Annotated in this window: 861 protein-coding genes, 12 tRNA genes, 1 other RNA gene, 5 pseudogenes and 2 riboswitches (2 of these 881 cut by a window edge); of the genes and pseudogenes, 457 read left to right on the top strand and 422 right to left on the bottom strand. The window is 64.4% G+C overall.

The window, feature by feature from the left end:
• The 4 genes in view from BXY53_RS09775 to BXY53_RS09760 are tightly spaced (at most 38 nt apart) and all read left to right on the top strand, a layout consistent with a single transcriptional unit that may run on beyond the window.
• Window positions 1-325, top strand: partial view of an ABC transporter permease gene (locus BXY53_RS09775; protein ID WP_119061625.1) — the 3' portion only. 323 nt of this gene lie to the left of the window's left edge; the window shows 325 of its 648 coding nt (coding positions 324-648); the start codon falls outside the window, past its left edge; its stop codon occupies window positions 323-325.
• 13 nt (window positions 326-338) lie between these two features.
• On the top strand, window positions 339-1,523 hold the full coding sequence (locus BXY53_RS09770; protein ID WP_119061624.1) for an ABC transporter ATP-binding protein: 1,185 nt from the start codon (window positions 339-341) through the stop codon (window positions 1,521-1,523).
• On the top strand, window positions 1,523-2,269 hold the full coding sequence (locus BXY53_RS09765; protein WP_119061623.1) for an ABC transporter permease: 747 nt from the start codon (window positions 1,523-1,525) through the stop codon (window positions 2,267-2,269). The genes BXY53_RS09770 and BXY53_RS09765 overlap by 1 nt, the downstream gene beginning before the upstream one ends.
• Window positions 2,270-2,307: 38 nt before the next feature.
• On the top strand, window positions 2,308-3,195 hold the full coding sequence (locus BXY53_RS09760) for a glycine betaine ABC transporter substrate-binding protein (protein ID WP_245410403.1): 888 nt from the start codon (window positions 2,308-2,310) through the stop codon (window positions 3,193-3,195).
• 125 nt (window positions 3,196-3,320) lie between these two features.
• On the opposite strand, the gene BXY53_RS09755 is transcribed toward BXY53_RS09760, so the two are convergent.
• From BXY53_RS09755 to BXY53_RS09745, 4 genes are all read right to left on the bottom strand, one after another.
• On the bottom strand, window positions 3,321-4,268 hold the full coding sequence (locus BXY53_RS09755; RefSeq protein ID WP_119061622.1) for a sulfurtransferase: 948 nt from the start codon (window positions 4,266-4,268) through the stop codon (window positions 3,321-3,323).
• Window positions 4,269-4,481: 213 nt separating this feature from the next.
• Window positions 4,482-5,159: a DUF6969 family protein gene (locus BXY53_RS09750; RefSeq protein WP_147361543.1), complete on the bottom strand. Its 678-nt coding sequence runs from the start codon at window positions 5,157-5,159 to the stop codon at window positions 4,482-4,484.
• A 45-nt stretch (window positions 5,160-5,204) separates the two neighbouring features.
• The gene (locus BXY53_RS14020; protein WP_147361542.1) at window positions 5,205-5,699 is read right to left on the bottom strand and encodes a hypothetical protein; all 495 of its coding nucleotides are present in this window, start codon (window positions 5,697-5,699) and stop codon (window positions 5,205-5,207) included.
• Entirely contained in the window at window positions 5,692-6,960 is a 1,269-nt protein-coding gene (locus BXY53_RS09745; RefSeq protein ID WP_170144396.1) for a YeeE/YedE family protein, read from the bottom strand. The genes BXY53_RS14020 and BXY53_RS09745 overlap by 8 nt, the downstream gene beginning before the upstream one ends.
• A 361-nt stretch (window positions 6,961-7,321) precedes the next feature.
• On the opposite strand from BXY53_RS09745, the gene BXY53_RS09740 reads away from it, so the two are divergent.
• The 6 genes from BXY53_RS09740 to BXY53_RS09715 are packed head-to-tail and all read left to right on the top strand — an operon-like array spanning window position 7,322 to window position 13,657.
• Window positions 7,322-8,224 carry a dihydrodipicolinate synthase family protein gene (locus BXY53_RS09740; RefSeq protein WP_119061619.1) on the top strand — a complete coding sequence of 301 codons (903 nt, stop codon included), beginning with the start codon at window positions 7,322-7,324 and terminating at the stop codon, window positions 8,222-8,224.
• 11 nt (window positions 8,225-8,235) lie between these two features.
• Complete coding sequence (locus BXY53_RS09735) at window positions 8,236-9,486, top strand: NAD(P)/FAD-dependent oxidoreductase (protein ID WP_119061618.1); 1,251 nt, start codon at window positions 8,236-8,238, stop codon at window positions 9,484-9,486.
• Between the two features lies 1 nt (window position 9,487).
• Window positions 9,488-10,489, top strand: coding sequence for a 4-hydroxyproline epimerase (locus tag BXY53_RS09730; RefSeq protein ID WP_119061617.1), 1,002 nt, complete (start codon window positions 9,488-9,490; stop codon window positions 10,487-10,489).
• An 8-nt stretch (window positions 10,490-10,497) separates the two neighbouring features.
• Window positions 10,498-11,601 carry a cis-3-hydroxy-L-proline dehydratase gene (locus tag BXY53_RS09725; RefSeq protein WP_119061616.1) on the top strand — a complete coding sequence of 368 codons (1,104 nt, stop codon included), beginning with the start codon at window positions 10,498-10,500 and terminating at the stop codon, window positions 11,599-11,601.
• Window positions 11,601-12,647 carry a trans-3-hydroxy-L-proline dehydratase gene (locus BXY53_RS09720; protein ID WP_119061615.1) on the top strand — a complete coding sequence of 349 codons (1,047 nt, stop codon included), beginning with the start codon at window positions 11,601-11,603 and terminating at the stop codon, window positions 12,645-12,647. The genes BXY53_RS09725 and BXY53_RS09720 overlap by 1 nt, the downstream gene beginning before the upstream one ends.
• Window positions 12,644-13,657 (top strand): Ldh family oxidoreductase, encoded by a 1,014-nt coding sequence (locus BXY53_RS09715; protein ID WP_119061614.1) that lies wholly within the window; start codon window positions 12,644-12,646, stop codon window positions 13,655-13,657. The genes BXY53_RS09720 and BXY53_RS09715 overlap by 4 nt, the downstream gene beginning before the upstream one ends.
• Window positions 13,658-13,660: 3 nt before the next feature.
• On the opposite strand, the gene BXY53_RS09710 is transcribed toward BXY53_RS09715, so the two are convergent.
• A complete protein-coding gene (locus tag BXY53_RS09710) occupies window positions 13,661-14,422 on the bottom strand; it encodes an ADP-ribosylglycohydrolase family protein (protein WP_119061613.1) in 762 nt (253 codons plus the stop codon).
• Between the two features lie 2 nt (window positions 14,423-14,424).
• Entirely contained in the window at window positions 14,425-14,715 is a 291-nt protein-coding gene (locus BXY53_RS09705) for a hypothetical protein (protein WP_119061612.1), read from the bottom strand.
• Between the two features lie 131 nt (window positions 14,716-14,846).
• Between BXY53_RS09705 and BXY53_RS09700 the strand changes: the two genes are divergently transcribed.
• Window positions 14,847-16,895 carry a trypsin-like peptidase domain-containing protein gene (locus BXY53_RS09700; protein ID WP_119061611.1) on the top strand — a complete coding sequence of 683 codons (2,049 nt, stop codon included), beginning with the start codon at window positions 14,847-14,849 and terminating at the stop codon, window positions 16,893-16,895.
• Between the two features lie 4 nt (window positions 16,896-16,899).
• Here BXY53_RS09700 and BXY53_RS09695 read toward each other — a convergent pair whose 3' ends face one another.
• Together BXY53_RS09695 and BXY53_RS14130 are read right to left on the bottom strand one after the other, a co-directional pair.
• Window positions 16,900-18,168, bottom strand: coding sequence for a S8 family peptidase (locus tag BXY53_RS09695; RefSeq protein WP_170144395.1), 1,269 nt, complete (start codon window positions 18,166-18,168; stop codon window positions 16,900-16,902).
• A gap of 64 nt (window positions 18,169-18,232) precedes the next feature.
• A complete protein-coding gene (locus BXY53_RS14130) occupies window positions 18,233-18,658 on the bottom strand; it encodes a DUF488 family protein, N3 subclade (protein WP_170144394.1) in 426 nt (141 codons plus the stop codon).
• 180 nt (window positions 18,659-18,838) lie between these two features.
• On the opposite strand from BXY53_RS14130, the gene BXY53_RS09690 reads away from it, so the two are divergent.
• From BXY53_RS09690 to BXY53_RS09670, 5 genes are all read left to right on the top strand, one after another.
• Entirely contained in the window at window positions 18,839-19,018 is a 180-nt protein-coding gene (locus BXY53_RS09690) for a DUF1328 domain-containing protein (protein WP_119061609.1), read from the top strand.
• A gap of 129 nt (window positions 19,019-19,147) precedes the next feature.
• The gene (locus BXY53_RS09685) at window positions 19,148-19,294 is read left to right on the top strand and encodes a DUF3096 domain-containing protein (RefSeq protein ID WP_119061608.1); all 147 of its coding nucleotides are present in this window, start codon (window positions 19,148-19,150) and stop codon (window positions 19,292-19,294) included.
• A gap of 167 nt (window positions 19,295-19,461) precedes the next feature.
• A complete protein-coding gene (locus BXY53_RS09680) occupies window positions 19,462-20,001 on the top strand; it encodes a PRC-barrel domain-containing protein (RefSeq protein ID WP_170144393.1) in 540 nt (179 codons plus the stop codon).
• Window positions 20,002-20,039: 38 nt separating this feature from the next.
• Window positions 20,040-20,240 carry a CsbD family protein gene (locus BXY53_RS09675; protein ID WP_119061606.1) on the top strand — a complete coding sequence of 67 codons (201 nt, stop codon included), beginning with the start codon at window positions 20,040-20,042 and terminating at the stop codon, window positions 20,238-20,240.
• A gap of 119 nt (window positions 20,241-20,359) precedes the next feature.
• Window positions 20,360-21,226: a DUF305 domain-containing protein gene (locus BXY53_RS09670; protein ID WP_119061605.1), complete on the top strand. Its 867-nt coding sequence runs from the start codon at window positions 20,360-20,362 to the stop codon at window positions 21,224-21,226.
• A 13-nt stretch (window positions 21,227-21,239) separates the two neighbouring features.
• Here the strand turns inward: BXY53_RS09670 and BXY53_RS09665 are convergent, their stop codons facing one another.
• Both BXY53_RS09665 and BXY53_RS09660 read right to left on the bottom strand, forming a co-directional pair.
• On the bottom strand, window positions 21,240-21,854 hold the full coding sequence (locus BXY53_RS09665) for a glutathione S-transferase family protein (RefSeq protein ID WP_119061604.1): 615 nt from the start codon (window positions 21,852-21,854) through the stop codon (window positions 21,240-21,242).
• Between the two features lie 5 nt (window positions 21,855-21,859).
• Window positions 21,860-24,886 carry an FAD-binding and (Fe-S)-binding domain-containing protein gene (locus BXY53_RS09660; RefSeq protein WP_119061603.1) on the bottom strand — a complete coding sequence of 1,009 codons (3,027 nt, stop codon included), beginning with the start codon at window positions 24,884-24,886 and terminating at the stop codon, window positions 21,860-21,862.
• Between the two features lie 126 nt (window positions 24,887-25,012).
• Here BXY53_RS09660 and BXY53_RS09655 point away from each other — a divergent pair, with 126 nt between their 5' ends.
• From BXY53_RS09655 to BXY53_RS09625, 7 genes are all read left to right on the top strand, one after another.
• Window positions 25,013-26,566: a bifunctional aminoglycoside phosphotransferase/ATP-binding protein gene (locus tag BXY53_RS09655; protein WP_119061602.1), complete on the top strand. Its 1,554-nt coding sequence runs from the start codon at window positions 25,013-25,015 to the stop codon at window positions 26,564-26,566.
• A gap of 118 nt (window positions 26,567-26,684) precedes the next feature.
• On the top strand, window positions 26,685-27,827 hold the full coding sequence (gene recA, locus BXY53_RS09650) for a recombinase RecA (protein WP_119061601.1): 1,143 nt from the start codon (window positions 26,685-26,687) through the stop codon (window positions 27,825-27,827).
• Window positions 27,828-28,062: 235 nt separating this feature from the next.
• Entirely contained in the window at window positions 28,063-30,744 is a 2,682-nt protein-coding gene (gene alaS / locus BXY53_RS09645) for an alanine--tRNA ligase (RefSeq protein WP_119061600.1), read from the top strand.
• Window positions 30,745-30,757: 13 nt separating this feature from the next.
• Window positions 30,758-31,129, top strand: coding sequence for a DUF952 domain-containing protein (locus BXY53_RS09640; protein ID WP_119061599.1), 372 nt, complete (start codon window positions 30,758-30,760; stop codon window positions 31,127-31,129).
• On the top strand, window positions 31,126-32,214 hold the full coding sequence (locus BXY53_RS09635; RefSeq protein ID WP_119061598.1) for a quinone-dependent dihydroorotate dehydrogenase: 1,089 nt from the start codon (window positions 31,126-31,128) through the stop codon (window positions 32,212-32,214). Before BXY53_RS09640 ends, BXY53_RS09635 begins: the two co-directional genes overlap by 4 nt.
• 177 nt (window positions 32,215-32,391) lie before the next feature.
• Window positions 32,392-33,474 carry an acetyl-CoA carboxylase, carboxyltransferase subunit beta gene (gene accD / locus BXY53_RS09630; protein ID WP_119061597.1) on the top strand — a complete coding sequence of 361 codons (1,083 nt, stop codon included), beginning with the start codon at window positions 32,392-32,394 and terminating at the stop codon, window positions 33,472-33,474.
• A gap of 96 nt (window positions 33,475-33,570) precedes the next feature.
• Window positions 33,571-34,902, top strand: coding sequence for a bifunctional folylpolyglutamate synthase/dihydrofolate synthase (locus BXY53_RS09625; protein ID WP_119061596.1), 1,332 nt, complete (start codon window positions 33,571-33,573; stop codon window positions 34,900-34,902).
• Here BXY53_RS09625 and purN read toward each other — a convergent pair.
• Window positions 34,899-35,564, bottom strand: a complete 666-nt coding sequence (gene purN, locus BXY53_RS09620) for a phosphoribosylglycinamide formyltransferase (protein WP_119061863.1) — start codon at window positions 35,562-35,564, stop codon at window positions 34,899-34,901. The genes BXY53_RS09625 and purN overlap by 4 nt on opposite strands.
• Complete coding sequence (gene purM / locus BXY53_RS09615; RefSeq protein WP_119061595.1) at window positions 35,561-36,628, bottom strand: phosphoribosylformylglycinamidine cyclo-ligase; 1,068 nt, start codon at window positions 36,626-36,628, stop codon at window positions 35,561-35,563. Before purM ends, purN begins: the two co-directional genes overlap by 4 nt.
• A 174-nt stretch (window positions 36,629-36,802) precedes the next feature.
• Here purM and BXY53_RS09610 point away from each other — a divergent pair, with 174 nt between their 5' ends.
• From BXY53_RS09610 to BXY53_RS09580, 7 genes are all read left to right on the top strand, one after another.
• Window positions 36,803-37,858 (top strand): hypothetical protein, encoded by a 1,056-nt coding sequence (locus BXY53_RS09610; RefSeq protein WP_119061594.1) that lies wholly within the window; start codon window positions 36,803-36,805, stop codon window positions 37,856-37,858.
• Window positions 37,859-37,906: 48 nt separating this feature from the next.
• Window positions 37,907-38,455 (top strand): CDP-alcohol phosphatidyltransferase family protein, encoded by a 549-nt coding sequence (locus BXY53_RS09605; protein WP_119061593.1) that lies wholly within the window; start codon window positions 37,907-37,909, stop codon window positions 38,453-38,455.
• A gap of 30 nt (window positions 38,456-38,485) precedes the next feature.
• On the top strand, window positions 38,486-39,175 hold the full coding sequence (locus BXY53_RS09600) for an HdaA/DnaA family protein (RefSeq protein ID WP_119061592.1): 690 nt from the start codon (window positions 38,486-38,488) through the stop codon (window positions 39,173-39,175).
• 35 nt (window positions 39,176-39,210) lie between these two features.
• Window positions 39,211-41,478, top strand: coding sequence for an RNA degradosome polyphosphate kinase (locus tag BXY53_RS09595; RefSeq protein ID WP_210209215.1), 2,268 nt, complete (start codon window positions 39,211-39,213; stop codon window positions 41,476-41,478).
• 15 nt (window positions 41,479-41,493) lie between these two features.
• Window positions 41,494-43,083 carry a Ppx/GppA phosphatase family protein gene (locus BXY53_RS09590; RefSeq protein ID WP_119061590.1) on the top strand — a complete coding sequence of 530 codons (1,590 nt, stop codon included), beginning with the start codon at window positions 41,494-41,496 and terminating at the stop codon, window positions 43,081-43,083.
• A 155-nt stretch (window positions 43,084-43,238) separates the two neighbouring features.
• Window positions 43,239-44,168, top strand: a complete 930-nt coding sequence (locus BXY53_RS09585; RefSeq protein ID WP_119061589.1) for a DnaJ C-terminal domain-containing protein — start codon at window positions 43,239-43,241, stop codon at window positions 44,166-44,168.
• Complete coding sequence (locus tag BXY53_RS09580; RefSeq protein WP_119061588.1) at window positions 44,168-44,509, top strand: chaperone modulator CbpM; 342 nt, start codon at window positions 44,168-44,170, stop codon at window positions 44,507-44,509. The genes BXY53_RS09585 and BXY53_RS09580 overlap by 1 nt, the downstream gene beginning before the upstream one ends.
• 90 nt (window positions 44,510-44,599) lie before the next feature.
• Here the strand turns inward: BXY53_RS09580 and rnd are convergent, their stop codons facing one another.
• Window positions 44,600-45,823 carry a ribonuclease D gene (rnd, locus tag BXY53_RS09575; RefSeq protein WP_119061862.1) on the bottom strand — a complete coding sequence of 408 codons (1,224 nt, stop codon included), beginning with the start codon at window positions 45,821-45,823 and terminating at the stop codon, window positions 44,600-44,602.
• A 245-nt stretch (window positions 45,824-46,068) separates the two neighbouring features.
• Between rnd and aspS the strand changes: the two genes are divergently transcribed.
• Both aspS and BXY53_RS09565 read left to right on the top strand, forming a co-directional pair.
• Complete coding sequence (gene aspS, locus BXY53_RS09570; protein WP_119061587.1) at window positions 46,069-48,006, top strand: aspartate--tRNA ligase; 1,938 nt, start codon at window positions 46,069-46,071, stop codon at window positions 48,004-48,006.
• A 69-nt stretch (window positions 48,007-48,075) separates the two neighbouring features.
• A complete protein-coding gene (locus BXY53_RS09565; protein WP_119061586.1) occupies window positions 48,076-48,333 on the top strand; it encodes a hypothetical protein in 258 nt (85 codons plus the stop codon).
• Window positions 48,334-48,385: 52 nt separating this feature from the next.
• On the opposite strand, the gene BXY53_RS09560 is transcribed toward BXY53_RS09565, so the two are convergent.
• The gene (locus BXY53_RS09560; RefSeq protein ID WP_119061585.1) at window positions 48,386-48,787 is read right to left on the bottom strand and encodes a BLUF domain-containing protein; all 402 of its coding nucleotides are present in this window, start codon (window positions 48,785-48,787) and stop codon (window positions 48,386-48,388) included.
• 166 nt (window positions 48,788-48,953) lie between these two features.
• Here BXY53_RS09560 and BXY53_RS09555 point away from each other — a divergent pair, with 166 nt between their 5' ends.
• Window positions 48,954-49,598: a hypothetical protein gene (locus tag BXY53_RS09555; protein ID WP_119061584.1), complete on the top strand. Its 645-nt coding sequence runs from the start codon at window positions 48,954-48,956 to the stop codon at window positions 49,596-49,598.
• A 5-nt stretch (window positions 49,599-49,603) separates the two neighbouring features.
• Here the strand turns inward: BXY53_RS09555 and BXY53_RS09550 are convergent.
• Window positions 49,604-49,677 (bottom strand) — tRNA-Cys (locus BXY53_RS09550).
• 229 nt (window positions 49,678-49,906) lie between these two features.
• Here BXY53_RS09550 and BXY53_RS09545 point away from each other — a divergent pair.
• From BXY53_RS09545 to BXY53_RS09525, 5 genes are all read left to right on the top strand, one after another.
• On the top strand, window positions 49,907-50,599 hold the full coding sequence (locus BXY53_RS09545; protein WP_119061861.1) for a protein-L-isoaspartate O-methyltransferase family protein: 693 nt from the start codon (window positions 49,907-49,909) through the stop codon (window positions 50,597-50,599).
• 67 nt (window positions 50,600-50,666) lie between these two features.
• A complete protein-coding gene (locus tag BXY53_RS09540; RefSeq protein ID WP_119061583.1) occupies window positions 50,667-51,131 on the top strand; it encodes a DUF4864 domain-containing protein in 465 nt (154 codons plus the stop codon).
• A gap of 85 nt (window positions 51,132-51,216) precedes the next feature.
• Window positions 51,217-52,938, top strand: a complete 1,722-nt coding sequence (locus tag BXY53_RS09535) for a chloride channel protein (RefSeq protein ID WP_119061582.1) — start codon at window positions 51,217-51,219, stop codon at window positions 52,936-52,938.
• Entirely contained in the window at window positions 52,925-54,070 is a 1,146-nt protein-coding gene (locus BXY53_RS09530; protein WP_119061581.1) for an ABC transporter substrate-binding protein, read from the top strand. Before BXY53_RS09535 ends, BXY53_RS09530 begins: the two co-directional genes overlap by 14 nt.
• Entirely contained in the window at window positions 54,063-54,806 is a 744-nt protein-coding gene (locus BXY53_RS09525; protein WP_119061580.1) for an NAD-dependent deacylase, read from the top strand. The genes BXY53_RS09530 and BXY53_RS09525 overlap by 8 nt, the downstream gene beginning before the upstream one ends.
• 103 nt (window positions 54,807-54,909) lie before the next feature.
• Here the strand turns inward: BXY53_RS09525 and BXY53_RS09520 are convergent, their stop codons facing one another.
• The 8 genes from BXY53_RS09520 to gyrA form a co-directional block, all read right to left on the bottom strand.
• The gene (locus BXY53_RS09520; RefSeq protein ID WP_280985263.1) at window positions 54,910-55,911 is read right to left on the bottom strand and encodes an ADP-ribosylglycohydrolase family protein; all 1,002 of its coding nucleotides are present in this window, start codon (window positions 55,909-55,911) and stop codon (window positions 54,910-54,912) included.
• 165 nt (window positions 55,912-56,076) lie between these two features.
• Entirely contained in the window at window positions 56,077-57,894 is a 1,818-nt protein-coding gene (locus tag BXY53_RS09515; protein WP_147361541.1) for a hypothetical protein, read from the bottom strand.
• 132 nt (window positions 57,895-58,026) lie between these two features.
• Window positions 58,027-59,139 carry a tRNA guanosine(34) transglycosylase Tgt gene (gene tgt, locus BXY53_RS09510; protein WP_119061578.1) on the bottom strand — a complete coding sequence of 371 codons (1,113 nt, stop codon included), beginning with the start codon at window positions 59,137-59,139 and terminating at the stop codon, window positions 58,027-58,029.
• A complete protein-coding gene (gene queA, locus BXY53_RS09505) occupies window positions 59,136-60,215 on the bottom strand; it encodes a tRNA preQ1(34) S-adenosylmethionine ribosyltransferase-isomerase QueA (protein ID WP_119061859.1) in 1,080 nt (359 codons plus the stop codon). Before queA ends, tgt begins: the two co-directional genes overlap by 4 nt.
• Before the next feature lie 51 nt (window positions 60,216-60,266).
• A complete protein-coding gene (locus tag BXY53_RS09500; RefSeq protein WP_119061858.1) occupies window positions 60,267-60,827 on the bottom strand; it encodes a peptidylprolyl isomerase in 561 nt (186 codons plus the stop codon).
• Window positions 60,828-60,855: 28 nt separating this feature from the next.
• A complete protein-coding gene (gene coaD, locus BXY53_RS09495) occupies window positions 60,856-61,362 on the bottom strand; it encodes a pantetheine-phosphate adenylyltransferase (protein ID WP_119061577.1) in 507 nt (168 codons plus the stop codon).
• Window positions 61,363-61,401: 39 nt separating this feature from the next.
• The gene (locus BXY53_RS09490) at window positions 61,402-62,013 is read right to left on the bottom strand and encodes a LysE family translocator (protein WP_119061576.1); all 612 of its coding nucleotides are present in this window, start codon (window positions 62,011-62,013) and stop codon (window positions 61,402-61,404) included.
• Between the two features lie 28 nt (window positions 62,014-62,041).
• A complete protein-coding gene (gyrA, locus tag BXY53_RS09485; protein ID WP_245410402.1) occupies window positions 62,042-64,810 on the bottom strand; it encodes a DNA gyrase subunit A in 2,769 nt (922 codons plus the stop codon).
• A gap of 262 nt (window positions 64,811-65,072) precedes the next feature.
• On the opposite strand from gyrA, the gene BXY53_RS09480 reads away from it, so the two are divergent.
• From BXY53_RS09480 to ada, 11 genes are all read left to right on the top strand, one after another.
• Window positions 65,073-65,146 (top strand) — tRNA-Gly (locus tag BXY53_RS09480).
• Between the two features lie 215 nt (window positions 65,147-65,361).
• A tRNA-Trp gene (locus BXY53_RS09475) sits at window positions 65,362-65,438 on the top strand.
• Between the two features lie 84 nt (window positions 65,439-65,522).
• Window positions 65,523-65,720, top strand: a complete 198-nt coding sequence (gene secE, locus BXY53_RS09470) for a preprotein translocase subunit SecE (RefSeq protein ID WP_119061574.1) — start codon at window positions 65,523-65,525, stop codon at window positions 65,718-65,720.
• A 62-nt stretch (window positions 65,721-65,782) separates the two neighbouring features.
• Window positions 65,783-66,313, top strand: coding sequence for a transcription termination/antitermination protein NusG (nusG, locus tag BXY53_RS09465; RefSeq protein WP_119061573.1), 531 nt, complete (start codon window positions 65,783-65,785; stop codon window positions 66,311-66,313).
• A 206-nt stretch (window positions 66,314-66,519) separates the two neighbouring features.
• Window positions 66,520-66,948: a 50S ribosomal protein L11 gene (gene rplK / locus BXY53_RS09460; protein ID WP_119061572.1), complete on the top strand. Its 429-nt coding sequence runs from the start codon at window positions 66,520-66,522 to the stop codon at window positions 66,946-66,948.
• Window positions 66,949-66,953: 5 nt separating this feature from the next.
• Window positions 66,954-67,652: a 50S ribosomal protein L1 gene (gene rplA / locus BXY53_RS09455; RefSeq protein WP_119061571.1), complete on the top strand. Its 699-nt coding sequence runs from the start codon at window positions 66,954-66,956 to the stop codon at window positions 67,650-67,652.
• A 347-nt stretch (window positions 67,653-67,999) separates the two neighbouring features.
• Complete coding sequence (gene rplJ / locus BXY53_RS09450; RefSeq protein WP_119061857.1) at window positions 68,000-68,554, top strand: 50S ribosomal protein L10; 555 nt, start codon at window positions 68,000-68,002, stop codon at window positions 68,552-68,554.
• Window positions 68,555-68,607: 53 nt separating this feature from the next.
• Complete coding sequence (rplL, locus tag BXY53_RS09445) at window positions 68,608-69,006, top strand: 50S ribosomal protein L7/L12 (RefSeq protein WP_119061570.1); 399 nt, start codon at window positions 68,608-68,610, stop codon at window positions 69,004-69,006.
• Window positions 69,007-69,182: 176 nt separating this feature from the next.
• Window positions 69,183-73,319 (top strand): DNA-directed RNA polymerase subunit beta, encoded by a 4,137-nt coding sequence (rpoB, locus tag BXY53_RS09440; protein ID WP_119061569.1) that lies wholly within the window; start codon window positions 69,183-69,185, stop codon window positions 73,317-73,319.
• A gap of 177 nt (window positions 73,320-73,496) precedes the next feature.
• Window positions 73,497-77,711, top strand: coding sequence for a DNA-directed RNA polymerase subunit beta' (rpoC, locus tag BXY53_RS09435; protein ID WP_119061568.1), 4,215 nt, complete (start codon window positions 73,497-73,499; stop codon window positions 77,709-77,711).
• A 109-nt stretch (window positions 77,712-77,820) separates the two neighbouring features.
• The gene (ada, locus tag BXY53_RS09430; protein ID WP_119061567.1) at window positions 77,821-78,870 is read left to right on the top strand and encodes a bifunctional DNA-binding transcriptional regulator/O6-methylguanine-DNA methyltransferase Ada; all 1,050 of its coding nucleotides are present in this window, start codon (window positions 77,821-77,823) and stop codon (window positions 78,868-78,870) included.
• Here the strand turns inward: ada and BXY53_RS09425 are convergent.
• The 4 genes from BXY53_RS09425 to sdhC are packed head-to-tail and all read right to left on the bottom strand — an operon-like array spanning window position 78,867 to window position 82,334.
• Window positions 78,867-79,652, bottom strand: coding sequence for a succinate dehydrogenase iron-sulfur subunit (locus tag BXY53_RS09425; protein ID WP_119061566.1), 786 nt, complete (start codon window positions 79,650-79,652; stop codon window positions 78,867-78,869). The two genes, ada and BXY53_RS09425, sit on opposite strands and share 4 nt — an antisense overlap.
• A gap of 46 nt (window positions 79,653-79,698) precedes the next feature.
• Window positions 79,699-81,546, bottom strand: a complete 1,848-nt coding sequence (sdhA, locus tag BXY53_RS09420; RefSeq protein ID WP_119061565.1) for a succinate dehydrogenase flavoprotein subunit — start codon at window positions 81,544-81,546, stop codon at window positions 79,699-79,701.
• A gap of 4 nt (window positions 81,547-81,550) precedes the next feature.
• A complete protein-coding gene (sdhD, locus tag BXY53_RS09415) occupies window positions 81,551-81,931 on the bottom strand; it encodes a succinate dehydrogenase, hydrophobic membrane anchor protein (protein WP_119061564.1) in 381 nt (126 codons plus the stop codon).
• A gap of 1 nt (window position 81,932) precedes the next feature.
• On the bottom strand, window positions 81,933-82,334 hold the full coding sequence (gene sdhC, locus BXY53_RS09410) for a succinate dehydrogenase, cytochrome b556 subunit (protein ID WP_119061563.1): 402 nt from the start codon (window positions 82,332-82,334) through the stop codon (window positions 81,933-81,935).
• A gap of 196 nt (window positions 82,335-82,530) precedes the next feature.
• On the opposite strand from sdhC, the gene BXY53_RS09405 reads away from it, so the two are divergent.
• A complete protein-coding gene (locus tag BXY53_RS09405) occupies window positions 82,531-83,466 on the top strand; it encodes a CE1 family esterase (protein WP_170144392.1) in 936 nt (311 codons plus the stop codon).
• Between the two features lie 8 nt (window positions 83,467-83,474).
• Here BXY53_RS09405 and BXY53_RS09400 read toward each other — a convergent pair whose 3' ends face one another.
• Window positions 83,475-84,530: a MaoC family dehydratase gene (locus tag BXY53_RS09400; RefSeq protein WP_119061561.1), complete on the bottom strand. Its 1,056-nt coding sequence runs from the start codon at window positions 84,528-84,530 to the stop codon at window positions 83,475-83,477.
• A gap of 193 nt (window positions 84,531-84,723) precedes the next feature.
• Between BXY53_RS09400 and BXY53_RS09395 the strand changes: the two genes are divergently transcribed.
• Together BXY53_RS09395 and BXY53_RS09390 are read left to right on the top strand one after the other, a co-directional pair.
• Window positions 84,724-85,878: a 6-phosphofructokinase gene (locus BXY53_RS09395; protein ID WP_119061560.1), complete on the top strand. Its 1,155-nt coding sequence runs from the start codon at window positions 84,724-84,726 to the stop codon at window positions 85,876-85,878.
• A 12-nt stretch (window positions 85,879-85,890) separates the two neighbouring features.
• Window positions 85,891-86,562, top strand: a complete 672-nt coding sequence (locus BXY53_RS09390) for an MIP/aquaporin family protein (protein WP_119061559.1) — start codon at window positions 85,891-85,893, stop codon at window positions 86,560-86,562.
• On the opposite strand, the gene BXY53_RS09385 is transcribed toward BXY53_RS09390, so the two are convergent.
• Window positions 86,559-87,737, bottom strand: a complete 1,179-nt coding sequence (locus BXY53_RS09385; RefSeq protein ID WP_119061558.1) for a DNA recombination protein RmuC — start codon at window positions 87,735-87,737, stop codon at window positions 86,559-86,561. The two genes, BXY53_RS09390 and BXY53_RS09385, sit on opposite strands and share 4 nt — an antisense overlap.
• A gap of 93 nt (window positions 87,738-87,830) precedes the next feature.
• On the opposite strand from BXY53_RS09385, the gene def reads away from it, so the two are divergent.
• A complete protein-coding gene (gene def / locus BXY53_RS09380; protein ID WP_119061557.1) occupies window positions 87,831-88,349 on the top strand; it encodes a peptide deformylase in 519 nt (172 codons plus the stop codon).
• A gap of 157 nt (window positions 88,350-88,506) precedes the next feature.
• Window positions 88,507-89,442, top strand: coding sequence for a methionyl-tRNA formyltransferase (fmt, locus tag BXY53_RS09375; RefSeq protein ID WP_119061556.1), 936 nt, complete (start codon window positions 88,507-88,509; stop codon window positions 89,440-89,442).
• 32 nt (window positions 89,443-89,474) lie between these two features.
• On the opposite strand, the gene BXY53_RS09370 is transcribed toward fmt, so the two are convergent.
• Both BXY53_RS09370 and BXY53_RS09365 read right to left on the bottom strand, forming a co-directional pair.
• Window positions 89,475-90,821, bottom strand: a complete 1,347-nt coding sequence (locus BXY53_RS09370) for a vWA domain-containing protein (RefSeq protein WP_170144391.1) — start codon at window positions 90,819-90,821, stop codon at window positions 89,475-89,477.
• 93 nt (window positions 90,822-90,914) lie between these two features.
• Window positions 90,915-91,769, bottom strand: a complete 855-nt coding sequence (locus BXY53_RS09365) for a hypothetical protein (RefSeq protein WP_147361540.1) — start codon at window positions 91,767-91,769, stop codon at window positions 90,915-90,917.
• 442 nt (window positions 91,770-92,211) lie between these two features.
• On the opposite strand from BXY53_RS09365, the gene BXY53_RS09360 reads away from it, so the two are divergent.
• The 3 genes from BXY53_RS09360 (at window position 92,212) to BXY53_RS09350 (ending at window position 95,465) form a co-directional block, all read left to right on the top strand.
• Complete coding sequence (locus BXY53_RS09360; protein WP_170144390.1) at window positions 92,212-92,790, top strand: RNA polymerase sigma factor; 579 nt, start codon at window positions 92,212-92,214, stop codon at window positions 92,788-92,790.
• Window positions 92,787-93,656 carry an anti-sigma factor family protein gene (locus tag BXY53_RS09355; RefSeq protein ID WP_119061552.1) on the top strand — a complete coding sequence of 290 codons (870 nt, stop codon included), beginning with the start codon at window positions 92,787-92,789 and terminating at the stop codon, window positions 93,654-93,656. Before BXY53_RS09360 ends, BXY53_RS09355 begins: the two co-directional genes overlap by 4 nt.
• A gap of 120 nt (window positions 93,657-93,776) precedes the next feature.
• Window positions 93,777-95,465, top strand: coding sequence for a DUF262 domain-containing protein (locus tag BXY53_RS09350; RefSeq protein ID WP_119061551.1), 1,689 nt, complete (start codon window positions 93,777-93,779; stop codon window positions 95,463-95,465).
• On the opposite strand, the gene glcF is transcribed toward BXY53_RS09350, so the two are convergent.
• From glcF to BXY53_RS09335, 3 genes are read right to left on the bottom strand one after another with little or no spacing between them, the layout of a single operon-like run.
• Window positions 95,462-96,826: a glycolate oxidase subunit GlcF gene (glcF, locus tag BXY53_RS09345; protein WP_119061550.1), complete on the bottom strand. Its 1,365-nt coding sequence runs from the start codon at window positions 96,824-96,826 to the stop codon at window positions 95,462-95,464. The two genes, BXY53_RS09350 and glcF, sit on opposite strands and share 4 nt — an antisense overlap.
• 7 nt (window positions 96,827-96,833) lie before the next feature.
• A complete protein-coding gene (locus BXY53_RS09340; RefSeq protein WP_245410400.1) occupies window positions 96,834-98,072 on the bottom strand; it encodes an FAD-binding protein in 1,239 nt (412 codons plus the stop codon).
• Window positions 98,053-99,498, bottom strand: coding sequence for an FAD-linked oxidase C-terminal domain-containing protein (locus BXY53_RS09335; protein WP_119061549.1), 1,446 nt, complete (start codon window positions 99,496-99,498; stop codon window positions 98,053-98,055). The genes BXY53_RS09340 and BXY53_RS09335 overlap by 20 nt, the downstream gene beginning before the upstream one ends.
• Before the next feature lie 193 nt (window positions 99,499-99,691).
• On the opposite strand from BXY53_RS09335, the gene BXY53_RS09330 reads away from it, so the two are divergent.
• The 8 genes from BXY53_RS09330 to BXY53_RS14365 all read left to right on the top strand — a co-directional run bounded on the left by BXY53_RS09330 (window position 99,692) and on the right by BXY53_RS14365 (window position 106,985).
• A complete protein-coding gene (locus tag BXY53_RS09330; protein ID WP_119061548.1) occupies window positions 99,692-100,642 on the top strand; it encodes a LysR family transcriptional regulator in 951 nt (316 codons plus the stop codon).
• A 137-nt stretch (window positions 100,643-100,779) separates the two neighbouring features.
• Window positions 100,780-101,214: a c-type cytochrome gene (locus BXY53_RS09325; RefSeq protein ID WP_119061547.1), complete on the top strand. Its 435-nt coding sequence runs from the start codon at window positions 100,780-100,782 to the stop codon at window positions 101,212-101,214.
• 141 nt (window positions 101,215-101,355) lie between these two features.
• On the top strand, window positions 101,356-102,156 hold the full coding sequence (locus tag BXY53_RS09320) for a (Fe-S)-binding protein (protein WP_119061546.1): 801 nt from the start codon (window positions 101,356-101,358) through the stop codon (window positions 102,154-102,156).
• The gene (locus BXY53_RS09315; RefSeq protein WP_119061545.1) at window positions 102,153-103,601 is read left to right on the top strand and encodes a LutB/LldF family L-lactate oxidation iron-sulfur protein; all 1,449 of its coding nucleotides are present in this window, start codon (window positions 102,153-102,155) and stop codon (window positions 103,599-103,601) included. The genes BXY53_RS09320 and BXY53_RS09315 overlap by 4 nt, the downstream gene beginning before the upstream one ends.
• Window positions 103,601-104,278: a LutC/YkgG family protein gene (locus BXY53_RS09310; protein ID WP_170144388.1), complete on the top strand. Its 678-nt coding sequence runs from the start codon at window positions 103,601-103,603 to the stop codon at window positions 104,276-104,278. Before BXY53_RS09315 ends, BXY53_RS09310 begins: the two co-directional genes overlap by 1 nt.
• A gap of 172 nt (window positions 104,279-104,450) precedes the next feature.
• Complete coding sequence (hemB, locus tag BXY53_RS09305; protein WP_170144387.1) at window positions 104,451-105,458, top strand: porphobilinogen synthase; 1,008 nt, start codon at window positions 104,451-104,453, stop codon at window positions 105,456-105,458.
• 32 nt (window positions 105,459-105,490) lie between these two features.
• A complete protein-coding gene (locus tag BXY53_RS09300; protein ID WP_119061542.1) occupies window positions 105,491-106,753 on the top strand; it encodes a threonine ammonia-lyase in 1,263 nt (420 codons plus the stop codon).
• Between the two features lie 85 nt (window positions 106,754-106,838).
• The gene (locus tag BXY53_RS14365) at window positions 106,839-106,985 is read left to right on the top strand and encodes a GDCCVxC domain-containing (seleno)protein (RefSeq protein ID WP_280985258.1); all 147 of its coding nucleotides are present in this window, start codon (window positions 106,839-106,841) and stop codon (window positions 106,983-106,985) included.
• On the opposite strand, the gene BXY53_RS09290 is transcribed toward BXY53_RS14365, so the two are convergent.
• From BXY53_RS09290 to BXY53_RS09275, 4 genes are all read right to left on the bottom strand, one after another.
• Window positions 106,958-107,485, bottom strand: a complete 528-nt coding sequence (locus BXY53_RS09290) for a hypothetical protein (protein ID WP_147361539.1) — start codon at window positions 107,483-107,485, stop codon at window positions 106,958-106,960. The genes BXY53_RS14365 and BXY53_RS09290 overlap by 28 nt on opposite strands.
• A gap of 64 nt (window positions 107,486-107,549) precedes the next feature.
• Complete coding sequence (locus BXY53_RS09285) at window positions 107,550-108,203, bottom strand: DUF1254 domain-containing protein (RefSeq protein WP_119061540.1); 654 nt, start codon at window positions 108,201-108,203, stop codon at window positions 107,550-107,552.
• On the bottom strand, window positions 108,200-108,760 hold the full coding sequence (locus BXY53_RS09280; RefSeq protein WP_147361538.1) for a DUF1214 domain-containing protein: 561 nt from the start codon (window positions 108,758-108,760) through the stop codon (window positions 108,200-108,202). The genes BXY53_RS09285 and BXY53_RS09280 overlap by 4 nt, the downstream gene beginning before the upstream one ends.
• Window positions 108,761-108,831: 71 nt before the next feature.
• Window positions 108,832-111,003: a transglycosylase domain-containing protein gene (locus BXY53_RS09275; RefSeq protein WP_119061538.1), complete on the bottom strand. Its 2,172-nt coding sequence runs from the start codon at window positions 111,001-111,003 to the stop codon at window positions 108,832-108,834.
• A gap of 124 nt (window positions 111,004-111,127) precedes the next feature.
• Here BXY53_RS09275 and BXY53_RS09270 point away from each other — a divergent pair, with 124 nt between their 5' ends.
• The 27 genes from BXY53_RS09270 (at window position 111,128) to BXY53_RS09140 (ending at window position 132,808) form a co-directional block, all read left to right on the top strand.
• Entirely contained in the window at window positions 111,128-111,643 is a 516-nt protein-coding gene (locus tag BXY53_RS09270) for a YcgN family cysteine cluster protein (RefSeq protein ID WP_425359185.1), read from the top strand.
• A gap of 196 nt (window positions 111,644-111,839) precedes the next feature.
• On the top strand, window positions 111,840-112,322 hold the full coding sequence (locus tag BXY53_RS09265) for a hypothetical protein (RefSeq protein ID WP_119061536.1): 483 nt from the start codon (window positions 111,840-111,842) through the stop codon (window positions 112,320-112,322).
• The gene (locus tag BXY53_RS09260) at window positions 112,255-113,604 is read left to right on the top strand and encodes a DNA-packaging protein (RefSeq protein WP_119061535.1); all 1,350 of its coding nucleotides are present in this window, start codon (window positions 112,255-112,257) and stop codon (window positions 113,602-113,604) included. Before BXY53_RS09265 ends, BXY53_RS09260 begins: the two co-directional genes overlap by 68 nt.
• 204 nt (window positions 113,605-113,808) lie before the next feature.
• Entirely contained in the window at window positions 113,809-115,008 is a 1,200-nt protein-coding gene (locus tag BXY53_RS09255) for a phage portal protein (protein WP_210209181.1), read from the top strand.
• Between the two features lie 4 nt (window positions 115,009-115,012).
• Complete coding sequence (locus tag BXY53_RS09250) at window positions 115,013-115,612, top strand: HK97 family phage prohead protease (RefSeq protein ID WP_119061534.1); 600 nt, start codon at window positions 115,013-115,015, stop codon at window positions 115,610-115,612.
• A complete protein-coding gene (locus tag BXY53_RS09245) occupies window positions 115,609-116,871 on the top strand; it encodes a phage major capsid protein (RefSeq protein ID WP_119061533.1) in 1,263 nt (420 codons plus the stop codon). Before BXY53_RS09250 ends, BXY53_RS09245 begins: the two co-directional genes overlap by 4 nt.
• A gap of 76 nt (window positions 116,872-116,947) precedes the next feature.
• A complete protein-coding gene (locus BXY53_RS09240; RefSeq protein WP_119061532.1) occupies window positions 116,948-117,523 on the top strand; it encodes a head-tail connector protein in 576 nt (191 codons plus the stop codon).
• Window positions 117,520-117,846: a phage head closure protein gene (locus BXY53_RS09235; RefSeq protein ID WP_119061531.1), complete on the top strand. Its 327-nt coding sequence runs from the start codon at window positions 117,520-117,522 to the stop codon at window positions 117,844-117,846. Before BXY53_RS09240 ends, BXY53_RS09235 begins: the two co-directional genes overlap by 4 nt.
• Window positions 117,819-118,217, top strand: a complete 399-nt coding sequence (locus BXY53_RS14410; RefSeq protein ID WP_119061530.1) for an HK97 gp10 family phage protein — start codon at window positions 117,819-117,821, stop codon at window positions 118,215-118,217. The genes BXY53_RS09235 and BXY53_RS14410 overlap by 28 nt, the downstream gene beginning before the upstream one ends.
• Window positions 118,214-118,615 (top strand): DUF3168 domain-containing protein, encoded by a 402-nt coding sequence (locus BXY53_RS09225; protein ID WP_119061529.1) that lies wholly within the window; start codon window positions 118,214-118,216, stop codon window positions 118,613-118,615. Before BXY53_RS14410 ends, BXY53_RS09225 begins: the two co-directional genes overlap by 4 nt.
• Window positions 118,616-118,637: 22 nt before the next feature.
• Window positions 118,638-119,051 carry a phage major tail protein, TP901-1 family gene (locus tag BXY53_RS09220; protein WP_119061528.1) on the top strand — a complete coding sequence of 138 codons (414 nt, stop codon included), beginning with the start codon at window positions 118,638-118,640 and terminating at the stop codon, window positions 119,049-119,051.
• A gap of 3 nt (window positions 119,052-119,054) precedes the next feature.
• Window positions 119,055-119,375 (top strand): gene transfer agent family protein, encoded by a 321-nt coding sequence (locus BXY53_RS09215; protein ID WP_119061527.1) that lies wholly within the window; start codon window positions 119,055-119,057, stop codon window positions 119,373-119,375.
• A complete protein-coding gene (locus tag BXY53_RS09210) occupies window positions 119,365-119,580 on the top strand; it encodes a rcc01693 family protein (RefSeq protein ID WP_119061526.1) in 216 nt (71 codons plus the stop codon). The genes BXY53_RS09215 and BXY53_RS09210 overlap by 11 nt, the downstream gene beginning before the upstream one ends.
• Window positions 119,573-120,157, top strand: a complete 585-nt coding sequence (locus tag BXY53_RS09205) for a phage tail tape measure protein (RefSeq protein ID WP_119061525.1) — start codon at window positions 119,573-119,575, stop codon at window positions 120,155-120,157. Before BXY53_RS09210 ends, BXY53_RS09205 begins: the two co-directional genes overlap by 8 nt.
• Window positions 120,158-120,295: 138 nt before the next feature.
• Window positions 120,296-120,928 (top strand): DUF2460 domain-containing protein, encoded by a 633-nt coding sequence (locus BXY53_RS09200; RefSeq protein ID WP_119061524.1) that lies wholly within the window; start codon window positions 120,296-120,298, stop codon window positions 120,926-120,928.
• Window positions 120,925-121,368, top strand: coding sequence for an NlpC/P60 family protein (locus tag BXY53_RS09195; protein ID WP_119061523.1), 444 nt, complete (start codon window positions 120,925-120,927; stop codon window positions 121,366-121,368). The genes BXY53_RS09200 and BXY53_RS09195 overlap by 4 nt, the downstream gene beginning before the upstream one ends.
• Window positions 121,369-121,579: 211 nt before the next feature.
• Entirely contained in the window at window positions 121,580-121,984 is a 405-nt protein-coding gene (locus BXY53_RS09190) for a phage tail fiber protein (protein WP_119061522.1), read from the top strand.
• 2 nt (window positions 121,985-121,986) lie between these two features.
• Window positions 121,987-122,337 (top strand): hypothetical protein, encoded by a 351-nt coding sequence (locus BXY53_RS09185; protein WP_147361537.1) that lies wholly within the window; start codon window positions 121,987-121,989, stop codon window positions 122,335-122,337.
• On the top strand, window positions 122,325-123,668 hold the full coding sequence (locus BXY53_RS09180) for a DUF7483 domain-containing protein (protein ID WP_119061520.1): 1,344 nt from the start codon (window positions 122,325-122,327) through the stop codon (window positions 123,666-123,668). Before BXY53_RS09185 ends, BXY53_RS09180 begins: the two co-directional genes overlap by 13 nt.
• 1 nt (window position 123,669) lies before the next feature.
• Window positions 123,670-124,560 (top strand): DUF2163 domain-containing protein, encoded by an 891-nt coding sequence (locus BXY53_RS09175; protein ID WP_119061519.1) that lies wholly within the window; start codon window positions 123,670-123,672, stop codon window positions 124,558-124,560.
• A 230-nt stretch (window positions 124,561-124,790) separates the two neighbouring features.
• Window positions 124,791-128,840, top strand: coding sequence for a baseplate multidomain protein megatron (locus BXY53_RS09170; RefSeq protein WP_119061518.1), 4,050 nt, complete (start codon window positions 124,791-124,793; stop codon window positions 128,838-128,840).
• A gap of 23 nt (window positions 128,841-128,863) precedes the next feature.
• Window positions 128,864-128,938: transfer RNA gene (locus BXY53_RS09165), tRNA-Gly, on the top strand.
• A gap of 21 nt (window positions 128,939-128,959) precedes the next feature.
• On the top strand, window positions 128,960-129,826 hold the full coding sequence (locus tag BXY53_RS09160) for a hypothetical protein (protein ID WP_147361536.1): 867 nt from the start codon (window positions 128,960-128,962) through the stop codon (window positions 129,824-129,826).
• Window positions 129,827-129,851: 25 nt separating this feature from the next.
• On the top strand, window positions 129,852-130,652 hold the full coding sequence (locus tag BXY53_RS09155; RefSeq protein WP_119061516.1) for a DUF2793 domain-containing protein: 801 nt from the start codon (window positions 129,852-129,854) through the stop codon (window positions 130,650-130,652).
• 31 nt (window positions 130,653-130,683) lie between these two features.
• Window positions 130,684-130,890, top strand: a complete 207-nt coding sequence (locus BXY53_RS09150; protein WP_119061515.1) for a hypothetical protein — start codon at window positions 130,684-130,686, stop codon at window positions 130,888-130,890.
• Between the two features lie 62 nt (window positions 130,891-130,952).
• Window positions 130,953-131,777: a glycoside hydrolase family 108 protein gene (locus tag BXY53_RS09145; RefSeq protein ID WP_147361535.1), complete on the top strand. Its 825-nt coding sequence runs from the start codon at window positions 130,953-130,955 to the stop codon at window positions 131,775-131,777.
• Between the two features lie 572 nt (window positions 131,778-132,349).
• Complete coding sequence (locus BXY53_RS09140; protein WP_147361534.1) at window positions 132,350-132,808, top strand: hypothetical protein; 459 nt, start codon at window positions 132,350-132,352, stop codon at window positions 132,806-132,808.
• Window positions 132,809-133,128: 320 nt separating this feature from the next.
• On the opposite strand, the gene pufC is transcribed toward BXY53_RS09140, so the two are convergent.
• The 11 genes from pufC to BXY53_RS09085 all read right to left on the bottom strand — a co-directional run bounded on the left by pufC (window position 133,129) and on the right by BXY53_RS09085 (window position 143,382).
• Window positions 133,129-134,160, bottom strand: coding sequence for a photosynthetic reaction center cytochrome PufC (pufC, locus tag BXY53_RS09135; protein ID WP_119061512.1), 1,032 nt, complete (start codon window positions 134,158-134,160; stop codon window positions 133,129-133,131).
• 12 nt (window positions 134,161-134,172) lie between these two features.
• A complete protein-coding gene (pufM, locus tag BXY53_RS09130; RefSeq protein WP_119061511.1) occupies window positions 134,173-135,138 on the bottom strand; it encodes a photosynthetic reaction center subunit M in 966 nt (321 codons plus the stop codon).
• A gap of 17 nt (window positions 135,139-135,155) precedes the next feature.
• A complete protein-coding gene (pufL, locus tag BXY53_RS09125) occupies window positions 135,156-135,980 on the bottom strand; it encodes a photosynthetic reaction center subunit L (RefSeq protein WP_119061510.1) in 825 nt (274 codons plus the stop codon).
• 142 nt (window positions 135,981-136,122) lie between these two features.
• Window positions 136,123-136,308: a light-harvesting antenna LH1, alpha subunit gene (pufA, locus tag BXY53_RS09120; RefSeq protein WP_119061509.1), complete on the bottom strand. Its 186-nt coding sequence runs from the start codon at window positions 136,306-136,308 to the stop codon at window positions 136,123-136,125.
• An 11-nt stretch (window positions 136,309-136,319) separates the two neighbouring features.
• Complete coding sequence (gene pufB, locus BXY53_RS09115; protein ID WP_119061508.1) at window positions 136,320-136,544, bottom strand: light-harvesting antenna LH1, beta subunit; 225 nt, start codon at window positions 136,542-136,544, stop codon at window positions 136,320-136,322.
• A gap of 73 nt (window positions 136,545-136,617) precedes the next feature.
• Window positions 136,618-136,857, bottom strand: coding sequence for a hypothetical protein (locus BXY53_RS09110; protein WP_119061507.1), 240 nt, complete (start codon window positions 136,855-136,857; stop codon window positions 136,618-136,620).
• A gap of 204 nt (window positions 136,858-137,061) precedes the next feature.
• On the bottom strand, window positions 137,062-138,519 hold the full coding sequence (gene bchZ, locus BXY53_RS09105) for a chlorophyllide a reductase subunit Z (protein ID WP_119061506.1): 1,458 nt from the start codon (window positions 138,517-138,519) through the stop codon (window positions 137,062-137,064).
• The gene (bchY, locus tag BXY53_RS09100; protein WP_119061505.1) at window positions 138,513-140,129 is read right to left on the bottom strand and encodes a chlorophyllide a reductase subunit Y; all 1,617 of its coding nucleotides are present in this window, start codon (window positions 140,127-140,129) and stop codon (window positions 138,513-138,515) included. The genes bchZ and bchY overlap by 7 nt, the downstream gene beginning before the upstream one ends.
• A gap of 12 nt (window positions 140,130-140,141) precedes the next feature.
• Window positions 140,142-141,161: a chlorophyllide a reductase iron protein subunit X gene (locus tag BXY53_RS09095; protein ID WP_119061504.1), complete on the bottom strand. Its 1,020-nt coding sequence runs from the start codon at window positions 141,159-141,161 to the stop codon at window positions 140,142-140,144.
• A 2-nt stretch (window positions 141,162-141,163) separates the two neighbouring features.
• Window positions 141,164-142,111 (bottom strand): chlorophyll synthesis pathway protein BchC, encoded by a 948-nt coding sequence (bchC, locus tag BXY53_RS09090; RefSeq protein ID WP_119061503.1) that lies wholly within the window; start codon window positions 142,109-142,111, stop codon window positions 141,164-141,166.
• Window positions 142,112-142,206: 95 nt separating this feature from the next.
• Window positions 142,207-143,382, bottom strand: coding sequence for a methyltransferase (locus BXY53_RS09085; RefSeq protein ID WP_119061502.1), 1,176 nt, complete (start codon window positions 143,380-143,382; stop codon window positions 142,207-142,209).
• Window positions 143,383-143,510: 128 nt separating this feature from the next.
• On the opposite strand from BXY53_RS09085, the gene crtD reads away from it, so the two are divergent.
• The gene (gene crtD, locus BXY53_RS09080; RefSeq protein WP_119061501.1) at window positions 143,511-145,052 is read left to right on the top strand and encodes a 1-hydroxycarotenoid 3,4-desaturase CrtD; all 1,542 of its coding nucleotides are present in this window, start codon (window positions 143,511-143,513) and stop codon (window positions 145,050-145,052) included.
• A 47-nt stretch (window positions 145,053-145,099) separates the two neighbouring features.
• Entirely contained in the window at window positions 145,100-145,906 is an 807-nt protein-coding gene (locus BXY53_RS09075) for a carotenoid 1,2-hydratase (protein ID WP_245410399.1), read from the top strand.
• A 1-nt stretch (window position 145,907) separates the two neighbouring features.
• Here BXY53_RS09075 and BXY53_RS14360 read toward each other — a convergent pair whose 3' ends face one another.
• The 20 genes from BXY53_RS14360 to bchF form a co-directional block, all read right to left on the bottom strand.
• On the bottom strand, window positions 145,908-146,036 hold the full coding sequence (locus tag BXY53_RS14360; RefSeq protein WP_280985257.1) for a hypothetical protein: 129 nt from the start codon (window positions 146,034-146,036) through the stop codon (window positions 145,908-145,910).
• A 12-nt stretch (window positions 146,037-146,048) separates the two neighbouring features.
• Window positions 146,049-147,377: a DUF3422 family protein gene (locus BXY53_RS09070; RefSeq protein ID WP_119061500.1), complete on the bottom strand. Its 1,329-nt coding sequence runs from the start codon at window positions 147,375-147,377 to the stop codon at window positions 146,049-146,051.
• Window positions 147,378-147,476: 99 nt separating this feature from the next.
• Window positions 147,477-148,358 carry an alpha/beta fold hydrolase BchO gene (bchO, locus tag BXY53_RS09065; protein ID WP_119061499.1) on the bottom strand — a complete coding sequence of 294 codons (882 nt, stop codon included), beginning with the start codon at window positions 148,356-148,358 and terminating at the stop codon, window positions 147,477-147,479.
• A gap of 30 nt (window positions 148,359-148,388) precedes the next feature.
• Window positions 148,389-148,838: a TspO/MBR family protein gene (locus BXY53_RS09060; RefSeq protein ID WP_119061498.1), complete on the bottom strand. Its 450-nt coding sequence runs from the start codon at window positions 148,836-148,838 to the stop codon at window positions 148,389-148,391.
• 34 nt (window positions 148,839-148,872) lie between these two features.
• Window positions 148,873-150,708: a magnesium chelatase subunit D gene (locus BXY53_RS09055; protein ID WP_342634969.1), complete on the bottom strand. Its 1,836-nt coding sequence runs from the start codon at window positions 150,706-150,708 to the stop codon at window positions 148,873-148,875.
• Window positions 150,705-151,769 (bottom strand): magnesium chelatase ATPase subunit I, encoded by a 1,065-nt coding sequence (gene bchI / locus BXY53_RS09050; RefSeq protein WP_119061497.1) that lies wholly within the window; start codon window positions 151,767-151,769, stop codon window positions 150,705-150,707. The genes BXY53_RS09055 and bchI overlap by 4 nt, the downstream gene beginning before the upstream one ends.
• 76 nt (window positions 151,770-151,845) lie before the next feature.
• Window positions 151,846-153,060 (bottom strand): 5-aminolevulinate synthase, encoded by a 1,215-nt coding sequence (gene hemA / locus BXY53_RS09045; protein WP_119061496.1) that lies wholly within the window; start codon window positions 153,058-153,060, stop codon window positions 151,846-151,848.
• 14 nt (window positions 153,061-153,074) lie between these two features.
• Window positions 153,075-154,067, bottom strand: coding sequence for a putative photosynthetic complex assembly protein PuhE (puhE, locus tag BXY53_RS09040; protein WP_119061495.1), 993 nt, complete (start codon window positions 154,065-154,067; stop codon window positions 153,075-153,077).
• A 12-nt stretch (window positions 154,068-154,079) separates the two neighbouring features.
• Window positions 154,080-155,150: a magnesium-protoporphyrin IX monomethyl ester (oxidative) cyclase gene (gene acsF, locus BXY53_RS09035; RefSeq protein WP_119061494.1), complete on the bottom strand. Its 1,071-nt coding sequence runs from the start codon at window positions 155,148-155,150 to the stop codon at window positions 154,080-154,082.
• A gap of 2 nt (window positions 155,151-155,152) precedes the next feature.
• A complete protein-coding gene (locus tag BXY53_RS09030; RefSeq protein WP_119061851.1) occupies window positions 155,153-155,485 on the bottom strand; it encodes a hypothetical protein in 333 nt (110 codons plus the stop codon).
• An 11-nt stretch (window positions 155,486-155,496) separates the two neighbouring features.
• Window positions 155,497-155,955, bottom strand: coding sequence for a photosynthetic complex assembly protein PuhC (puhC, locus tag BXY53_RS09025; RefSeq protein ID WP_119061493.1), 459 nt, complete (start codon window positions 155,953-155,955; stop codon window positions 155,497-155,499).
• Window positions 155,956-155,987: 32 nt separating this feature from the next.
• Window positions 155,988-156,683 carry a photosynthetic complex putative assembly protein PuhB gene (gene puhB / locus BXY53_RS09020; protein WP_119061492.1) on the bottom strand — a complete coding sequence of 232 codons (696 nt, stop codon included), beginning with the start codon at window positions 156,681-156,683 and terminating at the stop codon, window positions 155,988-155,990.
• Window positions 156,680-157,516: a photosynthetic reaction center subunit H gene (puhA, locus tag BXY53_RS09015; protein WP_119061491.1), complete on the bottom strand. Its 837-nt coding sequence runs from the start codon at window positions 157,514-157,516 to the stop codon at window positions 156,680-156,682. The genes puhB and puhA overlap by 4 nt, the downstream gene beginning before the upstream one ends.
• 24 nt (window positions 157,517-157,540) lie before the next feature.
• Window positions 157,541-158,974, bottom strand: coding sequence for a BCD family MFS transporter (locus BXY53_RS09010; RefSeq protein WP_119061490.1), 1,434 nt, complete (start codon window positions 158,972-158,974; stop codon window positions 157,541-157,543).
• Window positions 158,971-159,675, bottom strand: a complete 705-nt coding sequence (gene bchM, locus BXY53_RS09005) for a magnesium protoporphyrin IX methyltransferase (RefSeq protein ID WP_119061489.1) — start codon at window positions 159,673-159,675, stop codon at window positions 158,971-158,973. The genes BXY53_RS09010 and bchM overlap by 4 nt, the downstream gene beginning before the upstream one ends.
• Window positions 159,675-160,574, bottom strand: a complete 900-nt coding sequence (gene bchL, locus BXY53_RS09000; RefSeq protein ID WP_119061488.1) for a ferredoxin:protochlorophyllide reductase (ATP-dependent) iron-sulfur ATP-binding protein — start codon at window positions 160,572-160,574, stop codon at window positions 159,675-159,677. The genes bchM and bchL overlap by 1 nt, the downstream gene beginning before the upstream one ends.
• A 19-nt stretch (window positions 160,575-160,593) precedes the next feature.
• Window positions 160,594-164,346, bottom strand: coding sequence for a magnesium chelatase subunit H (locus tag BXY53_RS08995; RefSeq protein ID WP_119061487.1), 3,753 nt, complete (start codon window positions 164,344-164,346; stop codon window positions 160,594-160,596).
• Window positions 164,321-165,883 carry a ferredoxin:protochlorophyllide reductase (ATP-dependent) subunit B gene (gene bchB / locus BXY53_RS08990; RefSeq protein WP_119061486.1) on the bottom strand — a complete coding sequence of 521 codons (1,563 nt, stop codon included), beginning with the start codon at window positions 165,881-165,883 and terminating at the stop codon, window positions 164,321-164,323. The genes BXY53_RS08995 and bchB overlap by 26 nt, the downstream gene beginning before the upstream one ends.
• Before the next feature lie 6 nt (window positions 165,884-165,889).
• Entirely contained in the window at window positions 165,890-167,182 is a 1,293-nt protein-coding gene (locus BXY53_RS08985) for a ferredoxin:protochlorophyllide reductase (ATP-dependent) subunit N (RefSeq protein ID WP_119061485.1), read from the bottom strand.
• A complete protein-coding gene (bchF, locus tag BXY53_RS08980; protein ID WP_119061484.1) occupies window positions 167,179-167,709 on the bottom strand; it encodes a 2-vinyl bacteriochlorophyllide hydratase in 531 nt (176 codons plus the stop codon). Before bchF ends, BXY53_RS08985 begins: the two co-directional genes overlap by 4 nt.
• Window positions 167,710-168,068: 359 nt before the next feature.
• Here bchF and BXY53_RS08975 point away from each other — a divergent pair, with 359 nt between their 5' ends.
• The 7 genes from BXY53_RS08975 to BXY53_RS08945 all read left to right on the top strand — a co-directional run bounded on the left by BXY53_RS08975 (window position 168,069) and on the right by BXY53_RS08945 (window position 174,820).
• A complete protein-coding gene (locus tag BXY53_RS08975; RefSeq protein WP_170144385.1) occupies window positions 168,069-168,989 on the top strand; it encodes a cobalamin B12-binding domain-containing protein in 921 nt (306 codons plus the stop codon).
• Between the two features lie 65 nt (window positions 168,990-169,054).
• Complete coding sequence (ppsR, locus tag BXY53_RS08970) at window positions 169,055-170,473, top strand: transcriptional regulator PpsR (RefSeq protein ID WP_210209179.1); 1,419 nt, start codon at window positions 169,055-169,057, stop codon at window positions 170,471-170,473.
• 81 nt (window positions 170,474-170,554) lie between these two features.
• Complete coding sequence (chlG, locus tag BXY53_RS08965) at window positions 170,555-171,478, top strand: chlorophyll synthase ChlG (protein WP_119061482.1); 924 nt, start codon at window positions 170,555-170,557, stop codon at window positions 171,476-171,478.
• Window positions 171,475-172,851: a BCD family MFS transporter gene (locus tag BXY53_RS08960; RefSeq protein WP_119061481.1), complete on the top strand. Its 1,377-nt coding sequence runs from the start codon at window positions 171,475-171,477 to the stop codon at window positions 172,849-172,851. Before chlG ends, BXY53_RS08960 begins: the two co-directional genes overlap by 4 nt.
• Window positions 172,852-172,856: 5 nt before the next feature.
• Window positions 172,857-174,047 (top strand): geranylgeranyl diphosphate reductase, encoded by a 1,191-nt coding sequence (locus BXY53_RS08955; protein WP_119061480.1) that lies wholly within the window; start codon window positions 172,857-172,859, stop codon window positions 174,045-174,047.
• Window positions 174,044-174,538 (top strand): TspO/MBR family protein, encoded by a 495-nt coding sequence (locus BXY53_RS08950; RefSeq protein ID WP_119061479.1) that lies wholly within the window; start codon window positions 174,044-174,046, stop codon window positions 174,536-174,538. The genes BXY53_RS08955 and BXY53_RS08950 overlap by 4 nt, the downstream gene beginning before the upstream one ends.
• 3 nt (window positions 174,539-174,541) lie before the next feature.
• Window positions 174,542-174,820, top strand: a complete 279-nt coding sequence (locus BXY53_RS08945) for a hypothetical protein (protein WP_119061478.1) — start codon at window positions 174,542-174,544, stop codon at window positions 174,818-174,820.
• Between the two features lie 9 nt (window positions 174,821-174,829).
• On the opposite strand, the gene prfB is transcribed toward BXY53_RS08945, so the two are convergent.
• From prfB to BXY53_RS08930, 3 genes are all read right to left on the bottom strand, one after another.
• A protein-coding gene (gene prfB, locus BXY53_RS08940) for a peptide chain release factor 2 (protein WP_119061477.1) occupies window positions 174,830-175,961 on the bottom strand; the annotation gives its coding sequence in 2 pieces (ribosomal slippage) (window positions 174,830-175,891 and window positions 175,893-175,961; 1,131 coding nt in all).
• A gap of 82 nt (window positions 175,962-176,043) precedes the next feature.
• Window positions 176,044-178,629: a penicillin-binding protein 1A gene (locus tag BXY53_RS08935; RefSeq protein ID WP_119061476.1), complete on the bottom strand. Its 2,586-nt coding sequence runs from the start codon at window positions 178,627-178,629 to the stop codon at window positions 176,044-176,046.
• A 163-nt stretch (window positions 178,630-178,792) separates the two neighbouring features.
• Complete coding sequence (locus BXY53_RS08930; RefSeq protein WP_119061475.1) at window positions 178,793-180,067, bottom strand: N-acetylmuramoyl-L-alanine amidase; 1,275 nt, start codon at window positions 180,065-180,067, stop codon at window positions 178,793-178,795.
• 925 nt (window positions 180,068-180,992) lie between these two features.
• Here BXY53_RS08930 and BXY53_RS08925 point away from each other — a divergent pair.
• Window positions 180,993-183,710, top strand: coding sequence for an Rne/Rng family ribonuclease (locus BXY53_RS08925; protein ID WP_119061474.1), 2,718 nt, complete (start codon window positions 180,993-180,995; stop codon window positions 183,708-183,710).
• Window positions 183,711-183,765: 55 nt separating this feature from the next.
• On the opposite strand, the gene BXY53_RS08920 is transcribed toward BXY53_RS08925, so the two are convergent.
• The 3 genes from BXY53_RS08920 to BXY53_RS08910 all read right to left on the bottom strand — a co-directional run bounded on the left by BXY53_RS08920 (window position 183,766) and on the right by BXY53_RS08910 (window position 187,278).
• On the bottom strand, window positions 183,766-184,047 hold the full coding sequence (locus tag BXY53_RS08920; protein ID WP_119061473.1) for a DUF1289 domain-containing protein: 282 nt from the start codon (window positions 184,045-184,047) through the stop codon (window positions 183,766-183,768).
• An 82-nt stretch (window positions 184,048-184,129) separates the two neighbouring features.
• Window positions 184,130-185,107 (bottom strand): protein-methionine-sulfoxide reductase catalytic subunit MsrP, encoded by a 978-nt coding sequence (msrP, locus tag BXY53_RS08915; RefSeq protein WP_119061472.1) that lies wholly within the window; start codon window positions 185,105-185,107, stop codon window positions 184,130-184,132.
• Between the two features lie 125 nt (window positions 185,108-185,232).
• On the bottom strand, window positions 185,233-187,278 hold the full coding sequence (locus BXY53_RS08910) for an elongation factor G (protein WP_119061471.1): 2,046 nt from the start codon (window positions 187,276-187,278) through the stop codon (window positions 185,233-185,235).
• A gap of 467 nt (window positions 187,279-187,745) precedes the next feature.
• Here BXY53_RS08910 and BXY53_RS08900 point away from each other — a divergent pair, with 467 nt between their 5' ends.
• Window positions 187,746-188,390, top strand: a complete 645-nt coding sequence (locus tag BXY53_RS08900; RefSeq protein ID WP_119061469.1) for a PAN domain-containing protein — start codon at window positions 187,746-187,748, stop codon at window positions 188,388-188,390.
• Between the two features lie 120 nt (window positions 188,391-188,510).
• Here BXY53_RS08900 and pyk read toward each other — a convergent pair whose 3' ends face one another.
• Genes pyk through BXY53_RS08885 form a run of 3 tightly spaced genes read right to left on the bottom strand, consistent with a single transcriptional unit; the run spans window position 188,511 to window position 191,742 of the window.
• Complete coding sequence (gene pyk / locus BXY53_RS08895) at window positions 188,511-189,944, bottom strand: pyruvate kinase (protein WP_119061468.1); 1,434 nt, start codon at window positions 189,942-189,944, stop codon at window positions 188,511-188,513.
• Window positions 189,945-189,956: 12 nt separating this feature from the next.
• Complete coding sequence (locus BXY53_RS08890) at window positions 189,957-190,397, bottom strand: DUF1036 domain-containing protein (protein WP_119061467.1); 441 nt, start codon at window positions 190,395-190,397, stop codon at window positions 189,957-189,959.
• Window positions 190,398-190,449: 52 nt separating this feature from the next.
• Entirely contained in the window at window positions 190,450-191,742 is a 1,293-nt protein-coding gene (locus BXY53_RS08885; RefSeq protein WP_119061849.1) for a glycerate kinase type-2 family protein, read from the bottom strand.
• A 133-nt stretch (window positions 191,743-191,875) separates the two neighbouring features.
• Here BXY53_RS08885 and BXY53_RS14385 point away from each other — a divergent pair, with 133 nt between their 5' ends.
• The gene (locus tag BXY53_RS14385; protein WP_119061466.1) at window positions 191,876-193,054 is read left to right on the top strand and encodes a DUF1244 domain-containing protein; all 1,179 of its coding nucleotides are present in this window, start codon (window positions 191,876-191,878) and stop codon (window positions 193,052-193,054) included.
• 150 nt (window positions 193,055-193,204) lie between these two features.
• Window positions 193,205-193,513: a DUF2312 domain-containing protein gene (locus BXY53_RS08875; protein WP_119061465.1), complete on the top strand. Its 309-nt coding sequence runs from the start codon at window positions 193,205-193,207 to the stop codon at window positions 193,511-193,513.
• A 41-nt stretch (window positions 193,514-193,554) separates the two neighbouring features.
• Here the strand turns inward: BXY53_RS08875 and BXY53_RS08870 are convergent, their stop codons facing one another.
• A complete protein-coding gene (locus tag BXY53_RS08870; protein WP_119061464.1) occupies window positions 193,555-193,971 on the bottom strand; it encodes a DUF2147 domain-containing protein in 417 nt (138 codons plus the stop codon).
• A gap of 198 nt (window positions 193,972-194,169) precedes the next feature.
• Here BXY53_RS08870 and BXY53_RS08865 point away from each other — a divergent pair, with 198 nt between their 5' ends.
• Together BXY53_RS08865 and BXY53_RS08860 are read left to right on the top strand one after the other, a co-directional pair.
• Complete coding sequence (locus BXY53_RS08865; protein ID WP_119061463.1) at window positions 194,170-194,892, top strand: TerB family tellurite resistance protein; 723 nt, start codon at window positions 194,170-194,172, stop codon at window positions 194,890-194,892.
• Window positions 194,893-195,034: 142 nt separating this feature from the next.
• Entirely contained in the window at window positions 195,035-195,769 is a 735-nt protein-coding gene (locus tag BXY53_RS08860) for an N-acetylmuramoyl-L-alanine amidase (protein WP_119061848.1), read from the top strand.
• On the opposite strand, the gene gluQRS is transcribed toward BXY53_RS08860, so the two are convergent.
• Window positions 195,762-196,643 carry a tRNA glutamyl-Q(34) synthetase GluQRS gene (gene gluQRS / locus BXY53_RS08855; protein ID WP_119061462.1) on the bottom strand — a complete coding sequence of 294 codons (882 nt, stop codon included), beginning with the start codon at window positions 196,641-196,643 and terminating at the stop codon, window positions 195,762-195,764. The genes BXY53_RS08860 and gluQRS overlap by 8 nt on opposite strands.
• A gap of 7 nt (window positions 196,644-196,650) precedes the next feature.
• Window positions 196,651-197,307 (bottom strand): alpha/beta hydrolase, encoded by a 657-nt coding sequence (locus BXY53_RS08850; protein WP_119061461.1) that lies wholly within the window; start codon window positions 197,305-197,307, stop codon window positions 196,651-196,653.
• A gap of 328 nt (window positions 197,308-197,635) precedes the next feature.
• On the opposite strand from BXY53_RS08850, the gene BXY53_RS08845 reads away from it, so the two are divergent.
• The 8 genes from BXY53_RS08845 (at window position 197,636) to BXY53_RS08810 (ending at window position 205,326) form a co-directional block, all read left to right on the top strand.
• Window positions 197,636-198,118 (top strand): Rrf2 family transcriptional regulator, encoded by a 483-nt coding sequence (locus BXY53_RS08845; RefSeq protein ID WP_119061460.1) that lies wholly within the window; start codon window positions 197,636-197,638, stop codon window positions 198,116-198,118.
• The gene (locus tag BXY53_RS08840; protein ID WP_119061459.1) at window positions 198,115-199,296 is read left to right on the top strand and encodes a cysteine desulfurase family protein; all 1,182 of its coding nucleotides are present in this window, start codon (window positions 198,115-198,117) and stop codon (window positions 199,294-199,296) included. The genes BXY53_RS08845 and BXY53_RS08840 overlap by 4 nt, the downstream gene beginning before the upstream one ends.
• 75 nt (window positions 199,297-199,371) lie before the next feature.
• A complete protein-coding gene (gene sufB, locus BXY53_RS08835; protein ID WP_119061458.1) occupies window positions 199,372-200,883 on the top strand; it encodes a Fe-S cluster assembly protein SufB in 1,512 nt (503 codons plus the stop codon).
• Window positions 200,884-200,991: 108 nt separating this feature from the next.
• Window positions 200,992-201,747 (top strand): Fe-S cluster assembly ATPase SufC, encoded by a 756-nt coding sequence (sufC, locus tag BXY53_RS08830; protein WP_119061457.1) that lies wholly within the window; start codon window positions 200,992-200,994, stop codon window positions 201,745-201,747.
• Between the two features lie 12 nt (window positions 201,748-201,759).
• Window positions 201,760-203,112, top strand: coding sequence for a Fe-S cluster assembly protein SufD (gene sufD / locus BXY53_RS08825; protein ID WP_170144384.1), 1,353 nt, complete (start codon window positions 201,760-201,762; stop codon window positions 203,110-203,112).
• A 17-nt stretch (window positions 203,113-203,129) separates the two neighbouring features.
• Window positions 203,130-204,401, top strand: a complete 1,272-nt coding sequence (locus tag BXY53_RS08820) for a cysteine desulfurase (protein WP_119061455.1) — start codon at window positions 203,130-203,132, stop codon at window positions 204,399-204,401.
• Window positions 204,402-204,443: 42 nt separating this feature from the next.
• Entirely contained in the window at window positions 204,444-204,833 is a 390-nt protein-coding gene (locus tag BXY53_RS08815) for an SUF system Fe-S cluster assembly protein (protein WP_119061847.1), read from the top strand.
• A gap of 100 nt (window positions 204,834-204,933) precedes the next feature.
• The gene (locus BXY53_RS08810) at window positions 204,934-205,326 is read left to right on the top strand and encodes a HesB/IscA family protein (RefSeq protein WP_119061454.1); all 393 of its coding nucleotides are present in this window, start codon (window positions 204,934-204,936) and stop codon (window positions 205,324-205,326) included.
• A 144-nt stretch (window positions 205,327-205,470) separates the two neighbouring features.
• On the opposite strand, the gene BXY53_RS08805 is transcribed toward BXY53_RS08810, so the two are convergent.
• Window positions 205,471-205,950, bottom strand: a complete 480-nt coding sequence (locus BXY53_RS08805) for an Hsp20 family protein (RefSeq protein ID WP_119061453.1) — start codon at window positions 205,948-205,950, stop codon at window positions 205,471-205,473.
• 728 nt (window positions 205,951-206,678) lie between these two features.
• Between BXY53_RS08805 and BXY53_RS08795 the strand changes: the two genes are divergently transcribed.
• Window positions 206,679-207,701: an alpha/beta hydrolase gene (locus BXY53_RS08795; RefSeq protein WP_245410398.1), complete on the top strand. Its 1,023-nt coding sequence runs from the start codon at window positions 206,679-206,681 to the stop codon at window positions 207,699-207,701.
• A 133-nt stretch (window positions 207,702-207,834) separates the two neighbouring features.
• Here the strand turns inward: BXY53_RS08795 and BXY53_RS08790 are convergent, their stop codons facing one another.
• The 5 genes from BXY53_RS08790 to BXY53_RS08765 all read right to left on the bottom strand — a co-directional run bounded on the left by BXY53_RS08790 (window position 207,835) and on the right by BXY53_RS08765 (window position 212,633).
• Window positions 207,835-208,044, bottom strand: coding sequence for a DUF3126 family protein (locus BXY53_RS08790; RefSeq protein ID WP_119061451.1), 210 nt, complete (start codon window positions 208,042-208,044; stop codon window positions 207,835-207,837).
• Window positions 208,045-208,149: 105 nt separating this feature from the next.
• Window positions 208,150-209,001: a serine O-acetyltransferase gene (gene cysE, locus BXY53_RS08785; RefSeq protein WP_119061450.1), complete on the bottom strand. Its 852-nt coding sequence runs from the start codon at window positions 208,999-209,001 to the stop codon at window positions 208,150-208,152.
• 619 nt (window positions 209,002-209,620) lie between these two features.
• Window positions 209,621-210,538 carry a diacylglycerol/lipid kinase family protein gene (locus tag BXY53_RS08775; RefSeq protein WP_170144383.1) on the bottom strand — a complete coding sequence of 306 codons (918 nt, stop codon included), beginning with the start codon at window positions 210,536-210,538 and terminating at the stop codon, window positions 209,621-209,623.
• An 11-nt stretch (window positions 210,539-210,549) separates the two neighbouring features.
• Complete coding sequence (gene rpoH, locus BXY53_RS08770) at window positions 210,550-211,431, bottom strand: RNA polymerase sigma factor RpoH (protein ID WP_119061447.1); 882 nt, start codon at window positions 211,429-211,431, stop codon at window positions 210,550-210,552.
• Window positions 211,432-211,628: 197 nt separating this feature from the next.
• Entirely contained in the window at window positions 211,629-212,633 is a 1,005-nt protein-coding gene (locus tag BXY53_RS08765; protein WP_119061446.1) for an RluA family pseudouridine synthase, read from the bottom strand.
• Between the two features lie 104 nt (window positions 212,634-212,737).
• On the opposite strand from BXY53_RS08765, the gene BXY53_RS08760 reads away from it, so the two are divergent.
• From BXY53_RS08760 to BXY53_RS08750, 3 genes are all read left to right on the top strand, one after another.
• Window positions 212,738-213,112, top strand: a complete 375-nt coding sequence (locus BXY53_RS08760; RefSeq protein WP_119061445.1) for a hypothetical protein — start codon at window positions 212,738-212,740, stop codon at window positions 213,110-213,112.
• An 82-nt stretch (window positions 213,113-213,194) separates the two neighbouring features.
• Window positions 213,195-213,270 (top strand) — tRNA-Glu (locus tag BXY53_RS08755).
• Window positions 213,271-213,386: 116 nt separating this feature from the next.
• Window positions 213,387-213,608, top strand: a complete 222-nt coding sequence (locus tag BXY53_RS08750; protein WP_119061444.1) for a hypothetical protein — start codon at window positions 213,387-213,389, stop codon at window positions 213,606-213,608.
• 72 nt (window positions 213,609-213,680) lie between these two features.
• On the opposite strand, the gene BXY53_RS08745 is transcribed toward BXY53_RS08750, so the two are convergent.
• The 3 genes from BXY53_RS08745 to BXY53_RS08735 form a co-directional block, all read right to left on the bottom strand.
• The gene (locus BXY53_RS08745; protein ID WP_170144382.1) at window positions 213,681-214,955 is read right to left on the bottom strand and encodes a L,D-transpeptidase family protein; all 1,275 of its coding nucleotides are present in this window, start codon (window positions 214,953-214,955) and stop codon (window positions 213,681-213,683) included.
• 314 nt (window positions 214,956-215,269) lie between these two features.
• Window positions 215,270-215,779, bottom strand: coding sequence for a MarR family winged helix-turn-helix transcriptional regulator (locus tag BXY53_RS08740; protein ID WP_119061442.1), 510 nt, complete (start codon window positions 215,777-215,779; stop codon window positions 215,270-215,272).
• Window positions 215,780-215,912: 133 nt separating this feature from the next.
• On the bottom strand, window positions 215,913-217,007 hold the full coding sequence (locus tag BXY53_RS08735; RefSeq protein ID WP_119061441.1) for an enoyl-CoA hydratase/isomerase family protein: 1,095 nt from the start codon (window positions 217,005-217,007) through the stop codon (window positions 215,913-215,915).
• 122 nt (window positions 217,008-217,129) lie between these two features.
• Between BXY53_RS08735 and BXY53_RS08730 the strand changes: the two genes are divergently transcribed.
• From BXY53_RS08730 to BXY53_RS08720, 3 genes are read left to right on the top strand one after another with little or no spacing between them, the layout of a single operon-like run.
• On the top strand, window positions 217,130-217,831 hold the full coding sequence (locus BXY53_RS08730; RefSeq protein ID WP_147361533.1) for an extensin-like domain-containing protein: 702 nt from the start codon (window positions 217,130-217,132) through the stop codon (window positions 217,829-217,831).
• Between the two features lie 60 nt (window positions 217,832-217,891).
• Complete coding sequence (locus BXY53_RS08725) at window positions 217,892-219,034, top strand: glycosyltransferase (RefSeq protein WP_119061439.1); 1,143 nt, start codon at window positions 217,892-217,894, stop codon at window positions 219,032-219,034.
• Between the two features lie 9 nt (window positions 219,035-219,043).
• Complete coding sequence (locus BXY53_RS08720; RefSeq protein WP_119061438.1) at window positions 219,044-219,601, top strand: DUF924 family protein; 558 nt, start codon at window positions 219,044-219,046, stop codon at window positions 219,599-219,601.
• 3 nt (window positions 219,602-219,604) lie between these two features.
• Here BXY53_RS08720 and BXY53_RS08715 read toward each other — a convergent pair whose 3' ends face one another.
• Entirely contained in the window at window positions 219,605-220,102 is a 498-nt protein-coding gene (locus BXY53_RS08715) for a single-stranded DNA-binding protein (protein ID WP_119061437.1), read from the bottom strand.
• Between the two features lie 287 nt (window positions 220,103-220,389).
• Between BXY53_RS08715 and BXY53_RS08710 the strand changes: the two genes are divergently transcribed.
• Window positions 220,390-221,514, top strand: a complete 1,125-nt coding sequence (locus BXY53_RS08710; RefSeq protein WP_119061436.1) for a type III polyketide synthase — start codon at window positions 220,390-220,392, stop codon at window positions 221,512-221,514.
• Window positions 221,511-222,014, top strand: coding sequence for an isoprenylcysteine carboxyl methyltransferase family protein (locus BXY53_RS08705; RefSeq protein ID WP_119061435.1), 504 nt, complete (start codon window positions 221,511-221,513; stop codon window positions 222,012-222,014). The genes BXY53_RS08710 and BXY53_RS08705 overlap by 4 nt, the downstream gene beginning before the upstream one ends.
• A gap of 1 nt (window position 222,015) precedes the next feature.
• On the opposite strand, the gene BXY53_RS08700 is transcribed toward BXY53_RS08705, so the two are convergent.
• From BXY53_RS08700 to BXY53_RS08690, 3 genes are all read right to left on the bottom strand, one after another.
• Window positions 222,016-223,011, bottom strand: coding sequence for a bifunctional riboflavin kinase/FAD synthetase (locus BXY53_RS08700; RefSeq protein WP_119061434.1), 996 nt, complete (start codon window positions 223,009-223,011; stop codon window positions 222,016-222,018).
• 16 nt (window positions 223,012-223,027) lie between these two features.
• Entirely contained in the window at window positions 223,028-223,564 is a 537-nt protein-coding gene (locus tag BXY53_RS08695; protein ID WP_280985256.1) for a MaoC family dehydratase, read from the bottom strand.
• A gap of 63 nt (window positions 223,565-223,627) precedes the next feature.
• On the bottom strand, window positions 223,628-224,497 hold the full coding sequence (locus tag BXY53_RS08690; protein ID WP_119061845.1) for a TIGR01459 family HAD-type hydrolase: 870 nt from the start codon (window positions 224,495-224,497) through the stop codon (window positions 223,628-223,630).
• Between the two features lie 135 nt (window positions 224,498-224,632).
• On the opposite strand from BXY53_RS08690, the gene truA reads away from it, so the two are divergent.
• Window positions 224,633-225,379 (top strand): tRNA pseudouridine(38-40) synthase TruA, encoded by a 747-nt coding sequence (gene truA, locus BXY53_RS08685; protein WP_119061432.1) that lies wholly within the window; start codon window positions 224,633-224,635, stop codon window positions 225,377-225,379.
• Window positions 225,380-225,478: 99 nt separating this feature from the next.
• Here the strand turns inward: truA and BXY53_RS08680 are convergent, their stop codons facing one another.
• Complete coding sequence (locus tag BXY53_RS08680) at window positions 225,479-227,974, bottom strand: hypothetical protein (protein ID WP_147361532.1); 2,496 nt, start codon at window positions 227,972-227,974, stop codon at window positions 225,479-225,481.
• Window positions 227,975-228,098: 124 nt separating this feature from the next.
• On the opposite strand from BXY53_RS08680, the gene dusA reads away from it, so the two are divergent.
• The 3 genes from dusA to BXY53_RS08665 all read left to right on the top strand — a co-directional run bounded on the left by dusA (window position 228,099) and on the right by BXY53_RS08665 (window position 231,480).
• Window positions 228,099-229,133, top strand: coding sequence for a tRNA dihydrouridine(20/20a) synthase DusA (gene dusA / locus BXY53_RS08675; protein WP_119061430.1), 1,035 nt, complete (start codon window positions 228,099-228,101; stop codon window positions 229,131-229,133).
• Window positions 229,134-229,230: 97 nt separating this feature from the next.
• Window positions 229,231-230,445 (top strand): TsoY family (seleno)protein, encoded by a 1,215-nt coding sequence (locus BXY53_RS08670; protein ID WP_119061429.1) that lies wholly within the window; start codon window positions 229,231-229,233, stop codon window positions 230,443-230,445.
• 195 nt (window positions 230,446-230,640) lie between these two features.
• Window positions 230,641-231,480 carry a sulfite exporter TauE/SafE family protein gene (locus BXY53_RS08665; RefSeq protein ID WP_119061428.1) on the top strand — a complete coding sequence of 280 codons (840 nt, stop codon included), beginning with the start codon at window positions 230,641-230,643 and terminating at the stop codon, window positions 231,478-231,480.
• 123 nt (window positions 231,481-231,603) lie between these two features.
• Here BXY53_RS08665 and BXY53_RS08660 read toward each other — a convergent pair whose 3' ends face one another.
• On the bottom strand, window positions 231,604-232,227 hold the full coding sequence (locus BXY53_RS08660; protein ID WP_119061427.1) for a cation efflux transmembrane domain-containing protein: 624 nt from the start codon (window positions 232,225-232,227) through the stop codon (window positions 231,604-231,606).
• Window positions 232,228-232,299: 72 nt separating this feature from the next.
• Here BXY53_RS08660 and BXY53_RS08655 point away from each other — a divergent pair, with 72 nt between their 5' ends.
• Window positions 232,300-232,713: a MerR family transcriptional regulator gene (locus tag BXY53_RS08655; protein ID WP_119061426.1), complete on the top strand. Its 414-nt coding sequence runs from the start codon at window positions 232,300-232,302 to the stop codon at window positions 232,711-232,713.
• A gap of 5 nt (window positions 232,714-232,718) precedes the next feature.
• Here the strand turns inward: BXY53_RS08655 and BXY53_RS08650 are convergent, their stop codons facing one another.
• The 4 genes from BXY53_RS08650 to BXY53_RS08635 all read right to left on the bottom strand — a co-directional run bounded on the left by BXY53_RS08650 (window position 232,719) and on the right by BXY53_RS08635 (window position 241,381).
• Window positions 232,719-234,005 carry an osmoprotectant NAGGN system M42 family peptidase gene (locus BXY53_RS08650; protein WP_245410397.1) on the bottom strand — a complete coding sequence of 429 codons (1,287 nt, stop codon included), beginning with the start codon at window positions 234,003-234,005 and terminating at the stop codon, window positions 232,719-232,721.
• Complete coding sequence (gene ngg / locus BXY53_RS08645) at window positions 234,002-235,759, bottom strand: N-acetylglutaminylglutamine synthetase (protein WP_119061425.1); 1,758 nt, start codon at window positions 235,757-235,759, stop codon at window positions 234,002-234,004. The genes BXY53_RS08650 and ngg overlap by 4 nt, the downstream gene beginning before the upstream one ends.
• Window positions 235,760-235,807: 48 nt before the next feature.
• Complete coding sequence (locus BXY53_RS08640; RefSeq protein WP_119061424.1) at window positions 235,808-237,586, bottom strand: N-acetylglutaminylglutamine amidotransferase; 1,779 nt, start codon at window positions 237,584-237,586, stop codon at window positions 235,808-235,810.
• Between the two features lie 132 nt (window positions 237,587-237,718).
• Window positions 237,719-241,381, bottom strand: coding sequence for a YhdP family protein (locus BXY53_RS08635; protein WP_119061423.1), 3,663 nt, complete (start codon window positions 241,379-241,381; stop codon window positions 237,719-237,721).
• A 176-nt stretch (window positions 241,382-241,557) separates the two neighbouring features.
• On the opposite strand from BXY53_RS08635, the gene bcp reads away from it, so the two are divergent.
• From bcp to ptsN, 9 genes are all read left to right on the top strand, one after another.
• A complete protein-coding gene (bcp, locus tag BXY53_RS08630) occupies window positions 241,558-242,025 on the top strand; it encodes a thioredoxin-dependent thiol peroxidase (protein WP_119061422.1) in 468 nt (155 codons plus the stop codon).
• A 354-nt stretch (window positions 242,026-242,379) separates the two neighbouring features.
• The gene (locus BXY53_RS08625; protein ID WP_119061421.1) at window positions 242,380-242,883 is read left to right on the top strand and encodes a bactofilin family protein; all 504 of its coding nucleotides are present in this window, start codon (window positions 242,380-242,382) and stop codon (window positions 242,881-242,883) included.
• Between the two features lie 131 nt (window positions 242,884-243,014).
• Complete coding sequence (locus BXY53_RS08620; RefSeq protein ID WP_119061420.1) at window positions 243,015-243,593, top strand: tetratricopeptide repeat protein; 579 nt, start codon at window positions 243,015-243,017, stop codon at window positions 243,591-243,593.
• A gap of 158 nt (window positions 243,594-243,751) precedes the next feature.
• Window positions 243,752-244,366 (top strand): ribonuclease D, encoded by a 615-nt coding sequence (locus BXY53_RS08615; protein WP_119061419.1) that lies wholly within the window; start codon window positions 243,752-243,754, stop codon window positions 244,364-244,366.
• Between the two features lie 101 nt (window positions 244,367-244,467).
• Window positions 244,468-245,151 carry an LPS export ABC transporter periplasmic protein LptC gene (gene lptC, locus BXY53_RS08610; RefSeq protein WP_119061418.1) on the top strand — a complete coding sequence of 228 codons (684 nt, stop codon included), beginning with the start codon at window positions 244,468-244,470 and terminating at the stop codon, window positions 245,149-245,151.
• A complete protein-coding gene (lptA, locus tag BXY53_RS08605) occupies window positions 245,148-245,750 on the top strand; it encodes a lipopolysaccharide transport periplasmic protein LptA (protein ID WP_119061417.1) in 603 nt (200 codons plus the stop codon). The genes lptC and lptA overlap by 4 nt, the downstream gene beginning before the upstream one ends.
• 106 nt (window positions 245,751-245,856) lie before the next feature.
• Window positions 245,857-246,690: an LPS export ABC transporter ATP-binding protein gene (gene lptB, locus BXY53_RS08600; protein ID WP_119061416.1), complete on the top strand. Its 834-nt coding sequence runs from the start codon at window positions 245,857-245,859 to the stop codon at window positions 246,688-246,690.
• 38 nt (window positions 246,691-246,728) lie between these two features.
• Entirely contained in the window at window positions 246,729-248,120 is a 1,392-nt protein-coding gene (rpoN, locus tag BXY53_RS08595; protein ID WP_119061415.1) for an RNA polymerase factor sigma-54, read from the top strand.
• 417 nt (window positions 248,121-248,537) lie between these two features.
• Window positions 248,538-249,002 carry a PTS IIA-like nitrogen regulatory protein PtsN gene (gene ptsN, locus BXY53_RS08590; RefSeq protein WP_119061843.1) on the top strand — a complete coding sequence of 155 codons (465 nt, stop codon included), beginning with the start codon at window positions 248,538-248,540 and terminating at the stop codon, window positions 249,000-249,002.
• A 105-nt stretch (window positions 249,003-249,107) separates the two neighbouring features.
• Here ptsN and BXY53_RS08585 read toward each other — a convergent pair whose 3' ends face one another.
• The 4 genes from BXY53_RS08585 to BXY53_RS08570 all read right to left on the bottom strand — a co-directional run bounded on the left by BXY53_RS08585 (window position 249,108) and on the right by BXY53_RS08570 (window position 253,324).
• Window positions 249,108-250,754 (bottom strand): BCCT family transporter, encoded by a 1,647-nt coding sequence (locus BXY53_RS08585; protein WP_119061414.1) that lies wholly within the window; start codon window positions 250,752-250,754, stop codon window positions 249,108-249,110.
• Between the two features lie 61 nt (window positions 250,755-250,815).
• Entirely contained in the window at window positions 250,816-251,214 is a 399-nt protein-coding gene (locus BXY53_RS08580) for a universal stress protein (protein ID WP_280985262.1), read from the bottom strand.
• A gap of 214 nt (window positions 251,215-251,428) precedes the next feature.
• Window positions 251,429-252,172, bottom strand: coding sequence for a sulfite exporter TauE/SafE family protein (locus tag BXY53_RS08575; RefSeq protein WP_119061412.1), 744 nt, complete (start codon window positions 252,170-252,172; stop codon window positions 251,429-251,431).
• Between the two features lie 24 nt (window positions 252,173-252,196).
• A complete protein-coding gene (locus BXY53_RS08570; RefSeq protein WP_210209177.1) occupies window positions 252,197-253,324 on the bottom strand; it encodes a M15 family metallopeptidase in 1,128 nt (375 codons plus the stop codon).
• Window positions 253,325-253,532: 208 nt separating this feature from the next.
• Between BXY53_RS08570 and BXY53_RS14235 the strand changes: the two genes are divergently transcribed.
• From BXY53_RS14235 to guaA, 8 genes are all read left to right on the top strand, one after another.
• Window positions 253,533-254,009, top strand: coding sequence for a YARHG domain-containing protein (locus BXY53_RS14235; RefSeq protein ID WP_210209176.1), 477 nt, complete (start codon window positions 253,533-253,535; stop codon window positions 254,007-254,009).
• 433 nt (window positions 254,010-254,442) lie between these two features.
• The gene (locus BXY53_RS08560) at window positions 254,443-255,429 is read left to right on the top strand and encodes a Ppx/GppA phosphatase family protein (RefSeq protein ID WP_245410395.1); all 987 of its coding nucleotides are present in this window, start codon (window positions 254,443-254,445) and stop codon (window positions 255,427-255,429) included.
• Window positions 255,430-255,471: 42 nt separating this feature from the next.
• Window positions 255,472-256,191, top strand: a complete 720-nt coding sequence (locus tag BXY53_RS08555) for an RlmE family RNA methyltransferase (RefSeq protein ID WP_119061410.1) — start codon at window positions 255,472-255,474, stop codon at window positions 256,189-256,191.
• A 136-nt stretch (window positions 256,192-256,327) separates the two neighbouring features.
• Window positions 256,328-256,813 (top strand): bactofilin family protein, encoded by a 486-nt coding sequence (locus BXY53_RS08550; protein WP_119061409.1) that lies wholly within the window; start codon window positions 256,328-256,330, stop codon window positions 256,811-256,813.
• A gap of 145 nt (window positions 256,814-256,958) precedes the next feature.
• A complete protein-coding gene (gene guaB, locus BXY53_RS08545; protein ID WP_119061408.1) occupies window positions 256,959-258,434 on the top strand; it encodes an IMP dehydrogenase in 1,476 nt (491 codons plus the stop codon).
• Window positions 258,435-258,473: 39 nt separating this feature from the next.
• Entirely contained in the window at window positions 258,474-259,769 is a 1,296-nt protein-coding gene (locus tag BXY53_RS08540) for an RsmB/NOP family class I SAM-dependent RNA methyltransferase (protein WP_119061407.1), read from the top strand.
• A 99-nt stretch (window positions 259,770-259,868) separates the two neighbouring features.
• Window positions 259,869-260,195 (top strand): hypothetical protein, encoded by a 327-nt coding sequence (locus tag BXY53_RS08535; RefSeq protein WP_119061406.1) that lies wholly within the window; start codon window positions 259,869-259,871, stop codon window positions 260,193-260,195.
• A gap of 101 nt (window positions 260,196-260,296) precedes the next feature.
• Window positions 260,297-261,844: a glutamine-hydrolyzing GMP synthase gene (gene guaA / locus BXY53_RS08530; protein WP_119061405.1), complete on the top strand. Its 1,548-nt coding sequence runs from the start codon at window positions 260,297-260,299 to the stop codon at window positions 261,842-261,844.
• A gap of 57 nt (window positions 261,845-261,901) precedes the next feature.
• On the opposite strand, the gene BXY53_RS08525 is transcribed toward guaA, so the two are convergent.
• The 3 genes from BXY53_RS08525 to BXY53_RS08515 all read right to left on the bottom strand — a co-directional run bounded on the left by BXY53_RS08525 (window position 261,902) and on the right by BXY53_RS08515 (window position 263,759).
• A complete protein-coding gene (locus BXY53_RS08525; RefSeq protein WP_119061404.1) occupies window positions 261,902-262,306 on the bottom strand; it encodes a hypothetical protein in 405 nt (134 codons plus the stop codon).
• Window positions 262,307-262,358: 52 nt separating this feature from the next.
• Complete coding sequence (locus tag BXY53_RS08520; RefSeq protein WP_119061403.1) at window positions 262,359-262,760, bottom strand: hypothetical protein; 402 nt, start codon at window positions 262,758-262,760, stop codon at window positions 262,359-262,361.
• 303 nt (window positions 262,761-263,063) lie between these two features.
• The gene (locus BXY53_RS08515; protein ID WP_119061402.1) at window positions 263,064-263,759 is read right to left on the bottom strand and encodes a hypothetical protein; all 696 of its coding nucleotides are present in this window, start codon (window positions 263,757-263,759) and stop codon (window positions 263,064-263,066) included.
• Between the two features lie 190 nt (window positions 263,760-263,949).
• Between BXY53_RS08515 and panB the strand changes: the two genes are divergently transcribed.
• The 11 genes from panB to BXY53_RS08460 all read left to right on the top strand — a co-directional run bounded on the left by panB (window position 263,950) and on the right by BXY53_RS08460 (window position 273,722).
• Complete coding sequence (gene panB / locus BXY53_RS08510) at window positions 263,950-264,816, top strand: 3-methyl-2-oxobutanoate hydroxymethyltransferase (RefSeq protein ID WP_119061401.1); 867 nt, start codon at window positions 263,950-263,952, stop codon at window positions 264,814-264,816.
• A 140-nt stretch (window positions 264,817-264,956) separates the two neighbouring features.
• Window positions 264,957-265,649 (top strand): tetratricopeptide repeat protein, encoded by a 693-nt coding sequence (locus tag BXY53_RS08505; RefSeq protein ID WP_119061400.1) that lies wholly within the window; start codon window positions 264,957-264,959, stop codon window positions 265,647-265,649.
• 82 nt (window positions 265,650-265,731) lie between these two features.
• Window positions 265,732-267,117 (top strand): outer membrane protein assembly factor BamB family protein, encoded by a 1,386-nt coding sequence (locus BXY53_RS08500; protein ID WP_119061399.1) that lies wholly within the window; start codon window positions 265,732-265,734, stop codon window positions 267,115-267,117.
• Window positions 267,118-267,158: 41 nt separating this feature from the next.
• Window positions 267,159-268,511 (top strand): ribosome biogenesis GTPase Der, encoded by a 1,353-nt coding sequence (gene der / locus BXY53_RS08495; RefSeq protein ID WP_119061398.1) that lies wholly within the window; start codon window positions 267,159-267,161, stop codon window positions 268,509-268,511.
• A gap of 1 nt (window position 268,512) precedes the next feature.
• Complete coding sequence (locus BXY53_RS08490) at window positions 268,513-268,962, top strand: DNA polymerase III subunit chi (protein ID WP_119061397.1); 450 nt, start codon at window positions 268,513-268,515, stop codon at window positions 268,960-268,962.
• The gene (locus BXY53_RS08485) at window positions 268,959-269,660 is read left to right on the top strand and encodes a class I SAM-dependent methyltransferase (RefSeq protein WP_119061396.1); all 702 of its coding nucleotides are present in this window, start codon (window positions 268,959-268,961) and stop codon (window positions 269,658-269,660) included. Before BXY53_RS08490 ends, BXY53_RS08485 begins: the two co-directional genes overlap by 4 nt.
• Window positions 269,661-269,745: 85 nt before the next feature.
• Window positions 269,746-270,102, top strand: coding sequence for a c-type cytochrome (locus BXY53_RS08480; RefSeq protein ID WP_119061395.1), 357 nt, complete (start codon window positions 269,746-269,748; stop codon window positions 270,100-270,102).
• Between the two features lie 92 nt (window positions 270,103-270,194).
• Window positions 270,195-272,213, top strand: a complete 2,019-nt coding sequence (locus BXY53_RS08475) for an acetyl-CoA carboxylase biotin carboxylase subunit (protein WP_119061394.1) — start codon at window positions 270,195-270,197, stop codon at window positions 272,211-272,213.
• 59 nt (window positions 272,214-272,272) lie between these two features.
• Window positions 272,273-272,908, top strand: coding sequence for a DUF805 domain-containing protein (locus BXY53_RS08470; RefSeq protein ID WP_119061393.1), 636 nt, complete (start codon window positions 272,273-272,275; stop codon window positions 272,906-272,908).
• An 18-nt stretch (window positions 272,909-272,926) separates the two neighbouring features.
• Window positions 272,927-273,421, top strand: a complete 495-nt coding sequence (locus BXY53_RS08465; protein ID WP_119061392.1) for a gamma-glutamylcyclotransferase family protein — start codon at window positions 272,927-272,929, stop codon at window positions 273,419-273,421.
• A gap of 16 nt (window positions 273,422-273,437) precedes the next feature.
• The gene (locus tag BXY53_RS08460; protein ID WP_119061391.1) at window positions 273,438-273,722 is read left to right on the top strand and encodes an acylphosphatase; all 285 of its coding nucleotides are present in this window, start codon (window positions 273,438-273,440) and stop codon (window positions 273,720-273,722) included.
• Here BXY53_RS08460 and BXY53_RS08455 read toward each other — a convergent pair.
• On the bottom strand, window positions 273,706-275,616 hold the full coding sequence (locus BXY53_RS08455; RefSeq protein WP_119061840.1) for an ABC-F family ATP-binding cassette domain-containing protein: 1,911 nt from the start codon (window positions 275,614-275,616) through the stop codon (window positions 273,706-273,708). The two genes, BXY53_RS08460 and BXY53_RS08455, sit on opposite strands and share 17 nt — an antisense overlap.
• A 139-nt stretch (window positions 275,617-275,755) precedes the next feature.
• On the opposite strand from BXY53_RS08455, the gene ndk reads away from it, so the two are divergent.
• On the top strand, window positions 275,756-276,178 hold the full coding sequence (ndk, locus tag BXY53_RS08450) for a nucleoside-diphosphate kinase (RefSeq protein ID WP_119061390.1): 423 nt from the start codon (window positions 275,756-275,758) through the stop codon (window positions 276,176-276,178).
• A gap of 57 nt (window positions 276,179-276,235) precedes the next feature.
• Here the strand turns inward: ndk and BXY53_RS08445 are convergent, their stop codons facing one another.
• The 4 genes from BXY53_RS08445 to BXY53_RS08440 all read right to left on the bottom strand — a co-directional run bounded on the left by BXY53_RS08445 (window position 276,236) and on the right by BXY53_RS08440 (window position 278,629).
• Window positions 276,236-276,655, bottom strand: coding sequence for a hypothetical protein (locus BXY53_RS08445; RefSeq protein WP_119061389.1), 420 nt, complete (start codon window positions 276,653-276,655; stop codon window positions 276,236-276,238).
• 265 nt (window positions 276,656-276,920) lie between these two features.
• A complete protein-coding gene (locus BXY53_RS14115; protein ID WP_170144381.1) occupies window positions 276,921-277,091 on the bottom strand; it encodes a hypothetical protein in 171 nt (56 codons plus the stop codon).
• Window positions 277,092-277,131: 40 nt separating this feature from the next.
• On the bottom strand, window positions 277,132-277,308 hold the full coding sequence (locus BXY53_RS14110; RefSeq protein ID WP_170144380.1) for a hypothetical protein: 177 nt from the start codon (window positions 277,306-277,308) through the stop codon (window positions 277,132-277,134).
• 118 nt (window positions 277,309-277,426) lie between these two features.
• Complete coding sequence (locus tag BXY53_RS08440) at window positions 277,427-278,629, bottom strand: pyridoxal phosphate-dependent aminotransferase (protein WP_119061388.1); 1,203 nt, start codon at window positions 278,627-278,629, stop codon at window positions 277,427-277,429.
• Window positions 278,630-278,926: 297 nt separating this feature from the next.
• Between BXY53_RS08440 and BXY53_RS08435 the strand changes: the two genes are divergently transcribed.
• From BXY53_RS08435 to BXY53_RS08405, 7 genes are all read left to right on the top strand, one after another.
• Entirely contained in the window at window positions 278,927-279,217 is a 291-nt protein-coding gene (locus BXY53_RS08435) for a co-chaperone GroES (protein ID WP_119061387.1), read from the top strand.
• Between the two features lie 53 nt (window positions 279,218-279,270).
• Window positions 279,271-280,914 carry a chaperonin GroEL gene (gene groL / locus BXY53_RS08430; protein WP_119061386.1) on the top strand — a complete coding sequence of 548 codons (1,644 nt, stop codon included), beginning with the start codon at window positions 279,271-279,273 and terminating at the stop codon, window positions 280,912-280,914.
• A 253-nt stretch (window positions 280,915-281,167) separates the two neighbouring features.
• Window positions 281,168-281,278 carry an aa3-type cytochrome c oxidase subunit IV gene (locus tag BXY53_RS08425; protein WP_245410394.1) on the top strand — a complete coding sequence of 37 codons (111 nt, stop codon included), beginning with the start codon at window positions 281,168-281,170 and terminating at the stop codon, window positions 281,276-281,278.
• Window positions 281,279-281,382: 104 nt separating this feature from the next.
• Complete coding sequence (locus tag BXY53_RS08420) at window positions 281,383-282,522, top strand: Re/Si-specific NAD(P)(+) transhydrogenase subunit alpha (protein WP_119061384.1); 1,140 nt, start codon at window positions 281,383-281,385, stop codon at window positions 282,520-282,522.
• Window positions 282,523-282,530: 8 nt separating this feature from the next.
• Entirely contained in the window at window positions 282,531-282,920 is a 390-nt protein-coding gene (locus tag BXY53_RS08415; RefSeq protein ID WP_425359184.1) for a proton-translocating transhydrogenase family protein, read from the top strand.
• A gap of 21 nt (window positions 282,921-282,941) precedes the next feature.
• Window positions 282,942-284,333: an NAD(P)(+) transhydrogenase (Re/Si-specific) subunit beta gene (locus tag BXY53_RS08410; protein WP_119061382.1), complete on the top strand. Its 1,392-nt coding sequence runs from the start codon at window positions 282,942-282,944 to the stop codon at window positions 284,331-284,333.
• A 49-nt stretch (window positions 284,334-284,382) separates the two neighbouring features.
• Window positions 284,383-285,396: a mechanosensitive ion channel family protein gene (locus BXY53_RS08405; RefSeq protein WP_119061381.1), complete on the top strand. Its 1,014-nt coding sequence runs from the start codon at window positions 284,383-284,385 to the stop codon at window positions 285,394-285,396.
• Window positions 285,397-285,422: 26 nt separating this feature from the next.
• On the opposite strand, the gene BXY53_RS08400 is transcribed toward BXY53_RS08405, so the two are convergent.
• The 5 genes from BXY53_RS08400 to BXY53_RS08380 all read right to left on the bottom strand — a co-directional run bounded on the left by BXY53_RS08400 (window position 285,423) and on the right by BXY53_RS08380 (window position 288,754).
• Entirely contained in the window at window positions 285,423-286,247 is an 825-nt protein-coding gene (locus BXY53_RS08400; RefSeq protein ID WP_170144379.1) for a tetratricopeptide repeat protein, read from the bottom strand.
• Between the two features lie 207 nt (window positions 286,248-286,454).
• Window positions 286,455-286,802, bottom strand: a complete 348-nt coding sequence (gene rpsU, locus BXY53_RS08395; protein ID WP_342634968.1) for a 30S ribosomal protein S21 — start codon at window positions 286,800-286,802, stop codon at window positions 286,455-286,457.
• A gap of 25 nt (window positions 286,803-286,827) precedes the next feature.
• Complete coding sequence (locus BXY53_RS08390) at window positions 286,828-287,934, bottom strand: 5-(carboxyamino)imidazole ribonucleotide synthase (RefSeq protein ID WP_119061378.1); 1,107 nt, start codon at window positions 287,932-287,934, stop codon at window positions 286,828-286,830.
• Entirely contained in the window at window positions 287,927-288,391 is a 465-nt protein-coding gene (gene purE, locus BXY53_RS08385; RefSeq protein WP_119061839.1) for a 5-(carboxyamino)imidazole ribonucleotide mutase, read from the bottom strand. Before purE ends, BXY53_RS08390 begins: the two co-directional genes overlap by 8 nt.
• A gap of 153 nt (window positions 288,392-288,544) precedes the next feature.
• Complete coding sequence (locus BXY53_RS08380; RefSeq protein WP_119061377.1) at window positions 288,545-288,754, bottom strand: YdcH family protein; 210 nt, start codon at window positions 288,752-288,754, stop codon at window positions 288,545-288,547.
• Window positions 288,755-289,109: 355 nt separating this feature from the next.
• Here BXY53_RS08380 and BXY53_RS08375 point away from each other — a divergent pair, with 355 nt between their 5' ends.
• The 4 genes from BXY53_RS08375 (at window position 289,110) to hisG (ending at window position 292,901) form a co-directional block, all read left to right on the top strand.
• A complete protein-coding gene (locus tag BXY53_RS08375; protein ID WP_119061838.1) occupies window positions 289,110-289,292 on the top strand; it encodes a YdcH family protein in 183 nt (60 codons plus the stop codon).
• Window positions 289,293-289,465: 173 nt separating this feature from the next.
• A complete protein-coding gene (gene hisS, locus BXY53_RS08370; RefSeq protein ID WP_119061376.1) occupies window positions 289,466-290,980 on the top strand; it encodes a histidine--tRNA ligase in 1,515 nt (504 codons plus the stop codon).
• Window positions 290,980-292,152 (top strand): ATP phosphoribosyltransferase regulatory subunit, encoded by a 1,173-nt coding sequence (locus BXY53_RS08365; RefSeq protein ID WP_119061375.1) that lies wholly within the window; start codon window positions 290,980-290,982, stop codon window positions 292,150-292,152. Before hisS ends, BXY53_RS08365 begins: the two co-directional genes overlap by 1 nt.
• Window positions 292,149-292,901 (top strand): ATP phosphoribosyltransferase, encoded by a 753-nt coding sequence (gene hisG / locus BXY53_RS08360; protein ID WP_210209174.1) that lies wholly within the window; start codon window positions 292,149-292,151, stop codon window positions 292,899-292,901. The genes BXY53_RS08365 and hisG overlap by 4 nt, the downstream gene beginning before the upstream one ends.
• Here the strand turns inward: hisG and BXY53_RS08355 are convergent.
• Genes BXY53_RS08355 through BXY53_RS08345 form a run of 3 tightly spaced genes read right to left on the bottom strand, consistent with a single transcriptional unit; the run spans window position 292,876 to window position 295,267 of the window.
• On the bottom strand, window positions 292,876-293,679 hold the full coding sequence (locus tag BXY53_RS08355; RefSeq protein ID WP_119061374.1) for an SDR family NAD(P)-dependent oxidoreductase: 804 nt from the start codon (window positions 293,677-293,679) through the stop codon (window positions 292,876-292,878). The two genes, hisG and BXY53_RS08355, sit on opposite strands and share 26 nt — an antisense overlap.
• Before the next feature lie 30 nt (window positions 293,680-293,709).
• Window positions 293,710-294,843 (bottom strand): cytochrome b/b6 domain-containing protein, encoded by a 1,134-nt coding sequence (locus BXY53_RS08350; protein WP_119061373.1) that lies wholly within the window; start codon window positions 294,841-294,843, stop codon window positions 293,710-293,712.
• A 4-nt stretch (window positions 294,844-294,847) separates the two neighbouring features.
• Window positions 294,848-295,267, bottom strand: coding sequence for a VOC family protein (locus tag BXY53_RS08345; protein WP_119061372.1), 420 nt, complete (start codon window positions 295,265-295,267; stop codon window positions 294,848-294,850).
• A gap of 556 nt (window positions 295,268-295,823) precedes the next feature.
• Between BXY53_RS08345 and BXY53_RS08340 the strand changes: the two genes are divergently transcribed.
• Window positions 295,824-296,342, top strand: a complete 519-nt coding sequence (locus BXY53_RS08340) for a cold-shock protein (RefSeq protein ID WP_245410393.1) — start codon at window positions 295,824-295,826, stop codon at window positions 296,340-296,342.
• Between the two features lie 64 nt (window positions 296,343-296,406).
• Window positions 296,407-296,823: a DUF192 domain-containing protein gene (locus BXY53_RS08335; protein WP_245410392.1), complete on the top strand. Its 417-nt coding sequence runs from the start codon at window positions 296,407-296,409 to the stop codon at window positions 296,821-296,823.
• A gap of 1 nt (window position 296,824) precedes the next feature.
• Here BXY53_RS08335 and BXY53_RS08330 read toward each other — a convergent pair whose 3' ends face one another.
• From BXY53_RS08330 to BXY53_RS08320, 3 genes are read right to left on the bottom strand one after another with little or no spacing between them, the layout of a single operon-like run.
• Window positions 296,825-297,769, bottom strand: a complete 945-nt coding sequence (locus BXY53_RS08330) for a dimethyl sulfoxide reductase anchor subunit family protein (protein WP_119061369.1) — start codon at window positions 297,767-297,769, stop codon at window positions 296,825-296,827.
• Window positions 297,770-297,781: 12 nt separating this feature from the next.
• On the bottom strand, window positions 297,782-298,540 hold the full coding sequence (locus BXY53_RS08325; RefSeq protein ID WP_119061368.1) for a 4Fe-4S dicluster domain-containing protein: 759 nt from the start codon (window positions 298,538-298,540) through the stop codon (window positions 297,782-297,784).
• 9 nt (window positions 298,541-298,549) lie between these two features.
• Window positions 298,550-301,399, bottom strand: a complete 2,850-nt coding sequence (locus BXY53_RS08320; RefSeq protein WP_119061367.1) for a molybdopterin oxidoreductase family protein — start codon at window positions 301,397-301,399, stop codon at window positions 298,550-298,552.
• Between the two features lie 260 nt (window positions 301,400-301,659).
• On the opposite strand from BXY53_RS08320, the gene BXY53_RS08315 reads away from it, so the two are divergent.
• A complete protein-coding gene (locus BXY53_RS08315) occupies window positions 301,660-301,887 on the top strand; it encodes a sulfurtransferase TusA family protein (RefSeq protein WP_119061366.1) in 228 nt (75 codons plus the stop codon).
• A 17-nt stretch (window positions 301,888-301,904) separates the two neighbouring features.
• On the opposite strand, the gene BXY53_RS08310 is transcribed toward BXY53_RS08315, so the two are convergent.
• Both BXY53_RS08310 and BXY53_RS08305 read right to left on the bottom strand, forming a co-directional pair.
• Complete coding sequence (locus BXY53_RS08310) at window positions 301,905-302,696, bottom strand: TIGR02186 family protein (RefSeq protein ID WP_119061365.1); 792 nt, start codon at window positions 302,694-302,696, stop codon at window positions 301,905-301,907.
• Window positions 302,696-303,628, bottom strand: a complete 933-nt coding sequence (locus tag BXY53_RS08305; protein ID WP_119061364.1) for a sulfite exporter TauE/SafE family protein — start codon at window positions 303,626-303,628, stop codon at window positions 302,696-302,698. The genes BXY53_RS08310 and BXY53_RS08305 overlap by 1 nt, the downstream gene beginning before the upstream one ends.
• A gap of 280 nt (window positions 303,629-303,908) precedes the next feature.
• On the opposite strand from BXY53_RS08305, the gene BXY53_RS08300 reads away from it, so the two are divergent.
• Window positions 303,909-304,415 (top strand): DUF992 domain-containing protein, encoded by a 507-nt coding sequence (locus BXY53_RS08300; RefSeq protein WP_245410391.1) that lies wholly within the window; start codon window positions 303,909-303,911, stop codon window positions 304,413-304,415.
• Window positions 304,416-304,467: 52 nt separating this feature from the next.
• Window positions 304,468-305,508: an N-acetyl-gamma-glutamyl-phosphate reductase gene (gene argC / locus BXY53_RS08295; RefSeq protein WP_119061363.1), complete on the top strand. Its 1,041-nt coding sequence runs from the start codon at window positions 304,468-304,470 to the stop codon at window positions 305,506-305,508.
• A 54-nt stretch (window positions 305,509-305,562) separates the two neighbouring features.
• Here the strand turns inward: argC and BXY53_RS08290 are convergent, their stop codons facing one another.
• On the bottom strand, window positions 305,563-306,063 hold the full coding sequence (locus tag BXY53_RS08290; protein ID WP_119061362.1) for a fasciclin domain-containing protein: 501 nt from the start codon (window positions 306,061-306,063) through the stop codon (window positions 305,563-305,565).
• A 240-nt stretch (window positions 306,064-306,303) separates the two neighbouring features.
• Window positions 306,304-306,807, bottom strand: a complete 504-nt coding sequence (locus BXY53_RS08285; protein WP_119061361.1) for a fasciclin domain-containing protein — start codon at window positions 306,805-306,807, stop codon at window positions 306,304-306,306.
• Window positions 306,808-307,144: 337 nt separating this feature from the next.
• Between BXY53_RS08285 and BXY53_RS08280 the strand changes: the two genes are divergently transcribed.
• From BXY53_RS08280 to BXY53_RS08270, 3 genes are read left to right on the top strand one after another with little or no spacing between them, the layout of a single operon-like run.
• Window positions 307,145-308,476, top strand: a complete 1,332-nt coding sequence (locus BXY53_RS08280; protein WP_119061360.1) for an NAD(P)/FAD-dependent oxidoreductase — start codon at window positions 307,145-307,147, stop codon at window positions 308,474-308,476.
• Window positions 308,473-309,300 carry a DUF1365 domain-containing protein gene (locus BXY53_RS08275; RefSeq protein ID WP_210209173.1) on the top strand — a complete coding sequence of 276 codons (828 nt, stop codon included), beginning with the start codon at window positions 308,473-308,475 and terminating at the stop codon, window positions 309,298-309,300. The genes BXY53_RS08280 and BXY53_RS08275 overlap by 4 nt, the downstream gene beginning before the upstream one ends.
• A complete protein-coding gene (locus BXY53_RS08270) occupies window positions 309,281-310,501 on the top strand; it encodes an SAM-dependent methyltransferase (protein ID WP_119061358.1) in 1,221 nt (406 codons plus the stop codon). Before BXY53_RS08275 ends, BXY53_RS08270 begins: the two co-directional genes overlap by 20 nt.
• Here BXY53_RS08270 and BXY53_RS08265 read toward each other — a convergent pair.
• The 4 genes from BXY53_RS08265 to BXY53_RS08250 all read right to left on the bottom strand — a co-directional run bounded on the left by BXY53_RS08265 (window position 310,498) and on the right by BXY53_RS08250 (window position 314,555).
• Window positions 310,498-311,286 carry an SDR family NAD(P)-dependent oxidoreductase gene (locus tag BXY53_RS08265; protein ID WP_210209172.1) on the bottom strand — a complete coding sequence of 263 codons (789 nt, stop codon included), beginning with the start codon at window positions 311,284-311,286 and terminating at the stop codon, window positions 310,498-310,500. The genes BXY53_RS08270 and BXY53_RS08265 overlap by 4 nt on opposite strands.
• A gap of 29 nt (window positions 311,287-311,315) precedes the next feature.
• On the bottom strand, window positions 311,316-311,990 hold the full coding sequence (locus BXY53_RS08260; protein ID WP_119061356.1) for a ChrR family anti-sigma-E factor: 675 nt from the start codon (window positions 311,988-311,990) through the stop codon (window positions 311,316-311,318).
• Window positions 311,987-312,520: a sigma-70 family RNA polymerase sigma factor gene (locus tag BXY53_RS08255; protein WP_119061835.1), complete on the bottom strand. Its 534-nt coding sequence runs from the start codon at window positions 312,518-312,520 to the stop codon at window positions 311,987-311,989. Before BXY53_RS08255 ends, BXY53_RS08260 begins: the two co-directional genes overlap by 4 nt.
• 226 nt (window positions 312,521-312,746) lie before the next feature.
• Window positions 312,747-314,555, bottom strand: coding sequence for a glycoside hydrolase family 3 protein (locus tag BXY53_RS08250; RefSeq protein WP_147361531.1), 1,809 nt, complete (start codon window positions 314,553-314,555; stop codon window positions 312,747-312,749).
• 226 nt (window positions 314,556-314,781) lie between these two features.
• On the opposite strand from BXY53_RS08250, the gene BXY53_RS08245 reads away from it, so the two are divergent.
• From BXY53_RS08245 to BXY53_RS08225, 5 genes are all read left to right on the top strand, one after another.
• On the top strand, window positions 314,782-316,467 hold the full coding sequence (locus BXY53_RS08245) for a tetratricopeptide repeat protein (protein ID WP_170144378.1): 1,686 nt from the start codon (window positions 314,782-314,784) through the stop codon (window positions 316,465-316,467).
• 272 nt (window positions 316,468-316,739) lie between these two features.
• On the top strand, window positions 316,740-317,975 hold the full coding sequence (locus BXY53_RS08240; RefSeq protein ID WP_170144377.1) for a PQQ-binding-like beta-propeller repeat protein: 1,236 nt from the start codon (window positions 316,740-316,742) through the stop codon (window positions 317,973-317,975).
• Window positions 317,976-318,086: 111 nt separating this feature from the next.
• The gene (locus BXY53_RS08235) at window positions 318,087-319,184 is read left to right on the top strand and encodes an extracellular catalytic domain type 2 short-chain-length polyhydroxyalkanoate depolymerase (protein ID WP_119061352.1); all 1,098 of its coding nucleotides are present in this window, start codon (window positions 318,087-318,089) and stop codon (window positions 319,182-319,184) included.
• A 117-nt stretch (window positions 319,185-319,301) separates the two neighbouring features.
• Window positions 319,302-320,204 (top strand): UTP--glucose-1-phosphate uridylyltransferase GalU, encoded by a 903-nt coding sequence (galU, locus tag BXY53_RS08230; RefSeq protein WP_119061351.1) that lies wholly within the window; start codon window positions 319,302-319,304, stop codon window positions 320,202-320,204.
• Window positions 320,205-320,244: 40 nt separating this feature from the next.
• The gene (locus BXY53_RS08225; RefSeq protein WP_119061350.1) at window positions 320,245-321,249 is read left to right on the top strand and encodes a KpsF/GutQ family sugar-phosphate isomerase; all 1,005 of its coding nucleotides are present in this window, start codon (window positions 320,245-320,247) and stop codon (window positions 321,247-321,249) included.
• A 99-nt stretch (window positions 321,250-321,348) separates the two neighbouring features.
• Here the strand turns inward: BXY53_RS08225 and BXY53_RS08220 are convergent, their stop codons facing one another.
• The 3 genes and pseudogenes from BXY53_RS08220 to hemH all read right to left on the bottom strand — a co-directional run bounded on the left by BXY53_RS08220 (window position 321,349) and on the right by hemH (window position 324,364).
• Entirely contained in the window at window positions 321,349-321,846 is a 498-nt protein-coding gene (locus tag BXY53_RS08220) for an NfeD family protein (protein WP_119061349.1), read from the bottom strand.
• A 384-nt stretch (window positions 321,847-322,230) separates the two neighbouring features.
• Window positions 322,231-323,172: pseudogene (locus BXY53_RS08215) on the bottom strand (SPFH domain-containing protein); the annotation flags it as partial.
• Window positions 323,173-323,257: 85 nt separating this feature from the next.
• Window positions 323,258-324,364 (bottom strand): ferrochelatase, encoded by a 1,107-nt coding sequence (gene hemH, locus BXY53_RS08210; RefSeq protein ID WP_119061347.1) that lies wholly within the window; start codon window positions 324,362-324,364, stop codon window positions 323,258-323,260.
• Window positions 324,365-324,737: 373 nt separating this feature from the next.
• Here hemH and BXY53_RS08205 point away from each other — a divergent pair, with 373 nt between their 5' ends.
• Both BXY53_RS08205 and BXY53_RS08200 read left to right on the top strand, forming a co-directional pair.
• A complete protein-coding gene (locus BXY53_RS08205) occupies window positions 324,738-325,007 on the top strand; it encodes an usg protein (RefSeq protein WP_119061346.1) in 270 nt (89 codons plus the stop codon).
• A gap of 91 nt (window positions 325,008-325,098) precedes the next feature.
• Window positions 325,099-325,833 (top strand): fused DSP-PTPase phosphatase/NAD kinase-like protein, encoded by a 735-nt coding sequence (locus BXY53_RS08200; protein WP_245410390.1) that lies wholly within the window; start codon window positions 325,099-325,101, stop codon window positions 325,831-325,833.
• 2 nt (window positions 325,834-325,835) lie between these two features.
• Here BXY53_RS08200 and BXY53_RS08195 read toward each other — a convergent pair whose 3' ends face one another.
• From BXY53_RS08195 to BXY53_RS08180, 4 genes are all read right to left on the bottom strand, one after another.
• Window positions 325,836-327,176, bottom strand: a complete 1,341-nt coding sequence (locus BXY53_RS08195; protein ID WP_119061344.1) for a P-loop NTPase family protein — start codon at window positions 327,174-327,176, stop codon at window positions 325,836-325,838.
• 15 nt (window positions 327,177-327,191) lie between these two features.
• Window positions 327,192-329,339 (bottom strand): dynamin family protein, encoded by a 2,148-nt coding sequence (locus tag BXY53_RS08190; RefSeq protein ID WP_119061343.1) that lies wholly within the window; start codon window positions 329,337-329,339, stop codon window positions 327,192-327,194.
• A gap of 260 nt (window positions 329,340-329,599) precedes the next feature.
• Window positions 329,600-330,424 carry a hypothetical protein gene (locus BXY53_RS08185; RefSeq protein WP_119061342.1) on the bottom strand — a complete coding sequence of 275 codons (825 nt, stop codon included), beginning with the start codon at window positions 330,422-330,424 and terminating at the stop codon, window positions 329,600-329,602.
• A gap of 27 nt (window positions 330,425-330,451) precedes the next feature.
• Window positions 330,452-330,859, bottom strand: a complete 408-nt coding sequence (locus BXY53_RS08180; RefSeq protein ID WP_119061341.1) for a hypothetical protein — start codon at window positions 330,857-330,859, stop codon at window positions 330,452-330,454.
• Between the two features lie 501 nt (window positions 330,860-331,360).
• Here BXY53_RS08180 and rpsL point away from each other — a divergent pair.
• The 43 genes from rpsL to kdsA all read left to right on the top strand — a co-directional run bounded on the left by rpsL (window position 331,361) and on the right by kdsA (window position 360,721).
• A complete protein-coding gene (gene rpsL / locus BXY53_RS08175; protein WP_119061340.1) occupies window positions 331,361-331,732 on the top strand; it encodes a 30S ribosomal protein S12 in 372 nt (123 codons plus the stop codon).
• A 166-nt stretch (window positions 331,733-331,898) separates the two neighbouring features.
• Window positions 331,899-332,369: a 30S ribosomal protein S7 gene (gene rpsG, locus BXY53_RS08170; protein WP_119061339.1), complete on the top strand. Its 471-nt coding sequence runs from the start codon at window positions 331,899-331,901 to the stop codon at window positions 332,367-332,369.
• A gap of 32 nt (window positions 332,370-332,401) precedes the next feature.
• Entirely contained in the window at window positions 332,402-334,510 is a 2,109-nt protein-coding gene (fusA, locus tag BXY53_RS08165; protein WP_119061338.1) for an elongation factor G, read from the top strand.
• A 40-nt stretch (window positions 334,511-334,550) separates the two neighbouring features.
• Complete coding sequence (gene tuf / locus BXY53_RS08160; protein WP_119061337.1) at window positions 334,551-335,726, top strand: elongation factor Tu; 1,176 nt, start codon at window positions 334,551-334,553, stop codon at window positions 335,724-335,726.
• Window positions 335,727-335,794: 68 nt separating this feature from the next.
• Window positions 335,795-336,103 (top strand): 30S ribosomal protein S10, encoded by a 309-nt coding sequence (gene rpsJ, locus BXY53_RS08155; RefSeq protein WP_119061336.1) that lies wholly within the window; start codon window positions 335,795-335,797, stop codon window positions 336,101-336,103.
• A 69-nt stretch (window positions 336,104-336,172) separates the two neighbouring features.
• Complete coding sequence (gene rplC, locus BXY53_RS08150; RefSeq protein ID WP_119061335.1) at window positions 336,173-336,898, top strand: 50S ribosomal protein L3; 726 nt, start codon at window positions 336,173-336,175, stop codon at window positions 336,896-336,898.
• 3 nt (window positions 336,899-336,901) lie between these two features.
• Complete coding sequence (gene rplD, locus BXY53_RS08145) at window positions 336,902-337,522, top strand: 50S ribosomal protein L4 (protein WP_119061334.1); 621 nt, start codon at window positions 336,902-336,904, stop codon at window positions 337,520-337,522.
• Window positions 337,519-337,812: a 50S ribosomal protein L23 gene (locus BXY53_RS08140; RefSeq protein WP_119061333.1), complete on the top strand. Its 294-nt coding sequence runs from the start codon at window positions 337,519-337,521 to the stop codon at window positions 337,810-337,812. Before rplD ends, BXY53_RS08140 begins: the two co-directional genes overlap by 4 nt.
• 23 nt (window positions 337,813-337,835) lie before the next feature.
• Window positions 337,836-338,672 (top strand): 50S ribosomal protein L2, encoded by an 837-nt coding sequence (gene rplB, locus BXY53_RS08135; protein ID WP_119061332.1) that lies wholly within the window; start codon window positions 337,836-337,838, stop codon window positions 338,670-338,672.
• Between the two features lie 9 nt (window positions 338,673-338,681).
• The gene (gene rpsS / locus BXY53_RS08130; protein WP_119061331.1) at window positions 338,682-338,960 is read left to right on the top strand and encodes a 30S ribosomal protein S19; all 279 of its coding nucleotides are present in this window, start codon (window positions 338,682-338,684) and stop codon (window positions 338,958-338,960) included.
• Window positions 338,961-338,964: 4 nt separating this feature from the next.
• A complete protein-coding gene (rplV, locus tag BXY53_RS08125; RefSeq protein ID WP_119061330.1) occupies window positions 338,965-339,345 on the top strand; it encodes a 50S ribosomal protein L22 in 381 nt (126 codons plus the stop codon).
• Window positions 339,345-340,046, top strand: coding sequence for a 30S ribosomal protein S3 (gene rpsC, locus BXY53_RS08120; RefSeq protein WP_119061329.1), 702 nt, complete (start codon window positions 339,345-339,347; stop codon window positions 340,044-340,046). The genes rplV and rpsC overlap by 1 nt, the downstream gene beginning before the upstream one ends.
• Before the next feature lie 50 nt (window positions 340,047-340,096).
• The gene (rplP, locus tag BXY53_RS08115) at window positions 340,097-340,516 is read left to right on the top strand and encodes a 50S ribosomal protein L16 (RefSeq protein WP_119061328.1); all 420 of its coding nucleotides are present in this window, start codon (window positions 340,097-340,099) and stop codon (window positions 340,514-340,516) included.
• 48 nt (window positions 340,517-340,564) lie between these two features.
• Complete coding sequence (rpmC, locus tag BXY53_RS08110; RefSeq protein ID WP_119061327.1) at window positions 340,565-340,786, top strand: 50S ribosomal protein L29; 222 nt, start codon at window positions 340,565-340,567, stop codon at window positions 340,784-340,786.
• 16 nt (window positions 340,787-340,802) lie between these two features.
• Window positions 340,803-341,048, top strand: coding sequence for a 30S ribosomal protein S17 (gene rpsQ, locus BXY53_RS08105; RefSeq protein ID WP_119061326.1), 246 nt, complete (start codon window positions 340,803-340,805; stop codon window positions 341,046-341,048).
• Between the two features lie 55 nt (window positions 341,049-341,103).
• The gene (gene rplN, locus BXY53_RS08100; protein WP_119061325.1) at window positions 341,104-341,472 is read left to right on the top strand and encodes a 50S ribosomal protein L14; all 369 of its coding nucleotides are present in this window, start codon (window positions 341,104-341,106) and stop codon (window positions 341,470-341,472) included.
• The gene (rplX, locus tag BXY53_RS08095) at window positions 341,472-341,786 is read left to right on the top strand and encodes a 50S ribosomal protein L24 (RefSeq protein WP_119061324.1); all 315 of its coding nucleotides are present in this window, start codon (window positions 341,472-341,474) and stop codon (window positions 341,784-341,786) included. The genes rplN and rplX overlap by 1 nt, the downstream gene beginning before the upstream one ends.
• Complete coding sequence (gene rplE, locus BXY53_RS08090; RefSeq protein WP_119061323.1) at window positions 341,779-342,345, top strand: 50S ribosomal protein L5; 567 nt, start codon at window positions 341,779-341,781, stop codon at window positions 342,343-342,345. The genes rplX and rplE overlap by 8 nt, the downstream gene beginning before the upstream one ends.
• A 38-nt stretch (window positions 342,346-342,383) precedes the next feature.
• Window positions 342,384-342,689: a 30S ribosomal protein S14 gene (gene rpsN, locus BXY53_RS08085; RefSeq protein ID WP_119061322.1), complete on the top strand. Its 306-nt coding sequence runs from the start codon at window positions 342,384-342,386 to the stop codon at window positions 342,687-342,689.
• 15 nt (window positions 342,690-342,704) lie between these two features.
• Complete coding sequence (gene rpsH, locus BXY53_RS08080; protein WP_119061321.1) at window positions 342,705-343,103, top strand: 30S ribosomal protein S8; 399 nt, start codon at window positions 342,705-342,707, stop codon at window positions 343,101-343,103.
• A 39-nt stretch (window positions 343,104-343,142) separates the two neighbouring features.
• On the top strand, window positions 343,143-343,676 hold the full coding sequence (gene rplF, locus BXY53_RS08075) for a 50S ribosomal protein L6 (RefSeq protein WP_119061320.1): 534 nt from the start codon (window positions 343,143-343,145) through the stop codon (window positions 343,674-343,676).
• A 15-nt stretch (window positions 343,677-343,691) separates the two neighbouring features.
• Window positions 343,692-344,054: a 50S ribosomal protein L18 gene (gene rplR, locus BXY53_RS08070; protein WP_119061319.1), complete on the top strand. Its 363-nt coding sequence runs from the start codon at window positions 343,692-343,694 to the stop codon at window positions 344,052-344,054.
• A 51-nt stretch (window positions 344,055-344,105) separates the two neighbouring features.
• On the top strand, window positions 344,106-344,669 hold the full coding sequence (rpsE, locus tag BXY53_RS08065; protein WP_119061318.1) for a 30S ribosomal protein S5: 564 nt from the start codon (window positions 344,106-344,108) through the stop codon (window positions 344,667-344,669).
• A 31-nt stretch (window positions 344,670-344,700) separates the two neighbouring features.
• Window positions 344,701-344,919: a 50S ribosomal protein L30 gene (rpmD, locus tag BXY53_RS08060; RefSeq protein ID WP_119061317.1), complete on the top strand. Its 219-nt coding sequence runs from the start codon at window positions 344,701-344,703 to the stop codon at window positions 344,917-344,919.
• Window positions 344,920-344,950: 31 nt separating this feature from the next.
• Complete coding sequence (gene rplO / locus BXY53_RS08055; RefSeq protein ID WP_119061316.1) at window positions 344,951-345,436, top strand: 50S ribosomal protein L15; 486 nt, start codon at window positions 344,951-344,953, stop codon at window positions 345,434-345,436.
• An 81-nt stretch (window positions 345,437-345,517) separates the two neighbouring features.
• Window positions 345,518-346,855: a preprotein translocase subunit SecY gene (secY, locus tag BXY53_RS08050; RefSeq protein WP_119061315.1), complete on the top strand. Its 1,338-nt coding sequence runs from the start codon at window positions 345,518-345,520 to the stop codon at window positions 346,853-346,855.
• Window positions 346,852-347,493 carry an adenylate kinase gene (locus BXY53_RS08045; RefSeq protein WP_119061314.1) on the top strand — a complete coding sequence of 214 codons (642 nt, stop codon included), beginning with the start codon at window positions 346,852-346,854 and terminating at the stop codon, window positions 347,491-347,493. Before secY ends, BXY53_RS08045 begins: the two co-directional genes overlap by 4 nt.
• A gap of 236 nt (window positions 347,494-347,729) precedes the next feature.
• Complete coding sequence (gene rpsM / locus BXY53_RS08040) at window positions 347,730-348,098, top strand: 30S ribosomal protein S13 (protein ID WP_119061313.1); 369 nt, start codon at window positions 347,730-347,732, stop codon at window positions 348,096-348,098.
• 72 nt (window positions 348,099-348,170) lie between these two features.
• On the top strand, window positions 348,171-348,560 hold the full coding sequence (rpsK, locus tag BXY53_RS08035; RefSeq protein ID WP_119061312.1) for a 30S ribosomal protein S11: 390 nt from the start codon (window positions 348,171-348,173) through the stop codon (window positions 348,558-348,560).
• Window positions 348,561-348,647: 87 nt separating this feature from the next.
• Window positions 348,648-349,670 carry a DNA-directed RNA polymerase subunit alpha gene (locus BXY53_RS08030; protein WP_119061311.1) on the top strand — a complete coding sequence of 341 codons (1,023 nt, stop codon included), beginning with the start codon at window positions 348,648-348,650 and terminating at the stop codon, window positions 349,668-349,670.
• Window positions 349,671-349,715: 45 nt separating this feature from the next.
• The gene (gene rplQ / locus BXY53_RS08025; RefSeq protein ID WP_119061310.1) at window positions 349,716-350,150 is read left to right on the top strand and encodes a 50S ribosomal protein L17; all 435 of its coding nucleotides are present in this window, start codon (window positions 349,716-349,718) and stop codon (window positions 350,148-350,150) included.
• A 44-nt stretch (window positions 350,151-350,194) separates the two neighbouring features.
• The gene (locus BXY53_RS08020) at window positions 350,195-351,676 is read left to right on the top strand and encodes a DegQ family serine endoprotease (RefSeq protein ID WP_119061309.1); all 1,482 of its coding nucleotides are present in this window, start codon (window positions 350,195-350,197) and stop codon (window positions 351,674-351,676) included.
• Window positions 351,677-351,709: 33 nt separating this feature from the next.
• Window positions 351,710-353,020, top strand: a complete 1,311-nt coding sequence (locus BXY53_RS08015) for a replication-associated recombination protein A (protein ID WP_119061308.1) — start codon at window positions 351,710-351,712, stop codon at window positions 353,018-353,020.
• 79 nt (window positions 353,021-353,099) lie between these two features.
• On the top strand, window positions 353,100-353,606 hold the full coding sequence (locus BXY53_RS08010; protein WP_119061307.1) for a type VI secretion system amidase effector protein Tae4: 507 nt from the start codon (window positions 353,100-353,102) through the stop codon (window positions 353,604-353,606).
• Window positions 353,603-353,842: a hypothetical protein gene (locus BXY53_RS08005; RefSeq protein WP_119061306.1), complete on the top strand. Its 240-nt coding sequence runs from the start codon at window positions 353,603-353,605 to the stop codon at window positions 353,840-353,842. The genes BXY53_RS08010 and BXY53_RS08005 overlap by 4 nt, the downstream gene beginning before the upstream one ends.
• A gap of 39 nt (window positions 353,843-353,881) precedes the next feature.
• Window positions 353,882-354,262, top strand: coding sequence for a fluoride efflux transporter CrcB (gene crcB / locus BXY53_RS08000; protein ID WP_119061834.1), 381 nt, complete (start codon window positions 353,882-353,884; stop codon window positions 354,260-354,262).
• A gap of 8 nt (window positions 354,263-354,270) precedes the next feature.
• Window positions 354,271-355,260, top strand: coding sequence for an RluA family pseudouridine synthase (locus BXY53_RS07995; RefSeq protein ID WP_119061833.1), 990 nt, complete (start codon window positions 354,271-354,273; stop codon window positions 355,258-355,260).
• 18 nt (window positions 355,261-355,278) lie between these two features.
• The gene (locus tag BXY53_RS07990; protein WP_119061305.1) at window positions 355,279-356,007 is read left to right on the top strand and encodes an ATP12 family chaperone protein; all 729 of its coding nucleotides are present in this window, start codon (window positions 355,279-355,281) and stop codon (window positions 356,005-356,007) included.
• Window positions 356,008-356,125: 118 nt separating this feature from the next.
• A complete protein-coding gene (locus BXY53_RS07985) occupies window positions 356,126-356,710 on the top strand; it encodes a hypothetical protein (protein ID WP_119061304.1) in 585 nt (194 codons plus the stop codon).
• Between the two features lie 13 nt (window positions 356,711-356,723).
• The gene (locus BXY53_RS07980; protein WP_119061303.1) at window positions 356,724-357,356 is read left to right on the top strand and encodes a LysE family translocator; all 633 of its coding nucleotides are present in this window, start codon (window positions 356,724-356,726) and stop codon (window positions 357,354-357,356) included.
• Between the two features lie 6 nt (window positions 357,357-357,362).
• Complete coding sequence (locus BXY53_RS07975; protein ID WP_119061302.1) at window positions 357,363-358,253, top strand: DMT family transporter; 891 nt, start codon at window positions 357,363-357,365, stop codon at window positions 358,251-358,253.
• A gap of 76 nt (window positions 358,254-358,329) precedes the next feature.
• Window positions 358,330-359,862, top strand: a complete 1,533-nt coding sequence (locus BXY53_RS07970; protein WP_119061301.1) for an acyl-CoA carboxylase subunit beta — start codon at window positions 358,330-358,332, stop codon at window positions 359,860-359,862.
• Window positions 359,863-359,869: 7 nt separating this feature from the next.
• Window positions 359,870-360,721, top strand: a complete 852-nt coding sequence (kdsA, locus tag BXY53_RS07965) for a 3-deoxy-8-phosphooctulonate synthase (protein ID WP_119061300.1) — start codon at window positions 359,870-359,872, stop codon at window positions 360,719-360,721.
• Window positions 360,722-360,926: 205 nt separating this feature from the next.
• Here the strand turns inward: kdsA and queF are convergent, their stop codons facing one another.
• Genes queF through queC form a run of 4 tightly spaced genes read right to left on the bottom strand, consistent with a single transcriptional unit; the run spans window position 360,927 to window position 363,171 of the window.
• Window positions 360,927-361,379, bottom strand: coding sequence for a preQ(1) synthase (gene queF, locus BXY53_RS07960; protein WP_119061299.1), 453 nt, complete (start codon window positions 361,377-361,379; stop codon window positions 360,927-360,929).
• Window positions 361,376-361,747, bottom strand: coding sequence for a 6-pyruvoyl trahydropterin synthase family protein (locus BXY53_RS07955; RefSeq protein WP_170144376.1), 372 nt, complete (start codon window positions 361,745-361,747; stop codon window positions 361,376-361,378). Before BXY53_RS07955 ends, queF begins: the two co-directional genes overlap by 4 nt.
• A 59-nt stretch (window positions 361,748-361,806) precedes the next feature.
• Complete coding sequence (gene queE, locus BXY53_RS07950; RefSeq protein ID WP_119061297.1) at window positions 361,807-362,433, bottom strand: 7-carboxy-7-deazaguanine synthase; 627 nt, start codon at window positions 362,431-362,433, stop codon at window positions 361,807-361,809.
• Window positions 362,434-362,436: 3 nt separating this feature from the next.
• Window positions 362,437-363,171 carry a 7-cyano-7-deazaguanine synthase QueC gene (queC, locus tag BXY53_RS07945; protein ID WP_119061296.1) on the bottom strand — a complete coding sequence of 245 codons (735 nt, stop codon included), beginning with the start codon at window positions 363,169-363,171 and terminating at the stop codon, window positions 362,437-362,439.
• A gap of 131 nt (window positions 363,172-363,302) precedes the next feature.
• On the opposite strand from queC, the gene eno reads away from it, so the two are divergent.
• The 10 genes from eno (at window position 363,303) to BXY53_RS07895 (ending at window position 373,796) form a co-directional block, all read left to right on the top strand.
• Window positions 363,303-364,586 (top strand): phosphopyruvate hydratase, encoded by a 1,284-nt coding sequence (eno, locus tag BXY53_RS07940; RefSeq protein WP_119061295.1) that lies wholly within the window; start codon window positions 363,303-363,305, stop codon window positions 364,584-364,586.
• 63 nt (window positions 364,587-364,649) lie between these two features.
• Window positions 364,650-364,991 carry an FtsB family cell division protein gene (locus BXY53_RS07935; protein WP_119061294.1) on the top strand — a complete coding sequence of 114 codons (342 nt, stop codon included), beginning with the start codon at window positions 364,650-364,652 and terminating at the stop codon, window positions 364,989-364,991.
• Window positions 364,992-365,164: 173 nt separating this feature from the next.
• Window positions 365,165-366,214: a pyruvate dehydrogenase (acetyl-transferring) E1 component subunit alpha gene (pdhA, locus tag BXY53_RS07930; protein ID WP_119061293.1), complete on the top strand. Its 1,050-nt coding sequence runs from the start codon at window positions 365,165-365,167 to the stop codon at window positions 366,212-366,214.
• 53 nt (window positions 366,215-366,267) lie between these two features.
• The gene (locus tag BXY53_RS07925; RefSeq protein ID WP_119061292.1) at window positions 366,268-367,653 is read left to right on the top strand and encodes a pyruvate dehydrogenase complex E1 component subunit beta; all 1,386 of its coding nucleotides are present in this window, start codon (window positions 366,268-366,270) and stop codon (window positions 367,651-367,653) included.
• A gap of 60 nt (window positions 367,654-367,713) precedes the next feature.
• Window positions 367,714-368,163, top strand: a complete 450-nt coding sequence (locus tag BXY53_RS07920) for a hypothetical protein (RefSeq protein ID WP_119061291.1) — start codon at window positions 367,714-367,716, stop codon at window positions 368,161-368,163.
• A 4-nt stretch (window positions 368,164-368,167) separates the two neighbouring features.
• Window positions 368,168-369,544 carry a pyruvate dehydrogenase complex dihydrolipoamide acetyltransferase gene (locus tag BXY53_RS07915; RefSeq protein WP_119061290.1) on the top strand — a complete coding sequence of 459 codons (1,377 nt, stop codon included), beginning with the start codon at window positions 368,168-368,170 and terminating at the stop codon, window positions 369,542-369,544.
• Window positions 369,545-369,583: 39 nt separating this feature from the next.
• Complete coding sequence (gene lpdA / locus BXY53_RS07910; protein WP_119061289.1) at window positions 369,584-370,987, top strand: dihydrolipoyl dehydrogenase; 1,404 nt, start codon at window positions 369,584-369,586, stop codon at window positions 370,985-370,987.
• Between the two features lie 89 nt (window positions 370,988-371,076).
• Window positions 371,077-372,228, top strand: coding sequence for a DUF8173 domain-containing protein (locus tag BXY53_RS07905; RefSeq protein ID WP_119061288.1), 1,152 nt, complete (start codon window positions 371,077-371,079; stop codon window positions 372,226-372,228).
• Window positions 372,229-372,330: 102 nt separating this feature from the next.
• Entirely contained in the window at window positions 372,331-373,320 is a 990-nt protein-coding gene (gene lipA / locus BXY53_RS07900) for a lipoyl synthase (protein WP_119061287.1), read from the top strand.
• A complete protein-coding gene (locus BXY53_RS07895; RefSeq protein ID WP_119061286.1) occupies window positions 373,317-373,796 on the top strand; it encodes a type II toxin-antitoxin system RatA family toxin in 480 nt (159 codons plus the stop codon). Before lipA ends, BXY53_RS07895 begins: the two co-directional genes overlap by 4 nt.
• Window positions 373,797-373,920: 124 nt before the next feature.
• Here BXY53_RS07895 and BXY53_RS07890 read toward each other — a convergent pair whose 3' ends face one another.
• Together BXY53_RS07890 and BXY53_RS07885 are read right to left on the bottom strand one after the other, a co-directional pair.
• A complete protein-coding gene (locus BXY53_RS07890) occupies window positions 373,921-374,433 on the bottom strand; it encodes a CinA family protein (protein ID WP_119061285.1) in 513 nt (170 codons plus the stop codon).
• A complete protein-coding gene (locus BXY53_RS07885; RefSeq protein ID WP_119061284.1) occupies window positions 374,427-375,617 on the bottom strand; it encodes a bifunctional 2-C-methyl-D-erythritol 4-phosphate cytidylyltransferase/2-C-methyl-D-erythritol 2,4-cyclodiphosphate synthase in 1,191 nt (396 codons plus the stop codon). Before BXY53_RS07885 ends, BXY53_RS07890 begins: the two co-directional genes overlap by 7 nt.
• A gap of 180 nt (window positions 375,618-375,797) precedes the next feature.
• On the opposite strand from BXY53_RS07885, the gene dusB reads away from it, so the two are divergent.
• The 9 genes from dusB to hflX all read left to right on the top strand — a co-directional run bounded on the left by dusB (window position 375,798) and on the right by hflX (window position 388,284).
• Window positions 375,798-376,796 carry a tRNA dihydrouridine synthase DusB gene (gene dusB / locus BXY53_RS07880; protein ID WP_245410389.1) on the top strand — a complete coding sequence of 333 codons (999 nt, stop codon included), beginning with the start codon at window positions 375,798-375,800 and terminating at the stop codon, window positions 376,794-376,796.
• Window positions 376,793-377,962, top strand: coding sequence for a two-component system sensor histidine kinase NtrB (locus BXY53_RS07875; protein ID WP_425359182.1), 1,170 nt, complete (start codon window positions 376,793-376,795; stop codon window positions 377,960-377,962). The genes dusB and BXY53_RS07875 overlap by 4 nt, the downstream gene beginning before the upstream one ends.
• Before the next feature lie 8 nt (window positions 377,963-377,970).
• Window positions 377,971-379,410 (top strand): nitrogen regulation protein NR(I), encoded by a 1,440-nt coding sequence (gene ntrC, locus BXY53_RS07870; protein WP_119061283.1) that lies wholly within the window; start codon window positions 377,971-377,973, stop codon window positions 379,408-379,410.
• Window positions 379,411-379,789: 379 nt separating this feature from the next.
• Window positions 379,790-382,129, top strand: coding sequence for a sensor histidine kinase NtrY-like (locus BXY53_RS07865; protein WP_119061282.1), 2,340 nt, complete (start codon window positions 379,790-379,792; stop codon window positions 382,127-382,129).
• A complete protein-coding gene (ntrX, locus tag BXY53_RS07860) occupies window positions 382,119-383,516 on the top strand; it encodes a nitrogen assimilation response regulator NtrX (RefSeq protein ID WP_119061281.1) in 1,398 nt (465 codons plus the stop codon). The genes BXY53_RS07865 and ntrX overlap by 11 nt, the downstream gene beginning before the upstream one ends.
• Before the next feature lie 130 nt (window positions 383,517-383,646).
• Complete coding sequence (gene trkA / locus BXY53_RS07855; RefSeq protein ID WP_119061280.1) at window positions 383,647-385,023, top strand: Trk system potassium transporter TrkA; 1,377 nt, start codon at window positions 383,647-383,649, stop codon at window positions 385,021-385,023.
• A gap of 45 nt (window positions 385,024-385,068) precedes the next feature.
• A complete protein-coding gene (locus BXY53_RS07850; RefSeq protein ID WP_119061279.1) occupies window positions 385,069-386,538 on the top strand; it encodes a TrkH family potassium uptake protein in 1,470 nt (489 codons plus the stop codon).
• 265 nt (window positions 386,539-386,803) lie between these two features.
• Window positions 386,804-387,046: an RNA chaperone Hfq gene (gene hfq, locus BXY53_RS07845; protein WP_119061278.1), complete on the top strand. Its 243-nt coding sequence runs from the start codon at window positions 386,804-386,806 to the stop codon at window positions 387,044-387,046.
• A 71-nt stretch (window positions 387,047-387,117) separates the two neighbouring features.
• Complete coding sequence (gene hflX / locus BXY53_RS07840) at window positions 387,118-388,284, top strand: GTPase HflX (protein ID WP_119061277.1); 1,167 nt, start codon at window positions 387,118-387,120, stop codon at window positions 388,282-388,284.
• Between the two features lie 12 nt (window positions 388,285-388,296).
• Here hflX and mazG read toward each other — a convergent pair whose 3' ends face one another.
• Window positions 388,297-389,160, bottom strand: a complete 864-nt coding sequence (gene mazG / locus BXY53_RS07835; protein ID WP_119061276.1) for a nucleoside triphosphate pyrophosphohydrolase — start codon at window positions 389,158-389,160, stop codon at window positions 388,297-388,299.
• Window positions 389,161-389,260: 100 nt separating this feature from the next.
• The gene (locus BXY53_RS07830; protein ID WP_119061275.1) at window positions 389,261-390,829 is read right to left on the bottom strand and encodes a leucyl aminopeptidase; all 1,569 of its coding nucleotides are present in this window, start codon (window positions 390,827-390,829) and stop codon (window positions 389,261-389,263) included.
• 193 nt (window positions 390,830-391,022) lie between these two features.
• Between BXY53_RS07830 and lptF the strand changes: the two genes are divergently transcribed.
• From lptF to rsmA, 6 genes are all read left to right on the top strand, one after another.
• Entirely contained in the window at window positions 391,023-392,204 is a 1,182-nt protein-coding gene (lptF, locus tag BXY53_RS07825) for an LPS export ABC transporter permease LptF (protein WP_119061274.1), read from the top strand.
• 19 nt (window positions 392,205-392,223) lie between these two features.
• On the top strand, window positions 392,224-393,309 hold the full coding sequence (gene lptG, locus BXY53_RS07820; RefSeq protein WP_119061273.1) for an LPS export ABC transporter permease LptG: 1,086 nt from the start codon (window positions 392,224-392,226) through the stop codon (window positions 393,307-393,309).
• Between the two features lie 27 nt (window positions 393,310-393,336).
• A complete protein-coding gene (locus tag BXY53_RS07815) occupies window positions 393,337-395,613 on the top strand; it encodes an LPS-assembly protein LptD (protein ID WP_170144375.1) in 2,277 nt (758 codons plus the stop codon).
• Between the two features lie 89 nt (window positions 395,614-395,702).
• Window positions 395,703-396,857, top strand: coding sequence for a SurA N-terminal domain-containing protein (locus BXY53_RS07810; protein WP_170144374.1), 1,155 nt, complete (start codon window positions 395,703-395,705; stop codon window positions 396,855-396,857).
• 55 nt (window positions 396,858-396,912) lie between these two features.
• Window positions 396,913-397,965 (top strand): 4-hydroxythreonine-4-phosphate dehydrogenase PdxA, encoded by a 1,053-nt coding sequence (pdxA, locus tag BXY53_RS07805; RefSeq protein ID WP_119061270.1) that lies wholly within the window; start codon window positions 396,913-396,915, stop codon window positions 397,963-397,965.
• Window positions 397,962-398,828, top strand: coding sequence for a 16S rRNA (adenine(1518)-N(6)/adenine(1519)-N(6))-dimethyltransferase RsmA (rsmA, locus tag BXY53_RS07800; RefSeq protein ID WP_119061269.1), 867 nt, complete (start codon window positions 397,962-397,964; stop codon window positions 398,826-398,828). The genes pdxA and rsmA overlap by 4 nt, the downstream gene beginning before the upstream one ends.
• Here the strand turns inward: rsmA and gmk are convergent.
• The 6 genes from gmk to fabD all read right to left on the bottom strand — a co-directional run bounded on the left by gmk (window position 398,825) and on the right by fabD (window position 404,652).
• Window positions 398,825-399,490 carry a guanylate kinase gene (gene gmk / locus BXY53_RS07795; protein WP_119061830.1) on the bottom strand — a complete coding sequence of 222 codons (666 nt, stop codon included), beginning with the start codon at window positions 399,488-399,490 and terminating at the stop codon, window positions 398,825-398,827. The genes rsmA and gmk overlap by 4 nt on opposite strands.
• Window positions 399,491-399,568: 78 nt before the next feature.
• Window positions 399,569-400,891 (bottom strand): endolytic transglycosylase MltG, encoded by a 1,323-nt coding sequence (gene mltG / locus BXY53_RS07790; RefSeq protein ID WP_119061268.1) that lies wholly within the window; start codon window positions 400,889-400,891, stop codon window positions 399,569-399,571.
• 111 nt (window positions 400,892-401,002) lie between these two features.
• Window positions 401,003-402,289, bottom strand: a complete 1,287-nt coding sequence (fabF, locus tag BXY53_RS07785; RefSeq protein WP_119061267.1) for a beta-ketoacyl-ACP synthase II — start codon at window positions 402,287-402,289, stop codon at window positions 401,003-401,005.
• Window positions 402,290-402,404: 115 nt separating this feature from the next.
• A complete protein-coding gene (locus tag BXY53_RS07780) occupies window positions 402,405-402,644 on the bottom strand; it encodes an acyl carrier protein (protein ID WP_119061266.1) in 240 nt (79 codons plus the stop codon).
• Between the two features lie 266 nt (window positions 402,645-402,910).
• A complete protein-coding gene (fabG, locus tag BXY53_RS07775) occupies window positions 402,911-403,648 on the bottom strand; it encodes a 3-oxoacyl-[acyl-carrier-protein] reductase (protein ID WP_119061265.1) in 738 nt (245 codons plus the stop codon).
• Window positions 403,649-403,695: 47 nt separating this feature from the next.
• Window positions 403,696-404,652, bottom strand: a complete 957-nt coding sequence (fabD, locus tag BXY53_RS07770) for an ACP S-malonyltransferase (RefSeq protein ID WP_119061264.1) — start codon at window positions 404,650-404,652, stop codon at window positions 403,696-403,698.
• 434 nt (window positions 404,653-405,086) lie between these two features.
• On the opposite strand from fabD, the gene rpsF reads away from it, so the two are divergent.
• The 11 genes from rpsF (at window position 405,087) to BXY53_RS07715 (ending at window position 416,085) form a co-directional block, all read left to right on the top strand.
• Entirely contained in the window at window positions 405,087-405,458 is a 372-nt protein-coding gene (gene rpsF, locus BXY53_RS07765; protein WP_119061829.1) for a 30S ribosomal protein S6, read from the top strand.
• Window positions 405,455-405,703 carry a 30S ribosomal protein S18 gene (gene rpsR, locus BXY53_RS07760; protein WP_119061263.1) on the top strand — a complete coding sequence of 83 codons (249 nt, stop codon included), beginning with the start codon at window positions 405,455-405,457 and terminating at the stop codon, window positions 405,701-405,703. Before rpsF ends, rpsR begins: the two co-directional genes overlap by 4 nt.
• A gap of 81 nt (window positions 405,704-405,784) precedes the next feature.
• Window positions 405,785-406,762: a DUF2232 domain-containing protein gene (locus BXY53_RS07755; RefSeq protein ID WP_119061262.1), complete on the top strand. Its 978-nt coding sequence runs from the start codon at window positions 405,785-405,787 to the stop codon at window positions 406,760-406,762.
• A gap of 62 nt (window positions 406,763-406,824) precedes the next feature.
• Complete coding sequence (gene rplI / locus BXY53_RS07750; protein ID WP_119061261.1) at window positions 406,825-407,451, top strand: 50S ribosomal protein L9; 627 nt, start codon at window positions 406,825-406,827, stop codon at window positions 407,449-407,451.
• Between the two features lie 145 nt (window positions 407,452-407,596).
• Entirely contained in the window at window positions 407,597-408,850 is a 1,254-nt protein-coding gene (locus tag BXY53_RS07745; RefSeq protein WP_119061260.1) for a cyclopropane fatty acid synthase, read from the top strand.
• A gap of 209 nt (window positions 408,851-409,059) precedes the next feature.
• On the top strand, window positions 409,060-410,562 hold the full coding sequence (locus BXY53_RS07740) for a replicative DNA helicase (RefSeq protein ID WP_119061259.1): 1,503 nt from the start codon (window positions 409,060-409,062) through the stop codon (window positions 410,560-410,562).
• Window positions 410,549-411,718 (top strand): alanine racemase, encoded by a 1,170-nt coding sequence (gene alr, locus BXY53_RS07735; RefSeq protein WP_119061258.1) that lies wholly within the window; start codon window positions 410,549-410,551, stop codon window positions 411,716-411,718. The genes BXY53_RS07740 and alr overlap by 14 nt, the downstream gene beginning before the upstream one ends.
• A 5-nt stretch (window positions 411,719-411,723) precedes the next feature.
• On the top strand, window positions 411,724-413,115 hold the full coding sequence (radA, locus tag BXY53_RS07730) for a DNA repair protein RadA (RefSeq protein WP_119061257.1): 1,392 nt from the start codon (window positions 411,724-411,726) through the stop codon (window positions 413,113-413,115).
• Between the two features lie 54 nt (window positions 413,116-413,169).
• Entirely contained in the window at window positions 413,170-413,685 is a 516-nt protein-coding gene (locus BXY53_RS07725; protein WP_170144373.1) for a CvpA family protein, read from the top strand.
• 171 nt (window positions 413,686-413,856) lie between these two features.
• Window positions 413,857-415,311 (top strand): amidophosphoribosyltransferase, encoded by a 1,455-nt coding sequence (purF, locus tag BXY53_RS07720; protein ID WP_119061255.1) that lies wholly within the window; start codon window positions 413,857-413,859, stop codon window positions 415,309-415,311.
• Window positions 415,312-415,323: 12 nt separating this feature from the next.
• A complete protein-coding gene (locus BXY53_RS07715) occupies window positions 415,324-416,085 on the top strand; it encodes an SDR family NAD(P)-dependent oxidoreductase (RefSeq protein ID WP_119061254.1) in 762 nt (253 codons plus the stop codon).
• 145 nt (window positions 416,086-416,230) lie between these two features.
• Here BXY53_RS07715 and BXY53_RS07710 read toward each other — a convergent pair whose 3' ends face one another.
• The 7 genes from BXY53_RS07710 to BXY53_RS07680 form a co-directional block, all read right to left on the bottom strand.
• Window positions 416,231-417,031: an MBL fold metallo-hydrolase gene (locus tag BXY53_RS07710; protein WP_119061253.1), complete on the bottom strand. Its 801-nt coding sequence runs from the start codon at window positions 417,029-417,031 to the stop codon at window positions 416,231-416,233.
• Window positions 417,031-417,858 (bottom strand): TatD family hydrolase, encoded by an 828-nt coding sequence (locus tag BXY53_RS07705; RefSeq protein ID WP_119061252.1) that lies wholly within the window; start codon window positions 417,856-417,858, stop codon window positions 417,031-417,033. The genes BXY53_RS07710 and BXY53_RS07705 overlap by 1 nt, the downstream gene beginning before the upstream one ends.
• Complete coding sequence (gene metG / locus BXY53_RS07700; RefSeq protein ID WP_119061251.1) at window positions 417,858-419,423, bottom strand: methionine--tRNA ligase; 1,566 nt, start codon at window positions 419,421-419,423, stop codon at window positions 417,858-417,860. Before metG ends, BXY53_RS07705 begins: the two co-directional genes overlap by 1 nt.
• Before the next feature lie 44 nt (window positions 419,424-419,467).
• Complete coding sequence (locus BXY53_RS07695) at window positions 419,468-420,559, bottom strand: DNA polymerase III subunit delta' (protein ID WP_119061250.1); 1,092 nt, start codon at window positions 420,557-420,559, stop codon at window positions 419,468-419,470.
• A 3-nt stretch (window positions 420,560-420,562) separates the two neighbouring features.
• Window positions 420,563-421,186 carry a dTMP kinase gene (tmk, locus tag BXY53_RS07690; RefSeq protein ID WP_342634966.1) on the bottom strand — a complete coding sequence of 208 codons (624 nt, stop codon included), beginning with the start codon at window positions 421,184-421,186 and terminating at the stop codon, window positions 420,563-420,565.
• A 55-nt stretch (window positions 421,187-421,241) separates the two neighbouring features.
• The gene (locus tag BXY53_RS07685) at window positions 421,242-422,357 is read right to left on the bottom strand and encodes a D-alanyl-D-alanine carboxypeptidase family protein (RefSeq protein ID WP_245410388.1); all 1,116 of its coding nucleotides are present in this window, start codon (window positions 422,355-422,357) and stop codon (window positions 421,242-421,244) included.
• A gap of 129 nt (window positions 422,358-422,486) precedes the next feature.
• On the bottom strand, window positions 422,487-423,131 hold the full coding sequence (locus tag BXY53_RS07680; protein ID WP_210209171.1) for a septal ring lytic transglycosylase RlpA family protein: 645 nt from the start codon (window positions 423,129-423,131) through the stop codon (window positions 422,487-422,489).
• Between the two features lie 316 nt (window positions 423,132-423,447).
• On the opposite strand from BXY53_RS07680, the gene BXY53_RS07675 reads away from it, so the two are divergent.
• Window positions 423,448-424,692: an APC family permease gene (locus BXY53_RS07675; RefSeq protein ID WP_119061248.1), complete on the top strand. Its 1,245-nt coding sequence runs from the start codon at window positions 423,448-423,450 to the stop codon at window positions 424,690-424,692.
• Between the two features lie 77 nt (window positions 424,693-424,769).
• On the opposite strand, the gene BXY53_RS07670 is transcribed toward BXY53_RS07675, so the two are convergent.
• From BXY53_RS07670 to tpiA, 5 genes are all read right to left on the bottom strand, one after another.
• Window positions 424,770-426,128 (bottom strand): TAXI family TRAP transporter solute-binding subunit, encoded by a 1,359-nt coding sequence (locus BXY53_RS07670; RefSeq protein ID WP_119061247.1) that lies wholly within the window; start codon window positions 426,126-426,128, stop codon window positions 424,770-424,772.
• Between the two features lie 20 nt (window positions 426,129-426,148).
• A complete protein-coding gene (locus BXY53_RS07665; RefSeq protein WP_119061246.1) occupies window positions 426,149-427,777 on the bottom strand; it encodes a CTP synthase in 1,629 nt (542 codons plus the stop codon).
• Window positions 427,778-427,868: 91 nt separating this feature from the next.
• Window positions 427,869-428,210, bottom strand: a complete 342-nt coding sequence (gene secG, locus BXY53_RS07660) for a preprotein translocase subunit SecG (protein WP_119061245.1) — start codon at window positions 428,208-428,210, stop codon at window positions 427,869-427,871.
• A 38-nt stretch (window positions 428,211-428,248) separates the two neighbouring features.
• Window positions 428,249-428,674 (bottom strand): hypothetical protein, encoded by a 426-nt coding sequence (locus tag BXY53_RS07655; RefSeq protein ID WP_119061244.1) that lies wholly within the window; start codon window positions 428,672-428,674, stop codon window positions 428,249-428,251.
• Window positions 428,671-429,474 carry a triose-phosphate isomerase gene (tpiA, locus tag BXY53_RS07650; RefSeq protein WP_119061243.1) on the bottom strand — a complete coding sequence of 268 codons (804 nt, stop codon included), beginning with the start codon at window positions 429,472-429,474 and terminating at the stop codon, window positions 428,671-428,673. The genes BXY53_RS07655 and tpiA overlap by 4 nt, the downstream gene beginning before the upstream one ends.
• Window positions 429,475-429,788: 314 nt before the next feature.
• Between tpiA and BXY53_RS07645 the strand changes: the two genes are divergently transcribed.
• The 9 genes from BXY53_RS07645 (at window position 429,789) to lexA (ending at window position 439,055) form a co-directional block, all read left to right on the top strand.
• Window positions 429,789-431,669, top strand: coding sequence for a SurA N-terminal domain-containing protein (locus BXY53_RS07645; protein ID WP_119061242.1), 1,881 nt, complete (start codon window positions 429,789-429,791; stop codon window positions 431,667-431,669).
• A 55-nt stretch (window positions 431,670-431,724) separates the two neighbouring features.
• Window positions 431,725-433,242: an anthranilate synthase component I gene (gene trpE / locus BXY53_RS07640; RefSeq protein WP_119061241.1), complete on the top strand. Its 1,518-nt coding sequence runs from the start codon at window positions 431,725-431,727 to the stop codon at window positions 433,240-433,242.
• 197 nt (window positions 433,243-433,439) lie between these two features.
• Entirely contained in the window at window positions 433,440-433,973 is a 534-nt protein-coding gene (locus BXY53_RS07635; RefSeq protein ID WP_119061240.1) for a SixA phosphatase family protein, read from the top strand.
• 49 nt (window positions 433,974-434,022) lie between these two features.
• A complete protein-coding gene (locus tag BXY53_RS07630; RefSeq protein WP_119061239.1) occupies window positions 434,023-434,664 on the top strand; it encodes an anthranilate synthase component II in 642 nt (213 codons plus the stop codon).
• Between the two features lie 38 nt (window positions 434,665-434,702).
• On the top strand, window positions 434,703-435,740 hold the full coding sequence (gene trpD, locus BXY53_RS07625) for an anthranilate phosphoribosyltransferase (protein WP_119061238.1): 1,038 nt from the start codon (window positions 434,703-434,705) through the stop codon (window positions 435,738-435,740).
• On the top strand, window positions 435,733-436,539 hold the full coding sequence (gene trpC / locus BXY53_RS07620; protein WP_119061237.1) for an indole-3-glycerol phosphate synthase TrpC: 807 nt from the start codon (window positions 435,733-435,735) through the stop codon (window positions 436,537-436,539). The genes trpD and trpC overlap by 8 nt, the downstream gene beginning before the upstream one ends.
• A gap of 9 nt (window positions 436,540-436,548) precedes the next feature.
• Entirely contained in the window at window positions 436,549-437,037 is a 489-nt protein-coding gene (gene moaC, locus BXY53_RS07615; RefSeq protein WP_119061236.1) for a cyclic pyranopterin monophosphate synthase MoaC, read from the top strand.
• A 9-nt stretch (window positions 437,038-437,046) separates the two neighbouring features.
• Entirely contained in the window at window positions 437,047-438,255 is a 1,209-nt protein-coding gene (locus tag BXY53_RS07610; protein WP_119061235.1) for a molybdopterin molybdotransferase MoeA, read from the top strand.
• Window positions 438,256-438,338: 83 nt separating this feature from the next.
• Entirely contained in the window at window positions 438,339-439,055 is a 717-nt protein-coding gene (gene lexA, locus BXY53_RS07605) for a transcriptional repressor LexA (RefSeq protein ID WP_119061234.1), read from the top strand.
• A 7-nt stretch (window positions 439,056-439,062) separates the two neighbouring features.
• On the opposite strand, the gene BXY53_RS07600 is transcribed toward lexA, so the two are convergent.
• Window positions 439,063-441,237 (bottom strand): ComEC/Rec2 family competence protein, encoded by a 2,175-nt coding sequence (locus tag BXY53_RS07600; RefSeq protein WP_147361529.1) that lies wholly within the window; start codon window positions 441,235-441,237, stop codon window positions 439,063-439,065.
• A gap of 115 nt (window positions 441,238-441,352) precedes the next feature.
• Here BXY53_RS07600 and gltX point away from each other — a divergent pair, with 115 nt between their 5' ends.
• Both gltX and gltA read left to right on the top strand, forming a co-directional pair.
• On the top strand, window positions 441,353-442,777 hold the full coding sequence (gene gltX, locus BXY53_RS07595; protein ID WP_119061232.1) for a glutamate--tRNA ligase: 1,425 nt from the start codon (window positions 441,353-441,355) through the stop codon (window positions 442,775-442,777).
• A 207-nt stretch (window positions 442,778-442,984) separates the two neighbouring features.
• Window positions 442,985-444,319 carry a citrate synthase gene (gene gltA, locus BXY53_RS07590; RefSeq protein ID WP_119061231.1) on the top strand — a complete coding sequence of 445 codons (1,335 nt, stop codon included), beginning with the start codon at window positions 442,985-442,987 and terminating at the stop codon, window positions 444,317-444,319.
• A gap of 3 nt (window positions 444,320-444,322) precedes the next feature.
• On the opposite strand, the gene lpxB is transcribed toward gltA, so the two are convergent.
• The 14 genes from lpxB to BXY53_RS07520 all read right to left on the bottom strand — a co-directional run bounded on the left by lpxB (window position 444,323) and on the right by BXY53_RS07520 (window position 459,670).
• Complete coding sequence (lpxB, locus tag BXY53_RS07585) at window positions 444,323-445,531, bottom strand: lipid-A-disaccharide synthase (RefSeq protein ID WP_119061230.1); 1,209 nt, start codon at window positions 445,529-445,531, stop codon at window positions 444,323-444,325.
• A 30-nt stretch (window positions 445,532-445,561) separates the two neighbouring features.
• Window positions 445,562-446,464 carry an LpxI family protein gene (locus BXY53_RS07580; RefSeq protein ID WP_119061229.1) on the bottom strand — a complete coding sequence of 301 codons (903 nt, stop codon included), beginning with the start codon at window positions 446,462-446,464 and terminating at the stop codon, window positions 445,562-445,564.
• A gap of 12 nt (window positions 446,465-446,476) precedes the next feature.
• The gene (gene lpxA, locus BXY53_RS07575) at window positions 446,477-447,325 is read right to left on the bottom strand and encodes an acyl-ACP--UDP-N-acetylglucosamine O-acyltransferase (RefSeq protein WP_119061228.1); all 849 of its coding nucleotides are present in this window, start codon (window positions 447,323-447,325) and stop codon (window positions 446,477-446,479) included.
• Between the two features lie 138 nt (window positions 447,326-447,463).
• Entirely contained in the window at window positions 447,464-447,946 is a 483-nt protein-coding gene (gene fabZ, locus BXY53_RS07570; protein ID WP_119061227.1) for a 3-hydroxyacyl-ACP dehydratase FabZ, read from the bottom strand.
• A gap of 35 nt (window positions 447,947-447,981) precedes the next feature.
• Window positions 447,982-449,040: a UDP-3-O-(3-hydroxymyristoyl)glucosamine N-acyltransferase gene (gene lpxD, locus BXY53_RS07565; protein ID WP_119061226.1), complete on the bottom strand. Its 1,059-nt coding sequence runs from the start codon at window positions 449,038-449,040 to the stop codon at window positions 447,982-447,984.
• A gap of 55 nt (window positions 449,041-449,095) precedes the next feature.
• Window positions 449,096-451,417 (bottom strand): outer membrane protein assembly factor BamA, encoded by a 2,322-nt coding sequence (bamA, locus tag BXY53_RS07560; RefSeq protein WP_119061225.1) that lies wholly within the window; start codon window positions 451,415-451,417, stop codon window positions 449,096-449,098.
• A gap of 273 nt (window positions 451,418-451,690) precedes the next feature.
• A complete protein-coding gene (rseP, locus tag BXY53_RS07555; RefSeq protein WP_119061224.1) occupies window positions 451,691-452,830 on the bottom strand; it encodes an RIP metalloprotease RseP in 1,140 nt (379 codons plus the stop codon).
• 44 nt (window positions 452,831-452,874) lie between these two features.
• Window positions 452,875-454,074, bottom strand: a complete 1,200-nt coding sequence (locus BXY53_RS07550; protein WP_170144404.1) for a 1-deoxy-D-xylulose-5-phosphate reductoisomerase — start codon at window positions 454,072-454,074, stop codon at window positions 452,875-452,877.
• 75 nt (window positions 454,075-454,149) lie between these two features.
• The gene (locus BXY53_RS07545) at window positions 454,150-455,037 is read right to left on the bottom strand and encodes a phosphatidate cytidylyltransferase (protein WP_119061222.1); all 888 of its coding nucleotides are present in this window, start codon (window positions 455,035-455,037) and stop codon (window positions 454,150-454,152) included.
• 254 nt (window positions 455,038-455,291) lie between these two features.
• Window positions 455,292-456,044: an isoprenyl transferase gene (locus BXY53_RS07540; protein ID WP_119061221.1), complete on the bottom strand. Its 753-nt coding sequence runs from the start codon at window positions 456,042-456,044 to the stop codon at window positions 455,292-455,294.
• A gap of 45 nt (window positions 456,045-456,089) precedes the next feature.
• Window positions 456,090-456,659 (bottom strand): ribosome recycling factor, encoded by a 570-nt coding sequence (gene frr / locus BXY53_RS07535; protein WP_119061220.1) that lies wholly within the window; start codon window positions 456,657-456,659, stop codon window positions 456,090-456,092.
• Between the two features lie 88 nt (window positions 456,660-456,747).
• On the bottom strand, window positions 456,748-457,470 hold the full coding sequence (gene pyrH, locus BXY53_RS07530) for a UMP kinase (RefSeq protein WP_119061219.1): 723 nt from the start codon (window positions 457,468-457,470) through the stop codon (window positions 456,748-456,750).
• Window positions 457,471-457,539: 69 nt separating this feature from the next.
• Window positions 457,540-458,532, bottom strand: a complete 993-nt coding sequence (gene tsf / locus BXY53_RS07525; RefSeq protein ID WP_483459023.1) for a translation elongation factor Ts — start codon at window positions 458,530-458,532, stop codon at window positions 457,540-457,542.
• Window positions 458,525-459,670, bottom strand: coding sequence for a 30S ribosomal protein S2 (locus BXY53_RS07520; RefSeq protein ID WP_119061217.1), 1,146 nt, complete (start codon window positions 459,668-459,670; stop codon window positions 458,525-458,527). The genes tsf and BXY53_RS07520 overlap by 8 nt, the downstream gene beginning before the upstream one ends.
• 594 nt (window positions 459,671-460,264) lie before the next feature.
• Between BXY53_RS07520 and BXY53_RS07515 the strand changes: the two genes are divergently transcribed.
• Both BXY53_RS07515 and BXY53_RS07510 read left to right on the top strand, forming a co-directional pair.
• Window positions 460,265-461,146: an outer membrane protein gene (locus tag BXY53_RS07515; protein WP_119061216.1), complete on the top strand. Its 882-nt coding sequence runs from the start codon at window positions 460,265-460,267 to the stop codon at window positions 461,144-461,146.
• A gap of 426 nt (window positions 461,147-461,572) precedes the next feature.
• Entirely contained in the window at window positions 461,573-462,361 is a 789-nt protein-coding gene (locus BXY53_RS07510; protein WP_119061215.1) for an outer membrane protein, read from the top strand.
• An 86-nt stretch (window positions 462,362-462,447) separates the two neighbouring features.
• Here BXY53_RS07510 and fabI (BXY53_RS07505) read toward each other — a convergent pair whose 3' ends face one another.
• Window positions 462,448-463,212, bottom strand: a complete 765-nt coding sequence (gene fabI / locus BXY53_RS07505; protein ID WP_119061214.1) for an enoyl-ACP reductase FabI — start codon at window positions 463,210-463,212, stop codon at window positions 462,448-462,450.
• A gap of 164 nt (window positions 463,213-463,376) precedes the next feature.
• Here fabI (BXY53_RS07505) and BXY53_RS07500 point away from each other — a divergent pair, with 164 nt between their 5' ends.
• Together BXY53_RS07500 and BXY53_RS07495 are read left to right on the top strand one after the other, a co-directional pair.
• Window positions 463,377-464,339, top strand: coding sequence for a D-2-hydroxyacid dehydrogenase (locus BXY53_RS07500; RefSeq protein ID WP_119061213.1), 963 nt, complete (start codon window positions 463,377-463,379; stop codon window positions 464,337-464,339).
• A gap of 141 nt (window positions 464,340-464,480) precedes the next feature.
• The gene (locus BXY53_RS07495; RefSeq protein WP_119061826.1) at window positions 464,481-466,646 is read left to right on the top strand and encodes a malate synthase G; all 2,166 of its coding nucleotides are present in this window, start codon (window positions 464,481-464,483) and stop codon (window positions 466,644-466,646) included.
• Between the two features lie 42 nt (window positions 466,647-466,688).
• Here BXY53_RS07495 and BXY53_RS07490 read toward each other — a convergent pair whose 3' ends face one another.
• Window positions 466,689-467,648 carry a glycosyltransferase family 2 protein gene (locus BXY53_RS07490; protein ID WP_119061212.1) on the bottom strand — a complete coding sequence of 320 codons (960 nt, stop codon included), beginning with the start codon at window positions 467,646-467,648 and terminating at the stop codon, window positions 466,689-466,691.
• A 159-nt stretch (window positions 467,649-467,807) separates the two neighbouring features.
• The gene (locus BXY53_RS07485) at window positions 467,808-468,689 is read right to left on the bottom strand and encodes an NAD(P)-dependent oxidoreductase (protein ID WP_119061211.1); all 882 of its coding nucleotides are present in this window, start codon (window positions 468,687-468,689) and stop codon (window positions 467,808-467,810) included.
• 447 nt (window positions 468,690-469,136) lie between these two features.
• Here BXY53_RS07485 and BXY53_RS07480 point away from each other — a divergent pair, with 447 nt between their 5' ends.
• Window positions 469,137-470,210 (top strand): cell wall hydrolase, encoded by a 1,074-nt coding sequence (locus BXY53_RS07480; RefSeq protein ID WP_170144372.1) that lies wholly within the window; start codon window positions 469,137-469,139, stop codon window positions 470,208-470,210.
• An 11-nt stretch (window positions 470,211-470,221) separates the two neighbouring features.
• Here the strand turns inward: BXY53_RS07480 and BXY53_RS07475 are convergent, their stop codons facing one another.
• Window positions 470,222-471,793, bottom strand: coding sequence for a hypothetical protein (locus BXY53_RS07475; RefSeq protein WP_119061209.1), 1,572 nt, complete (start codon window positions 471,791-471,793; stop codon window positions 470,222-470,224).
• A gap of 221 nt (window positions 471,794-472,014) precedes the next feature.
• Window positions 472,015-472,422, bottom strand: coding sequence for a DUF4332 domain-containing protein (locus BXY53_RS07470; RefSeq protein WP_119061208.1), 408 nt, complete (start codon window positions 472,420-472,422; stop codon window positions 472,015-472,017).
• Window positions 472,423-472,691: 269 nt separating this feature from the next.
• Here BXY53_RS07470 and BXY53_RS07465 point away from each other — a divergent pair, with 269 nt between their 5' ends.
• Complete coding sequence (locus BXY53_RS07465; protein ID WP_119061207.1) at window positions 472,692-474,185, top strand: helicase HerA-like domain-containing protein; 1,494 nt, start codon at window positions 472,692-472,694, stop codon at window positions 474,183-474,185.
• Window positions 474,182-474,844, top strand: coding sequence for a ribonuclease T2 family protein (locus tag BXY53_RS07460; RefSeq protein ID WP_119061206.1), 663 nt, complete (start codon window positions 474,182-474,184; stop codon window positions 474,842-474,844). Before BXY53_RS07465 ends, BXY53_RS07460 begins: the two co-directional genes overlap by 4 nt.
• Here the strand turns inward: BXY53_RS07460 and cobT are convergent.
• From cobT to BXY53_RS07445, 3 genes are all read right to left on the bottom strand, one after another.
• A complete protein-coding gene (cobT, locus tag BXY53_RS07455; RefSeq protein WP_119061205.1) occupies window positions 474,841-476,709 on the bottom strand; it encodes a cobaltochelatase subunit CobT in 1,869 nt (622 codons plus the stop codon). The genes BXY53_RS07460 and cobT overlap by 4 nt on opposite strands.
• 12 nt (window positions 476,710-476,721) lie before the next feature.
• Window positions 476,722-477,708 (bottom strand): cobaltochelatase subunit CobS, encoded by a 987-nt coding sequence (gene cobS / locus BXY53_RS07450; RefSeq protein ID WP_119061204.1) that lies wholly within the window; start codon window positions 477,706-477,708, stop codon window positions 476,722-476,724.
• A gap of 110 nt (window positions 477,709-477,818) precedes the next feature.
• Complete coding sequence (locus BXY53_RS07445) at window positions 477,819-478,436, bottom strand: J domain-containing protein (protein WP_119061203.1); 618 nt, start codon at window positions 478,434-478,436, stop codon at window positions 477,819-477,821.
• Window positions 478,437-478,589: 153 nt separating this feature from the next.
• Between BXY53_RS07445 and BXY53_RS07440 the strand changes: the two genes are divergently transcribed.
• A complete protein-coding gene (locus tag BXY53_RS07440) occupies window positions 478,590-478,874 on the top strand; it encodes a BolA family protein (RefSeq protein ID WP_119061202.1) in 285 nt (94 codons plus the stop codon).
• Here BXY53_RS07440 and mutY read toward each other — a convergent pair.
• Window positions 478,871-479,953 (bottom strand): A/G-specific adenine glycosylase, encoded by a 1,083-nt coding sequence (gene mutY / locus BXY53_RS07435; RefSeq protein WP_342634965.1) that lies wholly within the window; start codon window positions 479,951-479,953, stop codon window positions 478,871-478,873. The two genes, BXY53_RS07440 and mutY, sit on opposite strands and share 4 nt — an antisense overlap.
• A 56-nt stretch (window positions 479,954-480,009) precedes the next feature.
• Between mutY and BXY53_RS07430 the strand changes: the two genes are divergently transcribed.
• The 9 genes from BXY53_RS07430 to atpF all read left to right on the top strand — a co-directional run bounded on the left by BXY53_RS07430 (window position 480,010) and on the right by atpF (window position 488,643).
• A complete protein-coding gene (locus tag BXY53_RS07430) occupies window positions 480,010-480,567 on the top strand; it encodes a DUF721 domain-containing protein (RefSeq protein ID WP_170144371.1) in 558 nt (185 codons plus the stop codon).
• A 197-nt stretch (window positions 480,568-480,764) separates the two neighbouring features.
• The gene (locus BXY53_RS07425; RefSeq protein ID WP_119061200.1) at window positions 480,765-481,649 is read left to right on the top strand and encodes a DsbA family protein; all 885 of its coding nucleotides are present in this window, start codon (window positions 480,765-480,767) and stop codon (window positions 481,647-481,649) included.
• A gap of 25 nt (window positions 481,650-481,674) precedes the next feature.
• Window positions 481,675-482,382: a DsbA family protein gene (locus tag BXY53_RS07420; protein ID WP_119061199.1), complete on the top strand. Its 708-nt coding sequence runs from the start codon at window positions 481,675-481,677 to the stop codon at window positions 482,380-482,382.
• A 49-nt stretch (window positions 482,383-482,431) separates the two neighbouring features.
• The gene (locus tag BXY53_RS07415; RefSeq protein ID WP_119061824.1) at window positions 482,432-485,887 is read left to right on the top strand and encodes an AAA family ATPase; all 3,456 of its coding nucleotides are present in this window, start codon (window positions 482,432-482,434) and stop codon (window positions 485,885-485,887) included.
• A 158-nt stretch (window positions 485,888-486,045) separates the two neighbouring features.
• Window positions 486,046-486,405, top strand: a complete 360-nt coding sequence (locus BXY53_RS07410; protein WP_119061198.1) for an AtpZ/AtpI family protein — start codon at window positions 486,046-486,048, stop codon at window positions 486,403-486,405.
• 142 nt (window positions 486,406-486,547) lie between these two features.
• Entirely contained in the window at window positions 486,548-487,264 is a 717-nt protein-coding gene (locus tag BXY53_RS07405) for a F0F1 ATP synthase subunit A (protein ID WP_119061823.1), read from the top strand.
• Window positions 487,265-487,326: 62 nt separating this feature from the next.
• Window positions 487,327-487,554, top strand: a complete 228-nt coding sequence (locus BXY53_RS07400) for a F0F1 ATP synthase subunit C (RefSeq protein ID WP_119061197.1) — start codon at window positions 487,327-487,329, stop codon at window positions 487,552-487,554.
• A gap of 13 nt (window positions 487,555-487,567) precedes the next feature.
• Window positions 487,568-488,158 carry a F0F1 ATP synthase subunit B gene (locus BXY53_RS07395; protein ID WP_119061196.1) on the top strand — a complete coding sequence of 197 codons (591 nt, stop codon included), beginning with the start codon at window positions 487,568-487,570 and terminating at the stop codon, window positions 488,156-488,158.
• On the top strand, window positions 488,158-488,643 hold the full coding sequence (gene atpF, locus BXY53_RS07390) for a F0F1 ATP synthase subunit B (RefSeq protein ID WP_119061195.1): 486 nt from the start codon (window positions 488,158-488,160) through the stop codon (window positions 488,641-488,643). The genes BXY53_RS07395 and atpF overlap by 1 nt, the downstream gene beginning before the upstream one ends.
• Window positions 488,644-488,679: 36 nt before the next feature.
• Here atpF and BXY53_RS07385 read toward each other — a convergent pair whose 3' ends face one another.
• The 7 genes from BXY53_RS07385 to BXY53_RS07355 form a co-directional block, all read right to left on the bottom strand.
• A complete protein-coding gene (locus tag BXY53_RS07385) occupies window positions 488,680-489,000 on the bottom strand; it encodes a hypothetical protein (RefSeq protein WP_119061194.1) in 321 nt (106 codons plus the stop codon).
• A 125-nt stretch (window positions 489,001-489,125) separates the two neighbouring features.
• Window positions 489,126-490,664, bottom strand: coding sequence for an aminomethyl-transferring glycine dehydrogenase subunit GcvPB (gene gcvPB / locus BXY53_RS07380; RefSeq protein ID WP_119061193.1), 1,539 nt, complete (start codon window positions 490,662-490,664; stop codon window positions 489,126-489,128).
• Window positions 490,661-491,992, bottom strand: coding sequence for an aminomethyl-transferring glycine dehydrogenase subunit GcvPA (gene gcvPA / locus BXY53_RS07375; RefSeq protein WP_119061192.1), 1,332 nt, complete (start codon window positions 491,990-491,992; stop codon window positions 490,661-490,663). The genes gcvPB and gcvPA overlap by 4 nt, the downstream gene beginning before the upstream one ends.
• Entirely contained in the window at window positions 491,992-492,369 is a 378-nt protein-coding gene (gene gcvH, locus BXY53_RS07370; RefSeq protein WP_119061191.1) for a glycine cleavage system protein GcvH, read from the bottom strand. Before gcvH ends, gcvPA begins: the two co-directional genes overlap by 1 nt.
• 55 nt (window positions 492,370-492,424) lie before the next feature.
• A complete protein-coding gene (gene gcvT, locus BXY53_RS07365) occupies window positions 492,425-493,585 on the bottom strand; it encodes a glycine cleavage system aminomethyltransferase GcvT (protein ID WP_119061190.1) in 1,161 nt (386 codons plus the stop codon).
• Between the two features lie 156 nt (window positions 493,586-493,741).
• Window positions 493,742-493,832: riboswitch (glycine riboswitch) on the bottom strand.
• A 77-nt stretch (window positions 493,833-493,909) separates the two neighbouring features.
• Entirely contained in the window at window positions 493,910-494,365 is a 456-nt protein-coding gene (locus BXY53_RS07360; protein WP_119061189.1) for a DUF2267 domain-containing protein, read from the bottom strand.
• 84 nt (window positions 494,366-494,449) lie between these two features.
• Window positions 494,450-495,157 carry a hypothetical protein gene (locus BXY53_RS07355; protein WP_119061188.1) on the bottom strand — a complete coding sequence of 236 codons (708 nt, stop codon included), beginning with the start codon at window positions 495,155-495,157 and terminating at the stop codon, window positions 494,450-494,452.
• A 259-nt stretch (window positions 495,158-495,416) separates the two neighbouring features.
• Between BXY53_RS07355 and ispH the strand changes: the two genes are divergently transcribed.
• Genes ispH through rnhA form a run of 3 tightly spaced genes read left to right on the top strand, consistent with a single transcriptional unit; the run spans window position 495,417 to window position 497,852 of the window.
• Window positions 495,417-496,373 (top strand): 4-hydroxy-3-methylbut-2-enyl diphosphate reductase, encoded by a 957-nt coding sequence (ispH, locus tag BXY53_RS07350; protein WP_119061187.1) that lies wholly within the window; start codon window positions 495,417-495,419, stop codon window positions 496,371-496,373.
• A gap of 19 nt (window positions 496,374-496,392) precedes the next feature.
• Complete coding sequence (gene thrB, locus BXY53_RS07345) at window positions 496,393-497,358, top strand: homoserine kinase (protein WP_119061186.1); 966 nt, start codon at window positions 496,393-496,395, stop codon at window positions 497,356-497,358.
• A 20-nt stretch (window positions 497,359-497,378) separates the two neighbouring features.
• Window positions 497,379-497,852: a ribonuclease HI gene (rnhA, locus tag BXY53_RS07340; protein WP_119061185.1), complete on the top strand. Its 474-nt coding sequence runs from the start codon at window positions 497,379-497,381 to the stop codon at window positions 497,850-497,852.
• Here rnhA and BXY53_RS07335 read toward each other — a convergent pair.
• Both BXY53_RS07335 and BXY53_RS07330 read right to left on the bottom strand, forming a co-directional pair.
• Entirely contained in the window at window positions 497,849-498,331 is a 483-nt protein-coding gene (locus BXY53_RS07335; protein WP_119061184.1) for a peroxiredoxin, read from the bottom strand. The two genes, rnhA and BXY53_RS07335, sit on opposite strands and share 4 nt — an antisense overlap.
• 52 nt (window positions 498,332-498,383) lie before the next feature.
• Window positions 498,384-499,235 (bottom strand): protein-disulfide reductase DsbD domain-containing protein, encoded by an 852-nt coding sequence (locus tag BXY53_RS07330; protein ID WP_119061183.1) that lies wholly within the window; start codon window positions 499,233-499,235, stop codon window positions 498,384-498,386.
• A gap of 207 nt (window positions 499,236-499,442) precedes the next feature.
• Here BXY53_RS07330 and BXY53_RS07325 point away from each other — a divergent pair, with 207 nt between their 5' ends.
• Entirely contained in the window at window positions 499,443-500,039 is a 597-nt protein-coding gene (locus BXY53_RS07325) for a YqgE/AlgH family protein (protein WP_119061822.1), read from the top strand.
• A gap of 31 nt (window positions 500,040-500,070) precedes the next feature.
• Here BXY53_RS07325 and BXY53_RS07320 read toward each other — a convergent pair whose 3' ends face one another.
• From BXY53_RS07320 to BXY53_RS07240, 18 genes are all read right to left on the bottom strand, one after another.
• Window positions 500,071-503,409: a sensor domain-containing phosphodiesterase gene (locus BXY53_RS07320; protein WP_170144370.1), complete on the bottom strand. Its 3,339-nt coding sequence runs from the start codon at window positions 503,407-503,409 to the stop codon at window positions 500,071-500,073.
• Window positions 503,410-503,491: 82 nt separating this feature from the next.
• A complete protein-coding gene (locus BXY53_RS07315) occupies window positions 503,492-504,079 on the bottom strand; it encodes a GNAT family N-acetyltransferase (protein WP_119061181.1) in 588 nt (195 codons plus the stop codon).
• A 43-nt stretch (window positions 504,080-504,122) separates the two neighbouring features.
• Window positions 504,123-505,403 (bottom strand): M16 family metallopeptidase, encoded by a 1,281-nt coding sequence (locus BXY53_RS07310; RefSeq protein ID WP_210209168.1) that lies wholly within the window; start codon window positions 505,401-505,403, stop codon window positions 504,123-504,125.
• The gene (gene thrC, locus BXY53_RS07305; protein WP_119061821.1) at window positions 505,400-506,812 is read right to left on the bottom strand and encodes a threonine synthase; all 1,413 of its coding nucleotides are present in this window, start codon (window positions 506,810-506,812) and stop codon (window positions 505,400-505,402) included. The genes BXY53_RS07310 and thrC overlap by 4 nt, the downstream gene beginning before the upstream one ends.
• Before the next feature lie 121 nt (window positions 506,813-506,933).
• Entirely contained in the window at window positions 506,934-507,674 is a 741-nt protein-coding gene (locus BXY53_RS07300; RefSeq protein WP_147361528.1) for an SURF1 family protein, read from the bottom strand.
• Between the two features lie 4 nt (window positions 507,675-507,678).
• The gene (lpdA, locus tag BXY53_RS07295; RefSeq protein ID WP_119061820.1) at window positions 507,679-509,082 is read right to left on the bottom strand and encodes a dihydrolipoyl dehydrogenase; all 1,404 of its coding nucleotides are present in this window, start codon (window positions 509,080-509,082) and stop codon (window positions 507,679-507,681) included.
• Window positions 509,083-509,127: 45 nt separating this feature from the next.
• Complete coding sequence (locus tag BXY53_RS07290) at window positions 509,128-509,532, bottom strand: MAPEG family protein (protein WP_210209167.1); 405 nt, start codon at window positions 509,530-509,532, stop codon at window positions 509,128-509,130.
• A 32-nt stretch (window positions 509,533-509,564) separates the two neighbouring features.
• Window positions 509,565-509,864, bottom strand: coding sequence for a lysozyme inhibitor LprI family protein (locus tag BXY53_RS07285; RefSeq protein ID WP_119061178.1), 300 nt, complete (start codon window positions 509,862-509,864; stop codon window positions 509,565-509,567).
• A gap of 20 nt (window positions 509,865-509,884) precedes the next feature.
• Complete coding sequence (odhB, locus tag BXY53_RS07280; RefSeq protein WP_119061177.1) at window positions 509,885-511,168, bottom strand: 2-oxoglutarate dehydrogenase complex dihydrolipoyllysine-residue succinyltransferase; 1,284 nt, start codon at window positions 511,166-511,168, stop codon at window positions 509,885-509,887.
• A gap of 51 nt (window positions 511,169-511,219) precedes the next feature.
• Complete coding sequence (locus tag BXY53_RS07275; RefSeq protein ID WP_119061176.1) at window positions 511,220-514,168, bottom strand: 2-oxoglutarate dehydrogenase E1 component; 2,949 nt, start codon at window positions 514,166-514,168, stop codon at window positions 511,220-511,222.
• A gap of 148 nt (window positions 514,169-514,316) precedes the next feature.
• Window positions 514,317-515,195, bottom strand: a complete 879-nt coding sequence (sucD, locus tag BXY53_RS07270; RefSeq protein WP_119061175.1) for a succinate--CoA ligase subunit alpha — start codon at window positions 515,193-515,195, stop codon at window positions 514,317-514,319.
• Window positions 515,196-515,235: 40 nt separating this feature from the next.
• Window positions 515,236-515,703, bottom strand: coding sequence for a PIN domain-containing protein (locus tag BXY53_RS07265; protein ID WP_119061174.1), 468 nt, complete (start codon window positions 515,701-515,703; stop codon window positions 515,236-515,238).
• Entirely contained in the window at window positions 515,612-515,923 is a 312-nt protein-coding gene (locus BXY53_RS14015; RefSeq protein WP_147361527.1) for a MerR family transcriptional regulator, read from the bottom strand. The genes BXY53_RS07265 and BXY53_RS14015 overlap by 92 nt, the downstream gene beginning before the upstream one ends.
• 99 nt (window positions 515,924-516,022) lie before the next feature.
• Window positions 516,023-517,222 carry an ADP-forming succinate--CoA ligase subunit beta gene (gene sucC / locus BXY53_RS07260; RefSeq protein WP_119061173.1) on the bottom strand — a complete coding sequence of 400 codons (1,200 nt, stop codon included), beginning with the start codon at window positions 517,220-517,222 and terminating at the stop codon, window positions 516,023-516,025.
• 27 nt (window positions 517,223-517,249) lie between these two features.
• Window positions 517,250-518,224, bottom strand: coding sequence for a malate dehydrogenase (mdh, locus tag BXY53_RS07255; RefSeq protein WP_119061172.1), 975 nt, complete (start codon window positions 518,222-518,224; stop codon window positions 517,250-517,252).
• A 148-nt stretch (window positions 518,225-518,372) separates the two neighbouring features.
• A complete protein-coding gene (locus BXY53_RS07250; RefSeq protein ID WP_119061171.1) occupies window positions 518,373-521,069 on the bottom strand; it encodes a bifunctional acetate--CoA ligase family protein/GNAT family N-acetyltransferase in 2,697 nt (898 codons plus the stop codon).
• Window positions 521,070-521,131: 62 nt separating this feature from the next.
• Window positions 521,132-522,589 (bottom strand): patatin-like phospholipase family protein, encoded by a 1,458-nt coding sequence (locus tag BXY53_RS07245; RefSeq protein ID WP_245410386.1) that lies wholly within the window; start codon window positions 522,587-522,589, stop codon window positions 521,132-521,134.
• 1 nt (window position 522,590) lies between these two features.
• A complete protein-coding gene (locus tag BXY53_RS07240) occupies window positions 522,591-523,172 on the bottom strand; it encodes a hypothetical protein (protein ID WP_119061169.1) in 582 nt (193 codons plus the stop codon).
• A 212-nt stretch (window positions 523,173-523,384) separates the two neighbouring features.
• On the opposite strand from BXY53_RS07240, the gene BXY53_RS07235 reads away from it, so the two are divergent.
• The 3 genes from BXY53_RS07235 to BXY53_RS07225 are packed head-to-tail and all read left to right on the top strand — an operon-like array spanning window position 523,385 to window position 526,340.
• The gene (locus tag BXY53_RS07235; protein ID WP_245410385.1) at window positions 523,385-524,200 is read left to right on the top strand and encodes a UDP-2,3-diacylglucosamine diphosphatase; all 816 of its coding nucleotides are present in this window, start codon (window positions 523,385-523,387) and stop codon (window positions 524,198-524,200) included.
• Between the two features lie 52 nt (window positions 524,201-524,252).
• Window positions 524,253-525,275, top strand: a complete 1,023-nt coding sequence (locus BXY53_RS07230; RefSeq protein ID WP_119061168.1) for a glycosyltransferase family 4 protein — start codon at window positions 524,253-524,255, stop codon at window positions 525,273-525,275.
• A gap of 33 nt (window positions 525,276-525,308) precedes the next feature.
• Window positions 525,309-526,340 carry a threonine ammonia-lyase gene (locus tag BXY53_RS07225; protein WP_119061817.1) on the top strand — a complete coding sequence of 344 codons (1,032 nt, stop codon included), beginning with the start codon at window positions 525,309-525,311 and terminating at the stop codon, window positions 526,338-526,340.
• Here BXY53_RS07225 and BXY53_RS07220 read toward each other — a convergent pair.
• The 7 genes from BXY53_RS07220 to ccmA form a co-directional block, all read right to left on the bottom strand.
• On the bottom strand, window positions 526,337-526,957 hold the full coding sequence (locus tag BXY53_RS07220) for a hypothetical protein (RefSeq protein WP_119061167.1): 621 nt from the start codon (window positions 526,955-526,957) through the stop codon (window positions 526,337-526,339). The genes BXY53_RS07225 and BXY53_RS07220 overlap by 4 nt on opposite strands.
• Before the next feature lie 108 nt (window positions 526,958-527,065).
• The gene (locus BXY53_RS07215) at window positions 527,066-527,737 is read right to left on the bottom strand and encodes a DsbE family thiol:disulfide interchange protein (RefSeq protein ID WP_119061166.1); all 672 of its coding nucleotides are present in this window, start codon (window positions 527,735-527,737) and stop codon (window positions 527,066-527,068) included.
• Between the two features lie 12 nt (window positions 527,738-527,749).
• The gene (gene ccmD / locus BXY53_RS07210) at window positions 527,750-527,953 is read right to left on the bottom strand and encodes a heme exporter protein CcmD (RefSeq protein ID WP_119061165.1); all 204 of its coding nucleotides are present in this window, start codon (window positions 527,951-527,953) and stop codon (window positions 527,750-527,752) included.
• Entirely contained in the window at window positions 527,950-528,726 is a 777-nt protein-coding gene (locus tag BXY53_RS07205) for a heme ABC transporter permease (protein WP_119061164.1), read from the bottom strand. The genes ccmD and BXY53_RS07205 overlap by 4 nt, the downstream gene beginning before the upstream one ends.
• A gap of 44 nt (window positions 528,727-528,770) precedes the next feature.
• Complete coding sequence (locus BXY53_RS07200; protein ID WP_119061163.1) at window positions 528,771-529,370, bottom strand: class I SAM-dependent methyltransferase; 600 nt, start codon at window positions 529,368-529,370, stop codon at window positions 528,771-528,773.
• A 6-nt stretch (window positions 529,371-529,376) separates the two neighbouring features.
• Entirely contained in the window at window positions 529,377-530,045 is a 669-nt protein-coding gene (ccmB, locus tag BXY53_RS07195; RefSeq protein WP_119061162.1) for a heme exporter protein CcmB, read from the bottom strand.
• Window positions 530,042-530,671, bottom strand: a complete 630-nt coding sequence (ccmA, locus tag BXY53_RS07190; protein ID WP_119061161.1) for a heme ABC exporter ATP-binding protein CcmA — start codon at window positions 530,669-530,671, stop codon at window positions 530,042-530,044. Before ccmA ends, ccmB begins: the two co-directional genes overlap by 4 nt.
• Window positions 530,672-530,978: 307 nt before the next feature.
• On the opposite strand from ccmA, the gene acnA reads away from it, so the two are divergent.
• From acnA to BXY53_RS07170, 4 genes are all read left to right on the top strand, one after another.
• A complete protein-coding gene (gene acnA / locus BXY53_RS07185; protein ID WP_119061160.1) occupies window positions 530,979-533,738 on the top strand; it encodes an aconitate hydratase AcnA in 2,760 nt (919 codons plus the stop codon).
• Between the two features lie 131 nt (window positions 533,739-533,869).
• Window positions 533,870-534,607: a DUF1223 domain-containing protein gene (locus BXY53_RS07180; RefSeq protein WP_170144369.1), complete on the top strand. Its 738-nt coding sequence runs from the start codon at window positions 533,870-533,872 to the stop codon at window positions 534,605-534,607.
• 49 nt (window positions 534,608-534,656) lie between these two features.
• A complete protein-coding gene (locus tag BXY53_RS07175) occupies window positions 534,657-535,100 on the top strand; it encodes an EVE domain-containing protein (protein ID WP_119061816.1) in 444 nt (147 codons plus the stop codon).
• On the top strand, window positions 535,100-535,951 hold the full coding sequence (locus tag BXY53_RS07170; RefSeq protein WP_119061158.1) for an alpha/beta fold hydrolase: 852 nt from the start codon (window positions 535,100-535,102) through the stop codon (window positions 535,949-535,951). Before BXY53_RS07175 ends, BXY53_RS07170 begins: the two co-directional genes overlap by 1 nt.
• Here BXY53_RS07170 and pbpC read toward each other — a convergent pair.
• Together pbpC and BXY53_RS07160 are read right to left on the bottom strand one after the other, a co-directional pair.
• Window positions 535,948-538,035, bottom strand: coding sequence for a penicillin-binding protein 1C (gene pbpC, locus BXY53_RS07165; protein WP_119061157.1), 2,088 nt, complete (start codon window positions 538,033-538,035; stop codon window positions 535,948-535,950). The genes BXY53_RS07170 and pbpC overlap by 4 nt on opposite strands.
• Window positions 538,036-538,047: 12 nt before the next feature.
• Entirely contained in the window at window positions 538,048-543,300 is a 5,253-nt protein-coding gene (locus tag BXY53_RS07160) for an alpha-2-macroglobulin (protein WP_119061156.1), read from the bottom strand.
• Between the two features lie 279 nt (window positions 543,301-543,579).
• On the opposite strand from BXY53_RS07160, the gene BXY53_RS07155 reads away from it, so the two are divergent.
• On the top strand, window positions 543,580-544,626 hold the full coding sequence (locus tag BXY53_RS07155) for a hypothetical protein (protein ID WP_147361526.1): 1,047 nt from the start codon (window positions 543,580-543,582) through the stop codon (window positions 544,624-544,626).
• 30 nt (window positions 544,627-544,656) lie between these two features.
• Here BXY53_RS07155 and BXY53_RS07150 read toward each other — a convergent pair whose 3' ends face one another.
• The 3 genes from BXY53_RS07150 to BXY53_RS07140 are packed head-to-tail and all read right to left on the bottom strand — an operon-like array spanning window position 544,657 to window position 546,047.
• The gene (locus BXY53_RS07150) at window positions 544,657-545,394 is read right to left on the bottom strand and encodes an SDR family NAD(P)-dependent oxidoreductase (protein WP_119061154.1); all 738 of its coding nucleotides are present in this window, start codon (window positions 545,392-545,394) and stop codon (window positions 544,657-544,659) included.
• Window positions 545,395-545,403: 9 nt separating this feature from the next.
• Window positions 545,404-545,604, bottom strand: a complete 201-nt coding sequence (locus BXY53_RS07145) for a hypothetical protein (protein WP_119061153.1) — start codon at window positions 545,602-545,604, stop codon at window positions 545,404-545,406.
• Window positions 545,605-545,615: 11 nt separating this feature from the next.
• Window positions 545,616-546,047: an outer membrane protein assembly factor BamE gene (locus BXY53_RS07140; RefSeq protein WP_245410384.1), complete on the bottom strand. Its 432-nt coding sequence runs from the start codon at window positions 546,045-546,047 to the stop codon at window positions 545,616-545,618.
• A 217-nt stretch (window positions 546,048-546,264) separates the two neighbouring features.
• Between BXY53_RS07140 and BXY53_RS07135 the strand changes: the two genes are divergently transcribed.
• From BXY53_RS07135 to BXY53_RS07085, 11 genes are all read left to right on the top strand, one after another.
• Complete coding sequence (locus BXY53_RS07135; protein WP_119061152.1) at window positions 546,265-546,816, top strand: ubiquinol-cytochrome C chaperone family protein; 552 nt, start codon at window positions 546,265-546,267, stop codon at window positions 546,814-546,816.
• Between the two features lie 70 nt (window positions 546,817-546,886).
• The gene (locus BXY53_RS07130; protein ID WP_170144368.1) at window positions 546,887-547,435 is read left to right on the top strand and encodes a YceD family protein; all 549 of its coding nucleotides are present in this window, start codon (window positions 546,887-546,889) and stop codon (window positions 547,433-547,435) included.
• A gap of 147 nt (window positions 547,436-547,582) precedes the next feature.
• Entirely contained in the window at window positions 547,583-548,680 is a 1,098-nt protein-coding gene (gene plsX, locus BXY53_RS07125; RefSeq protein ID WP_119061150.1) for a phosphate acyltransferase PlsX, read from the top strand.
• Between the two features lies 1 nt (window position 548,681).
• Window positions 548,682-549,659 (top strand): beta-ketoacyl-ACP synthase III, encoded by a 978-nt coding sequence (locus tag BXY53_RS07120; RefSeq protein ID WP_119061149.1) that lies wholly within the window; start codon window positions 548,682-548,684, stop codon window positions 549,657-549,659.
• A 129-nt stretch (window positions 549,660-549,788) separates the two neighbouring features.
• Window positions 549,789-550,112 carry an integration host factor subunit alpha gene (locus tag BXY53_RS07115; RefSeq protein ID WP_119061148.1) on the top strand — a complete coding sequence of 108 codons (324 nt, stop codon included), beginning with the start codon at window positions 549,789-549,791 and terminating at the stop codon, window positions 550,110-550,112.
• 42 nt (window positions 550,113-550,154) lie between these two features.
• Window positions 550,155-550,697, top strand: coding sequence for a MerR family transcriptional regulator (locus BXY53_RS07110; protein ID WP_119061147.1), 543 nt, complete (start codon window positions 550,155-550,157; stop codon window positions 550,695-550,697).
• A gap of 77 nt (window positions 550,698-550,774) precedes the next feature.
• Window positions 550,775-550,851, top strand: a tRNA-Pro gene (locus BXY53_RS07105).
• A gap of 279 nt (window positions 550,852-551,130) precedes the next feature.
• On the top strand, window positions 551,131-551,724 hold the full coding sequence (locus BXY53_RS07100) for a hypothetical protein (RefSeq protein ID WP_119061146.1): 594 nt from the start codon (window positions 551,131-551,133) through the stop codon (window positions 551,722-551,724).
• A gap of 223 nt (window positions 551,725-551,947) precedes the next feature.
• Window positions 551,948-552,721 (top strand): fimbrial biogenesis chaperone, encoded by a 774-nt coding sequence (locus tag BXY53_RS07095; protein WP_119061145.1) that lies wholly within the window; start codon window positions 551,948-551,950, stop codon window positions 552,719-552,721.
• Between the two features lie 42 nt (window positions 552,722-552,763).
• Entirely contained in the window at window positions 552,764-555,349 is a 2,586-nt protein-coding gene (locus BXY53_RS07090; protein WP_147361525.1) for a hypothetical protein, read from the top strand.
• Window positions 555,349-556,302 (top strand): Csu type fimbrial protein, encoded by a 954-nt coding sequence (locus tag BXY53_RS07085; RefSeq protein ID WP_119061143.1) that lies wholly within the window; start codon window positions 555,349-555,351, stop codon window positions 556,300-556,302. Before BXY53_RS07090 ends, BXY53_RS07085 begins: the two co-directional genes overlap by 1 nt.
• Before the next feature lies 1 nt (window position 556,303).
• Here BXY53_RS07085 and BXY53_RS07080 read toward each other — a convergent pair whose 3' ends face one another.
• The 5 genes from BXY53_RS07080 to BXY53_RS07060 all read right to left on the bottom strand — a co-directional run bounded on the left by BXY53_RS07080 (window position 556,304) and on the right by BXY53_RS07060 (window position 563,290).
• Complete coding sequence (locus BXY53_RS07080) at window positions 556,304-557,080, bottom strand: Brp/Blh family beta-carotene 15,15'-dioxygenase (protein ID WP_170144367.1); 777 nt, start codon at window positions 557,078-557,080, stop codon at window positions 556,304-556,306.
• A gap of 217 nt (window positions 557,081-557,297) precedes the next feature.
• A complete protein-coding gene (locus BXY53_RS07075) occupies window positions 557,298-558,080 on the bottom strand; it encodes a bacteriorhodopsin-like (RefSeq protein ID WP_119061141.1) in 783 nt (260 codons plus the stop codon).
• 193 nt (window positions 558,081-558,273) lie between these two features.
• Window positions 558,274-559,020, bottom strand: a complete 747-nt coding sequence (locus BXY53_RS07070; RefSeq protein ID WP_119061140.1) for a DUF3298 and DUF4163 domain-containing protein — start codon at window positions 559,018-559,020, stop codon at window positions 558,274-558,276.
• Between the two features lie 14 nt (window positions 559,021-559,034).
• On the bottom strand, window positions 559,035-561,200 hold the full coding sequence (scpA, locus tag BXY53_RS07065; protein WP_119061139.1) for a methylmalonyl-CoA mutase: 2,166 nt from the start codon (window positions 561,198-561,200) through the stop codon (window positions 559,035-559,037).
• A gap of 26 nt (window positions 561,201-561,226) precedes the next feature.
• Window positions 561,227-563,290 carry a methylmalonyl-CoA mutase family protein gene (locus tag BXY53_RS07060; RefSeq protein ID WP_147361524.1) on the bottom strand — a complete coding sequence of 688 codons (2,064 nt, stop codon included), beginning with the start codon at window positions 563,288-563,290 and terminating at the stop codon, window positions 561,227-561,229.
• Window positions 563,291-563,493: 203 nt separating this feature from the next.
• On the opposite strand from BXY53_RS07060, the gene BXY53_RS07055 reads away from it, so the two are divergent.
• Window positions 563,494-563,823 carry a hypothetical protein gene (locus BXY53_RS07055; RefSeq protein ID WP_119061137.1) on the top strand — a complete coding sequence of 110 codons (330 nt, stop codon included), beginning with the start codon at window positions 563,494-563,496 and terminating at the stop codon, window positions 563,821-563,823.
• A gap of 3 nt (window positions 563,824-563,826) precedes the next feature.
• Here BXY53_RS07055 and BXY53_RS07050 read toward each other — a convergent pair whose 3' ends face one another.
• Genes BXY53_RS07050 through BXY53_RS07040 form a run of 3 tightly spaced genes read right to left on the bottom strand, consistent with a single transcriptional unit; the run spans window position 563,827 to window position 566,556 of the window.
• A complete protein-coding gene (locus BXY53_RS07050) occupies window positions 563,827-564,699 on the bottom strand; it encodes an SDR family oxidoreductase (protein WP_119061136.1) in 873 nt (290 codons plus the stop codon).
• A gap of 1 nt (window position 564,700) precedes the next feature.
• Complete coding sequence (gene queG, locus BXY53_RS07045; protein ID WP_119061135.1) at window positions 564,701-565,861, bottom strand: tRNA epoxyqueuosine(34) reductase QueG; 1,161 nt, start codon at window positions 565,859-565,861, stop codon at window positions 564,701-564,703.
• Window positions 565,861-566,556, bottom strand: a complete 696-nt coding sequence (locus BXY53_RS07040) for a glutathione S-transferase family protein (RefSeq protein ID WP_119061134.1) — start codon at window positions 566,554-566,556, stop codon at window positions 565,861-565,863. The genes queG and BXY53_RS07040 overlap by 1 nt, the downstream gene beginning before the upstream one ends.
• Before the next feature lie 167 nt (window positions 566,557-566,723).
• On the opposite strand from BXY53_RS07040, the gene BXY53_RS07035 reads away from it, so the two are divergent.
• Together BXY53_RS07035 and BXY53_RS07030 are read left to right on the top strand one after the other, a co-directional pair.
• A complete protein-coding gene (locus BXY53_RS07035) occupies window positions 566,724-567,527 on the top strand; it encodes an undecaprenyl-diphosphate phosphatase (protein WP_119061133.1) in 804 nt (267 codons plus the stop codon).
• A gap of 78 nt (window positions 567,528-567,605) precedes the next feature.
• Complete coding sequence (locus BXY53_RS07030; RefSeq protein WP_119061132.1) at window positions 567,606-568,316, top strand: ZIP family metal transporter; 711 nt, start codon at window positions 567,606-567,608, stop codon at window positions 568,314-568,316.
• A gap of 7 nt (window positions 568,317-568,323) precedes the next feature.
• On the opposite strand, the gene BXY53_RS07025 is transcribed toward BXY53_RS07030, so the two are convergent.
• Window positions 568,324-569,307 (bottom strand): complex I NDUFA9 subunit family protein, encoded by a 984-nt coding sequence (locus BXY53_RS07025; protein WP_119061131.1) that lies wholly within the window; start codon window positions 569,305-569,307, stop codon window positions 568,324-568,326.
• Between the two features lie 127 nt (window positions 569,308-569,434).
• Between BXY53_RS07025 and BXY53_RS07020 the strand changes: the two genes are divergently transcribed.
• Window positions 569,435-569,521, top strand: a tRNA-Leu gene (locus tag BXY53_RS07020).
• 177 nt (window positions 569,522-569,698) lie between these two features.
• Here the strand turns inward: BXY53_RS07020 and BXY53_RS07015 are convergent.
• The 5 genes from BXY53_RS07015 to argH all read right to left on the bottom strand — a co-directional run bounded on the left by BXY53_RS07015 (window position 569,699) and on the right by argH (window position 576,729).
• Entirely contained in the window at window positions 569,699-570,682 is a 984-nt protein-coding gene (locus tag BXY53_RS07015) for a polysaccharide pyruvyl transferase family protein (protein WP_119061130.1), read from the bottom strand.
• Window positions 570,683-571,036: 354 nt separating this feature from the next.
• The gene (locus tag BXY53_RS07005) at window positions 571,037-573,607 is read right to left on the bottom strand and encodes a TIGR02302 family protein (RefSeq protein ID WP_147361523.1); all 2,571 of its coding nucleotides are present in this window, start codon (window positions 573,605-573,607) and stop codon (window positions 571,037-571,039) included.
• A gap of 111 nt (window positions 573,608-573,718) precedes the next feature.
• Window positions 573,719-575,011, bottom strand: a complete 1,293-nt coding sequence (lysA, locus tag BXY53_RS07000; RefSeq protein WP_119061127.1) for a diaminopimelate decarboxylase — start codon at window positions 575,009-575,011, stop codon at window positions 573,719-573,721.
• 58 nt (window positions 575,012-575,069) lie between these two features.
• A complete protein-coding gene (gene lptM / locus BXY53_RS06995) occupies window positions 575,070-575,285 on the bottom strand; it encodes an LPS translocon maturation chaperone LptM (protein WP_147361522.1) in 216 nt (71 codons plus the stop codon).
• 55 nt (window positions 575,286-575,340) lie between these two features.
• Complete coding sequence (argH, locus tag BXY53_RS06990; protein WP_119061125.1) at window positions 575,341-576,729, bottom strand: argininosuccinate lyase; 1,389 nt, start codon at window positions 576,727-576,729, stop codon at window positions 575,341-575,343.
• 35 nt (window positions 576,730-576,764) lie between these two features.
• On the opposite strand from argH, the gene BXY53_RS06985 reads away from it, so the two are divergent.
• On the top strand, window positions 576,765-577,430 hold the full coding sequence (locus tag BXY53_RS06985) for a TlpA family protein disulfide reductase (RefSeq protein WP_119061124.1): 666 nt from the start codon (window positions 576,765-576,767) through the stop codon (window positions 577,428-577,430).
• Window positions 577,431-577,597: 167 nt separating this feature from the next.
• On the opposite strand, the gene BXY53_RS06980 is transcribed toward BXY53_RS06985, so the two are convergent.
• From BXY53_RS06980 to BXY53_RS06970, 3 genes are all read right to left on the bottom strand, one after another.
• On the bottom strand, window positions 577,598-577,981 hold the full coding sequence (locus BXY53_RS06980; RefSeq protein ID WP_119061123.1) for a hypothetical protein: 384 nt from the start codon (window positions 577,979-577,981) through the stop codon (window positions 577,598-577,600).
• Between the two features lie 27 nt (window positions 577,982-578,008).
• Complete coding sequence (locus BXY53_RS06975) at window positions 578,009-578,854, bottom strand: universal stress protein (RefSeq protein ID WP_119061122.1); 846 nt, start codon at window positions 578,852-578,854, stop codon at window positions 578,009-578,011.
• A 142-nt stretch (window positions 578,855-578,996) separates the two neighbouring features.
• Window positions 578,997-579,476: an Hsp20/alpha crystallin family protein gene (locus tag BXY53_RS06970; RefSeq protein ID WP_245410383.1), complete on the bottom strand. Its 480-nt coding sequence runs from the start codon at window positions 579,474-579,476 to the stop codon at window positions 578,997-578,999.
• 197 nt (window positions 579,477-579,673) lie between these two features.
• Between BXY53_RS06970 and BXY53_RS06965 the strand changes: the two genes are divergently transcribed.
• The 4 genes from BXY53_RS06965 (at window position 579,674) to modC (ending at window position 582,713) form a co-directional block, all read left to right on the top strand.
• The gene (locus tag BXY53_RS06965; RefSeq protein WP_119061813.1) at window positions 579,674-580,045 is read left to right on the top strand and encodes a winged helix-turn-helix domain-containing protein; all 372 of its coding nucleotides are present in this window, start codon (window positions 579,674-579,676) and stop codon (window positions 580,043-580,045) included.
• Window positions 580,046-580,118: 73 nt separating this feature from the next.
• A complete protein-coding gene (gene modA / locus BXY53_RS06960; RefSeq protein WP_119061121.1) occupies window positions 580,119-580,904 on the top strand; it encodes a molybdate ABC transporter substrate-binding protein in 786 nt (261 codons plus the stop codon).
• A gap of 4 nt (window positions 580,905-580,908) precedes the next feature.
• Window positions 580,909-581,595, top strand: coding sequence for a molybdate ABC transporter permease subunit (gene modB / locus BXY53_RS06955; protein WP_119061120.1), 687 nt, complete (start codon window positions 580,909-580,911; stop codon window positions 581,593-581,595).
• Complete coding sequence (gene modC / locus BXY53_RS06950) at window positions 581,592-582,713, top strand: molybdenum ABC transporter ATP-binding protein (RefSeq protein ID WP_210209165.1); 1,122 nt, start codon at window positions 581,592-581,594, stop codon at window positions 582,711-582,713. Before modB ends, modC begins: the two co-directional genes overlap by 4 nt.
• Here the strand turns inward: modC and trhA are convergent.
• From trhA to BXY53_RS06920, 6 genes are all read right to left on the bottom strand, one after another.
• Window positions 582,691-583,329 (bottom strand): PAQR family membrane homeostasis protein TrhA, encoded by a 639-nt coding sequence (trhA, locus tag BXY53_RS06945; protein ID WP_119061119.1) that lies wholly within the window; start codon window positions 583,327-583,329, stop codon window positions 582,691-582,693. The two genes, modC and trhA, sit on opposite strands and share 23 nt — an antisense overlap.
• A gap of 85 nt (window positions 583,330-583,414) precedes the next feature.
• Entirely contained in the window at window positions 583,415-583,687 is a 273-nt protein-coding gene (gene infA / locus BXY53_RS06940; RefSeq protein ID WP_119061118.1) for a translation initiation factor IF-1, read from the bottom strand.
• Window positions 583,688-583,789: 102 nt separating this feature from the next.
• Window positions 583,790-583,996, bottom strand: coding sequence for a cold-shock protein (locus BXY53_RS06935; RefSeq protein ID WP_119061117.1), 207 nt, complete (start codon window positions 583,994-583,996; stop codon window positions 583,790-583,792).
• Between the two features lie 85 nt (window positions 583,997-584,081).
• Window positions 584,082-585,320, bottom strand: coding sequence for a DEAD/DEAH box helicase (locus tag BXY53_RS06930; protein WP_210209164.1), 1,239 nt, complete (start codon window positions 585,318-585,320; stop codon window positions 584,082-584,084).
• A 228-nt stretch (window positions 585,321-585,548) separates the two neighbouring features.
• A complete protein-coding gene (locus BXY53_RS06925) occupies window positions 585,549-587,141 on the bottom strand; it encodes a cisplatin damage response ATP-dependent DNA ligase (RefSeq protein WP_119061115.1) in 1,593 nt (530 codons plus the stop codon).
• A gap of 83 nt (window positions 587,142-587,224) precedes the next feature.
• Window positions 587,225-588,214, bottom strand: coding sequence for a ligase-associated DNA damage response exonuclease (locus BXY53_RS06920; RefSeq protein ID WP_119061114.1), 990 nt, complete (start codon window positions 588,212-588,214; stop codon window positions 587,225-587,227).
• Between the two features lie 53 nt (window positions 588,215-588,267).
• Here BXY53_RS06920 and BXY53_RS06915 point away from each other — a divergent pair, with 53 nt between their 5' ends.
• On the top strand, window positions 588,268-590,718 hold the full coding sequence (locus BXY53_RS06915) for a ligase-associated DNA damage response DEXH box helicase (protein ID WP_119061113.1): 2,451 nt from the start codon (window positions 588,268-588,270) through the stop codon (window positions 590,716-590,718).
• A complete protein-coding gene (pdeM, locus tag BXY53_RS06910) occupies window positions 590,702-591,397 on the top strand; it encodes a ligase-associated DNA damage response endonuclease PdeM (protein WP_170144366.1) in 696 nt (231 codons plus the stop codon). Before BXY53_RS06915 ends, pdeM begins: the two co-directional genes overlap by 17 nt.
• Here pdeM and BXY53_RS06905 read toward each other — a convergent pair.
• The gene (locus tag BXY53_RS06905) at window positions 591,373-591,882 is read right to left on the bottom strand and encodes an MOSC domain-containing protein (protein ID WP_119061111.1); all 510 of its coding nucleotides are present in this window, start codon (window positions 591,880-591,882) and stop codon (window positions 591,373-591,375) included. The genes pdeM and BXY53_RS06905 overlap by 25 nt on opposite strands.
• 113 nt (window positions 591,883-591,995) lie before the next feature.
• Between BXY53_RS06905 and BXY53_RS06900 the strand changes: the two genes are divergently transcribed.
• Complete coding sequence (locus BXY53_RS06900; RefSeq protein WP_119061110.1) at window positions 591,996-592,490, top strand: A24 family peptidase; 495 nt, start codon at window positions 591,996-591,998, stop codon at window positions 592,488-592,490.
• Window positions 592,491-592,499: 9 nt separating this feature from the next.
• On the opposite strand, the gene BXY53_RS06895 is transcribed toward BXY53_RS06900, so the two are convergent.
• From BXY53_RS06895 to BXY53_RS06865, 7 genes and pseudogenes are all read right to left on the bottom strand, one after another.
• The gene (locus tag BXY53_RS06895) at window positions 592,500-592,700 is read right to left on the bottom strand and encodes an SHOCT domain-containing protein (protein WP_210209163.1); all 201 of its coding nucleotides are present in this window, start codon (window positions 592,698-592,700) and stop codon (window positions 592,500-592,502) included.
• 237 nt (window positions 592,701-592,937) lie between these two features.
• Window positions 592,938-593,285 (bottom strand): annotated as a pseudogene (gene trxA, locus BXY53_RS06890) (thioredoxin); the annotation flags it as partial.
• A 52-nt stretch (window positions 593,286-593,337) separates the two neighbouring features.
• Window positions 593,338-596,781: a double-strand break repair helicase AddA gene (addA, locus tag BXY53_RS06885; protein ID WP_170144365.1), complete on the bottom strand. Its 3,444-nt coding sequence runs from the start codon at window positions 596,779-596,781 to the stop codon at window positions 593,338-593,340.
• Window positions 596,778-599,771, bottom strand: coding sequence for a double-strand break repair protein AddB (gene addB, locus BXY53_RS06880; protein WP_170144364.1), 2,994 nt, complete (start codon window positions 599,769-599,771; stop codon window positions 596,778-596,780). Before addB ends, addA begins: the two co-directional genes overlap by 4 nt.
• Before the next feature lie 5 nt (window positions 599,772-599,776).
• On the bottom strand, window positions 599,777-600,493 hold the full coding sequence (locus tag BXY53_RS06875; RefSeq protein WP_245410382.1) for a nucleotidyltransferase family protein: 717 nt from the start codon (window positions 600,491-600,493) through the stop codon (window positions 599,777-599,779).
• Between the two features lie 11 nt (window positions 600,494-600,504).
• Window positions 600,505-602,097, bottom strand: a complete 1,593-nt coding sequence (tsaE, locus tag BXY53_RS06870) for a tRNA (adenosine(37)-N6)-threonylcarbamoyltransferase complex ATPase subunit type 1 TsaE (protein WP_245410381.1) — start codon at window positions 602,095-602,097, stop codon at window positions 600,505-600,507.
• Window positions 602,098-602,166: 69 nt separating this feature from the next.
• A complete protein-coding gene (locus tag BXY53_RS06865) occupies window positions 602,167-604,644 on the bottom strand; it encodes a sensor histidine kinase (RefSeq protein WP_170144363.1) in 2,478 nt (825 codons plus the stop codon).
• A 362-nt stretch (window positions 604,645-605,006) separates the two neighbouring features.
• On the opposite strand from BXY53_RS06865, the gene BXY53_RS06860 reads away from it, so the two are divergent.
• Entirely contained in the window at window positions 605,007-605,654 is a 648-nt protein-coding gene (locus BXY53_RS06860) for a polymer-forming cytoskeletal protein (protein ID WP_119061103.1), read from the top strand.
• A gap of 33 nt (window positions 605,655-605,687) precedes the next feature.
• Here BXY53_RS06860 and BXY53_RS06855 read toward each other — a convergent pair whose 3' ends face one another.
• The 4 genes from BXY53_RS06855 to BXY53_RS06840 form a co-directional block, all read right to left on the bottom strand.
• Window positions 605,688-606,473: a class I SAM-dependent methyltransferase gene (locus tag BXY53_RS06855; RefSeq protein WP_119061102.1), complete on the bottom strand. Its 786-nt coding sequence runs from the start codon at window positions 606,471-606,473 to the stop codon at window positions 605,688-605,690.
• A 111-nt stretch (window positions 606,474-606,584) separates the two neighbouring features.
• On the bottom strand, window positions 606,585-607,973 hold the full coding sequence (gene ahcY, locus BXY53_RS06850) for an adenosylhomocysteinase (protein WP_119061810.1): 1,389 nt from the start codon (window positions 607,971-607,973) through the stop codon (window positions 606,585-606,587).
• Window positions 607,974-608,140: 167 nt separating this feature from the next.
• Window positions 608,141-608,482: an HPr family phosphocarrier protein gene (locus BXY53_RS06845; protein WP_119061101.1), complete on the bottom strand. Its 342-nt coding sequence runs from the start codon at window positions 608,480-608,482 to the stop codon at window positions 608,141-608,143.
• Window positions 608,483-608,566: 84 nt separating this feature from the next.
• A complete protein-coding gene (locus BXY53_RS06840; protein ID WP_119061100.1) occupies window positions 608,567-608,968 on the bottom strand; it encodes a PTS sugar transporter subunit IIA in 402 nt (133 codons plus the stop codon).
• A 242-nt stretch (window positions 608,969-609,210) separates the two neighbouring features.
• Between BXY53_RS06840 and dapF the strand changes: the two genes are divergently transcribed.
• The 4 genes from dapF to BXY53_RS06820 are packed head-to-tail and all read left to right on the top strand — an operon-like array spanning window position 609,211 to window position 613,188.
• Window positions 609,211-610,128: a diaminopimelate epimerase gene (gene dapF / locus BXY53_RS06835; protein WP_119061099.1), complete on the top strand. Its 918-nt coding sequence runs from the start codon at window positions 609,211-609,213 to the stop codon at window positions 610,126-610,128.
• A gap of 1 nt (window position 610,129) precedes the next feature.
• Entirely contained in the window at window positions 610,130-611,383 is a 1,254-nt protein-coding gene (mtaB, locus tag BXY53_RS06830) for a tRNA (N(6)-L-threonylcarbamoyladenosine(37)-C(2))-methylthiotransferase MtaB (RefSeq protein ID WP_119061098.1), read from the top strand.
• Window positions 611,380-612,555, top strand: coding sequence for a signal recognition particle-docking protein FtsY (gene ftsY / locus BXY53_RS06825; RefSeq protein ID WP_119061097.1), 1,176 nt, complete (start codon window positions 611,380-611,382; stop codon window positions 612,553-612,555). The genes mtaB and ftsY overlap by 4 nt, the downstream gene beginning before the upstream one ends.
• Before the next feature lie 24 nt (window positions 612,556-612,579).
• On the top strand, window positions 612,580-613,188 hold the full coding sequence (locus tag BXY53_RS06820; protein WP_210209162.1) for a septation protein A: 609 nt from the start codon (window positions 612,580-612,582) through the stop codon (window positions 613,186-613,188).
• On the opposite strand, the gene BXY53_RS14105 is transcribed toward BXY53_RS06820, so the two are convergent.
• The gene (locus tag BXY53_RS14105; protein WP_170144362.1) at window positions 613,146-613,607 is read right to left on the bottom strand and encodes a hypothetical protein; all 462 of its coding nucleotides are present in this window, start codon (window positions 613,605-613,607) and stop codon (window positions 613,146-613,148) included. The genes BXY53_RS06820 and BXY53_RS14105 overlap by 43 nt on opposite strands.
• On the opposite strand from BXY53_RS14105, the gene BXY53_RS06815 reads away from it, so the two are divergent.
• From BXY53_RS06815 to BXY53_RS06795, 5 genes are all read left to right on the top strand, one after another.
• Window positions 613,551-614,555, top strand: a complete 1,005-nt coding sequence (locus tag BXY53_RS06815; protein WP_170144361.1) for a murein hydrolase activator EnvC family protein — start codon at window positions 613,551-613,553, stop codon at window positions 614,553-614,555. The two genes, BXY53_RS14105 and BXY53_RS06815, sit on opposite strands and share 57 nt — an antisense overlap.
• 5 nt (window positions 614,556-614,560) lie before the next feature.
• The gene (locus BXY53_RS06810) at window positions 614,561-615,898 is read left to right on the top strand and encodes a S41 family peptidase (protein WP_119061095.1); all 1,338 of its coding nucleotides are present in this window, start codon (window positions 614,561-614,563) and stop codon (window positions 615,896-615,898) included.
• Between the two features lie 270 nt (window positions 615,899-616,168).
• Complete coding sequence (locus tag BXY53_RS06805) at window positions 616,169-617,845, top strand: divergent polysaccharide deacetylase family protein (protein ID WP_119061094.1); 1,677 nt, start codon at window positions 616,169-616,171, stop codon at window positions 617,843-617,845.
• 4 nt (window positions 617,846-617,849) lie between these two features.
• Window positions 617,850-618,386, top strand: coding sequence for an RNA pyrophosphohydrolase (locus tag BXY53_RS06800; protein ID WP_119061093.1), 537 nt, complete (start codon window positions 617,850-617,852; stop codon window positions 618,384-618,386).
• Window positions 618,387-618,631: 245 nt separating this feature from the next.
• Window positions 618,632-618,817, top strand: coding sequence for a Flp family type IVb pilin (locus BXY53_RS06795; protein WP_119061092.1), 186 nt, complete (start codon window positions 618,632-618,634; stop codon window positions 618,815-618,817).
• A gap of 27 nt (window positions 618,818-618,844) precedes the next feature.
• On the opposite strand, the gene BXY53_RS06790 is transcribed toward BXY53_RS06795, so the two are convergent.
• Genes BXY53_RS06790 through BXY53_RS06775 form a run of 4 tightly spaced genes read right to left on the bottom strand, consistent with a single transcriptional unit; the run spans window position 618,845 to window position 621,305 of the window.
• Window positions 618,845-619,837: an MDR family oxidoreductase gene (locus BXY53_RS06790; RefSeq protein ID WP_210209204.1), complete on the bottom strand. Its 993-nt coding sequence runs from the start codon at window positions 619,835-619,837 to the stop codon at window positions 618,845-618,847.
• A 60-nt stretch (window positions 619,838-619,897) separates the two neighbouring features.
• A complete protein-coding gene (locus BXY53_RS06785; protein WP_119061090.1) occupies window positions 619,898-620,443 on the bottom strand; it encodes a helix-turn-helix transcriptional regulator in 546 nt (181 codons plus the stop codon).
• Window positions 620,440-621,069 (bottom strand): cytochrome b/b6 domain-containing protein, encoded by a 630-nt coding sequence (locus BXY53_RS06780; protein WP_119061089.1) that lies wholly within the window; start codon window positions 621,067-621,069, stop codon window positions 620,440-620,442. Before BXY53_RS06780 ends, BXY53_RS06785 begins: the two co-directional genes overlap by 4 nt.
• Entirely contained in the window at window positions 621,069-621,305 is a 237-nt protein-coding gene (locus BXY53_RS06775) for a hypothetical protein (protein WP_119061088.1), read from the bottom strand. The genes BXY53_RS06780 and BXY53_RS06775 overlap by 1 nt, the downstream gene beginning before the upstream one ends.
• 409 nt (window positions 621,306-621,714) lie before the next feature.
• On the opposite strand from BXY53_RS06775, the gene BXY53_RS06770 reads away from it, so the two are divergent.
• Complete coding sequence (locus tag BXY53_RS06770) at window positions 621,715-623,142, top strand: leucyl aminopeptidase family protein (protein ID WP_119061087.1); 1,428 nt, start codon at window positions 621,715-621,717, stop codon at window positions 623,140-623,142.
• A complete protein-coding gene (locus tag BXY53_RS06765; RefSeq protein ID WP_245410380.1) occupies window positions 623,139-624,056 on the top strand; it encodes a C40 family peptidase in 918 nt (305 codons plus the stop codon). The genes BXY53_RS06770 and BXY53_RS06765 overlap by 4 nt, the downstream gene beginning before the upstream one ends.
• On the opposite strand, the gene BXY53_RS06760 is transcribed toward BXY53_RS06765, so the two are convergent.
• The 4 genes from BXY53_RS06760 to BXY53_RS06745 form a co-directional block, all read right to left on the bottom strand.
• On the bottom strand, window positions 624,050-624,964 hold the full coding sequence (locus BXY53_RS06760) for a 2-hydroxyacid dehydrogenase (RefSeq protein WP_170144401.1): 915 nt from the start codon (window positions 624,962-624,964) through the stop codon (window positions 624,050-624,052). The genes BXY53_RS06765 and BXY53_RS06760 overlap by 7 nt on opposite strands.
• Before the next feature lie 60 nt (window positions 624,965-625,024).
• A complete protein-coding gene (locus BXY53_RS06755; protein WP_119061085.1) occupies window positions 625,025-625,294 on the bottom strand; it encodes an SEL1-like repeat protein in 270 nt (89 codons plus the stop codon).
• A gap of 138 nt (window positions 625,295-625,432) precedes the next feature.
• Entirely contained in the window at window positions 625,433-626,986 is a 1,554-nt protein-coding gene (locus BXY53_RS06750; protein WP_170144360.1) for a glycosyltransferase family 39 protein, read from the bottom strand.
• Between the two features lie 21 nt (window positions 626,987-627,007).
• Window positions 627,008-627,985, bottom strand: a complete 978-nt coding sequence (locus tag BXY53_RS06745) for a quinone oxidoreductase family protein (protein WP_119061083.1) — start codon at window positions 627,983-627,985, stop codon at window positions 627,008-627,010.
• A gap of 370 nt (window positions 627,986-628,355) precedes the next feature.
• Here BXY53_RS06745 and BXY53_RS06740 point away from each other — a divergent pair, with 370 nt between their 5' ends.
• The 3 genes from BXY53_RS06740 (at window position 628,356) to fdxA (ending at window position 631,621) form a co-directional block, all read left to right on the top strand.
• Window positions 628,356-629,486, top strand: coding sequence for a hypothetical protein (locus tag BXY53_RS06740; protein ID WP_119061082.1), 1,131 nt, complete (start codon window positions 628,356-628,358; stop codon window positions 629,484-629,486).
• A 448-nt stretch (window positions 629,487-629,934) separates the two neighbouring features.
• A complete protein-coding gene (gene apbC, locus BXY53_RS06735) occupies window positions 629,935-631,101 on the top strand; it encodes an iron-sulfur cluster carrier protein ApbC (RefSeq protein WP_119061081.1) in 1,167 nt (388 codons plus the stop codon).
• Window positions 631,102-631,285: 184 nt separating this feature from the next.
• Window positions 631,286-631,621, top strand: a complete 336-nt coding sequence (fdxA, locus tag BXY53_RS06730; RefSeq protein ID WP_119061080.1) for a ferredoxin FdxA — start codon at window positions 631,286-631,288, stop codon at window positions 631,619-631,621.
• Window positions 631,622-631,693: 72 nt separating this feature from the next.
• Here the strand turns inward: fdxA and tyrS are convergent, their stop codons facing one another.
• On the bottom strand, window positions 631,694-632,983 hold the full coding sequence (gene tyrS / locus BXY53_RS06725; RefSeq protein ID WP_119061079.1) for a tyrosine--tRNA ligase: 1,290 nt from the start codon (window positions 632,981-632,983) through the stop codon (window positions 631,694-631,696).
• A 137-nt stretch (window positions 632,984-633,120) separates the two neighbouring features.
• Between tyrS and BXY53_RS06720 the strand changes: the two genes are divergently transcribed.
• Together BXY53_RS06720 and BXY53_RS06715 are read left to right on the top strand one after the other, a co-directional pair.
• Window positions 633,121-634,257 carry an anhydro-N-acetylmuramic acid kinase gene (locus BXY53_RS06720; RefSeq protein ID WP_119061078.1) on the top strand — a complete coding sequence of 379 codons (1,137 nt, stop codon included), beginning with the start codon at window positions 633,121-633,123 and terminating at the stop codon, window positions 634,255-634,257.
• Between the two features lie 11 nt (window positions 634,258-634,268).
• Entirely contained in the window at window positions 634,269-635,180 is a 912-nt protein-coding gene (locus BXY53_RS06715; protein WP_119061077.1) for an MBL fold metallo-hydrolase, read from the top strand.
• Window positions 635,181-635,207: 27 nt separating this feature from the next.
• On the opposite strand, the gene BXY53_RS06710 is transcribed toward BXY53_RS06715, so the two are convergent.
• The 4 genes from BXY53_RS06710 to BXY53_RS06695 are packed head-to-tail and all read right to left on the bottom strand — an operon-like array spanning window position 635,208 to window position 642,333.
• On the bottom strand, window positions 635,208-638,927 hold the full coding sequence (locus tag BXY53_RS06710) for a sarcosine oxidase subunit alpha family protein (RefSeq protein WP_170144359.1): 3,720 nt from the start codon (window positions 638,925-638,927) through the stop codon (window positions 635,208-635,210).
• Window positions 638,924-639,301: a sarcosine oxidase subunit delta gene (locus BXY53_RS06705; protein WP_119061076.1), complete on the bottom strand. Its 378-nt coding sequence runs from the start codon at window positions 639,299-639,301 to the stop codon at window positions 638,924-638,926. Before BXY53_RS06705 ends, BXY53_RS06710 begins: the two co-directional genes overlap by 4 nt.
• 18 nt (window positions 639,302-639,319) lie before the next feature.
• On the bottom strand, window positions 639,320-640,573 hold the full coding sequence (locus BXY53_RS06700; RefSeq protein ID WP_119061075.1) for a sarcosine oxidase subunit beta family protein: 1,254 nt from the start codon (window positions 640,571-640,573) through the stop codon (window positions 639,320-639,322).
• 26 nt (window positions 640,574-640,599) lie between these two features.
• Window positions 640,600-642,333, bottom strand: a complete 1,734-nt coding sequence (locus BXY53_RS06695; RefSeq protein ID WP_119061074.1) for a formate--tetrahydrofolate ligase — start codon at window positions 642,331-642,333, stop codon at window positions 640,600-640,602.
• Between the two features lie 436 nt (window positions 642,334-642,769).
• Here BXY53_RS06695 and BXY53_RS06690 point away from each other — a divergent pair, with 436 nt between their 5' ends.
• The 3 genes from BXY53_RS06690 to BXY53_RS06680 all read left to right on the top strand — a co-directional run bounded on the left by BXY53_RS06690 (window position 642,770) and on the right by BXY53_RS06680 (window position 646,096).
• Window positions 642,770-643,801, top strand: coding sequence for a GlxA family transcriptional regulator (locus tag BXY53_RS06690; RefSeq protein ID WP_119061073.1), 1,032 nt, complete (start codon window positions 642,770-642,772; stop codon window positions 643,799-643,801).
• Window positions 643,802-643,921: 120 nt separating this feature from the next.
• Window positions 643,922-645,085, top strand: coding sequence for a lycopene beta-cyclase CrtY (crtY, locus tag BXY53_RS06685; RefSeq protein WP_245410377.1), 1,164 nt, complete (start codon window positions 643,922-643,924; stop codon window positions 645,083-645,085).
• Window positions 645,086-645,127: 42 nt separating this feature from the next.
• Window positions 645,128-646,096: a phytoene/squalene synthase family protein gene (locus tag BXY53_RS06680; RefSeq protein WP_210209161.1), complete on the top strand. Its 969-nt coding sequence runs from the start codon at window positions 645,128-645,130 to the stop codon at window positions 646,094-646,096.
• A gap of 112 nt (window positions 646,097-646,208) precedes the next feature.
• Here BXY53_RS06680 and BXY53_RS06675 read toward each other — a convergent pair whose 3' ends face one another.
• The 4 genes from BXY53_RS06675 to BXY53_RS06660 are packed head-to-tail and all read right to left on the bottom strand — an operon-like array spanning window position 646,209 to window position 650,248.
• Complete coding sequence (locus BXY53_RS06675) at window positions 646,209-646,988, bottom strand: fatty acid desaturase (protein ID WP_119061072.1); 780 nt, start codon at window positions 646,986-646,988, stop codon at window positions 646,209-646,211.
• A gap of 16 nt (window positions 646,989-647,004) precedes the next feature.
• Window positions 647,005-648,234, bottom strand: a complete 1,230-nt coding sequence (locus BXY53_RS06670) for an ABC transporter permease (protein ID WP_119061071.1) — start codon at window positions 648,232-648,234, stop codon at window positions 647,005-647,007.
• The gene (locus BXY53_RS06665) at window positions 648,231-649,316 is read right to left on the bottom strand and encodes an ABC transporter ATP-binding protein (RefSeq protein ID WP_170144358.1); all 1,086 of its coding nucleotides are present in this window, start codon (window positions 649,314-649,316) and stop codon (window positions 648,231-648,233) included. The genes BXY53_RS06670 and BXY53_RS06665 overlap by 4 nt, the downstream gene beginning before the upstream one ends.
• 2 nt (window positions 649,317-649,318) lie before the next feature.
• Window positions 649,319-650,248 (bottom strand): polyprenyl synthetase family protein, encoded by a 930-nt coding sequence (locus BXY53_RS06660; RefSeq protein ID WP_170144357.1) that lies wholly within the window; start codon window positions 650,246-650,248, stop codon window positions 649,319-649,321.
• A 200-nt stretch (window positions 650,249-650,448) separates the two neighbouring features.
• Here BXY53_RS06660 and fni point away from each other — a divergent pair, with 200 nt between their 5' ends.
• Together fni and crtI are read left to right on the top strand one after the other, a co-directional pair.
• The gene (gene fni / locus BXY53_RS06655) at window positions 650,449-651,507 is read left to right on the top strand and encodes a type 2 isopentenyl-diphosphate Delta-isomerase (RefSeq protein ID WP_119061068.1); all 1,059 of its coding nucleotides are present in this window, start codon (window positions 650,449-650,451) and stop codon (window positions 651,505-651,507) included.
• Between the two features lies 1 nt (window position 651,508).
• Window positions 651,509-653,068: a phytoene desaturase family protein gene (gene crtI, locus BXY53_RS06650; RefSeq protein ID WP_119061067.1), complete on the top strand. Its 1,560-nt coding sequence runs from the start codon at window positions 651,509-651,511 to the stop codon at window positions 653,066-653,068.
• A 55-nt stretch (window positions 653,069-653,123) separates the two neighbouring features.
• On the opposite strand, the gene BXY53_RS06645 is transcribed toward crtI, so the two are convergent.
• On the bottom strand, window positions 653,124-653,657 hold the full coding sequence (locus BXY53_RS06645; RefSeq protein ID WP_280985261.1) for a L,D-transpeptidase: 534 nt from the start codon (window positions 653,655-653,657) through the stop codon (window positions 653,124-653,126).
• A 768-nt stretch (window positions 653,658-654,425) separates the two neighbouring features.
• Complete coding sequence (locus BXY53_RS06635) at window positions 654,426-656,090, bottom strand: long-chain-fatty-acid--CoA ligase (RefSeq protein WP_119061064.1); 1,665 nt, start codon at window positions 656,088-656,090, stop codon at window positions 654,426-654,428.
• Between the two features lie 174 nt (window positions 656,091-656,264).
• On the opposite strand from BXY53_RS06635, the gene BXY53_RS06630 reads away from it, so the two are divergent.
• The 3 genes from BXY53_RS06630 (at window position 656,265) to BXY53_RS06620 (ending at window position 659,176) form a co-directional block, all read left to right on the top strand.
• Window positions 656,265-656,936 carry an O-methyltransferase gene (locus BXY53_RS06630; protein WP_119061063.1) on the top strand — a complete coding sequence of 224 codons (672 nt, stop codon included), beginning with the start codon at window positions 656,265-656,267 and terminating at the stop codon, window positions 656,934-656,936.
• A gap of 70 nt (window positions 656,937-657,006) precedes the next feature.
• Entirely contained in the window at window positions 657,007-657,585 is a 579-nt protein-coding gene (locus BXY53_RS06625; protein WP_119061062.1) for a glutathione peroxidase, read from the top strand.
• Window positions 657,586-657,592: 7 nt separating this feature from the next.
• Entirely contained in the window at window positions 657,593-659,176 is a 1,584-nt protein-coding gene (locus BXY53_RS06620) for a cryptochrome/photolyase family protein (RefSeq protein WP_119061061.1), read from the top strand.
• On the opposite strand, the gene BXY53_RS06615 is transcribed toward BXY53_RS06620, so the two are convergent.
• Window positions 659,124-659,285, bottom strand: coding sequence for a DUF2256 domain-containing protein (locus BXY53_RS06615; RefSeq protein ID WP_425359181.1), 162 nt, complete (start codon window positions 659,283-659,285; stop codon window positions 659,124-659,126). The genes BXY53_RS06620 and BXY53_RS06615 overlap by 53 nt on opposite strands.
• 20 nt (window positions 659,286-659,305) lie before the next feature.
• Here BXY53_RS06615 and BXY53_RS06610 point away from each other — a divergent pair, with 20 nt between their 5' ends.
• The 3 genes from BXY53_RS06610 to BXY53_RS06600 all read left to right on the top strand — a co-directional run bounded on the left by BXY53_RS06610 (window position 659,306) and on the right by BXY53_RS06600 (window position 663,039).
• A complete protein-coding gene (locus BXY53_RS06610; RefSeq protein WP_119061060.1) occupies window positions 659,306-660,043 on the top strand; it encodes an SDR family NAD(P)-dependent oxidoreductase in 738 nt (245 codons plus the stop codon).
• A gap of 143 nt (window positions 660,044-660,186) precedes the next feature.
• Entirely contained in the window at window positions 660,187-662,337 is a 2,151-nt protein-coding gene (locus BXY53_RS06605; RefSeq protein WP_147361521.1) for a hypothetical protein, read from the top strand.
• Between the two features lie 24 nt (window positions 662,338-662,361).
• The gene (locus tag BXY53_RS06600; protein WP_119061058.1) at window positions 662,362-663,039 is read left to right on the top strand and encodes a class II aldolase/adducin family protein; all 678 of its coding nucleotides are present in this window, start codon (window positions 662,362-662,364) and stop codon (window positions 663,037-663,039) included.
• On the opposite strand, the gene hisN is transcribed toward BXY53_RS06600, so the two are convergent.
• On the bottom strand, window positions 663,036-663,842 hold the full coding sequence (hisN, locus tag BXY53_RS06595; RefSeq protein ID WP_119061057.1) for a histidinol-phosphatase: 807 nt from the start codon (window positions 663,840-663,842) through the stop codon (window positions 663,036-663,038). The genes BXY53_RS06600 and hisN overlap by 4 nt on opposite strands.
• A gap of 291 nt (window positions 663,843-664,133) precedes the next feature.
• Entirely contained in the window at window positions 664,134-665,549 is a 1,416-nt protein-coding gene (locus BXY53_RS06590; RefSeq protein ID WP_119061056.1) for an SLC13 family permease, read from the bottom strand.
• A 228-nt stretch (window positions 665,550-665,777) separates the two neighbouring features.
• On the opposite strand from BXY53_RS06590, the gene BXY53_RS06585 reads away from it, so the two are divergent.
• The gene (locus tag BXY53_RS06585) at window positions 665,778-666,122 is read left to right on the top strand and encodes a hypothetical protein (RefSeq protein WP_147361520.1); all 345 of its coding nucleotides are present in this window, start codon (window positions 665,778-665,780) and stop codon (window positions 666,120-666,122) included.
• On the opposite strand, the gene BXY53_RS06580 is transcribed toward BXY53_RS06585, so the two are convergent.
• The 4 genes from BXY53_RS06580 to clpS all read right to left on the bottom strand — a co-directional run bounded on the left by BXY53_RS06580 (window position 666,112) and on the right by clpS (window position 670,003).
• A complete protein-coding gene (locus BXY53_RS06580; protein WP_119061054.1) occupies window positions 666,112-666,657 on the bottom strand; it encodes a hypothetical protein in 546 nt (181 codons plus the stop codon). The two genes, BXY53_RS06585 and BXY53_RS06580, sit on opposite strands and share 11 nt — an antisense overlap.
• A 137-nt stretch (window positions 666,658-666,794) precedes the next feature.
• Window positions 666,795-667,124, bottom strand: coding sequence for a TraR/DksA family transcriptional regulator (locus tag BXY53_RS06575; protein WP_119061053.1), 330 nt, complete (start codon window positions 667,122-667,124; stop codon window positions 666,795-666,797).
• A gap of 53 nt (window positions 667,125-667,177) precedes the next feature.
• Window positions 667,178-669,637 (bottom strand): ATP-dependent Clp protease ATP-binding subunit ClpA, encoded by a 2,460-nt coding sequence (clpA, locus tag BXY53_RS06570; protein WP_119061052.1) that lies wholly within the window; start codon window positions 669,635-669,637, stop codon window positions 667,178-667,180.
• Window positions 669,638-669,646: 9 nt separating this feature from the next.
• Window positions 669,647-670,003: an ATP-dependent Clp protease adapter ClpS gene (clpS, locus tag BXY53_RS06565; protein WP_210209203.1), complete on the bottom strand. Its 357-nt coding sequence runs from the start codon at window positions 670,001-670,003 to the stop codon at window positions 669,647-669,649.
• A 507-nt stretch (window positions 670,004-670,510) separates the two neighbouring features.
• On the opposite strand from clpS, the gene BXY53_RS06560 reads away from it, so the two are divergent.
• A complete protein-coding gene (locus BXY53_RS06560) occupies window positions 670,511-671,947 on the top strand; it encodes a serine hydrolase (protein ID WP_119061051.1) in 1,437 nt (478 codons plus the stop codon).
• A gap of 22 nt (window positions 671,948-671,969) precedes the next feature.
• On the opposite strand, the gene leuC is transcribed toward BXY53_RS06560, so the two are convergent.
• From leuC to BXY53_RS06535, 5 genes and pseudogenes are all read right to left on the bottom strand, one after another.
• On the bottom strand, window positions 671,970-673,409 hold the full coding sequence (gene leuC / locus BXY53_RS06555) for a 3-isopropylmalate dehydratase large subunit (protein WP_119061050.1): 1,440 nt from the start codon (window positions 673,407-673,409) through the stop codon (window positions 671,970-671,972).
• A gap of 393 nt (window positions 673,410-673,802) precedes the next feature.
• A pseudogene (gene rplS / locus BXY53_RS14290) lies at window positions 673,803-674,189 on the bottom strand (50S ribosomal protein L19); the annotation flags it as partial.
• A 655-nt stretch (window positions 674,190-674,844) separates the two neighbouring features.
• Window positions 674,845-675,147 carry a hypothetical protein gene (locus BXY53_RS14010; RefSeq protein ID WP_147361519.1) on the bottom strand — a complete coding sequence of 101 codons (303 nt, stop codon included), beginning with the start codon at window positions 675,145-675,147 and terminating at the stop codon, window positions 674,845-674,847.
• The gene (locus BXY53_RS06540) at window positions 675,116-676,480 is read right to left on the bottom strand and encodes an MFS transporter (RefSeq protein ID WP_119061047.1); all 1,365 of its coding nucleotides are present in this window, start codon (window positions 676,478-676,480) and stop codon (window positions 675,116-675,118) included. The genes BXY53_RS14010 and BXY53_RS06540 overlap by 32 nt, the downstream gene beginning before the upstream one ends.
• A gap of 51 nt (window positions 676,481-676,531) precedes the next feature.
• Window positions 676,532-677,275 carry a dienelactone hydrolase family protein gene (locus BXY53_RS06535; protein ID WP_119061046.1) on the bottom strand — a complete coding sequence of 248 codons (744 nt, stop codon included), beginning with the start codon at window positions 677,273-677,275 and terminating at the stop codon, window positions 676,532-676,534.
• Window positions 677,276-677,494: 219 nt separating this feature from the next.
• On the opposite strand from BXY53_RS06535, the gene BXY53_RS06530 reads away from it, so the two are divergent.
• Both BXY53_RS06530 and BXY53_RS06525 read left to right on the top strand, forming a co-directional pair.
• Window positions 677,495-677,866, top strand: a complete 372-nt coding sequence (locus BXY53_RS06530; protein ID WP_119061045.1) for a cupin domain-containing protein — start codon at window positions 677,495-677,497, stop codon at window positions 677,864-677,866.
• Window positions 677,866-678,543, top strand: a complete 678-nt coding sequence (locus tag BXY53_RS06525) for an RraA family protein (protein WP_119061044.1) — start codon at window positions 677,866-677,868, stop codon at window positions 678,541-678,543. The genes BXY53_RS06530 and BXY53_RS06525 overlap by 1 nt, the downstream gene beginning before the upstream one ends.
• Before the next feature lie 6 nt (window positions 678,544-678,549).
• Here the strand turns inward: BXY53_RS06525 and BXY53_RS06520 are convergent, their stop codons facing one another.
• The 3 genes from BXY53_RS06520 to trmD all read right to left on the bottom strand — a co-directional run bounded on the left by BXY53_RS06520 (window position 678,550) and on the right by trmD (window position 681,131).
• Complete coding sequence (locus tag BXY53_RS06520) at window positions 678,550-679,056, bottom strand: hypothetical protein (RefSeq protein WP_147361518.1); 507 nt, start codon at window positions 679,054-679,056, stop codon at window positions 678,550-678,552.
• A 116-nt stretch (window positions 679,057-679,172) separates the two neighbouring features.
• Window positions 679,173-680,390, bottom strand: coding sequence for a D-amino acid dehydrogenase (locus tag BXY53_RS06515; protein WP_119061042.1), 1,218 nt, complete (start codon window positions 680,388-680,390; stop codon window positions 679,173-679,175).
• Between the two features lie 9 nt (window positions 680,391-680,399).
• A complete protein-coding gene (gene trmD, locus BXY53_RS06510) occupies window positions 680,400-681,131 on the bottom strand; it encodes a tRNA (guanosine(37)-N1)-methyltransferase TrmD (protein WP_119061041.1) in 732 nt (243 codons plus the stop codon).
• 109 nt (window positions 681,132-681,240) lie between these two features.
• Between trmD and glmU the strand changes: the two genes are divergently transcribed.
• The 4 genes from glmU to BXY53_RS06490 all read left to right on the top strand — a co-directional run bounded on the left by glmU (window position 681,241) and on the right by BXY53_RS06490 (window position 686,650).
• The gene (gene glmU / locus BXY53_RS06505; protein WP_119061040.1) at window positions 681,241-682,590 is read left to right on the top strand and encodes a bifunctional UDP-N-acetylglucosamine diphosphorylase/glucosamine-1-phosphate N-acetyltransferase GlmU; all 1,350 of its coding nucleotides are present in this window, start codon (window positions 681,241-681,243) and stop codon (window positions 682,588-682,590) included.
• Between the two features lie 172 nt (window positions 682,591-682,762).
• On the top strand, window positions 682,763-684,583 hold the full coding sequence (glmS, locus tag BXY53_RS06500) for a glutamine--fructose-6-phosphate transaminase (isomerizing) (RefSeq protein ID WP_119061039.1): 1,821 nt from the start codon (window positions 682,763-682,765) through the stop codon (window positions 684,581-684,583).
• A gap of 105 nt (window positions 684,584-684,688) precedes the next feature.
• Window positions 684,689-685,663 (top strand): SPOR domain-containing protein, encoded by a 975-nt coding sequence (locus BXY53_RS06495; protein WP_147361517.1) that lies wholly within the window; start codon window positions 684,689-684,691, stop codon window positions 685,661-685,663.
• Between the two features lie 126 nt (window positions 685,664-685,789).
• A complete protein-coding gene (locus tag BXY53_RS06490; protein WP_119061037.1) occupies window positions 685,790-686,650 on the top strand; it encodes a DUF502 domain-containing protein in 861 nt (286 codons plus the stop codon).
• 22 nt (window positions 686,651-686,672) lie between these two features.
• Here the strand turns inward: BXY53_RS06490 and BXY53_RS06485 are convergent, their stop codons facing one another.
• Window positions 686,673-687,167: a fasciclin domain-containing protein gene (locus BXY53_RS06485; RefSeq protein WP_119061803.1), complete on the bottom strand. Its 495-nt coding sequence runs from the start codon at window positions 687,165-687,167 to the stop codon at window positions 686,673-686,675.
• A 210-nt stretch (window positions 687,168-687,377) separates the two neighbouring features.
• On the opposite strand from BXY53_RS06485, the gene hemN reads away from it, so the two are divergent.
• From hemN to BXY53_RS06460, 5 genes are all read left to right on the top strand, one after another.
• On the top strand, window positions 687,378-688,730 hold the full coding sequence (gene hemN, locus BXY53_RS06480; protein ID WP_119061036.1) for an oxygen-independent coproporphyrinogen III oxidase: 1,353 nt from the start codon (window positions 687,378-687,380) through the stop codon (window positions 688,728-688,730).
• Between the two features lie 83 nt (window positions 688,731-688,813).
• Window positions 688,814-689,197: a hypothetical protein gene (locus BXY53_RS06475; protein WP_119061035.1), complete on the top strand. Its 384-nt coding sequence runs from the start codon at window positions 688,814-688,816 to the stop codon at window positions 689,195-689,197.
• A gap of 83 nt (window positions 689,198-689,280) precedes the next feature.
• Window positions 689,281-692,961, top strand: coding sequence for a bifunctional proline dehydrogenase/L-glutamate gamma-semialdehyde dehydrogenase PutA (gene putA, locus BXY53_RS06470; protein ID WP_119061034.1), 3,681 nt, complete (start codon window positions 689,281-689,283; stop codon window positions 692,959-692,961).
• Window positions 692,962-693,076: 115 nt separating this feature from the next.
• On the top strand, window positions 693,077-694,186 hold the full coding sequence (gene leuB / locus BXY53_RS06465) for a 3-isopropylmalate dehydrogenase (RefSeq protein WP_119061033.1): 1,110 nt from the start codon (window positions 693,077-693,079) through the stop codon (window positions 694,184-694,186).
• Between the two features lie 194 nt (window positions 694,187-694,380).
• Complete coding sequence (locus BXY53_RS06460) at window positions 694,381-695,226, top strand: hypothetical protein (RefSeq protein WP_147361516.1); 846 nt, start codon at window positions 694,381-694,383, stop codon at window positions 695,224-695,226.
• On the opposite strand, the gene chrA is transcribed toward BXY53_RS06460, so the two are convergent.
• Complete coding sequence (gene chrA, locus BXY53_RS06455) at window positions 695,223-696,422, bottom strand: chromate efflux transporter (protein WP_119061802.1); 1,200 nt, start codon at window positions 696,420-696,422, stop codon at window positions 695,223-695,225. The genes BXY53_RS06460 and chrA overlap by 4 nt on opposite strands.
• A gap of 135 nt (window positions 696,423-696,557) precedes the next feature.
• Between chrA and BXY53_RS06450 the strand changes: the two genes are divergently transcribed.
• Together BXY53_RS06450 and BXY53_RS06445 are read left to right on the top strand one after the other, a co-directional pair.
• Window positions 696,558-697,589, top strand: coding sequence for an aspartate-semialdehyde dehydrogenase (locus BXY53_RS06450; RefSeq protein ID WP_119061031.1), 1,032 nt, complete (start codon window positions 696,558-696,560; stop codon window positions 697,587-697,589).
• 189 nt (window positions 697,590-697,778) lie between these two features.
• Window positions 697,779-698,009 carry a hypothetical protein gene (locus BXY53_RS06445; protein ID WP_119061030.1) on the top strand — a complete coding sequence of 77 codons (231 nt, stop codon included), beginning with the start codon at window positions 697,779-697,781 and terminating at the stop codon, window positions 698,007-698,009.
• 130 nt (window positions 698,010-698,139) lie between these two features.
• Here BXY53_RS06445 and ligA read toward each other — a convergent pair whose 3' ends face one another.
• From ligA to BXY53_RS06430, 3 genes are read right to left on the bottom strand one after another with little or no spacing between them, the layout of a single operon-like run.
• A complete protein-coding gene (gene ligA / locus BXY53_RS06440) occupies window positions 698,140-700,254 on the bottom strand; it encodes an NAD-dependent DNA ligase LigA (RefSeq protein WP_119061029.1) in 2,115 nt (704 codons plus the stop codon).
• Complete coding sequence (gene recN / locus BXY53_RS06435; RefSeq protein ID WP_119061028.1) at window positions 700,251-701,939, bottom strand: DNA repair protein RecN; 1,689 nt, start codon at window positions 701,937-701,939, stop codon at window positions 700,251-700,253. The genes ligA and recN overlap by 4 nt, the downstream gene beginning before the upstream one ends.
• Before the next feature lie 33 nt (window positions 701,940-701,972).
• Window positions 701,973-702,857, bottom strand: coding sequence for an outer membrane protein assembly factor BamD (locus tag BXY53_RS06430; protein ID WP_170144356.1), 885 nt, complete (start codon window positions 702,855-702,857; stop codon window positions 701,973-701,975).
• Between the two features lie 354 nt (window positions 702,858-703,211).
• Between BXY53_RS06430 and serA the strand changes: the two genes are divergently transcribed.
• From serA to BXY53_RS06415, 3 genes are all read left to right on the top strand, one after another.
• The gene (gene serA / locus BXY53_RS06425) at window positions 703,212-704,498 is read left to right on the top strand and encodes a phosphoglycerate dehydrogenase (RefSeq protein WP_119061027.1); all 1,287 of its coding nucleotides are present in this window, start codon (window positions 703,212-703,214) and stop codon (window positions 704,496-704,498) included.
• 50 nt (window positions 704,499-704,548) lie between these two features.
• Window positions 704,549-705,787 carry a hypothetical protein gene (locus BXY53_RS06420; RefSeq protein ID WP_119061026.1) on the top strand — a complete coding sequence of 413 codons (1,239 nt, stop codon included), beginning with the start codon at window positions 704,549-704,551 and terminating at the stop codon, window positions 705,785-705,787.
• 82 nt (window positions 705,788-705,869) lie between these two features.
• Window positions 705,870-707,351 carry a hypothetical protein gene (locus tag BXY53_RS06415; protein ID WP_119061025.1) on the top strand — a complete coding sequence of 494 codons (1,482 nt, stop codon included), beginning with the start codon at window positions 705,870-705,872 and terminating at the stop codon, window positions 707,349-707,351.
• Between the two features lie 152 nt (window positions 707,352-707,503).
• Here the strand turns inward: BXY53_RS06415 and BXY53_RS06410 are convergent, their stop codons facing one another.
• The 9 genes from BXY53_RS06410 to BXY53_RS06370 form a co-directional block, all read right to left on the bottom strand.
• Entirely contained in the window at window positions 707,504-708,352 is an 849-nt protein-coding gene (locus tag BXY53_RS06410) for a D-amino-acid transaminase (RefSeq protein ID WP_119061024.1), read from the bottom strand.
• Between the two features lie 104 nt (window positions 708,353-708,456).
• Window positions 708,457-709,146, bottom strand: coding sequence for a glutathione S-transferase family protein (locus BXY53_RS06405; RefSeq protein WP_119061023.1), 690 nt, complete (start codon window positions 709,144-709,146; stop codon window positions 708,457-708,459).
• A gap of 8 nt (window positions 709,147-709,154) precedes the next feature.
• Complete coding sequence (locus BXY53_RS06400) at window positions 709,155-709,712, bottom strand: peroxiredoxin-like family protein (RefSeq protein WP_119061022.1); 558 nt, start codon at window positions 709,710-709,712, stop codon at window positions 709,155-709,157.
• A 109-nt stretch (window positions 709,713-709,821) separates the two neighbouring features.
• Window positions 709,822-710,373 (bottom strand): molybdenum cofactor biosynthesis protein B, encoded by a 552-nt coding sequence (gene moaB, locus BXY53_RS06395; RefSeq protein WP_119061021.1) that lies wholly within the window; start codon window positions 710,371-710,373, stop codon window positions 709,822-709,824.
• A 51-nt stretch (window positions 710,374-710,424) separates the two neighbouring features.
• Window positions 710,425-711,291 carry a rhomboid family intramembrane serine protease gene (locus BXY53_RS06390; RefSeq protein ID WP_119061020.1) on the bottom strand — a complete coding sequence of 289 codons (867 nt, stop codon included), beginning with the start codon at window positions 711,289-711,291 and terminating at the stop codon, window positions 710,425-710,427.
• Window positions 711,292-711,366: 75 nt separating this feature from the next.
• Window positions 711,367-712,287, bottom strand: a complete 921-nt coding sequence (locus tag BXY53_RS06385) for an alpha/beta fold hydrolase (protein WP_119061019.1) — start codon at window positions 712,285-712,287, stop codon at window positions 711,367-711,369.
• A 9-nt stretch (window positions 712,288-712,296) separates the two neighbouring features.
• On the bottom strand, window positions 712,297-713,868 hold the full coding sequence (locus tag BXY53_RS06380) for an ATP-binding protein (protein WP_245410375.1): 1,572 nt from the start codon (window positions 713,866-713,868) through the stop codon (window positions 712,297-712,299).
• The gene (locus tag BXY53_RS06375; protein ID WP_119061018.1) at window positions 713,849-714,568 is read right to left on the bottom strand and encodes a response regulator; all 720 of its coding nucleotides are present in this window, start codon (window positions 714,566-714,568) and stop codon (window positions 713,849-713,851) included. The genes BXY53_RS06380 and BXY53_RS06375 overlap by 20 nt, the downstream gene beginning before the upstream one ends.
• Window positions 714,565-715,143 (bottom strand): MarR family winged helix-turn-helix transcriptional regulator, encoded by a 579-nt coding sequence (locus tag BXY53_RS06370; RefSeq protein WP_119061017.1) that lies wholly within the window; start codon window positions 715,141-715,143, stop codon window positions 714,565-714,567. Before BXY53_RS06370 ends, BXY53_RS06375 begins: the two co-directional genes overlap by 4 nt.
• 261 nt (window positions 715,144-715,404) lie before the next feature.
• Between BXY53_RS06370 and BXY53_RS06365 the strand changes: the two genes are divergently transcribed.
• Window positions 715,405-716,301: a branched-chain amino acid aminotransferase gene (locus tag BXY53_RS06365; protein WP_119061016.1), complete on the top strand. Its 897-nt coding sequence runs from the start codon at window positions 715,405-715,407 to the stop codon at window positions 716,299-716,301.
• A gap of 9 nt (window positions 716,302-716,310) precedes the next feature.
• Here the strand turns inward: BXY53_RS06365 and moaE are convergent, their stop codons facing one another.
• The 4 genes from moaE to BXY53_RS06345 all read right to left on the bottom strand — a co-directional run bounded on the left by moaE (window position 716,311) and on the right by BXY53_RS06345 (window position 718,188).
• On the bottom strand, window positions 716,311-716,760 hold the full coding sequence (gene moaE / locus BXY53_RS06360; protein ID WP_119061015.1) for a molybdopterin synthase catalytic subunit MoaE: 450 nt from the start codon (window positions 716,758-716,760) through the stop codon (window positions 716,311-716,313).
• A gap of 11 nt (window positions 716,761-716,771) precedes the next feature.
• Window positions 716,772-717,029, bottom strand: a complete 258-nt coding sequence (moaD, locus tag BXY53_RS06355) for a molybdopterin converting factor subunit 1 (protein ID WP_119061014.1) — start codon at window positions 717,027-717,029, stop codon at window positions 716,772-716,774.
• On the bottom strand, window positions 717,026-717,634 hold the full coding sequence (pgsA, locus tag BXY53_RS06350; RefSeq protein WP_119061013.1) for a CDP-diacylglycerol--glycerol-3-phosphate 3-phosphatidyltransferase: 609 nt from the start codon (window positions 717,632-717,634) through the stop codon (window positions 717,026-717,028). The genes moaD and pgsA overlap by 4 nt, the downstream gene beginning before the upstream one ends.
• Before the next feature lie 65 nt (window positions 717,635-717,699).
• Complete coding sequence (locus tag BXY53_RS06345; RefSeq protein ID WP_119061012.1) at window positions 717,700-718,188, bottom strand: Lrp/AsnC family transcriptional regulator; 489 nt, start codon at window positions 718,186-718,188, stop codon at window positions 717,700-717,702.
• A gap of 117 nt (window positions 718,189-718,305) precedes the next feature.
• On the opposite strand from BXY53_RS06345, the gene BXY53_RS06340 reads away from it, so the two are divergent.
• From BXY53_RS06340 to BXY53_RS06330, 3 genes are all read left to right on the top strand, one after another.
• Window positions 718,306-719,283 carry a mitochondrial fission ELM1 family protein gene (locus BXY53_RS06340; protein ID WP_245410374.1) on the top strand — a complete coding sequence of 326 codons (978 nt, stop codon included), beginning with the start codon at window positions 718,306-718,308 and terminating at the stop codon, window positions 719,281-719,283.
• A gap of 131 nt (window positions 719,284-719,414) precedes the next feature.
• Entirely contained in the window at window positions 719,415-720,377 is a 963-nt protein-coding gene (trxB, locus tag BXY53_RS06335) for a thioredoxin-disulfide reductase (protein WP_119061011.1), read from the top strand.
• A gap of 56 nt (window positions 720,378-720,433) precedes the next feature.
• The gene (locus BXY53_RS06330) at window positions 720,434-721,321 is read left to right on the top strand and encodes a LysR family transcriptional regulator (RefSeq protein ID WP_119061010.1); all 888 of its coding nucleotides are present in this window, start codon (window positions 720,434-720,436) and stop codon (window positions 721,319-721,321) included.
• 76 nt (window positions 721,322-721,397) lie between these two features.
• Here the strand turns inward: BXY53_RS06330 and BXY53_RS06325 are convergent, their stop codons facing one another.
• Window positions 721,398-721,895, bottom strand: coding sequence for a copper chaperone PCu(A)C (locus tag BXY53_RS06325; protein WP_119061009.1), 498 nt, complete (start codon window positions 721,893-721,895; stop codon window positions 721,398-721,400).
• A gap of 38 nt (window positions 721,896-721,933) precedes the next feature.
• Window positions 721,934-722,119, bottom strand: a riboswitch (cobalamin riboswitch).
• Window positions 722,120-722,710: 591 nt separating this feature from the next.
• Between BXY53_RS06325 and BXY53_RS06320 the strand changes: the two genes are divergently transcribed.
• Both BXY53_RS06320 and BXY53_RS06315 read left to right on the top strand, forming a co-directional pair.
• Window positions 722,711-723,289, top strand: a complete 579-nt coding sequence (locus BXY53_RS06320; RefSeq protein ID WP_119061008.1) for a CarD family transcriptional regulator — start codon at window positions 722,711-722,713, stop codon at window positions 723,287-723,289.
• Window positions 723,290-723,515: 226 nt separating this feature from the next.
• Window positions 723,516-724,079 (top strand): DUF2244 domain-containing protein, encoded by a 564-nt coding sequence (locus BXY53_RS06315; protein ID WP_119061007.1) that lies wholly within the window; start codon window positions 723,516-723,518, stop codon window positions 724,077-724,079.
• A 3-nt stretch (window positions 724,080-724,082) separates the two neighbouring features.
• Here the strand turns inward: BXY53_RS06315 and BXY53_RS06310 are convergent, their stop codons facing one another.
• The 9 genes from BXY53_RS06310 to BXY53_RS06270 form a co-directional block, all read right to left on the bottom strand.
• Complete coding sequence (locus BXY53_RS06310; protein ID WP_119061006.1) at window positions 724,083-726,851, bottom strand: [protein-PII] uridylyltransferase; 2,769 nt, start codon at window positions 726,849-726,851, stop codon at window positions 724,083-724,085.
• A 159-nt stretch (window positions 726,852-727,010) separates the two neighbouring features.
• Window positions 727,011-727,421, bottom strand: a complete 411-nt coding sequence (locus BXY53_RS06305; protein WP_119061005.1) for a Ros/MucR family transcriptional regulator — start codon at window positions 727,419-727,421, stop codon at window positions 727,011-727,013.
• A gap of 378 nt (window positions 727,422-727,799) precedes the next feature.
• Window positions 727,800-728,165: a monovalent cation/H(+) antiporter subunit G gene (gene mnhG / locus BXY53_RS06300; RefSeq protein WP_119061004.1), complete on the bottom strand. Its 366-nt coding sequence runs from the start codon at window positions 728,163-728,165 to the stop codon at window positions 727,800-727,802.
• A complete protein-coding gene (locus tag BXY53_RS06295) occupies window positions 728,162-728,515 on the bottom strand; it encodes a cation:proton antiporter (RefSeq protein WP_119061003.1) in 354 nt (117 codons plus the stop codon). Before BXY53_RS06295 ends, mnhG begins: the two co-directional genes overlap by 4 nt.
• Complete coding sequence (locus BXY53_RS06290; RefSeq protein WP_119061002.1) at window positions 728,512-728,988, bottom strand: Na+/H+ antiporter subunit E; 477 nt, start codon at window positions 728,986-728,988, stop codon at window positions 728,512-728,514. The genes BXY53_RS06295 and BXY53_RS06290 overlap by 4 nt, the downstream gene beginning before the upstream one ends.
• Complete coding sequence (locus tag BXY53_RS06285) at window positions 728,985-730,676, bottom strand: Na+/H+ antiporter subunit D (RefSeq protein ID WP_119061001.1); 1,692 nt, start codon at window positions 730,674-730,676, stop codon at window positions 728,985-728,987. Before BXY53_RS06285 ends, BXY53_RS06290 begins: the two co-directional genes overlap by 4 nt.
• The gene (locus BXY53_RS06280; RefSeq protein ID WP_210209160.1) at window positions 730,676-731,056 is read right to left on the bottom strand and encodes a Na+/H+ antiporter subunit C; all 381 of its coding nucleotides are present in this window, start codon (window positions 731,054-731,056) and stop codon (window positions 730,676-730,678) included. The genes BXY53_RS06285 and BXY53_RS06280 overlap by 1 nt, the downstream gene beginning before the upstream one ends.
• Window positions 731,053-731,472 carry a Na+/H+ antiporter subunit B gene (locus BXY53_RS06275; protein ID WP_119060999.1) on the bottom strand — a complete coding sequence of 140 codons (420 nt, stop codon included), beginning with the start codon at window positions 731,470-731,472 and terminating at the stop codon, window positions 731,053-731,055. Before BXY53_RS06275 ends, BXY53_RS06280 begins: the two co-directional genes overlap by 4 nt.
• 12 nt (window positions 731,473-731,484) lie before the next feature.
• Entirely contained in the window at window positions 731,485-733,854 is a 2,370-nt protein-coding gene (locus BXY53_RS06270; protein ID WP_119060998.1) for a putative monovalent cation/H+ antiporter subunit A, read from the bottom strand.
• 175 nt (window positions 733,855-734,029) lie between these two features.
• On the opposite strand from BXY53_RS06270, the gene msrB reads away from it, so the two are divergent.
• From msrB to BXY53_RS06240, 6 genes are all read left to right on the top strand, one after another.
• A complete protein-coding gene (gene msrB / locus BXY53_RS06265; protein ID WP_119060997.1) occupies window positions 734,030-734,452 on the top strand; it encodes a peptide-methionine (R)-S-oxide reductase MsrB in 423 nt (140 codons plus the stop codon).
• Between the two features lie 33 nt (window positions 734,453-734,485).
• The gene (locus BXY53_RS06260; protein ID WP_119060996.1) at window positions 734,486-736,615 is read left to right on the top strand and encodes a S9 family peptidase; all 2,130 of its coding nucleotides are present in this window, start codon (window positions 734,486-734,488) and stop codon (window positions 736,613-736,615) included.
• On the top strand, window positions 736,612-736,977 hold the full coding sequence (locus BXY53_RS06255; RefSeq protein ID WP_119060995.1) for a protease inhibitor I42 family protein: 366 nt from the start codon (window positions 736,612-736,614) through the stop codon (window positions 736,975-736,977). The genes BXY53_RS06260 and BXY53_RS06255 overlap by 4 nt, the downstream gene beginning before the upstream one ends.
• Window positions 736,978-736,988: 11 nt before the next feature.
• A complete protein-coding gene (locus BXY53_RS06250) occupies window positions 736,989-737,651 on the top strand; it encodes an alpha/beta hydrolase (protein ID WP_119060994.1) in 663 nt (220 codons plus the stop codon).
• Window positions 737,652-737,851: 200 nt separating this feature from the next.
• The gene (locus BXY53_RS06245) at window positions 737,852-738,553 is read left to right on the top strand and encodes a CPBP family intramembrane glutamic endopeptidase (protein ID WP_119060993.1); all 702 of its coding nucleotides are present in this window, start codon (window positions 737,852-737,854) and stop codon (window positions 738,551-738,553) included.
• Between the two features lie 123 nt (window positions 738,554-738,676).
• On the top strand, window positions 738,677-739,255 hold the full coding sequence (locus tag BXY53_RS06240) for an HNH endonuclease (protein WP_210209159.1): 579 nt from the start codon (window positions 738,677-738,679) through the stop codon (window positions 739,253-739,255).
• Between the two features lie 177 nt (window positions 739,256-739,432).
• Here the strand turns inward: BXY53_RS06240 and BXY53_RS06235 are convergent, their stop codons facing one another.
• Window positions 739,433-740,287: a nitroreductase family protein gene (locus BXY53_RS06235; protein WP_119060992.1), complete on the bottom strand. Its 855-nt coding sequence runs from the start codon at window positions 740,285-740,287 to the stop codon at window positions 739,433-739,435.
• 117 nt (window positions 740,288-740,404) lie between these two features.
• On the opposite strand from BXY53_RS06235, the gene BXY53_RS06230 reads away from it, so the two are divergent.
• From BXY53_RS06230 to arsN2, 4 genes are all read left to right on the top strand, one after another.
• On the top strand, window positions 740,405-740,818 hold the full coding sequence (locus BXY53_RS06230; RefSeq protein ID WP_119060991.1) for a DUF3775 domain-containing protein: 414 nt from the start codon (window positions 740,405-740,407) through the stop codon (window positions 740,816-740,818).
• Between the two features lie 136 nt (window positions 740,819-740,954).
• Window positions 740,955-741,030 (top strand) — tRNA-Phe (locus BXY53_RS06225).
• Between the two features lie 171 nt (window positions 741,031-741,201).
• Entirely contained in the window at window positions 741,202-742,125 is a 924-nt protein-coding gene (locus BXY53_RS06220; RefSeq protein WP_119060990.1) for a DMT family transporter, read from the top strand.
• A gap of 14 nt (window positions 742,126-742,139) precedes the next feature.
• Window positions 742,140-742,574 (top strand): arsenic resistance N-acetyltransferase ArsN2, encoded by a 435-nt coding sequence (gene arsN2 / locus BXY53_RS06215; RefSeq protein ID WP_119060989.1) that lies wholly within the window; start codon window positions 742,140-742,142, stop codon window positions 742,572-742,574.
• On the opposite strand, the gene BXY53_RS06210 is transcribed toward arsN2, so the two are convergent.
• From BXY53_RS06210 to BXY53_RS06180, 7 genes are all read right to left on the bottom strand, one after another.
• A complete protein-coding gene (locus BXY53_RS06210; protein WP_119060988.1) occupies window positions 742,555-743,940 on the bottom strand; it encodes an MmgE/PrpD family protein in 1,386 nt (461 codons plus the stop codon). The two genes, arsN2 and BXY53_RS06210, sit on opposite strands and share 20 nt — an antisense overlap.
• Window positions 743,941-744,005: 65 nt before the next feature.
• Window positions 744,006-745,007, bottom strand: coding sequence for a hydrogenase expression/formation protein HypE (hypE, locus tag BXY53_RS06205; RefSeq protein ID WP_119060987.1), 1,002 nt, complete (start codon window positions 745,005-745,007; stop codon window positions 744,006-744,008).
• Entirely contained in the window at window positions 745,000-747,291 is a 2,292-nt protein-coding gene (gene hypF / locus BXY53_RS06200; RefSeq protein ID WP_119060986.1) for a carbamoyltransferase HypF, read from the bottom strand. Before hypF ends, hypE begins: the two co-directional genes overlap by 8 nt.
• Complete coding sequence (gene hypD / locus BXY53_RS06195; protein ID WP_119060985.1) at window positions 747,288-748,394, bottom strand: hydrogenase formation protein HypD; 1,107 nt, start codon at window positions 748,392-748,394, stop codon at window positions 747,288-747,290. Before hypD ends, hypF begins: the two co-directional genes overlap by 4 nt.
• An 11-nt stretch (window positions 748,395-748,405) precedes the next feature.
• Window positions 748,406-749,191: a hydrogenase nickel incorporation protein HypB gene (gene hypB, locus BXY53_RS06190; protein WP_119060984.1), complete on the bottom strand. Its 786-nt coding sequence runs from the start codon at window positions 749,189-749,191 to the stop codon at window positions 748,406-748,408.
• Window positions 749,192-749,201: 10 nt separating this feature from the next.
• Window positions 749,202-749,564 (bottom strand): hydrogenase maturation nickel metallochaperone HypA/HybF, encoded by a 363-nt coding sequence (locus BXY53_RS06185; RefSeq protein ID WP_119060983.1) that lies wholly within the window; start codon window positions 749,562-749,564, stop codon window positions 749,202-749,204.
• The gene (locus tag BXY53_RS06180; RefSeq protein ID WP_119060982.1) at window positions 749,557-749,796 is read right to left on the bottom strand and encodes a HypC/HybG/HupF family hydrogenase formation chaperone; all 240 of its coding nucleotides are present in this window, start codon (window positions 749,794-749,796) and stop codon (window positions 749,557-749,559) included. The genes BXY53_RS06185 and BXY53_RS06180 overlap by 8 nt, the downstream gene beginning before the upstream one ends.
• 146 nt (window positions 749,797-749,942) lie before the next feature.
• On the opposite strand from BXY53_RS06180, the gene BXY53_RS06175 reads away from it, so the two are divergent.
• From BXY53_RS06175 to BXY53_RS06145, 7 genes are read left to right on the top strand one after another with little or no spacing between them, the layout of a single operon-like run.
• Window positions 749,943-750,428, top strand: coding sequence for a hydrogenase maturation protease (locus BXY53_RS06175; RefSeq protein WP_119060981.1), 486 nt, complete (start codon window positions 749,943-749,945; stop codon window positions 750,426-750,428).
• A complete protein-coding gene (locus BXY53_RS06170) occupies window positions 750,425-750,853 on the top strand; it encodes a hydrogenase expression/formation C-terminal domain-containing protein (RefSeq protein ID WP_119060980.1) in 429 nt (142 codons plus the stop codon). The genes BXY53_RS06175 and BXY53_RS06170 overlap by 4 nt, the downstream gene beginning before the upstream one ends.
• Window positions 750,850-751,926, top strand: a complete 1,077-nt coding sequence (locus BXY53_RS06165) for a hydrogenase small subunit (RefSeq protein ID WP_119060979.1) — start codon at window positions 750,850-750,852, stop codon at window positions 751,924-751,926. Before BXY53_RS06170 ends, BXY53_RS06165 begins: the two co-directional genes overlap by 4 nt.
• Before the next feature lie 2 nt (window positions 751,927-751,928).
• Window positions 751,929-752,591 carry a nitrate reductase gene (locus tag BXY53_RS06160; protein ID WP_119060978.1) on the top strand — a complete coding sequence of 221 codons (663 nt, stop codon included), beginning with the start codon at window positions 751,929-751,931 and terminating at the stop codon, window positions 752,589-752,591.
• Window positions 752,591-753,913 (top strand): (Fe-S)-binding protein, encoded by a 1,323-nt coding sequence (locus BXY53_RS06155; RefSeq protein WP_119060977.1) that lies wholly within the window; start codon window positions 752,591-752,593, stop codon window positions 753,911-753,913. The genes BXY53_RS06160 and BXY53_RS06155 overlap by 1 nt, the downstream gene beginning before the upstream one ends.
• Window positions 753,914-753,926: 13 nt before the next feature.
• Window positions 753,927-755,669, top strand: a complete 1,743-nt coding sequence (locus BXY53_RS06150) for a nickel-dependent hydrogenase large subunit (protein WP_119060976.1) — start codon at window positions 753,927-753,929, stop codon at window positions 755,667-755,669.
• A 33-nt stretch (window positions 755,670-755,702) separates the two neighbouring features.
• The gene (locus BXY53_RS06145; RefSeq protein WP_119060975.1) at window positions 755,703-756,080 is read left to right on the top strand and encodes a rhodanese-like domain-containing protein; all 378 of its coding nucleotides are present in this window, start codon (window positions 755,703-755,705) and stop codon (window positions 756,078-756,080) included.
• 21 nt (window positions 756,081-756,101) lie between these two features.
• On the opposite strand, the gene BXY53_RS14005 is transcribed toward BXY53_RS06145, so the two are convergent.
• On the bottom strand, window positions 756,102-756,815 hold the full coding sequence (locus BXY53_RS14005) for a Crp/Fnr family transcriptional regulator (protein ID WP_170144355.1): 714 nt from the start codon (window positions 756,813-756,815) through the stop codon (window positions 756,102-756,104).
• A gap of 177 nt (window positions 756,816-756,992) precedes the next feature.
• On the opposite strand from BXY53_RS14005, the gene BXY53_RS06135 reads away from it, so the two are divergent.
• The 13 genes from BXY53_RS06135 (at window position 756,993) to BXY53_RS06075 (ending at window position 767,113) form a co-directional block, all read left to right on the top strand.
• Entirely contained in the window at window positions 756,993-757,586 is a 594-nt protein-coding gene (locus BXY53_RS06135; protein ID WP_119060974.1) for a HupE/UreJ family protein, read from the top strand.
• A gap of 27 nt (window positions 757,587-757,613) precedes the next feature.
• Entirely contained in the window at window positions 757,614-758,048 is a 435-nt protein-coding gene (locus BXY53_RS06130; protein WP_119060973.1) for a DsrE family protein, read from the top strand.
• A gap of 72 nt (window positions 758,049-758,120) precedes the next feature.
• On the top strand, window positions 758,121-758,474 hold the full coding sequence (locus BXY53_RS06125; RefSeq protein WP_119060972.1) for a hypothetical protein: 354 nt from the start codon (window positions 758,121-758,123) through the stop codon (window positions 758,472-758,474).
• Window positions 758,458-759,183: a hypothetical protein gene (locus tag BXY53_RS06120; RefSeq protein ID WP_119060971.1), complete on the top strand. Its 726-nt coding sequence runs from the start codon at window positions 758,458-758,460 to the stop codon at window positions 759,181-759,183. The genes BXY53_RS06125 and BXY53_RS06120 overlap by 17 nt, the downstream gene beginning before the upstream one ends.
• Complete coding sequence (locus BXY53_RS06115; RefSeq protein WP_119060970.1) at window positions 759,180-761,018, top strand: V-type ATP synthase subunit I; 1,839 nt, start codon at window positions 759,180-759,182, stop codon at window positions 761,016-761,018. Before BXY53_RS06120 ends, BXY53_RS06115 begins: the two co-directional genes overlap by 4 nt.
• An 11-nt stretch (window positions 761,019-761,029) precedes the next feature.
• Complete coding sequence (locus BXY53_RS06110) at window positions 761,030-761,371, top strand: ATP synthase subunit C (RefSeq protein ID WP_210209157.1); 342 nt, start codon at window positions 761,030-761,032, stop codon at window positions 761,369-761,371.
• A 1-nt stretch (window position 761,372) separates the two neighbouring features.
• Window positions 761,373-761,666, top strand: coding sequence for a V-type ATP synthase subunit F (locus BXY53_RS06105; protein WP_119060968.1), 294 nt, complete (start codon window positions 761,373-761,375; stop codon window positions 761,664-761,666).
• Window positions 761,666-762,337 carry a hypothetical protein gene (locus BXY53_RS06100; protein ID WP_119060967.1) on the top strand — a complete coding sequence of 224 codons (672 nt, stop codon included), beginning with the start codon at window positions 761,666-761,668 and terminating at the stop codon, window positions 762,335-762,337. The genes BXY53_RS06105 and BXY53_RS06100 overlap by 1 nt, the downstream gene beginning before the upstream one ends.
• Entirely contained in the window at window positions 762,330-764,057 is a 1,728-nt protein-coding gene (locus BXY53_RS06095) for a V-type ATP synthase subunit A (RefSeq protein ID WP_119060966.1), read from the top strand. The genes BXY53_RS06100 and BXY53_RS06095 overlap by 8 nt, the downstream gene beginning before the upstream one ends.
• A complete protein-coding gene (locus BXY53_RS06090; protein ID WP_119060965.1) occupies window positions 764,054-765,571 on the top strand; it encodes a V-type ATP synthase subunit B in 1,518 nt (505 codons plus the stop codon). The genes BXY53_RS06095 and BXY53_RS06090 overlap by 4 nt, the downstream gene beginning before the upstream one ends.
• Window positions 765,561-766,163, top strand: coding sequence for a V-type ATP synthase subunit D (locus BXY53_RS06085; RefSeq protein WP_119060964.1), 603 nt, complete (start codon window positions 765,561-765,563; stop codon window positions 766,161-766,163). Before BXY53_RS06090 ends, BXY53_RS06085 begins: the two co-directional genes overlap by 11 nt.
• Before the next feature lie 389 nt (window positions 766,164-766,552).
• Window positions 766,553-766,828, top strand: coding sequence for a hypothetical protein (locus BXY53_RS06080; RefSeq protein ID WP_119060963.1), 276 nt, complete (start codon window positions 766,553-766,555; stop codon window positions 766,826-766,828).
• A 63-nt stretch (window positions 766,829-766,891) separates the two neighbouring features.
• Entirely contained in the window at window positions 766,892-767,113 is a 222-nt protein-coding gene (locus BXY53_RS06075) for a V-type ATP synthase subunit D (protein WP_119060962.1), read from the top strand.
• A 26-nt stretch (window positions 767,114-767,139) separates the two neighbouring features.
• Here BXY53_RS06075 and BXY53_RS06070 read toward each other — a convergent pair whose 3' ends face one another.
• Window positions 767,140-768,159 (bottom strand): aldo/keto reductase, encoded by a 1,020-nt coding sequence (locus tag BXY53_RS06070; RefSeq protein WP_119060961.1) that lies wholly within the window; start codon window positions 768,157-768,159, stop codon window positions 767,140-767,142.
• 122 nt (window positions 768,160-768,281) lie between these two features.
• Between BXY53_RS06070 and BXY53_RS06065 the strand changes: the two genes are divergently transcribed.
• Entirely contained in the window at window positions 768,282-769,352 is a 1,071-nt protein-coding gene (locus BXY53_RS06065) for a tartrate dehydrogenase (RefSeq protein WP_119061797.1), read from the top strand.
• A gap of 134 nt (window positions 769,353-769,486) precedes the next feature.
• Complete coding sequence (locus tag BXY53_RS14000) at window positions 769,487-769,849, top strand: hypothetical protein (protein ID WP_147361514.1); 363 nt, start codon at window positions 769,487-769,489, stop codon at window positions 769,847-769,849.
• Between the two features lie 51 nt (window positions 769,850-769,900).
• Here BXY53_RS14000 and BXY53_RS06060 read toward each other — a convergent pair whose 3' ends face one another.
• A complete protein-coding gene (locus BXY53_RS06060) occupies window positions 769,901-770,518 on the bottom strand; it encodes a DUF938 domain-containing protein (RefSeq protein ID WP_119060960.1) in 618 nt (205 codons plus the stop codon).
• A gap of 110 nt (window positions 770,519-770,628) precedes the next feature.
• Here BXY53_RS06060 and BXY53_RS06055 point away from each other — a divergent pair, with 110 nt between their 5' ends.
• Window positions 770,629-771,888 carry a Coenzyme F420 hydrogenase/dehydrogenase, beta subunit C-terminal domain gene (locus BXY53_RS06055; protein WP_119060959.1) on the top strand — a complete coding sequence of 420 codons (1,260 nt, stop codon included), beginning with the start codon at window positions 770,629-770,631 and terminating at the stop codon, window positions 771,886-771,888.
• A gap of 3 nt (window positions 771,889-771,891) precedes the next feature.
• Here the strand turns inward: BXY53_RS06055 and BXY53_RS06050 are convergent, their stop codons facing one another.
• Genes BXY53_RS06050 through BXY53_RS06040 form a run of 3 tightly spaced genes read right to left on the bottom strand, consistent with a single transcriptional unit; the run spans window position 771,892 to window position 776,853 of the window.
• Window positions 771,892-772,776, bottom strand: a complete 885-nt coding sequence (locus BXY53_RS06050; protein WP_119060958.1) for a DUF6671 family protein — start codon at window positions 772,774-772,776, stop codon at window positions 771,892-771,894.
• Entirely contained in the window at window positions 772,766-775,276 is a 2,511-nt protein-coding gene (locus BXY53_RS06045; protein WP_342634964.1) for a YbcC family protein, read from the bottom strand. The genes BXY53_RS06050 and BXY53_RS06045 overlap by 11 nt, the downstream gene beginning before the upstream one ends.
• The gene (locus BXY53_RS06040) at window positions 775,273-776,853 is read right to left on the bottom strand and encodes an NADH-quinone oxidoreductase subunit L (RefSeq protein WP_119060956.1); all 1,581 of its coding nucleotides are present in this window, start codon (window positions 776,851-776,853) and stop codon (window positions 775,273-775,275) included. Before BXY53_RS06040 ends, BXY53_RS06045 begins: the two co-directional genes overlap by 4 nt.
• Before the next feature lie 103 nt (window positions 776,854-776,956).
• On the opposite strand from BXY53_RS06040, the gene BXY53_RS06035 reads away from it, so the two are divergent.
• Entirely contained in the window at window positions 776,957-777,853 is an 897-nt protein-coding gene (locus tag BXY53_RS06035) for a LysR family transcriptional regulator (RefSeq protein ID WP_119060955.1), read from the top strand.
• Here the strand turns inward: BXY53_RS06035 and BXY53_RS06030 are convergent.
• The 43 genes from BXY53_RS06030 to fabI (BXY53_RS05820) form a co-directional block, all read right to left on the bottom strand.
• Complete coding sequence (locus tag BXY53_RS06030) at window positions 777,850-778,212, bottom strand: hypothetical protein (protein WP_119060954.1); 363 nt, start codon at window positions 778,210-778,212, stop codon at window positions 777,850-777,852. The genes BXY53_RS06035 and BXY53_RS06030 overlap by 4 nt on opposite strands.
• 10 nt (window positions 778,213-778,222) lie before the next feature.
• Window positions 778,223-781,681, bottom strand: coding sequence for a DNA polymerase III subunit alpha (gene dnaE / locus BXY53_RS06025; protein ID WP_119060953.1), 3,459 nt, complete (start codon window positions 781,679-781,681; stop codon window positions 778,223-778,225).
• An 86-nt stretch (window positions 781,682-781,767) separates the two neighbouring features.
• Window positions 781,768-782,439 carry a dioxygenase family protein gene (locus tag BXY53_RS06020; RefSeq protein WP_119060952.1) on the bottom strand — a complete coding sequence of 224 codons (672 nt, stop codon included), beginning with the start codon at window positions 782,437-782,439 and terminating at the stop codon, window positions 781,768-781,770.
• A 24-nt stretch (window positions 782,440-782,463) separates the two neighbouring features.
• The gene (locus tag BXY53_RS06015) at window positions 782,464-783,192 is read right to left on the bottom strand and encodes an ABC transporter ATP-binding protein (RefSeq protein ID WP_210209156.1); all 729 of its coding nucleotides are present in this window, start codon (window positions 783,190-783,192) and stop codon (window positions 782,464-782,466) included.
• A gap of 6 nt (window positions 783,193-783,198) precedes the next feature.
• Window positions 783,199-784,467 carry a lipoprotein-releasing ABC transporter permease subunit gene (locus BXY53_RS06010; RefSeq protein ID WP_119060951.1) on the bottom strand — a complete coding sequence of 423 codons (1,269 nt, stop codon included), beginning with the start codon at window positions 784,465-784,467 and terminating at the stop codon, window positions 783,199-783,201.
• Window positions 784,468-784,476: 9 nt separating this feature from the next.
• Entirely contained in the window at window positions 784,477-785,832 is a 1,356-nt protein-coding gene (proS, locus tag BXY53_RS06005) for a proline--tRNA ligase (RefSeq protein WP_119060950.1), read from the bottom strand.
• 452 nt (window positions 785,833-786,284) lie between these two features.
• A complete protein-coding gene (locus BXY53_RS06000; RefSeq protein ID WP_119060949.1) occupies window positions 786,285-786,560 on the bottom strand; it encodes a DUF1467 family protein in 276 nt (91 codons plus the stop codon).
• Between the two features lie 40 nt (window positions 786,561-786,600).
• Window positions 786,601-787,005, bottom strand: coding sequence for a methylmalonyl-CoA epimerase (gene mce, locus BXY53_RS05995; protein ID WP_119061795.1), 405 nt, complete (start codon window positions 787,003-787,005; stop codon window positions 786,601-786,603).
• A 52-nt stretch (window positions 787,006-787,057) separates the two neighbouring features.
• Window positions 787,058-788,731, bottom strand: a complete 1,674-nt coding sequence (locus tag BXY53_RS05990) for a ribonuclease J (protein WP_119060948.1) — start codon at window positions 788,729-788,731, stop codon at window positions 787,058-787,060.
• Complete coding sequence (locus BXY53_RS05985; RefSeq protein WP_119060947.1) at window positions 788,724-789,527, bottom strand: biotin--[acetyl-CoA-carboxylase] ligase; 804 nt, start codon at window positions 789,525-789,527, stop codon at window positions 788,724-788,726. The genes BXY53_RS05990 and BXY53_RS05985 overlap by 8 nt, the downstream gene beginning before the upstream one ends.
• Window positions 789,527-790,972 (bottom strand): NADH-quinone oxidoreductase subunit NuoN, encoded by a 1,446-nt coding sequence (gene nuoN, locus BXY53_RS05980; protein WP_245410373.1) that lies wholly within the window; start codon window positions 790,970-790,972, stop codon window positions 789,527-789,529. The genes BXY53_RS05985 and nuoN overlap by 1 nt, the downstream gene beginning before the upstream one ends.
• A 15-nt stretch (window positions 790,973-790,987) precedes the next feature.
• The gene (locus BXY53_RS05975) at window positions 790,988-792,502 is read right to left on the bottom strand and encodes an NADH-quinone oxidoreductase subunit M (RefSeq protein WP_119060946.1); all 1,515 of its coding nucleotides are present in this window, start codon (window positions 792,500-792,502) and stop codon (window positions 790,988-790,990) included.
• A 4-nt stretch (window positions 792,503-792,506) separates the two neighbouring features.
• Window positions 792,507-794,450, bottom strand: a complete 1,944-nt coding sequence (nuoL, locus tag BXY53_RS05970; RefSeq protein ID WP_119060945.1) for an NADH-quinone oxidoreductase subunit L — start codon at window positions 794,448-794,450, stop codon at window positions 792,507-792,509.
• Window positions 794,451-794,474: 24 nt separating this feature from the next.
• Window positions 794,475-794,783 (bottom strand): NADH-quinone oxidoreductase subunit NuoK, encoded by a 309-nt coding sequence (gene nuoK / locus BXY53_RS05965; protein ID WP_119061793.1) that lies wholly within the window; start codon window positions 794,781-794,783, stop codon window positions 794,475-794,477.
• Window positions 794,784-794,864: 81 nt separating this feature from the next.
• Window positions 794,865-795,473 carry an NADH-quinone oxidoreductase subunit J gene (locus tag BXY53_RS05960; RefSeq protein ID WP_119060944.1) on the bottom strand — a complete coding sequence of 203 codons (609 nt, stop codon included), beginning with the start codon at window positions 795,471-795,473 and terminating at the stop codon, window positions 794,865-794,867.
• A gap of 39 nt (window positions 795,474-795,512) precedes the next feature.
• On the bottom strand, window positions 795,513-796,004 hold the full coding sequence (gene nuoI, locus BXY53_RS05955) for an NADH-quinone oxidoreductase subunit NuoI (protein WP_119060943.1): 492 nt from the start codon (window positions 796,002-796,004) through the stop codon (window positions 795,513-795,515).
• Between the two features lie 10 nt (window positions 796,005-796,014).
• The gene (gene nuoH, locus BXY53_RS05950) at window positions 796,015-797,040 is read right to left on the bottom strand and encodes an NADH-quinone oxidoreductase subunit NuoH (protein WP_119060942.1); all 1,026 of its coding nucleotides are present in this window, start codon (window positions 797,038-797,040) and stop codon (window positions 796,015-796,017) included.
• Window positions 797,033-799,141: an NADH-quinone oxidoreductase subunit NuoG gene (nuoG, locus tag BXY53_RS05945; protein ID WP_119060941.1), complete on the bottom strand. Its 2,109-nt coding sequence runs from the start codon at window positions 799,139-799,141 to the stop codon at window positions 797,033-797,035. Before nuoG ends, nuoH begins: the two co-directional genes overlap by 8 nt.
• Window positions 799,142-799,177: 36 nt before the next feature.
• Window positions 799,178-800,473 carry an NADH-quinone oxidoreductase subunit NuoF gene (nuoF, locus tag BXY53_RS05940; RefSeq protein WP_119060940.1) on the bottom strand — a complete coding sequence of 432 codons (1,296 nt, stop codon included), beginning with the start codon at window positions 800,471-800,473 and terminating at the stop codon, window positions 799,178-799,180.
• Window positions 800,474-800,493: 20 nt separating this feature from the next.
• Window positions 800,494-801,120, bottom strand: a complete 627-nt coding sequence (nuoE, locus tag BXY53_RS05935; protein WP_119060939.1) for an NADH-quinone oxidoreductase subunit NuoE — start codon at window positions 801,118-801,120, stop codon at window positions 800,494-800,496.
• A 19-nt stretch (window positions 801,121-801,139) separates the two neighbouring features.
• The gene (locus BXY53_RS05930) at window positions 801,140-802,336 is read right to left on the bottom strand and encodes an NADH-quinone oxidoreductase subunit D (RefSeq protein ID WP_119060938.1); all 1,197 of its coding nucleotides are present in this window, start codon (window positions 802,334-802,336) and stop codon (window positions 801,140-801,142) included.
• Window positions 802,337-802,374: 38 nt separating this feature from the next.
• The gene (locus BXY53_RS05925) at window positions 802,375-803,022 is read right to left on the bottom strand and encodes an NADH-quinone oxidoreductase subunit C (protein ID WP_245410372.1); all 648 of its coding nucleotides are present in this window, start codon (window positions 803,020-803,022) and stop codon (window positions 802,375-802,377) included.
• A gap of 10 nt (window positions 803,023-803,032) precedes the next feature.
• Window positions 803,033-803,611 carry a NuoB/complex I 20 kDa subunit family protein gene (locus BXY53_RS05920; protein WP_119060936.1) on the bottom strand — a complete coding sequence of 193 codons (579 nt, stop codon included), beginning with the start codon at window positions 803,609-803,611 and terminating at the stop codon, window positions 803,033-803,035.
• Window positions 803,602-803,967, bottom strand: coding sequence for an NADH-quinone oxidoreductase subunit A (locus BXY53_RS05915; protein ID WP_119060935.1), 366 nt, complete (start codon window positions 803,965-803,967; stop codon window positions 803,602-803,604). The genes BXY53_RS05920 and BXY53_RS05915 overlap by 10 nt, the downstream gene beginning before the upstream one ends.
• A 172-nt stretch (window positions 803,968-804,139) precedes the next feature.
• Window positions 804,140-804,216: transfer RNA gene (locus tag BXY53_RS05910), tRNA-Asp, on the bottom strand.
• A gap of 97 nt (window positions 804,217-804,313) precedes the next feature.
• Window positions 804,314-804,389 (bottom strand) — tRNA-Val (locus BXY53_RS05905).
• Window positions 804,390-804,562: 173 nt separating this feature from the next.
• Window positions 804,563-805,408, bottom strand: coding sequence for an outer membrane protein (locus BXY53_RS05900; protein WP_119060934.1), 846 nt, complete (start codon window positions 805,406-805,408; stop codon window positions 804,563-804,565).
• Window positions 805,409-805,751: 343 nt separating this feature from the next.
• Window positions 805,752-806,507 carry an outer membrane protein gene (locus BXY53_RS05895; RefSeq protein WP_119060933.1) on the bottom strand — a complete coding sequence of 252 codons (756 nt, stop codon included), beginning with the start codon at window positions 806,505-806,507 and terminating at the stop codon, window positions 805,752-805,754.
• Window positions 806,508-806,770: 263 nt separating this feature from the next.
• Complete coding sequence (locus BXY53_RS05890) at window positions 806,771-807,145, bottom strand: dihydroneopterin aldolase (RefSeq protein ID WP_119060932.1); 375 nt, start codon at window positions 807,143-807,145, stop codon at window positions 806,771-806,773.
• Between the two features lie 77 nt (window positions 807,146-807,222).
• Window positions 807,223-807,597, bottom strand: a complete 375-nt coding sequence (locus BXY53_RS05885; protein ID WP_119060931.1) for a 4a-hydroxytetrahydrobiopterin dehydratase — start codon at window positions 807,595-807,597, stop codon at window positions 807,223-807,225.
• Window positions 807,598-807,608: 11 nt separating this feature from the next.
• Complete coding sequence (locus BXY53_RS05880) at window positions 807,609-808,382, bottom strand: DUF502 domain-containing protein (RefSeq protein ID WP_119060930.1); 774 nt, start codon at window positions 808,380-808,382, stop codon at window positions 807,609-807,611.
• A gap of 164 nt (window positions 808,383-808,546) precedes the next feature.
• Window positions 808,547-808,822 carry an HU family DNA-binding protein gene (locus BXY53_RS05875; RefSeq protein WP_119060929.1) on the bottom strand — a complete coding sequence of 92 codons (276 nt, stop codon included), beginning with the start codon at window positions 808,820-808,822 and terminating at the stop codon, window positions 808,547-808,549.
• A 244-nt stretch (window positions 808,823-809,066) separates the two neighbouring features.
• Entirely contained in the window at window positions 809,067-811,520 is a 2,454-nt protein-coding gene (lon, locus tag BXY53_RS05870) for an endopeptidase La (RefSeq protein WP_119060928.1), read from the bottom strand.
• A 230-nt stretch (window positions 811,521-811,750) separates the two neighbouring features.
• Window positions 811,751-813,016 carry an ATP-dependent Clp protease ATP-binding subunit ClpX gene (gene clpX / locus BXY53_RS05865; RefSeq protein ID WP_119060927.1) on the bottom strand — a complete coding sequence of 422 codons (1,266 nt, stop codon included), beginning with the start codon at window positions 813,014-813,016 and terminating at the stop codon, window positions 811,751-811,753.
• A 389-nt stretch (window positions 813,017-813,405) separates the two neighbouring features.
• Entirely contained in the window at window positions 813,406-814,038 is a 633-nt protein-coding gene (locus tag BXY53_RS05860; protein WP_119060926.1) for an ATP-dependent Clp protease proteolytic subunit, read from the bottom strand.
• A gap of 108 nt (window positions 814,039-814,146) precedes the next feature.
• A complete protein-coding gene (tig, locus tag BXY53_RS05855) occupies window positions 814,147-815,496 on the bottom strand; it encodes a trigger factor (RefSeq protein WP_119060925.1) in 1,350 nt (449 codons plus the stop codon).
• 75 nt (window positions 815,497-815,571) lie between these two features.
• Window positions 815,572-815,656 (bottom strand) — tRNA-Leu (locus tag BXY53_RS05850).
• Between the two features lie 99 nt (window positions 815,657-815,755).
• Window positions 815,756-816,754: an MBL fold metallo-hydrolase gene (locus tag BXY53_RS05845; protein ID WP_147361513.1), complete on the bottom strand. Its 999-nt coding sequence runs from the start codon at window positions 816,752-816,754 to the stop codon at window positions 815,756-815,758.
• Window positions 816,755-816,854: 100 nt separating this feature from the next.
• A complete protein-coding gene (locus BXY53_RS05840; protein WP_119060923.1) occupies window positions 816,855-817,355 on the bottom strand; it encodes a hypothetical protein in 501 nt (166 codons plus the stop codon).
• Between the two features lie 97 nt (window positions 817,356-817,452).
• Window positions 817,453-818,544: a chorismate synthase gene (gene aroC, locus BXY53_RS05835; protein WP_119060922.1), complete on the bottom strand. Its 1,092-nt coding sequence runs from the start codon at window positions 818,542-818,544 to the stop codon at window positions 817,453-817,455.
• Between the two features lie 42 nt (window positions 818,545-818,586).
• Entirely contained in the window at window positions 818,587-819,177 is a 591-nt protein-coding gene (locus BXY53_RS05830; RefSeq protein ID WP_119060921.1) for a histidine phosphatase family protein, read from the bottom strand.
• Window positions 819,178-819,190: 13 nt separating this feature from the next.
• Entirely contained in the window at window positions 819,191-819,895 is a 705-nt protein-coding gene (locus BXY53_RS05825) for a hypothetical protein (RefSeq protein WP_147361512.1), read from the bottom strand.
• A gap of 30 nt (window positions 819,896-819,925) precedes the next feature.
• Window positions 819,926-820,738 (bottom strand): enoyl-ACP reductase FabI, encoded by an 813-nt coding sequence (gene fabI / locus BXY53_RS05820; RefSeq protein ID WP_280985252.1) that lies wholly within the window; start codon window positions 820,736-820,738, stop codon window positions 819,926-819,928.
• A gap of 216 nt (window positions 820,739-820,954) precedes the next feature.
• On the opposite strand from fabI (BXY53_RS05820), the gene pdxH reads away from it, so the two are divergent.
• Together pdxH and BXY53_RS05810 are read left to right on the top strand one after the other, a co-directional pair.
• Window positions 820,955-821,596 carry a pyridoxamine 5'-phosphate oxidase gene (pdxH, locus tag BXY53_RS05815; protein WP_119060918.1) on the top strand — a complete coding sequence of 214 codons (642 nt, stop codon included), beginning with the start codon at window positions 820,955-820,957 and terminating at the stop codon, window positions 821,594-821,596.
• A gap of 24 nt (window positions 821,597-821,620) precedes the next feature.
• Window positions 821,621-822,013: a hypothetical protein gene (locus BXY53_RS05810; protein ID WP_119060917.1), complete on the top strand. Its 393-nt coding sequence runs from the start codon at window positions 821,621-821,623 to the stop codon at window positions 822,011-822,013.
• A gap of 1 nt (window position 822,014) precedes the next feature.
• Here BXY53_RS05810 and BXY53_RS05805 read toward each other — a convergent pair whose 3' ends face one another.
• The 5 genes from BXY53_RS05805 to BXY53_RS05785 all read right to left on the bottom strand — a co-directional run bounded on the left by BXY53_RS05805 (window position 822,015) and on the right by BXY53_RS05785 (window position 824,963).
• Window positions 822,015-822,776 (bottom strand): metallophosphoesterase, encoded by a 762-nt coding sequence (locus BXY53_RS05805; RefSeq protein WP_119060916.1) that lies wholly within the window; start codon window positions 822,774-822,776, stop codon window positions 822,015-822,017.
• A gap of 292 nt (window positions 822,777-823,068) precedes the next feature.
• Window positions 823,069-823,371 carry a hypothetical protein gene (locus BXY53_RS05800; protein ID WP_147361511.1) on the bottom strand — a complete coding sequence of 101 codons (303 nt, stop codon included), beginning with the start codon at window positions 823,369-823,371 and terminating at the stop codon, window positions 823,069-823,071.
• Between the two features lie 15 nt (window positions 823,372-823,386).
• Window positions 823,387-824,286, bottom strand: coding sequence for a bifunctional methylenetetrahydrofolate dehydrogenase/methenyltetrahydrofolate cyclohydrolase FolD (gene folD / locus BXY53_RS05795; protein ID WP_119060914.1), 900 nt, complete (start codon window positions 824,284-824,286; stop codon window positions 823,387-823,389).
• A gap of 46 nt (window positions 824,287-824,332) precedes the next feature.
• Window positions 824,333-824,659 carry a DUF167 domain-containing protein gene (locus tag BXY53_RS05790; protein ID WP_119060913.1) on the bottom strand — a complete coding sequence of 109 codons (327 nt, stop codon included), beginning with the start codon at window positions 824,657-824,659 and terminating at the stop codon, window positions 824,333-824,335.
• Window positions 824,660-824,663: 4 nt separating this feature from the next.
• Window positions 824,664-824,963 carry a YggT family protein gene (locus tag BXY53_RS05785; RefSeq protein WP_119060912.1) on the bottom strand — a complete coding sequence of 100 codons (300 nt, stop codon included), beginning with the start codon at window positions 824,961-824,963 and terminating at the stop codon, window positions 824,664-824,666.
• Between the two features lie 144 nt (window positions 824,964-825,107).
• Here BXY53_RS05785 and ssrA point away from each other — a divergent pair.
• The 6 genes from ssrA to BXY53_RS05755 all read left to right on the top strand — a co-directional run bounded on the left by ssrA (window position 825,108) and on the right by BXY53_RS05755 (window position 828,829).
• Window positions 825,108-825,183: a transfer-messenger RNA gene (ssrA, locus tag BXY53_RS05780) on the top strand.
• A gap of 321 nt (window positions 825,184-825,504) precedes the next feature.
• Window positions 825,505-826,371, top strand: a complete 867-nt coding sequence (locus tag BXY53_RS05775; RefSeq protein WP_119060911.1) for an SH3 domain-containing protein — start codon at window positions 825,505-825,507, stop codon at window positions 826,369-826,371.
• A 102-nt stretch (window positions 826,372-826,473) separates the two neighbouring features.
• On the top strand, window positions 826,474-826,794 hold the full coding sequence (locus tag BXY53_RS05770) for a hypothetical protein (RefSeq protein ID WP_119060910.1): 321 nt from the start codon (window positions 826,474-826,476) through the stop codon (window positions 826,792-826,794).
• A gap of 239 nt (window positions 826,795-827,033) precedes the next feature.
• Window positions 827,034-827,231, top strand: a complete 198-nt coding sequence (locus BXY53_RS05765) for a type II toxin-antitoxin system HicA family toxin (protein WP_119061792.1) — start codon at window positions 827,034-827,036, stop codon at window positions 827,229-827,231.
• A complete protein-coding gene (locus BXY53_RS05760; RefSeq protein ID WP_119060909.1) occupies window positions 827,231-827,437 on the top strand; it encodes a type II toxin-antitoxin system HicB family antitoxin in 207 nt (68 codons plus the stop codon). Before BXY53_RS05765 ends, BXY53_RS05760 begins: the two co-directional genes overlap by 1 nt.
• A gap of 351 nt (window positions 827,438-827,788) precedes the next feature.
• Window positions 827,789-828,829, top strand: coding sequence for an AbrB family transcriptional regulator (locus tag BXY53_RS05755; RefSeq protein ID WP_170144354.1), 1,041 nt, complete (start codon window positions 827,789-827,791; stop codon window positions 828,827-828,829).
• A gap of 4 nt (window positions 828,830-828,833) precedes the next feature.
• Here the strand turns inward: BXY53_RS05755 and BXY53_RS05750 are convergent, their stop codons facing one another.
• The 4 genes from BXY53_RS05750 to BXY53_RS05735 all read right to left on the bottom strand — a co-directional run bounded on the left by BXY53_RS05750 (window position 828,834) and on the right by BXY53_RS05735 (window position 833,964).
• Entirely contained in the window at window positions 828,834-829,289 is a 456-nt protein-coding gene (locus BXY53_RS05750; protein ID WP_119060907.1) for a (2Fe-2S)-binding protein, read from the bottom strand.
• Window positions 829,290-829,301: 12 nt separating this feature from the next.
• Window positions 829,302-831,644, bottom strand: coding sequence for a xanthine dehydrogenase family protein molybdopterin-binding subunit (locus BXY53_RS05745; protein ID WP_245410371.1), 2,343 nt, complete (start codon window positions 831,642-831,644; stop codon window positions 829,302-829,304).
• 243 nt (window positions 831,645-831,887) lie between these two features.
• Window positions 831,888-832,874: an MBL fold metallo-hydrolase gene (locus BXY53_RS05740; protein WP_119060906.1), complete on the bottom strand. Its 987-nt coding sequence runs from the start codon at window positions 832,872-832,874 to the stop codon at window positions 831,888-831,890.
• A gap of 127 nt (window positions 832,875-833,001) precedes the next feature.
• Window positions 833,002-833,964 (bottom strand): LuxR C-terminal-related transcriptional regulator, encoded by a 963-nt coding sequence (locus tag BXY53_RS05735; RefSeq protein ID WP_119060905.1) that lies wholly within the window; start codon window positions 833,962-833,964, stop codon window positions 833,002-833,004.
• Window positions 833,965-834,317: 353 nt separating this feature from the next.
• Here BXY53_RS05735 and BXY53_RS05730 point away from each other — a divergent pair, with 353 nt between their 5' ends.
• The 4 genes from BXY53_RS05730 (at window position 834,318) to BXY53_RS05715 (ending at window position 836,864) form a co-directional block, all read left to right on the top strand.
• On the top strand, window positions 834,318-834,785 hold the full coding sequence (locus BXY53_RS05730) for a hypothetical protein (RefSeq protein ID WP_119060904.1): 468 nt from the start codon (window positions 834,318-834,320) through the stop codon (window positions 834,783-834,785).
• A 149-nt stretch (window positions 834,786-834,934) separates the two neighbouring features.
• The gene (locus tag BXY53_RS05725; protein ID WP_119060903.1) at window positions 834,935-836,098 is read left to right on the top strand and encodes a heavy metal-binding domain-containing protein; all 1,164 of its coding nucleotides are present in this window, start codon (window positions 834,935-834,937) and stop codon (window positions 836,096-836,098) included.
• The gene (locus BXY53_RS05720) at window positions 836,029-836,454 is read left to right on the top strand and encodes an efflux RND transporter permease subunit (protein WP_119060902.1); all 426 of its coding nucleotides are present in this window, start codon (window positions 836,029-836,031) and stop codon (window positions 836,452-836,454) included. Before BXY53_RS05725 ends, BXY53_RS05720 begins: the two co-directional genes overlap by 70 nt.
• Before the next feature lie 71 nt (window positions 836,455-836,525).
• On the top strand, window positions 836,526-836,864 hold the full coding sequence (locus tag BXY53_RS05715) for a copper-binding protein (RefSeq protein WP_119060901.1): 339 nt from the start codon (window positions 836,526-836,528) through the stop codon (window positions 836,862-836,864).
• A 241-nt stretch (window positions 836,865-837,105) separates the two neighbouring features.
• Here the strand turns inward: BXY53_RS05715 and BXY53_RS05710 are convergent, their stop codons facing one another.
• The 13 genes from BXY53_RS05710 to BXY53_RS05650 all read right to left on the bottom strand — a co-directional run bounded on the left by BXY53_RS05710 (window position 837,106) and on the right by BXY53_RS05650 (window position 849,303).
• Entirely contained in the window at window positions 837,106-837,558 is a 453-nt protein-coding gene (locus tag BXY53_RS05710; protein WP_119060900.1) for a DUF302 domain-containing protein, read from the bottom strand.
• 72 nt (window positions 837,559-837,630) lie between these two features.
• Window positions 837,631-838,893 carry an NAD(P)/FAD-dependent oxidoreductase gene (locus tag BXY53_RS05705; RefSeq protein WP_119060899.1) on the bottom strand — a complete coding sequence of 421 codons (1,263 nt, stop codon included), beginning with the start codon at window positions 838,891-838,893 and terminating at the stop codon, window positions 837,631-837,633.
• Window positions 838,894-838,928: 35 nt separating this feature from the next.
• Window positions 838,929-839,594, bottom strand: coding sequence for a c-type cytochrome (locus tag BXY53_RS14285; protein WP_245410370.1), 666 nt, complete (start codon window positions 839,592-839,594; stop codon window positions 838,929-838,931).
• Window positions 839,595-839,640: 46 nt separating this feature from the next.
• Window positions 839,641-840,750 (bottom strand): c-type cytochrome, encoded by a 1,110-nt coding sequence (locus BXY53_RS05695; RefSeq protein ID WP_119060897.1) that lies wholly within the window; start codon window positions 840,748-840,750, stop codon window positions 839,641-839,643.
• Window positions 840,734-842,005, bottom strand: a complete 1,272-nt coding sequence (gene soxC / locus BXY53_RS05690; protein ID WP_119060896.1) for a sulfite dehydrogenase — start codon at window positions 842,003-842,005, stop codon at window positions 840,734-840,736. The genes BXY53_RS05695 and soxC overlap by 17 nt, the downstream gene beginning before the upstream one ends.
• Before the next feature lie 60 nt (window positions 842,006-842,065).
• Window positions 842,066-843,757, bottom strand: a complete 1,692-nt coding sequence (gene soxB, locus BXY53_RS05685; RefSeq protein ID WP_119060895.1) for a thiosulfohydrolase SoxB — start codon at window positions 843,755-843,757, stop codon at window positions 842,066-842,068.
• Window positions 843,758-843,898: 141 nt separating this feature from the next.
• The gene (soxZ, locus tag BXY53_RS05680) at window positions 843,899-844,225 is read right to left on the bottom strand and encodes a thiosulfate oxidation carrier complex protein SoxZ (protein ID WP_119060894.1); all 327 of its coding nucleotides are present in this window, start codon (window positions 844,223-844,225) and stop codon (window positions 843,899-843,901) included.
• 24 nt (window positions 844,226-844,249) lie between these two features.
• On the bottom strand, window positions 844,250-844,666 hold the full coding sequence (gene soxY, locus BXY53_RS05675; protein ID WP_119060893.1) for a thiosulfate oxidation carrier protein SoxY: 417 nt from the start codon (window positions 844,664-844,666) through the stop codon (window positions 844,250-844,252).
• Between the two features lie 526 nt (window positions 844,667-845,192).
• Window positions 845,193-845,750, bottom strand: a complete 558-nt coding sequence (locus BXY53_RS05670; protein ID WP_210209155.1) for a DsrE family protein — start codon at window positions 845,748-845,750, stop codon at window positions 845,193-845,195.
• Window positions 845,751-846,164: 414 nt separating this feature from the next.
• Window positions 846,165-846,878: a sulfur oxidation c-type cytochrome SoxX gene (soxX, locus tag BXY53_RS05665; protein WP_119060892.1), complete on the bottom strand. Its 714-nt coding sequence runs from the start codon at window positions 846,876-846,878 to the stop codon at window positions 846,165-846,167.
• A gap of 32 nt (window positions 846,879-846,910) precedes the next feature.
• On the bottom strand, window positions 846,911-847,786 hold the full coding sequence (gene soxA / locus BXY53_RS05660) for a sulfur oxidation c-type cytochrome SoxA (RefSeq protein WP_119060891.1): 876 nt from the start codon (window positions 847,784-847,786) through the stop codon (window positions 846,911-846,913).
• A 196-nt stretch (window positions 847,787-847,982) separates the two neighbouring features.
• Entirely contained in the window at window positions 847,983-848,552 is a 570-nt protein-coding gene (locus BXY53_RS05655; protein ID WP_119060890.1) for a thioredoxin family protein, read from the bottom strand.
• Between the two features lie 16 nt (window positions 848,553-848,568).
• Window positions 848,569-849,303: a cytochrome c biogenesis CcdA family protein gene (locus BXY53_RS05650; RefSeq protein WP_119060889.1), complete on the bottom strand. Its 735-nt coding sequence runs from the start codon at window positions 849,301-849,303 to the stop codon at window positions 848,569-848,571.
• A 71-nt stretch (window positions 849,304-849,374) separates the two neighbouring features.
• On the opposite strand from BXY53_RS05650, the gene BXY53_RS05645 reads away from it, so the two are divergent.
• The 5 genes from BXY53_RS05645 (at window position 849,375) to BXY53_RS05620 (ending at window position 853,135) form a co-directional block, all read left to right on the top strand.
• Window positions 849,375-849,752: a thioredoxin domain-containing protein gene (locus tag BXY53_RS05645; protein ID WP_119060888.1), complete on the top strand. Its 378-nt coding sequence runs from the start codon at window positions 849,375-849,377 to the stop codon at window positions 849,750-849,752.
• Complete coding sequence (locus BXY53_RS05640) at window positions 849,749-850,255, top strand: GlcG/HbpS family heme-binding protein (RefSeq protein WP_119060887.1); 507 nt, start codon at window positions 849,749-849,751, stop codon at window positions 850,253-850,255. The genes BXY53_RS05645 and BXY53_RS05640 overlap by 4 nt, the downstream gene beginning before the upstream one ends.
• Before the next feature lie 12 nt (window positions 850,256-850,267).
• Window positions 850,268-850,627, top strand: coding sequence for an ArsR/SmtB family transcription factor (locus BXY53_RS05635; RefSeq protein ID WP_119060886.1), 360 nt, complete (start codon window positions 850,268-850,270; stop codon window positions 850,625-850,627).
• 39 nt (window positions 850,628-850,666) lie between these two features.
• A complete protein-coding gene (locus BXY53_RS05630) occupies window positions 850,667-851,719 on the top strand; it encodes a YeeE/YedE family protein (protein ID WP_119060885.1) in 1,053 nt (350 codons plus the stop codon).
• 192 nt (window positions 851,720-851,911) lie between these two features.
• Window positions 851,912-853,135, top strand: a complete 1,224-nt coding sequence (locus BXY53_RS05620; RefSeq protein WP_210209154.1) for a tyrosine-type recombinase/integrase — start codon at window positions 851,912-851,914, stop codon at window positions 853,133-853,135.
• A 109-nt stretch (window positions 853,136-853,244) separates the two neighbouring features.
• Here the strand turns inward: BXY53_RS05620 and BXY53_RS14405 are convergent, their stop codons facing one another.
• Window positions 853,245-853,730 (bottom strand): hypothetical protein, encoded by a 486-nt coding sequence (locus tag BXY53_RS14405; RefSeq protein ID WP_425359180.1) that lies wholly within the window; start codon window positions 853,728-853,730, stop codon window positions 853,245-853,247.
• Between the two features lie 152 nt (window positions 853,731-853,882).
• Window positions 853,883-854,806 (bottom strand): annotated as a pseudogene (locus BXY53_RS05610) (IS5 family transposase); the annotation flags it as partial.
• A 464-nt stretch (window positions 854,807-855,270) separates the two neighbouring features.
• Between BXY53_RS05610 and BXY53_RS05605 the strand changes: the two are divergent.
• The 4 genes from BXY53_RS05605 to BXY53_RS05595 all read left to right on the top strand — a co-directional run bounded on the left by BXY53_RS05605 (window position 855,271) and on the right by BXY53_RS05595 (window position 859,646).
• Complete coding sequence (locus BXY53_RS05605; protein WP_245410368.1) at window positions 855,271-857,040, top strand: AAA family ATPase; 1,770 nt, start codon at window positions 855,271-855,273, stop codon at window positions 857,038-857,040.
• Window positions 857,041-857,243: 203 nt separating this feature from the next.
• Complete coding sequence (locus BXY53_RS14100) at window positions 857,244-857,405, top strand: hypothetical protein (RefSeq protein ID WP_170144353.1); 162 nt, start codon at window positions 857,244-857,246, stop codon at window positions 857,403-857,405.
• Window positions 857,406-857,884: 479 nt separating this feature from the next.
• Window positions 857,885-858,319 (top strand): hypothetical protein, encoded by a 435-nt coding sequence (locus BXY53_RS05600; RefSeq protein WP_119060882.1) that lies wholly within the window; start codon window positions 857,885-857,887, stop codon window positions 858,317-858,319.
• A 172-nt stretch (window positions 858,320-858,491) separates the two neighbouring features.
• Complete coding sequence (locus BXY53_RS05595) at window positions 858,492-859,646, top strand: tyrosine-type recombinase/integrase (protein ID WP_119060881.1); 1,155 nt, start codon at window positions 858,492-858,494, stop codon at window positions 859,644-859,646.
• Between the two features lie 227 nt (window positions 859,647-859,873).
• Here BXY53_RS05595 and BXY53_RS05590 read toward each other — a convergent pair whose 3' ends face one another.
• On the bottom strand, window positions 859,874-860,971 hold the full coding sequence (locus BXY53_RS05590; protein WP_119060880.1) for a terminase large subunit domain-containing protein: 1,098 nt from the start codon (window positions 860,969-860,971) through the stop codon (window positions 859,874-859,876).
• A 483-nt stretch (window positions 860,972-861,454) separates the two neighbouring features.
• Between BXY53_RS05590 and BXY53_RS05580 the strand changes: the two genes are divergently transcribed.
• The 3 genes from BXY53_RS05580 (at window position 861,455) to BXY53_RS05570 (ending at window position 865,888) form a co-directional block, all read left to right on the top strand.
• Window positions 861,455-862,936 carry a hypothetical protein gene (locus tag BXY53_RS05580; RefSeq protein WP_147361509.1) on the top strand — a complete coding sequence of 494 codons (1,482 nt, stop codon included), beginning with the start codon at window positions 861,455-861,457 and terminating at the stop codon, window positions 862,934-862,936.
• Window positions 862,937-863,299: 363 nt separating this feature from the next.
• A complete protein-coding gene (locus tag BXY53_RS05575; RefSeq protein WP_119060877.1) occupies window positions 863,300-863,608 on the top strand; it encodes an invasion associated locus B family protein in 309 nt (102 codons plus the stop codon).
• Window positions 863,609-864,961: 1,353 nt separating this feature from the next.
• The gene (locus tag BXY53_RS05570; protein WP_147361508.1) at window positions 864,962-865,888 is read left to right on the top strand and encodes a glycosyltransferase family 2 protein; all 927 of its coding nucleotides are present in this window, start codon (window positions 864,962-864,964) and stop codon (window positions 865,886-865,888) included.
• 201 nt (window positions 865,889-866,089) lie between these two features.
• On the opposite strand, the gene BXY53_RS05565 is transcribed toward BXY53_RS05570, so the two are convergent.
• Window positions 866,090-867,907: an ABC transporter ATP-binding protein gene (locus BXY53_RS05565; RefSeq protein WP_170144352.1), complete on the bottom strand. Its 1,818-nt coding sequence runs from the start codon at window positions 867,905-867,907 to the stop codon at window positions 866,090-866,092.
• Between the two features lie 582 nt (window positions 867,908-868,489).
• On the opposite strand from BXY53_RS05565, the gene BXY53_RS05560 reads away from it, so the two are divergent.
• The 7 genes from BXY53_RS05560 to BXY53_RS05530 all read left to right on the top strand — a co-directional run bounded on the left by BXY53_RS05560 (window position 868,490) and on the right by BXY53_RS05530 (window position 879,709).
• Entirely contained in the window at window positions 868,490-869,554 is a 1,065-nt protein-coding gene (locus BXY53_RS05560) for a glycosyltransferase family 2 protein (protein ID WP_147361506.1), read from the top strand.
• A 136-nt stretch (window positions 869,555-869,690) separates the two neighbouring features.
• Entirely contained in the window at window positions 869,691-870,875 is a 1,185-nt protein-coding gene (gene wecB, locus BXY53_RS05555) for a non-hydrolyzing UDP-N-acetylglucosamine 2-epimerase (RefSeq protein WP_119060873.1), read from the top strand.
• On the top strand, window positions 870,872-872,128 hold the full coding sequence (gene wecC / locus BXY53_RS05550) for a UDP-N-acetyl-D-mannosamine dehydrogenase (protein ID WP_119060872.1): 1,257 nt from the start codon (window positions 870,872-870,874) through the stop codon (window positions 872,126-872,128). The genes wecB and wecC overlap by 4 nt, the downstream gene beginning before the upstream one ends.
• Before the next feature lie 65 nt (window positions 872,129-872,193).
• Window positions 872,194-876,696: a glycosyltransferase family protein gene (locus BXY53_RS05545; RefSeq protein ID WP_119060871.1), complete on the top strand. Its 4,503-nt coding sequence runs from the start codon at window positions 872,194-872,196 to the stop codon at window positions 876,694-876,696.
• A 353-nt stretch (window positions 876,697-877,049) separates the two neighbouring features.
• On the top strand, window positions 877,050-878,480 hold the full coding sequence (locus tag BXY53_RS05540) for a heparinase II/III domain-containing protein (RefSeq protein WP_170144351.1): 1,431 nt from the start codon (window positions 877,050-877,052) through the stop codon (window positions 878,478-878,480).
• A 189-nt stretch (window positions 878,481-878,669) separates the two neighbouring features.
• Window positions 878,670-878,876, top strand: a complete 207-nt coding sequence (locus tag BXY53_RS05535) for a hypothetical protein (RefSeq protein WP_147361505.1) — start codon at window positions 878,670-878,672, stop codon at window positions 878,874-878,876.
• A gap of 41 nt (window positions 878,877-878,917) precedes the next feature.
• Window positions 878,918-879,709 (top strand): sulfotransferase family protein, encoded by a 792-nt coding sequence (locus tag BXY53_RS05530; RefSeq protein WP_147361504.1) that lies wholly within the window; start codon window positions 878,918-878,920, stop codon window positions 879,707-879,709.
• 178 nt (window positions 879,710-879,887) lie between these two features.
• On the opposite strand, the gene BXY53_RS05525 is transcribed toward BXY53_RS05530, so the two are convergent.
• Window positions 879,888-880,154, bottom strand: coding sequence for an adenylyl-sulfate kinase (locus BXY53_RS05525; RefSeq protein WP_119060867.1), 267 nt, complete (start codon window positions 880,152-880,154; stop codon window positions 879,888-879,890).
• A 116-nt stretch (window positions 880,155-880,270) separates the two neighbouring features.
• Here BXY53_RS05525 and tnpA point away from each other — a divergent pair, with 116 nt between their 5' ends.
• The 3 genes from tnpA (at window position 880,271) to tnpC (ending at window position 882,570) form a co-directional block, all read left to right on the top strand.
• A complete protein-coding gene (gene tnpA / locus BXY53_RS05520; protein ID WP_170144350.1) occupies window positions 880,271-880,636 on the top strand; it encodes an IS66-like element accessory protein TnpA in 366 nt (121 codons plus the stop codon).
• Window positions 880,633-880,980: an IS66 family insertion sequence element accessory protein TnpB gene (gene tnpB, locus BXY53_RS05515; protein WP_119060865.1), complete on the top strand. Its 348-nt coding sequence runs from the start codon at window positions 880,633-880,635 to the stop codon at window positions 880,978-880,980. Before tnpA ends, tnpB begins: the two co-directional genes overlap by 4 nt.
• Window positions 880,981-881,043: 63 nt before the next feature.
• A complete protein-coding gene (tnpC, locus tag BXY53_RS05510) occupies window positions 881,044-882,570 on the top strand; it encodes an IS66 family transposase (RefSeq protein WP_119060864.1) in 1,527 nt (508 codons plus the stop codon).
• Window positions 882,571-882,587: 17 nt separating this feature from the next.
• Here tnpC and BXY53_RS05505 read toward each other — a convergent pair whose 3' ends face one another.
• From BXY53_RS05505 to BXY53_RS05495, 3 genes and pseudogenes are all read right to left on the bottom strand, one after another.
• Window positions 882,588-883,169 (bottom strand): bifunctional sulfate adenylyltransferase/adenylylsulfate kinase, encoded by a 582-nt coding sequence (locus BXY53_RS05505; RefSeq protein ID WP_119060863.1) that lies wholly within the window; start codon window positions 883,167-883,169, stop codon window positions 882,588-882,590.
• A gap of 709 nt (window positions 883,170-883,878) precedes the next feature.
• Window positions 883,879-884,643: pseudogene (locus BXY53_RS05500) on the bottom strand (IS5 family transposase).
• A 203-nt stretch (window positions 884,644-884,846) separates the two neighbouring features.
• A tRNA-Lys gene (locus BXY53_RS05495) sits at window positions 884,847-884,922 on the bottom strand.
• Between the two features lie 231 nt (window positions 884,923-885,153).
• On the opposite strand from BXY53_RS05495, the gene BXY53_RS05490 reads away from it, so the two are divergent.
• The 3 genes from BXY53_RS05490 (at window position 885,154) to glmM (ending at window position 889,653) form a co-directional block, all read left to right on the top strand.
• Window positions 885,154-886,998 carry a monovalent cation:proton antiporter-2 (CPA2) family protein gene (locus BXY53_RS05490; RefSeq protein WP_210209153.1) on the top strand — a complete coding sequence of 615 codons (1,845 nt, stop codon included), beginning with the start codon at window positions 885,154-885,156 and terminating at the stop codon, window positions 886,996-886,998.
• Between the two features lie 109 nt (window positions 886,999-887,107).
• Complete coding sequence (gene folP, locus BXY53_RS05485) at window positions 887,108-888,187, top strand: dihydropteroate synthase (protein WP_210209152.1); 1,080 nt, start codon at window positions 887,108-887,110, stop codon at window positions 888,185-888,187.
• A gap of 122 nt (window positions 888,188-888,309) precedes the next feature.
• Entirely contained in the window at window positions 888,310-889,653 is a 1,344-nt protein-coding gene (gene glmM, locus BXY53_RS05480) for a phosphoglucosamine mutase (protein WP_119060862.1), read from the top strand.
• A 9-nt stretch (window positions 889,654-889,662) separates the two neighbouring features.
• Here glmM and BXY53_RS05475 read toward each other — a convergent pair whose 3' ends face one another.
• From BXY53_RS05475 to miaA, 5 genes are all read right to left on the bottom strand, one after another.
• Window positions 889,663-890,433: a helix-turn-helix transcriptional regulator gene (locus BXY53_RS05475; RefSeq protein WP_147361503.1), complete on the bottom strand. Its 771-nt coding sequence runs from the start codon at window positions 890,431-890,433 to the stop codon at window positions 889,663-889,665.
• Window positions 890,434-891,297: 864 nt separating this feature from the next.
• Window positions 891,298-891,729, bottom strand: coding sequence for a hypothetical protein (locus BXY53_RS05470; protein ID WP_119060860.1), 432 nt, complete (start codon window positions 891,727-891,729; stop codon window positions 891,298-891,300).
• Window positions 891,730-892,002: 273 nt separating this feature from the next.
• Entirely contained in the window at window positions 892,003-892,518 is a 516-nt protein-coding gene (ilvN, locus tag BXY53_RS05465) for an acetolactate synthase small subunit (RefSeq protein WP_425359179.1), read from the bottom strand.
• A gap of 108 nt (window positions 892,519-892,626) precedes the next feature.
• The gene (locus tag BXY53_RS05460; protein ID WP_119060858.1) at window positions 892,627-894,393 is read right to left on the bottom strand and encodes an acetolactate synthase 3 large subunit; all 1,767 of its coding nucleotides are present in this window, start codon (window positions 894,391-894,393) and stop codon (window positions 892,627-892,629) included.
• A gap of 194 nt (window positions 894,394-894,587) precedes the next feature.
• Complete coding sequence (gene miaA, locus BXY53_RS05455) at window positions 894,588-895,469, bottom strand: tRNA (adenosine(37)-N6)-dimethylallyltransferase MiaA (RefSeq protein WP_119060857.1); 882 nt, start codon at window positions 895,467-895,469, stop codon at window positions 894,588-894,590.
• Between the two features lie 59 nt (window positions 895,470-895,528).
• Here miaA and serB point away from each other — a divergent pair, with 59 nt between their 5' ends.
• Entirely contained in the window at window positions 895,529-896,422 is an 894-nt protein-coding gene (serB, locus tag BXY53_RS05450) for a phosphoserine phosphatase SerB (protein ID WP_119060856.1), read from the top strand.
• Window positions 896,423-896,564: 142 nt separating this feature from the next.
• Entirely contained in the window at window positions 896,565-897,968 is a 1,404-nt protein-coding gene (locus BXY53_RS05445) for a UDP-glucose dehydrogenase family protein (RefSeq protein WP_119060855.1), read from the top strand.
• Between the two features lie 22 nt (window positions 897,969-897,990).
• On the opposite strand, the gene BXY53_RS05440 is transcribed toward BXY53_RS05445, so the two are convergent.
• Window positions 897,991-898,920 (bottom strand): peptidoglycan-binding domain-containing protein, encoded by a 930-nt coding sequence (locus tag BXY53_RS05440; protein WP_119060854.1) that lies wholly within the window; start codon window positions 898,918-898,920, stop codon window positions 897,991-897,993.
• 431 nt (window positions 898,921-899,351) lie between these two features.
• On the opposite strand from BXY53_RS05440, the gene BXY53_RS05435 reads away from it, so the two are divergent.
• Window positions 899,352-899,561, top strand: coding sequence for a TOBE domain-containing protein (locus BXY53_RS05435; RefSeq protein WP_119060853.1), 210 nt, complete (start codon window positions 899,352-899,354; stop codon window positions 899,559-899,561).
• Here BXY53_RS05435 and BXY53_RS05430 read toward each other — a convergent pair.
• From BXY53_RS05430 to BXY53_RS05415, 4 genes are read right to left on the bottom strand one after another with little or no spacing between them, the layout of a single operon-like run.
• Window positions 899,516-900,340 carry an ABC transporter ATP-binding protein gene (locus tag BXY53_RS05430; RefSeq protein WP_119061786.1) on the bottom strand — a complete coding sequence of 275 codons (825 nt, stop codon included), beginning with the start codon at window positions 900,338-900,340 and terminating at the stop codon, window positions 899,516-899,518. The genes BXY53_RS05435 and BXY53_RS05430 overlap by 46 nt on opposite strands.
• On the bottom strand, window positions 900,337-901,362 hold the full coding sequence (locus BXY53_RS05425) for a FecCD family ABC transporter permease (protein WP_119060852.1): 1,026 nt from the start codon (window positions 901,360-901,362) through the stop codon (window positions 900,337-900,339). The genes BXY53_RS05430 and BXY53_RS05425 overlap by 4 nt, the downstream gene beginning before the upstream one ends.
• Window positions 901,335-902,366 (bottom strand): iron ABC transporter substrate-binding protein, encoded by a 1,032-nt coding sequence (locus BXY53_RS05420; RefSeq protein ID WP_210209151.1) that lies wholly within the window; start codon window positions 902,364-902,366, stop codon window positions 901,335-901,337. Before BXY53_RS05420 ends, BXY53_RS05425 begins: the two co-directional genes overlap by 28 nt.
• Window positions 902,367-903,131 carry a molybdate ABC transporter substrate-binding protein gene (locus tag BXY53_RS05415; RefSeq protein ID WP_119060851.1) on the bottom strand — a complete coding sequence of 255 codons (765 nt, stop codon included), beginning with the start codon at window positions 903,129-903,131 and terminating at the stop codon, window positions 902,367-902,369.
• 215 nt (window positions 903,132-903,346) lie between these two features.
• On the opposite strand from BXY53_RS05415, the gene BXY53_RS05410 reads away from it, so the two are divergent.
• From BXY53_RS05410 to ppsA, 4 genes are all read left to right on the top strand, one after another.
• On the top strand, window positions 903,347-904,501 hold the full coding sequence (locus tag BXY53_RS05410; RefSeq protein ID WP_119060850.1) for a putative sulfate/molybdate transporter: 1,155 nt from the start codon (window positions 903,347-903,349) through the stop codon (window positions 904,499-904,501).
• Between the two features lie 81 nt (window positions 904,502-904,582).
• Window positions 904,583-907,753, top strand: coding sequence for a beta-phosphoglucomutase family hydrolase (locus tag BXY53_RS05405; RefSeq protein WP_119060849.1), 3,171 nt, complete (start codon window positions 904,583-904,585; stop codon window positions 907,751-907,753).
• Between the two features lie 89 nt (window positions 907,754-907,842).
• Complete coding sequence (fbp, locus tag BXY53_RS05400; RefSeq protein WP_119060848.1) at window positions 907,843-908,949, top strand: fructose-1,6-bisphosphate aldolase/phosphatase; 1,107 nt, start codon at window positions 907,843-907,845, stop codon at window positions 908,947-908,949.
• 9 nt (window positions 908,950-908,958) lie between these two features.
• Window positions 908,959-910,300: the 5' portion of a phosphoenolpyruvate synthase gene (gene ppsA / locus BXY53_RS05395; protein WP_119060847.1), read on the top strand. Its footprint extends 1,082 nt past the window's final position; only the first 1,342 of its 2,424 coding nucleotides appear in the window; its start codon is at window positions 908,959-908,961; its stop codon lies off the right edge, out of view.

Raw genomic sequence — 910,300 nt, 5'->3', positions numbered from 1 at the left:
CAACAATGTCGATCCGGCCCTGCGCGAGGCGGCGCGCGGCATGGGCATGCGCCCGGTGCAGCGGCTCATGCGCGTGGAAATCCCGTTGGCGGTGCCGGTCATCATGGCTGGAGTGCGCACTGCGGTGGTGATGAACATCGGGATCACGGCGATCGCGGCCTATATCGGCGCGGGCGGCCTCGGCACGCTCATCAGCCGGGGCATTTCGCAGACCGATCCGCGCCAACTTGTGACCGGGGCGCTGGCAGTGAGCGTGCTCGCAATCGCGGCCGACTACGTCTTGTACTGGGTGCAACGCCGCCTGACGCCCGCGGGAGCACGGTGAGGGGACACGACAAATGATCACGCTGGAAAGCCTGACCAAGGTCTTTGAAACCGCTGGGGAGCCCGTGACTGCCGTCGATCACGTGACGATGGAAGTCCCACAGGGCGAGACGGCGATCCTGCTGGGGCCGTCGGGGTGCGGCAAGACGACGACGCTGAAGATGATCAACCGGATCATCCCCAAGACCAGCGGCAAGATTTTCATCAATGGTGAAGACACCGACAAGATCGACAAGATCGAGCTGCGCCGCAACATTGGCTACGTGATCCAGCAGATCGGCCTGTTTCCGAACATGACGGTCGAAGAGAACGTCTCGGTCGTGCCCGACCTGCTCGGTTGGGACCGCAAAAGGACCCGCGCCCGCGCCGCCGAGCTTCTGGAAATGGTCGCGCTCGATCCTGCGATCTTCCTGAAGCGCTACCCCAAGGAACTCTCCGGCGGGCAGCAGCAGCGCGTCGGTGTGGCCCGGGCGCTGGCGGCCGACCCGCCCGTGATGCTTATGGACGAGCCGTTCGGCGCGGTCGACCCGATCAACCGGGAGATCATCCAGGACGAGTTTCTGCGCCTGCAGAAGCAGATGCGCAAGACCATCCTGTTCGTCAGCCACGATATCGACGAGGCGGTCAAGATGGGCGACCGCGTGGCGATCTTCCGCGAAGGCAAGCTCATTCAGTACGACACGCCCGACAACGTTCTCGCCCATCCAGCCAATGATTTCATCGCGGATTTCGTCGGCACCGATCGCACGCTCAAGCGCCTGCGCCTGGTCCGGGTCTACGAGGCGATGGACCACGACCCGCCAAAGATCCGCCCCGAGGACGACATCCGCGAGGCCGTGCGCGTGATGGAAAAGCGCGAGCACCAGAACGCCGTGGTCGTCGGGCCGCGCGGCCGCCCACGCGGTTATGTGCACTTCAACGACGTAAAGGACGCCAGCGGCCGGGTGAATGAGCACTGGGCCGGCTATCCGCGCACGGTGCACATCAACGCCGATCTGCGCACCGCTGTTTCGGAAATGTTCGCGCATAATGTCACCTGGCTCGCCTGTGTCGACGATGACGGGCGCTTCCGCGGCTACATCACCTTGCGGCAGATCACGCATCACCTCGGCGCGACCTATAGCGACGCCAGCGAGATCCCCGACCCGAACGTGCCGCCGCCCGGCACCGAATTGATCGTGGAACGGGAGGCGGGCTGATGGCGGTGATTGGCGCTGCCCGCCGGACGACGACCGGTCGGATCATGTCCTGGCTTGTCGTGCTGGGCGCTTTCGGCCTGGGCATCGTCGTGTCCTCCAGCGGCCTGCTGGAGGACTTCATCCTTTACTGGCCGGATATCGAGTTCCTGTTCCAGCAGCATGTGCGCCTCGTCGCCATCTCGGGCGGGCTGGCGATCGTGGCGGGCGTGACACTGGGCATCCTGTTGTCACGGCCGTTCATGGCGCGGTTTGCCGAATATTTCATGCAGATCTTCAACGTCGGCACCACGATCCCGACGCTAGCGATCCTCGCGCTGTCCATGAGCTTTCTCGGGATCGGCACGCTGCCTGCGATCTTCGGGCTGTTCATCGCGTCCCTATTGCCCATCGTCCGCAACACTTATGCCGGGCTGAAGGCCGTACCCGACCACCTCAAGGAAGCGGCAAGCGGCATGGGGATGGCCCCTGGCACCATGCTGCTGAAGGTCGAGCTTCCCAATGCGCTCTACGTCATCTTCGCGGGCATTCGCACGGCTCTGACCATCAATGTCGGCACTGTTCCACTCGCCTTCCTGATCGGTGGTGGCGGCCTTGGCGAGTTGATCTTCACCGGCATTGCACTCAACGAGTTCGGCATGATGCTGGCGGGTGCGATCCCGACGGCGCTTCTGGCCATCGTGGTGGATTTCGTCATGGCCCAGATCCAGTACTGGGTGATTCCGCGCGGGGTGAACCCGCAGCGTTAACAAGGGGGAAGGTCCCCTGCTAAACGGGAGAGAGCAACATGATGAGAATATTCAAGACATTTGCAGTCGCGATCCTGGCGCTCGTATTCGCCGCAGGCACTGCAGCCGCACAGACTATTACCGTTGGCGGGAAGGGCTTCACCGAACAGCTTCTAATGGCCGAGATGACAGCGCAGTTGCTGGAGGCCAACGGCTATGACGTCGACAAGCGCGACGGCCTCGGCTCGACCGTACTGCGCCAGGCCCAGGAGAACGGGCAGGTCGATGTCTACTGGGAATACACCGGCACGTCGCTGGTCGTTTACAACAAGGTCGAAGAGCGCATGTCGCCGGAAGAGACCTACAACACGGTGAAGGAGCTTGACGCAGAGAAGGGGCTGGTCTGGCTTGAGCCCTCTGACGCCAACAACACCTATGCGCTCGCCATGAACCGCGACGAAGCCGAGGAGATGGGCATCGACACCATCGAGGACCTCAAGGCGAAGCTGGAAGAGGGCGCGGAACTGTCATTCGCGGTGAACGCCGAATTTCCCCGCCGCGAGGATGGGTTGATCGGCCTGCAGAAAGAGTACGATTTCACTTATCCGCGCGGTCTGCTCAACTCGATGGAAAGCGGGCTGACATATCAGGCACTCAACGAGGACCGGGTGGATGTCGCGCTGGTCTTCGCGACGGACGGCCGGATCGCGGCGTTCGATTTCGTCACGCTTGAGGACAACCGCAATTTCTTTCCGCACTACGCGCTGACGCCGGTGATCCGCAAGGAGACGCTCGACGCCAATCCGGAACTGGCCGACATCCTCAACGGTCTGTCGGCGCAGCTCTCCGATGAGGTCATGCGCCAGCTCAACGCGGCCGTGGACATGGAGAAGAAGACCATCGAGGACGTGGCGGCCAACTTCCTGAAAGAAGAGGGGTTGATCTAGCGCCGCCATCGGGCGGGGAGATGGGCCGATCTCCGGCTTGCGCGGGCAAGCTGCAACGGACAAAAAAGTGGCGCCCAGTGGGGCGCCACTTGCCTTGCGGAGGCTCTGCGTCGCTGAGCGTGAGTTTACTGCAGTGAGACCTTCTGCTCCATCGGCAGGTCTGTCTTGCTCCACTCGATCATCGAACCGTCATAGAGCTTGGCGTTTTGGTTGCCGAGGATTTCGGAACTCACGAACCACCCGAGCGAAGCCCAGTGGCCCGAATTGCAGAAATTGATGACGTCGCCAGAGGTTGGCGCGCCGGCCGCTTCGTAAAGCTTGGTCATTTGGGCCTTCGGACGCATCACGCCGCCGTCGTTAATCGTCAGCCAGGTTTCGGGCACGCTTAACGCGCCGGGGATCGTTCCGGGCCGCGCAACGGGACCGGGCTTGGTGACGCCGAGATGCTGGTGCGTCGGCCGGTGATCGATCAGGGGTGTCCCAGCTTCAAGCGCCGCCTGAACGTCTTCCTTCGTCGCGAGCAGTTCGGGACGCATAGTGACCTCGAAAGTCGTGGGCTCACGCTGCACCACGCCGCTTTCCAGCGGATTGACCGGCCGCTTGGTCTTCTCGTCGCGCTCGGCCACCCAGGCCGCCAGCCCGCCATTGAGGATCGAGACCTTGTCATGTCCGGCGATCTTGAAGGTCCAGTAGACGCGGGTCGCTGCGCCCATCTCGAGACTGTTGGCCCCGCGCGACACGACGACAACATGCGAATCGTTGTCGATGCCGAGCCCGCCGATGAGTTTGGCGAGATGGTCCGCACCCGGTAGCATGCCGCGGATGCCGTTCTTGTCCTTTACCCGCCAGCCGTCTTTGACATAGTCAGAGTGAATGGCGCCTGGAATGTGCGCGCGGGCATAGCTTTCCTTCGACGATCCGCTGACCGCGCTGCGGATGTCGAGGACGACGACTTCAGGGTTGTCGAGGTTGGCCTTCAGCCAATCGACACTGACGAGCGGCTGGCTCGCCAGCGCGGCGCTCGACATGGCCGCGACAAACGTGCCGACAACGATACCCAAAAGCGACTTCATGGCTGTTTCCTCCCTTGCATGTCGCTTCGCTTGAAGCGTTGGCGGACGAAACGCGCGGGCTCGCGTGGCTCCGAAGGCAACCAGAAAAAGCCTGTAAGCGAGTGCTCCGTTTCGTCGCTTCCGTATGGCCGGGCCGGCGCAGTTCACGCCAGATCCTGTCTCCCGACCGCCTCGTGTCCACCCGATCGCTCGGTGCGGATCTCTGGAACGCTGTCAATCTCCTTCGAGTGCGAGGGCCGCGCGAAGCTCCTCCATAAGGTCGATTTCGCGCTGGGACAGCAAATAGAGCGTCCTATCGGCGCGCGCCTCTTCTTCGCTCTGCTCGGTGCGCGCGCGGTGAGCCGCCAGGGTGGCGTCGCGTTCAGCCAGCAGCTCTGGAAAGGCCGGCGCGCCGAAACGCAGCATCGCCGAGAGCCAGCGTGCCGCCGGCGGCGCGTCTTCCGGTTCGACCGGCGGCACACAGGCCGCGAGTTCTTCGCCGGGGCGCCAGGCTTCGCCCGTAACCCAGTGATTGGTCGTGAACCATTTGAGCGGCTGGCCGTTGCCATCCACCGCAAGGCCGATGACATGCGCATAGCCGAAATTTGCGTCCGGCCGGGCAAAGACGTGGAAGTGGCCATGCATCCGGCTGTCAGGGGCGCCTGGCATGTCGTGGGCGTGGTAATAAGCGCGCCAAAGGCCGCCGCCAAAGACCAGGTCGCCCTCCGGATAATGCTTGTTCGCAACGAAAGGCGTATCGCCAAGGATGGCCAGAACGGCGTTGGTATTCTGCACGGCGAAGCTCTGGAGGCAGGCCACAAGGTCCATTGCCGCCCGGTGCTGCCCCTGGGACGGTGTCGGGGATGGGTTGTCCGTCGCCGTATCGGAGGCTGCTGCTTGATTGTGCCGCATCGGCCGTCCTTCTTTCAGCGTCTGCGCGCGGCCTGTCCCGGCCCGCTACAAGCCGCATGGCGAGCCGCCCAGTCCGCAGGGCGAGGCATTGTCGGAAAAGGCATCGTCACCGCCGAGGCCGCAAGGTGTACCGCCGAGGCCGCAAGGCGACTCGCTCAGACCGCAGGGGCTGCCCCCGAGGCCGCAGGGTGTTCCGCCAGCTGTCAGGCCGCACGGGCTGGCGCCAAGCCCGCAAGGTGTCCCGCCCAGGCCGCAGGGTGTGCCGCCGGCCGTCAACCCGCAGGGCGTTCCGCCAAGTCCGCAGGGTGTGCCGCCAGCGCCCAGGCCGCATGGCGTCCCGCCAGCCGCCGTCAATCCGCAGGGACTCGCCCCTCCTCCGAGCCCGCAGGGCGTGGCGTCCGTGGCCGCGACACTGCCGCTTTGCGCGCCTGCTTCCTGCGCCGGCTCCGGGAGCTTGTGGCTGGTGTGATCGATGATAACCCCGAGCGTTGCCGCGGTGAGCACCGAGCCCATCACCAGGCTGTTGGAGAGCTTATCCATTCTTCTTCTCCATCGGGCCGTCCAGTCCGAACCAGATGCGGGCATAGACGCCGATCCAGCTTCCGGTGAACCCGGCGAGCAGCCAGAGCCAACCATGCATGCTGCCCGTCGCCGTGCCGGCCAGCAGTCCGCCGATGTTGCAGCCGAAGGCCAGACGGGCGCCATAACCGAGCAATAGCCCGCCGATCACCGCGAGCACCAGCGCGTTCAGCTTGATGGGTTGGCTCGCCGCGAAGCGACCAGAAATTGCCGCGGCCAGCAGCGCGCCGAGGATCACGCCAAAATCCATCACCGAGGTGGTGTCTTCCAGCACGCTGCGCTGCAGTGCCAACGCGGGATAGCCGCTAGACCAGTAGGTCCAGTTTGCGACGTCGAAGCCGAGGGCCGCGGCGATCTTGGTGCCCCAAAGCCCCAGCGCGAACGTAATCGACCACGGATGACCCGCGATGAGCAGCGTCAGCAGGCTGAAGATCGCAATGCCGATGACCCCCCACAAAAGTGGCCAGGGGCCAAAGATTAGGCGGTCGATGAACGGCATCTGGGGGCCGTCCTCAGCGCGAATGTCCAGCACGTCGCCACAACGTCGCGCCTCTATGCGCCGGACCCACAGATAGAGCGCTGCGATCACAGCGAGCTGCACCCCCAGCGCAGTGGGCCAGCCAACGGCGTTGACTGTCGAGACCGGTCCCATGTTCGGCAGTTCCAGCCAGGCGGGCAGGTGTAAAGAGCCGATCGTCGCGCCGACGATGAAGAAGATCAGGGTGATGACCATCTTCACGTTGCCGCTCCCGGCGGTGAACAGCGTTCCGGACCCGCAGCCGCCACCGAGCTGCATGCCAAAACCGAAGATCAACGCCCCGACCAATACCGAAAGGCTGACCGGGCCCAAGGCCGCGCTCGCCTGAATGTCGGGAAACGCTGCACCGACGATGGGAAAAAACGCGATCGACAGCCCGGCGAGCAGCAGGAGGTGCGAGCGGACCGCGTCGCTGCGGCCCAGGCGGATGAAGCGCCGCCAGCCGCCTGTGCAGCCAATCAGCGAGCGGAACAGCGACACGCCCAAACCCGCGCCGACGAGAAACAGGATCGCTTTCTGTGTGGAGACTTCGTGTTGAAGGATCAGGCTGATGACCAGAAGACCCAGAACCGCCAGAAGACCGAAGGCCTTGTCGGTGCCGCTGATGCGGAGGGTGGTCTCCGCTGAGGATCCGATGCTGGCACTTCCAGTTTCTTGCTGCTTTGCGATATCTTGCGCGACCACGCCGTCATATCCCCATTTTGACAGCGCTACGGCGATGGCGTGTCAGTGCCGCAATCGCCGCAACGGACATCCGTCCCGTTTCCAACCCGCCGGTTAAGGCCGGACCAGAAGCCCTACCTTTCCGCCTTCGCCCGGCTGCCGCCCGCGGCTTGGTAGCGAAAAGAGCATCCAGTATATCGCGAGATGTAGTCCAGCGCGACCCTTTCATCCCGCATCTCGCGAAAAAGTGTCAGGTCCACATGACAGCATGGGGCGGGCGGTTGCACGCCTCTCCCTCGGCAGGAGAGGCTTTCCGGGGCATGGACGTCTGGGCTAAGTCTCCAGAATTCGCTAGAACCGCGCCGAGAAGGGGAGAACCGAGATGGATGTGAACTGGCAAGGCGTCATGCCTGCGCTGATGACCGAGATGAAGCCCGACGGGGCGCTCGATCTAGACGCGACGGCGCGGCACATCGCGCAGTGTATCGAGGCGGGCTGCGAAGGCTTCGTGATGCTTGGCACGCTGGGCGAGAACAACTCGCTGACGCTGGACGAGAAGGCCGCCGTCGTCAAAGCCGCCGTCAAAGCCGCGCAGGGGCGCGTGCCGGTCCTCGCGGGCGTTGCGGAATACACGACCGCCTTCGCCATTGACGCCGCCAGGCGCATGAAGGACGCCGGCGCCGACGGGCTGATGGTGCTCCCCTGCATGGTTTACGAGCAGGACGCGCGCGAGGCGATCACGCATTTCCGCGCCGTGGCGCGCGCGACCGACCTGCCCATCATGATCTACAACAACCGGGTGTCCTACAAGGTCGATCTTAGCCCGGAAGACTTCGCCGACCTCGCCAGCGAGGCCAACATCGTCGCGGTCAAGGAATCCAGCCATGACAGCCGGCGCATGACCGACATGATCAACCGCCTCGGCGACCGCTACAAACTGTTCTGCGGCGTGGATGATCTGGCGCTGGAGAACATCCTGTTCGGCGCGGTCGGCTGGGTGGCCGGAATGGCCAACTGCTTCCCGCATGAATCGGTGCGGCTGTTCAAGCTGGCCGAGGCCGGCAAGCTCGACGAAGCGCTGGCGCTTTACCGCTGGTTCATGCCGCTGCTGCACCTCGACACGGATGTGAAGCTCGTGCAGTACATAAAGCTTGCGAACCAGATGACAGGCTACGGCAGCGAGTATGTCCGCCCGCCGCGCCTGACGCTGATTGGCGAGGAGCGCGCCAGGGTCGAGGCGATCGTGCGCCGCGCGATCGAAACGCGTCCGCAGCTCGCCGCGTGAGCCGGGAGACGATGGCGGCGCAGACCGAGCACGATGTCATCATCGTGGGCGCGGGCATCATTGGCCTTGCCACCGCGCAGAAGCTGCAGGAGGGCGGCCGGCGCGTCACGCTGATCGACCGCAAGGGCATCGCGCGCGAGACCAGCGAGCGCAACGCCGGCGGGCTCGCGTTCTCCGACATCATGCCGCTGGCAACCGCCGGGATGCTGAGCAAGGTGCCGCGCTGGCTGCTCGACCCGCTCGGGCCGCTGACGATCCCCGCAGGTTATTTCCCGCGAATCTTCCCGTGGCTGCTGCGATTCTGGCGCGCGGGCTGGCCGGACAGAGTCGAGGCGAGCATCAGAGCGCAGGCCGCGCTGATGCATCTGGCGCGGGACGAGATGGCCACGACGGTGTCGGCCTGTGGCCTCGAGCATATGGTCAATTCGGACGGCTCGCTTGAGCTTTACGAGAGCGAAGCCGCGTTCAAGGCCGCGCTTCCCGGCTGGCGCCGGCGGGAGGCGGCGGGCATCCCCTTCGAGCATGTGCGCGGGTCGCGGCTGGCCGAGTTGCAGCCCGGCTTGTCCTCGCGTTTCGTGGCGGGGACGTTCGTCCCGTCCTGGCAATCGGTGGCCGATCCCTATGAATTCGCGAAGGCAATCGCGGACGACGTGCTGGAGCGCGGTGGCGGTTTCATCGAAGCAAACGTCACACAGGTAAGGCCCGCCGAGGGAGGGGTGACAGTCGATCTGACGGACGGCCGCCAGCTTACCGGAAACCGCGCGGTTATCGCCGCCGGAGCGTGGTCTAAGCCGCTCGCCGCGCGCCTGGGCGACCACATCCCGCTGGAGACCGAGCGCGGCTATAACACGACGCTGCCGCCCGATGCGTTCGACTTGAGGACGTTTCTCGTGTTCGGCGAGCATGGCTTCGTGATCTCGCGGCTGTCCTCAGGTATCCGGGTTGGCGGCGCTGTCGAACTCGGCGGGCTGACGCGCAAACCAAACTATGCCCGCGCGGACGCGATGCTGAAGAAGGCCGCCGACTTCCTGCCCGGCCTCAAGACCGAAGGCGGCACGCAATGGATGGGCTTCCGCCCGTCATTGCCCGACACATTGCCCGCCATTGGATTTTCCCGCGCATCCCGGGATATCATCTACGCATTCGGGCACGGGCATCTGGGCCTGACGCAGTCGGCGGCGACAGGCCGGCTCATCCGCGACCTGATAACCGGCGCACAGCCGCCGATCGACCTTGCGCCCTTCAGCCCGCAGAGGTTTTGACATGGCACGGCACACCTTCTCCTGCATCGACGGCCACACCTGCGGCAATCCGGTCCGGCTCGTCGCGGGCGGTGGGCCGCTGCTTGATGGCGACACGATGCTGGAGCGCCGCGCGCATTTCCTCAGCCAGTACGACTGGATCAGGACCGGGCTGATGTTTGAGCCGCGCGGGCATGACATGATGTCCGGCGCGATCCTCTACCCGCCGACGCGCGAGGACTGCGATATCGGCATCCTGTTCATCGAGACGTCGGGGTGTCTCTACATGTGCGGGCACGGCACGATCGGCACCGTGACCATGGCGCTGGAGAATGGGCTGATCCAGCCGAAGACGCCGGGAGAAGTGCGGCTCGACACGCCCGCCGGGCTGGTCGTGGCAACTTACACGCAGGACGGGCCGTGGGTGGAGGAGGTGCGCATCACCAACGTACCGTCGTTCCTTTACACGGAAGGGCTGGAGGCCGAGGTGCCCGAACTGGGCGCGTTGACCGTTGATGTGGCCTTTGGGGGAAATTTCTATGCGATCGTCGAGCCGCAGGCGGCGTTCTCCGACATCGCCGAGGTCAGTGCCGCCGACCTGATCCGCTGGAGCCCGGTGTTGCGCGAACGGCTCAACGCGGCGCACGAGTTCATCCACCCCGAGAACCCCGACATCCGCGGCCTGACTCACGTGCTATGGACCGGCGCGCCAACGGTGGAAGGCGCGACCGCGCGCAACGCCGTCTTCTATGGCGACCGCGCCATCGACCGCTCGCCCTGCGGCACCGGCACCTCGGCGCGCATGGCGCAATGGGCCGCGCATGGCAAGCTCCAGCCCGGCGACGACTTCGTGCATGAGAGCATCATCGGCTCGCTGTTCCACGGGCGGGTGGAGGCGGCGACGACCGTCGGCGGGCGCGACGCCATCATCCCGTCCATCGGCGGCTGGGCGCGCCAGACCGGCTTCAACACCATTTTCATCGATGACCGCGACCCGTTCGCCCACGGCTTTCAGGTGATTTAGAGGGATCAATGAAAATCACCGGCATCAAGGCATGGCAGGTCGACCTGCCGCTGAAGGAAGGGCGCTACGCCTGGTCGGACGGACATTCCGTCGAGATCTTCGACTCCACGGTCGTCGCTGTCGAAACGGATGCCGGCATCACCGGATATGCCGAATGCTGCCCGCTCGGCGCGACCTATCTACCGGCCTATGCGCGTGGCGTGCGCGCCGGGCTGGCGGAAATCGCGCCGCGCCTGATCGGGCTGGACCCCACCAACCTGGGTGCGATCAACCGGGCGATGGACCGCGCGCTCGGCGGCCACCCTTACGTGAAGGCGCCGATCGACGTGGCCTGCTGGGACATCCTCGGCAAGCAGGCCGCGATGCCGGTCTATCAACTCCTGGGTGGTGCAGCGCAGGGTAAGGTCGCGCTTTACCGCGCGATCTCGCAGGACGCGCCGGAAGCGATGGCCCGCAGCGTCACGGACTATCGCGCCGAAGGCTATCGCAAGTTCCAGCTCAAGGTCGGCGGCGACGCCGACGCGGATATCGACCGCATCCGCGCCTGCCGCGCAATCCTTGAGCCGGGCGATGTGCTGGTGGCGGACGCCAACACCGGTTGGACTCGCGCGGAGGCCGCGCGCGTGGTCGCGGCGGTCGCTGATCTCGACGTTTATATCGAGCAGCCCTGCCGGTCCTACGAAGAGTGCCTGTCGATCCGGCGGCGCACCGCGCGCCCCTTCGTGCTGGACGAGGTGATCACCGGCCCTGACATGCTCGTGCGCGGGCTTGCGGACGATGCGATGGACATCATCAACCTGAAGATTTCCAAGGTCGGCGGGCTGACCCGCGCGAAGCTGATGCGCGACCTGTGCGTGGAAAGCGGCATCGCCATGACGATCGAGGACACCTGGGGCGGGGATATCGTGACCGCCGCGATCGCCCATCTGGCGCGCTCGACGCCGGCCGCGTTCTGCTTCTCGGCAACGGATTTCAACAGCTACGGCACGCGCGACATCGCCGAAGGCGCGCCGAAGCGGGTCGAGGGGTGCATGACCGCGCCGGATGCACCGGGCCTGGGTATCGAACCGCTCGTCGAGAGTTTCGGTCCGCCGGTTTTGGACGTCTCGTGATGCGCAGCACGAAAGCCATTCAGATCGTCGGCTGCCATGCCGAAGGCGAGGTCGGGGACGTGATCGTCGGCGGGGTCGCGCCGCCGCCGGGCAAAACGCTGTGGGAACAGTCCCGTCACATCGCCTCGGACCAGCGCCTGCGCCGCCTCGTGCTCAATGAGCCGCGCGGCGGAGTCTTCCGGCATATCAACCTGCTGGTCCCGCCGAAGGATAAGCGCGCGCAAATGGGCTTCATCATCATGGAGCCGGAGGACACCCCGCCGATGTCCGGTTCCAATACCATCTGCGTGGCGACGGTGCTGCTCGATACCGGGATCATTCCCATGACCGAGCCGGAAACGCGGCTGGTGCTGGAGGCGCCGGCCGGGCTGGTCGAGGTCACCGCGCAGTGCCGCGCCGGCAAGGCCGAGCGGATCACGCTGCGTAACGTGCCGAGCTTTGCGGACAAGCTGGGCGCGGTCATCGAGGTGGAAGGTATCGGCACGCTCACCGTCGACACCGCCTATGGCGGCGACAGCTTCGTCATCGCGGACGCCGCCGCGCTTGGCTTCGCACTGACACCGGATGAGGCGCGCGATCTTGCGGAAGCGGGCGTGAAGATCACGCGCGCGGCGAATGAACAGCTCGACTTCGTGCATCCGGCCAATCCGGGCTGGGATCACATCTCCTTCTGCCAGATCGCCGGGCCGCTGACGCGCACGGACGACGCGCTGACCGGCGCGAACGCCGTCGTCATCCAGCCGGGCAAGATCGACCGCTCGCCGACCGGCACGGGCTGTTCCGCGCGCATGGCCGTGCTGCACGCGCGGGGCGAGATGGCCGTTGGCGCGAGATACGTCGCGCGCTCGATCATCGGCTCGGAATTCCAGTGCCGCATCGCTGCCGAGACCGCCGTTGCTGACATGCCGGCTATTACCCCGGAAATCTCCGGCCGCGGCTGGATCACCAGAACGAGCACCGAGATGCTTGATCCTGATGACCCTTTCCCCGAAGGCTACAAGCTCTCCGACACCTGGCCCGCCAATAATTCGCCGAGGACACCATGAGCGAACAGATCCATGTCAGCTTCGATGAATTGCGGGATGCGCTGCGCCGCGTCTTCGCCGCGCATGGCTGCAGCGATCATGTTGCCGGGCTGATCGCTGAAAACATGGCGATCGCCGAGCGGGACGGCGCGGCGAGTCACGGCATCTTCCGCGTCGACGGCTACATCTCGACGCTGAAATCGGGCTGGGTTGACGGCAAGGCGGAGCCGGTGATCGACGATGTCGCGCCCGGCTTCATCCGCGCCGACGCCAGAAACGGCTTCACCCTCGCCGCGACCGACGCCGCGCGCCATCAGCTGATCGCCAAGGCGCGCGAGAACGGCGTCGCCATCCTCGCCATCCACAACTCTCAGCACTTCGGCGCGCTGTGGCCCGACATTGAACCCTTCGCGCGGGAAGGCTTTGTGGCGATGTCGATGGTCAACAGCATGGCCTGCGTCGTACCCTACGGCGGCTGCAAGCCGGTTTACGGCACCAACCCGCTCGCCTTCGCCGCACCGCGCGCGGGTGGCGATCCGGTGGTCTTTGATCAGGCATCCAGCGCGATGGCCAATGGCGATGTGCAGATCGCCGCGCGCGAGGGCGAAGCATTGCCGCCCGGCGCGGGTGTGGATGCCGGGGGCAACCCGACGACCGACCCCAAAGCGGTGCTGGACGGCGGCGCGCTCTTGCCCTTCGGCGGCCACAAGGGTTCGTCCATCGCCATGATGGTCGAGATCATGGGCGCGGCGCTGACGGGCGGGAAGTTCTCCTTCGAGGTGGATTGGAGCGAGCATCCCGGCGCAGTCATCCCGCATACCGGCCAGTTCATCCTGCTGATCGACCCCGGCCAGGGGGCGGCCCGGCCGTTCGCAGCGCGGGTGGAAGAGCTGATCGGGCGGCTGCGGGACGCTGGCGTGGAGCGCCTACCGGGGGAGCGGCGCTACGCGGCGCGGCGGCGGGCGGCGCAGCACGGTATACCGCTGGACGCCGAAGACTGGGCGCGGCTGCGTGAACGCGCCGGCATCTGAGCCTCACGCGCGGCCGATGCGCTGCTCAAAGCGGTCGAGAACCTGTCGCAGGTCGTCCGTCAGATGGTCCCGCGCCCGCGTCGCGATGCTCGGCGGAACGCCGTGAATCGCCTCGGCCACAGCACCGCAGATGCAGGCCACGGTGTCAGTATCCCCGCCGAGCATGATGACCGTGCGAACGGCGTCCTCCCAGCTCTCCCCCTCGAAAGCTGCGGCGAACGCGGGCGGCACCGTGCCGGCCGCGCTGGGCTCGAATCCGCCGGACAGCGCGTTGCGCGGTTCAAGGTCATAGCCATAGCTTTCGGTAAGCCAGTTTCGGACCGCCGCGATCGGCTCGCCCTTCCGCAAGGCGAAGATTGCGCGTGCGACCGCCTTTGAAGCGGCGATGGCGTCCGGGTGATCATGGCTGACGGCGGCTTGGGCTTCGGCCAGGCGATCGACCTCTTCGGCACTCCCGCTCAGCCAGCCGATCGAAGACACCCGCATCGGCGCACCGTTGCCAAAGCTGCCATAGGCCGGCGCGTCGTCCCTGTGTGCCCATTTGCGGAACATCCCGCCATAGCCACGGTTGGGATGCCGACGCACATACACGCGCAGCGTCTCCGCGAAGTCGGCATTCGTCATCACGGCGTCGGCCACGGCGACCGTGCAGACGGTGTCGTCGGTGAACCGGCAGGCCGGGTGGAACAGTTCGAAATCGTTTGGCGGCGACGGCTCGCCCTCGAAGCGCGACCCGATGATGTCGCCGGCGATCGCGCCGATCATTTTCAGCCTCCGGACTTGTCTCCGAGATAGCGTGAAAGCTCGCGCTCGAACTCGGGAAAGTACCGCGAGATCACGGAGACGTCGAAGCGCGCAAGGATCGACTCTTTCGGCTCGCGGTCGAGCAGAAACTGGAAGGCGGCCTCAATGATCTGATCGGGCGTGGTATCGCCTCGTGAGAGCCGCGCGAAGTCCTCACGCGCCATCGTCACGTGGTGCCGCGTTTCGCTCGCATCCTCCGCGACGGTCACGTCGAATGTGAGCGGGTCGTCGCTGAGCTGCTTTACGCTGATCATGCCTGTTCTCCTTCCTCGCCGCGTGACATGGCTATCAGGCGGCTTTTCGACAACGCCGGCTCGGCAGGCGGCGAAAAGTCTGGTTTATTGATCGACGATCCAATCCGAAACAAGCGAGCGCATTTAAGGCCATGCAAATTGTCAGATATTGCCTTGTCGTCTTTGTCGCCGCGGCTCTTCAGATCGCGCCGGTGCACGCCCTGCCGCCCGAGACGGTTCAGTCCGTCGTGTCGGTCCTTCCCGTCTGGCCGGATAAACCGCAGGGCGGGCCAGACGTTCCGCCCGGGACCGCGCCGGAAGGCAGTGGCATCGTGGTGGACGGCGACGCGAGCAGCGCGCTGATCGCCACCGCCTGGCACGTGATCAAGCCGGCCGAGCGCATTGATGTGCAACTGCGCGATGGGCGCATTGTCCCCGCCGAGGTCGTGGGCCATGACGCAGCCACGGACATTGCGTTGCTTCGCGTCGATGCCGACCTGGCCGCTTTTGAACCGGCACCGCGCCCGCAGCTCGGCCAGCGGGTCTGCGCCGTCGCCAACGCGTACGGGCTGGGGCTGTCGGTCAGTTGCGGCGTGGTCTCGGCGCTTGATGTCAGCGATGCGGGGTTCAACCCTGTCGAGGACTTCGTGCAGACAGATGCGGCGGCCAATCCGGGCAGTTCGGGCGGCGCGCTGGTTGACGAGGAGGGGCGGCTGGTCGGCATGATGGCCGCGATCTTCGCCGCGAAGTCCGACACGAACATCGGCATAAACTTTGCCATCTCCGCGCCCCTGCTGGAGCGCGTCGTCGAGGACCTGAGGGATGACGGCACGGTCGAGCGGGTGTCGCCGGGCTGGCGGCTGTCAAACCTGTCCCGCGAAGCGCAAGCAGAGGTCGCCGGCGTCCGCGTCGTCCAAGTTGCAGAGGACGGCGTGGCGTCAGGTGCAGGCGTTGAGCCCGGCGACATCATTCAGCGGATCGGTCCGCGCCGGATCCAGAGCGTGAAAGACGCGATCGCGGCGCTAGCGCTGGTCCGGCCCGGCGAGAAGACTCATGTGACGCTGCTGCGCGAGGGTGAGCGGCGGCAGGTCACGCTCTCATTCGGGGCGAGGGAAGCGCGGGCCGCAACAGAAGCGTCCGAATGCCCGCATCCCGAGCCGGTCTGCGCGGTGCGCGCGGCCGTGTTCCGCATCAAGAGCTTCGACCCGGAGGCGAGCGCGGTCCGTATCGCGCCCGATCTGCTGGTCACGAACCGCCACGTAGTTGGCGACCGCGCGGACGTGACGGTCTTCACGTCGGGCGGAGAGCTTAAAGGCCGTGTGGTTCCGTCCGCCTATCGCGGCGACCTGGCGCTCGTCCAGGTGAAGGGGCTACCGCGGGACGCCGCCGTGCTCGATATCGACGGAGAAAGGGCCACGGCGGATGCCTCGCGCTATTACGCGGTCGGCGCGGATGCGAACCGCGAGAAGGTTCGTGTCTTTGCGCCGGGCAAGCTCAATCTCGGCCCATCGGATGGTGCGCCTTTTGGACGGGTCCATGTCTCGGCGGCGATGCGCCCCGGCGTGAGCGGTGGCGCGCTGGTCGATGAAACCGGGAGGCTGGTCGGCATCGTCGTTGGCGGCGGCGAGGGCCGCAACGAGGCTATGCCGGTTCGCGAAGTTGTGGAGTTATTGGCATTGCGCGATGCTGCGGAGGCCGGAACGGTGCAGGCAGAACTCGGCGGCGCGCTGGTCCGCTGCGCGGCGGCGCTGGATGAGGCCGAGGAGGCCCCGCCGAATGCGTGGCTGAGCAAGGATACGCTCGCATCGATCCGTGAGGACTGCCGCGCTTCGGAGAATCCGGGCCAGTTCCTGCGGGCCGGGCGGTTGCTGGCCACGGCGGGCGAGAGGGACGCTGCGATTGCGTTCATGCAGGCGGCGGTCGATCGGGTGCCGCATTCGCTCAATGCCAGGATTTCGCTACTGGTGGCCCTGCAGTTGGCCGGGCGCTTCGAGCAGATGGTGGACCATGCGCGCTGGGTGATGGAGGTGCTGCCGGCCGATCCGCAGGCGCTGCGTTTTGCCATCCAGGCCGGCGTGTGGGGCGGGGACAACAGGCTGGCTGAAACGGCCTACGGCAAGCTGAAGCAAGTAGATCCGAGGCAGGCGGAGGCCGCGCGCCGGTTCATCGACAACGCGCCACCCGCGCCGCGGCCGCGGTGAGCGTTCATTCTGCGGGATCAGCAATCCAGCCGACGGCGACCACCTCGTCCTCGTACGGGGAGGGTTTCGCGCGGGCGAATATCCGGGCCTTCAGTTGATCCGTTGTCAGGTTGGGCGCCTCGGCGAGCAGCCGCGCGGCGAGTGCTGCCAGGCGCGGGACGGCATAGCTCGACCCGGACGCCGTGCCGCTGGCTCCGCGGAAATCCACGACCGGGACGTTTTCCGCGGGAAGCATGATATCGACGCTTTGCGGCCCCCAGTTGGAACCGCGCGCCAGCCGCCCGAACCCGTCGGATGAGGTGACGACGATCATGTTGTCGAGCGTGAGAACGCCGGGCCAGAGCGGATCGTCGTCGATATTCCGGCCGTTATTGCCTGCCGAGACGATGGCCAGCAGGCCGGGATGACCGCGCATCGCCTTGGCAAACGCGGTCCAGTCTTCCGGCTTGCGGCTGCCCAGCGGCATGGCGATGACGCGCGCGCCCGCCTGTGCGGCCCGTTCGAGCAGGGTGCGCATCCGGCTCATGTCCGGGCGCGGGTAGCGGAACGGGATCAGCGCTGCCGAGGGCGCCTCGCGCACGAGCACGGATGCAACGGCCGTGCCATGCCGGATCGGAAAGAAGACCCCGCGCGAGGTGTCCCCATCATAGGGCCAGGGATCCTGATCCCAGAAATCGTAGCCGAGCGGCTTGCCGTCGTCGCCCCGGGCAAGCCGGTCGCGGAAGAGCGGCAGATCGTAAGCGAGGCCGGAATCGACCAACGCGACGCGCGGCCCGCCGGGGTCGGTCCCGTCCGGCCAGGGCGCCTCCAGCGTCTCGGTCCATTTCACGGTCTCAAGGTCACTCGCGAGCTGTTCGAGCACAGTGTTCGCCGGCGCCTTTCGGACGATCCGCCGGCCGGCATGGAGTCGGCACCGGCCATCCGCCATCCCGAGAAGATGCGGGTGAAGCTCGCTGCCATTCTCCTTGTAGACGGCAGCCGTAAAGCGCCGGACCTGGCCGCGAAACCGGACCTGTCGCACCCTCAGTTCGCCGCCGCCGGGCAGGGCAAACCGTTGGGTCAGGCGCAGCATCTGCCGGCCCCGCTCCTCGCGCTGCTCGTCCAGAAACCAAGCGCCCCGCAGTGCCTGCTGCGCGGCGAGACCGGAGACCGGTTGCGGTCCGCACAGATGGTCCACGGCAAGGTGCACCCAGTCTCGCGGGCTGGCCGGTTCCTTTGACAGCGCCGGCGTACAGGCGGCAACCGTCAGAGCAATCATGAGGCCACGTATCATCTCCGGGTCTCTGCTTGATGCTTTCGTCTCTTGGCGAATGGGCGAGCGATGCCCTTCCGCAGAATTAACGGGTTGAACTGCTGACGCGCACCTCGGGCGGCAGTTTTGGATGCCTCCAACCGAAGCCCTCATCCTCAAGCCCGTATTCGTAGACCGCAAGACCGCACCGCTCGTAAAGCCAGACCGACACCAGCGCCCGGTGGCACCATGCTGGACCAGGCTGCGCTGGTTCGAAGCACAACAGCGCCGCGTCTCGGCCATCGGTCAGCCGCTCAAGGTCGCTCACGACATCCGCCGCGTCGCGCTGTGCGAGCATTCCAAAATAGCGCTTTTGGTAGGTGTCGTAGTCGACGGATCGAAACCATGGCCCCGGCGCCAGGGCGCGGTACATTTTGTATCCCTGCTGCCCGCGCGGCGTGCCCCGCGAAATCCCTATGCGGATGATGTCGTCGGGTAACGCGACGAACCAGGAGGACGTGACGATTCTCATATGGCGGCTGCCTTCCAGCTCTTTCCCGACACCAAGTTTCTACAGCACCCGGCGAGCAAGGTCCCCACCGCCGGTCTCAGAAGTCGCCTCATCGCTGCGAATACGGAACCAAGCTGTTGCTTCGCTTGTTTGACATCGGTCAGGGTCTTCCGACATGCGGCGCCGAAAAGGAGAGACCTGATGCTGAGCTGGATCATCCTTTTTCTCGTGCTTGCCATCGTCGCAGGCGTTCTCGGGTTTACCGGCATCGCCACGGCCTTCGCCACGATCGCGCAGATCCTGTTCTATATCTTTCTGATCTTCCTCGTGGTGGCGCTAGTCATGTACTTCGTTCGTGGCCGCGGCTCCCAACGCATGTAGCAGCCCCTCGTTCGGGCGCCGGAAAAGCGCGCGCGCATTGGTCAGTCACAGCCTATGCGATTCTTTAACTACATTCGTGCTTCTCTGCTGTCGGAAGCAGGAACGCGCGCGACCCCATAGGAGCCGGTGATGGGGCCTTACAACTCAAACCTGATCGAGCCGTTAGTCGCCTTGATCGCGGGGGTTCTGATCTTCGTGAGGCCGGCGCTGCTCAGCTATATCGTCGCCATCTACCTGATCGTGGTCGGCCTCGTTGGCCTCGGTGCGCGGTTCTAGCGACGGCAAGACCTAAAGAAACGTTTAAGATTAGCGCCTCAAAGCCGCCGGCCTTTCAACGATCGAGGGAACATTTGCCGGGGCCTATGCGCTTCTCCTTGGAAAAGCGTTCCGCCCGCCCGTGCGGCCGCGCTTGCGAGATTTTCGCGCCACCAAGGAGACCAGCAATGTTGAAAACCGTCCTTCTGAGCGCCGCGACCGCCTTCGCGATCGCCGCGCCGCAGGCGCAGGCACAGGACCAGCCGCCGCCAGACCAGGACAAGTTTATGACCACCCATACGCCCGATCAATGGTTGAGCACGGAGATCCTCGGTCGACAGGTGCAGAACCTCGCCGGCGAGGAGATGGGCGACATCGATTATCTGCTGATCGATGAATCCAACAGGGTCGTCGCAGCGGTGATTGGCGTCGGCGGCTTTCTCGGCATCGGGCGAAAGGTCGTGGCCATCCGGTTCGACGAAATCAAGCGGAGAAGAACTGACGATGGGGAAGTCGAACTGCTCGCCAACGTGACGGAGGAGGCGCTGGATGCCGCGTCCGAGTTCAGGAAGTCGCCCGCAACGCGCCGACGCGAAGAAGCCGAAGAGCCCGCAGGCCAGATGACGTCCTCTGAAACCCGAAAGAGGGCGGGCAAGGCCGAAGCCCGGAAGGAGGCGGAGCAAATGGGCGCGCAATCCGGCGAGACGGGTTCTGCCCAGGAACAGTGATCCGCCCCGCACCCGCCAACAAATTCAGGAGGTTCCCAATGAACTGGGATCAGGTGAAGGGAAACTGGCAGCAGATGAAAGGCCAAATCAAGGAGCAGTGGGGCGAACTCACCGACAGTGAACTGGACCAGATCGAAGGCAAGCGAGAGCAGCTCGTCGGCAAGATCCAGGAGCGCTACGGCGTCGCCCGCGAGAAAGCTGAGGAACAGATCGACAACTGGCTCTCAGAGATGCGTTGACCGCGGATCGCAAGTTTCCAGGCTGACCCCCAGGGACAACGGGCGGAGGATGACCCTCCGTCCGTTGCTCTTTCTGGTGACTCCCGTTCTTTTCAAGTTTCGATACCCGAGAATATTTGATGTCTTACACCCGCTTCGGACTGATGATCCTCACCTCCACGGTGGTGATGTTCATCCTCATGTACCTCAACACCTATGCCTGGGAGCACCTCTTCTTCTCCGAGACGCGCGTATACATGGCGATCCTGATGGGCGCCTCCATGGCGGTCATCATGCTCTCCTACATGCTCGGCATGTATCCCAACAGGGCGGTAAACGTGGCCATCTACATCGCCGCCCTGATCGTCTTTGCTGTGTCGCTATGGCTCGTGCGCAGCCAGGTCACCGTCTCCGGCGAGAGCTACATGCGCGCGATGATCCCGCACCATTCGATTGCCGTCATGACTTCCGAACGGGCGCAGATTCGCGACCCCCGTGTGCGGAAGCTGGCTGACGAAATCATTGAAGCTCAACGGCGGGAGATTGCTGAAATGCGCTATCTGATCGGCGAGGTGGACAAGGGCGATTTCGTGCAGACCATCCATGAGGACCCGCCGGCCAGGGTCGGCACGGTTCGGGACGCGCTTAACAATACCCTGATTTCCGCGCTCGACCCGGCTCCGCTCTCTGAGGCGCAAGCGGAAGAGGCACTGGAGGCCGCGCCCCGCTGCCGGTTCAATCGCAGCCCGGAGTCAGATCCTATCCTGTGGGCGGCGGGCGAGCGCGGGCCCGGCGTGATGCAACTCAACGGCGTGATCATCCCGCTGGAAGCCGCGGCAGGCGGGGATGCGGATACAAGTTGGCGGGCCGAAGGACTGACGACGGAGCTCCGCCCGCTCGGCGAAGAAGCCGACTGGCGCTCGGATTCGGAACTGATATTCGCGCTCGATCAGGGCCTGACCGTCGGCTACCGCGGGTTCTGGTCCTGTGCGGCTCCGGCAGGCTGACGCTGCCTCGCGTTTAAACACCCGCGTTCAGGATCGGCCCCTGGAACGCCGGACGGGTCTTGAGCCGCTCATAATATGCCTCCAGAGCAGGGAGGTTGGGCCGCTGGATATCGAAGTAGTACCAGCGATGAACCATCATGCCGATGGCGCAATCCGCGATGGTCGGCTGCGCGCCCGCGACATAGGCGCCTGTCTTCTGCAACTGCGCGTCGAGGATGCTGCACGCCTTTGCGCTTTCCGCCTCGTGCTGGGGCATGCCTTCCGGGTCCGATCCGGGCTTCACATGCAGCGCGAAGAATATGCGCCGAACCGGCTCCTGAAGCTCGATGATCAGCCAGTCCATCCACTGGTCGACGATCGCGCGCGCGCGCAGATCGGCCGGATACCATTCGGGGCCATACTTCGCCGCGAGATAGCGCAGGATCGCATGACTCTCCCAGAGAATGAAACCGTCCTCGTCCATCACCGGGACCTTGGCATTGGGGTTCAGCGCCTTGAACTCCGGCGTGTCAGTCGGCGCATAGCCGCGGCCATAGTCGCGGCGATCAACTTCAAGCCCCAGCTCTTCAGCGAGCCAGAGGACCTTGCGCACGTTCGAGGAGTTGGCGCGCCCATAAATCGTGATCATTCTTCTTATTCCCCCTTCTGGCCGTTGGCGTCCGGCGCCGGGTTATTGGGGCTGTCTGCACGGAAATAGTCAAGCATGCGGTTGCGGCGGAGCGGGCCGCGACGGGCCGGAGTTTGCGGTTTGGCTTCCGGGCCACCGGCCGAGCGCGCGAGATTCAGGATGATGGCGAGATGATGCACGCTACGGCCGAGGCCATCGGCGATCTGGTGGCGGCAGGAAAAGCCGTTGGCGATCAGGAGGGCGTCGCGTTCGCTTTGCCGGATCGCCGGGAACAGGGCGAGTTCGGCCATGTCGATGGACGCATCGAGGTTCTCGGAAAGATAGCCGAAGGCGCCGGCCATGCCGCAGCAGCCGGAATCGATCGCCGCCGACTCCAGGCCGGGCACCTGCGACAGCGCCGTGTGCATGGCGTCCATGCCGCCGAGCGCCTTCTGATGGCAGTGCCCATGGATCAGCGCCTTCGCCTCGATCGGGCTGGCGGACAGCGCCCAGCGCCCGGCCGCCATCTCGCGAGCGATATATTCTTCGAGAAGCCAGGAACTCCCGCTCAGCCGCTTGCCCGGATCGCCGAGTCCCAAGTCGCGGTATTCGTCGCGGAAGGTGAGCAGGCAGGCCGGCTCCAGCCCGATCACCGGCACGCCGCGCTCCACGAAGCGCGCGGCCGTCTGGACGGTGCGCCGCGCCTCGGCCCGCGCCTCGTCGACCAGCCCGCTCGCCAGGAAGGTGCGCCCGCAGCACAGTGGCCGTTTGTCGCCGGCACGGAGGATGTGCACGCGCCGCCCGGCCGCCGTCAGTACCTCTACGGCTGCGCGCAGATTGCCCGGCTCGAACCAGGTGTTGAAGGTGTCGGCGAACAGCGCGACCTCCTGGCCGTCTTCCGGGCCCGCCGGCTCGTTCGTCAGGAAGGGCCGCGCGCTCCACTGCGGCAGGCGGCGATGCGCGGAAAACCCCAGCGCCATGTCCGAAAGCATGGCGAGCGAGGGCACGAAATCCCGCGCGTTCAGCGCCCACCAAAAGCGGCGCGCGTATGGTGCATAGCGTGGCAGATAGGCGGTCAGCTGCTCGCGCAGGGGCAGGCCGTGGCGCTTGTGCGCAGCGTTCAGCACTTCGGTTTTCATCTTGGCGATGTCGACGCTGGCCGGGCATTCGCTCTTGCACGCCTTGCAGGAGACGCAGAGCTTCATCGTCTCCAGCATCTCGGGCGCCGTGAACCCATCCGGGCCAAGTTGGCCCGAGATCGCCAAGCGCAGCGTGTTGGCGCGTCCGCGCGGGCTGTCGCGTTCATTGCGCGTGACGCGGTAGGAGGGGCACATCGCGCCCTCGCTGAGCTTGCGGCAGGCGCCGTTGCCATCGCAGGCTTCGACGGCGGGTTGAAAGCCGCCCGGCCATTCAAGGGCGGTCTCAATCGGCGGCACGCGGTAGTCCGGGCTATAGCGGAACAGCATCCGGTCATCCATGCGCGGTGCGCCGGTGATCTTGCCGGGATTGAGCCGGCCATCGGGGTCGAACAGTGCCTTGACCTCGCGGAAGACTCGGCTCGCCTTGCGCCCGAACATCGTCGCGTGAAACTCGGAGCGCGCCAGCCCGTCGCCATAGCTGGCCGCGTGCGTGCCGCCATAGCGGCGCACCAGTGCGAAGGTCTCCTCGGCCAAGCGGCGCATGGTCTTGACGTCGCCTGCGCGTTTGAGGTTGAGGCCGGGGCGCATATGCAGGCAGCCGGCCCCTGCATGGCCGTACAGGCTGGTCTCGATGCCGTAACGTGCCAGCATCGTGGTCACGTCCTCGGCATAGTCCGCCAGATGGTCGAGCGGCACCGCGCAGTCGTCGATAAAGGATACCGGCTGGCCCGCGCCGCTGCCTGCCATCAAGAGGTTCAGTGCCTGGTCGCGCACATGCCAGATCGCGCTTTGCACCTCCGCCCCGACGGCCTCGACGACCGCATGGCGATGGCCAAGCTCGGCCATGAGCTCGTCCAACTCTTTGAGCTTGCGGATATTCTCCATGCGGACATCGCCCATGAACTCGACCAGCAGGATTGCGCCCGGCTCGCCGCGGATGAATCGGCGCAGGATCGGCGAAAGCCGCGTGTTGCCGTTGGCAAGCTCGAGAAGGCTCTGGTCCATCAGTTCGATGGCCGTTGGTTGCAGCTTGACGAGGTAGGGAACGGCCTCCAGCCCCGCGCGTAGGTCGGGGAAGTGGCAGACGCCCAGCGCGCGATTCTTGGGCAGCGGCGCGAGCTTCAGCTCGATCCGTTTCGACAGCGCCAGCGTGCCTTCCGAGCCGACGAGCAGTTCCGCCATGTTGTGCGGCTGGCGGTCGGGCAGGAGCGCATCGAGGTTGTAGCCCGCGGCGCGCTGCGGCAGGTCGGGAAAGACCCGCCTGATCATCTCCTCGTGCTGCTCACCCATTTCCAGAAGCGTGAGCACCCCGTCATCGAAGGCGCCAGGCGCCTCTGGGTCGGGGAAGTCCTCGGGCAACTCGCCAAAGACGGCTTCGGCGCCGTCCGCGAGGATCGCGTCGATCGCGGACACGTTCTCGCGCATCCCGCCATAGCGCAGGGCGCGCGGCCCCCTGGCGCCGGTGGCCGTCATGCCGCCAAGGGTGGCGCGGCCACCGCTGGCAATATCGACCGGGAACCAGACGCCCTCGGGCGCAAGCTGGCGGTTGAGTGCCTCCAGCGTGATGCCGGGCTGCACGGCACAGGTCATCGCGCCGAGATCGTGAAACAGCAGCTTGTTCAGGTATTTGGAGCAGTCGATGAGCAGCCCTTCGCCGACCGTCTGCCCGGCCGTTGCGGTGCCACCCCCGCGGGCGGTGAGGGCGACGCCTTCTTCCGCCGCTATGCCCGCGATCGCAAGCAGGTCATGCTCGGTGCGCGGCGCGACCACGCCGAGCGGGAACACCTGATAGATGGATGCATCGGTGGCGTACCGCCCGCGGTCGAAGCGGTCGAAAAGAACCTCGCCCTCGATCTCGCTGCGCAGCCGGTCGGCCAGACGGCCCCGCGCGGCATCATTCAATAATGGCGGCATCTGCTGTAGGGTCGGTCCTGCGCAGGCACGAGGCGCGCGTTTGCGGGACGGGCCGATTCGCAGGCCCGGCGGTCACGCGCGCAGAAAATCGCGCAATTCTCAAACACGTGAAAGGCCCCGTCGCGAATGAATTTGCATAGCCACGAGGACGACCTTCCGTCCTGGGAGGAGATCACGGCATTCATGGGCAAGCCGGAGAACCACGCCGAGCAGCCCGAAACGGTGGAGTGCATCGAGACCCATATCTCGCTGATTTTTCTGGCCGGTGATGTGGCGTACAAGATCAAGAAGCCAGTCGTCTTTCCTTTTCTCGACTATTCCACGCCGGAAGCACGCCGCCGCGCCTGCATCAACGAGGTTCAGCTCAACCGGCGCACCGCACCCGACCTGTATCTCGGGGTGGTCCCCATCACTTACGACAAGACGCGCGGCCTGGAGATCGGCGGCAGCGGAGAAGTGCTGGAATGGGCGGTGAAAATGCGCCGTTTTCCTGAGGGTGCCCTCTATTCCGAGTTGGCGGCCGCTGGCCGACTCGGAGCGGAAGACTATGCCGAACTCGCGCGCGCGGTCCACACCTTTCACGACGAGGCGGCCAGGCGCATCGAGTCGGGGATGGCTGTACAGGCGCTGTCGCGGCTGATCGCAGAGAACGATGAAGCCTTCGCCACCTATCCGGATACGTTTCCGCCTGACGACGTGCGGCGGCTGCGCATGGAACTGGAGGCACGTCTGGCGGAGTTGACGCCGCTGTTGGAGAAACGCGCCCGCGGCGGCTTCGTCCGCCATTGCCACGGCGACCTGCATCTGCGTAATGTTGTAAGGATAGATGGTCATCCCGTGCTGTTCGACGCCGTGGAGTTTGATGACGCGATCGCCACGGTGGATGTGCTGGATGATCTGGCGTTCCTGCTCATGGACCTGATCGCGCGCGACGCCCTGCAGGGCGCGAATGTCGTGCTGAACGCTTATCTCTCGGCCGACAATGATATGCGCAACCTTGAGGGGCTGGCCGCGCTGCCAATATACTTGTCGACGCGCGCGGGCATCCGGGCCAAGGCTGCGGCCTATCAGGCGCAGAGCGAGGAGGCGCGGCGCTATTTCGATCTGGCCCGCAGTTTCATGGATCGGTCCGCCCCGGCGCTCATCGCTATCGGCGGGCTGTCCGGAACGGGCAAATCGACGCTGGCGCGCAGTATGGCGCCCGGGATCGGTGCGGCGCCCGGGGCGGTGATCCTGCGCAGCGATATTGAACGCAAGCGCCTGTTCGCCGCCGCAACCACGGAGCGGCTGCCCGAGAGCGCTTATACCGCGCAGGTGACGGAAACGGTTTACCGCACGCTGGCGAAGAAGGCCCGCGCTGCGCTCCGCGCCGGGCACAGCGTCATTCTTGATGCGGTCCATGGCCAGCAATTCGAGCGCGAAGCTGCCCGCGCCATAGCCGAGGAGGCAAGCGTGGAATTTGTGGGCATGTGGCTGACCGCCCCGGAGGAGACGTTGGTGGAGCGGGTCGAATCGCGCGAGTCTGACGCTTCGGACGCGGGCGCGGCAGTAGTGCGCAAGCAGCTTGGCTTTGATCCCGGTGAAATCGCCTGGGCGCGGATTGACGCTTCGGGCACGCCGGAAGAGGTGTGGGACAGTGCCAGAGCTCTGCTGCGCAAGCATGGTTTACGCGATTCGTGATCTTTGAACTATTCTTGCCACGCCTTGCGTGATGTGGAATAAATCGGCGAGACGATAAATCGGGCTGGGCCGGGATTGTCGTAGCCGCGCGCAACTGGGCTATTGGGAGAGCCGGTTAATGGTCAAAGAACGGGACATGGACAAGCAGAAGGCGCTGGATGCCGCGCTGAGCCAGATCGAGCGCAGTTTCGGCAAGGGCTCCATCATGCGCCTTGGCAAGGCCGATCAGGTGGTCGAGGTCGAGGCGATCCCCACGGGCTCGCTGGGGCTTGATATCGCGCTGGGTGTCGGTGGGCTGCCGCGTGGGCGCGTGATCGAGATTTTCGGCCCGGAATCCTCTGGCAAGACGACGCTGGCGCTGCATGTCGTCGCCGAGGCGCAGAAGAAGGGCGGCGTGTGCGGCTTCGTCGATGCGGAACATGCGCTCGACCCTGTTTATGCGCGCAAGCTCGGCATCAATCTGGATGATCTCCTGATCTCCCAGCCGGATACGGGCGAGCAGGCGCTGGAAATCGCCGATACGCTGGTGCGCTCCGGCGCGCTTGACGTTCTGGTGGTCGACTCGGTCGCCGCGCTGACCCCGAAGGCCGAGCTGGAAGGCGAGATGGGCGATTCCCTGCCGGGCCTGCAGGCGCGGCTGATGAGCCAGGCGCTGCGCAAGCTCACCGCCTCGATCTCGCGCTCGCACACCATGGTTATCTTCATCAACCAGATCCGCATGAAGATCGGCGTGATGTTCGGCAACCCCGAGACGACGACCGGCGGTAACGCGCTGAAATTCTATTCTTCGGTGCGTCTGGACATCCGCCGGATCGGCCAGATCAAGGAGCGCGACGAGGTCGTCGGCAACCAGACCCGCGTGAAGGTCGTCAAGAACAAGGTTGCCCCGCCGTTCAAGCAGGTCGAGTTCGACATCATGTATGGTGAAGGCGTCTCCAAGGTCGGCGAGCTGATCGACCTGGGCGTGAAGGCCGGCGTGGTCGAGAAATCCGGCTCCTGGTACTCACACGACAGCCAGCGCATCGGCCAGGGGCGGGAAAACGCCAAGAATTTCCTGAAGGACAACCCGGATGTCGCCGACGCCATCGAGAGGGCCATACGGCAGAATGCGGGCCTGATTGCCGAGCACATCCTTGATGAAGGCGGCGAGGACGAGGCTCCGGACAACGCAGGCGCATCCAACGGTGCGGCGGCGTCTGATGGCGGCAAAGGTTCCGGACGCAATGGCGCGTCGGCTTCCGGCGGCCGCACTGGAAGCTGATCCCGGCGCGCCTCGGCACATTTCTGGCGCTTAATTGACGAAAACGAGGCCGGCGCGGCATCGGCTGCTTGTCGCGCCGGCCCGGACCGTTTACATCATCACTGAAAATAAACAGCTTCTATCTTGCGGTGCAGTGGTGTGCGGGCAGGCGCTCAAGCGCTTGATCTTCATAACCTATGGGGCCGGCAGGCTCCCGGTCCGACACGGCGCATCCTGAACGAAACAAACGGAAGTCATGGCTCGCGTTAACGATATACGTTCGACATTTCTGGATTTCTTCGCCAAGCGCGATCACGAGATCGTGCCGTCCAGCCCGCTCGTGCCGCGCAATGACCCTACGTTGATGTTCACGAACGCGGGCATGGTCCAGTTCAAGAACGTGTTCACCGGTGCGGAAACCCGGCCCTATAACCGTGCGGTCACGTCGCAGAAATGCGTCCGCGCCGGCGGCAAGCATAACGACCTCGACAATGTCGGCTACACCGCGCGGCACCACACCTTCTTCGAGATGCTGGGGAACTTTTCCTTCGGCGATTATTTCAAGGATGTGGCGATCGAGCTGGCCTGGGAGCTGGTCACCAAGGAATTCGGCCTCGCCCCGAAGCGCCTGCTGGTGACGGTATACGCGGAAGACGACTACGCGGCCGACTGCTGGAAGAAGATCGCCGGCCTCCCCGATTCCAAGATCCTGCGTATCGCGTCGTCGGACAACTTCTGGGCGATGGGCGAGACCGGTCCCTGCGGCCCATGCTCGGAAATCTTCTTCGATCACGGCGAACACATTCCCGGCGGCCCGCCTGGCAGCCCGGACGAGGATGGCGACCGCTTTATCGAGATCTGGAACCTGGTCTTCATGCAGTATGACCAGGTGACGCCGGACAAGCGCGTGGAGCTGCCGCATCCCAGCATCGACACCGGCATGGGGCTGGAGCGGATCGCGGCGGTGCTGCAGGGCACGCACGACAACTACCATACGGACCTGTTCCAGACGCTGATCAAGGCGTCCGAGGAGGTCACGGGCGTCCCGGCGCGCGGCGAGAAGGAGGTCAGCCACCGCGTCATCGCGGACCACCTGCGCGCGACGAGTTTCCTGATCGCCGACGGTGTCCTGCCATCGAACGAGGGCCGGGGCTATGTCCTGCGCCGCATCATGCGCCGCGCGATGCGCCATGCCCACATGCTGGGCGCGCGCGAGCCGGTCATTTACAAGCTCGTCTCCGTACTCGCGCGCGAGATGGGTCAGGCTTACCCCGAACTGCACCGCGCAGAGGCGCTGATCACCGAGACGCTGAAGCTGGAAGAAGGCCGCTTCATGCGCACGCTCGACCGGGGCATGCAGCTTCTGCGGGAGGAGACGAGCAGCCTGACCTCGGGCGACACGCTGTCGGGCGAGACGGCGTTCAAGCTCTACGACACGTACGGTTTTCCGCTCGACCTGACGCAGGATGCGCTCAAGACGCGTGGCATCGCGGTTGATACTGACGGTTTCCAGGCGGCGATGGAGCGCCAGAAGGCCGAGGCGCGCAAGGCCTGGGCCGGTTCGGGCGAGGCGGCGACAGACAAGGTCTGGTTCGACCTGCACGAAGAACTCGGCGCCACCGAATTCCTCGGCTACGGCACCGAGCGCGCGGAGGGCGAGATCACCGCGCTCATCAAGAACGGCAAGCGGGTCAAGCAGCTTCGCAAGGGCGACAGCGGCGTCGTTATCACCAACCAGACGCCATTCTATGGCGAGGCCGGCGGCCAGGTCGGCGACAAGGGCCAGGTCATCAACACCAAGGGCGCGACACTGCGCGTGGATGACACTCAGAAGAAGCTGGGCGATCTGATCTGTCATTACGGCGTGGTCGAGCGTGGCCCGCTGCGCGTGGGCGACCAGGTGCATCTGTATGTCGATCAGCAGCGGCGCGCGGCCACGCGGCGCAGCCACTCCGCGACGCATCTGATCCACCAGGCGCTGCGGCTGGTGCTGGGCGATCACGTCGCGCAGAAGGGCTCGCTCGTGGAGCCGGGCCGGCTCCGCTTCGACTTCTCGCACCCCAAGCCGATTACCGACGAGGAACTCCGGCAGATCGAGGACATCGCCAACGCGATCGTGCTTCAGAACGACGCGGTCACGACGCGGCTGATGAGCGTTGATGAGGCGATCGAGCAAGGCGCGCTGGCTCTGTTCGGCGAGAAGTACGGCGAGGAGGTGCGCGTTGTCGCCATGGGCCGTGCTGAGGGCGACCGCGAAGAAAAGCCGTTCTCCATCGAGTTGTGCGGCGGCACGCATGTGGCGCGCACCGGCGATATCGGCCTGATCGCGATCGTCAGCGAGAGCGCGGTCTCCGCAGGCGTCCGGCGTATCGAGGCGCTGACGGGTGACGCGGCGCGGGCCTATCTGCGCGAGCGGGACCGCGAGGTGCGCGAGGCCGCGGAGGTCCTGAAGACCCAACCCGATGAAATCCTTGAGCGCATCCAGAACCTGGTCGAGGAGCGCCGGAAGCTCAGCCGCGAACTGGCCGAGGCGCGCAAGAAGCTGGCGCTCGGTGGCGCGGCCGCCGGCGCGAATGGCAGCGGTGCCGTGCGCGAGGTCGGCCGCGTGAAGATGCTGGGCCGCACCGTGGAGGGCATCCCCCCCAAGGAACTGCGCGGGCTGGTCGATGACGGCAAGCGCCAGATCGGCTCCGGGGTCGTCGCGATCGTTGGCAAGGGCGAGGACGGCAAGGCCGGGCTGGTCGTTGGCGTCACCGACGATCTGACGGACGAATATGATGCCGTGGAGCTGGTCCGCGCGGGCGCCGAGGCGCTCGGCGGCAAGGGCGGCGGCGGCCGGCGCGACATGGCCCAGGCGGGCGGCCCGGACGGGTCGCGCGCGGATGAAGCGCTCGATGCGATCGAAAAGCGGCTGAAGCAGGAGACCGTCGGGGCGTAAGCCGGAAAGGCCGATGAGCGAGATCATCTATAAGCTCATGAAGACCTACGCCTGGCGCGAGGCAGAAGCTGCAGGCGTATATCACGGCTCGGCCGACGATGAACGCGACGGTTTCATCCATTTCTCCACGGCGGATCAGCTTCCGGGGACGCTGGCGAAACATTTCGCGGGGCAGGAGGGATTGACGCTGGTTGCCGTCGATGCCGCCACGCTGGGCGACAAGCTGGTGTGGGAGCCGTCGCGGCGTGGCGATCTCTTCCCGCACCTTTATGACCCTCTGCCGACCGACGCAGTGCTCTGGACGAGAAGCCTGCCCCTCAATGCCGACGGCACGCACGAGCTGCCGTCCGATCTCCCGCGGAGGCGGGGCGGAGCCACACCGTGAAGTCGAGCGTCCTGCGTCTCGCTCAGGCCGGCCTTCTCACGCTTGATCCCGAGCGCGCCCATGACCTGACGCTGCGCGCGCTGGAGCGCGGGCTGTACCCGAAACCCGAACTGCCGCAAGATCGGCGCCTCGCGCAGGATCTGTTCGGCTGCCATTTCGCCAATCCCGTTGGCATGGCGGCGGGCTTCGACAAGGACGCGCGCGTCCTGCGTCCGTTGTTCGAACTGGGCTTCGGCTTCGTGGAGGTCGGGACAGTCACGCCCGAACCGCAGCCGGGCAACCCCCGCCCGCGCATTTTCCGGCTTATCCGTCAGCGGGGCGTCATCAACCGGCTGGGCTTCAACAGCCAAGGGCACGAAGCAGTCCGTGCGCGGCTGGCCCGCCAGCGGTTTCAGGGCGTGGTCGGCGTCAATATCGGGGCCAACAAGGAATCGGACAACTTCATCGCCGATTATGAAGCCGGGCTGCGCGCCTTTGCGGATTGCGCCGATTATTTCACGGTCAATGTCTCCTCACCCAACACGCCGGGCCTGCGTGCGCTGCAGACGCCTGACCGGCTGAATACGCTGCTTGAGCGGTTGACAGCCGTTCGTGTCGATCTGGCAGGGACCACACCCGCGCCGCCGTTGCTGGTCAAGCTCTCGCCTGACATCCCGGAGGACGAACTGCCAGAGGTCGTGCAAGCGGTCCTGGCACACGATGTCGCTGGCCTTATCCTGACCAACACGACGCTTTCGCGTCCGGACCTGGAGAGCGTCCCGCAAGCGAGCGAAACAGGCGGGCTTTCGGGCCGGCCGCTGTTCCCGCTGGCAACGCGTGTGCTGGCGCAGGTTTATGTGTTGAGCGAGGGCCGGCTGCCGCTCATCGGCGTCGGCGGCGTCGACTCCGCGGAGACCGCAGTGGCGAAGGTACAGGCGGGGGCGTCGCTGGTGCAGCTCTACTCTGGACTGATCTATGAAGGCGTCGGGCTGGTTGCAGAAATCCTGAACGGCCTGGCGGCGGCACTGGACAGGGCGGGCGCGGCCACGCTGGCTGATCTGCGGGGCACGCGGGCGCGGGAATGGGCGGCGGAGCCTCCGGCTTGACGACAGGCTGGGGCAGGCAGGGCCGAATCGCGGTGGACAGGGGCGCGCCCATCTGGCAAATCGACAGGCGTCGGCCTGTCGCGGCGACGTCACATTTCCCGCGCACCCGTCTGGATCGCGCGGCGCTCGTCGCTTAAATCATTAACAATTCGATCTGCGACGAAAGGCGAGAGTGCAGTGAACTGGATCAATAACGTTGTCCGGCCGAAGATCCGCGATTTCTGGCGAAAGCGCGAGATGCCGGACAATCTGTGGGTCAAGTGCCCTGACAGTGGGCAGATGATCTTCTATCGCGACCTGGAAGCCAACCAGTTCGTGGTGCCTGGCTCTGGCTATCACATGCGTATGGCTGCCCCGGCGCGCCTCGCCTCTCTTTTCGATGACGGCGAATACGAGAAGATCGAGCTGCCGGACGTCCCGGTCGACCCTCTGAAATTCCGCGACGAGCGTCGCTATACCGACCGACTTAAGGACGCGAGGACCAAGACCGGACAGCAGGACGCGGTGCTGGTGGGCGCCGGCACCCTGGATGGGCGGCCAGTCACGGCTGCGGTGCAGGATTTCAACTTCATGGGCGGCTCGCTTGGCATGGCCGCGGGCGAGGCGGTCCTGAAGGGCATGTTCACAGCGGTGGAGCGGGGTACGCCGTTCATCCTGTTCGCGGCTTCGGGCGGGGCGCGGATGCAGGAGGGCGTGCTCTCGCTCATGCAGATGCCGCGTACGACCGTGGGCGTCCAGCGGCTGAACGAGGCGCGGCTGCCCTACATCGTTGTGCTGACGCACCCGACGACCGGCGGCGTCACGGCGTCCTACGCCATGCTGGGCGACGTGCATCTGGCCGAGCCGGGGGCGCTGATCGGTTTTGCAGGGCCGCGCGTGATCGAGCAGACCATCCGCGAGAAGCTGCCGGAGGGGTTCCAGCGCGCGGAATATCTGCTGGAGCACGGCATGGTCGACAAGGTCGTGCATCGGCATCAGCTTCGCGCCACGATCAGTCGGATCTGCGCGCTTCTCATGGCGCAGCGCCAACACAAGCACGCGCAGCCGCAGCCGAGCGATGCGCCGCGCATCGGCCCACCGCTCAATGGTGCTGGCGCGGAAGAAGATGCAAGCGTGCCGCACGGCGCGAAGCCCAACGGCCGCACCGACGGCGATCACACCGACACCACCGACGCGGACGAAGCCGCGACGCCGCCGGCCAACGGCGAGGGCGCCGACAACGCGGTCAAGACGACGCGCGGGGACACGCATTTGTCGTGACCGGCGCTTTACGCCCGCGCCCCGATCTGCGAAGTTGCGCCCCGTTCCGGCGCGGACCGCTTGGCGCGCCCAACCCCCTAACCAACGGACTGAAGAATCGTGGCGAGTTCCGAATCCGCGACCATTCTGCAGCGGCTTGAACAGCTGCACCCCAAACTGATCGACCTGTCGCTGGGGCGGATCGAACGCCTCGCCGCGGCTCTGGGCAGCCCGCACGAGCAGTTGCCCCCGGTGATTCACGTCGCCGGGACGAACGGCAAGGGCTCGGTGATCGCCTATCTCAAGGCGATGCTGGAGGCCGCGGGCTTGCGCGTGCATGTTTACACGTCCCCACATCTGCGCGACTTTAGCGAGCGCATTTGCCTTGCCGGGCCAGAAGGTGCGCAACCGATTGCTGAAGACGCCCTGAGCGAGCTGCTCGAGCGGGTGGAGCGCGCCAATGCCGGCGAGCCGATCACGTTTTTCGAGATCACGACCGCCGCGGCCTTCCTCGCCTTCGCGGAAAACCCGGCCGACGTGGTGATCCTCGAGACCGGCCTGGGCGGGCGGCTCGATGCGACCAACATTGTGCGCAGCCCGGCCCTGACCCTGATCACGCCGGTGTCGATTGACCATGCCGACTTCCTCGGCGATACCATCCCGCAAATCGCCGCGGAAAAGGCGGGCATCATCAAGCCGGGCGTGCCCTGCGTGGTCGCGCGCCAGCCGGATGAGGCGCTTGATGCGATCGTCTGCAACGCCTCCGACCTGCGTGCGCCCATCCTTGCGGGCGGCAGCGCCTGGGACGCCTATGAGCAGCATGGCCGGCTGGTCTTCCAGGACGAGAACGAGCTGATCGACCTGCCGCTGCCGCGCCTGATCGGCCGACATCAGATCGAGAACGCGGGCATAGCCGTTGCGGCGGTGCGTAATCTGCCGGGCTTCGAGATCACGGAAAGCGACATCGCCAAGGGCCTCAACGATGTAAGCTGGCCGGCGCGGCTGCAGCGGCTCGGCCCGGGGGCGCTTCATGCGCTGACCTTTCCGAACTCGGAGTTGTGGCTCGATGGCGGTCACAACCCCTCCGCGGCGCAGGCGCTCGCGGGCGCGATGGCCGAGCTGGAAGAGCGGGTGCCATGCCCGCTTCACCTGATCATCGGGATGATGTCGAACAAGAACGCCGCGGCGTTTCTCGCGCCGTTCGCGGGGCTGACCGAATTCGTGGCGACGGTGGCGATCCCCGGCCAGCCGAACGCCTATACGGCCGGCGAGCTTTCGACGATGGCGCGGCACCAGGGCCTGTTCGCCGAGCCGGCGCGGGATCTGGAAGACGCTTTCAACCTGAGCCGGAGCGTGGCTCAGGGGCCGGTTCGTATCCTGATGACGGGTTCGCTCTATTTTGCCGGCAAGGTCCTGGAGGCGCACCAGCATGGGCTGGCGCGGATTTAATGGCCGGGTAGGGGCGCGAAGAGCGTGACGCCTTCCGGCTGTGGAACGTCAGGGGCATAAACTACGCGATCATCCTCGACCCACGCCGCGCCACTGGCCACCAGCCGCACCGCCCACGGGTATAGCTGGTGCTCGGCACGTAGCACGCGCGCGGCCAGCGCCTCGGCGTCGTCGCCGGGCAGGACGGGCACGGCGGCCTGCGCCACGATTGGCCCCTCATCCATCTCGGCGCGCACGAAATGCACCGTGCAACCGCTGATCCGCACGCCTGAGGCAATCGCCCGTTCATGTGTGTCGAGCCCGCGGAAGGCCGGCAGGAGCGAGGGGTGAATGTTGAGCTGGCGATCGCGCCAGAGTTGGACAAACTCTGGCGTGAGCAGCCGCATGAAGCCGGCGTTGCAGACCAGCTCGGCGCCGGCGGCGCGCAGCGCATCGTCAAGCGCGCGGTCAAAATCGGTGCGGCTGGCAAAATGCTTATGATCGATCACCTGAGTCGGGATGCCAGCGCTTTCCGCGAATTGAAGGCCCGGCGCCCCTGGGCGGTTCGAGATGACAACGGCAATTTCGGCCGGGTAGTCGGGCGTCTGGCAGGCCTCGATCAACGCGGCGAGATTGCTGCCGCGTCCGGAGATGAGCACGCCGATTTTCCTATACCCGCTCATGTTGGCCACGCGATCTGACCGGTGAAGTGGACGGGCGTGTCCGTGCGTGCCACAAGCCGCCCGACGAGGTAAGGTGTTTCACCTTCGGCCCGCAGTGTGTCCATGATCGGCCCGGCATCTGCCTCTGCCACGATCACGGCCATGCCCACGCCGCAGTTGAAGGTGCGCAGCATGTCCGCGTCGCGCACGCCGCCTTGGCGCGCCAGCCAGCCGAACATGGCTTGTGGCCTCAGCTCGGCGAGGTCGACCGCTGCGGCAAGTCCATTCGGCAGGACGCGCGGCAAGTTTTCGGTCAGTCCGCCGCCCGTGATATGCGCCAGGGCCTTGATGCGCGGCAGTCCGGCGAGTACCGGGCGCACATAGATGCGCGTCGGGGTCAGCAGGGCTTCCCCCAGCGTGATCTCCGGCGCGAAGGGCGCAGGCGACATCCAGTCCAGCCCGGCATCCGCCGCGATGCGCCGCACGAGCGAGAAACCGTTAGCGTGCACGCCGGAAGAGGGCAGAGCGATAATGACGTCGCCCGCCGCCAGGTCGGCCCGCGGCAGGACGGCGCTGCGCTCCACCGCGCCGACCGCAAAGCCGGCGAGGTCATAGTCCTGCCGGGCGTAGAGCCCTGGCATCTCGGCCGTCTCGCCGCCGATCAGCGCCGCGCCGGCCTCCTTGCAGCCCGCCGCGATGCCGGCGACGACTTTCTCCGCCACTGCCGGATCAAGCGCGCCGCAGGCGAAATAATCGAGGAAGAACAGCGGCGTCGCGCCCTGCACGATCAGGTCGTTGACGCACATTGCCACCAGGTCGACGCCAATACCGCCGTGCTGGCCGGTTTCGATCGCGATTTTCAGCTTGGTGCCGACGCCGTCGGTGGCTGCGACGAGGATCGGGTCGGTAAAACCCGCCGCGCCAATATCGAATAGCGCGCCGAAGCCGCCGAGATCGGCATCCGCGCCAGGCCGCGCTGTTGACGCGGCGAGCGGTTTGATCGCGCGCACCAGGCGCTCGGCGGTGTCGATGTTGACGCCGGCCTGTTCATAGGTCAGGCCCTTCTCAGCAGGCTTGTCAGACATGCGCTCATTCCGTCATTGCCTGCCACTTGACTTGCGCGGCTGAGGGCGCAGGGTCAAGCGGTCTGTAACTTCGCGGCGCGTTTTGCGCTCATTTCCGCCGGACTCGTTGCCGATAACATGGCAAATTGGTAAGTGAGCCATCTCACAACCCCTACGCGCTTGAGTCGACGAACAATGATCAGATTTGCGTTGCGCCTGTCCTGTGGTGTGTTTGCGCTGCTCGCGGCGTTTGAGCCCGCTGCGGCGCAGTCGCCGGTCTATACCGTGGCGAAGGTCGCGGTGAATACGAAGGCCAGCGACGCCGTGACGGCCAAGGAGCAGGCGATCCGCGAAGGCAGCCAGCGCGCCTTCCGCAAACTTCTGTCCCGCCTGGTGGCCTTCAAGGCACATGACCGCCTGCCGGAGTTGAGCGCATCGGCCATCGACGGGATGCTCGACGGCTTTGTCGTGCGCGAGGAGCGGTTCTCCAGCACGCGCTATATTGCCACGCTCGATTTCACCTTCGAGGCCGGGAAGATCCGAGATCTGCTCAACCGCATCGGGTTGCCACATACCGATCAGCAGTCGCCGCCGGTGAAGCTGTTGCCTGTCGCCCAAGGCGAGAGCGTTGGCGAGACATGGCGCGCGGCCTGGGGAGCGCTTGACCTGAAGCACGGTCTCGCTCCGCTGGACATGCCGCCGGCGCAGGCCGCGAGTCTGCCCGCGGGGATGAGTATGACAGCGCGGGCGGTGCAGGTGCTGCAGGGCCGGCTTGGCGCGCCGCGGCTCGTATTGGCGTTTGCGGCGGTTGACGCCTCGGGCGGGCGGCTGCGCGTCGCACTGCGCGGGGAAGATGCTGTCGGCCGCTTCGCGTTCGCGCAGGATTTTCGGGTTTACGACGGCGACATCGCGGAGGCCGCGGGGCGGGCGGCGCGCATAGCGCGCATGGCGTTGGAGGCGCGCTGGCGGCTGACCTCCTTGAAAACCCAGGGTGCCCTCGACGGCCCCGCGCCGTTGGAGAGCTTCGCGCTGACGGCCGCATTCGACAGCCTGCCGGCGTGGCAGGACATGCGCTCGAAGATCTCGAGCATATCCGGTGTGCAGGATGTGGAGGTCAAGTCGCTGTTCGCGGGCGGCGCGGAACTCGTGCTATCCTTCCCTGGCGGGGCCGAGCGCTTCGCAAAGGCGGCTGCGGCGCGGGGGCTAACGCTCGACAGGAGCGGCGGTGAATGGATCTTGCGCCAGCGGTGAGCCGGCGCACGCGCCGTGGTCAGCCCAGCGTCTGTTGGCGAGGAAGCCGTGTATCTGCCGAACCTGATTACGGTCATTCGGGTCCTGCTCGTTCCCGTGGTCGTCTGGCTGATCATTCACGGGGCGCATACCGCCGCCTTCGCACTGTTCCTTCTTGCGGGGGTCAGCGACGCCATCGACGGCTTCCTTGCGCGCCACTTCGACTGGGGCACAGAGCTGGGCGCCTATCTCGACCCGCTGGCTGACAAGATGCTGCTCGTTGCGATCTACGTGACGCTCGGGCTGCTCGGTCACATGCCGGCCTGGCTGGTAATCGCGGTGGTCAGCCGGGACGTGTTGATCGTCGGCGCGGTCATCCTGTCCTGGATGCTGGATCGGCCGGTAGAGATGCGGCCCTCGAAGGTCAGCAAGGCGAATACCGTCGGGCAGATCATCCTTGCGGGCGCTGTCCTGGCGCAGCTTGGTTTCGCGCCGGTGCTCGAGGCTCTTGTCACCCCGCTGACATGGGTTGTCGGCATTCTCACTTTGGCGTCCGCCGCCGTTTATCTCGCCCGTTGGCTGCGCCATATGGCGTATTATGATGCGCTGGGGGATTAGCGCGCTGGTTGCGAAGAGAGCGTTCGTGTGATGGCAAGCCAACCGTCTGGAAAAGGCAACGCGCAACTGGCGCTCGACCTGCCGCATGTCCCCGCGCTGGACGCTGACGATTTTCTCGTCAGCCACTGCAACGCCGAAGCGATGCGCCTGATCGCGAGCTGGCCGGACTGGAGCGCGCGCTGCGCCTTGATCGCCGGCCCGGCAGGGGCGGGAAAGAGCCATCTCGTCAATGTCTGGCGCGAGCGCAGCGGCGCGCGGGTGGTTTCTGCCGGGGGTATCGAAGAAGACATTGTCGACGGTCTGGAAGCCGGCCCGCTGGCGGTGGAAGATGTCGACCGTTTGCTGAGCGACGAGCGGGCGCTGTTTCACCTGTTGAACCTGTCGCGTGAGCGCGGTTTCGATATCCTGCTCACCGCGCGAAGCCTGCCGGGCGCCTGGCCCATCGCGCTTGAGGATTTGCGCTCGCGGCTGCGCTCGCTGCCTTTTGCGGAGATCGGCCCGCCGGACGACGCGCTGTTGCGCGCCGTGCTGGTGAAACTTTTCGACGACAGGCAGCTTTCCGCGCCACCGACCGTGATCGACTACCTACTGCGACGCATGGAGCGCTCGGTCGCCGCGGCGGCCGATCTGGTGGCGCGGATGGACAAGGCGGCGCTGGCCGAACGGCGGCGGATCACACCGCGTTTTGCTGCGCGTTTTGTGGATGCCGAACAGGGCTGAGGGCGGCCTGAACGCGAACCTGTGGAGCCGACATGATGAGCATTGCCGAGAAACTGCCGAGCGATGATGCGGCAATCCCGCAGGACTATCGCGGCTACGGGCGTTTCTATAACCGCGAATTGTCTTGGCTCCAGTTCAACCGCCGCGTGATGGAAGAGGCGGAGAACCCGAACCATCCCCTGCTGGAGCGGCTGCGGTTTCTGGCGATCTCGGCCTCGAACCTGGACGAGTTTTATATCGTGCGCGTCGCTGGCCTTCGCGAGCACATCGCCGAGGGCATTGCCACGGTCAGCCAGGACGGCTTGACCGCCAAGGAGCAGCTTGCGCGCATCAATGACATGGTTGCCGACATCTCCAGGGCGCAGCACGAGCAGTGGCAGACGCTGAAAGACGCTCTGGACGAAGCAGGTGTGCACGTCCTCGGCCCTGACGAGATCACCAAGGCCGACCGGGACTGGCTGGAGGACTTTTTCCAGAAGCAGCTTTTCCCGACGCTCACGCCGATCGCGGTCGACCCGGCGCACCCGTTTCCGTTCATCCCGAATTTCGGACTGACGCTCGGGCTGGAATTGACCGAGAAAACACCACGCTCCGACGTGCCCAAGCCGGAAAAGATGTACGCGCTGATCCCGATGCCCTCGGGGCTGCAGCGATTCATCCGTTTGCCTGTGTCTAAAGACGACACGATGCCGAACGGCCGGCCCCGCGTGCGCTTCATCCGCTCGGAGACGCTCGTCTCGCTGTTCGTCGACCAGCTCTTTCCGGATCATGTCGTGGAAAGCCAGGGCGCGTTCCGGGTGCTGCGCGACAGCGACATCGAGGTTCAGGAAAAGGCCGAGGACCTTGTGAGACTGTTCGAGACGGCTTTGAAGAAACGCCGGCTCGGCTCAGTGATCAGGCTGGGGATCGAGGCGGCCATGCCCGAAGACTTTCGCAACATGGTCATCAACGCGCTGGAGGTGGATGAGACACAGGTCTTCACGCACAAGGGGCTGCTTGGCCTGGCGGACGCCAAGGAGATGATCGTCGATGACCGGCCCGACCTGCTGTTCGCGCCGTTCACGATCCGCTTTCCCGAGCGCATCCGCGACTATGGCGGCGACTGCCTCGCAGCGATCAAGGCGAAGGATATCATTGTCCACCACCCCTACGAGTCCTTCGACGTTGTCTCGCAGTTCCTGAAGCAGGCGGCGGCTGATCCGGACGTCATCGCGATCAAATGGACGCTTTACCGCACCTCGAAGCAATCTCCGATCGTCGAGGCGCTGATCGCCGCGGCGGAAGCGGAGAAGGAGGTGACCGCCGTCATCGAGATCAAGGCACGCTTCGACGAAAAGGCGAATATCGGGTGGGCGAAAGACCTGGAGAGCGCCGGAGTGCGCGTGGTGTTCGGCTTCCTGGAGTTGAAGACCCACGCCAAGCTGGGCCAGGTCGTGAGGCGTGAGCCGGGTGGGGTGCGCACCTATTGCCACATCGGCACGGGTAACTATCACCCCGTCACGGCGAAGATTTACACCGACCTGTCATTCTTCACCGCCGACCCGGCCATCGGTCGGGATGTGTCGCGCATCTTCAACTACGTCACCGGATACGCCAAACCGCGCGACCTGGAACTGATGTCGGCCTCGCCCGGCGGCATCAAGGACTGCATACTCGATCATATCGCCAGGGAGGCCGAGCACGCCCGCGCCGGACGCCCTGCGGCCATCTGGATGAAGATGAACGCGCTGGTGGACAGCGACATCATCGACGCGCTTTACGCCGCCAGCCGGGATGGCGTCCCGATCGAGCTGATCGTGCGCGGCATCTGCTGCCTGCGCCCGCAGGTGCCCGGCCTGTCAGAAAACATCCGGGTGAAGAGCATCGTGGGGCGCTTTCTTGAACATGCGCGCATCTACTGCTTCGGCGACGGTCACGGCTTGCCCTCGACAAAAGCCCGCGTCTATATCAGTTCGGCAGATATGATGCCGCGCAATCTGGAGCGACGCGTGGAGGCGATGGCACCGATTCTGAACCCGACGGTGCATGAGCAGGTGCTCGGGCAGATCATGCTGGCGAATCTGAAAGACAACCAGCAGAGCTGGGAAATCCTGCCCGACGGCACCTCCCGCCGTATCGAACTGGCTGACGGCGAGGAACCATTCAACGCGCATCAGTATTTCATCAACAACCCGAGCCTGTCCGGCCGCGGCGAGTCCCTGCGCAAGAACTTCCCGCCGCGGGTGTCGATCACATGGGGCAACGGCCCCGACGAGGATGACGCCGGAGAGCCGCCGAAAAAGGCGCGGCAGAGGCAGAAGTAATGCGGAAACCTCGCCATGCAGCAGGATGACCGCCCTCGCTTCGACCGGCGCAAGCCCGTTGCGGTCATCGACATCGGGTCCAATTCCGTCCGGCTGGTGATCTTCGAGGGCCTGACCCGCAGCCCGACTCAGCTTCACAACGAAAGCGTCACCTGTCGTCTCGGCAGCGGCGTCGCGCGTACCGGGCGCATGAAGGACGAGAATGTCGCGCGGGCGTTGGACACGCTTCGCCGTTTCCGCGCGCTTATCACCCATATGGGCGTGAAGATGTTCCATCCGTTCGCCACGGCGGCCGTGCGCATCGCCGCGAACGGGGACGAATTCATTGCCGCGGCGGAGCGGATTTGCGGCACCCGGATCGAGATTCTCAGCGATGTGCGCGAGGCCGAGCTCACCGCCAATGGCATCCTGTCCGGCTTCATGAACGCCGATGGCCTGGCCGGCGACATCGGCGGACGCTCGCTGGAACTGGTGGAGATCCGCGAGCGAAACATCCGGCTGGACAACCCGCGGCCCCGCAGCCTGGCACTTGGTCACCTCTACATGCATGAGGCCTATGGCGACGACTTCAACGCCGGCAAGACCGAAGCCGACCGGGCGCTGTCAGAAGTGGACTGGCTCGACCTCGGCAAGGATCGGCCTTTCTATGCCATCGGCGGCGAGTGGCGGGCGATCGCACGTCTGCACATGGTCAAGACCGGCTACCCGCTGCGCATCTACCACGGCTACCAGATCGACGCGGACGAAGCGCAACGGTTCACGCGCGACGTGGTCAAGAGCGCCAACGGCGCGATCCCCGGCATCGACCAAATCTCCCGCAACAGGCGGGATACCATCCGCCATGCCTGTCTGGTGATGTGGCGGCTCTTGAAGCGGGTGAAGCCCTCGCGCGTCGTGATCTCGGCCTTCGGCGTGCGCGAAGGACTGCACTACACGCTGCTGGAGGAAAAGGAGCGCGCCCGCGATCCGCTGGTCGCCGCCTGCGAGGATGCCGCGGTCATCGGCGGTCGCTCGCTCGATTACGTGCGCGAGTTGTGCGACTGGACGGACAACTTGTTCGCTCTCGTTGGTCACGAGGAAACGGCGGAGGAGCGGCGGCTACGCCGTGCCGCCTGCCTGCTGTCTGATGTGGGCTGGCGCGCGCATCCGGATTATCGCGGCGAGCAGAGCCTCAACCTGTCGGCCCACTGGGCGGTGGCCGGCACCGACCACCCCGGCCGGCTGTTCATCGCATTGGCCAACTATTACCGGCACGAGGGCTCGCTGAAAGGCGAGTTGAGCCCGCTGTTTCGCAATCTTCTGGCGCAAAGCCCCGACGGCGAAAGGGCACACGAACGTGCGCGCATCCTCGGGAGCGCCATGCGCGTGGCCTACATCATTTCGGCCGGCACGCCGGGAATCATCAGCCGGACGCCGCTTGAGGTCGTAGACGGACGACTCACGCTCAACCTGCCGCCCAAATTCCGCGAGTTCGACGGCGAGCGCGTCCGTCAGCGGTTGGATCAGCTTGCCAGCGTGCTAAATCTTGATTCGAGCATCAACGCAGACGCAGCGGACATGCGCGCGCCCCGGCTGGTTTCGGCGCTGACCGACAAGCTGCGCTGAGCGGAAACCGGTGCGCGCGGCCGCGCCTTTCACAAGGCGATATGGCTAGGGCTTTCCGTATGCGTCGAATGGATCAATTTATGGTATGAGGCAAGACTCCGGCACGGTCGCAGACAGCTTTCGCCGGAACTGGCCGAAAGGATTTGAGACAACGAATGGCAACGGATCTTTACAGCGAACTCGGGGTGAGCCGTAACGCGTCGGACGAGGAAATCCGGAAGGCGTACCGGAGTCTGGCGAAGGAGCATCACCCGGACCTGCACCCCGGCGACAAGCAGGCTGAGGACAAGTTCAAGCGCATCTCCGCAGCGTTCGCCATTCTCGGCGATCCGGAGAAGCGCCGGCGTTATGACGCGGGCGAGATCGACGAGACCGGCCAGGAGCGCGCGGCGCACCAGTATTATCGCGAATACGCCGATGGCACCGAAGGTTTCCGCTATCACTCGCGCGGGGGCTTTGAGGACTTCGGTGATATCTTCGGGGACATTTTCGGCCGGGCGGGGCGCGGACGCGCCGGCGAGTTCCACATGGCCGGGATGGATTACCGCTATCACCTGGAGATCGACTTCCTGGAAGCCGCGCTCGGCACCAAGAAGCGGGTCACGCTGCCAGAAGGCGGTACGCTCGACATCAACGTGCCCGCCGGCGTGACCGACGGCCAGGTGTTGCGTCTGCGCGGCAAGGGGGAGCCGGGCGTCGGCCGCGGCCAGCCTGGCGATGCGCTGATCGAGTTGAGTATTCGCTCGCACCCGATCTTCCAGCGCGACGGCGACGACATCATCGTCGAGGTCCCGCTCAGCATCGACGAGGCTGTGCTGGGGGCCAAGGTGCAGGTGCCGACCATTCATGGCACGGTTGCGCTCAACATCCCGAAAGGAACCAGCGGCGGCCAGACCTTCCGCCTGCGCGGTAAGGGCATCGAGAACGCCCGCACCAAGCACAAGGGCGACCAGCATGTGCGGACCCGACTCGTCCTGCCGTCTCAGCCAGACCCTGAGCTCGAAAAGGCCATGCAGCAATGGCGAGACGCCAAGGGCGGGACCAGCGGCTTTGATCCGAGAGCGAAACTGCGAGCTTATCTGTGATGCGCGGCATTCGTGAGGTCATTCTCGAAGTCGAAGGCGTCAGCGAGACCGATCTGCGCGTCTGGATCGAGTACGGCTGGATCCGTCCAGCTCGCTCGGAGGAGGATTATACCTTCACCGAGGTCGACATTGCGCGTGTCTCCCTGATCGCGGATTTGCGCCAGCGCATGGGCATCAATGACGAGGCAGTGCCCGTCGTGCTTGATCTGATGGACCAGATTTACGGGTTGCGGCGGGAGTTGCGCCGGGTGCTCGACGTGGTCGATCGGCAACCAGAGCCGGAACGCTCGCGCATCCTCCAAGCGCTGCAGGAGCACGCGTCGGACGACGAGCTCGGTTAGCTGGAGTTCGGGGGCGTCGCTGGCTGCGTCAGTGCGAGCAAAGCGACGACGCAATCCCGGTGAGGTGTCCACGCGCTGGATTTTTTCGGCTTAGCCACGGGCGCGCTGGGGGCGTTCCGTGTTGTCCTCCGCGGCGCTAGGAAACGTCGTGACTTGGCCGTCCTCGATGCCCAGCGTGAGCCGGCCGGCCTTGAGCGCCAGCGCCTTTTCACCGAACAGCTCCCGCCGCCAGCCATGCAGCGCGTGAACGTCGGCCTCGCTGTCCACGGCGATCTTGTCGAGATCATCGCTTGTAGCGATCAGGCGCGGGGCGACATCGTTGCGCGCGGCCACGGCCTTCAGCAGCACGCGCAATAGATCGGCGACCGCCTGGGCCTGTGGCGGCATCGGCTCGCCGCGCTTCAGTTCCGGCACGTGATCGAGTTCGCACTCCAGCCCCCGCGCAACCGCCGCGAGGATTTCCTGTCCGCGCGCCGAGCGCGCAAAGCCCTCGCTTATCGTGCGCAGCCGCGAGAGCTCCTCGACCGATTGGGGCGCCTGGATCGCCACGTCGTTGATCGCATCGTCCTTGAGGATGCGTGGGCGCGGCTGATTGACCTCCTGTGCGAGACGCTCCCGCCAAGCGGCAATCTCCATGAGCACGGCAAGCTGGCGGCGCGTGCGAACCTTCAGCTTCATGCGCTTCCAGGCGTCCTCGGGGGTCATTGCGTAGTTCGCCGGATCGGTCAGGTCGGCCATTTCCTCCGCAAGCCACGGCTCGCGCCGGTTGGCGCGCAGCTTTCGCCGCAGCTTTTCATAGACATCGCGCAGGTGCGTCACATCCGCCAGCGCATAGTCGAGCTGGTTTCGGCTCAGAGGCCGGCGGCTCCAGTCCGTGAAGCGTGAGGTCTTGTCGAGCTTGGTCCTGCAAAGCTTGTTGACCAGCGACACGTAACCGACGGACTCGCCGAAGCCGCATACCATCGCCGCGATCTGCGTGTCGAACACCGGCTTGGGGATCAGCCCGGCGAGGTGATAGATGATCTCGATGTCCTGCCGGCCGGAATGAAAGACCTTCACCACGTTCTCGTTCGCCATCAGGTCGAAGAAGGGCCGGAGAAACGCGATCTGCGCCGCCAGATCGCCCACTACGAGCGGGTCGATCAGCGCCTCGACCTCACGGCTGGCCACCTGGATCAGGCAAAGCTTCGGCCAGTAGGTCGATTCGCGCATGAACTCGGTATCGACCGTGATGTAGTCGGCCTTGGCGAGGGCACCGCATAGCTCGGCCAGATCGCGGGATTGGGTGATGATGCGCGGTGGTTGATCGTTCATGAGCATGTTGTAGCGCACAGCGAAGGCGATGTCGTCAGACGGCTTGCAAAATTCCCGCGCGGAACCAGTTTTCCAATAATCCCATCCAGGTCGCAAGCTCATGTGCCGGCAGAGCGATCCGCCCGGAGCCGGCCTCGCGCAACGCGCATCGCCGGACCCGACAGCGCGCCAGCACCCGCTTGACAAAGGCGCCCTCGCATGTGCTTTTCGCGGCTTGAAACGGCAAGCGAAGGATCACGGAACCGATGGCTCAGGCGAAAGCGAAATCAACGGCCGCCAAGTCCGGCAAGCAGGGCCAGACCAGACAGAAGCCGGCAACGCAGTCGCACCGCACGCACATCCCCGAGTTGCGCGACGGCGTCGCGCCGCACACCTACCGCACGCACAACTGCGGCGAGTTGCGCAAGGATGATGTGGGAACGCAGGTGCGCCTGTCCGGCTGGGTGCATCGCGTGCGCGACCATGGCGGCCTGCTGTTCATCGACCTGCGCGACCATTACGGCCTGACCCAGTGCGTGATCGAGCCGGAGAACGCACATTTCACGCTGGCCGAAGACCTGCGCGCGGAGTGGGTGGTGCGCGTCGACGGCAAGGTCGTGGCGCGGACCGATGACACCGTGAATCCCGACCTGCCGACCGGCGAGGTCGAAATCCGGATCGACTCGCTCGACGTGCTCTCGGAGGCGAAGGAGCTGCCGCTGCCCGTGTTCGGCGAGCCGGACTATCCGGAGGACACCCGCCTGCGCTATCGCTTCCTGGACCTGCGCCGCGAGACGCTCCACCGGAACATCATGAAGCGCGTGCAGATCGTCGCGTGGCTCCGTCACCGGATGACGGCGGATGGCTTTTTCGAGTTCCAGACGCCGATCCTGACCGCCTCCTCGCCCGAGGGCGCACGCGACTTCCTCGTGCCTTCGCGCCTGCATCCGGGCAAGTTCTACGCGTTGCCGCAAGCGCCGCAGCAGTTCAAGCAGCTCGTGATGATCGCGGGCTTCGATCGCTACTTCCAGATCGCACCGTGCTTCCGCGACGAGGACGCTCGCGCTGACCGCTCGCCCGGCGAGTTCTATCAGCTCGATATCGAGATGAGCTTCGTCGAGCAGGACGATGTCTTCAACGCCGTGGAGCCGGTGCTGCGCGACCTCTTCATCGAGTTCGGCGAAGGTCGGCCGGTCACGGAAAAATTCCCGCGCCTCAGGTACTGGGATGCCATGCGCCGTTTCGGCACCGACAAGCCGGACCTGCGCAACCCGATCGAGATGCGCGATGTCAGTGAACACTTCCGCGGCTCGGGCTTCAAGGTGTTCGCCAGCTTGCTGGAGAAGCACAAGGGCAAGCGCGACTGGTATGACAACGCCGAGGTCTGGGCGATCCCGGCCAAAGGCGGCGGCTCCCGCGCCTTCTGCGACCGCATGAACAACTGGGCGCAGGAGGAAGGGCAGCCGGGCCTTGGCTACATCTTCTTCCGCGAGGGCGAGGGCGCTGGTCCGGTGGCCAAGAACATCGGCGCGGAGCGTACAGAGGCGATCCGCAACGAGCTGGGTCTGAGCGACGGCGACGCGGTGTTCTTCACCGCCGGGGTGCCCAATCACTTCGTCGATTTCGCCGGCCGCGCGCGCACGAAGGTCGCCGAGGAGCTGGAGCTGATCGATACCGAGCGCTACGAATTCTGCTGGGTGGTCGACTTCCCGATGTACGAATGGGACGAGGACGCCAAGAAGGTCGAGTTCTCGCACAACCCGTTCTCAATGCCCCAGGGCGGGATCGACGTCCTGGAGAGCATCGAGCGCGGGGAGACCGACCCGCTGGACGTGCTCGCCTGGCAGTATGACGTGGTGTGCAACGGGGTCGAGCTGTCCTCCGGCGCGATCCGGAACCACATCCCGGAGATCATGTACAAGGCCTTTGGCATCGCCGGCTACGGCCCGGAGGTGGTCGAGGAGAAGTTCGGCGGGATGCTGCGCGCGCTGCAATATGGCGCGCCGCCCCACGGGGGCATCGCGCCGGGCCTGGACCGCATGGTGATGCTGCTCTGCGACGAGCCGAACATCCGCGAGGTGACGATGTTCCCGCTCAACCAGCAGGCCGAGGATCTGATGATGGGTGCGCCGAGCGAGGTTTCGCCGGAGCAGCTCAAGGAGCTGAATATCCGTCCGGCGCTGACGCAGCAGCAGAAGAAATAGCGCGGCGGCGCGCGACTCATCCTGTAGCCGCCACGATACGTAGTTTCCGGGTCAACCCTGGAGGCTACCATGGCTCGCCGGCATGCACCCGCCACACTGTCCGAATGGACCCGCTTTCTGTTGCTCCACGCAAGCGCAGGCGCCGCGCTCGGCGTGCTGGTCGGGGCGGGGCTCCTGGTAAGCGACGTGGCGGGGATCGGCACGCTGTTCTGGGAGAGCCGGGCGCGGGTTGCGGTGGGCGCGTTATATTTTCTCAGCTTCGCGTCGACATTCGCGGCCGGAAGCATCGCCACCGCCATCATGGGGCTGGCGGGCAAGGATCGCTGAGGGTGCGGCGTGCCTCGCGGCGCCGGGACGCGGGCCGGACGGTCACGCGCCGTTACTCGGCCGGCTCATGGCGCAGTCGCTCGAAGACCTGCATGATCTCGGCTTCGGTTGCCTGCTGGACGGCACCGTCGGCCACTTCGTCCATGCTCCACATCCACGAACGCGCGGGATCATGGCGCATGGCCCATTCCGCGAAAAGCCGCTCACTCACATCGCGCCGGGTCAGCCGTTGCACGTTGATGTGCCGATCATCGCGCGCAATCCGGTTGTAGGCGGCGTCGACAACCTCGGGCGGGCCCTCCAGCAGTTGCAGGAACAGGTCCTGACGAACGATGAGCGTGCCCGTTATGCCGTCGCGTGTATTGCACCGGCGTGCGTCGAGCAGGATGGTGCCGAGCACGGCTTCGTCGAATCCAAAAGGGCGAGATGCGTAGGTGAGCTGGACAAGCGGCATATTCGGCTCCTTGCCCTTGGAAGGCTAGGCGGATGGGCGAAAACTGTCAAGCAAACTTGACGCTTTGGTGGGGCTGCCCTCGCGGCTGTTGCTCTGATCCTCAGGTCAGTCTTTACTGATCAGTGCGGCGGGAGCGCCATGGCACACCGGACCATCGGGGGACACCATGACAAGCAGGCTGGAGGCGCGTCTTGAGGATTTGGCGCTGCGCGACCGGATCGCGCGCGAAGCGCTGGGGGCAAACGGCGAGAAGCTCAAGGACGCGATTGCCGAGAAGGAGCGTGGGGAGCGCGAGCGGACAGGCGTGCCCGAAGCGGAAATCAAGGGTATTTTCGACTGGTATGTCTGGGACGAATACGCGACCGGAGCCTTCGAGAACGTCGAGAGCATCAACCTGCGCTGGGTCTCGGGCGATTCGGCCAAGGCGCGCCTGCTGGAATACGTGCCCGATCCCGTCGCGCCCTTCGCCTTCACCACCTCGGACGGCCGTCGCATCAAGCCGGGGCGGTTCCTGACCGACGGCGGCACCGTCCCGGATGCGGCCACGCTGGTCTCCGGCATCGACCGCTTCGGCTACCTGCCGGCTTACCTGATCCACGACTGGGACTACGTCCTGCATCACTGCGGGCAGCTGCCACCCGAAGTCACGCAAGCGGCGGCGGATCGGGCGCTTCTGGAGGCGCTCAAGACGATGATGACCGGTGGGCTGATCTCGGAATCGCGAAAGGATTTCTGGGCGATCAAGACGGCGCTGGAGCGGTTCGCCGCAAGCTATTGGGATGCTGACACGCCCTGTTCGCTGGAGGTCTAGCGTGGTGGAGGCGCCGCCCGGAATCGAACCGGGGTACACGGCTTTGCAGGCCGCTGCGTAACCACTCCGCCACGGCGCCCCTTGTGATCGTCATATAGCACGGAAAAGCGAAACGCAAAACGGGTTCACACCTCTTCTGAAACCGCGTTGAAGTGCTGGATGATATTGTGCCCGCTGCCTACCTGATATATGGCGATGCGGAACGGTTTCATCTATGGTCAGGCCGCGCCGCAGGGCGTCACGCGCTGCCCACTATCCAGACGCAGAGCTCTTTTGCCGGTCACGGGTTGCACGAGCGGGGACAGGACATGACGGACTACAAACGCGCGCGGGAGAACATGGTCGAATCGCAGATCCGCCCCAACGGTGTGCGCGATCCGGGCCTGTTGCGCGCGCTTTACCGCGTGCCGCGTGAGGTGTTCGTGCCGGCCTCGCTACGCCCGCTCGCTTATGCCGAAGAACACCTGGCGATCAAGAAACTCAACGGCGGCGCGCGCCATGCCCGCTACATGATGGCGCCGCTGATGCTCACGCGGCTGATCGACTTGTTGCGACCGCAACCCAGCGACGTTGCACTGGATGTCGGTTGTGGAACCGGCTATTCCACCGCACTGCTTGCGGCGCTGACGGAGTCCGTCGTCGCGCTGGAGAGCGACCCGGAACTCGCCGAGGCGGCGGCGGAAAACCTGACCAGCCTTGGGATCGACAATGCGGCTGTGGTTCAGGGGCCGCTGGCGGAGGGGTATCCGAGCGAGGCACCCTTCGACGTCATCCTGGTCAACGGCTCGGTCGACGAGGTGCCGCAGAGGCTGCTCGACCAGCTCGGCGAGGGCGGCCGGCTGGCGGCCTTTGTCCGTGAGCCGACCGCAGCGATCGAGGACACCTTCGGCTATGCTTACAGCTATGAGAAGTCCGAAGGCTGGGTCAGTGGCCAGCTCGAATTCTCCGGTGGCGCGCCGCTTCTCCCCGGTTTCGAGCGGCAGCAGGGCTTCTCGTTCTAGCAGGCGAGTTGAACCGCGGCAGCTTCTGCGCGTACCCTCAAGGTTACGGCAAGCCTTGGGAGTGTTCATGATGCGTATTCTCACCGCCCTCGTCCTTCTCGCAGTGCTTTTCGCCGCGCCGGCCCAGGCGCTCGACGTCCAGCGACCCGATCCTGCGCTGAGCGCGAAGGAAGTGGTGTCGATCCAGCTTGAGGCGCTTAGAAACAACGACGATCCGCGCAAGGATGCCGGTATCAAGCAGACCTATGCCCTTGCGCATCCGCAGAACAAGGCGCTGACCGGACCGCTGCCGAAGTTCACGCAGATGCTTGAAGGGCCGCTGTACCGCATGATGCTGAATCATCGGGCCCATACGATCGAGGAAGTTGCACAAGGCGAAGGCCGTGCTGTCTTCGGCGTGACCATCGTCGACGCCGCCGGCGAGGTCTACAAGTTTCGCTGGACTGTCCGGAAGATCGACACGGGCGATTATGCGGGCGCATGGGCAACCGTCGCCGTCTCCCCGCCCCAGACGGCCGACGACAGCATCTAGGCATTTTCAGCCTGGCTTCGGTGGTCTAGGGTCTTTGTGATGCGGGTCCGCCGCGCGGGCCTGCCCAGCCAGAAGCCGGGCCAACGTGCTGCGATTAGAGAGCGCCTATCGCATCGTCATCATGTCGCTCGTCGGCCTCACGGTCGGCGCAGCCGCATCGCTTGCTTCGCTGGCGTTCATTGATGCGCTGTTCTGGCTGAACAACGCGCTGCTGGTCTCGGCCTATTCCCGCATCCAGTACGAGGCGCAACCCGCCCTGCTGGCCGCCGCGACAATTCTCGTCCCCACGGTGGGCGGGCTGATTGTCGGGCAGATCGTTTCGCGCTGGGTCGCGGAGCGCCGGGGGCTTGGCCCGCCCGACGCCATTCTGGCGGTGCAGACGCGCGAGTCCCCGCCGAGTTTCAAGAGTGGGGTTGCCTCCACGCTGGCCGCCCTCGTGTCGCTCGGATGCGGCGCGTCGGTGGGGCAGTACGGCCCGCTTGTCTATCTCGGCACACTGATCGGCGGGCTGGCGCAGCGGCTCAATCTGATGGTGCGCGATCTGCAAAGCGTGGCGATCGCCTGCGGCGTGGCGGCGGCGATCTCGACGGCGTTCAACGCGCCGATCGCCGGGCTGGTCTTCGCGCATGAAGTGATCCTGCGGCATTATTCGCTGCGTGCCTTTGCGCCCGTCACGGTGGCCGCGGCGACGGGCTACGTCATCGCCAACGTCATCCTCCAGCGCCCGCCGCTGTTCCTCGTCGAGTTCGCCGGCGTCGAGCACGGGCATGAATTCGTGCTGTTCGCGGTTCAGGGCGTGCTCGCTGCCTATCTTGCCGCGGGGTTCATGGGGCTGATCGCCTTCGCCGGTCGCATGGCGCAGCGCTTGCGGCTGCCGGCGCCCGTGCGGCCTGGTCTGGCGGGCCTGGTGCTTGGGCTGGTGGCCTTGCAGCTTCCCGAGGTGCTGGGCGTTGGCAAGGAGACGTTGCGATTCGCCACGATCGAGGGCGCCTTTACCGTCGATGAGCTGGCGGTCCTGGTCGCGGCGAAGCTGGCAGTGACGGCAATGTGCGTCGGTTTCGGCTTCGTCGGCGGGGTGTTCAGCCCGGCGCTACTGATCGGCGTCATGGCGGGGGCGCTCTTCGGGATGGTCTGGCCGCTGATCTTGCCGCTCGCCCACTCGGGCATCGTGCCGTACGCGATCTGCGGGATGATGGCCGTGACCAGCCCGGTGATCGGCGCGCCGCTGACGACGATCCTCATCGTGTTCGAGCTGACCCGGAACTACGACTTGACCATAGCGGCGATGGTGGCGGTGGTATTCTCCAATCTCGTCGCTTATCGGATTTTCGGGCGCTCGCTGTTCGACGTGCAGCTTGCCGCGCGCGGCTTCGACCTGTCGCTTGGCCGGGACAAGGCGATTCTCGGCGTGCGCTCGGTCGCGGAGAATGTCAGCCAGGACTACATCGCCATGCGCGCGGATGAGAGCCTTGGCGCGCTGACGGCGCGGCTGAACGCAGTGGGCCGGTCGGAGGCGGTCGTGATCGGCGCGGACGGCGTTTTTCAGGGGCATATCCGCCTGCAGGACGTGGTGGATGAACCGCCGGAAACGCCGCTCGGGGCGGTCGCGCGCAAGGACGAGTTAGTGTTCCGCGAGACGACGACGCTGTGGGAGGCGATGGACCGCATCCGTGATTTCGTCGGCGAGGCGGTGCCGCTTGTCGATGCGCGGGGGCGCGTGATGGGCGTGGTGCCGGAAGGCGCGGTGATCCAGGGCTATATGGAGGCGGTGCATGACCTGCGCCGGGAAGAGAATGCGGCGGCTTAGCGTGCTGGCGCTGCTCATGGTGTTGTTCGGCGGGGGACCGTCCGCCGCCGATGAGCCGCGCACGCTCACGGTGCTGACATGGGGCGGCGCCTACGAGCAGAGTCAGCGCGCGGCGATGTTCGCGCCTTTCACGCAGGCGACCGGCATCGAGATCGAGACCGTGCGCTATAATGGCGGCATCGAGGCGTTGCGCGATCATCTGGCCCAGCCGGGCGCGCCGGAATGGGATGTCGTCGACATGATCCGCGCCGACGCCCGCGCCGCGTGTGCGCAGGGGCTGCTGGAGCCGTTCGACCCGGATATTCTCGCAGACTCACCGGACGGGGTCGCGCCGGAGGAGGATTTCATCGACGGCGCGCTCGGCGACTGCGCCATCGTCCAGCTCGTCTTCGCCACCGTGATCGCCTATAACGACGACGCTTTCCCCGGCGAGAAGCCGCGCACGGTCGCCGACTTCTTCGACACGGAGCGCTTCCCCGGCAAGCGCGCGCTGCGCAAGGCGCCTGTCGGAATGCTGGAATGGGCGCTGCGATCCTACGGGGTGCCGCGCAGCCAGCTCTATGATCTGCTCAGCACCGAGCGCGGTATGCGGCTGGCTTTCCGGCGGCTGGACAGCATCCGCGACGACATTATCTGGTGGCGTGGCGGGGCCGAGCCGGTTGAGCAGCTCACGAGCGGGCATGCGGCGATGGCGACAGGCTTCAACGGGCGCTTCTTCCACGCGCAGGTGATCGAAGGCGAGCCCATCTCCATCATCTGGGACGGCGCGCTGCTGGAATACAACAGCTGGGCGATCCTGAAGGGCACGGCGGACAAGGACATCGCGGAAAAATTCATTCGCTTCGCCACCGGGGCCGAACGGCTGGGCGACATGGCCAACCGCATCTCCTATGGTCCGGCGCGGAAATCGGCGCAGCGGCGCGTGGGGCTGCATGTGACGACGGGTGTGCCCATGCGCGCGCATATGCCAACCACGGACCGGCACATGGCCACCGCGATCCGCAAGGATGACCGTTGGTACAGCCAGACCGAGGCACTGCGTCAGCGCCGGTTCGAGGCATGGCTGGCCCTTGGCGAGAAACAGAGTGCGAAGGCCGACCAAGCGAAATCTGAAGGACCACGAAATGACTGACATTCCTCTCCCAAGTGAACTGCAGCACGCCGGCAGCCGCATCACCATCCTGACGGGCGCGGGGCTGTCGGCGGAGTCGGGCTTGCACACCTTCCGCGATCGCGGCGGCATCTGGGAGAAATATGACCTGACCGAAGTGGCGACGCCGGAAGCCTTCGCGCGCAACCCTGCCTTTGTGCTTGACTTCTACAATCAGCGCCGCCGCGCGAATGAAGACGTTAAACCCAACGCCGCGCATGAGGCGCTCGCCCAGCTGGAGCGGGAGCATGACGGCGTAGTCTGGGTGGTCACGCAGAACATCGACCCGCTGCACGAGATTGCGGGGACCAAGAACCTCGTCCATATGCACGGCGAGATCACGAAGGCACTCTGTGCGGAGTGCGGCCATCGCGAAGACTGGGGCATGGCGGACATCACGCCGCAATCGTCGTGTCCGGCCTGTGGCACGATCGGGCGGATGCGGCCGGACGTGGTGTGGTTCGGCGAGATGCCCTACCGGATGGAAGAGATTTTCGATCTGCTGGCACAGAGTGATCTGTTCATATCGATCGGGACGAGCGGCACGGTCTATCCGGCCGCCGGTTTCGTCGAGATCGCGCGGGAGGCGGGCGCCTGGACGCTGGAGCTGAACCTGGAGCCGTCCGAAGGCGTGTCGCAGTTTCACCATGCGGTACAGGGCAGGGCGACGCAGACCGTCCCCGCCCTCGTCGAACAGATTTTGCGCGGAGAGGCTTGAGCGCCGTTGGCCTCAAGACAGTCGGCTCGGACGGTCACGGGAATGTAGCCGTCGATGGCTACTGATCCTCAACTATCTGTTCAAATCCTCAAGTTCGTGCGAATCAAACTCCCGGATATACGGCGAATTGTTCTTCTGTAAATTCGTTTGACCAGTCTTGAACCTCTACAAGATCGCGGGCGAGCCTCAGGATAAGGTCGCGGCATTCGATCTGGTTTGACCAGGGATGTTCAAAGACCTGATCAGGATAAAGTAATCCAAGCAGATTGCCAGCAACGGCTCCCGTGCTGTCGCTATCGCCACTGTGCGTCACGGCACAGCGCAAACCGTCTTCCAGATTCGAAGTTGCCAACGCGCTGTAGAGCGCGATCGAAAGCGCTTCCTCAGCCACCCAGCCGCCTCCCAGAAGCTCGACCGTTTCCGGAGACCCGTCTCTGGTCGCGTATAGCGCGGCCTCAATGGCGTCTGCCGTCTCGGAGCCGTTGTCGAGATCACGATAGTCAGACAGGAGGCGAACCGCTGTCTGTTCCAGCTCTTCACCAAGGAACACGCTGTGAAGCAGTTCTGCCCATGCGGCCGCGGCCAGCTGGCCGGTTGCATGACCATGCGTCAAGGCGCTCGTCGCGATCGCCACCTGCCGGATGTCCCCAGTCGGCACGCCAAAGGCCACGGGCGCGACCCTCATGATTGTTCCGCATCCCTTACTGTCATTCCGGGCTGGCTCGCCAAAATGCCGAGCGCTCCCTAAACTCGACAGACATGTGTTGCCCGGCGCCCGACGGTGATGAAGCCGGGCGTCTTCCACGAGACCAACATGGTCCGCGTCGGTGACGGTTGCCTCAACGCCCTGCGTGCACAACCATCGCAGCAATGCGTGGTGGACGACACCCGCAACGGAGACGATACCCTTCAGACGGCCCCGAACCCATGACCTGATCAGTCCTTCAGCGGTAAACAGCGTCATTTGGGTGTCGTCGGTGATGGCCCCGACGATCCCTTGATGCTGCGGCAGTTCCCTCAAACCGTTCGGAAATTGGTGCGCGATCCGGTCGAGCGGCCAGAACTCGATCTCCGCACCGAGACTGTCGCCCATTGCGCCCGCCAACAGGCTCGCCTGTGCCAGAAACGATGGGTGTTGTGTCAATTTCGCTGCCTCGCAGTTTCCTCAATCAAATCCGTGCACGCACCGCAGGACGGCGCGAAACGACGAAAGCGCGAGAATACAAGCGCTTCAAGCCTGTTGAGCGACACGGTTTTCGCCGAACTGGCGCTAGCCGCGCCCTTTGCCATTATCTTCCGCGTCCTGCCCCTTGCGGGCCGCTTCCGCAGCGGCTTCGCCGGCGCCCATGTCGGTTACGCGGCGCTGTGGCGGTGTGGGCGATGCCGTAATGCCGGAGGGCGGGCCGTCGCCGGGATGCGCGGGCCGGCGGCGCAGCCAGAGCGTGATCAGCGCGGTGAAAAAGCCGATGATCGCGGCGGCAATGGCGTAAATCGGCTCGAAGGTGCGCGCCTGCTCGATCAGCCAGTCGAGCGTGCGCACATCCACGTCGATCGTGGCATCCAGCGTCTTGATCAGCACAGGCGGCTGGGTCTCGCCCTGCGGATTGACGATATGGGCGTAAAGTTCAAGTTCAAGCCGCTTGTTCTCGCCGCCCGCCTTCGGCGTGACGTACCATGACCATTCGACCGGGCGGCGCCAGGTAATCGTGCGCTCCTGCATCCCCTTGGGATCGACCTCGAAGTCGCGCCCGCGCAGCCGCGCCGACATGATGTTGGAGATCTTGGCGCGTTGCTGCTTCACCTCGCCCTGGAGCCGCTCGAACGCTTCTGAGGTTTCCTCCGGCAGCCCTTCCTCGGTGAAGTCGGTGCGCAGCACCAGCGTGATCTCGGTCGCCTGCCCCTTGATCATCTCCTGTGGGTGGTTGTATTCCACCGGCCGGTCGCGCAGGCGCTCCAGCGCGGCATCCACGTCGAAGCAGTCCGCGCCGAGCACCCCGCGTTCGGGGCAGGCGCCTTCTTCCCGCGTTGCGTGTGCCGTTTCGGGTTCGGTGGCGGCGGTTGCCGGTGCGGTCGTGCTGGCCGGCGCACGCTCCTGCCCTGGGACATCCGCTTCACTCTCGACAGCGGCGGCAGGCGCTCGACTCGCCGCCGGCGCGGCCGGCTCCTCGGTTGGCTGAGCAGCCTCCGTTGCGGCTACGCGTGGTTGTTCCGGTGTTGCGGGGCGTTCGGCGGCCTCGCCTAGGTTGTCCGCCGACTCGGGCTCTTCAGCCGCTTCGGGTTGAGTGGCGGGTACTTCCATAGCCTTCGGGGCGTCCAGAGCTAGTTCGGCCGCCGCCCTGGGCGCCTCTTCAGTGGTCGTCGGTACGTCCGGGCTCGCCGTCTCGGCTTGGGGCGCGGCGCGCGGCTGCGTGACAGAACGGGGCGTGGTCGTACGGCCGGCAGCCGGGGCGTTTCGCTTGATCGTCGGGGGCTGGTTCTGAGCGATCCCCAACTGGTTGATGCCCAGGTTGTTCTGCAAGCGTTTGGGCGCGGCGCGATACTGGAAGCGGCGGACGGTCCGCTGCGGCGCTGCCTGCTGCTCTTTTGCCAGCGACTCCAGCGACTTGGTCACAGCCGGCGCGCCATCGGTCTCCGCCGCCGCGGGGGCTTCCGTCTGTGCGGATGCGGCCGTCTCAGGTTCGTCCGAGACGCGCGCGCCGCCGCCCCTGACGACAGGCTCGTTGGTTTTATTGGCAGCTGCTTTTTTCGTCGGACCGGGCGCATCAAGCGCTTCCTGCGCGCGCGAGAGCACCTGGCTCAACTGCTCGCCCTCGGTGCCCCGGGAATAAAGCGCCTCGCAGATGTGGAAGACGTAGCGCGCGACCACGTCCCCGCGCGATAGCCCGTATCTGTTGGCGATCGCATCCACGCTTTCACGGGCGCTTGCAAGGAACGGGGGGTCAACCGGCTTGCTGCCGAGATCTGCCTGAAAGGCGGCGCTTACCGCCCGAGCGGCCTCGGTGTTATCCAGCTTCGGTGGGGAACCGCATGGCGAGCCGTTCGCAAGCGCCGGAAAAGGCAGGGCGACCAGAATCAGAAGAACTGCCAACAGCCTCATAGCATCCCCCCAAAAGCCACGCGCTTGCGTCCGACGCGCGCCAAAATGCCCCTTTGGCCATTAAGCCTGAAATTTAGCCATGCGCAACATTCGCCGCCGTGTCGGTGGATCAATCCTTGGGGGCTATCCGTAGGCGACCCGAATGCGTGTGCGCAGCTCGTCCAGCCGGCCCTCCTGGATCGCCGCGCGAACGGCGCGCATAAGATCCTGATAGAAAGCGACATTCGCCCAGGTCAGGAGCATCGGCGCGAGATACTCGCCGGCCTTGACCAGATGATGCAGGTAGGCGCGGGAATAGTCGCGTGCGGCGGGGCAGGGGCTTTCCGGATCAAGCGGGCCCGGGTCGTCAGCGTGAGCGGCGTTGCGCAGGTTGACCTTGCCCGCCCATGTAAACGCCTGGCCGTGCCGGCCGGACCGGGTGGGCATCACGCAGTCGAACATGTCCACGCCGCGCGCGACCGCTTCGACGATGTCGAGCGGCGTGCCGACGCCCATCAGGTAGCGCGGTTTGTCCGCCGGCAGGTGGGGCGTAGTCTGCGCAAGCGTCTCCAGCATCAGGTCCGGCCCTTCGCCGACGGCCAGCCCGCCGATCGCGTAGCCGGGAAAATCCATCTCCATGAGCGCCCGTGCCGAACGTTCGCGCAAATCCGGGTGGATGCTGCCCTGCACGATGCCGAACAGCGCATGGCCCGCTGCGGCCCGCTTTGCGAACGCGTCCTGCGAACGCTCCGCCCACCGCAGTGACAGTTCAACAGCCGATGCCGCCTCTTCCCGCGTGCAAGGGTAGGGCGGGCACTCGTCGAGCTGCATCTGGATGTCGCTGCCGAGCAGGCACTGGATTTCCACCGCGCGCTCGGGCGTGAGCAGATGCGTGCTGCCGTCGATATGCGACTGGAAGGTGACGCCGTCTTCGCTCAGCTTGCGCAGCTTGGAAAGCGACATGACCTGGAATCCGCCACTGTCGGTCAGGATCGGGCCGGGCCAGTTCATGAAGTCGTGCAGGCCGCCCAGCCGCGCGATCCGTTCCGCCCCGGGGCGCAGCATCAGGTGGTAGGTATTGCCGAGGATGATGTCCGCGCCGGTCTCGCGCACGGTGTCGGGGAACATCGCCTTGACGCTTGCGGCGGTGCCGACGGGCATGAAAGCGGGCGTGCGGATCGTCCCCCGGGGAGTGGTCAGAGCGCCGGTGCGCGCTTCGCCATCGCGCCCGTGGATGTCGAAGGCGAGGGCGCTCATGGCAGCGCTGCCGGGTCGGGCCAGAGCAGGCAGGCATCGCCGTAGGAGTAGAAGCGGTAGCCGCTTTCGACGGCATGCTCATACGCCCGCATGATCCGCTCCAACCCGGAAAACGCCGCGACCAGCATCACGAGCGTCGAGCGCGGCAGATGAAAATTCGTCATCAGGACGTCGATGGCGCGGAAGGTGTGGCCCGGCGTGATGAAGATGTCGGTCTCCCCGGAGAACGGCCTGATCTTTCTGTCTCGCGTTACCGCGGTCTCGAGGATGCGCAGACATGTCGTCCCGACGCAGACGATGCGCCCGCGCCGCGCCCGCGTTTCGTTCAGCTTGTCTGCTGTTTCGGCGCTGATCTCGCCCCATTCCGCGTGCATTCGGTGATTGGCGATGTCTTCGACCTTCACTGGCAGGAAGGTACCGGCGCCGACATGCAGTGTCACCGTCTCCCAGCCGATGCCGCGCGCGTGCAGCCGGTCCATCAGTTCCGGCGTGAAATGCAACCCCGCGGTCGGCGCGGCGACGGCGCCTTCCCTGGCCGCGAACATGGTCTGGTAGTCCTCGCGGTCCCGTTCGTCGGGTGGGCGGCGGCTTGCGATATAAGGGGGCAGGGGCATGACGCCGGCGGCGTCGATCAGGGCGTCCAGCGCTTGGCTCTCGGCCTCGAAGGCGAGCAGCACCTCGCCCCCGGATTTCTCTTCGACACGCGCGTAAAGGGCTTTGCGCTCCAGACCGCTAATCGCGAGCCGGTCGCCCTCGGCCAGCTTGCGCCCCGGCTTGGCGAAGGCGCGCCAACGGTTGCCACTTTCGCGCTTGTGCAGGGTGATGCCGATCTCCGGCTCGGTTTCGCCGCGGCCGACGCGCTTGGCGTTGAGCTGGGCGGGGATTACGCGCGTGTCGTTGAAGACGAGCGTGTCTCCGGGGGCGAGGATGTCGGGCAGGTCGCGGACGATGCGGTCCTCAAGCTCCAGTGCCGCGCCGGGGCGTACCACAAGCAGCCGCGCGCTGTCACGCGGGCTGGCCGGGCGCAGCGCGATGCGGTCCTCCGGCAGGTTGTAGTCGAAGTCATCAAGCCGCAGGCCGCCGGATGTCTTGTCCGGTCCGCTCACCGCGCGCCCGCTCCCGTCGCCTCAGGACGCATCCTCGGCCAGCTGCATCTTGATGATCTTGTCGGGGTTCTCGACCGCGCCCGAGCGCGGATCGCCCTTCTTGATGTTATGGACATGCTCCATGCCCTCGACCACGCGGCCCCAGACCGTGTAGGAGCCGTTCAGGTGTGGCGCCTCTTCGAAAACTATGAAGAATTGGCTGTTGGCGCTGTTCGGATCGGCGGTGCGCGCCATGCCGAGCGTGCCTTCCTCAAACGGGACGTCGGAGAACTCGGCCGGCAGGTCCGGATAGTCCGAGCCGCCCGTGCCCGTGCCGGTCGGATCGCCGGTCTGGGCCATGAAGCCGTCGATCACGCGGTGGAAGGTCAGCCCGTCATAAAAGCCCTCGCGGGTCAGCGTCTTGATGCGCTCGACATGCTTCGGCGCGACGTCGGGCAAGAGTTCGATGACCACGCGGCCATCCTTCAAATCCAGGTAAAGCATGTTGTCCTTGTCCTGAGCGGTGGTTGGCACGGCGGCCATCCCGAGAAGGGCGATGGCGAACAGCGCCGACAAAGCGGTTATGACGGTCGTACGCAGCATGAGCTTGTCCATGGCTTGGATACGCGCCTCAAGAGATGGAGCCGGCCAGCTTGGCGCGCAGTCGTTTCGCCGCGAGCGGCGGGACGAACTGGTCGATGTCGCCGCCCATCGCCGCGATCTGACGGATGAATTTGGACGCGATATGGCGGTGCTGCGGGGCGGCGGCGAAAAAGATCGTCTCCACGTCGGGCGCAAGGGTCGCGTTGGTGCCCGCCATCTGCATTTCGTAGTCGAAGTCCGTGGCGTCGCGCAGGCCGCGCACGAGGACCGTGGCCCCGTGGATGCGCGCGGCATCGACGCTCAGCCCGTCGAAGGTAACGACCTCGATCTGAGTGGAATCCCGCGCGGCGATGACGCGCGTTTCGGCCTCAAGCATCTCGACGCGCTCTTGCCAACTGAACAGCGGCGTCTTCCCGTGATGGACGCCGACGCCGACAACGAGCCGCCCGAGCAGGCGCGCGGAACGCTCGATCACGTCGAGATGGCCATAGCTGACCGGATCGAAACTGCCGGAATAAAAGCCGGATCGGGTCATACGAAAGTCCTAACCAACACCGCGCTGCTTCGCAAGCTGTCACGCGCGCCGCGCCAGCGCAAGCCAAATGCCGCCGACAACCAGAACGCTTCCGCTGAAGCCTTCCAGAATATTACGGCGGTTGAGGAACCATCCCCGCGCGGTGCCAAGCGCGAGCACCATCAACGCGTCCGTTGCGACGATGACGATAACGAAAGTCACCGCAAGCAGGGCAAGCTGGGGCGCGATGGCCGCCGCCGGATCAAGGAACTGCGGAAAGAAGGCGCCGAGAAACAGAAGCACCTTCGGGTTGGATAGCGCCACGATGAAGCCGCGCCAGAGCACGTTGCCGGGCGCGGCGGGTTGCGGCATGTCGTGGGCAGACTGAAGCGCGGCGCGGAAGCGCCAGATTCCCAGCCAGACCAGATAGGCCGCTCCGAGCCAGCGGATGACGTCGAACCACTCGGCGACGAACACCATCACCGAGGTCATCCCCAGCGTGGCGGCTGCGACGAGGATCGACAGGCCCAGCCCGTTGCCGAGCACCGTCAGCAGGCCCGCGCGCGTGCCGTGGCTGGCGCTGTTGGCGATGAACAGGGCCATGGACGGCCCGGGCGTGGCGGCGAGCACGACGCAGGCCAGCACGAACGCCCCGTAAAGATACGCCGACACGGGGATGGCTCCTTAATGCACGGGGCGCTTATTCGCTTTCGCTATCGCCGCCGTTGTCCTCTTCGGGGATGTGCACCACGGAGACCACGCGCTCGCCCGCCGCGGTCGAGAAGATCTTCACGCCTTGGGTCGCGCGGCCGACGATCGAGATGTCCTCCACCGGGCAGCGGATCAGCTTGCCGCGATCGGTCACGAGCATGATGTGGTCGGTGTCCTCGACCGGGAAGGCGCCCACCAACGGGCCGTTGCGCTCGTTGACGGTCATGGCGATGATGCCTTTGCCGCCACGCCCGGAAATCCGGTACTCGTAGGCGCTGGTGCGCTTGCCATAGCCGTTTTCCGACACGGTGAGGATGAACTGCTCGCGCGCGCTGAGCTCGGCGTAGCGTTCCGGCGACAACTCGCCCGGCTCGACCAGCTCCTCGTCACCGCCCTCGGCCTCGCTGGACGCTTCTTCGGCGGCCGCGTCCTCGGCGGACTGACCGCCTGCGGCGCGGCGCATCGCGCTTGCCTGGCGCAGATAGGCGGCGCGTTCATCGGGCCGGGCATCCACGTGCCGGAGCATCGCCATCGAGATGACCTCGTCACCGTCCTCCAGGCGTATACCGAGGACGCCGCGTGCCTCGCGACCCTTGAATTCGCGCACCGCGGTGACGGGGAAGCGGATCGCGCGGCCCTTCGCGGTGGTCAGCAGAACGTCGTCATCCGCTGAGCAGGTCTCCACGCCGATGATGCGCTGACCCTCATCCAGCTTCATGGCGATCTTGCCGCTCTGGCGCACCTCGATAAACTCCGACAGCTTGTTGCGCCGGACATTGCCGTCGGCCGTGGCGAACATGACGTGGAGCTGGTCCCAGCTGTCCTCATCCTCCGGCAGTGGCAGGATCGAGGTGATCCATTCATCCTGGTCAAGCGGCAGCAGGTTGATGAGCGCCTTGCCCTGGGACTGCGGCTGCGCGGCGGGCAGCTTCCACACCTTCATCTTGTAGACCATGCCGCGCGAGGAGAAGAACAGCACGGGTGTGTGCGTGTTCGCAACGAACAGCCGCGTGACGAAATCTTCCTGGCGCGTGGACATGCCCGCGCGCCCCTTGCCGCCGCGACGCTGCGCCCGGTAAGTCGCCAGCGGTACCCGCTTGACGTAGCCGCGGTGGCTGACCGTGACGACCACGTCCTCGCGCTGGATCAGGTCCTCATCCTCGACCTCGCCGGCGTATTCGATGATCTCGGTGCGGCGCGGCGTGCCGAAGGAATTGGCGATCTCGTTCAGTTCGTCCTTGATGATCTCGATGACGCGGGCGCGCGAGCGCAGAATGTCGAGGTAATCCTTGATCTTCTCGCCCAGGCCGTTCAACTCGTCGCCGATCTCGTCCCGGCCGAGCGCGGTGAGGCGTTGCAGGCGCAAGTCGAGGATGGCCTTCGCCTGTTCGGCGGAGAGCATGTAGGTGCCGTCGTCGGCCACCACGTGGCGCGCGTCCTGAATAAGCGCCACCAACGGGGCGACGTCCTGCGCCGGCCAGCGCCGCTCCATCAATTGCTCGCGGGCGGTCGCCGGGTCGGGCGCGCGACGGATGAGGTTGATGACCTCGTCAATATTCGCCACCGCGATGGCGAGGCCGACCAGCACATGCGCGCGCTCTCGCGCTTTCGCCAGCAGGTATTTTGTTCGCCGGCTGACCACTTCCTCGCGGAAGGCGGTAAACGAGCGGATCAGGTCCTTGAGATTCAGTTGCTCCGGCCGCCCGCCGTTGAGCGCGACGAGATTCGCGCCGAATGAGGTCTGAAGCGGCGTGTAGCGGTAGAGCTGATTGCGCACCACATCGGCGTTGGCGTCGCGGCGCAGTTCGATGACGACGCGGTAGCCCTGCCGGTCGGACTCGTCGCGCACATCCGAGATGCCTTCGATACGCTTCTCGCGGACGAGTTCGGCGATCTTCTCGATCATGCCGGCTTTGTTCACCTGATAGGGCACCTCGGTGACGATCAGCGCCTCGCGGTCCTTGCCGACAGTTTCGGTGTGGACCTTGCCGCGCATCACGATCGAGCCGCGGCCCTTGTGGTAAGCCGAACGCGCGCCTGTGCGCCCGAGAATGATGCCGCCGGTGGGGAAGTCCGGGCCGGGGACGATCTCGATCAGCTCGTCGATGGTGATCGCCGGGTTGTCGAGATAGGCGATGCAGGCGTTCGTGATCTCGGTCAGGTTGTGCGGTGGAATGTTCGTTGCCAGGCCGACCGCGATGCCGCCCGCGCCATTGACCAGCAGGTTCGGGAATTTCGCCGGCAGAACACTCGGTTCGCGCTCGGAGTTATCATAGTTGTCCTGGTAATCGACGGTGTCCTTGTCGATGTCGTCGAGCATCGAATGCGCGACCTTCTCCAGGCGGCACTCGGTGTACCGCATCGCCGCCGGCGGGTCGCCGTCGATCGAGCCGAAGTTGCCCTGGCCGTCGACAAGCGGCAGGCGCATGGAGAAATCCTGCGCCATGCGCACCAGCGCGTCATAGATGGCCTGGTCGCCGTGCGGGTGATAGCGACCCATGACATCACCGACAACGCGCGCGGCCTTCTTGTAAGGCTTGTTCCAGTCCAGCCCGTTCTCGTGCATCGTGTAGAGGATGCGACGATGCACAGGCTTTAGCCCGTCGCGTACGTCGGGCAGAGCGCGGCTCACGATCACGCTCATCGCGTAATCGAGGTAGGAGCTGCGCATCTCGCTGGTGATGGACCGGGTGCGGATGTCGAAGCCGTCGCCTTCCGGCGCGGCGCCGTTTCCGGGGATGTCGGAATTGTCGGACACGATACGGTGGTCTTTGTCAGTTGTCGGAGAAGCTGTCGGTTGAGCGCGTTCGGGAACGCCTACTCCACCTACAAGAGATATAGCGATTGAAAGCGCATACGCAATCGCGGGAACTGGTCGCGCTGGAGCTGTGCACGGCTATCTCGCGTCGCGGCCGGAAAGCAGCCATCTCTGACCGGTGTGCGGCCCTGGGCTTGTGTTCTTGACATCCGCTCTAAATTGAGGTGATGAGACTCGGGCGATTTCGGCATCTGGACGTCAGGCGGGTGTAGCTCAATGGTAGAGCAGGAGCCTTCCAAGCTCAAGACGGGGGTTCGATTCCCCTCACCCGCTCCAGACCGGGCCGGCCGACGGCGTGGATCAACTTTCAACAGGAAATCAACAATTTTCTGCTGGCGTTCCCCGTCGTTCGGTGTTATTTGTCAAGGCTCAGGTTTACAAAGGCATCAGAAGCTGTTGCGGCTCCTCCCCAAGGTTTGATGAATGGTCAGGCTGACAGGGGCTGGGTCGCGTTGTCGCGTTTTTTTGGCGCTCGGTGTCCGGGCGTGTGGAGGAGTGTAGCTCAATCGGCTAGAGCACCGGTCTCCAAAACCGGGGGTTGGGGGTTCGAGTCCCTCCACTCCTGCCATTCGGAGGGCCGGCCTCGCCGGAGCTATGGACGACGCGGCCGCGACGCTTCGCGACGGTTCGGTGCGGCGGAATTTGGTGCAGCATGGCGAAGACCAACCCATTCGAGTTCATCCAGCAGGTGCGGCAGGAAACGGCCAAGGTCACATGGCCGACGCGCCGCGAGACGATCATCACCACGATCATGGTGCTGATCATGGTGACGCTGGCCTCGCTCTTCTTCTTCATCGCGGATCAGATTCTGGGCGGAGTCGTCAGCCTCCTGCTTGACGCCGGCCGCTAAAGCCCGCGCACCGCGCCCGAGCACACGACATTCAAGAACACGAAGGGGCCATCAAGCAGGCCATGTCGAAGCGCTGGTACATCGTTCACACATACGCGAATTTCGAAAAGAAGGTGGCGGAGAGCATCAAGAAGGAGGCTGAGACGCAGGGTCTGGCCGACGCGTTTGAAGAGGTGCTCGTGCCGATGGAGGAAGTCGTGGAAATGCGCCGCGGCCGCAAGGTCAGCGCGGAGCGCAAGTTCTTCCCCGGCTACGTGCTCGTCAAGATGGAGATGACGGACGCCACCTATCATCTCGTGAAGAACACGCCGAAGGTGACGGGCTTTCTCGGGGCCGAGAACAAGCCTATCCCGATCTCCGAAGCCGAAGCTGAGCGAATCCTGCACCAGGTGCAGGAGGGTGTCGAGCGGCCGAAGCCGACGGTGACCTTCGAGGTCGGGGAACAGGTGCGGGTAGCCGACGGGCCATTCGCCTCGTTCAACGGTCTTGTCGAGGAGGTCGACGAGGAACGCTCGCGCCTGAAGGTCGCGGTGTCGATCTTCGGCCGCGCCACGCCGGTCGAACTGGAATACGGACAGGTCGAGAAGATGTAACCGCCATCGCGGCGGTGCGATAAGGAACCGGGGGGGGGGCGAAATCAGGTCAGTTATCGGCAACAGCCGACTTTGATCACGGCGTATCACCGCCGTGACAATCCGAAGCCTCCGCGCGCGGAGGCAGTTTGCGGGAGGGCTCGCCGCCCGTTGAACCGCTAACCCGAGGCAACAACAGCTTGCCACGAATGTCTTAGGGGAAACTGATGGCGAAAAAGGTAACAGGATATCTCAAATTGCAGGTTCCGGCCGGCCAGGCCAATCCGTCGCCGCCGATCGGCCCGGCGCTTGGTCAGCGCGGTCTGAACATCATGGAGTTCTGCAAGGCGTTCAACGCCGCGTCCGGCGAGATCGAGCCCGGCGCGCCGGTGCCCGTGCTCATCACGATCTATCAGGACAAATCCTTCACCTTCACGATGAAGACGCCGCCGGCGACGTACTTCTTGAAGAAGGCGGCGGGGCTGAAGTCCGGCAGCAAGGAGCCGGGCCGCCAGAAGGCCGGAACGGTGACGCGCGATCAGATTCGCGAGATCGCCGAGACGAAGATGAAGGATTTCAACACCGACGACATCGAGGATGCCATGCGCATTGTCGAGGGGTCGGCGAAGTCCATGGGTCTGGCGGTGCAGGAGTAAGGACAATGGCAAAGGTTGGAAAACGCTTGCGGAACCTGCGCGAGAACATTGAGACCGGGAAGACCTATGACGTCGCCGAAGCGGTGAAGCTGGTCAAGGAGAACGCCGTGGCGAAATTCGATGAGACGGTCGAAGTCGCTGTCAACCTGGGCGTCGATCCGCGCCACGCCGACCAGATGGTGCGCGGGGTTTGCCAGCTTCCGAACGGCACCGGCCGAGAGGTGCGCGTGGCAGTGTTCGCCAAGCCGGAGCGCCAGGACGAGGCGCGCGAGGCCGGCGCGGAAGTGGTGGGCGCCGAGGACCTGGTCGAAGAGGTTCAGAAAGGAAATATCAACTTTGATAAATGTATTGCTACCCCGGACATGATGCCGTTGGTCGGCCGGCTCGGTAAGGTGCTGGGCCCGCGGGGCATGATGCCCAACCCGAAGGTCGGCACCGTGACCAACGATATCGCCGAGGCCGTGCGCTCTGCCAAGGGCGGCGCGGTCGAGTTTCGGGTCGAGAAGGCCGGCATCGTCCATGCTGGTGTGGGCAAGGCAAGCTTCCCCGAGGATGCGCTGGTGGAGAACATCCGCGCCTTCGCCGATGCGGTGATGAAGGCGAAGCCCGCCGGCGCGAAGGGCACTTATCTGAAGAAGCTGTCGCTCACCTCGACGATGGGACCGGGCGTTCAGGTGGACACGCAGAGCGTGTTGAGCGCCTAGAAAATTTCAGGCGGCCCCGTGCCGCCAACCTGTTTCCGGCGTTCGCGCCGGAAAGTGCCGGGCTGCAAGGCTCGGCAAAATCCTGTCCGAGACTGGGGGTGCCGGAAACGGCTTAATCCCGCAAGGGGCCCACAATAGACAGGGGTGAGGCGCTGGATCGAAACGAAAATTCGTTTCGCGAAAGCGTCCACGTGACTGAACGCCAAGCTTTCCGTTTGGGCGTCAGCCACGGCCCTTGGGACAGGTTATCTCAGCTGTCGCTCGGGCCTTCCTGAAAGGCTGGCGACATGGTGGAAGCGGTGGAGGTCGGCCTTGCCGGCCCCGCCAGTGAACCTTGGAGAGACGCGGTGGAACGAGCCGAAAAAGTCGAGATGGTCGAACACCTCGGCCATGTCTTCGAAGAGTCCGGCTCTGTCGTCGTCGCACGCTACACCGGACTCACGGTGGCCGAGATGACCGATCTCCGCGAACGCATGAAAGCGGCCGGAGCTCGGTTCAAGGTCGTCAAAAACCGCCTCGCCAAGATCGCGCTGCAGAACACCGACCGCGCCGACGCCGCGGAGTTGTTCGTCGAACCGACCGGTATCGCCTACGCGGAAGATCCGGTCGCCCCGGCCAAGGTTGCCGCACAGTTCGCCAAGGAGAAAGACAAGTTCATCATCGTTGGCGGCATCGTGGGCAAGGGAGCCGTGGACGCCGAGGGTATCAAGGCGCTCGCCGACATGCCTTCGATCGACGAAATGCGGGCCCGGCTCGTCGGTGTGCTGAACGCGCCCGCAGGCAAGCTCGTTCGGACGCTCAACGCGCCCGGCGAGAAGCTTGCACGCACGCTCAACGCGCCGGCCTCCGATCTTGTCGGAGTGCTCCAGGCTCGCAAGCAGCAGCAGGAAGAAGCAGCCTAGGATCTTGGCAACACCCGAAAACGGAAACCCAAACGGAAGCAAGGTAAAGGAAAATGTCTGAAGCGACCGATCGTATTTACGAAGAACTGTCCAAGCTGACGGTGCTGGAAGTCGCCGAGCTGGTGAAGAAGCTTGAGGACGAGTGGGGCGTTTCCGCCCAGGCCGCGCCGATGGCGATGCCGATGGCCGGCATGCCCGCTGCGGGCGGAGCTGCCGCAGAAGCCGCGCCGGAAGAGGAGAAGACGGAATTCGACGTCATCCTCGCCTCCTTCGGCGACAACAAGATTGGCGTCATCAAGGAAGTGCGCGGCGTCACCGGTCTTGGCCTGAAGGAAGCCAAGGAACTGGTGGAAGGCGTGCCGAAGCCGCTCAAGGAAGGCGTGCCGAAAGAAGAGGCCGAAGAGATCAAGAAAAAGCTGGAAGACGCCGGCGCGAAAGTCGAGGTCAAGTAAGCATTCGGCGGGCAAACGCCCGCAACACGCGATCGGTCGGCGGGTTGCGCGCCCGCCGGCCACCTTAAGGCAGCTTCCCCTGCGCGCTGGGATGAGCGTGCGCGGCAAGCGGCTTTTCCAGCGCCTCACCCGCTCAGAGGCGCAACACGGACCGAGCGGTGCGACAAGGAGTTACGATGGCGCAGACATTCACGGGGCGCAAGCGCGTCCGCAAGACCTTTGGCCAGATTCGCGAAGTGGCCGAAATGCCGAACCTCATTGAGGTTCAGAAGCGCTCGTACGACGATTTCCTGATGGTGAAGGAGCCGAAGGGCGGCCGCCCCAACGAGGGTCTTCAGGCCGTTTTCAGTTCGGTGTTCCCCATCAAAGACTTTTCCGAGCGCTCGCAGCTCGAATTCGTCCGTTACGAGTTCGACGATCCGAAATACGACGTCGAGGAGTGCCAGCAGCGCGACCTGACTTATGCGGCCCCGCTTCGTGCGACGTTACGGTTGATCACCTTCGATGTCAACGAGGAGACCGGCGCGCGCTCGGTCAAGGACATCAAGGAGCAGGACGTGTTCATGGGCGAGATTCCGTTCATGACGAACAATGGCACGTTCATCATCAACGGGACCGAGCGCGTGATCGTCAGCCAGATGCATCGCTCGCCGGGCGTGTTCTTCGACCATGACCGCGGCAAGACGCATGCCAGTGGTAAGCTGCTGTTCGCGGCAAGAATCATTCCGTACCGCGGTTCCTGGCTGGACTTCGAGTTCGACCCGAAGGACATCGTGCATGCCCGCATTGACCGCCGGCGCAAGCTGCCCGTCACGACACTGCTCTATGCCCTGGGTATGGGTGACGAGGAGATTCTCGACCACTTCTACGACCAGATTACGCTGCGCGCGGACGAGCAGGGCTGGCGGATGCCGTTCGATCCGCAGCGGATGCGCGGCCTGAAGCTGGCCTATGACATCATCAACGCGGACACCGGCGAGGTGGCGATCGAGGCTGGCCGCAAGATCACGCCGCGCCAGGCGAAGAAGCTGGCCGAGGGCGGCCTTCAGGACATGCTGGTCCACGACGATGCGCTGTCCGGCCGCTATGCCGCCGAAGACATCGTCAACATGAGCACCGGCGAGATCTATGCCGAAGCGGGCGCCGAGCTGACGCCGGATGTCATTGCCAAGATCCGCGCCGGTGCTGTGACGGAAATCCCGATCCTCGACATCGACCATGTCAACACCGGGCCGTTCATCCGCAACACGATGGTCGCGGACAAGAACAGCACGCGCGAAGAGGCGCTGCTGGACATCTACCGCGTGATGCGCCCGGGCGAGCCGCCGACGGTGGAAGCCGCGGAGAAGTTGTTCGAGGGCCTGTTCTTCGACGAGGAACGCTATGACCTGTCGGCGGTCGGCCGCGTCAAGATGAACATGCGTCTGGACCTCGACGCGGACGACTCGGTGCGCATCCTGCGCAAGGAGGACATCCTGGCGGTCATCAAGACGCTGGTGGCCCTGCGCGACGGCAAGGGCGAGATCGACGATATCGACCATCTGGGTAACCGCCGCGTGCGCTCAGTGGGCGAATTGATGGAGAACCAGTACCGGGTCGGCCTGGTGCGCATGGAGCGCGCCATCAAGGAGCGCATGAGCTCGGTCGATCTCGACACGGTCATGCCGCAGGACCTGATCAACGCCAAGCCGGTGGCCGCGGCCGTGCGCGAGTTCTTCTCGTCGAGCCAGCTTAGCCAGTTCATGGACCAGACCAATCCGCTGTCGGAGATCACGCACAAGCGGCGTCTGTCCGCGCTTGGTCCGGGCGGCCTCACGCGCGAGCGCGCAGGCTTCGAGGTGCGCGACGTGCACCCGACGCATTACGGTCGTATCTGTCCGATCGAGACGCCGGAAGGCCCGAACATCGGCCTGATCAACTCGCTGGCGACCTTCGCGCGGGTCAACAAGTATGGCTTCATCGAGAGCCCGTATCGCCGCGTGAAGGATGGCAAGGTGACCGAGGAGGTGGTCTACCTCTCCGCGATGGAGGAGGGGCGCTATTACATCGCGCAGGCCAACGCCGAGCTGACAGATGAGGGCACCTTCGCCGAAGACCTGATCATCTGCCGGCATGCGGGTGATGTGCAGCTCGTGCCGCCGCACATGGTCAACTTCATCGACGTCTCGCCCAAGCAGGTAGTCTCGGTGGCCGCGGCGCTGATCCCCTTCCTGGAGAACGACGACGCAAACCGCGCGCTGATGGGCTCGAATATGCAGCGTCAGGCGGTTCCGCTCCTGCGGGCCGAGGCGCCCCTGGTGGGCACTGGCATGGAATCGGTCGTGGCGCGCGACTCGGGAGCGGCCATCGCCGCGCGGCGTCCGGGGATTGTCGATCAGGTCGACGCCACCCGTATCGTCATCCGCGCGACGGAGGAAATGGACCCGTCCAAGCCCGGCGTGGACATCTACAACCTGCGCAAGTTCAAGCGCTCGAACCAGAATTCGGCGATCAATCAGCGTCCGCTGGTGCGTGCCGGTGACCGGGTCGAGGCAGGCGACATCATTGCGGACGGTCAGTCGACCGATCTGGGTGAGCTTGCGATCGGCAAGAACGTGCTGGTCGCGTTCATGCCCTGGATGGGTTACAATTTCGAGGACTCGATCTTGATCTCGGAACGCATCGTCAAGGACGATGTTTTCACCTCGGTGCACATCGAGGAATTCGAGATCATGGCGCGCGACACCAAGCTGGGCCCGGAGGAAATCACCCGGGATATCCCCAACGTGTCCGAAGAGGCGCTGCGGAACCTGGACGAGGCCGGAATCGTCTATATCGGTGCCGAGGTAAAGCCGGGCGACATCCTTGTCGGCAAGATCACGCCGAAGGGTGAAAGCCCGATGACGCCCGAAGAAAAGCTGCTGCGCGCCATCTTCGGCGAAAAGGCGGCCGATGTGCGCGACACGTCGCTGAAACTTCCGCCGGGGGTCTCCGGCACGGTCGTCGAGGTCCGCGTCTTCAACCGCCACGGTGTCGAGAAGGACGAGCGCGCCATGGCCATCGAGCGCGAGGAGCTTGAGCGTCTGGCCAAGGACCGCGACGACGAGATGGCGATCCTCGATCGCAACATCTACGGCCGTCTGAAGGACCTGCTCGACGGCAAGGAGGTCGCGAAAGGTCCGAAGGGCCTGCGCAAGGGCTCGACCGTCACGCCCGAGGCGCTGGACGAGTTGCCGCGCAACCAGTGGTGGGAGATCGCGCTCGTCGATGAAGAGGCGATGCGCGACGTCGAAGCCCTTCGCAAGCAGTACGAGGACGCGCGCAAGCAGCTCGAGCAGCGGTTTGTCGACAAAATCGACAAGCTCAAGCGCGGCGACGAGTTGATGCCGGGCGTCATGAAGATGGTCAAGGTGTTCGTCGCGGTAAAGCGCAAGCTGCAGCCGGGCGACAAGATGGCCGGCCGCCACGGCAACAAGGGCGTCATCAGCCAGATCGTCCCGGAAGAGGACATGCCGTTCCTTGAGGACGGGACGCCCGTGGACGTCGTGCTGAACCCGCTTGGCGTGCCAAGCCGTATGAATGTCGGCCAGATTCTGGAAACCCATCTGGGCTGGGCGGCCCGCGGTCTGGGCCGCATGATCGACAGGGCGGTGGAGAGTTTCCACGCCGAGAACGACCTGTCGGAGCTGAAGGCTCAGTTGCGCGAGATCTACGGCGAGAACGAGACGATCGAGTCGCTCAGCGACGAGGAGCTTGTCGAGTTGGGCCAGAACCTGCGCAAGGGTGTGCCCGTGGCGACGCCGGTCTTCGACGGCACCAACGAGGACCAGCTCGTGGAGATGCTGCGTCAGGCCGGGCTCGACTCATCGGGTCAGGTCACGCTGCTCGACGGGCGTACGGGCGAAGCCTTCGACCGGAAGGTAACCGTCGGCTACAAGTATCTGCTCAAGCTGCATCATCTGGTGGACGACAAGATCCACGCGCGCTCGATCGGCCCCTACAGCCTTGTCACCCAGCAGCCGCTTGGCGGCAAGGCGCAGTTTGGCGGACAGCGCTTCGGCGAGATGGAGGTCTGGGCGCTTGAAGCCTACGGCGCGGCTTACACGCTGCAGGAGATGCTCACCGTGAAGTCTGACGACGTGGCCGGCCGCACCAAGGTCTATGAGGCCATTGTGCGCGGCGACGACAGCTTCGAGGCCGGCATTCCGGAGAGCTTCAACGTGCTGGTGAAGGAAATCCGCGCGCTGGGCCTGAATGTCGAGCTGCAGCAGAGCGACGTAACTGACGAAGGCGTTCCGGAATACTCGCTGCCGCCGGCCTCGGCTGCGGAGTAAGGCACGCCGGAGGGAGACGACGATTGCGTATGGCGTGGGGTGTGAAAGAGATCGATAGATGCCCGCCCCGCGCCTGCGCGACTGAACAACGGACACTGACGCCGCATGGCGGGGAATGCGGCGCCTGACGGCCTAACGTAGCGCGCGCCCCAGCGCTACCGGATTAGGAGACGACTTATGAATCAAGAGATAACGGATCTCTTTTCTTCACAATCCCAATTCCCGAAATTCGATCAGATTCGGATCTCGATCGCAAGCCCGGAGAAAATTCTCTCCTGGTCGATGGGTGAGGTGAAGAAACCGGAAACTATCAACTACCGCACGTTCAAACCCGAGCGTGACGGGCTCTTCTGCGCGCGCATTTTCGGCCCGATCAAGGACTATGAATGCCTGTGCGGAAAATACAAGCGGATGAAGTATAAAGGCATCATCTGCGAAAAGTGCGGCGTCGAGGTCACCTTGTCAAAGGTGCGCCGCGAGCGCATGGGCCACATCGAGCTGGCCGCGCCGGTGGCGCATATCTGGTTCCTCAAGTCGCTGCCGAGCCGCATCGGCACGCTTCTGGACCTGACTTTGCGTGATCTTGAGCGGGTGCTCTACTTCGAGAATTACATTGTCATCGAGCCGGGCCTGACGCCGCTCAAGGAGCGTCAACTTCTCACGGAAGAGGAGTTCTTGCAGGCGCAAGAGGAGTACGGTGAGGACAGCTTCACCGCCGGCATCGGCGCCGAGGCCATCCGCGACATCCTTATCAAGCTCGATCTGGAAGAGCTGCGCGATCAGCTCCGCACGGAAATCGCCGAATCGACCTCTGAGCTCAAGCCGAAGAAACTCGCCAAGCGGCTCAAGGTCGTCGAGGCGTTCATCCAGTCCGGCAACCGTCCGGAGTGGATGATCATGACGGTGATTCCGGTCATCCCGCCGGAACTGCGGCCGCTGGTGCCGCTTGATGGCGGCCGGTTCGCCACGTCGGACCTCAATGACCTGTATCGCCGCGTCATCAACCGCAACAACCGCCTGAAGCGGCTGATCGAGCTGCGCGCGCCCGACATAATCATCCGCAACGAAAAGCGGATGCTGCAGGAAGCGGTCGATGCGCTGTTCGACAATGGCCGGCGCGGTCGCGTCATCACCGGCGCGAACAAGCGCCCGCTGAAGTCGCTCGCCGACATGCTCAAGGGCAAGCAGGGCCGGTTCCGCCAGAACCTGCTCGGCAAGCGCGTCGACTATTCCGGCCGGTCGGTCATCGTGGTTGGTCCTGAGCTCAAGCTGCATCAGTGCGGCCTGCCGAAGAAGATGGCGCTGGAACTGTTCAAGCCGTTCATCTATTCGCGGCTGGACGCCAAGGGCCTGGCGGCGACCGTCAAGCAGGCCAAGAAGCTGGTCGAAAAGGAGAAGCCCGAGGTCTGGGACGTCCTCGACGAGGTGATCCGCGAACACCCTGTGTTGCTCAACCGTGCGCCGACGCTGCACCGCCTTGGTATTCAGGCGTTTGAGCCGGTGCTGGTCGAGGGCAAGGCGATCCAGCTTCACCCGCTGGTCTGCGCGGCGTTCAACGCCGACTTCGACGGCGACCAGATGGCCGTGCATGTACCGCTGTCGCTGGAAGCGCAGCTTGAGGCCCGCGTGCTGATGATGTCGACGAACAACATTCTGCACCCGGCCAATGGCGGCCCCATCATCGTGCCGTCGCAGGACATCGTTCTCGGCCTCTACTACCTCTCGCTGGACAAGCCGAACGAGCCGGGCGAGGGCATGGTGTTCGGCAGCGTCTCGGAAATCCGGCACGCGCTTGAAGCCGGACTGGTGACGCTGCACTCGAGGATCAAGGCTCGCTTCGAAAGCATCGAGCCAGACGGCACGCCAACATCCCAGATCTATGAGACGACGCCTGGGCGAATGCTCCTTGGTGAACTGCTGCCGAAAAAGCCGGGCGTGAAGTTCGAGTTGGTCAACCAGCTCCTCACCAAGAAGATGATCTCCAAGATGATCGACGCGGTGTACCGCAACTGCGGTCAGAAGGAGACGGTCATCTTCTGCGACCAGATCATGGCGACGGGCTTCCGCCACGCCTGCGAGGCCGGCATCTCGATCGGCAAGGACGACATGGTCATCCCCGAGACGAAGGATGAAATCGTTCAGGAGGCCCATGATCTCGTCCGCGACTATGAGCAGCAGTTCATGGAAGGCTTCATTACCCAGGGCGAAAAGTACAACAAGGTTGTTGACGCCTGGGCGAAGTGCACCGACCGTGTCGCAAAGGAGATGATGGACCGGATCTCGGCACCGCAAACGGATGACGAAACCGGCCGTCAACTGCCCCTCAACTCGATCTACATGATGTCGCACTCCGGTGCCCGCGGCTCGCCCGCGCAGATGAAGCAGCTTGCGGGTATGCGCGGCCTGATGGCCAAGCCGTCCGGCGAGATTATCGAGACGCCGATTATCTCGAACTTCAAGGAAGGCCTGTCGGTGATGGAGTACTTCAACTCCACGCACGGCGCCCGCAAGGGCCTGGCCGATACCGCCCTGAAGACGGCGAACTCGGGCTATCTCACCCGTCGGCTGGTCGACGTGGCGCAGGACAGCATCATTACCGAACTGGATTGCGGCACCGACAAGGGCATCAACATGATCGCCGTGATCGACGCGGGCGAGGTGATCGTCTCGCTGGGCGATCGCGTCCTGGGCCGCACGGCCGCGGACGATGTCGTTGCGCCAGCCTCGGGCGAGGTGATCGTCCAGGCCGGCGAGTTGATCGAGGAGCGCCATGCCCGCGAGATCGAAGAAGCCGGCGTCCAGCAGGTGCGCATTCGCTCGGCGCTGACCTGCGAGACGCGCAACGGCGTCTGCAGCAAGTGCTACGGCCGCGATCTGGCCCGTGGCACGCCGGTGAACCTCGGCGAGGCGGTCGGCGTCATGGCCGCCCAGTCGATCGGTGAGCCGGGCACGCAGCTGACGATGCGGACCTTCCACATCGGCGGCACGGCGCAGGTCGTCGACTCCTCGTTCCTGGAATCGAACTTCGCCGGCACGGTGCAGATCAAGAACCGCAATGTTGCCAAGGACAGCCAGGGCCGTCTGGTCGCCATGGGCCGCAACATGTCGGTGCTGGTGCTGGACGACGAGGGCAACGAGCAGGCGTCCTACAAGATCGTCCAGGGCGCGCACATGAAGGTCGATGACGGCGACAAGATCAAGCGCGGCGAGCGCCTCGCCGAGTGGGATCCGTACACGCGCCCGATCCTGACCGAGGCCACCGGCACGGTGGACTACGAGGACCTTGTCGAAGGTGTCTCGATGAGTGAGCAGACCGAGGAGACCACCGGCATCACGCAGCGCGTGATCGTCGACTGGCGCTCCAACCCGCGCGGCGCGAGCCTGCGGCCGGCGCTCGTCATCAAGAACGCCAAGGGCAATGTGGTGAAGCTCAAGCGCGGCGGTGAGGCTCGCTACCAGATCCCGGTTGGCTCGGTGCTTTCCGTCGAGCCCGGTCAGGAGGTCAAGGCGGGCGATGTGCTGGCGCGTATCCCGCTGGAAAGTGCCAAGACCCGCGACATCACGGGTGGTCTGCCGCGGGTGGCCGAGCTGTTCGAGGCCCGGCGTCCCAAGGATCATGCGATCATTGCAGAAGCGTCCGGAACCATCGAGTTCGGGCGTGACTACAAGAACAAGCGCACGATCATCATCCGCCCGGATGAGGAGGATGCCGAGCCGGTCGAATACCTGATCCCGAAAGGCAAGCACCTGTCCGTTCAGGAAGGCGACCGGATCGAGAAGGGCGAGTTCATCATGGAAGGCTTGCCCGCGCCGCACGACATCCTGGCGATCAAGGGCGTCGAGGAGCTGGCCACCTATCTCGTGAACGAGATCCAGGACGTATATCGTCTGCAGGGCGTGAGCATCAACGACAAGCACATTGAGGTGATCGTCCGCCAGATGCTGCAGAAGGTCGAAGTCACCGATGCGGGCGAGACCGGCCTGCTCAAGGGCGAGCAGATCGACCGGATCGAGTTCGAGCAGCTGAACGCCCAGGCGGAGGCTGCGGGCAAGCGTCCGGCCGAGGCCGAGCCGGTCCTGCTGGGCATCACCAAGGCGAGCCTGCAGACGCGCAGCTTCATTTCGGCGGCCTCCTTCCAGGAGACCACGCGCGTGCTGACGGACGCCGCGGTGAACGGCAAGACCGACAACCTCGAAGGTCTGAAGGAGAACGTCATCGTCGGCCGGCTGATTCCGGCGGGCACGGGCGGCTCCCTCAACCGCCTGCGCGCAATTGCAGCCAAGCGCGACGACATGATCCTCAAGGAGCGGGCCAAGGCGGCCGAGCGGCTGGCGCAGGAAAGTGGCTCGGAGGAAGCAGCCTCGGGCGAGAAGATAAAGGCGGCAGAGTAACGCCGCCGTCCCGCCTGCGGGCTGCGGCGCGTTTGGGCGCAACAAACGGGCTGCCTGCATGGCCCAAGCACATTACGCTGCCTGCCGAAGCGAGTCGGGAGGAGGGGTCATGCAGGCAAGCCAGGACGACGCGCGCTGGACAGCGGTGCTGGAACGCGACAGCACCTGCGATGGCGCGTTCGTGTTTGCGGTACGCACCACGCGCATCTATTGCCGGCCCGGTTGCCCGGCCAGGCGGCCAAAGCCTGAGCATGTTGTCTTTTTCGAGACCGCGGCTGAAGCGCGGGCGGCCGGCTTTCGCCCCTGCCTCCGCTGCCGGCCCGACGCGGCGGCCGATGCGACAGGGGAAGCGGTCTTGGGCGCTTGCCAGCTGATCGGCGAGAGCGAGACGCCGCCGCCTCTGAGCGCGCTCGCCGAGGCCGCGGGCATGAGCCGATTTCACTTTCAGCGTGTGTTCAAGCGCGAAGTGGGCATGTCGCCAAAGCAATATGCCGACACGCGGCGCCAGGCGCGCCTTCGCGAGACCTTGCCAGGTGCCACGAGTGTTACCGAGGCGCTCTACGAGGCGGGCTATGACAGCGCGGCGCGCTTTTACGTCCAGGCGCATCGTGCGCTCGGGATGCCTGCCAGCGATTACAAGGCGGGCGGGCGCGGCCAGGCGATCTGGTATGCCCTGACCAACAGCATCGTGGGGCGCGTGCTGATCGCAGGAACGGCGCGGGGATTATGCGCGATTTTTTTCGGTGACGGGGACGAGTCGTTGGAGACAGAATTGCGTGCGCGGTTCCCGAACGCGCATCTCGTCGCCGCTGGGGAGGACTTACGCGAATGCGTGGCGGAAACTGTCGCCTTTATCGACCTTCCGAAAGGCGCCTTTCGTTTGCCGCTGGACGTTCAGGGCACAGCGTTTCAGCACAAGGTTTGGAAGGCCCTGCGTGACATTCCGTTTGGGGAAACGGCGACCTACGCGGAGATCGCCGAGCGTATCGGTTCGCCGGCTGCCACGCGCGCTGTCGCCAACGCGTGCGGCGCGAACCCGGCGGCTGTCGCAGTCCCTTGCCACCGCGTGCTCCGCTCGGACGGCAGCCTGGGCGGCTACCGCTGGGGTGTCGACCGCAAGCGGGAACTGCTGAGGCGGGAGCGTGGTGAAAGCAATTAGCCCCGCCGCTCCACCATCATCTTCTTGGTTTCGGCGATCGCTTTCGCAGGGTTCAGCCCCTTTGGACAGGCTTGCGCGCAGTTCATGATCGTGTGGCAGCGATAGAGCCGGAACGGGTCTTCGAGCTGATCCAGGCGGTCACCCGTCGCCTCGTCGCGGCTGTCCACGATCCAGCGATAGGCCTGCAGCAGAATGGCCGGACCGAGGTAGCGGTCGCTGTTCCACCAATAGCTCGGGCAGGACGCCGAACAGCACGCGCACATGATGCACTCGTAAAGACCGTCCAGTTTCTCACGATCCTCACGGCTCTGCCGCCACTCCTTTTCCGGGGTCGTGGAGGTTGTCTCCAGCCAGGGCTGGATCATCCGGTGCTGCGCGTAGAAGTGCGTCAGGTCCGGTACGAGGTCCTTGACCACGCTCATGTGCGGGAGCGGATAGATCTTGACACTGCCCCGGCTGTCGGCGCTGGCGCGAGTGCAGGCCAAGGTGTTCATCCCGTCAATGTTCATCGAGCACGACCCGCACACGCCCTCGCGGCAGGATCGGCGGAAGGTCAGCGTCGGGTCGATCTCATTCTTGATCTTGATGAGCGCGTCGAGGACCATCGGCCCGCACTTGTCCATGTCCACGTAGTACGTGTCCGTGCGCGGGTTCTCACCATCCTCGGGGTTCCAGCGATAGACCTCGAAAGCCTTGAAGTTGCCCTTCGCGCCTTTCTCGGGCTTGTTCCACACCTTGCCTTTGCGGATCGTCGAGTTTTTCGGCAGCGTCAGTTGAACCATCTCGTGTCCTTCTCAGCCGTGTTGCGGGGCGGCGCCGATTGCCGGCTCAGTACACCCGCGCTTTCGGCTCGATGTAAGTGATGTCGTTGGTCAGCGTGTAGCTGTGCACCGGGCGATAGTCGAGCCGAACCTTCAGAGCCTCGGTGTCCGCCCAGGACAGCGTGTGCTTCATCCAGTTCTCGTCGTCGCGGTCGGGATAGTCCTCGCGCGCATGCGCGCCGCGGCTTTCGGTCCGGTTGGCGGCGCTATGGATCGTCACGGCCGACTGTGCGATCAGGTTGTCGAACTCGAGCGTCTCGACCAGGTCGGTGTTCCAGATGAGCGAGCGGTCCGTGACCTTGATGTCCTCAACACCGGACCAGATGTTTGCCATCCGCTCGATGCCTTCGTCGAGGATCTCCTGCGTGCGGAACACCGCGCAGTTTTCCTGCATCGCCTTCTGCATGTCGGCGCGCAGTTGGGCCGTCGGGGTGCCGCCATCGGCGTAGCGGAAGTAGTCGAGACGGGCGATGGCCTTGTCGCCTGCATCCTTGGGCAATTCGCGATGCGGCGTGTTCGGTTCGATGGTGTCGGCGCAGTGATTGGCCGCCGCCCGGCCGAACACGACCAGGTCGATGAGCGAGTTGGAACCGAGCCGGTTCGCGCCGTGCACCGAAGCGCAGGCCGCCTCGCCGATGGCCATCAGGCCGGGAACGGGCGAGTCGGGGTTGCCGCCGCGCGGGCTGACCACTTCGCCGTGCACGTTCGTGGGGATGCCGCCCATGTTGTAGTGCACCGTCGGCAGCACGGGGATCGGTTCCCGCGTCAGGTCGACATTGGCGAAGACCTTGGCCGCCTCCGTGATACCTGGCAGCCGCTCGGCGAGCACCTCCGGGTCCAGATGCTCGAGATGAAGATGGATGTGGTCCTTGTTCGGCCCGACGCCGCGCCCTTCACGGATTTCGATGGTCATGGCCCGCGAGACCACGTCGCGCGAGGCCAGATCCTTGGCGCTTGGCGCATAGCGCTCCATGAAGCGCTCGCCCTCCGAGTTGGTGAGGTAGCCGCCTTCGCCGCGCGCGCCCTCGGTGATCAGCACGCCTGCGTCGAAGATCCCGGTTGGGTGGAACTGCACGAACTCCATGTCCTGCAGCGGCAGGCCGGCCCGCAGCACCATCGCATTGCCGTCGCCCGTGCAGGTGTGCGCGCTCGTGCAGGAGTAATAGGCACGGCCGTAGCCGCCCGTGGCGAGGATCGTCTTGTGTGCGCGGATGCGGTGGACCGATCCGTCGTCAAGGCAAAGCGCGACGACACCGCGGCATACGCCGTCCTCATCCATGATCAGGTCGAGCGCAAAGTACTCGATGAAGAACTCGGCCGAGTGACGCAGGCTCTGGCCGTAGAGGGTATGAAGCATCGCATGGCCGGTGCGGTCGGCCGCTGCGCAGGTGCGCTGGGCCGGAGGGCCTTCCCCGAACTGCGTTGTCATGCCGCCGAAGGGGCGTTGATAGATCTTGCCGTCATCGGTCCGCGAGAACGGCATGCCGTAATGTTCCAGCTCATAGACCGCTGCCGGCGCGTGGCGGCAAAGATATTCGATCGCGTCCTGATCGCCCAGCCAGTCGGACCCCTTCACGGTATCGTACATGTGCCAACGCCAGTCATCTGCGCCCATGTTGCCGAGCGACGCGGCAATGCCGCCCTGAGCGGCCACGGTGTGGGAGCGGGTCGGGAACACCTTGGTCACACAGGCCGTTTTCAGCCCTGCTTCCGCGCAGCCCAACGTGGCGCGCAGCCCGGCACCACCCGCGCCGACCACCACGACATCGTAGCTGTGATCGTTGAAGGGATAGGCGCGGCCGTTCACGCCCGGAGCGGATGTGGCCGCGCCGTTACCGTTCATCTGACTGTTCATCTGTTCACGCTCCCAGACTCAGCTTCAGCACGGCGAGCACCGAAGCCAGTGCGATAAATACGGAGAAAAGTGCATTAAGCGCCAGCGCCACAACGCGGCTGCCTGAGGAATGGACATAATCCTCGATAATCGTCTGCATCCCCAGATACATGTGGTAACTGACGGACACGATGAGGAGGAGCATCAGCGCGCCAGCCAGAGGTGCGTCAAAATATGCCTGCACCTCGGCATGGCTTGCTCCGGCGAGCGAAAAGACGGTGTAGACGAAGAAGATCAGCGCAATCAGATTCGCGGCCCCCGTCAGGCGCTGCCACCAGAAATGGCTGGTTCCGTCATGCGCCGAGCCGAGGCCGCGCGCCCGTGCCAGAGGTGTGCGTAGCGACATGTCAAATCACTCCCATCGTCATCAGCAGGGCGGCCCAGAACAGGACCGTCAGTGTCAGTGATCCAAACAGCGTCGCCCAGGACAGGCGCAATACCGTTGGAATCTCGAACCCGCGTCCTGTATCCCAGAGGAAGTGCCGCAGCCCCCCGAGCGCGTGATGGAAGACCGACCAGGACAGGCCCAGCAGAATGATGTAGCCCAGAACTGAGCCGATCCAGTCCATTGCCACGGCGTAGTAGTCCGGGCCGCTGGCCGCCGCGATAAGCCACCAGGCCAGGACGATCATGCCGAGATAGAGCGTCGTGCCGGTGATGCGGTGGAAAATCGACATCACCATCGAAATGACGGGGCGATAGATCTGAAGATGCGGCGACAGCGGCCGCTCGTGGGCGTGCTCTGACATGAGACCTCTCGCGATCTTGGTCGTTACACACTTTTACCGCAATGCAATAATCAGATGCAATGTGGCGCGTATCAAAGGTTCGCGCACGCGCTTCGCGTGGATCACCGGAGCTACAGTTCAGAAGGCGATTGCGGGGCGCTTGCGACGTTGTGACCGATTCGCGCGCGATCTTGGCGCGGCACGTGGAGAGGCAGACATGAGTCAGGCACGGCTTGGGGCGGTCCTTGTGGCGGCGTTGGTGGTCGCGATGCTCGGGCCGCGCGCGGAGGCACGCGAATTTTATGGCGAGACCGTCGTGGACGGCGTGCCGCGGACCTACACGGTTTTCGTCCCCGACAGCGCGCGTGACCGCGGCGATTCTGTGCCTGTCGTTATAGTGCTGCATGGTGGCCGTGGCGACGGTGCCCGCGTGCGCCGGATCATGGGGCTTGACCGGGTTGCCGAGCGAGAAGGGTTCGCTACCGTTTATCCTGACAGTCTTGGGCGCGGCTGGAACGATGGGCGGCGCTTCCGTCGGGAGCGTTCCGATGATGTCGCGTTCCTGCTGCGCCTGAAGAAGAGTCTCGTCCGGCGTGGCCTGGCCGACCCAGACCGCGTGTTCGTCGCCGGCGTCTCAAACGGCGGCATGATGGTCCAGCGCCTTGCCTGCGAGGTGCCGGGCGCGTTCGCCGGTTACGCTTCGATCATCGCGAACATGCCGGTGCCCGTCATTGACCGATGCCTGCCGGACCGTCCCGTCCCGATGATGGTCATCAACGGCACGGACGACCGGCTGATGCCCTATGACGGCGGCGATGTCGGCTTGCGCGGGCGCCGGGGTGCCGTGGTCTCGGCGTTCGAGACCGTCGAGTTCTGGCGTGCGCATAACGGCTGCGACGGCCGGCCCGGGCGGCGGATGCTGCCTAATCGCGACCCCCGTGACGGCTCGCGCGTCGTGATGTTCTACAGCACCGACTGCCGCGGCGCGCCAGTTATCCATCTGCGCGTTGAAGGGGGCGGCCACCGCGTTCCGGGCTCGCCGGTGCAAGACCTGCGCTTCATGGCGGAGCGGGTACTGGGCGCACAGAACAACGACATCTCCACCGCCGAGGTCATCACGCGCTTCTTCGCCGGGCTGGACCGCACGAGCTAAGCTGGCCGCTAGCGCGGCATGACCACCCAGTAATCCAGATCAAGCACCACGCTGGGGTCGAACGTCGCGTCACCCGCCTTGTACGGAAAATCAAGGCAGGAGCGGTTCTTGGTCGCCACAGTGCGCAGCCGTAGCGCGCCGATGTCGCTGCGGCCTTCCATTTCCTCGCGGGCCAGCACCTCCGACCACGCAAAGATCGTGTCGCCCGCGAACACCGGGCCGACATGTCGCCCGCCGTTGATAGCGGTAATATGGAACGCGTTGGCAAGGCCGTTGAAGCTGAGCGCCCGCGCCATCGAGATCACGTGCCCGCCATAGACCAGCCGGCGGCCAAAGCGGCCATCTTTCTCGCTGTGCTGGTTGAAATGGACCCGCGCGGTGTTCTGATAGAGCCGTGTCGCCATCTGGTGCTCGGCCTCCTCGATCGTGATGCCGTCGAAGTGGTCGATGCGCTCGCCTGGCGTGTAATCGCCCCACCGGTGTGGCGCGCCGGCCAGTGTGGTGTCATAGCCCTCGATCTGAAGCGGTGGCACGGCGCTGCCGAGGAGTTCCGCGGGCACCGTCTCGGGCAACTCGGGTACCACGGTCTCGGGAGCCGGGCTTTCGGGGTCACGTTTGTTGACCATCACCCAGCGGACATACTCCAGCACCACGCCGCCATGCTGGTTGCGTCCCGTCGAACGGACATAGACCACGCCGGTGCGGCCGCTGGAATTTTCCTTCAGGCCGATGACTTCAGACGTCGTGCTGAGGGTGTCGCCGGGATAAACCGGATTGACAAACCGGCAGTCGGCATATCCGAGATTGGCCGCCGCGTTGAGCGAGATGTCCGGCACGGTCTTGCCGAATACGGTGTGGAAAACGAGCAGATCGTCCAGCGGCGCGCACGCATAGCCGATCTTCTGCGCAAAGCTGTCGGCGCATTGCACAGCGAACCGGGAGCCGTAAAGCGCGGTGTAGAGCGCGGCATCTCCGGAGGTCAGCGTGCGCGGGGTGGCGTGCGTGATTGTCTGGCCGAGCGTAAAGTCCTCGAAGAAGTTGCCTGTGCTGGTTTTCTCGGCCATGCGCAGTTCTCCAGTCTGTACATTTCCGCGGGCCGCTCCCCGCTGTATTCGGCAGGATAGTAACGGGTTGGACATGCTGCCGACAACCGGCATGGCGTCGCCCCTGAAAAAGAGCGCGGCGGGATTGGCACACGCCCAAAAGGTCTTTATCACTGGCGCGCAAGGCTTTGCGGACAAAGGATGAGGACGAGAGATGCATCTTGGCATTCTGACCGGCGGTGGTGACGTTCCGGGGCTCAACGCGGCGATCAAGGCAGTGACGGAGCAGGCCGCGGCGCGGGGCTGGTCCGTGACGGGGCTGCGCCGAGGCTGGGCCGGTCCGCTGAACATCGACCCCGATAACCCCGAGACCGTGAACGACTGGACACTTGCGCTGACGCCCGATGTCGTGCGCGACGTCGACCGGGCGGGTGGCACCTTCCTGCACACCTCGCGCACCAAGCCCTCGGCCACGGCAGTCAAGGACCTGCCGCAGCATCTGCGCGGAAAGTTCGCCGGCGAGGCCGAAGACAAGAAGGTCGACTGCACCGACCACGTCCTCCGCGTTCTGGAGCACCTCAAGCTCGATGTTCTCGTGGCAATCGGCGGCGATGACACGCTCTCTTATGCCTCGCGGCTCCACGCCGAGGGCGCACCGACGATGTGCATCCCCAAGACGATGGACAACGACGTCTTCGGCACAGATTACTGCATCGGTTTTTCCACCTGCGTGAACCGCGGCGTCGAACTCATCACCCGGCTGCGCAGCCCTGCCGACAGCCACGAGCGCGTCATGGTGGTGGAAATGTTCGGGCGCTATTCCGGCGAGTCGGCGCTCATCACGGGCTATCTCGCCGGCGTGGACCGCATCCTGATCGCGGAAGTGCCCTTCGATAGCGATAAGGTTGCCCGCCTGCTTGCCGAGGACCGCGCGCGCAATCCGCAGCACTACGCCGTGATCGTTGTCTCGGAAGGCGCGCATTTCGAGGGCGGCAGCATCGTCGAGAGCGGCCCGGCAGACGCCTACGGCCATCGCAAACTCGGCGGTATCGGTCAGGATGTCGGCGAGGTCATCAAGCGCCACGGCATCAACGTGATGAACCAGAACCTCGCCTATCTGCTGCGCGCCGGGATGCCTGACGCGATGGACCTGATGGTGGGCCGCAACTTCGGCACGATGGCGGTGCAGCTTCTCGACGAAGGCAAGCGCGGCCTGATGATGGCGATCGAGGATGGCCGCTATACCACCCAACCCGCTGACATTAGTACAAAGGGCCGACGGCTTGTCGATGTCGATATGTTCTACGATCCCGACCAATACCGCGCGCGGATCAAGCGGGTCGAGGGCCTGCCCATGTTCCTGAAATAGCGAGTCCATGCCATGACTGCCCGGGAGGTGCGCCAGCTCGCGACCGAGATGCTTGGTACGGCGATCCTGAGCGCGTTCTTGATCGGCGCAGGCTTGCTGGCCGGGCGGTTTCCGGAGCGGGTGCCGCTGGACGCGGACTGGCTCATAGCGGCCACTGGTGGCGTCTGTCTCGCCCTGCTGATGGCCGCGTCGAGTGCGCGCCTCAACCCCGCGCTGACGCTGGCCGATGTCATCACGAACCGCGACGAGGTGGAGGCGGCGACATGGCGCGCAGGCGCGCAGATTGTCGGCGCGATCGTCGGGGTGGTCGCCGCGCACGCGGTCTTTGATATGGGCGTGATTCAGCATGGCGGACGGCCGCTCTCCGGCACGGGCGTCTGGGCCGGGGAGGCTGCCGGCACCTTCGTGTTTGTGCTGGCGGTCACGCTGGCAATGGCGCGCGGTCGGCTTATCGGCAGCGCCTTCGCCGGCCTTACGCTGGCCGTCGTCTATCTCGCGACGCCGGCGATGTCGCTGGCCAACCCGGCGCTGCTGATCGCGCGCACGCTGACCGATAGCTATCTTGGCGTGCGCGCCGGCGATGCGGCGATCCTGCTGGCCTGGCAGATTGCCGCTGCTGCCCTCGCGGCCCTTGCCGCGAACGCACTTCTGCGGGCGCGCCTGCGCCGGGCGGCAGCGCGCTAGCCCGTCGCGCGCCCGTTCGCTGCGGGCGGCTGCGCTTCGTCAAAGTCGAGCGCGTCAATCCGCTGGCCGCGCGTGCTGATGGTCTCGCTCAAACCCGCCAGCTTGTCCAGTTCCTCTCCCATCAGCCGGTGATGCCGCTGGAGCCCGGCCGCGCGCTGCGCCAGCTTCGCCACGTCCTGCGTCAGCGCGCTGACCTCCTTGCGCAGCACATCAGTCTGCTCGCGCATACGCGCATCCTTGACGATGCTCAGCATGGTCTGGACGGCCAGCATCAGCATATTTGGCGAGACGATGATGACCCGGCGCTTGTGCGCTTTCTGGATCAGGTCGGGGAAATGCTCGTAAATTTCGGCGTAGACCGACTCCGACGGAACGAACATCAGCGCGCTGTCCTGCGTCTCACCGGCCAGGATGTATTTATCGGCGATCGCGTCGACGTGACGGCCGACGGCCTGGCGGATTTGCGCGGCCGCGGTCTTGCGCGCTTCCGCTTCGTGGGCGGTCCGGAGGCGCTCAAAATTCTCCAGCGGGAACTTCGCGTCGATGACCAGCGGCTCGGTGGTGCCCGGCAGGCGGACGATGCAGTCGGGCCGCGTACCGTTCGACAGGCTCGGCTGGAAGCTGTAAGCGCTGGAGGGCAGGGCGTCGCGGATGATCGCCTCCATGCGCATCTGGCCGAACGCGCCGCGCGCCTGCTTGTCGGCCAGGATATCCTGAAGGCTCACCACGCGTCCGGTCAGGTCGGCGATCTTGGCTTGTGCGCTGTCGATCACCGAAAGCCGTTGATAGAGCTGGGAGAGCTGCTCGGCGGTATCGCGCTGCTGCGCCTGGAGATGCTCGCCCAGATGCTGTGAAACGCGGTCAAGGCGCTCCTGCAGCGCGCCTGAAAGCTGGGTCTGGCCATGCAGCGAAAGTTCCGACAGGGACTGAAGCCGCTCCTTGAGCCCGGTCAGTTCGTCATGCAGGGCCTGCGTCTGCGCGGTCGTCTGCTCGGCAATGCGGTCGGCATCGGCCCGGGCGCGGCGCAGGCTGGCGCGCCAAAGCAGCGCAACCGCAACCATGCAGACCGCAAGAACGCCTGTGAAGATAGCGGCCACGAGCCAGACCGGGTCGGTGGCCGCCAAAACCTCCGGGAGACGCACGAACCAGGCTTCGAGTGCCGCAGTGTCCAGCATAGCGCTGGAGCCTAACGGGATTCGGCGCACAGGAAGACCAAAACGCGAACGCGCGGTTTGACGGGGCCGTTCAATGGGACTATCTCACCATGCATGAGCGTTCGCGATATCATCAAAATGCCTGACCCTGTCCTTCGGAAGAAGGCGCAGCCGCTTGAGCGCGTCGATGACGAGGTGCGCCAGCTCGCGGCTGATATGCTTGAAACCATGTATGACGCGCCGGGAATCGGGCTGGCCGCGCCGCAGGTGGCGGTTGCGCGCCGATTGATCGTGATCGATATCGCGCGCGACGAGGAAGAGAAAAACCCGGTCGTGATGATCAACCCGGAGATCGTCAGCCTGGGCGACGAGCCGCGTGTGCATGAGGAAGGCTGCCTGTCGATCCCGGACATCTACGCCGAGATCGAGCGACCGGCGCAGTGTCGCGTGCGCTATATTGACGAAGACGGCGCCACGCAGGAAATGGACTGCAAGGGCTTGATGTCCACGGTCGTACAGCACGAGATCGACCATCTCGACGGGGTGCTGTTCATCGACCACCTGTCGCGCCTGCGCCGCGATCGCCTAGTCAAGAAGTTCATCAAAGCCCAGCGCAGCAGCGAAACGGTCTGAGCCGGAATCGGTTGTTGGCCGCGCGAAACGGCGCTGGACGGCGGGCCGCGCTGGCGCTAGAGGATGCCGCAGCGCATCATTTTCCGCGGCGCGCCGGGTGAATCGCTCCGCCCTGGCCCCCAATGCGCCGCCCCCTGTGTCTCCTGTGAGGCCTTAGATGCCGAAGCTTCGGGTCGTTTTCATGGGCACGCCGGATTTCTCGGTGCCCACTCTCAGCGAAATTGTTTGCGCCGGGCATGACGTCGCCGCGGTCTACACGCAGCCGCCGCGCCCTGCCGGCCGGGGGATGGGGCTGCGTCCCTCACCGGTGCAGAAATTCGCCGACGAAGCCGGCATCCCTGTCTACACGCCTCGGAACTTCCGCAACCCCGAGAGTGTCGCCGAGCTGGCCGCGCTGCAGGCTGATGTCGCAGTCGTTGTTGCCTATGGCTTGATCCTGCCGCGGCGCGTGCTCGATACGCCGGCTTATGGCTGCCTCAACCTCCATGCCTCGCTGTTGCCGCGCTGGCGCGGCGCCGCCCCGATCCAGCGGGCGATCATGGCAGGCGACACCGAAACGGGCGTGACCGTGATGCAGATGGACGAAGGCATGGACACCGGGCCGATCTGCATGATGGAGCGCATTCCGATAGGCCCGGACATGACGGCCGGCGAACTGCATGACGAGCTGGCATTCGTCGGCGCGAGTCTGATGGGCAAGGCCCTGGACCGCCTGGCGCGTGGCGAACTGGAATGCCGCCCTCAGCCCGACGAGGGGGTGACTTATGCGCCGAAGATCACGAAGGAAGAAGCGCGCATTCACTGGGAGAACCCGGCGCAGGAGGTGCATGACCGCATCCGCGCCATGTCTCCGTTTCCCGGTGCATGGTTCGAGGCGCTTCTGGGCGGCCGGCCCGAGCGGGTGAAGGTGCTCCGCTCGGTTTGCGTGAAAGGGCGGGGCGAGCCGGGCCAGCTCCTCGACAATCAGCTTACGGTCGCCTGCGGTAATCAGGCGGTGCGGCTGACGAAAGTCCAGCGCGCAGGCAAGCGCCCCATGTCCGGCGTGGATTTCCTGCGCGGCTTCCCGCTCGGCAAGGGCACGCATTTTGGCTAGAAAGCCGGGCGGGAGCGCCGCCCGGCGGGCTCTCAGTAGCTCTGCTGTGTCTTGCCCTTGTACTGGCGAGAGCGCATGTCCTTGCGCTGGCGGACCCAGTTCCCGGAGGTGATCGCCTCGGCGTCGCGTGCCTGTTCCTCAGCAAGGCTCTGAAGCGCGGGCGCAGAGAGCGCCTGGGCCTGCTCCTTCAGATAGGCTGCGTTATCCTCGAGCATTTTCTTCGCTTCGTCGATGCGGCCGCTGTCGCGCAGCTTGACGGCCTTTTCGCTGCGCTCCGTGGCAATCTGCATGGTGGCCGCCGAGAGCACGTCCTTGTCGCGGCTGGCCGCGATCCTGTCGGGGTCGTTGCTGAAGCTCAGCGTAACGACATCTTTCAGGGCGGCCTCTTGCTTGGTCCTCATATCGGTATAGCGGGCGGAGACCTGCGCGGCCTGCAACTTGTTCCGCGCGGCGTCGCCCGCGACCTCCACCTCCACAAGCAGATACTTTTCCTGGCCGCCATAGATCTGGCGCAGGTCGAAATTTACGCGCTGACCTTCGATTTCGGCTGGGCGCCCGAGAGTGCGCAGTGGGCGAATGCCGGCGGGGAAGTCGATCTCGATCTCTGCGCCTTGACCGACGACCGAGAACACATCGCCGAATTCCTTGTTGAAAATGCCGACGAGATCATCCGGGTGCTCGACAAAAGCGTGATTGCCGTCGCTGTTGAGCGCCAGCCGGGTCATCAGGTCTTCGTTATAGCCCAGTCCCAGCCCGATGGTGGTTATCGAGATGCCTTCGCCGGCGGCCTTGCGGCCCAACGCAGCAATCTGGCTGGGCGAGGTGGGACCGACATTCGCCAGCCCGTCGGAGAGCAGGATCACCCGGTTGACGGCATAGGGATCGAGGAACGTGAGCACCTCGTCGATTCCCGTTTCCACGCCGGCATACAGAGCCGTCCGGCCGCCGGCGCGGATGTCACGGACGGCCCGGCGCATGTTCGGCAGGTCTCCGGCCGATGTGGCCGGCAGAACGACGTCCACGCCGTGATTGAAGGCGACGACCGCGAGCGTGTCATCCGCTGTCAGCCGGCCCAGAGCCATCAGCGCGGCCTCGCGCGCGTCGGCGATCTTGGCTCCCTGCATGGAGCCGGACTTGTCGATGACCAGCGCGATATTGGCCGGGGTTCGGGCCGTCTCTTCGGGCGGGCGAACGCCGCGCAGGCCGACGCGCAGGAACGCACGGGTCGTCTCGCCGGTTTTCATCACCGACTGGCTGAAGCGCGCATCCAGCTTGACGGGTGCCTCGCCGGCGCGCGCAATGCCGAGGGAAAGAATAATCGCTAGCGCCAGGACCGCCGCGCTGAGCGCTGCGCGTGGCCGGAAGTGAAGTTGCAACATGCCTACCTCCTTGGCTTCCCTCGGCATGCGACCAAGGGTCGCGCCGAAAAGAGGCAAGGCAGGGGCGCGTCACATGACGATTTCGTAAGCCGGTCAGACGAGCGAGCGATAGACGCGGATATCCACCGGGCTGAAGAGCTTGAGCTTCAACCGCGTCGCGACCGGCAACTTGATCTCCTCGAAGATGTCCTCGCAGCCCTCGGCACCGGTCTCGCCGGCATTTTCCATCAGGACGTAGATACGCCGCGGATTCGCCCGGTAAGACGCGGAGACATGATCAAGCATGAGCGAGAGAAAGCGCTCCTTGGCGGCATTCGGGAAGAACAGCACCAGCGGCTGATCGGGGATCACGATGTCGCCGCGGTCGCCCCGCCGCACCTCGACGTCCCGGCATTTCATGTACGTGCGCGGGAACTGGCTGACATTCAGTTGCGCGTCATCATAGGCGGCCTCGGTGTATTCATAACCGATGACGCGCTCGAAATCGTGCATCGCTGCGTAAAGCAGCGTGCGCGCATTGCCCGCGCGGAAATCCAAGAAGGCGCATTCGCGCAGAGTCACGTCGAGATCCTGGATGACCCAGTCGAAGACCTGGCCCGGTGTCGGACCGTCATAAACCGTCTCGGCATCCGCGTGGCGGAGTGTCTTGAACGGGTTTTCCGCGGTCGGTTTGAACAGCAACTTTTCGACGTGGCGGTCCCGATAGAGCATATGCGCCGGCGCCAGCATGCGCAGATAGGCGCGGCGCAAGGTGCCTGGAGTGGCAAGCGCGCCGCGGATGGCAGACTTGGCAGCGCCGCTCGGGCGGGCCCGCACTTTTGCCGCTCCGATGGCCGATTTCAGTTTGCCGGCCGCTGCTTGCCTGCGCTGTGCGAGACGCGGGCGCTGCCTTGGTGCCGAATGCGCGTCATCGCGCGCGGATTGGCGCTCCAGCGAGTGTGTGTTCAAGCTCAAAGGTCCTGCCTCTCTAGTACCATTACGAGAAATGACTGGAGTGTCCGTCTCACGCCGGGAATCAGATACAAACTCCGTTCGTCGCAGCCTGGGTCAGGCCTTGAGCGATTCGGTGTTGCTTCAACGGGCACCCATACAGTAAAAACCGCCGCTCCACCCCGTTTCTACTGAGGTTGACGTGGATGAAAACGCTTCGGCGGTGTCCCCCATTCATCGTAACTTTCTCAGTGTCGTCTTGTTATGCTTCTCCATGGTTTAAAAAACACCGGCAATGCGGCGAATAGATGGCAAGTGGTTCTTGTGGCTGTCCCCAGCCGATATCGCCACGCTAACTTGCCGCCCACAGCACGTTCACAAGTTGTAAACCTTATCTTCCTACACTCGCCTTAATTATCAGTGATCCTTTTTCCTCAAATGCGGGCGAACAGGTGGAATGATGAGCGGAGCAGGTGATGCCGTGACGGCTGCCAGCAGCGAACGCTGGCTTTATCCGCGCTTGCGCGCCTTTGCCATCGCCTTGACGGGGTCGATGCGTGCGGGAGCCGGGCTGGCGCAGGCTGCGATTGCCAATCTGAAGGGCGGCGAGGATACGGAACGCGCGCCCGCAGAGTTGATGCTCGAAGCCTACCGCGAGGCGCATGCGCTCTGGATGAAGCGCACCGCAAACGCAGCGCCGGAGACAGCGGGTCGCGCCGATCCACGCTGCTTCGCGCTGCCGGCGAATACGCCCGACGCCGCTGCGCGCCACAAGGGTCTGGCGCAGGTCATCGCCGACCTGCCGCCGCAGCAGCGTGCAACGCTGCTGCTGGTCTATGGCGAAGGGCTTTCCTATGACGAGGCGGCGGAGGTGTTCGACACCACAGTCCAGGTCGTCATGACGCGGGTTGCGCGCGGGCATGTCGCGGTCGGTCACTGGCTGGATCGTCGCGATGGCCGCGCTCCGGCGCAGGGTGAGGCACAAACCGCCGATGCCGAAACCGGCGCGGCGCAGGAGGCAGCGGGGCAGGTGGCATGAGCCAGCTTTCCGATGAGTTGCTGTTGGCCTATCTGGACGGCCAGCTCGGGAGGCCGCAGGCGCAGTCGGTCGAGCGCATGGTCGGCGCCAGTGACGAGTTGCGCGCGCGCGTCGAACGCCTCAAGACGAGCCAGAGCTACCTTATCCAGACCTTCGAGACGCTGGCGCGGCGCACGCGCAGTACGTCGCGCCCCCAGCGCCCGGCCCAGGCGCGCAGTCCGCAGGGCCAGTCCGCCCAGGCGCCGGCGCAGGGTATTGAACTCCACACCGAAAGTAGCGAGCCGCCTGTCAAAGCGCCGCGCCGCTCTTTGGCGAAACTGCTGCTCTGGGCCGGGGTTCTTTCGGTTCTCGCCGCGGTCATCGGTTATGGCGCCGGCAAGTGGATGCGGTTGAACAGCGATCCGGCCGTCGAGAAGATCGACGCGCGAGTGCCCGCACCGGCGAACCAGTGGGCCGCGGATGTCGCGCGACTGCATTCCCATTTTACCACGGGCTCGATCGCCGCCGATCCCGAAAGCCAGACCAACCGCGACCTGGTCGAGCTGCAGCTTTCGCGTATCCTCAACAAGCCGCTGAAGGTGCCCAGCTTCCCGGATCATGCGCTGACGTTTCGCCGCGGCCAGGTGCTCAGCTATAGGGGCAGCCGCATGATGCAGCTCAGCTATGCCGGCGCGGACAGCGGATTGGTGTCGCTGTACGTGATGTCGGGCGGGCCGGAAGCGGGGCTCTCCGCCGTCAGCCAGCGTGGGGTCACCTCCGTGCACTGGAGTCAGGATGGCGTCCGTTACGTCATCTCCGGCAAGCTTCCAGAGACCGGCTTGCGGGCGCTTGCCGCAGTCGCCATGAAACAGATGAAGGCGGAATAGCCGCTCGGACCACGCGCTCAGCTTGTGCACAGAGCGGCTTTTTGGTCGCCACTGCCTGTCTCAATATGGTAACCGATAAGACTTTCGAGGTTTGCGTATTGAGAAAAAGGCTATGGCGTCATGGCGCCTGTTTCGAGTGAAGTTACCTCCCTCGGGCGGTTTCTCCGAGGCGAGAGGGCGTTTGTCGTGCCCCGCTTCCAGCGTCACTATTCATGGGATGAAGACCACGTCGAAATATTCTGGCGTGATATCTTCAACATTTTTGCGGAAGATGACGGCGATTATTTTCTCGGCGCGATCGTCGTCCGGCATTGCGACCCTGAGGGGCCGATCGTTATTGACGGCCAGCAGCGGCTGATCACGGTTTCCATCCTGCTCGCGGCGCTGCGCAGCATCCTTGCCGAAGGGGATCAGTCCGAGGGCGTGGAGAAGCTCGTGCGCGCCTTTCTCCTTGCCGACGATGCCGCCGCCGATGCCGTTGCGCCGCGTATCATGCTCAACCGCGCCGACCGCAGCTTTTACGACCGCTACATCGTAGGCGAGAGCCGCGTTGATGAGCTGATGCGGATGCGCCGGGACGACTCCCTGCCGCTGTCCAACCGCCTGCTTGCCGATTGCTTCTGCTTCATGCATCGCCAGTTGCAGAGCTTCACCGCGCGTGACTGGACCCCCCAAGACCTCGCCCGCGCGGTTCTGAAGGCGATTGACGAGAAAATCTATATCATCCGGCTGGATGTGCGCAGCGACTACGACGCCTTTGTTCTGTTTGAGACGCTGAACGATCGCGGCCTGTCGCTGTCGGAATCCGACCTACTCAAGAACCACCTGCTGGCGGCTGCCGGCCCGCATCTGAAAGACACGCAGGCGGACTGGGAGACGATCGAGGGGAATCTCGGCGGCGAGCGGCTGTTGAAGTTCGTGCGCCATCACTGGCTGTCAAGCCGTGGCATGACAAGCCGCGCGGGGCTTTATCCCGACATCAAGCGGGCGGTGAGCACACCTCAGACCGTGGCCGCCTATACGGAGGAGCTGTGTTCGGCGTCAGAGTATTACGACTCGCTGCGCGACCCGAACAGCCGCATCTGGGCCGCCTACGGTCCGGAACGCCAGCCCTGGCTGCGAGAGCGGATTGACTGCCTGCGGCTGCTGAGATCGGACCAGATCTTTGTCGTGTTGCTTGCGGCGCTTGAGACGGACCGCGAGGGCTTTCCCGATCTGCTCGACATGCTGATCAGTTTCACCTTTCGCTACACGACGATCTGCAACCTTAGCCCGTCGGCGTTGCTGCCCGTGTTGATCGCGGCGGCGCAGCATATCCGCGAGAGCGGACGCGTTGACGCTGAGGAAATCTTCCGCCAGTTCCTGAGCCCGCTTTATCCCGATGACAGCCAGTTTCATTCGGCGTTTTCGCGCAGGGCGATCCGCTACAATGGGCTGGCGCGCTATGTCCTCAACAAGCTGAACGACCAGATCTCGGGCGTGGATGGAGCGGCCCAAGGCCACCCGATCACCGATCTGGAGCACATCCTGCCCAAGCGGTTTCAGCGCAATTGGACGGTCGAGCGGAAGGATTTCCCTGGCGGTCCGGAGAAATATGTGCACCGGCTGGGCAACATGACGCTGCTGACGACCAACCTGAACCGTGAGCTTGGCAACCAGCCATATGAGGTGAAGCGCGACGCTTTCGCACAGGAGGCGCTGGAGATCACGCGGATGATCGCCGACGAGCCGCGTTGGACGGCGGATGCGATAGGCCGCCGGCAAAACTGGATGGCCGGGCTCGCGATCAAGATCTGGCGGTGCCCCTAGCTGACCCGTTCAAGCGGCACATCGGGCGTGAACAGCGACTGCACCGTCCGACGTCGATGGCTCAGATGTCTGATCTCCTCCGGGCACGGCCCGCCATGCGCCCAGTCGAGCAGTTCAACGGTGTGCAGGATCGGCGGCTGATCCGGGCCTTCGAGCTGGGTCATGCAGCCGATATTCCCGGTTGCCACGCAGTCAGGCTTCGTCTTGGCGATGTTGTCCTGCTTGCGCTTTTTCAGCAGGCCGGAAATCTCCGGCTGCAGCATGTTGTAGGTTCCGGCCGAGCCACAGCACAGATGCCCCTCCGGGATATCCAGTACCGAATAGCCCGCATCGCTCAGGAGCTTGCGCGGCTGCTTGGTGATGCGCTGACCGTGCTGCATGGAGCAGGCGGAATGATAAGCGACCTTGATGTCCGTCCAGGCCGTCGGCGGATCAAGGGTGATCTCGGTCAGATATTCGCTGATGTCGCGGGCCAGCCCGGCGACCTTCTCCGCACGCTCGGCATATTCGGGATCGTGCGCGAGCATGTGGCCATAATCCTTGACAGTCGTGCCGCAGCCGGAAGCCGAGATCACGATGGCATCGACCGGCCCGTCGGCCATGACGCTCTCCCAGGCGTCGATGTTCTGCCGCGCTTGCGCCATGCCGTCGGCTTCCCGGCCCATGTGATGCACCAGCGCGCCGCAGCAGCCTTCGGCCTTCGGCATCACCACCTCGATCCCGTTACGCGTGAGCAGGCGGATCGCGGCGTCATTGATCTGCGGACGCAGAACGGTCTGGGCGCAGCCGCGCAGCAGGATCACCCGGCCGCGGCGCGGGCCTTCGGGGGCGATCGTGCCGTAGGCGGGGCCGCGCCGTGACGGCAGCCTGCCGGGCGCGAGGTCGAGCATCGCGCGCAGCTCCTTCAGCCCGAGCGCGCTGATCAGCCCCTTGAACGGCTTGGCCAGTTTCGCCCCGCGCACCGACCAGCGGAACCGCGACGGGTAGGGCACGACAGCGGCGAGCAGCTTGCGCATCAGCCGGTCCTTGAGCGGCCGGCGCGAGGTCTTTTCAATATGCACGCGCGCCTTGTCGACCAGATGCATGTAGTCGACGCCGCTGGGGCAGGTGGTCATGCAGGACAGGCAGGACAGGCAGCGGTCGATGTGCGTGCGCACTTCGGGCGTTGCGTCGTGCCCGCCCTCGAACATCTTCTTCATCAGGTAGATGCGCCCGCGCGGGCTGTCGCGTTCGTCGCCGAGCAGCACGTAGGTCGGGCAGGTCGCGGTACACAGCCCGCAATGCACGCAGCTACGCAGGATCTGGTTGGCCTCGCGGATGTTGGGGTCGACAAGCTGTTCGGGCTTGAATTCGGTTTCCATGTCGTCGTCAGACCTCTGGATACATGCGGCCGGGATTAAGGATGCCGGCGGGGTCGAAGGCGGCCTTGAGCTTCTGCGACAGCGTCATGTTCGCGGCCGGCAGCGGGTGAAACACCTCGACGGCGGAACGCATTGCCAGCGGCGCGCGGATCAGGGTGGCGTGCGCTTCGAAATCCGCGATGATCCGTCGCAGATCGGTTGCGTCCGCATCGCGCGACGGTGCCAGCTCCAGCCAGACCAGCCCGCCCGACCAGTCATAGGCCGCCTGACAGTCGAGTTGCGCGCGGATCGCATTGACCATGCCTACGGCCCGGCTCGGCGCGGTCGTGATGCGCCATAGCGGGAACTGGCTGCCGGTGAGGAAACGCAACTCGCGCACATCGCGCCAGAATTCCAGCGATGGCTCGTTGCCGATGGTGTAGACCTCGCCGAAGGTTCCGATCTGCTGTTCCAGCTTTTCGGCGCGCGCCTGCGTCGACTCGGGAAAGTTTTCCAGCCGCAGCGCGGTGATCGCGCGGCCCAGTCCACCGAGTTCCTGGTTGCTTAGCCGCGCCGCCATCGAAGCCGGGATGTGGATGGCGGCGGAGACCTCGTAGGGTGTGCCCATCGCTGCGCAACAAAGTGCAATCGCCGCCTCGTCCGGCAGGCCGAACAGCATCAGCGTGCGCGTGTCTTCCGGCTTGGGCAGCACCTTCATGGTGACTTCGGTCATTACCGCCAGCGTGCCCCAGGACCCGGACAAGCCGCGCGCGAGGTCGACGCCTGTGACGTTCTTCATCACGCGGCCGCCCCACTTGATTGTTTCGCCGCGACCGTTGACCGCGCGAACGCCAAGCAGATGATCGCGCGCGGCGCCGCGCAGGACCCGGCGTGAGCCGGACGTGTTCGTCGCAAAGACGCTGCCGATGGTCGGCGGCTCGGCCACGTCGCTCTTGCCGGTCAGCGGCGTCATGTCAGCCGGCTCGAAGGCGAGCATCTGGTTGTGTTCGTCAAGCAAGGCCTCGACCTCGGAAAGCGGCGTGCCGGCGCGCGCGGCGATCACCAGCTCTGACGGCTCATAGAGCGTCACGCCGGTGAGGTTGCCGGTGCCGATCTTTCCGGCGGTCTGGACCGGCCTTCCAATGGCGCGCTTGGTGCCGTTGCCGCAAACCTCCACGGGCGTCTGCGCCTCCGCGGAGTGTGCAATGAAGGCGGCAAGCTCGTCTTCCGAGCCGGGCATGAACCCGTCAAGCATGGGGGCTGCCATTCCCGGGCTGCATGTCGAGCGGGAACACCTTGCCGCGATTCAAGCGCCAGTCCGGGTCGAACACTGTCTTGACCCGGATCTGCTGTTCGAGATCGGTGCGATTGTACTGGGTCGTCATCAGGTCACGCTTTTCGATTCCAACGCCGTGTTCCCCAGTCAGGCAACCGCCGAGCTCGACGCAGGCCTCAAGGATATCGCCGCCGCAGCGCTCAGCGCGGTCCTTTTCGTCCGGGTCGTTGGCGTTGAACATGATGAGCGGGTGCAGGTTGCCGTCGCCGGCGTGAAAGATGTTGGCCACCCCCAGCCCGTAATGCTGGCAAATGCGACTGACCTCGGACAGCGCCTTGGGCAGGGTGCTCAACGGGATCACGCCGTCCATGCACATGTAATCCGAAATGCGGCCCATCGCGCCGAAAGCCGATTTGCGCCCGCGCCAGATGGCTGCCGCTTCCTCGGCACTCTGCGCTTCGCGCATCTCGGTCGGGTTGAAGTCCTTGGCGATCTCGCGGATGCGCCCGAACAGGTCCGCGATTTCCTCTTCCGAGCCTTCAACCTCGACGATCAAAAGGGCCTCGACATCAAGCGGATAACCCGCGCCCGCGAAGTCCTCGCAGATCTTGATGGCAGGGCGGTCCATGTATTCCAGCGCTACCGGCACGATGCCTGCGCCGATGATCGCCGCGACGCAACCGCCGGCGTCCTCCGCAGAATTAAAGCCCATGAGCATGGGCCGCTCACCCTCGGCCTTGGGCAGGATGCGAACGGTCGCCTCGGTCACGATGCCGAATTGCCCTTCCGATCCGGTCATCAGGCCCAGGAAGTCATAGCCGTGCGGATCGAGGAAATCGCCGCCGAACTCGACGATCTCACCGTCCATCATGACGACGGTCATGCCGAGGATGTTGTTGGTCGTGACGCCATATTTCAGGCAGTGCGCGCCGCCGGAATTCATGGCGATGTTGCCGGCCAGCGTGCAGGCCAGCTGGCTTGAGGGGTCGGGCGCGTAGAAAAAGCCGAGTTCCGAGACGGCGTTGGAGATGCCCAGGTTGGTGATACCGGTCTGCACCCGCGCGACGCGGTCATCCAGGTTGATGTCCAGCACCTGGTTCATCTTGCTGATGCCGACGACAACGGTGTCCTTCATCGGCAGCGCGCCGCCGCTGAGCGAGGTGCCCGCGCCGCGCGGCAGCACGTTCAGATCGTTCTCGTGGCAGAAGCGCAGAACGCGCGAGACCTCCTCGGTCGATGTCGGCAGCACGACGGCCAGTGGCACGTTGCGGTACGCGGTCAGCGCATCCGCTTCAAACACCTCAAGTCCGATCGGGTCGGTGACGACGTTCGGCGAAACCCTTTGCAGCCCGGCGACGAGTGCGTCGCGCCGGTCGAGCACGCCCGTGTCCGGCTCGGGCAGTTGGATGCCGCTCATGGCCCATGCCTCCCTGAAATATCCCTTCATTATACTAAACTTTCAGCCGCCACGAATCCAGAGCGGCGCTTGGGCACGGCGGCCAAGGCGTTGTCTCATACTTGACAAGCTGTCCGGCTGCGCGCAAGGAGTTGTATACAACCGCTCGCCGGTTTATGCTGCCTAAGAATGTAACAGTTTTCACGGGGCTGAGTTGATACCGATCAGTGACCTCGAGATTTTCGCGCGTGTCGTCACGGCTGGCAACATGTCGGCGGCTGGGCGCGAACTGGGCCTGTCGCCGGCCGTTATTAGCAAGCGCATCGGCCATCTGGAGCGTCGTCTTGGCGTCCGTTTGTTCCAGCGTACAACCCGCCAGATCCGGCTGACTGAAACCGGCGAGGGTTTCTATCAGCGCATTACGGATGTCTTGCGCGGCATTCAGGAAGCCGAAGCCTTCGCGTCTCAGGGCAATGACCACCCCACCGGCATTCTGCGCGTGGGCGCGCCAAGCAGTTTTGCGCGCGGGCATGTGGCACCCTACCTGGGCCAGTTTCTGGCGGCGTATCCTGACCTTCAGGTCGATTTGACAGTATCGGATGCCGGTATGGACGTTGTGGGCGACGGGCTGGATGTGTGCATCCATGTCGGAGAGCTGGAAGATTCCAGCCTCGTCGCCAAGAAGCTTGCCCCGTGTCGCAAGGTGCTGTGCGCCGCACCGGACTACCTTTCCCGGGCCGGGGTCCCGGAAACCCTGTCGGATCTGGACAAGTTCGACTGCATCTCGACGTTTGACGGGCGCACCTGGCGCCTCCATGGGCCCGAAGGTCCAAAAACGGTGCGCGCATCCGGTCGGCTGCGGACGAATTCAAGCGATGTCGTGCGTGAAGCCATTGTCGGCGGGGCGGGAATCGGGTTCCGGGCGGTGTGGGACATCGCCGAGCATTTGCGGCGCGGCGACCTGGTCGCGCTCATGCCCGAATACCGGGAGACACCCGGCGTGGCCATCTATGCGGTTTATCCCTGCCGCGAATTCGTCCCAGCAAAGCAACGGGTGTTCCTCGATTTTCTCGAAACCGCGTACGAAAACGTGGGATTTGACGCACCGGATATCGAAAAATACACCTATCGGACCCCGACGCCGCGGGCCGTTGCGGCGACATGATGCCACGGTGGCGGGTAAACGTTCATTTGCGATAGTCGTGTATCGCTGACATCGCTGTGGAGATTTTTCCGGTCCGAGGAAGGGGATCGCATTCCATCCACGTCGAACGACCAGAAAACACCGATTGGGAGAACCTCATGCGTTTTAAGACATTTATCGGCGCGACGACGCTGGCGATCGTCACGGGTGTCACGCCAGCGCTGGCGCAGGACGGCGACCCGGAGGCTGGTGAAAAGGTATTCCGTCGCTGTCAGGCCTGTCACATGGTTGGTGAGAACGCCCAGCCGCGCGTTGGCCCGCCGCTCAATGATCTGTTTGGTCGCCAGGCTGGCACCCATGAGGCGTTTAATCGCTACTCCAACGCGATGAAGGGCGCTGGAGAAGACGGCCTTGTCTGGAACGACGAGACTGTTTCGGCCTACCTGGAGCAGCCGCGCCAGTACATTCCGGGGAATCAGATGGGTTTCGCCGGTCTGCGTGACGCGGAGGATCGTGCGGACGTCATCGCTTACCTGAAGCAGTATGATGACGAGCCGGAAAACGACGACGCCGAGAGCACCTATTCGCCGTAAGCAAACGGCGCGCAAATACGTCCAGCGGAGAAGGCCCGGCGCGTCCGGGCCTTTTTCGTGCGCATCGCAGGGACGTCGTGCCGCTTGCGTCGGACGGGAAGTTTCGCCACGCTCTAGGCCACTGGCTGAAAGGGCCTTTCGATGACCACGCTGGATATCGGAAAAACGTCCAGAACCGTGCCTGAGTCTCCGCATGTCGCACTCTTCGCGACGTGCCTTGTCGATCTGTTCCGTCCGGTCGTCGGCTTCGCCGCAGTCAAGCTGCTGGAGGAGGCGGGGTGCCGCGTCGAAGTTCCTGACGCGCAGACTTGTTGCGGCCAGCCGGCCTACAACTCGGGCGACCGCGCGGACGCCAGCGCCATCGCGCGGAAGGTGATCGAGGCGTTCGAGCCTTATGACTTCATCGTCGTGCCTTCCGGCTCCTGCGGCGGGATGCTGAAGAAGCACTATCCGGTGCTGTTCCACGACGATCCTGACATGCGGCTGCGCGCGGCGCGATTCGGCGCGAAGACCTATGAGCTGATCGCCTTCCTGCGCGACGTGATGCAGATCGACGTCGTCAATGCGCGCCACGAAGGCGCGGTGACCTATCACGACAGCTGCTCGAGTCTGCGCGAGAACGGCATCAAGCAGCAACCACGCGAGTTGCTCGAATCGGTGGATGGGCTGGAGCTGCGCGAAGCGAAGGACTCCGAGGTCTGCTGCGGCTTTGGCGGGCTGTTCTCCGTCAAGTACCCGAATATCTCCAACTCGATGGTCAGCGACAAGGTTGACCGCCTTACCGAGACCGGCGCCCCGCTGGTGCTGAGTGGCGATCTCGGGTGCCTTCTCAACATTGCTGGCAAGGCGGCGCGCGAGGGCCGCCCGCTCGAAGCGCGCCATATCGCTGAAGTGCTGGCCGACATGACCGACGAACCGCCCATTGCCGGAGCGCGCGAATGAAGCCAACCTCGCACCACTTCAAGGAAAATGCCGCTCGCGCCCTTACCGACGTGCAGCTTCAGCGCGCGCTGGGGAACATCGGCGAAGGCTTCGTGAACAAACGCGCCAGCGCCCGCGATGCGTTGCCCGAGTTCGACGCGCTGCGTGATCGCGCGAAGGCGATCAAGGATCACACGATCGAGCACCTCGACCTCTATCTGGAGGAGTACGAGCGCAAGGTCACCGAGGCCGGCGGGCAGGTCCACTGGGCCGCGACCGCGAAGGACGCCAACGAGATCATCACCTGGATTTGCCGCGACGCCGCTGCGCTGAGCGTCACCAAGGGCAAATCGATGGTCGCCGAGGAGATCGGCCTGAACGAGGCGCTCGAAGGCGCAGGGCTGGAGGTCGTCGAGACCGATCTGGGCGAATACATTATCCAGAACCGGCATGAGCCGCCGAGTCATATCATCGCGCCGGCAGTCCACCTCAACAAGGACCAGGTGATCGCGGATTTTCGCGCGAAGCACACGCATCTGCCGGCTGATCGCCAGCTTGACGAGCCGTCCGCGCTTGTCGGCGAGGCGCGCTCGGTCCTGCGCGAGAAGTTCCTGCGCGCGGAAGTCGGGATAACTGGCGCGAATTTCCTAGTGGCTGAGACTGGCTCGTCGGTGATCGTCACGAATGAGGGCAACGGCGACCTGACCCAGCTTCTGCCGCGCGTGCATATCGTCGTGACGAGCATCGAGAAGCTGGTGCCGACGCTGGAGGACATGAACACGCTTTTGCGCGTGCTGGCGCGCTCGGCGACGGGGCAGGACATTACTGCTTACACGACGCTTTCGACGGGCGCGCGCCGCCGAGGCGACCCGGACGGCCCCGAGCAGTTCCATGTTGTGCTGGTCGATAACGGCCGCACCGACATGCTCGGCACGGTCTTTCAGGACATGCTGCGCTGCATCCGCTGCGGGGCCTGTCTCAACCACTGCCCCATCTATAATGCCGTCGGCGGGCACGCCTATGGCTGGGTTTATCCCGGACCGATGGGGGCGGTGCTGACCCCCTCGCTCATCGGCGTCCAGGAGGCCGGGCATCTGCCAAACGCTTCGACCTTCTGCGGGCGCTGCGAGGAGGTGTGTCCGGTTCGTATTCCGCTGCCCAAGATGATGCGCCATTGGCGTGAACGTGAGTATGATGCCGGCGGCACTGGCCTGTTGCCGCGCATTGCGCTCAAGTCATGGGCGTTCTTCGCGCGACATCCGAGGCTTTACCGTCTCTTCGCCGGTCCAGCGATCGCGGCACTGGCGCGGCTGGGCGGCAAGCGCGGTCGTCTCTCATGGCTGCCGTTGGCCGGCGGCTGGACCGCACATCGCGACCTGCCTGCGCCGTCGGGGCAGACCTTTCAGGCGCGCTGGCGGGCGCATCAACGCGCGCAGCGCAAGCGCCGGGTGCGAGGGAAACGCTGATGGCCGAGGAGGCGCGCGAACAGATTCTGGGCGCGATCCGCAAGGCACTCAACGTGCGCGGTGACGAGGCCGGACGGCGCGGGCGTGTTCGGGGGCGGCTGGAGCAACCGGAGGCTGGCCCGATCCCCGAGCGGGCGCGCGGCGACGCCAACGCGTTGATCGAGCGGTTCATCGCCATGCTGGAAAAGCAGAACGCCCAGGTGAAGGAACTCGCCAGGCCGGACGAGTTGCCTGATGCGGTGGCGTTGGAGTTGCTACGGCGAAACCTGCCTCAGCGCGTGCGCACAGGTGCGGACGAGATGTTCGAGCAAATGACATGGAACGGCACCAGCGGGCTGGAACGGCTTACCGGCCCGGCCCGGCCGGACGACTGCGCCAGCCTGAGCCGCGCGCTCGCCGGGGCGGCGGAAACGGGTACGCTGTTTTTGGCTTCGGGCGCGGACAACCCTTCGACGCTCAACTTCCTGCCCGAACTGCACATGATCGCGATCCGGCGCGAGGACATTGTCGGCTCCTATGAGAAAGCCTGGAGCCGCTTGCGCGCGCAATATGGCCGCCGCCGGCTGCCGCGCACCGTGAACATGATCTCCGCGCCCTCCCGCACCGCCGACATAGAACAGACGCTCATCAAGGGGGCGCACGGGCCGAAGGAACTCGTGGTGTTCATTATCGGCTGATCCCGCAGCGACCGTTTTTGGCGCATCTTCGTTTGCGCACTCACGTCGGCAGTGCTACCAATCACGCCTAAACTTCCGCTTCGGCTCAATAATCGGCAGTGTTCGTCCCATGCATGACAAGGTCTCACCGGCTTTGAAATCTGCGCCGCCCGCCACGCAGGGCGCGCCTGAGATGCCGGCTTCCGGCTTTCCCGCCACGCGGATGCGCCGCAACCGTCAGGCCGACTGGTCACGTCGGCTGGTCCGCGAGAATGTGCTGACGGCGGCGGATCTGATCTGGCCGCTCTTCGTCATCGACGGGGAGAACCAGGTTGATCCCGTGCCATCCATGCCCGGCGTCGCGCGGCGCAGCATCGACGAGACCGTGCGCATGGTTGAAAGCGCCGCCGAACTCGGCATTCCGGCCGTGGCGCTATTCCCGAACACGGACCCCGCTTTGCGCGACGACGCCGCGAGTGAGGCAGTGAACCCCGAGAACCTGGTCTGCCGCACGGTTCGCGCGGTAAAGCAGGCGGTCCCGGAGATGGGCGTGATCTGCGATGTCGCGCTCGACCCCTACACCAGCCACGGTCATGACGGCATCATGCGCGGCGCGGAGATCGTCAACGACCTCACGATCGAAACGCTCATCCAACAGGCGCTTGTTCAGGCGGAAGCCGGCTGCGATGTCATCGCGCCATCGGACATGATGGACGGGCGCATCGGCGCGATCCGCCATGCGCTGGAGGACTCGGGTCTGACCAAGACGATGATCATGTCCTATGCCGCCAAATACGCCTCGGCCTTCTACGGGCCGTTCCGCGACGCTGTGGGTTCCTCAGGCACGCTGAAGGGCGACAAGCGCACCTATCAGATGGACCCCGCCAATACCGACGAGGCGCTGCGCGAGGTTGAACTCGACATCGCCGAGGGGGCGGACATGATCATGGTCAAGCCGGGGATGCCGTATCTCGACATCGTGCGCCGCGTGCATGAAAGCTTCGGGGTGCCCACCTTCGCCTACCAAGTCTCTGGCGAGTACGCGATGATGATGGCGGCCGCCGAGAACGGCTGGCTCGACAAGGACCGGGTGATGCTGGAAAGCCTGCTCGCCTTCAAGCGCGCCGGTGCCAGTGGAATCCTGACCTATTTCGCCCACGATGTCGCCACCACGCTGCGCGACACGGGCGGGGTCGCGTGACGAACGCCCACAAACCGCCGGGAGAAGCGGCCATGGCAGAAGCGGCAACAGCTGAGGATAGCGCCATCACGGTCGCGGATATTCGCGCGGCTCAGGACATCTTGCGGGACAACGTGCTGCGCACACCGATGATCGCCGCGCCCAGGCTGTCGGATCGTTGCGGCGCTGAAATCTTCATCAAGTACGAGAACCTGCAGGCGACCGGCTCCTTCAAGGACCGCGGCGCGCTGGTCAAGATGATGTCACTGTCCGACGAGCAGCGGACACGGGGCGTGATCACGATGTCTGCGGGTAACCATGCACAGGCGGTCGCCTTCCACGCGCGTCGGCTTGGTATCCCCGCGACGATCATCATGCCGGAAGGCACGCCCTTCGTGAAGGTCGGCAACACAGAGGCCCTGGGGGCACGCGTGATCCTCGCCGGCGAGACGCTGAACGACGCGCGCGAGGAAACCGAGCGCATCGCCTCGGACGAGGGGCTGACGCTGGTTCATCCCTACGATGATCCGCTCATCATCTCCGGGCAGGGGACGGTTGGGCTGGAAATTCTGGAAGATCAGCCGGACCTGGATTGCGTGGTCATCCCGATCGGCGGCGGCGGATTGATCTCCGGTACCGCGATCGCGCTCAAGGATGCGCGTCCGGACATCAAGATCATTGGCGCGGAAGTCGAGTCGTTCCCGTCGATGTATTGCGCGCTCCGCGGCGAGGAGCCGAAGTTCGGGGGCCCGACGCTGGCCGAAGGCATTGCCGTCAAGGTGCCCGGCGCGCACACCAAGCCGATCGTCGAGAAGTTGGTGTCGGATATCATGCTGGTCTCTGAGGAGGCCATCGAGCAGGCGATATGCGCCTATGCCTCGGACCAGAAGACGATGGCGGAGGGCGCTGGGGCGGCCGGCCTGGCCGCGGTCATGAGCCAGCCGAAGCGATTCGAGGGGCGCAAAGTCGGGCTGGTCCTTTGCGGTGGCAATATCGACCCGCGCACGCTCGCCTCGATCATGGTTCGCGGGCTTGAGCGCGACGGCAAGATCCTCTCGGTGCGCATCACGATTCCCGACCAGCCCGGCGTTCTGGCTGAGATCACGGCCTGCTTCGGGCGGAACAAGGCGAATATCCTGGAGGTCACGCACCGGCGCATGTTCCTGAACGTGCCGGTGAAGGGGGCGATCCTCGATATCTGCGCGGAGACCAAGGATCGCGCCCACGCCGAGAAGCTGATGGCGCAAATCCAGGAGCTTGGTTACAAGGTCGAGCGGCTTGGCGACCAGACTGGCTGGGAGTTTGGCAACTATTGATGATCCTTGCGGAATAAAAAACGAAGATCTCCGCACCGCGGCCGTCCTGACGTGCCCGCATTGCGGGCACCGCGAGCGGCTCGAAATGCCGCTTAATGCCTGCGTTTACTTCCACGAGTGCACACGCTGCCGCGCGATTTTTCGGCCCAAAGCCGGCGACTGCTGCGTGTTCTGCTCATATGGTGATATCGACTGCCCGCCCGTTCAGCGGGGCGACGCCTGCTGCGGGTGAGTCACTTGTCTCCTGCGTCCGCGCAACAGGGCAGATGCCGGAAGGACGATGGCGAGAGCTATCGCGAGTGAAATCGCGACCCATTTCGCCTGCGTCAGCGTTGAGGCCATCGCCACCAGTGTTGGGCCCGGCGCGGCCGTAAGGAGCATGTGCGCGACCAGCGCGTTCTCCCCCAGATCGAAGAGAAGCATCAGGGTCGGCGCCGCCAGCATGGCCAGTCGGCCGGCGGGCGGGACTGGCAGAGCAAAGCGCGCGCCGGGCCGGGTAACCCGTAGGATAATCAGGGTGATCGCGACGGCCTCGACGAGCGCGAGCGCGGTATCAGGCGGCACGTGTCGGGTAAGATAGAACCAATTCCCGTCTGTCCCTAGCGCCGCAATGTACGCCACCGCCTCGGCGTGGCCATAGCCGCTGATCCGCATGTCGAAAATGGGCGCGTCGGCAAAAGCCGTCAGGGCGGGAATCGTCACGGCCAGTTCGTAGACGTCGAGCACCGCCACAAGCGCGAGCGCCCCCGCGATATGCCACCAGCGAATAAGCGGACGCGACCTGCTCAAGGGGCACCTAATTGATAATGCCGCCGCTCAGCGTCATGATCGCCGGCACACGCGGCGCAGGCAGGGGCGGGAAGCCAGGCGGGGTCTGTTTGCGCTCGGGCGCGATGTCGATCGCCTCCTCCGGGCCGCATTGCGCGGCCTGCAGCGCAGCGATTGTCTGCTGCGTAAAGGGCTTGCCGGGGTTGGGGACGCGCACGGTGATAGTTCCCTGCATCTCCGGGCTGATGACGATGATCTGCTCCTCGCCCCGCGCCGTGATCTCGGCGCTGGCTTCGGTGGCGAGACGCTCGCGTGGGACGAGCAGCATCCGGATGCGATCCCGCTGAATGTCGGCGCCGCTGATGACGTAGAAGTTATCGCCGTGGCGCGTATGTATCGCCGCGCTCCAGATCGGGCTGGGCACCTTGGACTCGAACACCACGTTGCCCTCGCTGAGGTCGAAGCGGCAAAAGCCATAGCCGACATCTGGCGCGGCGAGCGGCAACGGTACGACCTCCGGCGCCCCCGGCGGCATGACGTAAATCTGGTTCAGCTCTGATATTTGCGCGAGCCGGTTCCAGGCGTCCTGCCGGGCGAGGTAAGGCGCGCCGAGTACGGCCGCAATGTGGATGACGGCGCCCGCAACCAGCCCGGCCGCGATGGTGAACCACGAAACCTTCATGCGCAGTCCACCCGTTCGATGCTCGGCAGGATCGCGACGGGCATCTCGCCGCTGGCCAGATCGGCGGTGTCATACGGCCGGAACACCCGGAATACCAGCATGAGGTTGCGATCTTCGCCCGTGGGCAGCCAGTAGCCGGCGCGCGGCGTCGGCGCCAGAGCGATCTGCGCGGCCCCGTCACTGCCGGGCAGAACGTTCTTGCTTGAGAAGGCGTGCCGGTCCGCCGGGTTGTCGATTAGCTGGCCCTCGGCGTCGTAAAGCGCGAGACTCCACCACAGTGCGGGCACCTTCGGCACGCGGATGCGGTAATGGCACCCCGATTCGAGCGGCTCCCCCTCGGCGTCACTGCGCGCGACGAACTCCATCGTGGTGGTCGATACGATTGGTAGCCGGCCGGATCGTGCTACCCGGGCCTTGGTGTAGGGGTCCGCTTCGGGGTCGCCTGCCGCGTACCAGGCGGTCCAGGGGCCGTGCCGAAGGGTGGTCAGAGCCGATCCCTGATCCACCATGTGCCAAGCCGAGCCGAGGCCGACGGCCAACGCAATGGCGGTAAACACGACGAAGTTCAGGATCAGGTTCACGGTGTTTCGGTTCTTCTTCGTGCTTGCCTGGAGGCGTGCCCGCGCATTTACAGTCGCGCCTCGCGCTTGGGCGTTTCGGCGCCCTCCTGGGCGTCGGCCTCTCGGTCCGGCGTCGTGCCGACGGCCTCGTCAAACATCTCGATCAGGTTTTCGAGCATCACCCGCGTTTCCTCGGGCATGCTGCGCGTGGCGCGTTCGCTGCGCCCGAGAGTCGGGTCCTCGGCCTGCAGCTCGGCCATGCGCTGGCGTGTTTCGATCTGCACGGGGTGCGGATCCAGGCCCGGGATGGTCGGGATGTCATAATTAGCGTGGGCCTTCTGCATGTACTCCTTCCAGGTCATCGCCGGGAGGTTGCCCCCCGTGACCCGCCCCATCGGGCGATAGCTGTCATTGCCGAACCACACACCCGTGACGTACTTGCCCGTAAAGCCCATGAACCACGCGTCACGATAGCTGGAGCTGGTGCCGGTCTTGCCGGAAACATGCGTGAACTCAAGCCGGGCTCGGCCCCCGGTGCCTGCCGTCACGACGGTGTTCAGCATCCGGTTGAGCTGCTCGACCTTCTCGCGCTCGAAAATCTGCCGCGGCTCCGGCTCGTCGCGATCGCGATCATAAATGACCTCGCCGGTTTCGGTGCGGATTTCAGTGATTGCGTAGGGGCGCACGCGCTTGCCACCATTGGCGAAATGCGCATAGCCGGCGGTATGGCTCAGCGGCGTGATGCCGGTGTCGCCGAGCGCCATCGAGCAGCTCTTCCGCGGCCCCTCAATGCCCATTTTCTTGATGTTTTCCAGCACCTTCTCGCGCCCGACATCGAGCGACAGCTTCACGGCGATGGTGTTGATAGACTTGGCGAGCGCGCGCTCCATGCTCATGGCGCCGCGGTAGCCGCCGGAATAGTTCTTGGGCGACCAGCGGCCGCAATAGACCGGGCTGTCCACGACGCGGGAGCGCGGCGTGTAGCCGTTTTCGAGCGCTGTCAGGTAGACGTAAGGCTTAAAGGATGAGCCCGGCTGACGCAGAGCGGCGGTGGCGCGATTGAACTGGCTCTCGCCATAGTCGCGCCCTCCGACCAGCGCGCGCACCGCGCCGTCCGTTTCCATGGAGACGAGCGCCGCCTGCCGCGCCCGGCGCGAGCGTCCGTACCGATCCAACGTGCTGGTGACAGCCTCTTCGGCATATTTCTGCAGCTCGGGATCCACCGTGGTGCGGGCGACCAGGACATATTCATCCTTGCCCTTCATCAGCCGCTGGACCTCTTCGAAAGCGTAGTCGAGGAAGTAGTCGGGGCTGGAATGATCCGTCCGGTCAACGACTTGCGCCGGGTTAAGTCGTGCGCCGTGCACCTGCCCCTCTGTCATGAAGCCGGCATCGACCATGTTCGACAGCACGGTATTTGCGCGCGAAAGCGAAGCAGCACGGTTGGTGTGCGGCGCGTATTTGGATGGCGCCTTAAACAGCCCTGCGAGCATCGCCGCTTCGGCCAGATTGATCTCGCGCACGGACTTGTCGAAATAGAATTGCGAGGCCGCCTCGACGCCGAACGCCCCGCCGCCCAGGTAGGCGCGATCAAGATAAAGCTTCAGGATTTCGCGCTTGGTCAGCCGTGCTTCCAGCCACAGCGCGAGAAAGGCCTCGTTGATCTTGCGCTCCAGCGTGCGCTCGGAAGAGAGAAACAGGTTCTTTGCGAGCTGCTGGCTCAGCGAACTGCCGCCCTGGACCACGTCATTGGCCTGGATATTCGCCCGCAAGGCGCGGAAGGTGCCGATGAAGTCCAGCCCGAAATGCTCGAAGAAGCGTCGGTCCTCGGTTGCCAGCACGGCCTTGATGAGGTGGTCCGGGATTTCCTCAAGCGGCACAGCGTCGGAGAACAGGATGCCGCGCTTGCCGATCTCGTTGCCGTAGCGGTCCAGGAAGGTGACGCTGTATTGCGAAGCCGTGCGCCAACCGGCCTTGTTCGTCGCGTCGATCGCGGGAATGGCGAAAGACAGCAGCACGGCGAGACCGAGCACGAACAGCGTCGCGCCTTCAGATGCGAACTCGGCCGCGACCTTGCGCATCCCGGAGACGTGAAAACGGCCGAAGAAATTGGAGTAGGCCGCCCAGACCTCCTTCAAGCGGACCCACAGCGCGTAGATGCTGGAATCCACCCAGGCATCGAGCGCCCACCAGTCGACCAGGCGGTGGCGGCGGTTCGGCTTGAAAATCCAGTCGCGCACGGGCTTGCGGTCCGGTTGCTGTTTGCGAGTGACCTATACGCTTTATACTGTGAAGGAAGTGGTAAACAAAAGGCCGATCTGCCGACATCCCCGGTCAATGGCCCGCCCAGAAGGATAAGCAATGGTGGATGCGCCACCCTCATCTTCCGGCTCTGCCCCGTTCTGGGAGACGAAGGCGCTGGAAGAGTTGACCGAAGAAGAGTGGGAGTCGCTGTGCGACGGCTGCGGTCGCTGCTGCCTCGTGAAGGTGGAGGACGAAGAAACGGGCGCGCGCATCGATACGCGGCTTGCCTGCAGGTTGCTCGATATCGGAGCCTGCCGCTGCTCCGACTATGCAAATCGTCATGAACAGGTGCCGGATTGTGTGCGGTTGACGCCGCAGACCGCGCGGGACCTGGACTGGCTGCCTGACACATGCGCCTATCGCCTGCGCGCTGAAGGAAAGCGGCTTTACTGGTGGCATCCGCTGCGCTCGGGCGATCCCGAGACCGTGCATCAGGCCGGCATCTCTGTGCGCCACATCGCGATGAGCGAGACGAAGGCGGCCGGCCGCAACTACGAGGACTATGCGATGAGGCCGCGGGAGGGACGAGCGGCGGCGCGCCGCGTGGTGAAGCGGCGGGCACGGAAGCGCCGCTGAATCGCGGCTGGCGCAAAAAAATTACGGGAGACGTGTTTTTGCAATTGACAGCGTGCCGCTGTTTTGATAGCTTCATGATACATCGCGAGAGTTGCGCCTGACGGGCGCGGTTCAGGGGCGAGGCGGCAGGCCTGTAACTGGTCGTGCCGCTAACTTACCGCTCCCGCCCTTTGTTTCCACTTCAGAACGGTCGTGAATGAACGAGGACGCTTCCTCGAAGTGGGCCGCTATCGCCGCGGATTACGCCGCAGGCGAGCTCACGGTGGCCGAGATTTGCGCGAAATACGGAATCACCCGAAAGGCACTTTATGTACGGGCGCGGGAACAAAGCTGGCCGCTGCGAAGTGGTCGCGCGGGCGGCTCTGGCGGCGGGCGCTATCGCCGGCGCGGCCCGCGCGCCGCGCGCCAGGCGCTGGTCGCCCGCCTCTATCAGGCGCTGGAGCAGAAGATGAGCGAGTTCGAATCGCGATTGAACGAGGGCGCGCAAACAGCAGCGGATCATGAACGGGACACACGTACGCTCAATACGATGGTGCGGCTTTTTGAGCGGCTCAGCGCGCTCGACGAAAAAGCCGGCGGGGCGTCAACCGGTGGCAGCGATCTGAACGGCGATGCGCGAGCCTTGCGCGAAGACCTTGCGCGACGCCTTGACCGGCTGCGCCACGAGCACGCTGACTGACACCTTTATCGGGTCGCTCAGCGCCCGCGAAATTCGCTTCCTCCTGCATGATTGGCAGATCTGGGCACGGGACGATCAGCTTCCGCCTCCAGCGGCGCGAGGTGGCGGGCCGTGGACGACCTGGCTTCTGCTGGGCGGGCGCGGCAGCGGCAAGACCCGCGCCGGGGCCGAGTGGGTGCGGGGCGTTGCGCTGGGGCGTGCGCCGTTTGCCCAGCGACCGGCAGGACGCATCGCACTTGTGGCCGACACGCTGGATGATGCGCGCGCGGTGATGGTCGAAGGCGTATCGGGCCTGATGCGCATTCATGCGCCGGATGAGCGCCCTCGGTTTCACAAGGCCAGGCATGAAGTTGAGTGGCCCAACGGCGCGCGCGCCCGGCTATTCTCGGCCAGCGACCCGGACAGCCTGCGCGGTCCACAGTTCGACGCCGCCTGGTGCGACGAGCTGGCCAAGTGGCCCCGCGCGGAGAACGCCTGGGACATGCTGCAATTCGGCCTGCGCCTGGGCGAGCGCCCGCGCCAGGTGGTGACCACGACGCCGCGCCCGATCCCGCTGCTCAAGCGGCTGCTGGCCGACCCGAAAACGGCGGTCACACGCGCGGCCACATCGGCAAATGCCGCAAATCTCGCGCCGGCTTTCCTTGAGGCGATCATCGACCGCTATCGGGGCACGCGGCTTGGCCGCCAGGAACTTGATGGCGAGGTCATCGAGGATCGCTCGGACAGCCTCTGGCAGCGGGACGCGATTGAGGGGGCGCGGGTAACATCGCCGCCCCCTCTTTCGCGGGTCGTAGTGGCGGTCGATCCGCCGGTGACGAGCGGGCAGGGCGCGGATGCCTGCGGGATCATCGCGGCGGGGCGTGGCGCGGATGGCCGGGCGTATGTGCTGGCAGACGCAACGATTCAGGGCGCGCGGCCCACGGTCTGGGCGGGCGCAGCGGCGCGGCTCTACGACAGTCTTGAGGCGGATTGCATCGTCGCGGAAGTCAACCAGGGCGGCGAGCTGGTGGCCGACGTTCTCGCGCAGGTCGCGCCGCACGCGGCGATCCGCAAGGTGCGCGCCGGACGGGGCAAATACGCCCGGGCCGAGCCGGTCGCGGCGCTTTACGAGCGCGGGCTGGTGTCCCACGCCGGCGTCTTTCCGGCGCTGGAGGACGAGATGTGCGTTTTCGGCCCCGACGGGTTGGAGCACGGCAGCCCGGACCGTGTCGACGCGCTGGTCTGGGCCTTGAGCGATCTGATGCTCGACACATCCAAGCCGCCGCGCCTGCGCAGCTTCTAATTTTGTTTGCGCAAGATCGCATTGGCTCAGGTTTCGTCGTTGCCGGGCTTGACCCGGCAACCCAGGCAGCGGCGCGAAACGCTCAAAGCACTGGATGCCCGTGTTCCCCGGATCGCTGTCCGGGGACGGGCAAGCACGGGCATGACGGAGAGCCAAGCCCCTGTGCATGCGCCCAATCCTGGAACCAAGACATCGAGAGGTGTGATGAGTCTAATAAAGGATGCGCTTCAGCGATGGCTGGACGGCGCAGCGCCGCCAGAGCGCCGGGGCAGCCTGACGGGACCGTTTCTCGCGCTACAGGGGCACGCCCAGCCGGTCTGGTCCCCGCGCAATATCGGCGCGATGGCCCGCGAGGGGTTCATGAAGAACCCCGTGGTTTATCGCTCGGTGCGGATGATTGCCGAGGCCGCCGCGTCGGTGCCGATACGCCTGTTCGACGGCGCGGATGAGTTGGAAAGCCACCCGCTGCTCGACCTGCTGGCACGACCGAACGCCGCGGAGTGCGCGCCCGACCTGTTCGAGGCGTGGTATGGCTCGCTTCTGATCTCTGGAAACGCCTATATGGAAGGCGTGACGCTCGACGGGCAGCCGCGGGAGCTGCATGTACTGCGCGCTGACCGGATGCGCATCGTACCGGGCGAAGATGGCTGGCCTCGTGCTTATGAGTATCACGCCGACGGGCAGACGCTGCGCTTCGAGCAGGAGGTCGACGGCATCCGCCCGATCCTGCACATGCGACAGTATCACCCAATCAACGACCATTACGGCATGAGCCCGCTGGAGGCCGCCGCAATGGCGATCGACATCCATAACGCCGCCTCAGGCTGGAACAAGGCGCTTCTGGATAATGCCGCGCAGCCTTCAGGGGCGCTGGTCTATTCGGGCGGGGACGGCCACCTGAGCGAAGAACAGTATGAGCGGCTCAAGACCGAGCTCGAGGCGACCTATGCGGGGGCGCGCAATGCGGGCCGGCCAATGCTGCTGGAAGGCGGGCTGGACTGGAAGACAATGTCGATGAGCCCGCGCGACATGGACTTCATCAGCGCGAAGAACCTGGCTGCGCGCGAGATCGCGCTGGCTTTAGGCGTGCCGCCCATGCTGCTCGGCATCCCCGGCGACAACACCTATTCGAACTTCCAGGAGGCCAACCGAAGCTTCTGGCGTCAGACCGTGCTGCCGATGGTGAACCGCACGCTGCAGGCGCTTGGCGGCTGGCTTGCCCCGGCCTATGGCGAGGCGCTGGTGCTGCGACCTGCGCTCGATCGTGTCGAGGCGCTGTCCACCGAGCGCGCGGCGCTGTGGGAGCGCGTCGAGAACGCCTCCTTCCTCACCGTGAACGAGAAGCGCGCCGCGATCGGCTACGGCCCGGTCGAAGACGGCGATACGCTGGCGGACGCGGGCTGAACCCATGAAAAACCTGGCTATCAAGCGGGCGGAGCCGCGGCACCGGCGCGAGCGTGCGTCTGTGCGCGTGAGCGAAACCGACGGGCGCGTGGAGGGTTACGCCAGCCTGTTCGGCGTGCCCGATTATGGCGGTGACGTCGTCATGCCCGGCGCGTTCGCCGCAAGCCTGCGCCGGCGTGGCCCCTGCGAGGTCCGGTTCCTGTTCCAGCACGACCCGGCCCAGCCGATCGGGGTCTGGGACGAGATCCGCGAAGACAAGCGCGGACTTTATGTGCGCGGGCGGCTGATCGGCGGGGTCATGCGCGCACGCGAAGTCGCGGCGATGCTACGGGCGGGCGCGCTGGACGGGCTGTCGATCGGCTTTCGCACCGTGCGCGCCGACCGCGATCCACGCCTGCGCACCCGCCGGCTTCACGAGATCGACCTCTGGGAAATCTCGGTTGTGACGTTCCCGATGCTGCCGGGCGCCAAGGTCAGCCGCATCGAGCAGGCCGGCGCAACGGCGTTAGCCGGCGTCGCCAGGCGACTGCAGACGATGTCGTCGGGCCTGCGGCAGGCGTCCCGGCACTCATCCTGTCAGCCCACGCAAATGAGGAGAGCATGAGCGAGACATACAGTCCCGACTACGAAACCAAGGCGGAGCCGCAGGTGTCCGCCGTCGAGATGGCGCAGGCCTTTGACGAATTCATGCGCGCCTTCGAGGCGTTCAAGGAGAGCAATGACCAGCGCCTGCAGGAGATCGAGCAGCGCATGGCCGCCGATGTCGTGACGACCGACAAGCTTGAGCGTATCAACCGCGCGCTCGACGAGCACAAGCGCACGGTCGACCAGCTTGCTCTGAAGGCGGCCCGCCCGCCCAGGGAAGGGAGCGCCGCTGCGGACCACCTGGTGAGCGAGCACAAGGCCGCCTTCGCAAGCTATGTTCGCGCCGGCGAGACGGCCAGCCTGCGCGCGCTGGAGCAGAAGGCGCTATCCGCCGGCTCCGGCGCTGACGGCGGCTATACCGTGCCGACCGAGGTCGAGAGCACGATCATGCGCGCGCTGACCGAGGTGTCCCCGATCCGCGCGATCGCCGGTAACCGCCAGGTGTCGAGCGCGACCTACAAGAAGCCCTTCGCCCGCACCGGCGCGGCAGCGGGCTGGGTCGCAGAGACCGGGGCGCGCAGCGAGACGAACACGCCGGTGCTGGAAGAGCTCGATTTCCCGACGATGGAACTCTATGCCATGCCCGCGGCGACCCAGACGCTGCTCGACGACTCCGCCGTCGACATCGAGGCATGGATCGCCGACGAGGTCCGCATCGCCTTTGCCGCGCAGGAGAACACGGCCTTCGTCAGCGGCAACGGGACCGACAAGCCGAAGGGCTTTCTCGACTACACGCAGGTCGCCGACGGTTCCTGGAGCTGGGGCAGTATCGGCTACATTGCTACGGGCGTCGACGGCGATTTCGCCAGCACCGACCCGGAACATGCGCTGTTCGACCTGATCTATACCCTCAAGGCCGGCTATCGCGGCAACGCCTCCTGGGTGATGAACCGCTCCACGCAGGCGGAAGTGCGCAAGATCAAGGACGGCGACGGCAACTATATCTGGCAGCCGGCGACAGAGGCCGGCGCGCGGCCGATGCTGCTCGGCTTCCCGATCGTCGAGACCGAGGATATGCCCAGCATCGGCTCGAATGCCACGGCTATCGCCTTCGGCGACTTCCAGCGCGGCTATCTGGTGGTGGACCGCATCGGCATCCGCGTGCTGCGCGATCCGTTCTCCTCTAAGCCCTACGTGCTGTTCTACACCACCAAACGCGTCGGCGGCGGGGTGCAGGATTTCGGCGCGATCAAGCTGCTGAAGTTCGGCACGTCTTAAGGCGAGCCGGGGGCGGGCCGCGGCGCTTCCTCCCCGCCGCGGCCCATTCTTCGCATCAAGCAAAACGGGGTGAACCATGCCGCTTGTGCTGACCTCCGCGCCGGCGCGCGAGCCGGTGAGCGTGTCCGAAGCGAAGCAATACCTGCGCATCGACAGCGCGGTCGAAGACCCGGTCGTCGCCAGCCTTATCCTCGCGGCGCGGCTGCATATCGAGGGCGCGCTGGACATTGCGATGGTGACGCAGAGCTGGAAGCTGCTCCTCGACCGCTGGCCGGAGGATGGGCGCGTCGAGATCCCGCTTGGGCCGCTGCAAAGCGTTGATTCCGTGACTGTGTACGGCGCTGATGACGTCGCGCAGGCCGTCCCCGAAAGCAGCTATCTCGTCGACCTGTCGTCGCTGCGTCCGCGGCTGGTGCGCCATGCCGGCGCGGTCTGGCCGATGCCCGGCCGGCCGGTTAACGGCATCGAGATCGCGGTGACGGCCGGTTATGGCGATACGCCGGAAACGGTGCCGCAGCCGATCCGTCAGGCGCTCCTGATGCTTGTTGCGCACTGGTATGAGCAGCGCGAGCCGGTCGTGCTGGAGGAGCCGGATGCGCTGCCCCATGGCGTCGCCGACTTGCTTGCGCCGTACAGGGCGGTACGGCTGTGACTACACCGATCGGGGCGTTGCGCCACCGGGTCGCGCTTGAGCGGCCAGTGCGCGCGGCTGATGACAGTGGCGGCGCGGCCGAGACATGGGAGCCGGTCGCCGAGCTGTGGGCGGCGGTCATGTCGCGCTCGGGCAAGGAGGCAGTGCTTGCGGACCGTGTCGCGGGCGAACGTCGGGTCGAGGTCACCATCCGCTATCGCGACGACGTTACGCCGGCGATGCGCTTCCGTCTCGGCGAACGGTGCTTCCATGTCCGGGCGGTGCTGGATGAGGACGGTCGCCGCCGCTTCCTGAAATGCCAATGCGAGGAGCGCGATCTGTGAGGTTGACGGCCCGATCGCAGGGAAACGGGTTGTGCGGGCTTTCAAGGCGGCTGGACCAGACCGAGGGGCTGGACCGCGCGCTACGCGCCGGCGCTGAGCAGGTGCGCGATGAGGCGCGCGAGGCCCTCCAGGGCGATGACGAGGGGGGCGCGCTGACGCGTTCGCTTCAGGTCGAACGCGGGCGGCCGCTGTCATATCGCGTTGTGTCCAAGGCGCCGATTGCGTGGTTCCGCGAGTTTGGCGCGCTTCGCCGCGCGCAGCGGCCCTGGCTTCAACCTGCGTTGGAGCGTGCCCGCCCGCCCATCCTTGCAAGGGTTCGGCAAGCCTTGGGCCGAATGGTCCGCAGCCGCAGCTCAGGGAGCCAGTCATGAGCGCATGGGCCTTGCAGCGCGCGGTTTACGCGGCGCTGAGCAACGACGCGAGCGTGATCGGACTTCTCGGCGGGTCGCGCATCCATGACGACGTGCCCCAAAGCGCCGACTTCCCGTTTATCACGCTCGGCACCGCCGCGGTCAGCGACTGGAGCACGGGCACCGAGACAGGGCTTGAGCACCGCCTCGATGTGCATGTCTGGTCGCGCTACGCGGGCAAGCGCGAAGCCTTCGAGGTTATCGACGCGGTGCGCGCGGTTCTGCACGACGCCGCACTCAGTCTCAAGGGCGCGCAGCTCGTCAACCTGCGCTGCCAATCCTTCGAGGTGCGCCGCGACGAGGACGGCGAAACCTATCACGGCGTAGCGCGCTTCCGCGCCGTGACCGAACCGACTTGATCCAGCAAAGGAGGAGCGACCGATGAGTGCCCAGAAGGGCAAGGATCTTCTCTTGAAGGTGGACAGCGACGGTGCCGGCAATTTCCAGACCGTCGCGGGCTTGCGCGCCCGCACGCTGGCCTTTAACGCCGCAACCGTCGACATCACCAACACCGAATCCGCCGGACAGTGGCGCGAGCTGCTGGCCGGGGCGGGTGTGAAGAGCGCACGGATTTCCGGCAATGGCGTCTTCAAGGACGCGCAGTCGGACGAGATCGTGCGCGGCTATTTCTTCGGCGGCACGCAGGCCAACTGGCAGGTGATCGTGCCCGACTTCGGCACGGTTGAAGGGCCGTTTCAGGTGACGACGCTTGAATATGCCGGCCAGCACGACGGCGAGATGACCTTCGAGCTGTCGCTGGAATCGGCGGGGCAACTCAACTTCACGGCGGTGTAAGCCATGGTCAATCCCCATCGCGGCGAGATCGAAGCCGTGCTCGGCGGCCGGCCCTACACGCTTTGCCTGACGCTGGGCGCGCTGGCCGAGCTGGAGCATGCCTTCGGCGAGACGGACATGCTGGCGCTGGCCGAGCGCTTCCAGACGGGGCGGATCAGCGCGGGCGACGCGCTCCGGATCATCGGGGCGGGCCTGCGCGGGGCCGGCAACGAGATCAGCGATGACGAGGTCGCGGCGCTGCCCGTTCCTGGCGGGGCGAGCGGCTATGTGGATATCGTCGCCCGGCTCCTCAACGCGACCTTCGGCACGGCCGATGAGCGATAAGCCGCGCCCGTTCCCATGGGCGGAGGCGATGGCGATCGGGCTGGGCGTCTTGCGGCTGTCGCCGGGCGAATTCTGGTCGATGACGCCGATTGAGCTGGCGCGCGCAATTTCCGGCCTGACCGGCGGCGCGCCCACGACACCGATGAGCCGCGACAGCCTTGCCGCGCTGATGGCGCGCTTCCCGGACAGAGGATCAGATGACTGAAACGGTTGCCAATCTGGCTGTCGAGGTTTCGGCGCGCACGGAGGATGCGCGCGCGAAATTGAAGGAACTGGAGACGCTGGGCGAGCGCTTCGCGGGCCGGCTGGGCCGGTCGTTCGAGCGCGTTGCGCTGGACGGCGCGGGGCTGCGCGACGTGCTGCAGAACCTCGCCCTGGACCTCTCGCGCATGGCGTTCCGTTCTGCCTTCGCACCGATTGAAGGCGCCTTTGCCAGCGCGTTCTCGGGGCTGGCGAGCAATATCGTGCCGTTCGGTCGGGGCAGTATCCTGCAACAGGCGATGCCGGTGCCGTTCGCGGATGGCGGCGTCATCAGCGCGCCGGTTGCCTTTCCACTACGCGGCGGTCGGACGGGCGTCGCCGGCGAGGCCGGGCCGGAGGCGATCCTGCCGCTGGCGCGCGGGCGCGACGGCCGGCTTGGTATTCGCGCGGAAGGGGCGTCCCCATCGCCCAACATCACCATCAACATCTCCACCCCCGACATTGATGGCTTCCGGCAAAACCAGGGAGAACTTAGCGCGCAGATCGCGCGGGCGGTGAGCCGCGGACAGAGAAATTTCTGATGGCGGTTCAACTGGACGCCCTTCAGCGCGAAGGGCAGCAAGCACGCAAACACGGCGCACGGATATGTGCCGTCACCCGAAGATTTGGTACCGCGCTTAGCACGAATTTCGCCGCGCGGATGCGCTGGGGAGGTAAAAATGGCCTTTCACGACGTTCGCTTTCCCCCTGATATCTCGCGCGGCGCCTCGGGCGGGCCTGAGCGGCGCACGGAAATCGTGACGCTTGGCTCTGGACACGAGGAGCGCAATCAGCGCTGGGCCGATAGCCGCCGGCGTTACGACGCCGGGTATGGCATCCGCAGTGTCGATGATCTGTATGCGGTCATCGCGTTTTTCGAGGAGCGGCGCGGGCGTCTGCACGCCTTCCGCTGGAAGGATTGGGCGGATTACAAGTCCTGCCCGCCGCTACAAACGCCTTCTGCGACGGACCAGGAGATTGGCAACGGCGACGGCCACACCGATACTTTCCAGCTGCGCAAGACGTACGGCTCGTCCTTCGCGCCTTGGAGCCGCACCGTCACGAAGCCAGTGGCCGGGACCGTCTTGGCCGCTGTGGACGGAATCGACCAGGTGGAAGGCGCGGACTTCTCGGTCGACCATGCAGCGGGCGTCGTCACCTTCGCCAGCCCGCCCGTGAATGGCGCACGAATCACTGCGGGGTTCGTGTTTGATGTTCCGGTCCGCTTCGACACGGACAGGCTGGCGGTGAGCCTCGAACATTTCTCGCACGGCCACATCCCGAACATTCCGATCGTGGAGGTGCGGCTGTGACCCGCACTGTCGGCCAACGAGTCGTCGCGGCCGCGCGCGGCTGGCTCGGCACCCCTTACCATCATCAGGCCGCGGTGAAGGGGGCGGGCTGCGACTGCCTCGGCCTGATCCGCGGCGTCTACGCCGAAGTCATGGGCCGCGAACCCGAAACGCCACCGGCCTATTCGCGCGATTGGGGCGAAATGCGTAGCGAAGAGACGCTGCTGGCGGCGGCGCGGCGGCACCTGCGCGAGCTGCACGATGGCGATGCGATCCTGCCAGGCGACGTGCTGATTTTTCGCATAAAGCCCGGCGCGATCGCGAAACACGCCGGGATTGTGAGCGAGACGACGGCGGGCGAGCCGACGCGCATGATCCACGCGCAAGAAGGCGTCGGCGTCGCCGAGATCAACCTGTCGCATTGGTGGCGCCGCAAGATTGTTGCGGTGTTTCGTTTTTAGCGTCCGGGCCGCATCCGCGGCCCGGTTACGCGGCTAAGCCGCGGCGGCCAGTCGGCCGCTCAGCCCCGCCTTCGGCGGGTCTGGGGGTGCTCATCGCTTGCGTGGGAACCTCCCCTACAGCGCGCGCGCTGAGCGCGCGACCGCGCGCCGGCCCGGGGGCCGTAACCGCCGGACGGATGTCCGGCGGACAGCAACAAAACAGGAGACACACATGCCTGATATCGCAGATGGAATCTTGAACCAGCTTGTTGATTGGGTGATCGGCAAGTCTGATCCGCTTCCGGCGGCGGGCAGCCGCTATGTGGCGCTGTTCGACGGCGACCCGCAGGCCGCGGGAACCGAAGTCACGACGACGATCCGCTCGGCGGGGCGCGTGGCGATCACCTCGAGCATGGAAGCCGCGGGCACGACGACCACCGGCGAGAGCGCGTCCACGGCGGATATCGACTTCGGTAACGCCGAGAATGGCGCGACCGTTTCGCATATCGCGATCTATGACAGCGCCTCCGGGGGCACTCTGCTCGCGTCTGACGTGCTGACCGGCGGGACGCAAACCATCACGGCCGGCAATCCGGTCAAAATCCCTGCTGGTGACCTGAAAATCGCTATCGCGTAAAGGTGGGCATGACGACCCTGAACCTGGAAGCGGCGACGAACGCCGACTGGCGCCAGCCTTTCAAGGCGATCGACGCCAGCGGGGGCAATCTGAGTCTGACCGGCGCGAAGATCCGCATGGATGTCCGCGACCGCGGCGGCAATGACGCGCTGTCGCTTGCGATCGGCGACGGCCTGACCGTTACCGACGCGGCGGCCGGCGAATTTGAGCTTGAGGTCGATCGCGAGGCAATGGCCGCGGTGGCGCCCGGGCTGTATCGCTTCGACCTGCTGATCGAGATCGACGGGCTCGCGCTCACGGCCGCGCGCGGGACGGTGAACATTCGCGACGGGGTGACGGCATGGGGCGGCTGACGGTCACATACGGCGAGCCGCGCCGCGTGATCACCTATCCGGCCGCGCCGGAAAACCTGTCAAAGCTGCTCGGCATTGACCTAGCGGTCGCTGCCGCTCTCACGCCGGACGCGCTGCAGGAGCATCAGCTCGCCGCGCTGATGAGCGGCGCGGGCGATTTCGCCGGCGGCCCGCTCGTCACGGCGATATCCAATTTGAGCGCCGATATCGCGGCTGCGGCGGACCTTGCCCCCGATCTGCTGCAATCGCATTCCCTCGTCGCGGCGCTCGATGCCGGCGCAGGGGCGGGCGTCGATCTGCAGCAGGATCATGCGCTCGCATCCACGCTTTCGGCATCCGGCACGCTGGCCGGCGACATCGACCAGGTGGCCGCGTTCGACCTGTCCGCCACCATGAACGCGACGGCGGACCTGGCCGGCGACATCACCGCGCAGGCCGCCGGCAACCCGATGCAGTTTGCCGTCGTCAACTATTCCGGCTCGGGCGCGGCCCAGTCGATCACGGGTGTCGGCTTCCAGCCCGATTTCATCCTGTTCTACAAGCGCGACGCCGTCAGCGAGATAACCTACATCGCGGATCGCGTGGCGCTTGGCACGGGCCGGCTCTGGACGCCGAGCGAGAACGACAGCCTTTGGCTGGAGTTCACGATTGACGATGCCGATGCCGTGACCTCCTTCGATGCGGACGGCTTCACGCTCGGCTCGTCGGACCGTGTGAACACCAGCGGCTATTTCATGGCCGCGGTCTGCTTCAAGATGGGCGACCAGTTCGAGGTCATCGACAAGGCCAATGACGGCACCAGCGGTCAGGTCGTGCCGCATAATCTGAGCACATCGCCGATCTGGGCGGTCATCAAACAAGATGGCGAGCGCACAGGGGAATGGCTTTATCCCTGGACGGAAGGCGGCGAAGCGGCCAGCAGCTTCGGTTCGGCCAAGGGCGCGGAAACGGAAGCTCTACAGGCGCGATCGGCCAGCGACGTGACGCTCGGCAATGATGCGCTCTGGAACCCGTCCTCGGGCAGCGCGCCGCTTTACCTGTTCGGCAGCGAGAACGTCTCGGGCAGCTTCCACACGGGCACCTATACAGGCTCGGGCGGATCAGGCAACGCGATCACGGGGCTTGGCTTCACGCCGTCGCTTGTGCTCATCCGCGCGGTGGATGGGGATGGTGTGTTCATCATCCACGAGAACATGTTCCCGGACGAGGCGATCCGACTGGACGACCCAGGGCGCGATGCCAGCTTCACGATGGATGCGGACGGGTTCACCGTGGACACCGGGCAGGCGAACAGGTCGGGTGACGTTTATCGGTATTTCGCATGGGCGTGAGATGAGAGATATTCCCGACGGCCTGCAAAGCCATCTGGACACCGGCGCGACGACCCTTTGCTGGTGCTGGCGCCTGACCCGGACGGATGGTGTCCAGCTGGGCTTCACCGACCATGACCGGGACCTCAGCTTCGACGGCACCACCTTTGAAGCCGATAGCGGGTTCACGGCAAGCGAAATCGCCTCCTCGGTGGGGCTGTCCGTGGACAACCTCGAGGCCGAGGGCGCGCTGCAATCGGGGCACCTGAACGAGGCCGATCTCGCCAAGGGGCTTTATGACAACGCGGTGGTGGAGGTCTGGCGCGTCAACTGGGCCGATGTGTCCGAGCGCGTGCTGGTGCGCAAGGGCAATCTGGGCGAGGTCTCGATCCAGGACGGGGCCTTCGTGGCGGAAATCCGTGGGCTGGCGCATCTGCTGAACCAGACGCAGGGGCGGGTCTACCAGCGCCAATGTGACGCCGATCTGGGCGATGCGCGCTGCGGGGTTGATCTCGACAGCGCGACCTATAAAGGCGCGGGCACGGTGGCGAGCACACTGACCGGCGCGCGCTTCACCGCCTCGGGGCTGGACAGCTTCGATGGGGGCTGGTTCACGCGCGGCTTCCTGACATGGGATAGCGGCAACAATGCCGGCCAGAAGATGGAGGTGAAGCTCCACACCAACACCGGCGGGACGGTCACGATCGGGCTGTGGCAGACACCGGCGGGCGGCATTGCCATCGGGGACAGCTTCACGATCCGCGCGGGCTGCGATAAGCAGTTCACAACCTGCCGGGACAAGTTCTCGAACGTGGCAAACTTTCGCGGCTTCCCGCACATTCCGGGGAACAACTTTGTCGTTCGCACGCCCGATCCGGGCGACCCGGAGAATGACGGCGGGAGTATGAATTAGTTTTTAGCTGTCCGAGCCACATCCGTGGCTCGGTTGCGGGCCAACGGCCCGGCCCGCGGCTGCGGGCTCAGCGCGGCAAGCCGCGCTGTAGCGGAGGTTCCCACGACCGCGTTTTGCACCCCAGACGCGCCAAAGGCGCGGCTGAGGGCGCGACTGCGCCCCGCGGCTTAGCCGCGTAACCGGCGGACGGATGTCTGCCGAATCAGCAAAGAATCAGGACACGAACCGTAATGGCCACATTAGTCTTGGGCGCAGCCGGCGCGGCGGTGGGGGCTGCGGCGCTGCCGGCTGGGGTTTCCGTTCTCGGCGCAACCATCGGCGGCGCGGCCATCGGGCGCGCCGTGGGTACGGTCGCCGGCGCATTTATCGACAACGCCTTGTTCGGCGCGAGCGGGCAGGCCCAGGCGGTTGAAGCCTCGCGGCTGGACGATCTACAGGTCACCGCCTCCACCGAGGGCGCGGCGATCCCGCGCGTGTATGGCCGCGCCCGCATCGGCACGCAAGTGATCTGGGCCACGAACCTGGAAGAGGTGGTCGAAGAAAGCGGCGGGGCTAGCGGCCCTTCCGTGCTTGGCAAGGGCCTCGGCTCCTCGGACAGCGGCGGCGGCGGCAAGGTCTACAAGTATTTCGCCAACTTCGCCGTCGGGCTGTGCGAGGGCGAGATCAGCCATATCGGGCGGGTCTGGGCCGATGGCGACGAGATTGACCTCTCCCAATTCACCTATCGTGTCTACAAGGGGACCGAGACCCAGACCCCGGACAGCTTGATCGAGGCCAAGGAAGGCGCGGGCAACGCGCCGGCCTATCGCGGGCTTGCCTACATCGTGTTCGAGCGGATGCCGCTTGCTGATTTCGGCAACCGCATCCCGCAACTGAATGTCGAGGTGTTCCGGCCCGTCGATGACCTGGAGAAAGACATCCACGCGGTGTGCATGATCCCGGCAGCCAGCGAGTTCGTCTATGAGCCGAACGTGACCGTTCTGCGCGATCTCGGCGCCGGCTTCTGGGGCAACACCAACAATAACACCCGCCAGCCCGGCACCGACTGGGCCGTCTCGCTCGACAACCTCCAGGACACGATCTCGAACGTGGATGCGGTGAGCCTGTTCGTGTCGTGGTTCGGGGACGATCTGCGCGCGGATCGCTGCGACATCCGCCCGAAGGTGGACAACGACGACAAGGACACCAAACCGTTCTCGTGGCGCGTGCAAGGGCTGGACCGGAACGACGTTCCGGTCGTGAGCAGCAAGCCTGACGGATCGGTCGCCTATGGCGGGACGCCTGCGGATCGCACCGTGCGGGACGCGCTGGTGGATTTGCAGGACCGGGGCCTGAAACCCGTCATCACCCCGTTCCTGCTCATGGACGTGCCCGCGAACAACGGGCTGACAGACCCTTACACCGGCGCGAGCGACCAGCCGGTCTATCCCTGGCGCGGGCGGATCACTTGCGACCCGGCGCCAGGCGCGACCGGCAGTGTTGACCAGACCGCGACCGCGCGCACGCAGATCGAGAGCTTCGTTGGCACCTGTCAGGTCTCGGACTTCTCGATCTCGAACGGTGAAGTGCTCTACTCCGGGCCGGCGGAGTGGTCGTATCGCCGGTTCATCCTGCATTATGCCCATCTTGCCAAGGCGGCGGAGACTATCTCCGGCACGCCGGTGGAGGCGTTCGTGATCGGGACCGAGCAGCCTTATCTCACATGGGTTCGGGACCAGAACAACGCCTTCCCGTTCGTGGACGCGCTGGTGCAGCTTGCCGCGGATGTGAAACAGGTCCTCCCCAACACCAAGGTCACCTATGCCGCCGACTGGACCGAGGTTGCGGCCTACCAGACCTCGCGTTTCGGCGGGCCGTCAGGCGAGGTGTTCTTCCACCTGGACCCCTTGTGGTCCTCGCCGAATATCGACGCGATCGGGGTGGACAATTACTGGCCGCTGTCCGACTGGCGCGACGGCGAGAGCCATCTGGACTATCTGGCCGGCACGCCCTCGATCTATGACCTCGATTATCTCCGGGGCAATATCGCCGGTGGCGAGGGCTATGACTGGTTTTATGCCTCGAAGGCGGACCGGGACGCCCAGAACCGCACCGACATTACCGATAGCACCTACAACAAGCCGTGGGTCTATCGGTACAAGGACATCAAGTCGTGGTGGCAAAACCAGCACTATGACCGGCCAGGCGCGGTGGAAAACAGCACCCCGACCGCCTGGGTCCCGGAGAGCAAGCCATTCTGGATGATGGAGCTGGGCTGTCCCGCCGTGGACAAGGGGTCGAACCAGCCGAACGTCTTCTACGACCCGAAGTCGAGCGAGAGCCAGCTTCCCTATTACTCGAACGGCACACGGGACGACCTGATACAGCGCCGGCACCTCACGGCGTTCCTGTCCTGGTGGGACCCGAACGACCCGGATTTCGACGAGGCGAACAACCCGCAATCGAGCCAGTATTCCGGGCGCATGGTCGATCTCAACAAGGTGTTCATCTACACCTGGGATGCGCGCCCCTATCCGGCGTTCCCGTATGGGGGCAGTTTTGACATGGAAGGGCCGTTCGATCTCGGCCTCGGGGCCTACCTTGTCGAGTGGTCGGATAGTGAAAACTGGAAGTTCGGGCACTGGATCACGGGCCGGGCCTCCGATGCGCCGGTGTCTCAGGCCATCCGCAAGGTGCTCGAGGACTACGGCTTCACCGGGGCCACCATTCCCACGGTGTCCGGCGACCTCTCGGGCTATGTGATCGAGCGCAACATGTCGCCGCGCGATGCCTTGCAACCGCTCGAGACCACGTTCTTTCTCGATACAGTCGAAAGCGGCGGCACAATCCAGTTGCGCGCCCGTGGTCAGGCGAAAAGCCTTGGCGCGGTGGATCAGGACGGCGTGGTGGAAACCTCCCGTACAGCCCCGCGTGTGAGCGTTACACGGGCGCAGGAGACCGAGCTTCCCGGAAGGGCGCGGATCAGCTACTTCGACGCGGAAGGGGATTACGAGAGCGCCAGCGTCGAGACCCTGAAACTGACCGGGGCCTCGGACCGGGTGTCCTCGGTCTCGCTGCCGGCTGCCGCGCGCCAGTCGGTGATGTACGCCGCAGCGGAGAAGCTGCTCCGGGAACAGTGGGCCGCGCGCGAGCGGCTGTCCTTTTCGCTGCCGCCGTCCATGATGGCCGCCGAGCCGGGGGATGTCATCACGGTGGGCACCGGCGCGCGCAACCTGCCCGCGCGGATCACGCGGGTGACGCAGGCGGAAAGCCTGCAAGTCGAGGCGCTGACCTATGAGGCGGGCATTTACGAGGAACTGGACGCGCCGGATGCCTCCAGCGCGCCGCAAGTCGGCATCGTGTATGGCCCGCCGCAGGTGGCGTTTATGGACCTGCCGCTCATCACCGGGAACGAGGTGCCGCACGCGGGCTATGTGGCGGCGTTCTCCAGCCCGTTCGGCGGGGTGGACTTCTACCGCTCGCCGGCGACGACGGGCTTCACCCTGAATAGCCGGGTTGCCACGCCTTCAACCGTTGGCGAGACCCAGACCGATCTTTACTCCGGCCCGACCTCGCGGTTTGACCGGGGCAACATCCTGCGGGTGAAGCTGTTCTCGCCGGATGTGACGCTCGAGAGCGTGACGGAGCTTGCGCTGTTCGACGGGGCCAACACCCTTGCGGTGGAAGGGGCAAGCGGCAACTGGGAAGTGTTGCAGTTCCGCGATGTCCAGCTTGTCTCGCAAGGGGTGTATGACCTCACCTATCTGCTCCGGGGCCAGTATGGCACCGAGGACGCGATGGCCGATCCGGTCCCGGCGGGCGCGCGCGTGGTGCTGCTCGACGGCGGGCAGGTCCAAGTGGAGATGAGCCAGGACGAGATCGGCCTGCCGTATTACTGGCGCTATGGGCCAAGCCCGGTGGCGCTCGACAACTTCGCCTATACCACGGTCCAGCACGCCTTCACCGGGCGCGGTCTCAAGCCGTTCTCGCCGGTGCATGTCAAGGGCGAGCGCGACGGGGCCGGCAACCTGACCATCTCCTGGATACGCCGGGCGCGCGTGAATGGGGATGCGTGGGAACCGTCTGTTGTGCCGCTGAATGAACCGTCGGAAAGTTACGAGATCGACGTTCTCGACGGGGGCAACGTGGTGCGCACGCTGACCGCCACCACCAGCAGCGTGGTTTACAGCGCGGCGGATCAGGCGGCGGATTTCGGGGCCGCCCAGTCGAGCGTGGACGTGGTGGTCTATCAGATCAGCGAGATCGTCGGGCGCGGCGTCGGGCGCGCGGCGACGGTCTAGATTACGGAGAATTTCCGTAATAAGCGGACATAGCTCAGTGGGAGAGCGACGGCCTTCCAAGCCGTAGGTCGCGGGTTCAATCCCCGCTGTCCGCTCCACACGAAAGCAGGAGGCACAACATGGGGGATGGTTATTCACGCGGGCCGTTGCCTTGGATGGGCAAGGGGCATCAACCCGAAGGCGGGCCGGACAGCCCGCCCAGCAATCCGCCAAATCAGGGCAGCAGCGGGCAGCGCAAAGGCGGGCCGGCACAGGACGACATTCCCGAGGGGATGGCGAAGGTGTTGCGCGACATGGATATGGTCAAGGCGGCGAATGAGACCCTTCGCCAGCAACTCCGGGACGCTCAGGCGGAGAACCGGCGTCTGCGCGCGGCGCTGGGGGGTTCCGATGGCAAGGCCGAAGGCCCCGATGTCGGCGCAAGGATCGAGCTTGGCGAGGTCCAGCGGCTCCTCTGGCCGTTCCTGTCGTTCTGGCTGCGGATGCACGAGCATTTCCGCGACAGCCTCGAGCTTGATGGTGCCGATTTCCAGGAGATCGCGGTGGCCTGCGGTCTGCTCGAGCAGGTCCCCTATGACCCGGAGAAGCACGGCGACGGCGACGGGGCCGATCCGGGGGACCCGTGGTATGTCCCGAGCGATATTGCCGAGGACGCGGCGTGCTATCGGGAGATGTCCGGGGGGCAGGACAACGCCTCGAGAACCGGCCTTCTCACGACCGTGCGGCAGTATGAGCGCCAGCACGGCGAGCAGCGCAAGCGCGAGGTGAAGGCCCTGCTCTGGGCCGCGCTCTTGCGCCACCATCTGGCGCGGACCCTTGCGGTCCTGCAATGCGCCGCGCGGATAGACCCGTCTCTTGCTCGAGCCGAGGCGGCGTTGTCGGACGGCGGGCGCATCACGGTTCAAAAGGTTATGGATGACGCCGCCGATGTGCTCAACGGCACGGTTCCGGCCTCGACAACGAAAAGCGAACAGGTGAGAACTTAACGGCAACACGGTTTAGGGGGCCGTTATGCCGAACTCACCAAATCTTGTGCTTCCCTATATCGAGGCGGCGCAGGCGCAGAAGCACGTCACGCACAACGATGGACTGCGCGTGCTCGACGCCGCGGTCCAACTCTCGGTCCTGGACCGGGATCTGACCAGCCCGCCAGCCAGCCCGAGCGACGGCGACCGTTACATTCCCGCGTCCGGGGCAACCGGGGACTGGTCGGGCAAGGACCTCAACATTGCCGCCTGGCAGGACGGCGCGTGGGCCTTCCTCGCACCCCGTGAAGGCTGGCTTTGCTGGGTTGCGGACGAGGACGTGCTCGTCGTCTGGGATGGCTCGCAGTGGATCGACGCGGGCAATGTGGCGAGTCTCAACCCGGCCTCTGGCGGGCTGGTCGGTGTGAACGCGACCGCCGATACCACGAACCGTCTCTCGGTCACGGCGCCAGCGGCGCTGTTCAATGCCGAGGTGGACAACTTCAACTTCAAGGGCAACAAGTCCGCCGTCGGTGACACGGTCTCGTTCCAGCTTCAGCAGGGCTTCACGACCTATGGCGAGTTCGGGCTGATCGGGGACAACGATCTCAGCTTCAAGGTCTCGGACGGGACCAGCTTTTTCACCTCGTTCAAGATCGGCAACGCCGATGGCGAGATGGCGATGGAACAGCCGCTTGGTCTCAAGGCCTATTCCAAGTCGAGCCTGCCGCCGGTCTCGCCGGCGGGTCGCTTGATCTGGGTCTGGGATGACGCGGACGGCGCGCAAGTCGCCTATTCCGATGGCGGTGGATGGAAGCGCATCAAGGACGGCACAGCCGTCGCCTGATTTGTTGTAATGAACGATACAACGGAGATGCATGTCTCAGAAAGTCGACCTCACGCACCAGGCGCAGGATACGCTGATTGCCGGCGGTCTGATATCGGCGCCAGCTTGGGCACCATGGCTGGCCAAGTTGAACGAGCTGCTGACCACGCTCTCGCTGGTGCTCGGCCTGGCGCTGGCCTCGGCCCGGTTGTGGGCCTTCCTGCGTGATCGTCAGCGCGACCGCGACCCTGACGCGTAATCGACGCCAAATTCGTGCCTGTGCCGCCTGATGGGCGGCTTTTTCATTTCGAGAGCCACGCTTTGAAAGAGAACTTCGAAACGGCGCTGCGTCATGTCCTCGACTTCGAGGGCGGCTATGTGGATCACCCCGACGACCCCGGCGGCGCAACCAATCTCGGCATCACACGGGCGACGCTGGCGCGTTTCAAGGGGCGTCCGGTGTCCAAGGCGGAGGTGCGCGCGCTGGAGGTGGAAACCGCGCGCGAGATCTATCGCCGATTTTATTGGGACCCCCTGCGTTGCGACGAGATGCCGGCGGGCATCGACCTTGCCCTGTTCGATGGCGGTGTCAATCAGGGCACCGGCCGGGCGGCACGGCTTCTGCAGAGTGCCCTGAAGGTCAGCGTGGATGGGATCATCGGGCCGGTGACGCTGCGTGCCGCGCAGGCGGCCGACTCAATGGCGCTGCTTAATGCGTTCATGGCGCGGCGGATGCATGCGTATGGCCGGCTGAGCCGGCTTTTCCGAACCTTTGGGCTCGGCTGGTCGCGCCGGCTCATGGCGGCGCACAGCGCATCCCAGGCACTCATTTTCGAAGCGGACAAGCGCAGGCCGACGTCAACGCAATTCCCCCCAGACAAGCGGATTGACGACATGGAGAAGCCCTTGATGATTTTCCTGATCGACCGACTGCGGGAGCCGTCCACATACGCCGGTGTGGCCGCGTTCCTGGCGGGCATCGGCCTTTTCGGCCTCAGCGAGAACGAGTGGGACCAGATTTTCGGCGCCGTGGCGTCGGTCGCGGGCGTCGTCGCCATGCTCATGCGTGATGGTACCGGTGGCGAAGAAGGCGAGCAGGCTCAGCGGAAGCCAACGGTCAGGCGCGAAACCGACAACTCGGGTTGAGCGTGCGGCCAACCTCCTTGGGCCAGCGGTCATTCCCCTGCTGGCCCTTCGCGGATGGTTCCGGGCTAGGTTTGAGCGCGACGTCTGCCCGTAGACGTGCCCAACGAGCCTTTTACGGGTGGGGTGAAAACTGCAAATCGCGCAGCGTTTCGGAGAACCGTCGCCCCGCGCTTGACAAGACATAGCGGGCGACCCCCAATGTATCAACGAGAGATAAGGTCTTTATTGATAAATATCAAAAAATTTCGCCGTATAGCCGGCCTGAACAGCGACGAGTAACGTATGGTGCGGAGCCGCGCCGGCGGCCTATCACAAATTTTGAAACTGCTACCCCATCCCACCCTAAGCTTGCCGGGATCCGGCACCGGGCGCCAAGTCGCCCGCGGCTACAGATTGTATACCATCGCCGGTACATAAAAATTGAACGAAATTCGTGATTCGATCATTGTCGCAGTGGCATGTGGATTTTATAACGAGAGGTAACCAATAGTATCGAGAAGGCTAGAGAAGGGCCACGAACGCGGCACCGGGGGGCCAACATGCTTGCAAGCCTAGAGTCGGTTATTCGCGAGATGTTCGCGGAAGCCATCCTGAAATGTAGTCACACCCACGGCCAGTCAGAACTGATTGCTCTTGCCTGGACGCTTCGCAACAACGTTGAACGCGCCAAGCATGCTGCTGACGACGAGATCATCCTGGACCCCGCGGAGGCCCGCGAACTCAGCCGATCGCTCCTTGCAGATGTCGGGGCGGATGACGCGCCTCGGCCTGCTGAGGTACAAGGCAACGGCCAGGCCGATCCGCAGCACGACGAGATGGCATTCCAGCAAGCGCTTGCCTGCGTTTCGCTCGTTTTCGACGGACTGCTCCCCGATCCCACCAACGGGGCCAGCCGTGTGCACCCGCACGATCAGGCGCCCGCATGGGCAAACGAGTTCGAGGCTACGGCGCTTATCGGGCCGTTGCTGTTTCTGCGGGAATGTTCCGGATCGGAGGAAGGAAACCGGCGCGATCGCTCAGCACGTTCTTAGCGTGCGCCCCGATCCTACCGGACCAACCCGCCGTGCACATTGCGAGTCCTGACGAGCCAAGTTCTCAAACGACCGGCTCACGCCATCAACTGCGTGGTCATCTGCATTGCATCGCGCTGCCCGCCAGGAAAAGCGTCCAGCCGTTCATGCGCCCGTCCAGGTGTTGGATCTGACGGCGGATGGGGAGGCGTTAGAACCCGCCTGATAGGGCCCCGTCTTGCATTCGCCGACTGCCCCGGAAGAAAAAAGCGCCCGCCTTGGCGGACGCCAGAAGTTTCGTTGACGTCAGGTGCGAGGCATCAGCCTCGCACCTTCTGTCCTTATTGGCTCGCCGGCGTCAGCGATGGATAATCCTTTGCCATCTGTGCGCCGTAAAGCGGCTTGTTCACACCATAGTGGCAGGTCGCGCAGTTGGCCTTCGGTGCGTCGCCAAGCGGGCCAAGCCGGTTCTCAGGATAGGTGTCGCGAAGCGGAACCAGATACTCTATATTGAGGTTCTGCACCATTTGCAATCCATGCCAGGCATTCACGCGCACCGGCGTGCTCTGGCTCCACTCGCCCACCGCGCGAGAGTTGTGACAGTAGGTGCAGTTCACCCCGAGCGACTCGGACATGTGGATCATCAGACCGTAGGTGGACTCGGTCTGCTGGATCGACGCGCCGCCAGCAGCAGTTGGGAGCGGACGGTTCGCGATGACCCGGATTTGAGGATCTTCCGTCGCAAGCTGCTCCTGGAACTCGTAGGGCAGGGACGAAAGGCCAACGGTTTCTTGCGGCCGGTTCTGTCCGGTCCGCGCCTGCACGAAGGCCTGCATCCCTTTCTCTTGTGGATCCTTGAACCAGATGTTCTGCGGAACCGGCTGGCCGCGGTGGCACGTCCAGCAGGTCACCCCGGTATCAGCCACATGCTGCGTCCAGTTGGCATTGATGTGCTGGGTCATCTGCAGCATGCGCCGCGAAACGACCTTAGTATAGAGTGAGTCGGACGACAGCGGCTCGCCTTCCGCATGGCAGTAGTTACAGCCTTCGTCCGCAGGGGCGACCCACTCGGTGATTGCTGCCATCAGCCGGTTGAACTGGTCCACGCTCGTGTCACCGAGGACCTGGACGTTCTCGTAGAAGTCGCCGGCGCGGTCGCCTTCCGTCGACTCCAGCGGATAGGGCTCTGGGGGCACCCGATTGATGTCCTGCCTGGCCTCCGCGCGACGGGGGTTCGTCAGGTGCTCCATGGCGGTCCCGCGGTAGCCTACCTGTTCGACGTCGATCGGTGGCCTGTCCCAGTCGGGTGAGAAGATCATCGCGATCGTCAACATCACGACAATGACCAGACCTACGGAGATTCCGAGTTTCATGAGCGACGCCTCCTATTGCGCGGCCGGGTCGGTGACCGGCGGCATGACTTGCGGATACTCCGGCGCGAAGTCGTGCTTAACCGCCCACAAGTACCAGTTGTCGACCACCGTGCCGGTCAACAGGATGCCAATTCCGCCAGTGATCGGGGTCAGGACCGCGAACCACCACGCCCAGCGGTGAATGGATTCCATCGTGGCATTGAATCCCATCGTCCAGCGCCAGAACAATGCGGCACGCTCGCCTGCCGTCCCGCGATCTGTGATCTGCTCGATCTCGCGCTCGCCCCCATAACGACTGACCGCGAGGATTGTCGCGCCGTGCATGGCGAACAGGAGCGTCGAGCCATACAGGAAGACGATCGAAAGCGCGTGGAACGGGTTGTAGAAGAGGTTGCCGTACCGGATCGAGAAGGCCGCCGTCCAGTCGAGGTGCGGGAAGATCCCGAAGGGGACTGCCTCGCTCCAGCTTCCCATCATGATGGGGCGGATGAAGCCCAGCACCAGATAGAGCCAGATTGCCGCGGCAAAGGCCCAGGCCACATGGGTGCCCAGACCGAGTTGACGCGCCCGGCGATAGGTGCGCACCCACCACAGCAGGATCGAGGCCGTGAGGAAAAAGCCGGCAATCAGCCACCAACCGCCCTCGTTGAGTGGCGGCAAGACCTGTAGTCCGTATTCGGGGCCCGGAGGTTCAAGTGCCAGCCAGGGAAGCTGCCGGACGAACTCGACCGGGTCCCAGTTCACCGAGGCCCACATGTTCAGGCCGATGATCTCGATCGCGATGAAACCGCAGATCAGCGACGAAACCCCGAGCCAGCCCAGGTAGATCGGGCCGATCTGGGCATTGCCGATCTTGCCGATCAGGTACTGGAAGAAGGGTTGGCCTGTGCGCGGCTCATCCTCTTCAGGCAGAGGGACGCCGTATTCGGCCGGCCCCCTGACCTGAACCTGGGTAAATATATTCTGATATTCCGCCATAACTGTCTCCTACCCCCTCAGGCCCAGATCGGCAGGTTGAGCCACCAGTTCCACCACTCGGGCCAGCCGCGCGTCCAAAGCGGACCGCTGATGATGATGCAGACAGCGCTCCAGAAGCCGGCGTTCAGCGCCAGGAACAGGCCCAGCCGGTGGATGCCGAGAGTGCCGATCGAATAGCCGATGAAATCCCTGAAGAACGTGTCCTCGTGAGTCGGGGTCTTGACCGTTTCGCCCTTGCCGGGATTCGTCGCCGAGAGCACCAGACCGCCATGCAGAGACAGCGCCAGCACGGTGGTGAAGAAGAACGTCACCGCCAGCATGTGCGCCGGGTTGTAATGGAAGTGGAGGTACTGGTAGCCGACGTTCGATACCCAGTCGAGGTGGCTGAAGATTCCGTAGGGAAAGCCGTGCCCCCATGCGCCGAGCAGCAGCGGGCGGAAGACCACCAGCGTTACATAGGCGAAAATCGCCACGCCGAACGCAAAGGGGACGTGGTAGCCCATGCCCAGCTTGCGGGCGATCTCGGCCTGACGCAGGGCCCACGACACGAATGCGCCGATCGCGCAGATCGTGATGAGCTGCCAAAGCCCGCCTTCGGCCAGCGGTGCGAAGCCAAGGCCGTAGCTGATGTCGGGCGGAGCGATATTGATTTTCCAGATATTCCAGGTTGGGCCGAGTGATGCGCCATACAGGATGAGCAGTGTTCCCAACGCCGAGAAGAATATCGTCAGGACGCCGAAGAAGCCGACATAGAAGGGACCGACCCAAAAGTCGAACAAGTCTCCCCCCAGGAGCGTCCCTCCGCGTACGCGATATTTGCGCTCAAAATTCAGTAATGCCATTTTCCGATCCTCAGGTCAGGAACGTTCGGGAAGACGCCTGACGCCAGATGGTTAGCGCCATCAAAGCCGTCTGCCCGGCCTTGAGCGACCGGACCGAAGGGGTGTTCGGCGGGCCGTGTTTCGGGCCGGGCAGACCTGACCGCTACGCCAGATGCTCAGGAAGCGTGATTTCCACCGCGCTCGTCTGAGCCGCCGGCTTGGGTTGCAGCCAGTTGTAACGTTCCGTGCTGAGCAGAATGAAATGAATCAGTAGCGCCAGCACGAATAGGAACGTAAACAGGGCCACAAGGGTCCGGCGCGGATCGAAGATAAGCCAAATGCGCCACATGATAGTCCTCCTTAGACCAGGAATTGCGCAGCTTGCGCGACGGCAAGCGTGGCATCATTCATATGAGCGCCAGCTTGTTCGATATGCGCCCAACCCCAAGGACGCCAATTCCACACCAATAAGTGCGCAATCAGCGCGATGACGGTAAAGGCAATGAAGCTGATCACGAAGATACTGTGAAACTCCTTCGCCTCGTCTTCGCTTAGTCCTGACAAGGACTTGTCTCTATCAGCCATGTGCGTCTCTCTCTTCTTGTTGGACGACGATGAAAGGACCGCCGCGCCGCCGAGGGGTGGTCACGGGACCGGCCTACTTCATGAATGCGAACGGGATCAGCGTCCCTGCTGAGGCGCGCGCCTCGGCAAACACGGAGCGGCGGACGCCCGCCAGCCCGTTCCCGCTCTCGCGGTGCCTGCCAGGTAGCAGCCGGGCAAACACAACGATGACAAGGAAGACGGCGAAGCACAGCCAGTACAACAGCCGGGACTCTCGAGCCTCTTGCCGCCTGAGAGTCAGTTTTGAACTGTCGTGTTTGATCGCGTTGGCCATTTTCTCAAGTCTCCCTTTGCCGGTTATTCGAGCGATAACCTGAAACGCTCGCAGTCGAGCAGGCCGGGACCGATTCCACCGGCGTGGCGGATGCAACGGTCCGTTTCTTTTCGCCTAGCCGCGCCGCGTGGCCGGACCACGCCGGATGCGCGAACGCAGGGGCGAAAAGCTGGTGAAGAGGGCATGGTGACTGGGCGTTGGATGTCATGCCGCCTGCCCCCCTTTGACTTTTTCGAGCGCCTTGGCGACGCGTTCGGCCGTGACCCGCTGTTCGCCTGAGAGCTGGGCGTCCCTGTCGGCCTGGTCGCGGAGCCGCTTGGCTGCTGAAATGCGGATGAGGACGGGTTCGCGCGCGAGGTATTCGTCCAGAAGCTGTTGGGCGTCCTCGTCCCACGGCCGGGTTTCGTTCCGCGACAACCGCGATGGTGTCGCCTCCGCCTTGTCGAGGTCGGTACCCAGCGGCAGGATGTGGAACAGTGCGTCGAACAGGGCGTTGCAGACTTCCTGCACGAGATAGGTCGCGCCGGCGTAGCCCATGAACGGCGTGCCGGTATGCCTGCGAATGATCGCGCCGGGGAACGAGGCAGGAATATACATCGCCTTCGCCCCGATTTCGGCGAGATACATGCGCTCGTTGTAGCTGCCGAAGACGATCAGCGGCGTGTCGTTCTGGACCGAGCGGCGAACGGCCTCGTTGTCAGGCTTGCGGCCCGCGCTGCGCGCATAGGAGAAGTGACAGGGCAGGCCCATGTCGTTCTCGAGGAAGTTGCGCACCCCGCGCGCATAGGTTTCGTTCGCGATGATGCCGAAGCTTGCGGTCCCGAAGAAGTCCTGCGTCACCGAACGCCACAGATCCCACAGCGGCTTGATCGTGGTGTGCTTTTCGCGCTCGATGAACGGCTCCGGGTCGATCTCCAGAAGCTCGCCCAGCTTGCGCAGGAACAGCGTGGTCGACTCCAGCCCGATCGGCGCCTGCAGGAAGGGTCGCTCCAGCGTCTCGCAAAGCTGGCGGCCGAACTCGCGGTACATGCAGATGTTCACGTCCGCCTGCGCCAGGTTGGCGATATCCGCCAGATGGCTGCCGAGCGGGAACACCATATTCACTTCCGCTCCGATGCCCTCCACCAGCCGGCGGATTTCAGCCAGATCGGAGGGCATGTTGAAGGTGCCGTAGATCGGGCCGATGATGTTGACCCTCGGCTTCTCGCCCTCCTTGCGCGGCTTGCGCTTGGGCATCTTCTTCGGGCCGAACTCGGTCCACAGCCACTTCATGGCGCGGTCGGCGCTCTCCCACTGATCCTCGTCAATGGTGCGCGGCAGGAAGCGCTTGATGCTGGTGCCTTCCGGGGTCACGCCGCCGCCGATCATCTCCGCGATCGAGCCGGTCACGACGACTGACGGCAGGTCCTTGTCGAGCGTGTCCCAGGCCCGCTTCATCGCGCCTTCGGTGCCTTCGCGGCCCAGCTCTTCCTCGGCCAGGCCGGTGACGACGATCGGAAGCTCGTGCGGGGGCAGGGCGTCGGTGTAGTGCAGCACCGAGGTCACCGGCAGGTTCTCGCAGCCCACGGGCCCGTCGATGACGACCTGTAGCCCCTTGATCGCCGTGAAGACGTAGACTGAGCCCCAGTAGCCCCCGGCTCGGTCGTGATCGAGGATCAGCATCCCACCGCCTCCTGATCCTTGAGTTCCTTGGCGAGCTTGCGGGCGTATTTCTTCTTGAAGTCAGGGCGGTCTTGCGGCGTGTCTTCCCACACGCCGGAGCTGTAGCCCTCGCCGACGCCTTCAAAGAACGCCTTCATTCCGTCGAACCGCTGCTTCTGGCCCATCGCCGTGTTGACGAGGGTCGCCAGTGACCCGCACCCGGCCTGGCCCATCAGCGGGCGCGCCGAGATCAGGTTGGTGAAGTAGAGGCCCGGGGTGGCGCGTTCTTTCGCTTTCTGGACGACTGGCGTCGTGCCGATGGCGAGGTCGGGTTCGAACTCTTCCATCGCCGCCACGTCCTGCTCCAGCGAGGCGCGGAACTGCACGCGCACGCCGCGCGCTTCGAGCCATTCGCGGTCCGGGTCCGACCACTGCGTCCGCGGGCAGGCGGAGCCGACATAGCGGACATCCGCGCCGCTTTCGATCAGCAGCCGGGCGACCAGCAATTCCGAGCCTTCGTAGCCCGACATCGTGATGCGGCCCTTGATCGGGGTGTTGTCGAGGGCTTCGCGGATGCCGGGCAGGGCGGCGTTCTGCGCCGCGGCGATCTGCTCGGCGGAAGCGCCGGCCGCTTCGCCAATGGCTCTCAGCCAATCCGCCGTGCCGTCATAACCAACCGGCGCGGAGCCGACGATGGGACGGCCCGCCTTGTCGAACTCACGCACGCTGGCGGTGTAGAACGGGTGGATCGCCGCCGCGACGGCGCAGTCCAGCGCCGCATAAAGCTCGCGCCATTCGCGCGTGGGCACGACCGGGCCGGCCGCCAGCCCGAGCGGTTGCAGAAGCTGGTCGATGCCGATCGGGTCGGCCGGGAACATCTCGCCGATCAGCGTGACGGTCGGCCGTTCCGTCTCCAGGTTGCTCGGCGCCTGCACCGGGCCTTGCTCGGCCTCGTTGCGGGCGTAATTGAGCATTGCGCCGGCGAGCACGTCCTTCGCCTCGGCATGGGTCGGCACGCCGAAGCCCGGCACGTCGATGCCGACGATCCGCACGCCGTTGATTTCCTTGGGCAGAAGCTGGAGCGGCACACCGGAGGCGGTCGGCACGCACAGGTTCGTGACGATCACGGCGTCGTACTGCTCGGGATCCGCCAGCTCGTGGACGGCGTCGCGGATGTCTTCAAACAGTTTGCCGGTGACGAGGGTTTCCGAGTTGAACGGCACGTAGCCGACCGTGCGCCGCGCGCCGTAGAAGTGCGAAGTGAAGGTCAGGCCGTAGACGCAGCAGGCCGAGCCGCTCAGCACGGTGGCAGTGCGCCGCATCCGCAGGCCCACGCGCAGGGAGCCGAAGGCGGGGCACATGCTCTGCGGCTTGTCGTGCGGACCGGTTGGATAGTCCTCGGCGTATCGTTCGAGCGTTTCGCTCTTGCCAGCCATCTCGGCGGCCTTGCGCATCTCCTCCGCGCCAGCGTGGCAGCCGATGCCGTCGCCCGAATCCTTGACCTCGGTCGCTTCCGGCCCCGCGTCGCGGCCTTCGATCGCTGATCCGGTTTCGACCTGCACATCGGCGGTAGCGTCATAGATGACTTCGCCGTGGCGGGTGCTGTCGTCGTGTGCCGATTTCTCTGTCATTGCGGCGCTCCCTTACACAGCGTCGTAGACCACTTCGAGCGAGGCTTTCTCGACGTAGTTCTTGCCGCACATCTCCTCGAAGGTGGCCGGCTGAAGCTGGAAGTCGCCGCCGACATCCTTGCTCTTGAACAAGCCAAGGAGCTGGTCGTGCGTCAGCGGTACAGGGTGGACCGGCGGGGCGTCGGCCACGTTCGTCGCCAGCGTCTCGAACAGCGACGCCCAAGGGCTTCCCGGTTCGCCGATGATCTCGTAGTTCGCGCTTTTGCGGCGGATCTCGTCATGGGCGGGGATGGCGGAGAGCAGCGGAATGCCCACCGCTTCGGCGAAGGCCTGGGCCTCGCCCGTGCCGTCGTCCTTGTTGACCACCATGCCGGCGACGCCGACATTGCCGCCCAGCTTGCGGAAATATTCCACCGCCGAGCAAACGTTGTTGGCGACATAGAGCGACTGCAGGTCGTTCGCGCCGACGACGATCACCTTCTGGCACATGTCGCGCGCGATCGGCAGGCCGAACCCGCCGCAGACCACGTCGCCCAGGAAGTCGAGCAGAACGTAGTCGAAATCCCAGTCGTGGAAGCCCAGCTTCTCCAGGGTCTCGAAGCCGTGGATGATGCCGCGTCCGCCGCAGCCGCGTCCGACTTCCGGGCCACCCAGTTCCATGGCGAAGACGCCATCGCGCTTGAAGCAGACATCGCTGACCGAGACGTCCTCGCCGGAGGCTTTCTTGTTGGTCGAAGTCTCGATGATTGTTGGGCAGCTTCGGCCGCCGAACAGGAGCGATGTCGTATCGGATTTCGGGTCGCAGCCGATCAGCAGGACTCGCTTGCCCTGCTGCGCCATCATGTAGGACAGGTTGGAGAGCGTGAAGCTCTTGCCGATCCCGCCCTTTCCGTAGATGGCGATGATCTGCGTTTCCTTCGTCGGCTCGCCCGCGGGCACCGGATCGGGCTCGACCGACGCCTCGTCGCGGAGCTGGTCGCGAATGTTGTCAATGACGGTGGAAGATTGCTTCGCGCCGTTGGCAGCACTCATGGTCACGCTCTCCAATCCAGGATCATTTTCAAACAGGCGGGGTCGTTGAAGGCGGTCTGGTAGGCCTCGTCGGCCCGCGCCGCGGTTTCGCGGTGGGAGATCAGGCCGTCGAGGTTCAGGCGTCCGGCCTCTATGAGCCCGCAAACCGCCGTAAGATCATCCGGCTTCCACTCGGCCGCGATCTTGATCGTGGCTTCGCGCATGAAGGCCGGCGGGAAGGCGAAGGACAGCCGCTCGCTGTAGAAACCGGCCAGGATGACTTCGCCGCGGGGTGTCAGGCGGGCGATCAGGGTATCGAGCAGGTTCGGATCGCCACTGACGTCGAAGATGGTCGCATAGTCCTTGCGGTCGTCGCTGTCGGGGTGAACGACCTCGTAGCCGGTCGCGCCGGTGGCGCGGTCGGCATTGGTTTCCCAGACGACGGGAGGGCCTGTGTCAAGCTCTGTTGACAGCCGCACCAGCAGGCGGCCGAGCACGCCGTGGCCGACGATGAGCGTACGCTCCTCCCCGGCACGCATCACCAGCGCGTGGTACGCCGTTGCAGCCAGCGCCAGAAGGATGCCTTGTTCGCCAAGCGTCTCGGGAATGGGCGCGACGCGATTGCCCGGCACAACGACCCGCGAGGCGGCGCCGCCGAAAAGCCCGCGCACTTCGCCGTAGCAGCGCGCGCCCGGCACAAACACCATTTCACCCGGCTGGCGGCCGGAATTCGGCCCGGCTTCCCGCACGTGGCCGACAGATTCGTAGCCCGGCACAAGGGGATAGCCCATGCCGGGGAAGTGCGGCATGCGCCCGCTCCATAGCAGCTTCTCCGTGCCCGTGCTGATGCCGCTCCAGGCAATGTCGACGACGATCTCGTCCTCGCCCACCGGTGGCAGCGTCAGGCGGTCAAGCTTGACCTTTTCAGGCCGCTCCAGAACGACGGCTGTGGTGTCAAGTTGGGCGGTCATCCCCGGGCTCTTCCGGCTAGCATCCAATCTGCTCTGAGTGTCAGTTTAAATTGACCATGCAGGTTGTCAAGTTTGTTTTACAGCTTTCGGCAGGTTCAGCGGTGCGCGGTGATGAGCTGTGTCAACAGCGGGCGACGGGTGCGCTTCAGGCGGATGTCGCGGAAACCGGCCTGCGTGAGGAGCTTTTGCATCTCGCCGACACTGCGCGGTCGGCCCTTGCCCATCGCCATCAGGTAGAAGCCGAAATAAGCGTCGCTGATCGTCTCTGCGCCACGCACGCCGGAGAGCGTTTCGGCTACCAGCAGCGTGCCACCGGGCGGCAGGGCGGCGTGCGCCTGGCGCAGAATTCTCAGCGCGCTGGCGTCATCGTGATCGAGCAGGACGCGCACCAGCGAGATGATGTCTGCGTCCGTCGGCAGCGCGTCGGCGAAAAAGTCGCCGCTGGCGATGCTCACGCGCTTGGATAGCCCGGCGCGGGCCATGCGCTGCGACGCGTGATCCGCGACGGCGGGCAGGTCGAAGAGCGTGAGCGTCAAATCTGGATGACGGCCGGCGACCGCCATTATGAATGCGCCGTCGCCCCCGCCGACATCCATCAGATGCCGGTGCCGCGACAGGTCGTAGCCATCGAGAATGTCCTCGGCGATCAGGGACTGGGACGCGGACATGAGTGACGTGTATTCAGCGGTTTCCGCCGCGCTGAGATCGGCGGGCGCTTCGCCGCGCGCGTAACCCCAGAAGCGCGAGAGCGCCGTGTCTTCTGTCTCGCCCCGCAACAGAGCAACGGGATCGCGCAGGTCGTCATAGAAGTGCGTGTGATGGCCGATCATGGCAATGGCGCCCGGATTACCCAGCAGCGCAGCGCCGTCCATCGACAGCGCGTAGCGGCCGTCATGCCGGGTGTCGGCCAGGCCAAGCGCTGCCATACCCGCCAGCAGCCGCCGCGCGCCGTCCTCCGGCAGGGCACATGCCTGCGCAACCTCCGCCACCGATCGGGGCGCCTCATCCAGAAGCTCCAGCAGCTTGAGCCGCACGCAGGCGGCGAGAATCTGCGAATAGACAAAGCCCGCGCACAGGTCGAACAGGCGGGCGGCGCGTTTGCGTGCGACGGGGCTGGTCAACGGGAAGGCGGCCGCCCAGCGCTGAAATGCGGCGCTGCGCACGAGCCGATTCCGCCAGCGCCGCAGCCGCTCGCCGAGCGAGCGCGTTCGCAGGGTTTCGCCCGGGCCCGCCGCAGGACCTTGGTCAGCTTGATGGGTCGTGTCTGCCATGCGCTTGTCCGGTCGGGCGCGTCGGCGCGCGCCGTAAGATCAGCATACGACTGTCATTTCAGATTGTCACCTGATTATGTCATGTTAAATTGACAAAAGCCTGACTCAAAGCAGGGAGGCGTGTCAGCGTGAGCGCGGACGAGATCGTCATCGTGGGGGCCGGGATCGGCGGCCTGTCGGCCGCATTGCTCCTGGCCGCGAAGGGCCGGCCTGTGACGGTCGTGGAACGGGCGCAGGAGCCCGGCGGGAAGTTGGCGGAGGCGGCGGTCGGCAACGCCCGTATCGACTCCGGCCCGACGGTTTTCACGCTGCGCCGGGTCTTCGAAGAGATTTTCGCCGCCGCTGGCGAGGATCTGGACGCTTACGTGACGACCACGCCGGCCAACATCCTCGCCCGTCACGCCTGGAGCGAGCGGGAGCAACTTGACCTGTTCGCCGATCACCGGCGCTCGGTGGAGGCGATCGGCCAGTTCGCCGGCAAAGCCGAAGCGCGGCGCTATCAGGCCTTCTGCGCCGAGGCGACGCGCATCTATCGCACATTGGAGCATTCCTTCATCCAGCAGCCACAGCCCAGCTTTCCCGGCATGATCGGGCGGATCGGCTGGCGCAACACGAGCGATCTGCTGCGACTCAACCCGTATGTTTCGCTGTGGAAGGCGCTTGGGAAATACTTCCACGACGAGCGGCTACGTCAGCTTTTCGGGCGCTATGCCACGTATTGCGGCTCGTCGCCGTTTCAGGCGCCGGCGACGCTGATGCTCATCGCGCATGTGGAACTGGACGGGGTGTGGATGATCGAGGGCGGCATGAAGCGGCTGGCCGAGGCGCTGCAAACGGCGGCCGAGCGGCACGGCGCGGTGTTCCGCTTCGGCGAGGAGGTCCGCGAGATCGTCGTCGAAAAGGGCCGCGCATCCGGTGTCGCGCTGAAGTCCGGTGAGCGGCTGCGCGCGGGCAGTGTGCTGGTCAATGCCGACAGCGGCGCGCTCGGCCACGGCATCCTCGGGCGCGAGGCCTCGGCCGCCGCGCCGCGCGTGCCGATCCGGCAACGCTCGCTCTCCGCGGTGACCTTGTCGATGCTCGCCCGGACCGACGGCTTCCCGCTGGTCCGGCACAACGTCTTCTTCTGCCGCAACTATGAGGCCGAGTTCCGCGACATCTTTCAGCGCGCGCGCGTTCCCACCGAGCCGACAACGTATGTTTGCGCGCAGGATCGCGACGATAGCGCCAGCATCAATGGCGATGGCAGCGAGCGCATGCTCTGCATCATCAACGCGCCGCCCACCGGCGACCGACACACCATGAGCGAAGAGGAAATAGACCAGTGCAAGGAGCGGACATTTTCCCTGCTGGCGCGCTGCGGGCTGAGCGTTCGCAGCGAGCCCGAGGCGATCGCCGTCTCGACACCGGCGCATTTCGAGAAGCGGTTTCCCGGGACGGGCGGCGCGATCTATGGCGCCGCCTCGCACGGATGGCGGGCATCCTTCAATCGGCCCGGCTGCCGGACGAAGATACCCGGCCTGTATCTGGCGGGGGGCAGCGTGCACCCTGGGCCTGGCGTGCCGATGGTGGCGATGTCCGGCCAGATGGCCGCGGACTGTATTCTGTCGGACTCCGCTTCGACCGGCCGGTCTTACCGGGCGGTTACGCCTGGTGGTACCTCGACGCGCTGAGCGATGATGGTCAGCACGGTATCACCATCATCGCCTTTGTCGGCAGCGTGTTCTCCCCCTATTACGCCTGGGCCGGCCGGCGCGATCCGCTGAACCACTGCGCGCTGAACGTCGCGCTTTACGGCAAGAGCGGCCACCGCTGGGCAATGACCGAGCGGCGAAGGGACCACATCAGCCGGAGCGAGAACGAATTCGTCCTGCGCCGCAGTGCGCTGGCGTGGGATGGCACGCGCCTGCGCGTTCATATCGATGAGCCAACAGTGCCGTTCCCCGGCAGGATCAGGGGCACCGTCACGCTTCATCCCAGCCCCCTGAGCGGCAAGAGCTTCCTGCTGGATGACAACGAGCGGCATGCCTGGTCACCGCTTTCGCCGGTTTCGCGAATCGAGGTGGCGCTTGAAAAGCCGGACCTGGGTTGGTCGGGCGCGGCTTATCTCGACATGAATACCGGCACCGAACCGTTGGAGGCTGGCTTTCGTTATTGGGACTGGTCGCGCGCGAGCATGGGTGCGGAGACGGCGGTGCTCTACGACGTCACGATGCGCGACGGAGGCCGCCGCTCGCTGGCGCTGGTGTTCGATGATAAGGGCGAGGTCCGGGAGATCGACGTGCCCCCGTCCGTGCGTCTGCCGCGCACGGGCTGGACGATGCCGCGCAGTACCCAGTCGGAGGATGGCACGGCGCGGGTTATCAAGACACTGGAGGATTCGCCATTTTACGCGCGCTCACTGGTGTCATCGAAACTGCTCGGACGGCCGGTCACGGCCATGCACGAGTCATTGCATCTCGATCGCTTCCGCTCACCGATCGTCCAGTCGATGCTGCCGTACCGGATGCCCCGCCAATTCTGGTGAGTCACGCCTCGCTGTCGGAATCGCCGCGACGGCGCTTGTCCCGGCGGAGCGCGTAAAGCTCCCAGAAGCCGTAGGCGATCACGCCCAGAAGCACGATCGCCCATTCGTATTCCATGACAAGATCGACCACGCCGCCCCCGCTCTACATGTGCTCGATGCGGTGCGACTTGCCGATCGCCTTGCGGGCGCGACGCACCACTTGCCAGACGCCGAAGACGACGATTGGAATGCTGATCGCCATGATGACATCGGGGTTGGCCGGCACGCCTGTGCCCTTCACGATGCCTTCCGCCGCGTAGCCGACCAGGCTGACGAGGTAATAGCTGATGGCGGCCACCGACAGCCCTTCGACCGTCTGCTGGAGCATGAGCTGCATCTTGGCGCGCTTGTCCATCGACTCCAGCAGTGACTGGTTCTGGGTCTGCCGCTCGATATCCACGCGCGTCGATAGCAGCTGCGTGGCTTGGGCGACCTTGTCGGACAAGGATGCCTGCCGCTCAGCGACTGTCTGACAGGTGTTGATCGCGGGTGCCAGCCGGCGTCCGACGAATTCCTCGAAGGTCTGAAGGCCGGGGATGCGCTGTTCGCGCAGTTCGCGGATGCGGCTTTGCACGAGCGTGTAATAGGCCGAGGCCGCGGTAAAGCGATAGTCGTTGTCGGCGCGGCGGCTGGTGATCTCGGCTTGCAGTTTGGTCAGCCGGTCGAGCAGTTCCGGCTCGTTTGTCCGCGTGGCCGACACCAGTGCGGTCGTTATCTCGGCCAACCGCTGCTCAGCCTCCCCAAGCTCGGGGGCCAGTTGCTTGGCCAGCGGGAAGGTCAGCAGGGCCAGCATCCGGTAGGTGTCGATTTCCAAGATGCGTTGCACTGTGCGCCCGGCCTGCCGGCGCGTCAGCCCGTGATCCTCCAAAAACAGCCGGCTGAAGCCATCGGGACGGATGCGAAAATCCGTGTAGGCTCGGCCCACGCCCCCGCCCACGGCGGATCCCACCAGCGGGTTGCCATCGAACATTTCCTCCGAGATTCGCTCATAATCGCGCGGTGCATCGCCGCCGGGCAGGAAGATGACATGGGTCGCCACCAGAACGTCGCCCGCAAGCCGGGAGAGCCACTCCTGGGGCACCTCGCGGATCGCCGGCTCGGCAAAGGGCCCGCTTTCCTCGCCGGGCACGGTGAACATGAACCGCATGAACTCGGTGTGCTGCTCCGACTTCAGGCGGAAGCCGCCCAGATCCGCGCTGTAATGGTTCGCACCGGCCTCGGGTGGCGGCACGCCGGCGGACTGTGCAAGCTCGCACATCAGATCGAAGTTCTGCTTGCGCTGCTCGGCGTCAACCGCCAGGGCGAGAAAGGACAACCGCGTCGGCGCCACCAGCTCTTCGGGCGGACGGGCATGGACCTCATCGTTCAGCGCCTGACGATGCGGATGATCCGACGGGAACTGTTTGCCGTGCAATATCGGTCGCTGCTGCATGATTCGTTTTGTAAAATAAAGAGCGATTCCCTACTAGATTATTTATGTCGCGGCCCAAGGATTCGTTTACGAAACGCTGATCCGGACGGCGCTGTTCGCCTAGAGCACGCCATTCTCGCGTGCCGCCTCGTCAATGATTTCCCCGATTTGCTCTGGCGCCTCCTCATGCGCCAGATGGCCCAGACCGCGCAGATAAACGACCCTGGCGTTCGGCAGTTTATCGCGCGCGCGCATCGAGTTGGAGGGCGGAATCGCCCGGTCGTCTTCGGTGGCGACCAGCACAACCGGCGTGGTTATCTTGTCCATCGCGTCCTGCAACGGCTTCAGGTCCCAGTTCGCCATCATGCCGAGCGCGCCCAGCACGTGTCCCGGCTCGCGGAACAGCCGCTTGTAAAGCGAAAGCCCCCGGTCGTCGATCCTGGAGCCGGTATTCTCGATGAGCCGCTCGACGCGCTGTGGGCTTTTCGCCTGCGCGGTGAAGATACGGGGGGTGAACGGATTGAGCAGCATTAGCCGCGCGACCGGCGGAAACACATGCCGCGCCACACCGGAAAACGGAAACAGCGCGCCGTTGAGGCTGACGATCGCCGCCGGGGTGATGCAGTTGTCGAGCACCATGCGCAGCGCAATGGCCGCGCCCGCCGAATGCCCGACGACAAGGGCAGGCTCCACGTCCAGCGCCTCGACCAGCTTGCACACAAGGTGCCCCATGTTGGTCAGCGAGAGTTCCCGGGACGCCGGCCGGTCAGTGAAGGCATGGCCTGGCAGGTCGGGCGCGATGACGGTGAAACGTTGGGCTAGGCGGGGCGCCAGGTCGCGCCAGGAATGCGTGGATGCGCCCGTGCCGTGGATCAGCAGGATGACCGGACCTTGGCCCATGCGCTGCACGTGCCAGGTCAGTCCGCCGGCCTCGACGAAACCGCTGCAGTTTCGGTTCGGCCAGTCTGCGCCATCTTTCTTCCAGTCCAGCCCGTCGCTCATCGCGCCCGCCGCATCCTGGTGCCCGTCGGCTCACGCGTTAAGCCGCCAGACGGTGAAGTTGAGCAGGCTCGCGAGGCTCACCCAGACCAGATACGGCACGAACAGCAGCGAGGCAATCGGCGAGAGCGGCCAGGCGGTGATGATGAAGCCGAGAATGGCAAGCCACATCCCGCTGACGTCGGCAAGGGCTGTCACCATGTCGCGACGGCCGAAGAACAGCCACGACCAGGCCGCGTTGAGAACGAGCTGAATTGCCCAGAAGGCCATTGCCGGCGAGGTCGGATCGGCCATCCAGACCAGATAGCCGGCCACCGCGATCATGAAATACAGCACCGACCAGACCACCGGGAACGCCCAGTCCGGCGGCGTCCAGCTCGGCTTGCGCAACCGGCGATACCACTCGCCCGGCTTGAAAATCGCGCCGGAGGAGGCTGCGACCAGCACGATCACGAAGAATACGGCAAACGTCAGATACGACACACGCGCTCCAATTCGGTTGGGCCGCGCGATCCCGTCAAGCCGAGACGGCGCGAACAGCTTGCGACACGGACGCCGCATTGGCGAATGGCAGCGGTACATAACGCGCGCCCAGGGCATCCGCCAATTGCTGTGCCGGCTTCTGCGCGCGCGGCGATGTGTCTATGACGATACCCAACAAGCCCTCGGCGCGGATCATCCGTGCGAGCGACTGTGCATCGTCCTGTGCGCGCTGGCGCCCGCCGCTCCCGTCCAGTGCGACATTTGCACGGCCATCGGTCAACAGGACCAGGATCGGCGTCTGCCCCTTGCGCTTGGCGCTCCCAGCCAGTTTTAGCCCCTCGCTCAAGCCGGATGCAAGCGGTGTGCCGCCCCCGCCCGGCAAACCGGCGAGGCTGCGCTTCGCGCGCGTCAGGGAACGCGTGGGCGGCAGCAGAAGTTCCGCTGCGCGGCCGCGAAAGCCGATGAGCGCCACCTGGTCCCGCCGGACATAGCAATCGGCGAGTAGCAGCTCGACCGCTCCCTTGGCCTCGGCGAGGCGGGTGAGGGCCGTGGAGCCGGAAGCGTCGACAACGAAGATCGTCATGGTCTCGCTGCGCTGCTTGAAGCGCGTGACCCGGAAATCCTCGGGGCGGATAATGACGCGGCGCTCCGGCGCAGACGAGGTGGACTGGCGCAGGCGTTGCCAGGGCGCGGCGGCGCGCAGCGTTTCGATAACGTTAAGCCGTGCGCCTGCGCGGGGCGCCTGAGCGCGGACGCCTATGGGCCGCCCGCGTTCCTTCGCATTGGCGAGGGCCCCCGCGTGGCCGGCCGCGCCACCGGCACGGATGTTTGGCGCGCGCAGGCTGTCGAGCAGGCCGTCGGGGATCGCGGCTTTCGCCGCGGCGAGCAGGATGTCCTCGGGTGAAGGCGCTTCGGCTTCTTTCTGTTCGGTCTCGCCCTGTCCCTCTGGCGGCTCCGGCGGCTCGGGCGGTGGTTCCTGGCTCTCCTCGTTTTGCGGCGGGGCAGGAATCTGCTGTGCGCGGTGCGCGAGCACCAGTCGCGACGCCAGAACCGCGTCCGCCTCCTTCACTTCGTCGCGGCCGTCCAACGCGGCCGCGGCGCAGGCGGCGCGGACCGCGAAGAAGGGCGCGCGCGCCGAGGGAATCCCGAGTTCCAGCGAGACGGCGCTGAGCCGCCTGATGATCTCGTCTGCCACAGAAACGCCGGCCAACCGCGCGCGGGCCGCGGCGATCTTGTCGGCATCGGGCGCGCCGGCGTCCTGCGATGCCTCGCCCCAGGACACGCCGTGCAGGTCCACCGCGAAGGCGAGCCGGTCGGTCAGCCCGCTGGGTGGGCTTTCGTCCTCGCCGATGCTTTCATCGAGCGCGACCACGCCGAAGCGCGTCGGCATGGTGATCGCCAGACCGTCGCGCTGCAGCACCACAGCGCCGCGGTCCATCGCGGCCGTGATCCGCGCGGCCGTGGAGAGTGGCACCCGCTCGGCCATTGCCAGAAGAACGAACCCGCCGTCCGCCTCCGCCAGCAGACCCCTATCGGCCACAGGGTGGCCCGCGCGCAGCGTCGCGGCGATATCGAGACCGCCGATAAGACGGTCATCGGCGATATTCGGGGGGGCAAGGCGGCGCGGTGTATCGGCGGGCCAGAGCGAGTCGAGATAGGCTTGCCATTGATCGCGGACCGGGCCGGCATGGGCATGGATCGTGATGCCGCCGAGGCCGACAGGATCGACCGCGAACAGCGCGGCGGCCAACAGGGCGTTCTGCCAAGCGGTCGGGCCGGTATCGGCCTCGAAGGGAAGCGAATCCGCCACGAGCATGTCGCCGCGCCAGTGCGCGCCATGCTCGAGGCCGGGGCCGTCCTGGCCGCTCACTGTGCCGCTGTACGGGCCGCGTCCCGGCCCGTTTCCCCGCCGAAAATTTCACCGATGGCACGGTCGACGCGCACGCCCGAGCCGGCTTCATCGAGCGGATCGCGCCGCAGACGGTGGCGCAGTGCGGCCGGGGCAACGCGGCGCAAGTGGTCCTGCGTCGCCGCCGGGGCGCCCTCCAGCGCGGCAAGCGCGCGCGCTGCGCGGATGAGCGTCAACTCCCCGCGCAACCCATCGGTGCCAAGGCTTACGCACAGCTCCGCGGCTCGCGCAACGACCTCATCCGGCACGTCGACCTCGTTCAGGCTCTCCTTTGCCCCGGCGATCGATGCGCGCAGGCCATCCTCCTCAGCCTGCCACGCCTCGTGGAAGGCGGATGGGTCGCGTTCGAACGCGTCGCGTCGGCGGATCACCTGCACGCGCTCGTCCAGATCCCGCGGCGCGGCCACTTCCACAAACAGCCCGAAGCGGTCGAGAAGCTGCGGGCGCAACTCGCCTTCCTCCGGGTTGCCGCTGCCCACCAGAACGAAGCGCGCCGGGTGACGGATGCTCAGGCCTTCGCGCTCGACGATGTTCTGTCCGGTGGCGGCCACGTCGAGCAGCAAGTCGACCAGGTGGTCCTCCAGCAGGTTCGCCTCGTCGATATACAGAAAGCCGCGGTTGGCATACGCGAGAAGGCCCGGCTCGAAGGCTTTCTCTCCGCGGGTGAGGGCGCGTTCTAGGTCGAGCGCACCGACGATCCTGTCTTCAGTGGCGCCCAAGGGCAGATCGACCACCGGAACAGAGATGGTGTGGACGGACGGCGTCGCGCCTCTCTCCGCAGCCGCGGCGCAGGCTTCGCTAAGGCCGCAGGGTTTTGCCGGATCGCAGTGATAGGGGCAGCCCTCGATCGCCTCGATCGGGGGCAGCAGCGCGGCCAGCGCCCGAACGGCCGTAGACTTGCCCGTGCCCCGCTCGCCGAAGGCCAGAACGCCGCCAATGGACGGGTCGATCGCCGCGATCATCAGCGCCAGCTTCATCTCGTCCTGGCCGACGATCGCTGAGAACGGATAAGGCGCAGCCATTAAGCAGCCACTCTCCCTCGCACGTTGACTGATTGCTGGCACGTCACGCGGCCGCGCCAGCAGTCTTTGGTGACAGCTAGGCCACGGCCCGCGCCAGCGCGCATTCCGACCACAATTCGTTGAGCGCGGATACCAGCTTGTCGATGTCGGCATCCGTATGGATCGGCGAGGGCGTGATGCGCAGCCGTTCGGTCCCCTTCGGTACGGTCGGGTAGTTGATCGGCTGGACATAGATGCCGTGATGATCCATCAGCCAGTCGCTGATCCAGCGGCACTTGACCGGGTCTTTCACCATCACCGGCACGATGTGGCTCGGGTTCGGCAGGTACGGGATGCCGATGGCGTCCAGCTTGCGGCGGACCTTGGCGACCACGCGTTGGTGTCGTTCGCGCTCGATGGAGCTTTGCTTGAGATGCCGGATGCTGGCAATCGCGCCGGCGGCCACGGCCGGGGGCAGGGCGGTGGTGAAGATGAAGCCGGAGGCGAAGCTGCGCACGAAGTCGCAAAGCTCCCTTGTGCCGGTAATGTAACCGCCGACCACGCCGAACGCCTTGCCCAGTGTGCCCTCGATGACCGTCAGCCTGTCCATCAGTCCTTCGCGCTCGGCGATCCCGCCACCGCGCGGTCCGTAGAGGCCGACCGCGTGCACTTCGTCGAGATAGGTCATGGCGCCGTGCTTGTCGGCGACATCACAGATCTCGGCGATCGGAGCGATGTCGCCGTCCATCGAATAGACCGACTCAAAAGCGACGAGCTTCGGCGTCTCTTTCGGGTACTCGCTAAGCTGACGGTCGAGGTCTTCCGGGTCGTTGTGCTTCCAGATGCGCTTTTCCGCGCGCGAATGGCGGATGCCTTCGATCATGGAGGCGTGGTTGCCTTCGTCGGAGAAGACGACGCAGCCAGGGATGCGCGCGGCAAGCGTGCTCAGGGAGGCCCAGTTCGATACATAACCGGAGGTGAACAGAAGGGCGGCTTCCTTGCCGTGGAGGTCGGCGAGTTCGCGCTCCAGCAACACGTGGTAGTGGTTTGTGCCCGAGATGTTGCGCGTGCCGCCCGCGCCTGCGCCGCAGTGGTCCAGCGCCTCGTGCATCGCCTGAAGCACGACCGGGTGCTGGCCCATGCCCAGATAATCGTTGGAGCACCAAACGGTGACCTCGGCCTCGCCGTCCTCGCGATACTGTTTGGCGCGCGGGAAGTTCCCCGCCCGGCGTTCCAGCTCTGCAAAGATACGGTAATTCCCCTCCTTGCGGAGATCCTCCAGCCGGTCGCGGAAAAACCCGTTATAATCCATTGCTCTCCTCCACTTCAGTCCAGCGAGCCCGGCGCAGACCCACGCCCAGGAAACACTTGTGGTTTGTTGTTGGGCACATCCCACGACTGCATCCGCGTCAGCGGGCTGTGCGTGCCCCAGGAAATGCCGGCCGCTTCCTCAATGCCTTTGGCCGGCTTTGTTGTGCCGGCCGAGACCGGCAAGACTTGAAACAGATCATCCCCTTCGACCTCGCCAGGCGCCACGGAGGCATTCTTGCGCCGGCGGGTGCGCTGCGCGTCGAGCGCCCACTGCCAAAGCGCCGTCGCCTGGATAGGCAGAACGAGGAACCAGTGCTCCAGCACCGCCAACGCGAGCAGCGTTCCCAGGAACACGGCGCCTACTGCTTCCCAGGCCGGCACGCCCTCGGCCAGCCCCCGCTCAAGGATCAGGACAGTCACGATCGTGGACACTGTCACCGAGACCGGAAACAGCAGGTTGAGCGGTCGGCGACGAAAATAGGTCTCCAGATAGCGCAGATGCGGCGGCAAAAATTCCTCAGCCAAGTTCGCGACACCCAGGAAGATGTTGAGTTTTGCGCTGAGCCGCATGAGCCACAATATGACAAATGTCCACAGGCCGATCTGGTTGCTCGCGCCCCAGGTGAGCATCGCCATAAGCCCCGCTGTCGCAGCGATTGCGATCTCGTGATGGATCACCGTCTCGCTGGCATAGCGGAAGCGGGCCCAGAAGCTGTCCACCTTGGGGCAGGGTGTACGGCGCGGCCCAGTCAAGTACCCGGTCAGGAAGCTCAGCTCGTGCCACGCCCAGACTAATAGTCCGCAGGTGAACGAGAGGTAGGCTCCTCCCATCGAATTGTCCGTCCCACTTACCCATAGACCGTAAAGGGCAGCCAGCGCAATTACGGTCATGACGACCATGCTCCAGCTGAAGGTTCGGCGCGGCAGCCCGTCCAGATACAGGATGAGGCCGGTGCTGAACCACCAGATGAACAGAGCGTAGAGGATCGCCAGACCGTATTCCAACATCGCGCGCAGGCCTTACCAGCTTGGCACCAGGCGGCTTTGCGCCGGCAGTTCATTGCTTTTGGCCGGAATCAGGTAGAGCCGGGCAAAGGCAAGCGCCGCAGCACCACTATAGGTAAGCCATTTCAATCGACCGAGGATGCCGCCGCGCTCTTTTGCCGCCGACATGCCGTCGGAAATCTTGCGCAGACGTTCCATCGATGCCCGGAAGGCGGGACTGTCGATGTCGACCGTCATCGGGAAGACCTGCTTGGAGATTTCCGAGGTGATGCGGAAAACCTGATAGTCGTACTCGGTCGGGTCGACATCGAGCGCGCGGTGGAACGCTGGACGGGCGTGGTCCCGGACATACATCGTCGCGTAGACGGCCAGGATAAAGAACTTCACCCAGAACTTGTTGAGTCCCTGCAGCACGTGGGGGTTGGCCCGCATCAGCAGCGCGAATGCCTCGCCGTGGCGGAACTCGTCGTTGCACCATTTCTCGAACCACTTGAAGATCGGGTGGAAGCGCTTGTCAGGATTGCGTTCCAGGTGGCGGTAGATGGTGATGTAGCGCGCATACCCGATCTTCTCGGACAGGTAAGTCGCGTAGAAGATGAACTTCGGCTGGAAGAACGTGTATTTCTTCGACTTTGTCAGGAAGCCGAGATCAACGCCGATATTGAAGTCCTTGAGCGCGTCGTTGATGAAGCCGGCGTGCCGGGCCTCGTCGCGGCTCATGTACTTGAACAGCTCGCACACATCCTTGTTGGTCCCGCGTTTCTTCATCTCGGCATAAAGCACGCAGCCAGAGAATTCGGCCGTCAGCGAGCTCACGAGAAAGTCGACAAACTCCTTGCGCAGGTCTTCGGGCAGAGCGTCGAGGTCAATCTTGTCCCATTCCTCGCCGCGCACGAAGTGGTTCTTGTTCGGGTCGGAGCGCATCTCTGCGATCAGTTCGTCCCACTCCCCGCGAACATTGCTGACATCCGTCGCGTCGAGCTTGTCGAAGTCCGTGGTGTAGAAGCGCGGGCTGAGCACCGTGCTCTGCTGCGCCGTCTGCGTCGTCTCGTTCGGGACGTAGGGCGTTTCCTCGGCAACAGACATCTTTATAGTCTCCTCTCTTCCGAGAAGCTGAATTCGCAGAGTTCCATGAACTCGAAATCACCTGTCAGGCGGGTCCAGAGCCGCTCCGGCCATGTGGCGCGCACCACTGTGGCGCGGCGCTCTTCTTCATGCGTTTCGCCGTAGGGCACGAAGATCGGCGCACCGTGAACAATCACCTCGTCGCCCGGGTGGATATCGACGACCTGGCCGAAATCCACCTCCGCGTGAAGGCTTTCGAACTTGTGGTCGACCCGTACGGTACAGGGCAATTCGAACCTCTTGCGTCTCAGCCAGCCTGTCTGGGGCAGGGGCGCTTGCGGCGCATGTGTGGTCATCTTGACACCCATCACTGCATGGACTGTGAAGACACCATTAATTTTGCAAACGCCCCCGCGTTTGTCACGCCAAATGCCCCTAAATCAATGACTCTTCCGGTCTGAGGATCTTCCAGCGTCAACCGCCCGTCGGCCCAGCGCCGCAACATGAACGGCGTGCGCGTCACTTCGCCGCTCAGCTTCCGCTCGCGCACAAGTCCGCGCAGCACGCCCCGGATAAAGCCGCCCGTTCCCGGCTCGACAACCGCGATCCTCTCGTCCGTTGCCGCCTTGTAGACCTCGACTGCGCCGTCCCGGCGGTCGACGAAGCGCAGGCTCACCCGGTCGACTTCCGCGCTGGGCGGCATGCTGACACGGCCGACATCGGCCACCTGCCCGGTGAACACAGCTCCCACGGCAAAGCCGATCAAGAGCAAGATACCGATCAGAGCTGCCAGCGGGACGCCTGTATGGTTCGAATTCTCGCTCATCGGACTTACAGACCTCGGTTCGCGGTTGATGCCTATTCAGCAGCCGGAAGCGGTTGGGCCGCTGCGGGCTGCGGTTTGCGTGTCTTGCGCGCCTTGGCGCCGGTGCGCACCTGCTTGAGCGCCGGCGCGGTTTCCTTTGCCTCCTCGGCCTGCTGCGCCGCGACCAGGGCGCGGGCAATGATCTGCGCGCCGTCTTCCACGTCCGGGATCGCGCGCATCATTGGCTCGGCCTTGGCGTAGCGCCATGGCCGCGCATTCGGCCAAAGATGCAGATAAGCGAACCGGTCGGGTCCCTTCAGCGCGAAGGGAATGTCGCCCGTGCCGCGCGGATAGACCCGTAGTCCCGCTGAATCCACACAGCGAAGCGGAATGTTGATCGTCATGGGCAGGGCCACACCGTAGTGCATGGCGATCCGCTTGTTCGTCAGCGTGTAGATCGTCGTGCGGGCGAACAGCCAGGCAAGGCCATAGAGAACGGCGAGCGCCAGCGCGCCGCCGACAAGCGACCACACGCCCGAGGAGAGTCCCGAGGCGAGAGTCCCGCCCTCCCAGAAGGAGGCGAAGACGGTCCACGCGAAGAGGAGGCCGAAGTACCCGGCGACGAAGCGCGTGTGGAAGACCCGCACGGCAAACTCGCGCCAATCCGGTGATCCCTGCCAGAGAACCCGCTCGCCCTCCGGCAGTTCGCCGGGCAGGCCACGGACACGGTTGTTCTGGTACTTGCTCATAGCATCGGCTCCAAACGCCGCGGCATGGCATAAAGGGTGCCGCCGCCGTAATATCCAACGATCTTGTCCTCTTCGAGCAGCGTCACCTGGTCCGGATGTTGGGTCTTCGGGACATCCGCGAACTGCTCGGCGGTCAAGGCGTTGATCTTCACGAAATGCGGCTTGAAGCTGCCGCCCTTGATCTCGGACATCGTCATCGGTGCAAGCACCGTGATGGTTGATGGGGCCCCCGACTGTTCGTCCTCGCCGGCGGCAGGCTGCGCGGCTTGCCGGGCCGGCACCTCGATCTCCAGATAGCGGATAATCTGCTCGGCACGGTCGACCCAGACATCCTTCACGGTGCCCGCGACCTTGCGATCCGCACCGACGACTTCCATGCCGCGCGGATCGGGGTCTTCCTCGGCGATGGTGAAGTCCGTGGCGACGCGCAGGGGCACGATCGTCGCGGAGCCGTCCTCCATGCGCTCAGGCACATCCGCGCGGTGCGCGTAGGAGGCCGGGCCGACGCCGTCGAGCATCGGGTTGCCGGTTGGCTGGAACGGCGCGCCGGACCAGGGCTCCACCGGCTCCATGTTCTTGGGTTCCGGATCGCGGCGGTCGCTCGGGGCCATCGCGGTGCCGCCATGAGGCAGCAGAAACACCTTTGGCTCAGGCACCCAGATGCCGCCCACGCGAGTGTCGGTTTCCCCCGTGACCTCTGATTCAAGGGGGTAACCTTCCCTGCGGTCCTCGCGGCGCAGGTAGAAGATCAACCCCGCGAAGAAGATCCAGAATGCATAGAGCACAACCTGGGCCACATCGATGTGACTTGTTATATCTCCAATGACGTCCATGGCACTGCCTCCGTAGTAAGCTCGCTAGCCGGGAAACTCAGCGAGACCGAATTGCGACTTGCGACTCCTTGCGCGCACGCCGGTCCGCCGCACGAGCGGCCCGATCACGGCCAGCGTCGCGAAAAGGAATAGAATTTCGAGGTGATAGACGAAGCTGTAGCCGATATAACTGCTTGCCAGACCCGGCCCGAGGGCCTGGCTCGTGGCCAACGCCGAGACGCCGTCTCGCAGCAGCCCGCCGAGCGCGATCGCGCCGCCGCCAGCTGTCGCCTGCACCGCGCCCCAGATGCCTAGCGCCAGCCCGCCATTGTCGCCTTCGGCCATGTCCATTACGGCGATCAGCGTGCTGACCGCGAACAGCCCGCCGCCGAAGCCGATCAGCGCAGAGCCGACGCGGAACAAGGTGGCGGATTCGAGTGGCCCGGCGAAAATCACGGCCGAGAAGGCGGCGATTCCCACAACCGCGCTCATCCCGGCCAGCCGGAAGGGATCGGAACCACGGCCGAGCGCGCGCGCCGCATAGGCGAGACCGGCCAGCATCCCACCAGCGAGGATAGCGGTCAGCGCCGTCGTTGCCGCCACCGACAGGCCCAGCACCTCGCCGCCATAGGGCTCCAGCAGCACGTCCTGCATCGCGAAAGCCGCCGTGCCCAGCCCCACCCCGAGGAATACCCGTCCGGAACGTCCGCCTTGGGTGAAGCTGCGCCAGGTCTCGCTGAAGGTCGGGCGCGGCCGGTCATGCGCGGTCTTCGCCGGGTCGCGGCTTTCCTGCTTCCATAGCGCAATGAGGTTCAGCACCATCGTGACCACGGCCGCGCCTTGCACCGCCTGTATCAGCTTGAGCTGGGTGAAGTCGGACAAGAGCAGGCCGAAGACCACGGCGCTGGCGAACATGCCGACCAGCAGCATGACATAGAGCAGGGCAACCACGCGCGGACGCGTCTCCTCTGTCGCCAGATCGGTTGCCAGCGCCAGCCCGGCGGTCTGCGTGGTGTGCAGGCCCGCGCCGACCAGCAGGAAGGCCAGCGCGGCGGAAGCGTGCCCGATCCACAGCGGCCCGGTCGTGTCGCCCGACAGGATCAGCAGCGCGAAGGGCATGATTGCCAGCCCGCCGAACTGCATCAGGCTGCCGAACCAGATGTATGGCACCCGGCGCCAGCCGAGGAACGAGCGATGCGTGTCCGACTTGTAGCCGATGAAGGCGCGCAGCGGCGCGAATACGAGCGGGATCGCGACCATCAGCGCCACCAGCCAGGCCGGCACGCCCAACTCGACGATCATGACGCGGTTCAGCGTGCCGGTCAGCAGCACGATGGCCATGCCGACGGAAACCTGAAACAGAGACAGCCGCAGCAGCCGCCCCAGGGGCAGGTCGGGCGTGGCCGCGTCCGCAAACGGGAGGAACTGCGGACTGAGCTCGCGCCACTGCTGGACGAATGTCTGGTTCAGCCGCTTCATTGCCGGGTCAACTCCAGCGCCTGAGAGGTGTAGAAACCGCTGGCGATGCGGGAGGTGCGCCCCAACTGCCAGTCCGCCAGATCGGGCTCGGTGGCGAGCAAGCGGGTGAGCTTGCCGTGGCTAATCGGCTCGATGGCAGGCGCCCGGTCCGAACGCGGGAACACCTTGCCTACTGCGTGCATCGTCGCGAGGGCCGGTGTCCGCGGGGCGAAGGTCATGAGGATTCCGCGCTCGGTGCGCCCGGCGAGCTGGGCGAGGGCGCGGGAGATGTCCTTGCCGTGATAGTGGATAAGCGAATCCATCGCGACCGCGTAGTCGAACAGGCCGAGCGCCGGATCAATGAAGTCGCCAACCTGAAAATCGATCCGCCCGCCGCGCGGGAAACTCTCAGGCGAGCGCTCGCGGGCAAGTTCGATAAGTGAAGCGGACAGATCGACCGCAACCACCTCCGCGCCGCGCTCCGCCGCCGCGACCGACAGCGCCCCGGTGCCGCAACCGGCATCCAGCACCCGCAGACCGTGAAGATCGGGGGGCAGCCAGTCCAAAAGCGTTTGGCGCATTCGGTCACGCCCGGCGCGGACGGTGGCGCGGATCCGGCTCACGGGCGCATCGGTCGTCAGCCGCGCCCACGCCTCGACGGCTGTCTTGTCGAAATATTCACTGAGGCGGCCGCGCCGCGCGAAGTAGGTCGAGGTCGGCATTATTCGAATCCCAGGAAGTCGAAGATGGCCCGGTCCTTCATCGGCTTGGCGTCGCAAGGTTCAACGCCGTTCCACAGCGTTGCCGCCAGCCGCATGTACTCCTCCTTCACCGCTTCCAGTTCCGGCGTGGAATCCATCTCGAACAGCACGGATTTCTTCAGCCGGCTCTTGCGGATGTCGTCGAGATCGGGGAAGTGGGCGAGGCGGCGCAGGCCGGTGGCATCGTTGAAGCGGTCGATCTCGTCGGTGTCCTTGCTCCGGTTCGCGACGACGCCGGCGACGCGCACGTTGTAGTTCTTCGACTTCGCGCCGATCGCCGCCACGATCCGGTTCATGGCGAAGATCGAGTCGAAATCGTTGGCGCTGACGATCAGCGCGCGGTCAGCGTGCTGCAAGGGAGAGGCAAAGCCGCCGCAGACCACGTCGCCGAGCACGTCGAAGATGACGACGTCCGTGTCCTCAAGCAGGTGATGCTCCTTCAGGAGCTTGACCGTCTGGCCGACGACGTAACCGCCGCAGCCCGTGCCCGCCGGCGGACCGCCGGCTTCCACGCACATCACGCCGTTATAGCCCTCATAGACGTAGTCTTCCGGTCGCAACTCCTCGGAGTGGAAGTCGACCGACTCCAGGATGTCGATCACCGTTGGCACAAGGCGCTTGGTGAGCGTAAAGGTCGAGTCGTGCTTCGGATCGCAGCCGATCTGCAGAACGCGCTTGCCCAGCGCCGCGAAGGCCGCCGACAGGTTGGAGGAGGTCGTGCTCTTGCCGATGCCGCCTTTTCCGTAAACCGAGAAAACCTTGGCGGTGTCGATCTGCACGGACGGGTCCATCTTGACCTGAACGCTCCCCTCGCCATCCTGGCGGCGATCGGCGGGGCGGGTGTCGAGAAGTACTGTCATGCCGGTCTCCTTGGGGTGTTTATGCGGCCACGTCTTCGGTGATGCCTTCCACCTGATCCTCAAGCTCGGCGCTTGCCTGGCTCAGGGCTTCCAGCGTTGCCTCGTCGGGTGACCAGTATTGGCGTTCGTGGGCTTCGATGAGCCGGTTGGCCATCTTGGCCGAGGCTTTCGGGTTCAGCTCCGCCAGCCGCCGGCGCATGTTTTCATCGAGGACGTAGGTCTCGGTGAGCTGCTGATAGACCCACTCAGGCACCTGTCCGGTGGTCGCGGACCAGCCGACCGTGTTTGTGATGTGCGCCTCGATCTGGCGCACGCCCTCGTAGCCGTGGCGCAGCATGCCCTCATACCATTTCGGGTTGAGTGCGCGGGTGCGGGTCTCCAGTGAGACCTGCTCGTTGAGCGTGCGCACGGTGCCTTCGCCGCGTGTCTGGTCGCCGATATAGACCTGCGCCGCCTCGCCGCGGGCGCGCTCGACTGCCTTGCCGATGCCGCCGAGCGTGTCGAAGTAGTGGTCGATCGTGGTCACGCCCAGCTCGACCGATTCCAGGTTCTGATAGGCCAGCTCGACATTCGACAGGACGCTCTGCAGAAGCTCTTTCTGGCGGACCGGCTTGCCCGAGCAGCCATAGGCGAAGCATTTCCGGCTCTGATAGGTTTCGGCCAGCTCGGTTTCTTCCTCCCACGCCCCGCTGTCGAGAAGCTGATTGACGTTGGAACCGTACGCGCCATCGGCATTCGAGAACACGCGCAACGCCGCCGTCTCCAGGTCGCAGTCATGAGCCTCGGCATAGGCGAGGGCGTGCTTGCGGATGAAGTTCTGCTCGACCGGCTCGTCCGCCTGCGCGGCGAGGAGCGCGGCTTCGGCCAGCAGGCGCGTTTGCAGCGGCAGCAGATCGCGGAATATGCCGGACAGCGTCACCACCACGTCGATCCGCGGGCGGCCAAGCTCTTCCAGCGGGATCAGCTCCGCGCCAGCCAGCCGGCCATAGCTATCGAAGCGCGGCCGCGCGCCGATCAGCGCGAGCGCCTGCGAGATCTGGCTCCCCTCGGATTTGAGGTTGTCGGTGCCCCACAACACCATCGCCACGGTCCGCGGCAGGGCGTAGCCGTCCTGCCTGTAGCGTTCGAGCAGCCGCTGCGCCTGGGCCGCGCCATCTTGAACGGCGAAGGCGCTTGGCAGGCGGAACGGGTCGAAGCCGTGCAGGTTGCGCCCAGTTGGCAGAATGTCCGGCGAGCGCAGAAGGTCACCGCCCGGCACGGGCGGGACGAAGCCGCCATCAAGCGCGTGGATGAGGGCCGGGATTTCGCTGTCCTGCATCAGCAGCTTGTTGGTGGTGGCCAGTTCGCGGGCCAACGACAAGTGTTCCTCGCTCGCTTCGAGGCCGGCGGTCGCGAGCGCGTGCTCTGGTGTATCGCCAGCGGCCAGCGCGTGGGCGAGTTCATTGCTCAGGCTCGCACCGTGTGAGGCCTCGGCGATCGAACGCAGCAGGTCGGCCCGATCCTCCCCGCTCATGGCCTCGCCGACGACGTGCAGGCCGTTCGGGATCAGCGTCTCCTCAAGCTCCGCGACGTCTTGCGACAGCTTGCGGATGTGGTCTGACGCATCCCCTTCCCAAACCGGCTGAGCCTCGGCCATCTCCAGTTCGGCGGCCTGCGACTGGATGAGGATAGCAAGCTGCTCGCGCTCCTCCGCCTCTTCTGGAGGCAGCGCACGCCACCGCTCGATTGAGCTTTTCAGGTCCAGCAGCCCGCGATACAGGCCCGCATGCGTAACGGGCGGCGTCAGGTAGCTGACCAGCGTGGCCGCGGACCGCCGCTTGGCGATCGTGCCTTCGGACGGGTTGTTGGCGGCATAAAGATAGATATTCGGCAGATCACCAATCAGCCGGTCCGGCCAGCACATGTTGCTCAGGCCCGACTGTTTGCCCGGCATGAACTCCAGCGCGCCGTGTGTGCCGAAATGCAGCACCGCGTTGGCGTCGAAGTCCTCGCGCAGATAGCGGTAGAAGGCCGAGAAGGCGTGGGTCGGCGCGAAGCCCTTCTCGAACAGAAGGCGCATCGGGTCGCCCTCGTAGCCGAAAGCGGGCTGCACGCCGATCAGAATGTTGCCGAACTGCTTGCCGAGGACGTGGAGCGTGCGCCCGTCCGTCTGCTGGCGGCCCGGCGCGGGGCCCCACTGTTCCTCGATGTCGGCCAGCCAGCGTTCGCGCTGAACATGATCGTCGACAGGGATGCGGGCATGGACGTTGGCATCCGCGCCATATTCGGCTGCGTTGCCGTGGATGATTTCTTCACGCAGGGCATCGACCGTCTCCGGGATCTCGACGTCATAGCCGGCGGCCTTCAGCGCCCGCAGCGTGTTGTGCAGCGACTCGAAGACCGAAAGATAGGCTGCCGTGCCGGTCGCGCCGCCATTCGGTGGGAAGTTGAACAGCACGATCGCCAGCTTGCGCTCGTGCCGCGGTGTCTTGCGCAGCCGCACCATCCGCTCCACGCGCGAGGCGAGCTGCTCGGCCCGGGCGATGCAGACCTGCATGGCGTTGACGCCGTCCCGGCTCTCGAAGCGGCAGTGGCGCTCGCAGCCCTCACAAGCCATGCCGGATGTATCGGCGCGCCCGCCATAGACAAGCGGCGAGGTCGCGCCGTCCAGTTCCGGGATGGCGACCATCATCGTGGTCTCGACGGGCATCAGCCCGCGGTCCGAGCCGCCCCACTGCTGCAGTGTCTGGAACTCCATCGCGTGCGCGGCGGTGTAGGGCACGTCGAGTTTTTCGAGCATGTCCTGCGCGGCGTCGGCATCGTTGTAAGCCGGGCCGCCGACGAGCGAAAAGCCGGTCAGGGATACGACGGCATCGACGACCGGCTTGCCGTTTTTCATGAAGAAGCGCTCGATCGCCGGGCGCGAGTCCAGGCCGCTGGCGAAGGCCGGAATGACGCGGAAGCCGCGCGCCTCAAGCGAATGGATGACGCCGTCATAATGTCCAGTGTCGCGCGACAGGATGTAGGAGCGCATCAGGAGCACGCCGATCGTGCCGCGCTCGCCCTTGCTTTCCGGCAGTTCTTCGGCGCGCTCGGCCACGCGGCCGACCATCCTGGGGTGATAGACGCCCGTCTCCGGATAGACGACCGGCGGTTGGACATTGATCGTCCCGCGCAGCGCCAGCCGCGCGCCGTCGGCATAGCGGTCGATGAGCTGGCGGACCATGTTGGCGAGGTTGTCGTCCGAGCAGGCCAGCCAGTACTGCATCGTCAGGAAATAGGCCCGCACGTCCTGTGCCGTGCCGGGGATAAATTTCAGGATGCGCGGCAGGCGGCGGAGCATGGCCATCTGGCCCGCGCCGGAACTCTTCTTCTTGTCGCTGGAGCCGCGCAGGCGCTTCAGAAGCTTGACCGCGCCGGACGGCTCGCCACCCATGGTGAATTTGCCCATGCGCGTCAGGCGCATGACTTCGCCAGCGGACATGCAGGCGACCATCGCATCGCAGCTGTCGCGGCGCGCTTCGAGGGCCGGCAGGATCGGCTGGATGTGCTCATCGAGGAACATCATCGTCACGATGATGATGTGACCCTTGGCGATGTCGGCGCGGCAGGCTTCCAGTGCCTCTTCGTTTTCGGCCCAGTCCGAGGCAGCGTGCAGGCTCAGATTGATGCCAGGGATGTCACGGCGCAGGTCTTCGCGGGCGCGCTCGGCCGCGGGCGCCAGATGCTTGTCCAGCGTCACGATCACCACATTGACGGGTGCGATCTCAGCGGCCGAAATGTGCTTTTGCATCGTAAAGTGTCTCGACGGTTATCTGTGACAGACCTTTTTCCGCAGCGAAGGCTTCGGCATTTCGCTTGGCCTTGCCGCGAACGAAGAACGGAATCTTTCGAAGCTCTTTCTCGGCATCCGGCTCCCAGATGATGGGGGCCTTGTCGTCAGCCGCCGCAGCGTCTGGCTTTTCGGGCTGCGCCTGAACGCGCGGGCCGGTTTCGCCATGCATGGCCAGGTGCGAGGGAACAGCGTCGTCGTTGAACTCGAAGTCCTCGCGGAACATCCCGAGCAGGTGCTCTTCCAGGCCCATCATCAGCGGATGGACCCAGTCGTCGAAGATGACGTTCGCGCCTTCAAAGCCCATCTGCGGGGAGGTGCGCGCGGGATAGTCCTGTACGTGAACCGGGGCGGAGATCACGGCGCAGGCGATGCCGAGGCGCTTGGCGATGTGCCGCTCCATTTGCGTGCCCAGCACAAGCTCGGGCTGCAGGTCTTGCACCTGCTGCTCGACTTCGAGGTAGTCGTCGGTGATGAGCGCCTCGATGCCGAGGTCCTTCGCCTTGGCGCGGACATCGCGCGCGAATTCCCGGCTGTAGGTGCCAAGCCCCACGACTTCGTAACCGAGTTCTTCCGAGGCGATGCGCGCGGCGGCGAGGGCGTGGGTGGCGTCGGCGAAGATGAAGACGCGCTTGCCCGTCAGGTAGTTCGAGTCGATCGAGCGCGAGTACCATGGCAGGCGGCACTCTAGTTCTTTAAGCGCGGCGGCCGGATCAATGCCTGCCAGTTCCGCCACTTCGTGGATGAAGTCGCGCGTGGCGCCCACGCCGATCGGCACGATCGTCGTGCGCGGCTGCTTGAAGTTGCGCTCCAGCCAGCGGGCGGTCGTGTCCGCGATCTCGGGATACATGACCACGTTGAAGTCCGCCTCGCCAAGCCGGGCGATGTCTTCCGCCGTCGCGTTCAGCGGCGCGCAGACATTCACGTCGATGCCGAGCTTGTCGAGCAGGTAGGTAATCTCGCGCACATCGTCGCGGTGCCGGAAGCCAAGTGCTGTCGGCCCCAGCAGGTTGCAACGCGGCCGTACGCCTTCCTCGCGCGGCGCGGCCTCCTCGGCCGGGCGGACCAGCTTACGGACCAACTGATAGAAGGTCTCCGCCGCGCCCCAGTTCTCTTTCTTCTGGTAGGACGGCAGCTCGAGCGGCACGATCGGCACCGGGATGCCGGAGGCAGCGGCGAGCCCGGCCGGGTCGTCCTGGATAAGCTCCGCCGTGCAGGACGCGCCGACCAACATCGCGTTCGGCTTGAACCGTTCATATGAGGCGAGCATGGCGTCGCGGAAAATCTCGGCGGTGTCCTTGCCGAGGTCGCGCGCCTGAAAAGTCGTATAGGTCACCGGCGGGCGATGGTCGCGCCGCTCGATCATCGTGAACAACAAGTCAGCGTAGGTATCGCCCTGCGGGGCATGGAGGACGTAATGCACGTCCTTCAGCGCGGTGGCGATCCGCATGGCGCCGACATGCGGCGGGCCTTCGTATGTCCACACGGTCAGTTGCATTCCGGTCTACACCTTCAGCTTTGCGCGGCGCACGAGCGGGCGGGCGAACAACTCGGCGAGGTCGCCGGCCTGGTCGAAGCCCTGCGTCGGCGTGAACAGCAGTTCGATGGACCACTTCGTTGCTAGCCCCTCCGCCTCCAGCGGGTTGGCCAGGCCGAGGCCGCAGACAGTCAGGTCAGGCGTGGCCGCATGGCAGCGGTCGAGCTGCTTTTCCACATCCTGTCCCTCGCTGAGCTGCACGTCTTCCGGCAGCATCGAGAGTTCGTCGGCAAGGTGCTGCTGATGCAGGTAGGGCGTGCCGACCTCGATCAGCTCCATGCCCATTTCCCTTGACAGGAACCGCGCGAGCGGCACTTCGAGCTGGGAATCGGGGAAGAAGAAGATGCGTTTTCCGGCAAGTTGCTCGCGGTAGCACTCCAGGGCGCGTTCAGCGCGGGCCCGTCCCGAAGCCGTGACTTCATCAAACGTCTGCTGGTCGATGCCCCACTGATTGGCCGCGGCCTTCAGCCAGCCGGTCGTGCCCTCCACGCCGAGCGGGAAGGGTGCGGGGATGCGCTTCGCGCCGCGATCTTCCAGCGCGCGGGCCGTGTCCATCAGATAGGGCTGCGCGAGCAGATAACGGGTGTCCGGACCGACCGGGGGCATTTCGTTCGAATCCCGCATCGGCAGATAAACCGGCGTCGGCAGGCCCATCCGCTCGAAAATGCGGGTGAACTGATCCTCCACCACATCGGCCAGACAGCCGACGATCATCAGTGACTGGTCCGAGCCTTCGGGCAGAGTCGGCAGTTCCGGCACCATCGAGGCGAGGCAGCCGTCCTCGCCCTGGGTGAAGGTCGTCTCGATGCCGCTGCCCGAGTAATTCAGGATGCGCACATCCGGTGCGTAGTTCTTCGAGAGGCGCTCCGCCGCCTTGGACAGGTCGAGCTTGATGACTTCCGAGGGGCAGGAGCCGACCAGGAAGAGCAGGTTGATGTCCGGGCGGCGCTCCAGCAAGCGGGCGACATTGCGGTCCAGCTCGTCGTTCACATCGGCCATGCCGGCGAGATCGCGCTCGTCGATGATCGCCGTGGCAAAGCGCGGTTCGGCGAAGATCATCACGCCGGCGGCCGACTGCATGAGATGGGCGCAGGTGCGCGAGCCGACGATCAGGAAGAAGGCGTCCTGTATCTTGCGATGGAGCCAGATGATACCGGTCAGACCGCAGAAGACTTCGCGCTGGCCGCGTTCGCGGATGACCGGGCGCTCGCTGCACCCCTCTTTCGGCGCGGGGACATCGGCGATGACGGCATGGCTCATTGCGCACCTCCGACCGGGCTGAGCGGGGGTTCGGCGGCCAGACGCTTGGCGGCTTCCTCATCGCGGCGGGCGGCACGCAGCTTCAAAACGAACTGCGCGGCGTTGACGACGTAGGCCGCATAGGCCGCAAGGGCGAGAATCATCTGCTCGAGCGGCGTGCCCCAGCCAAGAAAGACCGCGGCCAGGTAGGCCGTGTGCAGCGCCAGTACGAGCATGGAAAAAACGTCTTCCCAGAAGAAGGCGGGGGCGAAGAGGTAGCGCCCAAAGACCTCCTTCTCCCAGATCGCGCCGGTCACCATGATCGTGTAAAGCACGAGCGTCTTGATCACGATCGACCAGGTCGCCAGCGCAAAGCCTTCGCCCGTGATGATGTAGCGGATGACGAAGGCGAGGCTCACCAGGAAGACAAGGAATTGAAAGGGGGCGAGGACCCCCTGGACCAGCGTCCAGGGAGAGGAGTCGCGGCGCTCACGCTCTTGCGGCGTGTAAAGCGGCTTTCTCGGCGACTGACGCTGATGCTCCCGCATCGCTTGACCTTATGTGAAGTTCGGTTGACACTCTCACTGTAAGGCGGGTCGAGCGCATGAGTCAACCATTCTTGACGTAAAGCGTGCTTTACATTCGAGCCGAGTTGTGTCTTAATCGATCTGCACCGTGAGAAGCACTGACGAGGGCTGGCGTTCGTCGGAGAGCTTTAAATAGAGATGCAAATATTCTTATGTGATACAGGATTGGGGAGGCGCTATTTAAGACGAAAATTTGAGACAACTCTTCCCAATGGCAGGGGCGTCGATGTACCTTGACAATGCGGTCTTTCGTAACCACGAGCGGCCGCGATGTCTCCGGTGTGAAGCGCCGGAAGCATCGAAAAGGGAGGAAGCGTCACATGCCAGTCACGAGGATACCGCAAGCCGACGCCGCCCCGGACCAACAAGACCTAGGGGGAGACGCCGACTACGAGATCGATGCGGGAGATGACAACGACAGCCGCACGCCGATTACCGCGCGGCGACCAGCGAGCGAAAACGAAGTGTCTGAACAGTTAAGCCGCACAATCGAGTCCGAGGTCATTCCCCGGTTGATGTTGGCCCACCGGATATCGCCGGAATGGGGGCTGGCCCCCCTGAAGGGCGAGCCGCAACTCAAGTCGGGCAATGTCGAGGACTTCACGCAACTCGTTCTCCAGAACGATTTTGCATTGGCGGCCGCCTACATAGAGGCGCGTCGCGCGGAAGGCGCCGCGCTCGACCAGATTTTTCTCGAGTTGATGGCTCCGACGGCCCGGATGCTCGGGGAATACTGGGACAAGGATTATTGCGACTTTACGCAGGTGACGATCGGGCTGAGTATGCTGCAGCAGCTTTTGCGCAAGTATAGCCCGGCAGCCACGGTCGACGGCGAGGTGAACGCGCCGCTGCGCCAGGCGCTTGTCATGCCCGCCCCCGGTGAGCAGCACACCTTCGGCATCAGCATGGTCGAGGAATTCATGCGCAGTGGAGGGTGGCGCGTTGAACACCATCCCGCGCAATCGGCCGAAGACCTTGTAAAGATGGTGCAGGACAACTGGTATGCGCTTGTGGGCTTGTCCTTGAGCCACGAGGCGTTATACCAAAACCTATCGAATTGCATCGGCGATATCCGCCGCCAGTCGCGCAACGGGTCGATCGGCGTTATGGTTGGCGGACCGTTCTTTCTTGAACACCCGGACCTGATCCAGAGCGTGGGCGCCGACGCAACAGCCGTGAACGGGCCTGACGCGGTCGTGCAGGCGCGCGCTCTGGTCCACCGCAAGCAGAGCGGTGGTTGAGAATGAGCATTGGAGCTGTTGGGCAGGGCATTATGACGAAAAGCACTGCTGTCCACGATGGTGTGATGCGCTTCAGAGCGCCTGAGGAGACCATCGGGGACCTGAACGCGGCTGCCGCCGCGAACGTAATCGCTGCCGCTGCCGACATAGCTATTATAATCGACAGCGACGGCATCGTGCGCGATCTTGCCCTCAGCGATGAAGACCTCTCCGTGGCGCCGCCGGACAACTGGGTTGGCAAGCCCTGGCAGGAAACCGTCACGACGGAGAGCAAGCCGAAAATCCGAGAAATGCTGGCCGCAGCGGCTGAGGATGAGCAGCCCCGCTGGCGTCAGGTGAATCATCCCACGCCGGAAGGCAGCAGTTTCCCGATACGCTACGCAGCGATTCCTCTCGGGGATCAGGGGCATATCGTTGCGATCGGCCGCGACATGCGGATGATGTCAAATTTGCAACAGCGGCTGATCCACGCACAGCAGACGATGGAGCAGGAATACGCGCGCTTGCGCCACACGGAGACGCGCTATCGCCTGCTGTTCCAGATGAGTTCCGAGCCCGTGCTCATCATCAACGCCGCCAACGCTAAGGTCACAGAGGCCAATCCAGCCTCCGCGCGACTGCTGGAACGTGACATCGACCGCATTGTGGGAGCAGGCTTCCCGCAGCTGTTCGACAGCCGCAGCCGCAAGGAGATTCAGTCGCTGTTCGCTGCGCTGGGAAGCTCCGGACACGCGGACAGCATCAAGGTCCGCAGCGCCGAAAGCGGTGCAGAGTTCACACTCAGCGCCTCGGTCTTCCGGCAGGATAGGGCGACCCTGTTCCTGGCGCGTCTCAGTCCGGCGGAAGGCGCGGAAGGCCCCGCCACGTTGGGCAAGGAGGCGACCAACCTGCTCAGCGTCGTAGAGAACGCGCCGGAAGGCTTTGTCGTAACCACGACGGACGGCAAGATTCTTACGGCCAACACGGCGTTCCTTGAATTGGCGCAACTGGCTGTCCCGGAACAGATCCGCGGCGAGTCGCTGGATCGCTGGCTCGGACGCCCGGGCGTTGAGTTCAATGCGCTGGTTCACAACCTGATCGAGAACGGCACCATCCGGCTGTTCGAGACGATTGTGCGCGGGCAGTACGGCTCCACGACGGAGGTAGAAGTTTCTGCTGTTGCGGTGCTGAGCGGCGAGACGCCATGTCTCGGTTTTGTCATCCGCAACGTCAGCGGCCGGCCGGCGGGAATGGAAGCGCCGGAACATCCGATGGCCCGCTCCGTGGAGAAGCTGACCAAGCTGGTGGGACGCGTGCCGCTGCGCGATCTGGTACGCGAGTCCACGGACATGATCGAGAAGCTGTGTATCGAGGCGGCGCTTGAACTGACCAATGACAATCGCGCCTCGGCCGCCGAACTTCTCGGCCTGAGCCGTCAGAGCCTCTACGCCAAGCTCCATCGCTACGGCCTGCTCGACAGCGACTCCGTGCCGGATAACGGCTGAGAGTCAAGCTGGCGCGACACGCCGCTGACGGATGTGTAAAGTCTTATTGACGCCCATCAGCGTCAAGTGTACTTTACTGATATGTCCGGTTCCGTGAACAGCAAGGTGGCTCCAAGGCCGGCTCAGCGCCCCGCGCCTGCGGCGGTTCTGGAGCTGTTGAAGCCCATCACATGGTTCGCGCCGATGTGGGCGTTCGGCTGTGGCGTCGTTTCGTCCGGCGCTGCGGATTGGGCGAGCCTGCCGGTGATTGCGGCTGGCGTCGTACTTGCGGGGCCGCTTGTCTGTGGCACCAGCCAGGCGGTCAATGACTGGTTCGACCGGCATGTCGACGCCATCAACGAGCCGGACCGACCGATCCCGTCGGGCCGCATCCCCGGCATGTGGGGGCTGTACATCGCTATTGCCGGCACGTTGATTTCGCTTGCTGTCGCCGCTGCGCTCGGCCCTTGGGTATTCGCGGCCGCCGTTGCCGGCTTGAGCCTCGCCTGGGCCTACAGCATGCCGCCGCTTCGTCTGAAGCAGAACGGCTGGTGGGGCAACGCTGCCGTGGCGCTTTCTTATGAAGGCCTTGCCTGGTTCACCGGCGCGGCGGTGCTGACAGCGGTGCTGCCGGACTGGAAGATCGTCATGCTTGCCGGGCTCTACAGCTTCGGGGCGCACGGGATCATGACCCTGAACGATTTCAAGGCTATAGAAGGCGACCGCGAGATGGGCGTGCGCTCGCTCCCCGTCCAGCTTGGCGCAGACCGCGCGGCAAAGCTCGCCTGCGTGGTCATGGCTCTGCCGCAGGTCGTCGTCATTGGCCTGCTGTTCGCCTGGGGCACGCCTTATCACGCCGCAGGCGTCACCGCGCTACTCATTGTCCAGTTCTTCCTGATGCGCCGCCTGCTGCGCGACCCGCGCAAGAATGCCCCGTGGTACAACGCGACGGGAACGACGCTTTACGTACTCGGCATGTTGATCAGCGCCTTCGCCGTGGGCGCCGTCCTGATGGAGCAAGCATGACCGCGAAACCGCTGAGTTGGTTCGAGATCGTTCGGCTGGGTCTCGTGCAGACCGCGCTCGGAGCGATCGTGGTGCTGACGACATCAACGCTCAACCGCGTCATGGTGGTGGAGCTTCAGTTCGCGGCCATGCTGCCCGGCGCCCTCGTCGCGTTGCATTACGCCATTCAGCTGCTGCGCCCGCGCTGGGGCTACGGTTCGGATGCTGGCGGGCGGCGTACGCCCTGGATCATTGGCGGGATGGCCATTCTCGCCCTCGGAGGATTGGGGGCCGCTGCATCGACCGCGCTGATGGCTGTCTCGCCGACGCTCGGGATTGTCTGTTCCGTCATCGCTTTCACCGCGATCGGCGTGGGCGTCGGCGCGGCCGGTACTTCGCTGCTCGTCCTGCTGGCGACGCGAACCGCGTCGGGTCGTCGGCCGGCGGCCGCCTCGCTGGTCTGGATCATGATGATCGCCGGTTTTGTCGTAACGGCGGGGATCGCCGGCAGCTTCCTCGATCCCTATTCGCATGAGCGCCTGGTCGCCGTGGCGGCGGGCGTGTGCGCGACGGCTTTCTTCCTCACCATCCTCGCTGTCTGGGGCGTGGAGCGGGCACCGTCCGCGTCAGAGCCAACCGAAACCGGACAATCCGAATCGAAACCGCCCTTCATGCAGGCCCTCAAGGAGGTCTGGGGCGAACCGACCGCGCGGCGCTTCACCGTCTTCGTCTTCGTATCCATGCTGGCTTACAGCGCGCAGGACCTGATCCTGGAACCGTTCGCGGGCCTCGTCTTCGACTTCACGCCGGGGCAATCGACCCAGCTTTCGGGCGTCCAGCACGCGGGCGTGCTCGTAGGGATGCTGCTCATCGGCGTGGGCGCGACGCTCATTGGCCACCGCGATGCTGCCAGCATGCGCCAGTGGACGGTTGCCGGCTGCATCGCGTCGGCCGCGGCGCTCATCGGCCTGTCGGTCGGCGCGTTCGTCGGCGCGTCTTGGCCGCTGTGGAGCAACGTCTTCGCGCTTGGCCTGGCCAACGGCATCTTCGCCGTTGCGGCGATCAGCGCGATGATGGCGCATGCCAGTTCCGGGCGCGAAAAGCGCGAGGGCGTGCGCATGGGCCTGTGGGGCGCGGCGCAGGCGATCGCCTTCGGCCTGGGCGGCTTCCTTGGCACGGCCGCTGTCGATCTGGCGCGCAGCATCTTCGACACCTCCATCACGGCGTACGCCACGGTCTTCACGGTTGAAGGCGTCCTCTTCCTGATCGCCGCGGTACTCTCCCTGCGGGTCGCCTGGGCGGCCCGGAGCAACCGCGACAGCGAACCCTCCGGCCCGCCCCTGCATGCCTTCGCCGCAGGGGAAGGCTACCTCGCAGACGCAAGCGGAAGGTGAAACCCATGTCAGAGTGTCAGACTTTCGACGTTGTTGTGGTTGGTGGCGGTCCGGCGGGCGCGACGGCGGCCAATGATCTGGCCCGTGATGGGTACAGCGTGGCTCTGATCGACCGGGGCGGGCGCATCAAACCGTGTGGCGGGGCGATCCCGCCCAAGCTGCTGCGCGATTTCGCCATTCCCGAGCATCTGATGGTCGCGCGTGCGACGACCGCGCGCATGGTGGCGCCGTCAAAGAAGGCGGTGGACATGGACATCGGCGGCTTCGTCGGCATGGTTGACCGCGAGGAGTTCGACGAGTGGCTGCGCGACCGCGCCGCGCGCAACGGTGCCACGCGCTTTACTGGCAGCTTCAAGCAGATCACGCGGGAGGGCGACGGCTACGCCACGGTGCATTTCGCGCCAAAGGGGGCGCTGAACGACGCGCGGGAGACGGTGCGCGCCCGGCTGGTCATCGGCGCGGACGGTGCGCGCTCGGCGGTCGCCAAGCAGGAAGTTACGGGCGGCGAAAACAATAAGTGTGTCTTTGCCTATCACGAGATCGTCCGCTCGCCCGCGAACGGCGAGAACTTCGATGGCAGCCGCTGCGACGTCTATTACCAGGGTGAGGTTTCGCCGGACTTCTACGGCTGGATTTTCCCCCATGGCAAATGCACAAGCGTCGGCGTGGGCAGCGCGCAGAAGGGCTTTTCCTTGCGCGGGGCCACGGCTTCGCTGCGCCAGAAGTCGGGGCTGGAAGGCGTCGAAACGATCCGCTGCGAAGGCGCGCCAATCCCGCTCCAGCCCCTGAAACGGTGGGATAATGGCCAGGACGTGTTGCTGGTCGGCGATGCGGCGGGCGTGGTCGCACCCGCGTCAGGGGAGGGCATTTTCTACGCCATGACCTGCGGCCGCCGCGCGGCGGAGACGGCCGGCGTATTCGTGCGCACGGGCGATGCCAGGGTCCTGCGCCAGGCGCGCAAACGCTTCATGAAGGAGCACGGCATGGTGTTTCGGATTCTCGGCATCATGCAGCACTTCTGGTACCGCGATGACGGACGGCGGGAGCGCTTCGTCAACATCTGCGCGGATCGCGACGTGCAGCGCCTGACCTGGCAGGCCTACATGAACAAGAAGCTGGTGCGGGCGAACCCGATTGCGCATGTGCGCATCTTCTTCAAGGACATGGCGCACCTGTTGCGGATCGTGAATCCATGACGGATCGTGCGACGCGGATGTCCGCGCTGTGGACGCAGGTGCTGGCGGCGGGGGCGGCGGCCGTGGTCGTGGCTGTGCTCGGCAGTACAATGACCGACATCGGGCCGTGGTATCAGAGCCTTGAGAAGCCTTCCTTCCAGCCGCCTGACTGGGCCTTCGGCCCCGCGTGGACGATCATCTTCGCGCTTGCCGCGCTGGCGGGCGTGACGGCGTGGCGCGCGGCTGATGGCGTGAGTCGGGAATGGATCATCGGCCTGTTCGCGCTGAACGGCACGCTGAACGTGCTCTGGACGGTGCTGTTTTTCCGGCTGCAGCGGCCGGACTGGGCGCTGATCGAGGTGGTCTTCCTATGGTTGTCGGTGCTCGCGTTGCTTGTCTACCTCGGCCGGTTTTCGAAGCTCGCGGGCGCGCTGATCGTACCGTATCTGCTCTGGGTCGCGTTCGCCGGTGTGGTGAACTACCAGATCGTCCAGCTGAACGGGCCATTCTGAGCGATGGGCGCGGTCGAAGCGCTGTTCGCCTCCGGGCGGGTCGTGGATATCGCGCTGGCGCTCATGGCGCTTGAAGCGCTGGGGCTGTGGGCGTATCGGCGCGCGCAGGGCCGTTCGTTTCCCCTCGCGGACATCGCCTGGAATCTGGGCGCTGGCGCTTGCCTGCTGCTCGCGCTGCGCGCCGCTCTGACGGGGGCAGGGTGGCCGTGGATCGCGCTTTTCCTCACGGTAGCTCTCGTCGCGCATATCGGCGATTTTCGCCGTCGCCTTGCCGCACGCTAGGGCAGCGCGTTATTCCGCCTCCGCGGTCTCGGCTTCCGCGCCGCCCTTCACGCGCTGTGCGAGCGCCGCCTCGATGAAAGGTGTGATCTCGCCATCCAGCACCGCTGACGGATTGGTATTCTCCAGCCCCGTGCGCAAATCCTTCACGAGCTGATAGGGTTGCAGCACGTAGGAGCGGATCTGGTGCCCCCAGCCGATATCGGTTTTCGACGCGGATTCGGCATGGGCGGCTTCCTCCCGCTTTTGCAACTCCATCTCGTAGAGCCGCGAGCGCAACATCGCCCAGGCGGCAGCGCGGTTCTTGTGCTGCGAGCGTTCGTTCTGGCACTGGACGACAATGCCGGTCGGCTGGTGGGTGATGCGCACCGCGCTGTCCGTCGTGTTGACGTGCTGGCCTCCGGCGCCGCTGGCGCGATAGGTGTCGATACGGCAGTCGCTCTCGTTGACCTCGATCTCGATGTTGTCATCGATCACGGGGTAGGTCCATACCGATGCAAAGCTGGTGTGCCGGCGCGCATTCGAATCGAACGGTGAAATGCGGACCAGCCGGTGGACGCCGGACTCGGTTTTCAACCAGCCATAGGCGTTGTGACCCTGGACCTGCAGCGTCGCGGACTTGATGCCGGCTTCCTCGCCGTCTTGATATTCGACCACTTCCACCTTGTAGCCGCGGCTTTCGGCCCAGCGCATGTACATGCGCATCAGCATCTGCGCCCAGTCCTGGCTTTCCGTGCCGCCGGCCCCGGAATGGATTTCGACGTAGCAGTCATTGGCGTCGGCCTCGCCGGAGAGCAGGGCCTCGACCTCCTGCTTCTGCACGTCCTGGCGCAGGGTTTCCAGCGCGGCTTGCGCATCGGAGATGACCTCGTCCTCGCCTTCGGCCTCGGCCATCTCTATCAGTTCGATATTGTCCCTGAGGCGCTGTTCGAGTGAGGCGTAAGTGTTGAGCGCGGACTCAAGGGTCTGGCGCTCGCGCATGATCTTCTGCGCGCGCTCGGCGTCGTTCCACAACTCGGGGTTCTCGACCTCCGCGTTCAGCTCGTTCAGGCGTTCCTGGGCAGCATCCCAGTCAAAGATGCCTCCGTATCAGGGCGAGCGACTCGCGGATATCGTCGACAACGGCTTGCGCTTCCGCACGCATGCAAACCTCCCGCAATCAGTGAATGTTCCAGCGGCGGGCGTGCCGCCTTTGCCATTGAATGTAGGGCGCGCTGCCGGGTTTGTCAGTACAGCCCGCCAGCCTCAGGACGTGCACCTTCGCCCTCGGCACCCGGCGCGAAGGCACTCGGATAGCCGACATAGGAGAAGGGGTCCGGCGGCTCGTTGCCCGGCTTGAACGCCTCCATGATGACATTCTCGTCGTCCGGCTGCGCACGCAGACCCGTCTTGGCGTTCACGCGGATCAGCTTGATGCCCTCCGGCGCGCGGAACGGCACTGCCGGCTTGTCCTTCAGAGCCATCTGCATGAAGTCGGTGAAGATGGGCGAGGCGACGCCACCGCCTGTCTCGCCGCGCCCCATCGGGCGGGGCGTATCGAAGCCGACGAAGACGCCAGCCGCGAGGTCGGGCGTGAAGCCGATGAACCAGGCGTCCTTTTCGTCGTTGGTCGTGCCCGTCTTACCGGCCACCGGCTTGCCGATCTTCTTGGCGCGGTACCCCGTCCCGCGCTTCACAACGCCTTCAAGGATCGAGACCATCTGATAAGCAGTCATGGCGTCGATCACGCGCTCGCGGTTGTCAATCAGTTCGGGCTCCTGCTGTCCCAGCCAGGCTTCCGCCTGACAGCCGATGCAGTCGCGCTGGTCATGACGCCAGATCGTCTCGCCATAGCGGTTCTGGATGCGGTCGATCATGGTCGGCGTGATCTTGTTGCCGCCATTCACAAGCATGCTGTATCCGGCAACCATGCGCATGAGGCTGGTCTCGCCCGCGCCCAGCGCCATCGACAGCACCGGCATCAGGTCGTCATAGATGCCAAAACGCCGCGCGTATTCGCGAATGATCGGCATGCCGACATCCTGCGCCAGCCGCACGGTCATGAGATTGCGCGACTTCTCGACGCCGAGCCGTAGCGTCGACGGACCATAAAACTTGTCGCCATAGTTCTTCGGTCGCCACAGCCCCTGTTCACCCGGCTGCTCGATCGCAATGGGAGCATCCAGCACGATGCTGGAGGGCGTGTAACCATTGTCGAGCGCGGCGGCATAGACGAACGGCTTGAAGGCCGAGCCGGGCTGACGCAGCGCCTGGATGCCGCGGTCGAACTGGCTCTTGTCAAAGCTGAAGCCGCCCACATGGGCGAGCACGCGCCCGGTGTGCGGGTCCATGACCGTGAGCGCGCCGCCGACCTCCGGCACCTGCATCAGCCGCCAGCCATCCTCGGCCCCGGGGCGGACGCGAAAGCCGGCGATTTCCTTGACCTCGGCGAGGTTCTCCTCTGCGTCTGCACTTTCCCCAGTAACTCTTGGGGGCGCCAGGTAAACAACATCGCCAACGCTCAGGACGTCCTTGGCCGAGCTGACCTTTGGCCCGCGCGTGGGGACCTGGTTCCTCATGACCTGCTCACGCGCCCATTCGATCTCCGAGAACGGGACGGTCACCGTGCGGCGCTTTTCTTCCAGTTCGCCCGTCTTGGTACGGCGTGGGCGCAGGCCTGCCACGGCCTGGTCGTCCGTGACCTCAAGCACGACGGCCATCCGCCAGGGCTCGATATCGCCGAGCACATCCTTCTCGGCCAGCTTCCTGCCCCAGTCGCCGGATGGGTCCATGGTGTCGACAGGTCCGCGATAACCGTGCCGGCGATCATAGGCGACGAGCCCCTCGCGCAGGGCCTTGCGCGCCAGGACCTGCAGTTCCGGGTCGAGGGTGGTGCGCACCGACAGGCCGCCGCCGTACAGGCCTTCCTCGCCGTAGCGCGCCACCAGCGTGCGCCGCACCTCTTCGGCGAAATACTCGCCGGCGAAGACGTTTCCGCGGAATGGCCTTGGGTTCACCTCCAACCCGCGTGCCTTCGCCGCCTCGGCCTGCTCGGCGCTGATGTAGCCGTTCTCGCGCATCTGGTCGATCACCCAGTTACGCCGCGCGATCGCGCGCTCCGTGTCACGAAACGGGTGATAGTTGTTCGGCGCTTTCGGCAAGGCGGCGAGATAGGCCGCCTCGTGAACCTGAAGCTCGTGCAACTCCTTGCCGAAATAGTTGAGAGAGGCGGCAGCGATGCCGTAGGAGCCCATGCCGAAATAGATCTCGTTGAGGTAGAGTTCGAGGATCTTGCCCTTGTCGAAGGCGCGCTCCATACGGATGGCGAGCATCGCCTCCTTGATCTTCCGCTCCAGGCTGCGCTCGTTGCTGAGCAGGAAGTTCTTGGCGACCTGCTGCGTGATCGTCGAAGCGCCGACGAGGCGGCGGTTGTTCATGTAGTTCCGGATGTTCGTGACGACCGCACGCATGATCGCCGGGATGTCGATGCCGCCATGCTCGAAGAAATTCTTGTCCTCGGCCGAGAGAAAGGCGTGGATGGCCACATCCGGGACGGTCTCGACTGGCACATAGAGCCGCTCCTCGCGCGCGTACTCGGCGATCAGCCGGCCGTCATTGGCGTGCAGCCGGGTCATCACTTTCGGCTCATAATTGGCGAGCGCCTCGTAGTCGGGCAGATCCTGGGAGAACTGCCAGAGGATGTATGCCGCGATGGCGGAGGCGGCCAGGAAGACGATGACCCCGGCGGTGAACATGAAGCCGAACAGACGCAGCATGATGCTCTTGCGTCGCTTGGGCCGCCGCGGCGGCTGAACGCTCAGGTTAAAAGGCATCGTTGCGCGACATCCTCTCGACTGCTGATCTCTTCCATGGCGGCGATCCGGGCGCGCAGGGGCGCCAGAGGAGGTCGAATCGCTGCCGTGCCCGACTCACCCTTCTAATCGTTTCGGCCTCCATTCGCCATGTGCGGCGCAGATTTTTGCCCATCCGCGCTGGCTAATAGGGTAGGCGTACCTCACGCTGGCTGAAGAACGCTTCGACCGCGCGCGCCATCCGCTCGGCAACTTGTCCGCGCCATTCGGCTGATTTCAGCAGTTTTTCATCCTTCGGATTGGTCAAGTAGCCCAATTCAAGCAGCACCGAGGGGATGTCGGGCGCGCGCAAGACGCGGAAATCCGCGGATCGCATCGGCTTCTTGTTGAGAACCATATGGCCCTTCAATTTTGTCAACATTGTGCGGCCGAAGGCGATTGAATAGTTCTTGGTCTCCCGCCGCATCAGGTCGAGCAGGATCATGCTGACCTCGTCCTGGGCCTCGTCAAGCTGCATGCCGGCGATGAGGTCGGCGCTGTTTTCCTTCGCCGCCAGGAGCCGCGCCTGTTCGTCGGAGGCTTCTTCGGACAACGTGTAGATTGTCGCGCCGCGCACGAGTTTGGCGTAGCGGTCGGCCAGCGCGTCTGCATGGATCGAGATGAACAGGTCGGCATTATGGTGATGCGCGATGTCCACGCGCTCGGCCAGCGGAATGAAGATGTCATCTTCGCGGGTCAGGAACACGTCGAACTTGCCGATGGCATCGAGTTTCTTTTTGAAAGTGCGGGCAAAGGCGAGCACCACCTCTTTTTCCATCGTTCCGCCCTTGCCGATCGCCCCGGGGTCGACGCCGCCATGACCGGGGTCGAGGACGACGACGGGTTTTGCTTTGCGCTGGTCGCGTTCGGTCTTGTCAAACGGATCGGGTTGACTGCGCTGCTGGCGTTGCTGGGGCGGCTCGCCGACGATGGTCATTTCGCCGGTCCGCTTGGCGAATTCCTTTGAGGTGATGGCGGCGAGGTCGATGACCAGCCGCGCCGGGTTCCCGTTGGCGGCCTCTTGAACAAAAGCCTTCTCAACCGCGACGGGCTTCACCACATCTATGACAATTCGGGATTTGCCTGGACTGAACAGGCCGTAGCGAAACGCGCTGATGAGGCCGCGGCCCTCGGTGCCGAGCTTTGGCGGCATCTGGAAGTTGACTTCCGGCAGATCGACGACCACGCGGTACGGATTGGCCAGCGTGAAAACGCGGAAATCCACCGGCTTGGACAGGTCGGCCACGAAGCGCGTCTTGCGCAGGTCGCCGCCCACGCGGGCATCCTTGGCGACCGGGTCGGCAAGCGCCCCGGCGGCAAGGCAACTGAACAGCACCAGTGCCGCAAGACAGGTGCCGGAAAGCTGCTGCAAAGCCCGGATTGGTGCGATGTTTGCTGCTCTCAGGCCGAACCGCCTCATGAGTCGCCCTCGCATGATCTGTAGACCTGACGCTGCCGGATCGTTCCGGTCAACGCCACAAGGGAAACGCCGCCGGCACAAGAGGCCACGGACGCAAATGAATCTCAAGCGTTTCGGCGCCCCCATTGTTGGTTAACGCTATCTTTCGTTTTTAACGCGATTAAGGCGGTGCCGTTACGAGTCGCTTGCTGGAAGCAGCTTACACGTTTAAGAAGAAAAGGGCTGAACAACGCCCGGGAATGCCCGCGGTCAAGATTTCGGCACGGCTGGCGCCATGTTACCATTTCCTTGCTGAGTCGCAGGATGTGAGTGGCGCTTCTCGTCGGGATCGATCGGACATCGCCATTCGCGGCGGGCACTCGCAAAGCGGCGCGTCGTTCACAGGCGCCCAAGGCAGTGCGGCACGCGGCTGATGCCACCAAGCGGCACGAAGCTGCGGCCTGAAACATCGCAAGGGTTTCGCCGAGGGACCGGCGGAGGATGTCCGGTGCCCTCGACAGGTGAATGAGAATTCCCGCCACTGATCCATCGCGGTTGGCGGCGGAAAACGGGTCGGACGATTTCCGCCCGAACATGTTTCGCGCCGAAGTTTTTGGCGCAGGAAACGCAAGGGTTGGTCTTTGACGCCGCTGCGAGGATGGGCTCATCGAACGGGCGCCCGCTGCGCAGCATGAGCAAAGGCTGGAGAGGCAACACACGAATCGCGTCGCAATGCTTTACCCGATCATGACCGGAACGAGAGCTGCTGACAGGTCCGCCCGAGACGCGGGCGCTGGGCCTGTTGTGTTCAGCTGCAGAGTGAGTCCGGTCGCCGAGCGGGTTCCGACGCTTGGATCAAGTGCGCGCTCCCCGTGTCAGCGCGAACCGGCTCTGATCGAGACGGCTCGGCGCGGTGAGGCATTGCGCGCGCCGGAGACAGATTACAATGGGAAACAAGATGCTCATCGACGCCGCGCACCCGGAAGAGACCCGGGTTGTCGTTCTGCGCGGCGACCGTGTCGAGGAATTCGACTTTGAATCAGCTTCGCGCAAGCAACTGCGTGGCAACATCTACTTGGCGAAGATAACGCGGGTTGAGTCATCTCTTCAGGCCGCCTTCGTGGACTATGGCGGGAACCGCCACGGCTTCCTTGCCTTTAACGAAATTCACCCGGACTATTATCAGATCCCGGTCGCTGATCGCCGGGCGCTGCTTGAGGAAGAGGCCCAGCTTTCGCGCGCGTCCGCCAACAGCGGCGGCGACGACGCCGTCGCCGAAAACGGCGACAGCGAGCAGGCAGAGGCGGACAGCGAGCCCGGCGCGCGGGAAGAGGCCGGGGAGATGGCGCTCGACGGTGTTTTGCCGCCGGAAATCTCCGAGGAACTGGCCGCCGCGGTCTCCCGGGCGGAGGAAGCTGCCGATGAAATCCCGCCGGAGGTTCACGCCGCGAAGAAGCAGCGTCTGACCGAGCGGCTGGAGGCGCTGACCCAGGACGCGCTCGAAGAAGAAGATAGCGGCCCGGATGAGACGCTGGACGCCGAGGCATTGCGCGAGGCGGAGACCGCGCCCGATGAGGACGCCAACGGTGACCGGCGTCCGGTGAAGGAAGGCGAGGATGTCGAGGCCGTCGGCTCCGGCGACGCGCTAGAGGAGGTGCCGCAGCGTCGCCCCCGCAAACGCCGGCGCAATTACAAGATTCAGGAGGTGATCCGCCGGCGCCAGATCCTGCTCGTACAGGTCGTGAAGGAAGAGCGTGGCAACAAGGGCGCGGCCCTGACGACCTATCTGTCACTCGCCGGACGCTATACCGTCCTGATGCCGAACACCGCTTCGGGCGGCGGCATATCGCGCAAGATTGCATCGCCCGCCGACCGCAAGCGCCTGCGCCAGATCGTGGACGAACTGGACGTGCCCGAGGGCATGGGCCTGATCATCCGCACGGCCGGCGCCAGCCGCACCAAGGCGGAGATCAAACGCGACTTCGAATATCTGCTCCGGCTCTGGGAGAATGTGCGCGACCTCACGCTGCAGTCCACCGCCCCGGCGCTGGTCTACGAGGAAGGCAACCTCATCAAGCGGTCGATTCGCGATCTCTACAGCAAGGAGATCGACGAAGTTCAGGTGGCGGGCGAGACGGCCTACCGCGAGGCCAAGGACTTCATGCGCATGATCATGCCGAGCCATGCGAAGAACGTGAAGCCCTATCGCGAGCCGGAGCCGATCTTCATCAAGAACAATGTCGAGCGCCAGCTCGACGCCATGTACAGCCCCTATGTCACGCTCAAGTCGGGCGGCTACATCGTGATCAACCAGACCGAGGCGCTGGTGGCCATCGACGTGAATTCGGGCAAGGCCACGAAGCAACACTCGATCGAGGACACCGCTCTACGCACCAACATGGAAGCGGCCGAGGAAATCTCGCGGCAGTTGCGCCTGCGCGACCTGGCGGGGCTGATCGTTATCGACTTCATCGACATGGAAGAGCGGCGCAACAACCGTGCCGTCGAGCGCAAACTGAAGGAGTCGCTGCGTCACGACCGGGCGCGCATCCAGATCGGTCGGATCAGCGCCTTTGGTCTGCTGGAGATGTCGCGCCAGCGCATCCGCACGGGCGTGCTGGAAGGCTCGACCAGCCTCTGCCCGCACTGTCAGGGCACGGGCATCATCCGCTCGGTCGAATCGGTGGCGCTCTCGGTGCTGCGCGCGCTGGAGGACTACCTGCGCTCCAACAAGGTGATGGACCTCACCGCCGTCACGTCCGGTGAAGTTGCGCTTTATATCCTCAACAACAAGCGCGAATACCTGAACGACATCGAGCGGCGCTTTGGCGTGCGTCTCGGGGTTGTGACCGACGAGCGGATGCAGGGCAGCAGCTTCACCATCGAGCGGATGGCGCAGGAGCCCGGCACCGAGACCGAGAGCAACGTCGTCGTCCAGATGGATTGGGGCTTCGAAGCGCCTGCGGAGGCGAAAGGCGAGAGCGAAGAGGAGTCACGCAAACGCTCGCGGCGCAAGCGCCGGCGCAGCCGCAATGGACGCAAGGAGGCCGAAGAGGCCGTGGCCAGCGCGGAAGCACAAACTGCCGAGGAAGCGGGCGGCGCTGAAGAGGAGGCCCGTGCAGAAGGGGAAACTAGCGACGACGCCCAGCGTGCGCGCAAGTCCCGCCGGCGCGGTCGGCGCGGTGGCCGTCGTCAGCGCGCTCGGCGCGAGAGCGGCACGGAAACAGGCGTGAGCGAGGCGGTCGGCGAGAGCGCGCCGGGGGAAGAGAGCGCCGCGGCGGAAGCCGTTGCCGAGAAGCCCGAGCCCGCGGAGGAAAGCGCAGCCGCTGAGGCGACCGGGCGTGTAGAGGAAAGCGCTGCGCCTGAGCGGGCCGAAGTGGTCGTCCATCCCCGGGCTGAAGGCGCTGTCGACGTGGCGGAGATCGAAAAAGCGCCGGCGGAGCACGCCGAGGCCGAAGCCCAGCCGGCGGAGCGGCAGCCCGCCGACGTTGTCGACATGACGGCCCAGCAGGAACGGCCCACGGCCGAAGAAAGAGCCGAGACAGACGCAGCAGAGGGCGGAACGACGACCGCTGAGGCCGAGACAGAAACCGTCACGGCCGAGGCCGAACCGGAACGCAAGCCACAGCGCCCGCGCCGGCGCGGCTGGTGGCAGCGGCGCTGATCGCGCCGCTCACGGTTCTGCAGGGATAAAAGATGCGGCGCAGCGGCTTTGCGCTTCAGCCCTGCGCCCCGGTCTCCATCTCAAGCTGGTCGAGCGGGCACTCGCGCCCCTTCTTGCGGCATTTGCGGCGGTACTCGCCGGCCCAGAACTCGTAAATGCCCAGAGACTTCGCCGCTTCGGCGCATTCCAGGATCAGGGCTTCTCGATCGGCGTGCGTGTCTGCGTCCTTCCAGGCCTTCTTCTGCTTTTTCGTCCGGCCACAGCCGACGCACACGCCGCGCTTGTCCTTGCATATGTCGATGCAGGGAGAGGGGAGTTTGTCGCCCTTTTTACCCAACCTTGCCTCCTGATCTTTGCGCTGATGCACGTTCGTCAGAATAGGAGAACCTGACTAATTCGATCAAGAATTATCGGCAGGCCTACATGAAGAGGCGCTCGCCCTCCATCCCCTTATAGAGGTCGGCAACGTAGTCCCCGTAACCATTGTAGATCTGCGTCGGGATGCGCTTGTCCGTGCCGATCACCTCTTCGGTCTCCTGGCTCCAGCGAGGATGCGGCACATCGGGGTTCACGTTCGCCCAGAAGCCGTATTCGGACGGTGCGATCTCCTCCCAGAACGTTGTGGGGCGCTGATCGGTGAACTCGAACAGCACGATCGATTTGACCGACTTGAAACCGTACTTCCACGGCACGGCCAGACGCAGCGGCGCGCCGTTTTGCCGCGGCACCGGCTTGCCGTACATGCCCGTCACCATGAAGGTCAGATCGTGTGCGGCCTCCTTGATCGTCAGCCCTTCTGTATAGGGCCAGGGATACCAGTGCTGGCGCTGACCACGGGCGACATCTGCGTTCATGAAGGTCTGCATTTTCACGTACTTCGCCTTGCCGAGCGGCTTGGCGAGGTCGAGCAGCGCCTTCATGGGGAATCCGCTCCAAGGAATCACCATCGACCAGGCCTCGACGCAGCGCAGGCGATAGACCCGCTCTTCCAGCGGCATCTTCTTCAGCAGTTCATCGATACCGATTTTAAAGGGCTTTTCGACCTCGCCCTGAATTGCGATTTCCCATGGCCTGATGGGAAGCGCCTGTGCTGCTGACGAGATCCGTTTGTGCGAGCCGAACTCGTAGAAATTGTTATAAGTGGTCGCGGTCTCTTCAGGCGTAATGGGCCGGCTGACCTTGTATTCAGGGTTGCGCGGGACCGGATAAAGCCCCGCGCTTGGGTCTTGCGCCGCCATCGCCATGTCCGACAGGCCCGCCCCGAGGCCGCCGCCGACCAGCCCGGCGCCGGCCACTGCGCCCGCGCCCTGCATGAAGCGGCGGCGGTTCAGGAACACCGTTTCATCCGTAACGAGCCGTTCCGGCAGTTCCCAACCCTTCTTGCGAATGATCCGCATCAAAACTCTCCCGCGTCGTTGCTGCCCTCATTATAGGGAATGAGGCGGGCGAAAGGATCACACGGCTCTTCACGCTTTTGCGATGTTGCGGCGCTTCGCGCCGGTCTGCGGCTCTGTTGCCCGCATCAGGCGGCTGCTGATTCGCCTGCGATGATCTTTTCGGCCAGCTTGCCGTTCAGCTCCTGCATGTGATCGAAGCGCGCCGTGAAGGTGCCGACGCCCGCGGTCGCCGAGCGCAGCTCCAGGATCAGGTCGCGCGTTTCCGCCTCGGGCATCTCGCCCCAGACCACGTCCCAGCCAGGCCAGCCCTGCCGCGTGTCGAAGCCCTGAATATGGCCACGCCGCGCCGAGATGATCTGGTTGATCTTCGGTGTCGCTTCGCTGGGGGCGGCGATTTCGACATGGCTGAAGGGCTCCAACAGGACCGGCTCGCACTTCGGCATTCCTTCGGCCATCGCCATGCGGCCCGCCGCGCGGAACGCCTGTTCCGATGAATCCACGCTGTGATAGGAGCCGTCCTTGAGCGTCACGGCGATGTCCACGACCGGAAAGCCGAGCGGGCCTTCGCCGAGGAAGTCCCGGATACCGGCTTCAACGGCGGGGATGTATTGCTTTGGCACCGCCCCTCCGGTGATCTTTTCGGAAAATTCGAAGCCACTGCCGCGCGGAAGCGGCTTGATCTCCAGCACGACGTCACCGTATTGGCCGTGGCCGCCGCTTTGCTTCTTGTGGCGGCCACGCACCTCGGTGCTCTTCTTGATGCTCTCCTTGTAGGGGATCTTGCGCGGCCGGGTTTCGGCGCGGATGCCGTATTTGCTCTCCAGCCGCTCCAGCGCCAGGCGCAGATGCATCTCGCCGAAGCCCCAAAGCTCCATGCCGCCTGTTTCGGTGTTATTGATGAAGACGAGTGAGGGGTCTTCGTCGCAGATCTTGGCGAGCGCGGTGGTGAGCCGGACCTCGTCCTTGCGCTCAGAGGCGTTGATGGCGACGCCGTAGACCGGCGCGGTGCCCAGTGCGACGAAATGCTTGCGCGGCTCGTCCTTCGCGGTGGAGGCCATATCGCCGGTCTTGGCGTTATCGAGGCGTGCGAGCGCGACCGTCTCGCCAAGACCGGCGGCTCCACGCTTCGAGGCCTGAGAGCCTTTCATGGTCAAGACGCCGGCGCACCGGTCCTCGCCTTCGGGCGCATAGACGGTCGAGCCCTCGGCCACCTCGCCGCGCAGCACGCGCGTCACGGAGAGCTTGCCGCCGTGGGGGGTATGCACCGTTTTCACGATCCCGAGCGCGCTCGGCCAGGCCGCCACGCCAAGCCGCTCGGCGGCCTGATCCACCTGCGGGACCTCGTGCCGTAGCGCCTTCAGCAGCCGGAAGATGCCGTTGCCGCGCTCCGCCGAGCCGATGAGCACCGGGCAGATCGCCCCTTCGCGCAGCTCCTTCGCGAGATCGTCGAAGACCTGGTCGCGCGGCGGCTCTATATCCTCCAGCAGCTGTTCCATGAGCTGATCGTCGTAATCGGCGAGCTGTTCGAGCATCGAAAAGCGCGCTTCGGCCTCGCGGTCGCCGGCCTCCGAGGGCATCTCGATCACCTCGCTCGGGGCGTGCTCGCGGTAAACGAAGGCGCGCTCCAGCGCCAGGTCGATAAAGCCTGTGACGATGCCTTTCTCCCAGATCGGAATGTGGCGCAGCACCAGCGGGCGCTGACTGGCCGGCTGCAGCATCGGCAGGATGTCCCGGATGCGCATGTCCGCCTTGTCGATCTTGTTGAGGAACAGGAAGTGCGGGATGCCCTGTTCCTCCAGATCACGCAAAGTCAGTTGCAGCGCCGGCACCTTGCGCGGATCGGCCTCGCAGACGACGACAGCGGCATCGCAGGCGGCGATGGCCGGCACGCTCTCATAATGGAACTCGACCGAGCCGGGACAGTCCAGGAATGTGAACTGGTCGCCGATAAACTCGGTCTGCCCGACATTCATTTCCACGCTCATCTGATGCGCGCGAGCGGAGGGATCGTGATCGCCGAGTGTGTTGCCTTCGCCGATGCTGCCCTGTCGGCTGATCGCGCCGGTGCGCGCCATCAGGGCTTCCAGCAGCGTCGTCTTGCCGCTGGCGTACGGACCGACCAGAGCCACGCAACGGGGGCCGTGGGTGTCATGCGCGCCGGTATCCGCCATTTCTTCCTCCGCTGTTTATTTATCGGGTACTCGCTGGATCAAATATGGTCGCAAGCACATGCGGAGATGGCAAGGGCGGAAGCGGGATTATTTCCGCGCGAAACCGGCGATCGAGTCGGGCGGCTGAGCCGATTTCCGAACGTCGCGCCAAGTCAGGCTCTTCGCGGGCGCATGGCGCAAGACATCAAGTGTTGAATTGCTGAAAAATGCCACGGGGCGGCAGGGCGCGCGCGGCGACAGCAGCCCTGCCGCCGCTCGCGTCAAGAGTTCCACACGATTTAATCGGCCAGCCGTAACTTTCCCGCGCGTGCGCGCGTTCCAGAGTTGGTCTAATGCTGCAAGAGTATTGTGCTGTTGTGGCGCATTTCTGTGTTTGTTAGGCGGCTTCAACCGGGGCGTCTTGGGCGGGTTTTTGTCCGCCGGGCCAGGCGAGAGCCGGGCGTTCTGCTTGGGCGGCGCGTTTACTCATGACCGTGGCCGCGAAGAGCGCGGTCACGCGGATGCCGCAGACCAAATGGGAAAAGCGGAAAGGAGGGGAGGATATGCGCAAAGGGAGAAACCTCACTGTCTCAGCGATCAGCGGAGTGGCCCTCGCGCTCGCCTCGATGCTGCCGGCCTCGGCGGCCGAGCCGACCTGTCCGCCGAAAATCGTGAGCCCGTCGGGTGGATCGACCATTTCGTTGACGCCGACGATCAAGTTTGAGCCGACCGGGCGCAACTGCAATCCGAATTGGAAGGTTATCGAGATTTACTTCATCGATACCGATACGAAGCAGGTCATATACAGCCGGGAAAACGATCGCGGCGCAAGCCGTGGCTATTCCTCGAACATGCTTCCCTTCACGCACAGGGTCCCGAAGGGCCACCTCCGGCGGGGTGAGCGCTACGAGATTGGCATCGCCGTCACGATACCTAAGATTTTCCGTCCCAACTGGGAGACCGAGCGTGAATTTGTAACGGTGAGCACAAAGGGCCGGACCGGCGGCGGGCAGGACAACAGCGTCAGCTGGGAACCGGGCATTGACCGCCCGGGCTCGGACTACCGCAACTTCACGTTGGCAAGTGATCAGCCGGGCTTGTGCGCACGGCAATGCGAACAGGAGCGCCGCTGAGCGGCCTATACGTATGTCAAACCGGGCATTCAGGGGCCTGACGCGCGGTGCTGGCTGAAGCATTCGGTGCCGCAGCCGGTTTCCGATGATTGCTGCGTCTCCGGCGTGAAGTGACCGCGCTCAGGGCCGGCTGCGCGAGGCTGGCTCGATAAACGCGACCCGCAGCATGTTGGTCGCGCCAGGTGTCCCCAGCGGAACGCCCGCGGCGATAATTACCCGCTGGCCCGGTTCCGCGAAGCCCCACTCACGGGCAATGCCGCAGGCACGTTCGACCATGTCGTCGAGATCGCTCGGATCATCCGTGAGCACGCATCGCAGCCCCCAGGCGAGCGCAAGCCGCCGCGCGGTTTCGGGTACGGGTGTAAGCGCGAGCACCGGGGTGGACGGTCGGTGCCGGACGGCGCGCAGTGCGGTCGCGCCGGTGGCAGTGTAGCAAATGATGAGCGCGAGGTTCAGCGACTTGGCGATGGAGCAGGCGGCCGCGCTGATCGCACCCGGAGCGTTCTCGTCGGGGCCAAGCTCAGGGGCATGGATGATGCTGTCGTAAAGCGGGTCGCGCTCCACCTCTGCGGCGATATCGGCCATGGCCTCCACCGCCTCGACCGGGTACTTGCCGACAGCCGACTCTGCCGAGAGCATCACCGCATCGGCACCCTCGAAGACGGCGGTCGCGACGTCGGAAACCTCGGCGCGGGTGGGCGCGGGCGCATCGATCATGGACTCCAGCATCTGGGTGGCGATGACGATCGGCTTGCCGGCCCGGCGCGCCGCGCGGGTGAGGGATTTCTGAAGACCCGGCACCTGCTGCAGCGGCATCTCCACGCCCAGATCGCCGCGCGCGACCATGAGCGCGTCGGCGCGCTCCAGGATTCGGTCGATACGGTGCACGGCAGCCGGCTTCTCGATCTTGGCCATGATGGCAGCGCGGCCCCGGGCGAGCTTGGCGGCCTCGGCGATGTCGTCCTCGCGCTGAACGAAGGAGAGCGCCAGCCAGTCCACGTCCTGCTCCAGCATGAAATCGAGATCGGCGCGGTCCTTTGCTGTGAGGGCCCCGACGGGAAGTTCCGTGTCGGGCAGGCTGATGCCCTTGCGCCCGGACAGCGAACCACCGATGACCACCTGCGCCGTGATCGCGTCGGCGCTGATCTGGGTGACGTCGAGGCGTAGCTTGCCGTCATCCAGCAGGAGCCGGTCGCCCGGCGCGACGCTGGTAAAGATCTCGGGATGGGGTAGGTGGACGCGCTCCGCGGTCCCCGGCGCCCGGGATTTATCGAAGCGGAACGTGGCGCCGTGCTCAACATCCACAGCCCCGTCGGCGAAGTCGCCAATGCGCAGCTTCGGCCCCTGCAGGTCGACCAGGATGCCGATGGGCCTCTCGGCGCGCGCCTCTGCTGCCCGGATGGCTTGCACGGCCGCGGTCGCCGCGTCATGCGACGTGTGGCTCATATTGATGCGGAAGGTGTCGGTGCCGGCGGCGATCAGCCGGCCGATGGTTTCCGGGCTGAAGGATGCGGGCCCGAGCGTTGCCACGATCTTGACCCGCCGCGCTGCCATCGCCCGTGCCCCTTATTCCGCGTCGGTCATGCGGATGGTCCAGTCCGCCTCTTCCTTGGTGTCCACCTCGAAGAAGCCGGTGCGCGCGTAACCGCGCTCTTCGCAATCCTGGACGCCGCGGATGGTGAACGCCTTGTCGTCCGTACACATGAAGGCTTCGCCGCTCCATTCCCCGCCGCGGTCGTAATCGACAGCGTGGACATAATAGAAACGGGCGATCAGGTCCCCCTTGAGCAGGATCTCACAGTCTTGCGCCGCGACATTCCACCAGCCTTCGCTCACCCAGCCGTCGGTGTCCTTGTAGCCGATGGCCACGCCGATACGGCTGCTGGTCATGTTGCAAAGCTTGAGATCGGCTTGAGCCGATGGCGCGAAGGCCGATAGCCCCAGCGCCAAAGCGGCGGCGAAAACGGTCTTGCAACAGTTTGTGCGATCGGATGCGCGCTCCGTCATGGACTCCTCTCGGTTCGCATGGGCACGGCCGAACGGCCGGGACAGACTTGCATTATTCCCCCGGCGGCTCGACCAGAATCGTGCGGAAATCGTTAACGTTGGTCTGCGTCGGGCCCGTGATGAGAAGGTCGCCCAACGCGCGAAAAAACCCTTGTGAGTCGTTATTTTGAAGGAATGTGGCTGGATCGAGATTGGCCTCGGCGGCACGCGCGAGCGTTGTGGAGTCGGTAATGGCGCCGGCCGGGTCGTCTGCTGCGCCCGTGCCGCCATCCGAGCCATCGGTGTCCGCAGCGAGTGCGTGGATGCCCGGCGCGCCGTCCAAGGCAATCGCCAGGGCCAGTGCGTATTCCTGATTGGGGCCACCTTGACCGTCGCCGCGAATGGTGACCGTCGCCTCGCCGCCGGAAAGCAGCGCAATGCGCTCACCTCCGCGTTGCAGCTCAAGCGCCTGCGCCGCATGGGCTTTCGCCAGATCGCGCGCCTCGCCCTCAAGCGCGTCGCCGAGGATGACGGGGCGATAGCCGCGCGCCCGCGCCTCCTCGGCCGCCGCGTCCAGCGATTGCGCCGCGGTGGCAGCAAGCCTGTATTCGGCGTTTGCAAAGGCGTCATCGCCTGGCTTGGGTGTTTCGTTTGCCGGGTCGTTGAGCGCCGCTGCGACGGCCGAGCCGGGCGTAATGTCGAATTCGCCGAGCACTTTGCGGGCATCAGCAAGCGTGGTCGGGTCGGGCACGGTGGGGCCGGATCCGATCGCATCTGGCGCATCCCCCGGCACATCGGAGATGGCCAGCGTCATGACGCGCGAAGGTGCCGCTGCAGCGGCGAGGCGTCCGCCCTTGAAGCCCGAGAGATGTTTGCGCACGCAGTTGATCTGGCTGATCGTCGCGCCGGAACGCAGCAGCGCCTGTGTCAGCGCGCGCTTGTCGTCCAGCGTCAGCCCGGCAACCGGTGCAGCGCACAGCGCAGATGCCCCGCCTGAAAGGAGTACCAGCACAAGGTCATCCGCGCCGGCTGCGCCGGCCGCTTCCAGAGCTGCCTCGGCGCCGCGCAGGCTGCCGTCATCCGGCACCGGATGTCCCGCCTCGATCAGCCGCGTGTGCTCAAGCGGCACGCCGTAACCGTGCCGTGTCACCGCCAGCGCCTGATAGCGGCCCTCCGCGACCGCGTCCGCATAGTGCTCTTCCGCCACGCGTGCCATCGCCGCGCCGGCTTTTCCGCAGGCAATGACAATGATCCGCCCGCCCGGCCAGTCTGGAAACAGACCCGGCAAACACCGCCCAGGTTGCGCGCGCGCGACGGCGGTTTCGAAAAGAGCGATCAAATCGGTGCGATGTGGATGTTCAGCCATTGCGCCTGTGATTATCAGCAAACATCTAAAGCACAAGGGTTTGCTTGTGAAAAAAGTTCTGTACGGTAGGGACCCTACCCAAAAACGATAATCCAGCGCCGCGCGCGGCGCTGCAATCAAACCAAGTCCAACAATGCTGAAGAAGATGGAGATCCAGATAGCGGACGAGTCGTCCCCCGCCAACGCCTTCGAATTCATAGCCGGCGCGCCAGACGCGGGGCTGGTCCTCACCTGCGATCACGCAACCAATGCTTTTCCGCCCGGCTATGGCACGCTGGGCCTGCCGCCGGAACAACTGGAACGTCACATCGCCTATGACATTGGCGCGGCCGGGGTAACGCGGCGGCTGGCGAACCTGCTGGGCGTACCGGCGGTGCTCTCGAAGTTTTCGCGCCTTTTCATCGACCCGAACCGTGCGGTCGATGATCCGACGCTGATCATGCGCATTTCCGACGGCGCAGTGGTGCCGGGGAATGCGCGAATCGACCAGCGCGAGATCGACTACCGGATCAACAATTTTCACCGCCCCTATCACGCCGCCATCGACGCTGCCTTGGACGCCGGCATCTCGGCGGGGAAGCCGCCCGCGATCTTTTCGATCCACAGCTTCACCGAAGCCTGGCGCGGCCACCCGCGGCCCTGGCACGCCACGGTGCTCTGGGACAAGGATCCGCGCTTCGCCAAGCCGCTGGTCGACGCGCTGCACGCCGAACCAGGCATCGTCGCCGGTGAGAACGAGCCTTACACCGGCCGGCTCAAGGGCGACAGCATGTATGAGCATGGCACGCGCCGCGGGCTGCCTCACGCGCTCATCGAAATCCGCCAGGACCTGATCCGCGATGCAGCCGGCCAGCAGGCCTGGGCCGAGCGTTTGGCGCGAATCATCCGTGGTATCCTGGAGACGCGACGAGGCTCCGGCTTGCACCGCATACACTATTATGGCTCCTTTGCGGATGAGGGGGCATTATTGCCTCATGTCAGGTCCCCACGCGAGGAGGAGTTGATGCGGGAAATCGACCCGAAGACAGCTACCGAAATCGAGGCCGCGGTGTTCCGCCGGCTGGTGAGCCATCTGCGCGAGCGCACCGACGTGCAGAACATCGACATGATGAACCTGGCGGGTTTCTGCCGGAACTGCCTGTCGAACTGGTATCGCGAGGCCGCGGAGGAGCGCGGCTTCGACCTCTCCAAAGAAGAATCGCGCGAACTCGTCTACGGGATGCCTTATGACGAGTGGAAGGCGAAGTACCAGACCGAGGCGACGGCGGAGCAGCAGGCCCGTTTTCAGGAGGCCCACGGCGACAGCCACTGAGGCCCATCCACAGGCTGCGCGCAATTCTGGATAACGCGCGGCGGGCGCTTGAGACGGCAGGGGCGGCGGCCTAGCCTGATGTAAAGGTAGAGCGGGCGAATCGCTCGCCAGCCGCCCTTACCCATCTCCAACCAGACAACAGGCCGTCGCATGAGCGAACTTCACGAAAGCACCCGCCAGCAGTTGCGCGCCATCATCGAGCGTATCGAGCGGCTGGAGGAGGAAAAGGCCGCGCTGGCCGCCGACATCCGCGAGGTTTATGCCGAGGCCAAGGGCCACGGTTTCGACACCAAGGCGCTGCGCAAGATCGTGCAGATGCGCAAGAAGGAAGCGCATGAGCGTCAGGAGGAAGAGGCGGTGCTGACCACTTATCTCCACGCCCTCGGGATGCTGGAGGACACGCCGTCCTGGCAGGCGCCGGAAGGTGAGGCCGATGCGCCTCGGGAGGACGCAGCGTAGCCGCGTCACACCCAGCCATGGCAGGTTTGGCGAGAACGCTCTTATCGCACACGCGTCCAGGTCACGCCCTTGCAGAACAGCCCGCCAAGAACGCAGCCTTCAAGCTCCAGCTTCTGCGGGCTCTTCAGCGTGATCACGCCGGAATAGGTCTTGCCGTCGCGCGTGTTATAGAGCTGCCCTTCCCAGGTGTTCGCATCGGTTTTGCGCGCGCCGTTCATGATGACGATGCCCTCGATCGAGCGCGAGCGCAGATCAGGGTTCGGATTGTGCACGTCTTTGCGCGAAGGGTCCCGCACCTTGATCACCTTGGCGCACAGGCCGCCACCGCATTCATAGGTGCGCACAAGTGAGCCATTATCCGGGTGGCGCCAGACGCCGAAGGCATCGGCGGCGCGGGCGGGCGCGGCTGCGAAGGACACCGCGAACAGGCCGAGGCTGAGCGGAAGCAAGGCGCGCATGACATTTTCCTCCCTGCGTTTTTATTGCGCTTGCATGACATTGACGCCGCGCGGCGTTGCGTTGCGCTCCGGCTTGGTGTCTAGTCCGGAGTGAGTGTTTGCGGGCGCCGCACGCTGATCCGAAGCTAGCAGCGCCTGACGTTAACGTAAAGGTAAGGGTGCGGCGCTGCTTGTGCCGTGCGCACTGGAGCTTGACCGGTGTCGATCTGGGGCAAAATTGCGGGCGCGGCCACCGGGCTTGCCATCGGCGGGCCGCTGGGCGCGCTGTTGGGCGGGCTGGCCGGCCACTACGCGATCGACCGCGAGAATGACGAAGCTGCCGACCTGCAAGAGCGCGAGGTAGCGTTCTCAATGGGCGTCATCGCGCTGGGTGCAAAGATGGCCAAGGCCGACGGCGTGGTGACCAAGGACGAGGTCTCCGCCTTCAAGGATGTCTTCAAGGTCCCGGACAGCGAGTTGAAGAATGTCGCGCGGCTGTTCAACCTCGCCAAGAAGGATGTGGCGGGCTACGAGTCTTACGCGAAACAACTTGCCCGGCTGTTCCAGGACGACCGCGAGACGCTCAAGGCCGTGCTGGACGGGCTGTTTCACATCGCCAAGGCTGACGAGGTGATCCACCCGAGCGAGGAGGACTATCTCGCCTCGGTGGCGCGCATCTTCGGGTTTTCGGACACCGAGTTCGCCTATATCCGCGCGCGTCACGTTCACGCCAAGGAGCGCAGCCCGTATGACGTGCTGGAGGTTGATCCGTCGATCAGTGATGAGGAACTGAAAAAGCACTACCGCAAGCTGGTGCGCGAAAACCACCCGGACCGGCTGATGGCCCGCGGCGTCCCGGAGGAGTTCGTTGAGATCGCCAACAACAAGATCGCGGCAATCAACCAGGCCTATGACGAAATCGCGAAGGAACGCGGACTCTAGGGCGGTGGAGCGCAGAGGGGTGTTGCGGAAGATTGCCCTTTTGGCCGGGAGCGCGGCGCTGGCGGGCGGCGTCTATCGCTGGCTGTGGCCGGGCCTTGGCGGGCCGCTGCGCGAACCTGAGACCCCGCTGGCAAGCCGGGTGATGCCGTCGCCGAATTATGGCGCGCGGCGCGGCGGGAAGCGGCCGGACATGATCCTCCTCCACTATACCGGCATGGGGACCGCGGAAGCAGCCGCGCGCTGGCTGGCGAACCCCGAGGCCAAGGTCTCGACGCACTACCTGGTCGAAGAGGACGGCACGATCGTTCAGATGGTGTCGGAGTGGCACCGGGCCTGGCACGCCGGTGCGTCCTATTGGGCGGGCGAGCGCGACATCAACAGCGTCTCGATCGGCATCGAAATCCATAATCACGGACATGAAGCACCGGACGGGTTGCCGCCTTATCCGCGCGCGCAAATGGAGGCGGTCGTGGCACTGTGCCGCGACATCGCCGCGCGCTGGTCGGTGCCGCCGGAGCGGGTGCTGGGGCATTCCGACGTGGCGCCGGGACGGAAGGTCGATCCGGGCGAGCACTTTGACTGGCAGTCGTTGGCGCGGGAGGGGGTCTGCGTGTGGGTGCCGCCCGTGCCCCTCGGCGATGACACCGGTATCGGGGCGGGCGCGGAGTCGGCGGATGTCGAGGTGTTAAAGGCCAAGCTGGCCCGGGTGGGTTATGGCGTGACACCCGGCGCACGCTTCGATGAGCACACGGCGTCCGTCGTCGCTGCCTTTCAGCGGCGGTTTCGGCCGGAGGGGGTGCATGGCCGGGCCGATACCTCCACGCTGGAGACGCTCGACCGGCTCATCGCCGCGCTCGACGGGCGGCAGATCAGCTAGCCAGCCCCACCATACAGCGAATTTGCTCCGGCGTAGCGCCGTGCTCGCGCAACGCTGCAAGGCTCAGGTCGCCCGCGCTTTTCGACAGCTTCCGCCCGCTCTCGTCCAGGATCAGCCGGTGATGGTGATAGGCGGGCGTCGGCAGGCCGAGCAGGCGCTGGAGCAGGACGTGCAGGTCCGTCGCCGCTTCCAGGTCGGTCCCGCGGATGACGTGTGTGATGCCTTGCAGCGCGTCGTCGATCACGTTCGCGAGGTGATAGCTCGTCGGCGTATCCTTGCGCACGATGACCGCGTCGCCCCACCGCTCCGGCCTTGCAAGGCATTCGCGCGCGCCGCCGTGAAGATCAAAGACGCGATAGGTAAGCGCCGCAGGGCCCACCGCATCGCGCGCCCGCGCCATGTCCAGCCGCAGCGCATAGGGGCGGCCCTCGGCCATGAGCTGCGCGACCTTTTCTGGATTGGCATTGCGGTAGAGGCCGGGGTAGAGCGGCGCGCCGTCCGGGTCGAAAGCGGGTTTGGCGACCCGGGCGACCGTCTCGGCGATCTCCTTGCGGGTGGCGAAGCACGGATAGAGCAAGCCGCGCGCGCCCAACTCTTCTGCGGCCTGCCGATACGTCGAGAAATGCTCGGACTGCCGCCGCACGGGCGTTTCCCACGACAGTCCCAGCCAGGCCAGGTCGTCATAGATCGCCTGTTCGAATTCCGGCGTGCAGCGCGCGGTGTCGATGTCGTCGATGCGCAGCAGAAAGCGCGCGCCAATCGCTCGCGCCGTGTCATGTGCGAGCAGCGCCGAATAGGCGTGGCCCAGATGCAGCCGGCCGTTCGGGCTGGGGGCGAAGCGGATCGCCGGACGGGCTTCCTCGGTTGTCGCCATGGTCGACTTAGGCGCTGGCGGCCTGTCCGGTCGCCTCGTCCAGATACGGCCCGATCACCTCATCCATCAGCTCGTCGAGCTTGTCCTCAAAGAAGTGGTTGGCACCGTGGACGACCTCGTGCGTGATCGAGATGCCCTTTTGGCTTTTCAGCTTGTTCACGAGGCTGCGCACCGCTTCCGGAGGCGCCACGCGGTCCATGTCGCCATTCACGATCAGCCCGGAGGACGGGCAGGGCGCCAGGAAGCTGAAGTCGTAAAGATTGGCCGGCGGTGCGACAGAGATGAAGCCGGCGATCTCTGGCCGGCGCATCAGGAGTTGCATGGAGATCCACGCGCCGAACGACACGCCTGCGATCCAACAGGACCGTGCATCCGGATTGTAGACCTGGAGCCAGTCAAGCGCCGTCGCGGCGTCTGACAGCTCGCCGGGGCCGTTGTCGAACAAACCCTGACTGCGCCCCACGCCGCGGAAGTTGATGCGCAGCACTGAAAAGCCACGCCGGGCGAAGGCGTAATACAGGTGATACACGATGGGGTTATTCATCGTCCCGCCGAACTGCGGGTGCGGGTGCAGGATCAGCGCGATCGGCGAATCGGCAGCCGGCTCATGGTGGTAGCGGCCTTCGAGACGCCCGGCGGGACCGTTGATGATGACTTCAGGCATGAGAGACCGTTCTTGTCCAAGCGGTTTCTTGTCGGGAGCAGAGTGCATCCGGCGGCGCAAGTACGCGGCACTGCGACATTTTCTCCGCTAACGGCCGCGCATCTTGCTGGGGCGTGCCCGCGCGCCAAGATACTTGACTACACCACTCAGATAATTTATCTGTCGGTTTAGAACGTTTCAAAACACTCCGATTTCCTGTACCGTGTCTGAGCGCGCGCTGCGTGTGTAGCATGAGGACGTTAGGAATTTGAATTGTTATGTCGCAGCGAACCGGCTGTCCTTTCTATGAAATTACGGGGCGCTGCGTTTCAACGGGAGTTTTTAGGCCATGCAGCTCAGCACGAAAGGGCGTTACGCCGTAATGGCGATGGTCGATCTGGCATCGCGATCGTCGGATAGTCCGATCCGCCTGGCCTCGATTGCCGAAAAGCAGCAGATTTCATTGGCTTATCTGGAGCAGTTGTTCACCAAGCTGCGCCGCGCCGGGCTTGTGACATCGGCGCGCGGGCCGGGTGGCGGATATCGGCTCTCGCGTCGGCCGGAAGAGATTTTTGTCTCGGAGATCATGAATGCGGTCGATGAGCCGATCAAGATGACGCGTTGCATCAGCGGCAGCGAGATCGCCTGCATCGGCAACAAGGGCAGATGTCTGACGCATGATCTCTGGCGGGCGCTCGGCGATCACATCTTGCTGTTTCTCCAGACCGTGACGCTGCGCGACGTGCTCGACGGCGATCTTGTCCTCAAGGACAGCGTGTTCTCGCCGTCGGTGGATGCCTGCGCAAAGCTCGAAGGGGTGACGGCTGAATGATCCGGGCTCGGTGCTACTTCGATCACAACGCCTCTTCTCCGCTGCGCCCTGAAGCGCGCGAAGCGATGATGCGTGCGTTCGACCTCGTCGGTAACGCTTCGTCGGTTCATGCCGAAGGACGCGCGGCGCGGGCGGCGATCGAGGATGCGCGCGAGCAGGTGGCGCGGCTATGCGGTGCGGATACCGCGCAGGTCGTTTTCACCAGCGGTGGCACCGAGTCGAATGTCCTGGCGCTCGCCCCGGAGTGGCTCAGCAAGCTGCCGGGCTATGCGCCGGAGAAGGCGCGGCTGTTCACCTCCGCAATCGAGCATCCATCGGCATATCAAGGCGGTGGATTCGATGCGCAGCAGATCACGCGCCTGCCCGTGACGGCCGATGGCGTGGTCGATCTGGACGCTGCGAAAGAGCTGATCAGCCGAGGGGACGGTGCGCCGTTCATGGTTTCGGTCATGAGCGCGAACAACGAGACCGGCGCTATCCAGCCAACTGCCGAACTGGGTGAAATCGTGCGCGCGGCGGGCGGGATTTTACATTGTGACGCCGTTCAGTCAGTGGGCCGCGTGCCGATGGATGTGAGCGCGCTCGGCGCGGATCTGGTCAGCGTCTCGGCGCACAAGTTCGGTGGACCAAAGGGGGCGGGCGCGTTGATCATTGTCCGCGACGAGCTGCACAACCCCGTGCCTGTGATGCATGGCGGCGGGCAGGAGCGCGGACGCCGCGCAGGCACAGAGAATTTCCCGGCGATCGCCGGGTTCGGCGCGGCGGCTGAAGCAGTGCAACGCGACCTTCAGACCGGTGACGGCATCGGTGCGGTACAGCCGCTGCGCGACCGGCTGGAGAGGGAACTGAAGCGCATCGCGGCCGACGCCTGGATTGCGGCGGAGAACGCGTCGCGCCTGCCGAACACCACCTGCGTGGCGGTGCCCGGCCTGCACGGCGAGACGCTGGTCATCGCCATGGATCTCGAAGGCATCGCAGTGAGCGCCGGCTCGGCCTGCTCCTCCGGCAAGGTGGAGCGCAGCCATGTGCTCGATGCGATGGGGCTGGACAACGAAACCGCTTCCGGCGCCATCCGTATCAGCCTGGGGTGGTCCTCGACGGATGCGGAGGTCGAGCGGTTTCTGAGCGCCTGGCAGGCGATCTACGAACGGCGAAAACATGAATCGGCGGCCGCCTGAAGCCGCCCAAAATGACTTGGGAACCGAGCAACAGCAGGTTCATAACGGACAACGGCAACTGACAGGAGTAGTGACGTGGCGGACCTCGACACTATCGAACGCGTTAAGGACATCGACGTCGACAAGTACAAGTATGGCTTCACGACCGACATCGAGTCCGTGAAGGCGCCGAAGGGCCTGAACGAAGACATCATCCGGTTCATCTCCGAAAAGAAGAACGAGCCGGAATGGATGCTCGAGTGGCGGCTGGATGCCTATCAGCGCTGGCTGACGATGAAGGAGCCGACCTGGGCGAAGGTGGAATATCCGCCGATCGACTTCCAGGACATCTACTACTATGCCGCGCCGAAGTCGATGGAGGGGCCGAAGAGCCTCGACGAAGTCGACCCGGAACTGTTGCGCACCTATGAAAAGCTGGGCATCCCGCTCAAGGAGCAGGAAATTCTCGCCGGCGTGCGCAAGCAGGATGAGCCGAGTCATCTGGAGGAAGACACCGGTTATCAGTCCAGCAATGTTGCGATTGACGCGGTGTTCGACAGCGTCTCGGTCGTCACGACCTTCAAGGAAGAGCTGGCGAAGGCCGGCGTGATCTTCTGCTCGATCTCCGAAGCGCTGCGCGACTATCCGGACCTCGTCCAGAAGTATCTCGGTTCGGTCGTGCCGAAGTCGGACAACTACTTCGCCGCGCTCAACTCGGCGGTCTTCTCGGATGGGTCCTTCGTCTATGTGCCGGAAGGCGTGCGCTGCCCGATGGAGCTGTCCACCTACTTCCGCATCAACGAGAAGGACACCGGCCAGTTCGAGCGCACGCTCATCATCGCCGACAAGGGTGCGTATGTGAGCTACCTGGAGGGCTGCACCGCGCCCATGCGTGACGAGAACCAGCTTCATGCGGCTGTGGTCGAGCTGATCGCGCTGGATGACGCGGAGATCAAGTACTCGACCGTGCAGAACTGGTATCCGGGCGATGCCGAAGGCAAGGGCGGCGTCTACAACTTCGTGACCAAGCGCGGCGACTGCCGTGGCAAGAACTCGAAGATTTCGTGGACGCAGGTCGAGACCGGCTCGGCGATCACCTGGAAGTATCCGAGCTGCATCCTCCGTGGCGACAACTCCCGCGGCGAGTTTTACTCGATAGCGATCTCGAACGGTCGCCAGCAGATCGACTCGGGCACGAAGATGATCCATCTGGGCAAGAACACCTCCAGCCGGATCGTCTCCAAGGGCATCGCCGCGGGCCGCTCGGACAACACCTATCGCGGTCTGGTCTCGGCGCACCGGAAGGCGAAGCAAGCGCGCAACTTCACTCAGTGTGACAGCCTTCTGATCGGCGATACCTGCGGCGCGCACACGGTGCCCTACATCGAGGCCAAGAACCCGACGGCGCAGTTCGAGCACGAGGCGACGACCTCGAAGATCTCTGATGACCAGCTGTTCTACGCCATGCAGCGCGGTCTGTCAGAGGAAGAGGCGGTGGCGCTGATCGTCAACGGCTTCGTGCGCGACGTGATCCAGCAACTTCCGATGGAGTTCATGGCCGAGACGCAGCGCCTGATCGGCATCAGCCTGGAAGGCTCGGTCGGTTAATCAGCCTGTGCGGGATGCCCGGATGCGTTCCGGGCATCCATCTGCCCGAGGCCGCGCCCGGGATTGGCAGAGCATCGACGAGACGGGAAACAAGGAAGAACGACGATAATGCTTGAGATCAAGAACGTGCACGTGAAGATCGCCGAGGAAGACGCGGAGATCATCCGCGGCCTCGACCTCACCGTGCCGAAGGGGCAGGTGCACGCGATCATGGGCCCGAATGGCTCGGGCAAGTCCACGCTGGCGTATGTGCTGGCCGGCAAGGAGGACTACGAGGTTACCGAAGGCCAGATCCTCTGGAACGGTGAGGACCTGCTGGAAATGGAGCCGGATGAGCGCGCCCGCGCTGGCGTGTTCCTTGCGTTCCAGTATCCGCTTGAAATCCCCGGCGTCGGCTCGATGACCTTCCTGCGAACGGCGGTCAACGCTCACCGCAAGGCGAACGACGAAGCCGAGATGAGCACACCGGATTTCATGAAGCTGGTGCGCGAGAAGGCGAGCGATCTCGGCATCTCGATGGACATGCTCAAGCGCCCGGTGAACTCGGGCTTCTCCGGCGGCGAGAAGAAGCGGTTTGAGATTCTTCAGATGTCGTTGCTGGAGCCGGGCCTGTGCGTGCTGGACGAGACCGACTCCGGCCTGGACATCGACGCGGTGCGTATCGTGGCCGACGGTGTGAACAAGCTGCGCGACCCGGACCGGGCGATCCTGCTCATCACCCACTATCAGCGCCTGCTCGACTACATCGTGCCGGATCATGTCCATGTGCTCATCAACGGCAAGATCGCGCGCTCGGGCGACAAGGAACTGGCGCTGGAGCTGGAGAAGTCCGGCTATGCCGCTTACGGGGAACAGGCCGCGTAAATGGAGCCAGCGATGAATATCGAAACGCCAGTGCGCGTGACAGAAGATCATTCGCCGGCCGAGGCCGACCTCCTGCGTTCCTTCGAGCAGCGTATCGCGCAGGAGAGCGACGCGCGGGTTCGTCAACTGCGCGAGCAGGCCATCGGGGCGTTCGCCCGCAGCGGCCTGCCGCACCGGCGCGTGGAAGAGTGGAAATACACCGACCTGCGCGCGCGGATGCGCGAGGCTTTTGCGCCGGCCCCGAGGACCGACGGCATCAGCGAGGCCGAACTTGTGCGCGCCCGCGGGCACTTCGACGCACTCGATGCGCATGTGGTCGTGTTCGTGAATGGCTATCACCAGCCCATGCAGGCGATCGACGCGCCGAACGTGCAGGTGATGACCCTGTCAGAGGCGCTGGAAAGCCGTCCGGACTGGTTCGACGAGATGTTCGGCCAGGTGAACCCTAAGGACCCTGAAACGGTTGCAAACCTCGCCACGGCCTTCATGACCGACGGCGCGGTGATCCGCATCACGGCCCCGGCGAACGGCGCGGCGGCCAAGCCGATCCATCTGGTGAATGTCACCACGGGCGATCAGCCGGGCCGTATCGCGACGCGCAACCTTATCCGCGTGGAAAAGGGCGCCGAGGCCACGATCGTCGAGCATTATGCGAGCTTGAACGACACGGCGTTCCACACCTTCACGATGACCGAACTGCTGGCTAATGAAGGCGCGCAGATCGAGCATCTGAAGGTGCAGGACGAAAACAAGGCCTCGACCCACTTGGCGAGCTGGAATCTGCGGCTGGAAGCCGGTGCGAATTACCGCGCCACGCATGTCAACGTGGGGGGCGAGCTGACGCGCAACCAGGTGTTCCTGCGTTATGCCGGGGAGGGCGCTTCGGCCGCCGTCAATGGCGTGTGCCTTGGTCGTGATGCGCAGCACTTCGATACCACGATGGTGATCGAGCACGCCGTACCGGAATGCATGAGCCGCGAACTTGTGAAATCCGTATTGGACGACAAGGCGCGCTCGGTGTTTCAGGCGAAGGTGCATGTGCATCCCGGGGCGCAGAAGACCGACGGCAAGCAGATGGCCAACGCGCTGCTCCTCTCGGATGAGGCGGAGTTTGACTCCAAGCCCGAGCTGGAGATTTACGCGGACGACGTGGTCTGCGGGCACGGCTCGACGTCGGGCCACCTCGATGAGGAAGCGATGTTCTATCTGCTGGCGCGCGGCATTCCGCAAGCCGAAGCCCGGGCGCTGCTGATCGCCGCCTTCGTCGACGAAGTGTTCGACGGCATCGAGAACGAGGCGCTGAAGGAGGCGCTCACTGCCCGGACCGCGGACTGGCTGCGCGGCTCCGTGGATGCGAGCGCCTAGAAGTTAGGAAAGCCGTGATGGACCAGGCGAATACCCTGCCGAAAGACGAGGCGACACCGGAGGCGGCCGGGCCGATCGATCCGGCGAAGATCAGGGAGGATTTCCCGATCCTCGCGCGGGAGGTCTATGGCAAGCCGCTGGTTTACCTGGACAACGCCGCCTCGGCGCAAAAGCCGAAAGCGGTGCTGGACAAGTTGCAGCACGTCTACTCGCAGGAATACGCCAACGTCCATCGCGGCTTGCACTATCTGAGCAATGCCGCGACTGACGCTTATGAGAACGCCCGGGGCATCGCGGCGAAGTTCCTGAATGCGCCGTCGAGCAACGAGATTATTTTCACCAGCAACGCCACCGCGGCGCTTAATCTCGTTGCGCAGTCCTTCGGCGGGATGCGCATCGGGCAGGGTGACGAGATCGTGCTCACCATCATGGAGCACCACTCGAACATCGTGCCGTGGCATTATCACCGCGAGCGCAGGGGCGCAAAGCTCACCTGGGTGCCGGTCGGAGATGATGGCTCGTTCAGCCTGGAAGAGTTCGAGAAGGCACTGAGCCCGCGCACCAAGATGGTCGCGATTACGCATATGTCGAATGTGCTCGGCACCGTCGTCCCGGTGAAGGAGGTCACGCGCATCGCGCATGAACGCGGCATCCCGGTGCTGGTGGATGGCAGCCAGGGGGCAGTACATATGCCCGTGGATGTGCAGGATATCGGCTGTGATTTCTACGTGTTCACCGGACACAAAGTGTATGGACCATCCGGCGTCGGCGTGCTTTACGGCAAGCGCGAGCATCTGGAGACGATGCCCCCCTTCATGGGCGGCGGCGAGATGATCGAGTCGGTGTCGACGGATCAGGTCACTTATGGCGCGCCGCCCTACAAGTTCGAGGCGGGCACGCCGCCGATCGCACAGGTGATCGGGCTGGGCGCTGCGCTGGAATACATGATGGCGCTGGGCCGCGAGCGGATCGCCGAGCATGAGAACCGGCTCTGCGCCTACGCTCACGAACGCCTCAGGGGCATCAATTCGCTGCGCATCATCGGCGAAGCGCCGGGCAAGGGTGCCATTCTGTCATTCGAAATGAAGGATGCGCACGCCCACGACATGGCGACCATCATGGACCGTTCGGGCGTGGCGGTGCGCGCCGGGCACCATTGCGCCGAGCCGCTGATGGCGCGCTTCGGCGTCAACGCGACCTGCCGCGCGTCCTTCGCGGTCTACAACACGATGGAAGAGGTCGACGCGCTGGCCGAGGCGATCACGCGCGCGCAGAAGTTTTTCGCGTAAGGGAGCGATGACATGAACGATTGGACAACCGAAGCCGCGGAGATGGAAGCCAAGCAGGCGAGCGAGGGTGATGCGCCGGCAGCCGAAGGCGCGGGCGAGCCGGAATCCGCGATCCCAAAGGACGAACTGGAGCGGATGAGTGCGGACATCATCGCGGCGCTCAAGACCGTCTATGACCCGGAAATCCCGGTGGATATTTACGAGCTGGGCCTGATCTACCGGGTCGAGATCGAGGATGACCGGATGGTCAAGGTGCTGATGACGCTGACCGCGCCCGGCTGCCCCGTGGCGGGCGAGATGCCGGTCTGGGTGGAGAATGCGGTGAGCGCGGTGCCCGGCGTCAGCGGCGCCAAGGTCGAACTGACCTTCGACCCGCCCTGGGACATGACGCGCATGTCTGAAGAGGCGCAGATGATGCTGGGCATGGTTTAACCGGGTCCGGCTCCACTCGTGATCGGGCACGGGTTGGCAATGCCGTCATGTTATCCCATACTTGACGGTGAAACATGACCAAGCGAATGGACAGTAACCGATGGCAAGCGCGACACCTCTCAAAGTGATGACCCTCACGGACGCGGCAGCCAAGCGCCTGTCGGAGATCATCGAAGCCAGCGACAAGCCTGTGGCCGGCGTGCGCGTCGGGCTGAAGAAGGGTGGCTGCGCCGGAATGGAATACACGATGGACTACGCCACCGAGATCGGCCCGATGGACGAGGTGATCGAGGAGAAGGGAGTGAAGCTCCTGATCGAACCGCAGGCGGTTCTGTTTCTGCTGGGCACAGAAATGGACTATGAGGAGGGCAAATTGTCATCCGGTTTCGTGTTCAACAATCCGAACCAGACGAGTGCCTGTGGCTGCGGCGAATCCGTAGAAATCCAGCCGGCTGCGGAGGCGGGTGTGGCTGAAGGTGCGGACACCCGCTAAGCGACGGCGAAGTTGCGATCTGAAGTCGCGCCGGTCGAGCAGGACCGGCGCTTTTTTGTCCGCCCGGCTTCGGGCCGGGCAATATAAAAGGCGGAGACCGCGAAGGCCCCCGCCCCATGCGCGTGCCGGGCACTGCGGCGCGCGTCAGTTGACCTGATCCGGCTGCGCCTCGATCGTCTTGTGCGACTGACCGTTGCCGGTCGCAATCTCGATCTTGCGCGGTTTCATCGCATCAGGCAGTTCGCGCCGCAGGTCGATGTGGAGCAGGCCGTTCTCCAGCTTCGCAGAGCTGACCTCGACATACTCGGCCAGCCGGAACCGGCGCTCGAAATTGCGCGAGGCGATACCGCGATGCAGGAATACCGTGTCGGAGTCCTCCTGCTCCTTCTCCGGCTTGGTCCCGGCCACGCGGAGCATGCCTTCGCGGACCTCGATGTCGAGGTCGTCTTCCGAGAACCCGGCCACCGCCATCGTGATGCGGTAGTTATTCTCGTCCACGCGCTCTATGTTATAGGGCGGATAGCCGTTATCCGTGTCTGCGGAGGCCAGCTGCTCCAGTATGGACGCAACATGGTCGAAACCGACGGTCGACTTGTACAGGGGGGTCAGATCAAAACGCCTCATGACATATCCTCCTTGTGAGCGACATGCGTTTTCACTGCCTTTCGGCCAGTCCAACAGGCATACCCGTTCAAGGCGTATGCACCTGAGAGGTAAGTCACGGGCGCCGGGCGTCAAGACCTCGTGTTTTCATGAACGGCGGCTGACAGGGTGGTTGCTCGGGCGTTCACTTTACATCTGGCAGACTCGATGCATGACGAGGGAGTTTTCATGGGGCAAAGGGCGGCTGCGCGCGCTGTGCGGTCCGGCGCTTTTGACCCTCGCGCTGTTCGTCGCGCCTGCGAGCCCGGGAAAGGCGCAGGCGCTATCAACCGGTTACGGAGCTGCGCCGGCCGTCGGCGCGGCCTATAAAGTCGGACAACAGGGGCCAAGGCTGCACGTTCCGGCTCCCCAGCATGTCCGCCCCGTCAACGAGCGCCGCCGGCGACAGCGGCGTCCTCTTGACGCATTTCGGGGCTTGATGACGCCGGGCTCAGGCGCTGGCGGCGAATGCCGCAGGCCGCGCCAGGTCCGCCGCCGTTTGCAGCGCCAGGGCTGGTGGGATTTTCACGGCCTGCGCCGGGTGGGCGACAATTTCGCTGTTCGCGCGCGCCGTCCGAATGGCACTGTTTACCAACTGCGGATAGAAAGGTGTTCGGGCCGCGTGCTGAGAGCCCGGCCTCTGGATGGGGACGGCGGCCATCGCCTCTGGGCGCGCTGACGCGCCGGGGCCTTCGACGCGGGGAGCCAAAATGCTGACAGTTGCCGAGCCAATGCCAAGCACCGACCGGGTGTCGCAGGAGATCCTTGTCTCCACGCCGCGCAATCCGGTGCCGGGCGGGGGCACGGCGGGGCATTTTCTGGCGAGCGACGGTGCGCGCATTCGCTTCGCCTGGTGGGGACCGACCGGTCTGAACAAGCTCGGTACCGTCTGCATTCTGATGGGCCGGGCCGAGTTCATCGAAAAGTATTTCGAGGTCATTTCGGACCTGCGCCGGCGTGGCTTCGCCGTCGCGATCATGGACCACCGCGGGCAGGGCGGGTCGAGCCGCCCGCTAGCCAATCCACGGAAGGGCCATGTCGACGATTTTGCGCAGTATGATGCCGACCTCGAACAGTTCATGGCCGAGATTGTGCTGCCCGACTGTCCGGCACCTTATTACGCGCTGGCGCATTCGATGGGCGCGAACATCCTGCTGCGTGCGACCCGCTCACGCATGTGCTGGTTCGACCGGATCATCCTGACCGCACCGCTCATTGCGCTCGAGCCGAACCACACACGCGTTCCCAGGCCGCCACGGGTCGCGGAAGTGCTGACGCTGTGCGGGATGGGCACAATGCATGTGCCGGGCGGCAACGGCATTGCGCTGGACGAACGGCCTTTTGAGGGCAACCCGCTGACAAGTGATGCGCAGCGCTATGCGCGCACGCAGGAAGTCCTCCGCACCGCGCCGGAACTGGCGCTCGGCTCGCCCACGATTGGCTGGTATCACGCCGCCTGGCAATCCATGTCGCTTCTGAACAGCGACCCGTTCCCGCGCTCTGTCAAGGTACCGGCGTTGATCGTTGCTTCCGGCAACGACCCGATCGTCTCGCTACGCGCCATCGAAGGCTTTACCAGCCGGCTGCGCATGGGCGCGCATGTACTGATCCCTGGCGCGCGCCACGAAGTCCTTCAGGAGCGGAACGGTCTGCGCGATCAGTTCTGGGCAGCATTCGACGCCTACATCCCCGGGGCGCGGCCCAGCCGGGCTGAACAGCTTCTGGGGCTTTGAGCCGTGCTCTGTTTTGGTGTTTGCCTCGCGCTCCGTTGCCGAAGTTCCTTCGGCAAGTCTGAGCCAGGGTGAACTCCCGTCGCAATCGCGGGCATGACATTCGCAAAAGGCATCGAGGCCCACGCCCGCGGGCCTAGTCGAGGTCCATTTCGAGAATGGCCATCTGGAACTGGTAGGACAGGTCCTCATCGTCATCGTCGCGGTAGACCACGCCGATGAACTCTCCGCTAATATAGACCTCCGCGGAGTCTTCCTGCTTCTGCCGCTGACGCACCTCCAGTTCGGGCAACTCGAATTTCCGCTGCAAATAGCTTTGCAGGCGCGTGATTTCTTCGCCCTTCATATCAGTGTCCCTGTCAGTTTTGGGTTGTCGCCCGCACGAGGCGCGCCGTCCGAAGCCCCTTCATCGCTACAGAGGCCACTGGACAAGGTCAAGCGGCGCGCCAGCTTATTCCTCTGCCGCGGTCTCGGTTTCGGAACCGATCGAGCCGAACAGCTGGTTCATCGCGCGGGCCGGTTCGGGGCAGCCAGCGAGACCGACCACCTTGGCCGGGACGCCGGCGACAGTGACGCGCGGCTCAACATCGCGCAGAACGACGCTGCCGGCCGCGATCCGCACGCAATCGCCCACCGAGATGTTGCCCAGAATCTTCGCACCTGCGCCGATCATGACGCCGCAGCCGATTTTCGGATGGCGGTCACCGGACTCCTTGCCGCTGCCACCGAGTGTGACCGAATGCAGGATCGAAGTCTGATCCCCGACTACTGCCGTCTCGCCGACGACCAGCCCCGTGGCATGGTCGAGCATGATACCGCGGCCGATCTGCGCGTTCGGGTGAATGTCCGTCCCGAAAACGCGCGAGGACTGGCTTTGCAGATACAGGGCAAAATCACGCCGGCCGGCCTTCCATAACGCATGAGCGAAGCGATAGGTCTGCAGCGCGTGGAAGCCCTTGAAATAAAGGATCGGCTCGATCGCCCGCTGGCAGGCCGGGTCGCGGTCGACCACCGCCGCCAAGTCTGCACGGAACATCTCGCCCAGCTCGGGATGGCTTTCCAGGACCCGGCTGAAGGTCTGCCTGATCAGCCCGCCTGGCAGGTCCGCTTGGTCAAGTCGCTGCGAGAGCCGGAAGAGAACGGCCTCTTCGAGGCTCGGCTGGTTCAGGATCGTCGTGGAAATGAACCCAGCCAGCGCCGGCTCTTCGGCGACGATAGCGTCCGCCTGGGCGCGAACATCGCTCCAGACCGGGTCGCAGGGCTTGACGGCGGCGGATCGCTGATCGGGATGAGACTGGCTCATGGGTAACCCCTTGATTGCGCACATTGCCGCTAAGATAGCCATTCCGCTGCCGATGTGAAAGGCATGCAATTGTGAGGGGGCATGAAGAAACCGGCCCAAGAGGGCCGGTTCCGCTGATACCGCAATCGCTTGGATTGGGAAAACGCTTTACCATCAATTGCCTCAACTCGGGGGGTGAAGATATTTCGCCTTCCGGATGAGGTCGATATCGTGGAGAGAGTCCAGCCGACGCCGAATGACATGATCCTCGAGATGCTCTGAAACACGCCCGTCCAGTGTTTTCAGCAGATTGTTTCGCATCGGTCTCTCCATCTGTGCGTGGCCGCACGAGAACAGGTTCTCTCCCGCACCGTTACGGCACATCTGCGGAACGCTAAAAGCATTCCGCCCCCTCTAAGGTCGGTGCCCGCTTGCCGGGCCGGATGCCTGGGAGCATCGCCCCCCGGACAAGGCGCCGCCGACCTGTTTTCCCGACGCCGGTTGCCTGCGCCGGAAACCCGATGGAGTTGAAAGCGCATCCATAACACGCCACCGGGCGCACTACGCCACGCTTTCGTCATGATTGGGAGACTAACGCGATTCGCGGGCTGTGGATACCGTGGGGAAAAATGCCCGCGGCTCACGCGGCCGCGCGCGCACGCTGGTGCGCGAACGCCGCCGCGGTTTCGGCCGGGGCAAGCAGATGAACTGTTGTGTGGTCCTCGCTGATCGACACCGGCAGTTCGCCGTGACTCTCCCCGTCAATCTGAACGGCGACGCGCCGGTCTGCGCCGAGATGCGCCCGACGACAACGCACGAAATGCAGATGCGGTGCGTGCTTTGCCTGTCCGGCGCCGATCATCAGAATGTTGAGGGTCAGGCTGAAAGGATCGCGCGCGGTGCACAAAACAGCCGTGAGACCTGGCATGAACAGATGGCTGTCCGGCGAGAGCCGGAAACCGCCAGCATAGCTGCCCGCCTTGCACAGCACCACCCAGCGCGCGTGGTGCGGCTTGCCGTCGAGCACGGCCTGGATGGTTGGAGCCGGTCGGAGAATTCCGCGCACCACCGGCCAGACATAGGCGAGCTTGCCGATCCAGCGCTTCAGACGATTGTTGAGCCCGGCCACCGCCTCGGCATCGAGCCCGGCACCGGCCATCAGGAAGAAGGGGGTGTCGTCGGCGACAGCTCCTGCCACCGGCACGGCAACACCGTCGAGGAGGTAACGGGCGATGGCGTCGGGTTGGCGCGGCAACCCGATCTCATTGGCCATGACGTTGCCCGTGCCAAGCGGCAGGATACCAACGGGAATCTCGGAGCCGCGCAAGCCGGCGGCGACACTGCGGATCGTGCCGTCCCCGCCGGCGGCAACTATTGCATCATAATGGCCTGTGCGGGCCGCCTCGCTCGCAATGGCGCGTCCGCTGTCTTCAGAAAGCGCCTTTTGGACCGCCACCTCGGCGCCAGCGTGCTCAAGCGCGCCCAAAACGCCACGCATGAGCCTGCGCCGGCCCGAACCCGCGTTGGGGTTGTGGACGATCAGAAACCGCTTGCGCACAAGGGCTATCCTTATTCGGCCGGAGCCTCCGCCATCTGAGCGGATTTCTGGACGGCCTTCTGGACCTTCTCGAACGCACGCACCTCGATCTGGCGGATGCGTTCTCGGCTGACGCCAAACTCGTGCGACAGCTCTTCGAGGGTCAGCGGACTGTCCGAGAGACGCCGGGCTGTGAAAATCCGGCGCTCGCGCTCGTTAAGCGTCTCCAGTGCCTCCTGGAGATAGCTGCGGCGCTGCTCCAGCTCTTCGCGGTCGGCGAGTTCGGCCTCCTGACCGACCTCTTCCTCGTCAACGAGCCAGTCCTGCCATTCGCCGCTTTCGGCGTCCGCACGCAACGGCGCGTTCAGCGAGCTGTCACCGGCCAGTCGGCGGTTCATCGAGATCACGTCCTCTTCCGAGACCGACAACTGGTCCGAAATCTGGCGGACATGCTCGGGCCGCAGATCGCCCTCGTCATAGGCTTCCAGCTGTCCCTTCATCTTGCGCAGATTGAAGAACAGCTTTTTCTGGCTCGCCGTGGTGCCCATCTTCACCAGCGACCAGGAGCGCAGGATGTATTCCTGGATCGAGGCGCGGATCCACCACATCGCATAGGTCGCCAGCCGGAAGCCGCGATCCGGGTCGAAGCGCTTGACGGCCTGCATCAGGCCGACATTGCCCTCCGACACGACCTCGCCGATCGGCAGGCCGTAGCCGCGATAGCCCATGGCAATACGCGCGACAAGTCGCAAATGCGATGTCACGAGTTTATGCGCGGCTTCTGTGTCCTCATGCTCCTTCCAACGCTTGGCGAGCATGTATTCTTCTTCCGGTTCCAGCATCGGAAACTTGCGGATCTCATCGAGATAACGACTGAGACCGCCGCTGCCGGAAACCGTTGGGAGGTTGTTCATACTGTGTTCCTGTTTCATTACTGCAGCTTGTACGCAACAGCATCAGGTTTGGATCAGCGATTCTGCCGCCGGAGTGCAAGAAAGCGCGCTGGTTTCACCCCGCCGGCGCGCCCCTGGTCTCACGCGATATCAGACGAAACAAAAGCGGCCTGGCTAAGGCCGCCCGTCTGATTTCGCCGCCTGCCTCCCGGCCGATTTCAACTCTCTGCGCTCAGCGCCGCAATAACATCGCGCATATCCTGTGGCAAATCGGAGGTGAAGGATAAGTACGCGCCTGTTGCTGGCTGTTCGATGCCAAGCTTGGCAGCGTGAAGCGCTTGTCCATGAAGAGAAAGTATTGCAGATCGGGCGTTTTCGGGCAAGGCGGCAACGCGGTTGCTGAAACCGGTTGCGTAAAGCGGGTCCCCAATGACCGGGTGGCCGATATGCGCCATGTGGACACGGATCTGGTGGGTGCGCCCGGTCTCCAGCCGGCAGGCCACGAGCGCCGCGACCGTCTTGTCTTCACCCTCCACGTCCGGCGCCGAATACTTGGTCAGCGTCCGGTAATGGGTGATCGCATCGCGGCCGCGCGCCGGGGCCACCGCATACTTGAACCTGTTGGTCGCGTGGCGCGCGATCGGCGCGTCTATCGTGCCAAGCGCCGGCAGAGGCGCGCCCCAGACAAGCGCCTGATATTCCCGCAGCAGCTTGCCAGCGCGGCCACGGTCAGTGAACTGTGCCTTCAGCCGGCGATGGGCGCGGTCGTTCTTGGCGACGACCATCAGGCCGCTGGTATCCTTGTCGAGCCGGTGGACGATGCCGGGCCGGCGCACTCCGCCAATACCGGAAAGGCTGTCGCCGCAATGAGCAAGCAGGGCGTTGACCAGCGTGCCCGTCCAGTTTCCGGCGGCCGGGTGCACGACCATGCCCGCGGGCTTGTCGATGACGATGATGTCGTCGTCTTCATAAACGATGTCGAGCGGGATGTCCTCGGGCTCCGGCTGCGCAGGCTCCGGCTCCGGCATCTTCAGATCGACCGCGTCGCCGGGTTGTATACGGTGTTTCGGCGAGGTTATGGCTGCGCCGTTGACCGTGACTTGCCCGTCCTTGATGAGCGCCTGGATGCGTGCGCGGCTCAGCTCCGCCGCCGCATCGGCCAGAAATCGGTCCAGGCGGTTGCCGCGGTCTTGATCTTGCGCGGTAAATGTCAAATGGTGCATGCGGGTCGTGCGCCGGTCCGGTGGCGTGGAATTTCGATCGTGTCTCCGCTCATCTTTTGGCGCAAACCGCGTCGCAAACAACACCTTTTCGCGCAAGGCCAGCAATGTCCGATCAGGAACCGCTTCCCGGCAGCGTTTTCAATCCGCGCCAGGTCCGCACGCTGAAGATTGTCGTGATCGTGATGACGGTCCTTCTGGTCCTCGGGTTTGCGTTGCTGATCGCCGGCCTATACTACCAGGCGACAAAGATCGGTGAGCAGCGTGAGGCGCGTGAGGCCGTGCGCGAGCGCACCGTTCAGAGGGATTCGGACGGTGGCGAGGTGACCGTACAGATTCCAGTCGGCGCCGAAGTCGCGCGCATCATGGCTGACGGCGGGCGCGTGATCCTGCATCTCAAGGGGCCGGGGACCGAGGAAATCGTTATCGTCGACACCGCCCGCGGGAATGCGGTCACCCGCCTGCGCCTGTCGCCGCAATAGCGCATGCGTTCCTCTTGACTGGGGCGCGGCGAATGCCATTTGCAAGAGCGTGCGGTTAATGGCATTTTGCCAAGCAATGCATGCTCCCTTCGTCTAGTGGCCCAGGACGCCGGCCTCTCACGCCGGAAACAGGGGTTCGATTCCCCTAGGGAGCGCCATTCGGGTCGCTTTTGAGCTCCATTCTCCAAACACTTTCGGGAATTCAGGGTCTCGCGGTATAACCACTTTGCGCGTCGCGGCGCGCTAATAGTCGAACGGCGCTGGGGAGGCCGTGATGGCGTTTCTCGATGACCTGCGCAACACCATCGCGCTTTACTACCAGACGAACACCGAGCTGGCGCTGTGGGTGACGATCGCCATCGTTGCCGGCGTCTTTTTGCTCGTCATGCTGATCTTGCCGGCCTTTCGCCGCTTCATGGCCCTCGTGATCGTAATCTCGGTGGTGCTTGTTGCGTTGCTGATCAATTTCGGGCACGACGTCGCGCGCGGGCTCTAGCGCAAAAGAAAAGCGCCCGCCCCGTCGGGACCAGGCGCTGTGACGCTCGCGATCTGCGCGCTGTTCGGCCAGTCAGTAGGCCGAGGCCGTCGCGCCCACGCCGTCCCGGCCGTAGATGTCACGGCGGAAATGGACCACGCCGTCTGGCGTTGCCCAGGCCGTGACGTAGTTCATGTAAAGCGGCACCGGGTTCTTCACCTTGACGTCCAGCGTCTCACCCGTGCGCTTCATCTGTCGCACGCGTGAAATCCCCCAGCCAGGCGTATCCCGCAGCACCCAGGCGACGAGTTGCTCCACGCCCTGCACGCGCACGCAACCCGAGCTTTCCGCGCGCTTGTTCCGCCCGAACAGCGACTGCGACGGTGTGTCGTGCAGGTAGACGGCGTGGCGGTTATGGAAATTGAGCTTCACGAAACCGAGCGGGTTATCGTTCCCGGCCTCCTGGGCGTAGAACAAGTTGAGCGGCTGCGACGACGACCAGTTGATCTGGCGCGGATCGAGCTTGTCGCCGCGGCGATAGGCGTCGTAGCTCGCGTAGGCGTCGATGCCGTAGCGTTCCAGCACGTTCTGCCCGTTCCGGCTCATGGACCGGCCCTTGGGCACCAGGTCCTCGCGGATCACCGTCGGCGGCAGGATCCATTCCTTGTTGAAGTTCAACTCATGGATGCGCGACTTGAGGATAGGGGTCTGTCGGCTCGGCTTGCCGACGACGGCGGAATGCCGCGAGACCACCTCGCCATTTTCTACCGCTTCGATCTGTGCCGCCGGGATGTTCACGAAAACATAGCGCCCCTCACGGCTGGTCTGGCGGGACAAGCGGTTCAGGCGCGTGAGGTTCAGCCTCAGCTGGCGCAGCCGCGCGCGCGCCGAGACGTTCAGGGCGGCCCGCGTGGCGCTGTCCAAGACGCCCGTGGGCGACAGCCCGTGCCGTTTCTGGGCGCGCTTCAATGCCTTCTCGACGTAGTAATCGAACGTGTTGCGGAAGCCGCCGCGCTGTTCCAGATCGCCGCTGATCCGCAGCCGCTGGCGCAGCACCGCCACCGCAGGATCGCTCATGCCCGCGCGCAGCTTGACATCCGGAATCCGCTTCCAGCCGCCGTTGGCGACAATCTCCTCATATTGGTCGATCGCTGCGCGCGTCGGGGCGATATTCTTCTTTGAGAGCGTGGTATAGCCGCGGCGGGGCTGAGACTCCCAGCGCCGCACGAACGAGCGGTCAAAGGGCTGAGACCATGACGAGCTGGAGTTATTGTCGAACTCCATCCAGTTTTCCAACGCAACGGCGCGGTGCCCGGAGCCCATAACAACGCTCGACGCCACCAGCATTGCGGATGCCGTGACGACCATTCGGAACGGTCGCTTAAAAACTCGCTGATCCATTGCCCTCACCTGAACCCTGAATCCCCCTCCAAGACAATTCCCCGAACGGCCTGCGCCGAGGCGGCCTGCCGGGTTGGCCAATTGTCCAAGAACCTGGGCGATCTCCGCGCTTACGTACCCGCTTGCGGATATTGATGCGCGGAAGAGTACTTCGGCCCTCGATGCGACACAAATGACAAATCCTTGAGACCGAAATTTGTCACGCGCGCGTTGGCATATTGCAACGCGCAACCTTGGCGCGATAGCCGTCCCCGGAAAAACTTGCCGGGGCAGAACCGACGCTACAGCCGATAACGGATCTGGTCGGTCCAGAACCGCTCCAGCCGATGGAGGGTGCGGTTCATGCTCTCGAGATCGCTGAGCGAGATACCACCGACCTTCTCAATGAGGCTGAGCTGCCGGTCGACCAGTTCGTTCACCATGCGGCTGATTTGCTTGCCGCGCTCGGTCAGACGGATGCGGACGGCGCGCCGGTCGCTTTCCGAGCGCTGATGCTCGATACAACCGAGTTCCTGCAGCTTTTTCAGGTTGTAGGACACGTTCGACCCCATGTAGAAGCCCCGGCTTCGGATTTCCCCGGCGGTCAGCTCCATGTCTCCAATGTTGAACAACAGGAGAGCCTGAACGCTGTTGACCTCCTTACAGCCGATCCGGTCCAGCTCATCCTTGAGCACGTCCAGCAACAGGCGCTGAAGTCGTTCGATCAGCTTGAGCGTGACCAGATACGTCGGCTTGAGGGCGTTTTCGCTCTCTGGACGCTCGTGACGGGAGACGTTCAACGTGTTGTTCATCGCTTTTGCCTCGTTCGGTGTACTGCGCATACAACGAGGCCATGTTTAACGCAGACTAGCTAAAATGCACTTAATACGGGTGCTTATGGGTTTTTCATGAATATCGGTTGCATTTTAATGATGGCGGCGGCGGTCATTCGACCAGCGTCCAGTGGTCTTCCAGCTCCAGTTCGGGGACGTCGTCCAGCGGCGCGAGATAGGCGTCGATTGTGGCGTCGCTGACATCTTCCAAACGTGCGGGGTCCCACTGCGGGTTGTTGTCCTTGTCGACCATTTTCGCGCGCACGCCCTCGTAATGGTCGTGCCCGCGCAGGCAGCGCACCGCGCAGCGGAACTCCAGCTTGAGGGACTCCTTCAGGCTGTTCAGGCGGGCGCCTTCCTCGTAGAGCCGCAGCGTCAGCTTCAACGAAGTGGGCGAGTGCGCGCGCAGCGTCGCCGCGGTCTCGCGCCCCCAGTCCGCGGTCTCGCCGGTTTCCTTTTCCAGCCGGGCGATGATGTCCTCGACGCTTCCGGGCGCGAAGCAGCGGTCGATGGCGGGGCGCAAGCGCGTAAGTTCGCCTTCGCCCGGGTCCTCGTGCAGGCCGTCGAGCACAGGGTCGATCGGTTCGGCTTCGCGCACGGCCGCCTGGATGAGGTCGAATTTGTCCGCGCTGATGCAGTGCGTGGCCAGTCCCAGACGGTAGCCGTCCGCCGCACCGATCACTGCCCCGGTCAGCCCCATGTAAAGACCGATCCGCCCGGGAAGCTGCGGCAGGACGTGGCTCGCGCCGATATCGGGGAACAGGCCGATCGCTGTCTCCGGCATCGCCAGCTTGTAGCCCTCCGCCGCGACGCGGTGCGTGCCATGCACGCTGATGCCCACGCCGCCACCCATGCACACGCCGTTGATAAGCGAGACGGTCGGCTTGATGAAGCGCTGCAGCGTCCAGTTGTGCTGGTACTCGTCCCGGTAAAAGCGGATGCCAGCATCCTTGTCAGTGTCGCGCATCTTGTAGATCGCCTTCACATCACCGCCGGCGCAGAAGGGGCCGTCATCGTGGGCGCGCTGAATCACGCCGTAGATGTGCGGATTCTTCGCCCATTTGTGGAAATGGGTCTCCATTGCCCGGACCATCTCGAGCGACAGCGCGTTGAGTGCCTTCGGCCGGTTGAGGAGCACAAGACCGACGCGGTTATCCTCTCTGCAAATGACGTCCGGGGTCGGGGTGTCTTCGGCGGATGACGGCATGCAGCGTTTATCCCTGATGATCGCTGTTGGAAACAAAGTCGGTGGGCCGCGCGACGGTTCCCGCCGCGCCGCGGTTTGCTTATCACATCGGATGGGCAGACCAAATCGGGGAGGGCGATTTCGTGAGCCGGCTGTTGTTGATCTTGTTTCTCGGGCTGTGCGCAGCCGGGACGACCAAGGCCGAGAGGATGCCAGACCTGCCGGCGAAGCGGCAGCCGCCCGCGGCGTGGGCCAAGCCCGCGATCACCGATGGACCAACGCAATGGTCGCCAGAGGAAATTGTCGGGGCGCAACGCGCCTGCATCGCGGTGGTCGCGCGCGGGGCCTACGACCTGGAGCCGCTGGAGCCGATTCGCAAGGGCCGTTGCGGTGCGCCCGCGCCTGTGCGCCTGCGTGCCCTGCCGGGCGAGGCTGGGTTGCAGCTTGTTCCGGCGGCAACGCTCACCTGCGGTATGGCCGCGCGCTTTCGCGAGTGGGTGGACCGCGTGTTGCAGCCGACGGCGCGCGCCCGGCTCGGCTCGCCGGTCGCAAAGATCCGGCTGATGGGCACGTATAGCTGCCGTCGCCGCTACAATTCGCCCGACACCCGCATCAGCCAGCACGCGCGCGCCAAGGCGCTCGACATCGCCGCCTTCCAGACCGCGGATGGCCAGGTCATCACGGTGCTGGCGCATTGGCCGGGCGATGACGAGCGGTCGGCCTTCCTGCGTGAAATCCATACCGGCGCTTGCCAGATCTTTGACACGGTACTCGGCCCCCGCGCAAACGAAGCCCATGCCAACCATTTCCATTTCGACATCGGCAGCGGCGGCGTCTGCGAGTAGCCGCGAGGTCGCAGCGAAATCTGTTAGACTCGCGCGTGATTCGCAGATGGGGCAGGCTGGATGACACGTATAGCAGCCACCGAACCGTCGGATGCGATTGCACCGGTCAGGACGATTCCGGCGCGCCAGCGTGCGGTGCTGGTCGCCAACAATGCTTGCGAGGTAATCGCCGGGCAGGCAAGGCTGATCCGCGAAGCGCGAGCGCGCGGCCATGAACTGTTCTGTTTCGCACCACAGGATGCCGAAGCCTTCCGGGCGCTGTCGGCGCTGGGTGTCGAGCCCATAAGCCTGCCGGGAAGCGGTCGCGACAAGCATGACATCCGCGAGCTGGCGCTCGCGCTTACGAGCCTTGCGCCGGACGTGCTGATGGCGCTGGCCTGGCCGGCCGGTCGATTGGGCATCGCAGCGGCCGCACGGGCAGAGGTCGAGCGCGTCGTGGCGGCGTTTCCGGAAGTCGCTCAGGCACTGGCGCCGAATTGCGGCGACCGGCGGCTGCAGCGGGAATGCACGGCCCTGCTGTCGCGCTGCGACGCGGCGATCGTACCGGGGCTCGGGCGCGATCCGGTCGTTGACGGCCGCAGCCTGATGCCGCCCGGGCTGCAGCCGGTGTTCGTCGCCGGGCCGGGCGTCGACCTGTCGCGGTTCACGCATGTGCCGCTCTCACCGTTGACAAAAGGTATGGTTTTCCTTGCCATCGCCTATCCGGGCAGCGAGACCGGTGTCGGACTTTATTGCGAAACCGCATGGGCGCTGCAGGCGCGCCGCGGCTGCGCGATCTATCTCGTCGCCTCGCCGCCGGGCGAGGAGCCGTCCGCGGAGTTGCTGCGGCTGATGAAGGCGCATCGCGGGATCGTGCGCTATCTCGGGCCGCGCCGAGACATGGAGCGTTTGCTGGCTCGGGCGCACGCGGTCGTGTTCCCAGATGAGGTGCCCTGCCTGCCGGCGGAGGTCAGTCATGCGCTTGCCATCGGCCGGCCGCTGATCAGCGCAGATGTGCCTGCCAGATGGCAGGCAGTGCAGTCAGACGTGAATGGCCAGCGCTTCGCACCGGGCGATGCTGGGGCGCTGGCCGGCGTGCTTCAGAGCCTGTTGCGCCGGCCTGACCTGATCCCGCGCTATGCCAAGGAGAGCCGGCGGATCGCCGCGACGCGTTTTGACATCGACGGGGTCGTCGCCGCGCAACTTCAGGCGCTTGGCCTGTGAGAGGATTACATGACCGCGATTTCCTTGCCGCCGCAAGCATTGGATGTGCTGAATTTCTGGTTCGAGGAGCTGACGCCCGAGCAGTGGTGGCGCGACCAGACGCTGGATAAGCAGATCACTGCGCGTTTTCTCGATCTCTATCACAGATTGCGCCGCAAGGTTCCCGAAGAGTGGCGGGAGACGCCGCGCGGCGTTCTCGCGGCGGTGCTGGTTCTCGACCAGTTTCCGCGTAACATGTTTCGGGGAACGGCGGCGGCCTTCGCCACCGACGCCAAGGCGCGGCTGCTGGCTCACGAGGCGATACAGCACGAATTCGATGCGGAGTTAAACGTGGACGAACGGCTGTTTCTCTACCTGCCGTTCGAGCACAGCGAGAGCCCGGCGGATCAGGCGCGGGCGCTCGGCCTCATCAGCGCGCTTGGCAATGCGCAGTACACGGAGTTTGCGCGTCAGCATAAGAAGGTGATCGACCGCTTCGGCCGCTTTCCGCAGCGCAACGCTGCCCTCGTACGGATGTCGACGCTGGAAGAAGACGCCTTCCTGGAAGCGCGCGAGACGCAGTGGTAGCGATCAGAACGGGATTTCGTCGTCGAGGTCCTGATCGAAGTTTTCGGCCGGCTGTCCGCCGCCGCGCGATCCGCCAGACGGACCCCGGTCATAACCTGACTGGCCGCCTTCATTCATGCCCATGCCCTGACCGGCCCCCATGCCGCCGTTGCGACCGTCAAGCATGGTCAGCGTCGCATTGAACCCCTGGAGAACGACTTCGGTCGTGTAGCGGTCGTTGCCCTCGCGGTCCTGCCATTTCCGGGTCTGGAGCTGGCCTTCGAGATAGATCTTCGAGCCCTTGCGCAAGTACTGCTCCGCGATCTTGCAAAGGCCCTCGCTGAAGATCACGACATTGTGCCACTCGGTCTTTTCGCGGCGCTCGCCGGTGTTCCGGTCGCGCCAACTCTCCGAGGTCGCAACGCGCAGATTTGCAACCGGACGGCCGTCCTGCGTGTGGCGGATTTCCGGGTCGGCGCCGAGATTGCCGACCAGAATGACTTTATTGACGGAACCGGCCATCGCTTGTCCTTTCTCATGCCTTTCGCGCCGCGCCTTCGCGGCCACACTCGCTCATGAGACTAACCGCCCGTCGCCGCTGCCAGCTACCGGCGGCCATCATTTTCCACACCGGCGCGATGCTGAGCGTGTCCGTTCGCGTAAATGTTCCGGTTACGTTCTCACTTTCATCACGTAGTGTCAATGTCCCTGCGCCGGATCGGAACAAGTTTACGGATTTCACAAAATGTTGAACACGTCCGGCGGCGCCTGCGCACCGTATTCCTGCAGAGCTGCCAGAGGCGAAGTTCATGTACGACTATCTTGCCGATCATCAGCGCGAGCCTATCGCTTCGCGCCAGCCACATGCGCCTTCGGCGCAGCTTCTCGGGTTGGCGACGGCGGTGCCAGCGCAGTGTCTCGACCAGCGGACGGTAATCGAGAATGCGCGGCGCATCTTCGGCGGACGCACCAACCTGTTCGGGACGCTGGAGAGCGTCTACACAAACGCGCAGATCGACACCCGCTATGCCTGCCAGCCGCTTGACTGGTTCAACGCGCCGGCGGGCATTGCCGACAAGACGCGGTCTTACGAGACGCATGCCACCGGGCTGGCGCAGCATGCAGCGGACCGTGCGCTGGCCGATGCTTCACTGGCGGCCGGTGATATTGATGCGATTGTCTTCGTCAGCTCGACGGGGATCGCTACGCCCTCGATCGAGGCGCGGCTGATGAACATCATGCCGTTTCGTCCGGATGTACAACGGCTGCCGGTGTTCGGGCTGGGGTGTGCCGGCGGTGTCTCGGGCATGACGCGTGCGGCGCAGATGGCGGTGGCTCAGCCGGGGGCGCGCGTGCTGCTGATTGTCGTCGAGCTTTGCACGCTTGCCTTTCGCTATGACAGGCTCACGAAAAGCAACCTCGTGGCGACCGCGCTGTTCGGTGACGGCGCGGCGGCTGCTGTGCTTTCGAGCGAGGGCGGGGGTGAGGCGCCGCTCGGGGCGCTGGGCGCAGGAGGCGAGCATCTGTGGCAGAACACCCTGAATGTCATGGGCTGGGACGTGGATGATCAGGGTTTCGATGTCATCTTCCACCGCGACATTCCGCAGATCGTCGCTGGCGCGTTCAATGACGCCATGCACAGCTTCCTGGAGCGTGTCGGCTTGGACCCTGCGGCGATAGACCGGCCCTGCTGCCATCCTGGCGGGGTCAAGGTGCTGGACGCGCTTGAGGATGTCTTCGGGATCGAGCGCGGCGGGCTGGAGGCGGAGCGCGACGTGCTGCGCGGCTATGGCAACATGTCGGCGCCTACGGTGCTGTTCGTGCTCGACGAGTTGCGCCGACGCGGCGCGCGCGGCCAGCTCTTGATGACGGCGCTCGGGCCGGGCTTCACCGGCGCGTTTCAGCTCCTTACGCTGAACGGCGAGGCGGCATGACCTTTGGCTGGGCCTATATGCTGGTTGCCTGGCTGGTCGTGCAGCGGCTGGCCGAACTGGCCTACGCCCGCAAGAACACGCAGGCGCTGCTGGCCCGCGGCGGGCAGGAGATCGGCGCGGAGCACTATCCGCTCTTCGTGCTGCTTCATGCGACCTGGCTCATTACGCTGGCCGTGCTCACGGCTCCCTCCCCGCCGGTGCCTTGGGTGCTGCTCGCGGCGTTTGTGCTGCTGCAGGCCGCGCGCATCTGGGTGATTGCCACGCTCGGCCCGTACTGGACGACCCGCATCGTTACCGTGCCGGATGCGCCGCTGATAACGGGCGGGCCGTTCCGCTTCGTGCGGCATCCAAATTACGTCGTTGTGGCACTGGAAATTCCGCTGGTGCCGCTGATCCTCGGGCTGGAGTGGGTGGCACTTGTCTTCGGGGCGGCGAACCTGGCGCTGTTGGCCTATCGCATCCGCGTGGAAGACCGTGCGCTTCAGCCCCGGCGCGCCTGATTCAGGCGACGCCGAAGCCGTGCTCCGCGATGGCCCGGCCCAGCGGATAGGCCAGCATCGGGTCGTTTGCATCGACTTCCCGAAGGATTTGCGCCGATTTCTCGCAGTCGATGCGCATCTGCTCGACGAGCGAGTCCGCATCGGGGAAGCGTGCATCGTCGCGGATGTACGCGATGAACTCGACCTCCAGCTTCTTGCCGTAGAGGTCGCCGTCGTAGTCCAGCAGGAAGGTCTCCAGCACCGCCGGCCCGTCGTCGAAAGTCGGGCGGGTACCGAGATAGGCGGCCCCGTGCCGGATCGCACCGTCGACATGCACGCGCACGGCATAGATGCCATGGCGTAGCACCTGGCTTTCGGCGAGCGTGATATTGGCCGTCGGAAAACCGAGGTGCCGGCCCCGCCCCGCGCCGCCGGTGACCTCGCCGACGACGCGCCACCAGTAGCCGAGGACCTCCGCGGCGCCGCGCGGGTCGCCCTCGGCCAGCGATTCCCGCGCCCGCGTGGAGGAGAAGACTTCGCCCGCGCCCCCGACAGCGTCGACGATGTCAACGCCAATGCCGGCCTGCGTCCCCAGCTCCTGAAGCACGGTTGGGTTGCCGCCGCGCCCCTTGCCGAAGAAAAAGTTGTAGCCGGCCACCGCGTGCGAGATTTGCAGCCCGTTGACCAGTACCTGCTGCACGAACTCTTCTGCCGTCAGGCTGGCCAGCGCCGCGTCGAAGCGCACGACCGCCGCGATATCCAGCCCGAACAGCTCTATCAGCCGGAGCTTGCGCGGCATCGGCGTCAGCTCGAAGAAAGGGCGGTCCGGCTGGAAGAAGGTGCGTGGATGCGGCTCGAACACCATTGCCCCGGCCTTAGCGCCGCGGTCCTCGGCAATCTGCTGGGCACGCTTGAGCAGGGCCTGATGCCCACGATGCACGCCGTCGAAATTCCCGATTGCCAGGACGGCGCCACGCGTCTCCGCCGGCCGGTCCCGCCATTCGCGCACGATTTCCACGCGGTTCAGGCTCCCGTCACTGGTTGCTCTCTCGCCGCGGGACCATTAGCACGGCTTCGCCTTCGAGCACTACCCGATCCTCGACAGAACACGTGCACCGCAGCACCGCGCGGCTTTTCTCCGCGATGAGATCCGTGATCTCGGCGCGGGCAACGACCGTGTCCCCATGATAGACGGGCGCCAGGAACTTGAGTGTCTGCGACAGGTAAATTGCGCCGGCGCCCGGCAGCTTGGTGCCCAGCACGGTCGAAATATAGCTGGCCGTGAGCATCCCGTGGACGATTGGCGCCTTGAAGCGGGTGCGTGCAGCGTATTCCTGGTTGTGATGAACAGGGTTGGTGTCCCCGGTCAGCGCGGCGAACGCCGCGACATCGTCATCCGTGATCGTGTGGAAATATTCCTCGGCCATCCCGACGGCGAGATCTTCGAAGTGATAATAGTGTTCGGGCGGCGGAGCCCAGGCATCAATGTGTGCCTCGACGCTTCCAGCCGGGTGTGCCTCCCTTGTCTTGGCGCCGAGCGCCTGCCGCATCCGCTCAGGTAGCCATTTCATACGCTTGCTGCTCCTTCTCCCGAAATTGTGCGGATCGAGACCTATGGTCATTGCCTTTCTGTATCACCAGCGAAGCCGCTTCATGGCGGCCAGAGGTTTCTGCTGCGTGTCGGCGAACAGCGCGGCGATGGCGGCGCTGTCCAGCGCGTCACTCTCGTCCATGTCGACATGCAGGCCGCTGGCGACGAAGACGCTGTCGAGGCCTTCGGCGATCGCGCCCGCGATATCGGTGCGCACGCCGTCGCCGATAGCGAGGATGGCGCTGTCGGGCGTCGCTCCGGCAACCTCGCTCAGGCGCTCGCGCGCCAGGTCGTAGATGGGCGGGTGCGGCTTTCCGGTATAGACCACCTCTCCGCCCATTTCGCCATAGGCCTTGGCCAGCGCGCCGGCGCAGTAGATCAGCCTGTCGCCGCGCTCAACCATCAGGTCCGGATTCGCGCAGATCATCGGCAGGCCGCGCGAACGGAGCCGGGCGAAAAGCTCGCTGTAATCGTCTGGCGTTTCGGTCTCGTCGTCGAACAGGCCGGAGCAGAGCACGACCTCGGCCTCGTCCGGACCGGTCAGTTCGATATCCAGCCCGTTCAGCATTGGCCGGTCGCGCTCCGGGCCGAGCAGGAAGACCTTGTCGCCGCCGCGCCGCTCCATCTGCGCACGCGCGACATCGCCGGAGGTGACGAGAATGTCATAGCTGGCGCGGGACACGCCGATCTGATCGAGCTGCTTTGCAACACCGCCGCTGTGGCGCGGCGAGTTGGACAGGAGCACGACCGTTCCGCCTTGTTGGCGATAGCTCTCGCAGGCTTGAACCGCGCTGTCATGCGGGGTTATGCCGTTATGGATGACGCCCCAGACATCGCAGAACCAAGCGGCATAGCCCGCGGCCAACGGCGCGATATGGTCGATGACGGGTATGTCCGGCGGCGTTTCGTTCATGTCGCGTGCCTTGTCGCAGCCTGCGCCGTTGCCCCGATTGGTGCCCCGCCGCATATTTCTTGTGCAATGCAAAACTAGCCTCGCCGGGGCAGGACGTGCAAGCCGCCGCTTTCCCGGCCGGACGGAAGATCCGCCATGACGCGCTACAAGGTCACAGTCGAGTATGACGGCGGCCCCTTCGTCGGCTGGCAGATGCAGGCCAATGGCGCCTCGGTACAGGCAGCGCTGGTCGAGGCGATCAGGCGGTTCAGCGGCGAGGATGTCGAAGTGCGCGGGGCCGGACGCACCGATGCGGGCGTTCATGCGCGTGCTCAGGTCGCGCATTTCGATCTCGCCAAGGAGATGCGCCCGGATCAGATCCGCGATGCGATCAATCATCACCTGAAGCCGGCGCCGGTCGCGGTGTTGACTTGCGAGGCGGTCGCGGCGGACTTCGATGCGCGGTTTTCCGCCACGCGGCGGGAATACGCGTACGTCATCATCAACCGCCGCGCGCCGCTGACGCTGGATGCTGGGCGGGCCTGGCGCGTGCCGGTGCCGCTCGATGCCGAGGCGATGCACGACGCGGCGCAGGTGCTGACGGGCAAGCATGATTTCACCACCTTCCGCTCGGTTCAGTGTCAGGCGCGTTCGCCGGTCAAGACGCTCGACCGGCTGGACGTTATCCGCGCGGGCGAGCGAATCACGGTCCACGCCAGCGCGCGGTCTTTTCTGCACCACCAGGTGCGCTCGATGGTTGGCAGCCTGAAGCTGGTGGGGGAGGGCAAGTGGTCGGCCGACGACCTTCGGGCGGCGCTGGAGGCGCAAAAGCGCAGCGCGTGCGGGCCGGTCGCGCCGGCCTGCGGGCTCTATCTGGTCGGGGTTGGCTATGACTTAGTCTGAGGGACTGCGGTCGTGTCTCCGGTCTTCAGGCATGACACGTCGCCTGTCGGAAAATGCTGCCACGCTTTCCGGAGGCGTCACGAGTTGGCCCTGCGCCGCCTACCTTTTATCGGTCGCATATTCGATCCACAACCCAGAATTGTCGACGTAATGATCCTGCGGCGCGACAAGTCTTATGGCGGCGACGCCGTCGAGGCTTCCGGCCCAATGCACAAGCTCTTTTGGCCCCGCAGCCACCGGCGCTGTAAAGCGGAGCAACGGCTGCCAGCAGCGCAAACCGCTCAACATATCACAGCCGCCACCCGTTTTTAGCGTGTTGCGCGCCTTCTCGCCGAGACACTCTGCTGGAAGGGCTTGCAGCGTGAAGCCCGCAACCTTGACGTTTCGTTCGGACGGGCCCCCACTCACAAAGCCGGCGATTTCAGTCACCTTGCGCTGCGCGCCTGTGCTGGCCAGCAGATTGTAGATGTGGCTGCGGTACCAGCCCCAGCACTTGTCGCTCGGCGGAGGCACGGCCTGTCCCGGCCGTTCAGACAGGCAGGCATGTGCACGGCAATCGAGATGCGCCACATGAGGGAAACCGGTCCCGCCGTTCGTTTCGTCCACTTCCTCAACCAGGATCATCGCCCTGTGCGGATCGCCGCCCGCATGGACGGTGACCTGCACGGTGACGCCCCCCTCAACAATCTTGCTGGCAAGGTCATCGGCGATTTCCCCGTTTCGCATCAGGCGGCGCATGCGCTTTCGGTTTGCTGCGCTGTCGAAGAAGCCGTTCGCTTCATCCTCCGGATCGACGAATCCGGCCACATGATTGTTGAAGCGATCCTGCCGCAAGATTGCCCAGGAGGTATCGAGGCGCGCACCGTCAGCCGCATGCAGGTCGTGAGGGCCGATGAAGGCGGTATAACGGGCGACAACTGGCGGCACTGGAGGGATCCCATCATATCTGGTCTCTTCGCGCTCACGATCCTCAGCGGGCTGTTCATTTGGCGCGACAAGATAGCGCATTGTGACCCGGGTTTCGGTGCGCTCCGGCTGCCAGCTTGTCATCCGCGCTTGAGCAGGCTGCGTTCCCTGATCAATGGTGCGGGGCACCGCGGCGGTTTCACGGCGCTTGGCGTCAGTGGTTTCCAGGGATAGCGGTAAATTCGGAGGGAACGGTCCGATCGTGCCGTCCCGTGCCATTTTGATCAGCAGCCCCGCGCTGCTGTGATCATCTGCGCCAAATGCGGTCGTAAAGCCTGCGGCTAGGTATCCTTGCTGCGCTTGCGCGAGGTTTCCAATGAACTGGTTAATAATGCCGCGATCTTCGGGGCTAAGCCGTTTTTGCCACTGGATCGCGCCGTCTCTTCCCAAGTTCAGGAGCCATGCGTGCCAAGCATCCGGAGACTCCGGCCTGAAGGAATTGCTGTAACCTGAAAGCAGGAAGCTGTCTCCAGCTACAAGCAGGGTTGGCGACGTCTCAAGTCCGTCGCCGCCGTAGGAATACTGCCAGCGAATGTCACCGCCTGGCCCCAGCCGCATGACCCAGATGTCGCCGCGCGCGCTGCCGCCACGCCCAAAGGACCGTGTCGTACCCGCGAGCACATATCCGTCGGAGCCTCGGGTTTCGAGCTGCCAGCCCACATCGACGCCGCGTGCCGCTGGCCCGATCGGCCCGCCATAGGATTTCTGCCAGCGGATACGGCCCTCCTGATCAACCCGTACAAGCCAGAGTTCGCCGCCAGTCGCGAATGCTCCGCGCCCCGAAGTCATGCCGGCGGCGATGAAGCCGCCCGACGGGACCGGCCTTATCACCATGCCGGCATCGATCTCGTCGCCGCCATAACGCCTTTGCCAGAGCAGATCGCCGTCGGGGGCGAGACGGACAATCCACATGTCCATGTCCGGGACCTGGCCGGGCGCTATGTCCGTCACGCGTGGGTGTGTCTCACCAATCGCGATATAGCCGCCATCGGGCGCCTCGGTGATCGACTGCAGACTGTAGTGACGGCCCGTGCGCGTGCCATCGGGACGGATGTCATCGAATCGCCGGCCCCATTCTACATTGCCCGCCGCGTCCAGCTTGACGATCCAGGATACAGCTACCTCTTCGGAGCCGACGAAAGGCGGGCCGCGCCGCGGCTCCCGAGAGGCTGGCTTGAAAAAGTCGCCCACGAGGATGTGGCCTTTGTCCGCTGTCGGCTGTACCGCGCGGATGGCGCCGGAGCGCGGGGCCAGAAACCCTTTCTGTCCCTGGATTTGGCCCTGCCCATCAAGCTCCCAGCGCGCAAAGGCGAGGTTGCGGGGTTCCTCAATGGCATCTGCCGGCGTCTTGCTGCGCGCAGATCCAGCGAACGCAACGAATCCGTCAGTCTCGCGCGGCAGAACCGCGATGATACCAACGCCGCGTGAAGCCTCTGAGGTTCCCTCTACGCCTTCATATAAGGCGACCCAGCCGGCCTGCGCGGGCAAGGTCCAGACGCCGAGCATCATGGTCAGCACCACCACATATCTGCGAAGGCGGGCTTGTCGCATTTGAGGGTCTCTCCCTATTTTTTCGTAGGGCCGGTGTAAGATCCAAGCATAGTTTGTATGCCGCCGCTCCCGCATCATTCACAATGATCAATAGTCCGCCGGCGCTTGGAGGGAACCGTGCTTGCGGTGAGCGGCAACAATAGATGACGTAGCCTTGCGTCGAGCTGTCGCTCACGCGCGAGCAAGAAAGCCGATCTGCTTTATGATCCAAAATTGCGACCATACATTCGCCGTCGCGCCGATGATGGACTGGACGGACCGGCACTTCCGCTATCTGATGCGGCTGATCAGCCGGCGCGCGGTCCTTTACACCGAAATGGTGACGACAGGGGCGATCATTCATGGACCGCGCGCGCGGCTGCTGGAATTCGACCCGGTGGAGCATCCTGTCGTGCTACAGCTCGGCGGCAGCGACCCGGACGAACTCGCCGAATGCGCGCGCATCGGCGCGGATTGGGGCTACGACGAGATCAACCTGAACATCGGCTGCCCCTCCGACCGGGTGAAGCGCGGGCGCTTCGGCGCGTGCCTGATGGCCGAGCCGGAGCTGGTGCGGGACTGCGTTGCGGCCATGCGCGCGGCGGTGGACATCCCTGTCACAGTGAAGTGCCGCATCGGTATCGACGATCAGGACAGCGAGGCGGGGCTTGCCCACTTCGTCGAAACGGTCGCGGCGGGCGGCTGCGAGACCTTCATCATCCATGCGCGCAAGGCCTGGCTGCATGGCCTCAGCCCGAAGCAGAACCGCGATGTGCCGCCGCTCGACTATGACCGGGTCTATCGGCTCAAGCAGGCCCGGCCAGACCTGAACATCATCATCAACGGCGGCATCAAGGATGTGGCGGAGGCCGAGCCGCATCTTGCCCATGTCGATGGCGTCATGCTGGGACGCGCGATCTGCGCGGACCCATTCGTCCTCGCCGAGGTCGACAGCCGGCTCTACGGCATGACGGCCTTGCCGCTCGATCGGTTGGCGATCGTGCGCCGAATGTTACCGTACATTGAGCGCGAACTGGCGCGGGGCACCCGACTCTCGGCGATCACCAAGCATCTGCTCAACCTGGTACAGGGTCTGCCCGGCGCGCGATCTTTCCGCCGGCACCTGAGCGAGAATGCCGTGCGCGACGGCGCCGGCCCGGAAGTCGTGGAAGACGCGCTCGCCTGCGTCGAAGCGGCCCGCGAGGCCCAAAGTCTTCGCGGTCCGAGCGCGCCCCTCTCCCACGCCATCAGCCAGTGAGCAATTGCGGTCACGGTGACAGGGTCACAGATTGCCGAATTCTGTTGCGGTAGCCTTATCACAAACGCGATTCTCTTTGCGGGAGGAGTGGGAGACAATGTTTCCGAACACAAAAGTTCGCATGGGCGAATCCTATTCGCCGCTGTATTTCCTGGCCGCGCTCGGTGCTGGCGGTCTGACCGTGACCTTCTTCATGTGGCTGCTGCACTGGGTGCCGCACCCGGGACGCCCGGTGCCGATTTTCGGGGACATCGTGGCTGCTTTCACGTTGGGCAGCCTTCCCATGCAGGTGGCGATCGCGGTCGCATGGCTGGGGATCGCCTTCTTCGCCATCATGCATGTGCGGCTACTGCTCTGGAACATCAGCGAATTGCTGCGGTTCCGCACCACCGCGGCCTACGCGGCGCTGCGCAACAGCAATGATGAGACCCAGCTTCTCGCCGCGCCGCTCACCGTGGCAATGAGCGTGAACGTCGCCTTCATCCTTGGGCTGGTGTTTGTGCCGGGGCTGTGGAGCGTCGTCGAATATCTGTTTCCGCTTGCGCTTGTCGCCTTCCTCGCTGTCGGCGTGTGGGCGCTGGCCATCATGCGCGATTTCTGGGGCCGCATCCTCGCGACCGGCGGCTTCGACTGCTCGCGCAACAACAGCTTCGGACAGCTGATTCCTGCCTTCGCGCTGTCGATGGTTGGCGTCGGGCTGGCGGCTCCGGCCGCGATGAGCACGCAGGCCTGGATTGCCGGAGTGTCCTATATCGCATCGAGCTTCTTCATCGTCGCGGCGCTTATCGTGGCCGCTGTGAAGCTGGTGCTCGGCCTGCGCGCGATGATGGAAAACGGAGCCAACCCGCAGAGTGCACCGTCGCTGTGGATCATCGTGCCGATCATGACGGTCATCGGCATCGCGCTGATGCGTCAGGATCATGCCCTTCATGCGCATTTCGCCGCGGAAGGCGGAGCGGCCGAGTTGTTCTCGCAGCAGACCTGGTGGCTGGCGCTGCAAGTCGCCTTCGCGCTCTGGGGGCTGGTGGTCCTGCGTCGCTTCAACTACTTCGGCCGCTTCGTCACCGGCGGCGAGCGGTCGCCTGGCGCTTATGCGCTGGTCTGCCCCGGCGTGGCGCTGGCGGTGATGGTGCAGTTCTTCGTCAACAAGGGGTTGGTCGGCGTCGGGCTTGTCGACAAGTTCGGCATCGCTTTCTGGGTTGTCACGTTCGTCGCGCTGGCCCTGCAGGCGGTAACGATCTGGCTGGTCGTCACGCTCAATCGCAAGCATTTCGCGCGCGCGACCGAGGGGCGGGTTGCAGCGGCGGAATGACGGTCACCGCGGCCGGGCGGCGCGTGTGCCTCGCCCAATCCTCGCGCTGACCCGATCAAAATCAGCCTTGTACGCGTCCCCCGGAGTCTGAATTATAGCGCCGGGGGGCGTCTTCATGCCGGCGTCCGCCATCCCCGCCGTTCTGTCCCGTTCCGTCCGGCAGGAAACCCGCCGGCGCCCCTTTGGAGTTCCGCGATGGAGATCAGCTTGCCCTGGGGCGAACTCGCCTGGCTTATTGCCGCGCTGCTGGCGGGCGGGCTGCTCATGGGGTTTCTGGCGGGACTGTTCGGTATCGGCGGGGGTGGGATCCTCGTGCCGATCCTCTATGAGGTGTTCAATATCCTCGACGTGCCGCTGGAGGTGCGGATGCATCTGGCTGTCGGGACCTCTCTGGCCGTCATCATCCCGACCTCGATCCGCTCGGTGCAGTCGCATTACAAGCGCGGCGCGGTGGATATGGACGTCTTGCGCCGCGTCGGCCCGCCGGTGCTCGCCGGGGTGCTGACCGGGATCGTCGTGGCGAGCTTCGTGCAGGCGGCGGTGCTCAAGGTCGTCTATATCCTCACGACCTCGCTCATGGCGCTGAACCTCTATTTCGGACGTGGGCGCTGGAACCTGGGTACCGAAATGCCGGGCAAGGCAGTGGACCGCGCGGTCGGTTGGCTGATCGGCACGGTCTCCGCACTGATGGGGATTGGCGGTGGGGTGCAACTCACCACCTACATGACGCTCTACGGCCGCAAGATTCATCAGGCTGTGGCGACGGGCGCGGGGCTCGGGCCGATCATCGCGATCCCCGGTGCGCTCGGCTACGTCTGGGCCGGCTGGGATCAGGCAAGCCTGCTGCCGCCCGGTTCGCTGGGGTATGTCAGCCTGCTGGGCTTTGCGATCATCGGGCCGGTGAGCGTATATGCCGCCCCGATCGGCGTACGTGTGGCGCATGGGCTGTCGCGGCGCAAGCTGGAGGTCGCCTTCGCCATCTTCCTTACGCTGATGTCGATCCGCTTCCTGATCAGCCTGTTCTTCCAGGTGTAGTCAGGTCTTATCGTCATTGCCGGGTCAGGCCCGGCAATCCAATAAAGCCGTCAGGCATAGATGCCCGGATCAAGTCCGGGCAGGACCTGGAGCCGATTTAGAGGCGCTGGCCATCGCGTCGGATCAGGCGGCCATCGTGCTGCGCCACTCGCTCAAGCCCTGCGTGAGGATCTGCACGGCGGACCAGGTGAACAGCCCGGCCATCAGCGCGGCGACGATCACGTCCGGCCAGCCGGTCTGCGTGCCCCAGACGCCCAGCGCAGCAAGCATCACCGCCACATTGCCGATCGCGTCGTTGCGCGAGCACAGCCAGACGGAGCGGACATTCGCATCGCCGTCCTTGTATTTCACCAGCAGCAGGACGCTTGCCATGTTCGCGGCCAGCGCGAGAAAGGCAATCGCCCCCATGACTTGCGCCTGTGGGACGCCAAGCACGAACACGGTGTAGATCGTCGAGCCGAACACCCAGAGACCCATCGCCAGAAGACTCAGTCCCTTGATGAGCGCAGCCGAAGCGCGCACGCGCAAGGGCGCGCCGATAACGGCCATTGACATGCCATAGGTGAGGCTGTCGCCCAGGAAGTCGAGCGCGTCGGCCTGCAGGGCGCGGGAGCCAGCCAGATGGCCCGCCACCATCTCCACGAAGAACATGCTCGCGTTCAGGCCGATTACGGCCCACAGCCGGCGCTTGTAGTCCGGGGACAGCCCTTCGAAATTCGCTCCGCCGCCGCAGCACGACGCGCCCATTACGTCGCTCCTTGTGCAATGGCTACTGCGAACCTAATCTCTCTAGTAACTAGAGGTTCAAGAGGGTTGGCCATGTTTTCGATCGGCGCGCTGGCGCAGGAGACGGGCGTGAAGGTGCCCACCATCCGCTATTACGAGCAGATTGGCCTGATCGACGCACCGGCGCGCACGGCGGGCAATCAGCGGCGCTATTCCAAAGGCCATGCCGAGCGCCTGCGTTTTATCCGCCATGCCCGCGAACTCGGGCTGCCATTGGAGTCGATCCGCGACCTGATCGCGCTGAGCGCCTCGCCTGACCGCTCATGCGCGGAGGCCGACCGCGTGGTCAGGCAGCAGCTTTCCGCATTGCGCGAGCGGATTGCCAAGTTGCAGGGGCTAGAGCGCGAGTTGGCGCGGATCGCCGAGGGCTGCACGGCCAAGCGGGTGCGGGACTGTTATGTGCTCCAGGCGCTCTCGGATCATGCGCTTTGCGCGGACGAGCACTGACGCGCCTAGTCGAGCCGGCCACCGTCTTTGCCCGTCGCCGGCGCCGCGTCCGTGGTGGCATAGGTCTTGGCGTGCGCCTCGGCCATTTCGGCGGGTTCGCGGGCCGGGATCTTACCGTGCGCTGCGCCGGACGTGTCAACGCCGCGCGCCTCCGGTCCCTCGTCGATGCGCTCGTATTCGCTGGCAGGTAGGTCGCCCATGGGGCCGAGCGCCTCTTCGTCGCGCTCGAACAGGCGCGGGCTCTGCATATAAACGCTGACGAGGCGGGCCAACGCGATCAGCGAGTCGACATGCGTGCGCTCGTAGCCGTGCGAGGCATCGAGCGCGAAGCAGATGAGCGCGGCGCGCATGTCGTTGCCGGCCTCCATGGCAGCTGCCGCGTCGCTTCGGTAGTGATTGAACACGTCGCGCGTGTGCTCGATGTTGAAGCGCTGGCACAGATGCAGGAGGCTGCGCGTGAGGTGCCAGTCGAAGGGCCCGCTCGAATCCTGCATGGCGACCGTCACGCCATATTCGGAGGTGTTCTGCTCCGGCGCGATCGTGCCGTTGTCGACCGAGACCATCTCCGCGACATCGCCGTGCAGGATGTGCGAGGCACCCACACCCACTTCTTCCGAGATCGTGAAAAGCAGATGGCAGTCGAGGGGAACGGTCAGCCCGGCTTCCTGAATGGCCTTGGCCGCCGTCAGGACGGCCGCCACGCCTGCCTTATCGTCCAGATGACGGGCATTGATAAAGCCGTTGCCTTCGAATTGCGGGTTCGAGTCGACCGCGATGATGTCGCCGACATTGACGCCGAGCGCCATGGTGTCCTGCGCGTTTTCGATGCGCTCGTCCAGGCGCACTTCGACATTCGACCATGAGATGGGCAGTTCATCGACCTCGTCACCGTAGGTGTGCCCCGATGCCTTGAGCGGCAGAATGGTCCCGCGCAGCTTGCGCGCCTCATCCATGAAGACCGTGACGCGCGCGCCCTCGGCAAATCGCGCGGACCAGTGGCCGACCGGGGAAATCTCCAGCCGGCCGGAGGGCTTGATGCGCTTCACGATCGCGCCGAGCGTGTCGAGATGCGTCGAGACCGAGCGGTCCGGCGACGTGCGGGCGCCCGGCAAGTTCGCACGGATCGCGCCGCGCCGCGTCAGCTCGTAGGGGATGTCGAGCTTGGTCAGCTCGCTGCAAACGAAGCCCACCGCAAGATCCGTCATGCCTGTCGGACTCGGAATGTTGAGCAGGGTCTTCAGCGTGCTCAGCAGATAGCCGGTGTCCATTTTCAGGTCGCGGATGCGGCTCATGAGCGGACGGCCCTGTCTCTCGTCACGGTCTGCGGGAAGAGGAAGTCGATGAAGCTCTCGGCGGTTGGCTGCGGCTCGTGGTTGGCGAGGCCGGGACGCTCGTTCGCCTCGATCACGAAATAGGTCGGCTCGGATGGCGACGGCACGATAAAGTCCAGCCCGACGACGGGCATATCGAGAATGTCCGATGCGGTCAATGCGGCGTCGGCGAGGTCCGGATGCAACTCGGGTGTGACATCGTGAATCGTGCCGCCGGTATGCAGGTTTGCGGTCTTGCGCACGATCAGTTCCTCGCCTTCAGGAAGCACGGCATCCATGTCATAGCCTGCGCCCGAAACGCTACGCCGGGTTTCGTCGTCTACCGGGATCCGGCTTTCCCCGCCCGTGGCGGCTTCGCGCCGGCGCGACTGCTTCTCGATGAGCTGGGCGATCGTGTGTACACCGTTGCCCATGATAGCGGCCGGTCTACGGATTGCCGCGGCGATCACCTGTCGGTCGATGACGATGATGCGCAGGTCCTGACCGGTGATGAACTGCTCCATCAGCACGGTCTCGCACAGCGAGCGCGCGGCGGCCACGGCGGCAAGTACGTCGTCGGGGGTTGTGAGGTCGACATAGACGCCGCGGCCCTGTTCGCCCTCGGCGGGCTTCACCACCACGCGGCCGTGCCGGCGCAGGAAGTTCATCGCCTCCTCGTCGCTTTCCACGCGGATCTGCTCAGGCACTTTCAGCCCGCCTCGGCGCAGAAGCCGCTGGGTGAGCGACTTGTCCATGCAGCGGCTCATGGCGACGGCGCTGGTCATGTCACTCAAGGATTCGCGGCAGGCGATCGAGCGTCCTCCGAAGGAGAGATGAAAGAGCCCGGCTGCGGCATCCTCGATGTCAACGGCAATGCCGCGCCGGCGGGCCTCATCGACAATGATCCGCGCATAGATGTTGAGCTGCTCTTCCGGCGCCGGGCCCATGAACAGGCGCTCGTTGATCGGGTTCTTGCGCTTGATGCAGTAGACGGGGATCTGCTCGAAGCCGAGCTTGCGGTAAAGCTGGATGGCCTCCTCGTTGTCGTACATGACCGAGAGGTCCATGAAGCTGCGTCCGGCCTCGCGGAAGTGATGCGCGAGGGCCTGTACAAGCATCCGCCCAACGCCGGGGTGGGGGGCCTGCATGTCGACGCCCAGCGCCCAAAGGCTTGACCCGTTGTCCGGGTCGCCGAAGGCCGCGACGTGATCGACGCCCATCACCACGCCGAGCACCTCGCCCGTGGTGGGGTCGTCAGCCACCAGCACCGTGACGGGGTTGTCCGCGTCCAGCTCGTCGAGAAAACCGTCGTGCAGCGTGACCATGCCGTGAGACTGGTAGACCGTATTGATCGCATCGGCATCGTCAGGGCGGGCCTCCCGGATGCGAAAGCCGGGCGGCGCTGGCGCTTCGTCCTTCACGTTGCCCAGGTAGAGCCGGAAGGTGTGCGAGGGGTCGAGAAACAGCTCCTGCGGCGCGCTCGACAGGACGACATGCGGGTCGCGCACGTAGAATGCCACGTCCCGCTGGCCTTCGGTTTCCTCGCGCAGCGAATTCGCGAGCTGGTCCAGATCGGCAAACGTCTGTCCGAATATGAGCCGGCCCCACCCGCAGTCGACGATCGCGTTCGGCGTCGTCAGTTGGGCCTGTGCCTCTTCCGGCCGCGCGCCCCAGTGCTTCAGCGAGGCCATTTCGGCGAGGTCCTCGGGGCTGACGCGCTTGTCACGGTCCCCCATGTGCCTGCCTTTCGGTTGTCGGATACGGGTTAATCAAACGCGGTGATCTCAAATGCCGTGTTCCTGCAGCCACCACTCCAGCAGAGCAACCTGCCAGGTCTTCGAACCTCCCAGAGAGGTAATGTGGTCGGCCGGATTTTCGAGCAGCCTGTCGACGTAATCCTGCTGGAAAAGGCCCCTTTCCCGGGCCTTTTGCGAATGCATCAGGTCCTGGACCATATCATAAACCGGGCCCTGAATGTATTTGAGCGCCGGGACCGGGAAATAGCCCTTCGGTCGATCAATGACCTCGCTGGGGAGGACCGTACGCGCGACGTCCTTGAGGACGCCCTTGCCGCCGTCCTTGAGCTTTTCATCCGGGGGAATTCGCGCAGCCAGTTCCACCACCTTATGGTCGAGGAAGGGCACGCGCGCCTCCAGCCCCCAGGCCATGGTCATGTTGTCGACGCGCTTGACCGGGTCGTCGGCGAGCATCACCATCGTGTCGATGCGCAGCGCCCGGTCGACGGGCGTGTCTGCGCCTGGCAGGTCGAAATGCGCGGACACGAAATCCCGGCTATAGTCGCCATCGACCAAGTCCGGGGTGATGAGCTGCTCGTAATCCTCATGGTCACGGTCGAAGAAGGCCGCGGCATAGTCTGACACCGGGTCGTTGCTGTTGGTCAGCGCCTGATACCAGTGATAGCCGCCGAAGATCTCGTCCGCGCCCTGGCCGGACTGCACGACTTTCACGTGTTGCGACACTTCCTCGGATAGCAGGAAGAAGCCGACGTTGTCGTGGCTGACCATCGGCTCGGACATTGCCGAAATGACCTTGGGCAGTGCGCGGATTAGCCGGTCGCTGGTCGCCTGGATCTTGTAGTGTTCGGTGCCGTAACGTTCGGCCACGAGGTCGGAATAGCGGAACTCATTGCCTTCCTCGCCGCCAACCGTCTCAAAGCCGATGGAGAACGTCTTGAGATCGGTCTGGCCGGCCTCGGCCAGCAGCGCGACGATCAGGCTGGAATCCACGCCGCCCGACAGCAGCACACCCACCGGGACATCGGCGACCATCCGGCGCTTGACGGCGGCACGCAGCGTCTCATGCACCAGATCGCGCCAGGCCGAGGACGGCATGTCGGCATCGCGCGCCTCGCGCTGGAAGGTCGGCGCCCAGTAGACATGGTCGTTGCGCGTGCCGTCCGGCTCGATGATTGCGATTGTGGCAGGGGGCAGCTTGCGGATGCCGCGTACCATCGTGAAGGGCGGTGGTACCACGGCGTGGAAAGTCATGTAGTGATGCAGCGCGACCGGATCGATGCTGGTGTCGACGTCGCCAGGCGCGAGCAAGGCCGGCAGCGTCGAGGCAAAGCGCAGCGTACGCCCGCCGCGGACCTCGGAGAAATAAAGCGGCTTGATGCCCAGCCGGTCGCGCCCGAGGAACAGTCGACCGGTGTCACGCTCGTGAATCGCGAAGGCGAACATGCCGTTGAACCGCTTCACGCAGTCCGGCCCCCAAGCAGCGAAGGCCTTGAGGATCACCTCGGTGTCGCTGTGGGAGAAGAACGCATAGCCCAGCGCGATAAGCTCGTCGCGAAGCTCCTCGTAATTGTAGATGCAGCCGTTGAAGGCGATGCTCAGGCCGAGATGGGAATCGACCATAGGCTGGCGCGCGTGCTCGCTCAGGTCGATGATCTTCAGGCGGCGATGCGCGAGCCCGGCATGGCTGTGGGCCACCGCGCCGCTGGCATCCGGGCCGCGGGGGGCCATGCAGGTTGCCATCTTGTCGAGGGTGGACAGATCGGCGGGGGTGCCGTCGAAAGTGACTTCTCCGCAAATGCCGCACATGTAAGGGGGTAACGCTCGCTGCTTCTCGGGTGGGCGATGGCGTGCGGCCAATGAATGCGCACAGGCCAGCACGATCTTTCATGGTCTCGCCCGAGCATACCAGATCGCCCCCAGCTGGCAACCGAGGCCGCGTCAGCGGGTCAGTGAGGGCGAGCCGCCGGTGCGTGCGGCGGTGTTCGAGGACTGCTGCTCCTCATCAGAGAGAATGCGCGGCGGAGTCTGGTCGAACTCGAAGATTTGGCGCAGGAACCCGGGCGCAACGGCCGAAACCGGGTTGACCAGCACCTCGGGGTCATCCATGGCGCCGCGCACGGCATAGGTCATGCCGAAGATGCCCTCGCCGGTCCGCCCGGTGAGAAGATCGCCAATGATGGGGACCGAGCTGATCGCCGCGTTCAGCCCGTAGATCGGGACATAGGTGCCCGAAAGCTTGATCTGATCGCGCTTGAGATCGAGCCGCCCGCGCATGGTCGCGCCCAGGAGCGGACCGTTGATGATGGCATCGCGCAGGATGAACTGGCCGTTTCCGACCGAGAACGGGATCCGCATGGTGTTGAAATCGATCTGGGTGCGGCGCTTGACGGTGCGCCCCTGCCGGTTGGTCGGCACGCCGATGCCGTTGTCGCTGCCGAACAGGACCTGATCGACAACTTCGTCGCCGAGCACCTTGAAATTCCAGGCGTAGAGCGTGCCGATACGGTCGGCTTCGCCCAGACCGTCGAGGTTCACGCGCAGCGACATCTCGCCCCCGGCCATCCGCGAGTAAAGACCCACAAGTCGGAACGCGGCGCCGGCATCCGTTGCCTCTGCGAGCAGGTACCGCGGCTCGCCCGTCTCCTGACGCAGGCGCACGGCAAGCGGCGCTTCGCCAGCCAGGCGGCCATTCACGCTGAGCTTGGTCAGCCGGCCGGCATCCTTGCGGACATGCGCCGTCAGGTTGGTGATCGACGTGTCGTGATAGCCGATCACCGTGCTGATCTTGGCGGTGATGTCCACACCCCACTCGCGCGAGGGACGCTCTGGCTGGTCCTCGGCGAGCTTGCCCTTCGAAAAGAGCGAGCGGAAGAACTCGCGCCCGTCATAGCTGTCACCGGTGGCCTCGACACGCCAAACGTTCTGCTCATCGCGCACGCCGGAAACCTGCATGCGGGTCAGCAGGTTCGGCGAGAAGGTCGGGAAGTCGAAGCTGCGCGGCAGACCGTCCTCGCCGATCATGACCGTGCCCGAGATGGCGATCTCGTCGCCGACCATGCGGACATTTTCGAGGACGGTTCGGCCGGTTTCATCCTCGGCGACGTCGAAGGTGAGCAGGGCGCTTTCGCCCGGCGGCTTGCGGGAGGCGACGTTGATGAAGAAAAGTTCCGCATTCGTCAGGTCGGCTTCGACACGCAGACGTTGTTTGCCGTTCTCCTGCTTGACCGTGAGGGCCAGCGGCACGGTGCCGCGCACCACGTGATTGACGTCGAGGCCCAGTTCCGTCCGATCCTGCTCGTCGAGCGCCGCCCGCAGGCGCAGACCCGGCTGCAGCCGCTCTGGGGCACTGAAGATGCGGTGCCAGTCGACATCCACGGGAACGCCGTTGACCAGGACGTCGCCCTTGGCGTTCAGCGCTTTGTCGTTGACGTCGAATACGACCTTGCCACCGTTGACCGCGAGATCGGCCGCGAAGCCGGAGGCCCTCGGCTCTTCGAGCGTCGCGCGGCCGCGGATGCCCATGTCTTCGAAGTCCAGGTCTTTCAGCAGCGGAATGTCAAGGCTGAAAGCCCCGGCCAGCCGGCCGCTCAGGCCCTTGGGTTCCAGGCCGACCGCGCCGGCATAATTCAGCGGCTCATGGTTCAGAAGCCGATAGGCTGCGCCGGCCTCGGCCGACACCCGGAAATTCAACTCCGCCTCCGGAACTCGGGGTCGCAGGTCACCGATGACGAATTGCGCGTTCTCCAGGACCACGGGCGACCGATCGGGCAGGGCGATCGCGCTGTCCGGCACGTTGAACACGAAGCGCCGGCCACGCAGCATGGCGGTGCCCGGTCCGGTGCGGATTTCCGGCATTCCGTCAATGTAGGAGATGACCAGGTCATCGGTGCCAAAGCGCACATCGACGCTTTCGGCGGGCAGGTCGCCGTCGCCTTCCAAAGTGTGCAGGACACCGCCGGGGATATCCACATCGACCTGGCCACCGGTGATGCGGCCGCCGCTGATCGATTCTCCGATCCATTCACGCGCCCCTGGCGCGACGAACTTCGGCCAGATCAGCTTGAGGAACGCCACCGGCATCGCGCTGATTTCACCGGCAAGCCGCACCGCTGGCGAGCCGGGTGCATCCGTGATCTGACCGCTCAGGTCTATGAAGGCGTCGGCGGCCTGGACGCGGAAGCGTTCAAGGGTGATCCGGTCCCCGCCGTCGATGATCTGGCCGTTTGCGAGGATACCATCCACGGGAATGGCCGGGAGGCCGAACTGCTCGGCGGCAAGCGCGATCTGACTGGTCCTGAAACGATAGGTCCAGTCGCGCGCGGAGTCGTTCTCGGAACGTGGTGTGGCGGCAATATCTCCCACCAGCGTCATGCGGCTCTGGCCCCAGCGCAATGTCGACGGCTGGAGCTGAAAGCGCCCGGCCTCCTCGGAGTAGGTGAAGCGAAGCGTGCCGCTGTCGATAGCCGCTGGCTCCTTCTCGTTCCATGGTGCATAGATCAGCCCCTCGCCGAGCACGAACTCGCCGTCGGCAGCCGTGACCCGCCCGTCGCCGGCCATTTCCGCGCTGACGCTGGCGGTTACGGGCACATCGAGGCTGCGCAGCGGGGAGAGCATGGCGAATTCGGTTCCAAGCTCGCGGGGAACAAGGTTTTCCACGTTGAGGCCGAACGACAGCTTGTCGTAGCCGTCGAGCCGGGCGACTTCGAAGGTCATGTCCCAGGCCCGAGCGCTGGTTCCGACGCTGGCGCGGCCTGTCAGCACGCTCTGGCGGTCGCGCCGTTCCAGATCAACCTCGAAAGCGCGCACCTGCCAGCGCGTGACGCGCTCGGCCCGCGCAACAAAAAATTCCGCATCACGGATGCCAAAGCTGCTGAGATACGACGAGCTGTCCTCGCCCGCGCCGAGATCATTGAAGAGCTGGTTGACGGCTGGGACCAGCGCGATCGTGCGCTTGTTCTCTGCCGCAGCGTCGCCGGAGGAGGTTGTCACGGTTGCCGGTGCTTTCAGGGCCGGCGGGGCAACGCCGGACTGCGCATCGACCGTCAATGCAATGCCGTTGTTTTCGTCCACATGCAGGAGGACGCGCGGGCCGATCAGGTCGACGCTGCCGGCCGCCAGCCGACCCGTCAGCAGCGCCCGTGCGCTCAGTCCAACCGAAGCGAAGGGCGCTTCGGCCACGACCACGCCGCTCTGGTCATAGAGGCGCACGGTCTTGAGCCGAAACTCAATCCCGCCGCCTTCCGACAGCCGCATGACCGCGTCGCCGATGTCGATGCTCGGTCCCCGGAGCTGGCCGTTGACGGATTTTTCCACCGGCTCGACGAGAAAGGCCATCGACACCGGCCCCTGGCTGAGCCGGCCGTAGACCAGCGCCAGCGCGACCGCGCCCACCACGATGAGGCCGGTGACGACTTCCAGCGACAGGCGACCGCAACGTTTGCATGCCTTCCCGATGCGCATCCGCGCGGGCTCCGGCACGCGCAGCACAAGTGCGCGGGTTTTCGCGTCGATGCGGGCAAGATGACGTCCGGCCGGGGCGGCCAAGTCCTTGCACACGCTCATCGCCTGCCGGAACCGCCCTTGCCTGTGCTCGTCGTTCATCGTGCTTCCAAGGTGGTGACGGACTTGACCCCGCTACGCCCGCGCGCGGGAACAAACTGTCGCTGCCGGCCGCTCGACGCTTGCGCCGGCGCGCCGAATAGGCTTTGACAATCCGGCAGCTTTCATCACGAAAGTTGTCAATTTGTTTCAAGGGCAAAAAACGTCAAAAGGAAGGCATGGCGATGGTCTCTGAAGGTGATGTTGCCCCCGGTTTCGAACTGCCTCGGGATGGCGGCGGAACGGTCAGTCTCGAGGAACTCAAGGGCAAGCCGGTGGTCCTCTACTTCTATCCCAAGGACGACACGTCGGGCTGCACGAAAGAGGCAGTGAATTTCAGCGCTCTGGCCGACGAGTTTGCTGCGGCGGGAGCGGAGATCGTCGGCGTTTCGCCGGATCCGGTGAAATCCCACGACAAGTTCAAGGCCAAGCACGATCTGACCGTGACGCTCGCCTCGGATGAGGAGAAGCAGGCAATTCAGGCGTATGGGGTCTGGGTCGAGAAGAAGATGTACGGCAAGACGTACATGGGCGTGGAGCGCTCGACCTTCCTGATCGACAAGGACGGCAAGATTGCCAAGACCTGGCGCAAGGTGAAGGTGCCCGGCCATGCCGAGGCCGTGCTGGAAGCGGTCAAGTCTTTATAAGAAAACGGGAAAAACCGGCGCGCCCTCAACGTCAGATTGTTTCGCAACACCTGCGAAAAATCGTAAAAAAATTGCATCGGTTGATCCAAGTTAACCCATGACAGGCGCGGCGGTTCTCGCTAAGGTGCGCCCGTTATCGACGAGGCGGACAAAGGGCCGACCGTGGCGGGGGCACGGGTCATTGGGGGCACGTAACCGCGCATGACGATTGTCTCGCCGTTCCCTGGCGCATGAAGCGAGAAGGGTGGCGGGCTCTGGCGGGGTGTCGGGACGCCGGTCTGTCTCGCGGGCGTCTGCCCGATAACGCTATGTGCGAGTGACGAGGTCTCAAGAGTAACGAAAGCAGAGAGCGCCATGAGTAACTCTGAACAGAAGCCGATCCTGAAGACCACGAGCAAAGCTGCATCGAGCCCGTCGCCGGCGCCCTCGGCTCCGCCGAACGCGCCGATGGCCGGACCGCAGGGCGCGCCGGCACCGACCCGTGCCCAGGGACAGAAGGGCGACCGTGTGGCCCCGTCGATCATCGGCGAGGATCTCGCGATTACCGGCAACGTTATCTCGAAGGGCGAGGTGCAGGTCGATGGCCAGATCGAAGGTGACGTGCATTGCGGCTCGCTGATAGTCGGCGAAAAGGCGGAGATCACCGGCGGGATCGTTGCCGAGGATGTCGTTGTCCGCGGCCGAGTCATGGGCTCGATTCGCGGCGTGCGCGTGACCATGCAGGCCAGTTCGCATGTCGAGGGCGACGTCTTCCACAAGGCTCTGGCGATCGAGCAGGGCGCCTTCTTCGAGGGCAAGTCGCGCCGCGCTGAAGACCCGATTGCGACCGCGCCGAAGCTGGAAACGCCACAGACCTGATACCACTGACCAATTGCGTGGCGGGGCCGGAACATGAGCCCCGGCCGCGCGCTACGCTTTTCTTTCAGCCAGCAAAAGCCACTGCGGCCTGACGGTCGCGGCAGCCGGCCCGTTGTGTTATCCTTGCGGGCATGAACAAGTGTCTGTTCGCGATTGGTGTAGCCCTCTGCCTGGCGGTGCCCGGCGGAGGTGTCTCGTGGCAGGTGTTGGCTGAGCCGGCCGCCGAAACCCAGTCGGTTTATGACCGTGAGAAGCTGGAGCGGCTGTACCGTCAGCTCAAACACGCGCAGACGCCGGCCGAAGCCCAGCGGCTCAATGATCGCATCTGGGCTTTGTGGACCGAAGGCCCTGACGAGCGCGCCGGCGAGCAGATCCGGCAGATTTTCCGCTACCGCCGCTGGCGGGAACTGGATCGCGCGCTCGAAATCGCCGACGACCTGACGAAGCGTTTGCCCAACTATGCGGAAGGCTGGAACCAGAAGGCCATTGTCCTTTTCGAGATGGGCCGACTCGACCGGTCGCTGGCGATGATCGACAAGGTGCTGGAGCTGGAGCCGAAGCATTTCGGCGCGCTCTCCGGCAAGGCGATCATCCTGTTGCGGCAGGGGCGGGTGAAGCTGGGCCAGAAGGTACTCCGTCGGGCCGTCGAGATCCATCCTTACCTGGCCGAGCGCCGCTTCCTGGTGGAGGAGCCGGGCGATCCCATCTGAGGTGGGGCGTGGTTTTTCCGGTGGAGGGCGCGAGGTCGAACAGCGTGCCTGCTTGATTTCGCGCGCCGGATCGCCCATGCTCGCGCGGACTTAGGGGTCGATACCATGTTGGCCCCACTACTGATCCTGCGCACGGGCCACGCCGCTCAACCTCGCTTATGACGATCTATTTTCACGAGCGCGACCTTCCCGATGGACTTGACCTCGGCAGAAGCGTCGCCGTCGACACCGAGACCATGGGCCTTGAGCCGCGCCGTGACCGGCTCTGCCTCGCGCAGCTTTCCGCCGGCGACGGTACCGCGCATTTGGTCCGTTTTGCGCCGGGCGTCTACGCGGCCCCCAATCTTTGCCGCCTGCTGGCCGACCCGGGGGTGCTCAAGCTCTTCCATTATGGGCGCTTCGACATCGCGGTGATGGGGCATTACCTCGGCGTTTTCGCCGCGCCGGTCTATTGCACAAAGATCGCCTCGCGCCTGACCCGCACCTACACCGACCGCCACGGGCTGAAGGACCTCTGCCGCGAACTCATCGGCGTGGAAATCTCCAAGCAGCAGCAGATTTCTGACTGGGGCGCGGACTCCTTGAGCGATGAGCAGAAAGCCTACGCGGCTTCCGATGTGCTCTATCTCCACCAGCTCAAGGACAAGCTCGACGCGCTTCTCGAACGGGAGGGGCGCGCCGAGATCGCTCGGGCGTGCTTCGACTTCTTGCCAACCCGGGCGCGGCTGGACCTGATGGGGTGGGCAGACCGCGACATTTTCAGCCATTCATGAGGCCGCGCGCAGGCGTTTAGTCGTCCAACTGTCAACATATTCCTCGCGTTGTCTGCGATCCGAGCGATGGCGGTTTGCCACCGGGCTCAATCGAGGGGCGCATGTCAGTTGATGCCGATCACGCCGGCCAGTCGCGCGGCTTTGTCGTCCAACTCTCGACCGAAGAGCGGGCTCGGGCCTTTCGTGCGGCACGGCGGCATTCCATCGCGGTCAAGACGCTCAAGGTGCTGTTGCCGCTGGCCGCGCTCGGGATGGTCAGCCTGTATTTCATCCCTACGCGCCTGGCCATCGAGATCGACGGTGCGACAGCATCACTGGAGGGCGTGTCGGTTGAGTCGGGCAACCTGAAAATGGTCAATCCGAAGCTCTCGGGCATGCATCCCGACTATGGCCGCTACGAAATCCGTGCGGACACGGCGATGCAGAATGTGGATACGCCGCAAAAAGTCCTCCTGGATGCGATTACGGGCTCGCTGGTGTCACCGGATGGCGATACCACTCGCCTGCAGGCGCTGAGCGGTCTGTTCGACACCGAAGCCCAGCGTCTTACCTTTCAGGACGGCGTTTCGATCGAAGGGCGCGCCGGGTTATCGGTCAAGCTGCGTTCGGCGACCGTTCATTTTGCTGATCAGTTGATTGTCTCGGACGAGCCGGTTTCGATGCAGTTCCGCGGCAGCCGGATTACGGCAGATGGCGTCCGATTGAACACGGGCAAGGCGCGCGTCGTGTTTTCGGGAGATGTGAAGGTCCGGCTGGAGCCACGGAGGGAAACGGACACACAATGAAACGGAAGACAGCATCGCTTCGCCAGCCGCGCCTGCGGCAGGTTTGGATGGCGGCGGCCTTCGTCGTACTCGGCCTGTTCGCAAGCGTCGCCGTGGCGCCCGCGCTGGCGCAGAGCATCGGCAGCAGCTTCCAAGCCTATCAAACCAGCACCGACGAGCCGATCGACATTGAGGCCGATCTGCTTGAAGTCGATGACAAGCAGAAGCAGGCCGTGTTCAAGGGCAACGTGGTAGCACGTCAGGGTGGTTTCTCGCTGAAGGCGAAGGAACTGGCCGTTCACTACACGGGCCAGCCAAGCGGTGACGTCGCGACGGCGAGCACGGGCGGCAGGAACGCCAGCATCCGGCGGATCGAGGCCAAGGGCAAGGTTCTTGTCACCACCAAGGACGACCAGACCGCGACGAGCGAATGGGCCAATTTCGATGTGGAAGAACAGGTGGTCACCATCGGGGGTAACGTCGTGCTCTCTCAGGGCGAGAACGTGCTGCGCGGCGATCGGCTGGTGATCGACCTGAAAAGCGGCAAGAGCCGTTTCGAGGTCAAGAACGAGTCGGGCAAGCAGCGTATCCGCGGGCTGTTCCAGCCGCGACAGGACTGACTGGCGCTGGGGCAAGCAAATTTCGGACCACTGCAACGACGGATTGTGTTAGGCTCCTTTACGCTTTTCTAACCGTTTTGATCCGGGACGCGAACGACGACCGCCCATGGCCATTACCGAACGGCGCCGACAGCCCGCGCCCCAGCCGCAACGCTCCCGCCGCGCGCCGCAGCAGGCCGTGCAGCCGGTTCCGCACCCCCGCGCGTTGGACGAGGCGACAGGGACGCTTGAGGCCGAGAACCTCACCAAAAGCTTCAAGAGCCGACAGGTCGTCGGCGGCGCGAGCCTGCACATCCAGCGCGGTGAGGCGGTTGGCCTGCTCGGGCCGAACGGGGCGGGCAAGACAACGATCTTCTACATGATCACCGGGCTGATCCCGGCCGATACCGGGCGCATCGTCATCGACGCACACGACGTCACACGCCTGCCGATGTATCGCCGGGCGCGGCTGGGCATCGGCTATCTGCCGCAGGAGGCGTCCATCTTTCGCGGCCTGACGGTCGAGGAGAACATCCGCGCGGTGCTGGAGATCGTCGAGCCGAACCGCAAGGAGCGCAAGCATCAACTGGACGCGCTGCTTGAGGAGTTCCGGATCACGCGGCTGCGCAAGTCCCCGGCCATTGCGCTTTCCGGTGGCGAGCGCCGCCGGGTCGAGATCGCCCGGGCGTTGGCGAGCCGGCCATCCTACATGCTGCTCGACGAGCCTTTTGCGGGGATCGACCCGATCGCCATCGGTGACATTCGCAATCTCGTTCACCACCTGAAGGATCGTGGCATCGGCGTACTGATCACCGACCACAACGTTCGTGAGACTTTGGAGCTGATTGACCGGGCTTATATCATTTACGAAGGTCGGGTCTTGATCGAGGGCACGCCCGACGAGATCATAGCGAACGATGAAGTCCGCCGCGTGTATCTCGGCGACCAGTTCTCGCTTTAGCCCACCGTTCCGTATCGCGTGCAAGGAGTAAGCCTGCGATGGCGCTCAGATTGGAGCTGAAGCCCAGCCAATCGCTCGTCATGACGCCGCAGTTGCAGCAGTCGATCAAGCTGCTGCAACTCTCCAACCTCGAACTGGCCTCTGTCATCGATCGGGAACTGGCGGAGAACCCGCTTCTGCAGCGCGCGGAGGAGGCCGAAGCGGGCGAGAGCACGGTGAGCGAGGCGGACTTCAGCCTGGAGCAGGCGCCGTTTCCTGAAGGGGGGGCGAGCCTCTCGACACCCCAGGCGGGCGCATCCGGCGAGCCGCCGCCCGGCGATTTCGCGCCGCCCGAGGGGCCGAGCCTGCGCGCACATCTGGAAGAACAGCTAAGCCTTGCCGCGCCGAGCCCCAAGGAGCGGATGATCGGGCTCAACCTGATCGACATGATCGACGAGGCCGGCTATCTCCGTGGCGATACCGGCCAATTGGCCGAGCGGCTGAATGTCGCGCCGGAGGACGTGGAGCGCGTGCTGACCCTGCTGCAATCCTTCGACCCGGCGGGGGTGGGCGCGCGGGGTTTGCCCGAATGCCTGGAAATCCAGTTGCGCGAACAGGGCCGGCTCGATCCGATGATCGCCACGCTGCTGCGCCATCTCGACCTGATCGCTGCGCAGGATCTCCCCAAGCTGGCGCGGCTGTGCGAAGCTGATATCGAGGATGTGCGGGACATGATCGCCGAGATTCGGCGACTGAACCCAAAGCCGGGCCTGTGCTTCGGCGGGGCGCCGGTGGCGCAGATCACGCCGGATGTGGTCGTGCGCGCCCGGCCCGACGGGAACTGGCATGTCGAACTGAACGGGCAAACCCTGCCACGCCTGTTGGTAGACCGCGCCTATTTCGCCACCGTGCGGGCCCAGGCGAGCCATGATGACCGAGCCTTCCTCGGAGATTGCCTGAACGCGGCGAACTGGCTGGTCAGGAGTCTGGATCAGCGCGCCCGAACGATCCTGAAGGTGGCCGAGGAGATCGTGCGCCGGCAGGACGGCTTTCTGCGCCACGGCGCCGAGCATCTCCAGCCAATGACGCTACGGGACGTGGCCGCCGAGATCGACATGCACGAATCGACCGTCAGCCGTGCCAGCGCGCATAAGTACATGGCGACGCCGCGCGGTCTCTTTGAGTTCCGCTATTTCTTCACCTCCGCCGTCGCGGCGGCCGACGGTGCCTCCGCCCATTCCTCGGAGGCCGTGCGCCATCGTATCAAACAACTTGTGGATGCTGAGACACCTGATTCGGTTCTCTCGGATGACCAGATCGTCGAGGCGCTGAAGGCCTCAGGGATCGACATCGCACGGCGCACGGTGGCCAAATACCGCGATCTCATGCGGATCCCGTCCTCGCGCGAGCGCCGGCGCGCCAAGAAGCTCGAATTGATGCAGTCGGGCTAGGACGAAAAATTATCCCCTGCGACATATTGCACGCCAACTCATCAGCAACAAAGTGTGAGATCAGCAGAATTGACTTCCGCGGGGGCCTTGTCTACCGTCCGCGCATTCATCGACTGGGGCGCCTCTGGACCGGCGCTCCGTTCAGCCCGATGCGCGCCAAAGGGACCTCGGCCAAGGCCGACCGCGCCGGGTCAAGACTGCCCCGAGACGTGACGCAGTGTGGGAGCGGCGCTAGAATAGAACGAGCTGTGCCGTAGCCGGAACACGCATGCCGGCGGTGACGGCGTGGCGCGACGAAAGATGCGCACGGGGCGCCATCGCGGCCCGTCGGGCCGGCCGCAGAATGCATCAGGCCCGCCTTGTACACGTCATGTTCGGCGCCAGGTCCAAGTCGAGGGACAACCGAAGGGAATGACCATGGATCTCAGCGATCTGATCTCGTCCGAAGGCATCATTCCGGCTCTCAAGGCCAACAGCAAGAAGCAGGTGCTGCAGGAGCTGTCGAAGAAAGCTGCGGCAATGACGGGCCTGGCGCAGAGAGACATCTTCGACACCCTGCTTCAGCGTGAGCGCCTTGGCTCGACCGCTACGGGCAACGGGATTGCGATTCCGCATGGCATGGTGCCCGGGCTTGAGCGCGTGACGGTCCTGTTCGCGCGGCTGCAGAAGCCGGTCGAATTCGAGGCGATTGACGAGAAGCCGGTGGATTTGGTGTTTCTGCTGCTGGCGCCGGAGCGCGCGGGCGCGGATCATCTGAACGCGCTGTCGCGGATTTCGCGGCTGCTGAGCAAGGCGAACGTGGCGCAGAAGCTGCGCGCCTCCAACGATCGAGACACGCTTTATGCGTTACTGACGGAGCCGATTGCTTCGCACGCGGCCTGAGCCCGGCACCGCATCAAGTCTGAACACGCAAAAGGCGGCCCGAAAGGCCGCCTTTTCTATTGGCCAACTGAGGCCCGCCGCGGATTGGCGGCGGGCCTTCGCTTCTTATGCCGCCGCGGCAGCCTTGCCTCGCGGCTCGGAATACAGCCCCTTGAACAGGGCGTAGCACGCCAGCAGCAGGATCACCGCGAAGGGGAAGCCGGTCGAAACCGCGGCCGCCTGCAGTGCGCCGAGGCCGCCGCCCAGCAGAAGGGCGATCGCCACCAGTCCCTCGAAGGTGCACCAGAACACACGCTGGGAGACCGGGGCGTTGACCTTGCCGCCGGCCGTGATGGTGTCGATGACCAGCGAACCGGAGTCCGAGGAGGTCACGAAGAATACGATGACCAGGACCACGCCGATAAACGAGGTGATCGCCGCCAGCGGCAGGCCGCTGAGCATCTCGAACAGCTTGAGCTCGAGCGCCGCGTCGGCGATCTGGGTCATGCCGGCTTCTTCGATCAGGGAGATGGCGGTTCCCCCGAACGCAGTCATCCACAGGACCGACACGATCGTCGGGACAAGCAGCACGGCGATCATGAACTCGCGCACCGTGCGGCCGCGGCTCACGCGGGCGATGAACATGCCAACAAACGGTGACCAGGAAATCCACCAGGCCCAGTAGAACGAGGTCCAGCCCTGACGGAAGTTATCGTCATCGCGGCCAACCGGACTGGACAGCGGGATCAACTCCTCGCCGTAAGCGACAAGGTTGCTCACGAATCCGCTCAACACGGACATGATGCCGCCGGCGAACATCACGAAGAGGAGCAGCGCGGCCGCCACAACCATGTTGATCTCGGACAGCACCTTCACGCCGCCGTCAAGACCCCGCAGCACCGAGATCAGAGCCACAGCCGTGATGGCGATGATCAGGATGACCTGGACATCGACCGTGTTTGGCACCCCGAAGACGAAATCCAGACCGGCGTTCGCCTGCTGCGCACCCAGACCCAGCGATGTGGCAAGGCCGAAGAGCGTGGCGAAAACGGCCAGGATGTCGATGACGTGGCCGGGCCAGCCCCAGACTCGCTCGCCGAAGATCGGGTAGAATAGCGAGCGGATGGTAAGCGGCAGCCCCTTGTTGAAGGAGAACAGCGCCAAGCCGAGCGCCACGATCGCATAGACCGCCCACGGGTGCAGACCCCAGTGGAAGATCGTCGCGGCCATGCCGAGCCGTCTCGCCTCGTCGGGATCGCCAGCAGCACCGGCAAGCGGCGCCCAGCTATCCGGGCTTCCCGCGCCTTCGGCGACGGACGAGCTGTAATGCGATATTGGCTCGCTGACGCCGAAGAACATCAGACCGATGCCCATCCCCGCTGCGAACAGCATGGAGAACCAGCCGAGATAACTGTAGTCTGGCGTGGCATCGCGGCCGCCGAGGCGGACGCTGCCGATCGGCAGGACAATGCATGCGATGCAGACGAGCACGAAAATGTTGCCCGCGGACAGGAAGAACCAGTCGAGGTTCGAAGTCAGGAACTTCCGCATTCCGTCAAATGCGGGGCCAGCGCTGTCCTGGAAGATGATGGTGAGCAGCACAAAGGCAATCACCACCAGGCCCGAAACCAGGAACACCGGATTGTGGATATCCAGGCCGAAAGGGCCGATTTTCGGTGTGATGTTATCCTGACCGATCTGATAATCGGTCTCGATGATATCGGCCGGCCCTTCGGGACTTGGGACGGCTTCGACGTCAGTGTCAGTAGTCAATGCTCTTCCCCTGTTCTGCTTTTTCTTTCAGGCTTTCTTAGCTTTGCCAGAGAAATATTTCCTAGCGGACCAGGAAAACCGAGACATCAGAGTGTGATGCCACCGAGCCGCCATGCGACGGCCAGATGTAGTCGGTCACGTTGGGAATATGCGATTGCATGACGACAAGATCTGCCCGCGTCTCGTGGACCGCCTTGAGCAGCGTATCGTTGATGTCGATGGCCGGGTCGGTGCTTGTGTAAGCTTTCGAGGAGGCCTCGTGGCCATGCTTGCTGGCCTGGTCCTGCGCGAAAGCTTCAAGTTTTTGCGCATATTCGGATGGATTATGCGCGACCGGGCTGGGTGTTTCCGGCGTCACGCCGACGTAAGTGACCGGACTGCCGTAATGCTTCGCGAGATCAGCCGCGGTCTGCAAAGCTTTTTGCAAATGTTCAACATGTGTCAGATCTACGGGAACCATTATTTGTTTATACAAAGGAGCCTCCTTGTTTCGTCGCCCTGAGTTTCCCGGAGAGGCCGCTGAAGCGGGCTCGTATCCTGACGCGAGACTTGTGCTTAATCATCGCACGAAGGCAGGCTAGCATGACATATTCGCGCAAGCCAGACCCATTATCCTTCTGAGATTTTAAGCAATATCCCGTTTGAAGAATCGGGTATCCATCGTGGAGCGCGAATCACAGCACGGCGCGCAGGATGATGTAAAGCCCCAGCAGCATCAGCGCGTAGAACAGCACGCGGCGAAACAGTGACTCGGACAGGCGCTTGGCGAGGCGTTGGCCGATTTCCATCCCGATAAGGGCGGGGATGAGCGCGGCGGTGGATATTACCAGCGTCTCCCGCGTGACGATGCCGATCTGGCCGAGCGTGAGCGCGAGCATGATCGCGCAGGCGCCAAACAGCATGCCCATGGCCGGCACGAGTTCAGCGCGTGGCAGGCCGAGCGACTGCAGGAAGATAACGCCGGGCACGATGCTCGACCCGGTCATGCCGGTAATCGCGCCGGTCGCGGCGCCTGACAGTGCGCCGGCCCAGGTCTCGTGCCTCGGCGGTATCTCCAGCCGGAAATGCGCCAGGCTCGCTATGGCGTAGAGGATCAGCACCACCCCCAGCACCCCGGACAGCAGCTCGACATCGACGAAGGTCAGCGCCGTCGCGCCAGGGATCACCATCACGACTGCCGTGCTCAGGAACAGCCAGTGCCGGCGCAGTGCAGCGCGCAGGTTGGGGCTGTAGGCCGTCTGCCAGACATTCGTTATACACGTCGGGATGACCATGAGTGCGAGGCCGTTGGTCAGCCCTAGCGTCGCGGTCAGAAGGGCAACGCTGACCGAGGGCATCCCCATGCCGACGACACCCTTCACGGTTCCGGCGATCAAAAAGGCCGCGGCGATCAGGGCGAGTTCGGCGGGGTCATACATCTTGTCGCCGTCGCTTGCCGGAGATCAGCGCGCGGCGCGCTGTTCCGGCACCGGGCGTTTCGCCGGGAGGGGCGCTGGCGCTGGCGCGGACACAGGCTCTGGCGCTGGGCCGTTCAGCAATTCCGGCCGGTACTCGAAATGCAGCGTGTCGTAATGATACCACTTCCCGCCCCAGATGAAGCCGTGCTGCTCGAAGATCTCGACGATTTCCCAGGGGATGCGATTACGGTAGACCAGAGTCTCGCCTGGCTCGGCGCCGCTCCAGCGCCAGTAGTCGCCGTATTTCGCGTTGATATCCACGGCAGCGCCGAAGGCGTGGACGCTGAAACGCTCGGTCCCGGCGATGGTGCGGCAATGATAGGTGCCGGCACTGGGGCGCAGGTATTTCATGAAACGCTGTGGCAGCTTGTCCAGCTTGTTGGAAACCTTCTGCAGCGCGTCGGCAACGCCGTTCACCTTGGTCACGCGCAGCGTCTTGCCGTAGTTCTCCGGCAGCCAGACAACCTCCTTCAGCCGCGCGCTGACCGCCCGCCGGTCATCCTTGCAGTTGCCGTACATCTTCTCGAAGAACGGCTCGTAGCGCACGCGGCCCGGATCGACATTTTCGAGCGGCGGCACACCGCGCAGGCCGCGCGGATATTCGGCGTAGAACTGGTCTTCGAGGTCCGGATCGGTCAGGCGCTGCTTGAAGGTCTTTTCCCGCCCGTCGTCGAACGGCATCCGTGTGCCGTCGTGCCAGATGATGGCGTTGTCCTCGTAGCCGGCGAGGAAGGCGGGATAAGCGGACACCAGCCGGCGCATAAGACGTTCGTTGCGGCTAAGCGGTTTGGCCGCGGGCTCTGTCTGCTCCCGCTTCGCTCTCGGCGCGGGTTCCTCCGGCGCGACGGTTTGCGCTGCTTCGTCGTCCGCCGGGGCCTCGGCTGCCCGTTCGACTTCGGCGTCCGCGGACGCCGGCAAGGTCCTGCTCTGGCCGGCATCGACCATGTTTCCCGTCTGCTCGGCCAGTCTGGCTTCCGCCGCGCGCACCGGCTGGTGTGCTCCGGGCTCTGCCTCGGGGCGTCCCGAGTCCTGCGCGGATTTCGCCGCCGCCAGCGCGATCAGCGCTATGAACAGCAGATGGGTAAGCCCCGATGCCAACGTCCTGATTTTCACAAGCTTGCCTTGATTGTGCTGCAGTCCGCGATGGCGACGAAAGGTTAATGGCCGGACGGAATTGAAACTGCGTTGCGCATGGTGATTGACTCACCAGATCCGCCGGCTTGCGCTTAACACAGAAGAACAGATGGTGGGAATAATGACAATTTTGCGTTTTGGATATGTTGGCGCCTTGGTCATGGCTCTTGCGTTTGGGGGATCGGCTATGGCGCAGGACACAGATGAGCAGGGCGTGCCCGATCCCGGCGGCAGCGACCAGATGGAGATGATGGACGAGCAGGGCACCGGCGACGCTGTGATGGATGAACAGGACATGGAAGAGCCGGTCGACCCGGCTTCGCCCGAGGCTGACGGCATGGACGGCACCATGATGGATGAACAGGACATGGGCGAGCCGGATGCCGATGCCATGCAGGAGGAGACGGGCCCGGCCGACATGATATCCGACAGCTCGGAGCGTGCGCTGGTCGAGGAAGAGCTCGTCGAGATGACCTGCGACGAACTGTGGATCGCCCGGAACGAGATCTTCGACCGCAATGGCTACTGCTTCCGCAGCGAGCGCGGCAAGGCGTATTTCGACAATTCCGACTGCACCTCCGATTCGCAGGACATCCTGTCCGAGCTCGAATGGCAGAACGTCGAGCTGATCAAGCAGGTCGAAGCCGAAAAGCAGTGTAACTAGGCCCGCCGCTGCGTGGAGAAAAGCGGCAGCCGGCGGCCTTCCGCCGGCTGCTTGATTATGTGCGGGCCTGTCCCAACTTTAGGCGAAGACACAAATGCTTTACCTTTACATCGAAAGGGGTAAAGTGATTGACGGACGTGTCGGTCGTCGCACGATTGCGCGAGGCTGAACGCGCTTTTGAAGCCGGCCCGCCCGAGCGCAGCGCGCCACGGCGTCCGACATGCGGACATCTGATAAAAACAAGAGGCGTGTTTTTGTGAGTGAAGGGCCACAGGAGCGCAAGCCCGCTTATCACCCCGATAGCGTGCCAACGGCTTCATTGTCGGGCGCCCGCACTCAACATTCCAATCGTCGCCGCGGAAACCGGGCATTTTCGCCCGACGAACATGTCTACGCGGCGCTCGACCTCGGCACCAACAATTGCAGGCTGCTCGTGGCGAGGCCGTCGCGCCGCGGCTTCATCGTCGTTGACGCCTTTTCCCGCGTCATCAAGCTGGGCGAGGGGATCACCCAGAGCGGCGCGCTGTCGGAACAGGCGATGAGGCGCACCATTGACGCCCTCAAGGTCTGTGCGGAGAAGATGATCCGCCGCGGGGTGCAGCGCTCGCGCCTGATCGCCACCGAAGCCTGCCGCGTCGCCAGCAATGCGGAAGAGTTCGTCGGGCGGGTGCGTGAGGAGACCGGCCTGGAGCTGGAAATCATCGACCGGGAAACAGAAGCGCGCCTCGCCGTCAGCGGCTGCGCCTCGCTGATCGACCGGCAGAGCGATGGCGCGCTGGTGTTTGACATCGGCGGGGGCTCCTCCGAGCTGATCTTCCTGGACCTGCGCTGCATGAAGGACCAGCAGAAGCGCCGTCCGCATGACCGGTTGTGGGCGCAGGACTGCGTCGCAGCCTGGACTTCCCTGCCGGTTGGCGTGGTCACGCTGGCCGAGCAGTTCGCCGGCGAGCCGATGGATCAGCGCACCTTCGAGGCAATGGTCCGCGAGGTGCATCGTGCATTGCAGGATTTCGACTTGGAGCACGGCGTCTCGGGCCGCATTGCCAGCGGCAACACGCATCTGCTCGGCACTTCTGGCACGGCGACCACCATTGCAGGTATCCATCTCGGCCTGGAATACTATGACCGCCGGCGCGTCGATGGTTGCTGGTTGAGCGCCGATCAGGTCCGGGCGGTTTCGGAGCGCCTGACCGCGATGAAACATGAAGAACGTGTGCGGCAGGGTTGCATCGGGCGCGAGCGGGCCGATCTCATCGTTGCGGGCGCGGCCATCCTTGAGGCGTTGCTGCGGGCCTGGACCTGCGACCGCCTGCGGGTCGCGGACCGTGGCCTGCGGGAAGGCATCCTTGCCACGCTGATGGCGGAGGATGGGGTGCACGATCTCTGGCGCCGGCGCACGCGCCGCTTCCGCCGCAAGTAACTCCGGGCGCGCAAGCGCCTTCAGCAAATCGGACAGTTCATCATGGCACGCAAGCAATCCGGCAAGCGCGGAGCCTCCGGCCGCGGCCGGCGCGACATGACCGTGCGCGTCAGGACCGCCCGGGGCCGCAAAGCATCCTCGACCCGCTGGCTCCAGCGACAGCTCAACGACCCTTACGTCGCCGCTGCCAGGCGCGAGGGGTACCGCTCCCGCGCGGCCTACAAGCTCATCGAGATCGACGATAAGCATCAGCTTCTGAAGGCGGGCGCCGTCGTGGTGGACCTCGGCGCGGCGCCCGGCGGCTGGTCGCAGGTCGCGGCCCAGCGGGTGATGCCGGGCGGCAAGGTGATCGCCATCGACCTTCTGGAGATGAATCCCCTGCCGGATGTCACGGTGCTGCAGGGCGATTTCCTGGAGGACACCGGGCTTGAGGCAGTCAATGCGGCGCTCGCAGGCCAGAAGGCCGACGTCGTGCTCTCCGACATGGCACCGTCCTCGACCGGGCACCGCCAGACCGATCACCTGCGAACCGTCGCGCTTGCCGAGGCCGCGCTCGACTTCGCCCTGCGCGTGCTTGCGCCTGACGGCACGTTTCTCGCAAAGGTCTTTCAGGGCGGAGCGGAGCGGGACATGCTCGATCTGCTGAAGCGGTCCTTTGCCAGTGTACGGCACGTCAAGCCGAAGGCCAGCCGCGCCGAGTCGCCCGAAACCTACGTACTGGCGACGGGCTTTCGGGGCACAGAGGCTGATAAATCGCCGTGAGGGGAAAACGGGCTTAGGGAACGCCTTTGCACTTTTCGATGAAAGTGCTAAGAGAAGCCTAAAAGCGTATGGGGGCTGACGGCCGGGTATGGTGAGCCGAGGCTAGGCAAAAAGTAAGCGTGGAGTAGGGTGGACAATGAGCGAGTCTGTTATCGGCGAAGACCTGACGATTATCGGGAACGTGAAGTCCAAGGGGAACCTGAAGCTGGACGGCAAGCTTCAGGGCGACATGTATTGCGCCTCGCTCATCGTCAGCGAAAAGGGCCGCATCGACGGCGGGATCGTCGCCAACAACGAGGTGATCGTGTTCGGCAACGTCTCCGGCTCGATCCGCAGCAAGCGGGTGATGCTGCACTCGACCGCCCATGTCGAAGGTGACATCTATCATCAGGGTATCGGCATAGAGATGGGAACCCGCTATGATGGAACCCTGAGGTGGACCGAGGACCCGGAGGCGTTCACCTTTGCAGGTGACGGCAAGTCTGACCAGCAGCAGCCGACCACGGCCGAAACGTCGGAGACTCAGCAGGCCGCGCAATCGCAGCAGCAAGCGCAACAGACGCAGCAGGCGCAGTCGGCCCAGCAGCAGGAAAGCGGCGGCCGCCGGCTCTTGCGGCGGTAAATGCACGCGGCGGCTTGAGATCATTGACGCCGTCTCCAATTTGTGCCTCACAAGGACGCCCCGGTCACGCTCGAATCCGAGCGCCGGGGCGTGGTGCATGCAGACACCGCGAGGCCGCGCCGGTCCGTGAAAGGAGTTGGCAGCGATGAAGCTGGCACTGACGTTTGATGATGTTCTTCTCAAGCCGCGCCATTCGAATGTCCTGCCCGCGCAGGTGGACGTCTCGACGCGCGTGACCCCGGAAATCCCGCTGAACATCCCCGTAATCTCTTCGGCGATGGACACGGTGACCGAGGCGCCGCTGGCGATCGCCATCGCTGCGGCGGGCGGCATCGGCGTGCTTCACCGGAACATGTCGCCGGAGGCGCAGGCCGATCAGGTGCGCCAGGTGAAGAAATACGAATCCGGGATGGTCGTGAACCCTGTGACCATCCACCCCGATGCGCCGCTCTCGGAGGCGCTCGATCTCATGCGCCGGCACGCGATCTCGGGCATCCCGGTCGTGACGCCATCGGTCAACGGCTCTCGCGAGGGCCGGCTCGTCGGCATCCTCACCAACCGGGACGTACGTTTCGCCGAGGACACGGACCAGCCGGTCGCGAACCTGATGACGAAGGACGGCCTCGTCACGGTCAAGGACGGGGTTTCCACCGAAGAGGCGAAGCGGCTTCTGCACCAGCATCGCATCGAGAAGCTCCTTGTCGTTGATGATGACTTCCACTGCGTCGGGCTTATTACCGTCAAGGACATCGAGAAGGCGGTTCAGCACCCCAACGCCGCCAAGGATGAGCAGGGCCGTCTGCGTGTCGCGGCGGCGACGACGGTCGGGGACAACGGTTACGAGCGTAGTGGGCGGCTGGTCGACGCTGGCGTGGACATGATTGTTGTTGATACCGCGCACGGGCATTCCGAGCGGGTGCTGGAAGCGGTTCAGCGCGCTAAGGCCCTGTCCAACCGGGTGCAGGTGGTCGCTGGCAACATCGCCACCGCAGAAGGCGCGAAGGCGCTGATTGACGCAGGTGCCGACGCGATCAAGGTCGGCATCGGGCCGGGTTCCATCTGCACGACCCGTGTCGTGGCGGGCGTCGGCGTGCCGCAGCTCACGGCGATCATGGAGGCCGTCGAGGTGGCCGCAGAGCAGGGTGTGCCGGTCATCGCGGACGGCGGCATTCGTTTTTCGGGCGACTTGGCCAAGGCGATCGCGGCAGGCGCGAGCTGCGTGATGGTGGGCTCGCTGCTGGCGGGCACGGATGAAAGCCCCGGTGAGGTCTACCTGTATCAGGGCCGATCCTACAAGGCGTACCAGGGCATGGGCTCGGTCGGCGCGATGGCGCGCGGCTCGGCGGACCGCTACTTCCAGCAGGAGGTGGGGGACACCCTCAAGCTGGTGCCCGAAGGCATCGAGGGGCAGGTGCCCTACAAGGGCCCGATTGCCAGCGTGCTGCATCAGCTTGTCGGCGGCCTGCGCGCGGCGATGGGCTACACCGGCTGCGCGACGATCGAGGAATTCCAGCGCAACACCGAGTTTCTGCGTGTGAGCGGCTCGGGCGTGCGCGAGAGCCACACGCATGACGTGGCGATCACCCGGGAAAGCCCGAACTATCCCGGTCGGCTCGACTAGGCGCCCGCGGCGCGCCAAGTTGCTCGGAAAGGTTCGCCCATGCAGCCTGGTGCCCGCTTGCAGGCGGCAATCGAGGTGCTCGCCGAGATTCTGAATCGCCACAGGCCTGCGGCACAAGCGCTGAGCGACTGGGGACGGGCGCATCGTTTCGCTGGATCTGGCGACCGCGCGGCCATCGGCAACATCGTCTTTGATGCGCTGCGCAAGCGCAATTCTCTGAGCTTCCTGATGGGCGCAGAGACGCCGAGGGCGCTCGCGCTGGGCGTGCTGGCGCATGCCTGGGGCGAGGCGGCTGAGGTGATCGACGCGATGTGCGCAGGCGGACGTGCGCCGGAGCCGCTGAGCGAGGCGGAGCGGGCCGGACTGATAGCGGCTCTTGACCCGGATGCCCCGGACTGGGTGCGCGGCAACTATCCCGAGTGGATGGCGGATGAATTCCGCGCGGCGTTCGGTGCGGAGGCCGTCGCGCAAGGCGCGGCGCTGGCCGAACGCGCCCCGGTTGATGTCCGCGTGAACACGCTGAAAGCGGACCGCGCGAAGGTGATGAAGGCGCTGCGCGAATACGCGCCGGAAGAAACGCCGTTCTCGCCGGTCGGCGTGCGCGTGCCGGTGCGTGCGCGCCATCACAAGGCCCCGAAGATCGAAGCGGATGCGGCGCATGGCAAGGGCTGGTTCGAGGTGCAGGACGAAGGCTCTCAGATCGCCGCGCTCCTGGCCGGCGCCGGCCCGCGCCATCAGGTTGCCGATGTCTGCGCAGGGGCCGGCGGCAAGACGCTGGCGCTGGCCGCACAGATGGAGAATACGGGGCAGATCTATGCCTACGACGCCGACAAGACGCGGCTGCGCCCGATCTTCGAACGGCTGAAGCGCGCGGGCGCGCGGAATGTTCAGGTTCTTCCCGCGGGCAACGAATCGGCGCTCGAAGAGCTTCGCGAGCGGATGGATATCGTGTTCGTCGATGCCCCGTGCAGCGGCTCTGGCGCGTGGCGCCGGCGGCCGGATGCGAAATGGCGGCTGTCGCCGCAGGCACTGGAAAAGCGCCATGCCGAGCAGCGGGCTGTACTGGCGCAGTCCGCGCCGCTGGTGAAGCCTGGCGGGTGGCTGGTCTATGTGACCTGTTCGGTGCTGCCCAGCGAGAACGACGCGCAAGCCGCATGGTTCCTGGCTGAGTATTCGGACTTTGCGCCGGTGCCGCTCGCGCAGGTCTGGCGTGAAACACTGAGCGCCTCGTTCCCCGGCAGCGCCGCCACAGGGAACGGGGATTCGCTGCTGCTGACACCGGCCAGCCATGGCACGGACGGGTTTTTCATTGCCATCCTCCAACGCAGCGCCTAAAGCCCGCAGGACGCATTGCAAACTGGCCGGTCGTCCTCATCTCAGAATTACCGGGTGCGGACACGTGAGCGGGTCAGGGCCCCGGCGAAGGAATGCCGCATGAGTGTTATCAAGACGCTGTTCGGCCTGGTTCTGATTGTTGTTTTCGTCGGGTTTGGCTACTGGCTGTATGCGACCTACACCACCGAAAGAGGCGACGACCCAATCTGGGCCGGGCTCAACGGGCTGATGCCGACCGAACTGCAGCAATGGGCCTGTAGCGAGATCAGGCAACGGGCCGGCGGGGAACCTGCGCCGCAAAGCTGTGCCCAGTACTGGAACGTGCCCGGCCCGGAGGAAGCCGCCGCGCCCGGAACCGAGATCGCTGAACCGGTGGATGAGGCGACTCCTGAACCAGCGCCAGCCAACGCTTCCGCTGCGGATTAGATGCTCGGGCGGAGCCCGCCAGCTTGACCGGCGAGTAAGGGAGTGCTCTATCAGCGGCAAGCCAGCCCGTTAACTGACCGCGCTTTATCAGCTTCAAACGTATGACCGAAACTGTCCTTATCATCGACTTCGGAAGCCAGGTAACGCAGCTCATTGCGCGGCGCGTGCGCGAATCCGGCGTCTATTCCGAGATCGTGCCGTTCACCGACGCCGAAGATGCTGTGACCCGGATGAAGCCGAGCGCGATCATTCTCTCCGGTGGGCCAGCCAGCACGCATGAGGCGGGCACGCCGCGCGCCCCCGAAGCGGTTTTCTCTGCCGGCGTGCCGGTGCTCGGCATCTGCTATGGCCAGCAGACCATGGTGGCGCAGATGGGCGGCGCGGTATCCGGCTCCGATCACCGGGAGTTCGGCCGCGCGGAGATCATGCTCCGTAAGCCCTCCCCGCTCTTCGAGGGGCTGGGCGATCCGGGCAGCAGCTTGCAAGTCTGGATGAGCCACGGCGACCGGGTCGACAGCCTGCCGCCTGGCTTTGAGGTCATCGCCAGCACACCCGGCGCGCCGTTTGCTGCCATCGCGGATGAAAGCCGTCAGCTTTACGGCGTGCAGTTCCATCCCGAGGTGGTCCACACGCCGCAGGGCGCGGCGATGCTGCGCAACTTCACCCACGAGATCGCCGGCTGCAAGGGCGGCTGGACAATGGCGCGGTTCCGCGATACGGCGATCGAACGCATCCGGGAGCAGGTCGGCGACGGGCGCGTCGTCTGCGGGCTGTCCGGTGGGGTCGATTCGGCAGTGACGGCGGTGCTGATCCATGAGGCGATCGGCGAGCAGCTCACCTGCATCTTCGTCGATCACGGCCTGTTGCGCGCGGGCGAGGCCGAGCAGGTGGTCACCCTGTTTCGCGACAGCTACAATATCCCGCTCGTCCATGCCGAGGCCGCCCCCCAATTCCTGGCCGCGCTGGAAGGCGTCAGTGACCCCGAGCAGAAGCGCAAGATCATCGGCGGGCTGTTCATCGACGTGTTCGAGGCCGAGGCGAAGCGTATCGGCGGCGCGGATTTCCTGGCGCAGGGCACGCTATACCCGGATGTCATCGAAAGCGTATCATTTACTGGCGGCCCCTCGGTGACGATCAAGTCGCACCACAATGTCGGCGGGCTGCCCGAGCGCATGAACATGAAGCTGCTGGAGCCGCTGCGCGAACTGTTCAAGGATGAGGTGCGCGAACTCGGCCGCGAGCTTGGGCTGCCTGACGGGTTTCTGCGCCGTCATCCTTTCCCCGGTCCGGGGCTCGCGATACGTATTCCCGGTGCCGTCACGCCGGACAAGCTGGAAATTCTGCGCAAGGCCGATCGGATCTATCTCGAAGAGATCGAGAAGGCCGGTCTCTACGACGACATCTGGCAGGCTTTCGCCGTGCTGCTGCCGGTCCGCACGGTCGGCGTCATGGGCGATGCCCGGTCATACGACTATGTCTGCGCGCTGCGCGCGGTGACCTCGACTGACGGGATGACGGCAGACTATTTCCCGTTCAGCCACGACTTCCTGGGCCGGGCGGCGACGCGGATCATCAACGAAGTGCGCGGCATCAACCGCGTTGTCTATGACGTGACCTCGAAGCCGCCTGGCACGATCGAGTGGGAATAGACAAACTAGAAGGCCGCCCCGAGAGGCGGCCTTTGTCTTGCTCGGCTTTCGCTTGCTTCAGTAGTAGTAATGGTGAAGGCAGCCGTGATAGCGCAGGCAGCCGCGGATATCTTCCGGATAGTACCAGTTCTCCCGGCAGCGGCGCAGCCAGTAGCGGCAGCTGCGGTAGCGGTGACCATAGCCGTAATGACGCCGGTAGCCACAGCCCGCTCGCGCCATGCAGCGGCGATAGCGGTGGCCGAATCCCGAGCGGTAGCGGCACTCCAGGTGACGGACATAGCAGCGGTCCGCGCGTTCGCCGGCGATATATTGCGCCAGGTGAAGCGATGATGAGACATGCGCGGACGCTTGCAGTCCGGCGCGTTCCAGATGAGCCGATGCGGCTTTTGCCTGAGTGGGGATGCCGCTCCAGGCGGCCAAACCGATCAAGAACACAAGAGCCAAGTTGAAGTGTACGCGCATGTCTCCTCTCTCCTTCAGGTCGCTGTCACCCGACCCGACGGGTCAGGCTCTCCTAACGGCAGCCGCGGCGGGCCATGCAGCGGCGATAGTCGCGGCCGAAACCGAAGCGATAACGGCAAACGCGGTGAGCGCGGCGGCAGCGACCACGGCGGTAACCGCGATGGAACCTGCGACGCACATACCAGCCGCAACCGCCACGGCGCATGCAGCGCCGATAATCCCGACCGACGCCCCAGCGCTGACGGCACACAAAGTTACGCCGGCGGCAGCGCCAGGCCTGCGCTTGCTCAACGAGCGAGCTGGTCGTCTCGCCCGAAAGAAGCTGCTTCATCGTCAGGGTAGACGACGTCCCCGCGCTGGCAGCCGCAGCCTGCGGCGAGATGAAGACAAACGCGGCCAGACCGGCAGCCAGCAACATGAAGGCTTGGAATGTATTGCGCATGAGACGCTCCATTTTTCCTTATCCTTGCTGAATTCGCCGACAGTGCGAATTCCAGTGCCGGTCAAGGCTATTCACCGGAATGTGAACACATGCTGAATGTTCATACCGGCAGCAGGTCATGGCGTCCCTACTCGAATTTGCACCGCCAGTTCCGGCAAGGCCGGTACAGCGCGAAACAGCCGGAGGGGCAGTGCCAGCAGCCGCTGCGGTCCCGCCAGGAATTGCGTTTACAGAAGCGCCGCATGGCATCGCGTTCGGCTCCAATGTCGCGGCGGGGCTCCAGATAGGCGTCCGCAGGCGGATAGTCGTCCTCGGCTAAACGGTTGATCCAGCAGCGGAGGCCGCATTCCGGCTCCGGCGCGGGGTAATAATCGTATGGCTCGCGGTAACCGTCATAGGCCCCGTATCTTTTTTTTTATAAAGAGGCTCCCGGTAGCTCGAGCGCTGGTAGAAGGCATCGAACGCGCGGCCTTCCCGGAAAGGTCGGGAGGTCTCGCCACGCCGCCAGCGCTCCCGTGCGTCGTCCAAGTCGCGATCGTCGTAATAGCGATCGCGCGGCCCTGGCCGCTCATAGGCACCGCGGCGATAAGGGGGCACGTCCTCGTCGAAACCCGGCTCGGCATCCGGATAGGGCCGCCCGTAACGATCCCTCAGCGTGTCGCGCGGACCGTTCCAGTCACCGCGATACGGGGCATCCTCGTAATAGGGGTCGTCGCGGTCGGAGTAGCGGCCGGGCCGTTCATCGTAATAGCGCTCGTCGTCATAACGGCCATAGCGATCGCGGTAGCCATCGCGGTAAGGATCGGCGCGCCGGCGATAGCAACGCTTGTCATACCCCCGCCGCCGGTCGTAATAACGCGGGCAGCCGAGATCGGCCGCCAATTGCAGGCGCGGCGCACCCTGTTCGCCGTCCGTGTAATGCATCACGGCAGGTTGCGGTTCAGGCGTTTGGGCCAACGCGGCCGGCCCGCCGGCGGCCATCAGGCTGGCGAAGACGATTTCGGCAAACATTCGTGTGGCCTCTCGCGTTTGATAACTTTGCCCTCAGTCGCGAGGAAACGACGTTTTTAATCGAATGAGAAGCGAATTTGATTAACAGCGTTAACCACGGGCTAAGATTACGGCGCGACAAGCAGTTGCGGTCGCGGGTTAACGCAGAGGCGGCCCGGCGCTGCGCGCGCCTGACAAGCAGGACGGATAGATGAGCGATACCGCAACACGGATCACGGCACCGGAAATCCGCACGCGCAAGGGCGGGGCTCCCATTGTTTCGTTGACCGCATATCATGCGCATACCGCGCGGCTGATCGACCCCCACGTCGATTTCATGCTGGTTGGCGATTCGCTAGGCATGGTCATGCACGGCTACGAGAGCACGGTGCCGGTGCCGCTGGATCTCATGATCATGCATGGCGCGGCCGTGGTCCGCGGCTCACAGCGCGCACTGGTCGTGGTGGACATGCCCTTCGGCAGTTACGAGGAAAGCCCGGCAATCGCCTTCCGTAACGCAGCGCGGGTGATGAAGGAAACCGGCTGCGGCGCCATCAAGCTGGAGGGCGGCCAGCGTATGGCCGAGACGATTCGCTACCTGAGCGAGCGCGGCATCCCGGTCATGGCGCATATCGGTCTGACGCCGCAGTCGGTGAATACGCTGGGCGGCTATCGCGCCCAGGGGCGCCATGAAAGCGAATGGGCCGAGATCGAGTCGGATGCGCAGGCGGTGGCAGAGGCGGGTGCGTTCGCGGTGGTGATCGAAGGCGTCGCCGAGCTTCTCGCCGCGCGCATCACGCGCCAGATCGATATCCCAACAATTGGCATTGGTGCCTCGGCAGACTGCGATGGGCAGATACTGGTGCTGGAAGACATGCTCGGGCTGTCGCCGCGCGTGCCGAAATTCGTCAAGCGTTACGCGGAGTTGGCCGACGGCATCGCGGATGCGGTGAAGACCTATGCCGAGGAGGTGCGCAGCCGCCGGTTCCCGGGGCGGGAGCACGTTTATGGAATGCGCAACGAGCGTGTGGAAGCACCGGGGACAGTCACGAAAAAGCCGAAAATGACCGGCAACTAACGCTTGAGTGATCGGCGGCGAACCTACATTTAAGCGTAAGCGGGGAAAGCGTTGATTTTCGCCGCTTGTAAGGCTGCCGGATCGGTTCGGTGGCTGGATTAATCACGCTGCGAAACAAGGCGCGCGAAGCGGGCGAATGAATGAGTGAAGGTGATATCTTCCGCGAGGTCGAGCAGGACATGCGCCGGGAGCAACTGGCGCAGCTATGGCGGAAATACGGTGTTTATGTCATCGCGACGGCGCTGGTGATCGTGCTCGCCGTGGGCGGCTATCAGGGCTGGACCTGGTGGCAAAGCTCGCGGGCGGCCTCAGACGGCACGGCCTTCGTCGAGGCGAGCACCCTCCAGCAGAACGGTCAGCCGGATGCGGCGGCGGAGACCTTCTCCGCGCTGGCGGAGGACGGCATGGGCAGCTATTCGGCCCTTTCTGAGCTGCGCCTTGCCGCGATCGCTGCGGCGAAGGGAGAGACCGATGCGGCGGTTCAGGCTTACGACAGCGTGGCCGAAAGCACGGATGACTCCATGCTGCGCGGCTTCGCGCGCATCCAGGCCGCGACTCTCCTGATCGACACCGCGGCCCCATCCGAGATCGAGGCGCGTGTCGGCGACATGCGTGACGACGCGAGCCCCTGGCGACATTCCGCGCGGGAGTTGCTTGCGCTATCCGCTTTCAAGGCGGATGAGAATGAGAAGGCCCGGACGCTCTATCAGGAGCTTCTGAGCGACAGTGACACGCCCGGCCCCATGCGCCAGCGCGCGCAGATGATGCTTTCGCTCATCAATGCGCCGGCCAGCGCCGGTAGCACGGACGCAGCATCAGCATCCGCCGAGTAGCTGTCAGACCTGTTTTGCGTGCCGCGTCGGTTGGCGTATGGACCACCTATAAGCGAACGAGACAAACGGCGAAGGACAGGCCATGGCCGAGGTGACGGGAAGAAGCGGCGCGAACGAAAAAGAGGCGAACGGCAGGCGATGGCCTGCGGCGGGCCGGGCACTTCGCATCGCGACGGTTGCTTTCGTCTTGCCGGTTGCTGGCTGCACCTCTGTCTCCGGCGTGGCGGATTCGGTCACCTCGATCTTCGAGGAGGAAGAGGAACGCTTGCCGGGTGAGCGTATCTCGGTCGTATCGCCAGGCTCTACCTCTTCGATCGCCAATGTCGAGACGGCCAGGCCCGTATCCGTCTCCGATCCGCAGACGAACGCAGCCTGGAGCCAGCCGGGAGGCATCGCGAGCAATGCGCCGGGGCATCTGGCCTTCGGCGGCGGGCTCAGCCCGCGCTGGCAGGTCGATATCGGAGCTGGCTCCAGCTCTGACGGCCAGCTTATCGCCAAACCGGTGGTCGTGGGCAACCGCGTTTTCACGATTGATACGGAGGGCACGGTCCGCGCCTTTTCCAGGAGCAGCGGAAGCGAGCTATGGGAACGTCCGCTCGTCCCGGAAAACGAGGACGAAGAGGCCGGCTTCGGCGGTGGCTTGGCGCTTGCCGACGGCAAGCTGTTCGCCGCCACGGGGTTCGGCACGGTCGTCGCGCTCGATCCCTCCTCCGGCAAGCCGTTGTGGAGCAAGCGCTTCGAGTTGCCCTTCCGCATGTCACCGACGGCCGTCGATGGGCGCATCTTCGTGGTCAACGCCGAGAGTCAGCTCTTCTGCCTCTCCACCAAGGACGGCAGCGAACTCTGGACCGCCCGTGGCCTGCCCGAAGCGGCGACGATCCTGAGCAACGCCAGCCCTGCGGTCTCTGGCGACACGGTCGTGGTGCCGTACCCCTCGGGCGAGCTGCTGGCTTTCGATATCGAGAAGGGCCAGCCGAAATGGGCCGAATCGCTCACGCGCACGCGTCCGGGCCTTGCCGCGCAGGAGGTTGGCGACACCGCGCGTCCGGCCATCGCTGGCGGCACGGTCTATGCGGTCAGCGGCGCCGGTCGTCTCATCGCCACCGACATCGAGTCCGGCTCGCGTCGGTGGTCGCTGGATGTCAGCGGTTCCCAGACGCCATGGGTGGCGGGGGACGCCGTTTTCGTCGTGGATCGCTCGGGCAAGCTGGTCGCCGTGGAGCGCGATAGTGGCGAGATTGCCTGGGTGTCTGACCTACCGCCCGCGCGGCACTGGAATGGCCCCGTTCTCGCCGGCGGCAAACTCTGGCTGATTTCCTCGAAAGGGCTTATGCTCGGGGTGAACGCCCGCACGGGCGAAGTTGCCACCAAGCGCGATCTGGACACGGGCGTGTATATCGCGCCAGTGGTCGCCGACGGTCAGATGTACGTACTGACTGACGGCGCCGACCTGATCGCGCTGAATTAGCGAGGTCGCGTGCCTGGCGCACGTGCCCGCCGTCGCCGCGTATGACCCTGAAAGTCGCCATCGTCGGCCGGCCCAATGTCGGCAAATCGACCCTTTTCAATCGTCTGACCGGGCGCAAGCTCGCGCTCGTGGCGCCCATGCCGGGGCTGACCCGCGACCGCCGCGAGGGTGCTTTTGAGGTCGCCGGACAGCCCGCCACGCTAATCGACACCGCCGGGCTGGAGGATGCCGAAGCGGGGAGCATCGCAGAGCGCATGCGCGTCCAGAGCGAGCGCGCCATCGCCGAAGCCGATATCGTTCTGTTCGTCATCGACGCGCGCGTTGGCGTGACACCCGTCGATGAGATGTTCGCTGATATTGCGCGACAGTCGGGGCACCCGGTGATCCTGGTTGCCAACAAAGCGGAGGGCAGCGCGGGCGAGTCCGGTGTGTACGAAGCCTACAGCCTTGGTCTCGGCGACCCGGTCGCCATCTCGGCGGAGCACGGGGAGGGCATTGGCGATCTCCATGACCGCCTGGAGACGGAGGCGGAGGCCCTGCTGAGAGCAGGCATAGCCGAGGCCGAGGCAGCAGAGGCGGAAGAGCGGCCCATACGCGTGGCGATCATCGGGCGGCCCAATGCCGGCAAGTCGACACTCTTCAACCGCCTCGCTGGCGAAGAACGTGCCATCACCGGACCCGAGCCGGGCCTCACCCGTGACGCTATCGCCATCGACCTGACCTGGGGCGACCAGGCCTTTAAACTTTACGACACCGCCGGGCTGCGCCGCCGCGCGCGCGTTCACGAGGAGGCCGAGAAGCTCTCGGTCAGCGATGCGTTGCGGGCGATCCGTTTTGCCGAAGTCGTGATCGTGTTGCTGGAGGCGGACCGCGCTCTGGAAAAGCAGGACTTGCACATCGCCGCGTTAGCCGCCGATGAAGGCCGGGCGATGGTTATCGCCATCAACAAATGGGATCTCGTTCGCGACAAGGACGCGAAGCGGCAGGAATTCCGGGCCGAGATCGACCGCTTGCTGCCGCAGATCAAGGGTGTGCCGATGGTGGCGATAAGCGCGCTGACAGGGCGCGGGCTGAACCAGTTGATGGCTCAGGTCGGCAAGGCGTATGAGCTCTGGAACGCACGCTTCGGCACTGGAAAGCTCAACCGCTGGCTCTCCGAGGTGGTCGATGCACACCCGCCCCCCGCGCCGGGCGGGCGGCGCCTGAAGTTGCGGTATATCACCCAGCCGGGCGCGCGTCCGCCGCGCTTCGTGGTTTTCTGCTCCCGGCCGGAGGCCGTGCCGGCGTCCTACGAGCGCTACCTGATCAACAGCTTGCGCGATGCGTTCGATTTGTGGGGCGTGCCGGTGCGCCTGTTCCTTCGCAAGGGCAAGAACCCCTATCAGGAAGACTGAAATGGCGGAGGTGTTGTTCTATCATCTGGAGCGTCAACCGCTGGAACGCGTGCTCCCTGTGCTGCTTGAAAAGACCTTGGAGCGGGGCTGGCGCGCGGTCGTGCAGACGGCTTCGCAAGAGTATGCCGAGGCGCTCGACGGCCATCTATGGACGTATCGCGAGGACTCTTTCCTCCCGCACGGGCTGGCGAGCGAACGGGAGGCGCCGCGGAATCCCATCGTGTTGACGCCGGACACGACGAACCCGAACAGCGCGCAGGTGCGCTTCGTCGTCGAGGGGGCCGCGCTGCCCGATGCCAGCCAGTATACACGCGTGGTTTTGCTGTTTGACGGCGGCGACGAGAGCGCGGTGGCCGCGGCCCGGCAAAGCTGGAAATCAGCGAAGGCGGCGGGCCATGATGTGACCTACTGGCAGCAGACCGAAACCGGAAAGTGGGAGAAGAAGGCGTGAGCGAAGCCGAACAGCCGGAGAATTTCGAGACGCGGCGCGCGCATGGAAAGGCAGTGGCCGACCAGCTCCGCGCGGAGTGCGAGAGCGCCGGGAGACCGCTCGGCTGGTTCGACGCTGTCTATCGCGGCGCTGATGGTGACCCCGCGATGGTCCCCTGGGGCCACCAGAAGGTGCGCCCTGAGCTGGCCGAATGGCTGGCCGCACTGCCTCGGGATGCGCCGCGTGGGTGCGTGCTCGATGTCGGCGCGGGGCTGGGGGACAACGCGAACGCATTGGCTGAAGCCGGTTTCCGCGTTACGGCCTTCGACATCTCGGGTGAGGCGGTGGAATGGGCCGCAAAACGCTTTCCGCACCCGAATATCGAATGGGCCGTACACAACCTTATGGATCCCCCGCCGGCGGCCTGGCGCGATGCGTTCGATCTTGTTTGCGAGGTGTACACGCTGCAGGCGCTGCGCCAGTCGATGCGTGCGCCAGCAATCGCGCGGTTGCCGGACTTCTTGAAACCCGGCGGCCACCTCCTTGTCATTACCAAGGCGACGGACGGTCCGCCGGAGGGCGAGACACCGCCATGGCCTCTGCAGCGCCACGAACTGGACGTGCTGGCCGGCACGCTGGAAATGGTGAGCTTCGAGTATCTGGATGCCGAAGGCGGCGGCTCGCCCCATTTCCGCGCGCTCTATCGCAAGCCTGATTAGCGCCCGAGGTGAATTGCGGGCTGGCGCACACCGCTTCACCCCGTTATCGTCTGGCCAATAAAGACCGGCCAGATGGGAGTGATAAATGCCAGCCTTGAGCGTGTGCCTGTCAGTTGCCCTGATGCTGTTCGCCGCCGCATCCGCTTCGGCGCAACCGCTGGAAAAGCTCGACGTCGCCAATGGCGAGCGGCTTGCCCAGAAACTGTGCGTCAACTGCCATCAGGTCGCCCCGGATGACACTGGCACGGTGCTGGCCGACGTGCCCGGCTTCCCCGCGGTTGCGAATCGCTCCGGCATGACCCGCGAGAAGATCGAGGCCTATGTGCTGTCGCCGCATCCCGCGATGCCGACGATCCAGTTCACGCGTGACGAGCTGGCCGATATATCCGCCTACATCATGAGTCTGCGCGAGGAGGAGGCGAAAGAGGAAGCCGCTGACTGACGTTTCTCGCACACATGGTTTACCGCGCGCGGGGCGCGGGCTAAAAACACCACGCCGATAAGAAGCCGATCCTGTTTCAGGAGACCGCCTGCATGTTCGACAAAATCCTCATCGCCAACCGCGGCGAGATCGCTTGCCGCGTCATCAAGACTGCGCGCCGTATGGGGATCAAGACGGTCGCGGTATATTCCGATGCGGATAACGATGCCGTGCACGTGGATATGGCAGATGAGGCAGTGCATCTCGGCCCGGCGCCGGCCGCCGAATCCTATCTTGACATCGAAAAGATCATTAAGGCGGCGAAGGACACCGGGGCGCAGGCAATCCATCCCGGTTTCGGCTTCCTGTCGGAGAACCCCGCCTTTGCCCGCGCGTTGCAGGACGCAGGCATCACCTTCATCGGCCCGAACATCAAGGCCATCGAGGTGATGGGCGACAAGATCGAGTCGAAGAAGTTTGCCGCCGAGGCGGGCGTGAATACGGTGCCGGGCGTTATGGCAGTGATCGACGACCCGGACGAGGCCGGGCGCATCGCAGCCGATATCGGCTTTCCGGTGATCATCAAGGCCTCCGCCGGTGGCGGCGGCAAGGGGATGCGCGTATGCCGCAGCGCCGAAGAGGTAGCGGAAGGATTCGTCTCGTCCATGTCGGAGGCGAAATCGAGCTTCGGCGACGACCGCGTATTCATCGAGAAGTTCGTCGAGCGCCCCCGCCATATCGAGATTCAGGTGCTGGCCGACGGCCACGGCAACGTCATTCATCTTGGCGAGCGCGAATGTTCCATCCAGCGGCGTAATCAAAAAGTCGTCGAGGAGGCGCCCAGCCCCTTCCTGGACCCGGGCACGCGCGAGAAGATGGGCGCACAGGCCGTGGCGCTGGCCCGCGCGGTGGATTATGTCAGCGCCGGCACGGTCGAGTTCATCGTCGACCCGGACCGGAACTTCTACTTCCTGGAGATGAATACGCGCCTGCAGGTCGAGCATCCGGTGACGGAGCTGGTCACCGGCATCGACATCGTGGAGCAGATGATCCGCGTGGCCGCGGGCGAGCCACTCCCTCTGACACAGGGTGAGATCCGGCTGAACGGCTGGGCTGTCGAGAGTCGCATCTATGCGGAAGACCCGAACCGCAATTTCCTGCCCTCTATCGGGCGGCTGGTCCATTACCGGGAACCGGAGGTGGGCGAGCGGCAGGGCCGCACCATCCGCGTTGACACGGGCGTCGAGGAAGGCGGCGAAATCTCGATGTTCTACGATCCGATGATCGCCAAGCTGTGCACGCACGGGCCCGACCGTCTTGCCGCGATCGACCATATGGCCTGGGCGCTGGACAACTTCTTCATCGACGGAATCGAGCATAACGTGCCGTTCCTCAGCGCCATCATGCAGAACGAGAAATGGCGCGCAGGCGATCTTTCGACCGGCTTCATCGCCGAAGAGTACCCGGACGGCTTCGCGCCGCGTGAACCGGATGCCGATGAGCGCGAGACGCTGGCCATCGCCGCGGTGTTCATCGACGACCTGAGCAACCGCCGCCGCCGCCAGATATCCGGGCAGATGAGCGGGCGCGACGTGCAGTTCGCGCCGGTGCGCGTCGCCGATATTGGTGGGGTGAGCGAGAAGCTGGCGGTGCGCAAGCACGAGGATGGGCATGCCGTGATCGACGTGCTGGATGCTGCCGGCGTGGTCCGGCGCACGGTCGAAGTCACGTCAGACTGGTGGCCCGGCAATCCGGTCTGGCAGGGCGAGATCGACGGCAGCGCCGTCGCGGTGCAACTTCGCCCCTTGCTCAATGGTTATGAATTGACATATCGCGGCATCCGGCTGCCGTCCTACGTTTTCACAGAGCGGGAGGCGGAACTGGCCGCGCTGATGCCGGTGCGGGAGGCGCCCGACACCTCCAAGATGCTGTTGTGCCCGATGCCCGGACTGGTCGTGTCAATCGATGTGACCGAAGGCCAGGAGGTCAAGGCCGGCGAGCGGCTCTGCGCGGTCGAGGCGATGAAGATGGAGAACATCCTGCGGGCAGAGCGCGACACGGTAGTTGCGAAAGTCAATGTCCAGCCCGGTGACAGCCTCGCGGTCGACGACGTGATCATGGAGTTTGAATAGCAGGCCGATTGCCGTCAGACTGGCGGCTTGGTTGCCGGCTTCAGGAAAGCGAGGGTGAGGTGACGTCCGCCAACTGGCTCTTTACGTTTCATGGGCGCATCGGCCGTGGCCGCTGGTGGATGGCCTTTCTCGTTCAGCTTATCGTCGTGGTGGTGGGCGGCTTTTTCGCTGGTTTGGTGACACCCACGGGGCCAGGCGGGGGGCCGCCAGCGGACGGTGCGAATATTCCGGCGGTCATGATCATGGTGGCCGCGTTTGCCGTGGCGACCTGGATCTCGCTGGCGACCTCTGTCAAACGGCTGCATGATCTGGGCGTGTCGGGCTGGTGGATCGTGCCGCTGTACCTCGTGTCGACCGCGGGCAGCGCGATCTCGAATGCCGCGCCGCAAAGTGGTGGGCTGGAGGGGATGGTGCTAACCCTGTTGGGGCTGGTGCTCACTTTCGGGCCAATCATCTATCTTGGCGCCGTACCTGGTCAGGCGGGCGATAACAGGTTCGGTCCTGACCCGCGCGTCGAAGGTAGGTCAGCCGATATGAGCGTGAGCCAAGACGACGCCGCGCCGTCGGCCGGCGGGCAGGGCGGGCGCGTCGAGAGCTTCAGCGACGCGTTTCGCGAGTTGCATCGGCAGCGCGACGAAGGCGAGATCTCGCAAGACGAGTTCGACCGCAAGAAGAAGCAGATGCTGGGAATCTAGGCTCCAGCCCATTCGGACATGATTCTGTATTTCGCCTATGGCTCCAACATGCATCCGCGCGTGATGGCTGCGCGCTGCCCGGGCGCGCGCGCGATCGGACCGGCGCGGCTCGACGGCTGGCGCTTTCTCATCAACAAGCGCGGCGCGGCGTCGATCTGGCCGGACGCGGATCAGGCTGTCTACGGTGTGCTGTGGTGGTGCAACCCCGGCCACATTCAGGCGTTGGATGTCTATGAAGGTGTCCGCTGGCGCAACTATTTCCGTCGCCGGCTCATCATTGCGCAGGAGGAGGGTGAAGCCGGCGCGTTCGTCTATACGGGCAGTCGGCACATGCCGGGTGTCGCGCGGCCGAATTACCTTTTGAGCGCCGTCATCCCCGGCGCGCGGCAATTCGGGCTGCCCAGCGGCTATATCGCGTATTTGGAGAGCTGGTTGCCGCGCCGCCCGCTTGGCGCGCAAGGGCCGGGCCGGCAATACATCGGGCGGCGGCGGCCGGTGCGCTTTCCCCGCTAACGAAAAAGAGGCGCTGATGGCTGAACAACGGACCGTGCATGTGCGGATCACCGGCGACGTGCAGGGCGTCGGCTTTCGCGCCTGGACGCGCCGGCAGGCGGCTGAGCTCGGGCTCTCGGGCTGGGTGCGTAATATGCGGGACGGCGCGGTCGAAGCGCTGTTCGCCGGTGCGCAGCGGGATGTCGACGCGATGATCCAGCGATGCCGCTCCGGGCCGCGCGCAGCGATCGTCGATGATGTGCACATCCTGGCGGAAGGCGGCGAGGTGCCAGAGGGTTTCAGCGTCAAGCCGACGATGTAGCCGCATCCATCGTGGCCGCAGTCTCATATTCTTCCGAGGCGGCGAGCCAGTCCTCCTCCGCCTGTTCCAGTTCCTTGGCCAGCTCCCCGCGCAAGCGTGCAAAGTCGCGCGCCTTGTCCGGCGTTTCGTCGTAGAGCGCGGGATCAGCCAGCTTTTCATCCAGTTTGGCGAGCTTGGCCTGGAGCGTCTCCATCCGCTCTTCGTGCTGTTTGATCGCTTTCTTCAGCGGGGCGAGTTCGGCGCGGCGCGCGGCGGCGGCGCGGCGATCCTCCTCCCGGCTCCGGCGGCTGTTGGTTGCTGATGCGCGGTCGGACGCGGGGGCGGTGGGGCGTGGCCCGGTGACCTGCGCGCGATAGCTGGCGATGTCGCCATCATAAGGTTGTGCCGTGCCATCCGCCACCAGCCAGAGCCGGTCGGCGCAGGCCTCGATCAGGTGCCGGTCGTGGCTGATGAGGATGACCGCGCCTTCGTAGTCGTTCAGCCCCTGGATCAGCGCCTCGCGGCTGTCAACGTCCAGATGGTTGGTTGGCTCGTCGAGGATCAGCAGGTGGGGCGCGCCGAACGCAGCGAGTGCCATCAATAGCCGGGCCTTCTCCCCGCCGGAAAGGTTCGCGCATTTCGTGTCCGCCTTGTCCGCGCCGAAGCCGAGCTGGCCGAGCTTGGCGCGCTTTTGCGCCTCGGTGGCGTCGTCCATCAGCGTGGCAATGTAGTCGTAGGGCGATTTCGCCGGGTCGAGGTCATCCATCTGATGCTGGGCGAAGAAGCCGGTCTCCAGCTTCTTCGATGCGCGTCGGTGCCCCACCGTCGGCTCCAACCGCCCCGCCAGCAGCTTGGCGAGCGTGCTCTTGCCGTTGCCATTGGCGCCCAAAAGCGCGATGCGGTCGTCGACATCGAGCCGCAGGTTCAACTCGCGCAGCACCGGCTTGTCAGGGTCGTAGCCGACAGCGGCGTTCTCAATGCGGATCAGCGGGTTGCCGAGCGGGCGCGCGGGGGAGGGGAAGCGGAACGGCGTGACCTGTTCCTCTACCGCCGCGGCGATCGGCTGCATTTTTGCGAGCGCCTTGAGCCGGCTCTGGGCCTGCCGGGCCTTGGTGGCCTTTGCGCGAAAGCGCTCGACAAAGGCTTCCATGTGCCGGCGCATCTCGTCCTGCTTCTTCTTCAGCTTGAGCTGAAGCCGCTGCTGTTCGCGCCGGGTCTCCTCGAACTTGTCGTAGCCGCCGGAATAGAGCGTCAGCTTGCGGTTTTCGAGGTGCAGGATCGCATCCATCGAACTGTTCAGGATGTCGCGGTCGTGGCTGACGACGATGACCGTGTGGGGGTAGCTGCGCAGGAAATTTTCCAGCCACATCACCCCTTCGAGGTCGAGATAGTTGGTGGGCTCGTCGAGCAGCAGCAGGTCCGGCGCGGCGAACAGCACCGAGGCGAGCGCCACGCGCATCCGCCAGCCGCCCGAAAAGGCAGAGCAGGGCTGCGCTTGCGCCGTCTCGTCGAACCCGAGGCCGGCGAGGATGGTCGCGGCGCGCGCCGGGGCGGCGTGGGCGTCGATGTCGTTGAGCCGCAGATGGATCTCGCTGATCCGCTCCGGGTTGGTCGCCGTCTCGGCCTCGGCGAGCAGGCGCGTGCGCTCGGTGTCTGCCGCGAGCACGGTATCCAGCAGGTTCTCCGGGCCGCCGGGCGCTTCCTGGGCGACCTGGCCGATGCGCGCATTCTTCGGGATCGAGATGCTGCCTTCATCCGGCGCGATCTCGCCGGTGATCAGACGCAGGAGCGTGGATTTGCCAGCTCCGTTGCGGCCGACGAGGCCGACCTTGTGCCCACTAGGGATCGCCGCGGTCGCCCCCTCGAACAGCGGTCGGCCCTCAATGCGGTAGGTGAGATCATTGATGTGCAACATGGCTGTGAAGGTTTGAGACGCGCCCGGCGAATGCAAGGCTTTTGTTTGCTCGATGCGACGCCGGCGGCCTTGTCCAACGCGGGCGCGGCGGATATAAGCAGCCCCGAGATCACATTCGGAAATATGAGGGATTCAAAGTATGGCCACCGAGCGGACGCTTTCGATTATCAAGCCCGACGCAACCGAACGCAACATCACCGGCAAGATCATCGCGATGCTGGAAGAGGGCGGCCTGCGCGTCGTTGCGCAGAAGCGCGTGCGCTGGTCGCGGGAGCAGGCAGAGAAGTTTTACGAAGTGCACAAGGACCGGCCGTTCTACAACGACCTCGTCACCTTCATGACCTCGGGGCCTATCGTATTGCAAGTGCTCGAAGGCGAGGATGCCGTGGCCAGAAACCGGGAGATCATGGGCGCCACCAATCCCGCCGAAGCGGGGCCGGGCACGATCCGTGCGGAATTCGGCGAGAACATCGAGCGCAATTCCGTGCATGGTTCCGACAGCCCGGAGAACGCGCAGAAGGAAATTGCCCTGTGCTTCGACGAGAGTGAGATCGTCGGTTAGGTGGGAGTTGCGCGCGCGCCGCGTGCGTGCATCTTTCCCCGTTAATGTGCTGACGCCTTAGAAGCGGTGCTTGAGCGTGCCGCGGATGATCACGTCGTCTTCCTTTGCCTCGCCTGTGGCATCGGGTGTCGTAGGGACGTCCTTCATGTCGAATTTGGGCTCTTCCGGCGCGCCGTAGAGCAATTCGAGGCCAAAGTCGAACTTCGGCAGCGTTCCGATATAGCCGATGCCGGGGATATTGACCGGTGTGCCCTCCGCATTCGACGGGCTGGCCGAGGTCGGGTCAATCATGCGCAGCGCGGGAAGCTCATCCTGCACCGGCGTGCCGGGCGCGGCCTTGAGTTCGGCCGGTGCTTCGGTCACTGCCGTTCCGGGCACCGATGGCGTGCTGTCGACTTCGCTGAAGGCAGAGGCAGCGCCAGACCAGAGAACGAGGCCGGCTGCGCCTGCAAGGATTGTCAATGGAATTTTGCGCATAGGTCTTACTCCCGCTGCTACGCTCAAACATGGCTCCAGGCCGCGGCGGATGCAAGTTTCTCCCGTGAACTCTTAAGCGCCTGTTAAAGAACGAAGAATCCGGGCGAGATTGTGTTTCTGTGTTGCACACGCAACAGGAGATGGGGTGCAAATTCAGGTTGTCGGGGCGTATTCCAGCCCGAAAATCAGGGGGTTCACACGGGCCGGTCGGCATTCCCACAGCTTATGCACAGGCCGAGGCCCCGTGCGGCGAATCGGCCGCGACTCAAATCCCGTCGGCAAGCACACCCATCATCAGGACGATATAGCCGGCCAACAGCAGCCAGAAGGACACGTCGGTGACGAACGGGATGTAGTGCACCACGCCCGCCACGCCGAGACCGGCCAGAGTGACGGACATCAGAAACACGCTGAGCCGCGGCCGGTAAAGTCGCATCCCGCTCTCCCTCAAGGCGTGGGTTCAGCTTGCCGGGGGATCAAATGCCTCTGAGGACATTGCCAAGCGCTAGCAGCAGGAAGGCGGCCAGCGCGATGTAGAAGCCCGGCACCGGGACGTAGGTGGCCACCTGCGGCACGAACTGCACGACCAGCGCCAGAATGGCAATCAGCAGCGACAGGCGGAAGGTCAGCTTGGTCGGCGGCGACAGCATCATCTGTGTTACTCCCCCGTTAACACCCGACGTCGATGCAGATAGACGAAAACAGCGGCGGCTGGCAAGCAGGATCGCCTCCAACCGCTGCGCCGGATTGCAATCGTGGCCGCCGTGCTGCTCAGGAGAGGCTGGCGCAGAAGCGCTGGATGCGCTGGCAGGCTTCCTTTAACGCCTCGGTCGAGGTCGCATATGAGATGCGGAAGAAGGGCGACAGACCGAACGCCTCGCCGTGAACGACGGCCACGCCTTCGTCCTCCAGGAGCGCCGTGACGAAATCCTCATCGGAGTGCAGCGTCTTGCCCTTGGGCGTCGTCTTGTTCATGCAGCCGGCGCAGGAGGGATAGACGTAGAACGCGCCTTCTGGTGTCGGGCAGTCGAGGTCGGGCGCCTGATTGAGCATCGAGACGACGAGGTCGCGGCGCTCCTTGAAGACCTGCGCGCGTTCGGCGATGAAGTCCTGCGGACCGTTCAGCGCCTCCACCGCGGCCCACTGGCTGATCGAGGCCGGGTTCGAGGTGGACTGCGACTGGAGTTTGCGCATCGCGCCGATCAGCTCTTCCGGCCCCCCGCAATAGCCGATGCGCCAGCCGGTCATCGCATAGGCCTTGGACACGCCGTTCATCGTCAGCGTGCGCTCGTGAAGCTGCGGTTCGACCTGGGCCGGGGTGACGAACCTGAAGTCGTCATAGGCGAGGTGCTCGTACATGTCGTCGGTCAGCACCCATACATGACTGTGGCGCAGCAGGACGTCGGTAAGCGCCTTCAGTTCGTCATAGGTGTAGCCGGCGCCTGTCGGGTTTGATGGCGAGTTGAAGATGAGCCACTTGGTACTGGGCGTGATCGCGGCTTCCAATGCCTGCGGCGTGAGCTTGAACCGGTCCTCCAGGGTGGTGGGCACGATCTTCGGCGTTCCGCCCGCGAGCAGGGCCATGTCGGGATAAGAGACCCAGTAGGGCGCAGGAATGATGACCTCGTCGCCCGGATTGAGCGTGGCCATCAGCGCGTTATAGATGACCGCCTTGCCACCCGGCGCAACCAGCACCTGCGATGGCTGGTAGGTCAGATCATTCTCGCGCTTGAACTTGTCGCAGATGGCCTGTTTCAGCTCGGGAATGCCGTCAACGGCGGTGTATTTCGTCTCGCCGCGCTCGATGGCCTTGATGGCGGCCTGCTTGATGTTGTCGGGCGTGTCGAAGTCCGGCTCGCCCGCGCCGAGCCCGATTACGTCATGGCCCGCGGCTGCCAGATCCCGCGCCTTCTGCGTCACGGCGATCGTGGGCGAGGGTTTCACGCGCGCCAGCGAGTCGGACAGAAAGCCCATCTTTCAACCTCCCTTGACTGAGAAATGTGGCTGGCATCGCGCCGTGGCCGGCGCTTTGCGGCGAGGCTAGGCAGGCAGGCCGCGCAAGGCAAGTGAATTTCCACCGGGACAGCCCCGATACGAGGGGGAAAGTCGGCGGATATCTATTGACAAGCGGGGAGCACGGACATATTCCGATGGGCGTATTAGCACTCACCATCAGAGAGTGCTAACAAAGTCTCACCGAAAGACTCATGGCCGGACGCACGCGATCGCACCGTGCCCGGCACTCAGGAGCACAAACCACGGAGAACAAAGATGAAATTTCGTCCACTCCATGATCGCGTGGCCGTCAAGCGCGTCGAGGAGGAGCAAAAGACCGCTGGCGGCATCATCATCCCCGATACCGCAGCCGAAAAGCCCCAGCAGGGCGAAGTGATCGCTGTCGGCCCTGGCGCGCGCGGCGATGACAATGAACTCATCCCGATGGGCGTTCAGGTGGGTGACAAGGTGCTGTTTGGCAAGTGGTCCGGCACCGAGGTCAAGATCGACGGTGAAGAAGTCCTCATCATGAAGGAGTCCGATCTGCTGGGCGTGCTCGAAGGCTGAAGCCGTTAGCCACCTGATCGTGAGCCAACACGTGACAAGTAAGGAATACAACCATGACCGCTAAAGATATCCGTTTTTCGACCGACGCCCGCGAGCGCATGATGCACGGCGTCGACAAGCTGGCCAACGCGGTGAAGGTCACCCTTGGTCCGAAAGGCCGCAACGTCATCATCGAAAAATCCTTCGGCGCCCCGCGCTCCACGAAGGACGGCGTGACGGTCGCCAAGGAGATCGAGCTTGAGGACAAGTTCGAGAACATGGGCGCGCAGATGGTGCGCGAGGTCGCCTCGAAGACCAACGATGCCGCCGGTGACGGCACCACGACCGCGACCGTGCTCGCCCAGGCAATTATGCGCGAAGGCCTGAAGGCCGTGGCTGCAGGCATGAACCCGATGGACCTCAAGCGCGGTATCGACAAGGCCGTGACGCAGGTCATTGACTCGATCCGCAATGACGCCCGCGACGTCTCCTCCAGCTCCGAGGTCGCTCAGATCGGTACGATCTCCGCGAACGGGGAGAAGGAGATCGGTGACATGATCGCCGAGGCCATGGAGAAGGTCGGCAACGACGGCGTCATCACCGTGGAAGAGGCCAAGAGCCTGGAGACCGAACTGGAAGTCGTCGAGGGCATGGAGTTCGACCGCGGCTATCTCTCGCCGTACTTCATCACGAACTCCGACAAGATGGTCTGCGAACTCGATGATCCGTACATCCTGATCCACGAGAAGAAGCTGACCAACCTGCAGGCGATGCTGCCCGTGCTGGAGTCGGTCGTACAGTCGGGCAAGCCGCTTCTGATCATCGCCGAGGATGTCGAGGGTGAGGCGCTGGCCACGCTGGTGGTCAACAAGCTGCGCGGCGGCCTGAAGGTCGCGGCGGTGAAGGCGCCCGGCTTCGGTGATCGCCGGAAGGCCATGCTTCAGGACATCGCGGTTCTGACCGGCGGCCAGGTCGTCTCCGAGGAGCTCGGCATCAAGCTCGAGAACGTCAACATCGACATGCTCGGGCGGGCCAAGCGCGTCTCCATCACCAAGGACGACACCACGATCGTCGACGGTGCCGGCGCCAAGGCCGACATTGACGCCCGCGTCCAGCAGATCCGCGCGCAGATCGAGGAGACGACTTCGGACTATGACCGCGAGAAGCTGCAGGAGCGTCTGGCCAAGCTGGCTGGCGGTGTTGCGGTCATCCGCGTCGGCGGCGCCTCCGAGATGGAAGTGAAGGAGCGCAAGGACCGCGTGGACGACGCGCTGAACGCAACCCGCGCTGCGGTCGAAGAAGGCATCGTCGCCGGTGGCGGTGTGGCGCTGCTGCGCGCGGTCAATGCGATCACGGTCGAGGGCGATAACGCCGACCAAGAGGCCGGCATCAAGATTGTACGGCGCGCCCTGCAGGAGCCGATCCGGCAGATCGCCGAGAACGCCGGCGTGGAAGGCTCGATCGTCGTCGGCAAGGTGCTGGAGAAGAACGATCCGGCCTGGGGCTACAACGCCCAGCTCGATGAGTACGTGGACCTCGTCGAAGCCGGCGTGATCGACCCGGCCAAGGTCGTGCGCACCGCGCTTCAGGACGCGGCCTCGGTTGCCGGCCTGATGATCACGACGGAAGCTGGCGTTGCCGAAGCGCCGAAGGAAGAAAAGGGCGGCGCTGGTGCCGGAGACATGGCCGGCATGGGCGGCATGGGCGGCATGATGTAAGCCGCTTGCGCCCCGAGAGGCGCAGCCGTCGCCGTCAAGGCGAATGGGAAGAGCCGCTCCCCGGGGCGGCTCTTCTTCTGTGCAAAGACGGGTGCGACAGGATGCCACTGATTTGCTGCAAATGTTTTCAAAAAGCGGCGCGTTAAGGTTGCTCCGGTGGGCGGCTTTGGTATAGTCGCAACGATTTTTTGGGTTTCGCCAGCGGCGAGGGGCTGATATGGACAACCCGGATCGTGAAAAACATGGCAATAACATGGACTATCAAGAACACGAGCGGACCTACAAACTCTTCATAACCCTGGCCCAGTGGGGCACGGTGATCGTCGCCGTCATTCTCATCCTGATGGCGATTTTCCTGGTTTGACACGCCGGACGCCCAAGGCATCCCGGGCATTCTGGCCTCGCGCGCGCCTGGCCGGGCGGTGGCTGTTTCGCCCATGTTTGGCACCAGCATGATCGGAGCTAAGAATGGTAAGGATCGCCGTTCCGGCTGAAGAAGAGATGGAGCCCCGGGTCGCGTTGAGCCCCGAGACGGCGAAAAAGTACGTCAAGCTTGGCTGCCAGGTCGTCATTGAGAAGGGCGCAGGCGCCCGCTCATATTTCCCCGACCACGAGTACGAGAATGCCGGTGCGGAGCTCGCCGACTCAGCCGAGGCTGCGCTTGAGGGCGCTGATCTGGTGCTCAAGGTGGGGCCGCCGACTGATGCGCAGATCAAGGCCATGAAAAACGGTGCGGTAGTGGCCGCGATGCTGGAACCTTATGGCCCGCGCGGTACCATCGACGCGCTTGCCCAGCAGGGCGTGCTCGCCTTCGCCATGGAACTGATGCCCCGCGTGACCCGTGCGCAGTCGATGGACGTGCTGTCCTCGCAGTCGAACCTCGCCGGGTACAAGGCCGTCGTCGATGCTGCGGCTGCGTTCGGTCGTGCCATGCCGATGATGATGACGGCGGCCGGCACCGTGCCGCCGGCCAAGGTCTTCGTCATGGGCGCGGGCGTCGCGGGTCTGCAGGCGATCGCCACGGCGCGCCGTCTTGGCGGCGTTGTCAGCGCCACGGACGTGCGCCCGGCGGTGAAAGAGCAGGTGAAGTCGCTCGGTGCGAAGTTTATTGCCGTGGAGGACGAGGAATTCCGCGAGGCGGAGACGGCCGGCGGCTACGCCAAGGAAATGTCCGACGAATACAAGCGCAAGCAGAACGAACTGATCGCCGAGCATATCAAGTCGCAGGACATCGTCATCACCACGGCGCTGATCCCGGGCCGCCCGGCCCCTCGGCTGATTTCCGCGGACATGGTCAAGACCATGAAGCCTGGCGCCATCATCCTCGATATGGCGGCCGAGCGCGGCGGCAACTGCGAACTGACGCGGGCCGGCGAGGATATCGTGCATGAGGGCATCCGCATCATGGGCCCCGTGAACATTCCGGGCAAGGTGCCGGGCGATGCCTCCAGCCTGTACGCGCGCAACCTCTACGCTTTCACCGAACTGATGATCGACAGCGAATCCGGCGCCATCAAGGTCGACTGGGACGACGAAATCATCCAGGGGACGGCCCTGACGCGGGACGGTGCAGTGATCCACCCGGTCCTTACGGGAGAGAAGGAATGAAGCAGATCATGCCGAGGCTTTCTGCCGCGCTGGTCCTGGCCGCGGCCTTCGCGCTTTTGGCGACGCCGGCGCAGGCGGCCGCCGGGGCGGGTGCTGGGATCGACCCGTTCATCTATCTGTTTGCTATCTTTGTTCTGGCGATCTTCGTTGGCTACTACGTGGTCTGGAGCGTCACGCCGGCGCTGCATACGCCGCTCATGTCGGTGACGAATGCGGTCTCGTCGGTGATCGTGGTCGGTGCCTTGCTGTCCGTCGGCGTCGAGGCGGCGGTCGAAGGCGCAGGCTGGGCAACCGTGTTTGGTTTCCTGGCGCTGGTCATGGCGTCGGTCAACATTTTCGGCGGCTTTCTCGTCACCCAGCGGATGCTGGGCATGTACAAGAAGAAAGAGAAGCAATAACGCGGCGCGGGGGGAACACTCATGCCTGCTGATCTGGTCGCGCTGCTCTATCTGGGCGCCGGCGTTCTGTTCATTCTGACGCTGCGGGGGCTGTCGCACCCGGAGACGTCGCGGCGCGGCAATTACATGGGCATGGCCGGCATGACGATCGCCGTGCTCACGACGCTGGCCGTGGCGGTTCCGGATGCCGCGAAATTCCTGCTGATCATTCTGGGGATTGGCGTCGGGGGCGCCATCGGCGCCTATATCGCCAGTCGTATCCCGATGACGGCGATGCCGCAGCTCGTGGCGGCGTTTCACAGCCTCGTTGGTCTGGCGGCCGTGTTCGTGGCGGCGGCCGCGCTGAACGCGCCGGAAGCCTTCGGCATTGGCACGCCGGGGAACATCTTCACCGTCTCGCTGATCGAAATGTCGATCGGCGCGGCGATCGGCGCCATCACCTTCACGGGCTCGGTCATTGCCTTTCTCAAGCTTGATGGGCGCATGTCCGGAGCGCCGATCCTTCTGCCGGCCCGGCACCTGGTCAATATCGCGATCGGCGCAATCATCGTTCTGCTGATCATCGCGTTTTCCGTGTCAGAGTCGCATCTGGCGTTCTGGGCCCTGACGCTGCTCGCCTTCGCGATTGGCGTGCTGCTCATCATTCCGATCGGCGGCGCGGACATGCCCGTGGTGGTGTCGATGCTGAACTCGTATTCCGGCTGGGCGGCCGCGGGGATTGGCTTCACGCTCAGCAATGTCGCGCTGATCATCACGGGCGCGCTTGTCGGTTCTTCCGGCGCGATCCTGTCCTACATCATGTGCAAGGGCATGAACCGCTCCTTCATCTCGGTTATCCTGGGCGGCTTCGGGGGCGAGGCGGCGGCCGCGGCGGAGGAGGGCGTGGAACGGACCATCAAGCGCGGCTCGGCCGAGGATGCGGCCTTCTTGATGAAGAACGCGGCGAAAGTCATTATCGTGCCCGGCTACGGCATGGCCGTGGCTCAGGCGCAGCACGCGTTACGCGAACTGGCCGACTCGCTCAAGGCAGAAGGGGTCGACGTCGCCTACGCCATTCACCCGGTCGCCGGCCGGATGCCTGGGCACATGAACGTGCTGCTGGCCGAGGCGAATGTACCGTATGACGAGGTTTTCGAGCTTGAGGACATTAATAACGAGTTCTCGCAAGCTGACGTTGTCTATGTCATCGGCGCAAACGACGTGACCAACCCGGCTGCCGAAGACGATCCTTCATCGCCAATTTACGGCATGCCGGTATTGCAAGTGTGGAAGGCGAATACGGTCATTTTCAACAAGCGTTCGCTCGCCTCTGGCTATGCAGGTATCGACAACCCGCTGTTCTATCGCGACAATACGTTGATGGTGCTGGGCGACGCCAAGAAGATGACCGAAGAGATCGCCAAGGCGCTCTAGCGCTCACCCGGCGCCGCCGACCGACATCGACAGCACGAAAGGGCGCGCCGTGGAAACGCTGACCGATGCGAACCAGCTCTCCGCGCTGGCCAGCGAGTTGATCCAGCAGGGTACGGCCTTCGGGATCAGCTTGATCTCCGCGATCATCATCCTGATCGCCGGGTACATCGTGGCCGGCTGGGCGTCGCGCGCGCTGGAAAGCCGGCTGCGCGAGGCCAAGAAGTTCGATGCCACGCTGATCCCCGTGCTGGGGCAGGCCCTGCGCTATACTATCCTGGCCTTTACGGCGGTGCTGGTGCTTGCGCAATTCGGCGTGCAGACGGCCAGCCTCATCGCTGTGATTGGTGCGGCGGGCCTGGCGATCGGACTTGCGCTGCAGGGCACGCTCCAAAATGTCGCTGCGGGGTTGATGCTGCTGATCCTGCGCCCGTTTCAGGTCGGTGACTGGATCGATGCGGCGGGCAAGAGCGGCGCGTGTGAGGAGATCGGCCTCTTCATGACCAAGCTCAAGGACTTCGAGGGGATGTTCATCGCCGTTCCCAACTCGAAGATCTGGGCCGATACCATCGTCAACTACAGCCGCAACCCGCATCGGCGGCTCGTCCTGGATGCCGGGATTTCCTATGACGATGACATCGACCGGGCCAGCGAAGTCCTCAGGGAGATGGTCAATGCGGACGAGCGGATCCTGCAGGAGCCGGACCCGCCGCAGGTTCTGGTCTCAAGCTACGGCGACAGCTCGGTCAACTTGCAGATCCGCGCCTGGACGCGGAACGATGAGTTCTGGCCGGTGCACTTCGACATGACGCGGGCGATCAAGTATGCGCTTGATGAGGCGCGGATCACCATTCCTTACCCGCATCGGCATGTCATTATCAGCGCCGATGGCGAGGACCGCATTCAGCTTGCCGAGAGCGCATCGGCCGCGCCCAAGCGTACCACGCGCAAGGCGCCTGCGAAGTCGACGGAAAGCGCACCGCCGACCAAGACGGCGAGCGCAGACAGCGCGTCGGCGGCCAAGGGAAGCGCGAGCCGTCGGAAGCCCACAGGCAAATCAGGTTAAAAGCAGGGGCGTTAAAGCGCTGTGATTCAGGCTTCTTCGGAGCGCACCCGCTGCAGGCCGTCGTAAGCCGGTTTGTAATCCGACTTCAGTCGCAGCGCGCGTCGGTAGGCGGACGCGGCGCGCTTCTTGTCCCCCGCGCCTTCGGCGGCCCTGCCAGCCAGCGTCCAGGCCTTCACCGAGTCTTTTCGGGCAACAGCGGCCTTGTACAGATCCTTGTAGGCATCGGCGTAATTCGACAGCGCCAATTGGCTCACGCCGCGCGCGTAATAGGGCTCGATTTCGTCCGGCTTGAAGCTGATGGCCTCGTCAAAGTCCGCGATCGCGTTCTGGTGTTGCGCCAGCTTCTGATAGACCAGCCCGCGGTTGAAATGCATTGCCGGGTCGCTGCCAGCGAGTTCAAGCGCACGGCTATAATCGGCAAGCGCCGCTTCATACTTCTCCGCCTTGCGGAATACCTGGGCACGCCCGCTGTAGGCGATGGCGTATTCCGGTTCTATGGAGATCGCCTGGTCGTAGTCGGACAGGGCCTCCCGCAGCTTGCCCATCTTGGCATAGACGAGAGCCCGGTTCGCATAGGCCTGATGGAAACGCGGCTCAAGACGGATCGCAGCGGTGAAGTCGGCGATCGCCTTTTCGTATTCGCCGACCTGGCCGTAGGCTGTGCCCCGGATGTTCAGTGCTTCCGGGTCGCGCGGGTTTTCCTCCACGACTCTGGTCAGCGAGGCGATATTCCGCTGCTGATCTTGGTAGGCCTGCCGGTCGCGGGGCGAGAGTTGAGAGGCGACATTGCTGGTCTGACACCCCGCGAGCACCAAGCTCGCCGCAAGCGTGCCGGCGATGCCCAGTCTCATTCTGCCCTCGGCTGCGTGCATGTAGCCAGAAGCCCCGCCTTGCCAACAGTCCTGCGAGGCCTCAGGCCCCGCTCACCATCCTGGTCCTGATTAGAACGCGATTTGGGCTGAATTACGTTCGCGCAGGGCAAACCGTACTGGGGCGCGGATCGCGGTTTGCCGAGATTTTTGCTGCTCAAAACAAAGCCAGGGTGCGGGCGCGTGTGTTTAGCGGCCCTTGCGCTTGGAAGGCAGCAGACCCTCACGCTGGGCACGCTTGCGCGCCAGTTTGCGGGCCCGGCGGATGGCTTCGGCTTTCTCGCGGGCGCGGCGCACCGAGGGCTTTTCATAAGCGTTGCGAAGCTTCATTTCACGGAAGATGCCTTCGCGCTGCATCTTCTTCTTGAGAGCACGGAGTGCCTGATCGACATTGTTGTCACGGACTTGTACTTGCACGTGTCCTCCTTTCCCTTCGCTCGACAGAAAACACAAATTCGTCGCGCCGACGAAAGTCGGCACGCTATTTCTTATATAGCAAGCAGATGGTCCCGCGTCTATCTGCAACAGCGGTTGCATCTGAAATTCTGCCGACGCGCAGGTATCAGGTTTCCTGCGAGCGCGGCAGCAGATCGACGTAATGGCCCATCTTGCGGCCGGGTGCGGCGTGGGCCTTGCCATAAATATGCAGCGAGCGGTCCGGGTTGTAACCGACAAGCGCCGCCCACTCGTGAATGTCAGGCCCGATGATGTTGACCATCTCTGCATCGCTATGGCGCGCGGTCGCCCCGAGCGGCCAGCCGGCGATGGCGCGGATATGGTTCTCGAACTGGCTGATGGCGCAGGCTTCGATCGTCCAGTGGCCGGTGTTATGGACACGCGGGGCCATCTCGTTGACGAGCACGCGGCCTTCGCTGCGGTCCGCGAAGAACTCGACGGCAAGCACGCCGTAATAGCCCAGCTCGCTCAAAAGCGATTCGACGATGCCGCGCGCGGTTTTGATCTCCGCGTCGCTCAGCCCTGCGGGAACGCGGCTCACTGCCAGCCGCCCTTCGGCGTGCTGGTTGCGCGGCGGATCATAGAAGACGCATGGGCCGTCGAAGCCACGCACCGCGATGACCGAAAACTCGAAATCGAAGGCGATGCCCTGTTCGAGGATCGCGGGGCGTCCCCCAAGCCAGCGCCGCGCTTCGTTCAGGTCGTCGCGGCTGTATATGCGGAACTGGCCTTTGCCGTCGTAGCCCTGCCGGCGAGTTTTCAGGAACAGCCCCTGCGGCCCTGCCGGCCCGCCAAGCGCATCAAACGCTGCCTCGATCTGCGCTTCGCCGTCGACACGCGCCCAATCCGGCACGGGCGCGTAAACCGCGGCCAGCAATTCCCGCTCATGAAGGCGGTCCTGCGTGGCGGCGAGCGCCCGGCGATTGGGGCGCAGTGGCACGATGTCCTCGACCACCGCGAGGCTGTCGGCCGGGATGCTCTCGAATTCGTAGGTAAGCACGTCCACCCCGCGCGCGAACGCGGTCAGCGCCTCGGCATCTTCGTAAGCCGCCTTGACGTAATGCGCGGCGACATGCGCGGCTGGCGCGTCGTCGTCCGGCGCGAACACATGCGCGCGGAAGCCCAGCTTCGCCGCGGCTTGCGCCAGCATCTTGCCAAGCTGGCCCCCGCCAAGAATGCCGATCACACTGCCGGGTTGGAGCGCTTCAGTCATCGTCCGTCGGTGTTTGCGCGACATCGGCGCTGCGCTGGGCGCGCCATTCGTCCAGCTTTGCGGCTAGTTCCCCATCCTCCACTGCCAGGATCTGCACGGCGAGCAGGCCGGCATTGGTCGCGCCGGCCTCACCGATCGCCAGCGTTCCCACCGCAACGCCTGCGGGCATCTGCACGATCGAAAGCAGGCTGTCCTGCCCGGACAGCGCCGCGCTTTTCACGGGCACGCCGAGCACAGGGAGAGGCGTCATGGCCGCCGTCATACCCGGCAGATGGGCTGCGCCGCCGGCACCCGCGATGATAACCTTCAGCCCACGATCACGAGCGGACTGGGCATAATCATAAAGCCGGTTCGGCGTGCGATGGGCCGACACGATGCGGGTCTCATAGGGAACAGCGAACTGGTCCAGCAGATTGGCGGCCGCGCGCATGGTGGCCCAATCCGACTGGCTGCCCATGATTATGCCGACGATAGCTTGGCTCACGTCCTCGTCCAGTTCGCGGTGCGGCGGTTGACTGGCCCAAACCGGATTGAAAAGGCGGAAGTATAGGACCGGTAGCCCGGCGTGCAAGACGCGGCCGAAGTTTCCACAGGTTCCGCAAACACGTCTTCAGGCAATGATGTCGGGAAAAATCTGGTCCTCGATCCGTGCGATCTCATCCTTGAGCCAGAGCTTGCGCTTCTTCATCCGCGTTATTTCGATCTGATTGACGGCTGCGGCGTTTTCCATCTCGGCAATCCGGGCATCGAGCTGGCGATGTTCACGCTGCAGCTCACTCAGGCGCTGCCGCAGATCAGGCTCCTCCTTGCTGCCGTGCATCGTTACTCTCGCTCACGCCGCCGCCGGAACGCCGCAAGTATCGCCATTCAAGCGCGTGAAGGCAAGCCGGCGCGGCGGCGATGCCCTTGTGAGTTGCTTGACGGAAACGCGCGAAGCGCATTTTTCATTGGTGGCTATCGAGCATCCCTCTCGATAGGACCGGGGAGGCAGCGGTTCCCCCCGCTGTCTCCCTTCACTGCGTTGATCGGGCACGCTCAAACAAGGCGCAACGCTCTATCAACCTGAAGTTGCATTCAATGCCATCCGGACGCGCATGCGTTGGACACCGTGTCATTTATCTGTCATACTCAGCACGTTTCGCGAAATATTTCGCAATGCAACCATGGAGGCTGGTATGGCTCTGGAAGCGCATCTGGAAGGTCTGGCGAGCAAGCATCGCGAGCTCGAGAAACAGATCGCAGCCGAACTGGCGCACGCCGCTCATGACGATTTGAAGGTCGCGGCGCTCAAGCGCGAAAAGCTGCGTATCAAGGACCAGATGGAGCGCCTGCGAATGAGCCAGAACTCGGCGGCTTAATGCGGATGTCACGCAGACCGTAAAATCGCGCTGAGAGGCAAAGCGCAGACCGAGCGCCGGGAGGGCCGCTGCCTTCCACGGCGCTTTTTGTTTCTGCTGCCTGCGCGTGTTGCCGCCTGGGCACTGATGGGCTAGAAGGAGCGCAACAGAGGCCATATTTTCGTTCTTCAGGGATGAGCAAAAAGACCAAGAAGGCGCTGCGCCCGAAGGCCCGCCTGCCGAAGGGTATGCGGGATGTCGAGGCTGCGGAGCTGCGCGCCGTCGCAGAAATGACGGAGAAAATCCGCGCCGTTTACGAGCGCTATGGCTTCGAGCCGCTGGACACGCCGGCCTTTGAATACACAGACGCGCTGGGCAAGTTCCTGCCGGATCAGGACCGGCCGAACGAGGGCGTGTTCTCGTTTCAGGATGAAGACGAGCAGTGGCTCAGCCTGCGCTATGACCTGACGGCGCCGCTGGCGCGCTATGTCGCGCAGAATTACGACGCGCTGCCCAAGCCGTTCCGGCGGTATCAGCTCGGGCCGGTCTGGCGCAACGAGAAGCCGGGGCCGGGGCGCTTCCGCCAGTTCATGCAGTTCGACGCCGATACGGTCGGGACGGACAACGTCGCGGCGGATGCGGAGATGTGCATGCTCGCGGCCGACGCCATGGAGGCGCTTGGCATCAAGCGCGGCGATTACGTGATCCGCGTGAACAGCCGCAAGGTACTCGACGGCGTCATGGACGCGGCGGACATCCCGCCTGAGAAGCGGCTGACCGTATTGCGCGCCATCGACAAGTACGACCGACTTGGGATTGAGGGCGTGCGCCAGCTTCTCGGATCGGGCCGCAAGGATGAAAGCGGCGATTTCACGCCCGGGGCCGAGTTGCCGGAGCGTTCCGCAAACTTGTTGCTGGATTTCATGACCACCGACATTCCCGCCGAGACGGAAGCGGCGGAGGGGGACGTGCTCGTCAAGCACCAGGTCTCGCTGATGGAGCGCGAATGGCCGGGACTGGACACGCCGGAGTTTCTGGAAGGCATCGAAAAGATCGACCGGATCCGTCAACTCGTCGCGGGCTGTGGTTTCGGTACCGACCGCATTCGCTTCGATCCGTCGGTGGTGCGCGGATTGGAATACTATACAGGGCTCGTCTTCGAGGCGGAGCTGACATTCCAGGTTGAGGATGAGGACGGCCGGCCCGTGCGCTTCGGCTCGGTGGGCGGCGGCGGGCGCTATGACGGCCTTGTCTCGCGCTTCAAAGGCGCGGAAGTCCCTGCGACCGGCTTTTCCATCGGCGTTTCGCGCCTCTACGCCGCGCTCAAGGCGCTGGGCAAGATCGAGACGGGTGCGAAACACGGCCCGGTTGTCGTGCTGGTCATGGACCACGACCGCACCGCCGACTACGCCCGTATGACCCAATCGCTCCGCGCTGCCGGCATCCGCACGGAGATGTATGTCGGCACTGCCGGCATGAAGGCGCAGATGAAATATGCCGACAAGCGCGCCGCGCCCTGCGTCGTCATTCAGGGCGAGGATGAGCGCGCGCGCGGCGAAGTTCAGATCAAGGACCTGATCGAGGGCGCGAAACTTTCGGAGCAGATCGAGGACAATGTGAGCTGGCGCGAAGGCCGCCCGGCGCAGTTCAGCGTGCCGGAAGACGAGATGATCGAGGCGGTCCAGAGCGTGCTGGCGAGGTATCGCTGATGGTCGCCGAAACCGCCCGCGCCTTCGACGCGCTCGAGCGCCAGGCCAATCAGCTTGTGGAGCTGTTTCAGGCGTCCGGCTATGAGCGTGTCGCCCCAGCCATCATTCAGCCGGCTTCGATCTTTCTCGACCGCGTGGGTGAGGCGATCCGGAGCCGCACCTATCTCTTCACCGACGCCGACGGGACCGAGCTTTGCCTGCGCCCGGACCTGACCATCCCGGTCGCGCGGCTTTACATGGAGCGGCACCCCGGCGCCGACATCCCCGCGCGCTACTGCTACAACGGCCCGGCCTTCCGCCATCAGCCTGCGGATAACGCGCTTTTGCCACGCGAATTCCGCCAGGCCGGCATCGAGTATTTCGGCGCTGGGGACCGCGAGAAGGCCGAGGTCGAGGTGCTCGCGCTGGTGCATGACGGCGTGACACGTGCTGGCCTGGAAGACTTCCGGCTGCATATCGGTGATCTGGGCCTGTTCAGCGCGCTGCTGGACACGCTGGGCCTGCCCGAACGCTGGCGCCTGAGGCTCATCCACAGCTTCTGGCGGCCAAAGGCTTTTCCCGCCACCCTCCAGCAGCTCTGCGAGGGTGGGGCGGCGTCGCGGCGGCCGGAGGATGAGCTGGCGCGACGGCTTGACCCGAGGGACCGCGAGGCGGCGGAGAACATGGTCGGCGACTACCTGGCCGAGCATGACATCGCGCTGATCGGGACGCGGACGCTTGGCGAGATCACGGAGCGGCTTCTGGAGCGCGCGGCGGATCTCCGCGAGGCGCCGCTGCCGCGCGACCATGCCCGGCTCATCGAAGCGTACCTGGCCGTGTCGGGGCCGGCGCGGGCGGCGCTGGCGCGGATTGAGGATTTGCTGACCCAGGCTGGACTGCGGATGAAGGGCGCGCTCGATGCCTACCGCCGACGCTGCGAGCTGATGCAGCGGGCGGGCATCGATGTGGGGCAGGCGGTATTCTCCGCAGATTTCGGCCGCCACTTCGAATATTATAGCGGCTTCGTCTTCCAGATCGAGATTCCGGGCGTGGGCCGTGGCGGCCATATCGCGGGCGGCGGGCGCTATGACGGTCTGCTGGCCGAGATAGGCGCAGCCCAGAACGTGCCGGCCGTCGGCTCGGCGATTCATACCGAGCGCCTGCTTGCCGCCGTGCAGGGGACATTGGAATGACTGCGATTGCCGAAGAGGCCGCGGCGGCCGACAAGCTGATCCTCGCCGTACCGTCGAAAGGCCGGCTGATGGAGCGCAGCCTGGAGATTTTCGCGGAGGCAGGGCTGCCGCTGCACCGGGTCGGGCATGAGCGCGGCTATCGCGGTGCGGTGGGAGGCCGCGACGACATCGCCGTGCTGTTTCTGTCAGCCTCGGAGATCGCGCATTATCTCGGCTCGGGCCGCGCGCATCTCGGCATAACGGGCGAGGATCTGGTCCGCGAGGAGATTCCGCGCTGGGACGAGCGGGTCGAACTGGTACGTGGGCTCGGCTTCGGCCGCGCGGATGTTGTGGTCGCGGCGCCGGCCTGCTGGATCGACGTGCAGGGCATGGGCGATCTGGAGGACATGGCCGCGCTGTTCTACCGTGTGCATGGTCGGCGGCTCCGTGTGGCGACCAAGTTTCCGGTGCTGACGCGCCGCTTCTTCGCAAGCTGGGGTGTAAGCGGTTACCGCATCGTGGAGAGCCTCGGCGCGACCGAGGGCGCGCCCGCTGCCGGCACCGCCGAGATGATCGTCGACATCACCTCCACCGGGGCGACGCTGAAGGCCAATCACCTGAAAATCCTGGAAGACGGCGTGATCCTGAAATCCGAGGCCAATCTCGTTGCCTCGAAGGTTGCCCCCTGGGGCGAACACGCCCTTGCTGCCCGCGCCCTGATCGAGGACCGGATCGCCCCGCCGCTCAGCGCTGACGTGGTGGGTTCTTGACCTCGACCGTGAAGTTCAGCGGCCGGCGCCCGCCATCGGCATAAATGGTCTCGCCAGTGATGTAGCTGGACGCATCGCTGGCGAGAAACTGCACGATCTGCGCGATCTCTTCCGGGTGGCCGAAGCGGCCCAAAGGCGTGCGCGACAGCACCCTGCGCGCGGATTCCGGATCGCCGGCGGTGGGCTTGAGCATCTCGGTCATGATGCTGCCCGGCGCGACGGCGTTCACGCGGATGCCATGCGGGGCGAGCGCCAGCGACATCGCCTTGGTGAGCTGCGACAGCGCGCCCTTGGACATCGTGTAGGCGACATGGTCGGGCAAGGCGAAATGATCGTTCACCGAGCTCATGTTTATGATGCTGCCCGGACGCTCGCCCGCCTGCACCTGGGTGACCATCTGGCGGGCAACGGCCTGGCCGAGCAGGAACGCCCCCTTGACGTTGGTGGCGAAAACGCGGTCCAACTCCTCCTCGCGCAACTCGAGAAACGGAGCGCTGTCCATGACGGCGGCATTGTTCACGAGGATGTCGATGCGGCCATAGGCGTTCAGCGTCTCCGCGATAAGGTTGCGCACGTCGAGCCGCTCGGCGACGTTGCAGAGGATGAACCGCGCATCGTGCCCGCCGCCCCCGAGGCCGTCGGCGACCTCCTCGCCCAGCTTTTCATTGACGTCGGCGATCACAACTTTTGCGCCGACGTGCCCGAGGCGATTGGCGCAAGCCCGGCCGATGCCGCGCGCCGCACCGCTGATGATCGCAACCTTGCCCTCAAAGCTCATGGCAGGGTCCTTGGGTCGGGGCGTAGGCGGTCATTGAGCTTTCTCCGCCTGCAGGTCCAAACTGACCGTTACCTCTTCTGTCACGGTGATCCCCGAAATCGGGCCCTCAGGCCCGACCCCATATTCCAGCCGGTTGATCGTCACCTCACCCTGGGCCGATGCCGTATCCTGCGAGATGCTGACGGTAAATGGCACGGCAACATCGCCGCTGTTGCCCTTCAGCTCCAGCGTTCCGTTGAGGAGATAGGCGTTTTCTCCCGGAGCCTTCTCCGCGCCGTCGGCCGTGAATGTCGCCTGCGGATATTCGCTCGTGTTGAACCAGTCGGAGCCGGGCAGGGTTCCGTCGACGTCGCTGTTGCCCGTCTTCACGCTGTCGAGCTGGATGATGATCGTCGCTTCGGTCTGTTCGGGCGCGGCCGGATCAAACGTCACGGAGCCCGTGAAGTCCTCGAACACGCCCTTGATGGTCGTCCCCGCGGCGGTGCCCGAAAAGCCGATCTCACTTTTTTCGGGCAGAATCGTCCACTCCGCCGCGTGCCCTTCATTCGCACCCAGGGGCACGAGCAGACCAGCAAGCAGGATACCTGTCGCGACCCGGCGAGCGCGGCGCGGCAACATTCTCTGCATGACATCATCCTTCAAAATGAATGCGTGGCGCAGGGCCGCCGCCGCATGGAGCAATACGAGCCCGACCAGCGTCCAGGCGAGCGTCTCGTGCGTGCCCTGAAAGACCGGCTCCCAGGCCTCTTTTGTCTCTGTCGGCAGGCTGGCCAGCCACGGGATATGCGGCAACGTGAACAGCCCGAATATCTCGGTCGGAACCGATAGCGGCGAAGCGGAGACGCGTGCCCAGCCGCTCAAGGGAATCGCCAGCATCAGAACATACAGTGCCGCATGGGCAGCCTTCGCGGACTGCCGCTCCCAGGCCGGCATATCGGCGGGCATTGCCGGGGGCGGGGAGATCTGGCGCCAGACGAGTCGGATGAGCACCAGGGCGAACAGCGTGACGCCGAATGATTTGTGAAGCTGATAGAGCCACAGCTTGTACTGGAAATCGCCCTGAACGTCCGTCATGTAGACACCCAGCCCCACCATTCCGGCGATGACGAGGGCAATCAGCCAGTGCAGGAGCTTGGCGAAGCCGGAATAGTCATTGCGGGCCATGGGGTTACCAGGTGCCAGTGTTTTCCATGGAGGCCCACGGTTCCTGCGGTGGCAGCGCCTCGCCCTTCTGCAGCAGTTCGATGGAGATATTGTCAGGCGAGCGGATGAATGCCATGCGGCCGTCACGCGGCGGCCGGTTGATGGTCACGCCCTTGTCCATCAGCTCCTGGCACGTCTGGTAGATGTTATCGACCTGGTAAGCGAGGTGGCCGAAATTGCGGCCTTCGCCGTATTCTTCCGGGTCCCAGTTATAGGTCAGTTCGAGCTGGGCGTTCTCGTCGCCGGGCGCCGCGAGGAAGATCAGCGTGAAGCGGCCCTTTTCGCTGTCCCGTCGGCGCAACTCGCGCAGCCCCAGCTTGTTGCAGTAAAAATCAAGCGATTCGTCGATGTCGCTGATACGAACCATGGTGTGAAGATACTTCATCAGCCTCCTCCTGCATTGTTCCCGCAGGCGGCGAATCGGTCACCCGCCGCGTGGGCGAATCCAGACTTCCTCCGAGTTAATCCTGTGGCCGGTGCGGTGCAAGCGGTCGTTTCGACGCTGGCGAAAGCGTGAATGGCGTATTGGCATGGCCTTCAGGTGGCTGATTCGTGGAAATTCCCGTATTTGTTGCATTTTTGCGCTGGACGCCCGTTAACATTTATGCAACCTAAGCGTGTGTCGCGGTGCCGGTGGGCGTTTTCCACCTGTTGCCCGTCCGAAAACTTGGTGGAAAGTCAATCACTTGGGGTTGCCCGGCAAATTGCCGGAGATAACGGTGGTGAAAATGGCGTTACAAACCCGGCGCTCGGCGCTAAATTCCGATAGCTAGCAAGACACGCGGCTGATACGTAGTTAAAACAGTGTTTCCGGCGATCGCGGGCGAAGAGGGCAACTCGCTGGCGGCCGTCGGACCATAAAGTAAGCGGGGGACTGACTAATGGGGGACAAACAACCTCCTCATTCCACGACTCTAACTGCGCTTTCCAAGTCCGGGGGCATGGACGTTGCGGTCATCGCCGGACAGATCAAATGGTTCGACGCGTCCAAGGGGTTCGGCTTCATTGTGCCGGACAACGGCTTGCCGGATGTGCTCCTGCACGTGACGGTGTTGCGGCGTGACGGGTTCCAGACGGCGCATGAGGGGGCGCGCGTTGTCTGCGAGGTCACCAACAGCGAAAAAGGACTTCAGGCCATCCGTGTCATCGACATGGACGAGAGTACTGCGGTCCATCCATCGCAATTGCCGCAGCGCACGCGGGTGAAGGTCGAGCCGGAAAGCGACTGGGAACGGGCCATGGTCAAATGGTTCAACCGGCAGCGGGGCTTCGGTTTCTTGACACGCGGCGAGGGAACCGAGGATATCTTTGTCCACATGGAAACCCTGCGTCGTTTCGGCTTTGCGGAGCTGCGGCCTTTACAGATCGTCCAGGTGCGTTATGGCAGAGGCGAGAAAGGTCTCATGGCGGCGGAACTTCGCCCCGACGGCAAGCCGTCGATCCTCTCCTCCTCGCACTGAGCGGCGGCGCGTGAGCGACGGCAGACCTAAGTTTGCCGCGCTCGCCGTCTTGCTAGGCGTGTTGATGATCGCCGTTTCAGGCGTAAACGCAGCAAAGCTGCGGGTGGAGCCGGTTGTTCTCGTCACCGAGACAGGGCGGCACACCATCAACGCGGAAATCGCCGATACCCCAGGCACGCGGGCAACGGGGTTGATGTTCCGGCGCAGTCTCGATGATGACGCGGGAATGTTGTTCATCTACGACGAGCCCCAGAACATCACGATGTGGATGAAGAACACCTACATCTCGCTCGACATGATCTTCGCCGACGCGAGCGGGACCATCATCCGCATTGCCCGCGACACGGAACCTTTCTCAACGGACATTATCGAGGCCGGCGGTCCGGCAAAGGTTGTACTGGAAGTGGCCGCCGGCACCGCGCAACGCCTGAGGCTGAAGCGCGGCGACCGGCTGGAGCATCCGTCCGTGAGCGCCAACTAGCTCAAATGGCGGCCGCCCCGTAATAGAGAGTCACGATGTGCTCGGCTTCGGCGAAGAACAGCCAGCGTTCGACCGCCACCCCAATCGTCGCGGCGGCGGCTGCGAGCAGGCTTAGCAGGATACCGATCGCGGTGGGCGCTACCGCAGCCAGCGCGAGCAGAAGCGCGGGGGCGGCGAAAGCGACCAGCACGATCCGCCGTAGCCGGTCGGCATGCTTGCGCGCGACCTGATAGCCCATTTCGCGCTGGACGAAATTTGCCTGGGTGTGCGGCGCTTCAAGCTGGCGCACCTTGCCGATGCCACCGAGCCCCGTTGCCTGCTCGGCCGTATATTGACGGGGCGCATTGTCGGCGCTGCCCCAATAGGCGAGCTTCAGCACGATGCCCAGCGCGAAGGCGGCAACGGTCAGCCAGGCCATCCACGGCGCGAACAGCCCGAAAACCTGCGCGATGAGCGCAAGCAGAACGGCGCCGGTCGCCAGCCCGAGCGCCAGGTAAACCGGCGGCACCCAGCGATTATGCCAGCGGGGGATGGTGCGCAGCGACGCGTAGATCATCGCCGTGCAGTAGACCGTGATGGCCGCGCAGATCGCCGTGAGCCAGCCTGCAACGGCCCACAACCCGGAGTTCTGTTCGAGGAAGACCCAGCCGATCGCGTAGAGGCCGGCGGGCACATAAGTCACGACCGCTGCGACTCCCTCGCGCGACAACCAGGAACTCCGCCACTGCGTAAAGGCGCGCCAGGCGCGTTCCGGGTGCCCGAGATGGAAGGTCGAGGCGAGGAGGCCCGCCGTGACAAGACCAAGCGCCACGGCGAAGGCCACCAGACCGAACCAGCGCTCGGCCGGCAGGAGCCCGGCCGCGCCGGAAATGCCCAACAGCGCGAGCAGGCCGTAACCGGCGCCGGACATCGTCGTAAAGGCGATGACGGAATAAGCGGGATGCATTGTTCGGCACACCTATCGTGAGAGGATGCGGTCGGCCCAGGCGAAGAGCTTGTCCGCCGTCGAACCGGGCTTTGGTGCCTTGGCCATCTCGGCCAATGACGTCAGTTCGGGTTCCAGTGGCGTGTCCTTGCGCTCGCGCGGCGGCAGATACTTGTTGACCGGTTTGTAGCCGAACTCGGGCAGCAGATCGAAACCGCCGCGCTCGGCCACGTTGCGGGAAACTTCGCTGTTCGGGTCGCCGAGATCGCCGAAGGCGCGCGCCCCGGTCGGGCAGGCGCGGACGCAGGCCGGGACGCGATCCTCTTCCTCAAGGTTCTCGTTGTAGATGCGGTCGACACACAGCGTGCATTTCTTCATCACGCCGTCGTCATAGTCATATTCGCGCGCGCCATACGGGCAGGCCCAGGAGCACAGCTTGCAGCCAATGCAGGTGTCCGGGTTGACCAGCACGATGCCGTCTTCCGCGCGCTTGTAGGACGCGCCGGTCGGGCAGACGGTCACGCAGTCCGGCTCCTCGCAGTGCAGGCAGGAGCGCGGAAAATGCACCGTCATGCTGTTGGCGCCGAGGCCCGCCTCGTAGGTGTGGATGCGGTTGAGCCAGGCGCCGTGCGGATCGCTGCCATAGGGGTCCTGATCGGTCAGCGGCGCCGAATAGCCGGTGGTGTTCCACTCCTTGCAACTGGTTGCGCAGGCATGGCAGCCGACGCAGATATCGAGGTCTATCACCAGGCCAAGCTTTTTGCCGGTGGTTTCCTTCGGTAGCGATGTCATGCCGTCTCCCTAGACTCCGTTCCTTGGGCGGAATTCCTCGCCGAAGTGAAGCGACTCCGGTGCTTTTGGCAGCTCCCCATCATAGAGGGGCTCGAAAAACGGCTCGGTTTCGCTGGCCTCAGCGGGCGCTTTTTCGATGCGCACGCGCAGGTCGTACCATGCGGCCTGACCGGTGACCGGGTCCGCATTCGAGTAGCGATAGCCGCCCGCCCCCTCGGGCAGCAGTTCGCCGATCAGGTGGTTCAGCAGGAAACCGCGCGTGTTCTCCGGCGCGTCGTTATCGAGGTTCCAGGCGCCGCGGCGTTTGCCGATGGCGTTCCAGGTCCAGACCGTGTCCGGGTTGACGCCATCCATCAGCTTCACCTGCGCCTTCACCCGACCGAGATGCCCAATGATCCAGACCCAGTCGTCGTCCTGAACCCCGATTTTCCGGGCTTTCTCGTGATGGATGAACAAGCGGTTATGCGTCTGGATCTGCCGCAGCCAGGCGTTCTGCCCACCCCAGGAGTGATACATGATCATGGGGCGCTGGGTGATCGCGTGCAGCGGGTACTCGTCTTCGGCAATGAGCTCGCCCTCGAATGGCGGATACCAGAAGGGAAGGGGATCGAAATACCGGGCGATCCGCGCGCGATGATGCTCCGGCGGCACAATCTCGCCGTGGCCTTGCCCTGCGAGCCGAAACTTCTGCATCGGCTCGGAATAAAGCTGGAACACGATGGGCTTGGCTGCGCCCATGAAGCCGACTTCGACGGCCCAGTCCAGATAGTCCCTGTTGGCGTGCTTGAAATATTTCTGGCTTTCCGCGAGGTGGTAAACGTGGAAGCAGCCGTTCTCGATATACTTTTCAAGCTGCTTCGGGTTCGGCTCGCCGCGTCCGAACTTGTCGCCGTTTTCGCCCCGCCAACCGGCCAGCGGACCGATGCCGGGCATGCGCTCGTGATTGACGATGTAGTCGGAATAGCCACCCGGGTATTTTGCAGCGCCGTTCTCGTCGGTGAAGCCCGGCAAGCCGAGCCGCGCGCCCAGATCGAGCAGCACATCCTGAAAGGGGCGGACATCGCGGTCCGGCTGGACGACGGGTTGACGGATGGCATCAGCAGGGCCGTCGGCTTCGGAAATCGGCCGGTCCAGCAGTGAGATACAATCCCATCGCTCCAGATAGGTCGTGTCGGGCAGGATCAGGTCCGCATACGGCACCATCTCCGAATAGTAGGCGTCCGAATAGATGATGCGCGGGATCGCATAGGCACCGTCGGGCTTCTTCTCGCTGAGATACTGCAGCACCGCCGGCACGTTCATCGACGAGTTCCAGGCCATGTTGGCCATGTAGAGGAACAGCGTGTCGAGCGGGTACGGGTCGCCGGTGGCCGAGTTGGTGATGACCATGTGCATCAGGCCGTGCGCGGCGAGCGGCGCGTCCCAGGAATAGGCCTTGTCGATGCGCTGCGGTGTACCGTCCTCATCGACGAGCAGGTCTTCCGGTCCGGTGGGGAAGCCGAGCGGCGGGCCGCCAAGAGGCGTCTCCGGCCCTTCGACTCCGGCCGGCTTGATGGGCGGGGGCACGGGCTTCGGGTAGGGCGCCTTGTAGCGGAAGCCGCCTGGACAATCGATGGAGCCCAACAGGATTTGCAGCATGTGGATGATGCGGCAGGTGTGGAAGCCGTTGGAGTGCGCCGAAATCCCGCGCATCGCGTGCATGGAGATTGGCCGGCCGATCATTTTCTCATGGCGGCGGCCGGCCCAGTCGGTCCACGGGATATCGAGGACGACCTCCTGCTCGAAGGCGACCTCGGCGAGCTCCGCCGCGATCCTGCGTATGGTGTCGGCGGGCACCTGCGTTTTCTCGGCGACGGCTTCGGGCGAATACGCATCATCCAGAAAGCGCGCGGCGAGAAGCTGGAAGGACGGCACGGCCTTGCGCCCGTCGGGCAATTCGCGCTCACCGGCGAGCGCGGGCGCGATATCCGGCAGGTTGGCGTTGACCAGCGCGCCCGAATGGTGGTCCCACGCCAGCGGGTTGCCGTCCTCATCGCGCGCAAACAGGCCATCATCTGGCGCGCCGGGGTCCTGAATGACCAGCCACGGCGCGTTTGTGTAGCGCACGAGATAATCCGCATCGAACTTGTCGGCCTGTAGCAGCTCATGGATCAGCGCGGCGACGAAAAGCCCGTCCGTCCCCGGCTTGATGCCGACCCACTCGTCCGCGATGGCCGAATAGCCCGTCCGCACCGGGTTGATGGAGACGAACTTGCCGCCGCGCTTCTTCATGTTGCCGAGCGCGATCTTGAGCGGGTTGGAGGCATGGTCCTCCGCGACGCCGAACATCATGAAGTACTTTGTATGTTCCCAGTCCGGCTCGCCGAACTCCCAGAAAGAGCCCCCAAAGGTGTACAATCCGGCCGCGGCCATGTTGACCGAGCAGAAGCCGCCATGCGCGGCGAAATTCGGCGTGCCGTATTGCTGGGCGAACCAGCCGGTGAGCGCCTGGCTCTGGTCGCGTCCCGTGAACAGCGCGAAACGTTCCGGATTGCTCGCGCGGGTCTCGGCCATCCACTTCGCGGCCAGCTCCAGCGCCTCGTCCCAGGAGATTTCCTTGAATTCGCCGGAGCCGCGCTCGCCGACGCGCAGCAGGGGCGCCCGAAGCCGCGCGGGCGAATAGTGCTGCATGATGCCGGCCGAGCCCTTGCCGCACAGCACGCCCTTGTTGACGGGATGGTCGCGATTACCCTCGATGTACCGGACAGTGCCGTCCTGCAAATACACTTTGATCCCGCAGCGGCAGGCGCACATGTAACAAGTCGAGGTCTTGATCTCGTCGGCGACTTTGAACGAGGTCGGAACGATAGGTTCACCCATGGGCGATGGACTTTCCGTGATGTCGGCGTGGCAGGTCTGACGGTCGGAACGACTGCGCCGGTTTGGTGTGTCTGCGTGAGAATGAAACAGGTTTCATTAATACTGCCATATTCTGACCGCAGATGGCAAACCTGCGCGAGGTGAAGGCGGACTCTGTATGCGACCGCCTCGATGGCTGGATTTGCCGCGCCTTTTGCGTAGGATGGAGGCCGCTGGCGTCACGCGAAAACAGCAAGAGGTAACCACTGGGGCGCAGCCACATGGCTGATGTGCATCTCGACACGACGGGGCTGACCTGTCCCCTGCCGATCCTCAAGGCGAAGAAGGCGATCAAGCGCGTGCCTGCTGGCGGCACGCTCGAGGTAATTGCCACGGACCCCGGCGCGGTGGAGGATTTCGAGACCTTCTGTCGCGTGAGCGGCCATGCGCTTGTCGAGTCGAGCGAGGAGGACGGCGTGTTCCGTTTCCTCATCCGCCACAGTGGCTGACGGCGCGGGTGCATCGCCTAGCTCTTGCGGAACGCCGCCGAGGCGGCCAGGCCAGCGATGATGGCAATGATCACGCCTGCGATGCCGTAGATCAGCGAATTCTGGTAGGCCAGGTTGAAGATGAACCGCTCAAGCCCCTGCTTCTCGATGCGCAGTTCGGTCTCATGCGTGTCGAGCAATTCGCCGTTGCGGAACAGGAAAATCTCTACATCATACACGCCCACGGGTACATTAGCCGGCAGCGAGACGGTCGCGCGGAAAAGGCTGCGGCTGATGAAGGCCACGGCGAAATCCCGCTCCTGGTAGAGGTTCTGATCCTCCTTGATACGGATTAGCGCCTTGCGGAACGCTTCCTCTTCTGCAGCTGTCGGCGCCTCGGCGCCTTCAACCAGGGTGAAGCGTAGATTCTCGAAGCCGATCCGGTGCTTATCCAGCAAGTCGGCTGGCGCGATCTCGTTGAGCGGGCGGGTGGACAGCACGGCGTAATACTGCGGCACCTCTCCAAAGATCTTTGCGGCCTGATTGACCCACAGGCCCACAACGCGGTCCTTCTGGCGCACCACGGTGGGCTCGTCCGGCCCGCGGATGACCACTGCGACGTCGTAGAGATTCTCCTCGGCGGAGCGCTGCTGACTGTGATCGACCGCGCCGAAGACAACGACCTGAATGCCGGCGAAATCCGACTCGATGCCGATCTGGCGTGACGAGACGTCCGCCTCGATGCGTTCGCGGAAACCGCCGGGCTGCGCCGTCGCCGCGGTGACGAGCGCCATCAGGGCAGCGAGGGTGATCAGGACGATACGTGCCATCAGTGTCCCTCTCCGATGACCGGTCCGATCGAGTAAAGCTCTGCCGGTTCCAGCACGAGAGAAAAGAACAGCCGCGCTGCGACGCCAAGCACCAGCAAGGCCAGAAGCGCCCGGAGCTGATCGCCGCGCAGCTTCTGCCCGGCGACCACACCGAATTGCGCGCCGATGACGCCGCCGATCATCAACAGCATGGCCAGCACCACATCGACCGTCTGGTTGGTCGTGGCGTGGAGGATAGTCGCAAAGGCGGTGACGAAAATGATCTGAAACAGTGAGGTGCCAATCACGACGTTGGTCGGCATCCGCAGCAGATAAATCATCGCCGGGACCATGATGAAGCCGCCGCCAACGCCCATGATCGAGGCGAGCAGGCCCACCAGCGTGCCGAGCATGAGCGGCGGAATCGCGCTGATGTAAAGCTTTGACCGCTGGAAGCGCATCTTGAAGGGGAGGCCGTGGATCCAGCCGTGCTGGCCCGGACGCCGGCGTGGGCCGCTTTTTCCGGTGCGCGCCTTGCGCAGCGCGTTCAGGCTTTCGATGAGCATCAGGATGCCCACAGCGCCGAGAAACACGACGTAGAGAAGCGCGATGATCAGTTCGATCTGGCCAGTCTCGCGCAGAATCTTGACGACCTGCACGCCGAAAGCGGTACCGATGCCACCGCCGATCAGCAGCACTGTGCCCATCTTCAGGTCGACATTATTGCGGCGCCACTGTGCGAGCGCGCCCGAGACGGATGAAGCGACGATCTGATTGGCTTCCGTGGCCACGGCGACCGCGGCGGGCACGCCGGAGAAGATCAGCAGCGGGGTCATGAGGAAGCCGCCGCCGACGCCGAACATGCCCGAGAGAAAGCCCACAGCCGCGCCCATCCCGATGATGGTCAGCATGTTCACTGACAGTTCGGCGATCGGCAGGTAGATTTGAAACATATCGTGCTGTGGTGCGGTGTAAGCGTTCTCGGATTGATGTGGACAGCGCCAGCAGGAAGTTACGGGCTGCCTCCTGCCCCCGTGGCGCCTCGTGTGCCTAGGTATTAGGCGTGTGATCTCGCAACGCAACTTGAAAAAATGAAAAAATGTTCATCGCGCCCTGACCGGGCTCCGCAGCGGCCATCGTGAGCGGTCTGGGTGGGGCGGCCGATTTTTGCCACGCTCGGGGCATAGCGACGGGGCCGGGAACTGAGACAAGACCGGCCGCGTTGACTGCCGAATGACCAAATATCAGGAGGGATGGACGATGGTGATGCGACAGATGCTTGCGGCGATGCTCGCCGCTCTGATACTCGCACCGGCGGCTGCCGAAGCGGGTGACAAGCGGGTGGAAGTCGGCTCGCTCACCTGCCGGATCGATGGTGGAGCGAGCTTCGTGTTCGGCTCGACGCGCAGTCTGAGCTGCAAATTCGAGTCGGTGCGCGGCGGCCCGCCGGAGTATTATGAAGGCGAGATTGAGCGTTTCGGGCTGGACCTTGGCGTGACAGGGGAAACCGTGATGGGCTGGGCGGTGTTCGCGCCGAGCCGCGGGATGCCGGATTACGCGCTCGCCGGCACCTACAGCGGCGTAGCGGCCGATGCCTCGTTCGGTCTTGGCGGCGGGGCCAAGGTGCTCGTCGGTGGCTCCAACGACACGATTTCGCTGCAGCCGGTGAGCCTTCAGGGACAATCGGGCGTGAATCTCGCCCTCACGGTAGCCCGCTTGCGGCTGCGTTCGGCGCCCTAAGCTGCGTCATTAAATCGCACCCGGGCGGCGACCAAATGGAACGGATGGGGTCATGACCAAATTGCGGATCGGTGTCATCGGCGCGTCGGGCTACACGGGCGCCGACCTCATTCGCCTGGCCGCGGCGCATCCGAATATCGAGATCGGCCCGCTTGCGGCCGGGGCGCATGCCGGGCAGACGCTGGCGGAGGTGTTCCCGCATCTCGGCCGCGTCGAGGCGCCGACACTCACCCGCGCGGAGGAGACGGACTGGCGCGGTTGCGATGCGGTATTCAGCGGCCTGCCGCACGGCGCGGCGCAGGACATCATCAAGTCGCTGCCGGAGGATCTGCGGGTCATCGACATGTCGGCGGACTTCCGGCTGCGTGATGCCTCCGTGTACGAACAATGGTACGGACGGGCCCATGAGGCTCAGGATCTGCTGGCCGAAGCGGTTTACGGCCTGACGGAATTTTATGGTCCCGAGATCGCCGAGGCGCGCCTGGTGGCTTGTCCGGGCTGCTATCCGACCGCCGTGCTGTTGGCGTTGCTGCCTCTGCTGAGCGCGGGGCTGATCGTGGCGGACGATATCATCATTGATGCCAAGTCCGGTATCTCCGGGGCGGGCCGGGCTCTCAAGCAGAACACGCTGTTCGCTGAGGCGGGGGAGGGGCTGTCGCCCTACGCGATTGGCGCGCATCGCCACGGCCCTGAGATCGACCAGGAGATCAGCCGCGCGGCAGGCCGCGATATCGTGGCGAGCTTTACGCCGCACCTGGTGCCGATGAGTCGCGGCGAGCTGGTGACGTGTCATGTGCGCTTGGCGGAAGGCGTAACCGTCGGGGATCTGCGCGCCAGCCTCGACTCGCGCTATCACGACGCGGCCTTCGCGCACCTGCTGCCCGAGGGGCGCGTCCCCGCCACGCAGCATGTGCGCGGATCGAACCACTTCATCGTCAATGTCTTTCCCGACCGGCTGCCGGGCCGTGCCGTCGTTATAGGCGCGTTGGACAACCTCGTGAAAGGCTCCGCCGGCCAGGCGCTGCAGAACTTCAACCTGATGTTCGGTCTGCCCGAGACGACCGGGCTGGAGCAGCAGCCGCTCTTCCCATGAGAAAGGCGGCGCGCCTGGCGCCGCCTTTCCGTTGGCTGCAGGGACAGAGATGGCTCAGGTGGTGCCTTCGGGCATCAGAACCGTATCGATGACGTGAATCACGCCGTTCGAGGCTTCGATATCCGCCTTCGTCACCTTGGCGTCGCCCACCATCACATCGTCGGTGGCGTCGATGCTCAACTGGGTGCCTTCAACACTTTCCGCCTGCATTTCCTTACCCTTGATGTCCCCGGACATCACTTTGCCCGGCACCACATGATAGGTGAGGATAGCAGTCAGCTTGTCCTTGTTCTCGGGCTTCAGCAGGTCCTCGACAGCGCCCTCTGGGAGCTTGCCGAAGGCGTCGTCGGTCGGCGCGAACACGGTGAACGGGCCTTCGCCCTTCAGCGTCTCGACAAGTCCAGCCGCATCAAGCGCCTTGACCAGCGTTGTGAAGCTGCCCGCCTCCTTGGCGGTGTCGACAATGTCTTTCTTCGCCATGCTGCCGGCATGTGCGGCTGGCGCCATGACGAAAGCGATGATCGTTGCGAATGCGATACTGCGTAGAACCGACATGAATTGTTCCTCCTTAGATCGAAAAAATTCGTCACTATGTGATATTACCAATACAACGAAGTACTGTCGCCAAGGTTCATGTCGGCGCAGGGTGTTGATGGTCGTATTGTAAAGGAAGTGTATTTGCAGATTAAGGATGTGTGCCGGAGTGTCTGAAAACGCGACGACTGCTTGCCGGGGTGTCAAGAAAAAAGGCGGCGCGCAAGGGCGCCGCCTTCTCCGTTCGGGTCGGTCTGCCGCTTAGCTCGTGGAGCCCGGCATCACGACCTCGTCGATGACATGGATCACGCCGTTGGACGCGGCCACGTCCGGCATGGTCACGGTCGCGCCGTCGACGGTCACGCCGTCAGTGCCATCAACGGTCAGCTTACTGCCTTCGACCGTCTCGACCTCAAGCTGCTTGCCCTGCACATCGCCGGCCATCACCTTGCCGGGAACGACGTGATAAGTGAGGATCGAGACGAGCTGATCCTTGTTTTCCGGCTTCAGCAGGTTCTCGACCGTGCCATCCGGAAGCTTGGCGAAGGCATCATCGGTCGGGGCGAACACGGTGAACGGGCCTTCGCCCTTCAAGGTCTCGACCAGGCCGGCGGCATCCAGGGCTGTCACGAGTGTCTTGAACTCTCCGACGGCCTTGGCGGTGTCGACGATGTCCTTTTTGGCCATCGAACCGCCAGCGAAAGCGGCCGGGGAGGCTACGAAAACCAGTGCCATGGCAAGCGCGAGGCTGCGTAGAATCAACATTTACTCCTCCTTTTCCAGAGATGAGTCAACAAATTCGCCATCGCCACAGTTCCGCCTCCAGCGGGATCGACTTGCGCCCCGCATGAACAAAGTTTAATGAAGGCGCGATCGTGTTAAACAGTTCTGTGCGATGATGGCAGGTCTACGCCGTTTCTCTTGCGCGGGATCACCGAGGTGTGAGCGAGAGACAGGTTTTCCAGATCACAGTTTCGTGAGCGGTGCGTGATCACACGCCCCATCCTTTTGGCGGATGCGGCGCAGTGCGCGATAGACAAATGATCCGCTGCCGGCTATCGCGCGTAGACGTCGAAAGTCCAAATATTCCCCGCGAGTGTGAATGAGTTACCCCCCGTTGCGGATCGGTGTGATCGGGACCGGCGTGTCCGGCCTGAGCGCCGCCTGGCTGCTGGCCAAACGTCACCGCGTCACGTTGTTCGAGCGTGAAGGCCGCCCCGGCGGTCACTGCAACACGATCACCGTCGATGCGCCGGAAGGTCCACGTAATGTCGATACCGGCTTCATCGTCTACAACACGCAGAGCTATCCGAACCTGATGGCGTGGTTCGATCATCTCGGGGTGGACTGCGCGCGCACGAGCATGTCGTTCGCCGTGTCGCTGAGCGATGCGCGTGTAGAATATTCGAGCAATGCGCCCTTCGGCCTGCTCGGCGCGAAGCGCAACCTGTTTCGGGCGTCTCATTGGCGTATGCTGCGCGACGTGAGCCGGTTTTTCCGCACGGCGCGTCAGGACCTGGCCGACCAGTCACTCGGCAACATTTCCCTGGGCGATTACCTCACTCAGCGCGGCTTCGGACGCGGCTTTGTCGATCATCACATACTGCCCATGGCCTGCGCGATCTGGTCGACCCCGGAAGAGCATGTGCTGGACTTCCCCGCGGCGGCTTTCATCCGCTTCTTCGCCAATCACGGGCTACTACAGGCCTTTAACCGGCCGGAATGGCGCACGGTGGACGGCGGCAGCCGCATTTATGTCGACAAGGTGCTTTCCGATTTCCGCGGCGAGTTACGGCTCGGCACGCCGATCAGTCGCGTCACACGCACCGAAGAGGGCGTCCAGGTCGACGATGGGCAGGGCGGCCGCCACCAGTTCGATCATGTCGTCATCGCCGCGCACGCCGATGATGCGCTGGCCATGCTCGCGGACGCAGATGCGGAAGAACGCCGCTTGCTCGGCGCATTCCAGTACGCTGATAATACCGCCGTTCTGCATACCGACCGCGCCATGATGCCGCGCCGCCGCCGACTCTGGGCGAGCTGGAACTATATTTCGGCGAAAGGGCAGGGCGCCCAACGCTTGTGCGTGAGCTACTGGATGAACAGCTTGCAACCGCTGCAGACGAAGCGGGATTATTTCGTGACGCTGAACCCGATCGACGAGATCGCCGAAACCAACCGGATCGCGACGATCGCGTACAAACACCCGATGTTCAACAGCGCCGCGATGGCGGCGCAGCCGGAACTTTGGTCGCTGCAAGGGCGGCGGCGCACCTGGTTCTGCGGCAGTTATTTTGGCTACGGGTTCCACGAGGACGGGTTGCAGAGCGGCTTGGCCGTGGCCGAGCAGCTTGGCGACGTACGGCGGCCTTGGCGTCTCGATAACCCGTCGGATCGGCTCAGTCTGCCCCGCGAGGACGAACAAGTCGCATGAATATGGACTCGGCGGCGATCTATCGCGGCGAAGTGGTGCATGAGCGGCTCCGGCCCAGGCATCACAAGCTGCGCTATCGCGTTTTCTCGCTCCTGGTCGATCTCGACCATATCGCTGAGCTTGGCCAGCGCTTCCGGCTGTTCTCGCACAACCGCTTCAACCTGTTCAGCTTCCACGACCGTGACCACGGCCCGGGCGACGGCCAGGACCTCGCCGCGCATATCCGCGCGCTGCTGACCCAGGCGGGCCTGTCAGAGTGCCGCGCGCGCATCCTGCTGTTGAGCTATCCGCGGATGCTGGGCTATGTCTTCAATCCGCTCAGCGTCTATTTTTGCCTTGATGGCGCAGGCCGACTTGGTGCGATCGCTTATGAGGTCAGCAACACGTTTCATGAGCGAAAGACATATCTGCTCGCGGCCGACCGGACAGATGGCCGCAGCCTTTACCAGAAATGCGCCAAGAGCTTTTACGTCTCCCCGTTCAACACCGCGCGGGGCACCTACAGCTTTCACATTCAGCCGCCCGATGAGCGCGTCGGCATTGGCGTCGCACTGCGTGACGAGCAGGGCCCGCTGATGCGTGCGCATTTTGCCGGAATGCATGAGCCGCTGAATGATGCGACGCTCGCAAGGCTGGCACTGCGCTACCCGTTGATGACGTTGAAAGTCATTGGCGGTATTCATCTTGAAGCCTTCCGGCTGTGGTGGAAGGGCGTGCCGCTGGTGCGCCGTCCGGCCGCGCCGGGCTATTCGGTGGATTTCGTCCCCGCCACCGCCTCGCGCGCCGAACCGTTGGTGTTGGACAATGCCGCACGACCGTCATAACGCGCCACCGCCACCCGACACGCTGCGCGCACGCCTGATCTTTGCAGGCTGCGAGCGCGCGCTTAAAAATCTGCGCCGGGGCAGCGCCGAGCTGATCCTGCCATGTGGCAGCCGCCGCGTCTTTCGCGGACAAGCCGACGGCGTTCACGCCACGCTGCATCTGCGCAATTTCGGCGTGTTCTGGAAATCTCTGCGCCGCGGCACGGTGGGCTTTGGCGAGAGCTATATCGACGGCGATTTCGAAACGCCCAACCTTGCCGACGTGTTCCGCTTCTTCCTGGACAATAAGCCGGATCTGAAACAGGCCGGTCGCGGCTGGTTCAAGGTGCGCCGCCAGGACAAACGCTTCCATCAGCGCCGTCGGAACAGCGTGCAGGGCGCCAAGCGCAATATCGTCGACCACTACGACCTGGGCAACGATTTCTACGCCCAGTGGCTGGACGAAACGATGACCTATTCGAGCGCCTATTTCACCGCGCCGGGTCAGTCGCTGGCCGATGCGCAGCGGGCGAAATACGACAAGGTGCTTGAAGCGCTGGGCGAAGGCGCCGAAGGGCGGATCCTGGAGATCGGCTGCGGCTGGGGTGGATTCGCCGAGCGGGCCGGCCGGCAGGGCGCGCAGGTAGACGGCATCACCATTTCGGATGCGCAACTCGCCTATGCCCAGAAGCGGATCGACGCGGCGGGCCTGTCGAACATCTGCCGAGTCGAACACCAGGACTACCGCCACACCACAGGAAAGTACGATGGCATCGTCTCAATCGAGATGATTGAGGCTGTCGGGGAAGAGCACTGGCCGCGCTATTTCCAGACGATCTATGACCGGCTGCGCCGGGGTGGGCATGCGGTGCTTCAGTGCATCACGATCGCGGAGGACTTCTTCGAAACGTACCGCCGGCAAGTGGATTTTATCCAGCGCTACATCTTTCCCGGGGGGATGCTGCCGAGCCATTCGGCCATCCGCCGCGAGGCCGAACGCGCCGGGCTGGCGCTGGAGGGCGTCGAGACCTTCGGAGACAGCTACGCCCGCACGCTGTGGACCTGGCGCGAGAACTTCCATGCCCGCTGGCCGGCGATCCGGTCGCTCGGATTCGATGAGCGCTTTCGGCGGCTGTGGGACTACTACCTGACCTACTGCGCGGTGGGCTTCGAGCGCGGCACCATTAATGTCGGCCTGTACAAGCTGACCAGGCCGGCCTAGCCCTGCGATGCTTCTTGGCTGGCGCGTTTCTGTTCTTCACGCTTTTCGATCATCCGCCGCGTGACGCCGAAGAAGGCGCTGTAGGGCAGGTTGCGCAGCGCTTTCAGGCTCGAGACAAGCTGCCAGGGAAAGGCGATCTCGAACTTGCCTCTGTCCAGCCCGCGGGCGATGCGCCGCGCGGCGTCATCCGGCTGGAGGATGAAAGGCATCTCGAAATCATTCGCGGCCGTCATCGGCGTTTCGACGAAGCCGGGATTCACGACTGTTACAGCGACATTGTAGCGGTCCAGATCAGGCTTGAGGGACTCCGCGAAACTGATGAGCGCGGCCTTGGTCGGCCCATACGCCAGTGATTGCGGCAAGCCGATATAGCCGGCGACAGAGGCGATGATGGCGATCCGACCTGCGCGGCGCTGCATCATGGGGCCGATCAGTGCGCCGACGACATTGATCGTGCCGCCGTAGTTGACTTCCATGCTCCTGCGGATCTTGGCTGTGTCGAACTCATCGACGCCCATTTGCGACCACATCGCCGCACTCTGAACGGCGAGGTCGATGGGCCCCAGCTCGGCTTCGATCCGCCGGACAGTGTCCGGTACGGCGTCCGCGTCGGTGATGTCGAGGGGATAGGCGTAGATGTTCGCTTTCGCACCAGCAAGGGCTTGCAACGCATCGGCCGAACGCGCGGAGACCGCGACGGTGGCACCGCGCGCGGCATAAAGTTCCGCGAGCGCCTTGCCTATGCCACTGCTCGCGCCGGTTATCCAGATAATACGGTAGGCCAAGCCCAAACTCCCGGACGGACGCCGCGCGCCTAGATGCCGGTCAACGGCTGCAGCACGCGCGAGAGCAGTCCCTTGAACCGCGCCGCTTCCTCAGTGGCCACGAGGCAGATGCACTCGCCGTCCTTGTCGACGCGGGGTTCATGTTCGGCATCCTCGTCAAGGTCCGCGACGTCGCCGGGGCCGAACCGTCCGAAGCGATCGTGATAAGCGCCGCGGAGGATCAGCGTCAGCTCCGAGCCGCCATGTCCATGCTCGGGAATGCGCATACCCGCCTTGATGCGCAACAGTCGCAGACTGCCACGGCTTTCATCGGGCAGCTTGATCGCGTACTGGCGAATGCCCGGCGCCAGCCACTGCCACTGCAGGTCATCCAGCGAGGTGCCGATGAACCTCTGTAGCGGTTTGGGAACCTCGCCGCGTGTCTTGCCGTTGTTATGCCGGCCGCGGGTGCGATGCAGCGGAAAGCTGCGAACGTTGTCGTCGCGGAAATACGACGCCATGCGCTCGCTCAAGCCGTCACTGAGCGGCTGCGGGTCGATATGCTCCAGCAATGCGCCGCCCAGCATGTCCAGTTCGCCAAGCTGCTTGCGGCAGGATGGGCAGACATCGAGGTGGCAGGCCGCCACGCTGGCGAGCGCCTCGGGCAGGGCGCCGGCCGAAAGGCCCATGAGCGTCGCTTCGTCGAGGTGATGTGTTATTGTCATTTCAGGTCTCCCAGACGCTCGCGGATTTTACCGTAGGCCAGGCGCATTCTTGACTTTACGGTTCCGAGCGGGACTCCAAGCCGCTCCGCGATCTCTGTATGGGTCAATCCCTCAATATAAGCCAGCCGAACCACTTCGTGCTGATCCGGTGTCAGCGTCTCAAGCGCCTCCAGAACCCGCTCGCGCTGCTGCTGGCGCTGCACCTCGTCGTAGGGGCTGTCGTCCTCGCTGGGGCGCTCCTCGGCCTCGCCACCGAGGTCCTGCCAGACGGCGTTGCGGCGCAGCTTGTCGATGCGCAGATTGCGCGCGATCGTGAATACCCAGGTGGAAAAGCTGCCCTTGCTCTCCGCGAAAAGGTGAGCCTTGCGCCAGACGGAGAGCATCGTTTCCTGGACGATCTCTTCAGCCGTTTCAGGATCGGCGCCCTGACGCATCAGCATGGCCTTGATGCGCGGTGCGAAAGTGACGAAGAGTTCGTGAAAAGCCTCGGAGTCGCGGTTTCGCGCCACCTTCTGGATGAGATCGGTCATGTGCATCCGGTCTGCTCGGCGCGCGTGATCCGGCGTTAACGCCCCGTTTGATGAATTGGCCAGCATATCCACCTTCCCAATGTTTGCCTAGCCTACGTAGGCCGAGGGTCGGTTGGATCATGCGAGATGGGGCAAAGCGACGCGGCTGCGCCAAATCGCGCGGTTTGGCTCGGGGGCTCAGCCGCCGTCGTGGTGTGATTACAACGCTTGATCGGGCCTCGGGTTCCTAGCCGCCGGAGATATGCTCAGCCAGCCCTCGGTCCTCGCCGGCGTTGGTGGCGGTGCGCTGAAGCCGGGCGAGTTCGTCTTTCAGCGTCATGATGCGCTCATAAGACGTGCGGATGCGCTGTTCGCTCAGCCTGCCGTCCGCAATCGCGGCGCGGATGACCTCGGCGACCCGTTCGGGCAGATCCGGCTGATAGCCGTTCTGATTGGTGATCAGCAGGATGTCGTTGCCCGCTGCCACGGCACCGACGATACGCTCTTCGAAATTCGTGTTTTGCCGAACGCCGCGCATATCGAGATCGTCGGTGATGACGACGCCGTCGAAATTCAGGCTGTCGCGAAGCACGCGCTCAATGGCTTTCGGCGAGAGCGACGCGGGAACATCGGGGCTGTCGGAAAAGGCGGGGTGGTACAGATGCCCCACCATGATCATGTCGATCGCTTCCGCCTCGATCAGGTTTCGGTAGGGGCGCAGTTCGCGCTCCTGCCAGCTTTGCGAAATGTCCACGAGCACGTCGTGACTGTCGGTATCGCTGCTGCCATGGCCGGGGAAGTGCTTCGCCGCGGTCAGCAGACCGGTTTCGTTATGGGCATAGACGAACGCCTTGGCGTACGCGGTAACGTGATCGGGGTCCTTGCCGTAGCTGCGCTTGAGTCGACCGATGACCGGATTGGCCGGATTGAGATTGAGATCCACGACGGGGCCAAGATTGAGGTTGAAGCCGTAGTCGCGCAGTTCAAGCGCCAGATTGCGATAGGCGGAATAGGCGGCTTGCGGGTTGTTGCGTGCGCCAAGGCGCTCGGCCGAGGGATGCGTCTTGAAACCCTTGACCCGCGAGAGCCGTTGAACGTAGCCGCCCTCCTGGTCGACCGCGATGAAGGGAGTCGGCTGACTTTCGCCTGCCCGGGTGAGGGCGCGCGTGAGCTGTTTCACCTGGCGCGGCGTGTCAATGTTGCGGCTCATCAGGATGACGCCGCCGGCCTTCCCGGTTTCCATTTGCTGGAGCACGCGCCTAACGCCGGGATCGGACGGCGTCTTCCCGGGAAAACCGACCATGATCATCTGCCCGATCATGCGCTCCAGTTGCGGGTTTGATCTGGGGCGCTCCGGGGCGCGGGTCGGGGGTGCCGGCACAGGATTGCCGGTGGGCCGTGTCACGGCGGCAACTTGATCCGGTCCCGTATTGCCGGCCTCGGCTGGTGCCTCTTCCTCGCGATAAGAACCCGGCGCCTGCTCGCGATAAGGCTCTTCCACCGCAGCACGGGTTTCCTCGGGACCGGAAGATGCGTCAGAAGGCTCAGTGACCTCCGCCCTGGGCGAGTCGGTCGCTTCGGGCACGTCCGTGATCCTGGGCTCGCTCGGGTCGGAGTCGAGGATGATGATGTCGAGTGGCCCATCTCCCCGCTGGGCAGGTGGCGGTGGCGGTTCGCGGCGAGCTTCCCGGGTCGAGGGGCGCTCCGGCGCGCGATCGTCCCAGTCGTCCACATTGCGGTTCCACTCTTCGGCCGACGTCCGAGGCTCATCCCGGCCTTCACGCGCAGTCTCGGGCGGCGCATCGTCCCAGCGTTCCCGTGCGCGTTCGCGCCGCGGTTCGTCATCCCAGAGACGCGAATCGTCGCGGCGGCCGCGCGGGTCCAGGAAATCAGGACCGGGTGCCTGCAGGATGCTGTCCACCAGTGGATCACCCGTCAGCCCGCTTTCGCCGGGGGACTGGGCGGCCAGCCCCGGTGCGAAGAGAACGATTGCCGCACTGACGGCAGCGGCGAACGTGGTCGCACGCGCCGCGCTCGAATAGGTCGCAGATTTCACGGGCGGCTCCTTCACAGACCGCTGCGCCGTCCCTTTCCGGCGGCGCCACGATGACACAGTTTTCCGCTATTCCCCGGCAAAAAAAGGGGAATGCGAGCGAACTATGACCCTTTGTTGACCACGGGCGTGGTATAAGGGCAAGGTTTCGACGAAACGCGGGCACGGTCCGCCAAAACCTTGGATGGCGATGATCCTCGCAGCGCGCATTATCTTGTTGGCGGCCCTGATGGGGGCCGCGCCGGCGCAGGCCTCGGTGGAAAAGGCGCTTCTCTACGCACAGGAGGGCGTCAATGCGCTCATGCGCGGCAATAACGGCAAGGCGATTGAAGCTTACGGCAAGGCGCTTGAGGATGAAAACCTGCCTGAAGCGCGGCGCGCCAGCATCTATAATGACCGCGGCGTGGCCCACTGGCGCGAGCGACGCTACGAGAAGGCGCTGGCAGATTTCGAGAAATCCATCGAACTCAACCCGGACTACGCTCCAGTCTACAACAACCGCGGCAATGTGCTGATGGCGATGGGCCGCGTCGATGCTGCGATCGAGGATTTTTCCCGGGCGATTTCGCTGGCGCCGGCCTACGGCGCGGCCTTCAACAACCGGGGCAATGCCTATCTGGCGCTCGGCCAGCTCGAAAAGGCGGAGGCCGACCTACGCAAGGCTGTTAAGCTGCTCCCCTCAAGCGCCGCCCCGCTCAACGGGCGAGGCAAAATTGCGGCGGTCGATGCGCGACCCTTTGCGAGCCTGCGCTATCTGAACCGGGCGATCCTGCTGAACCGCAATTATCCCGCCGCCTATCGCAATCGCGCCGCCGCGCTGATCAAGGTGCGCCACTATGATGATGCGCTCAACGATCTGGAGCAGGCCGCCGCGACCGCCGATGGCGATGCACAGCTGCTGATACTGCGCGGACAGGTGCGCCGTTTTGACGGCAAGCCGCAAGCGGCCGTGCAGGATTTTTCCGCCGCGCTCGAGATCGCACCGGAAAATGGTGAGGCCTATGCCGGGCGCGGCCTGGCGCAGCTCGAGCGCGGTCGTGTGCAGGAGGCATTGAACGACTGCGACATGGCCGTGACCTTCGCGCCGGACCACGCCCCCGCCTATCTGTGTCGGGCACGCGCCTATCTCCGGCTTGGCCAACCGGTGCAGGTCAGCACCAATATAAGCCAGGCGCTCGACCTCGAGCCCGACATGGCCGAAGCTTATCTGGTTCGGGCGCAACTGGCTGAGGAAGCGGGTGATATCGAGGCGGCCACGGCTGATTACCGGGCCGCGCTCAAACGTGACCCGCTCCTGGGCGATGCGCGCACGGCGCTGAGGCGTCTGGGCCAAGAGGACCAGGAGGGCGAAGAGAAGGCCGAAGCCGCCATGCCCGACCTGACGGTGGGTGAGCCGCTCAACGGCTGGAGCATCGTGAAAGGGAAGAGTGCAGGCTATTACGCGGTCAATGACGATTATCCCGATGTTGCCGTCCCGCTGGAAATGTACGGCGAGGCACAGCCACGACTGGTCGAATGGACGGAACTGACCAAAACCCTGCGCGGCTTCGGCCTGCTCCGCTATCACGCGGGCAGTGAGCCGGGGCGCGCCGGGGAGGGAGACCTGGGGCACGAAAACGTCGCCATCATCAATCTGCGCAAGGAGCGTGTTGTGGCAATCGAGCCGTATCGGGTCGCCGGCGAAAAGGCGCAGTGGGAATGGGGCCGTTACGGCGTCACCGTCACGGACCCGGATGGCGTCCCCAGTGCGCATCAGCTTCGCGAGGAGCCAAAGGTCGTGCGGCGCGAGCCGGAGCGCCGGCTTGAAGACGACAGCTGGACATATGAGGAGTGGCGCGGTGATCGGCGCTATGACCGCCGTCGCTACCGCCGCCAGCGGGAGCCGCGCACGCTTTTTGACTGGCTATTCCGGTAAGCCGCTCCCTGTACGCCAGTCGCTGGAACACGCGCGCAACTTTTCCGGTGATCCTTGCGATTGCGGAAAATCGCCCCATTCCGGCGACTTGGAAACCTCCGGTCAATCACCTTCACATCTGATCATAGCCATTATCAAACAGGTGATTTGACGCCTGATTGTTTCAATATGACAATTTGACGACCGTTTATTCATTCGTGGAGGCTGCCGATCCGATGTTTGTCTTGTTTTCGCGTCCATGGCGTCCCTCTTCGCTTCATCGAGCCGCGAGGGTGATCGGCGCGCTGGCGCTCGCCATAGTCGTGGTCCCGGGCCCAGCGACCGCCGCTGCGCCGCAGACGTTGCCGGATCTTCAAGGCGATTTTCTTCCCGAACTCACCGGCGACTGTGAGGCAACCGGGGCCATCTGCACCTGGGAGGAAGTGATCGGCGGCCGCCTCGACGACGAGGCCCACGCCGTGGTTGAAATGCCGGATGGCGGCTATGCATTGGCCGGCCACACGCGCTCGCACGGCATGCTCGACCGCGACGCCTGGGTCCTACGGCTGGACCCGCGCGGAAAGGTCGTCTGGCAGCAGGTGCTGGGCGGCCCGATGACTGAAAAGGTGTTCGGCATCACCTCGACCGACGATGGCCATGTGGTCATTGCTGGAAAAACCTATTCGATCGGGCGCGGCGGGTCCGACGCACTTGTTGCCCGCTTCGACACCAACGGGGAACTCCTCTGGCAGAAGACCTATGGTGGTGCCCAAAACGACGGTGCTCGCGCAATCGCGCCGCTTGCCGAAGGCGGCTTCGTCGTCGCGGGCAGCAAGGGCGGCGAGGAAGACGACGATGTCTGGGTGATCGCGCTCGACGGAAATGGCGACAAGCTCTGGGATCGCTCGCACGGCACTTCGGGCGAGGACGGCGCGGTAAGCATTACCCAGTCTGCCGACGGCGGTTTCGCCGTGGCGGGGTATTCGCAGCGACCCGGCCTCAGCAACTTCGACAACTGGGTCATCCGCCTCGACCCGCGCGGCGAGATCATATGGCAGCGTCATTTCGCGCGCGGTATCTTTTCTGCCGGCACAGCCATCAGTGCGGCACCCGAGGGCGGTTTTTTCGTCGCGGGTATCTCGCAGGTGCGCACCCCGCGCGACAGCAAGTCCTGGGTGATCCGGCTGGCGGAGGATGGCAAGACGCTGTGGAAGCAGCTCAGCCAGAATGCCGGCAGCAACGAAGCCTGGGGCGCCGCGGTGACGCCGGATGGCGGGCTCGTCGTCGTCTCGGCCGCGCAATATGGCGGGCTGGGCGAGAGCGACGCACGGCTTGTGCGCTTCACGCCGGACGGCGAGATCGTCTGGTCACGTATCATTGGCGGGCGAGCCTGGGAGCGGCCCACCGCAGTAATCACCACGCGCGACGGCGGCATCCTCGTGACGGGCTACACGACCGGGCGTGGCGCGGGCTATCAGGACGTCTGGGTCATCAGGCTGGACGGTGAAGGGCGGCTGAACGGGCGCTGATCCACACCCGTCGCATTTGCGCCGCAAAGGCTTGGTGCTTCGAACCGTGACTGCTATCACCGCGGAATCACCGCGGCCGCGGTGAGGGGGATACGGATCGGAGCACACCCTATGGCGGCCAAGAAGCGCACCGTCTTCTGGACGGCAGTAGTTGGCCTGCTCGCCGTCATTGCCGCTGTTGTCCTGTGGTTTGTCTGGGGCTCCGGGCAAGAAGGCACCGCTCAGCCGCTACCCGCGCTTGGCGCGGATATTGAGCGTACGACCGTATCCGGTCTGTCTTCCGGCGCCTACATGGCCGGACAGTTTCAGGTGGCACATTCCGATATCGTCGTCGGAGCCGGGCTGGTAGCCGGCGGGCCGTACGGCTGCGCCGAGAGCGAGTTTTCGCGGCTCTGGCCGATCTGGACAACGGCGATCCCACACAACCTGAATCTGGCCCTCAACGCCTGCATGGACGACAGCCTGGCCATGATGGGCAAGCCCGACATCGAGACGCTGGTCGAGCGCACCCGTGAGCTGGCCGGCGATGACAAGATCGCGCCGGTGGACGGGCTCTCCTCGGACCGCGTCTATCTGTTTCATGCCCGGGATGACCAGACGGTCGCGCGCTCCGTGGTGGCCAAAGCAGCCGAATATTACCGCGAGATGGGCGTGTCCGGCGCCAACCTCCGCTTCGTCCGCTTTGACCGCGGCGCGCACGCCTTCATCACGCTGGATGACGGCTCCGAGTGCGGTGTTTCCGGTCCGCCGTTCCTGAATGACTGCGATTATGACCAGGCCGGCGCGATCATCCGGCATCTTTACGCTGACGCGATGGAGCCTGGCGGCCCGCCGGCGGGCGTTTTCCGTGTCTTCGACCAGACGCGCTACATCGAAGGCGGTGACCAGCACAGCATGGCCCGCGAGGGCGTCGTCTATGTCCCGCCGAGCTGCCGCGACGGTGCGGGCTGCGCCGTGCATGTCGCTTTTCACGGTTGCGAGCAGAACCGCGCGCGCATCGGCGATGCTTTCATCCGCGGCTCCGGCTTCGCGCGCTGGGCAGATGCGAACCAGCTGATCGTTCTGTTTCCCCAGACCAGGCGCAGCACCGTCAACCCGAAGGCGTGCTGGGACTGGTGGGGCTATACGGGTTTGAATTACCGGGAGCGGTCGGCCCCACAGATCGCAGCTGTACGGTCCATGGTGGGACGGCTGGCGCAGCAGCCGTGATCCGTGGTACCCAAAAACAACTTGTGCGCTCATGTGGGCTGTCACCGGCTTGCCACGTTTGCCGCGAAAGTTGACCAGCTGGATGATCCGGCTGCGCGATAAACCCAGAGAGATTGCATGACCTCTTCAATTCGAAAGGCCGTGTTTCCCGTCGCCGGTCTCGGCACCCGCTTTTTGCCCGCCACGAAAGCTGTGCCAAAGGAGATGCTACCCGTCGTCGACCGGCCGCTGATCCAGCACGTCGTCGACGAGGCGCGGGCCGCCGGCATCGACCACAGCGTATTCGTGACAGGACGCAACAAGCACGTGATCGAGGATCACTTCGACATCCAGTACGAGCTGGAAAGCGTTCTGAAGCACCGCAACAAGAAGGAGGAGCTGGCGCTGCTCGACAGCCTGCGCCCGCCACCTGGCCAGGCGAGCTTCACGCGCCAGCAGGAGCCGCTGGGCCTGGGCCATGCGGTCTGGTGCGCGCGCGATCTCATTGGCAATCAACCGTTTGCGCTCCTTTTGCCCGATGTGCTGGTGAAATCGCCGGGCGAAGGGTGCCTGCCGGCAATGATGCGCGAATACAATCGGCTAACCGCTGAAACCGGCGAAAAGGTCAATCTCATCGCCGTGGAGCGCGTCGACCCGTCCGAGGTCTACAAATACGGCGTTGTCAGCCTCGAAGACGGCGAGGGACCGATCTGGCCAGTCACCGGCATGGTCGAAAAGCCGAAGGTCGAGGAGGCGCCGTCGAACCTGACGATCCTCGGGAGGTACATTCTCCAGCCGGAGATCTTCGATATTCTCGGCAAGCTCGACCCCGGCGCGGGCGGGGAAATCCAGATCACCGACGCCATGCTCAAGCTGCTGGAGACGCAGAAGGTCTACGCCTACGAGCATAAAGGCCAAAGTTTTGATTGCGGCTCGAAGCTCGGCTTTCTCGAGGCGAACATTGCCTATGCGCTGGACCACCCGGACCTGGCGGAGCGGATGCGCGCGGAGATCAAGCGGATAGCGAAAACGCTGGACTAGGGGCGCGCGGAACCGGCGACATTCTCAGGAGGGATCAACCATGGCACAGGCGACGGTCGCTGACGGCGCCGACTTTCAGACAGATGCGGCGGTGAGTTCGGCGCTGCGGACGCTGGATTTTGAACTCGGTGGCGTTACGGCGCTGAAACAGGCGATGGGCGGGGCGCTGGGTGCGAGCTTCGCTGCGGCGGTTGCGCTGCTGCAGTCGCTTTCCGGCCGGGCCATTGTCAGCGGCATGGGCAAGAGCGGCCATGTCGGCCAGAAGATCGCGGCGACGCTGTCTTCGACGGGCACGCCCGCGTTTTTCGTGCACCCGGGCGAGGCGAGCCACGGTGATCTCGGCATGATCACCCCGGAGGACGCCGTGATCGCGCTGTCCTGGTCGGGCGAGACGGTCGAGCTGACCAATCTCATCACCTATGCCCGCCGCTTCGCGGTGCCGATCATTGCCATCACCTCGCGCGGGGAAAGCTCGCTGGCCAAGGCCGCCCATCACGCCCTGATCCTGCCGCAGGCGACAGAGGCCTGTCCGCATGGCCTGGCCCCCACGACCTCCTCGCTTATGCAACTCGCCATCGGCGATGCGCTGGCGATCGCGCTTCTTGAAGGCAAGGGCTTCACCGCGCACGACTTCAAGGTGTTTCACCCGGGCGGCCAGCTTGGCGCGAACCTCAAGCATGTCGGCGACTTCATGCATACCGGCGCGCGGCTGCCGCTGACCACGCCGGACACGCCGATGAGCGAGGCGCTGGTGCTGATGACCGAGAAGTCCTTCGGCTGTCTAGGGGTCGTTGAGACTGACGGCAAGCTGATCGGCATCCTCACCGACGGCGACCTGCGCCGGAAGATGGGTGACGGCCTGCTGGAGGCAACGGTCAGCGACGTCATGACCCGCGGGCCGAAGACCATCGGCCCGGACGAGCTGGCGAGCGCAGCGCTCAATATGCTCAACACCTCGAAGATCACCGCGCTTTTTGTCGTGGAGGATGGTCGCCCGGTCGGGATTGTTCACATCCACGACCTGCTGAGGTTGGGCGTGGCCTAGAGCCTGTTCAATAAAAACCGGATCGCTGAACAGGCTCTAAATTATTGTTTTATCGCACTTTCTGACGCAAAACCGGTGCCCACTTTTGCTGAAAGTGCTCTAGACGTCGCCGAAAGAACTCGCCTTCGGCAGGCCCTCGTTGGAAGAGTCGGTTACCGGCTCGACGAGCAAATAGGTGCCCTGCGCGCCTACGACGCGCACGGTCACGCCGCGCGGACAATCCGGCCCGCGCACCGACCATTGCGAATCCCCGACCAGCAGCACGCCGCGGCCGTTCTCGATCGGGTGGTGCAGGCGGTATTGCTGGCCGATGAGCTGGCTGGCGCGGTCGGTAAAGCGGCTGGCATCACTACTGTCGCGTCCCCAGAAGCGCCCGGCACCGAGCAGTACCAGCACAGACAGGCCGCCGAACAAGAGCAGTTGCCACGCCCAAGCAATGTCGAAGGCCAGTACCGTCACGCCGACGATCGCCGCAGCGACGCCGAACCAGATCAGGAAGAAACCCGGCAGCAGCAGCTCAAGCCCCAGCAGGAGCACGCCGAAGATCAGCCAGGCCCATCCGCCGAGTTCGCGCACCTCGCCGAAAAAGCCTTCCATTGGATATCCCTCCGGTGGTTGATGGCGCTCGATACCGCCTGCGCATGCCGGCTTGCCGCCGGTACGCGCCGCAGTTTAGCCGGTTCGGCGGTTCACGCGAAGCCCCGATCAGCTCGTGCCGGAGCCTGAGCCGTCATCGGCGCGACCGTTGCTTTGGGCGCGGTTAGACATCTCGGACGCTGTCGCGGTCTCGCGCTGCTGCGCTTCGTGCTGCTCGATAGGCGCGGCATGGCTCTCAGATGCCGGTGCCGGCCCGTTCGCCTGATCTGCTTGGCCGTCCCACTGGGCGAGCTCGCTCTGTGCCGGTGAGGGCTGTCCGTTCCCCTTGCCGTTTTGGCCGTCGGTCGTCAGGGCCGAGTGCTGCGTGCCACGATCCGCGCCGTCCGGCGCCGCGGGCGGGGGTTGTCCGCCGGGAGAGCCGAAGGCCTCGCGCGTGAGTTCGGTAATGCCGCCGATTGCCCCGATCACGCTGGCCGCCTCCACGGGCATCATGAGCACCTTGGAATTCTCGGCGCTGGCGAGGTTCTTGAGTGCCTCGACATAGCGGTTCGCGACGAAGTAGTTGATCGACTGGACATTGCCCTCGGCAATCGCGCGCGAGACCATCTCGGTTGCCCGCGCATCGGCTTCGGCCTCGCGCTCGCGCGCTTCCGCATCCCGGAAAGCGGCTTCCTTGCGGCCCTCCGCTTCAAGGATCAGCGATTGCTTCAAGCCTTCCGCCTGCAAGACGCGCGCGGACTTGTCGCCTTCCGCCTCAAGGATTTCCGCGCGCTTGTCGCGTTCGGCCTTCATCTGGCGGGCCATCGCCTCGGTGATGTCGGCTGGCGGATTGATGTCCTTGATCTCGATACGCGAGATCTTCACGCCCCAGGGGTGCGTGGCTTCGTCCATGATGCGCAGCAGGCGCGAATTGATGGCGTCGCGGTTGGACAGAAGCTCGTCCAGCTCCATGGAGCCCATGACCGTGCGCGTATTGGTCAGGACCAGCGTAATCATCGCCTGGCGCAAGTCTGCGACCGCGTAAGCCGACTGCGCGGCGTCAAGCACCTGCATGAAGGCGACTGCGTCGACCTGGACTTCGACGTTGTCGCGGGTGATGACGTCCTGCGTGGGAATGTCCAGCACTTGCTCCATCATCACCACGCGGTGGCCGATCTTCTCGACGAAGGGGACCACCACGCGCAGCCCCGGCTTCAGGGTGCGCACGTAGCGCCCCAGCCGCTCGACGGTGAAGTTGCTGCCCTGCGGGACGATGACGACAGACGCGGCGACCGTGATGACCAGCACGATCGCCACGGCAATCGCGAAGATTTCAAAGGGGCCCATGCCGTGTCTCCAGTCCGAATGGACTGTTACACTTTTAGGCGAAAATTCCCGATCTGGAAACGTGAAAACGCCTGTCGGTCGGGCCTCAACCGTGCGTGCCGGAAGCAGCCAGCGTCCGCTCGGCCGGTTGTTCTGCAGTCTGCGAAACGTCGAGGTCGACCCAGCCTGCCAGCTCGCGCCGGATGACGGCCTCCAGCATGTCGATGCTGTCCGGCGTGTCGTTCAGGCACGGGAGCAGGGCATATTTCTCGCCACCGGCTTCCTCGAAGGTCTCGCGGCCCTGCATGGCGATCTCCTCCAGCGTCTCGACGCAGTCGGCGGAGAAGCCGGGTGTCACCACGGCGAGGCGCTTGACGCCTTCCTGGGCCAGTTCCTCGATGGTGTTGTCAGTGTAGGGCTGCAGCCACTCGGCATTGCCGAAGCGCGACTGGAACGTCAGCCGCAGCTTGTGCTCGTCCCAGCCCAGCGCCTCACGCAGAAGGCGGGTCGTCTTGGCGCAGTGACAGTGATACGGGTCCCCCTTCTGGAAATACTCCAGCGGCAGGCCGTGGAACGAAGCGATAACGACTTCCGGCTCCCAGTCAAGCTTGGCGAGGCTGTCCTTCATGGAGCGGGCCAGCGCTTCGATATAGCGCGGCTCATCGTAATAGGGCGGCACAACGCGCACGCTCGGCTGCCAGCGCATCTGCTTGAGCGCGTCGAAGGCCTTGTCGCAAGCAGTCCCGGTCGTCGCGGCGGAATACTGCGGATAAAGCGGAAACAGCAGGATACGATCGCAACCCTGTTGCTGCAGGTTCATCAGCCGCGACTTGATCGATGGGTTGCCGTAGCGCATCCCCCAATCGACGACAATCTGCGGGGCGTCCGACAGCTTCTCCGCGATCTTCTCGGCCTGCGAGCGGGTGATCGTACGCAGCGGCGACTCGTCCAACTCTTCGTTCCAGATGGAGCGATACGCTTCACCAGACGCGAACGGCCGCTTGGTCAGGACGAACGCGTTGAGAATGACCCACCAGATAACCGGGTTCACCTCAATCACGCGTCGGTCGGAGAGAAACTCTTTCAAGTAACGGCGCATCGACCAATAGTCGGTTCCGTCCGGTGTCCCGAGATTCATGAGCAGCACGCCGATGCGGCCGAACTCAACTTTCGGGTGGTCCTTCGGGAGATGCGAAATATTGGCTTTCAGCATGATGTCTCTCGTCCTTTCCGGAGACCTTCAAAAGGGGGAGGTCTGGCATGAGCCGGCGTCGAAGTCCAGCGCTGTCGGTGTTCAGGGCTAAGGGGTTCCGCTGATACGCCATTTCGCTGGATTTGGATGTGGATGTGATGTCTCAAGGTGAACAATGCACCCACAATGGACAAATCGTCGCGCTTGGCGCCGACGGGTTAGCAGCACATGCGTGAGGCGGCTGCTAACATATTGATATGAAACATTTTTCCTTCCATTGCGCGATGGCTCCGGTATAATTTGTGCATGGTTATCGGGTCAAGTGCCGCCGTCCCGATCGGGTGCCGGGTACTTCTCCGAGCCCTAAAGACATGCTGCGGATGTTGAGGGAACAATGGCCACGAGCGACCTCTTGCAACAGCTTCATGGATACAGCCTGACCACCGCCGAAATCCTTTACCGGCTTCCCGACTTCCCGAAACTCATCCAATCGTTCGTCTGGCAGGATTATGACTACGCGCCGGAATTTCCGAAACTCCAAGAGTTTCTGGACTATTGGCGCACGCATCTCGACGGTCCGCTCCATCGCATCACGGTGACCCACAAGAGCCTGGTGTCACCGACGGAGTTGCGCTATCTCGACGGCCGGCTCGTCCTCCACTAAGTTGAGCGTGGCAGAATCAAAAGGAGAGGGCTGTGGCGCCTCGGACCGCAGGCGAGGAACGCGTGCGCGAGGCGCAGAACGCAACATGGCAATGAATTTCGCTAAGCGGCAGAGGCGTTTGCTCGCCAGCAGCTATCGGCGCTACCGCAATCGCTTCACCGGCACGGATACGGCCAGTGACCGGCCGCGGCTAGCGCGTTTCCTTGAGCATTTCGACCTTGTGGCCGTCGACCACGGCATTTTCCGCTTCGCCTATCTCAACCTGCACGAGGTCGCGCCCGGTGTTTGGCGTTCGGCGCAGCCGAGCCCGCGCGACATCCGCAAGCTTGCCAAGCGGGGGCTGCGCACGGTTGTCAATCTGCGCGGTCCGCGGGATTGCGGGAGCTATCGGCTGGAGCAGCAAGCCTGCGCGAAATACGGCGTCGAGTTGATCGATTTCAAGATGCGCTCTCGCGGCGTGCCGTCCCCCACGACGATCCACGAGGCGCGCGCCCTGTTCGAGCGCATCCAGTATCCTGTGCTGTTTCACTGCAAGTCGGGCGCGGACCGGGCGGGCATGATGTCCGCGCTGTATCTCTTGCTGCGCGAGGGCCGGCCGGTCGAGGAAGCCGCGCGCCAGCTCAGCCTGCGCTACGGCCATTTCAGACAGGCGGATACCGGCGTGCTGGATCATTTCCTGGACACCTACCGCGAACAGACCGCGGATGCGCCGATGGACTTTCTCCAGTGGGTGGATGAGCGTTACCGGCCGAAAGAGGTTGCCAGGAGCTTCAAGCCGCAAGGTTTCACGAATTTCCTGGTCAACCGGCTGTTGAAACGCGAGTAGGCTCAGCCGGCCTGCTCGTTGCCCCAAGCGGAGACGGCGCTGGCAGCCTCCGCAACTTGCCGAGGTAGTTCGGCGGGGCGGTCGCCCTTGGCCGGTGTGATCTCCATGAGCGCCTCGCGCAGTTCCGCCGCAACCTGATCAACGATCAACGCCAGGGCGCGATGCGCCTGCGCCGGTTCCATCCCGGCGACAACGCCGCGGACCTGTGCCGGCTCCCGCGGCAACAGTGCGAGGATGTCGCGCATTGTGCCCGTCCTGACGCGCTTCTGCAGCCAGGGCTCCAGCCCGTAAGCCGCGAACCCGCGTGCCGCACTCACCAGTGTTTCGATATGCTGTTCGACGGTGAGCTGGCCGATATCGCGGCCGCCGGCGGCATCCCGGACCCGCCGGCGCACCCGGTTGCTCCAGGCGGCTTGCAGGTGAGACACTGCGATTTCGTGCGGGGTGCGCAGCGGGGCTGACAGGAGACGCTGGGCAATGGCCCGGGCGGCCGCGACTGCACGGCGGCGCTTGTCGACCCGGGCCATCGCCACGATCTCGGAAAACCAGTGCTCCAGCTCGGCCGCGCCGCTGTTGTACCACGCCGTTTCGTCGACGATCTCGCCTTCGGGTGACAGGGCGCGCAGAGCCTGGGTCAGCGAGATCATCACGAAACCGTGGAACAGGTTGGCCGCCTCGGAGCGGATGCGTTCGGCGATCTTCTCACGGTCCTGCGGGTTGGGCACGGCATCCAGATGGGTGACGACCAGAAGGCTGCGCTTGCGCACGCTCTCGGGGATGGTGCGCCACTGGCTGACTTCGCTGCGTTTCCATGCCTGGCTGGCGACCGTGCACCACACCGCGCCATGCACGTAGGAATTGGCCGCCCGTTTCGGCGGCAGTCCGCCCAGCGATGGGTCCGACACGCCGACGGTGTCGATGATCTCGTAGTTCCGGAGCCTGGGGAAGGGCACGCCGATCTCAGTCAGGGCCGGGCGCGCGATGAGCTTTTGAAAGGCCGCGGTGGTGAGCCGGTGTCTGCCCCCTTCCGCGCCGATGGCATACAGCTCCGGCTGGTCCGCGTAGCGCAGCAGCGTGGAGCCGCGGTCGCTGGTGACCACGCTCGTGGGCAGCGCCTTGCGGCCGATCAGGATGTTGGTCAGCGAGGTTTTCCCGGAGTTGAATTCGCCAAAGATGCCGACACGGGGCGGGCGGCCCAGGCTGGTCTCGATACGCTGCAGACCTCGGATCGCGGAGGCGACGCGCGGTATCTGAGATGCCTGCTCGAAGACAGCGCGCGTCTCGCGCAGCCGCTGGGCCAGGTCGTCCATCATGGCCTCTTGGTCCTGGGCCATATCCTGCATTGCGGGCGTCCCTGCCTATGAGCTCCTCAGCGCCTCTCGGCAGCGCTCATCAAGCGCCGCCGCGCGCTCCGCCAGCGCAGCCATGCGCTCGGCGCGCGCCTGCGCTTCTTCGAGCGCGGCATTGGCCTCATCCGCGCTGGCCCCGCCTTGAACCAGCTTCGCCACGATCTCCAGGGTCTCGTGCACGATGGTGCGATAGCGCCGGGTGACGCTGGCGGCATGGCTGCTTAGGGCCTTCTTGGCCAGTTCGCTCAACTCCCGGGCGACGGTGAGGAAATCACGCTCCAGTCCGGTGCGGAGCGCTTTGACGGCCTGGCGCGGATCGTCACTCTGGCTCTGCCAGACGAAACGCCGCGGCTCATCCAGGTCGACCGCAATCGCCTGAGCAAGCGGTGAGAGCGACGGCCGTGCCGCAGGTGCGGGCAGCGGGCCGGCGGTCATCGCGCCGTCAAGACCGGGCGCCGAGCCGGAAAACATCTCGTCGATCTCTTTGAGGTTGTCGCGCTCGAAGGCCTGCATGGCTGAGGCCACCTCGTCGAAAGCGGCGATGAACTCGCGCGCCAGCTTGTGGCGGATGCCGATGGTATCAAGCCTCGGCGCGTCGAGCTTCTCGCCGGCGCGCAGCTTGTCCTCCAACGCGGACTGCTCCGCGTCGGCGAGCCGGGTCACGGCCGCGTTCAGGCGGTCCGAGATCTTGCGTGTGCCTTCTGCGGCCAGCGCGGCATAGTCTCGCTCGAAGGTCCTGAAGCGCTCGGCGAGTTCCTTTGCGGCGGTCTCGAAGGCGGCCTTCCGCTGCTTTCGGTCCTCGCGGCGCTGTGCCTCGTCCTGTTTGGCGCGCGCCTCGATACGCTCGGCTTCATGGCGGCTGAGCAGCGCGTAGTTGTGGGTGAGCGCCGAAACGATCCCGGCGACGCTAGCGATCCTCTGCGCGGCGCGCGATCGGGCCATGAGGCGGGCGAGTTCAGCGTTGATTTCGCTGAGGCCGGAGACGTCGGTGAGGAGTTTTGCTAGCTCGCTCTCCGCAGCCTGTTCTGTCTCGGCGACCTGGCGCAGCGTCTCGCGCTCGGCAAAGCCGCGCGATGCCGCGTAGTCCATAAACGCGTCGTCCAGCGTGCCGTCGCGATGGGCGCCCGTAGGCGTGACCGAACGCAGCCCCCAGGCCGCGCTGCCGGGGATGACAGGAATGTCGTCGGTCGAGAATTCCTTGCGCAGAATTGTGCGCACTCGCTCAAGAACGGTCTGGTAGTTCTCGGCCGCGTTCTCCAGCATGTCGAGGCGGTTGAGGAAGATCAACGCGCGGCCCGCGTCCACCCCCTGGAGCAGCCGCAACAGGTTCAGGTCGGTATTGGACAGCGGCTGCTGCGCCGTCACCACGACGATGTAGACATCCGCCGTTTCCAGGTTCTGCAGCGTGATCTCGTCGCGCACCAGGAACGGATCGTTCGTGCCGGGCGTATCGATGACGACCGTTGGAAAGCCAAACGGGTTGTCCTGAAAATAGAGGTCGGCGCTCTTGGTGATATCCGCGAAATGCGCGTTGCTTTCGTCGATCGCGCTGTCGGTCACCGGGCGATCCTCACCAGCGGTGACGTAACGTTCCAGCACACCCGGCGTGACCGAGGAAAACAGGTGATGCTTGCCAAGCATCTGCGGGAAGCTGTCGCCGAGCCGGCGCTTGGCGCGCTGCTCGAACTGCGAGAGTTGTTTATGAATCTCCTCGCTGTCGAGGTTCGGGGCGAGGCTGGTCGCCATCTCGCGCATCCGGCCGCCGCCGATCATGTGGCGCCATTCTTCCTCGGTGAAGAATTCGAAATAGGCGCCTTCCTGCGCGCCGGGCTCGCCGAAATGGATTTTGGTCACGACCGCCGTCCACGGGTTGACGTCGGTCGGAAGCATGGTTGGTCGCCCGGCGAGCGCGTTGATGAAGCTGCTCTTGCCTGCCTTGACCTGGCCAATGACAGCGACGCGGCAGACCTGTTCGCGCAGTTCGCCCACGAGTGACTGCGCCATCGCCGCCAGCGGCCCTTCGAGATCGGCGCCCAGCGCGCTGGCACAGTCCTGCAGCTCGTCAACCATGCGCTGGAGCACGCTGCCAGGGCCGATTTCGCTATGGTGTGTGCCGGATTCGCTTGTCGGGTCTGTTGGTGTCGTGTCCGCTGTCATTGCTTGCTTTGCCGGAAAGCCTTGAGGGCCCGGAGCGCATTTCTGCGCGTCAACTCACGCGGCGTAGTTACAACGTCAAGGCGCGAAGTTGAATGGGCTTCGTTCTTGTTCGGGTTGCAAAGTGCCTTGTCGGCAAAGATTGCGCAAGGGCGGGCTTGGGCGCATTGGGTGAACGCGGCCGAGCGCCACAACATATCGATCTTCGCGCGCCGATCGCGGCTTCACCGCCATCAGAAACGGCAATCACATCGTCAGACGGATCAGCTTTCGACGTCGGACGCGCCCGCATAGTCGCTCCACGCGCTGAGCGTCGCCGCCCATTTCAAGGGCGAACAGCGCAGTAGAGCGATGTGATTCGCGTCGCTGGCAATGCTCCAGATCCAGTCGTGCGGGGGCCTCGTCGCGTAGGCGAGTTGGGGCGTGCCGGCATCGGATGCCGCATCGCGCCAGGCGGCAAGCAGGCGCGCTGTCTTGGTCACCTCGGCGTATTGCGCCAGACCACGCGCATCTGCGGGCGCCTCGACGATCCAGCCGTCCTGGGAGAGCAGCCAAGCCTCGTCCATCTTCGCCCGGACGGTGTCGAAGAAGGCACGAACCGGCCCGCGCCCTGCCTGCATGGCCTGCTCGCGAGCGGCTTCATAGAGATCCATCACGGAGAAAGAGGCCGCAGCCCAGGCCTCCTCCAGCGGGGCGGCATTGATGCGATAGCGCGGCTCGCCCTCGGCGCAGAACCGCAGGAGCGCGCGGGCCGCACAGGCGCAAAGGGCAGCCTGATGATCCCGCAAGGTCTCGTCATGGCGGATCACCCCTCGGGCGCGGCGGCGAAGCAGTTTGTGAGCGGCCGGTGCGGCAGTCGCCAGCGTGTCGTCGATAAAGAAATGGTTGCCGGCGCGGACACCGAGTTGGAGACGTTGGCTGGCCAGATCGAGACCGACGGCGGTGTCGTCGGTCTTCAGCTCGACATGGCGCGGCAGGACCGTGCGCTGCACCAGCATCAGCAGCGACAGAAGGCGCTCGGACGGGCGCGCATCGGGCAGGGTCTTTTCCGTATCAGCCTGCGCTGCAATTCCGCCGGTCGCGCTCATGCCTGCCATTCTCCCGTGAAAGCCGCGTCAGAGCCGGCGCAACGCCTCTTCGAAGCTGGCCTTGACTGCGCGTGCCCGCGCGATGGTCAAACCGACATCCCCGGCGCGACCTGTCAGAAACACAACCGCGTAGTGCGGTCGCGTTATAGGGCGCAGGAACACGTAGCACCGATGCGGTTCCAGCAGGACGACCTCATCACCGCCCTCCGCACTGGTCGCTGCATCCCGCCACAGACGGTTGAGCGCATCCTGTCGCGCGTCTGCGAACACGCGTGCCGCCGCGCCTGCGAGATCCGCCGCATCTCCGGCGGATTCTTCGCTGGTTTGGCTTGCGAGAATGTCGCCTGAACGCAGGTCCGCGCAAACTGCGGCCTTGGTGTCGGGGATCTGCCGGCAGCTTTCGGCTAGCGTCTCGGCGAGGACAGGATGGGTCATAAAGCGCGGTCCGTTCTCTGCTTCCGTTTGGGGATTGCAACATTGTTCGCAACGCCCGCCTGCGCCCTCTTGCAAGCTGCGGCCCTTGCGGTACATAAACAATTACCGCTTTCTACTGGCTCAGCCGGAACATCACAATCCCCGCAGTCGGCGCCTTGCCGCCGCGCTGCGTGCCTCGCGAGCGCATCGCTGGCGGCGCAGACGGGACACCAGCGATTTGCCGCTCATCATTGATTTTTTGGCTTGACGCTACGGATTCCGGTGACTAGCTTACCAGCGATTTGATGGCCAGGCGGTAGCCGACGTGCTTATGTGCGTCCTCGCCGAAGTGTTCGGCTAAACGCTGGCGAAAATAAGCTGAGTAGAATTCGGTCATGATCGCACGTCCAGGATGGGCGGCGATCCTCTGTGTTTTTGGCGCTCAGCATGCCGCGGCATCGCTGCAGGTGTGTTTTGCGCCTTTCGCGGACTCTGCTCCATAAACAGTGGACGATTGGTGGAATGCCTACGGTTCAACAGCTTATTCGCAAGCCGCGTCAGGCGCCGGTGAAGCGCAACAAGGTGCCCGCGCTGGAGGCCTGCCCCCAGAAGCGCGGGGTTTGCACGCGCGTCTACACGACGACGCCAAAGAAGCCGAACTCGGCGCTGCGCAAGGTGGCGCGCGTCCGGTTGACCAACGGCTACGAGGTGACGAGCTACATCCCGGGCGAGGGGCATAACCTGCAGGAGCACTCGGTGGTGATGATCCGTGGCGGCCGCGTGAAGGACCTGCCGGGCGTGCGCTACCATACGATCCGGGGTGCATTGGATACGCAGGGTGTCTCGAAGCGCCGGCAGCGCCGGTCGAAGTATGGCGCCAAGCGGCCGAAGTAAACGGGAAGGTTCAGGGTTCATCCATCTTTTCGTCGGCGGATAGGCGACCGCGCTTTGCGCAGAACGGTTTCAGCGAATGCCGGGTGGACTGCCAAAGGGGCAGGTGACGCGCCGCCGATCGGGATTAACGGAACAGACGCAACGGAAGAGTTGGAGCTGTCGATAGATGTCTCGCCGTCACAGAGCGGAAAAACGCGAGGTCACGCCGGACGCCCGGTATGGTGATGTAGTGCTCGCGAAGCTGATGAACATTCTGATGTATGACGGCAAGAAGTCGGTGGCCGAGCGCATCGTCTACGGGGCGCTGGATCGCTGCGCGGACCGCGCGAAGCGTGACCCTGTCCAGCTCTTTCACGAGGCGCTGGACAACGTGAAGCCGGCCATCGAAGTCCGTTCGCGCCGCGTGGGTGGCGCAACCTATCAGGTGCCGGTGGAGGTGCGCCCCGAGCGCCGGCAGGCGCTGGCGATCCGCTGGCTGATCACGGCCGCGCGGGGACGCAACGAGAACACCATGGAGGAGCGCCTGTCGGGCGAACTGCTGGACGCCGCGAACAACCGCGGCGCGGCAGTCAAGAAACGCGAAGACACGCATCGCATGGCCGAGGCCAACCGGGCGTTCTCGCATTACCGTTGGTAATAGATTTTTGGGATATACGGGGCCGCTGAACGATGGCACGCGAAACACCGCTACAGAATTACCGCAATATCGGCATCATGGCCCATATTGACGCCGGTAAGACGACGACAACAGAGCGCATCCTCTACTACACCGGCAAGAGCCACAAGATCGGCGAGGTGCATGACGGCGCCGCCGTAATGGACTGGATGGAGCAGGAGCAGGAGCGCGGTATCACGATCACGTCCGCTGCGACGACCACCTTCTGGGTGCTGCGCGACATGGACGGCAACGAGATCGGTCCGCGTCACCGCGTGAACATCATCGACACGCCGGGTCACGTCGACTTCACCATCGAGGTCGAGCGTTCTCTGCGCGTGCTTGACGGCTCGATTGCGCTGCTGGACGCCAATGCCGGCGTCGAGCCGCAGACCGAGACGGTCTGGCGCCAGGCCGACAAGTACGAAGTGCCGCGCATGATCTTCGTCAACAAGATGGACAAGCTTGGCGCGGACTTTTATCGCTGCATCGATATGATCAAGGACCGCCTGGGCGCGAAGCCGCTGGTGCTTCAGCTGCCGATCGGCGCGGAAAGCGACTTCGAGGGTGTCGTCGACCTGATCCGGATGAAGGCGATCATCTGGGAGGCCGAAACGCTTGGCGCGAAGTTCCACGAGGCCGAGATCCCGGCCGATCTAGTTGATCGTGCAAAGGCGTATCGCGACGAGCTGATCGAGACGGCTGTGGAGGCCGACGAAGCGGCCATGGAGGCCTATCTCGAAGGCGAGGAGCCGGACGAGGATCAGCTTCACGAGTTGATCCGCAAGGGCACCTGCAACGTCGACTTCTTCCCGATCATGTGCGGCTCGGCCTTCAAGAACAAGGGCGTGCAGCCGCTGCTCGATGCGGTCATCCGCTATCTGCCGTCGCCGCTCGACGTGAAGCCGATCAAGGGCATTGATGTGAAGTCCGGCAACGAGATCGTCCGCAAGGCGGACGACAGCGAACCGCTGTCGATGCTGGCGTTCAAGGTCATGAACGATCCCTATGTCGGCTCGCTGACCTTCTGCCGTATCTACTCGGGCACGCTCGACCAGGGCACGCAGGTCCTCAATACGGTGAAAGAGAAGCGCGAGCGCGTCGGCCGCATGTTGCTGATGCACTCCAACAGCCGCGAGGACATCAAACAGGCCTGCGCGGGCGACATCGTTGCGATCGCGAGCCTGAAGGACGTCACCACGGGTGACACGCTGTGCGATCCGTCCTCTCCGGTGATCCTGGAGCGAATGGAGTTCCCGGAGCCGGTGATCGAAGTTGCTGTTGAGCCGAAGAGTAAAGCCGACCAGGAGAAACTCGGCGTGGCGCTCAACCGCCTGGCCCAGGAAGATCCGTCCTTCCGCGTTATGACGGACACCGAATCCGGACAGACGATCATCAAGGGCATGGGCGAGTTGCACCTGGACATCATCGTTGACCGTCTGAAGCGCGAGTTCAAGGTCGACGCCAATGTGGGCGCGCCGCAAGTCGCCTACCGCGAAAGCATCACGCAGCGTGCCGAGGTGGACTACACCCACAAGAAGCAGACCGGTGGTTCGGGCCAGTTCGCGCGCGTGAAGATGACAGTGGAACCGGGCGAGCCGGGCTCCGGCTTCGAGTTCGAGAGCACGGTCGTCGGTGGCAACGTGCCGAAGGAATACATCCCGGGGGTGGAGAAGGGCGTCGAGAGTGTCCTGAGCACCGGCATCATCGCCGGTTTCCCGATGCTGGACGTGAAAGTCACGCTCACCGACGGTGCGTACCACGAGGTCGACTCCAGCGTCATGGCCTTCGAGATCGCCGGGCGTGCGGCGTTCCGCGAGGCGGCACAGAAAGCAAAGCCGAAGCTGCTTGAGCCGGTGATGAAGGTCGAGGTTGTGACGCCGGAGGAATATGTCGGCAGCATCATCGGCGATCTGACCAGCCGCCGTGGTCAGGTGCTTGGCCAGGAAATGCGCGGGAACGCAACTGTGGTGAACGCCACGGTACCGCTGGCCAACATGTTCGGCTATGTCAACACGCTCCGCTCCATGAGCCAGGGGCGGGCGCAGTACACGATGCAATTTGACCACTACGCCCAAGTTCCGCAGGCCGTGGCGGACGAGGTGCAGGCGAAGTTCGGTTAATTGCCAACACTGTGAAGCAGAGGAAGAGACGGAGAGCCAGATGGCCAAAGCAAAGTTCGAGCGCTCCAAGCCCCATGTGAACATTGGGACCATTGGACACGTCGACCATGGTAAGACGACGCTGACCGCGGCGATTACGAAGTATTTCGGCGACTTCCAGGCCTATGACAAGATCGACGGCGCGCCGGAAGAAAAGGCCCGCGGCATCACGATCTCCACGGCGCATGTCGAATACGAGACCGATAACCGCCACTATGCCCACGTCGACTGCCCCGGCCACGCGGACTACGTGAAGAACATGATCACGGGCGCCGCACAGATGGACGGCGCGATCCTTGTGGTGAGCGCGGCCGATGGCCCGATGCCCCAGACGCGTGAGCACATCCTGCTGGCGCGCCAGGTCGGTGTCCCGGCGCTGGTGGTGTTCCTGAACAAGGTGGACCAGGTCGACGACCCTGAGCTTCTGGATCTGGTCGAGATGGAAGTGCGTGAGCTTCTGTCCGAGTACGAGTTCGACGGTGACAATATTCCGATCGTTGCCGGCAGCGCGCTCGCTGCGATGGAAGGGAATAACCCCGAGATCGGCGAGAACAAGATCCGTGAACTGCTGGAGGCGATCGACGACTACATCCCGACACCGGAGCGCCCGAAAGACCAGCCGTTCCTGATGCCGATCGAGGACGTCTTCTCCATTTCCGGCCGCGGTACAGTTGTGACGGGCCGTGTCGAGCGCGGGGTGATCAAGGTTGGCGACGAGGTCGAGATCGTCGGCATCAAGGACACCCGCAAGACCACGGTCACGGGCGTGGAGATGTTCCGCAAGCTGCTCGACCAGGGCGAGGCAGGCGACAACATCGGCGCGCTCATCCGCGGCGTGGCGCGCGACGAAGTGGAGCGCGGCCAGGTGCTGTGCAAGCCGGGCTCGGTGACGCCGCACACAAAGTTCAAGGCTGAGGCTTACATCCTCACCAAGGAGGAGGGCGGCCGCCACACGCCGTTCTTCACCAACTATCGCCCTCAGTTTTACTTCCGCACGACGGACGTGACCGGCGTGGTCACGCTGCCGCCGGACAAGGAAATGGTGATGCCGGGCGACAACGTGGAGATGGAAGTCCAGCTCATCGTGCCGATCGCGATGGAAGAAAAGCTGCGCTTCGCCATCCGTGAGGGTGGCCGCACCGTGGGTGCCGGCGTCGTCGCCGACATCATCGAGTAGCGCAGCCAGTGTGAACGACAAGAGCGCCCCGAGTTGCGGGGGCGCTCTTATTTTTGGGGTAAGCCGCCATGCAGGGCCAGAATATCCGCATCCGCTTGAAGGCGTTCGATCACAGAATTCTCGATACGTCGACGCGCGAGATCGTCAACACAGCACGCCGCACTGGCGCGGATGTTCGCGGGCCGATCCCGCTTCCGACGCGGATCGAGAAATTCACCGTGAACCGCTCGCCGCACGTCAACAAGAAAAGCCGCGAGCAGTTCGAGATGCGGACGCACAAGCGGCTGATCGATATCGTCGACCCGACGCCGCAGACGGTGGACGCGCTGATGAAGCTCGATCTGGCCGCTGGTGTGGATGTGGAGATCAAGCTCTAACAGGCGGCTTCCCGACAACGCGCTACGTCGCGGCTAGCCCCTCGCCGGGCGGAAGAGAGGATTGGACCCATGCGCTCAGGTGTGATCGCGCAGAAAGTGGGAATGACACGGATCTTCGATGACAGCGGCGCGCATGTGCCGGTGACGGTGCTTCGTCTGGACAAGTGCCAGGTGGTCGCCCAGCGCGTGAGCGACAAGAACGGTTATTGCGCTCTGCAGCTTGGCGCTGGCAAGGCGAAGGTGAAGAACGTCACCCGCGCCGAACGCGGGCATTTCGCTGTCGCCAGTGTGGAACCCAAGCGCAAGGTTGCCGAGTTCCGCGTCAGCCCAGAGAACCTGATCGACGTCGGGGCGGAAATCACGGCCGATCATTTCGTAGAGGGCCAGTATGTCGATGCGACCGGGATCAGCATCGGCAAGGGCTTCGCCGGCGCCATGAAGCGGCACAATTTCCGCGGCCTGGAGGCGACCCACGGCGTTTCCGTCTCGCACCGCGCGCATGGCTCTACCGGCCAGATGCAGGACCCGGGCAAGGTCTTCAAGGGCAAGAAGATGGCCGGCCACCTGGGCAACGAGCGCGTCACGACGCAGAACCTGCGGGTCGTCAAGGTCGATGCGGGGCGCGGTCTGATCATGGTCTGCGGTGCGGTCCCCGGCGCGAAAGGCGGCTGGGTGATGCTCCGCGACGCGGTGAAGAAGGAACTGCCAAAGGATGCACCGACGCCGGGCGCCTTCCGCATGCCGGGCGGGGAAACCGGCGGCGAGACCCCGCAGCCCGAGGCGAGTGAGGGATAAGCCATGAAGGTGGACGTCAAAACGCTTGATGCGAAGAAAGCTGGCTCGGTCGAGCTGGACGACAGCATCTTCGGGCTGGAGCCGCGCGCAGACATCCTTCATCGGATGGTGCGCTACCAGCTTGCCAAGCGGCAGGCCGGCACGCACAGCGCCAAGGGCCGCAGCGAGGTTGCCGGCACGGGTGCAAAGATGTACCGGCAGAAGGGCACGGGCCGTGCCCGCCATGGCGACAAGAAGGCGCCGCAATTCCGCGGCGGCGGGAAGGCGTTCGGGCCGAAGCCGCGCAGCCATGCGATCGACCTGCCGAAGAAGATCCGTGCACTCGCGATGCGCCATGCGCTGTCGTCGAAGGCGCGCGCGGAGGCGCTGATGGTGCTCGACCGCGCGGAAGTGGAAGCGCCGAAGACGAAGGAGCTTCATACCAAGCTGGAGAAGCTCGGCCTTGCGAACGCCCTGATCGTCGCCGGCCAGGACGTGCAGGACGAGTTCGCCAAGGCAGCCCGAAACATTCCGAACATCGACGTGCTGCCGGTTCAGGGGTTGAACGTCTATGACATCTTGCGCCGGGATAACCTGGTGCTGACCAAGGACGCGATCGCGGCGCTGGAGGCGCGGTTCAAATGAGGGAAGAAGAGCTTTACGACATCATCGTTGCCCCGGTGATTACCGAGAAATCGACCCTGGCGTCAGAAAACAACCAGGTCGTGTTCAAGGTGGCTCCGTACGCCACGAAACCGCAGATCAAGGAGGCGGTCGAGCGCCTGTTCAATGTCAAGGTCGAGTCCGTGAACACCCTGAACCGCAAGGGCAAGCTCAAGCGGTTTCGGGGAATCCAGGGGCGGCAGAACAGTATCAAGAAGGCGATCGTCACGCTGCAGGAAGGCAGCAGCATCGACGTCACCACCGGGCTGTAACGCCCTAGCAGGGACGAAGAGTCATGGCTTTGAAGAAATACAACCCGACCTCGCCCGGGCGCCGTGAGTTGATCCTGGTGGACCGCAGCCAGCTCTGGCGCGGCAAGCCGGTGAAGCAGCTCACGGAAGGCCTGACCAAGAAGGCCGGACGCAACAACAACGGGCGGATCACCGCGCGCCGGCGCGGCGGCGGGCACAAGCGCGCTTATCGCGTCGTCGATTTCAAGCGGCGCAAGGTGGATGTCCCCGCCACCGTCGAGCGGCTTGAATATGATCCGAACCGCACGGCGTTCATCGCGCTGATCCGCTATGAGGATGGCGAGCAGTCCTACATCATTGCGCCGCAGCGCCTGGGCGTTGGCGACACGGTGGTCTCCGCCGATAAGGCCGATATCAAGCCGGGCAACGCGATGCCGTTGGCGAACATGCCGATCGGCACGATCGTGCACAATGTCGAGATGAAGCCGGAGAAGGGCGCCCAGCTCGCGCGTGCCGCGGGCACTTATGCGCAGCTTGTCGGGCGCGACGCGGGGTACGCGATCCTCAAGTTGAAATCCGGCGAAACCCGCATGGTGCACGGCGCCTGCCGGGCGACCGTAGGCGCGGTGTCGAACCCGGACAATGTCAACGAGCAGCTCGGCAAGGCGGGCCGCAAACGCTGGCTCGGCAAGCGCCCGGCTGTCCGCGGCGTGGCCATGAACCCGGTGGACCACCCGCTCGGCGGCGGCGAGGGGCGCAGTTCCGGTGGCCGTCACCCGGTGACCCCGTGGGGCAAGCCGACCAAGGGCAAGCGCACGCGCTCCAACAAGGAGACCGACCGTTACATTCTGCGCAGCCGGCACATGAAGAAGAAGCGCTAGGAATAGGGCATGGCACGTTCAGTCTGGAAAGGTCCGTTTGTCGACAGCTACCTGCTGAAGAAGGCGGAAGCGGCGCGCGAGAAGGGATCGAGCGCGGTTATCAAGATCTGGAGCCGGCGTTCGACGATCCTGCCGCAGTTCGTTGGGCTGACCTTCGGCGTCTACAACGGCCAGAAGCATATACCGGTCCTCGTCACCGAGGACATGGTCGGCCACAAGTTCGGCGAATTCGCCCCCACGCGCACGTATTACGGGCACAACGTGGATAAGAAGGCGAGAAGGAGATAAGGCCATGGGCAAGCCCAAGAGCGAGCGGCGGCTGGCCGAGAACGAGGCGATGGCGGTGACGCGCAATCTGCGCATCAGCCCGCAGAAGCTGAACCTCGTGGCAGAGTCCATCCGGGGCAAGCCGGTGGAGACGGCGCTGGCCGACCTGACCTTTTCGCGGAAACGCATCGCGGCGGACGTGAAAAAGACGCTGGAGTCTGCGGTCGCGAATGCGGAGAACAATCATGACCTCGACGTCGACCAGCTCGTGGTCAAGGAAGCCTATGTGGGCAAGGGCCTGGTGATGAAACGCTGGCGTCCGCGGGCCCGGGGTCGCATCGGCCGGATCATGAAGCCGTTCTCGCGCCTGACCGTCGTCGTGAAGGAAGCCGAGGAGCAAGCATAATGGGACAGAAGATCAATCCGATCGGCTTCCGGGTGGGCATTAACCGCACCTGGGATTCGCGCTGGTATGCCGATGACGCCGAATACGGCCAGTTGCTTCTGGAAGACATGGAGCTGCGCAAGCACATTCTGAAGAATCAGCGCCAGGCCGGCATCTCCAAGGTCGTGATCGAGCGGCCGCACAAGAAGTGCCGCGTGACCGTGCATGCCGCGCGGCCCGGCATTCTTATCGGCAAGAAGGGCGCAGACATCGAAAAGCTCCGTAACGAGCTCTCCCGGCTTACGGACTCGGAGGTGTTCCTGAACATCGTGGAGATCCGCAAGCCGGAGATTGACGCGACGCTGGTCGCCGAGGGCATTGCGCAGCAGCTGGAGCGCCGCGTGGCCTTCCGCCGGGCAATGAAGCGCGCCGTACAGTCGGCAATGCGCCTGGGCGCTGAGGGCATCCGCATCAATTGCGCCGGGCGCCTCGGCGGCGCGGAGATCGCGCGCACGGAATGGTATCGCGAGGGGCGGGTGCCGCTGCACACGCTGCGTGCGAACATCGACTACGGCCAGGCGGAGGCGCGCACAGCTTACGGCGTGATCGGCATCAAGGTCTGGATCTTCAAGGGCGAGATCATGGAGCACGACCCGATGGCGCAGGAGCGTCTGGCGACGGCCTCCCAAGAAGCTGGCGGCGGACGCGAGCGTCGCCGATAACAGGAATATGAGGGCGCGCCGGCGCCTGACGGAGATCGATTGAGGCAACAATGCTGCAACCGAAGAAGACAAAATTCCGCAAGGCGCAGAAGGGCCGGCTCAAGGGGCAGGCCAAAGGTGGCTACACGCTGAACTTCGGTTCCTACGGGCTGAAGGCAATGGAGCCGGAGCGCGTCACGGCGCGCCAGATCGAGGCGGCCCGCCGCGCCATGACGCGCAAGATGAAGCGTGTTGGACGCGTCTGGATCCGCGTGTTCCCGGACCTGCCGGTTTCGCAGAAGCCGACCGAGGTGCGCATGGGCAAGGGCAAGGGCGCGCCGGAGTATTGGGCTGCACGCGTGCTGCCTGGGCGGATCATGTTCGAGATCGACGGCGTGCCGGACGACCTTGCGCGCGAGGCGCTGCGCCTCGCCGCGGCAAAGCTGCCGATCAAGACGCGGATCGTGGCGCGGTTCGGCGGCGAGTCCTGATTTGCGGATCCACTGCCAAAGGAACGCGCAGGCGAAGGGAAAGAAACGATGAAGGCGCACGAAATTCGCGATCTGACTCTGGATCAGCTGGACGACGAGTTGATCAAGCTGAAGAAGGAGCAGTTCAATCTGCGGTTTCAGGCGGCGACGGGGCAACTGGAAAACACCGCGCGCGCGCGTCAGGTCCGGCGCGACATTGCGCGGATCAAGACGATCCAGCGCGAGAAGCGCGCCGCCGCCAGTGCGGCCGAGACCGCTCAGACAAGCTGAATGAGGTGAACGGGTCATGCCCAAACGGATCCTGCAAGGCACGGTGGTTTCCGCCAAGAACGACAAGACGGTGGTGGTCCGCGTCGAGCGCCGCTTCACCCACCCGCTTCTGAAGAAGGTGGTCCGGCGGTCCAAGAAGTTTCACGCCCACGACGAGAGCAACGCGCTGCGCGAGGGCGATAAGGTGCGCATCCAGGAATGCGCGCCGGTTTCGAAGAAGAAGAAATGGATGGTGTTGAGCGGCGATCAGCCTGCGTCCTGATCCGGACGCGGCGCGCGATCCCTGTTCGCGGTCACCGCGGGTATGGAGTCGAACAATGATACAAATGCAAAGCAAGCTCGATGTGGCTGACAACTCCGGCGCGCGGCAGGTGCAGTGCATCAAGGTGCTGGGCGGCTCGAAGCGCAAATATGCCAAGCTGGGTGATGTGATCGCCGTCAGCGTGAAGGACGCGCTGCCTCGCGGCCGCGTGAAGAAGGGGCAGGTTGCGAAGGCCGTGATCGTGCGGACATCCTTCCCGGTGAAGCGCCCGGACGGCAGCATCATCCGGTTTGATCGCAACGCGGCCGTGCTGGTGAACAACAACCGCGAGCCGATCGGCACGCGCATTTTCGGCCCGGTGCCGCGCGAACTGCGTGCGCGCCGGCACATGAAGATCATCTCGCTCGCACCGGAGGTGCTCTAATGCGCAAGTTTCGCAAGGGCGACCGCGTGATTGTCCTGACCGGACGCGACAAGGGCAAGCGCGGTGAAATCCTGAAGATGATCCCGAAGGAGAACCGGGCGATCGTTCAGGGCGTCAACCAGGTGAAGCGCCACCAGCGGCAGACCGCGCAGCAGGAAGGCGGCATCGTGGTGAAGGAAGCGTCGATCGACGTGTCGAACTTGGCGATCGAGGACCCCAAGGACGGCTCACCGAGCCGTGTGGGTTTCCGCATTCTGGATGACGGCCGCAAGGTGCGCTTCGCCAAGCGTTCGGGAGAGATTATCGATGACTGAGGTCGCAGAAGCTACGTATGTGCCGCGGCTGAAGCGTCAGTATGATGACGCTATCCGCCAGGCGCTGATCGACGAGTTCCAGTACCGCAACGTCATGCAGGTCCCGCGGCTAGACAAGATTGTCATCAACATGGGCATCGGAGAAGCGGTCAACGACCGCAAGAAGGTTGAAATGGCCGCGCGCGACCTCGCGCTGATCTCGGGGCAGAAGCCCGTCTATACGCGCGCCCGCAAGTCGATTGCTGGCTTCAAGGTGCGCGAGGGTATGCCGATTGGCGTCAAGGTCACACTGCGCCGCCAGCGCATGTACGAGTTCCTCGACAGGCTCATCACCATCGCGCTACCGCGCCAGAAGGACTTTCGCGGGCTCAGCCCGAAGAGCTTTGACGGTCGCGGCAACTACTCGATGGGTCTGAAGGAGCATATCGTGTTCCCGGAGATCGACTACGACAAGGTCGAGCAGATCCTGGGAATGGACATCATCATCTGCACGACTGCCGAGAACGATGACGAGGCGCGGTCGCTGCTGAAAAAGTTCAACTTTCCGTTTCGGGGCTGAGCTAAGCAAGGCGGCAGCCCGGGCAAGAGGAGGAGTCGATGGCCAAGAAGGCAATGGTCGAGCGCAACAAGAAGCGCCGCCGGATGGCCGAAAAGTACGCGGCGAAGCGCGCGGAGCTGAAGGCGATGGCCGAGGACACGAACCGTCCGCCGGAGGAGCGCTTCCAGGCGCGCCTGAAGTTGGCCAAGCTGCCGCGCAATTCTTCGAAGGTACGCATCCGCAATCGCTGCGAGTTGACGGGCCGGCCGCGCGGCTACTATCGCAAGCTGCGGCTCTCGCGCGTGATGCTGCGTGAACTGGCGTCCCAGGGCCAGGTCCCGGGCATGACCAAGTCGAGCTGGTAAAGGACAAGAACGGCGATGGCAATGAACGACCCGCTTGGTGACATGCTGACACGCATCCGCAACGCGCAGATGCGCAAGCGGAACAAGGTTTCGACCCCGGCATCAAAACTGCGCGAGCGCGTGCTGGAAGTGCTGGCCGAAGAAGGTTATATCCGCGGTTTCGCGCGGGTGGATTTCGGCGGCGGCAAATCGGAAATCGAGATCGAGCTCAAATATTTCGACGGCCAGCCCGTGATCCGCGAAATCAAGCGCGTGTCCAAGCCGGGCCGGCGGGTCTACTCCTCGGTGAAGGATTTGCCGACGGTGCGCAACGGGCTGGGCGTGTCGATCCTGTCGACGCCGAAGGGCGTCATGTCCGACAGCCGCGCGCGCCAGGAGAATGTCGGCGGCGAGGTGCTGTGCAACATCTTCTAGGGCGCGACCGGGCAGCGCGCAGATAAGGGAGCGGGACAAATGTCACGCATTGGCAAGAGACCAATTCCGGTGCCGGACAATGTGACGGCGACGATTGACGGTCAGCACGTTTCGGTGAAGGGACCGAAAGGCGAACTGGCGGCAACCCTGGTCGAGGACGTGCTGGTCAAGCTTGAAGACGGCCAGATCGAAGTGCAGCCGCGCAACGAGAGCAAGCGTGCGCGCTCGATGTGGGGCATGTCCCGGACGATCGTGAACAACCTGGTCACCGGCGTGACCGAGGGCTTCACACGAAAGCTCGAGATCAACGGCGTCGGCTATCGCGCGCAGATGACTGGCAAGAGCATCCAGCTGCAGCTCGGCCTCAGCCATGACGTGATCCGCGAGGTGCCGGAAGGGCTGGAAGTAAAGTGTCCGAAGCCGACAGAAATCGAAATCTCGGGCATCGAGAAGCAGCGCGTCGGCCAGTTCGCTGCGGAGTTGCGCGGTCTGCGTCCGCCAGAGCCTTACAAGGGCAAGGGCATCAAGTACGCCGAAGAGCGCATCATCCGCAAAGAAGGCAAGAAGAAGTAAGGAAGGGTCGCGGTCATGGCGGGTCCGATTTCCAGGTTCAACCGGCGCAAAATGCGCGTACGCCGCGCGCTCCGGAAGCGCGCTTCGGGACGCCCGCGCCTGTCGGTGTTCCGTTCGTCGAAGCACATCTACGCGCAGGTCATCGACGACACGAAGGGCCACACGCTGGTGGCCGCGTCGAGTCTCGATCCGGCTGTGCGTGGACAAATCGACAAGGGCGGCAATGTCGAAGCAGCCGCAGCGGTTGGCAAGCTGCTGGCCGAGCGTGCGAAGGACGCCGGTGTGGTCGATGTCTTCTTCGATCGCGGCGGTTATCTGTTTCATGGGCGCGTCAAGGCGCTGGCCGACGCGGCGCGCGAAGGCGGCCTGAATTTCTAGGGATTGAATGGGCTCCACGGAGCCGAAGAGACGAGAAAAGGGGTTTGACCGTTGGCACGAGGACCGCGCGAACGCGAAGAACGCGACAGTGAATTTGTCGACAAGCTCGTCGCCATTAACCGAGTGGCGAAGGTGGTAAAAGGCGGCCGGCGCTTTGGCTTCGCCGCACTTGTCGTGGTGGGCGACCAGAAGGGCCGAGTCGGCTTCGGTCATGGCAAGGCCAAGGAGGTGCCCGAGGCCATCCGCAAGGCGACGGAGTCGGCCAAGCGCGGCCTGATCAAGGTGCCGCTGCGCGAAGGCCGGACGCTGCATCACGATGTTTCCGGGCGCCATGGCGCGGGCCGCGTGCTGCTCCGCGCTGCACCGGCGGGTACAGGCATCATCGCCGGCGGCCCGATGCGCGCAGTGTTCGAGACGCTGGGCATCCAGGATGTAGTCGCCAAGTCCCTGGGAACCTCGAACCCCTACAACATGATCCTGGCGACCTTCGACGCGCTGCAGCAGGAGAACAGCCCCCGCATGGTTGCGGCGCGGCGCGGGAAGAAGGTCAGCGAGATCGTGGCGCGCCGGCGCGATGCCTCTGGCGAGAAGGCAGCGGCCGCCGGCGAGGCGTGATCCGGGCGCAAAGTGAGATCGGAGAGAACCGATGGCGGAAAAGAAGAGCAAGAAGCAAGACGGCGCGACCGGTACGGTCACGGTTGAGCAAGTCCGCAGCGCCAACCGCAAGCCGAAGGTGCAGCGCGAGACGCTCATCGGCCTCGGGCTCAACAAGATGCATCGTCGCCGCACGCTCAAGGACACGCCGCAGGTGCGCGGTATGATCGCCAAGATCCCGCATCTCGTTCGTGTCGTCGATGAAAGCTGAGGCCGGCGCTTTTCGAAAGGGTGTTTAAGCTATGCGGCTCAATGAACTGAGAGACAAGCCGGGCGCGCTGAAGAAACGGGTGCGCGTTGGCCGCGGCATCGGCTCGGGCAAGGGCAAGACCGCCGGGCGCGGCGTGAAGGGCCAGAAGTCCCGTACCGGCGTCGCCATCAACGGTTTCGAGGGCGGCCAGAACCCAATTCACATGCGCCTGCCCAAGCGCGGCTTCAACAAGCCCTTCCGGCTGCGCTATGCTGAGGTTAATCTTGGCCGTGTCCAGGAGGCGATCGACGCAGGCAAGCTCGATGCGAGCGCGACCGTGGATTCCGCGGCGCTGCAAAAGGCGGGTATCGTTACCCGCGTGCGAGACGGTGTGCGCCTGCTGGGTGACGGCGAACTGAAGGCGAAGGTGAATTTCGAGGTCGCGGGCGCCTCCGCGCCGGCCGTCAAGGCGGTCGAGGCTGCGGGCGGCTCGGTCACCGTGACCGGCAAGCAGAAACAGGCGGACGAGTCCTCGTAAGCCGGTCTGCGCGGCACGGCGCGAGGAACACATCCGGGGCGGGCCGCACGCGCGGCGCGCCGTCCATTGGAGCGAGTCGAAATGGTATCAGCGGCCGAGCAACTGGCCTCCAACATCAACTTCGCCGCCTTCGCCAAGGCGACCGAGCTGAAAAAGCGTATCTGGTTCACGCTGGGCGCGCTGCTGATCTACCGGCTCGGGACCTACATTCCGCTGCCGGGCATCAACCCCGACGCGCTGGCTCAGTTCATTGACCAGAACGCTTCCGGTATCCTGGGCATGTTCAACATGTTCGCCGGCGGAGCCGTCGGGCGCATGGCGATCTTCGCGCTGAACGTCATGCCCTATATCTCGGCGGCGATCATCATGCAGTTGCTGACGGCCGTCTCGCCCCATCTTGAGCAGCTCAAGAAGGAAGGCGAGCAGGGCCGCAAACAGATCAACCAATACACCCGCTACGGTACGGCCGTGCTGGCCGCACTGCAGGGCTACGGCATCGCGGTGGGCCTCGAAGGTGCGGGCAACGTGGTGATGGACCCCGGCCTGTTCTTCCGCGCGACGACTGTCATCACGCTTGTCGGCGGGACGATGTTCCTGATGTGGCTGGGCGAGCAGATTACCGCGCGCGGTGTCGGTAACGGTATTTCGCTGATCATCTTCGCGGGCATCGTGGCCGAGTTACCAGGTGCGTTGGCGGGAACGCTTGAACTCGGACGCCAGGGCGCGCTCTCCACCTTCGTGATCGTGGGCCTGTTCGTCATGGCCATCGCCGTGATCGCGTTCATCGTCTTCATGGAGCGCGCCCAGCGCCGGCTGCTGATCCAGTATCCGAAGCGCCAGGTCGGCAACCGGATGTTCCAGGGCGAAAGCTCGCATCTGCCGTTGAAGTTGAACACCGCTGGCGTCATTCCGCCGATCTTCGCGTCCTCGCTGCTGCTGCTCCCGATTACCGTGGCGAACTTCTCGGCGGGGCAGGGACCGGACTGGCTGAACCAGATCACCGCGCTTCTGGGGCGAGGGCAGCCGCTCTACCTGACGCTGTATATCGCTGGTATCGTGTTCTTTGCGTTCTTCTACACCGCGTTGGTGTTCAATCCGCAGGAAACGGCAGACAACCTGAAGAAATATGGCGGCTTCATCCCCGGCATTCGGCCGGGCGAGCGGACGGCGGAATACATCGACTATGTGCTCACGCGGATCACCGTGGTGGGTGCGGGCTATCTGGCGCTGGTCTGTCTGCTGCCCGAAATTCTGGTCTCCCAGGCCGCCGTGCCCTTCTACTTTGGCGGCACATCGCTGCTGATCGTCGTCAGCGTGACGATGGACACTGTCGCCCAGGTGCAGAGCCACTTGCTGGCGCACCAATACGAAGGGCTCATCAAGAAGTCCAAGCTGAGGGGAGCAAGGCGAACGAGATGAATATCATCCTGATTGGACCGCCGGGTTCGGGCAAGGGCACGCAGGCCAAGATCCTCGAAGAGCGGCACAACATGAAGCAGCTCTCCTCTGGCGACATGCTGCGCGCCGCCGTCAGTGAGGGCACCGAAATCGGCAAGAAGGCGAAATCCTACATGGAAGCCGGTGAGTTGGTGCCGGATGACCTCGTCGTCGAGATCGTTACGGACCAGATCGAGAAGCTGGGTGACAAGGGCTTCATCCTCGACGGCTTTCCGCGCAACGTGCACCAGGCCGAGGTGCTCGACCAGATGCTGGACCAGCGCGACCGCAACATAGACCGCGTGCTGGTTGTCGAGGTCAATGACGACGTTCTGGTCGAGCGCATTGCCGGGCGCTACACCTGCGCCCAGTGCGGCGAAGGCTACCACGACAAGTTCAAGCAGCCCGAGAAAGAAGGCGTTTGCGACAAGTGCGGGAGCACGGAATTCATCCGCCGGCCCGACGACAACCCTGATACGGTCCGCAACCGGCTGGCGGTGTATCACGAGCAGACCAAGCCGCTGGTCGACTACTACAAGGAGCAGGGCAAGGTTCGCGTCATTGACGGTGAACAGCCCATCGAGGAGGTGACGAAGGCGCTGGAACAGGCGATGTCTTGAGGCCGGCACACATCTTGCGTATATGTGCAAGCGTGAGGGCGCGGCGCGACTTGACGGCGCTATCGTCTTTCCGGTAGATACCCCGCGCAAGGAATTGACCGTTGCCGTTGTGCACAGGCCCGCGAGGGTCGCGCGTCTTGTCGAGCCCTCAACTGGCGGCATTTCGTACCTGCTCAAAACAAACAGGAACACAGAAGGCCCGCAAGGGCCTGAATTGCGATTAAGGAGAGCGCAACGTGGCTCGTATTGCCGGCGTTAATATTCCGACCAACAAGCGCGTCGATGTGGCGCTGCGTTACATTCACGGCATTGGTCCGCATTTTGCGAAGGAGATTTGCGAGAAGGCCAACGTGCCGCCCGAACGGCGCGTGAACGAACTGGCGGACTCGGACATCATCACGATCCGCGAGATCATTGACCGGGACTATACGGTCGAGGGCGATCTGCGCCGGGATGTGGCAATGAACGTCAAGCGGTTGATGGATCTGGGCTGCTATCGCGGTCTGCGACACCGCCGCGGCCTGCCGGTGCGGGGGCAGCGCACGCATACCAATGCGCGCACCCGCAAGGGCCCGGCCAAGCCGATTGCGGGCAAGAAAAAATAATTCGACATGGCCGGCGCGCCTTCGCGGGGGCTCCGGCGTTGGGATTGGCGTCACGAAAGGTGAAACGAGACGATGGCTAAGGAACGGGCGCGGGTTCGCCGCCGGGAAAAGAAGAACATCACTTCGGGCGTCGCGCATGTAAATGCGACGTTCAACAACACGATGATCACGATCACGGATGCACAAGGCAACGCGGTGTCCTGGGCCTCGGCTGGCGGCATGGGTTTCAAGGGCTCTCGCAAGTCGACGCCCTTCGCGGCGCAGATGGCCGCGGAGGACGCGGGCAAGAAAGCACTTGAGCACGGGATGAAGACCATCGACGTCGAGGTGCGCGGTCCGGGTTCCGGCCGTGAGTCGGCCCTGCGGGCGTTGCAGGCCTGCGGCTTCCAGATCACCTCGATCCGCGACGTGACGCCGATCCCGCACAACGGCTGCCGGCCGCCGAAGCGCCGCCGCGTCTAAGGCGCGCGCTGACAATCGACGCGGCGCGCGATGACCGCAGCGCTGCAACGCTTATCCTTGCGCCCGAATGAACAGGAGCGTGTACGAATGCAAGTTATTCAGAAGAATTGGCAGGACCTGATCAAGCCAAAAAAGCTCGACGTCAAACTTGGGCGCGACTCGCGGCGGATCGGAACGATCGTGGCCGAGCCGCTGGAGCGTGGTTTCGGTCTGACGCTGGGCAACGCGTTGCGCCGGGTGCTGTTGTCGTCGCTGCAGGGCGCGGCCATCACCAGCGTCCATATCGACGGCGTGCTGCACGAGTTCTCGTCGATCCCGGGGGTGCGCGAGGATGTGACGGACGTCGTCCTGAACATCAAGGAGATCGCGCTGCGGATCCATTCTGAGGGCACCAAACGCATGGTCCTTCGAAAGGAAGGGCCCGGCGTGGCCACCGCTGGCGATATTGAGACCGGTGCGGATGTCGAGATCCTCAACCCGGACCAGGTGCTTTGTACTCTGGACGAGGGCGCCTCGATCCGCATGGAGTTCACCGCCGGGCTTGGCAAGGGTTATGAGCCAGCCGAGCGCAACCGTCCTGAAGATGCGCCCATTGGCCTGATCCCGGTCGACAGCCTCTACAGCCCGGTCAAGAAGGTCTCCTACAAGGTGGAGAACACCCGTGAAGGTCAGATCCTGAACTATGACAAGCTGACCATGGAGATCGAGACAGACGGCTCGGTCGCGCCGGACGATGCGGTCGCTTACGCAGCACGCATCCTGCAAGACCAGCTGAACGTGTTCGTCAACTTTGCGGAGCCCGAGCGCCCGGCGGCCGAGGAAGCCGTGCCGGAACTGGAGTTCAACCCGGCACTTCTGAAGAAGGTCGACGAGCTGGAGCTCTCCGTGCGCTCGGCCAACTGCCTGAAGAACGACAACATCGTCTATATTGGCGACTTGATCCAGAAGAGCGAGGCGGAGATGCTTCGCACGCCGAACTTCGGCCGGAAGTCGCTCAACGAGATCAAGGAAGTGCTCGCCTCGATGGGACTGCACCTGGGCATGGACGTGCCGAACTGGCCGCCGGAAAACATCGAGGAACTGGCCAAGCGCTACGAGGATCAGTATTGACGACGGCGTGCCCCGTGCACGCCTGCCCAGTGAGGGAGACGCGAGATGCGCCATCGTAATTCCGGCCGCAAGCTGAACCGGACCGCGAGCCATCGCCGCGCCATGTTCCGCAACATGGCCGATGCGCTCATCAAGCATGAGCAGATCATCACGACGCTGCCGAAGGCGAAGGAACTGCGCCCGGTGGTCGACAAGCTCATCACGCTGGGCAAGCGCGGCGATTTGCATGCCCGCCGTCTCGCCGCAGCGCGGATGAACGACGAGGCGATGGTCAAGAAGCTGTTTGACGTGCTGGGGCCGCGCTATGCCGAGCGCAACGGGGGCTACACCCGTGTGCTCAAGGCGGGCTTCCGCCACGGCGATGGCGCGCCTATGGCCGTCATCGAACTTGTCGACCGCGATCCGGAGGCCCGCGGCCAGGACTCCGGTCCGACGCAGGAACAGGCGGCAGAAGAACCGGCCGAACAGGCGCTGGCCTAACGTTTGCCGGGGGCGGTGCCGCGCGCACCAGGGAGATCAGGTGGATGTCTCGAGCGGTTCGCCTTGCGGCGGTCGCTGTGATCGTCGCCTTTACCTCCGCCGCGGGCGTTTATTTCGCCGCGCCGGACAGCGCCCAAAGTCAGCGTACCGATCCGCGCAAGGCGCTGCTCGAGCGTCAGGTTCCACAGGATCGCGAGCAGATTCGCCTCTCCTTCGCGCCGGCCGTAAAGAAAGCTCAGCCGGCCGTCGTCAACATCTATGTGCGCCAGCGCCGGCGCGTGCAGCGCTCCCCGCTGTTTGACGACCCTTTCTTCCGCCGGTTCTTCGGGCGCGACTTCGGCATTCCGCGGCGGCGGGCGCAGCGTTCGCTCGGCTCCGGGGTGCTTGTCAGCGCGGATGGGCTTGTCGTCACCAACTATCACGTGATCCGCGGGCGCGACGGCCGCGGCACCGACAATATCGATATCAAGGTGTCGCTCGCTGACGGCCGCGAATATCAGGCCGAAGTGATCCTTGAGGACAAGCAGACAGACCTGGCGGTGCTACGTCTGCAAAATGACGATGCGGAGGAGTTCCCGCATATCCGCTTTGCCGATTCCGACCAACTTGAGGTGGGTGATCTGGTGCTCGCGATCGGCAATCCGTTCGGCGTCGGTCAGACGGTAACCAGCGGCATCGTCTCCGCGACGGCGCGCACGCGGGTCGGTATCACGGACTATCAGTTCTTTATCCAGACCGATGCGGCCATCAACCCGGGCAACTCGGGTGGCGCGCTTGTCGACACGGACGGGCGGCTGGTCGGCATCAACACGGCGATCTTCACGCGCAGCGGCGGTTCGCAGGGTATCGGCTTTGCCATCCCCTCGAACATGGTGCGCGTCGTCGTCGAATCCGCGCTTCAGGGCGGGCGGGTGCGCCGGCCCTGGCTCGGCGTGTCGCTGCAAACCGTTACCTCGGAGCTGGCGGAGGGCTTCGGCCTCCCGCGGCCGCGCGGCGCGCTCATCGCCGATATCATGCCCGATAGCCCGGCGGCGGAGGCCGGCCTCGAAGAAGGTGACGTGGTGCTGCGCATCGACGGACAACAGGTCCGGGACGCCGAAGCGCTTCGCTACCGGATCGCCACAAAGGGGCTGGGAGAGACCGCAGAGTTCGAAATCTGGCGCAACGGGGCGCGGCGGACGGTGCGGGTGGACCTGCAGCCGCCGCCCGAGAATCCCCCGCGCAAGACCACGAAGCTTACCGGCGATCATCCTTTCGCGGGCGCGACGGTGGAGAACCTGTCGCCCGCCGTCGCCCAGGAGTTGCGGATGCGTGAGACATCCGGCGTCGTCGTCCGCGAAACCGAGAGCTATTCGCCGGCGCGGCGGGTTGGCTTACGCCCGGGCGATGTTATTGTCGAGATCAATGGGGCGCGCATCGAACGCGTGCGGGATCTTGAACGCGCCGTGCAGACGCGCGCACGGATATGGCGCCTTGCAATCCAGCGCAACGGCGAAGTTCTGCGCACGGCCATTCGTTGGTCGTAGCGCGCCCCGACTGATTATCGCAAAGGAGAGCCTATGGCGTCGTTGTTCGAGGCCGCCGGGCTGGAAGACAGCGCGCCGCGCCCGCTAGCCGATCGGCTGCGCCCAAAGACGCTGGCCGAGGTCGCCGGGCAGGACCACTTGCTTGCCCACGGCGCGCCGCTTACGCGCATGGTCGAGAGTGGCAGCTTGCGCTCTGTGATTTTCTGGGGGCCGCCCGGCACCGGCAAGACCACGGTCGCGCGTTTGCTGGCCTCCGTGTCGGGCTACGAGTTCGAGCAGCTCTCCGCCATCACTTCGGGCGTGCAGGGCCTGCGCGAGACCTTCGAGCGCGCCCGCAAGCGCCGGCAGGACGGGATCGCCACCGTTCTGTTCGTGGACGAAATCCACCGGTTCAACCGCGCGCAGCAGGACGCCTTTCTGCCCGTGATGGAGGACGGGACGATCACGCTTGTCGGCGCGACCACCGAAAACCCGTCCTTCGAGCTGAACGGCGCGCTCCTTTCGCGTGCGACAGTCCTGCGATTCCACCGGCTGGACGAGTCCGCGCTGGAGACGCTGCTGCAGCGCGCAGAGACAGCGCAGGGCGCCCGCGCGCCGCTCACGCCCGATGCACGCGCCCAGCTCATCAACATGGCCGATGGCGACGGCCGCGCGCTCATCAACCTTTTCGAGGAACTGATGGCCGCGCACGATCCGGCGGCCGGCGATCTCGACATCGAGGGACTGGCCGATTTGGTCCAACGCCGCGCGCCGCTCTACGACAAGAGTCGGGACGCGCATTACGACCTCATCAGCGCGCTGCACAAGTCCGTGCGCGGCTCGGACCCGGACGCCGCGCTCTATTGGCTCGCACGGATGCTGACAGGCGGCGAGGACCCGCTCTACATAGCCCGCCGCCTCGTGCGCATGGCGGTGGAAGATATCGCGCTCGCCGAGCCGCATGCGCTCTCGCTGGCGATCGCCGCGAAGGATGCCTATGACTTCCTGGGCAGCCCAGAGGGCGAATTGGCGCTGGCGCAAGTGACGGTGCATCTGGCCCTCGCGCCGAAGTCGAACGCGGTCTACACGGCTTACAAGGCCGCCATGGCCAGCGCGCGGGACTCCGGCTCCCTGCCGCCGCCGCGCCATATCCTCAACGCGCCAACCAGGCTGATGAAGGAGGAAGGCTACGGCGAGGGCTACGCTTACGACCACAATGCGCCCGAGGGCTTCTCCGGGCAGAACTACTTTCCCGAAGGCATGGCGCGCGAGACCTATTACCGGCCGACTGAGCGCGGCTACGAATCGGAGCTAGCCAAGCGACTGGCGCGGTTCCAGCGTCTGCGTGAAGGCCGCGCCGAATAACGCGCATCACTGTTTGGCACGCGCGGGTCTTGTGCTATAGGCATTTCGAGAAGCGCGGAAGCACGGCGGGCGAGGGCAGATGGTCAACTTCTCGGATTTGTGGGACAAGCACCCGACCAATCTGGGCAACCAGATGCCTTGCCGCACCGACGGCGTATCGAATTTCGCGAATCAATGTGCGATCCGCCTGGGCGTTTGTTTGCGTGATGCCGGCGTGACCCCGGACAAGATCAACGGCGCGATCACCTGCCGTTACGCGCGCAACACAGGGCATGACGACGGCGACATGCACTATATCCGCGCCAAGGAACTGGCCAACGCCTTGCGTGGCGCACGGATCGAGGGAATGTCCTCGACGATCGAGCTGACCAACCCGGCGGACTTCGCCAACGAGCTGGACGGGCGCACGGGCATCATCTTCTTCAATGGCTACTGGTGGCGCACCAGCGACACGAGCCGACCGACGGGCGACCACATCGACTTGTGGAATGGCTGGCGCACGACCGCCAAGATGCTGCTGCCCTGGTTCGGATGGCTGGGCGGCTATGACAAGTCCGGCCAAATCTGGTTCTGGGAGGTCTCGTGAGAACGATCTTCGCCATACTGTTCTTCGTCCTCTTTCTCGTGCCGGGTGCTTATCTGGCCGGGTTCGCCGCCACCCCGCTGGCCGATACTCAGCGTTTTGAAAGCCCGGATCAACACGCCCAGTTCATGCAGATGATCGAGGTTGGCGTGACACTGGCGGTCGGGGTTGTCGGCGCGATCCTCGGGGTGGTCGTGGGCGGTTGGCTGCGGCCGCTGTTCTTCCGCAAATCCTCTTAGGTTCGCGGGCCTGCGCGAAGCGGATGATGCGCGATGTCCATGACTCTCGTCTTCCTCGCCGCCGCAGGCGGGGCGATCGGCGCGGCGCTGCGCCACCTGACGAACATCCTGTGCGGCCAACTGTTTGGGTCCAGCTTCCCCTGGGGCACATTCGCGGTGAATGTGATAGGCTCGCTGGCGATCGGTCTGGTGTTCGCGGGGCTGGCCGTGCGCTGGAGCGCGCCGCTTGAGGCCCGCACGTTTCTGGTGACCGGCGTGTTGGGCGGCTTCACGACCTTCTCGGCGTTTTCGATGGATTTCGCTGCGCTGGTGGAACGCAAGGCCTATTTGAGCGCGGCAGGCTACGCGGGCGGCACCGTTGCGCTGTGCTTCCTGGCGGTGTTCGCCGGGCTGGCGGTGGGCCGCGCGATCTTTCAATGAGCGAGACGATGAGCGGGGTCGAGAAAAAGCGCGTCGCGCCGGACGAGGACGGCATGCGGCTGGACCGCTGGTTCGCCGCGCATTACCCCGGCCTCACTTACGGGCGGCTGCAAAAACTGCTCCGCACGGGACAAGTGCGCGTGGACGGAGGCCGCGCGAAGGCGAACACGCGCATCGAACGCGGACAGGAAATCCGCGTGCCCCCGCTATCGCAGCCGGCTGCCGAAGCTGGCGCCGCGCCCGCGAAGGCTCTTAGTGAGCGAGATATCCACTTCGTTCGCAGCCTCGTGATCCACAAGGACGACGACATCCTGGCGCTGAACAAGCCGCCGGGCCTCGCGGTGCAGGGCGGCAGCGGCACGACCGAACACCTTGATCGCCTCCTCGAAGGCCTCACATTCGAGAAAACCGAGCGGCCGCGGCTCGTCCACCGGCTGGACAAGGACACCAGCGGGGTGATGCTGCTGGCCCGCTCCCGTGACGCAGCGGCCAAGCTGGGGCGCGCGCTCAAACATCGCAGCGCGCGAAAGCTTTACTGGGCGCTCGTGATCGGTGTGCCAAAGCCGGCGCAGGGGGAGATCAACCTCCCGCTCATCAAGCGCGGCGGACGCGGTGATGAGCGGGTCCACCCGGCCGAGCCGGACGCCCCGGAGGCGAAACACGCCGTCAGCCGTTACGCCATCCTCGAGCGCGCCGGGCGGCGGCTCTCCTGGCTGGCGATGACGCCCATTACAGGGCGCACGCATCAGCTTCGCGCGCATGCTGCCGCCATCGGTCATCCGATCGTCGGCGACGGGAAATATGGCGGGGCGGAAGCGCATCCGGGCGGCGAAATTCCGCGCAAGCTGCATCTGCACGCACGGCGGCTCACCATCCCGCATCCGCGCGGCGGGATGTTCGACATCGCGGCCCCGCTGCCCCAGCATATGCTGAAGACGTGGGAGGTGCTCGGTTTCGATCCGGAAGATGACCGCGACCCCTTCGCGGATGAGGACTGAGAGTTAGACGAGGCGACCTTGAATCAGCAGAAACCTTCACCGAAAGAGGCAGGGCGGTTCTACGACACGGCCTGGGCGGAAGCGGGCGAAGCCGGCTGGCACGTGATGCTCGACGGCCGGCCGGTGCACACGCCGCAGCGTGCGCGCCTGACACTGCCCACCGCGCCGCTGGCCGAAGCCGTCGCCGCGGAATGGGAGGCGCAGGAGGCCGAGATCAAGCCGACGGCCATGCCGCTGACCCGGCTCGCGAACAGCGCCATCGACCGGGCCGCGCCACGCCGCGATGAGGTCATCGAGGGGCTGGTCGCCTACGGCGAAACCGACCTGCTGTGCTATCGCGCCGAGTGGCCAGAAAAACTGACAATTCTGCAGGCGGAGGCATGGGACCCGATCCTTGACTGGGCTCGCGAGTTGCTGGGCGCGGATCTGCGCGTGGTGGCGGGCGTTATGCACACCGCACAACCATCTCACTCCATCGCGGCGATGGATGAGGCCCTGCGCACCCACGACGATTTCGCGCTGACAGCCATGAACCAGATGACCACGCTCACGGCCTCTCTCGTGCTCACTTTCGCGATCGTATATGAGCGTCTGAGCGTCGAGGAGGCCTGGCGCGTGGCCCACGTCGACGAGGACTGGCAGATCGCCCAGTGGGGCGAGGACGCAGCCGCCAGACAGCGCCGCGAGGCCCAGTGGGCGGATATGGCTGCCGCGGCGCGCTTCCTGAGGCTTTCCCGGCAGTCCTGACCCCCGTGATCACTGCTTGTGACGGCTCGCCTGCGGCCCTATAACCGGCGCGTCGGATCCCGCGCGTCGGGCGCGGGCGAGAGGGTTTCAAACGCGTTCAGTCAAAGGGTTTTGGGTGATGGCCGATTCGAGCATGGCCGGTCAGACGGTGGCGCTGGCCGCCATTCTGGCCGCGGGAACATTCCTTCTGTATTTCCTCAAACACGCACTGGATGCCCTGCGCACTTGGCACGACGCCCAGCGGCGGGCCGAGCGGCTGGTCTGTGCGCTCTACGCCGAGATCGAGGCGAATGTCCACGACATGCAGGCGTTTCTGGACGACAGCCTGGGTTGGGAGCGCGCCATTCGCGAAAACAATACGAATACCTCAAGCCATTTCGGCCGGATCGGGCATGATCTGGTCTATTCCACGCATCTGTCCGAACTCGCAAGCCTGCCGCGGGCGGTCATCTACAAGGTCGTCGCCTTCTACAGCCATCGCGAGCGCCTGGCTGCCATGCTGGACCGGCTCGAGGCCATCAACCATGCGGGCGCTGACCAGGAACAGCAGATCGCGTCGCTGAAACAGGCCCGAGAAATCGCGCAGGAGGCGGTGACCTTCGGCAAGGAGGTGCTCTACGGGCTGGAGGTGCATGCGCCGATGGAGCTGGTGAACGCGGCGCTGCGCAAGCCGGCCACTGGTTTGCGCGCAAAAGCCGCGTAACAAGGACGCCGTCATGCCCGCACCGGAAGTGCTGTTGGCCTTCGCTGCCGTGTGCTTTGCCGCGGCGATCGCACCCGGCCCGGACATTCTGCTGATCTCCTCGCGGGCAGTCGCGCGCGGACCGCTTGGGGGCGCACTCGCCGCCTTCGGTGTGGTCACGGGCCTGAGCGTGCATATCCTGCTCGCCGCGACCGGCTTGACGGCGCTTTTCGCCTCCTCGATGGCGGCCTTCGAGGTGATCCGCTGGGCGGGCGTCGGCTACCTGCTTTATCTGGCCTGGGGGCTGCTGCGCGACAGCGGCGACGGGCCGGCATCAGACCAGCCATCCGCGATGCGGCAATATTCCAGCCTGTTTGTTCAGGGGCTGCTCACCAACCTGCTGAATCCGAAAGCGGTTCTGTTCTTCCTCGCGCTGCTGCCGCAATTCGTCGATCCGGCGCGGGGGCTGGTGCCAATCCAGATCGCCATTCTTGGCCTTGAGTTGATGGTGATCGCGCTGGCTGTATTCCTGAGCGTGGCTTATCTGGTCGGAATACTGGGCCGCGGGCTGGCACGCTCGCCGTGGCTGATGCGCTTGCAAAACCGCGTCTTCGGCGGGGCGCTGGCGGGCACGGCGATCTGGCTGGCGCTCGCTGAGCGGCGCTAGCGCGCCATGAGCCAGGCAAGCCTCGCCGAAGTCGCAGCGCAGCAAAGGCTGGCGATCCTGGCGCTGGTCGCGGGCGCGCTTGCCATCGCGTTCGCCCCGATTTTCGTGCGGCTCAGCGAAACCGGCCCGGCGGCGACGGCGTTCTGGCGCGTGGCGCTGGCGGTGCCGGTGCTTATGGTGCTGGCGCATCGCGCGCGGCCGGGCATGAAAACCAATGTCCCGGTACGCTGGCCGGTCATCCTGTGCGGGCTGTTCTTCGCGGTTGATATCGGTGTCTGGCACTACTCGATCGAGTACACCACGGTCGTCAACGCCGCGCTGTTGGCCAATCTCGCGCCGGTTTTCGTGGCGCTGGCGGCCTGGGCGCTGTTCGGCGAGCGGATCACGCGGCTGTTCATCCTCGGCATGGCGCTGGCGATCCTCGGCGCGGCGCTGCTGACCGGGGCGAGCTTCAGCCTCGATCCGCAGCAGGTCTATGGCGACATGTTCGGCGTGCTGACAGCGGTTTTCTACGGCGCTTATCAGCTCAGCGTCGCGCGGCTGCGGCGGCTACACAGCGCGTTCAGCATCATGGCGTGGAGCTCGCTGTTCAGCGCCTTGGGGCTGCTGACCGGCGCGGTTCTGCTTGGCGAAAATCTGCTGCCGCAGACCGCGGCGGGGTGGTCGGTCCTCTTAGGCATCGCGCTCATCAGCCAGGTCGGCGGGCAGACGCTGATCACCTACGCCTTCGCGCATCTGCCGGTGTCGTTCTCATCCGTCAGCCTGCTGATCCACCCGATCATGTCCGCGCTGCTGGCCTGGGTCCTGCTGGGCGAGGTGCTGACCTGGTCGCATCTCATCGGCGCCGTGGTCATTCTGGCCGGCATCTATCTCGCCCGGCGGGCGAGCCGGGCATGAGCTGCGGCGGTCTTTTGGCCGCGCGCGCGGCGTGCTACAGACATGCAGGAACGCGAACGGCAACGGCGAGGAAGCGATGAAGGAAGTCCTGGCGGAGATGGAGCGACGGCGCGAAGAATCGCGCCTGGGCGGCGGCCAGAAGCGGATCGACGCGCAGCACGCGCGCGGCAAGCTGACGGCGCGCGAACGCATCGCCCTGTTGCTGGACGAGGGGTCGTTTGAGGAATACGACCGCTATGTCGAGCACCGCTGCACCGATTTCGGCATGGATGAGCAAAAGTTTCCCGGCGATGGCGTCGTCACCGGCTGGGGAACGATCAATGGCCGGCTGATCTATGTGTTCGCCAAGGACTTCACGGTGTTCGGCGGCTCGCTGTCAGAAGCCCACGCGGAAAAGATCACGAAGGTGCAGGACATGGCCCTGCGCGCCCGCGCGCCCATCATCGGGCTGTTCGACGCCGGCGGCGCGCGTATTCAGGAGGGCGTGGCCGCGCTCGGCGGCTATGGCGAGGTGTTTATGCGCAACGTCACGGCCTCCGGCGTAATCCCGCAGATTTCGGTGATCATGGGGCCATGCGCGGGCGGCGACGTCTACTCGCCGGCGATGACCGACTTCATCTTCATGGTGCGCGACACATCCTACATGTTCGTGACCGGCCCGGATGTCGTGCGGACCGTCACCAACGAGGACGTGACCTCGGAAGAGTTGGGCGGCGCGACGGTCCACACCACGAAATCCTCGATCGCCGACCGCGCCTATGACAACGACGTCGAGGCGCTTCTGCAGATGCGCCGGCTGATGGACTTCCTGCCGTCGAACAACGAATCCGGCGCCCCGAAGCTGCCGACGCGCGACCCGGCCGAGCGGGTGGAACATTCGCTCGACACGCTGATCCCGGACGACCCGCACAAGCCCTACGACATGAAGGAGCTGATCCTGAAAGTTGCGGACGAGGGCGATTTCTTCGAGGTCCAGGAAGCCTTCGCGCGTAACATCATCACCGGCTTCGCGCGCATCGAGGGCCATACGGTCGGCTTCATCGCCAATCAGCCACTGGTGCTCGCCGGCGTGCTCGACAGCGACGCGAGCCGCAAGGCCGCGCGCTTCGTGCGTTTCTGCGACTGTTTCGGCATTCCCATCGTCACCTTCGTCGACGTTCCCGGCTTTCTCCCCGGAACGGCGCAGGAATACGGCGGACTGATCAAGCACGGGGCCAAGCTGCTGTTCGCGTTCGCGCAGGCGACGGTGCCCAAGGTGACGGTGATCACGCGCAAGGCTTACGGCGGGGCTTACGTTGTCATGTCGGCCAAGCATATCGGCGCGGACGTGAACTATGCCTGGCCGAGCGCGGAAATCGCCGTGATGGGGCCGAAGGGGGCGGCGGAAATCCTCTACCGCAGCGAGTTGGACGATCCTGACAAGATCGCCGCGCGCATCAAGGAATACGATGAGCGTTTCGCCAATCCGTTCGTGGCAGCCGAGCGCGGCTTCATTGACGAGGTCATCATGCCGCACAACACCCGCGTGCGCATCGCGCGGGCGCTCAACATGCTGCGCAACAAGCATCTGGAGCGGCCGCCGAAGAAGCACGACAACCTGCCGCTGTGAGGGCACGATGAGCGAACCGGTCAAGCCGAACACACGGGTCGAGGTCGGAGGCGTCGGCTTCAACAATGACGCGCCGTTGAGCCTGATCGCTGGCCCTTGTGCGCTGGAAAGCCGGACGCACGCGCTGGAGATGGCCGGTGCGCTGAAGGAGATCGCCGCGCGGCTGGGCGTCGGGCTGGTTTTCAAGACGTCCTATGACAAGGCGAATCGCACAAGCCTGTCGAGCGCGCGGGGTATCGGGCTTGAGGAGGCGCTGCCGATCTTCGCCGAAATCCGCGAAAGTCTCGGGCTGCCCGTGCTCACCGACGTGCACGCGCCGGAGCAATGCGATCGCGCGGCGGAAGCCGTGGACATCTTGCAGATCCCGGCGTTTCTGTGCCGCCAGACCGACCTGCTCGTGGCGGCGGCGCGGACCGGACGCGTGGTCAACGTCAAGAAAGGCCAGTTCCTCGCGCCGTGGGACATGCAGCATGTCGCGGGGAAGGTGCTGGGCGCGGGCAACGCCAACATTCTGCTGACCGAGCGCGGGGTCAGCTTCGGCTACAACACGCTGATCAGCGACATGCGCGCTCTGCCGATAATGGCGCAGACGGGCTGCCCGGTGATCTTCGACGCGACGCACTCGGTGCAGCAGCCGGGCGGGCAGGGCGGTTCGAGCGGAGGTCAGCGGGAATTCGTCGCGGTTCTGGCCCGCGCGGCGGTGGCGGTTGGCGTGGCGGGGCTGTTCATCGAGACGCATGACGATCCGGATAACGCGCCGTCGGACGGGCCGAACATGGTGCCGCTCGATCAGTTCGAGGGGCTTATCGCGGAGCTGATGGAGATCGACGAGGTGGTCAAGGCGCGCCGCGCGGGCTGACGGCCATTGCAACCGTGATCGCGAGGTCCAGGGGGGCTGAGCGATCCAGTGTTGGCGTGTGATCTGGATTGCGTCACTTCGCTCTCAATGACTGTGCTGTATAGAGGTCGTCGTTGCCGGGCTTGACCCGGCAACCCAATCAGCGGATGCCGCTGCCAACAGAACGGATGCCCGTGTCAAGCACGGGCATGACATGAGTGCGTTGTTAGCCGCGGCCGCGATAGGGCGCGACGCCCTGATCGGGTATCCATACGCCGGCGGGCGGTTCGCCGGTCTGCCAGAACACGTCGATGGGGATGCCGCCGCGCGGATACCAGTAGCCACCGATACGAAGCCATTTGGGGCTGAGCAGGTCCACCAGCCGCTTGGCAATCGCGATCGTACAATCCTCATGGAAAGCGCCGTGATTGCGGAACGCGCTGAGATAGAGCTTCAGCGACTTGGACTCCACGATCCACGCATCCGGCACATAGTCGATGACCAGATGCGCGAAATCCGGCTGGCCGGTGACCGGGCAGATCGAGGTGAACTCCGGCGCGGTGAAGCGCGCGACATAATCGACATCCGGGTGCGGGTTCGCGACGCGTTCGAGTCGCGCTTCCTCGGGCGAGGCCGGAATCGCCGCCGCCTTGCCGAGCTGGGTCAGATCGTCGCTCATTGACTGCTCCCGCCCGTGTAGATGCAGCCCTCCTGGCAGCTCGGGCGCGACAGCGCCACCTCCGCCAGGCCGGGCACGCGCGGTGCAAGCTGCTCCCAGATCCAGCGCGAAATCATCTCCAGCGTGGGCGCCTGCAGCCCCGGCACGTCGTTAAGCATCTGGTGATCCAGCATCTCGCGGACATCAGCGATCGCCGCGCTGAGGTCATCGAAATGGTAGATCAAGCCCGTCTCCGGGTCCGGCTCGCCGTCGATGCTCACACGGACATGGAACGAGTGCCCGTGCACCCGCGCGTTGCGGTGGCCCGGCGGTGCGGACGGCAGGTAGTGCGCTGCCTCGAATGTAAACTCCTTGTAGATGCGTGTCATGGCTGTGTTCATGCTCGCCAACGGGCTTGTTGCCGCCTGTTTAGCCGATTGATGCGGCGTCAGGCCAGCCCGATGAACTTGTGCGTCTGGAGCGACAGGCGCCAGCGCGGGTGGTCGAGACAATAGCGCGCGGCGGCCTGCGTGTTCGCTTCGCGGTGCGGTCCGTCCATCGGCTGCAGGAAGAAATGCTTAAAATCCAGCGCCTCGAAAGCCTCCGGCGGCGCGGCCGTCTGCGGATAGACGAGTTTCAGCTCCTGGCCGCTGCGCTGGACGAGCGGCGCGCCCGCCTTTGGGCTGACGCAAATCCAGTCGATGCCCGGCGGCGCTGGCAGCGTGCCGTTGGTCTCAATGGCGATCTCGAAGCCGGCCGTGTGCAGCGCGTTGATCAGCGCAGAGTCGAACTGCAGAAGCGGCTCGCCCCCGGTGCAAACCACAAGCGGCTTGCCTCCGCCGGGCCATTGCGCCGCCACGGCCTCGGCCAGCGCGGGCGCCTCCGCGAATTTGCCGCCGCCCGGCCCGTCGGTCCCGACGAAATCGGTATCGCAGAACTGGCAGATCGCCTTGGCGCGGTCTTCCTCGCGCCCGGTCCACAGGTTGCAGCCGGCAAAGCGCAGGAACACGGCCGCGCGGCCGGTCTGCGCGCCTTCGCCCTGAAGCGTGAAATAGATTTCCTTGACCGAATACATGGCTCAGCCGGTAGCGGCTGTTTCTGTGCCCGCGCGCCATTGGCGCCAGCCATTGGCCCGAAGCTCGCAGGCCGGGCACTGCCCGCAGCCATAGCCCCAGTCGTGCCGCTGCGTGCGATCGCCGATGTAGCAGGTATGGGTATGCTCGGCGATCAGGTCAACCAGCTTGTCGCCGCCCAACTCATGCGCCAGCGCCCATGTCCCCGCCTTGTCGATCCACATGAGCGGCGTGAGGATGGCCACGTCATGGTCCATGCCGAGCGAAAGCGTGCGGGCAAGGCTCTGTAGCGTCTCGTTGCGGCAGTCGGGATAGCCGGAATAGTCCGTCTCGCACATCCCGCCCACCAGATCGGCGATGCCCCGGCGATAGCCGAGCGCGGCGGCGTAGGTGAAGAACAGGATGTTGCGCCCCGGCACGAAGGTGCTCGGCAGGCCCGCTTCAGTCATGAAGATTTCGCTCTCGCGCGTCAGCGCCGTATCGCTGATCTGCGCCAGCGTCGGCAGCGCCAGCATGTGATCCTCGCCCAGCCGCGCGGCCCAGTCCGGGAAGTGTCGGGCGATTTCCCCGCGCACATCGTGACGCGCCTCCAATTCGGCGCTGTGGCGCTGGCTGTAGTCAAAGCCGATCGTCTCAACCCGCGCGAACCGCTCCAGCGCCCAGGCGAGGCAGACGGTCGAATCCTGTCCGCCGGAAAACAGGACCAGCGCGGTTGTCCCGATTTGCGATGACTTGTTCATGTTGCTGCGCCACGCCGCGCGCGGCCTCTTTCGTTTGCGCCCCGAATTGGCTAAGAACCTCTCGAATTCAGTATATGGACCGGGCGCGCGTCGGTGCAAACGCCACGCCCCGCCGGAGAAAGGGCAGCCTGATGACCGCAATCGTCGATATTGTTGGCCGGGAAATCCTCGACAGCCGGGGAAACCCGACCGTGGAGGTTGATGTCATCCTGGAAGATGGCGCGCTCGGCCGCGCAGGCGTCCCCTCGGGCGCGTCGACGGGCGTGCATGAGGCGCACGAGCGCCGCGACGGTGGCGACCGCTACGGCGGCAAGGGTGTGCGCGATGCGGTCAGCGCGGTCAACCAGGATATTCTGGAACGGCTCCAGGGCATGGACGCCGAAGACCAGCGCCGGCTCGACAACCTGCTGATTGAACTGGATGGCACGCCCAACAAGGGCCGGCTCGGCGCGAACGCGATCCTGGGCGTTTCGCTCGCGGTCGCCAAGGCGGCGGCGGAAAGCGCGGGACTTCCGGTCTACCGCTATATCGGCGGACTGCCGGCGCGGGCGCTCCCCGTGCCGATGATGAACATCGTCAATGGCGGCGCCCATGCCGACAACCCCATCGACATCCAGGAGTTCATGGTCATGCCGGTCGGCGCGCCCTCCATGCGCGAAGCCGTGCGCTGGGGGGCGGAGACGTTCCACGCCCTCAAGAAGCTGCTGCGCGATGCCGGCCACAGCACCAATGTCGGCGACGAGGGCGGGTTCGCGCCGGCGCTGAAATCGGCGGATGAGGCTTTAGGCTTCATCATGCGCGCGATCGAGGCGGCGGGCTACCGGCCAGGCGAGGATATCGCACTGGCGCTTGATGCGGCGGCAAGCGAATTCTACAAGGATGGCCGCTACGAGCTGGCAGGCGAGGGCAAGACGCTCGATGCCGCCGGGTTGAGCGCCTACTACCAGGACCTCACAGCGCGCTATCCGATCGTCTCGATCGAGGACGGCATGGCCGAGGATGATTGGGACGGCTGGGCCGCGCTGACGGCTGCCATCGGCAAGACCTGCCAGCTCGTGGGTGACGACCTGTTCGTCACCAACCCGCAGCGCCTGAAACAGGGGATCGACAAGGGCATCGGCAACGCCATCCTGATCAAGGTCAACCAGATCGGCACCTTGAGCGAGACGCTGGACGCCATCGACATGGCTCAGCGCGCGGGCTACGGCGTGGTTGTCTCGCACCGCTCGGGCGAGACCGAGGACGCTACGATTGCGGACCTTTCGGTGGCGACCAACGCCGGGCAGATCAAGACCGGCTCGCTGTCGCGCTCGGACCGCACGGCCAAATACAATCAGCTCATGCGCATCGAGGACGAGTTGGGGGATCTGGCGGTCTATGCCGGCCGGGCCGCGCTGGCGGTTTCGCGGGGCTAGTTTACCTTTCGTTTAGCCTGCCGGGTGTATTCGGTTCTCTTGCAACCCCGCCGGGAGGCTTTCATGCGCGATGTGCTCAGCCAGGCCGCCGATCTGCTCCGCAGGGGCCGCAGTCTGGCGATTTTCCTCGTTCTGTGCACGCTGATCGCTTCCTTCGCGCATCAGGCGGTGAAGGGTGATCACGGGCTGGAGCGCCGCGCGCAGATCAAACAGCGCATCGCCGACATGGAAGCCGAACGCGACCGGCTCGCGGCGAAGCGAGCGCGATTGGAACGAGATGTGGCGCTCATGCGGGCCGCGGCGAACCGATCCAACGATCTTGCCGAAGAGCAGGCACGTGCACTCTTGAACCTGGCGCGGCCCGACGACATCATCATTCTTGATCCCCCTCGCGGCGACGACTGAGCCGGTGTTCCGGCCTGTCCGTTTCCCAGGGGCCGAAACAGCTTCTCCGTTGCGATCTTGACCACTTTTTGCGCGCGCTGCCATCGGCTTGAGCGTGCGGAATCGGTTGTGATCGCGGCGTTAATGACGCTAAACTCCGGCAACTGCCGAGCAATGAGCGCCTGGAGGATTTCATGGCGAGTGAGACATCGAGCGCGGCTGCGGCCTCTGCGGACGCGCCGAAGCATAGCGGCAACGGACACGACGTAACGGCCTTCAGCCGTGAACAGGAATTGCAGGCCTATCGCGACATGCTGCTTATCCGCCGGTTCGAGGAAAAGGCCGGCCAACTCTACGGCATGGGCTATATCGGTGGTTTCTGCCACCTTTATATCGGCCAGGAAGCGGTCGTGACCGGCATGCAGATGGTCGCAAAGGACGGCGATCAGGTGATTACCGCTTATCGCGACCACGGCCACATGCTCGCCACCGGCATGGACCCCAAGGGGGTGATGGCCGAGCTGACCGGCCGGGAGGCCGGCTATTCGAAGGGCAAGGGCGGCTCGATGCACATGTTTTCCGTCGAAAAGGGCTTCTACGGCGGGCATGGCATCGTCGGCGCTTGTGTGCCGCTCGGCACTGGCCTGGCCTTCGCCAACAAGTACCGCGAGAACGACAATCTCTGTTTCACCTATTTCGGGGACGGGGCCGCGAACCAGGGGCAGGTCTACGAATCGTTCAACATGGCGAAGCTCTGGAACCTGCCCGTCATCTACATCATCGAGAACAACAAATACGCGATGGGTACGAGCGTCGAGCGCTCGTCCTCGACCACGGATTTTTCACAGCGCGGGCGCAGCTTCGACATCCCCGGCGAACAGGTCGACGGCATGGATGTGCGCGCGGTCCACGCCGCCGGCAAGCAAGCGACGGAATATGTACGCGCCGGCAACGGCCCGATCATCCTGGAAATGATCACCTACCGCTATCGGGGTCACTCGATGTCCGACCCGGCGAAGTACCGCTCGCGCGACGAAGTGCAGAGAATCCGGACCGAGCAAGACCCGATTGAGCAGGTCCGCGAGCGGCTGATCAACGCGGGTGAGGCCAGCGAAGACGAGTTGAAGGAAATCGACAAGGAAATCCGCGCGATCGTGAACGAGGCAGCGGAATTCGCTCAGCAGGCGCCAGAGCCGGATCCGTCCGAGCTGTGGACCGATGTGACGCTGCCGTCGCACGCCTGAACCGCGCCAGTAAGTGTCTCCACGCGAAGTGACACGAGGACAAGGAAACGCCGATGCCCACTGAAGTACTGATGCCCGCGTTGTCGCCCACAATGGAGGAGGGCAAGCTGGCCAAATGGCTGGTGAAGGAGGGCGACGAGGTCACCTCGGGCGACGTGATCGCCGAGATCGAGACCGACAAGGCCACGATGGAGGTCGAGGCGGTCGACGAGGGGCGGCTCGGCAAGATCCTCGTGCCCGAAGGCACCGAGGGCGTGAAAGTGAACACACCGATCGCTGTCATCCTCAGCAACGGCGAGGATGTATCGCAAATCAGCGAAAAACCGGAGAAGCCCGAGCCGAAAGCGCCCGCGGCCGAAGCCGAAGCGCCAACGGCTGAGGCTAAGGCACCGTCGCCCGCGCCGGAAGCTGCCGCTGCGGTCGCCGCTGAGCCAGAGGTCCCCCAGGGCACGGAGATGGTCACGCAGACCGTGCGCGAGGCGTTGCGCGATGCGATGGCCGAGGAGCTGCGCCGCGACCCGGATGTTTTCGTGATGGGCGAAGAGGTCGCCGAATACGAAGGCGCCTACAAGATCACGCAAGGGCTTCTCGCCGAATTCGGCGCAAAGCGTGTGGTCGATACGCCGATCACCGAACACGGCTTCGCCGGCGTGGGCGTTGGCGCGGCTTTCGCGGGGCTGCGGCCGATCGTCGAATTCATGACCTGGAACTTCGCCATGCAGGCGATCGACCAGATCGTCAACTCGGCCGGCAAGACGCTTTACATGTCCGGCGGCCAAATGGAGTGCCCGATTGTTTTCCGCGGACCGAACGGCGCGGCATCGCGCGTGGCGGCCCAACACAGTCAGTGCTACTCGGCATGGTACGCGCATGTACCGGGCCTGAAGGTGATCGCGCCGTATTCCGCCGCCGACGCCAAGGGGCTGCTCAAGGCGGCCGTGCGCGATCCCAACCCTGTCGTGTTCCTCGAAAACGAGATGATTTATGGCCACAGCTTCGAAGTGCCGAAGCTGGACGACTGGGTCGTGCCGATCGGCAAGGCCAAGGTCGTGCGCCAGGGCGACGCGGTCACGATCGTCTCGTTCTCACGCGGCATGGTCTATTCGCTGGAGGCCGCCGAGCAGCTCGCCGCCGAAGGCTATGAGGCCGAGGTGATCGACCTGCGCACGCTGCGCCCGCTGGACATGGCCACCGTGATCGAATCGGTGAAGAAGACAAATCGGCTGGTCGCCGTCCAGGAGGCCTGGCCAATCGCCTCGGTCGCCTCGGAGGTCTGTGCGCAGGTGGCACGCGAAGCCTTCGATTATCTCGATGCGCCGCCGACCCCCGTGACAGGCGCGGATGTGCCGATGCCCTATGCCGCCAATCTGGAGAAGCTGGCGCTGCCCAGCGCCGAGCAGGTGGTCGCGGCGGCCAAATCCGTGATGTATGTCGACTGAGCCGCGCGAAGGACGGGGCATCAACGAAAAGGGCCTGACCAGTGGGGCCGGAGGCCGGTGATGGGGATGGAATTCAGCGAACTGACGCAGGGGCGGATCGACGCGCTGACTTTCATTCTCAGCCTGTTCTCGGTGTTCTTTACGATCGTATCGGCCTACATCGCCGCGCTTTATTTCTTTCTCGGCATTGCCCCGCTGCCGCTGCGGCTCCTCGCCTTCTTTGTGCTGAGTGTCAGCTTCCTGTTCCTGGGCGCGATGTCGTTCACCGTCAGCGATATCGTCGAGGTGCTCGTGATGAACTGGGAAAACGCGAACATCCCGCTGACCAGTCAGCAGGCCGTGCGCAGCTGGATGGCGCAGGTGGGCAGCAATTTCGACTTCTATTATGTCGGCGCATTGCTCGGCTGGGCCGTCGCGTTTATCGTCTATCTGGCGCTTGCCTATCTCACCTTCGGCTATCGCTGGAAACAGCCCGAAACCGTCTCAACCACGCGGACCCTGAGCGGATAACGCCATGCCCATACCGATTCTGATGCCCGCGCTGTCGCCCACCATGGAGGAGGGCAAGCTTGCGAAATGGCTGGTCAAGGAGGGCGATACCGTAGCCCCCGGCGACGTTGTGGCCGAGATCGAGACGGACAAGGCCACGATGGAGGTCGAGGCGGTCGAGGAAGGCACCCTCGGCAAGATACTCGTCGACGAGGGCACGGAGGGTGTCGCCGTGAACAAGCCGATCGCCGTGCTGCTGGGCGAAGGCGAGGACGAATCGGCACTCAAAGGCTTCGACGCCGAAGCCGCGAAGCAGCCTGCCGCGCAAGCAGAAGAAGCGGCTGCCCCGCAGGCCGAAGAGGCCGCCGCGACCGGGGAGGGACTTGCTGAAGCGAGCCAGCCGGCGCCAGGTTATGGCCGAGGCACGCACCCGGCAGGAGAGGCGGCACCTGCGCCCAATGGACAGGCGGGCCGCGTGCGCGCCTCGCCGCTGGCCCGCCGTCTCGCGCGCGAGTTCGGGCTTGAGCTGACCCAGCTTCAGGGCTCGGGACCGTACGGCCGGATCATCAAGCGCGACGTGGAGCGCGCCGCAAAGGAGGGCCCCGCAACAGCCGTGGCGCCCGCCGCAGCGGCTGCTCCCGGCGTGCCGGCGGCCGCGCCGAAGGCGATGTCGGACGAGCAGATCATGGCGATGTTCGAGCCGGACAGCTATGAACTTGTCCCGCATGACAACATGCGCAAGACCATCGCCGAGCGTCTAACGGTCGCCAAGAGCACCATCCCGCACTTCTACCTGTCGATTGACTGCGAGCTGGACGCGCTGATGGCCGCACGCCAGCGCCTGAATGCCCGCGCGCCGAAGGAAGGCGAAGGGACCTACAAGCTCTCGGTCAACGACCTTATCATCAAGGCGATGGGCCTCGCGCTGCGCGACGTGCCCACGGCCAACGCAGTCTGGACCGACAGCGGAATCCTGATCTCGAAGCACACCGATGTCGCCGTCGCCGTCGCTGTGGAGGGCGGGCTGTTCACGCCGGTTCTGCGCGATGTGGGCGAGAAGAGCCTTGTCCAGCTTTCGACAGAGATGCGGGAACTGGCCGATCGCGCGCGGAAGAAGCGGCTCGCCCCGCACGAGTACCAGGGCGCCACCACATCTATCTCGAACCTCGGCATGTACGGCATCCGCCGGTTCGACGCGGTGATCAACCCGCCGCACGCCACCATTCTGTCGATCGGCCAGGCCGAGCGACGTCCCGTTGTGAAGGGTAACGAGATCGAGATCGCCACGGTCATGGCCTGCACGTTGTCGTGTGACCATCGCGTGGTCGATGGCGCACTCGGTGCGCAACTGCTCAGCGCGTTCAAGGGCTATATCGAGGAGCCGGTGACAATGCTGGCATGAGCTATAACGCCGCAGCAGCCAACCGAACAGAGGGCATTCATGGCCGACACATCCTTCGATCTCGTCGTAATCGGCGCTGGCCCGGGCGGCTACGTCGCCGCGATCCGCGGCGCGCAGCTTGGCATGAAAACCGCCGTCATCGAGCGCGAGCACCTGGGCGGCATCTGCCTCAATTGGGGCTGCATCCCGACCAAGGCGCTCCTGCGCACGGCCGAGGTCTATCACCTCATGCAGCACGCGGATCAATTCGGCTTGTCTGCAAAGGATGTCAGCTATGACACGGAAAAGGTCGTCAAACGCTCGCGCAAGGTTGCGGGAAAGCTCGCCGGCGGCGTCGGCTATCTGCTCAAGAAGAACAAGGTCACGGTCATCGACGGTGAGGCGACGCTGAAGGGCGGCGGCAAGATCGCCGTGGCGGCGAAGAACGGCGGGCCGAATGAAGTCACGGCCAAGCACATCGTCCTCGCCACCGGCGCGCGGGCGCGCACGCTGCCCGGTCTGGAGCCGGACGGCAAGCTGATCTGGACCTACAAGGAAGCGATGGTGCCGGACACCATGCCGAAATCGGTGCTGGTGATCGGCTCTGGCGCAATCGGGATCGAGTTCGCGAGCTTCTACCACACGATGGGCGCGGACACGACAGTGGTCGAGATCATGGACCGGATCGTGCCGGCGGAGGATGAGGAGATCTCCGCATTGGCCCGCAAGACCTTCGAGAAGCAGGGTATGTCGATCCATACCGGGGCGAAGGTCGAAAAGCTCGACGCCGGGAAGAACAAGGTCAAGGCGACGATCCAGACTGCCGATGGCAAGAAGGAAGAGAAGAGCTTCGAGCGCGTGATCCTCGCCATCGGCATCACCGGCAATGTCGAGGGGATCGGTCTGGAAGACCTCGGCGTGAAGGTCGAGAAGGGCCACATCGTCGTCGACGAATGGAGCTATACGGGCGTTGAGAACATTTACGCCATCGGCGACGTCACAGGGCCACCCTGGCTCGCGCACAAAGCCAGCCACGAAGGCGTCATCTGCGTCGAGAAAATCGCCGGGGTCAACGATGTGCACCCCCTGGAGACCGACAACATCCCGGCCTGCACTTATTGCAATCCGCAGATTGCATCGGTTGGTATGACCGAAGCCGAGGCCAAGGCGGCCGGGCATGAGGTCAGGGTTGGCCGCTTCCCGTTCCAGGGCAACGGCAAGGCTCTGGCGCTCGGCGAGGATCAGGGGCTGGTGAAGACGGTCTTCGATGCGACGACCGGCGAACTGCTGGGCGCGCACATGTTCGGCGCAGAGGTCACGGAACTGATCCAGGGTTACGGCATCGCCAAGACGCTTGAGACCACCGAGGCCGAACTCATGCACACCGTCTTCCCGCACCCGACCTTGTCGGAAATGATGCACGAGTCGGTCCTCGACGCTTACGATCGGGTCATTCACATTTGATTGCGCGCGCCTCCCGGTCTACAACCTCGGGGATTCGCGTCCGGGCGCGCCGGGCCGCCTGATCGCCTGAGAGCTGTGGAGGACCGTCGATGCTGCGTGCACTCGCTGTCTTGCTGCTGGCCGTTGCCATGCTGGCGCCCTCGGCGCGGGCGGAGGACGTCTGGCGTGCGGGTGCGGCAGTCACCGTCAACGCAAAGGGCGAGCCGGATGTCTGGGCCGCCGGCGCCTCGGTCAGGGTGCGCGGGCAGGCGGCGCGCGACATCTGGGCGGCCGGCGCCATCGTCGACATCGACGCGCAGGCCGGCACGGATATCTGGGCCGCAGGCAGTCGGGTGAATATCGCCGGGCGTGTGGGCGAGGCGCTCAATGTGACAGGCGCGGAGGTTGACATCACGGCGCGGGTCGGCGGCGAGTCCCGCGTGGCGGGCGCGCGGGTGACCTTCGCGCCGGACGCACTGCTGGACGGGAAAGTCCGCGCCGCGGGCGCCCTCGTCGATTTCCGCGGGCGCGGCGGCGGCGGTGTCAGCCTTTCGGGCGCCGAAGTCACCTTTAACGGCCAGACCACGGGCGATGTCATCATCCGCGGTCAAAAGGTGCGAGTCGGCGAAGAAGCCGAGATCGGCGGTGACCTGGAGATTTATTCGGACGAGCGTCCTGAAATTGCCCGGCAGGCGCAGATCGGGGGGCGGCTGGTGACCCTCGGGCTGGAAGATGCCGACTGGCCGGAGGGCGGCGGGTTCCCCGCGCTTCTGGCGGCCCTGATTGCTCCGGTGATCGTTGCCATCAGCGCGTTCATCCTCGGCTTGCTGGCGATCTGGCTTGGGCGCGGCGCTGTCGAGCAGGCCATCGATACCTTCATGGAGCGACCCGGGGGCAGCCTGCTGCGGGGCATTGTCACGCTGCTCGCCGTGTTCATTGGTGCGGCGGTCCTGGTGGCGCTGTTCGTCGGCTTCCCGCTGGGACTTGCGATCCTGTTCTCCGCTCCGGTCCTTATCATCACTGGGCTGGCTGGTGCGGGACTGGGCCTGGGTGAGTGGGTTGCCAACCGGGCAGGCGAGCCGTTGAGCGCTGGCGGGCGCATCGGGCTGATGGCGCTCGGGATCCTCGTTCTGACGCTGGTCGGGCTGATCCCCATCGCCGGGGCGATCCTGGTCTTCCTGGCGATCCTGATGGGGCTTGGCGCGGTGGTCATTACGGTGCTCGCGCGGCTGCGTCCGGAGACGCCGCCCACGGGCTACTGACCGGCGCGGCCCCCGGCCGCATCCCTTTACCGCTTGAAGCCGGGCGCCTATTTCTGGAACAATGGAACGTTGGGGCACGTCTAAACCGGGCACAAGGATCACATGGTCACAATTCTCGATACACGCGAACAGGCGCGCGCGGAAAGCGGCCGCGCTGCGCTCCGCCATCCGGAAAAGCGGAACCGGCCCGATACGCCGCTCAAGCGCAAGCCGGAATGGATCCGCGTGAAGGCGCCGGTCTCTGAAGGCTATCACGAGACGCGCCGCATCATGCGCGGGCTGAAGCTCGCCACGGTCTGCGAGGAAGCCGGCTGCCCCAATATCGGCGAGTGCTGGGAAAAGAAGCACGCCACGATGATGATCATGGGCGAGATCTGCACCCGCGCCTGCGCCTTCTGCAACGTCACGACCGGCCGGCCCGCGCCCCTCGACCCTGACGAGCCGGCGCATGTCGCCGAAGCAGTCGCGGCGCTCGGTCTCAACCATGTCGTGATCACCTCCGTGGATCGCGATGACCTCGACGACGGCGGGGCAGGGCACTTCGCCGCAGTGATCCGGCGTATTCGCGAGTCCTCGCCTGGCACGACGATCGAAGTGCTGACGCCGGATTTCCTGCGCAAGGACGGCGCGCTGGAGCAGGTGATCGAAGCCCGGCCCGACGTCTTCAATCACAACCTGGAAACGGTCCCCTCGCTCTATCTCGAAATCCGGCCCGGCTCGCGCTACTTCCACTCGCTGCGGCTGTTGCAGCGCGCCAAGGAGGTCGACCCGGAGATGTTTACCAAGTCCGGCTTGATGGTCGGGCTGGGCGAGACGCGCAACGAGCTTCTGCAGGTGATGGACGATCTGCGCAGCGCGGATGTCGATTTCCTCACGATCGGCCAGTACCTTCAGCCGACGCGCAAGCACGCCGCGGTGGACCGCTTCGTCCCGCCGGATGAATTTGCCGCGCTGGAGCGTACGGCCTATGCCAAAGGATTCCTGATGGTTTCGGCCAGCCCCCTGACGCGCTCGTCCTACCACGCTGGCGAGGACTTTGAGCGGTTGCGCGCGGCGCGGCAGGCGGCAAACGCTGGAGCGCAGCCGGCATGATGCATTTCCGCACGACCCGCCGCGTCGCGCATTCCGCGGACAACATGTTCGCGCTCGTTGCCGATGTGGAGCGGTATCCGGAATTCGTGCCGCTGTGCGAGCGGCTGATCCTGAAGGAGCGGGAGCGTCATGATGAGGGCGACGTGCTGGTCGCCGAGATGACCGTCGCTTACCGTTTCCTGCGCGAATCCTTCGTCACACGCGTGACTCTGCGTCCGCAGCAGCGGCACATCCTCGTCGAGTATGTCGACGGCCCGTTCAAGTTCCTGGAGAATCGTTGGGACTTCACCCCCCTTGACGACCATAGCTGCGAGATTGGCTTCGACCTCGCCTATGAATTCCGCTCGCGGGCCTTGCAGATGCTGATGGGTCAGATGTTCGACCGGGCTTTCCGCAAATTCGTGACGGCCTTCGAGGCCCGCGCGGACCAGATTTACGGCAAGGCCGACCGGCGTGTCCGTACCGAAAACGTCTAGGCTGCGTTCCGATCAGTGAGAGCGGCGTCATGCCCGTGCTTGACACGGGCATCCATGAGACATCCCTCACTGGGTTGCCGGGGTGCGCCCGGCAACGACGAAGGGCAGCTCCGGCGCTGGTGGTTCACACTGAGGATCGTTGCGCGAGCCGCATGAGTAGATCGAGGGCTTCCGCGACGGTTCGCTCGCGCACCACGTTTCGGCCCACGTCCCCGAATTCGCAGCGTTCGACGGTCACCTCTGGTCCATCAAGGGTCTTGCGCCCGCTGCCGATGAACACCAACCCCACCGGCTTCTCCGCCGAACCGCCGCCCGGGCCGGCAACGCCTGTAATGCTTACCGCGAGGTCCACGGGCGCGCGTGCCAGCACCCCTTCGGCCATCGCTCGCGCGACCGGCTCGGACACCGCGCCATGCGCGGCCAGCAGGTCGGCATCGACGCCGAGCATCTTTATCTTGGCGTCGTTGGCGTAGGTCACGAAGCCGCGCTCGAACACTTTTGACGAGCCGGGCACCGCCGTGATGCACGCCGCAAGCAGGCCGCCGGTGCAGGACTCCGCTGTCCCGATCATCAGCCCGCGTTCCTTGCAAAGGTCGATCAGTTTGCGCGCCTGCTCGGTCCGCTGGCCGTCTAGCATGTCTCGTCTCCGCTGAATGGGACCGCCACGCTTGCCGTGGCCATCGCAGCAATGCCTTCCCTGCGGCCGGTGAAGCCCAGCTTCTCGCTGGTGGTCGCCTTCACGCTGATGCGCCTGACGGGCACACGCAAGATCTCGGCGATGGCGGAGCGCATCGCCTGCCGGTGCGGGCCGATCTTCGGCGCCTCGCAGATCAGCGTGACGTCCGCGTTGACGATACGTCCGCCGCGCCTTTCAACCTCATCGGCCGCGCGTTCGAGAAAGATGTGCGACGCAGCCGCGCGCCACTGCGGATCGGAGGGTGGGAAATGTGCGCCAATGTCGCCTGCGGCGAGCGCCCCGAGGATCGCGTCCGTCAGAGCGTGCAGGCCCACATCGGCGTCCGAATGCCCAACCAGGCCCCGCTCGTGCGGGATCGGCACGCCGCAAAGCCAGACAGTGTCACCCGGACCGAAGGCATGGACGTCGAAGCCGGTGCCGACGCGGGTCTCGGCCCCTTGTGCGATCAGGCTCTCCGCCAAAGCCATGTCCTCCCGGCTGGTAATCTTGAGGTTGCGCTCGGACCCCATCGCCAATGCGACGCGCATCCCGGCCCATTCGGCGATGCTCGCGTCATCCGTGAAGGTCACCTGCCTCTGTGCAGCCGCCTCGTGCGCGTTGCGAATCGCCTTATAGGCAAAACCCTGCGGGGTCTGGGCGCGCCAGAGACCGGTGCGGTCAATTGTGCCTTCTATCAGTTCATTCTGGCCGCGCTTCAGGGTGTCGGCAACCGGCACCGCGGCGATGCTCGCCCCGTGCGTCTCAACGCCCTCGATCACGCGTGAAATCACATTTGCCGGAGTCAGCGGCCGGGCAGCGTCGTGAACCAGGACGATTTCCGGCGCTGCGTCCTCCAGCGCATTCAAACCGTTCAGCACGGAGCTTTGCCGCTCTGTGCCACCCGCGACCGGCGGCAGCAGCTTGCCGCGGTCGGGCAGACCGCTTGCGGCCTGCTCGTACCAGCCGCGATGCTCCTCTGCGATCACGGCGAGCACGCGATCCACCAGGGGATGTGCGCAGAACAGCGCCAGCGTGCGTGTGAGCACCATCTGCCCGGCAAGGCGCGCGTACTGCTTCGGTGGTGCGCCCGGCGTGGCGGCGCGGGTTCCGCGACCGGCTGCGACAATTAACGCGGCAATGGTCAATTTGCGCTCACCCTCGAATTCAACCGCCGCAATCTAGGCGCGTGCCGGGCGATTGCCAACGGATTTATCGGCGCGCTAAACCGGTTGAAGGCCATAAGAGAACATTTGTTCTCAAAGTTGCCTATTGAATAAGCGGGCGAATGATGTGCATAATTTCGCAGCACTGACAGGAGTGAGACATTGGATACGGCGATCCAGATCGGCAATTTGCGATTGCACAATAACGTGCTGCTCGCGCCCATGTCTGGCATTACCGACTGGCCCTTCCGCGTCATGGCGCAGGACTACGGCGCGGGACTGGTCGTCTCGGAGATGGTGCAGGCGCAGTACCTGGCCGATCAGAAACCGGACGTCCTGTTGCGCGCCGAGGGCAAGGGCATCTCGCCGTTCGCCGTGCAGCTCGCCGGACGCGACCCCTACTGGATGAGCGAGGCCACGCGGCTGGCGCAGGACATGGGCGCCGAGCTTATTGACATCAATTTCGGCTGCCCGGCGCGCAAGGTGACGAGCGGACTGTCGGGCTCGGCGCTGATGCGCGAGCCTGAGCTGGCGCTCAAGCTGATCGAGGCCGTGGTCGGCGCAGCGCGCGTGCCGGTCACGGTGAAGATGCGCATGGGCTGGGACCATGACAGCCTGAACGCGCCAGAGTTGGCCCGCGCGGCCTACGATGCAGGGGTCCGGATGATCACCGTGCACGGGCGCACCCGCTGCCAGTTCTACAAGGGCACGGCGGACTGGGGCTTCATCCGTCAGGTCAAAGAGACCGTGCCGATTCCGGTCATTGTGAACGGCGATATATGCAGCGCGGCAGATGCGCGCGAGGCGCTGGCGCTCTCTGGCGCGGATGGCGTGATGATCGGGAGGGGCGCAACGGGGCGCCCCTGGCTGCTGACGGAAGTTGCGGCCGAATTGACCAGGCGGCCCGCCCCGGCGGAAGCGCCCTGGGAGCGAGCCTCGCAGATCGCGGCGCACTATGAGCGCGCCATTTCCCATTACGGCAAGGAGCTGGGGGTGCGCTGCGTGCGCAAGCATGTTGCCGCCTATATCGACAACGCCCCGGTACCCCAGACCCAGCGGGCGCAATGGCGCGCCAGCCTGATGCGCGAGAGCGATCCGGACCGGGTGCGCGATGCGCTGGCGGCGCTCTACGCCGAACCGATCACGGAGTTGGCCGCATGAAGGCGGATCAGTTGATGGAACATCCGGCAGCGGAGGCGGGCGAAACCGCGCGGGCTGAGCCGAAGCGCTTTTCGGACTACGAGGCGCTGCTCAACGCCATGCCGCACCCCGTGCTTGTCCTCGGCCCGGAGAACGAGGTCCTTGCCGCGAATTTCCCGGCCGAAGTGTTCTTCGACGCAAGTGAAAACGTCCTGCGCAGGCGCACCGCGGACGATCTCGTCGCGTTTTCCTGCCCATTGCTCGCGCTGATCCGCCAGGTGCGCCAGACACGCGCGACCGTCAACGAGTACGGCGTGGAACTGACCATGCCGGACGGCGCGAAGGACCGCGTCGTGGACGTATTCGCCGCCCCCCTGCTTGAGCACGGCGAACTGGTGATGGTCATGCTCCAGCAGCGCACCATGGCGCAGATGATCGAGCGGCAGCTGACGCACCGGGGGGCGGCGCGCTCGGTTTCCGGCCTGGCGGCGGTGCTGGCACACGAAATCAAGAACCCGCTGTCGGGCATACGCGGCGCGGCGCAATTGCTGGAGTCGGGTGCGCAGCCGGAGGATCAGGCCCTTGCGCAGCTCATCTGCGACGAGACCGAGCGCATCTGCGGGCTGGTCGAGCGCATGGAAGTGTTCGGCGACGAGCGCCCCCACAAGAGCGAGCCGATCAACATCCATACCGTTCTCGATCACGTCATGCGCATCGCCGAGAGCGGCTTTGCCCGGAACATCAGGTTCGTGCAGGCCTATGACCCCTCGCTGCCGCCGGTGCCGGGCAACCGCGACAAGCTGATCCAGGCGATCCTCAATCTGGTTAAGAATGCCGCCGAGGCGATCGGCCCCGAACGCACCGATGGGCAGATCACGCTGGCCACCGCCTTCCGGCCCGGCATCCGCCTGACCCTGCCGAACTCCAGCACGCGGGTCAGCCTGCCGCTGGAGATCAGCGTTTGCGACAACGGCCCCGGCGTGCCCGAGGAAATCCGCAGCTACCTGTTCGACCCCTTCGTAACGACCAAGCCAAAGGGCACCGGACTCGGCCTGGCGATGGTGGCGAAGGTCGTCAACGACCACGGCGGCGTCATCGAATGCGATACCGACCAGCGCCAGACCGCATTCCGGCTGCTTATGCCGATGCACCGCGAGTCGCGGCGCGACCGGCAGACAGATGAGTGAAAGAAACCATGAGCCACGGCAACATCCTGATCGCTGACGATGATGCGGGCATCCGCACGGTGGTCAATCAGGCACTCGCGCGCGCGGGCTATAGCCCCCGGGCTACGGGCAATGCATCGACGCTCTGGAACTGGGTGAGCCAGGGGGAGGGCGATGTTGTCATCACCGACGTCATCATGCCCGACGAAAATGCCTTCGACCTGATCCCGCGGATCAAGAAGCTGCGTCCCGAACTGCCGATCATCGTCATGAGCGCGCAGAACACGTTCATGACAGCGATCACCGCGGCCGAGCGCGGCGCCTACGAATACCTGCCCAAGCCTTTCGACTTGAAGGAATTGGTCGCGGTCGTCGCGCGCGCGCTCAAGGAGCCGAAGAAGCCCGCGGCAATGTCGGCACAGCCGCCGGACGAGCAACTCCCGCTCGTGGGTCGCTCTCCTGCGATGCAGGATGTCTACCGCGTCATGGCGCGGCTCACGCAGACTGATCTCACCGTGCTGATCACCGGGGAATCCGGCACCGGCAAGGAGCTGGTCGCACGCGCGCTGCACGACTATGGCCGCCGGCGCAACGGGCCGTTCGTCGCGATCAACATGGCGGCAATCCCGCGCGAACTGATCGAATCGGAGCTCTTCGGCCACGAGAAGGGCGCTTTCACCGGCGCGCATGCCCGCTCCGTCGGCCGCTTCGGCCAGGCGGATGGGGGCACGCTGTTCCTCGACGAGATCGGCGACATGCCGATGGAGGCCCAGACGCGGCTGCTGCGCGTGCTGCAGGAGGGCGAGTACATGCCGGTGGGCGGACGCACGCCGATTCGCACCGATGTGCGGATCGTCGCGGCGACCAACAAATCGCTGGATGCGCAGATCGCGCAAGGCCAGTTCCGCGAGGACCTCTATTACCGGCTGAACGTTGTCCCGCTGCGCGTGCCGCCGCTGCGTGAGCGCGCGGAGGACGTGCCCGATCTCGTGCAGCATTTCCTCGCCGCCGGGGAAAAGCGCGGGCTCCCGCCCAAGACCATTCAGCCAGAGGCGATGGCGCTTCTCAAGCGGTACCACTGGCCGGGCAATGTCCGCGAACTGGAAAACCTTGTGCACCGGCTCGCTGCGCTCTACGCGCAAGACGAGATCACGGGTGATGTGGTGGCCGGCGAACTGCCCGGCTCGGGCGGCAGCGCAGGCCCGGGCGAGGCCACAGACGAGAGCAGCCTGTCCGCTTTCATGGACCGCTACCTGACCGACTATTTCGCCCAGTTCGGTGAGGACCTGCCGCCCTCTGGCCTTTACGAGCGGGTGATCACCGAGGTCGAACAACCGCTTATCAGCGCGGCGCTGGCGGCCACGGGCGGTAACCAGATCAAGGCGGCGGCGCTTCTGGGCCTCAATCGGAACACGTTGCGCAAGAAGATTCGCGAACATGACATCCGCCTCGTGCGCTCGCTCGCGTGATCACGCGAGCCGGGGCGAATCGCGACGGCTGATTCGCCAGAAAGGTGCATTGCGCCGGCCCCGCGCTTAACGTTAAGAAAACCCCGCCACGGGGGACCAAAGCGGCAAATCCGCCACAATTTTTGCCGATTTGGCTGGCAAGCATGTTCTCAAATTGCAACATTGTTGCGCCCAGTCATCGACTCGTCGCGTTTTCAGTTTCTCCGTGATGGACAGGCCGCGCGGTGACTTCGTGCGTCGCGGCGGCATTGGAAGGTTGAAACATGATCTGCGCGTGCCATCGGCGCGAGCCGGACGTTGTGGTCCGTTGCGCTAGGCTGAAAACATATTCGCGAAGGCTGCAGGGCGCGCGCGTCGCAGGGCGCAGGGAGGGCTGCGCATGACCGTGGCGCGCCCGGAGAACACCACGGCCGCGCTGCCCGCAGGTGAGCCGCAGCAACACTCCGGGCTTGCCGGACGGCGCGTCGGCCTCGCCATCGTCTGCCTCGCGCTGCTTTCCGGTTTCTCGACCTACCTTATCCTTACCGGCCTGACGCCGATCGTTCCGACGCACGGCGTCGTGGTGAGCATGTTGCTGGTGAACGGCCTGCTGATTGCGGCGATGCTCGGTATGGTTGGCTGGCAGCTTCTCGGGCTGTGGCGCGCGCGCAAGCAGCAGGCGGCCGCGGCCCGGCTGCACACGCGAATTGTCGGGCTGTTCAGCGTGATCGCGCTCATGCCCGCGATCCTGTTGGTCATCTTCGCCACGCTCTCGCTGGACCGGGGCCTCGACAACTGGTTCTCAACGCGCATCCAGTCGATCATCGCCAACTCGATCGACGTGGCGAGCGCCTACGTCAACGAGCAGGGGCAGGTAATCCGCTCCGATGCGCTTGGCATGGCGCGCGAGCTTGAATCTTCGGTCCAATTGCTCTCCGAGGACCCGGAAGCGTTCGAGAAGTTCTTGACAGCCCAGGCGGCGTTACGCGCGATCCCCCTTGCGTATGTCATAGACGGCGAACGCGAGCCGGTTGCCGAAGCGAGCAGCCGCAGCGAGATTGGCTACAAGAAGCCGCCCGCCCAGGCCCTTGATGCAGCCGAAGAAGGTCGGATCGTCGAACTTGCGCTGCAATCCTCCGGTGCGGTCGGCGCGCTGACCAAGATCGCCGGGACGGACGACCGCTATTTGTATGTCATCCGGCCGGTGAACCCGAAGGTGCTGGGCCACCTGCGCACGACGCGCGCCAACGCGGCGGAATACAGCCAGCTCGAACAGCGCCGCGCCGGGATTCAGGTCGCCTTCGCCGCAATGTTCATCTCGATTTCTCTCACCTTCCTGTTAGCGGCGATCTGGGCGGGGCTGTGGTTCGCCGACCGTCTTGTGGCGCCGATTCGCCAGCTCATCGACGCGGCCTATGCGGTGTCGCAGGGCAACCTCGACGTCGCTGTGCCCCCGGCCAGCAAGAAGGAAGATGACGTCGGCAAACTGAGCACGGCTTTCAACCGGATGACCGCCGATCTGCGCGCCCAGCGCAATGAACTTGTCAATGCCAACCTCCAGCTTGACGAGCGCCGGCGCTTCACGGAGGCGGTGCTTTCCGGGGTGACCGCAGGCGTGATCGGGCTTGACCGGAAGGGTAAGGTGACGCTGGTCAACCGGTCCGCGCTCGAACTGCTGCACACGAGCGAGGATAGCCTTGTCGGCAAGCCGCTGGAAAAGACGCTGCCGGAGTTCGCCGAGCTGATGGGCGAGGCGAAGAAGCAGGGCAAGAAGCCGGTCCAGACGCATATCAAGCTTCTACGCGAGGACGGTGAACGCAACTTCGCAGTCCGCGTGACGCGCGAAGCGTCGCAGGACAAGGACTACGGCTTCGTGGTCACCTTCGACGACATCACCGAGCTTGTGGTGGCGCAGCGCACCTCTGCCTGGGCCGACGTTGCCCGCCGCATCGCCCACGAGATCAAGAACCCGCTTACCCCGATCCAGCTTTCCGCCGAGCGCATCCGCCGCCGCTATGGCGACCAGATCGAGGGCGACCGCGAGGTTTTCGACCGCTGCACCGAGACCATTGTCCGGCATGTCGGCGATATCCGGCGGATGGTCGATGAGTTCTCCGCCTTCGCGCGGATGCCCAAACCGGTCATCGAATCGCATGACGTCAACGACATCGTGCGAGAGGCGCTCGTGTTGTTCCAGATGAGCAATTCCGAGATCACATACAAGCTGGAAGTCGCCGACACCCCGGTTATCACGAACTGCGACCGCCGTTTGCTGGCCCAGGCGATGACCAATCTTATCAAGAACGCGAGCGAAGCCGTGGAGTCCGCGGCCCAGGCGCAGCGCGAGGCGGGTCACGATTTCGCCGGCCAGGTCACCGCACGAGTCACGGCGCAGGATCAATCCGTGCTTATCGAGGTGCTCGACAACGGCTGTGGTCTGCCGAAAGAAGACCGGCACCGCCTGATCGAGCCTTACGTCACCACTCGGCAGAAGGGCACAGGGTTAGGCTTGGCGATCGTTCAGAAAATTGTCGAGCAGCATCAGGGCACGCTGGAACTCAGCGATGCGGAACCGTCCGCGGACGTCGAGGCGGGCGACACGCGGGGGGCACGCGTCAGCATCACGATGCCGCTGAGTGAGGGGGGCAACAACGCCGCCGACACGAGTTCGGGGTCTTCACAACAACGCGGAGCGCGCAAGAACGCGCGCGAGAAGCAGGGAGTCTCTCATGGGATCTGACATACTCATCGTCGATGACGAAGCCGACATCCGCGAACTGGTCTCCGGCATTCTCGAGGACGAGGGACACACGACCCGGCTTGCCGCAAACAGCCAGGAAGCCCTGAGCGCGATCGAGGAGCGCAAGCCCTCGCTGCTGATCCTGGACATCTGGCTCCAGGGCAGCCAGCTCGACGGGCTGGAAATCCTCTCGCGCGTGAAGGCACAGCACCCGGACCTTCCGGTGGTCATCATCTCGGGCCATGGCAACATCGAAACGGCGGTCACCGCGATCAAGCGCGGCGCCTATGACTACATCGAAAAGCCGTTCAAGGCCGACAGACTCGTGCTTGTCACGGCGCGGGCGCTGGAAAACTCCAAGCTCAAGCGCGAGAACCGCGAACTGAAAGAGAAAAGCGTCGTCAGTTTCGAGCTGATCGGCAAATCGAGCGCCATCAACCAGCTCCGCCAGTCGATCGACCGCGTGGCGGCCACCAACAGCCGGATCATGATCACGGGCCCGTCCGGTTCCGGCAAGGAGCTGGCCGCGCGCGTGCTGCATTCGCATTCGCACAGGGCAGGCGCGCCATTCGTGGCGGTCAATGCCGCCGCGATGGCCCCGGACCGCGTCGAGGTCGAATTCTTCGGCACGGAAGCCAATGGCGCGGCGCCGCGAAAGGTGGGCGCGCTGGAAGAGGCGCATGGCGGCACGCTTTACATCGACGAAGTGGCCGACATGCCGATGGAGACCCAGGGCAAGCTGTTGCGCGTCCTGGTCGAGCAGAAATTCCAGCGCGTCGGCGGGGGGCCGAAGGTGCATGTTGATGTGCGCATCGTTTCCTCGACCTGCCGCGACCTCCACGGTGAGATGAGCGCCGGACGCTTTCGGGAGGACCTCTATCATCGGCTGAATGTTGTGCCGCTCACCGTGCCGGGCCTGGTTGAGCGGCGCGATGACATTCCGCTTCTGGTCAATCATTTCGTCGAGCAGGTCAGCAACGCCACCGGGCTCCCGCCGCGCCGGGTTGGCGACGACGCGATGGCCGTGCTGCAGTCGCAGGATTGGCCGGGCAACGTCCGCCAGCTCCGCAATGTCGTCGAGCGGCTCATGATCCTGACCGGCGGAGACCCGGATAAACCGATCACCGCGGAAATGCTGCCTGAAGACGTTGTCTCCGGCGCGCCGCTTTCGCCGAACGGCTCGGGTGGCGAGCATCTGATGTCGCTGCCGCTGCGCGATGCCCGGGAAATCTTCGAGCGCGAGTACCTGATGGCGCAAATCAACCGCTTCGGCGGCAACATTTCCCGCACGGCCGAGTTCGTCGGCATGGAGCGCTCGGCCCTGCACCGCAAGCTTCGCGCACTCGGCGTTTCGGCTGGCGAACGCACCGCACCTGCGCGTCACTAACCCGCCTCACACCATCGCGGCTTGATCGGCCTGCTAAAGGGCTGACAAGCCGCCGCGTTTCCGGTAAACCGACGCATCGTCACCCGGTTGCAGATGCCACGCCCTGCACCGGGCCGGCCGGGAACACATCATGCGCATTCTGATTTGCGGCGCAGGTCAGGTTGGCTTCGGGATTGCCGAGCGCCTGTCCGCCGAGAACAACGACGTTTCCATCGTTGATCAGGACCCGAACCTCGTCAGGCGCATGGGCGACCTGCTCGATGTGCGCGGCTTCGTGGGCAGCGCCTCCCACCCCGACGTGCTCGATCAGGCGGGGGCAGGGGACGCGGACATGCTCATCGCGGTGACGCATTCCGATGAGGTGAACATGGTCGCCTGCCAGGTGGCACATTCGCTGTTCGACGTGCCCACCAAAGTGGCACGCGTCCGCGCCCAGAGCTACCTGGCCCCGCACTGGAGTGACCTGTTCCTGCGCGAGAACCTGCCGATCGACGTCGTAATCTCGCCGGAAATCGAGGTCGGCGAGATGATCCTGCGCCGCTTGCGGATGCCAGGGGCGTTCGAGGTGCTTGGCTTCTGCGATAACGAGATCCTGGTGCTCGGCATAAGTTGTGAAAGCGACTGCCCGGTGATCGACACGCCTCTCAAGCATCTGGGCGAGCTGTTCCCGGACCTTCCCGCGATCGTCGTCGGCGTCTACCGCGACGGCAAGCTCTTCGTGCCGCGCGGCGACGACCAGCTTCTCGCCGGTGACGAGGCCTATGTTGCCACGCTGGCGCCGCAGACCGAGCGGGTGATGAAGATCTTCGGCCACGAGGAGCGCCGGGCCCAGCGCGTCATCATCGCGGGCGGCGGCAATATCGGCCTGTTCGTCGCACGCCGTCTGGAGCAGACGCAGCGCGATGTCCGGCTCAAGGTGCTCGAGCACAACCGCGAGCGCGCCGTTGCCATCGCCGAGCAGCTCGACCGCGCGATCGTCCTCAACGGCAGCGCACTGGATGAGGAGCTACTGCGCGAGGCCGGCGTGGAGAGCGCGGACATGATCGTCGCGGTCACGAATGATGACCAGGTGAACATCCTGGCGAGCGTGCTCGCCGGGCGGCTCGGGTCCGCGCGGAACATGTGCCTGATCAACAACACCGGCTACATGACCATCGTCCGCTCGCTAGGGATCGATGCCTTCATCAACCCGCGTGGCGTGACGGTCTCGCGCATCCTCCAGCATGTCCGGCGCGGGCGCATTCGCGCGGTCCAGACCGTGCTCAACGGGGCGGGGGAGGTCATCGACGCGGAGGCCCTGCCGACCTCGCCCCTCGTCGGGCGCGCGCTCAACGAACTCGACCTTCCCGACGGTATCCGGATCGGGGGCATCCGCCGCGGCCGCACGGTGATGGTGCCCAGGGCCGACACGACGATCGAAGCCAATGACCGGGTTGTCATTTTCGCCACCAAGGACCGTGTGCACGAAGTGGAGCAGCTGTTTCGTGTCAGCCTGGATTATTTCTAGCGGCGCGCACGACGTCGCAGCGCAGGGATATCCGGCGGGCCGGCCATGAATGCCGCCCTCGTCGTCTTTATTCTCGGTTGGCTCCTGCTCGGCCTTGTCGCGCTCATGCTCCCAGCGGTTGCGATGGCGGCCGCACTCGCGGAGGCGGGGGCTCTGGATGCGTTCCTGCTCACAGGCGGCATCACGGGCTTTGCCGGCGGCGCGCTCGTCACCGCCTTCGGCGGCCAGGCCATCGTGGCTGATCGCAAGCACGCGCTGACGATCCTCCTGTGCGCCTGGGCCGGCATTCCGATCTTTGCCGCGCTCCCTTTCCTGATCCTCACGCCGATGGACTGGCATGAGGCACTGTTCGAGTCCGTCTCCGCCTTCACGACCACCGGCGCGAGCGCGTTTCCGCGCCTCGTCGATGTCCCACAGAGCCTGATCCTGTGGCGCGCGCTCCTACAGTGGGCCGGCGGGCTGCTCACGCTCGTAAGCGCCATCGCGATCCTCTTGCCGCTCTATGGCGGGGAAGGCTTCGAGTTGAGCCGGGCAGAGCGGGTGAGCGAAGCTGGCGGCAGCCGCAAGCAGACCAATTACGCCCTGCGTGTGATCCTCCCGCTTTATGCCGGGCTGACGGTGGCCTGTCTGATCCTGCTGCTGTTCGCCAATATCCCAGCCTTCGATGCGCTTTGCCTGGCGCTCTCGACGGTTTCAACCGGTGGTTTCATGCCGCGCGACGGCACCATCGCGCTTTACGGCTCGGTGGGCGCCGAATTGGTGCTTGCGGTTTTCATGTTCCTTGGAGCGGTGAGCATTTTCTGGACGCACACCTTGCTCGGCGGCCGCTTTGCCTCGGCCGGGGCGAGCCGCGAGCCGATCTACGTCCTGCTGGCGATACTGTTCGGAGGCGTGGTGGTCACGACATTGCTCTGGCTGCGCTTTCCGGCGATCGACGCGGCCTGGTTCCAATACGTCTCGCTCGGCCTGGCGGCGGCGGCGTCGCTCGTGACCACCACCGGCTTTCCGATAAGCGAGGAAGCCTTTGCGCTGATCCCGTTCGTACTGATCGTGCTGGTCTGCGCAATCGGGGCAGGGCGGCTGTCCACGGCGGGCGGCATCAAGGTATCGCGGCTGGTGATGATGCTTTCGCAGTCCTACAACGAACTGAATCTCCTGCTTTTTCCTCACAGCATTCACCCGACAGTGCGCACCGCCGGGGCACTGCGGCAGGTCACCATCGGGACGATCTGGGCGCTGTTCTTCCTGACCATGCTGGTGCTCGCGCTTCTGATCCTCATGCTGTCAGCGACCGGAATCGGCTTTGAAGCAGCGATGCTGGCCGCTGTCACGGCGCTGAGCAATGCCGGGCCTTTCTACGAAATCGGACGGCTTGCGCATCTGTCCGCCGATGCGCCGACCATCTGGGAGATGAGCCCCGTGGCGCATCTGCTGATGTCGGCCGCGATGATCCTTGGGCGGATGGAGCTGCTGGCCGTGCTGTCTTTGGCGCGACTTTTGCTTCAGAGGGAATAGGTCCATCGGCTCGGGACGCGCAAATTCGGACAAATGGCGTGGCGCGCTGCTCCAAACGTGCAAAACAAACGTAATCTATTTGTCGAAATCTCGTGGCATACCTACCTAACCAAGAGGCCCGCGAGAGCAAGCGGCGCGAAGAAGGCAACAAATGGAGGAAGAACGCGCTTTTCCTATTCCGGCTTCCTGATTTCCATCGACGGGTTCGGATACGTTAAACAAGCGGTCTCAAGGCCGCGCCAACAAAAAAGCGGAAAAACACGTTATGGCTTCAGATCGCGGTCAAACCCTGCAGGACACGTTTCTCAATCATGTAAGAAAGAACAAGGTGCCCCTGACGGTGTTTTTGATCAACGGAGTCAAACTGCAAGGCATCGTGACCTGGTTTGATAATTTTTGCGTGCTGTTGCGGCGTGACGGGCACTCCCAACTGGTTTACAAACACGCCATATCGACCATCATGCCGACTCAGCCCGTGAACTTGTCGGAGACCGAAGAGAAAGAGTGAGGAAGGCTACGAACACGACATCCAAAACGAATGACAGCGCGGCCCGCCGGCGTCGCAAACAGCCCGAGCCGATGTCGACCGCCAAGGCGCGGACCGATGCGGTCGTGCTGGCGCCGGCGCTCAAGGGCCCTCGCGGGGCAGGCCGCACAAGCGATCCGCAGGCTCGGCTGGATGAAGCGGTCGGCCTGGCACGCGCGATCGGCCTCCGCGTGGCGCAGAACCTGATCGTGCCGGTTTCCCGGCCTCGGCCCGACACGCTTTTGAGTGGCGGCAAGGTGGAAGAGGTACGCGAACTGGTTGCACAGTCGGGCGCGCAGGTGGTGATCGTTGATCATCCGCTCTCGCCAGTGCAGCAGCGCAACCTGGAGCGCGCCTGGAACGCCAAGGTGCTGGACCGCACAGGTCTGATCCTGGAGATTTTCGGCGAGCGCGCGCAGACCAAGGAAGGTCGCCTACAGGTCGAACTCGCACATCTCAGCTACCAGAAGTCGCGGCTCGTGCGCTCCTGGACCCACCTCGAGCGCCAGCGCGGCGGCCGCGGCTTCATGGGCGGTCCTGGCGAGCGGCAAATCGAGGCGGACCGGCGGCAAATTCAGGGCCGTATCGACGTGATCCGCCGCAAGCTCGCGGACGTCCGGCGCACGCGGGGGCTGCATCGCGAAGGGCGCAGGCGCAGTTCCAATCCGGTGGTCGCGCTCGTTGGCTATACGAACGCGGGCAAGTCCACGCTGTTCAACCGCCTCACCGGGGAGGGGGTCGCCGCCAAGGACCAGCTTTTCGCTACGCTCGACCCGACCATGCGCGCAGTGCGCCTTCCTGACGGGCAGACCGCGATACTTTCCGACACCGTGGGGTTCATCGCCGATCTGCCGACGACGCTGGTCGCCGCCTTTCGCGCCACGCTGGAGGAGGTCATTGAAGCGGATGTGATCCTGCATGTGCGCGACATCTCGGCAGAGCAGACCCAGTCGCAGAAGCAGGACGTGGAGGCCGTGCTTCAAGAGCTGGGCATTGATCCGTCGCCCGGCGCGGGCCGGGTCATCGAGGTCTGGAACAAGGCCGATCTGCTTTCGCCCGAGGATCATGCGGCGTTGGCCAACCAGGCGCTGCGCCGCGAAGCCGCTCCCGTGCTGACTTCCGCAACGACCGGGGAGGGCATTTCCGATCTGCTCGCGCGACTGGCCGCGCACTTCGGGGACGAAACGCCGGAGGGCGATTACCGCGCCGCCGCTGAGTAGCATAAAGCGCGCTCAACCTTCGACTTTCTCTGCGCGCTTGGCAGCGTGCCAGAGGTCCTCAAGTTCATCCATCGAGGCGTCTGACATCGCTCGGCCGGCTTCGCGCAACCGCGCCTCCATGTATTTGAAACGGCGGGTGAACTTGCGCTGCGCGGCGCGCATGATGGCTTCCGGGTCCTGATCGACGAAGCCGGCGAGCCGCGTCACGGTGAAAAGGACGTCGCCGAGTTCGTCCGCGACGCGCTCGGCCGGCTCGCCGGCGACGATCTCGGCTTCCAGCTCGTCCAGCTCCTCGCGGATCTTGGCGAAAACCTGCTGCGGCGATGACCAGTCGAAGCCGGCGCGCGCGGCCTTTCGATGCAGCTTCCAGGCGCGCGTAAGGCCGGGCAGGGCGAGCGGGATCTCATCGAGAACGCTTTCCGGCGCGGCCCGCCCTTTCTCGGCGCGTTCGCGTCTTTTCATTTCTTCCCAGAGGCCGCCGACCTCGGCAGCACTTTCGGCGCGGTATTCACCAAAAACGTGCGGATGCCGACGGATCATCTTGTCCGCGACGGTGCCGGCAACATCGTCGAAATCGAAAGCGCCACGCTCCTCGGCCAGCTGCGCGTGATAGACGACCTGAAACAGCAGATCGCCCAGTTCCTCGCGCAACTCGGCCATGTCCTCGCGGGCGATGGCTTCTGCCACCTCGTAGGCTTCCTCGATCGTGTAGGGGGCAATGGTCGCAAAGCTCTGCTCCCGGTCCCAGGGGCAACCGGCCTCGGGGTCGCGGAGAGCCGCCATCACGGCGCGCAGCCGCTGGATCGGCGTCTCGGCCGCAGCCACCAGATCGGACGGATCGCCGGGCTTATCGCTGTCGTCCTTACCGCGCGCCATGACGTCCTCCGATCGCGCCGACCCGGCTGGTTAATCGCCGGTTACCCGGTGTTCCGCGATTCGCATAAGACACATTATGGAAAATTTCACCATGCGGGCCTCAGGCGCCGCCGGTTTGTGCCTCGTTCATCAGCATGCGTTCCAGTAGACGCACGCCGAAGCCAGCGCCCCAGCTCCGGTTGATATCGGTCGACGGCGCGGAGAATGCCGTGCCGGCGATGTCGATATGCGCCCAGCACACGTCGTCCTGCACGAAACGCTGAAGGAACTGCGCCGCAGTGATCGATCCAGCCCAGCGCCCGCCAATATTCTTCATGTCGGCGACCTTGGAGTCGATCAGCTTGTCGTATTTCTTGGACAATGGCATGCGCCAGACTTTCTCGTCGGTCTGGGCACCCGCATCAAGCAGCGCGTTGCAAAGTGCGTCGTCATTCGCGTAGAGACCGGCATATTCGTGGCCAAGCGCGACGATGATCGCTCCGGTCAGCGTCGCCAGCGTGACGATCCGCTTCGGCTTCCAGGTTTCCTGCGCATACCACATGGCATCGGCCAGCACCATGCGCCCTTCCGCATCGGTGTTAAGGACTTCTATGGTCTGACCGGACATCGACTTGACGATATCGCTTGGGCGCTGCGCGGAGCCGCTTACCATGTTCTCGGTCAGCCCGAGCACGCCGACGACGTCCACCGGCGCCTTTTCTTTGGCCAGCGCTAGAAGCAGACCGGCCACGCAGGCGGCGCCGCCCATGTCGCCCTTCATGTCCTCCATGCCTTGAGCCGGCTTGATCGAGACCCCGCCGGTATCGAAGCACACGCCTTTGCCGACGAATATTGTCGGCGGGCCTTCCGGCGCACCTTTGCCCCGCCAGCGCAGTGTGACCAGCCGACTCGGGCGTACGCTGCCCTGCCCCACAGCCAGAAGCGCGCCCATACCGAGTTCGCGCATCCGATCCTCGTCAAGAACGTCCACCTCGACGCCATAATCGGCCAGCGCACGGGCCCGCTCGGCGAACTGCTCGGGTCCAAGCTCGTTCGGCGGCTCGTTGACCAGATCGCGCGCGAGATAGACGCCTTCGGAGATCGCGCGCATCGGGGCGAACGCGGCTTCGGCGGCGTCCGGGGCGTCACAATGGATCACAACGCGCGCCAGCGATGGCTCGCCTTTTTCTTCGCCGTTGCTGTCTGCGCCGGTTTTTTTCTTGCTCTTGTATTTCGTGAATTCATAACCGCGCAGAACAAGGCCGAGCGCAACATTCGCGACGTGCTCGGCACCCAGGGTGCTGCCGTCGCTTGCCTCCAGCCACAGGTCGGCCTGCTCGACATCCGGGTCGATCTTGCCGCGGATGAAGCCCCCGAGGTCAATCCACTCCTGAGAAGGATCGTCGCTGATCCCCTCAGTTCCGACGACCACGAGCCGCTCGATCGCATCAAGGCCGGCAGGCGCCAGCAGGTTCACGGCCGTCTTGTTTTTGCCCTTGAATTTGGAGATGCCCGCCGCGCGCGTGAGCACGCCGGCCGAGGCGTTGTCCAGTTTCGCAGCGGTCGGTGACAGCCGTGCGTTATCGCCGGCCGTGACGATGACCGTCCCGCTGGGCTCTGCATCGAGTGAAGCGAACGCGATCTCCGGGTTCGACAAAATTCCTGCTCCGATTTTCCTGATGGCGGGCATGGCGCGCAAGCCGACATACGAAGCGCGCCGCCGCGTGGACTGCAGGGGTGTTAGCTGACTAGCGAGTAAATCGCGATTTGCCCGGCGATGCAACCGCGCGCCGAGGCCGCACGCGCCGAAAAACCGCCACGTTGGCGTGGTCGTCAAGGTCCTGTAAACACGCCCCAGCTTTCCGGCCGCAAACAGACCCGCAATGGACACGATCAGCCGGCACATCTTCAAGCAGACCGTCACGGCGACGCTGATGATCCTCGCGACGCTAACGCTGATCGTCTGGATGACGACGGCCCTGCGGCGGATCGACGTCATGACCGAGCAGGGTCAGGGCTTCCTCATCTTTGTGCAGATCACCTTGCTCGCGCTGCCTCGTCTGGTGACCGCGGTTGCGCCGGTCGCGCTACTGATCGCAACGATCCACGTTCTCAACAGGCTGCACAACGACAGCGGGATCGTCATCCTGACGGCGGCCGGCGCGACGACGTGGCGGCTGATGCGCCCGTTCCTGCTGCTCGCCGGCCTCGTCTCCGTCTTCGTTCTGATTTCCAACGCTTATCTGACCCCTTACGGCTTGCGGATGCTGCGCGACTACATTACCGAGGTGCGTACCGATCTGATTTCGCAAGTGATTCAGCCGGGCAATTTCGTCACGCCGGAGGATGGCCTGACTTTCCACATCCGCGACCGTGAAGCGGACGGGACGCTGCGAGGCCTTATGGTGAATGACTCGCGGGAGGAGCAGCAGACGCTGACTTATCTCGCTGACCGCGGCCGCGTCATCGAGCAGGACGGACAGCCTTATATCATTATGCGCGAAGGCCATATTCACCGCGTCGATGGGGATCGCGATGAGGTCCAGGTCATCGCCTTCGACAGCTACATCTTCGACATCTCGGAGATGGGACCGGAGCGCGGCATGCGCAGCTATGAGCCGAAGGAGCGCATCCTGCCGGCGCTCTGGACCAAGCAGGGCCCCCATGACTGGCGCATCGAGAAACAGCCGGGCGACTTCCGCGCCGAGTTGCATGACCGGCTGTCCAACCCCCTGTATTCAATCGCCTTCGTGCTGGTTGCCGTTGCCATGCTCGGCTATGCGAGGACGACTCGTGAGGGGGCCAACCACACGGTGGCGCTGGTCTTCGTGACGTGCGTCGGCGCTCGCGGGTTGGGTCTCGCCATGACCAATATGGCGGATGAGGAGGTCTGGGCTGTACCCATGCTGTACGCCATTCCCATCGGCACGGTGATCGGCGCACTGGTCCTTGCGCAGCGCAACATGCGGCCGCACCAGGTCCGCAGGTTCGACATCAGGCTGCCGTCAATGTTGCGCGCCCTGCCGTTGCGGCTACGTGCCGGGCGCACGGTCACGGAGCGTTAAAGCCGCAGGAGAATGGGCGATGGGAACGCTTGGACGCTACATGGCGAAGCGCTTTGTCGTGTCGATACTTGGCGTCTTCTCGCTTTGTCTCGGGTTAATTTTCTTCATCGACTTCCTGGAAATCCTGCGGCGGGGCAGCGACCACGAAGCCGCGTCGATCGGTGAGCTCGTCCTGATCACGCTTCTGCGCCTGCCGAAGTTTGCCGAACTCACCCTGCCCTTTGCCGTGTTGATCGGCTCGATCGCCGCGTTCATGGCATTGAGCCGAACCTCCGAACTGACGGTTGTCCGCGCAGCCGGCATCTCCGCCTGGCAGTTCCTGCGACCCGGCCTCGTTGTGGCCCTCACGCTCGGGGTTCTCTCCACGACAATCTACAACCCGCTTGCGGCCTGGGCGAAGGCTTCGGCGGAGCGGCTCATGGGCGAAGTGTTGGGCGACGGCGGCGAGACGCTGCTCCACGAAAACCGCCCTGCCTGGCTGCGCCAGAACGGCGCCGACGGACCGTCCATCATCTATGCCGGAAACGTCGCCGACAAAGGCCTGACCCTGAGCGCGATCACGGTGTTGCAGTTTGACCGCAACCGCAAATTTCTTGAGCGGATCGAGGCCGATACAGCGCGCCTGCAGTCCGGGTATTGGGCGCTGGAAAATGCCCGTGTGACAAGTGAAAACGGGGGAACCCGCACATATGAAACGTATTTCATAAGCACTCATCTGGAGCGCCAGCATATTATGAACAGCATTACCGCCGCCAAGGGGGTCTCTTTCTGGGAGCTGCCGAAATACATCGAATTCGCGGAGCGTGCAGGTCTCGCCTCAGAGCGCTACAAACTTGAGTTCCAGCAGCTTCTGGCCCAACCAATACTTTTGGCAACGATGGTGCTGATCGCTGCCACCTGCTCCCTTCGATCCTTCCGTTTTGGCGGCATTCAGACTATGGTCATAGCCGGCTTGAGCGCGGGGTTCGCGTTTTTCGTATTCTCCGAACTTTCGCGCAAGGTGGGGGTATCAGGACTGGTCTCGCCGACGGTAGCGGCGTGGGCTCCAGTGCTCGTTGCGTGCTTCCTGGCAGCAACGATTCTGCTTCATCAGGAGGACGGCTGAGAAATGCGGAGAGGCTTTGCTGAACGCATGACTCACGCAACGGGCATAGTGTGTTCCGCACTCGCGCTGATCGTCGTCGCCCTTATCGCGGCGCCGCTGGCCGCTGGCGCGCAGGAAAGCCTTATCGAGCAGTCCTTCGGCGAGGCGGACAGCCAGCAGCCGCTGCTCCTTCAGGCGGACAATCTGATCTATGACCGCAAGAACGATCAGGTGATCGCCGAAGGCAACGTCGAGGTCTATTACAACAACTACAGCCTCGTTGCCGACGAACTGATCTATGACCAAAGGGCCGGGACGCTCCAAGCTGTTGGCAATGTCCGCATCAAGGAGCCGGACGGCGCGGTAGTGAAGGCGGACCGGATCGACCTGACCGATGATTTCAAGGACGGCTTCGTCCGCTCCCTGCGGATCGTGACCTCGGATGAAGAGCGCATCGCCGCGCGGCGCGCCTATCGCGAAGACGGCGAGACGACCGTGTTTGAGCAGGGGGCCTATACCCCCTGCAAGGTCTGCAAGGATCCGTCCGGCGAAGGCCCTCTATGGGAGATCAGGGCGCGCAAGATCATCCACGACAAGTCGGAAGGCAATATCTATTACGAGGACGCCACGCTGGAATTCCTCGGGCTGCCGATTGTCTACGTGCCCTATTTCTATCACCCAGACCCGACCGTTACGCGCCGCTCCGGGTTCCTCGCGCCGACTTTCCGGCAGTCCGACGAGCTGGGATTTGCCTACGAGCAGCCGTATTATTTCGCGCTGGCCCCAAACAAGGATCTGACGCTTGCGCCCGTGGTCACGACGGATGCCGGCACGCTCATCAAGGCAGACTGGCGCCATCGACTGGAGACGGGTCAATATCGCGTCCTCCTTGCAGGAGCTTACAATGAGGACCCGCCGGCGAACGCGCCAACCGACAGCTCGTTCCGCGGCTCGATCGAGACGCAAGGGAATTTCAGGATCGGCAGTTTCTGGAACTGGGGCTGGGACATCACCGCCGAGTCGGATGACACGTTCCGGCGCTTCTACAAGCTGGATGCCAAGACAGAAACGGAACGGAGCTCCGAGGTCTATCTGATCGGCCAGAGCGACCGGAATTATTTCAGCGCGCGCGCTTACAATTTCGTCAATCTCACTGAGCTGGAAGACCCTCAAGGCGAGGATCTCACGGATCGCGACACCCTGGTGCACCCGGTCATCGACTACAACTATATCGCAGATGACCCTGTATTGGGCGGGGAATTGGCCTGGAACACCAATGTCGTGTCGCTGACCCGCGACGAAGGGCCTGAATCACATCGTGTCGTGAGCGAAGTCGGCTGGCGGCGGACGCTGACCGACCCGATGGGCCAGCGCATCACGCCATTCGCCCAGGCGCGCGCAGATCTTTACAAATTTACCAGCTATGAGGAGCCCCTCGCCCCGGGTAGTGCCTCTACGCCTGCGGAGTTCCCCGGCGATACATTTACCCGGCAAATGTTGACTGGCGGCGCGGATTATCGCTTGCCGCTGGTGAAACATTCGTCCTGGGGCTCCCAGGTGATCGAGCCGGTGGCACAGGTCATCTTCCGCGCCGACAACGAGGACGGGACGAAGCCGCCGAACGAGGATGCGCAGAGCCTCGTCTTCGATGACACGCTCCTGTTTGATATCGACAAGTTCTCCGGCTATGACCGGCTGGAGACCGGCACGCGGGCGAACTACGGTGTCCAGTACACGCTGCAGTCCCATTACGGGTTCAGCATGCGTGCCGTCGCTGGCCAGAGCTATCAGATCGCCGGTTCCAACCCGTTCGATTCAGGCAGCGGGCTCGAAGAAGACCAGTCAGATTACGTCGCCGGAATGTATTTCGACGTACCGACCATGTTCCGCCTCGTCGCCCAGGCGCGCTTTGACGAGGACACCTTCGACGTCCGCCGACTCGACCTGATGGGGTCCGGCGAATACGGCCCTGTCCGCGGCGCGGTCAACTACGTGAAGGCCGATCCCCAGCCCGGTCTCGGGGTGTTCGAGGATCGCGAAGAACTCTTAGCTTCGGCAGCCCTGCAGGTAACGGACCTTTGGTCCGTGTTTGGCGACATTCGCTACAATTTCGAACTGGATGAAGCCCTTGAGCAGAGCATCGGCGTCAAATACGCATGCGAATGCTTCATGATGTCCGTGAAATACACAAAGTCGGAGATCGAGGACCGCGACATCGAACCGGAGGAAACGATCCTGGTCGGCTTCGAATTCAAGAACCTCGGCGGCGCAGACGTGCAAACGGATGTCACTGGGGGGTTCTCCGCGACCGATGGCGGCAATTAGACCTGAGGGCGCAAGTTGCCTGGGCAAAAGCCTGGTATCGCAGACAAGAAGAGCAATTTGTCGCCACAGTGTTTTTGAAGCTATCACGCGTGCAACTTGGTTCCTTTGACAAACGGGACGGCTTTCGCCGCCTCTCGGACGGCCGAACGCAAAACGGGCCTCAAGACATGAAGCTTCTACATTTCTTCTTTGCAGCCGGTGCGGCGCTCGCACTCGTGCTTCCGCAGACCGCCAACGCCGGCAACCTGAGCTACGTCGTCAAGGTCAATGGTGAGCCGATCACCTCCTATGACGTCTCCCAGCGTCAGAAATTCCTCGCCTTGACGAGCGGTGCGCTGGGCAAGCGGATGCGCGGCCTGCTGCAATCGGCGGAGACCAAGCAGAAGTTCCAGCAATTCATGCAGCAGCAGCGCCCGCAATCCCGCGCCGAGGCCCAGAAACTGCAGAAGGAATTCGTCAACCGACTGCAGAAGCAGGTGATGGCAGATATCAACCGCCAAACCCGCGACGAAGCCATCGAACAACTCATCGACGAGCGGCTGATGCTCCAGGAAGCAAAACGCCGCGAGGTCAGCGTCAGCGAGTCCGAGGTTGATGAGCGCCTGGCCCAAATGGCCAAGGCGAATAATAAGGACCGGACGGTTGATGAGTTTCTGGCGGCCTTCAAAAAGCAGGGCGTTGAAGTTGACACGATGCGCGAACGTATCCGTGCCCAACTGGCTTGGCGCGACACCATCCGCAAGCTCTACGGCTTCCGGATCGCCTCACTAGTCGGCAGCAGCGGCGAGGCTGCGCAAGCCGCCGCAGAAAGCGCCCGCGGCACGGTGTTTGATGTCCGACGTCTCCGACTGGCGGCCAGTGGCGGCGAAGGTGCGATCGCTCGCGCCTATGTGCGCGGACAGTCCATCCGCAAGCAGTTTTCCTCTTGCAGCGACCTGAGTAACCTCGCCCAGCGGGCGGGCGGTGCAAAGCTCGAGCGTCACGCTGGAAAGAAAGCGGCCTTTTTCCCGCGCGACGCGCGCCCGCTGCTTCTTCAGGCCAGCGCCGGGCAGATGCTGCCCCCGCTCGTCTCATCAGGAGGCGTTGACTTGTACGCGGTGTGCGGTAAGAAGACTCCGGAAGTCAAGAACACGGATGACGGGTCCTCTCAGTCGCGTTCGGACCGTCGGCAGCAGGAATTCCAGATCTATGCCCGGCGGCACCTTAAGGACCTGCGTCAGGACGCGCTGATCGAGCGGCGTTGACTCTCGCGGGCGTCACGCCCCGGCGGCGCGTCCCGCTTAGATCGGTTGTCGAAAGATGGCTGAGTTCAAACGCGCCGAACAGGCGGGCCCCCTCGCCCTGACAATGGGTGACCCGGCCGGTATCGGACCAGAAATCGCCATGAAGGCATGGTCCGCGCGGCGTGACACATCGATTCCCTGCTTTGCAATGATCGCTGACCCGGACCTCATGGCCCGGCGCGCTGACGCACTTCACTATACCATCCCGATTTCCGAGATCGACGCGCCGGTAGAGGCGAGCGAGGTCTTTGAGGAGACCCTGCCTGTCCTGCCGACACCAAAGCCGGTCAAGTCTTTCGAGGCGCGCGTGCCCGCCCCGGAAAATGCGCCCAGCGTCATCAGTGCGATCGAGCTGGGGGTCGAACTGGTCCTTTCGGGCCAGGCATCCGCCCTCGTGACCAATCCCATGTCAAAGGCCGTCGTGGCCGCCGCCGGTTTTGGTTTTCGGGGCCACACGGACCATCTCGGTGCGCTCGCGCAGCGCCACGGTCTGAACGCTACGCCCGTCATGATGCTGTATGGCGGGGGGTTGCGAACAGTGCCTGTCACGGTCCACATCGCGCTGCGCGACGTTCCGGAGGCGCTGACCGCTGAGCGGATCATCGAAACGGCCGTCATCACCCATCGTGCTTTGATCGAGGATTTCGGGATCGCCAAGCCGCGTATCGCGCTCACGGGGCTGAACCCGCACGCCGGCGAGGACGGCACCATGGGCACGGAAGAGCGCGACATTATAGATCCGGCCATTGCCGCCCTCGCCAACCAGGGCATCGAGACGCTTGGCCCGCTGCCAGCGGACACGGCGTTCCACGCTGAAGCCCGCCAGCGTTACGATGCGATCCTGGGGATGTACCACGATCAGGCGCTCATCCCGGTCAAGACGCTCGCCTTCGACGAGGGTGTGAACGTCACGCTTGGCTTGCCCTTCGTGCGCACATCGCCCGATCACGGCACCGCGTTCGACATAGCTGGCACCGGCAAGGCGCGGCCGGACAGCCTGATCGCCGCCCTCAGGCTGGCTGCCGACATGGCCGAGACTCGCCGGGGGCGGAAAGAGGGGCTCGCGTGAGCACGCCCGACGGGCTGCCGCCACTCCGCGAGGTGATCGCCAAACTCGGGCTGACCGCCCGCAAGAGCCTCGGCCAGAATTTCATCCTCGATCTCAACCTGACCCGGCGTATCGCCCGTGCGGCGGCGCCGCTCGACGATGTCACCGTGCTCGAAATCGGCCCCGGCCCCGGCGGCCTGACGCGCGCGCTGCTATTGGAAGGCGCGGCGAAAGTCGTGGCCATCGAACGGGATACGCGCTGCCGCCCCGCGCTGGAAGCGATTGCAGCCCACTATCCCGGACGCCTGGAGATCATCGAGGGTGACGCGCTGAGCGTCGATCAGGCCGCACTCGTGCAAGATGCGCCCGGCCCCGTTAAGGTCGTCGCCAACCTGCCCTATTCCGTCGCGACGCCGCTCCTGGTCGGCTGGCTTTCGGTGGAGCCGTGGCCACCCTGGTATGAGTTGCTGTGCCTGATGTTCCAGCGTGAGGTGGCAGACCGGCTGATCGCGACACCGGGCAGCAAGGTTTATGGCCGGCTCTCGGTGCTGGCCCAATGGCGCTGCGAGGTGCGGCTGGCGTTGACGCTACCACCGGCCGCCTTCACGCCGCCGCCGAAGGTCGCATCGGCCGTGGTGACGCTGACCCCGCGCGCCGCGCCGGCGCCGGCCTGCCGCCTCACCAGCCTGGCGGCCGTCACGGCTGCAGCCTTCGGGCAGCGCCGCAAGATGGTGCGGGCAAGCCTGGCGCGGCTGAGCGAAGACGCGGAGGAGTTGCTGGCCAAAGTCGGAATCGCCCCAACGGCCCGCGCGGAACAGCTCACCGTTGCGGATTTCGCGCGTCTCGCAGCCGCTTATGAGGCGCGGAAGGACAAGGCCGGCTAAAGCTCTTGCTGCAACTGCGCAACGAATTCGGGTAGCCGCGTCTGCCGCTCGCGCCGCAGACGCTCGGCCCGCAGAATTGCGCGAAGATTGGCAAGGCTCTGGTCAAAGTCGTCGTTGACGATCACGTACTGGTAGTCTTGCCAGGCGTCGATCTCGTGGGGCGCGCCGGCCAGGCGCTTCTCGATCACCTCGGGGCTTTCTGTTGCCCGGCTGCGTAGCCGGTGGCGCAGCGCCTCAGCCGAAGGCGGCAGGATGAAGACGCAGACGACATCATGCGGCGCAGCCTTGCGCAGCTGCGCCCCGCCCTGCCAATCAATGTCAAAGAGAACGTCGGAGCCCGCCTCCAGGGTTTGCTCAACGGGCATCTTCGGCGTGCCGTAGAGGTTGCCGAAAACATTCGCCCATTCGAGCAACTCGCCACGGTCACGCATTGCCGTGAACTGCTCCGGTGTGACGAACCAGTAGTCCACGCCGTCGGTCTCGGTCGGCCGCCGCGAGCGCGTTGTCACGGAGATAGAGGGCGCGATATCGCTTTCGACCTCAAGCAGCTTTCGGGCCAGGGAAGTCTTGCCGGCACCCGAGGGCGACGACAACACGAGCATGAAGCCCTTGCGCTGGGGCGCCTCCTGTGGCGTGGAGCCGGTTTCACCATGCTCGTGCATCGGCATCCTGCTCAAACATTACGGTTGCGTGCAGGACCAATAGCTTGAACCACACCGCGACCACAAGAGCGCAAATATTCATCGCGGCGCGCGCATCGGCAGCGGAATGGGCGGCGGCGCGGAGGCGGCCACGGCAGAGTCCTCGGCCATTGCCGCCATGGCTGCTGTCTCCGGCATCGGGCGGCTCGCGGTTTCGGTCGTCTGCGCTTCTTCAGCCTCAGCCTCGCGCTCAGCGGCCGCCTGTTCGGCGCGGATGCGCTTTTCGATCTTGCGCCATTCCGCCACGTTCCGGTTGTGCTCGGCCAGCGTTTCAGCAAAGACATGACCGCCTGTGCCGTCCGCAACGAAATACAGCGCGTCCGTTTCAGCCGGGCGCAAGACCGCCTCGATCGCAGCGCGACCCGGATTCGCGATCGGAGTCGGCGGCAGCCCCTTGATCACATAGGTGTTGTAGGGTGTCTCCTTGCGGATCTCGCTGCGGTAGATCGGCCGGCCGAGGGAGGCCTTGCCCCCGACAAGCCCGTAAATGATCGTGGGGTCTGAGGCGAGCCGCATCCCCTTGCGCAGCCGGTTGATGAACACGCCCGCCACCTTTGAGCGTTCATCAGCGAGCCCGGTCTCCTTTTCCACGATGGAGGCCAGAATCAGGGCTTCCTCCTTGGTCTCGATCGGCAGGTTCGGGTCGCGCGTGGGCCAGACCTTCTCGAGGAACTCGTCCTGGGCAGCCTGCATCCGCGCGATGATGTCGCTGCGCGGCGTGTTCCGCGCGAAGCGGTAGGTGTCGGGCATCAGGGAACCTTCTGGCGGGACCTCCTTGATCTCTCCAGAAAGTTCGGGAGTCGCGCGGAGCCGCTCCACCGTCTGCAGGCTGGTCCAGCCTTCGGGGATCGTCACCTTGTAGAGGATCGCGTCGCCCTCGATAAGCGTGTCGAGCACCGAGCGCATGGTCGCGCCGCTTTCGATGGCGTAGTCTCCCGCCTTGAGCTTGGCCTGCGCGCCGAAATAGAGGACGGCCGCCATGAAGATGCGGCGATCGTGAATGATGCCCTCACGCTCCAGCCGGCTGGCAATGGCGTTGACGCCTTCGCCGCGCGGGATCGTGATGACCGTGTCGTGCTTGAGCGGCCCGGCGCTATCAAACTGCATCTTCGCGTAATAGAATGCGCCGACGAAGCCGAGCATGCCGACGAACAGCGCGGTGAAAACCGCATTCATCAATGCGAACAATGGACGCTGACGCTGGCGCTTGGGCTTGCGCCCCTTGGGGGCCTCTGGTGGCTGGTCGGGTTCCAGCGCCTCGGACGGGCTGCGCGGCAGCACGCTGAAGTCGTTGCGGCCGCCGACATAGCTGTCCGAGGCGAAACGCTCGTCGCTGTCCCAGTCGTTCGAGCCGGTCGGCATTGTGACGAAAACCCTTGCGTTGCAGCGATCTATCGCAAATCGCTGACAAACTCGCGTTCAAATATGGCAAGAGGGCGGTCGCCCCGCCCCGGGCATCGCGCGTGCGCCCCGTTACTCTACGCGACGGATGATCAACGAAGCGTTGGTGCCGCCGAAGCCGAACGAGTTGCTCAGCACGGCATCCACGCGCGCCTTTTTCGCCTCGTGCGGCGTCAGGTCGATCGGCGTCTCGATCGATGGATTGTCCAGGTTCAGCGTCGGCGGGATGACCTCATCGCGCAGGACGAGCGTGGCGAAAATCGCCTCCGCCGCTCCGGCCGCCCCCAGGAGGTGCCCGACTGCAGATTTCGTCGAGGACATGATGAGGCCGTTGGCCGCCTCGCCGAACAGTCGCTCCACCGCCCCCACCTCGATCTCGTCGCCCATCGGGGTGGAGGTGCCGTGCGCGTTCACATAGCCGATCTCCCCGGGCGACATGCCGGCGTTCCTGAGCGCGGCCTCCATGCAGCGGTAGGCCCCGTCGCCGTTCTCTGCCGGCGCCGTGATGTGGTAGGCGTCGCCCGACAGTCCGTAGCCGACGACCTCGCCATAGATCGGTGCGCCGCGGGCCTTGGCGTGCTCATAGGATTCCAGCACCACGATTCCCGCACCCTCGCCCATCACGAAACCGTCGCGGTCGCGGTCAAACGGGCGCGAGGCGCGCTGAGGCTGATCGTTGAAGCTCGTCGAGAGCGCCCGCGCTGCCGAGAACCCGGCGACCGACAGCCGGCACAGCGGCGATTCCGTGCCGCCCGCGACCATCACGTCCGCGTCACCGAGCGCCACCAGGCGATAGGCATCGCCGATTGCGTGGGTCCCTGTCGAACAAGCCGTCACGACCGCGTGGTTCGGGCCCTTGAAGCCATAGCGGATCGACACATAACCGCCGGCCAGATTGATCAGCCGCCCCGGAATGAAGAACGGGCTGATACGCCTCGGCCCCTTGTCCGCCATAAGCAGCGAGGCGTGTTCGATTCCCTGTAGACCACCGATGCCGGATCCGATCAGGACCCCAGTGCGTATCTGATCCTCGTACCTGTCGGGTTTCCAGCCGGCGTCGGTCAGGGCCTGCTCGGTGGCTGCCATCGCAAAGACGATGAAATCATCGACCTTGCGTTGTTCTTTCGGCTCCATCCAGTCGTCGGGATTATACTCCCCTTCGCCGTTGCCCTTGGGAATGAAGCAGGCGACCTTGCATGGCAGATCGTCCGTGGGGAACTCGTCGATGCGCTTCGCGCCGCTTTCGCCCGCGACGATCCGGCGCCAGGACGCATCCACGCCACAGCCAAGCGGGGAGACAAGACCCATTCCGGTGATGACAACACGGCGGAAGGGAACGGACGGAGGAGTGTGGGCCATGAACGACTCACTGCGTAGGTTGAAGGGAATACCCGCCCTGCGGGTCGATGACCATCAAGGCGTGCGATTTATCGGCCGATGACCGATACCGGGTATCCCCGACGGACCATGATGTTCACGAACCAGCGTTCTCTTCCAGGAACTTGATCGCATCCCCGACCGTCTGAATGGTCTCAGCGGCGTCGTCCGGGATCTCGCAGTTGAATTCTTCCTCGAACGCCATCACCAGCTCGACCGTGTCGAGGCTGTCGGCCCCCAGATCGTCGATAAAGCTTGCATTCGGCTGCACTTTATCGGCTTCGACGCCAAGATGCTCCACGACGATCTTCGTCACGCGTTCGGAGATATCGCTCATTTTCGCCTCGCTGTGATGAGAATGTACTCAACCTTAAGCCATAGTAGGGATTTAGACTTGGGCTGGGCTAGCGCGCAACCCTTTGTGCGTTTGGGGCTCCGCCAGAGGGCGGATAGCGGCTGCGACCGGACATCCGGTTGCGCCCCGCCTGCGCGAAAGCACGGGTTGTTAACACGTTTCCAAATGCCTGACCAGTCGTCCCATACTGGTCGTCCACGCAGGCGACTGGGACATTCTGCGGTCTCTGGAAGGCGGGCATCATCGGCTCAGACCATTGCCATGCCGCCGTTGACGTGCAGGGTCTCGCCGGTCACATAGCCCGCTTCGTTGCTGGCCAAATAAACCGCGGCAGCGGCGATATCGCTGGGCTTGCCGAATGTGCCCGAGGGGATCGCGGCGGCGATGGTCTCGACCTGCTTGTCGTTCAGTTCGCCGGTCATCGCGGTTTCGATGAAACCTGGCGCGATGCAGTTCGCCGTGATGCCGCGCGGTGCGACTTCGCGGGCGAGCGACTTCGTCATCCCGACCATGCCCGCTTTCGATGCGGCGTAATTCCCCTGCCCCGGATTGCCGATCACGCCGGAGATCGAGGCAATGTTGATGATACGCCCGAAGCGACGCTTCATCATCCCGCGCAACGCGCCCCGGCAAACGAGGAAGGTTGCAGTCAGGTTCACCTGAATGACCTGATCCCACTCCTCGTCCTTCATCCGCATGAACAGGTTGTCGCGGGTGATGCCGGCGTTATTCACGACGATGTCGAGACGACCCAGCGCCTCTTCCGCCTGGCCCGGCAGGGCGCTCACGGCGTCGCGGTCGGAGAGATCGCATGGCAGGGTCGCGACACGCTCGCCCAGCTGCGCGGCAAGCTCATCCAGCCGCTGCTTGCGCGTCCCGGACAGTGCCACGTGCGCGCCCTGGCGGTGCAGCGCCGCGGCCAGTTCCGCGCCGATGCCGCCGGTTGCGCCGGTTACCAGCGCGCAGCGTCCCGTCAAGTCGAACATTGAGAGCCTCACCCTGCCCTTGGTTCTCGGATTGCCTCGTCTTTCGCTCAAGCCTGTGCGCCGAGCGCCTTGCTAGCGGCGTCAATATCCTCAGCGGTGCCGATAGACTTGGTCTCCAGCTCACGCGAGATGCGCCGCGCCAGCCCGCTCAGCACCTTGCCCGCGCCGATTTCGTAAATGCGGGTTATGCCTTCACCGGCCATGAATTCGATCGTCTCCCGCCAGCGGACCGTGCCGGTCACCTGCTCGACCAGACGCTGGCGCAGTTCATCCGGCTCGCTCTCAGGCCGGGCCCGCACATTGACCACGACGGGCACACTCGGGGCCTTGATCGTCACCTCGTTCAGGGCTTCGGCCATGCGATCGGCCGCCGGCTGCATCAGCTCACAATGGAACGGCGCACTGACGGGCAGCAGCACGCTGCGCCGCGCGCCCCGTTCGCGCGCCAGCTCCACCGCGCGGTCAACCGCCGCCCTCGAACCGCTGATGACAACCTGCCCCGGCGCGTTGTCGTTCGCCACCTGGCAGACATCGCTCTCGGCGGCCTTGCGGGCCACGTCGTGCACCGTGTCGAGGTCGAGCCCCATCAGCGCGGCCATCGCGCCGGCGCCGACCGGCACCGCCTGCTGCATGGCCTGCCCGCGCGTGCGCAGTAGCCGCGCCGCATCAGCGATGGACAGCGATCCGGCGGCGGCCAGCGCGGAGTATTCACCTAGTGAATGGCCAGCGACATAGCGCGCCTGATCGGCCAGCGAAAACCCATGCTCCTGTTCCAGCACGCGCATCACCGCCATCGACACCGCCATCAGCGCGGGCTGTGCGTTTTCGGTGAGCGTCAACTCATCCTCCGGCCCCTCGCGCATCAGCCCCGAGAGGTCCTGACCGAGCACCTCATCCACTTCCTCGAAGACCGCGCGGGCGGCCGCGAAGTTGCGGGCGAGGTCGACGCCCATGCCGACATGCTGGCTGCCCTGGCCGGGGAATGTAAAAGCCGCCTGCGTCATCTGTTCGGTTCGCGCTGGGATCGGGTATTTCAGGCTCGTTGGTATTCTGCGATTTCAGTGGCGCGCCCGGCGCTGGGCGTCCGTCGCAAGCGCACGCGCTGGGTGCAGCCTCCCGACTGCTCGTTAACCCAATCGACGTGCGGTCAAAGACACTGTTTGCAGCCGGCTTGTCAAGACCGCCGGCCGCTCCGGCCGTGACCACGCCGCGAGCGCCCCCTCATGCGCCGGTTCTTTATGGCAAATTTTTGTTGCATGAGCGCGCCCCGGCGCACTAAATAAGGCGCAAGTTTCGGCTGGAGGCTGAACGGTCGCCTGTTGGCGCGCCGGTGTTTCCGCTCTTTTGACGGTCTTCCTTTGAGCCTTTCCGCAAACTCGCACCGGGCTCAAAAGAGGCTTTGCGCCGAAACGAAAACATGAAGGAAAGGCGAAAGATCATGCCACAGTATGAGCATGTGTTTCTCGCGCGGCAGGATGTGTCCGCGCAGCAGGCCCAGAGTCTGCTGGAAGAGTTCTCCAAGGTCATCAACGACAACGGCGGCCAGGTCGGGAAGACCGAGTACTGGGGCCTGAAGCCGCTGGCCTACAAGATCAAGAAGAACCGCAAGGCGCACTATCACATGATGAACATCGACGCGCCGCACGAGGCGGTTGCCGAAATGGAGCGTCAAATGCGCCTGTCGGGTGACGTCATCCGTTTCCTGACCCTTCGCGTCGGGGAACTGGACGACAAGCCCTCGCCGATGATGAAGCGCTCCGAAGAACGGCGCGGCTCGCGGCGCGGCGGACGTGGTGGAGGTCAGGAATGACGGATATTTCCCAGCTTCCAGTCCGGCGCCCCTTCCACCGGCGGCGCAAGACCTGCCCGTTCTCCGGTGAGAACGCGCCGAAGATCGACTACAAGGACGTCAAGCTGTTGCAGCGTTTCGTCTCCGAGCGCGGGAAGATCGTGCCGAGCCGCATTACCGCCGTCTCGGCCAAGAAGCAGCGTGAACTGGCGCGCGCCATCAAGCGGGCGCGTTTCCTCGGTCTTCTGCCCTACGTCGTGAAATAATCCGCCGGACCACGGCGGGGGTTGGGACGGCGCCCAAGTGCGACGTCTCTAACCGCTACGCAAAAAGCGGGACAGCTTGTGATGAACAACCCTGCCGTGATCGGCGCTCTGGCCGGCCTCGTTTCGGCGCTGATTTTCGTCTCTGCGGCGACGAGCGCCGTGGCGGCTGCGCTGCTCGTCTATATCACGCCTTTGCCCTTGATGATCGCGGGGCTCGGCTGGGGTATCAGGGCCAGCCTGATTGGCCTCGGCGTCGGCATGCTGATCGCCGCCGCGCTTTTCAGCATCAACGTCTCGCTCACCTATGCGCTGATGCTGGCCGGGCCTGCAGCGCTTCTGGTTTATCTCGCGCTGCTGAGCCGTCCCGAGCCGCAGGCGCCGGGCGGGCTGGCATGGTATCCTCCGGGACGTCTGATCGCTTGGGCCGCGCTGATTGCGGGTGCGATCGGCGGTGGCTCCGCGGTGGTGCTCGCGGCGGGCACGGGCGATTACGATACAAGCGTGCGCCAGCTATTCGACGAGACACTGCTGCCCGCGCTGCAGCAGGGCGAGCAGGAGCTGACCGAAGAGCAGATCAACCAGACCGTGAAGTTCATGGGCGGTATCCTGCCCGGCGCCGTTGCCGCAGTCTGGCTGCTGATCATGCTCATCAACATCTGGCTCGGCGGCAAGATCGCCTCGGTCTCCGGCCGGCTGATCCGACCCTGGCCGAGCCTGTCGGACATGGAATACCCGCGCTTTCTGCCGATCGCCTTCCTTGTGGCCCTGGTCGGCACCATGCTTTTCGCGGGGCTGACCGCAGCGATCGCCTCGGCGTTCACCGGCGCCATCCTGCTGGCTTATCTGCTGATGGGCCTTGTGGTCATCCATGTGATCACGCGCGGCAGCACGTTTCAGCCGCTGGTTCTCGTGCTCCTTTATGTCGGGATCGTTCTTGTCGGGTGGCTCGGGCTGCTCGTGGCGCTTCTCGGCGTGGCAGAGCCGCTTCTGCGGCTGCGCCAACGGGCTCAGGAACGTCGGGACAGCTCCGGTCCGCCGGATGGGCCAAGGCCCGATTAGGTTTTTGGCGGCGCTGAACGCCGCCTGCGCAATTTCAGAAACAACGAACGGAGAACGGTGACATGCAGGTGATTCTGTTGGAAAGGGTCGGCAAGCTCGGCCAGATGGGTGACGTCGTGACCGTGCGCGACGGCCATGCCCGCAACTATCTGCTGCCGCAGGGCAAAGCTCTGCGCGCCACGAAGGACAACATCGCCCGGTTCGAGCGCGAGCGGGCGCAGATCGAGGCACGGAACCTGGAACTGCGCAAGGAGGCCGAAGCGGTGGCCGAAAAGCTGGATGGCGAGAGTTTCGTGGCGATCCGCCAGGCCAGCGACACCGGCCAACTCTACGGCTCGGTGAGCACGCGCGACATCGCCAATCTGGTCTCGGAGGCCGGCACTTCGATCAACCGTAGCCAGGTGTTGCTCGATCGGCCGATCAAGACGCTGGGCCTGCATCAGGTGCGCGTCCAGCTTCACCCGGAAGTCGACGTGCACATCACCCTCAACGTCGCCCGCTCGCAGGATGAGGCCGACCTGCAGGCACAGGGACAGGACGTCACAGCAATCCGCGAGGAGACCGAGTACGAGCACGTCTCGCGCGAGGAGCTTGAGGAAGAGTTCTTCGAGCCGGGCGTGGAGCCGGAAGCGGAGACCGTGAGCGAGACCGGCGAGGAAGCCGAAGAATCGGAAAAGCCGGCGGAGTAAGGGGCCCGCCCCCGCCCCGGCGGCCACTGTCGATTTTCGGCCGGTGGCGGGGGAACAAAAAGTTTGCTACCGTCGTTGTCGTATACGCAGCGCGCCGCGCTGGTCTTGGGAGAAAGAAAACGACGGGCAACACCGCGGGCCGATAATGTCACCGCTCTGGTTACTTCTGGACCGGGTCGTAACCTCGGGAAACCTGACCTTCATTGACGCTGACGGCCGTGCGCGCACTTACGGCGACAATACCGGGCCGCAGGTCGTGGTTCGCCTTCACGACAAGCCGGTCGAATGGCGGATCGCGCTTGACCCCGGCCTGGCGATCGCCGAAGCCTTCATGGACGCCCGGCTCAACCTGGAACAGGGCAGCGTTTACGAGTTTCTCGAACTTCTCATCAGGAACACCCAGCGGACGGGGCCTCCGGGAAGCGCACGGCTACTCGACCGGATGCGCTACGCGACACGGTGGGCGCGCCAGTACAATCCGGTCGGCCGCGCGGCGCGGAATGCCTCGCACCACTACGACATCCCGCCAGAAATCTATGACCTGTTCCTGGACCCGGACTGGCAGTATTCCTGCGCCTACTTCCCGCACGAAAACGTCGATCTGGCCGAGGCCCAGCGGGCCAAGAAGCGCCACATCGCGGCCAAGCTGCGGGTGTCACCGGGCCAGGACGTGCTCGACATCGGCTCCGGTTGGGGCGGGCTTGGCTTGTCACTCGCTCAGCTGGCAGATGCGCGCGTCACCGGCATCACCCTGAGCAACGAACAGCTCCGCCGCGCCCGTGAGCGTGCAAAGAAGATGGGGCTGGATAGTCAGGTCCGTTTCGAACTGCGCGACTACCGCAAAGTCGAGGAGAAGTTCGATCGGATCGTCTCGGTCGGCATGTTCGAGCACGTCGGCGTGAACCACTATCAGGAGTTCTTCAATCAGGTTTACAAGCTCCTGAAGGATGATGGCGTGGCGTTGCTGCATTCGATAGGGCGGTCCGACACGCCGGGCATCACCAACCCCTTCATCGAGAAATACATCTTCCCCGGCGGCTACATCCCTTCGCTCAGCGAGGTGATCCCGGCCATCGAGCGCGCAGGACTGGTCGTCGCAGACATCGAAATTCTTCGGCTGCATTATGCCCACACACTACGCGCCTGGCGCGACGCCTTCATGGCGCGGCGGGACGAGGCCAAGCGGCTGATGGGCGAGCGGTTCTGCCGGATGTGGGAGTTCTACCTCGCCGGGTCCGAGCTGGCCTTCCGATATCAGGGGATGATGGTGTTCCAGATCCAGCTCATCAAGCAGGTCGACGCCCTGCCGCTCACGCGCGACTATATGGTCGAGGACGAACGGCGTCTGGAGGCTATCGAAGCCGGCGGCGGTCAGCGCCCACGCCTCGCCGGCACCTGATCCCGGCGGTCACGCGCGATCCATCAGAGAAAGGATGTTCCTTCCCGGATCGTGTCCGGGACAGGCTTTTTCGGATCGCGCTCTCGCGATTCGCCACGGTCAATTTCCTGCCGCACGAATCACCCCTTCTCTGTGCATATCGCGTATAGCGGGGAGACGGCGGGTGATAACGCCCCACCGCAAAGTGGAATCGCGATATGTCTTCGGCCATGAGCACGAACCAAGCAAATACGGCTGTTCTCGCGCAGGACAACGCGCTGCCGTTCCGCCAGGCGCCGCACAATATCGAGGCGGAACAGGCGTTGCTGGGCGCGATTCTGATCAACAACAACGCCTTTGACCGGGTCTCGGCCTTTCTCGCGGCGGAGCATTTTTACGATCCACTGCACGCGCGCATCTACGAGACCGCTGCGAAGCTCATCCAGGCCGGCAAGCAGGCGACGCCGATCACGCTCAAGACGTTTTTCGAGGCCGAGGAGCCGATCGGCGGACTGACCGTGCCGCAATATCTCGGGCGGCTCGCGGCCAATGCCGTCAGCGTCATCAACGCGCACGACTACGGCCGGACCATCTACGACCTCGCCGTGCGCCGGAATCTGATCATCGTTGGCGAGGACATGGTCAACACGGCCTATGATTCGCCCGTCGACATGCCGCCCGAAGCGCAGATCGAGGATGCCGAGCAGCGCCTGTTCGAGCTTGCGGAAAAAGGCAAATACGGCGCCGGCTTCATGTCCTTCTCGACCGCGCTCACGGACGCGATCGAAATGGCCTCGCACGCCTATGAGCGCGACGGGCATTTGTCCGGCTTGTCGACCGGGCTGCATGACCTCGACCGGACAATGGGCGGACTGCAGAAATCCGACCTCATCATCCTCGCCGGCCGCCCATCCATGGGCAAGACGGCCCTCGCGACCAATGTGGCCTTCAACGTCGCGAAGGCACATCGGACCGAGACCGATGCCGAAGGCAACGAAAAAACGGTGGATGGCGGTGTCGTCGGGTTCTTCTCGCTCGAAATGTCTGCCGAACAGCTGGCAACGCGCATCATCGCAGAGCAGGCCGAGATCCCGTCCGAGCGCATCCGCCGCGGCATGATCGACGAGAGCGAATTCCGGCGGCTGGTCGAGGTCACGCAGCAGATGCAAAGCATCCCGCTTTACATCGACCATACCGGTGGCATATCGGTCGCGCAGCTCGCGGCCCGCGCGCGCAAGCTCAAGCGCCAGAAGGGTCTCGACCTGATCGTGGTCGACTATGTCCAGCTCCTCGCCGGCACCTCAAAGCGCGCCTCGGACAGCCGCGTTCAGGAAATCACCGAGATCACCACCGGCCTGAAGGCGCTCGCCAAGGAGCTGGACGTCCCGATCATCGCGCTGTCGCAATTGTCGCGTCAGGTGGAACAGCGCGAGGACAAGCGCCCACAGCTGGCGGACTTGCGCGAATCCGGCTCCATCGAGCAGGATGCCGACGTCGTGCTGTTCGTGTTCCGCGAGGAGTACTACGTGCAGCGTCAGGAGCCTTCGACGACCAAGGTCGAGGAGCACCAGAAGTGGCAGGACGAGATGGACCAGGTGCAGGGCATCGCGGAGGTCATCATCGGCAAGCAGCGCCACGGCCCGACGGGCACCGTGCGCCTGCAGTTCAGCGCCGACGTGACCCGCTTCTCCGACCTGGCGCGCGCCGGGCAGGAACCGGATGGATGGGGCTGAGCAAAGACTGAACGAGACAACGTGGCCGCACACGGCGGGGCATATTGCGCCCGATCCGCGGGATACGGCGCTGCTGCTGATTGACCTCGACGCGCTGCGGGCGAATTACCGGCGGCTGCGCGATATGGCGCCCGGCGCGGAGACGGCAGCAGTGGTCAAGGCCGACGGATACGGCCTGGGTGCGGTGCCCTGCGCGCGGGCGCTGGCCGCAGAGGGCGCGCGGACCTTCTTTGTCGCCACGCTGGGCGAGGCGCTGGATCTGCGCCCGGCCCTGCCCGAGGCGACTATTTACGTGCTTGACGGGCTGGCGCCGGGCGCGGCGGAGCATTTCGTTGCCGCGCAGTTGCGGCCCGTTCTCGGCGATCTTGCGGAGATCGAAGAGTGGGCCGGCTACTGCCGGGCGACCGGCTACGCGGGACCGGCGGCCATCCACCTCGACACCGGCTTCAACCGTCTCGGCCTCGACATGACGGGGGTCCAGGCGCTTGCCGCGCGCCCTGAATGGCTGGAGGCGTTCGACCCGGCTCTCGTCATGAGCCATCTGGCCTGCGCCGACACCCAGGGCGACCCCAAGACGGATGTCCAAGCCACCCTGTTCGACGAGATGCGCGCGCTGCTGCCCCCGGCGCCGGCCAGCCTCGCAGCCTCTGGCGGCATACAGCTCGGCCCGCGTTATCATTACGACATGACGCGGGCGGGCGTGGCGCTCTACGGCGGGCAGGCGCTCGAGGGCGCGCCGCCGATGCAGCCGGTCGTTACGCTGCTGGCGCGCATCGCCACTGTGCGGGAGGCAGGCCCCGGTGACACGGTCGGTTACGGCGCGGCGCACACGCTGACCCGCCCGTCGCGCATCGCCATTGTCACGGCGGGCTATGCCGACGGCTACATCCGCTTGCTGGGCGGCAGCGACGCGCGGGAAGGCGCGCATGGCTTCATCGGCCCGCACAAGGTGCCAGTCCTCGGCCGCGTCTCGATGGATCTGACCGCCTTCGATGTCACCAACGTCCCCGGTGCGCTGGCCCGGCGCGGCGGTTGGATCGAACTTCTGGGCCCGCGCCTGACGGTCGACGAGCTCGCCGCCCGCGCCCAGACCATCGGCTACGAAGTGCTGACCAGCCTCGGCCCGCGCTACACACGCCACTTCATCGGCGGCTGACGGCGATGGCCCGCGCGAACACCGTTTACATCTGCCAGAGCTGCGGCGCATCTTCCGCGCGCTGGGCCGGCAAATGCGCTGCTTGCGGGGCGTGGAACGCCCTGAGCGAGGAGCCGGTTGCCGCGCCCTCCGGCGGAAAGCGCGCACGCAAGAAATCAGGCGGTGTCAAGCTGCTGCGCCTCGATGAAGGCGGCGGGCGGATCGCGCACGCCCCCACCGGCATCGGCGAGTTTGACCGCGTGCTCGGCGGCGGGCTGGTGCCCGGTTCGGCCGTGCTGCTCGGCGGCGACCCCGGTATCGGCAAATCCACCCTGCTCCTGCAGACCGCTGCGGCCATTGCGCAGGCCGGCCATGACGCCCTTTATTTTTCCGGCGAGGAAGCAGCAGACCAGATCGGCCTGCGCGCCGAACGGCTCGGCGTGGCCTCAGCGCCCCTGCGGGTGGCGACCGAGACCAACGTGGAGCGCATCCTCGCGACGATCGACGCGGAAGGCCCGGCCGACCTCATCGTCATCGACTCGATTCAGACGCTGTGGTCGGACACGCTGGAATCCGCGCCTGGCACCGTCAGCCAGGTGCGCGCCTCGGCCCAGGCGCTCATCGCCCACGCCAAGCGCACAGGGGGCGCGCTGTTCCTCGTCGGCCATGTCACCAAGGAAGGCCAGATCGCCGGCCCCAAGGTGGTCGAGCACATGGTCGACACGGTGCTCTATTTCGAGGGGGACAGCACGCAGCATTACCGCCTGCTGCGGTCGATGAAGAACCGCTTCGGACCGGCGGGGGAGATCGGCGCCTTCGAGATGCGCGGCAGCGGCCTGCATCCGGTCAGCAACGCCTCGCAGCTTTTCCTCGGCGAGCGCGGCGAAAATGCGCCCGGTGCTGCGGTGTTTGCCGGCGTGGAGGGCACGAGGCCGCTATTGGTCGAAATCCAGGCGCTGGTCGCCCCGACCGTCTTCCCCTCCCCGCGCCGTGCGGTCGTCGGATGGGATGCCAACCGGCTTGCAATGCTGCTTGCCGTCCTCGAAGCGCGTTGCGGGATTCGCCTCAGTGGGCATGACGTTTACCTGAACGTGGCAGGTGGCTTGCGCATTGCCGAACCCGCGGCCGATCTTGCCGTTGCCGCTGCCCTGATATCGGCACTTTCCGGCGTTGCACTCCAAGCGGATTGCGTTTATTTCGGTGAAGTCAGTTTGTCCGGCGCGATCCGCTCGGTACGCCAATCCGATACAAGACTGCGTGAAGCAGCAAAGCTGGGGTTCGGCGCCGCCGTCGTGCCGGCGTCTGCAGAGATCGACGAGGCCTCATGCGGGCTCAGCGTGGCGCGCATGGGACATCTCAGGGGGCTGGCCGCGCAGCTTGCCGGCGCGGAACCGCCAGCGCGTTCCACTTCCGTTTGATGCCGTGACGACGGGCAGATCGCGCCGTCGCGCATGGAGAGGGGTTTCCGGGCAATGCCGATTCAGTGGCTCGATGTCATCCTGATCGTGATCATGTTCATCTCCGCGTTCCTGGCCATGCTGCGCGGGCTGACGCGGGAGATGCTGTCCATCGTCTCGTGGGCGCTCGCAGCGGTGGCCGCGCTGTTCGCCTACCCGGCCTACCGGGACACGGCACGGCAGTATGTCGAGCCACCGATGCTGGCCGACGGCGTCCTGATCGGGACCGTCTTCATTGTCACGCTGATCGTCGTGAGCCTGATCACCGTGCGCATATCCGATTATATCCTGGACAGCCGGGTCGGCGCGCTGGACCGGACCCTCGGCTTCGTCTTCGGGCTGGCGCGCGGGCTGATACTTGTCGTGATCGCCTACGAGCTGTTGAGCATGCTCGTGCCCAAGGAAACGCACCCTCGCTGGGTAACTGAGGCCCGCTCGCTGCCGGTGATCGAAAGCACCGGCTCGGCCATCATTTCCTTGCTGCCGGACAACCCGGCCTCGGTGTTCCGAGAGGACGGCGAACCTGGCTAGACCGGGTGGGTCAGGCTAATCCTTTCGCGCGAAATGGTTTCTACGGCCTGTTGAAGCGTCACAAAACTGACATTTTGACGTTGCGTGCGCCGCAACAATGCGCATATTGGCAGTGTATGCGAAACGGGTCGTGCGCGACCTGCAGCTCCAACAGGTGATGGAGCTTGGCTGATGGCCGCTGACAATTTCCTTCATGACGACAAACTCCGCGAGGAATGCGGGGTGTTCGGGATCTTCGGGCACGAGGATGCCGCGCCGCTGACCGTCCTCGGGCTGCACGCGCTGCAACACCGCGGGCAAGAAGCCGCCGGCATCGTGTCCTATGACGGCGAGCACTTCCACTCCGAGCGCCGGCTGGGACTCGTCGGAGACCAGTTCACCAAGAAATCGGTCGTGGACCGGTTGAAAGGGCACGCCGCCGTCGGGCATGTCCGCTATTCCACGACGGGTGAGACCGCGATCCGCAACGTCCAGCCGCTGTTCGCGGATCTTTCGGGCGGCGGCTTCGCGCTGGCGCATAACGGCAACTTGACCAATGCGCTGAAGATACGCGAAGAACTGATTGCCTCCGGCGCAATCTGCCAGTCGACCTCGGACACCGAAGTCATCATGCATCTTGTGGCGCGCAGCCGGAAGCAGCGCCTTGTCGAGCGGCTCATCGACGCGCTTCTACAGATCGAAGGCGGCTATGCGCTGGTCGCCGTGACCAACAAGAAGCTCATCGGCGCGCGTGATCCTCTTGGCCTGCGCCCGCTCGTGCTGGGCAAGCTGGATGGCGCCTATGTCTTTGCCTCGGAAACCTGCGCGCTCGACATCATTGGCGCGGAGTTCGTGCGCGAAGTCGACAACGGCGAGGTGGTGGTGGTCACGAAGGACGGGATCGAAAGCCACCGGCCCTTCCCGCCACGCACACCGCGCCCCTGCCTCTTCGAATATATCTACTTCGCCCGCCCCGATTCCATCGTCGGCGGGCGCAGTGTTTACGAGGTCCGCAAGAACTTCGGCGCGCAGCTTGCTATCGAAGCGCCCGCAGATGCCGACGTCGTAGTGCCGGTCCCCGATTCGGGTGTGCCTTCAGCGATCGGCTATGCGCAGCAGTCCGGACTGCCGTTCGAACTGGGGATCATTCGCAACCAGTATGTCGGCCGTACCTTCATCGAGCCTGAGCAGCGCATCCGCAAGCTGGGCGTGAAGCTGAAGCACAGCGGCAACAGCGCCGCGATCCGCGGCAAGCGCATCGTGCTCATTGACGACAGCATCGTGCGCGGCACCACCTCCATCAAGATCGTGCAGATGATGTATGAGAAGGGTGCGCGGGAGGTGCATATGCGCGTGGCCTGTCCGCCGATCACCTACCCTGACTTCTACGGCATCGACACGCCGGAGAAGGCCAAGCTGCTGGCTTCGCACCACTCGCTTGAGGAAATGCGCCAGTTCATCGGCGTGGAGAGCCTGGCTTTCCTGTCGGTGGACGGTATCTATCGCGCGCTGGGCTACGATGGGCGCGATGCAACGAACCCGCAATTCGCCGACCACTATTTCACGGGCGACTATCCCACGCCGTTGGTGGACCAGGACGACAATCAGCCCCATCGCCAGCTCTCACTGCTGGCCGAAGCAAGCTGAGCCGCTAAGCGCATGTCCGAGCATTCCTCGCACCAGGAGACGGCCAAGCGACTGGCCGGGCGCACAGCCGTCATTACAGGCGCCTCACGCGGGATCGGCCGGGCGGTCGCGATTGGCTTCGCGCGCGAAGGCGCGCATGTCATTGCCATCGCGCGGACCAAGGGCGCGCTGGAAGAACTTGACGACGACATCAAGGCCGAAGGCGGCTCCTGCTCGCTGATCACGCTGAACCTCAAACAGGGCGACAAGGTGGACGCGCTCGGGCCGACGCTCTATCAACGCTGGCCACACATCGACATCTTCGTCGCGAATGCCGGCGTGCTCGGCACGCTGACGCCGGTTGCGCATATCCAGGACCGCGACTGGGACGAGGTACTGGCCGTCAACGTCTCGGCGAATATGCGCCTCATCCGCACGCTGGACCCGCTCCTGCGCCGCTCGGATTCCGGGCGGGCGATCTTCGTCTCGTCGGGCGTCGCAGAGACGCCGCGCGCTTATTGGGGGGAGTATGCGACCTCGAAGGCCGCGTTGGAGACGCTGGCGCTGACCTATGCCGCCGAAACGGCCTCCACGCTGGTGCGCGTCAACATCATCAATCCGGGCCGCACCCGCACGGCGATGCGCGCCGCCGCCTACCCCGGCGAAGACCCGGCAACGCTCAAGCCGCCGGAGGCCGTCGTGCCGTTGTTCGTTGATCTGGCTGCTCCTGACTGTGACGTGACCGGCCAGCGATTCGATTACGAGGATTACGCGAAGAAAGCCGGCTCTATCTAGAGCCCTTTTCGCTCACCACGACCCATGTCATGCCCGTGCTTGACACGGGCATCTATGACTGCGGCCATCGGGTATCGACGCCGGATTGCCGGATCAAGTCCGGCAAAGACGAATGCGACGTTTCAGTCTGAGCGAAAATCACTCATTACGGCATCTCGATGACCATGCCGTCATAGGCCGGCTCAATCCCACGCGGCAGTTCGCGCTTGAGGACATTGAAGTCGAGGTCGTTATGCATGTGGGTAAGCACGCCGCGCGGCACCTCTAGTCTCCGGATCCAGTCCACCGCCTGCTCGACCGTGAAATGCGCCGGATGCGCAGGCGCGTGGCGCAGCGCATCGACCACCCAGATATCGAGGCCCTCCATAAGCGGCAATGACTTGTCCGGCAGGCCGTGCAGGTCGCTGGAATAGGCCAGCCCGCCGACGCGAAACCCGAGCGAAACGATGTTTCCATGGAGCTGGGCGAACGGCATCGCCTCGATGACCCCGCCGGAACCGTCGATCTGGACCGGCTTGCCAGGCCGGATCGTGTGCGGACGCAAGATTGGCGGATACTGGCTGCCTTCCGGCGCGTAGAAGCAATAGTGAAAACGGTGCTCCAGCGCGGCGCGCGTGGCCTCATCGAAATAGACGTCGAGCTGCTCACGGCGGCGAAACACGATCGCGCGGAGATCGTCGATGCCGTGCGTGTGGTCCGCGTGATCGTGGGTGTAAAGCACACCGTCAAGCCACGCCACATCATGACGAAGGAACTGTTCCCGGATGTCCGGGCAACTGTCCACCAGCACGGTGGTCGTGCCGTGATTGCCGATGCGTTCGATCAGTAAGGAACACCGCGTGCGCCTGTTGCGCGGCTCGTTTGGGTCGCACTTACCCCAGTCGCCGCCGATGCGCGGCACACCACCCGATGAACCGCATCCCAGGATCGTGAAGCGGTATGTCATCAGGCTACCCGGCCTGTCTCGGCCGCCGCGGGATCACGGCGCATGGCCTCGGGCCGCGGCAAACGATGGAACAGCCGGTAGGCGTTCTCGGTGGTGGCGCGGGCAATCTCGTCTTCGCTCACGCCCTTGACCTCGGCCAGCACCTTGGCCGTGTGGCGCACATAGGCCGGCTCGTTGCGCTTGCCGCGATAGGGCACCGGCGCGAGATAAGGTGCGTCGGTCTCGACCAGCAAACGGTCCATCGGCACGCTCGCGGCGATCTCCCGCAGCTCATCAGACTTCTTGAAGGTCAGCACGCCGGAAAACGACACGTAAAGCCCCAGCGCCAGCCCGCGCCGCGCAAGGTCCGGGCCGGATGTGAAGCAATGCAGCACGGCGCTGAACGCGCCCTTGCCCATTTCGTCTTCGAGAATGGCGGCGGTGTCTTCCTCGGCTTCGCGCGAATGGATCACGAGCGGCAAGCCCGTTTGACGCGCGGCCTCGATATGGCGGCGGAAGCCCGCTTTCTGGTCCTCAACGGCGCTGAAGTCATAGTGATAGTCCAGCCCCGCCTCGCCGATCGCCACGACCTTGTCGCGCCGGGCTGCCGCCAGGATGTCCTCCAGCGGCACATCCTTTTCCTCGCTCGCATAGTGCGGGTGCGTGCCAGCCGAACAGAACACGTCCTCATAGGCCTGTGTCAGCGCATGGACCTCCTCGAAGCGGCGCATCCGTGTCGAGATCGTGATCATCGGGCTGACGCCGGCTTCGCGCGCACGGGCGATCACCGCATCGCGTTCCGGTGCGAAATCGGGAAAGTCCAGGTGGCAATGGCTGTCGATAAGCATTACTGAGCGGCTTGTTTCTCGTCCTGTTCGACAAAGCGCGGGAAGACAGGCTCCGGCTTGGGCAACTCGGTTCCGGCGTGCAGGCGGCCTGCCTCTCCCAGATGAGCAAAATCGCGCGAGTCAGTCGGAACGGCCAGTTGATCCAGCAGCTTGCCGGCGGCATCCGGCGTCAGCGCCTGCGCCAGAATCCCGACCTGCCGCACCGTCTCCGCCGTCACGTAAAGCACCGTCCCCATGCGCACGGGATCACTCTTCTTCAGCGCCCATGGCTCCTGTGACGCGAAGTAGCGGTTCGCCTCGCCCACCACGTTCCAGATCGCCTCTGCGGCCTTGTGGATCGCCTGCGTATCCAGCGCGTTGCGGACCGTTGCAAGCACGCCGTCGGCCAGGTCGAGCAGCGCCCGGTCCTCCTCCGTGAAGTCGCCCGGCTCGGGCAGTGCGCCCCCGCAATTCTTCGCGATCATGCTCAGGGAACGCTGCGCGAGGTTGCCCAGATCATTCGCCAGATCGGCATTGATGCGCGCGACAATGGCCTCATGGCTGTAGCTGCCGTCCTGCCCGAACGGCACCTCGCGCAGCAGAAAATAACGCAGTTCATCGACACCGTAGACTGAAACGAGCGCGAACGGGTCGACAACATTGCCGACCGACTTCGACATCTTCTCCCCACGGTTGAACAGGAAACCGTGGGCGAATACCCGCTTCGGCAACGGTACGCCCGCCGACATCAGGAAGGCCGGCCAGTAGATCGCGTGGAACCGCAGGATGTCCTTGCCGATGACGTGCAGATCGGCCGGCCAATAGCGTTTATAGGATTCGCTCTCGGTGTCCGGGTAGCCCGCGCCGGTCAGGTAGTTCGTCAGCGCGTCCACCCAGACATAGATGACGTGGCCCGGCGCATCCGGTACGGGAATGCCCCAATCCAGCGTGGTGCGCGAGATCGACAGGTCCTGCAGACCACCCTCGACGAAGCTCACGACCTCGTTGCGGCGCTCCGGTGGAAGGATGAAATCCGGGTTCTCGGCGTAATGCTTGAGCAGTGCCGGTCCGTATTTCGACAGCCGAAAGAAATAGGTCTGCTCCTCGGTCCACTCCACCGGGGTGCCGGACGGGCCGCGGCGGACGCCGTCCTCGCCGACTTCCGTCTCGCTCTCGGCGTAGAACGCCTCGTCACGCACGGAATACCAGCCCGCATAGGTGTCGAGATAGATGTCGCCCTGCGCCTCCATCCGCTTCCAGATTTCGGTGACGGCGGCATGGTGGCGCGGCTCGGTCGTGCGGATGAAGTCATCGTTGGAGACCTGCAGCACCCGGCACATCTCCTGAAATTGCGGCGTGTTGCGGTCGCCCAGTTCGCGCGGCGTCAGGCCCTCTTTCTGGGCCGTCTGCTTCATCTTGAGCCCGTGCTCATCAACGCCGGTGAGGAAGAACACGTCATATCCGTCGAGCCGGCGGAAGCGCGCCAGCGCATCGGTCGCGATCGCCTCATAGGCGTGGCCGATATGCGGCGCGCCGTTCGGATAGGAAATCGCGGTGGTCAGATAGTAAGCGGGCTTGGTCGTCATGTGCCTATCGTTCCGCCTTGGGTTGCTTGCGGCGCTCGCGCGCTTCACGCCGGATGCGCGTGCCGAGCCAGCCGCGCGGCGTCTTCGATCTCGGTAAACAGCCGCATCAGTGCTGCGCCGCGGTCGAGATTGAGAGTCTCGGCCTCCGCGCGCAGACGCTTCCCTGTGTCCCACACCTCCATCCATCGCGCAAGGCTGTGCGCGTTGAACACACCGTTGGTGTCAGGCGATTGCGCGGCGGCCCGGATCGCCGCAGCGAGCGCATCCTCGACCAGATCGAAGACGAGATCAAATCCCAGCCCGGACTTGGCATCGCTCGCAGCCTCGATCAAGCGGAAGACGTCACCGTCGTGCAGGCGCGGCAGGCCCTCGAAGATTTGTCGGATCAGCCGGTAAACCTCTGCACCGCCACCCGAAATCAGCTCCAGCGCGCGCCTCGGGCGCCCACGCGCCGCGGCGAGGATCGGCTCAAGCGTCTCGGGCTCGGGCAGGTCCATGCCGGCCGCATCGCAAGCGGTTTCGACCGCCCGGCGCGTTTCCTCCGTGCTGAGCGGACGCAGGCGCAGCCGCTCGCAGCGCGAGGCGATCGTCGGCAGCAGGCGGCCCGCGCTTGTCGCCACGAGGAAAAACAGGGTACGCGGCGGCGGCTCTTCCAGCGATTTGAGCAACGCATTCGCCGAACTGGTGTTCAGGTCATCCGCGCTGTCCACGATCACCACGCGCCAGCCCTCCCCCGCTGTCGTGCCGAGGAACTGCCGGAGCCGGCGCACGTCGTCGACCGCAATCTGGGTGCGCAGCTTCTTCGTCTGCGGGCTGATCGTCCGGCGCACGACCAGCAGGCGCGGATGCGCTTGCGCCGCGATGAAGCGCCGCGCCTGTTCGACTGTCTCAACGCCCTGTGCGACGACCTCGACGGCGAAGTCGTAAACCAGTGTCGCCTTCCCGATGCCAGGCGGGCCGGCCACGATCCAACCATGCGCGATGCGCCCGCTCTGCAATCGCTCGCTCAGCCGGGCGCGTTCGGCCTCATGCCCGATGACACCTGCTGTCTCGCGGGGATGCGGCCAGCCGCCGAGCCGGTCCGCTTCCTGGGCAGGCGGGGCCGTTTCGGCCGTTTGTCGCGCTGCTCTGGCCATGACTTACGGGTTCAGGCGCTCTTCCACGACCTTCCAGATCGCGGCTTCTACGGTGTCGGGATCGACGGAGGCGTCGATGACAGCGCAGCGCCACGGCTCGCAGCGCGCGATGTTGAGGAATTCCGAGCGCAGGTTCTGGTGGAACGCCAACGGCATCTTCTCGTAGCGGTCCTTTTCTGTGCCCTTGAGCCGCTCCAGCGCCAGCTCCGGCGGGACATCGAGGATCAGCGTCAGATCCGGCCGCGTCGGCCAGACGATGGTCCGCTCCAGCGCCTCCAGCATGGACAGCGGAACCTCCCCGCCCGCGCCCTGATAGGCCCGGGTGGAGTCGGAAAAGCGGTCGCAGACCACCCACTTGCCCTCGTCAAGCGCCGGACGGATCGTGATCTCCAGGTGGGAATGGCGCGCGGCGTAAAACAGCGCGGCCTCGGCCAGCCCGCCGAACTTCTCGATCTTGCCCGAAAGCAGCAACTCGCGGATCTGTTCAGCCCGGGGCGAGCCGCCCGGCTCCCGCGTCAGAACGACGCTGTGTCCTCGCGCCTCCAGCCGGTCACGTAGGCGCTTGGCCTGGGTGGACTTGCCGGCGCCCTCCCCGCCTTCGAGCGTAATGAACTTGCCTGCAGCCAAAGCCTGCCGTCCCGGGTCGCCTCCCATCGGGGCGCGATGCGCCCGCAACGACACCTTATAACAGCCAGCCGAAGGCGAGCATCAGGATCGTGTCAAATCCACGCGAAATCACACCGCCTTTCCCCACATCTTCTGCCGCATAGAGCGGTGCGCTGTTGCTTATGCCCTCATCGGTGGTCACGCGGATTTCGGCGATCTTTTCCCCCTGCTCGATCGGCGGATAGAGCGGGCCGATATAGGCGATCTCCGCTGAGATGCGCTCGCGCTCGGTGGCGCGCGGCAACAGGATCGTCACATCGCCCTTGCCGGTCAGGTCGACGAAGCGGCTCTCCCCGCCCCAGACGCGGGCCGTGCCGACGATATCGCCGGCGTCGAACAGCTTGAATTCCTTGAAGCTGCGCAGTCCCCAGTTGAGCAACTCTATCGCCTCGTTGCGACGGGCGCTTCGCGTCTCAAGCCCGTTGACCACGGCGATCATGCGCCGACCGTCGTTCTCGGCCGAGGCGACCACGCCATAACCCGACTCGCTGGTGTATCCGGTTTTGAGACCATCCGCCTTGTCACTCCGCACCAGCCGATTGCGATTGTAGAAGCGGTGGCGGCGATACTTGAACTCCTGCTCGCCGAAATAGTGATAATAGTTCGGGTATTCCCGGATCACGTGACGCGCCAGCACTGCCAGGTCGCGCGCCGACATGTAGTGGTTGGGGTCCGGCAGGCCGGTGGAGTTCACGAAGTTGGAATTCTCCAGCCCGAGGTCATCGGCATAGTCGTTCATGAGCCGGGCGAAGCCTTCCTCCGAACCCGCCAGACCTTCGGCGAGCACGATGCTGGCGTCATTACCCGACTGGATGGCGACGCCCCGGATGAGTTCCTCCACCGTGACGGAGGAATTGATCGGCGCGAACATCGCCGAGGTGCCGGACGGCGCACCACCGGTACGCCAGGCGTTCTCGCTGACGACGAACTCGTCATCGAGGTCCAGCCGGCCTTCCTTCAGCGCCTTGAACACCACCGCGAGAGTCATGAGCTTGCTCATGCTCGCAGGGGGCATCGGCTCATCGCCGCGCTTGTTGTAAAGAACGGCGCCCGTGTCGTAGTCCATCAGGAAGGCATAGGGCGCATCGCTCTGGAACGCCGCAAGCGCCGGCTGGGCCACAAGGGCGGCCACGACCGCCAGTATCGCAGTCCAAGTCGTGATGAAAAACCTACGCACAGTCTCGCCCCCGCACTGAGAAGTCCTGTCCCATACCGCACTGGCGGCATTGACAAAGACTTAACACCAGCCGCCAGCCGAAAATCAACCGTCACGCGGGCGTTCCGAACGGGCCTGAAGCCCGGGCTCCACGGCGCCGAGGCGTGTCGGTTGATCCTGGTACCAAGGCTGGGAGGCGAGATAGGCCTGCTCAAAGCTGTCGTCTCCGTCGAGTGGCGCAGGCCGCAGGTATTTCACGCGCACCGGCCCGGTTCCCGGCTTGCGGATGCCCAGCAACGTCGCCGCCCGGCGTGACAGGTCGATCACACGGTTGCGCTTGAACGGGCCGCGGTCGTTCACCCGCAGAACCAGCGAGCGGCCGTTCCCCAGATGCGTCACCTTGACATAGCTCGGCAGCGGCAACGTGGGATGGGCCGCCGTCAGCGCGTTCATGTCGTAGATCTCGCCATTCGCCGTCTGGCGCCCGTGGAACATCTCGCCATACCAGGAGGCGATGCCGGCTTGATCGTAATCCGCGTCTTCGCGCGGCACCACCGTCTCACCGGCCGCCACGTACGGGTCGCCGATCTTGCGCACGCCGCCGCCTTTCGGCACCGGCTCGCCAAGGCGAACGAGACGCGGGCTTAACTTCTGGGTTTCATCGTCAGTTTCGCTCGACGAGCCGAGTACGCGGCCGAGCGCGGATTCCCCGCGGGTCGCCTCGCCAGTACTGGCGAGCGTGAGCGACATGGCGGAGGGCTCCGAGCCGGCGCACCCGGCGAGAAACAAACCGGAAACCATGAGCATTGCAAAACGCGGAACAGCCGGAACGGGCATGAGAGCTTTCTCGATCAAGGCGAAACCTGCTAAAGAGGGCGAGCCCCAAAATGGGTCGCGGTGGTAGGAATTCGTAACGAAACAACCTGAGCGTGCGGTAAAGCGCGCCGGTTCAATTTGATCGACTTCGAAACTTCGTGATTCGCGGGGCAAAGCTGTGGCCGTATACAGCCCGGCGCAAAATTTTGGTGCGCGACACTGCCCGGATTGACAAAAGGGCACCCGGAGAATGGAACGGCCAACCATCACGCCTGAAGCGGACAAGACCCAGCTCAAGCGCACGGTGACCCTTCTGCCGCTGACGCTTTACGGCATTGGCGTGATTGTCGGGGCCGGGATTTACGTGCTGATCGGCGAGACGGCGGCGCGGGCGGGGTTCTATACGCCGCTGTCATACCTGATGGCGTCGATGCTGGTGGCCCTCACCGCCGCATCCTATGCCGAATTGTCGACCTCGTTTCCTGTCAGCGCGGCTGAGACGGCCTACATTCGCGCCGGCCTGCGCATCGAAGCGCTGGCGACGCTTGCCGGCCTTCTGGTCTGCGCTTCAGGCATCATCTCCTCGGCAACGCTGGTGCAGGGCGGCGCAGGCTATGCCTCATCGCTGACAGGACTGCCGCCGCTCGCGCTGGCGGTATTTTTCGCGCTTTTTCTGGGCACGATCGTCGGGCTGGGGATTGAACTCTCGGTTGGCGTGATTGCCACGATCACGGTGATCGAGGTCGGCGGATTGCTCCTGATCGCCGTACTCGGGCTGGGGAACATCGACGCCGTGCAGGCTGGCGTGGCCGCGCACTACACGCCGTTCGACATGAGCATGGCCGTTGGCGTGATCTCGGGGGTGCTGCTCGCCTTTTTCGCCTTCATAGGCTTCGAGGACATGGTCAACATCTCCGAAGAGGTGAAAGAGCCAGAGCGAACCATGCCAAAGGCGATCGCAATGGCGCTGATCTGCGTGACGATCGTCTACATGGCCATCGCATCTGTCGCGGTCATCTATGTTGATACTGCCGAACTCGCCGCTTCCAAGGCGCCGCTGAGCCTGGTTTTCGAGCGGGTCACGTCGCTTTCCGGCGCGCCGATCAGCATGGTCGCGATCTTCGCCGCGCTGGGCGGGGTGATCGCACAGATCGTCATGTCTACGCGCATCCTTTACGGGCTGGGGCGCATGGGCAAGCTGCCGGGATGGTTCGGGGTCGTCCACCCGCGCACCCAAACACCCGTCAATGCCACGGTCCTCGTCACGGCCATCATCGTGCTACTGGCAATGACGCTGCCGACCCGCCAACTCGCCGAGACCACGGCCGCCGGCACGCTGTTCGCCTTTTCCTTCGTCAACCTGTCGCTGTGGCGGATGAAGGGCCGACCGGATTACCGCTCGGGCGGCTTCACGATACCGCGGATCGTGCCACTGCTCGGCGCGGTTCTGTCGATGTCGTTCCTGCTGAATGAGCTGATCCGTCGAATCCTGTGAGCGCCGTCAGCCGCCTGCCGGGGTCCTGCGCGTCTCCGTCGTGCCTTTCTTCCCGCGAGTACTCTGCCCTTTAATCATCAACTGGCGCTGGGTGAGCTCTGCCCTTTAATCATCAACTGGCGCTGGGTGAGCGTTGATTCCGCGACATCCCACGCGAAGGAGAAAGACTGCAGTGAAGTCCCCTCGATCCGGTCATTGTCGAGATCGGCGATAACGTCGTGGAAGATGGCAAATAGTCGTCGGCGGACCTCTTCAAGTTCCTCCGGCGTGGCCGCCTGTTCCGCCTCATCCACCAGAGCGGCGATCTGAAGGTTGTAGCGGTCGGCGCGGTTCTTGCGCGCATTCGACAGCCAGTTGCGCGCCTGCCAGAGCCCGGAAGCGACCAGCACCAGCAGGGAAATCGCCACGCCGATGGGCTCAGCGTATTCGACGAGCAGTGGCGGCTTATCGCGCTGGAAATAGCTTTCCGCGCCGGGGTGCACACCGATGGTGAGCCGCTGTTGCGGCGTCGGCTGGGAGATGAACGCGGCCTGCCGGTTCCCCTCGACCATCTGCTGGCGCCGCTCGAACAGCGTCGTCACGATCGCGGCTGCAGTATCGTCGGGCAGTGCCCTGTTGGCCACCAGAAGCGCATCGACGCCCAGAACGTCGATCGTCTCGGGCGGCACCGGCTTGTCGCCGGAATAAACGCCCTTCGGCACCTCAACCCGTGTCAGGGCCGGATTGAACAGCGCCATGGCCTGCGCCTGGTCCAGCCCGAGAAGCTGTATGTCCGCGGCGCGAATGCTTTCGGCAATGGTTTCGTTGCCCAGCGCCATGATGACGAACAACGCATCAACTTCGCCGGCTTGCAGTGCCGCCAGGCCGTCTTGCAGCGCCCCCGGAACGATGGTGACTTCAGCCGCAGGCACCTGGTAGTGCTGCAGCAGGTCAAAGAAGGCGATATTCGACCCCGAGCCTGCAGGCATCACCGCAACGCGCTTGCCCGCGAGGTCGGGCACGTCCCCAATGCCGGCATCGCCACGCGCGAGAAGATGGAAGACTTCGGGGTAGAGACGCGCGATCAGTTTCACCTCGCCGGAGAGCGCCGTGTTGCTCTGCACGAGGCCAAGCGTGTCGGGATTTAGCGCAACCCGCCGGGCGTTCTCGGCGGCTCCGCCGCTCTGGACCACGCGCGCTTCGAGAGGCGGATCCGCCTGCCCGAGCGCCTCCGCAATGACCTGCCCGAGCGCGAAATAACTGCCGCCCTCCGTGCCTGTCGTCAGGGTCACCCGTTCCACGCCGCGGCCCGCAGCAAGCGCGTAGATCAGGGCGATGAGCAGAACGACGCCGACGCCGATACCCACCGGCAACCACCGCCACACCCCATCCGATGCCGGCCGGAGGCCCTCCGCGATCCGTGTGAGCCGTTCAAGCGCGGGATTTTCGCGGGGCATCGACCAGTCTCCAGGCGCCCCTAGACGAGACGGCTGCGCTCGACCGCCGCCTCGATGAAAGAAGCGAACAGTGGATGCGGCTCGAACGGGCGCGACTTCAGTTCAGGATGGAATTGCACGCCGATGAACCACGGGTGTTCGGGGATTTCGACGATCTCGGGCAACAGCCCGTCAGCGGACACCCCGGTTATCTGCAGGCCCGCGCCCTCCAGCACGTCGCGGTAGTGCATGTTGACCTCATAGCGGTGGCGGTGCCGCTCGGAAATCTCGTCGGCGCCATAGATCTCCGCGACGCGGCTGCCTGGCTCCAGCACGGCCTCGTAAGCGCCAAGCCGCATAGTGCCGCCCAGATCGCTCGTCTCCGCGCGTCGTTCCAGTTCATTGCCGCGCATCCATTCGGTCATCAGCCCGACAATGGGAATTTCGGCCGCGCCGAACTCGGTGGAGTTGGCGCCTTCCAGGCCGGCGAGGTTCCGCGCGACCTCGATCACCGCCATCTGCATCCCGAAACAGATACCGAAATAGGGTACGCCACGCGTCCGCGCGAATTTTGCCGCGGCGATCTTGCCGGCCGCGCCGCGTTCGCCAAAGCCGCCGGGGACGATGATGCCATTAACGTTTTCGAGGAACGGTGCGGGATCCTCCTGCTCGAACACCTCCGCTTCGATCCACTCGATGTTGACATGCACGCCGTTGGCGATGCCACCGTGGACCAGCGCCTCCGTTAACGATTTGTAGGCATCGCGCAGTTCGGTGTACTTGCCGACGATTGCGATGGTCACATCGCCGTCCGGATTGGCGATACTGTGTGAAATGCGCTCCCAGCGCCTCAGATCGGGTGCGGGTGCGCCGTCGATGCCGAAAGCCTCCAGGACCGCCGCGTCCAGACCCTCGTTGTGATAGGCGACAGGCACGTCATAGATGCTGTCCACGTCTAGTGCCTGGATCACCGCTTCTTCGCGGACATTACAGAACAGCGCGATCTTGCGCCGCTCATCGGCCGGCACTTCCCGGTCGGCGCGGCACATGAGGATATCCGGCTGGATGCCGATGGAGCGGAGCTCCTTGACCGAGTGCTGGGTCGGCTTGGTCTTCAACTCCCCGGCCGCACGGACGTAGGGTAGCAGTGTCAGGTGGATGAAAATGGCGTGTTCTGGAGGCAGCTTGATCGCAAGCTGACGGATCGCCTCGAAAAACGGCAGACCCTCGATGTCGCCCACGGTGCCGCCGATCTCGCACAGGACGAAATCGACGCCGTCATTGCCCTCGACGATGAAGTCCTGGATGGCGTTCGTCACATGCGGGATCACCTGCACCGTGCCGCCGAGAAAGTCACCGCGGCGCTCCTTGGTTATGATGTCGGAGTAAATGCGCCCTGTGGTGACATTGTCCGCCTGACTGCACGGCACGCCCGTGAAGCGCTCGTAATGGCCGAGGTCGAGGTCGGTCTCGGCCCCGTCATCGGTGACGAACACCTCGCCGTGCTGGAAGGGGCTCATCGTGCCCGGGTCGACGTTGAGATAGGGGTCCAGCTTGCGCAGCCGCACGGTATAGCCGCGGGCTTGCAACAACGCGCCGAGAGCCGCCGAGGCCAGCCCCTTGCCCAAAGAGGAGACCACGCCGCCGGTGATGAAAATGTATCGCGACATGAAGCTGCAAATTACACGCGCACGCCCTCACGCGAAGCGCGCGCGTAAGCCTTTCCACAAGCGCGACGCGCCCCCGGCCGGAAGCCGTCACCTATTCTGGGCGCGGGACTTCCGGTTCGGCCGGCGGCACGATCGGCTGGAGATCAGGTAGTGACGGCGCAGAAGGCTGACCCTCCGTTGCCGGGGTATCGCCAATCGTCGGGCCGGTTGCCCGGAGTTCGGCCAGCACCGTAAGCGCAATGCTCGTGGCGAAGAACGCCGCGGCAAGATAGGCCGTCGTCCGGCTCAGCACGTTGCCGGAGCCGCGCCCGGACATCATGCCACCGCCTCCGCCGCCGATACCGAGCGCACCGCCCTCGGAACGCTGCAGCAGAATGATCGCCACCATGGCGATACAGATCATCAGGTGAATGACCAGAATGAATGTGATCATCGTCTATCCAACGCGGTTCGTGCTCGCGCAGCTTCCGCTCAGCCCTGTTCCTTCGGGCCTCGGGCGGGCGGCGGCGGCGTCTCGTTTCGGGTCACGCCGGTTCCGCTGTCTTTCGCCGGGGGCTTCTGACCGGGGACCGGCGGCATCACGTCCAATCGGCGCGGCACGTCGGCCGCGTCCACCGGCAACGCCGCGAACTCTTCGGGACAGCGGAATTTGAGCGCTTCTTCAATCCGGATATATCGGTGAATAAGGTCGAGCTGCGGCTGCGTCAAGTTTGCCTGCGCCCAGTCTGCCCCCTTAAGATAATGATCGCGCACGCCCAGCCGGATCAATGTCTGGCGCTCTCCGGAATAGCGTTCGCAGGCCGCCTGGGTCAGCGGCAGCGCCGCGACCGACGATGCGCCGAGGCCCGCCCCCAGGGTTAATGCCGCCAGTGCCGCCGCCCCCCGCTTGCAGATCATGGTGACACGTGATCCTGCGCGCTGGTCATCGAGCTTTGCGGCTGCGGCTGCGCCGATGCGATCGCCAGCAGGCTGTCAGCCTTCAGGCTTGCCCCGCCCACGAGCGCACCGTGCACGTCCATCGCGCTGAGCACCATCGCGGCATTGTCCGGCGTCACCGACCCGCCATAAAGAATGCGGAAACCGGCCGAAGCTTCGCCGCCCAGAACGCTTCCCAGCTCCTGCGCAATGAAATTGTGCGCCTCGCCAATCTCTTCGCGGGTCGGCGTCTTGCCCGTCCCGATGGCCCAGACAGGCTCGTATGCGACGATGGTGTTGCGCCGCGTCGCGCTGGCCGGAACCGAGCCGTGGAGTTGCCGCCGCAGCACGTCGAAGGTCAGCCCGAGGCGCCGCTGCCCTTCCGTCTCGCCAACGCAGATGATCGCTTGCAGGCCGGCGCGATAGGCGGCCCGCGCCTTGTCACGCACGTCCCTGTCGCGCTCACCGTGATAGCTGCGGCGCTCCGAGTGACCGAGGATCACGGCACTCGCCCCGGCATCGGCCAACATCTCGGCCGAAACGTCGCCGGTGTAAGCACCGGAGATTTCGGTGTGGCAGTCCTGCGCGCCGATCTGAAGTTCGGACTCGCTGGCAATGTGCGAAAACGCCATCACGAGCGTCAGGGGCGGACAGATCATCACCTCGGCGCTGGGCGATCCCTGTTCCCCCAATCCGTTAATCAGCTTGTGCAACTCGCCGGTCGCAGAACGCAGGCCGTTCATTTTCCAGTTACCGACGATGAGCGGCTTCGTCGAGATCATAACGTCTCCGCCTTCTGGTTAAGCGCCAAGGGGTGTAACACGCACTTGGGGCGGCGGCTAGATCAAAGGATGACCCGGTTAACGACCCCGCTGCGCCTGATCCATGCCGCGCCTTATAACGCAGCGCAACGGAATTTGGTTTCTTAATACGCCGCCGCGCCTGGAGTCGCCACCCCTCCGCCGCCTTCAAAAATAACAGCGGGCGAAAGAACGGGTTTACCTTGCGGGCGCCCTTCACCACTCCTATTGTACCTGCCAAACAGCGACGCAGCGCATTCTGCGAGCGTCTTGATCAATAACGAATTTCGCCCATCATGCTCGACAATATCAGGAAGAACGCCAGCGGCTGGCTCGCCAAAATCCTCATCGGCTTGTTGATCGTCAGTTTCGCGGTCTGGGGGCTCGCCGATCAGTTCAGCGGGGGTAACACGCAGGTCCTCGCCAAGGTCGAGGGCCAGGAAATCCCGCTGGAGCAATTTCGTCAGGCCTACCAGAACCAGATCAACGCACTGAGCCGTCAGCAGGGCGAGCGCATCACCACGCAGGAAGCGCGCGAAGCCGGGCTGCCGGACATGGTTCTGGAGCAGATCGTTAACGCCGCGCTGCTGGATGCACACGCGCGCCGGCTCGGCCTTAGCGTCTCGGATGAGGCAGTCACGCAGAGCGTTGTGCAGAACCCGCTGTTTCGCGATGCCTCCGGCGAGTTCAGCCGAGCCCAGTTCGAGCGCGTGTTGCAGTTCAGCAATCTCTCCGAGGCGGCCTTGCTGGCCCAGGAGCGCGACGCGCTGGTGCGCAGCCAGGTGGTGGAAACCGTCAGCCAGACGCCAGGGGTGCCGGACACGCTGGTCGCGGCGATGAACCGTTATCAGAATGAGACGCGGGTGATCACGTATTTCAATGTCGGCCCCGAGGCGATCGAAGAGCGGCCCGAACCGACAGAGAGCAAGCTGCGCAGCTATTACGACGATAACACCGACCGGTTCCTGGCGCCCGAGACGCGCGAGGTCGCCGTTCTCGACGTCACCCCTGCTGCGCTTGTAGACCGTGTAGATGTGACCGACGATCAGGTACGTGCCGATTACGAGGCCCGGCGCGATCAGTATGTCCAGCCGGAGCGCCGCGACATTCAGCAGATCGTGTTCCCGGACCTGCCGGCGGCACAGGCGGGCTATGAGGCGCTGCAATCGGGTACGGACTTCATGGCGGTCGCCAAGCAGCAGGGCATGAGCGAAGCCGACACCGAGCTTGGCACGCTGACCAAAGCCGATATCCCGGATGACAAGATTGCACAAGCCGCCTTCGCCCTGGAGGAAGGGGCCTATTCAGAGCCGGTCGAAGGCTCGTTCACGACCGTCATTCTCAAAGTCAATGAAGTGATGCCGGGCAAGAGCCGGAGTTATGAAGAGGTCAAGGACGAGATCCGCCAGGAGTTGACCGAACGTGCTGCCGCCGAGCGCATCATCGACCTGCGCGGCGCCATCGAGGACGAACGCGCAGCCGGGGCGCCGCTCTCGGAAATCGCGGAAAAGTTCGAGTTGCCCTACAAGACCGTTACCTTGGACCGCTCGGGCGATGCGCCGGATGGGAGTACCGCACCGCACCCGGCGGATCTCGCCCAGTTCCGTGAGGCGGTGTTCGCCAGCGACGTCGGCATCGACGAGGAGCTCATCGAGAAGCCCGGAGGCGGCCTGCTCTGGTATGAGGTGCTGGCCATCAATCCGGCGACCGAACGGCCCTTCGCCGAGGTCAAGAACGAAGTGGAAGAAGCCTGGCGGGCCGATCAGCTGCGCCAGGCGATCGTGGCCAAGGCGGATGCGCTGGGGGAAAAGGCCCGCGCGGGCAAGCCCATGGAACAACTCGCGCAGGAAGTCGGGGCCGAGTTGTCCCGGACCGACGCGATCAAGCGGAACGCGCGTGTCAGCGATCTGAGTTCGGCAGCGGTCGGACGCGCCTTCACGCTGCCGCGCGAAGGGGTGGCAACGGCGTCTGCGCCGAACGCGCCGGCCCAGTCGGTCTTCAAGGTCAAGGAGATCAAAACGCCCGCGCCGCCGACAGGCGAGGAGGCCGAGCAGTTGCGCACCGCGCTGAGAAACGGCATCGATAACGACCTGGCACAGCAATACCTGAGCGGTCTGCGCACCAGCTTCGACTATACCGTCAACCGCGAGGTTCTGAACCAGACCTTCGGGCTGTAGTCGCCGCACTGCGCGCCGCGTTTCCCGATCACTCCAGCCGCTTCGGGCCTGAGCCATGAATTTCGCGCCGGATTTCGAGTCCTTCGAGGCCACCTACAAGGCTGGCGCGCCACAGGTCGTCTGGACGCGGCTCGTGGCCGATCTGGAGACACCCGTCTCGGCAATGCTGAAGCTGTGCGGCGACGACCCCAACACTTTCCTGCTGGAGTCTGTCGAGGGCGGCGCCGCGCGCGGGCGCTACTCCATCATCGGCATGGCGCCGGATGCGATATGGCGCGCCAATGGCAACAAGGCGGAAATCAACACGCGCGTCCAGCGCGACCCCGACGCCTTCAAGGCCTGCCCGGGTGGAACGCTGAAGGCGCTGCGCAACTTCCTTGAGACCTCGCGCATCGAACTGCCTGAGGGTCTGCCGCCAATGGCCGCCGGCGTGTTCGGTTACATGGGCTATGACACCGTCCGCCTGGTCGAAGACCTGCCCGACAACCGGCCCGACCCCGTCGGCACGCCCGACGCGATGCTGCTGCGTCCGACGGTCATCGCGGTGTTCGATAACGTGAAGGACGAGATCATCATCGTCACGCCGGTGCGCCCGGACAGGCGGCTTGCCGCGAAAACGGCCTACGCCCGCGCCTGCGACAGGCTTAGCCAGGCGGTAGACACGCTGGACAGCCCCCTGCCCCACGCGCCCGGTCCGGATGACGAGATCGCCGCGATGCCGCCGGAGACGTCAAACGTTACGCCGGAGCAGTATCAGGACATGGTCCGCCGCGCGAAGGACTACATCGCGGCCGGCGACATCTTTCAGGTGGTGCTGAGCCAGCGCTTCGAGACACCCTTCTCACTACCGCCTTTCGCGCTTTACCGCGCGCTGCGCCGGGTCAACCCTTCCCCCTATCTCTATTATCTCAATTTCGGCGATTTCGCCGTTGTAGGCTCCAGCCCGGAAATCCTCGTGCGCCTGCGCGAAGGCCAGGTCACGATCCGCCCGATCGCCGGCACCCGCCCGCGCGGTCAAACGCCGGCGGCCGACCAGCACAACGCCGAAGATCTGCTCGCCGACGAGAAGGAGCGCGCCGAGCATCTGATGCTGCTCGATCTGGGACGTAACGACGTCGGCCGTGTCGCCGCGCCTGGAACCGTGCGCGTCACTGACAGTTTCTTCCTGGAATACTATAGCCAGGTGATGCACATCGTCTCGAACGTTACCGGCAGGCTAGCGGCCGAGCATGACCCCATTGACGCCCTGATGGCGGGCTTTCCGGCAGGGACCGTGTCCGGCGCGCCGAAGGTCCGCGCCATGGAGATCATTGATGAGCTGGAGCCGGACAAGCGCGGCATCTATGCCGGCTGCGTCGGCTACTTCACCGCCGACGGCGACATGGACACCTGCATCGTGCTGCGGACTTCCATCGTCAAGGACGGGAAGATGTATGTGCAGGCCGGTGCCGGAATCGTGGCGGACTCCGTGCCGGAGTCCGAGCATACCGAATGTGTCAACAAGGCCAAGGCGCTGTTCCGCGCCGCGGACGAAGCCGTACGATTCGCCAGCCAGGGTCAGCGCGGTCAGTAGAGCAGCACCGCACAGCCATTTACGCGTGGATAATCACACGATCTTCAAATCTCCGTCCGCGCAGCATCAAAATCTGGAAATTTCAACACTTGGCGTCTAGGGTCTGGCGGTAACTGGCGCTTGCGCCGGATCCTCTCCGCACCGACATACGCCTGAAAACAAACGTATCCCGACCAGAAGGACTTCAGGGGAGCGAAATGCGCAGGGTTTCTCTTTATCGTCATGCGAAATCGAGCTGGGATGATCCGACGCTTGAGGATTTCGACCGGGGCTTGTCAAAACGCGGCCAGAAATCTGCGCCGGCGATGGGCGGTTTTATCAGCGAAGAGGGCCTGAAACCCGATCTTGTCCTGTGCTCTCCCTCTCAGCGCACGCGTGACACCTTCGAGCTGACTTTCGGCGAGGACCACGCACCCGAACTGCGCTTTGACGAGCGGCTCTACCACGCCAGCAGCGCGACGATGCTTGACCTCCTGCGCCATCTGCCGCCGGAAATGCGGCACGTGATGATCCTTGGCCACAATCCGGGCCTGCATGCGCTCGCCCTCGACCTGTTCAGCCAGGGCGAGTCGGACGCCGTCGAGGCGATCTGCCGGAAGTTTCCCACCTGCGGGCTCGCCGTTATCGACGTTGAACTGGACGACTGGCGGGCACTGGGTGTCGGCGAGGGTTATCTGCGCCTGTTCATGACGCCGAAACTGCTTCCTGAGCGCGCCGAACTCCCGGTTTGAGGTGTTTGCTTCAGTTGCGCGGACCGGACAGACGGCTATAGTGGGCGGCATGATCACGCTGATAGATAACTACGACAGCTTCACCTATAACCTTGTCCATTATTTTGCCGATCTCGGGGTCGATTGCCGGGTCTACCGCAACGACAAGATCGGTGTGGAGGAGGTGCTGGCGGAAGGCCCGGGCGCGATCGTGCTGTCGCCCGGCCCATGCGATCCCGACCGCGCGGGCATCTGCCTCGACCTGATCAAGGCTGCGACGGGGCGGGTCCCGCTTCTGGGTGTGTGTCTGGGTATGCAGGCGCTGGGCCAGGCCTTTGGCGGTCATGTGGTGCGCGCACCGATGCTCATGCATGGCAAGCGCTCCACGGTCACGAATAACGGCAGCGGGCTCTTCGCCGGGCTGCCGCCACGCTTCGAGGCGACGCGTTATCACTCGCTGATCGTTGATGCCGACACGCTGCCCCAGACGCTTCGGGCGACCGCGCATACAGAAGACGGCATTGTCATGGCCCTGGAGCATGTCGAGCATCCGCTCTACGGCGTCCAGTTCCACCCGGAGAGCATCGCGTCGGAGTACGGCCACGCGATCCTGGCGAATTTCCTTGGGCTGGCGGGCATCAACTGGCACCCCGTCAAGTCGGGACTTGTCCTGCCTCACGATGTGACGCAAGCGGCGCAACCGGCGGCCTGAGACGACCTCTCAAGACCGGCGCAGAGGGACCACGCGCAATGCAGAACACGCCTGAAGATTTCAAACCGTTTCTCCAGCAGGTCTCCGAAGGCACCCCGCTGACAGCCGAACAGGCCGGCGAGGCGTTCGGCCTGATGATGGCCGGCGGCGTGCCCGAGGCGCAGATCGCCGGCTTCCTGATGGCACTGCGCGCGCGCGGCGAAACGGTTGACGAGATCACCGGCGCGGCCACGGCGATGCGCGCGAAGATGAAGCGCGTCACGGCCCCCGAGGGCGCGATGGACATCGTGGGCACGGGCGGCGACGCGAAAGGGACGCACAATGTCTCAACCTGCACGGCCTTCGTCGTCGCGGGTGCCGGCGTGCCAGTCGCCAAGCATGGCAACCGCGCGGTGTCCTCCCGCTCCGGCGCGGCCGATGTGCTGGAGCATCTGGGCGTTTGCATGGAGACCGCGCCGGACGCCCTAGAACAGGCGCTGGAAGAGGCGCGCGTCGGCTTCATGTTCGCGCCCGCGCATCACGCGGCGATGCGCCATGTCGCGCCCGCGCGCAAGGCTCTGGGCGTGCGAACGATCTTCAACGTGCTTGGGCCGCTGTGCAATCCGGCAAGCGTCAGCCGGATGCTTGTGGGCGTCTACGCGCCGGAGATGACGCGGCCGCTGGCCGAGGTGCTGGGGCGGCTCGGCGTCGACCATGCCTGGGTGGTCCATGGCCATGACGGGCTGGACGAGCTGAGCACCACGGGCGAGAGCGTCGTGGCTGAGCTGAAGGACGGCGCGGTGCGTGAATTCACGGTCACCCCGGAGGACGCCGGTCTGGCGCGCGCGCGGCTCGATGATTTGATTGGCGGCGATGCGGCGGAGAACGCCGACGCCATCCGCGCAACGCTCGCCGGCAGGAACAGCGCCCTGCGCGACATTGTCCTCCTGAACGCCGGGGCGGCGCTTGTCGTCGCGGACAAGGCCGGCAGCCTGCGCGAAGGCGTCGAACTTGCGGCCAACGCGATCGAGACCGGCGCGGCAACGGCGGCGCTGGAGAAGCTGGCCACCATCTGCGGAGCCACGGCAAATGTCTGATATGCTCGCGCGGATCATTGCCACGAAGCGCGAGGAGGTAACCGCGGCCAAGGCCGAGCGACCGCTGGCCGAATTGGAACGCGCCGCTGCGGACGCCGCGCCCGTGCGCCCCTTCGCCCAGGCGCTGGAGCGCGCACCTGGCTTCGGTCTGATCGCGGAGATCAAGAAAGCGAGCCCGTCAAAGGGCCTGATCCGCACGGATTTCGACCCGCCGTCCCTCGCCCGCGCCTATGAGGCCGGCGGCGCGGCCTGCCTGTCGGTGCTGACCGATGCGCCATGGTTTCAGGGCGCGCCGGAGCATTTGATCGCCGCGCGCGAAGCCTGCCGCCTGCCGGTGCTGCGCAAGGACTTCATGATCGACCCCTATCAGGTCGCCGAGGCGCGCAGCTGGGGCGCGGACTGCATCCTGCTGATCCTCGCGGCGATCGACGATACCCTCGCGCGCGAGCTTACCGAATCGGCCGGCCAATACGGCATGGACGTGCTGATCGAGGTGCACGACGAGAGCGAGCTTGAGCGGGCCGCTGCCCTGCCCGGCCGGATGATCGGCATCAACAACCGCGACTTGACGACCTTTGAGACGAGTCTCACTGTGAGTGAGCGACTGGCCGCGCACCTGCCCGCCGATCGCATCGGCATCAGCGAAAGCGGTATTGGCACGTATGACGACTTGGCACGGCTGGCGCAGGCGGGCATCCACACCTTCCTCGTGGGCGAAACGCTGATGCGCGCGGGCGACGTGACGGCGGCAACACGCACGCTCCTGACCGGCGCACCGGCGCAAGCCGCAGCAAGCTGACAGACCACCATGAGCGAGCCGAAACTCAGCCATCTGAACGCCCGCGGCGAGGCCAACATGGTCGATGTCGCCGAGAAGGATGTCACGAGCCGAACCGCGCGCGCCGAGGGCTTCGTGTCCATGCAGCCCGAGACGCTGGACCTGCTGGAGCGCGGTGAAGCGAAAAAGGGGGATGTGCTCGCGACCGCCCGCATCGCGGGGATCATGGCGGCCAAGCGCACGCCGGACCTGATCCCGCTGTGCCACGCGCTGGCGCTATCGAAGGTAAGCGTTGATTTCACGCCGAACCGCACGCCGCCGGGGCTGCACGTCACCTCTTACGTTAAGGTTCACGGCAAGACCGGCGTCGAAATGGAGGCGCTGACGGCCGTTTCGGTCGCCTGCCTGACCGTATACGACATGCTCAAGGCGGTTGATAAGGGCATGAGCTTTTCCGGTATTCGTCTGCTGGAAAAAACAGGCGGGCGCTCCGGTACCTATGTTGCGGAAGGGGGATGATAGCGCGCCGTGAGCCTGCTTCCCTTTGATGACGCGCTGGCCCGGATTCTGGACGGCGTCGAACCGCTCGACGCCGAGGAGGTTGACGTTGCCGATGCGGCGCGGCGCGTTCTCGCCGAGGATATTCACGCGCGTCTGACTCAGCCTCCGTTCGACGCCTCCTCTATGGACGGGTTCGCGCTACGCGCGGCGGACATAGCGGAAGTGCCAGCCAATTTGCGCCTCATCGGCGAGGCGGCCGCGGGCCACGGCTTCGATGGCAGCGTCGGCCCCGGGGAGGCGGTGCGCATCTTCACGGGCGGGCCCGTCCCCGAAGGCGCCGACACGGTTCTGATGCAGGAGAACGCGACGCTCGAAGCCGAAACGGTCACGGTCAACGAGGGCGCAGACAAAGGCGCAGCCGTCCGCCCGCGCGGCCAGGATTTCGCCGAGGGCGAGCGGCTGCTGCCCGCCGGCAAGCGGCTCAACGCGCGCGACGTGCTGCTCGCCGCCGCGGCCAATCATGCGCGCCTGCCCGTCCGCCGCAAGCCGCGCGTCGCCATCCTTGCGACCGGGGACGAGCTGGTGCCGCCCGGCGAAACACCGCGCCCTGACCAGATCATCTCCTCGGTTCCGACAGGCTTGAGCGCGATGCTGGAGGCCGCAGGCGCGGCCCCCAAGCGCCTGGGCATCGCCGAAGACACGCGCGAGAGCCTTGATGCGCACTTGGCAGAGGCGGCGGACACCGACTTGCTGCTGACGATCGGCGGCGCCTCGGTCGGCGAGCATGATCTGGTGCGGGAAGCGCTGATGGATGCCGGCTTCGAGATCGACTTCTGGCGCATCGCCATGCGCCCCGGCAAGCCGCTGATGTTCGGCACACGGGGTGAAACCCGCGTGATCGGACTGCCGGGCAATCCCGTCTCGGCCATGGTCTGCACGCGCGTCTTCGCCTTCCCGCTGATCGACGCGCTGCTCGGTGCCGATACCGGTCCCGAGCGCATGCGCCAGGCAACGCTCGACCGCGCGTTGGAGGGCAACGGGCCACGCAAACACTATATGCGCGCGCGCATGCGCATCGACCCCGATACCGGCGCGCTCAAGGTCGCCGCCCTGCCTTCCCAGGACAGCGCGCTGGTGGCCGCCCTTGCGAGCGCCGACTGCCTCATCGTCCGGGAGCCGCACGCGCCCGCGGCGCGGCCCGGTGACAAGGTCGATATTCTCCCGCTTGACTTCTGAACACACCCGTCCCTGCACTTGCAGAACACAACAGGAACAGGTATAGGTGTTCCTGATTTGTACATTTCTGCGGGATCTGCCGGATGTTGACCGAAAAACAAAAACAACTCCTCTTCTTCATCAATGACCGCATCCAGGAAAGCGGGGTGCCGCCGTCCTTCGATGAAATGAAGGAAGCCTTGGCGCTGCGGTCGAAATCCGGCATCCATCGACTGATCTCCGCGCTTGAGGAACGGGGTTTCATTCGGCGCCTGCCCCACCGGGCGCGGGCGCTGGAGATCCTCAGGCTACCGAACGAGACCGTGACCGAGATGCCGCGCTCAGAAGGTCAGGCGGCGCGAAAGGCGCGATCGCGCGGCTTGGGCGTCATCGAGGGCGGACAGGTGCGCAAGCCGGCGCTGGTCGAAAAGGATGACGCGCCCGTTTCCGTGCCCGTGATGGGACGGATCGCGGCGGGCGTGCCCGTCTCGGCGATCCAGAACCAGAGCCACAGCATTCAGGTCGCCCCGGAGATGCTTTCGCGCGGCGATCATTTCGCCCTGGAAGTCCGCGGTGATTCGATGATCGACGCCGGCATTCTCGACGGCGACATCGTGCTGATCCAGCAGACCCAGACGGCCGAGAGTGGCGACATCGTCGTGGCGCTCATCGACCGCGAGGAAGCCACACTCAAGCGTTTGCGCAGAAAAGGCAATTCGGTCGCGCTCGAAGCCGCCAACCCGGCCTACGAAACACGCATTTTCGGCCCGGATCGGGTAGAGATTCAGGGCAAGCTGATCGCGCTGATCCGCCAATATTGAGGGCGTCCTATCGCCGCCCGGTCCACGGTCGGACCCCACGCCATTCAGCTGCCGTGACGACGCGGAACCGGCGCTCGCCTTCACTCCCTTCGATATATATCGCATGAGCACCCCGCGCTTGCAGCTGCGCGTGGGTGACAACGACATCAGGCGCAGGACAAGGGGTACGCATCTCCAGACTTGTGACCACGATGTCAGCGAGCTTGCAGTCCTGCGCCAGCGCCGCGGCGTGCTTTGCCACCGAAAGCCGCGTGCCGCGGAGGTCCACAACACAACCACGCTCGTCGCAGTGGAACACCTCTGGGGCGCGCGCTGCCTCCGGCTCGCGCTGGTCGCCGTCGGCGGCCAGCCATTTCTCCAGGCTGTAGCTCCCCGCACGGCCCGGGATTGCGGCGAGTCGCCCATCCGCTCCGCGTACGGCAATGACCTGGCCGTCCCGGTCAATGAGCACATCCGGCTTGCTCCCCAGGCTGGTAAGCGCCAGCCCCGCGCCCAGCGCCGCCACCCCGGCATAACGCCAGCGACCGCGCCAGATCGCGAACCACAGGGCCCCCAGCGCGATCAGGTTGAGAGCAGCAATCGGGAAAGCCTCCACCGGTCGCACCGCACCGGGCAGCGCCGAAACCGCCTGGGCGATGTCGAGGACGACATCAATCCCCGCCCCCATCAGCTGCAGCGGCGCATCCGCCAGCCCGAATGGCACCGCGATCAGCGACAGGAGCGCGGCCGGCATTACCCACAGGCCGACAACAGGCATCGCGGCGACATTCCCGAGCAGGCTGTAGCTTGTGTAGGTGTGGAAATGAAAAGCGGCGATGGGCGCAACCGCCAGCCCGGCGATCATCGTCGTCATCCCGATCCCGCCGGCATAGCGCAACAGACCGACGCCCGCGCGTGCGGCCATGCCGGGTGACCCGCTCAGCTGCGCGCCGACACTGCGCAGCGGGTTGATCCCTCGCAGGCGCTCATAGGTAGCGATCAAAGCGGTTGCCGCCGCGAAGGACATCTGGAAGCTGACGTCCAGCAGGCTCTCCGGCCGCAACGCCAGAATCAGCAGCGCGGCGATCAGTACGTTGCGCAGAGTCAGCGCCGGTCGGTCGAGCATGACGGCAATCAGAAACACTGCCGTCATCAGGAAGGCCCGCTGGGTCGCGACCGAAGCGCCTGAGATGAGCAAATAGCCCAGCCCGCCGATCAGCGCGGCCAGCGCCGCCCATTTCTTGACGGGAAAGCGCAGCGCCAGCCCCGGCACCGCGACGAGCAAAAGCCGCACGGCAAAGTAGAGGGAGCCGGCCATGATCGCCATATGCAGGCCGGAGATGGCCAGCACATGCGCCAGACCGGCGCCGCGCATGGCCTCCTTCTCCGCTTCGGCAATACCGCCGCGGTCGCCGCTTATGAGCGCCGTGGCAACACCGGCAGCCGGCCCCGACAGCACCGCGTCAACCTGGGCGCCGATCGCCGCGCGCACGCGGTCCACCGCTGCCCAGACCTGCAGGTCGAGCGGCGGGGCCGGCCCTTCGGCCACAGTGATGTCCGACTTCGCGTAACCGACCGCGCCGAGGCCGAGAAAATAGGCCATGCGCGCAAAATCGAACCCGCCGGGATGCGTCGGTTCCGGCGGCGGGAGAAGGCCGGCCTTGACCGCGACCAGCGTTCCGATCGGCGGCGCCGTTTCGGCGTGAGTGCTGATGCGAACCACACGCGGCGTGGCCTCGGCGGCAAGCCCGTCGATCGCCCGCACGCGAATCGTCAGCCGGTTCTTCCGGTCAATCCGCTCTTCCCAGTTCGCGGCCCAGCCGGTAATCGCCGCGAAATCCATTTTCTTGGTCAGGACCGGCGCGGCCACGATATCGGTCCGCACTTTCGCCGCGAAGAAGCCGAGGGCAATGCAGCACATCGCGCCGCTCATGAGGAGTCCGAGCGCCGCATGGCGTGTCAGGAGACGCCACGCCAGCGCCATCACGACCAAGGCGGCGGCCAGCACCAACGGCGGCTCACTCGGCAGGGCGAAATAAATGCCGATGCCGCCGCCGAACAGCACCGGCACCCATAGGGCAAAGCGGCCTCGCTCTATCTCGATGAGCCGGTCAATCAGCCCGGGGCGCGGCACGGCAAATTCGGCTGAGGGCGCCCCCCAGCCGCCAGACATCTCCGCGGTCTCGCCTGCGCGCCGGGTCATGTTTCCCCCAAAATGCCCGTCCACCGACGGTCAGAGGCGCCGGTCAACTTAACCTTTGCGCGGGGCTGTGCTAGGTGACGGGCAAACTCGCGGCATTTAATCAAGGTGAGAAGTGATGAACAACACTGTCGTCACGCGCTTTGCGCCGTCCCCGACAGGCTTCCTGCATATCGGCGGGGCGCGCACCGCGCTGTTCAACTGGCTCTACGCCAAGGCAATGGGCGGCAAGATGCTGCTGCGCATCGAGGACACCGATCGCGCCCGCTCCACGCAGGAGGCCATCGACGCCATCATCGACGGGCTGACCTGGCTGGAACTGGACTGGGAGGGCGAGCCGGTCTCGCAATCGGCGCGTGCTGAGCGCCACGTTGAGGTCGCGGAGAAGCTGCTCGCCGAAGGCAAGGCCTATCGTTGCTACGCCTCGGCCGAGGAACTGGCCGAGATGCGCGAGAAGGCCCGCGCGGAAGGCCGCGCCCCCCGCTATGACGGCCGCTGGCGCGACCGCGACCCGTCCGAAGCGCCGGAGGGCGTCCCGCCCGTGATCCGCTTCAAGGCGCCGCAGGAGGGCGAGACCATCATTCAGGACCGCGTGCAGGGCGAGGTGCGCTGGTCCAACAAGGAACTGGACGATCTGGTGCTGCTGCGCGCCGACCGCTCGCCGACCTACATGCTCTCGGTCGTGGTGGATGATTACGATATGGGGATCACACATGTGATCCGCGGCGATGACCACCTCACCAATGCCGCACGCCAGACCCAGATCTTCCGCGCGCTGGGCTGGGAACCACCGGTCTATGCGCATGTGCCGCTCATCCACGGGCCTGACGGGGCCAAACTCTCGAAGCGCCATGGCGCGCTCGGCGTGGAGGCGTACCGTGCGATGGGGTATCTCCCGGCGGCGCTGCGCAACTATCTGGTACGGCTTGGCTGGGCCCATGGCGATCAGGAGATTTTCTCGACCCAAGAGCTGATCGAGCTGTTCGACCTCGATGCCATCGGCCGCTCGCCCGCGCGCTTCGACTTCACCAAGCTGGAAAGCGTCAACGCGCATTACATCCGCCAGACGCCAGATGACGAACTGGTGCGGCGTATCCGCGAGACGCTGCCAGAGCTGGACGGCGTATCCGACCTGGCCGGCAAGATCGACGCAGACGGCTGGGACAGGCTGAAACAGGCCATGCCGGGGCTGAAACCGCGCGCCAAGACGCTCGTGGAGCTGATGGACACTGCGCGCTACCTGTTCGCGGAGCGCCCGCTGGAGATGGACGCCAAGGCCGAGAAGCAGCTCACGCCAGAAGCGCGCCAGCATCTCGCCGCGCTGAAGGAGCGGTTCGCCGCAGTTGAGGATTGGTCGGCCGAGCTGCTGGAGGAAACGGTGCGCACCTACGCCGAAGAAGCAGACGTGAAGCTCGGCAAGATCGCTCAGCCGATGCGGGCCGCGCTCACGGGCCGGACGGTCTCGCCGGGCATCTTCGAGGTCTTGGAGGTGCTTGGCCGGGACGAATCGGTGGCCCGGTTGGCGGATCAGGCGGCCGCCTGAGGGGCGGACGAATGCCCCGGACAACGGGACGTGACCCCGTACAGTCGGCGCTGATATTGCCGCACTGCAAAAAACGCGCTAGCAAATGGTTCCATAATCGGCGGCCGCGTGACACGCTGTCGGGTGTTCCACCCGCGTCGCGGCCAGACCGCGTGCCGGTTCCTGCCTCCCGGCGGGAATGAGGTTTCACATCCCAGGAGCGTGATAATGAGCCATTCCGATTCCAAACATCCCGGTGCCAACGGCGGTGCGCAGTATAAAGGAAACGCCAAGCTTTCCTTTGAGGACACCGAGCTGGAATTGCCGGTGATGTCCGGTACGGTTGGACCGGATGTCGTGGACATCACGAAGTTCTACCGCGACTCCGGCATGTTCACGTTCGACCCAGGCTACACCTCGACCGCAAGCTGCAAGTCCGGCATCACCTACATCGACGGAGACAAGGGCGAGCTTCTCTATCGCGGCTACCCCATCGACGAACTGGCCGAACAGGGCGACTTCCTCGAAACCTGCCACCTGCTGCTGTACGGCGATCTGCCGACGCGCGAGCAGTACGAGGATTTCGAGAACCGCGTCACCTACCACACCATGATCCACGAGCAGATGAGCCGCTTCTTCACCGGCTTCCGTCGGGACGCACACCCGATGGCGATCATGGTGGGCGTCGTCGGTGCGCTCGCGGCGTTCTATCACGACTCCACGGACATCAGCGACCCGATGCAACGGGACATCGCCGCCCTGCGCATGATCGCCAAGATGCCGACGATCGCCGCGATGGCCTACAAATACTCGATCGGCCAGCCCTTCGTATATCCGCGCAACGAGCTGAATTACGCGCACAACTTCCTCTACATGTGCTTCGCGGTACCGTGTGAGGAATACAAGATCGACCCGGTGCTGGCGCGCGCAATGGACCGCATCTTCATCCTCCACGCGGACCACGAGCAGAACGCCTCGACCTCCACGGTACGCCTGGCCGGCTCCTCCGGCGCCAACCCCTTCGCCTGCATCGCTTCGGGTATTGCCTGCCTCTGGGGCCCGGCGCATGGCGGCGCGAACGAGGCCGCGCTTAACATGCTGCAGGAGATCGGCACGGTCGACCGCATCCCGGAATATATCGACCGGGCCAAGGACAAGGACGATCCGTTCCGCCTGATGGGCTTTGGCCACCGCGTCTACAAGAACTATGACCCGCGTGCCAAGGTCATGCAGAAAACGGCGCGAGAGGTGCTGGACCTTGTGGGCGTGCAGGACGATCCGCTGCTGCAGGTGGCGCAGGAGCTGGAAAAGATCGCGCTCGAAGACCCCTACTTCGTCGATCGCAAGCTCTACCCGAATATCGACTTCTATTCGGGCATCACGCTGAAGGCTCTGGGATTCCCCACCTCGATGTTCACCGTGCTGTTTGCCATTGCCCGTACCGTCGGGTGGATCGCTCAGTGGAAGGAGATGATCGCCGATCCAGACCAAAAGATCGGCCGGCCGCGCCAGCTTTACATCGGCCCGGCGCGCCGGGACTACGTGCCGATCCAGGACCGCTGAGCCTCACCCCGCCAGCGGCTCGGCGCCCGCCGCTTCGGCCCTCCCGCCGGCGAGGATTCGCAAGCTCACCTCGGCGGCGCGGGCGCTGGGCTCATCGCCGGGTGCGCGCAGGATCGACCGCACCCGGGCGACCGCTTCGCGCTGGCGGGCGCGCTCGGGCGTCTCCGAGAGCAGCGGCGCGAGCGCGGCGCTCAGCGTCTCCGGATTGCAGTCTTCCTGAATGAATTCCGGGAAGGCGTTGTCCTGGAGAACGAGGTTGGCCAACACGATCGACGGAACGCGGAGCAGGAACCGCAGGGAAGCCGCCACGGCATCCACCTTGTAACCGACAACCATAGGGGTTCCAGCCAGCCCGAGTTCGAGCGTCACCGTCCCCGACGCCGCCAGCGCCGCATCAGCCAGCCGGAATGCGCGGAATTTGTCTTCCGTCCCTTCCGTGATGTGCGCCGGAACTGGCCAGTCGGCCAGCGCCGCCTCGATCTGGGGACGCAGCGTGGATACCGCCGGAATGATGACCTGCGGTTCAAGGCCCTGCGCGCGCAACCGCGCGACGGTCTCGCCAAACGGGGCCATCAGCCGGCGCACCTCCGTTTGGCGGCTGCCGGGCAGCACCAGCAGCACCGGGTTGCTGCGGTCGATCCCGAGTCGCTGGGCAAGCGCTTCCGGTTCAAGCGAGCGGATCCAGTCATCCTGCTCCACAAGCGGATGCCCGACATAGGTGCAGGGCGGCCCGCCCAGGCGGGCATGCGCCTCCGGCTCGAACGGCAACAGGGCCAGCACGTGATCCACATATGCCCGCATCTTGCGCGCGCGCCCCGGCCGCCACGCCCAGACTGTCGGCGAGACATAATCAATGATCGGAATGTCGGGACATTTGCGCCGGATGCGCTTGGCGATCGGATGGGTGAACTCGGGGCTGTCGATGATAACGACCAGATCAGGCGCAGCGGCGACCGCCGCATCCACCGTTTGATAGACCCGGCGTACCAACTGCGGCAGGCGCTTCAGAATGGCGAGCGGGCCCATCACCGCGACGTCCGACAGCGGGAACAGGCTTCGCAGCCCCATCTCCGCCATCTCTTCTCCCCCGACACCCGAATAAACCAGAGGCGTATCACTGCGCGCATTAAGCGCGGCCATCAGCTTAGCGCCGAGTGCATCGCCGGAGTGCTCGCCGGCAACGATGAAGATGTGACGCGAGCGCGGTTTCACCGCCTGGGTCCTTCTGGTCTGGGCGCGCGGTTAATCCGCCGCCATTTTCGCTGACACCAAGGTGTCTGCAACGGCTTCGCGGCCTTCAGCCTCCGGGTCGATCCCTATCACGAAAAGCCCAAGCCTGTCCGCCGTCTCGACAAGCGTTTGTGGCTCTGCCAGCAGCACCTGACCCTGCGCCACGGCGATCCCCGCCAGCCCGGCTTCGGCGGCCAGTTCGGCTGTGCGCGGCCCGATCGTGGGCATATCCACGCGCAGTTCCTGCTCGGGCTTCGGCGCCTTGACCAGCACGCCGTGACGGTGCGACAGCCCCCACTGCCGCAAGCCTGCGCAGCGGCGCAGCATCTCGTCGGTGCCTTCCGCCGCCTCCACCGCCAGAACATAACCGCGCGCGGCAACCACCCCCTGCCCGACATCATGCGGGCCGAGCGCGCGCAGGACCGCGAGCGCCTTGGCGATGTCCTGTCGGTCTGCTGGGCAGGGCGTCGCGCGGGTCATGCGGCCCGCTGGCGCGGTCAGGTCGGTCGCAATCTCGTGCGCGCCGCGCACGACGAAGCCATGATCCTCGAAAAACCGGACAACCCGGCTAAGAACGGCATCGTCCCCGCCCCGGGTGAGGCGATAGATCTGCGGCGCGTATCGGATCAGGCCGGCGTCAATGCTGATCGAGGTGAGCTTCGGCCGGCGCACACCGCCAACGATCACGATCTCGCGGCAACCGTTCTGGCGCAGCAGCCGCAGCATTCGGCCGACCTGACCCCATCGCATCCAGTCATGCGGAAATCCGGCAATGTCTGGCTCGGCGAGTCCCTGAAAGCCGAGAATATAGACGGCACGGCCCTGTTCGCGCGCGTGCGTGGCAATATGGAGCGGGAGGGTGCCGGCACCCGCAATGATTCCAAGCGGTTGGGCATCCTCTTCGGTGCCGCTCATCGGACCATGACCTCAGACCGCCGATATGCCCGCGTTCTGACGCGGCATGCACAGCGCCCGGCCCGATTCGGTGCGCGCGAAGCTGACGATCTGCTGAACATGCGGATCCTCGCCAAATTCCGCCTCAACCGCGTCCAGCCGCTCGGAAAGCGTGCCTTCGTCCGCGAACATGATCCGATAGGCTTGGCGCAGACGATGTATCTGCTCGCGGGAAAAGCCGCGGCGCTTCAGCCCCACGACGTTCAGCCCAGCAAGCCCGGCCCGATTCCCCAGCGCCATGCCGAATGGGATGATGTCGTTCTCCACGCCCGACATGCCGCCGATGAAGGCGTGGGCGCCTATGCGGACGTGCTGGTGCACCGCGCACAGGCCACCAAGGATGGCGTTGTCTTCAACCGTGCAATGTCCGGCCAGCGTGGCGTTATTGGCAAAGATCACGTTGTCACCAACCATGCAGTCATGCGCTACGTGGGCGCCGACCATGAACAGGTTGCCATTGCCCACCCGCGTCAACATGCGCCCGGATTCCGTGCCGGGGTTCATCGTGACGTGTTCGCGGATGACGTTGTTGCTGCCGATTTCCAGCCGGGAGTCCTCTCCCCGGTATTTGAGGTCTTGAGGAGGCGTCCCGAGGGCGGCGAAAGGTGACACTGTCGTGCCCTCGCCGATCGTCGTGTGGCCCTCGACGACCACATGGGACTGGAGTTGCACATTGCGGCCAAGCCTGACCTTCGGCCCCACGACACAGAAGGCACCGACGCGCACGCCCTCTTCCAGAACTGCGCCGGGCTCGACCACGGCCGAGGGATGAATGACGGGAGCGCCCTCTGATGCGGCGGCTGTCGCGGAAGATGTGGTCATGCTGGAGCCGGGCTCCCTGTTGCTGGTTTCACGTTATCGCTAGCCTAGCGCGACCATAACGGCACAAGAGCGCAGTGGTATGGACCGGAGTGCGCGAATAACCGCGGCACTCGGACCGCCATCGGGCATAAAAACCGGCTAGGTCGGCGCCTTGTCCGGCTCGACGATCATGGCGCTGATCTCGCCCTCGGCGACACTCTGGCCATCCACCCGGGCTTCCGCCCGGAAGCGCCAGACACGTCCCCGATTACGCATCTTTTGCACGTGATAATGAACGGTATCGCCAGGCGTGACAGGCCGACGAAACTTCGCCCGGTCGATCGACATAAAGTAGACCAGTTGCGGTTCGTAGTCGTCGCCCAAGCTCGCAACGCACAGCGCACCGGCTGTCTGCGCCATTCCCTCGATCAGCAGGACACCCGGCATCACCGGAAAGTCTGGAAAGTGGCCCTGAAAGAACGGCTCGTTGATCGTCACATTCTTGATGCCGATGGCGGAGTTATCGCCGTCCATCTCGATGATCCGATCCACCAGCAGAAACGGATAGCGGTGCGGCAGCAGCTTTAGCAGCCTCGAAACATCCGCCGTGTCCAGATGACGTGTCTCCGACGCTTCGTTCATTCCGTCACCGCTCCCAGCCGCCATTGGCCTCCGTCTCAACTCAATAACTGTTTCAACCGCGCGAGCGCCTTGCCCTTCAGCGTTTCTCCAAGCGCCTTGATCACCGCAATCTCGCGCGACCACTGCGCCACGGGTTTCGCCGGCGCGCCGCCCCAGCGCTCGCCCGGCGGGACCGAGTGCGTCACGCCGCTCATTGCGGCAATCTGCGCGCCCGCGCCGATACGGATATGGCCAGCGCAGCCGCACTGACCGCCTATCACGACAAAGTCCTCGAGCACCGTGCTCCCGGAGATACCGACCTGACCGGCGAGCACGCAGTGCCGACCGATCCGGACGTTATGGCCGATCTGCACGAGGTTATCAATCTTCGTTCCCTCGCCGATCACCGTGTCCGACAGCGCCCCGCGATCCACGGCGCTCCCTGCGCCGATCTCGACATCGTCCTGGATGATGACGCGGCCGATCTGCGGCACTTTCAGGTGCCCGTCCGGCCCCATGGCAAAGCCGAAACCATCCTGGCCAATCGCCACACCCGCATGGATCACGACCCGGTCGCCAACCAGCGCATGGATCACGCTTGCGTTCGGACCGACATAGGCGTCCCGACCGATCTTCACGCCATAGCCGATTGCCGCGCCTGCCGCAATGACCGTTCCTGCCCCAACCTCGGCTTGCGCACCGATCACCGCGCCGGGCTCGATAGAAGCCCCCTCTTCAATCCTGGCCGTGGGGTGGACCGGGCCGTCCTGCCCTTGGTAGACCAGCGGTCGACCGGCATCTGGGTAGAACAGGAACAGCGTACGGGCCAGAGCATGGTAGGGGCGATCGGTCAACAAGCCCACAGTATTTTCGGGCAACTTGTCCGCGAACGCCGGCCGCAGAAGGCAGGCACCTGCAGAGGTCGACCGCAACTCCGAGGCGTAGCGTCGGTTGTCGAGGAAAGAGATGTCGCCCGCTCCGGCCTCGGAAATCGGGCGCACATCCGTGATCTGCCGATCCCCTTCCGCCCCAGAGGCTAGCTCCGCCCCGACCCTCTCGGCGATCTGTGCGACCGAGAACGGGCCAGCTCGACGGAAGAATCCTCTGTGAGTCATGCTGTGCGATCTTGTCCCGCGATGGGTTGACCCCACCGCGGCGGTCCTGTTCTTTTTAGAACTTCGTCGTGGTGCCGAAGCCGAACACTTCCTCTTCGTCGAACTCCTCGCTTGTGATCACGTAGGAGAAATCCGCGCGAAGGGGCCCGACCGGCGAATTCCAGAGAACGCTGGCGCCCACCGAAGAGCGAATCGCTTCGCTGTCCTCGCAGCCTCCGGTACCGCCATTGTTGCAATCGGCGTCGGAAACGTCTGTTCCGAATACAGAACCGGCATCGGCGAACACAGCGCCGGACAGCCCGAGTTCATCCGGAATGAACGGGAACGGGAAGCGCAACTCCACGTTCGCCGCATAGAACGATTTCGCCCCCAACGCGTCACCATCTTGATCACGTGGACCAAGGCCTGTGCTTTCAAAGCCGCGGATCAGATTGCTGCCCTTGTAGAACGCATCCACTGAACGAACATCGTCGCCCGACACGCCTTCGATATGGCCACCGATGAGACGGCCGACGAGGGTGACACCATCCGACACCGGATAATAGCCGCGCGCTTCGGCCGTGGTGCGCAGGTAGTTGACACTGCCGCCGACACCCGCGAATTCCTGATTGAGGGCCAAATAGAGACCGTTCGTCGGGTTCCGCTTCAGGTTACGCGTGTCGTAAACGAGGCTGTATCCGACCGCGGAGATTTGAGACGTACCCTCTTCCAGGTCCGGTCGCGAAGTATCGACATCGTAAACCTCATCCTGAGTGAACGAATAGTTCGTCGTCAGAACGGTATCCTCCGCCACGAGGAAGCCGAAGCGTATGGCGCCGCCGGTTTTGCGGTTCTTGTAACCTCGATCACTGCTATCAGTGTAATCCAACTCCTTGTGGAACACGTCGAAACCGGCCGACATCTCGCGACCGAGGAAACGCGGCTCGGTGAAGCTAAGGTCGATCTGGGCGCGCTCGAAGCTGCCCGACAGTTTCAGCCGGACGAACTGGCCGCGTCCCATGAAGTTGCGCTCGGTATAGCTGACCTCGCCGACAACACCTTCCAGTGATGAGTAGCCGCCGGCGATACCGAACTCACCCGAGGCCTGCTCGACCACATTGATATTCAGGATCACGCGGTCCCGCGCCGACCCCTGCTCCTTCGAGATCTCGACCGTCTTGATATATGCCTTGCCCTGAATGCGCCTCTTGGACTGCTCGACAAGCTGACGGTTGTACGGATCCCCCTCGGCAAGGAGAAGCTCCTGGCGGAGAACGTACTCACGCGTCCGTACGTTGCCGTAGATATTGATCCGTTCCACGTAAATGCGCGGACCGCGCTCGATGACGAAGTTCACGTCGATGGTCAGCGAGATCGGATCGCGGTTGACCTGCTTGCGTACCCGGGCGAACGGGAAGCCCATCTTGGAGGCTTCAAGCGTCAGGTTCTCGGCGGTCTTGTCGACCTTCAGCCCGTTGAACGTATCTCCGGATTCGATAAGGAGCTCGTCCTGAAGCATGGCCGGATCGAGGCCCGGCAACTCCGACTGCAGCGTCACGTCGCCAAACGTATATTGCGGGCCTTCCTCCAGCGTGAAGGTGATGAAGAACCCTTCCCCGTCGGGATCGAGATCCGCCACCGCGGAAATGATGCGGACGTCGGCGTAGCCGTTTTCGATGTAGAACTTCCGCAACAGCGCGCGATCGAGGTTCAGGCGATCCTTGTCATAGACGTCTGTCGGCTTGAGAAAGCTCAGCAGGCTGGACTCTGTGGTCGAGATGACATCGCGCAGTTGACTGTCCGAAAACGCCTCGTTCCCGATGAACGTGATGCTCTGGACCTTGGTACTTTCACCCTCGTTGATCTCGAAGACCAGATCGACCCGATTGTAGGGGAGCTTGATGATCTTCGCCTCAACCTGCGCGTTGTAGTAGCCGGAGGCACGGTAAATTCTCAGGATGCGCTGCACGTCGGCCTGTGCCGCGGCGCGCGTGTACACTGAGCGGGGGCGGAGCTGAACCTCCTGGGACAGCGTGCTGTCGTCCAGTTCATCATTGCCCTCGAAAGCCACCTGATTGATGACCGGGTTCTCCACCACGGACACGGTCACGACACGGCTGCTGTAGCTGATGTTGACGTCAGCGAACAGGCCGGTGGCGAACAGCGCCTTGAAGCTGTCATCGGCGGCCTTGGCTGTATAGCGGTCCCCCACAGAGAATGTGAGGTAGGATTTGACGGTCTCCGGCTCCACGCGCTTGTTGCCGCTGACGCGGATGTCGGAGATCGTCTGCGCCGAGACCGATGCCTGGCCAACCGTGACATCCGCCGCCGTCACGGCCGCAAAGCTCAGCACCACGGACACCGCCAGAGCCGCGCACTTAACTATAAATTTCACCATCGACCTTTGTGCCCCTCGAAATCTCTTTTGCCCCCTCGCCCGTTCGCGGCTTCCCGCGCGCACGGACCCGACAGCTCAGTTCAAAAACCCGCGCTACACTAAGGCGTCTGTTTATGACTGCATAGTGGCACGGGGCCGGTGGTCAGAATTCTGCGTCCGAACGTGGCGCGGGGGCCACGAAGCCCGGACGCGGGCATGATACGCGAAACGCCAGGTTGTTCTTCTGACGGGCCGCAACCTTGTTGTCTCGCCGTTCGGTTGCAATTTCCCGTCTTATTCAATGAGTTGCATGACGTCGTTCCACGTGACGAAGATCATTAACATGAGAACGAGCGCCATACCAATGCGAAAGCCGATTTCCTGCGCCTTCTCGTTCAATGGCTTTCCACGTATGGCTTCTATGCCATAGAAGACCAGATGGCCCCCATCCAGCACCGGGATCGGGAACAGATTGATGAGCCCGATGCTGATGGAGATGATGGCGGTCCAGCGCAGAAGCTCCGGGATGCCGATCGACGCAACTTCCTTAGACATTTGCGCGATTCGCACCGGCCCGCCAAGCTGATCCGCCGAAGCCCGGCCACCGATCAGCTCCCCGATGAAGATGATCGGCTGCTTCATCCAGAACCAGGTTTCCTGGAAGCTCTGACCAACCGCCTCCAGGGGACCGTAGCTCTTCCTGATAACATCGCTCTGATCGGCCGCGCCGCGAATGCCGATACGCGCGATCTTGGCGCTGCCGAAGCGGCTTTCCGTCTCCACCAATTCCGGTGTCACGGTGAGGTTCACGCGCGCGCCATCACGCTGCACGACGACGTCGAGTGGCTGGTCCGCGCTCAGGCCGACAATGCGCACCATCTCCTGGAAGCTCTCGACCTCGTCGCCGTCGATGCTGAGAATCAGGTCCCCTGGCTGAAAGCCGGCGCGCTCCGCCGGGCTCTCGGCGACAACCTCGTCGACCCGCGGCTCGATCACTGTCTTTCCGTAGGCCATGAACAGGCCCGCGAAAATCACCAGAGCCAGCAGGAAATTGGCAAACGGCCCGGCCGCGACCACCAGCGCACGCGCGCCGACGGGCTTGAACTGGAACATCCGCGCCCGGTCCTCAGGGGATACCTGCGCGGCCGCCTCCTGACTCGGCATGCTGGCGGCGTTTTCGTCGCCGAGGAACTTGACGTAGCCGCCAAGCGGGATCCACGCGACGCGCCAGCGCGTGCCATGCTTGTCGTGAAAGCCGGCGATCTCGGGCCCGAAGCCGATGGAAAACGCCTCAACCGCCACCCCGTTCATGCGCGCGACGAGGAAGTGGCCCAGTTCGTGGATGAACACCACCAGGCCGAGCACGATCAGGAACGGGATCGCCCAGGCCAGCACCGTGGTCCCGAACGCGATCAGAGATTCAATGATACCCATGAGCAGCTAAGTCTCCATGATGGCTTGTGGCGGCGCCGCGCAGATCATCCCGCCTCGGCGCGCATAACCTCGGGCAGCAGGTCCTGCGCCAGTTGACGGGCCTGCTGGTCTGTAGCCAGAACCTCGTCCAGCGTCTCTGGCGCAGCGGTGCCGATCTCTCCAGCCGCACGGTCCAGTGTGCGTGCGATGAGCGCGGGGATCCCCATGAAGCCGATCCGCTTGTTCAGGAACGCCGCCACGGCAATTTCGTTCGCGGCATTCAGCACCGTCGGCGCGCTGCCGCCAGCCTCCATCGCCTCGTGGGCCAGGCGCAGCGCGGGAAAACGCGTCGCGTCGGGCGCCTCGAAGGTCAGCTGGCCGATCCGCGCCAAATCAAGACGTTCCGTGGGAGCGCACATGCGCTCCGGCCAGGCCAGGGCGAAGGCGATCGGCGTGCGCATATCCGGCGCGCCCATCTGGGCCAGCACGGAGCCGTCGCAGTATTCGACGAGGCAGTGCACGATCGACTGCGGGTGAACGACCACGCCGAGCTGAGCCTTTTCCACCGGGAACAGATAATAGGCCTCGATCAGCTCCAGCCCCTTGTTCATCAAGGTGGCGCTGTCGATCGTGATCTTCTGGCCCATCTCCCAGTTCGGGTGTTTCAGTGCCTGTTCCGGCCGCGCCTGTCGAAGCTGCTCCAGCGTCCACTCGCGGAACGGCCCGCCCGAAGCCGTAAGCAGGATACGTTCGATGGCATCTTGCGGATGGCCCTGCATGGCCTGCTGCGCGGCGGAGTGCTCCGAATCAACCGGGAGCAGCGTGCTCCCGCCCGCCTCAACCGCGCGCAAGAACGCCTCGCCCGCCGAAACGAGGCATTCCTTGTTCGCCAGCGCCAGCGCCAGCCCCTGCTCCGCTGCCGCGAAGGCCGGGCGCAGGCCGGCCGCCCCGACGATCGCGGCCATCACCCAATCGGTCGGCGCGCGCGCCGCTTCGACGACCGCGCCTTCTCCGGCCGCAACGGCGATCTTGGTGCCGGCCAAGGCGTCCTTGAGGGTTTGATACTGGTCCGGGTCGCCGATCACCGCCATCTCGGCATCATGCTGGAGGGCGAGTTCGGCAAGGCGCGCGGCGTTTGTGTTGGCCGTCAGCGCGACGATCTCGGCGCAGCCCGGGTTGCGCGCGATCAGGTCCAGGGTGTTTTCGCCGATGGAGCCGGTGGCGCCCAGCACGCTGACCCGCTTGCGGGTCGATTGCCCGGTCACCGCGCCTAATTCGGCCTGCGGCCTTGCCGAAGCGCCGTTGCGCGTGAGTCTCAAGCCAGCCTCATTCGTTGTCGCCTATGACCACACCACCAGAGCATAGCCCGGCGCTTCCGGCGCCCGCACCAGCGCCAGCCCTGCACAGGTCAGCGCTGCGAAAACCAAACCGTCCACCCGATCAAGCACTCCACCATGGCCCGGGATGATGCCGCTGGAGTCCTTGCGTCCGAACAGGCGCTTGATCGAAGACTCGCCCAGATCGCCTGCCTGCGAAACCAGGGACACTCCCGCGCTCAGCATGATTACCGGCCACCAGGCCTGCGCGCCCGCCACCCCGATGAGCACAGCCGAGCCAAGTACCGTGGCGCAGATGAGCCCCCCAGCGAAGCCCGCCCAGGTTTTCTTCGGCGAAATGTCCGGTGCAAGCAGCGGCCCGCCAATACTTTTTCCGAAGATATAGGCTGCCGTATCGGTCGTCCAGACGGTGATGAAGATGAACAGGACCGCAACCCAGCCGAATTCGGGGTCCGAACGGATCCACACCAGCGCGATGCTCGGTAACCCGACGTAATAAACGCCGGTGGCCGCCCACCACGACTGCGCAGTCCCCATATCCAGCCGGCGCAGCACGAAGACTGCCAATGTGCCCGCGACGATCGCCAACAGGCCGCAGCCGGGGCAGTCCCAGGCCGCGAGAAGGGTTCCCCCCGCCGTCGCACCGACCTGAATGGCCCAAGCGGCGTCGATCCCGCTCGAACAGACCAGCCGCCCCCACTCCCAGGCCATTACGGCAACGAAGGCCGTCACCATCAGCGCAAATGGCAGCGGGCCCGCATAGGTCAGCGCCAGGGCCCCGGCGGCGAGCGCGATGCCGGAGATGATGCGCAGGCTCAGCTTGTTGCTCGGAAGCAGCGACTTGTCGTCGCGCGGATTGGCCGGCTTTGAGCGTCGAGGCGACTGGCGCATGGATGGCGGGGCCCAACCTTATGCTGGCAAGAGGACGCCATACCAGGCGCAAGCGATACCTCGGAGAGAGCGTTTGCGCCATCTGGCAGCTCGGTCATAAGGCCGGTCGGTACGATCCGCGAAGGCGGCAACCGGCCGTATCGGCGCGACTTGGCGGATCACGATCAGCCGCAGCGCGCCATCTTCCGTTCATAAACGCGCCTGATGCGGGGGTAAACCCGGAAATGACGGAAGAGCCGCGTCTCGCCGCGGTTTCAAGCCGTGCGCCGTGCCGACAGCCCGCCGAAGCGACGCTCGCGGTTCTGATACGCGCTGATCGTACGCACCATCGCCTCGCGGTCGAAATCCGGCCAGTAATCTTCGACGAACATCAGTTCCGCGTAGGCAAGCTGCCAGAGCAGGAAATTGCTCAGCCGGACTTCACCGCTCGTGCGGATCAGCAGATCCGGGTCAGGCAGACCCTGCGTGTCAAGCCTCTGCTCCAGCGCGGCCATGTCCACATCTTCCGGGCGCATCGCGCCGCGGGCCACCTCCTCGGCCAGCCGCCGCGCCGCCCGGGCGATCTCGTCCCGCGCACCATAATTGAAAGCAATCGTGAGCCGCAGGCCGGTGTTCTCCGCTGTCAGTGCGTGAGCGTCCGCGATCATGGCGGTGATTTCCGGATCGACCCGGTCGGCCGTTCCGATAACCCGCACACGCACATTGTTCTCGTGCAGCTCGGCCAATTCCTGTCGGATGAAGCGCTTGATGAGAGTCATCAGCGCATCGACTTCTTCCTGTGGCCGCCGCCAGTTTTCTGAGGAGAAGCTGAACAGCGTCAGATACTCGACACCGATCTCCGCCGCCGTGCGGACACACTCCTTTACGCGCTCGACGCCCTTGCGGTGCCCCTCGATGCGCGGCAGACCCCGCTGCTGCGCCCAGCGGCCGTTGCCGTCCATGATGATCGCGAGGTGGCGCGGGACAACAAGGCGCGTGTCCGACTGGGCGTCGTTCTGATGATGCATGTTTGGTCGTAGCCGCTTTCGTTCCCGTGACCCGATCTGTTCAGGTTAAACCTGCATGATTTCCTTTTCCTTATCAGCGAGCGCGGCGTCGATCTCGCCGATATACTTGTCGGTCAGTGCCTGTACATCGTCGGCAAGGGCATGATGCTCATCCTTGCCGATGATGCCTTCCTTCTCCTGCTTCTTGAGCTGCTCCATGCCGTCACGACGCACATTGCGTACCGCGACGCGGGCCTGTTCGGCGTATTTGGCGCAGACTTTCGCCAGTTCCCTGCGCCGTTCCTCGTTCATCTCCGGGATCGGCAACCGCAGCGTCGTGCCATCAACCACCGGATTCAGGCCGAGGTCTGACTCGCGGATCGCTTTCTCCACGGCGCTGACATTCGACTTGTCCCAGACCTGGACGCTGATCATCCGCGGCTCGGGGACGCTGACCGTTGCGACCTGGTTGATCGGCATTCGGGTGCCGTAAGCGTTGACCGAAATGGGATCGAGCAAACTCGCGCTGGCGCGGCCGGTGCGCATGCCGCTGAATTCCTGTTTCAATACATTGAGCGCGCCCTGCATGCGCTTTTCCAGGGCCTTCAGGTCAAACTCTTCTGCCTCTTCCGACATCTTGCTCTCCTTATCGGCATCAAGGCGGTATGGCGCGGCCGCGCGCGCAGCGCAAGCATGGATCGCGCAGGGGCCTCACCTCGCCGGTTTAGCGCGTCACGGTCGTGCAACGTGTTTGCCCGGTCAAGACATTCACGAGGCTTCCGGGCTCATGCATCGAGAAAACGACAATCGGGATGGCATTGTCACGCGCCAGCGCGATGGCAGCCCCGTCCATCACGCGCAGATTCCGGTTCAGCACATCGTCATACGTCAGATGGTCGTAGCGCACCGCCGTCGGGTCAACCGCGGGATCGGCGGAATAGACGCCATCGACCGAGGTGCCCTTCAGGATGGCGTCGCACTGCATTTCAGCGGCGCGGAGCGCGGCGGTGGTATCCGTCGTGAAGAAGGGGCTGCCGGTGCCCCCCGCGAAGATCACCGTCTGCCCGGCATCGAGTGCAGTGCGGGCCTCCTCCCGCTGGAATGGACGGCAGATCGTCGGCATGCGCACGGCGCTGAAGGTGACAGTGTTGACGCCTGTGCGGCGCAGACCGTTCTCCAGCATCAGCGCATTCATCACAGTGGCCAGCATGCCGACGTCATCGGCCCTTGCACGGTCCATCCCCTCAGCCGCGCCGACGACCCCGCGGAAGAGGTTGCCCCCGCCGATAACCAGCGCCACCTGCACGCCCTCTGACACGGCCGCGCGGATCTCTCCGGCGATGCGCTGGATCACGGAGGGGTCGGTGCCGAAGGCCTGGCTGCCGAGCAACGCTTCACCCGACAGCTTCATCAGCACGCGGCGGTATTTGATGGTCGTGCCGGCCATTGCTCACTCGCGCCCCTTGCTCCGGCACACCCTGCGCGCCGTTCAAAGACGCCCGCGCCTGGCCGCTGATTACGAACCCGACGCCGCTGCCGCGACCTCGGCGGCGAAATCCTCTTCTTCGGTCTCGATTCCCTCGCCCAGACCATAGCGTTCGAAGCCGACGACCTTCACCGGCGCGCCGATGTCCTCCTCGGCCGCCTTGAGCGCCGCTTCGACGGTGTTGTCCGGGTCGGTCACGAGCGCCTGCTTCATAAGGACGACTTCCTGGTAATACTTGTTCAGGCGGCCTTCCACCATCTTTTCGATGATGTTCTCCGGCTTGCCGGATTCCCGTGCCTGCTCGACCAGGATCGTGCGCTCGCGATCAACCACGGCGGGGTCGAGGCTGTCGACATCCACGGCAAGCGGGCTGGTCGCGGCGATGTGCATGGCAAGCTGCTTGCCCAGCGCCTGCAGCTTGTCCTTGTCGCCCGTCGACTCCAGGCCGACGATCACGCCGATCTTGCCCATGCCCGGCGCGGCAGCGTTATGCACATAGCTGGCGACGACGCCGTCCGACACCTCGATATAGCCGGTGCGGCGCAGACGCATGTTCTCGCCGATGGTGGCGATCATCTCCGAGATGTAGTCGGTGACGGGCTTGTCGGTGCCCGGGAACGTCTCAGCGCCAAGCTTGTCGACATCGCCCTCAGCCTTGAGCGCCAGCTTGGCGATCTCGCTGACCATGTTCTGGAACTGGTCGTTGCGCGCGACGAAGTCGGTCTCCGCATTGACCTCGACGACGGCGCCCTTCTTGTCTTCGACGGCCACGCCGACCAGGCCGTCAGCGGCCGTGCGCCCGGCCTTCTTCGCGGCCTTAGCGAAGCCTTTCGCGCGCAGCCAGTCGACCGCGGCGTCCATGTCGCCGTCGGTCTCGGTCAGCGCCTTCTTGCAGTCCATCATGCCTGCGCCGGTCTTCTCGCGCAGGTCCTTGACCATCTTTGCGGTGATCTCAGCCATTATCGCCTCGTGAAATTGCCTGCTGTTGCCGCCCCTCGACGCCGCATCCGGACGCTCAGGCAGCCTGTTCCTGCATCAGTTTCGTCGCCTGCTGGATCCAGTTCTCGCGCGCCGCGCGGCCCTTGAGGTCCAGCTCTTCATCCAACTGCGCAAGGTCCATCTCGTTCATGCTGGCGAGCTGCCAGTAATGATAGATGCCGTGCGCGTTGAGCTTGTCGACCATCACCTTGCCGATGCCGCTGATCTTCTGCAGATCGTCCGGCTCGCCCTCGGGCGCCTCCAGCCGACGGAACGCGCTTTCGCCCACCGGCCCCGCCGCGCGCGCGGTGTCGGCGGGCTGCGCCGGCGCGGCCTCGGCCGCCGCGACATCGGCCTCGGCGGCTTCCGGCTGGACCACCGGCCCGGCCTCCGGGCTCGCCTCGGCCACGGGTGCGGCCTGTACCTCCGGCTCCTCGGGCAGCGTCTCCATGGCGGGCTCTTCCGCCGCGCCGATATCGCCGCCGGCCGCCGCGGTCGCCCGCTCGATGCCATCCAGCGCCGCCCGCGCCATCAGGTCGCAGTAAAGCGCGATCGCCCGGCCAGCGTCGTCGTTGCCCGGCACCGGATACGCGATGCCTTCAGGATCGGAGTTACTATCCAGAATGGCGATGACAGGAATATGAAGCTTGCGCGCCTCGGCGACGGCGATCGACTCTTTGTTCGTGTCGATGATGAACAGCAGGTCGGGAATGCCGCCCATGTCCTTGATGCCGCCGATGGCCTGCTCCAGCTTGTCGCGCTCGCGCGTGAGGTGCAGCAGCTCCTTCTTGGTGAAGCCGTGAACCTCGCCTTCGAGCAGGTCCTCCAGATAGCGCAGGCGCTTGATCGAATTCGTGATCGTCTGCCAGTTCGTCAGCGTGCCGCCATACCAGCGGTGATTGATGTAATACTGCGCCGAGCGCTTCGCCGCGTCCTGCACGAGGTCGGAGGCCTGGCGCTTGGTGCCGACGAACAGCACGCGCCCGCCGCCGGCCACGGTGTCGGAGACCTTGACCAGCGCCTGGTGCATCAGCGGGACGGTTTGCGACAGGTCGATGATGTGGATGCCATTGCGCACGCCGAAGATGTACTCTTCCATCTTCGGGTTCCAGCGGTGCGTCTGATGGCCGAAATGCGCGCCGGCTTCCAGCAGGTCGCGCATGGAGAATGTGGGCAGCGCCATGGGCGGTGCACTCCTTGCTTTTCCGGTTGAGCCTCCGTGTCAGGTTTGAAGCGTGCCTTGGCCCAGAAGCCACGGCGCGCCACCGGAGCGCATCGACGCGGCGCCAGGGCCGCGCGCGAGCGCGCTGACACGTGTGGGATGGTCGGGGTTATAGGCCGCGTCGCGCGGGATTGCAAGGATCAACGATGCCTGCCCTGACGGGGCTACACGGCCGGGCTCCGATTTTGTGACGTGACGTTGCGAGAAGTATTCATCACTTCGTGCGAGGCTGCTGGAGGCCGGTATATTCCAGTGATATCATTCTCCAGAGCGGCGCTTCCGGGCGCCGCTTCTCTTTTGTCGCGGCCCGAAAGCCCGCAATCCGGCGCGCCCATCAACTTCCACGTCACTCGCGCGGTCTCGCGGCTCGCCCAGACGCCTGAGTTTCCGGTGCTTTTCGCCCCAGCGCGCGCTATTCCACAACTTTAGCGGGACTTTTTCGCGCATCTCACCCGTTTGTGCGTTTCGGCCCAGCGGCCACCTGCTCTACTTCCGGTTGCAGACAGTCTCTCGAGTCCCGTTCTTTTGTCCGTAACCAGATGGGGGGTAAAACTCATGTTCCGTAAGTGCGTCTCCACTGCCGTCAGTGCCGTTGCGTTCTCAACCGTCGCGGGTGTTCTGGCCGCGACCGTCTCTCCGGCCTCCGCCGCCGACCTTTCCCGCTACGAGGGCAGCCTCAAGGATACCGAGCCGGTCTACGCGCCCGCGCCGATCTGGACCGGGTTCTACGTCGGTGCCCACCTCGGCTACACCTGGGCCGACTGGGACGGGCCATTCGCCTACGATGATGTCGATAACTTCCCGGACATAACCTTCGACAACTCCAGTCAGAGCTTGAGCGGCGACGATTGGCTCGGCGGTTTGCAGTTCGGTGCCAATCACCAGATAGGACGGTGGGTGTTGGGCGCTGAGGTCGACGTCTCCTGGACTGGCGCCGATGACAGTACCTCGTTTGTGCCCTACCCAACAGGCCTCGATTCTGACAACACGGGCGAACCGATTTGGGACGTTCGAGCAGAAATGGAGATGTTCGGCACGGCGCGCGCCCGTGTCGGCTATCTGACGAGAGACGATCTCCTGCTTTACCTGACGGGCGGCTTGGCGTGGGCCGAGGTCGAGTCCGACATCTCTGTGCTTTTTCCAGACCCCACATTTGAGACGCCGTTTGAGAACGCCCGTGGTAGCGTGGACGAAACACATTTGGGCTACACGATTGGCGGCGGTCTGGAGTGGATGGTCGCCGACAACTGGACCCTCAAGGGCGAATACCTCTATTTCGATCTCGAGGATGAGGACTACGCTTATGTTGGCCGGACGGCGGCGGGCAATCGTTATGGCACTGATCGTTACGGCCCCGACCTTGACGGCCACATCCTCCGCGTCGGCGTGAACTACCTGTTCCGCGGCCGCGAAGAGCGCATGGAGCCGCTGAAATAGGGCGCGCGGCCGTCGCCTTCATCCCTTGATATCATCCTCCACGGCGGCGCCTTCGGGCGCCGCTTCTCCTTTGGGTTCCGCCCCGGTTCGGTCCCGGAGAATCGGACATCGCCGCTACGATTTCGATGGTGCCGTTCGTCCCGCAAACGGGGCGTGCGCTGGGCCTCAACGACCAAAAAGATATGAATATGTCGTAGAAAACCAGAGGTTGTTGCGGGATCACAACACTCTCGCGCCCCTGAGCGGTTTTGCAAGCCTCTGTTTTCGCTGGATTTTTCCGACCGTCTCAGGATGCACACGCTTGAGACGATGACATCCCCATGAGCTCAACCCTGGGTTTGTGTTGCCGGTTGGCCAGAAGCCCTACGCCTGAAGTCACGCGCTCAAAAGAGCGATTTTCATTCAGGCAAAGATGGGGGTTGGCTTATGGCCAGGACTTCTGTTGCAGGCGCGCGCGGCGCGCTCCTCGCTACGGCGTCTGCCGCGCTTTTGATGGTGAGCGCAGCGGGCGCGCAAGCCGCGGATCTCGGGGACTACGACGCCAGTCTGAAGGATACGGGGCCGGTTTATTCGGCGCCGCATATGTGGTCGGGCGTCTATGTTGGCGCGCATGCCGGCTACGGCTGGTCCGACAAGGACTGGTCGTTGGTCGATAATGCCGGTGAAGGTACGGGTGATGTCGGGAGAAAAACTTCCCACGATGCGGATGGTTGGCTCGGCGGCGTGCAGGCCGGCCTCAACGGCCAGTCCGGCAAGTTCGTCTATGGCGCGGAGGTCGAACTGTCCTGGACCGGCATGGAAGGCAAGGGCACCTGGAAGGGAAGCAACGACGGTTACCGCGACGGTGAAGTCGATATCAACTGGCTGGCGACCGTGGCCGGCCGGGCCGGCATGGCCTTCGATCGCACGCTGATCTACGGCAAGCTGGGCGCTGCGTTCGCGGACGAGGACTACAATCACACCGGCAGGACGCGCGAGCTCAACGGCGACGACACGCGTACCGGTTGGCTGATCGGCGCGGGCATCGAACACGCCTACGATGCGAACTGGTCCGTAAAGGCCGAATACAACTACATCGACTTCGGCGAAGAGGAGATCAGCCTCAGCGACGGTGAGAGGACCGCAATCTTCGACGTCGAACAGGACATGCACGTGGTCAAGGTCGGCCTCAACTACCGCTTTAGCTGGGAGCGCCCGGCCGAACCGCTGAAGTAAGCGACACCCTCGTACCCGGCAATGCATCCAGGTTGAAACGGCGCCTCCGGGCGCCGTTTTTTATTGCATCACCGGTGCGCCAGCGCTCACCCCACGATATGATACCCGCCGTCGATATAATGCACGCCGCCAGTAATATTCCCGGCCTCTTCGCTCGCCAGGAAAGCGGCATACGCCCCCACCTGCTCGATGCTCACAAGCTGATGGGTGGGCGCGCGCTCGGCCGCGTCTTCCAGCAGTTCGTCGAAGTCCTCCAAGCCTGACGCCGCGCGCGTCTTGATCGGCCCGGGCGACAGCGCATGCACGCTGATTCCCTTCGGCCCCAGCTCGGCGGCCATGTATTTGGTCACGGACTCCAGCGCCGCCTTCACCGGCCCCATGATGTTGTAGTTCTCGACAACCTTCTCCGCGCCGTAGAAGGAGACGGTCATGCAGGTGCCGCCCGGCGGCATCAGCGGCTCGGCCCGGCGTACCATGCGGATGAAGGAATGCACCGAGATGTCCATCGCCTGGCCGAAGCCCTCGCGGGATGTGTCCACCACGCGCGCGTGCAGGTCTTCCTTCGGACAGAAAGCGACGGCGTGCAGGCAGATATCGACGCGCCCCCACGTCTCGCGAATCCGGTCGAACAGCGCGGTGAACTGGCCGTCCTGAGTCACGTCGAGCGGCGCGATGATCTCCGCGCCGAGCTGTTCGGCGAGCGGGCGCACGTGCTTCTCGGCCTTCTCGTTCAGATAAGTGATGGCCAGATCCGCGCCCTGGCGGCGCAGCGCCTTGGCACAGCCATAGGCGATTGAGTTGTCGTTGGCGATCCCGATAATCAGCGCCTTCTTGCCTTGCAGAGAAAACATGCCGGACCTCCTCGTGGTTTGCTGCGCTGCAAATCCCATGCTGCGCCTGCGTGCTGCATTGCACAAGAGGCTAACGCATGGCGATGACAGTTTTGTTGTCCCGCGCTTGCGCGCACGGGGCATTGCTGGCATCAAAATGGCAAAAACGCCGTGCCGGAGCCGCCATGACCAAGATCGTCTTTCTCGACCGCAAGACCATCGGCCCCTCGGTCGATCTCAAGCGCCCGCAATTCCCCCACGAATGGGAGGAATACGAAAAGACCGCGCCGGGCGAGGTGGTCGAGCGCGCCCGGGACGCCGACATCGTCATAACGAACAAGGTGCCGATCGATACCGACACGCTCAGCCAACTGCCCAAGCTGCGCATGATTGCGGTCGCCGCGACGGGCTATGACATCATCGACGTGCCGGCCTGCGACACGGCAAATGTGGCGGTGGCGAATGTGCGGGGCTACGCGATCCAGACCGTGCCGGAGCATGTCATGGCGCTTATGCTGGCGCTGTCCCGGTCGCTGGTGGCCTACCGCGAGGATGTCATCGACGGGGCGTGGCAACGCGCCGGACAGTTCACCTTCTTTTCGCACCCGATCCGGGATCTCGCCGACCAGACGCTCGGCATCATCGGCTATGGGGCAATCGGCGAATCGGTCGCGCGGCTGGCCAGCGCCTTCGGGATGCGCATCCTGATCGCCGGGCGCAAGGGCGAGGACGTCGTACCCGAGGAGCGCACGCCGTTCGACCAGGTCATCCGCGAAAGCGACATCATCTCGCTCCATACCCCGCTGACGCCGGAAACGCGCAACCTGATCGCGCGGGATGAATTCACCGTCATGCAAAGACGACCGATCATCATCAACACAGCGCGCGGCGGCCTCGTGAACGAGGCGGATCTCGTCAGCGCGCTCGATGCCGGCCAGGTCCGCGCCATCGGCTTCGACTGCCTGACCCGCGAGCCGCCGGCCGCCGACAATCCACTGATGGCCATCGCGGACCGTCCCAACGTCATCATCACGCCCCACTCGGCTTGGGCGAGCGACACGGCCATGCAAACGCTCTGGGATCAGGTCATAGCCAACATCGAGGCGTTCCAGCGCGGTGAGCCGGTCAACGTGGTCACGCCTGCCTGAAAGCGTGCGAAACAGTTGCGCCAGCGCGTGAAAAGCGCGGCGGTTGATCTTGCAATCCGTTTCAGGTCTCAATAGCGACGAGCGCGCCCGCGTATGGCGGGGCATTGCGCCCGCGCCCAAGAAAATCAAGAGGAGGCTGTCTTGACCGACCGTGTCACACATTCCGGACTGCAGATCGCGACCGAGCTTTATGCGTTCATCAACGAGGAAGCCCTGCCCGGAACCGGGATCGAGCCGGATGCCTTCTGGAGCGGCTTCGCCGGCATTGTGTCCGAACTGAGCGCGGAAAACCGCGCGCTGCTGGCGAAGCGGGAAGCCTTGCAGGCAAAAATCGATGACTGGCACAAGGCTCGGCGCGGCAAGCCGTTCGACATGGCCGAATACGAGAGCTTCCTGCGCGAGATCGGCTATCTGCTGCCCGAGGGACCGGACTTCACCGTCACCACGGCCAACGTTGACGAGGAAATCGCACATGTCTGCGGACCACAACTCGTTGTGCCGGTGTCCAACGCGCGTTATGCGCTGAACGCGGCGAATGCGCGCTGGGGCAGCCTTTATGACGCGCTCTACGGTACCGACGCGCTGGGCGACACGCCGACCGGCAGCGCCTATGATCCAGCACGCGGCGCCCGGGTGATCGCCTGGGCCAAGGCGTTTCTCGACGACACCGCGCCGCTGTCGGGCGCCAGCCACGGCGACGTCACGGCCTATGCCGTGAGCAACGGCCAGCTCGTTGCAACGACCGAAAGCGGGACCGCCAGCCTGATCGACCCCGGCAAGTTCGCCGGGTATCGCGGCGCGCCCGACCAGCCGGAAGCCGTCATCCTGCGCAACAACGGCCTGCACGTCGAAATCCGCATCGACCGCGCCAGCGAGATCGGCGCGAGCGACAAGGCCGGCGTCGCAGATGTGCGCATGGAAGCGGCGATGAGCACGATCATGGACTGCGAGGACTCCGTCGCCGCCGTCGACGCCGAGGACAAGGTGGGCGTCTACCGTAACTGGCTCGGGCTGATGAAGGGCGACCTGACCGAGGAGGTAGCCAAGGGCGGGCGCAGCTTCACCCGCAAGCTCAACGGCGACATCGCCTACACCGCGCCGGACGGCACCGCGAAGATGCTCAAGGGCCGCAGCCTCATGCTCGTGCGCAATGTCGGGCATCTGATGACCACGCCGGCCATTCTCGATGCCGAGGGCAACGAGGTTTACGAGGGTCTGCTCGACGGGCTGGTCACCAGCGCCATCGCGCTGCACGACGTTGGCGCTTCAGGCCGGCGCGCCAACAGCCAGGCTGGATCGGTCTACATCGTCAAGCCGAAGATGCACGGCCCTGAGGAAGTCGCCTTCTCCGACAAGCTGTTCTCGCGAATCGAGGACGTGCTCGGCCTGCCGCGGCATACCCTCAAGATGGGCATCATGGACGAAGAGCGGCGCACAACGCTCAACCTCAAGGAGTGCATCCGGGAGGCCAGCGCACGCGTGTTCTTCATCAACACGGGCTTCCTCGACCGCACCGGCGACGAGATCCACACCTCGATGGAAGCTGGCGCGATGATCCGCAAGGGCGACATGAAAAGCGCGCCGTGGCTGCTGGCGTATGAGGACAACAACGTGGATGTCGGCCTCGCCTGCGGGCTGCCCGGCCACGCGCAGATCGGCAAGGGCATGTGGGCGGCGCCGGACAAGATGGCCGACATGCTGGAGCAGAAAATCGGTCACCCCAAGGCCGGCGCGAACACCGCCTGGGTCCCCTCACCAACGGCGGCGACGCTGCATGCCGTGCACTATCACCAAGTCGATGTGCGCCAGCGCCAGGAAGAGCTGAAGGGCCAGAAGCGGGCCAAGCTCGCCGACCTGCTGACGATCCCCGTCGCAGATCGCGCCAACTGGGCGCCGGACGATGTGCGCGCCGAACTGGACAACAACGCGCAGGGCATCCTCGGCTATGTCGTGCGCTGGGTCGAGCACGGCGTCGGTTGCTCGAAGGTGCCGGACATCAACAATGTCGGGCTCATGGAAGACCGGGCGACGCTGCGCATCTCCAGCCAGCACATCGCGAACTGGCTGCATCACGGCATTTGCTCCTCCGAGCAGGTGATGGAGACGATGAAGCGGATGGCGCGTGTGGTGGACGAGCAGAACGCCGGAGACCCCGACTACAAGCCGATGTCTGCGGATTTCGATGCGAGTCCCGGCTTTCAGGCCGCCTGCGATCTGGTCTTCAAGGGGCGTGAGCAACCGAGCGGCTACACCGAGCCAATCCTGCATGAGCGGCGCGCCGAGGCGAAGCGCAAGGCAACGGCATAGAGCCGATCCACTATGCTGGCGAGTGGCCAAGGTGTCCGGGTGTCACTCGCCGCTTATTTTTCCGTAACGATCGTAACGGAAGCCGCAAACGGCGGCGATCGTCGCGGGCAGCTTGACGAACTTCGTAATGCCGTTTTTCAGCCGGCGCCGGCTATGCTTTCGTGCGAACGGCAGAACCAGCAGCGCCTCAAGCATATTTAGCACGCTCGCGAACACGGACACGACGGCGCGGGAGATCTTGTAAATCGCATAGACGCTGGCTGCGCCATTCCCGCCAGCGGGACGGTTGCGGCGATAGACATTGATGTGCCGCGAGAACGCGCGGCGCGCGATGGCCCGCGCTGTCAGACGATCGGCCGTCAAGCGCTCATAGACGACCGGCGCGGGCGAATAGATGATCTTCGCTCCCAGCTCATGCGCTTTCCGGGAAAAAACCATATCCGAGCCGCCCGAGAGTGCGAGCTTTTCGTCGAAACGCAGGTTCAGCCCCGATTCCCTTACGAGCCGGATATTGAAGAGAACATTATCCGTTGCGGCCGACTGGCGCACGGTACCTTCAGGACCGCGACGTTTGCTGTTTTCCTTGCTCGGCCCGTATTCACTGATAAATTGATAAACTTGGCCCTGGACGACATCACAGTCGAATTTCTCGGTCGCGCGGACGAGTTGACTGAGCCAGTCCCGCTCGGCGATTTCGTCGTCATCGATGAAGGCGATCCACTCGACACCTGCGCTCAAGGCATGTTCCAGCACGCGATTGCGCGCCTGGGGAATCCCGCGGCGCGGCTCGTGCTCGTATGCCAGAGGAAACGGAAAATCGGCGGCCATGGCCTCGACCGCCGCGCGGTTGTTCGGCTCCGGCTCGTTATCGACGACCACGAAGCGAAGCGCAACATGTTCGGGAACGACTTGGCGTGCCAGGGACTCCAGGCACGCCCTTAGCATCTTTGGCCGCTGCGCCGTGCAGACGCCGACCAGCACCGATGTCGGTTGATTTGTCATGTGTCTCGCATGTTCAGCGCCAGAGAGTGACTGCGTGTGCAATCACTGTGTCGATATTGCGATGTGCATGTCTCGCCCCGATCGAAGCCGATAAAGGCCTGCGGAACTTCTTTTTGAGGCGTCAGAGCCAGGAGCCGTCTTGAAGCCTGGCCGGCAACCCTATTTCTTGTCCGCCGCATTGAGCCGCGCGATTAGGCTGGAGGTGTCCCAGCGGTTGCCGCCCAGCGCCTGCACTTCCGCGTAGAACTGGTCAACAAGCGCCGTCACGGGCAGCCGCGCGCCGTTGTTCTTCGCCTCGGACATGGCGATGCCGAGGTCCTTGCGCATCCAGTCGACAGCGAAGCCGAAATCGAACTCGCCATTCATCATGGTCTCCCAGCGGTTGTCCATCTGCCAGGACTGCGCCGCGCCCTTGGAGATCGTTTCCATCACCGCCGGGATGTCGAGACCGGCTTTCTGGGCGAAATGGATGCCCTCGGACAGCCCCTGCACCAGTCCGGCGATGCAAATCTGGTTGACCATCTTTGTCATCTGGCCGGCGCCAGCGCCGCCAAGCAGCTTCACTTTCTGGGCGTAGCAGTCGATGATCGGCTCAGCGCGCTTGAAGTCGGCCTCTTCGCCGCCAACCATGACGGTCAGTTTGCCGTTCTCCGCGCCAGCCTGCCCTCCTGAAACCGGTGCGTCGAGGAAGCCGGCGCCGCGTTCCTTCGCCGCGGCATAAAGCTCGCGCGCGATGTCGGCGGATGCGGTGGTATTGTCGATAAAGACCGCGCCTTCGCCGAGCGTCTGAAAGGCGCCGTCCGGCCCGAGCGTGACCTCGCGCAGGTCATCGTCATTGCCGACGCAGGCGAAAACGAATTCGGCGCCACGGGCGGCCTCAGCCGGAGTGGCTGCGGTCTGCCCGCCAAATTTCGCGGCCCAATCGTCGGCCTTGGCGGCGGTGCGGTTGTAGACGGTCAACTCGTGCCCGCCCTTCTCGCGGATGTGTCCGGCCATGGGAAAGCCCATGACGCCAAGTCCGATCCAGGCCACCTTGCTCATCGCGTGCACTCCGTTTGTTCGTTTGTGTGATTCCGCGCGTCTTGTGCTGTTCTAACCGATACGGCGGGATGGTCAAAGCGCGGACGTTATGCTCGCGCGAGCCGCGGGGATGCCTGCCGCCATCCGCCCCTTGCCGGTCGGTTAAACGGTGTCCTTGCTGCCCCGTTAACACAGTCAAGCAATAACCCGATAAATTCCTCATTCTTTTCACACTCTGCAGCATTATTGCCCGCCGGCCGGAGGGGGCGACGGCTGCGTAAGAGTAAGTGTCGCGTAACGGTTCAGAGGTTAATGAAAAATTTACCAAATCCGGGTTTCGTGAGTGATCGGGCTGGGACAGCTCGCGAGCTCGCGTTGCAATCCTTCGACGCCGAGACCGGGCCCTTCGGTTCCAAGCCCCTTGTAGAGTTGCATGTCGGTGAAGGTCGGGTGGGGCGCAAACGTGTAATGGGTCGGTCACTCTTGCTGTTGGCGGCCATACCGCTGGTTGCGGCGGGTTATTTCGTGCGGGACAGCGATCTGATCGCCAAGGGCAAGTTGTTTGTTCAGGCGCATCTGCTCGGCTCTGGCGCGACGGAGATCGTGCGTCCGGCCAAAACCGAGGACTCGGCGGCGGATGCCCCCTTGCCGTCAGAAGCGACTGCCCTGTTCCGGAAAACCGGGAAGGAGCCGCGGGCCGACCGCATCGCCGAGCTGAAGCGCACACAAACCGTGCGCAAGCGCCCGGAAGTCATGGTCGCCTCCATGACGCCGCACCCCGGGGCCGAAAGCCTGCAGGACGGCCCTGCCAATACCGCCAGGATCAACCGCTCGGCAAAGGGCCCGCGTCTGGATCCACCGGCAGGTAGCCAGGTCCTGCTGTCGCACACCAGTGCTGACGCGCCGGAGCTGGGCGAGACTTCCAGTGGCGTCGAGCGTGCGAGCGCAGCAATCCTGATGATGGCGCCCACCGCAAAGTTCGGCTTCGTCGATGGCGAAGAAGTCGAGGACTCCGATCCGATCGCCTGGCCCGGACGGTTGCATCTTGCCAGCCTGAAGGCAGAAGACGGCGAGACGCTGTTCGGCGGTTTCACCGAGGAAGAGTTCCGCGCGCGAGAGCTGCGCTGCATGACCGCGGCGATCTATTTTGAAGCGCGGGGGGAGCCCCGGCGCGGCCAGATCGCGGTCGCGCAAGTCGTGATGAACCGCGTCCGGGCCAACGTCTATCCCGACACTATCTGCGGCGTCATCTTCCAGGGCCAGTGGAACCGCAACGCCTGTCAGTTCTCCTTCGCCTGCGACGGCAAGGCGGACCGGCCGAATAACAAGGCGCTGTGGGCACGGTCAAAGGAGTTGGCGCGTGAGGTGATGCGCGGCCAGCACTGGCTGTCGGATATCGGCTATGCCACGCACTATCACGCGAACTATGTGCGGCCGCACTGGGCGCGTCACTTCAAGAAGGTGAAGCAGATCGGCCAGCACATCTTCTACAAGGCGCCGGATATTCGCGTCCGTGTGGCGGATGTGATGGACGAGGGCTAACTCCCTTCCGTCTAGACAGGGCACACGCCGTGGCTCCATGACGAGGCACAGAAGGCCAGCTTGACGAGGAAATCGCCGAGCGGCACACCTGCCGCCTCCAGGAGCGCGGCCAGTGCCACAAACAGCCCGAAGGACACCAGCGCCGCCGGGATATACCACAGCCGCGACAGGCGCAGCGCCTGCGCGGCTTTCTGCTGCACGGACGGACGGAGTGCTGCGGGCGTCGCCCCTTCCACCTCGCTCGGCGATGGGTAGTCCATCACCGCGGCTTCCTGGAACCCACCCTGCAAATACGCGCCGCCCTGCGCGTACTGGGGCATTTCCTGATAGTAATAGGTGTCCTGCGCCTCGACCTGCTCCGCCGCGTCGTCACCCCAGGCATGGCCGGGGGTGTCCCAGCTCTCCCGCAGACCCGCCGCAGCTTCCGCCGCCCCCGGCGTCCAGGCCGCCGCGATGCCGGCCAGACCCCGCGTAAGATGGATGAAGGTCGGTACCAGCGTCGTGATAAGCATGCCGATGACGAACAACCCCTCGCTCAGCGGCGCATCATTCGCCCGCAACACGATATCCCGCCAGTCGAACGCCTCCCGACCGGTCAGCGAAAGAACCCCGTTGATAATCTCGATGCCGTTGGGTAGCAGCACGACCAGCCCGAGGAACAAGACGATCGCCGCCGCCAGGTCCGCGCTCAGTTCCAGGATCAGAAGCCCGGCGCCGCGCCATGTCGGCGTCACTTGCGCCACGCGCCGCAGGAAGAACCGCGTAACGATCCAGGACAGCCAATCCAGCAGCGCGTTGACCATCGGCAACAGCACAAAGAACAGCAGCAGCAAGAAGGCAAACTTGCCCGCGAAGGCCAGCGCCGCGACCGTGAGCACCAGCAACAGGCCCATCGCCGCCGCAGTGCCGGCCGCAGCCAGCACACCGGCAAGCGTGAAGGCCAGCGCAAAGGCCGCGATGATAGCCAGAATGATTGTGCCGGCTTCGGCAAAAGCGCCCGCCACCGTCGAGGCGATCACGAACGCGATCGCAAAGGCGATGATGACTGCCAGCGCCCCAAGCACGACCCGCGCGATCAGTCGGATCAGATCGGAATCACCGCCAACAAAGCGCCAGAAGTTCGTGCCGAGACGGTAAAGCAGACGGAAGGCACGGTGGGCGAGATACCCGGCCGCTGCCGTGACAACAAGAAAAATGCCGATCTCGTGCGGGGCAATCTGCCCGCGGGCAGCGGCAGCCACGATCAGGGTGGCGACAAACAGCACCGCCGGGTAGACAAACGCGATGGCGATGCAGCGTTCCAGCGCCTGGCCGCTCGTCGACGGCCCGAACCAGGCGTCGAGCCAGCCGTTCAGATCACGGATTGCGAGTCGGTAGCGGCCGAACGGCCCTGCCCCGCCCAGACGGTCACGCAACTCTGCGCGGCTGTCAGAATCGGCCAGGCGCTCTTCAAGCGAACGGCTCGGAAACGGCAGCAGCCAGACGAGAATCCAGATCAGCACAATGAGCAGGGCCACCGCAGCCCCGGTCATGCCCCAGCCCTGCCAGGCGATAAACGTGTTCGCCGCCGCTCCCGTCTCCATACGCAGTGCCCCCGGTCCAATTACGCCCGAGCCGGGGCGCGTGGCCCCGATCCGGAAAATCGCCCGCCATGCCACTCGGGCGATCACATTCACGCGGTTCGCAGCCCCTTGACGCGCCGGCGCTGCTGCAACCTCTGGTCTTCAATACGGCACAGCCGGGCCGGCCCGCAAGTTTTAAGGGCGAGCCTCCTTCCGACCCACGCTGTCGGGCTGGCCCCGAGTCAGTAGGACATGATGGGGTCGATGTCCTTCGCCTGTTTTACCCAGCCTTCCACCTGTTTCAGGCTTGGAAGCTGGCGGACAAGTTTCTTCTTTTCATTGGCGTCGACCATCGCCTTGCGCAGATTGTCGGGCTTGCGGTTGCGCAGTTCCTTGACCGTATCCACGCCCGCAACCTCAAGGAGTTCCGAGTATTCCTCACCTACGCCCTTGATGCGCATGAGGTCACACATGTTAGCCCATTTGAGAATTTTCTTCTCGTCAATGCCCGTCTTTTCAGCGACTTCCTTCCGACCCTTTCGCGATGCGCCCTTCTCCAAAAGATGGTGGGTGCGCGTGATGCCGTGATTGCGAAGGATCTCGGCGTTTTTCGCACCAATGCCTTCGATTTTCTCGATCGCGTAGCTCATCCTCGGTCTCCTCCGCTAATGCCGAAGTCATCATCGCAAAATTTGCCCCCTAGCAGGCAGACAAGATGATGTTACCGAGGCGTTGGCGCGGTACAAGCGTCCAGTTGCGCCGCGCTTCTCGGAACGGGCGGCGCGCTGAGGTTTTTTGTGGACAAGGAAAGCACTTTCGGCTGCTCTGAGCCGATCCGTGGCAGAAATCCGGTGGCCGGCGAGAGGCGGTCCGCCAACGTCGACCTTCAAAGGGAACCGATTCGATCGAGAGGGCAGACATGACGAGCGAAGGCGGGCGCGTCTTCATCGGGAAGAGCGACAAACCGGAACATCTGCTGCTGAAACTGGCCAACCGCCACGGCCTTATTACAGGCGCCACGGGCACCGGAAAGACGGTGACACTGCAGATTCTCTCGGAAGGGTTTTCGGCACGGGGCGTCCCAGTCTTCTGCGCAGACGTGAAAGGCGATGTCGCAGGACTGTCGATGCCCGGCGAATCCAAGCCGTTCCTTGAGGAGCGCGCGCAGACCATCGACTTCGACGACTACACTTATGAAGCCTTCCCCACCGTGTTCTGGGACCTGCTCGGCGAACAGGGCCACCCGATCCGCACGACCGTTCAGGAGATGGGCCCGCTGCTGCTCTCGCGCCTGCTGGACCTGAACGAGACGCAGGAGGGCGTGCTCAACATCGCCTTCCGCCTTGCGCGCGATGAGAACACCCCGCTTCTGGACCTCAAAGACCTGCGAGCCATGATGGTCAGCGTCTCCGAGCGCGCCAGCGAGCTGTCGGCCGAATACGGCAATGTCTCGACCGCCTCGGTCGGCGCGATCCAGCGGCGGCTTCTGGTCCTGGAGGAGCAATCCGCGGAGCACTTTTTCGGCGAGCCGGCGCTGGATGTGCGCGACTTCATGCGCACAGCGGATGACGGGCGCGGCATCATCAATGTCCTCGCCGCCGACAAACTGATGGCCAATCCGAGCCTCTACGCGACCTTCCTGCTGTGGCTGCTGGCCGAGCTGTTCGAGGAGCTTCCCGAGGTCGGCGACCCGGACAAGCCCAAGCTGGTGTTTTTCTTCGACGAGGCGCACCTGCTGTTCGACGATGCGCCGGATGCGCTTCTGGAGAAGGTCGAGCAGGTCGTCCGGCTGGTGCGCTCGAAAGGCGTCGGCGTCTATTTCGTCACCCAGAACCCGCTTGACGTGCCCGACACCGTTTCCAGCCAGCTCGGCAACCGCATCCAGCACGCGCTGCGCGCCTATACCCCGCGCGAGCAGCGCGCCGTGAAGGCAGCGGCGACGACCTTTCGCCAGAACCCCGACATCGACACCGAGCGCGCCATCATGGATCTCGGCGTTGGCGAGGCGCTGGTGTCAACGCTTGATGAAGAGGGCCGGCCCTCGATGGTCGAGCGTACGCTGATCCGCCCGCCCTCCTCGCGGCTCGGACCGATCACGGAGAGCGAGCGTGAGATGCTGATCTCGGAAAGCCCATTGATGGGCCGATACGAGCAGGCGCTTGATCGCGAGTCGGCCTACGAAATCCTGAAAGAACGCACCGCGCGCAAGGCCGAAGCCCCCGCCGAAGCGAATGAGGAACGGGCCGGCGAGTTCCGGATCCCCGAACGGCCGGATCGCGAAGAAAGCAAACCTGAGCGGAGCGGTTCCGGTCGGCAAAGCCCGGTGGAAGCGTTCATGAAGTCGTTTCTGCGCTCGCTCGGCACTGTGCTGCCAAAGCTGCTGGAACGGTTGCTGCGCAGGAGAATGCGTTGAGCGCACGCACGGCGCTGGTCGTCCTGGCCGTCGCCGCGGCAGCCGCGGTCGCGGTCGCATTGCTGCGCTCCAGCCCGGACCCGGGGGGCAACTTTGCCTATTACACGCTGGCGCTGTCCTGGTCCCCGACTTACTGCGAGACCGAAGATCCGAAAGGACGCACCGCGCAGTGCCGCGGGGCGCCGCGCGCGTTCATTCTTCACGGCTTTTGGCCGCAATATGAGCGCGGCTGGCCCAAGAACTGCTATAGCGGCAAGCGCCCTTGGGTGCCCGAGGCCGTGATCGACGGCATGACGGACATCATGCCAAGCCGAGGGCTGATCATTCATCAGTACGCCAAGCATGGCACCTGCTCCGGCTTATCCCCTGAGACATATTTTGACGCAGCGCGGGCGGCGTTCGAGGCGGTCCGGGTGCCCGAACGGCTTGAGCGGCTGGACCGCCCCCTGGAGACGAAGCCGGCGGATATCGAAGCGGCCTTCCTTGCCGCCAATCCGGAGCTTGAACCGGACATGGTCGCTGTACGCTGTGGCCCGGAGCGGCTGCGCGAGGTACGCGTATGCTTCTCCAAGAAGCTGGGGCCGAGGTCTTGCGGCGCAAATGAAAACCAGGCGCGGCTGTGCCCGACCCCCACCACGCGCGTTCCGCCCGTGCGTTAGCGGCTGCGCCGCCGGCCCTGCCGCTCGGCCTTGGTCGGCTCGTCGAACAGCGCGGCAAGCTGCTCGGTCATCGCCCCGCCCAGTTCTTCCGGGTCCGCGATCGTCACCGCGCGGTTATAGTAGCGTGTCACATCATGACCGATGCCGATCGCGATCAGCTCGACCTCGGAGCGGTTCTCGATCTCCCGGATGACTTCTCGGAGATGCTGCTCCAGATAGGTGCCGGAATTGACCGAGAGCGTTGAGTCGTCGACTGGCGCCCCGTCAGAAATCACCATCAGGATGCGCCGCTGCTCCGGCCGGCCCGCCAGACGGCGATAGGCCCAGGCCAGCGCCTCGCCGTCAATGTTCTCCTTGAGCAGGCCCTCGCGCATCATGAGTCCGAGATTGCGGCGCGAACGCCGCCAAGGCTCATCTGCGGCCTTGTAGATAATATGACGCAGATCGTTGAGCCGCCCCGGCGACCGCGGCTTGCCCGCCGCCAGCCAGCGCTCGCGCGACTGCCCGCCCTTCCACTGCCGCGTTGTAAAACCGAGGATCTCGACCTTCACGCCGCAGCGCTCCAGCGTCCGCGCAAGGATGTCGGTGCAACAGGCCGCGACCATGATCGGTCGGCCGCGCATCGAGCCCGAGTTGTCGATCAGGATCGACACGACCGTATCGCGGAACTCGGTCTCGCGCTCGGCCTTGAAGGACAGCGGCTGGGACGGATCGGTGGCCACGCGGGCCAGTTTCGCGGTATCGAGGATGCCCTCTTCCAGATCGAATTCCCACGCCCGGTGCTGCTGCGCCAGCAGGCGCCGCTGCAGTCGGTTGGCCAGCCGGCTGACCGCGACATTGTGGCCGGAAAGCTGTTTGTCGAGGAAGCTGCGCAGCCGCGTCAGTTCCTCGCTGTCGCACAGCGCAGGTGCGGCGATCGTCTCGTCGAATTCGCTTGTGAAGACCTTGTAGCCGAAATCGTCCGGCGCCTCGATCACGGACGTGTTGGGACGGCGTGGCGGGCCTTCGGTGCGCTCGCTGCCCTGGTCGTTCTCGTCGAAGCGATCCATTTCGGCGAAGTCGCTGACGTCGGTGTCCTCCGCGCCCTCCGCTTCGGCCGACTGGTCTTCCTGTGTCTCGACCGGGCGCTGCTCTTCTTCGCCGCTTTCCTCGCTCCGGGTTTCGGCCTGCTCGCTGTCGGCCTCGTCCTCCGCTTGGCTCTGCTCCTCGCGGTCGTGCGACTGATCCTCTGCCAGGTCGAGCGCCACCAGCATGTCGCGCAGAATGCGGCCGAATTCCTCCTGATCCTCGACCGCGCCGGCCAGGTCGTGCATCAAGTCGCCAGCGCGCTGCTCGATGACGGGACGCCAGGCGTCACAGATCGCCCGGGCCTTTTCGGGCGGAGCCGCGCCGGTCAGCGCCTCGCGCACCAGCAGCGCCAGCGCCTCGTCGGCGGGCGCGTCCTCGGCCTGGGTAACGTGACGCGCCGGGGCATCGTCGTAGCGCGCGTTGGTCTTGGCGCTCAGGTTGTCCGCAACGCCGGCCATCCGCTGCGCGCCGACAGCCTCGACCCGCGCCTGCTCAACCGCTTCGAACACAGCGCGCGCATCAGCCCCCGAGGGCGCCAGGCGGGCATGCAGCTTGCCGTCATGGCAGGCCGCGTTGAGCGCCAGCGCATCGGCATGACCGCGAATGACCGCCAGATCCTTAGGCGACACCCGCGAAGGCAGCTCGGGCACGCGCAGCGTGTTGCCATCACGACCCGGCCTGTCGCTGGTGAAGGTGACCTTGATCTCCGGATCGCCCGCGATCGCACGCGTGGTCCCGCTGATGGCGCGGCGGAGCGGTTCGGTCAGATCAGGCTTGCGTTTCGGCTGAATGGCCATCTCGTTACGCGGTTACGACAGAACGACGTTTGAGCCCGACTGCGGCAGCTCCTCACCAAAGCACCGCTGGTAGAATTCCGCGACCAGACCGCGCTCCAACTCGTCGCACTTGTTGAGAAAGCTCAGTTGGAATGACGTTCCGATATCGCCGAAGATCTCCGAGTTTTCGGCCCAGGTGATGACGGTCCGCGGGCTCATAACCGTGGACAGATCGCCGTTGATGAAGGCGCTGCGCGTCAGATCGGCAAGCCGCACCATCTTCGACAGCGTCTCGCGGCCATCGGGCGTGTCGAAGGACTTCACCTTCGCCGCCGCGATGTTCACCTCCTCGTCGTGCGGCAGATAGTTGAGCGTAACGACGATCGACCAGCGATCCATCTGGCCCTGATTGATCTGCTGCGTGCCGTGGTACAGCCCGGACGTGTCCCCGAGGCCCACGGTGTTCGTGGTGGCGAACAGACGGAAGGCCGGATGCGGGCGGATCACGCGGCTCTGATCCAGCAGCGTCAGCCGGCCCGAGACCTCCAGAACCCGCTGGATGACGAACATGACGTCCGGCCGGCCGGCGTCGTACTCGTCAAAGACGAGCGCGGTGTTCGACTGCAGCGCCCACGGGAGGATGCCTTCGCGGAATTCGGTGACCTGCTTGCCTTCGCGCACGACAATGGCGTCCTTGCCCACCAGGTCGATGCGGCTGACATGGCTGTCCAGGTTGACGCGCACGCACGGCCAGTTGAGCCGCGCAGCGACCTGCTCGATATGCGTCGATTTGCCGGTGCCGTGATATCCCTGAACCATGACGCGGCGGTTGTGCGCAAAGCCCGCCAGGATCGCCATGGTGGTTTCCTTGTTGAACAGGTAGTCCGGGTCCAGGTCCGGCACATGCGGGCTGGCCTGCGAAAAGGCGGGCACCTCCATGTCCGTATCGATCCCGAAAACCTGCCGCACCGACACCTTCATGTCGGGCGTGTTGTCCACAGCCGTGGTCTCAGCACTCATCAGCACTCATCCAGATTTGTTGCAATTCCGTTCTCTTGCCCCGCCTGACACCGCCGATGCAGGGGCATTTCCGCCGGGCCATTCCTCTTCAGGGTGGTCAAGAAGCGCGGTCAGCACAAGCCGGTCTTCTTGAGATATTTGTACGCCTGAATGACCTCGCGCAGTTTATCTTCGCTGCTCCGGTCCCCGCCGTTCTGGTCCGGGTGAAGCGTCATCACCAGGCTCTTGAACTGGGCGCGGATGTCGCTGGCCGAGGCGTCGGCGTCCAGCCCGAGCGCGCGCAGCGATTTCAGCTCGGCATTGTGCAGGCGCCGGCCCCGCTGCTGCGCTGCGCCCTCGCGCGGGTCGTCCGCACCAAAGATGCCCAGCGGGTCGGACACGTCGAAAGCATAGGCAAACGCTCGCCAGTCGTGCCCTTTGCCGCCAAGCCCGCCGCTTCCCGTCCCCACGTTCCAGGTCGGGCGGTGACCTGTCATCGCCGACTGCTGGAAGCTGGCGATCTCCTCGTCGCTCATGCCGCGGAAATAGTTGTATTGCTGGTTGTACTCCCGGACATGCTCGCGGCAGTAGAAGAAATATTGGCCCTCGCGGCCGCGCCCCTTGGGCGCGGGATGCGCGCCGGCGCGGTTACACCCCGGCCACTCGCAGCGGCGATTGCTCTGCGCCTCCTCCGGCTTTCGGGTCGGCTTGACCCGGATGCGATCGAAATAGGGCGAATCCAGCTTCATTGACGTCGTGTGAGCTTCCGCCTGTATATGGGGACGGAGTATGCTGCTTCGCCGCGACAGGCACAAGCGCGCAAAAGCGCACGTTCACCGGCTCCCCGCCGCTGTCCGGCGAAGCAAGCGTGGCCCATTCCAGCAAGGACCGGAGGTTGCCCCATGTCCGTCGAGGAATCCATGCGCCAGCATTTGACCGAGGCGTTTTCGCCCACCGTGTTGCGCATCGAAAACGACTCTGCGCGTCACGCCGGCCATGCCGCGATGCGCGCCGCCGACCCCGTCGCACCCGGCGAAACGCATTTCATCGTTCATATCGTCTCCGAGGCGTTCGAAGGCAAGTCCCGCTTGGAGCGGCACCGAATGGTGAATGACGCGCTGAAGGCCGAACTCGCAGGGCCGGTGCACGCGCTGAACATCAAGGCGCAGGCGCCGTCGGAAGTCTAGCCGCGCGCCACGAGGCTTTCACTTGCGGCGGCGAGCACCTTGCGCATGACGCTGGGAAGCGCCTCTTCCGGCAGATCGCCCGCGGCAACCCAGCGGCACGCGTCCGGCGCTGGCGTGTCGGCAGGAACATCGGCCGTGTAGACGTCGAGCATCAGGTGGAAATGCGTGAAAGTGTGCGTCACGGGTGCAAGCACCCGGCGCCAGTCAGCAGCCACGGGCGCTTCACCAAGCAGCGCGGTCTCTGAGCGCGTTTCGGTGCGCCACTCGGTGGTCGGCGGCTCCATCATCCCGCCGAGCAGCCCCTTCTCCGGACGGCGGCGCAGCAGCACGTGATCGTCAGGGCGCCGCGCCACGAAGGCCGCGCCCCGGCGTTGCGGGCGCTCGGCCTTGGGCGCGCGCAGGGGCAACGTGGCAGCCACGCCTTCCGCAAGGCCCTGACAATCCGCGCGCAGCGGACAGCGCGAACAGGCCGGCGTGCGCGGCGTGCAGATCGTCGCGCCGAGATCCATCATCGCCTGCGCGAAATCACCCGGCCGGTGCCTCGGGGTCAGCGTCTCCGCCAGCGAGCGCAGCTTCGGCTTGGCGCCGGGCAGCCGTTCGCGCACCGCGAACAGCCGTGCGACGACGCGCTCCACGTTCCCGTCGACAACCGTCGCTGGCTCATCGAACGCGATCGCGGCGATCGCGGCCGCCGTGTATGGTCCGATCCCCGGCAGCTTGACCAGTTCGCCCGCCGTGCGGGGAAACCGCCCGCCAAGCTCATCCGCCACGATCCGCGCCGTCTTGTGCATGTTGCGCGCGCGGGCGTAGTACCCCAGCCCCGCCCAGGCGGCGAGCACGTCCTCGACCGGCGCACGCGCCATGTCCTCGATGCGCGGCCAGCGCGCCAGAAATGCCCGGTAATAAGGCGCCACGGCCTTCACCGTTGTCTGCTGGAGCATCATCTCCGACAGCCAGACATGATAAGGATCGGCCCGCTGTCCAGGCGGTGCCCGCCACGGCAGATCACGCCGCGCCACGTCGTACCAGGCGAGCAAATCTTCCGCGATATCCACCGCCCCTGACTGCGCCAACTGCACCTCCCGCGCGAATCACTATGCTGTTTTCGGCCAGAGGTTCTGACACGGGGAAGGGTATGGCGCAAACGACGGCGGACACGGCGACAAAGCGGCGCGGCAAGCGCGCGCCCTCGCCCAACTTCACGCCCGATTCACGTGTTGGATACAGCGCCCCGAAACCCGCCGGCGCATTCACGCCGAGCCTGACGCGTCCCGCCTTCGAGAAGTACGGCTTTCCCGCTGCGGCGCTGCTCACCGATTGGGCCGGGATCGCCGGGCCCGAGCTTGCCAGCTATACAGCGCCGGAGCGTCTCAAGTGGCCCCGCCAGCCGGAGGCGCCGGAAGAAGCCCGCGGCCAGTCAGCGGCCACACTCGTCCTGCGCGTCGAGGGCCCACGTGCCATCGAATTGCAGCACCGTCTGCCCCAGCTCATCGAGCGGATCAACAGCTATTTCGGCTTTCGCGCTGTCGCGCAGATAAGGCTCTATCAGGCGCCGCTGGATCACCCGCGCGAGAGCCAGCTGCCGCCGCCGAAAATCGCGCCGCGTCCCGACCGCCGCGGCCTCGTCAAGCGCATTCAGAATCCGCGTCTGCGCACCGCGTTGTCGCGCATTGCCGCCGCCATCGACGCCTGAATCAGCCCTTCCGATCGTTGCAGTCACACAACATATTCTTGTGATGTTGCCGCGCCGCAAAAATCCTCTGGAATGCCGCTGGCGGGCCGCTTTCTTGCCTTAGGTTGTCAATAATCCAGAACCAACATTAGAGTGTTTCAAAAGGCGCGGTCCAACCCGCGTAAGGCCCGAATTCCGATGTTCAGGAGCAACAGCAGATGACCAAGTCCCGTTCCAAGGCGCAGTTCGTCTTCCGCCCGGCTGTCGCGGTGGCAGGCTTGTCAGTGTTGGGCGTGATCATGCTCAGCGCCCTGCACGAGGTTTCCGCCCCCGGCGTGATCGCCCGCGAGGCCGGCAAGGCGCAGACCGAAGCCATGACCACCGAGCTGGCTACGCCGGCGGCAAACGAGAGCGCGACAGCAGCTCAGACGGAAACGCCGGAGCCGGCAGCCCCCGCGGACAGCGAAAGCGGCACCGCGGGTCAGTCGGACGCCCCGGAGCCGGCGGCCGAAGAGCCGACCCGCGTCGCCGAAGCCCAGACCAACGCATCCGAAGCCGACGCAAGCGGGCAAAAGCTGGACGACATCGTCCTGGGTGATCCCGAGGCGCCGGTCACCGTGATTGAATACGCCTCGATGACCTGTCCGCACTGCGCGTCCTTCCACACGGAGACGCTGCCGGACCTCAAGGAGCAGTATATCGACACCGGAAAGGTGAAGTTCATCCTGCGCGAGTTCCCGCTGGACAATCTGGCGGCGGCGGCGTCACTGCTGGCGCGCTGCGTCGAAGAGGACAAGTTTTACGATTTCGTGGACGTGCTGTTCGAAAAGCAGTCGCAATGGGCGAACGCCGACGATCCGCTGCAGGAGCTACGTCAGATTTCCAAGGTGGCCGGCTTCACCGAAGCGCGGTTCAATAGCTGCCTGCGCGATCAGGAAAAGCTCGACTACATCCAGCAGGTGCGGGATACCGGGAACCACAAGTATGACATTCGCTCCACGCCGACACTGATCGTCAACGGGCAGAAGCTGGAGGGCAACCAGTCGATCTCGGCGCTGCAGCAGGTGATCGACCCGATGCTGGACGACGCCGAGGAAAGCTGAACATGGCGCGGCTCTGAGAGACGGAATGATCGGGTCCAGGATGTTGCTGGGCGGCGCGCCGCGCGTCGTCAGCACTCTCGCGGTTTTGGGCTTCGCGGCCTTCCTTACGGCTTGCGCCGGCGGACAGGTCAGTCAGCCGCAGACGCTGGAGGCGATGATCGCCGCTGGCGGCGGGCCGACGCTGGAGATGCTGAAGAAGCCCGGACCGCTTCCCGAGCGCACCATGGGCAACCCGGACGCGCCCGTCACGGTGATCGAATACGCCTCGCTCACCTGCCCCTACTGCCGGCGGTTCCATGCCGATGTCTTCCCGCGCTTCAAGCGCAATTACATCGACACGGGCAAGGTGCATTTCATCTACCGCGAATTCCCCATCGGGCGCAGTGCGGGCACCGCGGCAATCGCCGCCCGTTGCGTTGCCGACGAGCACTATTTCGCCGCCAATTGGAAGTTTCTCGCGGAGCAGCGCAAATGGGTCTCGCAGGAAGTCCGGCCCGACGCGATCTATAAAATTGTGCAAGAGTTCGGCCTCGACCGCGCCGCCTTTGACACCTGCCTGGAGAATCAAACGATAATTGATGGCCTGAAACAGGTGAAGGAGCGCGGGCGCGATCTGGGGGTTTCCGCCACGCCGACGATCTTCGTCAATACGGAGAAGCGCCGGGGTGGGGTCAGCTACGAGGATCTGGTCAAGCTGATCGAAGCCGCCAACGAAGCCGCGCCGCAGGGCTAGGCCCGCTTGCGCCCGCTTCTCTGTTGTGCTGAGCGAAAGGGCGCTTGCCGTGCAGATCACCCGCCTGAAACTGCTGGGCTTCAAATCTTTCGTCGAACCCACAGAGCTTCTGATCGAGCCGGGGCTGACCGGCGTGGTCGGACCGAACGGCTGCGGCAAATCCAATTTGCTGGAGGCGTTGCGCTGGGTCATGGGCGAGACCTCCTACAAGTCCATGCGCGGCTCGGCGATGGATGACGTGATCTTTTCCGGCACCGACTCCCGCCCGTCGCGGGACACGGCTGAAGTCACGGTCTATCTGGACAACAGCGCCCGCCGCGCCCCGGCCGCTTTCAACGACAACGACACCGTCGAGATCACGCGCAAAATTGTCCGCGAGTCCGGGTCGACCTACAAGGTCAATGGCCGAGAGGCCCGCGCCCGCGATGTGCAGCTCCTGTTCGCCGATGCCGCAACGGGCGCCCGCTCCCAGGCGCTCGTGCAGCAGGGCCGCATCGGCGAGATCGTCAGCGCCAAACCGCAGCAGCGCCGCCGCATCCTGGAGGACGCTGCCGGTATCGCCGGGCTGCATGGCCGGCGGCATGAGGCGGAACTTCGCCTGAAGCATGCCGAATCGAACCTGGAGCGACTGCAGGATGTGATGGGTCAGGTCAACCAGCAGCTCCAGAGCTTGAAGCGCCAGGCCCGGCAGGCGCGCAAATACCGCGAGATCTCGGAGGAGCTGCGCCAGGCCGAGGCGGTCCAGCATCATATCCTGTTCCAGCAAGCCAACGAAAAGGTCGCCGAGGAGGAAGCCGCGCTGCAGGAGGCGATGCGCGAGGTGGGCCGGCTGACCCAGGCGGAATCCGAAGCGACACGCGCGGAGAGCGAAGGCAGCGATTCCATCCAGCCGCTTCGCGACGAGGAGGCCACGCGCGCGGCCGTGCTGCACCGCCTGCAGGTGGAACAGCAAACCTTGGAACAGGAGGAGGCCCGCGCGGCGGAGCGCCAGCGCGAATTGCAGCAGCGCATCGAGCAGATTGGCAACGACATCGCGCGCGAGCGCGAAATGATGGAAGACGCCGCGCAGACGATCAGCCAGCTTGAGGCCGAGGAAGCCGCGCTGCGCCAGCGCGAAGGCAGCGACGATGGCCGCGCCGAAGCCGCGCAAGCCGTCGAGACAGCAAGCCAGGCTCTTGAGGCGGCAGAGCAGCGCCTGTCGGATCTGACCGCGCAGGCCGCGGATTTGCGCGCCCGCCGCCGGGAACTTGAGGGGCAGATCACGCAGGCGGAAAAGCGCATCGCCAGCCTGAGCGAGCAGCAGGAGCGGATTGCGCGCGAACTGGCGGAAGTCGACGCCGCGCTGGGCGAGCAGACCGAAATCGCCGGCCTTCAGGCGGAGGTCACGCGGCTCGGCGAGGCCGTCGCCGATGTCGAGGCCCGCACCGGCGAAGCCGAAACCGCCCTGGCCGAAGCCCGCCAGCGCGAGAAGGAAGCCGGCGAGCACGCCAGACAGACGCGGCTTAACGCGCGCCAGCTTGAAACCGAGGCGGCGACGCTGATCAAGCTCCTGCGCCCCGCCGAGAGCGATCAGTGGCGGCCGATCGTCGATGAGATCCGTGTTGCCCCGGGGTATGAGACCGCGCTGGGCGCCGCGCTGGGCGATGATCTCGACATGCCAGCGGACAGCCGAGCGCCGGCGCACTGGGCCGGAACCGGTGATATCAGCAACGACCCCGCCCTGCCTGCTGGAGCAAGGCCCTTCACCGAATTCGTCCGCGCGCCCCACGTCCTGACGCGGCGCCTGCGCCAGATCGGACTGGTCGATCCGGCGGACGGCCCGCGCCTGGCCCGGATGCTCGCCCCCGGTCAGCGCCTGGTCACGACACGCGGCGACCTGTGGCGCTGGGACGGGGTGCACGCGGCCGCCGACGCCCCGACCGCCGCCGCCAAGCGGCTCGCCGAGCGCAACCGCCTCGACGAGCTGACGGCCGAGGTCGAAAAGCTCAACCAGACCGCCGACGACGCCGAAGCCCAGCAGAAGCAAGCGGCCGAGCACGCCGCGGGTCTCGCCGCCGAGGAAAAGCGGCTGCGCGCACAGTGGCGTGAGACGCAGGCCGAACTGTCCCGCGCGCGCGACGCGCTGACCAAGGCCGAGCGCGAGGCACAGAAGACCGGGCAGAAGCGCGCCGCGCTCGTCGAAGGTCAGAGCCGCACCGTTTCCGATCTGGAGGAGGCCCAACGCCAACTCGCCGAGGCGCGGGAGGCGCTCGCCGGGCTGGCCGATGCGAGCACGCTGGAGGCCGCCGTTAGCGAGGCGCAGGCGGAAGTTGGCGCCAAGCGCGACGCCTATTCGCAGGCCCGCTCACACCTCGACGGCATCGAACGCGAACGCAAGCAGCGCGAACAGCGGCTCCAGAGCATCGCTTCGGAAATGGCACGCGCGGCAAAACGCCGCGACGCCGCCAGCACCCAGATCGCCGATCTGGAAAAGCGCGCCGAGGAAGCGAAAGCCGAGTTGCAAGAACTGTCCGGCATCCCGGAGGCCGCCGCGCAGCGCCGCGAAAAGCTGTTCAACGAGATCGCCCAGGCCGAAGCGGCCCGGAAGGAGGCCGCCGACAAGCTGGCCGAGGCCGAATCGGCCCTGCGGGACAACGCCAAGCACTTGCGCGAAATTCAGAACCGCCTGAGCGAAGCCAAGGAGAAGCGTGCGCGCATCGAGGCCCAACTCGAGGCCGCCCGCCAACGGCGCACCGAACGCGCACATGCGATCCGTGAAAACCTCGACTGCGCGCCGGAGGAATGCCTGCAGGTCGCAGGGCTTGCAACGGACGCGCCCCTGCCCGACGCCGACGAGCTTGACCAGCGCATCCACAAGCTGCGCGCCGACCGCGAGCGCCTTGGGGGCGTGAATCTGCGCGCCGAGGAAGAGGCGCAAGAGCTGGAAGAGCAGTTCGGCGTGATGCAGCAGGAGCGCGAGGACCTGGAGCAGGCCATCTCAAAGCTGCGCGGCGGAATTGCCAGTCTGAACAAGGAGGGGCGCGCGCGCCTTCTGGACGCCTTCGAGACGGTCAACAACCACTTCCAGCACCTGTTCAGCGTGCTGTTCGCCGGAGGTGAAGCGCGGCTGGAACTGATCGAGTCCGATGATCCGCTTGAGGCGGGGCTGGAAATCGTGGCGCGGCCTCCGGGCAAAAAGTCGCAGGTGCTGACACTGCTGTCCGGCGGGGAAAAGGCGCTGACGGCGCTGGCCCTGATCTTCGCCGTGTTCCTGACCAACCCGTCGCCGATCTGCGTGCTGGACGAGGTCGACGCGCCGCTCGATGACGCAAATGTCGACCGATTCTGCAATCTGATGGAGGAAATGGGCGGCACCACGGAAACGCGGTTCCTCGTCATCACGCACCATCCGATGACCATGTCGCGGATGCACCGGCTGTTCGGCGTGACGATGGCCGAGAAAGGCGTGAGCCAGCTCGTCTCGGTTGACCTGCGCACCGCCGAGCGGTTCCTCGAAGCGGGCTAGCCCGCCGGCCCAAGGCTTCGCAACTAATTTTTCTCGGAAAAACATGCCCTTAGCTGCGGTTTCTTGGCGCTTGACACTGCGCAGGCCCCTGTCTAAGTTGCGCGCGTCTGAACGCGGGCAGCTCCCACCGGCAAATTTCAACGCCTTAAGGAGACGGGATGGCCCCCTCCGATTCTGGTGACGACAAGAGCGGCGAGGACGGGTCCTCGACGGAGTCGATCCGCAGGCGGCTGGACAAGCTCGGCCACGAACTCGACGAGGTCGAAAAACGTCATCAGCCGCAGGAGCATGAGACAGGTGCGCGTAGCGGGGCACTCGGCTATGCGTTCCGGCTCGGCGCGGAGATGGTGGTCGCCATCGTTGTCAGCGGCGTGATCGGGTGGGCGCTCGACTCCTGGCTGGAGACCTCCCCGGCGTTCCTGATCATATTCCTGCTGCTGGGCACCGGCGCCGGCATTCTGGGTGCAGTGCGGTCGGCGCGACGAATGCAGCAAGACTACAGCGGCGACAAGAGTTAAGGGACGAAGCGTGGCGACGGAGACGAACGAAAGCGGCGCTGAGGCGCAGGGAACGGAGATGGCAGCCCCCGAGGCGCAGGGCGCGGAGGCCGCGCACGGCGCCGAAGGCAAGGGCGATTCCCTTGCGGCGATCTTCGATCCGATGCACCAGTTTGAAATCAAGCGATTCGTCGAATTGAACTTCTTCGGCCTTGATGCCTCCTTCACCAACTCGTCGCTGATGATGGTGATCGGCGTCACGCTGGTCAGCGTGTTTCTGATCGGCAGCATGCGCGGCCGCGCACTGGTGCCGGACCGGATGCAGTCGATGGCCGAACTGTCCTACGAGTTCGTGGCCAACATGGTCCGCGAGAACGCGGGCAGCGAGGGAATGAAGTTCTTCCCGTTCATCTTCACGCTGTTCTTCTACATTCTCGCGATGAACATGCTCGGCATGTTCCCCTACGCCTTCACGGTCACCAGCCACATCATCGTCACGGTAGCGCTTGCGCTTGTGGTTTTTATCGGCGTGACTGTTATCGGCATCATCAAGAACGGAACGAAGTTCATCGGCCTCTTCGTCCCCTCTGGCGTGCCGATCTGGCTGCTACCGCTGTTGGTGCCGATCGAGATTCTGTCCTATCTCGTGCGCCCGTTCAGCCTCTCCGTGCGTCTTTTCGCGAACATGATGGCGGGCCACACCATGCTTAAGGTGTTTGCCGGCTTCGTCATCGCCATGGGCGCTGTCGGGGGCTGGGCGCCGCTGCTGTTCATGGTGGCGTTCACCGGTCTCGAGATCCTCGTGGCCTTCCTGCAAGCCTTCGTCTTTGCGGTGCTGAGCTGCATCTATCTCAACGACGCGCTCCACCCGCATCACTGACCTGATCCAGAGTTCAACTGCCCCACACTTGAGCGTTCAATCGAAACCTGAGGAGTGAGATCATGGAAGTAGAAGCAGCCAAGCTCATCGGCGCGGGCATCGCCTGCATCGCGCTGGTCGGCGCCGGTCTCGGCATCGGCAACATTTTCGGCAACTACCTCGCCGGCGCCCTGCGCAACCCGTCGGCCGCCCCGGGGCAGTTCCCGAACCTGCTGCTCGGCTTCGCACTGGCGGAAGCGACCGGCCTGTTCGGCCTGCTGGTGGCGCTGATCATCCTGTTCGTGTTCTAGAACACGGCGGTCACTGACAAAGGATGCGGCGGCGAACCATCGGCGGTTGCGCCGCTTCATCACTCGCACGCAAGCATCCGGAAGTTCCGCCCGGCACGGAGGTGTCATGCCGCAGCTTGATTTCGCCGATTACGCGCCGCAACTCGTCTGGCTGGTCATCACGTTCGGCATCATGTACCTGCTGATGGCGCGCGTGGCGCTGCCGCGTATCGCGACCGTGATCGAGGAGCGCCGCGACCGGATCGCCAACGATCTGGCGCAGGCGGAGCAACTCCGTCGGGAGACGGACGAGGCCATCGCCGCCTATGAAAAGGCATTGGCCGACGCCAAGGCGCGGGCAAACGCTATTGCCCAGGAAACCCGCGATCGGCTGAACGAAGAACTGGCGCAGGAACGCCAGCAAAAGGAAGCCGAGATCAATGAGCGGCTGGAGCGGGCCGAGCAGGAGATCGCCAAGACCAAGGAGCAGGCGCTCGCGCATGTCGAGGAGATCGCCCGCGACACAACCGCGGCCCTGGTCGAGCAGCTTCTCGGCGAAAAGGTCAGTGATCAGGCGCTCGAATCGGCCGTCTCCCGCGCCACCAGCAAGCATGGAGTGGCCTGATGGACACGACATTCTGGGTTGCGGTTTCCTTCGTCCTGTTCATCGCGCTACTGGTCTATTTCGCGGTCCCGCGAAAGATCATTTCTGCGCTCGACAAGCGCGCGGAGAGCATCCAGCAGGAACTGGCCGAAGCGCGGCGTCTGCGCGAGGAAGCGCAGTCGATCCTGGCGGATTACCAACGCAAGCAGCGCGACGCTGAACAAGAAGCCAACGACATCATCGCCCAGGCCGAGCGCGAAGCACAGGCCTACGCGCAGGAGACGCGCAAGCAGTTCGAGGACATGCTGAACCGCCGCGTTCAAATGGCTGACGAGAAGATCGCCCGCGCGGAGGCGCAGGCCGTGGCCGAAGTGCGCAGCCGCGCGGTGGATGCCTCGGTCGAGGCCGCCGAGCAGATCATTGCCGAGAAGCTCGATGAAGATAAGGCCCGTGCCCTAGTTCAGCAGAGCGTCGAGCAGCTCAAGAAGCACGGGGGCGCACACTAACGCGGCCGCGCCTCCAAGGCGCGACCGCCTATGTAATTACCGCGCGCAGGGGTTCGCCTTTGCCACGCAACGGGTGAAAATGCCCTCCCGGTGGCATTCGATGCGCTTGCCCCGCGCCTCCCTCCAATAGCCGTAATCGTAACCGTAGACGTAGCGCGCTTCACGTTTCCACGCGAAGACGGCACTGTTCCGTGCAAACTGGCGCACCAGATTCTTCTTTCCGGCTGACCGGATCAACGCCCCGCAATGGGGCGGTGCATAGTCGTAGTAACCGCCCGGCCTGGCCTCGGCGTACGTGCTCGCCGCGCCGAACGTTCCCGCCGCGACAGCCGCGGCCATGACAAACTTCCAGATCATCTCGTCCCTCCTGCCGATTATCCGAAATCATCAAATCCAACAGGAGCGACGATAGCCCGGCCCGCCTGAACTCAGGCGGAACCGGGTATTCATAAACTATTCAGGGACTTGGCCGGGAAACCGCCCTACTCCGCGGCTTTGGCCTGCTGCGGTGGCTCCCACCTCAGCACCGGATGCCGCGCGGCCTTGACCTCGTCCAGCCGACGGCGCGGCGCAAAGCGGGGAGCCTCCGTGAACCGCTCGGTCTCGCCCGCAAGCGCCGCCTTGGCGAGCGCGCGCATGGCGTCGATGAACTGATCGAGGCTGTGCTTCGACTCGCTCTCGGTCGGCTCCACCAGCATTGCGCCATGCGCCACCAGCGGGAAGTAGACCGTCATCGGGTGGAAGCCCTCGTCGATCAGCGCCTTGGCGAGATCGAGGGTGGTCACGCCCGTGTCCTTCAGGAAATGGTCGTCGAACAGGACCTCGTGCATACAGATGCGATCGCCATAGGGCTGGCTGAACACATCACGCAGCCGCGCGCGGATATAGTTCGCGTTCAGTACGGCATCCTCCGAGGCCTGGCGCATACCGTCCGCGCCCTGCGCCATCATGTACGCCATCGCGCGCACGAACATGCCCATCTGGCCGTGGAAGGCGGTCAGCCGCCCGAAGGGCTGCTCGCCGGGGACATCGTCTGCAAACTCCGCAAGCGCTGCGCCGTCCTGGCCCGCCACAACGCGCGGCAACGGCGCGAACGGCGCGATTGCCTTCGAGAAGATCACCGGCCCGGAGCCCGGCCCACCACCGCCATGCGGCGTCGAGAATGTCTTGTGCAGGTTCAGATGCATCGCGTCGATGCCGAGATCGCCCGGACGTACCTTGGCGGCAATCGCGTTGAAGTTCGCGCCGTCGCAGTAGAGATAGGCGCCCGCCTCGTGCAGAATCTCGGCGATCTCGATGATATCCGGCTCGAACAGCCCGCAGGTGTTCGGGTTGGTCAGCATCATCGCGGCGGTGTCCGGCCCGACAATCGCGCGCACCGCATCCGGGCTGACCGTGCCGTCCTCGCGCACCTCGACCGGGCGCACCTCATAGCCCAGCAGCGCGGCCGTCGCCGGATTGGTGCCGTGCGCGCTGTCCGGCACGATGACAATGCGCCGCTGTGCGTTCTCCCCACTCGCCTCATGTGCGGCCTTGATGCCCATCATGCCGCAGAGCTCGCCATGCGCGCCCGCCTTGGGCGAGAGGGCGACGGCCTCCATGCCGGTCAGCGTCAGCAGCCAATGCGACAGCGTCTCCATCAGCTCGATGGCGCCGGGCACGGTGTTCTGCGGTTGCAGCGGGTGGATGTCCGCAAAGCCGGGCAGCCGCGCGGACTTCTCATTGGCGCGCGGATTATGCTTCATCGTGCAGGAGCCGAGCGGGAAGATACCGGTGTCGATGGCGTAGTTGTTCCGGCTCAGCCGCACATAATGGCGCACGGTCTCCGGCTCGCTCAGGCCCGGAAGGCCAATTTCGCTGCGCCGCTCCAGGCCGCCGAGCCGGTTCTCGCCTTCCGGCACGGTGATGTCCACGCCGGAGCGGTCCGGCGCGCCGGTCTCGAAGATCAACGGCTCCTCAATCTGGAGTGCGCGGTTGCCGGTGAACGTCGCCGGGCGAATATCGTTCGCAGCTTTGGTCATGCCAATACCTCCTTCAGGGCGGCAACATAGGCCGCGCGATCCTCGGGCGTCGTCGTTTCGGTCGCGGCGACGATGATGCGATCGGCGAGATCGGGCCGGTCCGGCCACAGACGCGCCGCGGGCACCCCGCCCAGCACGCCCTTGTCGGCCAGCTTGTCGATCACTTGAGCGCCGTCACCCGGCACCTGGATGGTGAATTCATTGAAGAACTGATCGGTCAGCACCTTGACCCCGGACACCTGCGCCAGATCGTCGGCCAGCGCCACCGCCGTGCGGTGATTGGCCAGCGCCAGGTCGCGCAGCCCGCTTTCGCCCATCAGCGTCAGGTGGATCGTGAAGGCCAGCGCGCACAGGCCGGAGTTCGTGCAGATATTGCTGGTCGCACGGTCGCGGCGAATGTGCTGCTCTCGCGTCGCCAGCGTCAGCACAAACCCCCGCTTGCCGTCCTCATCCGTGGTCTCGCCCGCAAGGCGGCCGGGCATCTGGCGCACATACTTCTGCCGTGTGGCGAACAGGCCGAGATAGGGACCGCCGAAATTCAGCCCGTTGCCGATGGACTGGCCTTCGGCAACCACGATATCAGCGCCCATTTCACCCGGCGGGGTCAGCGCGCCGAGCGACAGCACCTCGGTGACAGCCACAATCAGCAGCGCTCCGGCCTCGTGAACCTTGTCGGCCAGCTTGCGCAGATCGTGCACCCGGCCGAACACGTCGGGCGTCTGGACGATCACGCAGGCCGTCTTGTCATCGAGCGCTTCGGCGATTTCGTCGTCCTCGACCGCGACGCTCTCGTGCTCGGAGAAATGGCCGAAGGTTTCGATCACCGCACGGTAATGCGGATGCAGCCCCGTGCTGATCACGGCCTTCGGGCGCTTGGTGACGCGCTGGGCCATCAGCACTGCTTCTGACGCCGCGGTCGAGCCGTCATACATCGAGGCATTGGCAACATCCATGCCGGTGAGCATCGCGACCTGTGTCTGGAACTCGAACAGGTACTGCAGCGTACCCTGCGCGACCTCCGGCTGGTAAGGCGTGTAGGCGGTCATGAACTCGGAGCGCTGGATCAGATGATCCACCGTTGCGGGGACGTGGTGGTTGTACGCGCCGCAGCCGACAAAGAAGGGCACGGAACTGGCCGCAACGTTCTTGTCCGCCATGCGCTGCATCGCGCGCTCAAGCTCGATCTCGCTGGCGTGGCGCGGCAAGTCGGGCAGCTCCTTCAGACGCGCCGCCTCGGGCACATCGGCGAAAAGGTCGTCAATCTCGCGCACGCCGATCGCGGCCAGCATCGCAGCGCGGTCGGCATCGGTGTGGGGTAACAGACGCATCAGTCCAGGGTCTCCAGATAGCTCTTGTATTCGTCGGCGCTCATCAGCGTGTCGAGTTCGCCCTTGTCGGCGATCTTCAGCTTGACGAACCAGGCCTCGCCCTCCGGATCGGCGTTGACCTTCTCCGGGCTGTCGGGGAGCGCCGTGTTGACCTCCGTGACTTCACCGGAGACGGGCGCGTAAACTTCGCTTGCCGCCTTGACCGATTCCACCACGGCAAGCTCGTCATTCTGCGCGACCTGCTTGCCGATCTCGGGGAGTTCGACGAACACCACCTCGCCAAGCTGCTCCTGCGCGTGATTCGAGATGCCGACGGTTCCGGTATCGCCATCGACGCGGATGTATTCGTGTTCTTTCGTGTATCTGATGTCGGTCATGGTTTTCGTCCCTCGGCGTTCAGCGCGCACCTCGCGGGTGCCGACGCGGTGAGTGTCAGGAAGTCGCTTTCGCCTTGGTGGCGTAGCGATGGGCGACGAAAGGCAGGTCGACGACTTGGCCGGGGTTGGCCTTGCCGCGGATCTGGAAGGTCACGGGCGTGCCGGTCGTTGCCTCGTCGGCGGCGACATAGCCCATGGCGATCGGATGGCCGAGCGTCGGGCTGAAGGCCCCGCTCGTCACAACACCGATGCGCTCACCCTCGGCATCGAAGATTTCCGTGCCCTCGCGCGGCGTGGCGCGGCCTTGGGGTGTCATCCCGACGCGCAGGCGGGAGGGGCCATCGCGGAGTTCGCCCAGGATGCGGTCAGCCCCCGGAAAGCCGCCCTCGACGCGGCGGCGCTTTCCGATCGACCAGGCAAGGTCGGCTTCGACCGGCGAGGTCGTCTCGTCGATATCATGGCCGTAGAGGCACAGTCCCGCTTCCAGACGCAGCGTATCGCGCGCGCCAAGCCCTGCCGGCTTGACGGTCTCGTCCTCCAAAAGGGCGCGGGCGAAAGCTTCGGCCTGGTCGGCGGCCAGCGAAACCTCGAAGCCATCTTCGCCTGTGTAGCCGGAACGGGAAATCCACACCTTTCCGTAAGGCGTCGTCGCCACCGCGCGGAAGGACATGAAGCGCATGGCCTCGCATCCGGGGAAGTGCTTCGACAGCGCCTGCGCCGCCGCCGGCCCCTGCACCGCGATAAGCGCCTGCGACTCCAGCGGCTCCAGCCGCGCATCTTCAGTGTGCGTGGCAATATGAGACAGATCCACTTCCTTGCGCGCGGCATTGATGACGAAATAGAGCCAGTCGCGCCCGTCCATCTCGCCAACCTTCGAGACCATCAGATCGTCGATTATCCCGCCGTCAGCGTTGGTGAGCTGGGTATAGCGCATCCGCCCCGGCTTCAGCCCCGAGATGTCGCCGGGCACGAGGCGCTCCATCACGGCGCTGACGTCCGACCCGTGCGAGAGCAGCGCCTGGCCCATATGGGAGACGTCGAACAGGGAGGCCTGGCTGCGCGTGTGTTTGTGCTCGGCGATGATGCCCGTCGGGTAGTTCAGCGGCATCTCATAGCCACTGAACGGTACCATCTTGGCCCCGAGCTCAACGTGGAGGCCGTGGAGCGGCGTGCGTTTCAGTTGCGTATCGGCCGGGGGCTGCTGTGCATCTGACATGTCTCAGGTCCGTCGTGAGCGTTGATCGCTTCGCTGCCCGTCGGCATGAAAAGCGTCGCCCCCTCTGTCATGGAACCTGAGAGATTTTTCCGGCGTGCACGCGCCGGGTTACCCCTTCGGTGAGCCGGAGGCTTGCCGGCTGCTTTCCAGAGTGCTGTTCGGCCCGCGGTCCTTTTGCCTGAGAGTTTCCGGGGCGGTTGCTCCTTCGGCGCCGGCGCTGAAGGCCGATCTCTCCCGCGGTCGAATGTCAGCTATGTGCGCTCAGAATAGCGAAACCGCCCTGCGTGTCAAACCGACCCCGGAAACCGCCGGTCAGCGGCGGCTTCACGAGGCCGCTGGCTCCGGCCAGAGTTCCCGGATTTCGAACGGCAGCATGTTGCGCACATCATCGATTTCGCCCGGCGAGACGTGCCGCGAGAGCACCTGGAAGACCGCACGCGTAGCGTGTTCGACCTCCACCGGTGTCTGTGGATCGTCCACGATGTCGCGCAAGTTGTCGCGGACCTTGTCGAGGAACTCCTCCTTGGAGCGGATGCGCAGAGGCACGTCAGACGGGCGCCAGCCCTCGTAATAGAAACCGCGCACCAGCGCCGGGAACTGCGCGCCGAGCTGCACCGCCTCCTCGACCGTCAGCCGGTCACGCAACGCGTGAAGCACGCCCTTCAGCAGTCGGTAGACGCGCTGACGGTCCCGGGTGAGCGTCAGCTCACCCAGCTCCTTCATCCAGATATTGGTTTCGTGCAGGGTCCGCTCGAAGGTTTCCAGACCTGATTGCGTCATTTCCGCCCCTCCGTTCCGGTCGGTGTCCAGACACGAGATTAACCCGTCGACTGGGCGCAAGGTTCCGAGGGGTGCGGCGTGCGATTAGCTGGCGCCGGGAATTTCCCGGTCGAATGCCACGAAGAGCTTGTAAGATGATGGAGATGTGCCGGGCTCGGCCTCAAAGCTGATGGTGCGAACGACCGAGAAATAATCCACCGGGTTCTCGCGGCGCAGCTCCACCTCGACCATCATCCGCTCCGTGCGGATTTTCGAGCCATCCCCGCGCGTCAGATACAGGTTGACCGGCAGTTCGACCGTCCCGTCCTGGCCGCGCGGCCCCATCAGCACGCGCCCGGCAAACCCATACTTCACGCTCACTTGCGGGCCGTTGATCTGGCATTCGCGCGCGACCTTGGTGATGCTGCCGCGATGGCGCATGGCCAGTCGTTCGCCGACCCGACCCGGCTCATAAACTGTGATATGGCGATCCGCCGGCCAGATCTTGAACCGCGGACAGCCCGAGGCTGGACCCGAGGCATCGATTCGCCCGCTGGTATCAGACCGTGCAGCCTCCAGCATCCCCTCCTCGGTGATGGTCGCGGTCCAATCGGCATTTTCCGGCTCTTCTTCGGAAGAGCCGAACACGTCCGAACCGAGGCCCGAGGTAATCTGAGAGATGCCGCAACCGCTGAGAAAAAGCGTTCCGGCCACGATAACAGCCAGTCGCAGCGCGTGGCGGGCCGTGGCAACGTCCGTCGCCTCACGGGTCCTGACACGGCGGCTGCCGATCCCTATGTCCTTGTTATGCATCACCGGCTCACGCCGCCTCCTGTCCCATGCTGCGCGCGAGCTTTCCGATAAATCGTTAATTTGGACACTTCGTGACGATCCTCTTGTTCATCCGCAGGTCCGATTGGTACAAACATGGGCGAGAGCAGCGATTTTCACGGTGCGCGCGACCATAAAGAGGCAGGCGCCGCTCAGCAAGTGACAGCCGGGCAAAGATACACAGGCAAAACGCGTTGTTTGCCGCGGTTTTAGAGACGCTCGACCAGGGAAAGGGAAGCTCGTGACGAAGCCCGCATTGCAAGTCCTGTTGGCCGCGCCGCGCGGCTTCTGCGCCGGTGTGGATCGCGCAATCGATATCGTCGATCTGGCCCTGCAGAAATACGGCCCGCCGGTTTATGTCCGCCACGAGATCGTGCACAACCGATATGTGGTCGAGGGTCTCAAGGCCAAGGGCGCGGTTTTCGTCGAGGAACTGGACGAGATCCCGGATACCGACCAGCCCGTGATCTTCTCCGCCCACGGCGTACCGAAAGCGGTGCCGGCGGCGGCAGAAAAGCGCAACATGTTCTACATCGACGCGACCTGCCCGCTGGTATCGAAAGTGCATATCGAGGCCGAGCGGCTGCATGCGCGCGGATATGACATCCTGCTGATCGGCCATGACGGACACCCCGAAGTCTCCGGCACGATCGGGCAGTTGCCGGACGGCGCGATCACGCTCATTGAAACGGTCGAGGACGCCCGCGCCTATGAAGCGCGCGATCCGGACAAGCTGGCCTTCGTCACTCAGACCACGCTGTCTGTCGACGATACGGCCGAGATCGTGGAAGTGCTGAAGGAGCGGTTCCCCAACATCGTTGGCCCACACAAGGAAGACATCTGCTACGCCACCACCAACCGGCAGGCCGCTGTGAAGGCCATTGCCCCGCAGGCCGAGGCCCTGCTGGTGATCGGCGCACCGAACAGTTCAAACTCCCAGCGCCTTGTCGAAGTCGGCAAAGCTGCGGGATGTCGCGTCGCGCATCTGGTGCAGCGGGCTGGCGATATCCCCTGGCCCGAGCTTGACGGCGTCGCGTCAATCGGCATCACCGCAGGCGCCAGCGCGCCAGAGGCGCTTGTGGAAGAGATCATCGACGCGCTGGGCGAGCGTTACGACCTCTCGATCGAAACCGTGACCACCGCGACCGAAGACGTGACCTTCAAGCTGCCGCGCGTGCTGCAGGACTCGGCCGCCTGAACGCGGCGCGTGAACCGGCATGGCCGTCTACACCGAAGTCACAGCCGAAGAGCTTGCCGACCTGCTCGCGGGGTATGACATCGGCCGGCCGGTTTCCATGAAAGGCATCGCTGAGGGGGTCGAGAACACCAATTATCTCGTCACCACCGAACAGGGCGACTTCATTCTCACGCTTTACGAAAAGCGCGTCGCCTGTGGCGATCTGCCGTTTTTCATAGGCCTGCTGGATTATCTGGCCGCGCAGTCCGTGCCCTGCCCCGTCCCGATCCATGACCGCGCAGGGCAGGTGCTTCACACGCTGTGCGACCGGTCTGCCGCGCTGTTCTCCTTCCTTCCGGGGATATCGGTGCGGCGGCCTTCGGTAGCCCAATGCACGGCGGTCGGCGCGGAGCTGGCAAAGCTGCATCTGGCCGGGCGCGGCTTCGATATGCGCCGCGAGAACGACCTTTCGCTGGCCGGCTGGGAGCGGCTGCGGGAAGACCTCGGCGACCATGCGGACGCGCTCTGGGAGGGGCTGGGCGAACTGCTCGATAGTGAACTGGCGTTCCTGCGCGCCCACTGGCCCGACGATTTACCAGACGGCGTTATCCATGCCGATCTGTTTCCGGACAACGTCCTTTTTCTCGATGGTGATGTGTCCGGCATGATCGACTTCTACTTCGCCTGCAACGATCTGCTGGCCTACGACATTGCCATCTGCCTGAACGCCTGGTGCTTCGAGGTCGACCACAGCTTCAACATCACCAAGGCGCGGGCGTTCCTGGAGAGCTATCGCAGCGTCCGGCCGATGAGCGCGGCGGAGACCGAGGCGCTGCCGATCCTTGCGCGCGGGGCGGCGCTGCGCTTCCTGTTGACGCGGGCCTATGACTGGTTCCACACCGCGCCGGACGCCTATGTGCGGCCCAAGTCGCCGGACGAATATCTGCGCAAGCTGCGTTTTCACCAGCGCGTCAAGTCGCTGAGCGAATACGGGCTTGCGCCCTGAACCACACCACGGGAGACGACGTGAGCGAGCGCGACCCCAAGCGCGTGCGCATCTACACCGACGGCGGATGCTCGGGAAATCCCGGCCCCGGCGGCTGGGGCGCCGTGCTGATTTACAGCGATGCGCGCAAGGAGATGAACGGCGGCGCGCCCAGCACGACCAATAACCGTATGGAACTGACGGCTGCGATCGAGGCGCTGGAGGCGCTGAAGCGCCCAATGCCGGTCGACCTTTACACCGACTCCAACTACCTCCGCCAGGGCATCACCGAGTGGATCGACACCTGGAAGGCGAATGGCTGGCGTACGGCGCAGAAGAAGCCGGTCAAGAACGAGGATCTATGGCGGCGGTTGGACGAAGCCCGCCAGCGCCATGACGTGACCTTTCACTGGGTCCGCGGCCATGCGGGCGACCCGGAGAACGAGGCCGCCCACGAACTGGCCCAGAAAGGCATGGCGCCCTTCATGAAGGATGGCGACGAGGGTTCCGCCTAGACCTCCTGCAGAAGCGTCTCCGCGCTGCTCGCGGTGACCTGCGCAGGCGAATCCTCAACATGCACGGTTTTCACCACGCCGTCGTCGACCAGCATCGCGTAACGCTTCGAGCGCGTGCCCAGGCCCACGCCGCTGCCGTCGAAGTCCGCACCGATCGCCTTGGCGAAACTCGCGTTGCCGTCCGCAAGGAACATCACCTTGCCCTCGGCGCCCGTCTCCTTCGCCCAATGCTTAAGAACGAAGGGATCATTGACGGCGGTGCACGCAATCGTGTCGATCCCCTTGGCCTTGAAGTCGTCGGCGTGCTGGATGAAGCCCGGCAGGTGCTTCATGTGGCAGGTCGGGGTGTAGGCGCCCGGCACGGCGAACAGCACCACCCTCTTGCCGGAGAACACCTCGTCGGAAGAGATTTCCGACGGGCCTTCGGCGGTCATGACGTGGAACGTCGCCTCGGGAATGCGGTCGCCTGCTGCTATCATTTGACGTCCTCTCGATATTGCTTCATTTGCGGCATGATGACTTGCGTGCGGATCATTCCATGGTCGCGGTCATTTCGCAACTTTGCGGGGCGGCAACGACCGTCAGCGTCATCGCCTTCCCGGCGAGCTCGCGCGGATCGCCGCCGGCACTCGGGTCGAGATGGAAAACGGTGCGCTCAGCCGTCGCTTCCTGACGCTTCGGATGCGGCATGAACTGGCCGGTCGCTGCTTCGACGAACAGGTCTTCCGGCGCGCCGCCCGGCGGATGGGTCAGCGTGATCTCCATCCGCGGCGACGGGCCATCGAACCGCAAGCGCGCATCCGCCAGAGCCAGATCGCCGCAGCGCCCTCGAGAGTCCGCGCGCACCGGCACCTGGCGCAGCGCCTCGAGCACAGCTTGGCGCCCGCGCGGCGTATCGTCCGGAAGCCGGAGCGAGAGCTGCGCGCTTACGGGGATGCAGACATCCTTGCACACCGCATAGTCAAGGGCGAGGTCGAGCGACACCGGAGCGCCGGGCCGCTTCGGCGCGACCACGACCGGCAGCACGACGCGGTCGGCATAGCCGTTGTATTCGCCGGCCGCATCGCGAAAGTGCGTCGGCACGGGCCACAACACCTGTGCCGCCGCCACATTGTCTGAGCCGGCCCATTCAAATTGCGGCGGGATGCCATCACCCGGCGAGCGCCAGTAGGTTTTCCACCCGGGATCGAGCTCGATCTCTAGCCCCACCAACTGCGCCGGCGTCCGCAGATGCGTGCGGCCCGCAAGAGCATCTGCGTTGGCCGTTCCTGCAGCAATCAAGCGCGCGCGCGAATGCGGAGCCTCCTGCCAGCCGGCTGCCGCGGCCGGCAGCACGAGCAGAGCAGCAATCAGAGCAAGGGGCAAAAGGCGTCTCAGACGCATGGCTTTCGTCAAGACTGTTGCGGTTAAACTGTCCAGATCAGCGCCTCTGAGTACACCGAGGCGCCGGCTCGGAACAATGCCGGCCGGTTCACGTTTGTGTGCGCGGGAGGAAGCGGTGTCGCAATGCGGCGCAAAATTGGCGCGTGAGGGTTCATCCGCAACATTTAACGCGCTACTCTAGAGCGTATGACAGAGGAACACAGCCAGATGACCGAGAGAGACGGTGAGGGGTATCTCAGCGGTCAGCTCCTCGTGGCCATGCCCGGCGCGGACGACAGCAACTTCGCCGGCTCGGTAGTGTATGTCTGCGCGCACTCCGCCGAGGGCGCGATGGGTATCGTCATCAACCGTCCGGCCGAGCATCTCAGCTTCGTCGATCTGCTGCAGCAGCTTGACCTGATCCCGGAGGACCGCGCGATCAACGTGCCGCCCAACCTGGAATACATGTCGGTGTTCGTCGGCGGGCCGGTGGAGACGGGACGCGGCTTCGTGTTGCACAGCGCGGATTATTTCTCCGCCGACAGCACCCTGGCGATCGACGGCAGCGTGTGCCTGACGGCCACGATCGACATCCTCCGGGCGATCGCCCAAGGCGCCGGGCCGCACAAGTCGCTGCTGGCGCTGGGATACGCCGGCTGGGCGCCAGGTCAGCTCGAAAGCGAGATCCAGGCCAACGGCTGGCTCACCTGCCCGGGCGACGCCGAGTTGGTTTTTGATCCGCGCGTCGACGAGAAGTACACGCTCGCGCTCGCCAAACTGGGAGTCGATCCGTCCTTCCTCGTCAATCAGGCCGGCAACGCCTGACCTATCAGCCGCCTCTACCAGGGCAAGTGGCTCAGCGGCGGCGCGTCGGTCCGGCACTTCGGCGCGGCGGAGGACTGCTATCCGTCTGTTCGTCCCGATCCCAACCTTCCGGGTCCGCCGGAGGCGGCGGCTGTTGGCCCGACACTGCCGAATCGGGACGGATGCGTGGTCGCGCTCCGAGGCGCGACTCGCCGGAGCGTTCGCGGCCATCATAACGCCCGTTGTTCGAACTGGCATCTGACGCCGCACCATTCTCCCGCGGCGCTGGGCGCGGCCGCGCCGGCCGATCGTCGCGTCCCGGCTGCGATTGCCCGCGTGCTCCGGCTTCGCTCTGGCGCGGACGGGCGCCACCATCGCTCGGGCCGGGCAATCGTTTCTGCGATTCCTGCCCCTGCGACGCGGATTGCGGCGGCGCAACCCGTTTCGCACCTGCCGGCGCCCCGGCCCGACCAGACTTGACCCGCGGCATGGCCTTCGCCCCCGTCCCTGCCCGCGTCCGGGTTTGGCCGCCCGCCTTCGCCGCCGCCCGCGCGAGTGTATTGACGAGGTTCATCACCTCCTTCTCGGTCATCGGCTCGCCGAAATAGAAGCCCTGTCCGAAATCGCAGCCCAGCGCACGCAGATATGCCGCATCGCGGTCGCGGTCGACACCCTGTACGACCGCCTCGAAGCCCAGTTCGTGAGCCATCGCCAGCACCGAACGCAGCACCACCGGATCAGCCCCGGACGCGCTGGCCGAGCGGACCAGCGACCGATCCAGCTTGAGAATATCGAGTGGTAGCCGGTGCAGATAGGCGACGGAGGAGTAGCCGCTGCCATACTCATCCAGCGCCAACCGCGCGCCGACCGTCTTGAGGCTGGCCAGCGCCTCGACGATCTGCTCCGGGTTTTCCATCACGACAGTCTCGCTGACCTCGACCCAGAAGCAGTTTTCCGGCACCGTCCCGCGGCCGATAACGGTGCGGAGTTCCTGAACGACCTCGCTGCGCAGCATGGCCCGATGCGAGATGTCGAGTGCGACGAACAGCGGGTCATCCTCGCGCTGCCACGCCTTTTGCCAACGGTGAAGCTGGCGCAGGGCCCGTTCGGCGGCATAGCGTCCGAGCGTCGCGGTCATCTCCGCCTTCTCAGCGGCCTGGATGAATTCCCGCGGGCTGAGCAGGCCATGCTTCGGGTGGTTCCAGCGCAGAAGCGCCTCGAAGCCCGCCAGCTGGTTATCCGCCAGCCGCATGATCGGCTGATAGAGCAGCACGATCTGCCGCCGGTCGATGGCCTTCTCCAAATCCTTTTCAAGCTCGGCGCGGTCGTCGCCGGTCGCGCTCATGTCCGGCTTGTAGAGTTCTATCCGGTCGGCGCCGGCGCGCTTGGCCCGGTAAGCTGCGAGTTCGGCCTCGGACAATAGCGCCTGCCCATCCGCCTGCCGGCCATCGAAGACCGAAATCCCGATACTGCCGATCAGGGCCACTTCCTGCCCGCTCAGCTTCATCGGGGAGCGTAGCGAGCGGCGCACGCGCTCGGCCAGCATGGCGATGTAGCGCGGGTCGGTTTCGGAGGTCAGCAGCATGGCGAATTGATCGACGCCGATGCGCGCCAACGTGTCTGTCTCGCGGACATGCCGGCTCAATCGGCGCGCGACGGTGAGCAGCATGGAGTCGCTGATGACCGCGTCAGGCGCATGGCTGCCGCTGCGCACCTGGTCGATATCGATGACGATGACGGTCGGCTTCGTGCCCTCGCTCTCGCAGCGCAGCATGGCCTGGCTGGCGCGGTCGAGGAACAGTTCGCGGTTGGGCTGGCCAGTCAGCGCGTCATACACAGCGTTGTGCGTCAGGCGCTCTTCGCTGCGCTTCTGCGCCGTGACGTCACGCAACAGGCCGATACATTGCAGGATCTGGCTCTGTGGCAGTTTCACCGCGCGCCCGCGGAGCTCGTACCAGAGGTAGCTCCCGTCGCTGCGCCGCAGCCGCAGATCGGTCTCCAGCTCGCCGCCGTCACGGTCACGCACCGTCCAGAGCATGATCTTGACGCGCTCGCGGTCTGAAGCGTGGACGTATTGCAACCACTCCTCGGTTCCGCAGTTCAGCGTCCCCTTGGAATAGCCTAGAACGCGCTCGATCTCCGGGCCGACCTTGATCTCCTCGCGGCGCACGTCCCACTCCCAGACAGACGCGCCAGATGCCTCCAGCGCCGCCGCCCCGCGGCCGAGATGCGCGGCATGACCGGACGCGGCATAGTCGCCCGGCGAAAACGCATACTGCGTCACGCTGAACCCGAGCAGCGCCACGAACAGCACCAGGCCCGAGGACAGCGCAGGCACCACGATATCCCCAGAGAGATATCCCATCACTGCCACGCCTGCGCCGAACAGCCAGACCAGGAACAGCATCCAGGTCGGCAGCAGCGTCAGCGCACGATCCTCGCCCCGGAAGGTTTGCAAGACGATCAGAAGCGTGCCCACGCCCGCGATCGGCAAGAAGGACAGGCGCGCTAGGCCTGATGTCAGCTGCGCGTCTATGACCGAAAACGCGATCAGCCCGACCTGCACCAGCGCCCAGCCTCCGAACACCGACAGCAGCCAAGGCTGCCATTGTCGTAGCCGCAAATAAACGGTGAGGAAGATCAGAATGCTCGCCGCCAGTGCCGCTTCGGCTCCGGCGCGGTAGACCGCGTTCTGGTCGGGCGAGAGTTGGAACAGCTTGTGCCAGAAACCAAAATCCACGCACAGATAGGCCACTGCGCTCCACGCCACCAGCGCCGTCGCCGGGAATATGGCGCGGTGATTGGCGACGAAGATCGCCGTGAGGAAGATCGCCAGCAGCCCGGCGATTCCCAACAGGATGCCATTCAGCAGCGTCCTGTCGGTCGCCTGCTTACCCAGCGCCGCGCCATCCCACAGCATAAGCCGGGGGAAGTCGACCGAGCGCAACTCGACGATGAATGTGACGGTGCTTCCCGGCTCCAGCGTAATGCGGAACAGGTCGGCCCGGTCTGCGGGGATGCGCTTGGGCTTGAAGCCGACAGACGGGGTGACCTTGGCGATGCGCGGCGAATCCAGGTCCGGCCACATGACCTTGCTGCCGGAAAGCTCATAGCGCCGCGCCGTCAAGATGCGCTCGATGCGGTTCTCGGTCGGGTTGGTCAGCGCGAAGACCACCCAGTTCGGGTCGGTCCCCGGGGTGGTCGCCTGTACGGCCATTCGGCCGGTGATGCCGTCTGGCCCCGGTGCGGTTTCGACGCTCAGCGTATCCCCGCGCCCCTCGTAAAGTTCCCCGAGCAGAGTGATGTCGAGCTTTTTCTGATCCGGGCTGACGACGATCGCTTCCAGTGCGCGCGCCGGGCCCGCCGTCAGCACCACCAGGGCAGTCAGCAATACGAGCAGCGGCGCTATATAGCGTGGCGCCCGCAGTCCGCCGGTAAACAGGCGCGCCGCCGGCGCAGCGTTTGCTGCACGGCTATCGTCGCGGATCGTCCTTGAGCAAAGCGTAGAGAAAATGATCCTGCCACCTGCCATTGATCTTGAGGTATTCCCGGGCCAGCCCCTCCCGGGTGAAGCCCACTTTCTCCAGCACCCGGATAGAGGCCACGTTCGTCGGTAGACAGGCCGCTTCCAGCCGATGCAGATGAAGGGTGTCAAACACGAAGGCGGCGATCGCGCGCACGCCCTTGGTCATATAGCCCTGTCCTGCATACGGCGCGCCGACCCAATACCCCAGCGAACATGACTGGCTGACGCCGCGGCGGATATTACTCAAAGTTGCACCGCCGATCAGCGTGTTATCATCGGCTTTGAACATAAAAAAGGCATAGCCGCTGTTCTCCCGCATTTCCCGCATGTAGTGCTTGAGGCGCATGCGGTAGGCGCCGCGGGTCAGCTCGTCCGGCGTCCAGGCCGGCTCCCAGGGCTCAAGATGCGCACGGCTCTTGGCGCGCAGCTCTGCCCAGGCGTGATAATCGCTGAGCCGGGGCATGCGCAGCAGCAGATCTTCCCATTCGATCTGAGGGCCGTTCTCCGGCGTGGGCGGCGACCGCAAGAATGCCATTGCGCAGTTCCTCTGAAGCCTGCCTCCCGCGCAGGCGGCGTGCTCAATGCTTCAACGATCCTTCGGCGATGGCACGCAGTTCCGGCGCTTCCGCGCGCGGCCCGACATGAACGCAGGAGGGCGCCCGCGCGTTCAAAAGTCGCTGCACAAAGGCCTGAACCTGTGGCGCATCGACCGATTCGACGCGTTCGATCAGCTTTTCAAATTCCGGCGGTTTCCCGAAGATGTAAAGATGCCGGGCCAGGAATTCCGCCCGCGTTGCCGAGCTTTCCAGGCTCATTAACAGCCCGGCTTTCATGTTGGTCTTGGCGCGTTCGACCTCGTCACCGCGCGGTCCGTCCTCCGCAAGCTTGCGCAACTCGTGCGTGATGACATCGGTGAGCGAAGCGACATCGGCCGCGTCTGCGGCCGCGTGGATGCCGAACAAGCCGGTGTCGGAAAAGCCCGAGCAAAACGCGTAGATCGCATAGCAAAGCCCGCGCTGCTCCCGCGCTTCCTGGAACAGCCGCGACGACATGCCGCCGCCCAGCAGCCCGGCGCAGACCTGGCCGGTGTAGTAGTCGGGGTCGCGCGAAGACGGCGACTCGAAGGCGATCAGCACATGCGACTGCTCCAGCGGCATATGCACGGCGTGATAGCCGCCCTCATACACGGGCGGGGCGAAGGCTCCGGCGCGGTCGTGCGGCAGATCGGCGAGCAACCGCTCGGCCTCGCGCACCAGCATGTCGTGATCCACCGCGCCCGCGGCGCTCAGAATCATTCGCTGTGCGCCGTAGTTGGTCTCCCGGAAGCGGACGAGATTTTCGCGGCGGAATTTGCGCACGCTTTGCGCCGTACCAAGAACGGGTCGGCCCAGGGGCTGCTCAGGGAAGGCGACCGCCTGCGCGGTGTCGAACAGCACGTCTTCCGGGTTATCGCGGGTCGCGGCGATCTCCTGCAGGACGACGGTACGCTCAAGGCCGAGGTCCTCCTCCTTGTAGACCGGGTTGCGCAGAATGTCGCTGAGCACATCCAGCGCCCGCGGCACCTCATCCTTCAGCACGCGGGCAAAGTATGCGGTCGTCTCGACGCCCGTGGCCGCGTTGATCTCGCCGCCCGCAGTCTCGATTTCCTCGGCGATATCGCGCGCCGAGCGCGTCTCGGTGCCCTTGAAGGCCATGTGCTCAAGCATGTGCGCGATGCCGTGTTCCTCCGGCTGTTCCGCGCGCGAGCCGCTTGCGACCCAAATGCCAAGCGACACGGTGCCCACATGCGGCATTTCCTCGCTGATCACGCGCAGGCCGTTGCTCAGCGTCGTGACTTGCGCCCTGTTCTCCATACTCATGCGGGTAGTCCAGCCCTGTCCGTGGTGCGCGCGGCGATGTAATCGGCGATCTGCGCCTGATCGCTGTCGAGCACGTCATAGTGCTCGGGCGCCGACAAGCGCGCACGCAATGTTTCGGGAAGCTCCGGCGATACGCCGATGGCCGCGCGTATCGCGTCCGGGAATTTCGCGGGATGCGCGGTCGCGAGAGTGATCATTGGGACGCTGTCGTCACCCCTGCAAAGGCAGGCGGCGTGCAGACCGACGGCGGTGTGCGGGTCGGCCACATAGCCGGTCGCGTTATACAAGACGCGGATCGCATTCATGGTCTCATCTTCATCGGCGCGCGCCGCGGCGAACAACTCTTTCAGCCCGTCATATTGCGCAGGCTCAAGCGTAAAGCCGCCGGACTGCTGCAGCGTGTCCATCTGCGTGCGCACCAAATCCGCATCGCGGCCGCTCATCTCGAACAGCAGCCGTTCGAAATTGCTCGACACCTGAATGTCCATGCTCGGACTCGACGACGGCATGACCGCCCCGCGCTCGTAGCGCCCGGTTTCCAGCGTCCGCGTCAGAATGTCGTTAACGTTGGAGGCGATGACCAGCCGGTCAATCGGCAGGCCCATCTGCTTCGCCACATAGCCCGCGAAGATGTCGCCGAAGTTGCCGGTCGGCACGGTGAAGCTGACCGGGCGGTACGGCGCGCCGAGCGAGACGGCGGCGGTGAAATAGTAGACCACCTGCGCCATGATCCGCGCCCAGTTGATCGAGTTGACTGCCGCCAGCCGATGTCTGTCGCGAAATCCGTGGTCATTGAACAGCGCCTTCACGATGGCCTGCGCGTCGTCGAAGTTGCCGCGCACCGCTATGTTGTGGACGTTGGCCGCGTCCACCGTGGTCATCTGTTTGCGCTGAACCTCGCTGGTGCGCCCTTCCGGGTGCAAGACGAACAGGTCGATCCGCGCACGTTCCCTGAACGCCTCCACCGCAGCGCCGCCAGTGTCGCCCGAGGTGGCCGCGATGATCGCCGCTCGGTCGCCGCGCCGGGTGAGCGCCCGCTCCATCAGCGGGGCCAGCACCTGCATGGCGAAGTCCTTGAAGGCGAGCGTCGGCCCGTGGAACAGCTCCAGAATGAAATCATTGGGTCCAGTCTGCACCAGCGGCGCGGTCGCCGGGTGACGGAATGGGGCATAGGCGCGGGCGAGTATTTCGCGCAGGTCACCCGACGGCATTGCGTGGCCCATGAACGGCGCGATCACATCCGCCGCCACCTCCGCGTAAGGCTTGCCGGCAAAGGACGCGATCTGGTCGTGGCTCAGCGTCGGCCAGCTTTCGGGCACATACAGCCCGCCGTCGCGCGCCAGGCCGGTGAGCGCTGCGTCTTCAAAGTCGAGGCGGGGCGCCGTGCCGCGCGTGCTGACATATTTCACGAGAAAAACCTCAAATGGCCATGAGGGGAGCCTGATATGCACCCCCGAGAAAGCCAGATTCAATATTCGGTTAAACTAAGCCCGGAACAACATTCCGGCAACCCGGCGGGTACCGCAGAAATCACCCCGCCCGCGCCGGCTGCTGTCCGCCGCCGCGCCGGCGCGAGACAATATAAGCCCCGTAGACGCCCAGAAGCGTCAGCGCCAGCCCGAACCACGTCAAGGCGTAGGACAGATGCTTGTCGCGAAGGCGGAGTTGCGTCACGCCGTCCCGCGGCCACTGGCCCGGCAGCGCGCCCGCCTCCGCCTCGATGAAGAACGGCGCGGCGCGCTGGCGCGCATCGGGCGGAAGCTGGGCGATGATGCTCTCCAGATCGCGCCAGTACCATCGGTTGCGCTCTGGCTCGTTTTCGGGCGTCACGAAGTTCGACTCGCCCGGCGCGCGCGCCAGCCCGGTCACGGAAACCTTGCCCTCAGGCACGGGCTGATCGGCGCGGGCTTGCGGGTCCTTCAGGGGCTCCGGCACGAAGCCGCGGTCCAGCATCACAACATGGCCACCGGTCTCGAATGGCGAGACCACCCGCCAGCCGGCGACACCATCGCGGATCGTGTAGATATGGAACTCCTGGCTTGCGCGCAGCTCGCCGGTCATCTCCACGCGCATGTATTCGATATCGCGGTCACGCTTCCAGCGCGCAAGCACCTCCTCCAGCGGCTTGGCCGGGGCATCGGCGCGTGCCTCGATCCGCTCGATTAGGTCGTGCTTCCAATCGCGGCGCTGAAGCTGCCAGACGCCCAGCGAGACGAGGATCGCGAACGCGACGACCGTGCTGATGGTGAGGACGAGAAACCGTGGCTTCATGCCTTCACATATGAAGCGCGCGACCGTCCACCGCAAGCGCGGCTTCCTTGATCGCCTCGGTCAGCGTCGGATGCGCATGGCAGGTTCGCGCGAGGTCCTCGGCCGAGCCGCCGAACTCCATCAGAACGGCCGCTTCCGCAATCATGTTGCCGGCATCGGGACCCAGGATGTGCACACCGAGCACCTGGTCGGTCTTGGCATCGGCCAACACCTTCACGAAGCCCTCGGTCTGCCGGTTGGCCTTGGCCCGGCCGTTCGCAGTGAACGGGAACTTCCCGACCTTGTAGTCCGTCCCCTTCTCTTTCAGCTCCTCCTCGGTCTGGCCGACCTTGGCGACCTCCGGGTAGGTGTAGATCACGTCCGGGATCACGCTGTAATTCACGTGGCCCGCCTGCCCGGCGAGGATTTCGGCGACCGCCACGCCCTCTTCCTCGGCCTTGTGAGCGAGCATGGGTCCGTGGATCACGTCGCCGATCGCGTAGATGCCGTCCGCGCTGGTCTTGTAGTGACTGTCGACCATGACGCGGCCTTTCTTGTCGGTCTCGACACCAACTTCGTCGAGGCCCAAGCCTTCGGTGTAGGGCGCACGCCCCACCGCGACCAGCACGACGTCGGCGTCGACCTCCTGCGCCTCCCCGCCATTCGCGGGCTCGATCGTCGCTTTCAGCCGGTTACCGCTCGCATCAACCCCGGTGACCTTGTGGCCCAGCGTGAACTCGACGCCCTGCTTCTTGAGGATGCGCATGAACTGCTTTGAGACCTCGGCGTCCATGCCCGGCGTGATGCGATCGAGAAATTCGACGACCTGGACCTCGGAACCCAACCGACGCCACACCGAGCCAAGCTCCAGCCCGATGATGCCACCGCCCACGACCAGCATCTTGTTCGGCACCTCTGGCAGGTCGAGCGCGCCCGTGGAGGTCACCACGCGCTTTTCATCCACCTCGATGCCCGGCAGACGAATGCTGTCCGAGCCGGTCGCGATGACGATGGCCTTCGTGTTCAGCGTCGTCGTCTGCCCGTCCTCGCCCTTCACCTCGACCGCGCCGGGCCCGGCGATCCGGCCGATGCCGCGATGGCTGGTCACCTTGTTCTTCTTGAACAGGAATTCGATACCTTGGGTGTTGCCCTCGACCGCTTCGTCCTTGAAGCTCATCATCTTGGGCAGATCGAGCTTCGGGTTGCTATCGATGCCCATGGCCGAAAAACCGTCAGCGGCTTCCTCGTAGAGCTCGGAGGCGTGAAGAAGCGCCTTCGACGGAATGCAGCCCACATTGAGGCAGGTGCCGCCATGCGCATCGCGTTTCTCGACGACCGCGACGTTCATGCCCAGTTGCGCCGCGCGGATCGCGCAAACATAGCCTCCGGGGCCGGTTCCGATGACCACCAGGTCGTAGTTTTCCGCCATGACACTGCCTTTCAGCTCGAATCTTTGAATGCGGGCCTCCACCCATCAGATGAGGATGTCGCCCAGAATGACGAGGATGGCCAGCGCCGCAACGCTCCACACGAGCGAGCGCAGCCGCCAGCCGAGTGCGTAACACGGGATATAGACAATGCGCGCGGCGAGATAAATCAAGGATGCCGCTGCGGTGATCCAGCTTGTCGTACCGCTGACTTGGGCAACCAGCACGGCGATCGCAAACCAGGGCAGGCTTTCGAGGTGGTTCTCGTAGGCCCTGCGCAGCCGGCCGGTCATCACCGAAGCGGGCCGCGCCGGCGCGCTGTCGCGCGGGCTCATTGTATAGTCCGGGCCGTAATCGCGATTGGCGTAGATGGCATAAATCGTCAGTTGCGCGTAGGCGAGCAGCACCGCCAGCACCAGAACGGTCAACTCGATGGTCAAATCGCCCCCCACTCGACCGTCACCTCCAGCCGGCCGTTCGCGCACTAGAACTGAGACAGCACCTCAATTCGCCGGAGATAAGCTTCCTCAATGCAGCGCTCGTCATAACCACAGGCGTTACGCCGGCGCAGCCAGCGGCGCTGTGCGCCCTTGATCTCGTCGCGCACCACGTATGGCAGACCAAAGTAAAGCGCGGACATCTCTTCGTCGAGACGGCTAAGGCGCGGGCTGTCGCAGACCGCAAGCTCGGCGGCGAGCCGGGCTTTGCTGCAGTCAAAGCTCTGGGCCGCGGCCTGTGAGGCGCCGAGCCCGAGGAAAACGGCAAACGCCACCGCAAAACGCATCACCGCTATCCCTCAAGAAATCAAAGGTCGAGCAACAGCCGCTCCGGGTCCTCAAGGCTTTCCTTGACGCGGACGAGGAAGGTCACAGCCTCCTTGCCGTCGATGACGCGGTGGTCGTAGGACAGCGCCAGATACATCATCGGCCGCACCTCGATGCCGCCGTTCACGGCCATGGGGCGCTCCTGAATCTTGTGCATGCCGAGGATGCCGGACTGAGGCGCGTTCAGGATCGGCGTGGACATCAGCGAGCCGTAGACACCGCCGTTGGAGATCGTGAAGGTGCCGCCCTGCATCTCCTCAATGCCGAGCTTGCCGTCGCGGGCGCGCGTGCCGAAATCGGCGATCTTCTTCTCGATGTCGGCGAAGCTCATCGCGTCGGCGTCGCGCAGCACCGGCACGACCAGGCCGCGCTCGGTGCCGACCGCAACGCCAATGTGATAATAGTTCTTGTAGATCAGATCTTCGCCGTCGAGCTCGGCATTCACGGCGGGCACATCGTGCAGCGCGCGGACGCAGGCCTTCACGAAAAAGGCCATGAAACCGAGCTTGACGCCGTGCTTCTTCTCGAAGTCGGCCTTGTGCCGCTGCCGCGCCTCCATGATGCCGGTCATGTCCGCCTCGTTGAAGGTCGTCAGCATGGCCGCATTGTGCTGCGCTTCCTTCAGCCGCCGGGCGATGGTCTGGCGCAGCTTGGTCATCCGCACGCGCTCCTCGCGCGCGGCATCGGCATCCGGCACCGGCGCGCGTTCGCGCTTGGCCTGCGCCGGCGCTTCCGCGGCGACCTGGCCGGCATCCAGGGCCGAGAGGATATCGCCCTTCAGCAAACGACCGTCCTTGCCCGTGCCTTCGACCTTGCTGGTGTCGACGCCATGCTCCTCGACAAGCTTGCGTACGGCCGGAGACATCGGCTTTTCCGTTTCCTCCGCGCCGGCGCGGGCTTCGGGCTGCGGAGCGGCCGCCGGCTGGGGCGCGGTCTCCTGTCTGGCCGGCGCTTCTTCCTGGGCCGGAGCTGCCGCGGCGGCAGTGGCCTCTGCCTTTGCCTCTGCCGGCTCGGCAGCGGCTTCCGCACCCGCCTCGATCGCGCCGAGCAACGCGCCGACCTCGACCGTCTCGCCTTCTTCCACCGCGATGCTTGAGATCACGCCCGACACAGGCGCCGGCACCTCGACCGTCACCTTGTCGGTCTCCAGCTCGACCACCGGCTCATCCTCGTTCACATGCTCGCCGGATTTCTTGAACCACTGGCCCACCGTGGCTTCGGTCACGGATTCGCCCAGGGTCGGTACGCGGATTTCCTGTGCCATCGTCGTGTCGTTTCCTCTTTGCCGCGGCACACCCCAAGGCCGCTTTCTTTTCTAGAGCGTCAGCGCCTCATCGAGGAACGCGTTCAACTCCGCGATGTGCTTCGACATCAGCCCCGTCGCCGTCGCTGCCGAGGCCGGCCGGCCCACGTAACGCGGACGCTTATACTTCGCGTCGATATGGTTGAGAACCCATTCGATATTCGGCTCCACGAAGGTCCAGGCGCCCATGTTCTTCGGTTCTTCCTGGCACCAGAGCATCTCCGCGTGCGGGAAGCGGCCGAGTTCGGTGATGAGCGCGCGCGCCGGGAACGGATAGAGCTGCTCGACGCGCATGAGATAAACATCGTCGATGCCGCGCTTCTCGCGCTCTTCCAGCAGGTCGAAATAGACCTTGCCCGAGCAGAGGATGACCCGCTTGATCTGATCGTCGGAGGCCAGCTTCTTCGCGCCATTATCGCCGCGGTCGCCGTCATCCCACAGCACGCGATGGAAAGTCGAGCCGGGACCGAATTCCTCGATCCGCGACATCACCCGCTTGTGGCGAAGGAGCGATTTCGGCGTCATAAGGATCAGAGGTTTGCGGAACTTGCGGTGGAGCTGTCGGCGCAGGATGTGGAAGTAGTTGGCCGGCGTCGTGCAGTTGGCCACCTGGATATTGTCCTCCGCGCACATCTGCAGGAAGCGCTCCAGCCGCGCCGAGGAGTGCTCCGGCCCCTGGCCTTCGTAGCCGTGCGGCAGCAGCATCACGAGGCCCGACATGCGCAGCCATTTGCGCTCACCCGACGTGATGAACTGGTCGATGACCACCTGTGCGCCGTTGACGAAATCGCCGAACTGGGCCTCCCACAGCACCAGCGCATTCGGCTCGGCTAGGCTGTAGCCATACTCGAAGCCAAGCACTGCGTATTCCGAGAGCATCGAGTTGATGACCTCGAAGCGCGCCTGATCCTCCGCGATGTGGTTGAGCGGCCGGTAGTGTTCCTCGGTCTCCTGGTCCACGATCACCGCGTGGCGTTGGGAGAAGGTCCCGCGCTCGCTGTCCTGACCGGACAGGCGCACGGGAAAGCCCTCCTTCAGCAGTGTGCCGAAGGCGAGCGATTCCGCCGTCGCCCAGTCAATGCCCTCGCCGGACTCGATCACCTTGCGCCGATTGTCGAAGATGCGCCGCAGGGTGCGATGCGCGTTGATGTGCTCAGGGATCGTGTTGATCTTTTCCCCCACCGCGCGGAGCGTTTCGATCGGCACTTCCGTCTTGCCGCGGCGGGGTCCCTCGTCGGCAAAACCGATGCCGGCCCAGCGTCCATCGAGCCAGTCCGCGCGGTTCGGTCGGTAGGCCTCCGCGGCCTCGAACTCCTCGTCAAGCGTCGTCCGCGCCGCGTTGCGCATCTCATTGATCTGCTCCTGCGCGAACAGCCCTTCCTCGACCAGCTGCTCCGCGTAAATATCCACCACCGGGCGGTGCTGGCGGATGCGCTTGTACATCTGCGGCTGGGTGAAGGACGGCTCATCGCCCTCGTTATGGCCGTGGCGGCGATAGCAGAACATGTCGATGACCACGGGCTTGTGGAACCGCTGGCGGAACTCCGTCGCCACCTTCGCCACATGCGTGACTGCTTCCGGGTCGTCGCCGTTCACGTGGAAAATCGGTGCCTCGACCATGCGCGCAACGTCCGACGGATATGGCGAGGACCGCCCAAAGCGCGGCGCGGTGGTGAAGCCGATCTGATTGTTGACGATGAAATGGATCGAACCGCCGGTGCGATGGCCCCGCAGGCCGGACAAGCCAAAACACTCCGCGACGATGCCCTGCCCGGCGAACGCCGCGTCGCCGTGAAGCAGCAGCGGCAACACCTTGGTGCGGTCGGTGTCCTCGTGCTGGTCCTGCTTGGCGCGAACCTTGCCGAGCACAACCGGGTCCACCGCTTCGAGATGCGAGGGGTTGGCGGTCAGTGACAGGTGCACCTCATTGCCGTCGAAAGTCCGGTCTGAGGACGTGCCGAGGTGGTACTTGACGTCGCCCGAGCCTTCCACCTCCTCGGGGTGCGCCGAGCCGCCCTTGAACTCGTGGAAGATCGCGCGATACGGCTTCCCCATCACGTTGGCGAGCACATTCAGCCGGCCGCGATGCGGCATGCCGATAACGATCTCCCGCAGGCCCAGATGTCCGCCGCGTTTGATGATCTGTTCCAGCGCCGGGACCATTGCTTCAGCGCCGTCCAGACCGAACCGCTTGGTGCCGGTATACTTCTTGTCGAGGTACTTCTCGAAGCTCTCGGCATCGATCAGCTTCTGCAGGATGGCTTCCTTGCCCCGGCGGGTGAACTGCACCTCCTTGCCGACGCCCTCGATGCGCTCTTGCAACCAGGCCTTCTGGTCCGGATCGGAGATGTGCATGAACTCGATGCCGATCTTGCCGCAGTAGGTCCGCTGCAGAATTTCGAGAATCTGCCGGAGCGTGCCGGTCTCCAGGCCCAAAACCTTGTTGAGGTAGATCGGGCGGTCGTAGTCGGCTTCGGTGAAGCCGTAGCTTTCAGGCTGCAACTCCGGGTGCTCAACCGGCGGAGTCAGCTTCAGCGGGTCCAGATCGGCCGCAAGGTGCCCGCGCACACGGTGCGAGCGGATCAGCATGAGCGCGCGAACCGAGTCGCGCACGGCCTGCATGACGTCTTCCTCGTCGAGCGACACGCCTCCCTCGGCCGCCTTCTCGCGGATCTTTCCCTCGATCTCCGCCGCGGTCTCACTCCAGTCGCCGGTGAGCGCAGCGAGCAACTCGCCGTCGCCGTTGGTGCTCACATGTTCGGGCTTCCAAGACGGCCCGCGCTGCTCGGCGATGACGGTCTCGCGCTGATCCTTCAAGCCGGCAAAGAAGCGACGCCATTCGGCGTCGACCGAACCGGGATTGTCCTGATAGCGGGCGTAGAGGTCCTCCACGTAAGCGGCGTTGGTGCCATGGAGGAAGGAGCTGAGGGCGAAGGTCTCGTTAAGCTGCTGCTTGCGCATGGCCCGTTCCGTTGCGTGTTGTTTGCGCCGTCAATGCGAACGGCGCGCGTTACGTCATACAATATAGGCAAGGCTGGCAAACAATGCTGTCTACGATAGGCCGCCAGCGCACCCCTCATCGTGACCGTTGCGCCACGGCTCGACCGTTTCAGACGTTTTGCAGCATCTCCACCAGCGTCGCGCCCATCGCTGCCGGATTGGCTGCCACCTTGATGCCCGCCGAGCGCATCGCCTCGATCTTGTCCTCGGCACCACCGCTGCCGCCGGCGACGATCGCGCCAGCGTGGCCCATGCGCCGGCCAGGCGGCGCCGTCAGCCCCGCAATGAAGCCCACCGTCGGTTTCTTGACGGGCGCGGATTTGAGGAAGGCGGCCGCCTCTTCCTCTGCCGCGCCGCCGATCTCACCGATGATGATGATGGACTCTGTTTTGTCGTCCGCGAGGAACATCTCCAGCACATCGATGAACTCGGTGCCTTTCACCGGGTCGCCGCCGATGCCCACGCAGGTCGATTGTCCGAGCCCCGCCGCCGTGGTCTGCGCCACCGCTTCATAGGTGAGCGTGCCCGAGCGCGACACGATCCCCACCGAACCCGGCTTGTGGATATGACCCGGCATGATGCCGATCTTACACTGATCCGGCGTGATCACGCCCGGGCAGTTCGGGCCAATCAGTCGCGTCTTCGAGCCCTGAAGCGCGCGCTTCACCCGTACCATGTCGAGCACCGGGATCCCTTCGGTGATCGCCACCACGAGGGGAACCTCAGCATCGATCGCCTCGAGGATCGCGTCGGCCGCAAAGGGCGGGGGCACATAGATCGCGCTGGCGTTGGCCCCGGTCTTCTCGACCGCTTCGGCCACCGTGTCGAAGATCGGCACCCCGAGATGCTCACCTCCGCCCTTCCCGGGTGTCACGCCGCCGACGACCTTGGTGCCATAGGCGAGTGCCTGCTCGGTATGAAAGGTTCCGTGACTGCCCGTGATGCCCTGGGTGATCACTTTCGTGTTGCTGTCGACAAGCACCGCCATGGGTTCAACCTTTTCTTTTCGTGGTTGCTCTCGGTTCTTCTCAATCCTCGGCAAAGGTCTGTCGGCCTTCATGGAAGCCGCCGACCGGGGCGTTCTCGATAAAGGGGTTGACCGCGCGCACCGAGCCGTAGCTCTGGCCGTGGTTCAGGTCCTCTGTATAGACGACCGGCGCGCCCAGGCTTTCCGCAGCGGCCAGGATCGCCCCATCCCAATATGAAATCTGGTAGCGCTCCGACATGACGGCGCCCAGTTTAACCAGCGCCGGGCTGGTCTGTGCGCAGGGGAAGATTTCCAGCTGCTCGATCCAGTCGAGTGCCTGGGCTGGCTCCAAGGGAACCTCGGCTTTACGCGTCGCGACCACGTAAAACTCCTGAAGCACCTGTGCCGATATGCCGAAGGCCGTGCCCTGTATCAGCTCAACCGCGATCTTCTTCTTCCTCGTCTCGCTCGGGCTCTGAGAAGCCGCGTAGATCAGGATGTTGGTGTCGAGGAAGCACGTCACGGTCATAAATCTCGTCCCGATTCCAGCGCCACGAACCCGTCTGCATGGGGGACTGTGCGGCCAGTTCCACGAGACGCTGCCGCGCCTGCGCCGCCTTGTCCTCCTGACGCGCGATCCGCTCCAGATGCTGGCGCACCAGCGCATTCACCGTCGTGTTGTTGCGCGCCGCGTAAGCGCGCACGGTCGCCAGCACCTCCTCATCCACGGCCAGCGTAATGTTCTTCATGGCGGAGCCTCCTGACACGGGCATGGGCGCACCAGCACCCCCTATTGTCTACACAGCTTATGTGTGACTGTGTACCGCGTCAAGCCGCCCCGCCGGCTCTCAGGCTGCCTCCTTCACTTTCGCAACGATCTTTTGCGCCGCGTCGGCCAGGTCATCCGCCGGGATGATCGCCAGGCCGGAGTCACTCAGCATCTGCTTGCCCATTTCGACATTCGTACCTTCCAGCCGGACCACCAGGGGCACACGAATATCCATCTCCTTCGCCGCGGCGATGATGCCTTCCGCGATGATGTCGCAGCGCATGATGCCGCCGAAGATGTTGACCAGGATGCCCTCGACGGCCTTGTCGGACAGGATGATCTTGAAGGCGTTCATGACCTGCTCCTTGTTGGCGCCGCCGCCGACATCAAGGAAGTTGGCCGGCTCCGCGCCATAGAGCTTGATGATGTCCATCGTGGCCATCGCCAGGCCTGCGCCGTTGACCATGCAGCCGATATTGCCGTCGAGCTTGACGTAGTTCAGCCCATGGCGCGAGGCCTCGACCTCGGCCGGGTCCTCCTCGTCGATGTCGCGCAGATTCGACACCGCGCTCTGGCGGAACAGCGCGTTATCGTCGAAGTTGACCTTGGCGTCGAGACAGCGCAGTTCGCCCTGCTCCGTGACGATCAGCGGGTTGATCTCCAGAAGGCTCATGTCCTTCTCGGTGAAGGCCCGATAGAGGTTACCAATCAGCTTGACGCACTGCTTCACCTGATCGCCCTGAAGGCCGAGCGCGAAGGCGATCCGCCGGCCGTGAAACGGCGAATACCCAGCCGCGGGGTCGATGGTCAGCGTGAGTATCTTTTCCGGCGTCTCGGCCGCGACCTTCTCGATATCAACGCCGCCTTCGGTCGAGCAGATGAAGGCGATCCGCGAGGAGCCGCGATCCACCAGCGCGGACAGATAAAGCTCTCGCGCAATAGAGGCTCCTTCCTCGATGTAGAGACGCTGGACGGTCTTGCCGTCGGGCCCCGTCTGATGCGTCACAAGGGTGCGCCCGAGCATCTGGTCGGCGAAATTGCGCACGTCTTCCATCGACCTCGCGAGCCGCACGCCCCCCTGCTCGCCGGCCTGCGGCTCCTTGAAGGTGCCCTTGCCGCGTCCGCCGGCATGGATCTGCGCCTTTACGACCCAGACCGGACCGCCCAGCTCGTTGGCGACGCTGACCGCATCTTCGGGCGTGAAAGCCGCCGCGCCCTGGGACACCGGCACGCCATACTCCCGAAGGATCGCCTTGGCCTGATATTCATGGATGTTCATTCTTCTTGCTCCCGGTCCATCGTGATCCTAGTCAGCGATACCGCCCAAGCCGGGCGCGATGCGCTTGCAGGCGTCGACCAGCCCCTGCACCGATTCCACCGAGCGCATGAAGTCAGCGCGCTCGCCCGAGGTCAGGTCGATTTCGATGACACGCTCCACACCCTTTGCGCTGATGACGACAGGGACGCCGACATAAAGCCCCTTCACGCCGTATTCGCCGTTGAGATAGGCCGCGCAGGGCAGCACCCGCTTCTTGTCCTTGAGGTAGGACTCGGCCATGGCAACGGCCGAGGCTGCGGGGGCATAATAGGCCGAGCCGCTCTTCAGCAGGCCGACGATCTCCGCGCCGCCATCGCGCGTGCGCTGGACGATCTCGCCGAGGCGCTCATGGGTGATCCAGTGCATCTTGATCAGGTCGGGCAGCGGGATGCCGGCCACGGTGGTATAGCGGGTCAGCGGGACCATCGTGTCGCCGTGGCCGCCCAGCACGAAAGCGGTGACATCCTCGACCGAGACGTCGAACTCCTCCGCGAGGAAATAGCGAAACCGCGCACTATCCAGCACCCCGGCCATGCCGACAGTCATGTGGCGCGGGAGCCCGGTAATCTGGTTGAGTGCCCAGACCATCGCGTCCAGCGGGTTGGTGATGCAGATCACGAAGGCGTCCGGCGCATACTTCTTGATGCCCGCGCCGACCTGCTCCATCACCTTGAGGTTGACCTCCAGGAGGTCATCACGGCTCATGCCCGGCTTGCGCGGCACGCCGGCCGTGACGATGACCACATCCGCGCCGCGAATATCGACATACTCGTTCGTGCCCTTGAGCTGGGCGTCGGTGCCCTCCACCGGCAGGGACTCGGCGATGTCCAGCGACTTGCCCTGCGGCATTCCCTCGACGATGTCGAACAACACCACATCGCCTAGCTCCTTCACCCCGATGAGGTGCGCGAGCGTCCCGCCGATCATGCCGCCGCCGATCAGTGCGATCTTCTTCCGGGCCATTTGCGTTTTCTCCCTGCCGAATTCCGAACTGTGCTGCCGCCGTGGTTATAGCGAAACCCGGCTGCGTTCAAGCGACCCCGCGCGAGGCGGATCACGTCCATGTGTCAGACTGACGCGCGGCCGGTGATTTCGCAAGTGCGAAAGCGGCTCAGTCGCCGCTCTCCGGGGATGGATTCAGCGGTAGCTCAACCTGGAAAATCGACGGGTCCTCGGGGTCGTGGCGGGTGTTGAAGCCGAGCTGCTGGCACATGCGCAGCATGGTGACGTTTTCGCTCAGCACCGAACCGTAAAGCCGCTCCAACCCTTCTGCCTTGGCATAGTCGATCAGATGGCGCATGAGCTGCCAGCCCAGGCCGCGCCCTTTCAGATCGGACCGGGTCATCACCGCATACTCGGCCTTGCGGTAGTCCGGGTCGGCGAAGAAGCGCGCAACACCAAGCATCTCGTCTTCCGAAGGGGTGAGCGCGACGAAGGCAATCTCCCGACCGTAATCGATTTGCGTGAGCCGAGCGAGAAACTTGCGCGAGAGGTGCCGCTGCGGGGAGAAGAAACGCAGGCGCAGATCGTTCTGGTCCATGCGCTGGATCATCTCCTCGTAGAGCTTCTCGTCGTCCGGCCGGATCGGGCGGATGAAAACCTCGCCAAAGCCCTCCAGAGTGATCGTCTTTTCCCACTCATGCGGGTACGGCCGGATAGCCATGGGCGTGCGCGGCGACTTATTCTGATCGGCGAGCACCACGCGCGCGTCCAGCGCGACCGCGCCGTTCTCATCCGCGCGTAGCGGGTTGATGTCCAGCTCGCGGATTTCCGGATGCTGCGCGATGAGATAGCTGACTTTGACCAGCGTCAGCGCGATCGAGTCCATGTCCGCCGCCGGACGGTCGCGGTAGCCGCGCAGCAGACGCGAAATGCGGGTTTCGCGGATCAGGTCGTTCGCCAGCTTGAGGTCGAGCGGCGGCAGCGCCATCGCCGTGTCCTTGACGACCTCGACCGCCGTACCCCCCGCGCCGAACAGGATGACGGGGCCGAAAGTCTGGTCCTCGGTCATGCCGACGATCAGCTCATGGGCCAGCTTGCCGTGTATCATCGGCTGGACGCTGATGCCCTCGATCCGAGCATCGGGGCGCTCCTTTCCGATGCGCTCCATCATCTCCTCGGCCGCCTTGGCCGCACGCTCGGCGGAGGAAATATCGAGCCGCACCCCGCCCACATCGGATTTGTGGCTGATATCGTGCGACAGGATCTTGAGGACGACGCTTGAATAGTCCCTCAGGATCTCCTCTGCGGCTTCGCGCACGTCCTCGGGCGTCGTGGCCTCGAAGGCCGGCACGATCGGCACGTTGTAAGCCTGCAGCAGCCGCTTTGCTTCCGGCTCGGTCATCATGCTGCGCCCGGACTTGACCACGTCGTCTATCTGCTTCTGCGCCGTCTCGGAATCGAAGGACAGCGGACGGGGAAGCATGGGCGGGGCGCGCATCAGTTCCTTCTGTGCGCGCGAGTAGTGCACGAGGTGCATGAAACCGCGCACGGCCTGGCGAGGCGTCTCGAAGGAAGGAATGTTATTCTCCGCGAACATCTCTCGTGCCTTGGCCGACGCCTCCGAACCGAGCCAGTTCGTCACGACGGGTGCGCTCCGGCCAGCCTGGCGCTGCTCGTTCACGGCCTCGATCACCGCACGCGCCGTATCCTCACTCGAGGCGAGCGCGGTGGGGCAGTTCATGACAAGTATGGCCTCGGTCTCCGGGTCCGCAAGCAGCGTGCTCATGGCGCTCTTGTACCGGTCCGGCCCGGCATCGCCGATGATGTCCACCGGGTTGGCACCCGACCAGGTTTCCGGCAGGAGTTCGTGGAGCTTTGCCGTCGTGTCATCCGACAGCTCGGAGAGTTCGCCGTCCTCGTCGGCCAGCGCGTCCGCGGCCAGAACACCCGCGCCGCCGCCATTGGTCAGGATGGTCAGCCGCTCGCCGGGGATGGTCCCGATCCGCTCGGCCGTCTCGGCGGCAATGAACAGTTCATCCAGATCCGGCACGCGCAGCACGCCCGCGCGTCGGAAGGCGGCATCATACACCTTGTCCGAACCCGCCAGCGCGCCGGTATGCGAGGCCGCGGCCTGCGCAGCCGTTTCGTGTCGGCCGGTCTTGATGACGATCACCGGCTTGGACCGTGCCGCGCGCCGCGCCGCCGACATGAATTTCGGCGCGTTCTTGATGCCCTCGACGTAGAGAAGGATGGCCTTGCTGGAGACATCGCCGGCGAGGTAGTCCAGCATGTCGCCGAAGTCGATGTCGGCCATGTTGCCGACCGAGGCCATCAGCGAAAAGCCGATCTGCCGGCCGTTCGCCCAGTCGAGCACGGAAGTCAGCAGCGCGCCGGATTGCGAAACAATCGCGAGATCGCCGGGAATCGGCGCCGTGTGCGAGAAGCTGGCGTTCAGCCCGGAGCCGCCCATGAGAAGACCGATGCAGTTCGGCCCGAGGATCCTGAGACCGTGCGGACGCGCGGCTTCCAGCATGCGGGTCTCGAGCTCGCCCTCGATGCCGGCGGTCAGCACGATCGCTGCCCGGCACCCTCTGTTGCCCAGTGCCGCGATCAGCTCGGGGACCGCCTGTGCGGGAATGGCGATCACCGCGAGATCCGGTGTGCCCGGCAACTCATCGGTGCTGGCGTAGCACGGCTGGCCCTGCACGTTCTTGTGCTTTGGGTTGACGAACCACACAGGGCCATTGAACCCGCCCGAGAGCAGGTTCGCCGCGACGGTCGCGCCCACCGACCCGGGCCGTTCGCTCGCGCCGAACAGCGCCACGGAGGACGGGCGGAACAGGTAATCGAGGTTATGTATCGTCATAGCACGGCATCCTAGACGCGCAGTGTCGCACGTTTATGACGCAGCGCACAACAGGATGGGCGTTACTGGACAGGCACCATCCGCCGCGAGATAACCATCTCCGACGAGAAGGACTTGAGAAAGGCGCGATATTCGTCGTCCGCGCGCAGGATTTCCCCGGCCGAGCGGATCAGGAGGTCGACGTCCTCTTCCGGCAGCTTGAAGCGCGTGGGGATCGAGTCGAGCCGGTCGCGGATCTTCTCATCCTGCATCTGATCAAAAGCAACACGCGCAGTGAAAAAATCCAGGTCGTCGCACTGCCAGTCCGGCCCAACGCCGGCGATCCGCTGCACTTCCGCGGGGGACAGGCCGCAGCGGTAGTCGATAAGTTCCCGCCGCCATTCCGACATCAGGTTGCTGAAGTAGTCGTACGAGCCGCGGACATTGGCGTCGATCGCGGTGTCAGAGACCGCCAGAATCAGCTCTTGCGCCTCCGGGCCGTCGGGCGTCTTCGCCCAATCCCCTGCAGGCGGCCGGCCGGAGTCGACGATGATGAACAGCATGCGCTCCATACGGATCGCCTCGGCCGGCTTCAAGGGCTCATAAGGGGTCTTCGCCGCCAGTTTTGCCAGCACCAGCCCGCTGAGGCCAAGATTGTCGGTCAGCCCGCCGTCGAGCAGCTTGACGAACTGCACCTGCTCGTTCCTGCGGTAGCGCTGTATCGCCTCGGCGTTCGCGCGCAGCACCGCCGGCGCTTCCGGGTCGCCGGCCATGCGCGGCACCCAGTCGGGAGTCTCATAAGGGCACTCCGGCGCATAGTTCTTGAGGACGACCGGCGCGAACACCAGCGGCACCGCCGCCGAGGCCGCCACCGCCTCGGACAGCGGGAAGCTCGACAGATCGCTGCAGATCGCCGCGAAGGTCTGCTGATTGAAGACGAACGGGGTGCGGTTATAGATATCCGAAGCGTTGATCCAGACGATCGGCCCCCCATTATCCGCGACATCGCCGAAGGTCGCGCCCTCGAACAGGTTGCGGTCGAGCCAGTCCTGCAAGCCCGTGCGGTCGTTCACGCCGCCGAGGCTGGCGCGCAGGACATTCGCCAGCGAGAGCGAGGTGCGCAGCGACGCTTCAACGTTCACCAGCAGGAACTTCTCGCGGAAATCCCGCAGCGTCTTCTCCCGGTGCAGCGCGAACGCCGCCGCCGTCACCGAGCCGCCGGAGACCGAGGACAGGAAGTCGATCTCGCCCGCGAGGGTCACGTCCCGGCTGCCGTTCACCACGCGCGTGCGCTGAAGCTCCTTGAGCACGCCGAAGGAAAACGCCGCCGCGCGGGTACCGCCGCCTGAAAAACTCAGGCCGATCAGAGTGTCGGACATCCCGGTATTGGCGGACTTGGTCCGCGCCACTTCGGTGCGCAGGACCTCGTTGAGCGGCTGATTCTCAAGCGTTGCCCCGCAGCCGCTTAGGGCCAGCAGCCCGGCGCCCGCAACTGCCGCGATCAATGCTCTTAGGCCGCGGCGCAGTGCCGGACGCATCATGTCAGCAATCATCAAACAAGGACCCGATGCATCTGATGGTTGTCCGGGTCGCTTCTTCGACGGCAGTGGCCGCTGTCCCGGCTGCGTCACGCACGCGCTCGCCGACGCCGCGCGTGGTCTCCACGGTCTGATCGGCAGCCTCCTCAAGGCTCTCTTCGGTCTGTCGGGCGGTCTCGCGGGTCAGATCGACGACCGTTTTCGGCGGGCCGTCATCGTCCTCTGTCCGCTCAGCTTCGTCTTCTGTCCCGGCCTGCGATTCATCCGCCAGCGGCCCGGGGACCGCGGCGTGCGGATCATAAACATAGCTGCGCTGAACGCCCTGGCATTGCGTTTCCTTGCGCACAGCCGCACATGTATCGTGGCCCTCGTCCTTCGCGATGCGCGAGGCACAATAGAAGCCCCGGCGCCGCAAATCGGCTGGCACCTCGTTGCCGACCACGGCGCAGCGATAGGTCTGTTCGGGGGCGGTGCAGCGGATGCAGATTTCGCCGGCCCGCGCGCTCGTCGCGGACGTTGTCAGCAGCGCGAAAGCGGCCGCAATCGGCAGGATGTTCACGCGTATGCTTTGATATCGCCGGATCATCTGGATTGTGCTAGGACACGTATTAACATCACTTGCGCCGCGCGCCGTACTTGCGCTTGCGGCGCCGATCAACCGGAGATGACGCTGGCCCGGCCTTGCGGCGATTTTGGGACGAAACGGCACAAAAGGTCTCAGCCGAGTACACGGACAGGCGCTGTCACATGGCTGAAACATGAATCGGTTTCATTCACGCGTTAACGGGATCAATTGAGGTGCGGGAGCGAGCCCTGACAGCGGAGCCAACAAAACATTACCGGACGCTTTTCCTGTCCGACATCCATCTCGGCACCAAGGCTTGCCAGGCCGAGGCGCTACTGGATTTCCTGCGCAAGTTCGACGCCGACACGATTTATCTGGTAGGTGATGTCGTCGATTTCTGGCGGATCAAGCGCGTGCCGCATTGGCCGCAGGCGCATAATGACGTCATCCAGAAGCTGCTGCGGAAGGTGCGCAAAGGTTCGCAGCTGATCTTCATCCCCGGCAACCACGACGAGGCCCTCCGCTCCTATTGCGGGCAGCAGTTCGGCGGGGTCGAGTTCAAGCTCAATGACATCCACGAGACCGCCGACGGCCGGCGCTTTCTCGTCATGCACGGGGATGAATTCGACGTGGTGATACGCTACGTCAAATGGCTGGCGCTGCTGGGCGACTGGGCTTACGTCACGGCGTTGGGCGTGAACACGGCCTTCAACAAGGTGCGCCGCGGCTTCGGCCTGTCCTACTGGTCGCTCTCGGGCTACCTGAAGCACAAGGTCAAGAAGGCGGTGAACTACATCGGCGACTTCGAGAACGCGCTGATCGGCGAGGCGCGCCGACAGAACGCCGATGGTGTCATCTGTGGCCACATCCACCACCCGGCGATGCGCCAGTTCGAGGACATCCTCTACGTCAATACCGGCGACTGGGTCGAGAGCGGCACCGCCGTGGGCGAGACCATGGACGGCAGGCTTGAAATGATACGTTGGATGGACGTATCCGGGCAGCAGCGGCGGCCCGCGGAGCCGCAAGACATCACCAAAGCCGCCTGACAACTCGGCAAAACCGGACAGGTCCGCCGTGAATATCCACACGCAGCAGCCGATGCGACTCCTTGTGGCGACCGACGCCTGGCACCCGCAGGTGAACGGCGTGGTGCGCACCTATGAGCATTTCGCCAAGTACGCCGAGGCAATGGGCCATGAGATCGCCTTTCTGACACCGAACAGCCGGCCCAGCATGCCCTGCCCTACCTACCCGGAAATCCGCTTGGCGATGATTTCCCGGCGGGGCGTGCGCAAGGAGATCGAGCGCTTCCAGCCCGAATTCATCCATGTCGCCACCGAGGGACCGATCGGCCTGGCGACCCGGAACTACTGCCTGCGCGCCGGTCTGCCCTTCACGACGAGCTATCACACGCGATTTCCCGAATACGTGGCCGCCCGGGTGCCGGTCCCTGTGTCCTGGGGCTATGCTTACATGCGCTGGTTCCACAATGCCGGGAACGGGGTGATGGTCTCGACCGACTCGCTGCGGGACGAGTTGGCCGCCCGCGGCTTCACCAACATCTATTCGTGGACGCGCGGCGTCGACACCGAACTCTTCCGGCCGCGCAACGAGCGGCTGTTCGGTAGCGATGCGCCCGTGTTCATGTATGTGGGCCGCGTGGCGCCGGAAAAGAACATCGGCGCGTTCCTCGATCTGGACCTGCCGGGCAAGAAGGTCGTGGTCGGACCCGGTCCGCAACTCGACAGCCTGCGCCGCCGCTACCCAGATGTGACCTTCACCGGGCCGAAATTCGGCGAGGAACTGGCTGCGCATTTCGCGTCCGCCGACGTGTTCGTGTTCCCGAGCCTCACCGACACCTACGGCGTTGTGCTGCTGGAAGCACTGGCCTGCGGCACGCCTGTGGCCGCCTACCCGGTCACGGGGCCGAAGGATGTGATCCTCCATGGGCGCGTGGGCGTGCTCGACGAAGATCTGGGCCGCGCCGCGCGCGCGGCGCTCAACATTGACCGTAGCGCCTGCCGCGAATTTGCGCTTAAATTCTCGTGGGAGGCCTGTACGCGGCAACTGCTCGACAACATTCGCATCGCCGAATCCGAGCCGCTTGAGAACTGCGCCTGACATTGGCCTCCCGCAAGGATGACGGGGGCCGTGATGACCGAGACGCAGGATAGGAGCGAAACCGCGCCCAACGCAGAAACAGATGGCCATCCGAAGGTTCCCACGTTCGAGGACGTGCTCGCGGCGCGCAAGCGCCTGGCCGGCTACGCCGCCCTTACACCGACCCTTGAATCACCCATCCTGAACGAACGCGTCGGCGCGCGTGTGCTGCTCAAGGCCGAGACGCTGCAGCGCACCGGCGCCTTCAAGTTCCGTGGCGCGCACAACTGCATCAGCCAGATCGACAAGGCAGCCTGGCCCGGCGGGGTCGTGGCCTGCTCGTCCGGCAATCACGCGCAAGGCGTCGCCGAGGCCGCGCGTCTGGCCGGTCTGCCCGCGACGATCGTCATGCCGCGCGATGCGCCCAGGCTGAAGCTGGAACGCACGCGCCGCTCGGGCGCTGAAATCGTGCTGTTCGATCGCGACACAGAAGACCGCGAGGCGATCGCCTGCAAGCTGTGCGGCGAGCGGGGCGCGCTTTACGTCCCGCCCTATGACCACCCGGATATCATCACCGGACAGGGCACAGCCGGGCTGGAGCTTCATGAACAGGCCGCGGCGATGGACGCACCGCTGAGCGCCGTGCTGGTTCCCGCGAGCGGCGGCGGGCTCGTCTCCGGCATTGCCCTCGGCATCAAGCATCTGGCGCCGGACTGCGACGTGTACAGCGTGGAGCCCGAAGGGTTCGATGACTATGCGCGGTCGCTGGCCAGCGGCCGGCGCGAGCACAATGCGCGCCTGTCCGGGTCGATCTGCGACTCGCTGCTGATCGGACAGCCAGGAGAGATCACCTTCGCGCTCAGCCGGGTGTTGCTCACGAGCGGCGTTGTCGTTAGCGATGACGAGGCGCGCGCGGCCATGCGATTTGCCTTCGAGGAGTTGAAGCTCGTCGTCGAGCCGGGCGGAGCGGTGGGCCTCGCCGCGCTTCTCAGCGGGCGCTTTCAGCCGGCAACCGACGGCGCGATCGGCGTTATCCTCTCTGGCGGCAATGTCGATCCCCTGACGTTCTGCGAGACGATCGCCTAACCGCGCGCCGGTGCCGACCGGCCGGGCCCGAATGCCGCGGCGAGCTCTTCCAGCAGCTTGCGCGGGAACCGCGGTCCGTCGCCATCGTTGCTGAGATCCGGGGCCTCCAACCCCACGTCGACGGCACTCAACCGCGCCCGCAAATCGCTCAGCACCTGGGTTAGCGTTTGTGCAGCCTCCGAGCGGCTGTCGACCTGCGCGCAGGACGCCTGAATGTCGGCCAGCCGCGCCCGGATTTTCTCGGACAGGCGCTGATACACACGCCGCGCCGTGAGCGACTCCAGGAAGCTGTTGATGTCCTCGACCGCCTCCAGGATCGTCTCGACCGGCGGCTCCAGGGACGGGACCGTCGTTTCCGGCTCGATCCGCGCCAGCGCATCCCCCAGAGCTGCGTCGATCTCCAAAGCAATTTCACGCAGCCGCGGCAGCCTGTCCGCGTTGACGCCTGCACCGAGGCTGTCCTCCAGCCGGTCGAGCGCTTCCAGCAGACGTTGCGTCTCCTCGGAGCGGTTGCGCGCGAGATACTCGCCAAGAAACCAGCGCCCGTAATCCGAGCCCATCAGCGCGTCTTCGATCGCGCGGTAGTCCCGCTCCCCATAACTCCACGACTTTGCCATGACTTGCCCCATCACACCCGCGCCAGCGCATTGCGCGCTCACGCCGGGATCAGGATCAGCATCATGGGTTAGCAAAGGGTTTAGCTGGCCGGGAAAATTCGCTGAAAACTATCCGCCGGCGCGCGCCTGCCGGGCGGACGGGTCGGCGCCATCGATTGCGGGCAGCAGTTCGCTGCGGAGGTTCTCTTCGTCAATCGGCCCGGTGATCTTGTGAATGATGATACCATCGCCATCGACGACGAAGGTCTCGGGCACACCCGTGACGCCCCATTCGACGCCCGCGCGGCCGCGCCGGTCTTCGCCCACGGCGTCGAACGGATTGCCGAGCTGGCGGATGAAGCGTGCCGCCGCTTCGGGCGTGTCCTTGTAGTTGATGCCATAAAGCGCCGCGCCGGGGCGGAGTTCGCGCAGCTCCACGAGATACTCATGTTCCAGCCGGCACGGCGCGCACCATGACGCCCAGATGTTCACGACATGGACGTTGCCGTTTGACAGATCGGCGCTGTCGAAGCCGGGGAGCTGCTCGCCCTCGACCGTGAGGCCGGGCACCGGAGGCAGATCCGTTTGCGGCGCAGGCTTGCCGATCAGCGGTGACGGCAGCTTGGAGGGGTCGCCGGAGTGCAGCGACAAGGCGAACAAGATCGCCAGCCCGATGAACACCAGCAGCGGGATGAGCACGATGAGGCCGCGCACGCGACTTGTGGTGACGCGTTCGTCGACGAACTCGTCGTTGCCCCAGATCTCGTCGTGTTCAGCCCAGCGATCGTCCCGGTTGTTCATCCCGTTTGTCCGTCAATCATCCGTGCCGTCCGGTTCGGGAGCGCCGACTTGCCCGCTCCGCGAGCGGCGAGTGATCCCGCGGCGCTCCAGTTCCGCCAGCTTGGCGCGGTTGCGCGCTTCACCGCCGAATGCCCAGGCCATCAGACCGGCAACAACGACCACTGCTGCAGCGTATGAAAGCCAGATGAAGGCAGCATGAGGGCCAAGATCGATCATCCGTCCTGCTCCGCCGTTGCCGGTCCGCCCCGCGGGCGGCGCGCAGCTTGCTCGACCTGCGTGACCAGCATCGTGTTGACCCGCCGGCCAAGGATTTCCGCACGCATGGCTTTCAGATGCAGCATGATGAACAGGCATGTAAACGCCACGGCCATCACCAGCAACGGGTAGAGGATCGAGGCGTCAATCGTCGGGCCGTCCATGCGCATCACGCTTGCGGGCTGATGCAGCGTGTTCCACCAGTCCACCGAGAACTTGATGATCGGCAGGTTGACGACGCCGACGAGCGCCAGGATCGCGGTCGCGCGTCCGGCCTTGGACGGCTCCTCGATCGCCTCCCAGAGCGCGATCAGCCCCAGATAAAGGAAAAACAGGATCAGGAAGGAAGTCAGCCGCGCGTCCCAGACCCAGTAGGCGCCCCACATCGGCTTACCCCACAAGGCGCCGGTAACAAGGGCGAGAAACGTGAAAGCGGCGCCGATCGGCGCGGCAGCCTTCGCCGAGACATCGGCCAGCGGGTGCCGCCAGATCAGCGAGCCCGCCCCGGAAATCGCGATCAGCAGATAGGCGAACATGGCCAGCCAGGCGCTCGGCACATGCACGAACATGATGCGCACCGTCTCGCCCTGCTGGTAATCGGGGGGCGCAACGAAAAACGCCATGTAAAGGCCAACAGCGAACAGTCCAGCCGTGACGACATAGAGAACCGGAAGAATGCGTCCACTCAGACGCAGGAACACCGAAGGATTGGCAAGCCGCGAAAAACCGTTCATCCCAGTTTTCTAGCCTCTTCGTTGCGCCCGGGCAATCACGCGCGTCAGCCAGGCCGCGCGCTCCCTTCATACATGTAAGTTGCCGGATTGGGGCCGCGCAGATAGCCGGTGTCAATTTTTTCGATTTTCCAGCCCGCCTCACGGATGAGCAAATCGATCGGGCGGTTCATGTGGCAGCCGCCGGCCAGACACCGCCAGATGGGGGTGATGCGGTTCTGGAACCAGCGCACGCGCTTGTCCGGCGACAGCCCGTGCTCGACGAACAGCAGCCGCCCGCCCGGCTTCAACACGCGGCGCATCTCTGTTAGCGCGGCGTGCGCATCAGGGATCGAGCACAGCGTCCAGGTCGTCACCACCGTATCGACGCTGTCCGCCTCCAGCGGGATCGCTTCGGCAGACGCCTCCAACGGATGCAGCGGCCCGGCCTTCGCCGCCATCTCCAGCAGCCGCTTCGACGGATCGAGGCCGAAGACATCGCTGACCCCCGATCCGTAAAACGGCAGGTTCGCGCCGGCGCCGACACCGACTTCAAGCACGCGGCCCTCCGCCGCGCCGACGATGCGCTCGCGATACGGATTCAGTTCGCCGTGACGCATGGTGACGGCGATCAGATGAGGCAGGATGCGCTCGTTGTAAAAGCCCATAACGGCTCACTGCAGGTTCATGCGTAGCGCCGCCGCTGCGGCGAACGGCGCAAGCGCGATCGACGCGAGGCTGAGCGCGCAAAGGATTGCGAACGGCGTCCAGAACGAGCCGGGGCCGGTCAGGACCGCATCCATGCTCGACACGCCGAAGATCAAAACCGGGACGTAAAGCGGCAGGATCAAAAGCGACAGCAACAGCCCGCCGCGGCGCAGGCCCAGCGTCAGCGCCGCGCCGATCGCGCCGATAAAGCTGATCGCCGGCGTGCCCGCGAGCATCGTGAAGATAAGCGGCCCGTAGCCCTTGATGTCGAGGTTCAGCATGAGCCCCAATATTGGGGCGAGCAGGGCCAGCGGCACCCCGACACTCAGCCAGTGCGCGAGGCACTTCGCCGCCGCCACCGCCTCAATCGGCAGCGGCCCCAGCGCGATCACCTCCAGCGCACCGTCTTCGTAGTCATTGTAGAAAATGCGATCCGCCGACAACAGCGCGGCCAACAGCAGCGCCACCCAAAGCACGCCCGGCGCAATCCGGCTCAGCAGCTTAAGGTCCGGCCCCAGCCCGAGCGGCAGGATCGCGACCACGATCAGGTAAAAGCCCAGGGCGACGCCAATCGCCCCGCCCTCGCGCCAGGCAAGCCGGAGATCGCGGCCGACGAGCGCCAGAAACGCCTTCATGCCGCCTCCTCGATCTCGGCGTGACCACCGGCAAGGTGAACCGTGCGCGAAAACCCCACGCCCAGCGGCACATGGCTCGCGGCGACAATGATCCCGCCCGACCCGGCGTGCGCGCGCACCGCCTCGGCCAGCAGCTCCTGCGAGGCGACATCGAGCGACACCGTCGGCTCATCCAGCAGCCAGACCGGCCGCCAGGCCAGAGCCAGCCGCGCCAGCCCCAGCCGTCGCTTCTGCCCCGCCGAAAGAAATCCCGCCGGGACGTGCCTCAGCGGCTCCAGATCGAAGGCATAAGCCGCCTCGTCGATCGCCTCCAGCCCGTTGCCGCCGAGATAGGCCGCCAGAAACGCCAGGTTCTCATCGACCGAGAAGCCCGACTTGATGCCGTTCAGATGTCCGACATAGTGGCAGCACTCGTCCAGGCCGAAGCCCTCCGGCCCGCCTTCCAGCCGCGCCGCGCCGCTGTGCGGGGTCATGAAGCCCGCTAGGGTGCGCAGAAGCGTGGTCTTTCCCGAGCCGTTGGCGCCGCTCAGCAGCACGCTTTCACCATCGGCGGCGGAAAAGCTCACGCCTTCCAGGACCCTGCGACGCCCGCGCGCACAGCTCAGATTGTCGACCACCAGCTTCATTCGGGGGATCACTTGCGGTTCGTCTCGGCCACCGCTCGCCGGGAACGGAAGTCGATGTCGCAGGGTTGTAAACAGACATGAACGGCGGGGATGCATGAACGCCCGCGATGCGCTTGTCCCGGCGCCGTTCGGCAATCTATATATACGAGGGCCGGTTCCGGGTGAACATTGCCGTTTGCCCCCTCTCGCCGGCCCCGTCGTGAGGCGCTCCCGCGGCGGCGCGTGACAACGGAGCCTGCGCCAGACGCGCTCCGCCCCAGTCAAATTCAGCGCCGGGCCGCCCCGGCTGCAACGCAAGGAGCACATCATGACGCAAAGCGACGCGCCCCAATCCCTCGACAGCTTCAACTGCCGCCGCACGCTGAAGGTCGGTGACACGACCTACGAGTATTTCAGCCTGCCCGAAGCCGAGAAAAACGGGCTTGAAGGCATATCGCGGCTGCCCTTCTCGCTGAAGGTGCTGCTGGAGAACCTGCTGCGCTTCGAGGACGGCCGCTCCGTCACGGCCGATGACATCCGCGCCGTCCGCGACTGGCTCAAAGAACATCGCTCCAGCCACGAGATCGCCTATCGCCCAGCGCGTGTGCTGATGCAGGACTTCACTGGCGTGCCCGCCGTTGTCGATCTCGCAGCGATGCGCGATGCCATGGCGCAGCTCGGCGGCGACCCGACGAAGATCAATCCGCTTGTGCCGGTCGACCTCGTCATCGACCACTCGGTCATGGTGGACGAGTACGGCAACCCCAAAGCCTTCGCCGCCAATGTCGAGCACGAATACGAGCGCAACAAGGAGCGCTATGGCTTCCTGCGCTGGGGCGCTGAAGCCTTCGACAACTTCCGCGTCGTGCCGCCGGGCACCGGCATCTGCCATCAGGTCAACCTGGAATATCTGGGCCGCACCGTCTGGGTGAAGGAAACAGGGCGCAATGGCGATCGCGTCCTGCAGGCCTTTCCGGACACGCTGGTGGGCACCGATAGCCATACGACCATGATCAATGGCCTGTCCGTTCTCGGCTGGGGCGTCGGCGGTATCGAGGCGGAAGCCGCCATGCTGGGCCAGCCGATCTCGATGGTGATCCCGGAGGTGGTCGGTGTACGCTTCCACGGGGCCCTGAACGAGGGCGTGACCGCGACGGACCTGGTGCTGACGGTCACCGAGATGCTGCGCAAGCAGGGCGTGGTCGGAAAGTTTGTCGAATACTCGGGTGACGGGCTGGATCATCTCTCGCTGGAGGATCAGGCCACGCTCGCCAACATGTCGCCGGAGTACGGCGCCACCTGCGGCTTCTTCCCCGTCGACGAGGACACGCTGAAATACCTCCGCGCCACCGGCCGCGAGGAGGAGCACATCCAGCTCGTCGAAGCCTATGCCAAGGCTCAGGGCATGTGGCGCGAGACAGGCACGCAGACGCCGGAATTCACCGCTGTGCTGGACCTCGATCTCGACACCGTCGAGCCGTCGCTCGCCGGACCACGCCGGCCGCAGGACCGGGTGCCGCTCAGCCACGCGCACACCGCTTTCCGCAAGGCGGTCGCCGAGATGCGCGGCGTTACCGATGACGGGCCGCGCTCGGACATGGACGAAGAAGGCTCCGGAAGCTTCCCGACTTTCAACCACAGCGCTCCGGTCGAAGGCGCGAATTACACCCTCTCGGACGGTGACGTCGTCATCGCGGCGATTACCTCCTGCACAAACACGTCGAACCCGAGCGTGTTGGTCGGTGCTGGCCTCGTCGCACGCAATGCGCGGGAAAAAGGCATCGCGACCAAGCCTTGGGTCAAGACCTCCTTCGCGCCGGGCAGCCAGGTCGTGACAGACTATCTGGAAAAGGCCGGGCTGCAGGACGATCTCGACGCGCTCGGGTTCAATCTCGTCGGCTACGGCTGCACGACCTGCATCGGCAACTCCGGTCCGCTGGACGAGCCGATCTCCAAGGCAATCCATGAAAACGACCTGATCGCCTCCGCTGTTCTTTCGGGCAACCGCAACTTCGAGGGCCGCATCAACCCGGATGTGCGGGCGAACTACCTCGCCTCCCCGCCGCTGGTGGTCGCCTATGCGCTGGCCGGGTCGCTGAACGTCAACATCGCCGCCGACCCGATCGACAAGAACGAGGCGGGCGAGCCCATTTATCTCAAGGACATCTGGCCCTCGACCAAGGAGATCGCCGAGATCGTCCGCACCACGATCACGCCGGAGATGTTCAAGACCCGTTACGCTGACGTCTTCAAGGGCGATGAGCACTGGCGGGCTCTCAGCGCCGCCGAGGTGACTGTCACCTACAACTGGAACGATGAATCCACCTACGTTCAGCGCCCGCCGTTCTTCGACGGCATGTCAGCCGAGCCGAAGCCGGTGAGCGACATTGAGGGCGCCCGCATCCTCGGGCTGTTCGGAGATTCAATCACGACCGACCATATCAGCCCGGCCGGCGCCATCCCGCGCTCCTCGCCCGCCGGCCAGTATCTGATCAGCCGCGGTGTCGAGCACCGCGACTTCAACTCGTTCGGTGCGCGGCGCGGTAACCACGAAGTGATGATGCGCGGCACCTTCGGCAACATCCGCATCAAGAACCAGATGGTGCCGGGCGTCGAGGGTGGCTATACGGTCCATCAGCCCTCCGGCGAGCAGATGCCGATCTACGACGCGGCGATGCGTTATGCCGAACAGGGCACGCCGCTCGTGGTATTCGCCGGCAAGGAGTACGGGACCGGCTCCAGCCGCGACTGGGCAGCCAAGGGGACCCGCCTTCTCGGCGTGCAGGCCGTGATCGCGGAATCTTTCGAGCGCATCCACCGCTCGAACCTGATCGGCATGGGCGTGCTGCCGCTGGTGTTCGATCAGGGCCAGACCTGGGAGACGGCCGGCATCACCGGCAAGGAGACCGTGACGATCCGCGGCCTCGATAATCTGAAACCGGGCGCAAAGCTGACTGCCGAGGTCACATTCGAGGATGGTTCGGTGAAGGAGTTGCCGCTCGTCTGCCGGATCGATACCGAGGACGAACTGACCTATTACCGCAACGGCGGCATCCTGCATTACGTGTTGCGCCGCCTCACCGCCTAATCGGTTTCGCCGGGCGCTCACCCGGTCGTGATCGGCCTTGAGGTGACGCCCGGCGCAAATTGCGCGATCATGCCTGGCGATGGCGGCTGAGGCCGCTCAACGCGAGAGGATCGACCCGAATGGCCGCGTCTGTGACCCGCGCGCTTGTCCTTTGTCCCCTGATCGCTCTGGCCGCATGCCTTGCAATGCTATCGGCGTCTGATGCCAAAGCGCAGAAGAACAGCGGCCCGGTCGTCGTCGAGCTGTTCACCAGCCAGGCGTGCTCCGCCTGCCCGCCCGCCGATCGGCTACTGGGCGAACTTGCTGAGCGCGACGACGTCATCGCTCTTTCCCTGCCGGTGGATTACTGGGACCATCTGGACTGGAAAGACACATTGGGCCGCGCCGAACACAGCGAGCGCCAGCGGCGCTACGCGCGCCATCTGGATCGGCCCAACGTGTATACGCCGCAAATCGTGGTCAATGGCCATATCGGCGTGATCGGCAGCCGGGCCGACGCGGTGCAGGCGGCCATCCGTACGGCGCACGAGGATCCGAAGCGGGTACCTGTAGAGATCGAAGCCGCCGGCAAGATGTTTCGCCTCCAGATCGGCGCGGCTGAAGCGACCGGGCCAGCCGACATCATCGTCGTGCCGCTCCGGTCCGCCAGCACTGTCGCCATCAAGCGCGGCGAGAACCGCGGGAAAACGATCACCTACCACAATGTCTCGCGCGGGCTGAAGCTCGTCGGCACCTGGCGGGGCAAGCCCCGGACACTCACGCTTTCGCATGACACCGTCATGACTCCCGATGCGGATCGTTGCGCGGTGATCTTGCAAGACTCGCAATCGGGCGCAATACTCGGCGCCGCCCTGCTGGAGGATGCCTGAACGCGCGGCGTCCTCCGAGGCCAACCCGTCAGCACGAGGTCGCCGCGAGATGGCTTACTGGCTCTTCAAGTCCGAACCCGGCACATGGTCCTGGGATGATCAGGTGGAAGCCGGCAACGACGGCGCCGAATGGGACGGCGTGCGTAATCATCAGGCCAAGAACCAGATGCTTGCCATGAAGAAGGGGGATCTCGGCTTCTTCTATCACTCGGTCAATGAGAAGCGGATCGTCGGCATCGTCGAAGTGGTCGCTGAAGCGCATCCGGACAGTACCGACCCCGAAGGCAAATGGATGTGCGTGGATGTCGCCGCCCGCGAGGGCATGCCCGAACCTGTGACCCTCGCTCAGATCAAGGCCGAGCCAGAGCTTTCGGAGATGGCGCTCATCAAACAGTCGCGGCTATCGGTGCAGCCGGTTGAGCCGGACGCCTGGGAAATGATCTGCCGCATGGGCGGGCTGAAGAAACCGCCGAAGGCAAAGTCCGCCGCGTGATGGACACCGCGATCGCGAGCCGCCGCGACGGACTGGAGAGCCTCGATGTCCGGGGCTTCACCGCGGCCTATCATCATGGCGGCGCGGGCCCGCCGGTCATTGCCGCGCACTGCTCCAGCGCCTCGCACAAGGCGCTGCGCCCGCTCATCCAGCAGCTTGAACAGCGCTACGAGGTGTTCGCGCCCGACCTGATCGGCTACGGCGCATCGGATCGCTGGCCGGCGGATCGCCCGCTGGAGCCGGAAACCGAAGTCGCCCTCATCACCGAGCTGGCGGCGCTTGCGGGCGCGCCGGTGCATCTCGTTGGGCACTCCTACGGCGCGATGCTGTCGCTGGAAGCCGCGCGCCAGCTTGGGACGAAAGTGGGGAGCCTGACGCTGATCGAGCCGGTGTCGTTCCATCTGCTCAGGCCCGGCGGCCACGAGATCCCGCTGGCCCAGATCACCCGGGTCGCTGGCGGCGTCCTCCAAGCGATGCGCGCCGGCCAGCCGAAGCAGGCCGCAGCGATTTACATGGGCTTCTGGATGGGACGGTGGCGCTGGTGGCTGGCGCCGAAGCGGCTCAAGCGCGGCGTGTTGGAGACCATCGACAAGGTCGCCAAGGAGTTTGCGCTGATCGAGCGGATGGAGGCGGATCTGGCCGATTACGCTGCGATCCGTGCGCCCACGCGGCTCATCATGGGCGGGCGCACCCGCGCGCCGGCCCGGGCCGTCATCGACATCCTCTTGGAGACACTGCCGAATGTTGAGCGGCGCACAATCCCGCAGGCTGGCCATATGAGCCCCTTGAGCCATCCGGATCGGGTCAACCCGCTGGTGCTGGAGCACCTGGCGGTGTGCACGGGAGCCTAGCGAATCCGCGCCTGCACGCGATCGCGGCGGCCCTTCGCATCGACAACGACGATCTCGACAAAGCCCCGCCCATCCGGCTCCCACAGCAGTTGCCGCCGCCCAGCGCGCCCCTGAACAGGCCGCCCTTCGACCAGCCAGGTCAGCGGCAGCGCGCCGCCCTCGGCCTTGAACGGCAGCGGCGCGGGTGCGCCGGAGGGCAGCTTCTGCAGGGCCAGCTCCGCGCCATCCGGCGGGAAGGCGATGCGCACCGGCGGCGCGGTCACGCTGCGCCCGGCTGCTGCCTGGCGCAGGCGCGCATCGAAATAGCGCAGGCGCATCGGCAGGTCGCGCGTTTTGGCGATCAGCGCGCCCCGCGGCGGCTCTGCGGGCTTAGCCGCCCCATCTAGCATGGCGAAAATGTCGAACAACAGCGGCGCGGCGGCCGCTCGGCCGGTCAGCCCCGGCGTCGCCGTCCCGTCCGCGCGACCGACCCAGACCGCGACCGTATAACGTCCGCGAGAGCCCGCTGACCACGCATCGCGATGGCCATAGGACGTGCCAGTCTTGAAGGCGATGCGCCCACCCTTGGCATGGCGCGGTGGCGGCGCGCCGCGCAGGATGTCCGAAACGTACCAGGCCGCAACGGGTGACAGGATCGCCGCGCGCTCGTGCCCCACGCCCCCCTGCTCCGCGAGGTATCCCAAGGCGACAGGCTCACCCCCGCGCGCCAGCCCGGCATAAAGCGCGGTCAACTGATCCAGCCTCAGGCCGATGCCCCCGAGCGCGATCGCGAGATTGCGCGGCACTGAGATCGAAAAACCGGCATGGCGCAGCCGCGCCGCCAAACGTGCCGGCCCGACCGCCGCCAGCATCTTCACCGCCGGCACGTTCAGCGAAAGCTGCAGCGCCTCGGCGACCGTCACGGTGCCCTTGTAATCGCTATCGAAATTGCGCGGCGCGTAGCGCGAAAAGCGGGTGGGCCGATCCTCGATCAGCGTCTGTGGATGCGCCAGCCCTGCCTCGAAGGCCAGCCCGTAGATGAATGGCTTGAGCGCAGACCCCGGCGAGCGCACCGCCCGCGTCATGTCGATCGCCCCACGACGCGCGGCGTCGAGATACCCCGGCGAGCCGACATGCGCGCGGACCTTTCCCGTGGTGTGATCGACCACGAGCGCCGCCGCCGAGATCTTCGGCCCGAGCCGCTGCGCGGCCTGAGCCACCGCCCGCTCAACGCCGGCCTGCAGCGTCTTGTCGAGGCTCAGGCGCAGCACGTCCCGCCCCGAATGGCGGGCGAGCATCCGCTCGCTCAGATGTGCCGCCAGCATCGGGAAGGACTGCCGCGCGTCGGGCACCGGCTGGCTCTTGGCCCAGCGCGCCTGCGCCCGCGTAATCACGCCGTCACGCGCGACGCGGTCCAGCACGCGATCCCGCGCTCGGCGCGCGGTCTGCGGATGGCGGTCGGGCCGGCGCGTTTCCGGCGACTGCGGCAACGCGACCAGTAGCGCCGCCTCATGCAGCGCCAACCTGTCCGGCTCCTTGCCGAAATAGGCGAGGCTCGCCGCCCTGACCCCTTCGATATTGCCGCCGTAGGGCGCAAGAGTCAGGTAAGCTTGAAGAATCTCACGCTTCGACATTTGCCGCTCAAGCTGCCGCGCGCGGATGATCTGCACCGCCTTGTCGGTGAAGGAGCGAGTCTCGAGGTCGTCGAGCAGCCGGCCGAGCTGCATAGTGATCGTGGAAGCGCCGGAGACCAACTCGCCCTCGCGCACGAACTGCCAGGCCGCGCGCGCCATCGCCCGGAAGTCGACGCCGCCGTGGCTACGGAACCGCTTGTCCTCGTAGGCCAGCAGCATGTCGAGAAAGCGTGGGTCGACATCCTCAAGCACGACGGGCAGCCGCCAGCGATCCTCGACCGTGGTGAAGGCGCGCAGGAGACGCCCCTCTCGGTCGAGCACGAGGCGGGAATTTTCGTCAAGCTTGCCGAGCGGGACCGGCCCGAGCGCACGCTCGAAGGCGGTCAGCGTGGCGAATACCACAAGCGGCAAAAACAGCGCCGGCAGCAGCAGAAAGACCCAGCGTCTGACAAGCCCGCGCCTTTCCGCCATGCCACCGTCTCACTACTCCTGCGCGCCGACCACGCGCACCTTGCCCGGGGCCGTGCGGGCGAACCGCTCGGGCCGGTACATGTCCTCGACCTTCGCGCCGCCCTGAACATACTCGCCCGGCGTCACGGCACGGACGACATAGGCCATGCGCAGCTTTGCCGGCTGCTGGCGGTCAGGGTTGGTCAGCGCGAACGCTGCCATGAAGGAATCATCGCCAAAGGCAGTGTGCACGGGCCGACCCTGGGTTTCGAGCCAGGGCAAAGTCCCAGGCCCGCTTTCGGGCACCAGCCGCGGGTTCTCGATCTGGAAGCCGGCCGGCAGGCGATCCTCTACGACGAGATGACCGAGCAGCGGGCGCTCCTCCTTGACGGTCAGCACGATCACATAGCGGCCGTTCTGCTCCGCCTCCTCCAGCGACACCGGTTCGCCGTCCAGGGTGTAGGCCTGCCGCTCGATGTGGAGGCCCGACTGCGCGGCCGGCTCAGGCGTGGCAGACGCGCCGGTCACGAGAAGCGATACGGGCGTCTGGCGCTCGGAGAGATTGCGCACGACGAACGGTTCGGCCGCCAGTTCTTCGCCGGTCAACACGCGCTGAACAGGCCCTTGCTGCGGCTCGCCGCCGACCTCCAGCCTGGTCGCGTCGCCCTCCTCGGCCAGCGCATGCGCGGCCAGCAGCAGCCACGCGTTCTCCTGCGTCGTTGTGCCGGTCTTCTGTGCGCGCCAGGCCGTTACGGTTTCGGCCAGCCTGCCAAGCGCATCATCCATCACGCGCGTCTCGGCGGCCAAAGTCAGAAGCCCGGCGCTATCGCGCAGCCGGCTCCCGAAGTCGGAACGCAGCGGCGTTTGCGCCGCTTGGGCCGGTTTCAGCCGCGCGCGCGCCGCATCAAAGGCCTTGCGGGCCCGCTCTGTATCGCCGTAAAGCGCCAGCGCCGCGCCGATCTGCGCCTGGGCCAGAGGCGTGGAAAAGTCGTCCAGCTTCGCGTCGGCGTAATAGCGCAAATCGCCGATCACCGCGCGCCCGGCCCGCGCCAGCACATAAAGCGCATAGGCCAGATCGTCGCCCCCATCGCTGAAGTCGGAGGCATAGCTGACAGCGTTACGCAGCCGGTCAAGCGCCGGAGTCATGATCTGCTCCGGCACGTCATGGCCCTTCTCCTGCGCGCGTAGCAGGAAGTCGGTGACATAGGCCGTCAGCCAGGTGTTATAGCTGCCCGCCGACCACAGGCCGAAATCGCCGCTCGTGCCTTGCAGCGCCGCCAGCCGTGCAATGGCTTTTTCGACGCGCGCCTGCGCGCCGTCCTCACCCGCGACACCTGAGCGGTCGGCCAGTTCATTGAGGTAAAGCAGTGGCAGCGCCCGGCTCACCGTCTGCTCTGCGCAACCGTAGGGGAAGCGATCGAGCGCCAACAGCAGCCCCGGCACGTCCATTGCCGCGCTCTGCCCGACATTAACCGCCACCTTCACTGTCTCGGGGATCAGATCCGCGGCGAGATCACCGCTCACCGTCAATGTGCCGGACTTTGCCGCCAGCTTTTGCACGGTGCGGCGCGAGACATCCGGCGCGGCCGGCTTGATGGGCACGTGATAATCGCGCGCAATCGTCAAGCCTTCCGGTCCTTCGAGCGTGACCCGGACCCGCGACGCACCAAGCGCAGCAGCCTCTACCGGCAGACGCACTGACACACGCTCTTCTTCGGAAAGCTTGAGCGTCCGCTCGGCCTCGCCGGTGAGGCTGAGCCCACCACTCGCCTCGGCGCTCAGGGTATACCTCCCTGCCGGGCCGTCGACGTTGTGCAGGCTGAGATGGAGCTGGGACCTGTCGCCGATGGTGAGGAAATGCGGGGCGGTCCCCAGCACGGTTACGGGATCACGCACCACGACATCGGAGACCGCGTGGCCGACCCGCCCCGCGCTCCACGCGACCGCCATCAGACGGATCGTCCCGTCGAAGGCCGGAATGTCGAAACTGACCTCCGCCGTTCCGTCCGGGCCGACCTCGACGATGCCCGAGTAGAGCGCAACCGGCTCGACGCTGCGCGGCCGGCCCTGCATGGCCATGCCGCCTCCGGGTCCGTCGCCGCCGGTGCGGATCGTCCCGCGCGTGCCCTGCATCCCGTCGATCAGCCGGCCGTAGAGATCGCGGATTTCCATGCCGAGCCGGCGCTGGCCGAGGAAATGTTCATCGGGCTTGGGCGGCTCATAGCCGGTCAGGTTCAGGATGCCGACATCCACGGCCGCCACGGTCATGTAAGCCGTGTCCCCCGCGCTGAGGCCGGCGACCTGCACGGGCAGCGACAGCGTCTGGCGCGGGCGCATCCGCTCTGGCGCGTCGAGGCTGAGCTTCAGCGTGTTCGCGCTCTGGTCGACCGGCACATGCGCGACGCCCACCGCGCGGCTCGGCATCCGCCCGGCGTCTTCTTGCATCGGGCGGAACAGCGAAGCGGTGACATAAGCCCCCGGCCCCCAGTCGTCGCGCACCGTGAAGGAGACGCTCGCGCCGTCGGCAGGCACGTCGATCTCGCGCATCGCGAGCATTTCGTCGGAAACGACGCTGACGACGGCCTTCCCGGCCATGCGCGGGTCGATGCGCACTTGCATGGTCTCGCCCGGCCGGTAGCTTTCGCGGTCAAGCGCGAGATCAAGGATGTCAGGAGAGTCGGCGGCGTCGGAAACGTACCAACCGGCGGTGAAGTCATAGCTTGCGACCGGCAGCGCGCGCGCGCCGTCGCTTGCGCGGGTGATCTCCAGCCGGTAGCGGCCGCGATCGACGGGCGCGGCGATCTGTGCGGGCGCGCCCTCGGCGCCTGGCTCCACCGTGCCGCTGGCCGCGCGCTCGGTATACGTCACCGGCTCGTAGTCCCAGCGGCCGTTGCGGCTGTACCACTGGTAGCGTCGGTAGACGCGCAGCAGCTCCCATTCCAGCGGGCCGGAGGAAACGCGCGCGCCGGCGCCGTCGACGGCCACGATCTCGAAGCCGGCCTCGCTGTTCTCAGGCACGCGGCCGCCATCGAACAGCGGCTTGATACCGACATGGCTGGCCTCGCTCGCAACAGGCACGCTCACTGTCTCGCTGATGGCGCGGCCGCCCGGCTCGCGCAGGCGCAGGGTGATGTCGGCTTTCAGCGGGCGCGTGGTCTCGGGCAGCGCGGGCAGCGGCGCGGTGATCTCCGCGCGGCCTTCGTCGTTCGTGCGCGGAAGGTCAGAAAGCGGCGCGCGTACCGGCGTCGCCTCGTCCTCGGCCAGCCCGAAGACATAGCCGGAATGGGCGTCAATGCTGCGCGTCGGCGCGAGGCGCACCTCGCCCTCGACCTGCAGGCCAGCAGCGGGCGCGCCGTAGAGATAGCGGCCTTCGAGCGCGATCCGCGCGGGCTCATCGGCGGAGGCGGGCGCATCGCCCGCGCTCAGGTCCATCTCCATGCGCTGCGGCACGTAATCCTCGACGAGGAACGCCGTCTCGCCAATCGCCGGGGCTTCAGGGTCGACATGCGCGGTGACCCGCCACGTCCCGGCCATCGCGCTATCGAGCAAAGTGAGCGTATGCGCGCGCCCGCCCGCGCCCTGATCCTCAAGCGTGACGCGGGCGTGCTCCTTGCCGTCGGGCCGGCGGATGATCAGGGTCAGCGGCGCGGAAACGGCCTTCGCGGTGTCATCGCGCAGGAGCGCGGTCAGGTAGACATTTTCGCCCGGCCGGTAGACTCCGCGCTCGGCAAACACCATCGCATCGAGCGGCCCCGGCGCGGCGCGGCCCGCCACGCCCCGGTCGGTCAGGTCGAAGGCGGACTTGGTGATGTCGAGGAAGCCGTAATCGCCTTCCGGCGTGCGCGCGACGACGATCGCGGGCGACACACCGCCCTCCCCGCGCGTCAGGCCGGCATCGAACTTCGCATAGCCGCTCTCGTCCGTGCGCACGGTCTGCAGCACGTCGTTGTTGCGCGCCAGCAGGCGCACTTCCAGCCCGGCCATCGCGTCGGCGCTTGCCAGCGAGCGGGCGAAGACATGGATGCCGTCTTCCCCGGTCATCGCCGTGAGGCCGATATCGGAGATCACGAACCACTGCGTCGCACGCTCGCGCCAGCTCTCGGTTTCCTCCGAGGCGGGCTGGGCGGTCATCACGTAGAGGCCGGGCTTCAGGTCGCCGTGAATTTCGTCGATCGGGAAGGCCGTCGTGACTTGCTCGTTCAGTTCCATCTCGACGGGCATCTGCCCTTCCCAGAGCAGCTCGCCGTGCTCGTTCTTGATCTCTTCGGCGCGGTAGCCAGCCAGCTGCTCGCCGAAGGCGCCTTCCAGCACCTCATGCGCGAGGCGGCGGTCGCCGATGCGATAAAGCGCCATGTCCAGTTCGCGCGTGTTCACCGTGACAACCGGCAGGCCCTTCTGCCCGGTGCGCGGCAGCACGTAATTCCGCCCGGTGAAGCGCGCAGAGGGCGAGCGGTCGCGCACATAGATGCTGAGATCGACGGGCTTGAGCAGCGTCTCGCCGATCGCCGAAGGCAGCCCCTGGCGCAGGCGCAAGGCATAGCGCTCGCCGTGGCGCAACTCCTCGACGCAGATTTGCTGGTCATCCACTGCCACGCCCGCCGGGTCGCGGCCATTCACGCTGATGTAGGTGCTGAAATCGACGCCCTTGGCGAGCCGCTCGGAGAACTGGATGCACACGCGCGGCGCTGCGGCGTCGGACTCGACCGTGTAGTCCAGCATGCGGAAGCCACGCTCGGCCCGCAGCTTTTCATAGGCCGCGCGCACGCTCTCGCTCTCGCGGACATCGAGGCTCGCGGCATAGGCGTTGATCGCCGGGCGCCACCAGGAGCGCTTCGCCAGTCCCTTGCCCAGTTCGGCCAGCGCGGCGGCCTTCAGCGGGTCGGAGGCGGCGCGCTGCACGGCGAGATACGCCGCCGAGGTCGCGTTGCGCGAGAAGTTGCGGTCTTCAGAAAAATTGGACGGGTTGATCGCCAGATAGGCGCGCGACAGCGCCAGCCAGGTGGCCGCGTCCTGCGGCTCCAGCACCAGCGCGGAAGCGTAGGCGCCGGTGGCCGCGCGCGGGTTGTTGTTCTTGCGCGCGACGTTCCCCCGCTCGCGGAATTCGGCCGCGCTCGCGCCCTCGGCCGACCAGCTATCGCGCAGGTACTGCTCGAAATTCTGCGCCTCCCGCGCGATCTGGTCGTTGGTATAGGCGGCGGCGCGCGGGGCGCTGGCGAGCGCGAGGGCGAACAGGGCGAGGAAAACGGGGAACCACCGGCTGAGGCCGGGCGCGCGAGACAGGCTCATGGCGGGCTTTCCTGAAAAGCGGTTCAAGCAAATGGCTTAAGGGCGGCCGTGCGTGCGGATCGGGGGCGACGCCGCGCCGCATCTGCGACTATAGGAGGCCACAGGCGCATGTCAAAGCGATGAATGGGGGTGGGGGGTTGTTGAAGGTGGCAGATCATGACTGCGGGCCTTGTTCCGCAAGGTTGTGAAAAAACCACAAATGCAATTGAAGGCTCAGACCGAATCAGGAACGAATTGTGGCGCATTGCAAAACGTCAATGAGACAAGGAGTCTGTTTGCGTGTCTGTCGATGTCAGTTCGCCGGGTCCGTGGCTTAACATTGGCGCGGACAGCATACGTGATCGGTTTGTAGCGCACATGAGAAAGAGCGCTTTCCCAGAGAGCTTTGAGGGAGTTGTTCAAGGGATAGCACCGCCTGAAGACTGTGAAATCACGATCATTATCAAGCACATCTCGATCGATCCAACAAAGCGCGGAGGTGCTTTAGCACCCTGCAATATTTGCGGCGCGCATCCTAAATGGAAGCGTGACGGCATGCTAATTCTGGTGAACGGATGGCTTTATATAATCGGCCCGATTTGCGGGGCAAAACATTACGGAGAACGCTTCTGGCGCGAAGAAGCTCGCTTCGATCGAGAACGTGCTGAGCTAACTGCGTTGGGCTTTCTTGTTACTAACGCTGCCAAGCTCGTGCGGCTCCGGCTTGCCGCGGAAGCAATACGGCCACACGCTGAGGCAGCGATCGTAGCTCATTCTCAGCTTCTCAAAACGACGAAGGCTTTCGCTGAATTACGTCGGGCAGCAACAACGCAAGCAGGTTGGCTTCAGGTTGACGAAAAGCACTACGTGCAAGACGAGCATGGCAAGCCCGTCCCCAAATGGCAGCGAATCAACTTTGCTCAAATTCAGGGTCAAGCAGCTCTCCGCACGAAGTGCAATATTATAGATCGCCTCGATTTCGTCTTCAAGACATTGGACAGCTTCGGCAGCAATTATGAAACAGCTCTAGATCGGATAGACAAAGCAATGACGCAGGAAGAGCTTCCTGAGTTAGCTGGCCAAGTGCGTCAGGCTCACAATACTTTGAATGAGATTATCGAAGAAATTAAGGAATTCCAGACCTTCTTCTCGAGACGCAATTTCCAAAACATTGGCGCTTGGGCCGCTCATCGAGGCTGCCCGTTCGGCTTGACGGTGGAATGTTACCGCAACTGGCGTGCTCTTACTGCCAAGAACGCGCGCCGCCGGGTTCCCATTGACGTGACAGAACTGATGAGTCCTCTACCCGAATTAACAAAACCGATCCAGCTTGATGATGCCGCGTAACAAGCTTGCTATTATGACGAGCTGCGTGAACTAAGCGGAGAAACCTCCATCCACGCTCATCACCGTGCCGGTGACATAGGCCGCATCGGCGCTCGCCAGATACACCGCCAGCCCCGCCACATCCTCCGGCTTGCCGTATTTGCCCAGCGCCGTCATCATCGTCATCAGCTTGGCGGAGCGCCCTTCCGCGCGGTTCATCTCCGTCTCGATCGGCCCCGGCGCGATGGCGTTCACGGTGATGCCGCGCGGCCCCAGATCGCGCGCCAGCCCGCGGGTCAGCCCGATCAGCGCGTGCTTGCTCATCGCATATAGCCCCAGCCCCGGCGCGGGCGCGCGCAGGCCGAAGGCGCTGGCCATGTTGATGATGGTGTCGCCCGCCGCCATGCCTTCGGCGGCCGCGAGCGCGGCGACATACGGCCCGCGCAGGTTCACGTCGATGGTGCGGTCGAAATCGGCCTCGCTGGTTTCGGGCAGCGGCTGGCCGTCAAAGATGCCGGCGTTGTTGATGAGCACGTTCAGCCCGCCAAGCCGTTCGCGCGCCTCAGCCACCGCCGCGCGCATCGCCGCCGCATCGCCCGCGTCCGCCCGGATCGCCTCGGCCGTCACGCCCTGCGCGCGCATCTCCGCGGCGACCTCTTCGGCCGCCTCGGGCGAACGGAAATACGTGATGGCGACATCCGCGCCCTCGGCGGCGAAGCGCGTCGCTATGGCCGCGCCAATGCCACGGCTCGCGCCCGTGATGAGCGTTTTTCTGCCCTCAAGCCGCATCGCACCCCCTCAGCGGCCGATGCGCACCACCCGCGCCAGCCAGGTCACCAGCCCGACGCCCGTGATCGCAACCAGCACCATGTCCAGCCCGGCCAGCGTCGGCAGGATCAGCCAGTAAATGTTCCAGTACCAGGCGAGCACCATGCCGGCCAGCACGACCGCGCCGTAAATCCCGAAAACAAGCCGGCTAACTCCTGTGCCCCCTGCCATTATGGCCTCCGCTAGCTTCCGCTTACACTCGGGTTCACGCCTGAGCCGATGTTGCGGAACAGCTCCTGCAACAGGCCCTCTTCGCCGCCATAGGTCGGCGTCTTGCGCGTGATGAAGTCGATGACCTTGCCGTCCTCCAGGCCGTAATGCGCCACGCGCTCGACCTGTCGGTTCTCGTCGAAGTAAACGGCCAGCACGCGGCGATCCACAACCTGGGGCGCCATGAAGCCCACGGGCTGCTCGGTCTTTGTGGAGATGTAGTAGTAGACGCCGTCGCCAACCGTCGACTTCGCGTTGGGCGAGCCCAGTGTCAGCTCGACCTGGTCGCGGGTCATGCCCTGCTGGATCTGCTGGATTTCGGCCTCGGTGAAGATCGCGCCGTGCTGCGAGGTGCGCACCGCGCAGGCTGTCACGGTCACGGCCAGGGCGCCGACAAGGAGCAATCGCCTTGCTCGCGCCCCAAACACCCCTTGTGTTGGGCCAGCGGGTCTTGCAGATTGGCTTTTGTACGATTTTGGCATAAAGGATTTACCCTGGTGATCTGGCACGTCAAACATCTCAGCGTTGCTGCGGGCGCTCTCTCCGACGTCTGGTCCCGGCGATTTGAGGGCGGGCGGCCGACCCTATAGAAAACCAACACGCGGAGTTCTCGTAAGCATCATGTTCCGTTGGTTTGGCGAACGCGCGGCGCGCAAGGAAGTTGCCGAAAAGTTATACGATGCAATTGTGGCGCAGTCGCGCAATCCGGCTTTTTATCTCCGATTCGGGGTGCCTGACACGCTGTCCGGGCGCTTCGACATGCTGGTCATCCACATGTTCATGGTGCTGCAGAACCTGCGCCTCGCCGGCAAAGAGGGCGAACTGCTTGGGCGCGAGGTGGTCGAAGCGTTCATCCGCGAAATGGACAGCATGGTACGCGACCTCGGCGTGAGCGAGGATCAGGTGCCCGGGGAGGTCCGTCGCATCGCCGGGCTTTTCTATGGCCAGATCCTCATCTATGCGCAGGCCGCAGAGAACGAGGACACCGCCGCGCTGGCCGAGGCCGTGTGGAAGAGCTTTCGCTCCGGCAACCCGAACACGCAGGTCAACGCGCAGGCTGTCGCGGAATATATCATCACGGCGCTGCACACCATCCGCGAGACGCCGCTGACCCATCTGTTGCAGGGGTATCTGGATTTCCCGGAAGTCGCGCGGGCACGGCGCGCCGGCTAGGCCTTTAATCCGCGCAGGCGGAGCGCATATTCCGCCCATGCCATCCACAACGGATTTGAAGGTCGTCACCATGCCAGAAACCGATAACGGCGCGATCCTCTCCCGCGCCCTCGACACCGGGGACATTCCGCCTGAAGGCGTCGAAGGCCACATTGAAGCGAGCGCCGACGAGCGCGCGGCGCTGGCCCAGCGGCTCGATCTCGCCGCGCTGGACAAGCTCGTCTTTTCCTACAAGGTCACGCCGACACGCCGCGGACGCTTTCGCCTGACCGGACACTGGCACGCAGAGGCCACGCAGACCTGCGGGGTCACGCTCGAACCGATCGCGCGCGAGTTTGACGAGGACGTCAGCATCGAATTCTGGCCACCGGAGATCTGGGAGCAGCAGGTGGCCGAGTCCGGTGAGGTCGCGGTCGAGCCGGAGGAGGAAGGCCCGGAGATGATCGAGGAGGGCGTCATTGATCCCGGCCAGCTACTGGAGGAGCTGCTGAGCGTCTCGCTGCCTCCCTTCCCCCGCCGCGAGAATGCCGAACTCGAATGGGAAGAGACCGTCAGCAAGCCGGAAAGCCCGTTTGCCGTGCTGAAGGACCTGCCCAAGCGCAACGGCGGCACCGCCTGAGCCGACCGAGGACCGTGACGTCAGAGCGAAAATTCGGTTGTCTTGCCGCTTGAAATCGTTATGGTCTGAGCGCCTTCGGGCGCGAGAGGGGCTTTCAATGCGCTTATGCGCTTGCCGATGCGCAAGGGCCATCTTAGTTCGGCAACCATGACAAATGCGATCACGATAGCCGTGGACGCGATGGGCGGAGACCATGGTCCGCCGGTCTCTGTGGCGGGAACGGCCCTGTCAGCCGTGCGCCATCCAGATGCGCGCTTCCTGCTGTTCGGGGACGAGCAGCTGATCCTGCCCGAAATCGACAAGCACGCCGATCTCAAGGGGAAGGTCGAGATCGTCCACACCGATGTCGCCGTGGCGATGGATGCGCGACCGAGCCAGGCCCTCAAACAGGGCCGCTGGAAGAGCAGCATCTGGCTGGCGCTGGAAGCGGTCAAACGTGGGGACGCCGATGTCGTCATTTCGGCGGGCAACACCGGTGCGCTGATGGCCATGGCAAAATTCTGCCTCAAGACCGTGCCTGGTATTGACCGTCCGGCAATCGCGGCGATCTGGCCGACGGTGGCCAGCGAATGCATCGTGCTCGATGTGGGCGCCAATGTCGGGGCGGATGCGCGCCAACTCGTCAACTTCGCCGAGATGGGCGCAGCGATGGCCCGGGCGTTGTTCCAGGTCGAAAAACCCTCCGTCGCGCTGCTTAACGTCGGTGTGGAGGAGATCAAGGGCCTGGATGAGGTGAAAAAGGCGAACACCGCCCTCGCCTCCTCAACGCTGCCGGTGCGGTATTACGGCTATGTCGAGGGGGACGATGTCGGCCAGGGCGTCGTCGATGTGGTGGTCACCGAAGGGTTTACCGGGAACATTGCCTTGAAAACGGCGGAAGGCACCGCCAAACAGATAGCCGAGTATTTCCGCGCTGCGGTGAACCGCTCGCTCTTGTCTCGGATCGGGGCGTTTCTGGCCCAGGGCGCCTTCCGGGCGCTGCGCAAGAAAATGGACCCGCGCCAGCTTAATGGCGGCGTGTTCCTGGGCCTGAACGGCATCGTCATCAAGAGCCACGGCGGCACCGATGCAGTCGGCTTCGCCAGCGCGGTGGACCTGGGCCATGACATGGCGCGCAGCAATCTGTGCGACAGCATCGCCCGCGACGTGACCAAGTTCCAGGCCGCGCTGGAAGATGGCGCGGAGGAAACGGGCGGGACTGATACCGCGCCCACACGCAAGACAGTTGAGCAAGGAACGCACTAAGGTGACAGCAGTCCGCTCGGTCATTCTGGGATGCGGGGCCTATCTTCCCGAGAAGATCCTCACCAATGACGACCTCGCCCGCATGGTCAATACCTCGGACGACTGGATTACCGAGCGAACCGGGATCAAGCAGCGCCACATCGCCGCCGAAGGCGAATTGACCTCCGACATGGCCGTCGCCGCCGCCGAACAGGCTCTGGAACGCGCCGGCCGTCGCCCGAACGATATCGACCTGATCGTGCTGGCCACCTCCACGCCGGACAACACCTTCCCTGCCACAGCGACGACCGTGCAGGCCAGGCTCGGCATTCATCACGGCGCTGCGTTCGATTTGCAGGCGGTGTGTACCGGCTTCGTGTACGCTTTGGCCACCGCCGACAATTTCATCAAGACGGGTCAGGTCAAGCGCGCGCTCGTCATCGGTTCGGAAACGTTCTCGCGCATCCTCGACTGGGATGACCGCGGCACCTGTGTTCTGTTCGGAGACGGCGCCGGAGCGGTCGTGCTGGAGGCGCAGCCAGCCCGCGGCGATGACACCGATCGCGGCGTGCTTGGCACCTATCTTCACTCCGACGGCCGCTACAAGGAAATGCTCTACGTTGACGGCGGCCCCTCATCCACGGGGACAACCGGGCACCTGCGGATGCAGGGCCGCGAGGTCTTCCGCTTTGCTGTCAACAAGATCGCCGCCGTGATCGAGGAGGCTCTGGAAGACCACAAGCTGGGCGCCTCGGACGTTGACTGGTTCGTGCCGCATCAGGCCAACCAGCGGATTCTAACCAGTACCGCCAACAAGATCGGCCTGCCGGACGAGAAGATCGTCATCACTCTTGACAGGCACGGCAACACCTCTGCCGCGTCGATCCCGCTGGCGCTCAACGTCGCGTACGAGGACGGACGCATAAAGGAAGACGACCTCGTCCTGCTGGAAGCGATGGGCGGTGGCTTCACCTGGGGAGCGGCGCTGGTACGCTGGTAACCATCCACGACCGGGCCAATCAAAGAAAAATCCGTTTTCAGTCAGCGTTTTGCCGCCCCGGCAATTGACCCGCCCCGAAAAACTCCGTTACCATTCACTTTATCGTCCGGCTGTGGAGAGGTCGTGACCATGGCTTCACAGGCCAAGACCATTACGCGCGCCGATCTCACAGAAGCGGTGATCCGCGAAGTGGGCCTGCCGCGCAACGAGTCCGCCGAAATGGTGGAAAGCGTCATCCAGGAAATTGCCGCCTGTCTCGAGCGGGGTGAGCGGGTGAAGATTTCTTCATTCGGAACATTCAATGTGCGCCAAAAGCGCGAACGCGTCGGCCGCAACCCCAAAACGGGCGAAACGGTGCCGATTGCACCGCGTCGCGTGATCGGGTTCCGCCCCAGCAACATCATGAAAGAGCGGATTAACAAGAAGCTCAGCCGCAAGCAGGCGGCCGAGTAACGCGGGGTCTCTTGGCCGGTCAACGTTCTAGAGGGCAGATCGTTGGGCAAGTCGCCGGAAGCATTTCGGACTATCAGCGAGGTATCGGCGGAGCTTGATGTTCCCAAGCACGTGCTGCGGTTCTGGGAAACCAAGTTCGCGCAGGTCAAGCCGATGAAGCGCGGCGGCAATCGCCGCTATTACCGGCCGGAGGACGTGGAACTCCTGCGCGGCATCCGCACCCTGCTGCACGATGAGGGCTACACGATCCGCGGGCTGCAGCGGGTTTTGCGGCAGCACGGCGTGAATTACGTCAAGAACTACTGTCGGACGGCTGCATCTGACGACACCACACGCGCGAAATCCGCCCTGCCCGATCTCGCGGGCGAGACAGCGGGTCACGCCCGGCAAGCCGCCCTGCAACGCGCGAAGGCCCCGGCGAAGCGCCGGAGCCGGGACGCAGGCGCCGACGGGAACGAGGCAAAGGGGACCGACGGTGAAGGGCTGAGCCCTTCGCAACGCCGGTCGCTTGAAAGCGCGCTCAACGAACTCGAGCAATGCCGTCAGCTTCTGGCCGGTGCGCAACGAGCCGCGCCCGCAGCCTGACCACATGCGGCCCGTGCTTTCGCGCTTGACCCTCTCTGGGCCAGTGGGCAGACTGCACTTATCTATCTGTTATCAGTCGGAGCGTAGCGCAGCCCGGTAGCGCACCGGTCTGGGGGACCGGGGGTCGTGGGTTCGAATCCCGCCGCTCCGACCATTTTTCCGCTAACAATCGAATCACCGTTGCCGTGCCCACCCGCACGAAGGCTCCCTGCACGCAATGCTACGCGTAAACGCGTTCCAAATTTTTCACTTGTGGCGCGATTTTTTTCGGGATAGGTTACGAGACGCTTTAAACCGCGGGCGTCAAGTAGCCTGATGGGGGCCGATCCCGACGTGGACGGCGCGGCCGCACCCGTCCGCGGAACCAAATCGACACCTTGGGCTAGTCGCTTGAGCCCTTCGGGCACGTAACGAGTAGGAAGGGGCACATAACATGATCATCAAAAAGAGAGGACGGTTTTCAGCGAACCCTGTCATCGCAATGGGCGTCGCGGCTGTGGCATTGTCCCTGAGCGGCGCCTCCGCTGACGCGAACGACGTCACAGCGACTGAGACGGTCACAATCCGTGCTGACATTCCCAAAATCTGCGAATTCGACTCAAGTTTCGGCGATCTTGACCTTCCGTTGACCGCCAGCGGAAGACCAAACGCCATGCAGGCGCTGACCGCCGATGCCACTATCACATGCAACACGACGGCGAGTGTCGAGCTGGAGTCCCAGCATGGTGCCGTCGTGCATCATGGGGTCGAGATTCTGGGGAACCAGAGTGCGCTTGGTACCGAATATCTGACAAGCTTTGACTATACCGCAACGCTTAAACAGAACGGTACTCAAGTCGTGCAACTCGATACGTCCTCGACGTCTGGTACCGGCACGCCGGAGTCCATCAGCGCCGCATCGGCATTCGGGGGCGCCATGCCGACAAGTCTGCCGCTGACCCTTGAAGTCGTGCCCGAGGAGGTGTCGGGCGTCCTTCAGTCCGGAACCTACGTTGACGATCTGAAGGTCAAGATCATCCCGCAATAATCCTCAGCGGCCCGTCGGTCGGTGATGCGCGCAGCGCGGCGAGCGTTCGCCGTCCTGAGCGACCGTGCCGCCGACCGGCTGCGGCGAGCCGGGGATGCCCGGGTGTCATCCCCGGCGCGGACCGTTGATTGTGCCGTGCGCTGTCGTCCTCAAACCTATCGCGTCTGTAGAGCCCGGGACGACGGGGTCGGCTTGAGTATCGCATGAGTAAAAAGGGTGCCGAATGAGCGTCCTGCGTTCTCTCACTGCGCGCCTTCTCGCGGCATCACTTCTCGGCCTTGGTCTGCTCTTTGCAAACGGGGTCGAGTCCTCGCCGGCGCGGGCAATGAGCGTCAGCCCGGTTTATCTGGACATGGTCTCCGCAGGCCCGCGCAGCCGCGCCGACATCCGAGTCGTCAACCGCGGCGACCGGCCGCTGCCTATCGAGGCAGTGGTCTCGCGGGTGATCCGGGACGCCGAAGGCAACCAGATCGTCAAGCGTAACGACACGGATTTCCTCGTGCTGCCCATGCAGGCGATGATCCCGCCGGGGGGCAGCCAGGTGCTAAAGGTCCAGTGGCTTGGCGACCCGATGATCGCGGAAAGTCGCGCCTACCGCATTTCGGTGAACCAGCTTCCTGTCGCGGAGCCCAGCGGCCAGACATCCGTGCAGATCCTGATGAACCTCGCCGTCATCGTCCATGTCGCGCCGCCAGAAGGGGCGCCAGCGCTCGAACTTGTCCGCCACGGCACGGCCAGCGGGCGCAACGGCGCGCGCATCCCGACCGTGACCGTGCGCAACCCGTCCAACGTTCATGCCCGTCTTCCTGATGCGACTCTCCGGCTTCGCGGCGGCGGCTGGCGCAAGGTGCTACCCCCGCAAACTCTCGACGCGCTGCTCGGAATCGGCACGGTCATGCCGGGTCAAACGCGGACCTTCCAGCTCCCCGTGCCGCTGCCGGACGATGTGCAATCGCTTCAGGCGCAACTGGACTATCAGCCGCCATCCCGACGCTAGGGCTTCGTGGCCGTGAGCCGATTGCGTGGAGAGCGACTCGCAATGCCTGATAAGCAGGCAGCGCACGACACGAGAGTCGCGGCGGCCCTGCTCGCCCTCCTTATGGCGGCAGGGGCCGGCCACGGTATTGTTGCGACCGCATCCGCGGCCCCCTCCGCTTCGCCTGCGCCCCGCACAGACCTCAATCCAACGGACCGCACGCTCTCGCTCATCGTTGCGTTGCGCGAGCGCGATCGGCGGCTGGGTGAAGTCGCCATCAAGATCGCGCCAGACGATTCCGTCGCGGTCAACAAGGCTCAGTTTGCACGCGCCTGCGCTCCGCTCTTGCGCGACGAGGTTGCCGCGCGTCTGCGCGCCTTGCCCGCGTCGGACGGCTTCCTCGCCCTATCCGCGCTCAACGCCGCAGGCTTCAAGACCCGCTTCGACGCTGGCAACATGCGCCTGCAATTCACGCCAGCCGTGAAGCAGCGTCCGCGGGGGACAGTGCGCATCCGGCGCTCGCGCGCCATCACCGAAACGCCGGCACCACCAGCCCGCTTCAGCGGCTATCTCAATCTGCGCGCCGGGGCGGATTACGTCACCGCATCGGCCGGGGGCTCCGCCGGCTTCACGCCCCCGCGAGCCAATCTGGAAGCCGTCTTGCGCTGGGAAGACGTGGTTCTAGAAACCGAGCTGACCTATGACGGCGGCAACGACGGAAGCCATCGACTGCTGGAGCTGTCCGCCCTTGATGCCTTCAGTCGGCGCGGCACCCGGCTCGTCCATGATCGCCCGGAGAAGGCGCTTCGCTTCCAGGCGGGCGACATCAATCCGCCGGTCACAGGCTTTCAGCGCGGGCCCGACCTTCTCGGCATCGCTGTCGAACGCTCCCTGCACAAGCTGCAGCCCGGCGAGAACATCCGCCCCACGGGCGAACGCTCGTTCCGTATCGCGCGGCCTTCCACCGTCAAGATCGAACTGAACGGCGTCATCGTGCGCCAGCTTCGGCTCGATCCCGGCGAGTACGACCTCAAGGATCTGCCGCTGCAAGCCGGCGCAAACGATATCCGCCTTCTCATCACAGACGATCTCGGCGAGGCGCGCACGCTGGAATTCACCTCATACTTCGACGCGTCGCTCCTCGCGGAGGACCTCTACGAGTGGGGCTTGGCCGCCGGCGCCCTGTCCGACTATGCGGATGGTGACCTGACCTACGAAGACGAACTGATCGCATCCGGCTATTACCGTCAGGGACTGACCCCCGAAATCACGGGCGAAGCTCACATTCAGGCCGGGCATGACGCCGCGATGGCCGGCGCGGCTGTCTTCACCGCAACGCCTTTCGGCTTTCTCGGCGTGGAGGGGGCACTGAGCTATCACCGCGAATTCGGCGTCGGCGGCGCGCTGGAAATCGACTGGGACGCCCTGCGCTCCGAGGAAAGTAGGTCGCGGCTCCGGCTGTCGGCCGATCTGCGTAGCACCGCCTTCGCGACTCCCGGGGAAGACGATCCGCTGGAGGACTACTGGTTCAGCCTGCTGGCCAGCTATTCGCGCGAATTGCCGCTGGACATTCACGCCAATTTAACCGGCCGCTATGCCTTTGCCTCAGACCACGCAGACCTGGCGGACTCCTACAGCGGGCGATTGGGGTTGTCGAAGGCGTTAGGCCCGGACTTCGGCCTGGGCCTGTCGGTCGAATACAGTTCCGCCGCGCTCGACACATTGACAGAAGAAGCCGCAGAGACCGACCGGGATGAGTTGCGGGCCGCCCTGCGCCTGTGGTGGCGGCCGGACACGGCCTCGAACGTCACGGCGCGCTATGAAACCGGCGATGCAACGGCCAGCGTCACCGCCTCGCGGGGCGTCGACCACGGCCCGGGATCCTGGACCGCCAGCATCGAAACGCTCTACGATGCCCCGGCTGAAGACCTCGCTGCGGATGCCGGGCTGACCTATACTGGCAACCGCGCGGTGGTCAGCCTAGAGCACACCACGAGCCTGGACACAGTCCATGGTTTAGACGCCGCGCCCGCGCTGACCGATCAGCGGACCTCTCTGAGCATGGGTACCGCGATCGCGTTTGCGGATGGCCACGTGGCAGTCGGTCCACCCATCGCAGGCGGATTTGCGATTATCGCGCCGCACGAAAGCCTCTCAGATCGCCGCGTTCTGCTGGGCGACCCGGCTGACCCAGCCGGCTACAGCGACGTGCTCGGCCCCGCGCTCGTGTCCAACCTCGCCGCCTACACGCCCCGCACATTGCGCTACGACGTGGCGGATCTGCCTGTCGGCTATGATCTCGGCGACCGCGAATTCACGCTGCAGCCATCCTACCGGGCCGGTTATGCGCTGACCGTCGGGTCGACGCATTCGGTAACGGCCTATGGCAGGCTTGTTGACCGGGACGGCCAACCCGTCGGCCTTGTCACCGGCACCGCCACGCCAGCCCATGGCGATGCGCCGCGCGTGACCCTTTTCACCAACGCGGCGGGCCGTTTCGCGGCGCAGGGGCTGGCACCGGGCCGCTGGCAGATTGAAATGGCAACCGAGCCTCCTCTGCGGTTCAGCCTCGTGGTCCCCGGAGGCACCACGGGTCTCTTTCGCGCCGGCGAGCTGAGACCGTCTGCACCAGAAGGGACCGAGCCGTGATGCTGCCGGGCTGGCCGGGCAAATCCCTTGCGCTCGCCATGGCGGCAACGGCTCTCCTTCCTGCCGCGGGGGCCGCCCAGGACGCCTGCGATGGGGTGGCGATCAGCGGTGCGCCCCGGATAAGCGTCTCGGATCCCTACAACCCGTTTGCCCCAACTGACCTGACCGAGGTCACGACCGTGACGATCGCAAACACCGGCGATGCCCCCTGCCCGCTTGCCGTGGTGTTTACGGCCACTGACGGCGGGCGGCTGCGCAACGCGGGCAAAACGCTCGCCTACGCGCTGGAAACGCTCGACGGCACGACCCTGCTCAATCCGCCAAGCCTTGCCGACCCGGAGGCCGGTCAGCACCTCGATCTGACGCTTGCCAGCACCCAGGCGGCCAGCCTCAGCATACGCGCCCGCCTACCCGCACAACAGACGGCACCGCCCGGATCCTATGTCGACAGCACGGCCACAATCCGGCTATATTATATGCCCGCACAGGGTTTTCCGGACCTGCTGAGCGAAACGCCCCTCCCCGTCGCCGCCGAGGTCGCGGCAGTGTGCCGCCTCACGCCCCCACAGCAGGCCACGCTCGATTTCACCGAGGACATCGGGGCAGATGTCCGCCCGCAGGGTGAACAGCGCGGCACGCGGCTTCCCGAAGCCGCGTGCAACACGGGTGCGCGGCTCAAGCTGGAGGGCAAGGCGCTCACGCGCGAGGGCGGTACGGCGCCTCCAGGATTCGATGACTTCATCGACATGGAGGCACATGCCACCTTCCAGTCTGTCACGGCGATGCTGCTCACCGAGGGCGCGGATCAGCCCGTCCTGGCCGAGTCCCCGCAGACAACGCCGGACGGAACCGTCTCACCCGTCGAACTGCAGGTGCGTCTGCGCGCGGGCCAGCCGCTGGCGGCCGGCAGCTATCAGAGCGTGCTGACGATCGCTGTGGAGCCGTCGTTCTGAATTACGTACGCTTCGGTCGGAATTGGTCGACCAGCATCATGTGCGGGACTGTCAGCGCGGCGAGTGCGACGAATAGCACCGCTAGAACTGCCCGCCCAAGATCGAGATGCGGCCAGAGTAGCGCAGCGATCATCACGCCGATGATCGTGATCGGGGCATAGGGCAGCGACAGCCTTGCGAGGCCCGAGAGCGTGCGCGGCTGCAGCTCCGCCTGCACCGAAAAGACGTGCCGCGCGCTGTGCAGGCCGCACCAATAGCTAACGAAAAAGACCAGCGGCGCGGCGAACACCGCGAGCAACAGCGTTGCCGCCATCTCCAGCGCAGCGGCCGGGCGTGACCAGGCCGTGACCAGTGCAACGAGCGCGGCAGCCTGGAGCAGCGGGATGGAGGCGGCGGCCATCACCTCGGCGGTCGTCACCGCAACATCCGCGGGCACCAGCCAGGCGAAAATTTCGGTCACCGGCTCCCTGTGCAACAGCGCCGGTGCGGTGATCAGCGCCAGCCCGACCACCATGCGCGGCAGAAGGGGGATGTCCCGCCGCCAATCCCCGGCGAAATGCACGCCCGACATGGCTATAAACACCGGCAGCGCGAACTGCGGCAGCAGGAACCAGATCGCCGCGAACGCGGCCGCCATCCCTACGTAGAGGGCCAGAAAGCAGGCCAGCGCGGGCGGCGTGCCTATCTCCCATCGGCGATGGGCCAGCGCGACATCAAACGCCCCATGCGGCACGCCGAGCAGCAGCATCGCGGTGGCGGCCAGCAGCGGGAAATCCAAAAGCGATAGCCCGGCGCCGAAGGCTGAAGGCAGTGCAATTGCAAGCGCGAGCGCGGTAAATCCCAACCGGTGCCAATGCCAGAGGGCCCTTTGCGTTAGTTGTGGGGCGGCGACCGCTCCTGGAAGCGCGGGAAGGTTCGGCATGCCTTTGAACCCTGAGATTTACAGTGCAAGTGGGTGCGGGCCGGCACACCGGCCCGCACCAACGCCTTGGCCACTATTTCGCTGCGGCGGCTGCCGGCTGGCCAGCGCCCATTTCGGCTTCCGACTTACGAACGGCGATCATGTAGATCACCACGCCGAACACGGCCTTCGCGACGATATCGGCGATCGTGTAGCCGACCTGCACAGCCGTTTCCGCAACGCCGCCGGTCAGGCCGATCATCGGAAAGATGAACACGACGGGGTAAAACGCCCAGGACAACACCGTCAGCCAGCGAGCCGTATCCACCAGGCCGCGGACATTCTCCGGCTGCTTCTTGATGGCCGCACTCAAGCCGACGAACAGCTCATAGACGATCCACACGAAGGGGATCATCGCCAGCCCCCACCACAGCCAGCGGGTGGCCGGATCAGCCGACACCTCCCCCGGGTATCCGAGGATGATCATCACGGCCGCCAGCAGGCCGAGCCGCGTACCCTTTGACCATGTTTCCGAAGAGGACAGCCGCATCACCAGGATCAACTCGATCAACAGCAGCGGCACCGTCAGGAGCCAATCGACATAGCGATAGGCGTCGTTGAATGGTACGCCGGTGGCCTTCAACGTGCCATCCGCGATGGTGTAGGCCGCGTCCCAACTCTCGAAGATGCGAAAGTAGTGATAAAGCGCGATCGCGGTGACCAGTCCGGAGATCGTCACCGCGGGACGGTAATCGATCGTGACCTGTCCCCGGTTAAGCCAGAAGAAAAGCGTCGCCGCGCCCATGACGGCGATCGTGAACGAGAATGCGTTATAGACCAGATTATACTGGCCAACGGTGAGTGCCAGTTCGTCCATTATTCGCCCCTTTGGTTGCTCCTAAACTCGTTAAGTTGTCGCAGCGATCAGAGGCTCTGTGCGTCGAGCCCCCGCTGTGCCCAACATTACGACGAGACAAGCGTTCCACGATCAGTGTACGGGCGGCTGGACACCCGCGACTAGCTGACGCACAGATAAAAATCCGAGCATCAATAAGATAACGTGAAGAAGCTCAATCGGCGGGCGAGCCGGCGAACAGGTCGCGCCAGGGCTGTGTCAAGTTGTCTGACACCTCCGATTGCGGAATGGTCACCCGCTGCGGCCCGGCCGCGTAAGGCGCCACGGCATACGGGCCGAAATGGATCGCGATGCCGCCGACCTTGTCCCGCTCGCTCGACGGTAGGAGCGTGAATGCCTCATAGTTGGCGCGCTTCGGCGCGGTGCCGTCCCGGATCCATTGCGGGTCTGACGCCTGTCCCAGCGTCTCGATGAGCCTGTTCCGGGCATACTCCGCCATGGTCTGCAGAACGGGCGCGCCGTCCTGGACGGAGCCAAAGAAGTCGTCGAAGCCGACAAGGGAATCCGCTTGGCGATCATAAATCACGGAGTCCAGGCCGACGTTGCCGTGGGCGCCACCGGTGTAGAACCAGGTCCGCCGCAATACACTTACGAGGCGGGGGTTCTCGAACGTGACCTCGTGGTCGATCTCCAGCGACCATTTGCGCCACTGGTCTTGCCGGTCGGATTGCTCGTAGACCTCCGCCGCGCGGTCGGCGAATGCGCGGATTTGCCGCCCGGCCTGCTGGCCCAGTATCGCGGCTAGTTCAGGCATGTCCGAGAGCTCGGCCGGGAGCTTAGCGGACATCTCCGCGGATTCGGTGGTCTCTTCGATGATCACCGGCTCGCCCGCCGACAGCGGCGCGCATGCCCAGACAACCCCGATGACCGTCAGTGCCGCCGCAATCCAGACCCGTCGCATCACGCCCCCGACTGTTATTCCGCCGCCTCGCGCGGGCCGTGCCCCAGATCGCGGCGCAACATCTCGATCAGGTCGGCGGCGGCCTCGGCGATGACGGTGCCAGGTCCGAAAATCGCCTTCGCGCCGGCTTCCCGGACCGCATCGTAATCTTGTGGCGGCACCACACCGCCAACCACAACCATGATGTCCGGCCGGCCGAGCCGCGCGAGTTCCGCGCGCACCTCCGGCACGAGCGAGAGATGGCCGCCGGCGAGCGATGACACGCCAATGATGTGCACGTCGTTCTCGACCGCCTGGCGCGCGGCTTCAGCCGGTGTGGCGAACAGCGCGCCGATATCCACGTCGAAGCCCAGATCGGCGAACGCCGAGGCGATCACCTTCTGCCCGCGGTCGTGCCCGTCCTGGCCCACCTTGGCAATCAGGATGCGCGGGCGCCGGCCTTCGTCGCGTTCAAAGTCCTCGGCCAGCGCCTGAGCCTTGCGAACGGCGTCGTCCATTTGTCCGATCTCCTCCCGGTAGACGCCCGAAATCGCGCGGATGTCGGCCTGGTGGCGCCCCCAGACGGCTTCCATCGCACTGGTCATCTCGCCGACCGTGGCATGCGCGCGTGCTGCCTCAACAGCCAGCGCCAGCAGGTTCCCGTCACCCGTCTCGGCGCAGGCCTGAAGGGCGTCGAGCGCCTGCTTCACCGCGTTCTCATCGCGCTCGGCGCGCAGCTTGTTGAGCTTTTCGATCTGCTGGTTGCGCACGGCCGTGTTGTCCACCTTGAGCACATCGACTTCCGTATCGACCTCGGGGCGGTAGCGGTTCACGCCGACGATGGTCTGCTTGCCGGAATCGATGCGCGCCTGCGTCCGGGCCGCCGCCTCCTCGATGCGCATCTTCGGCACGCCGGCCTCGATCGCCTTGGCCATGCCGCCCAGTTCCTCGACTTCCTTCAGATGCGCGCGGGCGCGCTCGGCCAGATCATGCGTGAGCCGCTCGACATAATAAGAGCCGCCCCATGGGTCGATCACGCGGGTCGCGCCGGTCTCCTGCGCGAGGAAAAGCTGGGTGTTGCGGGCGATGCGCGCGGAGAAATCGGTCGGCAGCGCCAGCGCCTCGTCCAGCGCGTTGGTGTGCAGCGACTGCGTGCCGCCATGCACGGCCGCCATCGCCTCGATGCAGGTGCGGATGACATTGTTGTAGACATCCTGCGCCGTCAGGCTCCAGCCGCTGGTCTGGCAGTGGCAGCGGAGCGCGAGCGACTTCGGATTGTTCGGCGCGAATTGCTGCAAAAGTTCGGCCCAGAGCACCCGCGCGGCGCGCAGCTTGGCGACCTCCATGAAGAAGTTCATGCCGATCGCCCAGAAGAACGACAGGCGCGGCGCGAAATCATCAATGTCGAGGCCCGCCTCCAGCCCCGCGCGGACGTATTCCAGCCCGTCGGCCAGCGTATAGGCCAACTCCAGGTCCGCCGTCGCGCCAGCCTCCTGCATGTGATAGCCGGAGATCGAGATCGGGTTGAAGCGCGGCATCTCCCTGGCGCAGTAGGAGAAGATGTCCGAGACGATCCGCATCGAGGGCTTCGGCGGGAAGATGTAGGTGTTGCGCACCATGAACTCTTTGAGGATGTCGTTCTGGATGGTGCCGGTCAGCTTTTCGTGCGCCACGCCCTGCTCTTCCGCCGCCACGATGTAAAGCGCCATCACGGGCAGGACCGCGCCGTTCATGGTCATCGACACGCTCATCTTGTCGAGCGGGATGCCGTTGAACAGCGTGCGCATATCGAGGATCGAGTCGATCGCCACGCCGGCCATGCCGACATCGCCGGACACGCGGGGATGGTCGCTGTCATAGCCGCGATGGGTGGCGAGGTCGAAGGCGATGGACAGGCCTTTCTGGCCCGCCGCCAGATTGCGCCGATAGAACGCGTTGGACTCTTCGGCCGTTGAAAAGCCAGCATATTGCCGGATCGTCCACGGCCGCTGCGTGTACATCGTCGGATACGGCCCGCGCAGATAAGGCGGCACGCCCGGATAGCTCTCCACTGCGTCGAGCCCGGCCAAATCCGACGCGTCGTAGACCGGCTTGACGGCGACACCCTCCGGCGTCTCCCATGCCGCGCCCTCTGGCTCCGGCGCGGCGGTCGGCGCGGGCATCTCCCAGGGTACGGCAGTGTAGTCGGGGATCTTGCTCATCGCTCTCTCCGTGTCGGAGCGTTGTCTCAGCCGGCCTCGGTCTCGTCGGCCGCGCGGCGGCGGGCGGCGCCGATGACCTCATCGACCTTCAGAAGGTCATGCGCCTCGCGAAGGATCGTCAGCGCGTCGCAGCCCTCGAAGAGCACGCGCTGGATCGCACGGGCGTCCGCCTCCAGCAACATCTCCAGCGTGTCGGGCTTGCCGACGATATAGACTGCCGCAGCGCCCCGTTCGCGCAGCGCCGTGACCGCGCCCGCGAGCTTGGCATAGTCCTCGTCCCTCCCGCACAGGCAGGCAATCAGCGCCCCGCTTTGGCTGAAGGCGTCGGCCAGAGCTTCGGCGCTGTCGAAGCCGGGGCTGTCGATCGCCTCGATGCCGCCAGCCTCGAAGAAGTTCTTGGCCCATGTCGCGCGCTCGGTGAACGCGGCCAGCTGCCCGATATTCGCAAGGAATACTGAGGGGCGAACGCCTGCGACCTGCCGCGCTTCGTCCGATGCCGCGCGCAGCGCTTCGAAGCCAGCCGCATCGCGCCGCGCAGGGTCAGGAAGCGCCGGCACAGGTTCGCACGGCTCGTGCAACGCGGCGCTCAAGGAAGCAACATTTGCGCCGTTGCCCGCGGCTTCGACCAGCGCCGCCATGCGCTGACCATGCCCCGCCGGCGGCAGATCGGGGGCCGCCGCGCCCCGCTCCGTTGCTGCGCGCTCGCCTTCGCTCGCCACTGGTGCAGGCGTCTCGTTCAGATGGGGATAGGTGGACACGCCGGTGATCGCCCGCTCGCGGCGCGCAATCTCACCAGCGCGCCGCTTGCGCACGCCCTCCAGCCGCCGCGCGATATCGCCGCTCTTGAGCGCGGACAGCAGGCCGCCCGCCTGCTCGATATCCTGAAACACCGCCCAGGCACGCGCGGCCAGATCATGCGTCAGTGTCTCGACATACCACGAGCCGCCCGGCGCATCGACGACGCGGCCGAGCGCGGACTCCTCTGCCAGGATCACCTGCGCGTTGCGGGCCAGTCGCCGCGCGAAGCCATCCGGCGCGCCCGCCGCCGCGCTGAACGGCAGGAGCAGGATCGCCTGCGCCCCACCTGTGCCCGCCGCAAAGGCCGCAGCCGTGGCGCGCAACAGGTTGGTGTGCGGATCACGGCTGGTCGTCGTTCGGAAGGACATCTCCGCCGAGATGCGGGCCGGCTGCGGGGCGATTCCGGCGGCTTCGGTCACGCGGGCCCAAAGCGCACGCACCGCGCGGAATTTGGCGATGGACAGGAAGACGTCCGGGTCGGCGGTCAGGTGAAAGCCAATCATCCGGGCGGCCTCGTGAACCGGCATATCGGCGTCGGCAAGCGCGCGCCAATAGGCGACTGCCGCCGCCAGTGTGCAGGCCAGTTCCTCGACCGCTGAGCCGCCAGCCTGATGCCAGATTCGTCCCGAGGCGAGGAACGGCCTCATCGCCACACCTTCGCGGCGCGCGAAGAGTGCGGCGTCCACCGTGTCGGCGAGCGCCTTCTCAGCGCGCACGGGCACCTCGCCGTGCGCGGCCATGACTGACAACGGGTCCAACCCGAGCGCCCCGGAGAGCTTGTCAGGCGCTACCCCCTGCTTGCGCGCAAGCGCGATCAGCAGCGCGACCACCGGCACACTCTGCGCGCACGGCGAAAGGTAAAGCGGCGTGGATTCAAGCGGGATATTGGCCAGCGCCTGCTCAAGTTCGGACAGATCGCGCGTGTCAATCGCGCTGCCCCCATAAGGCACTCCGCCCGCCAACTGCAGCCAAAGGCCATCCGCGCCATTTGCCAAGTCCTCGCGCGCCTGAGCATTTGCCTCGACCGGATCAGACGGGTCTGCAAGCTGCAGCACCTGCCACGGCCGCGTCTGGGCGGCTGTTCCACGCACGAACGGCGCGGCGCCGGGATGCCCCGAGGCCAGAGCCTTGTCACCCGCGCTCAGCGGTGTCTGGAGCGGGGCGATCTCCGCGCCGGTGTCGAGCAACGCGTTCAGCGTCTCCAGAGGCGCGCCGCCCAGCGCCTTTTCAGCCAGACGCCGCCACTGCGCCTCGCCGGTTTCGGGGTCCGCTTCGGATCGAAAATCGCTCATGCGCAAACCATACTTGGCCGATCCTGCCAATGTCCATTGCTTCGAGGCGGAACGATGCCTCGACAGCGCCGTTCACAATGCCATGAACTCCGCCACGTGGCGCTCCTTTGGCCCGCGCGTTCATGTTAGGTTCAACTCATGAGCGCAAACTCGCGCAAGCTGGTATTTCCTTTTCACCGATTTGAGGCACGAGAGGTCATTTCATGAAACCCAAGACGATTACCGGTATCGCCGCCATCGGTGCGCTGGCGGCAGCGGTCGGCACGTCCTGGACGCAGCCGGCGTCGGCGGCCATCCGCTGCGAGGGCAATTTCCAGATCACCGAATATGGTCGGATCAACACGCCCTATTGCGAGGACAATTATTTGGCACAGGTCGCGCGCGAATATGGCATGAGCGTCTCGGCAAGCGCCATCCGCCGTAATCCGGGCGTGAAGGAGCGCGCCTGCCGGCTGGTCGGTCACGACAACCGCGTACGGGACACCTGCGCACCGTATCTGCCCGAGAACAACCGCCGCTTCTATTTCCGCTAAGCCTCAGGTCTGCGCGGCGAGGGCGCGTAGACCTTCCCGATAGGTGGGATAGCGAAGCCGCACGCCCAGCTCCGCCTTCATGCGCGCGTTCGAGGTGCGTTTGTTGTCGCTGTAGAAGCTGCGGGCCATCGGCGACATCTCGGCCTCGTCGAACGGCACACGTGGTGGATGCGGCAGGCCGATCAAATCGGCGGCGAAATCCAGAACGTCCTGCGGCGGGGCCGGTTCGTCGTCCGTGACGTTGTAGACGCGCGCCCCGGACCGCTGACCAGCCCGCGCGATCGCGGCCTCCAGCGCTGTGGCGATATCCTCCACATGAATGCGGTTGAAAACCTGTCCCGGCTTGATGACCGCGCGTGACTCGCGCCGGCGCAGCTTTTCCAGCGGACCGCGCCCCGGCCCGTAAATGCCTGACAGGCGGAATATGCCGAGCGGGACGCCGGTTTCCTCGGCGAAGGCCGCCCAGGCGCGCTCTGCCGCGACGCGGGCCTTGCCGCGCTCGGATGTCGGCTCCGGCGGCGTCTCCTCATCGACCCACTTGCCATCGTGGTTGCCGTAGACGCCGATGGTCGAGAGATACCCGACCCATTGCAGGTTGGCCCCACGCAGGTCGGCAGCGTGCTGCGCCAGGAGCGGATCGCCCTGCGGCCCCGGTGAGGCCGACACCAGCAGATGTGTCGCCTCGCCGATCGCCCTCGAAAGAGCACCGCTGGGCGCGGTGCCGTCAAAATGGATGCCTTCGTAGCCGATCGCGTCGATGGCGCGCGCGCCGTCGGCCGTCCGGCTCGTTCCGATGATCCGCCAGCCCTGCGCCTGCAGCCGCCGCGCGAGTTCCTTCGCCGAATACCCAAGGCCAACTGCCAGCAATACCGACATTCTATGCCCCCGCTTCCCATTCCGCGCGCACCTGCGCGTCTGTTTCGCTTGGCAGATATGCAGCCTTCAGCCGCTCCCAATCCGTCCAGTCGCCGTTCGCCGCGCTCAACCGGCTCAGTGCCCACACCGCCATTGCGCGCACCAGCGGAGAAGTGTCGTCCAGAAGCCCAATCACTTGAGGGCGCAGGCTCTGGTCGCCCGAGTTGCCCGCGGCGATCAGCACGTTACGGACGAACCGGTCCCGTCCGACCCGCTTGATGGGCGAGCCGGAAAACCGCGCGCGAAACGCCGCATCATTCAGCGCCAGCAGCTCGCTCAAGGCCGGGGAGCGGGCATTGTCCCGCGCGCGCAGCTTCGCCTCGCTTGCTTCCTGCGCAAACTTGTTCCACGGGCACACCGCCAGGCAATCGTCGCAGCCATAAATGCGGTTGCCCATCGCCGCGCGGAATTCTGCAGGGATGTGGCCCTTGTGCTCGATCGTGAGATAGGAGATGCAGCGCCGCGCATCGAGTTGATAAGGGGCCGGGAAGGCATCGGTCGGGCAGATGTCGAGGCATGCGCGGCAACTGCCGCAGTGATCCGTCTCCGGCGCGTCGGCGGGCAGCTCGGCCGTTGTGAAGATCGCGCCGAGGAACAGCCACGAGCCGAGATCGCGCGAGACAAGGTTCGTGTGCTTGCCCTGCCAGCCGATTCCGGCGGCTTCGGCGAGCGGCTTCTCCATAACCGGCGCGGTGTCGACGAAAACTTTGACCTCGTGCCCGGTCGCGCCGTGCAGCCAACCGGCAAGCTGCTTGAGCCGGCCCTTGATGACGTCGTGATAGTCGCGGCCCTGCGCATAGACCGAGAGGGCCCCACGGGACCGCTCTTCAAGCACGGCCAGGGGGTCGTGATCCGGGCCGTAATTCATGCCGAGCATGATCACGCTCCGCGCCTCCGGCCAAAGCGCACGCGGCGCCTGCCGCCGGTCAGCCGTCTCGGCCATCCAGCTCATGGTTCCGTGCCGCCCCTTGGCGAGGAATTCACGCAAGCGCGGCGCAGCCTGCGGGATTGCGTCCGCCGAGGTGATGCCCACAGCGTCGAACCCGGCTTCGCGCGCACGGCGCTCCAACTGGGCGCGCAGCGCGCCTTGCTCCGCAGGCCGATTTTTCGCCAGCGTGACCATCAGAAATCCAGATCAGCATAGTGCGCTGGCGGCGCCAGCACCGTGAGCCGGTCGCCGAGCAGCGGGCGGAAGGACGGGCGCGACTTGACCCGCGCGTACCACTCCTTGGCCTCCGGATACTTTTCCCAGGGCACCTCTTCGAGATAGTCCATGACCGAAAGATGGGCCGCAGCGGCCAGATCGGCAAAACTCATGCGCTCGCCTGCCAGCCAGTCGCGGTGATGTGCCAGATAACTCACATAGCTCAGGTGATAGCGCAGATTCTCGCGGCCAAGCCGGATCAGTTCCGGATCAGGCGTCCGGCGCGCCTCGGGATAGCGCTGATAGAGCTTTTCCTCAAGGATGCAGCGCCCCGCTTCTTCGTCGAACTTGCGGTGAAACCAGTCGACGAGCCGCCGCACTTCGGCGCGCGCCTCCGCCTTGCCCGGAAACAGCGTGTTCTCGCGCCGCCCGCCCCGGCCGGGCCGCCCGCTGGTGTCGGCGAGATACTCGGAGATCGCATACGCGCCACAGATGCGCAGCTCCGACGGCCCCTTGAGCACCGGCACATAGCCAGCGGGGTTCACCTCCAGAAAATCCCGGCTCACCTGCCACGGACGCTGCTCGTCCAACGTCACCTCCCACGCATACTCGCCCAGCGCCAGACGGATCGATCTGGAAAACGCGCAAAGGGGAAAGTGATAGAGCGTCCACATGGTGTGCAAAGGGCCGGTGGTGCCTCGGTCAGGGCGATTCGCGCTGGCGCGGCGGCACCGCGCGCTGTAGGAGATCGGGGCGCGGCCAAAGCCACGCCGCAAACATCCGCTCACCTTGCCCGCGCGAAAGGCACCGCACAAGAGCGCCCGAATAAGGATCCCGCCGCATGCCGTTCGAACAACTCCTGATCCTCGCCATCGTGCAGGGACTCACCGAGTTCTGGCCGATCAGTTCGTCGGCGCATCTGATCATCGTCCCGAATTTCGTCTCGGACTGGGCGGATCAGGGGCCGCTGATCGACGTGGCGATGCATGTCGGCAGCCTGTTCGCGGTCATCATCTACTTCCACCACGAGATGCGCGCGCTGCTACGCGGGGCGCTGGCGCTTGTGAGCGGTCGCAAAAGCGCCGAGGCGCGGGTGCTGATCTATCTGATCCTCGGCTCGCTCCCTCTGCTCATCATCGGGTTCGCGCTTCTCAAATCCGGCTACTACGACAGCCTGCGCAGCCTGGAGGTGATCGCCTGGGCGAACCTGATCTTCGCCCTCGTGCTGCTGGTCATCGACGAGCGCTTTCCCACCGAACGGCATATTGGCAATCTGCGCCTGCCCGGCGTGATGTTCATCGGCCTTGCGCAAGTGCTTGCGCTCATTCCGGGCGCGAGCCGTGCGGGCGTGACGATGACCGCCGGACGCTATCTGTGCATGGAGCGGCCGGAAGCCGCGCGCTTTGCCATGCTGTTGGCGATCCCCTCGATCCTGGGCCTTGGCGCGGGCAGCGCGCTGGAGCTTTACCAGACCGGCGGAGCCGCATCGCTGCAGCAAGGGGCGATCGCGGCGGGACTATCCTTCGTTGCAGCGTTCATCGCGATCTGGTTCATGATGGCGCTGTTGAAGCGGATGAGCATGCTACCCTTCGTCGTCTACCGCTTCGCGCTCGGCGCGTTCCTGTTCGTTGTTGTCTACATCTAAAGTTAGCCGGCTTCGGCGCAGCATGACTGCCCCTCGTACGGTCCCCTCAGAATGCGAGCGCTGCGTGGAGGCATATCCATGACCGAACTGCAGATTGCCTTGTCCTACGCGCTGCTCGCAGGCGTCACGATCCCGATCGGAGGCTTGCTCGCGCGCCGGGAACAGGTCCTGCCATTCTGGCTCGATTACGAGATACGCCACACCGTTCTCGCGTTCGGCGGCGGTGTGCTGCTCGCGGCGATCTCGCTGGTGCTCGTGCCGCAGGGTATGGAAGCGCTGTCGACGGGCGGCACGCTACTGGCGTTTGGTGCCGGGGCGCTCTGCTTCTTCTATGCCGACATGGTGATCGCCAGGCATGGCGGCGCCGCGGCCCAGCTCATGGCCATGCTCCTCGACTATGTGCCGGAATCGCTGGCGCTCGGCGCCCTGATAGCCACGCACCAGTCGAAGGGCCTGTTGCTCGCCCTCCTGATCGGGCTGCAGAACCTGCCAGAGAGCTTCAACGCCTACCGCGAGCTGACCAAGGACGCCCGTCTGCCCAGCCGGACAGTCCTGAGCGCATTTACCTGGCTGGTGGTGCTCGGGCCGCTGGCCGCCGGTGTCGGCTATATCCTGCAGGACGCCACGGAGCTGATCGGCGCGGTCATGCTGTTCGCCGCTGGCGGTATCCTGTATCTGACGTTCCAGGATATCGCGCCGCAAGCACACCTTCAGCGCGCATGGGGTCCGCCGCTCGGGGCGGTTGGCGGCTTCATGCTCGGGCTTTGGGGGCACGGGCTGCTGGGTTAGGCAGGCTCTAGACTTCCGGGGTCTCGTCGGTAGCGAACTCGCCGCTGGGCCGGAAGCGCCAGAGATAGTCCGGCACGATCGCTTCAACGCTATGCGGCTCGATGCCGAGCGATTCCAGCGTCAGGCCCTCGTCCTTCGCGCGCTGGCTGACAACGTTGTCCTTGCGCAAGAGCCGTACCTGATCGACCGTCAGTGGCGCGTTCGGCAGCCACTGAACAAGCGCCGCCTGGATTGTCGCGATGGAGAACGGGATCGGGATATAGGCGCGCTTGCGCATCGTGTATTCGCCGATCTTGTCGAGCACTTCCTTGAAGCTGTAAACGTGGGGCCCGCCCAGCTCATAGATGGCCCCGGGCTTCGCCTTGCCTTCCAGCGCCGCGACCACGGCCTGCGCGACGTCGCCCACATAGACAGGCTGGAACTTCGTCTTGCCGAAGCCGATCAGCGGCAGAACCGGCGAAAAGCGCGCCATCTCCGCGAAACGGTTGAAGAATTCGTCCTCCGGCCCGAACACGATCGAGGGGCGCAGGATCACCGCACTCGGGATCGCCTGAAGAACCGCGTCCTCGCCCTCGGCCTTGGTGCGGGCGTAGCGGGAGTTGGAGTTATGGTCGGCGCCGATGGCCGAGACATGCACGAAATCGGTGATGCCGCTTTCCGCGGCAACGCGGGCGATACGGCCTGCTCCCTCCGCCTGGACAGCACGGAAAGTCTGCTTGCCGGTCGGCGCGAGGATGCCAACCAGATTGACAACGGCGTCCGCCCCGACGATCGCGCGGCGTACGGACTCATCGTCGCGCACATTGGCCTGGATCGGGTGGATCTGCCCAACCAGCCCGTAGGAGCGCAGGAAGCCCGCCAGCTCGGGCCGGCGGACGGCCACGCGAATGCGGTAGCCCGCCTGTGCCAGCGCCCAGACCGTGTGTCGGCCGATGAACCCGGAGCCGCCGAACACCGTCACGAGCTTCGAATCTTCCAGCGCCCTCGCCATCGCGGCAATCCTTTCCCTCACGCCTTCGGTTCGCCGGGCACAGCCTTACAACGCCGCTTCGGCCATGTGAAGCCGCCGCCGCGGGACATTGACAAAGAAACGCTCTCGCAATAGCTATTGGGTCGAGGCCCAGGTGGCGGAATTGGTAGACGCGCTAGCTTCAGGTGCTAGTGGCCGTAAGGCCGTGGAAGTTCGAGTCTTCTCCTGGGCACCATTCGCACGCCACGCCCTTGATTTTTCTGCAAAAATTCCAAGGTGGGGCCATTGGAAAAGGCCGGTGGGGCACAATCGTTCACCCTTCATCTGAGCGATCTTCTCGCCCCACTGGTCGGCGGTGATGAGGCACTCGACGATCTGTTCCGCCAGGCCATAAAATTGTAACCGGCATTTTTTAGGCAACGGACCAAGCGCGTGCATCGTGCTGATGAGATCGAATTTCCTGAAACAGCCGATCGGCATTCGTCCGTGCCTCGCGGCGCAAAGCGCGGATACGTTCGATTTCTGCCGTCGTGTAGCTGCGCAGCATACGCAGCGCGTCGCGCGGGTGTTCGGCAAGGCGGCCCGGCATGTCAAGATGTTCAAGCAGCGCTTCGATCTTGTGAGTATTGGATGGCACGGCCATCACGGGAATTTCAAGGCACAGCGCAATCGTGACCATGTGGAAGCGGCCGGTCACAATGCCACTTGCGTGCGCGCGAAGACATGAAACAAATTCATCGAACGTGGCTATGGAGTTACGCAAGTGCGCGCGTTTCACGCCCGGCGGCCGGATCATCGCCAGGGCGCGCTTTGCGTCATAGAAGCGCTGCGCATCCTTGTCTCGGGGCGGCCGCGAGGTGATCGGGACATAAGGTCGATCGCGGCCGGAGAGGGCATAAAGGCGGCCTCGCGCAGTTTTGGAAACGGAGCCGTTGATAATGATCTTGTCGCCCGTCAGGTGGGCCGGTTCGACCTGCCACGTCAGCGACAGATCAGGAACTACGCGCGGATCGATGCCGTGGCGGGACATCTCGGCGGCGCTACGGGTGTCACGCACGGCGATGGTCGCAAAGCGGGCGACCTGAGCCGCGATCGTGTCATTGTTGTTTTGGTAGACCGAGTTGATGAGGTGAGCGGGCACGCCGCGCCGCGCCGCCCAAGCTGGTATTTCGGCGATGCGCCGCGCGCCCCTGTTGGACGAGTGGAGCGTGCCCTCGCCGTTGACGATGACGGCATCGAAACGGTCAGGCGCAAGCGCATCCCAGTCAGCGTGGAGCGGCAACTTTGCGACGATTTCAATCCCGGCATTGCGGGCGAGCGCGTCGAGTTGCCGGTTCACCAGCGTGCAGCCGTGATGGCCAATATCGTCAGTGCGATTGATGAGGACGGCCTGCATTGGGTGCTCCTTTCAGACTGGACCGAGATAGCGCGCTTTTTATGAGAACACAATTATTGGCGAGATGACGCTGCGCCGCTTCGCGCCGGACGGGCGCAAGGACGTGCTCGGGGCGATCGCGGATTTCGCGAACGCGCCGGGCGACGACCGCGCAAAACGTGGGGCACACGGGGCGAAAAGGCCTTGCAATTTAATGCAAGGATTTCGGGCGGTGGGGGACGTCAAGCCATTAATCCGGTTCGCTTTCGCGAACCTTCTCCTGGGCACCAATTCCGATTTTCCCGCATAATCGAAGAAACGCCCGAAGGCACTTACAGGAGCGGCCGATCGCCTTGTCGCGCGCTCCTGCGCTGCTTAGAACCGCTCGATCAGCCGCTCCAGGTACTCCAGCTCAATTGACGGGCGTGAGGGATCGCCCAGCCGCCGACGTAACTCGCGCAGGATTTCGCGCGCCCGCTCCACAGAGAACTCCTCGGGAATTTCCACGCTGTCACCTGTATCTGTCCCCCGGTTCCGCTGCGGCCGGCCCAGCGGGTCGCGTCCGCGCATCCCCGGCCCCATGGCGCCCATGCGCTGTTGCCCCAGTTGCTGGAGGATTTGCTGCGCCATGTTCTGCGCGCCCTGGCGCAGACGGTCGAGCGCAAGCGTCTGCTGCTGCGTGGCCCGCTGGCCGTCGCCCTGGCCGAGCGCTTCGCCGGCCTCGCCCATGGCTTCGCCCGCGCCGTCCAGCTCGCCCGGAACCTGCGCGCCGCCCTGGCGCATCTGCTCCATCAGACGGCGCAGCGCCTCTTCAAGCTCGCGCTGCTGGCCGCCAAGCTGGCCGAACTGGCCCTGGCCCGGTCGCTGGCCTTGTCCGCGCTGGCCTTGCTGGCCCTGACCCTGCTGGCCCTGTCCGCGCTGGCTCATCTGACCCTGGCCGAACTGTTGTCCCTGCTGCCCTTGCTGGCCCTGTTGCGGCTGGCCGGGCCCTTGCCCCTGGCGCTGCGCACGATAGGTCTCGTCGAGCAGGCGCTGCTGTTCCTGGACGATCTCGCTGAATTTCTTCAGCATTTCCATCATCTGCTGGGCCTGCTGCGATTGTCCTGGTTGGCCGGCGCGCAGGTTCTCCAGCATGTTGCGGAGCTGGCTGAGCATCTGCTGGGCCTGCTCGCGTGAGCCTGTCTTGGCGAGATCCTCGATGTCCTGCAGCATCTGGTCGAGATCCTGCGCCGACAGCATCCGGCTCGGATCCATCGGCGGCATCTCGCCAGTCTGGCCCGCCTGTTGCTGTGCACGCTCTGCCAGTTCGCGCATGAATTCTGCCAGCGCCGTACGCAACTCCTGCATGAGCCGCTCGATTTCTTCCGGCGAGGCGTCTTCCTCCAGCGCCTTGCGCAGCGCTTCCTGAGCCTGTCGAAGCCGCGCCTCGGCGTCCGAGAGATCGCCGTCCTCGATGCGTAACGCGATCGTCCAGAGCTGATCCACCACCGACTTCACCGATTCGATGCCGGTCTCGTGCACCAGCCGCCAATAAGCCGAGCGCAGGCCGAGATAGACGACCTTGTCGTCGAAGAACTTGTCCGGGCCCAGAGTCAGCGCGTCCAGCATCCGCACCACCCCGCGCACGTCGTGCGGATCGGCGACAAGCTCGCGCCGCTGCTCGATCACGGCCTTGGCCAGCGGCTTGGTAAACTCGCGTGCCGGCAGCGTGAACCGTTTGGGTTCGCTGTAGCCGGTCTGACCGGCCACATCGCGCGCTTTCAGCACCACCTCTACCGGCAGCCCGGCCCACGGGTGCGCCGTCAGGTCCTTGAAGGTCTGGTTCTCCACTGACTTCATGTTACTTCCAGACAGTGGCAGGGAGATTTCCGGCGCCGGCCACGGCCCGTCACGCAGGCGCGCCTCGCCCTCGTCATCCAGCAGGCGGAACTCGGCGATGGCGGAGGTCAGGCCATAATCGTCCTCGGCCTTGTAGGAGAGCTGAACGGCCTTGCGCTGCGTCTCGGCCGGCTCTTCGGAGAACTGGATCATTGGCGGGTCGTCCGCGATCACAGAGATCGGCCAGGCGGCCACCAGTTGGCCGTTGTGACGCAGCGTGGCGGTCTGCGACCAGTCCAGCTTGTGCTTGAGCGTTGCTACGGCGGAGGCATCACCCGGGCTTTCCAGCGCCAGGTCCTCGCTCTTGCCGTCAGCGGAAATATCCAGCGTAAGGTCTTCCGGTGCGGCATTATTCACGCGGATGGTCAACTCGCTTCCTTCAGGCACCTCCCACTCACGCCGCTCCGGCGCCTCACTGATGCGGACCGGCCCGCTGGCCAGCGTGATGGGCGGCTGACCCGTATACACCGGTGGTGCGATCCAGGCGTCGAGCCGCAGGGACGCCACCGTCTTGGACGCGCCCAGGTCGAAGGCGGTCGCGATGCGCTCGCGCATCTGACCCCAGGTCGCTGTTACGGCGACGATCAGCAGCAGGCCCAGAAGCGCGCGCAGCGCAAACGGGTCGAGCCTGTCGGTACGCGGGTGCGGCGTGCCGGGCTTGAGTTTCTCCACAGCCGCGGCCATGCGCCGGCGATACGCCTGCCAGAGGGACCGCGCGGCCGCGCTGGTCTCCCCCGCCGGCTGGTCCTGAAGCGCGGTTGCCGGGCGGTGCGGAACGCCGGAGCGCTCCTCAAGCCGGCGCAGCGCTTCCTCGCGCGTTGGCATGCTCACGCGCAGCACAGGCACCAGCGAGGCGACAAACGCGATCGCGAACGCCCAGAGCAGCGCCAGATGCACCGTCCGCCCGAGCAAGGGCCAAAGCCCCAGCAGCGACACGAGAACGAAGGTGCCGGCAACGCCGAGGGGAAGCCACAGGCGCGGCCACAGCCGTTCCAGCAGGATCACCCGGCGCATCTGGCCGATCTTGCGTTGCAGGAGGCGTTCGGGAGAAGGCTGGGTCGAAGTCAAATCGCTCGGTCCGTTGCTGTGGCGCGGCGCACAAGCCGCGCCGCATCATATTGGCCACAGGGTAAGGCAAAAATGCGTGATCTCGAAATCAAAACCGCGCGGCCGTGCGGATCAGGCGCGGCCCATCGCCTTGCGCGGGGTCAGCCAAGGGGCAATATGCTCAGCCGCGAGCATGTCCTCATAGCTTGGACGCGCCCGCGCGATCGCGTATTCATCGCCACGCACGATGACCTCCGGCACCAGCAGACGACTATTGTAACTCGACGCTTGTACAGCGCCATAAGCACCTGCCGTCATCACCGCGCCAAGATCACCCTCGCGGAAGGGCGGGAGCGCCCGGTCCCGCGCAAGAAAGTCGCCCGTCTCGCAGACTGGCCCAACGATGTCCTGCACCAGTGCCGGCTCTTGGCCGCGCGCTTCGTCGACCGCCCAGATATCGTGGTGCGCGTCGTAAAGCGTCGGGCGGATCAGGTCGTTCATGCCGGCATCAACGATCGTGAAACGCTTCTGGTCGCCGTGCTTCAGGTACAAAACGCGGAACACGAGGATGCCCGCATTGCCCGCGATCATCCGCCCCGGCTCGAACAGCAGCCGGCAATCGAGGGCGCCCGCGGCCCGCTCCACAACGCGCGCATAGTCGTCAGGGTGCGGCGGGATGTCGTCGGTGCCGCGATATGGGACGCCGAGGCCGCCGCCCAGATTGACGAAGTCGATGGTGTGGCCGGCCGTGCGCAGGTCACCCACCAGATCGCTCAGCAGCTTGAAGGCGCGCTCAAACGGCTCGAGGTCGGTGATCTGGCTGCCAATATGCATGTGGACGCCGCACGGCTCCAGCCCCGGCAAATCGGCAGCGAGCGCATAGAGCGCGGCTGCGTCGTTCCAAGGCACACCGAATTTGTCCTCGGCCTTGCCGGTGGAGATCTTCGCATGGGTGCGGGCATCCACATCAGGGTTGATGCGGAAGGCGATGCGCGCGGTTCTTCCCTGCTCCTGCGCGACTGCCGACAGCGCACGGGCCTCGGCCTCGGACTCAACGTTGAAGCCATAGATCCCAGCTTGGAGCGCATGAGCCATCTCGTCGCGCGTCTTGCCCACGCCGGAGAACACGATCCGCGACGGGGGCACCCCGGCGGCCAGCGCGCGGCGCAATTCGCCCTCGGACACGACATCCATGCCTGCGCCCTGTTGCGCCAGCGTCTTGATGACCGAAAGGTTGGAATTCGCCTTAATCGAATAGCAGATCAGCGTGTCGCGCCCGCCGAAGGCATCGGCGAACACGCGGTAATGCCGCTCCAGAGTAGCGGTGGAATAGCAATAGAACGGCGTGCCGACATGCGCGGCCAAGTCGACAAGGTTTACGCCCTCGGCATGAAGGGCCCCGTCTCGATAAGTGAAATGATGCATGGCACCTGCCCTTTTGCACCCGCGGACCCGGCTTGTCGCCCGCGCGGCCCGGGCGGGATCAGAGGAGAGCGTCGAGGATGAACGGCTCGTGCGGCTCCTTGACGTCCTCGCTGCGTTCCTCGATCACCTCGCCGTCCTCGGCGGCAGCGCGGTCGGCCTCAGCCGTCTTGGCCGGATCGGGCGGCGGCTCCAGCGGTCCGCGCTTGCCGCAGGCGGTCACGCCGAAGGCAAGCATGAGCAGCGCCGCGCCGAGCGCAACATGTTTCATTCGCATGGCTTCGTCCCCCTGTCCGTCGCCGGTCGGTGCCTGGCCGCCGCCAGCCCCTTCATTAAGCCTCATCGGCAAGGCGTTGCAACCATGCGCTGGCCTGCGCGCGCACATTTTCCGGCGCTGTGCCCCCAAAGCTCACCCGGCTCGCGACCGAATTCTCGACCGAGAGGACGTTGAAGACATCCGCGGTAATCCTTGGTTCGATCGCTTGCATCTCCGCCAGCGGCACTGCCTCCAGCGCCAGTCCGCGCTCTTCAGCCAGCCGGACAATGCGCCCGGTGACGTGATGCGCCTCGCGGAACGGCATCCCGAGCGCGCGCACCAGCCAGTCGGCCAGGTCGGTTGCCGTTGAATAGCCGCGCGCGGCGGCTTCGCGCATCCGCTCGGTGTTGGGCTGCAGATCGTCAATCATGCCCGTCATCGCCGGGAGCATCAGCGCGAGCGCATCGAGCGCCTCGAAGGCTGGCTCCTTGTCCTCCTGCATGTCCTTGGAATAGGCGAGCGGCAGGCCCTTCATCACCATTGTCAACGCGTGGAACGCGCCCGCGATGCGCCCGACCTTGGCGCGCACCAGTTCCGCGGCGTCCGGGTTGCGCTTCTGCGGCATGATCGAGGAGCCGGTCGTGAAGCGGTCCGACAGCGTGGCGAACCCGAACTCGGCGGAGCACCAAAGGACGATTTCCTCGGCCAGCCGCGACAGATGCACCGCGAGGATCGTTCCCGCCGCCAGCGTCTCCATGACGAAGTCGCGCGCCGAGACGGCGTCCAGCGAATTCGCCATCGGCCGGTCGAAGCCGAGCGCGCTCGCCGTCGCCGCGCGGTCAATCGGGAAGGACGTCCCCGCCAGCGCCGCCGCGCCCAGCGGGCTGTCGTTGAGCCGGGCACGCGCATCCATGAGCCGGCCGCGGTCGCGGGCGAACATCTCGACATAGGCCATGAGGTGGTGGCCAAAGGTGACCGGCTGGGCGGTCTGCAGGTGTGTGAAGCCGGGCATCACGTCGCCCGCATGGGCTTCAGCCTTCCGGGCGAGTGCAGTCTGTAGCCTCGTGATCTCCGCCGCCAGGGCGTCGAGCGCATCGCGGATGTAAAGCCGCAGATCGGTGGCCACCTGATCGTTGCGCGAGCGCGCGGTGTGCAGCTTGCCCGCGGCCGGTCCGATCAGTTCAGCCAGGCGCGCCTCGACATTCATGTGGATGTCTTCGAGGTCACGCGACAAGGCGAAACGGTCTTCGGCGATCTCCTGCTCGACCTGGTCGAGCCCGGCGGCGATCTTCTCGGCTTCCTCGCGCGTTAAGATGCCGCAGTCCGCGAGCATGGCGGCATGCGCCTTCGAGCCCGCGATATCCTGGCGGTACAGACGTTTATCGAAGTCGATCGAGGCGTTGATCTCCGCCATGATGGCGTCGGCGGCGCTTGCAAACCGCCCGCCCCACATTTTATTGCCCATGAGAGGTTCGTTTCTTTAACAGCCAAGTGGACGAGATGGCGCGCATGAATGGCAAGTCGGCTAACAAGACACCGCGCGGCCCCGGTTTCACCACCTATATCGCGGGGATGGCGCTCGCGGCAATCGCGGGCTTCGCGGCAGCGGAGTTCATGGTAACGCCGGTGCAGCAGCCGGTCACGGTCGCCCAGCAGCCGACGTCAAGCGCGGGCCACGCCGCGCAGGCCGCGCAAAAGGATACCGGCCTCGACAAGCTTGTCGTTCACGGCGCGCCGCGCGAGGTGCCGGAGTTCTCCTTCATCGATGGCGAGGGCGAGACACGCACGCTGGCGGATTGGCGCGGCAAGCTCCTGCTCGTGAACATCTGGGCGACATGGTGCGCCCCGTGCAAGGAAGAGATGCCGTCGCTTGATCGCCTTGAGGCCAAGCTTGGCGGCGAGAATTTCGCCGTACTGCCGATCAGCGTGGATCGCGGCGGGCTGAAGAAACCGCGCGGTTTCCTCGACGAGATCGGGGCAGACAACCTGCCCTTGCTGCTCGATGAAACCGCCCGGCTCAACTTCAAGCTGGAGGTCATGGGCTTGCCGGCCACGCTCATCATCGACGAGCAGGGCCGCGAAATCGCACGGATGATCGGCCCCGCCGAGTGGGATTCGCCCGAGGCGATTGCACGGCTTCGCCAGTTCATGGCCGCCGAGGGTTGAAGCGATCTTCGAGCAATCGGGGCTACGTCATACCCGTGCTTTCCTGTCCCCGGACAGGGATCCGGGGAACACGGGCGTCCATGGCCGAAGCCAGGACCAGATGCTGGATTGCCGGATCAAGTCCGGCAATGACGACTATCGCGCTGCATTACTGCTCGAAAAGCGCTTTAATCCTCGAACTTCACGTCTTCCACCGTCACGACGCGGAAGGTGCGCATGGTCTCGTCCTGCTCGTGAATCGAGACGTATTCGCCGGGGATGAAGTGCTCGTCATTGAAGCGGAAGCCCGCCTCGTCGTCGTCCTCTTCGCCGTAAATATCGTAGTGAAAGGCCCAGTGTCCGCCGGGTTTGCGCACCAGATGGCCGAGCTCGTCTTCCTCGTCGCCCCAGAAGCGCAGAACCCGGCAATGCTCGCGCTCCTTCTTCCATAGCTCGGGGTCGAGCTTTCCGTTCTCGTCCAGCGGCGCGACGAGGTCATAGCCGTGCCGCCGGCTGCCCCGCGGAAACTCATGGTCGCGCGCAAGTTCGAGCCGCACCTTTTTCAGGCCCATTTATGATCCTCCCGATCCCTTCGGTTTTTAGTGAGACATAACCGTGGGCACCTTGATCCCGCCGAGCATGTCCCGCGTGACGCCGCCGAACACCAGTTCTCGGAACCGCGAATGCCCATAGCAGCCCATCACCATCAGGTCCGCGCCGTCCTCATCCACCCGCGAGGCCAGATAATCGCTAGCAGAGGTATTGCCGATCTCGACAGCCTCGACCTTCGACTTCAGCCCGTGGCGACCAAGATTGGCGGCCAGATTGTTGGCGTGTTCCTCGGCTGCGCGCCTTTCGTCGGCGTTCCCGGCCAGCGTCAGCACCGTGATAGCCTCGGCATCTTTCATCAGGTCGAGCGAATCAAACACCGCGCGTGCCGATTGCGGTGAATTGTTCCAGGCGATCAGGACGCGCTTGGGCGGGATCTGCACGTCCTTCTCCGGGGGTACGACAAGGACCGGGCGTCCGCCTTCAAGAATGAGCCGCTCGGGCAGATCGAGCGTCGTCACATCCACGTTTTCCGGTTCGACCTGCGGGCAGAGCACCATGTCCGCGCTCACCGCTTCCTCGACGATCCGCCCCGGCAGCGTGCTGTATTCCGTTGTACCCGAGCGCCATTCCGAGCTGATGTTCTCCTCAGCCATGCGCTTCTTGAAGCTCTCCTCCAGCTTCTTCGCCCGCTCGCGCAGGGGCTTGCGCATCTGCTCGATGACATCCGGCGGCATGGCGATCGCCACTTCGCCATAAGCCGGGTAGTAGGAGGCCTCCAGATGCAAGCCGACCACATGAGCCTCGTGCGCCTTGGCCAGCGCGACGGCCCCTTTCAGCACGGGTTCGGCAAGCTCTTCGGACGGCAGATAGGCGAGGACGGTCTTGAGGTTCATGAGGCGCTCCCTTGGGGTGTGCTTTTATGCACCGGATTATAGCATGATGGGGAAAGGGATGCGCCCGGGCTTTGATGTCTGTCAACCGATCACGGACGGCGGGCGCAGCGCCACACCGACGCCACGCCCGCCAGCAGCAGCCTCAGCTGCTCTTGATCTGGATCTTGCGGGTCTGTTTCTCGGCTTCCGGCGAACGCGGGATAGACACCTTCAGTACGCCGTTGTCAAAGCTCGCCTCGACCTTATCCTGATCAGGCTCAAAGGGGATCGCGAAGCGGCGCATGAACGTGCCGTAGGCGCGCTCGACCACGTGGTAACGCTGGTTCTCGTCTTTTTCCTCCTTGTCCTCCTTGTGCTCGGCCTTGAGCGTCAGAATGCCCTCGCTCAGGTCCAGCTCGATGTCCTTCTGGTCGACGCCGGGAAGCTCGGCGGTGATTTCCAGACCCTGTTCGTTTTCCACGACATTCACACGTGGCGAGAGCACGCCTTCGGGCAGAGTGGGCCCCGGCGTCCCGAACCCGCGCATGAAGTCATCGAAAACCCGGTCCATCTCGCGGCGCATCAGCGCGAAGGGATCATCCTCGCGGTCGCGGCGAACCGCCGTAGAGCGATTACTCGGCATCAATGGATTCCACACCATGAATATCCCTCCTTTCCGTGTGTTGTGCTCTCAGTAAACGCAACATTCGCAACTGCGTTCCAAGCATCCATTTTTCATATGCGGCGTTCTCGCGCAGTCGTCAACGGCCCCAATCGGGGCCGAGGAAGGGCAGGACGAATGTCTTGCGCGCGCTTCCGGATCGGGCGACGGTGCGGTTCATGCCGTCCAAACTGAACAAGGCCGGGATCCGGCTGCGCGTCTTTCTCGATCCGGACTTCGCCATCGGGCCGGGCAAGGCCGAAATCCTCGAGGGCATACGTGAAACCGGCTCCATCGCCGCGGCCGGCCGGCGCATGAACATGAGCTACAAACGCGCCTGGCTGCTGGTCGACACCATGAACGCCCGTTTCCAGCAGCCGCTGGTGGAGACGAGCCGGGGCGGGCGCAGCCAGGGCGGCGCAAGGCTGACCGAAACGGGCGAGCAGGTGCTGGCGCACTACCGGCGCATGGAGGTCAAGGCCGCCGAGGCAGTCGAGGAGGAGATGCGCGAGATGCGCGCGCTGCTGCGCGATATGTCCGAGCAGAAATAACGTTGCGCCACGCTGACCAAGCCGATATGTTTCCTCGGACATAACGGACGAGGAGACACGTCGGGAGGGAGTCATGAGCGAGAGGTTTTTCGGCGCCCCATGCCGGTTTTGGCTTGTCGGCCTTGCCGCGATCATCATCACTGCCGCACCGGCATCAGCGCGCGCAGGCGAGGCTATCGTGGCCGTGGCCGCCAATTTTCAAGAGGTCGCCGAAGAACTCGAAACCATGTTCGAAGAGACCAGCGGCAACAGCCTTACCGTGACCACCGGCTCCACGGGCAAGCTCTACGCCCAGATCAAGAACGGCGCGCCGTTCGATGTTTTCCTCGCCGCCGATCAGGCCCGCCCAGAGCGGCTGGCGGCGGAAGGCGAGGCGGTCCCCGGCTCGCGTTTTACCTACGCCGTCGGGCAAATCGTGCTGTGGAGCCCGCGCCCTGAAGGTGTCGCAGCCGACGGGCTACAGACGCTGAAGAACGGGACCTTCGACAACCTCGCCATCGCCAACCCGGATCTCGCGCCCTACGGCCTCGCCGCCAAACAGACGCTCCAGCATTACGACTTGTGGGACGCGCTGGCCGACCGGATCGTGATGGGCCAGAACATCGGCCAGACCTTCTCGATGGTCGCCACGCAAAACGCGCAGCTCGGCTTTGTTGCAAAGTCCTATGTGGTCAGCCCACGGAACGAACAGCCTGGCAGCCACTGGGACGTGCCCGCTAAGGCCCATGATCCGATCCGGCAGGATGCCGTCCTGCTGAAACATGGGACGGACAACGCGGCTGCACGAGCCTTCGCGGACTTCCTGCGCTCCGAAGCGGCACGCGACGTCATCAAGCGCTTCGGTTACGCGGTGGAGTGAGCGCATGAGCCTGCCGGATTTGGGCCCGCTCTGGCTCACCGTTCAGCTTTCCGCGGTCACGACCGCGTTGCTGCTCCTGCTGGGGACGCCGCTGGCGTGGTGGCTGGCTTTCACCAGGTCCCGGCTGAAGTCCAGTATCGAGGCGATCACGGCGCTGCCTCTGGTGCTGCCGCCGACAGTCCTGGGCTTCTATCTGCTTGTCTTCCTCAGTCCGAATGCCGCGCTTGGCGGCCTGTGGGTCGACATCACCGGCTCGGCACTGACCTTTTCCTTCACTGGCCTTGTCGTGGCGTCGGTCATCTACTCGCTGCCCTTCACTGTCCAGCCGCTTCAGGCCGCGTTTGAAACGCTCGGGCGCGGACCGCTTGAGGCCGCCGCGATGCTGCGCGCCTCGCCGCTTGATGCCTTTTTCACGGTCGCGTCGCCCTTGGCACTGCGCGGGTATCTCACGGCCACGGTGCTGACTTTCGCGCATACGATGGGCGAGTTCGGTGTCGTGCTCATGGTAGGGGGCAACATCCCCGGCGAGACGCGGGTGATCTCCATCGCCATCTATGAGCATGTCGAGACGATCAACTATGCCGACGCGCACCTCCTCTCCGCGATCCTGCTGATCTTCTCGTTCCTGGTGCTGCTGCTCGTCTATGCGGTGAACCGGCGCTTCCCGATCCATGCGGGAGGGCAGCGGTGACCACCCTGCACTGCGATGTGAATATCGCCTTTTCGGCGTTCACGCTTGACGTTGATTGCGCGCTGCCACTTGACGGCGTGACGGCGCTGTTTGGCGCGAGCGGCTCCGGCAAGAGCACGCTTTTGCGCATCATCAGCGGGCTGGAAAAGCGCGCGCGCGGCGTCGTACGCTTCGGCGAGGAGGTTTGGCAGGACGACAACGGGCGGACCGTGCCACCGCATCGGCGCGGGATTGGCTACGTCTTTCAGGATGCGCGGTTGTTCGCACATCTCTCGGTCGCCGGCAATCTGCGCTACAGCGCGCGCCGCGCGGGCGACGGCTGCGCGATCCGGTTCGACGATGTCGTCGACAGTCTTGATCTCGGCCCGCTGCTCAATCGGCGCACGACGGAACTTTCAGGCGGCGAGCGCCAGCGCGTCGCGCTGGGCCGGGCGCTGCTTGCCCACCCGCGCCTGATGCTGATGGATGAGCCGCTCGCCTCGCTCGATGAAAAGCGCAAGGCCGATATCCTGCCCTATATCGAGCGGCTACCGGGCGTGTTCCGCGTACCGACCATCTACGTAACGCACAACATGGCAGAGGTCACGCGGCTGGCCGACAGGATGCTGGTCCTCTCGGAGGGGCGCGTGGCAGCGCAAGGCGCAGTGGCCGATGTGCTGACGCGGCTGGACCTCTACCCGGAGACCGGCCGCTTCGAGGCCGGTGCCGTGCTGACAGCAACGGTCATCGGCCACAATGACGCCTACCAGCTCACCATGCTCGACCATGCCGGGCAACGGATTGAAGCGCCCCGCACAGACGTAGCGGTAGGAGCGCAGGTCCGGCTGCGCGTGCGCGCCCGCGACGTGATGCTGGCAACCCAGCGCCCATCGGGCATCAGCGCGCGCAATGTCCTGCGCGGGACCATCCGCGAAATCGTGGAGGAGCCGGATACCGCCTTCGCTGAAACGCTGGTCGACATTGGCGGGGCGAGCCTGCGTTCGCGCATCACCCGCAAGACGGTCGCGGAACTCGGCCTGGCGCCCGGCACGCCCATCTACGCCATCGTCAAGGCGGTGACCTTCGACCGCAAGTCCCTCTCAGCAATGGGCGAGATCAGTCAAACACCGCCAGCGTAACAGCCGCGAAGTGGCAGGCCGTCCCCGCCAGCACGAACAAGTGCCAGATTGCATTCTGATAAGGCAGGCTATCCCATATGTGGAACAGCACGCCAACGGTGTAGATTGCGCCGCCGACCCCGAGCAGGATCAGCGACTCGGTCGGCACCGACATCACCAACGGTTGGATCGCGGCCAGCCCGGCCCATCCCAGAGCCAGATAAAGCGGGACCGAAAACCAGTCACGCTTGGGCTCGATGAACAGCTTGGCCGCCGCCCCGGACAGAGCCACCGCCCAGACCACGCTGAACAGCGTATAGCCAGCAAAGCCGCCCATCTTGACGAGCGCGAATGGTGTATACGTGCCGGCGATCTTGATGAAGATTGCGGCCTGGTCGAGCTTGCGCAAAAACAGCTTCCAATCCGGCAGCGGAACGAGATGATAGGCGGCCGAAAAGCCGAACATCGCAATCATCGCCAGACCGTAAACCGCAAGGCTCGCGGTCACGCCAAGGGGAAGCGTCGAAACCGCGATCGCGATGAGTATGGCCACGGCGATCAGGCTGCCGCCGACACCTAAAACGTGAATGATTCCGTCGGCGATACGCTCGCCCAGCCCGTATTCGGGACAGGTCATGCGATCACGATACTACACGGCTCCGAGCGCGGCCATCCGTTTTGCAGCGTGCTATTGAAGCAACCTTGCCTCTGAGGCGCGTCTTTTATCGCCGGCGCGGTGGACGGCGCTGGCCACCCGAGGGGCCCGGTCCGGTATCGGTCTTGTGGCGGAAAACGATACGCCCTTTGTCCAGGTCGTACGGGGTCATCTCCACGGTGACGCGGTCGCCCGCAATGGTGCGGATGCGGTTACGCTTCATGCGCCCGGCCGTGTAGGCGATGATCTCGTGCCCGTTGTCGAGTTGGACGCGGAAACGCCCGTCGGGCAGCACGTCGTTCACGACGCCTTCAAATTCGAGGACTTCTTCCTTTGCCATTGGCACTCCTGATGTTTGCGGACCGCCGCGCCGCTGCACACCAGTAAGCGGGCGGCCGGGCCGGCGATCATCGCAAGGCGCGATCACCAGCCCGCCGGTGCGTTACTCGACCCGGAGGTTCGTCGCCGCGGTGCGGCCCTGACGGTCCTGTTCCAGTTCGTAGTTCAAACGCTGTCCTTCATCTGGGTTCGGAATACCCGCCCGTTCAACGGCGCTGATGTGCACGAACACATCCTTGCCGCCCTCGTCGGGCTGAATAAAACCATAGCCCTTCTGCGTGTTGAAGAATTTTACGGTTCCGCTCGGCATATCAAGTTCTCCTTTGCCTGTTGAGTGGAATTGGGATGGGGATATCGCGCGCCCCGCCGGCCGTCTCTCATTGTCTCGGCCGTCGTTACGCTGCGTTTCGGGAAGGGGCGGGCCGCCGGTTGCGCCGGCGCGGGCGCCGCGCGGCAGCAGGCTTGTCCTGCGCTGCCGGTGCCGATGACGAAGGCGCTTCACCTGGGGTGGCCTCGCCGCCAATCACGTCCATCCGGCGGCGCGTCAGCTTTTCGATCGCCTTGAGATTGCCGCGATCGGCCGGGGTGCAAAGCGAGATCGCGGTACCGCTCAGCCCCGCACGGGCAGTCCGCCCGATTCGGTGCACGTAGCTCTCCGGCTCGCCAGGCAGATCGTAGTTGATGACGTGGGTCACATTGTCGATGTCGATCCCGCGCGCAGCCACGTCCGTGGCGACAAGAACCTGTGCCTTGCCATCGCTGAAGCGGGCCAGAGCGCGCTGCCGGGCAGACTGCGACTTGTCGCCGTGAATCGCCTCGGCTGTCGTGTCACCCTTGATCAGTTGCCGGGCAAGCCGATCAGCCCCGCGTTTGGTCCGGGTGAAGACGATGGTGCGTTCGCAGGCCGCATCGCTCAAAAGCCCCTTGAGGGCCCCGAGCTTCCCGCCCTGCTCCACGAACATCACGTTCTGGCGGACCCTGTCGACCGTTAGCGTCTTCGCGGCGATTTCCACCCGCACCGGCTCCGTAAGGATTTCGCGGGAGAGCTTGGCGATCTCATCCGGCATTGTCGCGGAGAAGAGCGCTGTCTGGCGCTCAGCCGGCATCATCGCAGCGATCTTACGCACGTCGCGAATGAAGCCCATGTCGAACATCCGGTCGGCCTCATCGAGCACGAGGATGCCGGTGTTCTGCAGGCGCACATGCCCTTGCTCGATGTGATCGAGCAGCCGCCCGGTTGTCGCGACCAGAACGTCAACGCCGTCGCGCAGCGCCTTGATCTGCGGACGCGCCGCGACGCCGCCGACGACGATGCCGTGGCGCAGCCGGAGCTTGCGGCCATAACTGCGCAGGCTTTCGGCGATCTGCTGAGCGAGTTCGCGCGTCGGCGCGAGGATCAGCGCCTTGGGCTGGCCGGGCAGCGGCGGGCGCTTGTCATGGCTGAGCCGCTCCAGAATCGGCAGCGTAAACGCGGCCGTCTTGCCGGTGCCGGTCTGCGCCAGCGCCAGGATGTCCTTACCGCGCATCAGCGGCGGAATGGCTTGTTGTTGGATGGGAGTGGGTTGGCTGTAGTCCAAGCCAGCCAACACGTCGGCGAGAGCCTTGGAAAGCCCAAGGTGCTCAAATGTCGTCAAGAGATCAGTACCTTCTTCCGATGCGACAGGCAGTGGCGAAACGTCATCGTGAACGCAAGCCCGACTGAGGCAAACGTCCTCACCGCGCGCAAATCGGAGAAGACAGAGATTAAAGATAACGCCGGGACCAGACTTCAGAAGCCGCTGCGCCGTCCATCGGCGATTGACGTGAATATGAGTGAGGGGCGCGCCAGTGTCAACGCGCGCCGCAGGTTTTTGCGCGTTTTCTCAGCGAACCAGCGTCGCCAGTGTCTCGAGCCGATCGGCTTCGGCGGCGGGCTTGTCCCAGCGAATCCGGTTGATCCGGGGAAAGCGCATGGCCAGGCCACATTTGTGGCGGGTCGAGGGGTGTAGGGAATCGAACGCGACCTCGAAGACCAGCGCCTTTGCCACCTCGCGCACCGGACCAAAGCGCGCCACCGTGTTGTTCCGCACCCACTTGTCCAGCTCCTTCAGCTCGTCGTCGGTGAAGCCGAAATAGGCCTTGCCGACGGGCAACAGCTCGTCGCCGTGCCAGACGCCGAAAGTGTAGTCGGAATAAAAGGATGAGCGCTTGCCATGGCCGCGCTGGGCGTACATCAGCACGGCATCGACCAGCAGCGGATCGCGCTTCCACTTGTACCACGCACCCTTTGGACGGCCGGGGATATAGGCTGTGTCGCGTCGCTTGAGCATCAGCCCTTCAACGGTGGCAAGGTCCGGCTCATCGCCGTCGCTGACGCGCGCGCGCAGATTCTGAAGCTCCTGAGGAGACGCAAAATCGAGCCGGTCTGACAGCGACATGCCCTGGGGCTGGTGCAAGGCGAACCACTCATGCAGTCGGGCGCGGCGCTCATCCAGAGTCAGAGGGCGCAAGTCTTCTCCATTGAGCTTGAGCACATCATAGAGGATCAGATGGCCCGGCAACTCGGCCATCAGCTTCTTTTCCGGGCGCTTGCGGTTCAGCCGTTTCTGCAGGTCGTTGAAGGTGCCGAGCGCGCCGTTGTTGCGTACCAATAGCTCGCCGTCGAACACGCCGGTAAAATCCATCCGCGCGACGACATCGGGGAACGCCGCGCTCATGTCATCGCCCGTGCGCGAGAACAGCGCGCGGCCCTCCGGCGTGCTCACCGCCTGCACGCGCACGCCGTCATATTTCCATTCGGCCTGAAAGGCGTCCGGCGTGATGGTGTCGAGTTCGCCGTCCTCGATCGGATGCGCCAGCATCACCGGATGGAACACGACCGCATCGCCGGTGCGCGGCTTCTCGGCCTGTCCTTCGAGCCAGGCGAACAGCTCCTCATAGGGCGGGGACAGCGCGTGCCAGACTTCCTCGACCTCACTGACATCGACGCCGCCATACTCCGCAAGGCAACGCTTCAGGAACCGCGCCGACATGCCGATGCGCAGGCCGCGCGTGCCGAGCTTGATGAGCGCCCAGCGCTCCTGCGCCGTGGCATTGTCCAGCAAGTCGACGAGATAGGCCGCGATCTCGCCCTTCGGCAGCGTCGAGAACTTCTCCACGACCTCGTGCAGCGGCGGCAGGCGGTTGAGCCGCTTGGCGTTTTTGCTCACCGGCCAGAGATGCGCGACCGTCTCTGACAGTTCGCCGACATAATCGTAGGACAGATCGAACAGCACCGGATCGACCCGCTCTTTCACGAGATCGCGCACGAGCGAACTCTTGAACAGGTCGAAGCGCAATTCGCCCGCGATCGCCGCGATTGCCCAGCCGCGGTCCGGGTCCGGCGTGCGCGCGAGATAGTCGTTGATGATCGCGGCCTTGTCATTGTTCCCGTAGGTGAAATAGAGCCGCTCAAGCAGCGCCGAAAAATCATGCATGGCTTTTTTCCGTTTCGCGCGTTTTGTCCGAAAACCGGTTCTGATCCCGGCTCTGAGGCCGGGACATGCTTTTCGGAACGCGCCTAGTCTGCCGCGTCCTCCTCGTAGCCAATCAGCGACAGCGCCCGCGCTTTCAGCCCCATGCGCTTGGCCTGATGAACAAGCGCATCTTCGCGGCCATGCGTGACCCAGATTTCGCGCGCGCCGACATCCTCGATCGTGCGGATCAGGTCGTCCCAGTCAGCGTGATCGGAGATAATAAGCGGCAACTCCACCCGGCGTTGCTTGGCCCGCGCGCGCACCTGCATCCAGCCCGAGGCCATCGCGGGCAGGACGTTCGGCAGCTTGCGCGACCAGCGATCGGTCAGCGATCCGGGCGGACATAGTACGATCTCGCCGGCCAGCTTCTCGCGTGGCACCTCCGACACGCGGACGAGATCGCCAAGCGCGATGCCATGCTCTTCATAAAGCGCGCACAGCTTCACCAGCGCGCCATGCAGGTAGATTGGCCGGTCATAGCCGGCATCCCGCAGCGCGCGAATCAGCCTCTGACACTTGCCCAGCGCATAGACGCCGACGGCATGGCACCGCTCCGGGAACAGCCGCAGCGAGCCGAGCAGCTTGTCGATCTCGCCTTCCACCGGCGGCGTGCGGAACACCGGCAGGCCGAAGGTCGCTTCGGTGACGAACACGTCGCACGGTACCGGCTCGAACGGCGCGCAGGTCGGGTCGTGCTCGCGCTTGTAGTCGCCGGAGACGACCAGCCGCGTATCGGCATGTTCCAGCAGGATTTGCGCGCTGCCCAGGATGTGCCCGGCCGGGTGAAAGCTGATCCTGACACCGCTCGTCCCCGTAACTTCGCCATACGGCATGGGGATCTGATGCTCGGCGAAATCCGCGCCCGCGCGGCTCGCCATGATTGCCAGCGTCTCCGGCGTTGCCATAACGCATTCATGCCCGGCGCGCGCGTGATCGGCGTGCCCGTGTGTTATCAGCGCATGTTTCACCGGGCGGATGGGGTCGATGTAGAACCCGCCGGGCCGGCAGAACAGCCCCTCGGGCCGGACCTCCATCCAAGTGCTTGGGTGTGATTGACCTTTTTGCAAAATCGCTTTCGGCTGTTTGAATGACCGGCACGCCAGACATACCAGATTACGTCGCGGACTGGTTCACCGCACGCGGCTGGCGGCTGCATGATCATCAGCGCGCGCTTGTCCGCGCGTTCCGCGAGCGCCGCTCAACCCTGCTGATCGCGCCGACGGGCGGCGGCAAGACGCTCGCCGGGCTGCTGCCCTCGCTGATCGACATTCACGAGAACGGCACCGGCCACCTCCACACCCTCTATATATCGCCGCTCAAGGCGCTCACCAATGACATCGCCCGGAATCTGACCGCGCCCATCGAAGGGATGGGCCTGAACGTGCGCACCGAAAGCCGCACCGGCGACACGCCGGGCGCGAAGCGCCAGCGCCAGCGCCGCACGCCGCCGGACATCCTGATGACCACGCCGGAATCGCTGATGCTAATGTTGTCCTACACGGATGCGCCGCGGATATTCGGCGGGCTGCGCGCGGTCGTCGTCGACGAGACCCACAGCTTCGCGGCGACCAAACGCGGCGACTTCACCGCGCTCGCGCTGGCCCGGCTGCGCCAACTTGCGCCCGATCATGTCCGCTTCGGCCTGTCGGCCACTGTTGCCAACCCGAACGGGCTGGCCGAATGGCTCGGCAGCAGCGGCGCGCCCGCAACCGTCCACATCGCCGAAGCCGCGCCGCGCCCGCAGATCGAGATGCTGCGCACCGAAACGCCCCTGCCCTATGGTGGCTTCATGGCGCGCTACGCGATCCCGGAGATATATGAGGCGGTGCGCGCGGCGGGCACGTCGATCCTGTTCGTCAACACGCGCGCGCAGGCCGAACTGATGCTGCAATGGCTCTGGCAGGCGAACGAGGACGCTCTGCCGATCACCGTCTATCACGGCAGCCTCGACAAGGAACAGCGGCGCAAGACCGAGGAGATGATGGCCAGCGGCAAGCTGCGCGCGGTTGTCGCCACCTCGGCGCTGGAGCTCGGCATCGACTGGGGCGATGTCGATCTCGTCGTGCAGGTCGGCGCGCCGAAGGGCGTCAGCCGGCTGTTGCAGCGGATCGGCCGCGCCAATCACCGGCTGGATGAGCCGAGCCGCGCGCTGCTGGTGCCAACCAACCGTTTCGAGACGCTGGAATGCCTCGCCGCCATCGAGGCAATTGAAAACGGCGTGCTCGACGGCGTGCAGGACTGGACCGCGACGCGCGACACGGTCATCCAGTATATCGTCAACTGCGCCTGCGCCGCGCCGGTTTGCCCCGACGCGCTTTATGCCGAGGTGACGAGCGCCGCACCCTATGCCGAGATGCCGCGCGCGGAGTTTGACGCGCTGTTCCGCTTTGCCGTCGATGGCGGCACCGTACTGGGCAACTATCCCCGCTATCGCCGCCTGCAGATGGGCACCGACGGCCTGTACCGCCTCACGCATCAGCGCGTCGCGCGCCGTCACCGCCAGAATATCGGCACCATTGTCGAGGCCAGCCGGCTGCGCGTGAAAAAGATGTTCGGCCCGCGCGGGGGTCGCGTGCTTGGCGAGGTGGAGGAATATTTCGCGCAAGGGCTGACGCCGGGCGACACCTTCCTGTTCGCGGGCGAGGTGCTGAGCTTCGAGCGCGTGCGCGACATGACGCTTGAGGCGCGGGCCGCAAAGGGCGGCGAGCCGAAGGTTCCGGCCTATGTCGGCGGGCAGATGCCGCTATCGACCTATCTTGCGGAGCGCGTGCGCGAACTGTTCGCCCGGCCTGACGCATGGGCCGCGCTGCCCGAGAGCGTGCGCGACTGGCTGGCGCTTCAGAAACAGGTCTCCCGCCTGCCCGACGAGGACAGCATGCTGATCGAACATTTCGGGCGCGGCCGGCTGCGCTACACCGTCTTCTACACCTTCGAGGGGCGCAAGGCGAACCAGACGCTCGGGATGCTCATCACCCGGCGCATGGAGCGTATGGGCCTCAAGCCGGTCAGCTTCGTGATCAGCGATTACGGGCTCACCGTGACGAATCTGTCCACAGTGACGGACGCGCATATCGACTCCCTCCTCGCGCCGGATATTCTCGGCGACGAGCTTGAGGAATGGATCGCGGAATCGCCGATGCTCAAGCGCGCCTTCCGGCAGGTGGCGACTGTTGCCGGGCTGACCGAGCAGAACTACGCGGGCGAGCGCAAGACCATGAAGCAGGTGACGTTCAGCACCGACCTGATCTACGACACGCTGCGTCGGCACGAGCCGGATCATGTGCTGCTGAGCGTGACGCGCCGGGAGGCGGAGCGCGAACTGCTCGATCTCAAGCGGCTGTCGCGGATGCTGGGCCGGTTCCACCCGAACTGGCGCTTCGTGGCCTTGCGCCGCGCCTCGCCGCTGGCGATCCCGATGCTGATGCAGGTCCGCGCGGAACAGGTGCGCGGCAGCGGTATCGAGGCGCTGCTCGCCCAGAGCGCGCTGCAGGACGAAGCGGAGCGGATGATGGAGGATGCGCGTGCCGCGGCCGGCTGAAGCGGTCAGCGACCGCACGCGGAGCCAGATCGCCTTCGCCGGCGTCCCGCTCGTGCTCGATGCGCGCGGCGGGGCCTATCTGCCCGAAGCGGACACGCTGATCGTCTCCGACCTTCATCTGGAAAAAGGGTCGTATTATGCCGCGCGTGGGGTGCCGGTCCCGGTCTGCGATACGCGCGAGACGCTGCGCCGGCTGGCGGAAATTGTCGCGGCCTATTCCCCCGCCCGCGTCGTGTGCCTTGGCGACAGCTTCCATGATCGCTCAGCCCGCGGGCGGCTTTCTTCCGCGGATCAGGCCGGTCTCGCAGACATCGCGAAGGACATCTCGGATTGGGTTTGGGTCAACGGCAATCACGATCCGGAGCCGCCGGATGGCCTGACGGGGCGTGGCGCGGCACGGCTCGACCTGGCGGGGCTGACCCTTGCGCACCAGCCGGTTGAGGCACCGGGCGCGCAGATCATCGGCCATTATCATCCCAAGCTGAAATTGCGCCTCAAGGGCCACAAGATCACCGGCCCCTGCTTCGTCGCCGGGGCGAAACGGCTCGTCATGCCGGCCTTCGGGGCGTTCACGGGCGGGCTTCGCGTCACGCGCGATGCGCCCTGGCCCGACCTGCTCGGGACAGACTGGCGGCAATACCTGATCTTCAACGATCAGCTCTGGCCGGTCTCGCTCTGATCCTCCGCGAGGCGAACCGGGTCGCCAAGCTGAATATGCCCCGGCCTGATGACCTCCGCACCGATCCCGCCGTGATGGCGCACCGCTGAATACCCGCCCGGCCCTAGGTTCTGCTCCATCCGGCTGCACGGGGCGCAAATCCCGGTGCCACGCAGCACTACCTGTCCGATCTGGAACGTTCGCCGCCGCAAGCCCAACAGGTTGATGCCTGCGATCGCGATATTCCGGCGCAAAAGCTCCGGCGGTGGCGCCTCGCGCCCCAGAAACGCCCCAATCACCGGCAGGTGCTCCCACTGAATGAGCGTGACCGCCCGCGGGCCACCTCGCGTCCAGTGATCACCCACCAGCCCATCCTGCGTAACTTCAACTGTCTCGACCGCCTCGATCTTGGCCTTGCGCGCCGGGCGCAGCCCAATCCAGGCCACCCGGCCAGAACGAGCATTTCGGTCCATCATCGCGCGTAGAGGCGTCCCCGGTTTTGTCATTCCGATCTTTCTCTCGGGTCAAAACTGATATTTGGAGGATAGTAACAGCCGGCTATCTATGGTCTGGCTGTTCGGGCACGGACAACATACAGCCCTGATGGCAAGGGGGGAACATGACTGACTGGGCCGAGCCCATCATCCAAGGCGCATTCATCTTTCTCGTCAGCTACGCCATGATTACGGACCTGCGCGATCTGCGCGTGCCAAACTGGGTGCCGCTGGCGATCGCGGGCCTCTTCCTGCTTTACAGCCTGGATCAGGGTGGCGGCGATCTGCCGGTGCACATGCTCACCGGTGTTGGCATGCTCGTCGTCGCTTTTGCGCTGTTCGTGGCGGGTGTGTTCGGCGGCGGCGACGCGAAGTTTATCGCCGCGCTGGCGCTGTGGATGGGGCCGGCCGATCTCGGGCCGTTCGTGCTGATCACGACCTTGCTCGGCGGGGCGATGGCCGTTGCGCTGGTGGGGTTGAAGAAGCTGCTGGTCTTCAATCCGGCGCTGGAGAACCACGCGGCCATCGCTAGGCCGCTCGCCTGGGCGCGCACCGGCAAGATGCCTTACGCGGTGCCCATCGGCCTGGCCGCGCTGATGCTCGGGCCGGCCCTGTTTTAAACCGCCGACCTAGCGATTGAGCGCCCTCTTGCGCGCCTCGAATTCCTCTTCGTCGATTTCGCCGCGCGCAAAACGCTCCCGCAGAACCTCCAGAGACCGGTCGCCGCTTCCGGTTGCCTCGCGGCCCGAGCCACCACTGACAAACCGCCACAGGGCAACGATCGCAAGGACGCCCAGTACAAGGATGATGATCGTGAAGATCGGCCCCATCCACCATCCGCCCGAGCCCATTCAGGGCATGTCATGATGCCAGCCGCCGCCGGGCGTCTGCGAGAGCAGGATGAACGTCGCATCCATCAGGCCGGGAAGGAAAGAGCCACTCACGTCAATGTCCTTTCGTCAGTTGGTGCCATTCCATTAGCGCCTCCAGCAACTGGAAGGTCAAGATGGTCGCGCCAAACGCAAAAAGCCCCGCGCTGGCGGGGCTTTGGGAATGTCGCCGACTGCTCAGACCTGCTTGTCGATCCAGTCCTTGAGCGTCGTCTTCGGGTGCGCGCCCACTTGCTGGGATGCGACCTGGCCATCCTTGAACATGATCAGAGTGGGAATGCCGCGAATGCCGTAATCCATCGGTGTCTTCGGGTTCTCGTCGACATTCATCTTCACGACCTTGATCTTCCCGCCGTACTCCTCGGCCAGCTCTTCCAGCACGGGCGCAATCGTCTTGCACGGGCCGCACCACTCTGCCCAGAAGTCGACAATCACCGGCGTGGATGACTGAAGCACTTCCTGCTCGAATGTGTCGTCGGAAACCTTTGCCGTCGCCATTTCTTTCCTTCCTGCCTGTGCCGCGGTGCGGCGGTTTGTGTCATCTCGGCCTTTGAGCTAAGGCGGGGTGCTGGAAGCGTCAAGAGTCGCCATCGGGGCCCGCCGCGTCCAGAGGAATTTCCATCAGCGCAGGCATGCTTGTCCACAGAATGAACGCGCGCAGCCGCTTGTCCGGGAATACGCATGCCAACGCGCGGCAGTAGGCGTCGAGCTGGGCAATGTAGCCGGGCGGCGCGCTCTCCGCGGAAGCGGGCACGCTCGCGTCGGTTTTATAATCAATCACAAGAACGTCATCACCGTGCACGACCAGCCGGTCAATGCGCCCGGAGAGGCGCGCGTCGTCGGCGTGCGTGCCCGCCTGCGCCGCGATCGGCACTTCCGCACGCGAGCCGGGGCCGAACAGGTGCGCGAACTCCGGCGCGGCGAGAATGCCGAGCGCCGTCTCCGCAGCGTCGCTGCGCGTGGCATCGTCCACCTCGGTATCGTCGCCGCCAGCCCGCTGCGCTACGAGACGTTCTGCTTCCGCCTCGCGGTGTTCGGGTGCGACCTCCGGCAGGCGCTCCAGCAGCAGGTGGATTAGCTCCCCTCGTCGGCGCGCGGCCTCCGCAGAGCAATGAGAGTGCCGTGTTTGGGAAGCGTCTTCCTTGGCCGAGGGCTGTACGGCCTCCGCCAAAGCCTCGGCTCTTGCCGGCGCGGAGAGCCAGGCGGGCGGTTCGGCAGTCGTGACCGCCAGGGGCTCCGCCGTTTCCGGCCTTGGCAGAGAATCGCCAGCCCTCTTCAGGCGAAGTACCGCCTCGCCTTTCTCCCCGGACACGCTCTCGGCCACGCCTTCCAGCGCGCTGTATACGACGTCGTACCAGCACCCCGCGTCGCGTCCCGGTTTCTTGCGGCTCTCGAACCCGGTCACGTAGAGCCGGTCGCGCGCCCGTGTCATCGCCACGTAGAGAAGCCGGTAGCTCTCCGCTTCATCGGCGGCCCTCTGGTCCGTGCGCACCCGCTCGACGGCGGGAAGCCGCTTCCCCTCGCCCACGGCCCAGACGAGACAATCGCCGAATTCCCCCGGCGCATCGCGCGGCACGCGCAGCACCGGCCCGCCGCCGCGCGTGCTCATCGTGCAGGTGTCCGGCAGAAACACGATGGGCGCCTCCAGCCCCTTCGCGCCATGCACGGTCATGACCCGCACCTGGTCCGCGCCCTGCTCCATGTCGCGGCGCACTTCGCTGCCAGATTCGCGCAGCCACGCCAGAAAGCCCTGCAGCGTCGCCGGCCCGGTTTCCTCGTAGGCCAGCGCCAGGTTGAGAAACTCGTCGATCGCGTCCGCCGCCTCCGGCCCCAGCCGGGCGATCAGCCGCGTGCGCGCGCCGTCGCGGTCCAGCACCGCCGCATAGAACTCGAACGGCCGCAGAGTCAGCGCATCGTCACGCCAGCGCGCAAGCTGCGTCTCCGCTTCGGCGAGGCGCGGGACATTGCCCGCCGCGTCTTCCAGCGCCTCCCACAGGCTGCCCTCGCGCTCATGCGCCAGCGCGAACAGGTCGTCCTCCGAGAGGCCGATCAGCGGGCTTTTCAGCACGGCCGCGAGCGGGAGATCATCGCCGGGCAGCAACAGCGCATCGCCCAGCGCCATCAGGTCCATGACCGCGAGTTGCTCGGTCAGCCGCATTCGGTCCGCACCGGCCACTGGAATGCCCCGGCTTTTCAGCGCGTTGATCATCGGCGCGGCGAATGGCTGGCGCTTCCGCACGAGGATCAGGATGTCGCCCGCGCGGATGGGCCGGCCCGCCGACGGCAGGATCTCCCCAGTGTCGAGCCACGCCTTGATCCGGTCCGCGATCCGCGCGGCCAGCCGGTCCACGGCCTCCGCCCCCGCCATCGGCTCGTCCAGCGGCGCGAATGCGTGGGTTTCCACCCGCTCCGGCGGCTTCACGGTTGGCCAGACCTCGACCAGACCGGCATCCGCGTCGCGATGCACCTCATGCGCGACCTCCGCGCTCGCGCCGATCCGCGCGCCCAGCCCGTTCGCGCCGCCGAACACCAGATCGACCGCCCGCAGCACCGGTGCGACCGTGCGGAAAGAGCGGGTCAGCGGCACGTCATGCCAGACGTGGCGCGCGCCTTCGGCCTGGCGGCGGAACGCGTCTCCCAGCGCGGCGAAATGCTCCGGCGCGGCGCCCTGGAACCCGTAGATCGACTGCTTTTCGTCGCCCACCGCGAAGAGCGAGCGGCCAGCCTCGCGCGCGCCCTCCCCGGCGAAAAACTCCTCCGACAGCAGTTCGGCCACGCGCCACTGCGCCCGCGAATTGTCCTGCGCCTCGTCGATCAGCAGATGGTCGATCCCGCCGTCGAGCCGGTAGAGCACCCAGGCCGAGCCGTGCTGAAGCAGGGACACCGTGCGGTCGATCAGGTCATCGTAATCGAGCGCGCCGTCGGCCTGCTTGCCAGCCTCATAGCGCTGGATTACGGCGTCCGCGAGGGTGAACAACGCGGCGCTGGCCCGCGCGGTCTCCAGCGCGATTCGAGTCTGATCCAGGTCGGCGAAGCGGTCGCGCGCGGCGCGCAGCACCTCGGCCGCATCGGGCGCGGCTGCAATGACGGCGTTGCTCGGGAAGCCCTTGTCGGCGCGCGGCAGGCCGTCGCTTTTCTTCAGGAAAGCGGCGCGAAACGCGCCAATGCGGGCATCGCGGCGCGCGGCATTCGCGGCCTCGGCCAGTTGATCAGCCAACTTCGCATCGTTTTTGCCGCCCTGCGCCAGCGCGGCACGGATACGCGCGATCTCGTCATTGCTCAGGACCTCCGCCTGCGCCTGCGCGACCGCCTGCAGGTCGGAATCCCCAGGCACGCCGAGCGCCTCACCGATCAGCGCCGCCAGCACCCGGCCCTCCGCCTCCGCAGCGCGCATCATCTGCCGCAGCGCCACACGCTCGCGCAGCACCGCGCCCAGCAGCGCCTCGACATCATCCTCGCGCGCCAGCCCGGCGACCGTCTCCAGCGCACGCTCAAGCGGGCCGTCCGCCGCGACCGCCGCCGCCTCCAGCGCCGCTGTCATCGCCGCGCGCATCCGCCCACGCGAATCTTCTTCCGCCAGCACAGTGAATCCGGGCGCGACACCGGCCTCCAGCGGGAACTGCCGCAGGATGCGCTCGCAGAAGGCGTGGATGGTCTGGATGCGCAGGCCGCCCGGGGTGTCGAGGACATGCGCGAACAGCCGCCGCGCGCGCGCCGTCTCCTCCGCCGAGGGAGCGCGCCCCAGCACCTCCCGTAGCCGTGCGTGGAGAGCATCCGGCGCGGCAACCGCCCATTTGCCCAGCGCGCGCGTCAACCGGTTGGCCATTTCCGACGCGGCGGCCTTCGTGAAGGTCAGGCAGACGATGCCTTCCGGCGCGGCACCGGCCAGCAACAGGCGCAGCACCCGCTGCACCAGCACATGCGTCTTGCCCGTACCGGCATTCGCGCGGACCCAGGCGCTCGCGGCCGGATCGGCGGCGCGGGCCTGCATGGCTTCGGTGCGGCGCAAGCTGTCGCTCATTCGCCCTCCCCGCCGCGCCATTCGGCCACGCGCGCAAGATGCGCATAAGGGTCGTAGCCCCACAGTGCCTTGAAGGCCGGGCGCTGCATCGCTGTGTACGGTGTCGCCGGATCATCGAAGCGGGCGATCAGCGCCGCCAGCTTGTCCCGCGCCCCCTCGGCCAGCGCCTGCGGGTCGTTAAGCGCCTTCTCGTCGCCCGCCTCGCGCCCGCCTGACGCGGAGATGTAGCCCAGCCCGGCGAGCGCAGGCGGCGCGTTCACCGGCAACTCGAACCCGCCCACGAGCGCGATCAGCCCTTCCAGCGGCAACTGCGGCGATTGTAGCCGCTCGGCGGCGCGACGGCGCGCCTCCACGCTGCCGGTCTTGTAGTCGTAGACCGCGACCGCGCCATCCTCACGCAGGTCGATCCGGTCGGCGCGCGCCGTCAGTTCGAACCCGCCGCCCGGCGCAGCCAGCGTCAGTCGTCCCGGTACCTCGCTCAGGCTCCGGCGCAGGCCCGCGCGCCGCGCGGGTTCCGTGTCCGCGAACCAGTGCGCGAAGCGGGCAAAGCGCGGCTGCCAGAACGCGCGGACATGCGCGAACGCGCCCCATTCGGCCATCAGCGCATCGGCCATCGCCATCAGCTCGCCCGCAATGTCGTCGGGCAGCTCGGCCGGGAAGCGCTCGGCGAACCGGCCCAGTGCGGCATGGATGATCTGCCCGCGATGCCGGTCGTCCGGCCCCTCGGCGAGGCCGGGCATCGGCTCCAGCGCGAGGATGTGCTTCGCGTAGACCGCGTAAGGGTTGGCAATCCACCGCTCGACATCCGAAACGCTCATCTGGCGTGGCCGCGCTTTGAGCGGTGGGCGCGGCGCGGGCGGTCCGGGCGGTGTCTCGGGCGCGGCGGCGAACCGCGCGGCCACCCAGTCCAGCCACGGCTGCGCAGGCGTGAGCTTGTCGCCCAGCCCCAGCGCATCGGCCAGCAGGCGCAGGCGCGAGACCCAACGGCTTGGCACGGTCGGCGTGCCATCGGCCTTGAGCGCGCGGGTGAGCATGACCTCCGGCGCGGCCAGCCCCTGCGCGAAGTCATGCGCGGAAAGCCCGGTCTGTCGCTCCGGCTCGGGCAGCCCAAGCGCCACGCGCATCTGGCGATTCAGCCAAGGACCCGCCTGCGCGGCCCGGGGCCAAATGCCCTCATTCAGCCCGCCGAGGATCAGCCGGTCGGCATGCTGAAGCCGAGCTTCGAGCGGCCCCCAGATGCGAAGGCGCGGATGCGCGCCTGTTTCCGTCTGGACAGCCTTGCGCCGCGCGAGACCCGCGAAGAACGAAGGATAATCCGCTGGCGCGATCTCCGGTGCGATGCCGCCCGACGCGCCGCGCGCCAAACTGTCGAGCAGGTCCGCCATCGTCTCGCCCGCCGCGTCGGCCCAGAGCGCGGGCGCGTCCGCCCCAGCCGCCAGCGATTCGGCCACCGCGCGTTGGGCCTGCGCGTAATCCCCCGGGGCCGCCGGCCCGGTGAGCGCGGTGAGCGGCGCAAAGGCCGCCTCCAGCCGGTTTACCAATTCCACCGCGCCCTCCGCTTCGTCCGCACGCTCAAGCGCCGGGTGCAGACCATCCAGCCCCCCCGCGAACCAGGGCTGTCGCAGCGCGTTCACCTCAAGCTCCGCCACGCGCCCCCGCACCTCTTCCGCTGACCAGCCCAAGCGCAGACACGGATGCTTGAGCAGCGCCAGCAACGTGACCGCGTCCGGCTCCACAGCGACGCGTGCGATCAACTCCATGAAGCGCCCGGTCGAGGTCGCACTGAGTGGCTCGCCCGCGCTGTCCGCGACATCGAGCCCCCAGGTTTGCAGAGCGGTGCGCACCCGGCGGGCGAGCGTGCGGTCGGGTGTCACCAATGCGGCGGTCTTGTCCGGCGTTTCGACCGTCTCGCGCATCATCAGCGCGATCGCCTCAGCCTCGTGGCGCTGGTCGGGTGCTTCCAGCAGGCTGATCCCCTCCAGTGCATCGGCCATCGCGGCGTGATCCGCGCCCGCCAGGAAGTCCGGCCATTTCTCCGCCGTTTCCGCCGGGCGCATGACCTCGGAGACCAGCACGCGGCGCGGCGGCCCCGCATCCCCCGTCAATTCCGCGACGTCCTCGCGCCCAATTCCTAGTTCGTTAAGTAGCCGTTTTAGCCCGGCCTGTGGATGCTCCGGGCACTGATCGAGCGCCGTCCAGCTTTCCGTATCCAGCGCCTGATCCAGCCCCGGCAGCACAATCGCCCCGGCGGGCAGGTCCATCACCGTTTTCATCAGCGCGGCGGTGGCAGGCACGCTGCCGGTGGAGCCGGCGACGATCACCGGCTTATCCGCGTTCTCTGCCAGACGCTTGGCCTCGCGCGCGAGCAGCAGGTTGCGCCGTGCTACCGGATCCAGAAGCCCGCGTTCGCGCAGATGCGCCGGCCACTGCCGCGTGACGATGCTCAGGAAGCGCGACGTGCGCTGCCAGTGTTCGGCCATCTCTTCGGGCACGAGATCGTCGATGCGGGCAAGGTCGACGCCCTCCACTTGCGCCGTATCGAGCAAAGCCATCAGCTCAAGCGCCAGCTCCCCCGCCGCGGCGGCAGACATCGCCCCAAAACCGCTCTCATCGGCCGAGGGCTCAATGGCCCGCGACCACCGCTGCACCAGCGCGGCGAGCGTAAGCCAGCGCTCCATGTCCGGCACGGCCGGCGGGATATCCGCTGGCGCGTCACCGTCCTCGGCAGGCGCGAACTCGTCGACCGCACCCAGGGGGCGGATTTGCGGCAGCAGCAGCGCGCCTCCCGGCGCTTCGGCCAACAGCGCATCGCGCAGCGCGGAACAGGCCCGGCGCGTCGGCAAGTAGATCGTCGTGTCGGCAAGTTCCAGCGGGGCAGGAGGCCGACCGCCCAGGCGCGGCAGGTCGCCGTTCAGGATCGCGCGGGCAAGATCGGCCAGAAACGGCCGCTCGGGCGGGATCGTGAACAGCGCGGGATGCTTATCGTCCATGGCCCTCAGGCAGCTTTGTCCCGCAGGCGCTGCTCGGCCGCCTCGAGCGCCTCGGGCGTACCGATATGCATCCATTCGCCCTTGAGCGTCGCGCCGAACAGCCGGCCGCGCGCAGCCGCACGGTCCCAGAGCGGGTTGAGCGAGAACGCGCCGTCGGGGCTGTGGTCGAACAGGCGCGGATGCGCGATCGACGCTCCAGCGAAGACGTATGGCGCCACTTCATCAGGGGAGCGGCGTATCAGCCGTCCATCATCATCTAACCAAAAATCGCCCGCGCCCGCGTAGCCCAAGCTTCCCCGCGCATCGGCCAGCAGCAGCAGCGCATCCATGCGCGCCGGTTCCCACAGGCTGGCCAGTCGCGAGAGATTGCGCTCGCCCTCCTCGATCCAGACAGAGTCGGAATTCTGGATGAAAAACCCCTCCGGCCCGAGCCGGTCCAGCGCCTTCTTCACGCCGCCGCCCGTGTCGAGGAGCATGTCGCGTTCATCCGAGATAGCGATTTGGGGAGGCCCCGCGCGCTCGCCCAAATGCGCCTCGATCACATCGGCGAGATAGTGCACGTTCGTGACCACCTGCCGCACCCCCGCCTCGGCCAGCCGGTCAAGCACATGGTCGATGAGCGGCCGTCCGGCCAGCCGCACCATCGGCTTCGGGATCGTCTCGGTCAGCGGGCGCATTCGCTTGCCGTAACCCGCCGCCAGTACCATCGCCGTGTCGATCATCACCGCCCCCATCAACGCCCCGCCCCGGCCCGCGCAATCGCCTGCGCGTCAACGCGCCCCGGCATATGCCGGGCATACCACGCGCGCAACGGCGCAAGCGCCGGATGCTGCAGGTCGCGCTCCAGATAGGCGCGCACGCGCGGCAGATGCGCCAGATAGGCCGTCTTGCCGTCGCGCAATGCCAGCCGCGCGAAGATGCCGAGAATCTTGGTGTTGCGCTGTGCCCCGAGCAGCGCATAGGCCCGCGCGAACCCATCCGCGTCGAAGACGCCGTCCTGTTCCGCCTGCCTGCAGTAGTGATTGAAAAGCTGCGACTCGACATCCGGCGGGACGGTCAGCCGCGCGTCCTGCAACAGCGAGACAAGGTCATAGGCCGGATGGCCGATCACCGCGTCCTGGAAATCGATGACGCCGAGCGGCCCGCGCGGGTCGCCCGGCATAAGCGCGATGAGGTTGGGCGAATGGTAATCGCGCAGAACGAGCCCGGTCTCCCGCGTGGCGAGCCAGTCGAATTGCGCTTCCCAGAGCGCCGCGAACTCGCCGCGGGCGGCCTGATCGACATCCGTGCCGGTCATGGCCGGCAGGAACCAGTCAAGCAGGAGCGCGGCCTCGGCGTGCAGCGCTCGCTTGTCGTAATCCGGCAGGCGGTGGGTCCAGCCATCCGAAATGGGCAACTCGCGCGGCACGGGTGTTCGGCGCAAACGAAGCAACAGATCGACAGCCGGGCGATACAGCGTGCCAATCTCGCCGCTACGCTCCACCAGTTTGCCCAGAATGTAGTCGCCGAAGTCCTCGATCAGCAGGAAGCCGCGCTCGGTGTCCTGCGCATAGATTTCCGGCACCGGCACGCCCGCCTCGCGCAGCGCGCCCGATACCGCGATGAAGGGGCCAACATCCTCGGCGAGATGCGCGATCCGGCTGTACGGCAGACCGTTCGCCAGTGGCGGGCCGTCGGGCTGCGGCTCCCAGTCCATCAGGAGCGCAGCCTTCTCGCCAAGCTGCAGCCGAACATAGGAGCGCACCGAGGCGTCTCCGGCGAGAAAGCGCGAAGACGCCGCGCTCCATCCCGCGTTCTTCTGGAAATCGGTGGCTGCGCGGAACCGCTCCAGCCGCGGTGCCCACCCGCCGAAGCCCGTTACGGTCACGTCGCGCTGGTCCGCCTCTGCGCTCTCGCTGAGCGCAACGTCGAGGCGGTTCGGAGGCAGTGCGTCGCCCAACCGCTGGGGCCATTCGACAAGGAGGAGGCCGTCCTCGCGCGCCTCATCGAAGCCGAGTTCGGGCAACTCCTCCGGCCCCTCCAGGCGGTAGAGATCGAAGTGATGGATTTCGACGCGCGGTGTCTCATAGCTCTGCACCAGCGAAAAGGTCGGGCTCGTCACCTCGACATCCTCGCCCGCAATGGCGGCAATGAGGAACCGCGCGAAGGTCGTTTTGCCTGCGCCGAGATCGCCGGACAGGGTAACGACATCGCCCTTGCGGAGGTAGGGCGCAAGCACCCGCGCCAGGCCGTCCAGCATGGCCAGCGTGAGGCCCGGCAAGCGGATTTGCGCTGTCCTGTCCGGGGTTTCCGGCTGCACGTATGAACCCGCCTTCCCTGTCGTCATGTTTCGGGACGATGAATCGCGACTGCGCCGAGACTTTGACCGCTCCGGCGCACTTCACGGTTTTCCGCGTCAATGAACCTGTTGAAGCCGGGCTTCTGCTTCCACCTCGTCCGGATGCTTCGCCTGCCCGTCCTCCGGCAGCAGGACCGTCACTGTCGTGCCCGCACCTTCCGCCGAGCGCAGGTCGATCTGCCCGTTATGCAGCTCCACCAGGCTCTTTACCAGCGACAGGCCCAGCCCGGCCCCGCGATGCTGCGAACCTTGCGGGCGCGTCTCGAAGCGCTGGAAGACGCTGTCCTGATAATCCTCCGGGATGCCGCAGCCGGTATCCTGCACCGAAAAGGCGATCATGTCGCCCTGCCGGTAAGCATTCAGGCTGATCGTGCGACCCGCCTCGGAGAAGCCGATCGCGTTCGACAGAAGGTTGTAGAGGATCTGCGTGACGCGCTTGTCGTCGGCAACAAGCGTATCGACGTCCGGCGCGATCTCGATGTCGAGGTCGATATTCTCCGCCGAAAGCCGCTCACGCACTCCCAGTTCCGCCGAGCGGATGACCTCGCGCACATCCGCCTCCCGCTTTTTGAGTTCCAGCGCGCCGGCGTCGATGGTAGCCAGGTCGAGGATATCGTTGATGATCGCAAGCAGCGCCTGGCTGGACGAGCGGATATCGCTCAGATATTCGCGCTGGCGCGCGTTCAGTTCACCGACACGCGGCTGATCAAGCAACTCGCTGAAGCCGATGATGTTGGTGAGCGGCGTCCGCAACTCATAGGAGACATGCGAGATAAAGGTGTTCTTGAGCCGGTCGGATGCCTCCAGCGCCTCATTGCGCTCGATCAGCGCGCGTTCGACCCGCTTGCTGTCGGTGATGTCGACATAGGTCATCATCGTTGCACCGTCGGGAAGCGGCACGCCCGCATAGGCCAACACCCTGCCGTCGCCGAGCGTCATCTGCCCATCAAAGGCCGCGCGCTCGTCCTGAACGTCAACGACCGCACCGCGCGTATGCTCCCAGGGGGCCGGATCCTCGACCTGTTCGGCGCAGACTGAAATCACCTCGTCGACATGAGGCGAACCGCCCAGGAACGTCTCGTCGAGCCCCCAGATTTCGCTGAAAGCCGGATTGAACAGCCGCAGGCGCCCGTCGGACCCGAACACCGCAACCCCCTCGCGCAGGTGATCCAGCGTCTCCCGTTGAACGCGGATGAGCGCGTTGTAGCGGCTTTCGAGCGCCAGTTTTTCGGTCACGTCGTCATAGAGGAACGTCACGCCGCCGTCCGGCCGCTGGTCCGCCGCGACATGGATCGCCCGGCCGTCCGGCAGATGCCACCAATCCTCCTGCAGCGCATCCGCACCTGCGCTGTCGAAGGCCGCCATCTGCCGCGCCCGCCAGTCGCGGTAGTCGACCTGCTCGGGGAGCAGGCGGTCGGCGCGCAGGCGGTCCAGCACCTCACCATAGGTGGGGCGCTGCTCGAGCCAGTTCGCCGGTAGCTGCCAGAGAGAGGCAAACGCTTCGTTGTAGAAGTTCAGACGCCGATCCGTACCAAAGATCGCCACGCCTGTCGCCACGCGGTTCAGCGTTCGGGCGTGGGCGGCCATCTGCCGGTCGAGTTCGCCGCGCGCGCTTTCCAGCGGCGCCACGTCGATCGCCACGCCGCCGCTGGCCTCCCCGACCGGCAGCGCAACGGTGTCATAGCTGCGCCGCTCGCCGCCAACGATGGTCTGCAGCCGCTCGCGGAACGTCTTGCCTGCGTCGAGCGCCTTATCGATCCGCTGGCGCTGTCGCGATTCCAGAAGTTCCACCTGCCCCTCGATGACCTCTTGCGCGCTGGCCTCGTCCACGGCCGACACATAGGCCTGGTTGACCCAGATCAGCCGGTCCTCGGTATCGCGCAGCCACGCCGGGATGGGCAGGGCCTGCAGCAACGACCGGAACGCGGACAGATCGTTCTCTGCGTCCTTCAGGCGACTGGCAAGCCGCGCCCGCTCTTCGCCGTGATCGGACGGCGCCCGCAGGCGCAGCACGAGATACGGGCCCGAGGGGCGTCCGTCGGCCTCGATGTTCGCCCCTTCGGCCGTGGTCAGCACCTGGTTGAAGGCTTCGCCGCTTTCCTTGAGCCTTTCAAATCTCTGTTCAAGCGCCAGCGCACTCTCGCGCTCGAGCCAGGCAGCGAACCGGCTGAGCCGGCGCATTTCCAGCGGCACGCCCAGTTCCGGCTCGAGTGCATATGTGATCAATCGCGGCTGATCGGTATCATGCGACCAAAGCAGTATCGCCTGGCGCTCGCTGTTCAGCAGTGCATGCGCTGCGCTCAGTTCCGCGCTGAGGCGCGAGACCTCCGCCTCGTTCTCGTCCTGCGCCCGCCAGCACTGGCGCAAGGCGACGGCGAGCCCGATGACAGCCACCAGCAGTCCCGCGCCAGTCGCCGCGACCGTGGCCGCCATCCATGGGCCGGTCGCTGTTACCGAGACGCCGAACAGCTCAGCCGCCGCGGCCGGCGACGGCGCGATGAGCATGGCAGCCAGCAGCGCAGCCGCGCTCCTCAAGGGTTTGCCCCGCCAAACGAATGATGTATTGAGAAATTGCATGTCGCGTCGCTGCTCGCCGTGATCGAGGGGCCGGCCGCTTTCAGAAGTCACAAGATGCTTGTCGTCCCGGCCAGCCATGCATCGAATCACGGGCAGTGTAGCGCCTGTATGAGCCACTGCCCAACGTCCGGTTGTATCTTCCACGACTGGCGCATGTTTTCAATGCCTCTGTTGGAAAGATTGCCGCGCGTGTGCATCGCCAAATCCCATGACAATGCTGCGCGCATTGGCTATAGCTGCCGACATTCGGCCACTGCAGCGGGCCGAGCCAAGAACAACAGCATCAGCGTGTCGGCACAGAAAGTCCGGGGGATAAGAACGTGAGTAAGAGTCGCCAAGCCGTCATTCAGGAAGATACCGTCATCAAGGGCGAAATTTCCAACTGCGAGTATATCGAGGTCTACGGTTACGTGGAGGGCGAGGTGGACGCCGCCCGGGTCATGGTGCGCGAGGGCGGCAAGCTGTTCGGGACGCTGCGCGCTGGTGATGCCGAGGTGGAGGGATTGCTCCAGGGGGACGTGTTCGTGCGCCGGCTCATCAAGGTTGGCAGCACCGGCAACGTGAACGGTGATGTGCAGTACGGGCAGATTGCGGTTGATCTCGGCGGCGAGCTGAGCGCGAAACTGAGCAACGTGCCCCCTGAGATCACGGGCGATCTGGAACTGAGCGTGAAGAAGGGGCGCGCGGTGCGGATCAGCCTGGTCGACCTGAACGCAGTGGATCCGGACGACAAGGCCAAGGACCTGACCTTTTCGGTCAGCAACGCGCATGGCGGTTTCGTCGCGCATTCCAGTGCGCCGACCACGCCGGTCAACAGCTTCAGCCAGGCTGATCTGGAAGCCGGCGCGATCGCGTTCGTCCACGACGGGGAATCCAGCGACAAGGTCGGTTTCGACGTGCAGGTGCAGGATGCGAAGGGGGCGAACTCCGGCGATCCGCGATCGGTGACCGTGCACGTCCAGGGCTAGGTCCGTTGGCCTCGGGCCTGCCTTGCGCCGCGCTCACATCGGCTTTCGGGCCCGGACATGGCCGGTCAGCAATTGCCCCTGTTCGGCCAGAAGCAGGCGCCTCTCGGCGTTTTTCACGGAGCGCCGGGCGCTCTCTTCGCCAAACCGATCAACATAGGTCGGCCAGAGCGGGCCGGACAGCCGCGCGACCTCATCCCTGCAGAACGCAACGAACCACTCGCCGCGATCTTCCGTCTCGATTTCAGCAAAGCCGGCAGCGGCGAGTTCGGCTGCGGTGCTGCCCAAAGAGGCCATTTCATAAGTCTCGTCGCCCGTGGTCGCCCATTCCCGCATTTCCGGGGTGTAGGGCGCATCGGCGCGGAACCAGTCAGAGATCAGAAGCGCGCCACCGGGCCGGATCACGCGGTGCAACTCGGCGAGCACCGGCGCCTTGTCGGGGATGTCGACGATGGAATCCTTCGAGAAGGCAAAATCGAAGCTGTTGTCCTCGAAAGGGAGAGGCCCGGGCTCGACGGCATGAAAGCTGACGCGGTCCGCCATACCCATATCAGCCGCCCGGCGGGCTGCAAGCTGCACGGCAGCGCCGTTAATATCGACCCCGACCATCCGGCCGACGCCATAATCTGCCACGAGGAGCGTGTCATAGCCTCCGAGTCCGCAGCCGAGATCCAGGCCGGTCTTACCGCTGAGATCGATGGAGCCGACTAGCCGCCCGAGTTCTTCGGCTCCGCCCGGCGAGAGCATCCCCTCGCCGTAGCGAAGCTGAAGATTCGTCATGAGATCGTCGGAGTAATAAAGCGCGTGATCGGCGTCCGCCATGAGAGCCCCGCTGCATGTGTGTGGCGTGGATCGGAAAGGGCATCTTCCCGACCCACGACGCGTAACATGCGGCAGGATGACCCGTAAACGACAGCGGCGCCGACACTTCGCCTAGTAACGATAAGCCTCCGGCTTGTACGGGCCTTCCGGTGTGACGCCGATATATTCGGCCTGCTCCGGCGACAGCTCCGTGAGTTTCACGCCCATCTTCTCCAGATGCAGCCGGGCAACCTTCTCGTCCAGATGTTTCGGCAGCACATAGACCTTGTTGTCGTACTCATCGCCCTTGGTCCAGAGCTCGATCTGGGCCAGCACCTGGTTGGTGAAGCTCGCCGACATCACGAAACTCGGATGACCGGTGGCGTTGCCGAGGTTCAGCAGCCGGCCTTCGGACAAGAGGATCATCCGCTTGCCGCCGGGGAACTCGATCATGTCCACCTGCGGCTTGATGTTGGTCCACTTGTGGTTCTTGAGCGCCGCGACCTGGATCTCGTTATCGAAGTGGCCGATGTTCCCGACGATCGCCATGTCCTTCATCTCGCGCATGTGCTCGATGCGGATGACGTCCTTGTTGCCGGTCGCGGTGATGAAGATGTCGGCCTCCGGCGCGGCGGCCTCCATCGTGGTCACCTCGAAACCGTCCATGCTCGCCTGCAGCGCGCAGATTGGGTCGACTTCCGTCACCTTCACGCGCGCCCCGGCGCCGCGCAGGCTCTGGGCCGAACCCTTGCCGACATCGCCATAGCCGCACACCACGGCCATCTTGCCAGCCATCATCGTGTCGGTGGCGCGGCGGATACCGTCGACGAGGCTCTCCTTGCAGCCATACTTGTTGTCGAACTTCGACTTGGTGACGCTGTCGTTCACGTTGATCGCCGGGAACGGCAGCAGCCCCTGCTCGACGAACTTGTGCAGCCGGTGGACGCCGGTGGTGGTCTCCTCGCTGACGCCGACGAGCTTGTCGCGCTGGCGCGTGAACCAGCCCGGCGTCTCGTTCATGCGCTTGCGGATCTGCGCAAACAGCGCCTCTTCCTCTTCCGACTCAGGATTGGCGATCAGGTCGGTTTCGCCAGCCTCTACGCGCGCGCCCATGATGATGTAGAGCGTGGCGTCGCCGCCGTCGTCCAGGATCAGGTTGGCACCCTCATCGAACTGGAAGATCCGGTCGCAGTAGTCCCAGTACTCCTCAAGGCTCTCGCCCTTGACAGCGAAGACCGGGACGCCCTGCTTGGCGATCGCGGCGGCTGCATGGTCCTGCGTGGAGAAGATGTTGCAGGACGCCCAGCGCACTTGCGCGCCCAGTGCGACCAGCGTCTCGATGAGCACAGCCGTCTGGATCGTCATGTGCAGAGAGCCGGCGATGCGCGCGCCGCTGAGCGGCTTGGATGCACCGAACTCCTCGCGCAGCGCCATGAGGCCGGGCATCTCCGTCTCGGCAATCTCGATTTCCTTGCGGCCGTAGTCGGCCAGCGAAATGTCCTTGATAGCGTAATCTTGCATGTTGACCCGTTTTCCGTTCGCGTTTCGGCGCCGCACGGGCGCATCCCGGCGGCGCGGCATGGCCTCTCCTATAACCGCCAGAGGCGCGGAGGGCAATAAAGACATAAAGATGAGTTTATATCGTTACGGCACGCTTGGCCAGCCGGGAGCAGGCTGAAGCCAATCGCTCAGCCCTGCGACGGTCCGTTCTCGCCCTCGTCGTCTTCGTGAAAACCGGCCTCGACCAGCCCTATAAGCGCCTCCAGCGCCTCCTCGGCCTCCTGCCCTTTCGTCTCGATCAGGATCGTGGAGCCCTGCGCCGCCCCGAAGGTCAGCAACGCCATGATCGAGCCACCGTTGACGCTGACGCCGTCCTTCGTGACAGTGACATCCGCGTCATATTTTTCCGCGACGCTCACGAACTTCGCCGTCGCCCGGGCGTGCAGCCCGCGCCTGTTGCGGATCTGGACTTCGGCCAGGCAATGATAGACGCCGTCGCCGGGCGGTTCGGTTTCGGTGGAATCCGACATCGTCGTTTTCGGTGCTCAAATCATCTGTCGCGGCGCCGGACCTCGGCCCCGCGTGAAACCTGCGCTCCCGGGCGGAATCGGTCGCTAACTGCCCGCGAGCATATCGCTCACCACGCGAATGTATTTCTGGCCCGCCTCCCGTGCTTCATCCGCCGCCTCACGCAGCCGGCTTTCCTCGCGCACGCGGGCCAGCTTGATGAGCATCGGCAGATTGACCCCGGCAATCACCTCCACATTCGCGCCGTTCATCGCCGATATCGCCAAGTTTGACGGGGTCCCGCCGAACATGTCGGTCAGCAGCACGGCGCCGTCGCCCGTATCCACGGACTTCATGGCCCGCAGGATCGCCTCGCGCCGTTCTTCCATGTCGTCATCGGGGGTTATGGCGATGGCCGCAATCTGATCCTGCGGCCCCACCACATGCTCCAGCACGGCGCGAAACTCCCGTGCCAGGTTGCCATGCGTGATAATGACGATCCCGATCATGGCCGGCCTCCGCGCTGCAGAAAGCGGCCGGCTCTGCGCCGCGTCTTCAGACGAAATCCGCGATGTGTCGTCATGGCCCGCTCGATTTACCTTCGTGACTCTCCATAGTCACGCTGCAGCGCACACCATGCAAGAAGTTTCACGACCGGCCGCGACAAATTTCCGCGATTCCGGTCTCCTGACGTGCGCTGGCAGCGGCCGGCGCAATTGCGCAGCGCCACAACCATTCTTATAACCCTCATATGAGCAACGTGTTGCGCGCGCCGGCCGGCGACCATCTCCGCTATTGGAAGATGAACGGTCTCGGAAACGACTTCGTTATTGCCGACACGCGGTCCACTTCCTTCCGCGTGGACGGTGCGCTTGCGCGTGCGCTGTCCGACCGCGACGAAGGCATCGGCTGCGATCAGGTCGCGGCGCTGGAGCCCTCGGACAGGGCCGACCTGTTCATGCGAATCTTCAATGCCGACGGCTCTGAAGTCGGGGCCTGCGGGAATGTCTCGCGCTGCGTGGCCGTCTTGCTGGCTGATGAGAATGGTCTAGAGCACTGCATGATCGAGACGGCTTCGGGTGTGATAGCGGCCACGGCGACAAGTACGGACACCGCATCGGTTGATATGGGCGCGCCAAAGTTCGGCTGGATCGACATACCGCTGGCGCATCCTGTGGACGACACCAGCGAGGTCTTCATTGGCCCGGCGGGCGCTGGAGCAGCGGAGGACGATGTTTTCGATCTGGGACTGGCGAGCGTGGTGAATGTCGGCAACCCGCATTGCGTCTTCTGGGTTGATGATGCAGAGGCGATTGACCTGGCGCGGATCGGCCCGGCGCTTGAGCAGCATCCGCTGTTCCCGGAGCGCGTGAATGTGTCGATGGCGCAGGTCAATGGGCCCGACAGCATCACGCTGCGCGTGTGGGAGCGCGGCGCCGGCCTCACCAGGGCCTGCGGCACGGCGGCCTGCGCGGTGACCGTCGCCGCGGCGCGGACAGGACGCGCGAAGCGGCACCTAACGGTGAACTTGCCAGGCGGGCCGCTCGACATTCACTGGCGGGCAAGCGACGATCACATCATCATGACCGGGCCGGTCGAATGGGAGCATCGCGGGGAAATCGACATCTCGCCCATGGGCGCGCTTACCGGCTTCCGGGAGGTGGCCTGAGATGAGCGCGCGGATAATTACCTTCGGCTGCCGGCTGAACGCCAACGAAAGCCAGGCCATGGCGGAACACGCCGAGGCCGCCCGGCTGGATGACGCGGTTATCGTCAACACCTGTGCGGTCACGGGCGAGGCCGTACGCCAGGCCCGGCAGGCCATACGCCGCGCGCGGCGTGACAACCCTGAAGCGCGCATCATCGTCACCGGTTGCGCCGCGCAGACCGAGCCGGACCGCTTCGCCGAGATGGCCGAGGTGGACCACGTCATCGGCAACGCCGAGAAGATGCAGCGCGCAACCTTCGAGCGGCTGAGCACCGGTGAGGCTCCGCGCGCCCTCGTCAACGACATCATGTCAGTACGCGAGACGGCCGGGCACATGATCGCGGATTTCGGCGGCCGCGCACGGGCTTTCGTGCAGATTCAGAACGGTTGCGACCACCGCTGCACCTTCTGCATCATCCCCTACGGCCGCGGGCCGTCGCGCTCGGTGCCGGCCGGCGAGGTGGTGCGGCAGATCAGGACGCTGGTCGAACAGGGCTACCGCGAGGTGGTCCTGACCGGCGTGGACCTGACAGCCTACGGCGCCGACCTGCCGGGCGACATGACGCTGGGCAAGCTCACGCGCAAAATTCTCAAACTCGTGCCGGAGCTGCCGCGCCTGCGCATCTCGTCGATCGACACGATCGAGGCGGATGGCGATCTCATCACCGCGATGGCGGAGGAAGAACGCCTGATGCCGCATCTTCATCTTTCGCTGCAGGCGGGCGACGACATGATCCTCAAGCGCATGAAGCGTCGGCACTCGCGTGACGATGCGGTGCAGTTCTGCGCGGAGATGCGCCGTTTGCGCCCCGACATCGCTTTTGGGGCGGACATTATCGCAGGCTTCCCGACTGAGACGGAAGAGATGTTTGCCAACTCGCTGGCGCTGGTGGATGACTGCGGGCTGAGCCATCTGCACGTATTTCCGTTCTCCCCCCGTCCGGGGACGCCAGCGGCGAGGATGCCGCAGCTTGAGCGCCAGGAGATCAAGGCCCGCGCCCAGCGCCTGCGCGAGAAGGGTCAGCAGGCCCTGAACGATCATCTGCGCGGCTTTGCGGGCCGCGAACTCGAAATCTTGATGGAACAGCCGCAGCGCGGCCGCGCGCCGCAATACGCCGAGGTCAAGCTGCCCGAGCCGCAAACCCCCGGCGAGATGGTGCGCGCGCGGATCACGGATGTGCGCGGCGGGAAACTGGAAGGAACATTGGTCGCGTGAGCGAAACCGAGACAAAGAGAAAAGGCTTCTTCGGCCGCCTGTTCAAGGGTGACGACCGGACAAAGCCAGAGGAACAGCCGGAAGCGGTGGAGGCCGAACGCGAGCCGGAAGCCACGGAGCCGGAAGACCGCGCTGCCGAGGCTGAGCCGGAGACGGCTGAACCGGAAACCGCCGAGGCCGAGCCGGAACCGGTTGAGGCCGAGCCAGAACCAGAACCGGAGTCCGGCCTTCCTGAACCCGAACCCGCGCCTGCGAAAAAGGGCTGGTTCTCACGCCTCAAGGACGGCCTGACCAAGACCTCCTCGCGTCTGTCCGAGGGCGTCACCTCCATCTTCACCAAGCGCAAGCTGGATGACGACACGCTGGAGGAACTGGAGGATCTGCTGATCCAGGCTGATCTTGGCGTGGAGACCTCCATGCGCATCACCGAGCGCCTCGCCGCTGAAAAATATGACAAGGAGATCAGCCCGGAAGAGGTCCGCGAGGTGCTGGCCGCCGAGGTCGCCAAGACGCTGGACCCCGTCGCCCATCCGCTGCGTATCGACCCGGGCAAGAAGCCCCATGTGATCCTCGTCGTCGGCGTGAACGGCACCGGCAAGACCACGACCATCGGCAAATTCGCGCGCAAGTTCACCGATGAGGGCAAGAGCGTGATCCTCGCCGCGGGCGACACGTTCCGCGCCGCCGCCGTCGAGCAGCTCAAGATCTGGGGCGAGCGCGTCGGCGCGCCGGTTGTCACGCGCAAGATCGGCGCGGATGCCGCGGGGCTGGCCTACGATGCGCTCCAGCAGGCGCAGGACGAAGCGCGCGACGTGCTGATGATCGACACGGCGGGCCGGCTGCAGAACAAGGCCGACCTGATGGCCGAACTGGAGAAGATCATTCGCGTCGTCCGCAAGCTGGACGAGACCGCGCCGCACACCGTTCTGCTCACCCTGGATGCCACGACAGGCCAGAACGCGCTGCAGCAGGTCGATGTCTTCAAGAACACCGCCGGGGTGACCGGGATCGTCATGACCAAGCTCGACGGCACCGCGCGCGGCGGCATTCTTGTGTCAATCGCCGCGAAGCACGCCCTGCCCGTCTACGCCATCGGCGTGGGCGAAGGCGTGGAGGACCTTCAGCCCTTCGAACCTGACGAATTCGCGCGCGCGGTCGCCGCAATCGCCTGACGCGCCGATACGACGGAGCCTTTGATGACAGAGACCCCGCCGAGCCAAGACGAAACCATGTCGCCGTCCAAGCAGGGACTCAAGCTGCTCGTCGAGATCGGCCCGCTGGTGGTGTTCTTTATCGGCAATACCCGATACGACATTTTCGTCGCCACCGGCGCTTTCATGGCCGCGACCGCCGTCTCCCTGCTCGCCAGCCGACTGATCTTCAAGCGGATTCCGGCGATGCCGCTGGTGACGGGGATTTTCGTGTTCATCATGGGCGGGCTGACACTTTATCTCCATGATGAGCTGTTTATTAAGCTCAAGCCGACGATCGTGAACGTTCTGTTCGCCTCGATCCTGCTGGGCGGGCTGGCTTACGGGCATTCACTGCTGAAATACCTGTTCAGCGACGTGTTTCAGCTCCTCGACGAGGGCTGGCGGAAACTGACCTTGCGATGGGCGCTTTTCTTCCTGTTCCTGGCCGTGCTGAACGAGATCGTCTGGCGGTTCTTTTCGACAGACTTCTGGGTCGCGTTCAAGGTTTTCGGGATCATGCCGCTGACACTCATCTTCAGCATCATGCAGCTCGGGCTGATGCAGCGGTATCAGATCGACGCGAGCGAAAAGCGCGAACTGGCATCCCAATGAGCACGAGCCTGCGCGCGACCGTCCTGACCGTCTCGCGTGTGCTCGCTGTGGGCGCCCTGCTGGCCGCCGCGCCCGCAAGTGCGCAGGAGGGAGACGCCGACATCCCTCTGCCTGTGCCAAACCCCGAGCGTTTGACGCTTGGCCTGACCGACGAGGACAAGCAGGACCTTGGCGCCGACGAGGCGCGTGCGCTCTACAAGCAGCATGAACGCCAGCTCGATCGCATCCAGGGCGAACGGGTCAACGTCGAGGAAACCGTCTCGGCCACCGAAGCCGAACGTGCCCGGCTCAACGAGCGCCTGCTGGAGGTTGCGCGCAAATCCGCCGACAGCGAAAACCGGCTGACTGCGCTTGAAGAAGAAATGGCCAAGCTGCGCGAGGAGGAGGCGGCGATCCGCAAGCAACTGCGCGATCAGCACCGCGAGATCGGCGACCTGCTGGCCGTGATGCAGCGCATGGGCCGTGAGCCGCCCCCGGTCATGGTCACGCAGCGTGAGGACGCCCTGCGCATGGTGCGCAGCGGGATGCTGCTCAACAGCTTCTTTCCGGCGCTCAAATCGCGGGCGGACAGCCTTGCCGCGCGCTTGTCCGAACTCACCCGCGTGCTGACCGAAAAGCAGCAGCGCGCCGAACAGCTCGCCGCGGAGAAGGAAGAACTGGAACGGCTGCGGACGAAGACCAGGGATCTGATTGCCGAAAAGCGGCAGCGGCTGAAGCAGCAGCGCGCCCGGCTGGATGCCCTCGACCGTGCGGCCGAACGTCACGCGGCCGCCATCACCGATCTGGGGCAGCTCCTGAAGACCCTCGACAAGGAAGTGGCGGCGCGCACCGGCCTCGGCGAGTATGAAGAGCAGTTGCAATCAGGCGAGATCGTTGAGTTGAAGCCGCGCGCGAAAAAGGCGGCCTTCGTGCAGCCCGGCCGGATGAAACCCGCTGTGCCGTTCGCACAGGCCAAGGGCCTGCTGATGCTGCCGGCTTCGGGACCGATCGTCCGCGATTTCGGCGAACAGGATGACCTTGGCATCGAATCCAAGGGCGTTTCCATCGAGACGCGCGCGCGGGCCCAAGTTGTCTCACCTGCGGACGGATGGGTGAGTTATGCAGGCGAGTTCCGGTCCTATGGGCAACTCTTGATTATCAATGCCGGTGGCGGGTATCATATTCTTCTAGCAGGCATGGAAGAAATCTATGTCAGACGAGGTCAGTTCGTCCTCTCCGGAGAGCCTGTCGCATCCATGGGCGAGGCCAGTGCTTCCGAAAGTCGCTCTGGAAGAGAAGCGCGCCCATCGCTTTATGTCGAATTCCGGAAAAATGAAAAGCCCATCGATCCGAAGCCTTGGTGGGCTTCCGAGCTAGCAAAAGGCTGATGACTATGCGCAAGTCCCAGATCGTCGTGTGGGTGTTCCTGATCGTGGCAGGCATCGTCGCCGGTAACACGGTCCTGAACCTGTCCCGCACCCACGAGGCCGTCGCCGCGAACTCCGAAATCTATCGCCAGCTCGACCTGTTTGGCGAGGTTCTGGAGCGCGTGCGCGCCGACTATGTCGAGGAACCGGATGACCGCGAACTGATCGAGTCGGCCATCAACGGGATGCTCTCCGGGCTCGATCCGCATTCGGCGTATCTGAGTCCGAAGAACTTCCGCGAGATGCAGGTGCAGACACGCGGCGAGTTCGGCGGCCTCGGCATCGAGGTGACGATGGAGAACGAAGTCGTGAAAGTCGTCTCGCCGATCGACAACACCCCGGCGGAAAAGGCGGGCCTCCTCGCGGGCGACTACATCACGCATCTGGACGGCGAATCGATTCGCGGGCTGACCCTCAGCGAGGCGGTCGAGAAGATGCGCGGGCCGGTCGACAGCGAGATCGTGCTCACCGTGGTGCGCGAGGGCATGGATGAGCCGTTCGACGTGCGAATCAAGCGTGACATTATCCGCATCACGCCGGTGCGCTACGAGATCGAGGACGACATCGGCTATCTGCGCGTGAAGACCTTCAACGAGCAGACCTATGACGAGCTGCGTGACGCAATCGCCAGTATCCAGGAGGAGCTGGGCGACGAACTGGCGGGCTACATCCTTGATCTTCGCAACAATCCGGGCGGCCTGCTCGATCAGGCGATCGCCGTGTCCGACGCCTTCCTGGATCAGGGCGCGATCGTGCTCACCCGCGGGCGCAAGAGCAGCGAATCACAGCGCGCCGCAGCCAAGTCGGGCGACCTGACCGACGGCAAGCCGATCGTGGTGCTGATCAACGGCGGCTCGGCCTCGGCCTCGGAGATCGTGGCCGGTGCGCTGCAGGATCAGCAACGCGCGGAGGTTGTCGGCTCGCGCTCCTTCGGCAAGGGGTCGGTGCAGACGATCATTCCGCTCGGCACGGACGGCGCGATCCGCCTGACGACGGCGCGCTATTACACGCCTTCGGGCCGGTCGATCCAGGCGAAGGGCATCTCGCCGGATTACAACGTTAAGCAGAATTTGCCCGAGGAAATGAAGGAGCGGCTGACCCGGCCGCGCGGCGAGGCGGCCCTGCGCGGGCACCTGAGCGCCGAGGATGGCGAGGAAACATCGGGTAGCGTGGCCTACGTTCCGAAGGAGAAGGAGAAGGACACGCAGCTTCAGTTCGCCATCAACCTGTTGCACGGCGAGGTGCCGGAAGAGCACGAGAAGGCGCAGAACACCACCGTGCCGGAGAAGGAGGCCGCCAACTGAAGCGCTGAAGCGCGGGCGTTGCCGCATCGCGCTGGTCCACAGCTTTATGGGTCGTTCGCCTTGTTCTTGCCAAGGCGACTCCCGTATAGCGGAAGATGCAGAGATGGAGCGGGACACGGAATGCTTGCAGCGGTCTATCGGGACACGGTCCGCTCCTTCTCGGGCCATACGGCCACGAATCCCTAGCGCGGCGGCGCCGGACGTCCGGACCGCCCAACAAAGAGCGCCGGAACGCGCTCCGGCGCGCAAGCGGTGCAACCGGGGGGCATCATGAGGGCTCTGCTTTTCACGGCTTTTGGCGTCATCGTCGCGGCCACAGCCGGCGTTTCCTATCTCGCGCTTTCACCGGCGCCTGATCAGTCATCCGACTCTCTGAAACTGGTGATCGAAACCGGCTCGATACCGGCGACACGCCAAGCCTCCGACACGGATGACGGCAATGTGCCGACCGGGTCCCTGAGCAGCGAACCCGCGTCCGGCGAGAACGACGAGCAGCCGTCCCTGGACGAGGTGATCGCCGCGCGCCTGAAGCAGACCGGCAAGGGCGATGAGACGGAGCCATCCGCGCCGGACAATGCCGCCACGCAGCCTTCGACCGAAACTGCGGCTGCGCCATCCCCGGCGGCCGAAACCGCGGCCCCCGACGAAACCGCGCCCCCCGACGAAACCGGCGGCAGCGAGACGGCAGAGGCGTCGGCCGAAACCGGCTTCGAAGCGCCTGACAACGCCAGCCCGCCACCGGGCACGGTCTCCATCACGCAGATGCTGGCGGCCGAACTCAACAAGGATGGTGACGCCAGCACGGAAAACACGGCCGAGCAAGAGCCGGCGCGTCAAGCGGCAGACGCGCGGAGCGCTGAAAACGACACGGCGACGGCCGAGACCTCCGAACCGGCGCAACCCACATCGGACAGCATAAAGACGGCGGGCCGCCTGCCGCAAGCCGGCGAGAGCGCGCGGACGGCACAGCCTCCCAACAATGCGGCGACGCTGACGAACGCTGAGACAAGCCCCCAAAGCGGCGCAGCTTCCGAGACCGAGATTGCAGCGCTGGAGCCGCAGACCGGGGACACGGCACCCGACACGCAGGCCGCGGAGACGACCGCGCCCGAAGTAACACAGGAGCAGCCGCCCGCTGAACCGCAGGATACGGCTGCACAGGCAGAACAACCCGCAAGCGAGCCTCAACCGCTGGCCGCAGCGGACGCTCCCGCCCTGCCCGGCCAGCGCGGCACATTCTCAGTGAAGGGACGTATTGCGCTCATTATTCGCGGGCTCGGCGTGAAATCCGACCTGACCGAACAGACGATTGGCCAGATGCCTCAGCAGGTCGCCATGGCCTTCGTTCCTTACGGCGAGGATCTGAAGAGCTGGACGCAGCGCGCGCAGGCGGATCGGCACGATATCCTCATCCAGATCCCGCTGGAGCCGAAGGGATACCCCGAGAATAACCCTGGTCCCCACACGCTGTTGACCTCGCTGTCCATTGACGAGAATCTCGAACACTTGGACTGGTTGCTGGATCGCTTCGACGGGATCACCGGCGTCACCAACTATATGGGCGGCAAGTTCGCCTCATCGCCAGGGTCCTTTGCACCGATGCTTATGGAGTTGAAAGCGCGGAACCTGCTGTATGTCGATGACAGCAAGGCCGCCAATGCCACCACCCGGCAGCTTGCGCGGCAGGTGTCGCTGGCCTATTCCGTCGCCGATGTCGTGATCGACACCAAGCGCGAGCCGGAAGCCATCCAGAAGAAGCTGGCCGAAGTCGAAGCGCAAGCGCGCCAGGATGGCTCTGCAATCGCGATCGGCCATGCGCACGCCGCGACCTTGGCCGCGCTGCAAAACTGGATAGGCTCGCTGAATGAGAAAGGTCTTGCCCTGGTCCCCATCACCGAGCTGACGACGGCGCCAACACCCCGCGTCTCGCAATCGACGGGCGGATAGACATATGCCGGATCCTGAAGCCATGCCATACCGGCCCTGCGTCGCTGTGATGCTTTTCAACGATGCGGGCGAGGTGTGGATGGGCCGACGCGTGCCAAAATGGGACGAAGGCAAGCTGATTTCGCCTTGGCAATGCCCGCAAGGTGGCATTGACCCCGGCGAAGATCCTGAAAAAGCGGCCCACCGGGAGTTGCTGGAAGAGATCGGCTCGAACAACGCTGAGGTGCTCGCACAGACCCGCGAATGGTATACCTATGATCTGCCGTATGAGGCGCTCGGCGTGGCGCTCAGCGGACGGTATCGCGGTCAGAAGCAGAAATGGTTCGCGATGCACTTCCTCGGCGAGGAAAGCGACATAAATCTCATCCCCCCGCCTCCGCACAAACAGGAGTTCGACGCCTGGCGGTGGGTGCCGATGGATGAGGTGCCAGCCTTGGTCGTGCCCTTTAAACGCGACGTCTATGCCGCAGTGATCGAAGAGTTCCGCCCTGTCATCGCCCGCAAGCTGGAGGTCTCCTCGCATGCGGCTCATTATTCTTGAGCCCACGCTGGCTGGCGCAGTTCAAATCGCCTGTTAGCAGACTCTTTACCTGAACAGGCCCCCATTAACTGATAATTTTCGTTAGATTCGTTGCGTTTTATCGACATCTTCTAAATTAAACTGCGCTTAAGCGTTAGCGCCTAGCGTCTTTCCCATTACGGGGCCATCGCAACACCTCGATCCCTTTGAGGCGCCCGTCGCATTGACCGGAGCGCCTGTCACAGCCTTGGTGGGAGTACAGGACGATGAAACGAGAACTTCTCCGTTTTTGGCGCGACGAATCGGGCGCGACCTCGATTGAATACGGGCTGATCGCCGCAGGCATCGGGGTTGCGGTCATCACGCTCATCGGCCAGGCGGGAGACGAAATTCAGGCCCTCCTCGGCCGGGTCAAGGACCAGCTCATAAACTTCAACGGCACGGCAAACTGACGGCGCGCACGCGCCGTCGGCCGCTCGTCAGGCTCGCACGTCGATGACCATGCGCCCGCGAACCTCACCTTTCAGAATGGCATTGGCGAGACGCGGCACGTCGCCCAAGGGCGCGGTGTGGGTCATGGCACGCAGCTTGTCCATTGGCAAGTCCCTGGCGATCCGCGCCCATGCCTTTTCGCGCCGCTCAGCGGGGCACTGCACCGAATCAATCCCGAGCAGATTCACACCGCGCAGGAGAAACGGCATCACGGTGGTTTCCAGCTTTGGCCCGCCGGCCAAGCCTACGGCTGCCACCGAACACCCATAGCGCAATTGCGAAAGCACGCGGCTGAGCACCGCGCCGCCAACCGCATCCACGCTACCGGCCCAGCGCTCCGCCTCCAACGGACGCGGATCGCCCTCCAGGAAACTCTCCCGCGCAACGATCTCCACTGCTCCGAGGCCGGTAAGGTAATCCGCCTCGCTGGTGCGTCCTGTCAGCGCCACCGGCCGATAGCCGCAATTCGCCAGGATCGCGATCGCCACGGAACCGACGCCGCCGGACGCCCCCGTCACGAGGACATCGCCGCTGTCGGTTCTCAACCCATGCTCCTCCAGCGCGAGGATCGCGAGCATCGCGGTGAAGCCCGCGGTGCCGACGGCCATAGCGTCGAAAGTCGACATCCCTTCCGGGATCGGGGTCAGCCACTCGGCTTTCACGCGGGCCCTCTCGGCATAGCCGCCCCAATGCCGCTCGCCGACATGCCAGCCGGTCAGCAGCACCTTGTCGCCCGGCTTGAATCTGGGGTTGCTGCTCTCTTCGACCGTCCCGGCAAGATCTATTCCCGGAATGTGCGGATAGGTACGCACGAGCTTGCCAAGCCCGTTGACGATCATCCCGTCCTTGTAGTTCAGCGTGGAATAGTCCACCGCAACCGTGACGTCGCCCTCGGGCAAAGCGTTATCATCAACCTCGGCGATGGACGCGGTGATGCGCCCGTCCGTTTCGTCTAACCGTAGGGCTCGGAACATACTGATCGCCTCCCGGTTTGCGCAAACAGGTTTGTCGTTCGGTGATACGTTGCCGCGTGGTTTTCGTCAAACAGCCGCCGTCTGAGAGGCGCCCTCAGCGCCAGTTGCCCCGACTGGACCGTCAAGCAGATCCTCGATGAAAAGCGAAATGAATTGTGCCCGGCTCGACACGCCGGCCTTGGAATAGACACGGGTAAGTTGCGCGCGAACCGTGCCCGCCGCTGCACCCCGAAGCCTGGCGATTTCGGCAACGTCGAACCCCTTAAGCGTAAGAAGCGCAACCTCGCTCTCGGCGGCGGTCAACCCCCAGGCCTCGAACGTGGTCTCGATCAGTTCGCCGAGCGCGCCTGAAGCAGCAGCCAGCGCCCGCTCGCTTCGGCGCGCCCGCTCGATCGTCCGGCGCATCTCATAAGCCCCGAACATCACGCCCAGCACCAGCGCAAAGGCCACCAGCGATTCGAGGATAATGTGAAGATTGAACCCGTTGAGCGAGATGTCGGCGATCGCATCGCCAACGAAAAACACGGCCGCCAGAGACTGGATGACGAGCAGCCCCGCCAGCGCCATCGTGCGGCGCGCTGGCCGGGCTGTGCTCAAGGAGGGCTTTTTCATTCGTTCTGTACCCTGCGGCGCTCGCCCGTGATCATGCTGCGCACGAGATTGACTCGCGAGGTGGCGCTTTCGAAACCGACGCCCGCCACGTGGATCGCGGCCAGGAAAAGCAGCAGGTTGGCGGCGAATTCGTGGCTCTCTTCGAGCCATTCGGCCTCTTCCTCCTGGCTCTCTTTATGCTCACCATATTCGCCTTCCTCGGCGTATTCGGTGGCTGCTTCGTCGGCGCGCACTTCGCTCAGTGGCGAACCGGCCATCGCAATACCGGTGAGCGCCACAACGGTCAGCGTCGCCCAAAGCGCGTAGGCCATCAAGCCGCCAAGCGGGTTGTGCGAGCGATAGACACGGTGCTCGCCTCTCGTCACGCGTTTCAGATGCGCAGCAGCCGCGGACAGACTCGGCGGAAACGCAGAGAACCGCGCCTCCTCCGGCCCGATGAAGCCCCACAGCAGACGCAGCACCAAAAGCGAAAAGGCGGCATAACCGATCCAGACATGGATCTGGGAGCCGCCCTCGGTGATGATACCATTGAGGAGAACGCCTGCAGCCACGCCCCAATGGGTTAGACGGACGAGCGGGTCCCAGCCCCGCGCGCCCTGCTCCTGTCCTGCTTCCGTCGCCACCATTAGCTGTGGTCCCTGCCTTGACCGTCGTCATCATCATAACCCCGACGATAGCCATCGTCGTCATAGCGGCCATCGTCGTCGCGCCGGCTGTACTTCTGCTCGACCTCATAGACCTCGCCGCTACGCGCGTCGATCTTGACCTCGACAGTGAACTCACCTTTACGCGCATAGACCTCGATCCGGCCGCGCTTCCGCTCATATTTCGTCATTTCATAGGCCGCTTTCGCCAAGCGCATCCGAAATCGCTTCTGCGCTCGTCCCGAGTCTGGCGCCGAATTCAGGCTCGGCTGCCAGCAACGGATTCGTCCCAAGCACCAAGACCACGGACGTTGCGCCGATAAGTCGTCTCATTTCCTAACCTCCAAGTTATTTGTTCCCGCGCAGCCGAAGATGCGCTCACACCGCGATCTGGAGGCTAAGGGCGCTGAAAAGCCATTGGCGCAATGCTTAGGCCCCCCGCGCATAAGCGTCTGCTTACGCAACGCGACAGGCTCGGCGGCCGTTGCACCGCGCTGAGGAAACATCGGCCGCGGGCATTGGCGGCGCGCGAGTCCGGCGCTATCTTACACGGTCAGGGTGTTCAGGCCCGGTTCAGGCGCTGCTCCTCACTGTTCGCCAAAAAACCTCAAGCCAGTTGGATTGTGAATGACCGTATCCTTGCGCGACTTCCGGGATGAGCTGGGCGGGCTGATTCTTGAGCCGGGCGCGGCCGAAGATGCCATCCCGGTTTGGCCGACCAGCGACAACGCTGACAAGATCGACCTGCCGGGCTTGCCGGAGCGGGCAAAAGCGTGGCTGCGCACCATCGACTGGAAGGCGCGCGGGGGCAACACGGCGCTTCTGCCCGGCGAGGAGAGGCTGGACGGGGCCGTCGTCGGGCTGGGCCGCGAGGAGAACGCGCCTTTTCGCGCACTAACGCCGGGGATTCTGCCGACAACCGTCCCCGCGGGCACCTATCGCTTTGCCGCGCCGCCGCCCAATCCCGAACTCGCTGCGGTCGCCTGGGCACTTGGCGCATATGAATTCACGGCATTCCGCACCACGGCGGAGGCCAAGCGCGCGCCCCGCCGCCTTGTGCTGCCCGAGGGCGTCGACCGCGAGCGCGTGCTCAACATTGCATCCGCCGTATGGCTGGGCCGCGAACTCATTAATTACCCAGCCAATGAACTTGGCCCGGGCGAACTGGAGAGCACGGCGCGCGGTCTGGCAAACGAATTTGGCGCGGACATTCACGTCATCGAAGGCTCGCGGCTCGAGGCCGAGAATTTCCCGATGATTTATGCCGTGGGCCGCGCAAGCGACCGCGCGCCGCGCCTGATTGACCTGACCTGGGGCGACAAGTCCGCGCCGAAAGTGACGATCGTCGGGAAAGGCATCTGCTTCGACACTGGCGGGCTCAACATCAAGCCGGCCAGCGCCATGGGCCTGATGAAGAAGGACATGGGCGGTGCCGCCTCAGCGCTGTCGCTGGCAGCGATGATCATGATGGCAAATCTGCCGGTGCGCCTGCGCCTGCTGATCCCGGCGGCGGACAACAACATCTCGGCCTCCGCCTTTCGGCCCGGTGACATCCTGCGCGCGCGCAACGGCACGACGGTCGAGATTGCCAATACCGACGCTGAAGGCCGTCTAGTGCTGGCCGATGCGCTGGCTCTTGCGGACGAGGAAAAACCGGACCATCTCCTGACGTTCGCCACGCTCACGGGCGCAGCCCGCGTTGCCCTCGGTGCCGATTTGCCGCCGTTCTACACCGATGATGAGGCTCTGGCCCGCGATCTGCACGAAACGGCGATGGCCGTGGCGGACCCGCTCTGGCGGATGCCGTTCTGGCAGCCCTATGACCAGCTTCTGAAGAGCCGCGTGGCCGACGTCAACCATATCTATAACGGCCCGTTTGCCGGTTCGATCACAGCGGCGCTGTTTCTCAAGCGGTTCGTCAAGAACACGCCGCGGTTCCTGCATATGGACATCTATGCTTGGACGCCGCGCGCCGTGCCGGCCCGCCCCGCTGGCGGCGAACCGCAAGGCGCCCGAGCCGCCTTCCAAATGCTGAGCGAGATTTATCAGCCGTGAACAGCGAACGCCTCGACCCACGCCGCAATGCCTACCGCGAGGACATGGCCGCCTCCGCGCTGAGCGAGAAGGTGCAGGCGCCGCGCTATGTCGACGGAGTGACGCAGCAGGTGATCGCCGCCCGCGCGCCGTTGCGCAGCGCTCCGAAATTCCGCGCGCCGCTGATGACCGAGGCGCTGCATGGCGAGGCCGTGACGGTTTACGACTCGAAGGATGGCTGGGCCTGGGGGCAACTCAAGCGCGACGGATACGTCGGCTACATCCCGGCGGATCATCTGTCATCCAATGTCTTCTCGCCCACCCACGCCGTGCGTGTGCGCGCGACTTACATCTACCCGTCGCCTGACATCAAGACGCCGCCGATCGACATGCTGACTTTCGGAGCGCGCGTGGCCGCCGATGGCCGTGAGGGTCGCTTCCTCAGCCTGGCGCGCGGCGGCTATCTCTTCGCCGAGCACTGCGTCGGTGCGGGCGACAAGCTGAAGGATTACGTGCGCGCGGCCGAGCGCCTGGTCGGCACCCCCTATCTCTGGGGCGGCAAGACGAGCCTCGGACTGGATTGCTCGGCGCTCGTCCAGCTTTCGCTCCATGCTGCCGGTGTGGAATGTCCGCGAGACACCGATATGCAGGAGGCCGAGGTCGGTGAGACGGTCGAAGGCGTCATCGAGGACGACGGTACGCTCAAGGGTGGGCTGGAACGCGGGGACCTGATCTTCTGGAAGGGCCATGTGGCGATTGCCCAGTCCAGTGACTGGATCGTCCACGCGAGCGGGCATCAGATGGAAACAGTGATGGAGCCGGTACGCCATGCCATCGAGCGCATCGGCCAGAGCTGGGGGAAGCCGACCAGCGTGAAGCGCCTTGCCGAAGAAACAACGGTCCTTCAGTTGCCCGACGCCCGTTCGGATCAGTAGCCGCGCTGGACATCCACGACGTTATCCAGCCCCTCCCCGCGCTCGAACCTTTGGATCTGGTCCAGGACGTAGTCGAACAGCGGCTCCGGTCGGGAAACGGCCGCGTTGTGCGGCGTGACGACCACGCGGGGATGACGCCAGAGCGGGCTGCTTTCGGGCAGCGGTTCAGTCTCGAACACGTCCAGCGAGGCCGCCCAGAGCGTGCCGTCCTCCAGCGCTGCGAGGATTTCCGCCTCGTTCTGCAGGCCGCCGCGCCCGGCATTGATGATGACACGGCCGGGCAGCGCGCCATCAGGCGCCATCGCCGCGATCAGCTTGCCACCGAGCAGACCACGTGTCTGCGGCGTCAGCGGCAGCAGGCAGACGAGAATGTCGGTGCCACCCAGAAAGGTGAGGAATTCGTCAGAGCCGGCATAGGTCGTCACGCCGGGGATGTCCTTGCGGGTGCGGCTCCAGCCACGCGTCTGAAAGCCGATCGCCCCCAGCTTCGCCGCCGCGGCCGAGCCGAGCACGCCACAGCCCATGACGCCCACACGCACCTCCCGCGCGGTTGGCTGTGGCAGAGGATTCCACACCTTGCGCGCCTGCTGTTCGGCATATTCGAGATGTCGGCGGTGATGCAGAAGCACGTGATGCAGCACGTACTCGCTCATCTGCTCGGTGAGGTCATCGGCGACGAACCGAACGATGGGCACATCCGGCAGGTCTGGATCGCCAACCAGATGATCGACGCCCGCGCCCATGGAGAATATCGCCCGCAGATTGGGGAAGCCCTGGAGCGCGCCGCGCGGCGGCTTCCAGACGATGGCGTATTCGATCTCCGCCGGATCCTCCAGATAAGGCCAAACCCGCACCCTGCGCTGCTGGGCGAGCCGCGTAATCGCCTCGTCCCATTCCTCAGGGTCCATGTCGGAGATCAGAAGCAGTATCGCCAAGGCGTTCTCCAATGCGCGGGCCGTGCGGACCGCCTAGCGGGGATTGAGCCAGGCGCGGGCCTGCCGCAGGGCCTCGTCGATCTCAGCTTTGGTCATTTCCGCGGCGATCTCGCGGCGATGGCGCAGCGCCTCAGGGTTGCCGCGGATGGCCGCGATGTTCAGCCATTTATGCGCGGCGACCAGGTCCGGGTCCACACCGCTGCCAGTCGCGTACTGAATGCCGAGGCGCAGAAACGCTTCGCTCGTCTGCGCGTTGCTACCCCCGCCATCAACACCATAGAGTTCACAGTCCTGTCTTGCCATAGCGCAATACTCCGCTTACGCCAACTCGTTCGGGCGCGTCCCGCGAACACGGATGCGCCCGCTACCCGTAAAACGTGCGCAAAGCTGTCAGATTATCGGAAAGATAGAGTAAACGGCGCAGGGGCTCCGCGCGCCTTTTTACCCCTTGGGTGACAAAACCGTAAACCGCCAGGTGGAATGGCGATAGCCGTCCGGCTTCCAGAGATGGCCCGTCCAGGGGATCTTGATCGTTTTTGCCCGCATGATCGGCTCCGGGCCAAGTGCGGCGATTTCACCGCGAAGCGACCGAAGCACCGCGCGATCACCTTCACGGTGATCCCATAATAGGACACGAGCTCGGCTGGCGCGCTCCGCGCTGAAAGGCGGTTGCCCGGCCCAGACGATGCGCCGGTCCGGGAAAAAGCGACGCAGATTCCCGCCGAGTTCGTCGTCAATCACGAAAATATCGGCCCCGGTGGGCGTTTGCCGGGCGATTTCGCGCGCGAGGTCGCTGTAAGGCTCACCCCAGCGGCAAATCGAGCAGACCGGCTCCAGCACATACATGTTCGCCAACCGCCCGCCGAGCGCGACCAGTGTGATGACAACCGCGAGCCAGACGAAGCGGCGAATCTCCCCGCTGGTGCGGACCGCGCGGCGCGCCCTGGCAGCAAGCCAGATGGTCGTGAGCAGGAACAGCGGCATGAGCGCATGGGTGGGGTAGGTCCAGATGCCGGCGGCCAGCGCGCCGAAGACCAGCGCGGCGACGCTCAACAGCGTCATGTGAAGAATGAGTTGCTCGAAGTCGGGCGCATTCGCAGCAGGCCGAAGGCGCGCTTCGCGCAGCGTCTGCCGCGTCATGCGCGGGAACATCAGCGGATAGATGAACATCAGCGGCGCGAGATACATGAGCGGCTCGGTGAAGGCCCGGCGGATGCCCTGCCCCACCTCGCCCCAGTTCGTGGCGTCCGGGAGCTGCCAATCGGGCAGCGCCGCCGCCTCACGCCCCGGCTCAGTCAGCAGCCAGACCAGATGCGGCGCGAATAGCGCAACCGCGATCGCCCCGGCCAGCGCACCGCCCGGCCCTACAAGACGCGCACGCAGAGCAGGCTGAAGCAGCGCGGCGACGACGAGGACTGCGAGAAAAACCCAGTATTCCTGCGAACACAGCAGCCCCAGCCCGGCAAACAGACCGAGCAGCGCGAAGTCACGCCAGCGCGCCGCGTCCACCGCCCGAAGGAATGCCCAGAACGTGAGCGCCACGAGCGCCATCGCGCCGACCTGATAGGTGAAGCCCTCGTGGAAACGCCAGCTAATCTGGTAGATGAGGGCGAGCGACTCTGCCGTCAGGAACGCCCAGAGATTGTCGCCGGCCATCACGCGGCGCGCGGCCAGAAACAGGAAGCCACACGTCACGACCAGCAGCGCATATTTCAGCAGTTGGTAGGCGACGACGCCCGGCCCCGTGACCTGCTGCACGGTCCAGATGAGCCAGTCATAAAGCGGCGGCCTGTCTGACAGATAACCGAGCTGAAGCTGCTGAACGAAGATCTCCGTGACGGGGGCATCCTCGCCCAGGTTGAGCGAGGCGATCAGGCGCGCAGTGACATGCACAAGGGCGTAGAGGCCGGCAGCCGTGAGAATACCGCCGAGGCTGTAAAGCGCCGTGCCGCCCTTGCCTGCTCGGGCCTCGGCCGGTCGCGTTTGGTCCAGCACCTGTGCCCCCGGTGCCAACGGCTAGTCGACGAGAAAGATGGTCGATCCGGTTGTCTTGCGCGCTTCGAGGTCGCGATGCGCCTGGGCCGCCTCACTCAATGGATAGGTCTGGTTGATGTTGATCTTGACCTTGCCCGTGGTGACCATGTTGAACAGATCGGTCGCTGTTTCCTCCAGTTCTGCGCGCGTGGCGATGTAGGCCGCAAGCGACGGGCGCGTCAGGAAGAGCGAGCCTTTCGCGGCGAGCATGCCGATATCGACCGGCGGGACCTTGCCCGAGGCGTTGCCGAAGCTCACCCACAGACCGCGGGGCTTCAGGCAGTCGAGCGAAGCGGGATAGGTGTCCTTGCCGACCGAATCGTAGACCACATCGCACAGCGCGCCGCCGGTGATTTCGCGCACGCGCTCGACAAAGTCTTCCTCGCGGTAATTGATGACGTGTGTGCAGCCATGCGCGCGGGCGAGTGCGCCCTTCTCGGCTGAGCCAACGGTGCCGATAATCGTCGCGCCCAGCGCCGACGCCCACTGACAGGCGATCAACCCGACGCCGCCAGCGGCCGCGTGAAACAGCATGACCGTCTCCGGTCCGACCTCATAGGTCTTGCGCAGCAGATAGCGTACGGTCATGCCCTGCAGCATCATCGCCGCGGCGGTCTGAAAATCGATCTCTGCGGGCAGCTTGACCACGCGATCGGCGGGAATGCTGCGCTCTTCCGAATAGGAGCCAATCGGTCCCGCATAGGCCACGCGGTCACCCACCGAGAGTCCGTTCACCCCCTCGCCCACTGCAGTGACCTCGCCGGCGCCCTCGGTACCGAGCGTGAAGGGCAAGCTCGGCTGCGGATACAGGCCGGTGCGATGATAAACGTCGATATAGTTGAGGCCGACGGCCTTGTGGCGCAGTGTCACCTCACCCGGACCGGGCGCCGGAACCTCGACGCTCTCCCAGCGCATCTCCTCAGGGCCGCCGTAGTTATGAACGCGAATGGCGTGGGGCATTTTTTCTATCCTCTTTGTTGCGGCTTCCTTGGATACGGCAAGAGCGGGCCGAGCCGCAAGAGGCGGAAAATGCGTGGGATTTGGCCGCGCGCGGCCGGGCTGGCGAATACTTTAGAATTGTGCTAGAGTTGTTTAAAATGAAAAGGGTATTGCAACCGCTTTCGATCGCTTGGTCCGGCCGTCTTCAAGCTGCGTTGGATGTCAAACGCTTCGACGGGACGTCATTACCCGCAAAATTTTTACGGCGAGGGCAGTCGTTTAGCCTGAGTCGTCAGCTATCAAGTGCTGTTTCTTCAACCCCAGACCGAAAATTTATGTCGTCAGTTGGGATGAGTCTGCTCATCTCCTTTGTTGAGGGGATAAATTTGCGATGGACCAGTTTGATCCAAGGGATGAAGCCCCCGACTCCCATGCGCTGACCGACAGCCCGGAGAACCACAGAAACGGGCTGCCACCGCCACCGACGCCGTCAAATTTCTACAAGGACTTTGTCCAGTTCGCCATTTTCCTCGGTGTTGTCCTGATCCCCGTCTACACCTCTTTCGACGACATGGCCGAGGGGCTGCAGGGCTTCATATCGGAATACATTGTCCCCTATCGCGATGGCCCTATGTCGGAGCCCATCGGCTACACGGTGAATAAGAATGTGGCGCGAACCATTGTCTTCGTGCTGCTTTTTGCAGGCTTTACGGTCGTCTTTCTTATCCGTCATACGTTTCGCACCACCCCAATGGGACAGAACAGCCGAGACCACTTGGCTATCGTTGACGAAGCTATCCTGGAGGAGAAGAACGAGCAGATAAGGCAGCTCCGTCAGAAATTAAAAAACGACATGATAATCCTCAGGACGGTCCATAACCAGATCTATGGGGATAACCGGCCGCGACTCAATTATTCATCGGTGAAGGGCGTATACCGGGTCAACGCGAATGGCGACCTGGAGGTCCACAAAGAAATCACCGTTAAGGCAGATGACAAAGAAGGTTTCTTGTGGACATTCTATGCCGCGGGCGACCAGTACAGTAAACCACTCGAGGAGGTAGCTGATCTGAATTTTTCGGTCGCGGCGCTGGATGACGACACAAGCGTTCAATATATCACGATTGTGGACGAGGGGCTCAAAAAGCAGTTCGTGATCTACTTTCTTCCACTTCTTCAACCAGGAGAAACGCGGTCCTTCACGTTATACTATCAGTGGCCTGGCATCTTGCTGAAGTTATTGGAAACCGGCACGGTTTCATATGATTGGCAAAACAGGGCGCCCACAACCGGCATGCCCGGAGACTTTAGCGCCGAATGGATTTTCGACGAAGCACTTGGCCATGTCGAATGCCACAACACAGGCAGCAAGCCGGCCGGTCTGAAACTGTATAATGTGGACGAATCGCAAGGCTCGCGGTGGGTCTTTGAAGGCGAACAGGTCGCTCTTGGGAATACCCCGTACGAACTAACCTTCTTCGCTCCCGACCTGCCTGCGAACAATGATAGGGAGGGACGTTAAAACAACCGGCTTCCCAAGCCCTCCCCTGGTCCATTTGCCGTTGATGAGGAGTCTTCTTGCATCTCGGACCGTATAGAAGTGGTTGTCATCGTCTGCCCCCCGGCCTTGCAATAGGCAAGGCTACCAAAGTTTCATGCGAATGAAGAACGCAATAACGAGTTTTGTTGCCGTTCAGTGACAACGGCTCAGGATGGCTGTCAGCTACATTACTTCGCTAAGGCGTGTCAAGTTAGAAAAGTTCCAGATCGATCAATTTTTCGTTACTTTCTTGCGTGAATGGGGCTCGTCAAGAGCAGCGCCCCTTCTCCGGCCTTGAACAACCGATTGCGATGCCCCCGGACAATAGTTAGGTAAGAGGCATGTCAGTCAGCCAGCTTCCAGGTGATCCCTCCTTCCAGAGCGAGTTGGCATGCGCCGTTTGGGAGTTCAACGGGGTTCAGGACCATCTATGACAGACGCACCAACCAAAGACCGCATCCTTAAAGAGCTCGAACGCATCAAGGGGCCGGACGGCGAGAGCAACATCGTCGCGCTCGGCCTGGTTTCCGAGATCGTCGTCAACAAGGGCAAGGTGTATTTCTCGATCGCGGTGCCGCCAGAGCGCGCCAAGGAACTGGAGCCGCTCCGCCAGGCTGCCGAGATCGTGGTGAAGGAACTGCCGGGCGTGGAGAACGCAACCGTGACGCTGACCGCCGAGCAGAAGCCAGGCGCCGCCCAGCAAAAGACGGCGGCCCGTCAGCAGCAGGCACCGGCCAGCGGCAACGGCGCCCAGGCCGGACCGGCGCGCGCAGGCGGCGGCACCCTCCGCGGCATCGAGAACGTCAAGCACATTGTCGCCGTGGCCTCGGGCAAGGGCGGCGTCGGCAAGTCCACAACCGCCGTCAACCTGGCGCTCGGCTTCGCGGCGAACGGTCTGCGCGTCGGCATCCTCGACGCGGACATCTACGGCCCGTCGATTCCGCGGCTGCTCGGCCTGACCGGGCGCCCGGATGTCGATGATAACAACATCCTCAAGCCGATGGACGCCTTCGGCCTCAAAGCCATGTCGATGGGCTTCCTGATAGCCGAGGATGAGCCAATGATATGGCGCGGCCCGATGGTGATTCAGGCGCTCACGCAGATGCTGCGCGATGTGGCCTGGGGTGAGCTCGACGTGCTGGTGGTGGACATGCCACCAGGCACGGGCGACGCGCAGCTCACGATGGCCCAGCAGGTGCCGCTCGCCGGCTCGGTGATCGTCTCGACGCCCCAGGACCTGGCGCTCATCGACGCGCGCAAAGGCCTCAACATGTTCCGCAAGACGAATGTGCCGGTGCTCGGCATCGTGGAAAACATGAGCTACTTCCTGTGCCCGAAATGCGGTGAGCGCAGCGAGATCTTCGGCTATGGCGGCGCACGCAAGGAGGCTGACAAGCTGGGCGTTCCGCTCCTTGGCGAGGTGCCGCTCAACATGACGATCCGCGAGCGCTCCGACGGCGGGCAGCCCATCGTCGCCAGCGAGCCGGACAGCCCGCACGCTCAGGTCTATCGTCAGATCGCTGCCAAGGCCTGGGCCGAGTTGACAGGTGAAGATGCCAAGGCACAGGCCGCGCGCCCGCGCATCGTCATCGAATAAGTCAGCATGCACGAAATCGAACGCGCTTTTTGACGCGCGTGCTTGATCCATCGTGCAAATTCATTTACCCAAGTGCTGAGGTTGGTTTTAGCTTGCGGGAAAGGCGTCGCCAGACTTGCATTTTGCCCGCAGCTATCGGAAATACGGGCCGAAACTGCCGACGTCGCGCACGCGGAGGAGCCGAATGACGTATGTGGTCCTGGATGCCTGCATCAAGTGCAAATACACCGACTGTGTCGAGGTGTGCCCGGTGGATTGTTTCTATGAGGGCGAGAACATGCTCGTCATCCACCCGGATGAATGCATTGATTGCGGCGTCTGCGAGCCGGAATGCCCTGTCGAGGCAATCAAGCCGGACACCGAGCCCGGCCTGGAAAAGTGGCTGGAGATCAACCGGGAATATTCCGAGAAATGGCCGAACATCACGGCGAAGAAAGACCCCCTGCCCTCTGCCGATGAAATGGCCGATGTAAAGGACAAGGAGCAGTATTTCTCGCCGGAGCCTGGCGAAGGCGACTGATTATTGGCCACGCGTCCAGCGTGAAACTTCCGACGCGGCGAAGCCTCCCGCCGCGTCTTTTTTATGCGTGCCTCATACGACCTTCAGAAGCGCGTGTTTCTTCTTGCCCATCGACAGCTTGATCACGCCGTCCTGGACATCGGACGGGCCAAGCTGCGTCTTTTCGTCGCGGACCTGCTCGCCATTCACGCGCACCGCGCCCCCCTTGATACCGCGACGCACCTCGCCGTTCGACGCTGCCAGCCCGGCCAGCACGAAAGCGGCCAGAACGCCCAGCCCGCCTTCCAGATCGTCCCGTGAGACCTCCACGGATGGCAGTCCACCGGCGATGCCGCCCTGCTCGAAGGTCTGCCGTGCCGTCTCGGCGGCCTCGCGCGCGGCCTCCCGTCCGTGGGCCAGCGCGGTCGCCTCATCGGCCAGGCGCTTCTTCGCCTCGTTCAGTTCCGCGCCTTCCAGCGCCTCCAGGCGGGCGACCTCGTCCAGCGGCAGTTCCGTGTAAAGCCGGAGGAAGCGGCCGACATCGGCGTCTTCGGTGTTGCGCCAGAACTGCCAATAATCATACGGCGACAGCATCTCAGGGCTGAGCCAGATCGCACCGGAGGCGGTCTTGCCCATCTTCGCGCCCGAGGCGGTCGTGAGAAGCGGCGTCGTCAACCCGTATAGCTCCGGCGTACCCGTGCGCCGGCCCAGTTCCGTGCCGTTGACAATATTGCCCCACTGGTCGGAACCGCCCATCTGAAGCCGGCAGCCGAAGCGCTTGTAAAGCTCGACGAAATCGTAGGCTTGCAGCAGCATGTAGTTGAATTCGATGAAGGTCAGCGGCTGCTCGCGCTCCAGGCGCAGGCGCACGGAATCGAAAGTCAACATCCGGTTGATCGTGAAGTGCCGGCCATAGTCGCGCAGGAACTCGATATAGCCCAGCTCGCTAAGCCACTCGTCGTTGTCCACAAACAGCGCGCCATCCTCGCGGAAATCGAGGAAGCGGTCGAAGATGCGCCCAATGCTCTCCTTGTTCGCAGCGATCTGTTCCGCGCTGAGCATCTGGCGGGTTTCGTCCTTGCCAGAGGGGTCGCCGATCTTGGTCGTGCCGCCGCCAAGCAGCACGATGGGCCGATGGCCACACTTCTGCATCCAGCGCAGCGTCATGATGCCGATGAGGCTGCCCACATGCAGGCTTTGCGCGGTCAGGTCGAACCCGATATAACCGGTGACGCGCTCCGAGGTCAAAAGCGCGTCGAGGCCGGCCTCATCCGTGCACTGGTTGATGAAGCCGCGCTCCTGGAGGATGTTCAGAAAATCCGACTTGTAGGCGCGCGTAGGCGCTGCCGATCGAGTTTTTCGCGCGGTTTTCGTCTCGCTCATGATCTCGCGTCCGGTTCATGCGGGGCAACGAGCCCCGAAACAGCAAAAGCGAAGCGCAAAGGTTTGATGCGCATCGGCTGACAGCAACGGTCCTGTTGTTCGGGATCGCCACCAGATGTAACAGGTCCAATTCCGAAATGCACGCCAACAAATATGCTGAACCTGTGACCGCGCTGGGGCTCATGAGCGGCACCTCGCTCGATGGTGTGGATATCGCGCTGATCGAGACGGACGGCCACGCGGTCCAGCGCTTCGGGCCGGTGGGCGAGCGCCCCTTTACGCTCCAGGAACGCGACCTTTTGCGCGGCGCGCTGGCGGATGCGCAGACGCTGACCGATCGCCATGCGCGGCCGGGCCGGCTTGCCGAGGCCGAGGCAATGATCACGGATGCCTACGCCGAGACGATCCGCGATTTTCTCGCCGGGCGGGAGAATGAGCCGGTCGCGGTCGTCGGCGTCCACGGCCAGACGGTTCTGCACCGGCCCAAGGACCGGCTTACGGTCCAGCTTATCGACGCGGATGCGCTGGCCCGTCGCTGCGGCTTGACGGTCGTGCACGACCTGCGCGGCGCTGATGTGGCCGCGGGCGGCCAGGGCGCACCGCTGGTGCCGGTGTTTCACCAGGCGCTGGCGCGAGCGGCCGGACTGGAACCGCCGGTAGCGGTTGTGAATGTTGGCGGGGTCGCAAACGTGACCTGGATCGGCGAAAGCGACGCGCTGATGGCCTTTGACACCGGGCCGGGCAATGCGCTGCTCGATGACTGGGTCTACCGACATACGGGCGAGCCAATGGACCGCGACGGCGCACTGGCGGCAAGCGGCGCGGTTGATGAGCGGGCGCTGGCGGCGCTGGAGGCAGGCTTGAGCGATTACCTCGCACAACAGCCGCCGAAATCCCTCGACAGGCTGGACCTCTCGACGGGTGAGGCGCTTGAAGGGTTGAGCCTTGAGGATGGCGCCGCCACGCTCAGCAGTTTCACCGCCCGCTGTGTCGCGTCGGCGCGCGACCATCTGCCTGAAGCGCCGAAAAGCTGGATCGTCTGCGGCGGCGGCGCGCGCAATCCGGAACTCCTACGCGCGCTCACAGACGCCCTGCCCGGCGACCTCACCACAGCCGACGCGTTGGGCTGGCGCGGCGATTTCATCGAGGCGCAGGCCTTCGCCTTCCTCGCTGCCCGCAGCCTCCAAGGAATGCCAATCACCTTCCCCGGAACAACCGGAGTGCCCCGGCCGCTGACCGGCGGTAGCGTGACGCAGCCAGAACGCGCCGCCTGACAGGACATCTCATGAGCGAGCAGATCCCGTTTCAGAAGGAGATGCGCTTCGCGTATGGCGTGGCGAGCCCGGTCGCACCGGGCGTGCGCCGGCTGGTCGCGCCGAACCCCGGGCCAATGACGGATCATGGCACGAACACCTACATCATCGGGCGCGGCAATGTCGCAGTGATCGACCCGGGTCCGGAGAGCCCCGATCATCTCCACGCGCTGCTGGACGAGCTTGCAAAGACCGGCGAGCGCGTCACGCATATTCTGATCACCCACACGCACCTGGATCATTGCGCCGGGCTGCCCGCGCTGAAACAGGCCACCGGCGCGCTGACCGCCGGGTTTGGATCGGTGGGGCTTCGCCGGACAGATACGCTCGGGCCTGGCGGGCGCAGCTTCGCAGATGGGCATTTTACGCCGGACATCCCGCTGCGCGATGGCGAAGTCCTCTCCGGCGATGACTGGGAGATCACCGCGCTGCACACGCCAGGCCACGCACCGGATCATCTGTGTTTTGCTTACGCGCCGGCGCAGGCGCTGTTTTCCGGCGATCACGTCATGGGCTGGAACACCAGCGTCATCGCGCCGCCGGAAGGACACATGGGCGCGTATCTGGACTCGCTGCACCGGCTGCTGGACTATGACCACACTGCCTATTTCCCCGGCCACGGTGGATGGATCAACCAGCCGCAACGGCTCGTCAAGGCGTTCATCATGCACAGGCGCTGGCGGGAAAACGAGATCATTGAGGCCTTGCAGACGGGCGCGCAGTCGGTACCGGATATCACCGCGCAAGTTTATACCGGTCTGCCCGAGCATCTTGAGCGCGCCGCGCAGCTTTCGGTGCTCGCGCATCTGGAGCGTCTGGTGGAGACCGGGCGCGCGGAAACTCCCGGGTCGATCTCGCTTGAGGCGACCTTCAGCCTGACCTGAGCAAGCGGCGGACGCGCCGCTCACCCATCAATGCCAGCGATCCTCCGCCGGGTAGCCCAATGTCACCTTGCCGATCGGCTCTTGCGCCGGCAGGCCGTATTCGCGCCCGGCAAGCGCGAGCTGGCACCAGAGATAATCGGCGTGCGACCAGCGGATCGTCAGTGCGAATGCTTCCGGCACCGCATCCGGCTCCAGCCGCAGCGTCGCCGGCACCCGACCGAACATCGAGCCCTTCACCTGTCCGGCCTGGAATGCGCGCGGGTGCATGTCCAGCGTGGTCAGCTTGGCCAGCATATCGCGCGCCCGCGCGCCTGAGATACCGATTTCGGCATAATAGTCCGACACATCAACGAGCTGGTGATGCGTGGCCTCACACGCAGCGCTGATTGCGTCGGCTACAATCTGCCCCTGACCGTCGTCAGCCAAAATCATCCACTCGTCCGGGCCCAGCCAGAGCACGCGCGCCACGTCGCCGGTTGTCATCGTGCAAGCCGCCTCCGGCAGCGTCACGCCCTGCTCGGCCAACTTCGGACCGATCACGGCAGCGTCGCCGCGGAGGATGAAGCGCGTCCCGCCCGGAAGCGGCGTGAGCGCGGCTGCACCCCCGCCGCCCGAGATCGCCTCGCGGTGCGCCAGCGGGCCGCGCATATAGGGCGCTGACGGGGCCTGCGGCGCTGGCGCATTTTCATTGATCGGCTGCGGATCGGGTAGCGTGACATCCTTGAGGAAATCGGTCTCGGTGATCGTCACGCGCTTGACCGGCCCCTTGCCCCAACTGGCGTAAAGGGTCTCGCCCATGCGCTCGCCGCCGCGCTCGACAAGGCCGAGCGCGAAGGCCCGTTTCGTCACCGGGCTGTAATAGGCCGAGGTTACATGACCAGCCTTCTTCACCGGCGGAACGCCTTCGTCCGCGGTATCGCGCAAATAGGATCCCTCGACCAGAACGTCGTTTGGGTCCTCGCTGAGCAGGCCGACGAGCTGCCAGCGATTGTGCCGCGCGGTGTCGGAGCGGGACAGCGAGCGCTTGCCGATGAAGTCGCCCTTCTTCTTGACCGCCCAGTCCATGCGCAGGTCGAGCGGCGTCGTCGTGCCGTCCGTGTCCTGCCCTGCGATGATGAAGCCCTTTTCGGCACGCAGCAGGTGCATCCCCTCCGTGCCGTAAGGCGTCGCGCCGTATTTCGCACCGGCAGCGAAGATTTTCTCGAACAGCCATTTGCCGTAACAGGCCGGAACGTTGATCTCGTAAGACAACTCGCCCGTGAAGGAGATGCGGAAGACGCGCACAGGCACGCCGTCAATATGCGCCTCCTTCCAGCTCATGAACTTGAACTTTTCCGGGTCAGGGTCGAGGTCCAGGCACAACTCGCCAACCAGCTTGGCCGAATGCGGGCCGCAGATGCTCGCCACCGCCCACTGCTCCGTCACCGACGTCAGGTAAACCTCCAGGTCCGGCCACTCGGTCTGGAGATAGTCCTCCAGCCAGCTCAGAACCCGTGCCGCGCCGCCGGTCGTGGTGGTCATGTGGAAGTGGTCATCGGCGATGCAGGCGGTCACGCCGTCATCCATGACCATGCCGTCCTCGCCCAGCATCAGCCCGTAGCGGGCCCGGCCCGGCGCGAGCTTCGTCCAGCTGTTTGTGTAGACCCGGTTGAGGAATTCGCGCGCATCCTTGCCGCGAATATCGATCTTGCCCAGCGTCGAGGCATCCAGCACGCCCACGGCCGTGCGCGCGGCGTAGCATTCGCGCTGCAGCGCGTCCTCAAAGCTCTCGCCCTTGCGCGGATAGACGCGCGGGCGCAACCAGTCGCCGACAAGCTCAAATTGCGCGCCGTTGGCGACGTGCCATTCATGCGCGGGCACGGTGCGACGCGGCTCGAAGAAATCGCCCGTATGCTGCCCGGCCAGTGCGCCGAGCTGCACCGGCTTCCAGGGCTGGCGATAGGTCGTCACGCCGATCTCCGCCACGGCCTTATCCATCGTGTCCGCCAGCAGGCCGAAGGCGTTGACGCCGACCACCTTACCCTGGTCGGTGCCCATGCCGGTTGTCGTGTAGCGCTTGGCGTGCTCGACGGACTTGTAGCCTTCCTGGACCGCGAGCTTGAGGTCCTTCACCGTCACGTCGTTCTGCAGATCGACGAAGGCGCGCTGCTTGTGTGCTGGCTTGGCAGAAATCGGGGACCACGCCGCGCGGATCGCATAGGACAGCCGGCGCATTTCCGGCGTGTCGATCTCGGGGGCGTCAGCGGGATCGGTTTCAAAACCCGCCTTGCGCGCAGCCTCGGCTCCGGCGCGCGCGCCTTCGCTGAGCCGCTCCGCGAGGTCCATAACCCCGTTACAGCGGCCTGTCGAGCTCTCCGCCTGCCATGACTTGTAGGGGCGCATCGCAGCCAGTTCTTCGTCGTAGCGCAACTGTCCACGCGACTGCGAGAACAGCGCCGCGTTGGGCGACCAGCCGCCGGAAACCGCCAGCAAATCGCAGTCAATGTCATGCGGCTCACCGGCCGGGGCGCCTTCGGGCGTGACCGACAACACGCTCGCGCTTTCGATGCGCTTGCGCCCGCTTGTGCCATCGACCGTCGCGCCCGCATAGACAGGAATATCGAACTCGGCCGCCGCGCTGCGCAGCGCAGGTTCGATGTTGTGGCGCATGTCGATGATGCCGGCCACATCCGCGCCCGCGCGCTTCAGGTCGAACGCCGTCTGCCAGGCATTGTTGTTGTTCGTGAGCACAAGCGCCTTCTGGCCCGCGAGGACGCCGTAGCGGTGCAGATAGGTGCGCACCGCGCCCGCCAGCATGATGCCCGGCCGGTCGTTGCCGTCGAAGACCAGCGGGCGCTCTACCGCGCCGGTCGCCAGCACGACACGACGGGCGCGCACACGCCAGATGCGCTGGCGCGGGGCGCTGTCGTCGCGCTCGGCGTCAGGCAGATGGTCCTGCAGCTTTTCATGCAGGAAGACGAGATTGTCATTGTAGTAGCCGGTCGCGGCGGTGCGCTTGAGGATCAGGGTTTCGGACGCATCCGCAAGTTCGGCCTCGGCCTGCGCCACCCATTCATGTGGGAGCTGGCCGCCGATGCGCGTGTCGCCGGGGTTCATCGACAAGAGCGAGCCGCCAAGCTCCGCCGTCTCCTCGGCAAGGATCACCCGCGCGCCGGACCGCGCCGCCGACAGCGCGGCCATCAGCCCGGACGCGCCGCCGCCGATGACCAGCACGTCGCAGTGCTTGTTGATGCTCTCGTAGCGGTCCGGATCAGGCCCTTCCGGCGCGCGGCCCAGCCCGGCGGCGGCGCGGATCGACGGTTCAAACCACGACCACTTGCCCGGCGGGCCCATGAAGGTCTTGTAGTAAAAGCCGGCCGGCAGGAACGGGTGCACCAGATCGTTGACCGCGCCGACATCGAAGCCGAGAGACGGCCAGCAGTTCTGCGCGCTGGCCTGCATCCCCTCGTAGATCTCGGCTTCGGTCGCGCGCGTGTTCGGGTCGGTGCGGACCATGTCCTTTCCGATCTGAACCAGCGCGGCCGGGTCCTCCGGGCCGGCGCCGAGGATGCCGCGCGGGCGGTGATACTTGAAGCTGCGCGCGACCATGTGCACGCCATTGGCGAGCAACGCCGAGGCGAGCGTGTCGCCCGCGAAGCCTTCGTAGGCCTTGCCGTCGAATGTGAAATTGACGGTCTTGCTTCGGTCGACGCGCCCCCCCGCCGCGAGCCGGTAGGGCTGGCGCGATTTGGCTATCGGTCCGCTCATGCGCTTTCCTTTCCGGCGGTCTGGTCCACCGCGACCTTCGTCCCGTCGTTGCCGGAGCCGAAGGCCGGCTCACCCGATGGTGTCTTCAGTTCCGGCGCGTCGATCTGCGGTGGCGTCTCGCCCATCTTGTAGATGGCGTAAATCTTGTCCGTAGCCGTGTCGCGCAGGCAGTTGAAAAACTTGCGGCAGCCTGCAGCGTGGTTCCAGCGCTCGGCGAACAGGCCCTTGGGGTTGTCCCGGATGAACACGAACTCCGCCCATTCCTGATCACTCAACGCTTCGCTATTGGTCGGCCGCGAGATATGCGCCTGGCCGCCGTAGGAGAATTCGCTTTGATCGCGCGGGCCGCAGTACGGGCATTCGATGATGAACATGCTCGTCCTCCCAGACGCCTAGTGGGCCACGGCCGCTGCGCCGTGCTCGGCGACGAGCGCGCCGGAGTAGAAGCGCTCCATCGTGAAGGGCGCAGCGATTTCGTTGGGCTCGTCGTTGGCGACAAGATCGGCGAAGACATGCCCCGAGCCAGGTGTCGCTTTCCAGCCGCCGGTGCCCCAGCCGCCGTTGATGTAGAAGCCCTTGACCGGGGTCTTCGTGATGATCGGGCTCGCGTCGGGGCACACATCAACGATGCCGCCCCACTGGCGCAGCATCCGCAGGCGCGAGAACTGCGGGAACATACACAGGAGCGCAGAGATCTGGTGCTCGATCGTGTCCATGCCGCCGCGCTGGGTGTAGGACAGGTAGGCGTCGATGCCCGCGCCGATGACGAGCTCGCCCTTGTCCGACTGGCTGCAATAGGCATGCACGGCGTTCGACATCGTCACGCAAGGCATGACCGGCTTGATCGGCTCGGAGACGAGCGCTTGCAGCGGATGGCTCTCGATCGGCAGGCGCACGCCGGCCATGCGCGCAATGACGCTGGTGTGTCCCGCGGTCACGCTTGCCACCCGCGGGGTCCTGATGGTGCCGCGCGTCGTCTCGATACCGGTGACCGCGCCGGCCTCGGTCTTGATGTCTGTGACCTCGCAGTTCTGGATGATGTCCACGCCGAGCGCCGAAGCCGCCCGCGCATAGGCCCACACAACGGCATCGTGCCGGTTCACGCCGCCCCGGCGCTGGAGCGTGGCGCCGATGATCGGGAAACGGGCATCGGGCGAGATGTCGATCGGCGGGCAGAACTCCTTGACCTGCTTGGCGTCGAGATACTCGCTGTCGATGCCGTTGAGCCGGTTGGCTTCGACGCGGCGCTTGAGCATGCGCGCCTCGCCATCGTCATGCGCCAGGTTCAGCACGCCGCGATGGCTCATCATAATGTTGAAGTTGAGCTTGCGGTCGAGGCCTTCCCAGAGCTTGAGCGCATGCTCATAGATCGCGGCGCTTTCGTCGAACAGATAGTTCGAGCGGATGATCGTCGTGTTGCGCCCCGCGTTGCCGCCGCCGATCCAGCCCTTTTCGACGACGGCAATATTGGTCATGCCATGCTCGGAGGCGAGATAATACGCGGTTGCCATGCCGTGCCCGCCGCCGCCGATGATCACCGCGTCATAGCGGTCCTTCGGCTCGGCGTCGCGCCATGCCGGTTTCCAGCCCTTGTGACCGCGCAAGCCCTCGCGAAACAGGCGAAAGGCGGAATACTTCTGGCGCATCGCGGCACCTCCAGAAACGACAGCGATCAGGACAGGTTTTCGATCTGCCCGTTTTCGTTGACATACATGGCATTGGCGGCCGGAACCTTGGGCAAGCCCGGCATCGTCATGATACTTCCGCAGACCACCACGATGAAACCCGCCCCGGCAGAAAGCCGCACCTCGCGGACCTCGAGCGTGTGGCCCTCCGGCGCGCCGCGCAGAGCCGGATCGGAGCTGAAGCTGTACTGGGTTTTCGCCATGCAGACCGGCAAGTTGCCGTAGCCCAGCTTGGTCAGCCGGCGGATTTCCGCGCGCGCCGCGTCGGACAGCACCACATCGCCCGCCCGGTAAAGCTCGCTCGCGATCTTGCGGATCTTGTCCTCGACAGAAAGCTCCTCGCTGTAGAGCGGGGCAAAGCGGCTGGTGGTCTCGCCGTCGGCCAGCTCACGGACGCGTGCGGCAATCGCCTCGCTGCCCGCGCTGCCATCGGCCCAATGCGTGCAGACATAGGCTTCGACGCCTTGCGCGGCGCAGTAATCAACGACCGCCTGCAACTCTTCCTCGGTGTCAGTGCCGAAGCGATTGATGCCAACCACGAGCGGCACCCCGAACTTGCGCAAGTTCTCGATATGACGGCCGAGATTGACCGCGCCGGCGCGTACGGCCTCGACATTCGGCTTGCCAAGATCGGCCTTGTCCACGCCGCCATGCATCTTGAGCGCGCGCACGGTCGCGACGACGACGGCCGCGCTCGGGTTAAGCCCGGCTTTCCGGCACTTGATGTCGAAGAACTTCTCCGCGCCGAGGTCCGCGCCGAAGCCGGCTTCGGTGACGACATAATCCGACAGCTTGAGCGCCGCGCGCGTGGCCCGCACGGTGTTGCAGCCATGCGCGATATTGGCAAACGGCCCGCCATGCACGAAGGCCGGATTGTTCTCCAGCGTTTGCACCAGGTTCGGGTTGAAGGCCTGCTGCAAGAGCACGCTCATCGCGCCCGGCGCCTCGATGTCGCGCGCGTAGACCGGCGATTTGTCGCGGCGATAGCCGATCACCATCGCGCCCAGGCGCTCGTGCAGATCGTCGAAGTTCTTGGCCAGGCAGAAGATTGCCATGACCTCGCTTGCCACCGTGATGTCGAAACCGTCCTCGCGCGGCACGCCTTCCGTCGGCCCGCCAAGGCCGATGACCATGCGGCGCAGCGCGCGATCGTTCATGTCGAGCACACGGCGCCAGGCCACGCGGCGCGGATCGATATCCTGCGCGTTGCCCCAGTGCATGTGGTTGTCGAGCATCGCGGCGAGCAGGTTGTGCGCCGCGGTGATCGCGTGGAAGTCGCCGGTGAAGTGGAGGTTGATGGTCTCCATCGGGACGACCTGGGCATAGCCGCCGCCGGCCGCGCCGCCCTTCATGCCAAAGCAGGGACCGAGGCTGGGCTCGCGGATGCACATCGCCGTGCGCGCGCCGATCCGGTTCAGCCCGTCGCCGAGACCAATCGTCATCGTCGTCTTGCCCTCGCCCGCCGGGGTCGGGGTGATCGCCGTGACCAGGATCAACTTGCCGTCCGGGCGGTCCTCGATCTGCTGGAGATACCAGTCCTCGATCTTGCCGATGTGATGGCCGAACGGGTACAGCGCCTCTTCCGGCACGTCGAGCCGCGCTGCGACATCACGGATCGGGCGCAGATGGGCAGCCCGGGCGATCTCCAGGTCGGACCCGTGCTTCTTGGCGGGTGCGGCAGTCTCGGCAGCAGACTCCGGTTTGCCCTCGGGGTTCAGCATGGCGGCTTCCTCAGTTGAACGAGACGGTTAATCGCTTGATGGCTAAAACAATCCGGTGTCTTTCGCAGGCGGCGCCCGCGGCTGGCAGATGGCGCCCGTTCCGCTCTGGCCAACGGCCTTTTTTTGCCGAAATCGGTGCGTCTTCTATGCCGCGCGAGCGCATCTTGCCGAGCAAACGCGGACCACTGCGGTTCACGGTCGGCGCATCCTTGTCCGAAAGCGACATTGCCCGAAATGAGCCGAAAACAGGCTCCAGCGAGTCTCAACGAAGTGTGTAAGAGCTTGATTACACTTCCTCTTGTGGCGGCCATGTTTTTGAGCGATTATCGGAGGTTAATTCGTCTGTCACGAACATCCGTTCATGATGTCCGGGGCACGGGGCTTGCGAATTTGAGGCGCTCGTTTCGGCGAGGCGAGTGTGTCTGGAGGGCGTGCGATGGAAGCTCGCGCGTTGGATCGTCAACGGATCCATTTTCTGCTGATCCCCAATTTTTCCATGATCGCCTTTTCTTCGGCGATCGAGGCTTTGCGCCTGGCCAATCGCGCGCTCGGGCGAACGGCCTATGAATGGCGGCTGATTTCGGAGGACGGCAAGCCGGTCGAGGCGAGTAACCGCGTGGTGTTGACGGTCGATTCCTCTCTCGATCAGGTGCTCAACGACGTCACCCATCCCAGCGATTCGAGCATGGTGATCGTCTGCTCAGGGGTCGATGTCGAGAACTTCCACCATCGCGCGGTATTCAGTTGGCTGCGGCGGATGCACAAGCGCGGCGTGAGCATCGGCGGGCTTTGCACGGGCGCCTGGGTGCTCGCCGAGGCAGGTCTGCTGGAAGACCGCACCTGCGCAATCCACTGGGAGATGATCCCAAGCTTTGCCGAGCGCTTCCCGGACGTGAACGTGAAGTCCAGCCTGTTCGAGGTGGACAACGACATCTTCACCTGCGCCGGCGGAACTGTCGCCCTTGACATGATGCTCTATTTCATCGGGCTGCGCTTCGGTGCAGAGATGGCCGAGCGCGTCTGCGAGGTCTGCCTGATGGACCGGGTGCGTCCGGCGCATGACCGCCAGCGTCTGCCGATCGGCTCGCGGCTGGGCATCCAGAACCCGCGTCTGCTCACCATCATCGAGATCATGGAGGCGAACATCGCCGAACCGGTCTCGCTGGCTCAGATTTCTCAGTCCACCGGCATTTCGCGCCGCCATATCGAGCGGCTATTCCGCCATCACCTGGGGCGCTCGCCGGCGCGATATTACCTGGAAGTGCGGCTGGAGCGCGCGCGGCGTCTGCTGCGCCACTCAAACCTGCCGATCATCGAGGTGGCGGTAGCCTCCGGCTTCGTCTCGGCATCGCATTTTTCCAAACGCTACCGCGAATACTTCGGCCGCTCTCCGCAGATGGACCGCAATATGCCCGAACTCAGCGGCGGTGAACGCGACACGCCGGATACGCAGCCGGAACTGGCCTAAATCCGCCGGGACGTTTTGGTGCTACCCCCGGCGCTGGCGCAACCCGTGCCATTGCGCTACAGCAGAGGCGGCCTACCTAAATGGGCGAAAACACCCAATTCGAGCGGGCGGAGCCGGATTTTGCGATACGATTATGTCTTTGCAGGCGGAGGGCTGGCGAACACGCTTGCCGCCTACCGACTGCGTCACGCGGACCCGTCCCTGCGGATCGCAATCATCGAGCGTGCGAACCGGATCGGCGGCAACCACACCTGGTCATTCCACGGCACAGACCTGACGCCCGCGCAGCATCAGTGGCTCAAGCCCTTCGTCGCGCACAACTGGCCGCGCCAGGAGGTCCGCTTTCCCGGCTATCGGCGTGAACTGCGTACCTCATACCATTCCGCGACCTCCGACCAGCTCGCCGAAGTGGCCGCGCGTGAATTCGGCGACAGTTTCCTGCTCGGCAGAGAAGTCGAAGAGATTGGCGAGCGGCATGTTACCGTAGCGAACGGTGAGACGATCGAGGCCGACTGCATCATCGACGGACGCGGTGCGCGGGGTGACGACAACCTGACGCTCGGCTATCAGAAATTCATTGGGCGCGAGGTGCGCTGCGCGAAGCCGCACGGCCAGAGCGTTCCCATCATCATGGACGCGACGGTGCCGCAGCAGGACGGCTACCGCTTCATCTACACCCTGCCGATGGACGAGACCCACATCCTCATCGAGGATACCTATTACAGCGACGGGCCGGAGCTCGACGGAGAGATGCTGACCTCCGAGATCGACGCCTATGCCCAGCGACGTGGCTTCGAAATCACTGAAGTCGTGCGCGAGGAGGGCGGCGTTCTGCCCATCGTCCTCACCGGCGATATTCACGGCTTCTGGGCATCCTCGGGCGGCATCCCGCGGGCGGGTATGCGCGCCGCGCTGTTCCACCCAACCACCGGCTATTCTTTGCCCGACGCGGTGCGCTTTGCCGATCTGCTCGCCGCCAAGCGGCCAAAAACGACCGAACAGGCCCACGCCCTTGCCAAGCGCTACTCGATGGCCACCTGGCGCCAGCGCGACTTCTTCCGGGTCCTCAACCGCTTTCTGTTCTTCGCCGCCGAACCGGACAAGCGCGCCAGTGTCATGGAGCGTTTCTACACCCTTCCCGAGCCGCTGATCGAGCGGTTCTATGCCTGCCGCCTTACACCTTGGGATAAGGCACGGATCCTGATCGGGCGTCCGCCCGTACCCATCTCCCGAGCGTTGCAAAACATCTGGGTCGCGCACCCGGCAACCGCAAAAAACGCATAAACGGCGGGCAAAGAACCCGTGACCTCATTGAGCCCGACCCGCATGACCCTGATGCCACGAGACCCGATCGTCCGCGAAAGCAAGACGCGTATCGAGCGCGGCTCCAAGAGCTTTGCAGCGGCAGCCAAACTGTTTCCGCGCGAGACGCGCCACGACGCCTACATGCTCTATGCCTGGTGCCGCTATTGCGACGACCGGATCGACGGGCAGGACTTCGGCTTTCGCGCGAATGGCGGGGGAGCGAGCGCCTGCGCGCAGTGTCTGGCCGAGCTGCGCGAGAAAACCGAGGCCGCGCTCAACGGCGAGGCGGAAGAGCCGGTGTTCGAGGCGCTGGCGCGCGTCGCAGCGAAGCACGACATCCCGGCGCGGCATCCGCTGGAGTTGCTCGACGGCTTCGCGATGGATGTCGAGGGGCGGCACTACGAGACGATCGAGGACACGCTGGACTACTGCTATCATGTCGCCGGCGTCGTCGGCGTGATGATGGCGATGATCATGGGTGTGCGCGACCGCCCCACCCTGCTGCGCGCCTGCGATCTGGGCCTTGGCTTTCAGCTCACCAACATCGCGCGCGACGTGATCGAGGATGCGCAGGACGGGCGGGTCTATCTGCCGGCTGAATGGCTGGCGGAGGCCGGCGTGCCGCAGGACCGGGTCGCCGATCCGGCATATCGCGCGCAAGTGGCGGGAATCGTCGGACGCCTGCTCGATCTGGCGGATGCGTATTATGTTTCGGCACGACAGGGGATCGCCGAGCTGCCGCTGCGCTCGGCCTGGACCATCGCCGCGGCCAGCCGCATCTACCGCGCTATCGGCCGGGACGTGCAGGCGCTCGGCCCGCAGGCCTGGGACCGCCGCGTGAGCACGAGCCGCGCCCGCAAACTTGGCAGCCTCGGCTTGGGCGGGCTGGATGCGCTCGGCGTCCACGCGCTCGCAGCCATCCGCCCGGTCCGCCCGCGCGACGGGCTGTGGACCAAGCCCAGCCTTGTCGAAAGCGACGAGCACGCCTGAATCCCGCTGCTTGCGGGTCATTGCGAGCCAAGCGACGCAATCCAGCCAAAGTGCGCGGCGCTGGATTATTTCGCCCCTCCGGATCTCGCAATGGCGAGCGCGTGAACGCGACCTAAGCCCGCGCCTCCGCCCGGCGCAGCGCATCATGCGCCGCAGGTAGCCGCCACCACGGCAGATACGGGAACAGGTGATGCTCGTGGTGATAGCCGAAATGGAAGCAGGTCAGCAGCGATAGCCAGTGCGGATAATCGTTGGTCCGGCTGTTGTGCCGGTCCACGAACGGCTCCTGCCCCGGCTGATGCGGCAGATAGGTGCCGAAATAGAAAAGCTGCAGCGATGAGACGATCGCCGGCAGCGCCCAGAACACCCAGATATTGGCGAGTGACGCGCCCAGCAGCCACACATAGGCCACCACCGCCGCGAGGATGATCAGCAGTTCGCGGCCGGAGAAATACTCCCGGAAAAAGCGCACATACCACGCCCAGAAGGAGTCGGGATCGTCCTCGTGGAAGTCCGGGTCGTCCTCGGTCCCGGCGTGTTGGTGATGCTCGCGGTGCTTGGCCTTCAGGGTATCGAAATCAAAGCCGGCATAGAGAAACAGGCAGGCGCGCCCAAACCAGCGATTGACCGCTGGCCGCCCCGGCGCCAGCGAACCGTGCATGCAGTCATGCGCGACGATGAAGATGCCGACATAAAGCCAGCACTGCGCCGCGACGATTGCAAACGTCAATAGAGGGTTGATCGCCGCGAGATCGACGAAGAACACCGCGTAGATGTGCAGCGCCAGCCAGGCGAGGATCACGCCGACCGCCAGGCTCAGCCCGATGACGGTGGTGCGGGCCTTGTCCGCCCCGCCGATGCTCTCGCGCACCTGCGCGATCACCTGTTCCATTCCTCAAGCTCCCTCGTCAGCCCGCATGCCTGCGCGCCAGCATGTTGGCCGCCACAAGCGCTACGAGACCGGTCGCACCGAGCACGACCCATGGCAGAACGACAGCATCCAGCCCGCTGGCACGCCAGAAAATCTCGTTATACGCTTCCAATGTCCAGGTATTCGGCGTCAACCAGCCGATATCCTGTATCCATTGCGGCATAAGGAAGCGGGGCACCATGCTCCCGCCAATCGCCGACACCAGCAAGACAACGATGTTGGTCAGTGTCTGCGCCTGCTGCTTGCTGCGGCACAGAAGCACGAAAACGAGCGCCAGTCCCGCCGCCGCGAGCGCGCTCACCACCGTTGTCCCGGCCCAGGCGAGGATGTGACCGGGCAAATCGACGCCAAAGCCCAGCCAAGCAACCAGGAAAATGATCGTGACCTGAATGACGCCCTGCGCAACCAGAAAGACGAACTTGCCTTCGACGAGTGCGCGCGTACCGCCAGGGCCGTAAGTCAACCGGTCGAACAGGCCCGATTCCTTTTCCTCCAGAAGCGAGATCGCCCCCACGACCGAGGAATACAGCAGGAACAGGATCGCGACCGCGCCGGCATAATACGAGACGCCGCTGGCCACGCCGACCGTGCCGGCCACGGTGACTTTTTCCATGCCCGGCTGCATCCGGAAACCTTCACCCTCGCCCTCTGCGGGGACAGGCGCAGCGTCGATGCGTGCGCCAAGCTCCTGGGTCTGGGATTCCGACAGGCGCAGCACATTGCGCCCCAGCTCCTCGGCGGCGCTGCGCAGCGGCGCGCGCGGGAACGCTTCAAAATAGGCCTCATTGAGCGCACCCTCGAAGATCGACACGGCGATCTCGCGCGCCGGGTCGACGACGATCTGCAACGGCGCGGACGTGCTCTCGCCCGGCTTGTCGAGCGGACCGCCCTGGCTGCGGATGATCAGGCCGACATCCGCCGCCCCGGTGCGCACCAGTTCGCGCACTTGCGCCGAAGACAGCCCATCATCCGAAACTGTCTGGCTCAGGCTGGACCGGTCGAAGATGGCCTCGACCAGCTTTACGGACGCTTCACTCTGGCGTTCGTCGGCAACCGCAATCTTCAGGTTGATGGTGCCGCCGACTGTGCCGGCGAAGATCACCGCAAAGATGACGAACACGGTCGCCGGCAGCAAGAAGGCCGAGGCCAGTGCGCCGCGATCCCGGACAAGGTTCAGCAGCATCACGCGGAAAGCGGCCATCCTCATGGCTGCGATCCCTGATCGGCGAAATAGTTGAGCAGCGTGTCAAGACCGGGCCGCCGCACACGGATTTCCTGCGCCTCCGGCTTGTCAGCCAGCAGCGTGCGGAACACGCGGGGCAGATCATCGCCGCTGAGTTCGACCAGACCGCGCACGGCATTGCTGCGCGGATCGACGGTAAAGCCCGCGGCCCGCAGCGCCGCGCATTCCTCGGCCTCCATTGCAGCATCGAGCGGTCTTGCAGCGGTAACGGAAATCTCCATGCGCGCGCCGAAATACTCGCGCACCAAGGCAGCCGGCGCCCCGCTGGCCATGACCTGACCGTCCACCATGATCGCCACGCGATCAGCCAGCGCCTCGGCCTCTTCCATGTCATGGGTCGTCAGCAGGATGGCCAGACCCTCGTCGCGGAGCTGGCGGAGCATGTCCGAGATGTCCTCGCGGGCGCGGGTGTCGATGCCCACCGTCGGCTCGTCGAGGATCAGGAGCTTCGGCTCATGCATCAGCGCCGCCCCGATGTTCACGCGCCGCTTCATGCCGCCCGAAAGCGCGCGCACAGGCTCGTGCGCGCGGGCGCTGAGTCCGATCCGCTCCAGCAGCGCATCCGCGGCGTTATTCAGCTTGTCCGGTGCAACGCCCATCAGCCGGCCGAAGACAGTCAGGTTTTCACGTGGCGTAAGCTTGTCGTAGATCGCCAGTTGCTGAGGCACCAGTCCGATCTCGCGTCGCGCCCAAGGCGTCTGGCGCGGATCCTGCCCTGACACCGTCAGATGCCCGTCCGACAGGGCGATGCGGCCAGTGATCGCCTTGACCAGCGTCGATTTTCCAGCCCCATTGCGCCCGAGCAGCACCAGAATTTCGCCCGGGTAGGCGTCCAGGCTTGCCCCACGCAGCACCTGCCGGCTGCCATAGGCGTAGTGGGCGTCTTCGACATGCAGCAGCGCCTCCGGCAATGCGGCAGCGGTCTGGGACGGCTGGCGCCCGTGAGGCGAGCGCCGTTCCGGCGAAGGCCGCGCCTGGCCATCCCCTGGCGCGTTGTCGTCGCCGGGCACCGTCTTTGTCGCCAGTTCGGCCTGGTATCGTGACACGTTCAGGACATGCTCGTGGTATCGGTCCCGGCTTCGGGACGCTGTTTCATCTTGGAGCAGAGAATGTCGGCGAGCTGGCCGGCAAACTGCGCCAGGAGCTGGCCGTCCGGCCCGAGCTCGCTCACCTGCGCCATCGCCCGGTCCATGCCCGCGCGCGCCGCCTCCTCGGCAGCCTCCACGCCATTCAGACGCACAAGCGTCGGCTTCTCGCCGTCATGGCGGACCGTCTTGCTTGCCGTCTCGCGCGAGCTGACGGCATCTAGTAGATCATCAAAGGTCTGGAATGCCACGCCAATCGACATGCCGAAATCTCTGAGCGCTTCGATATCGGCGGCCGACCGGCCAGCGACGCGCCCGCCCATCTGCGCGGCAGCAGCGAACAGCGCGCCGGTTTTTCGCGCGTGAATCGACTCGATCTGTTCGGCCGTCATCGGCGCCTTGGCGTGCAGATCGGCGAATTGGCCAGCCACCAGCCCTTCCAGCCCGACCGAGCCGCTCAGCATGCGTGTCAGGTCCGCGCGGCAATCGCCGTCAAGGCGGTGTTCCGCACTGACAACGGCATAGGCTTCGTTCAACAGCGCAATACCTGCCAGGATGGCCGTCGCCTCGCCAAACTCGCAGTGACTGGCCGGCCGGCCGCGGCGCAGCGTGGCGTTGTCCATCGACGGCAGGTCGTCGAAGATCAGAGAGGCGGCATGCACCATTTCGATCGCGCAGGCCGGCGCGAAGGCTTCAGGCCGCTCTGCCTGCCCGTGCCCGGCCGCCAGCATCAGGAGCACGCCCCTCGCCCGCTTGCCCGGCGCCAGCAGACTATGGCGGATCGCACGGGTCAGATCGTCGCCTGCGCCTGTGGTTTCGGGGACCGCCTCTTCCAGTGCGGCGTCGATCTGTTTGCCGATTTGCGAAACCACGTTATGAATATGTTGGTGCATTCCACTGCCTTTGGCGGCGTCTTCCCGGCTCGGCCTCGTGGGCATTGCTATTGTTTTAATCCGATTGGACGGGAACCGCCAGCGAATGTCCGTCGTATTAACGCGCGTGGTGGAACATCAGTTCAGTCCACGGCCGGAATGGTCCAGCACCGTCTGAATGCCGGGGGTATCAGCCAGCCGGTTTAATTGGCTCAAGGCGCATGGCCGACATAGTCACACGCAAGGACGAGCACCTCAACATCGTACTCGGCGGCGGCGCGACCGGAAAGCCGGGCGCAACCGGCTTCGATGCGGTGCGCTTCGAGCACGTCGCCCTGCCCGAGATGGATATGGACGACGTGGACGTGTCCACCCTCTTTCTGGGGCATGAATTGGGCGCGCCGCTGCTGATCAGCTCGATGACAGGCGGCGTCGACCGCGCGGCGCAGATCAACGCCAATCTCGCAGAGGCGGCGCGAGAGCTGAACATCGCACTGGCAGTCGGCTCGCAGCGCGTGGCGATCGAGACCGGAGAGATGGCCGGCTTCGACCGCAGCCTGCGCGACAAGGCCGGCTCGGCGCCGATCCTCGCCAATTTTGGCGCTGCGCAGCTCAAGACCTGGAACGGACCGGACGCCGCGCGCCGGGCCGTCGAGATGATCGACGCCAACGCCCTCATCATTCACGTCAATCCGCTGCAAGAGGCGCTGCAGCCCGGCGGCGACCGCAACTGGTCGGGCCTGCTCGGCGAGATCGAAACGCTCGCGCGAATGGCGGATGTGCCGATCATCGTGAAGGAGGTCGGCGCGGGCATTTCCGGGGTGACAGCACGCAAGCTGGTCGATGCCGGGGTCGCGGCGGTGGATGTCGCCGGGGCGGGTGGAACGAGCTGGGCAGCCGTCGAGGGCGCGCGGCTCAAGGATCCGGTGGCCCGCGCGGCGGCCAAACCGTTCGCCGACTGGGGCATCCCGACCGCTCACGCGGTGGCCGATGCGCGCCGGCTTTGCCCCGAGGCCACGATCATCGCTTCTGGCGGCATCCGTCATGGGCTGGACGTCGCGCGCGCGATCCGGCTCGGGGCCGACTTGGCCGGCACGGCCGCAGGCGTCCTCGATGCCGCATTGACATCGGCTGAGGCCGTCGTCGAACACTTCCAGAGCGTCATCGGGGCGCTGCGCGTGGCCTGCTTCTGCACGGGCAGCCACACGCTGGCCGATCTCAGGCAGGCGCGTCTTATTCAACCGGGGGGCCTGGGCAGCGAAGGCCCGGGAGAAAGCTGACATGGACATTGCAACGGATCGGGTGAACGGCGGCGATTCCGAGGCGATCGCCTCGCCGTATGTGAGCACCGGCGGCAAGGGCCGCGCGGTCGTGGTCGGGGCGGGCTTCGGCGGCATGGCGGCGGCGCTCCGCATGAGGGCCAAGGGCTACAACGTCACCATGTTTGACCGCGCACCGCGCTGCGGCGGGCGGGCGCAGGTGTTTGAACGCGATGGCTTTCGCCACGATGCCGGGCCGACTGTCATCACCGCCGATTTCCTGTTCCGTGAGCTGTTCGAGTTGTTCGGCAAGCGGCTGGAGGATTATCTCACGCTTGTCCCGCTTGACCCCTGGTACCGCTTTCGCTTCCCCGATGGCAGCACCTTCGACTATGGGGGCACGGTCGAGGACACGCTGAATGAAATCCGCAAATTCGAGCCAGCCGATGCAGACGGTTACCTGAAGCTGCTTGCCCATTCGGAAAAGCTCTTCGATGCCGGCTTCACGCGCCTGGCCGACCAGCCGTTCCACAACCCGCTCACGATGATCGGGCAGATCCCCACGCTGGTGCGCCTGAAGAGCCACAACACGGTCTGGCAGCTGATCTGCAAGCATCTGAAGAATGAAAAGATTCGCCAGGCCTTCTCAATCCAGCCTCTGCTCGTGGGCGGCAGTCCGTTCGACACCACCAGTATCTACGGGCTGATCCATTACCTTGAGCGTAAATGGGGCGTGTATTTCGCCATGGGCGGCACCGGCGCGATCGTGGACGCGCTGCACAAGCTGATGGAAGAAGAAGGCGTCGAGGTCCGGCTGAACACGACCATCGACAAGATCGAGACGTCGAACGGTCGGGTCACCGGCGTCCGGCTGCCGGATGGCGAGACGGAGTCGGCCGATGTCGTGGTCTCGAATGCCGACCCGCTGCATCTGTACCGGCACATGCTGGATGAGAAGGACCGCGGCTGGGCCGCGCGGATCAAGAGCAAGTACATGCGCAAGTCGATGGGGCTGTACGTCCTCTATTTCGGCACGACGAAGTCGTACCCGGACGTCGCGCACCACACCATCTGGCTGGGCAAGCGCTACAGAGAGCTTCTTGACGAAATCTTCAAGCAGAAGAAGCTCGCCGACGACTTCTCCCTCTATGTTCACCGTCCGACGGCGACCGACCCGAGCTTCGCGCCGGAAGGCTGCGACTCGTTTTACGTTCTATGCCCGGTGCCGAATCTCGACGGCAACATCGACTGGGACGCCGAAGGGCCGCGCTTGCGGCAACGCATCGTCGACGCGCTGGACGAGACCATGCTGCCCGGCCTGAACGAGTCGATTACGGCCGATTTCTACATGACGCCTGCCGACTTCAAGCAGGACTATCTCAGTGAGGCGGGGGCGGGCTTCTCGGTCGCGCCGCACTTCACCCAATCCGCCTGGTTCCGCTTCCATAACCGCGCCGAAGGGCCGGCGGGCCTGTATCTCGTTGGAGCGGGCACGCATCCGGGCGCAGGGATGCCGGGCGTGTTGTGTTCTGCCAAGGTTGTCGAGAAGCTCGTGCCGGCGCCTGAACACGCGCCTGTGTAGGGCAGGTCATGTGAGCGGCCGGGGCGGGACGAGCGCCCGCCTCCGGCGAAGCCATTCAGAAGTTCCGGTTGAACGGATCCCAGTCGCGGGACGACGAGGACCCCGAGGAGCCGAAACTGTTCGACGACGGCGAGCTTGCGATCGCCGAGGTGCGGAACCGGCGCGAAGTGACGATCACGCGGGCGCCGACACGCGTCTTCCGATACAGCTCCTCGACATGCGAATTGTGCATGCGGATGCAGCCGCTCGAAACCTGCCGGCCAATGAGTTGCGGCGCGTCAGTACCGTGAATGCGGTACAGCGTGCTGCCGAGGTACAGCGCCCGGCTGCCCAGCGGATTGCGCGGATGACCGCCCGGCACGTAAGCCGGCAGCGTCGGATCCTCGCGGCGCATGCGCGCGGTCGGCCTCCAGCTCGGGTTAACTCGCTTCTGCGACACGCGCAGCGTGCCGCCCCAGCGCGCCTCAGGGCGCGGCACGGCGATCGGATAGCTCATGGCACGGCCACGCTTGCGCACATGATACAGGCGCCGATCACCGAAGCTGACGATAATTGTCCCCGGGCTATACCGCTTCGAGAACGACACCATGTTTCGGCCTGACGCCGAACTGAAGGAGAAGAACGACGAAAACTGCGCCGATACGGGACTGTTGACTGCCGGAGCAGTCGTGAACGCGGCAGTGCACAAGGCAACCGCTGCGAACCAAAGGAACATCTGTCTCATCGAGCCACCTCTTGAATAATTGCGGCGGGGACCGCTAGCCGGAAAACCGAAAATAACAAGCAGATATTACGGACATCTTTCCGTAGGCGTCCAAGGGCCCTGTTTCTGCCCATGCCAGACGCCAACATTCTCAATTCAGCAACCGAACATTGCCCACGAGCATCACGCCGGTCGCCCGGACAGGGTCGTGTGTCCGGCCCGCCGGCCAAGATCTTGCGAGCCGGAGCGACTCGGTGCTTGGCAGGCTCCGATGCTCTGGCGCGCCAGCGGCATCCTGTTCGCCAGCGCGCGGCATGGCCGTCCGGCTGGGCCGAAAGACGTGCCTGCACACGTCGCAGGTCGAACCGTTTTCAAACGTCGGGGTAAGAGAGGTCTGCGCGCAGTTCTGATGCGCCTTTGCCGGGTCCGCCCCGGCGATAAGAAGAACGCACAACGCCAACGCGGCCGCTGCGCCCAGCAAGCTCGCCTGCTGCGCCTTCGAAATTGCGATCGCCCCCCATACGCGCCGGATCATTGCGAAACGCACCCGATACTCGTGCCCAAAAAGACGTTACCACCGGGCCGAGTTGCGCGTCCACGAGATGCACGGGTTCCCTGCCCGTTCTGTGCCAACTGTGGCTGATCGGCGACAGTCTAGGCGTTATCACGCAACTCTCGCCGCAAAATCTTGCCAACAACCGACTTCGGGAGTTCATCGCGGAATTCGATCTGACGCGGCACCTTGTACGGGGTCATCTGTTCGCGGCAGAAAGCGATGATGTCGTCCTCGGTGAGGTCGGGGTCCTTCTTGACCACCACGGCCTTGACCGTCTCGCCGGACTGCTCGTCCGGAATGCCGACCACGCCGGCCTCCACAATACCGGGATGGGAGGCGATCACCGACTCGATCTCGTTGGGATAGACGTTGAAGCCGGACACGTTGATCATGTCCTTGGTACGGTCGATGATATATATGAACCCATCATCATCGATCCTGGCCATGTCGCCCGTGCGCAGGAAACCATCCTCGGTGAACACCAGCGCGGTTTCATCCGGCTTTTGCCAGTAGCCCTTCATCACCTGCGGGCCGCGGATGCATAACTCGCCGGGCTCGCCGACGCGCACTTCCTCGCCTTCCGGCGTGCGGATCGAGACTTCCGTGGAGGAGATCGGCAGTCCGATCGAGCCGGTGTATTCCTCAATCTCGAGCGGGTTGATGGTCGCGGCCGGTGATGTCTCGGTGAGGCCATAGGCCTCGACCAGCGGCGTCCCCGTGACCTCCTTCCATTCATGCGCGACGCTCTTCTGCACAGCCATGCCCCCGCCCAGCGTCAAGCGCAGCGCGGAGAAGTCCAGCTTTCGGAAGTCCTCATTGTGCAACAGAGCGTTAAAGAGCGTGTTGACGCCGGTCAGTGCAGTGAACGGCTCGGTGCTCAGCTCCTTCACGAATGCGGGTATGTCGCGGGGATTGGTGATGAGGACGTTCTTGGCGCCGATCTTCATGAAGGTCAGGCAGTTCGCGAGCAGCGCGAAGATGTGATAGAGCGGCAGCGCCGTGACAATGACCTCCTGCCCCTCACGCACATGCGGCTTGATCCAGGCATGGGCCTGCTCGAGATTGGCGATCATATTGCGGTGAGAGAGCATCGCGCCTTTCGGGATGCCGGTTGTCCCGCCGGTGTATTGCAGGAAGGCCAGTTCATCCGGGCCGACGTCCACCGGCTGATAGGCCCTTTTCGCGCCGGCCGACAGGGTCTCTTTGAACCAAAGGGCGCCGGGAATATGCCATTGCGGCACCATCTTCTTCACGCGCTTGACCACGAGATTGACGATGCTGGCCTTGGGAAAGTCGAGCATGTCCCCAAGGCGGGTGACGATAACATGCTCGACATCGGTCTGATCCAGCACCTGCTCCAGCGTGTGCGCGAAGTTCTCGACAATCACGATCGCCTTGGCGCCGGAGTCCGCGAGTTGCCCGCCCAACTCTCGCGGAGTGTAGAGCGGATTGCAGTTGACCACTGTATAGCCCGCCCGCAGGACGCCCAGCATGGCGATCGGGTACTGCAGCACGTTCGGCATCATGATCGCCACGCGCGCACCGCGCTCCAGACACAATTCGCCCTGCAGATAGGCGGCAAATGCGCGCGACAGCCGGTCGAGTTCCCCGTAAGAGTACGTTTTCCCCATACAGGTGAAGGCGGGATAATCCGCATAGCGCGCCGCGCTTTCTGAAAACATCTCGCCGATGGAGCGGTATTTGTCTGGGTCGATCTCGCTGGGAACGCCGGGCGGATAGCTGTCGAGCCAGATCGGGTCCATTCCTCCCTCCAGATTTGAGCCGGGTCGGTGATATTGGCCGGATTTTGCAACGATTGTCGCCGGTTGGATGTTACATTATGGCAGTTTCCAGAGGGCCGAAAGTGCGATTTACCCATACGTCAGCCGCACCGACTCGGCTCGCCAGGAGCCATCAGCCGCCTGCCAGGAGGAAAAATGCCTGATTACCAGATGTTCAAGGATGTCGACGCCTACATCGCCGATCATTTCATCGTGGACGACCCGGCGCTGGACGCCGCCGAAGCGGCCGCCGAGTCCGCAGGGTTGCCGAACATCGCAGTCTCGCCGGTGCTGGGCAAATACCTGTACCTTCTGGCGAAACTGATGGGCGCCAGGCGTATTCTGGAGATCGGGACGCTGGGCGGCTACAGCACCACCTGGCTGGCCCGCGCGCTGCCCGAGGACGGGCACGTCGTGACACTGGAATACGAACCCAAGCACGCCGGCGTGGCGCGAGCCAATCTTGACCGCGCTGCAGTGGGGCCGTGGGTCGAGATCATCGTCGGCGAGGCGGTCGCCTCCCTGCGCGAACTGGAAGAGCGCGGCGAACCTCCCTTCGACATGGTTTTCATCGACGCCGACAAGGAGAACTACGTCAATTACCTGGACTGGTCGATCAAGCTCTGCCGCCCCGGCGCGTTGATTATCGCGGACAATGTCGTGCGTGACGGCCGCGTCCTGGACCCGACCTCGAACGATCCCCGGGTGCAGGGCGTGCAGGCTTTCAACGACGCGCTGGCCAAAAATCCGCGCGTCGAAGCCATTGTGACCCAGATGGTGGGACAGAAAGGCTATGATGGCATCGCGCTTGCCAGGCTGCGCGAGTGAGGCAAAGGGAACCGCAGCGCGCGCCGCTGCGTACTCCTGACAGTTTCATCTTCAAGACGGAATAGCAGCGATGAGAAAGCAACTCTCCGCCGCGCTGGCTCTGATTGGCGTGATGACTGCCGCGCCCGCGGCCACGGTTCCCGCCGAAGCGCAGACCCGATCGGCGCATGACTTCACCTTCACCTCGATCGGCGGTGAGCCAATGCCGCTCAGCCAGTACGCCGGCAAGGTGCTGCTGGTGGTGAACACCGCCTCGCTGTGCGGGTTCACGCCGCAGTACCAAGGGCTGCAGGCCCTGTGGCAGGACTACCGCGATCGTGGGCTCGTCGTGATCGGTGCGCCCTCAAACGATTTCGGCGGGCAGGAGCCGAAAAGCGAGGGCGAGATCAAGGACTTCTGCCAGGGCGCATTCGGCGTCAACTTTCCCCTGACCGAGAAAATCCACGTGAAGGGATCGGAGGCCCATCCGTTCTACCAGTGGGCGCGCGAAGTCGGCGGCGAGAAGCTGGCGCCGCGCTGGAACTTTCACAAATATTTGATCTCGGCGGACGGCAAGCTGGTTGGCGCCTTCAGCACCCGCACCAAGCCGCAGGCGAAGGAAGTGACCGACGCGATCGAAGAGCAACTCGCCTCGGCAAAGATCAACTAGGCCAGTCATGCCCGAAAAAGGCGCCGACGGCACAGGGCGCGACCTTGTCCTCGTGCTGGGGGACCAATTGTCGCTCGGCCTCAGTAGCCTGCGCGCAGCGGACCCGGCGAATGCGGTCGTGCTCATGGCCGAAGTGTACGAGGAAGCGAGCTACGTCCCGCATCACAAGAAGAAGCTCGCTTTCATCTTTTCCGCCATGCGCCATTTTGCGGATGCGTTGCGCGCGCAGGGCTGGACGGTGGAATACACCAAGCTGGATGATCCCGGAAACGCCGGCTCATTTGACGGCGAGGTCGAACGCGCGATCGAGCGCCACCGCCCGGCCTGCCTGATCGTTACCGAGCCGGGGGAGTGGCGCGTCGCCCAGAAATTCGCGGATTGGCGCGACAGTTTGGACATTCCGGTCGAGGTGCTGGACGACGACCGCTTCCTGTGCTCACGCGCGGATTTCCGCGACTGGGCGGCGGGCCGCAAAAGCCTGCGTATGGAGTATTTCTACCGCGACATGCGACGGCGGACCGGCCTGCTGATGGACGGCGACGAGCCGGAGGGCGGCCGCTGGAACTTCGACGCGGAGAACCGCAAGCCGGCTGACGATGACCTGTTCATGCCGCAACCCGCACGCTTCGCGCCGGACGACACCACCCGCGAAGTGCTCGCTCTCGTCGACGCGCACTTTTCAAATCACGTCGGCGATCTGGAGCCGTTCTGGTTCGCCGTGACGCGCGAAGATGCCGAAGCCGCCTTCGAGACCTTCGTGAAAGATGCCCTGCCCTTATTCGGCGATTACCAGGACGCGATGCTGCAGGACAGAAAATTCCTGTTCCACAGCGTCTGCTCACTTTATCTGAACGCCGGGCTGCTCGATCCGCTCGACATGTGCCGCCGCGCGGAGGCGGAATATTATTCCGGGCGCGCACCGCTCAACGCCGTAGAGGGCTATATCCGGCAGATTCTCGGCTGGCGGGAATACATCCGCGGCATATACTGGCTCAAGATGCCGGAGTATGCCGACTCCAACTTTTTCGAAGCCGACAACAACCTACCCGGCTTCTACTGGACCGGCGAAACCGACCTGGCCTGCGTGCGCGCGGCCGCCGGGCAGACGATCGAGGAAGCCTACGCGCATCATATCCAGCGTCTGATGATCACCGGCAATCTGGCGATGCTGATGGGCGTCGATCCGAAACAGATCCACGAGTGGTATCTTGCGGTCTATGCCGACGCGTATGAATGGGTCGAGATGCCGAACACGCTCGGGATGAGCCAGTTCGCCGATGGCGGCCTGCTCGGCTCCAAGCCCTATGCAGCAGGAGGCAACTACATCAACAAGATGTCCGACTACTGCGGCCATTGCGCCTATGACGTGAAGCAGAAAACCGGTCCGCGCGCCTGTCCGTTCAACTATCTCTATTGGGATTTCCTCGCGCGCAACCGCGACAAGCTGGAGGGCAACCCGCGGCTCGGACCGGTCTATCGTACCTGGGACAAGATGAGCGCGGACAAGCGCGAGGCGACACGCGAGAGCGCCCGCGCCTTCATTCGCGACGCGTGCGGGCAGCGCGCCGACACGCTTGTGAGCAATACCTGACCTGATCCCAGACCCGCGCCCATTTGCGCCGCCAGGTAAACGCGCGCCCGCACACTGAACAGGTCTTGGTTGGCAGATCGCCCTTTTTGCGCATGCGATTGCCCGACATCCCATAACTCCGGAGGCTCAATGTTCGAAAACTTCGCCGAACGCCCAACTGCCGCCGTCATTGGGGCATCAGGCGGGATCGGGGCGGCGATGACGCGCCAGCTCGCCGAAATGCCGACCATTGAACGCGTGCTCGCCTTCTCCAGATCGCCCGCAGACGTCGAAAACCCGCGCGTGCAGACCGGACATATCGACCTGGAGGACGAGGAGACCATCGCCGCGGCCGCCGAAACCGCGAGCCGTCTGGGCGGCACCCGGATCGTGATCGTCGCCGCGGGCCTGCTGCATGACGACTCCATCCAGCCCGAAAAGAGCTGGCGCGCGCTCGACGCCGACCAGCTCGCCCGCAGCTTCCGTATCAACACGATCGGCCCATCGCTCGTCGCGAAGCACTTCCTGCCGTTGTTCCCGCGTGAAGGGCGTGCGATCTTCGCCGCGCTGTCCGCGCGCGTCGGCAGCATAAGCGACAACCGCATCGGCGGGTGGTACGGCTACCGCGCCTCCAAGGCCGCGCTGAACATGATCCTGCGCAACCTCGCCATCGAGCTTGGGCGCAAGCGCAAGGACGCGATCTGCGTCGGGCTGCATCCGGGCACGGTCGACACCGGCCTGTCCAAGCCATTCCAGAGCCAGACCCCGCCGGAAAAGCTGTTCACGCCCGACTTCGCGGCCACGCGCCTGCTCACCGTCCTCGACGGCCTGACGCCCGCTGACAGCGGCTGCGTTTTCGCCTGGGACGGCCAGCGCGTGCCGGAATAATGGCTGTGGCGCCCCTGCTCTGGTTTGGATCGGACATTATATGTAATTTAAGAGCAATATGCGTTAATCCTGATGTTGCCGCCGGGGTGTGATGAAGCCTCCCGGGATGGCAGCTGCTTTTTTCTTTCGGGAGCCCTGGTAACGTGAGTGCCTCGAAAAAAGGCATGGAGGCAGGTCTGGCCATGCCCGGCCGGCAGCAAGACCCGGATCAACCGGGGCCGCTGCGCCGCTCATGGGCCCGATTCACCGAATCGTGGAAGAGCATCCTGCTCATCATCGGCCTGACCACGCTGTCGTGGATCTCGACCTACACCGGCATGCTGGAGCTGATCACCGCGAACGCGGGACAGATCAGCATGGTGATCACGGTGGCGGTCGGCTTTGCCGTGGCCGTCCTCCAGCTGATGATCCTGTTCATCCTGGACCAGTTCTTCTCGCGCGAGTTTTATCAGGGCAAGCGCGTCCTCGCGATCTTCCCCCTCTATCTCGCGGGCTACCTGTTCCTGACGCTGATCTCGGTCGGCTTCGGCTTCGGATTCTACTGGAAATATCTTGAGGCCCGCACCGCCTCCAGCGCTTCTGCCGAAGCCTCGATCACGCAGGTCCAGTCACAGCTTCAGCGTGGCGCGACTCAGCTTGACCAGCTTCAGGCCACGCTCGGTACGCTGGCGACAATCTCTTCCGAGCGCGCGGAAACCGAGCGCGAAGAAGGCGGCACCTGCAACGGCAGCCCGCCCGGCGAAGGCCCCCGCATGCGCCTGCGCGAGGCCGATGCAAGCCGCTTCGGCTTCGCCGAGCAGTTCGTCGGCTCCCGCGCTGGCCAGGTCCAGGACGACATAAACGCGCTCACCAAGAAGATGAGCCGCGTTGTCGCGAATGACCCCTCGACCATCGACCCGCAGACGGGCACGCGCAACGTCTTCCTCCGCGACATGAACCGCGAGCTGAACCTGGTCGCCACCCGCTTCAACGCCCTGGCCAATGACCCGCAGCTCATGTCCCTGCGCGATGAATTCGCCCAGCGCGCTGACCAGACGGTCTTCCAGAGCAATGGCGGCACCTTCCGCTGCCCGGACCCGGCGCTGAGCTCCGCGCTCAAAGGCGTGGTGCGCGCGATCGATGAATTGCCCGAACTCAATCCGCCGCAGATCAACCCGACCGAGGGCTCAGCCGCCGTCGTGGAGGCCTTCCGCCGGCTGACGACGAGCCTTTACGGTCTGCTCCAGCTCGAAGTCCCGCCCAGCCCGCAGGAGCTGCGCGAAGCGCGCGAGCGTGCGATCGCCGCCGGCGAAGACCCATCGCAGGTGACCGGGCTGACCGGCCTTGGTCCGCGCGACTTCATCCCGCTGGCGATCGCGATTTTCGTGGATTTCTGCATCCTGCTGGTATCGATGAACCGGCCGTTCCATGCTTTTCGCGCGTTCTACGGGGGCGTGGAGGAAGCGCGCACCCGCGAGATGGGCGAGTTCATGCGGATGTTCCGCGAGGTGTTCTTCGACGAGTTCCACAGACGGCCATCCCCCGAGGAGATGCTCTCGCCGATCCAGGACGTGGTCTTTGATCACCGAGGCGCGTACTATGCGGCCGTCCCCCTGGAATTCGGCCCGGGCGCCGACGAGCTGAAACGGCGCAAGGCCCGCTATATCGCCAACATCATGTTCGCGCTGGAAACCCGCGGATTCGTCCGTCTCATAAGCCGCAACGCCCGCGCCCCGGAGAGCGACGAGGCGCAGCCAGCCGGCAGGCTGGAGCGCATGATTGGCAAGCGCGGCTGGTCCGACCTCTCAGCCTTTGCTCGCGGGCAGTTGCGCGCCCGTAACAGCGAATTTGCCGAAGCGCCAGACTTCCGCGTTTACAAATTCGCCAAGGGCAAATGGCCGGAGATCGCCTTGCGCACCGTCGTCAGCGCCCACAAGGAGGAAGCGAGCTTCCGCCAGGATTTCCCCGAAAGGCGACCCCAGACTGCGCTCGACCGGGGCATGTTGACCGACCCGTCAGGCAACGACAATCAGTTGGAAGGGGTCGAGCCGCGGCCCCAGATCGAGCATCACCCCAGCACCGAGGAGCCGGAGGAGCGACAGGCGGCGGCCGATACCCAGAAGGAGATCGACCCGGAAATCCGCGACGAGGAGCCGGACTACGACCGTCACGATGACCCGGACCCCTATCACTATAGCGACCCGGATTTTGCTCAGCGCGAGACCGATCCTTTATCGCATGAGGATGACCGGGCCAGTGATGACGCGCCCCCACCAAGGCACAATGGCGGGGCGAGACGAAAACTGGACTCCTGACAATCACGGCTAGAGAGGCGCGGCATGGCCCGAGCCAGAAAGCTGTTCGCCGTCATCAGGCATCCCACCCACAAGGGGGGTTTGCGGGCGGATATCGTCGAAATCGCCAGGCGCATGAGTGCATCCGGACTGAGCCACGGACGCTCGGGCAATGTCTCAGCGCGCTGGGGCGACGGAATGCTCATCACGCCTTCCGGGGCAGCCTATGAAACGCTGGAGCCGGATGACATCGTCTACGTGGATGCAGACGGCACACCCAGGGGCGGCAAGCCCTCAAGCGAGTGGCGCTTTCACCAGGCCGCCTATCAGGCCCGGCCCGACGCCAGCGCGATCGTCCACTGCCATTCGCGCTGCGCCACGGCGCTGGCTTGTGCGCGCCGCCCGATCCCGGCGTTTCATTACATGGTCGCAGTCGCCGGCGGCACGGACATCCCGGTGGCGGCCTATGCAACTTTCGGCACCGAAGAGCTTGCGGCACACGCGGCCGAGGCGCTGTCCGCGCGCAAGGCGTGCCTGCTCGCCAATCACGGACAGATCGCAGCCGCCTCCGACCTCGACGCCGCGCTGGAGTTGGCCGGAGAAGTGGAGAATCTGGCCGCGCAATATCTCGAAGTGCTCAAACTCGGCGAGGTGCATCTTCTCGACGACGCGCAGATGGCCGAGGTGCTTGCGAAGTTCGAGACCTACGGCAAGCCGGACTAGGCGGCCTGCAACACCTCCAGCGCCGCCGCGTGAAGCGCCGGATTCGCGGCCGCGACGATCCGCCCGCCCTCGGCCGGTGCGCCGCCTTCCCAGGTGCTGACACGCCCGCCCGCCGCCTCGATGATCGGCGTCAGCGCGACGATGTCGAAGCTCTTGAGCTGCGCCTCCACCACGACGTCGATCAGCCCCATTGCCAGCATGCAGTAGTTGTAGCAGTCGCCGCCGAAGCGGGTCAGCCGCGCCCGCGCCTGCATGGCAGCAAAGCCGGCCTGCTCCTCATTGGTGCGAAACATTTCCGGGGTCGTGCAGGCGAGAACGGCATTCTCCAGCCGCGCGCAGCCCCTCGTGCTCATCCGCTCGGTGGGCCCGTCGCCCAGCCGATAGAAGGCGCCCGCGCCGTCGCTCCAGAAGCGTTCGCGCGTGAAAGGCTGGTCCATCAAGCCGATCAGCGGCCGCCCCTCGGCCATCAGCCCGATAAGCGTGCCCCAGACCGGCAGCCCGGCGATGAAGGCGCGTGTGCCGTCAATCGGGTCGATCACCCAGCAGTGCGCCGCGTCCGGGTTGTGCGCGCCGTACTCCTCCCCAACAATGCCGTGGTCGGGATAGGCCGCCCCGATCAACTCGCGCAGCTTGCGCTCGGCACCGCGATCTGCCTCTGTGACAGGGTCGAAAGGGCCGCCGCCGCTCTTGTCGTTGGCCGTGGCGCGACGGAAGAGCGGCGCGATCACCGCGCGCGAAGCATCCGCCAACGCGTGAGCGAAGGCGGCAAACTCGGTGGTTTGAGCGGCAGAAGTCGGCGGCATGGTTTCCCCGATCTCGGTAACTGCGTCACTTTAAAACGGAATTTTCATTAAGCTGCGCGAAACTGCCGCGCCAGTCCCATCTTGCAGGTGCGAAGTTCAAGGGCTAGCTATCATAGCAGTTATGCGCGGTCCCGAATTCCCTTGAATTTTGTGCGCCGCAATGCCATTTTTGTGCAGCGCGGCAAGATCGAGAGATCGCTGTCGCGTGCCCTCCTTGGGCGTTTCCTCCCTAGACTCGGGCCGTTCGTTCGCCGGACGGCCCGCTTTTTTTGTCCGCCTCCACCGCCCTGCTCAGAGAAGCCCGAGCGAGCCCCACCACAGATACGCTACGGGCACGCCGAGGAAAAGCGTCGCCAGCGCAACCAGCATTATAACCTTCACAACGTCCCGGAACCGCACCTTGCACAGGCTCAGCAGGACGATCAGCGGCGGCGCCTGGTATGGCAGCAGCGCCGAGGAAAAGCCCACAAGCTGGGCCATCAGCACGCCCATAAGGGGAATCTCGGATGCCTGCCCCAGCTCCCCCGCAATCGGGACCAGCAGGATCGGCGCGGCCGGCGTGGTCGAAATCAGGCAGACGAGCTGGGACAGGACGGTCAACAAGTACAGATTGATCAACTGACTATCGGGGCTGAAACTCACGAAGCCGAGGATGAAATCGCCCAGTTCCGCATCAAGCCCATTGTTGATCATGATCGCGCCAATGCTCAGAAGGCTGGCGACGTAGAGCACGGGCGCGAGGTCAATCTTCTCCCGGAACGCGGTCGGGCTGATGAGCCGCGATGACGGCCAAAGGATCACCACCGCAGCGGCCATGGCGATCCAGGCGGGATGGATGCCGTGGAACACGTCGGTTGCCCAGAAGATGATCGCGCCAAAAAGCACGATCGACAGCCGGAATTGGCGCAGGGTCATCCGCTCGCGGCTGGTTTCGGTGACAGGCTGACCAGGCTGCGAGAACAGGAGGAGCAGGAGGGCCATCAGCACCACGGCCCGCAAAATGCCGACGGCCGGAAGCTGATAAATGAGGAACTCGGCGTACGACACCTTGATGCCGTAGACTGACTCAATCACCCCAACATGCACCACGGCCGGCAGATTGGCCGTGACGACAGCGAAAGTGGGCAGAAACGTGCCCAGCCCGGCGGCAAGCGCCAGTCCTGTGTACCCTTTGCCACCTTCCTCAAAGCCCATTGCTTCGGCCAAGCCGAGCGCCACCGGCATCAGCAGGATGATCCGCGGGATGGTCGCCGGGACGATCAGGCCGAGGACCAGTGCGATGACAATCAGGAGAACGACCGCACGCGTATAGGTCATGCGCCACAGGCTCAGGATGCGCCTGGCAATAAAGGCTCCGAGACCGGCTTCCTGCGCCGCCGCGCCAATGATGATTCCGGAGAACAGCAGCCAGAGCGCGCCGACCTCGAAGCCGGAAAAGACAACGTCAGCCGGAGCAATGTCGCCCAGCAAGGCAAGCAGAAACACCGTGAGCGCGGTAACATGCTCAGGCAGAACATGCGTGGCGAAAAGGCTGATCGCCAGGACCAGGAGCGCCCAGGTCTTCAGCTGATCGGCGCCTGTCCCGTCACCCAGGGAGAGCACCAGCAGATACAGTGCCAGCCCGGCACCTGCCGCCGCGATGAGTGTTGCGCCCCGGATTTGCCGCAGGCTCGCGAAAAACCCGCCTTTTGCCGTCGGCGTCCTCATACAGGAATGTCGCTTCCGTTGGCTTGGCTCGCAGACAGAGCGAGTTGGGGTTCAGGTTCGGATCTGGCGCCACCGGACGGGCGGGCACATCATAGATCGGATGAACTCAGCTCGTCATCCTGACGACAGTCTTACTGCGGTTCTCGCGCAGCTGTTGCGCTGGCGACCTTTCCCTGTGGCTCAAATCATGGCCCCATGGCCGCAGCGGGCAGAGCAATGGAGACGCTCATGGCGTTTGTTGATCAGTTGATCGCGTTCCTGCGCGACGGTATCGCAGCGATTTTCCGGTTTGTCGAGATTGTCTGGACGTGGTCCATCGAGCAGATCCGCGCCGTGCCCTGGGGCAATCTTGGTGAGCTGCACATCCTGGAGCAGATCCTTCTGGTCGTGGTCGCCGGCGTCGTGATCTACCTGCTCTATCGCGCCGCACGGGAGCTGTTCGATGCCGCGCAGAATGCGCTCGCAGCCTTCGCCACGCTACTGGGAGCGATCGTGCGCACGCTGGCGCCCGCGCTGATCGCCGGCCTGACGGCGGCGGCCGGGGCGTGGATCATCAATAACGTCAGCTTTTAGGGCCCGTCGGCGTCACAGGAATTTCGTGCGGGGCGTGTTCATCGACCGCGTCGAGCAGGTCCATATCGCCGAGATCGAGCACGTTCGGCGGGGTCAGCGGCAAGATGCCGGCCTCCGCCTGGCCGGAGCGTCCCCGCAGCGCATAGAACAGCCAGAGAAACCCTTTTGAAGGCCCGATGTAGCGCTTGGGCTCGCGCACTTCGAGAAACAGCGTGCCGGCGCCCATTGCGCCTGTTACCTGCTTGAATTCGGTGATCGCCGTCCACGGGATCACCGTCGGACCAAGCCGGCGGTCCTGAATCCCCTCATCACTGACGCGAATGACAGGTCGCGGGAACGCCAGTTCGTAAAGGTTGCCAAGCACCCGCGTGCCAAAATAGGCCGTTGCCAGCGCGCCCAGGATCGCGTCGAAGCCGGAAAAGCCCCAGCCAGCGAGAGACCACAGCAGGAGCGCCGCCGCGGTGAGGCCACCCGATATCAGCAGGCGCATCAGCAGTGCGTTCGTCTTGTAGCCGAATTCGGTGACGTCGCTCATCCCCCGCTCCGTTCGCCGACTGCCGCGGTCAGGAATAGTCGATCACGTAGGGACAGGCAATGCGGAGGGGGTGTTGTGGCGGCGACCTCCAGGGGATGGGCGTGTTCGCCGCTGTGCTGATTTTTGGAACCTGAGGCTCAGGCGCAGTCGACGCAGAACGAGGCCGCCGGGTCAACGCGCAGGCGCTCCGGCGCGATCTCCTCGCCGCATTTCTGGCAGTAGCCGTATTCGTCTTCCTCGATCCGGCGCAACGCCGCCTCGATCCGTGACAGCTCGACCCGCCGCTGGCGCTCATTCGCCTTGGCCATCGCCTGCGCCTGCATCGCGTCCATGCGCGACAGCCGGCCAACGCTCTGCTGGTCGAGCGCCACGGCCTCACGACTTTCGGCCGAGATTTCGTTGAGCGCCAACAATTCGTCGCGGCGGGCAAGAAGAACCTCGCGCGCCGCGTCAAGGTCGATGGTCATGGCTTTCTATCGGGAAAAGAGGCCGGGGAGCACGCGGCTCCCCGGCTATCTCGCTACGGCGCCAGAGGCACCTTCGGGATCGGGCTCGATGGACCCTCGCCGCCACCGGACTTGCCGGAGTTGCCCGAGGGACCCTGCTGGCTCTCAGCGGTTTCGACATCGCCGCCGTCATCGTCATCCGGCTCGTCTTCAGAGTCATCGTCTGAGGACGTATCCGGCTTGGCCTTCGGACGGCTTTCCACGATCTCGAAGACGAGCTGCTCGCGCCCGTCCTTCTCCGCGGCGTCGACCCGCACGGTGCCGCCGCCTTCGAGCTTGCCGAACAGCAGCTCTTCGGCCAGGGGTTTCTTGATGTACTCCTGGATAACGCGGCCCATCGGGCGGGCGCCGAACTGATCGTCGTAGCCGTGCTCGGCGAGCCAGTCCTTGGCCGCATCCGTGAGTTCGATCGAGACGTTGCGATCGGCCAGTTGAGCCTCGAGCTGGAAGATGAACTTCTCGATGACCTTGCTGATGACCGGCTTGCCCAGGTTCGAGAACGGGATGACCGCGTCCAGCCGGTTGCGGAACTCCGGCGTGAACAGCTTCTTGATCGCGTCCTCGTCCTCGCCTTCGCGCGTGGACCGGTTGAAGCCGATCGCGGCCTTGGCAAGATCGGTCGCGCCCGCGTTCGTCGTCATGATGAGGATGACGTTCCGGAAGTCGATCTGCTTGCCGTTGTGGTCTGTCAGCTTGCCGTGGTCCATCACCTGCAGCAGGACGTTGAACAGGTCGGGATGCGCCTTCTCGATCTCGTCGAGCAGCAGGACGCAATGCGGATGCTGGTCCACACCGTCGGTCAGCAGACCGCCCTGGTCGAAGCCGACATAGCCAGGAGGCGCGCCGATCAGCCGCGAGACGGTGTGCCGCTCCATGTACTCCGACATGTCGAAGCGCAGGAGCTCCACACCCATCAGCGAGGCGAGCTGACGGGCCACCTCCGTCTTGCCGACGCCAGTCGGACCGGAGAAGAGGTAGGAACCAATCGGCTTTTCGGGCTCCCGCAGACCGGCGCGCGCCAGCTTGATCGCCGAGGAGAGCGCCTCGATCGCCTGGTCCTGGCCGAAGACGACCCGCTTGAGGTCTTCGCTCAGGTTCTTGAGCAATTCGGCGTCGGACTTGGTGACCGTCTTCGGCGGGATGCGGGCCATTGTCGCGATGGTGGCCTCGATCTCTTTGACGCCGACCGTCTTGCGCCGCTTGGTCTCGGGGATGAGCATCTGCGACGCGCCGGTCTCGTCGATCACGTCGATCGCCTTGTCCGGCAGCTTGCGGTCATGGATGTATTTCGCCGACAGCTCGACGGCCGCCTTCATCGCCTGGTTGGAGTATTTGAGCCCGTGGAAGTCCTCGAAATAGGGCTTCAGCCCCTTGAGGATTTCAATAGCGTCGGACTCGGTTGGCTCGTTCACGTCGATCTTCTGGAACCGGCGCACCAGTGCGCGATCCTTCTCGAAATGCTGGCGATACTCCTTGTAGGTGGTCGAGCCCATGCAGCGCAGCACGCCCGATTGAAGCGCCGGCTTCAGCAGGTTGGAGGCGTCCATCGCACCGCCAGACGTCGCGCCGGCGCCGATCACCGTGTGGATTTCGTCGATGAACATGATCGCGCCGGGATAGGCCTCGATCTCGCGCATCACGGCCTTGAGGCGCTCCTCGAAGTCGCCGCGATACCGCGTGCCGGCCAGCAACGCGCCCATGTCGAGCTGGAAGATCGTGGCGTTCGCCAGCACCTCCGGCACTTCGCCGCTAACGATCTTGCGCGCCAGGCCTTCCGCGATCGCTGTCTTGCCGACGCCCGGGTCACCCACGAACAGCGGATTGTTCTTCTGCCGGCGGCAGAGAACCTGAATCGTGCGGTTGACCTCCCGCTCGCGGCCGATCAGTGGGTCGATGCGACCTTCGCCGGCCTTCTCGTTGAGGTTGATGCAGTAGACATCGAGTGCATCGCCCGAGCGCTTCTTTTCCTCGCCCTGGTCCATGGTCGCCGCGTCGTCCTCCACGCCGCGCGCCGGGCGCGGATCCGACATGCCGGGGCGCTTGGCGATGCCGTGCGAGATGAAGTTCACCGCATCGAAGCGGGACATGTTCTGTTCCTGCAGGAAGTAGGCCGCGTGGCTTTCCCGCTCGTTGAAGATGGCCACCAGCACGTTAGCGCCGGTCACCTCCTCACGGCCAGAGGACTGGACATGCACGACCGCACGGTGGATGACGCGCTGGAAGCCCGCGGTAGGCTGGGCTTCGCTGCCATCCTCCAGGATGAGGTTGTCCAGCTCGTGGTCGAGATATTCGATCAATTTGGCCCGCAGCACGTCCAGATCGACATTGCAGGCCCGCATAACGGTCGACGCGTCGCGGTCGTCGATCAGCGAGAGCAGAAGATGTTCGAGCGTGGCGTACTCGTGGCTGCGCTCGTTCGCGTATTCCAGAGCACGGTGGAGCGATTCTTCCAGACTAGTTGAGAGCGAGGGCACGATCCGAATTCACTCCTTTTCCATGGTACATTGAAGGGGATGCTGGTGCTGCCGGGCGAAGCTCATCACCTGCGTGACCTTCGTCTCGGCGACCTCGTAGGTATAGACTCCGCAGATGCCCACACCCTTGTTGTGCACGTGCAGCATGATCCGCGTTGCTTCTTCCGTCCCCTTGTTGAAGAAGCGTTCCAGCACATAAACGACGAACTCCATTGGAGTATAATCGTCGTTCAGCAACAGCACCTTGTAAAGACTCGGTTTTTTCGTCTTTGGCCGGGTGCGCGTGACAATCCCGGTCTGGGCGTCGCCTTCACCGTCATCCTTGCCCGGATCATCGTCCGACAGGATCGGGGCGCTGCTGCCCATGCTGCCAATCTGATGCGCCGTTTTCATATTCGCCGCCCAGGGTGTCTCCACCATGATCTGCGCTCTTTGTGGCTGATTTCAAGCTGAACTGACCTTCCCGTGACAAATCCGGGCCGTAAATCCCTCTGCCCGGGCCGGACGCGTTGTCGAACTGGCCGGCGCTGCCCTCTCGGATGAGGTCGGCCTTCGTCCGGACACGCGGCTCTCGTGAAAGAGTATGGTGCCGCTGAACCCTGTTCAACATCCCGCTGTTGCGACTGCGGTCGGTCCCGACGATCGCCACGACGACATGCGCGAAAGGATAGCGAAAAATGCCTCGGCCGAAAAGCACTCCCGCCGTTCCGTTTCAAGACGTCTCCGCAAGGTTGCCGCATTCACGCGTTCCACAACCATAACGTCTTCTTAACGTTGATCGCACCATGTTGGTTAGGCGTGTCCAAACCGGGACAGGGGTCGGACGACAGCGTACAGGGGGCGCGTCGCGCGTAGCAGGCGAGGGAGTTGTTCATGCGTCAGTGGGTGTCTCGCGTCGAGCGGGGGAGATGGGTGACGAGCCGCAGGCTCCACCGCAGTTTTTCCAATAACTTCAGTATCTTGGCGATGCGCCTGTCTTTGGCGCTTGTCGCTGTCTGCATCGTCTTTTCGGTTCCCGAAGCCGGCGCTTATTCGCCGCCGAAGGCTGCGTTGGTCATTGACGCGAACTCGGGCAAGACGCTTCACGCAAGCAATGCGCGCGCCCCACGCTATCCGGCCTCTCTCACAAAGGTGATGACGCTTTACGTTTTGTTCGAGTATCTGCGCGACGGGCGTCTCGAAATGGACACCCGGCTGACCGTCTCGGCGCATGCGGCGAAACGTCCTCCGTCAAAGGTTGGTTTCCGGCCTGGCGACAGCCTCACAGTGCGCGCGGCGATCCGCCTGCTCGTCACGAAATCCGCCAATGACGTCGCCGCCGTTGTGGCGGAAAACATCGCCGGTTCGGAATCGGCCTTTGCGCAGCTGATGACGCGCAAGGCCCGCGAGATGGGCATGAAGGACACCACCTTCCGCAATGCTTCCGGCCTGCCGCACAGCGAGCAGAAAACGACCGCCTACGACATGTCGATCCTCGCGCGGCGGGTGCTGACAGACTTTCCCGAGTACGCCGACTATTTCAAAACCCGCTACGCGAAATACCGCGGCAAGACCTACCGCAATCACAACCGCCTGCTGTTCCGCTACAAGGGCATTCAGGGTTTGAAGACCGGCTTTATCCGCGCCTCGGGCTTCAATGTCATGCTCGCGGCGAAGCGCGGCGGCAAGCGGCTGATCGCCGTCATCATGGGCGGGCGTTCCGCCGGGGCGCGTGATGCGCGCGCGCGGCGCCTGCTCGATGCAGCCTGGAAAAACGCGTCCGTCCGTGCCCCGGAAATGGCGGCGCATTTGCCGCGGCGCAATCCGGTCTTCAGGCCAAGCGAGCGCGAACAGCAAATCCGTCACAAGCTCGCCAGCGCGGATGGCTCGCCAGCAGCCCTGCTGTTCAAACACCTGCAGGCGTCCGCGCCAGCGCCGCGAGACGAGGTGCGCCCTGCCCCACGCCGGAAAATCCAGGCGCGTCTGATCGCGAAGCGTACACCGGAGCCCGAGACGCGCACGCAGGAAGCATCAACGCCGGAGCCTGAGCGGGCCCGCGGCTCTGCGACGTCCGAAGGACTGGCGGGTCCATATCATGTGCAGGTCGGCGCTTATGTCTCAGCCAATGATGCGCGCCGGCGGCTGGAGGCCGTATCGGCGCAAGCCGGCGGGCTGCTCGACGGACACCCGCACCAGGCCATCCAGGCCGAGGTCAATGGCCGGGAGGTGTTCCGGGCGCGCTTCGGCGGCTTCGACAAGGCGCAAGCATGGCGCTCCTGCGACAAGTTGAAGCAGCGCTCGGTGGACTGTCTGGTGATGGCCGCCCGCTAGACGATCGCGGAAGCGGCACCCGTTATTCCGCCGCGATGCTTTGCGGGCCGGGCGTCATCTCGCGCACATCGACGAAATGCCCGGCGATCGCTGCGGCGGCCGCCATTGTCGGCGAAACCAGATGCGTGCGACCCTTGAAGCCCTGCCGGCCCTCGAAGTTGCGGTTCGAGGTCGAAGCGCAGCGCTCACCCGGAGCCAGCTTGTCGGCGTTCATGGCCAGGCACATCGAGCAGCCCGGCTCGCGCCACTCGAAGCCGGCGGCCTTGAAGATCGCGTCCAGGCCCTCCGCTTCAGCCTGCGCCTTCACCAGACCGGAGCCGGGCACGATCATGGCCTGCACATTCTCGTTCACGTGCCGACCGGCGACGATTTTCGCCACAGCGCGCAGATCCTCGATCCGCGCATTCGTGCAGGAGCCGATGAAAACGCGGTCCAGCTTGATGTCGGTAATCTTCGTGCCTGGCGTCAGCCCCATATAGTCGAGCGCCCGACGAACGGCCGCGGCTTTGCCCGCGTCCTCCAGGTCATTCGGGTCCGGCACGCGACCTTCCACGGAGACGACATCCTGCGGACTGGTGCCCCAGGTGACCAGCGGCGGCAGGTTCGCCGCGTCGAGACGCACCTCGGTGTCGAATTCGGCGTCCTCGTCCGAATAAAGCGTCTCCCAATACTGCATGGCCATTTCCCAGGCCGCGCCCTTCGGCGCGCGCGGCCGGCCCTTGAGGTAATCGAATGTCCGCTCATCCGGCGCGATCATGCCTGCACGGGCGCCCGCTTCGATCGACATGTTGCACACCGTCATGCGCCCTTCCATCGACAGCGCGCGGATCGCCTCGCCCGAATATTCGATGACATGCCCGGTGCCGCCTGCTGTCCCGATCTCGCCGATGATGCCGAGTATGATGTCTTTCGCGCCAACGCCGGGCGGGATTTCGCCGTCGACGACGACGCGCATGTTCTTCGCCTTGGACTGGATCAGTGTCTGGGTCGCCAGCACATGCTCGACCTCCGAGGTGCCGATGCCATGCGCCAGCGCGCCGAACGCGCCATGGGTCGAGGTGTGGCTGTCGCCGCAGACGATCGTCGTGCCGGGCAGCGTGAAGCCCTGCTCCGGGCCGATGATGTGGACGATGCCCTGGCGCTCGTCCAGTTCGTCGAAATAGTCAATGCCGAAATCGCGGCAGTTGTCCGCCAGCGTCTTGACCTGCAGGGCGGATTCCGGGTCGTCGATCCCCTCGGTGCGGTCGGTGGTCGGCACGTTGTGGTCGACCACGGCAAGCGTGTTCTCTGGCTTGCGGACCTTGCGCCCGGCGATGCGAAGCCCCTCAAACGCCTGCGGGCTGGTGACTTCGTGGATGAGATGGCGGTCGATATAGATCAGCGACGTGCCGTCTTCCTGCGTGTCGACGAGGTGATCGTCCCAGATCTTGTCATACAGCGTGCGTCCGCCGGTCTTCGCCATCTCCTTATCCTCCGGTTCTTGTCCCGTCTCCCGCCTATATTGGCATCAGCGGCGCCATCGCCAATGCCGGCGGCGCAAACCCGAGCCGGCTTATGATTTGTCCTGATCGCCCTCGGAGGCTTCGCCGCCCTCTTCTTCGACGGCCGGCACCTCGTCCAGGGTCGCCTCGGTCATAAGCTCACGCGCCTGATCGACCCAGTTGTCCCGCTCGATCTGGCCGCCGAGGCCCAACGCATCGTCCACCTTGGCGATGTCCTCGTCGGAAAACGCCGCGATCTGGCCGTACTGGATAACACCCAGCTTGCGGAGCTGGGCCTGAACATCGCTGGTGATGCCGGAAATGCGGGTCAGGTCATCGGGCGCCCCCTTCGGCTTCTTGAAGCCCTTGAACGGCTTGGCACCGCCAGCCGCGCGCACACGCGTCTCGCGCCGCTCGGGGATACGCGCTGCCTTGCCGCGCAGGCCGCGCAGGTAATACAGCTTCGCGCGGCGCACCTTGCCGCGGCGTACCAGCTCAATCGAATCGATCAGCGGCGAGTAAACCGGAAAGACACGCTCGACCCCCTCGCCATATGAGATCTTGCGCACGGTGAAGCTTTCCTGCACGCCGTGACCGCTGCGCGCGATGCACACGCCCTCGAACGCCTGGACCCGCTCGCGGTTGCCCTCCACGACGCGCACGTTCACGCGTACGGTATCGCCCGGCTGGAACGGCGGGACGCGGCGCTTCTGCTCGATCGCGGCGGCCTGTTCCCGCTCGATTTCTTCAATGATGTTCATGGTTCAAAACCCTCTGCCGCGGGCCGCGCAGGACGCGCTGCCGCCAGTTACCGTTTCGCCCTATGAATGGGAAGTTGGGCATGGTGATAAAACACTTTCACGCGCTTGTCGACCGGTTTTAGGCCGTGAGGAACACGTTGACCAGCGCCGTCTTTGCTCATTTCGTCTGCCGCGTCCTTCTAGCCCGGGTGATCACCGCCGCGGCGGCGTGGCCGGGTAACTCACCCGCCCCACGATGACAACCGTCAGGTGTCCCACTTCCTGCGTCCGAGCGGCCGGCCCCCTCGGCGGCCCGAAATGCCGCACATGCCTGAACCGGCTGCAAACACCGGTTTACCTCGGAACCGGATGCCCCTTCGCGCGAAGCGCCGTCTCCCCTAATCCGGCGCCTTGGGCGGCCTTAGCTCGGTCGCCGCCCCCTTCGCGTGAAGGCCGAGAGCCATGAAATCAAGCGCCAACCGTCTGGCTCCGGCTTTCTCGCTCAAGCTATGTGTCACCTTCCTCTCACAAGCTGCGAGCGCGACTGATCCACGAGAGCACTGCAACCCCTACGACAGATGCGAGGAGCTGTTGCGGGCGCCGCCCCATCACGAGCGTCAGGCGCTCATCCTCCGCGACAAGACGCCCGATCAGGGGCATCGCTTCGAACTGTTTATCAATGCCGGTGAGGGAAAGCGGCACAGCTACACCCTTTCTTTTGTGCATACGCCGCGGCCAAACTCGCGCGTGTATCGGCTCCGCGGGCACCGTTGCCTTCAAGAGCCGAGATGAAGAAGGCCGCGATCACCTCGTCCTCATTGAGGAGAATGCCCCCGAGACGCTCGATCTCATCATATGCCACGCGCGCTACGTCATCACGCAGGAATTCCTTGACGGCAACATCTGCCGCCTCCTGCGCAAATACTACGGCGCAACCCAGTTCGTGGTCAGCTACGGGACGATTCTGGAGGATCACCACGCGCGGATTCCGTGGCCTCACCACTGACGACCGAATCGCCGAGCTCGGAAGCCGCCTCTTCCTCGGGCTCGCCGTCGGTTTCGGCGATCTCCTCGGCCCAAAGCGTCGCCGAAGGCGCCGGCTGCGACGGACCGAGCACGTATTCGCCCTGTTCTTCCGGCGCCGCGCGGCGCGTCATGCGGTAAATCGCGAACACCGCGATACCCAGGTGGATCAGGGCCAGATAAGCCACGAACCCCTCGGGCCCGAACATGCCCATCAGCCAGCCTGCCCCGGATGGCCCCAGGATCGCGCCCGCACCGAAGGTCAGCACGAGCGTCCCGCTTGCCGCCACCATCTGGTTGGGCTCAAGCCAGTCATTGGTGTAGGCAAGAAAAATCGGATAAAGGCTCAACACCAGCCCGCCCATGACGGCGCAAGCCAGCAGCAGCGCCGTGAAGGAGACCGCCGCGACCGCCTCCATCAACAAGGCCGCGACCGCGGCGCTCAGTGCTATCCCGAGGATCACCTTTCGCCGATCGAAAATGTCGGACAGCTTGCCTAGCGGCCACTGCAGCACGACCCCGCCCACGACCAGCGCGATCATGAAGACCGAAACTTCCGCAACCGAAAGACCCAGCTTGCTCGCATAGACCGGCGCCATGCCAAGGATCACGCCCTGTGCGGTGCCCGTGGCGAAACAGCCGATCGCGCCGAGCGGTGCCGTCTGCACGAGGAATCTCAAGCTGACAGACTGCGGCGTCGATACATCGGGCTGAGGCGTGGCCGTCAGCAGGATCGGCACCAGGGCGAACGAAATGACGATCGAGCACAGAATGAACAGATCGGATGTCTCGGGCGGCGCGGCGTTCAGCATGACCTGCCCGGCGGCAAGCCCGAGATAGCCGATCACCCAATACAGTGCGAGTATGCTGCCCCGCAGCGTGTTTGGAACGCTGTGATTGAGCCAGCTTTCCGTGACCACATAGAGGCCGGCAAAGCTGAGTCCGGTCATGAAGCGCATCGCCGTCCAGACCGCTGGGTCGATGAACAGGCCATGGACCAGGATGGCAATCGACGCCAGTGACGCCAGAGCGCCAAACGTCCGGACATGACCCACGTTGCGGAGCATTTTCGGCGTGAGCACCGAGCCTGCAAGGAAGCCCAGGTAGAAGCCTGACATCATCAGGCCGGTAATCCCGTCGCCAAATCCTTCGGATTCGGCGCGTAGCCCGAGCAGACTGCTCTGCAGGCCATTGCCCGCCAGCATTGCCCCCATGCCCAACAGCAGCGCCCATATCTTGAGCGCAGCCGAGGCCGTGGTGTCCGGACGGGGCGCGATGGCGGTCGTCATTGTCGTTCTCCGTCAATATCCGCGCCGCCACCGTCGCCGCAGGATGGGCCTTTACGATCCGGCCAGGGTGTTGTCCAGAAGCTCGGTGAAGGCGTCCCAGGACTTGCGGTCCGCCCGTTCCTGGTATCGGTCGGAGCCGAACACCGTGAAGGCGTGCGGCGCGCCGGAATAAACCTCGATCTCATAGGTCACGCCCGCGTCCTCCAGTTCACGCGAAAGCTGGGCGACGTCATCCATCGTGATCGCCCTGTCCGCACCGCCATGCGCAATCAGTATCGGCGGGTTGTCTGCGGAATAGCTCTGGCCCTCCGGCGTGGACAGCCCCCCATGGAACGTCGCATAGGCGACGACGTCTTCCGCCTTTCCGGAGCGCGCCAGTTCCAGGGTCGCCGCACCGCCAAAGCAGTAGCCCATCACGACTGCCTCGCCGCCACCGAGCCGGCGCGCCTCGTCCAAGCCGGCGAGGATCAGCGTGCGCATCTTTTCCCGATCGTTGTAGAGCTTGCCCGTCTCGGCTTTCTTAGCGCCGGTTTCGACCGGCCGGTTACCCTTGCCGTACAAGTCCACGGCGAAGGCATCATAGCCCATTTCCGCGAGCATGTCGGCGCGCTTGCGCTCGTAGTCAGTAAGGCCGTCCCAGTCGTGAATGATGAGCACAAGGCCCTTCGCGTCATCCCCGGCATCGGCGTGATAACCTTCATAGGCGGCGCCGTCGACTTCGTAAGTCACGCTCTCGCCAGCCAAGGCGGAGGTGGCGAAACAAATGGCAGTCAGTGTGCTCAGCACGTATTTCATCGCGTTGCCTCCCGTACGCTTCGCACGCGCAGGCATAATCTGCACGCGCACATCGTGTCACGCGCGTCATAGCAGCAATGCAAGGAGCGCGCCAGAAACGCTCTCCTTGCCGCCGCGATCGCCGTTGACGCCCGCGCCAGCTTGCGCGCATCTTCATGCGCTGATCCACGGCCGCGGTGCCGTCCAACAAAAGATCACGACCGCGAAAAGGAAACGCCGATGGAAGAACGGTTCTTCTTCAACATCAATGCCCCGGACGGCGGGATCCCACGGGATCTGGCGCCTGGCATCACCACCACCGTGTTCCCCGGCGAGCACGCGATGCTCTCCATCGTCCGTATTGAGCCAAACACCCGCGGCACCCTCCACCACCATCCCGAGGAGCAGTGGGGCTACTGCATCGCCGGCTCCGGCGTCCGCATTCAGGGTGATCAGGAAGTTCGCGTCAAAGCGGGCGACTTCTGGCGCACGCCGGGAGGGACGCCGCACACGATGGAAGCCGGCGATGAGGGACTTGTCGTCATGGATGTCTTCGCCCCGCCACGTGAGGCCTACAAGAAAGCCGGCCACGGCTTCGGAGGGCCCGACTAATGACCGTTCGCCATCACAAGCAGGACTATGGGCGCCTCTCGACCGACCAACTCGCCCAGTGGCACGACGTCGGCACCGCAGAGATTTCGGATTGCCTCGATCGTGCGCAGGCCATGTTCGGCGCAATCGGGCCGCTGCGACCAGGCATGCGCGTGATCGGGCAGGCCCGCGCGGTGAGCTGCATGGTCGCGGACAACAGCGCGCTGCACGCCGCCATCACCCTCGCCGAGCCGGGCGATGTGCTGGTCGCGGCGGCGCAGGGGTTCGAGGACGTCGCGGTCTGGGGCGGGCTTATGACCCGCGCGGCGATGGCACGCGGAATCGCGGGGTTGATTGTGGACGGCGCGGTGCGCGACAGCGACGAAATCGCCGAGCTTGGCTTTCCCTGCTTTGCGCGCTGCGTCGTGCCACGCGGACCGCACAAGGGCTTCGGCGGCAGCGTGGATGCGCCGGTGTCCTGCGGCGGTGTGACCGTGTCCTCTGGCGACCTGATCGTGGCAGATGCCGATGGAGTAGCGGTCGTGTCGCTCGCCCGCATCGAGACGACGCTGGGTGCTGTGCGCGCGCTCCAGGAACGAGAGGCTGCGACGATCGCAAAGATCGCCGACGGCGCCTCGCTTGCCGACATCTACGGCGTGCCGGAGATTGCCGTCATTACACCGCAAACTCAGACCTAGCCAGCCTTACAGCTTCGGCCCCACATACGGCGGATAGTGGCGGGCGTCGACGCACGCCGACCCGTCCCAGTAGTAGTATTCGCCGCAGCTTCGCGGCCGGCGCGGGTAATACTGTTCGGTTGGCGCGTCGGTGCCATCGCCCAGATGCGGCCGACGCGGGTCGAAGCGCCGGCGCTCTGGAAGGTCTTCGTCGCGAAAGTCCTCGTCGTAGACAGGGTCGTCGTCGTAGTCGTAACGGGGCCGGCGATAACCGTAGGGCTCGCCGTAACGCGGTCGATCGCGATAGCGGCGCTCTGGGATGAAGGGCGGCCGCTCCTCGTAGTAGTCCGGCTCACCGTAATACTCGCGTTCGTCATAGTATCCGCGCGGCGGGCCGTACCGATCGTAGCGCTCCTCGTAGTAACGCGGCGGGGCATCGTAGTAGTCGACCGGCCCGTAGTACTGCGCAGCGGCGGTCTGTGCGGAGGCAACCATCACTCCGGCGGTCATCAACACGGTCAATGCGCGCGACATCTGCATCCCCATCGGATCAGCGGCCAATTGGTCGGCAGCCGGTCCTGGCGTCCGGCCCATCTCGGAACAGAGTAGCGTCATTTTGAGACAAAATTGATCGGAAACCGCGCGGAGAGTTAATGCTTTCGCGCCGGACCGATCCGTTCGGCCAGCCGCTTGCCCGCGCCGCAGCTATAGGTCCAGCCGAACATGCCGTGCCCGACGCTGACCGACAGCCGGTTGATGCGCGTCGGCCCGACCAGCGGCAGCCCGTCCGGCGTCATCGGCCGCTCGCCGGCCCAGCCATGCGGCTCGGCGTCGTAATCCGCCGCATCAGGCAGCAGCCGCCGGGCCATTTCGGTCAGCCTCGCGATGCGCGCATCAACGACCCGCTTGTCGCCGCGCGCGAATTCGGCAAACCCCGCCACCCGGAAGCGCTCGCCCAGACGGCAGAACACGACCTTGTTGGCCGCATCCGTGATGTTAACGGCCGGCGCCCCCTGCCGCGCCGGGAGCGTGATGCTGAAGCCCTTGATGGGATAGATCGGCAGCCGCAGACCGGCCGTGCGCGCGAGCGACTCGGCATCCGGGCCGGCCGCGAGCACGTAGTGGTCTGCGCCCATCCGCCCCTCGGAGGTCTCCAGTCCACTGATCGCGCCGTTTTCCCGAACGATCCGGCGTACCTGCACGCCGGTGTGCTTCTGCACGCCCAGCTCGTTTTCGCACACAGCCATCAGGCCACGGCAGAAGGCCCCGGCATCGCCCGCCTCGTCGCCAGGCGCATAGACACCGCCCGCGAAATCCGCACCGTAGGCCTCCAGCGCCGGATCAAGCGCGATACACTCTTCCCGGCTCAGGCGGCGCTGCTCGACCCCCGCCTCGCGCTTAAGCGGGATCATCTCGGCGGCGTGATCAAGCGCGTCTTTGCTGTGCTGCAATACCAGCTTGCCCGTGCGGCTGTAATCGAAGCGCAGATCATGCTCAGCAAGCAGGGCGTGAATGGCGTCCCGCGACTCCACACTGAGCGCCAGCGCCGCCTTGGCGTTACGGTGGAATCGCGCCCGCGTGCAGTTACGCAGGAACTGCATTCCCCAGCGCATCAGCTTGAGGTCGAACAGCCGCGTCATGACGTAAGCCGGCTCCAGCCCTGCAATGATGCGCGGCAGCTTCGGCACCAGTTCGGGCCGCGCCATCGGCTCGACATAGGAGTAGCTGAGCTGACCACCATTGGCGAAGCTGGTGCCCTCGCCGCTGCCGTCGCGGCTATCCAGAATTTTGACGTCGTGGCCGGCGCGCGCGAGATAATAGGCCGCTGTCACGCCCGCGACGCCTGCGCCGATGATGATGATGCGCATAAGTTCCTCTTACGCCTCTTCGTCCGCCAGCAGGTCGGGCCGGCGCGCCCGCGTCAAGGCCAGCGCCTGCTCGCGCCGCCACTGCGCGATGCGTTTGTGATCGCCCGACATCAACACCTCGGGAATTTCGCGCCCCTCCCAGACGCGCGGACGGGTATATTGCGGATATTCCAGCAACCCGGCCTCGAAGCTCTCATCCGCCAGCGACGCGCGCTCGCCGACCACGCCGGGCAGAAGCCGCACGCAGGCGTCGATGAGCACCATGGCGGGCAGTTCGCCGCCGGAAAGCACATAATCGCCGATCGAGACTTCCTCGGCCCCGCGCGCATCAAGCACCCGCTGATCCACCCCCTCGAACCGGCCACACAGCAAGAGCGCGCCGGGCCCGGCGCTCAACTCGCGAACCCGCGCCTGCGTCAGCGGCTTGCCGCGGGGCGAGAGATAGATAATCGGCAGCGCCGGATAGCGCGCGCGGCCTGCGTCGATCGCTGCGCCCACCACGTCCGGCCGCATGACCATGCCCGGTCCGCCGCCCGCTGGCGTATCGTCCACCGAGGCGTGCTTGTCGGTTGCAAACTCGCGGATATTGATCGCGTCCAGCGCCCAGACACCCTCTCCGAGCGCGCGTCCCGACAGGCTCTCGCCGAGCGGGCCGGGAAACATCTGCGGATAAAGCGTCAGCACGCAGGCGCGCCAAGGGTCAGGCAAGACGGTTTCGCTGTTATCGGAATTCTCTGTCATTCTCGCGTGATAGTCGTTTCAACCCTGTGTGTCATCCTTCCGCCCGCAACTTGCAATAATCGCGCCTGAAGCGTAACCAACCGCCTGAAACGCTCTAGGGACCGTAGCCATGACCGACCGCCCATTGCTCGCCATTATCCTCGCTGCCGGACACGGCACGCGCATGAAGTCCCGCAGGCCCAAGGTGCTTCATGAGGTCGCCCGCCGGCCGATGGTCGGGCATGTTCTGGATGCCGCACGCGCAGCCGGCGCTGACGAGGTTGCCGTCGTCATCAGCGCCAGCGGCGATCAGGTGCGCGAGGCGATCGCTACCGACGACGCAGATACGCAGGTCTTCGTGCAGGCAGAACAGCTCGGCACGGCGCACGCGGTCGACGCCGCGCGCGAAGCCTTCGCCGGGTTCGACGGTGACGTGCTCGTGCTCTACGGTGACACGCCAATGATCCGTCCGGAAACGCTGCGGCGGCTGCGCGAGGCTCTCAGCGATGGCTCGGCGCTGGCCGTGCTCGGCTTCGACGCGGCGGACCCGACGGGCTATGGCCGCCTGTTACGCGATGAGGAAGGCGCGCTGATCGGCATCCGCGAAGAAAAGGACGCCTCGGCCGATGAGCGCGTGATCCGCCAGTGCAACTCGGGGGTGATGGCGTTCCGGGCGGAGGCGCTCCGCGAATTGCTGCCGCGCATCGGCAACGACAACGCCAAGGGCGAATACTACCTCACAGACGCGGTCGCGCTGGCGCGTGGACAGGGCTATGACGTCGCCGTGGCGATGGGCGAGGAAGCGGAAGTCCTGGGCGTGAACGACCGGGCACAGCTCGCCGCCGCCGAAGCCAAGATGCAGCAGCGGCTGCGCGACGCGGCGATGGATGGCGGCGCGACATTGATCGATCCGGCGACGGTGACCTTCAGTTATGACACTGTGCTCGGCCCCGACGTGGTCGTCGAACCCAACGTGATTTTCGGCCCCGGCGTGACGGTCGGTGACAGCGCACGCATCAACGGCTTCTCTCATATCGAGGGCGCACGCGTCGGCCCCGGCGCGAGCGTTGGTCCATTCGCCCGGTTACGCCCAGGCGCGGAACTGGGCGAAAACGTGCGCATCGGCAATTTCGTCGAGATCAAGAAGGCCAGCATCGAGGATGACGCGAAGGTCAACCACCTCACCTATATCGGCGATTCACGGGTCGGTGCCGGTGCGAATATCGGCGCGGGCACCATCACCTGCAATTACGACGGCCATGAGAAACACCATACCGACATTGGTGCAGGCGCGTTCATCGGCTCGAACAGCGCCTTGGTCGCGCCCGTGAAGATCGGCGACCGCGCCTATATCGGCTCGGGCAGCGTCATCACCCGCGATGTCAGCGCCGGCTCTCTGGCTCTCAGTCGCGCGCCGCAGGAAGAGCGTGAAGGCTGGGCCGACCGCATGCACGCGCGGCGGGGTCGAGACAAAGGCTGATACTTCCTGAAACGGGCTGTAACGCGCTTTGATTTGGCCAAACACCGCATTCCAGATAAATCATCACGCCAATTCTACGAAATCTTCAAAGTGCCAGCGTTAACTGTCGGAACGGAATCGACAGCAACGCGCTTGGCTGCGCGGTCGAACAGACGCATGGAGGGATGTGTCGATGTGCGGGATCGTTGGAATTCTTGGCTCGGCGCCGGTCGCCGCCCCCTTGCTGGAGGCACTGCGGCGCCTGGAGTATCGCGGCTACGACTCGGCCGGCATCGCCACGGTCGAGAATGGGCGGATCGACCGGCGGCGCGCGCCCGGCAAGCTTGATGCGTTGCAGAGCGTCCTGGGCAGCCATCCCCTGAGCGGCAAGGCCGGCATCGGCCACACCCGCTGGGCCACACACGGCGCGCCGACCGAGATCAACGCACACCCGCACGTCTCCGGACCGGTTTCGCTCGTACATAATGGCATTATCGAGAACTTCGCCGCGCTTCGCCGTGAGCTTGAGCATGATGGGGTCACGCTGGAGAGCCAGACCGACAGCGAGGTGATCGCACATCTGCTCGCCCGGGAAATCGCCAAGGGGCAAAGCCCGGAGGCTGCGACCAAGGCTGTCCTGCGCCAGCTGGAAGGCGCGTTCGCCCTCGCCATCATCTTCGCCGGACACGACGACCTGATGATCGCTGCCCGCAAGGGCAGCCCGTTGGCGCTGGGCCATGGCCAGGGCGAGATGTATCTCGGTTCCGACGCCATCGCGCTCGCGCCGCTGACCGGGGAGATCACTTATCTCGAAGAGGGTGATGTCGCCGTAATGACGCGCGCGGGCGCGCGCATATATGACGAAACCGGCATGGAGGTTGATCGGCCGCGGCAGAAGGGCGTCGCCTCGGCGCTCCTGGTCGACAAGGGCAACTACCGGCATTTCATGGCCAAGGAAATCCATGAACAGCCGGAGGTCATCGCCCACACCATCGCGCATTATGCCGATCTGGCCGAAAGGCGCGTGGACATCCCCAACCTTGCGGTGGATCTCGCCTCGCTCGAGCGCGTGACGCTGTGCGGTTGCGGCACGGCCTTCTATGCCGGGCTGGTGGCGAAATACTGGTTTGAGCAGTACGCCCGGCTGCCCGTGGAGATCGACGTCGCCTCGGAATTCCGCTACCGCGAGGCGCCGCTGCCGGAAAACGGCCTCGCCATCTTCATCAGCCAGTCCGGCGAGACGGCGGACACGCTGGCCGGCCTGCGCTATTGCCGCGAGCAGCGCCAGCACATTGCTTCGATCGTCAACGTGCAGCATTCCTCGATCGCGCGCGAGTCGGATGTGGTGCTGCCGACCCTTGCTGGCCCGGAGATCGGGGTCGCCTCGACCAAGGCTTTCACCTGCCAGCTTGCGGTGCTGGCCTGCCTGGCGATCGCCGCCGGGAAGGCGCGCGGCCACATCGACGACGCGCTGGAGCACGAACTGGTCGGCGCATTGGTCGAGCTGCCCCGCCTGATCAGCCGGGTGCTGCGCGAGGAACAGGGCTTCGCGGACATCGCGCACCAGCTCTCCCACGCCCAGGACATGCTCTATCTGGGGCGCGGGGTGAACTATCCGCTTGCGCTGGAAGGCGCGCTCAAGCTCAAGGAAATCTCCTATATCCATGCCGAAGGGTTCGCAGCAGGCGAGTTGAAGCACGGCGCGATCGCGCTCATTGACGAGAATGTGCCGGTCGTCGTCATCGCTCCGCCGGGCCGCACGCACGAAAAGACAATGTCGAACATGCAGGAGGTGGCGGCTCGCGGAGGGAAGATCGTGCTACTCACAGGCGAATCAGGCGGCGCGCCGGACTGCGAGGTCATGGCCGACTGCCGGTTGCCGGATGTCCACGAGTTCGTTTCGCCGATCCTCTACGCGCTGCCGGTACAGTTGCTGGCCTATCACACGGCGGTGTGGCGCGGCACGGATGTCGACCAGCCGCGCAACCTGGCGAAGTCCGTGACTGTGGAATGAATTGTGGGAACCCGGTCACAGTCTTGCCTTCCTGCTCTGACTGGCTGACAAAGAGCGAAGCCGTCATTGGCGGTATTGCATCTTTTGGGTCGGAGCCGCATGCGCTTGACGAAATTATTTGCCGCACTCACCGCGCTGTTCTGCGCCGTCGCATTGGCCGGGCCGGCGGCCGCGCAGTCGAAGGACAACCTGCGCAAGCTGTCGGAGGCCTACAAACTTATCCAGTCGGACGAGACGGCCAAGGCGGTCGAGCAGCTCAACGCCCTGCTCGAAGAGGCCCCGGAAGACTCAGGGACCGCCGCCAAGGCGATGCTGCTGCGCGGACAGGCCTATGCCAAGGCAGGGCGTCATGCGCAGGCGCTTTCAGATTTCAACGCCGCGCTCTGGCTTCAGGGGCTGAACGCCAGCCAGCGCAAGGATGCCGTGGCCGCCCGCCAGGCCGCCCTCGGAAAGTTGGGGCTGGCGGAGGAGGAGGCCGCACCGACCACGGCAGACGCTTCGGCCCCGTCGCAGACCGCGAGCATCCCGACCTCCATACCGACCTCGACAGAGGACGAGGAGACGACCGCGTCTGGGACCAGTCAGCCGGCCAGGACGCAGGAGCCGTCGAACACCCCGCCCACCACCGCCTGGCAGACCGAGGTCGAAACCGCCGAGTCGGAGCGGGAGGAAAGCGACAGCATCGGCTCGTTCTTTAGCAACCTCTTCGGCGGCTCGGAGGAGCCTGAGCCCGCGTCGCAACGCGAGACAGAAACCGCCGCAGCGTCCGGCTGGACGGCGAGCACCACGGACGTGACGGCCAGCACCTCATCCGCAAGCGGAGATGGCCCGCAGTACCGTGTTCAGCTTGCCTCCGTTGGCACGCGCGACGGCGCTGAGTCCGAGGTGCGCCGGCTTTCGCGGCTGCTTGGCGATGCGCTGCAGGGAGAGACGCCCAGCATCCTGCGCACCGATACGGACGCCGGCAATACCTATTATCGCATCATCGTTGGGCCACAGCCCTCCCGTGATGCGGCCAGCAACATGTGCCAGACATTCAAGTCGCGCGGGGTGGACTGCCTCGTCGTCTCCAGCCGCTAGCCCTTCCCCCGGCGCCAGCAAAACCGTGTAGGCGGCCACGCGCCTGCGGTCCGCGCATTTTTCTGATATTCTAACGAAATATGATTACGTTGCCGCCGGTTTCCCGGTGTGCATGAGTGATGGGTTATGAACGAAACATCTCAGCAGCCCCCTTCCGGACACGGACCGCAGCGGCCGCGCCGGCGCCGCGCCAGCCTTGCCAGGCTCTTCGTCGGCGGCAAGAAGGACGAAAGCCACCACATCGGCACGCGCCTGCGCAACTACCTGTTCACCGGTCTGATCATCGTCGGTCCGGTCAGTATCACGCTCTATATCGTCTGGTGGTTCGTCAATCTGGTCGATGCCTGGGTCAAGCCTCTGCTCCCGAGCCTGGAGGAGATCGAGCGGAACCTGCCGTTCGACCTGCCCTTTCCCGTCTCCGCCCTACCCGACATTCCCGGCGTCGGCCTGATCATCGCCATCATCGGGCTGATGCTCATCGGCGCACTGACGGCCAACCTGTTCGGACGCACGATCTTCGGCTATGGCGAGTTGATGCTGGGCCGCATGCCGATCGTGCGCAACGTCTATGGCGCGCTGAAGCAAATCTTCGAAACGGTGCTCTCAAAAAGCGGCAGCAGTTTCCAGCGCGTCGGCCTCATCGAATATCCACGCAAGGGCATCTATTCGATCATCTTCATCTCGACGGAGACACGCGGCGAAATCCAGGCGCGGCATGGCTCTGACCAGCTTATCAGCGTGTTTCTGCCGACAACGCCAAACCCGACTTCGGGCTTCCTCCTCTTCGTGCCAGAACGAGACATCAAGATCCTCGACATGAGCGTCGAGGAAGCCGCCAAGCTGATCATTTCTGCAGGGCTGGTCGTGCCCGAGTATGCGGAGACGATGGAAGACGCCGCGGAGCGGATCGAGGCCGCCTCGCGCCGCGCTGGCCATGAAAGCCAGAAGGAACCCGCGAAGAAGCATGGCGACACCGCGACGGTCTAGCCGCAGTGCCGCCGAGTGAGGGTTAGTCTGAGGGGATCAGCACCTTGTCGATGACGTGGATCAGTCCGTTATCGGCTTCAATATCGGCCTGCACAACATTCGCGCCATCGACGGTCACCGCCTGCGTGTGCGCATCCTTCTCCACCGCGAGCATATCGTCTCCGCCGTCCTTGATCGTCGAGACATGGATGCGCCGACCCGGCAGCATGTTGGAGGCCAGTTCGCGCGGTAGCACGTGATAGGACAGAATCGCTGCCAGCCTGTCCTTGTTCTCCGGCTTGAGCAGGTCTTCGACCGTGCCCTCGGGCAGCTTGTCGAACGCGGCATCAGTCGGCGCGAAGACGGTCAGGTTGTCGCCTTCGGCCAGCGCGCCAGCCAGCCCGGCGGCCTTGGCGGCGGCGATCAGCGTCTCGAACTGCCCCGCCTCCTGCGCGGTTTCGACGATATTCGCGGCGTTCGCCGGCGCGGCGGTACCGATAAACAGCGCGGTAAGCGCGCCCGTCACGACCTTACGCATCATGATCCTCCTTTCATGAGATCGAACCCGGCAAGGGTTAACGCCCTCAGCCGGCAATTCCTTGCATGGGACGGCAGGACAACGCGCTTGGCACCGGCTTGGATCACATCGGGACAAAGGGTGCACCGGGGGCCCCAAATTTGACTCAGGTCAAAGCGCGCAGGTGTCAAGTTAGATTGACTATCTGGAACGTCAGGAAAGGAGCCTTTGATGAGGGAAGCCATCCGCAAGTATCTGGGTGCACGCGTGCCGCGCTATACAAGCTACCCGACCGCGCCGCACTTCTCGCCCGATATTGGCGCCGAGACGGTCAGCGGCTGGCTGGCCGACCTCGCACCCGGCTCCAACCTCTCGCTCTACCTGCATGTGCCGTTCTGTCAGAAGATGTGCTGGTACTGCGGCTGCAACATGCGGCTCGTCGCGCGCTATGACCCGGTGGCGGCTTATGTCGAGCGGCTGATCAAGGAAATTCACATGCGCGCCGACGCTCTCGGCCACCGCCAGACGCTCACGCATATTCACTGGGGCGGCGGCACGCCGACAACGCTCTCGCCGGCGGACTTCCAGCGAGTGGATGCTGCCATTCGGGAACGCTTCGACATCGCTCAAGACGCCGAGATCGCCGTCGAGATCGACCCGCGCACGCTCGACCAGGAAACTGTCGCGGCCCTGGCACAAATGGGCTGCAACCGGGCCAGCCTCGGCGTACAAGAGTTCGACCCACAGGTGCAGCTTGCGATCAACCGTGTTCAGCCCTTCGATACTGTGAAGCAGGTGTGTGACTGGCTCCGCGATGCCGGCATCGAAGCGCTCAATTTCGACCTGATGTACGGCCTGCCGCACCAGACCCCCGAAATGCTTGCGGATACGGTCAAGCGCGCGGCCGACCTCGATCCGGCCCGCATCGCGGTGTTCGGCTATGCGCATGTGCCGTGGATGGCGAAGAATCAGCGCAAGATCGACGAGGACGCGCTCCCTAGCCCCGAAACGCGGTTCGACATGGCCGAGGACGCCGGAATCCTGCTGCAAGAACTGGGTTACCAGGCGATCGGCATCGACCATTTCGCGCGGCCGGACGACAGCCTGGCCATTGCCGCCCGAAACGGGCGCCTGCGCCGCAACTTCCAGGGCTACACGACGGATCAGGCCGACGCGCTTATCGGGCTGGGTGCGAGCGCGATCTCAGCGTTGCCGCAGGGCTATGCGCAGAATGTCGTCCAGACCAACGATTACCTGCGGGCGGTCGATGAGGGAGCGTTGCCCGTGGCCAAGGGGCTGAAGCTGTCCGCAGAGGACATCTGGCGGCGCGCGGTCATCGAGCGGTTGATGTGCGACTTCGCGGTCGACCTTGAGGCAATCGCGCTGCGTTTCGGCCTGACGCAGGAGGACTTCGCGGAAGATTTTGCGCGCCTGCGCCCGCTGGAGGCTGACGGGCTGGCGCGGATCGACGGTGCGCAGGTGCATATCACCGCCGAGGGGCGAGCGCTCGCCCGCGTGGTCGCCGCCGCCTTCGATGTCTATCTGGCTGGACAGGGCGCGGTAAAACGACACGCCACGGTTTAGGCTACAAGGCGTGTCGGATTGACACCCCCTCTCGGCGACCAATACGGTCACGCCGTCTTTTCAATGGCTTAGGGGAGGAAACGATGCGTCTGTCAAGGGCCCTGCCCGCCCTCGGGGCGGCCGCGCTTCTCGCCGTCACGAGCGCCGTCCCGGCCGCAGCGCAGAAGAGCTACCCTGTGGTCTGCAAGGCCGGCGGCAACATGATGGCCGAGGTCAGCGCCGGAAACACCGTGCGCGTGCGCTTCAATCCGGGCCGTCAGGGCGCCGGGTCCACGCCACCGAGCGCCGGCGAATGTGCATGGCTGGACCGCGGCTTTCGCTCCGGCGAGCCAAATATCCTGCTCGTTCAGGGCAATGGCCGACACGCCAGCTATATCATCGACGCGGTGCGCAAGGGCGAAACATTCTACGCCCATATCTACAACAACCGCCGCGGCGCGATGGTCGTCGATCGCATCGGCCCGTAATCCGCTGATAACGGGGCCCACAAAAGGCCCCGCAACCACCGCGAATCCTTGTCCGCGCGCGCCGATATGCTAGCCTCTCGGGCATGACCACGCCGCAAGCACGACCCGGCCGGCTGGCCGCATTGCGCCAGCGTATCCGCGACAACATCCGCGCGGAGGAGTCCGCGCTGGTGCCCGATCTCGTCAACGCCGCTCAGCTGTCGGCTGACCAGCGCGCGCGCATCACCAAGCAGGCCGCGGACCTGGTGCGTCGTATTCGCACCGATTCGCGGCCCAGCATGATGGAACAGTTCCTTAGTGAGTACGGGCTGAGCACGAAGGAAGGCATCGCGCTGATGTGCCTCGCCGAGGCGGTGCTGCGCGTTCCCGACGACCGGACGATCGACGCGCTGATCCGCGACAAGGTGGCTGGCGGCAAATGGGCGGAGCACCTGAACCGGTCAAGTTCCACGCTCGTCAACGCCTCCACGTGGGCGCTGATGATGACCGGGCAGGTTGTCGAAGACCGCGACGAGGGGCTTGCCGGGGTGCTGCGCGGCATGGTGCGGCGGCTGGGCGAACCCGTGGTGCGCACCGCCGTCGAACAGGCGATGCGAGAGATGGGGCGCACCTTCGTGCTCGGCGCGGACATGGACGAGGCGCTCTCCCGCGCAAAGCACTGGGAGGCCGAAGGCTACACCTACTCCTACGACATGCTGGGCGAGGCCGCCCGGACCGATGCAGACGCGCGCGCCTATCACCTGTCCTACGCCGACGCGATCAGCCGCCTCGCGCCGCTGTGCATCGGCGAGGTGGCGGATAATCCCGGCATCTCGGTCAAGCTGTCGGCGCTGCACGCGCGCTATGAATACGCGCAAAAGGATCGGGTGATGCGCGAGTTGACGCCGCGGCTGATGTCGCTGGCGCTGCTGGCGAAAAGCGCCAACATGGGCTTCAACATCGACGCGGAGGAAGCCGACCGGCTCGACCTCTCGCTCGATGTCATCGAGACGGTGCTCAGCGATCCGGCGACCAAGGGCTGGGACGGTTTCGGGGTCGTCGTTCAGGCCTATGGCCGACGCGCCCCAATGGTGCTCGACTGGCTCCATGCACTGGCCGAGCGCGAAAACCGGCGCATCATGGTCCGGCTGGTCAAGGGCGCCTATTGGGACACAGAGATCAAGCAGGCGCAGGTGACCGGCGTGGACAGCTTCCCGGTGCTGACACGCAAGGCGAGCTCCGACGTATCCTTTATCGCCTGCGCCCGGCAACTTTTCGGCATGACGGACCGGATCTACCCGCAATTCGCCACGCACAACGCCCACACAGCCATGGCCGTCCTCGACATGGCGCGCGAAACCGGCACCGGGAAGGAAGCCTTCGAGTTTCAGCGCCTGCACGGCATGGGCGAAGCCCTGCACAGCATGATCAAGGGCGATCACGATACGCGCTGCCGTATCTACGCGCCGGTTGGCGCTCACCGCGATCTGCTCGCCTACCTGGTGCGCCGCCTTCTGGAGAACGGCGCGAATTCCTCTTTCGTCAACCAGATCGTGGATGAGAACGTGCCACCAGAGGATGTCGCACGCGACCCGTTCACGACCCTGGAGCGGCTCAACGACAGCCTGCCGAATCCGGCAGTTGTTCCGGCGCCCGAGATTTTCGCGCCAAAGCGGCGCAATTCGCGCGGCTGGGACCTGACCGATCCGATGACCGTCGGCGCGCTGCATGAGCAGATGGCGGAGTTCCGCGCGCACGCGTGGCATAGCGCGCCACTGGTCGCCACACAGGCGCCACCGTCCAAGCCGGCGCGCACGGTAGTGAACCCGGCGGTTCCGTCGGACAAGCCGGGAAAGGTCGAAGATGCGACGCCCGAGCATGCCCGCCTTGCGCTCGATGCGGCGGAGGACGCTGCCGCGCGCTGGTCAGCCGAGCCGGTCGAGAAACGCGCGGAGATTCTCGAAGCGATCTCGGATGCTTACGAGCGCCACGCTCCGGAGCTGTTCGCCATCGCCAGCCGCGAGGCGGGCAAGACGCTCGCCGATGGCGTCGCCGAGGTGCGCGAGGCGGTCGACTTCCTGCGCTATTACGCGGCGGAAGCCCGGCGTCTCAACGCCGACGCGCCGCTAAAGGGGCGCGGCGTGTTCGTGTGCATCTCTCCGTGGAACTTCCCGCTGGCGATCTTCACCGGGCAGATCGCCGCCGCGCTTGCCGCCGGCAACGCCGTGATCGCCAAGCCGGCCGAGCAGACCTCGCTCATGGCCGCGCGCGCGGTCGCGCTCATGCACGAGCACGGCATTCCGCGCGATGTGCTCCAGCTTCTTCCCGGCGATGGCGCGGAGCTTGGCGGCGCGCTTCTCAAGGATCGGCGCGTCTCCGGCGTGTGCTTCACCGGCTCGACCGAAACCGCGAAAATCATCGACCGCACCATCGCCGAACACTGCGCGCCTGGCACGCCGCTCATCGCCGAGACGGGCGGGCTGAACGCCATGATCCTCGATTCCACCGCCCTGCCCGAGCAGGCCGTGCGCGATGTCGTGCAATCGGCGTTCCAAAGCGCGGGCCAGCGCTGCTCCTCGCTACGCTGCCTCTACATACAAGAGGACGTGTTCGACCGCACACTCACGATGCTCGCTGGGGCCATGGACGAGTTGCGGGTTGGCGATCCGTGGGACCTGTCCACCGATGTCGGACCGGTGATCGACGCGGATGCCCAACGGGACATTGCCGACTACTGCGCGAAGATGGAAGCCGACGGACGCCTGCTCAAGACAGTCGACGTGCCGTTCGAGGGCCGCTTCGTCGCGCCTTCGGTGTTCCGCGTCTCCGGCATCGAGGAGCTGAAGCGCGAGGTGTTCGGCCCGGTCCTGCATGTCGCGCCGTTCAAGGCGGAGAACCTCACGAAGATCGTTGAGAACATAAACGCCAGCGGCTACGGGCTGACGGCGGGCCTGCACACGCGCATTGACCGGCGCGTGCAGGAGGTCGTGGACCGGCTGGAAGTCGGCAACATCTACGTCAACCGCAACCAGATCGGCTCGATCGTCGGGTCTCAGCCGTTCGGCGGCGAGAAGTGCTCCGGCACCGGCCCAAAGGCCGGCGGGCCGCACTACCTCATGAGCTTTCGCAAACCACCGCATGAGCCAGCACACACGACCGCGCATGGCGATGGCCCGAGGCTCGCGCGCGAGGACTTCGCACGGGCGCTTGATGAGGCCGCCGGGAAACAACCCGCCTGGGAGGCGCGCGATGACCGGCTTTCGGTGCTGGAGCAGGCGCTGGCGGATGCCCCTGCCCTCGCCCGCGACGCGCTGGGAGCGGCGAAGGCGCTCGATGCCGATGAACTCGTCCTCCCGGGGCCGACCGGCGAAAGCAACCGCATGACGGTGCATCCGCGCGGCACGATGCTCTGTCTCGGGCCGAATGCGGAAACGGCGCTGGCACAGGCGGTACAGGCACTCGCCTTCGGCAACGCGGTCGTCATGGCCGCCCCCGAGGCACCCGAGGTGAGCGATTTGAAGAAACATGGCGCGCCGATCGCAACCCTGGACGGACAGATTGAACCGGACTGGCTCGCCGAACACGATGGCCTCGCAGGCGTGGCCTGCACCGGCGACGAATCCGCTCTCTGCGCCATGCGCCGCGCCCTCGCCCGCCGCGACGGCCCGATCCTGCCGCTCATCACCGAGGTGATCCGGCCGGACCGCTATTTCCACGAGCGCCACTTGTGCGTCGACACCACCGCCGCCGGCGGCAACGCCGCGCTGCTCGCCCAGAGCGACTGAGGCGCCAACACTTGCGCGCCCCCGCGCGAGCGGCTAGCACAGTTGCACCCTGCCCCGCGTCACGCGGCGAGGCTTTCGGCCCGGCTCATCAACGAATTTTGCGAGGAAACGACCCATGGCGACATTCAACCTGCTGCTCCTGCCCGGCGACGGCATCGGCCCGGAAGTGATGAACGAGGTCAAGCGGGTCGCGTTCTGGTTCAATGAGACGGGCGTCGTCTCCTTCAACATTGACGAGGACCTCGTCGGCGGCTGCGCCTATGACGAATACGGTGAGCCGATCACCGACGCGGCCATGCAGCGGGCGACGGCGGCCGATGCTGTTATGCTCGGCGCCGTTGGCGGGCCGAAGTGGGACGGCGTGCCCTACGACAAGCGCCCGGAAGCGGGTCTGCTGCGCCTGCGCAGAGACCTCGGCCTCTTCGCCAATCTGCGTCCGGCGATCTGTTACCCGGCGCTGGCAGATAGCTCCAGCCTCAAGCGAGAAGTGGTCGAGGGACTGGACATCATGATCGTGCGCGAGCTCACCGGCGGCGCTTATTTCGGCGAGCCGAAGGAAGTCGTGACGCTGGAGGACGGACAGCAGCGCGCAGTGGACACCCAGGTTTACACCAGCAGCGAAATCGAGCGCATCGCGCGCGTGGCCTTCGACCTGGCGCGCAAGCGGCGAAACCTCGTACACTCGGCCGAAAAGCGCAACGTCATGCGCACCGGGGTTCTCTGGAATGAGGTCGTGACGCGCGTTCATCAGGACAGTTATTCCGATGTCGAGCTGACGCACATCCTCGCTGACAACTGCGCGATGCAACTTGTTCGCTGGCCGAAACAATTCGACGTTATCGTGACGGATAACCTGTTCGGTGATATGCTGTCTGACGAGGCAGCAATGCTGACCGGATCTCTCGGCATGCTGCCGTCGGCCTCGCTGGGCGAGGCGCAGGCGTCAGGCCGCAAGCGTGCGATGTACGAGCCTGTGCATGGCAGCGCGCCGGACATCGCCGGCAAGGGCATCGCCAACCCGATCGCGATGCTCGCGAGCTTCGCCATGGCCCTGCGCTACTCCTTCGATCTCGCCGAGGAGGCCGACATGCTGGAGAGGGCGATAACGTCGGTGCTGGACCAGGGCCTGAGGACCGGCGACATCATGCAGGAGGGAATGAGCCGGGTCGGAACGGACGAGATGGGCAAAGCGATCGTCGCCGCGCTGGAGGCACAAGCGGGCTGATCCACGTCCGGCCGTGCGGCTAATCGTGGAAAAATGGCGCTTTCGCGCCCGATCGTGTCGCGCGTGCGTGGCGCAGTGCCCGCATACTGTGTCATTTTTGAACACGAATCTGCTGTATCCTGTATAGCGAAGTGGCGCGCGGCCGGGCCGAAGCGGTGGCTCTCGTGCGCCTTGCCAAGACATTCAGTGGGGACATGACAGATCATTTCAGCATCATTGGTTTTCAGGCGCGTTCGGCAGAGGAACTCGCCAGCTTGATCGGAAAGCTGCCGGAAGACCGGGCGGAGTCGCTGGAATGCCGCCCGGGGTATTATTACCGCTGGCACACCGATGTCGGCTCGGAGCTCTGGATCCACATGCAGAAACGGCGCGACGAGGACGCCGATGAAGGGGATGGCCCGCCCGAGGACACGCTGGCCATAGTGGGGGTGACGCCGTTTTTCGCCGGCGCGGGCCGCGTTCCGATCCGCGCCGTAGCGATCAAGCGCCGTCCGGAGGACAACGCCTTCGAGGGGGCGATCTTCGCCGAGGTCGAGCCGGGCGAAGAGTTGCACGATTGTACGACCGTGGCGCTGTTCGACGTGGTCGACTTCGCCTGCCTCGCCAACCGCGTTGCGCCGTTCAAGGCTGAGGCGCAGGTCACGGCCTTCGCGCATGATATCGCGGTGTTCAGCGATGCCACGAGCTTCGAGGCGGCCCAGGACGGTCAGGAGGTGCGCTTCGCGCCAAAGTCGTTCTTCGCCAGCGGTCTGTTCATGCCTTCGAGCGAGACGGACCAGCCGGTCTTCCACGATCCCGATCAGCCGGGCTTCAATGCGCCCTCGCGCGCCTTTATCTGTGGCGAGGTCATTCGCTCGGAAATTCGCACCAACCCGGTGACAGAGCAGAGCTTCTGCTGGGCGCTGATCGAGACGCTGGGCGGGACGGTCGATGTCGTCGCGCTGGAATCGCAGATCGAGGGACACCGTGGGCCGCTTGAGCCGGGTATGGTCGTGCAGGGCGAATTCTGGCTCTGCGGGCGCCTGCTCAGCGACGGCTAAAGCGCGAGGACGCCCACCGCAGCCGCGCCGGCAACGACGGTGAGCGGCGGCGCTTTCCAGACATGCAGCGCAACGAACGCGGCGACGGCGAGCGCCATCGTTTTCGCGTCGGTGATCCCCTCGACAAAAACCGGATCATACAGCGCCGCGGCCAGCAGCCCCACAACAGCCGCGTTGATCCCCGCCAGAATCCGCCGGGCCAGCGCCCATTGCCGCAGGCTGCTCCAGAAAGGCAGCGTCCCGAGTACCAGCAGCGCGCCCGGCAGGAAAATGCCGATCAGCGCCACGCCCGCGCCCGCCAAGGCCCCAGCCGCGCCGGTCGCTTCCGCACCGAGATAGGCCGAAATCGCGAACAGCGGCCCTGGCAACGCCTGCGCCGCGCCGTAACCGGCCAGGAACACGTCGCGGTCCACCAGCCCGGGATCGACCACCTGCGCCTGCAACAGCGGCAGGACGACATGGCCCCCGCCGAATACCAGGGCACCAGCGCTATAGAACCGGGTAAACAGATCGGTGAGTGTTCCGCCTAGCCCGCCAACAGCGAACGGCAGCCCGATCAGCAGCGCGAAGAACAGCGCAAGACAGCTAAGGGAGACGGCTCGCGAGACCTTTACCAGCGGCGCACTCTCCGTGGGCGCGGGGCTTTCGAAGCCGCCCAGCACCACCAACCCGACCAGAGCGCCTGCGCCGATCACCGCAAGCTGGCCCCATTCGATCGGCAGAAGCAGCGCCCCGATCATGCCCGCAACGGCAATGGTCGCGCGGCGCTCATCCGGCGCAAGGTTGCGCGCCATACCGAGGAGCGCATCGGCCACGACAGCCGCGGCCACCGCCTTCAGCGCGACGACCCAGCCGGCCTGCGTGTCGACCTGAAACGCCGTAAGCCCTACCGCCAGCCCGAACATCAGCAGCGCCGAGGGCAGCGTGAATGCCACCCAAGCGGCAAGCATCCCCGCGTAGCCCGCGCGCATCAGCCCGAGAGCCATTCCGACCTGGCTGGACGCCGGGCCGGGCAGGAACTGGCACAACGCCACCAGATCGCCATACGCCTCGTCGGTGATCCACCCGCGCCGCTTGACGAAAGCTTCGCGGAAATAGCCTATATGCGCGATCGGCCCGCCAAACGAAACGCAGCCCAGCACGAGAAACGTACGGAACACCTCCCAGGGTGTGCCGGCGCGCGGCGCGTCGGTCATCGCTTGTCCCTGCGCTTTCATGGCGGCATGGCGCGTTCTCAGGCGCTGGCCTTGCAACGCGGCGAGACCGCTCCTACAACGAGGCGGAAAGGGCTCCCCGTCCAGCCCACTGACACGACGTTTTGGAGATCAGCCTTGGGGTACAATATCGCTGTCGTTGGCGCCACCGGAAATGTGGGCCAGGAGATGCTCAATATCCTCGCAGAGCGCGAGTTTCCTGCCGATGAGGTGTTCGCCATCGCCTCGCGCCGATCGCTGGGGCGGGAGGTGTCCTACGGTGACCGCACGATCAAGTGCCACGACATCGAGCAGTTCGACTTCTCGAAATGCGATTTCGCGCTGATGTCGGCCGGCGGCGACGTGTCCAAGGAATGGTCGCCGAAGATTGCCGCTACCGGCTGCGTGGTGATCGACAACTCCTCGGCCTGGCGCTACCACGAAGACGTGCCGCTGATTGTGCCGGAGGTGAACGCCGACGACATCGCCGGCTATACCAAGCGCAACATCATTGCCAACCCGAACTGCTCGACCGCGCAACTCGTCGTCGCGCTCAAGCCGCTGCACGAGGCCGCGGGAATCAAGCGTGTGGTCGTCTCGACCTATCAGTCGGTTTCCGGCGCCGGCAAGGACGCAATGGATGAGCTCTGGAACCAGACCAAGGGTATCTTCGTCACCGACGAGCCGGAACCGGAGCACTTCACCAAGCAGATCGCGTTCAACTGCATCCCGCATATCGACCGCTTCCTCGACGATGGCTCAACCCGCGAAGAGTGGAAGATGGTCGCGGAGACCAAGAAGATCCTCGATCCGAAGATCAAACTGACCGCCACGTGCGTGCGCGTGCCGGTGTTCGTGGGCCACGGCGAGGCGGTCAATATCGAATTCGAGCGGGAAATGAGTGCGGATCAGGCGCGAGACATCCTGCGCGAGGCGCCCGGCATCCTCGTCGTCGACAAGCGCGAGGACGGCGGCTACATCACGCCGGTCGAATGCGTCGGCGATTATGCCACCTACGTCTCGCGCATCCGCGAGGACTCGACGGTCGATAACGGGCTGGCGATGTGGGTCGTCTCGGACAATCTGCGCAAGGGCGCGGCGCTCAACACCGTCCAGATCGCCGAGGCGATGGTCAACCGCGGGCTGGTCAAGCCGCGCGAGACAGTGTAGCCGGCCGTCATCCCGGGCGCGCTGCAACGCGAACCGGTGCTGCGCTGACCCGGGATCAATGTCGGTTTGCCGCCATTTGGGTCCCGTGTCTGCGCCGCGTCAGTTCGCGCCGCGCCGCCCACCGGATGGGTCGAGATGACTTTGCGAGGCTGCAGTTGGATAGCGTGTCACAAGACAGGAGCGAGAGAGATGGCCCTAAGCCAGAAGGAAATTGAACGCGTGAGACAGAACCGCCGGGACCGGGCCCCAGGCGGTGCCATAGACCAGGAAATCGAGCGGCTGATTGAATGGCGTGAGAACAACCCCGAAGAAGCGGCCCGGTTCGACCGCGAGAACTGGCACATAATCGACAAGATGCAGCACGACCCCACCGGGACGCCGCCTGGCGGGAAGCCGCTCGAGGACCTTTACCATAATTAGTCCCCAGAGCGTGGCGGTGGACCACCGGAACAAGACGTGATGGCCCGAAGAGCCGCTTACGCAGCAGCTGTCGCGGTGGACGCCGCCAAGCTCATCTCAAGATAGGCGGACTGCAGCAACCTGAACCGGCTTAGCTCGCGCCGGAGAGCGTGAGCCAGTCATCCTCGCTGATGACCTCAACGCCAAGCTCGCTTGCCTTTTTCAGCTTCGATCCCGCCCCTGGTCCGGCGACGACCAGATCCGTGTTCGCCGAGACCGATCCCGTCACCTTCGCGCCGAGACGCTCGGCCAGCGCCTTGGCCTCGTCGCGGGACATGCGCTCCAGCTTGCCAGTGAAGACAATCGTTTTACCACTCACCCGCGATTCCGTTGCTGTCTGCGCGAAGTCCTCGACCGTCACCTCTTCGATCAGCGCGTCGACCACCTCCCGGTTATGGCTTTCAGCGAAGAACTCGACGATCGCCTCGGCCGCCGCCGGGCCGATCCCGTCGATGTTGACAAGGTTCTGATAGGCGGCGCTGTCGCGGTCGCGCGCGGCCTCCATCGCCTCTCGGAAAGCCGTCCATGAACCGTAGCTGCGCGCCAGCACCCGTGCGGTCGTCTCGCCGATATGCCGGATGCCGAGCGCGTAGATGAAGCGGTCGAGCGGGATCTCGCGCCGCGCGTTGATCGATTCGAACAAGTTGGCCGCCGACTTCTCGCCCCAGCCTTCCCAGGTGCGGATCGGCTGGTTGGATTGCGCGTCGCGCGCCTCCAGCCTGAAAATGTCCGCCGGATTGTTGATGAGCCCTTCCTCATGGAACAACTCGATGCGCTTGCCGCCCAGCCCCTCGATGTCGAATGCGCTGCGCGATACGAAGTGCTTGAGCCGCTGGAGAAGCTGCGCCTCGCAGATCAGCCCGCCGGTGCAGCGGCGCGCAGCCTCCGGCTTGCCGGTCGCCGGGTTGATCTCGCGCACGGCGTGCGAGCCGCAGATCGGGCAGCGATCGGGCATTTCATAGGGCCTGGCGTCCTTCGGGCGCTTTTCCTGCACGACGCCGAGGATTTGCGGGATCACGTCGCCCGCGCGCTGGACGATGACCGTATCCCCGACCCGCACGTCCTTGCGCGCGATCTCGTCCTCGTTGTGGAGCGTCGCGTTGCTGACCACCACGCCGCCGACCGTCACAGGCCGCAGCTTGGCTACCGGGGTCAGCGCGCCAGTGCGGCCAACCTGGACGTCGATGTCTTCAAGGATCGTCGTCGCCTTTTCCGCCGGGAACTTGTGCGCGATCGCCCAGCGGGGCGCGCGAGAGACGAAGCCCAGCCGCTCCTGCAGCGCGAGGCTGTCGACCTTGTAGACCATGCCGTCGATGTCATAGCCGAGCGTGGCGCGGCGCGTTTCGATGTCCCGGTAGAAGGCGAGCAACTCCTCGGCCTTGCGGCAGAAGCGCAGCTCTGGGCTGATCGGAAAGCCCCAGTCGGCAATCGCCTGCATGACGGCGAAGTGACTGTCGGCCGGCAGCTCGGAAACATCGCCCCAGCCCCAAGCGTAGAACTGCAGCGGGCGCGCGGCGGTCACTTTGGGGTCGAGCTGGCGCACCGAGCCGGCCGCGGCATTGCGCGGGTTGGCAAAGGTCTTGCCGCCTCTTTCGGCATGCCGCGCGTTCAGCGCCTCGAAATCGGCGTGGGACATGAACACCTCGCCGCGCACCTCAAAGCGGTCGGGGAAGGACTTGGCCTCCACCTTCTTTGGAATGCCGGGGATCGTGCGGATGTTCGCCGTGACATCCTCGCCCTCCGCGCCGTCGCCGCGCGTGGCGGCAAAGGCTAGTTCCCCGCCGTCATACACGAGGCTCATGGACAGCCCGTCGAGCTTCGGCTCAGCGGCAAAGGCGACTTCGGCATCCGGCTCCAGCCCGAGAAAGCGGCGGATGCGGTCGACGAATTCGTGGATTTCCGCGTCGGCGAAAGCGTTGCTCAACGAGAGCATCGGTACACGGTGGCGCACCTTGGCGAACTTTTCCGAGGGCGGCGCGCCGACGCGCTGGGTGGGGCTGTCGGGCCGGATCAAGTCCGGGAAGCGCGCTTCAAGCGCCTCCAGCCGCTGGCGCAGCGCGTCATATCCCGCATCGCTGATGAGCGGCTGGTCCTGGACGTAATAGGCGCGGTCATGCCGGCTGATCTCGGCGATCAGCGCCGGGACCTCCTCCGCGGCCTGCTCGTGGCTAAGCTTGTCGGCCGGGATATCGCGAACTGCGCTCACGCCGCGCTCCCGATCAGCCGTTTCGCCGCCGCGCGCGCCTCGTCCGTCACCTTTGCGCCGGCCAGCATGCGCGCGATCTCCTCGTGCCGGTCCGGCTCGTCCAGCGGCGCGACCCGCGTAACCGTCGTCTCGCCCTGCTCGCCCGGTGCCGGTTCCTTGCTGATGCGCATATGTCCCTGCGCGTGCGCGGCCACCTGCGGTGCATGGGTCACGGACAACACCTGCACGCCCTCGGCCAGCCGTGCCAGCCGGTCGCCGATCGCGGCGGCCGTCGCACCGCCAACGCCAGTGTCGATCTCGTCGAAAATCAGGGTCGGCGCACTGCCGCGTTCGGCCAGCACGACCTTGAGCGCGAGGATGAACCGCGACAACTCGCCGCCCGACGCCACCTTCATGATCGGGCCGGGCGCCGTGCCCGGATTGGTCTGGACATGGAAGCTCACACGCTCCAGCCCGTCCGGCCCGCCTTCAACACCGTCTTCGTCGATGGGCTCCAGCTTCGTGATGAAGCGCGCCTTCTCCAGCTTGAGCGGCGGCAGCTCCTTTTGTACCGCCTCATCCAGCGCTTCGGCCGCCGCCCGGCGCTTCTCGCTCAGGTCGCGCGCCAAGCCATGGTAATGGTCGCGAGCGGTCTTTACCTCCTCTCGCAGGCGGGCCAGCGCCGACTCGCCTTCCGCCAGATCATCGAGCAACTTCGTGAACTCGGCCTGCAGGTTGGGCAATTCATCGACCGTCACGCGATGCTTGCGCGCCAGCGCCCTGAGCGCGAACAGCCGCTCCTCGGTCCGTTCCAGATCAGCCTGTGAAAAAGCACAGTCGCGCAGCGCCGTCTCGATCGTGTCTCGGGCCTCACCGGCCTCAGCCAGCACGCGCTCCAGTGCCTCGACCACCGGCGCGACAAGCTCGCCGCCGCCAAACCGCTCCAGCCGGCGCAGCGCCGAACTCAGGCGCTCTTCCGCGCCATTGTTGCCCGACAGGCTCTCGAACGCAGCGTTCAGCTCGCTGGCGATCTTTTCGGCGTTCATCATGGTCTGCCGCGCCTCGGCCAGGCGTTCTTCCTCGCCCTCCTCCGGCGCCAATTCCTCAAGCTCATCAAGCGTATGGCGGAGATAGTCGGCGTTTTCGCGCGCCTGCGCAAGCGCGGCCTCCCGCTCGGCGAGTTCGCCCTCCAGCGCGCGCCATGCATCCCACGCACGACGCACAGCCTCCGCATCTGCTGTCAGGCCCCCATAGCAGTCGAGCAGCCGACGATGCGTGGCCGCATCGGTCATCGCCCGGTCGTCGTGCTGGCCGTGGATTTCGACAAGCCGCGCGCCGGTCTGGCGCAGCATCTGCACACTTACCGGCTGGTCGTTGATGAAAGCGCGGGTTCGGCCATCGGCCTGCTGGACGCGTCGCAGGATGAGTTCACCGCCTGCTTGTTCCGCATCGAAGCCGTTTTGGGCCAGCCATCGGATCGCCTCGTGCGACTCAGGGAGGTCGAACCGCGCCGTCACCTGGCCGCGCGCCTGCCCCGCGCGCACGAGGCTCGCCTCACCCCGGCTTCCCAGCGCAAGACCGAAAGCGTCGAGCAGGATGGACTTTCCCGCGCCGGTCTCGCCGGTGAGCACGCTCAGCCCGGCGCCGAATTCCAGGTGAAGCCTGTCGATAAGGACGATGTTCTCGATCGAAAGGGCCGTCAGCATGATGCCCTTATACGATGATTCCCGCGAAGCGTGTCAGAGCGGGCTGGCCTGCTGGAGCTTTGTCCATTGGCGACTGATCCAGGACCCCGCATCCTCGCGCGGCTCCAGCCCGTCGCTCTGGAGAAGCGCATAAGCGTCCTCGTACCACTCGCTTTCCGGGTAATTGTGACCCAGCACGGCCGCAGCGGTCTGCGCCTCGCTCTTAATGCCGAGTGCCATGTAGGCTTCCGTCAGCCGCGACAGCGCTTCTTCCACATGCTTGGTCTGCTGGTATTTCTCGACCACGGTGCGGAAGCGGTTGATCGCAGCGATGTAGTTGCCCCGTTCAAGATAGTAGCGACCGACCTGCATCTCCTTGGCGGCCAGCAGGTCGCGGGCGATCTTGATGCGCTTGCGCGCCTGCGGCGCGTAGCGGCTGTCCGGATAGCGCCGCACGAGGATTTCGAGCTCGTTCAGGGCTTTCTCGGTGTCCGACTGGTCGCGGTCCGGACCGTTCATCCGGTCGAAATAGGCCGACGCGATGATGTGCTGGGCAAGCGGTGCCTCATCCGTGCCGGGATGCAGCGTCAGGTAGCGCCGGGCCGCGCTGACCGCCTTGGGCAGATCACCCTGCTTGTAGTTGGCATACGCGCTCATGACAATGGCGCGCCGCGCCTCCGGCGAATAGGGATAGTTCTTGTCGACCTCCTCGAACTTGGCCGCTGCTTCCTTCCAGTCGGCCTCGTCGAGCAGCGCGTCGCCTTCGGCATAAATCTGGGCGGCGGTCTTATCCTCTTTCGCTGCCTCCTCTTCCTCGAACATCCCCGTCAGGGACGTTGAAGCGCAGCCGCTGAGCACGACCGCGCAAAGGGCGACCATGACCACCCGCGCGGCACGCGCAGCCGAAAGCGTCCTGAACAACCGGTCCAGACCTGGCATGTGAGCCACCTTTCCTAACGGCGCTCCGCGTGGCGCCGTGCAAAATTCGCCGACATCTGTCGCCGCTGGCGCACCGCTGACCAGCCGACGACGCGCAGAATCACGCACAATCAGCGACCAAGGAACACAGGGAATATGGTGATTTTGTGCGTCTTTCGGGCTGCGACGAGGAACATTAACACTCTGCCAGCCGCCTGTCACAGCGTGAAAAATCGGAACCGCTCGCCTCTGCTCCCGCGGGCGCTTGGACCTGCCTGTCAAGGGGTGTGGCGTCCCGCCGCAGCTTGACCTCGGCGCCAGCATGCGTTCAAACCTTACGCCACGTCTGAACCAAGAATTTTGCAATGGAAAGACATGACGAAGGAACTCTCACACGCACAGCATCTGGCGCTGTCCAAGAGCGAGACGCCGATTCTGCTCCTTGAAGGGATCGCGGACACGGCCGTTGAAGCGCTGCATGCTGATGGATACACGAATGTCACACGCCTGAAGACGGCGCTTGGCCCGGAAGAACTGAAAGAACGTTTGCAAGACGGCGTGCGCATGCTCGGGATCCGCTCGCGCACGCGGCTGACCGCCGACATCTTCGAGGCTGCGCCGCGGCTGATTGCCGTCGGCTGCTTTTCGGTCGGCACCAACCAGGTCGACCTCGGCGCCGCGAGCACCAAGGGCGTCCCAGTGTTCAACGCGCCATTCTCCAACACCCGCAGCGTGGCCGAACTGACCATCGCCGAGATCATCATGCTGTTCCGGCGCATTTTCCCACGCTCGATGGCCGCCCATGAGGGCATCTGGCAGAAATCCGCCAAGGACAGCCACGAGATTCGCGGACGCACGCTCGGCATTGTGGGCTACGGCAACATCGGCACGCAGCTCGCCAATCTGGCCGAGGTCATGGGTATGAGCGTGATCTTCCATGACCAGACCGAGAAGCTGCGCCACGGCAACGTCACCGCCGCCGATGATCTCATGGACCTGCTGCAGCGCTCCGACGTGGTCTCACTTCACCTGCCCGAAACGCCGCAGACGAAGGGCATCATCGGTGAGCGCGAAATCCGCGCGATGAAACCCGGCGCCTTCCTCATCAATAACGCGCGCGGCACGCTCGTGGACATCGAAGCGCTCGCGCGGGCGCTTAAGGACGGGCATCTGCGCGGTGCAGCGATCGACGTGTTCCCGTCAGAGCCGTCCTCCAACGAGGAAGAGTTCATTTCTCCCCTGCGTGGTCTGGACAACGTGATCCTCACCCCGCATGTCGGCGGCTCCACGGAAGAGGCGCAGGAGCGCATTGGCACCGAGGTGTCGCGCAAGCTTATCGAGTATTCCGATGTCGGCTCGACCACTGGCGCAGTGAACTTCCCGCAGGTGCAGCTGCCGGTGGCCGCGGCCAAGTCCAAGCGCTTCATCCACATCCACCACAACATCCCCGGCATGATGCGCCGGCTCAACGACGCCTTCGGCGCGCGGGATGTCAACATCACCGCTCAGTACCTGCAAACCGAGGGCGAACTGGGCTATGTTGTGCTGGACGCCGAAGTGAAGGAAGACATCGCGGCCGATCTTCTCGCCCAGTTGCGCAGCCTCGAGGGCACCATCCGCTCGCGCATGGTCTACGGACCGAGCGAACCGGCGCCGCGCTGATCTGCAGCCGGGAGGGGTGGCGCGCCGCGGGGAATAGCGGGGGGAACGCGGTGGCGAACGGCTTGGACACCGGCGGCAACGGCGACGACAATGGCCAGGCGGGGCGCTGGCGCGGCCGCCTCAGCGCGGCGTCGGAGCGGGTGCGCGATCGGCGCGTCCTCTCGGTCACGTCCTTGATTGGCGGCATCCTTCTCGGCGCAGTGGCGGTCTTTCTCGCGCTCGCGTGGGAGCGGGACGGCCCATCACCCGAAGAGAGTCAGTGCGCCAGCTACGTTCAGGGCCGCATCGCCTGGAATGATGACGACAACACCCGCTGGGACTCGAGTTGGCTGAACCGCCTCTGCCGCGGCACGACGCGCCCCGCCCAGCCCGGCCTGTGCTTCAGCAGCATCCGCGAAATCCCCCTCGAAAAGGGCGCAGCCATTCAGGCGGACTGGAAAGACGCTGTCGCCTTATGCGCGGGCACCGAAAACGCGCAAGCCCGAATCGCGTGCTACCGCGAAGGCGTGGAGCGCGGGATGCACTTCCGCGACGCCATCGAGCAGTGCAACCCGCCGCCCATCATCGCGGGACGAACTGCTTGCGAGCGGTTGGTACAGGGCAACATCACCTGGAACAAGACGGGCGACACGAGCTGGACGCCGCGCCGGCTTGATCTGCTCTGCGAGGACACCACGCGTCCGACCCAGCCGCTGTTGTGCTTCGACCGGCTGTTCCATGGCAGTGGCCCGTGGGACCAGATCGTTGACGGCAACTGGCGCCGCGCCGCCCAGCTTTGTGCGGGCACCAATAGCGTGCGCGAGACCACGGACTGCGTAACCGGCACCCTCGCCGACCTGGACGAACAGGCGATAGAGCCCGAGCCGCAAATCGTCGACACGGGCGAGGATGCGCCCCCACCGCAGTCCCGCGCCGACCGACTTTTTCGGGCCGTGCTGAAAGCCTGCAACCCACGCCGGCCCACGGACCGCAGCACGCGCTGCAAACGCTTCGTACAGGGCAACATTCCCTGGAGCCAGGACGGCTATCAGGACTGGGAGCCAGCTGTGCTTGATGAGTTATGCGGCAAGACCCGTGCGCCGCAGCAGCCCGGCCTGTGCTTCTTCCGTGCCATCAGCGGCGAAATCGAGGGCGATTCCAAGGGCGAATCGAAATGGGCCTATGCCGTGCGGCTGTGCGCGGGCACCAACGACGCCGACGCCCGGCTCGACTGCTACGAACGCGAACGCGCCGCCGGAAAGGACAGCCGCGCGGCAATTAGGGCTTGCAAAGAAGCGGAACAAGATTGAAGCAGGACGCGTTGGTTAAAAGACGGTTTCCAAACCGCGACCATCGCCCGTGCCGAGGGACAACCATCCAGGAGCAATTCGAATGCCCCGCATCATCAGTTTTTTGACCGTTTTCCTGGCCCTGATGGCCGCGGTCGTCACCGCCCAAGCCCAGCCGCGCGGTCAATGGGAAGTTCTGGGCGAGCAGCGCAGCCGTCCCGGCGTCGAGAGCCTTAAAATCGACGTGCCGGGACGCCGCGCCGGACGCTTTGATGCGCTCAAGGTGGCCGTGCGCGGCGGCAACATCCTGCTGCTGAGCGTCGAGATCACCTTCGGCAATGGCGACCGGCAGAAGGTGGATATCCGCTTCCCGCTCACGGCCGGCGCCGAGACCGGCCCGATCGATCTGGAGGGTCGCGGGCGATTCATCCGCTCGGTGAGGGTGCGGTATGGCTCGCTTGGCTTTCTCGGGCGGCCGACCGTCGTGGTCCTCGGCCATCCGGTCCGCGGTCGTCCCGACCGGCCAGATGTGGTTTTCCGCGACCTCGGGCCGCGCTGGGAGCGCTTGTCCGTCGAGCGTGTTGATCGCGAGCGCGACCGTGACGTTATCCAGCTTTCGCGGCGCGACGGACGCTTCGACGCGATCCTGCTGCGCGTGCGGCAAAGCCCGATCCGGCTCCGCCGGGTGCGGGTCGTGTTCGGTAATGGCCGGCGGCAGGATTTCGACCTGCCCAACGTGCTGCGTCGCGGTGACACCGATATACTTGAACTGCGGGGACGCCGCGGCCGCTTCATCGACCGGATCGTCCTGGTCTACCGGGACATTGGCAGCCCGCGTCGCGCCCGCGTCGCAGTCTTTGGCCGAAAGGCCGAGCGGCGGCCGGACTTCCGCGACCTCGGACCGGACTGGTCACGCCTGTCCGTCGAGCGTGTGAATCGGGAGCGTGACCGCGACGTGATCCAGCTTTCGCGGCGCGACGGACGCTTCGACGCGATCCTGCTGCGGGTGCGGCAAAGTCCCGTGCGCGTGCGCCGGGTGCGTGTCGTGTTCGGCAATGGCCGGCGGCAGGATTTCGACCTGCCCAACGTCCTGCGTCGCGGTGACACCGATGTGCTTGAACTACGGGGGCGGAGAGGCCGCTTCATTGACCGGATCGTCCTGGTCTACCGCGATGCCGGCGGCCCGCGTCGGGCCCGCGTCGAGGTCTGGGGCCGGCAAACCCAGCGCAGGGGCTTCCGCCCGCTAGGGCCGCGCTGGGACGAGATCGGGATCATGCGGGCCAGCCGGGGCGGCGACCGCGACGTGATCGAGCTGTCGCGGCGCGACGGCCGGTTCGACGCGTTGCTGCTGCGAGTGAAGCGCAATGACGTCGAGTTCCGCCGCGTTCGGGTTATCTATGGCAACGGGCGGCGCGATAATCTCGATATCGACCGGCGCATCCGTGCGGGCGATGAATCGGATGTGCTGGAACTGCGCGGCGCGCGGGGTCGATTCCTCGACCGGATCGAGCTGGTGTACCGCACGCGCGGCGGCGGCCGGCTCGCTCTCGTCGAGATATGGGGCCGCAGATCGCTGCGGCGCTAAGCTCCTGAAGGGGTGAAAAAAATACGTCTAGGTCTAGACAAGTCAGCCGCGTCGACGCCTCGGCTCGGCGCGGCTGAAACCATTCAGAGCATGCGCCATGTGTAGCCGGGAGGCCTCGGCCGTTCGGCGCGGCAATAACAAAACGGTCCGCATCAGGCGGGGGTGGCGAAATCCAGATAGCGCGCGCGCAGCCGCCGGGCGATTGGTCCCGGTTCGCCATCGCCCACGGGATAATCATTGATGCTCACGACCGGCAGCACAAAGCTGGACGCGCTCGTCAGGAACGCCTCGCGCGCAGCCACCGCCTCCTCGACACTGAAGGGCCGCTGATCAACGGGCAGCTTTTCCTCCTCGATCAGGCTGAGCAGCCGGCTGCGCGTCAGACCGGGCAGAATTTCCCGGCCAAGCGCGCGGGTGACGATGACCCCCTCCTGCGTCACGATGAATGCCGAAGACGACGTGCCTTCCGTGACCAGGCCGTCCTCGACCATCCATGCCTCGTAAGCCCCGCGCTTCTTCGCCTCCTGCTTGCCCATCGCCTGGGGCAACAGCGCGATGCTCTTGATGTCGCGGCGCACCCAGCGCAGGTCCGGCGTGGTAACGACCTTCACCCCGGTCTCCGCGTTGCGGTCGCCGAAATAATCCCGCGGCTGGGTGAACGCGATCACGGTCGGCTCGGCATCAGACGGATAGGCGAAATCCCGCTCGGCCACGCCGCGCGTGACCTGGATATAGACGACTCCATTCTCGACCCGGTTGCGCGTGATAAGGCCTTGATGCAGGTCCTCGATCGCCGCGTCATCCATCTCAAGCGTCATGTCCAGTTTTGCAAGCGACGACCGCAGCCGCTGAAGGTGCGGCGCGAAGTCGATCATCCGGCCGTTCAGCACGGCGGTGACTTCATACACACCGTCGGCAAACAGAAATCCGCGATCGAAAATCGAAATTCGCGCGTTTTCGGCCTCGACGAATTCGCCATTTACGTAGACGTATCGTGTCACACCCGCTCTCCCGGAAGCAGCGGCGCCCAGATCCTTCCGACGCGCGGTTATCGCGCCGGCTCGCGCGCGAGTCAATCGAAGCGGCGCCGCTTCCGGCGGCGATGTCACTGCTGCAGGAAACCGCGGACCTCGCGTATCAACTCTTCGGTCTTTGCGCGGTCGCGAGTCTCCAGCGCCTCCTCGCGTCTGGGCACGCAGATACCGCGCTGCACGGCTGGCCGGTCCGCGACATCGCCAAGCCAACGCTGAAGGTGGTCCAGGCCGTCGACGGATACGCCGGACCACTCATGCGTGCGCGCCCAGCACCAGTTGGCAATGTCGGCGATGGTGTAGTCCTCGCCGGCCAGATACCGGCTTTGAGCCAGCCGCCCGTCGAGCACTTCGAGCAGCCGGCGGCTCTCGTTCTGGTAGCGGGCGATCACGGGCGGGATCTTCTCCTGCCAGTAGCGGTGAAAGACGTTGGCTTGGCCCATCATCGGGCCGACACCGCCCATCTGGAACATCAACCATTGCATGGTGCGGCTGCGTCCCTTCTCATCGGCAGGCATCAGCTCACCCGTCTTCTCCGCGAGATACACAAGGATCGCTCCGGACTCGAACACGGCGAAGTTGTCGTTGCCGCGGTCGACGATTGCCGGGATGCGCCCGTTCGGGTTGATCTTGAGGAACCAGTCCTGCTTCTGCTCGCCTGCCCCGAGGTCGATCGGGTGCACGGCATACGGCAGGCCCAGTTCCTCAAGCGTCACCGAAGCCTTGTGCCCATTGGGCGTCGCGGCGGTATAGAGTTCGATCATGCATGCTCCTATGCGGCTGCACTCAGCGGCACTTCCCCACGCGCCGGGTAGTCCTTCTCGACAACGAAATCGACCGCGCCGAGAACCTGGCGCCACGACGGCCGGGCGAAGGGCATGTTCTGGATGCTGATGAAGTAGAGCGTCCGGTCCGGCTTCATCAGGAACAGGCCCGGCTCGGCGAATTCGCGCGGCTCCTCAACGCCCATCGAGGTCACGCCGTTCGAAGAGGAAATGTACAGGTTCCAGCGCCGCGCCTCCTCCAGGCTGAGGTCATAGCCGACAGTGAGTTTGTCCAGCCCCCATTCCTGCTTCGCGCGCTCGGCGCGGTCCTGCGGGTCGTTGGAGACGACCAGCGTATCGACGCCCTTGCTCTGGAAGTCATCGGCCAACCGGTTCAGCTCGGCCAGATATTTCGAGCAAATCGGGCAATGCAGGCCGCGATAGACATTCACCATGATGAAGCGCTCGGCCTGCCGCTGGCTCAGGTCCCACACGCCGCCGCCGACTGTGGGGACGCGCAGATCTGGGGCCGCGGTTCTTGGAAGCAGTCGCGGATATTGCGTCATCGGAGTTTCCTTTCCTGGCGTTGACGGTTCGGGCATCTGCCCGTCGGTCACAACTCAGGACCTAATCGCCTGTGCGCCAGATGAAACTCAACTTGTTGTGACGGCTATGTTACTTCGCCGGCTCATCGGCGATGTGCTCGCTCAGACGCGGCATGATCTCGACGAAATTGCAGGGCCTGTGCCGGTAGTCGAGCTGGTATTGCAGGATGCCGTCCCAGGCGTCCTTGCAGGCGCCGGGCGAGCCCGGCAGGCAGAAGACGTAGGTGCCGCCCGCTACGCCGGCCAGCGAGCGCGACTGGATCGTTGACGTTCCGACTTTCTCGAAGGAGAGCATGTGCATGACGACGGAAAAGCCGTCGATCTCCTTTTCGAACAGCGGTCGGATGGCTTCAGGCGTCACGTCCCGCCCGGTCAAGCCGGTGCCACCCGTGGTGATCACGGCATCGATCTGCGGATTGGAAATCCAGCGCTGAACCTGCGCGCGGATCTGCTCGACATCGTCGCGCACGATGGCGCGGTCGGCCAGTTCGTGGCCAGCGTCGATCACGCGGTCGGCCAGCAGGCTGCCGGACTTGTCGTCCGACAATTCGCGGGTATTGGAAACGGTCAGCACCGCGATGCGGACGGATTTGAAAGGCTTGGTCTCGTCAATTCCGGGCATGAGAGCTTTCCTTTGGGCTTTCCGTTATTTCGGCGCGAAGCAGCGCGCCCGTCAAGGACGCGGCGGTGCGCCGCCCCATGGCCCCCGCGTATCCGAGTTGGTCTGGTCGGGGCCCTCGCCGTTGCCTTCCGTCCCCGCCTGGCGACGTTGCCCGGAGTTTGGCACGCGCCAGCGTCTACGCCCGGTCGTCATGCGATAACGCTTGCCGCGCCGCGCGTCATAGACCGTGCCCTTGCGGCCGATCCCGCCGAGCCAGAGCAGCGGCAACAGCACCATGCCGGCGACGAAGCCCCCGATATGCGCCCACCAGGCGATACCGCCGCCCATGCTGGGCCGGAACATCTCCACCGCACCCTGAAGCACTTGCAGCCCGAACCACAACACAACGAAGGACAGCGCGGGCAGCTCGAAAAATAGCGGAATGAACACGATCGGGAACAGCATGATGAGCCGAGCGCGCGGGAAGGTCGCCGCATAAGCGCCCATCACGCCGGCCACGGCCCCGGACGCCCCAAGCACCGGGACGGGTGAATTCTGGTTGAAGTAGAAATGCGCGATGTTCGCCGCGATCCCGCAGAGGATGTAGAATATGAAGAAGGCAACCGACCCGTAGCGGCTCTCAACGGAGCTGCCGAAGATATACAGCGTCCACATGTTCAGCAGGATGTGCAGGAACCCGCCATGCATGAAGAAGCTGCTGATGAAGGGAAAGTAGTCGTTCGGTGACAGACCCTGATATTGCGCCCAGACCGGGTTGGAATAGCGCAGCGGCACAAGCGCGTATTCATAGATGAATTTCTGGCCTACCAGCCCCGTCATCGAGATCTGGAACAGGAACACGACCACATTCGCGATGATGAGCGCATAAACGACGCTGGGCGTGGTGCGGACGACGATCGAATCGCGAATGGGGATCATGAGGGGGCGCTGCCTGCTGGGTTGCCGCGTGCGGGCGGGACGAGGATTTAGCGTAGCAAAGCCGGCGCGCCGCGCCTATGCGGCCTCGCGCGCCAGGCGCGTCACGCTTTCCAAGACATGGCCGTAGTTGCGCAGAATCCAATAATGGCCCGCGCCTTCGATGCGCTGAACATCGCAGCCGGGGATCAACTCGCCTAGCCGCAACGCAGCCGAGACGGGGACGTTACGGTCTGAAAGCCCCTGCCAGAGAATGGTCGGGGCAGTGATGTTCTCGAACGCCAGGTTCCATGGCCGCGAAAAACACCGCAGCTCCTCCACGGCTCCGCCGATGCCCGGGCGCACGCCCTCGCGCAGACCGCGCAGCAGGTTCTTGCGGACGCGCTTTTCCGACAGGATGCGCCAATCCGACGGCGCGCTGCGGCTGATGAGAAGCGCGGCCATCGCATCAGGTACCAACAGGAAGCCGGCACGGCCAAAACTGAACAGGACGCGATAAAGCAGCGGGACACCGGGAAGAACGCGGAAGGTCAGCCGATGCGCCGGCCCGATACGCTTCGGACTCTCCGGCCCGGCGAAAGGTCCGATGGGCGATACAAGACCCATCGCGGCCACCCGCTCCGGCCGCGCTGCGGCGAAAGCGACCGCGAACGGGGCGCCGCCCGACACGCCCGCCACCGCCACGCGCTCGATGCCGAGGGCATCACACAGCGCGGCCATTTCATCCGCGCTCCGCGCCAGGGGGCGCGCCTTGGCGAAGCTGGACAGCCCGAAGCCCGCGCGCTCCGGAGCGATCAGACGCAGACCCTTGTGGCGCGCAAACTCGTCGGCGATGCCGAACATGAAGCGCGAGCCCGGCGTGCCGTGGAAGCACAGCATCGGCAGACCGTCCGCAGCGCCGTATTCGCGAAACCCGATGACCCGGCCATCGCCCAGGATCAGCCGATTGTCCTCACCCTGGCGCTCAATGCGCGGGGCCGCTGCCCACTCTTTTTCCATCGCCCCGCCCTACTCGACCGGCAGCCTGATAGTCGCCTTCAACCCGCCGAGCGGACTGTGGCCCAGCGTGATGTCACCGCCGTGACCGCGCACGATATCCCGCGCGATCGAAAGGCCGAGGCCCGTGCTCTTGACGTTCTGGTTGCGGGAATCGTCGAGGCCGAAAAACGGGCGGAACACCTCCTCGCGCTGCTCCAGCGGAATGCCCGGGCCGTCATCCTCGACATCAACCGTTATCGTGCGCGGGTTGCGGCGCGCCGTGAGCCGCACCGTCTCCGCAAACCGTGTCGCATTCGCGGCCAGATTGAGCACGGCGCGCTTGATGGCGTTGCGCCGCGCGACGAGATCGAGCGTCTCCGGGGCCTCCAGCGTGACCGGCGTCACGCCGCCGCCCGCCGTCTCGGCGACCTCCTCCAGCACCTCGACCAGATCGAACTCGACCGGCTCTTCCCCCGCATCGCCCTTTGCAAACGCCAGATAGTCCTCCAGCATCTGCTGCATTTCATCGATATCCGCGCTCAGGCTTTCCGCCTCGGGGCGATCGCCGAGCATGGCGAGCTGCAGGCGAAAGCGCGTCAGAACCGTACGCAGGTCGTGACTGACCCCGGCGAGCATGGTTGTGCGCTGCTCCACGTGCCGCTCGATCCGGTCGCGCATCTCGATGAAGGACTGCGCCGCCAAGCGTACTTCGCGCGCGCCGCGTACCTTGAAGTCTTCCGGCGCGGGCTGCCCACGACCGAACCTCTGCGCCGCTTCAGCGAGGTTCAGTACGGGGCGGATCTGGTTTCGCAGGAAAAGGACCGCAACGATGAGCAGGACCAGCGATGTCCCGACCATCCACAGCAGGAAGATGTGCGAGTTCGAGGCGTAGGTCTGGTTGCGCCGCGCCAAGACCTGCAAGACCGCGTCGTCGAGCTTGATCCGGATTTCGACATACCGGGACTTGCCGACCGTATCGATCCAGAATGGACGGCGGATGCGTCGGCGGATTTCTCGTGACAGCGTCCGGTCGAGCAGGTCGAAAAATGGCTTGGGCCTTGCTTCGGGAAGGTTTTCGTCCGGCAGGATTCGCGCGATCAGCCCAAGCCTCTCCCGCGCAATGTCGGTCAGTGTCTCGTAATCGTCGTCGTGCGGATATTGCTCATAGACCGAGATGAGCGTAGCGATCTCGTTGGTGGTGGCGATGGAGAGCTGGCGCGTGACCTGCTGCCAGTGCCGCTCCATGAAGACGAAGGCGAGCACCGACTGGAGAATCACGATCGGGACGATGATGATGAGCAGCGCGCGGGCATAAAGCCCTTTCGGCAGGATGCGGCCAAGCGCATGCGCGGTAGCATCATGGAACCGTGCAAGCGCATCGAACAGCACGCGAAACACCCGCCACTGCCGCAGCCACGCGACATTGTGGTGGTGCATCGCGAGGAAGCCGCGCCAGAGCTTCTCCGCAGCCCAGCCCAGCCACGCCATGTTGCGCCGGTGCATGGCGACGAAACCGCGCCACAACCGCCCGAGCGCGTCGCGTTTCCGGCTGGCGACTTGCGAGACCAGCGTTTTCGGCCGCTCAATCCACGTAAAGGACATAGCCGCGGCCCCTGACGGTCTGCAGATGCACCGGGTTGGCGGGGTCCACTTCGATCTTGCGGCGCAGGCGGTTGATTTGCACGTCGATGGCCCGGTCCGTGCCGTGCGCGTCATCACCGAGCAACTCATGACGCGCGATCGTCTCGCCGGGAGCGCGGGCAAACTGGCGCAGCAGTTCCCGCTCGCGATCGGTGAGCTTCACGAGCTCGCCGCCGCGCGTCAGGTCGCCGCGAAGGACATTGAAAACGCAATCGCCGAAGCGGATCTCGTCCGGTGTCTCATCCTGCGGCGTACGCCGACGCAGGATGTTCTGCAGGCGAAGCAGGAGTTCGCGCGGGTCAAAGGGCTTGGCCATGTAGTCGTCGACGCCGAGCTCAAGCCCCTCGACGCGGCTTTCCGGCTCGGAGCGCGCTGTAAGCATGAGGATTGGGACGTCCGATTCTGCGCGTAGCGTCTCGGCCAGCGACAGGCCGGATTCACCCGGCATCATGATGTCGAGGATAATCAGATCGAAAGCCAGGCCGCGCAGCGCGTTGCGCGCCTCGCCCGCATCCGCGCTCACTGTCACGCGAAAGCCGTTCTCGCGCAGGTAGCGCGCCAACAGGTCGCGGATGCGCCGGTCATCATCCACCACCAGCAGATGCGGCGCAGTATCGGCCGGCGGTTCAATCGGCTTTTCCTCAACGCTCGCAGCAGTCATTGACCTTCCTCCCCGTTCGGATCCAGCCCATCCCCCGTGGCAATAAGTCTCGCGATGTCCTCGCGCTCTTCCGCGCGGATCATCGTGAACAGGAACTCCGCCACCGTCTCCGGCGCGTCTGCCCCCGAAGCGCGCAGCGCGGCGTTGATCCGCTCGCTCTGACGCCCGGCGAGTCGGGCGATCAGCGTCTGGCCATCCTGACGCGGATAGAGCAAACGCTCACGCCGGTCGGTCTCGCCACGCATCTGGGTGATGAAACCGCGGTCGCGCAGATCCTTCAGCACGCGTGCGAGACTTTGTTTGGTAATTTTGAGGATTTCGAGGAGATTGGCGACTCTAATGCCCGGATGCCGGCAGATGAAGTGCAGCGCCCGGTGGTGTGCTCGTCCAAACCCGAGCTCGGCGAGGATTGCGTCGGCATCGGCGGTGAAGTCGCGATAGGCAAAGAACAGCAGCTCGATGATTCGCAGGCTCTGCGGATCGGGCGGCGCGGCCTCCCGCGCGCTCTCCGGGCTCTGCTTTGCGGCGGCACTCTCGGGCCGCTCGAGTTCGGTATCGGGCGTTATGTCAGCCATGTTGACATATATTGAACGGATTGCTACGTACAGCAATCGTTTTTGACATTTTTCCGATGGACTCGCGCCATTTGCCGCAATATCTAAACGGCTTAATCGGCAAAGGCTTGGCGTGATACGCTCACGCCACGGGGCGCTCGTCATCAGGCAACGAAAAGGCCGGAATCCCGGTCTGCGACGGGCATCATGTGTTGTCCCGCTGCAGCCGGGAGTCAAGCCGATTTCGGGAGCGAAACGCGGCAAACGCTCGGGAGAAGAACAATGGCACTCGTTCCGTACGATCAGCGCGACGGCGCTATCTGGATGAATGGCGAGCTCATTCCGTGGGGCGACGCGAAGCTGCACGTACTGAGCCACGGCCTGCACTATGCCAGTTGCGTGTTCGAGGGGGAACGGGCCTACAACGGCGAGATTTTCAAGCTCACCGAGCATAGCGAGCGCCTGGCCGAATCAGCGCGCGTTCTCGGCTTCGAACTTCCGTACAGCGTCGAAGAAATCGATCAGGCCTGCCGCGATGTGCTGAAGGCGAACGACCTGGTGGACGCTTATGTCCGCCCGGTCGCGTGGCGCGGCAGCGAGCAGATGGGTGTTTCCGCGCAACAGACGAGGATCAACGTCGCCATCGCGGCTTGGGATTGGGGAAAGTATTTCGACCCGGCCGCGATGGAGACCGGGATCCGACTCGCGATGGCTGAATACTGCCGGCCCGACCCGCGCACCGCGCCGGCCAAGTCCAAGGCGTCCGGCCTCTACATGATCTGCACGCTGGAGAAGCATAAGGCGGAAGCGGCAGGCTATGCCGATGCGCTGATGCTCGACTGGCGCGGGCGTGTCGCTGAGGCCACAGGCGCCAACATTTTCTTCCTGAAAGATGGTGTGCTGCACACCCCCACACCCGACTGCTTCCTCGACGGCATCACGCGCCGCACGGTCATGGACCTCGCGCGCAAGCGCGGTATCGAGATCGTGGAGCGCGTCATCATGCCCGAGGAGATGGAAGGCTTCGAGGAGTGCTTCCTCACCGGCACCGCCGCCGAGGTGACCCCGGTCGGCGAGATCGGGCCGTACAGCTTCCATGTCGGCGAGGTGACGCGCACGCTGATGGCAGATTATTCGGCGCTGGTGCGCCCGGCCGAGGCTCTGGCGCAGGCTGGCTAAAGCGCGAGCCTATTCGCCCGCCCAGCGGCGCGCGGCCGCATCGTCGGTTTCGCGCGCCTCGACCCAGCGCGGGCCGTCCGGTGTCTCCTCGCTCTTCCAGAACGGCGCGCTCGTCTTGAGATAGTCCATCAGGAATTCGGCCGCCTCGAACGCGGCCTGCCGATGCGCTGACGCCGTGACGACCAGCACGATGTTGTCGCCCGGCTCCAGCCGCCCATAGCGGTGGATGATGGTGCACTCGGTGATTGGCCAGCGCTCGCGCGCTTCGGCCTCGATGCGCTCCAATTCGCGCTCGGTCATGCCGGGGTAGTGCTCCAGCGTCATCGCGGCGACACGCTCGCCCTTGGTCTCGCGCACCGTGCCGGTGAAGGCGACGATGGCGCCGATATCCGTGCGCCCAGCCCGGACCTTGTCGATCTCGGCGCCGATGTCGAAATCCTCGCGCTGCACCCGAATCATGCGTGCCTCCCCTAGCCGCCCGTCACCGGCGGAAAAAAGGCGATCTCGCGCGCCCCGCGCACCGGCGCATCATGGGCGACATGCTCCTGATCGATCGCCGCGCGGATAACATCGTCGCGCTCGAAAGCGGCGGCGAATTCCGGCCCGCGCTGCTTCTGCCACGCGATCAGGTCCGCGATCGTTTCCACGCCCTCCGGAAGCTCGATCTGTTCCTCCCCTATTCCCGTCTTCTCGCGCATCCAGGCGAAATACAGCACCTTGGTCATCATCTGTCCTGATCCATCACGTGTTTGAGGCCGGCGCGGAAGTAATCGAAACCGGTGTACAGCGTCACAAGCGCAGCGACCCACAGCAGACTCAGCCCGATCGCCGAGGCGCAGCCGCCGCACAGGTCGTCACCGGCTCCGCCGGCCAGCAGGAAGCACAGCGCCACCATCTGCACCGTTGTCTTCCACTTGGCAACTGCGCTGACGGCGACCGTGACCTGCAAACCGGCCAGGAATTCCCGCAGGCCCGACACCAGAATTTCCCGGGACAGGATAATCACTGCGGCCCAGATCGACCACCCGGAAATTGCGCCGGTCTCCACCAGCATGAGGAGAGCCGCGCCCACCAGCAGCTTGTCGGCAATGGGGTCAAGCATCCGTCCGAGTGCGGATTGCTGCTGCCACGCCCGGGCGATATAGCCGTCGAGAAAATCCGTCACGCCGGCAAAGGCGAACACGCCCAGCGCCGTCCAGTTCGCGATATCGCCTTCGAGAAAGAACAGTGCCGCCACCAGCGCCGGCACGGCGGCCAACCGCAGATAGGTCAGCACGTTCGGCAGGCTCAAAAGAACCCGGCGGCGGTCAGCGGAGGGCGCGGTACCAGTCATGGGCCTCTCAAGACGCGAGGGATCGGCGCGCATCGTGTCGGAAACACATTAGCGAAGGTGGCGTTTCAAGACTGTTCCGCAACCGCCGGCAGCGGCGGACCGAGTTCGTATTTTGACCGGCGGATGACCAGAGACGTCTTGACGCTGTCGACGTTCTTCGCCGCCGTCAGATCGTTGATGATGAAGTCCTGAAATGCTTCAAGGTCGCGCGCAACGCATTTCAGGATGAAGTCGATCTCGCCGGACAGCATGTGGCATTCGCGCACGATGTCCCAGGAACGCACCTGCTCCTCGAATGTACGCAGGTCCTGCTCCGACTGCCCGGAGAGCCCGACCATTGCGAACGCGCAGACCTCGTAGTCCAGCGCCTTCTGGCTGATAAGCGCGTGATAGCCCTCGATGATGCCGGACTCCTCCAGCGCGCGCATCCGCCGCAGACAAGGGGGCGCGGAAATTCCCACCCTGCGGGCAAGTTCCACATTGGTAATGCGGCCGTTGGCCTGAAGCTCGCGCAGGATGCGCCAGTCAGTTTCGTCAAGTCTGAATGTCGTCACGAAGCCAATCCAATCTCGCTGTCTTAAGGCCGCTCGCGGTTATATCATGTCGCCTGCGCGATACCATTGGAATGCTCCGGTGAGAATTCAAGCAACAAAGTTGTGTAGAGGGCGTTTGTGACGCAGCGCGGATCAGAAGGCTCAATCTGGATCCTGTCGGACGGCAAGGCCGGGCATCTGGCGATGACAACCGGGGTTGCCACCGCGATGGGGCTCCAGGCGCGTATCATCGAGGTCGCGCCGCCCCCGCCCTGGCGATGGATGGCGCCGCGTGGCCCGGCCCCGCCGGACCTGCGCAGGCTGCGCCCTGACGCCGGGCAGCCCTGGCCGCAGTATGTCTTTGCGGCCGGGCGCGCAACCATCCCCTATCTGCGGGCGATCCACCGTGCAGCCCGGAGCCGCAGCTTCACCGTGGCCTTCATGGACCCGCGCGTGCCAGACGCCGCCGATCTCGTCTGGGTTCCGGCGCACGACGCGCGGCGCGGCGAGGATGTCATCACGACCGTGACATCACCCCACGGTTTCTCCCCAGAGCGCCTTGCGGCGCTGCGTGCGGCATTGCCGGGAGAGATCGCTGATCTCCCCAGCCCGCGGGTGGCAGTCCTGCTCGGCGGGTGCGGAGGCGGGTTCGCGTTCACGGACGCGGCAATCCAACGGCTCTCAGGCGCGCTCCGCCAGATGGCCGGCCTCGGCGCGAGCTTTCTTATCACGCCCTCGCGGCGCACGCCGCCTGCCCTGCGCAACGCCGTCCGCGATGCGACCGCCAGCGCCCCACGCATCGTCTGGGACGGCACAGGCGAGAACCCCTACCCCTATTTCCTTGCCGGCGCCGACGCCTTCGTCGTGACAGCCGACAGCGTCAACATGACCGGCGAAGCCTGCGCGACCGGACGCCCGGTCCATGTATTCATGCCGGAGGGAGGCCGGCCGAAGTTCCACGCCTTTCACAGTGCGCTCGAAAAGACCGGCGCGACCCGCGCCCTGCCCTACCGACTGGACGCGCTGGAGACCTGGCACTACGCTCCGATCCACTCCGCCGAACGCATTGCCGAGGAGATCGCCCGCCGTGCGCAAGCACGCTTCGCGCCGGCTTGAAGCGCCGCCCACGCGTGGACAAGCTCCGCGTCGCATTGACCCGGCCTGCGCCGCGCCCTATTTCTGCAGCGGAGGGATCCCATTTCGGCACCGCGAAAAAACGCGCCGATAAGCGAGATACAGGCAAGCCGATGTCCGATCGCCACGAAAAGCTCATCATTCTCGGCTCTGGCCCTGCCGGCTACACTGCCGCGATATATGCCGCGCGCGCCATGCTGGGGCCGGTGCTCATCCAGGGCATCCAGCCGGGCGGGCAGCTCACCATCACCACCGATGTCGAGAACTACCCCGGCTTCGCCGACCCGATCCAGGGCCCCTGGCTCATGGAGCAGATGCAAGCGCAGGCCGAAAATGTCGGGACGGAGATCGTCACCGATCACATCATCGAGGTGGACGTGACGCGCCGGCCATTCTGGCTGAAGGGCGACAGCGGCACGACCTACACCGCCGATGCGCTCATCATCGCCACGGGCGCGCAGGCGCGGTGGCTCGGCCTGCCGTCGGAAGAGAAGTTCATGGGCTATGGCGTGTCGGCCTGTGCCACCTGCGACGGCTTCTTCTATCGCGGCAAGGAGGTGATGGTGGTCGGCGGCGGCAACACCGCCGTGGAAGAGGCGCTTTTCCTCACCAATTTTGCCAGCAAGGTCACGCTGATTCATCGCCGCGACGCGCTGCGCGCGGACAAGACCCTGCAGACCCGACTGTTCAACAACCCCAAGATCGAGGTCATCTGGGACACGGTCCTGGAGGAGATTCTGGGCGAGGACAACCTGCCGAGCGTGACGGGCGCGCGGCTGCGCAACGTCAAGACTGACAACGCGCACGAGATCGCCGTGGACGGCGTCTTCATCGCAATCGGCCATGACCCGGCGACCGGCCTGTTCAAGGGCCAGCTCGACATGAAGGAAGGCGGCTACATCATTACCGCCCCGGACTCCACGCGCACCAGCGTGCCGGGTGTGTATGCAGCCGGCGACGTGACCGACGATATTTATCGCCAGGCCGTGACGGCCGCGGGCCAGGGCTGCATGGCGGCGTTGGAGGCCGAGCGGGACCTGGCCGCAATGGAGGCACCCGCACAAGCCGCCGAGTAATCAGGATCTTCAAGGGGCTTTGCTGACAAGGCGGTCCCGCCGGACTGGATCGCCCAATGGACTGGGACAAACTAAGGATATTTCACGCCGCCGCGGAGGCCGGGAGTTTCACCCACGCCGCAGAGGCCCTGCATCTGAGCCAATCCGCCGTCAGCCGCCAGGTGAGTGCGTTGGAGCAGGAGCTGGGCGCGCCGTTGTTCCACCGCCATGCGCGCGGCCTGTCGCTGACCGAACAGGGCGAATTGCTGCGCCAGACCGCCGAGGATGTGCTGGTCAAGCTGAACTCGGTGGAGTCGATGCTGGCCGACACGCTGGCCGAGCCGAGCGGCGAGTTGCGCATCACCACGCCAGCGGGCCTTGGCGCGACTTGGCTGGCGCCTCGGCTGCGCGAGTTCATCGAGCGATATCCGAAAATCCAGGTCCAGCTTCTGCTGCGTGACGAAGAACTCGACCTCAGCAAGCGCGAGGCCGATGTTGGCATTTGGCTGCACGCGCCGACGCAGAAAGATCTCATCCTGCGCAGGCTGTTCACCGTGCATTTCCATGTCTATGGCTCGAAGGATTACCTTGAAGAGCACGGCGCGCCACAGACGCTTGCCGACCTCGACAACCACGCGATCATCACCTACGGCGGCATCCCCTTCCCGCGTCGCGGCATCAACTGGCTGGAGACGGCCGGCCGCGAGGGACAGACGCCACGCAAGCCCATCATGCGCATCAATAGCATGGATGGCATCAAGCGCGTGGTGAAGCGCGGCATGGGGCTGGCGGTGCTTCCGGATTATCTGGCTTCAGACGAGCCGGACCTGGAGAAGGTGCTGGACGAGGCGGATGTGCCAGCCTTCAACACCTATCTGGTCTATCCGGCCGAGCTGAAGACATCGAAGCGCATCGCGGCCTTCCGGGAGTTTGTGGTCGCCAAGGCGCGCGAGTGGGCGTTCTGAGCGGCAAACATGAAAAGTGCGGCCCTGCCCCCGTCAGCGCCGCACCAATTCCGGAATACAGTCTTTTGAACAGCGGCTAGCCGAGTTCGCCCTCGTCCCCGTCCTGGTCGGTTTCCTCGCCGAGTTTCTCTACCTCGACGTCGATCTCAACCTCGCCGATCTCTGCAAACTCTAGATGCGCCTGGAAATAGTCGCCGGCAAACAGCCGCCGCTGCACGTCGTTGAACACGATGCGCAGGCCACCCGGTTGCATCGTCACGCTCTGACCGGGCCCGATCTCGACGGTGTTGACTTCGCGCGTGCGCAGCGTCCCATCCGCGCCAACCACCTGTGCCTGAAACACGCCCGGGCGCGCAAACGATACGTCCGCGCCGGTCAAAGTCACGGGTTCCGAGCCGGCGTTCTCGATGGTCATGTAAACTTCGATGGCGTGCGCCATTTCTGCGGTCGCGCCTGTCCAGGCGTGGCTCACCGAAACGCTCGCCTTGCGATACTGCTCGCCATCGTGATGCGCAGTCGCCGGCAGACCAGCCGCGAGCGTGAATGCGGCTGCCATCAGGATATAACGGATCATGCTGTGCTCCTTTACGGGGCCCACCGCCCCAGCTTATGGTGACTTCTCGTTCAACGGCAGGTCTCCTGGCTCGCGGGTCGTCGCCAAGGCCTCCGCCTTCCCGGCCCATGCAGGCCAGTGGCATCGTGAAGGCTGGCTCACCGCTCACAGTTGCGGGGGCAGCGCTGGTTTCGCACCAGCTTCCCTCTTCGTCCCGTTAGGGAACCGCCGAACGCAATCAAGGTTAACCCCGGTCAAAACGTCGCGCAAGCTGCTATCGGCCTTTGCCGAACATCGACAGTCGCCGAAGGATGGCGGCAACGTCGCAAGCGATTCAGGCGACTCAGCAAGGGGAAGAGGCAAGTTCTGACCGGACGGTCAGGGGCCTGGCGCCATAAAGCAAAAAACGCCGCAAGCGGCAAAAGCTGTTAAGAAGTTTGGCCAGCGCCTTGAGGTGTGGCCTCAGGGCTTATCGGAATCTGAACACAGGCTTCCAAAAGCCTAATAATAATGCTATAAACACCACTTCTTCGGCGAGAGATCGTGGAGCGTCCTGCCGCCAGCGCCGCGGCGAGGCGGCGCTTTCTGAAGCCTCTCAGATTTTGGGCGTGTCGCAAGAAGTAGCGGCTCGCCTGTTTGGCGTTCTGGACACTCGGGCGGTCTTCTGATGTCGAGTTTCGCGTAGCACAGTTGGGCATAGGGGGCAGCAACACGCCGCCATTGGGGGCAGTGGTGACTTCCGTGTTGTTGGCGCTGTGGTTCTACGCAGTCAAAAGCGGATAACCCCGCGCTGTTGGTATCTCTCGGCAGCGCCAGAACAAGTGAGACGGTAGAGAATGGCTGCAAAAAAATCGCTGCAAAGAAACGGCTTCAAGACAAACGAGTACGTTGTCTATCCGACACATGGTGTCGGGCGGATCGTGGACATCGAGGAACAGGAAATCGCCGGCTCCAAGCTTGAACTGTTCGTCATCAACTTCGAGCAGGAAAAAATGACCCTGCGCGTCCCGACCACGAAGTGCGAGTCGGTCGGCATGCGTAAGCTGTCTGAAGGCGCGATCGTCGAGAAGGCGATGGCGACCCTACGCGGCCGCGCGCGCGTTCGTCGCATGATGTGGAGCCGCCGCGCCCAGGAATACGAAGCCAAGATCAATTCCGGTGACCTGATCTCGATCGCTGAAGTCGTGCGCGACCTGCATCGCTCCGAGAGCCAGCCCGAGCAGTCCTATTCCGAACGCCAGCTTTACGAAGCGGCCCTGGAGCGTATGGCGCGCGAAATCGCCGCCGTGCAGGATGTAGACGAGGCTGTGGCAACACGCCGCATCCATGAGGCGCTGAACAAGACGCGCAGCGGCGCCAAGCAGGCCCCAGAGCCCCAGACGGAAGGCGCCGAAGCCGAGGTGCGCGCAGCGTAAGCCGCTTACTGGCCTTTGGCCGACATGAAAAAAGGACGGGTGCGTACCTTTCGCGCCGGTCCTTTTTTCGTGCGCCGCCGCGACCGGCAGCTCTATAAGAGCGGTGATCCTTTCAAGCGCCTGAGTGGTATAATAGATCAAGGTCTGTGATGCAGCCACACGGGCCGACGGCGCACCCGCCCCCGGTGCGTCGGACGCGCCGGCGCGCAAAAGCAACGATGCAGGGATGACGGACCGGAGCGAAAATCAGACCAGCGACATATCGGAAGGCTGGCCGGACGGAACCTCTGCGGCGCCGACCGATGCCGCGCTGCCGCCGACCCTCGCCGGCGCCGAGCGCATCGTTATCTGGCCCCATCGCTCACTCGGGCGTGATGGCACGCTTGCTGTCACGGGTGTGGCGGCGGCGGGGTTTGCGATGGTAACCGCCTGGGTCGCTGCGCCGGCCGCATGGTTCGTCGTGTTCCCGGCGATCATCGCGCTTGCGAGCCTTGCCTTCGCGTTCTGGCTGAACATGCGCCGGGCCGAACGCCTGGAAATCATCGACGTCAGCGCGAACCTGATCCGCGTCATGACCAGCTATCTTGGCCAGCACCACCTCGTCGACCGCTTCAACCCGCATTGGGTTCGCATTGAGCTGAGCGACCAATACAAGATCGAGAAACGCCTGATCCTGCGCGAGAGCGGCCGCGCGGTATCGGTTGGGGATTGTCTTTCGCCGGCGGAGCGGGAGAGCCTGGCGGATGAACTGCGCCAGAAGATACGCAAGGCGCGCGAAGGGCTGGCCTAGACTTCACGACTCGAGCGCGGCTATCAGCTTGTCGTGCACCTTCTCCCGCGCCCAGTCGCTCTCAATCTTGTTGCCTGCGCGGTCCATCACATAAAACACGTCCACGACTTTTTCGCCGAAGGTGGCCACATGGGCCGAGGCGATATTCAAGTTGAGCGAGGCGAGCGCATCTGCGAGATCGTAAAGCAGCCCGATCCGATCGAGCCCGTTCACCTCGATGACCGTCAGATCGTTTGAAAGCGTATTGTCGATGATGACCTGCGGCTCAACGCTGAACGGCTCAAGTTTCGGCTTGGCCTTGCGTTTTTCCGCCATCAGCTTCTTCAGGTCACGATCGCCGGCTAGCATCGACTGCACCGCGTCCGCGATCCGCTCGGCCCGTTCAAGTTCCTCGCGGTCCTCCGGAAAGGCGCGCTGAATGCCCAACGTGTCCAGCGCCATGCCATCGCGCGTGGTGTAGATGTGCGCCCCGACGATACGTGCACCCGCTGCGGCACACGCGCCGGCGAAGATCGCCAGCAGGCGGGGATGGTCCTTTGTGTAGAGCGTCAGCTCGGTCGCACCCATCGGGGATGCCGTGGCATCGTGCGCGAATGGGGTCGGCTGACCCTCACAGCGGCGCATCAACTCGGCATGCTTGACCTGGGTCTCCAGATCGCAGCGCAGCCAATAGGCCGGGTAATGCCGTGCGATGATGCGCTCGACCTCCTCTTCCGGCCAGTCGTTCAGCGCCTCGCGGAGCTGGTCCTGCGCCCGGCGGATCTGCGCCTCGCGGCTGATCTGCGTGTGCCCGCCGGCCAGCACCGGCTCGGTCTCATTGTACAGCGCGCGCAGCAGTTGACCCTTCCAGCCGGTCCACACGCCGGGCCCGACCGCGCGAATATCCGCCGCCGTCAGGATGACCAGCAGCTTGAGCCGCTCGGGGCTCTGCACGATCTCGGCGAAGTCGCGGATGGTCTTGGGGTCGGCTAGGTCGCGGCTCTGCGCGAACTCGCTCATCACCAGATGATGCTCGACAAGCCACGCCACCGTACTCGTCTCCGCCGGCGTGAGGCCAAGGCGCGGACACAACTCGCGCGCGACACGGGCGCCAGCAACCGAGTGGTCCTCGTCGCGCCCCTTGGCAATGTCGTGGAGAAAGGCGGCGACGAACAGCGCGCGGCGGTTCTGGATATTGCGGATGATCTCGGTGGACAGCGGCAGTTCGCTGGCGAGGTCGCCGTCCTCGATCTCGGAGAGCACGCCGATGGTGCGGATGAGATGCTCGTCGACTGTGTAGTGGTGATACATATTGAACTGCATCATCGCCACAACGCGACCGAAATCCGGAATGAAGCGGCCGAGCACGCCGGCTTCGTTCATCCGGCGCAGCGCGATCTCCGGATTACCGGGCGACGTCAGCAACTCCAGGAACAGACGGTTCGCCTCGGGGTCGGCGCGCATCTCGTCGTCGATCAACGGCAGCGAAGACCGGATCAGCCGGAACACCTCCGGGTCGAACAACACCTTGTGTCGCTCGGCCAGTGCGAAGACGCGGATCATGTTCACCGGATTGGCGCGGAACACGTCTGCTCGCTTGGCCATGATGCGCCCGTTCTCGATACGGAAATCCGTCGTCGCGCTCAGCTTGGCACGTTTGCGCCAGCCCATGCCGGCCAGCATGTTGCCCAGTGTCGGCGTGACCTTGAGTTGCTGCATCTCCAGGCTGGCGCACACGATTCGCGTGAGGTCACCGACCTCCTTTGCCACGAGGAAATAGTGCTTCATGAAGCGCTCGACCGGGCGCAGGTTGCCCCCCTCGCGATAGCCAAGACGTTCGGCGAGCACGAGCTGGCGGTCGAATGTCAGGTGTTCCTCTGGCTTGTTCGCAAGGAAATGCAGGTGACAGCGGATGGTCCACAGGAAATCCTCGCAGCGCCGGAAGTGCCGCTGCTCACTCGGGCTGAAGATGCCGAGAGCAACCCAGTCCTCCGTCTCGCTTTCCGGGTAGAGATACTTCGTCAGCCAGTGCAGCGTGTGCAGGTCGCGAAGCCCGCCCTTGCCATCCTTGACGTTCGGCTCGACGCGGTAGCGCGAATTGCCGGAGCGTTCGTGCCGGGCATCCCGCTCGGCGAGCTTGGCCTCGACGAATTCCTTTTCGGTGCCGGAGATGACGGCGGACTGGAACTTGTCGCGGAACCGCTGGAACAACTCCTCATCGCCCAGGATCAGGCGCGAATCCAGCAGAGAGGTCCGGATCGTCATGTCGCGCCGCGCCAGCGTGATGCAGTCGTTGATCGTGCGCGTGGCGTGCCCCACCTTGAAGCCCAAGTCCCAGAGGAAATACAGGATGCTCTCGACCACGCTCTCGCCCCAGGCGGTCTGCTTGCTCGGGCGCAGGAACAACAGGTCGATGTCTGATTTCGGCGCAAGAAGCCCGCGGCCATAGCCCCCTGTGGCGATCACGGTCATGCGCTCGGCCGCCGAGGGGTTCTTCGCGCGGTAGACGTGGCTGGCGACGAAGTCATAGATCAGCCGGATCAGCTCGTCCTGGAAGAGCGACAGGCTCTCCGCACAGGCCCGGCCATTGCCGGTCGTCTCCAGTTCGGCGCGCGCAGTTTCGCGGGCATCCTGGACAATGGCCTTGAGTAAATCGAGCGCCTGGGGGCGAAGAGCGTCGCTGTCACCGTGGCGCCGCCACAGGGCCGTGAGTTCGGCGCGCGCGGCCTCTGGATCAAAGTAAGGGGCTGCCGTACGGGCTTCGGGAGGAGTGGCAAGAACGCGTAATTCCATGGACACAAGGCTACACCAGAACGCGCGGCCGTGCACGAAGGCCCTGCGTCTCGGATCAGGCGGAAAAAGCAGAGGGCGGACGCCCCGCCTGCTGCGCGGAGCTATCCGCCCTATTGAAAGAGTGATTTTTGCGCTGCGGGACTTGCCCCGCCAGCGGCCTTAGCGGCGACGGCGCTGACCCAGGCCCATTTCCTTGGCAAGTTGGGAACGAGCGGCCGCATAGTTCGGCGCGACCATCGGGTAATCGTGCGGCAGGCCCCACTTTTCCCGATACTCCTCCGGCGTCATGTTGTAGTGCGCCCGAAGGTGCCGCTTCAGCGACTTGAACTTTTTGCCGTCTTCCAGGCAGATGATGTAGTCCGGCGTGACCGACTTCTTGATCGGAACCGCGGGCTTCTGCTCTTCCTGTGGCGGTTGCCCCTTGTTCGCGGCAGCGCGGACAAGAGCGCCATGAACTTCATTGATCAGATTGGGCAGATCCGCTGACACCACGGTGTTGTTGCTCACGTATGCAGAAACAATGTTCGTGGTGAGTTCGACGAGTTCGGTGTTGTCCACAGTCTGTTCCATTGACAAGGTCTCCTATCGTTCGCCCTTCGCTCAGTCCGTGTGTTCGCCGGCGCCCAGAGCTTGTGCCACATCCGAGGGTGCAAGAACGTCGCTGTTTCTTGATTGCACATCCACACCTGCTCGGCTCGCGCCAACGACGGCTTTGCATGGCTTTATTATCTAGTGGCACTCCGTAAAATAGACGAAAAGAAACGATTTTCAACCGATACTTTCGCTACGCGGCAATCGGGACCAAAATGTGATGTGCGCAAGACGCGGCAAAATCGTTCCGGAAATGTCGCGTTTTTACGACCATTTCGGCTTTTACGCTTTACGAAAGCACCTACACGTTTTTTGGGAAAAAGTGATTCAATCCACTGGCAATATGATTTTTGTGCGTCACTCGGACGCACTCGTCAGCCGAGGCTGTGCAGGGGATTGCTCGTAATGTCCGGCGAGTTCGTCCGGCGCCGTGCCGGGCCAGGGACGCACACCTGTGCAATAGGCCGCGCGGGCCAGCAAATGCGCCGCCAAGGGAGCGGTGAGGAGGAAGAAGACGATGCCAGCAATGGCGCGCGTGACGACATCAAACTCGCCGGAATGAAAGGCGATCGCCAGAAGCATCACACCAGAGCCAACGGTGCCGGTTTTACTGGCTGCGTGCATGCGGGTGTAAAGATCAGGCAGACGCACGACGCCCACCGCCGCCACCAAGGTGAAGAAGGCACCGATGATCAGCAACACGCCGGCGAGATAATCGATCATTTGGGCTCTCCTTCAAGCCGCACGCCGGTTTCCGCCTGATCCGGGCGTGGCGTGACGTATCGCTGCTCGGGCCGAGGACCGCGGGCGAGGATATAGCGCGAGAAGGCCACTGTCGCGAGGAAGCCGACCAGACCGAGGCCGATCGCCACGTCGAGATACTGGCCGTAGCCAGTACTCACGGTGATCACGGCAATAAAGCCGATCCCCACTGTCACCAACATGTCCAACGCGAGCACGCGGTCCGCCAGGGTCGGTCCGCGGACCAGCCGCACGAACGCGACGAAAAACGCCAGGCAGACCAGCCCGAGCGAAACGCGGATCGCCAGGTCGAGAAAGGCTTCCGGCGTCATCGCATTGCCTCCATGATCTTGCGCTCGAACCCTTCGGCAATGTCCCGCTTGAGCGCCTCGGTGTCCGGCACATCGATGCAGTGAATGAAAAGCGTCGACTTGTCGTCCGAGACGTCGACGCTAAGCGTCCCCGGTGTCAGTGTGATCATGTTAGCCAGGATCGAGATCTCCGGCGCCCGGTCGGTGCTCAGCGGAAAGGCGATAAAGCCGGGCTGATACCGGCGTGTCGGCGCCAGCACGATGACCGCGACGCGAAACGCCGAGACGATCAGGTCCTTGAGGAACACCAGGATCAGGCTGGCGATCCGCCACGCCTTTTTGATGTAGGCTTGCGTGTGGAACTGCTCGCGGATGATCCACAGCGCGATTGCGGCGATAACGAACCCGAACACCAGGTTGAGGAGGGTGAAGGAGCCGGTGACAGCGCCCCAGGCCAGGGCCAGCAGGATATTGATCAGCACTGTACGAGTCATGGCGCGCTCCCGAACACGGCTTGGACGTAGGCGCTCGGATCAAGGAGGTCTCCGGCCGCGATGTCGGACAGATCGAGCAGCGGCGTCGGCCACACGCCGATGATCAGCGCTGCGGCGGCCGTCACGACCACCGGCACCAGCAAGGCCGGAGGATTGTGCCCCGGCGTCGGTTCGGCTTTTGGCGGCGTCGGGGCGGCGGACAGCGCCGCGGCCTTCGGTACAGGCGCGGCCTGTTCACGCGGATGCGGGGTCTCCGCCTGCGGGATGATACCGGCGGTGACCACGGGCCGCCAGAACATCAGCGCCCAGGCGCGCCCGACCACCATCATCGAGAACAGCCCGTTCACGATCAGGGCGGCGACGGCGACGTATTGCTGCTCGTTCAGCGAAGCCTCGATCAGAAGAACCTTCGGCCAGAAGCCGGACAACGGCGGCAGGCCGGCCGCAGCAAAGCCCAGCACGAAGAACAGCACGGCAAGCACCGGCGCGCCGGTATACATCCCCGAAAGCCGATGCAGCGAAGTCAGACCCGTGCGCCGCTCCATGAGCCCGGCAAGCAGATAAAGCCCCGCCATGACGATAACTGAATGCACGGTGTAGAAGATTGTCGCGGCAAGCGAAAGCCGCGTGTCGACACCAAGGCCGAGCAACATTACCCCCACCCCGCTGATGAGCAGGAAGCCCAGCATCCGGCGCAAATTGCTCTCGGCCAGCGCGCCCAGCAGACCCAGCACGATCGTGGCGATGGCGACCACGTAGATCACCTCGAACAACACGCTTTCGTTCGAGGCGGGCATGACGATCGTGTAGGTTCGTAGCACCGCGTAGATGCCGACCTTCGTAAGCAGCGCAGCGAATAGTGCGGAAACCACGGGCTTGGGCGTGTGATAGCTCGCCGGCAGCCAGATATGCAGTGGCACGGCGGCCGCCTTCATCCCGAAGCCGACGAAGAACAACAGCCCGATGGTCAGCATCTGCGGGTCATCCGGCGGGTAAGCGGCGAGCTTTCCGGAAAGATCGGCCATGTTCAGTGTGCCGAGCGTCCCGTAAAGCAGCGCCACCGCGATAAGGAAAAGCGTCGTCGCGATCAGGTTGAGGACGCAGTATTTCACCGCACCGTCGAGCTGCAGCCTCTCCCCGCCCAGCACGATCAGTCCGAACGAGGCGATGACGAACACTTCGAACCAGACATACAGGTTGAAGATGTCGCCGGTCAGAAAGGCGCCGTTCACGCCCGCGATCAGCCAGCACAGCATGGAATAGAAGCCGGCGCGCCGGGCCGCAAAATCCACATCCGAGAGCGCATAGACCGCCACGATCAGCCCCGTGATGCTCCCGAGGAGCGTGAGCAGGCCACCCAGCGGATCGACCACCAGCGAGATGCCGAATGGCGGCAGCCACTGGCCCATGGTCATGGCGATTGGGCCTTCGGCGATTACGCGTGACAGAAGCGCCGCGCTCGCCAACACGACGCCGGCCAGCACCGCAACGGTCAGCCGCGATGTCCAGCGCGGATAGGCGCGCATCATGATGCCGATCACGCCCATCAACAGCGGGAGGATCACAGGCATAATGATCAGCCAGTCCGAAAGGCCGACCGGCGTCTGCGTCATCGCGTCAGCCCGGTCGATACCTTCCGGCAGGGGGCCCTTGGCCGCGGCAAGCTGGATCAGATCCTCGCTTCGCATCAGTAGCCCTCCGGCGGACGCGGGTATTCGAGCGGCTCGGCCTCACGCATGCGGTCGACGTTCTCGGAGCCCAGTTCCTGGTAGGAGCGGTAGACCAGCACGAGGATGAAGGCGAACAGCGCGAAGGCAATCACGATCGCCGTCAGGATCAGCGCCTGCGGCAACGGGTTTGCCGTCTGCGCGAGTGGCTGCATCGCGCCTTCAGGGATGACCGGCGGCACCTCGCGCGTCAGCCGGCCGGCCGTGAAGATGGTCAGGTTCGCCGCATTGCCCAGCAGGGCGACGCCGAGCAGGATTCGGATCAGGTTCGTGCTGGTCAGCAGGAAGATGCTTCCCAGGAAGTATACGACGACCACGGCGGCAAGAGCCGGTTCCATCATCCCTCCCGTTCCTCGAGTGCCAGCGCGATGGCGATGACCGCCCCGACGACGCCGAGCCACACACCGATGTCGAACACAAGCGGCGTCGACAGCGCCAGCTTCACGTCACCCCCCAGTTCGGGAAACCACCACAGCCCCGTCAGAAACGGTTTCCCCTGCAACAGCGCCGGGATGCCGCTCAGCGCGGCCAGCAGCACGCCCGCCGCGGAAATGGCCAGCGGCCGGAAATAGAGCGCGCGGCGCACGTTTTCCACGCCGTTGGCGATCCCGTAGATGGCGAAGCCCGAGGCAGCGATCAGCCCGCCGATGAATCCGCCGCCCGGCTCATTGTGCCCGCGCAACAGCACGAAGATCGAGAACATCACCATGAGGGCTGCAAGCCCAGGCGCAAATGTGCGGAAAATCAATGTGCCCATGACATGCGCTCCTTAGGCCGACTGGTCGAGACCGAGGGACCGGCGCCGCTCCTTTTCGAGATATCCCGCGCTGCGGCCGGCGCGCAGCCGGATAAGGGCCAGCGCGCTGAGCGCGGCCATGAGGACGACCGCCACCTCGCCAAGGGTGTCGAGCGCGCGGAAGTCGACGAGAATGACGTTCACGATATTGCGGCCATGCGCGATGGTGGCGGAATACTCGCGGAAGAAGTCGGACAGCGTGGAGTCGAACGCGCCCTCCGTCACGCCGAGCAGCGTCAGGCCGAAGCCGCAAGCCGCCGCGATGCCGAGCACACCGTCGAAGAGGATGCTGCTGGGCGCGCGCTCGTCGCGCGGCTCCAGCGGGAGCCGCGTGAACACCAAGGCCAGGATGACGACGGACAGGGTCTCGACCATGAACTGCGTGAAGGACAAATCCGGCGCCCCGAAAAGAAGGAAAATCACCGCGATCGCAAAGCCCTGAACGCCGAAGGAAACCACCGCCGTCAGCCGCTTGCGCGCCAGGACCACCTGCAGCACGCCAACCACGGCCAGCGCCAGGATCGCCGCCTCATAGAAGGACATTTCCGGCACGTGCGGCATTTCCGGCCAGGCGCCGAAAGCCACCGGCGGGATCAACAGCGCCAGCCCGACAACGATGAAGGTAAGGCGGACATAGGACCGCATATTGCCGTTCTGGACCCAGATCATCAGGCCGTAGGAGAAGCGCACCAGCCCGCCGACAACCTGGTCGAAGCCGCGGTCGGGCCCCCAGCCGATGGCGTTGAACAGGGCCTGAGAGCCCGCACGCATCGCTTCGTAGCGCAGCAGGAAGCCCAGCCCCAGCAGGACCGTGATGACGCTCAGGATCAGCGCCTGGTTGACGCCGGCCCAGAAATGCAGATCGACGGCGGTCGGCACGCCGCGGATGGCGGTGGCCAGTGGCGTCATGATGTCCGTGTTGAACATGTGCGTCGCCAGCGCAATGATCAGCCCGAGCGCGGCGAGCACCACCGGCCCGGTGAGCATCGACAGCGGCGCTTCATGCGGGTGCTTCGGCGTCTCGGGCCGCGCGCCCCAGAATGGCTTGATCGCCACGGCAAGGCCAACCGCCAGCATCAGCGCATTGCCGAAGACAAGCGCGGCGAGCACGGCATAATCGCCAGCCTCCTTGAGCTTGATGCCGGCATAGAGCGCCTCTTTCGCCAGGAAGCCTGTGAAGGGCGGCAACCCGCCCATCGACAGCCCGGCCAGGATCGCCGCGCCCGCCGTCACCGGCATGAGCGCCGAAAGTCCACCGACCTTGGTGATGTCGCGCGTACCGGACTCGTGGTCCACGCAGCCCGCGACCATAAACAGCGCACCCTTGAACAGCGAATGCGCGAGCAGGTACGCGCCTGCCCCGATCAGCGCTTTTTCCGTGCCGATCCCGGTCAGCAGGACCAGCAGGCCGAGCGAAGCCACCGTCGTGTAGGCCAGCATCAGCTTCAGATCGGTCTGGCGCACGGCCAGCAGGGTCCCCGCCACCAGCGTCGCGCCGCCGAACAGCGGCAGAACTACCTGCCACAGCGCCATTTCGCCGAAGATCGGGTTGACCCGCATCAGCAGATAAACACCAGCCTTCACCATCGTCGCGGAGTGCAGATACGCCGAAACCGGTGTGGGCGCTTCCATGGCGTTAGGGAGCCAGGAATGGAATGGCACCTGCGCGGACTTCGTGAATGCACCGCCAAGCAACAGTATCAGGATGCCGACGGCCCAGGGGTGATTGCGCACAAGCTCGCCGCGTCCGAGAAGCTCGGACATCTCGAACGATCCGCCCGCCAGCCCCAGCATCAGCAGTCCGGCCAGCAGCACGATCCCGCCCATCGCGGTGATCGTCAGTGCCTGGAACGCGGCCCGTCGCGCCGCCTCCCGGCTGTGATCGAAGCCGATCAACAGGAACGACGTGATCGAGGTCAGCTCCCAGAAGACAAACAGCGTGACCACGTTGTCCGCCAGAACTACGCCCAGCATCGAGGCCATGAACGCGAGAATGAAGCCGAAAAAGCGGCCCTGATGCGGGTGCCCTTTGAGATAGCCCGATGCGTAGAACACGATCAGCGCGCCGATGCCCGAAATCAGCAGCGCGAATAGAAGGCTCAGGCCATCGACGTAGAACGAGAAATTGATCCCGTAACGCGGCAGCCAGGGCAGCGAGAAGGTGAAGGTGTCACCCGCCGCGACGCCGGGGAAGAAATCGAGGAAATAGACGAACAGCCCCAGGGGCAAAAGCGCGAGTAACCAGCCAGCCCAATGGCGCAGCCCCATAGTGAGAAACGGCGCGATCAGCGCAGCGGCAAAGCCCGAAACAACCGCAAGGCTCATCACGCTGCTCCCGCTCATGTCCGGTCCGCTCCCTCGCTGGCCCTCTTGGATGGATGGGTACGCCCGCCCGGCCTATTGCCGTTGCGCCATCGACAGCTATGTTCAGAGTCGAGGCCGCGCATTGACCTGGCTTATTCTAGGCAAGCGCAGATGCCCCGCCGCGCGTGACGCCAGAGCATACGAAGGCAAAGCTATGACCGAAAACGCCAGAAAGATCAATAAGCCTGAAGCCGAGTGGAAGCGCGAACTGACACCGGAGCAATATCACATTACCCGGGAAGCCGGAACGGAAAGACCGTTTTCACACCCGCTCAATAATGAAAAACGCGCCGGCATTTATAAGTGTATCTGCTGCGGGCAACCGCTTTTCTCCTCCGAGGCGAAATTCGACTCCGGGACCGGCTGGCCGAGCTTCTTCCAGCCGATGGCCGAGAACGCCGTTGCCGAGCGCGAGGACCGTTCGCTGTTCATGCGCCGGACCGAGGTGCTGTGCAGCCAGTGCGACGCGCATCTGGGCCATGTCTTCCCCGACGGCCCAAAGCCGACCGGCCTGCGCTACTGCATGAACGGCACCGCCCTCGACTTCCAGCCCGAAGGCTTAGACGAGCAATCCTGATACCCAACAGATTCGAAGCGAAAGGATATCCGAATGGCCGAGGCCAAGCCGGAGAACGAGACAACCGCGCCGCCTGTCGCCACGCCGCGCCGCGACGAGCGCGAATTCCACGGTGAGCGGCTCATCGACGATTACGCCTGGCTGCGCGCGGACAACTGGCGCGAGGTGATGCGCGACCCGTCGCAGCTTGACGCCGAGATCCGGGCCTACCTTGAGGCCGAAAACGCCTATACCGCCGCGCAGATGGCCGGCACGGAAGGCTTGCAGGAGGCGCTGTTCGCCGAAATGCGCGGGCGGATCAAGGAGGATGACGACACCGTACCCGCGCCGGACGGTCCGTGGGAATACTTCGTGCGTTTCGTGGAGGGCGGCGAGCATCCGGTGTTCTGCCGCCAGCCGCGCGGCGGGGGCACCGACCAGACGCTGATCGACGGTAACGCGCTGGCTGAAGGCAAGCCGTATTTCCAGCTTGGTGGCGTCGACCATAGCCCGGACCACCGGCTGATTGCCTATGGTTATGATGACAAGGGCTCGGAATACTACACCGTGCGGTTGCGCGAGGCCGAGGGCGGCGCAGAATTGGCCGACCAGATCGCGGACACCACCGGCGGCGTTGAATGGGCCGACGCGCAGAGCTTTTATTACGTGCGGCTCGATGAGAACCACCGTCCGCTTCGCGTGTTCCGGCACGTTCTGGGCACGCCGGCCGAACAGGACGCGCTGGTCTACGAGGAGCCGGACGAGGGCTTTTACGTCGGCGTCGGGTCCACGCAGTCGCGCCGCTACATCATCATCCAGACGGGCGACCACCAGACGAGCGAAATCCGCCTGATCGACACCGAAAAGCCTGACGCCGAGCCCGTGCTCGTGGCCGCGCGCGAGCCGGGCCATGAATACGATGTCGAGCACTGGGGCGATGAACTCCTGATCCGCACGAATGAAGGCGGCGCGGAGGACTTCAAGATCATGACCGCGCCGATCGACACGCCGGGCCGCGAGAACTGGCGCGAGTTGATCCCGCACAAGGAAGGCCGGCTCATCCTCGGGATGACGGCGTTCAAGGATTTCTTCGTGCGGCTGGAGCGTGAGGACGGGCTGCCGCGCATCGTCATCCGCGCGCGCGACGGCAGCGAGTACGCGATCGCCTTCGATGAGGACGCCTACGCGCTCGGCATCTCGGGCGGCTTCGAGTACGACACGACGACCCTGCGGTTCACCTACTCCTCCATGACGACGCCGTCGCAGACCTTCGATTACGACATGGCGACGCGCGAGCGGGTGTTGCGCAAGATGCAGGAGGTGCCGAGCGGCCACGACCCGGCGGACTACCGCACCCGGCGCATATTCGCGACCGCGCCGGACGGCGAGACCGTGCCGATCTCGCTTCTGTGGCACAAGGACACCCCGCTCGACAGCACCGCGCCGGTGCTGCTGTTCGGCTACGGCGCTTACGGCATTGCCATGCCGGCGGGCTTCGGCACGGCGCGGCTAAGCCTGGTCGATCGCGGCTTCATCTACGCGATCGCGCATATCCGCGGCGGCAAGGACAAGGGCTACCGCTGGTATCGGCTGGGCCGGCGCGAGCACAAGACCAACACCTTCACCGACTTCATCGCGGCGGGTGAATATCTCGCGGCGCAGGGCTACACCACGCGCGGCAACATCGTCGCGCAGGGCGGCTCGGCCGGCGGGATGCTGATGGGCGCGGTGGCAAACATGGCGCCGGACCTGTTCCGCGGGATCATCGCGGAGGTGCCGTTCGTGGACGTGCTCAACACCATGCTGGACGCGAGCCTGCCGCTCACCCCGCCGGAATGGCCCGAATGGGGCAACCCGATCGAGTCGCCGGAGGAATACCGGCAGATCGCCGCCTATTCGCCCTATGACAATGTGACCGCGCAGAATTACCCGCACATCCTGGCGCTCGCCGGGCTGACCGACCCGCGCGTGACCTACTGGGAGCCGGCGAAATGGGTGGCGAAGCTGCGCGCCAACAAGACCGACGGCAACCTGCTGCTCCTGAAGACCAACATGGAGGCCGGCCACGGCGGCGCTTCGGGGCGTTTCGAGCGGCTGAAGGAGGTCGCGCTGGCCTTCGCCTTCGCGCTGAAGATCACCGGCCGGGCGGAAGCGCAGCCGCCGCAGCGCAGGGCCGAGGCATGATGCGCGCCGTGCTCGCCGCCGTCTTCGCCGTGGGGCTCGCAGCGCCGGCCGCCGCCGAGCCGGCGGAGACGCTGGAATTGCGCGTCGGGGAGCCGGCCGAGATCGCGCTAGAGGCGAACCCCACGACCGGCTATCAGTGGCGCATCGACAAGGACGCGAGCGAAGGGCTGGACAAGCTGGACATCACCGATCTCGGCACCGGCGAACCGGAGAGCAAGCGGCTCGGCGCGCCGACCGTCCATCGCTGGCGTCTGGCGCCGCGCGCGCCCGGCAGCGCCCGGCTCGAGCTCATCTATCTGCGCGCGTGGGAGGACAAGCCGCCCCGGCGACGCCAGAGCTACGACATCACCATCACGAACTGAGTGGAGACCCGATGCCCCGCCCTCTCGACGGCCCCCGCCTCGCGCCCGCCAGCGGCACGGCCCGCAGCCTCGTCGTCTTCGTCCATGGCTACGGCGCGAATGGCGACGACCTGATCGCGCTCGGCCAGATGTGGCAGGCCGCCCTGCCCGACACCGTCTTCGTCTCGCCGCACGCGCCAGAGGAGTGCGCGGCCAACCCGTTCGGCGGGCGGCAGTGGTTCCCGCTGACCCTGCGCGACGAGCAGGAGCTGGTCGATGGGCTGGCGCAGGCCGGCCCGGACCTCGACGCGTTCCTCGATGCCGAGCTTGAGCGCCACGGGCTGGGGCCGGAGGCGCTGGCGCTGGTGGGGTTTTCGCAGGGCACGATGATGGCGCTGCATGTGGGGCTGCGGCGCGCGGGCGGTCTGGCGGCGTTGGTCGGCTATTCCGGCGTGCTGGCGAACGCGGCGGCGCTGGCCGGGGAGATCGCCGCGCGCCCGCCGGTGCTGCTGGTGCATGGCGCGCAGGACGAGCTGATCCCGGCGCAGGCGCTTGCGCACACGCGCGATGCGCTTCAACGCGTGGATGTGCCGGTGGAGGCGCACTTGCGCGAGGGGCTGGGCCACGGCATCGACGAGGAGGGCCTGCGGCTCGGCGCGGGGTTTCTCGCGCGGCATCTGGCGGGCGCGGGGTAGGCCGCCGTCATCGCGAGGCCCGCAGGGCCGAAGCGATCCAGATGTTTCCGCCAGTCGCTGAATTGCGTCGCTTCGCTCGCAATGACGCGGGTGGCGAACCTGACAGAGATTTCATCTGGCTGGTCGTTTCATGCTCACGGTCCTGCGTTACATAACGGGACAGGACCAAGCCAAAACCCGCAGCCAGACGTATCGCAGGCATGACCACGATCGACGCGACCCGCCCCCGCCGCGCCGTCTCGACCGCGCGCCTCGCCCGCCTTTGGGGCGAGTTCGTCGCGCTTTACATCGGCGTGCCGCTGGCCTGCGCCTTCCTGCTGCGCCCGGAGGATGTCGTCAACGTGCTGGCGGTCAGCGCGGCGGCGGGCGTCATCCTGCTGGCGCTCACGCCGGGCTGGCGCTGGGTCCGCCTGCTCATATGCCAGCCGATTCGCGATCTGACGATCCTGGCCGTGTTCGCCCTCGTCGCGGCGGGAATTATCTACAGCCTTGTCGAGCGGGTCGCGCCGTGGGCCTATCTCTCGCTGCCGACGCAGCGCACGGACCTCTGGATCATGATCATGGCGCTGTACCCGTTCCTGTCAGCGCTGCCGCAGGAGCTTTTGTTCCGCGCGCTCTTCTTCGAGCGGTACGGCGTGTTGTTCGGCTGGCACGGCGATCATGCGCGCGTGCCCTGGCTGGCGATTTTCGTGAATTCCCTGTGCTTTGGCCTCGCGCACCTGTTCTACTGGAACTGGGTCGCGGTGGGGCTCACAGCCGTCGGCGGGCTGGCCTTCGCCTATGCCTACACGCGGCTGAACTCGTTTCCGCTGGCCTTTCTCATGCATGTCGCCGCGGGCCAGCTCATCTTCACGCTCGGGCTCGGCCTGTTCTTCTACCACGGCGCGATCGGAATGGGTTAAGCGTTTGATCCTGCGACAAGAGCACTTGTGAACAGGCTTCACAGAACTGACATAGGGTTATAGTATCTCTCTAACTCGGAGCACGTAAGCCAGCGTACTTTGGGCACCCGGGCACCGGGAACCATGGGAAGGGAAAACGTGAACGCCGCCGCAGCCGTCTCGCCGGGGATGTGCCCGGCCCTTGTCCTCAACGCCGATTTCCGGCCCCTGAGCTACTACCCTCTTTCGCTCTGGAGCTGGCAGGACACGGTGAAAGCCGTCTTTCTCGACAGGGTGAACATTGTCTCCACCTACGACAGGGTGGTGCGAAGTCCGAGCTTCGAGATGAACCTGCCCAGCGTGGTTTCTCTCAAGCAATATGTCCGCCCTGCCCTCTACCCCGCTTTCACCCGCTTCAACGTTTTTCTCCGCGACAAGTTCTCCTGCCAGTATTGCGGCGACACCGAGGACCTGACCTTCGATCATCTGATCCCGCGCTCCAAGGGCGGCCTGACGCGCTGGGACAACGTGACGACCGCCTGCGCCCCCTGCAACCTGCGCAAGGGCGGCAAGATGCCGGAAAAGGCGAAGATGTGGCCGGCGCAGATGCCCTATCGCCCGACCGTGCATGAGCTGCACCGCAATGGCCGCGCGTTCCCACCGAATTACCTGCACGAGAGCTGGCTGGACTATCTCTACTGGGATACCGAGCTGGAGCCGTAAAGCCGGATCAGCGCCAACGTCACGCTCTCCAGCGCGGCTCTGCCGCGCTGAGCCGCCGGAGTCGAAGACGGGCGCGAAGCGACCACTGGCGGCCGGTCCGTTGGGCCGGAACCGGCGGACGGATGTCCGCCGGAAGCAAAGAAAACCTGGCCTTGCGGCCTCGCAATGAAGGGGCAATCAATCCAGCTTGAAGCCCTTGGCGCGGATGAACGCGCCGAAGTCCGCACGCTCCGGAAGGTTATACTGCCGGGCCTTGTCCTCTGACCATGTATAGGGCTCCGCCTCGCCCAACTCGCGCGCGCGACGCTGGCGGGCGTAAGGCTGTTCGGCGGCACGGCGGGCGTCGTAAGCCGTGATCGCCTGGCGCTGGCCCGTGTCATCGAAGCGGCCGTCGTGGATGGTCGCGTTCAACGGCAGGCGCAGGCTGATCTCCGGTTCCTCAGCCGGCCGCCCCACGGCAAGCGCCGCGACCGGAAATACGTGATCCGGCAGGCCGAGCAGGTCGCTCGCTTCCTGCGCGCGGTTGCGGATCGCGCTGATTGGGCAGACGCCGAAGCCGTAAGCCTCCGCCGCGAGCACGAAGGCCGCGAGCACAATCCCCGCATCGACGCTGGCGTTGAAGAACGCATCCAGATGGTCGTTGACGAATTCGCGCCCGCGCAGCTCGTGGATGAGCCGCTGGCGGCGATGGTTCGCGCAGATCACGGCGAAGGCCGGCGCGCCAGCCGTCCAGGCCTGCTCAGACACCAGCGCGGCGAGCGCGTCGCGCTGGTCCGGCTCGGTCACGAGGACGATGTCGCGCTGCTGCAGGTCGCTCTTCGTCGGCGCGGCGAGCGCCAGCGCGGCGATCATGTGAAGCTCTTCGGCCGTCGGGGGCGGATCGCGGAACGCGCGCACCGAACCGCGCGACGCCAGCGCCTGCCACAGCGCAGGGGGCTCTCCGGCCACCGCGTCCGTCAGCCGCTCGGCCGCAGCGCCGAAGCGGCGCGTGAGCGCTGCCTTCACTGCCGTCCAGTTCCCCGCCTTCGCCATTCGATCACCTCTGCCGTCCGACGCCGCCGCCCGGAATTTGATGTTGAACCCCGTGGCCAAAAGACTACCATCGACCAATGAACGGGTGAGCGGACGGGGCCAGAAGGATGTCTCAACATGCTTGGAATTTCGACCAATAAAGTCGCCTACATCATTCTCAAGGCCCGCGAATGGGACGTGAAAACCCAGCCCTGGCAGGACGCGGACCCGAGCGGCTTCACCGATTACGACAACCAGTCCATCCTCGAGGATATCTCGAACGTCTCCGAAGACGCCACCCGCACGGAGTTGTCCGAGTTCATCGGCGGCCTCAACGAGGACGAGAAGGCCCGGCTCGTCGCGCTGGTGTGGGTTGGCCGCGGCACCTACGACCCGGCGGACTTCGAAGAGGCTGTGAACGTCGCCAAGAGCGAGGACACCACGCCCACGGAGAACTATCTGCTCGGCATCCCGCTTCTGCCCGATTTCCTGGAAGAGGGCCTGTCGAAGATGGGCGTGAACGTGGACGAGGTGGAAAGCGACATCATGTAGGAGGCGGGCCGGGGCTTTCGGGCTGGACAGCGCGGCCCGGATTTCCTACAAAGCTGGGGACATAGCAGGCCATCGGTCGATCGCCATGCATTTTGTGGTGTTCGTGAGCTTGCCATCCTGCCTGCCCGTCCTTTGCGCCCAGGTAGCTCAGTTGGTAGAGCATGCGACTGAAAATCGCAGTGTCGGTGGTTCGATTCCGCCCCTGGGCACCATCTCGGAGCTTCCGCGAAGCATAATCCGTTCGTGCGGTGCAACTCTCCCATGCGCTGCCCCGGGGTTGACGCCGCCCGCCCCCGCCCTCACCGTTTAAGCCTCGTCGTTCCGCCGGCCAGCGCGCCCAAGCCGCGGCGCCGGCTCCGTGCGCCACCCTTGAAGGACGCCGAATGCTCCAGGCCCCAGCCACCGAGGCCGACAGCGCCCAGCGCCTGCGCGACATCGCCCTGATGTGCTGCACCGTCACGCTGTTCGGCGCGCTGGACACGACCGCGAAATACCTCACGACCGTCGCCGGTCTGCCGGTCACGCAGGTGGTGTGGACCCGCTTCCTCATGCACCTGCCCTTCGCACTGGCCGCCGTCGGCCCGGCGGTGTTCATCGAGGCGCTGCGGGCCAACCGGCCCGGCCTGCAGTGGCTGCGCAGCACCTTCCTGTTCCTTACGACCGCCTTCAACTTCGCCGCCCTGCTCTACCTTCAACTTGACCAGACGGTGACGATCTTCTTCCTCGGCCCGCTGCTCATTGCCGCGCTGGCCGGACCGCTGCTCGGCGAATGGGTCGGCTGGCGGCGCTTCCTGGCGATATGCACCGGCTTCATCGGCGTGCTGTTCGTGGTGCGCCCCGGCTTCGGCGGCGTCCATTGGGCGATCCTGTTTTCGTTCGGCGCGGTGACGACCTACGCGCTCTACAATATCTCGACGCGCTACCTTGCCCATCATGACACCTGGCGCACGACGCTGGTCTACTCACCGCTCGCGGGCGTGCTGGGAATGGCGCCGTTTGCGCTTTACAACTGGCAGTGGCCATCGGATGCCTTCACCTGGCTGCTGCTGCTCTCGCTCGGCTTCTGGGGCGGTCTGGGGCACTGGCTGCTGATCCTGGCCCATCGCAACACGCCCTCGCCGGTACTGGCGCCCTTCGTCTATTTCGGGCTGATCTCCGTGACGGCGCTGCAATACGTGGTGTTCGGCGACGTGCCGAGCGCGTGGACGCTCGCGGGCGGGCTCATCATTGTCGGTGCGGGGCTCTACCTGATCTACCGCGAGCGGCAGGTGAAAGGCACGCCAGAGCCGATCGCACCGCCGAAGTGAGAGAGGTGCTAGGGATGCAGATCCTGCCGATCACGCCGCAGTCCTGCGAGATGGACATCATACGCCGCCTGCTGAGCGATGCGGGCCTGCCCACGGATGATCTTGCCGAGCCGCAAGTCTTGCTCTGGGGCGCGGCGCATCACGGTCAGCTTGTCGGAAGCGTCGGTCTGGAACACGCGGGGCGCGCCGGACTTCTGCGCTCACTGGTCGTGGGGCCGGCCTGGCGTGGAAACGGCCTGGCGGGCCGGCTCTGCCACTTTGCTTTTGAACGCGCGCGGGACGCGGAGATGGATGCGCTATACCTTTTGACGGAGAGCGCGGCAGGCTATTTTCGCGCCCTCGGCTTCGCGGAGATCGACAGGGGCGAGGCGCCGCCAGAGATCGCGGCAACACAGCAGTTTTCCAGCTTGTGCCCCGGAGATGCCGCTTTCATGCGTAAGCGGCTTTGAGGCGGTTTTCTGCCACCAGCGCGCGGATATTGCCCAAGCTATCAAGCGCTAGCAGCTTCTGCGCGAAGCGCTCGGTCTCATCGCCGAGATACGGCGCCGCGAGCGCGCGGAACTTGGCGCGGAATTCGTCTTCGCTCAGGAAATTATCCGGCTCACCGCGCGGCACCTCCACGAACCGCTCGAAACGCCCGCGCGGCGTCGTGATCGTGGCCTTGCCGGCCATATTCGCGGGCAGCGCCGCCTCGGCGTCCGCGTCCACCACGCAGTCCACCCGACGGCACAGCGCGAGCGTGTCCGCATCGGCCAGGTGGCGCGGATAATCGTCCCAGTCCAGCCGGCCCTCGCGCAGCACGACGCCTGCGCAGAACGGCATCGAGAACTGCCCGTCCACGATGTTTTCCGGCGCCTGCTTCGCCGCCAGCGGCTCGCCGATAATGTTGAGCCCCACGCGCGGCAGGCCGATCGTGATCGCCTCGACCTCCTCTGGCGCGATGGCGTGTTCGGCCCGGAGGGCGGCGATCGCATCCATTGCTGCATGCGAATAGCGGCAGCTCGGATAGGGCTTCACCGCCAGCCGCATCGTCTCCCAACGCTCGCCCAGCCCGGCGACGGCCTTGGCAGGGTCCGGCGCGGGCGCGTAGGCGCTCAGGAAGCCAGCCTTGCCCTCGAACGCGCCCGTCGGCCCACGATAGCCCTCGCTCGCGAGCATGGCGGCCATCAGCCCATTCTGCGCCGCCTGCCCCACATGGCTGCGCTTCGTCCACGCGCCGTTATCGAGAAACTGCATGGAGCCAGCCGCCTGCGACAGCGCGATGCCAAAGGTCGAGACCAGCCCAGCCCGGTCCAGCCCGAGCAGCTTGCCCGCGGCCGCCGCCGCGCCGAACACGCCGCAGGTCGCCGTGGGGTGGAAGCCGCGCGCGTAATGGTCGGACGGGCCGAGCGCCAGCGACAGGCGGATCTGGATTTCATAGCCCGCCACGACCGCTGCGATCAGCTCGCGCCCGCTAGCGCCCGTCATCTCCGCGGCCGCGAAGGCCGCCGGGAAGATCGGCGCGGAGGAATGGATCGAGCCGGCGGCGTGCGTGTCGTCGAAATCAAGCGAATGCGCCAGCGCGCCGTTCAATAGCGCGGCGGCGGGCGGCGCGTATCGGGCCGCGTCCCCGAACACGGTGCAGTCCCCGCGCAAGCCCATGCGCTCGACCGCGCGGACCATCGACGGCGTCGACTCCGCGTCATGCCGCGCCCGTACAATGATCCCGACCGTATCGAGCATCAGCAGCTTGGCGCGGTCAGCCACCTCGCCGGGCAGCGCGTCGAAGGTGAGGTCGGCGGCGAAGCCCGCCAGCGTTTCTGTGATGTTATCCATGGCGCGTCCTCCCCGGCGCGGTTTTCATTATCGCGCCATTATCGCCCGCACGCCGGCCCATGCAATCAGCAGATGCGCGGCAGCGGGTCGTCCTCCAGCTCGTCGAGCAGGCGTTCGCCGCCAATCTCAGTTTCCAGCACGACGCGCGGCGCGTCGCCCGCCACCTGGCCAATCTCGGCGGCCTGCGCGCCTTCGGGCAATGCGCGCCACGCCTCCAGCAAGGGCCCGGCGTCTTCTGGGCCGACCACAGCCACGACGCGGCCCTCGCAGGCCAGATAATACGGGTCGAAGCCCAGCATCTCGCAGACGCTCGTGGTGGCCGGATGGAGCGGAATGCAAGGCTCGGACAGGCGGATGCCCTGGCCGGTCGCCTGCGCGATCTCGTTGGCCACCGTCGCCAGCCCGCCGCGCGTGGGATCGCGCAGGAAGCGCAGGCCATCGAGCGCCCACGCCGCCTCGCACAGGCCGAGCACCGACGCGCAGTCGGAGCGCACATCGCCGCGCAGGTCGAAATCCTCCCGCGCGAGCATCACCGCCGTGCCGTGATCGCCGACCGGCCCGCTGACCAGGACCTTGTCGCCCGGACGGATACCGGCGAAGGACAGGCCGCCGCGCACCGTCTCGCCGAGCCCGGTGACGGTGAGGTAAGCGCCGCCGCCCTGGCCGTGCGGGACGACCTTGGTATCGCCCGCGAGCACCGTCGCGCCCGAGCCGCGCACCGCTTCCGCAAAGCTACGCACCAACCGGGCAAGCTGTTCGACCGGCAGCCCCTCCTCCAGAATGGCGCTCAAGGTCAGCCAGCGCGGACGCGCGCCGCACACCGCAAGATCGTTGATCGTGCCGTTCGCCGCCAGCGTGCCGAGATCGCCGCCCGGGAATTCGAGCGGCTGCACGGTGAAGCCGTCCACCGTCATCATCAGATTGCCGCCTGTCGCGGGCACGGGCGTCGCGTCGAGCCCCTGCGCGAGCGCCGGCTCGTCGAACGCCGCGAAGAAATGCGTCTCGATGAGCTGGCGCATCAGTCGGCCACCATTGCCGTGCGCCAGCGAAATCCTGTCCTCACTCATCATCCGCCTCGTTTGCCTGGCGCGCAGCGTATTCGACAAGCTGGCCAATGGCGAGGCCGCCGTCGTTGGCGGGAATGCGCGCGGGGATCACGACCGTGAACCCGGCTTGCGCGAGGCGGGCAGACAGCATCTCGGCCAGCTTGCGGTTCTGGAACACGCCGCCGGTCAGCCCGACGGCCTGGACCTCGGCCTCTTGCGCCAGCGCCCGGACCTGCCGGGCAGCGGCCTTCGCGACAGACGCATGAAATCCCGCCGCCTTTTCGGCCACGCTCAGATCATTGCGCAGCAACAAATCCAGCAGCGGCGCCCAGTCGAGCCGGAGCACGCCGTCACCATCGCGGAACAGCGGGACCTCGACAGCCGGCCCCTCCCCCGCCGCAGCCGCTTCCAGCTCCATCGGCCCCTGCCCTTCAAAGCTGGCCACGTCACGCCCCAGCGCAAGGCACGCCGCGGCATCGAACAGCCGGCCCACCGCGGACGTCGCCGGCGCATTCAGCCCCTTGCGCCACGCCGCCTCTGCCAGCCCGATGCCTTCGATATCGCGCGGGTACGCCCGCCCCGCCGCCCAGCACAGCGCCGCCGCGCTGCGCCACGGTTCGCGCCCGGCCTTATCGCCGCCGATGGGGTGGAACGGCCGCCATGACCCGGCCCGCCTCCATCCGCCCGGCGCACCGACCAGGGCCTCGCCGCCCCAGAGCGTGCCGTCCGCGCCGTAGCCGACGCCGTCCCAGGCGAGCACCAGCCAGCGCCGCACATCGGGCCGCTCGGCCGCCAGCGCGGAGGCGTGGGCGAAATGATGGAAGACCTCGCTTACTGGCAGCCCCGTCTCGCGCGCCCAGCGCCGCGACGCATAGCCGGGATGCGCGTCACAGACGATCCACTCCGGCCGCACGCCATAAAGCCGCGGCAGATCGGCGGCGACAGCCTCGTAAACCGAAAGCGCGCGCGGGCTGTCCAGATCGCCGATATGCGGCGAAAGCACCGCGCGGTTTCCCCAGCCAAGCGCGAGCGTCGCCTTCATGTGCCCGCCTGTCGCCAGCACCGGCGCATTTAACGGCATTGGCAGCTCGACCTCCAGCGGCGCAAGCCCCCGCCCGGGCCGGATCGTGCGGGCGCGCCCGGCGATCGGCCGGATCACGCTGTCATCCGCCGGCCGCGCGATTGGCCGGTCGTGGTGCAGGAAGGCATCCGCCACGCTGCCCAGCCGCCCTTCCGCCTCTGCCGCGTCGGTGATGACTGGCTCGCCGGAGATATTGCCCGAAGTGGCGACCAGCGGCCCGCCAAAATCGGTGAGCAGCAGGTGATGCAGCGGGCTGTAGGGCAGGAACGCGCCGATCTCGTCCAGCCCGGGCGCGATGCCGGGCGCGAGAGCGGCATCGGCGCGCTTCAGCGTCAGCACGATGGGCCGGACCGGATCGCACAACGCCGTGGCCGCCGTCGCGTCCGGCGCGAGATGAGCGCGCACTGCGTCCAGCCCGTCCGCGCCGGTCATCGGGAACATCACTGCGAGCGGCTTGTGCGGCCGGTTCTTGCGCGCGCGCAAGGCTGCGACGGCCTCCGCGTTGCCCGCATCGCACATCAGGTGGTAGCCGCCGACCCCTTTGACCGCGACGATCCCGCCCGCCTTGAGCCGCGCGACGCAGGCCGCCAGCGCCGCCTCGGTCGCGCCGATCCGCGTCTCGCCCTCCACATAGCTCAGCGACGGCCCGCAGACCGGGCAGGCCAGCGGCTGGGCGTGGAAGCGCCGGTCGACCGGGTCCTCGAACGCCGCCCGGCAATCGTCGCAGAGCGGGAAACCCACCATCGTCGTCGCCGCGCGATCATAGGGCAGCCCGGTGATGATCGTGTAACGCGGGCCGCACTGCGTGCAGTTGATGAAGGGGTAGCGGTAGCGCCGCGCGTTTGGATCGGCCAGTTCGCGCAGGCAGTCATCGCAGACGAACAGATCGGGCGGGAGGCTGACGCAAGGCGCATCGTCCGCCGCACTGGCGGCGATGGCGAAGTCTGTGAGGCCGGCAGGGCTGGCATCCTCGCAGTCCACGATCTCGGGCCGGGCGAGCGGCGGCGCATCGGGGACCAGCCGCGCCGCGAAATCATCGAGCGCCGCTTGCGGCCCCTCCACATGGATCAGCACATGACCGGAAGCGTTTTGCACCCAGCCCGCGACCCCGACCAATCGCGCCAGACGATAAACGAACGGGCGAAACCCGACCCCCTGGACGCGCCCACCGACGCTCAAACGCCGCGCGCGGCGCGCATCGACCGGGACGGGCGGCGCGCTCATGCAGGCTCGCGCTCACGCTGGGTGCGAATGCCGGAGGACCACCAGATGCGGCACGCCCCCTCGTCCGAAACCATGCACGGGCCGACCGGATTGCGCGGCGTACAAGCCTTGCCGTAAAGCGCGCATTCGTCCGGGTAGATCTTGCCGAGCACCACGCGGGCGCAATCGCACCCCGGCGGCATCTGCCCGGCGCGCTTGCGGTCTTCGGCCGGGTCGACGGCGAAGCGCAGGCGGGCATCATGCGCGGCATAGTCCGGCTTGAGCGAATAACCCGAAGCCGGGATTTCACCGATGCCGCGCCAGTTGGCCGGCACAACGTCCATCACACGGTTCAGGATGTCCTGCGCGCAGGCGTTGCCCTCGGGGCGCACGACCTCGCCATAGCAGTTGTCGAGGAAGGGCCGGCCTTCGACATACTGGCGCACCGCCGAATAAATCCCCGACAGCAGGCTTTCGGTGTGGAAGCCGGCAACGGCGGCCGGCACGTTGTGCTGGTCCACCACGAAGCGCCATTCATTCGCGCCCATGATGGTGGCGACGTGGCCCGGCGCGACGAGCGCGTCAAATCCGGGCGCCTCGCTCTCCAACAGCATCGCCACCGCCGGCCAGGTGCGCCGCCCGGCAAGCAGGATTGACAGATTATCCGGCACGCCTTCGGCCATCAGGCTTGCGACCGGGGCCATCGTTGTCTCGAAACCGGCGGCGAAGAACACGACCTCCCGCTCCGGTGAGTCGCGGGCGATGCGCAGCGCCTCTTGCGGCGAGGCGATCGGGCGGACATCCGCGCCGGCGTCCTTTACGGCCTGCAGGCTGCGGGGCATCCGCTTCGGCACGTTCGCGGGCACATGCAGCATGTCGCCGAACGCCACGAGCGTCACATCAGGGCGCTGCGCCAGTTCAATCGCCGCGAAGATGTCCTCCTCCGGGCAGACGCAGACCGGACAGCCCGGCCCGGGGATCAGCTCCACGCCCTCGGGCATGACAGCGCGCACGCCTGCTTTCGAGATGGTGCGCTCGTGCCCGCCGCAGACATTGAGCACGCGGACATGCTGGCCCGCGCTGATCTCGCGGATGCGCTCAAGCCATTCCTTGGGCGTGGGCATGGGGGGCTCCGTTATTCGGCGGCGTGCATCAGGGCGCCATCCGGCTGCATGACCGGGTTCAGCGGCGCGCCCTGCTTCAGGTCGGCGACGCGGGCGTCCAGCCAGTTCAACCACGGCGCGAGACTGTCCGCATCGCGGCTGGAGACGGTCAGGCACGGCGCGGCATTCGCCAGATTGCGCAAGGCGGCTTCCGCGCGCTCTGGCTGGAAGTCGTCAAGCACGGCCAGCAGATCGCCCTTCGTCAACAGCATCAGGTCCGTCGAGCGGAACATGACCGGGTATTTCGCCGGCTTGTCATCGCCCTCTGTCGTGGAGAGCAGCGTGACGTTCAGGTGATGGCCCAGATCAAAGCTCGCCGGGCAGACGAGGTTGCCGACATTCTCGATGAACAGGATGTCGAGATCGCCAAGGGTCAGGTCGTGCAGAGCGCGATGCACCATGTGCGCATCAAGATGGCAGGCCGTGCCGGTCGAAATCTGCACCGCTGGCACGCCCTTGGCGCGAATGCGCTCGGCATCGTTCTCGGTCTCCAGATCGCCCTCGATCACACCGATGCGGTAGCGCCCGGCCAGCGCATCGATGGTTGCTTCCAGTAATGCCGTCTTGCCCGCGCCGGGCGAGGACATGAGGTTGATGCACAACACACCCGCGCGGTCCAGATGCTCGCGGTTATGCGCGGCAGCGTGGTTGTTCTTGGACAGCAGGTTTGAGAGCACCGAAACCGTTTCGGTCGCTTCCTCCTTCGGCAGGCGTTCAAGACTGTCAGGCGTAGTGGAGCAACCGCAGGTTCCGCACATCAAAACCTCCCTAATTTGCCGAGGCGGGCGCCCGGCTCAGTTCGACGCTTTTCAGCAGCAGTTCGTCGCCGGAGACGACACGCACGCGCCAGTCACCGCAGGCGCTGCAAATCAGCTTGTTCGGCGCTGCGGGCCCCTGAGCCCCGCAGCCCGTGCACTGCACGCGGATATCGCCCGTTTCGACAACCAGTTCCGCCTCCGAGGCCACAGAGCCCGCGCGCGCGATCGGAAATGCGTTCTGTAGCAGGTCGATCTCGACCCCGGACAATGGCCCGATCAGGACGGTCACGCTGGTGACTTCCGAGGCACCGTTCAGCGCCGCCACCCGCTCGACCTCGCCGATCAATCCCTGACACACGGCCAGTTCATGCACGCGGGGCGTCCTCCTGTTCAAGGATCTGGTCGTAAAGTTCCCAGGTGGAGCGCGCCTCGGCCTCGGTCATCTTCTGCAAGGCGTAGCCGACATGCACCATCACCATGTCGCCGGGCGCGACCGTCTCATGCTGCATCATGAACAGACTCACCGTGCGCTCGACGCCCTTCGCCTCACACGTCGCGTTCAGGCCGTCGACCTCGACCACGCGCATCGGGATCGCCAGACACATGCTCCGACCCTTTTCTCCGGTGCAAAATCGATTGCTGACCTTACTGCATAAGCTGTCAACTTTCCTTGACTTTTATCAAGGAAGGCTGTGCGCGGCCGTGCTATTCAAGAGCTTAACTTTTCGGCAAGCGGTATCCCGGAAACGCGATGGATGAGAGGCGTGACATCCTGATCCTCGGGCTCGGCAACCGGCTCATGAGCGATGATGCCGCCGGGCCGCTGGTGATTGACCGGCTAGCCGAGAGTGGCGTTGCGGGCGCGCGGTTGTGCGACGGCGGGACGATCGGCATGGCGCTTCTGCCCGATATCGAAGCCTCCCGTGCGTTAATCGCCGTGGATGCCGCGCATTTCGATTCCGTGCCCGGCACGGTTCGTGTGTTCGAGGGCGCGGAGATGGACCGTCAACTCGGCACCAAGAAATTCAGCGCCCATGATGTCGCGCTGTCAGACCTGATCGGCGCGGCGGCGATGCGCGGCACCTGCCCGGCGCGGCGGGCCCTCGTCGGCGTGCAGCCTGTTCAGGCAACGCTCGGAACGGAACCGACACCGGCGGTCGCCGCGGCGATCGGGGAAATGGCGGCGCGTGTTCTCGAACTCGCAGCGCGCTGGCGCGTGGAGGTCGAAGCGGCATGAGCCACAAGATCTTCGAAGCACCGCCATCCGACCCCAAGGGTCTCACCACCGGCCTTGCCGACGCCGTGATTCCAGAGATCGCCTCGCTGCTCGACGACCTCATTGAAAACGGCAACGAAGGCGCGATCGACTTGCGCAGTCTGCCCATGACGGATGCCGACCGCGACGCCCTGCGCGAAAAACTCGGGACTGGCGAAGTGCGGGCGACGCTTGAGGTTGCCGGCACATCGACAATCGAGGAAACCGCGATCCGAGGCGTCTGGTGGATCCGGCACGAGGCGGGCGACGGCCAGATCGCCAACGAGCAGATCGCCATTACCCTGCTTCCCGACATCCTGCGCACCCACCCGGACGACCTGCCGCAAGGCCGCGCGCGGCTGGAAGAATTGCTGAATCCCAGCGAACCGGAGGAGACCGACTTATGAGGCAAGCCGAGACGCTTGGCGAGCAGCTGGCACGGAAGGGCATCTCCCGGCGCGCCTTCCTGAAATATTCGGCCTATCTGGCCTCGATCATGGCGCTGCCGCCCACTGCCAGCAAGGTGCTCGCCGAAGGACTGGCGCAGGCGCGGCGTCAGGCGGTCATCTGGCTGTCCTTCCAGGAATGCACCGGCTGCACGGAGTCGTTGACCCGCGCGCAGGGGCTCACGCTCGAAGACCTGATCTTCGATTTCATCTCGCTGGACTATCACCACACGCTGCAGGCCGTCTCCGGCGAGGCCGCCGAGGATGCACGGCGCCGCTCAATGGAGGAGAACAAGGGCAAGTACATCGTTATCGTCGACGGCTCGATCCCGACGAAGGATGGCGGCGTCTATTCAACCATCGCGGGTCACACCAACGTCGACATGCTCGCCGAGACGATCGAGGACGCCTTCGCGGTCGTCGCGGTGGGAACCTGCGCGGCGTTCGGCGGCCTGCCCTACGCCAAGCCGAACCCGACCGGCGCTGTCCCCGTTTCCAAGCTCGTCGGCGACAAACCGCTCATCAACATCCCCGGCTGCCCCCCGGTGCCCGAGGCCATGACCGGGACGCTTTCGCACATCCTGTCATTCGGCGAACTGCCCGCGCTCGACCACATGAACCGACCGCTCGCGTTCTTCGGCGAGACAATCCATGACCGCTGCTATCGCCGGCCGTTCTACGAAGAAGGCAAGTTTGCCAAGAGCTTCGACGACGAAGGCGCGCGCAAGGGCTGGTGCCTCTATGAACTCGGGTGCAAGGGGCCGATCGCCTACAACGCCTGCGCCACGGTCAAGTGGAACGGCGGCATATCCTTCCCGATCCAGTCGGGGCACGGCTGCTTCGCTTGCGCCTCCCCGAACTTCTGGGACCAGGGCGGCTTCTACAAACCGCTGTCGGCGAGCATCGCACCGGCCGGCACGGCGGCGGGCATAGCGGCGGCCGCTGGCGCAGCCGTCGGTGCCGGCACGGCCTGGATGGCGCGCCGGCGCAGCAAGGCAATCGCCGAGGAACACGCCGGCAACGAGGAGGGATGAGCATGACGGGCTTGTTGGAATTCGCGCGCGGGCCGGCGCTCCAGATCGCAGTCGCGATCTTCGTGTTCGGTACCATCTGGCGGCTGGTGGCGCTGTTCCTGCTGCCAAAGAAGCTGACACCGTCGCGCAAGCGCGAGGGAGCGTCCAGCCGCCCGATGGGCGCGGCGCGCGGCATTCTCTCGCGCTTCGTCCCGCACAAGGCCTTTGCGCGACAGAGCCTGTTCTCGGTGGTCAATGGCTACGTGTTCCACCTCGGCCTGGCGATCGTGGTGTTCGGCTATGCGCCACACATCCTGTACATCGAGGGGCTCCTGGGCGTTTCCTGGCCCGCGCTGCCCTCTCCGCTGATCTACGTCGTCGGGGCGATCACGCTGGCTTCGCTGGTGGCCGCGCTCATCCGTCGGCTCGCCAATCCGGTTCAGCGACTCATCTCCAGTGCTGACGATTACTTCAGCTGGGCGGTGACGACGGCCCCTCTGGTGACCGGCATGATGGCCGCGGGTAATGTCGGCGGCTCATACGAGACCATCCTGGCCATTCATCTGTTGAGCTTCGCGGTGCTGCTAATCTGGCTGCCGTTCGGCAAGCTCATGCACACATTCCTGTTCTTCATTTCGCGCGGTGCCACTGGCGCGCGCCTAGCTTGGCGGGGAGCGAAAGTCTGATGACGGCGGACCACTACAAGAAAGACACGACACCCGAACCGGCCCGGTTCGACAAACAGGGTGACATGCCCGACGAGGAGCGTGTGCGCAACGCCATGCGCGCCTTTGTCAGCGACTTCGGCATGTCCGTCGCCAGCCACATGTCGGCCTGCGTGCGCTGCGGGCTGTGCGCCGAGGCCTGCCATTTCTACGTTACGACCGGCGACCCGAAATACACGCCCATCCACAAGCTGAAACCGTTTCAGCAAGCCTATGACCGGGAGATGAGCGCCTTTGCGCCGATCTACCGGATGTTCGGCCTCGTCAAGGAGGTCGACATCGAAGAACTGCAGGACTGGGAAGAGCTCATCTATGACAGCTGCACGCTGTGCGGGCGCTGCACGCTGATCTGCCCGATGGGCATCGACATTGCCGAGTTGGTGAAGGAAGCGCGCCACGGCATGTATGAGGCGGGCCTGCTGCCCGACCGTCTCGCGCACATCACCCGAAATGCGGAGACCCGGCACAGCCCGTTCGGCACGAAAGAGGACTTCATCAGCACGATCAAGGAGATCGAGGAGAAGTTCAACATCTCGATCCCGGTCGACAAGGAAAAGGCCGACATCCTCGTCACCACCGCGCCGGGCGAGTTGGAATCGCATCAGAAGTCGCTGGCGGATACGGTCAAGATCCTCGACTCCATTGGTGCGGACTGGACCTTTTCCTCGGATGCGTTCGAGGCAACCAACTTCGGTTTCCTGTCGGGCAATATGCGCCTGCAGAAGGACCTGACGATGCGCATCATCGACAAGGCGGTCGAGATCGGGGCAAGCACGCTGCTGCTGCCCGAGTGCGGCCACGCCTATGGCGCCGCGCGTTGGGAGGCCGGCGACTGGTATGGCAAGCCGGCGCCGGTCAATGTCCTGCACATGGTCGAGTTTCTCGATCAGCTCATCGCGGAGGGACGCATCAAGGTCAAGAAGGTCGGCGAGACGGCGACGTTCCATGACCCATGCCAGATCATCCGCCGCGGCGGGCTGGAGGAAGCGCCGCGTCGCATCCTCGCCGCGCTCGGCTATGAGCTGCGCGAGATGGAGGATCACGGTTCCTACTCCTATTGCTGCGGGGGCGGCGGCGGCGTTCTGGCCAATGAACGTGCGGCGCCGCTGCGCGAGCGCGTCTTCGACCTCAAGCGTCGGCAGGTCGAGGCCACCGGCGCGGAGCATTTCATAACGAGCTGCGGGCAATGCCGCATGACATTCGAGCGCGGCGCGAAAGCGGTGAACTGGGACAAGAAGCCGGAAAGCCTGATGGAGCTTGTCGCGGACAACATGGTGTCCTGAGGAGGTGTGACTTATGGCAGAGCGCGTCGTCGTCGATCCGATCACCCGCATCGAGGGGCACCTGCGCATCGAGGCGGAGACCGACAACGCGGGCGCCATCACCCAGGCCTACAGCTCGGGCACGATGGTCCGCGGAATCGAGATCATCCTGAAAGGCCGTGACCCGCGCGAGGCGTGGGCCTTCGCCCAGCGCATCTGCGGGGTGTGCACGCTAGTGCACGGTATTGCCTCGGTCCGCGCGGTGGAGGATGCGCTGGACTATACGATCCCGGCCAACGCGCAGCTCATCCGCAACCTGATGATCGCGGCGCAGCACGTGCATGACCATGTGATGCACTTCTACCACCTGCACGCGCTCGATTGGGTGGACGTCGTCTCCGCGCTCAAGGCCGACCCGAAGGCAACCTCCGAGCTACAGCAGTCGCTCTCCAGCCACCCGAATTCCAGCCCGGGCTACTTCCGTCAGGTCCAGAAGAAGGTGCAGGAGTTCGTCGAGAGCGGGCAGCTCGGCATCTTCGCCAACGGCTTCTGGGGCCACCCGGAATACAAGCTGCCGCCCGAAGCCAACCTGATGGCGCTGGCGCACTATCTGGAGGCGCTGGACTGGCAGCGCGACGTCGTGCGGCTGCACGCGATCTTCGGCGGCAAGAACCCGCACCCGAACTTCCTCGTCGGCGGCGCGCCCAGCCCTGTCAGCGCCGGCCCCGGCACGGACGGGACAGCCTCCACTGGCGTCAACATCGTCACACTGGAGGAAGTGCGCCGCATCATCCGATCTATGCAAGCCTTCATCGAGCAGGTCTACCTGCCCGACACGATCGCGATCGCCAGCTTCTACAAGGACTGGTTCCGCCGCGGCGAAGGCGTCGGCAATTTCCTGACCGTTGGCGACTTCCCCGAGCAAGGCATGGATGACCCGGAAAGCTGGTTCATTCCCGCAGGCGCGATCCTTAACCGCGACCTGAGCACGATCGAGCCGGTCGACCTCAACGACCAGGAGCAGGTGCAGGAGTTCGTCGCGCGCGCCTGGTACGACTACGAGGGCGGCAAAGATGTCGGTCTGCACCCGTATGACGGCGAGACAAACCTGAGCTACACCGGCCCGCAGCCGCCCTACAAGCAACTCAATGTCGAGGAGAGCTACTCCTGGCTGAAGTCGCCGCGCTGGCGCGGCAAACCGATGGAGGTCGGCCCGCTGGCCCGCCTCGCCATGCTCTACGCCACGGGCCACGAAGCAACGAAGAACCTGGCGGACAGCGCGCTGCAGCAGCTCGACCTCCCGCTGGAGGCGATCTTCTCGACAATGGGCCGCACGGCGGCGCGCACGATCGAATCGAAGGTGTTCGCCGACCAGATGGAAATCTGGCTCGACAACCTGATCGCCAACATCAAGGGCGGCGACAACCAGGTGCACAATACTGCGAAATGGGACCCCTCCACCTGGCCCTCCGTCGCGCGCGGTGTCGGCTTCATGGAAGCGCCGCGCGGCGCGCTTGGGCATTGGATCGTCATTAAGGACGGGGTGATCGACAATTATCAGGCGGTTGTTCCGAGCACCTGGAACGCCGGCCCGCGAGACGCGGAGGGGGGCATCGGCCCTTATGAGGCCGCGCTCATGGATGCCCACACGCTCCACGATCCCGAACAGCCGCTCGAAATCCAGCGAACTGTTCACAGCTTTGACCCATGCATTGCCTGCGCAGTCCATGTGACTGACCCAGACGGCGAGGAACGAGCACAGATTCGCGTGCGTTAATGCGACAGGTCCAAGGATCAGAAGAGGGGAACAATGGGTACGACGGAAGACCTGAACGGCGTAACTCTGGACGTCTTTACGCCCCAGGAAGTCAAGGAGATGTTCGATCGCAACGAGATCGTGGTGATCGACGTCCGCACGCCGAACGAGTATGCGTTCGAGCATATCCAGGGCGCAATGCTGTTTCCGATGTCGAGCTTCGACCCTGCCAAGCTCCCTTCGCAGGAAGGCAAGCGCGTCGTCTTCCATTGCGGCTCGGGCATGCGCTCGCACAAGACGGCGGAGAAGGCGGCCGCGGCCGGCCTGTCTCGGGTTGCTCACATGGAGGGCGGCTTCGGCGCCTGGAAGAACGCTGGCCTGCCCTATCTGGCGATCGATCCGGCCACCGGGTCGCTCGTGGAAAAACCGTGATCGGAGCCCCGCAGGTGCCGACTAGCCGTCCGTTTCGGCGATCTCCGCAAGGCGGGAGTTATCCGTAATGACGAGTTGCGTCCGGTGCGGTGTGGCAATGGCGCCGTGTTCGCGCAGCTTGGTGAAAGCGCGGCTAACGGTTTCGAGGCTGTGGCCAAGGTAATGGGCAATGTCTTCCCGGCTCATGGGCAGCTGAATGTGCGTGCCGTCGGAGACCGGCTCGCCGATACGCCCGCCGATATGGAGCAGGAAGCGGGCGAGCTTGGCCTCGACCGATCCGCCCATCACGATGTCGAGATGCGTCTGACACTGCAGAAACTCATTCGACGCTGCAGTGATCATGCGCCATTCGAGCCCGTGATTTTCCCGGTTCATCTCGCGGATATGCCGGCGCTCGAAGCGGCACAGCACGACCTCGTCGATAGCTTCGACCGAGAACGGATAGCGATCCGCGATGCAGGCCCCCACAAGATCGCCGCGAAACAGGAACCCCGCGATAATGCGGTGCCCGCGGCCGTTGATACGTGTCAGGCGCAGCGCACCGCCGACGACAATGAAAAGCGCCTGCGCCAGTTCGCCCTCCTCGATCAGAACCTCGCTCTTGTGGGCCGTCACCATGCGGGCACCAAGCAGAATGCGCTCGCGCTCCTCGTCAGCCAGCGCCGACCAAAGCGGCGTGTTTTGAAGTCGATCAGCAAGCGTCGAAAAATCACCGTTGGGGACTCGCGGGGTCACGCCGTTCACTCTCCCTGCTTCGGTACGAGGATGTTCCGACCACGCAAGTCCCGGGGTCGGCCAATGCGAGGCGGTAACCGGCAACTGCCGGGAATCACGGTTGAGAAAGATCAGCACTCGCCTCGCACACGCCTTTGGGAAACTAATGGAAATCCCTGCAAAGTGAAAGGATGAGCGATGCTCCTTCGTAGCCTTTTCCTGACTCTGGCGCTGTGTCTGATCGCGGTTCCGGCTGCCGCGCATACGGGGCACGGCGAAGTCTCCGGTTTCACCTACGGGCTGATGCACCCGATCGGCGGGCTGGATCATGTGCTGGCGATGGTCGCCGTCGGGCTGCTGGCCTATCTGATCGGCGGCGCGGCGCTATGGGGCCTGCCGCTGGCTTTCATCGCCGCGATGGCCGCGGGCGGCGCATTGGCGCTCTATGGCTTCGCCCTACCCTACGTCGAGGCCGGAATTGCGCTGTCGGTCGTCGTGATCGGCGCGATGGTGACGCTGGGCAAGAGCACGCCCGGCCTGCTGGCCGCCGCGCTCACCGCCGTCTTCGCGATCTTCCACGGCCATGCGCACGGCGCGGAAATGCCGGCGACAGCGTCAGGTTTGAGTTACGGGATCGGCTTTATGCTGGCGACCGCGCTGCTTCACGGCGGCGGCATCCTGGCGGGCTTCGCGCTCGGCGCGGCAGGTCGCCAGGCGGGGCTAAATCTCGCGCGCGGAATTGGCGGCGTGATGGCGCTGAGCGGCGTCGCCATCCTCGGCGGCGTGATCTGAACAAAACACACGGAAGGGACCAGACACATGAAAAAGCTGCTCGCAACGCTGATCGTGGCATTCGCCACCGCCTTCGCCGGCCAGGCGTTGGCGCAGGACAAGAAACTCGTCACCATCGTCGGCACGCCGGAGCCGCAGACCCAGCTCATGAGCATGGTGCTCAGCATGCAGGCGCTGCAGCAGGGCGCATCGGTCTACATCCTGCTGTGCGGCCCCGGCGGCGATCTCGCGCTGAAGGACGCGCCGGAGAGCGCGACCGCTCCGCAAAAACCCAAGGGCATGAGCCCGCAGGGCCTGATGAAGAAGATTATCGCCGAAGGCGGCACGGTGGAGGTCTGCGCGATCTACCTGCCGAACAAGGGCGTGGCTCAAGATGCTCTGATTGACGGCGTGGGCACGGCAAAGCCGCCAGAGATGGCCGCACGTCTGCTTGACGATAACGCGCGCATCATGTCGTTCTAACCTCCACCACGCTGGTCCGCCTCCTCCGGGGGCGGCCAGCTGTCTGCCCTTGGATTTCGTGCGGAGCGTTGCATGGCCGAAGCCTCCGAAAACAGGGAAAAGGACCGCGTCTCCGAGGCGATGGATCAGGTGTTGGAGGCGGAGCGGCGCGCCCAAGAGGAAATCGAGGAGGCGCGCGAGGAGGCCAAGCGCATCGTCCAGGAGGCCCGGACGCAGGCCCAGCAGATCGAAAACCGCGCCGACGAGCGCATTACTCGCGCGCACCGTGACTACAGGGCCGACACCGAGGCCGCCGTCGACGCCATCCTTGCAGAGAAGGGCGGGAACAGCGACCTCATCGAACATCCCGAAGAGGAGCTGATCGACACGGCCGTCGCGCGGTTGGCGACCCGCCTGAGCGGAGGGGCGAATGACGGCGCTGCATAGCTTCGCCTACGCCCAGGCGCGGGCGCAGGCCCGCTACGGCGACCGGCTGGAGGATTCGGATTGGCAGCGCCTCGGTGCGGTGCGCTCGGTAAACCAGTACCTTGAGACGGCCCGCGCGACCAGCCTCGGCCCCTGGGTCGCGCCGCTTTCGCAGGACATGGACCACCACCAGAAGGAGCGCGTGCTGCGCGCGGTCTGGCGCGACACAGTGGATGAGGTGAGCGGCTGGATGCCGACGGATTGGCAAGAGGCAGCGCGCCTCTGGACCGAGCTGCCGGACCTGCCGAGCGTCGTGCATGTGCAGCGCGGCTGGTTCGCGCCGGAATGGGCCGAGCGCGACGATCATCTGGCCGAAGCCCTGCCCGAAGCCGCCGGCGAGAGCGAACAGAACGCCGGCGCCGCGTGGCTGACCCGCTGGCGCTCCGCGTGGGCCAATCCATCGCGCGCGCAGGCCGAAGCCCTTGAGGCGATCGCCACCGCCCTCTTCCCGGGTTTCGATGCGACCGGCGTGCCGGTTCCGGCCGCCGCCTACCGCGCCGGCGAGGCAGCCATCGACGCCGAATTGACCCGGCTCTTCCGCCGCCATGCGCAGACGCCTGTGGCCATCTTTGCTTATCTGGCCTTCACCTGGCGGGACTTCGAACGGTTCCGCGGCGGCCTGATCCGCCGCCAGCTCTTTCACGACGGGCGGGAAAGGAGCGCCGCATGACGCTGCGCCCGGTGCCGGCCCATTGGTTCGAACTGGTAACGACACGCGAGGAACTCGCCTCGGTTCTCGACGCGCTGGCACGCACGGGTGCTGTGCAGCTCGAAACCTTCAGCCGAAGCGCCGAGGCGCTTTTCCCCGAGGGCGTCCGTGACGAGCTGAGCGCCTACAACGATCTCGCCAAGGATTACCGGACTTATTGGCCCGAGCCAGAGCAGATGGCGCCTGCGCGGATGCCCGAGCCGGACAAGGTTGTCGCCGAGGGCGTGAAAACGCTCAAGGCCTGGGCCGAGGAGGCCGACCCGACGATCGCGGACCTCGAAGAGTTGAACAACCGCAAGCGGGAGCTTAAGCGCCTCCACGGCCTGCTCGCGGGGGCCGAGGAGCCGCTGCCCGACCTTTCCCGGCTCGGGACAACCGGCCCGGAACTTTCCGCGCGGGTCTATCTGCTGCCGGCGAACATGCAGGCGCTCAGCGTGCCCGAACGCGTCCTGCACAAGCGCATCGAGACGGAAAGCGGCGAATACCTGCTCGCGATGGGGCGCGATGCGGATATGCGCTCGTTGGACGACCAGCTACGCGCGCAAAAGGCGCGGCCGGTGCCGATCCCGGATGACCTGCCCTCAAGCGTGTCCGAGGCGGCCGAAGCCATCAAGGACCGGCTGGCGCAGCTCGACAAGCAGATCAACGAGACGCAGCACAAGCTCGACTCGCTGAGCACGGAATATGACCTCGCCAGCGTCATCGGCCGGATCGAACTGATTTCCTGGATGGTCTCGCACGCCGAGGAAGTCTCGGCCTCTGCCGACCTCGCCTGGGTCACCGGCTGGACAACGGCCGAAGACCGCGCCAGCTTCTGCGAGCCGCTCACCGAAAAGGGGCTGCGCTGCCTCGTGGACTTCCCGGAGCCGCCCAGCAAGGCGGAGGCACCGACGCTCTTGCGCAACCCGCCCTGGGCGCGCGCTTTCGAGACGATCACCCAGCTTCTGGGCAGCCCCGGGCGCGACGAAGCCGACCCCAGCATCCTGCTGGCGATCTTCGCGCCGGTCATGTTCGGCTACATGTTCGGCGATGTCGGGCACGGTGCTGTCCTGCTCATTGCAGGTCTGATCCTGCGGCGCAAGATGCCGGTCTTCACGCTGCTGGTGCCCGGCGGCATCATGGCGATGGTCTTCGGCGTCCTTTATGGCGACGTGTTCACGCGCAAGGACATCATCGAACCGCTGTGGCTCCACCCGCTGGAGGCGCCCATCGAGATCCTCATAGGCGCGATCGTGATCGGCGTGGTGGTCCTGGTGACCGGCCTGTTCCTGAATGCCGCACAGGCGCACTGGCGTGGCGCGGCGCGGACCTGGTGGCTGCGGGAGTGCGGGCTGCTGGTGGCCTACGGGGCGCTACTGGTCGCGATCTTCTGGCAGCCGGCGCTGTGGGTGGCGCTGTTCGGCGTCATCTGGTTCGTGCTGGGCGAGGCGATTCTGGAGCCTTCCGCGCCGATCTCGGCGACCCTTCGCGGCATGGGCAGCCTGCTCGAATCCGGCCTGCAGCTGATCGTCAACACGGTTTCCTTCGCCCGCGTCGGCGCGTTCGCGCTGGCCCATGCCGGGCTTTCGGTCGCTGTCGCCCAGGTGGCCGCGGCCGCGGGCGGTATCGGCTTCTGGATCGTGCTGTTCATCGGCAACGTCATCATCATTCTGCTGGAAGGCTTGATCGTGAGCATACAGACGACCCGTCTGCTTCTGTTTGAGTTCTTTGTACGTTTCCTGAAGGGTGAAGGCCGCATGTTCACGCCGCTGACGCCGCCACAGACGAACACCAACACCGACGGGGGGACGAGATGATTTCAAAAGGCATGAAAATCGTGCAGGGGGTCGCGGTCGCGGCCATTGCGATCGGCGGTGTCAGCCTGCTCGTGCTGCTCGCGCATTCCGGGGCGGCGGGCGCACAGGAGGCTGCGGCGCAGACTGTCGATCCGGTCATTCTGAAATGGGCCTTTATCGGCGCGGCTGCCGCGGCCGGCCTTTCCGCGCTCGGGGCGGGCTATGCCGTGGCCGTGGTGGGCAGCGCAGCTGTCGGCGCGCTCGCTGAGAAACCCGAACTGCTCGGACGGGTTCTCATCCTCGTGGGCCTGGCCGAAGGTATCGCCATCTACGGACTGATCGTCGCCATTCTTATCCTCAACCAGGCGGGCTGACATGGCGGGCATCGTCGTCATAGGGGACGAGGTGACCTGCACAGGATTCCGGCTCGCGGGCGTGGATACCGCGTCGCCGGCGCCTGAAGACGCTGCTACGGCCTTCGCCAAGGCGCGCGAAGAGGCCGATGTCGTCGTGGTCACGGCGGAATACGCGCAGCATCTGCCAGAGGCCACCCTGGAGTCCGCGCTTGCCGCGAAGCACCCAACCGTGACCGTCATTCCCGACATCCGCGAGCGGGAGCGGCCGGAAAATCTGCCGGCAAAAATCCGCGCAACGCTGGGCATCGAATAATGAGCCAAGCCGACGCAAATCTGGCCGAGACACAGGCGCAGGCGCTCATCGACGCCATCGACTCGCGCAAGCAGGACGAATGTGAGCGGATCCTGAACGAAGCGCGCAAAGAAGCCCGCGGCATTACCCAGCAGGCCTATCGCAGCGCGCGCCAGCGGTTCCATGAGGCGGCCGAGGAATTGCGGCGTGATCGCGCCAAACGGATGGATCAGGCCAAGGCCCAGCGCGATACCGAGCAGCGCCAGCGTCATCAAGCCGCGCTCTCGAACATTGTCGAAACGGCCTGGCCGAAGCTGACGGACGCGCTCAAGGCGCGCTGGCAAAGCGCCGAGGATCGCGAGACATGGGCAAAGGGCGCGCTCGACAGTGCGGCGTTCCGGCTGCAGCGCAAGGGCTGGCGCGTGGTCTATCCGGCGGACAGCGACTCCGACTTCGGCGACAAGCTGAAAAGCTGGCTGGGCGAAAAAAACGTTGACGACGCCGCAACCGAAGCCTCCGAAGAGATCGATGCGGGCCTGCGCGTCGAGGCGGACGGTGCGGTGCTTGACGCGACCCCGAAGGCGCTCCTTGCGCAGACCGGGCGGGTGCAGGCCGCGCTGATCGCCGAGATCGAGCAGCTCGCGGCCACGCAGGAAAGCGAGAACACCGACGAGGAGGCGTCGCATGGCTGAGGCGCGCATCCGCTGGATCGGCGGGCCGGTGCTGCACGCGGTCAGCGAGGGCGCGTTCCAGCTCGGTGAGGCGATTGAGGTCGGTGAAGCCGGGCTTCCCGGCGAGGTGATCCGCCTGCGCGGGCGCGAATTCGTGGCGCAGGTCTATGAAGACACGACCGGCCTGAAACCGGGCGATCCGGTTCACGGGACCGGCCAGCCGCTGTCCGTACCGCTCGGGCCCGGCCTGCTCGGAAACATCTACGACGGCCTGCTCCGCCCGCTCTCCGAGGAACGCTTTGTGGAGGGCGACGACACGGAGAGCCGCTTCCAGCCGCAGGTCAGCGAGGGCGATAAGGTCAAACCCGGGCAAATTTACGCTCAGGTGACGATGCACGGGCTGGAGGAACCCTGCCTGGTGCCACCCCACGTTTCCGGCACGGTCGAGGAGATCGCGGAGGAAGGCAAGATCGATCGCGAGCAGGTGCTCATGGTCGTGCGCGACGACGATGATGCGTGCCACGAGGTCCACCTGCACAATCGCTGGCCCGTGCGCAGGCCGCGCCCGGTTCGCGACCGCCTCCCCGGCGACCGCCCGCTCATCACCGGCCAGCGCATTCTCGACACGCTGTTCCCGATTGCGCGCGGCAGCCGCGCCGCCATCCCCGGCGGGTTCGGAACCGGCAAGACTGTGCTGCAGGAAACGCTCGCCAAGCACGCGCACGCGGACGTCATCATCTATGTCGGCTGCGGCGAGCGCGGCAACGAGATGGCCGAGGTGCTCAACGAGTTCCCTGACCTGACCGACCCGAGCACGGGCCGTCCGCTCATGGAGCGCACGGTCATCATCGCCAACACCTCGAATATGCCGGTGGCGGCGCGCGAGGCGAGCATCTACGCGGGCGTGACGGTCGGCGAATATTTCCGCGACCAGGGCAAGCATGTCGCGCTGATGGCGGATTCGACGAGCCGCTGGGCCGAGGCGCTGCGCGAAGTTTCCGGTCGGCTGGGCGAGCTACCGGCGGAGGCGGGCTATCCCGCCTATCTGAGCTCGCGGCTGGCCGATTTCTACGAGCGCGCGGCGCGCGTGACGACGCTGACCGGCGAGGAAGGCTCGCTCACCATCATCGGCGCGGTCAGCCCGCCCGCGGGCGACTTCTCCGAACCGGTGACGAGCCACACCAAGCGTTACATTCGCTGCTTCTGGGGGCTGGACAAGGAGCGCGCGGAGGCGCGGTTCTATCCGGCCATCCATCCGTTGCAGTCCTATTCCGAAGACGCGGAGAAATTCACCGGCTGGTGGACGGAAAAGGGCAATTCCGACTGGTACCGCCAGCGCGAGCGCCTGCTCACGCTATTGGAGCGCGAAGCCCATCTCCAGCGCATGGCGCGCATCGTCGGCAAGGACGCCCTGCCCGCCGACCAGCAGTTGACTCTCACCTGCGCCCAGCTCGTCAATGAGGCGCTCTTGAGCCAGTCTGCCTTTTCAAAAACTGATCGCTACTGCTCGCCCGAGCGGCAGATCGAGATGCTGCGCCTCGTCATTCGCTTCATCGACCTCGCCTTCGAGGCGCTGGAGCGCGGCGCGGATCCGGACGACATCGCCGGGCTGTCGGTCTACCGGCGGCTGCAGCGCATGGGCGAGGAGATCGGGGAGGATGAAATCGAGCGCTTTGATGACCTCCGGAGCGAGCTTGACGATCAGCTCGGCGGGCTGAAAGCGCGGGAGACACAGGAATGAGTATCTGGGCGGACTTGATGGTGCGCGGCCGGGCCAAGGCGGTCGAAGGTCCGCTGCTGTTCCTGGAGCGGAATGTCGAGGCCGGGCTGCACGAGGCGGTCGAGGTGCTGCTTGAGGATGAGGAGCCGCGCGTCGGGCAGGTCACCGCGCTCGATGACGACGAGATGGTCATCGAGGTGCTGGAAACCACGACCGGCATGGCGCTTGAGGACGTCAGCGTCCGCTTCCGGGGACAGCCGTTGCAGTTCGGCGTCGGGCCGGGCTTGTTGGGCCGCATCTTCAACGGACGCGGCGAGCCGATCGACGGCGGGATGCCGGTGGCGGCGTCCAGCTTCCGGCGCATCAGCGGCGAGCCGTTGAACCCGGCGAAGCGCGCGCTGCCGCAGGACTTCATCGAAACGGGCGTTTCGGCCATCGACCTGCTCAACAGCCTGATCCGCGGGCAGAAGCTGCCGATCTTCTCCTCGGGCGGACTGCCGCATGACCGGCTGGCGATCGAGATCGCGCAGAACGCGCGCCTGCGGGGGGAACAGGCCGAGGAATTCGCGATCGTCTTCGTCGGCATCGGCATCTCGCACGACACCGCCGAGGCCTTCCGCCGGGCGATGGAGGATTCCGGCGCGCTGGGGCACACCGCGCTGTTCCTGAACCTCGCCAGCGAGCCCAGCCCGCAGCGCCTGCTGGCCCCGCGCTTCGCGCTCACGGCGGCGGAGTACCTCGCCTACGAGGAAGGGCGGCACGTGCTCGTCATCATGACGGACATGACCAACTATTGCGAGGCGCTGCGCGAGGTCTCCGCCAGCCACGGCGAAATCCCCAGCCGCAAGGGCTACCCGGGCTACATGTATTCGGACCTGGCGAGCTTGTATGAGCGCGCGGGTTGGGTGCGCGGCGGCAAGGGCACGCTGACGCAACTGCCGATCCTGACGATGCCGGCCGACGACATCAGCCATCCGATCCCGGACCTGACCGGCTACATCACCGAAGGCCAGATCGTGCTCGACCGCGAACTGGACCACAAGGGCATCTATCCGCCGATCAACGTTCAGCCGAGCCTGTCACGCCTGTTCGATCAGGGCACCGGCGAGGGCTACACGCACCCGGACCACCCCGCGCTCGCCAACCAGCTATTCGCCTCCTACGCCAAGGCGGCGCGGGTGCGCGTGCTGGCCAGCGTCGTCGGGCAGGAGGGGCTGACCGGCACGGACCGGAAATATCTGCAATTCGCCGACGCCTTCGAGAACGAGCTTGTCAGCCAGGACGAGCCGCGAACGCTCGAGGACACCATGGCGATCGGCTGGCGTCTGCTGAGCGACCTGCCCGTCAGTGAGATGACCCGGCTGAGCGACGAACAGATCGAGAAATATCTGAGCGAGGAGGCGCAAGAGGAAGGCGCGGAAGCTGAGGAACCCGAAGAAGCGGAAAGCGCGGAGGCCGAAGAGAACGAGGAAACGGGCGAGCAGGACGACGAGACCGAGGAGACGGGCGAAGCGGAGGCCGCCGATGGTCGATGACGTTCCGACCAAGAGTGCCGCGCTCGCGCTCGCCGATGAGCGCGACATGATGCGCCAGGGCTACGAGTTCCTTGACGAAAAGCGGATGCTGCTCGCGTCCGAAATCCTGGACCAGCTTCGCATCTACGAGAAGCGGGAAAAGCGCTTTCTGGAGAGTCTGCGCGAAGCGCGATATGCCCTCGCCGACGCGGTGGAGCGCCACGGCATCGACAACCTGCAGGTCTATCCGCCCCGCACGATCGAGCCGGACGCCCCAAAGCGCAAGGAAAGCACCTTTCTCGGCGTGCCTATGGTGGCGCACGACTTCGCACCTGAACCGGGCGAGCACGCCTTTCCGCCCATTGATCCGTCCCGGGAGGCGGATGAGTGCATGAAGGCTTTCGCCGCGCTGCTCTCCCCCTTGGCCGAACTGGCGGCGACGTCAAGCAACCTGCACCGCTTGGCCGCCGAATATCGCCGCACCGAGAAGCGCGCGCGGGCGCTGGAGAACGTTCTGCTGCCCGAGGTGGGCGAGCGGCTCAAGCGCATCAACGAGCATCTGGAAACCTTCGAACAGGAAGAGGCGATCCGCGCGCGCCTCGCCGCCAAATAGGCCGAGCCAGCGGGGACGAAACGCGCCTATTCAGCCGCCCACGGCGGCCGCAGGGCATTGCGCCGGCATGGCTGCCGACGTTGCCGAGCCTGATCGTCGAAGTTGTGCCGGCAATCGCCTTTCTTCTCGCAAGCGTCTTCTGGCGCAGCGGGCGCAACGAGGATCAGCTGCGGCCAAAACCGCAGCGGAAGAGCCCACACTCGGGACCACGGCGAGTCCCGTCCGGGTCATCGGCCATCAGCCGCAACAGGCGATCGGCCAAGATCCTGAGCAGCGCGCTTTGCTGGGGCTACAAACCTCGCAGGCGTCACCCTGTAAGACTCACCCCGTCGGCCCTCGCGGCTGGCGGGGTTCTCGTTTCTCCGGTGCCATGAGCAAAGGAGGCAAAGTTGAACCGAATTCTCAAGCTGATCCGGGATTATCCGTGGCGCGGTGTATGGCTGCTGCTCCGCGAATATCCGGTCCGGTCCGCGGTGATAGCGGTTATCTACGTGCTAACTCTGGAAGCAATCGCGGCCAATGCCGATGGCTACCTAGAGGCAGCAGGGAAGATCATCGGAGCGCTTATCTTCTTCGCGATGTTCGTTAGTTTACCCGCTAAAGAGCAGGAAGAATTCGAGCAGGAAATGCGCGAGGAGTACGGCCACGATAACGACGAGGACTAGAATTGCGCCCCGCTGGCCTTAGGGCTGGCGGGGGCCTTTTTAGACCAATTCCAAGATGCGTGCATGCACGCCTTCGCCGCGCTGCTCGCGCCGCTCGCGGAATTGGCGGCGACCTCCTCGAACCTGCACCGGCTGGCCGAGGAATACCGGCGCACCGAAAAGCGCGCCCGCGCGCTGGAGAATGTGCTGCTGCCCGAGGTGGGCGAGCGGCTCAAGCGCATCAACGAACATCTGGAAACCTTCGAGCAGGAAGAGGCGATCCGCGCGCGCCTCGCCGCCAAATAGGCCGAGCCAGCGGGGACGAAACGCGCCTATTCAGCCGCCCACGGCGGGCGCAGCGCGTTGCGGCGGCGTTGCGTCATCGTCGACTCGGATATGTGCGGATAGCGCAGCGGCGGCGCGGAAACCTTCGTCAAATCGCGCAAGACATGCGAGGAGACCGACAGATCAACAGCCTCCAGGCTCTTCCGAAACTGCTCCACCGTGCGCGCGCCGACGATCGCCGAGGACACGTCCGGCTGCTCCAGCACCCAGCGCAGCGCCAGCGCCCCCGGCGCGCATCCGACCTCTTTCGACAGGCGCAGCAGAGTCTTCAGCGTATCGTCCGCGTTCGGCGCGAACATGTGGTCCATGAACACCCAGTTTTCCTCAGAGCGTGTTCCCGGGGCGGTTCGTTCGCCCGGCTTATATTTGCCAGTGAGGAAGCCGCCGGCCAGCGGCCCCCAGGCCACGACGCCAACGCCCTTGAGCCGGCACACCGGCAGGATCTCCGCTTCGATATCGCGCACGACGAGATTGTATTGCGGCTGATAGGCGGTGAACCGCTCCAGCCCCTTGGTATCGCTGATCCACATCGACTCCAGCAGCCGCCACGCCTCGAAATTGCTGCAGGCGATATAGCGGACCTTGCCGTCGCGCACGAGGTCGTCCAGCGCGCGCAGCGTCTCGTCGAGCGGAGTCTCGTCGTCGGTGTGGTGGAGGTAGTAGACGTCGATGTAGTCGGTCTGCAGGCGGCGCAGGCTTTCTTCGACAGCGCGCAGGATGTTGAGCCGCGACAGGCCGGAATCATTCGGCGCAGGGCCGGTCGGGTTGAAGACCTTGGTGCCGATCACCGCCTCATGCCGCCGGCCCTTGAGCAGGTCGCCAAGAATCTCTTCCGAACGGCCCTTGGCATACGTGTTGGAGCTATCGAAGAAGTTCACTCCGGCATCGAAGGCGGCATCCATGATCGCGGCCGCCTCGCGTTCGTCGGTGCTGTGACCAAAGGTCATGGTGCCCAGGCAGATTTCCGAGACCTTCAGACCGCTGCGGCCGAGATTGCGGTACTGCATGAAAACTCCTCGTCGCTTATCGTGGGCGTGTATCGACGCCGGCGCGCGCCATCGCGTATGTGTATATCATTTGGGCGCCGGCCGGCCAGCGGCGCATGACAACCATGATGAGGGGCGTGCCGATGCGGACACACAAGATCGCGGCGATACCGGGCGACGGCATCGGGACCGAGGTGATCGCCGCCGGGCTGGAGGTTCTGAAGACGGCTGCGGCGCGAGACGGCGGCTTTACCCTGGATGTCGAGACGTTCCCGTGGGGCACTGATTATTATCTCGAGCACGGGCGGATGATGCCCGAGGACGCGCTTGAGACGCTCAAGCCCTTCGACGCGATCTATTTCGGCTCGGCGGGCGACCCGCGCGTGCCGGATCACGTCTCGCTCTGGGGCCTGCGCCTGGCGATCTGCCAGCCCTTCGACCAGTACGCGAATGTGCGCCCCGCCCGGCTGCTTCCCGGCATCGAGGGGCCGCTGCGCGGCGTCACCGACCTTGACTGGGTGATCGTGCGCGAGAACACGGAAGGCGAATATGCGGGCGCGGGCGGGCGCGTGCATCAGGGGCACCCTGAAGAGGTCGGCATGGATGTGGCGGTGTTCACGCGCGCGGGGGTGGAGCGGGTGCAGCGCTTCGCCTTTGAACTGGCCCGCACGCGGCCTGCGAAGCACCTGACGCTCGTGACGAAATCGAATGCGCAGCGCCACGGGATGGTCATGTGGGACGAGGTCTTTGCGGCCATCAAGGGCGATTACCCGGACGTCGAGACCGACAAGGTGCTGGTCGACGCCATGACCACGCGCATGGTGCTGAAGCCTGAGACGCTGGACGTGATCGTCGCGACCAACCTGCATGCCGACATCCTCAGCGACCTCGCCGCCGCGCTGTCAGGCAGCCTTGGCATCGCGCCGACGGCGAACCTCAACCCGGAAGCGCGCTACCCCTCCATGTTCGAGCCGATCCACGGCTCGGCTTTCGACATCATGGGACAAGGCATCGCGAACCCGGTCGGCGCGTTCTGGTCAGCGGTGATGATGCTTGAAAACCTGGGCGAGGCGCGCGCGGCGGCGAACCTCATGCAGGCGATCGAGCGTTATACCGGCGCGGGCGAAGACATGCCGCGCGATCTCGGCGGGCAGGCGACAACCAAGCAGGTGACGCAGGCCGTGATCGCCCGGCTGGAGGGACGAAACGACTAGGCGCGCGACTACTACCCACATGGCATACACAACTCATTGCACCATCTGTGGAGAAAAAGAGAAGCTCCTGTTCTCGAATCATCAAATTGCTGTATAGACGCTGACATTTTTGAACTCGGTTAGGTGAGGTAAAGATGACCAAGCTATGGGATAAGTTGCTTATGTCGCTAGGCGTGGTCGGCGGCGGTGCTGTGATCGTTCTTGGATTAGGTTACGCTGTAACAATCATAGCCGCATTCATCACCGGTCTGGACGTTTGGATAGGAGCGCCTGTGTGGCTACAATACGTTCTTGCCTTTCTAGCAATTCCACTATTTCAGCTCGCCGCGATTCCAATGCTCATCATTGCGTTTGTCGGCGCAATGGAAGGTTGGGGATGGGAATGGTGGCAAGCTGGTCTGCTGTGCTTCCCGGGCATTCCCCTAATGATTGCGGCACTGTTTGGTACAGCGATCTTTTCTGGTGCTGAGGCATTAACAAGAAGAAACCGGTCTTAACGTTGTTGGTCTGCAATGCATAGGGCCGCTCGGTTTTGTCGACTCTGCACTCTACGCTCCGCCGGGTGACTTCGAGAATAAGAGCATCAGGTTGTTGGCCGGCATTTCGATGACTTCCGCCAGGTCGAGACCTTCGGCCCGCGCAGCGGCAGCCACGTCATCGACATCGCGCAGCCCCCAGCTTGGGTCCCGATGGCGCAGACTCGCGTCGAACTGCACGTTGCTCTGCGACAGGTAATCGCCGCCGCGCGAAAACGGCCCGTAGATGAACAGCCGCCCATTCGGCGCAAGCAACCGCTCCGCCCCGGCCAGCAGCCCAAGCGCCGCCGCCCATGGCGAGATGTGCAGCAGGTTGATCGCGACGATCACATCCAGCCCGGCGTCCACCGTCTCGGGCCAGGCCGGATCGGTCACGTCGAGATCAAGCGGCGCGTGCAGGTTCTCCAGCCCGGCTTCTGCCACATGCGCGGCAATGCTGGCCCGCGCCGTCGGGTCGGGGTCGCTCGGTGTCCAGTCGATCCCCGGAAAGGCCGACGCGAACGCGGCGATATGCTGGCCGGTCCCGCTGGCGGCCTCTAACGCGCGCCCCGATGCCGGCAGGCGCGGCCGCAGCGCCGCAAGGATCGGCTCGGTATTGCGCGCCGCGCTCGGCGAGAACTGCTTTTCCATGACACCCCTCCTGCCCCTTTTTCGACGCCAGTGCGCGCCGCGTGTCAAGATCGGGATGGATCGAGTGTCCAGAAATGTTTACACTGCGGGCGTGAGCCGCCGGAGGGATCATGGGCCACGAAACCACGCACCTCACCCGCCGAACCGGCGGCGTGCTCGATGAGCCGGGGATTTTCGCGCCGGTGGTCGCGCCGTCCGCGCCGCGCTCGTTCTGCACCGATTGCGGCGTGTCGCGCACCGATCAGCCAAAACGCTGCGCCAGCGCCTGCCAGTTCATCCGCCCCGACTACGAAGGGCTGGAGACGAAGGTGCATGGCCGCGCCCGCGACCCGGAACGCGCTGATGAACTCCACTTCGGCCCCTACCGGTCCATGCTGCGCGCCCGCCTGACCCAGCCGAGCGATGGCGCGCAGTGGACCGGCATCGCCACGCGCATCGGCGAGCGGCTGCTGGCGGGCGGGCATGTCGACGCCGTGCTGACCGTCGCGCCCGACCCGGAGGACCGCTGGCGGCCCGTGCCGGTCATCGTCACCAAGCCGGAAGCGATGGCGCACTGCCGCGGAATGCGCATGGGCTATGCGCCGCTCTTGGCGCTGCTGGAGCCGGCGCGCGCGGCCGGTTACCGCCGTCTCGCGGTTATCGGCATCCCGTGCCAGGTCTACGCCCTGCGCGCGCTGGAGGAAGAACTCGGGCTGGAGCGGCTTTACGTTGTCGGCACGCCCTGCTCCGACAACACGACGACGGAGAACTTCCACGCCTTCCTCGCCCGGCTGGACGACGCGCCCGAGACGATCAACTATCTCGAATTCCGGCCCGATTACCGCGTCGAGATCCGCCACGATGACGGGCGCAAGCGCACGATCCCGTTCCTGAACCTGCCGATCAGCGATCTGCCGCGCGACTTCTTCCCGCTGACCTGCCGCACCTGCGTGGACTATACCAATGTGCTGTCGGACGTTACGGTCGGCTATATGGGCGGCGAGGGGCAGCAATGGCTGCTGGTGCGCAATGCGCGCGGGCAAGGGCTGGTGGACCTGCTCGGCGACGAGCTTCAGACCGAAGCGCCCGGCGACAAGGGCAAGCGGAAGCCGGCGGTGGCGGGCTTCATCGCCAATACGGAGCGCGCGGCGGGCGGGCTGCCGGTGCGGCGGATGCCGAACTGGGTGCGCCCGATCGTGTCGTGGCTACAGCCGCGCATCGGCCCGCGCGGCGTGGAGTTTGCGCGGGCGCGGGTGGAGATGAAGGCGGCGGAGACGGTGCTGCATCTGCGCCATGCCGCGCCAAGGCGGCTGAAGCATATGGTGCCGGCGCATGTCTGGAAGCTCGTCGCGCGCTATGGGATCGAGAAGGACGGTCCCGCCGACAAATAAGCATCAAGGGTTGCACAGGTGGCAGTGGCGCGGGTCGGCGGCCTCCAACCCGTCCGCGCGGGGGCGGCGCTCGTGCCGGTCGCAAGCCGCGCAGCCGAACACCTCGAACCGGACCAGCCCGCTGGGCGCGCCGCATCCCGCGCAGGGCAACCCGCTCTCGACATCGACCATGCCGTAGCCCGGCGCGCCGCAATCCGGGCACAGCCGCGCCAGCCGCGCCGCGAACCGCTCGGCCAGACGGGTGAGCGTGGCCATCCGGCGCGGGTTCACATGCGCGCGCATGTCTGTCTGGACAAAGGCCTTGCCGTCCACCGCTTCCCGCGCGGCGTCGCGGATCGCCGCCATCAACGCGTTCTGCTCTCGGATGCCCTTGCGGACTGGGGCGTCGATGGGGTCGCGTCCGTTGGGCCGCACGATCAGCCCCGTTTCCGGAAATTCGACGCGGACGAGAAACGCGTCCAAATCATCGCCCGCGCCCACCACCGCATGATCGTAATGCGGCGCCTCCTCGATGATGTGCTCCTTGACGATCAGCCCGCGCGCATCGTCCACCAGCACGATTAGCTCGACCCCGGCCGCGATGAACGGGATCTGCGGATGCGGGCCGTAAGCGCCCTCGTTCGCCAGCCCGAGCGGCAGCCCGGCGGCGTCCATGCCGAGCCGCGCCTTGGCGATCGCGGCTTCCTCGATCGTGCCGGCGCGCGGAGTCTCGCCGGTAAAGGTGCCGAGCCGATCGGTGTTCAGGCCCCGGGGCACGATGACCTGAAGCCCGACCTGCTCGGCGAGAGTGGGCGCGATAGCCCGCTCCTTCCGGTGCATCGTGGCGAGCGCGGCTTGCCCGCCCGCATAAGGGTGGGGCCGTGCCTGTGTCTCCGGCTCAAGCCGCATCCGCGACCTGCTCCCGGGTGACCGCCTCCCATTCGCCGCCGCCGGCATAGCGCCAGGCGATCTTGCCGCTGTCGTCCATGGCGAACAGGTAGAGCCAGCCATTGTCGACGAGATTGCGGACCACCTCATGCTTCTCGATGATCGCATTCATCGCCTCGCGCGGCGCTTCGATCACCACCGACAGCCGCAGCGGCTCGTGGATCAGCCGCTCGCCGTCATGGACCGACTGCCAGGGCAGGCCCGTGCGCAGGTCGCCGCCATTGCCCTCCAGCACGCCGAGCGTTCCGACCACGTTATGCAGCACCTTGTTGCCGCAGCCGAACACGCGGTTGTCCACCGTGGAGCCGTAGTACTGCAGGCTGATCCAGCTCGCAACGACCATTGGCGCTGTCATGATCAGCTCCAGCGTGGCGAAGTTCTCGTCCTGCCGCCAATCATAGTTGTGCAGGAAGCTCCGGCCGTCGAGGTCGCGCCCGGCCGTGCGGCTGCGCGGCGCAGCGATGAAGGCGGCGCAACCGGCCAGCCCCCATTCGGGCCGCACCTGCGCCCAGTCCTGACTGCGGGCGATGACCTGCGCGTCGATCTCGCGGCCGCTGTCGATGTTCAGCAGGGCCGAGCGCTCGGCCCGCGCCAGATGCCCCGCGCGATCGAGCCAATCCTTGAGCCGCGCGAGATCGTCGGCGTGGCTTTCCGGCACCGTCTCCAGATCGAACAGCTCGACCTCGTCGGTGGTGGTGTCATGCAGCGCGCCGATGAAGATCGTGTCCTCCGGCACGTGTATGCCCCGCTCCGCCAGCCCGGCGCGCACTTCCGGGTCGTTCAGGATGGCCGCGGCAACGCGCGCATTCGCCTCGCCGGTGTGGCCGCCGCAGGCGCCGCAGTCCAGCCCGCTGGCGTGCGGGTTGTTGACAACCGTTGCGCCGTGGCCGGCCAGCAGGACGATCCGCGCGAAGTCCGACGTCATCGACATTGCCTTCAAGACGCCCTCGGCCATATCCAGCCGCTGCTCCGGCGTGAACCCGGTTTCCCGCCCGGCCATCGCCCGTGTCTCGATCTCCGGCTTCAGGCGCTTTTCGACCGAGGCGTCCAGCCCGTCAGAAGCCGGATGGGTGACCGTCCGCGACAACCCCGTGGCATCGCTGACCAGCTTGACGAGATACGAAATACCGACCGTCTCGACGAAGGCAAAGGACGACACCGCAGCCAGCTTGAACGACTTCCAGGCCTTCGACGCGCGCCGGCGCAGCCGCCGCAGGCCGAGGATCTCAACTTCCTCCTCCGGCGTGGCGTCGCGCACCGTCTCGCGCACGGTGAATTGCGGGGTCAGCAGCACCGGGCACTGCGACCCGCCCTCGTTCTTGCCGATCGGGATGTACTCGATGGCAAAGCCGAAGAAACCGGCGAACCCGATCGTCTCGACCTCCGGAGAGACGCTTTCCAGCGACCGGCGGAACACTTCCGAACGCACGTCGATGCAGAAGGCGGCCTGAACCTTCTTGCGCGCTTCGGGGGTCGCCGGCGCGCTGCCGTTGAGCTTGCCGACCAGTTCGCGCTGCCAGGCGACGTCATAGGCCGTCTGTAGCACGGCATCTATGGCGAGCGCCTGCCCGTCAACGGCCGCGACTGGATAGGCCTCCGCCCAACGCGCGAGAAAGTCGGCGTCTGACTGATACCGCTCGAACAGGATCAGCTCATAAGCCAGCCGCACGGCGAGGAACTGGCGCAGCGTCTCGTCCTCGCGGTCGTAAAGCTCGGCATCCCAGACCTTGTAGCGCGCATAGGCCGCCCAGCCGCCGACGGTCATGAGCAGACGGTGGAGATAGGGCTCCACGCTGTCGTTATCCAGTCCGAGCCGCTTGATTGCCGCGACGATCAGCGCGTCCGCATCTTCCGGCAGCGCGGCGACTGCGGCGCGGATGCTCCCCATACCGGCGAATTCCGGGGTGCGGTCAACCATCGCTGTCTCGCGCCAGTGCACGTAAGGCGGCTGTGTCTGGCCGGCGGACGGCCAGGAAGCTTGCCCCTCATCAAACTGGTCGGCCGCCCAGAGAGAGATGCGCTCGGCGATGAACCCCGGCCAATCCTTGCCGGAAACCCGGGCCGCAATGTCGGCGACCGTCGTCAAGGTCGGCGGCAGTGCCGTCTCCTGCCGCGCCGCGGCGATCACCGTGTCCGGATCGGCCGGCATACCCGCGCCCTTCACTCGCTCAAGCGCCGCGGCGATGTCGTCCCTGGTGATCCGGCCGGACTCGATCGCGTCGAGATAGTAGCTGCGCGGCATCGTCATCCGGGCGCCGGCAGTGCGGGCCAGCGCCTCGGCGGCCTCGGCGAAGTCATGGTCTGCCAGCCCCCAGAACGGATTGACCGCGACGAAGTGCTTGAGCGGCCAGAGCGGCGCAATGCGCTTGCCGGCGCGGTCGGCCGCCGCGATGATCGCCGCGTCAGTCACGGCCATTGCGTCCTTAAAGTCAGTCATCTGGTTAGCGGGCAAGACGTTCATTGCGCTCCTCCCTGCTTATGGGCAGCCGGCCGGTCAAAGGCGCCGACGAAACGGTCGAAAAGGCTGTTCACATAAAGGCCGTTGGCAATGTGTACGCGGGCGGCGCGCCAGAATGGCGTGGCCGCGCGCGACGGCTCGATGATCTGCAGGACGGTGACCGCGGCGAACGACGCGACAGCCAGCGCCATGATCGCGTAGGCAAACGGGCCCGGCGCGGGCGGCGGGGGCAAAGTGTCGGCGAGAAGCATCTGCGCCCCGCCCTGCAATACGAAGTAGGCTATCGTGACGGTGGTCGCGGCCGCGAGCGTGCGGCCGATGACATAGGCGTTCAGCTTCCCTGCGGCCGATTGCGCGATGAACAGGGTCAGCCCCATTATGAGGATCGCGCCGAGCGCCAGGATCTGCGGGGCCACATCACCGGCAAGGCCGAATCCCGCGCCGATGCCGGTGTAAAGCACCAGTGCCAGTGCAAGCGCGAGCAGCACATGCGAGACCCGCGGCGGTGTCTTCTCCGGCACCCAGGAGGTGCGGGCGATGTCGATCACGCTGCCCGAGGACAGGAACGCGTGCGCCTTGTAGAGCGAGTGCGCCACGATATGCAGCACCGCAAGCGCAAAGGCGCCAAGGCCACATTGCAGCATCATGAAGCCCATCTGCGCGACCGTGGACCAGGCCAGCGAAACCTTGATGCTGGTCTGGGTGAGCATGACCACGGCGCCAAAGAGCGCGGTGAAACCGCCGATGATGGCGAGCAGGTGGAGCGACGCGGCGGAGAGCAGCATCACGTCGGCAAAGCGGACAATCAGGAAGCCCCCGGCGTTGATGATGCCGGCGTGCAAGAGCGCGGAGACCGGCGTGGGCGTCTCCATGACCTCCGGCAGCCAGCCGTGAAACGGGAACTGTGCGGACTTCAAGAGCGCGGCGCCGACCAGCAGCAGCGCGGCGACAGCGATCGTGGTGGAGGCTTCCGCCTGCGTCGCAGCAGAGAGGATGGCGCCAATATCGGCTGTACCGAAAGCCTGATAGAGCAGCATGGCCGCGCCGATCAGCAGCGCGTCGCTCATGCGTGCGGTAATGAACTTCTTGCGCCCGGCAATGACCGCCTTCGGCCGCTCCGCGTAAAAAAGCAGCAAGGTTTGCAGCGCGAGGCTCGTCCCGATCCACGCGAGCACCAACATGACCAGATTGCCGGACAGGACGAGCAACACCACCGAAGCCAGCGTTAGACAGAGCCGCCCGGTAAACACGCCCTGGCGCGCATCGCCATCCATGTAGTTGCGGCTGTATTCGACCACGATCGCGCCGACAAACGCGACGAGCAAGAACATGACGGCGCTCACCGCATCGAGCCGCAGCGACAGTCCGAGGCCCTCAGACCCGATCGTCGGCGTCGTCAGAGGGCCATAAAGTGCGACGGACACGCCAGCTACCACGGCAATCGCCAGTGCAGCGAGGGTGGCGACACGCGCAAAATCCAGCAAGCCGCGCGGCCTCATGCCCGGCGCCGATTGCGCATAGACCCAGACGGCCAGCAGAGCCAGCGGCGCGGCGACAACAGCCACAGCGAACAGCTCCATCCTTTATCCTCCGGATTGCTTCACGTTCCCCGGTTAGATAGCAGCGCGCATTCCATCTATAAAATTCATTGTTAAGATCGGTTCGTTCTCTTAAATAGAAGATATGGCGATCCTGAACTACAATCACCTGCGCTACTTCTGGGCCGTCGCCCATGAGGGCAATCTCACGCGCACGGCGGAGCGGCTGAACGTGTCGCAATCGGCGCTGTCCACACAGATCCACAAGCTGGAGCATCAGCTTGGCCACAACCTGTTCGAACGGCGCGGCAAACAGCTCGTGCTGACCGAGGCGGGCCGCATCGCCCTCGATCACGCTGATTCGATCTTCGCCACGGGCGAGGAGTTACTCGACACGCTGAAGGAAAGCGGCAGTGCCGCGCGGCAGGTGCTGCGTGTCGGCGCGCTGTCGACGCTGTCGCGGAACTTTCAGGTCGCCTTCCTGCGCCCCATTCTTGGCCGTGCTGACGTGGAGGTCATTCTGCGCTCCGGCGGGCTCGCCGATCTGTACCAGGCTCTGGAGGCCCTGCGGCTCGATGTGGTGCTGGTCAACCAGGCCCCGGCGCGCGACTCGGTTACGCCGTGGATTTCCCATGCCATCGCCGAGCAGCGGGTCAGCCTCGTCGGCACGCCGGATCGGGTCGGCAATGGCGGAGAACTGCGCGATCTTCTGGAGCAGCACCCGATCATTCTGCCCTCACTCGACACAGGCGTGCGCACCGGGTTCGACGCACTCGCCGACCGGCTTGAGGTGCGCCCGCAGATCGCCGCGGAGGTGGACGACATGGCGATGATGCGGCTCATGGCGCGCGAGGGCATCGGCCTGGCGGTGGTGCCGCCCATCGTGGTGAGGGACGAACTGGCCAATGGTCGGCTGGTGGAAGCAAACCAGCTTCCGGGTGTGAGCGAGACCTTCTACGCCGTCACGCTCGCGCGCCGCTTCCCGAATCCGCTCGTGCGCGAATTGCTCCGGGCGCACCAAGAGACGGAACCAGCCGCCTAGTGGGGGACCGCGACCCTCATTTCCGCGCCGCCGAGTTCATGCACACTGTCATGCGCCCGTAGCGTGACTTCCTCGACATCTGCCGGGATCACCACACCCATGAGCGAGCGGGTAAAAGGCTGCTCGTTCACATGCGGATGCAGCAACTCGCGCGAGCCCAGCACCTCGCCATCCGGCCCGAGCACGTCCCAGCGGTCAGCGTAGTGGTCCCAGCCCTCGTCGGCATGACGTACAGTCACATCGAAACGGAACGTGCCATCGCCCTGCTTTGCCACTTCAACATCGACGACATCCGCCTCCCCGGCCATCACCGGTCCGCCGACCACCAGCGCAATCATCATCAGCGCACGCAGAAACATCTCGCCTCCCTTAAACCGGCCGGACCTCGCGCACGCCCGGCAGCGTCTTGAGCGCGCTCAGGTTTCGCGGCGAGAGGTCATAACCCTCGCCCAACTCGAAGCGGACCTCACGGCCAAGCTCGTCAAGCCGCACCGCCAGGCTGAGCCGGCCTGAGCCGCCGGGCGAGAGCCGCTTGACCAACTCGTCCAGCGCCACGTCCGAGTCGACGCAGATCGCCGCGCCGGACTGCTTCCGCCCCATCAGGTCATCCAGGGTCTGAACGCTGATCACCCGAGTCTTGAGATTGTCGCCTTCAACATCGCATTCCACCGTGAGCACGACATTGTGACCGGGTTCCAGCGCCTCGGCCGCCGCCGCCAGCGTCTCAGAGAACACCACTGCCTCGAACTGGCCAGTCGGATCGGAGAAGCCCGCGAAGGCAAAGCGATTGCCGGATTTCGACTTGCGCTCCTGCTTGTAGAGCACCGTTGCCGCCACCTTGCCGCCTGCGCCGTTCTGCGCGCGCGCCTTGGCCTCGAAGCTCGCCCAGTCCGGAATGTTCAGCGCGGAAAGCATGTCACGGTAGTCATCGAGCGGATGTCCAGACAGGAAAAACCCGACCGCCTCCAGCTCCTGCGACAGCCGCTCCATCAACCCCCAGCGCGGGGCCGCGCGCAGCGCCAGCGTCGGCGGCTCGGCCTCGCCCGCGCCGAACAAATCGCTTTGCCCCGCCGCCCGGTCGCCGGCCAGACGGCCCGCCGCGCCGAGGATCACATCCACATTGGCGCAAACCTTCGCGCGGTCCGGCTCCAGGCAGTCGAAAGCGCCAGCCGCCGCCAGCGACTCCAGCGCGCGCTTGTTGACGATGCGCGGATTGATGCGCGCGGCGAAGTCGGCAAGGCTCTGGAATGAGCCGCCGCTATCGCGCTCGGCCACGATGTGCTCAACGACCGACCGCCCGACATTGCGCAGCGCGGCCAGCGAATAGCGGATCGCGCCGTCCTGCGGGAGGAACTCCACGCCGGACTCGTTCACCGATGGCGGCTCCAGCCCCACGCCCATGCGCCGCGCTTCCTGGACGAACACGTTGAGCTTGTCGGTATTGCCCATGTCGAGCGTCATCGACGCGGCAAGGAACGCCACCGGATGGTTCGCCTTGAGATAGGCCGTCTGGTACGCCAGCAGCGCGTAGGCGGCGGCGTGGGACTTGTTGAAGCCGTAGCCCGCGAACTTCGCCACCAGGTCGAAGATGTGCGCCGCCCGCGCCTTCTCGACACCGCGCTCCACCGCGCCGGAGATGAAGCGATCGCGCTGCTTGTCCATCTCCGCCTTGATCTTCTTGCCCATCGCGCGGCGCAGCAGGTCAGCTTCGCCCAGGCTGTAGCCGGACAGCTCCTGGGCGATCTGCATCACCTGCTCCTGATAGATGATGACCCCGTAGGTCTCCTTCAGGATGGGCTCGATGCGCGGATGCAGGTAGTCCGGTTCCTCGCGGCCATATTTGCGGTTGATGAACGGGTCGATGTTGTCCATCGGGCCGGGCCGGTAGAGCGAGACCATCGCGATGATGTCCTCGAACCGGTCCGGCTTGAGCTTGCGCAGCGCCTCGCGCATGCCCGTGCTTTCCAGCTGGAAGACGCCAACCGTGTCGCCGCGTGCGATCAGATCGTAGGTCGCCGTGTCGTCCAGCGAGAGCTTGTCGAGGTCAAGAGCATCCCCGTCGCGCTCCACCAGCCGGCGCGCGTTCTCGATGACTGTCAGCGTCTTGAGGCCCAGGAAATCGAACTTCACCAGCCCCGCCGGCTCGACCCACTTCATGTTGAACTGCGTGACAGGCAGGGGCGAACGCGGGTCGCGATAGAGCGGGACCAACTCTTCCAGCGGCCGGTCGCCGATGACCACACCAGCGGCGTGCGTCGAGGCGTGGCGGTAAAGCCCTTCGAGGCGCTGCGCAATGTCGAGAAGCTGGGCGACGATCTCCTCGCTGTCGCGCGCTTCCTGCAGCTTCGGCTCGTCGTCGATGGCCTGCTGCAGCGTCACCGGATTGGCCGGGTTGTTCGGAACAAGTTTGCACAGCCGGTCCACCTGCCCATAAGGCATCTGCAGAACGCGGCCCACATCGCGCAGCACGGCGCGGGCCTGCAGCTTTCCGAACGTAATGATCTGCGCGACGCGGTCATGGCCGTATTTGCGCTGGACGTAGCCAATCACCTCGTCGCGCCGATCCTGGCAGAAGTCGATGTCGAAGTCCGGCATCGACACGCGTTCCGGGTTCAGAAAGCGCTCGAACAGCAAGCCGTGGCGCAGCGGATCGAGGTCCGTGATTGTCAGCGCCCAAGCGACCGCCGAACCCGCGCCCGACCCACGCCCCGGCCCGACGGGGATGCTCTGTTGCTTCGCCCACTGGATGAAGTCCGCGACGATCAGGAAGTAGCCGGAGAAGTTCATCGACGTGATGACGTCGAGCTCGTGCTGGAGCCGGGCCTCATAGTCTTCGCGCTCGAAACCAGAGGCACAGCCCTGTCGCTCAAGCCTTGCCTCCAGCCCGGCCCAGGCCTGCTGACGCAGTGCCGCGTCCTCGGCCTGCTTGCGCTCCTCTGCACTGCCCGCGCCATCCGTGGCGAATTCCGGCAGGATCGGCGGGTGGGTGCGCACGCGGAAGGCGCAGCGGCGCGCGATCTCGACCGTGTTCTCCAGCGCCTCGGGCAGATCGGAGAACAGGCTCATCATCTCTGCGCGCGTCTTGAAGCGGTGCTCCGGCGTCAGGCGGCGGCGGTCCTCCTCGACGACGTAGCGCCCTTCGGCGACGCAGATCAGCGCGTCATGCGCCTCGAAATCCTCTTCGGCCGGGAAGTAGCACTGATTGGTCGCCACGAGCGGCAGGTCGTGCGCATAGGCCAGTTCGACCAGCGACGGCTCGACAGCGCGCTCGCTCGCCAGCCCGTGGCGCTGCAGCTCGACATAAAGCCGGTCCGGGTAGATCGCGGCGAGCCGCTCCAGCAGGCGCTTCGCACGCGCTTCGTCGCCCTCGCGCAGAGCCGCGTCGATCGGCCCTTCCGGACCGCCGGTGAGCGCGATCAATCCTTCGCCGTGGTGCTCCAAATCGGCCAGCGTGACGAACGGCTCGCTATCCTCACAGTGGTCGAGATAGGCGAGGCTCGACAGCTTCATCAAGCTGGCATAGCCGGTCTCGTCCTTGGCAATCAGCGCGATCGCGCCGTCAGGGCGCGGGGCCGTGTCAGGACGCCCGTTGCCGGTCTCGTCGAAGCTCACCGACAGCGTGCAGCCCACGATCGGCTGGATACCCGCGCCAGCAAGCGTTTCGGAAAACTCCAGCGCGCCGAACAGGTTATTGCGATCGGCGATGGCGAGCGCCGGTTGCGCATCGGCCTGCGCCAGTTCGCAGAGCTTCTTGATGGGCAGCGCGCCTTCCAGCAATGAGTAAGCCGAATGCACGCGCAGATGGATGAAGCCGGGTCCCGTGGTCATCGCGCCTTGCTCGCATGACTGATCGCGATGAAGGTAGCGCCGCGCGCTGCGATTCGCACGCCGGGCGGGCGGTCTGTCCCCACCGGCTAGCCGAGTACGATGTCGAACTGAGCGGAGAGGGCGCCCGGCTCTACAGCGCCTGCGTCTTCGAGCGGCACGATCACATTCGCCCGCTGCGCTGGGTCGGTAATGCGCTCCAGGACAAAATCCCGCGCATTAGCCGGTTCGCCGGCAAAATACATCTGGGTGACCAGCGTGTCGCCACCGGGCTGCATGATCTTGAAGTGGATGTGCGGCGTGCGCCCGGAATAGGCCGCGGGTTTGATCGTGCGGAAGACATAGCGGCCTTCGGCATCCGTTTCCACGCGCCCGCGGCCCTGAAAGCCGGAATCGGCTTTGCGCCGCCCCCGTTCGTCCCACGGGTGGTGATAGACACCCTTCGCATCGCACTGCCAGATCTCGACAATCGCGCCTTCGATTGGTTCGCCGCGCCGATCCAGCACGCGCCCGCGAATGTGGAGCACGGTGCCGAGCGCCTTCGCGTCCTCGCCTTTCACCAGCACAAGGTCATTGTCGATGTCACCGAGCCATTCCGGTGGATAAAACGGCCCCTCGGTCTGGCCCGGTGTCGGGGTGAGCTTCGGTTCAGGGGCGGCATGCGCCGGCGCGAGTTTCCCCGTAGCCGCCGCGGCAAGGGCCGCGCAGAGGCCGGAAACCGCAGCGCGCCGGCCAATCCAGGGTGTGCGAATGCGGAACATTGTGCGTCTTGCTCCCGCGGGGATCTATGCGCTGCCCGAAGAGGACCGCGCTCGCGCCGGATCATGCGCCAAAAGCAGACCGTCTTCAAGCTGCACGACCCTGTCCATCCGCTCGGCCAGCTCAAGATTGTGTGTAGCGATGACGGCGGCCAGCCCCGCCTTGCGCACGAACTGCAGGAGCTGTTGAAAAACGCGCTCTGCGGTTGGCGGGTCGAGGTTCCCGGTCGGTTCGTCGGCCAGCAGCAGCTTCGGCGCGTTGGCCACGGCGCGGGCGATCGCCACGCGCTGCTGCTCGCCGCCGGACAACTCGGCCGGGCGATGATCGGCGCGCTCGGCCAGCCCGAAAATCTTGAGCAGATCGCGCGCCCGCCGCTCCGCCTCCTTGCGGTCCAGCCCGGCGATCCGCTGCGGCAGGACGACATTCTCCAGCGCGGAAAACTCCACCAGCAGATGATGAAACTGATAAACGAAGCCCACCTCTGTGCGGCGTACGCGCGTGCGCGAGACATCGTCCAGCTCGGCGCATTCCTGCCCCCCGATTGCTACCGAGCCGGTATCCGGCCGCTCCAGCAGCCCGAGGATGTGCAGAAGCGTCGATTTGCCCGCGCCGGAGGGGCCCACCAGCGCCACGGTCTCGCCCGGCCAGATTTCCAGATCGGCGCCGCGCAGCACATGAATTTCGCGCGGACCTTGCCTGAAGCAGCGACGCAGCCCGCTGGCCCTCAGCGCCGGTCGTGTTATCCGCTGCTCCACGCTACCTCACTCATATCGCAGGGCGTCGACCGGGTCGAGCCGGGCCGCCCGCCAGGATGGATAGATCGTCGCCAGCACCGATAGCGACAGCGCCATGATCACCACGGTTGCCACCTCCCAGAGGTCCATGTCCGCTGGCAGCCGCGAGAGAAAATACACGTCCGGCGAGAACAGGTCCGTGTTCGTCACATAGGCGATGAACTCGCGGATCGATTCGATGTTCAGGCAGACCACCACGCCGAGAATCAGCCCGGCCAGCGTGCCCACCACGCCGATGCTCGCGCCGGTAATGAAGAACACGCGCATGATCGCACCGCGCGTCGCGCCCATCGTGCGCAGGATGGCGATGCTGCTGCTCTTGTCCTTCACCAGCATGATGAGACCGGAGATGATGTTCAGCGCAGCGACCAGCACGATCAGGGTCAGGATCAGGAACATCACGTTCCGCTCGACCTTGAGCGTGTTGTAGAAGGTCGCGTTGCGCTCGCGCCAGTCCGACATAATCAGGTTCGGCGGCAAGAGAGAGGCAAGCTCGGGCCGCACAGCATTCACCGCATCCGGGTTATCGAGCATGACCTCCAGCGCCGTTACAGACTCCGGGCTGTTGAAGAAGGCCTGCGCCTGCTGCAATGGCAGGAAGGCGATCGTCTCGTCGTACTGGCTCATGCCGATCTCGAAGATTGCCGCGACCGGATAACGCTGAATGCGCGGCGCCGTGCCGAACGGCGTCTGCGACCCGCGCGGCGAAACGAGCGTGATCCCGTCGCCGACCCGCACGCCGAGCGCATTTGCCAACCGGGTGCCGAGCACGATGCCACGCCGATCGTCGAAGCCGTCGAGCGTGCCGAAATAGATGTTGCGGCCGACGGCCTCAAGGTTCTTCAGGTCATTCTCGCGAATGCCGCGGACGATGACCCCGCGTGCGGTCTCCTCGGCGGAGATCATCACCTGCCCCTCGACGAGCGGGATCGCCTTTTGCACCTGCTCGACCTCGCGCAGGCGCGTGGCCACCTCGTCGTAGTTCTTGAACTCTTCGCCGAGGGGACGCACCAGCATGTGGCCGTTCAGGCCGAGAATCTTGTCGAACAGTTCGTTGCGAAAGCCGTTCATCACCGCCATGACGATGATGAGCGTAGCCACGCCCAGCATGATGCCGATGAAGGAAAAGCCGGCGATGACCGAGATGAAGCCTTCCTTGCGCCGCGCGCGCAGATAACGCAGCGCCAGCATCCATTCAAAGCCGGAGAAAGGTCCGGTGTCCTGTGCGCGGGCCATACGGCTTCCCTAATCGAGCTGGATCGGACGCGGTGCGCCGGTCGGCACCTGCGCGACCAACATGTTCAGCGCCTCTTCCGGGCTCATCGTGCTGCGCTCACCGGTGGCGCGGCGCTTGACCTCGACCTCTCCGGATTTCAGGCCCTTCGGGCCGATGATCACCTGCCATGGCAGGCCAAGAAGGTCCATCGAGGCGAACTTCGCGCCGGCGCGCTCATCCGTGTCGTCGTAGAGGACGTCGAGCCCGGCGTTGCGCAGCTTGGCGTAGAGATCTTCGCAGGCCGCGTCGGTCTGCGCGTCGCCTGTCTTCAGGTTCACGAGGCCAACGAAAAACGGCGCCACCGTGTCCGGCCAGACAATCCCGGCATCGTCATGGCTTGCCTCGATGATCGCGGCCGGCAGGCGCGAGACGCCGATGCCGTAAGATCCGGAATGCAGCGTGACAAGATTTCCGTCCGGCCCCTGCACGCGGCAGCGCATCGGGTCGGAATACTTCGTGCCGAAATAGAAAATGTGCCCGATCTCGATACCCCGCGCGCTCACTTGCTTGTCCTCCGGCACCTCGCGGGCGAACTGTGCGTGGTCGTGCATGTCGCTGGTGGCGGCGTATTTGCTCGTCCACTCCTCGACAATGCCGCTGAGGTCCGCGTCGTAGTCGACATCCTTCGGCGCCGGCGTCTCCACGAGATCGCGGTGGCAGAACACCTCGCTCTCGCCGGTGTCGGCCAGGATGATGAATTCGTGACTGAGGTCGCCGCCGATCGGCCCGGTTTCCGCGGCCATCGGGATCGAGGTCAGCCCCATCCGCTCGAAGGTGCGCAGATAGGACACGAACATGCGGTTGTAGGACTTGCGCGCGTCCTCCGCCGTCAGGTCGAAGGAATATCCATCCTTCATCAGGAACTCGCGCCCGCGCATGACGCCGAAACGCGGCCGGACCTCGTCGCGGAATTTCCACTGGATATGATAGAGGATGCGCGGCAAATCGCGGTAGGACTTCGCCGAATCTCGGAACAGCTCGGTAATCTGCTCCTCGTTGGTGGGGCCATAGAGCATGTCCCGACCGTGCCGGTCCTCGATGCGCAGCATCTCCTGGCCGTAATCGTCGTACCGGCCGCTCTCCCGCCAGATATCGGCAAGCTGGATCGTGGGCATCAGGAGTTCGATCGCGCCAGCGCGGTCCTGCTCCTCACGCACGATCTGCTCGATTTTCTTGAGCACGCGGAAGCCGAAAGGCAGCCAGACATAGATGCCCGCGCTCGCCTGGCGGATCATGCCGGCGCGCAGCATCAGCCGGTGCGAGACGATCTCCGCCTCTTTCGGGTCATCGCGCAGGATCGGCAAAAAATAGCGGCTCAGTTTCATCACAGAGTCCCAGGACTGAAGCGTATACGGGCCTCACGCACGGCCCCGTGCCTGCGAGCGGCATACCCGACAAAGGCGCCAAGCGCAATGCCGACCCCACCGTGCTCACAACCCCCGAATGTTCAAATCTGCGCCCCGCCTTCAACGAATTGCTCATTGATTGGGCAACATCATCACGAAATGATGACAAGGCGCGCAGGTTGGGCTATCGTCATGATGCGTCGCTGACGTCGTCCGACCGTATCCGCCAAGGAGCATAACGCATGGATGCCGGTGTCACGCGCGCCCGAGTCTGGGGAGGAAGGCTCTAAAACTTTAAAGAATCTCCGGTCAACCGGGGCTCCAGGTTGCATGAGCAAGACTGATAAAAAGGGCGGTTCAACGCTCGGTTGAAATTCTACTGAAATGTCTTGCATTAAGACGGGCAAGGTCGCGCGCCTTGCCTTTTTTATTTAGTCGAACCGCTCGTATTTCGGCAGGAAGGGAATGCTGTCGAGCGGGATCAGCCGGTACTCCACCACCGCATAGATTGGTGCAAAGATCAGGGCGGCGAGTATGGTCGTAATCGCGAACTTGCGCCAGATATACGGCACCGAAGGCGCTCCCGGCTCCGAGCCTTCGACAACCTCACCCTGCTCTTCCTGTGAGCGCACGCCGAACGGCAGGACCATGAACAGGACCATCCACCAGCACACCAGATAAGTCGCAATCGCAAAAGGCAAGCTCACGCAGGCCTCCTCGTGTTCTCCTCGCGCGCGTCAAGCGGCCTCAGGCCTGCTCGAGCTCGATCAGTGTGCCGCAGAAGTCCTTGGGGTGCAGGAACAGGACCGGTTTGCCATGCGCGCCGATTTTCGGTTCACCGTCCCCCAGGATCCGCGCACCTTCGGCCAGCAGCTTGTCGCGCGCGGCATGAATGTCTCCTACCTCGTAGCAGACATGATGAATGCCGCCCTCGGCGTTCTTCTCAAGAAATTTGGCGATTGGCGAGGCATCTCCCAAGGGCTCCAGCAGCTCGATCTTGGTATTCGGCAGCTCAATAAACACTGTGCTCACGCCGTGATCGGGCTGTTCGACCAGGTCGGATACCGTCGCCCCGAGCGTGTCGCGATACTGGGCCGCAGCGGCACGGGCATCGGGTACGGCAATCGCCACATGATTCAGTCGTCCAAGCACCATTCTCCTCCATTTCGCGGATGCTCAATGGGCGAAAGGATACGTGGCGCGCTCATACCGTGGCAATGCGAACCGTGCACAGCGGCTTCTTGCCCCAGGCCTGGTTGATCGCGCCGCGGACCGAGCGTCGCACCGCCTCGCCCAGCGTGCGGGGGTCCTTGCGCCGCGGGCGGGGGATGCCGTCGAAGGCGTTGAAGATGGCGCGCTCGGCGATCTCGGCGAAGAGCTGGCCATGTTCGTCGAGGTTGGGGATACCGTGCATGACAATGTGCGGGTCCGCAGCCATCTCCCCCTTGCGGTCGACCACCACGAACACCGTGACCGTGCCGACGAAACTGAGCTTGCGCCGCTCGCGCAGCGGGCCGTCGTCCTCGCGCAGCAGCAGCGTGCCGTCGCGCAACAGCCGACCGACGGGGACCTCGTCGATGATCTCGGCCGGGCCGGGGCAGAGTCGGGCCATGACGCCGTTGCGCACATTGCGCAGGGCCGACAACCCCTCCTCCTTTGCCAGGTTGACGTGCTCGTACAGGTGCCGGTCCTCGCCGTGCATCGGAACAACCACGCGCGGGCGCGTCCACTGATACATCTGCCGAAGTTCGCCGCGTCGGCAGTGGCCGGAGGAATGGATCGGCCCGTCAGGATGGTGCTCGATGATCTTCACGCCAAGGCGCGAGAGGTTGTTGTAGACCTTGTAAATCCCGTCCTCGTTGCCGGGGATCATGCGGCTGGAATAGACCACCCAGTCACCGCGCGAGAGAGTCACGTTCGGGTGTTCATCCTCGGCGATGCGGGCCAGCGCCGCGCGCGGCTCGCCCTGGCTGCCGGTGCACAACATCACGACCTTTTCCGGCGGCAGGTAACCGTAGTCCTCCTCGTCCAGATAGCTGAGATGCTCGGGCCAATAGCCCGTTTCCTCCGCCGCATCGATGATCCGGCGCATCGCGCGCCCGACGATCACCAGATGACGGTCGGCGGCGTGGGCAGCCTCGGCGATGGCAATGAGGCGCGCCACGTTCGACGCGAACGTGGTGAAGGCGATGCGATACGGCGCATCAGCCACCAGCTTCTTGAGCGTCTCGGCGACTTCACCCTCGGAGAAGGTTGCTCCCTCCGTCACGGCGTTCGTGCTGTCGCAGATGAGTGCGTCGATGCCCTCATCGCCGAGTTCGGTCAACCGCTTGACATTGGTTGGCTCGCCAAGGCCCGGCGCCTCGTCGATTTTCCAGTCCGCGGTATGCAGCACCAGCCCGCCGCCGGCGCGGATCGCCAGCGCATTCGTCTCCGGGATCGAGTGCGCCATGTTGATGAATTCGACGTCGAACGGGCCGATGGTCAGTCGGCCCTCATACGGCACCTCGATCAACTCAACCTGCTTGCCCCAGTCCCGCTGGGCGAGCTTCCCCTTGAGCAGTGTCAGCGCGAACCGCGTCCCATAGACCGGTGCGCGCAGGCGCGGCCACAGTTCCTCGACCGCGCCGATGTGATCCTCATGCGCATGAGTCAGGACAATTCCGACGAGGTTGCGTTCGGCCTCGATGTAGGTGGTGTCCGGCGTGATGATCTCGATACCGGGCTCCTCCCCGCTGGGAAAGGTGACGCCGCAGTCCACCATCAGCCACTGGCGATCATCGGCCGGCCCGAACCCATAGAGATACATGTTCATGCCGATCTCGCCGATGCCGCCAAGCGGCAGAAAAACGAGTTCGGCGTCGCCGTTGTTATTCATGTCCTGTAGCTTCTTTCTTGCCCACTGGCGCTGCCCAGCCGATCGCGACGTCGCCCGCGGTGATGATCCGTTCCGCGCCGTTCTTGCGCAGGCGCAACGCGCCGGTCTCGTCCAGCCCGCCGAAGCGGCCCGCGATCTTTTCGCCGCCCAGCGTCACCGAGATCGGCGCGCCCAGCGGGACAGCGTGGCTCAGCCAAGCTTCGCGGATCTGCCCGAAGCCTGCACCGTCGTCCCAGATTGCCAGCCAGCGCGCGCTCGCCTCAGCCAGCACCGTAAGTGCCTGTTCCGGCGCGATTGTACAGCCATGTTCACGCAGCGAAGTAACCGCGCGGTTCAGCCCGGATGGCGCAGACGCCAGATTGAGACCGGTCCCAATCACGACCGCGCGCCCCCCTCCACTCAGAACGAGGCTTTCGATCAGCACGCCGCCGAGCTTGGCGCCGTCCAACATGATATCATTCGGCCATTTGAGCCGCAGCCGCCCCGCGACGGACTCCGCAGCCGAGGAAACCGCGTCTCGCGCTGCCAGTCCGGCGATGAGCGGCAGCCCGCCAATCGCATGCGCCGGACAGTTGAGCCGCAGCAAAAGGCTTGCATAGAGATTGCCTTCGGGCGAGTCCCAATCCCGGCCAAGCCTGCCACGCCCCTTCGTCTGCCGCGCGGCCCAGACCCAAAGCGGCGGCTCTGCCCCCTCCAGTGCGAGGGCCATGGCCTCGGCGTTGGTCGACGCGGTTTCAGACAGAAAGAGCGCGCGGTGGCCGCCAGGCAGCGTGATGAACGCGCGCCCCGTCGACATCAGACGAACAGCGCCTTGGCAGCGGCATCGGCCGCGGCAACCAGCGGACCAGGGGCGATGAAGAACAGCAGTGTGAAGGCGCTGGTCACGCCAAGCACGAAGCCGGGACCGCGCTCAAGCGGCTCGAACGCGTCTGCCGGCTCGTCGAAATACATGACCTTGACGATGCGCAGGTAGTAGTACGCGGCGATCACCGAGGCGACCACGCCGACCACCGCCAGCCAGGCCAGACCGGCGTTCACCGCCGCGGCGAACACGTAGAACTTGGCGAAGAAGCCTGCCAGCGGCGGGATGCCGGCCATGGAGAACATCAACATCGCCAGCAGGAAGGCGACCATCGGCTGATTCTTGGACAGCCCGGCCAGCTCGTCGACTCCTTCGACCATCCCCTCGGACCGGCGCATCGACAGGATGCAGGCGAAGGTGCCCAGCGTCATCGCCACGTAAATCGCCAGGTAGACGAGCACCGCCTGCGTGCCCTGCTGGCTGCTCGCGGACAAACCGACGAACATGTAGCCGACATGGCCGATAGAGCTGTAGGCCATCAGCCGCTTTATGTTCCGCTGCCCGATGGCGCCGAACGCGCCGAGGGCCATCGACGCGATGGACACCGCGATGATGATCTGCTGCCACTCGGCTGCCAGCGCCGGCACCGCGCTCATCAGCACGCGGACCAGAAGCCCCACCGCCGCCGCCTTGGCCGCGGCGGAGAACAGCGCCGTCGCCGGCGTGGGTGATCCTTCATAGACATCTGGCTGCCACATATGGAACGGCACCGCCGAGACCTTGAAAGCCAGCCCCGTCAGCACGAACACCAGCCCGAAGATCAGCCCGAGCGAAGCCCCTTGCGCCTGCGCCGTCAGGGCGATCGCCTCGAAAGAGGTGTTGCCGGTAAACCCGTAAATCAGCGACGAGCCGTAGAGCAGGAAACCGGAGGACAGCGCGCCGAGCACAAAGTATTTCAGCCCCGCCTCGCTGGAGCGCAACGAGTCCCTCCGGATCGCGGCGATGACATAGAGCGACAGGCTTTGCAGCTCCAGGGCAAGATAAAGCGAGATGAGGTCGTTGGCTGACAGCATGAGCATCATGCCGGTCGTCGCCAACAGCACAAGCACCGGGTATTCCGCGATGTCGAGCTTTGCGCCGCGCAAATAGTCCTGCGACATGGTCAGCGCGAGCGCGGCGGCGAGCAGCACCAGCACCTTCATGAACCGCCCGAAGCCATCGGCGATGAAGGCGCGGTCGAACAGCGTCACCGACTCAGCCGGCTGTGACACCACGAGCGCGGCCGAAATAACCAGAGCGCCGACGCTGGCCCAGGTCACGGTGCGTGCCGTGTCCTTGGTGAAGACCGAGAACATGAGCAGCACAATGGCGGCCAGCAGCAGGAATGCCTCCGGCGCAAGGGCGCTATGCGCGATCAGGAACGCGGTGAACTGTTCCACGGCCTGTAAGCCTCCTTATTGCGCCGCGGCCAGCCGCGCCTGCTCGGCAGCGGCCAGCGCGGCGTTGTAATCTTCGACCAGCTTGGCGACCGATACGCTCGTCACGTCCAGAAGCGGCGCCGGATAGAAGCCGAACAGGATCGTCAGGATCACCAGCGGCAGCATGATCGCGGCTTCGCGTGGCGTCATGTCGGTAATCGCACGCAGAGACGGCTTCTCCAGCACGCCAAAAATGATGCGCCGGTAGAGCCACAGCGCGTAAACCGCCGAGAGAATCACGCCGATCGCCGCGAACAGCGCCAGCCAGGTGTTGATCTGGAAAGCGCCGGTCAGGGCCAGGAACTCCCCGACGAAGCCGCTGGTTCCCGGAAGGCCGACATTGGCCATCGTGAACACCATGAAGCAGAAGGCATAAAGCGGCATCCGGTCGGCCAGCCCCCCATAGGCCGCGATCTCGCGGGTGTGGATGCGGTCATAGACCACGCCGACGCACAGGAACAGCGCGGCCGAGACAATCCCGTGGCTGAGCATCTGGAAGATACCGCCCTGCACGCCCTGCATGGTCAGCGTGAACACGCCCATCGTGACAAAGCCCATATGGGCGATGGAGGAATAGGCGATCAGCTTCTTCATGTCCTCCTGCGCGAAGGCGACCATCGAGGTATAGATGATCGCGATGACGCTGAGCGCGAAGATCAGCGGCGCCAGCTCGGCCGAGGCCAGCGGGAACATCGGGATCGAGAACCGCAGGAAGCCATAGCCCCCCATCTTCAGCAGGATCGCGGCAAGCACCACCGAACCGGCCGTCGGCGCCTCGACGTGCGCGTCGGGCAGCCAGGTATGGACGGGCCACATTGGCATCTTGACCGCGAAGGAAGCGAGGAACGCCAGCCACAGCCAGGTCTGCATCTCGGCGGGGAAATCGTAGGCCAGCAGCGTCGGGATGTCGGTCGTGCCAGCCTCGCCGTACATGACCAGGATCGCCACCAGCATCAGCACCGAGCCGAGCAGCGTGTATAGGAAGAACTTCAGGCTGGCATAGACCCGGCGCGCGCCGCCCCATACCCCGATGATGAGGAACATCGGGATCAGCCCGCCCTCGAAGAACAGGTAGAACACCACCAGATCGAGCGCGCAGAACACGCCGATCATCAGCGTCTCGAGAACGAGGAACGCGATCATGTATTCGCGCACGCGCTCCTTGATCGACACCCAGCTCGCCAGGATGCACAGCGGCATGACGAAGGTCGTGAGGATCACGAACAGCATCGAAATGCCGTCGACGCCGACATGGTAGGTGATGCCCGTCGCGAACCATTCGTATTTCTCGACGAACTGGAAATCGGCGGTCGTCGGGTCGAACTGCGCCCAGATCAGCAGGGACAGCGCAAAGGTGATCACCGTCGTCCAGAGCGCGACGTAACGGGCGTTGCGCGCCGCGATCTCGTCGCTGCCGCGGATCAGGAAAATGAACAGCGCGCCGGCGAGCGGCAGGAAGATCGTTGCTGAGAGGATCGGCCAGTCGGACATGCCCTTAAAAGCCTCCCCGGCTCAGGATCAGATAAAGGAAATAGCTGATGATGAGCGCGACTCCGACCAGCATGATGAAGGCATAGTGATAGACGAAGCCGGTCTGCAGCCGCACAACGCGGGCCGTGATGTCGGTCACACGCGCGGAAATGCCGTCGGGGCCGAGACCGTCGATGATCGCGCCGTCGCCCACCTTCCAGAGCTGGCGCGACAGCCACTTGTAGGGCCGTACGAAGATCCAGTCGTAAAGCTCGTCGAAATACCACTTGTTCAGCAGGAACAGGTGGATCGGCTTGAAGGCGCGTGTCAGCACGCCGGGCACGGCGGGGAAGGCGATGTAGGACAGCCAGGCGACCGCCAAGCCGATCAGCATGGCCACCGAGGGCGAGGCGACAACCCAGCCCGGAACGTGGTGCAGGTCGTAAAGAATCGTGTTGCCTTCCGCGGTGAAAAGCGATGCGCCCCAGAACGCCTCGTACCCATCCCCGATGAAGAACGTCTTGAACGCAAAGCCCGCGCCCAGCGCGCCGATTGCCAGCGCGATGAGCGGTCCGGTCATCACCGGCGGCGACTCGTGCACCTTGCCCAAGGCTTCATCGCCCATGCGCGGCTGGCCATGGAACGCCATGAACATCAGCCGCCATGAGTAGGCCGAGGTCAGGAACGCGGCGATGACCGTGGCCCAGAAGGCATACATCGCGACCGGATTTGCGCCCGCGTAGGCCGCCTCGACCACTGCGTCCTTGGAGTAGTAGCCGGCTGTCAGCGGGAAACCCGTCAGCGCAAGTGTGCCGATCAGCATCATCGCCCAGGTCAGCGGGATCTTGCGCGCGATGCCGCCCATCTTGCGCAGGTCCTGCTCCTCATGCAGCGCGTGGATCACCGACCCGGCGCCAAGGAACAGAAGCGCCTTGAAGAACGCGTGCGTGAACAGGTGGAAGATACCAACAGAATAGGCCCCGACCCCCAGCGCGACGAACATGTAGCCGAGCTGTGAGCAGGTCGAATAGGCGATAACGCGCTTGATGTCGTTCTGCGCGATGCCCACCGTGGCGGCAAAGAACGCGGTGATCGCGCCGAAGGCCGTCACGACCGTCAGCGCAACCGGCGCCAGCTCGAACAGCGGCGACATCCGCGCGACAAGAAACACGCCGGCCGTCACCATCGTCGCGGCGTGGATCAGCGCGGAGACCGGCGTGGGGCCTTCCATCGCGTCGGGCAGCCAGGTGTGCAGCAGGAACTGCGCGGACTTGCCCATCGCCCCCATGAACAGCAGCAGGCAGGCGACCGTCAGCAGGTCGAAGTCCTGCCCAAGGAAATGGATCGTCTCGTCCACCTTGCCCGGCGCGGCGGCAAAGATCGCGTCCAGGCTGATGGTGCCGAAGCTGGCGAAAATCGCGAAGATCCCGAGCAGGAAGCCGAAATCGCCGACGCGGTTGACGACGAACGCCTTTATCGCGGCCGCGTTTGCCGAGGGCTTGTGATACCAGAAACCGATCAGCAGGTAGGAGGCCAGCCCGACGCCCTCCCAGCCGAAGAACAGCTGCAAGAGGTTGTCCGCCGTGACCAGCGCCAGCATGGCGAAAGTGAAAAGCGAGAGATAGGCGAAGAAGCGCGGCTGGCCCTCATCATGCTCCATGTAGCCGATGGAGTAGATGTGCACGAGGCTGGATACGGTCGTGACCACGACAAGCATCACCGCCGTGAGCGTGTCGATGCGCAGGCTCCACTCCGCGACCATGTCGCCGGAGACGATCCACTCGAACAGCGTGACGCGTGCCGTCTCGCCGTCGAAGCCGACGGAGACAAACGCGATCCAGGAGAGAATGGCACTGATGACGAGGAGGGTGCTGGCGGTCCAGCCCGAGGCGGCATTGCCGATGTAGCGCCCAAAGAGGCCGACGAATAGCGCGCTGATCGCGGGCAGAAGAACGATGGCGGTATACATCTTGGCCGTCCCCCGTGTCGCGCGTCAGCCCTTGAGCACGTTGATCTCGTCCACCGCGATGGTGCCGCGGTTGCGGTAATAGACCACGACGATCGCGAGCCCGATGGCCGCCTCGGCTGCGGCGACCGTCAGCACGAACAGCGTGAAGATCTGGCCGACAAGGTCATTCAGAAACGCAGAAAACGCCACCAGATTGATGTTCACCGCGAGCAGCATCAACTCGATGGACATCAGGATCACGATGACGTTCTTGCGGTTGATGAAGATGCCGAAGACGCCGAGCGTGAACAGGATCGACGCGACCGTGAGGTAATGGGCCAGACCGATTTCCATCATTCATGCTCCCGTGCGCCGCGCGCCACCTGCGGCGATGCCATATCGCGCATGCGCGGACGCTGCAAGACGTTAGAGGCGTCACAGGCCCTGGCCGGGCTCGACGTGACGGACTTCGATGGCTTCGCTTGGCCGCCGGGCAACCTGAGCGGCGATGTCCTGGCGCTTGACGCCCTCGCGCTGGCGCAAGGTCAGGACGATGGCGCCGATCATCGCGACCAAGAGGATCACGCCGGCAAGCTCAAAGAAATAGACGTAGTCGGTATAGAGGATCGCGCCGAGCGCCTCGGTGTTGGTCACCTCACCGCCCGGTGTGGGCGCGGCACGCTGTGCCAGGCTCTGTTCCGAAATCGTCCAGGCGCCGATGACAAGGCTCAGCTCCACCAGGAGGACGATGCCGACCGCCGCGCCAATGGGCAGGTATTTGACGAAGCCGGCGCGCATCTCGGCGAAATCTACGTCGAGCATCATAACGACGAACAGGAACAGCACCATCACGGCGCCGACATAGACCACCACGAGAATCATCGCCAGGAATTCCGCCCCCAGCAGCACGAACAGCCCGGCAGAGTTGAAGAAGGCGAGGATCAGGAACAGGACACCGTGCACGGGGTTGCGCACCGTGATCACCATCAGCGCCGAAGCGATGGTGATGAACGAAAAGATGTAAAAGAAGGCCCCCGCAACCATGCCCTGTGATCCGCTCGGTTCGTTCGCCGCCTGCGAGGCTTAACGGTAGGGCGCATCGAGCGCAAGGTTTTTGGCGATCTCGCGCTCCCACCGGTCACCGTTGGCGAGCAGCTTCTCCTTGTCGTAGAGCAGCTCCTCGCGCGTCTCGGTGGCGAACTCGAAATTCGGCCCCTCGACGATCGCGTCAACCGGGCAGGATTCCTCGCAGTATCCGCAATAGATGCACTTGACCATGTCGATGTCGTACCGCGTGGTGCGCCGGGTACCGTCTGCGCGGCGCGGACCGGCCTCGATGGTGATCGCCTGGGCCGGGCAGATCGCCTCGCACAGCTTGCAGGCGATGCAGCGCTCCACGCCATTCGGGTAGCGGCGCAGCGCGTGTTCGCCGCGGAAGCGCGGGCTCAGCGGACCTTTCTCGAACGGATAATCGACCGTGGCTTTCGGCTTCACGAGATACTTGAGCCCAAGCCACAGGGAGGCAGCGAACTCCGCCAGCACCGCGACCCTGAATGCGCGAACAATTCGGCTCATCGGAACCTCCTTACTGTGCCGCGCCGCCGGTGTATTGCAGCACACCAGCCACGATCACGACCATCGCCAGCGAGAGCGGCAGAAACACCTTCCAGCCCAACCGCATGAGTTGGTCGTAGCGATAGCGCGGCACGATCGCCTTGACCATCGCGAACATGAAGAACACGAGGATGACTTTCAGCGTGAACCACACCACGCCGGGGATCCAGTTGAACGGCGCCACGTCGAACGGCGGCAGCCAACCCCCGAGGAACAGGATGGTGGTCAACGCGCACATCACCGTAATGGCCACGTATTCGCCCAGCATGAACAGCAGGTAGGGCGTCGATGAATATTCGGCCATGAAGCCGGCGACCAACTCCGATTCGGCCTCCGGGAGGTCGAAAGGCGGCCGGTTCGTCTCCGCGAGTGCGGAGATGAAGAACACGATGAACATCGGGAACAGCGGCAGCCAGTACCAGTTGAACAGCCCCCAGTCGCCGCGCTGGGCGTTGACGATGTCCGTCAGGTTCAGCGAGCCGGCCACCAGCAGCACCGTGATGATGACGAAGCCGATGGAGACCTCGTAGGACACCATCTGCGCGGCCGACCGCAGTGCGCCCAGAAACGGATATTTCGAGTTGGACGCCCATCCACCCATGATGACGCCGTAAACGCCGAGCGAGGAGATCGCGAAGATGTAGAGAATGCCGACATTGATGTCCGCGACCACCCAGCCATCATCAACCGGGATCACGGCCCAGGCCGACATCGCCAGCACCGCCATGACCACGGGCGCAAGCAGGAACACCGGCCGGTCGGCGGCGGCCGGCACCACCGGCTCCTTGAGGACGAACTTGATGAAATCCGCGAAGGACTGAAGCAGGCCGAACGGGCCGACGACGTTCGGCCCCTTGCGCAGCTGCACCGCCGCCCAGATCTTGCGGTCTGCCAAGAGCAGATACGCGATAATCATCAGCACGCTCGAGAGGAGCAGCACGCTCTGCCCGATCATGATGACCGTCGGCAGGCCGTAATTCGTCCAGAACTCAGCCATTGGTCCCCGTCTCTCCCAGCGCATTGGCCTGGTGCAGCGCCGCCTGCTCCTGCATCACGTGCGAGGCGCGGGCGATCGGGTTGGTGAGATAATAGTTCTCAATCGGCGAGGCAAAGGGCGCCGACGTCACCTCCGCTGCCCCCTGGGCCAGCGCATCGATCTCGGCCGTGTCGCCCGGCACGAACTCGTCGATACCTGCCAGATGCGGATGATCGCGGTACATTGCGCTGCGCAGTTGATCCAGCGTGTCGAACGGCAGGGCGCGGCCAAGATGTTCGGACAGCGCGCGGATGATCGCCCAGTCCTCCTTCGCCTCGCCCGGCGGAAACACAGCACGCGGCGCGATCTGCACGCGGCCCTCGGTGTTGACGTAGGTGCCGTCCTTCTCGGTGTAGGCTGAGCCCGGCAGGATCACGTCGGCCAGGCGCGCACCACTATCGCCATGGCTGCCCTGATAGATCACGAAGGCGTCGCCGGTCTGGCTGACATCGAACTCGTCCGCGCCGAGCAGATAGAGCACATCCATCTCCCGCGTCTGGGCCGCGGCGAGCATGGTCTCCAGATTCGCGCCTTCCTCGGACGGCACGCACCCGATGTCCAGCGCGCCGACCCGGCTGGCGGCGGTATGCAGGACATTGAAGCCGTTCCAGCCCTCGTCAGGCTTGAGCATACCTGTGTTCACGGCCGTCTGTGCGGCGAGACGCAGCACGCCCTCGCCATCTGGCCGCGCCAGCGCGCCCTGTCCGACGATCAGCATGGGCCGCTCGGCATTCTTGAGCACGTCGGCAAACTCATGTCGGCCTTCGGCGATCTCGCGCAGCGTGTCCGGACCCGCGCCGAGATAGCTGTACTCGTAAGTCAGGTTGGCCTGCTCGCCGATTACACCGATTCTGGCCCGGCCGGAACGATAGGCCTTCAGGATGCGCGCGTTCAGCACCGCGCTTTCGAGCCTGGGGTTGGTGCCGACCAGCAGGATCGCGTCGGCCTCGTCGATGCCCGCGATGCCGGTGTTGAAGATGTAGCTCGCGCGGCCGAGCGCGGGGTTGAGCGCGGCCCCGTCCTGCCGGCACTCCACATACGGCGAGCCAAGCCCGTTGATGAGCGATTTCAGCGCATAGGCATCTTCGACCGGCGCCAGATCACCGATGATGGCGCCGACCCGCTTGGACGCCGTATTGCGCAGGCGCGCTGCGATCGCGTTGAACGCCTCGCCCCAGCTCACCTCGCGCAGCGTGCCATCCTTTCGCACATAGGGCCGGTCGAGCCGCTGCCGGCGCAGGCCGTCCCAGACGAAGCGGGTCTTGTCGGAGATCCACTCCTCGTTCACGTCGGCATGCTCGCGCGGGAGGAAGCGCATGACCTCGCGCCCACGCGAATCAACGCGGATATTGGCCCCGAGGGCGTCCATGACGTCGATGCTTTCGGTCTTGGTCAGCTCCCACGGCCGCGCGGTAAAGGCATAGGGCTTTGAGGTCAGCGCGCCGACCGGGCACAGGTCGATGACATTGCCGGACAGCTCCGACGTCATCCCGTGCTCCAGGTAGGTCGTGATCTCCATGTCCTCGCCGCGGCCGATCGCGCCAAGCTCCGGCACGCCCGCCACCTCGGTCATGAATCGGACGCAGCGCGTGCAGTGGATGCAGCGCGTCATGATCGTCTTGATGAGCGGGCCGATGTTCTTGTCCTCGACCGCGCGCTTGTTCTCGTGGAAGCGGCTGCCATCGACGCCGTAGAACATCGCCTGGTCCTGCAGGTCGCATTCCCCGCCCTGGTCGCAGATCGGGCAATCCAGCGGATGGTTGATCAGCAGGAACTCCATCACGCCTTCGCGCGCCTTTTTCACCAGCGGACTGTCGGTGCGCACCTGCGGCGGGCTGCCGTCGCGACCCGGGCGCAGATCGTTGACGCTCATGTGACACGAGGCGATGGGCTTGGGCATGCCGACGACCTCGACGAGGCACATGCGGCAGTTGCCCGCGATCGACAGGCGCTCGTGGTAGCAGAAGCGCGGGATTTCCTCGCCGGCCTCCTCGCAGGCCTGCAGCAGGTTGATCCCGTCCTCGACCTCGATCTCGCGATCGTTGATGATCAGCTTTGGCATTCCGTCGCCTTTCAGCGTGTCGATTAGAGCGCGATGCTACTCGGCGGCAATCCCAGTGGTCTCGGCGGGGCGGCTCACCGCCTCGATGCGCCCTTCGATCTCGTCGCGGAAGTGGCGGATCAGGCCTTGGATCGGCCACGCCGCCGCGTCGCCCAGCGCGCAGATCGTGTGACCCTCCACCTGCTTCGTCACGTCGTACAGCAGGTCGATCTCGCGCTTGGTCGCGTTGCCCTCGATCATCCGGGTCAGCACGCGCCACATCCAGCCAGTGCCCTCGCGGCACGGCGTGCACTGGCCACAGCTTTCATGCTTGTAGAAATAAGCGATCCGCGCGATCGCCGCGACGATGTCGGTCGATTTGTCCATCACGATCACCGCAGCGGTGCCAAGGCCCGACTGCACGTCTTTCAGCGCGTCGAAGTCCATCAGCAGGTCATCGCAATGCCAGTGCGGCACCAGCGGAACCGAGGAGCCGCCCGGAATAACGGCCAGGAGATTATCCCAACCGCCGCGCACGCCGCCGGCGTGGCGCTCGACCAGCTCGCGCAGCGGGATGCTCATTTCCTCTTCCACCGTGCAGGGCTCCTCGACATGCCCGGAGATACAGAACAGCTTGGTGCCGGTGTTGTTTGGCCGGCCAAGCTGGGCGAACCAGGCGCTGCCGCGGCGCAGGATTTCCGGGACCACAGCGACCGATTCAACGTTGTTCACGGTGGTCGGCGCCCCCCACAGGCCGACATTGGCCGGGAACGGCGGCTTGAGGCGCGGCTGGCCCTTCTTGCCTTCCAGGCTCTCCAGGAGCGCGGTTTCCTCGCCGCAGATGTAGGCGCCAGCCCCATGGTGGATATAGATGTCGTAATCCCAGCCGTGAACATTGTCCCGGCCGATCAGCTTCGCCTCATAGGCTTCGTCGATCGCCGCCTGCAGGATTTCGCGCTCGCGGATATATTCGCCGCGGATGTAGATGTAGCAGGTGTGCGCGCCCATCGCGAAGCCGGCCACGAGGCAGCCTTCCAGCAGGATATGCGGGTCATGCCGCATGATTTCGCGGTCCTTGCAGGTGCCCGGTTCCGACTCGTCAGCGTTCACCACGAGATAATGCGGACGCCCGTCGTTCTCCTTGGGCATGAACGACCATTTCACGCCCGTCGGAAAGCCGGCGCCGCCGCGACCGCGAAGCCCCGAAGCCTTGACCTCTTCGAGAATCGAATCACGGCCCTTCTCCAGCAGCGCCTTCGTCCCGTCCCAGGCGCCGCGACGGCGCGCATCTTCCAGTCGCCAGTCATGCAGGCCGTACAGGTTCGTGAAGATGCGGTCCTTATCCTCGAGCATTCGCTCCTGGCTCCCTTAACTCACGCGCCGGGCTCGCCCCCGCGCAAGATGGCGCTACGATCCTTCAGCGTGGTCAGACCGCTGATCGGCGCGGCTTTCTGGCGCTGGACCTGCGGGCCCGGCGTCACCGGCTTGCCCTCGCGCAGATTGTCGAGGATTTGCGCGAAGCTGTCCGGTGTCAGGTCTTCGTAATAGTCCGCGTTGATCTGGACCATCGGCGCGTTCACGCAAGCGCCCAGACATTCAACCTCGATCCACGAGAACAGACCGTCCGGCGTGACCTCGCCCGGCTCGCCGATCCGGTCGCGGCAAACCGCCTTCAGATCCTCAGCGCCGCGCAGCATGCATGGCGTCGTGCCGCAGAGCTGGACGTGATACTTCCCGACCGGCGAGAGGTTGAACATGGTATAAAACGTCGCGACCTCGTAGGCGCGGATGTACGGCATCTCCAGCAACTCGGCGACATAGCGGATCGCCGGTTCGGGCAGCCAGCCGTGCTGTTCCTGCGCCCGCCAGAGCAGCGGGATGATCGCCGCCCATTGGCGCCCCTCGGGATATTTGGCGATCTGCGCCTTCGCCCAGGCGAGGTTCTCTTCCGTGAACTCGAAGCTTTCCGGCTGAACGGGATCGAGACGGCGTACACTCATTCTGGCTCCTCCAGACCGCTCAGCGGTCGACCTCGCCGAACACGATGTCGATCGAGCCGAGCACGGCCGAGACGTCGGCCAGCATGTGGCCCTTTGTCAGGAATTCCATGGCCTGCAAGTGCGCATAACCCGGCGCGCGGATCTTGCAGCGATACGGGCGGTTCGTCCCATCAGCGACGAGGTAGACCCCAAACTCGCCCTTGGGCGCCTCGACCGCCGTGTAGACCTCGCCCTCGGGCACATGAAAGCCCTCGGTGAACAGCTTGAAGTGGTGGATGAGCGCCTCCATCGAGCGCTTCATCTCCGCCCGGCGCGGCGGCGTGACCTTGTTGTTCGGCGCGAGCACCGGCCCCTGGCCCTCGCCGGAGGTCAGCTTGTCGATGCACTGCTTCATGATCCGTACCGACTGGCGCATCTCCTCCATGCGCACGAGGTAGCGATCGTAGCAGTCGCCGTTCTTGCCGACGGGGATGTCGAACTCGAAATCGTTGTAGCACTCATAGGGCTGTGCCCGGCGCAAGTCCCACGCACCGCCGGAGCCGCGCACCATCACGCCGGAAAAGCCGCGAGCAAGCGCGTCATCCAGCGACACCACGCCGATGTCGACATTGCGCTGCTTGAAGATGCGGTTCTCCGTCAGCAGGCCCTCAATGTCGTCGAGCACCTTCAGGAACGGGTCGCAGAATCCTGCGATATCGTCGATCAGGTCGGGCGGCAGGTCCTGATGCACCCCGCCCGGGCGGAAATAGTTGGCGTGCAGGCGCGAGCCGGAGGCGCGCTCATAGAAGATCATGAGCTTCTCGCGCTCCTCGAACCCCCATAGCGGCGGGGTGAGCGCGCCGACGTCCATTGCCTGCGTCGTGACGTTCAGCAGATGACTCAGAAGCCGGCCGATCTCGCTGAAAAGAACGCGGATGATCTGCCCGCGGATCGGCACCTCGATGTCCAGCAGCTTCTCGATGGCCAGGCAGAAGGCGTGCTCCTGGTTCATCGGCGCGACGTAGTCGAGCCGGTCGAAATACGGGATCGCCTGCAGATAAGTCTTGTACTCGATCAGCTTCTCGGTGCCGCGATGCAAAAGGCCGATATGCGGGTCGACCCGCTCCACGACCTCGCCGTCCAGTTCCAGCACGAGGCGCAGCACGCCGTGCGCCGCCGGGTGCTGCGGCCCGAAGTTGATCGAGAAATTGCGGACTTCCGCTTCAGCCTGGGCCATGCCGTTTCAGTATCCCTGTTCACCCGTTCGTGCTGTACCTACGTCTTTCCTTCGGAGCCGGATGACGCCTTTTCGTCGCCGGGCAGGATGTATTCCGCGCCCTCCCACGGGCTGATGAAGTCGAAGTCGCGATATTCCTGCTGCAATTTGACCGGCTCGTAAACCACGCGCTTGAGATCCTCGTTGTAGCGGACCTCGACGAAGCCGGTCAGCGGGAAATCCTTGCGCAGCGGATGGCCCTGGAAGCCGTAATCGGTCAGGATGCGGCGCAGATCCGGATGGCCGGAGAAAAAGATGCCGTACAGGTCGAAGGCCTCGCGCTCGTACCAGTTGGCGGCCGGGAAGATATGCGTGACGCTCGGCACGGGCGTCACCTCGTCCGTGTCCGTTTTCACGCGGACGCGCTTGTTCTGCCGCGCGCTCAGTAGGTGATAGACCACCTCGAACCGCTTGGCGCGGTCAGGATAGTCCACCCCGCAAATGTCGATCAGGCAGGTGAACTGGCAGCGCACATCGTCACGCAGAAAGGTCATCAGCGAGACGATATTCTCCCGCGTGGCCCGCACCGTCAGCTCGCCAAGCGCGACGTACCAGGTGTCGACCGCTTCCGGGCGCGCTGCGGCGATGTGCTCACCCAGCTCCTGGAGCGCCTCTTCCTGGGCCGTTGCCGTCGGGACCGTTGCCACCTTCAGCCTCCTAGCGGGTGATCGTACCGGTGCGGCGGATTTTCCGCTGCAGCAGCATGATGCCGTAGACCAGCGCCTCGGCCGTGGGCGGGCAGCCCGGCACGTAGATGTCTACCGGGAGCACACGGTCACAGCCGCGCACGACCGAGTAGGAATAGTGGTAATAACCGCCGCCATTGGCGCAGCTGCCCATCGAGATAACGTAACGCGGCTCCGGCATCTGGTCGTAGACCTTGCGGATCGCCGGCGCCATCTTGTTGCACAGCGTGCCCGCCACGATCATCACGTCCGACTGCCGGGGGCTGCCGCGCGGCGCGAAGCCGAACCGCTCGACGTCATAACGCGGCATGGAGGACTGCATCATCTCCACCGCGCAGCAGGCCAGCCCGAACGTCATCCACATCAGTGAGCCGGTCCGTGCCCAGTTGATGAGGTCCTGCGACGACGTGACCAGGAAGCCCTTGTCCGCCAGGTTGTTGGACAGCTCCGTGAAGCTCTCGTCGCGCAGCGCGGTGGCACCGCCAGTGGTGCCGTCGGGCTGGCGCAGCACGAGGTCGTCCAGCGTCTGCTCAGGCTTGATCAATCCCATTCCAGCGCTCCTTTGCGCCACTCATAGATGAAGCCGATCGTCAGGATGGCCAGAAACAGCATCATGGCCCAGAAGCCGAACAGCCCGGCCTCCTCGAAGGCGACCGCCCAAGGAAACAGGAAGGCGACCTCCAGGTCGAAGATGATGAAGAGGATCGCCACCAGGTAAAAGCGCACATCGAAGCGCATCCGGGCACTCTCGAACGCGGGGAAGCCGCATTCATAGGTCGACACCTTTTCCGGGTCCGGGTTGTTCGGGGCCACGAGGAACGGCGCGATCAGCAGCGCCGCACCGATAACCGCGGCCACACCAAAGAATATAAGAAGCGGCAGGTAATCTTGGAGGAGGTCGGTCATCGTTTGGCCCAATCGGGCGCGGCAGCCGGCCGGCGGGCCAGCTCACAAAAACGGCCGCGCGTGTTTGAAACGCTCCAAATAATATCGCATTGCAGCACCCGTAGACCAGCCCTGATCCCGGCGCAAGCTGTGAAATTTTGTCGGGGTTAGTGGCCGCGCCGAAGGGAGGAAATGGCGGGAGTGACGGGACTCGAACCCGCGGCCTCTGGCGTGACAGGCCAGCGCTCTAACCGACTGAGCTACACCCCCAATGCGTCCAGGCACGGAACATTGACCGGATACGCAGTGATGTACGTGAGGCCGTGTCCGGCGTCAAGACGCTCTTTCACGCGATCGACAACGGCGCTGGTGGGCGGTGAGAGATTCGAACTCCCGACATCTTCGGTGTAAACGAAGCGCTCTACCAACTGAGCTAACCGCCCGCTGAGGCGGAGAATAGGCCGGTTGGGCGCGGCGTGCAACGGCCGAGCCGGCGCGGCGATAAACGGACAAGGCCGTCAAGGCCGAGAGCGGGCGGACGCCAAAAAATACAAGCCGGGCGCGAACGCCCGGCTGTCTGCTTCAGGTGAGGTGGGGAAGGAGGAGTGTAGAAGGTTTACTTCAGCGGCTCCGGCGCACGGCGCAGGTGATAGCTCAGCCGCGCACGGATCACGAAGACCTCGTTATCGACGTCCCGGTCGAACTTGTAGGCGTGGTAGTGATGACTGTAGCCGCATGAATCGCCGCAGGACCCACTAGGGCCATCATATTTGTCGATCCATTCATACTTGCTGGAGTCGTCGTCGAACCAGTAATAGAGCCCTTCGAGACCAAAACTCATATTGTCCTTGATGAGATATTCCCAGCCTGCGCCGAGCACCCAACCGGTCTCGTCATCGCCCTCGTCGTAACGGTGATAGTATTCATGACCTTCATGCTCATACTTTAGCTTGAAATCGCGGTCGAAGCTGGCGAAGGCCACGCCGGCGGTCAGGTACAGATGCGAGCGGCTCCAGGCGGCGGTCCCGATCCGGCCGCGAACCGAGGCGAGATAATCGACATCGTTCGCGACACCGATATCGCTCTCCACGCCGAAGATGAACGCGCCGCGCTCAAAATTACAGCCTATATGGCCGCCACCGAACGGACCCGAGTCATCGACATTATCGTGGAAGCTGTAGCCATCGTAGTCCGTCTTCCAATAGCCTGACGAGCCTTTGTTAGAATTGTGATGGTCGTATGCGTGTTCATAGTCGTCAGCGTAAAATCCGTACGATTTCTTGACATCACTGTAATTCTGATCATCCATCCACGCACCGCCGACATTCAAGCCGAAATAGCAGCCCGACCAGAGCGGAGCCGGCTCGACAACAACGACATCTTTCATGGAACCATTCGCCATGGCTGGACCGGCGGCGCCGATGCACACCGCGGCCACAGCCCCGCAGAGGAGCTTGCGCATCTTTTCTCCCTCTCAGAGTGACTTGTTCCGCCCGCCTCTTCTGCGGACGCCTGACGGCAGCCCACGCCCCCATGGCGTGATCCCACTTAACTGCACGTCATGGTTGCGTTCATAGCCCGGATTCGCGTGCGGGCAAAAGTGGTTTTGTCGATTGCAGAAGGAGTTTGGGGACAACTGTTGCGTGCATGTGACAGAAACGGGGGACAACGAGGGTGTTCGTAAACAAAGGGTTGCCAGCAAGCGGCATTATCGCGCGTTGGCGTCTGCCTCCGTGGCCGAGCAAAAAAAAGAGCCGGGCGCGAAGGCCCGGCCCAGGAGATGACTCAGAGGATCAGTCGAGGTCCTATTTGTAGGATTCCAGCGGCTCCTGGCCGCGGTCCCACAGCTTGTAGCTCGCGCGAATTTTGATCACGTCAAAGTCCATATCAACTTTATCGGTGCCTTCGCAATGACAGATATCGAAAGACAAGTCTTCTTCACCGAGATCAACGTGAGCGTATTCAACACCCGCAAAGAACCGTTCAGTGAGCGCAGTCTCGATACCGATGCCGCCAGTCCAACCCACATGGGTTTCGCTGCCATCAAACAGGTTCTGACCTAAGATGCTTACATCCGTCTCGACTTCACCCCAGGCAACACCACCGAACCCGTAGAACAGCAAGTTATTTACGGCGTAACCAAGCCGGCCAACTACCGTGGCATAATAATCTAGTTCACGCTCACACGTCGTGAAATTGAAAAATGGGCCACAGTCTTCACTGCCATCAATATCTGTGCCATTGAGAGCAGCTTCAATTCCGAAAACCTTGTGGCCGTGCTGCCAGTTATATCCGATGTGCGCGCCATAGACAGCACCGTCGACATCATAGTCAGAAGACAGAAAATCCAGACACGAGCCATCAAAGCAGAGCTGCCCCGAAGTGTCGCCCACGCCAAAGCCCAGTGAGCCACCAACATAAAGACCAGCCCAAATCGGAGCGTGGACGATTGGCTCAACCGGCGCATCTTTCATCGAGCCGTCATACATACCACCCGCCATGGCCGGCGCGGCCATGCCGAGACACGCCGCAGCTGCGGCGCCAAACACCAGTTTGCGCATGAAAAGTCCCTCTCAATAGGCCCAAAATCCCGCCTGCCCCCTGCAGGCGGATGACGCCAGCTCGTGCCCAACGCACGATCCCCAACTGCACGTCATGGTTTTGCGATTACGCTGATTCGCGTGCCGCATAAATTGTTACGACGCGTCTGTCTCAGCGGACATGTTGGGCTATAACAGAAAAGGCACACCCGTGCCGGCGCGCCACGCCAATATTTTTGCGAGGGCCAGATTGCCGGCAATGACGAGGGACAGGCGAGCGTGTCCTAAGAGGCGGGTTCGCTTCCGCGCGTGATCTCCACGCCAAGCGATGCGCCCGGGACGCGATCCAGTTTTTCCACGCGCACGCTCACGCGCTGCGCCCCTTGCAGCGCCAAACATGAATCGGCCACGCGCTCGGCGAGCGTCTCCATCAGGTTGATGTGCCCTTCGTCGATGACCGCCTGGATCGCTTCGATTATCGAATCATAATCGACCACCGGCCGGCGACGGTCGCGGGTCGCGCCATGCGCCACGGCGATGTCCACGCTGAAGCGCACGCGCTGCTTGCCGTTGTGCTCCTCGGCGTGGATGCCGATCCGGCAGGGCAGCACCAGATCGCGCACGAAGATGATGTCGGAATAGATCGGAGATTGGCTCATGCGGGGCGCACCGTCGCACCGGGCGTTGAGGACGGGGTGCCGGTCACGATGCGCACCGCAGGGGCACCGGAACGGCGCTAGGCATTGTATTTGATGTACCTGGCGATCGACTCGTTCTCGGGCGTTCCGGTGAGCGCGCCGCCCTCCTTGCCGGGCTGCCACATGATCACCTGCTCGATCTTGGCGGCCAGCTCGAAGTCGCGGTCGGTGATGCCGCCGACGTCATGCGATTCGATGGCGACCTCGACCTTGCCGAACGAGATGGTGATGTCCGGGTGGTGCCAAGCCGCCTCGGCCAGATGCGCCACGGCATTCGCCACCATGACGGAAGCCTTGAAGCCATGGGTGCCATAGGTGCGGCGGAGTTGCCCGCCCTCATAGCGCCAGGTCGGCAGGTCCTTACTCAGCCGCGCGGTGATGTCGCTTTCCTCGTAGGTGCCTTTTGCCTGCATCCTTGATCGTCCTAACGTTTGGTCTCGTCGGTGTCTCCGCTCACGGGCGCCGGGGCCTCCGGCTTTGGCGGCCCCGCGATCTGCGCCTCGGAAAGCGCCGCTTCCTCTGGGCGCACCTGCAGCATGTTGGGCGGCATGCTTTCAGGCGCAAGCGCCCCGAGGGAGAAATACACCTTGAGAAGATCGTCAACCTTCATGTCCGGCACGACCGTGATGTGATCCTCCGGGACCAGCACCAATCCGCCGGTCATCGGCAGCGGCGCTGTGGGCAGATAGACCATCACCCGGCGCTGGTCGCCGATGTAGTAGCGGTCATGGCTGGCCAGCAGGGCAAGGATGTGCGTTCCATCCGTCCCGCCGAAGCGCACGGCCACCACGTCCATCCCGGACAGGTCGCCGCCACCCTTTTCCGTCGCCAGCCGGATCACGCGGGCCACGGGGTTGTAGATGCCTTTCACCAGCGGGAGCCGGGCGAACAGCAAGTCGATCGCGCCCTGTACGCCGCGCCGCGCCTCTGTGCGGACGATCGCGCCAAGCACCCAGATGCCGATCAGCGCGATCGCCACGCCCAGCCAGAAGGCCAGGGTGTCGTTCTCGACCAGCGCGCTGCCGCCGCGGCGCAGCAGCTCGCCAAGAAAGGTGCCGGGGCCCAGGGCATCGCGCAGGATCTGCACCAGCCAGGCAATGATGACGACGGTGAGGACGATCGGCAGGAGGACGATCAGTCCCGCGAGAAACGTCCCTGTCACCCGGCTGCGCCAGAAACTCCGGAAAAACTCCCACATGCGAACCCACGCCCCCTCAAGCAAGCTGGCGCGGCGATCCTATCAGAGATCGCGTAGGGGCGGCCATGCTTTTTGCCGCCGGCCACCCTGTCCAGCGCAAAGCAAAAGGGGCGACCCGACCGAGCCACCCCTGTTACGTGGAAAACGGATTTTCGGCCGAAGCCTTACGGATTGAGCGCGTCCTTCAAACCACGCGCAGCCTGGAATTTCGGCACGCGGCTGGCCGGCACCTCGACGGTCTCGCCGGTGCGCGGGTTGCGCGCCGTAGTGGCCTTGCGGTCGGACACCTTGAAGCTCCCGAAACCGGCAATGCGCACTTCGTCGCCGTCCTGAAGCGCGCTCTGGATGTGCCGAATAACCGCGTCCACGGCCGCACCTGCCTGATCCTTCGTCAGATCGGCGTCGTCAGCGACGGCCGAGACCAGCTCCTTCTTGTTCATCTTCTCTTCCTTTCGCCACAACACAAGGTCGTCAAAAGTCGTGCTCACGCACGGAAATCGAGCGGTCAGTGAATGGCACATGGCCCCTGCCCGCCAAGTGTGTCAAAGGATTTATCCACGCAAAAGTTTCTTGCAAGGGGCGGAAATCCGCGGCGTTGCGCATTCCTTGCCAAAAAAAGAGGCCGGGACGAGCCAATTAAGCCGCCCCGGCCATGTTCGTGGCGTGTCTGTCCGTCCAGCGCGCCTAGTGCGCGCGGAAGCTGCTGCCGACGGGCTGATCCTGCTCCACGGAGGAGTCCGAAGCCGCCGCTGCGGCGGCAGCCGCCGAGGCCGCCTCGTCCCAGTCCTTCGGCTCGGGCGGACGTGTCAGCGCGATGCGGAGCACATCATCCATGCGGGACACCGGCGTGATCTGCAGACGATCCTTCACGTTCTCCGGGATATCCGCGAGGTCCTTGGTGTTCTCCTCGGGGATGATGACCGTCTTCATCCCGCCGCGCAGCGCCGCCAGCAGCTTCTCCTTCAAGCCGCCGATAGGCAGGACGCGGCCACGCAACGTGATCTCGCCCGTCATCGCGACGTCACGGTGCACCGGGATCCCGGTCATCACCGAAACGATCGCGGTGGCCATGGCCACGCCAGCCGAGGGTCCGTCCTTAGGGGTCGCGCCTTCGGGCACGTGAACGTGGATGTCCAGCTTGTCGAAGACCGACGGGTCGATATGGAAGTCCTTCGCGCGGGAGCGGACATAGGCTGCAGCCGCCTGAATGGACTCCTTCATCACGTCGCGCAGGTTACCCGTGACCGACATCTTGCCGCGGCCGGGCATCATGGCGCCTTCGATGGTCAGCAGTTCGCCGCCAACCTCGGTCCACGCCAGCGCCGTGACCACGCCCACCTGGTCCTCGGACTCCGCCTCGCCGAAGCGGTACTTGGCAACGCCCAGGTAATCCTGCAGATCGGCCTTGGTGACGTGCACCTGCGTCTTCTCGCCGGATTCGATCTCCTTGACCGCCTTGCGGGCCAGCTTGGCCAGCTCCCGCTCCAGGTTACGGACACCGGCCTCGCGGGTGTAACGGCGGACGATCTCGATGAGCGCCTCATCGTCCACGCTCCACTCCTCCGGCTGGAGGGCATGCGCCTCGATCTGGCCGGGGATGAGGTGACGCTTGGCGATCTCCACCTTTTCGTCCTCGGTGTAGCCCGCAATGCGGATGATCTCCATGCGGTCCATCAGCGCCGGCGGAATGTTCAGCGTATTCGCCGTCGTGATGAACATCACCTTCGAAAGATCATAGTCCACTTCCAGGTAGTGGTCGTTGAAGGTGTGGTTCTGCTCCGGGTCCAGCACCTCCAGCAGCGCCGAGGCCGGGTCACCGCGGAAATCCGCGCCCATCTTGTCGATCTCGTCCAGCAGGAACAGCGGGTTCGCCTGCCGGGCCTTCCGCATGGACTGGATCACCTTGCCGGGCATCGAGCCGATATAGGTCCGGCGGTGACCGCGGATCTCCGCTTCGTCGCGCACGCCGCCCAGCGACATGCGGACGAACTCGCGTCCGGTGGCCTTGGCGATCGACTTGCCCAGCGACGTCTTACCGACGCCCGGCGGACCGACCAGGCACAGGATCGGCCCCTTCATCGCGTCAGTGCGCTTCTGCACCGCGAGATACTCGACGATCCGCTCCTTCACCTTCTCAAGACCGTAGTGGTCGTGGTCGAGGATCTTCTGGGCCTCGTCCAGATCGGTCTTGACCTCCGCGACGTCGCCCCACGGGATCGACAGCAGCCAATCCAGATAGTTGCGCACCACCGTGGCCTCGGCCGACATCGGACTCATCTGCTTGAGCTTCTTCAGCTCGGCCAGAGCCTTCTCGCGCGCTTCCTTCGTGAGCTCTGTCTTCTCGATCTTCTCCTCGATTTCCGCGATGTCATCGCGCTCGTCGGAGTCGCCCAGCTCCTTCTGGATCGCCTTCATCTGCTCGTTGAGGTAGTACTCGCGCTGGGTCTTCTCCATCTGGCGCTTCACGCGCGAGCGGATCTTCTTCTCCACCTGCAGGACGGAGATTTCGCTCTCCATCAGCGCGAGAATGTTTTCGAGCCGTGCGGCGACCGACGTGGTCTCGAGAATGTTCTGCTTGTCGGTGATCTTGATCGCCAGGTGGGAGGCCACCGTATCCGCCAGCTTCGAGTAATCCTCGATCTGGCTCAGCGTGCCGAGAACTTCCGGCGAGATCTTCTTGTTCAGCTTGACGTAATTCTCGAACTGGCTGATGACCGTACGCGCCAGCGCCTCGACCTCCTCGTCCGGTCCCGTCTCTTCCTCGACCCGGGCAACCTCGGCCTCGAAGTAGTTTTCGTTGTCGGTGTAGCGCACGATGCGCGCACGCTCGGAGCCCTCGACCAGCACCTTGACGGTGCCGTCGGGCAGCTTCAGAAGCTGCAGCACGGAAGCCAGCGTGCCCACCTCATAGATGCCGTCGGTGGTCGGCTCATCCTCGCTAGCGTCCTTCTGGGCGACCAGCAGGATCTGCTTGTCCGCGCTCATCACCTCTTCAAGCGCGGCGATCGACTTCTCGCGGCCGACGAACAGCGGCACGATCATGTACGGGAACACGACGATGTCCCGCAACGGCAGGACCGGATAGGTCGTTCCGCCAGACTCTGGTGTTGTTGTGATTTCGTTCGGTTGATCCGTCATATACGTCTCCTTGGCATCGAACCGGCCCCGACTGAGCGGCGGCCATGCGGCTTGCGAACCGTGAGCCCGCCCCCGATGCCCCGGTTGGTGTGGTTACCGTCTGTCGCGGGCCGCCGCCTGGAGCGCCCGGCCCGGACGCACTCTACCTTACTCAACAGACGTAAGTGGCGAGAGCTTCGTACAGAGTCAAGTTGCAGAAATTCGGTTGTGACACGCGTGCGGGGATACTCTTACGCACTGCTTTCAACTTCGTCCTGACGCTCGGAGTAGATGCGCAGCGGTTTGGCCTTTCCGTCCACCACTTCGGGGCTGATGACCACCTCTTCCACACCTTTCAGGCCGGGCAGCTCGAACATGCTGTCGAGCAGGATGGCCTCCAGGATCGAGCGCAGGCCGCGCGCGCCGGTCTTCCGTTCGATGGCCTTGCGCGCGATCGCGCGCAGCGCCTCCTCGGAGAATGTCAGGCGCACATCCTCCATCTCGAACAGGCGCTGGTATTGCTTGATCAGCGCGTTCTTCGGCTCCAGCAGGATCTGAATCAGCGCATCCTCGTCGAGATCCTCCAGCGTCGCCAGGACCGGGACCCGGCCGATGAACTCGGGGATCAACCCGAACTTGAGCAAGTCCTCCGGCTCGACCTTGCGCAGCAGGTCGCCCGTGTTGCGCTCGTCCTCCGCCTCGACCGAGGCGCCGAAGCCGATCGCGGTGGTGCGGCCGCGCTGGGCGATGATCTTGTCGAGACCCGAGAAGGCACCGCCGCAGATGAACAGGATGTTGGTGGTGTCGACCTGCAGAAACTCCTGCTGCGGGTGCTTGCGCCCGCCCTGCGGCGGAACGCTGGCCACCGTGCCTTCCATGAGCTTCAGGAGCGCCTGCTGCACACCCTCACCCGACACGTCGCGCGTTATGGACGGGTTGTCGGACTTGCGGCTGATCTTGTCGACCTCGTCGATGTAGACGATGCCGCGCTGGGCGCGATCGACGTTGTAATCCGCCGCCTGCAGCAGCTTCAGGATGATGTTCTCGACGTCCTCGCCGACATAGCCGGCTTCGGTCAGGGTCGTCGCATCCGCCATCGTGAATGGCACGTCAAGAATGCGCGCCAGCGTCTGCGCCAGCAGCGTCTTGCCGCAGCCGGTCGGGCCGATCAGCAGGATATTCGACTTGGCCAGTTCGACGTCGTTGTTCTTGCCGGCATGGCTCAGGCGCTTGTAGTGATTGTGGACCGCCACGGACAGCACGCGCTTGGCCATGTCCTGCCCGATCACGTAGTCATTCAGGACGTCGCAGATCTCCGAGGGGGTCGGAACGCCATCGCGGGATTTCACATAGGCGTTCTTGTTCTCCTCGCGGATGATGTCCATGCACAGTTCGACGCATTCATCGCAGATGAAGACGGTCGGCCCTGCAATCAGTTTGCGCACTTCATTCTGGCTCTTGCCGCAGAAGGAGCAATACAGGGTGTTCTTGGAGTCGTTTCCGTTGACCTTGCTCATAGACTCACACCTCGGTGTCTGGCCGTCCCGTTCGCGAACGCGCCCGAAAGCCGGGGCGTCGCAGCTTTGTCATATAGCGCGGCATACGTTGCCGGTTCGCTGACGGACCGCCCCATCAATGCAATTTGACCATGTGAAGCGCTTCAGGATCAAGCATCCAGTTGCGCCGCCAATGTTACAAATCGTTGAGGGACGGCGCGGGGTCGCAACCGCTCCACACGCCCGTCCGTCCGCGCAATAGCGCCGGCCGAGCCTCATAGCCCAACGAAGCATATAGAGTGTAAACGTCGCAGGCGAAATTGGCGGTTTGTGGCTTTTGGCCGACACCAATTCCCCGTTGTGGATGAAGGTGCCGGCGGTTCCCCGTCTCTCGACCTTAGGTAGGTGCCCTAGACCTTTTCGTCCACCGGCAGTTCGCGCTTGTCGAGCACCTGGTCCACCACGCCGAACTCCTTGGCATCGGTCGCGGACATGAAATAGTCGCGGTCCAGCGTCCGCTCGATGACGTCATAGGGCTGGCCAGTGTGATGCACGTAAATCTCGTTCAGTCGCCGCTTCAGCTTCAGGATGTCTTCGGCGTGACGCTCGATATCGCTCGCCTGACCCTGGAAGCCGCCGGAGGGCTGATGCACCATGATGCGCGAGTGCGGCAGCGCGAAACGCATACCCGCTTCGCCGCCAGCCAGCAGGAGCGAGCCCATGGAGGCCGCCTGGCCGATACAAAGCGTCGCAACCGGCGGACGAATGAACTGCATGGTGTCATAGATCGCCATGCCCGAGGTCACGATACCGCCGGGCGAGTTGATGTACATGGAGATCTCTTTCTTCGGGTTATCCGACTCCAGGTACAAGAGCTGTGCCGTCACCAGCGAGGCGACGTGGTCCTCGATCGGGCCGGTCACGAAGATGATCCGCTCCTTCAGGAGCAGCGAGAAAATGTCATAGGCCCGCTCGCCGCGGTTGGTCTGCTCGACCACCATCGGGACCAGCGAGGACATGTAGATATCGTTCGGATCGCTCATGGTCGTTTCCTGTTTGCCAGCCGCGCGCCGGGCGGCGTTTGAAGAGCGGTCGCACCGGATTGTCGCAGGCGAGAGCCGAGCCCCCGCGCCCGCCGGAGCATGGCCGCGTTACGCAGCCTCTTCCTCCGGCATGTTGAACAGCTCGTCCTTCGACACGGGCTTTTCCGTGACATTGGCCATCGCCAGTGCGTAATCCACCACCTTTTCCTCAAAGATGGGCCCGCGCAGCTCGATCAGCGCACTCGGGTTCTGCTGGAAATACTCGATGACCTGCTTTTCCTGACCGGGATACTGACGGGCCTGATCCATCATCGCCCGTTTCATTTCCTCGTCAGTCACCTCGATATCGTTACGCTGTCCGATCTCGGCAAGGACCAGGCCAAGGCGCACGCGGCGCTCGGCGAGCTTGCGATTGCGCTCGCGTTCGTCCTCCTCGGTGGTCTCCATGTCCTCGAAGCTCTTCCCGGCGCGCTCCATCTGCTGGGTGGTCTGGCGCCAAAGCTCGTTGAACTCCTGCTCCACGAGTGAGCCAGGCAATTCAAAATCGTGCGCCTTCTCCAGCTCGTCGAGAAGCTGGCGCTTGAGCTTGGTGCGGCTGGCCTGTTCCAGCTCCTTGGAAAGCTTGTCGCGGATCGCCTCGCGGAGTTTGTCCATGGACTCGAAGCCCATGTTCTTGGCGAATTCGTCGTCGGCCTCCGGGAGCTTCGGCGCGCCGACCTCCTTCACCTTCACGTCGAACTGCGCGTGCTTGCCGGCGAGATGCTCCGCGCCGTATTCTTCCGGGAAGGTCACATCGACGGTGCGCTCCTCGCCGGGCTTCGCGCCGACAAGCCCTTCCTCGAACCCGGGAATAAACTGGTTCTTCCCGATCACCACCGAGATGTCCTCGGCCGAACCGCCCTCGAACGGCTCACCGTCGATCTTGCCGACGAAATCCACCTTGAGCTGATCGCCCTCTTCCGCCGCGCCGTCCTTCGGCTCATAGGTCGCGCTCGATTCGAGAAGCTGCTGAACACTCTTCTCGACGTCCTCCTCGTCGACCTCCGCGACCTCCTTTTCAAGGTCCAGCTTGCTGAGGTCGGCCAGCTCCATGTCCGGGATGACCTCGAAGGACATCGTGTATTCGAGATCGGCCTCGCCGCTGATGATGTTCTCGACGCCCTCGGAGTCTTCCGGCAGGTTGATCTGCGGCTGTTGCGCCGGGCGCTCATCGCGCTCGGCCAGCGCCTGCTGGCTGGTCTCGGAGATGGTCTGCTGAAGCACCTCGGTCATGATCGAGCGGCCATAGAGACGGCGCAGATGCTCGACCGGCACCTTCCCCGGCCGGAAACCCTTGATGTTCGCACGCTGCTTCATCTCCTGAAGGCGCGCATCGACCTTTTCCTCGATCTCCGGGCGCGCGACCGTCACCTTCAGCTCGCGCTTGAGTCCATCCGAAACCGTCTCAGTAACCTGCATAATCCGTGTTTTCCGTTCGTCTCTTGTGATTCTTGCCAGCCGGGGCGCCCCGGACGATTCATGCGCTTTACCCCTTGGTGCGGGCGGAGGGACTTGAACCCCCACGGCTTGCGCCACCAGAACCTAAATCTGGCGTGTCTACCAATTCCACCACACCCGCAGCGTATTGCCTCCGCGTCAAGACTTTAAGGGCCTATATCACAGCCAATCCGCGCTGGGCCAGCGCGATATCACGGCTTTGGCGGTGGCGCAAAAGTGATCACGCCGGTTCGACATTCCAGTCCCAGTTCTCCGGGATAAAGCGATAGGCCGTGTTCAGAGGCGCCACGCGCCCAACGCCGGGGAACGGCGCATGATAAAGGGCGATCCGCATGTCCTCGCTCGCGGCCATCTCCAGTATCCGCTTGCGCGTCTCCGCCGCCTTTTCGCCGTCCATGTCGAAGCCGAAATGCCAGCCCGGCTGCTCGAACGAGATATATGGATGCGTCAGCGCATCGCCCACGACCAGAAGCCGCTCGCTCGCCGACTCGACCATCACGCCCGAATGGCCGGGCGTGTGCCCCGGCGCGGAAAACAGCCGCACGCCCGGTGCCACTTCGGCGTCAGGATTGGCCCGGGTCGTGCGCGCGGAGACGGCGGTCAGGTTCTTGCGCGCACCACGGGCCATCGGCTTGCGCGCCTCGGGCAGCCGCTCGGCCAGCTTCTCATCGGTCCAGAAGCGCCATTCCTCAGAATTGATCGCGTATTCGGCATGCGGAAAGCGCGGCGCCTCGCCCGCATCGTCAAGGATGCCCCAGACGTGGTCCGGGTGGCCATGCGTGATGACGACAAGCGTGATGTCTTCGGGGCTGTAACCTGCGGCCTTCAAGCTCGCCTCGATTCGCCCGGCGCTCTCCTGGAAATCCGGCCCGGCGCCTGCATCGACGAGGATGATCTGCTCACCTGTGTCGATCAGTGTCAGGTTGAGATGCCCCCGCTGCATGTCCGCCCCCTGACGGATCGTCTTGAGGTAGCTGCGCAGCGTAGCCTCCGGGACGTTCGCGGCGAGCGTCGGCGTGGGCAGACTGAGTTGCCCGTCGCTGACGATAGTGACGAGATAATCGCCCAGCCTGAAGCGGTAGAAGCCCGGCGCCTGCCGCGCCTGCGGGCCCTTCTGCAATTCCGGTGCCTGAGCCGCTGCGGAACTAGCTACTGAAACGAGCGGCGCAGCCGCAGCTACACGCAACAGGGACCGCCGGCTGAATGAAGATGCCGTCATGAAATCTGCCTTCCAGAAACGGATTGCCGAGAATGAATTTTGCGCGAGCACGCCTTACGCCATAGATGGCGTCACATAGCTGAAAGTCCAGACGAAATGCCTAACGATAATAGTGCCAGAGCCGGGTCATGGTGCTGTGGATCTGCTCGGGGTCCGGCCGGAACGGTTCCAGCCGGATGCGGACGACATTATCGGGACCGAGCTTCCATGGCAGCTTCATCAGGATGCGGTAGAGCGGCTGGCGGCGCCAGTCGGCGATAAGCGCGTGGTCGAGATCGCGCTTGAGCTGGATGTGCAGCTCCTTGTTCTCAATGTTCCGCACCGCGAAGGTGCGCAGCAGGATGTCATTCACCTCCCGCCACGGGATCAGCCCGAGACCGTCACAGAAGATACCGTATTCATTCGCGCCGAAGCGCGGGCGCCCCTCAATCAGCGGATAAAAGTAATAGGCCACGCTGCCCGCCGCGATGCCCAGCGGCAGAAAAAACTGCTGTCCGCCCGAGACATAGATGCCCAGCGACATCAGCGCGACGAAGGCCATGAAATAGAAGCGGAAGCCACCGCGGTTCGCCCCATAGGGCAAGGCGAAGCCGCGGCTCATGACCTCTTCCTGTGACGGCTTGGTCTCTTCGGAGGGCCTTTGCGGAGGTTGCGCCTGTGCCGTCATCAAAAGCGCTCGTGGGTCTGGTGGACGTCGCTCATGTCCCGCCGCATTGCGCGCGGTGACGCAGCAGGTGATCGGCCAGCACCAGCGCCATCATCGCCTCGCCGACCGGCACCGCCCGAATACCCACGCAAGGATCGTGCCGCCCCTTGGTGACGATCTCCGTCTCCTGCCCGGTGGCATCGACCGTCTGCCGCGGCTTGAGGATCGAGGAGGTCGGCTTCACGGCGAACCGCGCCACGATTGGCTGGCCCGTGGACAGCCCGCCCAGGACCCCGCCAGCCTTGTTCGACAGAAACTCGGGCGTCCCGTCCGGGCGCATGCGCATTTCATCGGCGTTCTCCTCGCCCGACAGCGCCGCAGCCGCGAAGCCTGCCCCGATTTCGACTCCCTTGACCGCATTGATGCTCATGAAAGCGGCAGCAATGTCCTGGTCGAGCTTGCCGTAAAGCGGCGCGCCCAGGCCCGGCGGCACGCCTTCGGCAACGATCTCGATCACCGCGCCGGCCGAGGAGCCGGCCTTGCGCACGCCGTCCAGATAATCGGCCCAGCGCGCTGCGGCCTCAGCGTCAGGGGCGAAGAACGGGTTGCGGTCGACTTCGTCCCAGTCCCAGTTCCCGCGATCGATTTCGTGAGGTCCGAGCTGCACCAGCGCGCCGCGGATGGTCATGCCAGCGAGCACCTTGCGTGCCACCGCACCGGCTGCGACGCGCATCGCCGTCTCCCGCGCCGAGGAGCGTCCCCCGCCGCGATAGTCACGGATCCCGTACTTGGCGAGATAGGTGTAGTCGGCGTGGCCGGGCCGGAACTTGTCCTTGATCTCGCCGTAGTCTTTCGACCGCTGGTCGACATTCTCGATCTGAAGCGCAATCGGCGTGCCGGTCGTGAGCCGGACGCCGTCATCACCTGCGAACACGCCCGACATGATCCTGACCTGATCGGCTTCCTGCCGCTGTGTCGTGTAGCGTGACTGGCCGGGGCGGCGCCGATCCAGCCAAGGCTGAATGTCCTCTTCGGTCAGCGGGATACCGGGTGGGCACCCGTCGATGACGCAGCCGATGGCCGGGCCGTGGCTCTCGCCCCAGGTGGTCAGGCGGAACAGATGCCCAAAGGTGTTGTGAGACATGACTCTGCGACCTTCGCTGAGGGGGCGCGGCAAGTTAGGCGCTCAAATCCAGTCGAGCGCGCCGGCGCGAATAACCAGCACCTTGTCCTGCGGCACCGCCATCTGCAACGTCGCCTCGGGGTCCAGCCCTTCGACGTATCGCCGCAGGCAGCGCATCACGCCCCCATGCGCCGTGACGACTGTATCGCGTTTCACGCTTTCGAGCCAGTCACACACGCGCTGATAGAGCATCGCGTAGCTTTCGCCGCCAGGGTGCTGGAACCCCCAGCGATCGGCCGGCGCGCGTCCCGCATACCGCTCTATCGCCGCTACGACCTCTGTCGGCAGCTTCCCCTGGTTATCGCCGCCGTTGATCTCACGCAGACGCCGGTCGGTTCGATAGGCTGTAGGCTCGACTGCCAGCGCGCGGCGCACGATCTGCATTGTTTCGGATGCGCGGCTGAGCGGGCTGGAGACGAAATCGAAGTCCGCCGGATCGCCGATCACCCGGGCCAGGACTGCGCCATTGCGTGCGGCCTGCGCCCGTCCGGTGTCATTGAGCGGGATGTCCAGATGCCCCTGGAATCGGGCCTCAGCGTTCCAGTCGGTCTGGCCGTGGCGCACAAAGTAGATGGTAACGCCGTCCAAGCGCATGCGGCGTCAGAAACTACCGCTTGCAAGCAAGGCTGAATTGCGCGCGCTGCACCGTCTGATCGGTGTCCAGCAGGATCAGCTCGCAGGTCACGCCCTTATGGATGATCTGCTTGCCATCCTTCACGCGCATGCTGATGCGCTTTCCGTTGACGCTCAGACCGGCCGACTTGGAGCCGACAGTCTCCAGACCGAAGCGCAGATCAACCTGATCAAAACCGCGCGCGGCCTCGCGCTCAAGTTGAAAGCGGTCATAAAGCAGGACCGAGTCATCGCCGGGTTCCGGTGCCGTTGCAGCCGCGGCGGTACGCTGCTCGCCGCCCTCCGCCGGCGCAGGCGGGGCTGCTGCCGTCCGTCCCTGCTTCGCTGCCGCAAGCTCTTCTTTCAACGTCGCGACCTCGTCCCGGGCCGCGGCCAACTCCTGCTTGGTGGCATCCAGCTCATCCGCCATCTTCGCCAGCCGCGCCTGGCTTTCGGCGAGGGCGTCGGCCCGCTGCTCGTTGGTGTCGCGCCGCTCCGCCAGTGCCTCCTTGAGTTCAGCGATCTCCCGATTCAGGCTCTTGATCTCGGTCAGGGCCGCGTTCGAGTCGTTTGGCGCCTGGGAGGCCGTCCCGGCCTTCTCCGGGCCCAGCCCGGCCGTGTAGCCTGCATAGAACGCCACACCGCCCAGCGCCACCAACGCCACGACCGCGGTGACGGCGATATACGTAATGATTTTCATCGGATCCATGACGGATCGTCCCCTTCCCTCTTACACAACGGAGATGTCCGGCGCGTCCTCCGCCTTCATCCCCACCACGTGGTACCCACAATCGACATGATGGACTTCGCCCGTCACACTGCGTCCCCAATCCGACAAAAGATAGACGGCCGAATACCCGACATCCTCGATCGTTACGGTCCGGCGCAACGGCGCGTTGTATTCGTTCCATTTGAGGATGTAACGGAAGTCGCCTATGCCTGACGCCGCCAGCGTCTTGATCGGCCCGGCCGAAATCGCGTTGACCCGAATGCCCTCCTTGCCGAGATCGGCCGCGAGATACTTTACGCTCGCCTCCAGCGCCGCCTTGGCAACCCCCATCACGTTGTAATGCGGCATGACCTTCTCGGCGCCGTAATAGGTCAGCGTGAGGATCGACCCTCCATCCGTCATCAGCTTTTCCGCGCGCTGGGCCACTGCGGTAAGCGAATAGCAGGAGACAAGCAGGGTCTGTTTAAAATTTTCTTCCGAGGTGTCGACGTATCGGCCGTCCAGTTCCGACTTGTCGGAGAATGCGATGGCGTGGACAACGAAATCGAGCTGGCCCCATTGCTCGCGCAACGTGGCGAAGGCCGCGTCGAGCGAGGCGCTGTCCGTCACATCGCAGGGCATGACGAGCTTGGCGCCGACCTCTTCGGCCAGCGGGCGCACACGTTTTTCCATTGCCTCGCCCTGATAGGTCAGGGCCAGTTCCGCCCCGGCATCCGCGCATGCTTTCGTGATGCCCCAGGCGATCGAGCGGTTGTTCGCCACGCCCATGACAAGCCCGCGTTTGCCCGCCATCAACTGTTGTCCGTCGGCCACCGTCGTCCTCTTTGTCTCGCGGATTTCAAGTTGGGCTGCATCCTACACGAAAGGCCATGCGCGTCCAGCCCGCGTGACACTGACCCGCGCCGTAGCGCCAGCGGTCTGGCTGCCGTTCCGCCAGGCTGCGCATCGCCGCATTGACATTTGACGCGAATGGCGGAACGGTCGCGCGTTATCACTCGGCGTGACACCACGAAATCAGGCGCAAGCACGATGAGTCAGGACGGCACGACCGAAGACGCGGAATTGCCCGGTGACCGCGATCCGGCGCACAAGGACGACCCCTTCGCGCTGTTCGACGCATGGATGGCCGATGCCGCGAAGAGCGAGATCAACGATGCCAACGCCATGGCGCTCGCCACGGTGGACGCTGACGGGATGCCGAATGTGCGCATGGTGCTGCTGAAGGAGGCCACGCCGGAGGGGTTCGTCTTCTATACCAACACCGAAAGCACCAAGGGCCAGGAACTGGCCGCACAGCCGAAGGCGGCACTGTGCTTTCACTGGAAAAGCCTGCGCCGGCAGGTACGCGTGCGCGGGCCTGTGGAGCCGGTCAGCGCGGAGGAAGCGGATGCCTATTTCGAGACCCGCGCCTATGGCAGCCGCATCGGGGCCTGGGCCTCGCAGCAGTCACGCCCGCTCGGCACCCGCTTCGGCCTGGAGAAAGCGGTGGCGAAATACACGGCCAAATATCCGACCGGCAACGTCCCGCGCCCACCCTACTGGAGCGGCTACCGCCTGATTCCGGTGGAGATCGAATTCTGGCGCAACCGGCGCTTCCGCCTGCATGACCGCTTCTTGTTCCGGCGCGGCGGGCCGGACGCGCCGTGGATGCGCGAGCGGCTTTATCCGTAATCGATGCGCAGCTCTGGGAGATTTTTGCTGCGGGGCACGCTCGCCTGGCTGCCGATGCCGGTCATTGCCATCGGCAATGCCGCATTGCGCGAACTGGCATTGCAGCCCGCGTTCGGCGCGGCAGCGCAGCCGGCGAGCGGCATCACGCTGGCGGTTCTGCTGGCGCTTTATGCTTTCGTGATGTTTCGGCGGCTCATAGGCGGCGCAGCGCGCTGGGCGGCCTGGCTGCTCGGGGGTATCTGGGCTGCGCTTACGCTCGGATTCGAATATGCCCTCATCGCTTCACAGCAGCCCGCACCGCTCGCCCGGCTGTTCGAGACGCTGTCGCCCACCACGATCGCGGAGGGCAACCTGTTCGCACTTGCCGTGCTGGCCGTCTTGCTGGCGCCGCCGCTTTTCACCCGGCCGCCGGGCTGAGCTACATCAGGCTTGCGTCCTCGACCTCATCCTCACCGAGCAACTGCCCCGCAGCGATCGGGAATGCCTGCCCGTGGCTGACCACCCACACGAACAGCCCTTCGTGGCCCATCAGCGGGTCAAGGGTCTTGTCCAGCACGTTGGTGCCCGGCCCATAGTGGCCCACGGACGGCAGAAGCATCCGCATGCCGTTGGAGACGAAGCAGCGCGCCCGCGTCACGCGGTCATACTGCGTGAACGTCGCCACCGGATGGACGCCGCCGGCAACCTCATGGGTGATCGGCGCGCGGACCGGTTCATTGCGGAAGCGCAGGCTCGCCAGCGAGACGTTCGGACAGACAGTGCCGCCGACCTTTTCCGGGATCCCCGGGTCATCTTCGCCGGAGACCCAGTACCAGTCGCGGCCATCCATCAGGTCGATGAGCCAGTCGATGTCGTGGATCGATAATCCGCGGCGATAGACGTTCGGACCGCCGAAACTCTCGCCCAGCGCGATCACCCGCGCCGGATCATAGCGACTCAGGGCGTCCTCGACCTTCTCAAAGACCGAGAGCGTGTCATATGGCGGAAGGACAGCGTCGTCCTCGGCGAGATAGGAGCCCTTGTCGAGGCACAGATCGGAGAAGATCATCGTCTCTTCGGCCGGCCAGTACAGCGCCCCCGTGTGATCGGCGATGAACGACTTGCCGCAGAACAGGACCCGCGCCGCGCCAACCTGGAAGAGATCGTCGCGTTCATACTTGAGAGAAGCCGTATCTGACATGTCTTGCAATCCCCCTCGCGGGCAGCGGGCATCGGCCCAGCCGCCTCAAGCGTTGCGCATCCAACTGGCACGCGCGACCGAGAGGCCATATCGGACGATTGGCTTGATTGTTGCCTGATTCGCACAGTGGGCTGTGAGAAAAATCTGCAACCGCCGTTAGAATCTAGCCTTTTTGTCCACAGAAGTGGGGCGGAAACGCCACGCAACGGCGTGGTTCATGCCGGATTTGTGCAGCGAAGCCGGCACTGCGCGCGTCACTTGGTGGATCGTGAGCGAATCTCTGGGGAGCGCATCAACGTTTGACGCAGACATCGGCTTTGGCGACGCAGTACCACTCCTCGAAACCGAGCGGATAGACGGCCTCGCACGCGGTCTCCTCGCGCTCGATGCTGACGACCTCCCGCCGCATCTCACGCCACCGCCCAAGCTCGGCCTCGATCGCCTTTTCGCGGTTCCGCTCAGCGGAGAAGCGCGTGTAATCCTGGCCAAAGCCTTCGACCTCGCCGATCACCGTCCGGCAGTAGGAACTGGCCCGCGCTTCACCTGCAAGGCTGAGCAACGCGGCTGCGACCATCAGCGTTCTAACACTGTTCAAGACCAGGCCCTTCCCTCACGCGCCGATCGCAACCGGTTCCAAGCCGTTGATGGCCCGCGCCGCATTGACCGTGTTGGCCAGCAGGCAGGCGATCGTCATCGGCCCAACGCCCCCCGGCACCGGCGTGATCGCGCTGGCGACTTCGCGCGCTTCCTCGAACGCCACGTCACCGACGAGCCGGCCCTTCTCCTCGCCCGGCTGCGGCTCGAGCCGGTTGATGCCCACGTCGATCACCGTCGCGCCAGGCTTCACCCAGTCGCCCCGCACCATCTCGGCCCTGCCGACCGCCGCCAACAGCAGATCAGCCCGGCGCGTCACCTCAGGCAGATCACGCGTGCGGGAATGGGCGATCGTAACCGTGCAGTTCTCCTTCAGCAGGAGCTGGGCCAACGGCTTGCCGACGATATTGGAGCGCCCGACGATCACGGCTTCCATGCCGGTCAGGTCCGGCTGAACCGTTTTCGCCAGGATCACGCAGCCCAGCGGCGTGCACGGCGCGATGCCGCCCGCCCCCGTCGCAACGCGGCCGACATTCTCGGGATGAAAGCCGTCGACATCTTTCGCCGGGCTGATCGCCTCGATGACGCGCGTCTCGTCGATCTGCTCGGGCAGCGGCAACTGCACCAGAATGCCGTGGACAGAAGGATCCTCGTTCAGGTCCGCGACCAGCGCCAGCAGATCCGCCTCCGATGTCTCGGCCGGCAACTTGTGCATTGTCGAGACCATGCCGGCGGCCTCGGTCTGACGACTCTTGTTGCGCACATACACCTGGCTTGCCGGGTTCTCGCCGACCAGAACCACCGTCAGCCCTGGTGTAACCCCATGATCACGCTTGAGCGCCGCGACCTCCTCCGCAACGCGGCCGCGGACCTGCTGCGCAACCTGCTTACCGTCAATGATCTGGGCCCCGGACATGGCGCGCTCCTTTGCTGGCAGTGTTCAGGCAACCTTTAGCCGCCTGTCATAGACGATCCAGACGCTCTGCCAATCGTCTGTACAAGGCATCGGTTTCGCCCGTAGCGACAACCGTCTTGAGCCGGGATCGTTCACCCGAAACGAGCCGGACGTCCTGGGGCGCCAGATCGAGCCAGCGCGCCAGGACACACTCCACGGCCGCATTCGCCTTACCGTCTTCCGCTGCTGCGCGCACGCGCACCAGCAGCCGCGTCTCATCGCCCCACGCACGCGCGCCAGTGACGGCGTCGCACTTGGCGTTCGGGGTCACGCGAAGCTTCAGCGCCAACCCGTCCGCGTGCGGGGCCGCGACACCGTTCGGCGGCGCGCTCATTCTGCTAGAAGCCACGGAAGAACGGGATCAGCCAGCCGTGAATCACGACCGTCTGAATGAAGTAGATTCCGATGATGAGCACGATCGGCGAGAGGTCCAGCCCGCCAAAGTCGGGCAGAGCGTTCCGGATCGGGCGCAAGGCGGGCTCCGTCAGCCGGTAGAGCGCCTCCGACACCATGCGCACGAACTGGTTGTGGACGTTGATGACATTGAAGGCGATCAGCCAACTGAAGATCACCGCGACGACGACCACGGTGACGTAAAGCCCTAGTAGCCACGAGATAAATTGGAGTAGTGGGATCATGCGTGCCCCCTGGCTGCGCTGTTCGCCTCCATTTAACCGGCTTGATCGCGCCCCGCAAGCAGCCAGCCTGCAGCCATCCACGCAGGCTCGCCACCACGCGCAGCTTGACAGGCCCGTGGGCGCGCTCCTAAATGGCCGTCATCCGGGGCCGTAGCTCAGTTGGGAGAGCGCAGCAATCGCACTGCTGAGGTCAGGGGTTCGATTCCCCTCGGCTCCACCAATGCCCCTTGCTCACCAACGCGTTTCAGCAAACCTCATTGGCAAGTCAATTCGGGCCGCGGCATACGAAAGTTCATCGGCGCAGGCCTGTGTTGCCGACAGCATGTCGACTATTGGCGAACTTGCGCTCGACCGAGCATGACCCAGCACTTGTACGTCTGTCGCAACCCGCAGCCCAATTGGTCGCGAGTTGTGCAACTGGACTTGCTGGTTAGGGCATCGGTCCGAAGCGTAGCCTACGCATGTTGCGCAGACCCTTTTCGACATCCTGACGCCCGTGGCACTATAAATGCATCCTTAATTGGGTCAGGCATGTTCAGTCATGAGAGATCGGTTGGGCCATATCGGTTTATGGGTCCTCAGAGCTGTCTTAGCTGCGATCTTTATTTCTGCTCCAGTCCATGTGGCGCAGGCTGCATTCATCGAGAAAAAGCCTCTCGGCCCGGAATCGCCGGACCTCATAATGGTATTCGGGGAGTTGGAGACACGAGACATCGAGCGGTTTCGGGATGTCGCGAGCAATACGCCGGAAGCGATCGTGGCTCTGGCTGGCCCTGGGGGCAGCGTCGCCGCAGGTATCGAAATCGGACACATGATCCGGCTGCGCAACTACAAGACGGTCGTCTTTGGCGATCAGCAATGTGCTTCATCCTGCGCATTGGCTTGGCTAGGAGGTGCGCCGCGCTTCATGGCGGAATCCGCCAGGATAGGCTTCCACGCAGCTAGCGATGGCAGGTCCGGGCAAGTGAGCGGCGCAGGCAACGCGCTCGTGGGAGCTTATCTAAACCGGATCGGACTGCAGGCTAGCGCTATTGTTTACATCACGCAGGCCGGCCCGGACGGTATGATCTGGCTGTCCCCGGCCGAAGCCAAGAGATACGGCATAGAAGTCCAGACTCTTGAGAGCCAAGAGAGAACTCGTTCGGACAACGGAGCTTTTGGACTGTCGGCTCCGGCTGGGTTTGGGCGAGGCGGGAGTCAGTTCGTCACTGACTATCGAGTCGTTCGGGATCCTAAGGACGGGTGGTTGAACTTACGGACCGGACCAAGTACGGACTTCAATATTATCCGCCGTATGGATAACGGAACGCGGGTGAGAATATTGGAACTATATGGCGAATGGGCACTTGTCCGGCACGAGTCCGGATCAGTGGGCTGGGCTTACCTTCCGTACATGGCAAAGCGTTAAACTGCGACATTCAAGGAGCTTTGCAGGCAAAAACCCCCAATCCCCAGATCGACGCCACCCGGAGAAGACGCAAAAACCCACCAACTAAGGTCGCAATGCAACATGCACGCCCTGACGCTCGAGTGGAGTTTTTTTGCGTCCCTGCTATTTTTAGGGGGCTGGTTCTGGCTAGCGATGAACTCGTATTGGACGCGCGTTCTGACGATTGGTTTGGTGCTTGCAGCCTGGGGAAGCGTCCTGGCATTTGGCGTATATGTTGGGATTAGCCAAATCGCTGAAGGCAGCTTCTGGGGCCTGATGCCGATAATCGTCGCCGCTGGGCTGTCGAGCCTTTACTGGATCGCTATCGATGCGGCAGTTAAATGGGTGGAGGCGCAGAAGCACTATTATGGCGGCTTCTGGAAACCTTGGGACGCGCCTTAAAACACCACGTACTATTCGGTACCGCTTAAGATCACATTAGCGCGTATTTCGATCAGACTGAAACGAGGCAACATTCGTCATTGCCGGACTTGATCCGGGAATCCAGCTTATCAGCTCGACGGCTGCCGCTATGGATGACCGTGTGAAGCACGGGCATGACGTGGCTCTTGCTGATCGAAAACCCCTTTAATGGCGGGTGTGACGCTCGGTCGAGAAATTGCGACACGAAAGGCGAGGTGTTGAAAGTTCGTGAGGCGATTAAGCTGATCGAAGCGGCGGGCTGGTATCAGGTCGCCACGCGCGGCAGTCATCGCCAGTTTAAGCATGACGACAAGCCCGGCCGTGTTACTATCGCGGGGAAGCCCTCAGACGACTTGGCCCCCGGCACCTTGGGCAGCATATTGAAGCAGGCGGGCTTGAAAGACGAGGATCAGTGATGCGCTACGCAGTTGTGATCGAACAGGCGAACGGGAATTATTCGGCCTATGTGCCGGACCTGCCCGGCTGCGTGGCCACGGGCGCGACGCGCGAAGAGGTCGAGCGCGAAATCCGCGAAGCGATCCGGCTCCATCTTGACGGCATGGCCGAAGATGGCACGTCCCCGCCGACGCCGAAAAGCACGCTCGCCTATGTCGAAGCGTGAAAACGCCCGCCCGCGGCGCTCTCTTTTGTGAGCGCCAGGCTGGCGAGAGTTGCGCGATTGATCGGTGGAAGGGCGTTGGCGAACCCCCAAGCTTAGAGAGGATCGTCTTGCCGGCCTCTTGCGGCGCGCGGCAGAGGATAATCGCCACGGCATCGCACCCACGGTCGGAAATACGCGGTGTCATCCAAGAGCAACGGGGGCTTTTCAACGCTTCAGCCATGCTTCGAGGGGCATAGGGAAACTGGTGATGGCGACATAGTTGACATGGCCGGCAGCGCGCCGGACATTGCCTTACATGCTCGCCAACCCAAGACGTTTTGTCGCTCCAGAGCGCCGCGAGCGGCCGGCCTGATGGAGCCTGCCCCACGCCAGACCATCGCTGTCCAACTCCGCACGCTTGCGGTCGCCGCCGTCGGCGGGCTGGCCTTTGCGCTCGTCGGCGTACCCGGCGGCTATCTCAGCGGCGCGATCCTCGCCTGCGCCGTCGCTGCGCTGGCCGGGCTGGACGCGCGCATATCCCAACCGATGCGCAATGTCGCGCTGCTCATGCTCGGCGTCGTCGTCGGCTCCACCGTGACCGCCGAGACACTGGAGGCCCTGCCTCGCTGGCCGCTTTCCCTGCTGGCGCTGGCGGTGGCGATGGCCGCGCTGGTCATGGTCGTGCCGCGCTACTTGTCGCGGATGCACGGCCTCGACACGCCCACAGCGCGGCTCTGTGCGATCCCCGGTGCGGTGTCGCTCGTGCTGGCGCTGGCCGATGAGCTGAATGTCGATGAGCGGCGCGTCGCGGTTCTCCAGTCGCTGCGCCTCGCGATCCTGATGATGGCGGTGCCCCTGGTCGTCAGCCTGGGCGTCGATCTCGGGGATGGTGGTCAGGCTGTCGAACCGTTGCTCAGTACGCCGCAGCTTGTCGCGCTGCTCGGCATGGCGGTGGCTGGCTTCCTGATCGCGCGATGCTTCGGTGTGCCCGCTCCGGCGCTGACCGGGGCGATGCTCATTTCCGGCGCGCTGTTCGCCTCTGGCACGGTCGGGGGCCGCCTGCCAGAGCCGCTTGTCGCCGCCGCCTTCATCGTGCTGGGCGCATCGGTGGGCGCGCGCTTCGCCGGGATCGACCGGGCCTATCTCGCCGGGTGTCTGGGCATGAGCGCCGGCGGGATCACGCTGGCGGTCATCATCACGGCGCTGATCGCCTGGCCCGCCGCGGCCTATCTCGACCTGCCCTTCATGCAGATGTGGCTGGCGATGGCGCCCGGCGGGTTCGACACGATGGTCGCGCTGGCACTGGCGCTCGGCGTGGACCCGGCCTTCGTCGCCGGCCACCAGCTCATCCGCCTGCTCGGCCTGTTCCTGATCGTGCCGTTCCTGTTCCGCGGGGCGCGGCGCGCACCGTGATGGCTCAGACGTTGCGCGCGGCGTCCTTGATCGCCTGACGAATGCGCATATAGGCCGCGCAGCGGCACAGGTTGCCCGACATGCGCTCGTCGATATCCGCGTCGCTCGGCTCCGGCACCTCGCGCAGCAGGGCGATCGCCGACATGATCTGGCCAGACTGGCAATAGCCGCACTGCGGCACGTCGATGCCCTGCCAGGCCGCGCGCACGGCCTCTGCCTCCTTGCCCTCGACGCCTTCAATGGTGGTCACCTGCGCGCCGTCCAGCGTTTCCACCGGCGTGATGCAGGATGGCCGCGGCGATCCGTCGACATGCACCATACAGGCGCCGCACTGCGCGATGCCACAGCCGTATTTCGCACCCGTCAGGCCCAGCCGGTCACGCAGCACCCACAGAAGCGGCATCCCTTCGGGTAGGTCGAGATCATGCTCGGTGCCGTTCACGGTCAGTTTGATGGTCATGGCTAGTTTCCTTTAGCTCTGACGCCCGGCGCGTTTCGGCAGGCGGTCGCCGCTTTCCGGCGTGAAGACCGGCAGGCGGCGGATGCGTGTGCCCGTTGCGGCGAAGACGGCGTTGGTTAGCGCCGGCGCGGCGGGCGGCGTCGGCGGCTCGCCCACGCCGCCCGGCGGGGCGTCGGATTCGACGATATGCGTCTCCATCTCGCGTGGCGCCTCGTCGATGCGCATTATCCGCCAGCCCGGGAAGTTGCCCTGCTGGATGACACCGTTCTTCGCCGTGATCTCGCCGTAGAGCGCGTTGGACAGGCCATACAGCGTGCCGCCCTCGATCTGCGCGGCAGTGTGGCGCGTGTTCACGACCGTGCCGGCATCGAGCACGGACCACACCTTGGGGATGCGCAGGCGGCCCTCGTCATCCACCTCGACCTCAACGACCGTGGCGGCATAGGTCAGGAAGGAGCGGTGCGCGGCGATGCCCAGCCCCCGGCCGTCCGGCAGCGAGCGGCCCCAGCCGGACATCTCCGCCGCAATCTCGATGACGTTCGCCAGACGGCCCGTGTCGATGGGATACTCATCCATCGGGTCGCCGTAGTTGTCGTATTGCGCGCCCTCTTCGCGCGGGTCGACGTAGCGTGGCTGGCCGATCAGCTCGAGCAGGTAGTCCTTCGGGTCGCGTCCGGCGGCGTGCGCAAGTTCATCGGCGAAACTCTGGATGGCGAAAGCGTGATAGACATTCGCGACCGAGCGCAGCCAGCCGATGCGCACCTTGGCCGGCGCATCACCGGTTTCGAGCTGCAGGTTCGGCACGGCGAAGGGGTTGTCTGTCGCGCCGAGCCGCAACTCCCCCCATGACGGCGTTTCGAGCCCCGCCTGGAAGGTGGACGGGATCGGCGGGAACACCGTGCGATGCAGGAACGCCGTGCAGCGTCCGTCGCTATCGAGCCCGCCTTCCATGTGCTGCGCGCTGACAGAATGGAAGTAGCCGTGCTTGATGTCGTCCTCGCGCGTCCAGGTCACCTTGACAGGCTGGCCGACCTTGCGGGCGATCAGCGCGGCCTCCACGACGAAATCAGGCTTCGACTTGCGCCCGAACGCGCCACCGAGCCATGTCACGTTGATGGTGACGTTGTCCTCCGGCAAGCCGGTGGCCTTCGCCACCTCGGAGCGCGCGGTCTGCGGCGCCTGCACGCAAGCCCAGCACTCGACCTTGTCGCCAGTCCAGCGCGCGGTCGCCGCCGGTGGCTCCATCGGCGACTGTGACAGATGCGGCATGTAATAATCGGCCGTGACACGCTTGTCGGCGGCGTCCAGAGCGGCATAGACATCGCCGCGCGTGCGCCGCACCTCCCCTTTCTGCTGCGCGGTCTCCATAAGCGCTTTCTCGAACGCTTCGGAGTCGTAATCCGCGTTCGGGCCGGCGTCCCATTCGATTTCAAGGGCCTGCGCGCCCTGCATCGCGGCCCATGTGTCCTTCGCCACCACCGCGACGCCGCCTAGCGGCTTGAATGCGGCCGGCTGCTCCAGCGCGGGCAGGTCGACGGTCTGCACGACGCCGGGAACCTCCATCGCCTTTGCCGCATCGTGGCTCTTGACTTTTCCGAACACCTGCGGCGGGCGCGCGATCACTGCGACGAGCATGTCCGGGAGCTGGACATCCATGCCGAAAGTGCCCTCGCCCTTGACGATTTTCGGCACCGTGAGCGAGGGAACCGGCTTGCCGATATAGCGCCATTCGTCGCGCGCTTTCAGGCGGATATCACCCTCGCCGGGCACCGGCTGCGCCGCGGCGGCCTCGGCCAGTTCGGCGTAGCTCGCCTCGCGGCCGTCCGGGCCTTTCACCACGTTCTGCACGCCGCGACACTCGCCGGGATGGACGCCCCAACGCTTTGCCGCCGCCCGCTCCAGCATGGTCCGCATCGCCGCACCAGCCACCCGGAGCCGGTAGAGGTTGCGCCGGACCGACCGTGAGCCGTCCGTATTCTGACTGCCGTATTTCGGATGGCCGATAGCCTGGACGATTTCGACGCGGTCCCAATCGGCCTCAAGCTCATCGGCGAGGATCTGGCCGATCGAGGTCCAGACCTGCTGGCCCATTTCCGAGCGGTGGCAGGTCAGCTTGACCGTGCCGTCCGACTCGATGGAGATGAACAAAGAGGGTGTCGCGTCGCCGCCGCGGACGTTCTCCAGCCCGCCGGCTGTGGCGTCAGCCATCGCCGGCCCGCCTTTCATCGCGAGGCCCATGACAAATGCGCCGGCACCCGCCCCAACCATGAAACCACGCCGGCTTACATTGAACAGATGCGATGTGCCTGGACGGCGCGGCGTCTCGGCGCCATAGCCGAATTCCGTCATGAACATGGCTGACTCCCTGTTTCCGCCAGGCGCGGCCGCCGTCTGCGCGGCAAATGCAAGCGAGTTCGCTGAGCCTGGTCAGTCTATCCCGGGCGACGAGGCTAAATCGGAACACTGACACCGCCAAGACCACGGGGCGGTCATGGATAAATTGTAATCGGCCGAGGCAGTCAGACTGGGACGTCGCCTGTTAACACGCCCATGCCGCGAAAAAGCGGGGCGCCGACCGCGCCGACGCCCCGCAACGTCTCACGCGGTTTGCGCGTGGTGGCCGAAGTAGAGGAACTCGCGGTCCATCCGGGCGATCTCGCTGGCGTTCAGCGGCAGGCTCGGCCCATCGAGCATCTTGAAGCTTTTCTGCGACTTGACCCACTCGTCCGCGGTTTGCAGCGTCGTGAGCGTATAGCTTGTGGTCTCATTCAGGTAGTGCGTCGGGATGACCACCTTGGGCTTGAGGCGCTCCACGATGGCGTTGCCCATCTCGTAGGACAGGATATGCTCCGACCCGTCCACCGGCAGGGTCAGGACATCGACGCGGCCCACGGCATCCCAGAACGCGTCGGCCGGGTCGGGCCGGTTGTCGCCCCAGATCAGCGTCCGTATCCCGCCCGTCTCGATCACGAAAGTAACGTTGTCCATGTGCCCCACGTTGTCCGGCGGGCAAGCCTCAGCGCCGAACTCCGCCAGCGCGTTTGTCCACTCATACCAGCCCGGTGCGACGCATGTATGCTTGTCGGCAAATCCGGTGATCTTCAGATCGGCGAATTCGAAGTTGCCCACCATCCGATCGAGGATCATCGTCGAGTGCGGTCGCATGATCGCGTCGTGGTCGAAATGGGTGTGGGTGGACATGCAGATGTCGACCACTGTCTCCGGGAACTCGTTCTTGAACCACATGCCCCAAGCGCCGGAGGGGTCGTCACGCCACGGGTCGACCAGCACGGTCGCGCCTGCCGGCGAGGTGATCTTGAAAGCGCAGTGCCCGTAGAAATCGATGCCGACGGTGCCCTCGGTGGATGTGCCCGTCTGGCTCTGCAGATCGATGACGTGGTTGTTGTTGCCCGGCTGCTTCCAGTCCGTGGACTGGGCCATGGCGCGGTCGCCGATCAGGAATGACCCCGCGGCAGCGATTCCTGACGCGCCAGCCGCCGTGAAAAACGATCGCCGCGACAAGCCCGGCGTCGATTGGTCATTCGTCGCGTTGGTGTGGGCAGGTTCCTGAGTCTTTCGTGTCATGACCGCCTTCCCTGTTAACATGGGTTGCCGCCGGAAGAAGTCCGGCAATCCCAGTTTAGTTTTGGCAAGGGGCGGTCAGACCGTGTGAAATTCATGGGAAGACCATGGGGACAAACCCCATGGTTTTTCACTGGCTGGACAGAAGCAGGCTTCGCAGATTGCGCCCTGAGCGCCTGAGGCCCAGCTTCTTGCGGATATTGTTGCGGTGAAACTCGACTGTGCTGGGCTCGCGGGCAAGTGTGCGGGCAATATCCTTCGTGCTCAACCCACGCATGATCATCTGCGCAACCTCCTGCTCGGCTGGAGTCAGCCGTTCGAGGATCGTGGTCAAATCGCCCGATCTGGACGTGGAGATCGCGTTCAGGCCGTCCTCGATCATGTCGAGGTAGGTTGCAGCCGCAGGATCATGGGCCAACCGGCTGCGCAACTTTGCGAGGCTGGGCCATACCAACCCCTTGATCTGTCGGAGCACATGCGCGTCGTAATCCTTTCGCTGGTTCTCCAGATTGCTGATCAGGACACGAAGCGCGGAGTTGGCTTCTTCCAGTTCCTGCGTGCGCTGCTCGACCCGCTCTTCCAACTGAGACAGGGCACGCTGGAGCTCTTTCTCAAGTTTTGCGCGCGCTGCCACTTCGCACAGCAGTTTCAGGTCCGCCTCGATGACGCGGGCAAATTCGGCCAGCCCTTCCCGGAACGTCAGCGCCTGCGGATTGCGCTGCCGGTCCAGCACGCAAATCGTTCCGAATGTCGAGCCGTCGGGCCACTGCAGCGGGTAGCCGACGTAGAAGCTCATCCCGAATTTCAGGTCTTCATTATCATCCCATTCCGGGTCGAGGAGAGCATTCTCGACGATGAGTTCGGAGCCCTTGCTCAGGACGCCGTAGCAATAGAGATCCCGCTTGAGCTGAAACCGCAGCCCAACAGCGTACGGGTTATCTTCACCGCGGCTTCGCACCAGAACCGAGTGGTTTGGCGCATGCGTGCGCATGATCAGGCTGGCGGGAACATCCGCGAGTTTCGCGATCAGATCGACAATGCGCTGCCAGTTGGCGAGCGTATCCTCTGGAATGGCCGGCTTCGGTCCGTCCATGCGCGAAGTTCCGGTTCAGGTGCTCCGCTTGTCAAATGACTGTACGACCGGGGGATATGCCGGACAAGCCGCCACAGGTCGCGGCTCGCCGCAGCTCAAGCATTTCGCCCGCCCGTCACCGAGCCGCTCCCAGGAGACGCGCATCTCATCCGCTAGCCACGGAAGCGTGGACCGTGGCCGGACAGCCGGTCGCCGGGCCGGGCTGCGGGGAATGGCGTCAGCAGCCTGCCGCGCGTAAGGAACTGGCAAAAACCGTGAGGTAATATGAACTTGTCCTTCTATTGTAGAAGCGTGTCCGGCTTGACTTATCCGGCCCGCCACCCATAACTGGCAGTCCAGTGTTTGGGGATCCTATGACCGTTCGGTTGGCATTTTTCTGTCTGGGCTTGATGGCGATCGTCGCCGCAATCCTGTTCGCGGTGCCCGGCGTGTCGTCCCTAGGTCAAGCCTTGCTCTCCGAGCGTGCTCATGTCGCCTCAGCTCATGCGATGCATCAAAGGGCTAGCGAGGCTGACGAGCTTGCGATTTTTGCAAGCTCGCACGAGCATCACCATGCCGCGCTACCGGCTGGCAGCGCCACCTCGCCGCAGGGCGATGAACGCTGTCCGCCCTGCTATGACGGCTCACAGTTGGCGGTTAAGACCAGCACCCTGACGCGCGAACGCGAGAAGCCTGCCAAGAAGTCCCTAAGCGCCACTCTGCTCCCATCCATTACCGGCCCCTCGCGGCCTCTACTGAGTGATAGACAGGCGGTCCCGCGCTTTTCCTTGCCGCCCGCGCAGGCGGACATCATCCTGCGCACCGGCCGCATGCGCATTTGATACCCGACCATCGTTCTGACTGACCGCTTCCCCGGCTTGGCCGCCCTGAGGGGCTCCGGCACGCGGAGGCGCACGCTCACCCTGTCTGCCGCGCGGCTTTTCCTGCCGCCCCAGACGCTCCGGTGCTTGCCAGATGAACGAGGTCCCGAATGTGCACGTCCTGCCGCCACGCTGTGAAAAGGCATGTCGCCCCGCTTCTGCTCATCCCGGCGCTGACCGTCAGCCAGCCGATGGCCCGCGTGGTGGGCGACGCCATCATCACGTCCGTCATGGACGACGAGAAAGCCACCGTAGTTCAAAGCCCGCTGGTTCCGGGAGCCTACGCGGCTGAGGACAGTCAGGACGGGGCGCAGAAATGGACCTGCCCCATGCATCCGCATTACATCGCGGACGCGTTCGGAACCTGCCCGATCTGCGGGATGGACCTCGTCAAGCTCGATACCGGCGACAGCGACCTCGAAGCCACCACGGCCACGTCCCGCGAGGTCATTACCGTCGCGCCGGAGGTGGTGCAGAGCATGGGCGTGCGGCTGTCGGAAGCCGAACAGTCTCAGTTCGGACGGACCGTGCGTAGCTACGGGATCGTCACCGAGAACGAGCGCCTGCAAACCGACATCACCAGCCGCGTGGAAGGCTGGGTGACGGAGCTGAAAACCACGGCTGTGGGCGATGAAGTCAGCGCGGGGGGCCTGCTCTTCAAGCTCTACGCGCCGCAACTCGTTGTCTCCCAGAACGATTATCTGCGCTCCGGCTCGGCGGATTTGCGCCGTCGCGGGATCAATCAGCTTCGCGCGCTGGGCGTGCAGGAAGCTGCCATCGACCGGATGAGGGAGGGCAAAGAGCCGATGCAGGATGTGCCCTTCTTCGCGGATCGCAACGGCGTGGTTGCTGAGCTCAACATTCGCGAGGGAACTTACGTGAAGCGCGGGATGCTGCTCGCGCGAATACAGGATTACGCGTCTGTCTGGCTGATCGTCGGCGTCCCGGAGAAGGACCTCGGGTTCATCGACCAAAACACGCGAGCGACGGTCACCTTCCCGAGCCTGCCCGGACGCGAAGTCCGTGCAAAGGTTGATTTCGTCTATCCGACGATCGACGAGAAGACGCGGACCGGTCGGGTCCGGCTTGTCATTGACAACCAGGACGGGCGGATCCGGCCCGGCAGCTACGCCGATGTCGTCTTCGAGGTGGGCACGGCGATACGCATCTCCGCACGCTCCAGGACTGGTTCGTCAAGTTCGAGTTGGCGGCGGTTCCGGGCGTCTCAGAGGTCGCTTTGGTTGGGGGCTTCGTTAAGGAGTATCAGGTTCTGATCGACCCCAACCGCCTGCGCGCCTACGACATTCCGCTCTCGCGGATTACCGAGGCGGTCCGCGTGGCGAGCGGCGAGGTCGGCGGCCGGGTCATCGAACAGGGCGAGACCAAGCTGATGACCGTGGGCGTGATCATTGGCGGGCTGTTGCCGATCTTCTTCACCGACGGGCTGGGTTCGGACGTGATGCGCCGCATCGCCCTGCCAATGGTGGGCGGCATGGCCTCGACAACGGTGCTCACGCTCATCGTCATTCCGGTGGTCTACTACTTGTGGGAAGGCCGCCGCTTTCGCCGCGTGGCTGCACGCGAGGTTACCGGGTCCGAAGCCGACTACGCGCCCAAGCCGGCGGAGTGATTCCGTTCGCAACGAACGGTAATGCGCCGGCTCAGGCCGGCAGTTCTCATGCAACCAGACGGGAGACAAACATGAAGCAGACCCTCTTCGCGAGCCTCGCCCTTGTTTTCGGCGCGTTATTTTCGCCAGCGATCGCGGCGGAAAACATGGATCACAGCGCCATGGAAGCCACGGATGCAAGCGAAGCCCAGGCTGCAGCGGTCATTCATGCGATAGACGCAGATGCCGGCATGATCAACGTCACGCATGAGCCCGTTGAGGCGCTGGGCTGGCCGAAAATGACGATGGACCTGCCGGTGACGCGGCGGGTGGATCTCTCGACCGTTAAAGAGGGGAGTAATGTCGTGCTGACTCTCAAGCGCGGCATGGACAAGAAGTTCCGCGTGATCGCGATTGACCCTGCGGAATAAGATCGAAAGGCAGGACGGGGGCTGCACGCAAGCGGCCCCCGCTGGATATCGGCCTGAATTGGTGCGAAGCCGCGATCGGGTCTACGAACGCCCGCATCAAGACGGACGTCCTGCGGCGGTGTCACAGAGTCCGCGGCTGCTACCGCGTCGAGGGCCCACTGGTCCGGCGACGCTCACCTGCCCGTCCCCGGTGCCCTGCGCCCGAAAGATGGACCGGCAGTAAAGAGCGTTCCGTGCGCGCTCAGCGCGGCCCAACGGCTTCTTGCGCGATCTCGTCCAGCAGCGCCTCCACCTTGTCCATCGGTCCGTCCGGATAATCGCGATAGCCGATCATGACCTCGCCCTCGCGCTCGGCGACGAAGACGCCATAGGGGCAATGGGCGATGTTCATGGGATCGGCTTCCATAACTTCGCGCGAGATAACCGCCGAGCAGAACAGGTAGACATCCGCCTCCTCGAAGATCTTGACATCGCTGCCGACGTCTTCGCCCGTACGGTTGAGCATTTCCCCGACATGGCTGACGTAGTCGATGACGAGTCCGCGATTGATGATGGCATTCTCGACGCCAAAGGCGGCATCCTCGAAGCTGCCGTCAAAGCGATAGGTGGTCACGCCGTCCCCGGCGGTCGCCGCGGTCGAGAAAACCGTTGCCGCGGAAAGAGCCGCCGCAGCCGCGAATTGAGCAAGTTTCATGACAACTCTCCTGAAAGAGCGCCCGGCGCGTTACTCCACCGCGTCTCGGAATTTGCGCCGGGCGCTTTGCGCCTAACCGAACATGTCCGAGGTGATGCCGGAATACCAGCCGAGGCTTTCTTCATAGGTGGCCTTGCGCTGGGCCGCGTCCTCGCCGGTCGCGCTGATGAAGCCATCCGTCTTGGCGATCTTTTCCTCGGTCGGTTCATAGCTCGCGCCGACCTTCACGCCATCCTCCGGCGCGATGAGCGACCAGCAGGTGTTGGAGTAGCGCGGCGGGAAGGTACGGGCATCCGTGAGCGCGCCGCGGATGGCCATTGCGGCCGCCTTGGCCTGGCTGTTGGCGGAGTAGCCGGATTTCGGCATGTCGCCCTGGCTGGTGGCATCGCCGAGAATGTAGACATTCTCGTCCATCCGCGACTGCATCGTGGCGGGGACGACCGGCGCCCAGTTGCCCTCTGTCAGTCCTGCCTCATGGCAGATGCGCCCGGCCTTCTGCGCGGGGATCACGTTGCAGACATCCACCTTCTCCGGCGAGCCGTCGATGACGACCTCCATCGAGTCGGGACGCACCTCGACATTTCCGCCGCCGAAATCCGGGCCAAGCCGCTGGATCATGCCGGGGTAGTGCTTCTGCCAGCCTTCCTCGAAAAGCGCCTGTTTCGAGAATTTCGGCTTGGGATCGAGAATGAGGATCGTCGCGGTCGGGTTGTTCTGCTTGAACTGGTGGGCGACCATCGACACGCGCTCATACGGCCCCGGCGGGCAGCGGTACGGGTTCGGCGGCGCGACCATGCAGTAGACGCCTCCTTCGCGCATCGACAGCACCTGGGCCTTGAGCAATTCGGTCTGGCTGCCGGCCTTGTAGGAATGCGGCATCTTGTTCTGCGCGGTGATATCCCAGCCGGGAACGCTGCCTTCCACGAAGTCGATACCCGGCGAGAGCACCAGCGCGTCGTAACCCACACGGCCGCCGCCGGCGAGCGCCACCTCCTTGGCGTCCCGGTCCACACCTGTCGCCCAGTCGTGCACGACATTGATGCCGTACTCGGACGCGAGCGTTCCGTACGAATGCGCGAGGCTGTCGAGCGTGCGGAAATCGCCGATATAGAGGTTCGAGAAGAAGCAGGTGTAATAGGTGCGTGTCGGCTCAATGAGCGTCACGTCAATCGCACCCTTGCTATCCTTCGCGATGTAGCGCGCGGCCGTGGCACCGCCCGCACCACCGCCGACCACGACGACATGCGGTCGCGCCTGCCCATTCACCCGCGGCGCGGCCATCATCACGGCGGCGGCTGCCGACGCGCCCAGAAAATCACGTCTGTTCAGGCTCATTTGTTTCCTCCCTGTCTGCCGGCCCCTTCCGGCATTCATTGCTCGGGGTTGGCAAAATACGCGGCCAATGCCGCGATTTCCTCATCCGACAACCGGCCGGCGATCATCTGCATGACCGGGTGCGGACGCAGTTTCTGCTTGTAAGCGTGCATGGCGGCGACGAAATCTTCCTCGGGCCAGTGCGTGATCGAGGGGATGCCCTCGTCACTGCCGTCCCGCCGGTGGCATGTCGTGCACTCGCTGGAAAGGTAGGCGCCATAGGCTGGATCGCCTTCGATGGCGAGAATTTCGGGGTCGAGATCCGGCTTCGTCGGCAGGGCGGTCGGCGCTGCTTCCGGGATATTCGCCGGATCAGCCGAGAATTTGCGGAGATACGCGAGCAGGTCGGCCCTGCGGTCCGGGTCGCCCATTCCCGGGTAGCTCATGCGCGTGCCGGAAACGAGCGACTGCGGGTTCTCGATATAGGCGTCCAGCGTGCGCAGATCCCACACGAGGCCGTTCGCGCCCATGCGCTTCAGGCTCGGCGAATAGACGTAATCTTCAAGCGAGCCAGCCTGTCGGCCGAAAATGAGATTCAGATGGGGGCCGATTCCGTTTTCGGCACCCGCACCAATTTCGTGGCACGCAGCGCATTCTTTGAACGCTTCGCGCCCTGCCTCGGGATCGCCGATTTCCTCCCCCGCCGCTGTCGTTACGCTCACAACCACAGCGGCAAAAAGGGAGCAAATCGAGCGCCGGAGCATCAGATCATTCCTCGAACGTCTTCAGGTAGGCGATAACGGCTTTCAGATCGTCCTCGTCCTTCAGGCCCGGGTAGGCCATGCGGTTTCCCTCGATGTAACCGCGCGGATCCTTGAGATAAGCCGCGAGCGTTTCCTCGGTCCAGGTAAAGCCCTCCTCAGCCTTCGACTGGAAAGCGGGCGAATAGCGGAAGCCATCGACCGCCGCGATGTCGCGGCCCACGACGCCGTTCAGATGCGGGCCGACCCGGTTCTCGGCCCCCTCGCCAACCTGGTGGCAGGCTTTGCACTGGCGGAAGACCTTCTCGCCCTCTTCGACCAGTGCCGGGTCCGGCTCTGACGCGCCCTCGGCAGCGGCGACTTGGGTTTCCTCGGAAGCGGCCTCGCGCTCCTTGCGCGCGGCTTCATCCTCCGGCGTAACGTCGAGCACGCGCGCACGCATGGTGATCTCGACGGACTCCTTGCAGTTCTTCATGCAAGGCTCACGCTTGAATTCCTCGAACTCGACTTCTTCGCGGTCGTCGACGAAGAACTGCCCTTCATTGGGAAGGGTGATTTCGGTAAAGTTATCCTTGGACAACTCGAAATCATAATCCTCCACAATGAAGTTCAAGTAAAGGATATATGCGGTAAGCGCGTAGACTTCATCATCACTGAGCGACTGGGCGTTACCGAACGGCATCGCGCGATGGACATAATCATAGACCGTCGACAGGAACGGCCAGTAAGAGCCAACGGTCTTGACCGGGTCTTCGCTTGACAGCGTGCCGCCGCCGCCCGAAAGCGCCGGCCAGCGACCGATGCCCTCGCCGAAATCGCCGTGACAGCTGGCGCATTTCTGTAGATAGATTTCTTCACCCTCGGCGACAGTGCCGCTGCCCTCTGGCAGCCCTTCTCCGTCCGGGCGCACGTCGATGTCCCACGCGGCGAGCTCCTCGGGCAGTGCGGGCCGGCCAAGGCCGAACTTGCGCGCCTCGCCCTCGGCCTGCTCGGCGGCAAAAGCGGCCGCGAAGGGGGCCTGCGCTTGCCGCGGGCTATCGCCAGTGATGGCGTGAAAGGACGCCGCCGCCAGCGTCATGGCTCCGACCGTGACGCCGATCCTAAGAAACTTCGACATTCTCCACGACCCCTTTCTCGTTCACGTACCAGGTCTGGATACCGTTGTTGTGATAGATCGAGTTCTCGCCACGGATTTCGCGCAGGGCTTCCTTGGTCGGCTGAACGTAGCCCGTGGAGTCGTGCGCGCGGCTCTGCAGGAGGAGCGGCGAGCCGTCCCAGTCGAACTCGTAATAGAAACGATGCATCGACTTGTTGAACGACGGACCGGACATCCGCGCCTGATGCCAGTTCTTGCCACCGTCGAGCGTGACATCAACGCGCGGGATCGTACCGCGTCCGGACCAGGCGATGCCGGTGATGATCGTGCGCCCCGGACCATGTGCAATCGGCGCCTGCGGGCTTGGATTGGTGATGACGGATTTCGCATCCATCTCCCAGGTGAAGCGCCGCGCCTTCCCGCTGGGGAACAGGTCCGTGTATTTCGAGGTCTCCTCGCGGTGGTGCCATGGCTTGTCGCCGACCTCGATGCGGCGCAGCCACTTGACCCACATGTTGCCTTCCCAACCGGGGACGACGAGACGCACCGGGTAGCCCTGCTCGGGGCGCAGCGCCTCGCCGTTCATCTTGAAGGCCACCATGCAGTCGTCCAGCGCCTTCTCCAGCGGGATCGAGCGCGTCATCGCTGCGGCATCCGCACCTTCGGGCAAGATCCAGGCCGCGCTGCTTTTCAGCCCGGCCTCCTGCAGGATGTAGCGCAGCGGCACGCCGGTGTACTGGACGTTGTGGATCATGCCATGCGTGTATTGGCAGCCGTTGAGCTGCGCGCCGCGCCATTCCATGCCCGAATTGGCCGCGCATTCGAGGAAATAGACCCGGTTCTCGCGCGGGAAGCGCATCAGGTCTTCCATGGTGAAGACCAGCGGCGTCTCCACCAGCCCGTTGATCATCAGCCGGTGTTGGCCGGGGTCGATCTCGGCGATGCCCGAATGGTGCCGCTCGAAGCACAAGCCGTTGGGGGTGATGATGCCATCCAGTTCGTGCAGCGGCGTGAAGTTCACCGAGCTGACCGTATCCGCCGTCAGCCATTCGACGTTGCGGCGCACCACGTGCGATTCAAATTCCGACGGAGAGCCATAGGGCCGCGCATCAACGCCCTCGCCGTTATACCGGCTCCAGTCCGGCAGCTCGGTAATGGCGGGATCAGGCTGCTGCGCCTGTGCGACACCGGCCGTGGCGGCTGCGCCGCCGGCTGCCAGCGCGCCCGACAGGAACGTCCTTCGAGAGGGGCCCGAACCTTTCTCGGATTGCGACATTGGACAATGCCTCCCTTGATCAATGCGCCCGTTCAGCGGGCGAAGATGACAAAGCCTCGGTTACACGCCAGCGATCTCGACATCGGAAACGGGCGGGGCCGTAACCGTGCCTTTCCGGCGGACGAACGCCTCCACGACCTCCCAGATCGGCGGTCCTTCCGTGCCCTCGTTGACGCTGGCCCAGCCGGCGACCGTGTATTCGCGGGCCGGGTCGATCGGCTCGCCGGTGTTGAGGAAGGTAAGATTGCTGATGCGCTTGCCCTGTTCCTGCGAGACGTCGATCCGGTAGCCGAGGCCGCCGACGCGGACCATGTCGCCGCCCTGCTGGTAATAGGGATCCTTGTTGAAGAGGTTGTCGGCCACGTCCTCCATGACGACCTTGAGCATCTCGCCCGTCATGGTCGTGCGATACGCCTCGGGGTAGGTCATCGCGGTGACGTCGAAAATGTCCTCGCGCGTGATCTCCGAGCCCGGCAGCAGGGTGGTGCCCCAGCGCACGCCGGGCGATAGCGCGATCTCCGCGTCGCGCTCCTCCAGAAGCGCCTGGCAAATCAGATCGTCCCAGGTGCCGTTGAAGTTGCCGCGCCGATAGAGCAGATCGTCGGTCTTGCCGATGACCTCGCTCATTTCGTCAAGGTAGGGCGCGCGTTCCTTTTCGATGATCGACGCGATGTCCGGGTCGGGCGTTATCACGTCTGAGAAGACCGGGATCAGCTTGTGGCGGATGCCTTTCATCTCGCCGTCGCGCACGTCAAGATCGACCCGGCTGACGAACTTGCCGTTGGAGCCGGAGGCGATCAGGACCGTGTTGCCCACCTTGACCGGCTCCGGGATGGCGTCATGCGTATGGCCGGTCAGGATCACATCGATACCCGGCACGCGCCCGGCCATCTTGCGGTCGACGTCGAAACCGTTGTGCGACAGCAACACGACGAGATCGGCGCCCTGGTCGCGCACCTCCTGCACCACGGACGTGATCCGTTCTTCCCGGATGCCGAAGGAGAGATCCGGGAACAGCCAGTCCGGGTTGGCGATCGGGGTGTACGGGAAGGCCTGGCCGATCACCGCGATCTTTGCGCCGCCCCGTTCAAACATCGCGTAGGGGTCATAGACCGGCTCGTCCCACATCTTGTCGAAAATGTTGGCGCCGAGGAAGGCGTAGGGTAGCTGCTCGACCAGCTCGTTCACCCGGTCGATGCCCAGCGTGAACTCCCAGTGGCTGGTCATCGCATCAGGCTGCATCGCCTTCATGACATTGAAGATATCCTGCCCGGCACTCTTGTAGGTGCTGTAAGAGCCGTGCCAGGTATCGCCGCCATCCAGCAGCAGGGCATCGGGACGCTCGGCGCGGATCGCCTTGATGACCGTCGCCATGCGGTCGAGGCCGCCCATCCGGCCATACTCGCGCGCGAGAGCGACAAAGTCCGTGTTGGTCAGCGCGTAGGCGTGCGGGGAACCGGGCGTGATGTCGAACATCCGCAGGAAGTCCTGGCCGGTCACGTGGGGCGGTTTGCCCTTGACCGGGCCGACGCCGATATTCACGCCGGGCTCGCGGAAATAGACCGGGGTGAGCTGACCGTGAATGTCGGTCACGTGGATAAGCGTGACGTTTCCGAAGCTGTCGAACTGCAGCAGATCATCCTGGGTCAGCGCCTGCTGCGCAGCGAGTTTCGCCCAGTTGCCCACGCCGGAAGCGCCATAAAGCGCCGATGCGGCAACGGATGCTTGCAGGAACTCGCGACGCGAAATCATTGGTCACCTCTATAAACAGAGCCGGTCTGCTCGAAGCGCAGCGCGCTCCGCCGGGAAACTCTCACAGCGAGAATCGATGAATGGCGAGACCGCCCGCCCGGCGGCAGGCGGCCGCTCAACCGGGCATGAGAGTCATCCCGGTCACTTGACCTCGATGGCTTTCGAGAGTTCGTAGACTTCGCCGTTATCGTCGTACCAGGTAAACTTGAATTCGCCGGACTCGGGCACTTTCGCCTCGAATTCGAAATAGGGGTTCGTCGAAATGGCCGGCTCCAGCGCGACATCGACAACGGTCTCGCCGTTGAATTCGCAGGTGAACCGGTTGATGATCCGGCGTGGGATGATGTTGCCGTCATCGTCCTTGCGCTGCCCCGATTCCATTGGATGGCTGATCAGCGTCTTGATGGTGATGACCTCGCCCGCAGCAGCCGTGCGAGGCACCCGGACTCGTGGCCTAACTCTCTGCATTGTCTTCCGCTCCTCGTCGTTTCCTTAGCCGCCGCAACCGCCGATCGTGACCTTCACTTCTTTCTGCGTCTTGACGAAGCTGCCGTCGGGCATCTTTGCCACTGCGACCACGTTCTGGGTCTTGGCGAGACGGATGCGCGTCGAGGCCGTATGCGAGCCGGCCAACCGCCCGAACTTGAACTTCACGACATCCGGCGAGGGGTTACCCAGGGCGAAGACCATCACCTCCTCGGCGCCCGGCGCGTCGACCGAGATCGGAACCGTGTTGCCGTTTTCAGCAATTTCCGGCGCATTCAGGGTGATGTCACCCTCTTTCGGCTCGACACCGCCGGTGAAGGCGGCAACACCCTCCTCCTGAGCGGCGCGAAGCTGGTGGGGCATGAGCGCGAATATGCCTGCACCCACCCCTACTGCGATGGCTTGACGTCTACTCAATTTCATAGCGCTTCTCTCCGGTTAGGCTCTCAACGGAAAGCGTTTCATTCGTATTTCAGCTTATTGGGATCGGTGACCAGGTGCTCGACCTGCCATGGCGTGAGGACGGTCCTGGCTTCGAAGCTGGATCCGCGGAGTTCTTACCCGTCTTGACGTGAAAGGCTGGCGCAGCCGCCACGGTACAGACCGGCTTTGCCGAGCTGGGCGCGGTCGCTGCGTGTCTCATGTCTCCTCCCATTCTTTCATTCTTATGTGATTAATCCTAGAGCAGGATCGGCATAGCTTGCAACGTCTAATTCATATTATTGAATAAGATGAGTGGTTTCGGGCCGCGTCACTTCGAACCCCAAAGCGGGCAGGACCTCCCTGCACGGAAAGACTGCCAGAGCGGCTTCGAATTTGCCGGGCTACCCGGCTCTGCGGATCCGCAGCCGAAACCGCGCAGCGCTGGCCGCCGATATCCGGTGAATCGAGCGTTCATTTTCCTGGACCGAGGGCGCGCGCGCAGGGGCTGTCCCCGTCCGGGCCGTATCTACTCGATTTTGATGTACGCGAAGCCCTCACTCTGGAGTTCGGCGATCCGGACGACGCCCGATCCCACGGGCGTGACGCCTTCGTACAGCTTGTCCTTGGACAGACCCACGTCCTCACGGGTGATTTCGCAAAGCTCAAGCTTAACATCGTAGACGTTTTTCAGGCTCATCAAGCGCCCCTTCAGATTCTCTCGGCGCTCCTGTAATGCCTGATCTGCTTCAAACGGCGTGCCCTCGAGCTTGTCATCGGTCAGGAACCGGATGCCATAAGAATTGAACACAATGCGCACGTCATAATCGCGCAACTCATTCTCATACGAGGACACCATGTTGTAGATACTTGTGACCATGGCACTGAACCGGCGCGGATCCTTGAAATCCGCGTGGTAGACAACCTTGGCGGGTCCATCGCCAAAGCCGTCCTGGGCCAATGCGGATTGCGCGTGCACCGCCGCGCCCGTAGCCGTGAGCACGACCATGACCGCGATGGAAACGATCAGCTGATTAATCGCACGAGCAAGTGGCGATCCTGATTGCGTGGTGCGCGGCTGCATCATTGACCTCCTCCCGTTGTGAACGGCGACATGTCATTCGGGTTGCCCCTTGAGCATAGCTGATTGCCTTGGGGACGGAAACGAGGCGCCCAGGTGCGCAATTTGAGAGCAATCCGCCTTCTTGAGGTTCCCGTCATGCCAACGTCCTGGCTCAAGATTGGCTTGCCCCGGCCCCCGTCTTCCGAACAGAGCCATCAGAGCGCGATCGGAGAAAGGCTGTTCCGGGATCGGTCCGGGATAAGCATCGGTGTTCCGAGAACGCGCGCCTGAAAGCAAAGACTTGGAGCCGCATCCTGGTTCAATCAGAACAGATGCGGCTCCAAGGAGAGGAAGCACACCTCACGCGCCCTGCGCGATGCGGCTTCTGGAGCGGGAGTCGCTATGTTCTCCTCGCATGATCAGAAGCTCGAACCGGGCCTATTCATTCACCGGGGATTCCGGATCCATGAGATAGGCCATCACGTCGGCGATCTTCTCCTGACTAAGAACCCCGTTGGCGCCGAAACGCGGCATCTTGGTACACGGGAAGACCACATGCGCATTGTAGATCACTTCATACGTGTACTTCAGCATCTGCTCGTTTGTGCCGCGCATCTTGCCATACCCGATTAGGCTCGGCCCGAGGGTGCCGGATCGATCCACTTTCTCCTCTTCGAACTGATGGCAGTTGATGCACAGGCCGCCGGTTTCACGTGCGCTGTGGTCATCCACTTTGTGGCCGACCCGAAAGCCGAACGCGTTCTCCGCCACCGCCTGGCCTCTCTTCCAGTCGCCGAGTTCTATGCCCCCTTCCGGATAGACCATCGAGTCTCGGGCCAGTTCCATGACTTTCTGTGCGGTGTCGCCATCCACCGGGCCGCCTTTCAACTTGGAGCAGGTTTTCTGGAGTTCGTCCTGCGTCAGGCGATCGCGCACCGTTCGGCCTTCCTGGGTCTTTTCGTCGACATCGAACCCCTCTGCCTCGAAGATCAGGTATTCAGCGAGCTCCTCGGAGCTCATGGCCGTGTAGTCGACTTTCTCGGCCCCTTTTTTCTTGTGGGAGTCGGCGACGGCGTATCCGCCCGCAAAGACAAGCAGAGCCGTTGCAACGAGAGCAATAAGCCCTGACTTATGGGGAATCTTGGGGTACATGATCGGTGCTCCTACGCTTTATGCTTTTGTAATCAGCGCTTCAGGTCAGGCATTATAGCCGGCTCGCCGCGCGCCTGATCGGTCCAGAAACTGAGGATCGCAATGGCAGCGTCGGACTGGCGTTTGATCTTGCCCTTGCGCATCTGCCAGTAGCATCCGCGCACGCGCTGGTAGGGACTGCGTATGTTGGACGACCTGCCGACGCGCAGGGCTGGCCAGGAAACCGCCTTGGTCCATTCCTTGGGCCGATTGACATTGGGGAGCACCGAGGCCCGGATCCGCTTGCCGGTTTCGGTGTGACAGGTGGCACAGCTGAAGTCCATTACGCTGGAGCGACGGTAGAACATGACTTCGCCGGCATCGCGCATCGCCTTTTCCAGGGGATGGTCCATCGGCGGATTCCATTTGTAGCCGTTGGACCTGGCGGCGACATAAGCCATCAAGGCACGGATTTCCGACCTGTTTTTCAATGCCGGATCATCGCTGGAGAAGCCTTGGATCGTCTTCATGCAGTGCACCAGACGCGTCTCAAGGTCCATCACCCTGCCCGTATCCTCGAAATACCGAGGCATTTCGGCATAAGCGCCATCGAGCACGCCCGGACCCTTGCCGAAATCACACTTTTCCAGCGAGACGTTATTTGGCCCGCGTTTTTCCTCGAACAGAAACTTGCCATCGTCGACCACGAAATAGGCCGGGTTGTCCTCCATCATCATGAGATTCTGAGGACTCTGGGTGAGGTACGCGGAATCGATCTCGTCGATAAGCTTGAGCAGAATGTCCTTGGGATTCTCTTTGGTACAATGGATACATTCGGCGCTCGCCGCACTCGTCAACGCGAGTGTGGCAATAGGCACCGCGAACAGCAGCTTTCTGCCTGCCCACAGCGATTTTATGGCTTTATGCATGAGACTCCTCCCCTTCATTCAGTCAGACTTGCTGCTGTCCGGTCTGGGCCGGCTTCTGGTGAGCTGGGCGCCTTAGCTGCATGTCTCATTTTTCCTCCCATTCTTTCATTCTTATGTGATTGATCCTAGAGCAGCATCGGCACGGCGTGCAATGTCTTATTCATCTATATGAATTAGACGTTCGAACCGCTCCCCGTCAGTTCGCCGCCTGCTGCTCCTGGAGCTTGCGGGCGTGGTAGCGCTGGAAAGTCTCGCCGCTCTCGTAGCCCTTCTCCACGATCCAGGTGAGCATGTTGTAGGTCGTGCCTTTCCCGAACGCTCCCGGCATTGTAACGACCGCAGCTTCATCCGCCGGGACCTCGCCGGGGTCGTCCTCGGGAAAGAACATGATCGTCGGCGTAAAGTGGATGCCCCAGCGGCGCGCCATCTGCTTTTCGGTGCCCTCGGTACCGTCGAAATCGGTCACGGGCAGGTCGCCAAAGAGGTTGTATTGGACGAAGAAAAAGTTCTCCTTGATATACTCGGAGATCTTTGGATCCGGAAACACCTCTTCATGCATTTTCTCGCAGTAGATGCAGCCGCGCTGCTCGAAGATGATGGCAAACCTTTTGCCTTCCGCGCGCGCTTCAGCCAGGTCCTCACGCAGGTTGTTGAAGGTCTGACGCATCCATTCGGTCTTGTGGAGACCGTCAGGGCCGAGTTCGGCGGCCGCGGCCGGCGAGACCATCAGCAGCAGCAATGAGACTGCGAGCAATCGCTTGAGCATTCACTTTCCTCCCTTATCAACCGAGCGGCCTGAAGCCGATTTCAAGCATCCAGTTCGCGATCCAGTTGATCGTGTTCGTGCCGATCAACAGCGCGAAGATTACCAGCAGGACACCCATGATCTTCTCCATGAGCCCCAGATGCCGGCGGAAGTGCTGCATGAAGCGCATGAACGGGCCGACAAACAGCGCCGCCAGAACGAAGGGGAACGTCATGCCCGCCCCGTAGACGAACAGCAGCATGGTGCCCTGCCTCACGCTTTCCTCGGCGGCCGCTGTCATGAGGATTGCCGCCAGAACCGGCCCCACGCAGGGCGTCCAGCCGAAAGCAAAGGCAAGACCGATCACGAAAGCGCCCAGGAAGCTCAGGTTGGTTGTATTTCCCGGCTCTGCGCGGAATTGGCGGTGCAAGAACCCGATTCGGATCACGCCGAGGAAATGCAGCCCCATCGCCATAATGATCGCCGCGGCGATCCAGCGCAGCACGTCAAACCACTCGCTAACGAGCTGACCGAACGCTGTGGCCGTCGCGCCGAGGCCCATGAAGATCGTTATGACCCCGGCGGAGAAGAACACCGCCGATACCACCGCGCGCACCCGGACCGCCGGCGTGATCGTGCCGTCCGCGTGGACGGTCTGCATGCTCGTTCCGGCCATATAACTGAGGTAGAAAGGTACGATCGGCAGGATGCAAGGCGACAAGAATGAGAGCAGCCCCGCCAGAGCGGCGCCGGCGACCGTAACGTCCAGCATCTGTTTCCTCCCTTGATTAATTCACACATTCATTTATTTTTTTGTCAACCTACACTCTGATCGGTGGGCCAATGCCAAAAGCCTTGTTCGCCGTCCTTTCCGCCGCGCTCATGCTGTTGCCCGCGGGGGCACTCGCGCAGTCCTATGAGCTGATCATGGTCGAAGAGCGCGGCTGTCCCTGGTGCGCGCGATGGAACAAGGAAATCGGCCCGATCTATTCCAAAACAGCCGAGGCCGCGACCGCGCCGTTGCGACGGATCGAGCTGCACGCACCGCGCCCAGACGACCTCACCTTCGAGCGGCCGATCTCGTTCACGCCGACATTCGTGCTGGTCGGCGATGGTCGGGAGCTCGGCCGGATCGAAGGGTATCCGGGCGAGGACTTCTTCTGGATGCTGCTAAACAAGCTGCTGAAACAACACACGGACTTTAAGGGGGAGACGCCATGAAAAAATTCATCGCCGCTGCCATTGCCGCAACGGGCCTTGCCATTACCCCCGCCGCTGCGCAGGACGAGTCGCCGTTCGTCGAATTCCGCGTACTGACGCCCGAATTCGCGCTGAAAGCGGCGGAGGCCGCGTTGCAGTTCTGCCGCGATGCGGGCTATCAGGTCGGCGTGACCGTCGTCGACCGGGCCGGGAATCCCCAGGTTTTCATCCGCGACCGCTTCGCTGGCCCGCATGTCTATGAAACGGCCTACCGCAAGGCCTGGACAGCGGTCAGCTTCGGCATCTCGACAGGCGAACTCGCAGAGGCAACGCGCCCCGGAGAGCCAACGCAGGCGATCCGGCATTTGGAGACGGCCCTGCCGCTGGGCGGCGGCCTCGAAATTGAGGCGGGTGATGGTTCGACCGTCGGGGGAATTGGTGTTTCCGGCGCGCCTTCACCTGATCTGGATGCTGATTGCGCACGAAAAGGAATAGAAGCAATTGAATTCGACATAGCATTTTAGGGGCCGACCCGTATGCCGTTACCCGTCATCACGGAGGACATGAGCGAGGAGGATATCGAGCGCATGATGCAAAATGCGCAGCGTGCCTCCAATTTCCTGAAGGCCATCAGCCACGAGGGCCGGCTCATGATCCTCTGCTACCTCGTGCCCGGCGAGAAGTCGGTCAAGGAGCTTGAGGACCTGCTATCGGCGCGACAGGCCGCCGTTTCCCAGCAGCTCGCCCGGTTGCGTTACGAAGGGCTGGTGACAGCCCGGCGGGACGGCAAGACCATTTACTATCGGTTGACGGACGACCGTCCGCGGCAAATACTGGAAGTTGTGTATGACATGTTCTGCAGGGAGGAAGCTGCCGACGGCCAAGACGCTCGCTAAAGGGCGCGCCGCCGGATCGACGTCCCAAAAGGACGGGCAATGCTTGATAATGTACCCGCCACGATCCAGGTCGCATCAATCGGTCTGATCGGCGGTCTCCTGCTTGGCCTTGCGGCGCGCTTTGGCGGTTTCTGCACGCTGGGCGCTATCGAGGACTTCCTTTACAAAGGCGATGAAACGCGCCTGCGCATGTGGGCGCTGGCCATTGGTGTGGCTATCACGGGCAGCTTCGTCCTAATGGGCTCGGGCGCGCTCGTGCCAACAGAAGCCGCCTATCTCCGGTCGGGCTGGAACCCGCTCGCGAGCATCATGGGAGGGTTGGTGTTCGGATACGGGATGGCGCTGGCCGGCACCTGCGCCTACGGAGCCCTGGCCCGGCTGGGCGGCGGCGACCTGCGCGCCTTCGTCATCGCTGTCGTCATGGGCGTGTCTACATTGATTACCCTCTCGGGCCCGCTTGCCGAACTGCGGCTATGGATGTTCCCCGACGTGCACACCACGGTGCCGGGCGGCTATGCTCACGCGCTCACAGGTGTGCTGGGCATTCCGCCCGCAACTGTCGGCATCACCATCGGGCTTGCAGTCATCGCGCTCTCGCTGGCCTCCTCCGTGCTGGTTTCGCAGCCCCGGGCGATCCTCTGGGGAGGCGCTGTGGGCGTCGCCGTGGTGATCGGCTGGGCTGGCACAAGCCACGTCGCCTATGAGAGCTTTGGCGCGGTGCCGGTGGTCAGCCATACCTTTGCTGAACCCCTTGGTGACAGCCTGATCTATCTGATGACCGCATCCGGCACACCCTTGAGCTTCGGTGTCGGCGCGGTTGCCGGCGTGATTGCGGGGGCGGTGATAGGCTCGGTCGCAAAAGGGCATTTTCGCTGGGAGGCCTGCGAGGACCCCCGCGAACTGCGCCGGCAGATCGCAGGCGCGGCGCTAATGGGCGTCGGCGCGGGCGTGGCGGGCGGCTGCACGATCGGCCAGGGCATTTCGGCGTTTTCCCTCCTTGCCTACGGCGCGCCCCTGACCCTGGCCGCGATCATGGCCGGCGCGGCGCTGGGCCTGCGACAGTTGATTTCGGGTCTGATGCCAGCGCGCTAACGCGTCCGGCTGTATGGATTTGAAAGCCAAGTCGTTGATTTCGTTGGTGGGCGCACTAGGACTCGAACCTAGGACCCGCTGATTAAGAGTCAGCCGAATAGGCCTCGCTCCACAACACACCGTTGCTCGCTTTAACCTTCTAGAAACCTGTTTTTACAAAGTTTTCTGGCTCAAAGCTGCAAAGCACCGCACGTGCTTACACCTCCAATATTGCTTCCCCAGCGCTTCCCCGATACAAAAATGCTTCCCCGGTGCAACCCCAAGGGAGGCCAACTGATGACGTCATCTGCGCTGACCGAGAAGGGCGTTGAGCGGCTCCGTCCGGACCCCGCCAAGCGTGTTGAGGTGTGGGATAAAACCCTGCCGGCATTCGGTCTGCGCGTGACGCCACGCGGGGTGAAATCATTCGTCGTGATGCGGCGCGTGAACGGCCGGAACAAGCGCATCACGCTTGGCCGCTACCCCGAGCTGAGCGTCAAGCAGGCCCGCGACAAAGCCCGGACCTTCCTCGCTGAAATGCGTGACGGGCAAGATCCGAGCGCCGCGATTGCAGCGCGCCAGACATTCGAAGCGGTGCTGGAGCAATTCCTGGAGCGTCATGTTCGCCCGAACTGTGGCCCCCGGCATGCAAAGGAGACCGAACGGATCCTCCGTCGAGAGGCATTGCCGCGCTGGGGACACTGGCCCATTGAAGACATTCGGCGCGCACATGTCATCGATCTCCTGGATACCATCAAGGACCGCGGCGCGCCGATCATGGCGAACCGCGTGAAGGCCGCGCTGTCAAAGCTGTTCCGCTTCGCAGTGGAGCGTGGCCACATCGATATGTCGCCCCTGCTTATGGTGTCCGCGCCAAGCCGCGAACGCGCCCGCGAGCATGTGCTCAGCGGCGACGACCTCAAGGCCGTGTGGGACGCGGGCAATGCGTTCTCATTCTGGACAGGGCGCTGGTTCCGATTCCACATGCTCACGGCTCAGCGACTTAATGAGACCGCCGCGCTGCGTTGGGCTGAGATCGACTTGGAAAAGGCGCTCTGGGTTCTGCCCGCCGAGCGCAGCAAAAACGGGAAGGTTCACTCGGTCCCGTTGCCGGCGCCTGCCATTGCGCAGATCGCAGACCTGCCCCGCTGCTGCGAGTATGTGTTTTCGACGACGGGCAAAGGGCCGATCCATCCGAGCAGCAAGCTCAAGAAGCGGCTGCAAGCTGCAAGCGGTGTGGACGGCTGGACTTTCCATGATATCCGCCGATCCGCTGCCACCTGGCTTGAAAGTGTGGGCTACAGCGAGAAGGAAATCGCTCTCGTGCTCAATCACCAGCGCGCGACCGTCACATCCATCTATGCGCGTGCCGACCTGTTAGAGAAAAAGCGCGAGATGTTGGACGCCTGGGCAGCCCACGTTTCCGGCCAAACCTAATTGTGCTGCATTAGGGATGCTTTTACGCAAATGCTGTGTATTGAGCTTTGCGATCTCGTATCGCGCGCCGCAGAGCGGCCTTTTGGTGGTTGGCGCCTTGTATCGTGCGCTAATGTTCAACTTTTAAATACCTCCCATGAAGGATGAAACCGCAGCTGAAGAGAAGCTGCTGGATGAGCGCGCCCTTAAAGCGCGCGGCATAACCTACTCGCGCTATCACAAAAAGCGTCTCGAAGATGCCGGGAAGTTTCCCAAGCGCATACGCTTCGGGAACCGCGTCTTCTGGCTCAAGTCGGAAATTGACGCCTGGATTGCTGATCGCATTGCAGAGCGTGACGACGGCGCAGCTTAGCGGCTCGCCGGTCGTTTTTGGTGTTGGTGTCCAGTGAGGGCACCGCTCGGTCGTGAGCCGGGCACCCTTTCCACCAGAATTATTCTTCACATGACGACACAATCTATCGAATTTCTGCGCGCCCTGCTTGGGCAGGAGGAACCTTACCACCTTGTGGCGATCGCTCTTGCCGACGGTCCCAGTAAGCTTACGGGGCGGCTGTTCGCCGCCGAAGCCGGCGACCGTATGATCAAGTTTGTCCACGCTCAAAACGTGCGCCGCAAATGCAACCTATACTTCACACTGAACCGCGTTGACAGCCTGCCAAAGCACGGCAAGGCCAAAAAGTCCGACATCTCAGCAGTGCGCGGCTACGGCATCGACGTTGACCCGCCGACCGATGGTCCAGACCTGGATGCGTGGCGCGCCGTGCGCTTGTCGATCGCCGAATGCCGGGCCTTGCGCGCCACATGCGGCGTCACCGCCATCGCCCTGAGTTCGTTGACAAAATCCTTGGCGTCATACCCCTTGTCGGCGCCCAGGGTGATCCGTCTCGCCCTGTCGGCGCGCGTCTCGATCATCGCCAGCGCCGCGTTCCGTTCGGCGGCGCCGCCCGCCTTGCTCACCGCGGCCGCCACGACCAGGCCGTGCCGGTTTTCGATCAGCGCATGCCCCATGAAGCACAGCCTGGTCGGCTGGCCCGGGCCCTTGCGGTAGAGCCGGGCGTCGGGATCGGTGGTGCTCTCATGTGTGTCGTTCCTGCGGGCCTTGCCGTGGAAGTCCGCTTGCGCGCCAGCGCCCCGGTCCGGGGGTTCGTCCGAGCCGTCCTTCGCGCGGACCGACTTCATCGACGCCCACGCCTCGACAAGTGTGCCATCGACGGGAGCCGCAGGCCGGCGCGAACGCGACGAAAAGTGATCGTCGCTCAGGAACCGGCGCACCTTCTTGTGGCGCAGCACGGCTTCAAGGAACCTGGCCGCCACATCGGCTTCGAGCAGCCGGTCGCGGTTCTTCGAGAAGGTGGAATGGTCCCAAACCGGATCGTCGATGCCCAGACCGACAAACCAGCGGAACAACAAATTGTAGTCGATCTGCTCCATTAGCTGGCGCTCGGAACGGATCGAATAAAACGCCTGAAGCAAAGAGGCGCGCAAAAGCCGCTCCGGCGCAATCGACGCGCGGCCCCTGCCTTCATAAAGCCGCGCGAAGTCAGCGTCGAGATCGGCCAGCGCGTCGTTCACGATCTCGCGGATCACCCGCAGCGGATGTCCCGCCGGCACCCGATCCTCAAGGTCTATATAGCTGAACAGCGATCCACTCGTCTTGTCCGATCCCCGCATCGCGCCCCTCCATTGCCGATGCAACGACAGAATCATGTTCGCTCAGGCTTGCCAAGCTCCGAGAAGTTCAACAGTTTGTTAGTGAAGATTTTACGCGATCTCTACATTATCTACTGGTATCAGCTCGCATGGTCGCCGCGCAGCGGCGTTTGGTGGTGGGCGCGTTGTTTGAGCGCCAATGTTCAACAGATATCAATCATGAATGAACGCTGGACAGCCACTTTTTTCCGCAGCTGCGTTAACGTCGCGCGAGATTACCTCCCCACGCTGGGACCTGAAGCGGCTTGAAAACAACGCGCGATCCCCGCCGCGCGTCAAGCTCAGCAATCGGCCCATCTGGCTCGAGTCCTAGCTCGACGCCTGCATGACCGAGTGCGACGGTGAAGCCGCTCAGCGGCTCGCCGGTCATTTTTTGGTGTTGGTGCCTGTGAACGGCACTGCGTATCCACCAGTCTCCGCAACCAATGAAAAATTACCATGCGGCCGGCTCGGTACCGAACGCGAAGACGCTGACCCAATCGCTGGGTGGCACGTGGCACGACGATAGCGGCTACGGCACTGCCTGCTGTCCTGCCCATGACGACAAGAAACCCAGCCTGTCGATATCGCCTGGAGACATGCGCCGTGTGGTGGTGCACTGTCACGCCGGATGTGGTCAGGAGGCGGTCATCGGCGCGCTGCGAGAGCGGGGCCTCTGGCCTCAAGAAAGCGGCGCGATCTATGACTACCGTGATGCCAGCGGCACACTGGGGTTCCAGGTCGTGCGCCGATCGGGCAAAAACTTCCGGCAGCGTCAGCCCGATGGCAAGGGCGGCTGGATCTGGAACGCGAAGGGCGCTCCACTGCTCATTTATCGGCTGCCCGAGGTGCGGGAGGCCATCACGGCCGGCCGAACGATTTTCGTGACAGAGGGCGAAAAAGATGCCGACCGGCTCGCCGGGTTTGGCCTGACCGCGACCTGCAATCCCGGCGGCGCGGGCAAGTGGCGGGCGGAGTACTCAGCCCACCTTCACGGCACGCATGTCGTGATCCTGCCGGACAATGACGATCCCGGCCGGAAGCATGCACATCAGGTCGCCGCGTCCCTTCAAGGCTGGGCCAAGAGCGTGCGCGTCCTTAATCTGCCGAGCCTGCGCGAGAAGGGCGACGTGTCGGACTGGCTGGATGCGGGCGGCACTGTCGATGAGCTGGAGCGGCTCGCGGCCAGCACTTCAGAATGGTCGCCGCCTCCAGAGACCGATGAAGCGCCCCATACGATCCCGCTGATACCATTCCGCGAACTCGCACCAGAGACCCGCCGGCGCGACCTGATACGGGGCCTCTTCCCGCTGGAAGGGCTGAGCGTAGCTTGGGGAGAGCCGAAATGCGGTAAAAGCTTTTTAATCCTGGACGCGCTGCTGCACGTCGCGCTGGGGTGGGAGTACCACGGCCGGCGTGTCGCACAAGGGGCGGTCGTCTATTGCGCTTTCGAGGGCCAAAGGGGGGTGCGCGCGCGTGTCGAGGCATTCCGGCGGCATCACCGCCTGGATGATGCGAACCCGCCATTTTATCTGATGCCGGCGACACTCGATCTGATCGGCGATCACAATGCTTTGATCGATGCGATCGGGGCACAAATCGGCGATACGCCGCCCGTTGCGGTCTGCCTTGATACCCTCAATCGCAGTCTTCGCGGCAGCGAAAACAAGGACGAAGACATGTCGGCGTACATTGCCGCGTGTGACGCGATCCGCGAGGCGTTCGATTGTGCGGTGATTGTCGTGCATCACTGCGGTGTCGAGGGCACCCGACCGCGCGGGCACACCAGCCTGACAGGCGCGGCGGATGCCCAGCTCGCAGTAAAGCGTGCCGCAGACGGCCGGATCACCGCGACGGTGGAATACGTCAAGGATTTCGAGGCCGGGGAGCAAATCGCCTGCGAGCTGGAAGAGGTCGATGTTGGTATCGATGAAGACGGCGAGACGATCACCTCGTGTGTCGTCGTCCCAGCCGATGTCCCGCTCAAGGACGCTTCAGCCAAAGATGGGCCAAAGCTGACCAAAAACCAGCAGACCATGCTCGACATCCTGCGCGAGGCAGGTCCGGACGGCCTTACAACCAGGGCGTGGAACGATCGTGCCCGCGGAGCAGGTTTGGGCGTGAACCGCAGAGCCCATCTTGCTGAGTTGCGAAAGGCACTAGAAGACAAGGGTTGGGTGATTGAGGGGGACACTGGCTGGGTTGTGCAGGGGTGAGATACGCCGGACCGTTCGAGGGGCGTTACGTACGGTTACGCCCCTTTCAAGGGGGGGCGTAACGTAACGTAACCTGTGCGCCCGGGCCTCTCCGTAGCGTAACGTAACCGTAACGTAACATCCGTAACGCATGAGGGACATTTGGCGAAAAAAAGAAGACTAACGGGACAAGGCCCAATCAGAGCAATTTTGAATAACGACACATGTTCGGTACGCCGGAGGCCATCGTTTACCCGCCCAAGCCGGACAAGGTGCGTGTCCGGCTTCATGCCATGCTCGCCGAAATGCGCGCTGCCGAGCGCCTGCCCTGGGACCGCAAGCGCGCGCAGCTCAACGCGAAGATCTTCCCGCAGATGGCCAATTGACTGCCGGAGAAGGAAGCCGCGCAGCTTTGCTTCGAGTTCGAGGCCGAGCTGGCACGCCTCGACGCGGCATAGGCGGCGAGCGATATAGGCTCCAGGACCGCGTAGTCTTTTCGGATTTGAGGGGCCAATTGCAGCGTCGGCGCGGAGACCAGGATCGGAACTCTCCCGTTCGAACAGATTCAATTTTATCTTAATGGGTGATGCCTTACCATCATGATAGTGCTTGTCCCGGCCACTTAAACCAGTGCTCAGGGTTGCGCGAGCGGACGGCCAAGGCAAGCCAGCTTTTACGCGCAGAGGGCGAGAATTCCTCCAGCCTTCCGCGTCAGTCAGGCGATGTCTAAAAGCCTGTATCTGAAACAAGCCTGCTTCAAGAATTGCAAAAACTTGTACCCGAGCGCGCTCGCCTTAGGCCGAAACGGCTGAGGTGTGCCCTATTACAATACGTAGATCGAGATACCGCGAGGAACCTGCCGGACTTGGATGCCGTTCGCCGTCGTCACTTTGGCGATGCACCAACGGTTCCTCGTGGGCTTGGTTTCATCGCCCTCGCGGCCGCCAAGGCCGCCGAGGGCGATGTTAATCTCCCGAATTTGGCGGATCTTGGCCTTGTGAACCTGACGGCGGAACGGGAGTTCACGTATCACCTCGATTTCGCGGGCATCTTTATCGACGACCTCACTGTCCGCTACATGCTGACCATCGACGGCCCGGACACGGTCGTCGCCGAAGACATCCGCATCATCGAGGAACATTACGAGCCGCAAGCCGGCCGCTTGCACATCGAGCGCGTCGAACATCCACTCGCGACACTAGCGGCCCGGTTCCCCGACCTGGCGCGGGACATCGAGCGCGCCGCACAAGCCGACGCCGACGACATCCCCTACATCGACCTCATGGACATGGTGCGGTGATGCCGGTCATGGATTACGTCGAACTACTCACCCTTGACGAAGCCCGCGCGCTGTTCACGGACGAGCCGCCGTCGCGGCGCTGGCTCTCGTCGATGGCGCGCAAGGTCGGCGCTTACGTGAAGATCGGCCGGCGCGCTTACATCACGTCTGATATTGTTGTGAGGATCAGGGAATGGCAAAACGCACATGGCGCCGCCGCGGCCAACAAGGCAAGTGGTACGTCCGTCTCACCGTCCCGGTCCGCGAAAACGGCGTCATCGTCCGCAAGCGCAAAGAACACCGGACGGGCTGCCATCGAAAGGCTGACGCAGAAGAAGTTGCCGACCAAATAGAGGCCGACTACTTCGAGGCCGCGCGTGTGAACCAGGCCCCCGACGGCTCCGACACGACTTTCGACGATGCCGTTGGCCTTTACCTCGGCAGAAACCCGAATGTCGAAGAAGCTAAACGGCTTGCGCCGATCGTCGAGGAAATCGGCGACCTTACCCTCGACAAACTGACCCAGGCCGAGGTCCAGCGCGTCGCGCAAAAGCTGAAAGGCCACTGCAAACCGAACACCCAGGCGCGCTACATTTACGTGCCGATCAGCGCTGTCTACAACAACGCCGTGAAAGCGGGCCTCGCGCCGCCGCGCAAATTCGAGAAGCCAAAGGGCTGGAACAAGGATAAGCGCGTCAAGTCGCCGCCGAACTGGTGGTACGGGGCGATCAAACCGTATCTCCGGCCCACGCTGTACGCCTTGTTGACGCTCAACGTCACGCACGGGCTGCGGATTTCCGAGGCCGTACGGCGAACGCCCGCGGACATCGACACGACGCACTGGCCGTGGCGGCTCAATTTGCCCGAATATGACAAGGCAGGCAATCCGGTCCAGGTCGTTCTCGCCGAACACGTCATCGAGGCGATCGAAGCGATCCCCAACTGGCGCGAGCAGAAATGGCTGTTCGGGACGTGCAGCAAGGACAACATCAACCGCGACATCAAGAAGGCGTGCGCGAAAGCCGGCGTCGATTATTACGGCTCGCATGCCTGGGGCCGCCACAAGGCCGCGCGGAATTATTTGGACGCCGGCGGTTCCCTGAAGGGCTTGCAGGATGCCTTCCGCTGGAAAGATCCCACCGTGCCAATGCGCCACTACGGCCATGAGGAACGGTCCGAAATCATCGATCGCGTCCATCAAGTCGGCGGCCAGTTCTTCGAACAGGTCAACAACCTAGAGTTGCAAAATGCCGCGGATGGAACAATCGGGCAGCCCGGAGCTGCTGTGGCAAATCTGTGGCAAACGCCACAACCGGGGCGAAAAAACACTTTTAAATCAACGGGTTAGCCAAATTGACATTCACTTTCCGAAGGTCGATGTCGTCGGCTCGATCACGATCACCCGCTCCATCTTAAATCCCTGATTTTGCTGTATTTTTAAACTTAAACAAAAGGTAAACGGCTCAAAGCATGTCGATGCTTGTCACAAACATACACCGTGAAAAATGTGACATGCACCGTGGCAAATGTGGGGTCAACCGGAACCCTCTCTTCACTATTTGTTCTGCTACTGTTTCAACCAGAATAAGGGGTAGCGATTACCCCAGGTCTGTGGTGTTGAACCGACGCGGCCAGGAACGGTTGCGCGCGCGACAGCTTCGGGACGGCGCCGGTCGCGATCGGGACGACGTGGAAGTCAGGCAACACGTTGCGCTGGTAGTGCTCGACGAGGGCCTTGCCGCTCGATCCCGGCTCTTGCTCGATGAGGATGGTCACGTCGCGGCCATCGGCTTCGGCGGTCGTGCGGACCATCTTCTCGACATCGGCCGGCGAGAGCTGCTTGCGCTTGACATTCATAATGTAGCAGCCGCTTGAGGGCGTGTGCTTGCCAAGAAGCCCGCCAACGGTCCAGTCGCCGCCCGCAGAGGTCGCGGCCAGGTCCCAGGCGCGGACCTTCTGCAATTCGGCTTCCTCGGCCATCGACAGCCGGTCGAGGATCTGGAACCACTCCGGATCAGTCAGCCCCATCGCGTCATCGAAGGGCTGCTGCTGATACATCGCTTCCCAAAGATAGGTGCCCGCGCGGGCTCTGCGGATCTGCTCCAGGCGCTTCAGGTCATAGCGCTCGGGGAATAAGGGCTCGCCCGGCTTGCGGCCGAGGGGATCGTTTTCCAGGGCTATTGCGGGAAGTGAGATCACCTCCCAATCGTCCATGCGCTGCGTGACGCGCCCAATCAGGTCGTCGGAGTGCCAGCGCGTGGCGACGATGATGACCGTCGCGCCCGGCTCAAGGCGCGTGTCGAGGTTTGCGAGGAACTGCATCCACTGGCGTTCACGAAACGCCGGGCTTAACGCTTCCGTAATGTCTTTTATGTAATCATCAATGATGACGAGGTGGCCGCCTTTGCCGGTGACGCCGCCATTGATGCCGAGAAAATGCGCCTCGGAACCCTTGTCGGTTTCGAACCGGTCCACGCGTGACATGTCTTCTCGGACATTCACGCTAAAAAGGACGCGGCGCGAGCGGATCGTGTCGCGCACCTTGCGGCCCCATTCCTCGGCCTTGTCCCCGTTGTACGAGATCAGGATGACGTGGCGCTCCGGGAATTCCTCCAGGAACCACGGGATCGCGGCCTCGCCCACCAGACGGGACTTGCCATGTCTTGGCGGCATGGAGATACAGATACGCCCGTTCCCGCGGCGCACGGCGTGCGCGATCTTGTAGCTCGCGAAGAGCAGGTGCTTGCCCGGATAACCGGGCGGCCTGGGCCGCCGGGGATCCGAACCGGTATCGCGGCATGTCTCATCCTAACCGCCACCTAACAATGCTGACTATCTTTGTTCCCCATCTGTTCCCCGGCTGCATCCATTAAATCTCTCGTAAAAGTGTCCGGACTATTCTGGCCTGTGCAGGGGCGAATGAGCGCTGCTGCCGCGCATTTCCAGCGCGTATGTGCAACGTGGGAAATCTAACTATGGAGCGTCAAATTGTACTTAACTTGCCCCTCGGCAAGTTATCTAGACGACCTTTCTCTGGACTTGTTTATTGCCGCGCAGACGCGCATCAGGAGCGCTGTGAAAGCTCTGTACAACTTCGCGCTTCCAAGACTGTCGAGCGGCTCACCTCACATCGTAGCTATTCGAAGGAGGTGCTTCATGGCTAAGCACCTCAATGGGAACGCTGGTGGCACCGGAAGTCCCGGCAGTAAAGCGGTTTGCGATCAACTCATCGAGCTGGTTCTCAATCAGCGCCAATGGCAACTGTGGCATTACGATGATGAGCCGTACGTCTCGTTCGTCATCGACGGACGCCAACAAACGCATAAACTCAACTCGCCGTGTACCAAACGGCGCCTTAGACATGAGTTTCGCAAGCGTTTCGGTCGCACTCCGAATAATACGGCCGTCACCGATGCACTGGCAATGCTGGAAGCCGAGGCCTTCGAAAACGGCTGGGAGCGGCCCATTCATGTTCGGGTCGCCAAACATGAGGGGGTGACCTACATCGATCTCGGTGACCAATCCTGGCGAGTTGTGAGTATCGATATGCACGGCTGGAAGGTTATCGAAGCAGCGGATGCCCCGGTTGTTTTTGTGCGCTCGAAAGCAATGCGGGCGTTGCCTGAGCCGCGAGCTGATGGCCGGTTGGACATGTTGACGAAATACATCAACGTCGCGCCAGAAGAGCTGCCCCTCGTTTATGCTTGGATCATCGCGGCATTCTGGCCCTCTGGCCCTTACCCTCTTCTTGTTCTCATCGCAGAACAAGGGTCTGGAAAATCGACACTGGTCCGGGCACTGCGCCGTCTTATCGATCCGAACAAGTCGCCGTTCCAGAGCCTTCCCAAGGACGAGGAAGGGCTGATGATATCAGCGAAAAACCGCTGGCTTCTTGCTCTGGATAACCTCTCGGATATCCGTCCCTGGCTCTCGGACGAGCTGTGCCGGCTCTCGACGGGCGGCGGTCTCAATAAGCGCAAGCTTTTCACCGACGATGACGAGGTCATCTTCGATGTGCAGCGGCCGGTGATCCTCAATGGCATTGCTGATATGGCCAGCCGTCCAGATCTGGCCGACCGGGCCCTCGTGTTGCGTTTACCGCGTATCGACGAGCGTCAGCGTAAGCCCGAGTCGGAGTTCTGGGCCGCGTTCGAGCATGACCTGCCCTATATCCTCGGGGCGGTATTCGATGTGCTGTCGGGGGTGCTCAGGCGCATCGAGGACGTCAAGCTCAATGAGCTTCCGCGTATGGCAGACTTTGCCCGGCTTGGTGTTGCGGCGGAGCCCGATCTACCGGTTGAACCAGGCTCGTTCATGCGTGCCTATTGGGACAATCAGGCAGGTCTGACCAAGGCCGCGGTCGACAACGACCCCTTCATCGCCGAGGTTGCGGCTCTGGTCCGCGGGCACGGACCGTGGGAGGGCACGGCCACTCAACTGCGTGATGCCATCTTGAGCCGGAGGAGCGATGATCAGCCGTCTGATGGTATGGTCCCACTGTCGCCGAACGCGGTCAGCACCCGGCTGCGGCGCTTCCTGCCCGCACTGCGTGCTGAGGGCATCGAAGTGGTTCTTGATCACCGAGAGCCGGGCACGGGCAAGCGCTTGATCCGGATCCGAGCAGCCGGGAAGCACTAATCTTTCGCTAAGCATAGGTTGGCTGTGACGTTCCGTGGCGCAGAGGCCTTCGACGCCTGTGTCACGGGGCGTCACACCTCGTTTCGCTGTACAACAAAAGATTCCGTGACGTTGTGACAGCTGTGACGAAATTAGTTCTATTTCGATTCTCTGGAAAAAGAAGAGAAAAAGGGAATAAAGAGCCGCCCTCACACCGTCACGACCGTCACACGTGTCACAGGGGCAATATTCGAGCAAGCCGAACGAATACACGTCACGCCGGCAACCCTGATGTCAAGGCTGTTCGCCTGGCCGGGGTTGTTGAGACAGAACATCTGCTAAAATACATTTCGGTGTGTATCCTGATACACTCCCCCGACGATAATGCTTAATTCTCATATATTCGTTAAAATTGGCTTAAGACTCACGACGAATACACCGCAATTTTGTGAGAACCATCGCCAAGACAGCCACCCCGCCTGCGACGAAAACCGCTGCCAGCTTTTCAGCGAAATCACGACCGAAGACGGCAACACCGTCGCCCGTGAGTTCTTCCAGAACCTTGAAGGCGCCAACGAGGAAACCGGTCTGATCGGAATCGCCAGCCTGACACTCGGCTTGTTCATCCCGTCAGGCGTGGCGCTTGACGTCGATCACGATTTTGTCTTCCGCGCCCATCAAGTCCCGGGATAAGACGTTCTCAACGATTGCATCCGTCCCCTCGGCGAACTCCCAAGTCCGGCTCTACAGCGATACCGACACACAATACGGCATTGCACATCCACTTCACGCTCCGCCCGTGGTCAACGTCCGGCCCGAACTCTCGGCTCGGTATGCGTATCCGGTCTATCGTGCCGCCCACCAGGCCCACAGGTCGTTCTCTATGGGAAGTTTCACGAACCCCGGTCGTCCCCATCCATTGCGCGCAGGCCAACGGGCGGCCGTGAATCCCAGGGTTGCCTCGCATAATGTTGTCAAATCCCTGACCAGGAACTCGACGATCCATGTCGGCAGCCCGCCGCATGCGCACGGCATTACGCTGGCGCGCCCGACGTCTTTCGTGCTTCATTAATCAATGCGGTGACGTATAAATTTGGCCTTTCCTTCCAGCTGGAACGGCCAACAGCGCGACGCTTGTATCGCGCGGGACAAGGGGCTTGCGTCTCATGCCGCTCGGTCCTCCCGCCAGCGCTGGCGGACCTGTGAGCCCGGTTAATGGCACACGCGTCAGCGTTCGCCCGCAAGCCATTGGAAGCGGTTTTTTGGGCCGGCCATCTGGCAGCCAGATCGTCCACCCCTGCGAACCTGCATAACATCGCGGCGTGTGCTCAAGAGGTCTGCGTGTTCGAGAAGACAACGCAACGGGACGTGTCGGCCACGTAACAGGCCACGTCTCACGGACGGCAAAATCATCTCAACCAGCGTCAATTTATCAGGCTGGGTTGGTCGGCGGCCGTAATTTAAAGGCGCCGCACGCAGACGCGACCAGCCGGCAGTTAACGTTTTGTGGACGAGCGCAAGAGCGTGGGACGTAGCGTAGTTTCGAGAATGGAAGATCGATCTGATTATAATGCGTATTCAGTCGTCTTCATGATCGTCATTCAGTCCAAAGATATGGGACACTACATTTCTGTTTACGAGTATGCACACACTACCGCCAAGATAAATCACACTATAGATCGACTCCGTTTCAAGATCGTTAAGCGGCAGACTACAGAGATACGATTTTTTCGTGCCAGGGGTTGGTCGCAGATGGTCCATCAGGGCATCCTTGGGCGGTCCTCGATGAGACGCGGCCGGGCAGAGCCTGCGGGCGGAGCGCGCCGAGAAGACCGTGCTGGCGTCGCCCGAAACCGTTGAACCCGAGCCCGGGTATCGGCGCGCCGATGCGCCCCTGTCGGATGCGGAGTGTCGCGCGCAACACAAAACCTGTGGCCGACGAGCAAACCGGTTACAGCCCGCTCATTATCCATAAACATTGTTCCCTTGCACTTCCTCAGCCGTTCGTTATCTTGCAGCGCGGATTACTAAGGGGACGGGTGAGAATTGATTACTGTCGCTATAGGTGTATGCACCGTTCATCGCCCGGTGATGTTGCAAAAGTGTCTGGAATCGCTCGCCCGGCAAGAGGTGCCAGTTGACGTAGCACCAACCATAGTGGTTGCCGACAACGAGGCGGCTGCATCAAACCGTGTCCTCGTCGAAAATTTTGTTACAACCTGTCCGATCCCAGTACGCTATATTCACGAACCGCGTCGCGGAATTTCGATGGCTCGCAATGCGATACTTGAAGCCGCTCTTGATTTAGCTGCTGACTGGATTGCCTTTATCGACGATGATGAGACTGCCGCGCCGGACTGGCTCGCCGAACTGATGGCCGCCGCAACGCGCTACAATGCGGACGTCATTCAGGGACGCGTTGAGCCTGTCTACCCCGAACCAACGCCGTTCTGGGTGGTGCGACCGACAAAGCGCAGAGAAGGAGAGGTCAGAACTTCCACGAGTACCGCAAATGTGCTGTTTTCTGCCTCGTTGATAAGACCGTCAGAGGCCGGCCTGCGCTTTGATGAAGATTTTGCTCTGACTGGCGGTGGAGACATTGATTTTTTTGCACGGGCACACAGAGCCGGAGCTTCCATTTTTTACTCTGATAAGCCGTGCACTTTTGAATACTGGCCTCCCGAGCGCTGTACGTATCGCTGGCAAATTTTCCGGGCATTCAGCGCCAGCGTCAACAACACGCGACGGGAGCGATCTGAGCGTTCGGCTTGGCGCCACGCGATCAAAGCCCTCACAACCACAATAGGCGGAGTGCTGACTTTGATCGAAGCGGCAATCTTTGCCCCAATATCAAGCCATCGATTCAAGAGGCAGGCGCTTCGTGGTGGCAAGCGTCTCGCCGCTGCTGCTGGGCGGATTGCGGCCTTGACCGGCTATCGGGCAGAGCCATACCGGCGCATTCGCGGCTTTTAGAACTTTGTGATGCTGAATGGTTCGCGTTTGTTTGATAATAACGATATGACCGGACGGATTGGCTCGCGAGCTTCTTAGGTGTTCGGAATCGCGATAGGGCGCCAAGCGCCAGAGCGTTTCCGGACGTGGCCCTATTTCAGCAACGCAGTTTGTCCGGCCCCGCACCGCACAATCGTGGCGAGGCTCTGAGAACGTCGGCGGTCACGCTGCGAACTGCAGCGCGACGATCTTCTCGTAGTAGGAATTGGTCGCGGCAAGCTCGTCGTGGCGGCCCTGAGCGGCGATCCGGCCGTCCTGAACCAGCGCAATGCGGTCCGCCTCCTTCACAGTCGACAGGCGATGCGCGATCACGAGCACGGTCTTGTGCTGTGCCTGCGCGCGGATGTAGTCCTTGATGAGCTGTTCGTTTTCCGCATCGAGCGCCGAGGTCACCTCGTCCAGCAGCAGGATCGGCGCGTCCTTGATGATCGCCCGCGCCATGTTGAGCCGCTGCGCCTGCCCGCCCGAGATCAGCGTGCCCAGTTCGCCGACGTCGGTGTCATAGCCCTTCGGCAGCGCGGCGATATCGTCATGCAGGCCGACCGCGCGGCAGGCCGCCTCGATCTGGTCCTGGCTGACCGCATGATTGCGCAAGCTCAGATTGTCGCGGATCGAGCCGGCAAAGATGAAGTTCGACTGGCCGACAAAGGAGATGGCGCCGCGCAGCGCGGCGTTGTCCAGTTCGGCAACGTCATTGCCGAACAGTTCGACCCGCCCCGCATCTGGCGCATGGAACTTGAGCAGCAGCTTGAACAGCGTCGATTTGCCCGCGCCTGACGGCCCGACGAGCGCGACCATCTCGCCCGGCGCGACCTCCAGATCGAGGCCTTTGAGCACCGGCGTCTTGTTGTTGTAAGAGAAGTTGACACTCTGGAACGCAATCGCCGGCGTCTCTGCAGCGCCTTCCTCCATCAGCGGGCCCGGAAGCAGCTTCGTTCCGTTGGCCTCGCTCTGATCTTTATTGAGCAGGTCAAACACCATCTGCACGGCCATGAAGGACCGGCGCAGCTTGACCCGCATCTGACTAAGCTTGCGTGCGGGATCAGTGGCCATGAGCAGGGCCGTCAGAAAAGACATGAAGGTACCGGCGTCGTAGCTGTCAGACATCATGCGAAAGCCGGCGTAGAGGATCGCGAGCGAGACGGCGGTTCCTGTAACGGTATCGAGCAATGGGCTCGGCGCTGCCTGCAATGCGGCCATGCGGTCACGTCGCTGACGGATCCCCTCGATAACATTAGCGGAGCTATTGCGCTGCGCGCCTTCAAGATTATAGGCTTTAACAATCGATATTCCCTGTACAGTCTCCCGAACCAGACGGTTCAAATCCGCAAAGCCGGCTAGCTCTTCCTTGCTGATGTCCTTCATCTTCTTCAGCAAAACGGAAACGCCATAAAACGCCGCAGGCGCCACCGTAAAACTGACAAGCGCTAGGATCGGATCCTGAATGAGCATCACGATGATTAATCCGATCAGCGTAGCGAAGTCGCGCAATCCGTTGACGAGCACGAGGTTCAGGATCTGGTTGAAGGCCTGTGCGCCCTGATTGAAGCGCATTAGCAAGGTATCGGAGCCGTTCTGGCTGAAGAAGTCGAGGCGCTGCGTCAGCACATGGCGTATCAGGCGTTTCTGGATGTCGGCAACCATGGCATTGGAGATACGCTGCGACAGCACCATCTGTAGGAAGATGCTGAAACCTCGGGCCGTGAAGATCGCCAGCACCATCAGCACCAGCGGGATCAGCATTTCGGCATTGCGGTCGACAAAGACTTCGTTGACGACATCTTTGACAAGCCATGCGGTGACTGCCGTCGCGGCCGAAGCAATGCCAATCAGCATGAAGATCAGCACATATCGCTTCCAGAATCGGTGAAAATACTCCCGAAAGATCTGGAGGAACAGCTCAACATCGCCCTCACGGATCTGCTCAATCCAGTTGGCGATGCGGTCGGCCCACCACTTCCTGGTCAGCAAACGGGGCATTGGGTCCTGCTCTCTTGCGTCATCCCTCGCGCGCCGGTAACGGCACCCGCGCATCGCCGATGGATAGAGCATGAATGCGGCAAAGGCAAAGACCGGATTGATTGGCAATAAGAAGAGCCACGCCGAACTGATATTGCAATGCTTTTCATGAATTTTCGTTACAATCCGTTACGGGAAGCGAAACCCGCGGTGGGGCTGGTCCCCTAATCATGATGATGCAAGGTGCTTTTCCGGGTCCACAGCGAGAATCGCTTCAACGCCAGGCATTTAGGACTGGGCGCAAGGATTGAGAAAACGCCATTTGCGCCTCAAGCACTTTGGGTGGGAACTGTTTCGTCAGCAAATTACGCAACGCCACGTCACAACTATGGGAGCGTGCGGGATTGCCATCATGCTGCTGCCTCGGTCCAAAGCTATATTGTTGCATAGGCTCAACAGGTAAATGAAATCTTCGCGCTTGCTTTTGCCACGGGCGATGGGTATTCAGCATGCGTGAAAAAGGCGCGCCAAGGCAGCGGCGAATAATGCTTTCAGCGCGCCGGGACGGCATAAATTGCTTGACCAAGGCTTTAAGGGGGCATCGTGCTGCGTAACGGGCGAGCGGATCAAGCATCGATCCCGGAAGATGAAAACAAAAATAGGTCGTTCGAGTCGGATGCTGACTGTCGCCCGCATCCCGATGTGGCTGTCTCTGAACATATGTGCGTCACAGTCTGCACTCGTGAGCGACCACAAATGCTCATGGCGTGCCTGCGCTCCGTGTTGCCCCAGCTCGAAGCTTCTGCAGCCAAAACGTCGCTGGTGGTGGTCGAGAACGATGACCGGCCCAGAAATCGCGGGGGGGGGGGTTTCGACCTCGCTCACCAGCATCCCTCAGTGCACGTCGAATACCGCCTGGAGCCCGAACTCGGTATTCCGTTTGCCCGCAATACCGCGGTTGAGACGGCGCTGGCGTTGGGCGCCGACTGGATTTTCTTCATTGATGATGACGAGGAGGCCTGTGACGGCTGGTTTGAAGCGCATCTCGCCGCCATTCGCGCGTGGGATGCTGAGATGTTTCGCGGACCCGTAAAATACATTTATCCGGACGATCAGCCGGAATGGCTGCGGATGCCGGAATTCGACGGCGGGCCAACGGGCTCGGTGGTGAAGGCCGCATACACTGGCAACCTGGCTGCCAAAGCCTGCATTTTTGCCGGCGACGGCCTTGGTCTGCGGTTCAGTTCCCAGTTTCGGTTTTCAGGCGGCGAGGATGTCGACTTCAGTCGCCGCGCCGTTGCTAATGGTGCCTGTGTGCGATGGGTGCGCGAAGCTATCGTATCAGAGGTCCAGGACGGAAACAGACTGACCGCAGGTTGGTTCCTCAATCGGGCGGAACGAAAAGCTGCGGTCAAACTCATTTTGCTGGCTCAAGATCGTGGAAGGGGCGCGGCGGGGAGGCAAGCATTGGTCCGTTGCCCGCGCTTATTTCTTCAAGCCGGTCTTAAAATGCTCACGCTTCCCTTTCTCACGCTCACTTCGAAGCGATCCGGTTCAGAGATCTTCCTCAGGGCGAGGCTAAAACTTTACTGCGCTCGTGGGTACATACGATGCGTTTCGTATTGTTTGCCTGATCCTTACGCATACATCGAAGATCGACGAAATTAAGCTGCAATGCATGCTTGCGAGCACTTGAGACGTTGACAAGTAACTTTCTTGAGACCGATAACGAACAGATAATCACCTGCGTTATTATGTCAGTGAATGCCCTCGTCAGACTGTTCGACGGACAAATAGGTTGAAAATGCTACGTTTTTTCAACAGCCGGTCATTTCATATTTTGTGTCTTATCGGAACACGGCCAGAAGGCATAAAAATGGCACCGGTGATACGCAAGCTTCAGGACCAACCTTGGGCGGAGATAACGGTCGTTACCACCGGGCAACATGGCGAACTAGCTCCTCAAGTTCTTGACCTGTTCGGCGTTTCTGTCGATTTCGATCTGCAGGTAATGCAGCCTAATCAAACACTGAGCCGTCTGAGTAGCCGAATTCTTGAAAAAATTGATCCGCTTCTTGAGGAGAGGAAATTTGATCTCGTGCTAGTTCAAGGCGACACGACATCCGTTTTGGCCGCCGCTTTGGCTTCGTTCTACCGAAAAATTCCTGTTGGACATGTCGAAGCGGGATTGCGTACATTTAATCTTTCGACCCCATTTCCAGAAGAACTCAACCGCGTTGTCACAGGAATTGTAAGTAGTATTCATTTCGCACCGACGGAGCGTGCGAGGGATAACCTGTTAAGCGAGGGGAAAGATCCGTCTTCGGTACATGTCACAGGCAACACCGTAATTGATGCGCTCCTCGCTCTGGCATCCCAGGATTTTCCCTGCGAATTTCCTACGCGATCAAACCGTCGACTTATTTTGGTCACGGCGCATAGGAGAGAAAATTTTGGCGCGCCAATCCGGTCTATTTGTCACGCAATACGCTTAATCCATGATATATGGCTGGATGTTGAGTTTGTTTTTCCTGTTCATCCTAATCCAAATGTCGAAATTCCAGTACGAGAATTACTAAACGACTTGCAGCGAGTTCATATCATACCGCCGGCTAGTTATCATGACCTTGTTACGATAATGAAGCGCGCTTATCTCATCATGACGGATAGTGGTGGGATACAGGAAGAGGCTCCTGCACTTGGAAAACCTGTGCTGGTCCTGCGTGAGGAAACCGAGCGGCCAGAGGCGGTTGAAGCAGGTGTGGCACGGGTTGTTGGGACTGAGTGTAACCACATAGTAGGCTCGGCGAGGGATCTTTTAGATAATAAGGCCTCATATAATGCCATGTCACAAGGAGGGTCGCCGTATGGCGATGGCGCTGCGGCGGATCGCATCGTGACGCATTGCCATAACTTCCTTCTCGGACCTGAGACGCCGCATTCTGGCGCCAGGTTGGCAAACGCCGGATATAGAACGGACAGAGCATGACGTCTCCAAATGATGCCTTCAAAAAAATAACTGTGGTCGGGCTTGGCTACATAGGATTACCAACGGCAGCTACCCTCGCCACTCGTGGTGTTGAAGTTTTCGGCGTCGACATCAATGACGAAGTTGTGAGTTGCATAAATGAAGGTAAGGCACATTTTTCGGAGCCGGATCTTGACATCCTGTTGGAAGCGGCCGTCAGCACAGGGAAACTGCGCGCTTATTGTGAACCAAAGCCCGCTGATGCCTTCATTATTGCCGTACCGACTCCACTCCGTGAAGATAGGTCAGCTGATTTAAGCCACGTTGAAACTGCAACACGTTCAATTTCTCAGCTACTCAAGCCTGGCAATCTCATTGTTATTGAATCGACCTGTCCTGTCGGGACTACCGAGAAAGTTTGTGGATGGATTGCGGAGGAGCGTCCCGATCTCGAAGTCCCACGTGAACCCAAGGCAGGCGACATTCAAATTGCGTACTGCCCTGAACGGATCCTGCCAGGAAATATGGTTTTCGAGCTGGTGCACAATGACCGAATTATTGGGGGCGTGAGTCCAAAGTGCAGTGCGCGAGCCGAGGACCTTTACAGGCTGTTTCTGCGAGGCGAAGTACTCCGTACTAGTTCAGCGGTTGCGGAGTTAGTGAAATTAGCGGAAAACGCTTATCGTGATGTGAATATTGGATTCGCAAACGAGTTATCGAACGTCTGCGACAAGCTTGGTGTCGATGTGTGGGAAACCATCGAATTAGCTAACCGCCATCCAAGGGTTAACATTTTACGACCAGGACCTGGTGTTGGCGGGCACTGCATAGCGGTTGACCCCTGGTTTCTTATTTCCATGGCATCCGAGGTGACTCCTCTGATGAGAGCAGCTCGGACCGTCAATGACGAAAAACCCCGTATAGTGGTTGATGCAGTGCGCCGCAATATTGACCGTTTCAAGCGGCCGACCGTGGCATGTCTAGGTTTAGCCTATAAGCCAGATGTAGATGATTTGCGTGAAAGTCCCGCTCTCCAAATTGCCGAAACACTCGCTTTTGATGATATAGATCTTGTCATTGTTGAGCCGCATCTTCGTGTACTTCCCGAAACACTCGCTCAACGTAACAACGTCTCTAAGGACGACTTTAACGCTGCGCTGCGTAAGTCTGACATCGTTGTCGTTCTAACAGCACACAGCGCTTTCAGAGCGGCTTCACGAGAACAACTTCTCCGGCGAGTGGTGATCGACACAGTCGGTTTGTGGCAGAGCTAGACGTCGAGTTCTAAATCCAAAAAGGTCGGATCGTCGCGCGAAGGGGTAACAAGAGTGGTGGAGCTATGGTCGACGGTTTCAGGAGCCTGATAAAAGATCGAATTGCCGATGCCTATTTTGGAGGAATGGGCAAGGTAATGATGCGGAAGACGCACGAGCGCCTCAATTGGATTTGCCAACACGTTAAAGGCGATATCGTCTGGGATATTGGATGCAGTCAAGGTATCACTTCCATTCTCCTGGCTCGCGAAGGATATAGCGTGTATGCAATCGACGCTGATTCCCAGGCGATTGGTGATGCACGCGATTTACTAGAACAAGAACCAGAACACGTTTCTTCACGTGTCGTCTTCGAGCAAGCCGACTGCCTCAGTTATATTCCGCCTCAGAAAGTTGATACAGTGATAATGGGCGAAATTCTTGAGCATTTTAACCAACCTGAGAAAGTCGTAGATGCAGCGGCTTCGGCTCTGAAGTCCGAAGGGACTCTTATTATTACGACACCGTTTGGAATTAATGATTTTTTCGATCACAAGCACACATTTTATATACATAAGCCGCTGTCATATTTAAAACAGGGATTTCAAGTTGTTGGTATAGAAGTGCTTGGTAAATGGGTTGGATTTGTCGCAAAAAAAAGGAATTCAGACGAGTTAGACGGCGAGTGCGATTTAGGTGTTCTTGAAATACTGGAGAATAGCTTCTATAAAATCGAACGCGAACTGGTCGAAAAACTCGAGGCTGAACACAAGCAACAGACCGAGCTCTCTGCGCAACTCGCGGAAAAAGGCCAGCAGATAAGCGAACTTAAACGCAAAGAAGAAGTCTATCGGGCGTCCATAGAACGTCTCGAGAAAGAGCTGCGTAATGCACGGGATCGGTACAGCGATCTTGAGACGAAAGTTAGCTCATCCCGTTGGCTGTTCGCACAGACAGCAGATCAAGTTGTCCACGCGCCGCGCGACATATCCCGCCGCCTGCGGCGCTCGTTTCGCAAGCGGTTCGTGCCGCCAGTTGATGCCGCACCAGTGGCCGGTACGAAGGGCAAGACGTGGGCGCCGACTTTAGCTGATCCCTCCTATCGTAAAGCGCTATCTAGTAACGTCATTCTTCATTTTGCGCCGATTCTGCCACGCCGCTTTGTGAAGCGGATGCGGCGTCGGATGGAGAAAAATACTGCCTCGGCGCTGCGCACGTCTACGGACGGCTGTAAGGCGCGCATCAAAAATGGGGTCTCGATTTATCCTACTCAATTACGGAACGCACGGCCTCAAAACATACAAAAGAATACGATCCCGCTTTCACTCCGGCAACCCCAGTGGGCCGAAAAGCTATCTAAGCCGACAAAGCAGCTCCGGATCGCCTGCATACTTGATGACTTTTCTCACATTTGTTTTTCAAGGGAAGCGGAATTTCTTCAACTGGGAGCAACAAATACTTTGAATGAGCTAGAGAATTTCCAGCCTGATTTATTGTTCGTTGAATCCGCTTGGCAAGGTAGGGACGGCACGTGGGATCGCAAGATCGGCCAAAGAAGTCAAGAGCTTCATGATTCGATCGAGTGGTGCCGCAATAGGGATATTCCAACAGTGTTTTGGAACAAAGAGGACCCAGTTCATTTTGCTACATTTCTTAACACAGCCGCGCTGTTTGATTTCGTATTTACTACAGATATAGATTGTATTGCGCGATACAAGTCTGAGCTAGGGCATGACAATGTGTTTCTGCTTCCGTTTGGCTGCCAGCCAGAAATTCATAACCCAATTGAGGAATATCAACGCAAGGACGCGATTTGCTTTGCCGGCGCATATTACGCTCGTTATCCAGAACGGATGCGCGATTTCGAAGAGTTTATGGAAAAGCTACCTCCAAAAATACCTTTAGAAATATACGACCGCAACTTTGGTAAGGATCATCCAGATTATGCGTTTCCAGAAAGGTTTGATCAATATATAATGGGAACGTTGCCTGCCAATCAAATTGGCATAGCATATAAGGGATACCGCTATGCTTTGAACATGAATAGCATAAAACGCTCTCAAACGATGTTTGCGCGCCGAGTCGTTGAGTTGTTAGCGAGCAACACAATTGTCATTAGCAATTATTCGCGGGCCCTGCGAATTCTTTTTGGTGATCTTATCGTCGCTACTGATTCCGGATCCGAAGCGCTAAAACAACTCGAACAGCTGTCGAAAAAACCGGACCGCGAAGAACGCTTTCGGCTAGCCGGTCTCCGTAAGGTGATGAAAGAGCACACGTATCAATCCCGTTTGGAGTACATTGTATCGTGCGTAACAAATACTGACAGACGCTCTCCGCTGCCGAGGTTCTGCGTTTTTTCGCGCGTCGAGACGTGCGATGAAGCGTCGCGGGTGATTTCGACGTTCGAGAGGCAGCGCGGGGTCGAAGCCAAACTCACAGTGGTCGCACCATCTTCTCTTGAAGCAAACAACCTGCCGAAGTGCAGCAAACAGGTTAAAATAGTATCTCTCGATGACGTCTCTCATCAATCATTGTCTGATTTTGCGGGAGATGATGTCGAATGGATCGCGGCAATGGTGCCGGACGACCATTACGGTCCCAACTACTTGCTCGATATCGCGCTGGCGACGCGCTATGCCCGAGACAAGGAGGTCATCGGGAAAACCGAATATTATACCTACGAAGGCGGAAAAGCGATCCGAAATTCGTTCGCTGCCGCTTATAAGTCCACCGGGAAGCTGGCTGCGCGGCGCTCGGCTATCTCCAAGGACGCAGCCGACCGTATAAACGCGCGGGAGTGGATATCAAAGTTAGAAGGGTGGCAGTACGAGCTACCAGAGCAATTCGCGATAGACCCCTTCAATTACTGCCAAGGAGGTAATGTAGCGACCCACCGTCGAGAGGTGTCCGACGTTGTCGACGACATTGACCTGGATACGGGCGTAACGCTGGAATCACTTCTGAGAAAAGCCGAAAATATATCAGTGGGAGCGCGAGAAACTGCAGAGATTGAATCCCTGGACGGTGGTGAGCTTGCTGAGCTTTTTGGTACCGGAAGGGCGCAGGATATTCATACAACCACCACAGAGGATGGTTGGACTATAACATCTGACCTTTCAGACGGCAAACACACCTATATTTATGCTCCCACGCCTGTCAATACTACTTGGCTTAGAAGTAAGTGCAAAAAGCGAAATCGCCTGAAATGCCATCTGGATGCTGATGCAGGCTTGGATATTAGCTTCGTGATGGAGTATTTCGACGCTGAAAACAATCGCATCGACCACAGCATCCTTCCTGCCAATCGCAATCATACGGTCAAATTACCCATTGAAGCTGCGACGGCGAAATTGGGATTGAGAATCCTGGGGCCCGGTGAGGCTCGCATCAACGAATTACATTTTGATCACATTGACTTTAGTGGTGCTCCCATTGCGACGGCGCGCCACCTAATAGTGACCAACCATTATCCTTCTTATGACGACATATATCGGAACGGGTTCGTGCACAGACGGGTTGTCAGCTACAAAAACGCCGGTGTGAATGTCGACGTCTTCCGTTTGCGGGTGAAGGAGCGCCTCTCATTTCATGAGTTTCACGGGGTCGATGTCATCACGGGAGGTAAGGAGGACCTTCAACGGCTCATAGAGAACGGACACTACGAAAGTATAATTGTTCATTTTCTTGATCCCGACATGTGGAGCGTCCTTCGACAATTCTGCCGCAACACAAGAATTGTTGTGTGGGTGCACGGCTTTGAGATTCAGCCGTGGTGGCGTCGAAGCTTCAATTACGAAACCAAAAAGCATCTTAAGCGTGCAAAGTCGGCCAGTGAAGACCGAATTAATTTTTGGAAAGATATTTTTTCAAATTACCAAGATGATCTGCACTTTACATTCGTATCGCGTCATTTTGCGAACGAGGTGATGGAGGACTACGATCTTCCGCTCCCAGCCAGTCGCTACTCGGTGATTCATAATCCGATTGATACCGAGCTATTTCGCTATGAGCCCAAAGAGGCATCGCAGCGACTGAGAATCCTGGCGATTGGGCCATATATGTCGCGAAAATACGCCAATGACTTGAGCGTGGAAGCCATCCTGGCTCTTCGGGATAAGCCTTTTTTCAGCGATTTGGAGTTCCGGATTATTGGCGATGGCAAGCTGTTTGAAGAAACACTGGCGCCGCTGCGGGGGCTGGACAACGTGACGATCGAGAGGCGGTTCCTGACGCAACCGGAAATCGCTGAGTTGCATAAGGAGTATGGGGTATTCCTGTGTCCGACGCGATGGGACAGCCAGGGTGTTTCTCGTGATGAAGCGATGTCGTCCGGCCTGGTGCCGGTGACGAATGCCGTGGCCGCGGTTCCGGAGTTCGTTGATGAAAGTTGCGGCTTCATGGCCCCGCCGGAGGATGCCGCCGGGCTGGCTGCGGCAATCGAGACGTTGTATCACGATCCCGAACGTTTTCTGGCAATGTCGGAAGCCGCGGCGGCACGCGTGCGCCGGCAGAGCGCGGCCGAGGAGGTGATCAAAAAAGAGCTTGAGCTGTTTGCCTCGAACTCTACCTCGACAGCTTCAAATTGACGCCGGAAACGTAGCTGCCCTCTATGAAATTGGATCCGGATAACCGTTTGACCGAAAGTTGGCCGCCATGCCTTGCGGATAGGAAACTGTGGTCAGTCTCCCGATTTAGCGCGAGCGGGGCAGCGGGGGCTGACCCGTTGACGGCAGAGTGCCTGAGCGGCGGCGGAACCCTGACCACATTGCAGGATCATGTCTCTTGCGCATTCCGTGGCGGAGCCGGCAGCTATCAATTGCGACTCAGGCTGCCAAGGGCCCAGGTTGCCAGCGGCGTCGGCGCCCGCATCCGCCTGCGGGGTTGGGAATACATAAATTACATCTGCATCGGTTATTCATGGAAGGAGGCTTTCGCTCATGTGAAGGCTGCCCAGCCAGCAATAGATCGTTGGTTCGACTTTCTGGTCGGCCATGACGATCTTGCCTGGGGCTGGCACCACGACTGGGCGCATCCCGAGGACCGCGAGATCGCCGATATTCGGCTCTATATCAAGGGGGCACCAGGGGCTCGGGCGTATCTGGATGTGGGCGAAATGCTCCTGTGGCAGGAGGATCGAGCGGCTCTTCCCGACTGGCTGGACCGCGACCAGCCCGTGCCCGAGAAGGTCGTTCATGCCATCGAGGCCTACGAACGCAAATGCTTTCGATCCTACACGGCGCAGGCGCAGGAATTCCTGGAGACCGGCAAATGCCCGCTTTACGGCGAAACCATGCTTGACTGGCCCGCCACGGCCACGCTGCCGCCCGGCCTGACCGACACTGGCACCTACCAGTATTCCTGGCACGCGCTGCATGCCGCCACGATGCTGATGCTGCGTGCCCATGACAGCGGCGAGACGGGCCCACTGTTCGCTGCCCGGGAATTTGTTGCCGGCTGGATCGAGCGCAGCTATTTCCGGCCCGACCCGAACCTGAAATACGCCTGGTACGATCACGGCACTGCCGAGCGCTGCCTGGCCATGGTGCAGCTTTACGCTGTGGGACAACAGCACGGCTTTGACCAACGCTTCATGGCGCGGCTGCGGCGCATCATCTTCCGCCACGCGCAACTTCTGGCGTCTGAAGTGTTCTATGCCGGGCATCAGCCGACGCGCTATCACAACCATGCCTGGTTTCAGGATCTGGCGCTGCTAGCGGTGACGCTGGCCTTCCCATCCTGGCCGTGTTCGCAGGGCTGGGGGGATACCGCGCTTTCGCGGCTGGAAGACCAGTTCGCGAAACTCATCCAGCGCGACAATGGTTATGCAGTCTTCGTGGAGAATTCCATCGGCTATCATCATGGCGTACAGCGCATCTTGGAATTCGCCGGCAATCTGGCCATGCTCAGCGGGCGCGATACCCCCATTCCCGCCATCGCCGAGGAATTGCGCACCTTCAGCGAGTTCTTCCGCTATCCCGATCCCCGCCATGCGCTGTCACAGGGCGACACCTTCCGCCTACCCAATCAGAATACCGCCAATCCGCGCGGACAGATCCCCTATGGCCGGCGCGAGGTGACGGTGCTGCCAGAGGCGGGTTATGCGATCGTCAAGGCCGATCATGAAAACCGCCCCTTCATGCTAACGATGCTGGCGACATCGCTGTCGAAAACCCACAAGCACGAGGACAACCTTGCCCTCACGCTCTATTTCGACGGGGTGGAATGGCTGATCGACCCTAGCTTCCATTCGCATGAATACACTGCCCCGATCCCGGCCTATCTGCGCTCGGCGGCCGCGCACAACTGTGTGTTCGTGCCGGATCTGCCCTATGCCCTCGAGCCGGGGCTGGCATGGCTGGAGGGCGGGTAGGAGGGCGACACCTGTTATCTGAGCGGGCAGCACGACGCCTATGAGGGGCTCAGCGTCACGCGCCGGCTGAGCTGCGCTCTGGACCGGCTGGAGATCGCCTGCCGCGATACACTGTCAGCGCCCTGCGCGGGCGCGCAGCTCCGCTTTCACTGCGGTGAGCATGTCACGGCGCAGGTGGCCGGTGGCAAGGTGACGCTGACGCACCCGGGCTCGGATTTCAGCCTCATGCTCGACACCGGGGCGGCGGCGGTGGACCGGGTGCGGGGCAACGCGGCGGCCGGCCCCCGCATGGGCGGCATCGTCGGCCACGGCTTTCTGGAACATGACAGCATCGACACGCTGATCGTCGATTTCGAGGGGGAAACGGAGATCGCGTGGCATTTGCGGGGGATCTGAGCTGTTTATGTGGGGTGCTTTTAAGACGCGAAGATAAGATCATGGAAATCATCAAGCAATTCGGCCTACAGCGCAGCGGAACGAACGCTTTGCGAGGGATCATCGAAGTAAATTTGGATTTGCGAGTCGCAGCTAATATTCTAGGCGACAAGCATAGCAGCATAAGCTGGGCGGCGATGGAAGATTGGGCCGCCGAAATGCCTTTGCCTAAGTCGCTTTCACCAAAAGATTACAATCGCCTGTTGGACGCCCTTCATGGACGGACATTGAAATTCATCCTGTCGGTAAAAGATCCGGTTTCCTGGGTGAACAGCTACTTCCGATACTCAAAGAAAAAGTTCGAGCACAAAAATCCGGAAAAGATTCTCGATTTCACAACTAGGTTTGCTGAAAAGAGCCTGTTTTCCTGGCAAGAGCGAATGAAAAGTTATGCTGATTTTATCGCGCAAAATGCCGGCCAGTGTTTCGTCGTTCAGCATGAGAAATTGCTGATTTCGCCAGAATCGGTCCTTGCCGATTTCTGCCGAAAATTCGATTTTCCCTTCCCGGATGATCCGGAGCTCTTTCTCGAAGGCTATGCCCGGCGTGGCACCGACGAGCAGCAGGGTGACATGCTGATCAACCGGAAAATGCGGTTCAACAGAGATTTTCACCTTGAAGGCCAATGGATGAGGGATATGCCGGAGGATGTGCTTGAACAGGCCGTCGCCTTCCGGGATGACGTCTTCGGGCGGCACCCGGAAATCAGGTCGCTGTTCGATGTCGAAACCATCGGTCTGACTGTGGCCGCGCCTTCTCGGAAGCTAAGCTCAGGCGCGACGCGGCCAGCCTGACGTTAGTCGATCATCGGATGGGCGCTGTCGAGGCGCGGCACGAAAAGCAATTTCATGAATGGCCTAAACGCCCGAAGCGCCACGCCGGACGGACGCTTTTTCGCCCGTTCCGACAACATCACCCTCTACCCCGCGCCGATGACCACACTCTGGCGCATTGAGGTGCGTTGATGCCGTGTTAAGAAGACTGACGAACCAGCCCCATCGCCTCCAGCTTCAGCAGCAGCGTATGTGCTGCCTCATCCGGTGACATACTCAGCGTATCGATCACGGCCTCGGGCGCTTCCGGCGCCTCATATGGATCGTCGATGCCGGTAAAACCGGTGATCTTGCCCTCGCGCGCCAGCTTGTATAGCCCCTTGCGATCCCGCTTCTCGCATTCCTCCAGCGGCGTCGAGACATGCACCTCCAGGAAGCCGCCGAGCGGCTCGATCAGGTCGCGCACCTTGGTAACCGTCCGGTGAGCTTAGATTGGCGCTGAAGCCGTTCTGGTCCAGGTTTCGCAATTGATTTGGCAATTTGTTGCGAAGCCATGGGATAGCGATGGGACGGATGGAGATCATGACCGGCCGCGAACGGCGGCGGCGCTGGTCGGTGGAAGCAAAGCTGAGCATTTTGGAGGAAGCTGCGAGGCCGGGGATCAGCGCAGCGGCGGTGGCGCGCCGGCACGATATTCTCCCGCAGCAGCTTTACGCCTGGCGGCGGCGCTACCGGCGTGGCGGATCCGATGCTGAAGGGGCGATCTCGTTTCTTCCCGTGGAACTGGTTCATGCGGATGGCGCCGGGCCGGAGACCACGGCGCAGCCGGTGCGAACACCTGACGCGCGTGTCGAGATTGTCTGCCGCAACGGCCGGGCTGTGAGGATCGACGCGACGATGGATGTCGAGCGTCTCGGCGCCCTGATCCGGGCCGTGGAGGCGGCATGATTGCGCCGGGTCCGGGTGTGCGGGTCTATCTGGCCTGCGGCGTGACCGACATGCGCAAGGGCATTGCCGGCCTGTCGGCCGTGGCGCAGGAGGTCTTGCGCCAGCGCCCGGCTTCAGGCGCGGTGTTCGCCTTTCGCGGCCGGCGCGGCGACCGGATCAAGCTTTTGTATTGGGACGGGCAAGGCTTCTGCCTCTATTACAAGGTTCTCGAGCGTGGCCGCTTTCCCTGGCCGTCGCCGGCCGACGGGACGGCGCGCCTGACCGCGGCGCAGCTTGCCATGTTGTGGGAAGGGATCGATTGGCGGCGTCCGGCATGGACCGCGCCGCCTCGGCGTGTGGTGTGATTATTTTGTGGTCCTGGGCAAGCCGTCCTGTTCGGCCGGCGGCAAATCACATAGCTTCGCTTTATGGACGCTGCTCTCGACGCCCTGCCTTCCGATCCCGAGTCGCTGCGGGCGATCATCGCCGCCCAGGCGGCTGAGCTGCGTGCACAGGGCACGCTGATCGACAAGCTGAAGGCGCAGCTGGCGGCGCTGCGGCGGGCGCGGTTCGGCGCTTCCTCGGAGAAGATCGAGCGGGCCATCGCGCAGCTTGAGTTGACGCTCGAGGACATCGAGGCGTGCGCGGCGCAGGAGCAGCCGCGTGAGCCGGCTTCGCCTGGCCGGCAAGAGCGGGAAAAACCGGCCCGTCAACCCTTGCCGGATCATCTGCCGCGCGTTCCACAACTGCATGAAGCCAGCAGCTGTTGCCCCGATTGCGGCGGCGCCCGCTTCCTCAAGGCGGGCGCGGATGTGTCGGAAGTGCTGGACTACGTCCCGGCCTCGTTCCGCGTGGTGCGCCATATCCGCCCGCGTTTGATCTGCAAAGGCTGCGATACGGTGGTGCAGGCCGATCCGCCGTCGCTGCCGATCGCGCGGGGCAAGCCCGGGCCGGGTCTTATTGCCCATGTGCTGACGGCCAAATATTGCGACCATCTTCCGCTCTACCGCCTGTCCGAGATTTATGCCCGCGAAGGCGTGGAGATTGCCCGCTCCACCATGGCCGACTGGGTGGGCCGCTCGGCGGGGCTGATGGCGCCACTGGTGGACGCGCTGCGCGCGCACGTTTTTGCCGGAAGCCGCCTTCATGGCGACGACACGCCGGTTCCGGTGCTCGATCCGGGGCGGGGCAAGACGAAGCAGGGGCGGCTATGGGCTTACGTCCGCGACGGCCGGCCTTATGGCGGCAAAGCGCCGCCGGCCGTGTGCTACCATTACAGCCCGGACCGCAAGGGCATCCGTCCGCAAACTCATCTGACGGCCTTTGCCGGCATTCTTCATGCCGACGGCTATGCCGGGTTCAAGGGACTGTACCGGCCGGATAACAGCGGCATTGTCGAGGCGTCGTGCTGGGCGCATGTACGGCGCAAGTTCTTCGACCTGACTGTCGCGGGGCCGGCGCCGGTGGCCGAGGAGGCGCTGCGACGGATCGGCGAGCTTTACGACATCGAGGCCGATATCCGCGGTTCACCGCCGGATCAGCGCCGCAAAATCCGCCAGCAGCATGCCGCCCCGAAGGTCGAGGCTCTCAGAGGCTGGTTTGAGCGCGAGCGCGCCCGCCTGCCCGGGAAGAGCGCCACGGCGCAGGCCATCCGCTATGCGCTGTCGCGCTGGACGGCGCTTGCGCGCTATCTCGATGACGGAACCATCGAGATCGACAACAATGCGGCGGAGCGCGCGATCCGGCCGATCGCGCTGGGACGCAAGAACTGGTTGTTCGCCGGCTCCGATAACGGCGGCGAACGGGCAGCCAGCATCGCCTCGCTGATCGGCACCGCCCGGCTGAACGGGCTCGGTCCGCAAGCCTATCTCCGGGACGTTCTCACCCATATCGCCGATCACCCGGTCAACCGGATCGACGAATTACTGCCGTGGAACTTCAAGCAAGCCCACTGACGGTCCTCACCGGACGGTTACGCACCTTGCGCCGGGTGGATGCATAAGGCGCGATCGGCGCGCAGATGGTGGAAGTCATAATGCACCGGCGGCTGAATACCGATCACCCGCCCGCCGAGATAAACCTCGCCCGCGGTGTCGAACAGGTAGCGCACGCCTGGGTGAGCGACATCGGTGGTGCCGAAGACCGCCTGCGCCTCGCGCGTCTTGTCGGGGCGCCAGACCGACTCGACATCCATCAGCGCGAGAAGCACGCCCTCGGCGTCCCGCAACGCGATCCGCCCGGCGGCGCGGGCGCGATCGGCGAACTCGGCGCTCACATCGAGCGTCACCGGCATCGGCCAGAGCGCGCCGCTCTCCAGCCGCATGGTGTCACAGACGCTGTGATAATCAGCCTCGCGCAGGAAGCCGTTCAGCGGCGCGAAGCCGCCATTCATCAGAAGTTCGAGATCGCAGATCTGGCGCGGGCTCAGATCCCAGCTCGGCAGCTCCCCGGCCTCGCGCTTCAGGCCTTCGATCTGCTCCGGCGCGGCAAACAGCTCAGCTGTTGCAACGTCAGTATGCGACTTGACCGAGCCCTGTTGGCGACTCGCGTCCATCTGCCCACCCCGTACTCTATATACGCCGGATAGGGCAGAAGCGCCCTTCCGTTTGATGTGTTCACCAAAGTTATGTGCGCCTGATACCCAACACCGCGGCAGCTTGCAAGACGAAAACAACCCAAATCTTCACCTCAAAGACCATGACTCATGACAAACATCAAACTAAGCGCTCTGTGTTGTCATTTCGCAACGCAGCAAAAATGAAAATCTTTTCAGGTTCGGGGCGAATACAGGCCGCAGACTTTCCAGATACGCAGCGCGACGCGCGCTAATTTTTGGCGCGTGCGCATCGGCGCGTTCGACGCGGACGACCGTTGTCAGAGCGCCTGGTCGCGGAGACATGCTGGCAAGCGCGACTCAGCCTGGGGCCGTACCCGTGGCTGAAAGACGTACGAGTTCGCCCCGTGGTCGCCCCGCCTGACGCTACGGCATGACCCGAATACGCCAGAGACACGCATCCGCAACGCCGCCTGAGAGGCGACGGTCGTGAGCCCGCTTTTTTGGGCGACTTTTATCCAGCGCCACCAACTGTTTACGACTTTCTTATAGGGTTGAGTAATGAAAGGAAGTAGTTTGATTCCGGCTGCCGCAATCGAACCACCGACCTTTCTGCTTACCAAAGATGGTATGTTTTTCAGGACTTCGCGGGCCACCTCGATCGACTGTAATTGCGCATGGCGGAATCAAACTGCCGACCCCAAGCATCTTAGGCCGTACACTCATAAGCGCGCAGGTATAAGCGGATTGCGGCGAGCTTGATCATCGCCAGGAAGGTCGAGCCGAGTTTGTCATAGCGCGTAGCGATCCGGCGGAAGAACTTGAGTTTGTTGAAGAAACGCTCGATCACGTTGTGCGCCTTATACAGATACGGGCTGAACACGATCGGCTACTAGCGGCCCGCGCGCGCCGGAATGTTGGCGAACACGCCTTGCTGGTGAAGCTGGCTGCGGAGGGTGCTGGCATCATAGGCCTTATCCGCAAGAAGCATGGCGCCGGCGCCGATCCCTTCGAGCATCCCGAGAGCCGGTTGGACATCGCGGGTCTGCCCGGGCGTGATCGGGAGCCTTATCGGCAGTCCGGCCCGGTTGGTGAGAGCATGGATCTTTATTGTAAGACCGCCCCGGCTTCGTCCGAGACAACGATCCGGGTGGCTTTTTTTAAAGTGGCGGCAGAGTGATGAACTCGCACGCTGGTGCCGTCGATCATCTGGATATCGCCTTCATAAGCCTCTGTCAGCGCGTCCATAATCCGGTCCCAGACGCCGGCCCTGGTCCAGGCGGAAGTGGGTTGTGCGGATCGCCTTCGGCCTGTAGCGCTCCCGCAGGTCCGCCCAGGGCGCGCCCGAACGCAGGACCCAGAATATCCCGTTCAGCACGCGCCGGTCGTCCACCCGCGGTACGCCGCGTGGCTTGTTCGGCAGCAGCGGTTCGATGACAGACCATTCGAGATCGGTGAGATCGTAGCGGGCCATGCGCAATCCTCCTTATGACCCGCGTTGGATCTGACTCGTCAGGGTTTGGGAATTCCCTCAGCCGTTTATGAGTTCACGGCCTAGGAAACAGCTGCCGGGCAATCGCTACACCCAGTCGCCCTGACGACTGTACAGCGCTTCCCCATATGCTTCCCCAAGTCTGGATTGGAGGAAACGATTTTGCCCTAAGTGATTGATTTCGTTGGTGGGCGCACTAGGACTCGAACCTAGGACCCGCTGATTAAGAGTCAGCTGCTCTACCAACTGAGCTATGCGCCCGAAAAGGAAATCGGATGACCGGCCCCCGCAGCGGCGGGCAAGGGCGAATGCCTTCTGGTTCCCGATATAGGATCACCGGAGATGAATACCACCGTCGCGGCCATTTGTCCATTGGCCCGACCATCGGAACAACACCGATCAACCACCGCGCGTGCCGCGTTGACCGCCCTGTGGTAGGCTGCGAAGCGTCCGCCGTATCCGGCGCGCCTTTCCACACCGACGGACGCCCTCATGATGGAAGCCACCAGCCTGACGCAGCTTGCCGTTTTCCTCGCCGTGGCGGCGATCATCGCGCCGCTGGCACGCCGGCTCGGCATCGGCTCGGCGCTCGGCTACATCTTTGCCGGCGTGCTGATCGGACCTTACGGCATAGGGCTGGTCTATTCGCTTTACGAGGTTCAGACGATCCTGCACATCGCCGAGTTCGGCGTGGTGCTCCTCCTCTTCCTGATCGGGCTGGAGCTGCGGCCGCGCCGCTTCTGGGCGATGCGCCATGCGGTCTTCGGCGTTGGCGCGGCACAGGTCATCGTGACCGCGGTTCTGCTCACCGGCGGCGGCCTACTGCTGGGCCTGAGCCCGGCGATCGCGCTGTTTCTCGGCATTGCGCTGTCACTGTCCTCCACCGCGCTGGCGCTGCAGGTGCTCGATGAAAAGGGCGAGCTGCGCGCGCGGCACGGCCGGGTGGCGTTCTCGGTGTTGCTGTTTCAGGATCTGGCCGCCATTCCGGCGATCGCGATGGTCCCGCTGTTCGCCGCCGCCTCGCTGGCGGGAGACGAGATGACGTTGCTGGCCGCCGTCAAGCTACTGGGCGCGCTTGCGGCGATCATCATCGTCGGACGCTTCGTCGTGGCGCGGCTCTACCGGCTGGTGGCGCTCACCGGCGTGCGCGAGGCGACGACGGCCAGCGCGCTTCTCACGGTCGTGCTGGTCACGATGCTGATGGACTGGGTCGGGCTGTCCGCGGCTTTAGGGGCGTTCATCGCGGGCGCCCTACTCGCCGACTCGCAGTACCGCCATCAGATCGAGGCGGACATCGCCCCGTTCAGCGGGCTGTTTCTCGGGCTGTTCTTCCTGTCGATCGGCATGGCGCTCAACGTGTCGCTGCTGAGCGACCGGCCGGGCGACATCGCCGCGGCGGTGGTCGGCTTGCTCGCCCTCAAGATCGTCGTGCTCTTTGTGCTGGGCCGGTTCTACGGGCTGGACAACCCCGCCGCGCGCCGGCTGGCGCTGGCGGTGTCGCAAGGCGGCGAGTTCGCCTTCGTGCTGCTGACCAACGCGGTGGCGCAGAACGTGGTGAGCGAGCCGGTGTCCGAGTTCGTCAGCGTGGTGGTGACGCTGTCCATGGTCGCCACGCCGGTTCTGCTCGTCCTTGACGGATGGCTGCGACCCAAAACGCCCGCCGTTCCGGCAGCTTTCGACGAGATGCCTGACGAAAAGGGGCACATCATCATCGCGGGCTTCGGCCGCTTCGGCCAGATCGTTGCGCGCATCCTGCGCGCCCAGCGCATCCCGTTTACCGCGCTGGATGCCAGCGTCGAGCAGGTCGACTTCGTGGCACAGTACGGCAACAAGATTTATTACGGCGATGCCACCAATCCGGCAGTGCTGGAAGCCGCGCAAGTGGGGCAGGCCCGCGCCGTTGTACTGGCGATCGACAATGCTGAGGACAGCATCAAGACGGCGTCGTTCCTGCGCTCGCGCTACCCGCACATTCCGATCTTCGCCCGCGCGCGGGATCGCCAGCACGTCCATCGGCTCATGGATCTCGGCATCACGCGGATCTACCGGGAGACATTCTACACCGCGCTCAAGGTTTCGGGCGATCTCCTGCAGGGCCTCGGCCTGCCGCCGCATGAGGCCAACGGCCTGATCGAGACTTTCCGCAAGCACGACGAAAAGCACCTGTTCGACGACTACAAGCACTTCACCGACGCCCAGAAGATGCGCGCGCGAGCAAAGCGACGGGCGGAGGAACTTGAAGAGCTGTTCGCGCAGGACCTTGAGGACATGCGCGAGAAGGACCAGCCGGGCGAAACCGAACGGACCCGGCCGAGCGCCCGGGCGACGACGGGTTGATCGCTGATCCATCTGTAACCGCAGGCGCGATACTGCTATACCGCGTGCCGGCAGCCGGCGGGCGGGACAAGCACGCCGGGCGCTAACGAACATACCGAGGGGGTCAGCATTGGCAGACGGTCTGTACATCAAGCCGCTGGGCATCATTTTCGGGGATCACGCCAGACAGGCGACCGAGGCGGGCCTCGCGCTGCCGCTGGCGGGCGGGCCGGCGGCCTTTGGCGCGGCGGAACTGATCGAAGGCACGCCGGGCCAGAGCAAATCGGTGATTGCCCGCGCCGCGACGCTCAAGGCCATGGAGGAACCGGCCATTGCCGAGCGGCTCGAGGTGCTGAGCGCACCCCGCCCCGCCCTCGCCGGCGTGGCGATGGATGCGCCGCGGCTTATGGGTATCGTCAACATTACGCCTGACAGCTTCTCTGACGGCGGCGATTTCGCCGAACCGGAGACGGCGCTCGCGCAGGCGCGTCGGCTGGCCGAGGAAGGCGCAGATTTCGTCGACATTGGCGGCGAGTCGACGCGCCCCGGCTCAGACCCGGTGTCACTGGAGGACGAACGCGCCCGTGTCATGCCGGTGCTCGAAGGCTTGAGCGGTCTGCCCGCGCCGATCTCCATCGACACGCGCAAGGCCGCGATGATGACCGAGGCGGCGGCGAAAGGCGCGAAGGTCATCAATGATGTCTCTGGCCTGACGCACGATCCGGACGCCCTCAGCGCGGCAGCGCAGACCGGCCTGCCGGTCATCCTCATGCACGCGCTCGGCGACCCGAAAACGATGCAGGACGACCCGCGCTATGACGACGTTTTGCTGGAGGTCTACGACTTTCTCGCCGCGCGCATTGACGCGGCAATCGCCGCCGGTATCCCGAAAGAGCGCATCGCCGTCGACCCCGGCATCGGCTTCGGCAAGACGCTCCAGCACAACCTCACCCTGCTGAACGGGCTGAGCCTGTTCCACGGCCTCGGCGTGCCGGTCCTCGTCGGCGCGTCGCGCAAGCGCTTCATCGGCACGCTCAACGACGAGCGGGAGCCCAAGAAGCGCGTGCCCGGCAGCATCGCCGCGGCGATCACTGCGGCCAGCCAGGGCGTGCAGATCCTGCGCGTGCACGACGTGCGCGAGACGCGCCAGGCCCTGCGCGTGTGGCTGTCGGCGGCCCACGGCGCGCCCTTCGATGCGCTCAATACCTGACCCACCGTGCAACTTTCTGAAACGAAACGTGTCCGCTTCTGCGCGGAATTGCCGGATTCGCTGCTATAGTTTGCCGTAATGGCGCAAGCGCGCTAACGGGGAATTTTGGGGCGAGAGAGGCCATGGGAGCATATTTCGGCACCGACGGTATCCGCGGTAAAGCCAACAACCGGCCGATGACCGCTGAGACGGCGCTCAAGGTGGGCATGGCGGCCGGGCATCTGTTTACCAACGGCGAACGGCGGCATCGCGTCGTGATCGGCAAGGATACGCGGCTGTCCGGCTACATGATCGAATCGGCGCTGACGGCCGGCTTCACTTCGGTCGGCATGGACGTTTTCCTGCTCGGCCCGATCCCGACCCCGGCCGTCGCCATGCTTACCCGCTCGCTGCGCGCCGATCTCGGCGTGATGATTTCGGCCTCCCACAACCCCTATTACGACAACGGCATCAAGCTGTTCGGCCCCGACAGCTACAAGCTCTGCGACGAGAAGGAAGCGCAGATCGAGCAACTGATCGAAAATGGCGGCGTTGAACTGCTCGCCACGCCGGAGCGCATGGGCCGGGCGCGGCGCATCGACGGCGTGCACGACCGCTACATCGAGTACGCCAAGCGCACGCTGGACCGCACCGTGAGCCTGACCGGCAAGAAGGTCGTCATCGACGCGGCCCACGGCGCAGCCTACAAGGTCGCCCCGCTCGCGCTGTGGGAGCTGGGCGCGGAAGTGATCCCCATCGGCGTGCAGCCCGACGGCTTCAACATCAACGATCACTGCGGCTCGACCCACCCGGAGGCGCTGTGCACAGCCGTGCGCAAACGCGGCGCGGATATCGGAATTGCGCTCGACGGCGACGCCGACCGCGTGCTCATCGCGGATGAGCGGGGCGAACTGATCGACGGCGACCAGATCCTCGCCCTGATCGCCGAGGACTGGAAGCGCGCCGGACGGCTGCGCGGCGATGGCATCGCGGCCACCGTCATGTCCAATCTCGGGCTGGAGCGGCACCTGAACAAACTGGGCCTTGGCCTGGAGCGCACCCCCGTGGGCGACCGCCAAGTGGTCGAGCGGATGCGTCAACGCGACTTCAACCTCGGCGGCGAGCAGTCCGGGCACATTATCCTGTCGGATTATACCACCACGGGAGACGGGCTCGTCACAGCGCTGCAGGTGCTGTCCGTCGTGGTCGACAAGGACGCGCCCGTCAGTGAGGTCTGCCACCGCTTCAACCGCGTGCCGCAGTTCCTTGAGAACGTGCGGTATGAGAGCGGCAAGCCGCTGGAAAGCGACACCGTTCAGGCGGCGATCGCGCGGAGCGAGCAACGCCTGGGCAATGCCGGCCGGCTGCTGATCCGGCCTTCGGGCACCGAGCCCGTCATCCGCGTCATGGCCGAAGGCGACGACAGCCAGCTCGTGCAAGCGGCCATGGGCGAAGTGATCGACGCCCTGCGCGCGGTGTCTGCCTGACGGCAGGACTTACTCGCAGTCGCCCATATTCACCAGGCGGAAGCCGGAAAGCAGGCGGATCAACTCGGTCTGCTTGTTGATGCCGAGCTTGTCGAAGATCGCCCGCATGTGCGTACGCGCGGTGTTACGGCTGATACCGGTCCGCTCGCAGTACTCATCGACCGTTTCGCCGAGCAGCAGCGCGAGCGTCCGCGACGTCTCCGCGCGCGTCAACCCGAATGCCTCCATCAGCAGATGCGTTGGGGTCGACGGCGCCCGTTCCGGGTCGATCACGAAAAGCAGACCGCGAGGTCGCTCGCGCGGATCCAGGAGCGACCGCTCCTCATGACGAAGCGGGACGCCCCAGATCTGCAGCGCATACTCATTCATCCGCCGGATCGTGACCCCACCTCCGGTCGGCCGATCCCCGTCTTCATCCGTGAGCCCATCCAGCAGGCTCTCCAGTTGCAGGCGCGCCCGCTTGTCAGCCGTTGTCAGCCTGCCGTTGCGAAGTTCGAGATCGCCTTTGGCAAGGATCGCACGCGCTTCATCATTGATCGGCCTGGCTTGCTTGTCGCAGTTGACGAGGATCAGACCGATCGCGAGTCGACCCAAGCCGGCCTCAGCGGCCCACCCCTGATCCCGGAGGTCTTCCACCTTGCGTGCGATCCGCAATGCCAGGAAGGTATGGTGCAGCACCGTCTTCTCAAGGTCCTCTTGTTCTTGCGTTGCCGTCTGCGAGGGAACGGCTGCTGCAGGACCAAGAAGGTTCAGCTCGGGACGATCGGCCAGCGCCGGCACGTGCAAGGAGGCGATTACCTCCCGGAAAAGCGTCTCGCGCCCGGCCGGAATGTCCCCGGCCTCCACGCCTGCGCCCGTGAGACCAAAAGGCGTCTGCTTTACGACCCGCGGCAACGGGTCTCCGGGAAACGGGGTGTCACCCGCCTGATAGGAAAGTTGTGATACTGAATCCGCCAGATGGGCGCTGCTGGCGCGCTCTGAAGCGGGACCGCGGACCGCTCCATTTGAAGCGAGTGTGTCGGTCGTCTTGTCCCCCCGCCACGGCGCTTGCTTCAACCCCGCGATGATCTGTGGCCACAGCGTTTCTTCGGCTGTTGACTGATAGACACGATCCAACAGATCGCACACTTCGCCCCTATCCATGCGCCGCATGAATTGGCACCCCCATCAAGTGCAAGTGATTGAATCACAATACCAAAACGACTCGTCACAAATTTGCGCGAGCAACTTAGATATTCCAACTGAAGGAGTAACCATAGACGTTTACCTTATCAGATATCAATGATTTTCGGGAAAATTCGAGCAGGCGACTAAAAGCGAATATCTGACTACACCACGAAACAATTTTTACCTGCACCGCCCGACGACGTGGACTGGCGCGATCAATAAAAGTTGTCCACCTTTGGATTTTTCGACTTATACGTGTATTTCCGGCTGCAAAATTACGTGCCGGGTGATTGTCGCGGCCAACACGGGTAACGTAACATCCGGGCCCGCGGTCAGGCGCGGCGTTCCTGCGCGGCTCGCAACCGCTCATGTCCCCTTGTCTGAGAAGACGGGACGCCTGCGCGGCAGACCGCCGGAGTCCGCCGCCATATCGGACAGGTCGAAGGCGCTGTGGCGGCGGGGCGCGCCCCGCCTCGCCTATTCCAGGCCGCTCTCGCCAAGATAACGGCGGCTCAACCGGATCATCAGCGTCAGATTCACGACGACATCGAAAAGCAGCGCCACCAGCATCGCGATCCCGAAATAGAACTGGAAATAGCTCATCTGCAGGTCGCCGCCGGCATATTCGAAAAAGGCAAAAAGCAACGGAATCAGCGGGATAATCGAGAAAATCGCGTCGGTCGCCATCGCCAGCGAATTCGGCACGCCCGTCAGCGCGATACCGCCGGACTGCAGCCACAGGTAAGCGAACAGGAAGATCGCCGCCATGAACGAATAGAATATGGCCTCCTCCTGGGTCGCGAATTCAATCTCCCAGCCGGAAAAGAAAAATATCCCGATAAAGACGGCCATGATGACCGCGGACAATTCCCGTATGATGTGACCGATCACACTGAGTAGGCGCATCATTGTCGAATCTCCTAAGCACTGCTCGCGTTATCAGATTGGATCGCGGAAGTCTGTGGTGTTTCGTTCTGGTGTTCTGAGGTGTGCCGCACGGCGTGATCGCGTTCCCACGCGCTGCGGGCATGCTACGTCAGGATACGTTTGGAAAACATTGAAAAATGACGGTCCGCGGGCGCTGCCGTCCGTAGCCGCGCAGCAGAAATGCGCGCTGGCGCGAACGCGCAAGGGTCCGCACAGGGCTCAGCAGGTCCGATTGGCTGGTCAGGAGCCGGCGCGTCAGATCGGCTCGGCACCGCGCGAAATCGCGGCCGCGCCGGTCCGCACCACCTCGACCAGCCCGAGCGGCTGCATGAGCGAGATGAACTGCTCGACCTTGGACAGCCGGCCGGTGATCTCGAAGATGAAATGCTCGGTCGTGGCGTCGACCACCTGCGCACGAAACGCCTCGGCAAGACGCAAGGTTTCCACGCGCTTTTCGCCAGTGCCTTTGACCTTCACTAGCGCCAACTCGCGCTGCAGAGGATTGCCGAGCTTGGTGAGGTCGACAACGCGGTGCACCGGCACCAGCCGGTCGAGCTGGTTCTTGATCTGGTCGATCACCATCGGCGAGCCGGTCGTCACGATGGTAATCCGTGAGAGATGCGCCTCGTGTGACGTCTCGGAGACCGTTAGCGAGTCGATGTTGTAGCCGCGCCCGGAGAACAGTCCGATCACCCGCGCGAGTACGCCCGGCTCGTTATCGACAAGAACCGAGATCGTGTGCTGTTCGGTGATTTCCTGCGGCGGCGACATCATCTTCCTCTTGAGTCAATCCTTCACTCGCATAGCGCATGAAAAATGGCGCGGCAACTTTTGCGCCGCGCCGGGGTTTTTGCCGGCCGTCCCTCCGACCGGCGGGAATTATACGAGGACCTTCCCTTCCTCGGTGATCGCGCTTTCGATGTCCGCACCGTCGGCCTCGTCGCCGAGCAGCATGTTGTTATGCGCTTCACCGCTCGGGATCATCGGGAAGCAGTTGGCCTCCTTGCTCACGCAGCAATCGAAGATCACCGGACCAGGCGTGTCGATCATCTCCATGATGAGATCGTCCAACTCGTCCGGCTTTGTCGCGCGCAGCCCCTTGGCCCCGTAGGCTTCGGCCAGCTTGACGAAATCCGGCAACGCCTCGGAATAGGAGTGCGAATAGCGCCCGCCGTGGATCAGCTCCTGCCACTGCCGGACCATGCCCATGTACTCATTGTTCAGGACGAACAGCTTCACCGGCAGATTGTACTGAACCGCGGTCGACATCTCCTGCATGTTCATCAGGATCGAGGCCTCGCCCGCGACGTCGATGACAAGGGCGTCCGGATGCGCCGTCTGCACGCCGATCGCCGCCGGCAGACCGTAGCCCATGGTGCCGAGGCCCCCCGACGTCATCCAGCGGTTCGGCTCCTCGAAGTGATAATGCTGCGCCGCCCACATCTGATGCTGACCAACCTCGGTCGTGATGTAGGTGTCGCGGTCCTTGGTCAGCTCGTAGAGCCGCTGAACCGCATATTGCGGCATGATCACGTCCTTGCGGTTCTTGTAGCTCAGGCTCTTGCGCCCGCGCCACTCACCGATCTGGTTCCACCACGCCTTGAGCGCACCCTGGTCGATCTCTGGGGCACGGCGGCGCCAGACGCGCACCATTTCCTCCAGCACATGCGCGACATCGCCGATGATCGGGATGTCGACCGGCACGTTCTTGTTGATCGAGGACGGGTCGATATCGATGTGGATTTTCTTCGAGCCGGGCGAAAAGGCGTCCAGCCGCCCGGTGATGCGGTCGTCAAAGCGTGCGCCGACGTTGATCATCACGTCGCAGTCATGCATGCACATGTTGGCCTCATAGGTGCCGTGCATGCCGAGCATCCCCAGCCATTTCGGATCTGAAGCCGGGAACGCCCCGAGCCCCATCAGCGTCGAGGTGATCGGGTAGCCGGTCAGGTTCACCAGCTCGCGCAACAGCATGCTCGCCTTCGGCCCCGAGTTGATGACGCCGCCGCCCGTGTAGAACACCGGCCGCTTGGCCGAGGCAATCAGGTCGACCGCGTCGCGGATCGCCTGCTGATCGCCCTTGACCGCCGGGCGATAGCTCTTGTGGGTGATCTGGTTGGGGCTGAGATACGGCCCCTTGGCAAACTGGATGTCCTTCGGGATGTCGACGACGACCGGCCCCGGACGCCCGCTCTGCGCCACGTAGAACGCCTCGTGCAACACGCGCGCCAGATCGTTGATGTCCTTGACGAGATAATTGTGCTTCGTGGCCGGGCGCGTAATGCCGACCGTGTCGCATTCCTGGAAGGCGTCATTGCCGATCAGATGCGTGGCGACCTGCCCGGTGATACAGACCACCGGGATCGAATCCATCAGCGCATCGGTCAGGCCAGTGACTGCGTTGGTCGCGCCCGGACCGGAGGTGACGAGAACCACCCCCACCTTACCGGTCGAACGGGCATAGCCCTCCGCTGCGTGGACCGCGCCCTGCTCGTGACGTACGAGATAATGACGCAGCGCGTTCTGCTTGAACATTTCGTCGTAGATCGGAAGCACCGCACCGCCCGGATAGCCAAACAGCAGTTCGACATCCTGATCGGCCAGTGCGCGCAAGACGATCTCCGCGCCCGTCATCTGATTGCTCATTTCAACTCGCTCCAAACAGCTCGTTTCTTGTCACCGGTGTTGATTCGGGGGGTTCCGGTCATTCGGCGCGCACGCGGCGCACCATCACTATTTAAGTGCAGTGCACAAGCGCTGCGCAAGGTATCGACATGCGAATGCCCGGTCAATAGGCGACGCGCATGAAAGCGACAATTTCAATGCCGTTTTGAGACGATTTATTCCGGTTCTATCCAACCCCACGAAATCATATTTCGCCGCGCCCAGGTCAGTTGCCGCTTTGCATAGCGCCGCGTCTCCGTCTGCAAACGGCTGAGCGCCGTCTCCAGATCAGTTTCGCCGCGCAGATATGCGCCCAATGGTCGCACGCCGATCGCGCGCATGACGGGAAGCGCGGGATCCAGCCCGAGACGCAGGAGCGCAGCGACCTCCTCGATCGCGCCGTCCTCGACCATACGCGCCGCGCGCGCATCGCAGGCGCGATAGAGCGTGGCACGGTCCGGCGCGACGACATATTTCTCGGTCTGCTCCGCGTTCAGAAGCGGTGTGCCCTCGCCCTGCTGCCATTGGGTGATGGACTGGCCCGTCGCCTGCACCACCTCCAGCGCGCGGACGATGCGCTGGGTGTCGGAGGGGCGGAGCTGCGCCGCTGCGGCTGGGTCCCGGTCCCCCAGCAGGGTGTGCAGCGCGGCCGCTGTTTCGATGCGCGCCCGCTCGCGCCAGTAGCTGCGGATGTCGTCGGGGATTTCGGGCACCGGCGACAGCCCCTCCAGTAGCGCCTTGAAATAAAGCCCTGTGCCGCCGACAAAAATCGGGACAAGGCCGCTTTCCCGCGCCTCGCGCAGCGCTTCGGCGGCGTCGTCCAGCCACTGGCCGACCGAATACGGCGCAACGCCGGAGCGAACGCCATAGAGCCGGTGCGGCACCCGCGCCTGATGCGATTCGGAGGGCCGGGCTGTCACGATCCGCAGCTCGCGATAGACCTGCATGCTGTCGGCGTTGATGATCAGCCCGCCGCGCCGCTCTGCGAGGTCGAGCGCGAAGGCGGACTTGCCGCTCGCCGTCGGCCCTGCGATAAGAATGGCGTCTTTGGCCGTCATGCGACGCTCCCGGGCCGAACGCCCCGCCTGACTGTGTCTGCTCGCAGCATGGATGCCTGATGTCTTATGTGCTCGTCCTCATGGCGCCCGCACCGGGCGATGACGTTGCCGCGCTGGTTGAAGCCGCGCGCGCCACGCTGACCGGCGCTGGCGAGGTGCGCTGGCTCGCGCCCGGCAAGGCCGCCGAAATCCCGCTGCCCGATGCCCCGGCGGAGAGGCTGGCGACCTGGCATGAACAGATGGCTGAACTCATCGACGAGCAGTCCGTCGACTACGCCATCCTGCCCGCCGAAAACCGGCGCAAGCGTCTGCTGATCGCCGACATGGACAGCACCATTATCGGACAGGAATGCCTAGATGAAGTCGCGGGCGCCGTCGGGATCAAGCCCCAGGTCGCCGCAATTACCGAGCGCGCCATGCGTGGCGAGTTGAATTTCGAGGACGCGCTGCGCGAGCGGATCGGGCTCTTGCTTGGGCTGCCTGAGGCGTCGCTGGCCGACGTGCTGGAGACGCGCATCACGCTTAATCCCGGCGCGCGCGAACTCGTCGGTACGATGCGCGCCAACGGCGCGGTGACAATCCTGGTCTCCGGCGGTTTCACCTTTTTCACAGGCGATGTCGCCGGGCGCGCTGGCTTCGACACGCATCGGGGCAACGTGCTTCTGTTCGACGACGGCAAGCTGACCGGGGTGGCCGAACCCATCCTGGGCCGCGAGGCCAAGCGAGAGACGCTGCTGCAACAAGCGCGCGCCCATAACATCCCGCTCGACGACGTGCTGGCCGTTGGTGACGGCGCCAACGATCTGGCGATGCTGGAACTGGCGGGGCTTGGCGTGGCCTACCACGCGAAGCCGGTCGTCGCTGCGCAGGCCGACACCAGCATCCGGCACTGTGATCTGACCGCCCTGCTCTATTTGCAGGGGTATGCGCAAGACGCCTTCACCACAGGATAAGCATCGCGCAGACAACGACCGCGGCACGTTTGCATGATCGTGTCTTATTGGCTATCTAGCCCGCAATGACAGCGACTTTCGTCCAGGCTTCGGGTGGCGTTCGCAGGGGAATGCGGGCGGCTCAACGATCAGGAGAGCGATCTTGAACATCTGCATGATCGGCGCGGGCTATGTCGGGCTGGTGTCCGCCGCCTGTTTTTCCAATTTCGGCTGGCATGTGCACTGCATCGACAAGGATGCCGACAAGGTCGCCGGCATTGTTGACGGCAAGATGCCCATTTATGAGCCGGGTCTGGAAGAGCTGGTCGAGCGGAACGTCAAGGCCGGGCGGCTGCACTTCTCGACCGAGCTGGCCGAGGCCGTGCGCGACGCGGACCTGGTCTTCCTTGCCGTTGGCACCCCGATGCGTCGCGGCGACGGCTACGCTGATCTCAGATACGTTTACCAGGCCGTAGCGGAGATCGCGCCGCATCTGAACGGCTTCACCGTCGTCACGACCAAATCCACGGTGCCCGTGGGCACGAGCCGCGAGATCGAGCGGCGCCTGCGTGAGCTGCGGCCCGATGCCGACTTCGCCGTGTGCTCCAACCCCGAATTCCTTCGTGAAGGTTCCGCCATTCAGGATTTCACCCATCCGGACCGGGTGCTTGTGGGCGTGGATAATGAACGCGCCAAGGCCAAGATGGAGCGCGTTTATGAGCCCCTGCGCCTGCGCAACGCGCCGGTGATTTTCGTCGGGCGCGAGTCCGCCGAGCTGGCAAAATACGCGGCCAACGCCTTTCTGGCGATGAAAATCAGCTTCATCAACGAGATTTCCGATCTGTGCGAGGAAGTGGGCGCCGATGTGCAACAGGTCGCCACGGCCATCGGCTCGGACCGTCGTATTGGCGACAAGTTCCTGCATCCAGGACCGGGCTTTGGCGGGTCGTGCTTTCCGAAGGACGTCTCCGCGCTGGTGCGCACCGGCCGGGAGGCCCGCGCCCCGCTCTCGCTGATCGAACAGGTCGAGAAGGTCAACACTGAGCGCAAGATCGCCATGATCCCGCGCATCGAGCGCGCGGCGGGCGGCGAGGTACGCGGCAAGACGATTGCTTGCCTGGGCGTGACCTTCAAGCCGAATACCGACGACATGCGCGAGTCCCCGAGCCTGGTCATCCTGCCGATGCTGATGGAGCGCGGGGCCCGCGTGCGCGCTTATGATCCGCAGGGGCGTGCCAACGCTGAGCCGCTTCTGCCGGGGGTCGAGTGGGCGGATGACGCGCTCGATGCCGCCGAGGGGGCGGACCTGCTCGTAATCCTGACCGAGTGGAACGAGTTCCGGGCGCTGAACCTGCGCGCACTGAAAGAGCGGATGCGCGGAAGGATCCTCGTCGACCTTCGCAACGTGATGCGCCCGGAAGTCGCTGCAGAAGAGGGCTTTGTCTATCACGGCGTGGGCCGCCGAGAAGGAGCGACCGGGCCGCAACCGGTTCAGCCTGCAGGCGATGCAGTCTCTGCGGCGAGCCAACCCACGCCGACCGGGATACCCAACGCCACTGATGCCTGATCTTGGTCGACTTGGCAGCGGCTCACCGGCCAGTGCCTGATCCCGGCCAGCCGCGGAGCGTATTTTGGAACGACGACCGGGACCGGTAACGGTTAGCGCGCCGCGCCTGGCGCTGGCGAACCCGCCGCTGCCTTACCTGCCTTGACCGCGCGCGCGCACGCTCTTGACGTCTCGTCCTGGCCCTGGGCTCCCGGGCGCTTGTCTCGCTGGCACTCGGTGTCGCCTGGGCGCCGCCTTCGGCTTCAGCCTGCTCCTCATCCGGCTCGGGCATCGGCTCGCCGCGCATCCATGGCGGCAGATAGGACGGCCGGTTCTTCAGATCCTCAAGACCGGCCCCCGGATCCAGCGCGGCAACCTGCGATCCGGCCTCGCCACCCCCATTACAATAGTCGTCAGGCGCCTTTCGTATCGAGCTCAACAGCGCGCGCGTGGGCTGTTTCAGCGGAAGTTTCGACTGCGCCACCCGATTGAAGCGGGCCACGGCGTTTCGGCTCATCGGCCCCCAGATATTGTCTACGCTGCCGCGATAGCAGCCGATCCGCGCAAGCTCTTTCTGTACTTCTGCGGCGAAATCCGGCCCCGGTGGCATGAGCCGCAACGCCTCCTCCCCGGTCGTCAGGGCCGTTTTCTGCTCGCCTTGGGTCACGACGACGCGCGTACCAGCCGCAGAGGAATCGGTTTTCGGTTCGGGCAGCGGAATTGTCTTGCTTTCGATCGCGCCGACGCTGGCGACCGCCACGGGCGCATCAGACGTCTCGGGCGATTCCGCATCCGGCACGGTGTCGGCGGTCTGCTGCTGTGGCGGGCTTTTTTCGTGCGCCGATGATTGCGAGAGGTCGATTTTCACCGGCACCGGCTCGGTGTGCTCCTGCGAGGCCGAAGCGCCGAAATCCGTCTTCGCCAGATCGTTTGTGGTGGTCTCAACCGGTGGCTGACCGGAGCGGGAAGACATGAAAAGCAGTGCTAGAAACGCGGATAACGCAACGGGGCGCCACATCGCCAAATCTCCAGGAACCGGGGGACGCAACAAGCTCGTCACTTCGACAAGCTTTTAACGATCTATGAAAGGACTATACGCGGATTGAGCGAGAAACGATAGCGCGGACCGATCAAAAACGGCGTGAGTGTGGACGCAGACTTAGAATTCCATGAGCCTTCCGACCACTTGCGTCCCGAGATGACAAGGGCTTGGGGCAGCGCCTTCGGGGCAGGCACGCTGCGACTTACTGGGAAGGCCAAACCCGTTAAAGATGTTGATAGGGCGTGGGCAACCCCGTCGGAGACGTCCTGGTATCTTGACCTGCAGCATCCGCTTGCCGAGGTCCAAGCCTGCGGCCCGGCAGGGTACGCACTGTTCAGACAACGATTGAGGAGACGAGGAACATGAAGCTCAGTGCGCGCAACAGGCTCAAGGGCACAGTCAGCAGCATCAAGGAAGGTCCGGTGAACAGCCAGGTTCAGGTCGATATCGGAGGGGGCAACGTGCTCACCTCAATGGTCACGAGCGACGCGGTCGCGGACCTCGGCCTGTCGGAAGGCAAGGAAGTCTACGTCATCATCAAGGCGTCGCAAGTCATGCTCGGCGCGGAATGACGAAGCGCGGGCGCGCAGACCAGCCTTCCGCTTTCGGTGCGCTCCACGCTGACCGGCACGCCGTAAACGGCGCTCAGGGACTCGCCGGTCAGCGCCTCCTCGGGCCGCCCGCGGCCGACGATCGCCCCGTCTCGCATGAGCAGCACGTCCGCACCGAGCGCAAACGCCTGGTCCGGGTCATGCGTGGACAGGATCACGCCGCGCTCTTCGCTCTCGGCATCGCGCGCCAGCTTGGCGACTTCCGCCAGGACGCGGGCCTGGTTGCCGAAGTCGAGGCTCGCCGTTGGCTCGTCCATCACGACCAGCGGCGCTTCCTGCGCCAGCGCGCGGGCAATCAGCACAAGCTGGCGCTGCCCGCCTGACAGCCGCGAATAGTCCCGCCCCGCAAGATCGGCGATCCCCAGCCGCTCCAGCGATGCCTCGGCCACCCGCCGGTCCGCCGCGCCGGGCTGGGCGAATGCGCCGAGCCGCGCCGTGCGGCCCATCAGCACGATCTCGATCGCTTCGTAGGGAAATGGCGGCGCGTGCTGTTGCGGGACGTATGCGACGGCCTGGGCGATCTGCGCGCGGCTCAGCCCCGCCAGCGACGCGCCATCGACTCGCACCTGCCCGCCAAGCGCCGGGATCAGGCCGAGAAGAGTCTTGAACAGCGTGGTCTTGCCGCAGCCATTCGGGCCAAGGAGGCAGAGGATTTCACCGGGGCGCACATCGAGCGAAAGGCCAGCGCCGATCGCCTTGCCTCCGTGGCCGATTGCCAGGTCGCGGGCTTCCAGCATCACGACCACCCGCGCCGGCCGCGCGCCAGCAGCCAGATGAAGAACGGCGCGCCAATCACCGCCGTGAGAATACCCAGCGGTACTTCCGTCGCCGCGATGGTACGCGCGAGCGTGTCAACGACGAGCAGGTAGCCCGCGCCGACCGCTGCGGAGACAGGCAAGAGCCGGCCGAAGCCCGGCCCGACCAGCATGCGCCCGATATGCGGAATGACCAGCCCGACCCAGCCGATCACGCCTGCGACCGCCGTGACGCTCGCGGTCACAAGCGTCGCGGCCGCGATGGTCCACAGCCGCAGCCGCCCGGCCTCGACACCGAGCGCGCGCGCCTCTTCATCCCCCATGCCGAGCACGTTGATCCGCCAGCGCAATAACCCCAGCGCCGCCAACCCCACTGTGACCGGCAGGATCGCCGGCGCGACATCAGCGGGCGTGACCGCCGCCAGCGAGCCGAGCAGCCAGAATGTGATCGCCGGAAGCTGATCGTAAGGATCGGCCAGGACCTTCACGAGCGATGTTGCCGCGCCCGCCAGCGCGCCGACCACGACGCCGGTCAGCACGAGGATGAGCGTCCGGTCCCCGTGGCGAACCGCACTCGCCACCACCAGAACCAGCCCGACCGCGCCCAGACCGCCCGCAAAGGCCGAAAGCTGGATGCCGAGCACCGGCAGCGACAGAAAGATGCCGAGCACCGCGCCCAGCCCCGCGCCGGCGGAGACGCCGAGAATATCCGGCGAGACCAGCGGATTGCGGAACAGCGCCTGATAGGAGGCCCCCGCCGCCGCCAGCGCCGCGCCGACCAGCAGCGCCGCCGCCACCCGCGGCAGGCGTACGTTCCACACGACGATTTCCGCTTGGGCATTGCCCGTGCCGATCAGCGCGCCGAGGACCTGGCCCGGCGAAAGCTGATACGGCCCAATCATCAACGCCGCCAGCGCGAGCAGCGCTAGCGCGCCCGCGAGCGTCACCCCGAGGCTCAAGCCCCCGGCGCGGGCGCGGCTTACTGTGGCGGTCGTCCCTTGGCCCATTCAAGCAGCGTGTTCAGTTTCTCGTCACTGAGGTCGATATGATAATACAGGCTGTAGAAATCTTTGACTTCCTTGGCGAGGTCGCCCTCCCACCGGTCGGGATAGAGCGTCGCGGCCATCCATTTCAGGCCCATCATGCGGTTAATGGAGGGCGGCCGGTCGATCCAGCCGAACGGCGCGGACGGCGCGAGATAGACGCGCTCGCGCTTGACCGCCTCGATGCCCTGCCAGAGCGGATTGTCCCAGACATTCTTGTAGAAGGTCGGGTCCCAGGTGACGATGGTGTCCGGGTTGGCAACGATCACCTGCTCGATCGAGGCCTGCACGATCCGCCCGCGCCCCGGCGCATCGGCGACGTTTATGCCGCCCGCGCGTTCGATGATCTCGGTGTTGATCGAGCCGCGCGTGCCGGTCTCCAGCCCGTTGGGGCCGCGCGCCAGATAGACCCGCGGGCGCTCCTCCTCCGGCAGCTCAGCAACGATTTGGTCGATCCGGGCGAAGGTCTCCTCGACATCGCGCGCCAGCCGCTCGCCACGCTCCGGCACGCCGAGTATCTCGCCCATCAGCCGCAGCGCCTCCGGCGTACTCTCGAAGCGCCCGTCGATCAGTACGTAGGGAATGCCGGTTTGCGCCTGCACGCGATTGGCCAGGTCGATATAGGTGTCGCGCACCGAGCCGAAGTCGAAGATCAAGTCTGGCGCGATCTCCAGAACCCGTTCGAGATTGGCCTCGCCGCCGCGCCCGGTGAGCCGCCCGGTCTCCGGCAGGTCGCGATATGGCGCGGCGATGAAGGGCCGCTCATCGGGTTTCAGCGCGCGGGGCCAGCCAGTCATCGCCTCCGGCTTCAGGACATAAAGGAAGATCGCCGCGGGCGGGCCGGCGGCAAAGACGGTGTTGATCTCCTCTGGCACCTCCACCGCGCGGCCCGCGCTGTCGGTCACGGTGCGGGCCTCGGCGGGGATCGCGATGAGCAGGATCGCGAAGAGGACGGCCAGTCGCATCATCTAGCGGTCTCCTTGGGGCAGGTTGACGGCATCGAACCCGTATTCGGCGAGGATGGCCTGGCCGGCCGGCGAGAGGACATAGAGCGCGAAGCGCCAGGCCGCCTCGGGCGCGCCGTTCATCACCATAAGGCCATAGTCGGCACTCACGGCGAGTTGCGGTGGCAGCGCGACCATTTGCAGGTCGGGCTTCTGCACGACGGCCCGCGCGGCATTGGTGCGGTAAGTCAGGAAGATATCGGCCGCGCCCTCCTCGATCACCCAGGCGTAGGGGTTGTGCCCTTCAGGCGGCGGGGTGCTCTCCGGCGCGCCGGTGAGCGTCAGCGCCTTGGCTTTCAGGCGATCCGCAGCGCCGGGCGCGACCGCCTCAGCCCGTTCGAACATCGCCAGGGCATAATCACCTGACGGGTCGGCCTTCGGCGTCGAGATACCCACGGTAATGTCATCCTTCAGCAGGACATCGAGCAGCGTATCCGGCGTCACCGTCATGTCCCCGCGCGCCAGCGCGCACAGCGCATTTCGCGCAAACAGCGCCACCGGGCCGCCCCCGCCCTCGGCTTCGAGCGCGCCGGGGTGTTCCATGTTCGCGGACGCAAAGACATGCGCCGTCTCCCCCCATTCAATCTCCTGGCGCAGCACGCCGGACGGGCCGAAATAGGGTTGCACCTTGTCGTGAAAGGCCGCCGTGAAACTGTCAGCGATTCGATTGAGCGGTGCCTCGAGGCTGCCGGCGGCGAACACCACAACGGGAATATCCTGAACGGTCATCGCCCCCTCACTGGTTCGGGTTCGGTTCTGCCGTGCAGCCTAACATTGCCGCCCTTGCCTGTCCGTGGCCAATCGAAAGGCCGAGCACTTCCAACTCTGCGCAAGCCTGCAGTGTTATGCAGAATTTTGTCTTCTGCGTCCATCTGAGCGAAAGCGTTGCATCACCCGGCCGAGGCTGGTCAAAATGATTCTAAAGAACGATCCGGAGTGAGGATGTGACTGTCGATCGCGGCACCCCTTATCGCTGGTCCGCGCAGGAGCTGAGCGGCGCGCTCGGCGACCTCGGCACGCTTTTGCCACTGGCTCTGGGCGCGATCGCGGTCGCGGGGCTTGCGCCGGCAGGCGTGCTGGCGGGCTTCGGGCTGTTCTACGTCGCGACAGCGCTGATCTACCGGCTGCCGGTGCCGGTGCAGCCCATGAAAGCGATGGCCGCGATCGCAATGACGGGCGCAGTGACTCCGGCGATGCTGGCGGCGGGCGGCGTTTTGACGGGCGTTGTGCTGCTGGTGCTCGGGCTAACAGGGCTGATCACACGGTTCGCGCGGATCGTGCCACAGTCCATCATTGCCGGTTTGCAGCTTGGGCTGGGGTTGGCGCTGGGCGCGGTGGCGCTGGAGCTGATGGCCGGCCACCCGGCGATCGGGGGCGTGGTGCTCGCCGTGCTCGCGCTGATGTTCGTCGCGCCGAAGCTGCCGACTGCGCTGCTCGGTGTCGCCGTTGCGATCGTGCTGGGGCAGGTGTTCGGCGTGCAGAATGCCGCGCTTGGGGCCGTCCAGACGCTCTCGCTCCGGGAATTGTGGCCATCAGTGGCTGAACTTGAGGGCGCGGTCTCTCAGCTCGTTCTGCCGCAACTCGCGCTCACGCTCACCAACGCCGTGCTGCTCACCGCGCTGATCGCTGGCGACTATTTCGGCAAGGAGGCTGAGCACGTGACGACCCGGCGGCTGGCAACGACCAGCGGTCTGGCGAATATCGCCCTGGCGCCGTTTGGCGCGCTACCCATGTGTCACGGCGCGGGCGGGCTGGCGGCGCATTACCGCTTTGGCGCGCGCAGCGGCGCGGCGCCGCTCATTCTGGGGCTGGCATTCCTCGGGCTGGCGCTTGCCCCCGCAGAGATTGCCGCAATGATGTTTGCGGCGATCCCGGCGGCCGGACTGGGCGCACTCCTGCTCTTCGCGGCGGGCGAACTGGCCATCAGCAAGCGGCTGTTCGACTCCCGCCCCTCCTGTTGGCCGGTTATTGCCATCACCGCGGGGGTGACGGCCGTCTTTGACCCATTCTGGGGTCTGCTCGTGGGCGGGGTGGCAGAGAGCATCCGTGCCCTGCTCGTCCGCCTGGTTTTCGGTCATCGCACGGCGTCCGGCCCTTAACCCTCACACCTTTCCGGAACGCGCCCGCCCCGCTCCGTGTTATTGTGCGTCAACAGACAAGGGGATATTCAGGCTACCGCTATGCCGGCGACCGAAACCATCGCGATCTCTGCCGACCACTTCGACGCGGCCATCTTCGACCTCGACGGCGTCATCACCGACACGGCCCGGACACATGCCAGTGCGTGGAAGCGCCTGTTCGATGCTTTCCTGCGTCAGCGGCAGGGACCGGACTTCCAGCCTTTCCAAATCGAGCGCGACTATTATGGCTACGTCGACGGCCGGCCGCGCTACGAGGGTGTGCAGAGCTTCCTCGACTCGCGCGGCATCACCCTGCCCTGTGGCGATCCGTCCGATGCGCCCGGCATGGACACAATCTGCGCGCTCGGCAACGCCAAGAACGCGCATTTCCGGGAAGCCGTTGCGAGCGAAGGCGTCAAGGTGTTCGAGGACGCGCCCGCACTGATCCGCAAGCTGCGGGCGGCCGGCATCAAGGTCGGAATGGTCACCGCAAGCCGGAACGGCGCACTGATCGTCGAGGCGGCCGGGCTGGAAAACCTGTTCGATGCCCGCGTTGACGGCGTGGACATCGCAGAGTCCAACCTGCAAGGCAAACCGGCGCCGGACAGCTTTGTCGAATGCGCGCGCCGGCTGGAGGCAGCACCGCGCCGCAGCATCGTCTTCGAGGATGCGCTGGTGGGGGTCGAGGCGGGCCGCCGGGGCGGCTTCGGTCTGGTTATCGGCGTCGATCGGCAGGAAGCCGGGCACGCGCTCATGCGCCATGGCGCGGATGTGGTGGTCAGCGATTTCGGGCGGATCGTCGTCGATGCGCCGGCGAACCCGGATCGCGACCGGCACCAGTGGTCGCTGGTCTGCGACGGCTTCGCGCCGGAGCAAGAGGGCCTACGCGAGGCCCTGTGCACGCTCGGCAACGGCTATTTCGCCACGCGGGGCGCGGCGCAGGAGGCAAGCGCGGACGATGTCCACTATCCGGGCACGTATCTCGCGGGCGGCTACGACCGGCTGAAGACGCACATCGCCGGGGAGGTTATCGAGAACGAGGACCTGGTCAATTTCCCCAACTGGCTGCCGCTCAACTTCCGGCCCGAAGACGGTGACTGGCTGGAGCTGACGAAAGCAAACATCCTCGACTATCGCCTGGAGCTAAACCTGCGCCACGGCCTGCTCTTGCGCACGTTGCGCATCGAAGACGCACAGGGGCGACGCACGCGTATCGAGAGCCGGCGCTTCGTCCACATGACCGCGCGCCACTACGCCGGGATCAAGACGATCATCACCGCCGAAAACTGGTCGGGCCCGGTTCAGCTTCGCTCCGCACTCGACGGTCGGGTAACAAACAGTGGCGTCGCGCGCTACGGCGATCTGCGCGGCGATCATCTGGAGCCGACCGGTCAGGGCAACGGCGAGGAGACGCCGATCTGGCTGCGCGTGCGCACCAAGCAATCGCGCATCGAGATGGCGCAAGCCGCACGCACGACCGTTTACCGCAATGGCACGGCGATCGATTGCACGCGGACGCTCACCAGCGAAGCCGGTCATGTCGCGGAAGACCTGAACTTTGCGCTTCAGGAAGGCCGGCCGGTCAGCGTCGAGAAGATCGTTGCGCTCTACACTTCCCGCGACACGGCGATTTCCGAGGCCGCTCTAGAAGCCTGCAACGCGGTCGAGCGCGCCCCGCGCTTCCCCGATCTGGAGCGCAGCCATGCCGATGCCTGGGACCGGCTGTGGCAGCGCGCCGAAATCGCCATCCGCGACGGTGGCATCGACCACCCGACCAAGTTACTGCGCCTGCACGCCTTTCACCTGCTGCAGGTAATGTCGCCGAACACGGTGGAATTTGACGCGGGCGTTCCGGCGCGAGGCCTGCATGGCGAGGCGTATCGCGGGCACGTCTTCTGGGATGAGTTGTTCATTTTTCCCTTCTTCAACATCCGCTTTCCCGAGATTGCACGGGCGCTGATCGACTATCGCCATCGCCGGCTTGACGCAGCCCGCCGTCTGGCCAGGCAGGCCGGCTTCAAGGGCGCCATGTACCCCTGGCAGAGCGGCAGCAATGGCCGGGAAGAAAGCCAGCGGCTGCATCTCAACCCGAAATCGGGCCGCTGGATACCTGACAACACCCACCTCCAGCGGCATGTCAGCGCGGCCATCGCCTACAATGTCTGGCAGCACTATCAGGCCACGTCGGATATCCAGTTTTTGCGCCGCTGCGGGGCCGAGATGCTTCTGGAGATCGGGCGGTTCTGGGCCAGCCTCACGCAATGGAACCCTTCGCGCGAGCGATATGAGATCCGGGGCGTGATGGGCCCGGACGAGTACCACGACGGCTATCCTGACGCCGAAACCCCCGGCATCGACAACAACGCCTACACGAACATCATGGCGGTCTGGTGCCTCAGCACGGCCCAGGAGTGCCTGGACCTTTTGCCACCGGGCTGGCGGCAGGAAATCCGCGAGGACATCGCGCTTACGGATGACGAGCTGGATCACTGGGCCGACATCAAACACAAGATGTTCGTGCCGTTCCACGACGATGGACTCATCAGCCAGTTCGAGGGGTATGAAACGCTGAAGGAGTTCGACTGGGAGGGCTACCGCGAGAAATACGACACGATCGAGCGGCTCGACCGTATCCTGGAGGCCGAAGGCGATACACCGAACCGCTACAAGCTCTCGAAACAGGCCGATGTGCTGATGCTGTTCTACCTTTTCTCCGCGGAACAGCTCACCGCCCTTCTGCACCAGCTCGGCTATGACTTCGACCCGGCCTCGATCCCGCGCAATGTCGAGTATTATCTCAGGCGCACCGCGCACGGCTCGTCGCTCAGCCGCGTTGTCCATTCCTGGGTGCTGGCACGCGCCGACCGCGAACGCTCCTGGCGACTGTTCCACGAGGCGCTCAGGAACGACGTCGCCTACCGGGAAAACAGCACCACCCACGAGGGCATCCATCTCGGCGCCATGGCCGCCACGGTGGACATCATCCAGCGATGCTATGCCGGCATGGAACTGCGCCACGGGCGCCTGTGGCTGCATCCCTGTCTGCCGGACGAGCTCAACGAGCTCTCCTTCACGATGGTTTACCAGAACAACGAACTGGACGTGCATATCGGGCGAGACGCGATCCGGCTGCACGCGGCGCACTACGCCAAGGAGCCGGCCGAGGTCTTCATCAACGGCGAACCCTGCACGATCCGGCCCGGCAAGACGCTTGAACGCCCGCTGAGCTAGCGGCGCGCCTTAACAACCGTAAAGGACCGCCCACGGTCCGTGCGCGTAGGCTATTGTTAAGGGAACGTCCATCGAAAGCGAGGTTGCAGATGGCTGATCTTCTCACATTCAGCGTCATCAAGGCCGATGTGGGCGGCTATGTCGGCCACTCCAACGTCCACCCCGAACTGCTGGAAACCGCGCGCAAGCAGACCGCCGAGGCGATCAGTTCCGGGCTGCTCATAGATGCCTACGTGACGAACTGCGGCGACGACCTGCAGCTCATCATGACGCACCGGCACGGCGTCGATAACAGCGAGGTTCACCAGTTCGCGTGGGACACCTTCGTCGCCTGCACCGAAACCGCCAAGAGCCTGAAGCTTTACGGCGCGGGTCAGGACCTGCTGTCGGATACCTTCGCGGGCAATATCACGGGCATGGGCCCGGGCGTCGCGGAGATGGAATTCGAGGAGCGCCCGAGCGAACCGGTCATCGTGTTCATGGCCGACAAGACCTCACCCGGCGCATGGAACCTGCCGCTGTTCAACATCTACGCCAACCCGTTCAATTCGCCGGGTCTCGTGATCGACACCAAGATGCACCAGGGCTTCGAGTTCGAGGTCATGGATGTGATCGATCACAAGAGCATCCGCTTCGTCTGCCCGGAAGAGATGTACGAGATGCTCATGTTCATCGGCGCGCCGCGCCGGTACATGATCAAGCATGTCTATCGCCGCATGGACGGGATGATCGCGGCCTCGGCGTCAACGCAACGGCTCAGCCTGATCGCCGGCAAATATGTGGGCAAGGATGACCCTGTGCTCGTGACCCGCTGCCAGTCCGGGCTGCCGGCGGTGGGCGAGACGCTGGAGCCATTCACCTTCGCCCATACGGCGGAAGGCTGGATGCGCGGCTCGCATCATGGGCCGCTCATGCCGTGCAGCTTCGAGGACGCCACGCCGTCGCGCTTCGACGGTCCGCCGCGGGTCATCGCCGCTGGTTTCCAGGTCGCCGAGGGCAAGCTCATCGGCGCGCGCGACATGTTCGCCGACCCGGCCTTCGACCGCGCCCGCGCGCAAGCCAACGAGGTCGCGGATTATCTGCGCCGCCACGGGCCATTCGAGCCGCACCGTCTCGGCCTGGACGAGATGGAATACACGACCATGCCGCAACTCATGGAGAAGTTCAAAGACCGCTGGGTGGATGAGTCGGAGTAAGGCCGGCCCATGCCCACCGCCCGCTACATCCGCTGGTTCTCCGAGCTGGGGCTGGACGATGTCCCGCTCGTCGGGGGGAAGAATGCCTCGATCGGCGAGCTGTACCGCGAACTGACACCGCTGGGCGTGCGGGTGCCCAACGGCTTCGCCATCACCGCCGACGCCTATTACGAAATGCTCACCGAGGCCGGCGCGTGGGATAGGCTGCATGAACTCCTCGACGATCTCGACAAGTCGGATGTGACGGCGCTGGCCGAGCGCGCAGCGACTGCGCGCGAATTGGTCTACGGCGCCGGGATGAACGAGACGCTGCGCCACGAAATCACGGAAGCCTACGCCAAGCTGCGAGCGGAATACGGCGATGACCTCAGCCTCGCCGTGCGCAGCTCCGCCACCGCCGAAGACCTGCCGAGCGCCAGCTTTGCCGGGCAGCACGACACCTATCTGAACGTCAAGGGCGACGAGATGCTGCTCGACGCCTGCCGGCGCTGCTTCGCCTCGATCTTCACCGACCGGGCCATCAGCTACCGCGCCGAGCGCGGCTTCGATCACTTCAAGGTCGCGCTGTCGATCGGCGTGATGAAGATGGTGCGCTCCGACCTTGCCGCGGCCGGCGTGATGTTCTCCTTGGATACCGAGACGGGCTTCAAGGACGTGGTCTTCATCAATGCCGCCTACGGCCTCGGCGAGAACGTCGTACAGGGGACCATCGACCCGGACGAATTCTACGTCCACAAGCCGACCTATGAACAGGGCCACCGAGCGGTCCTGCGCCGGCGGCTTGGCGGCAAGCAGATGAAAATGGTCTACGCGACAGGGCACACGCGCGAGCAGACCCGCAATCTCCCGACGCCCGAAGCCGATCAACAACGCTACAGCATCTCGGACGCGGATGTGCTCGACCTCGCCGGGCAGGCCATCGCCATCGCCAAGCATTACAGCACGCAGGCTGGCGAGGACCGGCCGATGGACATCGAATGGGCCAAGGACGGCAAGGACGGCCAACTCTATATCGTGCAAGCCCGGCCGGAGACCGTCGCCTCGCAGCGCAAGGGGGAGATCCTCAAGACCTACCATATCCAGGAGCGCGGGCCGGTGCTGGCGAAGGGCCGCGCCGTCGGCAACCGGATCGCGACCGGCAAGGCGCATGTGATCCCGGATGCACAGCACCTTGCGGACTTCAAGCCAGGGGAAGTGCTCGTGGCCGACAGCACCACGCCGGACTGGGAGCCGGTGATGAAGACCGCCGCGGCGATCGTGACGGCGCGGGGCGGGCGGACCTGTCACGCGGCCATCGTGGCGCGCGAACTCGGCATTCCGGCGGTCGTCGGCGCGGAAGACGCGGGCGAAA

The sequence above is a fragment of the Dichotomicrobium thermohalophilum genome, from assembly GCF_003550175.1.
In the GTDB taxonomy this organism is placed as follows: Bacteria; Pseudomonadota; Alphaproteobacteria; order Rhizobiales; family Rhodomicrobiaceae; genus Dichotomicrobium; species Dichotomicrobium thermohalophilum.
Note: the sequence above shows the minus strand (reverse complement) of the source record. Positions and strands in the feature narration are given on the sequence as shown.

Bases quoted from the DNA above. Each gene is read 5' to 3' on its own strand.
- BXY53_RS09770 (WP_119061624.1), top strand. From the start codon at position 339: ATGATCACGCTGGAAAGCCTGACCAAGGTCTTTGAAACCGCTGGGGAG.
- BXY53_RS09765 (WP_119061623.1), top strand. From the start codon at position 1,523: ATGGCGGTGATTGGCGCTGCCCGCCGGACGACGACCGGTCGGATCATG.
- BXY53_RS09760 (WP_245410403.1), top strand. From the start codon at position 2,308: ATGATGAGAATATTCAAGACATTTGCAGTCGCGATCCTGGCGCTCGTA.
- BXY53_RS09755 (WP_119061622.1), bottom strand. From the start codon at position 4,268: ATGAAGTCGCTTTTGGGTATCGTTGTCGGCACGTTTGTCGCGGCCATG.
- BXY53_RS09750 (WP_147361543.1), bottom strand. From the start codon at position 5,159: ATGCGGCACAATCAAGCAGCAGCCTCCGATACGGCGACGGACAACCCA.
- BXY53_RS14020 (WP_147361542.1), bottom strand. From the start codon at position 5,699: ATGGATAAGCTCTCCAACAGCCTGGTGATGGGCTCGGTGCTCACCGCG.
- BXY53_RS09740 (WP_119061619.1), top strand. From the start codon at position 7,322: ATGGATGTGAACTGGCAAGGCGTCATGCCTGCGCTGATGACCGAGATG.
- BXY53_RS09735 (WP_119061618.1), top strand. From the start codon at position 8,236: ATGGCGGCGCAGACCGAGCACGATGTCATCATCGTGGGCGCGGGCATC.
- BXY53_RS09730 (WP_119061617.1), top strand. From the start codon at position 9,488: ATGGCACGGCACACCTTCTCCTGCATCGACGGCCACACCTGCGGCAAT.
- BXY53_RS09725 (WP_119061616.1), top strand. From the start codon at position 10,498: ATGAAAATCACCGGCATCAAGGCATGGCAGGTCGACCTGCCGCTGAAG.
- BXY53_RS09720 (WP_119061615.1), top strand. From the start codon at position 11,601: ATGCGCAGCACGAAAGCCATTCAGATCGTCGGCTGCCATGCCGAAGGC.
- BXY53_RS09715 (WP_119061614.1), top strand. From the start codon at position 12,644: ATGAGCGAACAGATCCATGTCAGCTTCGATGAATTGCGGGATGCGCTG.
- BXY53_RS09710 (WP_119061613.1), bottom strand. From the start codon at position 14,422: ATGATCGGCGCGATCGCCGGCGACATCATCGGGTCGCGCTTCGAGGGC.
- BXY53_RS09705 (WP_119061612.1), bottom strand. From the start codon at position 14,715: ATGATCAGCGTAAAGCAGCTCAGCGACGACCCGCTCACATTCGACGTG.
- BXY53_RS09700 (WP_119061611.1), top strand. From the start codon at position 14,847: ATGCAAATTGTCAGATATTGCCTTGTCGTCTTTGTCGCCGCGGCTCTT.
- BXY53_RS09695 (WP_170144395.1), bottom strand. From the start codon at position 18,168: ATGATACGTGGCCTCATGATTGCTCTGACGGTTGCCGCCTGTACGCCG.
- BXY53_RS14130 (WP_170144394.1), bottom strand. From the start codon at position 18,658: ATGAGAATCGTCACGTCCTCCTGGTTCGTCGCGTTACCCGACGACATC.
- BXY53_RS09690 (WP_119061609.1), top strand. From the start codon at position 18,839: ATGCTGAGCTGGATCATCCTTTTTCTCGTGCTTGCCATCGTCGCAGGC.
- BXY53_RS09685 (WP_119061608.1), top strand. From the start codon at position 19,148: ATGGGGCCTTACAACTCAAACCTGATCGAGCCGTTAGTCGCCTTGATC.
- BXY53_RS09680 (WP_170144393.1), top strand. From the start codon at position 19,462: ATGTTGAAAACCGTCCTTCTGAGCGCCGCGACCGCCTTCGCGATCGCC.
- BXY53_RS09675 (WP_119061606.1), top strand. From the start codon at position 20,040: ATGAACTGGGATCAGGTGAAGGGAAACTGGCAGCAGATGAAAGGCCAA.
- BXY53_RS09670 (WP_119061605.1), top strand. From the start codon at position 20,360: ATGTCTTACACCCGCTTCGGACTGATGATCCTCACCTCCACGGTGGTG.
- BXY53_RS09665 (WP_119061604.1), bottom strand. From the start codon at position 21,854: ATGATCACGATTTATGGGCGCGCCAACTCCTCGAACGTGCGCAAGGTC.
- BXY53_RS09660 (WP_119061603.1), bottom strand. From the start codon at position 24,886: ATGCCGCCATTATTGAATGATGCCGCGCGGGGCCGTCTGGCCGACCGG.
- BXY53_RS09655 (WP_119061602.1), top strand. From the start codon at position 25,013: ATGAATTTGCATAGCCACGAGGACGACCTTCCGTCCTGGGAGGAGATC.
- recA (WP_119061601.1), top strand. From the start codon at position 26,685: ATGGTCAAAGAACGGGACATGGACAAGCAGAAGGCGCTGGATGCCGCG.
- alaS (WP_119061600.1), top strand. From the start codon at position 28,063: ATGGCTCGCGTTAACGATATACGTTCGACATTTCTGGATTTCTTCGCC.
- BXY53_RS09640 (WP_119061599.1), top strand. From the start codon at position 30,758: ATGAGCGAGATCATCTATAAGCTCATGAAGACCTACGCCTGGCGCGAG.
- purN (WP_119061863.1), bottom strand. From the start codon at position 35,564: ATGAGCGGGTATAGGAAAATCGGCGTGCTCATCTCCGGACGCGGCAGC.
- purM (WP_119061595.1), bottom strand. From the start codon at position 36,628: ATGTCTGACAAGCCTGCTGAGAAGGGCCTGACCTATGAACAGGCCGGC.
- BXY53_RS09610 (WP_119061594.1), top strand. From the start codon at position 36,803: ATGATCAGATTTGCGTTGCGCCTGTCCTGTGGTGTGTTTGCGCTGCTC.
- BXY53_RS09600 (WP_119061592.1), top strand. From the start codon at position 38,486: ATGGCAAGCCAACCGTCTGGAAAAGGCAACGCGCAACTGGCGCTCGAC.
- BXY53_RS09595 (WP_210209215.1), top strand. From the start codon at position 39,211: ATGAGCATTGCCGAGAAACTGCCGAGCGATGATGCGGCAATCCCGCAG.
- BXY53_RS09590 (WP_119061590.1), top strand. From the start codon at position 41,494: ATGCAGCAGGATGACCGCCCTCGCTTCGACCGGCGCAAGCCCGTTGCG.
- BXY53_RS09585 (WP_119061589.1), top strand. From the start codon at position 43,239: ATGGCAACGGATCTTTACAGCGAACTCGGGGTGAGCCGTAACGCGTCG.
- BXY53_RS09580 (WP_119061588.1), top strand. From the start codon at position 44,168: ATGCGCGGCATTCGTGAGGTCATTCTCGAAGTCGAAGGCGTCAGCGAG.
- rnd (WP_119061862.1), bottom strand. From the start codon at position 45,823: ATGAACGATCAACCACCGCGCATCATCACCCAATCCCGCGATCTGGCC.
- aspS (WP_119061587.1), top strand. From the start codon at position 46,069: ATGGCTCAGGCGAAAGCGAAATCAACGGCCGCCAAGTCCGGCAAGCAG.
- BXY53_RS09565 (WP_119061586.1), top strand. From the start codon at position 48,076: ATGGCTCGCCGGCATGCACCCGCCACACTGTCCGAATGGACCCGCTTT.
- BXY53_RS09560 (WP_119061585.1), bottom strand. From the start codon at position 48,787: ATGCCGCTTGTCCAGCTCACCTACGCATCTCGCCCTTTTGGATTCGAC.
- BXY53_RS09555 (WP_119061584.1), top strand. From the start codon at position 48,954: ATGACAAGCAGGCTGGAGGCGCGTCTTGAGGATTTGGCGCTGCGCGAC.
- BXY53_RS09545 (WP_119061861.1), top strand. From the start codon at position 49,907: ATGACGGACTACAAACGCGCGCGGGAGAACATGGTCGAATCGCAGATC.
- BXY53_RS09540 (WP_119061583.1), top strand. From the start codon at position 50,667: ATGATGCGTATTCTCACCGCCCTCGTCCTTCTCGCAGTGCTTTTCGCC.
- BXY53_RS09530 (WP_119061581.1), top strand. From the start codon at position 52,925: ATGCGGCGGCTTAGCGTGCTGGCGCTGCTCATGGTGTTGTTCGGCGGG.
- BXY53_RS09525 (WP_119061580.1), top strand. From the start codon at position 54,063: ATGACTGACATTCCTCTCCCAAGTGAACTGCAGCACGCCGGCAGCCGC.
- tgt (WP_119061578.1), bottom strand. From the start codon at position 59,139: ATGAGCGCCCTCGCCTTCGACATCCACGGGCGCGATGGCGAAGCGCGC.
- BXY53_RS09500 (WP_119061858.1), bottom strand. From the start codon at position 60,827: ATGCTGCGTACGACCGTCATAACCGCTTTGTCGGCGCTGTTCGCCATC.
- coaD (WP_119061577.1), bottom strand. From the start codon at position 61,362: ATGACCCGATCCGGCTTTTATTCCGGCAGTTTCGATCCGGTCAGCTAT.
- secE (WP_119061574.1), top strand. From the start codon at position 65,523: ATGGCGAAGACCAACCCATTCGAGTTCATCCAGCAGGTGCGGCAGGAA.
- nusG (WP_119061573.1), top strand. From the start codon at position 65,783: ATGTCGAAGCGCTGGTACATCGTTCACACATACGCGAATTTCGAAAAG.
- rplK (WP_119061572.1), top strand. From the start codon at position 66,520: ATGGCGAAAAAGGTAACAGGATATCTCAAATTGCAGGTTCCGGCCGGC.
- rplA (WP_119061571.1), top strand. From the start codon at position 66,954: ATGGCAAAGGTTGGAAAACGCTTGCGGAACCTGCGCGAGAACATTGAG.
- rplL (WP_119061570.1), top strand. From the start codon at position 68,608: ATGTCTGAAGCGACCGATCGTATTTACGAAGAACTGTCCAAGCTGACG.
- rpoB (WP_119061569.1), top strand. From the start codon at position 69,183: ATGGCGCAGACATTCACGGGGCGCAAGCGCGTCCGCAAGACCTTTGGC.
- rpoC (WP_119061568.1), top strand. From the start codon at position 73,497: ATGAATCAAGAGATAACGGATCTCTTTTCTTCACAATCCCAATTCCCG.
- ada (WP_119061567.1), top strand. From the start codon at position 77,821: ATGCAGGCAAGCCAGGACGACGCGCGCTGGACAGCGGTGCTGGAACGC.
- BXY53_RS09425 (WP_119061566.1), bottom strand. From the start codon at position 79,652: ATGGTTCAACTGACGCTGCCGAAAAACTCGACGATCCGCAAAGGCAAG.
- sdhA (WP_119061565.1), bottom strand. From the start codon at position 81,546: ATGAACAGTCAGATGAACGGTAACGGCGCGGCCACATCCGCTCCGGGC.
- sdhD (WP_119061564.1), bottom strand. From the start codon at position 81,931: ATGTCGCTACGCACACCTCTGGCACGGGCGCGCGGCCTCGGCTCGGCG.
- sdhC (WP_119061563.1), bottom strand. From the start codon at position 82,334: ATGTCAGAGCACGCCCACGAGCGGCCGCTGTCGCCGCATCTTCAGATC.
- BXY53_RS09405 (WP_170144392.1), top strand. From the start codon at position 82,531: ATGAGTCAGGCACGGCTTGGGGCGGTCCTTGTGGCGGCGTTGGTGGTC.
- BXY53_RS09400 (WP_119061561.1), bottom strand. From the start codon at position 84,530: ATGGCCGAGAAAACCAGCACAGGCAACTTCTTCGAGGACTTTACGCTC.
- BXY53_RS09395 (WP_119061560.1), top strand. From the start codon at position 84,724: ATGCATCTTGGCATTCTGACCGGCGGTGGTGACGTTCCGGGGCTCAAC.
- BXY53_RS09390 (WP_119061559.1), top strand. From the start codon at position 85,891: ATGACTGCCCGGGAGGTGCGCCAGCTCGCGACCGAGATGCTTGGTACG.
- BXY53_RS09385 (WP_119061558.1), bottom strand. From the start codon at position 87,737: ATGCTGGACACTGCGGCACTCGAAGCCTGGTTCGTGCGTCTCCCGGAG.
- def (WP_119061557.1), top strand. From the start codon at position 87,831: ATGAGCGTTCGCGATATCATCAAAATGCCTGACCCTGTCCTTCGGAAG.
- fmt (WP_119061556.1), top strand. From the start codon at position 88,507: ATGCCGAAGCTTCGGGTCGTTTTCATGGGCACGCCGGATTTCTCGGTG.
- BXY53_RS09370 (WP_170144391.1), bottom strand. From the start codon at position 90,821: ATGTTGCAACTTCACTTCCGGCCACGCGCAGCGCTCAGCGCGGCGGTC.
- BXY53_RS09360 (WP_170144390.1), top strand. From the start codon at position 92,212: ATGAGCGGAGCAGGTGATGCCGTGACGGCTGCCAGCAGCGAACGCTGG.
- BXY53_RS09355 (WP_119061552.1), top strand. From the start codon at position 92,787: ATGAGCCAGCTTTCCGATGAGTTGCTGTTGGCCTATCTGGACGGCCAG.
- BXY53_RS09350 (WP_119061551.1), top strand. From the start codon at position 93,777: ATGGCGCCTGTTTCGAGTGAAGTTACCTCCCTCGGGCGGTTTCTCCGA.
- glcF (WP_119061550.1), bottom strand. From the start codon at position 96,826: ATGGAAACCGAATTCAAGCCCGAACAGCTTGTCGACCCCAACATCCGC.
- BXY53_RS09340 (WP_245410400.1), bottom strand. From the start codon at position 98,072: ATGGCAGCCCCCATGCTTGACGGGTTCATGCCCGGCTCGGAAGACGAG.
- BXY53_RS09335 (WP_119061549.1), bottom strand. From the start codon at position 99,498: ATGAGCGGCATCCAACTGCCCGAGCCGGACACGGGCGTGCTCGACCGG.
- BXY53_RS09325 (WP_119061547.1), top strand. From the start codon at position 100,780: ATGCGTTTTAAGACATTTATCGGCGCGACGACGCTGGCGATCGTCACG.
- BXY53_RS09320 (WP_119061546.1), top strand. From the start codon at position 101,356: ATGACCACGCTGGATATCGGAAAAACGTCCAGAACCGTGCCTGAGTCT.
- BXY53_RS09315 (WP_119061545.1), top strand. From the start codon at position 102,153: ATGAAGCCAACCTCGCACCACTTCAAGGAAAATGCCGCTCGCGCCCTT.
- BXY53_RS09310 (WP_170144388.1), top strand. From the start codon at position 103,601: ATGGCCGAGGAGGCGCGCGAACAGATTCTGGGCGCGATCCGCAAGGCA.
- hemB (WP_170144387.1), top strand. From the start codon at position 104,451: ATGCCGGCTTCCGGCTTTCCCGCCACGCGGATGCGCCGCAACCGTCAG.
- BXY53_RS09300 (WP_119061542.1), top strand. From the start codon at position 105,491: ATGGCAGAAGCGGCAACAGCTGAGGATAGCGCCATCACGGTCGCGGAT.
- BXY53_RS14365 (WP_280985258.1), top strand. From the start codon at position 106,839: ATGCCGCTTAATGCCTGCGTTTACTTCCACGAGTGCACACGCTGCCGC.
- BXY53_RS09285 (WP_119061540.1), bottom strand. From the start codon at position 108,203: ATGAAGGTTTCGTGGTTCACCATCGCGGCCGGGCTGGTTGCGGGCGCC.
- BXY53_RS09265 (WP_119061536.1), top strand. From the start codon at position 111,840: ATGAACGAGGACGCTTCCTCGAAGTGGGCCGCTATCGCCGCGGATTAC.
- BXY53_RS09260 (WP_119061535.1), top strand. From the start codon at position 112,255: ATGCGCGAGCCTTGCGCGAAGACCTTGCGCGACGCCTTGACCGGCTGC.
- BXY53_RS09255 (WP_210209181.1), top strand. From the start codon at position 113,809: ATGAGTCTAATAAAGGATGCGCTTCAGCGATGGCTGGACGGCGCAGCG.
- BXY53_RS09250 (WP_119061534.1), top strand. From the start codon at position 115,013: ATGAAAAACCTGGCTATCAAGCGGGCGGAGCCGCGGCACCGGCGCGAG.
- BXY53_RS09245 (WP_119061533.1), top strand. From the start codon at position 115,609: ATGAGCGAGACATACAGTCCCGACTACGAAACCAAGGCGGAGCCGCAG.
- BXY53_RS09240 (WP_119061532.1), top strand. From the start codon at position 116,948: ATGCCGCTTGTGCTGACCTCCGCGCCGGCGCGCGAGCCGGTGAGCGTG.
- BXY53_RS14410 (WP_119061530.1), top strand. From the start codon at position 117,819: ATGCCAATGCGAGGAGCGCGATCTGTGAGGTTGACGGCCCGATCGCAG.
- BXY53_RS09225 (WP_119061529.1), top strand. From the start codon at position 118,214: ATGAGCGCATGGGCCTTGCAGCGCGCGGTTTACGCGGCGCTGAGCAAC.
- BXY53_RS09220 (WP_119061528.1), top strand. From the start codon at position 118,638: ATGAGTGCCCAGAAGGGCAAGGATCTTCTCTTGAAGGTGGACAGCGAC.
- BXY53_RS09215 (WP_119061527.1), top strand. From the start codon at position 119,055: ATGGTCAATCCCCATCGCGGCGAGATCGAAGCCGTGCTCGGCGGCCGG.
- BXY53_RS09210 (WP_119061526.1), top strand. From the start codon at position 119,365: ATGAGCGATAAGCCGCGCCCGTTCCCATGGGCGGAGGCGATGGCGATC.
- BXY53_RS09205 (WP_119061525.1), top strand. From the start codon at position 119,573: ATGACTGAAACGGTTGCCAATCTGGCTGTCGAGGTTTCGGCGCGCACG.
- BXY53_RS09200 (WP_119061524.1), top strand. From the start codon at position 120,296: ATGGCCTTTCACGACGTTCGCTTTCCCCCTGATATCTCGCGCGGCGCC.
- BXY53_RS09190 (WP_119061522.1), top strand. From the start codon at position 121,580: ATGCCTGATATCGCAGATGGAATCTTGAACCAGCTTGTTGATTGGGTG.
- BXY53_RS09180 (WP_119061520.1), top strand. From the start codon at position 122,325: ATGGGGCGGCTGACGGTCACATACGGCGAGCCGCGCCGCGTGATCACC.
- BXY53_RS09175 (WP_119061519.1), top strand. From the start codon at position 123,670: ATGAGAGATATTCCCGACGGCCTGCAAAGCCATCTGGACACCGGCGCG.
- BXY53_RS09170 (WP_119061518.1), top strand. From the start codon at position 124,791: ATGGCCACATTAGTCTTGGGCGCAGCCGGCGCGGCGGTGGGGGCTGCG.
- BXY53_RS09160 (WP_147361536.1), top strand. From the start codon at position 128,960: ATGGGGGATGGTTATTCACGCGGGCCGTTGCCTTGGATGGGCAAGGGG.
- BXY53_RS09155 (WP_119061516.1), top strand. From the start codon at position 129,852: ATGCCGAACTCACCAAATCTTGTGCTTCCCTATATCGAGGCGGCGCAG.
- BXY53_RS09150 (WP_119061515.1), top strand. From the start codon at position 130,684: ATGTCTCAGAAAGTCGACCTCACGCACCAGGCGCAGGATACGCTGATT.
- BXY53_RS09140 (WP_147361534.1), top strand. From the start codon at position 132,350: ATGTTCGCGGAAGCCATCCTGAAATGTAGTCACACCCACGGCCAGTCA.
- pufC (WP_119061512.1), bottom strand. From the start codon at position 134,160: ATGAAACTCGGAATCTCCGTAGGTCTGGTCATTGTCGTGATGTTGACG.
- pufM (WP_119061511.1), bottom strand. From the start codon at position 135,138: ATGGCGGAATATCAGAATATATTTACCCAGGTTCAGGTCAGGGGGCCG.
- pufL (WP_119061510.1), bottom strand. From the start codon at position 135,980: ATGGCATTACTGAATTTTGAGCGCAAATATCGCGTACGCGGAGGGACG.
- pufA (WP_119061509.1), bottom strand. From the start codon at position 136,308: ATGTGGCGCATTTGGCTTATCTTCGATCCGCGCCGGACCCTTGTGGCC.
- pufB (WP_119061508.1), bottom strand. From the start codon at position 136,544: ATGGCTGATAGAGACAAGTCCTTGTCAGGACTAAGCGAAGACGAGGCG.
- BXY53_RS09110 (WP_119061507.1), bottom strand. From the start codon at position 136,857: ATGGCCAACGCGATCAAACACGACAGTTCAAAACTGACTCTCAGGCGG.
- bchZ (WP_119061506.1), bottom strand. From the start codon at position 138,519: ATGCTGATCCTCGATCACGACCGAGCCGGGGGCTACTGGGGCTCAGTC.
- bchY (WP_119061505.1), bottom strand. From the start codon at position 140,129: ATGACAGAGAAATCGGCACACGACGACAGCACCCGCCACGGCGAAGTC.
- BXY53_RS09095 (WP_119061504.1), bottom strand. From the start codon at position 141,161: ATGAGTGCTGCCAACGGCGCGAAGCAATCTTCCACCGTCATTGACAAC.
- bchC (WP_119061503.1), bottom strand. From the start codon at position 142,111: ATGACCGCCCAACTTGACACCACAGCCGTCGTTCTGGAGCGGCCTGAA.
- BXY53_RS09085 (WP_119061502.1), bottom strand. From the start codon at position 143,382: ATGGCAGACACGACCCATCAAGCTGACCAAGGTCCTGCGGCGGGCCCG.
- BXY53_RS09070 (WP_119061500.1), bottom strand. From the start codon at position 147,377: ATGCAGCAGCGACCGATATTGCACGGCAAACAGTTCCCGTCGGATCAT.
- bchO (WP_119061499.1), bottom strand. From the start codon at position 148,358: ATGAGCGACGGGCTGGACTGGAAGAAAGATGGCGCAGACTGGCCGAAC.
- bchI (WP_119061497.1), bottom strand. From the start codon at position 151,769: ATGGCTGCGCCTTATCCGTTCTCAGCGATCGTCGGCCAGGACGAGATG.
- hemA (WP_119061496.1), bottom strand. From the start codon at position 153,060: ATGGATTATAACGGGTTTTTCCGCGACCGGCTGGAGGATCTCCGCAAG.
- puhE (WP_119061495.1), bottom strand. From the start codon at position 154,067: ATGTTGGAATACGGTCTGGCGATCCTCTACGCTCTGTTCATCTGGTGG.
- acsF (WP_119061494.1), bottom strand. From the start codon at position 155,150: ATGTCTGTTGCCGAGGAAACGCCCTACGTCCCGAACGAGACGACGCAG.
- BXY53_RS09030 (WP_119061851.1), bottom strand. From the start codon at position 155,485: ATGACCACACATGCGCCGCAAGCGCCCCTGCCCCAGACAGGCTGGCTG.
- puhC (WP_119061493.1), bottom strand. From the start codon at position 155,955: ATGAGCGAGAATTCGAACCATACAGGCGTCCCGCTGGCAGCTCTGATC.
- puhB (WP_119061492.1), bottom strand. From the start codon at position 156,683: ATGAGCAAGTACCAGAACAACCGTGTCCGTGGCCTGCCCGGCGAACTG.
- puhA (WP_119061491.1), bottom strand. From the start codon at position 157,516: ATGGACGTCATTGGAGATATAACAAGTCACATCGATGTGGCCCAGGTT.
- BXY53_RS09010 (WP_119061490.1), bottom strand. From the start codon at position 158,974: ATGAAGCGGCTGAACCAGACATTCGTCCAGCAGTGGCGCGAGCTCAGT.
- bchM (WP_119061489.1), bottom strand. From the start codon at position 159,675: ATGCCGACCTCGACCTACTTCGCGCGGCGCGGCCGCCTCAGTGAATAT.
- bchL (WP_119061488.1), bottom strand. From the start codon at position 160,574: ATGACAGTACTTCTCGACACCCGCCCCGCCGATCGCCGCCAGGATGGC.
- BXY53_RS08995 (WP_119061487.1), bottom strand. From the start codon at position 164,346: ATGCAAAAGCACATTTCGGCCGCTGAGATCGCACCCGTCAATGTGGTG.
- bchB (WP_119061486.1), bottom strand. From the start codon at position 165,883: ATGCAACTGACCGTGTGGACATACGAAGGCCCGCCGCATGTCGGCGCC.
- BXY53_RS08985 (WP_119061485.1), bottom strand. From the start codon at position 167,182: ATGAGCCATGCCGTCATCGCCGATGTCCCCGCGCCGAAAGAGGGGTGC.
- bchF (WP_119061484.1), bottom strand. From the start codon at position 167,709: ATGCGGGAGCATCAGCGTCAGTCGCCGAGAAAGCCGCTTTACACGCCG.
- BXY53_RS08975 (WP_170144385.1), top strand. From the start codon at position 168,069: ATGCCAGTCACGAGGATACCGCAAGCCGACGCCGCCCCGGACCAACAA.
- ppsR (WP_210209179.1), top strand. From the start codon at position 169,055: ATGCGCTTCAGAGCGCCTGAGGAGACCATCGGGGACCTGAACGCGGCT.
- chlG (WP_119061482.1), top strand. From the start codon at position 170,555: ATGTCCGGTTCCGTGAACAGCAAGGTGGCTCCAAGGCCGGCTCAGCGC.
- BXY53_RS08960 (WP_119061481.1), top strand. From the start codon at position 171,475: ATGACCGCGAAACCGCTGAGTTGGTTCGAGATCGTTCGGCTGGGTCTC.
- BXY53_RS08955 (WP_119061480.1), top strand. From the start codon at position 172,857: ATGTCAGAGTGTCAGACTTTCGACGTTGTTGTGGTTGGTGGCGGTCCG.
- BXY53_RS08950 (WP_119061479.1), top strand. From the start codon at position 174,044: ATGACGGATCGTGCGACGCGGATGTCCGCGCTGTGGACGCAGGTGCTG.
- BXY53_RS08945 (WP_119061478.1), top strand. From the start codon at position 174,542: ATGGGCGCGGTCGAAGCGCTGTTCGCCTCCGGGCGGGTCGTGGATATC.
- BXY53_RS08935 (WP_119061476.1), bottom strand. From the start codon at position 178,629: ATGCCTTTTAACCTGAGCGTTCAGCCGCCGCGGCGGCCCAAGCGACGC.
- BXY53_RS08930 (WP_119061475.1), bottom strand. From the start codon at position 180,067: ATGAGGCGGTTCGGCCTGAGAGCAGCAAACATCGCACCAATCCGGGCT.
- BXY53_RS08925 (WP_119061474.1), top strand. From the start codon at position 180,993: ATGGGAAACAAGATGCTCATCGACGCCGCGCACCCGGAAGAGACCCGG.
- msrP (WP_119061472.1), bottom strand. From the start codon at position 185,107: ATGCGGATCATTCGCAAGAAGGGTTGGGAACTGCCGGAACGGCTCGTT.
- BXY53_RS08910 (WP_119061471.1), bottom strand. From the start codon at position 187,278: ATGGCGGATACCGGCGCGCATGACACCCACGGCCCCCGTTGCGTGGCT.
- BXY53_RS08900 (WP_119061469.1), top strand. From the start codon at position 187,746: ATGACCGTGGCCGCGAAGAGCGCGGTCACGCGGATGCCGCAGACCAAA.
- pyk (WP_119061468.1), bottom strand. From the start codon at position 189,944: ATGGCAGCGCGGCGGGTCAAGATCGTGGCAACGCTCGGGCCCGCATCC.
- BXY53_RS08890 (WP_119061467.1), bottom strand. From the start codon at position 190,397: ATGACGGAGCGCGCATCCGATCGCACAAACTGTTGCAAGACCGTTTTC.
- BXY53_RS08885 (WP_119061849.1), bottom strand. From the start codon at position 191,742: ATGGCTGAACATCCACATCGCACCGATTTGATCGCTCTTTTCGAAACC.
- BXY53_RS14385 (WP_119061466.1), top strand. From the start codon at position 191,876: ATGCTGAAGAAGATGGAGATCCAGATAGCGGACGAGTCGTCCCCCGCC.
- BXY53_RS08875 (WP_119061465.1), top strand. From the start codon at position 193,205: ATGAGCGAACTTCACGAAAGCACCCGCCAGCAGTTGCGCGCCATCATC.
- BXY53_RS08870 (WP_119061464.1), bottom strand. From the start codon at position 193,971: ATGCGCGCCTTGCTTCCGCTCAGCCTCGGCCTGTTCGCGGTGTCCTTC.
- BXY53_RS08860 (WP_119061848.1), top strand. From the start codon at position 195,035: ATGCCGTCGCCGAATTATGGCGCGCGGCGCGGCGGGAAGCGGCCGGAC.
- gluQRS (WP_119061462.1), bottom strand. From the start codon at position 196,643: ATGGCGACAACCGAGGAAGCCCGTCCGGCGATCCGCTTCGCCCCCAGC.
- BXY53_RS08850 (WP_119061461.1), bottom strand. From the start codon at position 197,307: ATGCCTGAAGTCATCATCAACGGTCCCGCCGGGCGTCTCGAAGGCCGC.
- BXY53_RS08845 (WP_119061460.1), top strand. From the start codon at position 197,636: ATGCAGCTCAGCACGAAAGGGCGTTACGCCGTAATGGCGATGGTCGAT.
- BXY53_RS08840 (WP_119061459.1), top strand. From the start codon at position 198,115: ATGATCCGGGCTCGGTGCTACTTCGATCACAACGCCTCTTCTCCGCTG.
- sufC (WP_119061457.1), top strand. From the start codon at position 200,992: ATGCTTGAGATCAAGAACGTGCACGTGAAGATCGCCGAGGAAGACGCG.
- sufD (WP_170144384.1), top strand. From the start codon at position 201,760: ATGAATATCGAAACGCCAGTGCGCGTGACAGAAGATCATTCGCCGGCC.
- BXY53_RS08820 (WP_119061455.1), top strand. From the start codon at position 203,130: ATGGACCAGGCGAATACCCTGCCGAAAGACGAGGCGACACCGGAGGCG.
- BXY53_RS08815 (WP_119061847.1), top strand. From the start codon at position 204,444: ATGGAAGCCAAGCAGGCGAGCGAGGGTGATGCGCCGGCAGCCGAAGGC.
- BXY53_RS08810 (WP_119061454.1), top strand. From the start codon at position 204,934: ATGGCAAGCGCGACACCTCTCAAAGTGATGACCCTCACGGACGCGGCA.
- BXY53_RS08805 (WP_119061453.1), bottom strand. From the start codon at position 205,950: ATGAGGCGTTTTGATCTGACCCCCCTGTACAAGTCGACCGTCGGTTTC.
- BXY53_RS08795 (WP_245410398.1), top strand. From the start codon at position 206,679: ATGCTGACAGTTGCCGAGCCAATGCCAAGCACCGACCGGGTGTCGCAG.
- BXY53_RS08790 (WP_119061451.1), bottom strand. From the start codon at position 208,044: ATGAAGGGCGAAGAAATCACGCGCCTGCAAAGCTATTTGCAGCGGAAA.
- cysE (WP_119061450.1), bottom strand. From the start codon at position 209,001: ATGAGCCAGTCTCATCCCGATCAGCGATCCGCCGCCGTCAAGCCCTGC.
- rpoH (WP_119061447.1), bottom strand. From the start codon at position 211,431: ATGAACAACCTCCCAACGGTTTCCGGCAGCGGCGGTCTCAGTCGTTAT.
- BXY53_RS08765 (WP_119061446.1), bottom strand. From the start codon at position 212,633: ATGCACCATTTGACATTTACCGCGCAAGATCAAGACCGCGGCAACCGC.
- BXY53_RS08760 (WP_119061445.1), top strand. From the start codon at position 212,738: ATGTCCGATCAGGAACCGCTTCCCGGCAGCGTTTTCAATCCGCGCCAG.
- BXY53_RS08750 (WP_119061444.1), top strand. From the start codon at position 213,387: ATGGCGTTTCTCGATGACCTGCGCAACACCATCGCGCTTTACTACCAG.
- BXY53_RS08745 (WP_170144382.1), bottom strand. From the start codon at position 214,955: ATGGTCGTCACGGCATCCGCAATGCTGGTGGCGTCGAGCGTTGTTATG.
- BXY53_RS08740 (WP_119061442.1), bottom strand. From the start codon at position 215,779: ATGAACAACACGTTGAACGTCTCCCGTCACGAGCGTCCAGAGAGCGAA.
- BXY53_RS08735 (WP_119061441.1), bottom strand. From the start codon at position 217,007: ATGCCGTCATCCGCCGAAGACACCCCGACCCCGGACGTCATTTGCAGA.
- BXY53_RS08725 (WP_119061439.1), top strand. From the start codon at position 217,892: ATGACACGTATAGCAGCCACCGAACCGTCGGATGCGATTGCACCGGTC.
- BXY53_RS08720 (WP_119061438.1), top strand. From the start codon at position 219,044: ATGACCGCGATTTCCTTGCCGCCGCAAGCATTGGATGTGCTGAATTTC.
- BXY53_RS08715 (WP_119061437.1), bottom strand. From the start codon at position 220,102: ATGGCCGGTTCCGTCAATAAAGTCATTCTGGTCGGCAATCTCGGCGCC.
- BXY53_RS08710 (WP_119061436.1), top strand. From the start codon at position 220,390: ATGTACGACTATCTTGCCGATCATCAGCGCGAGCCTATCGCTTCGCGC.
- BXY53_RS08705 (WP_119061435.1), top strand. From the start codon at position 221,511: ATGACCTTTGGCTGGGCCTATATGCTGGTTGCCTGGCTGGTCGTGCAG.
- BXY53_RS08695 (WP_280985256.1), bottom strand. From the start codon at position 223,564: ATGAAATGGCTACCTGAGCGGATGCGGCAGGCGCTCGGCGCCAAGACA.
- BXY53_RS08690 (WP_119061845.1), bottom strand. From the start codon at position 224,497: ATGAACGAAACGCCGCCGGACATACCCGTCATCGACCATATCGCGCCG.
- truA (WP_119061432.1), top strand. From the start codon at position 224,633: ATGACGCGCTACAAGGTCACAGTCGAGTATGACGGCGGCCCCTTCGTC.
- BXY53_RS08680 (WP_147361532.1), bottom strand. From the start codon at position 227,974: ATGATGCGGGAGCGGCGGCATACAAACTATGCTTGGATCTTACACCGG.
- dusA (WP_119061430.1), top strand. From the start codon at position 228,099: ATGATCCAAAATTGCGACCATACATTCGCCGTCGCGCCGATGATGGAC.
- BXY53_RS08670 (WP_119061429.1), top strand. From the start codon at position 229,231: ATGTTTCCGAACACAAAAGTTCGCATGGGCGAATCCTATTCGCCGCTG.
- BXY53_RS08665 (WP_119061428.1), top strand. From the start codon at position 230,641: ATGGAGATCAGCTTGCCCTGGGGCGAACTCGCCTGGCTTATTGCCGCG.
- BXY53_RS08660 (WP_119061427.1), bottom strand. From the start codon at position 232,227: ATGGGCGCGTCGTGCTGCGGCGGCGGAGCGAATTTCGAAGGGCTGTCC.
- BXY53_RS08655 (WP_119061426.1), top strand. From the start codon at position 232,300: ATGTTTTCGATCGGCGCGCTGGCGCAGGAGACGGGCGTGAAGGTGCCC.
- BXY53_RS08650 (WP_245410397.1), bottom strand. From the start codon at position 234,005: ATGAGCCGCATCCGCGACCTGAAAATGGACACCGGCTATCTGCTGAGC.
- ngg (WP_119061425.1), bottom strand. From the start codon at position 235,759: ATGGGGGACCGTGACAAGCGCGTCAGCCCCGAGGACCTCGCCGAAATG.
- BXY53_RS08640 (WP_119061424.1), bottom strand. From the start codon at position 237,586: ATGTGCGGCATTTGCGGAGAAGTCACTTTCGACGGCACCCCCGCCGAT.
- BXY53_RS08635 (WP_119061423.1), bottom strand. From the start codon at position 241,381: ATGAACGACGAGCACAGGCAAGGGCGGTTCCGGCAGGCGATGAGCGTG.
- bcp (WP_119061422.1), top strand. From the start codon at position 241,558: ATGGCGATGGTCTCTGAAGGTGATGTTGCCCCCGGTTTCGAACTGCCT.
- BXY53_RS08625 (WP_119061421.1), top strand. From the start codon at position 242,380: ATGAGTAACTCTGAACAGAAGCCGATCCTGAAGACCACGAGCAAAGCT.
- BXY53_RS08620 (WP_119061420.1), top strand. From the start codon at position 243,015: ATGAACAAGTGTCTGTTCGCGATTGGTGTAGCCCTCTGCCTGGCGGTG.
- BXY53_RS08615 (WP_119061419.1), top strand. From the start codon at position 243,752: ATGACGATCTATTTTCACGAGCGCGACCTTCCCGATGGACTTGACCTC.
- lptC (WP_119061418.1), top strand. From the start codon at position 244,468: ATGTCAGTTGATGCCGATCACGCCGGCCAGTCGCGCGGCTTTGTCGTC.
- lptA (WP_119061417.1), top strand. From the start codon at position 245,148: ATGAAACGGAAGACAGCATCGCTTCGCCAGCCGCGCCTGCGGCAGGTT.
- lptB (WP_119061416.1), top strand. From the start codon at position 245,857: ATGGCCATTACCGAACGGCGCCGACAGCCCGCGCCCCAGCCGCAACGC.
- rpoN (WP_119061415.1), top strand. From the start codon at position 246,729: ATGGCGCTCAGATTGGAGCTGAAGCCCAGCCAATCGCTCGTCATGACG.
- ptsN (WP_119061843.1), top strand. From the start codon at position 248,538: ATGGATCTCAGCGATCTGATCTCGTCCGAAGGCATCATTCCGGCTCTC.
- BXY53_RS08580 (WP_280985262.1), bottom strand. From the start codon at position 251,214: ATGGTTCCCGTAGATCTGACACATGTTGAACATTTGCAAAAAGCTTTG.
- BXY53_RS08575 (WP_119061412.1), bottom strand. From the start codon at position 252,172: ATGTATGACCCCGCCGAACTCGCCCTGATCGCCGCGGCCTTTTTGATC.
- BXY53_RS14235 (WP_210209176.1), top strand. From the start codon at position 253,533: ATGGCGCAGGACACAGATGAGCAGGGCGTGCCCGATCCCGGCGGCAGC.
- BXY53_RS08555 (WP_119061410.1), top strand. From the start codon at position 255,472: ATGGCACGCAAGCAATCCGGCAAGCGCGGAGCCTCCGGCCGCGGCCGG.
- BXY53_RS08550 (WP_119061409.1), top strand. From the start codon at position 256,328: ATGAGCGAGTCTGTTATCGGCGAAGACCTGACGATTATCGGGAACGTG.
- guaB (WP_119061408.1), top strand. From the start codon at position 256,959: ATGAAGCTGGCACTGACGTTTGATGATGTTCTTCTCAAGCCGCGCCAT.
- BXY53_RS08540 (WP_119061407.1), top strand. From the start codon at position 258,474: ATGCAGCCTGGTGCCCGCTTGCAGGCGGCAATCGAGGTGCTCGCCGAG.
- BXY53_RS08535 (WP_119061406.1), top strand. From the start codon at position 259,869: ATGAGTGTTATCAAGACGCTGTTCGGCCTGGTTCTGATTGTTGTTTTC.
- guaA (WP_119061405.1), top strand. From the start codon at position 260,297: ATGACCGAAACTGTCCTTATCATCGACTTCGGAAGCCAGGTAACGCAG.
- BXY53_RS08525 (WP_119061404.1), bottom strand. From the start codon at position 262,306: ATGCGCGTACACTTCAACTTGGCTCTTGTGTTCTTGATCGGTTTGGCC.
- BXY53_RS08520 (WP_119061403.1), bottom strand. From the start codon at position 262,760: ATGGAGCGTCTCATGCGCAATACATTCCAAGCCTTCATGTTGCTGGCT.
- BXY53_RS08515 (WP_119061402.1), bottom strand. From the start codon at position 263,759: ATGTTTGCCGAAATCGTCTTCGCCAGCCTGATGGCCGCCGGCGGGCCG.
- panB (WP_119061401.1), top strand. From the start codon at position 263,950: ATGAGCGATACCGCAACACGGATCACGGCACCGGAAATCCGCACGCGC.
- BXY53_RS08505 (WP_119061400.1), top strand. From the start codon at position 264,957: ATGAGTGAAGGTGATATCTTCCGCGAGGTCGAGCAGGACATGCGCCGG.
- BXY53_RS08500 (WP_119061399.1), top strand. From the start codon at position 265,732: ATGGCCGAGGTGACGGGAAGAAGCGGCGCGAACGAAAAAGAGGCGAAC.
- der (WP_119061398.1), top strand. From the start codon at position 267,159: ATGACCCTGAAAGTCGCCATCGTCGGCCGGCCCAATGTCGGCAAATCG.
- BXY53_RS08490 (WP_119061397.1), top strand. From the start codon at position 268,513: ATGGCGGAGGTGTTGTTCTATCATCTGGAGCGTCAACCGCTGGAACGC.
- BXY53_RS08480 (WP_119061395.1), top strand. From the start codon at position 269,746: ATGCCAGCCTTGAGCGTGTGCCTGTCAGTTGCCCTGATGCTGTTCGCC.
- BXY53_RS08475 (WP_119061394.1), top strand. From the start codon at position 270,195: ATGTTCGACAAAATCCTCATCGCCAACCGCGGCGAGATCGCTTGCCGC.
- BXY53_RS08465 (WP_119061392.1), top strand. From the start codon at position 272,927: ATGATTCTGTATTTCGCCTATGGCTCCAACATGCATCCGCGCGTGATG.
- BXY53_RS08460 (WP_119061391.1), top strand. From the start codon at position 273,438: ATGGCTGAACAACGGACCGTGCATGTGCGGATCACCGGCGACGTGCAG.
- BXY53_RS08455 (WP_119061840.1), bottom strand. From the start codon at position 275,616: ATGTTGCACATCAATGATCTCACCTACCGCATTGAGGGCCGACCGCTG.
- ndk (WP_119061390.1), top strand. From the start codon at position 275,756: ATGGCCACCGAGCGGACGCTTTCGATTATCAAGCCCGACGCAACCGAA.
- BXY53_RS08445 (WP_119061389.1), bottom strand. From the start codon at position 276,655: ATGCGCAAAATTCCATTGACAATCCTTGCAGGCGCAGCCGGCCTCGTT.
- BXY53_RS14115 (WP_170144381.1), bottom strand. From the start codon at position 277,091: ATGCGACTTTACCGGCCGCGGCTCAGCGTGTTTCTGATGTCCGTCACT.
- BXY53_RS14110 (WP_170144380.1), bottom strand. From the start codon at position 277,308: ATGATGCTGTCGCCGCCGACCAAGCTGACCTTCCGCCTGTCGCTGCTG.
- BXY53_RS08440 (WP_119061388.1), bottom strand. From the start codon at position 278,629: ATGGGCTTTCTGTCCGACTCGCTGGCGCGCGTGAAACCCTCGCCCACG.
- BXY53_RS08435 (WP_119061387.1), top strand. From the start codon at position 278,927: ATGAAATTTCGTCCACTCCATGATCGCGTGGCCGTCAAGCGCGTCGAG.
- groL (WP_119061386.1), top strand. From the start codon at position 279,271: ATGACCGCTAAAGATATCCGTTTTTCGACCGACGCCCGCGAGCGCATG.
- BXY53_RS08425 (WP_245410394.1), top strand. From the start codon at position 281,168: ATGGACTATCAAGAACACGAGCGGACCTACAAACTCTTCATAACCCTG.
- BXY53_RS08420 (WP_119061384.1), top strand. From the start codon at position 281,383: ATGGTAAGGATCGCCGTTCCGGCTGAAGAAGAGATGGAGCCCCGGGTC.
- BXY53_RS08415 (WP_425359184.1), top strand. From the start codon at position 282,531: ATGCCGAGGCTTTCTGCCGCGCTGGTCCTGGCCGCGGCCTTCGCGCTT.
- BXY53_RS08410 (WP_119061382.1), top strand. From the start codon at position 282,942: ATGCCTGCTGATCTGGTCGCGCTGCTCTATCTGGGCGCCGGCGTTCTG.
- BXY53_RS08400 (WP_170144379.1), bottom strand. From the start codon at position 286,247: ATGAGACTGGGCATCGCCGGCACGCTTGCGGCGAGCTTGGTGCTCGCG.
- rpsU (WP_342634968.1), bottom strand. From the start codon at position 286,802: ATGCAACCGCTGTTGCAGATAGACGCGGGACCATCTGCTTGCTATATA.
- BXY53_RS08390 (WP_119061378.1), bottom strand. From the start codon at position 287,934: ATGACTGAAGCGCTCCAACCCGGCAGTGTGATCGGCATTCTTGGCGGG.
- purE (WP_119061839.1), bottom strand. From the start codon at position 288,391: ATGGGCAGCCAGTCGGATTGGGCCACCATGCGCGCGGCCGCCAATCTG.
- BXY53_RS08380 (WP_119061377.1), bottom strand. From the start codon at position 288,754: ATGCACGGCAGCAAGGAGGAGCCTGATCTGCGGCAGCGCCTGAGTGAG.
- BXY53_RS08375 (WP_119061838.1), top strand. From the start codon at position 289,110: ATGGCTCTGGAAGCGCATCTGGAAGGTCTGGCGAGCAAGCATCGCGAG.
- hisS (WP_119061376.1), top strand. From the start codon at position 289,466: ATGAGCAAAAAGACCAAGAAGGCGCTGCGCCCGAAGGCCCGCCTGCCG.
- BXY53_RS08365 (WP_119061375.1), top strand. From the start codon at position 290,980: ATGGTCGCCGAAACCGCCCGCGCCTTCGACGCGCTCGAGCGCCAGGCC.
- hisG (WP_210209174.1), top strand. From the start codon at position 292,149: ATGACTGCGATTGCCGAAGAGGCCGCGGCGGCCGACAAGCTGATCCTC.
- BXY53_RS08355 (WP_119061374.1), bottom strand. From the start codon at position 293,679: ATGAGCTTTGAGGGCAAGGTTGCGATCATCAGCGGTGCGGCGCGCGGC.
- BXY53_RS08350 (WP_119061373.1), bottom strand. From the start codon at position 294,843: ATGGCCCGCAATGACTATTCCGGCTTCGCCAAGCTCCTGCACTGGCTG.
- BXY53_RS08345 (WP_119061372.1), bottom strand. From the start codon at position 295,267: ATGAAGTATCTTCACACCATGGTTCGTATCAGCGACATCGACGAATCG.
- BXY53_RS08340 (WP_245410393.1), top strand. From the start codon at position 295,824: ATGGACGTTGCGGTCATCGCCGGACAGATCAAATGGTTCGACGCGTCC.
- BXY53_RS08335 (WP_245410392.1), top strand. From the start codon at position 296,407: ATGATCGCCGTTTCAGGCGTAAACGCAGCAAAGCTGCGGGTGGAGCCG.
- BXY53_RS08330 (WP_119061369.1), bottom strand. From the start codon at position 297,769: ATGCATCCCGCTTATTCCGTCATCGCCTTTACGACGATGTCCGGCGCC.
- BXY53_RS08325 (WP_119061368.1), bottom strand. From the start codon at position 298,540: ATGACATCGCTACCGAAGGAAACCACCGGCAAAAAGCTTGGCCTGGTG.
- BXY53_RS08320 (WP_119061367.1), bottom strand. From the start codon at position 301,399: ATGGGTGAACCTATCGTTCCGACCTCGTTCAAAGTCGCCGACGAGATC.
- BXY53_RS08315 (WP_119061366.1), top strand. From the start codon at position 301,660: ATGGCTGATGTGCATCTCGACACGACGGGGCTGACCTGTCCCCTGCCG.
- BXY53_RS08310 (WP_119061365.1), bottom strand. From the start codon at position 302,696: ATGGCACGTATCGTCCTGATCACCCTCGCTGCCCTGATGGCGCTCGTC.
- BXY53_RS08305 (WP_119061364.1), bottom strand. From the start codon at position 303,628: ATGTTTCAAATCTACCTGCCGATCGCCGAACTGTCAGTGAACATGCTG.
- BXY53_RS08300 (WP_245410391.1), top strand. From the start codon at position 303,909: ATGACCAAATATCAGGAGGGATGGACGATGGTGATGCGACAGATGCTT.
- argC (WP_119061363.1), top strand. From the start codon at position 304,468: ATGACCAAATTGCGGATCGGTGTCATCGGCGCGTCGGGCTACACGGGC.
- BXY53_RS08290 (WP_119061362.1), bottom strand. From the start codon at position 306,063: ATGTCGGTTCTACGCAGTATCGCATTCGCAACGATCATCGCTTTCGTC.
- BXY53_RS08285 (WP_119061361.1), bottom strand. From the start codon at position 306,807: ATGTTGATTCTACGCAGCCTCGCGCTTGCCATGGCACTGGTTTTCGTA.
- BXY53_RS08280 (WP_119061360.1), top strand. From the start codon at position 307,145: ATGAGTTACCCCCCGTTGCGGATCGGTGTGATCGGGACCGGCGTGTCC.
- BXY53_RS08275 (WP_210209173.1), top strand. From the start codon at position 308,473: ATGAATATGGACTCGGCGGCGATCTATCGCGGCGAAGTGGTGCATGAG.
- BXY53_RS08270 (WP_119061358.1), top strand. From the start codon at position 309,281: ATGCCGCACGACCGTCATAACGCGCCACCGCCACCCGACACGCTGCGC.
- BXY53_RS08260 (WP_119061356.1), bottom strand. From the start codon at position 311,990: ATGACAATAACACATCACCTCGACGAAGCGACGCTCATGGGCCTTTCG.
- BXY53_RS08255 (WP_119061835.1), bottom strand. From the start codon at position 312,520: ATGACCGATCTCATCCAGAAGGTGGCGCGAAACCGCGACTCCGAGGCT.
- BXY53_RS08245 (WP_170144378.1), top strand. From the start codon at position 314,782: ATGGGGGCCGCGCCGGCGCAGGCCTCGGTGGAAAAGGCGCTTCTCTAC.
- BXY53_RS08235 (WP_119061352.1), top strand. From the start codon at position 318,087: ATGGCGGCCAAGAAGCGCACCGTCTTCTGGACGGCAGTAGTTGGCCTG.
- galU (WP_119061351.1), top strand. From the start codon at position 319,302: ATGACCTCTTCAATTCGAAAGGCCGTGTTTCCCGTCGCCGGTCTCGGC.
- BXY53_RS08225 (WP_119061350.1), top strand. From the start codon at position 320,245: ATGGCACAGGCGACGGTCGCTGACGGCGCCGACTTTCAGACAGATGCG.
- BXY53_RS08220 (WP_119061349.1), bottom strand. From the start codon at position 321,846: ATGGAAGGCTTTTTCGGCGAGGTGCGCGAACTCGGCGGATGGGCCTGG.
- hemH (WP_119061347.1), bottom strand. From the start codon at position 324,364: ATGCTGAAAGCCAATATTTCGCATCTCCCGAAGGACCACCCGAAAGTT.
- BXY53_RS08205 (WP_119061346.1), top strand. From the start codon at position 324,738: ATGGCCACGAGCGACCTCTTGCAACAGCTTCATGGATACAGCCTGACC.
- BXY53_RS08200 (WP_245410390.1), top strand. From the start codon at position 325,099: ATGAATTTCGCTAAGCGGCAGAGGCGTTTGCTCGCCAGCAGCTATCGG.
- BXY53_RS08195 (WP_119061344.1), bottom strand. From the start codon at position 327,176: ATGCAGGATATGGCCCAGGACCAAGAGGCCATGATGGACGACCTGGCC.
- BXY53_RS08190 (WP_119061343.1), bottom strand. From the start codon at position 329,339: ATGACAGCGGACACGACACCAACAGACCCGACAAGCGAATCCGGCACA.
- BXY53_RS08185 (WP_119061342.1), bottom strand. From the start codon at position 330,424: ATGAGCGCGACCGGCGGAATTGCAGCGCAGGCTGATACGGAAAAGACC.
- BXY53_RS08180 (WP_119061341.1), bottom strand. From the start codon at position 330,859: ATGACCCATCCTGTCCTCGCCGAGACGCTAGCCGAAAGCTGCCGGCAG.
- rpsL (WP_119061340.1), top strand. From the start codon at position 331,361: ATGCCTACGGTTCAACAGCTTATTCGCAAGCCGCGTCAGGCGCCGGTG.
- rpsG (WP_119061339.1), top strand. From the start codon at position 331,899: ATGTCTCGCCGTCACAGAGCGGAAAAACGCGAGGTCACGCCGGACGCC.
- fusA (WP_119061338.1), top strand. From the start codon at position 332,402: ATGGCACGCGAAACACCGCTACAGAATTACCGCAATATCGGCATCATG.
- tuf (WP_119061337.1), top strand. From the start codon at position 334,551: ATGGCCAAAGCAAAGTTCGAGCGCTCCAAGCCCCATGTGAACATTGGG.
- rpsJ (WP_119061336.1), top strand. From the start codon at position 335,795: ATGCAGGGCCAGAATATCCGCATCCGCTTGAAGGCGTTCGATCACAGA.
- rplC (WP_119061335.1), top strand. From the start codon at position 336,173: ATGCGCTCAGGTGTGATCGCGCAGAAAGTGGGAATGACACGGATCTTC.
- rplD (WP_119061334.1), top strand. From the start codon at position 336,902: ATGAAGGTGGACGTCAAAACGCTTGATGCGAAGAAAGCTGGCTCGGTC.
- BXY53_RS08140 (WP_119061333.1), top strand. From the start codon at position 337,519: ATGAGGGAAGAAGAGCTTTACGACATCATCGTTGCCCCGGTGATTACC.
- rplB (WP_119061332.1), top strand. From the start codon at position 337,836: ATGGCTTTGAAGAAATACAACCCGACCTCGCCCGGGCGCCGTGAGTTG.
- rpsS (WP_119061331.1), top strand. From the start codon at position 338,682: ATGGCACGTTCAGTCTGGAAAGGTCCGTTTGTCGACAGCTACCTGCTG.
- rplV (WP_119061330.1), top strand. From the start codon at position 338,965: ATGGGCAAGCCCAAGAGCGAGCGGCGGCTGGCCGAGAACGAGGCGATG.
- rpsC (WP_119061329.1), top strand. From the start codon at position 339,345: ATGGGACAGAAGATCAATCCGATCGGCTTCCGGGTGGGCATTAACCGC.
- rplP (WP_119061328.1), top strand. From the start codon at position 340,097: ATGCTGCAACCGAAGAAGACAAAATTCCGCAAGGCGCAGAAGGGCCGG.
- rpmC (WP_119061327.1), top strand. From the start codon at position 340,565: ATGAAGGCGCACGAAATTCGCGATCTGACTCTGGATCAGCTGGACGAC.
- rpsQ (WP_119061326.1), top strand. From the start codon at position 340,803: ATGCCCAAACGGATCCTGCAAGGCACGGTGGTTTCCGCCAAGAACGAC.
- rplN (WP_119061325.1), top strand. From the start codon at position 341,104: ATGATACAAATGCAAAGCAAGCTCGATGTGGCTGACAACTCCGGCGCG.
- rplX (WP_119061324.1), top strand. From the start codon at position 341,472: ATGCGCAAGTTTCGCAAGGGCGACCGCGTGATTGTCCTGACCGGACGC.
- rplE (WP_119061323.1), top strand. From the start codon at position 341,779: ATGACTGAGGTCGCAGAAGCTACGTATGTGCCGCGGCTGAAGCGTCAG.
- rpsN (WP_119061322.1), top strand. From the start codon at position 342,384: ATGGCCAAGAAGGCAATGGTCGAGCGCAACAAGAAGCGCCGCCGGATG.
- rpsH (WP_119061321.1), top strand. From the start codon at position 342,705: ATGGCAATGAACGACCCGCTTGGTGACATGCTGACACGCATCCGCAAC.
- rplF (WP_119061320.1), top strand. From the start codon at position 343,143: ATGTCACGCATTGGCAAGAGACCAATTCCGGTGCCGGACAATGTGACG.
- rplR (WP_119061319.1), top strand. From the start codon at position 343,692: ATGGCGGGTCCGATTTCCAGGTTCAACCGGCGCAAAATGCGCGTACGC.
- rpmD (WP_119061317.1), top strand. From the start codon at position 344,701: ATGGCGGAAAAGAAGAGCAAGAAGCAAGACGGCGCGACCGGTACGGTC.
- rplO (WP_119061316.1), top strand. From the start codon at position 344,951: ATGCGGCTCAATGAACTGAGAGACAAGCCGGGCGCGCTGAAGAAACGG.
- secY (WP_119061315.1), top strand. From the start codon at position 345,518: ATGGTATCAGCGGCCGAGCAACTGGCCTCCAACATCAACTTCGCCGCC.
- BXY53_RS08045 (WP_119061314.1), top strand. From the start codon at position 346,852: ATGAATATCATCCTGATTGGACCGCCGGGTTCGGGCAAGGGCACGCAG.
- rpsK (WP_119061312.1), top strand. From the start codon at position 348,171: ATGGCTAAGGAACGGGCGCGGGTTCGCCGCCGGGAAAAGAAGAACATC.
- BXY53_RS08030 (WP_119061311.1), top strand. From the start codon at position 348,648: ATGCAAGTTATTCAGAAGAATTGGCAGGACCTGATCAAGCCAAAAAAG.
- rplQ (WP_119061310.1), top strand. From the start codon at position 349,716: ATGCGCCATCGTAATTCCGGCCGCAAGCTGAACCGGACCGCGAGCCAT.
- BXY53_RS08020 (WP_119061309.1), top strand. From the start codon at position 350,195: ATGTCTCGAGCGGTTCGCCTTGCGGCGGTCGCTGTGATCGTCGCCTTT.
- BXY53_RS08015 (WP_119061308.1), top strand. From the start codon at position 351,710: ATGGCGTCGTTGTTCGAGGCCGCCGGGCTGGAAGACAGCGCGCCGCGC.
- BXY53_RS08010 (WP_119061307.1), top strand. From the start codon at position 353,100: ATGGTCAACTTCTCGGATTTGTGGGACAAGCACCCGACCAATCTGGGC.
- crcB (WP_119061834.1), top strand. From the start codon at position 353,882: ATGACTCTCGTCTTCCTCGCCGCCGCAGGCGGGGCGATCGGCGCGGCG.
- BXY53_RS07995 (WP_119061833.1), top strand. From the start codon at position 354,271: ATGAGCGGGGTCGAGAAAAAGCGCGTCGCGCCGGACGAGGACGGCATG.
- BXY53_RS07985 (WP_119061304.1), top strand. From the start codon at position 356,126: ATGGCCGATTCGAGCATGGCCGGTCAGACGGTGGCGCTGGCCGCCATT.
- BXY53_RS07980 (WP_119061303.1), top strand. From the start codon at position 356,724: ATGCCCGCACCGGAAGTGCTGTTGGCCTTCGCTGCCGTGTGCTTTGCC.
- BXY53_RS07975 (WP_119061302.1), top strand. From the start codon at position 357,363: ATGAGCCAGGCAAGCCTCGCCGAAGTCGCAGCGCAGCAAAGGCTGGCG.
- BXY53_RS07970 (WP_119061301.1), top strand. From the start codon at position 358,330: ATGAAGGAAGTCCTGGCGGAGATGGAGCGACGGCGCGAAGAATCGCGC.
- kdsA (WP_119061300.1), top strand. From the start codon at position 359,870: ATGAGCGAACCGGTCAAGCCGAACACACGGGTCGAGGTCGGAGGCGTC.
- queF (WP_119061299.1), bottom strand. From the start codon at position 361,379: ATGAGCGACGATCTGACCCAGCTCGGCAAGGCGGCGGCGATTCCGGCC.
- BXY53_RS07955 (WP_170144376.1), bottom strand. From the start codon at position 361,747: ATGACACGCATCTACAAGGAGTTTACATTCGAGGCAGCGCACTACCTG.
- queE (WP_119061297.1), bottom strand. From the start codon at position 362,433: ATGTATTCGGTCAAGGAAATCTATTTCACGCTTCAGGGCGAAGGCGCG.
- queC (WP_119061296.1), bottom strand. From the start codon at position 363,171: ATGAACAAGTCATCGCAAATCGGGACAACCGCGCTGGTCCTGTTTTCC.
- eno (WP_119061295.1), top strand. From the start codon at position 363,303: ATGACCGCAATCGTCGATATTGTTGGCCGGGAAATCCTCGACAGCCGG.
- BXY53_RS07935 (WP_119061294.1), top strand. From the start codon at position 364,650: ATGCGCGATGTGCTCAGCCAGGCCGCCGATCTGCTCCGCAGGGGCCGC.
- pdhA (WP_119061293.1), top strand. From the start codon at position 365,165: ATGGCGAGTGAGACATCGAGCGCGGCTGCGGCCTCTGCGGACGCGCCG.
- BXY53_RS07925 (WP_119061292.1), top strand. From the start codon at position 366,268: ATGCCCACTGAAGTACTGATGCCCGCGTTGTCGCCCACAATGGAGGAG.
- BXY53_RS07920 (WP_119061291.1), top strand. From the start codon at position 367,714: ATGGGGATGGAATTCAGCGAACTGACGCAGGGGCGGATCGACGCGCTG.
- BXY53_RS07915 (WP_119061290.1), top strand. From the start codon at position 368,168: ATGCCCATACCGATTCTGATGCCCGCGCTGTCGCCCACCATGGAGGAG.
- lpdA (WP_119061289.1), top strand. From the start codon at position 369,584: ATGGCCGACACATCCTTCGATCTCGTCGTAATCGGCGCTGGCCCGGGC.
- BXY53_RS07905 (WP_119061288.1), top strand. From the start codon at position 371,077: ATGCTGCGTGCACTCGCTGTCTTGCTGCTGGCCGTTGCCATGCTGGCG.
- lipA (WP_119061287.1), top strand. From the start codon at position 372,331: ATGGTCACAATTCTCGATACACGCGAACAGGCGCGCGCGGAAAGCGGC.
- BXY53_RS07895 (WP_119061286.1), top strand. From the start codon at position 373,317: ATGATGCATTTCCGCACGACCCGCCGCGTCGCGCATTCCGCGGACAAC.
- BXY53_RS07890 (WP_119061285.1), bottom strand. From the start codon at position 374,433: ATGCTAGACGGCCAGCGGACCGAGCAGGCGCGCAAACTGATCGACCTT.
- BXY53_RS07875 (WP_425359182.1), top strand. From the start codon at position 376,793: ATGAAGGCGGATCAGTTGATGGAACATCCGGCAGCGGAGGCGGGCGAA.
- ntrC (WP_119061283.1), top strand. From the start codon at position 377,971: ATGAGCCACGGCAACATCCTGATCGCTGACGATGATGCGGGCATCCGC.
- BXY53_RS07865 (WP_119061282.1), top strand. From the start codon at position 379,790: ATGACCGTGGCGCGCCCGGAGAACACCACGGCCGCGCTGCCCGCAGGT.
- ntrX (WP_119061281.1), top strand. From the start codon at position 382,119: ATGGGATCTGACATACTCATCGTCGATGACGAAGCCGACATCCGCGAA.
- trkA (WP_119061280.1), top strand. From the start codon at position 383,647: ATGCGCATTCTGATTTGCGGCGCAGGTCAGGTTGGCTTCGGGATTGCC.
- BXY53_RS07850 (WP_119061279.1), top strand. From the start codon at position 385,069: ATGAATGCCGCCCTCGTCGTCTTTATTCTCGGTTGGCTCCTGCTCGGC.
- hfq (WP_119061278.1), top strand. From the start codon at position 386,804: ATGGCTTCAGATCGCGGTCAAACCCTGCAGGACACGTTTCTCAATCAT.
- hflX (WP_119061277.1), top strand. From the start codon at position 387,118: ATGTCGACCGCCAAGGCGCGGACCGATGCGGTCGTGCTGGCGCCGGCG.
- mazG (WP_119061276.1), bottom strand. From the start codon at position 389,160: ATGGCGCGCGGTAAGGACGACAGCGATAAGCCCGGCGATCCGTCCGAT.
- BXY53_RS07830 (WP_119061275.1), bottom strand. From the start codon at position 390,829: ATGCCCGCCATCAGGAAAATCGGAGCAGGAATTTTGTCGAACCCGGAG.
- lptF (WP_119061274.1), top strand. From the start codon at position 391,023: ATGGACACGATCAGCCGGCACATCTTCAAGCAGACCGTCACGGCGACG.
- lptG (WP_119061273.1), top strand. From the start codon at position 392,224: ATGGGAACGCTTGGACGCTACATGGCGAAGCGCTTTGTCGTGTCGATA.
- BXY53_RS07815 (WP_170144375.1), top strand. From the start codon at position 393,337: ATGACTCACGCAACGGGCATAGTGTGTTCCGCACTCGCGCTGATCGTC.
- pdxA (WP_119061270.1), top strand. From the start codon at position 396,913: ATGGCTGAGTTCAAACGCGCCGAACAGGCGGGCCCCCTCGCCCTGACA.
- gmk (WP_119061830.1), bottom strand. From the start codon at position 399,490: ATGCACGAGCATGGTGAAACCGGCTCCACGCCACAGGAGGCGCCCCAG.
- mltG (WP_119061268.1), bottom strand. From the start codon at position 400,891: ATGCCGACCGGCTCGAACGACTGGGACAGCGACGAGCGTTTCGCCTCG.
- fabF (WP_119061267.1), bottom strand. From the start codon at position 402,289: ATGGCCCACACTCCTCCGTCCGTTCCCTTCCGCCGTGTTGTCATCACC.
- BXY53_RS07780 (WP_119061266.1), bottom strand. From the start codon at position 402,644: ATGAGCGATATCTCCGAACGCGTGACGAAGATCGTCGTGGAGCATCTT.
- fabG (WP_119061265.1), bottom strand. From the start codon at position 403,648: ATGTTCGACTTGACGGGACGCTGCGCGCTGGTAACCGGCGCAACCGGC.
- fabD (WP_119061264.1), bottom strand. From the start codon at position 404,652: ATGACGCAGGCGGCTTTTACATTCCCCGGCCAGGGCAGCCAGCATGTC.
- rpsF (WP_119061829.1), top strand. From the start codon at position 405,087: ATGCCACAGTATGAGCATGTGTTTCTCGCGCGGCAGGATGTGTCCGCG.
- rpsR (WP_119061263.1), top strand. From the start codon at position 405,455: ATGACGGATATTTCCCAGCTTCCAGTCCGGCGCCCCTTCCACCGGCGG.
- BXY53_RS07755 (WP_119061262.1), top strand. From the start codon at position 405,785: ATGAACAACCCTGCCGTGATCGGCGCTCTGGCCGGCCTCGTTTCGGCG.
- rplI (WP_119061261.1), top strand. From the start codon at position 406,825: ATGCAGGTGATTCTGTTGGAAAGGGTCGGCAAGCTCGGCCAGATGGGT.
- BXY53_RS07745 (WP_119061260.1), top strand. From the start codon at position 407,597: ATGTCACCGCTCTGGTTACTTCTGGACCGGGTCGTAACCTCGGGAAAC.
- BXY53_RS07740 (WP_119061259.1), top strand. From the start codon at position 409,060: ATGAGCACGAACCAAGCAAATACGGCTGTTCTCGCGCAGGACAACGCG.
- alr (WP_119061258.1), top strand. From the start codon at position 410,549: ATGGATGGGGCTGAGCAAAGACTGAACGAGACAACGTGGCCGCACACG.
- radA (WP_119061257.1), top strand. From the start codon at position 411,724: ATGGCCCGCGCGAACACCGTTTACATCTGCCAGAGCTGCGGCGCATCT.
- BXY53_RS07725 (WP_170144373.1), top strand. From the start codon at position 413,170: ATGCCGATTCAGTGGCTCGATGTCATCCTGATCGTGATCATGTTCATC.
- purF (WP_119061255.1), top strand. From the start codon at position 413,857: ATGGCCGCTGACAATTTCCTTCATGACGACAAACTCCGCGAGGAATGC.
- BXY53_RS07715 (WP_119061254.1), top strand. From the start codon at position 415,324: ATGTCCGAGCATTCCTCGCACCAGGAGACGGCCAAGCGACTGGCCGGG.
- BXY53_RS07710 (WP_119061253.1), bottom strand. From the start codon at position 417,031: ATGACATACCGCTTCACGATCCTGGGATGCGGTTCATCGGGTGGTGTG.
- BXY53_RS07705 (WP_119061252.1), bottom strand. From the start codon at position 417,858: ATGCTTATCGACAGCCATTGCCACCTGGACTTTCCCGATTTCGCACCG.
- metG (WP_119061251.1), bottom strand. From the start codon at position 419,423: ATGACGACCAAGCCCGCTTACTATCTGACCACCGCGATTTCCTATCCG.
- BXY53_RS07695 (WP_119061250.1), bottom strand. From the start codon at position 420,559: ATGGCCAGAGCAGCGCGACAAACGGCCGAAACGGCCCCGCCTGCCCAG.
- BXY53_RS07680 (WP_210209171.1), bottom strand. From the start codon at position 423,131: ATGTCGCTCACGCTCGCCAGTACTGGCGAGGCGACCCGCGGGGAATCC.
- BXY53_RS07675 (WP_119061248.1), top strand. From the start codon at position 423,448: ATGGAACGGCCAACCATCACGCCTGAAGCGGACAAGACCCAGCTCAAG.
- BXY53_RS07670 (WP_119061247.1), bottom strand. From the start codon at position 426,128: ATGCCCCGCGAAAATCCCGCGCTTGAACGGCTCACACGGATCGCGGAG.
- BXY53_RS07665 (WP_119061246.1), bottom strand. From the start codon at position 427,777: ATGTCGCGATACATTTTCATCACCGGCGGCGTGGTCTCCTCTTTGGGC.
- secG (WP_119061245.1), bottom strand. From the start codon at position 428,210: ATGATCACATTCATTCTGGTCATTCACCTGATGATCTGTATCGCCATG.
- BXY53_RS07655 (WP_119061244.1), bottom strand. From the start codon at position 428,674: ATGATCTGCAAGCGGGGGGCGGCGGCACTGGCGGCATTAACCCTGGGG.
- tpiA (WP_119061243.1), bottom strand. From the start codon at position 429,474: ATGATCTCGACGAAGCCGCTCATCGTCGGTAACTGGAAAATGAACGGC.
- BXY53_RS07645 (WP_119061242.1), top strand. From the start codon at position 429,789: ATGCTCGACAATATCAGGAAGAACGCCAGCGGCTGGCTCGCCAAAATC.
- trpE (WP_119061241.1), top strand. From the start codon at position 431,725: ATGAATTTCGCGCCGGATTTCGAGTCCTTCGAGGCCACCTACAAGGCT.
- BXY53_RS07635 (WP_119061240.1), top strand. From the start codon at position 433,440: ATGCGCAGGGTTTCTCTTTATCGTCATGCGAAATCGAGCTGGGATGAT.
- BXY53_RS07630 (WP_119061239.1), top strand. From the start codon at position 434,023: ATGATCACGCTGATAGATAACTACGACAGCTTCACCTATAACCTTGTC.
- trpD (WP_119061238.1), top strand. From the start codon at position 434,703: ATGCAGAACACGCCTGAAGATTTCAAACCGTTTCTCCAGCAGGTCTCC.
- trpC (WP_119061237.1), top strand. From the start codon at position 435,733: ATGTCTGATATGCTCGCGCGGATCATTGCCACGAAGCGCGAGGAGGTA.
- moaC (WP_119061236.1), top strand. From the start codon at position 436,549: ATGAGCGAGCCGAAACTCAGCCATCTGAACGCCCGCGGCGAGGCCAAC.
- lexA (WP_119061234.1), top strand. From the start codon at position 438,339: ATGTTGACCGAAAAACAAAAACAACTCCTCTTCTTCATCAATGACCGC.
- BXY53_RS07600 (WP_147361529.1), bottom strand. From the start codon at position 441,237: ATGACCCGGCGCGCAGGCGAGACCGCGGAGATGTCTGGCGGCTGGGGG.
- gltX (WP_119061232.1), top strand. From the start codon at position 441,353: ATGAACAACACTGTCGTCACGCGCTTTGCGCCGTCCCCGACAGGCTTC.
- gltA (WP_119061231.1), top strand. From the start codon at position 442,985: ATGAGCCATTCCGATTCCAAACATCCCGGTGCCAACGGCGGTGCGCAG.
- BXY53_RS07580 (WP_119061229.1), bottom strand. From the start codon at position 446,464: ATGAGCGGCACCGAAGAGGATGCCCAACCGCTTGGAATCATTGCGGGT.
- lpxA (WP_119061228.1), bottom strand. From the start codon at position 447,325: ATGACCACATCTTCCGCGACAGCCGCCGCATCAGAGGGCGCTCCCGTC.
- fabZ (WP_119061227.1), bottom strand. From the start codon at position 447,946: ATGAACGAAGCGTCGGAGACACGTCATCTGGACACGGCGGATGTTTCG.
- lpxD (WP_119061226.1), bottom strand. From the start codon at position 449,040: ATGACTCACAGAGGATTCTTCCGTCGAGCTGGCCCGTTCTCGGTCGCA.
- bamA (WP_119061225.1), bottom strand. From the start codon at position 451,417: ATGGTGAAATTTATAGTTAAGTGCGCGGCTCTGGCGGTGTCCGTGGTG.
- rseP (WP_119061224.1), bottom strand. From the start codon at position 452,830: ATGGGTATCATTGAATCTCTGATCGCGTTCGGGACCACGGTGCTGGCC.
- BXY53_RS07545 (WP_119061222.1), bottom strand. From the start codon at position 455,037: ATGCGCCAGTCGCCTCGACGCTCAAAGCCGGCCAATCCGCGCGACGAC.
- BXY53_RS07540 (WP_119061221.1), bottom strand. From the start codon at position 456,044: ATGCATCATCAGAACGACGCCCAGTCGGACACGCGCCTTGTTGTCCCG.
- frr (WP_119061220.1), bottom strand. From the start codon at position 456,659: ATGTCGGAAGAGGCAGAAGAGTTTGACCTGAAGGCCCTGGAAAAGCGC.
- pyrH (WP_119061219.1), bottom strand. From the start codon at position 457,470: ATGGCCGGCACGACCATCAAATACCGCCGCGTGCTGATGAAGCTGTCG.
- BXY53_RS07520 (WP_119061217.1), bottom strand. From the start codon at position 459,670: ATGGCGCTGCCCACATTCTCCATGCGCGACCTGCTGGAAGCCGGCGCG.
- BXY53_RS07515 (WP_119061216.1), top strand. From the start codon at position 460,265: ATGTTCCGTAAGTGCGTCTCCACTGCCGTCAGTGCCGTTGCGTTCTCA.
- BXY53_RS07510 (WP_119061215.1), top strand. From the start codon at position 461,573: ATGGCCAGGACTTCTGTTGCAGGCGCGCGCGGCGCGCTCCTCGCTACG.
- fabI (WP_119061214.1), bottom strand. From the start codon at position 463,212: ATGTTTTCTCTGCAAGGCAAGAAGGCGCTGATTATCGGGATCGCCAAC.
- BXY53_RS07500 (WP_119061213.1), top strand. From the start codon at position 463,377: ATGACCAAGATCGTCTTTCTCGACCGCAAGACCATCGGCCCCTCGGTC.
- BXY53_RS07490 (WP_119061212.1), bottom strand. From the start codon at position 467,648: ATGACAAATCAACCGACATCGGTGCTGGTCGGCGTCTGCACGGCGCAG.
- BXY53_RS07485 (WP_119061211.1), bottom strand. From the start codon at position 468,689: ATGAGCAAGGTGGCCTGGATCGGACTTGGCGTCATGGGCTTTCCCATG.
- BXY53_RS07480 (WP_170144372.1), top strand. From the start codon at position 469,137: ATGGGTCGGTCACTCTTGCTGTTGGCGGCCATACCGCTGGTTGCGGCG.
- BXY53_RS07475 (WP_119061209.1), bottom strand. From the start codon at position 471,793: ATGGAGACGGGAGCGGCGGCGAACACGTTTATCGCCTGGCAGGGCTGG.
- BXY53_RS07470 (WP_119061208.1), bottom strand. From the start codon at position 472,422: ATGAGCTACGCGATCGAGAAAATCGAAGGCATTGGTGCGAAAAACGCC.
- BXY53_RS07465 (WP_119061207.1), top strand. From the start codon at position 472,692: ATGACGAGCGAAGGCGGGCGCGTCTTCATCGGGAAGAGCGACAAACCG.
- cobT (WP_119061205.1), bottom strand. From the start codon at position 476,709: ATGGCCATTCAGCCGAAACGCAAGCCTGATCTGACCGAACCGCTCCGC.
- cobS (WP_119061204.1), bottom strand. From the start codon at position 477,708: ATGAGTGCTGAGACCACGGCTGTGGACAACACGCCCGACATGAAGGTG.
- BXY53_RS07445 (WP_119061203.1), bottom strand. From the start codon at position 478,436: ATGAAGCTGGATTCGCCCTATTTCGATCGCATCCGGGTCAAGCCGACC.
- BXY53_RS07440 (WP_119061202.1), top strand. From the start codon at position 478,590: ATGTCCGTCGAGGAATCCATGCGCCAGCATTTGACCGAGGCGTTTTCG.
- BXY53_RS07430 (WP_170144371.1), top strand. From the start codon at position 480,010: ATGGCGCAAACGACGGCGGACACGGCGACAAAGCGGCGCGGCAAGCGC.
- BXY53_RS07425 (WP_119061200.1), top strand. From the start codon at position 480,765: ATGACCAAGTCCCGTTCCAAGGCGCAGTTCGTCTTCCGCCCGGCTGTC.
- BXY53_RS07420 (WP_119061199.1), top strand. From the start codon at position 481,675: ATGATCGGGTCCAGGATGTTGCTGGGCGGCGCGCCGCGCGTCGTCAGC.
- BXY53_RS07410 (WP_119061198.1), top strand. From the start codon at position 486,046: ATGGCCCCCTCCGATTCTGGTGACGACAAGAGCGGCGAGGACGGGTCC.
- BXY53_RS07405 (WP_119061823.1), top strand. From the start codon at position 486,548: ATGCACCAGTTTGAAATCAAGCGATTCGTCGAATTGAACTTCTTCGGC.
- BXY53_RS07400 (WP_119061197.1), top strand. From the start codon at position 487,327: ATGGAAGTAGAAGCAGCCAAGCTCATCGGCGCGGGCATCGCCTGCATC.
- atpF (WP_119061195.1), top strand. From the start codon at position 488,158: ATGGACACGACATTCTGGGTTGCGGTTTCCTTCGTCCTGTTCATCGCG.
- BXY53_RS07385 (WP_119061194.1), bottom strand. From the start codon at position 489,000: ATGATCTGGAAGTTTGTCATGGCCGCGGCTGTCGCGGCGGGAACGTTC.
- gcvPB (WP_119061193.1), bottom strand. From the start codon at position 490,664: ATGACCAAAGCTGCGAACGATATTCGCCCGGCGACGTTCACCGGCAAC.
- gcvPA (WP_119061192.1), bottom strand. From the start codon at position 491,992: ATGCGTCTGTTACCCCACACCGATGCCGACCGCGCTGCGATGCTGGCC.
- gcvH (WP_119061191.1), bottom strand. From the start codon at position 492,369: ATGACCGACATCAGATACACGAAAGAACACGAATACATCCGCGTCGAT.
- gcvT (WP_119061190.1), bottom strand. From the start codon at position 493,585: ATGTCAGATGCACAGCAGCCCCCGGCCGATACGCAACTGAAACGCACG.
- BXY53_RS07360 (WP_119061189.1), bottom strand. From the start codon at position 494,365: ATGACGCAATCAGGTCTGGAAACCTTCGAGCGGACCCTGCACGAAACC.
- BXY53_RS07355 (WP_119061188.1), bottom strand. From the start codon at position 495,157: ATGCATAACAAGGACATAGGGATCGGCAGCCGCCGTGTCAGGACCCGT.
- thrB (WP_119061186.1), top strand. From the start codon at position 496,393: ATGGCCGTCTACACCGAAGTCACAGCCGAAGAGCTTGCCGACCTGCTC.
- BXY53_RS07335 (WP_119061184.1), bottom strand. From the start codon at position 498,331: ATGATAGCAGCAGGCGACCGCATTCCCGAGGCGACGTTCCACGTCATG.
- BXY53_RS07330 (WP_119061183.1), bottom strand. From the start codon at position 499,235: ATGCGTCTGAGACGCCTTTTGCCCCTTGCTCTGATTGCTGCTCTGCTC.
- BXY53_RS07325 (WP_119061822.1), top strand. From the start codon at position 499,443: ATGACCGAGAGAGACGGTGAGGGGTATCTCAGCGGTCAGCTCCTCGTG.
- BXY53_RS07315 (WP_119061181.1), bottom strand. From the start codon at position 504,079: ATGGCATTCTTGCGGTCGCCGCCCACGCCGGAGAACGGCCCTCAGATC.
- BXY53_RS07310 (WP_210209168.1), bottom strand. From the start codon at position 505,403: ATGAGTATGGAGAACAGGGCGCAAGTCACGACGCTGAGCAACGGCCTG.
- BXY53_RS07300 (WP_147361528.1), bottom strand. From the start codon at position 507,674: ATGAAGCCACGGTTTCTCGTCCTCACCATCAGCACGGTCGTCGCGTTC.
- lpdA (WP_119061820.1), bottom strand. From the start codon at position 509,082: ATGGCGGAAAACTACGACCTGGTGGTCATCGGAACCGGCCCCGGAGGC.
- BXY53_RS07285 (WP_119061178.1), bottom strand. From the start codon at position 509,864: ATGCGTTTTGCGGTGGCGTTTGCCGTTTTCCTCGGGCTCGGCGCCTCA.
- odhB (WP_119061177.1), bottom strand. From the start codon at position 511,168: ATGGCACAGGAAATCCGCGTACCGACCCTGGGCGAATCCGTGACCGAA.
- BXY53_RS07275 (WP_119061176.1), bottom strand. From the start codon at position 514,168: ATGCGCAAGCAGCAGCTTAACGAGACCTTCGCCCTCAGCTCCTTCCTC.
- sucD (WP_119061175.1), bottom strand. From the start codon at position 515,195: ATGGCGGTGCTTGTCGACAGCAACACGAAAGTGATCACCCAGGGCATC.
- BXY53_RS07265 (WP_119061174.1), bottom strand. From the start codon at position 515,703: ATGACCGTGACGTGCTTCCTCGACACCAACATCCTGATCTACGCGGCT.
- BXY53_RS14015 (WP_147361527.1), bottom strand. From the start codon at position 515,923: ATGAAGAACATTACGCTGGCCGTGGATGAGGAGGTGCTGGCGACCGTG.
- sucC (WP_119061173.1), bottom strand. From the start codon at position 517,222: ATGAACATCCATGAATATCAGGCCAAGGCGATCCTTCGGGAGTATGGC.
- mdh (WP_119061172.1), bottom strand. From the start codon at position 518,224: ATGGCCCGGAAGAAGATCGCACTGATCGGCGGCGGCATGATCGGCGGG.
- BXY53_RS07250 (WP_119061171.1), bottom strand. From the start codon at position 521,069: ATGACGATACATAACCTCGATTACCTGTTCCGCCCGTCCTCCGTGGCG.
- BXY53_RS07245 (WP_245410386.1), bottom strand. From the start codon at position 522,589: ATGATGCGTCCGGCACTGCGCCGCGGCCTAAGAGCATTGATCGCGGCA.
- BXY53_RS07240 (WP_119061169.1), bottom strand. From the start codon at position 523,172: ATGATCCGGCGATATCAAAGCATACGCGTGAACATCCTGCCGATTGCG.
- BXY53_RS07230 (WP_119061168.1), top strand. From the start codon at position 524,253: ATGCGACTCCTTGTGGCGACCGACGCCTGGCACCCGCAGGTGAACGGC.
- BXY53_RS07225 (WP_119061817.1), top strand. From the start codon at position 525,309: ATGACCGAGACGCAGGATAGGAGCGAAACCGCGCCCAACGCAGAAACA.
- BXY53_RS07220 (WP_119061167.1), bottom strand. From the start codon at position 526,957: ATGGCAAAGTCGTGGAGTTATGGGGAGCGGGACTACCGCGCGATCGAA.
- BXY53_RS07215 (WP_119061166.1), bottom strand. From the start codon at position 527,737: ATGAACAACCGGGACGATCGCTGGGCTGAACACGACGAGATCTGGGGC.
- ccmD (WP_119061165.1), bottom strand. From the start codon at position 527,953: ATGATCGATCTTGGCCCTCATGCTGCCTTCATCTGGCTTTCATACGCT.
- BXY53_RS07205 (WP_119061164.1), bottom strand. From the start codon at position 528,726: ATGAACGGTTTTTCGCGGCTTGCCAATCCTTCGGTGTTCCTGCGTCTG.
- BXY53_RS07200 (WP_119061163.1), bottom strand. From the start codon at position 529,370: ATGGGCTTTTACAACGAGCGCATCCTGCCTCATCTGATCGCCGTCACC.
- ccmB (WP_119061162.1), bottom strand. From the start codon at position 530,045: ATGAAGGCGTTTCTGGCGCTCGTCGGCCGCGATCTCCGGCTTGCCTGG.
- ccmA (WP_119061161.1), bottom strand. From the start codon at position 530,671: ATGAAGCTGGTGGTCGACAATCTGAGCTGTGCGCGCGGGCGTCGCAGG.
- acnA (WP_119061160.1), top strand. From the start codon at position 530,979: ATGACGCAAAGCGACGCGCCCCAATCCCTCGACAGCTTCAACTGCCGC.
- BXY53_RS07175 (WP_119061816.1), top strand. From the start codon at position 534,657: ATGGCTTACTGGCTCTTCAAGTCCGAACCCGGCACATGGTCCTGGGAT.
- BXY53_RS07170 (WP_119061158.1), top strand. From the start codon at position 535,100: ATGGACACCGCGATCGCGAGCCGCCGCGACGGACTGGAGAGCCTCGAT.
- pbpC (WP_119061157.1), bottom strand. From the start codon at position 538,035: ATGGCGGAAAGGCGCGGGCTTGTCAGACGCTGGGTCTTTCTGCTGCTG.
- BXY53_RS07160 (WP_119061156.1), bottom strand. From the start codon at position 543,300: ATGAGCCTGTCTCGCGCGCCCGGCCTCAGCCGGTGGTTCCCCGTTTTC.
- BXY53_RS07150 (WP_119061154.1), bottom strand. From the start codon at position 545,394: ATGCGGCTTGAGGGCAGAAAAACGCTCATCACGGGCGCGAGCCGTGGC.
- BXY53_RS07145 (WP_119061153.1), bottom strand. From the start codon at position 545,604: ATGGCAGGGGGCACAGGAGTTAGCCGGCTTGTTTTCGGGATTTACGGC.
- BXY53_RS07135 (WP_119061152.1), top strand. From the start codon at position 546,265: ATGTTCCGTTGGTTTGGCGAACGCGCGGCGCGCAAGGAAGTTGCCGAA.
- BXY53_RS07130 (WP_170144368.1), top strand. From the start codon at position 546,887: ATGCCAGAAACCGATAACGGCGCGATCCTCTCCCGCGCCCTCGACACC.
- plsX (WP_119061150.1), top strand. From the start codon at position 547,583: ATGACAAATGCGATCACGATAGCCGTGGACGCGATGGGCGGAGACCAT.
- BXY53_RS07115 (WP_119061148.1), top strand. From the start codon at position 549,789: ATGGCTTCACAGGCCAAGACCATTACGCGCGCCGATCTCACAGAAGCG.
- BXY53_RS07100 (WP_119061146.1), top strand. From the start codon at position 551,131: ATGATCATCAAAAAGAGAGGACGGTTTTCAGCGAACCCTGTCATCGCA.
- BXY53_RS07095 (WP_119061145.1), top strand. From the start codon at position 551,948: ATGAGCGTCCTGCGTTCTCTCACTGCGCGCCTTCTCGCGGCATCACTT.
- BXY53_RS07090 (WP_147361525.1), top strand. From the start codon at position 552,764: ATGCCTGATAAGCAGGCAGCGCACGACACGAGAGTCGCGGCGGCCCTG.
- BXY53_RS07085 (WP_119061143.1), top strand. From the start codon at position 555,349: ATGCTGCCGGGCTGGCCGGGCAAATCCCTTGCGCTCGCCATGGCGGCA.
- BXY53_RS07075 (WP_119061141.1), bottom strand. From the start codon at position 558,080: ATGGACGAACTGGCACTCACCGTTGGCCAGTATAATCTGGTCTATAAC.
- BXY53_RS07070 (WP_119061140.1), bottom strand. From the start codon at position 559,020: ATGCGACGGGTCTGGATTGCGGCGGCACTGACGGTCATCGGGGTTGTC.
- scpA (WP_119061139.1), bottom strand. From the start codon at position 561,200: ATGAGCAAGATCCCCGACTACACTGCCGTACCCTGGGAGATGCCCGCG.
- BXY53_RS07060 (WP_147361524.1), bottom strand. From the start codon at position 563,290: ATGAGCGATTTTCGATCCGAAGCGGACCCCGAAACCGGCGAGGCGCAG.
- BXY53_RS07055 (WP_119061137.1), top strand. From the start codon at position 563,494: ATGAAACCCAAGACGATTACCGGTATCGCCGCCATCGGTGCGCTGGCG.
- BXY53_RS07050 (WP_119061136.1), bottom strand. From the start codon at position 564,699: ATGTCGGTATTGCTGGCAGTTGGCCTTGGGTATTCGGCGAAGGAACTC.
- queG (WP_119061135.1), bottom strand. From the start codon at position 565,861: ATGGTCACGCTGGCGAAAAATCGGCCTGCGGAGCAAGGCGCGCTGCGC.
- BXY53_RS07040 (WP_119061134.1), bottom strand. From the start codon at position 566,556: ATGTGGACGCTCTATCACTTTCCCCTTTGCGCGTTTTCCAGATCGATC.
- BXY53_RS07035 (WP_119061133.1), top strand. From the start codon at position 566,724: ATGCCGTTCGAACAACTCCTGATCCTCGCCATCGTGCAGGGACTCACC.
- BXY53_RS07030 (WP_119061132.1), top strand. From the start codon at position 567,606: ATGACCGAACTGCAGATTGCCTTGTCCTACGCGCTGCTCGCAGGCGTC.
- BXY53_RS07025 (WP_119061131.1), bottom strand. From the start codon at position 569,307: ATGGCGAGGGCGCTGGAAGATTCGAAGCTCGTGACGGTGTTCGGCGGC.
- BXY53_RS07015 (WP_119061130.1), bottom strand. From the start codon at position 570,682: ATGCAGGCCGTCCTCATCAATCGCACTGACGATATTGGCCATCACGGC.
- lysA (WP_119061127.1), bottom strand. From the start codon at position 575,011: ATGCATCATTTCACTTATCGAGACGGGGCCCTTCATGCCGAGGGCGTA.
- lptM (WP_147361522.1), bottom strand. From the start codon at position 575,285: ATGCGAATGAAACATGTTGCGCTCGGCGCGGCGCTGCTCATGCTTGCC.
- argH (WP_119061125.1), bottom strand. From the start codon at position 576,729: ATGGGCAATAAAATGTGGGGCGGGCGGTTTGCAAGCGCCGCCGACGCC.
- BXY53_RS06985 (WP_119061124.1), top strand. From the start codon at position 576,765: ATGGCGCGCATGAATGGCAAGTCGGCTAACAAGACACCGCGCGGCCCC.
- BXY53_RS06980 (WP_119061123.1), bottom strand. From the start codon at position 577,981: ATGGGCCTGAAAAAGGTGCGGCTCGAACTTGCGCGCGACCATGAGTTT.
- BXY53_RS06975 (WP_119061122.1), bottom strand. From the start codon at position 578,854: ATGAACCTCAAGACCGTCCTCGCCTATCTGCCGTCCGAAGAGCTTGCC.
- BXY53_RS06970 (WP_245410383.1), bottom strand. From the start codon at position 579,476: ATGCCGAGTAATCGCTCTACGGCGGTTCGCCGCGACCGCGAGGATGAT.
- BXY53_RS06965 (WP_119061813.1), top strand. From the start codon at position 579,674: ATGCCGTCCAAACTGAACAAGGCCGGGATCCGGCTGCGCGTCTTTCTC.
- modA (WP_119061121.1), top strand. From the start codon at position 580,119: ATGAGCGAGAGGTTTTTCGGCGCCCCATGCCGGTTTTGGCTTGTCGGC.
- modB (WP_119061120.1), top strand. From the start codon at position 580,909: ATGAGCCTGCCGGATTTGGGCCCGCTCTGGCTCACCGTTCAGCTTTCC.
- trhA (WP_119061119.1), bottom strand. From the start codon at position 583,329: ATGACCTGTCCCGAATACGGGCTGGGCGAGCGTATCGCCGACGGAATC.
- infA (WP_119061118.1), bottom strand. From the start codon at position 583,687: ATGGCAAAGGAAGAAGTCCTCGAATTTGAAGGCGTCGTGAACGACGTG.
- BXY53_RS06935 (WP_119061117.1), bottom strand. From the start codon at position 583,996: ATGCCGAGCGGAACCGTAAAATTCTTCAACACGCAGAAGGGCTATGGT.
- BXY53_RS06925 (WP_119061115.1), bottom strand. From the start codon at position 587,141: ATGCATGATTTTTCGGCGCTGCTTGAGCGGCTCTATTTCACCTACGGG.
- BXY53_RS06920 (WP_119061114.1), bottom strand. From the start codon at position 588,214: ATGGAGGTCCGGCCCGAGGGGCTGTTCTGCCGGCCCGGCGGGTTCTAC.
- BXY53_RS06915 (WP_119061113.1), top strand. From the start codon at position 588,268: ATGACCGGCACGCCAGACATACCAGATTACGTCGCGGACTGGTTCACC.
- BXY53_RS06905 (WP_119061111.1), bottom strand. From the start codon at position 591,882: ATGACAAAACCGGGGACGCCTCTACGCGCGATGATGGACCGAAATGCT.
- BXY53_RS06900 (WP_119061110.1), top strand. From the start codon at position 591,996: ATGACTGACTGGGCCGAGCCCATCATCCAAGGCGCATTCATCTTTCTC.
- BXY53_RS06895 (WP_210209163.1), bottom strand. From the start codon at position 592,700: ATGGGGCCGATCTTCACGATCATCATCCTTGTACTGGGCGTCCTTGCG.
- addA (WP_170144365.1), bottom strand. From the start codon at position 596,781: ATGAGCGACAGCTTGCGCCGCACCGAAGCCATGCAGGCCCGCGCCGCC.
- addB (WP_170144364.1), bottom strand. From the start codon at position 599,771: ATGGACGATAAGCATCCCGCGCTGTTCACGATCCCGCCCGAGCGGCCG.
- BXY53_RS06875 (WP_245410382.1), bottom strand. From the start codon at position 600,493: ATGATCGACACGGCGATGGTACTGGCGGCGGGTTACGGCAAGCGAATG.
- tsaE (WP_245410381.1), bottom strand. From the start codon at position 602,097: ATGACGACAGGGAAGGCGGGTTCATACGTGCAGCCGGAAACCCCGGAC.
- BXY53_RS06855 (WP_119061102.1), bottom strand. From the start codon at position 606,473: ATGGCGGACGCCGATCACGCGCTTTATTACTCCGACGATCTCATGACG.
- ahcY (WP_119061810.1), bottom strand. From the start codon at position 607,973: ATGCAAGATTACGCTATCAAGGACATTTCGCTGGCCGACTACGGCCGC.
- BXY53_RS06845 (WP_119061101.1), bottom strand. From the start codon at position 608,482: ATGTCGGATTCCACCGAAACCGAACCGCCCGGCGACGGCGTCTATCAT.
- BXY53_RS06840 (WP_119061100.1), bottom strand. From the start codon at position 608,968: ATGATCGGGATCGTCATTATCACGCATGGCAACCTGGCACGGGAGTTT.
- dapF (WP_119061099.1), top strand. From the start codon at position 609,211: ATGAGCAACGTGTTGCGCGCGCCGGCCGGCGACCATCTCCGCTATTGG.
- mtaB (WP_119061098.1), top strand. From the start codon at position 610,130: ATGAGCGCGCGGATAATTACCTTCGGCTGCCGGCTGAACGCCAACGAA.
- BXY53_RS06820 (WP_210209162.1), top strand. From the start codon at position 612,580: ATGACAGAGACCCCGCCGAGCCAAGACGAAACCATGTCGCCGTCCAAG.
- BXY53_RS06815 (WP_170144361.1), top strand. From the start codon at position 613,551: ATGGCCAAGCTGCGCGAGGAGGAGGCGGCGATCCGCAAGCAACTGCGC.
- BXY53_RS06810 (WP_119061095.1), top strand. From the start codon at position 614,561: ATGCGCAAGTCCCAGATCGTCGTGTGGGTGTTCCTGATCGTGGCAGGC.
- BXY53_RS06805 (WP_119061094.1), top strand. From the start codon at position 616,169: ATGAGGGCTCTGCTTTTCACGGCTTTTGGCGTCATCGTCGCGGCCACA.
- BXY53_RS06800 (WP_119061093.1), top strand. From the start codon at position 617,850: ATGCCGGATCCTGAAGCCATGCCATACCGGCCCTGCGTCGCTGTGATG.
- BXY53_RS06795 (WP_119061092.1), top strand. From the start codon at position 618,632: ATGAAACGAGAACTTCTCCGTTTTTGGCGCGACGAATCGGGCGCGACC.
- BXY53_RS06785 (WP_119061090.1), bottom strand. From the start codon at position 620,443: ATGAAAAAGCCCTCCTTGAGCACAGCCCGGCCAGCGCGCCGCACGATG.
- BXY53_RS06780 (WP_119061089.1), bottom strand. From the start codon at position 621,069: ATGGTGGCGACGGAAGCAGGACAGGAGCAGGGCGCGCGGGGCTGGGAC.
- BXY53_RS06775 (WP_119061088.1), bottom strand. From the start codon at position 621,305: ATGCGCTTGGCGAAAGCGGCCTATGAAATGACGAAATATGAGCGGAAG.
- BXY53_RS06770 (WP_119061087.1), top strand. From the start codon at position 621,715: ATGACCGTATCCTTGCGCGACTTCCGGGATGAGCTGGGCGGGCTGATT.
- BXY53_RS06760 (WP_170144401.1), bottom strand. From the start codon at position 624,964: ATGGACCCTGAGGAATGGGACGAGGCGATTACGCGGCTCGCCCAGCAG.
- BXY53_RS06755 (WP_119061085.1), bottom strand. From the start codon at position 625,294: ATGGCAAGACAGGACTGTGAACTCTATGGTGTTGATGGCGGGGGTAGC.
- BXY53_RS06745 (WP_119061083.1), bottom strand. From the start codon at position 627,985: ATGCCCCACGCCATTCGCGTTCATAACTACGGCGGCCCTGAGGAGATG.
- BXY53_RS06740 (WP_119061082.1), top strand. From the start codon at position 628,356: ATGGACCAGTTTGATCCAAGGGATGAAGCCCCCGACTCCCATGCGCTG.
- apbC (WP_119061081.1), top strand. From the start codon at position 629,935: ATGACAGACGCACCAACCAAAGACCGCATCCTTAAAGAGCTCGAACGC.
- fdxA (WP_119061080.1), top strand. From the start codon at position 631,286: ATGACGTATGTGGTCCTGGATGCCTGCATCAAGTGCAAATACACCGAC.
- tyrS (WP_119061079.1), bottom strand. From the start codon at position 632,983: ATGAGCGAGACGAAAACCGCGCGAAAAACTCGATCGGCAGCGCCTACG.
- BXY53_RS06720 (WP_119061078.1), top strand. From the start codon at position 633,121: ATGCACGCCAACAAATATGCTGAACCTGTGACCGCGCTGGGGCTCATG.
- BXY53_RS06715 (WP_119061077.1), top strand. From the start codon at position 634,269: ATGAGCGAGCAGATCCCGTTTCAGAAGGAGATGCGCTTCGCGTATGGC.
- BXY53_RS06710 (WP_170144359.1), bottom strand. From the start codon at position 638,927: ATGAGCGGACCGATAGCCAAATCGCGCCAGCCCTACCGGCTCGCGGCG.
- BXY53_RS06705 (WP_119061076.1), bottom strand. From the start codon at position 639,301: ATGTTCATCATCGAATGCCCGTACTGCGGCCCGCGCGATCAAAGCGAA.
- BXY53_RS06700 (WP_119061075.1), bottom strand. From the start codon at position 640,573: ATGCGCCAGAAGTATTCCGCCTTTCGCCTGTTTCGCGAGGGCTTGCGC.
- BXY53_RS06695 (WP_119061074.1), bottom strand. From the start codon at position 642,333: ATGCTGAACCCCGAGGGCAAACCGGAGTCTGCTGCCGAGACTGCCGCA.
- BXY53_RS06690 (WP_119061073.1), top strand. From the start codon at position 642,770: ATGGAAGCTCGCGCGTTGGATCGTCAACGGATCCATTTTCTGCTGATC.
- BXY53_RS06680 (WP_210209161.1), top strand. From the start codon at position 645,128: ATGACCCTGATGCCACGAGACCCGATCGTCCGCGAAAGCAAGACGCGT.
- BXY53_RS06675 (WP_119061072.1), bottom strand. From the start codon at position 646,988: ATGGAACAGGTGATCGCGCAGGTGCGCGAGAGCATCGGCGGGGCGGAC.
- BXY53_RS06670 (WP_119061071.1), bottom strand. From the start codon at position 648,234: ATGAGGATGGCCGCTTTCCGCGTGATGCTGCTGAACCTTGTCCGGGAT.
- BXY53_RS06660 (WP_170144357.1), bottom strand. From the start codon at position 650,248: ATGCACCAACATATTCATAACGTGGTTTCGCAAATCGGCAAACAGATC.
- fni (WP_119061068.1), top strand. From the start codon at position 650,449: ATGGCCGACATAGTCACACGCAAGGACGAGCACCTCAACATCGTACTC.
- crtI (WP_119061067.1), top strand. From the start codon at position 651,509: ATGGACATTGCAACGGATCGGGTGAACGGCGGCGATTCCGAGGCGATC.
- BXY53_RS06645 (WP_280985261.1), bottom strand. From the start codon at position 653,657: ATGGTGTCGTTCTCGAAGCGGTATAGCCCGGGGACAATTATCGTCAGC.
- BXY53_RS06635 (WP_119061064.1), bottom strand. From the start codon at position 656,090: ATGGACCCGATCTGGCTCGACAGCTATCCGCCCGGCGTTCCCAGCGAG.
- BXY53_RS06630 (WP_119061063.1), top strand. From the start codon at position 656,265: ATGCCTGATTACCAGATGTTCAAGGATGTCGACGCCTACATCGCCGAT.
- BXY53_RS06625 (WP_119061062.1), top strand. From the start codon at position 657,007: ATGAGAAAGCAACTCTCCGCCGCGCTGGCTCTGATTGGCGTGATGACT.
- BXY53_RS06620 (WP_119061061.1), top strand. From the start codon at position 657,593: ATGCCCGAAAAAGGCGCCGACGGCACAGGGCGCGACCTTGTCCTCGTG.
- BXY53_RS06615 (WP_425359181.1), bottom strand. From the start codon at position 659,285: ATGTCGGGCAATCGCATGCGCAAAAAGGGCGATCTGCCAACCAAGACC.
- BXY53_RS06610 (WP_119061060.1), top strand. From the start codon at position 659,306: ATGTTCGAAAACTTCGCCGAACGCCCAACTGCCGCCGTCATTGGGGCA.
- BXY53_RS06600 (WP_119061058.1), top strand. From the start codon at position 662,362: ATGGCCCGAGCCAGAAAGCTGTTCGCCGTCATCAGGCATCCCACCCAC.
- hisN (WP_119061057.1), bottom strand. From the start codon at position 663,842: ATGCCGCCGACTTCTGCCGCTCAAACCACCGAGTTTGCCGCCTTCGCT.
- BXY53_RS06590 (WP_119061056.1), bottom strand. From the start codon at position 665,549: ATGAGGACGCCGACGGCAAAAGGCGGGTTTTTCGCGAGCCTGCGGCAA.
- BXY53_RS06585 (WP_147361520.1), top strand. From the start codon at position 665,778: ATGGCGTTTGTTGATCAGTTGATCGCGTTCCTGCGCGACGGTATCGCA.
- BXY53_RS06580 (WP_119061054.1), bottom strand. From the start codon at position 666,657: ATGAGCGACGTCACCGAATTCGGCTACAAGACGAACGCACTGCTGATG.
- BXY53_RS06575 (WP_119061053.1), bottom strand. From the start codon at position 667,124: ATGACCATCGACCTTGACGCGGCGCGCGAGGTTCTTCTTGCCCGCCGC.
- clpS (WP_210209203.1), bottom strand. From the start codon at position 670,003: ATGGGCAGCAGCGCCCCGATCCTGTCGGACGATGATCCGGGCAAGGAT.
- BXY53_RS06560 (WP_119061051.1), top strand. From the start codon at position 670,511: ATGCGTCAGTGGGTGTCTCGCGTCGAGCGGGGGAGATGGGTGACGAGC.
- leuC (WP_119061050.1), bottom strand. From the start codon at position 673,409: ATGGCGAAGACCGGCGGACGCACGCTGTATGACAAGATCTGGGACGAT.
- BXY53_RS06540 (WP_119061047.1), bottom strand. From the start codon at position 676,480: ATGACGACCGCCATCGCGCCCCGTCCGGACACCACGGCCTCGGCTGCG.
- BXY53_RS06535 (WP_119061046.1), bottom strand. From the start codon at position 677,275: ATGAAATACGTGCTGAGCACACTGACTGCCATTTGTTTCGCCACCTCC.
- BXY53_RS06530 (WP_119061045.1), top strand. From the start codon at position 677,495: ATGGAAGAACGGTTCTTCTTCAACATCAATGCCCCGGACGGCGGGATC.
- BXY53_RS06525 (WP_119061044.1), top strand. From the start codon at position 677,866: ATGACCGTTCGCCATCACAAGCAGGACTATGGGCGCCTCTCGACCGAC.
- BXY53_RS06520 (WP_147361518.1), bottom strand. From the start codon at position 679,056: ATGTCGCGCGCATTGACCGTGTTGATGACCGCCGGAGTGATGGTTGCC.
- BXY53_RS06515 (WP_119061042.1), bottom strand. From the start codon at position 680,390: ATGCGCATCATCATCATCGGCGCAGGCGTCGCGGGCGTGACAGCGGCC.
- trmD (WP_119061041.1), bottom strand. From the start codon at position 681,131: ATGACAGAGAATTCCGATAACAGCGAAACCGTCTTGCCTGACCCTTGG.
- glmU (WP_119061040.1), top strand. From the start codon at position 681,241: ATGACCGACCGCCCATTGCTCGCCATTATCCTCGCTGCCGGACACGGC.
- glmS (WP_119061039.1), top strand. From the start codon at position 682,763: ATGTGCGGGATCGTTGGAATTCTTGGCTCGGCGCCGGTCGCCGCCCCC.
- BXY53_RS06490 (WP_119061037.1), top strand. From the start codon at position 685,790: ATGAACGAAACATCTCAGCAGCCCCCTTCCGGACACGGACCGCAGCGG.
- BXY53_RS06485 (WP_119061803.1), bottom strand. From the start codon at position 687,167: ATGCGTAAGGTCGTGACGGGCGCGCTTACCGCGCTGTTTATCGGTACC.
- hemN (WP_119061036.1), top strand. From the start codon at position 687,378: ATGAGGGAAGCCATCCGCAAGTATCTGGGTGCACGCGTGCCGCGCTAT.
- BXY53_RS06475 (WP_119061035.1), top strand. From the start codon at position 688,814: ATGCGTCTGTCAAGGGCCCTGCCCGCCCTCGGGGCGGCCGCGCTTCTC.
- putA (WP_119061034.1), top strand. From the start codon at position 689,281: ATGACCACGCCGCAAGCACGACCCGGCCGGCTGGCCGCATTGCGCCAG.
- leuB (WP_119061033.1), top strand. From the start codon at position 693,077: ATGGCGACATTCAACCTGCTGCTCCTGCCCGGCGACGGCATCGGCCCG.
- BXY53_RS06460 (WP_147361516.1), top strand. From the start codon at position 694,381: ATGACAGATCATTTCAGCATCATTGGTTTTCAGGCGCGTTCGGCAGAG.
- chrA (WP_119061802.1), bottom strand. From the start codon at position 696,422: ATGACCGACGCGCCGCGCGCCGGCACACCCTGGGAGGTGTTCCGTACG.
- BXY53_RS06445 (WP_119061030.1), top strand. From the start codon at position 697,779: ATGGCCCTAAGCCAGAAGGAAATTGAACGCGTGAGACAGAACCGCCGG.
- recN (WP_119061028.1), bottom strand. From the start codon at position 701,939: ATGCTGACGGCCCTTTCGATCGAGAACATCGTCCTTATCGACAGGCTT.
- BXY53_RS06430 (WP_170144356.1), bottom strand. From the start codon at position 702,857: ATGCCAGGTCTGGACCGGTTGTTCAGGACGCTTTCGGCTGCGCGTGCC.
- serA (WP_119061027.1), top strand. From the start codon at position 703,212: ATGACGAAGGAACTCTCACACGCACAGCATCTGGCGCTGTCCAAGAGC.
- BXY53_RS06415 (WP_119061025.1), top strand. From the start codon at position 705,870: ATGCCCCGCATCATCAGTTTTTTGACCGTTTTCCTGGCCCTGATGGCC.
- BXY53_RS06405 (WP_119061023.1), bottom strand. From the start codon at position 709,146: ATGATCGAACTCTATACCGCCGCGACGCCCAATGGGCACAAGGCTTCG.
- BXY53_RS06400 (WP_119061022.1), bottom strand. From the start codon at position 709,712: ATGACGCAATATCCGCGACTGCTTCCAAGAACCGCGGCCCCAGATCTG.
- moaB (WP_119061021.1), bottom strand. From the start codon at position 710,373: ATGCCCGGAATTGACGAGACCAAGCCTTTCAAATCCGTCCGCATCGCG.
- BXY53_RS06390 (WP_119061020.1), bottom strand. From the start codon at position 711,291: ATGATCCCCATTCGCGATTCGATCGTCGTCCGCACCACGCCCAGCGTC.
- BXY53_RS06385 (WP_119061019.1), bottom strand. From the start codon at position 712,287: ATGGAAAAAGAGTGGGCAGCGGCCCCGCGCATTGAGCGCCAGGGTGAG.
- BXY53_RS06380 (WP_245410375.1), bottom strand. From the start codon at position 713,868: ATGTCCTTTACGTGGATTGAGCGGCCGAAAACGCTGGTCTCGCAAGTC.
- BXY53_RS06375 (WP_119061018.1), bottom strand. From the start codon at position 714,568: ATGACTGCTGCGAGCGTTGAGGAAAAGCCGATTGAACCGCCGGCCGAT.
- BXY53_RS06370 (WP_119061017.1), bottom strand. From the start codon at position 715,143: ATGGCTGACATAACGCCCGATACCGAACTCGAGCGGCCCGAGAGTGCC.
- BXY53_RS06365 (WP_119061016.1), top strand. From the start codon at position 715,405: ATGGCACTCGTTCCGTACGATCAGCGCGACGGCGCTATCTGGATGAAT.
- moaE (WP_119061015.1), bottom strand. From the start codon at position 716,760: ATGATTCGGGTGCAGCGCGAGGATTTCGACATCGGCGCCGAGATCGAC.
- moaD (WP_119061014.1), bottom strand. From the start codon at position 717,029: ATGATGACCAAGGTGCTGTATTTCGCCTGGATGCGCGAGAAGACGGGA.
- pgsA (WP_119061013.1), bottom strand. From the start codon at position 717,634: ATGACTGGTACCGCGCCCTCCGCTGACCGCCGCCGGGTTCTTTTGAGC.
- trxB (WP_119061011.1), top strand. From the start codon at position 719,415: ATGTCCGATCGCCACGAAAAGCTCATCATTCTCGGCTCTGGCCCTGCC.
- BXY53_RS06330 (WP_119061010.1), top strand. From the start codon at position 720,434: ATGGACTGGGACAAACTAAGGATATTTCACGCCGCCGCGGAGGCCGGG.
- BXY53_RS06325 (WP_119061009.1), bottom strand. From the start codon at position 721,895: ATGATCCGTTATATCCTGATGGCAGCCGCATTCACGCTCGCGGCTGGT.
- BXY53_RS06320 (WP_119061008.1), top strand. From the start codon at position 722,711: ATGGCTGCAAAAAAATCGCTGCAAAGAAACGGCTTCAAGACAAACGAG.
- BXY53_RS06315 (WP_119061007.1), top strand. From the start codon at position 723,516: ATGACGGACCGGAGCGAAAATCAGACCAGCGACATATCGGAAGGCTGG.
- BXY53_RS06310 (WP_119061006.1), bottom strand. From the start codon at position 726,851: ATGGAATTACGCGTTCTTGCCACTCCTCCCGAAGCCCGTACGGCAGCC.
- BXY53_RS06305 (WP_119061005.1), bottom strand. From the start codon at position 727,421: ATGGAACAGACTGTGGACAACACCGAACTCGTCGAACTCACCACGAAC.
- mnhG (WP_119061004.1), bottom strand. From the start codon at position 728,165: ATGATCGATTATCTCGCCGGCGTGTTGCTGATCATCGGTGCCTTCTTC.
- BXY53_RS06295 (WP_119061003.1), bottom strand. From the start codon at position 728,515: ATGACGCCGGAAGCCTTTCTCGACCTGGCGATCCGCGTTTCGCTCGGG.
- BXY53_RS06290 (WP_119061002.1), bottom strand. From the start codon at position 728,988: ATGACTCGTACAGTGCTGATCAATATCCTGCTGGCCCTGGCCTGGGGC.
- BXY53_RS06285 (WP_119061001.1), bottom strand. From the start codon at position 730,676: ATGCGAAGCGAGGATCTGATCCAGCTTGCCGCGGCCAAGGGCCCCCTG.
- BXY53_RS06280 (WP_210209160.1), bottom strand. From the start codon at position 731,056: ATGATGGAACCGGCTCTTGCCGCCGTGGTCGTCGTATACTTCCTGGGA.
- BXY53_RS06275 (WP_119060999.1), bottom strand. From the start codon at position 731,472: ATGGGCACATTGATTTTCCGCACATTTGCGCCTGGGCTTGCAGCCCTC.
- BXY53_RS06270 (WP_119060998.1), bottom strand. From the start codon at position 733,854: ATGAGCGGGAGCAGCGTGATGAGCCTTGCGGTTGTTTCGGGCTTTGCC.
- msrB (WP_119060997.1), top strand. From the start codon at position 734,030: ATGACCGAAAACGCCAGAAAGATCAATAAGCCTGAAGCCGAGTGGAAG.
- BXY53_RS06260 (WP_119060996.1), top strand. From the start codon at position 734,486: ATGGCCGAGGCCAAGCCGGAGAACGAGACAACCGCGCCGCCTGTCGCC.
- BXY53_RS06255 (WP_119060995.1), top strand. From the start codon at position 736,612: ATGATGCGCGCCGTGCTCGCCGCCGTCTTCGCCGTGGGGCTCGCAGCG.
- BXY53_RS06250 (WP_119060994.1), top strand. From the start codon at position 736,989: ATGCCCCGCCCTCTCGACGGCCCCCGCCTCGCGCCCGCCAGCGGCACG.
- BXY53_RS06245 (WP_119060993.1), top strand. From the start codon at position 737,852: ATGACCACGATCGACGCGACCCGCCCCCGCCGCGCCGTCTCGACCGCG.
- BXY53_RS06240 (WP_210209159.1), top strand. From the start codon at position 738,677: ATGGGAAGGGAAAACGTGAACGCCGCCGCAGCCGTCTCGCCGGGGATG.
- BXY53_RS06235 (WP_119060992.1), bottom strand. From the start codon at position 740,287: ATGGCGAAGGCGGGGAACTGGACGGCAGTGAAGGCAGCGCTCACGCGC.
- BXY53_RS06230 (WP_119060991.1), top strand. From the start codon at position 740,405: ATGCTTGGAATTTCGACCAATAAAGTCGCCTACATCATTCTCAAGGCC.
- BXY53_RS06220 (WP_119060990.1), top strand. From the start codon at position 741,202: ATGCTCCAGGCCCCAGCCACCGAGGCCGACAGCGCCCAGCGCCTGCGC.
- arsN2 (WP_119060989.1), top strand. From the start codon at position 742,140: ATGCAGATCCTGCCGATCACGCCGCAGTCCTGCGAGATGGACATCATA.
- BXY53_RS06210 (WP_119060988.1), bottom strand. From the start codon at position 743,940: ATGGATAACATCACAGAAACGCTGGCGGGCTTCGCCGCCGACCTCACC.
- hypE (WP_119060987.1), bottom strand. From the start codon at position 745,007: ATGAGTGAGGACAGGATTTCGCTGGCGCACGGCAATGGTGGCCGACTG.
- hypF (WP_119060986.1), bottom strand. From the start codon at position 747,291: ATGAGCGCGCCGCCCGTCCCGGTCGATGCGCGCCGCGCGCGGCGTTTG.
- hypD (WP_119060985.1), bottom strand. From the start codon at position 748,394: ATGCCCACGCCCAAGGAATGGCTTGAGCGCATCCGCGAGATCAGCGCG.
- hypB (WP_119060984.1), bottom strand. From the start codon at position 749,191: ATGTGCGGAACCTGCGGTTGCTCCACTACGCCTGACAGTCTTGAACGC.
- BXY53_RS06180 (WP_119060982.1), bottom strand. From the start codon at position 749,796: ATGTGTCTGGCGATCCCGATGCGCGTGGTCGAGGTCGACGGCCTGAAC.
- BXY53_RS06175 (WP_119060981.1), top strand. From the start codon at position 749,943: ATGGATGAGAGGCGTGACATCCTGATCCTCGGGCTCGGCAACCGGCTC.
- BXY53_RS06170 (WP_119060980.1), top strand. From the start codon at position 750,425: ATGAGCCACAAGATCTTCGAAGCACCGCCATCCGACCCCAAGGGTCTC.
- BXY53_RS06165 (WP_119060979.1), top strand. From the start codon at position 750,850: ATGAGGCAAGCCGAGACGCTTGGCGAGCAGCTGGCACGGAAGGGCATC.
- BXY53_RS06160 (WP_119060978.1), top strand. From the start codon at position 751,929: ATGACGGGCTTGTTGGAATTCGCGCGCGGGCCGGCGCTCCAGATCGCA.
- BXY53_RS06155 (WP_119060977.1), top strand. From the start codon at position 752,591: ATGACGGCGGACCACTACAAGAAAGACACGACACCCGAACCGGCCCGG.
- BXY53_RS06150 (WP_119060976.1), top strand. From the start codon at position 753,927: ATGGCAGAGCGCGTCGTCGTCGATCCGATCACCCGCATCGAGGGGCAC.
- BXY53_RS06145 (WP_119060975.1), top strand. From the start codon at position 755,703: ATGGGTACGACGGAAGACCTGAACGGCGTAACTCTGGACGTCTTTACG.
- BXY53_RS06135 (WP_119060974.1), top strand. From the start codon at position 756,993: ATGCTCCTTCGTAGCCTTTTCCTGACTCTGGCGCTGTGTCTGATCGCG.
- BXY53_RS06130 (WP_119060973.1), top strand. From the start codon at position 757,614: ATGAAAAAGCTGCTCGCAACGCTGATCGTGGCATTCGCCACCGCCTTC.
- BXY53_RS06125 (WP_119060972.1), top strand. From the start codon at position 758,121: ATGGCCGAAGCCTCCGAAAACAGGGAAAAGGACCGCGTCTCCGAGGCG.
- BXY53_RS06120 (WP_119060971.1), top strand. From the start codon at position 758,458: ATGACGGCGCTGCATAGCTTCGCCTACGCCCAGGCGCGGGCGCAGGCC.
- BXY53_RS06115 (WP_119060970.1), top strand. From the start codon at position 759,180: ATGACGCTGCGCCCGGTGCCGGCCCATTGGTTCGAACTGGTAACGACA.
- BXY53_RS06110 (WP_210209157.1), top strand. From the start codon at position 761,030: ATGAAAATCGTGCAGGGGGTCGCGGTCGCGGCCATTGCGATCGGCGGT.
- BXY53_RS06105 (WP_119060968.1), top strand. From the start codon at position 761,373: ATGGCGGGCATCGTCGTCATAGGGGACGAGGTGACCTGCACAGGATTC.
- BXY53_RS06100 (WP_119060967.1), top strand. From the start codon at position 761,666: ATGAGCCAAGCCGACGCAAATCTGGCCGAGACACAGGCGCAGGCGCTC.
- BXY53_RS06095 (WP_119060966.1), top strand. From the start codon at position 762,330: ATGGCTGAGGCGCGCATCCGCTGGATCGGCGGGCCGGTGCTGCACGCG.
- BXY53_RS06090 (WP_119060965.1), top strand. From the start codon at position 764,054: ATGAGTATCTGGGCGGACTTGATGGTGCGCGGCCGGGCCAAGGCGGTC.
- BXY53_RS06085 (WP_119060964.1), top strand. From the start codon at position 765,561: ATGGTCGATGACGTTCCGACCAAGAGTGCCGCGCTCGCGCTCGCCGAT.
- BXY53_RS06075 (WP_119060962.1), top strand. From the start codon at position 766,892: ATGCACGCCTTCGCCGCGCTGCTCGCGCCGCTCGCGGAATTGGCGGCG.
- BXY53_RS06070 (WP_119060961.1), bottom strand. From the start codon at position 768,159: ATGCAGTACCGCAATCTCGGCCGCAGCGGTCTGAAGGTCTCGGAAATC.
- BXY53_RS06065 (WP_119061797.1), top strand. From the start codon at position 768,282: ATGCGGACACACAAGATCGCGGCGATACCGGGCGACGGCATCGGGACC.
- BXY53_RS14000 (WP_147361514.1), top strand. From the start codon at position 769,487: ATGACCAAGCTATGGGATAAGTTGCTTATGTCGCTAGGCGTGGTCGGC.
- BXY53_RS06060 (WP_119060960.1), bottom strand. From the start codon at position 770,518: ATGGAAAAGCAGTTCTCGCCGAGCGCGGCGCGCAATACCGAGCCGATC.
- BXY53_RS06055 (WP_119060959.1), top strand. From the start codon at position 770,629: ATGGGCCACGAAACCACGCACCTCACCCGCCGAACCGGCGGCGTGCTC.
- BXY53_RS06050 (WP_119060958.1), bottom strand. From the start codon at position 772,776: ATGCGGCTTGAGCCGGAGACACAGGCACGGCCCCACCCTTATGCGGGC.
- BXY53_RS06045 (WP_342634964.1), bottom strand. From the start codon at position 775,276: ATGAACGTCTTGCCCGCTAACCAGATGACTGACTTTAAGGACGCAATG.
- BXY53_RS06040 (WP_119060956.1), bottom strand. From the start codon at position 776,853: ATGGAGCTGTTCGCTGTGGCTGTTGTCGCCGCGCCGCTGGCTCTGCTG.
- BXY53_RS06035 (WP_119060955.1), top strand. From the start codon at position 776,957: ATGGCGATCCTGAACTACAATCACCTGCGCTACTTCTGGGCCGTCGCC.
- BXY53_RS06030 (WP_119060954.1), bottom strand. From the start codon at position 778,212: ATGTTTCTGCGTGCGCTGATGATGATTGCGCTGGTGGTCGGCGGACCG.
- dnaE (WP_119060953.1), bottom strand. From the start codon at position 781,681: ATGACCACGGGACCCGGCTTCATCCATCTGCGCGTGCATTCGGCTTAC.
- BXY53_RS06020 (WP_119060952.1), bottom strand. From the start codon at position 782,439: ATGTTCCGCATTCGCACACCCTGGATTGGCCGGCGCGCTGCGGTTTCC.
- BXY53_RS06010 (WP_119060951.1), bottom strand. From the start codon at position 784,467: ATGGCCCGCGCACAGGACACCGGACCTTTCTCCGGCTTTGAATGGATG.
- proS (WP_119060950.1), bottom strand. From the start codon at position 785,832: ATGAAACTGAGCCGCTATTTTTTGCCGATCCTGCGCGATGACCCGAAA.
- BXY53_RS05990 (WP_119060948.1), bottom strand. From the start codon at position 788,731: ATGAATAACAACGGCGACGCCGAACTCGTTTTTCTGCCGCTTGGCGGC.
- BXY53_RS05985 (WP_119060947.1), bottom strand. From the start codon at position 789,527: ATGTCGACGGGGCGCGCGTTCATCACGCTGCCTGGCGGCCACCGCGCG.
- BXY53_RS05975 (WP_119060946.1), bottom strand. From the start codon at position 792,502: ATGTCCGACTGGCCGATCCTCTCAGCAACGATCTTCCTGCCGCTCGCC.
- nuoL (WP_119060945.1), bottom strand. From the start codon at position 794,450: ATGTATACCGCCATCGTTCTTCTGCCCGCGATCAGCGCGCTATTCGTC.
- nuoK (WP_119061793.1), bottom strand. From the start codon at position 794,783: ATGGAAATCGGTCTGGCCCATTACCTCACGGTCGCGTCGATCCTGTTC.
- BXY53_RS05960 (WP_119060944.1), bottom strand. From the start codon at position 795,473: ATGGTTGCGGGGGCCTTCTTTTACATCTTTTCGTTCATCACCATCGCT.
- nuoI (WP_119060943.1), bottom strand. From the start codon at position 796,004: ATGAGCCGAATTGTTCGCGCATTCAGGGTCGCGGTGCTGGCGGAGTTC.
- nuoH (WP_119060942.1), bottom strand. From the start codon at position 797,040: ATGGCTGAGTTCTGGACGAATTACGGCCTGCCGACGGTCATCATGATC.
- nuoG (WP_119060941.1), bottom strand. From the start codon at position 799,141: ATGCCAAAGCTGATCATCAACGATCGCGAGATCGAGGTCGAGGACGGG.
- nuoF (WP_119060940.1), bottom strand. From the start codon at position 800,473: ATGCTCGAGGATAAGGACCGCATCTTCACGAACCTGTACGGCCTGCAT.
- nuoE (WP_119060939.1), bottom strand. From the start codon at position 801,120: ATGAGTGTACGCCGTCTCGATCCCGTTCAGCCGGAAAGCTTCGAGTTC.
- BXY53_RS05930 (WP_119060938.1), bottom strand. From the start codon at position 802,336: ATGGCCCAGGCTGAAGCGGAAGTCCGCAATTTCTCGATCAACTTCGGG.
- BXY53_RS05920 (WP_119060936.1), bottom strand. From the start codon at position 803,611: ATGGGATTGATCAAGCCTGAGCAGACGCTGGACGACCTCGTGCTGCGC.
- BXY53_RS05915 (WP_119060935.1), bottom strand. From the start codon at position 803,967: ATGACCGACCTCCTCCAAGATTACCTGCCGCTTCTTATATTCTTTGGT.
- BXY53_RS05900 (WP_119060934.1), bottom strand. From the start codon at position 805,408: ATGCGCAAGCTCCTCTGCGGGGCTGTGGCCGCGGTGTGCATCGGCGCC.
- BXY53_RS05895 (WP_119060933.1), bottom strand. From the start codon at position 806,507: ATGCGCAAACTGGTGTTTGGCGCCGCAGCTGCGGCGTGTCTCGGCATG.
- BXY53_RS05890 (WP_119060932.1), bottom strand. From the start codon at position 807,145: ATGAGCCAATCTCCGATCTATTCCGACATCATCTTCGTGCGCGATCTG.
- BXY53_RS05885 (WP_119060931.1), bottom strand. From the start codon at position 807,597: ATGCAGGCAAAAGGCACCTACGAGGAAAGCGACATCACCGCGCGGCTG.
- BXY53_RS05880 (WP_119060930.1), bottom strand. From the start codon at position 808,382: ATGTGGGAGTTTTTCCGGAGTTTCTGGCGCAGCCGGGTGACAGGGACG.
- BXY53_RS05875 (WP_119060929.1), bottom strand. From the start codon at position 808,822: ATGAACAAGAAGGAGCTGGTCTCGGCCGTCGCTGACGACGCCGATCTG.
- lon (WP_119060928.1), bottom strand. From the start codon at position 811,520: ATGACGGATCAACCGAACGAAATCACAACAACACCAGAGTCTGGCGGA.
- clpX (WP_119060927.1), bottom strand. From the start codon at position 813,016: ATGAGCAAGGTCAACGGAAACGACTCCAAGAACACCCTGTATTGCTCC.
- BXY53_RS05860 (WP_119060926.1), bottom strand. From the start codon at position 814,038: ATGAGCGATCCGAACGATATCTACATGTCCTCGCTGGTCCCGATGGTG.
- tig (WP_119060925.1), bottom strand. From the start codon at position 815,496: ATGCAGGTTACTGAGACGGTTTCGGATGGACTCAAGCGCGAGCTGAAG.
- BXY53_RS05845 (WP_147361513.1), bottom strand. From the start codon at position 816,754: ATGACGGCATCTTCATTCAGCCGGCGGTCCCTGTTGCGTGTAGCTGCG.
- BXY53_RS05840 (WP_119060923.1), bottom strand. From the start codon at position 817,355: ATGAGCCGCGGCTTCGCCTTGCCCTATGGGGCGAACCGCGGTGGCTTC.
- aroC (WP_119060922.1), bottom strand. From the start codon at position 818,544: ATGTCTCACAACACCTTTGGGCATCTGTTCCGCCTGACCACCTGGGGC.
- BXY53_RS05830 (WP_119060921.1), bottom strand. From the start codon at position 819,177: ATGCGCTTGGACGGCGTTACCATCTACTTTGTGCGCCACGGCCAGACC.
- BXY53_RS05825 (WP_147361512.1), bottom strand. From the start codon at position 819,895: ATGAAAATCATTACGTATATCGCCGTCACCGCGGTCGTGGCGTTGGTG.
- pdxH (WP_119060918.1), top strand. From the start codon at position 820,955: ATGAGTCAGGACGGCACGACCGAAGACGCGGAATTGCCCGGTGACCGC.
- BXY53_RS05805 (WP_119060916.1), bottom strand. From the start codon at position 822,776: ATGTCAGATACGGCTTCTCTCAAGTATGAACGCGACGATCTCTTCCAG.
- folD (WP_119060914.1), bottom strand. From the start codon at position 824,286: ATGTCCGGGGCCCAGATCATTGACGGTAAGCAGGTTGCGCAGCAGGTC.
- BXY53_RS05790 (WP_119060913.1), bottom strand. From the start codon at position 824,659: ATGAGCGCGCCGCCGAACGGTGTCGCGGCCCCGCACGCGGACGGGTTG.
- BXY53_RS05785 (WP_119060912.1), bottom strand. From the start codon at position 824,963: ATGATCCCACTACTCCAATTTATCTCGTGGCTACTAGGGCTTTACGTC.
- BXY53_RS05775 (WP_119060911.1), top strand. From the start codon at position 825,505: ATGAGAGATCGGTTGGGCCATATCGGTTTATGGGTCCTCAGAGCTGTC.
- BXY53_RS05770 (WP_119060910.1), top strand. From the start codon at position 826,474: ATGCACGCCCTGACGCTCGAGTGGAGTTTTTTTGCGTCCCTGCTATTT.
- BXY53_RS05760 (WP_119060909.1), top strand. From the start codon at position 827,231: ATGCGCTACGCAGTTGTGATCGAACAGGCGAACGGGAATTATTCGGCC.
- BXY53_RS05755 (WP_170144354.1), top strand. From the start codon at position 827,789: ATGGAGCCTGCCCCACGCCAGACCATCGCTGTCCAACTCCGCACGCTT.
- BXY53_RS05750 (WP_119060907.1), bottom strand. From the start codon at position 829,289: ATGACCATCAAACTGACCGTGAACGGCACCGAGCATGATCTCGACCTA.
- BXY53_RS05745 (WP_245410371.1), bottom strand. From the start codon at position 831,644: ATGTTCATGACGGAATTCGGCTATGGCGCCGAGACGCCGCGCCGTCCA.
- BXY53_RS05740 (WP_119060906.1), bottom strand. From the start codon at position 832,874: ATGACACGAAAGACTCAGGAACCTGCCCACACCAACGCGACGAATGAC.
- BXY53_RS05735 (WP_119060905.1), bottom strand. From the start codon at position 833,964: ATGGACGGACCGAAGCCGGCCATTCCAGAGGATACGCTCGCCAACTGG.
- BXY53_RS05730 (WP_119060904.1), top strand. From the start codon at position 834,318: ATGACCGTTCGGTTGGCATTTTTCTGTCTGGGCTTGATGGCGATCGTC.
- BXY53_RS05725 (WP_119060903.1), top strand. From the start codon at position 834,935: ATGTGCACGTCCTGCCGCCACGCTGTGAAAAGGCATGTCGCCCCGCTT.
- BXY53_RS05715 (WP_119060901.1), top strand. From the start codon at position 836,526: ATGAAGCAGACCCTCTTCGCGAGCCTCGCCCTTGTTTTCGGCGCGTTA.
- BXY53_RS05710 (WP_119060900.1), bottom strand. From the start codon at position 837,558: ATGAAACTTGCTCAATTCGCGGCTGCGGCGGCTCTTTCCGCGGCAACG.
- BXY53_RS05705 (WP_119060899.1), bottom strand. From the start codon at position 838,893: ATGAGCCTGAACAGACGTGATTTTCTGGGCGCGTCGGCAGCCGCCGCC.
- BXY53_RS05695 (WP_119060897.1), bottom strand. From the start codon at position 840,750: ATGTCGAAGTTTCTTAGGATCGGCGTCACGGTCGGAGCCATGACGCTG.
- soxC (WP_119060896.1), bottom strand. From the start codon at position 842,005: ATGTCGCAATCCGAGAAAGGTTCGGGCCCCTCTCGAAGGACGTTCCTG.
- soxB (WP_119060895.1), bottom strand. From the start codon at position 843,757: ATGATTTCGCGTCGCGAGTTCCTGCAAGCATCCGTTGCCGCATCGGCG.
- soxZ (WP_119060894.1), bottom strand. From the start codon at position 844,225: ATGCAGAGAGTTAGGCCACGAGTCCGGGTGCCTCGCACGGCTGCTGCG.
- soxY (WP_119060893.1), bottom strand. From the start codon at position 844,666: ATGAAATTGAGTAGACGTCAAGCCATCGCAGTAGGGGTGGGTGCAGGC.
- BXY53_RS05670 (WP_210209155.1), bottom strand. From the start codon at position 845,750: ATGATGCAGCCGCGCACCACGCAATCAGGATCGCCACTTGCTCGTGCG.
- soxX (WP_119060892.1), bottom strand. From the start codon at position 846,878: ATGTACCCCAAGATTCCCCATAAGTCAGGGCTTATTGCTCTCGTTGCA.
- soxA (WP_119060891.1), bottom strand. From the start codon at position 847,786: ATGCATAAAGCCATAAAATCGCTGTGGGCAGGCAGAAAGCTGCTGTTC.
- BXY53_RS05655 (WP_119060890.1), bottom strand. From the start codon at position 848,552: ATGCTCAAGCGATTGCTCGCAGTCTCATTGCTGCTGCTGATGGTCTCG.
- BXY53_RS05650 (WP_119060889.1), bottom strand. From the start codon at position 849,303: ATGCTGGACGTTACGGTCGCCGGCGCCGCTCTGGCGGGGCTGCTCTCA.
- BXY53_RS05645 (WP_119060888.1), top strand. From the start codon at position 849,375: ATGCCAAAAGCCTTGTTCGCCGTCCTTTCCGCCGCGCTCATGCTGTTG.
- BXY53_RS05640 (WP_119060887.1), top strand. From the start codon at position 849,749: ATGAAAAAATTCATCGCCGCTGCCATTGCCGCAACGGGCCTTGCCATT.
- BXY53_RS05635 (WP_119060886.1), top strand. From the start codon at position 850,268: ATGCCGTTACCCGTCATCACGGAGGACATGAGCGAGGAGGATATCGAG.
- BXY53_RS05630 (WP_119060885.1), top strand. From the start codon at position 850,667: ATGCTTGATAATGTACCCGCCACGATCCAGGTCGCATCAATCGGTCTG.
- BXY53_RS05605 (WP_245410368.1), top strand. From the start codon at position 855,271: ATGAAAAATTACCATGCGGCCGGCTCGGTACCGAACGCGAAGACGCTG.
- BXY53_RS14100 (WP_170144353.1), top strand. From the start codon at position 857,244: ATGTTCGGTACGCCGGAGGCCATCGTTTACCCGCCCAAGCCGGACAAG.
- BXY53_RS05595 (WP_119060881.1), top strand. From the start codon at position 858,492: ATGGCAAAACGCACATGGCGCCGCCGCGGCCAACAAGGCAAGTGGTAC.
- BXY53_RS05590 (WP_119060880.1), bottom strand. From the start codon at position 860,971: ATGCCGCCAAGACATGGCAAGTCCCGTCTGGTGGGCGAGGCCGCGATC.
- BXY53_RS05580 (WP_147361509.1), top strand. From the start codon at position 861,455: ATGGCTAAGCACCTCAATGGGAACGCTGGTGGCACCGGAAGTCCCGGC.
- BXY53_RS05575 (WP_119060877.1), top strand. From the start codon at position 863,300: ATGCTTAATTCTCATATATTCGTTAAAATTGGCTTAAGACTCACGACG.
- BXY53_RS05565 (WP_170144352.1), bottom strand. From the start codon at position 867,907: ATGCCCCGTTTGCTGACCAGGAAGTGGTGGGCCGACCGCATCGCCAAC.
- wecB (WP_119060873.1), top strand. From the start codon at position 869,691: ATGCTACGTTTTTTCAACAGCCGGTCATTTCATATTTTGTGTCTTATC.
- wecC (WP_119060872.1), top strand. From the start codon at position 870,872: ATGACGTCTCCAAATGATGCCTTCAAAAAAATAACTGTGGTCGGGCTT.
- BXY53_RS05545 (WP_119060871.1), top strand. From the start codon at position 872,194: ATGGTCGACGGTTTCAGGAGCCTGATAAAAGATCGAATTGCCGATGCC.
- BXY53_RS05530 (WP_147361504.1), top strand. From the start codon at position 878,918: ATGGAAATCATCAAGCAATTCGGCCTACAGCGCAGCGGAACGAACGCT.
- tnpA (WP_170144350.1), top strand. From the start codon at position 880,271: ATGACCGGCCGCGAACGGCGGCGGCGCTGGTCGGTGGAAGCAAAGCTG.
- tnpB (WP_119060865.1), top strand. From the start codon at position 880,633: ATGATTGCGCCGGGTCCGGGTGTGCGGGTCTATCTGGCCTGCGGCGTG.
- tnpC (WP_119060864.1), top strand. From the start codon at position 881,044: ATGGACGCTGCTCTCGACGCCCTGCCTTCCGATCCCGAGTCGCTGCGG.
- BXY53_RS05505 (WP_119060863.1), bottom strand. From the start codon at position 883,169: ATGGACGCGAGTCGCCAACAGGGCTCGGTCAAGTCGCATACTGACGTT.
- BXY53_RS05490 (WP_210209153.1), top strand. From the start codon at position 885,154: ATGATGGAAGCCACCAGCCTGACGCAGCTTGCCGTTTTCCTCGCCGTG.
- glmM (WP_119060862.1), top strand. From the start codon at position 888,310: ATGGGAGCATATTTCGGCACCGACGGTATCCGCGGTAAAGCCAACAAC.
- BXY53_RS05470 (WP_119060860.1), bottom strand. From the start codon at position 891,729: ATGATGCGCCTACTCAGTGTGATCGGTCACATCATACGGGAATTGTCC.
- ilvN (WP_425359179.1), bottom strand. From the start codon at position 892,518: ATGTCGCCGCCGCAGGAAATCACCGAACAGCACACGATCTCGGTTCTT.
- BXY53_RS05460 (WP_119060858.1), bottom strand. From the start codon at position 894,393: ATGAGCAATCAGATGACGGGCGCGGAGATCGTCTTGCGCGCACTGGCC.
- miaA (WP_119060857.1), bottom strand. From the start codon at position 895,469: ATGACGGCCAAAGACGCCATTCTTATCGCAGGGCCGACGGCGAGCGGC.
- serB (WP_119060856.1), top strand. From the start codon at position 895,529: ATGTCTTATGTGCTCGTCCTCATGGCGCCCGCACCGGGCGATGACGTT.
- BXY53_RS05440 (WP_119060854.1), bottom strand. From the start codon at position 898,920: ATGTCTTCCCGCTCCGGTCAGCCACCGGTTGAGACCACCACAAACGAT.
- BXY53_RS05435 (WP_119060853.1), top strand. From the start codon at position 899,352: ATGAAGCTCAGTGCGCGCAACAGGCTCAAGGGCACAGTCAGCAGCATC.
- BXY53_RS05425 (WP_119060852.1), bottom strand. From the start codon at position 901,362: ATGGGCCAAGGGACGACCGCCACAGTAAGCCGCGCCCGCGCCGGGGGC.
- BXY53_RS05420 (WP_210209151.1), bottom strand. From the start codon at position 902,366: ATGATGCGACTGGCCGTCCTCTTCGCGATCCTGCTCATCGCGATCCCC.
- BXY53_RS05415 (WP_119060851.1), bottom strand. From the start codon at position 903,131: ATGACCGTTCAGGATATTCCCGTTGTGGTGTTCGCCGCCGGCAGCCTC.
- BXY53_RS05405 (WP_119060849.1), top strand. From the start codon at position 904,583: ATGCCGGCGACCGAAACCATCGCGATCTCTGCCGACCACTTCGACGCG.
- fbp (WP_119060848.1), top strand. From the start codon at position 907,843: ATGGCTGATCTTCTCACATTCAGCGTCATCAAGGCCGATGTGGGCGGC.